Source organism: Methanovulcanius yangii (genome assembly GCF_018687785.1).
Classification (GTDB): Archaea; Halobacteriota; Methanomicrobia; order Methanomicrobiales; family Methanomicrobiaceae; genus Methanovulcanius; species Methanovulcanius yangii.
Genome location: NZ_LTBL01000001.1, coordinates 172,620 through 1,095,365, shown reverse-complemented (window position 1 = coordinate 1,095,365; position 922,746 = coordinate 172,620). Strand labels below are relative to the sequence as shown.

Sequence of the window (922,746 nt, the reverse complement as noted above, 5' to 3'; positions counted from 1 at the left end):
ACGATCTTGATGACATCGCCGTGTTTGAGCTCATGCGTCTCTTTTATCCGCATTTTTGTCTTTGCATCCACCGCATACAGGAACCCGTCTCCGATATCGCTGTGCACCTGATATGCCATATCGTGTGGCGTTGCCCCGCGCTTCATCAGGAAGGCATCGGGGAGCACTCTCCCTTTGCCGTCGCAGAATTTGTTCTCGTCCTCGACGGGATAGACCACGATCATGTCCAGCAGATCGAAGACCACCCCGTTGATTGCCTGCTGTACGCCGGTCCCGCCGATGATCTCCATGGCCTGGGCGATCGCCCCCAGTCCCCGTTTCTGGGCATCGGTGAGAGTGACGCCGTCCGCGACGGCAAATGTCGGGTCGCCGGGGAGATAGGTGATGAAGCCTCCCTCGACTGCTTTTCGCAAGGCCAGTTCGCCTGCGGCCGTGGCGAAGGAGATGTCCGTCTCTTTCAGACCCGCGAGAATCTCCCCGGTGGACTGGTCCACCTTGTTCGCGACGACGACCATCGGCTTGCTCATGCGGACAAGGATGTCGCAGAAGGCGATGAGTTCGTCGTCGGTGCAGGACTTCAGGTTGATGCCTGCTCCCCGTTCGGCATCCCGGACCTGTTCGTGGGTGATCTTGAGGCCGGCAAGGTTCTCGGCGACGGCATCGATGATGTTAAAGGTCTTCTGCTGCGTCGAGCGCTGCATCTTCGCCCAGTTCTTGGCAAGGATGCCATAGATCCACATCGCCATCTCCCGTTCAATAAAACCGATATCGCTTCGCGGGTCGTGGGAACCGGCGTCCACCGGGTTGCCTTCCGCATCGGTCGACCCGCTGCCGTCGATGATATGGATGATGGCGTCGGCCTCCCGCAGGTGGTCGAGGAACTGGTTGCCCAGTCCCTTTCCCATGTGGGCTTCCGGGACGAGCCCTGCGACATCGATCAGTTCGACGGGAATGAACCGTACTCCCCCCGTGCACATCGTGCATGGAACTCCAAGCTCCTGGCAGGGGCATGGCGTCCGGAGATATGCGACACCGTGGTTTGCATCGATGGTCGTGAACGGATAGTTGGCAATCTCCGCATGGGCGAGGGTCGCAGCGGTAAAAAATGTTGATTTTCCGCAGTTTGGCTTTCCTGCAATTGCAATCGTAATCATCTGGTATCCTCCAATATTCAGAATGGATCGGGGGTGCCGGACCATTCCGTCCGGCTGGTTCCTCGATCTGCAGGGGGGTTCCTGCATTTGCGTAAGACAGTATAAATGAGAGGATGCACAAAAACGTTATCATGAGCTTCACGGAAAAGACGACATATTATTTTGAGAATCCCGGAAAGGAGAACTCCCGTGACGCAGCACGGATTGCGGTGCAACGGGCGCGGGACTTGGGGATAGGAACCATCGTCGTGGCAAGCACAACAGGGTCCACCGCCCGCATTTTTATGGAGGAGATGGAAGGGACCGGGCTCTCGCTCGTCGTGGTCACGCATGTGGTGGGCTTTCGGGAACCGGGTGTGTGGGAATTCGACGCCGAAAACGAATCCTGGCTCCGGGAACGTGGCGCGGAGATCGTCACCGGAACCCATGTTCTCTCCGGTCTTGAGCGTGCCATCTCTGCAAATCCCAAGATAGGTGGCGGGTCACGTTCGGATGCCATCGCAGAGGCCCTGCGACGGACCGTTGCGATCGGCCTCAAAGTCGCCGTGGAGTGCACACTCATCGCGACTGACCAGGGAAAAATCCCCGTCACCGATGAGATCATTGCCGTCGGGGGGACCGCTCAGGGCGCCGATACGGTCTGCGTCATACTGCCGGCCCACACCGCATCGTATTTCAGCCTTCAGGTACGCGAAATCGTCGCGATGCCGCGCAACAGATAACGGCGAATATAATGGCATTTCAGTCTCTCAGGGGTGGGTTCCAGTCTATCCGGCGCTATCCGGTGATCCTGCTTGCCGGGCTGGCAGCGGGAATACCTCTGGTGCTCACGGAATACTTCATGTACAGCGGGTTGATCTGGTACGGAGAAGCTGCGGCATTCTTCGGGGCGCTTCTGCTCCCCTTCTTTGTCGCTGCCAGCCTCGGGGTCATCCGGGAAGGAGACGGCTCTCTCGGTGCGTACTTCAGGGAAGGGAGGAACCATTATTTCCGGGTGCTGCTGCCGGGGATATTCATCGCGGTTCTTGCACTGGTATCCGGATTTATCGTGATGACCGTCCTTGGCATGGTAACGGGAGGAGCGGATCCTGAATTTGGCGCCTTCGGATTTTTCTGGGTGGCTGTACCGCTCGCATTCTTCTTCTTCCTGTATGATACGGCGGCGGTCTTCGGGGATCTGAAGCTCTTTGCCTCACTCTCGCGGAGTGCGCAGGTCGTACTTGCGCGACCGTTCGAAGTGTTCAAATTCATCATGGTAAGCGTCCTCCTGGGGGTCGTCATCATCTTCGGACTTCTCATCATCGGTTCTGTGTTTCTTGCGGGCTCCATGAGCTTCGATGAGACGCTGACAACGAGTGAGGTCCTGAATATGACTCCCGAAGAGCAGGAGGCACTCATCGGGGAAGAGGCGCTCTTCTGGTTTACCATCATCTATGCCTTTGGTGTGGGTCTCTTTACTGCGGTATTCATACCTTTTAAGGCGGCGTTTTACCAACAATTTGCAGAAGGGCTGGTACTGCCCGGTCCGTCTCAGGAACAGGGCGTCTATGACGAAAAGGGACGCTGGTACAAATATTCCTGATTCTTTTTTTCAGACCAGCAGGATATAGACGCCCATTGCGAAGAGGCCTGCCAGAAGTGTTGCCAGGAAGTTGGTTCCTGCATTGCCGAAGATTCCCTTGTTTTCCCAGAGGGCGCCTATCAGGCTGTCGATGTTTGTCCCGACAAATCCTCCCAGCGTGGTGATGACAAGGAGAGTGACGTCGGCGACGCCCAGCAGGTAGGCGATAACGCCGAGGATGAAGGCTCCGGCCGTCCCTGCCACCTCTCCCTTGAGTGTCACCCCACCGTTGGTGCCGCAGGGGACCTGTCTGAGTGTCGTGATCAGGCGTGGGGTGCCGCCGGTGACGCCCACCTCGCTTGCAAGGGTGTCGGCCGTTGCACACCCGACGCTGCCGAGATAAAATGCAGTATAGGCAGGGTCACCGGTGATGCCGAAGAGGACTGCCGCAGCGACACCTGCAAGGCCGTTTGCAAATACATTGAAGTATCCCCGGACGCCGCCATGACCCTCTGCCACGCCCATCTTCGTCTTGGCGTCATACCGGTACCTGGTCATCGCAGACCCCATGATGAAGAAGGCAAGCATCACCAGAAACCATGTGACGTCGGCGAAGACGATGAGGAGGATGCCGAGAAGTATTGCGGCAAATATGCCGGGGAGATCCGCTGCCTTCATCCTGTACGAGAAGTACCCGAATGCAAAGGCAATGACGACCGCCGTTGCGAGCAGCGTGAAGTCGACGGTGAAGTCGATCTCGTAGAAGAGGAGCATCGTCATTGCAACCCCCAGCGTCTCGATGAATACCTTGTCATTTCTCTCCCCGAGTGCCGAATGGAGGATCAGTGCCACAACGACGCCGGTGATGGCAACGAGGGGCTCGTTGTAGCCGGAATACAGCATGACCAGAAAAGCGCTCGCGGTTGCAACCACCGTGAACGGGATGTATCCGGCATGATTCCGTCCGCCTATCCGGTATGCGGCCTCACCGAGTATGATGATCGCAAAGGTGGTGGAAAAGACCACAAGGGGAATGACGCCGATGCCGTAGAGGGCGGCGATGACCGCGATGGAAAAAGACGTGTATAAGGATTTTTTAACCAGAAAGAGAAGTGCGCATATGAGGATGACAAAGAGGGAAAGAAGCCATGCAGGAGTAATAAAGGGGGCAATGATGATGCAGACGAGGGCAAGAAGGGATGCCGCCACCATTCCCGGCTCTTTTTCCATTATTATAGAATTGTGTCCGCAGTTTATCTCGTTTATGGATGGGATTCGTTGAATCAGGGACGGATCAACTGTGAACACGGGGTCTTTCTCCATGCGATCACTATATCAGAGAAAAAATACAAATAATTGCGAAATGTCGCCATCTGAGGAGATACCGAAAACCTACGATGCAAATGCCGTTGAGGAACGGTGGCTCGGGATATGGAAGGACGAGTCAAATTATTTTGATCCCGCGTCCACGAAACCCCAGTTTATCATCGATACGCCGCCTCCCTACCCGACCGGCAATTTCCACATCGGAAACGGGTTTAACTGGTGCTATATTGATTTTCTTGCCCGCTATAAGCGGATGTCCGGATACAATGTCATGTTCCCGCAGGGATGGGACTGCCATGGTCTTCCCACCGAGGTCAAGGTGGAGGAGACGCACGGGATTACAAAAAATGACGTCCCGCGTGACCAGTTCAGGGAGATGTGCAGGGAGCTTACCATCGGCAATATCGAGAAGATGCGTGCGACCATGCGCCGCTGCGGGTTCTCCATCGACTGGTCGAATGAATATATCACGATGATGCCCGAGTACTACCGCAAGACGCAGATATCGTTTTTGCGGATGCTTAAGGCCGGTGACATCTACCAGAGCGAACATCCGGTCAACTTCTGTACCCGCTGCGAAACGGCAATCGCGTTTGCCGAGGTCAGCTATGAAGACCGGACGACCTTCCTGAATTATTTCAACTTTGATGGCGTTGAGATCGCAACGACCCGGCCCGAACTCCTTGCCGCCTGTGTTGCGGTGGCTGTTCATCCGGAGGACGAGCGGTATGCAGGAATGGAAGGAAAGACCCTCCGGGTCCCGCTCTTCGGCCATGATGTCCCGGTCATCAGGGATGCGGCCGTGGATCCCGAATTCGGTAGTGGTGCGGTGATGATCTGTACCTTCGGCGACAAGCAGGATGTGCACTGGTGGAAACAGCACAATCTCGAACTGAGAAAGGCCATCGACATGCAGGGGAAGATGACGGCCATCGCCCGCCCCTATGAAGGTCTGGATACGAAGGAGTGCCGCGCCCGCATCCTCGCGGACATGAAGGAGCAGGGGATTCTGCTGCGCCAGGAGGAACTGGACCAGCGTGTTGGTGCCTGCTGGCGGTGTAAGACACCCATCGAGATCCTCTCGGAGCGGCAGTGGTTTGTGAAGATTCACAACGATAAGATCATCGACGCGGCAAAACAGATCAGCTGGTCTCCCGAGCACATGTATATGCGACTGGAGAACTGGGCTTCCCAGATGGAATGGGACTGGTGCATCTCGCGTCAGCGTATCTTTGCAACGCCCATCCCCGTCTGGTTCTGTGAAAATTGTGGTGAGATGGCCGTCCCGGAGGAAGAGGAACTGCCCATCGACCCGACGACGGACCGGCCGAAGAAAACGTGCCCGAAGTGCGGGTCGGAGTCATTTGTCGGGGAAACGGATGTCCTCGACACCTGGATGGACTCCTCGATATCGGTCCTCAACGTCTGCGGCTGGGACGGCACGGATATTCCGGCGCACTTCCCGGCACAGATACGTCCGCAGGGGCATGACATCATCCGCACATGGGCCTTCTACACCATCCTCCGGTCGATCGCTCTCACCGGCGAGAAGCCGTGGAACGAGATTCTCGTCAACGGCATGGTGCTCGGCGAGGACGGGTTCAAGATGAGCAAGTCCCGCAACAACATCATCCCTCCCGAGGATATCCTGGCCGACTACGGAGCAGACGCCTTCCGCCAGTGGAGTGCGATTGGAGCCTCCACCGGCTCGGACATCATATTCTCGTGGAACGATGTGATTGCGGCATCCAGGTTCCAGACGAAACTCTGGAACATCGCGCGGTTCGTCCTCCTCCAGCTGGAACGGTACGACGGACCGGAACCGACCGGACCTTCCGCCCTTGCCGACCGGTGGCTCCTTGCCCGCCTTACGGGAACCGTCGAGGACGTCACCGCTGCGATGGAGAGTTACCAGTTCGATCGCGCCATCCGTGGCATCCGTGAATTTGCCCGCGAGGTCTTTGCCGACAACTATATCGAACTGGTCAAGGGCAGGCTCTATGAAGGCGGGGATGAACGCGCGGGTGCGATCTTCGCCCTGCGGACCGCCCTTGATGCCATATGCCGGATGCTCGCACCGATGACGCCGTTCTTTGCAGAAGAGGTCTACCACCATCTGGGGACACAGAGCGTTCATGCGCAGGCATGGCCGGTCGTCTCCTATGCAGACGCAGGGGCGGACGAGGCCGGCTCCCTCCTTGTAAATGTTGTATCGGAGATACGGCGCTACAAGCATGATGCAGGGATGGCGCTCAACGCACCGCTGGGAGACATCGTGGTCTACAGTCCAATCCCTGTTGATGATGCGGGTGATGCATCCCGGACCCTGAACGGGACGGTGGCATGGAGCACGGACGAGCCGGACCTCACCCGTGTCGTCCGCGATGTCGAGTTCAACATGGCCGTCATCGGCCCGACCCTGCGCGGCAAGGCAAAGGGCTTCATGGATGCCGTCCGGGCACTTCCGGAAGAATACCTCGTACTGGCACCGGCAACGGTAACCGTGAACGGAGAAGAAATCCCCGTCCCGACGGGTTCCTTTGCACCGGTCTATGGATATACCGTTGCAGGAGAAGAGGTCGAGGTGCTTACCCTCGACGGTGGCATCATTGTGACGATTGGAAAAGCTGCCTGATATCTCCGGCGATAAAAGAACATATTTTCTCTTTTTCCTGCAGTGCGTCGACAAGAACGAACCGCTGCGGGTCTTCCTCTGCCAGCAGGAGGTAGTTCTTCTGCACCTGCTCCAGTACCACACCCTGTTCGAAGTGTTCCCTTCCATCCTTTCCGTCGAGCCGCTCCAGCGCATCTTCAACCGGGATGATCAACAGGTAGGTACGGTCGGGTTGGCGTGTCCAGCTCCCGTGGACCGAGCGCAGCCATAGGAGGGGGTCGTGGAGGTACGGGGCCAGTGTCACCTGCTGGTAGGCATAGCGGGAGTCGGAATACCGGTCGGATATGACGAGGCGACTCTCTGCAAGGGCAGGGCGGATGACCTCGGCCAGATGGGCCGCATGATCGGCGACGAAGAGAAGGGCTTCTGCGATGGGGTCGATCTCTTCAGCGATGCCACGTCGTACCTGATCCCCAATCCAGGTCGAACCCGGTTCACGGGTAAAGAGGGGAGAGAGGTCGGCCAGCGCATCCCCGAGACCCTTTGTCAGGGTGGATTTGCCGCATCCGTCGATACCCTCTATCGTTATCAGCATATCTTCCCCTCCCGTACCCATTCGAGGGGTATCTCTCCCGAATGAACTGCCGTTGCAACGATGGCGCCGTCATATCCCGCATCTGCGAGGGCGAAAAGGTCGTCTCGCCTTGCGACGCCGCCACCGTAAATGAGCGTTCCGTCATATGCTGCGCGCATCCGTGCGGCTTCGTCTGCATCCACCCCCGCCCCGGTACCGACGGATGTGATATTGAGGATGATGCACCCGTCGATGGCGGTTGTATTGAGCTTTTTCAGAAAGGTTGTCGGGTCTTCGCCTGACGGGATGACGTGGCCGTCTTTGATATCGAGGCTTACAAACCCGGATGTAAAGTCTGCGAGGGTGGCGGCGGCCGTCTCGGTGCCGATGATATCGACGATACCGGCCGTGTTGAGCGCCTCTTCGGGGGAGGTCAGGCCCCGGTCGGCATAACAAAGCTCCACCGAGTGCGCGCATGCGAAAATCAGGTCGGTATTGTCCCCGGTCCCTTCGATGCGGTCGAGATCGGCGATATAAATATATTTCGGCCTGTACGCCTTCAGAAATCCACCAGGTTCAGCGGTATCTGAAAACGCCCAATCCAGAGGACGATACGTCTGTCGATGCCCTCCTTTTCCATGAACGACCTGCCCGTCCTTCAGGTCGATTGCAAGAATCAAATCCATGTGCTAACGTAATCACTATTAGGGGAAGTCACCAAAAATAAGTATGGAACTATTAGTCAGTCCCTCCAGTGTTGAGGAAGCACGATATGCACTGGCTGCGGATATCATTGACGTGAAAAAACCCTCCGAAGGTTCGTTGGGTGCCAATTTTCCATGGGTGATCCGGGCAATCAAGGATATGACCGATAAACCCGTGAGCGCTGCAATAGGGGATTACGCCTATCTCCCGGGCGGAGCATCACTGTCTGCATACGGTGCCGCCTGCGCCGGTGCGGATTACATCAAGGTTGGCCTGAATTTTAATGGGGCTGAGAAGGCCGGCGAGCTGATTGGCGCCGTCGTTCAGGCTGTCAAGTGGCAGTTCCCCGAAAAGAATGTGGTGATCGCCGCGTATGCGGACTATGAGAGGATGAACACGATCTCACCGATGGAGATGGCCCCCCTTGCTGCAGAGGCTGGTGCGGATGTGGCGATGATCGATACCGGTATCAAGGACGGAAAAGGCCTCTTTGATTTCATGGATATCTCTGCGCTGGGAGAGTTTACTGACACCAACGGCAGCATGAACATCAAGACCGCACTTGCCGGTTCGCTCAAGTTTGATGACATTGCCCCTCTCAAGGAGATCGGCCCTGAGATCATCGGGGTACGGGGCATGGTCTGTGGCGGCGATCGCAGCGACCGCGTCCGTGAAGATCTCGTTGAAAAAGCGATAGCAATGGTCAGGTGATATCAAATGTACAGTGAGAAGTGGGAGGTTCCGACGGCACTCACGTTCGACGATGTTCTTCTCGTCCCGGCGGAATCATATGTAGAACCATCGGAAGCCGATACTCGTGCCCGGTTTACCCGCAATATCTCCCTGAATATCCCGATCATTTCGGCCGCGATGGATACGGTCACCGAATCCAAAATGGCAATCGCCCTCGCCCGCGAGGGAAGTATTGGTATCCTCCACCGGAATATGCCTGCAATCCGCGAGGCTGAAGAGATTAAGATCGTAAAACAGGCTGAAGATATCATTGAGCGTGATGTGCTGACCGTCCAGACCGGCGCGACGGTTGCCGATGTGGATCGCATGATGCGGTTCCATGATATCGGTGGCGTCCCGGTAATGCAGGGAGAAAGGATCATCGGCATCGTCAGCAGGCGCGATCTCCGTGGGATTGTGGAGAGGCGTGCAACCGAGAATATTGAAAATGTGATGACGAAGGAGCTCATCACCGTTGGCGATGGCGTCTCTCTTGAAGAGGCCCTCGAGGTGATGTATGCAAACAAGGTCGAACGTCTCCCGGTCACCGGAGAAGACGGCATCCTTATGGGGATCATCACCATGCAGGATCTGCTCGAACGTCACCGGAACCCGAATGCCATCCGGGATGCGGATGGAAATCTGCGGGTCGCCGCAGCAGTCGGTCCATTCGACTTTGAACGTGCGATGCTCCTTGATGAGGCAGGGGCTGATGCCCTGGCAGTGGACTGTGCCCATGCACATAACATGAATGTGGTGAAGGCGGTCAAGGACATCAAGGGCAGCGTCAGTGCAGACGTGATTGCCGGAAACATCGCAACAGCAGCAGGTGCGGAGGAATATGCAGGAGAGATTGACGCAATTAAGGTAGGTATCGGACCCGGCAGTATCTGCACCACACGCATTGTGGCAGGTGTCGGAGTCCCACAGATAACAGCCATATCAAATGTCGCCGAGGTCGCTGCAGGATACGACGTCCCGGTCATTGCCGATGGAGGTATTCGGTACAGCGGTGACATTGCAAAGGCAATCGCGGCCGGGGCCGACTGTGTGATGGTGGGAAGTCTCCTTGCCGGCACTGATGAATCGCCCGGTCGGCTGATTGCCATGAAGGGGCGCAGGTACAAGCAGTACCGTGGGATGGGATCGCTGGGTGTCATGAGCAGTGGTGAGTCGAGCGACCGGTATTTCCAGAAGAAGGATATCGGGCGCACAAAGTTTGTTCCCGAAGGTGTCGAAGGAGCAATCCCGTATGTCGGGAATGTATCCGAAGTCCTCTATCAGCTTGTGGGCGGACTGAAATCCGCAATGGGGTACACGGGCTCTGCCACCGTCGCTGATCTCAAGGTGCAGGGGCAGTTCGTCCGCATCACCTCTGCCGGATATACCGAAAGTCACCCGCACAATATTCTGATCACTGATGAAGCACCCAACTACCGGGTGGTTGACTGATCAGTAACTATTTTATTTTTCATCTCCCTTACCTTGGGTAAATATGATCGAAGGGGATGAGGTATCCCGCCTTCTGGATGTGCTTGGAAACCGGAACCGGAGAAGGATCATCGGACTCCTGCGCGAAAAACCATGCTTTGTGACTGAGATATCGGAGAGGCTGGAGATCAGCCCAAAAGCCGTAGTGGAGCATCTCCAGTATATGGAACGCGAGAATGTCCTTCTCTGGAGGACGGATGAGAGGAGGAGGAAATACTACTACCTCTCGAGAAAAATCAATGTAAGAATCGATGTGGAGGACGAAACTCTTGGTGGAATGGTCAGGTCGGAGACCGAAACGGCCTTTTTCCGTTCGGTGCGACTCCTTGAAAACCTGTTTGCCTCCAGAAATTATTACCTGAGCAGTCTCGAGTATATCGAGCATGATATTGATGCAGCGATCGCTGATCTTGTGTCCACTAGCAAAGACATATTAGACGGCGAGACAGAGATTACTCTGGTAACTGCTCTTTGCAGTAGTGCCCTCTCAGTGGATGAAATTGTGGAAATTACAGGAATTTCCAGAGACGAACTGGTTAAATCCCTTGCACGCCTGACTGCGGCGGGGATCGTATCGTGGAACGGACAACTCTATAAGGTGCGTGAGAAAAATGGCACATGACCCCAACGACGACGTATCAAAAATACTCGCAAAAGCGATGGAAGAGTTAATCAGGAACCTGCCGGTTGATGATTCGGCACGGTTTGTTGGTTGCACCATCATTACCGGAACGGGCGAGGATACCCGGATTTTCCAGATGGACGATTATGATGAGGGTCTGCCCTATGAGCTGGTTGAAGATGATGAGTTCATCTACATCACCCTTGAAATACCGTCCGAGGAAATGTCTGCACCTTCGGTTGAATTCATGGATGACAAAGTTGTCATCGCTCTTGGAAACAGGATAACGGAGATTCAACTAAAGTCCCCCATCCATGCAGGGCAAAGCAGATTTGGAATAAAACATGGTATTATGGATATTCTCTGCAGGAAAATACTCCTGCCAAAAATTGAATAATTTTTTTAGCTATTTCCGTTTTGAGAAGATCCCTGTCCTTCTGTGGAATCTTTGAATAATTTCATTCCTGAAAGGACTTCATGGGGTGAGACCGGACGTGCTCCGGTGTCGGATTCCTGTTGCAGGGGGAGACCCTTCTCTCTTGCCGGACTCCCCCGGGTCATCAGTTCATGGAATTCGGGGAGCCAGAGGGTCCGCTGCGGGAACGGGATTTCAATGCCTTCTGCCTCGATTGCAACCTTGATGCGCCAGAGCATGGTGGTTCGCACATCCCACCAGACCTCGGAAGGTGCCCACATCCGCACCTTGATCATGACCCCGTCGGATGCGAGTTGATCGACGTAGACCGATGAACCCGGATTTTTCAGGCAGAATGGTTCCTTATCAATGAGATCTTCGATGATGGCAATTGCTTTCCCCGCATCATCGGCATAACGGATTTCCACGTCATACTCGAATCTACGGGCGATATTGGCAACATAGTTGACGATATTGGTAGTGAAGACCTTTTCATTCGGGATACGGACATAGATGCCGTCGAAGGTCTTGCCGATGGTTGAGAGTATGCGGATGTCCTCAACAATGATATGGACATCATCGATGAGGACGTTGTCACCGATCTTGATGGGATGCTCGAAGATGAGAAATATTCCTGAAATGAGGTTTGAAACGACGCTCTGGGCGGCAAATCCTATGACGATACCAAGCACGCCTCCGGCAACGAGGAGGCCGGAGAAGTCGATATCAAGGTTTGGAAGTGCGATGACGAGGCCGATTACGATGATGGCGTAGTAAAATATCTTCGAGACGAGGTTCAGGTGGTTTTTGCTGACCTTGTCCTTGAGCCCCCGTTCAAGATTAATGGTCACAAACTTGGCGATGATGATGGCGATTATGAGGACTGCAAAAAATGTGATGATCTGTCCGAATGTCACCGACCCATAGAACGTCGATTCCATAATGGCGCTGCTGTTGATTTCGAACATTAGTCAAACCCCCATTCCATGGTAAATACCCTGCTCAGTTTGGGAATATTGAGCGTGTGATACAGCTCGATCGATTTCTGGAGGACATCGCGGTGGGAGGTAACGCTCTGGAATTCGGTTTCTGCAATGGTGGAGGTCATCAGTTTCATCCGTGCGAACATTCTGACTGCTTCGCTGCTGAAATAGATCTTCATTGCATATCCATCCAGGACGACCCGGGAGACGTTCTGCCATTCGCTGGTCTTGTTCTGGATGCGCAGATTGAGGATCCCTTCACAGAGACGATCGGTGACGGGAAGATCCTGATAAAGGTCACTCCGGTGCCATTTGGTAATCAGCCCCCCTCCCGCCGGACCGTAGAGCGAATATTTCTGAGGGCAGTAGGAAAAGATGTCTATGGCCTTCATATCCTTGTTGCCAAAGACGATGACTCCTATCTCCAGGGGGAAGGTCAGATGGATGGTCCGCTGATCATTGGGGGCCATCACCAGCGGGGGGAATTCTATTTCCAGATAATTTGTTACCTTTTTTGGTAGATTAACCGGTTCTACAGGATTGACGACAATGCGGGCATCCGATGAGGTGATGATGGTCTTCTCAAATGAGTCCTTCATGCTGGTTACCCGCCTGTATTTGAGGAGACCTTTCTCCTCGGATGCCTCGAGGAGGACTGTTTCGTCTTCATACCGGAAGGGAATGTCCCTTTTGCCGTACATTGCATTAAGATTAAAAATGAAAGATATAAAGTGTTCGCCGGAAGCGGCGGCCATATCGTTTGGAATGTGTCCGCTAGGGTGCCAAGGGGTTATTACTGATGCTAAACAACACTATGTCGAATCCGGAATGCACCCTGCTCCAGACATTAAGGAACGGCGATATACTGAAGAACTTCAGCAATTGACCCGAATTTCGCCCGTTGACTGCATCATTGATGATGCGTTCGAACGAATAATCTATCTCATAGCTAAGGGTGAGATGGGTATTGCAATCGGAAAAAACGGTGAAAATATCAAGCGGCTGCAGAAATCTCTGGGGAAACGCATTGAAATGGTCGAGGAGGGCATATCTCCCATGGAACTGATCTCACATGCCATGTGGCCTGCTGAGATTGCAAGGGTTGAATGCGACGGAGAAAGCCGTATCGTTGAGATCGTTCTGAAAAAGAGAGGAGATATGGGAGTGGCCATAGGCAAAGGCGGGGCAAATATCGAAAAGGCCCGGCTCCTCTGCCAGCGATATTATGGTCTGGAAATCAGGGATGTGACTGTCGAAGAGGTGCGATATGAGAAGTGAAGTACTGGAAGAGTTGTGGGATGTCATCGGAGAGCGAATGGAAGAGATGCCCGAGGGGTCGTATGTGGTGAGTATACTGACCCACCGAAAGGGCATTGACAAGTCCCTTGAGAAGGTAGGTGAGGAGGCGACGGAGTTCATTCTTGCGATGAAGAACGATGATTATGGGCGTAAGGTGGAGGAGTCTGCGGATCTCATCTTCCATCTGCTTCTTTCCCTGCGCGCCGGGGATGTAAGGCTTGAGGACGTCCTGGATGAACTTGCGTCCCGGCGCAGGTAAGATATTTCCAATATTTTCTTTGTTTTCCATGCGCTTTGGGAATGACCCGCGCTGATTTTTTTGTGCCTGATCTGCGCGTAGGTGAGAAAAATGAGTAAATTGTGGTTATCTGCATGGTGGCTTCCGCCTTTTTTTCGTCTGAAGGGGGCATATCGGGGCTCTGGAAAGCAACCTTTATATCACTCCGGATACCATGTTGTTAGGTCGAATGGTTCGGGACGAAAACGGGCGCAACGCGCTCCGTTTGTGCGTATCCGCGCCAAGAACGAACATTGCAATCGTGGCGAACCGCAACCGCGAAACCGGATGTCTGTCCGGTTCTCCGGGTGCGGACGTCGGCCGAACAAAACGATTCGAAGGGTTTATATCCTCTGAAGACAACCTTGTTAGGTCGAATGGTTCGGGCACAAAACGGGTGCAAAATGCTCCGTTGAAAAAACGGTGCCCGAAATACGCCATTAGCACTACAAAGGAAATACCTCTGCAGGGTGGCAATCGCCGCTCTGCAGGAAGGCTTCCGGCGTCGGATGCAAGCGGTTTCGATGGGTTTATTACCTCTCGAAACTAATATTGTAATCCGATGTTTTGATGGGGAACCGAAACCGCTCCGGTGGGGAGTGTCGGTTCTGACGTTGGCACTGGCAATGCGGAAATCTGTTTAGTAACCGCTAATTCCTTTTACCATGGAATGCCATCATCACGATGATGAGCAGAAATGGTTCCAAATATAAAGCCGATAAGGCATGTGTGCCGAAGACCACTGAATGCAAGAATCTTGCATGAAGCTACTTCAAAAACAATTCTGGTTGATCCTGCCAGAGGCCACTGCTATCGGGGTTCGATTAAGCCATGCGAGTCGAGAGGGTTCAGACCCTCGGCGGACTGCTCAGTAACACGTGGATAACCTACCCTAAGGTGGAGCATAACCCCGGGAAACTGGGGATAATACTCCATAGGTTATGGATGCTGGAATGCATCATAACTCAAAGCTCCGGCGCCTTAGGATGGATCTGCGGTCGATTAGGTTGTTGTTGGGGTAACGGCCCAACAAGCCTGTAATCGATACGGGTTGTGGGAGCAAGAGCCCGGAGATGGAATCTGAGACACGATTCCAGGCCCTACGGGGCGCAGCAGGCGCGAAAACTTTACAATGCAGGAAACTGTGATAAGGGAACCCCGAGTGCCCGTATACGCGGGCTGTCCAGGTGTTTAAAACGCACCTGAAGAAAGGGCCGGGCAAGACCGGTGCCAGCCGCCGCGGTAATACCGGCGGCTCGAGTGGTGGCCACTTTTATTGGGCTTAAAGCGTCCGTAGCTGGACTCTTAAGTCTCTTGGGAAATCTCCTGGCTTAACCAGGAGGCGTCTAAGAGATACTGGGAGTCTAGGGACCGGGAGAGGTGAGAGGTACTCCGGGGGTAGGAGTGAAATCCTGTAATCCCCGGGGGACCACCTGTGGCGAAGGCGTCTCACCAGAACGGCTCCGACAGTGAGGGACGAAAGCTGGGGGAGCGAACCGGATTAGATACCCGGGTAGTCCCAGCCGTAAACGATGCGCGTTAGGTGTACTGGTGACCACGAGTCACCGGGGTGCCGAAGGGAAACCGTGAAACGTGCCGCCTGGGAAGTACGGTCGCAAGGCTGAAACTTAAAGGAATTGGCGGGGGAGCACCACAACGGGTGGAGCCTGCGGTTTAATTGGACTCAACGCCGGACAGCTCACCGGATAGGACAGCGGAATGATAACCGGGCTGAAGACTCTGTTTGACTAGCTGAGAGGAGGTGCATGGCCGTCGTCAGTTCGTACTGTGAAGCATCCTGTTAAGTCAGGCAACGAGCGAGACCCACGCCAACAGTTGCCAGCACGACCTCCGGGTCGGTGGGGACACTGTTGGGACCGCCTCTGCTAAAGAGGAGGAAGGAATGGGCAACGGTAGGTCAGCATGCCCCGAATTATCCGGGCTACACGCGGGCTACAATGGGCAGGACAATGGGCCCCGACACCGAAAGGTGAAGGTAATCTCTTAAACCTGTTCTAAGTTCGGATTGTGGGCTGCAACTCGCCCACATGAAGCTGGAATCCGTAGTAATCGCGTTTCAAAATAGCGCGGTGAATGCGTCCCTGCTCCTTGCACACACCGCCCGTCAAACCACCCGAGTGAGGTTTGGATGAGGCCATGGTCGTTGCCGTGGTCGAATCTAGGTTTCGCAAGGGGGGTTAAGTCGTAACAAGGTAGCCGTAGGGGAATCTGCGGCTGGATCACCTCCTAAAGAAATCAAGGGGATGCGGTTGCTAAACAGAACGTAAAATTGCCGGTGTCAACAACGGAAGCTGTGGGCTTATAGCTCAGCTGGAAGAGCGCGGCGTTTGCAACGCCGAGGCCAGGGGTTCAAATCCCCTTAAGTCCATCAAGCAGGTTCCACAATATTCTTGTGAAACCCGCTTCCAATGCACCCGGAGACGTGAGTCACCGGGGAAGGACCGAGAGTCCAAAAGACTCTGTGAGGTCGGGTAAAGGTGTGCACATAGGACGTTAAATGGGTTCTGGCGGACACATTTAAAATGACGTGCTGATACAAGCCAATCAGTGGATGGCTCGGTTCGAGTGCCGATGAAGGGCGTGCCAAGCTGCGATAAGCTCCGGGTAGACGCAAGGAGTCTATGATCCGGAGATTCCCTAATGGGACATCCTGCTTCGTAAGAAGCGATCCATTTTGGATCGGGAACCCCCCGAATTGAAACATCTCAGTAGGGGGAGGAAAAGAAATCAATCGAGATGTCGTGAGTAAAGGCGATCGAAAACGACACAGTTCAAACCGAATCCCTTCGGGGACATGTGGTGTTGATAAGCCTCCCGTAAAGACAGACCATCCTAAGTGGAAATTTCTCTGGAATGGGATACCGCAGAGGGTGACAGTCCCGTACGCATACGGTTGATCTGTCTGGGGAGTGTCTTGAGTAGCGTGGGTTGGAATTCTCGCGCGAATCCGGGGATCATCAATCTCCAAAACTAAATACTCCTCGAAACCGATAGCGCATTAGTAGCGTGAGCGAAAGCTGAAAAGTAACCCTGAAAAGGTGGTTAAAAGTGCCTGAAACTGATTGGTGATAGTGTGTTGCGGTGTGAAAGGATCTCCTGGGCGAAAGAACCCGTCGCGAGGCGGTAGTATGGGTTCAGGTGCCAGCATCGTAACTTACGTTTTGAAGAACGGGCCAGAGAGTTTATTCTGTTGGCGAGGTTAACCGGTAAGGGAAGCCAAAGCGAAAGCAACATGTCCGTAGGCTTCGGCCATGGGACGACGTATTAAAAGTGCGTGGAGTCAACAGGATAAGACCCGAAGCCCAGTGATCTATGCGTGGGCAGGCTGAAGGGTGACGAAAGTTGCGTGGAGGGCCGTAGCGGTATTGATATGCAAATCATTCGTGTGACCTGCGTATAGGGGTGAAAGGCCAATCGAACTGGGCATCAGCTGGTTCCTCTCGAAACATGCCGTAGCATGACCTGGCTGGAGATAGACGGTGAGGTAGAGCACTGATTGGGGAAGTTGGGGGAGAAATCCCTCACTCTCCTGTCAAACTCCGAATTCCCCGTCGTCGTAGAAGGCTGGTAGTCCGCACTACGGGGTAAGCTTGTAGTGCGTAAGGGAGACAACCCAGACTGTGGTTAATGTCCCCAAGTGTAGGTTAAGTGTCAATACTAAAAGATGTCCTGGGCCAAAGACAACTGGAAGGTGAGCTTAGAAGCAGCTATCCTTTAAAAAGTGCGTAACAGCTTACCAGTCGAGGTTCAGGGCGCTGAAAATGGACGGGGCTAAAACCTACCACAGATACCACAGACCACCGTAAGGTGATGGCGTAGAGAGGCGCTCTGCATGGGCGGAAGCAGGGCCGTGAGGTCCTGTGGACCGTGTAGATTTGAAAATTCTGGCATCAGTAGAAGCATAGTGTGGTGAGAATCCACACCGCCGAAGGGGCTAGGTTTCCTCGACAATGTTCGTCAGTCGAGGGTTAGTCGGTCCTAAGGCCTACCGTAACTCGAGTAGGTCGAAAGGGAAACAGGTTAATATTCCTGTACCATCTGATTGTAGTCAATTTATTGACCCTGACGTTTCTGGATATGCTTTGCAGGGCCGTCGCCCTGTCCAAGCGGCGAAACCCTTGGAGAACCGTAATGGTGAGAATTGGGTGAATACGTGATGGAGTAATAAAGCAAACTCCAGGAACCCGTGAAAAGGGAATCAGATGTCCGTACCGAGATCTGACACAGGTGCCCCTAGCTGAGTAGGCTAAGGCGTGTCGGTTTAATTGTGTTTAGGGAATTCGGCAAAATAGCCCCGTACCTTTGGTAGAAGGGGTGCCTGCCCAGCGATTGGGCAGGTCGCAGTGACCAGGGGGCTCCGACTGTCTAATAACAACATAGCAGACTGCAACTCCGTAAGGACTAGTATAGTCTGTGATTCCTGCCCAGTGCAGGTATCTGAAAACCGGGTACAACCGGACGAAGGACCTGTAAACGGCGGGGGTAACTATGACCCTCTTAAGGTAGCGTAGTACCTTGTCGCTTAATTGGCGACTTGCATGAATGGATTAACGAGAGCCCTACTGTCCCAAACACAAGTCCGTTGAACATTTTATCCTAGTGCAAAGGCTAGGGACTCCTTATGGGAAGTGAAGACCCCGTGGAGCTTTACTGCAGCCTGTCGTTGTGTTACGGTATTCATTGCGCAGAGTAGATGGGAGATGTCGATCCAACCCTCGTGGGGGTTGGGGAGTCGCAATCTGAGACACCATCCTTTGTTTACTGTAACACTCACTCAGTAGAGGACACCGATAGGTGGGCAGTTTGGGTGGGGCGCCACACCCTCGAAAAGATATCAAGGGTGCCCCAAGGTCAACTCATGTGAGTCAGAAACTCACAGAAGAGTGTCAAGAGCAAAAGTTGGCCTGACGCTGATACGCATAGCAAGTATCTGCGAGAGGAAACTCGGGTCTAACGAACCAATACGCCCTGTTGATGAGGGCTATTGACGACAGAAAAGCTACCCCGGGGATAATTGAGTCGTCACCGGCAAGAGCACATATCGACCCGGTGGCTTGCTACCTCGATGTCGGTTCTTTCCATCCTGGCTGTGCAGCAGCAGCCAAGGGTGAGGTTGTTCGCCTATTAAAGGGGATCGTGAGCTGGGTTTAGACCGTCGTGAGACAGGTCGGTTACTATCTATAAGGAGTGTTAGAAGTCTGAGGGTAAGACGGAAATAGTACGAGAGGAACTTTCCGTCGTCGCCACTGGTAGACCGGTTGTCCGACAGGGCAGTGCCGGGTGGCTACGCGATAATGGATAAAAGCTGAAAGCATCTAAGCTTGAAACCAGACCTAAAACGAGACTTCGCTGAGGGCATGGATAAAAGATCCGTTTGATAGGCTCGGGATGTACGCACGAAGGTAACGACGTGTTCAGTCCACGAGTACTAACGCCCAAATCAGCTCTAAAATTGAGTCCCCAGAACCCAGACGAAATCCTGTGTGCACACCAAATACCAACAACGTGTAATTGCGGCCATAGCAGAGGGGTACACCCGGACCCATCCCGAACCCGGAAGTTAAGCCCTCTCACGTAGTATGCTTTACTGAGATGCGCGAGCTCTCGGGAACCATACCTCGCTGCAATTGCTGACTAAAAAAAATGAAACTCTTCTGTAATGTTTGTATTCGGAGCGAATGCCATGGGCGTTTGCAGCTCCTATGAATGATTGTTGTATTCTTTGAATCTATTGAAAATTACTGGGTATGCAGAGATATCCATATCATCGGTAGTCAGAGCGAATCAGGGATCAGTTTCTATTGAGGATGTATGGAATTTCTCTAAAAGGTATGGAAATGATTTTTATCCGTTGATGCCCTTTATCCAATTGATGAGGAGCAGGTGTTCCGCGCAGGGAAAATATGCCGGTGTTCATAAGCCATGGAAATCCCGAACAATGAATATGGTGGAGTCCGTAATTACTCCCGGGACCATGCCGAATACGGTTGCCCGTGCCGTAGTATTTATGGCGGCACGACGCTATCGATGGAATCTCGTGGTGCTCGCATTCGTTTACACCCTACTTGTCAACAGTGAAAAATGGTCATATCCGGTTGGCCGGAGGGTGTGACTGAAGCATCGAAATATTGGGAATCGCTGATGGTGAAAGCCATTTGATTTTTTAGACCGGATGGTCAGTTCATAATTCACTGCTATCGAATCGTAGCAGGATATCTCCTGGAATTTCTATGGAATAGAATCAGGACAATTATTTATCGAATCTGGAAAAGAAACAAAAAAAAAGATTATTGGAAGATGTCGAAGATCTGATCGTCGCCGGTGTCGCTGAGACGCTTGCGCTCGGTCGGCTCCTCCACGAGGGCGAGGACCGGGAGATCCATGTTGACACCAGGGGTGAATCCGAACATCTTCTCCATCTCAACCTGGAGGGAGTGCATGAAGAGTGAGTTCGGAATGTCCATTGCACAGAGTTCTTCGCACTGCCCACAGTTGATACAGGAGTCCGATATGTGGGAGAACCTGATCAGGTGGAACATGAAGGGAGGCGGAACCTGACCCGGAGTGACGAGGTGTGGTTTCTTGGTGGAACACTCGACACAGTAGCAGATGGGGCAGTTCTCGATACAGGAGTAACATTTGATACAGCGGGAGGTCTCGTCCATGATGAACTTGAGGCGGTCCTCGCTCTCGCCGAGTGCGCCGAACTGTGCTGCACGGTGCTTGTCAGCGAGTTTGAGCATGGCGTTTTCGACCTTGCCACGAATTTCAATGCCCTTGGGGATGGGTGCCTCGGTAGCGAGTGCACCGGCCTTGACTGCTCCGTCGACGAGGGCTGCACCCTTGTCGCTGCAGACTTCGATGAAGGTTGCCTTGCCGGCCTTGTCGCCGATGACACCCCAGTTACCACATGCTACATCACACTGGCGGGGGACCTTCGTCTTACAGCGCTGGCAGTTTGCACGGCGTCCGTATCCTTCTTCCTCGAGGTCATCGATGGAGATGCCCTTGTGTTCGCCGTCTTTGGTGATGACGATGAACTGGCCTTTGTCGATCTCCTCTTTGACGACATCGTCGGGGTTGATGCCGAACTTCTCGGTGATCATCTTGCGTGCGCTGACAGGTGCAACCGAACCACCACAGTTGAGACCGATCATCACGACATTGTCGAGGTTGATCTGGTTCCTCTTGGCAAGTTCGTACATTGCCTTTGCGTCACAGCCCTTGAGCGTGATTGCAAGTTTTTCATTGCGTGCACCGTCAAGGTACTTCTTGATGAGTTTCGGAAGGAGCACGGTACCACAGTGAAGAGATCCTGCCGTCTGTGCAATCTCTTCGGGGTTGGTAATGATGACGGGTGTTGCATCGAAGACATCGTAGCCCTTCTTCACTGCGAGAACCGCGTCGACCATGCCACTCTCAAGAGCGTATTTGAGGAGGGCCGTAACCGCGCCACCGCATTCGCCTTTCTCGCATATTGCTGCATCGGCTGCGGATGCGTATACCATATCGCCTTTTGCTACCATTTTCAGGCCTCCTGGATCTTTTCAACTTTGATTGAACAGGCCTTGAACTCCGGAATCTTAGCGATTGGGTCCAGTGCGTTGTTGGTCAGCCTGTTTGCTGCACACTCGACGAAGTGGAACGGCATGAACATGACGCCCTTCATGATCTCGTCGGTGACCTTTGCAGGCACTTCGACTTCTCCACGACGGGTGATTGCCTTGACGACTTCCTTGTCCTTGATGCCGAGGGCTGCTGCATCCTCGGTGTTGATCTCGATCCATCCGGTCGGGACCTCGTGGTCGAGGGTCGCGGACCGGCGGGTCATGGAACCGGTGTGCCAGTGCCAGATACAGCGTCCGGTGGTGAGGATGTACGGGTACTCCTCGTCGGGGACTTCTGCGGGCGGCTTGTACTCACAGACGTGCATGACACCCATGCCGTCGGGGTGGGAGAACTTGCCGATGTGCAGGATCGGTGTGCCGGGGTGCTCCTCGGTGGGGCAGGGCCAGTGGAGTGCCTCGGGCTTGTTGAGCCGCTCGTAGGTCATGCCGTGGTAGGACGGGGTGAGCCCTGCCATCTCGTTGAAGACGTCCTCTGCGGACTCCCATGCGAACTGCTCGGGGTAGCCCATTGCGGCACCGACTTCTGCGATGATCTTCCAGTCGACCTTTGCCTGTCCGGGCGGGTCCTGTGCCTTTCTCCACATCTGAACGCGGCGTTCGGTGGAGGTCTGGGTGCCGTCCTTCTCTGCGTAGCAGGTGGCGGGCAGGACAACGTCTGCATACTGTGCGGTCTCGGTCAGGAAGATATCCTGGACGACGAGGAACTCGATTGCCTCGAATGCGTGCTCGACGTGGGTGAGGTCCGGATCGGAGATGAGCGGGTTCTCGCCCATGATGTACATTGCCTTGAGTTCACCGGGCTTGTCGGTGAGGACGTCCATCATGGTGGTGACTTCGTATCCGTTCGCGGCTTCACAGATACCGTCGGGGAATCCCCATCCGTCTGCGAACTTCTGGTGTGCGGCGGGGTCGATGACCTTCTGGTAGCCGGTAAAGACGACCGGGAGTGCTCCCATGTCGCAGGCTCCCTGCACATTGTTCTGTCCACGCAGTGCGTTGACACCGGCGCCGGCCTTGCCGAGGTTTCCGGTGAGCATCTGGATGTTTGCGACGGACTTCACATTGTCGACACCGACGGTGTGCTGGGTGATACCCATCGAGTAGAGGATACAGGCGGACTCAGCCTTTGCAAACCATTCGGTTGCCTGCTTCAGCTGTTCGGGGGGAATGCCGGAGATTTTGGCGACGTTCTCGAGAGAGTACTTCTCCTGCATGACCTCTGCCTTGAGTTCCTCGAAGCCCTTGACCCTGGACTCGATGAATTCCTTGTCTTCCCATCCGTTTTTGATGATCTCCTGCATCATTCCGTTGAGGATGGCAACATCCGATCCTGAGCGGAACTGCATGTAGAGGTCTGCCTGCTTTCCGGTACAGGTGTATCGGGGGTCAGCGTAGATGAGCTTTGCACCGTTCATCTTTGCCTGCATGACGCGGCGTCCGATGAGGGGGTGCTGCTCGAAGGTGTTGGACCCGAGAATAAAGACACACTTGGACTCGGCGATGTCGCCAATGGAGTTGGTCATTGCACCGGATCCGAACGATGCTGCAAGACCTGCGACCGTCGATGCGTGGCAGAGACGGGCACAGTGGTCGATGTGACGGGTCTTGAATGCACCGCGTGCGAGCTTCATCAGCGCGTAGTTCTCCTCATTGGAGGTACGTGCCGAGGAAAGGACTGCGATCTCGTCGGGTTTGTAGCCCTTGAATTTCTCTGCGATGAGCTTGTAGGCTTCATCCCAGGTGGCTTCCACAAACTTGCCGTCCTTCTTGATGAGCGGCACGGTAAGCCGGTCTTCTCTGTTCACAAACTCGTGGGCATAGGTTCCTTTCGGACACATCTTGCCTTCATTGACGGGGGAGCGGTGATACGGTGCTGTATCTACGACCTTGCCGTCTTTGACCACGAGGTTGAACGAACATCCTGTCCCACAGTAGGGGCAGGTTGTCTGAACGTATTTCATGTCCATAATCAATACCTCTAACAAAAAGAGTTCGATGTTGAATTATTTAAACGCTAGTGTTTAACAGCCGATTTACGAGGATTATCGGTGGAAGGATGGAAATTCAGTCGATTTAACTCATATTAGATTGAGAATGAATTTAGATTGAAATGGTTAACAAAAAAGAAAAGTTATTTGTTGTTATATGAACCCTCGCCGAGCTTCGGTTCAAATTCCACATCACTTTCTGCCCGTATGGCATGGGAGAAGAGTGCAAGTGGGATGTCCATCGGACAGAGCTCTTGGCACTGGCCGCAGTTGATGCAGGTGTCACTGATGTGTGCAAACCGGCGCATGTGGAACATGGGGTTTGGCGGGATCTCTCCGGAGGTGATCATCTTGGAATCTCCCTTGAGTTCATCCGCGAGTTTGAAACAGACCGGACAGTTTTCGATACAGGAGTAACATTTGATACAGCGGGAGGTCTCCTCGTTGATTGTTCCCCAGAGATCCTTGCTGAGCTTTTTGAAGTCATTTGTACGCCATTTCTCACCGAGTTTGAGCATGGCATTCTCGACCTTGCCGCGGATTTCAACACCCTTTGGAATGGCTGGTTCGACCTGGACAACACCGGCTGCAACAGCCCTGGTGAGCAGATCTGCACCTTTGTCGCTGCAGACTTCGATGAAGGTTGCCTTACCTGCCTTCTCGCCGATGACACCCCAGTTGCCGCATGCAAGATCAGCATTTCTCGGGATTTTGTACTTGCAGCGCCGGCAGTTGGACCGGCGGCCGTAGCCCTCCTCTTCGAGTTCATCGATGGAGATGCCCTTGTGCTCATCGCCGTACTCGATGATGAACTGGCCTTTGTCGATCTCTTCCTTGTGCACATCGTCCGGGTTGACTCCGAACTTGTCTGCGATCATCTTTCGGGCGGAGACAGGACTAACTGATCCACCACAGTTCAGGCCGATCGTTATTATGTTGTCGAGATTGACCGAGCCACGTCTTGCGAGTTCGAGCAATGCCATCATGTCACAGCCCTTGACGGTGACTCCGATCTTCATGTCCTTGCCGCCATCAAGATATTTCTTAATGGGGCTGGCGACGAGCAGTGTACCGCAGTGGAGGGATCCGGCAGTGTCTGCAAGCTCAGCCGGGTCTTTGATGAGGACAGGGGTTGCATCGTAGATGTCATATCCCTTCTTCACTGCCAGCACCGCGTTGACCGTGCCGGATTCGAGGGCGAATTTCTGGAGTGCGGTGACGGCGCCACCAAGCTCGCCCTTCTTAAGAATCTCGGCATCAGTGGACATTGCATATACCATATCGCCTTTTGCTACCATTTTCAGGCCTCCTGGATCTTTTCAACTTTGATTGAACAGGCCTTGAACTCCGGAATCTTAGCGATTGGGTCCAGTGCGTTGTTGGTCAGCCTGTTTGCTGCACACTCGACGAAGTGGAACGGCATGAACATGACGCCCTTCATGATCTCGTCGGTGACCTTTGCAGGTACTTCGACTTCTCCACGACGGGTGATTGCCTTGACGACTTCCTTGTCCTTGATGCCGAGGGCTGCTGCATCCTCGGTGTTGATCTCGATCCATCCGGTCGGGACCTCGTGGTCGAGGGTCGCGGACCGGCGGGTCATGGAACCGGTGTGCCAGTGCCAGATACAGCGTCCGGTGGTGAGGATGTACGGGTACTCCTCGTCGGGGACTTCTGCGGGCGGCTTATACTCACAGACGTGCATGACACCCATGCCGTCGGGGTGGGAGAACTTGCCGATGTGCAGGATCGGTGTGCCGGGGTGCTCCTCGGTGGGGCATGGCCAGTGGAGTGCCTCGGGCTTGTTGAGCCGCTCGTAGGTCATGCCGTGGTAGGACGGGGTGAGCCCTGCCATCTCGTTGAAGACGTCCTCTGCGGACTCCCATGCGAACTGCTCGGGGTAGCCCATTGCGGCACCGACTTCTGCGATGATCTTCCAGTCGACCTTTGCCTGTCCGGGCGGGTCCTGTGCCTTTCTCCACATCTGAACGCGGCGTTCGGTGGAGGTCTGGGTGCCGTCCTTCTCTGCGTAGCAGGTGGCGGGCAGGACAACGTCTGCATACTGTGCGGTCTCGGTCAGGAAGATATCCTGGACGACGAGGAACTCGATTGCCTCGAATGCATGCTCGACGTGAGTGAGGTCCGGGTCGGAGATGAGCGGGTTCTCGCCCATGATGTACATTGCCTTGAGTTCACCGGGCTTGTCGGTGAGGACGTCCATCATGGTGGTGACTTCGTATCCGTTCGCGGCTTCACAGATACCGTCGGGGAATCCCCATCCGTCTGCGAACTTCTGGTGTGCGGCGGGGTCGATGACCTTCTGGTAGCCGGTAAAGACGACCGGGAGTGCTCCCATGTCGCAGGCTCCCTGCACATTGTTCTGTCCACGCAGTGCGTTGACACCGGCGCCGGCCTTGCCGAGGTTTCCGGTGAGCATCTGGATGTTTGCGACGGACTTCACATTGTCGACACCGACGGTGTGCTGGGTGATACCCATCGAGTAGAGGATACAGGCGGACTCAGCCTTTGCAAACCATTCGGTTGCCTGCTTCAGCTGTTCGGGGGGAATGCCGGAGATTTTGGCGACGTTCTCGAGAGAGTACTTCTCCTGCATGACCTCTGCCTTGAGTTCCTCGAAGCCCTTGACCCTGGACTCGATGAATTCCTTGTCTTCCCATCCGTTTTTGATGATCTCCTGCATCATTCCGTTGAGGATGGCAACATCCGATCCTGAGCGGAACTGCATGTAGAGGTCTGCCTGCTTTCCGGTACAGGTGTATCGGGGGTCAGCGTAGATGAGCTTTGCACCGTTCATCTTTGCCTGCATGACGCGGCGTCCGATGAGGGGGTGCTGCTCGAAGGTGTTGGACCCGAGAATAAAGACACACTTGGACTCGGCGATGTCGCCAATGGAGTTGGTCATTGCACCGGATCCGAACGATGCTGCAAGACCTGCGACCGTCGATGCGTGGCAGAGACGGGCACAGTGGTCGATGTGACGGGTCTTGAATGCACCGCGTGCGAGCTTCATCAGTGCGTAGTTCTCCTCATTGGAGGTACGTGCCGAGGAAAGAACTGCGATCTCGTCGGGTTTGTAGCCCTTGAATTTCTCTGCGATGAGCTTGTAGGCTTCATCCCAGGTGGCTTCCACAAACTTGCCGTCCTTCTTGATGAGCGGCACGGTAAGCCGGTCTTCTCTGTTCACAAACTCGTGGGCATAGGTTCCTTTCGGACACATCTTGCCTTCATTGACGGGGGAGCGGTGATACGGTGCGGTATCAACGACCTTGCCGTCTTTGACCACGAGGTTGAATGAACATCCCGTCCCACAGTAGGGGCAGGTTGTCTGAACGTACTTCATATCCATGATCAATACCTCTAACAAAAGTAACTTCCATTAACCTTACATAAATGTATTGGTATAAATTGATCATTAATGGTGGAATGACGATTTTTCACTCTTTTTTTGGAAAAAGGAGTGATAAAATGGAGTATTTTTACTCATCAAAAAAAGTAATATATATGTATTTACCTTTTGGGTGAGGGCTTGGTAATTTTGCTGCAATATTGACAGTAAATTGTATCAGAAATCCTGTCGCGCATACGAAAAATTGGTTATTTTGTGAAATGGGGGGTGCTAAATCTCTTTTCCAGTCTCCATGCAACTACGGTGATTGTTCCGGCAAAGAGAATCTGTGTCACCGGTCCGGTTGCAACCTCACTCCATGGATTGAAAATGAGGATGGCAAAGACTGGTACAAGAACGGCCACGATGTCGCGTCTCGGTTTGAGAAACGCCAGTGCTCCAAGGATGAATGAAGCAATTACGCAACTGTATATGCCGCTATCAGAAACTATCGGAACATTGAAAAAGACAATTCCGAGAATTATCCCGATAAACGCGATGGCAGGTACAATGAGCCAGAAGCGTGGGCTGGATATTAATGAAGTGGCTGTTGTGGTTGGACTCATAACTATCACTCGTCGCTTACCACTATTTTGTTGCTACTGTACATTAATTGAACCGATTGGGATTTGTATCGACCGAAATCAGAAATATGGTCGGATAATGATCTCAAAAAAGAAGGTAAAATAGGACGCAAATGAATTTGCCTGCTGTCAGTTGTTCTTTTTATCCTTGCGGATTTTTTTGATGCTCACTGCATTGACGACCGGATCTCCGACAACGACATATCGTTTGATAACCTGGCCGAGAACCTCTACGACGTCATCCTTGCGGATGTCTTCGGATGCAGAGGTGAACATCTTGACGGAGATTTCCCCTGATTTATCAGCAACCATGAATTGGGGGCGATTCAGGGATTTGAAGAGTGCACGTTCCACGACACCTTCAATTTTGACGATCTTTCCAATGTCGGCAGGCTTGATCGAAGAGATTCGTGTCAGCTTTGCTTCCGCTTCATAGGAGGGGATCAGCTGATCATATTCCTGTCGGCTCATGTAGTTCAGCACTATAGGGATGACGAGGAGCATGATCAACACCGGAATGCCCCAGAACAGGGTCCCGTAATCCCCGGTCAGAACGACATACAGCGATAAAAAAAGGGTAAAGATCACGAACATCACAATGTGGATGATCGAAACCTGTACCCTGGTTCCTTTAATTTCCATTCTGATTCGTTACTCGAGTGCCTGGATATCCTTCTTGAATGAGATCCAGTAGAGTACTCCAACAAAGATCATACCGCCGACGATGTTGCCGATGGTGACGATGATGATGTTGTTGGTCCACATGGTGACCCAAGACAGGTTGGCGAGTTTTGCGCCGATGCCTGCTGCCTGGTCTGCCGTCAGGTAGGGCTGGGTGAGAAGGCCGGCGGGAATGAAGTACATGTTCGCGACACAGTGCTCGAATCCGGTGGAAACGAAAGCCATGATCGGGAACCAGATACCAACGATCTTACCGATTGCATCATCTGCGCAGATACCGAGCAGAATTGCGAGGTTGACGAGCCAGTTACAGCAGATAGCTTTGATGAATGCGGACCAGAGTGCTGCTGCACCGACGTAGCTGACCTTGCCTGCTGCAATGTTGACTGCGGTGACACCGTAGATGGTTGCAGTGCCGACACCTGCTGCGGACCAGGAGGTGAGGGGACCGACGGCCATGAAGTAGGCAAAGACGATAGAACCGATGAGGTTACCGATGTAAACCCAAATCCACAGGTTCATGACAGCTGCCCAGCTGACTTTGTGCTTGAATGCTGCCATGGGGGCAAACATTGCGTCACCGGTGAAGAGCTCAGCGCCCGTCAGCACGATGATAATAAGACCCACGGGGAACACTGCACCGAGGATGAACTTTCCGAAACCTGCGCCGAGCATTGCACCGACACCGGTCGAACAGACGGTTGCCAGGGCTGCACCCATTGCGATGTATGCGCCTGCCATGAATCCACGAAGGATCATGTTCCAGATCGGAAGGGCACACTTGCCCTTACCAGCGTCTCCGACCTTGGAGATAATTTGTACTGGGGGATGGAATACCATTTTTCATTTCACCTCATTTGGCTTTTAACCACCAAATAACACACAACTACCTATACGAGATAGGTGATTTAACGCCTTTCCAGAGCTTATTAAAAGTTTTCTAAAAACTCCGACAATTCCTGGGATTTTCGAAGAAGAATCAATTGAGTCCTTCGTCTGAAGTAAATCATTAAACGTTAAAAAATCAGCGATGTTAATTATATCGTCGTCGGGAGGGGGTGCCCTCACGCATAATCTTATGTGTCTAAAATCTCGTTTTGCGCTACATGCCCGTTTATTTTCCAAAGCATCCCGCAACGGTGCTAAAAGGTCTATAGAATGAATAATTTCGTACTTTCCTTCGTTGCCAGTGTACCTAATTATTTCCGGGGTTGGGAGAAGACTTTGGAGGGGTAATTCAAAGAAAAAAGGATGATTTGGGAATATTAGTCCTCGACAATTTCCAGTTTCCCGGTTCCGAGATCGTAATAAATTCCCGTTAATTTAATCTTTCCTGCTTCTTCGGCGGCCTTTACTGCCTGGTAAGTCCGGAGATTGGCCAGCTGAAGGTGGATGTTCTCATATTCAATCTCACGCTTTCGTGCCGCCGGGTCTTTGCACTCTCCCGGTCCTCCGAATTCCTTGTCGACCTTGATTTTGACGTCTTCGGCGTTTTTGAGCCATGAGGGGATGTACTCTTCATCACTTTCGTGATCAAGGGCTTTCATCGCGCCGCAGTCAGAATGTCCGCAGACCACAATATCCCTGACTTTCAGGTGGTTAACGGCGTATTCAAGAACAGTCCCAAGGTTCCCGTCACCCACAGGAACGATGTTTCCGATATTTCGATGAACAAATATGTCGCCCATTCGTGCATTTGTAATGCGCTCGGGGTCCACACGTGAATCCGAACATGCAATCCACAGGGATGTAGGACTCTGTCCGGTTGCCAGTTTCGCGTAGTGTTCGGGGTCTTTACTGAAGTCTTCCTCGATGAATTTTCTGTTACCTTCTAAAAATCTCTCAACCATAACACACCTCACTGTTGATTGATAAAATAAAGTTGACAAAGAAGAGTATTTTATGATTGTGTTACTGGTCTGATCCTTTAATCCTCGCATTCCTGGGGCGTTTTTTTGGCACCACTGGCATATCTGATGATATTTTTTATGAATGTCATGTGCAGGAGGAGGTGTATGAGAATGAAGATGACGAAGGCATACCCGGTCCAGGTATGAAGATCGATCCATGTATCCTTGCTCAGTCCGAGGATCTCTGCAATATATTCCGTGTTTCTGCCCCCTTCATATCCTCCTCCCCTGTTCATCAGGTCGATGATGATGCCGCTGATGGTCATGGGAATGAAGCTTATAAATGCTGCTATGTCTACAAGGGCATTTGCCTGAATTTTTTTCATTGAATCACTTCCGATACCATACAATAATTCCTTTCTACTCCCGCAGGCTCTCCTCCCCCGGGGTGGAGGTTCGTCTTCGTATGGCGGGGGGGACGTAGCGCTTCAGGAGAAGAGAGAGGCTGACCACCGTAACCGAACTCAGTGCCATCGCAAGTCCCGCAAATTCCGGCCTGAAGGTGATGCCGTAGAGCGGATAGAGGACTCCCGCGGCGACCGGGACCAGGGCGGTGTTGTAGGCAAATGCCCAGAAGAGGTTCATCCGGATCTTTCCCATCACCTTTCGCCCGAGCTGGAGAGCTGCTGCGACGTCCAGCGGGTCGCTCTTCACGAGAACGATATCGCCGCTTTCAATGGCGACATCCGTTCCGCTCCCTATGGCAATACCCACATCAGACTGCGCAAGCGCCGGGGCGTCGTTGATTCCGTCGCCGACAAAGACAATTTTTTCCTCTCCTTCCTGCAAACGAGCAATTTCAGCCGATTTTTGTTCCGGAAGTACTTCTGCGATCACCTGGTCGATTCCTATGGCTGCCGCAACGGCACCCGCCGTACGGGCATTATCCCCGGTGATCATCCCGACACGGATGTTCATCGCAGTAAGTTCGCTGACGGCCGTGCCGGATGTCTCCTTGATTGTGTCGGCAACGCCGATAACGCCGGCGACGGCTCCGTCAACAACAAGGATGATGGCCGTTGCTCCCGCCTTCTCATTTCTGTTCAGTTCTTCGTCGACGATGGCAAGGATTCCAATACCTCGTCCCTCGATAAACGGACGGTTTCCGAGAAGTATTTCCGTCTTTCCTGCATGGGCCTCTACCCCCCTGCCACCGGTTGCAGAGAACCCGGTTGTCTCAACTGGGTTGATGTGGCGTTCTTCCGCCTCTTCAAGGACTGCACGGGCCAGCGGGTGTTCGGAGTAGGTCTCTATTCCTGCAGCATAGGAGAGCACATCCTCCTCATTCATTCCGTAGGAGGCAACGGATGCAACCTTTGGTTCGCCTTTGGTCAGGGTTCCTGTCTTGTCAAAGATAACCCGCGTTACTTTCTCCGAGAGTTCGAGAATTTCAGAATTTTTTATCAATATACCAAAATCCGCCCCACGTCCCACCCCTACCGTGATTGCAGTCGGCGTCGCAAGCCCCAGTGCGCAGGGACAGGCGACGACGAGAATGGAAATCAGGACAGTAAGGGCAAAGAGGAGTGTTGCATCAAGGAGGAGATACCAGACCAGAAATGCGGAGATCGCAATGACGAGTATGGCAGGAATAAACCATGTCACGGCACGGTCCGCGTATTTCTGAATAGGGGGTTTTGTGCCCTGTGCGGATTCCACCATTCTTATGATCTGTGCGAGATAGGTGTCTTTTCCGATCTTTTTAGCCTCAAAGGTGAATGCCCCGCTTGTATTGATGGTGCTTCCGATCACCGTGTCTCCAGTGGTTTTGTGAACCGGGACGGGTTCCCCGGAGATCATCGATTCGTCGATGAAACTTTCTCCTGCGATGATGGTTCCATCCACAGGCACCTTCCCGCCGGGTTTTACCACGATCCGATCGCCGATATTCAGGTCTTCGATGGCGACTTCCGTCTCCGCACCATCCCTGATGACCGTTGCCGTTTTTGCCTGAAGTTCAATGAGGTGTTTGATGGCATCGGTCGTGCGCCCCTTAGCCCGTGCCTCCAGGAATCTTCCCAGGGTCAGGAATGCCGCAAGCATCACCGCTGTCTCATAAAAGAGAAAATCCTGTGTCAGTACAATTTCAAAGGTGCCAAGTACACTGGAGGCGTACGCCACCCCGATACCCATCGAATACATGACGTCCATGTTCAGGGTGCGGTTTCTCAGTGCTCCCCATCCCGCCCTGAAGATTGGGTAGGCCAGGTACAGAAAGAACGGGGTACTTACGAGAAACATGAAGTAAGGCATGGGGATGGGGAGGGGTATGCCGAGAAGCATGATTGCCATCAGGGGAAGGGAAACCGCAAACCCTATCAGGGTCCGGTTGCGCAGGTTGCGGATATCTGCCTCGCGCATCTCCTCCTCCTGTTTCTCCCCCGCGTCACCCTCGAACCCGAGATACTGATATCCCGCCTGTTCAATGACCGATTTCATCTTCGCAAGCGGCACCCGGTCGGGGTCATAAGCGACAATCGCCCTGTTTGTCGTCAGGTTGACCTGCGCCGAGGAAACACCGTCAAGTGACATCAGGGCCTTTTCGACGGTCTGGACGCAGGATGCGCAGTGGATGCCGCCGAGACGGATGCTTACGGTTTGCCGGATAACTCCGTATCCGGCTGAAATTACCGCCTCCTCCATTGTTTGCACAGTTACCAGATCCGGATCAAAGGTGGCGGTTGCCTTTTCAGTGTTGAGGTTTACGGCCGCTTCCCGTACACCATCAAGGGCGAGGAGAGCTTTTTCGACCGTCGCGACACAGGTTGCACAGTGCATACCCGTAACTTTCAGTGTCGCCTGCTTTGTTGAGGGATTGGATTGCACGACTGGGATCACACTCCGGTGTATGAACACTTGAAGGAACGGTAGTTCCGTTACTCACCAATCCCGTATCCTGCGGCCTCGACCGCCCGGCGGAAATCATCCTTCGATGCCTGTGATGGATCATAACGAACGAGTGCCTGGTTCTTGTCGAGACTGACTTCGGCGCTGGTGACGCCCGGGACCGATTCGAGGGCCGCTTTGACAGCGGCCACACATCCGTCACAGACCATGCCGGTGATAGGCAGGAGCATGGTAGATTCGTTTCCTTCCTGTGTCATTGTACATCCTCTGATGAGTGAAGAAGCGTCCGGAAATACATAAATCTATGGTGGTCCTCTTCCATGGCGGACCTTGTGGATATCCACTTGTAGCCGCAGTTGGCCTGAAAGAAAATTGTATTATCCGCCCGCGTCAAACATTTCGTTATTCATGAAACTCTCGTCGTGCGTGAAAGGGTACCAGATGGAGACTCATCGGACCGTCCCCCCCGAGGAGACGCTCACCCGCGTGGAACCGCTCGTCCCCAGATCCGGCATCACCAGGGTTGCAGATATCACGAAACTCGACCGGATTGGCATTCCGGTATATTCATGCATCCGGCCTGAAGCAGCGACAGGAGCAATATCCGTCTATAACGGAAAGGGGGCAACCCCGGTCGCCGCCAGGGTATCCGCCATCATGGAGGGAATTGAGCGGTACTCTGCCGAACCCCTCGACCGTGCGGTGGTGAAGGGAACCTATGCTGAGCTCTCAGAAGGAGGACGCGCCGTCTATCCCGATGACCTGATTCTTCCGTCCTATGCGGACCTCACGGTTCCCCTCGAGTGGGTCCGAGGATACGACATCATGCAGGACGAGGGGATGTATGTACCTACCCATGCGGTCTTTCACCCGGTCGCCCACGGGAGCGTTCGTCTGTTTCGGACGAGCACCAATGGCATCGCCTCCGGAAACACTCTCGAAGAGGCGGTGTTTCATGCCCTCTCCGAGGTGGTGGAGCGCGATGCGTGGTCGCTCGTCGAGGCATCGGGGCGTGCGGGGCCTGTGATAACGGAGATCGACGACCCGCGGTGCATGCAAATTCTGGCGGCATTCGAGGCGGCGGGAGTCGAGGTTCTGGTGCGGGACATCACCAGCGATATCGGCATTCCCACCATTGCGGCGATCGCCGACGACGTCACTCTCCGGGATCCGACACTTCTGGTCACCGGCATGGGGACCCACACCTGCCCGGAGATTGCTGCACTTCGGGCGCTGACCGAGGTCGCCCAGTCCCGTGCAACGCAGATTCACGGTGCACGCGAGGATACCACGGAAGGGGACATGCGAAGGATGCTCGGATACGATCGCATGAAGCGCCTCAATAAAAAATGGTTCGCGACGGATGAGACCGTCTCATTCGGTGATCTCCCAGCGTTCCGGTCGGGTGATTTCATGGATGATATCGCATACACGCTGGACCAGCTTGCGTCCGGAGGGCTTGATCGCTGTATTGTCGTAGATCTCACCCGTGAGGAGATTGGTGTCCCTGTGGTCCGGGTCATTGTGCCGGGACTTGAGGTCTATGCCATGGATAACGAACGGGTCGGAGAGAGGTGCAGGCATGCCCGCCGTGGTTATATTCCTGGGTCCAAGTCTTGATACGGGCAGGGCCCGGGAGATCCTGGGCACGGCGGAGTATCACCCCCCGGCAAAACGCGGGGATATTCTGCGCGCCGTTGAAGAAGGGGCGGATATCATCGGACTCATCGACGGCGTTTTTTTTCAGGACTGTTCGGTCGCCCACAAGGAAATTCTTGCGGCACTGAAGGCCGGAGTGACGGTCGTGGGAGCGTCAAGCATGGGGGCTCTCCGGGCATGTGAGATGGATACGCTCGGGATGATCGGCATTGGGAGGATTTACCGGATGTACAGGGACGGCATTCTCATCTCTGATGATGAGGTGGCCCTTGCCTGTGATCCGTTCACCGACGATGCGGTCTCCGAGGCGCTGGTTGATATTCGCATCACCTGCGAGGATGCCCTTGCCCGGGAGGTCATCTCTGAATCCTTGCATGACTGCATCATTATGGCAGCGGAGGGGATGTACTATCCTGAACGGACGTACCGAAGCATCATCCGCAGGTGCAGTGAAGCCTTTGGACCGGAAGAGGTGGGCCGGTTTTCGGCATGGGTCGAGACGTCATGCATCCGGCAGAAGGAGGCTGATGCGATCGAGGCGATCCGCTTTATCGCAGACCTGACTGCAGGAGAATAGGAGCGCATCTCTCCTGTACGAGAAGCTTCTCTTTTTTTATGACATTCTATTGTAATCCATTGTCCAAAATGTCCATTCACTGTTGATTGCATGATTTTAATCCGGCACGGGATTCATACGGATATTCCTGTGGGAAGGTGGGGTGGCTGCTCATGTTGTCTTCTGCTCTGCCACCGGCAGGCGCAATAATCATCGTCTTTTCGATATGGGGACAAAAAAATGAAAGGTGCGAGGTGTTCAGTCAATTCCCTTGCGCGGGAAATTGTCCGGTGAGCGCAGGTAGGCATAAGGGTTGCTCATGATTTCATGGGCGCGTTCAAGTTCACGCTGGGCTTCACCTATGGCATTGTCTACCCTGTTCCTCATCCCTATCCATTCATTCACATCCGCGTGCTCTACCATGTCGATCTCTACCTCTGCAAGGTTGATGAACATATCAATGTCCACAGCGCATGCGGCAAGGTCCTCTTTTATCAAATCAGGTGCCGTCTTCATGCGTTCTTTCACGTCTTTCTCCATCACCTTGACTTCATCAAGTCGTGACCACGCCTGTTCGACATAAATATCCTGGGTCTCTTTTTTCTGCAATGTTTCCATCTTAGCCATTCTGGCATTCCTCCCTCGGTGCGTGCCCCTTGCACGTCAAGCTATAAATTACCTTCTGCATGGGGGCTTTGTTGAAAGGGATGGGCGGGTTATCCGGGGGAATCAAATGGAAATGAAAGTGTCTGTCGGGGAGGAATGCAAAAAATAAATGGCACAAAAAAATCGATAGAGCCTCAGGAGGGATTTGAACCCCCGACCTGCTGATTACAAATCAGCCGCTATGCCGGACTAAGCCACTGAGGCGCTCTTATTTTATTCGTGCTCCAGAGTAAAAAGCTTGACGTTCAGGTGGCTGAACATGACGGCAGGTGGACCGTTGCGGCTGTATCAACGGGGAGATTGGTGAATTACAAACTGCTTTATCGGAGCCAATCGAAGACTCTAGTATACGTATGGCACATCTGACGGTTGATATCGGAGGCCGGCCCGGCCATGACTGTAGAGGGTTCTGCCGGTACTGTTACTTCAGGAAAGTGAAAGAAGATGATGACCCCGAACCTTTCGGGTGCCGGTATTGCCTCCCGTTTTCTGTCGGATGCGAGTACTGTACCGGTTTTGTCAGGGAGCGGTATGAAGGATTCAGGGATCTTCGCGACGTCGCCGATGATGTGCTCGCCAATCTTCAGCTGATTGATGGCGACCTCGAGAGGATTACGATCAGCGGCGGAGGCGATCCGTCCTGTTATCCGGAATTTGCCGATCTCATCGAACTTCTCGGTTCGATGGAGGTCCCGCTTCACATCGGATATACCAGCGGAAAGGGGTTTGATGATCCGGGGATTGCCGACCTTCTCATAGAAAACGGGCTGACAGAGATATCGTTCACCATCTTTGCGGCCAATCCTGAACTGCGCAGGGCGTGGATGGGAGATCCGACGCCTGAAGGGTCCCTTGCGGTCCTGGGAAAACTCTGCGGAAAGATTGATGCATATGCGGCTGCGGTGATCATCCCCGGTGTCAACGACGGGGAAGAGCTGGAAAGAACCTGTAAATGGCTCGAAGAACGTGGCGCAAAAGGGCTGATTCTGATGCGGTTTGCAAACAGGACGGACCAGGGGCTGATTCTTGGGAATGCGCCAATAGTAGAGGGGCAACGGCTGCATACAGTACGTGAATTCCAGGAGATGGTGGCCGATCTCAACAGCAGGTATTCACTGAAGATCAGCGGTACTCCGATGGGTGACCCCACCATCGGCTCTCCGTTTGCCATCATCAACGAACCTGACCTCCTCGACAAACTTCCCCGCGTCAGGAAGAAGGCAAGCCTCATATCAGGGGGCATAGCTGCACGCTATGTTCAGGACGTACTCGACGCATGTGGGAACAAATCGTGGGTTCAAAGTGTAAAAAAGGAGATCGCCTGCCTGATAACCCTCGATGATCTCAAGGAGCTCGACTGTTCGAAGCTGGAGAAGGTCGTCATTATTCCCGGCAGGGCATTTGTCCATGAACGGCGGGCAGAAGAACTCCTCTCTGCGGATGGGATACAAAGAACGGTTATCCGTGGACCAGAGACCCTCACCGCCGATGCCGAGACATCGATGGGAATGACGCGGAATCAGGTGCTGCAGATGGAGATGGACGGGTTTGCCGATCTGATCCGTCTCATCAACCAGTATGGCGAATAAATCCCTTACTTTCTTTTCTGATAATACAGGTCGGCACACCGTTCGATCTCATCATGGATGTCCCGGTCCACGAGGGTGGTGACCGCCTTTGCAAAGGGGTGGAGATCAATGGTGCCCGAAACCAGCGTACAGACGACATCGCCGTCTTTGCCGGGATGCACATCATATGCCCGTCCATTTTCGAAGGTTATCAGGAGCCCGTCATTGGTATATTCAATTCTGGATGATGCAGTCATGGTCTGTTACACTCCGATAGTGGTTCATCAGCAAGGCACTTGAATGTCACCGACCGGGCGTGTGCAGCATGTTTGATATTGCCCCATGACCATCTGGTGTTCATGTGCATGCGGTACGCCCTTTCAAGGCCGGATGAGGTTGCCGAACGGTTTGGTGTCGACGGTCCGATGCCGGCATTGCGGCCGCGTTACAATATTGCCCCCACACAGGAGGTTCCGGTGATCTTTGCGGAGAATGGGGAGATTCGGTGTTCCATGGCCCAGTGGGGGCTTGTCCCGTCGTGGAAGCAGACTGCCGAATCAGGAGAGTGGCTTTTCAATGCACGCGCTGAGACGCTGGAGGAGAAACCGGCGTTCAGGGGTCTTCTTTCCGGTTCCCGGTGCATATTTCCCGCAACGGGATTTTATGAGTGGAAGCGGGAACGCGGCCGTTCCTTTCCCTATTATGTTTACCTGAGGGATGCTCCCCTCTTCGCGTGTGCAGGCCTGTATGATCGTTGGCGGCCGCCGGGGTTGGGTGAAGAACGGATGACCTGTGTGATGATCACCTGCGACGCAAACCCTCTCGTCGGGAAAATTCACGGAAGGATGCCGGTCATCCTCGCACAGCCGCTTGAAGATGTGTGGCTGCGTGGAAAGGAGGACTATCTGCCGGTTCTAACTCCCTTTCCTGCCGGGGGGATGGGATGCCACCATGTCGATGAACGGGTGAATGCGCCCGTCGATGATGATCCCGGTCTAATAATTCCCGTTCACCCCGATCATCGATGGTGGTAGGCATGGGTTGGGGACTTGCCATTGTGGGGGGGTTGTCCGGGTGCCGCAAGTCTCATGTTCATGGGCGACTATTGCCACTCCATGGTTGCCACGGCATCATATGTCCCCCTGTATCACGAGGGTGAACTGCAGAAACGTGCCGACTCAGCGCGGAAAATTCTAACTGACTGCCGCCTCTGCCCGAGGGAATGCGGGGTAAACCGCCTTGATGGTGAACATGGATTCTGCCGGGCGGGGTCCTCTGCGGAGATTTCCGGGTACGGGCCGCATTTTGGTGAGGAGCCCCCCCTTGTCGGCAGAAACGGGTCGGGGACCGTTTTCTTTTCGCACTGCACAATGGGATGCATATTCTGTCAGAACTACCGGACAAGTCAGTTGGGGGAGGGCAGGCCCGTGAGTGCACAGGAGCTTGGCCGAATCTTTCTTCGTCTTCAGGAAGCCGGCTGTCATAATGTCAATCTGGTATCGCCGACCCATTACATCCCTCAAATTCTGGAGGCTCTTCTCTTCGCTGTTTCAGGCGGGCTTGATATTCCTCTCGTCTACAACACCGGCGGGTACGACAGTGTTGCAGCAATCCGTCTGCTGGAAGGGGTGGTGGATATCTACATGCCGGATGCGAAGTTCGGCGACGAACAGATTGCAAGAAGGCTGACGGGGGCTATTGACTATCCGGTTCATATGATGGCGGCTGTCCGTGAGATGCACCGGCAGGTGGGCGATCTTGCCTGTGACCGGGAGGGGATTGCCGTGAAGGGTCTTCTCGTTCGTCACCTCATCCTCCCGGAAGGACTTGCAACCTCAGAACCTGTGTTTCGTTTCCTGGCGGATGAGATTTCACCCGAGACCTATGTGAATATCATGGATCAGTACCGCCCGGAATGGAAGGCATGCACCGCGGATGAGTTCACCTGCCTTTGCAGGAGAATCACCGGTGAAGAATATGATGATGCCGTACAGGCCGCCCGTGCTGCGGGACTGCACCGTGGTGGCATGGAGCCCGAACAGTGATGAAATACGAACGGGTACCTCGTGGGACCGGTATGGAGGTCACCCGGTTTCGTATATCTCTGAGATACGATTGAGAATAGAGAGCATATAGCCGCGGCGGATAAGGTCGGCTATCTCGCCGGGCATCATCCGGTCGATACGAACATGTACGGTGAGGATGCGACGAAGGGACTGGGTGTCCGCGAGAGTGAGGAGTGACGGCTGTTCGAAATATGCTGTTGCCTCGTCTGCCCAGCCCTGCCAGCGGGTATTGATAAGCCAGTTATTGTTGTAGAGGTGACGGACGAAGGTGTTGATGGGTGGGCAGGTCCCTGTTTGAATGATTTCGTCCTCGTAACCACGGAGAAACGAGGTGCCGTCCAGGATGGTCCGGTAGGCAAGAACAGCCTCGAAATTTTCCCGTGTGGGAGTTTCATATTCCAGATTCATACATCAGACATCCTGTGTTTGTATTGTGGTTTGAAAAGTCTTTGGAGAGAGGCCAACACCGGATTGAAGGGGATTTCCATGGTATTTTGGTTCTGGCAGATATAGTGTCGCATTCTAAGGGCAAAGTTCATCATGTGGGGCCCTCTCTGCGGACTGCGCTCTTTCCACGCATCGCGTAAGTGTCCTGCCGTGGTGACCCGGAAAGAATTATTGCGGAAAACGAAAAGAGTATCCTGTGTGATGGGGGATGGATGGGGGTAGAGTACTCATTGCACTCGGTGCACCGGTTTTGGCAGGGATTCTGTATTTCTTTGGGTCAAGGATTATCTTTGGGGTGGAATTTGAGACAGTGATGTACGATCAGCTCTTTTCATGGGGATTTTTGTACATGGTAAGCGGGCTGCTCATTGTCGGAGTGATCTTTATTGTAATTTTTATCAGCAGGAGATGAGGGCAGGAAAAGAGCGATAATTGTACATTTTTGCATCGGGTGGTCTGGAGCCTGTTCTATTCGAGGATGCGGACAGGTGAACCTCTGACTCTGAAATCGGAAAACAGAACCACGGAAAAGTGCTGTCGGTGGGATCCGAACCCACGGCCTCCAGATATCCCAGACTAAAGCGCCCCGAAATGTGCTCAAACCCTATGAGTCTGGCGCCCTAACCAACTAGGCCACGACAGCATACAAGTGGTATGTATGGTCATCCTGCAGCGTACTGCAGGCCTCGTGTGCATCGCACACAAGTGCATAATAAGAACGCTGGATTCGGTATTAAAGCTTCTGATATTGAAAATCTGGGGTCCATCATGAGAAAAATGGGTGGGGGTCCACTGGAGAATGTTTTACCGGTGGAGGGGCCTGCCGGGAGGGATACGACAAAAAATCATGTCTGCCGGCTGTTGAGTTTTCAAAAAAGAAATGACCGGGGGTATTAATGGTTTGTATCCTGCTGCTGTTTCTGTGCTGCAATATATACATTGACTGCCGTTGCGATCGCCGCTGCTTCCTTGCCGTGACGCAGTGAATTTGCAAGCGTCTGCATACGGGTCTCCTCCTCATGGAGATAGCGTGCCAGATTTGCCTTTACATGCTCTTCCTGCAGGAAATGCGTGTGGGTGTTGCCATCAATGAAGTGTCGGTTGTTCATGATAGCATGATGGAGAGGAAGCGTGGTTCGTACACCGATGATCACATATTCGTATATCGCGCGCCGCATCCGCTCGATTGACTCCCTGCGGTCGATGCCCCACCCACAGAGCTTGGAGATCATCGAGTCATACATGGGGGGGATGGCATATCCCATGTGGATGCCGGAGTCCACCCGGATACCCGGTCCGCCTGGTGAACGATACCGGACAATCTTGCCGGGGTCGGCCTGGAAATTATTCAGCGGATCCTCAGCATTGATACGGCACTCGATTGCATGCCCGTTGAGACGAATGTCCTCCTGTGTGAACGGGATTTTTTTCCCTGCCGCTATGGCCAGCTGCTGTCGCACCAGGTCGATGCCCGTCACCATCTCGGTGACCGTATGCTCCACCTGGAGCCGGGTGTTCATCTCCATGAAATAATACTCGCCGTCGGCATAGAGGAACTCCACCGTACCCGCATTGTAATATCCGGAAGCCTCTGCAACCTTCAGTGCCGATGCCGCCATGCGCTCGCGGAGTTCTTCTGTCATGATGGGGCAGGGGGCTTCCTCGACCAGTTTCTGGTGCCTGCGCTGGATGGAGCATTCACGGTCATACAGGTGGATTTTGTTCCCCTGCTGGTCGGCGAGTATCTGGAATTCGATATGGCGCGGTTTGACCAGGTACTTCTCGATGAAGACCGTCGAATCGCCGAAGGCCGACGCCGCGATGCGCATTGCCTTCTCAATCGCTTCCTCGAGGTCTGCCTCGTTCTCGACGATCTGCATCCCTATGCCGCCGCCTCCGGCCGAGGCCTTCACGATGACCGGGTACCCGATCTCCGCGGAAATCGCCTTTGCCTCATCGAGGGAAGTGACACCATCGGGGGTGTACGGCAGGACCGGGACTCCCGCCTTTTCCATCATGTGCTTGGAGGCAAGCTTGGACCCCATTGCCTCGATGGTCTGCCATGAGGGGCCGATGAAGGTTATTCCCTCATCCTCGCAGAGCTTGGCGAACTTTGCGTTTTCTGCAAGAAACCCGTATCCCGGGTGGATGGCCTCGGCACCACACATGTGGGCGATGTCGATGATGCGGTGCATATTCAGGTAACTCTTGGACGGGTGAGCTTCTCCGACAAGAAATGCCTCGTCCGCGTATTTGGCATGCAGCGAATTTTTATCCGGTTCCGAAAAAATGGCAACTGTTCCGATATTCATCTCCCTGCATGCCCGCATCACACGAATGGCAATCTCACCGCGGTTTGCGATGAGTATCTTCTCGAAGTTGCTCATTCAATCACCAGAAGCACATCACCGTTCTGGACCGAATCTCCCACATCAACAAAGATATCGGTAATCTTTCCTGCGGACGGAGCCTTGATGGGATTTTCCATCTTCATCGCCTCCAGGACGACGAGGGTGTCGCCTGCCTGTACCTGGCTGCCGATACTGGTTTCGATCTTCAGCACCATCCCCTGGATATTACTCTTCACACCGCCCTCGATGGCCGTGCGTGGGATCTGCTTTGCACCCATCGCTCCCGTCTGCTCGATCGCTCCACCGTCCACTGAGAGGATTCTGACTGCAAATATCTCGCCGTCAACCTCAACCTCCATCATCGCAGGGATACCTCCGGCTGAAGGCACGGAAGTATCTACCTTCTTCGGGATCGGTTCGGACGAGCGTTCGCCCCGCAGGAAGGAGGGGGCAATTGCCGGATAGAGAATGTATGTCAGGATATCCTCTTCCTTCCTGACAAATCCCTCCTTCTCGGCCTCCTTCTTCATTTTTTCATAGGCTGGTTCAAGAAGATCGGCAGGCCTGCCCGTGAACTGTTCCTCGCCATCGATGATCTTCTGGCGTATCTCATCGGGGATGGGTGCAGGGGGTTTGCCGTACATCCCGTGGACATAGTCACGGACTTCCTTGGTGACATTGGAATACCTCTCGCCATCCATCAGTACGTTGAGAACCGCCTGGGTCCCTACGATCTGTGAGGTGGGGGTGACGAGCGGTGGGTATCCGAGATCCTCGCGAACGCGGGGTATTTCCTGATGGACCTCCTCAAGACGGTTCAATGCGTCCTGTTCCTTGAGCTGGGAGACCAAGTTGGAAATCATGCCGCCCGGCAGCTGGTAAATCAGGACGTCGCTGTCAACCCGCTCGGAGATCGGGTTAAGGAGAGTCTCATATTTGCTCCTGAGCCGCAGACAGATATTACGAACCTTCCTGAGTTTCATCAGATCAATGCCGGTATCGCGGGAAGTGCCTGCCAGACTTGCGACGATACTCTCAGTCGGGGGTTGTGACGTGCCCATCGCAAAGGGGGACATCGCAGTGTCAAGGATATCCACTCCTGCTTCGATTGCCGCCTGGTAACTCATGGGGGAGATTCCAGAGGTGGAATGGGAATGCAAGTCGACCGGAATGTCTATTTCCTCTTTTATTCCGGTGATAAGGTCCCTTGCCGCTTCCGGCATGATGAGGCCGGCCATATCCTTGATGCAGATGGAATCGCATTCCATCGCATAGAGTTCCCGTGCCATCTCAATGAATCCCGCAGTAGAGTGCACCGGGCTGGTGGTATAGCATATTGTGCCCTGGAGATGTGCACCGATGTCTTTTACGGTCTCCATCGATTTCTGCATATTTCGAAGATCATTGAGTGCATCGAAGACGCGGAATACGCCGACACCGTTTCTGCCGGCGGCCTCAACAAACTTTTCAACAACGTCATCCGGGTAATGGCGGTAGCCAACGAGGTTCTGACCCCTCAGAAGCATTTGTACAGGGGTATGGGGGAGTGCCTCGTGGAGGTCACGAAGGCGCTCCCAGGGGTCATCGTTGAGATACCGGATGGCACTGTCAAATGTTGCACCTCCCCATGCCTCAACGGAAAAAAACCCGATGGTATCAATCTCGCGGGCCAGCTCAAGCATATCTTCGGTCCTGAGCCGGGTTGCAATGAGAGACTGATGTGCATCCCTCAGGGTCGTATCTGTGATCTTTACAGGATTAAAACTCATATTCCACCTCACGGGGGCCGGGAAATAGACAGATCAAGCCTCTAATTACTTACCTCCTGAAGCTATAAATAACTCACGAAAGACCCTAAAAGAGCGATAATAATAAGGATTGAGGCGAAAAATCCCACAAAATCTTCTTTTCCCGTCGAGAAACGGGGAACATATGTTCCTCCGGAATCGTACCCTCTGACAGCGAGGGTCTTTGCCTGGCACCCCGCCCTTCGAATCTGTACCAGAACAACCGAAACACCCAGTGGCACAAGTGAGCGCACCGGCCCTGTCGTCCCCTTCATCGCGATGGCGTGACGTGTTAGGGTGATGTCATCTTCAATTCGACCGAGGGAACCGAGGGCCATGTCTGCCGCCAGACCAATGTCAAATCCCCATCTGTTGCCAAATGCCCAGACAGCAACATCGAAGAGCTCCTCTCCTGCCCCGCCCCCGAAGGCCCAGAAAGCGATGAGCATCACAACTGAAAGGCGAAGGAGATATCCTGTTCCGTCCCCACCGACGAGCGTGGTAAAGAGCGCGACGAGGCCGAGCGTTCCGAAGATGATGAATGCAGTCCGTCGACGGGGAAGATTTCGCCGGTCCCGCGCAAAAATCAGCCACCACCCGAAGACCAGTACGGCACCGCCTATTGAAGAAAACGCGGCACAGGAGAGAAGAAATGTGCTGAAAATCCTCAGTCGTGCATCCTGCATAGGGCCTCCTGCGTATCCTCAACTGTGATATTTTCCGGAACCACCCCGCGCCTGAGCGCCTCCTCGATGTACCGGGGAGCACCTCTCCACGATGGAATTGCCTCGGGAACCTTTCCCCGGTTGTGAAGATGTCCTTCATGAATTTCCCAAAGGTAATCAACACGCGGCAGCACCGCCTGTTCATGGGTGAAGATAAGGGTGATCGGTGGATGGTGTGAATACAATTTCCGACAGATCCGGCGTTTCCACTCGGGATCAAGGGTTGAAAACGGTTCGTCAAGGATCAGAAGGTCCCGTTTGCCTGCAAGGATGCAGCTCATATGAAGACGCTTGAGTTCCCCGCGGGAGAGGGCGAAGGAACGTTCATATTCCCGCCCCTGAAGCCCGGCCTCCATGCAGATTCTTTCCGGTTCCAGTCCCCATGACCTGATTTCGTCCCGGACGAGGTGTCCGGTGGTGTGATATTCGGGAAACTGCATTGAAAGGGTGTGCCTCTCGATATCCCTGAAGAGAATGCTTCCTGATGTCGGGGCCATCATACCGGCGATTGCCTGTGCAAGACTGCTCTTACCACTTCCCACTCTCCCACTGATCAGGTGAATACCCTCCTGAAAAGCGCCCTCTGCCGAAAGCTTCCAGTTTTTTCTGGCAAGGGTCACCCCATCAAGAATGAGTTGCATCCTGCAAACCTCCAGAGGGTGGGATAGAAGGGAGTATCTACGAGTTTGGGGAAGATCTCCTCCGGTGTTCCGAAATGCCGGACAGTGCCGTGCTCCATATATATCAGATAATCCGCCCCGGAGGCGGTATCCATGTCCTGGGTCGACTGGAGGATGTATGTACAGGCAAACGATGGCAGTATTCGCTGCACCTGCTCGGCCGTCTCCCGATCGAGATGCGAGTCGATTTCATCCAGCACAAGAACCCCCGGACGAACGGCAATGGCTGCCGCAAGAGCAACGAGTGCTTTTTCCCCGCCGGAGAGCTCCCTGCACTGTGCCGATATCAGGTCCTCCCGACCAATGTCGTGAAGAGCTCCTTCTATCCGCTGTTCAATCATTTCAGGGGGAAGGTGCCGAAAACGGAGTGCGGATGCAATTTCGTCATGCACGGTCCTGAAGATGAGGTTGTCTTCAGGAAATTCGCCGACCCATCCTACATCCATCCTGCGCGGAGCCTCATCATCGATGTTGATGGCCCCCTTTTCCGGCAACTCGATACCGGCAAATAATGAGAGGAGTGTTGATTTCCCGCTCCCGTTGGGCCCGATGACACAGGCATGCCCCGGAGGTATGGCAAGCCTGTCAATGGTGATTGTTCGGAATGCAAGGTCGGTACATATGATCATTCGATTCGTTCTCCGATGTAGTAGACGGCAACCCCCTTCAGGGCGTCTCCTATAAGAAACGGCACTACCCCCAGCAGAATCGCCTCTGCAAGGGCAATCCCCGTCGAGAAGGATAACCATGCTACCCCGAAGGCATATATCAGAACCGTTGCGACGAAGATGCCCATGATGCGGAGCGTGCGGTCCTTTTTCTCATAGGCGAGACCGACTATCAGGGCTGCCGGGATAAATCCTACGATAAATCCCCCGGTAGGGCCGAGGATGACTCCAATTCCAGCAAGCCCGTTGTGGAAGACCGGGATATTCAGGGCCCCAAGTACGAGGTACAGCGCGGCCGGAATCGCTGCATACCGCTTCATGATCACGCCTGCAAGGAGTACAAAGAAGGTCGTGAGGGTCAGCGGCACGGGAGGAAGAGGGACGGAGATCCACGCACCTACCGTGATTAAGGCAACGAATGTCGCTGTAAGGGCTATCAACTGGCTCTTTTGTTCATTCCCGTACATGTCAACCTCAATATTTTTGTTGGTTGACAAGAAAAAGGGGTCAGGCCGGTGTGCAGTCTCCTGAAAAAACCCGTTCCACTTTTCCGTTATCCTTCCTCACAATGAGTGCACCATACTCGTCGATGTCGATGGCCTCTCCTTCGAAGGATTTGCGTGGCGTTGTTATCTTCACTCTCTTATCGAGCGTGAGTGACAGGCTCTTCCATTCACGGGCAATGGTATGGTATTCACCCGATTCGATTTCCCTATATCTTGTCTCGAATTCCCTGAGGAGCTGTGCAAGGAACCGTGCCCTGTCTACCGGCGCGCCACAGGCCCTGAAGAGGGTGGTGATGGGCGTCTTGACTCCCGATGGGAGCTGTTCTTCCGATATGTTGGCATCGATCCCGATGCTCAGCAGGCAGTAATTGACCGTTTCCGCCTCTGCCGAAATTTCCTGAAGTACGCCGGCAATCTTTTCATTGCCGATATATATGTCGTTTGGCCATTTGATCAGCGCCCCGGCACCACAGAATTTGCGGATGGTGCGTGCAACGGCGATGGAAGCTGCCATCGTTACCATGAAGACATGGTCGACGGGGATGGCAGGACGAAGGATGATGGTGGTCCAGATCCCGCCCCGCGGGGAATACCATGCACGACCAAGACGGCCGACTCCTCCCGACTGCTCCTCCGCGATGACGACCATGCCGTGCAGCTCAGAAGGATTTTTGTTCCTGCAGAGTTCCTTTGCAACCCCGATTGTTGAGGGAACGCTGTCATGATAATCAAAATACCGCCCGATGTGCCAGGTTTTTAGGTGCTTTTCAATCTCATACGGAAGCAGACGGTCGGGGGATGCAATCAGATCGTATCCCTCTGCACGCGAGGACGCAATCTCATACCCGTAACTGCGGAGCTCTTGCACGTGTTTCCATACCGCTGACCTGCTGATGTCGAGTTGTTTGCTGATCTCCTCTCCCGAGATGGGAGTGTCCGATTCTTCAAGAACCTTGAGTACTCTGAATGCTGCCTCAATCATTGTCATCACTTCTTGGCATCGATGAGTTCGGTCGGCAAGGGGCAGGGGTCCTTGCCGCAGACCTGTTTCATAATCATAGACTGGTGTTCCATCAGGGTACCCAGATCGAATATGCCGGTAATGTCCACCAGGCCGATGGCACCAATCACTTCCCCGCCCGGACCGTGAAGGGGTGCAACGATGACCGGAACACCCTTATAGGCCCCGGACTCCGGGACATTTTTTAATGTCCTGTTCTCTCTCATTGCAGTTTCAAGCACAGGACCGGTGTAGTCCATCTCCACGACATGGCCACTCTCGATTCGGACCCCTTTCTTATTCAGCGACCTTGCGGTTATCGGCAGCCTGTTTACCAGTTCGTGAATGCACAGGGCAAGTGCAGTCAGGTCCTCAGGACCGGAATCAATGGACAGAACGTATGAACTCATCACGGATACCTCACATCTGCTTGGTAAATCTAAAAAGAATGCTGAATTAAAATAAGGTTTCTGTTTCACCGGAGGAAAAACCACTGATAAATCCGCGTGACGGGTATTCATGCAGTGAAGCAACGAGGAGTGTGCCTTTTCCTATCTCATTGGAAATCATGATGGCACGCCCATCATCGGTGGTCGCGAGAACCTCTCCGCAAAATTCACTGAAATAGCCATCGCACTCTATTGAGGAAAGATCGAAATCATCCATTATCCTGGCATGGGGGTTGTGAGGGTCCACTACAACCGGTGTGGAAAAATATTCATTGACGTAGGTGACCGGGACCGGCATCCAGTCATATGCATCCGGTTTCGGTGACATCGCGCCGAAAACCAGGAGGTTCCCGCCGTTTTTCAGGAATTTTTCGATTCTTTTTGAAGAAGCCCTGAGGGCAGGAAGAAGACTGGAGTAGGCAAGGTTCCCGAAACCAGTCGGGATGATCATGGAAACCATTTTTCCCCTGTAATAGGGTGCCGCCATCATCTGGGGGGTTATCAGTTCGCACTGTACGCCACAATCTTCAATATACCGCTTAAACGGGGTTGCACAGTCCCATGCAAGTCCGCCTTTCCGAATCATCCTTTGATCACTCCTTTCGGTTCGAGCCGCGCAACACGGAGGGACAGTCCTGCCTCATGGACCACCCTGACCACTTCACTGGATGGTTTGTATGCGTCGGGCGCCTCTTCTGCAATTACCTTGTTGCTGGTGGCCTTTACGCTGATGCCCTGGTGCCCCAGCCGGTCACGGATGTCTCCACCGTCGATGTGCTTCTTGGCCTGGGATCGAGAGAGGACCCGGCCTGCTCCGTGGCAGGTGCTGCCGAATGTCCTGTCCATTGCCGTCTGTGTCCCTTTGAGGATAAACGAGGACGTTCCCATACTCCCGGGGATAAGAACGGGCTGGCCGATCTCCTCACATCCCGGCGGCAGGTCATGATTGCCGGGACCGAATGCACGTGTTGCCCCTTTCCGGTGAACACAGAGTTTCTTTTTCTTCCCATCTACCATGTGTTCTTCAAATTTGGCCACATTGTGGGCGACATCATAAATGAGGGGCATCTCTTCATAATCGACAGAGAATTGACGTGCGATGATTTCCCTTGTGAAATGGGTAATCATCTGGCGGTTGGCCCACGCATAGTTGGCGGCGCATGCCATGGCGCCGAAGTATGCCTCGCCATCCGGACTGGTGATGGGGGCGCAGGCCAGTTGTGGGTCCGGCAGGGAAATGCCGTATTTTTTTGCTGCCTTTTCAAGGATTGCAATATGGTCTGTGCATATCTGGTGTCCCAGCCCGCGAGAACCGCAATGGATCATCACACATACCTGTCCCTGTGCAATACCGAATGCCTCTGCTGCCACCGGGTCAAAGATCTCCTCGACGGACTGGATCTCGAGAAAATGGTTCCCTGCTCCGAGGGTCCCGCACTGTGGACGACCCCGCGCGCGGGCTTTTCCACTCACATGGGTGCTGTCTGCCCCATCGATGGATCCCTGCTCCTCACATCGGGTGACATCTCCTTTCAATCCATACCCCTGGTTCACCGCCCATGATGCTCCTTCGGTCATCATGGCATCGAGATCCTGGTCGGAAACCCTGAGCGGACTTTTTGTTCCGATGCCTGTCGGAATCCTGGTGAAGAGGTGGCTGAGAAGAGGCTGAATCCGTCCCAGATCTTCTGTGGTAAGTGGGGTGGCGATAAGCCTGACCCCGCAGTTGATATCAAAACCCACTCCTCCGGGGGATATGATGCCGTCATCGATGCTGAATGCCCCGACGCCGCCGATGGGAAATCCGTATCCCCAGTGAATATCCGGCATTGCAAGCGCGTATTTCTCAATTCCCGGCAGAGTGGCCATGTTTGCGCACTGCTGCAGGGCCCCCTCTTCCAGTGTCGGCATGAGTTCCTCGGAGAGGAAAAAGCGCCCCGGAACTCTCATTCCGGGAGTAAATCCCACCGGGATCTCCCATTCAAATGGTCCTGCCTTTCGTATGCCCTCAATCATTCTTCCCTCACACATCAAAGAGAATATCTGTCTCGTATCCTCTCTGCGTCTTTTCAATCTTCATCCCTGAGCGCGATATCCCCTTCACCTCTGTTCCACCTGAGTGACGGTCCCTGTCATATGGTTCTCCATAAAGATCCGCCTTCAGAGTGGTACCATCGAGATGGACATCAGCCGAGGCATATCCTTCACATTCCACTTCGGCAAAGAAGAGTATCTCGGAGAGGAAGGTACTGAGGAGTGCCTCATCTGAATCTGCCTCACATACAATGGTCTGGTGGGCATCTCGTGGCATGGAGGAGGGGAACATGATCGAGAAGAGGGCTGCAGCCGCTTCTCTGAACAGTTCTTCCCTTGATGCTCCCCAGACATGCATAAGAATGTCTGCTGTATGATCCCGTTCAATAAATGGCACCGCTCTCTACCCTCTGTCCTGATCACAGGTAGTCACAGTACATCGGTACCATATCCATCTCTATCCTGTCCAGATACCGCGCCTGGTACATGGAGACATAGATGATGTTCTCCCCTATATAAATTTCATAATCCGAGGATTTTGGAGGTTTTACCGTTGTGGAAAGAAGAATCGGTCCGCCGCATGATGTACAGACACGGAAATCCGTATTCCGTTCCCTGACATATGATTCAACCTCTTCGGAGACAATAATCTGGTGCTCCGTGGTTGTGTTGTCATTATCGGTGAACATTCTGTAGAATTGTTGATGATATGAATAAAAATAGGTTATGTTAGTGGTTGTTCAGACTGTACCGACCATTTTGCGGACCAGGTCGGTGTATTGATCCTTCAGTTCATAGATGGCCGTCGCATTGTCTTTGTCCTTTATAATGCGGAGAATGCCGATTTTTGAGGCAATGGTGCCTACCATTGACGCCACGGACTGGATGCTCACGCTGAATTTGGCAGCCAAGAGCTCGTGTGTCCGTGCAATGCTCAGCGACTTTGTATGAACAAAGATCGTGAGCAGCTCGTGGCGGATACCATTTTTATCGCGCTTGAGATATGCTTTAAGACGGCGTTCTATCTCCTTTTTCAGATCGGCCGCTGATCTCATACACGCTCATTTATCTGAATTGTATTTAACCATTTCTAATTCTATCATGATTTATCATTTATTTTCATGTAAGGGAAAAATCCTTGAAACAAGGCGTAGAGGGGCGCTAATCGGGTATAAAATGCCATGAATGCGAATCGTTCTCATTCAGATCCCGTGTGTTCAGGCATCACCTTTTAATCGATGTCACAGCGAATATATGTGCACATGAAATTACTGAAGTATGACATCAACCGTTACCCGGTGAAGCAGATGGTTGCTTTACCTCTCGCGCTGTTGATCGTCGCTCTTCTCTTTCTGGGTGGAAATACCCTCATGACCGGGATGCCGGTCGACCCCGGAATTGACTTTGCGGGAGGCGTTGCCGTTACCATCCCGGCGACTGGAGATTCCGCTGAGGAGATTCAGGCGTATTTTGCGGATTATCCTCTCAAGAGCATAGGGGAGGGGGTGAGCGGAGGATTTTATCTGGTCTTTGAAAATATGCCTGATGAGCAGTTCCTCGGCCTCTCTACCCTCATCGATGAGCGGTATGCCGAGACAAAAATTGACCAGATCGGGGAGACCTTTGGGAAGACCCTTCAGAAACAGGCCCTGTGGGCGCTTCTGTTCTCCTTTGCCGGCATGGCAGTGGTGGTATTCATCGTCTTCAAGTCATTTGTCCCCTCTGTCGCGGTAGTGCTCTCTGCGCTCTCCGATATTGCCATAACGGCTGCCGTGATGGATGTTGCGGGGATCTCCCTTTCACTGGGGACGACTGCGGCCCTTTTGATGCTCATCGGGTATTCCGTCGACAGCGATATTCTGATGACATCCAAGGTTCTCAAACGCAAGGGGCGTTTCGACGAAAAGATGGAAGGTGCATTCAGGACCGGGATCACAATGACTTCAACGACCCTTGCCGCTGTATTCATGATGTTTGTCGTGTCCTGGATTGGCCAGATTGATGTCATACGTGACATCTCCATCGTTCTCCTGATTGGTCTCGTCATCGACCTTATGAACACCTGGCTTCTGAATGCCGGCATCCTGAAATGGTATGTAGGGGGTGAGAGGAAATGAAACGGAAATCAAAGGTTCAGGAGCGGCCGAAAGAAGAGGAGGCGACCATGGCCCGCACACTCAAAGACTGGCGTGTTCTCCTCATGGTCGGACTGGTGATCTTCTCACTTGTCAGCATATATGTTGTCCCTCCCGGCATCCAGAACGGGCCGACGGGGAATCTCCAGCTCGGGCTGGACCTGGAGGGGGGTTCGTGGATACAGCTCTCCTTCCAGTCGGAGGTCATACGGTTCGATACGGATGGAAATCCTGAAAATCTCGCTGCAAACCTTCGCAGTGCACTCGATGCCGAGGTATACCTCATCGAAGAGGACAGGCTGGAAATACGAGAACCGTTTACCCGTGAGGAACTGGTCCCGGTATTCGAGGAATTTGGGGCAACCATAATTACCTATGAACAGGGGGTCTCTGAGGAGACCGCGGATCAGGTCAAGCTGATCCTGGAGGAGAAGGTAAATGGCATCGGGACAAAGGATGCCCGTATCAATACCCTGACCGGGCTGAATGGTGTTACCCAGTACATTCGCCTCGAACTTGCGGGTGTCGACATCACGACCGCACAGGAGATCGTAGGTTCGCAGGGGAAATTCGAGATCAGAATACAGGCGTCGGGCAACGAGACCGAGCATGTGCTCTATGGCGACACCATCACAAGTGTTTCGCCGCCGTCCCGGTATCCGGTTGGAAGTGACCTCTGGGGGGTTGGATTTACTCTCAATGAGGAGGGTGCTGCGGCATTCCGTACGGCTGCCGTCACCTATGGGGCAACATCGAATCCCGATATGCATCCGATCATGATGCTGCTGGACGACGAAGTCGTCTACAGCGCAAGCCTTAACCCTGAACTTGCCGCTCAGCTCCAGGGAAGCCCTGTCCGGGAACTGCGTGCCACTACCGGTGCCGGTGACCAGGGATTGGAAGATGCAAAGACCCTTGAGATCCATCTTCGCGCCGGAGCGCTCCCGGTCGATGTGACTATCGCAGGGTCGGGTACCGTCCCTGCGACGCTTGGGGACTATTTCAAGTTTATGTGCGTGCTTGCCGGTCTCTTTGCACTGGTGGGAGTTGGGGGACTGGTCTATTACTGGTACCGTGAACCCGCGATTGTGCTGCCGATGATAGGAACGAACATTGCAGAGATCATCATCCTTCTCGGTATTGCGGTTTATCTCCAGCAGCTGGACCTTGCCAGTATTGCCGGTCTGATAGCAGTATTGGGGACGGGGATTGACCAGCTTGTGATCATCACCGACGAGGTCCTCCATGAGGGTCGGGTACCGTCCCAGACGCTCTACATGAAACGGTTCGACCGTGCGCTCGGCATCATCATGGTCTCTGCGCTGACCACGATCATTGCGATGCTCCCTCTTGCGCTTATGGACCTTGCCAACCTGAAGGGATTTGCCATCATCACCATCCTTGGTGTCCTCATCGGAGTGCTGGTGACACGACCTGCCTATGGAAAAATTATCATGGCAATTCTCTCACGCAACCCTGGAGAAAAATCCTGAGAACCTCGATGGATTTCTCTCTCCAAAATACTTATACCTCTTTTCGCCGAACAAGTGGTGAGGAAACCACATGGCAAAACCAGTGCTGATGGATTTTTACGCTGAATGGTGCGGTCCGTGCAAGATGCAGACGCCTGAACTTGAAAAGCTGAAGGAAATGATGGGTGATGCCGTCGAGATAAAAAAAATCGATGTCGATCAGAACATGGATCTTGCCCGCAAGTATGGAATACAGGTTGTTCCGACCCTCGTCATTGAAAAAGACGGGGAGGTCAAGGAGCGACTTGAAGGGGTAACGCCGGCAGAGACGCTGAAAAGGCTCCTTGAACCACTCCAATAATTTTCTTTTGGCCTTCTATGGCATCGTCATCAATACAAAGAGCCCGCAATGTTATCCTCGACCTGGAAAAGCGGTACGGGGATATTGCATGGTGGCCGGGGACTCCGGAAGAGGTAATGATTGGGGCCGTCCTGACCCAGCAGACGCGCTGGGAGAACGTGGAAAATGCCCTCGTCAATCTGAAGGAGAGGAATATATGTTCCCTTGAAGGGATTGCTGCATCGGCCGATGAGGATATTGAGGCGGCCATCAGATGTACCGGGTTTTTCAGGATCAAGACACGGCGCCTGAAGGCTCTGGCATCCCGGGTACAGGAGGGGGGCGGCCTCAGCGTCCTTGGGGAAATGAAGACCGGAAGGCTCCGTTCGTTTCTTCTGGATATCAATGGTGTCGGGCCCGAGACCGCAGACAGCATACTCTGTTACTGCTTTCTGAGAGCATCCTTTGTCATCGATGCCTACACCCATCGTATATGCGCATGTGCGGGTATCAGGGAGCGCGGAAACGAGCTGAAATCACTCTTCGAATCAGCACTCCCTCCCGACAATGATGCACACAGGTTATGTCATGCATGGTTTGTGGAATACGCCAAGGAGATGTGCGCACGAAGGAGGTGCGAGGAATGCAGGATCCGGAATTTGAACGAATAGGAAAGAGGCTTATCATGGAGGGCCTCCTGAGCGGGAATTTTGGGAACATGAGTGTCAGGTACGATGGAGGATTTTTCATTACGGCAAGCGGCTCTTTTCTCGATAACCCGGGTGAACTGGCTGAGGTTTCGTGGCTGAAGGGTCCGGGAGAAGGGGCCTCGAGCGAGTACCGTGTCCACCAGAAGATCTATGAGGCAACAGCAGCTACGGCAATTGTTCATGCTCATCCCCCGGTGACTGTTGCGGCCTCTTTCACAGGGGATGCAATCAATCCGATTGACAGTGAGGGAAAGATGTTTTTGCCGTCAATTCCTGTTGTTGACGGGGAACCCGGGACCGAAGTACTGGCAGAAAATGTCGGTGCCGCAGCCGTCCTCGCACCTGTCGTCATTGCACGCGGGCACGGAACCTTTGCTTGCGCAGAAACCCTTGAAAAGGCCTATCTTCTAACGGCCATCACCGAGCATGCGGCAAAGGTCCTCTATTACCGGCGTTCGTTTTGAGAGAGTTCGTTTTGCAGGTGCTGGATTTCGCTCCTTAGCTCCTGCTGATTGGCATAGATGATATCGCTCAGAATGCCGAACATGAAGATCTGGATGCCGCCCATGACGAGAAGCGCGGTCAGGATCGTCAGGGGAAGGTGCTCAATGCCCCTGAACCATTCCCATACCACATACAGGCCGGTGACAAGTCCGACACAGGAAATGAATCCCCCTATGAGGCCAAAATAAAAGAGCGGGTTGTTTCTCCGGGCGAGCCGGTAGAGGGCAGCGATGATCTTTCCGCCATCATGGAATGGCCGGAGTTTCGTGGGGGTTCCCGGGCGGCTGACATAGCTCACCGGAACAATCTTTACCTTCTGTTCATTGCGGAGAGATTCCACCGCCATCTCGGTCTCAATTACAAAACCGGGCTCGGTCAGCCTCATCTCCTTCATTCCTTTGAGGGTGAAGGCGCGATATCCGGACAGGATGTCCCCGAGATGCCTACCGTGCACTATCCTGAACATCTCGTTGATGATGCGGTTGCCAAAGAGGTTGAGACGTGACAGAGCCCCCTTGTCGGGTGCGACAAGGCGGTTGCCGATGACATGATCATACCCCTCAAAGAGGGGTGCTATCATCTTGTCGGCATCTTCGGGAAGGTAGGTGCCGTCCCCGTCAAGCATAAGAATATATGGGCGGGAAAAGAGGGGGACGCTCTCGATTATTGCCGCACCCTTTCCTTTTCCCTCCTGGATCGTGACCTCGGCGCCCGCTGCACGGGCTGTTTCGAGGGTATTGTCAGAACTGTTCCCGTCCATTACGAAAACATGGGAATACCCGATATCCATGAATTCCTTCACCAGGCTGCCGATAGTCGGCTCCTCGTTCAGGGTCGGGATGAAGATACAGACCTGATCACGATCAATAGCCATTATCCTATAGCTTCGATATTCACATTCATAAGCTCTTTTATATACAGGGAGTAAAAAGGGGAAAATCAGAAGAGTTAATGATTGAATCCCTGTTCTTTCAGCTCATCCGATTTTTTGATCGAGCATGCTTCACACCTGAATTCAGGTTCGGGATCATCAGTCCGGTCATAGTCCTTTGTGCGCACAAGCCGGTATCCGCGGGCGGTCTTTCCACAATCGACACAGGTAATGTTCTCCTTTACTTCCCATTGGGAATCGAGAGCATGTGAAGTAAAAATGAACTGGTCCACCCAGAAAAAGATCAGTCCTCCGATGAGGTTGGCAATGATGGCTGAAGCCAGCTGGCCCATCGAAACAAGAATAATACCAACTCCTGCGAGAATGGGAGTGGATAGTTGCCACCGCACCAGATAGAGACCGTACCGCTTAAAATTTATCTGCATGTCTGCCTCAGAATTGCATCCTGGAAAATAATGATAGTATGGATCGGTGCCATTTTCGGGAATCATCAGGCCGTTGCTGTGTCCCGTGAGACGAGCGAGTCATCTTCACTTGTCAGGATGTCAACCCTTACCGCATCGCCGGGGCGAATTGTCCCGTCGGAGAGATCAATCCGGAGCATTTCCCGGGGCTCCCATGTCGCATCCTGTCCCCCGGGACCCTTGAGAGTCTGCACCCCGTAATGATGTGTTGCTATGAAATCGGTGGTGCGAAGTGTTGTTATGACGCAGGGAACCCGTTTCCCGTCGATATATATTTCTGCACAGAGAGGGGCATTGGGAAATGCCGTATCCCCCACGTGGGTCAGATAGATTCTGCTCTCATAATCGGGCGGGTCACTGGTGATTTTTGTGATGGCAAAGACAACCGGTGGCTCTTCGGGCAGGGAAAATACGGGGAAATGAATGGGAATGAGCAGAACGAGAAGTGCGAGGATGACCGTAATGGCAACAAGTATGAGCGTCGCCTCAATATGCGATGCTGCCCGCTCCCGAAAGGAATTCACAGAAAATATGATTGGATGAAGAATGGATAAGGTTATTCTTCAAACTCTTTGAAGGAGAACATCCTGTTATTCTTCAAACTCTTCGATTGCCAGCTGATAAATCCAGTCGAGAAGGTACGGGCAGACCTGGACCTCGCATTCTTCCTCACAACAGATGCAGGGGAGAAGTTCGCCACCTGCAAGGAGGAGGGAGGGGTCGACCGCGGGACGTTTCGCCTTGATGACGTATGTTTTTATCCCGTCCTTTCGATACTCAATGCGTTCCACACGTTCGTCATCAACGAGTTTTTTTACGACCCGCGAACATTTGCGGCTGTCAATATCAAGGAGTTTCCAGAGTTCACTCTGGAGTACTCCTTCCGGGTACGACTGTATAACCTTGAGGGCTTCTTCTGCAAGTTCAGGCATATGACATTCAGAGTTCCGGTGCAATAGTCAGGATATTGCTGCCGCGGATAACAACGGTTCCAAGGGTGCGTCCACGCTGACCGTCAACATACTCCGTGGTCTGGTCCATCTGTACATTCAGGTGTTCGTCAACCGCAACCAGGCGTCCCTTGAGTGTACGCGCATCGTCCTTTATCTCAACAATAATCTGAGAATCAACCAGAGCGAAGACTTTTTTGATCGGGAGAACAATGCTGTTTACCATCTTCTGTTATGTGGTGTTAAAAGATAATTAAGGTTTTTTCTCTCGCACTTCCCGGGGCATGGAGCCTCAGAGGGATTTCATGCACGACTGCACAAGATCGATCATTCTCCTGCTGCCGACATATATTGGTGTTCTGTGGTCCGGCTTCTCCGGCTGTACTTCCAGAAGGTTACGCCTGCCATCCGTGATCGCCCCTCCCGCCTGGGCTGCAATAAAGCCAATGGGATTTGCTTCATAGACCAGCCTGAGCTTTCCCGTGGGTTTGCCGTTGAGAGCGGGGTAACAGTATATGCCGCCGTATTTGAGGATCTGGTGAAAATCTGCGACAAATGATCCAGAATATCGGATCTTCCCTCCCAGCTGTTCGCAAAGGGAGATGAAATCCATATGTTCCTGCGGCCATTCGTTTTTCAGTCCTCCGGTGCCGTAGAGCTTTCCTTCGGGCATGCGGATGTCCTTTTCCATGAGGACATATATTCCTTCCTTGTTCAGGGCAAACGTGCAGACCCCCTCGCCTACGGTAAGGGTCAGGACGGTCAGAGGGCCATAGAGCATATAGAGCGCGGCAGTAAGCTCCTCTCCCTTCTTCAGGGCATTGCCACCGGGATATATGCCGATGATGGTTCCTACGGCCAGATTGACCTGAATAAGCGATGAGCCGTCCAGTGGGTCCATCACAACGGAATAATCGCCCATTGCATCGGGAAAGAGAACAATATCTTCCTGCTCTTCGGATGCAATTGCCTTTACCATTCCTGATTCGCCAAGGACACCGATGAGGTGCTGGTCAGCCCAGGTATCCATCGCGGCCTGTTCTTCTCCATAAACATTCTCTGTACCGGCGTAGGACTGATTCTCGATGAACGCTTCACGAATAGGGATTGCCTGGTAGGCAATCAGTTCGATGAGGTCCCTGAGTGGTTCTTCACACGCCGTGCTGTCCAGATACTGCCGCAGGGTCGTCATGGTAATCCAGTAACCGCGACAGATTATCAAACTATCCTTTCATACGCTGCACGGGGAAAAAATCCAGAATTATCCGGGTTTTTCCGGCGTTCACTCAGGCTTTTCCGGAGATATTCCGTAGTGAAAACTCCGGAATGCCGTTCCTGAAGGTGTACCGGAGGCTGTCCGGTTCCATACCGTCGAGCGGGATGATATTCCGGAACATCATCTCCCGTCCGTCTGCGGCAATATGAAGCTCGGATCCATCGACGGCAAAGCGGATGTCTTCGTGATCAATGCCGGGGAGTTCGATGGTGATGTAGCGGTTCCCCGGTGTGTCGAATATCCCGGTCTCCGGTTCGGAGCACCGGTCGAGGGGCGCAGAGCCCTCTTCCGGCACCTTCCGGTGTCCCCGGGCGGGTAAAAGTGATGGAGAGGCCGGCAGGCGGGATGCCACCTTTCTGCATCACCTCTTCCAGGAATTTTCTGATTGCCTCGGTAAAATCCCTGTTATAGTCGTCGGGTGTGTCTGTTCTCATCCGGATTGTTCAGGTGAGCAACTCCTCCAGGTCTGCTGTTTTCTTCCGTATCTCTTCAAAGTTTTTCTGTGCGCCGAAGGTTGCTCCCCTAAGTTCTTTCTCGCCGGTCTGAACGGCTGCATCGTCTTCATGCCCGAATCCCGCACGGGTGAGGACGGAGGCTGCCTTTTCAAGAATACCTCGTTCTTCCTCGTTGAAAAGGAATGGCCACGCCCTGTGTTCGCTCCTCTCGACCGCCTCGCGGTCGAGAGAGGGCGTCACCTTCTTCAGGGCCTTATCAAAGTGTGCCCGGGTAACCCGGACGTTGGTGAGCGCCTCGTTCCACTCCTGTGGGTTCTTTCCAGTCATCATGGCGATGAATTCACGCATTGCACCAAGTTTTGCCTCGCGGACCAAAGCCTCGATATCTGCTCCGACATACCCATCGGTCTTTGCAACCAGATCTTCCACGTTGATATCCCCGGTGAGGATGCTTTCGGCATCGCTGAGGTAGACGCCGAAGATCTTCCGCCGTGCCTCGGCATCGGGGGGAGGTACGTAGATGACACGGTCAAAGCGTCCCGGCCTCATCATGGCCTCGTCAAGCATGTCCGGACGGTTGGTTGCGCCCAGGATGGTAACATTCGAGAGTTCCTCCAGTCCGTCGATCTCGGTCAGGATCTGGGAGACCACGCTCTCTGTCACGTGTGATGAGCCTTCATAGCTTCCTCTCTTCGGAAGGAGTGAGTCGATCTCGTCGAAGAAGATGATCGAGGGCGCTGCCTGACGTGCCTTCCTGAAGATGTCCCTGACACCTTTTTCTGATTCTCCCACCCATTTCGAGAGGAGTTCCGGGCCTTTCACCGAGATGAAGTTGCATTCGCTCTGGTTTGCGACAGCCTTTGCGAGGAGCGTCTTGCCGGTACCCGGGGGGCCGAAGAGAAGGATGCCGGACGGAGGTTTGGTGTGGAGACGGTCAAAGACCTCGGGATACTTCAGGGGCCATTCAACGGCCTCGGTAAGTTCCTCCTTGACATCTTCGAGTCCCCCGACGTCATCCCATGTGACATCCGGAACCTCGACGAGGACCTCACGCATTGCTGAAGGCTCTACGCTCGCAAGTGCCGCATCAAAGTTCGCCTTGGTCACTTTGAGGTCCTCGATGACATCAAGGGGGATCTCCTCATCAAGGTTCAGCCCCTGAATGCTCTCCCTGAGTGCATGCATTGCCGCCTCCTTTACCAGGAGTGCGATATCCGCCCCCACAAATCCGTGGGTGCTTGCAGCGTATGGTTCAAGGAACTTCTTCCGTTTCAGTTCCTTTTCTTCACCTCCTTCACCCTGTTCGCGGCCGGCGCGATCTTCATCGGTGAGCGGGATCTTCTCGAAGTCAAGAGGAACCCCACGGGTGTGGACCTGGAAGATCTCCAGCCTGCCTTTCTTATCAGGAATGCCGATCTCGATCTCGCGGTCAAACCTCCCTCCCCTGCGCAGCGCCGGGTCAATGCTGTCAGGAATGTTCGTGGCCGCGATGACGATGACCTCTCCGCGCCCCTTCAGGCCATCCATGAGGGAAAGGAGCTGGGCGACGATCCGCTGTTCCACTTCCCCTTTCGTCTCCGAGCGTTTTGGTGCGATGGAGTCGATTTCATCGATGAAAATGATGGTTGGTGCATTCTCCTGCGCCTCCTCGAAGACCTCCCTGAGCTTTCCTTCGGACTCTCCGTAGTATTTGCTCATGATCTCGGGCCCGGAGAGGGTGATGAAGTGGGCATCGACCTCGTTTGCCACCGCCTTTGCGATGAGGGTCTTCCCCGTCCCCGGAGGCCCATAGAGGAGTACGCCCTTTGGTGGCTCTATCCCCAGCCGATCGAATATCTCCGGGTGCCTGAGGGGGAGTTCGATCATCTCTCTTACCTGATCGAGTTCGCGGCCCAGACCTCCAATATCCTCGTAATGTACATCCGGAAGTTCCTTGCCCTTTTTCTTGGCTTCTTCCGGTTTGTACACCTCTTCCCTGAGTTCTATCTCTGTATTGCGGGTGACGACTGCGACACCTTTTGGGGAGAGTTTGGTGATGACAAAAGTCAGTGTCGTTCCCAGGAGTGCCACCCGGAACTGCTGTCCCTCCACCACCGGGCGCCCTTCTACAAGGCGGGCAAAACTCTGTTCGAACCCGCTCAGCCGTACGGGGTGGGTCGGCTGGATGATCAGTTTGGTTGCTTCCCTGACCTCAGCACGTGAGACCGTGACCTTCTCATCGATTCCTACGCGTGCATTGCTCCTGATGTTTCCGTCAATCCGAAGAATTCCGCGTCCCCGGTCTTCCCCGAATCCCGGCCACACTATCGCCGCCGCTTTCTCCCGGCCGTCAATCTCAATAACATCACCGCTTCTCAGGCCGAGGGCGGCCATGATGTCCGTTGAAAGACGGGCAATTCCCCTCCCGGCATCCTCATGTGCGGCTTCTTTTACAGTAACTTCAAGTGATGTGGGTGATGACATTTACAATAACCTCCAAGTGTTATATTCACCTATAGTAAATGTCTAACTGTATTTATGTCTTACTCTGGATGGGGATTATCAATGAATTCAATTCCTGCAGGGATGACGGCGGGTAAAAGATGAGGTTTGAAATGTGATATGGGCGTTTTTTGCGCTGAATATCTCATATTTCACGTATTTTGATGATTTCCTGTTCTGTTACAATGTAGTCGAGGCGGTGATCGAAGCGTTCGGCCGGTATGTGGGGACATTCCTGTACTGAAAATGCTACGCCGACGGAGGGGATATGTGGATGGGCGGAGAAGAACCGGTCATAATATCCTGCTCCATACCCGATCCTGTTTCCCTCCCTGTCGAACCCGATGAGCGGAACAATGATGATGTCAAGTGAGGCCGCCTCGGCGGGTTCCTCGCATTCGACAGGCTCGGGAACACCAAATGTGGATGGCGATAGAGCGTCCGGTGAACGGACATATGAAAGGCGAAGGGTCCGATCTTCTCTCTGAATGATGGGGAGAACAAGATGTTTTCCCTGCCTGATAAGGGAGCAGAGGAGGGGCATTGTTTCGACTTCGGGCTCTTTTGAGGCATAGGCCATGACCGTAGCATGGGGGCCGACCAGGGCGAGCACGCGTTTGGTGATTGCTTCGCTCATACGGGTTCGTTCGATCTCCGGGAGAGCATCCCTGCGGGCCCTGCAGGCAGAGCGCAGTTGTTCCTTTTCATCGTGTTTTGTCATCATCGGCCGTATCCTCGGTGGCAGTGTGGCAAAAAGAATCTCTGTGTGGCAGAAAACGGGGTGTGCTTCATCGGTTTTCCCGTATGTCCCGGTCTCTTCAGATAGTCCGGCCTGAAGGAGGGAGGGATGTCGGGGGACATCAGGAAAGATCCTCCAGGAGCCTCTTCATTGTATTGATATGATACTGTCCGGGTGCCGTGGGTGTGCCAAAATGGCAGTAGATAAGATCGGATCCGAAGAGCGCCACCATCGCCCTCGCATACCTGTATCCTTCACCCATTGCTCCGGTACATATCGGCTTTGGTGCATCCAGCGTGAACGCGAGAAGAGAGAGAACATCTTCATGCGAGCTCGGGGTGACAATTATCTTGGGTACATCCCCGAACTCCCTGAGGTCATGTTCAAGGGATGAGAGCTCCTGTGGGTCAGGAGTGCCCGTGAGATGGGCCGAAGCAATGATTTTTACGGGTCCGGTCACTCTCAGGTCGTCGGCGAACTGCCGGAAGCACCGTTCGACATCGATATATGCTGCCGTATCCGTCCATACCGATATTGCCGCCATCCATTCTTCGCCGCCTCCCTCGAAACGCCCCCCCTCATCCTTGCTTCGCAGAGTGACAATCAGCTCGGGGAGGGGATAGTCCACCGCAGCAATGTCTTCGGGAGTGATCCCGAATAGATCGATCCGCAGTTCAATCAGATCCGCACCGCTGAAGGCTGCATCCCGAAGATTCTCCATAGAGGTAAGTGCAACAACCGTTTTCACGTCAGCTTCCTTCTCATAGGGTTTTTCCTTCTCCTCCAATAAATGATGGTGACGGTGAAACCGGGATTCAGGTTCAATTGAAACTTTCAAGTTATTCCGCCTCCAAGTTATCAGAGTAGATCGGTGGTTTTTTGGAAGTGAATTTTGGCGGATTTGTTCCGGTAAGCACGGTAGACTGGCGTGGAAGATCGGTCTGTACAGTATTTCTGAGAGGGTGCCCTGTGCGGTGTCACTATTGCCATAACCTGCCCCTGCAATCCGGTCAGGATTTCCGTGATACGGAGGAAGTGCTCGATATGATTCGTTCGTCCCGGATGGTCATCTCAGGGGTCATCTTTTCAGGCGGAGAACCGACCATGCAGAAGAATGCCCTCATTGCCCTTGCCGATGGGTGCCGTACAATGGGTCTCAAAGTCGGTGTCCAGACCAACGGGGTATTTCCCGTGACCCTTCGTGCATTGATTGAACGTGGTCTCCTCGATCTTGTGCATCTTGATATCAAGACGAGATGGGAGCACTATCCGCACCTGTTTCGTGTAGGGGCGGAAGTGACTGCGCATGTGCGTGAGTCCCTGACCCTCTGCATGGAGGCAAACGATGACGGCAGGCTGGAGGAATTCCAGGTTGTTGTTACCCTGTTTCCGGGCAGGGAAGACGATGTGTATCATATTGCAAAGGAGATAGGAGATCACGATCTCGTGCTCAACCAGGGGGTTGAAGGGAACATTCCGCCACTGAAATTCGAAGAACTGAAGAAGATTGCCGATAAACTGCGCAGGCCTGTGAAGATTCGGACGCGTGAGGACGGTGAGGTCGGCTATGTCGACAACCGGATTATTATCGCCGATTCGATAGTACTGACTGATATTCTCCAGGCACGGAGAAATTATTAGGATATATGCACCCGGGTGCAGGGGAATGTAAGATATGAAAGTAATTGGTGTGGTTGGATTGCCTGCTACCGGCAAGGGCGAATTTTCCAGAGTTGCCGGGGATCTCGGGATACCTGTGGTGGTGATGGGGGATGTTGTCCGCAGGGAGGTCCGGCGACGCGGTCTTCCGCTGACCGATGAGACGATGGGGAGGATATCCGGAGAACTTCGGCAGGAATACGGAAGAGATGCTCTTGCAACACTGAGTATCCCGTTCATCGAGGAAACAGCGGCAGGGGTTGTGCTTGTGGATGGTATCCGGAGTGATGCGGAGGTCGTCCGGTTCCGGGAGCATTTTGGTGAATTTCATCTCGTCGCCGTCGAGTCCCCCTTTGACCTGAGAATAGAGCGCATCCGGTGCCGGGGGCGGGAGGATGACATCATCAGTGTTGATGAGCTGACGAACCGCGACGAGCGAGAACTCGGCTGGGGTCTCGGTGAGGCGATACTCATGGCGGATTACTCCGTCACCAATGACGGCGGGATGCATGAATATGAAATACGGGTCCGGTCCGTTCTCCGGGAAATTGTGGGAGATATATGACACTCCGAGTGTATTTTGCCTCCTCTTCGAAGGTATGGTCATCCATCGAATGGGTCTATGGCATTGAGGAATGCGGGTATGACGGCTGGGAAATCTCAGCCGACGGGAACTACCGCATTGATGAGCCTCTCGCATTCCGGCGGATCTGCGAGGTTATTGAGACGACGTCCCTGGAGGTTTCCGTGCATGCACCCTTCACCGATCTCAATATCGGATCCCTGAACTATCCCATCTATCAGGAATCCGTCCGGCAGTTGTGTGCATGCGTTGAAAAGGCCGGTGAGATTACCGACCGTGTCACCATTCATCCGGGGTATATCTCCCCCCACGGCCGGCTTGTCCCGGAGAACGTATGGGAACTCCACAAGGATGCACTCCGGGAAATCGGCCGATGCGGAATCGAAAACGGTGTGCTCGTCTGCCTTGAAAACATGCCCGATATCCCGGATTTCCTGTGCAGAATGCCCGAGGAGCTGTTTGGCATGATCGACGGAGTGGAAGGGGTCGGGGCAACCATTGATATCGGACATGCAAATACCGTTGGAAAGGTGGATGCATTTCTTGCCCATCTTAAAGATGCCGGGCATATGCATATTCATGACAACCACGGGTTCTCGGATGAACACCTGGCACTCGGCGCCGGGACGATTGACTGGGAAATGGTCGGAGACCGTGTCAGGAAGGAGTATGACGGCAGATGTGTGGTAGAAGGGCGAAATCTTACCGAAGCGGCAGAGAGCCTTGAGATGTTTCAGAGGTGGTTCAGATAGCCGGAGAAACGTTCCATGTCTATTTTCTCGGCACCGCAGGAGCACTTCCCACGACCAACAGGAATCCCTCCTGCATCATGGTTCGGCGCGGGTCGGACACGCTGCTCTTTGACTGTGGCGAGGGTGCACAGCAGCAGATGATGCGGGCCCGGACCGGATTCACCGTTGATGCCATCTTTATCACACACTGGCATGCCGATCATTACCTTGGCGTACCCGGTCTTCTCCAGACGATGTCGTTCATGGGGCGTACGGAACCGTTGAAGATATACGGGCCTCGTTGGGTGCATGAGTTCGTGGATTTTGTCGAGGGGATCTCTCGAACCCCCCTCGGCTTTGCCGTCCAGCCACGCGAGCTGTCCGACGGCATGACCGTCTCATTCGACGGATATCAGATCCGTGCATTTGCAACCCGCCATAATACGCTAGGTCTGGGGTATATCCTGACAGAGGATGAGCGGCCAGGGAGATTCGACAGGGAGAAGGCCATCAGTCTCGGTGTCCCCCCGGGTCCGCTGTTCGGGAACCTCCAGCGCGGGGAACCGGTCACCATCGAATCGGAAGGCATCACGAAGGAAGTGACGCCTGACCAGATTCTCGGTCCCCCGCGCCCCGGAAGAAAACTGGTCTATACGGGGGATACCCGTCCGCATGTCGGGGGGTGGGCAGAATATGCAAAGGGTGCGGATCTCCTCATTCATGACGCTACTTATGATGAATCCGGAGCAGAGCGTGCAAGGGACGTCTATCATTCAACCGCCGGCGAAGCGGCGACCGTCGCGCGTCAGATAGAAGCTCACCTTCTTGCGCTCGTTCACATCAGCTCACGGTACACCGGGACGAAAACCCATATAGAGGATGCAAAAGAACACTATGATGGGAAAGTGATCGCTCCGGATGATCTGGAGATGATTGAGATAACCTACAGGAGTTGAAAATATGCCCGGGGAAGGTGAGGAATGTGCAGGTCCGGATAGGGAGCGTTTCCCGGGCATTTCTCACAGGATTTGTCGCTCTGTTTCTCAGCGCATTCGCAGCGAGCGCTGCGGGCATTTATCTCGGCTCCGTTTCTGATTTGATTGTTTTACTCCCGGGGATTATGATTATGGTCCCCCCTTCCATCAATATGCGGGGAAGTATCTCGGGAGTTCTTGCTTCCCGCCTCTCCTCTACCATGCACCTGGGAGAATTCGATATGGATTTCTCCGGTGACGGGGTGCTGGGGGCAAATCTCCGCGCGTCCTTCATGGTCACCGTCATCATCGCGTTCATACTGGGCCTGATCGCATGGGCGGTCTCTCTCTTCTTTGGCATTGAGGGTCTTTCGGTCATTGATTTTGTCATAATATCCGTGATATCGGGTATCCTTTCGGGACTCATCGTAATGGGGATCACCCTTGTGGTGGCCTATATCAGTTACCGGTATGGGCTGGATCTCGATATGATTGCTTCACCGACGGTGACGACCAGCGGCGATATTGTTACGCTCCCCATGCTCGTTCTGACGACGCTTGTGGTGCTCCAGATGGGGCCTGCCGTCCGGAGCGGCCTCTTTTTGGGCATCATTATTCTCACCGCTCTCTCATTTGTGTATGTTGCAGTGGGAAATTCAAAGGTCCGGGAGATCGGAAGAGAAATAATTCCCCTTCTCGCATTCCTGTCCTTCATCGGCACCCTGGCGGGCCTCACGTATACGCTTGACCTGGATCAGCTCGTGGAATATGGGGTGTTCCTGATCATCATCACCCCATTTGCCGGTATGTGCGGTTCCATAGGGGGAATCGTTTGCTCCCGTCTTGCAACGGGCATGCATACCGGTGCGATCGAACCGACCCTTGTCCCTGAACGCGAGGTATTTCGTCATTTTGGCATGTCATATGCCTATATGATCATCATCATGCCGCTGATTACACTGATTGCCTATATTTCGGCACATTTTCTCGGCCTTGGTTCCCCGGAAATCGGTTCGCTCCTTGTTGCAGTGGTCGCGGCTGCGCTCGTAGTCATGACCCTTGTCAGTTGTATTGCCTACGCAACAGCAGGCCTTTCATTCAGGTACGGTCTTGATCCCGACAATTTCGGAATTCCGGTCATTACTGCAACCATCGATCTCATTGGGGCGGCGGTTCTGGTCAGTGTTATCCATATGCTGGTATAAGCAGAAACCTAAAGATACATACCGCCAATTCAATAATATCAGGATTAATCATCTATGACTGAACTAGAGTATCAGCCGGTCAGTTTTAAAGATGTCCTCATTGAGATGAAGGATATCTCGGAACTCATGGTTGACCTTTCCTATTCTGCCATATTGTTTGAGAGCAGGGAAATTGCACAGGAAGTAATTAACCTGGAAGAGAGTATGAACAAGCTCGTCTACCAGGCCAGAATTCAGAGTATCCTCGGAGCGCGGCGGGTGGAAGAAGCTGAGGCCATGAGCGGCCTTCTGCAGGTCTCCGAAGCAGCCGAAAAGATTGCAAATTCTGCGTCCGAGATTGCCACCATCATCCTGAAGAATATCAGGTTTCCTGCCAAACTACGGCAGGCCCTCCCCGAAGCCGAGGAAGTAACGGTTCGGGTCGTGGTGGCGGAGAATTCCCTCCTCGACGGAAGGACTCTTGGAGAACAGAAACTCCAGAGCACTGTCGGTATGCGGGTCATTGCGCTGCGACGCGGGGTGTCATGGATCTACAATCCTGACCGTGACACCCGTATCCTTGACGGGGATATTCTCATCGCAAAAGGTCTCGAAACGGGAGTACTCCCCCTTCATGAACTCTGCGGAGCAGAGCTTCCTGCTGCCGAGGAGCAGCCGGAAGGAGGAGTCGTCACCGACCTTGACCGTGCGGTAAAACTGATCGTGAAGATGAAGGATATATCCGAGTTCGCGGTCGGGCTTGCCTACACTTCCCTTCTCTTCAACAACAAGGAAGTCGCCGATGAGGTGGTCTCCCTGGGTGCAAAGATGGACGATATGCGGTACCAGCTCGATCTGTGGATCCTCGAAGCATCACGGAGGATCACCAATGTGGAATACCTTCGCGGGCTTCTCTACATGTCATCATTTGCAGACAATATCACGAATGCAGCAGGTCTTATTGTCGACGTCATTCTGCGTGACATCGAGATTCCGCCGGTATTCAAGAAGATCGTACGCGAATCTGATGAAATCATCACGAAAATTCAGGTGCACGAGAAGTCATCCCTTGCAGGGAAAAGCCTCAAGGAAGCCTCTCTCGGCACAGTAACCGGGATGGTGGTACTCGCAATCAAGCACAAATCGAAATGGAGATACCGGCCCAGAAAGGATGAACGACTGGAGGCCGGGGATATTATCATCGCCAAAGGAAGGCGCGACGGCGAATGCCGTCTGTACGAACTATCACGGTAATCGATCTGCCGGATGAACACAAACGAGCGTGAAGACATGACCGATAATGGTGAAATGACTGTGTACCGACTTGGTGCACCATGCGGACTCAGTGATATTGAGGAGGGGAATATTTATGAGGCGAAAGTCCAGGGATTTGCGAATTTCGGGACCTTTGTGTATCTGAATTCCCGTATCAAAGGACTGGTCCATAAATCGAATATTAAAACACGGCATACGGAAGGTGAGATGATCTTCGTCAAGGTCCTCTCCATTCGCAGCAATGGGAACATTGACCTTCAGGAAGTGGTGCCGACGAGGTATATCCTTGAAACGGTCACAAAAAAACCGTCCAATATCCGCCTTTCCGAACTCAGGGAGAGGGTGGGCCGGCAGGTGACCGTCGACGTGGAGGTTGCCCAGATTAAACAGACCTCGGGGCCGACAATCTTTACCGTTGTCGATGAGACTGGCACGGAGGATGCAGCCGCTTTCATCGAGGCCGGTGTACGGGCATACCCCGAGGTTCAGCTCGGCGATATGGTCTCTGTCTCCGGTGAAGTGATGATGAGAAACAACCGTCTTCAAATCGAGGTGGGCAACATCACCGTTCTGACCGGAGACGAGCGTGAGGCGGTGGAGAGGAGAATCGAACGGGCAATCGACGAACGGGCAATGCCCGAAGATCGCCCCTTTATGGTGGAAAGCGAGGTGCTGGAGCTCCTGAAGCCTGAGATGCAGAAGGTGGCCAAGATCATCCGAAAGGCAATCTTCACGGCACAGCCGATCATCCTCAGGCATCATGCCGACGCGGATGGTATTACAGCGGCGGTGGCCGTCGAGCGTGCTGTGACAATGCTGATTCGTGCATCCGGCGGAGACCCCGATACCGAAAGTCATCTCTTCAAGCGGGCCCCATCGAAGGCACCCTTTTACGAAATTGAGGATGTCACCCGAGATCTTGATTTTGCCCTGAAGGACTTCGTCCGTTATGGGCAGAAGCTCCCGCTGATTCTGATGATGGACAACGGGTCGACGGAAGAGGACGAGCCTTCGTATCGTATGGCCAGGATTTATGATATCCCCATCGTCGTTGTTGACCATCACCACCCGGACGAGAGTACGGACGCCTTCCTTGAGGCCCATGTCAACCCATACCATGTCGGCGGCGACTTCGGGGTGACGGCGGGAATGCTTGGGGCTGAACTTGCAAGGATGATCTATCCCGAGGTCGAGGATGCCATCCGGCATTTCCCCGCCGTTGCGGCCGTGGGCGACCGAAGCGAAGCCCCTGAACGTGCCCGGTACCTTGACCTTGTTGCTGATACGTACTCGGAGGAGGAATGCAAGGAGATTGCGCTTGCTCTTGATTATGAACAGTTCTGGCTGCGATTCAATGACGGCAGGGAAATTGTAAAGGATATCCTTGGCATTGGGCCTGATCACGAGCGTCACCGCAAACTTGTCAAATTGCTGGTTTCAGAGGCGAATGCCGCAATCGAGGACCAGCTGAGCGCTTCGATGCCCCATGTGACCGAGCAGGATCTCCCGAACGGCTCCAAGCTCTTCACCATTGATGTTGAGATATATGCCCACAGGTTCACCTTCCCGCCCCCCGGGAAGACCTCCGGAGAGGTACACGACATCCTCTGCAGGCGGCATGAAGGGTCTCCTGTCGTCACGCTTGGACTTGGTCCTGACTTTGTGGTCATCCGGTCACGTGGCGTAATGATGAACATCCCCCGGATGGTCCGCGAACTCAGGGAAGAGATTGTCGGCGGCGGAGTGAATGGTGGTGGCCACCTCGTCGTCGGAAGCATAAAATTTGTTGAAGGAATGCGGGAAACCGTAATAGGCGAGCTTATCACCAAGATCGGAGAATTTCCGGCAGAATAAATATAATCCTTTGGATTTTTTTTAATTCCTTTTCGTTTTGTGATATCATCACGATGGATATCCGGTACAGAATATGGGGGAAAAATCACTGTTGGATCTTCAATAGACCAGCATTTGACCTCTAATTGAGAAAAAAAACCAGCATTGTCTGGAAACATTTATATTATAGTAATTTCTAAATGGAAGATTGCTTCCGGAGTGTAGAAAATGTCCAATTCGTCCGTCGATAGTAATGATTACACCCCTACCCAGGGTAAAATCCTGTATTACCTGAAACAGGGTATTCAAATGGGTAAGCATTATTTCAAGTCAAAGTACATTGCAAAGGATCTCGGCTTGTCGCCCAAGGAGGTCGGTACGAACCTCGCAATCCTGTCCGAGATCTGTGAGGAACTCGATATCAGCCGGTGGAGTTATTCGAACAGCACCACATGGAGAGTGCTTCCCAGAGGCGTCCTCTGACCTCATCCCTGTATTTATACTCACATTATCCTTTTAATGCAAAACCGTCCCAAATTTCAGCTTACTGTTCTCCGATTCCAAAACCATTAATGCATGTGAGGTTTTACGCTCTCATATGAGTGAAAAGGTCTTGGAGTTCATCTCCGAAATAGAGTTTGTGGCAAATATTGATGAAAAGAAGGATTGCCTGATGAATCAGGGAACCCATTCGGATGCTGCAGCGGTTACGGCAGAAAATCCGTACGGCCTTTGGTTCAATATCGATATCCCCAAAGGGCATGGTCTGAAGAGCGGGGAACGTATACGGATCATCGTCGAAAAAGTTGATTGACCTTTTTCGTTCTGTCAGGAATGAAATTAAGGAGGAGAACCCTCTGCTCATATCACCCCGGAGGAGGCAGACCATGAAAGGGCGTCCCCACTCAACGCTACCATCGCTTGTGTGCACTATGGGGCGGGTTCGGGGGATAGTTCGCCTGAGGCGTCCCCACTCAACGCTACCATCGCTTGTGTGCACAGGTATGGTAGTGGGAATGCTTCTTTTCGCAATAATTGCTGCCGGATGCACCTCGGCCGGAGCGGAAGTGGATGAGGCCCGTTCCCTGATGGCAAAGGGGGACGCCCGGCTTGGGTCGGTGAACTGGGATTCGGATCCCCCCGGAATTATCGAGGCAAAACTCGTTGCGGCAAACATTGACTATGAAAATGCCTATGCTTCAGTTGCCGACATTCCCCCCGGCAACGAAGATGAACCTGATGAAGCATACGCTCTGCGTGAGTTAATCAAGAGCAGGATCACCCTGACCGCCGCCGCGCTTGAAATAGAGTCCGCCCTTGTCCATATCATGGATGCAGAAGACGATGCACGGCTCTACCAGTATACTCTCTGGTATGGTGATCTGGCAAATGCGCGCGAGGATATCAGGGCAGCACAAGGATATCTCGAAGACTCGGTCCGGTCCCTGGATGCGATCACGATGATACGCGTACCGGTTGCAATGCAGGGCGATATTGCAGAGGCAAAGGTAACATGCGCCAACCTTGATGAGAGGGCAGGCAGACTTGAATCCGCCATCGAGGGAGCGCTGCTCGTATAAGGCGGCCCCTACAGGGCATTCAGATAATCATTGAGATGGCGAATCTCCGGTTCGATGAATACAGCGCCGAATGCGGCACGGGTGGTCTCAAGGGTGAAATGGTAGGAATCGGCGTCCTGATTACTGACCACGAAGTAATATCTTCCCGAACCCTGAATATTTTTTGTCACCTGGCCACCGTACGCTATTGAATTGCCGGTGACAATCTCTCCCGAAACGGCATCGATGATGATCCAGTCAACCACCGCATTCTGAGGCTGCGTCCTTGTCACGATGTCCGCACGGACCCGCCATATGGAATAAGGAACCTCAAATATCTTTGAAAATCCGCTATTTCTTCCCGAATATTCTGCAAACTGTCGTTCTTCGCCCGCAGGCCATATCACCGGGCTTTGCGCATCGGATGCGCCGAAAATGTTCATCTCATCCGGAAAGTCGAGGACCGGGTAGCCTCCTGGTCCACTGGCATAGATTGAGGAGTGATTGGTATTCATTTGTATCTGCCAGACCGAGAATGGTTTTGGGGGCTGTTCTCCTGGGCTGGTGGGTACCGGGGGGATAAACTGCGGCGTTTCCTGACCGTCTGTCATATCAAAATATGCCCGGATATGCGGTGCCGCACCGGCGATTGCCAGGAGTATGAGCACCGCTGCCAGGAGAGTTAGAATGTCCGCCCGTTTCACAGAGGTACCTTTCATCGTGGAAAACTTATGCTTTATCAAGAACGATCACAAAAACACGGGTCGTGCGAGAAGGAATGATTAATGAAGATGAACCACAACGTTGAATCAACACATGGACATTCACCACTCACGAACATGGATTATATTTTATCTAATATCCTTCGTCCTTCTTCTCTTCGCTCTCTTCCTGACATCTGAAGGAGTTCTCCTCGGAATCGGGCTGGTGATGGTAATTCTTGTTGTGGGGGTAAATCTGGCCATCATCACCAATGAAATGAAGCAGGCGACAAAAAAAAGGGAGGTTATGGAAAGAATATCCAAAATCGATTCCGATGGGCAGGATGTCGTCGCTGACGGGAGTGTACAGTCGGGGTCCCGCTAGGGACTTCAGGACCGTTTCCGATAAATCTTCTGCATTTGATTGACCGGTTCATACAAATGCTCAAAATCCCTGCTCAGGAATTCGGTTTTTCCGATCACATAATACCCTCCGGTGGTGAGTGCCGGTGCAAACATACGCGCAAGTTCATCCTTCTGGTGTTCGGTGAAATAGATGGTCACGTTTCTGCAGAGGATCAGATCGAGGTGGCGGGTTACAGGCATTCCGTTCATGAGGTCATGTTGTGAGAATCGTATATATTTCCTCAAGTGAGGCTTCACCTCAAATTTGCCGTCTTCACGTTCGGTGAAATGCCTTCTCACCTGTGCCTCGCTCAGGTTCTCCAGGGCCTTTTTGTGATAGACTCCATCTCTGGCTTTCATGAGGGCCTCTTCATCAATGTCTGAAGCAAAGATGGTGAATTTGAGGTCCTTATTCATGATGGATGCCTCATGTGCAATGATTGCGAGCGTGTAGGGTTCTTCACCGGTTGCACACCCTGCACTCCAGATCCGGATGTTCGTTTTTCGCCGTCGAAGTTCAGGAATGATATCCCGTCTGATGGCATCAAAGACAGGGGGGTCCCGCCAGAACCTGGTAACATTGATGGTAAGACCTTTTTTCAGAGCTTCGTACTCCGGGGGATTGTTCCCGAGCAGCACCAGATAATCCTGGTAGGTGCCGACTCCATTAAGTCGCATGCGGGACTGAACGCGTCTTTTCAGATAATCCTCCTTGAAATTGGAAGAGTGAATGTTGAGTTCTGATTCAATCATTCTGAGTACCGGCCCGAAATCCTCTTCGTCCAGCATCCCCGTCACCTACCGTCACCGAGCCTGAACTGGCGAATCTGGTTCCTGAGGTCCTGCGACACGGCGTCAAGCTCCCGTGCACCATCGCCGACATCGTCTATTGCAGCACTGACGTCTTCCGAAAGCGTTGTCATATCCTGGATACGTATCATATTCTCAGTTGCCAGCCGTGCAGAACGCTCGATGTTTTCCATGAGCCGGTTCGTCGCTGTCGCCTGATCCTCGGTGGCACGCGTGATTTCCGTGATGCCGTGTGTAGCCATCTCAACAGAGCTGACAATACTGTTCATAGCGGAGATTACGTCATGAACACGTTCAACACCCTCATGGATTTCAATGTCCGCCTCCTTCATCGACGATGCGGTAACAGCACTTTCTTTCCTGATGGTTTCGAGCAGATCTGCTATAGTCGCAGCAGCCTCTTTTGATTCTGAGGCAAGGTTCCTGATCTCTCCTGCGACAACGGCAAATCCCCTGCCATGTTCTCCTGCACGGGCAGCCTCAATCGCTGCATTGATTGCAAGAAGATTGGTCTGATCTGCTATGCCCGTGATAATCCTGATGATTCGGTCTATCTTCTGTATCTGTTCATTGAGATGTGTGATCTCCTGCACGCTCTTTTTGGAAATGTCACCAACCGTCTCCATCCTGACCGAAGCATCCCGGCCGATCTTTGCACCTGTCCGTCCTTCACCAGCCGTGCGCTCGGACATGGCCATCACTTCCTGGGAAGTGCCAGCAATCTCCTCGATGGATGCCGAGATGTCCGAGATCTCATTACTGACCGCTTCAATCTCCTTTTCCAAAAGAATGGTTGTTTCACTCGATTCCAGTGTTCCACTGGCGATCTTCGTCATGACATCCCTGATGTGGGCCACATTTCCGGCAAGTCCTTTTGATGTCTCCTCGACACCTGCCGCACTCTCTCCGACCTGCCGCAGGAGTCCTGCCATCTCTCCGACCGAGGTGTTGAAGTACCTCTTCAGGGAACCCAGCGGATCGTCAGCTGTGATTGCGACCCTGACACCAAGGTTGCCGGAGGCAAGCTCTTTCAGGCCATCCGAGAGGTCCGCTGCGCTTGTCCGCAGGCCGTCTGTTTCCTCCTCCACCTTGGTGATCAGCCGGGTAACTTCCGCCTCTTTATCCCGAAGTTCGGTGATGTCGTTGTAGACGATGAGGATGCATTCCAGCTTTCCATTGGTATCCATAATCGGGATGCCCTGCTGTTCGAGGGTGCGAACCCCACTTGGAAGACGGACGGTAATCTCCCCGTGTGCCCGTGTTCTTGTGTGCCTGACATGCGAAAGTCCGTCGCCCTTGCGTGAGAGAATTCTGAAGTCACGTGCATTCATTTTCAGGAGCTTCTGCTGGCCATAACCGCTCATTGTGCAGTAGGCCGGGTTGGCCCGGATAATCCTGAAATCTGTGTCGGCATACAGGATGGGAACCGGAATTTCCGCTACGATCGTTTCGGCGCGGGCACGGAGGTTGTCATTCTCCCTGATCTTTCGTTCCATCTCCTTTGCCTCTGCACGTGTCCTGGTAATATCGTTGAATATTACGGCAATACGATCAACCTGCCTGCGACTATCCAACAGCGGAATTGCGTGCTGTTCGAGTGTGCGGGTTCCGGACGGGAGGGATACTGAGATCTCCCCCGAGCACCGTTTCTTCTCCTTGATTGCGGCGGAGGGTGCATCATATCCGGTCAGTGATAGAATCCTGAAGTCATTCAGGTTTTTACGAAGCACCTCCTCATGGCGAACACCGGTAAGAGTCTCAAAAGCCGGGTTGGCATTTCGAATGCGAACCCCTCGATCAATAATGATCATCGGGAATGGGGAACTCTTCATGAGGCCTTCCATCTCACGGAGTTCGGTTATTCCTGCTTCAAGGGCGGCGCGTTCTTTTTCAGCACAGTCGGCACGGGCCGAAAGACGTCCCGTTTCCAATGCATGCATCTGCCTGTTTTCAGCGATTATGGCATCCTTCTCTGCTATGAGTTTCGTGAAATCAGCCGTTGTCACTGATGCCGTCTTCTCCAGAGAGGTTCGCTGTTCTTCCGACCGGGCGAGTTTGGCCCTGAGCATGCCAACCGCTGCCTCGAGCGCTTCCATCGCTTCGTCGCCTTCTTCATCGTCCTGGCTGCCCCCGGCCTCCCTGAGCTGGATTTCTGATTGAAGCCGTGCGATCTCCCCGGTCAGCTCCCTGAGCTGCACCTGTGCCTCAGCTTCGATTACCCTTCCCCGTTCCTCGGACCGGGCGAGTTCGGCCCTGAGCATGCCAACCGCTGCCTCGAGAGCCTCCATCGCTTCGTCGCCTTCTTCATCGTCCTGGCTGCCCCCGGCCTCCCTGAGCTGAATTTCTGATTGAAGCCGTGCGATCTCCCCGGTCAGCTCCCTGAGCTGCACCTGTGCCTCAGCTTCGATTACCCTTCCCCGTTCCTCGGACCGGGCGAGTTCTGCCCTGAGCATGCCAACCGCTGCCTCGAGTGCTTCCATCACGTCTTTGTCAGGGGTCTCAGCATCTTCAGGCAGGTGGCCGCGAGGTTCTGCGGGCAGTGCTTTTTCATACCGAAGTTTCTCTGCATCAAGTGCAGCAGTGAGCAGTTCAATCTCACTTTGCAATGATCGAATCTCCTTTTCCAGGTCACTGGATCTCCGGAGAGCGACGGAGGACTCTTCTTCGCAATGGATGGAAATGCGTGACAGGGCCCGGTTTATGGCATCTTCCAGTTCCCTGAGTTTCACATCCTCAAGGTCTGCCGAGACGCTGTGTCCGGGCATTCCGGCATCCTCACCTTCAAGGGCCGCGATTAATCCTTCGATTTCTGTCTCCCGCCCATCAACGGCCGGTATATCACTCATCTGCCGGTGGTTTTCAACCCCGGTAAAGAGCGCCTTTCTGCCGGGGCGCACTCGTGCGTCTGTCATGCATGCTCCTGCATATGTCTGGTGTCCGTGGTCATTTCCATCCTCCGACTATCTCTGCGATCCGGGCATATTCTGATGCAGCCGGGCTTTCTCTCCCGCATTCTGAGATTGGGATTCCTCGTTTCTGCGCTTCCGGTACGAGCGGGTCGTAGGGTATTGCACATGCAAGGGGGAATTCGTGCTCCAGTGCGGCCATGATCTCCAGAAACCGCGTTCGTTCCTGATCATTCCTTCCTGAGATACCTATCAGGCGCCTGAGCCCGTCCATAACCGCTGCTCCCGGTGTCATCTCCTCACGAAGTACCTTTCCCCGGGTAATGATTGCCATGGCCGGAACTACGGTGACACCGGTGTTTTCGCTGATATCGGAAAATATGGTCCTCAGGCTCTCGATGCCCTGAAGGGCGAAGGGGCCGGTATCCATGGTGATCACCGTATGGTCGGCGGCGACAAGGCCGTTGATGAGAAACTGACCCATACTGGGGGGTGTATCGATCAGGACGACGTCGTATCTTCTGGTTATCGGGCCTACCGCATCATGGAGGATCGATACGTGGTCTTCACGTTCATAGAGATACGGTTCGGCACCGGCAAGATCGAGTGATGCGGGGCAGAGATCCGGTACATCAGCGCCGCGGATGATGGCGCTTTTCAGAGGAACCCTTTCGAATCCTTCCGTCCCGGACATGAAGACGTCGTAGATGTCATGGTCTGCCGTTCCGGGCTCGATCCCGAGACCGGAGGTCGCATTTGCCTGCGGGTCACAGTCAATAATGAGCACCTTCTTCCCGGTTTTCTTTAAAAATCCGCCAATATTCAGACAGGCAGTGGTTTTCCCTGTTCCTCCCTTGTGATGTGCGAACGTGATGACCGGCATATTCGTCCCTGCGTCTCCTGAAGTGGTTATATAGATTGTAGGCTTTCCTCTGAACTAAAATCCTTTGGAATGCTCATGATTGACGAAATATCAAACCAATATTGGAAATTTTATATCTTCAACCGACAAACCACCGTACAGATGGGGACGGACAAAATAAAAATCGTCATATTTGGGGCGTATAATGCGGGAAAATCCTCATTCATTCGTTCGATTGATCCTCAGGCACGCAATGTCGATACCAAGGCAGGCGATGTACCGACGACGGTCGCTCTCGACTTTGGAAGGGTGATCGTCGGGGGGAAAAAAATCTATCTCTTCGGAACCCCCGGACAGGAACGGTTTGAATTCGTCCGTGAGATTCTCTCCCGGGGTATGCATGGCGCAATCGTCATCGTGGATACCACCCGGGAACCGGATGATATGACCCGTTCGTTATGTACCGCATTGTCCGTCGGGACTATTCCCTATGCGGTATTTCTGAACAAATGTGATCATGCCTTGTCGTCACCCCAGCGGTACGTGGAGATTTCCTCCGGCGCCTTCACATCGACGATGTCAGCGCTGACGGGTGAAAACGCCTTAGAGTCACTTCAGGGATTTATCGAGGAGTGCTTCTGACCCGGCGGCTGCTGATGCAAATCAAATACTATAACATTATCCTCGTTTTACATACTCTTTCATGTCCCGTACTATCGCGGTATATGGAATCTTCATTGCAATTCTCGCCATTTCTCTGTGTGCGGGGTGCCTGACGTATTCGATTCACGATGCGACATATGGCGGGGATGGAATAACGGTTCGGGTCTCCTACAACGGGGAGACGACGGATAAGGCCATGCAGGTGACCATCTATGATCTCTCGGGATTCCGTCAGGTGCAGGTGGATAAAATCGTCCAACCGGTGACTCTTGAGCCCGGTGAAAATACCGTTGTATTCCCCGTTGAACTCGAACCCGGCAACTACCGTCTCCATATCTATATTACAAAGGATGGCGAGCGCATTTCAAGTGTCATCAGGGATATCGAGGTCTAAAGAATGCGGTCACTCCTCGAAACCGCCCTTGGAAATGAGGCGGGCGACATCTTTTTTACCGAGGCGACTCTTTTCAATCCTTTCTCATGTGAGTGGGAGGAGGATGTGTCATTTGTCGTAAAGAACGGATATGTCGTAGGCTTTGGCGAGTACACCGCAGCATCGACGGTCAGTCTCAGGGGTAAGAAAGTTCTTCCCGGGCTTATCGACGGACATGTCCATGTCGAAAGCTCGCTTCTCACCCCCGTCGAATATGCAAGAGCCGTCCTGCCGCGGGGTACGACGACCGTCGTCGCCGATCCGCATGAGATTGCCAATGTCGCGGGGACGGAGGGTTTCAGATATATGCTGGAGGAACGCCGGCACACCCCACTCGACATCCTGTATATGCTTCCGTCCTGTGTCCCCGCCACCCCCCTTGAAACGGCGGGAGCAGAGCTGAATGCCGACGAACTCGCCTCATTTGTCGGAGAGGAAGGCGTTCTTGGCCTTGCTGAGATGATGAACGTACCGGGCGTCCTTGCCGGTGACGAAGAGGTGTGGAAAAAACTGGACCTGTGCGCCCTCGTGGACGGGCACTGTCCACATCTCTCCGGTTCTGCCCTCTGTGCCTATCTCCTCGGTGGAATTCAGAGCGACCATGAATGCACCACCCTGGCAGAGGCCCGGGAAAAGCTTCGGCGAGGTATGTACGTGATGATCCGCGAAGGCTCAACCGAGAGAAACCTCTCCGCCCTCACCCCGCTGGTGCGTGCCTGCAGCGTCTCCCGGGTCATGTTTGCAACGGATGACCGGCATGTTGACATGCTGGTCTCGGAGGGCCATATAGACGACTGCATCCGCAAGGCAATCGATGGGGGGGCGGATGCAGAGCTCGTCTACCGTATGGCCACTCTCTCTCCCGCCGAGCGATTCCGTCTTGACGACCGCGGAGCTCTTGGCCCGGGGAGACTTGCGGACTTCTGTATAATCGATGATCACGACGGGTTTCAGGTCATCTCTACCTATAAACGCGGCTTTCTATGGGAAGACCCGGGATATTCCAGACGTCCCCCGCTTGCAAAGCCATTTTGCTGTTCCCTGCCGGACATGGGCGCCCTTTCCCTCAAAGGTTCCGGGCCTGCACGGGTCATTGACATCATCGAGGGGCAGATCCTTACCCGCTCAGCGATCGAGGAGGTGGAGGCAAAAAGCGTTCCCGACCCCTCGAGAGATTTATTGAAGGTCATCGTATGCGACCGGTACCGGGGTTCCGGGTGCGGTGTCGGTATCGTCCGCGGCCTTGGCCTGATGAGAGGAGCGATTGCATCGAGCGTCGCACATGATTCTCATAATATTGTTGCTGCGGGGGCGGATGACCATTCCCTCCTGAGTGCCGTTCGCGCGGTCGTGGCGGCAGACGGCGGGATGGCGGTCGCCGAGGGGGACGAGGTCGCCCTGCTTCCCCTGGAGAGCGGAGGGCTGATGTCCACCCTTCCATATGATGAGGTGGCGACCCGATTGTCGGAGATTGAAAGCCGTGCCCGTGGCCTGGGAGCCATTGCCCATCCCTTCATGTATCTATCTTTTCTGTCCCTGACGGTTATTCCGGAACTGCGAATCACAGACCGTGGTCTCTTTGATGGAAATGCCTTCTGTGATGTCCCGGTTTTTTTTGGGAATAGCGGACAGGGTAGGTAAGCCGCGTTGGATTCCGGGAGCTAGAACAGCAAACCGGGGTCCAGGAGGCCTGTTGCCATCATTAGACCAATAATCACGGGCTGGTGGACGAGATATATCAGCAGGGAGTGCCTGCCGGCGAGGGCCAGAAATCCGGAAATCGGGCCGGTGCGGATGTCGGCTGACCACCGCGGTTTTCCCTCCGGGTAGAGGTACGAACCTGCACCGAGTCCGACAAGGACGAGGCCAAACCACGGGATGAGCGGTTCATAGTCGATGGAATAAAAATGAGCCGGGTGAAATCCGAGCCAGGCAAGCCAGATCGGCCCGGTTATGCCCGCCAGCAGAATCGAAAAAATGAAAAGCGAGCATCCCAGGTAGATGTTGCCCTTTCCAAAGCGGAAGAAAAGGGGGGAAAGCATGATCGATGTCCCGATGAGATGGAGGATGCCGAAAAGGATGAAACCGTCTCCGATGGCAAGGTAAGTGATGGCAGTAATTCCCAAACCCATGAGGAGGAGACCGCCTCCGCGCATCAGGTATTTTTTCCACAGTTTCTGCCCGCTGATACCTTTCGCAATCGCCCGGTCCTTGGATATGGACAATGACAGGCCAACGAGAAAAACGAAGAGTGATGCGCAAATAATCGCGAAGATCCGCCAGAATCCTGAGGATACTTCAATGTCCATGACCCCGAAATAGTTCAGATCAAAGAGCAGATGGAAGGTGACCATCATCAGGATGGCGATGCCGCGTGCAGTATCAATCTCAGGGTATCGGCCCTGTGGACTATGGGAAAAATATTTCATGACAATTTCGGGACCATGCCCGTTTCTCTGTAGTAAAATATGGGAAATGACGATATTCAATATAACGATGATATACGACGGCAAGCAGATCGTTGGAGCTGTGGGAAAGAGGCGCATCACAATACGTGAAAGCGAATAGGTGCGAATCAATCCCGTAAAAATATGAACTTCAGGTCAGCTTGTGGTGATGCGGGTGCGATCCATCCTCCTGACAAGGATAGGCTCCTTTTCCAGTCCCGATCACTCCAGCCCGAAGATCGTTTTGATCTCGGTAAATGACTGAATGGAATAATTCGGGACAATCTGGGGATACGGAATGCCGATCCAGTCGCCGTACCTGGCATAGATGGTTTTCATTCCCAGGGCATTTCCAGGTTCGATCTCTCTCTTTGGGCTGTCCCCGACGACCCAGCTGACCCCGGGCGTCTCCCCGAGGTGGTCGAGTGCCGTCAGAAAGGTATCCGGATTCGGTTTTCTCTTTCCCGAGATATCCGGGGTGACCACCGTATCAAAGTACTGACGAAGGCCAATTGCCTGCATACGCGTCTCCGCCTGCGGACTTTCCGCATCGGTGACGATTGCAAGCTTCACCCCCCTTTCATGGAGGGCGTGGATGGTCTCTTTAACCCCGGGGTACAGATGGAGTGATGCAACCTTTTCTTCTTCATAAACCCGACACCCCTTAATGTACAGGCTCTCGGAAAATACTCCGTGGTCTGAGAGATAATCACGGATATTGTGGTGATGCTCAAACCCGTGAGTCCCGTTCAGAAAATATCTGAAGAGTTCTGCACCGGAACCTACTCCTGCAAGATCTGCGACCCTTGCACACGCCGCATTTTTTGCGTGGAAAAAGTCATACAGTGTGTTATCCATGTCAAAGAGAATGCACGGGGGGAGTGGTTCCGGGATGGCGTTCATGGTATTCATACTCGGGCCTTTCGCATATTCTTTGTGCGCAGGAACGCATAAGGGCATGCGTGACGACAATCGGCAGGAAAGACTATTATCAATGGTAGCATCAGTTCGTGCATGGGAACATTCGTGGACTCCTCCCGTTCTCTTCTCCTCCTTGCCGGATGCATCATTTGCACGAATGTAGCCGGTGTCCTCGGTTCATTTGTGACTGAAACCGGCCCCGGGTCATGGTATGCCGAAGAGCTCGTGAAACCATGGTTTCTTCCCCCGCCTCTTGCATTTCCTGTCGTCTGGACGACTCTTTATATTCTCATGGGGATCGCCTTGTACCTTGTTCTGAGAAAGGGGTTTGAGGATGGTCATGTCCGGGTGGCCGGGGGAATATTTGGCGTTCAGCTGGCTCTCAACATCGCATGGTCATACGCATTCTTCGGTATGCAGAGCCCCCTTGCGGGGTTGTTTGTCATTTGCGCCCTGTGGGGTGCAATCGTCGCGTCGATATGGTCGTTTTACCGGATAGACAGGGTCGCCGCCTATCTCCTCGTGCCATACATTGTATGGGTCTCCTTTGCCGCAATCATTAATGCGGCCATATATCTCCTCAATTAAAGTGCATGGGGAAAGTTAAACCCGTGGCGGGCGGTCGAAGGGATAGCTTCAAATGGTTCTGTTCACAATTCTTCACTATGGGCCTTCCCTGAGTCCATTGCAGGCGTTGAATCTGAAATGGCCGGATATAAGGAAAAAAAAGAAGAGCGTGAAGAAACGTTCTTTCCGATTCCTGCCGATGTTGCGGTAGGGGATGCCATCGCTTCATTGACAGGGACTCCTATTTTTATCATCGACAGGGAAGGTCTGATACAGTATGCCAACCGTGCCAGCCAGGATTCCTTCGGTTTCAGAGAGGACGAGGCTGGTTCATACGCGCATATCTCGGATATTCTGCACGAGGACGACCTGATTCAGGTCCTCCATTATCATACCCTGCGACGGGACAGGAATGCGGTCGTCCCTGACCGGTATATCGCGCGGATTCTTGATCGATATGGGAGATATCCTGAATATCTCCTTCAGGCTACCTACCTGCCAGACCATGAGGAAACGCTCATAGCTGCGATGAGGGTATCCGACGTCGCAGACGCAAAGTTGCCTCTCCAGAATGACGAAATGAAGGAATATGTCCGGTATCTCGACAGCCTCCCCGATGGCGTGGTTGTCACCAGGAATGATGAAATATCCTACATGAATGCTGCCGCCGCCCTGATGCTTGGTTCCAGGGGGAAATATCGGGAGAGTGGTGAGGGGGGGGTAATACTTTCGGATGGGCCTGATTTATCCGGTTTTTTGGATCGTCTCAGACGGGCTGGTTCAAATCGTTCAGCTGACATGCGGAGCGTTGAGGATGTACTCACCACGGCGGACGGAAAACAGATTGATGTCGAAATTATCTCGGTTCCGGTTGTTATTGACGGAAAAGAGGGCAACGAGCTGATAATTCATGATATCAGCAGGCAAAAGCGAACCCAGGCCGAAATATCCACACGCAACAAACAGCTGCAGATTATCAACGAACTGATACGGGCAGCAAATTCCGTGGATACGCTCGAGGGAATGCTCGAAGAGATGATTGAGCGTGTGGTAAGTCTTATGCAGTTTGATCTTGGCTGGGTCTACCTGCGCAATCCCGAAGCAAAGTATGCACGGCTCATCGCGCCGCTGGGGGTGCCGCAGCCTTTTATCGAGCGTCATGGACGGCAGAATACCCGCGATTTCCCTTATAATCTTGTATTCTTTGCAACACAGCCGCATTACGTGGAGAATCTTCCCGGACGGCCTCCGGGGCCGATAGATACCAAAATCCTTGAGGATCTCGATGCGCTGTGTTACGCGGGCATTCCGCTCATCTCCGATTCTGTTGTCGTCGGGGGCCTTTATGTCGGCCGCAGGGAGCAGTGGTCCTTTGCGCAGTTTGAAAAAGAGACGCTCGAGCTTCTTGGCCGCGAGATCGGTGGTTCGGTTCTCAGGGCAATGCTCCAGGAACGTCTCGAGGATGCCTACAGTGATGCGAGTCTCTATCTTGACATCATGCTTCATGATATCAAAAATGCCAATGCCGCTATCCTTGGCTACTCCCGTCATCTCAGGGAAATTTACCATCCGGAAGGTTCACAGTATGCGGACAAGGTACTCTGGCACACGCATCATATCACCGACATTCTCAATAATGTGACCACCATCAGGCGTATCACGGAAGTGCCGGGGGAGATGACCGCCATCAACCTCGATGCTCTTATCGCAGCCGAGATCTCGCAATATCCGGATGCAGATATCACTTTCAGGAAGACCGGCTGTTATGTCTGGGCTGACAGTCTCCTCTCCGATGTCTTCGCGAATCTCATACGAAACAGTATCAAACATGGCGGTCCGGGAGTCCGGATTTGGATTTATGGCGAGGAGTCCGATCATGAGATTTCAATATCCATTGAGGACGACGGTCCGGGGATCCCCGATGAAAAAAAATCACGCATTTTCTCTTATTTCCAGGAGAATCTGAACGAGTCCGGTGGACGCGGCCTCGGACTGCACATTACCCGTCTCCTTGTCCGCCGGTATGGCGGCAAAATTCGTCCCGAGGATCGTATCAACGGAAGGCCGGAAGAAGGCCTTTCTATCCGGTTTACGCTTCAGGTGTACGATGAGGACGAGAGGGCGGAACGAAAGGATCTGTCGCTGTTCTGAACCGTTTTCATTAAAAAAACGTCCTTGCGAATGAATAAGGCATCAATAACGGAGATGTGAAGAGCACTTCGTGTGCCCGAAAAAATTAATGAAAATGCGGGGGGAGCGATTCGAACGCTCGGACTCCTACGAGACTAGGCCCTCAACCTAGCGCCTTTGACCTGGCTCGGCAACCCCCGCACACAAAAATGCTGATTTTCATGCGTCGGCGAACAGGCAACCGGTCAAACCGTTTGTGCCGTCCTGTTACCCTATATACAATGTGCTTGGCAGAGAAATATGTTTTGATTTGGGTCGGAATCATTCCAGAACACTCATATATCTGACGCCCTCAGGGCAGCGGCGATTGCATCTGGTGTATTTTTATGGTCTGGAGCGTATACCTATGTTCGATGTGGGCGACAATTCTCGAGCAGTTCAGCGATTCTCCTTCACAGTCACAGGTGGTCCGGTTTCTCCTTGAAAACGGGTTGGGTATCAACGAACGGGGGAGAGTGACGATAAACGGCATCGAGATCCCTGCGACCCATCTCTCAAAGGCCATCGGAACGGATCGAAGAGTGGTTGACGCAACGGTCAAACGTATTCTTTCGATGGAGAAATTTGCGGAGATCTTTCTGAATATGCAGGCGACGCCTGACCTGTCACGGGTTGCCGAATCCCTGGGTCTGACGGTCATTACCGTCCTTCCGAAGGATGCCGGACAGAAAGGGATAGTCGGTGCCGCTGTTGCGGTGCTCACCGGCCACGACATCGGCATACGGCAAATATTTGTCACCGATCCCCATCTCTCCGAGGATCCGAAACTCGTGATCATCGTGGAAGATCCCCTGCCGCCCGAGGTCTTCAAGGAGCTTCGGGATCTCAGTCAGGTGAGAAAACTGATTCTCTGATTATTCCGAACGATAGCGCTCAATTTCCTCTGCGAGAGCTATGATTCTTTTTTTAATTTCTTCAGGAAGGTCTTTGGAGTACCTGAGGCGCTCTTCGAGGGTGATCTCTTCCGTCCCGCGAATGAGATTGTCAGCATGCGCCACAATCTTCTCCTCAATCGTTGACGGGACACAATTGATCTCTTTCAGACCATCCCTGCGGCATTGGTCTGCCGTCAACCCTGCACCGATATGACATTCGACGATTCGGGCAATCTCTTCCGGGATATTCATTGACCTGCACATATCCGCTCCCAATTGGCCGTGGTCGAGACCATGGCTGCGCGCCCGCCCGATGTCATGAAGCATCGCACCCCACTCAACCAGTTCTGTGTCGGCGCCTGACCGTTCGCAGAACCGGAGGGCGAGGTCGCGGACGGCCATACAATGGCGAATGACATTATCACTGCATCCTGCGATGCGAAGAAAAGAAAGGGGAGTGATAGAAGAATCGGACGTCGGTGTCACACTTTACCCAGCGAGGCCTTCATCTGTTCGACACGCCGTTTCAGTGCCTGCAGGATGAGTTCGTTGTCAAAGTGGTCCATCGGTGTGTCACACGAACAGGTGAACTCCCGAAGCAGTGCCTCATCGAAGGTGTAGACGATCCCGCAGTTTTTGCAGATGTAGAAATCGTTCTCGTCTTCATAGCGTTCGCGGGCCTGGAGTTTCTCCAGCACCTCTTCCATATCCTCGGTGATGGCATCATCGATGCGGTCCAGCCTGAGCTTCCACTTGTAGGTGAGCCAGCCGGTCTCCTGGTTTTTCTCCCTCCGGTATTCGGCAAGGCGTTTCCCATAGAGTGTATAGAGAGTGTTCCTGACGGTGTTGAGATTGATCCCCGTCTCTTCGGCGAGCTCTTCATCCGTTTTCTCTATCTCAAATCCAAAGTCTTCCACCAGTGCAAGCCCTGCTTCCCCTATCATACGCATAAGATATGCGCGAACCGCCTCGTTTTGTATTGCCTCTTCCGCCGTTACCATCTGCTCATATATTCACGTACTTGTGTAATAGTCTTATCCAACAGGCTGAGCGCCTCGTCCCGTGAGGAGCCTCTGCCGTAGACGCTGATCACTGCGCTTCCCTCCTCGATCTCCGTTCCTTTCCAGGGGATATCGGCAACTGCCGGTGCGAGGTGTTTCAGGTCATCCCCGACTCTCAGGTCATGGTCGGCAAAGAGAATGGTTCGTGCGACATACCCGGCTGGCAACGGACGCACGGGAGGGATCCTTCCCCTGCAGGCATCGAGGTGGAGATCAAAGACACTTCTGGCGAGCGACTCTTCAACGATATCGAGAGTCGCCTGGAACCGCGGGTTAATTTCGATGGCGTATATCCCGTCCTCCGAGACGATGAAGTCAACTCCTACTGATCCGACACAGCCGCTCGCCGTGACAATCCGTTCCGCAATATCTGCGAGAGCCTCCGTTTCCTCCGTGGCGAAGGGGGTACAGGCACCGGCAAACCCGAAGGCACGCTCACCGTCTCCCCCCCGCATGAACTGTTCGTTCACTGCGATCGCGCGTGCCTCCGTGCCGTTTGCGATGCAGGATACACTACAGGGGGTTCCGGAAATGGGGGTCTGCCGGATATACGGGTCGTCCGGCCAGAGTTCCCGCCAGGCCTCCTCCTCTGCCTCCGTGCGGACCAGACTGTTTCTCCAGCCCCCTGCTCCGTTCAGCGGTTTGATGAAGGCAGGGTAGACGCCTTCGGGCAGAACCGCGGGGGCTGGGATGCCCGTTTCGAGGAAAAATTCCTGTATCCGTGATTTGTCGAGGAAACGGCCGGCGATATCCGGTGGCGTACCGCAGAACCTGGGGTCGCCGGCAATGGTTTCTGCTCCGGATGTGGTGATAATCGCATCAATGGGATAGCGGTTGATATAATCCTCAATAAGGGAGGGGATCTGGTCGAGTTCTTCAAATATGGACCATTCCTTTGCGTACCAGGTGAGATCCTGATCGCAGAAATGGTCGATGGCACAGACCTCGTACCCTGCACGCCATGCGGACTGGACGACGTGGCGCGTGGCAAATCCTGCGATGAGGACTGTCCCCTTCACTCCTCAAACCTCTTGCCGCATGCCGTAGGGATGATCTTCATCTGCGCATCCGGATATTCGCGGTTGAGCTCTGCGCCTTCGAAGATATGGTCGAGGATAAGGGCGAGGCTCGAGATCTCCGAATGCGGCTGGGTGGTGACCGAGAGATTGTAATCGGCAAGCGAGTAGATGTCCGAGGGGACTTTTTCCGCGCCGACGACTATGAGAATCTTTCCGGATGCCCGGATGTCGGCCTCCACGTCCGTCATCCGCAGACCGTACATGGTCAGGTGAACAACGATGCCGCCGGCATCTTTCCAATCATGTATGCAGCGCCGCCATGAGACGTCATTTACGACAAAGAACTCTCCCCCCCATCTCTCCGCCACATCCTCAATGGATTTTTTGACTCCCGGATCATTGGCTGCGAGATACATCCCTTTGCACCCGAGGGCCCGGGCGGTCAGTCCCACGTGTGTCGTCACTCTCTGGTCCCGTTCGGGGCGGTGACCCAGACGAAGTACTGCGACCTCGTCAGGCATCGGAGTCATCACCATTCTTTTTTACTCTTATTACGCCGTTTTCCAGAACAAAAGGGGTATCTTTCATGGTATTTGCCAACCTGCAGGAGAATAGCATCTCCTGCAGCGATAAGAGGCGTATGCCTTCCGGTGTCTGCCGGATGAGATGACCGCGTTCCATCCGCTGCAGTGAGGCAGCAATAATCTCTTCCGGGAGGCCGGAATCTGTGACCAGCTGCTCGCAGGTGATACTCTGGGCCGCCTGAATTTTATGGTACAGCGCCCAGTCTGTTTCCTCTTCTCGCACGCTCATCATTTTGCCCCGAAAGGAGGATATAGTTTTTTACCCGCGCGGTAGTACAAAGGAAAGCATGGTACAGCGGATATGTTCTGCGAAGGGGAGGTACCCATATGATAGACTATTATGACCTGGCACAACTCGCCGACAAAATCCTGGAGATTGCCGATGATGATATGCCGGTGCTCGCAGAAATTATTGAAGATCTCGACCCGGAGACCCGAAGCGAACTGCTCTTTTCGGACTTTTTAAATGCGTACCAGGTGTTCTATTACTATTTCCGGGAGGTGCCCGACATCCTGGTGGACGAAAGGCTCAGTCTGGTTCCTGCAAGTGCGGTTCGAAAAGGGGTCCTAGCAGAGGAGCGCGACCTCTTGGAGCTCGTCTTCATTGTGCCTGATGAGACGCCGGAAATACTGGTGAGCGATGGAGAAGAGATTCTTCAGAGATTTATAGGGAAAAATGCCTATCGTGATGCAGTTGGGTGGGCCGATGAGCAGGCATGATGTCTGCCCCTCATCGCCCTGACGTAATGAGTGAGAGGTCGACATCGGCGGAGATGACCTCCGGGATCTCACCCCGACAGGAGATCCGGTCTCCAAGGACGATGAATACCCCATCAATCCCCTCCGGGGGAAGGCCTGCAAGGACATCATCCTCATTCCTTCCCGTCCGGTTGCAGATTGATGTAGCCCATGCATCCGCAAGAGATACATTGCGGGAAAAGACTGTCACCGCATCTGCCGTTCCGAAGGAAACCGAGGGTCCGACGGTTGCAGAGGAAGTACAGACGCCGAGTATTTCCTCCTGGGGCGGGAGAACAAATGCGCATGTTCCGGAGATGGGTGAGGTTCCCGCATAGAGGCCGATTTTTACCGTCCGGTCGGAGAGAACAGCGATATCTCCTCCGTTGTCTATAATGGCAAACTCTGCACCTGCCCTCTGCATGGCTTCGACGCCGGCCCAGGCGATGGTTCCGGCAACCGCTGCCATGGGGCCGACTCCTGCCCGTGCTCCAGCGTCTGCCATCCGCTCTGCAACACATGATCCTGCTGGTGCAGGATACGGTTCAAAAGTCATGCCGAAAAAAGGATCGATGGCGATGACCCTTTCCAGTTCCGTCCGTGCGGCGATCATCGCCTCCTTTGCCGCATCGATATGATCCTGTCGGTCGGCAATTATCGACGTAATTGTCGTCCGGTACTGGAAATGCTCGCGAATCATTGAAGGAGCGAGAGCGCATTGTGCGGGCACGCGATGACGCATTTTCCGCAGAGAATGCATTTATGCCCATCAATGTTCAGCTTCCATTCCTCGTCGAACGAGAGAACATCCTGAGGGCAGACACTGATACATGCTCCGCAGTCCACGCACTCGGACTCATCCCGGATGACAGAGTCCTCCATGATCTTCACCCGTGCCCCCGCCTCCTCCATGGTGGCGGAGACGAGTGCAGCGTCCTTATCCGGGACATCGATGAGGACCTCCCCCTCCATGGATTCGATATAGGCCCGTTCGATATTGATGAGAACCCCGGTCTTCATCACAGTATGGGCGATAAGCGGTTGTTTGCCGCCTCTGCGTGAAAACGTAACGAGCAGTTTCATACCTTCCACCTCTTCTCAAAGAGTTTCCCCAGATCTATTGCCGAGAGCATTCCTGCGAGTTTGCCCTGGTTGTCGACTACCGGAAGGGCACTGATATTGTGCTTTTCGAGTTTACGTGCGGCAATGTCCACCGCTTCATTCGGGGAGGTAAAGACCACCTTCTTCGTCATGATATCAAGAACCGTTTTCGCCTTGTCCGTCGTCGCCACTGCTTTTGATATATCAAATGTCGTAACTATCCCAACCAGTTTCCCCTCCTCATTGAGGACCGGGAGGTGGTTCGTCTCCCCGCGCAGGAGCCGTTTTGCTGCCGTTGCGATCTCCTCGTCCTCACCGATGGTGACGAGATTTGTGTCCATGATTTCACGGACCCGCGGAGTGTGGACGGTGTCCCTCATGGGCCGGGCGCAGGTTGCCGGATTGATGCGGCGGGTCGGCAGGGCAAGTTCCATCTGCCCCTTCTCGATACGCGCCTTGAGTTCCCCTGCCACTTCCTTTGCTTTCCGGTAGGAGGAGAGGGAGGAGGTCTTCACTTCCTCGCTGCCGATGTCTATCATTCCGCTCTTTAGTTCGGCATAGCTGACCTCCCTAATCACCGGACGATCACGCCCCTGAACACCGTAGTCGGCAATACCGGTTATGATATCTTCATCCCTGACCGCCGTCGCCCGCACGATCTCCTCATCCAGGACGGGGATGGGTACGCCCAGCCCGACATACAGGGTGGAACCATAGCCGGTAAATGTCGCCGCCCTCAGGAAATCCTTTGACATATCCTTGAGATTTCCCGTCGTCATCAGCGTTCCGAACCCGCTGCCCGGCGAAGCCTGTGTCCCTTCGCCGATGATCATTCCTTCTGCACCGCAGAGGAATATCGGAACTCCGCTTCCTATGGCCCGGAAGGTGGGATCGTTCGGGATGGGGGAGAGTGCGCCCGCTCCCGAATAGCTGATGTTCCCGCTGTTGGGGAGGAGCGTTCCCATGTAGGTGTAGAGGGGACGTTCGGTGGTGTTGATGGCCGCCATGTACCGCTGGTATGCATTGCGGGGATTGGTCATCACCGCCTGGTTCAGGTCTTCGAGCAGAAGATCGATCTCAATTGTTTTTCGTGGGTAACAGTCGGTCCCGCTGGACTGGGCTCTCAGGTGCACGGAATTGCCGGAGACGAGATCCTCTAAGACATGGGCTCCGCCATAATTGATGCCCTGGGTCTCGGATTTCTGGGTTGCACCGATATAGGCATCGACCGCTGCAATTCCTGCATATGCCTCGACATCATTGATCCAGACCTTCTCCATCCTTATGGGGGGATCGGAATGGCCGAAATTGAAAAACGCCCCCGAAGAACACATCGCGCCGAACGTCCCTGTCGTCACAACATCGACTTCCTCAAGCGCTCCTTTTATTCCAAGCTCCTCAACAATATCCGGCATCCGATCTGCCGTGACCACCCGGGCATTTCCCTCACGGATGCGGGTATTGATCAAGTCCAGGGATTTTTCCATATATCTCATAGGGGATATGCATATTTAACGCTGTTGTTTATTACTGTAAGTAATTCGATGTGGGGGATTATTTCTTTATCAGGAGCCGGAGTTTCCTGCCCATGAACCGGTGTGCATATGATGCGGAGGATGAACCATCGAGAGGTTTTTTCCTTTCGCCGTCCATCTCTTTGGTATGAGCCTGACTTGTGTCATAGACCTGCTCGAGGGGATCGCCCCTTCCGACCTTGCCGAGGAATTCGATGAAGGTAGAATAGGTCTGGTGGTGGAGGGAACGGCTGATATTAAGAAGATCGCCTGCGCCCTGGATGCAACCCTCCCGGTGGTTCAGAGAGCTGTATCCATGGGGGCGGATCTCCTTGTGGTCCATCACACGCCGCTCTGGCATCCCATGACCAGTGTCAGAGGCCGGTATGCCGACCTTCTCCGCCATGTCCTTGCGCATGATCTCAATATCTATGTGATGCATACAAATTTTGACCGGGCCCGGGGGGGAATCAATGACGCCCTCGCCGACCTTTTGAATCTCGAAGAGCGCCAGGATATGAGTCTCGGGGTTGTGGGAACCACACGGATGGACCTTGCGGCATTGGCCGAAACACTCGGAAGCGGCCTGCGGGTGTACGGCGATGTGCCGGAAAGTCCAAGAATGGCGGTCGTTGGCGGATCCGGTTTTGATGCCACACTCATATCGGAAGCGATGGATCTTGGTGCCGAGGTGTTCCTGTCAGCCGAACTGAAGCACTCCATTATCAGGGAATCGCCTCTTCCTCTGATTGAGTCGACGCATTATGCCCTTGAATCGCCGGGAATGAAAGCTCTTGCCAGCCGTATGGACTGGCAATATATCGAGGACGCCCCGGGGGAAGTCATTGTCTGGTGAACCTCCGAAGGCCGGGAACAATGCCGGAATAACAGAATCGCCGAAGACTGGCGGAGATGCAGATGATTACATAAGGAGGCACTATGGGGAGAGAGGGAAAAAAGCGATTCTTGCATGCCGTGAAGGAAAGGTTGAAAAATACCTGGATTTCTATGTGGTACACGGGATGACGGGGACGTATGTAGTGGAGGATGATTTCTGTACCTGCAGCGATTTCCTTTTCCGCGGGAAGGAATGCTGGCATATCCTCGCTGTCAGGTACGCCCGAAGTTGTGGTCTGTGCGCAAACCGGGACGAATGGTTCCAGGAAAAACTGGAAAAACTACCTGAAGCAAACACTATATGAGCAGAGAGTACGAATATTAATAGATTAGGTCGACGTGATTTTCCATGCTCGAGGATGAGTATACTCTTGATTATTTTACCAATAATGGTCTTACGCGGAAGATATGCAAATCATGCGGTTCAGCATTCTGGACGCGTGATCCCGAGCGTGAGTTCTGCGGTGATGCACCATGCGAACCGTACAGCTTCATCGGCAATCCGGTCTTCAATCCCCATTCGATCGATGAGATGCGGGAAGCATATCTGAGTTTTTTCGAGCAGCACAACCACACCCGTCTCGAGAGATATCCGGTAGCCGCACGGTGGCGCGATGACATATACCTTACCATCGCCTCCATTGCTGATTTTCAGCCATTTGTGACGAGCGGCGAAGTCCCGCCCCCCGCGAATCCCCTGACGATCTCACAGCCCTGCATCCGTCTTAACGATCTGGATTCGGTCGGACGATCGGGGCGTCACCTGACGACCTTCGAGATGATGGCTCATCATGCCTTCAATTCTCCAAAAGAGGAGATATACTGGAAGGATCAGACCGTCGGACTCTGCGATGAGTTCCTCAGCTCCATCGGCGCCGACCTCAATGCGGTCACCTACAAGGAACACCCCTGGATAGGGGGCGGCAATGCAGGCCCGAGTGTAGAAGTGATGATCGGTGGTCTCGAGGTTGCAACACTCGTCTTCATGAGCATGACCAAGAAGCCCAACGGCCGGGTACCGGTCGATCTCGAGGGCGTCGCATACTATCCGATGGATATGCGGATTGTCGACACCGGATACGGGCTTGAGCGGTTCGTGTGGGCATCACAGGGATCCCCGACAATCTATGATGCGGTCTTCCCCGAAATGGTCAGTCGTCTGATGTCCTCTGCCGATCTCGAGTGTCTCCTCGATGAGAAGGAATGCACCCGCATCCTCGCAATGAATGCCAAGTATGCCGGGCTCATGGATATTACCGGTTCGAATCTCTTTGAGATGCGCCGGAAGGTGGCGGAGAGTATCGGGGTTCCCTTCAGGAAACTGCAGGATATGATTGCGCCGATCGAGCGGGTTTATGCCATCGCTGATCATACCCGCTGTCTTGCCTACATGCTCGGCGACTGCATCGTCCCCTCGAATGCCCAGGAGGGCTACCTGGCCCGTCTGGTGCTGAGACGGACCCTCAGGATGATGAACGAGCTTGAGATGGAGGATTCGCTTGCAGATCTCATTCAGATGCAGATGGAGAAGATCGGGACCGGATCGTTTGGCCAGGCCATCCCCATCGTCAGGGAGATCATCGAGAACGAGGTCGTCAAGTACGACCAGACGATGCTTCGCGGACGCCGGATTGTCCAGAAACTTGCACGGGAATACAAGAGCAAGGGCGAACCGGTGCCGCTGAAGGAACTCATCACTCTCTATGACTCGCATGGCATACCTCCCGAGATGGTCAGGGACGCTGCAGCCGATGATGGTGCCACCGTCGATCTTCCTGACAATTTCTATTCCCTCATTGCCGATGTTCATTCGGAATCCGAGGGTGCGGCAGAGGTGAAAGACGAGCTCGCGGACCTTCGCACAAGGATTGAAGGGATGGCTCCCACCACCACCCTTTACTACGATCTTCCTGACTCCGCGGACTTTGATGCCATCGTCCTCGATCAGTTCGATGAGTACCTCATCCTTGATCGGACGCTCTTCTATCCGGAGGGTGGCGGTCAGCCGTCGGATATCGGCCGGATTGTGAGTGAAGAGGGAATCACTCATGTTGAGCATGTCATGAAAATCGGCGATGTCATTGTCCATAAGGTGAAGGGCGAAGCCCTGAAACGCGGCGATATCGTCAAAGGAGTCATCAATGAGGAGCGCCGCAAGACTCTCATGCGCCACCATACTGCAACGCATGTCCTCCTGCATGCGGCGCGTGTCGTCCTCGGTGCCCATATCCATCAGGCCGGAGCCCAGAAAGGGGAAGAGTCTTCCCGTATCGATATCCGGCACTATAAACACATCACCGCCGGTCAGCTCAGGGAGATCGAGAATGCGGCAAACCGGATGGTCCTTGCTGACCTGCCTGTCCATGTCGGCTGGGAAGATCGGACCACGGCTGAACAGAAATACGGGTTCGATCTGTATCAGGGGGGCGTCCCGCCCGGATCACGCATTCGCGTCGTCCAGGTGAGCGGGGATGTCCAGGCATGTGCAGGTACCCATTGTCCCTCCACCGGGCAGATTGGCTCCATCCGCATCATCCGCGTGGACCATGTCCAGGACGGCATTGAGCGTCTCGAATTTGCCGCGGGGATGGCCGCCGTGGCATACAACCAGAATATGGAGGGACTGGTTGATGGGTCGGCAGCAATCCTCTCAGTGCAGAGGGAGAATCTTCCCACTTCAGTCGAGAGGTTCTTCAATGAATGGAAGGATCAGCGAAAGGAGATCGAGCGGCTCCAGAAAAAGATAGCCGATCTGGAGACGAAGATGATCACATCGGAGTCTATCGGTGGCGTCGACGTCACCGTGCACGCCCTTGATGCATCGCCGAAGGAAATGGTCACGATTGCGACCGGGATTGCAAACGATGGCGGCGTGGCGCTCATTGCAGGCGGAACGGACCGCGTCCATGTCGTTGCCGCATCCGGTACCGGGGCAGTCAATGCCTCCGACATCGTACGGGAAGTCTGCCAGATTCTTGGTGGGAAAGGGGGCGGAAAACCGGGGCTTGCCCAGGGGAGCGGGGCGTCGCGCGATGCTCTCGATGATGCGCTTGCCCGTGGAAAGCAAATTATCACAGAACAACTGTCATGACCGACGAAGGGGTATTGGTACTTGAACCCGGAGACGACCGGGCAAAGAAGATCGGAAAGGCGCTCTCCAATGCCTCATCGTCAGATATCCTCCATCTCCTTGGGGAAGGAGAAAAAACCCTTTCCGAACTTTCGGAAGGGCTCGATCAGCCGATAACCACCGTCAAATACAACGTGGAGAACCTCCTCGACGCGGGGATGATCGATATTGTCCGGACCCGGTACAGCGAGAAAGGCCGGGTCATCAAGGTGTACGGTATCAGGGATCAGGTCGTCATCGTATCGCCCGGCAGGGCAGATGTAAAATCGCTCCTGATGAAATATGCCTCCCTCTTCGCCCTGATTCTGGTTGCATCACTTGTTCTTGCCGGAATTGCACCGCTCTTCTCAGGAATGGGTCTGGGTGATGCGCAGACGACACAGGAGTCGTTGATGAATGCACCGGACCCCGTTGCGGCGGATAAAGTTGCCGCGTTGGATTATAGCGGAGAAACACCCGCCGGAGCGGGTGCAGCGAGGGCTGCTGTGGCTGAGGAACGGAGTGGCGACCCCGGAGTGCAAAGTTTCGAGGATCTGATGAATCTTGCGGCACTGGCTTTCTTTTTGGGAGGATTTGTCGCAATTCTTACCATGCTGCTCTATGAAGTGCTGATGACCATCAGGGCAAAACATTCCTGAAATTCCCTGCATTTTTTTCTGTTCAGAAGGGTGAAGGACGGTCACTCCATCCGGGAATGAATTTTTTTTACGGACGGAATCCATCCCGGGTCTGGAAAAGATGATGGTGTTCGGGTAGGTCGAAGATGGTCTGTAACTGCCTCTGCGATTCCGGTCAGAGCATCCCGATAAAGTTGGTGAGGATTCTCAGGCCCACATCTCCGCTTTTCTCCGGGTGAAACTGGACGCCATAGGCATTGCCACTCACTACGGAGGAGGCAAACGGGCAGATGTATTCGGTCGATGTCAGTGTATGTTCCGGCACCGTCTTCGCATAAAACGAATGGACAAAATAGACATAGCTATTCTGCGGAATTCCTTCGAAGAGGGGTGATTCCTGGTCGATATGAATGGTATTCCAGCCCATATGGGGCACTTTCAAACCTGATGTCCGGGGAAACTCCCGGACCGACCCCGGAACCAGCCCGAGACCCGCATGGGTGCCGAATTCACAGCTGGTCTCGAGAAGCATCTGCATCCCGAGACAGATGCCAAGGACCGGACGCTCCTGCACATAGGTATAGAGGGCGGTTTTGAGTTCCCCGAGTTTCTCCATACCCTCCGAAAAAGCGCCGACTCCGGGGAGCACTACTCCGTCGGCATCCATCATCTCATCGATATCCTTGGTGATCGTCGTTGTCGCGCCGGCATGTTCCAGGCCACGCATGACACTGCGAAGATTTCCCAGCCCGTAATCAAGTATAGCTACCTGCGTCATCCTCGTCCGTATCTCCCCGTTTTCTCCAGAGTGCCTGTTCAACCCAGATATCTGGAAGACCATGTTTTTCTTTGTATCCATTCAGTGCATCGTCCCATGTCCGCCAGAGGTCGGGGTACTCCTCCATGATATACTCGAACGTGGCCCAGTCACTCGACGGGCACATGTAACACCCGATCCGGTCAATCCTCCGGCTGTAGAGAATGTTAAACGGGGCCTGTTCCCTGAAGATATAGAGCCATACATGCATCGCCGTCCAGTGCTGGATGGGGGCGGCAGAGACCTGGCATCCTACATACCCGTTTCTCCAGACCCGGGGACTCTTCATCCGTTTGAATGATTCGTATTTTCTCTGGCCGATGAAGGAGAGGCATTCTCCCCACTCTGTTTCAATGAGTCGTTTAATCGGGAGGAGTTTGCAGACCTTGCAGCACCAGCGTGCGTCCACCGCAGGCGGGCCTTCCCGGTCCATCGTGGTCCAGAATTCCTCTGCGGTATCTGTTCGGATGACCTCCAGCCCATAATGGGTTGCGACATCGTTCACATTGGCATAGGTCTCCTCGAATTCGAGACCCGTGTCCGCAAAAAGGAGCGGAAGGGGACCTGCCGCCCTGAGGGTGACGAGCAGGGTGGCAAGGCTGTCCTTTCCGCCGGAATACGAGACATTTGCCTGGATGGGGTGTTCATCCATCACCTTGCGGATGAAGGTGACTGCCTCCTCCTCGACACGGGCAAGGATGGTTGCATTTGCGCTGACTGCGTCATCCCAGGTGGCAGGCCCGGGAATGCAGGTGGCCTCCCTGACCTTGCGGGTCCTGACAATCGCACCGCGGTCCAACGTACGGGCGGTCCCGGCATCGGTCTTTGCCCTTCCGACAGCGATGCAGGTGCCGTCCCTGTCGACGATAAACACCTCATCACCTTCGCGAACAGAATCCTCAATGGCAACGAGGCCCGGAGCGAGAACGCTTGCGGATTTCTCCCTGATAGAGGGAATAGCTCCGTCATCGACGACCACGACCTTTTTTTCGGGATTCAGGTAGAGGGCGGCGGCCGGTCGTGGGAGGGGCTCCCACTTCTTTTCCTCCGGCAGATACCGGATTGCCCCCACGACCGTTCCTCCCATGACTATCTCTTCCATCCGATCTTTATCGGGCACCTTATTCAGAACCGCAAGGTGTCCCTCGGGGATCAGGGGCGCGCCGAAATAGTCCACATAAATCCGGTTAATATGATCGATATCCGCGGAAAAAGCGGGTCGGGCATCGCCCGGAGGGGTGATGGAAACTTCACGCGCGGATGCTCCGCAGGCACATTTTTTCCCGAGGACGGGTACATGGCACCGATCACACCAATGGAGGTGATTTTTACCCAGATACTGACGACGCATACTTCTTTAAACGTAGCACAGGACGCGATAAATAGTGGAGGGTTTGGGCACCCTGAAGATGCCTGAAATCTCCTATTTGCAAAGGATTAATTCGTTATGCGCTGATATTTTTTCTGTGGAAAAATCTCTGTCATTTCTACCCGGACGTTCCTGGTAAAGGACCCGGTACATACTTTCTTTACGGAGGTTGATTTGTGGTGTTGTATAAATCTGAATTACAGTACAGGCGCTGGATTGGTGGGACATGAAACCTGTCGCTGTAACGGCAATATTTGCTTTTCTGGTGTATCTCCTGCTGACGGCCGGTTCAGGCGATATTCTCTTCTGGTCATGGCCGGAGATCGGTGCCGGGGTTATCATCGGCATCGTTGTCGGGGGTCTGTCGGCGTCATGGTTCTGCAGGGGCGCAGAGATGCGGATGGCAAACCCTCTTCGTTGGGTTCTCCTTGCCATTTATTCGATTGGACCGTTGTTTATTGAGATTATCAGGGCAAATATCGATGTTGCCATCCGTGTCATCACGGGTAACATCCGACCCGGGATTGTCAAATTCAATCCGGGTCTCCGTACCGACCTCGGAAAACTTCTTCTGGCAAATTCGATTACACTGACGCCGGGCACCCTCACCGTTGAGGTGGATGATGCCACGGGAGTGTTCTATGTTCACATGCTCAATGTCGATGAACAGACAAGTGCCAGGGAGATGTGCGAAGCATCGGACATATTCGCGTTCTTCAATATGCCTGCATGGATCAGGAGGATTGCAGAATGATCGATATTTGGGAGGCGGCTCTTGCGGTCCTTTTTATCCTGATTCTTGTCGTTCTCATCCGGCTTCTGAAAGGTCCGACCGCGCCCGACCGGGTGGTGGCCCTTGACGCCATCAACACATTCACCGTCTGTGCCATCCTCATCTTCGGCGTTGCGTACCAGGAAACGGTCTATGTGGATGTCGCGATCGTGTATGCTCTTCTGTCGTTTGTTGGGACATTGTATCTTGCCAAGCTTGTCGGGGGGGACATCTGATGGATGGCGGACTGATCACCACGGTGTGTATTGGTATCGGCCTTCTGGCCTCGACTCTCGGGGTGGTGGGCATCCTGCGGTTCCCGGATGTCTACACCAGGCTTCATGCTGAGACGAAGCTGACCACCTTCGGGTCGATCTTCCTCTGTCTGGCCATCATTGTCCATGTCCTGTCGAAGTACCTCGCCGGCGGGGATGGACAGTATGTTGTCCTTGGTGTGCATACCCTCGTCGCCCTCGCCGCCCTCGCATTTACCAACGCCATTGGTGCCCACGCCATTTCACGTGCGGCGCACCGGGCGGGAATCAAACCGGAAGGGGTCATCGACCGGCTCTCCGAGGTGAAGCAGAAATGATGGATATGGCTATTCACGGACTGGTACTTATTGGCCTTCTCATCTCTGCAGGCATGATCTGGCATTTCAGAAATCTGCTGTCTGCCGCCATTTCATTTGGCGTCTTCAGCTTCCTGCTGTCCCTGGAGTTTCTGATTCTCCAGGCGCCCGATGTTGCCATCGCGGAGGCGGCCATCGGCGCAGGCCTTACAACAGCAATATTTGTGATCGCGATTCGTGCGACGGAGAACGAAACGGAGGCGGATGCCGAATGAAACAGATTGTCACATGGATTGTCATCGCGGTTGTGGCGGGCAGTCTTCTCCTCTGCGCTTCGGGTCTGGAGTTCGGCGCACCCGCCTACCAGGATATGGACGACTACATGATTGCCCACGGGCAGGAAGAGACGGGCGGGAACAACATCGTCACCGACGTTGTCTTTGACTACCGTGGATTTGATACGCTCGGGGAAGCCACCGTGCTCTTTACCGCGGTCCTTGGCATCGGGCTTGTCCTGCGGACCCTTGCAAAGGAGGATGAAGAATATGAATATGAGTAACCTGGTGCGCACCAGTGCGGGACTCTTGATGCCCTTCGTCCTGGTTTTCGGTTTTTATATCGTCATCCATGGGCACCTCACACCTGGTGGAGGGTTTCAGGGCGGTGCGGTGATTGCGACGGCATTTGTGCTCCTCTTCGTTGCCCACTCCCGCGAGACTATCCGGGAACGCATCTCCCTGGGGTTCATGAAAAATACCGAAACGCTAGGGCTGATGCTCTTTATCCTGACGGCGCTCATCGCACTCGGTGTGGGGCTGGCGTTTTTCGGGAACTGGCTCGTTGGGACCGGCGGCCTCTTCGGGACACCGGTTGCCTTCGGCATCAACCCCGGGGATCTGAACACCGGCGGAGTCATTCCGATCATGAATGTTGCCGTGGGTCTTGAGGTGCTCGGGGCCATGAGTGTAATCATCCTTGCGATGCTCTCCGGTATCGGGAGGGAAGCGTGATGTTTGCCGACCTGCCCTTTATCGCAGCGGCGATTCTGATCATCATCGGCATTGCCACGATCGTTACACAGCACCACCTCATCAAGATGGTGATGGGTCTTGCCGTGGTCGAAGCGGGGGTCAATCTCCTGCTGGTCGCGACCGGCTACCGGGAAGGCGGTGTCGCACCGATCTTCACCAATGCCCCGTCGACCGAGATGGTGATGCCGACCGTTCAGGCGATGACCCTCACTAACATTGTGATAGGTATTGCCACGACGGCGCTCCTTCTCTCTTTCGTGATGATCATCTATCGGAAGTATGGTTCGGCGGATGTGCGCGACATGCGGAGGCTGAAAGGATGATCTGGGAACTCTTGGGTGCCCATGCCCCCGCACTGCTCCTGGCGATTCCGATGCTCGGCGCATTTGCAACACCCCTCCTGGGCCGAATCGGGAGGACGCCACGGAACCTGTGGATTCTGGTCATCACGGCCCTGACTTTTGTGACCTCAGTGGTCCTTGCTGCGGAGGTCTACACGACGGGTCCTGTCATCTATACCTTCGGGGCTATGGATCCGGCCCTTGCCCTCGCAGGGGATTCGGGTGGGATTCCCGTGCGCATCATATTCAATGTCGATGCGATGAGTGCCTTCATGGCCGTCTTCGCCTCGTTTGTCGGCATGATTGCCGCGGTCTTCTCCTTACCGTCCGGAAAGATGGAGTCGGGGAGGGACGGCTACTTCGCCCTCCTGCTTCTCCTCCTCGTGGGCATTCTTGGCATGGTCTGCACCGGGGATCTCTTCAACTTCTTTGTCTTCCTGGAGATCAACTCACTTGCGGGCGCAGCGCTCGTCGCCTATCGCATCGACAAGGGAGTGGCCGTCGAGGCCGGCATGAAGTATGCCTTCCTCTCCACCCTCGCAGGGCTTCTCGTCCTATTTGCCGTGGGACTTCTGTACGGGCAGTATGACTCCCTGAACATTGCGGTCATTGCAGGACGGATGCAGTTCGGCTTCCTTGATAAGGTGGCGCTGGCCCTCCTCCTGACCGGCCTTGCCATGAAGGCGGGGGCGGTGCCGATGCATTTCTGGACCCCGGACACCTACTCTATGGCGCCCTCGGCGATCACTGCATTTCTTGTGGTGGCAAGCCAGGCAAGCCTGTACGGAGTGTTCAGAGTCGCATTCTCACTCTACGGGCTTACGCTCAACTATGTCACCGTCGGCTGGTTTATCATCATCCTCGGCGTGCTCTCAATGTTTGTGGGTGTATCGATGGCCATCCCGCAGAAGGATGTCAAACGGCTGATGGCCTACCATGCGGTTTCACAGACCGGCTACATGCTTCTTGGTGTCGGCGTCGGCCTCGCGGTCCTCGGCGACCCGGCGATGATGGAGTCTTTTGGCCTTACGGCAATGGAGGGCGGCATCTTCCACATCGTCAATCATGCCATGTACAAGGGTCTCCTCTTCCTGACGGCGGGGGCGATCTTCTACCAGACCGGCACCCGCAACCTCAATAAACTCGGTGGCTTGGGCCATTCGATGAAGTGGACCATGCTCTTCTTCGTCATAGGTGCCCTTGCAATTGCCGGGATACCGCCGTTTAACGGCTTTGCCTCGAAACTGATGATCTATGAGTCGGTGTTCGCGTTCAATCCTGCCCTTTCGATCATCGCCATGGTGGTTTCCATCCTCACCCTTGCCTCCTTTGTCAAGGTCTTCCATGCAATCTTTATGGGGCCGAAGCAGGAGCGCTATGCCGAAGTGAAGGAGGTGCCGGCGCCCATGCTCGCTGCGATGGCAATCCTTGCCCTCCTGACCGTGCTGATGGGTATCTTCCCGCAGCAGATCGTCGACATTGTGATAAGCCCGGCGGCGGGTGCGCTCGTCGACCAGGGTAGTTATATTGCGTCCGTGATGGGAGGTCTCTAGCGATGGCACTGATTGAGACATTATATACGGGATTTGGTGCCTGGAATCCGATCATCTGGCTTGTTTCCCTCGTGGTCGCCCTTGTGATCGCCTGGCTGATCCGCTCACGCGGAGAATCGGCCCGTCCAACGGGTGCTGAGGCAGGCAAGCCCTATCTCTCTGGCAATGATGCGCCGTCTCCCGAGGAGACGCATGTAGGGGCATCAAACCTCTACTGGGGATTCACCGATGCCCTGAAGGGATATTATGGCCGGGTGGTCCCCCTTCATACGGGGATTCTCACCGACTACGTCCTCTGGTTCATCGGGGTGCTGGCGCTCGTCATCGTCATGGCGGGGGTGCTGTAAATGAGACTATCAAAATCATTCAACCGGTCATTGTGGGTCTTCCATTTTAACTCGGGGTCCTGTAACGGCTGTGATATCGAGATCGTGTGTACGCTCACCCCCCGGTACGATCCGGAACGTTTTGGCATCAAACTGGTCGGGTCGCCCCGGCATGCCGATGTCCTTCTTGTGACGGGGCCGGTGGTTCACGACATGGCAGACCGCCTGCGAAGGGTCTACGACCAGATGCCCGACCCAAAGGTCGTCATCAGTGTGGGCACCTGTTCCCAGTCGGGAGGAGTCTTCTTCGACTCCTACAATCTGGACGGCCCTGTCAACGATATCATCCCGGTCGATGTCCATGTGCCGGGGTGCGCCCCGCGTCCGGAAGCCATCATCGATGCGGTGGTGAAGGGAATTGCAAAACTTGAACGCCTTGAGGAGGGGGGAAAGAAATGACGCGAAATTCAATGGATGCAGCAGAAATTGTCGCCGCGCTTCAGGCATCCTGCGGGGATGTGCTTCATGAGACCCGGATCTCGGAGTGGGGCGAAGGCTGCAAAAAGACACCTGGGGAATATCTCTGGATTCGTACGGGGCGGGGCGATCTCACCCGTGTTCTCTCGGCGATCATTGCGATCGACTTCCCCCACCTCTCGGTGGTATCCGGAGTTGACTGTGGGGAGACGGTTGAACTGCTGTACCACATGTCAGTATTCTTCGGGATCAAAACGAAGGAGGTGTGCATCACCGTCACGGTGGCACTCCCGAAGGATGACCTGACGGTCCCGACCATCTCCCATCTGATTCCCGGTGCTGTCTACACCGAACGGGAGAAGCAGGAGATGCTCGGGATTACCGTGGTCGATATACCGGATGCGCGCGGGCTCTTCCTGCCTGCGGACTTTCCGGAAGGGGTCTATCCCTGGAGGAAGGATGAAACCGGTATACGTGAGGATATGGTAAAGGACCTCTTCGCCGTCGGACGGCCTGAAGATCGACCGAATCCGCCGGTCAAACCGAAGGAGAAACCTGCTAAGAAACAGGAGACACCGAAGGAAAAACCTGTGAAGCCGGAGGAGAAGCCCGAGGTGAAAGGAGAGGAGAGTAACGAGAACCCGAAAGGGAATCCGGAACTGTCAAACGAGGTGACCCAGGATGAGTGATTCCAAACCCTCATACAACATTCCTCTCGGACCTATCCACCCGGCACTCAAGGAACCGATCCTCTTCACGTTCAAGATCAACGGAGAGGTTGTCGAGGATCTGGACTTTGCCCCCGGCAAGGTCCACCGGGGTATAGAATGGATGGGCATGCGCAGAAACCCCGTCCAGATTGCCCATCTCTGCGACCGCATATGCGGGATCTGCGGGGTGTCACATACCATGGCATTCTGTCGTGCAATCGAACAGATTGCAGAGATCGAGGTGCCGGAACGGGCCCATTATGTTCGGACGATCGTCGCCGAACTCGAGCGTATCCAGTCTCATCTCCTCTGGGCAGGTGTCGCTGCACACGAACTCGGGTTCGACACGCTCTTCCACCTCGCATGGCGGGTTCGCGAGGACGCGATGGACCTCCTTGAACTCATTACCGGCAACAGGGTGAACTATGGTATCATCCAGGTCGGGGGTGTCCGGCGTGACGTAACCGTTGATCAGTTTCCGAAGATCAACGAGACTCTTGCCGCATATGAGGACGTCGCGGGCAAACTCCTGAAGCTCTTTTTAGAGGATGCGTCGATCAGGGTCCGGTGCAGGGATACCGGGGTTATGACCCGCCAGCAGGCCCTCGAGCTTTGTACCGTTGGGCCGACGTCGCGTGCATCCGGTCTTGAGATGGACGTCCGTCTTGATGCGCCGTATGCGGCGTACGGTGATCTTGACTTTACAATGGTCCTGCCGGACCAGTATGCAGGAGAGATCCGCGGGGATGTCTATGACCGGATCATAGTCCGCCTCCTTGAGGTCGTCCAGTCGATTTCCATCATCCGGCAATGCATCGACAATATGCCTCCGGGTGAGGTGATGTGGGAGACGAAGTACGCAAAGATCCTGGCCACCTGCAAGAAGGCCGAGGGTGAGGCCTTCGGACGGGTGGAGGCCCCGCGGGGGGAGTGCTTCCACTATGTCCGGATGAACAAATCGGAAAAACCCGAGGCGTGGAAGGTGAAGGCATCGACGTATTCGAACCAGATGTCGTGGCTGACCATGCTGAAGAACGAGCAGATCGCGGATATCCCCATCATCGTCGCCTCCATCGACCCCTGCATGTCCTGCACGGACCGGGTAGCCGTCGTGAAGGACGGGACCTCGGCCATCCTCACGAAACAGGACCTGCACCGTCTGTCGGTCGAAAAGACACGGAGGATACAGGGATGCTGAGCGGAGTCATGGCAGCGGTCGTGGGATGCACTGCCGTCGCCGTCTATGGCATGGTCTTCGGGCTCTTCCTTCAGGGAATCGACCGGAAGTGCGCCGCCCATATGCAGGCGCGGGTCGGCCCTCCCATCCGTCAGCCGTTCATCGATATCGGAAAGCTCCTCTGCAAGGACAATGTCGTCCCGGATAATGCAGTCCGCTCGGTCTTCAATGCCGCTCCCCTGATTGCCCTTGCAGCGTCGGTCACCATCCTTCTCTACCTGCCGGTGGGAAGCTTCATGCCCATCCTCGGGCCGTGGGGGGATATCGTGCTGATCATGTACCTGCTGACGGTCCCCGCACTTGCGATGGTCGCCGGCGGGTTTGCCTCCGGGTCGCCCTACGCAACGGTCGGATCCCAGCGTGAGATGGTCACCATGATCGCCTACGAGTTTCCGCTTGCCATTGCCATCATCGCAATTGCATGGCGACTCTCGATTGCAGGTGTTGCAGATCCGTTCCTCATCTCGACCATCGCCCAGACCTCTGTCTGGAGTGTTACGGGACCATTCGGATGGCTGGGCCTCCTCCTCCTCCTGCTGGTTCTCGCGTGGGTGACGCCCGCCGAGCTCTCCCGGGTTCCGTGTGATACGCCTGAGGCGGAGACGGAGCTTGCCGACGGTCTGCTGATCGAGTATTCTGGCAGAAATCTTGCACTCTTCTCCCTCTCGGCCGCCGTGAAGACGGTTGCGATGGCGACCCTTGCCGTGGTGCTCTTCCTCCCGTGGAATCCCTCGTGGTTCATTGGTATGGCGCCCGCTGTGGCATTCATCGCCGATGCGCTCTTCTTCATCGTCAAGGTGGTCCTTGTGGTATTCTTCTCGGTGAGCGTGATCCGGGTGATGATGGCACGGTTTAGGATCAATCACCTCGTAACCTTCTACTGGAAGTATCTCGGGATCGCTGGCATTGCGGGACTGGTTCTCATCGTCCTTGATGCAATGTTCGGGATGGGGGTGGTTGCATGAGCCTTCTTCCATCCTTCCCCGAGGTTCTCAGGCAGTTCCTGAAGAAACCCGCAACGAACCTCTTCCCTGCGAAGTACCTGCCGCCATCGATCACCGGTTTTCTCCGGAAGGCTGCAGCTGGAGAAGTGCAGGTCAACCCGCCGGTGGAGACACCCGCCCGCTTCCGCGGGAAGATCACCTATGATCGGGATGCCTGCATCGGGTGCAAACTCTGTATCCGGGTCTGTCCTGCGAATGCAATCGAGTTCATCCCCGAGACGAAGACGGTGCGCATCTTTGTTACCCAGTGCATCTTCTGTTCCCAGTGCAACGATGCCTGCCCCGTCTCGTGCCTGCACATGACCGATGAGTTCATGATCGCAACAGAGAACCGCTATTCCGAAGAGATGATCGTGGAATAGCACTCATAATTTCTTTTTTATAACGCCAAAGATTAATTTATAAAGAGCATCATTCTCGTATCATATCCCTTTGGCGGGGTTTTCGGGGTTTTCATGGAAGATATCGTTCTCATGGTACTGATTCTGGCATTCACCGGGGTGATCGCAGGAATCGGTGCAGGGCTCCTTGGAGTCGGGGGCGGCTTTATCATGGTCCCGGCGCAGTTCTGGGTCCTCACGGATTTTGCACACCTCGACCCGACCCTTGCGACCCGGGTTGCATTTGCGACGAGCCTTGCCGTCATCCTGCCCACCGCGTTATCGAGTTCATACTGCCATCACCGGAGCGGCGCGGTCGACTGGGGGAAGATACGCCTGATGGCGGTGCCCGGTTTTCTGATGGCCTTTGCAGGGGCCTATGTGGCCACCAATGTACACGGGGACGGTCTGCGCCTCATCTTCGGCGTCCTCCTCCTCGGTGCGGCGGTGCGGATGTTCTTTCGGAGTTCGGTGGCAAATCTGGAGGACATCCCGCACTCAGCACTGTATTATGTCGGCGGGGGGGCGCTCTTCGGGTTTCTCTCCGGTCTCCTTGGTATCGGCGGTGGGTACCTGATCGTGATCTTTCTTACCGCCTGCTGCGGGTTTACGATTCACCGTGCGGTTGCGACCTCGACGGGATTTCTCATCTTTGCAGCCCTCGGGGGCATCATCGCCTATACGATATACGGGTGGGGGGTGACCGGCATCCCCGGGCCATCTTTGGGGTACATCGATCTGCCGCAATGGGGTGTCCTTACGCTCACGAGTATTCCCGCCTCCTATCTGGGGGTTCATCTCTACCGGCTGACGTCCCCGAGACGAATGGAGTATCTCTTCGTGCTCCTCCTCTTCGCAAGCGCACTGAAGATGTTTGGGATATTCTAAGGCTTAGAGCAGCAGGAAGAAGACGAGGGCGATAAAAAGGACGATGATGAGAAGTGCGGCCCAGAGGTACGGGCGCCTGCGCCTGCGCATCTCGCTTAGTTCATGGCGATAGGCTCTCTGGAGGTCTTTATCTTCATCCTGATTCCCTCCTTCGAATTCCACGACCAGCGGTCCCGCATATCCGCAGTCCTTGCATCGGTATGTCCAGCCTCCGTACCCCCCGGCAACGGGGTAGATGTGCCGGCTGTTACAGCGTGGGCATCGAATCATATGATTTTCCCATTTGTGCCTTCCAGTGCATCAATATTCGCGATTCGGCCGGATGCCAGAATAGAGATCAGGGCATCCGCACCCTCACGTACCGCCGGGGAGAGGACGTCGCAGGTATCGACATCGCCGGGCTGAATTCCAATCAGGACAATCTCTCCGGCATCCGTGGCCAGAAAGTCGATAAGATGCGAGAGGGGGAGCATATGGGTGCCCACTCCGACATCTTCGATACTCTCCGGGGCGATTCTCCGCACAGCGCCGGGTGCAAGACTCATGGCTGCCGCATCGACGATTACGAGCAGGTCGGGGTGATGCTTTCGAACGATCCCGGTGAAGTTCTCCGGGGCTGTTGCGCAGTTGACGACAATCCATCCATCAGCATGGAAATGGTCGGCGACATAGCACCCCGCACCGTCGTCACCGCGGAGGCTGTTTCCCACCCCGAAGAGGATGTTCATGCACAAATATCGTCGATGATGCGTGTTAAGGAATTGCCCCCCGGCAGGTGGCAATGACAGGATGTTTTTGGGGGAGTCCCGCCAACATTTGGTATTGAAAGGAGATGTACGAGTGAACAGAATCAATACATTTGCAGGCCTTCTCTGCATCGCTCTTCTCTGCACCGCTCCTGTGGTGGGAGCGGAGCCCGTGTTCTCGGCGATTGAAGAGTATAACAACGCAGTCGACCTTGCCGTGGCGGGAGAATATGACGCGGCACTCGTTGCCGTCGATGCCACCATCGCCGCCGACCCGGACTTCACCCTTGCCCTTGCAACGAAGTCGGGAATCCTCTCGGCAATGGGTCGGTACGAGGAAGCGCTCGCGGTTGCGGACGCGACCGTCGCCTCCAATCCCGACATGGTCTATGGGTATGTAGCCCGGGCGGAGGCACTTATCAATCTTGACCGCAGTGAGGAGGCAATCGCAGCGGCAGAGGACGCACTCGATCGTGATCCTGAAAATCTCGAAGCCATGATCTTACTCGGGACGGCGTATGGCAACCTCGGCATGTACGAGGAGGAGCTCGCGGTCAGTGAGGATGCTCTTGCCTTATATCCTGATGACTCCCGCGCCCAAGCGAACCGGTTCTATGCAGAGTTCATGCTCTCCGGCGAGACACCGGAACCAACACCCGCTACACTCTCTCTTCTACCGGCGATGGTTGGGTTTGTAATTCTCGGCTTATCTTGGACAAGGAAGTAGTAACTTACTTGCTTATGGAAAGAGGGGACAAAATCTGTTTTATTTATAATATGAAAAATTCTAACAATGTTTCCCTTTATTTTAAACTTAAAGAGAAATATTATGCAGTTAGGGCATTTATATAACTAAATAATTTTATAAAGGTGAGCGGAAGTATCACATTTTTGGGACAATGTTTATTCTCTCACTAAATTGCAAATAATCCAATTTTTCAAATTTAAATGCCACGCCTATGAAATTTGAAGGAATTGTATCTAACAATGTATTAAATTCTCTTGAAATAATATTGTATTTATAGCGATAATTCGCAATATCCTTCTCAACCGCCGTTATGTTATTCATTAATAGAAGGACTGTTTCTGATGCTTTTAATTCCGGATAATTTTCCATTAGTGCAAATACATTTCCTAATAGCAATGACGAATTTTGCTCAAATTGCTGAATATTTTTTGAATTAATTGCTTTATTGAAAGAATTTGATCTCAGTTTTGTAACCTTAATTTGTGTATTTATCTCAAAATTATAATACGATTTCACAGAATTTATTAATTGTTCGAGTGTGTCTAAACGAAATTTCATTGCTACAGAGATTTGGTTTAACATCTCCTCAGAAATATTTTTAAGTCGAATAAATTTATTATAAGCAATTATTGCCCAATAAATTATGTAAATTATTAGAAGAGAAAAGAGTGTTGCCGCAAAACACCAAAGGATAATTGTCCAGTATGTAAAAATAAATAAAATAAATGCTGTAATAGTTATAATAACAAAATATAAAATGAATTTATAATATATATTTTGTCCTACTAACATGAATTGTCGTCCTAAGGTTGAATAATTTAATAAAAAGGAAATTAGTTTTTATCAAAAATACACACCTGAATTTCTTTAATCCATTCATCTACACCATTCGTAGAAAATTTGACCCTCCCCGTAGCACCACCATTTTTTTCGAATTCAACAACCAATTTTTTGGCTATCATTCCTTCTCCATTAACATTTCTAATTTGTGAAACCGAAATATCTAATGGGGTGAATGTTCTTTTTGAAATTAGACCGTCTGAATACTCAAATATGAACCTTTTATCAGTTAGATAAATTGTTCCAGTTTTTGTACCTGGAATTTTTACGCCGCCTCCCCCCTCATAAGTTGCTTTCCTCTCGAGAATTGTTATTTCATCAGGAGATATAATCGGCATAATTCTCACTTAGCTAATTTTACCCCACAAGTAGGGCAATAGGGGTCTTTGATGAGCATTCCTCTTTGAGGGGCGCATTCAGCACAATAGATTTTTTTACACGAGGGGCACTGGTACCCCCCGGGTTGGAACAGACCACCTATTTCTTTGCCACAAGATGCACAGAAACCTTTTGCCATAAAAGTGGGTTTGATCTTCTGTATAAAAAAATATCGATTTTTAACGAAATTATTGGGGAACTTTATTATAGTAAGTGTGATTTTTGCAACGTGTTGTGAGTAAAATATATATACTAGTTCGAAGCGCGCGTGACATGAGAACAAATGATTGTGCAAAAATTTGAGCCCTCTTTTCTAAATAGAAGCAACATCGTCACCAAATTAGAGAGGTATTGGAAGGAAAATATGTGGCGAAACGAATCAGCACAAAAAATAATCAAAATTTAAGTGCGCCGACCGGGACTCGAACCCGGGTTTAGGCGTTGGCAACGCCTAGTGATAACCACTACACTATCGGCGCCTGTCTGAAACAGTGCTCTACAATATTCACACTTCTGCAATATAATGGTTTTGAATTGGAAATCCGGGCCGTATTTCCTCCCTTTTAAATCGTTCGATTTTTCCCTTTCCCGGGCGGAATTCCGACCCTGTTTTGGGGAGATGGCGCGGATGGTGCATCGGTAAGCAAAATGCGGGATAGCAATGTTAATTGTTAAAAAAACCAATCCTGTTTGTATGATCCCCCTCGTGCATGACCTGCGTGGCCGCCGTGTCGTAATTGCAGGCGGAGGAGCGGTCGGTGCACGCAAAGCGGCATATTTTGAAGGAGAATGCGATGTGGTGGTTCTCAGCAGATCGTTCCACCCCTCACTGTCGGGGATGGATGTTGAGCGTGTGAATATTGATCTTGCCGCAGCCCCGGATGATCTGCTCGGCTCATATGTACGGGGAAGCGCCCTTGTCATTGCCGCGACTTCCGATGAGGGAGTAAACAACCGTCTTGTCGCCCTCTGCCGCAAAGAAGGGATATCCTGCAACAATGCCCATGGGGTGCCGGGGGATGTCATCATTCCTGCAATGGTGCGCGGCAAGGAGTATTGTATTGCAATAACCACGATGGGGAAGAGTCCCGCGGTATCACGGTATGTCAGGGAACGAATCGAGGAGGAGTTCTTCGATCTTGATGACATGATTGCCCTCCAGCATGCCCTGCGCGCTGACCTGAAGGGACGGGTTGCCGATCAGGAAGAGCGGGCAAGGATACTTACCGCGGTTCTCGAAGACCGCGAAATTCAGAGCGCCCTGGGGCAGGGAGTCCCCGGGGCAGTGGAACTGGCACTGAGGAAGTACTGCCCATGACCGGGGAATTATTCACGCAGGTGGCCTGCGCGGGAATCAACCATCACAGCGCGAAGATTGCGGATATCGAAGCCTTCAGGTTCGACGACGAGGTGCGTCTCCTTGAAGAAGCACGGGAATGGTTCCGCGGGGCGCTTGTTCTGCAGACCTGCAACCGGATTGAGCTGATGGTCGACGGCGATGCAGCAACCCTTGCGGCATTTCTCGAGACCCGGGGGCGGACAGGGTTCTGGACCCTCGAAGGCCGCAGCGCACTCATGCACATGCTCGAGCTTGCGGCGGGCATGGACTCCATGGTCGTCGGGGAAGACCAGATTCTCGGCCAGATGAAAGGAGCCCTCTCCCTCTCCCAGCAGACGGGTGCATGCAGTCCCATCGTCGACCTCTGTGTCACCAAGGCGGTGCATGTGGGAGTCGAGGTCCGCAAAAGGACAAATATCAACAAGGGGGCCGTATCCATCGGGTCGGCCGCCGTCGAACTTGCCGAGGAGTGCCTTGGCACACTGAACGGGAGGCATATCCTCGTCGTCGGCGGCGGTGAGATGGGGACGCTGGTGACCCAGGCGCTTGCGGCCCGCGACCTCACCGCCATCTATGTCACCAACCGGACATTCGAACGGGCCGTCTCGCTCGCGCGCAAGGTTGGCGGCAAGGCGGTCCGCATGGATGACCTCTACCGGTATGCACCGCTTGCGGATGTCATCATATCCTGCACCGCCGCTCCCCACCCCATCATCAAGAAGGATGCCGTCTGCCGTGCGATGGAGGAGAGAGTCTGGCCGCTGGACAACTCCCCCAAACCTCTCATCATCGTTGACATCGCGCAACCCCGCGACGTGGAGGAGGAGGTGGGCGACATCGACGGGGTTCATCTCTTTACCATCGATGACCTGAAGATGGTGAGTGAAAATAATATGAACAACAGGAAGATGGAGGCTGCCGAGGCAACCGCCTATCTGGATGCGGAACTGGAGCAGTTCATCTCCCTCTTCAACCGTACTGCTGCAAATGCTGTTCTCGCAGAACTCCATACCTGGGCGGAGGCCATCCGCGTGCGGGAACGGGATCGTGCCGCCGCACGTCTGAAAGGGGGGACGGCCGACCCGTCGGAGGTCCTGGACGACCTCTCCCGCGTTCTTGCAAAAAAGCTCCTCCTCGACGCCACCTATTCGGTCCGTTCAAGTGCAGAATGCGGCGAAATCGAGTATGCCCAGACCCTTGTCCGTGCCATCACAAAAGGAGAAAAAGTATGTTTCCCGAAAGACGCCTACGACGCCTGAGAACACGAGCCCTTCAGCCCCTCTTCAGGGAGACTGTGCTCACCAGGAACGATTTGATAGCCCCGATATTCGTGGACGAGACCATCAGCGCACCCGTGCCGATTACGTCCATGCCCGGCCAGTTCCGCCATTCCCTGGAGGATGTGGCGAACCATGTCCGTTCATTGTACGACCTTGGTATCCGGGCGGTGATTCTTTTTGGCATTCCCGCTGCAAAGGACGCCGAGGCGACCGAAGCGTGGAATCCCGACGGGATCATCCAGCGGACCGTCCGGACGCTGAAAAACGACTTTCCTGCGATGGTCATCATCACCGATGTCTGTGCCTGCGAGTACACGGACCACGGACACTGTGGGATCGTTGGGGACACCCCATGCGGGCCGGACCTCCTGAACGACCCCTCGCTGGAACTGATGGCACGCATCGCCCTCTCCCATGCGCAGGCGGGTGCAGACATGGTCGCCCCTTCCTGCATGCTGGACGGTATGGTGATGGCCATCCGCGAGGAGCTCGACTGCGGAGGGTATGAGGACATTCCTATTATGTCGTACTCCACGAAGTTTGCAAGCGCCCTCTACGGGCCGTTTCGTGATGCGGCAGACTCCGGATTTTCGTTCGGGGACCGCACGACCTATCAGATGTCTCCCGCCAACGCCCGGGAGGCTTATCTCGAATCGGAGACCGATGCAAAGGAGAGTGCCGACATCCTGATGGTCAAACCCGCGGGAATGTATCTGGATGTCATCGCAAACGTAGCCACCATCGGCCTGCCGGTCGCGGCCTATCAGGTGAGCGGCGAATATGCCATGATCAAGGCGGCAGCGGCCAACGGATGGATCGATGAGAAGGCGGTCGCAATGGAGAGTCTGATCTGCATCAAACGTGCAGGGGCCAACCTTATCATTACCTATTTTGCAGAGGATGCAGCGCGGTGGATGAACGATGAAGAGTGAAGTTTTTTTCAATGAAGCAAAGGGACTCATGCCCGGCGGCGTATCAAGCCCCGTCCGTGCCATCAGGCCGTACCCCTTTTATACGCGGTCGGCCCGCGGGTCCCGGTTGGTAACGGAAGACGATGCCGAACTGATTGACTGTTGTCTCGGATATGGCCCGATGATCATGGGACACGCCCACCAGGCGGTCCGGGAGGCAATCGAAGGGCAACTGGCGTCGGGCTGGCTCTACGGGACCCCTTCGGAGCGGGAACTGAAGCTTGCCCGGCGCATCATCGCGGATCACCCATCTGTTGATATGGTCCGCTTCGTCTCGAGCGGCTCGGAGGCAACCATGGCGGCCATTCGCCTTGCCCGTGGGTACACCGGCAAAAAGGACATCATCAAAATCGAAGGCGGATTCCACGGCGCTCACGACGGGGTGCTCATCAAGGCGGGTTCCGGTGCGACGACGATGGGAGTGCCGGACTCGGCAGGCGTCATAGAGGACGTCGTCGCCCACACGGCCCAGGTTCCGTATAACGATACCGAAGCCCTCAGCGCCCTCCTCGAGAAGAACGACGATATCGCCGCTTTCATCCTCGAACCGGTGCTGGGGAACATCGGCACCATCCTTCCGGAGAAGGACTACCTGAAGGAGGTCCGGGCCATCACGGAGGAGCATGATGTCCTCCTCATCTTCGATGAAGTGATCACCGGCTACCGCCTTGGTATCGGGGGTGCTCAGGTGAAGTACGACATCCGGCCTGACCTCACCACGCTGGGAAAGATCATCGGTGGCGGCCTTCCCATCGGCTGTTTCGCCGGCAGGCGGGAGATCATGGAGATGGTCGCCCCCGCAGGTCCGGTCTACCAGGCGGGGACCTTCTCCGGAAATCCCCTCTCGCTCGCGGCAGGTGCGGCAACTTTGGACTATCTTACCGGGCATAGGGAGGTCTATGATGCGATGGACGACAAGACCCGCGCCCTCGGGGAATCGCTTCCGGCACCATACCGTGACTCCTTTGTCCGGCTCGGCTCGATGTTCAAGCTCTACTTCCGCGATACCCCGCCGACCAATTACGTCGAGGCAAAGGAGAGTGATACGGCCCGTTTCGGCGCTTTCTGGAAGAAGATGCTTGCCGCAGGCGTATTCCTCCCTCCGTCGCAGTATGAGACGAACTTCATCTCCATAGCCCACTCGGACAGTGACATGGAGACAATTGCCGGAGCCTACACCACATGCCTCTGAAGGTCGGCACCCGTGGGTCACGACTTGCGATGGCCCAGACCGACACCGTCTGTATGATGCTCGAGGAACGGGGCATCACAACGGAGGTTGTCACAATCGGCACTGTCGGGGATGACAGGACAGGGGTCCCGATGCACAAGGTCGGCGGGCAGGGGATCTTTGTCCGTGCTCTGGACGATGCGATTCTCGACGGCAGAGTTGACTTTGCCGTCCATAGCATGAAGGACATCCCGGCAAAACGCCCGGAAGGGCTTTCGACCTGTGCCATCCTGAAGCGCGACTCGCCGGCGGATTTCCTCGTCCACACCTGTCCCCTCGAGGAGGTGAAGGTGGTGGGGACATCGAGCACCCGACGAAAGGCACAGCTCCTTCGCAGCAGTCTCGATGTCGAGGTGAAGGAGCTTCGGGGGAACGTGGATACCCGTCTTCGCAAGCTCGACGAAAGGCAGTACGATGCCATAGTTCTTGCCGAGGCGGGCATGCAGCGGCTGGGTATGGATCTTCCGGGGACACGGCTTCTCCCGCAGTGGTTTGTCCCCTCCCCGAACCAGGGGACGATTGCGGTCGTGGCGCGGGATGATCCCGACATCATCGAACCGATGCGCATGTTGGACGATCCGGTGACACGGCGGGACGTCGAGGTGGAACGGGCGGTGATGGAGGAGATTGGTGGCGGGTGTTTTACACCACAGGGCGTTTACTGCAGTGAAGGGTTCCTGATAGCAGAAGTCCTCTCGCTTGACGGGACACGCTGGGAACGGATAGAGGACAATGGTGATTCGGTCTTCGAAGGGCGGCTGATCGGGCAGAAACTCCGTTCGATTGCCTATGATCTGATCGAAGACGCACGACTGACACTGGGTGTGTAAATGACAGGAAAAGTATACCTGGTAGGTTCCGGCCCCGGCGGCCTGGGACTGATGGCGATGCGGGCACAAGAGGTGCTCGAGGCGGCGGATGTCATATTATTCGACCAGCTTCCCGGCGAGGAGGTCCTCTCATCCCTCCCGACAACAGCTGAGAAGATTGACGTCGGCAAGTACGGCAGCAGGCACACGCTGGAGCAGAATGAAATTGAAGACCTTATGGTGAAATATGCGAAGGAAGGCAAGCGTGTTGTCCGTCTCAAGGGAGGCGACTCGTTCCTCTTCGGCCGGGGCGGCGAAGAGATGGAGACGATGCGCGAGCACGGCATCCCGGTCGAGGTGGTCCCCGGCATTACGAGCGCCATTGCGGTGCCCGAATGTGTCGGCATCCCGGTGACCCACCGGAAGTGGGCAAGTCAGGTAACCATGCTGACCGGTCATGAAGATCCGACGAAGGAGGAGTCGGCCCTCAACTGGCGGTGGCTTGCAAAGTCTCCCGGAACGCTCGTCATTCTCATGGGGGTCAAAAACCTCCCGCAGATCACGGCCGCCCTGATGGACGGCGGGATGGATGCGGCAAAGCCGGTTGCGATCATCGAACGAGGCATGCGGGTGGACCAGCGCGTCACCCTTGGGACGCTTACCGACATAGCGGAAAAGGCCACTGCCGTGGGCGTGCGCCCGCCTGCGATCATCGTCATCGGCGAGGTCGTCACCCTCTATCGTGACGGTTCAGAGGGTGCCATGCATATTACTGAATAATCCACTTTTTTTCAGGGCAAATGCCGCCGCACCGAAGAGGGGCGAGAATCCTTCCATGGTACTGACAGTCACCGTTGGGAGTGTAAGGTAGCGGTCGGTTGCATCCAGCATCGGCCCCAGAAGCAGGTCGGCGTGTTCGCGGATGAGTGGACCGTCAAGGACGATATGTTCGGGTTCGAAGGCTGCTATCACGTTTGATAGCCCTCTCCCGTTGACGACCGCAAGGGCGTCCAGAAATCCCTCCAGTTCCTGGCTATCCCGCACAGCTTCGAAGACCGCCGGGGCTGATGAGGGATAATCATCTACAAACCGTCCGGGAAGGTGAGTGTCACACCATCTCCTGAAAAACGGGGGAATACCCGTCCCAGAGGCGTATGCCTCCCAGTGGCCCCGCCCCCCGCACCCACAGGGGAGGTGGAAGGTCGTATCCACACACATGTGGCCGACTTCTGCCGCATTTCCGTTGTTGCCGGTCATGGGGTGTCCCCCGGCAATCACTCCCGCGCCGATGCCGGTCGACATTGTGATATACACAAGGTCGGCCGCCTCCCTGAAGGGGCCGAACGACGTCTCACCAAGGGCTCCGGCGGTGCAGTCGTTCAGGAGGTACACCGGCAGCCCGACTGCCTCCTGGAGCGGGTCGGTGAGATCTATGCGGGCATACGGCATGTTTGGGCTCCCGACAATCGCCCCGAAACCAGAATTTAAGGGGCCTGCTGCGGCAATGCCTATGGCTGTTGCCGGAGAGTCCCTCCCCATTCCAAGAAGTTCCCCGACTGCCGTCACCACCGACCGGGTGATCTCCTCTGCTGACCGGCAGGTTGTGCAAAGGTTCTGCCTTTTTAGGTCATGGAGGGTCCCGGATGCCGAAATCCTTGCAGTGCGCAGATGAGTTGCGCCGATATCGACTGCGATCACATCATAAGCACGCGTCTTCTCATTCATCGTTCTCTCTCGTATGGGGGATATTTATTGTTTGTAGATATTTGACCGTCCTTTTTTATCGTTTCCCGTTCATGATGGTATGAACATCCATGCGCAGCGATGAGGTAAAAAAGGGGTATACCCGGGCTCCGAACCGTTCACTCCTGAGGGCACTCGGAGTGACTGACCGGGAGATGGATCTGCCGTTCATTGGCATAGCAAATTCCTGGAATACTGTTGTTCCGGGGCACACACACCTCCGCCAGCTTGCCGAGCGTGTTCGCGAGGGGATTTCAGCCGGCGGAGGCGTTCCCTTCGAATTCAATACCATAGGTATCTGTGATGGCATTGCAATGGGTCATGAGGGTATGCGCTACTCGCTTCCCTCCCGCGAGACCATCGCCGACTCGGTTGAACTTATGGTGCAGGCCCACCGCTTCGACGGGCTTGTCTGCCTCTGCACCTGCGACAAGATCGTCCCGGGTATGCTGATGGCGGCAGCCCGGTGCAATATCCCTACAATCGTGGTCACCGGCGGCCCGATGCTCTCCGGGCACTGCGGCGGAAAGGACCTCTCCCTCATCGATGTCTTTGAAGGGGTCGGGAAGGTGTCCGCGGGCGTCATGAGCGATGAGGAACTTCGCGAGCTCGAAAAGTGCGCAATGCCGGGATGCGGGAGCTGCCAGGGTCTCTACACCGCAAATACCATGGCCTGCATGACCGAGGCACTCGGAATGTCGCTTCCCCGGTGTGCGGCAATTCCAGCCGTGCATGCGGAAAAACTTGCCATTGCCCGGGAGAGCGGAGAGCGGGTGGTCTCCCTGGTACGGGACGGTGTACGGCCACGTGATATCATCACCCGGGCGAGCATGCGCAATGCAGTGCGCGTGGACATGGCACTTGGCGGGTCCACCAATACCGTCCTTCACCTGATGGCCATCGCCGAAGAGGCGTCGGTACCTTTGACACTCGGGGACTTCAATGAGATCGGGGATGCCGTGCCCCATATCTGCCACATGCAGCCCGGCGGCCCGCACTCGATGGAGACGCTCTATTATGCGGGTGGCATCCCGGCAGTCTTCCACCGTCTCCTTCCCCACCTTGAGAATGCCCCGACCACCTCTGGAAAGGATGTCCGCGATATTGCCGGGTCGGTGTCCGTAATTGACGCCTCCGTCATCCGGCCGCTGGAGGATCCGGTGCATACGGCGGGCGGTCTAAAAATTCTGAAAGGGAGTCTGGCCCCTTCAGGGAGCGTCATAAAGGCGGGGGCCGTGAGTGACACCATGTGGACACATATCGGTCCTGCACGGGTCTTTGATTCTGAAAAGAGTGCCATGGATGCGATCCTCTCTGACCGCATCCGGGAAGGGGATGTCATCGTCATCCGGTATGAAGGACCTGCAGGTGCCCCGGGCATGCCGGAGATGCTCTCCCCCACCTCCGCCATCATGGGAAGGGGGATGACCCGCGTTGCGTTGATCACCGACGGGAGGTTCTCAGGCGGGACACGGGGCCCATGCATTGGGCATGTTGCGCCGGAGGCTGCCGTGGGCGGACCGATTGCACTCGTCGAGGAAGGGGATCAGATATCCATCGACCTGAACGCACAACGTCTGGACCTTCTCGTCGGCGGGGAAGAACTGGAACGGAGGCGGGCAGCGTGGCAGGCCCCCGGGAGATCGCTTGAAGGGGTCCTCCTCCGGTACTCGAGAATGGTGGACCAGGCGGACCGCGGCGCGGTCATGAAAAAATAAATTTTTTCAAGCTGTTCCCAGTCATGAAAAAATAAATTTCCAGCTGTTGCCAGTCATGAAAAAATAAATTTCCAGCTGGTACGAGTCATGAAAAAATAAATCATCAAGTGTTCAGGTCCAAAGAAATATTGTTTTTCTGACGGAATCCGGGTTATATGAATTACTTTTATTACGGCAGTCTCCTGTCGTAATGAAACCCACTGTTCCGACCGGCTCCCGCTGGGAAATAGTTCTTCTCTGCCTTCTATGTCCGTAAGCTCTCTATTCGTCAAAACCTGCTCTTATACAAAAAATGAAATTTTCCCGAAAATCCTCATGGGGCGGCCCTGATCTCCGCTCCCCTGTTCTGTGCCCGGGTAAGAATGACCCGTCCTCCGCCCGTCTTCGCCATGACGTCTTCGGCACATCTTCCTGCGTCCTGCATCCCGTTGTCACCGATTGCATACACCGTCGGACCAAAGGAGCTCAGTCCGACCCCTGCAGCTTCAGTAGTCCGGAGCGCTGCGATGAGGTCCTGAATGAGGGGCGGCTGGAGGCGGTGTTCGACCTGCTTGAACCCGTATTCCTGGATTGTGTTCACGGCGCATCCGAAGAGATCGAGATCCTTTTCAATGATAGCCGGGAGCATCTGCATGAGAACCGTATGACAAAGCGCCCGGACGTCGCCGATGGGAACCGGGCAGTGCGTCCGAAAGATGTCCGATTCGGTTTTTCCACTTGCGCCCTCGGGTATGTCCGGGATGGCCAGGAGAATCTGCCAGTCTTCGGGGAAAGGGTGCCTGAAGAGCACCGGTGCCGGTTTTATCCCTGATGAGGCAGATGATGGCCTGAACTCGGACTTATCCCCCAGAGGGCCGAAGCTATGCCCCCCGTCGATGATGAATCCCCCCGCCTCAAATGCCGCGGTTCCGATCCCCGATGTTCCTCCCCTCCCGGTGAGTGCCGCGATCTCCCGGACGGTGATCGTGCCGGGTCGAAACAGCCCATAGAGTGCACGGGCCGTGGCGAGATCGAGCTGGGTGCCGCTTCCCAGACCGATATGGCCGGAATAGCTGTGGTGGAGCATGATATCAGCACCTTCACTGACGCCCAGCCTGGCAAGAATTATCTCAGCCGTCCGTTTAACCCGTTCCGCATTCTTTGTGTTCTGTTCATCCGACCACACCCGTAGTTCACTGCCTCTTTTCGCCTCGATGACGATGGCCGGGTCTTCGATGGCGAGGCCGATCCCTCCGTCGACCCTTCCTGCGCTCCCGTTCATGTCGATGAGCCCCATGTGAATCCGTGACGGAGTCTCTACGATCACCCGGCTTTCATCGGTAAAGTTACTGTAGGGAAAGGTCTCCCGTATGGCAATGAGCGGTTTTCCTCCGGTGATGATATGGTATTTGCGTGAGAGGAGTGGTTCATGGCGGAATATTCCAAGGATGCCGCTGATGGCTGGATCAGCCCTGCACGCTCGTACCTCCTTCAGTTCACGGCGTGCCTCGAGATGATGCTTCTGCATGATCCTCCCAATGGGAATGTCGGCCTGCATGAGGTCATCGCGAAACGAAGGGTCCAGACGGGAAAGCGGGGTGTCGGACACGGCATACAGGAGTGCCTTCCCCGTCTCCCGATCATTGAGCGTGATAATTCGGTGGTTGATCTGCTCTCCTGTGCGGATACCAAGCGATGACGCAACACGTTCATCCGCAGGCACAACCTCCTGGAAGAGTGTGTTTACCGTCACCTCACATCCAAGGGCATTTTCAAGTAGAGTCGTCACCGACCCGTCCGTGCCGAGAAGGATCTTCTGCATGGGCGAGAGGGTTCCGACCTGTGATTCCAGTTCCCTGAGTTTACTCGTGATTTTGAATGATGCCATAAGTCCTCATTTCCGGCCTACCCGGAGATGGATGTAGCCGATGTATGGGATCTGATTCTTGTTATGATCCCGGGATTCCATGTTTTGTCCTCCCGAATATCCAAATCTTCCTCTTGCTCAACATGCCTTCATACTTTTGATCCTGCCGGGGACGGTATCTGCTGGAAAATCCTGCCGGGCCATCTGTCTCTTGGAGTCGACACCGCTGAATCCTGCATGTTCGAACAAGGTGTCAGAAGAACATGAACATGGCAATGAGCCAGCTATAGGTAAAAAATAGAAGATGCAGGCCTGCCGCAGAAACGATTCAGTCCAGTTCGGCATTGAGCGCTTCACGGATCAGGGGCAGTGAGATCCGGCCGATGGGAGCGAGTTTCCCGTTGATGAGAATGATGGGGAGCGGCGGCTGGTGTTCTTCAACGATATCCATAATATAATTGGGAACCTCATCATCGAGCCAGGTCAGTTTCATCTCGACCCGGTCACCATATTCCTTTGCAATCTCCGTCTGCAGGGCAGAGTATGCCTTCTCAAGGTTCTCACTCGGTGCGCACCGTTCCAGTTCACAGGTCCGGGTGTCATCGCATGGAAACGGACCGCAGGGGCTGTCGGTGAACCCGACAATCTCCATCAGGACATGATCTGTCATTGCATAATGGTTGACGCAGGGAATATTAGGAAATGTCGAAATGGACAATTCAGTCCGATCGGATGATCCTTCAACGTCCCCTGAAAAGAGGTCGGGTAAGAACATTCCAAGTTATTAATAAGGGCCCGGACACATTGAGTATGGTAATTCAATGAAGGCAGTCCTGGGTCTGGAAAATGGTGAATATATTATAGGAGAGGGATTCGGTGTGGAAGGTTCCTGCGCCGGAGAACTCGTATTCACGACCCAGATGGGCGGATATATGGAGGCCTTGAGTGACCCCAGCTACCGGGGTCAGATTCTCATGTTCACCTATCCGCTTATCGGTAATTACGGGGTCGATGAGAAAAATTTCCAGAGTCCGGGGATTCACGCAAAGGGGTGTGTGGTCCGCGAACTCTGTGCAGTACCCGAAGCCAGGCCGTCGGTCGGTGACTATTTTGAGGAGCATGGTCTCCTTGGCATCGCCGGTGTCGATACCCGGCGGCTGACGATCAAAACGCGCGTGGATGGTACGCTGAGGGCCGCCCTTGTTGTCGGTGACGACAACGGTGAATATGCCGTGGAGTGTGCCCGCAACCAGCGTCCGATATCCGACCTCGACCTGATACCCGAGGTATCATGTAGGGCGCCATACCGTATCCCCGGCACGGGGAAACGTATCGCCATCATCGATCTCGGGATAAAGAAGAATATCGCACGGAGTCTGCACCGCAGGGGTGCTGACCTCTATATATTCCCGCACGATGCAACGGCGGATGAAATCGAGGCTGTGAAGCCAGAGGCGCTTTTCGTCACAAACGGGCCGGGGGACCCCGTCCACGCCACGGGAGCAATCAGGTGTGTCCAGGATATGCTGGGAACCATCCCGGTCTTCGGCATATGCATGGGGAACCAGGTGGCGGCTCTTGCCGTGGGTGCAGAGACCTACAAGATGAAATTCGGTCACCGGGGTTCGAACCAGCCGGTAAAGGACGTGCACGGAAAGATCTACATCACCACCCAGAACCATGGGTTCGCCGTCGATGGGGACACGCTCCCCGAAAAATGTGAAATTTACTTCACCAATGTCAATGACGGGACGGTCGAGGGGTTCTACTCGAAGGATCTGAACCTCTACACCGTGCAGTTCCACCCCGAAGCCCACGCCGGGCCGCATGATACGGAACGGGTGATCTTCGATACATTCTACAGGAGGATACCCTGATGCCGCGACGAGAGGATCTAAAAAAAGTGCTTCTGATAGGTTCGGGCCCTATTCAGATTGGGCAGGCCGCAGAATTTGACTTTTCCGGGTCGCAGGCATGCCGGGCACTCCGTGAGGAGGGTGTCGAGGTCGTTCTGGTCAATTCCAATCCGGCGACGATCCAGACCGACCCCGAGATGGCCGACGTGATATATGTCGAGCCCATCAAGTCCGACATTATCGCAAAGATCATCCAGAAGGAGAAACCGCAGGGCATTCTCTCCGGCATGGGTGGTCAGACCGGGCTGAATATGACTGCAGAGCTTGCCGAGATGGGCGCACTTGATGGCGTGGAAATTCTGGGCACTCCCCTTGAGGCAATCTACCGTGGGGAAGATCGTGAAAAGTTCCGTGATCTGATGGAGGAGATCGGAGAGCCAGTCCCGCGGAGCATGATCCTCAATGACATGGAGCAGATCGACCGGGCACTTGAGGAGGTCGGACTTCCGGCGATCATCCGTCCTGCCTATACCCTCGGTGGGGCGGGAGGGGGTGTTGCCCATACTCCCGAAGAACTTCGGAGAATCGTCGAGATAGGTCTCCAGCGCTCCAGGATTCACCAGGTCCTCATCGAGGAGAGCGTCATCGGCTGGAAGGAGATCGAGTTCGAGGTGATGCGCGATGCGGCCGATACCTGCATCATCATATGTGGCATGGAAAATGTGGATGCAATGGGCATTCACACCGGCGAGAGTATCGTCGTTGCCCCGATTCTCACCCTGCGGGACGACGAGTTCCAGAAACTCCGCAGCGCCTCCCTGAAGATCATCCGTGCGCTTGACGTACAGGGCGGATGCAATGTCCAGCTCGCCTATAAGGACGGCGATTACCGGGTCATCGAGGTAAACCCCCGTGTTTCGCGGTCATCCGCTCTTGCATCGAAGGCGACGGGGTATCCGATCGCCCGCGTGGCGGCAAAGATCGCCATCGGCATGCGCCTCGACGAGATCATGAACACTGTTACCGGGTGCACGCCTGCGTCGTTTGAACCGGCTATCGACTATGTCGTCGTAAAGGTCCCGCGGTGGCCGTTTGACAAGTTCCCGAATGCCGACCGGACACTGACCACAGCAATGAAGTCGACGGGAGAGGTCATGGCCATCGGGCGGACACTGGAAGAGGCATTCATGAAGGCGATGCGGTCGCTCGATACGGACATCAACCGCCACACCTCAAAGTCCGAGATCCGGATGCTTCTGGCAAATCCGACCGATGAGCGGTTTGGTTGCATATTTGATGCATTCCGCGAGGGATTCACCGTCGGGGAAGTCTCAGAACTCACCTTCATCTCTCCCTTTTTCCTGGAGAAGATGAAGCATATCGTGGAGATGGAGACGGCGCTTGTCAACGGTCCGGTCAGCGATGACCTGATCATCGCGGCGAAACGGTTTGGTTTTTCAACGAAGGAGATCAGCACCCTCTCCGGGGTTTCCGAAGAACATATCTCCGGTCTTGCCCCGCTTCCGTCGTACAAGATGGTGGACACCTGCGCTGCGGAGTTCCCTGCAACAACACCCTACTTCTACTCGACATGGGAGGACGAGACCGAGGTTGTGCAGGACACGAAAGACAAGGTGCTCATCCTCGGTTCCGGCCCAATCCGGATAGGTCAGGGAATCGAGTTCGATTACTGTACGGTCCATGCCGTCAAGGCCCTCAGGGAGGAAGGGGTAGAGGTCCACATCGTCAACAACAACCCGGAGACGGTCTCCACCGATTATGATACGTCCGACCGGCTCTTCTTTGAACCAATGCAACTGGAAGACGTCGTCAATATTCTCCGATCGGATGCCTACAGCGGTGTCATGGTCCAGTTCGGCGGACAGAACTCCGTCAATCTGGCGATGCCCCTCGAGAGGGCCATGGGGGAGTACGGCCTGTCGACGAAGATTCTCGGCACAGCCCCGAATGCCATGGACCTTGCAGAAGACCGTGACCGGTTCAGCCAGCTGCTGATAAAACTGGACATCCCGTCTCCTGCGAACAGCTCTGCCTATTCCGAGGAAGAGGCAATGCGGATAGCCGAGCGGATCGGATTCCCGCTTCTGGTCCGTCCGTCCTATGTCCTCGGCGGGAGGGCAATGGAGCTCGTCCATGACGAGGTGGAGCTTCAGACCTACATCAAGGAGGCGGTCAGGGTCAGCCGCGAACATCCCGTCCTCATCGATTCGTTCCTCCAGAACGCCATTGAGATCGACGTCGATGCCGTCTGTGACGGTGACGACGTCCTCATCGGTGGCATCATGGAGCATATCGAGGAAGCGGGTGTCCACTCGGGTGATTCTGCCTGTGTAATACCTCCGCAGTCCCTCGCCCCCGCTATCATCGACACCGTCCGTGAGTACACGAAGAAACTCGCCCTCGGTATTGGTGTGGTGGGTCTCATCAACATCCAGTATGCGGTCAAGGACGGAGTCGTGTATGTGCTGGAGGCAAATCCCCGGGCAAGCCGGACCGTTCCGTTCGTCTCGAAGGCAACCGGCATGCCACTTGCAAAGATTGCAGCGAAGGCGATGCTTGGCATGAAGATACGCGATCTCGGCGTGAGTGAACCGCAGATCAGCCATGTCGCTGTCAAGGAAGTCCTTCTCCCGTTCAACAAACTCCCTGGTGTGGACATCGTTCTGGGACCCGAGATGAAGTCCACCGGAGAGGTCATGGGCATCGACTACGACTTTGGGCGTGCCTTCTACAAGGCAAGCATATCGGCAGACAACGAGATCCCGCTTGAAGGGGATGTCTTCATCTCTGTCGGTGATGCGCACAAGGATGACGTGATAGCCATTGCCCGTCAGCTTCGGGATCAGGGGCTGACGATATACGGAACCGAAGGCACGGTCGACCGCCTTGAAGAGGAAGGAATTACTGCAAACCTTGTCAGAAAGGTGCAGGAAGGATCACCGAATGTCATTGACCTGATGCGCCGCGGAGAGCTCAGCCTCATCATCAATGCTCCCACCGGCAAATACTCGCGGATGGATCATATGAAGATCATGCGGGCCGCCCTCGATTACAACATTCCGTATATCACGACGATGCAGGCGGCGTATGCAGCCACCCAGGCGATCGTAAGCCTCAAAAAGGATCAGATCACCATCGAACCGCTGTCGCATTACCACCGGTGAGCGGCAGGCATCAGACAGAAATTATGCCCTCCAAAAAACAGCAGGGTCCGGGCCAAGACCCGGAACCAGCTTTTTTTTCCCTGCTGAAGAAACGGGGGCCGGACGATCGTTCAATCGCCCTCTTCAAGACCATCATCTGGGATTATTATCACGCCTCTGCCCGGCCGATGCCATGGCGGGAGACTTCGGACCCCTATCATATCTATGTATCCGAGGTGATGCTCCAGCAGACACAGGTGGAACGGGTACGGACGAAGTACCCTGAATTTATCGCGGCCTTTCCCGATTTTCACTCTCTGGCCCGTGCCCCGCTGGAGGATATCCTCCGGGTCTGGCAGGGGATGGGATACAACCGGCGGGCAAAACTGATGAAGGAGGCTGCAGAACGAATAGTCTCAGAGTTCGACGGTGTCCTGCCGGCTGATGTTTCGACCCTGAATACGCTCCCCGGCCTCGGTCCCGCGACCGCCGCATCGGTTGCGGCATTTGCCTACAATGCTCCGGTTGTCTTCATCGAGACGAATATCCGGCGGGTCTTCATCCATTTCTTCTTCCAGGGCAGGGAAGGCGTCACCGATGCGGAGATCCTCCCGCTCGTGAGGCGTGCTCTCGACTGGATGAATCCGCGGGAATGGTATTATGCCCTCATGGACTACGGTGCGATGCTGAAGCGAAAGGTAATTAATCCCAATCTTCGCAGCACGGCGTACAAACGCCAGTCTGCCTTCGAGGGGTCTGCCCGGCAGATCCGGGGCATGATCCTCCGCATCCTGCTGGATAGGGGGCCAACGAAACATGACGCCCTCATCGTTGAGGTCGCTGATGAGGAGGGAAGGACGGGGGCGATCATCCGGGTACTGGTGGCCGAAGGGCTTATCGGAGTGAGCGGTGATGGCATGGTGTACATTGCCGACTGAATGAATCCGTATATACCAGTTTTTTAAATATCCATACAACAAAGGTCTCTTTATCTGTCCACAACGGCAGGGAGACCTATATGGGAGCGAACAATGTGGCGGCCGGATGGCCGCAGTCTGGAAGAACGGCACTCCTTTTATGCGCCATCCTCGGGGTGGCGTTCATATCCTGTGTGAGCGCCGCAGGGGCATCACAGGGTGCCGAGCTCGAATGGCAGTATACCGCAGGGACGAATTTTTATGACTGCGACATCTCGCAGGACGGGATGTATGTTGCGACGGGGACCTATAATTCCCAGGTGATGCTCTTCACCATCGAGGGTGAACGTCTCTGGGGGCGTGATGCAGGCTCCCCGGTCTGGGGGGTTGCGGTCTCATCAGGAGCGGAGTATGTGGCTGCGGGTACAGAGAAAGGGGATCTGTGTGTCTATGATGGGACAGGAATCCTCCTCTGGTCCGAATCATTCGGCGGGACGGTGAATGATGTGGCGATCACCGCTGATGGCTCGCGCATAGCCGTTGCATGCAGCGACGGGTACCTGTATCTCTTTGACGATGCCGGAAACGAGGTGTGGAAGTTCCGTACCTCCGGGTGGGTGCTGTCAACGAGCATCTCGGAAGATGGCAGCTACGTTGTTGCCGGAACCCGTGACTTCGTCATCAATGTCTTCGACAGTAACGGTGAACGGCTCTGGTATCAGAAGATCGACGGGCAGGTATTTGGTGTTGACATCTCCCCCGATGGGGAGAGCCTGATCGCCGGCGGCAACGATGCGTATGCCTATGTCTATGATTTCAACGGGAACCAGATCAAGAAGATTGCACCGTCATCAAAGGTGAACGATGTCTCGGCGGCCCGCATGGGCGCCTACTATGCCCTTGCGCAGAATGACAACATCGCCTCCGTCTATGACAACAACGTCATGGCGATTGCCAAGCGGGCGGCCTCGAGTGCCGTGAACGGGGTCTCCCTCTCCGGCGACGGCACACGCCTTGCGGCGGCATCCTCCGACGGAAACCTGTATGTCTATTCCCTTCCCGCGCCCGTGATGCCGACGCCATATGTGCCGACGGCGACACCCGAACCAGAGCCGACGTCCCTCCCCGCCGGGGTGGGAATTCTCTCCGTCGGGTCGGCACCAGCCGGTGCGACGGTCTATGTCGACAACCAGATGGAAGGGATAACGCCGGTGGACCTCACTATTGCGGCTGGCTCCCATACCCTTCTCGTGCGCCTTGACGGGTACGCCGACTGGCAGAGTTCGGTCACGGTCATCGAAGGGGAGACGGTTGCAATAGCACCGGACCTGAGTCCTCTGGCGACACCGACACCAGCACCTGTCTGCATGATGGGCATTATTCTTGCCCTTGGCATCGTCGGCTTTGCCATGTGCCACAGGAAAAAGAATTAAAAAAAATTAAATATTTTTCAGGAGGGAGCCGATTTTCGGTATGAAGTCATTCTTTCTTGACATGACCCCCTCCATTCTGACGGGCGGTTCCCCAAGTCCCAGCTGTTCGAGAAGGAGGTGATCCTTTGCCTGGGCATAGATCATACTGGCATTTTCGAAGACGCTCGTATACATCGCAAGGTAGAGGTCGGGGAGCGATGAATGCTGAATTTTATCCATCTCCCGGCGGATATCAGTGGTATTCTGGAGGCAGAAATCAAAGGTGGGCACCATCACCTGCGAGATGAGAACATGGCGGCCGAAGAGTTCGTATGCCTTCATATCCGCGAGGAGCTGATCGGCGATCGAGACTCCTGTCATGTCCATCCCTTTTTCGATGAGTTCTGTCCCGTAGGCAATGGGGTCCATGTCAACGATATCTGCGAGAAACGTCACCGCCTCGTGATCCGCCGGCATGGTGGTGGAGAGGCGCAGGACCATGGTGTCCGAGAGAATACCCGAGAGGAGGATGCCCGCCGTCGACCATTCCGGTGTCTTTCCGCTCTCCATGAATTTGTGGGCAATGATGGTGGAGGTGGACCCGACGGGATCGTTGAGGAATTTGATCGGTTTGAGAGTGGTCATCGCTCCTATCCTGTGGTGGTCGATGATCTCGATGATCTCGGCGGTCTCGATACCGTCCACCGCCTGGGTATACTCGTTGTGATCCACCAGGATGACCTGTTTCTGGACCTCTTCCAGAAAGGTATTGCGGGAGAGCATTCCGAGATAGGTATTGTTCTCCCCGACGATGCAGGCCGTCCTGTACCGGGAGTCGGTGACCGCATGCTTTGCATATTCGATGGAGGTATCCATTGTTACCGTCGGTACGTCGGTCGCCATTACATTGCGGGCAGGGAGCGAGAGATTGATCATCTTTCCAACGCCGAAGGCATCGAGGTCCGTAGCAAGGATTGCGACCTCGCGCTCCCGTGCACTCTGGATGACGCGGCCGCCGACCGGTGCGCCGTCGGCAATGATGAGGGCGGCAATGCCTGCGGAGATCAGTGCGAGCTGTGACGGTTCGTTGTCGCCCACGATGGCGATGTCGCGTTCGGTGAGGCGCGAGAGGGTGACATGGAGGGCATCGATGGCGATGTACACCTTCCCCTCCAGAAGGTCATCGGACGGGACGATGATTGTGGCTTCCAAAATACGTTCGAGGGTCTCAAGTTTGATGGGGGCAAAGGAGAGCGGTTCGATGGTATGCCGGGTGACATATGTCCTTGCAAGTCCATGCTCACTCATGATCCCGAGGAAACGGCCCTCATCGTCAGTGAGCGGCATATTGCGGAGATCATGCTGGATCATCTGGTCGGCTACATCGATGGTTGGCGTGTCGGCAAGGGCGCTGACCGTATACTTGAAGGGCATATCGGAGACACTGGGCGCCACACTCTCAACATATTCGGGAGGGCTTCGCCGGAAGGTCTTCAGGGCGAAGGACGTCTCCGGATTGATCTCGCCGCATCGTGCAGGAGCGTACATGCCCGGTGCGGTCATGGCCAGATAATCCGCATACCCCATTGCACTGCAGATACTGTCCGTATCCGGTTTTTTATGGCCGATAATGTAGACTGTACTCATTAGTTTTCTCCCGAATCCTCTCTTGTTCATCAATACGGCAGGGAACTACATATGCGTTTTGCGGGTGCCATATCCATCGGCCTGTTCGTAAATATCGCCGTGCAAATCCCAAAAATCCAGAGAAGCAATATTTATTACATTCTACTGGTAATGGGTTGATATCGGAGTAGGAATTATGGAGATTGTAAAGATTCCGCACATGGAAAAAGAAGAATATGATGCCCTGATTCGCGATGGATATATTTCCCGGATTGCATTTCAGGGGGAGAAATATCCCTATATCGCACCGTTCATGTACGTATTTGACGGGAATTTTCTCTATTTCCTCTCAACCAAATACGGGAGAAAAAACAACCTGTTCTCAAAAAGCCCGTACGTATCCGTTGAAGTGGAACGTTTCTCACAGGACATGTCCTGCTACAATTTCGTGACGATGCAGGGAAGACTGGTGCAGGAAGAGGATGCCATAACAAAAAAGAAGGTCCGTAACATGTTTATCGACATGATCCGCACCCACAAACTCTCGAACAATGTCCTTGCAGCCCTCGGGCACAGCCCGGCAGAGCCTGTCGAGTCCATCGCGGATGAAGAGCGATCCAATATCTGGAAGCTGACCGGCGTGACCGACATCGTCGCCCTGAAGAATTTATAGTCCCCGAAAGCGGCCGAGGGGCCGTTATCTTTTTTTTAATTAGATTTGCAATTGTACATCAATTGGTAATTGTTCAACAATTATGATTGACTAATACTCATAAGGGCAAAAAATACAGTTAATATGATATATTCATTGTACCATAATGTGCCTTGGATATTATGGTGAACAAAAAAATCGTGCTTGCAGCACTCCTGGTGATTGCAGCAGTCTTTATGTGCGGGTGTACTTCCGATGGTGGTACGGACACCCCGACGGCGACGACGGTCGCTCCCACGGAGACCACGCCTGTCGCCACCCCCGAGTTTCTGAAGATCGCGACGACGACGAGTCTCGACAACACCGGACTCCTTGAAGATCTCAAGGACCGGTTCGAGAAAGATCATGATGTTACTCTCCAGATCATCGCCGCGGGGACCGGCAAGGCCCTTGAATATGGTGAACGCGGAGACGTCGATGTGCTGATGGTTCATGACCGCGCACGTGAAGACCTCTTCATGGACAACGGTTACGGTATCAACCGCCGGGTCTTTGCCTACAACTACTTCATGATTGTAGGTCCCGAGTCCGATCCTGCGGGCATTGCGGGGATGACTCCTGAAGATGCCTTCGTAACAATCATGGAGCAGGCGCAGACCAATCCTGATGTAGTGATGGTTTCCCGTGGTGACAGCTCCGGAACGCATGCAAAGGAGAAGGCAATCTGGGCAAGTGCCGGCTATGACTATGACACCGAAGTCGTTGGTTCGGGCGAATGGTATGTCGAAGGAGGCCAGGGCATGGGCGCAACCCTGCAGATGGCAAATGAATTCCAGGCATATACTGTCTCCGACTCAGGTACGTACCTCGCGTATAAGGGAGATATCGACCTCGTGCCCGTTGTCGATGAAGGAGACGTTCTCCTGAACATCTACGGTGCGATGATGATCAATCCGGAAAAATACTCCTACGTCAACTCTGAGATGGCAAAGGAATGGATCAACTTCCTGATCACTCCTGAAACACAGCAGGTTATTGCAGAATTTGGTGTCGAGGAATATGGCCAGCCTCTCTTCTTCCCCTCGCTCGGGAACTATGAGATTCTGGGCGTCTCCCAGGAAGAAGCCGAATCGCCCATCCCCTGATTGGGAGGGCCCCATTACATTTTTTTCTTCTTCCGTCCTTATAGTCCCATACAGAGGTGACAGGTGTACGAGATTGTAGAGGGGTTTCTGACGGCAATTCACCTGATCGTCACATTCGACCCCGATGTGTATGAGGTGGCATTTCGAAGCATCTACATTACCCTGTCCGCGACCCTCATCGCATCGATCATATCAATTCCGATTGCGCTGTTTTTGGCATTCCGGACCTTTCCCGGGAAGCGAACGATCATTAACCTGGTACATACGCTCTATGCCCTCCCCACCGTGCTCATTGGTCTGGTGGTCTTTCTCATGTTATCACGGCAGGGGCCGTTCGGGTTCTTAGGCCTCCTCTTCTCACCGACTGCCATGATCATCGGACAGACGATTCTTGTTATCCCCATCATCATCGGCCTCACCTATTCTGCTCTGGTCGCGATGGACCCCGTGATCAAGGATACCATCATCTCACTCGGGGCGAACTATTTTCAGTTCATGGCCTCGATTCTCAAGGAGATCCGGTTCGTCGTCTATGCGACCGTCGCCATGGCATTCGGCAGGGCAATCTCGGAAGTCGGCGCTGCAATCATCATAGGTGGCAACATCAGGGGATATACGCGGGTTCTGACCACGTCCATCGCACTGGAGACGTCGATGGGAAATATTGAATTCTCTATGGCCCTCGGCATCATCCTGCTCTTTATCGCATTGGTAGTCAACTTCGTCATGACCTCGATCCGCAGGGAGGCTGACTGACATGCTCAGGATTGAGGGACTTCGCAAGTCCTTTGGTGAAAAAGAAGTCATACGTGGCCTTGATGCCGAGGTTCGCAAAGGTGAGATATTCGTGATCATCGGCCCGTCGGGTCAGGGGAAATCGACCATCCTCCGGCTCATCGATCTTCTCGACATCCCCACAGCAGGGAGGATACTGCTGGAGGGGACGGATATTACGACGCTTTCCGACAGGGAACAGCAGCAGGTGCGCCGCAGGATCGGCATGGTGTTCCAGGATCCGGCTATCTTCCGGGGATCGGTCTACGAAAATGTTGCCTATGGTCTTCGGTTCCGGGACCTCTCAAAAGAGGAGGTCCACCGCCGGGTGACGCAGGCCCTCCATGATATGCGGCTTGATGGCTATGGGGAGCAGGATGCCCGCACGCTCTCCGGGGGGGAAAAGCACAGGGTCGCCTTTGCCCGGACCATCGTGACGCAGCCGGACATCATCCTGATGGACGAGCCGACCTCCGATCTCGACCCGGTAACAACAGGAATCCTGGAAGAGCTGATCTTTTCCATCCGCGATACCTATAATGCGACCATCGTCCTCTCCACCCATGACATGTTCCAGGGGCAACGGCTCGGCGACCGTATTGCAGTGATGATGGGGGGGACCTTCATCCAGATCGGCACCCCGAAAGATGTCTTTACGTCGCCGAACAACCGGGATGTCGCCTACTTTATCGGCTTCGAGAACATCTTCGACGGCGAGATAACACGGAGTGAGGATGGAGTGGCAACGATCATCGCGGGAACGGCTGAGATCCTTGCCGTCACCGACCGCCCGATCGGGAGTAAAATTTCCTGGTGCCTACGAACCGAGGATATCCGCCTGCATATGTCGGAAGAACATATTGCCCGCTCTCCCCTTGCCAACCATCTTGATGGGGTGGTGAAGTCCATCGAAATGGTGGGGCCCCAGAACCATGTCACCATTGATTGCGGAATCGATATTGTCCTGGTGGTGTCCTGGCGGTTCGCCGCACGGGTCGACCTACAACCGGGGATGAATGTCCGGGTCGCCTTCAATGCCGGATCCGTGCATGTGATGGACGGATGAGCCGGCCCACCCACTCCCCCAATCCTTTTTTCCGGCTGTAGATGAGAAAGATACGTAGGAGTCCACCAATTCATGCAGTCAGAAGGCGATCTCCGCTCCATCCTGAGCCGTATTGACGGTAGAGGATATGGGGCCTACAAGGACATCAGGGGAGTATACCGGGGTGCGGAATATACACTGTGTATCGACCATGTGCAGGGGGACCCGTTTGCCGCTCCTTCACGCGTCCGGGTGATGATATCGCCGGAGACGGCGGGGTTCCCCGCGGCATTCTTCAGGGGCGCCAGCCGGACCATCGCCCTTGCCGATTATCTCACGCGGCGGTTCGCCGATGCCTGCGTCGGCCGGTCCGGACATGGAAAGGGGAGCGGGAAGAGCGGCATCATCGCGATTGATGCGCCGGGTCAGGAGGTGCTGGACCGGACCTCCGTCATCATCCGTGACGGAAGAGTCGAGGCACGATTCGTCGTGGGTCTTCCCGCATTCGGGAGACGGATCGCCGGGCGGGTGGCGGAGGATATTTTCTTCCGCGAGATTCCAGCCATCGTGAAACGTTCGCTATTCTTCAGTGCTCATGATCCCGAGGATATCTGCCTCCATTGCGATGTCTGCGAGGATGCAGACGCCCTCAGGTCGCAGCTCAGTGGCCGGGGGCTGGTCGCGTTCGTCGCCGACGGTGCCATCCTCCCCCGGAGAAGCGGCATCGACGACCGCCGGATGGATGATGGCAAGGTCGTTTCATTCTCCTCCCCGCCCTCAATGCGGGTCACCCTTGAGACTCCGAACCGGGGCAGGATATCCGGCATGGGCATTCGGAGGGGGGTTACCCTGATCGTAGGCGGAGGGTATCACGGCAAATCCACGCTCCTGAACGCCATGGAACGGGGAGTCTACAACCATGTCCCCGGAGACGGCCGTGAATACGTGGTGACCGACGCCGATGCAGTGAAGATCCGGTCGGAGGACGGCCGCCGTATCGAGGGGGTGGACATCTCCGCCTTCATCGGGATACTTCCGCTGGGCCGGACGACGACCGCCTTCAGGACGGAGGATGCCTCAGGGAGCACCTCGCAGGCTGCAAATATCATAGAAGCCATGGAAAGCGGCGCTCGCGTGCTTCTCATTGACGAGGATACCTCGGCGACGAACTTCATGATCCGTGATCACAGAATGCAGGAGATGGTGGTAAAGGAGAAGGAGCCGATCACGCCGTTCATTGATAAGGTGGGCCAGCTCTATCGCGAGTATGGGATATCGACGATCCTTGTCATAGGGGGTTCGGGAGACTACTTTGATGTTGCGGATACGGTCGTCTGCATGGATGAGTATGTTCCGGAGGAGAGGACGCAGGAGGCCCGGTCCATTGCGGACAGGCACCGGAATGGGCGTCGGCCGGAAGGCGGGCTATCGTTCGGGCGACCGGGTCGGAGGTATCCCGACGGCGGGAGTATCTCTCCCCGCAAGGGGAGGCGGGAGGTGAAGATCGCGGTTCGTGACCGTTCAGCTATTGAGTTCGGCGTCTATTCCATCGATCTAAGCTCTGCCGAACAGCTTGTCTCCTCCAGTCAGACCCGGGCCGTCGGCGCCGCCCTCTGGTATGCGGTGCGCTATATGGACGGCGAACATACGGTCTGCGAGGTTGTCCGTGCGGTGATGGATGACATCGCTGCAGGAGGCCTGGACTCCCTCTCCCCCGGTTCTCCCGGCAACATGGCGCTCTTCCGGCCGCACGAACTGGCGATGGCCATGAACCGCCTGCGCACCCTGAAGGTCCACACCGGCCACCCGTCCGGAAGGGGGGATTGGCGGTGAACGAACTCTCTGCAATACGGTACGAGGTGAAAAAATCACGTTTTTACGCGTATCTCTATGAGATCAAGGGGCCGGAGGATATGGCGGACATAACTGCAGATGTCAGGAGGAAGTACCGGAATGCAGACCATATCTGTTCTGCCGTGCGTTTCATTGACGGGCAGGGGGCGCTCCGGGAGGAGTGGAAGAACGACGGCGAGGTGGGGCGGCCGGGTATGGCCCTCCTTGAGATTCTGCGCTCAAAGGAATGTGACCGCCACATGCTGGTGATCGCACGTGTCTTCGGTGGAATAAAACTCGGGCCCGGAAACGTAACCCGTGCATTCCGGGCTGCCGGGAATGGGGTGTTTGAGGAGTTCCAGAACGGTTTTTAACAAAAAATGGAGAATATGGGGGGTGTTTTCCTCCTTTACAGAATTTTCCAATTTTCTATCACTCACGGGATGACTCATTGTCCCTGTCCATTTTTCTTTATTGCCGTTCCCACTGCGACGAATGCATCCCTGATCTCGCCGAAGTTGGGGATATGGGCCCCCCTGAGGATCCGGACCCCTGCAAGCATGCTCTCTCCTCCCAGCAGGCAGCCGACGACGGTCTTGTGGGTGTCCCGGGAGAAGCGCACGATCTCGTTTGCCAAATCGCCCGCATCGACCGAGGTGCTCGGCACCGAAATCACGAAGGCGATGTCCCATTCGTCCTGGTGGCGGATGAGCGCATCGAAGGTTCTGGCATACCGTCCGACGCCTGCATCGCCGATCATGTCGATCGGGTTTCTCCCGCTCCACCCCGGCGGCATGAAAGCGTCAAGGCGCGTGCGAAGTCCATCCGAAAGCGTGATGATCTCAATGCCCCACTCCTCCGCATAATCGGAGGAGAGAACGGCAAATCCTCCCGCACTCGAGACGATGACCGCGCGGTTGCCGGCTGGGTATCCTTCGGAGGCGAGGAGCCCTGCCACCCCGAAGGCCTCCCTGAGGGAACCCGCAGGGATGATCCCTGCCTGCCGGAAGGCAGCTTCATAGACTTCATAGCTTCCTGCAAGGGATCCGGTGTGCGACGATGCCGCCTGACTGCCGATCGCCGATTTTCCGGCTTTCAGGGCAATGATGGGCTTTGTTCCCGAAACTCTGCCGGCAAATTCCATGAACTGGGGGCCGTCCAGAATCTCCTCCACATAAAGGATGATCGCCTTTGTCTGGTCATCTGCAGCGGCGATCATCAGGTAATCCTCGAACGTGAGGTCCGCCTGGTTGCCGACGGAGATGACCATGGAGAGGCCGACTTCCTCCGCAAGGCTCCAGTCGACGGTGGTGGTGATGATGGCCCCGCTCTGCGAGAGGAATGCGATGTGGCCGTGACGAGGGAGCTTCGGGTCGAAGGTCGCGTTCAGGCTGAGCCGGGGAACCATCACCCCAAGGGCATTTGGCCCGGTGAATCGCATGCCGTGACGCTGTGCGATGGAACATACCTCCCGTTCCAGTGCAGCACCGTTGTCCCCCGTCTCCCGGAATCCTGCGGTGATGATGATCGCAAGGCGCACCCCGAGGGATCCTGCCTCTTCCATCACGGACGGGACATGGCGGGCCGGCACTGCGATGATAACCGCATCGGGCCGCTGGGGGAGTGCGGAGAGCGAGGGGTAGATGGGATGACCCAGCACCTCCTCCCCTTTCACGTTGACCGGATAGATGGTCCCCTCGAAGCTCAGGAGGTTGCGAAATATCGCGTAGCCGAGTTTTGTGGGGTCGGTGGAGGCTCCCACCAGGGCGATGGTGGAAAGAGAGAAAAAATCGACTTCCGGTGATATGTGCGCTTCCTTATGTGGCTGTGCTGCGTGAGTCCCCCGGATGAAGCGGGCGTCAACGGCGCACCCCCCCTCTTCGTACAGGATGAACGGATTGATGTCGAATTCATGGATCTCCGGCTCCTCCACGAAGAGGCGTGCCGCCGCGCCAATGACTTCTTCGAGAGCGGGGACATCCATGGCAGGCCGGCCCCGGTACCCCTCAAGGAGGGGATATCCGTGAATTTCCCGGATCATGGAGGATAGTTCCCCCTCACGTGCAGGAAGAATCCGCATCGAAACGTCCTGTAAGAGCTCCACCATAACTCCCCCAATCCCGAAGGTGAGGACCGGCCCGAAGGTGGGGTCGCGTTTTCCGCCGATCAGAAGTTCGATGCCGGTCCCGGGGAGTTCCTCCTCGACGATGATGCCGGTGATGCGGCACCCGGGACGGAATTTATCCGCCGCAGCGAGAATTCCGTCGAAGCTCTGCCGAACCATCTCTGCATCAGTGATCCCGGTCACCACTCCTCCTGCGTCGCTCTTGTGGATGATGTCGGGGGAGACGATCTTCAGGACGACAGGAAAGCCGATTGATTGAGCGGCCGCTGCCGCCTCTTCAGGGGTTGCCGCGAGTATGTGGCGGGGAATGGGAATCCCGTACCATTGCAGAAGTGCATACCCTTCCGTCTCGTTCAGAAGTGTCTCCTCATTCATATGCGTCAGATGAAAACAAGGAGTGATGGCGCAAAATGGTTTTCGTTCTCTTCAGCCATCGTCCCGGAGGAGGAGGTCGCCGGTAATGGTGCCCGCCTCGTATTGGCGTATAAGAGCTGCGATCTCTGAGAGGGGGACCGGGTGGTACCCCGTGACCTCCACACTCACGTTGATGGTCTTTCTCTCTCCCGAAAAGAACGGATACTCGGCGAGGCGGTTGTTGTGGGTATGGCCGTGAACGACCCATCCGTCCCACCCCTCGGGGACGTGCTTCGGGTTGTGGATGAGCAGGAACCGGGTGTCGTCGTAACTGATAATCGCCTGATCCTCCGAGCCCGGGAGACAGATGTCATGGTTGCCGCGTATCCACGTAATCCTCCCGTTCAATCTCTTTTGGTAGGCGAGGTTTGCCCCTGTATCCGCCTTATAGGTCAGATCGCCGAGGTGGTAGATATGCTGCGCAGGACCGATGGATGCGTTCCAGTTGCCAATCAGCACCTCATCCATCTCATTGGTTGCGCCGGACGGGAATGGCCGGGAGTAGTAGTCAATAACCCCCGTATGCCCAAGATGCAGGTCGGCAACAAGGGCGGCCCCATCTTCATCCGTCTCTTCCGGCGTCCCGAAGGGCTGCAGAGCCGTCTCGTATCGCCGTGCCTTCCGCAGATGTCTGCAAGAGTCTGCCAGATATTCTGCAGCCCCTTCCTCCTTTGGTTCCATCCATCTGCCCAGTGCCAGGTCGTAGAGTTTCCACGTCTGTCCGTTCCTGCACACCCGAATCATGGTGATCTCCACCGGTAAAAGGAGCGGGCGTGCATGCCCTGTGGTTTTTGCTGCGGGCCGGAGGAATGTTCTGAAAATCCTGTCGATCGTGGTAAGGGGGAGTCCCAGACTCTCTGCAAGGGTATAATATCCGCCTGACGGGCGAAGTTCACAGATGTCCGCCGACAGGTGCACGGGGGGTGGTACAGGGGAGGTCTCCTGGAGGGCGAGTATTCTTTCGATGCAATTGGCAAGTTCACCGCTCTGCAGCAGTTCGATGGCGACATGCCGTTTCAGGAGTGTCCTGCGCAGACCCCACCCCTTCAGGATGCCCCGGAGCGGCCCCGCAGATGCGAATATTTCTGCCAATGCATCCCTGAAACGGGCTTCATCCTCCCTATCATCCCTGATTGTGAACGGGAGAGGAATCTCCTCCAGACTCTCTCTGCATCCCAATCCGAAGGCCGATGCAAACTCCCTGCACCGGTCGGCAGTCTTCCATGCGGCGGTGGGAAACCGGAGATGTAGCGTATATATCGTGGGTGCCACCGTCTAGTATCTCCCGAAGGATTCGAGCTCTTCCCGGATGACTGTCCGGATATCCTCGATATCGATACTCCCCTTCTGCCGCCTGATGGTGCGCTCCATCACCCGGATGCCTTCGCTGATGTTCGGGCCATATTTGAGGGCAATATCCCGTGCATCTTCCTGTATGCGGATTACCTGAGACATGTTACCAAATGTTACGCAGAATCGGATATATAGTTACTTTTTGTAACGCAGGTAAATCCCCCGTTCTTCTCCCTGTGCCCGGATGTTCATCTCCCGGGTTATCGCTGGGATTTCATCGCACACCGCGGATACCTGACGTCGATTGGAACAAAAGTAAGAACTCGCGAAGAATGACGAAAAAGAAAACACGCCCCGGCCGGGACTTGAACCCGGGTCAAAAGCTCCGCAGGCTTCTAGGATATCCACTACCCTACCGGGACCGGACTGTGCCTGCATATATTTGCGGTTGGGGGTTAAAACCCTTCGCATATTGAATTGTCGGGCAGAAGGAAAATCGGGTGCAAAAAAAAGATAAGAGAGGGATCAGGCGGTGTCCAGGTTGGCCTGCGGGACACTGATGATAATGTCAACCTCAACGAATCCTCCGGTGAATTCGACATGGTAGTTGCCGGGGTAATAAAGGGTGATGTCATCCTCGAGTTCCCCATCGTCGTTCACCGGGAATGTAAGATACTCCTCGGATTCGATGACTTCCATCGTGTCCAGATCATAGATCTCCACCAGGAGTTCTGCATTCTGGTTCGCATAGCTCTTGGTCACCGTGATCTTGTCCTTATCCCCGTAGCTGCTGTAGACCTCCTGCTTGTATTCGATCATGTCCGGGCGGATGACATATTCGATCACCATAGGCGGTTTGACGAGATCGAACTCGAGAGGAACCGAGTCATACAACAGGTAGTGTGTCTCATGATACACTTCCGTGTAGGCTGGTGTTGGTTCTGCTGTCGGTGTTGCTGCGGTCGGATTGCCGGTCGGGACACTCGCCGGCTTTATCGGGGTTGCCTGCTCCACCCACTGGGGGGTAGCGGTCGGTGTCGTCCCCGCTCCTCCCTGGCCGGCACTCCCCTCGGTCCCCCCGGCCTCTATCTCGGTGCATCCTGCACATGTCAGTGCGGCGACGGTCAGGATGACGATGGCCAATGTTACGATATTCCGCGTCATTTGTACTGCGTTATTGACAGCGATATAAAAATGTTTTTCCCTTTCTCTGCGGGAAAGGGGCGCCGTTTTCCCTACAATCGTGCATAGGCACCGATGACTCCCTCAAAGATCCTTGATGCTGCGGTGAGCTGGGTTGTTGAAACCCTCTCATCACGGGCGTGCAGGGTGGTCACGTCCCCCGGCCCGTAATCGACAACGTGGAACCCTGCACTCCGGAGGAACCGTGCATCACTTGCCGCCCACTGGATGATTGGGCGTACAGGTGCGCCGTATTCCTTTTTGATCTCGCTGGAGAGTATCCTCACTATGGTCGAATCCGTATGCGTCAAATTTGCGGTGCAGGACGATACCACATCTATTTCGGCACCCTGTGCCTGTTGGCGGATCTCCTCCGTCACCGTCTCCGGACTGATGCCCCATGGCAGCCGCAGGTCAAGCTGGAGTGTGCACTCCTCTGCGACGACATTGACGCCGGTTCCGCCGTGGATGGTTCCGGGGTTATAGCTGATTCTGCGGAGGACCTTTCCCGCGTCGGGGAGGGAGAAGATGGCGGAGAGGGACGCGGTGGTGTTGTCAATGAGGACACGGAGTTCCTGATCGACGGGGTATTCCCGAGCATTCAGTTCCCTGAGCCAGGTCACAAACCGGGCGGCCTCTTCCACGGCACTCTTCCCTTCATACGGGTAGAGCGACCCGTGACCCGGAATCCCTTTGAATGACAGATCCAGCCGAAGCAGGCCCTTCTGCCCGATGGAGGGGCTCAGATGGGGGGTGGGCTCGGCAATCAGACAGTCACAGGGGGAGAGGAGCTTCTTTCGCAGGAGCAGCCGTATGCCATATCTGCCCCCTGTCTCCTCGTCGCATACAAAGGCAAAGTGGACCGGGCATTCCTTTCCGGCGTCGATATGCCTCGCGGCTGCGGCAATCATGGCAGCGCATCCGCCTTTCATGTCGGTGGCGCCGCGTCCCCAGATATGTTCCCCGTCATTGTACCCGGAAAATGGCGGATGAATCCAGTGGTTCTCCCGCGCAGGAACCACATCAAGATGTCCCGAAAAGAGAAGGGGTTGAGACCGGTCCCCTGCGAGCACATTCCAATGGCCATCGGGGCCCCTCACCATCTCCACCGGCAGGCCCAGTGAAGCAAGAAGCTCCCGGATATATTCTGCTGCATCGGTGGTGTCACCGGGGGGGTTTTCCGACCGGATCCTCACCAGGTCGGAACAGATTTGTGCCGTATCCATAATCAGCTGAGGGTGGCCCGGTAGCTCTCGATGAGTTTGCCGAGGGAGCCATCCTTGTACAGGCTCTTCAGGAAGTTTTTGTCATACATCTCATCGACGACCTTCAGGAAGAACTGCGGCGGCAGCGGCTGCCTCTCCACCTGCTTCAGGGCAATCCTGAATGAGCGGTAGCCTGCCTCGCTGTCGGTGTCGTAGATCTCCTTCCAGATGGTGGGGAGACGCTCGAAGTTTTCCGGGTGTTCCGCTTTCAGCCAGTTGATGAATCCGGGGAAGATATTCCGGTCATCGAGTTTCTCCTGGTCGATTCTCCACCGCATGTACTCCATGTTCATCATATTGCGTGGGGAGAGAATGTTGAACGAGAGGATGCAGATGGTATAATCGATGTGTGCAATTGCATCGAGAAAATAAAATTTCAGAATCGGATGAAAGTCGGACGGTGTTTCCAGCATGAGTGACTTGTTATAGAGTTTTTCCATTGCCGGAGCATATTCGTTTTTTTCCAACATATACTCTGTAAGTGTTCAATACAGTACAATAACTGTTTGGAAATTGCATAAAAACCGGGGTCGGAATGGGAAGGGATGAAGAAATCCTGATGGCAGATCAGGAGTAAAAGGGCTCTCGTCGAAGAACTGCCTCTTTGAATAGTTCCTTCATTTCCTCGTCGTTTTTCCCCCTGATATCCACATGATTGTCATTTCTCAGAAGACAGGGCTTGAGTTTTCCATCGGAGGTCACTCTCAGGCGGTTGCAATGGGCGCAGAATTCCGTGTTATGCTGGGGCCGCACGATTTCAATCTCCGCACCGTCGAGACAGTATTTCTTCCGGTGGTGCATCCGCCGGGTGATGATCGTCTTCGATGTCCGTGACAGTTCCTCTTCCATCGGACGAAGGTCTTTGTGATACGGGCAGTTCCTGAAATCCTCCATCAGTTCGATGAACTGAAGAATGAGGTGATCCCGATCTTTTGCAAAGGCGACGAAGTCGTCGATCTCATCGTCATTGACATCTCCGAGGATCACCACGTTGAGTTTGACAGGTGTCAGCCCGTATTCAAGAGCCGCATCGATTCCGGCCAGTACCTGGGGGAGGAGATCCCGCCCGGTAATCTCCTTGTACCGCTCCCGGGAAAGTGTGTCCAGGCTGATGTTTACCCTGGAGAGTCCCGCCTCCTTCAGCTCATCCGCCTTGCGGGCGAGAAGGGTCCCGTTCGTCGTCAGGGAAGACTCCATCTCTTCAGGGATGAGGGAGACGATCTCGCAGAGGTCCGTTCTCATCAGTGGCTCCCCGCCGGTCAGTTTTACCGACTTCATGCCGAAGTGGCGGGCTGTCTTCAGGATCTGTCCGATCTCCTCCAGGGACATCTCGTCGTCAGGGTTGCATTCCCCCTCAGAATGGCAGTAAAAGCACCGGAGGTTGCACCGTGGGGTGAGGCTGATTCTGAGATTGGTTATCTTGCGGCCGTAGGTGTCTTCAAGCAACATTGGTTATCCCCTTGAAATTCTTTGCAATGATGTACGCTTCCGAACTCCCCCTGCGTGCAGCGCGGGAGCGATATACTCTCACGGAGTAAAAATTCTCCCGGGCGAGTTCAAGAAGCTCATTGAACATCTCACCCTGGAATGACTTCACGACGAAATTTCCACCGGGTTTGAGCACTTTAATGGCGAAAAGGAGCGCTTCTTCGGAGAGGGCGACTGCCCGGGCCTGATCATAGCTCTTCTGCCCGGACAGTTTTGGCGAGGCATCACAGACGACCACATTCACTTCATGGACCATCGAAGTAATCTTCTGCTGGACGGCATCAGTGGTAAAGTCCCCGGTGATTGCCTGTGTGCCCTCGATGGATGCGATGGGGTTGAGATCAATGCCGATGATCTTGCCGGCCGTCAGTTCCCGAAGGACCTGCATCCAGCTTCCGGGTGCCGCGCCAAGGTCGATGATATTATCATCGCTCCTGATGATATTGAACCTGTTCTGAATATCGCGGAGTTTGTACGCTGCACGTGAACGATAGCCCTCGGATACCGCCTTTTTATAAAATCTGTCTGCTCCCCACTGTGAACCCATTCAAATAATCTCCTGCCCGGAATGATGGTCCGGGCAAAAACCACATATTATTAAAAAATATGCTTGTATAATTTATAAGAGAGTTTGTAAAGGGGTAATGATGTTAAAGGCAACAATTGATACCGACACATTTCGGGAGACCATTGATGTTATTGCGGCAATGGTGACCGAATGCAGACTGAATATCAGTGAACAGGGAATCCGCACCCGTGCGGTCGATACGGCAAACGTTGCGATGATCTCGCTCGAGCTCGACGAGGGCGCTTTCTCATCGTTCATTGCAACGGCCAGCGAACTGGGGATAGACATCACCAGAATGAAGAACATCGTCGGCATGATGGGAAAAGGGGATGTACTCTCACTTGACCTCCCTGATGACGGTCATAAGATGGAGATGGTATTCTCCGGTTACAAGTATTCGCTCACCCTTCTTGACGTCAACACCATTCGCAAAGAGCCGAATATGCCGTCAATAGAACTTCCGGCAAAGATCAAAATATCCGGTGCCGCGCTGAATGATGCAATTAAAGCTGCATCCGTGGTTTCTGATAAAATTGCACTCGGGGTGGATCCCACGGCCAACTCATTCTATATGGAAGCGGAGGGTGACACCGATCACATCCGGCTAGAGCTCGGTAAGGATGAACTCATCGACCTGATTCCTGCAGAAGCGCGATCCCTATTCTCCCTGGATTATCTCAAGGACATGGGCAAGGTCATGGGACGTGCTGATGAAGTTGAAGTCCAGATCGGCATCGACCATCCGGTCAAGTTCAGGTTTGGGATTGCTGATGACAATGGCCGTGTCGAATTCCTCCTTGCGCCCCGCATCGAGGCGGACTGATGCACGTATCCGAAAACAGATTAGATAAAAAGGATCTCGCAAAATACCCTTTTTTAAAAGAAACAAAGACATTTGTCACAAGGATGGAGATCCCGCTCGACTCGCTCATACGCTCGGAGTCCGGTGTGGGTGTCAGAATAAAGGAGAATGCCGCACAGAGAATCAAGGATTCCCTCGGGTATACAGATTTTACTCTTCAGCCTGAATTCGAGTCGATCGATGATGAAATCCTGAGCTATGCCGTCGCCCGGATGATCGTCTCCTGTCTCAACGACCGGATGATTATGGACCGGCTCGCCCGGTACGAGGCGGAACGAGCCTACCATTTCCTCCAGACGGAAGAGCCGGCGAAGAAACGTTATGTTGCACAATCGTTTGGTCTGGATTCCGATGCCGGTGAGATGCGGGTCATTGATTATGTGGGGCTCGTGGCGACGATGAAAGACGCCAAATGGCGGCTGGTCAACAGGGACGTACGTCACGGGATGGTGCGGATATTAGCCGGAGAATATGACGAACTGCTTCGGGAGCGTATCCGGGTTGTCATCCGCTCACAGCTTCCTCTTGACATCCCCGGATCAATTGCCATGCGCCTTCGTCCCTATGCAGACAGTGTATCCGTCGCCTACCAGGAGAAGATCCTGGAACAGTATGGAGAGGTTGACGAAGGGTCCTATCCCCCCTGCATGGAGGCGATAATCCGTGCAGTCTCTGAAGGGACGAATATTCCCCATACCGCCCGGTTTTCCCTCACGGCATTTCTCCATACCATCGGTCTGCAGGAACCGCAGATTGTGGAGGTCTTCGCCCGGGCACCGGACTTTGATATCAGCCGGACGATGTACCAGGTCGAACATATCTCGGGGCGGGGCGGAACCGAATACACTCCGCCCGGCTGCCAGACCTTGAAGACCTACGGTCTCTGCGTGAACCGCGATGCAACCTGCAAGGATGTTTCCCATCCGCTCAGTTATTACAAACGAAAAAAGAAGGGCCGAAAAAAAGAGACTACCGAATCTGCTGCCCAATGAAGTAGCCGCCTGCACCCATGCTGATGATGAATATCACTATTGCTGTGAGGTAGGCATACGCCGCCGGCATGACAGCCGGGAGTGCCAGAACCGCCACAATAAAAACGATGATGCTTGCTACGGCTGTTGCAATATCGTATGCTGCCACGTTCATGAGCATTATTATGCATTCCGGTGGCTAAATTACTATCCATTCCCTGTCCTGCTGTCCGCGCAGTTCTTATTATCTCAGAGGCAGAGGTAGGGGTATCATGAGCGCGGAAGAAAGGGCGGCAGTTCTCCATGATCTGGAGAATGCCGTCAGGACTATTTGTTCCTCGATGGACGTGTCACTGGTCCCCGAAGTGGGTCTGAATATTGTCTTTGCTCTTCCCAATGCCACCGATTCCGCTGATGTTGCAGGAGTCGAAGGGAGGATTGTGCGGCTGAGAGGACATCCACACGCTGTCGGGGAGGTCGCCTTCGGTGCAAGCAGTCATGTCGCACGCGTCGTCCTGACCGCTCTGCGGCACGACCCGGAGATCAGGTCTGCGGCAAATATCCGGTTTTCGGAGGGGGCAGTCGCTATTGCGGAGGACATGAAGTTTGATATCTGCTCCTTCGACCGGACGAGCGAACCGCCGGGCACCCGGACGATGGACTGGGGCGTGGAGCAGTGCTGTACGGATGAGGTCCCCGATGTGATTTATGACAGGGGTGCGGTGGGAAAAGAGCCGATGATCCGGATTCTGGGCGAAGATCCGGAAGTCGTTGTTCATAATATTCTTATGCTCTCACAGCGCATTATAGATACCAACGAATAAGGGAAGAGAACATGGGAATCAAACCAACGTATATCAAGGCACTCAGCCAGGAGCTTCTGGCCAAGCACGGAAACCGGTTTACGAACGACTTTGAAGAGAACAAGAGAGTTGTCTCAGAGGTAACGGTTATCGAGAGCAAGCGTGTTCGGAACCGTGTAGCCGGAAGTGTCACACGAAAGGTAAATAGGAGAAAGAATATATAAAATCCTCATGTTTGAGGGTATTTTTCCGGCACTAATTACTCCTTTTAATGAAACGCCAGATCGGGGATTAAACCTCGACGGTCTTCGTACAAATATTGAGTTTCTTATTGAAAACGGGGTGCACGGCGTTGTTCCCTGTGGGTCCACCGGTGAGTCTGCGACTCTGACATTCGAGGAGCATGAGATTGTCATCGGTGCAACGATTGATGCGGTGGGGGGCCGGGTCCCGGTGATTGCCGGGACGGGGTCCAATAACACGGCCGAGGCACTGCGCTTCACCCGCTCGGCATACGATCAGGGCGCGGACGGAGTTCTGGTCCTTTCTCCCTATTACAACAAGCCGAACCGTTCGGGGCTCATCAAGCATTACACCCAGCTCGCCGATATCGGCGTTCCGGTTATCGTATACAACGTGCCCTCCCGTACAGGGCAGAACCTGACTCCTGACATTATCTGCGAACTGGCGGAGCATCCGAATATCGTCGGGGTGAAGGAGGCAAGCGGTGACATCACCCAGATTTCCCGGATCATCGAAGGGACGCGGGATGAAGAATTTACCGTCCTTTCCGGCGATGACGCCATGACCCTGCCGGTGATGGCTCTCGGTGGGTCGGGAGCGATTGCGGTGACTGCAAACATTCAGCCCGCTAAGATGGTGGCGATGGTGGAGGCATTCTTGCGGGGCGACCTTGAGACCGCTCGCGACATCCACTATGCTCTCTCGCCTCTCTTCCGGGCGCTCTTCATCGACACGAACCCCATCCCCATCAAAAAGGCGGTCGGTCTATGCGGTATGGCGGCAGGTCCGGTTCGCCTGCCTCTGGATGATCTCGATGCAGAGAAGACGGCCCTCCTGAAGGAGGTGCTCTCCCGCTATGACTAAGGTGGTTATCTGCGGTGCCCTCGGTCGCATGGGAACGACCATCGCCGGTCTTCTGCAGGATGCGGATGGGTTGGAGTTTGTCGGCGGGGTCGACATCAAGGGCGGCGAAAGCTTCGGAAAACCGGTTGTCACGGCTGCGGAGATCGATGCCTTTCTGGAGCGGGTTCAGCCGGATGTAATGATCGATTTCACCATCGCCTCAGCTGCTGTGGAGAACATCCGTGCCGCAACCCGGCATGGTGTTGCTCTCGTCGTCGGGACCACCGGGTTTTCCCCGGCGCAGATGGAGGAGGTAACTGCCGCAATCGAAGGCTCGGTGCCGGCGGTCATCTCCAGTAACTTCAGTGTAGGGATGAACATCTTCTGGAAGCTCGTTCGTGAGGCCGCACGGCGGCTTGGCGATTACGATATTGAGGTCATCGAGGCGCACCACCGGTACAAGAAGGATGCCCCGTCGGGAACGGCAAAGACGATCCTCAATATCATTGAGGAAGAGGCAGGAGTCCGTGAGAAACTCTACGGCAGGGAAGGCATCACCGAACGTGCCGATGAAATTGGGGTACATGTGGTCCGTGGCGGGGATATCGTCGGGGATCACACTGTTCTCTTTGCAGCCAACCACGAGACAATAGAGCTCTCCCACCGCGCCTATGATCGCGCAGTCTTTGCCCATGGCGTCATTCGTGCCGCACAATATGTCGGGGGCAAAGCACCGGGCATCTATTCGATGGACGACGTTCTGTCTCTCTGATCCGGTAGAACCAATCGAAACCTATTTTTTTACACTCTTCTAATCAAATTAGAGAGGTTACAAATGGTAGCTGTTGTAGACAAAGACAAATGTACCGGGTGCGAAACGTGTGTCGACGTATGCCCCGCCGCTGCAATTGAGATGGATGATGGTATTGCTGTTGTCGATGCTGACCTGTGTGTTGACTGTGAGTCCTGTGTTGACGAATGTCCGGCTGAAGCAATCCGGATGGAATAAACCAAATCTTTTATAATCCCTTTTGAGGTAATAGAAAGCATCTATGATCAATGTAGGTGTGCTCGGAGCTACGGGTGCAGTTGGACAACGCTTTGTACAGCTTCTTGCTGGTCATCCGTGGTTCAATCTTACCACGCTGACCGCTTCGGAGCGGAGTGCGGGAAAGAAGTATAAGGATGTCGTCAACTGGCGTCTGGATGTGCCCTTCCCTGAGGAGACGGGAGAGCTCGTCGTCCGACCGACAACGGTTGAAAGCATCAAAGACCTGGACCTGGTATTCTCGGCCCTTCCGGCAAACATAGCGGGGGAGATCGAGAGCGCCGCGGCACAGGCCGGTGTCGGTGTCTGTTCAAATGCTTCATCTCATCGAATGGACCCGGATGTTCCTCTCGTCATTCCCGAAGTAAATCACGATCATCTCGGTCTGATTGATGTCCAGAGGGATGCAGGAAAAGACGGGTTCATCGTTGCAAATCCGAACTGTTCTACGATTGTCCTGTGCATGTCACTCGAACCCATACGCAGTATGGGGCTTCGTGATGTGAAGGTTGCAACCATGCAGGCAATCTCCGGGGCGGGCTTTGAAGGCATTGCGGCGATGTCGATTTACGAAAATGTTGTGCCGTTCATCGGATCCGAAGAGGAGAAGATGGAGAGTGAGCCACTGAAGATCATGGGTTCGTTTGATGGTGCCGAGATAGTTCCGGCATCCTTCACAGTCAGTGCAAGCTGTAACCGTGTGCCGGTCATCGACGGGCACACCATGGCAATCTGGGCGGATATCGACGCTACGGTCGACGAGGTCATTGCTGCCTTTTCTTCCTACTGCGCTCCCTTCTCCGGACTGCCGCATCAGCCTGCACACTCCGTCCTCTATCTGGACGCCGAGAACCGCCCGCAGCCCCGGCTTGACCGAAACCGTGGCGACGGCATGACCGTCTCGGTCGGGAGGGTCCGTGAGGGCCTTCGATACGTCGCGATGGGGCACAACACCATCCGCGGTGCGGCCGGAGCATCTGTGCTGAATGCTGAACTCATTGCATCGAAGAAGTATCTATGAGGAGAGGTGAACACAATGATTAAAGACAACACAGTTTTCGTCGGCAACAAGCCAGTCATGAACTACGTTCTTGCAGTTGTCACCCAGTTTAACAATGGTGCAGAGGAGGTTTCGATCAAAGCAAGGGGAAAAGCGATTTCTCGTGCAGTAGATACCGCTGAGATTGCTCTGAACAGGTTCCTCGAGGATGTTGCGAAGAAGGAGATCGTTACATCTACGGAGATCATTGATACTGAAAGCGGTCAGACCAATGTCTCCAGTATTGAAATTCTCCTGTCACACAACAACCTGTAACAATGGAATTGCCGCGGATGTGTGTGGGGACGCATCCGATGGCACGACCATAAAGGATTTATTTTTTTTCATTCAATGAGTAATACTATGAAATATGGAGCTATTCTTGCGGTAGTGCTCATTCTTGGTGCAATGGCGCTGCCCGCCGTGGCAGCTCCGCCGAACCAGTTCAGCTATATCACGGTGAATTCCGCCACCATCAATCTTGATGACGAACAGGCCACCATCGCCTTGGATTATGATATTGACGGTGGGATAGTCATTCTCGTGCATCTGCTCGGGACCTCTGATCTCAAGAAAAAACTCCTTGTCATCTCAGGCTTTGAGGGAGCAAAGTTCCAGAAGCTGGACATGGGTCATGCGACTCTTTCCATCCCCGCGGCTGCACAGAATTATGGGGGGGGACGTACTGGTTCCCCGAGCACACCTTTGGGATTGAGGTGCCGGAGATTACGGTGATCTCCCCGCAGATGACGCGCACCTACGCCAATACGGATACGTTGCCCGGCATGGGCTTTTTCGGTTCGATAACCTAATCAATTCTTTTTCTCAAAGCAGCCTGTGCATGAGGGGAGGTCATGTTCCGCAGGTATTGTCTTTCTCCTTACATCACAGCGGTATGCGGGCTGTCCTGCGGGGTGTTCCGGTGCAATGATACAACCGATCGCCGTGGTGCGGTCTCTTCGGTATGGTAATTCGATCCGCAGGGGGGCAGGGATTAATTGAAAAAAAGGGGGGAAAATGGCTGAGGATTATCCCTTTGTCCGGAGGCCTTTCTTTTTTTCGCTCTTCGGCTGGATGGCGTATTTCTCCATCTTACCGATGGCTTTCTGAACATACATCCCGAGAAACGCGATCACAAGCGCGATGCCGGTCGTAAGCATCAGAATGCGTACTCCGTCCAGCCCGGCGATAGGAAAGTCGTAGGTCCCCCCGAGGGAGATGACGTAGACTGACGCTCCGTAGGCAATCACCGCAAGCGCGGTCAGATAGAATGGGATTACTACTATCCTTGCCAGGATGTGGGGGTCATTTTGGGATACGTCGATGATCTTCCCCGTGAAGGCGACGATGACGGCAAAGGTGAGGTAGCCGATGGCGCCGAAGATGAAGGAGGAGATCTGGAAGAAAATGCCTGCATCGGGAGTGTACCACTCAAGAAAGCTTGCAAGTCCCATGATGATTCCCAGGATGCTGAGGAAAATGGCGCCGATGTAGCAGAAGAACGAGAACCGTCCTCCGACAAAGGACTCCTGGAGAGCGCGGAAGGTGTAATTGAGGTATTCGTCAAGGCCGAGGCCCTTGAAGAGCAGGTAAATCCCGAGGACACCAACCACGATGAATATTGCAAGCTGGGGATTGCCCAGAAGGCTGCCGATGGCGTAGAGAAGCATCGCAAGGCCGATGGGTATCAGGATTGATCGTGCATACTTCGGGTCTTCAAGGATCTTCTTGATGATGTAATAGGTGCCTTCGAGGTTCGGCATCTGCTTGACTATCACCCGCTGCACGCTTGCGACGGAGATCTTCGACTGGATGACAGGCAGGATGTACTCGTCCTCTGCACCGTCCGTAACCAGAATGCACTCGCCGGCTTCAAGATCCCAGACGACCTTTCGGAGTTCTTCGGCAATCTTTCGGTCGCCATTGATGAGATCATAATGGTTTCCTGCGAGGACGGCGATACACACATCCTCGCCACGGGCCTTGAGCGCGTCGTAGGTTTTGATCGCCTGAAAAATGGCATTCACATCAGAGTCTTCCGGATCGACGAGGCCGAGTCTGTTTGCGGTGTCCAGACAAGCCTCTCTGCCGACGACAGGGCTCTGGACTCCGGCCTTGAAACCGATATCATCGTCCCGGTCGACACACAGGATCAGAGTCCGCTCTGACGACATTATCATAGAAATCTATTCGATTCTATAAATATTTGCTGAAAATGGAAAAAAAATGAGTTTATATGAGTTTTGCACGCTGCAGGAGAAGGATATCGTCGGTGGTAAGTTTTTCTCCGGCCCTGAACTGCTGGAAAACTTCCTCGGCTTCCTTCCTGACCGCCTTCTGCTCTTTGTTGACCTTTGTCTTCTTCCCCTTCTTGCGCAGACCGCCGATCACCTTGTCGTAGTCGCGAAGCTCCTTCTGGCAGGCGATGAACTGGTTGTGTTCCGCATCTGCGGCTTCCTGCGCCTCGACGAATTTTCTGTGTCCCTCGTCAGCGGCCTCGCGTGACTTGTCTGCCTTGCGATAGCACTCGACCATGAGGTCGTGGTGCTTCTGGGCAAGTTCTGCCATCTCGGTGACCTTTGCATGAAGATCGGATGCTGCCCGGCGGAATTCACGTGCTTCCTGAAGCTTGGTGTGAATCTCCTTGTTCTGCTCCAGCTCCTCTTCCTGCTCTTTGATCTGGAGTTTGAGCTGTTTGATCTTCTCGATGAGTTCCCGCTCCTTCTCCGTGTTCATCACACGGGTCTGCTGGTCCATCTCGAGCTTTTCGATCTGTTTCTGGAGTTCCTTGATGCCGCGGGCGTTGTTGATTGCGCCGTGTTCCTTTTTGTACGCGTCAATTTCCTCGAAAAGCACGTTTGCCTTCTCGTTGAGGTCATTGCGTTCATCCTTCAGGCGCTGAACTTCTGCATTGGACTGGTCCCGGAGGTCTTTATTTTTCTGGGCCTCGTCAACAAATTCCCGGGTCTGCCCGTTGAGCTGGTTTCTCTCGCGTGCAAAGGTGCTTGCAAGAGCATTGAGCTCATTTCTTTTGTTTTTATGCTGTTCAGAATCCGTGAGGATCTTTTTTCGTTTGTCGATCAATTCGTTCAACATGCTTTACCAATCCTAAAATGGATAGGAATCCTATCATGCGGATATACAGGAATACTGGCATTGAAGGGAGTGCGTGAAATAACCAAAGCAGAAGAGATCTTGCCCGACCCGGCGAGTCTGGGAATGTTCATCATGCTGTTCATTCTGTTCAACCCCTGTACTGCAGGCACCTCCTGGGCGCCTTCCTGTAGATCGCAAAGATTCCACAGTAATTTCTATAATATTGCTATTTTTCTGGCAATAAGTGTTTCGAACAGAAGGGGGGTGTAGTTGGATTTGTATGGCCGGTGATTCCGGCCGCCCCTGAAAAATATTGGTGGGTTGTATCCGCGTACTGCGGGGACATTTGGGGGGATTTTGTGCTTCAGGGGATTTTGGCGAATGATGGTGTATTGACGATGGATGATGCGCCAGGTGAGTTACCTGATGAAATCGATGAGTCCGCCGCTGGTCTTTTCCTGGGCGTACTGGGGTCCGGAACTCCTCATCATATTGTGGCCGTAGCTGTGGCCTGAGGGCCGGGATGCGGGTGCGGCAGAGGATACCTCATATCTCTGACCGAGGATCTGTGCGCTCTTGACGCCGGTCATGATTGCCATGACACGGACCTTGCCCTCGAATTCCTTGTTGACCCGTGCGCCCCAGATGACATCGGCATGGGCGTCGAGTTCGTAGGTGAGGGAGCTTGCAATCTCTTCGGCCTCGAGGAGTGTAAGGTCGCTTCCTCCGGTGATGTGGATCAGGCTGCCGGTTGCGCCACGATAGTCGATGTCGAGGAGGGGATGGTTCAGACATTCGTGGACGACATTCTCTGCCTTGTTCTGCTGTTTACTCTCTCCGACGAGCATCACTGCAACGCCGCCCTTGCTCATGATGGCGCGGACATCTGCGTAGTCAATGTTGATGAGCGACGGTTCGGTGATCGTTTCGGAGATACCCTTGACGGTCTCGGCGATGAGCTGGTCCATGACGGAGAATGCCTGACCGAGGGGCAGGTTGGGGACGAAGTTCATCAGGCGGTTATTGTCGAGCACGATGACGGAATCCGCGGCATTTGCGAGAGCCTCGAGACCTTCCTCGGCCCTGAGGAGGCGGGCTTTCTCAACCTGGAACGGATAGCTGACCATTCCGACGACGATTGCGCCCTGTTCCTTGGCGATCTGTGCCACGACCGGCGCGACGCCGGTTCCCGTTCCGCCGCCCATTCCTGCGGTGACGAAGACAAGGTCTGCGTCAGCGAGGAGTCCCTCGAGGGTGGTCCGTGCCATCTCTGCTGCACGCTTGCCGACATCGGGGAATCCACCTGCCCCGAGTCCCTTCGTCAGGGATTTGCCCACGAGGACCCGCTTGTCTGCCTGGATCATCTCGAGGTGCTGCTTGTCGGTGTTGACGGCAATGGTCTCTGCGCCCTTTACCTTCATATGGTAGAGGCGGTTGATCGTGTTGTTGCCGGCGCCTCCGCACCCGACAATGACAATGCGTGGCTGTCCGACGAAATCATCGTCACCGATGACGTCCTTCTGCATCTGACGTTCCTGTTCGGAATGCCTTAAAGCTTCATTGATAATGGTCTGCATCCAAAACCTCCTAAGGGTGATAAATTTCTTCGTAATTTCGGGGTACGGAATAAGAGTGGCAATCGATTGACTGCAATAACTCGGAAACGTCTTGTAACCCTCTGATGATCACATCTTCCCAGTAGGGGCCACTGTAGTCTTCATACAATGACGAATTCATACTTTCACTCCTAAACCTCGAACGAGATTTGCTCGCTGTCTTTCTGTACACGCTCGCTGTGTTTCTCAATGAGTTCCCTGACTGCGTGCCTCACCGCTTCTGACACTGTGGGGTATTCCCCGGCTTCCACGAATTTCTCTAGCATCGCGACTTGCTGGGAGGGTAACCGGATTGTAATACGTTCCATCATGTGAATCACTGAGTCTGACATATGACAGCTAATTGTCGGTCAATTGTCTGACATAAAGCACCTTTATGACAGACTTCTTTTCAGACAAATAAATGATATCATAACACATTATATATACTTTGTGAATCGGGGCTGTAGCACTATGAAAATTGTTTTAACGACGTATACTCAATAAAAATTAGAAACAGGGACAAATCATGAGATTTTCAGATATCAGGAGAGCCGACCACGGAGGAATGGGGCATATCCGGTTGGGATGTGCGACGGACGGACTGCTGGACTTCAGCCAGAATTTAAATCCTTTTCCGCCTTCTTTTTCCTGGAATCCGGATAAATCTCTGGTTTCTTTCTATCCTGATGATCGGTATCCCCGGCTGAAGGAGGAGATTGCGCGCATCGAAGGATGCTCCCCTGATATGATCTGCCTCGGAAACGGGTCGGTCGAGATCATGAGGACGTTCTGCCACACGGTGATCTCACCCGGCGACAAAGTGGCCGTTTTCCCGCCCACATTCAGTGAATATGACCTGTCGGTCAGAATTGCGGGGGGCATTTCCGTCCCGGCGAGCGACGGGGCGGTGGCGGAATTTATCTGCAACCCCAACAATCCGACAGGGGCTCTCCTGGAGCGCGAAGCGGTTCTGGATCGAATTGCCTCAGCGGAGGAGGTGGGGCGCATCCTCTTTGTCGACGAAGCATTCATCGATCTCGCCGACCCCTCGCGGAGTGTGATTGACATGCGGTCGCCCTCCCTCTTTGTTTTGCGCTCGCTCACCAAGGCCTATGCAGTTCCGGGGATCAGGTTCGGATATGGAGTTGGTGATCCTGATCTTGTGGCGGCGATGGAGGCGGTACGTCCGCCGTGGACGGTCAACGCCTTCGCCGAGGCATATGCCCTCGAGGCCCTCGCGAACAGGGACCAGCTCATATCCTCCCGGGAGGCAATCCGGGTGGAACGGGAGTGGATGCAGGAGCGGTTTGAGCGACTCGGCATATCATTCGAACCGTCATCCGTGAATTTTATCCTCATTTCCACCGGCAGGATTCCTGCGGCGGACGTCAAGGAACGGTTGCTCGGTGAAGGGATCCTCGTCAGGGACTGCACATCATTTGGCCTTCCCTTTGCGGTACGGGTTGCGGTGCGGACGCGTGGGGAGAATGAGCGTCTTGTGGAGGTGCTTGCCCGGTGCATGCACTGATCGTCGCCGGGGGGGCCGGTTCACGCCTCGGTATGGGGGAAAAGCCCCTCGTCCGGCTCTGCGGTAAGCCGCTCCTCTCCCATGTGACGGATGCGTTCAGCGCTGCCGGTACGAAGGTCACGGTCATCACCTCCTCGCGGGTGCCCTTTACCGAGAACTGGTGTCGGGCAACCGGCATTCCCTATTTCAGGGGCGGCGGGAACGGGTACGTCGAAGATATCCTCGAATGTGCCGCATGCCTCGAACTCGGGAACCCCTTCTTTACCTGTGTTGCCGATCTCCCTGGGATCTCGGTGGAAATTCTCAGGAGGGTTGAAGCCTCCTACCGGGCGTCCGGCAAGGTCGCCTGCTCGGTGTGGGTGCCTCTGTCCGCATTTGACCGGGCAGGAACGCAGCCCGGGTACAGCATGGGGATCGCAGGCACTCCAGCCGTTCCTTCGGGCCTCAACATCCTCCACGGGGCCTATCTGGAAGAGGAACAGGAAGAGCTCCAGCTCATCATCGACGACGAACGGCTTGCCCTCAATATCAATACCGAAAGGGATCTCATGGCAGCAGGGCGTATCCTTTGTGGCCGACGGGACGATTGAAGCGGATGGTCCCCTGTGGTCCCGACTGACAAATTTTTCACTATTAAAATACATATTATTTGTACAATGGAATATGCGCGGGAGATAGAGCTCGAAGGCCATATCATCGATTCAGGCATCATGACCAGCGTCTTTGATGCCGTCATGGAGATGGGGGGAAACTTCGAGATTACGACCTTTGACGTCGGAAAGAAGAAACAGGATACAAGTTACGCCCGGCTGATCATCAGCGCTCCCGAAGAGGAGCTCCTTGAACAGATCCTCAGCGTGCTGCACCGCCTCGGGGCACGCCTGACGGAGATGGAGGATGTCCGGCTCGCCGAGGCGGAAGCTGACCGGGTCGTACCGAAGGGATTCTATTCGACGACCAACCACCCGACGATGATCAAATACGACGGTGACTGGCTTGAAGTGGAGAACATCGAGATGGACTGCCTGATCGTCGTCGATCGGGAGGAGACCCGGGCACTCTGCACCCCTATGTCGAAGCTGAAAAAAGGCAATTCGGTCGTCCTCGGGGAAAACGGTGTTCGCGTCATCCCTCCAGAGCGCCCCCGCAAGGTCAGCACCTTTGAGTTCATGCATGGGACGGTCTCCTCCGAGCGGCCGAGCGAAACGGTCATCGCAAAGATTGCCCTCGAGATGCATGAACTCAAGAAGCGTGGCGGAAAGATTGGCATTGTCGGCGGGCCTGCCATCATTCACACCCGTGCCGCGCCTGCCCTTGCAGAGATCATCCGGGAGGGATACGTTGACGCCCTCTTCGCGGGCAATGCCCTTGCGACCCATGACATCGAGTACAACCTCTTCGGGACATCGCTCGGGATGAACCTCGATACCGGAACACTCGCACGGGGAGGACACAAAAATCACATATATGCGATATCAGAGGTCATTCGTGCAGGTTCGATTAAGGATGCCGTAGAACAGGGAATCATCCAGAAGGGCATCATGTACGAGTGCGTCAGGAAGGGCGTCCCGTATGTTCTCGCCGGTTCCATCCGTGATGACGGCCCGCTCCCCGATGTGATCACCGATGCGGTCGAGGCGCAGGATATGATGCGGGAGCACCTCCGGGACCTCGACATGGTCATCATGATCGGCACCCTCCTGCATTCTGTCGCCGTCGGCAACTGTCTCCCGTCCTACGTGAAGACCATATGCGTGGACATCAATCCCGCCTCGGTGACCAAACTCATGGATCGCGGGACAATGCAGGCCATCGGCGTGGTGAGCGATGCCGGTGCATTCCTCCCGCTCCTTGCAAAACAGCTCTATAATCTCCGCGAATTTGAAGTGTGAGAGGGGGCGTCCTCTCTCCCCCTTCCGTTTTTTTAACGGGTCAGGGGCATGCACCAGGGCTCTTCATGGGCAAGCACATATTCCCACTCATTTTTACAGGTGCATGAAGTATCCATCAGGGCTTCCAGTATCTCCCGGTCACCGGAAAGGGAGTATTCCGTGATCCCCCGGACAAACTCCCTGTCGCAGGAGCCGCAGTTGTGCGGACCGCGAATCTTGCCTCCCCCCACCGGGTCCGACTGCACGAAATAGTCGGCCGAGAGGAGAATGTCGACCGCACTCCAGAGATAAGGGGGGCGGTATGCACCCTGCTTCCAGTACCGCTCCACCTCCGTTCTCCGTTGGATTGTGCAGAGGTTCATGGAGATCAAATCGGAGTAGGGTGCCGCCTCGACGATCGAGCGCTTCATGTCGTCAACCGCCTCTCGCTCGGTAAGGAAGAGCGGTTTGAGCATCAGGTAGGTCTTGACTCCTGCTCCGGCCTGACGTGCGATCCCCGCTGCACCAATGAAATCGGCGAAGGTATGTCCCTTGTCGATGCACTTCTCGCGGATGAAGTCATTCGTGGTCTCCAGTCCCATTGCCACAAAGAGTGCCGAGGTGCCGGATCCGTCGTCAATCCCCTCCCGGAACGCGGTGACGGGTTCCGGCCGGACATGCTCCGTCCTGCTCTCGGCGATGACGATTTTTCCCTTGAAAGCCTCTGCAATCGCCTCCCGTGCCTCGTGCGGCACCTCGTCTTCGTCGAAGAATGATCCTGACGTAAATATTTTGACCATCCTGAATGATTCGGGGGGGTGATGTGCTACAATCCAGTTAAGCTGTGCCTGGAGTGCATGGATCCTCTCCCTGCGATCCGTAATCCTGGTCCGCTCAAACTTATATCCGCACATCCGGCACCGGTTCCATGTGCACCCCGTCGTATGGAAGATGACGGTCAGACAGGGGATCACCTCGCCGTCATAGCGCTCGGTCCCCGGCCAGGATGCGAGAGGTTTTTGTGTAGAGTCAGAGATCATTAGTGTAGTATGATTGAACGTCGGAATATGAAAAGGATCGTGTGTGTGACGGTGCTGCTTCTGCTCTGCATCGGATCGGCCGCGGCCTATGAGATAAAATGTGACTGTCCCCAGGAGGTCTACCGCGGACAGGTCATCGAGCTGGACGGGACCAGTACGCTCCCTCCGGGATACAGTACCTGGCTCACCCTCTACGAGGTTCAACCGCTGGCACGCCAGCTCGGGCAGGTAACGATCGTCATCCAGCAGGGCGGCGTCTGGAATGCGGAGATCCCGACTGCAGGGCTCGAGGCGGGAACCTATAAGTTTGAGATATATGAGAATGTCGAGAACTATCCCTACAGTTCCTCCTCGGATACAACCGTCCTCTTCAAGGTGATCGACCGGTCTGGTGAAATTGTGATCTCTTCTCCAACCACCCAGGAATACCGCGGGTACATCGATGTCGCCGGCAGGGTGACGACCGAGGAGGCTCCTCCCGGCCTGCAGATCACTGCATATACTCCGAACGGCGATGCCGTGTACGGGCCCCTGTATATCCGGACCGATGAGAACGGGTACTTCGCTGAGACGGTTCCCGTCGAGAGCGCCGGGCGGTATTACGTCCAGTTTTCGGACTTCAAAAACAACGAGGAACGCTACATCACCCAGGTCACCTTTGTCCTTGAAGCTGTAGTGACCCCTACGCCGATTGCAACGACGGCGCAGCCGACGGCCCCTCCCTCCGCCGGAACGAAGGTCTCTGCAAGCGCCCAGGCATCGAGGGACGTCCCCGCCTATTTCGAGATTGACACGAAACCCGGCACGCTGACAGTCACGACCTCGACGGGCATCGACTGGCGTCTCTATTACCTGAAGGAGGACGGTGCGATTGTCAAGGTGGATGAGGCGGGCAGCGTCGCTGCCGAGACCTTCACCATTGCAACGGACGGGGGCATGGTTTACCTGAAGGCGCACCCCGTGGCCGAAGGGGATGATGGCGTCATTACCGTCACCGCGACGAATGCCGATGCGATCACTGCGTCAACCGGCGTGGCGGCGCAGTTCAACGACCCGGTTCCCGGTGGCGCGGCAGAGGAAACTCCGGTGCCGGTATGCGTTCCCCTTGCCGCCCTTATCATCCTCGGATATCTGCTCTATAGGAAATAACACCACTTTTTTAACCAGAAACAGCAAAGTACGTAACGAGCCGGGATAGTCTAGTCTGGGAAGGCGGTGGCCTTGAAAGCCACTGGTGCTCGGCACCTCAGGAGTTCAAATCTCCTTCCCGGCGTCAAATTCAATTTTCCCTGCACTTCATCACAAGCGGCAGGGAGGGACCACAGAACATGTGCATCGCAGTACCGGCAGAAGTGCTTGAAATCAAAGACGGCAATATCGGTGTGGTCGATTACGGGGATCTCCGACAGGAGGTCAGGCTCGATCTCGTCGATGTTGAGGTGGGAGAATTTGTTCTCGTCCACGTAGGGTTTGCCATCCAGAAACTCTCGCGTGAGGAGGCACTCGAAACCAGAAAGATCTTCGCTGAAGTCTACGCGGCGATGGAGGAATAATGCACGAGTATACTGTTGCATACGACATCTATGCGACGGCAAAGCGTGCTGCGGCCGACAACGGGGCAACACTCGTCAAGGTCGTTCATGTGGATGTGGGGGAGATCAGCATGATCAATCCCGAGCAGGTAGAATTTCTTTTTGAAGCCCTCTGCGAAGAGGACGGCCTCTTCAAGGGCGCAAAACTCAAAACGACGACGGTTCCCGTCCGGTCCGAGTGCCGGTGCGGATATTCCGGTTCTGAAAAGTATGTCTGCCCGCAGTGCGGGAACATGCCCGAGATCGTCGAGGGCCGCGAGATTCTTGTGACCAATATTGAGATCGAAGTCGAGGATGAATGAAAGTCAATATGATGCACGGTGCAGGGGGCGCCGTCTTTTCCGAACTTCTTGGGGCAACGCTGACGCGATATACGAACAATAATGCGGGGGGCATCGGCCTTGAATCCCTTGATGATGGTGCGGTTATCCCCATAGGGGACGAACAGATTGTCTTTACCACGGATTCCCATGTGGTAAAGCCCCTTTTCTTCCCCGGCGGAGATATCGGGCGCATTGCGGTCTGCGGAACCGTCAATGATCTTGCGATGATGGGAGCCCGCCCCGTCGCACTCTCCTGTGGGATGCTCATCGAAGAAGGATTCGACATCCCCGTCCTGGAGCGTATCGTCGCATCGATGGATGCGGCCCTCGGCGAGAGCGGTGCTGCCCTTGTCACCGGCGACACGAAGGTTCTCGAGCACGGGTCGCTCGATGGCATAGCCATCAATACCGCAGGCATCGGCGTCACCGAACGCCCGGTCCGCGACAGCGGGCTTCAGCCGGGCGATGCGATCATCGTAAGCGGCACGCTGGGTGACCATGGCCTTGCAATCATGACGTTCCGGGAAGGGTTCGATCTCGGCGACCAGATACTCTCCGATGTTGCCCCCGTCTGGCCTCTCGTGGAGGCGGCGATGGGCGCAGGCACCATCCATGCGATGAAGGACCCCACGAGGGGAGGGTTTTCCAACGCCATCAACGAGATGGCGGAGAAGTCCTCCGTTCAGGTCAGAATCGAGGAAGAAGCCCTCCCCATCCGGCGGAACGTGAGAAGCGCCTCCGAACTGCTTGGCATCAATCCCCTCGATGTGGCAAACGAGGGCAAGGTTGTGATGGGTGTCCCGAAGGAGGATGCGGAGGCGGTGCTTGCGGCCATCAAAACAACAAAATACGGCAAGGATGCGACGATCGTCGGCTATGTTGTGGAAGGCAGGTCCGTCATCATGGAGACGGCAATCGGGGGCGAACGGTTCATCGAAGCGCCGGTCGGTGACCCTGTCCCTCGGGTCTGCTGACACAGCAAACCTTTATTATCACAAAAATTTTTATTCACCTGTTCCCAATGTTATGGGTATTCCCGCTGGTGAAAAAATAATGACTCTTCTTCCGGAAATTTCCTACAGGCGTGTTTCGTCATGGGATACCGGGGAAATCCTCTCTCTTTACCGTGTGGCCGGATGGTGGGACGAAGGTGCTGATACCGCACTAATACCTTCCATTATTGCCGGAAGTTACGCCTTTGTCGTTGCTACAGACCGTGAAGGGTCTGCGATTGGCATGGGGAGGGTGCTCTCCGACGGGATATCGGATGCCTATATCCAGGATGTCGTCGTCGCCCCCGCCTGCCGCGGCCAAGGGATCGGCAAGGGAATCATACGCGTTCTCATCGATATATGCCTCGCAGCGGATATCGGGTGGATTGCTCTCATCGGGGAACCCGGGACCGAGGCCTTTTACCTCCCTCTTGGATTTTCGAGGATGGAGGAGTACATCCCGATGAAATACGATACGGAGAAAAACCATGCTCAGCCTCAGTGATTTTCAACCGGTCACCCTCGATGTCAGGGACCGGATTAAAGCCCATTTTCAGCAATTTCCCCAGTTACATAGTGAAAATAATATTACCACCCTTCTTGCATGGAAGAGTTATTCGGATTACTCCCATGCTTTTATCGAGGGCAACCTCGTCATCGCCGCAGAGATAGAGGGTGAGCGGCTCTTTCATGCGCCGGTCGGCCCCCGTAACCCGGATCTTCTCGCGGCCGTCCTCCGCCTGGCACGCGATACGGGGGGAGAGCGCCCATTCTATATCTTCGACCGTGCCAGCAGGGACTGGTTTGCACACCTCTATCCTGACATCACTCTTCGGGCTGATCGGGATTTCTTCGATTATGTCTACCTGACCGATGATCTTGCCGACCTGCCGGGGAAACGGTATGTCCGTATCCGGCGGCACATCAATAAATTCAATCGTAACTGTGACTACCACATCGAGATGATCGGCCCGGGGAATATTGACAAGGTCCGCGGGTTTCTGGAGAAGTGGTGCGAATGGAAGCACTGCGAGGAGAGTGAGGTCCTCGCCCATGAGAAGAATGCGATTTTCTTCTGCATCGATAACTTTGCCGAACTTGGGCTGGAAGGGATTCTCGTGATCGTCGATGACGGCATCTCCGCCCTCTCCATATTTGACCGGCTCAACGACGATGTGGCGCTCATTCATTTCGAGAAAGGACTTCCCGACTGTGAGGGTAACTATAAGGTCATCAATATGGAGACGGCACGGTATCTCCGTGACAAGTACAAAAACACCTTCATCAACCGGGAGTCGGACGTCGGGATCGCCGGTCTCCGGGAGGCAAAACTCCGCTATTATCCCCACCACTTCGCAGAGGTCTGGTCCGTCGCCCGAACAGACATTCCGCCCGCCCTCTGACCGGAGCTACCGGAATCTTTTCCATCTTTCAGCCGCAAGGTTGTGGTATGCCGGCATCTCCCGATCTGATCATTAGAAACGCCCTCATCCCCGGAGGTCGCATCGTCGACATTACGATTTGCGAGGGGCGCGTGGTGCATGTCGGGGCCGGAGGAACGGGCGCCGAACAGACGATCGATGCACGCGGAAACCTCTGCCTCCCCGGCGCCATCGACATGCATGTTCATATGCGGGGGGGTTCCCGGCAGGCTTATAAGGAGACATGGTCGACCGGGACGATAAGCGCTGTTGCGGGAGGCGTCACCATGGTGGTCGACCAGCCCAATACCCTCCCCCCCCTCGATACCCGGGAGACGTTTCGGAACCGTGTTGCCGAGGCGCGGGAGGGGTCGTTCTGCCGGTTTGGCATCAACGGTGCCGTCACTCCCCATGCCGATCTCGCGGGCCTCCGCGAAGAGGGGGCACTTGCCTTCGGGGAGACTTTCGCCGCCGCATCGAGCTACGGTGAGGCGATTGGAAGCGGAGATTTGAAACGCTGTTTCAAGGAACTCCATCGTCTGGACGCCCTCGTCACCATCCATTGCGAGGAGGTCAGAGAGGGACGGGACGTCACTCTTGCCACGCACAGCGACCTCCGTCCGGGAAGCGGTGAGGCCGCAGCGGTCTCGTCCATCTGCGATCTCTTTTCTCCCGGACAGCGGTCGCACTTCTGCCACCTCTCATCGGCGGCATCGTTCCGGGCGGCCTGCACCTCCTTTGAGGTGATGCCACACCATCTCTTTCTATCGCAGGAGATGTTTGCCGGGGAGGATGCCCACGGAAAGGTGAACCCCCCGATTCGCACGGAGAAGGAACGAAAGGAGCTCTGGGCTCTCTGGGACCGGATACCCGTCATCGCATCGGACCATGCCCCCCACTCCGTGGAGGAGAAGTCCGGCCCGTTCGAGGCAGCGCCCGCAGGGCTCCCGGGGGTGGAGACGATGGTTCCCCTTCTGCTCGCCGCGGTCTACGATGGAAGGGTGGCCCTCGCTTCCGTGCTGGAGAAGGTGGTGAGCCGCCCTGCGGAGATCCTCCGCATCCCTGCGCCGGGGCTTGTGTCGGGGGCAGCGGCCGATATTGCCATTTATCCGAAGGAATCCATCCCCATCACCGCCGAATGCCTGCACAGCCGGGCGGGGTGGACGCCGTACGAAGGGATGAGCGGGGTCTTTCCGGAGGTCGTCGTCTGTAACGGTCGTATGGTATATGACGGGGGCGAATTCACCTTCGGTGCGGGCGAGTGGGTCAGGGGACAAGGATATAAGTGTCCGCAGGACGAATAAATAATGCCGATATAGCGCTTTTATAGGTCCCCGGGTGATCGATTGGCAGAGCCTGGAAGTGATCCATGGGACAACCCAATTGCGCGACAGGCCGCCCGGCAATGGGTTAAGCAGGTGACGGACGGCACATGCCACGAATGATCTGTGCTGTTAATGCCGGGCAACATAACCTTCTCTTACTTATGGCCACTATTGACGATGCAATAACCGCCGATGGAGACGCGGTCATCCTGACCATTGATGTCTCGGCGGGAAGCAAGAAAGAGCGATTTCCTTCGGGATTTAATGAATGGCGAAATGCCGTTCAGATCCAGATAAAAGCGCCCGCCATCGAGGGACGGGCAAACAAGGCAATCATAGCACTCATTGCATCAGAGACAGGCTGTAAAAAAAGCGATATCGTAATTATGTCCGGTGCTACCTCGACGATAAAGCGCGTACGCATTAATGGCTGCACTTCCGAGGGGATGGCAGCGTTTCTGGCCGGGCGTCTCTGAAACCGGTCCGTGCGGTCGGATTTCGTCGACAGACATGGTCACCCGTGTTCCGTGAACCATGGTTCCGTTTTGTATCCGGTATTTCCATTCGTTTAAGTATTAAGAGTTCAAGTATTCCTTGCCTATGTACGGATTCGTACGAGTTTTCCATGCCATGGCACCAATGTTCCTATCTGGAGGATTATTACATGCACTTACAGGATACCACGAAGTATCTCATTCACATAAAAATCGATATAGAGGGGGTGGTGGAGAAGTCTGATGTGATCGGCGCCATATTCGGCCAGACGGAAGGTCTTCTGGGCGATGAACTGGACCTGCGGGATCTGCAGAGGTCCGGGAGGATAGGTCGGATTGATGTCCGCATCGAAGCGCGAAAGGGCCTTACCAAGGGCGACATTCACATCGCATCGTCCCTCGACAAGGCGGAAACAGCCATCCTTGCCGCATCTCTTGAGACGATCGAACGTGTCGGGCCGTGTACCGCCTTCTTCGTTGCCGAACGTATCGAGGATATCAGGGTCACCAAACGGCAGAACATCCTGGAGCGGGCCAAGGAACTCCTCATCGAGTCCTTCGATGAAGGAACGATCGACACAGCGGACATCCTCGATGCGGTGCGGGAATGCTCGCGCATCGAAAAAGTCGTGGAAATCGGCGAAGAGCGGCTCCCTGCAGGGCCGAATGTGATGGATTCGGATGCGATCCTCGTCGTCGAGGGCAGGGCGGATGTGATCAACCTCCTTCGGTACGGCATCAAAAACGCGATTGCGGTGGAAGGCACCCACATCCCACCGACGATCGTCGATCTCTGCAAGAGAAAGACGACGACTGCGTTCTTCGACGGGGACCGCGGGGGGGATCTCATTCTCCAGGAACTCGTGCAGATTACCGATGTCGACTATGTCGCCATCGCTCCCCGCGGGCTCTCCGTGGAGGATATGTCCCGAAAGGAGATCGTAAAACCGCTGCGCAACAAGGTGCCCATCGAGTTTATCCTTGATGCGAAGGGGGCCATCAATGAGGAGGTCTATCACCAGCGCCTGAGCGAGTCCGAACAGGCGGCACGGCAGACCGCCGTCGAACGGGCGGGTTCGGCCCCACGCGAGGAGAAACCCGGTTCGATTGGCTGGCATATGGCACAGGTCCGTGGACAGCGGATCGTGCGGTTCCTCGATGCCGAGTGCGTGCAGATCGATGAAACCGACGCAGCGCTGGCCGAGGATGCCATGAAGGCGACAGGCGGCGATATCCGCGGGATTGTCATCGACCGGCCCGTGGACCAGAAGTTCCTCGATCAGGCAGTCGCCGAAAACATCGCCTTCATCGCCGCCCCGGAGTTCACGAACATCGTCAAAAAACCGGTCTCCATCAGCCTGTTAAAATTCGGCTGACCGCTGGAACCAATATGCCTTCCCCCCCATACGGAGCGGCAGGCTCTCTCTTCCGTCGGTGGTGGCACCCCGCCTTCGGGAATCAGGGTGCTCCAGGGAGAAATGTTCATATCACCCTCTTCTTTTCCCGATACCCTCTCCAATAGCTTAACAATCACTCATGAACAATAGTACTGCAGCGAAATGGTGAAGTCGCGGAGTGGTTGGAGTGCATAAAGAAGAACTGATAAAGCTTCACAAGATCATGGCGGAGATCAAGGACAGTTTTGAGGCAGCAAATCCGGAGTACGATTTTTCCGATTACTATGCCCTGAAGATTGATCCCAGCCAGGTGCATAAGAGCAAGATGGAGCACAAACACGCCATCTTTGTGCTCGGCAGGGACATCGCAGAGATTATGGCTGAATCCGAGCCGTCTGCATCCAAGCGTATCTCCGCGAGGATGGATGAGCTTGCCCGGAAGACGCAGAAAGAAATTGATTATTTATCCTGATTATTATAGCATCATTTTTTATCGATTCATTTTCTCATTTTCCCGGATCAGGTAGTCTGCCAGAAGCTCCGGGATGGGTGCGGTCATGCAGTGCCAGTTGGGGGTTCCGTTGACCTCGAGTACGGTGTATGACCCGTTGTGGTCGAGAAGGTCGACACCGCAGTAGTCAATGTCCATGGCGCGTGCGGCCGCTGATGCGATCTTTGCCATCCCTTCCGGTATGGTCTCAAGGGCGATGCCGCAACCGCCCTGGTGGATATTATGGGCGAATGAGTCCGAAGTCCGCATAATCGCACCAACTGCGGTTCCGTCGATGACAAAAACCCGGTAATCGCGGTCGTTGTGAATATATTGCTGGAGATAGTACGGGGCTTCGCCGAGTTCGCTCACATCGGTGAACGGGAAGATCCCGTTCCCGTCATACCCGTAGAGAGGCTTATAGACCGCCGTCCCGTGCTTCCCCAGAAATGCCGCCGCATCGTCGAGGGAGGCGGTAAAAATGGTGTCGGGCGTGGGGACCTTCATCTGCATCATGCGGGCCGTTGTCTGGGCCTTGCTCGCGCATGCTGCGATGGCGGAGGGATTGTTGACGACCCGGTTTGTGAGAGCAAGGGCGCTTATCACCTCGAACTGGACGAGATCCTGCCGGATGCCGCAGACCCAGATGATATCCCCGGCGATCTCGTGGGAGAACGGGTCGACGGTATTCAGGTCGAGCTCACCAAAATCTGCATTTCTCTCTTCAAGTGCGGCGATAACCATCCCGGTCGAATCGTCTCCCGGTGTATCCGTTGGTTTTCTGACAATCCGTATCATTACTGCACACCTTGCATCGGAATCCCTGTCCTGCAGAAGGGATCATCCTCTCCAAAGTGTTGCACCGGGGTGAATATCTATCAACCGATACTACCCTGGAAAAAAGATGTGGATATTATTCTATGGTGTCGGGATCGACGATCGGGTCTTTCTGGACAATGGGTTGTGAGTAGTCCTTCCAGACCTTCTCCCGGTAGACAGGGCCTGAATTGTAGGTGCAGAACGGGATGAGTTTCCCGTCCGGGGTTGCGTAGTGGATGCAACAGCGCTGGACGCGTGCGGTGTCGTAGTTGAAGTTGTCCATGAAGTGCATGGTCCCGATGAAGAGTGCATTCCAGTGGAAGTCCCGAAGGGCGGTGAAGTCATGCTTCACCAGGGTCTGGGCGATGATCTTCCAGAAGAGTGTGGTGCTGCTCATCCTGTCGTTCTTCAGGGACGTGCGCATCTCATTTATCCCTTCCATGAGTGTCACGTATTTGTTGATCGAGCCGTTGTCCTGGTTCAGTTTGTCCTTCATCTGGTTGATGGCATGGAAGAATCCATCCACGTCAACCATCTCATTGATGGGGATGAGTCCCTCATCGGTCACGAATCCATAGGTTGCCGCACCGCAGTGTTGGTGAGTGGTGAATCGTACCTGCGGTTCGCCGGTGTAGGTCTCGACCAGGTCAGAGAACGGGATGACACATGGGACCGGATAGAAATATTCCTTCTTCAGGATGCCATCGGTCTGGTCTTCGATGCGTGCCATAAGATCAGGGATGGTGACCCGTTCACGTTCGAGATTTTCATCGTCCGCCGCACCGGTAAAGGCCACCGGCTGGAAATTCACCCCGCGGACCACATCGACATTCTCCACGGCAAACCGGATGATATCTCCCACTTCATGGTCATTGCGCCCGTTAATAACGGTAGGGACGAGGACAATGCCGAGCTTTACCTTGCGGCAGTTCTCCAGAGCCTTTCTGCTGATCTTAATGAGATGGTTCGTCTCCCGGGTGACCCCGTCAAAGTGGAGGTAGACGGTAGTGATTCCTGCAGCTTCCATCTCCCGTGCATACTCGGGATCCTGTGCCAGTTTGATACCGTTCGTTGCAATCTGGATCTGGGAAAATCCCATCGATCTGGCTTTGCGGATGATGTCGAAGAGATCCTCCCGCATTGTTGGTTCTCCGCCGGAAAACTGGACGGCCGGGGCCGGAACCGGTTTCTGGTCCCGGAGGAGCTGGAGCATGCCGACGATCTCATCAAAGGACGGCTCATAGACATATCCGCAGGCACGGGCGTTTGCGAAACAGAAATCGCATGCGAGATTGCAACGGTTGGTTAGATCGATATTTGCAAGGAGTGTTCCGGATTTGTGATTGCTGCACAGTCCGCAGTCGTGCGGACATCCGTCAGCTGCTTCGAACTGAGGGTTCTCGATCCCGTGCCCGATACTTTCGAAGAGATCGAATTTATTGTACATCTCCGCATCGGACCAGTAGAGATGGCTGAACGCCCCATGTTCAGGACATGTACGATTGATATAGATCTGCCCATTATCTTCTATTATATCGGCAGGAAGGACTCTGCCGCAGACCGGGCACAGGCCATTTGTTTGCTTTAGTATCATAGGTCACCACATACTGGAAAGGATAACGTAATTATCTCACCATTATCTCATCATTGTAATAAAATCTATTCTTGGAACAATTTCCTAATTATCTCCATAATTCGATACCTTAATCTTTTCCTCTACTCCTAATAGTCTGTACTTGGGGGTTTAGTCCATTCAGTTTACCGAGCTTCTCTCTTCCCTTGCTATTGCATTCTGGATAATGATTCCGGCATATCTTCCCAACTCATCGGCGGCGGTCTTCGGGGGCGGACGCCCGATCGACGGTGGGAGATTCTGGAGTGACGGCCGGCGGATCTTTGGGGATGGGAAGACATGGCGGGGCCTTATCGGTGGTACGGCCGCAGGCATTGTATGTGGATTTGTCCAGATAGGTCTTGAATCCGTTTTCGGGTGGCAGTACCTGACCCCTCTTGCGGTGATCCTCCTTGCGGCGGGTGCCCTTCTCGGTGACCTTGGAAAGAGTTTTTTCAAACGGCGCCTGAACAAGAAACGTGGTGAGAAGTGGCCCATCGCCGATCAGTATGATCTCGTCGCCGGAGCATTCGTTCTTCTCCTCATCTTCGATGCGGACTGGGTCTTTGCGACGATCACTCCACTCATCGCTCTGTGGATACTCATCCTTACGCCTTTACTTCATCGGGGCGTAAATATTATCGGATATCTGATCGGAGTCAAGGATGTACCATGGTAACCAGCATACAGGAGCTTCTCATTGAGTCAGGAGCCATCCGGTTCGGCGACTTTACGCTCGCCTCTGGTGCGAAAAGCACCTACTATGTGGATATTAAGACGGCAGCGACCGACCCGGGTCTCCTCGGGGCAATCGGTGCTGCCATCGCAGACGCGGCCGTATTTGAGGTGGTGGCAGGCGTCGCGGTCGGCGCGGTGCCGATCGCGGTTGCGACCGCCCTCTCCTCGGGGAAACCCTATGCGGTGATACGCAAGGCCGGGAAGGGGTACGGCCTTTCGGAGATGATCATCGGCGATGTCTCCGGGAAGAAGGTACTTCTGGTCGAGGACGTGACCACATCCGGTGGAAGCGTCCTCTATGGGATAGAGACGCTCCGGAAGGCGGGAGCTACCGTCGTCGGCGTGGTCACGGTGGTGGACCGCGAACAGGGTGCGAAGGCTGCCCTGAAGGATGTGGGCGTCCCCCTGATACCCCTTGTCAGAATATCAGAGATACTTGACTGATAACAATCTTTTAGCAGTCAGGGAAGTAAATATGGATATGAAGATTCTTGTTGTGGGTGGAGGGGGCAGAGAGCACGCTCTCACTGAGGCACTCTCCCGCAGCAGTGGTGTTACAATCTGTTCTGTGATGTCCCGGAAAAATCCGGGCATAGCTGCACTCTCTGAAGATATTTTTCTCTGCAGTGAGACCGATATCCCATCGGTCGTCGCTTTCGCAAGGGAATGTGGCGTTCGTTATGCGGTCGTCGGGCCCGAAGCCCCCCTTGAGGCGGGTCTTGCGGATGCCCTTGCATCCGAGGGTATCGCCTGTGTCGGTCCTGCCAGGGGGGCGGCCCGTATCGAGACCGACAAAGAGTTCTGCCGGAACCTGATGAAGAAGCATGATATCCCCGGATGTCCGGCATTTGCCGCGTTCCATGATGTCGATGCCGCCTGTGCCTATCTCGAAGAGTCCGGACGGGAGTTTGCCATCAAGCCGATCGGCCTGACCGGCGGCAAAGGTGTTAAGATCATGGGTGAGCACGTGGATGTCGAAGGCGCAAAGGAGTACATCCGTGAGATCGGCGGCGAGGTGGTCCTTGAGGAACGCCTCATCGGTGAGGAGTTTACACTGATGACCTTCGTCGACGGCGAACATGTGGTGCCCATGCCCCTCGTCCAGGATCACAAACGCGCGTATGAGGGCGATGAAGGGCCCAATACCGGCGGGATGGGATCATACTCCATGCCGGATCACATGCTGCCCTTTGTGACGGAGGATGATTACGCAGAGGCGGTTGCTATCATGGAAGGGGTGCTTGCTGCCATGCGGACGGAGGGGCTCGTCTATAAGGGCTTTTTATACGGTCAGTTCATGGTCACCGCGAACGGCCCCATGGTCATCGAATTCAATGCACGCTTCGGAGATCCCGAGGCCATGAATCTTCTCACCCTCCTCTCGTCGGACTTCGGTGTGATCGTCAGGAAGATTGCGGAGGGCACGCTTGCAGCGGAGGATGTCTCCTTCCTGCACAAGGCGTCTGTCTGCAAATATCTCGTTCCCGAAGGTTATCCCGGGAATCCGCAGAAAGGAGAGAGGATCGACGTCGGCAACTACGGGGATGCGGTCCTCTACTATGCAAATGTCACGGAGGAGAATGGTGCCCTCTATACGCAGACCTCGCGGACCCTTGCCTTCGTTGGTCTTGGCGACACCCTTGAAGAGGCCGAGGAGAAGGCCGAACGGGCAGCCGCATCTGTCACCGGTGCAGTCAGGCACCGCACCGACATCGGCACCCGGAAGGTGCTCGAGCGCCGCATGCAGCACATGAGGGAGATCCGATGAAGAAGGATGTCATCTCTATTTTGGATCTGACGGCGGACGAATTTGTGCAGGTGATCGACCTTGCCCTTCTCCTCAAGGACCAGAGGGCACGGGGCGAAGACCACTCCCTCGAAAAACGCTACACACTCGGCATGATCTTCGAGAAGGCGTCGACCCGAACAAGAATCTCTTTTGAGGTCGGCATGTTCGAACTGGGAGGGCATGCCCTCTTCTTAAACCCGAACGACATGCAGCTCGGGAGGGGGGAGATTGTAGAGGATACCGCAAAGGTCCTCTCACGGTATCTCTCCGCGGTCATGATTCGCTCGAAGAGCCATGCAACCGTTATGGAGCTTGCAGAGCATGCAACGATACCCGTCATCAACGGCCTCTCCGACCTCGAGCATCCCTGCCAGATTCTCGCGGACGTCATGACGATGCGGGAGAAGTTCGGGGTTCTTGAGGGGCTCGAGATCGCATGGGTCGGCGATGGCAACAATGTCTGCAACTCCCTGATCCTCGCATCGGCTCTCGCCGGCTACCACATCCGTGTCGCAACGCCCGGCGGGGTCTATGCTCCTGATGCGTCCGTCCTCGCGAAGGCAGATGCCATCGGAGCCACCTATACCATCTGCGCAACGCCTGCTGAGGCGGTGACGGGCGCCGATGTCGTCTATACCGATACGTGGATATCGATGGGTGACGAGGCGGAGAAGGAAGAGCGGCTCAGGGCGTTTGCGGGCTACTGTGTGGATGAGGAGCTTCTTGCTCTGGCGGCCGGCCGGGCGATTGTCATGCACTGCCTTCCGGCTCACCGGGGCGAGGAGATATCTCCCGCCGTCATCGACGGCGAAAAGAGCGTCGTCTTTGATCAGGCAGAGAACCGGCTGCACGCCCAGAAGGCACTCCTGTCACTGCTGCTCGAACGATAAGCGGGATATTCTCACAAAAGAATCCTTTTTTTCCTAATAATCCAGAATTTTATTGAAATCGAGGATGTCCGGGGCGTTTGCCCGCCGTGCCGTCTCGATTGCAGCGATGATCTCTTCGAGGATCTCGTTTTCTGTCGGGGGCTGTGTTCCCTGAAGGAGGCTTCCCAGTGGCTTGTAGTGGTATATCTTATGCTGGAGACGGACATCCCGGTGCCCGACGACCGCAACGAATGAATTGCACTTGTTGTCAAACGTCAGGGAAATTATGTTATCAACATTGACATAATTGTCCTCCGTTGACCGTATCCACACCATTGGTGAATACTTCTGCAAAAAGAGTTATCAATCTGTTGGATTGATGCGAAAAGGTTAAGATTCCTCTTCCGCCCCGGTATCGGCGATAAAATCCTCGAGACGGCTGAATAAATACTCTTCCACTTTTTGTACGGTTTCAAGGTCTCCCCGGAATGCGAGGAGTTCGCGTGCATCTCCTTCCATGTTGGCAAAATACATTCTCTGCGGCCGGTGGACGATCTCTACATCGAACTTCTCGTTTATCTCGTAGATGATTTTGCGTGGCACTCCCGGGGGGACCAGGAGGTCAAATTTTTCCTCTGTATTGTCTGTCATGGGTATCCTTCATTTGCCTATCTTGATTCTTCTTGCCATGATGCACGGTCCGCCCCGAACGCCGCCGATGGGTTCTTTCGGCTTTCCGAGGGAGAGCATGCATCTGCCCATCAGGGCAGCCCCGCGGGCGAGGCCGTCATCGACGAAGAGGATATGGTCGTCCGGATTGTCGAACAGACCCCTCTCACGTACGCCTTCCAGGATAATCTCGGGTTTTCGCCCGGAGATTGCCGCACGGCCGGTAAATCCAATTGATGCGTTGGCCGGGACCAGTCCCTCGCCGGCGGCAACATCGATAAGACGAAGGGCCATCCGGGCGCAGACGTGGTCGATCACCTGTGTAAGTACATCTTTTCCGTGATTCTTATAGATATCATGTCCGATTTCGTTCAGATCGCGCTCAGCATCGAAGTTGACCCCGGCGTCGCAGCCGATCATCGCGATGCCGGACTCCACTGCAATGTCGGCCATCACCGGCACCCTTCCGAAGTGCCGGCGGTCCGAGGGGACGATACGAATATCGACGATCTCATGGATCTGGTCTTCGAACTCCTTCACCCGGCCGGTCTTCTTCCTCGAGAGCCCTCCGACGATGCTCCGCTCGCCGAAGAGGTCGAGAGCGGTGCCTTTCCCTTCCTGGACGAGGCCCGTACCCCGGACAATTGCATCGGGGATGGCGCCTGCCAGTCCGCAGAAGTTACCGACGGTCCGTGCGAACGGATACTCCGCCTTCGGGTCGACGTCTGAGGTGATCCGCCCGTCGAGGGTTGTTCCGAAATCAATGGAGAGACAGGGGTTCCTGAAATCCACTGTGGTCCACTTCGCTCCTTCCTTTATGCCCGCCATCGCAAGTTCGCCTTCCATCTCGTTTGCAACCATCTCGACGCCGGAGGAGCCGATCGGCGGGGTGACGCCCGCCACCGTTCCGCAGAAGGTCACCTTGTCGGCGAAGCTGAATTTCTGGAGTTTTGGGGGAAGGTTTTCCTTGGACATGGGAGGCGTCATCTTTTTCGGGGGAACGCCCGCCATGAGACAGCCGTTAGCCAGTGCCTTGACAAAATCACCGATCTGGTCGGGAGAGTCCATTGCAGCCACCACACCCGTGGACCGCACGACGAAGTCCAGATCATCCTGGATGGAGAGGCCTGCGTCCTTGTGGCATTTGATGAGGGTGTCCCGTACAAGTTCGGAGACTGACTCCTTGGTGATGGGTGTCCCGACGAGGGTTGCCCCGAAGACCTCCTCGCCCTCTTTCGGAAGCCTCACGTCACGGCTCATGCTGACGGACTTGTTAATCACATACGACCGGCCGGTCTCGAGGTTCGTGCCGGTAAGGATGCATTTTGTTGTTGTATTTCCCATCTCGACGGAAGCAACAATGAAATAGGGGACTGACCGGTATTCGGGTTTCTGGAGTCCTGCACCCTGGCCGACCGTCGGTGGCGGAGGACTTTCCACGATATTTGGTGACGGTTTTTTGAACCTGTCAAAAAATGCACACATAATAGTCGATATTCATCAGTGCAAGTTATAGCTTTTCTTTTTGGACCCCTTCCCCTGTGACAGGAGAGATTCGGGCATTTTTCTTTTCATTCCGGCAGAAGCGGAAGCACGAGGAACAATACCGGAACCGCCCTTCAGACGGAAAAAAAAGGAATTATTTTTTGTGATACAGGCGGGCCTGGAATCCATAGTAGGCGGAGAACCCGACCGCATCGTTCTGGTCGATGGTCGTGCTCTCGAAGGAGACGAGGTCATCGGAGTAGAGCGCCTCATCCGAGCGCCTGCCGGCGACGGTGACACTGCCCTTGTAGAGAATCACATCCACGAACCCGGTGACCCGCTCCTGGGTTTTGTCGATGAATGCCGAGAGCGCCCAGAAGAGCGGTTCGTCGACGAGCCCCATATACCCCAGTTCGGACCACTTGTCGTCGACGATCTTCTTGAAATGGAGTTCCTGGCGTGTCAGGACCAGCCGTTCAAGGTCGGCATGCGCTGCAAGGAGGACCGTTGCTGCGGGGTGTTCATAGATCTCTCGTGCCTTGAGACCGAGGATGCGGTCTTCTATCATGTCGTTTCTGCCGACGCCGTTTCGTCCGGCGATCTCGTTGAGCGTGCGGATCAGTTCGTAGCCCGAAAGCTCTGCACCGTTCAGCGAGACCGGCACGCCCCCGGCAAACCCGATGGTGATCTCCTCGGGGGTGTCGGGTGCCTCTGCGGGAGAGACGGTCCAGGCATAAATGTCGCCCGGAGGGTGGAACGCGGGGTCTTCCAGGCGGCCGCCCTCGATGGAACGGCTCCAGCAGTTTTCATCGATGCTGTACGGCTTCTCCTTGACGACGGGCACGGGAATGCCATGCTCGGCTGCGTATTCCATCTCCCACTCACGGGTCAGGTTCATCTCGCGCATCGGGGCGACGATCTCGAGCCCGGCCTTGCGGAAGATGAAATCGAAGCGCAATTGGTCGTTGCCCTTTCCGGTGCACCCGTGGGCTACTGCATTTGCGCCTTCCTTTCGTGCGATTGCGACGATCTCTTCTGCAATCAGCGGGCGGGCAAGGGCCGTCCCCATCGGGTAGCCCTCGTAGGACCCATTTGCCTTGATAGAGGGGAAGAGCTGCTCCTCGACAAACCGTTCCCGGATATCGATGGTGTAGTGGGTATCCCCGATCAGTTCTCCCTTCCTGGTCGCTTCCTCGATATCGGTGGCAGGCTGACCTACGTCCACAGCCACCGTAACGACTTCATCAAAACCATAGTGTTCCTTCAGCAGGGGGACGCAGATGGATGTATCCAGTCCTCCGGAGAAGGCAAGTACGACTTTCCCTTTTCCCATGTTGCTCTCCTCAGATGTGATGAGTGTGATGCTATATATGGGGTGGGGAAATGCAATAAATAGATACGCCTGTTCATTTTGGTGATCGCCCGGTGTAACCGATTCCCGTCGGGCGGGAGCGTATTCACCCGGAAAAAAAGAGAAGGGATTATATCTGGTAGACGGTGGTCTGGAATTTTTTGCCGGCATTGAACGCCTGGCCAATCTCCTCCCCGACTCTGTGGTAGGTCCTTCCCCGCGGGTCGTAGAGTATCGGGTCCACCCGCTCTGGAAGCGGGTTGTCGTTCTCGTCGAGGACATCCTCCTCAGCAAGGATCTGTACGATCTCACCGATGACCTGGAGATGGGATCCGAGGGGGACGGTCTTGACCATTCTGCACTCGACGACGAGCGGGAACTCCGCAATCATCGGGGCATGCACGTCGGGTGCCGGTTCCACGGTCAGGCCACAAACCTTTGGTTTGTCCGTCTTGCGGCCCGAGGCGATGCCGAAATAGTCCACCTCGTCCACATACGCAGCGGAGGGGATGTTGATCGTAAACTCCTCCGTCTGGAGCAGGTTCTCGTAGGTATAGCGCGATTCCCGCACGGAGAAGGCCACGCTGGGTGGAGATGAAGAGCAGACCCCTCCCCAGGCGGCCGTCATCATATCGGCCCGTTCATCCTCATCATATGTGCCGATTACAAGGAGTGGCAGAGGGGAGAGAACGGGTGATGTACCTATGATTTTTTTCATGCTCTAGCATAGCGACAGAGACCTATTCTTTTTTTGGGTCACGGGGATGCGGTGCCGCACGGGGGAACCGGGCAGCGATACCACCGATTGATTCCTGGGAACGGCCATCGCAGGGAGACGGTAATGGGCGCCCTCATATTCGGCGGTAAAATCTCAAACCGGGGCGGCTACGGGTGGATGACCGGAAACCGCCTGATATCAGTGAATATCCCCTTTTTCATATTCCCCTTCTCATTGAGTACCTCATTTTATGGGATCATGGAATCGATGAGCATATTTCGGCCGGATAAACGAATCCATTAAATAGTGGTATTTCGTATTTGGGGTAGTGATGGGAATGCCTCATGGGAAGTTTGAAATCTATCGGGACAGGTCTGGGGAGTATCGATTCAGGTTAAAAGCGGCAAATGGACAGACGATCGCAATTGGGCAGGGGTATTCCTCCAAGGCATCGTGCATGAAGGGGATTGCAAGCATTCGGAAGAATGCGCCGGATGCCGAGGTTATCGAGATCGAAGTTTAAAGTTCCATTTGGGGATGGAACGGGATTTTGGCACTGCTCTATCGAATGATATCCGTCAGGAACCCGTCTATTTTGTATGACTTCAAAAATATTCGAAGTCAAAGATAATTAATTACGGTTTCAGATGCATCTATCTTCATTGATGGGTCGCCCATCGGATGGTGAACAATGCAGAACAACACTCTGGTGATAGCCGTTGCGGCATGCGGAATTCTCCTCGCCGCCGTCATCGGTTATTCCATTTATACGTCAGAACAACCCGGCGAACCGGGCGAGATTCCGGGGATGCTCGTTCTCTCGTCCGCGGGCGAGGTGCATGCGTATCTCGGCCAGTCCGAACCGGCATGGTATGAATATCCGGTGATGGTGGTGGAGGACGCGGTCAGCGGGCAGGTTGTCTATGAAGCGGCCGGCACGGCTGCACCGGCACCGCTTCCCGCCACGCGGGTGACGAAAGACTTTACCGGCATGACGAACGGTCTTGGCGACATGGACTACTCGACCACGAATGTTCAGGTGGCGGGCGTCGATGAGTCGGACTTCATCAAAAATGACGGGAAGTACCTCTACCTCATCGATGGTGGAGATCTTGTGATCGTCGATGCCTACCCCGCGGAGGATGCCGGGGTAATCTCGCGGACTGCGGTTGAGGGAACCCCCTCCGAGCTCTTCCTCAGCGGCAACCGCCTCGCCGTCTTCACCCGTGTCCACGACAACGTCTACTACACTCCCGAAGGGAGTGTGGCGCCGGTCCCCTGCGGGCGTGACCTCACCCGTGTCCTCGTCTACGACGTCCGTGACCGAACGAGTCCCGACCTTATGCGCACGCTCTCGGTGAGCGGGAACTATTATGACGGCAGGATGATAGGCACCATCGTGTACCTGATTACCAGCGAATCGGTCTCCTACCATGACGACCCGGTTCCGATGCCGCTTGTCATGGACGGTGAGGATGTTGTCTTCTCACCCGCGGTCAATGCACCGGAAGTGCCGCCCCGCTGGTCGTATGTCTACCACACCGCAACCTCATTTGATATCCGCGACGGCGAACCGCTGGATGCCGAGTCTTTCCTGCTGGGGTATGACACCAACCTGTACGCCTCGCAGGAGAATATGTTCCTCGCCTACACGAAGGGCATCGACTATGGTGCGGTCCGCTCCTCAGGCCCGATGGGAGGGGTTCCCACCGAAGAGACGATCATCCACCGTTTCAGCATCGACGGCGGGGAGATTGCCTACAAAGCGACGGGCGACGTTCCGGGGGCCCTCCTCAACCAGTTCTCCCTCGACGAGTATGACGGCAACCTCCGGGTGGCGACCACATTCGGTATCGCAGAGCCTCCCGGATGGACAACATACAACAATGTATATGTGCTGGACGGCGACCTCAAACTGAAGGGGAAGCTGGAACGTCTTGCCGCAGGCGAACGCATCTACTCCACCCGTTTCGTGGGGGATCGCCTCTACATGGTCACCTTCAAACAGATGGACCCCTTCTTCGTCGTCGACCTCACCGACCCGACGACCCCTGCCGTCCTCGGCGAACTGAAGATCCCCGGCTACTCCGACTACCTCCATCCGTACGATGCAACGCACATCATCGGGATCGGCAAGGAGACGGAGGTGAACGACTGGGGCGGTGTGACAACCCAGGGTCTCAAGATTGCGCTCTTTGATGTTTCTGACGTGAACAACCCGCGTCAGCTCGACAAGGTGGAGATCGGCATGGCGGGCACCGATTCGGAGGCACTGCGCGACCACCGGGCCTTCCTCTTCGACTACGCCCGCCACCTCCTCGTCATTCCGGTGAGCGAAGTCGTGAAGGTGCCGGTCTATGGCAGGGGATACGAGTCGTATACCACGGACTACTGGGAAGGCGCGTACGTCTTCACCGTGACACCGGAGAACGGATTTATCCTGGATGGCCGGGTGTGGCAGGGGGACGCAGACGATACCAAGGGAGGATCCTACTGGTACCGCGACAACGTCCGGCGCTCCCTCTTCATCAAGGACGCCCTGTATACCATATCCCCGTCCCGGATAGTGATCAGCGACCTTGCCGCACCGGACGAGCGAATCGGGACAGTTCCGCTTGTTCAGTCCACGTATCCTGATAACTACGGGGGCGGGTCGGGCCTCCTTCTCGACTAACCACGTTTTCTTTTTTCCCCCTATCCTGGCACGAGAAGGCAAAATCAACCTCTTTCCAAGCCTTTGCGAGCAGGCGGGCGTAGTAGGCACGGTCCGGGGAGTTCGCCCGCCATGCCGGATCGACGGCATGGGACTTCGCGTCCCGGACGACGTACTCGATCTCCATCCCCGGTGAGAGTGCAATGCCCGCGTCCCGGTAGGCTGCAACTGCCCCCGCGGAGAGGCACGCCTTCCCGTACCGGACCTTTGAGAGGCGCCGGCGTATGACAAACGCCTCCGCCGGTGCAAAAACCAGCCCCTCGCGGTACCGGCGGTACACCTCTGTCACCTCGTCCCGGCAGGCGACAAGGGCGGCTGGCCCTTCTGCACGCTCCATCACGGCAAAGCACGCCTCCTGCATCTCTTTTACATACGGCGGGGCGTCTTTGCGGCGTGCCATTACGCCCCGCATCTTCATCCGGCCGCCGGCAAGCCGTCCGTAATAGTTCGCGTACGCCCCGCTTCCGTCATTCTGGGGGAGAAAGACGATCCAGTCGTAGACCTCCGCCTCGGTCGGGATCTGCGTCGCCTCCTCGATGGTGGCCTTCAGGTCGGCGGCGCTCCTCCCTTTGACCCAGAGGCAGTCGACGATACCGTGAAGGACGGGGTACCCCATTGCCTCTGCCATGTCCATCACCGACATGAGAATCTCCGACGAGAGCGAGGTGATCCGCTCGTGCATCTCGATCCTCCCGAACTTTGCATTTTTGTACCCGGTGTACCCGAAGCAGGTGACGAGCATCCACTTGAGGATCGCGTCCATTCCGGCATACGCGGGTTCGGTCTTCTTCATCTGCTTGATGAGGTACCGGAAGTGGAGCAGCGGTTCGATGACGGAGGGCAGAAATCCGGCCCGCTCCGGGTGGGCGAGAGTCTCGGGTGAGATGTTGTACCGGACGATGATGGAGGGGTAGAAGGAGGTGAAGTCGATCTGCGTCACCGCCCCGTGGATGCCGGGTTCGGGCTGGAGGATGGTGCCGCCGCGGTAGTCGAGGCGCACGTCCTCGCAGCGGCGCGGCGCCTCGGCATCGGCCTTGCGAAAGGGGACGGCGATCCCCTGCGCGAGTGCCCGGGCGATCTCGTAGCGCGAGACGATGGTGCCGGGGGAGAACCGGCTGGTCAGATTCGGGGAGAGTCCGGTGAGGCGGGAGGCGAGAAAGACGCCCTCAAGCCCTCCCTCCCGGTAGATGAAGCTCGCATCGGTGTCGATGAGGATGCGGCCCTCAGGGATGATTGCCCCCGGCCGGTGCATCATCTGGCCGTAGCTGATGTAGGACTTCTCGCCGAGGGTGCGGTACCGGTCTGTCCTTCCCAGTCCCGGCGGGATGCCGGCCTTTTCGCAGGCCCGAAGGAGGGTGTCCGCCCACGTGTCCACTCCGTGGAAGAGGAGGAGGTCGGGGTCCTCGTCTGCGATGACGGCGAAGAGGTCTTCGACGACCCGGACCTCGTCCCTACTCTTGATCTCCTGCTCCCTTGCACCGGTGACGGTCACCGCATCGAGTCCCCCGCCCCGGTCCGGCCGCCCGGCCGGTTTCACCCACAGGGAGGTGAGCGGGTGGCCCCGTTCGGTGGAGAAGGGGGTGTCCCCGCCTGCACTGCACGGCATCCGTCCGTTTTCGGAAAAGTAGAGCTGTTCGGTCCGGACGTCGACGTTGTAGAGGCGGACGCCGTAGCCCACCTGCTCTTCGAGCGCTTCGGCGACGGAGATGCCTGCACGGATACGATAGCCCTCCTCCTCGCCGTAGACCGTCCTGAACCGATATGGTGCGGCGCCGTATCGGTCGGCGAGGTCATTGATGACGGTATCGTGTCGGGTCGGATCGTCGAAGGCGGCGATGAATGTGTGGGCGAATGGCTGCCGGAGCCTGATAGTCGTGTCACCCTCCTTTGCCCAGAGGGTGATGGTTCCTCCGGCGACGCCGCAGTCAAAGATCCAGGGGCGCATGGTTCTGTCTCCTCTGTGTTGCCACTCGGCGGGCAGCATGGCCGGTATCGCGTCCGGGTGCACCACCGCACTTCTCCTCCCTCTGCGGGAGGTGGACGATGGCCGCGGCCCGCACCATCATCTGGCGGAGATACTCGTCCGGACGGCGGGCGATGAGGATCACCGTCGCCGCCGATGCACGGTCGGCACAGGCGCGCCCGATGGCCGCGGCCGTCTCCGGGGCGTCGTCGAAGAGGCCGCGGTCGTGTTCGATGATGATCGTCTCCTCCGCCCATGCCTCATCGAGGATCGAGAGGAGCTGGTAGGCGGTCAGTGCCCGGCGGACGCGAAATGTCCGTCCCCCACGGTCGAGGGAGGTGAGGACCGGCGGATAGTTGCCGCTGACATAGAGGAGCCGGTCGCCGTGAATGCGGAGGCAGCCAGTGGCCGCGGCGACGAGGGCGGGCCGGGGCGCGATTACGACGGCAAAGCCTCCCTGCGTCTCCCCGTCGGGACTGAAGATATTCCTGAGGGCGGCATGGGTCATGGTGGGCATGCGTGCGGCGGATGCGATGATAACCCGGCGGTGTGCAGGGGGCGAAACTGGTGAACCGGAAGTGTGGAAAGACTCCTGCTGGTGGGGAGATGCATCGTCTCTGAAAAAGGGGTGTATTGAATGGGGGTATGCGCCGCAACTTCAGGAGAAGTCCGGCTTTGAGGCGAGCGCCCCGGTAAGGAGGCGGACGCCAGCCTCAATATCTGCGGTGTCGACGACCTCCACGGGCGAGTGGATGTAGCGCGACGGGATGGAGAGCGGGATGCTGGGGATGCCGCCTCTCACGAGATGAATGATCGTTGCATCGGTGTTGCCGCCGGTTCCGACCTCGAGCTGGTATGGAATCCTGCAGCGCTCGCCGGTGTCGCGGAGCCAGTCGGCCATGCGCCAGTCGGCAAGGAGGCCGCGCCCCTGGGCGCTCACGAGGACGAGGACCGGCCCCTTCCCCATCTCCGGGCTGGCTTCCTTTTTGGTGACGCCGGGGTGGTCGCCGGGGATGGTAACGTCGGTTGCGATGGCACAGTCGGGGTCGAGAGTGAAGGCGCTGACCTTCGCGCCCTTCAGGCCGACCTCTTCCTGGACGGTGAAGACGCCGTAGATGGTGTGTGGGGTCTTCACTTCTTTCAGGGTCTTGATGAGCATGGCGACGCCGACGCGGTTGTCGAGGGCCTTGCCGGTGACCCTGGTCCCGGCGAGCCGGGTGTATTCGCGGTCGATGGTGACCGGCGTGCCGATCTCGATACCGAGTTCTGCGACTCCCTCTGCCGATGATGCCCCGATGTCGATGAAGAAGTCCTCGAGCTTGAGTTCCTTCTTGCGCTCCTCGGGTGTCATCACGTGCGGCGGTTTTGCGCCGATGACACCGGTCACATCGCCCTTTTTCCCGTGGAGGACGACCCGCTGGGTGTAGAGCACCGGGGCGAACCAGCCGCCGATGGGGACGAACCGGATGAAGCCGTTCTCGTCGATGTACTGGACCATCAGGCCGATCTCGTCCATGTGGGCGGCGATCATCACCCTGAAGTCGCCGCCGCGTTTGATGGCGACGAGGTTGCCCATACTGTCCTCGGTGAACTCGTCGACGTGCCCTTTCAGCTCTTCTTTTATAATTGACCGGATGTTCCCCTCATAGCTGGACAGCCCGTGCGCATCCGAAAGTTTCTGTAATAGTTCCTGAACCATATTCTCACATTCCTGTTCCTTGTTCACACCCGTGTGACGGATGAAATCCTGTTCAGCGCCTCGTTGATATGCTCACGGGACGCCGCGTAGCTGAAGCGGCCGTAATTGTCGGCGTTGTTGCCAAAGGCGTCGCCGGGGATGATCACGACGCCCGCGTCGATGATCGCCCGAAACATTTCCCTGCTCATCGGGACGAACATGTAAAATGCCCCCTCGGGCTTCGGGAAGTCGAATCCAAGCCGTTTGAGGCCATCGTAGAGGATCTCCCTGCGCTTCGCATATTCGTCCTTCATGACCTGTACGCAGTTGTTTCCTCCAGTATAGGCCGCAAGGGCGGCATACTGGGAGATGGAGGTTGCACAGGTCTGGCAGTACTGGTGCACCTTGACCGCCTGACTGACGACCTCTGCCGGGCCTGCCATGTACCCAAGACGCCATCCGGTCATCGCGTAGGTCTTTGAGGTGGCATTGACGGTGACGACGTTCTCCCCGTACCGTGCGGCACTTGCATGTTCCTTTCCATAGATGAAGTGCTCGTAGACCTCGTCCGAGATGACCGTGACCCCGGCATCGTCGGCGTATTCCACGATAGCCCGGATGGTCTCCGCGTCCTCTACCGTGCCTGTCGGGTTGCCGGGGGAATTGAGGATGAAGACCTTCGCCCCGTCCATCTGTTCCTTGCAGGCCTCGACATCGAGGTGGAGGGTCTCGTCGAGGGCGACGCCCTCGGGCCGACCGCCGGCAAGGACGGCACATGCCTCGTAGCTCACGAAGCCGGGGTCCGGGAAGAGGACCCGGTCGCCTTCGTCGACGAGGGTCGTCATCGCAATGAAGAGTGCCTCGCCCGCTCCCGCCGTCACGATCACCTGTTCGGGGGTGTAGGCAATGGCGTTCTCGCGTTCGAACTTGGCGCAGATGGCCTCGCGGAGTTCATAGACGCCGGTGTTGAAGGTGTATCCGGTCAGGTTCCGGTGTATCGCATCGATGGCTGCGTCCTTGATATGGTCGGGGGTGGGGAAGTCCGGCTGCCCGATGCCGAGGTTGATGGCGTCCGGTCGTGCCTCCTGGAAGAACTTGCGGATGCCCGACATCTCGACATCCTGCACACGCTGGGATATCCGGGGTGATGTGTCCATGGTGTGTCTCTCCTACTCGATATTTGCGTGGCGGCCCTTCAGGTCCTTCTCTTCAACATGGATGATCTCCATGATGGCGGAGATGACGGCATCCGAAAAGACCATGGCGGTTGTCTCGAAGATCGTTCCCAGTGGGGCGAATGACCGGTGTTCGCCCATCATCTGGCGAACTTCATACTCAGCCGATTCGTCGTTCACCGCATCGCGATGGCTCTCGATAACGACGACGGAGTCGGCGATCCTCCCGATCCGGGAGTCCTTGTTGGAGGTGATCAGGCATATTTTTCCGCCGATTCGCTTTGCGGTCTCGCAGAGCTCTGCGATGGATTTCGTCTCGCCTGACCCGGAGTACGCGACGATCGTGTCTCCCTCCTTCATGGCGGGGGTGATCGTCTCGCCGACCACGTAGGATTTGAGACCGAGGTGCATCAGGCGCATCGCAAAGGCTTTCGCCACCAGTCCCGACCGTCCCGCTCCAAGTACATAGAGGCGTTCTGCGCCGAGCAGTTCCCTGATGAAGGCATTCACCTCGTCGTCGGAGATGACGTTTGCCGTGGCAGTGATGGTCGATGCCATCAGCTTCATCTTGTCCTGCACATTGTTCGATTTGCGATCATTCATAGCACCATACCTATTCGAAGGAAACTACATGATGCTTACGAATACCGGGGCCTGGAAGGTTTGGCCGTACGGTCGCGGCAATGAACAGGAAGTCCGATTTGTGAGGCCACTTAAAGAACCGGTACCGAAAATAGAAGGAAGATGCCTTTCAAAACGACTTCCGGCCGGTTTTTCATCTTCCCGTACCCTTATAACCTCATGACAGAGATATTCATGTGAATGCCCCTTTCCCCCTTTGAGCCATATTACGCATCAGACGGATGTACGCTCTACCATGCGGACTGCGTCGTCCTGATGGACAGCATGCCCGAAGGGTGCGTGGATATGATCTTTGCCGACCCGCCCTACAATCTCTCGAACGGCGGGTTCACCTGCAAATCCGGGAAGCGGGCGCCGGTGGACAAGGGAGCATGGGATGAGAGCCGGGGGCTTGCGACGGACTACGCCTTCCATGAGGAGTGGATCGCCGCCTGCAGGAGGGTCCTGAAGGACGAGGGGACGATCTGGATCAGCGGGACGTACCACTCAGTCTATGCCTGCGGGTTTGCCCTGCAGGAGGCTGGCTTCCATCTCCTCAACGATATCTGCTGGTTCAAGCCGAACGCTCCCCCCAATCTCTCGCGACGCTACTTCACCGCCAGCCACGAGACCCTTCTCTGGGCCCGCAAATCTCCCGATGCCCGCCACACCTTCAACTACGAGGAGATGAAGCACGGCTCGTGGCATGAGAACGACCCGATGAAGCGAGAGGGCCGACAGATGCGCTCGGTCTGGTCCATCCCCGCACCGAAGCGCTCGGAGAAGGTCTTTGGGAGCCACCCGACCCAAAAGCCGATTGCCCTTCTGACCCGGATTCTGAGTGCATGCACCAATCCCGGCGATGTGGTGCTCGATCCGTTTGCCGGCAGTTCGACGACCGGCCTTGCCGCCCTTGCGCTCGGGCGGGAGTATATCGGCGTCGATACCGATGCGGCCTACCTCGACCTGTCGGTGCGGCGGTTGAAAACTTCCTGAAAAAAGGAAATTTATAGTTATTTGATCTTTTCAATCTCTTCTTCGACTTCCTCGTACCCCTCGTCATAGAAGCCCTGCTCGTCGGGGGCGAGGTGGTGGAGGAGGCGCAGGAACTCGCCTGCGTGGACCTTCTCCTCGTCTGCGATGTCCCGGAGGACCTCCTGGGCCAGCTTGTTGTCGGTGGACTCCGCAAGTTGCACATACAACTGGATGGCCTCGTACTCCGCGGCGACCATGAAACGAATCGCACGGATGAGTTCGTCGTCGGTGAGTTTGCGGTCGGCTTTCATTCCGGAAAAGGGTGATCCAAATTCTGGCATTTTTATTATTCCTCCTATTACATCTCTGCGTTGTCGTTCAACTACATGAAATTACCTGTCGGAAGCAATATTATAACCACGTGTCATGATGGCAGGCTCAATGGGCAGGCATTAAAAGGTCTGCTCCCGTACCTGAAAATGAGAGGTTTCATGAAGAGAAGATCATTTGACGGAATCGCGGGGGAGTCCACAGAGGAGAAGTTCGGATCGCTTGGTATCGTTCCCGGGGAGAAAGAGGATATCCGGGAATTGCGGTCATTATCAAAGAGTTATGGTTTTGAGGCGGTTCTCTACTTCGAGAAGGATCTGGCGGAGACCTCCACCTACGAAGCGGACCTCACCACCTATGCTGACGATCCCGAAGACTGTCGTCCCTTCGTGCTCGTCACCTCCTTCATCAAATTCGCATCAGAGAGCGACCCGTCATTTCTCGGGCGTCTGGAGGAGTTCCCGCTGTATGTGACGGTTCTCTCTGTAGGGGAACGGGAAGTCGGGGGAAAGAAGCTTCCCTATGTGAAATGTCTGATGCCCTTCCTGGACGAGATCGATTTCGACAAGGAGCCGGAAGGCACCTACCTGTCCTGATCTATTTTTTTTATCCCGGGAACGCCCACCTCCGGATGCATGTAGTGTTTTCCTCGCCGTACGGGCACGGTGCCGGTAATTTTACCACGCTGAACAGCGATACGCATCAGGTATGCAGATGCGAGTGGGCGGCAGAGCGGTGGATGCGGCGGGCGGCGGGAGGATTTCGGTTCTCAACCCCGCGACCGGCGCAGCCGTGGATGATGTCCCGGCAGGCACCGCGGAGGATATCGACCATGCGTTCGATGCGGCGACGGGAGCAGGGGACGCATGGGGCAGGATGGACCCGCGGCAGCGGGGAAAGATACTGGGCGAAGCGGCCCGGCTGATACGTGGGCAGCTCGACGACCTTGCCCGGTCCCTCACGGAGGAACAGGGAAAACCCCTCCACGAGGCACGAAACGAGGTGCAGGGCTGTGCGAATGTGCTTGAGTATTACCACTCCATCTCAGGGTCTCTCCGTGGCGAGTCGATGCCGCTTGCCTCCTATGGCTATGCCCTCGTCCGGAAAGAGCCGGTCGGGGTATGCGGCGCCATCATCCCATGGAATATGCCGGTCCTGATTGCGGCGTGGAAGATGGGGCCCGCCCTCTGTGCGGGCAATACGATGATCCTCAAACCCGCCAGTTCGACGCCCGTAACGACGCTGCGGATTGCCGCCCTGATGGAGAGTGCAGGCCTCCCGCCGGGCGTCCTCAATGTGGTGACGGGGAGCGGGACTGCGGCGGGGGCCGCCCTCTCGTGCCATCCGGACCTTGGGCATCTCTCCTTCACCGGCGACACCGCAACGGGGATGGAGGTCGCGGCACGGGCCGGGCGGCACGCGACGCCCCTCACCCTCGAACTCGGCGGGAGCGATGCGATGATCGTCTGTGCGGATGCCGACCTCGGGGCCGCCGCCGCAGCCGCCGCAGCGAACCGGTTCTACAACTGCGGGCAGACCTGCACCGCGGTCAAACGGCTCATCGTCGACGATGCAGTCTATGTCCCGTTCATGGAGCTCCTGAAGGGACGGGTCGCCGCCATCGTCACGGGACCCGGCACGGAGAAGGGGGTTACCATGGGTCCCCTGAACAGCCCTGAAGGGAGAGAGCGGATCGCATCGGCGGTCCGTGAGACCGAGGCGTGCGGGGCGGGACGGATCGTTATGGGCGGCGATGCGCCCCGTGGTGCGGCATGTGCGGATGGCTGGTTCTTCGAACCGACGCTGATGGCGGACGTCGCCCCCGAGGCACCGGTCTGGTGCGAGGAAATCTTCGGCCCGGTCCTCCCCGTAATGCGGACGGACTCCTTCGATGATGCCGTTACAATCGCAAATGCGAGCGAGTACGGCCTCGGTGCCTCAGTCTGGACGAGGGATCTCGACACCGCGTTTCAGGCGGCGGAGTCCCTTGAAGCGGGTGTCGTCTGGGTCAACCAGCACCTCCGCCTCCCTCCTGATGTCCCGTTCGGCGGGGTGAAGAAGAGCGGGGTGGGCCGGGAAAACGGCGCTGATGCACTGGAGCAGTACACCCGAACGAAGAGCATTCTCATCCGGCGCTGACTGCCTCCTCCCCCCACGGGCAGGATGGGGCGATGAGAATATAGCTCATCATGATCATCAACAGGATGCCGGGGACGACCGGCAGGTAGAGGCCGTGCGCGATGAGGTACCCGGTCCAGAGGCATACGGTCCAGAATCCCCCCGCAAGGGCCATCACCGGGATGCACCCGTCCCGTGCAAGTTCTTTTTTTGCAACAAGGAAGAAGATCGCCGCATATATGGTGCCGGTCACCGCCCATCCAATGAAGTTTTGCAGGGGAACACCGTAATACGCTCCCGGCACGTCCCATGCCCAGAACCCTGCATGGACGGCCGCCGGGTCGAAGACGAGATCGATGACAAGCCCGATGGCTCCTGCGAGCAGGACCCGCGCAGGACCAGAGCGGACGGTCCGTGACGCGATGGTCGCCGCTGCAAAGAGGATGGGAGGATATGCCAGAAGAACCGTTCTTGGGACGACGCCAGCGATCAGTTTTCCGAGCGCAGCCGAGTAGCTGAAATGGCCGTACGGGATGCCGGTGAGGACCGCAAGCCCCTCGACCGCCGCCGGGAGTAGTGAGAGGAGGGCGACGAGGGCTAGCCCTTTTCGCCATGAAAGCCAGTGGACGATGGCCGCATATGGAGGAAGGGCGATTGCGAGGATGAAGACCGTCGAGACTGCCGGGTAGGCAGGCCCCTCCCCGAACCGGACGACGGCAAGCCCGGCAAGGAAGAGGGCGACGCCTGCGAAGAGCACGATGGTGGTGGTCTCCGGACGGTGTAGGGTTCTTATCGATTTTTTCATGGTCCTGTCCCTGCTTTCATTGCTTTCCCTTCTCGTCTCGTCTCCGTATTTTGTGTTCCCTCCCCCTTGCCTCTCATGGTTACCACATCTTCAGGTACACGAGGACCCCAAACGCGAGTCCCCCGAGAGCGGTGTTGATGAACGGCAGATACCAGTAGACATGGTCGATGGAGACGCTCTCACACTGGAGCAGGATAGCGGGGAGTGCCGGGTAGATGAGCACCGGAAGGGCGAGCGGGTGACCGCCCGCCAGCCAAAGGACGATGGCGGCAAAGAGTGTCCAGAAGACGAGGCAGAGGAGGAGCGCCGGACGATAGCCCGCCCATACCGCGGTCGTGGTGATGCCGGCCTTCCGGTCGCAGTCGATATCGGGGATGGCCGAGAAGATGTGCATCGCGGCGATATGGCAGAATCCCGCCGCGATGAGGAGCGATGAGGGGAGGGCGCCTGCCGCGAGGTAGAACCCGAAGATCCCCGGCAGGATGTAGAGCATGTTCGAGGAGAAGTCGAGGACGGGGACCTCCTTGAATCGGAGCGGGGGGGCGCTGTAGAAGTAGGCAAGGAAGAGGAAGGCGAGGAAGAGGGTCCGCCCGATCCAGTCCTGCACGAGGAGGAGGCCTGCCGATAACGCGGCGACGACGGCGAGGAGGACGACGAGGTCGCGGCGTTCCCCGTCGATGAGGAGGTGCTCCTTTTCCTGTTTTTTGGAGTTGATGCCGTCGGTCGCACCGTCCCAGAGGTCGTTTATGCCGTAAATGAAGATGTTTGCCGGGATGAAGAAGTAGAGGAGGTAGAGGTAGTAGGCGGGGGTGAAGAATATCCCCCAGTCGTTCATCCCGAGGGCCACTCCGACGACATAGGTCCCCCCGGTATAGATCCAGAACCGGAACCGCGAGACCGCGAGGGCGAGGTGCAGGGAGGCGTGCACCCGTTCCCGTGCGGTCGCTTCAGCGAAGGACATGGGAGTCGGTTCGCCCCCTGCCGGGCGGGCGTGCGATATTTCGTGCCACCCCGGAGACGACCCGCAGTGGCGTCGGCTTCACTTTTTCCCGGAAGACCGCCATAGGATCGCGGGCGATCACCCGTGCTGTCCATGAGTACATGTCCGAGGCGGTGCGGATGGGGATCAGGTACCGGAACGGGATATACCGGTACCCGTCTTCGCCCATGTCCCGCCACTCCTCGTACCGGTCGATCTGACCGTGGAGAAACATCCCGAATGCCTCCGGGTCGCGGCGGGCGTCTGCCTCCGTTATCCCGGCAAGGCCGCAGGCCTCATACTCCTCGGCAGGGAGATAGGTTCGCCCCATATGGCAGTCCTCCTCGATGTCACGGATGAAGTTGATGAGCTGCATTGCCTTGCCGAGCGCCCTGGCGGCTCCCCATGAGGCCTCGGGGAGGTCCAGGATCCGTGCCATCATGAGGCCGATCACCTCGGACGAGCCGTACAGGTAGGTTTCGAGGTCTTCGATGGTGCTGTATGGGGTATGGGTGAGGTCTGCCTCCATCGAGGCGAGGAATGCCTCCACCCACCCGGGGTCGAAGCGGCAGGTCGACATCAGCTCCACGAATGAGTCGATGACTACGTTGTCTGCGGGTGTTCCGGCACAGGCCTGCCGGTAAGCATCCCGAAAGGCATAAAATTCGTCAGCATGCTGGGGGATGGCGTCGACGTAGTCGTCTGCGACCCGGACGAAGCTGTAGAGGACGAAGACCTTCTCACGAATCCCCCGGGGGAAGAAGAGCGTACTGTAGAAGTATGTCGTGCTCCCCTGCCTGAAGATCGAAAAGAGCTTCCGGTGCACCATGAGGGCGGTTCACCCCTCCTCCGGCGGAAATGCGTCCCGGATCTCCTCTGCCACGATATGTGATGAGATGAGCACCATCGGGACCCCGATACCCGGGTGGGTGTAGTGCCCGGTGTAATAGAGGTTCTCCACTTTTTTGCTTTTGTGCGCCGGACGCCAGAGCGCTGTCTGGAAGAGCGTGTGCGAGAGGCCGAGGGCGGTACCCTTGTAGGCGTTGTACCGGTCCGCAAAGTCACCGAGGGCGAAGATCCGCTGCACCTCGATGGCGCCGCGTATGTCGTCGCCGGTCTTTGCCTCCAGATCGTTCAGGATCTCATCCAAAAACGCCTGCCGCCGTTCGGGGGTGTCCTCCAGCCCCGGTGCGAGCGGAATGAGGATGAAAAGGGTGTCCTTGCCCTCCGGGGCAGCCGTCGGGTCGGTCCGGGAGGGAACGTTTACGTAGTAGGACGGGTGCTCCGGCCAGGCGGCCTTCGAGGGGTCGAAGATCACGTCGAAGCCGTCCTCCCAGTCCTTGTCGAGAAAGAGCGTGTGGTGGGCGAGGCTTTCGAACTGCCTGTTCACCCCGAGGTAGGCGACCATCGCGGAGGGCGCCATGACGCGCTTCTCCCAGTAGTGTTCGTCGTAGGTCCGGTGCTCTCTTTCCAGCAGTTCGAGCTCGCAGAAGGCGTAGTCGGCGTTGACGAGGACGATGTCGCAGTCGTAGCGCCCCTGTTCGGTGACGACGGCCCTTGCTCTTCCGTCCTCGACCTCAATTGCCGTCACCGGTTCGTTCAGGCGGACCTTTGTCCCGTGGGATGCCGCGATCGCTTCGATCGACCGGGCGACGGTTCGCATCCCGCCCTCAGGATAGAAGACGCCCATGGTTAGATCGATGTGGGACATGATGTGGTAGAAGGATGGGGTATTGTCGGGTGCCCCGCCGAGAAACCCTATCGAGTACTCGACGATCTTTCTGGCCTCGCTGCTCGTGAAGTACTTTGCAACGAAGGTGTCGAGGTGTTCGAAGGGGTGCATTTTTCGCCCTTCCATGATGAGTCTGCCGTCGAAGAAGTCGAGGACCGAGCGGTAGTCCTTGTAGAGGATGTCGGTGGAGAGCTCGTATTTCTCCTTTGCCGAGGCGAGGTAGGCCTTCAGCTTCTCCGCCCCGCCGTCCTCGAATGAATCGAAGAGTTCGTAGTTCTTCCTGAGGTCGGCGGCGATGTCGACGACCTTTTCATCGCCGAAATAGATACGGTACGACGGGTCGAGCCGCGGAAGGTCGAAGTAGTCCTGCGGCCGCTTGCCGAAAGCCGCATAGAAGCGCTCGTAGACATCCGGCATGAGGTACCACGACGGCCCCATGTCAAAGGTGTAGCCTCCCTCGCTGTAGATGCTCGCCCGTCCGCCGATACACTCGTTCTTCTCAAATATGGTGACGTCGTATCCCGCCTGTGCAAGGAGCGCACCGGCTGAAAGTCCCCCAAATCCTGCCCCAATAATCCCAATTTTCATCTGACACCCCCAATGTGTCGTTGCGCTACCTATAGCAGACGCCCTCATATATCTTTCCCCGGCAGGCGCATTCTCGAGATACCTGGACGCCGCCCCCTCCGGTCGGGCAGATTTTAAGGAATGAGAGGCATAATGAAAAAATAGAGGGCTGATGTGCAGCCCTGAACGACTCGGACGGGTGCGGATACATGGCAAAGACATCGACGACGCGGATCATCTCCTGGAATGTGAACGGTATCAGGGCGGTCGCAAAGAAGGGCAATTTTACCGAGGTCTTCGACGAGGAGACCGACATCGTCTGCATACAGGAAACGAAGGCCCACCCTGACCAGCTCCCTGCCCTCATCCGCCATCCGCCGGGGTACTTCTCCTCATTTGCCTGGGCGGAGCGGAAGGGCTATAGCGGTGTCGTCACCTACAGCCGAAAGGAGCCGCTCTCGGAAGGGCCCGGGTTTGCAACCGGCCGCTTCGACGGTGAGGGACGGGTGATGGTGACCGGGCACCCGGGCTTTTACCTCTGCAATATCTACTTTCCCAACGGCAAGGCGTCAAAGGAGCGGCTCCAGTACAAGCTCGACTTCTACGAGGAGTGCCTCGACTATGTCACCGCCCTTGTCGAGGACGGCAACAACGTCGTCATCTGCGGTGACGTAAACACCGCCCACACCGACCTCGACCTCACCCGCCCGAAGGAGAACGAGAAGATATCGGGATTCCTCCCCGTCGAGCGGGAATGGATCGACCGCCTCATCGCCGCGGGCTTCATCGACACCTTCCGTATGTTCGAGGCAGAGGGCGGTCACTATTCGTGGTGGGATTTGAAGACGAGGGCGAGGGAGCGTAATGTCGGCTGGAGGATCGACTACTTCTTCGTAAACGAGGGACTCGCGGAGAAGGTAGCGGCATCGTACATGATGACGGATGTCTACGGGTCGGATCATTGTCCGATTGTGCTGGAACTCGAGGAATAGTCTTTCATACCTCCCCTCCAGCGTGGTCGGGGAAAGCATTTGATGATCCGTGAGATATATTGTAAGGGATTTGATCATGACCACAACGGCAGATTCCTGTGGGCTAAACGGCCCCGCAACGCTTGAAGAGCTCGGGTGGGATGAAGAGCTTGAAGCGGCGTTTTCCCGGTACAGCGGCCCGTATGCCGCCGGGAGGGTAGCATGCCGGCACAAGACCGTCTTCGATGTCCTTATCCCGCAGGGCTCGCTGCGGGTCGGTATTTCCGGGGCCCTGCGACGCCTCGGGAAGGTGCCTGCCGTGGGGGATTTTGTGGTGCTGCTGGACCAGCCCGATACGGGATCGCGGATGATCGTCGATGTTCTTCCCCGGCGGAGCATGCTCTCACGCGGGGCGCCGGGTGAGGGCGGTGCGGAACAGGCGATTGCGGCGAATGTCGACATTGTCTTCATCGTCACGGCAGCCGGTTCCGACTTCAATCTCCGTCGGCTCGAGCGCTATCTTGCGGTTGTCCATGCCGCCGGTGCACGGCCGGTGATCGTGATCAACAAATCTGATCTGACGGATGACCCCGCCGGCGTGGCCGCCGAGGCCGCGGAAGTGGCAGGGACGGTGCCGGTGGTGACGGTGAGCGCCCGCGAAGGGGCCGGCCTTTCGGCCCTGGACCCGTTCCTCGAATCCGGGACGACCGTCGTTCTCGTCGGGTCGTCAGGGGTGGGCAAGTCGACGCTCATCAACGCCCTTCTCGACGCTGACGTGCAGGAGACCGGAAGGGTGCGAAGCCGCGACGAGAAGGGGCGGCACACCACCACCGTCCGTCAGCTCTTTTCCCTCCCCGGCGGGGCGATGATCATCGACAATCCCGGCATCCGGGAGATCCAGCTGGGAAACGCCGCCGCGGGTATCGGAGAGACCTTCGCCGACATAATCGAACTTGCGGCGGGTTGCCGGTATCCCGACTGCCGCCATGAAAGCGAACCCGGTTGTGCGGTCAGGGAGGCGGTCGAGGCTGGCACTCTCTCCGAAAAACGGCTCGATAGTTTCCTTCGGCTGAGTAAGGAACTCGACTTCCAGGCAGAAAAGAACGAGATCGGCCTCAAACGCATCGAGAAGAAGAAGTATAAATGGATTGGAAAGGCCGCAAAGGAGTTTCGGAAGGACAAGAGGTATTGAATATGGGGGGGTCAAACAGACGAAGTGACTTTGAGAGACCCCTCTGGTGTAAATGCAACGGAAAACGTCGAAGCTCCCATTTTTCCGGACAAATTATGTAGTCCTTCCCCGGTGTCTTCCACCCGCAGAACGGGAAGGATACGTATTACAAATAATTGTGGCCCGTCCGGGCATGCCGGCAGGTGCTGAGCGCCTGCCGTATCCGCCGGACGGGCCCTTTTGATATTGTTCTTTTATTCCCCTTTGTAAATCGCGACGGCTTCTTCGACCGATGCATCGTCCACGGTGATAGCCGAGATGGCGTTGCACATGCGGACCGCTTCGTCGAGGGGCTTCTGGTGGATGTTTCTGCCGGTTGCATTTCCGGCGCAGCCGCCGATGTGGATCTGGTCGTAGAGCTGCTGGAGGAACGCCTCGGGCGTGGTGGAGGAGCCGCCCGCACAGACGACCTTCGTCCTGCCGGCAGCCTTCGTCGCTTCGATAAGCTGGTCGGCTGAGGATTTGCCGTCCTTTTTCGGGGCGTTGACCTTCACGAAGTCGCTCCCGAGCGATGCGGCGACACCTGCGGCGCCAGCGATGAGGTGCGGGTCCTTCTCGTCCTTCACGGCTGTTCCGCGGGGGTAGATCCAGAGCACCGTCACGAGGCCCGCCTGGTGGGCGTCGTAGATCAGCTGGGCCGCCTCGGTAAGCATCTGGGGCTCGTACTCGCTGCCGAGGTAGATGGTATACCCGATGCCTGCAATGTCGAGGGCGGTGCGTTCCCTGATGTCCATGATCTGGTCGACCGTGTAGAGCTGCTGGGAGAGCGGGTCCTTCTGGGCGGTCTTGACGAGATGCGTCTTCGAGTTCATCTTCACAAGGTAGGGGACGTCCGGGTAGTCCATCCCGTAGCGGTTGATGAGACCGATCTGTGTCGCGAAGACCCCTATTCTGCTCTCGTCTGCGATACGGAAGAGGTGTTCGGGGTCGGCGTCGTCTTCGGCGATGCCCTCGCCGTAGAAGTCGTCGTTCATATGCTCGAATTTCTGGTCGCCGGCAAAGAGCATCAGGTGACCGGAATCCTGCGTGATGGTGAGATAGTTCTCCAGATATGCCGCTTTTGCGGACTCGGGCACATCGAGGGGGATGATGATTTCAAGCTCCTCTGTCATACCCAATCCTTTCAGTAAGTGGATATTTATGTGTTACCAGACAGGGTGGTCAGGAGCCCGTCATCCTCCCCGGGAGCTTCGGGAAAAATGGAACTGTTCGGGAGGGGAAAGGGCAGGTGCTTATATTGCCCGAAGATCTTCAGAAGTGGGGAAAGGTCCTCTTCCGCACCCGTTCAAAATGTGCCCGCGCTCCTGGTGACCCCTGGAGGAGACGCCGGGCGGTGTTGTGCACCGAGGGAGCCGTCTCTGGGGGGACCTCTTTGAGGACATCGAGAAGGAGGTCGATGAGGGGCAGGTGATACTCCACCTCCATCCGGTCGATGTTGCCGAGGACCGAAAGGATGCCCACAGTGCTGTACTCGTTCACCGGCGCGAGTGTTGTTATGATCTCGAAGAGGAACCGCCGACCCTCTGCCGTCTGGAGCGAGACCTTCTTGTTCTGGGCGAACCGCCCCAGAAGGGCCCGCTGATCATTGGCCTGTTCGATAGAGAATGCACAGGAGGCCATCACCTCGCGCACGACGGTCGTCGCGTCCTCCGTTGCAAGGGATGCCACCGCCGCAAGGAACCCCTCCCACATGACGGGGTGCTCCCGGGCGGTGCGCATGTAGTCCCAGAGGATGTGCATCCGCTCACGGGAGGTGCTGTTGATGATCGCCGTAAATGCCGTCAGCCGATCGGAGGCGTTCGCCGCTTCCACAAAGGCTCTCTTCAGGAGTTCGTGGATCTCCGGCGTATCGAGCGTTGCCAGCATCCCGAGCGCCGTGTTCTTCGCCTGCCGGTGTTTGATATCCGCAATCTTTGCCTGGAGGGTCTTTCCGCCGGAGATCTTCGATTGCTGAGTGTGATAGACCGCCATAAGGGCGTCTGTGTGGGCTTCCGCGGTCGCCCTGAGGATCGTCCTGCGGGCATCGTAGAGCGCCCGGTACCGGTGGGCGTATGCCTCGTCGTCGACCGACTCGAAGATGGTCAGGAACTGCCCGCCGGCCCGTGCCATCAGGTCGGCATCGGCGAGGAGCGACGGGAGAAGCGTGGTGATATGATCGCTCACCGGAGCTGTAGGGTCGCCCATGAGGCGGGTCTTCTCCCGGTCGAGGAGGGTTGCGAAGGCGACGTACCTGGTGCTGATATCGTCATCCTCCCTGACCTGGCGGAGGAGCTCTTCGTCGGTTGCCGAATGCACGACCTTCCCATAGAAGCTGTACCCCCGGTTGAGGGAGAGAAACGCCGGGGCATCGATACCTTCATGCCGGACGACCGTCGCCTCGTCCTCCAGGAGGACCGTATCCTCCGCAAGGATTTTTCCGTCCTCGCCGACGGCTGCATAGGCAAACGGAAACGTCCATTTTTCACTTCCTTCGGTTTTGGCGAAGGTGATGGTAAGCACCCCCGAACCGGCGTCATAGGCGGAGGTGACCGCCACCACCGGAAACCCGGTCTTCTTCATCCATGGTTCGGCAAAGGCCGTAAGGGGAACACCCGATGCCTCCTCCATTGCCGCGAGCCAGTCTGCGGTCGTTGCGTTCCCGTGGCGGTAGCGCGTGTGGTAGAGGTCGAGACCCTTCACAAAGGTCTTAGGGCCTACGATCGTCTCGATCATCTTCACCACTTCAGGGGCCTTCACGTAGGTGACCCCTGTGATAAGGTCGTTCGGGTCGTTGAAGCCGTCCGGTTCGATGGGGATCGATGTCGCACCGCGGTCATAGTAGAACGTTCCGCCGTCCGGAGAGAGAAGTGTGAGGACGGTCTGGAGGCGTGAGTAGTCTTCCCCGAAGAGGAAGGCGTGATACTGCTGTTCGATGTGGACGGTGACCGCCTCGTTGAGCCAGAGCTCGAAGGGCGTCGCCCCGGTAACTTCCGAGCCATTCAGGTTGTGGTAGAACTCGTGCACCTTCACCCGGATGAGGTAATCGAACGCACCGTCCGGCGCCTGCGGGAAGGGAAGGATGCGGTTTGTCGTAATCGTCGTGTTGCCGACGTTTTCCATCCCGCCGAAGTCGGAGTTCTGCATGCCGATCTCGCGGTACACCGACCCGGTATACCTGTACCCGGGTTCGATGGACGCGACCATCTCGGCGAGGACTACCCGGAGTGCCCAGATTTCTTCCTCGGCAGCACCGCTCCTGATGAGTTCGTCCCGTTCCCGGCAGAGGCGGTAGAGGTCGTCACGAATGGCCCGCTTTTCGTAGGTCTCCGGGCCGGTATAGAGATAGACCCAGAGGATCGAGTCGGCAAGTATCCCGAGTGACTCTTCTGCAAGGGCGGGATCCGTCCCCGGCGGGACGAGGAGTTCGAGGGTGAAGGTCGTCCCGTCGGGATACTCCAACGGTCGGGTGAAGGTGTCGTAGGTCCCGACACCGAGGAAGAAGAGGTATGGGGCCATCGGCGTTGTGCAGTTGTGGTAGGTGATCGAATCCCTGCCCCTGCAGGCGGGGTGGCGCTCGACATCCACATCCCCGTTGCTGATGAGATTCGTATAGGCGGCATCTGCGATGATCGTCGTCGTATAAGTGCACTTCGCGGTCATGTCGTCGATGCAGGGGACGATGCGCTGGAACCCCCATTGCTGGCACTGTGTGATCTGCTGGGGCGGGGCGCCCTCAGGCGTCGCATCATAGTAAAGACCTTCCAGGATATTGGCTGTCGGCCGACAGAGGGTCGTCGTCTGAACCACGAACCGTGTCTCCGGCGGGACGGGGGTGGCGAAGGTCAGGTGCAGGAAGGCGTTGCCCTGGTCGTATTCGTAGGTCACAGGATAGGATGCACAGGAAACGGCGAGGATTTCGAGGGTATTGGCATTCAGGGTGAGAGAGGCAAGCGGGGCGTCCCCCGATTCCAGATGCAGCTTTGAGCGGACCGTCGTCGTCTCGTCCTCCACGTCGAACGTGAGGTCCATATGGAGCACCCGCACGGGGATCTCCCCGAAATCCGAGCGCAGGTACCGGAACAGCCGTTGAGAAGTCATTCATGGACGTATCCCGCTCCGTGGATAAAAAGAGATGGGATTTCCTATGATTCGAAAGTGTTTATGCGGATGAATGAATACCATCCCGATGGTGTGATTATGAGTGATTCTACCGTGAAAATTTTCGGATGGGGCGCTGCTTTGCTCCTTATCCTTGTTGCCATATGTGGGGTGTGCGGATGTACCGACGCCGGTACGGATGATATGTCCGTCTCCCCGGCAGCCACAACGCCCGTCGCATCCGGCGGGGATGTAGCCCCTCCGGTGGGCGGCGTAACCGGCGAGGTCGTGCACTATACTGAGCTTCAGGCATTCCTCCCGACCATGACCAACAACTGGGTACCGGTCGAGGACGATGCAGGGACACTGACCTTCGACGGACAGTCGTACAGTCAGGCCTACGCGGTGTATGAACTCAAGACCGACCCGTCCATAACCGTGACGGTCTTCATACAGGACGTAGGGGACGTCGAGGGTGCCGGGTACGCCCAGATGTGGGACACCATGGTAGCTTTCGAGACGCCGGATATGCAGTATTATACGACCACCGTCGCGGGCCACCCCGCCTGGATCATGAATGACAAGGCGGAGAACACCTACACCCAGCTCGTCAACATCGACGACCGGTTCTTCGTCTGGGTGAGTACCGAGAACGGAAAACCCGAATACATGACCGTATTCAATAACCAGATCGATTATGCGGGCATCGCTGCCCTTGCATAACCATTTTTTTATCTCTTATCGCCGGTCCACCAACCGCTTCGGCCGCCCCTTCAGGCGGTAGAGTTCGAGGTCACCTTCATTGGAGAAGTTGTAGACGAACTCCAGCTCACCTTCGCTGTGCAGCCGGGCGAGCGCCGGTTTCTCCCGAAAGAGTGCCTGCATGAAGTTCTCCTTGACAAGGTTCCTGTTGCATCGGTCGGGATCGTGCGACTCGAGGCTCACCCTGAGAATCGCCCTGCCCTCGTCCGGGTCGAAGTAGACGAATGCCTCGTACTCGCCGGAGAGATACTCCATATTCTCCCGCTGGAAGACGCCCTTTTCGATGTCGACACGGTTGACCGGGACATCGGCGATGTAGATTGTCTCCGCTTCCCGGTGTGGGTTGTCGATGCGCATGTGCGTCCGCCCGCACGGGCACTGCTCACGGGTGAGGACGGTCGTTACATCGTCGGTGTCGTAGTTGATGAGGAGATTGCCGGTCCGCTCTCCCACCGGCAGGAGCGTGGTCAGGACAATTCGCCCCTGTTCCCCGTCTTTCACGAAATCCTGAAGCTTCGGGTTATAGAGGTCCATATGCACGAGGTCTTCCGGGACGTGGAGTCCCGCCAGCTCGGTGCACTCCCCGCACATCGTCCCCTCCGTGCTCCCGTAGGTGTTGTAACACGGGACCCCCCAGACCTCATCAAGGTACCGGCGCGACTCCTCTGCAAAGCTCTCGCCGCCGACGATGAGTTTCGTAATCGAGCTCTCCTGCGGATCGAGTCCCTCCTCTTCCATCCGCCGGGCGAGCCGCAAGAGCTTGAAGACCGAGCCCACGATGGCGGTCGGCTGCAGGTGTTTCATCACCCGGACGGGGAAGGTACACTTCCCCTCCGGGATGATCGTAAACCCGATGCTTTGTGCGGCGAGCGTCATCGTGTTCGCTCCGACGTTCATCCCGTAACTGGCACAGACGGCCACCCGGTCGCCTTTTGCAAAGCCCTGCGCAACGAAGCTCCTCGCGTACTTCGCCGCGTACCGCTGCCAGTCGTTCCACATGAGAAAGAACGCCTTCGGGGTCCCTGACGTCCCGCTTGTTTCATGGATGGTGAATATATCCTCGCAAGGGGCGCTCTTGAAGAGGTAGCGGTCGGCGACGGGCGGCTGATTTTCCCGTATCGTTGCCCCGGATATCACCGGCAGGTCGAGGAGATTTTCGTGTTCCCTGACATCCGCCGGGTTGATGCGGTTGTCGTCGAACCATTTCCGGTAGAACGGGGAGTTTGCGGCTGCGTAGGCCACTGTGTAGCGGACCCGTTCGTCGATGAGGGCGTCGAGGTCTTCACGGGGCATCGTCTCGATATCGGGGTTGTAGTAACGCATCGTCTCCCTTTATTCCACCTTTACGGAGAGCCCCCAGTTATAGGTTTCGCCATACCGAAGAGAGGTGAAGGGGGATGAAACGGGGAATGGGCGGAGTGTCCGGGTGAGCGGTGGACGCAGGCGAAACGTATTCATTCCCACAGACCGAATCCCCGGTGACGAGGGACAGGGAGATGAGCGAGGCGGGCGACCGGCAGCGGTTCGAGTACTACATGGCAAACCTGCACCACCCGGAGGCATCCTACCGGTGGGGGGCGGCCCAAGGTCTCGGACGGCTGGGAGATCTTCGGGCACTTGACCCCCTGCTCGAGGCCGTCCATGACGATGACTGGCGGGTCCGGTTCAAGGCGGCATGGGCGCTTGGGGAGCTCGGCGACCGACGCGCCCTTCCCGCCCTCCGCCGTCTTGCCCGTGATCCTGTAGAAACCGTCCGCGACAGCGCGGAGAAGGCTGCCGAGCGCATCCTGATGCGGCTGTGAGATGCACTCCCGGCCGGGTGGATACGGGAGCAAATGCCGAAGGTCACGCCCACGGCGGCTTCTCAGACCCCGATTGCAGAACGTTTATTTCTCCAAGGACTGATGAATCATCAGGTGAATCAATGATAGAATGGATCATCGGAGGCCTTGTCCTCCTCGTCCTTGTCGTTCTGGTGCTCTGGTTCGTGGGCATCTACAACAAGTTCCAGTCTTTGAAGAACTCCTCGGAAGCCACCCTCGGCCAGATCCGGGTGGCGATGAAGAAGCGTCTTGATATGATCAACCAGCTTCTCGGTGCGGTGAAGAGCTACGCGACCTTCGAGAAGGAGACGCTCGAAGGGGTCACGAAGATGCGGGCAGGAGTTGCAGAGGCGGGCCCCGGAGACCTGAACGAGATCGAACGTGAATCCCGCTCGATTCTCGGCCGCCTCCTTGCCGTGGTGGAGAACTATCCCGACCTCAAGACATCGGGAAACGTCGCCGATCTGATGGCGTCCGTAAAGAGCATAGAGGACGAGATCGCCCGCCAGCGGTATACCTACAACAATATCAGCGAACAGTACAACACGATGTGCGACACCATCCCCTCCAACTTCGTCGCCTCGTTTTCCCACTTCACGAAACTCGAATACCTGAAGTTCGAAGAGAAGATCGAAGAAGTCCCCGAGATCAAATTTTGAGTTGAGTGGCCGTGGAAGAGAAGCAGCAGATCATCGTCGTGGTCCTCGCGGCACTGGTGATAGCCGTCATCGCCGTTGCGGGCGTCCTTTCGTTCTCCCTGTCGGGAAGCGGGGGCCCGCTCGTCGTTGATACCTATACCGCCGAATGGCATCACGACGGGGCCCTCGCCGAGGAGTATGTTTACGCGGTGGAGAACACCGGACAGTACCGGTTCCTCTTTCGGGCATGGGACGCCCCGCTGGTGACCGCACCTATCGGGTCGCCGTCGGTCGAGATCACGGGCATGACCCCGGAGGAGGGGGTCGTGGGGTATGCCGTCGACTACTTCGACCGGGTGACGACCTTCGGGGACACACCCGCAACGCCATCCGATATCGCGACGATTGGTTCTTTGGGACAAAATGAAGTCGGAATGTACACTCCTGCATACTTCGCCGCGGGGAGTCATGCCGTTTCGTATGACTTCATCGTCCATCCCCCCGTGGAGTATGACGACACCGTCGCCCACCTGAATCTCCAGCTCGCCAGGAACCACGTCCCGTACCGGCAGGTGACGATCACGTTGCCTGCCACCTACGTGCAGGACATCTGGGTCCGGCCGGCGTCGATGACGATCGAAGAGATCGGCGGGGAGTACCGCATCACCGGCAGTGCCGCCGAGGACGAACTAATCGAAGTGGAGATGCTTCTCGACCCGGCGTTTCTGGATGAGATCGACGGATTTCCGACAAAGATGAACGATGTCCGCGGCCAGACCGAGCGGGCGAATTTCCTCTACACCCTCCCGCTCCTCTTCGCAGGCGTGCTTCGCATCGTTGCGATGGTACTCGTCCTCGCCGTGCCGATTGTCTTCTACCGTATCTACCGGACGCACGGCACGGAGAAGGGCGCATCAGTGCCCGAACACCTGAGTTTCGTCCCGGACCCGGCTCTCAAGCCGTGGACGGTGAACCTGATCTTCAAGGGGGATGCGGTTGACTTCGACGAGAACGGCTTCTATGCAACGCTTCTCGACCTCCATCGACGACGGCTGATCGAGATCACGAATGCACAGGAAGGCGGCACCTACCGGATACGGGTGCTGGAGAAGTCGAGCGCCGATGCCTACGAACAGCGCGTGCTGAACTTCCTCTGGAACGCGGGCACGGACGGCGTTCTCGACACGGGGGCATTCTCCGCCCTTGCCGAGCAGGCGAAGTCCGGTAGCTTCTCCTCCGAGCAGCGGGTCCTCTCCCTCCAGACGTCCATTGCGGCACTGACGGGATCAGTCGACACTTCGGTCATCCCGAAATACATCGAGGAAGGCCGCACCCGGCTGGTGCCGGTCGCCCTCCTCGGCGGATTCGTGCTCCTGCTCGCGATCCTCGTTCTGGTCATCGCCCCACAGGCGATCTCCCCGAGTGTCCAGACGGCGGCTCTCGGCATCGCCGTACTCCTGCAGGCAGGTATTGCGGCGGTCTTCCCCACCACCCTCTTCGGCCGGTGGAAGGATGATTATTATGCAGAGAAGCTCCGCTGGGATGCCTTCGGCCGCATGCTCTCGGACTCGGCACAGATCAAAAAATACGCCCCGGAAGACATCTCGATGTGGGGAGAGTGGCTCGTCTACGGGACGGCGCTCGGCCTCGGCGACAAGGTTGAGGCCGCGATGCGGGCGCTCAATGTCGACATTCGTCAGGCGGGGATGCCTCTCTACTCCGGGGTCCATTTCATGTTCATTCCGGTTGCGGCCTATACGCCCCCTTCCAGCGGTGGCGGAGGCTTCGGTGGTGGAGGGGGCTTTGGCGGAGGCGGCGGATTTGGTGGCGGCGGTGCCGGTGGGCGCTGACCCGGTCTCCTCCTGTTTCCTCCACCATCTCCCCACCTTTCCTGCCGCGAAATTGTTTTAATCCTTGAACCCGATGAAGCGTGAGAGAGGAGACCAATGGAATTGATACATGTGGACGGCGAGAATGTGGGACCCATCACCCTCTATGCACTCAGCACTTGCGGGCATTGCAGGCGGACCCGGCAGTATCTCGGAGAACTGGGCGTTGCCTATGACTATATCGAGGTCGACCTGCTGCACGGGGAGGCATTCGACGAGGCCTATGATCTCGTCAAGAAATACAACCCCCGCGGGTCGTTTCCGACCATAGTCATTGGCGAGGAGGAGACGGTGATTATCGGGGAGCGGCTCGACGAGATCAGGGCCGCAATCGGGAAATAGGATACCATGATTTCGAGATTTGATGTGGAGCGGAGGTATCTTGCTCTCAAAAAGGAAGCGGAGGAGAACGGCTACTACCTGAACCCCGACGAGGACTTTGACAAGGAACTTGTCCACGGCCTCCTGTCCAACCGGGAGCGGTATGGGTTCGAGTCATGCCCCTGCCGCTTGTGCGTCGGACCACGGGAGGTGAACCTCGATATCATCTGCCCCTGCGACTACCGCGATTCCGACCTCGCAGAGTACGGAACCTGTTACTGTGCCCTGTATGTCTCGGGCGATGTCGCAAGCGGCAAGCGCCCGGTCGAGGTAATCCCCGACAGACGCGGCCCCGCCCCGACGGAGTGTGTCGTCCACGGAGAAGGGGTCGCACCGCGGGGAGCGGCAAAACCGGCTGCAGCTGGACCGGTCGTCGGCAGCCTTCCATATCCGGTCTTCCGGTGCCGGGTATGCGGCTACCTCTGCGCCCGTGAGGAACCGCCCGAGAAGTGCCCCATCTGCGGGGCCGAGAAGGACCGGTTTGAGAAATTTATCTGAAAAAATAATGTGAAAGAAAAATACCGCATGTGGTCATTATGGGATTTTTTGAAACGATAGCAATTGACGTCGTGCTGCTCCCGCCCCCGGAGGTGGCGGCGGCGGCGCTTGCGCTTAACCAGCGACTCATCGAACAAACGGGGGACCGGTCGATTGTCCTCGACCCGTCGGGGTGTCTTCCCCATGTATCTCTTGCGATGCGGAGCATTCCGCGGCGGACCCTGCCGTCCCTGACGGCAGCCCTCGACCGGCTCGCCCTTTCATCCCTTCCTTTGGATCTTCGCATTGCAGGCGCTGTCGCCGTTACCACGGAGAGCGGCGATGTCGTCTCGGGTATCAATCTGGAAAAGAGCGAACCACTCCTCATCCTCCACCGGAGTGTCATGGCGCAGGTGAACTGCGTTCCCGCCGAAGAGTGTGCTCCCGGCGACCTCTCAATGGACGCCGGGGAGGAGATTGCACCCTTCACCTGCAATTACGTGAACGGCTATGCGGACCAGTCGGCCTACGATCGCTACTCACCCCATATTACCCTTGGGCACGGTGATGTGACGTCCCTCGAAGACGCAGCTGTTGCGCAGACTGCCCGGTTCTCGTCCCTTGCTGTCTGTCACCTTGGCAACCACTGCACATGCCGGGAGATCCTCTGGCAGCGGAGTGTATAGGTCAGCATTCCTTCTTTTTTCTGAGCGCCGTCCTGACCTCCTCCGCCGAGGTAAGGGGCGTGTGGCATCCCCCCACAGTACAGAGATGGACCACGGTTCCCTCTGTCTCTCCGGTTGTCATGTCAGCAGTATGCGGGGCGATGTGGCGGATAATGGCGTCCCTGTCGAGGAGGATTGTTGTCATGGTGGGGGTATACCCCTCCGCCAGTGCCCGGATCATATCCTGGTCGGTCGCCGTTGCCCCCGGAATGATGACCGCATCGAGAGGGGGAGCCGCAGCAAAGATGAGGGCGGAAAGAAGGTGGGTATACCCGGTCGGTGACGTCTGAAGTTCCTTCGCATACCACTCCATTGCTGTGGTCGCCGCTGATTCGTAGGCCGGGTTTGCGGTCATCCGGGCAAGGCGAAGCAGGCAGAGGGCGAGCACCGAGGTGCCGGAGGGGAACGCCCCGTCATAGGCCTGCCGCTGACGGATGAAGGCATCGGTGTCGTCCGCCGTCCGGTACAGGCTCCCGTCCTCGCCCGCGAAGTGCACAAGTGTGGTGTCTGCAAGGGTGACAGCCTGATCAAGGTAGCGCGCCTCGAAGGTCGCATCATAGAGCTCAAGAAGCCCCCAAAGCAGGAAGGCGTAGTCCTCAAGCATGCCGGGAATGGCTACCTCCCCGTCGCAGTATCGGTGGAAGAGACGGCCGTCGGTGTCGGCAAGCGTGGTTGCAATGAAGTGATAGGCCGTCGCGGCATCGTCAACCCACCCCTTCCGGTCCATCACTGCACCCGCCCGCGCAAGAGCGGCGACGGCAAGCCCGTTCCAGTCGGTGAGTATCTTTGTGTCGACGAGCGGGTGTATCCGTTTCCTGCGGGCGCTTTCGAGGCGTGCGGCGAGATACTCGACGGTCTGCTCCGCGATCAGGGTCTTCGAGGCCTGGAGCAGGTCCGGATGGGTGCGGAAGAGGATGTTCTTTCCATTATACATCTTTGTCGTCTCATCGAGATAGTTGCCTTCAGGCCGGACGTTGAATATCTGTTTTGCATGGGCAGCGTCTGTCTTGAGAACATGGTTGAACTGCATGTCGGTCCAAAGGTAGTATGTGCCCTCCCCGCCCTCGCTGTCGGCGTCCTCGGCGGCGAAGAATGCCCCCTCCTCACTGCGCAGTTCCCGCAGCATGTACGCGACGATATCCACGGAGGCCTCCTCGTACAGGGGTCGCTTCGTCGCCTGCCACGCCTCGGTGTACGCGATGAGGAGGAGGGCCTGATCGTAGAGCATCTTTTCGAAGTGCGGCACCAGCCATTCCCGGTCGGTCGAGTACCGATGGAACCCTCCCCCGATATGGTCATGGATACCGCCGAAGAAGATCGAGTCAAGGGTCTTCTCCGCCATGAAGAGGGCGTCGTCCTCGCCATACCGATACCAGTAGCGGAGCAGGAAGAGCAGTGTGTGCGGCATGGGGAATTTTGGTGCGTGTCCGAATCCCCCGAAGGTGGGATCAAAACTCTCCTTCAGGGCATGATAGGCACCGTGCACCGCCTCCTCGTCGAGGCGGCCTTTTACCCCACCCGTCATCAGCGTTTCGATGGCGTCATGCAGCCGTTCGGAGGAGTCTATCACCGTCTCTTTTCTCTCCTTCCAGGAACGGTCGATCTCAGGGAGGATGTCCATGAGACCCTTCCTTCCGAATTTGCTGTATTTAGGGACATAGCTCGTTGCAAAGAACGGTTTTTTGTCGGGGGTCATGACGACGGTCAGCGGCCAGCCGGGATTGGCAGAGAGTGCCTGAGCGTAGATCATATAGAGGGCGTCGATGTCGGGGCGTTCCTCCCGGTCGACCTTGACCGCGATAAAGTGCCGGTTCAGGAGAGCGGCGACTTCAGCATCGCTGAAGGACTCCTTCTCCATCACATGGCACCAGTGGCAGGCGGCGTAACCGATGGAGAGGAAGATGGGGAGATCTTCTGCTGTTGCCCGGGCAAACGCCTCCTCTCCCCACGGGTACCAGTCGACGGGATTGTGTGCATGCATCCTGAGGTACGGGCTCTTTTCGTCAATGAGACGGTTGGTGAATTTTTCTTCCGACATACGCCATCGAAACGTGAATAGACCTGCCGGATGATAAGAATTGCTCCGGGTGAACTCGCTGGAACGTGCCGAAAGGGGGGTACGTCACAGGGGAAGCCATCATGCTATATATATCCCAAAATAATTGTCCTGTACAGGGTCCACCTGCAAAAAAGAACCTGAGAAGGGTGAAAGGAAGTGTCGCATCTAAGTGTTGTCGTGATCATCGCCTGCATCATCGTCATCGTGTTTGGTATCGTTGTGGCGCTGAGCTGTATCTCGTTTGACCGGGCCGTGGACCGCGAGGTTGCCGACCTTGCCGCACAAGCAGAGGAGGGGGAACCGGCAGCACTTCACGCCGGGGAGCCCACAAATCTCCCGGAGCCGGTCCGGCGATATCTGGAATACGCGATCTCCGGGGAGGCGGAGTCCGTCCGGTTCGTCCGGATGACGCAGGAGGGAGCGTTCAGGACCGACCCTGACGGTGAATGGATGCCGGTCAAGGCCGAACAGTATTTCTCGGCTGAACCGCCCGGCTTTATCTGGCATGCGAATACCCGGTTCCTCTTCCTCTTTTGGATCGATGTCAGGGACCGATATGCAGGAGGAGAGGGGAATATGCTGGTGAAGGCCCTCTCCACCATTCCCATTGCCGATGCGAAGGGCCCGGAGATGGACCTGTCGAGTCTTCAACGCTATATCGGCGAGATGCCGTGGTTTCCCACGGCCTTCCTGAATGATGAATATGTCACCTGGGAAGCCATCGACGAGTTGCATGCACGGGCGATCATAACAGACGGGGCTGGTTCGGCAAAGGTTGTCTTCTCCTTTGACGAAGCGGGCCGGATCAGCAGTGTCACGACGGACGAGCGCTACCGGACCGTCGGTGATACCTACAGTCGCGACCGGTGGACCGGATATTTTTATGATTACCGCGAGCAGGACGGGTTCACCGTCCCGATGGAAATTGTGGCCGAATGGAATCTTCCCGAGGGTGATTTCTCCTATATCCGGCTCCGGGTGACGGAAATGGAGTACGACGTCTTCTCGCGGTATTAAGAGGGACGGCTCAAAATGGGGGGGTCGAACCCCCGGCGTGAAAAAAAGGATCATATTTACCTCACCAGCGGACAACTCCCTTCCCATGGGAAATCGGTCGCGGGTGCTGGGGAAAATACTTGTATTGGCGTTGGCCCTGATGGCGATACTCGTCCTCTCCTTCGTGGTGGTGATGGGGTACCAGATGGCCCGGATGGAAGCAGAATCGTACAATTCGGTCTATGGCTACGAGATGATGATTTCGACCACGGAACCTATCGAAAATGTGGTGCTTCTTCTTCCCGTCCCTGCATATTACAACGAGACGACCGGGAGAAACGAAACGGTCCTCAACCTTTCCATGGTCAGTTGTACCAATATCGACCCTGAGCAAGTGACGCTTACCATCGACGATGTCGGCGGCGTTCCGATGCTGAACATCTCTGCGGACCGCATCGAACCGCTCTACAAGAACCGGATCGAACCGATTCCTATCATGCCGGGGCAGAACGAGTCCGAACTCCCCGAACCGACGCATATCTATTCGAACCGTTCTTCGGAGGAGACGCCGCTTCTCCTCGCGATGGAGATGCATATGTACCTGTCGGGGGTCGATCATGACATCGACACACGCAGCCCGCTCGGTACCGAGCCGCTCTTCATGCCGTATACCGTTCTCGGGACCATCACTGCAGATACCGGTATCCTCACGGAGGAGGGCTATTACCTCTCTGAAGGGAGTACCGGATATTTCGTTGAGGTGCCCTTCGTCCTCTCGTATGATGCCGCAGGTGCGAACGTGCTCTCCATCTCATGTCTGTTCGAGGGGAGAAACGAGTGGTGGGTCCTCGGCTGGCAGGGAAATTCCTACCGGGAAAGGCTCTCCCTCGAACATACCGGACCTGCGGAGGGGACGTATCCTGTCCGCGGGGTCATCATCACCGGCGATGGGGTGTACTGATCATCCCATCCCGGACAGTTCCCTGATTATTATCGTCCCTTAGTCCCTTGGGTGCCGATTGCATTCGAACATTTTCCAAAAACCCATGTGAGCCCTGTCCTTTGCTGTTTCTCCGTATTTGTATCGTGCACCCCCGGCGTGTTCCCCGGATGTCATCCGGCAAAAACGGGAACGGTAAACAAATTATCCTTCCTGTCAATACCTCCATACCAATGATTCCTGCCATCATCATCGCCGGTACCCACAGCGGATGCGGCAAGACCACGATTGCCGGAGCACTGATGTCTGCTCTGGTGAACCGAGGGCTCACCGTCCAGCCGTTCAAGGTGGGGCCCGACTTCATCGACCCCACCCACCATACGGCGATATGCGGGAGAGGGTCGCGCAACCTCGACCCGTACATGATGGGCGAGGACGGCGTCATTGCAACCTTTGCCCGGGCGTCTGCCGGTGCCGATATTGCCGTGATCGAGGGTGTCATGGGGCTTTTTGACGGCCTTGAGGGGGAAGATACCGGCAGCACCGCCCATGTAGCGAAGATTCTCGGGTGTCCGGTCATCCTCGTCGTCGATGCAAAGGGGGCGTCCCGCAGTGTCAATGCGATGGTGAAGGGGTTTGCCACCTTCGACCCTGAGGTGACCCTCGGCGGCGTCATCTTCAACCGTGTCGGCAGCCCGCGCCATGGAGAGATGATTTCGGCATCGCTTGTCAAACCTGCCTTCGGGTGTGTCCCCTGGGAGCGGGAACGAAGCATCGAGAGCAGGCACCTCGGCCTCCAGATGGCACATGAATCCAGTGCGATAGAAGAATTCAGGGATATTTTGGAAGATAACTGCGATATCGACGCCATACTGGCCATTGGAGCAAGCAGGGTGTCGGGACGGCGACCGGCCGCTGAAAGCGGGTCTGTCGGGGATTCCATCAGCATCGGGGTTGCCTACGATGCGGCATTCAACTTCTATTATGCCGACAACTTCGAGCGGTTGCGAAGGCAGGGTGCCGAACTCGTCTTCTTCAGCCCTCTCACCGATCGCCTGCCCGAGGTGGATGCCCTGTACTTCGGCGGTGGATATCCCGAACTTCATACGGCCGAACTGGAACAGGCGCCCTGCAGGGATGCGGTCACGCGGGCTGCGGATGCAGGGATGCCCATCTATGCGGAATGCGGCGGGCTTACCTACCTGACGGAGAGCATCGAGATGGACGGCACCCGGACGCGGATGTGCGGGGTCATCCCGGCGGAGACGGTGAAGATGGGACGGTTTCAGGCACTCGGATATGTGGACGCAAGGTGCACGGCGCATGACTGTCTCTTTCCCGCAGGAACGACGTACAGGGGGCATGAATTCCACTATACCAGACTCAATGTCGCCCCGGACGTGCGCTATGCCCTCGAACTAGAGCGCGGCAGTGGTATTGAAGATGGAAAGGACGGCATCCACCTGAACAATGTCCTTGCAGGGTATACCCACGCCTACTTCACCGACCGCCAGGCATCGGGACTCGTGGAGACGATACGCCGCGTCCACCGGGCATGAGAGGCGGATTTGTGGCCGGGTGTCATCCGGCAGGAGATCAGACCGTTCTCCACCGAAGCGACGGTCGCATACCTGAACAGGCCTCCCGGGAACCTGCTGCCGGACGCGGGAGAGATCCTCCCTTGGTACCGTGTTCTTTTTTATCCTGCCATGCTGTCGTACCCGGAATGGCGGACGTCCATGAATGAGATCCATTTCCCACCGGCTTATGGAAATCAGCGCATGGGTTCGTACCGTCGTCATTACCCGCAGGTGCGGGTCGTTCATCCCGATCGAATGAACATCATTTTATTTGATATAAATCAACTAATGTTTAGATTATGGGGCTCAAGGGCGGACCAACACAGGACGAGATCATGGCCGTGTCTCTTTTCAAACTCGGGATTCGGGATGGGGATGTCATGGCCGATATCGGATGCGGCACGGGAAAGATTGCCATTCAGGCATCCGGAAGGTGCAGTCGCATCTATGCCATCGACCGGCGAACGGAGGCGGTCGAGTATGCCCGCAGCGAGATAGACAAAGCCGGCAGGGAGAACATCGCTCTCATCCATGGAGATGCGGCAGAAGTGCTGGATGATATCGATGCACTGGACTGCGCCTTCGTCGGTGGCTCGGGGAACATAGAGGCTGTCCTTTCGCAACTGGCTGAAAAGGTGCGGGGAAGAATCGTGGTGAATGCTGTTCTTCTGGACACCGTTGGTCGGGCGGTCGGAACGATGAAGGAGCTCGGCATCTTTGCAGAAGCACTCCATGTGCAGGTGTCACGCTCCCATGAATTGGCGGGGGATATGATGTTTACCCCGATTCATCCGGTCTTCGTCATCGTAGGCGAGGTGAAACGGTAGATGCTCGTCGCGGTTGGCATCGGCCCCGGAGATCCCGAACTTTTGACCGTAAAGGCAGTAAATCTGATCAAGGCTGCGGACCGGGTATTCGTGCCGGGAAAAGTAGCCCGTGACATCATCGCACCGTACCGGACGGACCCGGTCGTTCTCTCCTTTCCTATGACGGCGGACGAGGACTACATTAAACGGTGCATCGAAGAGAATGCCCGCACCATCGCCCCTGTTGCCCGGGACGGCCTTGCGGTCTTCTGCATTCTCGGCGACCCGAATTTTTATGGCACATTTGGAAGGCTCTGTGCAGTTCTGGATGAGGTATATCCGGAGATCGAGTATCACTCCATACCCGGGGTCAGCTCGATTACCGCCTTTGCCTCCGCCACCGGGACCGCCCTTTCGGGGGGCATTGTGATCACCGACGGGTCAGAACTGACCGCACAGATCCGAATGAAGGTGAGACGGCCACAGGAGGTTGCGGATGAACTGAGGAAATCAGGGTATTCGACGTTCCTCCTCGCCGAGAGAATGTACATGGACGGCCAGAGGATCTACGGCACCGACGACCTCCCGGAAGAGAGCGCCTACTTCAGTATCCTCTACGCAGGGAAGTGAAGGAAATGCCAACAGTATACATCGTCGGGGCCGGATGCGGGGATCCGGGCCTCATCACGGTAAAAGGAAAGGAGCTCCTCGACAGGGCCGACGTCCTCGTCTACGCCGGGTCTCTCGTGAACCCGGAGCTGGTCGCGGCCTGCCCCGCGGCGGAAAAATACGATTCGTGGGGCATGCACCTCGCCGAGATGACGGAGATCATGATTGCGGCGGCACGGGACGGGAAGGCCGTCGTGCGCCTGCACTCGGGAGATCCGGCCCTGTACGGGGCGATTATCGAGCAGGGGGATATCCTGCGAAAAGCGGGAGTCAAGGTCGTCCGGGTGCCGGGTGTCTCGTCCTTTTTTGGGGCGGCCGCCTCCCTGGGCATCCAGTACACGCTGAAAGGGGTGTCGGAATCGGTCATCATCACCCGCCCGGCGGGAAGGACCCTGGACCGGGACCGGATTGCAGAATTTTCCGGGCTCGGGCAGACCATGGTGATCTTTCTCGGCACGGAACACATGGAAGAGATCTTTGAAAAGGTGCAGTGCCCCCCCGAGACCCCGGCGGCGGTCGTCTATCATGCGACGTGGCAGGACGAGATGGTGGTGCGAGGGACGGTGGCAGACATCGCGGGGAAGGCACGGGCCGCGGGCATCACGAAGACCGCACTCATCATCATCGGTGACGTGGTGAACCCTGAGGGGCCGGACTACACCCATTCACACCTCTACGAATGAAGGGTACCATCATCATCACCCTGGAACCGACGGCAGCACGGGCGAAGGAACTGGCAGATGAAATGGGCGCCGACGTTGTCCTCTACTCGAAGGAGGCGTTTGCCGGGGCGTACGAGAGCTACCGGACGATCATCGCGGTCATGTCGGCGGGCATCGCCGTTCGGTCGGCGGCGCCCCACCTGCGCGACAAGTGGACCGATCCCTGCCTCGTGGTCGTAAGTCCCGACTTCCGGTATGCCATCCCCCTCCTTGGGGGCCACCACGGGGGCAACGAGGCGGCACGACGCCTCGAAGAGCTGGGGATCCACCCGGTGATCACGACGGCAACCGAGACCCGGGGGCTGCCGTCGGTGGAAGGTGTCGCCGAAGAGCGCGGTCTTGCGGTGATCAACAAGGACTCGACGCGGGCGGTCAACGCGGCCATCCTCGAAGGCGAAGTCGCCGTCCACCTGATCGAGCCCCCGGCGATTGCCATCGCCCCGGCGGGGGTTGCCGTCCTCCTAAAGAAGGGCGACTATATCGTCGGCGTCGGGTGCCGGAGGGGGACGGAGAAGCAAGAAATCATTGATGCGTTCACGGCAGCCTTCGCCGCCACGGGGATCGCAGGAGAGGATGTTTGCGCATACGCGACGGCCAACGTCAAGAAGGATGAAGCGGGCCTCATCGCAGCGGTCGGCGAGCTTGGCGGCACCCTGATCTTCGTGGATGATGCATTCATCCGGGCAGAAACACCGCCTTCCCCATCCCGCGCCAGCGACAAACTGGGGCTGCCGGGGGTGGCGGAGCCTGCTGCGCTTGCCCTCTCGAAGAGAAAGGAGGTCATTATGAAGAAACAGACATACGGAGGAGTGACGGTTGCCGTCATCAGATAACAGAGGAAAACTCTTCATCGTGGGCATCGGCCCCGGGAGTAATGACCAGTGTACGGGCCGGGCGAAGGACGCCATCCGCCAATCGGAGATCATCATTGGGAATGACTTTTATCTCCGCCTGATCGGGGACCTGAAGGAGGATAAGGAGGTCATAACAAGTTCGATGGGCAAGGAGGTGGAACGGGCACGAAGGTGCGTTGCGCTTGCGAGGGAGAAGACCGTCTGCATGGTGAGCGGCGGCGATCCGGGGGTCTACGGGATGGCAGGCATCGTCCTCGAAGTGCTCGAGCATGACGGGGCCACCATCGACTGGGAGGTGGTGCCGGGGGTCACGGCCGCAACCGCTGCAGCCTCCATTGTCGGCTCGCCCCTCTCCGGGGACTATGTCACGCTCTCGCTCTCGGACCTCCTTACGCCGTGGGAGGTGATTGAACACCGGATGGACTGTGCATTCCGGATGGGAGTGCCGGTCGCGGTCTACAATCCGAAGAGCAGGGGGCGGCCGGACAACCTCGCCCAGGCCCTCGCGGTGGCGCTCCGCTACCGGGATGGTGAGGTGCCGGTGACAGTGATCAAAAACGCCTTCCGGGACGATCAGGAGGCCCGGTTCTTCACCCTGGAGTCGCTCTTTGCGGATGACAGCTACGTCGATATGCGCTCCATCGTGATCATCGGTGGAGAGGAGTCCCGGATAGGGACCGCCGGGGACCGCAAGATGATGATTACGCCGAGGGGTTATGACCGAAAATACGTATATTGATCCGGGCGCGGACACCAAGGAGGGCTACAGCATATCCATGACGAGCCGGACGCTTGCCCGACAGGTGGTCGGTGACGACACGCCCGAGGACCGGATCCGCCAGCGATGTGCCATTTCGGTCGGGGATTTTGTCATGGCCGACCTGATGGCATTCAAAAACGGGCCGATCGCGGCGGGGCTTGCCGCCCTTGCCGCAGGAGCGCCCGTCATCACGGATATCAGGATGGTCCAGACCGGGGTCCGGAAAACGGAGCACCATTCCGAAGTGCTCTGTGCACTCGATTACGGTGCGGAGATCTCACGCGAACATGGGATTACCCGGGCCTCGGCTGGGTTTGAGGCACTGCGGGAGACGGTAGAAGGCGCGATCATCGTCATCGGCAATGCGCCGTCGGCGCTTCTTGCGGTATGCAGGATGGTGGATGACGGCGTCCGCCCGGCTCTCGTCATCGGCACCCCCGTCGGGTTCGTCAATGCGAAGGAGTCAAAGGAGCTCCTGCGCACGAAGGACGTTTCGTCCATCTCCAATGTGGGGACACGCGGCGGGACGCCGCCCGCGGTCGCCGCCATGAACGAGATCATCACCATGTACATCGAGACCCAACAGTAGATCATGAGCATACGCGATCCCGTCACCGGGTACGAATATCCCGACGCGTGGGTGAGGGCATGCACGGATGCGGATGCCCGGCAGCAGGTCACAGCCGGTCTTGCCGTTCTCACCTCGGACGGCACCGTCCTTCGGAGGGGGTTTACCACCGGGACGACCGCAGCTGCCGCCTGCATGGCGGCGGTGCACTCCCTGCGGGGGCCGGTGTCGTCGGTGTTCCTCACGCTCCCCTGCGGTCTCCGGTGCGAGGTCGAGGCTGTGGGGGGGACGGGTGCGGGTCGGCACGCAAGTATGCCGGCGACTATACGGATGATATCACGGCGAATCTCCTCTTCTGTGCGGAGGCGACGGAGACGGCATCCGGCATCGAGGTGCATCCGGGCGAAGGCATCGGTCGGTTCGTGCGAAGGACGGCGCGGTATGATATCGGCGACGCCGCGATCAGCCCCCCGTCATGGGCGACGATCAGGGGGGCGGTGGAGGAGGCGGCACGCGACCTGCACCTGCCGGGGGTGACGGTCGCCCTCACCATCCCGGACGGCGCCGCCATCGGAGAACAGACGCTCAACCCGAAGGTAGGGGTCGAGGGAGGGATCTCCGTTCTCGGGTCGACCGGGCTCGTCGAGCCTTGGGACGACCACCTGTCGGAGGACGTTTTCGAGCGCATCCGAGGAGCGGACCTGCCGGTGCTGACCACCGGGCGGGTGGGCCTTCGCTATGCACGGATGCTCTTTCCTGCCCATGAGGTGGTGCTGGTGGGCAAATTCATGGAACGGGGCATCGAGGCGGCGGGAGGGGCTGCTATCCTCTGCGGCCTTCCTGCGCTTATTTTGAAGTATATCAATCCCGGAATCCTCGATGGCACCGGGTACGCAACGGTGGAGGAGTTAACCATGTCAGAGAAATGGCCCCATATTCTGGAACAGAGTCTTGCCGACTATACACGGCGAATGCCTGCCATGCGGGTGGTCATCATCGACCGCGAGGGACATGTGCAGGGGGACTCACGATGAAGGTCGTCGGTGTCGGCTGCGGGCCGGGCATGCTGACCGAGAGGGCGATCGCCGTCATCCGCGATGCGGCGCTGATCTATGGCTCGCAGAGCGCCATAGAACGGGCGGCACCGCACATCGGCAGCGGATGTGTCGTCCGCATCATCACGGACTATGCGGCACTCTGGGAACTGCCGGAGCATGCGGTCCTCCTCTCGACGGGCGATCCCATGCTCGCGGGGCTCGGGTATCTGGGGGGAGATGTCATCTCCGGCATCTCCTCCTACCAGTACGTCTGTGGGAAACTGCAGATCCCCATGACGAAGACGGTGATCGTCAACGCGCATGCGACCGACCATGAAAAGGCCCTCGCGGAGATCAAGGATGAACTCCGCCGGGGGAAGACTGCGTTTGTCATCGCAGACCCCGGCTTTGAGGTTCCCGCCCTTGCACAGCGACTACAGGAGGGTGATATCACATGCCGGATTGCCGTCGGTGAACGCCTGGGGTATCCGGACGAGAGAATTGCCATTGGTGATACGGATGCGCCGCCCGTTCCCGTTTCCGGCCTCTTCGTGCTCATGGTCGGAAATTTTTAGCACCTGTTTTTACATCATTCGAAGAATCGACCTCGATACAAGAGCAGGTCGGACCAATCCCGGAATGCAATTTGAAAAAAGAATGGTATGATGTTGGGTTGTGTGGTACTGTGAGTGGGAATGCGAACAATGCAAATGACGCATTATTGTCTGATGTGCAGATAATCATCGAAGTGGACGACTTCAACACAATCCCCACTTTCTGCATTGAATTCTTCAACACGGTCGACAACTCTGGTCATCATTCCTCCGTTTGTGAGAATGAGGCTGTTGTGTCCTGAAATTGCTTTCAGAAGGCATTTGTCAATGACCCCGTGGGTGTAGGTGAGGGATATCCCCCACCTGGCGGCCATGTTCTTTGCAACAGTGCCCATCCCCCCGACAATCGCTACCGTTTCATCATTTATGGTTTGTTTCACCCGTTCAGTATCAGGACCGCCGGCATCTGCTAGGACAATGAATCCTCTGGGAGTACTGCCGCGGGGTCGCCGATGGTCCGTGTCAAGCATTGCCACGACATCGAGGACCGAATGGGGCATGTTCGTCGACGGCACCATCTCCAGCTCGCAGAGCGCCTCATAGAGCTCGATGAGAAGGGGTTGTGACAATTGAGCCTCCGCCAGCAATCCCTTGTCGGAAAATGCTTCCTCCGGCCTGCTCGCGATCAGTATCCTCCCATCGTGCATGATGATGATCCGGTCGGCCCAGGTATAGGCGAGTTCGACATCATGGGTTGAAATGATGATGCTCTTGCCCGCTTGATGGAGCTCATCCAGCAGATCCATGATGCTGCGGGCGCTTTCCGGGTCAAGGGCACTCGTGGGTTCATCGAATACGAGCATATCGGGATCCATTGCAAGCACGCCTGCCATGGCCACTTTCTTCTTCTCCCCCCCGGAGAGCTGGTGGGGCGGACGTCTCCCGAATGCTGAAAGGCCTACATACGATAGGGCGGTATCGACGGCACGTTTCATTTCCTCCGGTGTATAGTCCAGATTTGCCGGCCCGAATGCCACGTCCTGAAATACGGTGGGAGCGATGATCTGGTGGTCCGGGTTCTGGAATACAAACCCGACTTTCCTTCTCAGGGTCTTCAGGTCTTTGCGCGTGTAGGAAACCGGTTCTCCCTGAAACCGGACGGTCCCGGAATCGGGTCTGAGCATTCCGTTGAGCATACGCAGGAGCGTCGACTTTCCCGCTCCGTTTGGTCCGACGAGAGCGATTTTTTCGCCCTGCATCAGTCGCAGGGAGACCTTGTCCAGCGCTGCCGGTCCGTTTGGATACCGGTAGGTAATATCTGTCAGTTCGAGGATACAGGTCATGTGATCAAACCACCAAGAAATTGCATATTGCCGGAGAGGATCAAAAGGGCGAGAAGGGATGCAAGATACAGTATCGACAGATACAGGGCAGGGCCAAAAAAGACGCCCTGTTCCCCGAGCATCGCGTATGTTCCATTATAGCACCTGCAATCCATTGCTTCAATGATTCGTTCCCCCGCTTCCCACGAATGAATGAACAGGGTACCGGCCATGCACCCGAATGTTGCAACGGAACCCTTCCGTTTCATGTACCCCAGGCGCATGGCCTGGGCAAGATAGATCATTTCGGCCTGCTCGATGAGGATAAAAATACAACGGTACACGTGCATGGCAAGTTCAATGAAGAACCCCGGCACATGGCATTTTTTCGCAAGGGAGAAGATCTCCGTCGCCGGTGTTGTAAGGGATATGAACAACAGGGAGCACATCCCTCCAAAAATTCGTGATAATACGAGCATCCCTTCATTTACACTTCCCGTGGTAACCGTCAGGGTCAGCCATCCGGCCGGGGACCAGCAATAGATCACCCCTCCGCTGTTTCTGATGAAGAAGATGACAAACACACTAAGAAGGGCAAATCCAAGAGGTATCATCAGCAGTCTCAGATAAAACCGGCAATCGATCCGCCCCGGGCCAATCGTGACGAGACCGATGGTAACGGCGATGATACACGGGGTGAGAAAACTTTCTGAGGAGACGGAGATGAGGATGCATCCCAGCCCCACAATCAGCTTTACAGCAGGGTGTACACCCTTAAGCCCGCTTGTCTGAGCGATATTTTCAAACAACTCGTAATTCATCGAATCTCAAAAAAAAGTTTAATTTGAAGTTTTCTCTATCCGTCTCTCTGTTGCCCAGGAGCCGAATATCCATCCGATCAACAGGCCGCCAATTACTGCCTGCAGGGCAAAGAGGCACGATTCGATCTCGCCCGAGGGAGGGGTGAAGGTATAATCCGAATTGTCAATCCATGGCTCATACCCGAGTTCTTCAACCATCTCGGAACCCACACCGTCTGTTCCTCCCCAGCCTTCTTCGCCGGAAGCCTGAACAATCGTATCCGTATAGAGAAATGCCCCGGTAAAGAGGATGATTGCAATCAGGGTGATGATTTCAAAAAGATACTTCATTCTTCCATGCCTCCTTTGCTGTTTTCCATTTTTCTTCGGTGAGCACATTCAATTTTACCAGAAGTTCGGGTTTCAGAATAACAATGTACTTGAAGATGACCACGAAGACCAGACCCTCGATGATCGCAAGGGGTACCTGTGTTAGGGCAAATACGCCAAGGAACGCTGCAAATGACGGGAGGAGCCCTCCGGAAGTTGCAGGGAATGCAAGGGCCAGTTCAAGTGCGGTCACGCAGTAGGTGACCAGATCGCAGAGGAATGCCGCGATGAAGACACAGATAAAGAAGTTCACATTCAGCTTGTCGAGGCCCTTGTAGACATAGTAGCCAACGAATGGCCCGACGATAGCCATGGAGAACATGTTAGCACCGAGGGTTGTCAGACCGCCATGGGCCAGGAACAATGACTGGAACAGAAGAACGATACATCCCAGGACGGCGGTGATCCACGGCCCGAAGGTGATTGCCGACAGTGCCGTTCCGGTCGGGTGCGAACAACTGCCGGTTACCGAGGGGAGTTTCAGTGCGGAGAGAACAAAGATAAATCCGCCCGCAACACCAAGGAGAGGGAGCACTTCACGGTTTTCATTCATGATTTTCTTCAATTTGAATAATCCATAGATCAGGCACGGAAGTGCCAGAATCCACCATATCTGCCACCAAGGACTGGGCAGAAAACCTTCCATAATATGCATATGCAATCAAAACCAACACAGTTGTTCTAACTCAAATATATTTGAGTAAAATGAATTGATATTAAAACTATTTAATTTTAGTTATTTGGTCGGTAGGCAAATGGGCTGAATATATTATCAAAATTGGAAACGCAGGATAATCTGCCCGATTAAAAAGTTGAACCCTCCGGGGAATGCACCTGCGCAAGGTGGCGTACCGATGCAAGAGATCTCCGAGGGGTTTCATCACCTGCGAGGGTGGTTCAGGAGTATCGATTCCCATTTTTTGCCATAGTGACCCTTTGAACATTGCCTTCTGCCTATACCACCCATATTTTTGCAATGGGTGGTTTCCTACGAAAACAGCGCGTCAAATGTCATCAAAGATTTATAAAATGCGCTAAATTCAGCGTTTATTGTTAATTTTCCTGCCTATATGTTACTGTTTTATAGAATGGTGGGTATAGAGCTTTCTTAAATATGGATGAGGATCAGGGGTCGTCCAACCGCATCCTGCGGACTCTCAGGCTCCGGCCGCGGGGGATGACCATCACCGAGATTGCGAAACATACGGGGCTGACCCGCAACTCCGTCTCGAAGCACCTCGAGGTGCTGCGGGTGGGAGGACAGGTCGATATGCGCACCGTCGGCAATGCAAAGGTCTATTCGCTCGCCCAGAGGGTTCCGATGTCTGCGTTTCTCTGTTTTACCAGCAACCTCATCGTCGTTCTCGACCGTTGTGGCAATATCCTCCAGATCAACGATCGTTTTCTCAGCATCGCCGGGCGGAAAAAGGAAGAGATTCTTGGCGAGAACGTCAGGGAGGTTGCCCTCCCTGTCGTATCGACGCCGGAGACGCTCGCCCTCATCGAGGGGGTGGAGCGGGAACAGTATATCACCGATGTGAGGTACCGCCCCGACGGGGAGGAGTTCTTCTACCAGATGCAGGTGGTCCCAACCGTCTTCGACCACGGGGAGCGGGGAAGGACGATTGTTCTGGAGGACATCACCGAGAAGAAACGATATGTGCGAAACATGGAGTTTCTCGCAAAATCTGCGATGGATTTCGTCGACCTCCCGGATGATACGGACGTGTACCAGCGTATTGGCGAACTCATCATCGAGTTCATACCGGAGGGGAAGGTGTTTGTCCAGTCTTATGATGAAGCGAAGAATACCTTCTTCGTCCGTTCTGTGATGGATGAGCTATTCCGTCAAGAGCTGATTTCTCTCCTGGGGCGAGACCCTGTGGGGATGCCCTTTCCACTCGACGAGGTGTTCCTCTCCCCCTTCCTTGAAAATCCTGGTGAGATTGAGTATGGCGTACGTGAGATTCCACTGGAGGCACGGCCGGCGAAAGGTGTATTTTCGTTTTATGACCTCGCCTTCGGACAGATTCCGGAGGACGTCTGCGAACAGGTTGTCACGACGTGCAATATCGGCAAGGCCTACATGACCTTCCTCGTCTGGAAGGGTCAGCTTCTCGGGGATGTCGGAGTATTCCTTGCGGCGGACGAGGAGATCGAGGATGTTCATGCGCTCGAATCCTTTATCCGGCAGGCATCGATTGCAATCTCCAAACGGATGACGGAGGAACGGCTGCGCCGAAGCAATCAGCGGTTCCGGCAGGTGGTGGAACTCTTCCCCTTCCCGGCTGCCATCATCAATGCGGAGGGGCGCTATACCTTCATAAACCGCAAATTCATCGAGGTGTTTGGGTATACCCTCGACGACATCCCGACCGGCAAAGAATGGTTTGCCCGTGCGTTTCCCGATGCAGCTGTCCGCAGGGACGTGATCGCCACCTGGAAGAAGGATGTCGATAAAGCGGGGGAAAATCAGGTTCGTCCCCGGATGTACGAGGTGACCTGCAAAAATGGGGAGAGGAAAACGGTGATCTTCCGGCCTATTCTCTTCTGTGACCAGAGTCACTACGTCACCTACGAAGATGTCACCGAACTGCGGCGGGCGCAATCAATACTCCTGGATGACATCGAAGATCTCAAGGCCGTCGGCGAAGAGCTGAGAATAATGGATATGGCGCTTGCCTCCCTCCCATGCGCCGTTGCGGTGGCCGATGCAAACAGGCATCTGCGATACGTAAACGCGGCGTTTCTTGCGATGTGGGGATATGAATCCCTTGACGATGTGGCAGGCATGGACGCATCGGAGCTCTGGACGGCAGATGGAGGGATGGATTGGGCACTGGATCCATGGTCGGGTGTCGTCACCGGGCTCCGGCGGGACCGTTCGTCATTTTCCGTGCAGGGGACGTTCGCACTTCTCAGGGATGATGACGGTGAACGGCTCGGGCTGGTTGGCTGGTTTGGCGACATACCGGGCATCTCATAGGCAGTACAGCGGCGGCGGTCCATGCGAACGTGGATAATAAAACTATGCTCAGCAGAGCCGACTCGCTCTTCTGCTTCGTAAACTGCTATTTAAGAAGACCACGTGAGTGATGCATATAAGGAGGGAGAAAAGATGCCGGAAGTTGTTCAAATGCAAAGACCCCGGACCGAGGTACCACAAAAACCCGGAACGGATGTTAGGCCTTACGTGCAGCGCGTGAAGGAAGGGGCCATCTACGGTGGATTTGCGGCGATGAATTCCCTGGGCGCAGTAGGGGAGTCCGCCGTGCCGCCGCTGATGGAACTTCTCACCGGTGCGGATCGCAATGTCCGCTGGCGCTCTGCCATGGCACTCGCCCGCGTGGGAGCACCATCAGTCGACCCGCTCATTGAGGTTGCGGCGGCTCGCGAGGAATCGATCAAAAATCCCGCTATCTGGGCGCTTGCCGAGATAGGCGACGAACGGGCGGTCGGGCCGCTGATCGTAATCATGCGGGAGGAGCCGTCGGACTGCTGCCGTGCCATGACGGCGGCGGCACTCATCAAACTCGGGGCTCCCGTCGGTGTTGCCGCGGCCTATGATGAGTGCGACCGCTCCGGGGAGGAATTCCGCGGCCTCGTGCGGGAAGCCTACTGGGGAACCTGATTGTCACACTACCTATTTTTTAGTAACACTTCATTTGAAATCGTCGCAGACTGTGGGTAGATCCCGTTTGTAATGGTATGAATAGATTTATATGTCAATTGGGCATCGTCTGATGCGTCTTCGTTTATCGGGGCAATAAGCATATCCTTAATAATCGCTTGATTCTAAATTAGGTATGGTTATATTGGGGGGATTGGAGAATGTCATGTGATATGCAAATAGATGTGGTAGGGGCCATTTCCCTCTTGTACGTCGATGATGAACCAACCCTTCTTGATATTACGAAAATATTTCTAGAACGCACCGGGAAATTTACCGTGGATACCGCAGTCTCTGCCGAAGATGGCATTCGGATGATTCTGGAGGGAGAATATGATGCGGTCGTGTCCGATTACCAGATGCCGGGGATGAACGGAATTGAATTTTTACAGGCCCTGCGTGCCGCCGGAAACACTATTCCCTTTTTCATCTTCACCGGAAGGGGTCGCGAGGAAGTTGTTATCGAGGCAATGAATGCCGGTGTGGACTATTATGTCCAGAAAGGAGGAAACCCTCATGTCCAGTATAGTGAACTCCGGAATGTCATCTGCCGGGCGGTTGAGAAGAGGCGAACGGAGATGCGCCTCCTTGAACATGAACGGTGGATGGCGGACGTCATCAATTTTCTTCCCGATGCCACCTTTGCCATCGATACCCGGGGGAGGGTGATCGCGTGGAACCGGGCGATGGAGGAGATGAGTGGGATTTCCGCATCTCAGATACTCGGAAGGGGAAACTACGAATATGCCCTTCCTTTTTACGGTCACCGGCGTCCGATTCTCATCGATTTGGTTCTCCACAAAGACCTCTGTAAAGAGGTTGTCTATCCTGTGCTGAACTGCGAAGATAAACGCAAGATATTTGGCGAGGTATTCCTGCCGCATCTTCGCGGCAAGGATGGTGCACACCTATGGTTCACCGCATCCCCCCTCTACGATGCAGAGGGTGGGATCACCGGAGCAATTGAATCCATACGGGATATACGCGAGTATAAGCGGGCCGAAGGGCTTTATAAGACGGTTTTCGAGAACACCGGGACCGCGATGATGGTACTGGAGGAAGATGTCTCGATATCGTATGTCAATGAAAAGATGAAGAAGCTCTTCAGCGATATCAGCGATGATGCGGACGTTCTTGAGAAATGGCTGAGCTTCTTCGTGGAAGAAGACCGTGAGAAGATGCTGGAATATCACCGCCTGCGGCGGGAGGATTCCGACTCGGCACCGGGCAGCTATGAGTGTCGGCTCATCCGCAAGGATGGTGAAATCCGGACGCTCTCCCTCACTCTTGCAATGATTCCGGGCACCCGGAAGAGCATTGTCTCGGTTATCGATATCACCCCGCAGAGGGAAGCCGAACGAAAGCTCCGGTTTACCAGGTTTTCAACAGACAATGCTCCCGATGCCATCGTATGGGCAGATCCGAAGGGAAGAATCTTTTCTGCGAACAGGAGTGCGTGCGAGACGTTCGGCTATCCGGAGGAAGAACTTCTGACGATGTCAATATCCGATTTTGCACCGGATATGCCTCCCGGACGGTTTACCGAGTTCTGGGATATTGCAAGGGAGAAGGGATCGTTTACCTTTGAGGCACGGGTGACAAAAAAGGACGGTCAGGATGTCTTGATCGAACTTTCCATCGTATTCCTGGATTTCGATGGTCAGGAGTATGAATGCGGTTTTGCAAGAGATATCTCCAGACGGAAAAAATTTGAGGAAACGCTTCTTGAAAGTGAAACCAAATACCGCGAGATCTTCAATGCCACCGATGAAATCATTTTTCTCTCCGGATTTATTCCGGAGAGGGGACCCGGCAGCATCATCGATGCGAACGATGCCTTCTGCGATTTGGTTGAATATACCCGGGAAGAACTGATCGGCATGTCAATAAGTGACATCGAGCCACCTCTCTCCGATGAGATGATGGCGAATATTTTCGACCAGTTCAGGACGAAAGGAAGAGCAACCTTCGAAACAGAAGCGGTACGCCGGGACGGCACGAGGGTTCCTGTTGAGAACAATATCACCACATTCATGCTCAACGACCAGCAGGTGATCCTGACGGTCGGACGAAACATCAGCGAACGCAGAGCATCCGAAAAGGCGCTTCGGGTGATGAACAAGAAACTCAATCTCCTTTCCTCCATCACGAGGCACGATATCAGAAACCGCCTCAGTGTCCTCATGGGCTATGAGGAGCTGCTTCGGGAAGAGATTGGAAGTGGAAAGGCCGTGGAATATCTCCGGCAGGTTATGGAAGCGACGGAGATGATCCAGGACCAGATCACCTTCACCGGAGAATATCAGGAGCTCGGCGTGAAAACCCCTGGATGGCAGCCGGTCGAATTGGTCGCGAAGACGGTCCTCTCGAGATTGCCGGACAACAACCTGCAGATAACGATCGATGCCGGTCGGCTGGAAATTTTTGCCGACCCCATGCTCTCAAAGGTATTTTACAATATTTTTGAGAACACAATCCGGTATGGCGGGCATGTGACCGGGATCACCCTCTCCTTCTCCGAACGGGACGACATGGGTGTTCTGGTCATCGAGGATGATGGCGTGGGCATATCCGATGACAAAAAAGAGAAGATCTTCGAACGCGGGTATGGTGCGAACACCGGGTTCGGGCTTTTCCTGACACGTGAAATACTTGACATCACCGGGATTTCCATCTCCGAGACAGGAACGGAGGGGAAGGGTGCCCGCTTCGAGATCCCGATTCCCAAGGGTGGGTACCGGTTCAGGTAATGATTCCTCCGGTTGGTGTGCGGGACCTGTGAAGGTTCGGCGGAAATGGATAACTTGGTAAATGTAGATGGCAGAGAGCGAGGATCCGGGAATATGCCGCTATCCGGCAGGTTTCTTCTTTGTTGAAAAGGAAAATCCCAGATGCCTGGTGAAAAAATAATACCAGAATACCACCATCCAGATGGTAAACAGTATCCAGCCCGTATGAATGTGGACCTGTTCGATCACCCCTCCCGGACCGTAGATATACCCACTCAGTGAAATGATGGCAATCCTTCCAATATTGGATGCATATGTCCCGATATAGCCTATGAGAATCAGAAGGCACCCCTTTTTTGATATGGCCTCCGGAAACGTTGACAGGACGATTATGGATGCAACGGTGAATGTCCCGAGTGACCAGATACCGGTACAGTCCGATACGACTGCCAGCCGTACCGGTTCGCCTGAAATGGACAGGAATGATATGATGTTGCCATGAACTTCGGCATCGATCCCCATGACACGGATGATGCCCGTTGTAAGCGTGATTGTCGGAGGGATGAGGGGGGCAATGAGGTAGTCCTCGTGGCGAATAAAGAGTTCGTAGAATTCGAATCCAAGAACCGCCAGTATGGGAAACAGCAACGGAACTATCAGTGTCCGGAATGCCAGAAGTCCAAATACGAAAACACTGATTCCTGATATCAGCAGAGAGAATTCGGCGATTGAGTAGGGGGGGTTGCCGAGGCCAAGGGGAATGTTGAGAAAACTGAATGCGACTATCCCGATTCCCGCAAAAATGACAAGTATCTGTCCCTTTTTCCCCAGAATCATCTGTTCCTTTTTTGAAAAATAGATCATGGAGATACAGGTCAGCACCCAGATACTGATGGCATCAATCTTGGAGTAGGTAAGGGACGTAAACAGAAAAAACAGGGCAAGCGCAGCTATCGTGAGAGTCACCCAGATCTTCGCAGCCTTTTGCGGAGTGATGGCACAGACCAGTTTATCCTCCATTGGTTTCCCCGGGAATTATTACGGTGTAATGGTGAACTAACACATCTGAGAGAATTTATATTTGTCGCACACAATTATCATCTCGTCCCGCCTCTTCCGTCTGGATATTCAATTGTCTCCCCCCTGAATGGGATGCCGGCCGCCGTACCCCCTTGTTCTTGTCTCTGATCAGTCTCCCGCATTCAATCCTGAAAGCCCCACTCACTTAAATCGTCGTCAGTCATGTATGCCGTCTGAGGAGAATGAACCGTTATTGCAGGAGTATTCCCTTTCCAACGCCGGCAAATCCGGATGAAGATTTCATTTCGTGACAATTGTCAATACGACGCACTACTCCCGGATGAGAAATTACCTGCGCCCGAATCTCCCCACCCCGGCGGACATTCACTCCTTTTTGGCTCTTGTGACAATGTCCCGGATGATGGATATATCCAGATAGCCCGTCACAAAAAGAATTCCGGCATAGAGGAGCGAAGATGCGAGAATGCCCGTGAACAGAGAGAATCTTCCGATGAAAAGCATGAGAAAGACGGCGACACATGAAACGATAAGGTGCGAAAATTTGTGGAAGAGTACGCGGAGGGGTTCGTTGTCCTGTGATACGTACATTGTGGCGATACAATAGATCATGAGAATGATGATAAATGCGAGGTATGCTCCCATAAATCCAAACGCTTCAATCATTCCGTGGCTGAAAATCGGGAACACCAGCAGACTGACGATGGTGATGAGAACGAAGGGTTTCGTCGATTTTTCGTAAAATGAAACGTTCACATAGGCAATAAACTGCTGAATATAGATGAAGACGTACCCGACTGCGATGAGGAGGATGTAATCACCTGCAGGAGCATAATCGGCAGAGAAGAGGAGAATGATCAATTCTTTTGCATAGAATATGAGAATCAGCACGCAGAACATGGACATGGCAAAAAGGAGCCTCCCAATATCCCCGAGGCCCCCCCGGCGGTTCAGCAGAAGGGATTTATCCGTAGTACCTGTTGATTCAGGAACCGAGATCAGGTACAGGGCCGATGAAAAGAACGTGATGACTGCTGCCAGCGTGAGGGAGACATCAAAGAATGCCTGATATTCAATTCCCAGGTCATGGCTGATGACGATTTTATTCAGATTTTGGCATAATGTGATCCATATCCCGATGATATATACGGAAAATCCAAACACCATAATTTTCCTTGAAGGGATCTGTATAGTCTGGATGGACCCGAAAATTGTCTTCGCCTTCCAGATGAATGCTGCAAGAAGTACAATCAGCGGCGGGATGGCGAAGATTACGAATAAGATATCAAAATCGTATATTCCAAAGACAGCAACGGCAAAAAATATCAGTATCAGCCGGAGAAGACCCGGCGCCGCGGAGATTGCAGCGGCAAATGAATGGTTTTTCTTCCCTCGCAAGAGTCCCATGATATCAACACTCAGGGTGATGGAAAGCAGCACGATGAGCAGGGTGGAAAAGAAAAACGGCCACATGTCCGCCGGTATGTTGAGAAAAGTGCAAATCTGAACCGGAAAGGCAAAGAGAACCAGTCCGACGGCTGCGGTGGCAAGCGTTCCGTACACAAGGGAAAACCCGAAGTATCGTCGTCCTTCACTCGCATGACCGAGAATATCAAACAAACAACAATTTGTCACCAGCTGGAAGATGGCCGGCAGGGAAATAACCAGGAGAATGATGACTCCATATTCGAAGGGCGTGAGTGCACGGGCGAGAATAATTTTTGTTATGATTCCGCAAAACCGCATGAGGACGAGTGACCCGACGTAAAATAGCGTGTAAAATGAAAGGTTTCGTTCCATTCTTCATCCACCTTTCTCCGGAGGGGGGGTACCGGCGATGAGCTCCTGCATTTCCTGACGTAATGTATCGGGGTCGCCCAGCTGTTCGAGCGCCTCTTCAACGGTTGTCAGAACCTTTGCCGGAACGCCTGCCACAATCACCCCCGGCGCAACATCCTTCGTGACAACGGCTCCTGCCGCGACAATTGCACCTTCGCCAATGGTGACACCGGGAAGGATGATGGCTTTCGCCCCGATATATCCGTTCTTCCTGATTTGCACCCGGCCAAAGAGTATCGGAATGTCAGGATTGATGCAGTGATAACTCGAATCATGTGCCACAATCACTGCCCGCGGACCGATATTCACTCCATCCCCGATCTCTATCAGGTTGGGGCGTGATTCCTCAATGAAGACCCCATGTCCGATCCCCACGTTGGTGCCGATTTTTGTCCCGCGCCATCGGTAGAGGGTATTGCGTATCCGGTCATTCGGGATATTCATGGCAAGGACATGAAGAAATCCTTTCACAAGAAGACTGTACCGAATCCGTTTGTATACGTTGGATATTGTTCTCAATACGTTCCCTCCCTTTTCGTGTGGCTTGTCTGCCTGACCCGGCATCATAGCCGTCAATGCTGGATCAAATCTTTACATGATATCCTGTCTTTCGGGAGAGTGTTCTTGCCATCCTGTACAGCGGATGGGAATACTTCTCTGCGGAATACCAGATCGACAGTTCGGGATTGAATTTCGATTTGAATTGCCGTAATCTCGGGTTGTCGCCTCCGTCCATAATCTCGTACCATCTCATCCCCCTTTCCTTCGCAATTTTTATACTTTCCCAACCGAGCAAATCGTTTGGCGAGATTCCTTTCACTTCCGTTTTGGCAAGTCCAATCCATTGGCATGTGACACCATTATAGTTCAGCCGAATGACGCCACTCACAGTTTCTCCTTGGTACTTCGCGACCAAAATATCCAGAAATTGATCATGATATGTCTGATAGATTTCATCCAAATATGCAGAGATATCCTCTCGTATTTTCCCCTGTTCACTGAATCTTCTCCGGGTTTCTGAATGTATGAGCCAAAGGTCATCTTCATCTCCCTGTTCAATGACGATGCCATTTTTCCGTTCAGATTTTATTTTTTTTCGCAATGTCTTATGCATCCCATACCATATCTTTTCAATATCTTCACTCAGGTCAATACGGTAGGTGTAATAAGGTTCAATATCATACCCTGCCCAGCGGAAAGGCCGCGAATCAATCAGACCCGGTGCCGTACGCAAATTAACAAAATTGCACCTGAGGTCGGAAAAGAGGAACTTGTCTATAGCGGACTGAATCCCTATGAGATTTTCTTCAATTTTTGATAGCTTATATGATTCGTATGCCGAAAGCACAGGGCCAAGATACAACACTTCAGTCGTATAAGGAGGTGAAAGTGCAACCTTCAAACAACCTTTCTTTTTAAAAAAAATCGGATAATTGGCGATATGTGTCGAACCCTTAAAAATCTGGAGGGGGTAGAGCGTACTATTGGTATGCTTTTCCATGATCTTCAACCAGTTCCAGGTATGGAAAATGGTACCCTGAGGGGACGACTCAATATAATCGTCCCACTCTTTTTGGGCATGACTATCCGCAATGCGTATGGAAAACCCCATCTTTTCAACCACCAGTAAGTCCAACTACTATATACCTATTTCTCTGAAACGTTCAGGCGGGCCCGATCTGCCATTTTTAAGAGGTAATATTCGAATATTGAGAGAAACGGGACAGGATCGTCCAGTGAAAAGATAAAATAGGCATCATCACGATGAAATTTGACAAATTCACTCATTGTTTTCATTTTGTACGCTACCGGAAACCTGCTTCTGAGGACCATCAGCAGATGACGGAGATCATTGCAGACTACATTTCTCCCGGTGATTCCTGTCTGATACTCAAATGAAGGCGACACTTCGTTGTCAGTGGCAATTTCATATAGTAAAAAGGGAAAATCAACTCCTGCGGAGACGGCACATTGAAGAGAACCCCAGAATCGCGGATTTATCTCCAGCAACTTCGGTCTCCCATCACGTTCGTCGATGATAAAATCGAGTTCGGTGACCCCCCAGATCTTCAGGGCCTTCATGATCTCAATGGTCAGTTCCCTGATTTCATCGTTCGTGACCGTTCTTACATAACATCCCGGCCCGCTCCTGAGCGGATAGGTCCGAATCTCCTGTATAATGCAGATTCTCTGGATCCTGAAATTTTTATCGGTCAAAACCGCAGCAGAATACCGCTCGGTAAACGGGATACATTCCTGCAGAATGGCCGGGCCATACTGACGCAGGATGGATGCATAGCTCTCTTCAATCATATCGGGATGGTCTACCCGTAGGACTCCCCGTCCGCCTCTCCCCCGGTTTGGCTTTACCACCAGAGGATAGGGAAGACTCCCTGAAATTTCCATGAGATGATCGGGTCCGTCGACAAAAAAAGTCTCTGGAACCGGAATGTGATGGTTCATGGCCCTTCGCATAAGGGATGATTTATCATAGAGTCCCACGAGTGTTGCATAGTCCGGAAATGCCGGTGTATAGTCATACAAGGGGGCATGCTTTGCAAAAAGAAGCATTTCATCCTCCCCATTCGGCATAATGACGTCTTCTTCTGTCAGCTCAGAGAAAAATTCGTCGTCATATTCGCAAATCCGCTTCTTCGTGCAGTATCTCGAATAACACGGCATCGATCTCTTTTCTCTGGAGACTATGGTTGTGGGTATGCTGCGTCTTCCGAGGGAGCGCACAACTGCAAGACCGACATGGTCCCCAGTACCCGAAGGTATAATGGCATTCATCATTCGACACCGGCTGTATGAATCGAAAGAGCAAATGATGCATGGCAGGAGGCAGTATAAATAGATTCCCGGGACCTCAGGACTTGTTCAGAAATGATCGTGCCGGTTTGCAGGCATGGACATATGCGTATTCAAGACCTTTAATAAATCGGGAGCATTTTTTTGCGGAAAACCGTACGTCCAGATGCGGATTGAACTTCGAGGAATAGTAGGTATGGAGCCGCTCATTGCCGGCCGCACCCATCGTAACATAGGAGGTGATTCCCTCTGCACAGCAATACTGGATCTCCTCCCACTGGAGAAGATCATTGGGAGAGGGAGAGATGGAGATCATGGGTTTGGGATTGCCTATCCAGCTCAACAGGGAATTTCTGTCATGGATGTCGATGAGACCGGTGACAATATCCCCTTCGAAATACGTGACGAATATCTTAAGGTTTTCAGGAAACGTCTGAAATATTTCGAATAAATACTCCCTCGGAACATGTACCAAACGGCCCTGTTCCCGGTATCGTTCGACCATCAGGTCATATATTGCATTCAGTTCTGCCTTCCCTCCCATTTCAACCGTGATTCCCCGCTTCCGGGCCCGCTGGATATCCTGCTTCTTCTTTTTCGGAAGGCTTTCGTAGAGCGATTCCGCACCGGGGCTCAAATCACTCACGTAATTATATTCAGGCCTCACCGTGTAGCCGGACCAGGTGAAGGGGCGGGGATCCGAAAATTTTGGCGGGAGAAACAACTGGGTGTACTGTGCTTTCAGTTCCATGCTGATATACCCGTTCACTTCGTCCAGAAACGAAGAATTTACCTTCTCTCTCCTGCTCTGGAGTGGTAATGCATCGGAGAGAAGAGTGGGTCCCAGGTACAGGAGGGCGGTGTGGGGTGGAGGAGAAAAGACGAAGTTCACGCCGAACTGTTTCCGTGCAAAAAGAGGGAACAGTCCCACCGGGTCATTCTTCACATAGCCGATGAGAGGGTGCAGGGCACATCCACTGTAGCTGGCTGCAATATTCAGCCAATGCCACGAATGAAAAATTGTTCCCTGAGGAGATTCATCGGCAATCCTGTTCCATTCGGCGGCATCACCGGCATCCGCCCTGTACAATTGAACCTTCATACCAGTTGCACCACCATGGTGTCCGGCAGATTCCTGCAGGCGAGAATATAATGCCCCTCCCCCGTTTTCGACAGCGTCCCATTGTGCGATACCAGTTCTGCAGACCGATTATCCGGCAGGTATATGTCGAAGGGAGGTGCTGCGCTGCCGCTGCAGGAGATCGAAACCTCATCATCCGCATACCGGCATTTGACGGCTGTCTCCTCTCGAGCCTTCCACCAGGATGCAATGTCGCGCCCGGTTGCCACCCATGCACCCTCCTCCATGCATGTTTCAATAATCTTCCAGTACAATTCTGCGGTTCCCGGGTATTCCAGGCTGTTAAACACCGCCGGGTGCCATAGTACGGTCAGGACACCGCCCACCGTCCTGACATGGTCTATCATCGTTTTGCAGATATCCCATCCCTCTTTTCCGTCAGGGAGGGTGATATCCATGAGTGAAAGTGGGATCTCCAGAATCGGAAGACACCCCCCGGGCCCTTGGGGATGGAAGGGAAAACAGGTCCCCCCCCGAAATCCCGTACCCTTCGCTGCCGTGAAGCCCAGCGAAGTGTCATAGGAAAAACCGGCTCCTGACTGGGAGACCCATGTGTCCGGTATTGTCAGGTTCAGGCGATGCTGGCGTATTCCCGCCACCGGTGCGCCGAGAAGTTCTTCCAATTCCGCCTTTTCGCTTTCGAGAAGTGACGGGTTGGTAGAGGAATATGTAGAACCATGCACCCCGACTTCATGGCCCCCTTCGGAGAGCGTTTGCATAAGTCCGATGATCGCCGGTGTGCGCAGGGAGTGGCACCGCCCGTATAAATGCCAGGTATGCGGTCGAAGCAGGCTCTTTTCACCGGATTCCTTCAGAAAAAAGTATGTCGAGCACACACCGAGGTCTTTCTCCTTTCGCATGATGGCCTCAAATGTCCAATAGGGTTCATCTCCGTCGATCTTGCGGGAAAGGGACTTCATCTGGTTGACTACCCCATGAATGTTCCCCCTTCTCATACATCTGAGGGGGCGGGTTATCCACTGGTAGGTCTTGGCGAGTTCATCGACATCATGCGTTAGGCAGACGGCGAACCTCTTCCCTGCAGGCCAGCAGGATTTCCGAACGAGGGGCTGGCTGATTTCGCCGCACCCCATCAGGATTGTCCTGAAGAGAATATCTTCATAGAGATCAGCGAGGGGCGGCAATACGAAGGGAGATGATCTGTCTTCGGACCCTGAAACCCCATACTCCGGTGTCTCCAGTGAACCCGTCAGGAGAGACCCGGTCAGCCGGAAAATATCAAATCCGATGAATATGCCCGATGGTGAACCGGAAATGCAGGGATAGGTCCGTTCCTGCGACCTGAAGACTGCCATACACCGGCTCCCGGCGTCATGGGTATCCGCCGGTGTCTGGAAGAGAGGCCATTCCCGTTCGTCCATGGTTATCATTCCGGCGTCCGGTTCAAAGGCTGCATTCCGGGCAATACGGATGGAGAACCGGCCCTTGCCTTCGGCCTGATAGCCGATGCAGACACCTTCGTCCGGTTCACCGGCCGGGAGGACCGGAATCCCGCTGGTACGAATGAAGTGATCAATGCCATAACGGGAGACGGGATCGTCGGTATCACAGGCGAGAGCGATCATTTTCGGACATCCCTCCATCTCAGGTACTCACGGTAACTTTCAGGATAATTTTCGATGAACCTCGTCATCCATGCCGACACATTGATTTTGTCGGCAAGAAGGCGTTCTCGTTTATCCCGCCATGTATTTTTGGAATCGTGATTATCAAGAATCCTGACTGCTTCTTCGAGGGCCGCATCCTGATCGGGGAAGAAGTACATGAGCCCGTACCTGTCCCGTATTTCCCGGAAGTTCCCGCTGGAGTTCCCCGTGGCCTCACCTCTGGCATTTGCCTCGATATGAATCGCCGGCGTCCCCAAAAGTGCGGCTTCGGTCGTTATCGTCCCCCCCTCCCCGATGTAGAGCGATGCATAGGCGAGGAGGGAATGGAATTTTTCTGGTGGAATATGAAGAATATACTTCTCGAATTCGGGTTTAAGGGGACGTTCCGAACTGATGAAGACCGTCCCGTATTTTTGGAGGGTGGTGATGACTTCCGCAGGGTTTTTCATCCCTTTCAGTCCGACATCGTGGGATGCCCCCCACGAGATGAACCGGACGATACTGAACCGGTCCTCCTCCGTCATCCCCAGTTCTTCCAGCACGGAAGGGTCCGGCGAAAACACGTCCGGATGGAGGTATGCGAGTTCCTTGTACCCGTCAAAGCGCACCTGCCGGTCCCCGAAATCCCTGAGGAAGCAGGACGGGGTGCAGATGGTGTCCGTGAACGGTGATGTGAGCCGGATAATCAGGTTTGCATCCTCGGTATCCCAGAAGGAGATATATGGCCGGCGTATCACCTTCGATACGTGGGCGAGATAGGGGGATCCAAGGGCCACGAGGATATCCGGCCTGAACTGTCGTGCAATCCGGTATATCCTGTAGTCAAACCGCAGGAGGGCGAATGCCTTGCCGGCCAGGCCCGGTTTGTGGTTGCCAATGGAGATATAATCAAACCCGGATGCCTTCAGGAGATCGAGGGTCATTTCCTTGTTTCTGGTGACAATCAGAATGGTATGGCCCTTATCCGAGAGGTCACGGATCGTTCTCCTGAAGAAGTGAACATGTGCCGGGTGACCAATGTCGATCAAAATCCTCATGAATCTTCCCTCTCATTGCATACCCTGTTTCATACTCCTGCTAAGACATATGCCGGCGCCGTCGGGCACGCATCCGTACACCGTCCGCCCTCCGGAATGTCTGCCCCGTGCTTCCGCCCGGCCCGTATGAGAGCTATCTACCGCAATACCCATCGTATCACCTCGAAGGCCTCTGCGTACCGTTCCTCAACCTGTGTCCCCCTCGTGAGTGCAAGGCCGCGGATAAAGCCCGCATCGAAGTATGGCCTCCCTTTCTGCGTCTCATAGCACCGCAATGCATCAATTTTTATCCGGAGGCACTCCTCGCTGAACGCGACGAAGGCAAGGGTATTGAAGGTGATATTGTTCCACGGCTGCTCATAGCCGAGGATGGTGCACTGTTTGAAGGCACGCAGCGTCTCTTCGAAGGTCACCTTGTGATCCTGGTGGGTATCAAAAGAAGACGGAGTGAATACCGTGACGGGCTGTATTTCATTTCGTATCCGGATCAGTGCATCAAGGATCTGTTGGCGATACTGGGGAAATTTCCGGACCTCGAATTCAAGAAGGATGGGATCATCCATTCCGAGAATCTTTGTGGCCGCCTTCACCTCGGTACGGAGAATATCCTTCGGGTACTCCTCCGGGACGGATTCTTCACAACAGGAGAGCGCCACATACCGTACCTCGTATCCTTCACGAATGAACCGGGCGATGGTCCCCCCGCACCCGAGTTCTCCGTCATCCGTGTGCGGGCTGATGACAAGCATTCGTTTTGTCATGTGCCGATCCCTCCGATTGCCGTCAGATTGCGATAGAGAATGGGGATATCCTCGCGGGAAAACCCCGCCTCCTCCTCCCCGTCGAAGACCACATCTCCGTCGATGACACAGGACCGGCCAGTACTTCGTTCCGGAACAGAAACCTGGAGTTCTATACTCCATCTCTGTGCGATCTCGGTTCCCGAACGATTCATGAACAGGTCGAACATGGAAGGGACGGTGGCAAAGACGCCTGCGGCCATGTCGGCGGTGACGGCAGAACCGATGAGCCTTCCCCGGAGTAGCCGCAGGGTTGCCATATCGGCACCCGCGTCCTCCGTCTCTTTCAGCGCCCGTCGCCTCTCCTCCTGCACTGCATCGATCCGCTCCTTCAGGTGTGCGTCCAGAAGGTCGTTATTTGAGAGGGAAAACGCCTTTTGCAGCTCCCGGAGGGATTTCGTATGCACGCTTCCGAGGTAGTAATCCTTTGATGACCAGGAGCAGGTCGATGGCTGATGAAATCCCAACGCATGAGCAATCTCATCTGAAATTTTGCCGTATCTGACTCCGCCACCCCTGCCCGGAATGAAGATGTGGGTTCCGAACGCCTCGGGAAAGATCAGGTTTCGGCTCACGGCAGAGAGACTCATCCTGTAGGCATAGGACTCAAACCTGCTAAAATCGGGAGCGAAGTCCAGTTCAAATTCACGGGTGCATATGGGGCATATGCCCCGGCACATCCCGGGTGCGTTGGTCATGAGAGGGATGTTGCCGCCGCAGTCACAATGATACCAGAAGGGAACCTCGCCGGAAAGGACGGGGCGGGACGGGAGCCGCAACTTTTTGATTGCGGCGTTGTATACCTCCGTATATGTGTCGAGGTTCCGGAGAATGCGGGTGCATTCGTCTGAAAACAGTTGTGCCCGCGAGATTGCGGAGTACCGGAAAAAGATGACATCACATTCAAGAATGTCTTGGGAAATCCGTGAGAAGATGTAGGCATTCAGATCTGAAAAGGAATCAGCACGTTCGTAGCCGTCCCACATAATCTCCATGATCTCCGGGTGATTCGTTTTCATCCGGGGATACAGGTTTTCAAGCCTCCGCATTTCCTCTTCCCAGACCTCCAAAGGAGGTTTTGGAATGTTCTCAAAACGCCTCCATTTATCCGGGCCTTTCACTGAAAAACCGATTTTCTGGCGTCCGTATTTGTTCAGCGCCGGAACCTGGTTTTTATAGAGAAACGGGGCGGTCGTCGTGTTCTGGTCCGCAAATCCAAAATATGCGACGACGGACATACCATCCGCATCCAGCATTTCGCGAAATGTCTCCAGCAGGTACACTTTTTTCCAGACGCCGGTATATGGGAAATAATTCGGCTGATGACCTGACTCGAGGACGACGGTATCGTCCTGAACAGAATTCGTAGTGCTCTCCTTAAGTCCCGCACTTCGTGCAAATGATCGTGAGATATCCAGGAGGGCGGAGAGATTTCGCTGCTGGTGGTCACGCAGTGTGTGGTCCGCGGGGACCAGCGCTCTCAGATCAGATATCTTCATTTTTTTATTCCTTTCCAGATTCTGGTTTCCCAGTCTTCCCTGTCACCGGAATCAGACGGGGACCGGTGGCGGGAACGAACGAACCGGGAATCTCCGGGTCTGTCTCCGTCTCCCGTCGTATGTTTTGAGATCATCTTTTTCAGGATCAATTCTGCCCTCCAGACGACCGCGGCGAAGAGGGAGAAGATGAGGATTGCACCGGCAATGTTCAGGGGGGTTGTGTTGACGGCAAGGACTTCATCGATAAACAGAACGATCAGGATCACCGCCCCCATGCTGAAAACGACTGAAAAGGCCATCCTTCGAAAGGTTGGCAGCTCATCCGGCCCGGGATAGAGAACCAGTGTGATGGCATATCCCGGAATAAACAGGATGAGAAAAAATCCCAGAATCGCCTGAATTACGGCCAAAGGTATTGAAATAGGTTCAATAATTCAACCCACCCCACAGCATAACATGAGAGAGGCTTTTTTCATTTATATTTTTCCCCCCCTATCCGGGAATGAGAAATCCGATGATGCAGAATATCCCTGTCAGTCCGTACATCACCGTCACCGCATTGCGCTCTGTCATAGGGATATAGTACGGCAACACCCACTTCAGCGTCAGGGGATTCGGCACTTCAATCGTCCCGTCATCCCGTATTTTTCCGAATTTTGCGATAGGATAGCGCCGGGGGCGAAGGCGCCAGTATACGTACATCAGGAAGTTTGCCACGTGCGGAATGAGCATCACAAATCCGCTGAAGATGTACCCGTTAATCACCATCGTGGCACCAATGGCTGCACCAACGGATAATGCTCCGATATTCCCCCAGAAGATACGAGCGGGATATTTCTCAAAGAACCAGTAGGCTGCAAGAGATCCGGTGAGGCATACAATAAAGAGTATATTCCAGATTTCTCCATCCGTCACTGCCTTTGCAATCAATGTGATGAGCACAATCAGGGAGAGGCCGGGCGCCAGACCGTTCAGTCCGGAATGCATGTTCACGAGATTGGCGACGACCGGGACATAGAGGGGAAGAATGAGCTGGAGATAAATTATGCCCAGATCCATGGTTCCGATGAACGGAATATACACCAGTGTCACCGTTACATACGATATCAGGGAATATGAACAATAATACAGAAGAATGAGTTTCGCCGGCCGTCCGATGTCGATGATGTCATCGAGAATTCCAAAAAGGGCAAAGAGCGTCACCACCATTATGATCACATAATTGACCGGGAGAATGTAGGTGGAGTAAAAAAGGGAGATGATCGAGAGGGACAGGAGGGATGCCAGCAGGATTATGAGCCCTCCGTTTGTTGCAATTTCAGGATGATCGCCCTTGTACATATCCTTTGCAACGATGGAATGTTCCTTGAGCCTCCGGATTAGGCCGGGCATCACCAGCAACGTTGCAACGAACGGTACTGAAAACAGCACAAAAAGCATCAGGTTGAGGGGACTCGCCAGTTCCGGAATTGCCATTTTATGCCCCTCTTACCATACGAGATGAATATACTATCGGTCACCTGCGGCACCTGAAATCCCTGAAAAAATTGCTATCTCAAAGAATCCTAATTTCTTCCAAGATAGTATAGATTTCCCCGATTTTACCACGCATGCCATTTTGAAAAAAAAATCAGGTAGATATGGGGTGAAGTAAGTTGAAAAGAAAATTAGCCGACTCATGATAATCCGGGTTCCAAATTTTCCACATCCCGGGGAAAAATCTACATCACAGGAAAAAACTTCATATCTTCCGTAAATCAATGATAGCTCGTTCTGATGATACGATTTGATATATGCTATTGTCAATCACAAGTATAAAGATTTAAATACTCATTGGGGAGAATGAGAGCCTGACCACAGGGAGTGCCAGTGCCCCCGGTGGCAAATGAAGCAACACCTGCGGGAGATTTTCCGCCGTGTTACTGAAGGGGGGAACAGAGTGGACAGCAGTTCACTCGGGAACAACTCAATGTTACACCCGAATCGATTTATGACTTTTCAAATGAGGCAGGAAAATGAGTGCCCGACATATTAACCCACGATTGAACCTAAAAATTCCATCGCTCAGGGTAATTATTGGACTACTGATAATTTCCCTGGCAATACCGGCAATTGCGTCAGCAGCAGCACATCCGAACCTCCTGTTTAACGACATCAACGAGGTTCCCGGCTACCAGTACAGTTCATCTGCACCATGGAGCACCTGGAAGGCGGTTATCATCAACTCCGCCGATGCATCGCTCTCTCGCGATTTCTCCGATCCCAATTGGGCAACCTATAACCGGATATCCTACCGGAGTGGATTTGCAAGCGATCTAGGCCTTGCATACCAGATAACAAAGGACAACAAATACCTCGAAAAAGCCCGGCAGGCCCTTCTCAACCTCGATGTTGGGGACGTGCCATATGAGATGGACCGGGCCGTCGCCCTGCGGGGATACGCCCTCGCCTATGACTGGGTCCAGCCCGGCCTGTCGGCGGCAGACGACAACATCATACGCGACAAGCTTGCCGTCCTTGCGGACCGTACCTATCGCGACCTGAACGGCGACGGCGCAAAGACGACCTATGTCTCGTTTGCCGATTACCACGGACAGGCATACCCGAGCGTTGCGATTGCAGGACTTGCGCTCGAGGACTATACCAACCCGAACAACCTTGCGCTGAAATCCGGTCCCGATGACTGGACTCGTGCAGGAACCGATTATCTCTTTGAAAACGACGAACTGCATACATACAACCGGCCCCTCATCTCCTTCGGATTTGATGAGGCATCCGGCAAGCACCTGCTCGGTGCCTACAAGAACTACGTGATCGACGATCTCCTCTGGTGGTTCCAGGTCTACAGCAACCACTACGACAAAAACATCCTCGACGACTACCCCGTTGCAAAGAAGATCGTAACATCCGAACTCTGGGAGACGATGCCAAACGGCTACATGAACAACTATGTGACCGGCGGAAACACGCTGGAGACCTACCAGCGTGGCATCATGAGTCTCCTGGACACGGGCGAGAAGGCGGAGATGATCAGGTATCTCGACATGACGCAGGGCAGCACCCTCCTGCCGTACTCGCGGGAGAACGACCTCGCACCGACGAAGCTGCTCTTCTGTGTCTATGGCAACTACAACAGCGTCAGCCCGGACACCCCCGACTCGACGAGCCGTCTCGACGAGGACGCCATCTACCAGGTGTTCCGGGAAAACTGGGACGAGGATGCGGACTGGCTCTCGCTCGTCACCTTCGATGTGCAGACCAACAGCAACCGTGACAGCGCCCACCACGACCAGCTGAGTATCGAGTACTACGGCGATGGCGATCTCCTCCTCGCAGATGCCGGGGAGACGAAGCATGTCCTCGATAACTACTACGGACAGTACGAGGTCCACCACAACGGGATTGCAATCGAAGACCCGCAGACTCCGTTTGCCACTTCCTCCTGGGCAGACAGCCAGGCACGGGGTGTCTATAAGGGGTATGCAGCCGGCATCACCACTCCCACGACCGTGGAGACCGTGATCGAGAGCTCCTGGATGGAGGGCCTTGTCGCCTCGGAGACGATCACCAAGGTGATCGGCAGTACCTGGTCCGCCTCCGAAAGTCTCTCATCACCGATCGACTACAGCCGGACGATTCTGTATCCGGAGGATGACTATTTCATCGTCTTCGACCGGTTTGACGGAAGCGAGGAATGGACGTACCGCAATGTGCTGCGCCCGACCAGCCTGAGCATCACGCCGACCGGGTCTGCAATCGGACATGTGAATGGTGATCTCAAGATCGGCGGGACAACATACAACTGGTTGTCACCGGCCTACAAGGATGAGATCGACACCGGCATCACGACGAATTCCCTGACATGGTCCACAACGAATCCGTACGGGGACAAGGTCAGCATGAATATCTATTCCGCCCCGGCCTCGGACGTTCTCGTCACGAAACATGCGGGGAGAGTTGCGGGATATGACACTGCATCCGAAGTCTATACACCGGTTGTATATCTGAAGGACGGACCGGAAGAAGACCTGTACCGCATCACGGTTCTCACCTCGAACTACGCGGGCGAAGAACAGAAGAATACGCAGGAAATTCCGGTGAGCGGAAACGGGAATGCCATCCGGGTGAGCACCGCAGCCTATACCGACACCATCTACTCGGGAGCCGGCGCAAGCTCATTCGGCGATTACTCGACGAATGCCGAGTCGGGATTCATCAGGACCACGGGATCCTCACAGGACTACAGTTACACGCTCATCAAAGGGACCTACCTGAACAAGAACGGAGCACCCCTCATCACGAGCACCGGAACGGAGAGTGTGTCCATGAACAAGGACGGAAATGCCGTTGCCCTGATGGTTGACGCAGCTTCGTCGGGCCAGGTCTCCCTCTATCAGCTGGGCAGTGACGTAACCAAGGTGCTGAAGGACGGCGTGACCTATACCGGCTGGAAACTCTCCGCAGACAAGTCGGCAATCATCATCACGACAGCAGCCGGAAGCCACGAATACACCTTCCTCACATCCGGAGAAGTGGTGCCGGCACCAGTTGCTCCGGAAGCAGGATTCAGTGCAAGTCCGACAACCGGCGGCGCACCCCTGTCGGTTCAGTTCACCGACAGCAGTGTTGGTGCCGTCTCCTCGTCATGGAACTTTGGCGACGGAACACAATCCACCGCAACGAATCCGACCCACACCTACACGACGGCGGGAACCTATACCGTGACTCTTGCCGTAACCGGTGTGAGCGGGACGGACACCGAAACAAAAACCGGCTACATCACCGTGACCTCCGGGACAACCCCTGTGTCATCGGCACCGGTTGCAGCCTTCACGGCTGATGTCACCACCGGCACGGCACCCCTTGCCGTGCAGTTCACGGATGCCAGTACGAACAGTCCCACATCATGGGCATGGACCTTCGGTGACGGGGCATCGTCAACGGCACAAAACCCGAGCCACAGCTACACGGACCCCGGCACCTATACCGTGACCCTGAAGGCAACGAATGCCGCAGGAACGGATACGGAGACAAAGACGGGCTACATCACCGTGACCGGCACATCGGTGCCGTCCGAAACCACGGTTCCGGTCGCGGCCTTCACCGCCGACACTGTCCGTGGAGGGGCTCCGTTGGAGGTAACATTCTCCGATCAGAGCCTGGGCAACCCCGCGTCCTGGACCTGGTACTTCGGCGACGGGAAGACCTCCTATGACCGCAACCCGACCCATACCTACACCGGAACCGGCACCTACACCGTTACCCTGCGGGCGATAAATGCCCTGGGCGTTGACTTCGAACAGAAGGCAGGGTACATCACGGTGACGGACGAGGACGTCCCGGTCGTGGTCACGAATCCGCCGGTGGCAGCGTTCAGTGCGGATGTCGTATCCGGCACTGCGCCGCTGGAAGTATCGTTCACCGACAAGAGCACGAATTCCCCCGTTTCATGGGTCTGGACCTTCGGTGACGGGGCATCGTCAACGGCACAAAATCCGACTCACAGCTACATGGCCGCCGGCACCTACACCGTGAGCCTGAAGGTGACGAATGCCGATGGTACGGATACGGAGACAAAGAGTGGCTACATCACCGTCACGACCACTCCGGTGCCGACCGAACCCACCGTCCCGGTCCCCTCCGACCCCACGGTCCCTGTCGCAGCCTTCACCGCCGACACTGTCCGTGGAGGGGCTCCGATGGAGGTGACATTCACCGATGAAAGTCTGGGCAACCCCACGTCCTGGACCTGGTACTTCGGCGACGGGAAGACCTCCTATGACCGCAACCCGGCCCATACCTACACCGGAACCGGCACCTACACCGTTACCCTGCGGGTGATCAATGCCCTGGGCGTTGACTTCGAACAGAAGGCAGGGTACATCACGGTGACGGACGAGGACGTCCCGGTCGTGGTCACGAACCCGCCGGTGGCAGCGTTCAGTGCGGATGTCGTATCCGGCACTGCGCCGCTGGAAGTGTCGTTCACTGACAAGAGCACGAACTCGCCCGTTTCATGGGCTTGGACCTTCGGTGACGGGACAACCGCATCCGAAGAAAACCCCGTCCATGTCTACAGCAAGGCCGGCACCTACACCGTGAGCCTGAAAGTGACGAATGCCGATGGTACGGATACGGAGACAAAGAGTGGCTACATCACCGTCACGACCACACCGGTGCCCTCCGATCCCACCGTCCCTGTCGCAGCCTTCACCGCTGACATCGTCAGCGGGACTGCGCCGATGGAGGTCACATTCTCCGATGAAAGCCTTGGCAGTCCCACGTCCTGGACGTGGTACTTCGGCGACGGGAAGACTTCCTACGACCGCAACCCGACCCACACCTACACCCAGAAAGGGAAGTATACGGTAACCCTGAGGGTGATTAATGGGCAGGGCCTTGACTTTGAAACCAAAAAAGGATATATCAGTGTTTTATAGATTCCATATCCTCAAATTTCATTCTTTTTTTTGCAGAATCCGCCCCCATCTCTCCGGTGGATACCCATCGCCCGCCGTGAAGGCACTCTCTTCAGCACTCATTTGACGATGATTGCGATAGTCATGGTCCGGATGACATGACTGTTTGATCGGAAATTGACGCGGTATAACGGGAGCGACCCCCACTTATACCTGCACTGGGGATACCGATTTGTCAGGAGTGGTTCCATGCGGGATGCCTTCCCAAATCATTAAGGAATATTGTACCATCATATCTGAATGACATGGATGGGGGGCCCGAGAGTTCAGAGTTCAGTACAATGATTGCCTTTGCAGCAGCCATTGCCATAATCCTTGCACTGGTGGTCACCGGGTACATGGTGATCTTCACCGAGAAGGAGCATTCCTCCCTGTATGTCGTCCCCGAATCCTATCAGACCACACCCCTGAATGACAGGGTCTCCTTTACCTACGGGATTGTCTGTTCCGAAGAGAAAGTCACGGATTACGAGGTCCGGATTTACCTGTACGGCAATCTCGTGGCAACGGAATACGTTCGTCTGGACCACAATGAGCGCTACGAAAAGAATGAAGAGCTGCCGGTGACAGGGCCGGTGTCGGGTCCCGGGAAGGTAGAGGTGATTCTGACCAACCTGAACACGATGGAGACGGAACAGGTCCATATCTGGGTGGGAGGAGACTCCGAAACCTCTGCCGTGCAGGGCAGAATAGGATAACATCTATTTTCCGGCGTGATCCGGTTCCGGTGTATGGTGGAGGCTGCAGGAGCAGTGTTTCAGAATCTTTTCAGCTGCCGGCAGGCGCATTTCCTGCTGCGTCATCTCCATTAAAAAAGGAGGTAAGCATCTCTTCGAGGAATGATACGTAGCTGCTGACGGTAATCGTTTTTGTCTGTTTCAGGTACCCTGCTTTTTCCACCGTTATTTCATGCGTTCCACGCCTCAGGTCGACTGATACATTGCCATACTCATTCGTATTGTAGGGCAGGTCATCGATCGTGATAAGCGCTCTGTTGACGGGCTGCCCCTCCTCATCCCGGACGATGATGGTTATTGCTCCTTCTTTCGGGGATGCAGGAATATCCACCGAAAGATGCTTCTTTTCAAGGGAGGGGCGGACGTAGATCGTCTTTGACTCGTGCGGACCGAGATCGACGGAGATGGAGAGAACCTGATCGGTGACAACCCGGACCATTCTTCGTATTTCGCCGTTGTCAACAGCGTAGGCGTCCCCATCCAATACCGGCATCCGTACAACAAAGGTCACCCCCCGGACCGGGGAATCATTGTCATTCCTGACAACGATGACTGCCTCATCCATCTCAAAGGAGGAATTGTAGGAAATCTGCTGCAGGTTGGTGAAATGTTCGGCAATGTCGGCGGGCGTTGCGGGGGTCAGTCCGTAAGATTTTGCATAGTCAAGAACGTTCAGGAAGTCATTGGCATAGACCGGGTTTTCCACATCCGCGGAACGCATCATGAAGAGCGCCATGTCACCGGTTTCCGATACGGTCCTGATCACGTTTTTCCAGTCGGTAAAGAATTCCTCACGCGTCTTTCTGCTGCCCAGCATCTCCGTTCGCGGTTCGGATTCCGGCAGGATTACCGTGCCGGTCGGCTCTCCATTGTACAGGGCCATCTGGGGATGACGGAGTCCTTCACAAAACAGAATGTCATCGTAGGGAGGGGACACACCGATGGATATTACATAGGGGATACCCCTCTCCCCGTCCTTTATTACCTCACTTACGTTGTTTCTCAGCCGTACAACACCTGCTACGTCCGTATATTCGACGTTTGTCCCCCCAATGGAAAATGTGTCCGTCTTCCCGTATCCGAGGGTGTACCCCGCGTTGTCATACCCGCAGAGGACTATGGGAATGATGCCATTCGGATACGGGGAGAGTGAGATGCGGTTTGCATTCTGGATGTGCTGTTTAGCCAGATTCTCATTCCCGACGGAGATATACTGGGTAATGTGAAGCGATGCACCCGGCTGGACCGCTTCAAAGTTCCCGACACTGAAGGAACTGTAATCGTACGCCGTCGAACCCTTGTATGATATATACTGGGGATACGGGGCGGTGGTGCCGTATGTAATATAAATTCCTGAATCGCCGCTGGGGAAATAGAATTCTTCATAGACATCATTGATGTCTATCGGGTCATCCGAGGGGTATACGTCCTTCTCGATCCTCTGATAGGATCGCTTCAGAACGAGGGATGATGCAGGCATAAAGAGATTCGTGGAGAAATAGGCTCGCATGGTGGGTGTATCGGTGGACGCAAGCTGATCGTTTGAGATAGAGAATTCCCGTCTGATCAATTCCGGCAGGAAGGTGTATACCACGTTCACCGATGACCAGTTGTCCACGCCGCGGTCACCCTTCAGAACGGTTCGGTATATCAGCTGATTATCAATTATCTCACGGGTAAACTCCTCGTCGTAAAAGGTATATGCCCCCAGATCTTCGCTGTTTCCCAGCCAGCTAATTCTCGCCATGTCATACATCGCACCTTCCTCAAGGCAGTTCTGTGAAATTGTGCCAAAGTACCTGATAGTCGGTGTATCCTGGTCCATTACCACTTTGTAGGTCCGTGATATGATCTCGATATTGGACCCGACGTTTTCAATGGAAACCCGTTCGCTCATGGAATAATCGCCGGAAGAGCCGAGGGACGGATCCCGGACCGCGTATATCCCGAAATCCCTGCTGGAGAATATTTTGTCGAGGTCCTGCTGGGAATCGATGATTACCTCCTTCTCTTCCTCGTCGGTGTTGATGTTGTCGACAAGTTTGTCGGAAATCAGTACGTATCTGGCACCGAACAGGGAATAGAAATCCATGACCTGGTCCCCGGTCTTGCCGAAATAGATACTCTTCAAAAGGCCAAGGAACGTACGGGTCTGTGTACCGTACGCAAGGCCGTAGGAGGCATCCAGCTTTCCGGTGTAGACGGGAACCGTGCGGTACCCGTATCCGACGACTTTATCATTCGCGGTCCCGGTTTCCGAGAGCCAGTGCATTCCCTCAATGATGTAATCTTCACCCGAGATGGAGGGCAGATAATAGCCATTTCCTATTACCGGCGTGATGATGATCACGGAAAAGAGCACGATGTAGAGGAGGGGAATCACACCCCGGTGCCTTTTAATTCTCGCATGTATGGCAGGGATGATATACCAGAGGCCAAGAACCGCTGCAATGGGAATTATCAGGTAGAGATAGGAGATTTCCCTCAGCGCCCCGGTAGCCCCGATGAATCCTTCGGAAGCCTGCATCATTGCCGGTACGACCGTCGTCAGGATCACCGTGACCGCAAAACATTTCCCCTTTGTATCAAATCGGAAAAAGCCGATGATGCCCAGAATCGCATGAATCGGCCCGACCCAGAATGGGGTTGACAAAAAGGAATGGGACATGTCCGATACGGGAATGACGGCATATTTTCCCTTATCAACAAGATGGGAATACTGACGGAACAGACGGTCTCCTATGGAAACGAGCACACTTCCCACTGCAAAGACAAATGCCGACCAGATGATGACATAGACAAACTGGTGGTTAATGAAGAGGTTTTCATAGAGCACGACACTCAGATCATCGGCAAAGAAGATGTGGAACCTGCCTGCAAGGAAATTTCCCGGCGTCAGAAAGAGGGTGGCTTTTGTGGCATATTGCTGATAGAGATGTGGAAACAGTTTTACCGCAATCCAGAAGAACAGGAACGTGCACGACGCCAATATGTAGAGGGGGCGGGAGAATTTTCGTCCAAAGAAGCAGTACAGCCAGAAAAAACAGGTGGCAAATATCATGAGATATATGAGTGTTCCCGTGTGGGTGAGTGCTATTGCAAATACGGTGAGTGCGATGATGAACAGATTTTGTATCGTTATTTCTTCAGAATACGCAACATAGATTGCAAATAACAGGAACGGAAGGACGAATGTCGAGGGACGATAATTGTTCACTGTCAGCACCACGTTCGGCATGGAAAATAAAAACAGAAGGGCAAAGACCTTCTGGGATTTCGTTTCGAGAAAGAGCCCGGCATAGATGTAATAGGACAATGCGGAAATCACCAGGAACAGTGTACTGAACAGGTATGCCGTCGTATCCGGTGCAAGGCTGGTGACCTTTGCCAGAACGGCAATAAATAGCCATGACCCGAAGGGGTAGTTGAAGAGATTGTCGTCGAGGTCGGGATTAAGCACCTTTTTCCCCAGTTCATCATAAAAATCGAAGAGGGAATCCGTCCCGTACATCTCCTGTGCATGAAAGATATGGGTATAGGTATCCGTCCCGAAGGGACGGCCGAAATAGAGTGCAGGAATGAGATATCCGATTACAAGGACGGCAATGAGGAAAAACAGCAGGATATAAAACGATTTGTCCCTGTCATACGCTGCACGAATTCGCCCGACATTCAGCGCCCCCTTCATCGTATCTGAATCCTTCTGTTCCATAAGCCCCGTTCTACACCGGTACCCCGCATCTCATGGATGCAGCACCATCTCCATCTCTCACAACAGGTTCAACCGTCCCCTTCCTGCCCCCCGTCTCCCCCTTGTTGCGGTAGATACCCCATGTAGTATTGTACCATATTAATGTGATCCACGGATTGCAGCCGACCCGTATCATTTAATACCATACGCGTCAGGAATGGAGGACGAGGAACATGAAGACGATCCCCCCTGCACCGTCGGTTATCATAGCAAAAAAGAGGTTGTTCATTGGAATTCTCGTATCCATCGTCATATGTTGTTCATTATCATCCGCAGCCCCACACCCGAACCTCGTGTTCGACGACATCCGCGAGGTTCCCGGCTACCAGTACGGTTCATCTGCACCATGGAGCACCTGGAAGGCGGTCATCATCAAATCAGCCGATGCATCGCTCTCCCGTGATTTCTCCGATCCCAACTGGAAGACGTACAACCGAATATCCTACCGGGGCGGATTTACCGGAGATCTCGCCCTCGCCTACCAGATGACGGGGGACCGGAAGTACCTGACGAAGGCCCGGCAGGCCCTTCTCAACCTCGATGTCGGGGACGTGCCATATGAGATGGACCGGGCCGTCGCCCTGCGGGGGTACGCCCTCGCCTATGACTGGGTCCAGCCCGGCCTGTCGGCGGCAGACGACAACATCATACGCGACAAGCTTGCCGTCCTTGCGGACCGTACCTATCGCGACCTGAACGGCGACGGCGCAAAGACGACCTATGTCTCCTTTGCCGATTACCACGGACAGGCATACCCGAGCGTTGCGATCGCAGGACTCGCGCTCGAGGACTATACCAACCCGAACAACCTTGCGCTGAAATCCGGTCCCGATGACTGGACTCGTGCAGGAACCGATTATCTCTTTGAAAACGACGAACTGCATACGTATAACCGGCCCCTCATCTCCTTCGGATTCGATGAGGCATCCGGCAAGCACCTGCTCGGTGCCTACAAGAACTATGTGATCGACGATCTCCTCTGGTGGTTCCAGGTCTACAGCAATCACTACGACAAAAACATCCTCGACGACTACCCCGTTGCACAGAAGATCGTCACCTCCGAACTCTGGGAGACGATGCCCAACGGCTACATGAACAACTACGTGACCGGCGGAAACACGCTGGAGACCTACCAGCGTGGCATCATGAGTCTCCTGGACACGGGGGAGAAGGCGGAGATGATCAGGTATCTCGACCAGACCAAAGGAAACACCCTCCTGCCGTACTCGCGGGAGAACGACCTCGCACCGACGAAGCTGCTCTTCTGCGTCTATGGCAACTACAACAGCATCAGCCCGGACACCCCCGACTCGACGAGCCGTCTCGACGAGGACGCCATCTACCAGGTGTTCAGGGAGAACTGGGACGAGGATGCGGACTGGCTCTCGCTCGTCACCTTCGATGTGCAGACCAACAGCAACCGTGACAGCGCCCACCACGACCAGCTGAGTATCGAGTACTACGGCAACGGCGATCTCCTCCTCGCAGACGCCGGGGAGACGAAGCATGTCCTCGACACCTACTACGGACAGTACGAGGTCCACCACAACGGGATTGCAATCGAAGACCCGCAGACTCCGTTTGCCATCTCCTCTTGGGCGGACAGCCGGGCACGGGGTGCCTATAAGGGAAATGCCGGTGGCATGAGTACTCCGGCCGCGGTGGAGACGGTCATAGAGACCCCGTGGATGGAGGCCATCGTCGCCTCGGAGACGATCACCTCCGTCATCGATGATGACTGGTCGACATCCGTCGCCCTGTCATCGGAAGTGGAGCATACCCGGACCATCCTGTATCCGGAGAAGGATTACTTTGTGGTATTTGACACACTGGCGGGGGAAAAGGACTGGATATACCGCAACATCCTGCGGCCTTCCAGCCTTGGAATTATCCCGACGACGGATAAAAACGGGGACGCAAAGTACACGCAAACCGAGATCGGGCATGTGAAGGGAGATCTCGCAATCGACGGGACCGCCTACAACTGGTTGTCACTGCCCTACAAGGGTGAAACGGATACCGGCGTTATCACGAACTCGTTGAGTTGGAGAACAACGAATCCTTATGGCAGGCAGGTTCTCCTGAACATCTTCTCGGTCCCGTCGTCAGAGATACTCATCACGAAGCATGTCGGCCGCATTGGAGGATATGATGCCGCATCGGAGGTCTTTACCCCCGTCATCGCCCTGAGAACCCCCCCGAAGAACGAACTCTTCCGGATAACGGTTCTCCTCTCCGGATACGTGAATGAAGAGCAGGAGACATGCGAAGAGATCGCGGTTGCCGGAACCGGAACTGCAGTCCGGGTCAGGTCAGGGATGCATACGGACACCATCTATGCCGGGAGAGGGGACGCTGCTTTTGATGGATTTGAAACCGATGCCACGATGCTGTGGTACCGGCAGACCCGGAATTCTGCGGATTATTCCTGTCTGGTGGCAGGAGGGAGCTATCTCAGGATGGACGGCGAGGACCTGATTACGATTGCGGATACGGGGGCGGGCAGGGCGGCAACGGTCGCCGTCCCCGTGGATGCGGTCCTGCAGATAACTCGCGACGGGGCGCCGTACTCCGGGTATGGGGTATCAGAAGGCGGCAATGTAGTCCTGCCGACCCCTGAGGGCGACAGTTCGGCATATGAGATCCGTGCACAGGGACGGACTGCACGGATCATACTTCTGGACGAACAGCAACCCTCCGATTCACCGACGGCGGTTGCGACTGCCGGTAAAATCCCGGAGCAGGTGCCGGCCGGGCAGCAGACCGGATGGTACGGTCCCAGCCTTGTATCGGGGATTCTTGCCCTCGCCGTCCTCGCGTGGTGCGGCAGGGTGAGGTGAGGCGGTTTTCGTCATCCCGCCTCCTGCGGCGATTCCGGACAACCTTTTAATCATAGCACACCTACTCCATCTGACGTATGAACGGTCTGGAAGCCATCATTGCCGGGGCAATCCAGGGAACCATTGAATGGCTCCCGATCAGCAGTGAAGCACAGGCCATGCTCTATATGCTCAATTATCTCGATATGGACCCGCAGACGGCTCTCTCCTATGCATTTTATCTTCATTTCGGCACGATGATCGCGGTGATCATCCGGTTCCGTGAGGAGTTCATGGGGATCGCACAGAATCTTCGCCTCGATTATCCCCTGACCCGGATCCTCCTGATCGCCTCTCTGGCAACCGGGGCGACTGCCCTGCCCCTCTATGCACTGCTTAAATCGGTATCAACGGAACAGGATGCCACCATCTTTACGGTATTTATCGGAGCGATGCTGATTCTCACCGGTGTAATAATGAAGGTCACGGGGACGCCGGGGGAGAAGGGAATGGACCAGATGAGCGACAGGGAGATGGTACTGACCGGGCTCGCACAGGGCTGTGCTGTAATTCCGGGAATATCCAGGTCGGGAATAACGGTGGCTACGCTCCTTGCCCAGAAGATGAACCAGGAGACGGCCCTCGTCATCTCCTTTCTGATGAGCGTCCCTGCGGCGCTCGGCATCTTTCTCATCGATTTCGAGGCCATCCGGCTCATACCCCTTCAGACAGCGATCATATTAACGGCATCATCCCTCTTTTTTGGGTACATATCCATGAACGTCCTCCTAATGGTGGCAAAACGGACGCCATTCTGGATATTCTGTGTCATTCTCGGTGTGATAACCGTCTCATTCGTTTTGATTCTGTAGATATGCAGCCGGGGCGGCTTCTCTCCTGCAACTTGAAGGAATGCGGCAGCACACACCATGCCCCCTTGCCCTCCATCGAAATCCTCGTTGTACCTCCCGTTTCCGATTACTGGTGCAGGAGGGGCCGGATGGGGTCCCTGCATTATATGTGTGGAGAAATAAAATCAGATCTCGTAGGAATGTGCGAACAACCCGGTTTTTGCCGGGCATACCAATATATAGTGATTTTGAACATTCAGGGCGTGTGCGCAGCAGGGATATGATGGGCGCTACTCTCCGGCTGATCCGGGTATGTTCCCGTCAATTGCTCTCGGTCGCTGTGACCATCTCGTAAAAGCACGTTCAGGCGGGGGGATCACCCGGAGGGGGGCACCGGAGAAATACCGGAATACTGTCCGAATCCCGTCTGAGTATTTGCGGTGTGATGCAAATGGATGTTGGAGTCATTGGAACAGGAGTTATGGGGAAGAATCATGTCCGCGTGTATTCTGAACTAAAAAACGTCGGTGATGTGATTGTCTACGATATAAACACCGATGCGGCTGCAGAGGTTGCACAACATACGGGGGCGAACGTCGCCGGCTCTGTCGAGGAGCTGTTCAGGCAGGTGGACGCAGTCAGTATCTGCGTTCCGACGCAGTATCACTATGAAACAGCGTTAAAAGCGGCCCATGCCGGCGTTGATATGCTGATTGAAAAGCCTGTCTGCCTGCGTTCGGCGGAGGCAATCGCACTTTGCAGGAAGCTGCCTGAGGATCTTGTGGTCGGGGTCGGCCATATCGAACGGTTTAACCCGATAGTAAAGGAGATCCGCCGGATTGTCAAGGATCCGGTGTATGTAGAGATTAAACGCCACAATCCCGCGTCGATGCGGATCTCCGGCAGTTCGGTGGTCGAAGATCTGATGATTCATGATATTGATATCCTGTTCAACAACTGCTGCTTCAGGAAACCATACAGCCTCTCATGTTCCGGGAACGATGATATCTGCGGTGCGTTGTTTGATTTTGAAGATTTCCCCGTGTATCTTTCCGCAAGCAGAAAGGCTTCGAAGAAGATCCGGATGGTGTACATCGAAGAGAATGACTTCACCATCGAGGGGGATTTCATGACCCAGGAAGTCTATATCCACCGGAAACCGGAGCAATACAGCCAAGAGAGTGACCGGTATGTACAGGAGAATGTGGTGGAGAAGGTCATGGTGGGCAAGGTCGAACCCCTGAAGATGGAACTGTCCACATTTATCCGGTGTGCAAAAGAGGGCCGGGCATTCCCCATCACCCCGGTGCAGGCAATCCGTAATGTGCAGATTTGCGAGGAGATCAAACAAAAATGCCTGAAACGATCGGAAGTGCATCAGGATGAACGTCAGTGCATCCAGACGGAAGGGTCCCTGTAGACGAGGTTCATCCTTCATTTCCAGTTTTTGCCGGTATCACGTCATTGACGTGTGATCTCCTCTCCATGAAAAAATAATCTTCTCTTTTTCGAATGTGCAACCGTCCTTCAGCAGGTGTCCTTTTGTTCGCATATCCCCTGTGAAATGGCGGAGGAATAGATGGCCGTTGCCGCCCATGCCGGGCGGGGACGGACACACCCGTCTCTCCCCGGCACCCCGCACTGTACCCCCCGGTATGCGGTCCGGGCTGTGGGTCTTTGCACAATAGACGGAAAAATTGCTGCTCGATAAGGCTGCATCGCCGAAAGCACAGCATTTGCGCCTGACACATCAATTTATAAGAGGGACGCGGAGTGGGGGGCGTAAAAAGGATGTGATGTAATCTCATGATGAAAAAAATGCTATTTGCATTAGTGCTGATAATCGCATCAGCGCTCATCGTTTTCCCGGGGGCTGCGAGTATTGTGGACCCCGACTACGTTGACGGCAACCCCAAATGCTGTGATCTCGACTCATGCTATGAGGCGTATAAAATCGAAGACGGTCCCTATGCAGGTACCCACTACATTGACGGAGGTTCGATTACGATCACGATGGTGAATGCGACTCACTTCAACTTCGAAACCGACGGGATCTGCGTCTATGCCGTCATAGTGAAGGGAAGGGATGCGAATGTCTACAATTATTATGACTATGATGGCCCGATAACATCGGACACGATACTCGGTCCTCCCCTGAACCCATCGAGTGGCAAGTACCCGGACATCAGTCACATTGACTTCTGCTATGCATGCTGTCCACCAACACCGACACCTCCACCGACCACGCCCACACCGGTCCCCGAGTTTCCCTTCTACATGCCTGCCATGATGGCGCTCTTTGCCCTCGTGATGGGTGCGGTAGTGGTATCATTGGGCAAGTACCGGTGAAATTTCCTTTTTTTTATTGACAACCGATTGAACATCCATTCTCATGTCTATGCCCTGTCCCGATATTTCGTGGCTGCATGGAATTGTGGCACTGAGAACCAACGCACGGGACTCCTCATCCATAGTCACCTCTTTTAGGACCTCACTGCATGGCCGAAGGATCTCTTTGATGAGAAAATGTTAGCCTGGCCCTCTCCTCCTCCTCTTTCGTCCACCTCCATGAGCATCAGGTCACGCAGGCATTGTAGCTTTGGGTCATCACGACACGTGTGTGCCCTTTCTGTTTCCCGGAGGGGGACGGCATCCGTTCGCAGATGGATGCCACGCCTCTCCTGGCGGTATATTTATTTGAAAACCGCCCCCGCTCAGGATATGAGGTCTATCCCTCGCCGGAGAACTGGTATGCCCGGGAGAATAGAGGATAGGGGATCAGGAATACCCAACGGTCATGGGGCAGATTCTTCGGATGATCACAACATCATTTTTTGCTGAAAACAAGGATTTTTCGTCCCTTGTCCTTCAGCAGGAAAATGATGTATACCATCCCGACCAGAAAGCCTGCAGGCACGGCAATGGTCGGAAATTCAGGGGTGGGAACAGTGGCGGGGGGGGGTGAATCGTCAAACCCCGGGCTTTCAGCGGCACTGCTATCGGGAACAGGATATCCCTGGCCTACACCGATGAACACAGCCATTATCCCCATGATAGCCAATAGGAGGAGGATAATCCACGGTTTCTTATTCATAACCACTCTTCACCCCTTTGTGTTCAGATTCAGGGCTCGTCGGATGCGCTCTTAAGGAGAGCTGGTCAGCATCCGGGATCATCGCGGGATCCGTCTGATTCACCCGCCTGACCCTGCCCTGACCCTACAGTATCATTTTAGATATATAAGGAAAAGCCGGGCATTTGTGTTCAGCGCGTTCATGGCAAATCCCGGCCTTTCGGCAGGTCCCTTATTCATCCATCTGAGACATAACTCGCCACGCGACCCTGGCGGATTATTACCGAACATTGACACAGGCCGGTTGGTATCTCCGCACCTCGTAGCATTCTCAATTGCCGGGCGGCAGCAGCGGTATGGCCGGACCTCCTATACGTGGCGACCGCCACAGACATCCCCGAATTGGTGGTACCCGTACAATCCCGGGGCATATGGTCGGAAGACGGACCGGCACAATTGCGGAACTCACGGGAAGCCTGGCTCGATTTTGGTGAACCGCTGTGAAGGGCCTGTGGCAGAGCGGGGTGATAATATGAGAGAGGATGTCCCCTCGCCGGGGGTTGTGGAAGGTACGGCACGCGGGCGTCTCCTGAGTGTGCCGACGGGCAGGGGCACCTCCATGCAAAACGCGATGTGCCGGACCGCATAATGGGCTGCTCTGGCGGACCGGAGATTACAGACGGTTCGTTCCTCCATATGCACCCGCGTCTGCAAAATCAAGCGTACGGGAGAGGCTGTGGGAACGATGCCTGATAAGATATCTCTGAACAACTGAGAAGGAAAAAAAAAGAAATGAGATTGGCGTTATCGCCCTTACTCCTTCCTCAGAACACTGGCCGCAACAAGTACTCCGCCGACGAAGAAGAGCGGAATCGTCATGACCGGGAATTCAGGAACCGGCGGGCAGGGAGGAATCTCCATTTCAATGATGATCCCCTGTCCATCGTCATCACACGGAAGGATCCAGATCGCGACAATATCGCCGCATCCCGGCTCAAACTCTGGATCTGCTGCGTTGGCTAATCTCTCTGCAAGCGCAGTGTCCCAGTCCGGGTACTTGGTGTTCGGCTGGTTCATAACCATCCAGATGGCTGCCTGAATTTCTCCATAGGATAGATCATGCTTGTTGTTGAGGATCCAGTTTACCTGGTTTAACTCAGGGCTCACCCCGATGGTGGAATACATCTCACCGCAGTAGCACACATCTTTGATGGAACTTGCCGAGGTGTCGACGCACCATCCGGCATAGGGGTCGCCTACCGGTTCCCAGTCACAGCAATCCACACATCTGGCACCACAAACTTTGTCACAGAAATACACGTCAAAGTAGGTGCCCATCACATCTCCTGGCGGATAGTTACTGTCGATGTACACCATCGCCTCGGCCGGGAGATCATCCCATTCCATTGCAATTGCCGGTGCCACCATACAGAGAGCGGCCACAAGCAATGCGGCAAATAGTTTGTTCATTTTTCATACCTCCATTCAATTTCATGCAAAACTGCCGGCATCCTTGGCGGAAGCTGCCGTTCAAAGTCTTACATATGCTCCCCCCTATACGAATCCGGATATATACTAATGCGCCAGATATTAATGCACAACCCTGCGGGTGCGCCCGGAAATGGGAATATATGGGTATTTCACTGATATATTGCTGTTTGCAACGACTTGCATGATATCCGTGAAGAGGGCCTTTTCCCCAACAGAAGCGATGTTCGCACCAGAACCGGATTGTCCCGGGACTGTTCTAATCAGACAATGGTGGGGCGGTATCTATTCTGAATTTTCAGATTCACCGTTCAGTGAACCGAATCCTCCATCATATGTCAGAATGAATACGAATCTGAATATGACGAATATTGTGCCTGCAATGCCCGTATAAATCCCTAAATCAGTTTTTTTATTCAACGGTCATAATGGATGCCCGACATAGTATTAAATATTTTATTGTGCATTCGTGACCTATGCCCGGCGAACAGGAATTGCTCGATAAAATATTGAACATCCTGAAGTTCAAGGCGAAAGGGATGACGATAACAGAGATATCCCATAGTACGAACATTCACCGCAATTCCATCGCAAAATATCTCCAGGTATTACTGGCGTCGGGCAAGGTTGACGAACACCTCATAGGAAATGCAAAGGTCTACACCATTTCACGGCGGTTGCCCATCAGCAAAATGCTGCAGTTTTCCCCTGATTTAATCCTTCTCCTCAATCAGGGAGGAAAAATCATTCAGGTGAATGACAAGTACCTGCAATACTTCAATCTGAAGGAACAGGACATCCTGAACAAATTTATCGACGAACTGACGATTCCCATCATCAGTGATACCGAACTTGTCCCCCTCATCGAGGCCTGTATTGAGAACGGGGAAAAAACCTGCAAGGAGATCACCTACACGTACGACGAAACCACGTACAATTTTTTTCTCATGTTTGTCCCGTCCGTCCTCGAAGGCGGTGACCATGGCCTGATTGTCATCATAAAGGACTTTACCGAAGAGAAGAGGATGAGGGACTGCCTCACCGAGAATGAGGAAAAATTTAAAAATCTCTTCAATAATGCCAACGACGCGATATTCCTGTATGAGATCACCGATACCCGGCGGATTGGTGCATTAATCGAAGTGAATGATACGGCCTGCAGGAAACTTCATTACTCCCGTGATGAACTCTTCGGGAAAAAATTCCCCGAAATATTTCGTGCTCCATCGAACGTATCCGACGACGCCATCGAACCGGACCTTGCAGAGAATTATCATTCGATTTATGAAGGGATACTGGTACGAAAAGACGGGATTTCCTTCCCGGTGGAAGCAAGCTCCCATGTATTTACGCTGAAGGACAGGCTTGTCGTCCTCTCCGTCCACCGGGATATCTCTGAGAGGAAAAAGGCGGAGAAGTGCATTACCATAAGTGAGAACCGGTACCGCAATATCGTCGAGGGGCAGCAGGAACTGATATGCCGGATGTCCCTGGACCATTCCCTCAATTATGTGAACGAAGCCTTCTCTTCTCATTTCAATGTCCCGAAAGAGATGCCAATCGCCAAAGAGCTGGATTCCCTGGATATTTATCCGGATGATACAGGGCTCATCCGGGCCTCAGTGAATCTGGCAGATGCAGAGAAGAGATCTCAGACGGTGGAATTTCGCACCCTGCAGACAGGGGGAAAACCGCGTTGGGTAGAGGGAAGCATCTCTCCCATCCTCGATACGAATGGTTCGATCTTCGAGTTTCAGTTTGTCGGAAGGGATGTCACCGATGCCAAACTGGTAAAGGAAGCCCTGAAACGCAATGAAAAGAACACGCGGTTTTTACTCAACTCGATAAATGACGGTTCACTTCTTATCGACCTGGAAGGCAGGCTCCTCTCACTGAACAAATCCTCCTGTGAGTATATCAGGAAGTATTGTGGTGACGATTCCCTCACCATCCAGTCAATTCTTGGCAGAAGCATCTACGAATTCATCCCGGAGGATATTGGCGAAAGCATCAGGGACATTTCCTCTGAGATTGTCTCTTCAAAACTCTCCGATTCGTTTGTGGACGAGATTGACGGCAGGATATTTGACTTCTCACTCTCCCCCATCATCAATTCCGGTGGTGAGGTCGAAAAGATTGCCGTTGTCAAAAGGGATGTGACCGAGAGAAAGGAATATGAATCCGGTCTGACCAGCACCATCTCCCGGTTGACGGATATTATCGATTTCCTGCCGGAAGCAACCTTTGTGATCAACAGCGATTCAGAAGTGATGGCGTGGAACCGGGCGATGGAGCAACTGACCGGCATACCGAAAGAAGAGATTCTCGGACGGGGAGATCAGTCCTATTCAGTCCCGTTTTACGGTACCAGACGGCCGATGCTGATCGATTATGTACTGTCCCATGACATTACGCACTTTAACCCGCCCCCCACGATCCGGAAAGAGAAGAACGCCCTCAGTATGGAGGTCTGGTCATCGCACCTGAATGACGGGAACGGGGCGTTCCTCTGGGCGAAGGCAACCGGACTCTATGACGAGGGGGGGGCCGTCATCGGAGCCATCGAATCGATTCAGGATATGACGCAGCGAAAGAGGATGGAAAACGAAATTCAGCAGAGCGAGGAAAAGTATCGTGATTTGGTTGAAAAAACATGCGCAATTGTCCTAAAAACGGATGCTGACGGTACAATTCTGTTCGTCAATGAATTCGGGGAAGATCTCCTCGGATTCCGGAAGGGGGAACTGATAGGTGCAAGTGCCGTTGATACCATTTTTTCAGGGACACCGGAGAATGCACGAATGTTCAGGAATATCATTGAAAAGATTCTCGACGACCCTGCCCTATACAGGATCACGGAACATGAATATGCCGGACGGGGCGGGGACAAAAAATGGATCTCATGGACGAATAGTCCCGTCATCGACGCGGAAGGACGCCTCACCGGCATCTCGGCCGTGGGCACTGACATCACCGACCGCAAGGAGAGCGAGATCAAAGAGAGGGAGTATGTAAAAAATCTGGAGTTCATCTCGCGGTCTGCCATGAGTTTTGCCAGTCTCCCAAGGAGTGAGACGATTTATGATTACATTGCATCCGAACTCACAACACTTCTCCCCGGCGGCGTTGCGGTCGTCACCGCTTTCGATGATAATCCCGGAACATTGCAGATCAAATCCATTAAGGGGGAGATTGAGGGGTACGAAAATATGCTGAGCAGCATGCTCAACCGGAGGGTTCTGGATACCCGGTTCAAAATACCGGAAGAGTATCGCACCTACCTGAACTCCAACAGGCTTATCCACCTCTCCGGGGGGCTGTATGATCTCTTCCTGAAGAACTTCTCCGAGGATGTCTGCTCGATAATCAATGACGTTCTGGACCTCTACGAGTGTTATATGATTGGGATCTCACGGGACAACAGATTATTCGGGAGCATCTCCTTTGCCGTCCCTCATCGTATTGATGATGCCACGATATCGATCATCGAAATTTTCGTGAATCAGGCATCCGTCACGCTCCAGAGGTGCCGGTATGAAGAAGAACTGGCCAAAAAGGCAGGGGTCGGAGAGATGGGGGAAGGGGATGGGTCAGAGGCCGAACAATCCCATCACAGACTCCGGCGGGTTCTTGAGGGTATCAAAAACGATCATATCCTCTATGTCAGCAGGCAGAATGGCGTCTTTTCATCCATCTGCGACAAATACCCCGGCCGGCCGGTCTTTTCCGTCGACAGGAAGGGCATCATCACCCGTGCAAATTCAACGCTCACCGATCTTTTGGGAGACGGCACCAGCATAATCGGAAAAGATATTGCGGCGTTTCTCCCCCGGTCCTCGCACCCGGAGGTTAAGGAAGTCCAGAAACAAATGGTGGAGACTGCTGATGCGGGATCCGTGGAGATCTCGGTACCGCTGCTGTCGGGCCCCGGTGATCCGGTGAACGTCAGGTGGCAGCTGGAACGGATGTACGATCCCACGGGAGATGTGTCCAATATCCTGTGGATAGGCAGCGGATATCAGCCATAGAGGAGGGAGTGCCATAATTTCCGGGTTTTTGATGCGAGGCATGGCCTTCCTCCCCCCGACCGCGATGGGGGACTGACGGAGGGGGCTGGCCGCATGCCGGATACGTTGACGAATCTGTTCCCAATCCCGCATCCGCCTGCATCCGACGGGAATCGGGGCAATTATGCATGGTGTATTGCCATTCGTTACAGTCATCCGGGTATGACAATCACGTCTGATAGCTAGTGGTATTAATCATTAAATACGAGGAACATCGTATATCCCCCTGACCATGAAAGAGAATCATGCGGGACTGACAAGGATTCTGGATCTTTTGAAGGAGAATCCACGGGGCATGTCGGTAACGCAGATTTCTGACACCGTCGGCATGAACCGTATCACCGTCGGTCACTATTTGGAGATCCTGCGGACCTCCGGTGAGGTTGACATGGAAACCTTTGGTCAGTCAAAGGTCTACTTCCTCTCCCACCGGGTGCCGATATCCGCCCTGATGAACCATTCCTCGGATTACGTCCTCGTGTTGGACAACTCCCTGAAGATAGTGTATGTCAACAGGAATGTGATTGCCCTCCTTCACCGGAAGAAAGAGGATATTCTCAATAAAAACATTCGTGATATTCTCCACCGCCTCGATACCGGGGCCGACCTGCGGCAGATCATCGATCAGGCCCTCGGGGGTGAAGAGGTAGTTGAGGAGATACGGATAGTGAAGGATTCGGAAGAGTATTTCTTCAGGATGAAGGTTGTTCCGACGGTCTTTCAGGACGGGTCACCAGGGATCACCATCATCCTTGAAGACACTACGGAGTACCATAAATCACTACAGGCCCTGCAGGAAAGCGAAGAAAAATTCCGCGATCTTCTGGAAAAGATCAATGAACTGATGGTCCGGGTGGAAGAGATCTCCGAACTGAACGACCAGATCAGAAACCCGCTCCAGGTCATCGTCGGCATTTCCGACCTCGAAGATGTCGGGGTGCTGGAGCAGATTCAGGAGCAGGCGCATGAAATTGACCGGATTATCCGTCAGATCAACATCGGCAATAAAGAGGCGGAGAATATCCGGACTTTCATTTATGATTATGCCGAAAGAACGGGGAAACCGTCGGGCATTGTCGGGATGCAGGGGAAGAAGCGGACACACGGGGAAAAAGCAATAGAATAATCGGGCAGATGCCTTTAACAGCTACCAGGCCGGTTCTCCCGGTGGATGGGAACTATCGGCGGCTGCAATTTTTCGGTATCATTCGTGTGCCGGATGTGAGATGCGGGAGCCTGTCTCCTTTTTGTGCGATAGCAGTATTCCTCGTCTGCACTCTGTGGCTGGGGGAGCATCGATGCATCCCTGGAAAAAAAGGGTCAGGTCTTTCGCCGGACAACCAGCACGGCGCCGGCGATGCCGAGTATCAGGAGGAGCGGTATACCTGCGGTGGGGAATTCAGGGACTGCCGCCGCCTCGGCGTATTCCGTTCCCAGGGGTGACATGTTGTGCACATTGTCGGGATTTAGGCCCCCATACGAGTATCCCGGGGGTATTTCGTCCCGCTGATAGAACCAGTCCGTTGCCAGAATGCCGGACATCTCGTCGTCGGTGACGGTCTGTCCGTCAGCTGCCGTCTCTGTCAGGCCTGTTTCGCTCTCCGATGGCCCATTGTCGGGGAAGGGATCATCGCCATCATCCGACCCTGCCCGGTGGGTGATTCCGGTAATGGCTGCCGGCTGGTCTCCTTCGGCAGTTTCCTCCTCGTCCGTGGTCACGTCCTCTTCACCGGTCTGTTCTCCCTGCGTGGATTCCTCTTCCTCATCCGATTCATCGTCCGATAGTGCGGGCTCATGGACTTTTTCTTTCTTCACCTTATCGTGGCCCTTTCCTTTTGGCACACCATCAGACTCATTTTCATCCTCTCCCTCTTCTTCTTCAGCCGCGTCCTCTCCGGTGACCGTTTCCTCGTCCTCTTCGGATTCTTCAGGCCCGGCCGCGTCGTCCTCCCCGACCGATTCATCGTCGTCGGCTTCCTCGTCCTCACCTGATTCATCGTCGCTGTCTGCAACCTCAGCTTCATCCACTACGGTATCTTCACCGGTTGCCGCATCATCACCCGCAGCATCATCGGCGCCTGCTCCGTCATCCTCTCCTGCTCCGTCGTCGGGGTCTGACGCTTCATTATCGGCTGCTTTGTCCTCTCCGTCTGCTGCATCGGCGGGGTCTGATGCTCCGTTATCAGCCGCTTCGTCCTCTCCGCCTGCTGCATCGGCGGGGTCTGATATGTCATCGTCCCCCGTTGTATCGTCTGAGGATGACTGTCCGCTTTCGTCACCGGAATCGGCGTCAGCAGATACGCTTTCCTGCGAATCATCTCCGGACGGGGCGCCATCATCCGCTCCGCCTGTCATGGATTCACCATCGTCTCCCAGAACCGGGATGACGCAGAGAATACTCATCAGGACCAGAAATACGACAAATCCGGCCTGTAATCTTCGAATATCTCTCGATGTCCTTCTCATTTCCTCACCTCCGAATCGTTCCCTTTGGATGTAGGTAGCACCTCCCGGAGTCACATAAAGATTTGTCGGGCATTCATGGTCAGCATATAATTCGATGCGAATTCGGTCGGAAATTGGAAAACGGAAGGCTGATTGTGGAATTTCTCATGATCTGGAGGGGACCTCTACTGCCAATGAATATGCACCGCCTTCATTGCACGAATACGGTAAAAACAAACGAAATTCGGGCACTATGGATACAGAACTGCATCCTCCCGCTCATCCGGCCTATGGCGCCGGGTGCAGAAGCAGGTACGAACCGTTATGAACGGAAGAGATGATGGTAGAAGAGGAACCAATCACCGTGAAAGAGGACCGGAATGTGAACGGAAAACCGAAATTTTCCCTTGCCCACAAGGACGAGGCAATGACCGGACTCGTCGCAACGACGGACAAACAAACACTGGCCGTCTGGGCTGCGGATTGTGCCGGACGTGTAATGCCATACTTTGAGGAGAAATTTCCGGACGACCCCCGTCCCCGGCATGCTCTTGAGGCCCTTCACCGATGGATTGAGACGGGCGTCTTCAGGATGGCAGACATCCGCAAGGCGGCTCTGGATTCCCACGCGGCCGCCCGCGAGGTGGGAGAGGACAATCCCGCCCGGTCCGCCGCCCGTGCCGCAGGGCAGGCAGTCTCAACGACGCACGTCAGGACGCATTCGATTGCGGCGTCACGCTATGCCCAGCAGGCGGTGTTCCGGGCCGCCGTTGCTGAAGGTCTGGAGGCGGGGGAGGTGGATGCCGCCGTCGCGAGGGAACGGGAGTGGCAGTATCGTCGTTTGGTGGAGTTGAGGGAGAAGGGAGGGGAAACGGAAGGTTGAACTGTTGTATGCTGATTGCTCCACCCGGAGGATGGAGGAGGCCGCTACATAACTTATTTATGGGTATCGGGCTATCGGGACGTGAACAGAGGAGATGCCGATGGCACGGAAAAAACCTGAGAAAGAAACAACCGAAATCCAGCCGGTCACTCCGGAGTCCTCGCTGACGGCCCGGAGGATGCCAAGCCTTCTGGAACGTGATTTCGACTCGATCTTCGACGAGTTCAGGAGATCATTCGACCTGATGATGCGCTCGCATTTCCCGATGGTGGAACGGGTGCATGAATTCGGGGTGCCGCCCGTCCGCTACGCACCGCTCGATTTCATCGACGAGGGAGACCGGTATATCATCCACGCCGAACTCCCCGGTTTCACCAAGGAGGATGTCGAGGTCGAGATCAAAGACGACCGGCTCAACATCCGGGCAAGGAAGGAGTCGGAAACCGAGACAGTAGAGGAAGAAAAGCACTACCTGTACCACGAACGGGCGTTCTCCGCCTTCGAGCGGTCCGTATCATTCCCCGAGGAGGTCGACCCCGCACAGGCGAAGGGAACGATGAAGAACGGCGTGCTTGAACTGAATGTGCCGAAGAAGGAACCGAGGCCGGAGGAGAAGGGGCGGAGGATTGAATTGACGTAGAGGGGTTTTCTTGATCTTTTCTTTTTTATTACGTTACTTTTCCAAACTAACCACCACAGAATTAGTTCTCAATATAATTGTAAGGGATAACAGCTACGTTTTGGATTTTCGCGGTGATACACCACAATAATTAGAGGTACGAAGATAATCGAATAATTTGGGAAGAATCGACGCGAAAAATGAAAATTTCAAAATAATATTAGATATAAAAAAGGTTATAACTTACAATTTTTATTCTTTAAATATGGATCGGATAAATGTTCTCGTGTCTGGGCTAGCACTTGGTGCAGAGGTTAATGATAATTGCGGGGCATGTAATGTCGAGTATGGATGGTTGATTAATCGTCCTTCAACATTTGTTTGGGCAGATAAAATAATCGTTACTCCTAAGGTTTATGAACAATTTAAAGAGGGTACAATTTCAACTGAAGGGAAATTTGGACCTGTATTTAATAAAATATTTGAAATTGCTGAAGATTTTAATGTAATTGATATAAAATCGCCGAATCAGGTAATTAATAACAATATTTCAAATAATATTTGCGATGAGATAAAATTTGATGTTGAGTTGTTAATGAAATTATTTCCCGATTCCATTAAACCTATTAAGGATAGTGATGCCGGTGACGATTCTGGTATTCATTTTATTTCAATAGAAGGTGAGGAATATTGTTTTCCGATGTTATTCAGTATGTATACAAGTTTGAGATTGGCAAAAGAATGGAATGCAGAACCTTTAATTTCAGACCATTTTTACACGTATTGTAAGTATAAATTTGGTCTCTCGTTAATTCATGATCGGAAGTCTCGAATATCCGCATTTGATAGCATATTTAGCTTTATTCTTCCTGAAAAGTCTTTAATTCCTTATTACGCTTTACCAGAAGGAGACAGCCATAAATGTAATGTCTGTAAGCATTACGAAAAATGTGGGAATACTTATTTAGAAATGGTTGAAACCAACGTTCACGAATATTTAGAATTACGTGAGCATGATGAAATCGAGCAAATGAAGAATTGTGTTGGTGAAATTATCCGTGAATTGAGAGATTTGGATTCCGACTATTCTAATGAAGAATTGATTAAAAAATTTCAATCTGAAAAAGTTAAAATTAATAGAGATTTAAAAAAGACTTTTCCGAAAATGAAGCGGTGGGCTAATGTAGTATTAGTAGCTTCGACGCCTGCTGCTTTAATTGGAACAATGACAGGATTGCCAGCGGTATCGGTACCTGCGGCTTCTATGGCTGGACTTTCTGTAATGGTTAAAGAGGCAATACAATATCAGGAAAGTAAGTATAAATGGATTGGATTTATGGATAAAATCAGAAAAGATAAAATTAAACCGGAAATTAAATAAGAACCTACCTCACGGCAAACACTAACTAGGAATTACAAATTAAAATCGTTAAAACATTGTTAAAATTGGGGTATGCCCCGGCCGGGACTTGAACCCGGGTCGAAAGCTCCGGAGGCTTCCAGGATATCCACTACCCTACCGGGGCGTTTGCTTTATTCTATTGGATACACAGGCATAAAAAGGCGTGCCCCACGGCCGCAGTGCAGGGGTGTCCGGATCGCCTGAAGGGGCTCTGACAATTCATCATCAACGGCTGGGTGGGTTGCAGCGAAAAAGGGTGAATCCGGTTCAAATCGGGTTGGATTCTATTTCTTCTGGTTATACAGCGCCCAGATCTTGCAGGCGCCCTCGTGGGAGACCATGCACGGGCCGACCGGCTTTCGCGGCGTGCAGGCCGTGCCGAAGAGCTTGCAGTCCGTGGGATCCGCGATGCCGCGCAGGACGCGGTCGCAGATGCAGGCGGTGTGCTTTTCCACATGGCGGATCTCGATATCGAACTTCTTCTGGGCGTCGTACTGCTCGAACTCTTTTCGCAGTTTCAGCCCCGAGCCGGGGATGACGGGGAACCCGCGCCACTCGACGTCGTGCGGCTCGAAGACCCGGTACATCATCTCCATCGCCTTCGGGTTGCCGTCGCGGCAGACCGCCCGCGGGTAGGCGTTCTCCACCTCGGCCCGACCCTCTTTCACCTGGCGGATGAGCATGAGAAGGCCAAGGAGGATGTCGTCCGGCTCGAAGCCTGCCACGACCTGCGGGACGGGGAAGCGCTCGTACTCCTTGTAGCCCGCGACGACGCAGACGTGGCCGGGGAGCATGAAACCGTCGAGCTTCGCCTCGCCCTGACTGAGAAGGTACTCCATCGCCGGGGGGACGAAGCGGTGGCAGGAGAGGATGGAGAAGTTCTCCGGCGGGTTGGTGAGAAGCGTCGCCGCGACGGTCGGCGCCGTCGTCTCGAACCCGACCGAGATGAAGACCACCTCGCGGTCGGTCTTTTCTGCAATCTCGACCGCCTTGTGGACACCCTGCACAACCTTGACGTCCTTGCCCACCGATTCGAGGGCGCCCTTCGTGCCCGGCACTCGTATCAGGTCGCCATAGGTCGCGATGATGCAGTCCTTCTCCGCAAGCTCGAGTGCCGCATCGATCTCCCCCTGCGGGGTGATGCAGACCGGGCACCCCGGCCCCATCACGATCTTCAGCTGCTCGGGGAGGACGCTGCGCAGGCCCGACTTTGCAATGGACGCCTCATGGGTCCCGCAGATGTGCATGAAGGTATAGTCCCGGTCGACCTCTTTTTTCAGGGCCGACGCGATCTCCTTTCCGCCAGTCATTCAAGGATAATTTTTAATCCCTATGCAAAAAAGACTATTCTTCATGTCGAATATCTGGATGGCCGCGGCGATCATCGCCATCGGCATCATCGCCGCATGGGGAGTGGCCCGGCTCTTCCGCTGGCTGGGAAACAAGGCGGACCTGACGGAGTCCGAATTTGACGATATCCTCGTCCTCTCGTTCGGAAAGCCGATCGTCGTCGGCATCCTCCTCTTCTCGTTCTTCCTCGCGCTGGGATACATCGATATCCCGGAAAACTATGCATGGATTCTCGAAAGCAAATACCTGCATGCGCTCTACATCTTCCTCGGCGCATGGGTCGTCTCCATCTTCGTCCAGAACTTCGTCGCCCTCTACGGGCGCTGGATGGCTGAGAAGACCGAGAGCGACTTCGACGACAAGATCGTCCACATCCTCGAGGTCACATCGCGCTACATCATCTGGTTCATCGCGATTCTCATCGTCCTCTCGTATTTGGAGATCGACATCACCCCGCTCCTTGCCGCTGGAGGTATCTTCGGCATCGCGATCGCCCTTGCCGCCCAGGACCTCATCTCAAACTTCTTCGGAGGTGCACTCATCGTCGTAGACAAGCCCTTCTCCGTCGGCGACCGCGTGATGATCGAGGGGAACCTCGGCGACGTCGTCTCGATCGGCCCCCGAAGCTCACGGATCATGACGCTCGACTATCAGCTCCTCACCATCCCGAACTCCACGATCGCAAATAGCATCGTCACCAACTACGCGATGCCGGACATCAAGCTGAAGATCAAGCTCCCGGTCTCCGTCGCCTACGGCTCGGACGTCGCGCAGGTCAAAAAGATCCTCTTCGAGATCTGCGATCACGCGGTGGCGCACTCGACCTACATCCTCGACGACCCCCGCCCGAACGTCTACTTCCTCGAGTTCGGGCCCTCGAGCCTTGACTTCATGATCGTACTTTGGGCGAAGAAGTTCAACATGTCATGGGAGATCAAGGACTGGATCAATACCGAGATCGACCGCCGCTTCGCCGAGGAGGGCATCGAGATTCCCTTCCCGCAGATGGACGTGCACCTGCGGGAGTAACTGCCCCAATATCTTTTTCTCAGATTTTTTTGGGGGGAACCCGTTCCCCGAACCACCGCCGGGGTTTGGTACCTCGAAAACCTTTTTGCATCCTTCACCGACATTCTGGTATATGCTGGGTATCTCGACGAACTGCCTTCATCAGGTCCCGCTGGAGGAGGCACTCGAAGCTCTGGTGCCGGTCACCGACGTGGTGGAGGTGATGGACGACGGGCTCCACTATCTGGAATCGGTCGACCTCCTCGAGCAGTATTCGTTCGACTACTCCCTGCACGCCCCCGCAAAGGGCGTCAATATCGCAAGCCAGCTCCCCCCTATTCGCCGGGCGAGCGTGGAGGTGATCGCGGCCTCCTTTGCCATCGCGGCCGAGGTCGATGCCCCGGTCGTCATTCACCCCGGCTACGCCTCGTGGGAGGGGGGCAAGGACGGTGCGGCGGCATGGATGCGGACCTCGCTTGCGGAACTCGGCGAGCTGGCGGAGGAGATGGGCGTGACCTTCACCGTGGAGAATATGCCCCGGTGGCCGTATTTCTTCCTGACGACGCCCGAGGATCTCCCGCTCATCGACGGGTACGGCCTCTGCCTCGACGTAGGCCACGCGCACATGAACGACTGCCTGGAGGAGTTTCTGGCGGTGCCGTTTGGGCACCTGCACCTCCACGACAACCACGGTCACCTTGACGAGCACCTCGCGGTCGGCGAGGGAGAGATTGATTTTACGCCGGTCTACGAGCGGCTCCGGAAGTCCCGTGCCCGCTGCATCATCGAGGTCCGTGACTTCGAAGGTGCGCTCGCAAGCCTCTCTGCCGTCCGGGGCCACATCGATTGACGCGTGCAATGATGGTATTTTGGCAAAAATGGCTATTATCCCGGCCCGGATGGGCGAAGGTCTGATACGAATTTCAATACGCTTTTATACGAGGCAATGCGACATTATAGTGCACTTTTGCAGTGCCTCAGTGGCTCAGCCGGCAGAGCGCGTCCTTGGTAAGGACGAGGTCGCGAGTTCAAATCTCGCCTGAGGCTTTCTTGTTTTTGTTCAATTTCCAATGTTCTGATAATAGTGCAGTCATACCGATTATTTCAGCGCGAATACACCCCCGGACCCGGTAGCGAAGACCATTTTGCTATAAATAGCAGGCGGGGAGATATTCACTCCTATCAATGGAACCGCACCGTTCCCTCCGATGGGGCGTCCTCCTCGTCGTCAGCCTCGCGGTAGTCGTCCTGGTCATCGACACCACCACCATGGAAGTATCCATGAGTGCTCTGGCAAACGACCTGAACACCGACCTCTCAACCATCCAGTCCATCATCACCATCTATACCTTGATGAAGGCCGCCTTCATGCTGATAGGAGCGAAGCTGCAGAATATCATCGGGAGGAAGCGTACGTTTCTCACGGGTGCTGCGATATATGGTGTCGGGACAACCATTGCTGCCGTCAGCCAGAATGCAGTCATGTTCCTCCTCGGCTGGTCAATACTTGAAGGGATGGGAACGGTGCTGATCCTCCCGGCAACGGTCACGTTCATTACCGGCACCTACGAAGGGAAAGACCGGGCATTTGCCTTTGGTGTCTGGGGCGGTATCGCTGCGATGGCGAGCATTTTCGGCCTTATGTTCGGCGGGTACCTGACCACATTTTATACATGGCGGTGGGTGTTTGCTCTCGAGCTTGTCATCATTTTCATCATCTTTGCCCTCCATCGGATGCTGTCGGAGACCCGCCCGACAGCATCATGGAAGAACTTCGATGTCGGGGGTTCGCTCCTCGCGGTTCTGGGCCTCTTCACCCTCGTGTTCGGGATTCTTCTGATCAAAAAACCGGCAGAGCTGGTGGTGGTTCCCGTTCTTATCGCCGTGGGAATCATCCTTCTCGTCGGGTTGTACTTTTGGGAACGGCAGCAGATCAAAAAGAACAAGGATATTCTGGTGGATGTGACCATCCTTCCCGAACGTTCCTTTCTTGCAGGGAATGTCGTCTCCATCGGCCAGAAATTTGTTACCGCCGGGTTCATCTTCATCTTCCCCCTGTTCTACGAGGTGGTCATGGGTGCAAGCGCGTATGAAACCGGCATCGCCCTTCTGCCCATGTCTCTTGCGATTGTCGTGTTCTCCATCCTCGGTGCCCGGTTCGCATCATGGTTCGAACCAAAATACGTCCTCCTCGGGGGAATCGCCCTCACCGGGGCGGGGCTTATAGCCCTCAGGGATGTCTTCTCCCTCACCACCGGCATTCATGACATCCTCGCCGGAAGTATCCTTTTTGGGACCGGGGTCGGCATCGTGCTCTCGCAGGTGACCAACCTCACCCTCTCCGCTGTCCGGAGCGAGCGACAGACCGATGCATCGGGTATCTATAACACCACCCGTCAGGTGGGAAGTTCCCTGGGAACGGCAATCATCGGGATCGTCCTCGCTCTTGGTTTCATCCATGGGCATTCTTCCGCTCCACCATCGCCTCTGCCTTCCGGCCATCCCCTGTTGTCACTCGGGATCAGTGAGGCAGCGGTCAGTCAGGGGATGGAATGGGCGTTTCTTGCGATGATTGTCGTGGTCGTCGGCATGTTCATTGCGGGTTTGTTCATCCGGAAGACGGGGAAGATCGTGTGAAGTATTCCGAGGCGGAAGTGATCCTGGGCCATCTTGAACTGGTGGTCTGAAAATGTTTCCGGACCTGTGGTCAGGAATTACCTTTTTTTATATTTCATCATCTGAATCTGCCGTTGAATTCTCCGGATATGGCCGGACAGGGAGTGAGAAGAATAACAAAGTAACTATATGATCCGTTCTCTCATCCTCCTCCATGGGAACAATCTACTCATTCCGGTGTCCCTGCGGGTATGCTGCCGAAAGTCTTCCGTTCGGGTATGGCTTTCTGTCCTACAGAACGGGTATGAGTTCCGTGCCTGCATATTGCCCGCGATGTAAAGAGGTGGTGCTGGCAAAATATCGTGATCCCCTCCATACGTCTCCAACCCAGAAGGATGCGGATGATATTCAAGCGGGCATCTGTCCTCATTGCCATCACCCGGTTCGGTTTTACAATGATCCGCACCTCTCAGAACCATCTCCCACGAAGGAAAAAAGATGGGATATATCCTGTGGTGGGTTTCAAATGCCGTCTATCGGGCTATTCTGCCCAAAATGCGAACAGATGACGATGGAGGCCTTCTGGGAGGGACTGTGGGATTAGATTTCGCGGTTCTCGTGGCTGGCCCTGAACGGGCTGAGGCACTCTTTGGAACTGTTATTGGCAATTAATTAATTGTAAAGCCATTTTGGGGATTTTTCTTTCAGGGTGTTGCCTGGACTCCCTTCTCCTTTCCTCGTGCACTCCGCCTCCCCAGTTCCCCGGCAATGACCATCAGGAGAATAAATCCTATGACGGCCACGTCCATAATCTCTATCAGGACTTCGGGATTGGTGGCAAAATTGCCGGAGGCGACGGCAAATCCGGCCGCCAAATTTCGTTGCCCCGTTCCGAGGGCAAGAACCGTTCTATTATTTTTGTCCGTCCCGCCCAGCAGGTATCCTATGACAACAGCGCCGACAACGAGGAGGACGGATGTCAAAATTCCGCCGGTTCCAAGAACTCCATAGGTGACATCGGAATACCCCACAAAATATCCGATGAAGAGCGCTGCCAGAGACAGGTTGGCAGCCATCCCCATCACCGGGATGAGGCCCTTGGCCACTTCTTCATACCTGGCCCGGATAAAGAGGGCAACAGCGAGCGGAATGAGCATCAACACGACAAGGCTCCTCGCAATCTCCCAGGGATTCACCTGCACTCCGGTCAATACAAATGGCAGAACGATGGGCAGGTAGGCGACGGTTACCACCATCAGAAGGACCATCAGCCCGGCGGTAAACGCCATATCGCCTTTGGCCAGCTGCACCAGCTTGGGCAAAAACGGCGCCCCGGCGGCAAAACCCACCAGAACGAGGCCGATCTGCAGTCCCTCGGAGAGCGGGATTGCCCACACGATCAATACCGCGAGGATGGGCACGAGGACGAAGTTTGCCACCAGAGACGCGATGATCAGCTTTCTGTTCTTCAACGGGGCCATGATTTGAGCAATCGTCAGGCCAAACCCCATGCCAAGCATGCTGGTAATGACGAATATCAACACGCCCAGCGTGCCGATGGCGATAAAGACCGGATCATACTGGGTCATACTCATTAACGCTCCTGCCCGGAACCACTCCCGGAATCAGGAGGAGAATGATGCCGACAGTGACGGGACTCTTCATATGCCGTCCTTATTCTTCTCCTCTAATTAATGCTTCCGGAGGATAGCGAATTCCACGCTGAATTTCTTGTTTAAAATAGATTAAGGGGATATTCCCCTATTTCAGGCCTATTTCAAATTATTTTGTGCTCATTCCCATCGTCTCGTCGAGCCAGCCGAACTTGGCGCCGAACGACTGCGCGAACACCCCGAGCTGGCAGTGCGCCCCGGCACCGTACTCGTCGGAAAATACCATAAGTTCCTTCTCGCAGGTGAGGTGGTCGTAGAGTGCCTGTGCCTGCGTCCCGTCCGGGTCGAAGTGATCGGCCGCACCGGCAGTGACCAGCGTGGGGCACCGAATATTTTCGGCAATGCCCACAAGGGAAAAATCCATCCAATTCGCCCAGAACTGTGCCGGCGAGCCGGCACCAAAGACGAACATCCCGTTCTCGTTCAGCCAGCGGGTGCCGGTGTCGTGGGCCATGGCCTCGTAGAGGGCATCGTTGCACTCCACCGGGTCCGTCTCCAGCCATTCCTGCAGGTCATCTTCTGTCAGGTCCGCAGGCGCTCCCCCGCCGGTTTGGAGGTTCTGCAGGAGCGTCTCTCCGACGTCGTAGGTGCCGGCGTCCGCGATCAGCGCCGCAATCCGGTGCTCATATGCGGCACCGCGGGGGGCGAGGTAGCCGCCGAGGGAAATTCCCCAGAGGGCAATCCGGTCGTCGTCGACGTCGGGCCGGCTCACCGCATAGTCCACGACCGGTGTGATCACGTTCTCCCAATCGGGCCGGAACGGGATATGCTGGACCCGGATCACTTCGCCCTGCCCCGGCCCCTCGAAGGTCAGGACGTTGTATCCGCGTTTGATTCCTTCCATCGCATAGGGGTGGAGTTCCTCCTGGCAGCCGTCAAAGCCCGTCTGGACGATGAGGAGCGGCCGCGGTGTGCCGGAGTCGTCGACCGTGTAGAAGTACCCCGGCAGCGTCGTGTTCTCGTACGGGATGTCGACAATCTCGTACGGGACGACGTCGAGCGCGATTGCATCGCGGAACGTTTCCCTGCTCAATCCCCACGTCTCCACTATGCAGGGGTCGTCGGGTTCGCCGTGCAGGAAGAACTCGGCCGTGCGGTAATAGGTCGCGGCCCGGTAGTATGCCTCCATTGCGCTCACCCCGTGTCCGGCTGCGAGGCTCTCGTCACCGGCCGTCCTGAAGGTGTCCGCGGTCTTCTTCCATTCGCTGTACCAGCTCTCGAAGTCTCCTTCTTTTATCCGGGACGCCGTGGCGAGACACTCTCCGATGTCTGCCTCTCCCGCATACGTGGCGCCGAGTGTCCGCTGGAGTTCGAAGGCAAATTCCTGATCGGCAAATATGAGCGAAGGGGGGTCGGCGGCAGGGGCGTCCGTGGCAGAGGAGTCGGCGGCCGCCCCGGTCGCAGTGACGGCAGGTGGAGCCGGCGACTCCTGAACAGGGCCGGTGCAGCCTGCCGAGATGGCAACAATAATGGCGATAAGAAGGGTGATGGTGATGATGGTGGCTCTGCGGGGTTTCATGGTGATTATGGAATGATATCATAACAATGAGGATAACAGTTCCGAAAACCCACTTCCCGGGAGTACAACGCCCTCTCATCCTCTCACCGCCACCGACACAAATAATACAAATCGTGATTAGTACTAATCATGATTAGTCCTTTCATCGACCGGGAGGAGGAGCGTTCCATCCTCGAGGACGAATGGGGAGCGGACGGCGGGCGGCTCATCGTCCTCTACGGGAGAAGGAGGATCGGAAAGACACGGCTGCTCTCAGAATTTGCAGAGGGGAAGGAAGGGATCTTGTATTTTGCCGAGGAGACCCCGGCCCATCTCCAGATCAAAGGACTTCAGGAGCTGTGCGCCCGGCACCTGCACGATGGCCTCCTCGGTGACCTGCCGATAGAGTCGTGGTCGCAGCTCTTCACCTATCTCGTGCAGCACCCGCCGCACCATCGGTCGTACCTGATCATCGACGAATTTACGTACCTGATAAAAAGCGACAAAAGTGTCCTTTCGGCCCTCCAGAAGGCATGGGACAACGGCCTGTCCGCCTCCCCGTGGTGCATCGTCCTCTCCGGCTCGGTCCTCGGTATGATGAGCGACCTTGCCCTCTCGTACACCTCTCCGATATATGGCAGACGGACCCGCGACATGTTCCTGACCCGTCTCCCCTTCCGGTACGCACAGGCGTTCCTCCGCCAGAATTTCGAGGATGCCCTGAGGACCTACTTCGCAATAGGGGGCGTTCCCGAATACCTCCAGAAGGCATCGGAGTACACCACCTTCGATGCATTCGCGAAAAAAGAGCTCTTCGGCAAGTACGGCTACTTTTACCGCGAACCGTATTTTCTGCTGTCACAGGAATTCAGGGAGTTGAAGGTCTATCAGGGGATACTCCGGGCGATTGCCCAGGGAAACACAAAACCCTCCGCCATCGCCGGGCACTGCGGCATTGAGACCCGTGGCCTGTACCCGTACCTCGAAGGAATGATCCGGCTCGGATTTATCGAAAAGGAATCGCCGTTTCCCGGCAGCAGCAGAAACTCGGTGTACAAAATCCGAGACAATCTCCTCGGGTTCTGGTACAGGTTTGTCTACCCGGAAAAGGGGAGGATCGAAACGGATACGTTCCGTTACGAAGAGTGCGACATGTCGCAGTATTTCGGAGAACGCTTCGAGGCGTTCATCAGGGAGGAAGTCGTGCCACTGATCTATCCGGGATACGAGAGCGGCAGATGGTGGCACAAGGGCGAAGAGATCGACCTCGTTGCCATCGACCGTCGGGGGACGGCCATCGTGTTCGGCGAATGCAAATACGGGGCAAAATCGGCTCGTGATGCCGAACGCATCCTGAAGGGACTCGAGGCAAAATCGGAACATGTCCCGGTTGAAGAGGGGTACACGAAAAAATATGCCCTGTTTGCCGGCAGGGTCGGCGGAAAGGAGGCATTGAGGAACAAGGGCTATGAGATCGTTGATATCGATGACATCCGGGAGATCATTGCATGAGCACTGGATAATACCAAATAGTATCGCAATCCAGTGATGCATGATCCCCATGACCCCCGAACAAAACAAAACCCTCGTCCACCGCTTCATCGACGCCTACAACGCCCGCGACCTCGACGTCTTCGACGACCTCGTGGCCCCCGACTATATCGACCACACGCATCATCAGCAGGGCCGGGAACCCTTCAGACAGCTCTTCACCCTCGCCTTTGATGCCTTCCCCGACTGGCATGAGGCGATCGAGGATATGATTGCCGAGGGGGACCGGGTCTGGGTGTGGGTGACGGCGACCGGAACCCATACCGGCGAGTGGAACCTCTTCGGTGTTCCCCTTCCCCCGACCGGCAGGAAGGTGATCATGTCGATGGTCTTCATCTGGCGCATCGCGGACGGACGGCTCGCCGAGGGGTGGGAGGTCGACAGCGAAGTGGATTTCCTGCGGGCCATCGGCGTTCTCGCGTACACGGAGAAAGGGATGGCCATTTTTCCTGAGGATGAAGGTGACTGAACACCTGACTGAAGAGATACTGCTTTCCATCTCGATGAAAGGAGACACCCGGAAATTTCTCCAACGTGTCAGGTATGGAGTGGTTTGTATGGTTCACAGCAAGAGCAGACCACTTGTTCATCCAGTGAATGCGTCGAGGTCGTGGAGATTATTAAAATTGCAGCAATCTATTTATGCAATGAATTAACATTTGTCGTCATGACCCCTCATGGTTTAACGAATGTTTCTCTGCTTGAGGAGGAAAAAAATATTGATGGATTAATACTGGCACTTACGGATCCTATGTTCCCTGTTAGGGGTGATGCCGCCAAAGCTTTGGGAAAAATCGGTGATCCACACGCTGTCGAACCACTGATTGGCATTCTGACCGATGACCCCAAGGATCTGGTGCGTGGATTAGCCGCTCAGGCACTGGGACAAATTGGCGATTCGCGGGCGATCGGACCACTCATTGCTTCCGTAAACACAGATTTGTCCCCCTTTGCAAGATTCTACTCTGCTTTGGCGCTCGGGGAATTCCCTGACGATGGTGTAGTAGTGCAGTTGCTCGAAGTGCTTGGGGGCGACCCTGACAATAATGTGCGAATAGCTGCCCTTGCATCCCTTAGGAAACAGACATCAGAGATGTAATTCCACAATTGATCAAATCCGTCCGGCTCATCTCAAACAGGGTGGGTCCCATTAAGGGTCCCGAGGGTGCGGGTCGTGCCCGCCCCGCCGGTCATTCCACCCAAAAAAAGGGGTTTCCTCCTATCTCACAATCCCCTGTTCCCCTCAGGGACCAAGGTCGGCCACCTTAAACTTCCACCACGGACCGTCATTCGTGTCATCACTATACCAGGCCGTCAGTTCGAACCCGTAGAAGAGGTAGAAGTCATCGTTATACATCGCACCGTTGGGCTGCCAGTGGAATGAAAATGTCCCCTGAGCGGTTCCGAGGTCCGGCAATTCGTAGAGCTGGTAACTTTCGCCCCAAACGCCGGTCGTTTTGTTCATCTTTTTGATGTAGGGAATGTACCAGTCAGGATTTAAGGCAGCATTCGGTGAGTGGTTCTCTCCGTACACCAGCGCGATGGTGCCGTCGCCGAGGTCCGTCAGGAACGGCCGTCCCATATTTTCCACATTCCCGGTATCCAGGATCTCCGATTCGTAGACGTACGCCGCTGAAACTTTCCCCAGCCAGATTCTCTGAGACTCGTCGCTCACCGCTACAAGGGCACGGACATTGCCGTCCGGGGCATAGAACACGGCGCCGGGCGGCGACTTCACGTTCGGCGAACCGACCACCTGTCCTAAATCATACCAGGTCTCTCCGAAATCATAGCTGTACACGCAATAGAGCGGTCCATCGTAGTCCTTGGCGTAGTAGAGGTAAATGTAGTGGTTGAGCGGGTTGTATACGGGGGCGACTTCCCAGTGGTTCATTTTCGTGGTAAAGTAGTTCCCGGTCGCATGGTCCTGGATCTTCAGCCAGTCCCCGTCTTCCCAGTCCGTGCCGTTCAGCCTCGTGAAGTAGAGATTTTTGTTCTGTCCCGTAACGAACACGAACATCTTCTCCGGTCCGCCGTTGGGATACTGAACGAGCAGCGGTGCGGGTTCGGCATAGGAGGTGCCCTCCCACAACTGGTAGGGGCTGTGGAGCACGCCGTCCTTGAACCTCCAAACCTGGATGCGATAGAATTCATCAGAGAAGATTTTCGTGGTCGAGTACCAGAGGGAGAAGACGTAGAGTTGATCGTTGTAATAGAATCCTCGTGCATTGGCGCAGGATTCGTATTCTCCCCACCCCTCGGGCCAGTCCATGCCCACCAGCGGCGGACTGCCGGCCAGATCCATAAGTGCATAGTCCTCTCCGATGATGTTTCCGACCTTGAGAATGAACCGTCCGGTCAGGTCATCAGGAATCCTGAAGCTGATAGCGTCCATGCTCCAGTCAACGATCTTCCCCTTCTCGATCTCGATCTCCATCCCTTCCCCGACATCGACATACGCAAGGCGCGTATCCCCCTTCTTGTCGCCGAAGAACGCTCCTTCGATGGTGACCACATCACCGTCCAGTGTCAGTGATCCTTCCGTGATCTGCGGCTTTTGCATGATGAAGGGGAACCAGGTCATCGGTTCGGGGTTTTTCTTGTCCCCCTGCATCAGCACCGTGATGGTGTATTCCCCGGCGGGCACGGGTCTGAATACCTCACAGGTGATCTCCGTGTCACTCCAGTCCAGCACTTTGCATTTCTCATCGCCGAGGAGGACCTCTCCCGTCTTCCCGCCGAATCCGGAGCCGGTGATCGTCACCTCCGTGCCCAGCGTCCCCTCCGCGGGACTCACGCCCGTTATACCGGCTGCCGCCACTCCCATGACCCCTGTCAGGGTGAACAGGGTGATGGCAAGAGCCAAAATCAACAATTTCCTTGTCATTGCTTCATCTCTCATCTCCTATGCCGCATTTCCTCGTTCAGAGCCGGGCCGGCGGCCATGGTCATCGCCCGGAATGCACGGATGCCGCGAGCAATATCGCTCCGGCTCAGCTGCATTTCCCCTGGATCTGCGATGAAATACGAAGGATCTCTGACGATGAACATTGGCATGAGTCGCAGGACAGAGGTAACCATCGATAGCCATAGTTGGAGATAAACATTTCTCCGGGTGTTGGGGTATCAGAGGTCGTTTGGGGGTATTTCTGAAATTAACCTATTTATTGGCGTTTTTAATGTTTGCCCGCAATGAAATTCGTGAAGATCAAATCAATCAGGGAAACAGGGTTATATTGGTTCAAATGAACTGGTGCAAAACCCCCTTGAGGAACAGGAAATGCGGGTGATACCCCGATTTTTGTGATATCCCCGAATTATAAGTGTTCGTGGAAATGAGTTCCGTTTTACATCGAAAAAATAAAATAGCAACATTTAACGGACGAATCGCCAAGTATGGATATTTATTCACGGACTGTGCGTAAGAGCGGGCAACCTTTCAGCCGGACCAGTGAATATACAGGTGCATAATGATGTCATTATTCAACAGTGGAACCGGAGCGGGCCGGATGGGCGCCGCCCCCTCTCCCTCTTCGTGCCGGCAGTTCCGTGGGGAGACGCCGGCAGACCCGAAACAGCATGATGGATATGACCGGAACAGTCGGGGAGGATGCAGCCGATGACGAAACGATACGGGCTCCGCGTTGCCGCCGCCATTCTTCTGCTGGCGGCAGTTCTCCTCGTCCTCCCGGCGGCAGCGGGAACGACCCCTCCGGCAGGCCCGCTCCTCCTCTCCTTCGATTCCCCGAACAGCTCCGGCACCTACGCACCCGGTGACGTCCTCGAAATAAATGCTACCTACGACGAAGCGCTTGCCCCCGGCAGCACAATCGACATCCTCCTCAACAACAGCGTACCCCTTACGCTGGACCGCCTCGCATCACAGGTCGGCCCCCGGCACAAGGGGAGCATCGTGAACGGGGAGGGGGGGGCGCTCCTCGACAATGCCCAGGGCGTCTTCGTCGCCGGGGACTACGCGTATGTGGCAAGTTACGTCAACGGTGCACTGGAGATCGTTGACATCTCCGATCCGGCACGCCCGGTTCACAAAGGAAACCTCTCGTTGGGCTTTGGTCCAAAATCCGTGTACGTTTCCGGGAATTATGCATACGTGGCAAATTACAACCAGTATTCATTACAGATCGTCGATATCACCAACCCGGCTGTACCCATGCTTGTAAGCTTCTTTGGCTTCCCCTCCAATCCCTGGGACGTCTTTGTTGCAGGAAACAATGCGTACGTGGGAATAAGTGTGGGGGGAATGGATGGAAAGTTGTGGATCGTGAATATCACCAACCCGATAAATCCCACGACTACGGGGATATTCGAAGACCCGGTCTGGCTCCCTTCGCCTGTGGACGTCTTTGTTGCCGGTGACTATGCCTACGTGGCAAGTAAGGATTATCATGCCCTGAAGATCATCGACGTCACCGACCCTGCGCACCCAATCCGGGCGGGGAGCATCACGAATGGCGAAGGAGGGGCGCTCCTGGAGAATCCTGAGGGTGTCTTCGTTTCCGGCACCTATGCGTACGTGGCAAGCACCGGCAGCGATTCGCTGGCAATCATCGACATATCAACCCCGGCGGCACCCGTCCATGTCGCGTCGATCACCTCCCCCGACATGGACGGCGCCCGGTCCGTCTTCGTTGACGGCAACTACGCCTACGTGGCAGGGTATCTCAGCGACGCCCTGACCATCATCGACGTCTCCACTCCTGCATCCCCCGTGCAGGTCGCCTCCATCAGCAACCAAGGAATGGACGGGGCGTTCTCGGTCTTTGTCGACGGAGGGTTTGCCTATGTCCCATGTTACATGTCCGATGCACTCGAGATCATCAGCACACGCTCATCCACCCTGTCGGGTACGTATACGGTCGGCCCCGGCGAGGAGACCCCGCTCCTTACCGTCGGTTCCATCACCGCCCACGATGCCGAAAGCCTCGACGGGACGAGGACGAACACCTCGACGGCGCTGCCCGCAACGAACCTCGCGGACACGGTGGCGCTTTCGATCGAGGGTCCGGTCACCGCGGCCTTCACCGCCGCCCCGATCACCGGCACCGCCCCCCTCACCGTCGCCTTCACCGACGCATCAGGCGGTACGCCGGACTGCTGGAACTGGTCGTTCGGCGACGGGGTGTGGTTCAACACGACCGATGCCGGAGCGGCAAACCCCACCCACACCTACACCGACCCCGGCACCTACACGGTGAACCTGACCGTCGTGGGAGGAATTAATAATAATGATACGCTCTCGCGTGCCGGGTATATCACGGTCTCGGCCCCGCCGACACCGACTCCTGTACGGAGCGGCACCGGGGGCGGGGCCAACACCGATGTCGGCATCGGCCTTGCAACGGACCTGAAGAGAAATGACACCGCCTCCTTTGCGATGGACAAGGGAGCGGTCTACCGGGTCGAATGTGCCGCGGGGACGACCATCGACAAGGTGATGGTGACGGTCAGGAAGGCGTCCTCCCTGCCGTCCTCTGTCAATGGAACCGGCACCGATGTCTACGAATTCGAGCAGGTCACGCTCTACTACGCGGGTGAAGCCGACCTCTCGGCACGGACGATCTTCTTCCGGGTCCCGCAGGCATGGCTCGCCTCGAACGGCTACGACAGCGGGGACATCGTCCTGATGCACTACAATGAAGAGACCGGCACGTGGGACGAACTTCCGACCGAATACACAGGTGAGGACGGCAATTATTACCTCTATCGTGCGGAAACGCCGTCCTTCTCGTGGTTTGCCATCGGGGTGACGCAGGGTGCGGCGGATGTGGCTGGTGATGTTGCCGATACCGATGCGGTCACCACTGTTGAAGAGGCGGCAGTTCCACCTTCGTCCCCCGCAAGTACTCCCACTGCAAATGCGATGACGACACCTGTTGCGACCGTGTCGCCGGATGCAGCGGAACCCGCCGGACCCACGGCGACCCAGTCGCCGTCGTCCATGCCGGTTCTGGCCGCTCTCGCAGTGGGACCCATCGGTGCAGGGGCAATCATCAGGATGAGAAAGGATAGATAACGACCATCGGATGGCGGGACCGCACCCGATTCAGACCTGAATATTCATTTTTTTCTTGTGCGTCCTGTCCATCCCTTCTCATCGACAGACCGGGGCTGAGGCCTCCCTTTCCATTTATTTTTTTACACAACGCCGCCGGGGGTGTCGTCGCTTCCCTTTCCCTGTTGCGCCTCCATCGCGGCAATCGTCAGAGCCGGGTGCCGGTAGCGCCCCCGGTCCTTCGTCCCGAAGAGCACGCCGAACTGTATCGCTTCAGTGGGGCAGAAGTGCAGGCAGGCGCAGCAGAACTCGCAGCGGTGGTGCCAGACCGGGCGGTCGTTTTCGAGGGTGATATTTTCCACGGGGCAGACCTTTGCGCAGGTGCCGCATGCGGTGCAGGCGTCCGAGACGGTAAACGCCGCATCCTGCCCGTGGACGTTGCGGACAAACGGCCCGTAGGTGAGCGCCTTCATCACCGCAGAGAGGGGGGAAAATCCGGGTCGGACGGTGTCGCCGCGGGCGATCGCTCCCGCTACCTCGCCGACCCGGATATCCGCCTTTTTCAAAATCTCATCGTTCTTCGCGTCCGGCGCAATCCGGTGGAGGGGCGTAAAGTTCCCCGGCATGGCGACCGCAAACGCTGCGTCGAGCCCTCTGCCCTGCCGGTCCCTGAATATGCCGTCGAGCTGGTGCAGTGCGGAGATGCCGGTGCCCCCCATCGTCACCACCGCAAAGAGGTATCGTGCCGCCGAGACGTCGAGGCGCCCGGCAAATTCTGCGACGATGACCGGCACCCCGCAGTCATAGACCGGGCAGACGATCCCGACCCGGTCGGCGCCGGGGATGATTGTTCCCGGCGTGTTCATCAGCGGCGCGATGGGTACGAGCTCGCAGTTCCCGAGGAGGGTTGCGATCTGCCGGGCCGCGGCAAGTGAGTTGCCGGTGCCGGTGAAGTAATAGATGATGGTCTTCGTGGGTCTCATCTCCGGTAGGGGGTTGGTAAATGCTATCTCACCCTCACGGGGGATAGCGTTTGCTGTGACGGGCGCGGGGATGGCGACTGGGATACCGTTATCAACAGCGTTCTCCTATACATCCCGATGGTTCCCGATCAAACGCATGGGAAACCCCGCACACCGCATGGCGTCCACCCGCCCTCCCGGTCGGGAGAGCTCGACAACCGACTCCGCCGGGTGGTCTACCGTCCCGACCGGCTCGCCGGGCGGTACATCAAACCGGGGGATCGCGTATTCGATTTCGGTTGCGGCCCGGGATTCTTTACCCGCGAGTTTGCAAAAGCGGTCGGCGACGGCGGAGAGGTGATAGCCGCCGACCTGCAGGAGGAGATGCTCGGGCTGCTGCGAAGCAAACTGGAGCCGGAGGGCCTCATGCCGCGTATCAGAACGCACCGCTGCCAGCCCGATACGATCGGACTTTCCCCGGACTTTGCCGGGACGATCGACGCGGCCTTTGCCCTCTTCGTTGTCCATGAAGTGCCTGACCCTGCACGATTGTTCCGGGAGATAGCAACGCTGCTGGTGGAGGATGGCATATTCTTCTACTCCGAACCGCCGGTCCTCGTCCCGGAGAGGGAGTTTTCCGATACCCTTGCGCTGGCGGAAGAGGCCGGGTTCCTCCTCGAGGAGCGGACGTGGTATTTCCTGAACCGTGCGGCGGTGCTGAGAAAGGTGTGAGGGTCGTATCACCCGTTCAGGGTGGCGATGGCACGGGCTTCAATTTCCCGCATACCGCCATTTACCGGGGGGCACGGATATCTCAAACCGTGCCGATTCCCCCGGAACCCCGGTCTCCCTGATACCGATGCCGGTGATGTCGAGGATTTCCTTTGTCAGGAAGAGCCCGAGCCCCGTGTTCTTCCCAACCCCTTTGGAAAAGATCCGCTCCTTCATATCCGACGGGACGCCCTCGCCGTCGTCCTGGTAGATGATGTTGAGCGTGCCGCCGTCTTTTTTGCTGGCAATCGATATTTCGGAGATGTCGCCGCCATGTCGCACCGAGTTGTCGAACAGACTGAAAAATGTCTTCCTGAACATCGGGTCGGCAAAAATTTCCACATCCTCCCCGAATGCGGAGGTATCGACTGTTAGGGACGTCAGGTCGATGTCCTTCTTCACGTTCCCCACGGTCTGTATGACGGACTGCCATACCGGCAGTTCAAGCCCCAGGTCCTGGTAATCCTTGGTGAAGGAGATGTGACTGTTGATGCCATTGACGCATTGTTCCATCTTCTCGAGATAGCCCTCCAGTGTGGCATTGTCCGTGCAGAGTTCCCGGGACAATTCGAGGTACATCAGGACGGGCGTCACCTGGTTGATGATGTCGTGGCGCGTGATGCTCGAGAGGAGGTTCATTTTTTTGTTGGCGACCTTGAGGGACTGCTCGTTCTCCTTTATCGGGGTGATGTCCTGGATGACGCCGATAAGATGGGGCGCCTTTCCGTCACCATCGCGGTCCGGTGCCTTCCCCAGTACGCTCAGCCATCGCCACTCCCCATTGGCCGCACGGATGCGGTATTCGGCTGAGTAGACGTCATCATCACCGTTGATGCTCCGGGTGATATGCGCCATCCTCTCATCACGGTCTTCGGGATGGATGAGGGATGTCCACCAGTCGAAATCGACGATGCCGGCGGACGAATACCCCAGGTTATGGAGCGGGCTGTTGGTCCATTTGATCGTCCCGTTCGCAGGCGTGTATTCCATGATATACAGGTCGGCGCTTTGAATCGCCATATCCAGCCGCTCCCTCGATTCCTTCAGCTGCTCTTCGGCATGCATCCGGGTAAGGGAGGTTGCCATCAGGTACCAGGTCGATTCCAGTATCGCCCGCGAGGATTCGGGGATTTCCGTATTCGTATGGGACAGCAGGTAACAGGCGCCGAGGATATGGTCATCTGCAACGATGGGAAGACATGCAAATGACGCCACCCCTTCATACTGTGAGATGTCGATCAAATTCGGGCTGATGTCGTCAACCATTCCATAGATGGGCTTTTTTGCTCCAAGGCGTTTCACGGAATATCTTTCGGGGCCGAGGTGACGGACCGACTTGGTAAATTCGTCCGTCACTCCCTCCGACCGGACGAGGGCAAGGCCGCCGCCCTCGGTGTCGGCATGATACAGCAGACCCGCATCGACCCCGCCGATGTCCAGCAGGGATTCGAAGATGATCTCCTCCGCCGCTGGTACGGATGAGATGGCGCTCAGGCGTTCCGCGAGCGTATGCTGGAGTGCATATTTCTCCCGCGATTCCCTCTCCGGGGTTACATCGCGGGTCAGTTCCATGAGAGAGGAGGACGTCCCCTCCGAATCCATTATGGGAACGAACGTCGTCTCCCGGCACCCCCCCTCCCCGGCACCGGTCTCGAGGGAATACGATGTTTTCAGAACATTGCCGGTTGCGAGTGCCTCTGCTGCGGTGCATGCACCGCCCGTATTCTCTCCATCGGCAGATGCCTTTCGGCTGGCGGTGGCGGGGATGGCCGCATCCATTGCTTTTGCGGCGGTATTTTCCCACAGAATGTTCAGATCGCGATCCCTGTGAACGATGGCATACGGCACGCTGTTGAGAATCGCCGAGAGGTCCGTTACCTTCCTGCGGAGATCCTGCTCTGCGGTTTTCTGGTCCGATATATCGATAAGAGTGCATATGGCGTGGTCGCTCCCGTCAACCGGTCCTGTTACCATAAGGATGTCGTGGGAGGTGCCGAGGCGGTCGGTGAATACAAATTCATGCGTTCCGTGAGCCGGGAAGGGGCCGGGGTCTTCACCCTCGGTCGTCTCCTGCACCGGGGAGAGGCAACTGGTGTCCAGGAAGTCCGCGAGCTTCAGGCGTCCGTCGACCTCGGTGCTGCGGACACCGGAGAGTGTTTCGAATCCCGGATTTGCGAGCAAAATGGTGCCTTCGCCGTCAATCTCCACCATTGGCACCCCGTTCGAGGCAAACAAGGCACGGAATTTCGAGACGGAATCCTCGAGACGCCGTTCGACGGCCCGTCTCCCGGAAATATCCCTGGATACGAGAACCGCTCCGTTCATTCCACCGTCGCCGTCAGAAAGGGAGGTACTCACGTCATCGATTGGCCGAGTGGTGCCGTCTTTTGCGGTCAGAATGATATTTGTGCCTGGAGTTGGAACCTCCCTCTCCTTCTGGAGGGAATCATCGGGGCGATGGATGAGCTCTCCTCCATCGTGCGCAATCCGATAGATGTCTGCTAACGGCTTGTTCCGTGCCTCCTCAAAGGTCCATCCCGTAAGCTCCTCTGCCGCGGGATTCATGAAGGTCACTTTGCCGTCCGTATCGGTTGTTATGACAGTGTCTCCGATGCTTCTGAGGACAGCGGCATTCCATTCATCCCTCTCTTTCTGCTTGCGCCGTGCGCCGGCAACATCGCTGATATCGCGGGTAATGTAGGAAATGCCGACGATCTCATCGGCGTCACCGGTGATCGGGGATACCGTAAGGGAGACATCGATGACCGTTCCGTCCTTTCGCATTCGTTTGGTCGTGAAATGCCTGACCTTCTCGCCGTTTTTGACTCGCTCGGTCAAAAGTTTCGGCCCCGGTCCATAATCCGGCGGACTGATGAGATCGATATCCTTTCCGAGGGCCTCATCCTCCGTGTATCCGAATGTAGCCTCGGCCGCATGATTCCAGATGGTAATCCTGCCCTCCGTATCGGTTGCGATAATTGCGTCCTCTGCCGATTCGACGATCGAGGCAAGTCTCGTCGTCTTTTCCCTCACGGGAAAATTCCCTTTCGTGAGTTTTTCGGTCATGTCCTCCGAGAAGACGGCATACGAAACCTCCTCACTTTCCGGATTGACGACCGGATTTATCGTATTTTTATAATGCCGTCCGTCGGCCGATTCATGGTAGAAGAAGAGGGTATTTGCGAGGTGATTTCCCTGAAGGATGATATTTTCGAGGTTTGCAAGCTCCGGAGGGTGTATTTCAAAAGCATTTCCATCGATGAGTGCATCGGGTGTCCTGCCGAATCGTTCAGCCATCCGGCTGTTCATTGCAAGGATGGCCCCGTCGGGGGATATGAGCATGCCTGCCTCGCTTGCTGCGTTAAATAGAGTATTTAATTGATTTTTTGTTTTCAAGGCCTATTTCAGCTCCTTTTCGGCTGATTGCCTGGGTGATGTTGCGCCCCAGTTCGGCAAACATGGTCTTGGGCTGACCACCTTTCTGGAGATAATAATCAACCCTGGTATTCGGTGCCCCGAGAGCGACATCCTCACGTCCCCGGCCGGAAAAAATGATGAAGGGGATGTCATTTCCCGAAGACCGGATTTTTGTTAAAAATTCGATGCCGTTCATCTCCGGCATTTCATAATCGGATATTATGGCATCGTAATTCTGCCGGGCAATTTTATTCAGCCCTTCACCCGCTGAGCGTGCCGTATCCACCGAATAGCAACCGGACTTCTCCAGGTATACCTTGGTGACGTCCAGGAGAATCTCTTCGTCATCAACATAGAGAATATTGTATTTTCCTTTCATAGCCACTCCATTTATACAAAACTCCACGTAATAGTGTAATCTGGAGTCGGAGCTTAAAATGTTTCTCGTTCAATTCACAAATATTAATAATGAGTTTAATGAACCTGGGATTTGGTAATTAAAGATTTATTCAAATTTGAATGCGCTCGATCTATGTTTGAGTGCATATTTTTGGGAATATTTTTTCCCCGGACGAAAGCCGCCGCATGCTTCGCTTCGGTTCGTGCATGAGTTCACCCGACGGGGACGAAGCTAATGTGGGGGAGGCACCATCATCGATGGAGTGAAGGGGGGTGGTTGGGCGGGTGGCAGTGGAGTTTCTGCCGTTTTTACCGTGGCAAGGAACCCATGCCCTGCCTGCCCCCCCGAGGGAATGGACATCGATGGAATGGATGGACGGGTCCGGCGCAAGGCAATCCGGGAAGACGGGAAGGGGCATGCCCGTCGGATTGGTGGCCCCCTCGCAGGCACCCGTGGGTTATTTCAGGATCACTTCATCCCTTTCCGTCCACTGCGGCTGGCAGATGGCGAGGAAGATGAGGTCCTCCTGCCCGATGTTCTCGATCCACTGCACCGCCCCCGGCGGGACGAGGGCGGTCTGGCCCGGCCGGAGCACGGCATTTCCTTCGCCGACATGCATCCGACCCTCCCCTGCAAGGATGTAATACACCTCGGTCTGCCCCTTGAGTCGGTGCGGGACGGTCCTCTCCCCCCGTGAGAGGACTGCGTGGCAGAGGCTCATGTCCATGGCGAGGTCGGGTTCGTTCTTCGGGTGCAGGAGCTCGCAGAGCGTGCAGCCGTCACGGGACGTGAAGTAGGAGGCGGTGTGGATATCGCGGATGAGCATGGGGGTATGGTGGGGGTGGGGAGAGATAGCGGTTGCGGTAAAGGGGGGAGGAGAAAGTGGGGCGGACCGGGATGGCCGGAATGGTGCGGGTAGTCACCGTTCTTCCGGGAGATGCCGCAAGGTCCGTATCCGGCTAATCCGGGGACGATCCTCTCTCACCCGCGGGCTTGCGTACCATCCCGGTATGCACGATATCGGACTCCGGCAGGGTGACCTGCCCCGCCACCCGAAACCCGAAGTGCTCGTAGAGGCCGATGTTTGCCTCGTTCTGGGTATTCAGGTAGCAGGCCGTCCCCGTCTCGTCCAGCCATTCGAGCATCGGGCGCATCAGCATCCCCCCATATCCCTGCCCCTGGAAGCGGGGGTCGACGCCGATGAAGAAGAGGTAGCAGTGAGGAGTGGGGAGGTGCTTTTCGTGGTAGAAATCGGCCTGTTCGGAGAATGCCTCCAGCCGGTCCATCGCTTCTTTCCCAAGCCCTTTCTGCAGCGCCATTCCCCCGCAGAGCATTGCACGCCAGAAGGTGATCGCCGCCTTTTCCGAGCGAATCCACGTTGCAACGCCTTCGAGGTTGGGCGAGGTGGCATAGACCCGGCCATACCTCAGTCCGTAGCGGAGTTCGAAGGCGAAGAGGTGGCGTCCCTTTTTCCGGCGCTCCTCCTCGTCCGGGAGGATGTGTGCAAGTTTCGGATCATTGAAGAACGACCGCACGAGCATCCCGCTCGCCGGTTCGATCTGGTCTTTTGTAAGACGGATGAGATACGATTCGTGTTTCCCCATACCCTTTCACTGCACGAAGATACCGGGCCGTGGTATATGCTTCTTTCGGCCGGGAACCAAAAAAAAAGAGATGATTACAGTCCCCGCAGTTCCTTTTCGGAGCCCTGCATGCAGTAGGAGGTGTTGATGAGCCCCATTTTCGATGTCGCCGGACACTCCGGGCAGAGGCATTGTTTCATCTCAACAAAACATTCACTCTTTCCGGTTGCGCAGAACATCAATTCACCTTTCTCCTTCATGCACGAGGTATAGGACGCACACCCTGCACATATGCACATCTCCCGGATCATCGCCATCATCTCCTCCTGCTCCTCCGGGGACATCTCCTCCATTCGTTTCGCTAGTTCCAGGTAATCTTCCATGCCTGTTCACTCCAGCCTTGTGGCATCCCGGAATAAACCGTATTCACATTTATGTATATGGGGGGTCGGGGGGCCTGGATGATAATGGCGGGGTTTTACCGGAGGTTCCCTCCGGCAGTCACCGCAGTCGTGCATCGTCCTTTGAATGGCAAAAAAAGAGGGATCAGAGTCCCCGCAGTTCCTTCTCGGAGCCCTGCATGCAGTATGAGGTGTTGATGAGCCCCATCATGGGTTTCACCGGGCACTCGTCGCAGATACACTCTTTCATCCGCACCAGGCACTCGCTCTGTCCGGTTGCGCAGTAGATCAGTTCATCCTTCTCCTTCATGCATTCGGTGTACGATGCACACTGTGGGCAGATACACATTCCCCGGAGCTTTGCTATCATCTCGCTCTTCTCTTCCGGGGACATCTCCTCCATTTTTTTTTGCATTTCCAGGAATTTTTCCATGGTTTTTCTCACTCCATGTTCGTTGGTGAGCGGGAATACAGCCTATTCATATATATGTCTATGGGGGTGAAGAGGGGGATCGCTTTCCCGGAACAAAATGGAATTGGAAAAATGGGTGGGTTATTTTGTATGGATCACAATCGATCCGCCGCCGATGGCGGTAGTCGGATCGGCATCCTCCTCTGCGCCAAGTTGGTTATCATAGATGATGGCGTCGCCATCGTCCTTGTCCCAGATCTTGATCCTGAAGAGGTCGACATCCTTACTGGGCGTCAGTGCCTCATCAATGGCCGAGATCATGAAGCCGTAATTCCCTTCGCCGTTGATGGTCCCGGTTCCCTTGCACATCGCCTTCTTTCCGGCGATGACGAGGAAGTCATAGCTGTCAGAGTGGAAGTTGAGATCGCCCGCCTTGAACTGGAACTGGGTCTGCCCTTCGGGGACGGTTGCCCCCTTCTTGTACTTGGAGACGAAGCCGAAGGTGGCTTTGCCGGTCAGGGCGGGATCGGGGTAATAGGCACCTTCGGGCGAGTCGATCCAGCCGCCGCCGGTGACGAAGCCGCCGTCGGGGTCGTAGATGACGATGTACTGGTATTCTTCTGTATCAGTTGCTCCCATTGAGTCTTCAACGGTGCATCTGATAGTATAAATTCCCGGTGATGTGAAGACATGGGTCCCGACAGCGGTACCGGAGTCAACGGTTTTTACTATAGCGCAAGTGCTGCTCGAATTATCTCCCCATTCTATGCTTACGGTATGACTATCCTCTAGATCAGTGAAGTTTATTGAAACCGATAATTCGGTATTCACTGGAATGGGATCAATCGGACCTTCAATCGTACGTATGATGGGCAAGTAATTGCTAACATCGTCCTGCTTGATGAGGATGGAATCCGGTTCTATCAAGTCGTCATTTGATCCGTCGCCATCTACGTCTACTATAAGGATGTTGCCGTTATCTTGCGGGCTAATTTTCACTGATGCGCTTGATTCCGGATTAATTGTGATCTCCTCGTATGAGATCTGTGTAACTTCTCTGAAAGTTGAGGCTGTGAGGACTAGATCGAAGGTACCTTCGCCATACGAATCGACTACACTCTCAAACGTATCTACGTCATATAGGGTGATTTCCTCCGGGATTCCAGCGCTTGTATTGCCAGTGAATACAGCGTTGGGAATCATCAATTCGATTTCGCCGGTTTCCGGATTGAATCCTATATGGTTTCCGGATGCATCATATACGTGAAGATGGGCAGGACATGCCAGTTTGATTTTCTCTCTCTTTTTCGCAACATTAATTTTTGTACTGTCCTCATCACTTAATTCCTCAGGATTCACTATCTTGATTGAGTATTTTCCTTTTGGTGTCGTTTCGTTGGTTGTGAATACCACAGATGCACTACCGTCAGCGCTTGTTGTCACAATCGCTGCCACAGTACCCAGGGATTGTATAACCGAAGATGGTGCCATATCAGGGCACGCAGCGTTAATGATTTCTATGGCCTCTGGGGTTATGTTAACGCCGGGCTGCCCCTCAATAATGCTCGGATATGTGTCCCCTTCTGACAACAATGCATCAACGAGATAGAGATAATATGTCGTATTCGAGTGTCCCGAGATTTCTGTTACAAAGGACTCACCCGATAGAACCGTTTCGGGGAATGCAGCGATTGAGACCGGGTGGAAGATATCAATCGAAACGTACGCGATACTGGAATTTGCCAACCCGTCAAATGCCGTGTATGTGAAGCTGTCATCCCCCTTCCAGCTCTCGTCAGGGGTATAGGTATAGTAACCGTCTTTATCTATTGCCAGTAAACCATTCGGCGGATTGGAAGCGATTACTGCTTCAAGTGGATCTTCGTCGACATCGACATCGTTTGCAAGTAAGTCAAGGGTTACTGCCGCATCTTCATCGGTACAAAAGGTGTCATTGTACGCCTCTGGTGCATCGTTTATTGGATTGACTGTTATCGAAACCACAGTGACATTGGATTCTAAATTCCCATCGTCTACCAGATAAGTGAATGTGTCATACCCGTTCCAGTTCTCCTCAGGCGTATAGGTGAAATTGCCATCAACGCCTTTGAACAGCAAGCCGTTCAATGGATACGTAACAACAACTGGTTCAAGTGAATCACCATCAATATCGCCGTCGTTAAAGCGCACGTCAAAGATCACAGAAGTATCTTCATCAGTAGCAACGCTGTCATTGTATGCCATTGGCACATCGTTAATGGGATCAACCGTGATCAGAACGGTTGCGGCATCAGAGTATCCCAATCCATCACTGATATTGTAGGTGAATTCATCACAACCATTCCAGTTTTCTTCAGGAATATAGGTGAAATTGCCGTCGGCACCTTTCGTCAGCAAACCGTTCGAGGGATTGGTGACAATAAATGCTTCAAGCGGATCTCCTTCAATATCGACATCATTTACGAGCACGTCAAATGTCACAGGAGTATCTTCATTTGTATGAATTGTGTCATCGTATGCCAGGGGGACATCGTTGATGGGATAGACCGTGATCAAGACGGTTGCGATATTGGAGTCTGCGACACCATCACTGACCGCATAGGTGAAAAGGTCATTGCCATTCCAGTTGTCAGTTGGTGTATAGAGGAAAGAATCGTTAACTGTCTGTGACAGTACACCATTCGATGGACTCTCAATCACAAATGGTGAGAGCGAATCATTGTCGATATCCTGATCGTTCACGAGAACATCGATAATCAAAGGAGTATCTTCAGTTGTATTGACACTATCATTGTATGCCACTGGTACATCGTTTAGCGAATTGATCGTGAGGAGAACCATTGCGACATTGGAGTCTTCTGATCCGTCATTCACCTGGTATTTGAAACTGTCATTTCCGTTCCAGTTTTCCAGCGGCGTATAGGTGAAGGATCCGTTAACCGTCTGGCTGATATTTCCATACTCCGGACTCTCAATCACGAAAGGCGTCAATGAATCCTCGTCGACATCCAGATCGTTTGCGAGCACATCGAATGTTATTGGAGTATCTTCATCAGTACTCAATGTATCATCGACTGCAACCGGCGCATCGTTTACTGGATTGACAGTTACCATAACATGAGCGACATTTGAATCTGCCGACCCGTCGTTTACGAGGTACGTGAAACCGTCATTTCCGTTCCAGTCCCCTTCCGGTGAATAAGTGAAGGTGCCATTGACGTTCAGCGTCACGTTTCCATGTGATGGAGATTCAATCACGAAAGGTGTCAGTACATCGTTATCAGGGTCTGTGTCGTTGACGAGCTCGTCCACAATTATCGGCGTATCTTCATCGGTTATTGCCGTATCATTGTATGCCGTTGGTGCGGTGTTCTCCGGGGTGGGTGTCTCTGAGACTTCGAGAATCCCAATATACATGTTATTGGATTTGTCTAATTCAGGAATGATGAAACTGCTGTCGACGATCATCGTTACATTATAAATCCCTGCTGTTGCGGTCCATGGAAGGGAAACATTATTCGCTATCGATGTACCGGGAGGGAGCGGATCTTCCCATAGAACTTCGTTGAATGCATTATCAACGAAAAGTGTGCATTCGAAGGGTGTTGCATTTTCACTGCCGATGTTTGCAATCACGTACGAGAAGACGACCTGATCACCTTCCTGCGGATTCACGGGTTCCCATGTGAGTTCGGAGATCACCAAATCAGGAAGATCCTGAGGCAGAACATTCTCTTCAATTGCAAGGGAATAGGTGGGAGATATCGTTGCCCTCGTTATTCCATAGTTGGTGTCCATATTGTTGACGTCGCAAAGTGCAGAGAACATATAAACACCGGATGAATATTGATTTGTGTCCCAAACCGGATTGGAGACGCTTCCAAGGCGATACGTTACATCTGAATCAATCTTGAAATCCTGTATCGAAGTAAGTTGACTGCTGGCATTGAAGAGAGCTGAATACTTTATTCCCTGCTCATCCGTCAGGCGAATTGTGATGGCATCATCGCTGGGCTGGTACACTCGTTCGGTAAATATCTTCCAAAGGTTTGAGTAGATACGGAACGTCAGCTGTTCCCCTTTCGTTACAGTTCCATCAGTGACATCAGTTCCGGTCTCTGTGGTGTAGACTTTCACGTCGATTGCAGGTCGGTCAACCCAGAAGGCAATCTTAAAAGGATCGCCGATTTGTGGATTATCAGGATGTTCCTGTGAAACATACCAGGGACCAAAGCAACTTTCGAATATTTCTGGATCAATGTAGTTAGGGGATTCCTTATGGATGGCATACGAGTTAATCCATGTATCAAATGAGGGGTCATTTTCACCGAAATATACGACCTGCATGGAGGTTGCCCCCGGGAAATTATTGGTTAGGACTGGATCAAAATTCAGTCCTTCTTCGCCGATGAATACGGTTTGCCCGAGATTTTCAATAGTACCTGGGCCTGATATTGGGGTGGCGTCTTTTATGAATTTGACTAGAATCTGTTCTTCTTCAATTGGTCCACCAACAATTATATCAGAGTAAGGCAATTGCACCGACCATGAATCATCAGGGGCGGACGCACTTATGTGATACTCACCAGGGATAAGAGAGTCAAAGAACAGACTTCCGCCGGTGAAATTCACGGTCTCGCAGTGACCGGCTGGATAGGATGGCCCTGTGATACAGATGTCAAAGAATGTATCAGAATCTATAGGATATCCGTTCCAGTCGACGATATTTATGATTTCAAGGGGCCACGTCCCAATTGGTAATACGCCCCATTCCTCAAAGTCCCCATTGTGGGGGTACATCGCACCGCTCTGAGTAACGAAATACACATACTTTTCTTCGTTAGCTCCAAACAATTCAATCGGGAGAAGTAGAGTTATATCATTATTGTCCGCTGCTTCGAGCATGTAATTGAGTTTGACCCATGAATCTTGATCTCCGTCGAGGTCCCAGACAAGGTCGGCTGGCCCGCCGCCGGATGCATCAAAATTATTTATAGCGGTATTATAATCATGCAGATCCCCCCGATTTGAAAGGAATATCCTTAGCTCATCAATCGAGAGGAGGGCTCGGTCTCCAATGGCCACTTGATTGATATTACCCATGAATTGGTAGTAATAATGCCCGCTGCCCTCGGGGTATTCTTCTACCGGAACATCCTTGAGTTGGAGGCTGTGCGTGTACCAAACATTACTGACGGTATCAAACTCCTCCTGAATCGGAAGGTATTCGGTGTTATAACTCATCTGAACTGGATTGTTACTATACGTCCTTACGAATGGAGCACAGGGGATTATTCCCTCCATTGATGGAAATTCGCCTTGGATTAATATCGCTCCGTTATGCGAAACAGTTGCGCCAGTGGTTGTTAGGTCAATTATTTTCGATGTTGGTGCCAAAGTTGCAGAGACCTGTTCAGTCTGTCCGCCAACCACATTCACCGTTTCTTGATAGTCCTCATAGCCCGATTTGGTAAGTTTGACCGTGTAGATACCTGGAGGAATGTCGGGGATTTCCAGAGGAGTAGATCCTTTCAATGTTCCATCCAGATATACTTCTGCACTTTCTGGTGTGGAGGTAATGATGATTGAACCATTGTCCTGTGGAATTTTAACGATATGAATGCTTCCATTAGCCACTTCCGCGAAATCCTTTGTTGTGAAAGTGGTGTCAATATAATTAGCTCCCTCAAATACAAGCACGCTCAGGCCCTCCGGTCCCAGTGAAGTAATTGTAAGATCAATTACAGACGTCCAGGAAGTGAGGCTTACTCCAGGATATTCATTGAATATCGCAGCTATTTTCATTGAATCAGGGTTGAATACCAGCATCACCGGGGCTGGAAAACTTTCATTACCCACCGCCGAGATTAACACAAGAGATGCGTCATAATCTAGGTCCAATTCCAATCCCGAGATGTCTACACCATTGATATCTATGGTTTTTGTTATTGTTTCTCCCGGTTGCAACACTATATCAGGCGCACGGATTTGGGACTTGAATGTAGGGACTAAAGTTGCAGAGACCTGTTCAGTCTGTCCGGCAATAACATCCACCGTTTCTAGATAATCCTCATATCCCGATTTGGTAAGTTTGACCGTGTAGATGCCTGGAGATATGTCGGAGATTTCTAGCGGAGTTGATCCTTTAACTATGTCGTCTACGTATACGGTTGCACCTTCTGGTATGGAAATTATGCTTATGGTTCCGGTGTCCTGAAGATAATTCCCAAAATTGTTAGTTGATTCAAAAGGTGTCGATAAATAATCGACTTCCCATCCCCACCCATAGTTAGAATTAATAAATATTGCACTATCAGGTCCGGGATAAGTCTGAACGCACTGGCTCCCCATGAAAAAGAGATTTTCCACAAGAAGATGTTTTGTTCCTGGGACGATTGGTAATGCAAACTCGTAATAGCCATCCATGTCGGTGCTGACCCGATAAACACAAGTTACAAGGTTCCAGTTGTCATCAGCAGTCCACAATTCTATTGGGACTCCTTCTATTCCCGGTTCTCCTGAATCCCAATCCCCGTTGGCATTGAGGTCATTCCAGACATACCCCTTTGTCCATGTCAAGGTCGGTGTAGGGGAGGGTGGAACATCATTTTTTGTCGTGAATTGATTTATTCCGCCATGGTCAGAACCTGTGGGATTTGTCGCAATCGCCTTGAATTCATAGTTGGTTCCAGGAATTAAGCCATAAATCGTCTTTGAGAATGCCCCTGTTGTTATCAACCCTAAATTGAAAGAAGATATTTGCCAAACCTGATCGCTGGATGGTTTATACATGAAGTAGACATCGCAACTTTCGTATCCTCCCAGAGAATCAAGATAACCATTCAGGGTAACGGAGGTTGAGCCGAGCAAACTTACCGAACCTGTGGTCACAGCAGGTGATGTAAGAATGCCTATGGGTCCGAAGATATCATTAACAATCACGTCCTCTCCAGCCACGGTCACTTCCAACGGCCCTTCTGGAATCAAACCGATAGGGACGTTTTCTGCAGTATAGACGGTTTGATCATCAGCCACCATTTTAAAAGTGAATGTGTCGCTGGGATTTGCATCTGCTTCGGGGATGATGGTGACTTGGTAGGTACCATCTTTTTTATTGGGGATTATGATGCGATCATCCGGATCACCATCACCGTTGAGGTCCGTTTCGATGTAGAGGGCTCCTGGGATCTCATTGATTTGTTTACTTATCGTCCAGCCGTCTGGATCAATGATTTGTAAATCAACCGGGCATTTTGTTGTGATAACTAGAGTACTGACCCCTTGCGAGTGAGGCAAGTATGCATAGTTACAAGCAATTACCCAATCACCAGCTCTATGATAAATTATCGCTGGACAATCCATAGGATCCATTGCAAGGGAAGGCCCGTATTTCTGGCATGAATCCACGGCTATGGTATTCCATCCGGAGGTAGTTCTATACGCATACTTTAAGATCAAATCCGGATTGACAAAAGCAATATTTGGAGTGCCTGAAGTGCTCAACCCGAGAGAGACAGTATATGGGAAAGAATCAGCAATTGTTTCAACATGCCATCCCAAAGCATCTTTCCAAGCGTACATTGCTTTCCACGAATCCTCTGCATCATACCCTTCAATATCATTATACACGATGCGGGGATATCCAGTGGTGGGATCGAGGGCGAGTGATGTGTATCTTGAACTGGCACCGGTATTATTTACCAATTCAACATGCCAGCCAGTTACGTCTTTCCAAGCATACCTTATCTCATCCCCCGTGACCCAGCTGACATGGGGATTGCCGTCAGAATCAAGCTTCAAAGAAGGATCACCCGAACCACCAGATGAAATGGATTCTGTATCCCAAGCAACCCCATTCCAGAACGAATGAAACACTCCACCAGAGGATATATAGGTAATGTGCGGGACATCATTATCATCAAAGGCACAGGATATACAAACGGCTGATACACCGGGTACTGGACTTATTTCCCACCCCGCCTCTGCTTTGGAAGCATGGTACAATTCGAATCCCGGATATGCCGAAAAAAAGATATGGGGGTTACCTGAAGAGTCCAATGCAATATCATGATGTGGTGGTATTTCTACATCTGCCTCATGGACCGGTTCATAATGCCATCCCGAGTCGTCCTTCCATCCATACATGATGTGGGACACATCAACATGATTTGCAACATCATTACCATCTGCATAGTATACGGCATGTGGCAACCCCGAAGGGTCAAAAACAAAGGTTGGGTACCCTCCTACCCCTCCTGCTGATACCCCTAAGCGACAATCAACCGGCTCTACGATAAATGGTTGATCCGGATTCGTTGAAACAGCAGGTGGTGTAAACGAACTGTCAGAGCTGAATGTTGTCCCTGCGCTGTTGCTTGCAACGGCACGATAGTGATACGTTACACCGGGTGAGAGACTACCAATAGGCTGACTGAAGGAACCGGACGAGGTCATCGTCTGTGGGCTCGTCGTGTACCCGTACGAAGCATCAGTACCGTACTGGAAATATACGGTGCATAAAGACGATTCTCCGGTTGAATCCAAGTTACCGTTGAGAACCGCACAGGCTTGGTCGAGGTGATCTGCAACGGTCGTGCTGACAGAGGGGGGTACCTCCGTCGGTTTCGGTGTTGTAAATGTCATCCCAGATCCATACACTGTTCCGGCACTGTTGCTCGCCACCGCACGGTAGTGGTACGTTACACCGGGTGAAAGGCTATTGATAGGCTGACTGAAGGAACCGGGCGATGTCATCGTCTGTGACACTGTTGTATGACCATATGAGAAGCTGATGCCATACTCAAAGTATACCGTGCAAGGGGATGTTTCTCCAGTTGAGAGGAGTTTGCCATTCAGAATCGCCGAATTTAGATCATCTGAGGATGTATAGGTGGTTTCCACAGTCGGGGTCCCGTCGATTATGGGCGTGACAACCACGTTTGGAATCCACCAATATTGGTCAGTAATTAGATTATCGAATATATCTCCCTGATATAAATCATATGAAAAATAATATGTACCTTCACCAGGCGGATTGAAATTGAAGGTGAAGGTTGATGATGTGTCGCCGGGAATAGTTACTCGGATGGATGGTTGATATACAAATGTATCAGTTCTATCGCGGTCAAATAACATCTTGAAGACTATTTGCTGAGGATTGGAGTCATCATTTTTAATAGTAACATCTATAGGGACGCTGCTTCCTTCTCCGACAGAAATTTGATTTGAGAATGCGTCTTGTCCGTCTATTGTTACGTCAGTTACATATTGTGTGTGGCGATAGAACGAAAACGATGTCATTCCATTTACATATACCGAACTCCTTCCCCAATACTCCGGCATCAGCCCACCAAGAAAAGGCTCACAATGAACATCGAGATAATAAATTCCATTGTTAAGCTTTGTGAATGTAACAGATTTTGAAAATTCCTCCCCAGAATATGGAATGCCATATATGCTATCAACCAGATTCATGTTGCTATCATATAGATCAACCCTTAGTGCTCCATCATGGTAAGGAACACCATATGTGGGAAGAGCTCTTCCATCAAAATTGTAGATTGTCACCTCAAGGGACGAAGGGAGGGATGGTGGGGGTTGTGTTGATGATAGTGTTGTAAAGGTCATATCTGGTCCAAATACAGTTCCAGCGCTGTTGGTTGCCACTGCTCTGTAATGGTATTCTGTATCGGGTGACAGACCACTAATCGATCCAGTGAAAGAACCTGATGACGTCATCGTCTGTTCGCTGGTCGTATGGCTGTACGAGGTGTCTAAATCGTACTGGAAATATACCGTGCAGGAAGACGCCCCTCCTGTCGAATCAAGGTGACCTTGCAGGATTGCATTGTTAGGGTCAGGTGGATCGATAGGAATTGTATTCACAGAGGGAACAAAGGTAATTCCTTGGTTGAACACTTGAATTCGTTGATTCGCCCAATCAGCAACATAGACATATCCGGCACTGTCGACTGCGAGATCTTTGGGATAATCAAATTGACCGCCTTCACTCCCCTGCGTTCCCCACGTTGTAACAAGCTTGCCATTTGGGGTGAATTTTTTGACACAATGTGCATCCGTGACATAGACATATCCGGCACTGTCGACTGCGACGCCATGACACCCTGTTGTCCAGTATGTTTGGAGTGAGCCTGTACTGGAAAACTTTTGAATGCGGTTATTCATAGTATCTGCGACATAGATGAATCCATCCTTGTCCACGGCAATACCAACGGGTAGATTGAAATAATATGGAAGATCTCCCCATTTCCCCCATTTTTTCACAAATGTTCCGCTCGATGTAAATTTCTGAATGCGATTATTACTCGTATCAGATACGTAGACGTATCCTTCGCTGTCGATAGCAATACCTGCGGGTGAATGAAATTGGCCGTCTCCACTGCCATAAGTGCCCCATTCGGTGATGAATGTCCCATCTGGTGCAAACTTTTGAATGCGGTTATTTTTTGTATCCGCCACGTACACATTTCCATTGTTGTCAACCGCAATGCCCTGTGGTCTGTTAAATTGCCCAATCCCGCTCCCACCAGAGCCCCATGTTGATATATAAGTACCACTCGAGGTGTATTTTTGAACACGATGAATACTTGTACTACTTGCAAAGAGATTTGTCTCAGTGAAGTAGACATTACCAGCAAGGTCTACTGCGATTCCAACAGGCCCGTAGAATTCATCATCCCCGTCAGACCTCCAAGCTCTCACGAATTCAAGAACCGTCACCGAGGAGGTACCCTGAATCGAACCTAATGTTGCTTTCACTGTAGTAGAACCAGTAGAAAGTGCTGTGAATAGACCACTGTTGGCACCAACAGTTCCTATTGTGGGGTCATCGACTGACCAGCTTGGACTTATGGTTATGGGGCTGTCAGACGAGTCGTGACCTATTGCAAGGAACTGCTGATGATCTCCGACCAAAATTCCGGGAGAAGGTGGTGAGATCTCAATAGAAACTAACTCATTTGAATCTACGACGGCAACGGAAACCGTTCCCTGGATCGAACCAGATATTGCTCTTACAGTGGTTGAACCGGGTAAAAGCGCAGTGAAAATGCCGTTAGAAGCATCGATGGTACCTACTGTGGTGTCATCGACTGACCAACTTGGAACAATGTTCATTTTGTTGCCATTTGTATCATAACCAATGGCGGTGAACTGTTCCTGAGATCCAGCGAGAACTCTTGTTGTTTGCGGTGTGACGGTAATGGAAACCAAAGCCGGTTTTGTTTTAAATGTCTTATCAGAACCGAAGAATGTCCCTGCATCATTAATTGCAACTGCACGGTAATGGTATAATGTTCCTGGCAAGAGGTCGCTTATCGGCTCTTCAAAAAAGTTTGATGAGCTAGTTACTTGTGTACCTGTTTCATATTCATACGAGGTACTTTTTCCGTACTGGAAGTATACCCTGCATGATGACGTGGCTCCGGCTGATTCGAGGTAACCCTTAAGCTTTGCAGAGGTGGTTCCAATATCAATTGCATCATGTGTTTGAACTGTGGCGGTATTTGATATAGTTGAAAAACTCCAAAGTCCTCCTGTTACCGGATTATGTCCATCTGTAGCTGTTATTTTCCAGTAATAGGTCGTTTGGTATTCTAAGATAGGATTATAGTAGCTCACTGTGGTCCCGGAACTAACAAGATTAAGAGAAGTCGGACTAGTGCCCAGATATACATCATACCTTAATTCGTCAAAATCGGGATCAGAACAGGACCAGGAGAGCGAAGGGTTTATTGAGACATCAATTTCGCCGTTTAGTGGATAATTCGGGGTTGGAATGGATGGTGGATTATTAATTGGTGGTTCTGAATCTTCCGCCTTCGTGGTGAAACTCCATGGCCCTCCTGTGACCGGACTAGTACCATCTGTTGCAATAATTTTCCAGTAGTAAGTCGTATCATAATCCAGTATTGGATCAAATTGGTTGACTGTAGTCCCGGAACTAACAAGATTGAGAGAAGTCGGACTTGTGCCCAGATAGACATCATACCTTAAATCGTCAAAGTCGGGATCAGAACATGACCAGGATAGCGAAGGGTTTATTGAAACATCAATTTCGCCGTTTAGTGGATAATTCGGGGTTGGAATGGATGGTGGATTATTTATTGGTGGTTCTGAATCTTCCGCTTTCGTTGTAAAACTCCAAGGACCGCCTGGTACGGCATAATCATCATCTTTTGCAATAATTTTCCAGTAATAGGTAGTGCCATAGTTGAGATCAGGATCATATTGATTATTGGTATTTCTCGATTTTACGAGAGGAATATTGGAAAGACTTGTGCCAAGATAAACATCGTACGTTAACGTATCCCCATCAGGATCAGAACATTCCCATAATAACCACCTAATTGTTGAAACGTCTGTTTCACCGTTTGTAGGTGATGACGGAGTTGGGACGGAAGGAGGATTATTTCCTGGAGGGGATGTACCAACATCGACGTTGATTAAATACGTATACCACCCTTGCTGATCCAATTCTCCTGACGCGGGGTTTCGAATATAGTCAAAATTATCAAGTTGTGGTTTAAACGCGAGGCGATATTTAATCCATTGTTCGCCATTATCTATCCCTTTTATTTTAACGCGTATTGTCTGTTCCTCACCCGCTCCTAACCAAGGCCTGTACCAATCGAGGAGGGTATAACTCGCTGGAATCTGGTACCCATCTTTGGTCCAAATTAAGTCTCCTTCATAAGAGGTGCTGAAAATGCCATTTGATTTATCTGATGAAGTATCGGTGATGCTTAATCCATCGGAAATACTTAAAGAGAAATACGAGTCACTTGCTGTTCCCCCATCATTACGAATCTTGAAAATTAGTTCAGATTCACCTCCATTTTCCAAATATTGGGAACTAGACGGCACAGAAATAATTGTAGGTTTTGGTGATTCAATTGATGATTCTATATATTCGTCAATTAACCTATTATCTGAGGCAATGGAATTGCCTACTGTTCCATATAAAAGACGAATAAAGGCCCTTGTTTCATCAGAAAGATCCTGATAATTATCTATACCCGATGAAACACTTTGAAAATTCGATTCGTATGAACTGAATTCCTTCTCTTCATTCAATACATTTTTGAGACCAACGAAATCGTTTCTGTTCCAGCAATCGATTTCTTGATCAATCAATGAAATATAATCGGTAAGTGCATCATCTGGCCCCCCTCCAAATAAACCAGAAATTCGTATATCCAATTGTATTCCATCTACCATTAATGAGGTTTGATATAATTTCGAATTAATGAAATCAAACACCTGATATCCTTCATATCCCTCAACTCCCTCGTATGTATCAAAACAGAGGTCAATATATTCATAATTCTCCGTTCCGATAAAGGGGCTCACATAGGCCCCAATACCCGCACTGATAATTTCTTGTTTAGTCATTTCATAACATACAGAAGTAAGCTGTAAGAGGGCTGCTTGCATTGCCTGATCGTTCTCCTCCATGACCTGGCTGGGCGAACCAAGAACTGTGTCATCAATTTGGTACAAATATTGTTGGAATAATGTCTTTCGCTGTTCTGCAAGAGCTTTAAAATATTCCACGCTATTTTGGTTTTTTTCTATGATAGGAATGGCCCACGCGCCAGAGGCTGTAACGATATTTGCATAATCGTCTAGATCATGGGCTCTTGCAATGCAATTTAATTCAACATTCCCGGACAAACCGGTTTTAATAACCACAACAATATTTCGAATTTCATTTTCTTGAATTTCTCCATCCAAATAAAAATAGTAATCTCGGGGAGAAGTGGTGGCGGAGAAACTGTCGCTCATGTAACCAAGAATTTCTGCATTATTCACACTCAAATCAATATCGGGGCTAATTGCAGGGTTGTCCCAGTCAGGATCGTTGACAATGTATTGTATTCCGATATAATATGTCGAATCGGGCATGAATTCATCCGGGGCAAGGATATTCACTCCAATATCTGGTTCTCCAAACGCAGATGCCGTCCCTACAGCACAAATTCCAACTATTAGTAAAATAATTGCTGAATATTTGCAAATGGAATTATTTCTCATATATGCTCCCTCCAGAAATGTTCGCCATTTTCAAAAAAGTACAAATTTTATGCGTTGTCTGACATCCTCTAGGATACTCCCAATTTCTCATAATTCTCCCCTCCTTCGCATCATTGACCATTCCCAACCTTCGGTTACCTCTTGGTATGCCTCTGCCCGAAAAACGACGAGATAATTGTAGGGCAAGCCCCCCCCGGAACCCTGCGCTTCGAAAAGCTCTCGTATTTGTGTGGATACTGTCGTTTGGTGGATTTTATCCGACTTTCTGTTGAACACCAATTGGAATGAACACAATCAATGCAATACAATTGATCCTGCAAACAATCATATTTATTTCATTCGCATTTTAATCCGATTCTCAGAAACTAATATATATATTGGGCTGATTTTTTTGTCGCCTACTAATGGGGCCATGCCCTGATACCCAGATCATAAATACTCCGACTTCCTCCTCTTGGATATAGAACAATCGGGAGCCAATTCACTCACGCACTCCTTTTGGCAGGATGGATGGTCAGAACCCCGATATAAAAGGAGTACACATACGAAATGCCCCCCACCTCCCTCACCAACGCCGACATCGCCGCCGTCCTCTATGAAATAGCCGAGCTCCTCGAGTTCCAAGGCGTCAAATTCAAGCCCCGTGCCTACCAGCGGGCGGCGCAGAGCATCGAGTCGCTGGGCGAGGACGTGGGTGACGTCTATGCCCGCGGCGACCTCGAGGAGATCCCCGGCGTCGGGGAGAACATCGCGGCGAAGATTGTAACGCTCATCGAGGAGGGCGAGCTCCCGTATCTCGCGGACCTGCGCAAGGAACTCCCGGCGGGGATGGTGGAGCTCCTCGAGATCGAGGGCATTGGGCCGAAGAAGGCCCTCCTCCTGCACAAGAAGCTCGGCGTGGACGACGTCGACGATCTCGAAGCGGCGGCGAAGGCGGGCAAAATCCGCGGACTTGCGGGCTTCGGCGAAACGTCTGAAGAGAATCTCCTTGCGGCCATACAGGTGTACCGGGAACGGGGCTCGCGTTTCCTCCTCGGCTATATCCTCCCCGATGCGGAGGCCATCGAGGCGGCGCTTGCCGGGCACCCGGCGGTCATCCGGGCCTGCCTTGCAGGCTCCATCCGCCGCCGGAAGGAGACGATAGGCGACGTGGACGTCCTCGTCGCAACTGACGACCCCGGGACGGTTTCCGCATTCTTCTGTTCACTCCCCCAGGCGACACGGGTCGTGATGACGGGCCCCACCAAGAGCACGATCGTCGTGGGCGACAATCTCCACGTGGACATGCGGGTGGTCACAGCGGAGCAGTTCGGGGCGGCGCTCCAGTACTTCACCGGCTCGAAGTCCCACAACATCGCCCTGCGTCAGATCGCGATCGGCCGGGGGTGGAAGCTGAGCGAATACGGCCTCTTCGCCCGCGAGGGCGAGACGGTCATCGCCCGGGAGCGGGAGGAGGATATCTACGGGGCGCTGGATATGGCGTATATCCCGCCGGAGCTCCGCGAGGACCGGGGCGAGATCGCGGCGGCCCGCGAAGGGACGCTTCCCGACCTCATCGGGTACGGGGACATCCGGGGGGGCCTGCACGTCCACACCACCTGGAGCGACGGGGCGAACACCATCCGCGAGATGGCGGAGGCGGCCCTCGCCTGCGGCTGGGAGTACATCGCCGTCTGCGACCACTCGGCGGGCCTCCCCGTCGCCCATGGGATTTCGCCCGGTGAAATACTCGAGCAGGCAAAAGAGATCGAACAGGTGAACCGCGACCTTGCCGGGAAGGGGATCACCGTCCTCCACGGCATCGAGGCGAACATCGACAAGGACGGACTCCCTGACGTCCCCAAGAAGATCCTCCGCGACCTCGACGTCGTCGTCGCAAGCGTCCACTCGGGGTTCCGGCAGACGGGGGCGGAGATGACCGAGCGCCTCCTTGCGGCCGTCTCCCACGACCACGTGGACATCATCGGCCACCCCACCGGCCGCCTTATCCAGCGACGGCCCGCCTACCGGTTCGACATGGACGCGGTCTTCTCAGCAGCGGCCGCGGCGCACGTGATGATGGAGATCAACGCCTTTCCCACCCGGCTCGACCTCTCCGACGTCCACTGCCGCCGGGCCCGTGATGCGGGGGTGACAATGGCCATCGGGACCGACGCCCACAATCGCGACCACCTCCGGTTCATGGCCTTGGGCGTCGCCGTCGCACGAAGGGGGTGGCTGGAAGCCGGGGATGTCGTCAATACCCGGCCGCTGAAGGAGCTTCGGGCATTTTTGGAGAAGTAGGAGGAGAACGTCACTGCCGCGGAAGAAATGGCGTTCCCTTCTTTCGCCGGATGAAAATATGGAGGTTCGTCAGTGCCGGAGAAGTGGGCAAAGACTCTTCTCCTTCCGAGGGAATCAGACTCCTATCCATGACCGAACTGAAACGCACCCTCGGGGTATGGCCCGCCGCGGCCGTCAGTATCGGCGCCATCATCGGTGCGGGGATATTCGTGCTGGTGGGAGTTGCTTCCGGCATCGCCGGGCCGTCGGTCATTCTCTCATTTGTAATCGCGGGGTTCGTTGCCCTCTTCACGGCGCTCAGCGCCGCGGAACTCTCCTCCTTCATCACCGAATCGGGCGGGTCCTTCATCTTCACGCACCGGGCGTTTGGGAAGTTCTGGGGGTTTGTGGTGGGCTGGATGCAGTCGGCGGACTATATCATAGGCGCGAGTGCCGTCTCCATCGGGTTTGCCGGGTACTTCCTGTACTTCTTCGGCCTTTCATCCACCCAGGTGGCGCTCATCGTCGTCGGATGCCTGCTCCCGGTCGTCCTTGCCCTCATGAACCTCTACGGCATGCGGGAGGCTGCAGGCGCAAACGGCATCCTCGTCCTCCTGAAGATCCTTGCGCTCGCCCTCTTCGTCGTCATCGGGGGGAGCTTCATCCTCACCAACGGCCCGACCGGAACGTACCAGCCCTTCTTCCCGTACGGGATGTCGGGGACCATCCACGGTGCGGCGGTGATATTCTTCGCCTTCGTCGGGTTCAACACGGTGACGGTCATCGCTGAAGAGGTGAAGGACCCGGAACGGAACGTCCCGCGGGCGCTCATGATCGCGTTTCTGGTGAGCACCGCCATCTACATCGCGGTCTCCATCGTTGCGGTCGGCCTTCTTGACTGGAATCTCCTTGCGACCTCCACCGCACCGCTCGAAACGGCGCTCATGCAGGCGACATCGAATCCCATTATCCTGAAGTACGTCTCTATAGCAGCCCTCTTCGCCACCGCCTCCGTTGTCATATCCAGCATCTTCGGGGGGTCTCGGGCATTGTTTGCGATGTCCCGGCAGGGGATTTTGCCCGGGAAGCTCTCGGTCATCTCGAAGAAGGGCGTGCCGCTCTATGCCGTCCTTCTGGTCGGCATCGTGGCGGCGCTGATCATCCTGGCGGCACGGGGGGACCTCGACACGCTTGCGCAGATATTCAATTTCGGCACCCTGACCACGTTCTTCTTCATCAACCTGAGTCTCATCAAGCTCCGGTGGGATGAACCGGGCATCGAACGAGGATTTTCTGTCCCCCTGTATCCGCTGACCCCGCTTCTTGGGATCGTCTCCTGCAGCCTGCTTCTCATCTTCCTCAGCAAATATGCGATGCTCTTCGGCATCGTCTGGCTTGCGATCGGCGTGTTCGCCTTCGAGCTGCATACACAGACGCTTCCCGAACATTCGCAATGATCAGGGCGCGAGAGGGGCATTTTTTCTTCTTTTCCTCTGAACATCCTCTTATCCATGGCGATGCCCATACCGACCCATGTATCGCCGTGCCACGGAGATGACCGGTCGTTTCCGGGAACTATCACCCGCCGGTGGCACTCCTCAGGGGCACTTCCTCCCATCCTGCCGCATAAGACTCTTATGGTATCGCAACCATTCCACGCATAACGGAGTTGGAGGAAACATGATCACACCACTGCCGCCGGAACAGTACCGGCACCGGTTCGACGCGACGCTTGTCGACTGCACGAGCACCCGCGACCTCAAACCGCTCGAGGAGATCGTCGGGCAGAAGCGTGCCCTTGCGGCGCTCACCCTCGGCCTGAACATCGGGGAGAAGGGGTTCAACATCTACGTCTCCGGCATCTACGGGACGGGGCGAAAGACCGCGGTCAAAAAGTTCCTCGCTGAGCTTGCGAAGACCCGGCCGCAGGCCAATGACTGGATCTACGTAAACAACTTTGAAAATCCCTACGAGCCAAATGCCATCCGTCTGCCGCCGGGGATGGGAAAGGAGTTCAGGGACGATATGGCGGCCTTCATCGAGGAGGCGAAACGCTTCATCCCGAAGGTCTTCGAGAGCGAGGACTACGTCGACCGCCGCAATGCCGCCATCCAGGGGGTCGAGGAGGAGAAGGGGAAGCTGATCGAGCACGTCAACGAGGTGGCGGCGCAGAAGGGCTTCGTCATACAGGCAGGGCCGCAGGGGCTTCTCTCGCTCCCATTAAAGGAGACCGGCGAGCCGTACCAGCCGGAGGAGTTCGCGGCGCTGCCGCCGGAGGTGCAGGCGGCCTTCCAGAAGGCAAAGGAGGAGCTGATGGGGGAGCTTCGCACCACCTTCCGCCAGCTGCGGGAGCTCGACCAGAAGGGCGGGGAGACCGTCGAGACGCTGAACCGGGACGTCGCCCTCACCGCGATCGGCCACCGGGTGGCGGCGCTGAAGGACAAGTACGAGGGCATCGACGAGATCCACCCGTACATCGACGCCGTCCAGAAGGATATCGTGGAAAACCTGATCCAGTTTATGCCCGAGGCGGCCCAGCAGCAGCTTCCGCCGCAGTTTGCAAACCCCTTCTTCAGGGAGCTTGCGCTGCGCAAGTACGAGGTGAACGTGATCGTGGACAACACGGAAAACGGCGGCGCACCGGTCGTCTTCGAGCAGAATCCCTCCTACCAGAACCTATTCGGCAAGATCGAAAAGGAGGTCCAGTACGGGGTCGTCGCGACCGACTTCACGATGATCCGGCCGGGGTCGATTCACAAGGCGAACGGCGGCTTTCTTGTGATGCTCGTCGAGGATCTCTTCCGTAACCAGTTCTCGTGGGACGGCCTGAAGACGGCCTTGAAAACGGACGAGGTCGTCGTCGAGGAGCCGGGCGAGCGGATGGGCTTCATCTCCACGAAGGGCATCAAGCCCGAGCCGATTCCGCTCGGGGTGAAGGTGGTCCTCATCGGCACTCCCGAGATTTACCAGATCCTCATGAACGGCGACCCGGACTTTTCGGAGTTCTTCAAGGTCCGGGCCGACTTCGACACCGTGATGGACAGGACGGAGGAGAATGTGCGCAACTACGCCTCCTTCATCTGCGGGCTCTGCGAGGAGAACGACCTGCGCCATCTCGACCCGTCGGGGGTGGCACGGGTGATTGAGTACGGCTCGCGCCTCGCGGACGACCAGAACAAGCTCACCACCCGGTTCTCACGGGTGGCCGATATCATCCGGGAGGCGAGCTACTACGCGGGCGTGGACGGGGAGGAGTATACGAGTGACCGCCACATCATGAAGGCCGTCGAGGAGAAGATCTACCGCTCGAACCTCATCCAGGAGAAGGTGCAGGAGTACATCACGAAGGGGATCTTCCTCATCGACACCGAGGGCGAGACGGTCGGACAGGTGAACGGGCTCTCCGTGATGGGGCTTGGCGATATCGCCTTCGGCCGCCCGTCACGGGTGACCGCCTCGATAGGGACCGGACGGGGCGGGATCATCGACATCGAACGCGAGGCCGCGATGGGCGGCCCGACGCACACGAAGGGCGTCCTCATTTTATCGGGCTACATGAACGCGGCATATGCGCAGGACAAGCCGCTCTCGCTCTCGGCCCGTCTCGTCTTCGAGCAGAGCTACGGCGGCGTCGACGGCGACAGCGCCTCGAGCACCGAACTCTACTCGATCCTTTCGGCCCTCTCCGGCCTGCCCATCAACCAGGCGATCGCGGTCACGGGCTCCGTGAACCAGAAGGGCGAGGTGCAGGCGATAGGCGGCGTCAACGAGAAGCTCGAGGGGTACTATGAGGTCTGCAAGGCGAAGGGGCTCACCGGCAGGCAGGGAGCGATGATTCCTGCGAGCAACGTCCAGAACCTGATGCTCAAAGACGAGATCATCGAGGCCGGAAAGGAAGGAAAGTTCACCATCTACCCGGTCGCGACGATCGACGAGGGCATCGAGGTCCTCACCGGTGTTCCGGCCGGGAAGCGGGGGCCCGACGGGACGTTCGAGGAGGGAACGGTGAACTTCCTCGTTGATAAAAGGCTCCGTGAGATGGCGGAGACGATGAAGGAGTTCAAGGGCGGGGCGTGAGAGGCCCCATTCTATTTTTTATTGTGAGGAATGGCACGAGAGAGCGGGATGCGGTGGCATCTCACTCCTCGCGGATGGTCATCGGGCCGTCAGAGATGGTAGCAGACGGCGCTTGTGCTGTCGACCCGGTTGACCGCGGTGCAGGCGGGGCAGCGAACTGCCGTGATATTCTGGTAGCGGATGCCGTCGGTCCAGACCCGTCCGCACCGTCCGCACCGGACGTCGCAGACAAAGTTGTCGGCGAGGCCGCGGGCCGCCATTTCCAGCCGGACGGGGTTCCATGAGACGATCGTTCCGTCGCAGTCGGGATTGGGGGTGCAGCAGACCTGCCACGGCTCGAGGTGTTCGAGGAAGAGGCCGTCCCTGTCGAGGCCCCAGGTGCCGTCCGGTGTCTCGACGATGAGGTAATAGTTGGGATGGGGGATGCTCTTCGTCTTCAGGAAGGCCCGTGCCTTCTCAGGATTCGGCGCCCGGAAGAGTTCGTATACACGTTCCTGTGCATCGGTGTACCGCCGCTGGAAGGTGGTGCGGGTCCCGGTGATCGCCGGGGAGAAGAAGGCCGTGGCGGAGACGGGTTCGTCGTCCCTGAGTTCCTCCAGAAGTGCGCTCATCAGGGGGTCGCCCTTGGGGACGCGGCTGATCGTCCCGAGGACATACCTGCTGTTGCTGCGTATTTCCGTCGTCTCGTTCTGGAGTGCCGCAAGGAGGGGGGCTGTCGCCCGGTCGTCACCGATCCGGATGAGCGCTTCAATGGTCCGCATGCGGACGTTTCCGTCCGGGTCATCGAGGAGGGTAGTGAGGGGGCCCACGGCACGGAGGTCCCCGATCTTTCCCAGGGCCTCGGCCGCGGCCTGGCGGACGTTCTCGTCGGGGTCGCCGAGGACATTTGTGAGGGGCAGGGCGGCAGCGGGGTCGCCGCAGCATCCGAGTATATCGGCGGCACGGCTGCGGATGCTGCTTCCCTCCTCTTCCATCGCGGCGATGAGTGGAGGGACGGCGGGTGCGCCGATCTGTTCGAGGACGTCTGCGGCACTGTCCCGGATGCCGGGGGCCGCGGTCTTCATGGCGTTCGTGAGGGGGAGGACGGCGGGCTCCCCGATCGCGACGAGCGCTTCGGCGGCGGCGTGCCGGACATCGGGGTTCATGTCGTCGAGGGCGTGGATCAGCGGCTCTACGGTTGCAGGGTCCGCGATATACCCGAGCGCTTCGGCGGCCCCGTGCCGCTGCCGAAGGTCGCCTGCGAGCAGGAATGTGGTCAGGTCCGGCAGGGCGGCGGGGCCGATCTCTTTCAGGACGCCCGCGATGCGGCGGCGGGTGCCCGGATCATTGTCCATGAGGGCGATGACCAGCCGCCGCACCGCCGGGGTGCCGATGTATGCCAGCACGGCGGCGGCGATGTCGCGGACGGAGCTCTCCCCGTTCTGCAGTTCGGTGATGAGGGGAGGAATCGCCGGTCCCCGGATCTCTGCGAGGGCGACGGCCGCCGCGGTTACGACGCGTTCGTTCTCGTCTGCGAGTGCCGCCACCAGGGGTTCGACAGCCCCCTCCCCGATCATTACCAGTTCCTTTGCAACGTTGTCGTGATGGGGGGAGTCGTCGTCCCGAAGCTCGGCCATGAGGGGTTCAACCGCCGGTCGGCCGACGATCCGGATCGCCTTGAAGGCGGCGAAGCGTACCTCCTCCTCGTCGTCGTTCAGGGCGCGAATCAACGGGTGGACGGCACGGGAATCGCCGGTCTCCCCCAGCGCCGCGGCGGCGGCGCTGCGTATGGCGGGGTCGTTCGGGTATTCCAGCGCCCGGATAAGGCCTTCGAGATCATGGCACCTCGCCATTTTTGCGATATTGGGGCGGCCGAGAAAGCCCAGAGGTGCCATACATAAAAAACCGGGTTCATTTGATATATACTTGCAGGGCTTTTGAGGCCGCCGGGCCGAGGCGTCGGTAAATGTATCCTGACTATGGGACTTCCGGCACGTCCCCGGTTTCATCATGGAACTGTGTGGTTGGTTCATTTCATCCGGGACATGATCTACATTCATTCCGTCCTGTGCGAACCGGATGAACAGGGATTCTGGCACAACAGGACCATGCCTGTCAACCGGTTCCCGGAGGCAGTCGTCGGCCGGGACTCCCTAATTATGGACCACCTTTTGCTGGAGATGAATTCTTAATGGAAAGGAACAAAGCATATATCATTGCCCTGGTTGCGGGTGCGATCGCCGTCATCATCGCAGTGGCATTGATGGTGCCGTATATCACCGGAACCGACACGGGAAGCGAACTGACGACGAGTGCCGGAACGACCTCCTCCGGTGAAACGCCGCCGGTGGATGAAGGAGTGCCACGGGGTGGCGGGAACTTCACGCCGGGGGAGATGCCCCCGACATGGAGGGAAACTTCACCCCGCCCGCGGGTGACGGAGGAATGATGCCCGGCGACCTCCCGGAGATGGACAGCGAGCAGGCGCGGGTAATGCTCGAGATGATCGCGGCGCACGGTGTCGATACCACCGATGCCGAGGCGGCACTCGGGGAGGGCGATATGGAGATGGTCATTGCCTTTATTATGGAGAATATGCCGGCGAGGCAGGGAGGCCCCGGCGGGTTTCCCGAGGGTGAGGCCCCGGAGGAGTGAGAACAGGAATGAAATTTCATCTTATGAACCTGCGTCGGTGTTTGACCATGGTGTGCGTGCTGTTGCTGCTGGTCTGCACCGTGCAGGCAACGACACTGGATATCACGGTTGAGGACGAGGACGGCGATGCGATAGAGAACGCCTACATTTACATCGATGGTGACTATGAGGGAGCAACGGACGAGTACGGTGAATACGAATTCGACCATTCGCTGGACGACACCTTTGAACTCAAGGTGGTAAAATCGGACTACGATACCTGGAAAGACGACATCGATGAGGATGAGGACTCGGTTACCGTCGTGCTCGAGTCGAGCATCGAGGAGTACGACCTGGTCATCTATGTCTACGATGCCGATACCCTGCTGCCGATACACGGCGCCGAGGTGGCAATCGAGAGTGAATATGGTGACACGGATGAGGATGACACCGACAGCAGCGGGGCTGTCACCTTCGTCGTGACCGAAGAGACGGACTATTCCATCGAGGTGCTGGACGACGACTACGCGGCCTCGTCCATGGACGTGGAGATAGCCGATGGTGATGAAACCGTCTTTATCTGGCTGGTGAACGAGGACCGGGTTGCATTCAAGGTCCGCGATGCCGATACGCATCTCGCCATCGATGGCGCAGAGGTGATCATTGATGGCGATTCAAAGGGCCTTACGGGGAGCGGCGGGCTCCTCTTCACCCGGATCAGCGGCAGCGGCACTCACCAGGTCAAGGTCGTCTGTTACGGATACGAGACGTACTCGACGAGCATGACGCTCGACGGGTCGGCAGTGTATCAGCTCATCGAACTTGCGGAGGCGACATCCTATCTCACGATCACGGTGACCGACGGCCATGGCAACCCCCTGTCCGGAGCAACGGTATACATCGACGGGGACAGGATCGGAACGACCGACGCGGACGGTGAATATCGCGACCCGGCAATGATCGAAGGGACATATACGTTCACGATCTCGAAGGATTACTACGAGGAGTGGGAGGAGGCCCGCACCATCGGCGACACCGCGACCATCTACGCCACCCTGCCGATCATCAAGACCGGGGTGACGGTCATCGTCGAGGAGAAGGATCACACCGTGGTGGAGGGGGCGACGGTCACGCTGGACGGTGAAGTGATCGGGACGACCGATGCGGCAGGCGAGGTGAATGTCGAATTGGAGCCGGGTTCGGGCTATACCTTCGACGCACGCAAGGAGGAATATAAAAATGCCTCTGCGGTCCTCGATGTCGAGCCCGGAGATGGTTCGAAGATCGTCACCATCACGCTCGAACCGGAATTCAACGTGGTCACTGCCGGGCTTGTCGTGCTCGGAATTGTCGTGCTCGCCGTCGTGATCGTCGGAGGGCTGCGGGTGCTCCGGGGCCGCGGCGGGTCTTCGGGGAGAGGGAGGGGAGGGCTGTGAGCTCTTCCATTTTATCAGAGGGCATGGATGCATGACGGCTCTTCGCATCCACATGGACATGGAATCGGTCGTTCTTTCATAAGAAAAGCTTAAATATCCTCTATTTTTGGTGAAAACGGCCGGAGATGCGATCGATACAGACGCGAAATACGGGCGGATCTCGGGTGGAGTGGGGCTCTGGCACCTCGGCGAATCGTTGGGCTGTAGCGGGCAGATATAGTCTTTGGAAAACCGTTGGATTTTGGTAATATTCGAGAATTTCGCGTATTTTTTTATGAGTTGGAAATCTCTGAAAATACGGCTGATTTGAGCTTCTTTTTGGAAAGAATGGGGGGTAAAAAATCCTCATTTGGTGGGGTTCAGGGGCTATCGGGTACTGGCCCCTCCACCACCTGCATTGGAAATGGTGATCCGGTAGTTGTGCCGCCCGGCCCTCCGGATCTCGATCGCCGAGATTGTCCCGCCGCGGGCGTGGATCTCGCGGGAGAGGACCTGTGGGATGAGGTAGAGCGGGTAGTCCCCGGCGTCCTCGCCCTCTGGTGTTGCCGGTGCCTGTTCACTCATAGTACCGCCTCCTCTCGAAGGGCGGCACCTGCCGGCGGTAGCACTCGCATTCGAGGCATTCGACCCGCTCCGCGAGGGCGTCGATGACGGCATCCCGTCGGGCGAGTTCCTCATAGAGGACGTACCACCAGACCCGGCCGGGGGCGGGCGGCTGGTCGGATGCGGTGGAGGTGGTGGCCGGAGGATGTTCGGAGGGCGGCGCCGATATCGGCGGCGGTGCCGCTTCACCGGACGGTCCCGGCGATGATCCGGGGAAGCGGGGAAAGAGGGAGGCCGGTGGTGCGGTCGGCACTGGGCCTGCATTCTCGTGATGGTAGACGATTGCTGTTTCTCTGATAAATCGAGGTGGTGATGATGAAATCGGTTCTCTTGGTTCTCTTTTTTGCATTGGTATTCCTCTGGATGTGTGATGGTGGGTTCGCAGGCGCTCCGCTTACGCCTGCGATGGTTGGTTATGTGCCGGTGATTGGGGTTCGTTCGGTGATACAATCGGTTGTATGTCGGTCGTTCCCGTTGTGGTACGCGATCGCGGAGGAGGGCCTTGAGTGCGGGGCACGGGAACGGACATTGGAGGGCACCGGCCTCTCATCTCCGGTGGCCCCATGGCTGATGTCGTCCGCTGTCGTTCGGCAGGTCCCGCCCGACGCGTCTCTCGAAAAGAATTCCTGATCGCTTTTTTCTCGTTCAGGATGGTGTCTGACTGTAACTGGCTCTCGCGTGCGGGACCTGCCGATTATGCCCCGGCCCTGCCGGGTCGCATGAGAGAAGGGTTGGGGTGGGTATGAATAGGGGTTTGGGATGTGGGGGGCGGAAGTGAAGGAAAGGTGAAATTTGAAATAGTTCTTCACGGCCGATACCGGAGGTTGTATGATGCGTAAACGATTGGGCCATAAACGGTTAATAAACCTACGTCAAAGTCATGCACGTAGTATCAAAAAGGTGTTGCACGGGGCTCACCGAACAGATTAGGAATGGTTGAACCCCCATGCGTGCCCGGAGGCAAAACTGTGTTGGCCTTACCATTACTTGGAAGTTTTGCTGTTTTACCACTGGGGATATGAAAAACGGAGGAAAATGTATGAAACAAAAAAATGAAATGCGGGCACTTTCTGTGCTCTTGGCGTTGCTGCTGGTGAGTGTGGTGATGGTGTCGGCGGTGAGTGCGGATGAGCCTACTTGGATCTCAGGAGATGTTGTCGATGAAGCTACGCAACTCGAGAGATCCCCGTCACTGATTCAGGAGTGTCGTTCAAATCAGGACACAGAAAAAGCAATTGCAGATGCAATTCACAATTCCCCCCGTGTGACCTATCTAGCAGGCTGGTCAGAAGATGATACGGAGAGAGTGAAAAGTATTTACAAGCGAGCTAAAGAATCGGAAGAGGAAGAAACAGAAGTTCGCAGCTGGGCTCAAAAAGATGGGCGCATGTGGATAGATGAGTATAATTACCGTGGTATCAACGGCATCGTGCACCCCGGAGATATGGAGGTCTCTTCATCAGGCACAAATCATCAATATCTGACAAGCCACTTGGGGCAACCTGTCGGAGGGGATCCTTGCTGGATAGAAGTCGGAGTAGCAAAGTTTTCTGAGATATTTGGCGGAGATCCGAATGAGTTTGTTGTATACACTGTTGATAGCACACTGCCGGAAGATGAACAATTCGAGCCACATGCCAATTTTACCAATGGAAATCAGGATTTCAACTTTGAAGTTTATGTCAGTAATGTTCTATATCCCGAAGGATATCCATATCTGCTTTCATGGAATGGTCAGGTAATTCGCACCGGTCACGTACCTTTTGCAAAAGGAAATCCTGATGAGAATCATGAGTATTTCGCGGCCGACAGTAGCAGCTACACACCTGTCTCTAATGCATATTTCTGGGACTCGTACCTGTTTGGCGATCAGACATCCGTATGGTGGAACAATAACCTGCCAGAGGTTACCCATAAAAGTGAGAATTCCTATCCGGTGATGGTTGATATGTACATCCCTTGGTGGTCGCAGGCATATCGGATCGATTCATGGATTTTGTAAAGGCTGTCATCAGGGTTTTGGACGGTCTCCTGACCATCCTCCTCATTTCTTTGGTTTTGTCGTGTGGATGCGTGCAGGAAACCGGTACCGGACATGATGATGGTAATTACTGGATGAATGATCTTGACTGCCGAGGAAACGAGTCAGAGATTGAACTGGTCCGGATCGCCCTCCGTGATGAAGAAGTCGCCAATGCAATTCGTAACCACTCGTTCGAGACTGAGATTTACGTTTCACATCTGCAATCGGGATTAAATGAGCCTGAAGAACTCATTAAAGTGCGATTTTGGTTATTTAAAGGCACTTCTCGTCCATATGGCACATATGACGGCATGTATTCCGTCTTCATCAATGATTCGAAACAAATTGTTCAGCGCTCATGGGAATACCCACCCCGATATCCGCCCAGTGTCCCAGTCGATATGAGGATGAATCTTACGAATCGCTCGATATGTACATATCATAATCTGTGAGTTGATCTAAAATCCTTTCATTTATTGACATGACCAGTTCATACATTGTCTGTTGGTGATTTCGGTAAATGTGAGCCGGTATCTGTAGATATCCTTCGATGTACAATCTCTGATGCTACAGTGCTTTCTTCTCTCTCTTCCGTAAAACGGACACAATTGTTTTCCCTTGTGCACATTCAGGCAGTCTGTTATTAATCATGTGCTTTGGTTTGATGACGTATTGGGGCATACGGATATTTCATGAAAAATCAAAAGACCGGGCCGCATTTGTGTCTCTTGCAACAATTATTGTTCTAATGATACTATTCCGCGGATGGTTATTCAGTCATGGATTGTTATTGTAGGTCATTGGAATCATTATTTCTATAGGCAGTCCGGAAGCGAGAGATTCAATAAAAATGGACGTAGTGAGTAAAAATGTCCTGAGTACGCGATCGCCGAGGGCCTGGAGTGCGGGGCACGGGCGCGGACAATAGTAAGTCTCTTCACAGGGATAACTGGTACACTTGTTGGCACTCTACTAGGTTTCCAAGCAGGATCAGCTGGAAAAGATACTTTAATTGAAAAAAGAGTGGAGGCCAGATCCATTGCGAAAGATGCTCTTGATCAGCTCGAGGATCAAAAACAAAAAGAGGTATTGAGAGGAAGGACGTTGTAGTGCGCTTATCATGATCCTGCAGGAATCTGTTGATTCGGTTTTGTCGTATCCGAGCGGATCTGATCCCTTATTATGCCAGATCGGTCACATGTGCAACAGGATTGTCAGGCAGGTAATCCCTAAGAATTTCTTTTACTTCTGGATTGAGCAGGTAACAGGTGTATTTCCCGGATTTCGTGGCGAAGACGGTGCCGTCAGCACAGAGCCGTTCCATTTGCCAAGTAACGGCAGATCCGGATATGCCAAGGTACCGGGCGAGCTCTTTGCGTGATATGGTGGGATGACGGATCAGGATTTCATAGATCTGGCGCACCGTATCGCTCCTGAGCTGCATCAGTATGGTCCGATGAATTTCTTCATATTTGTCATCATTCTCAAAAAATCCGGTTTGACCCTTTTTCTTAACTGAGACTATTTTATGTTCCCTCATTAACAATTTGAGGTGATATTGTTGCGTTCCCTTCCCGATGTTGCATTTACGGGCAAGGGCAGAAAATGTAATTCCCGGGTTATTGCAGATGCATTCAAACATTTCTGAACGAACAGTGTTATTGAGCACGTTGTATTTCGCAACCTTTCGATATCCCAGATAAATCCATAATTTCACTGCAAACAAAAGTTCAACCGGGAATATCAGTGCGGGAGAAATAGAGAGTGCAATACCAATTAGCATTGCACGGGGAGATAGATCCCAAAAGGATATGGGGGTAAATTCGTGTCTCTCTTCATTGGGGTCTGTGTCAGGGGCTGGCTGGACGACATACCCTCCGGGTTCTGCCGTTGCCGGACCAATGAGGTATACAACGAAGAGGATAAGGATGCATATGAGGGTGAGTGGCCGTCTTCCTGCCATCACTGTCATCTCATTTTCATGGAAGATTACGATTGTGTTTCACCTTAATTCCAGGTAAAGGTATGATCCTCAGTACTGAGAGGAACAAGTCCTCCGGGTCTATTTTGTATCACCTGCAGGGGTTATGATATATACATTATTTTGTTCAGTCCTGGTTGTCTCCCCTGCGCAGCGGCTGCGATATAACCAGTACCGCAAAGATTAGTGTCATGATTGCAATTCTGAAAGTCTTCATGCTATCGCAGGAGAATTTGGAATTGGGATATATCCTTTTTATGGTCCAATCATTTACACGTTGAATGATGCGTAAACGATTGGACCATAAACGGCTAATAAACCGAAGTCAAAAGTCATGCACGTAGCATCGAAAAGGTGTTGCACGGGGCTCACCGAACAGATTAGGAATGGTTGAACCCCACTGGTGCAAAGTATAACATTGGTCTTGTGGATTATGTTACCCGATAGTAATCGTACATAGGATTGGAGACACGATGGAATCAAAAAATATAACCAAAATCATTTTTGTGGTGATTGTGATTATCGCGGCATTTATGGTCCTGTTACCCCTGTTCGGAGCTTCCTGGATAAACTCAAACCCGGGATTTTATGAGTATAAAATCTCAACGGAGGGCCTATCCCAGTATCAGGGCGGATTAATAACAGATATTATTGTGCCAATGCCTATGAGAGATGGAAGTCTGGTATTTTCAGAAGAAGAACTTCAAAACCAACAGTTTGGCAACTGGAAATCGGTAATTGTGGTCACCCCTCATGGCAAAATGCTGGCATTCCAGTCAATTGGGGGGGATCTTACCGATATTGACGCAGATTTCTTTAAAAAATTTGATCCTGGGGAACTAACGGTGACCGATATCCGTGATGAATCTCTTTATCCGCTCATTCGTGAGAACTCAGATGAGTCAAAGGAGTGGAACTCCGGAACAGAGAACAGATCAGAATATGTATCGATAATCTTCCTCCCGGAAGATCTCGTACCACTGAATGCAAATGCAACGGATATTGTCGTTGACCTTAAATTAACGGTATCAGAGGGACTCAACCATTCCATTCTGGGGGATATATTTCGAGTAACCATTCTTGAGCGTATTCCGCCTGAAATCCGCGGAGAGATTCCGGTAAATGCTCACATCACACAATATCTGGATGGGAACTGGGTTCCATTGGATGGATGATGATATCATCAGTCCCCTGTTTTCTTCATCCCATCGATAACTGTCGGTATTGCATTAGGAATAATTGGTTGTGGGAGTTATTTCAAAAAGAAAGATCCAGATATATGATCTCGGTATTACCCCATTGACACGTTAAGAGCTAATATATGAATGAACAATTTAAAAAGACAGGATTAATCGTCCTGACAATCATCATTTTTGGCGTATTTTCATATGCTGTTATCTGCAGTATGACAGACTCCTCCGGTTTAGAAGGTGAAGACGGTGATGTCCGTGATCCGGCCGTTTTTCTCAAGAGTTATGGAAATTTTTCGCAGGAATACTATGATACCGGAGTTATGTTAGACGTCATTAACATGTCAAATCCTGAACTTTCAGAGTATATGGGCCTGCAAGGTGGCCCTCTTGTTGCCTATGGCTTATCGTATCAAGGTTATATTGAGATCTGCTGGGATGAAGATACGGAAATAAATGAATCTACCATGGACCGGATTTATTCTGTCTGGAACAAAAATGGGAAAATAGCCGGTATAGAAGACATACCTGTTGTTTTTTCACATTGTTCAAAATTTAAGGGAGACTGACTGATTTAATTGTTTGTTCAGTCGTTTTTTCTTTTTTAGTGATATTTTACGAACGATTATTTCAATTTGCAACTATTTGGCCATGCAGGTCTGAATTGAGAATACTACCATTCCACAGATCATCTTTTGCGGAAACAGTTGAATGATGCGTAAACGATCGGGCCATAAACGGTTAATAAACCGAAGTAAAAATCTGATGTGCCAATCGATGTGATACACCACATCCCTGAAACCATTCAAAATTTCTTCTGAGGTGGTAAAAAATGTCAAATATAGTTTTTGGATTGATTGCTGCACTCATATTCATACTGGCATATCCGTTTATTCTCGATAAACTGTTCGCATTGCTCAGAGAAAAGAGCCGCATTCCCGTTTACGTACTCCTCACATCTCTTGCAATACTTATGAGAATTGGGGTGACGAAGTTTTCCCATGCTCCGCCACCGGATCCGTTGTTGACATACACAATCCTTGCCTTACTTGTGACCATATCGGCCATGGCCGTAGTCATGCCCTACATCTGCTTCACCCGGCTATTCTTCACCCCGGCAATTTCCGGAAGAATGAAAACTCTTGCAATCTTAACCGGGTCGATCTTCCAGATCCCGTTTCTGGCTGGACTGCTCATAAATCCTGAATTATGGGAAGGTGCTCCGCCACCCCTTTTCGTGGAATATCTTCCCGGGCTGGGGCATATCTTCGATGAAGTTGCAACAGCACTCGGCATCGTAGGGCAGGCGGGGTATGATCTGATCTTCATTATCGGTGTGACTCTCGGCTTGTACATCGAGGTGGCGATAGCATCTACGGTATTCTGGGCGGTCTTTTCAATCTTCTCAAAATCAGAATGATTCCGCAATCAAATCATTCTGATTTTTGGATCTATTGGGCCTGAAAAAAATGCTGTGAAGTGAAAGACGATGTGCATGGAATTGCACGCCGTTCAGATGAATGAAGGAAATGGAATAAGGTATTGCCATTTTTTATCAGGTCATCTGTCTGGGCTGAAACGCACGTTGAATACCGGTCAGTGTCGCCCAGGGTAATCGTACAATATGTCCTGAGAGGTAGAAATCCTCCTTTCCATCCGTATCCCCTGCAGGGGTTACGATAGATCCATTATTCAGTTTGTCTCCTGTGCAGCGGCTGCCGATATAACCAGCGCCGCAGCAACAAGTGTCACGGCAGCAATTCTCATAGTCTTCATGGTATCAATGGAAAATTTGGAAGTTGAATATATCCTTAATGGTCCTATCATTTACACGTTGTATAATGCGTAAACGATTGGGCCATAAACGGTTAATAAACCGAAATCAAAAGTCATGCACGTAGCATCGAAAAGGTGTTGCACGGGGCTCACCGAACAGATTAGGAATGGTTGAACCCCACGCGTGCCCGGAGGCAAAACCGTGTTGGCGGAGTTGATGTTATATCTGATCCTTCGGAAGTGCGACTACGAACAGCAAATTGATTGTTCTGCTGTAAGGAAGGGATAATGGCTAAATATATTCTTTTTATTTTCGTAATTGTGATATCTTTCGGTGCATGCTGTATTAATATGCAGGATACTAATGCCCAAACGAACATTTCTGCACAAATTCCTTCCAACAAAAATGTATCATTGAACGATACTCATGTGTCGGAAGAAGGGTTGTATGTATCCAGTGACACAAAATCATATTTGGATGAGATTGGCACGGATGAACAGACCATTTATAATATCGCACTAAAGGATGGACGTGTAGCGAGTATTCTTAAAAATGGTGGAGAGATCATTGGGGTGTTTATCTCCTGCCCTCCGGGGCCGAAGGATGACCCTTATCCTGGATGTTTTCCGGCACTCAGGATTCGTTACGAGATGACGACGGTTGATTTTCTGGTTGATGTAAATACGGATAAAGTTGTGAAAACCGTATCTGAGGTTTCGTCGGGATTGAATACGTCTACATTATGAAGAAATGATTGTAGGGTGCACCAGTACCAAAAATACTGCGGAAAACAATGAAACACTGTCGGACTATGGCATTACGGATTTGTCAAATCCAATCACTCAGAACGATCTGGTAGATATGAGAGGGTGCGTGACAGACAAATTCCAAAAGACCAGAGCTCATATGCCATTTGCATTGACTGATCCTGAAGTGCCTGATGGTGCTGAAATAGTTGCCTATGGTTTTTCTATTGATGCTCGTGGAGTCCCTGTTCAGTCTGTTGGATTTGCAGGCCCGGACAACTTTAGATGTAAGGGGGAATCATGAAACAGAAAATGGTCAGCATCCTGGTGATATGCGTATCATTCCTTGTTGGTGCCGGGTCCATGTTTGTGCTCATGCATGACGATGATTCTGATGACCTCTTTCTCCCGCCAGACATCTATGGCCTTCCTTTATCGAAATTGTGGAGTATTGTCACAGACCAGACCGGTGTTGACAATTCTACTGCAATCCTCAGCCTATTGAGGATAAGAGCTGCGCAGGACGGATCGGTCGAATCACTGATTCTTGAGTTCCACGGAGACGATGGGGGCATATATCGATGGTATCATGTTGAAGTCAATCCGACAGGGGCAATTACCTGGTACTCATCAAAAATCAGCAGCATACAACCTGCGGGGACCCATCCGCTCAGTCTGCTTACGGAAATCGAGCAGATACCCTGCCGGGAACTGATTGGCGAGGAGGCAGGACTCGTCATTGAAGTTGATCCGCAGTGGGGAGACCTGAGCTACGATGCCGGTTATGGAAATCTTTTTGCTCTGGATACAGGTGTACTTACTCCGCTGAAAAGAGTGGTATTTCATACGGATGAGCCGTATTATGACATCGTTCTCTGTAATTATACGGAATATGAATCCGTAACGGTATCAGGGGCACATTCATCGGAAAAATCAGTACCGGTTGCTGTCCCACAGAATGATTCTCCCTGTAGCATTGTCTTCACCATCTCTGACCTTGAAAAGGTTGAAGTTGTGGAGTATCAGTGATGAATATTGCTTGCCTGAATGGATTGATCAGTGATTGAAATAGTCTCCTTTGGATGTGCCTAATGGATGTGTAAACGATTGGGCCATAAACGGTTAATCTACCGGAGTAATTATATGATCTCGGTATTACCCCATTGACACGTTAAGAGCTAAGATATGAATGAACAATATAAAACGACAGGATTTATCGTCCTGACAATCATCATTTTTGGCGTATTCTCATATGCTGTTATCTGCAGTATGATAGATACCCCCGGTTTAGAAGGTGAAGACAGTGATGTCCGTGATCCGGCCGTTTTTCTCAAGAGCTATGGAAATTTTTCGCAGGAAGACTATGATACCGGAGTTATGCTGGATGTCATTAACATGTCAAATCCTGAACTTTCAGAGTATATGAGCCTGAAAGGCGGCCCTCTTGTTGGTTATGGGCTATCTTATAAAGGACACATTGAGATATGGTGGAATAAAGATACTGAAGTGAATGAATCTACCATGGACAGGATTTATTCTGTCTGGAACAAAAATGGAAAACTGGCCGATATTGAAGACATACCTGTTGTTTTTTCACGTTGTTCAAAATTTAAGGGAGACTGACTGATTTCATTGGTTGTTCAGTCGTTTTTTTCTTTTTTAGTGAAATATTAAGAACGATTATTTCAATTTGTAACTATTTGGCCATGCAGGTCTGAATTGAGAATACTGCCATTCCACAGATCATCTTTTGCGGAAACAGTTGCATGATGCGTAAACGATTGGACCATAAACGGTTAATAAACCGGAGTTAAAAGTCATGCACGTAGCATCGAAAAGGTGTCGCACGGGATTCACCGAACAGATCAGGAATGGTTGAGCCTCAAGCGTTGTACTAATACCGGAGTGACCAACGGAAACTCGCAAACCTCAGATTGGGTGAGTGTAGGAGGAGTTGGGTGTGGAGCCTTTCCGTGATTATTTAGGATGGCAAAATGACGATTGGTGGACAGTTAAAAACTGGTTTTTCCCATCCCCTGAGGATTTTTCAGGAGCTTAATGAAAAACCACTGCGGGCGGCTCTCACATTCTTTTTTGCGATAGTGATCGCTGTATCAATCTGTTTTACGCTGATATCCTTTCTTCAGGGTGCGGATATGGGAAACGAATCAGGAATTAGTGGATTGTATCCTGTTGGGCTAATTGTGCTGGGCACATTCATCGGTCTGGTACAGGGTTTGATAAGCGGGGTAATTTCACTCCTGGGAATCAGTCTTATTGAGCATTTTTTTCTGCTTTTTGTCGACGTAGAACAGGGATTTGAAAAAACAATCAAATCTGCGGTCTATGCTTTGTCGCCCGTCGTCCTGTTTTTCTGGGTGATTGTAATTGTTCAGAACCTTTTCGCAAGTCTGTTACTACTCATCTGCTTTGGTTTGATGACGTATTGGGGTATACGGATATTTCATGAAAAATCAAAAGACCGGGCCGCATTTGTGTCTCTTGCAACAAGTATCGTTCTAATGATACTATTACGCGGATGGATCTTCAGTCAAGGATGGTCATTGGAATCGTTATTTCCATAGGCAGTCCGGAAGCGAGAGATTCAATAAGAATGGACGTAATGAGAAAAAACGTCCTGAGTACGCGATCGCGGAGGGCCTGGAGTGCGGGGCACCGGCACGGACACAGGGGGCACCGGCCTCTCATCTCCGGTGGCCCCCTGGCTGATTTGTCCGCTGTCGTTCGGCAGGTCCGCCCGACGTGTCTCTCGAAAAGAATTCCTGATCGTTTTTTTCTTGTTCAGGATGGTGTCTGACTGTAACTGAAGCTCGCGTGCGGGACCTGCCGGTTATGCCCCGGCCCTGTCGGGTCGCATGAGAGAAGGGTTGGGGTGGGTATGAATAGGGGTTTGGGATGTGGGGGGCGGAAGTGAATATTTAGAGCTGTTGTAAAAATTTAAGTCTAGGAAAAAGAATTCAAAAACATGTGTTCATTCCGTATGATTGAGGAACTATTGGAATGGCTTAGCGATTTTTTGAATTTTATCATAAATGAGAGAATCGGGAATATAGTTGGTTTAGTAATCCTTGGTCTATTGGGATCAATATTCATCTCCTTTTCCTCGATCATGAACCAAATTGTTGGTTTAGAAAATTCTGAAAATATTGCTCAAATATCTGACTTGGCAACAGCGTTAGTTAACCTCTTTCAAGGGCTTGCGGCAATTGAAACAATAATTGTATTTGTTGGGTTATTTGCTGGACTGTTTTACATCTTTCAAAAATATATTCCAAAATAGACGTTGAGGCATACTGATAATATTGCACACAAGTTTCTGAATAAAGTTCATATAAAATTAATATAATTTTTATCATAATGACTGATATCTTAGGAATTATTTCTTTCGCACCTGTAGCATTTGCATTTTTTGAAAAGATGAAAGAGCGAATTCAACAGGAACAGAATAAAGATGAATTATCAAGTAAATTGAGGCTTCCTTTTGAAAAATTTGAAAATTGTCATGACGAACTAATTTGCTCCTATTATATGATTTTTGGAGCTTATGTTGTTGGTAATTTTACTGAACCAAGTAAGAAACGTGAAATTGCAACGCAAATCGCTGACGACTTTGTAATAAAATTTGACAATTTCAAAGAAAGTATGGTTAATTTGATTCAGCACTTAAAAGGCCATCAGGATTCAATTAAAAATTTATATGCTGATGACTATGTCCAATTAGAATCTGTAATTGCAGCTTTTGAGACGCAAGATTTTGATTATCAATATTTCTTTGAAGAAAATGCAGGAATCATATTACAAGATTGGATTGAGAAAAAGGAATTTCCAACTATTCTCAGTGAAGAGTTGGAAGGATTTTGTGATAAGGAGGATTTGGGCTCATTAATGCAGGAATTATTGCAAGTAATTGAAGTAATCCAAGATCCCTCAATGATCGAGATGTTTTGTGAACAAATTCAAAGTAAAAAATGATTCATATACCAAACAATTTGATATTAATAGCATTTTTTTCGAAAGTTTTCTTCTCGTAATATGCATAAAAACCAATTCAAAACCTTAATCCCTCCAGATCCCGACGGTTTCTATTCATGCATACCATCGACTATGTCTTTCCCAATCTCCGTCGTCCTGGCAACCGGGGCGGGCTTGCCGAACGCTGGGACCTCGCTGTGAATCACGGGTGCCGGTACATCGAGATGCCGGCACCGTTCGTCTTTGTCGAACACGAGAAGAGAGCGACCGGACAGTCGTATGGTGAACTGCTGACGCCCGAGACCATTGCACTGCTCTATACCGAAGGGTCGGCCCTGCCGGGAGCGTTGGAATATATCCTCCACACCGATCCGGGATTCGACAACACTGGTTCCGGGTATTCCCCCGAGTATCTCCGGTGGTATGATCTGGAGTGGGTGGATGCCTACGCCCGGATGCTTGTCGAGATTGCCTGCCGCCTCGGCAAGGTCCCACACACGATTGAGATCCATCCGGGATCCCACAAGAACCAAGCCCCAGACTATGTCGCGGCGATGAAAACACTCCAGGATGTATTCGAGGAACAGGCCGGACGGCGGCCCGGCATCGTCCTCGAAAATCTCATGATATCGAGGGTTCATTCAGGAGTTCAGCTCGCGGAAATTTGGGAAACCCTCATTGCAACCGACCCCTCGATGGCAGAGTCCTGCGGGTTTGTTGTGGACATCTCCGGGATATGGACAGCGAACAAGACGAAGAAAAAGGCATATCCGGTGTCCTTCAATGCCATCCCCATCGAGGCAGTGAAGGGATTGCATGTCCACCTGAAGCATGGGCCGGTCGTCGAAGAAGACGATCCTGCGTTTTGGGCCTGTTTCCGGGAGTGGATGAAGACCATTGATCATTCGATCTTTGTCAACCCGGAGATTCATACGATGGAGGACTTTCTGGTGTTGTATCCGTATTGTCGTGGGCTTTTCCTAGGAAGAAGCCGATGAATTGAATTATGAATCCAAAGAAATCGTCATTGAAAGTGAATGGAAATGGGAAAAGCTTGTAAAATGGCCTCATTTTTAATAGCCGATTTTCTTAACCAATCAGGTTTCTGTTTTGTATCATGGGTGATATGTTATTTGGTTTGTGTAACATATTTGCCAAAATATGTGATACAAAAACACAAATATATCATATTGTGCCAAATATGATACAAAAGAGAAATAGGATAGCAATCTTTTTCGGTGAGAAATATGCCTGAACCCTATGAACCACAACAACTTCCCCTTGATACTATAGACTGGGCTGCGCACGTCTCGCTGATTGGAAAAGCGAACGCCTCACTTGCACGCTATGACGGAATTCTGCAGGCGATCGTTAATCCTGAAATCCTGATATCTCCTCTGATAACCCGTGAGGCCGTCCTTTCATCACGCATTGAAGGCACGCAGGCTTCACTTGAAGAAGTGCTTGAGTACGAGGCTGATCCCGATGGCGATGTTCCAATTGAGAAGAGAAATGATATAGCAGAGATCATCAATTACCGCAGGGCACTCAAACTGGCAGAACAGGAACTTAAAAGAAAGCCTCTCCATGTCAACCTGATACGGGAGCTTCATGCGGTTCTTCTCGATAATGCACGGGGGAAGGATAAAGAGCCCGGGCAGTTACGAACGATTCAGAACTATATCGCCAAGCCGGGACAACCAATAGAACAGGCCATATTTATTCCACCATATCCATTTTTAGTCCCTGATGCTCTCTCAAACTGGGAGATGTACCTCCATAGCGATGAGAAAGATCCACTTGTGCAGATTGCAGTTTTGAAGGCCCAATTCGAGTTGATACACCCATTTAGGGATGGAAACGGGAGAATCGGGAGAATGCTGGTTCCGTTAATTCTTTACAATAAGGGTCTGCTTTCCAGGCCAACATTCTACATCAGCTCCTATCTGGAAAGAAATCGCGATGAATACTACGAAGCTCTTGGCGAAATCTCGAGCGAAAATGACTGGAATCAGTGGATTTCATTCTTTTTACGCGCAATTAACGAACAGGCCAAAGAAAACTGCATGAAAGCTCGGAATATACTTGAGCTCTATGAAGAGATGAAAATCACCGTTCCTGAGATCACCCATTCACAATATGCAGTATCGGCAATTGACGCAATTTTTACCCGTCAGATATTCAAGGCTTCGGATTTCGTCAGTATTTCCGGGATTCCGAATATGACGGCTCAACGTATACTCAAAGAACTGAGTGAGAACAACGTTATTGAAGTAATCAGAAAAGGGAGAGGAAGGCGAGCAACGATCTATGCATGTCCCCGATTGATTCGAATTACAGAAGATGTGTGAAGAAAGTAAGGTTCCCACAGGATTTTCCAAATTTTTCACAACTGTTAACGTAAAAAAAGAATCAATTCGGAATACATTCACTATACGGTGTACTCAAAAATTGATGGCGTAACGCCCGTAACTAAGCCGTTGGAGGGATTTGAACCCCCGACCTGCTGATTACGAATCAGCCGCTATACCTCTAAGCCACAACGGCACGAATGCTGCACCGATAAACAGCCGCGAAAGGAACAAGTAATCCTCGTCGCACCTGGTGCTCCATAATGTAGTTCGTGAAAAATTATAAAGGTGGTGTTTTTCCCGTCCCGTCCGGGGTGAATTCCGGCCGCCGGTTTCCACCATCCCTGCGTAGTTTGTGCTCAGTTTTTTGCTCAGGAATATCCCTGAATCGTCACTTCGTTGGTCTCTTCCTCTTTGGCGACGTCGCCCTTCACTTCCCCGAACTTCGCCTCGAAGTCGGCAACGGACTTTGCGAGCACCTTGGAGAAGTTCTTGGCGTGCTTCGGGCTGATGGAGACTATAGCCTTCGCACGTGCCTGGTTGGTGCCGGGAATCTCATGGAGGAACATAAAGGTGAACTCGTCATCTTTATAGGCCACCTGGATGCGATTCGAATAGACCGGGTCGAGATCGCCCGGGACATTCACCGAAATTTCCCGCTTTTTCATACCATAGCATTAATCAGCCGCAACGATAATCCTTTGTCATCGACGTTCTCCTGCCGTGATCGCCCCATGCCGCCCATCAGCATATCCTCCGTCATCGCCTGCCACGCCTGCCCGCTCCGGTTCTACCTCGAACAGGAGACCGACCACATCGAACCGGCCCGCTACACGTTTGCGAAACAAATCTCCTACCACCTCGGCTCCCCACTCGACGCGGACGTTGTCTGGGAGGACGTCCGGCTCGTCGCCCCCGAAACCCCGGACGAGTGCGAGGCGACCGTCCGCGAGTGGGTGAACAACTGCCAAAAGACGAACTGGCGCGAGGCGGCCGAATACGACGTCCGCGTCGAATCCGCCAGATTAAACATCGCGGGCACCATCGACCGCCTCTTCGAGGACGAACCCTGTGCCGCCATTCTGCGGTCGACCGAGGCCCCCGACGCGGGCATCTACACCGCCGACCGCCTCCGGGCGGCCTGCCTTCTCTTTTGCATCAACGAGGCTATCGATCCCATAGCCACGTCGGTCGCCATCGAATACGTCCCCTCCGGCATCACCCGCACCTGCATCCCCCAGCCCCGCGACCGGAGAAACGCCCTGCGGGCCATTCGCCTGATAGAAAAGATCCGCACCGGCCACGTCCCGCGAAAACCGCACGACGCCCCCTGCGACGGCTGCTACCTCGCTGACCACTGCACCGGGACGAGCGCAAAGCGCCTCACGGACCTGCTCTGAAAAAATATAAAAAAAAGAAAAATCCGTTTTAGCTGTCCATCAGCGTTTCGGAGATGATGAACTCGCCCTTCGCCTCGCGGGTCGTCCCGACGATGAGCCACTTCTCCTCGCCATGCTGTTCCACGACACCTGCGGCCTCTATAGTCTCGCCCGCGAGCGCCTGCCCGCTGTAGGTGTGCGTGAACGAGAGCACCCGGGAGATCTCCTCGTGCTCCACGAGATACACCGCGGGCGAATCGAACGAGAGGGACGCGTCCGTCACCGTCGCCTCGATCACGTCCCGGCCCAGCACCTCGCCCTTCCCCCACGAGGCGCTTTCCAACCGCTCGTACGACCGCGTATAGAGGAGGTCGAAGTACGTTCCCTCGATCTCGCCCCGGTTCCATTTGCGCTTCTCGTGGCGCAGGAACGTCTCGTAGTCGATCTCGGGCACCCGCTTCGTATACACCTTCTCCCACATCTCCTCGGAGAGGGGCTGGATGTCGCCGGTTTCCATGGCCTTCTTCAGGTTCGCCTGGGCCGCAAACCAGTCCCGCCCGTAGACGACCATGTCGATGTCCGACCCGGAATTCTCGAGCCCGCAGAGGAGCGAGCCCGTGCACCCGATGTTGTCGATGGGGACGCCGAGCACCGGCAGGAGCCGCATCACGCGTTCGTCACGTGCCGCGATGTGGATGATCTCGCGATCGGGCTTGAGGACGCGGGCGATATCGGAGTGCGGCACCCGGTGGACCGTGTCGAGGTACTCCGGCTTGTGCTCCCGGATGTAGTCGAAGGCATCCTCGAAGTCCAGCTTATGGTACCGCCGACCGTCGGGGGCGGTCCGCTCCCCGTTCTCGTCGGGGACGTAACGGAGCACGCAGCCCACGCGTTCGGTGTTGTCGTAGTTCGAGACGGCGTAGAGGCGGCCGTCGGTATCTTCGATGAAGTCTCTGAGTCGGATGGGTCTGGTCATTGCAATCATTCCATGTCCCGTAAGAATTGTGCGATCCTCTCGATCTCCGCGCCGGGCCGGAGGATCTGCCTGCCTATAAGGTCGACGACGGTCGAAGGGGTTCCGGGCAGCCCCCCCACGTCGATCATGAAGTCGTAGACGACGGTCACTTCCTCGCGGGTGGTGGGGGAGGGCCTGCCCGAGAGGTTCGCGCTCGTCGCGGTGATGGGCGCATCGAAGGTCTCGATGAGCTCGAGCGCCACCGGGTGGTCGGGCATCCGGATGCCGATGTCCCCCGTTCCCCCGGAGAGGATGGGGGGAAGGCAGCTCTTCACCGGCACGACGACCGTCACCGGGCCGGGAAGAAACGTCTCAATGAACGCCCACGCCGCATCGTCCGGGGCGGCGACGGCCGCGAGCATCTCCTCATCGCAGACCGCGACCGAGATGGGCTTTCCAAGCGGGCGGCCCTTCACCTCGTAGACCCGGTGGACCGCATGGTCCGAGAGGGCGTCCGCCCCCAGCCCGTAGACGGTCTCGGTCGGGTAGACGACGAGTCCGTCGCGGTGGAGGACGGAGACCGCCTGTTCGATATCGCGGTTCACAGTCTCTTCCCCCTCACCCGGTCGATCGTAAAGACGCCCTTCGAGCTTGCGTGCATCACCGCAAAGACCCCGGCCTGTATCGGGTCGGTGACGACGAGGTCGGCGTGCTCGGGGACGGAACCCACCATGGAGAGCGAGATGACGGGAATGCCGGCCGCACGGACGCGGTCGACGGCCTTCGAGATCTCGCCGCCCATGATGCTCCCCGCAAGGACGAGAACCGCGACCCGGGGCAGGTGGCTCGCCGCATCGACGGCGGTCGCGAGGTCCTTTTCACCCACGAGGGGGATGGTGTCGACCGAGATCCGCTCCCCCCGGATGTTGTGCCGGTCGGCCTCGTTGACCGCACCGAGCGCCACCTGTGCGACCTGCGCCCCGCCGCCGAAGATCAGCACGCGTTTGCCGTACACCACCGAGAAGGGCGGATTGGACTGCACCGAACGGACCGCCGGAATGGTCTTCAGGTCGGTGAGGAGCGCCTCCACATCTCCGGTCGTCTCGTATTCGAAGAAGAGGGAGGAGAGCCCTTTCGAGGGGCCGCTCTGGATAATAGACTGCTGGGTGCTCACGATGTTTGCACCGTGGTTCGCCATTACCAGTGCCACATCCCTCAGAACGCCGTGCTGGTTCTCGGAGAGGATGCTGAGTGCATGAAGGGCATTTGGTTCGTCCATGATAACCTTCCCCGGTGATGCCGGATTGTTGTGAATGATTTTTATTCGTGGGTAATTAAGGGTTGGTTATCGGGACCCCTGCGGCCCGTCGGGATAGGCGAACTTTTTTCGTGCGTATGAGGAATGCCTGTTCCCCCTCGCACGGGGACGGACGGGTGTGGTGATGCGCCTGCCGGCACATGAATTGAGACTCCTGGTGGAAATCCCCGTTCGTGTCGGAAAAATCGATTTTGTGGTTGTATACCTGATCATTCTAATTATCGGTTCTGATGGTAACCATGTTCAATTGAAAAAGGTTATTTTTCCGCCCCCCTAAACCCCTGTTATGGACAACAAGTATCTGACGATTTTTGTGGTGTGTATCGCGGTGCTTGCAGTGGCAATTGCCGGCTGTACCGACTCCACCGCCTCCGCCGGTGAAGGCGCGGGCGTGGAAGAGACCCCGGTCTACACTGTTGGTATCGACGTTCCGTACCCCCCGTTCTCCTACGTGACTCCTGCAAACGAGTACACCGGGTTTGACGTGGACTCCATCAAATGGATTGCAGACAATCAGGGCTTTGAAGTGAAGTTCGAAGTCGTTGCATGGGACGGCATCATCCCCGCACTCCAGGCAGGACAGATCGACATGGTCTACTCCGGTATGACCATCACCGATGAGCGCAAGGAGAAGGTCGCATTCTCCGACCCCTACTGGACGGTCAACCAGATGGTCGTCGCTCAGCCCGGCTCGAGCGTGACGATTGAGGATATCCAGAACGGCAAGGCCGTCGTCGGTACCCAGAGCGGCTGTACGGCTGCCATCTGGATGGAGGAGAACCTCGTCGACACCGGCATCATGGACAAGGAGAACATCAAGGTCTACCCCGACACCCCGAAGGCAGTCGATGACCTTGCCACCGGCCGTATCGATGCAGCGATGTACGACGATCTCTCCATGAAAGACATCATCGAGGGACGCGACGTCGAGATTATCGGATACATCGAGACCAATGAGCAGTTTGGCATCGCCGTCCGCAAGGACGACACCGAGCTTCTTGCAAAGCTCAATGCCGGTCTTGCCAACCTCATGGAAGACCCCTACTGGGAAGAGCTGAAAGTTGCCTACGACATGAAACTCTGAAAACATCCGGAGTTCATGCCTGTGCCGGTTTCCCCCGGCACCTTATTTTTCTGCGCTGACATTCCCTGCAGCCGGCGCGTTCCCACCGTATTGTCGTGACATGGGTATGTCAAGAGCAGAGTTTTATCGGCTCAAAGGGCGACCTACATTCCTTCTCACCGTCATATGCAGAACCACTCTTTCAATCCGGTCATCTATGCAGTCCTTGCGGCGATGCTCTTCGGGTCCTGTGCGCCAGCGGCGAAGTACCTGCTGGCGGGCATCGGGCCCGTGATGCTGGCAGGGCTCCTGTATCTCGGGAGCGGTGCCGGCCTCGCCCTCTACCTCGGGGTCTGCCGCCTGCGCAGGCAGGACAGAAACGACATGGAGGCGCCGCTTGCGAAGGCCGACCTGCCGTGGCTTGCAGGGGTGATCCTCTTCGGCGGCATCCTCGCCCCGGTGGTCCTCCTCATCTCGCTTGAAGTGACGCCCGCCGCGACGGCGGCGCTCCTTCTCAACTTCGAGGCGGTCGCAACGACGATCCTCGCGGCGGCGTTCTTTAAGGAGTACGTGGGCCGGAATGTCTGGACGGCGCTTGCCCTCATCACCGCCTCCTGTGCGGTTCTCTCGTACAGCCCGACGGCGTTGTGGGGATTCTCGCTGGGGGCCGTCGGGATCCTTCTCGCCTGCACCTTCTGGTCGCTCGACAACAACATCTCAAGAAACATCGCCGCCAAGGACCCCATCCCCATCGTCGCCATCAAGGGACTCGTCGCGGGTGCCGTCATCATTGCATCAGCCCTCCTGATGGGGGGCGGCCTCCCTGCCCTGCCGACGGTCGCGGGCGTGATGGTCGTCGGGTTCTTCAGCTACGGCGGAATCACGAGCGTGCTCTTCATGATGGCGCTCCGGGGCATCGGGACGGCCCGGACGGGGTCGATTCTTGCCGTCTCGCCGTTCTTTGGTGTGGCGATCTCCTTTGCGATATTCGAGGAGCCGCTCGCATCCACCTTCTGGATTGCGCTGCCCATCATGGTCGTGGGGGCGTACCTCCTCATCACCGAGAACCACTCCCACCCGCATTATCATCCGCCGATGGAACATGAGCACCGGCACTGCCACGACGACGGCCACCACCTCCACGCCCACGTGGGGACGGAGCCGCCCCTCTCGGCGAATGGGGAGCACTCGCACCGGCACTTCCACGAGGAGATGACCCACGAGCACCCCCACCAGCCGGACCTGCACCACCGGCACGGGCATGGGAAAATCAAATAGAGGGTCAGGCCGCGGATACAGAACATCTGCCTGTTTTTCCGCGGATAGGAATCCGAAAAAAAGACCGGGACAGGGAGGTTGTCCCGGGGCTGCTGTTTTTGAACGCGTATCGCCGCCTGTTCGGGAATGCTCTGATAAGGAGGGCCTGCTTGAACGTCGGGCATGGGGCCGGAGGTGTTGACGGGTTAGTGTGCTCGTCTCTTTATGAACTATTCAACGAACGCCCTCCCGGACCGGACTGTCATTCAGAAGGCAAACGAGATCATCGCGTACCAGATGAGGGCGACCATCAGGAGTAGTATTAGGATATTGGATGAGAGATCGACGATTGGATGTCTTTGCATATATTGGGGTAAATTATTATACTTCAAATAGTTTCTCTTAAAAAGGATTCGGTGAAAATGGAGAAAGAGGGGATCCTTTAAATATTGGTGTGGCGTTGCGGGCTGGGCGGATGCCTTCCTGTCCCCCTGTGAGTGACCACTGTCCCCCCTGCCGGGAGCGGGGAAACTCGCTGTATTCATTTCCCCGCAGGGGCCAAAAGGAGGTTTGGCATCTCCCTGAGCCGGAGGTTTGCTGCGATGGTCCGGGCAAGGAGCGGGGTGACGGCCGCCGAAGGGAGGCCCAACGCGTCCGCGGTCCGGCGGGTCACTTCCATCGGGTCGGTGGTGCCGGTCCCGGCGCTTGCCCGGACGGCGTCGTGGATAGCCTGGAGGTAGGCGGCTCCCCGGTCCATCCGGCGATACATCTCATCGCCGGTCGTGGGTTCATCCCATGCCGAAAGAAGCACCCGGATGCCGGGATGGTCGCGGAGCCTTTGGAGGGACGCAACCGTTGCGAGGGCATCGTCATAGACCGGAATGTCTCCTTCGACGGGAATCGCATCGCCGGAGAAGAGGGCGCCGTTCCCGTGCATGAAGATGGAGATGGAGCCGGGCGAGTGGCCGGGGGTGTGGATCACTTCAAGCTCCCACTCGTGGAGCGGGTCCGGTTCGGTGGTGTCGCCGTCCCGGAGAGGGTGGTCCACCTCCACGGACCCGCCCACGAGCATGGCAAACCCCGGCACCGGCCGTTCACTGTACTGGAGTGCGACATCCTCGATCCATGCCTTCTCGGCGGCGTGGGCGGCTATGCTGCACCCGGTCACCTCCTGGATGGCCCGGGCCGCCCCGATGTGGTCGGGGTGCGAATGGGTGAGGACGATCTCCGTGATATCAGATGCCTCGCGATCGGTGGACCGGATGTAGTCGAAGATCCGCCTCTCGCACCCGGCGACGCCCGTGTCGATGAGGGTGATGGTCTCGCCGTAGACGAGGAACGAGTAGACGAACCGCTCGAGGGCAACACCGGGTGCCACCGGGATCGTAAACGGATGCCGGAGGGCGTGGATGAAGGGGACGATCTGCATATGACCTCCTCGGTATGGGTGGGATATTGGGAATGGTAGTATTTCCATTCTTTCCCGACAGTGGGTGTGCCCTCGCCTGCATGATGGGACTGAAGGGTGACGGGGGATTGCCGGAAGCGACATGAAGCGATCTTTTCGCCTCGCATACCATTATTTGCCGGAAAAATGATCGGTCGCCGGTGAACGTAATGTGGTCTATTAGAATGGCGGTCATCGTACTGGTATGTATGCTGGTGGTGGTGGGGGTCACTGCCGGCACGCCGGTTACAGGAACGGACGAGGTGGAGTATGTCGCCGTCTGGGGGTCATTTGCCCCTGCCGGCAGGGAATCCGTTCACCCGTACGGCATTGCGGTGGATGCGGACGGGACGGTCTATGTGAACGATCCCGGGAATGATCGTGTCCGCGTCATCCCCCTCGGGGTAGACTTTACTCCCCGCCGTGAGTATGTCGTCCGCGACGCGATGGCGGTGCGGGCGTTTGTCTGGACCGTCGGTCCTGCGGCGGATGACGATTTTTCGACCATACAGGATGCCGTCGACGCGGCATCGGCCGGTGATACGATCCTGGTTACGCCCGGAACGTACCGGGAGGACGTCGTGGTGGACAAAGCCCTTGTGATTGACGGAGGCAGGGATGCGGCGATCGACGGGTCGATTATCCTGACCGCCGACGGGAGCACCCTTATCGGCCTTTTGATGGGAAACGGGGTGCGGGTGGCGTCGGACAACAATACCGTCGAAGAGGTGCTCACCGGGTGGTTTGGCGGCGTCGGGGGGCCGAGGGAGAGCTTTTGGGTCACGGGTTCGAACAACACCTTCACGAACTGCCTGGTGGACGGCTGTTTCCTGGGTGGCGGCGGCATCGGGGTGACCATCGACCCATCCGTCGGGAACACGTTTGACGGCCTTGCGATCATCGACAGCTACAACGGCATCATCCTCCGGGGCGCTAGCGCGACGACCATCACGGATTGCGGGAGCCACACGAGGGATGACGGCATCATTATGGAGGGGTCGGCGTCCAATACCATCAGCGGCTGCTCCATTCAGGCGTGGGACTACATGTTCTCCGACGGGGTCGTCCTCACCGGCTCCAACGGGAACACTTTTGCGAACTGCAGTATCTTCGCCGCCGGATACGGCGTCTATCTCGGGGAATCATGGGAGAACGTGTTCAGCGGCTGCATCATAAGCAGTATGAGCTGTGCGGTCTACCAGGACCTCGGCTGCAGCTGCAATCAGTATCCGTGGTGCACGGTGGAGGGCCAGAGTGCTGACTGGTGTGGATATGTCTTCTTTGTCGATGCAAATCTCGAAGATGCGGTGAGAGAGGCGCTCGGCATTCCCTCGGGCGACATCTTCGCTGGGGATATGCAAACGCTCACGGCGCTTGAGGCCCCCGAGCGCGGGATCGCATCGCTCGCCGGGCTGGAGTACGCGGCAGGCCTGCAGGTTCTCGGGCTCGACACCAACAGCGTGACCGTTCTCTGCCCCCTTGCCGGGCTGACAGACCTCCGTGAGGTGGTGCTCTCGAACAACAGCATCGGCGACCTCGCACCGCTGATCGCAAACAGCGATGCCGGCGGGCTCGGGCCGGGGGATCTGGTCGACATCCGGTACAATGGCCTCGACCTCACCCCCGGTTCGGCGGGGATGACGGCAATACAGGCGTTGGAGGCCGCCGGGGTGACTGTCATTTATGAACCGCAGGAGCATGTTCCCCCCGCTCCGTCGGCGGCTTTTGCGGCCGATGTGACGGAGGGGGTGGCCCCGCTGACGGTCGCCTTCACCGATCTCTCGGAGGGCGAACCGGAGGAATGGTTCTGGGAGTTCGGCGACGGGACGACCTCCGCCGGGCAGAACCCGGTGCACACCTATGCCACCGCCGGGATGTGCACCGTCTGCCTGACCGTCACGAATGCGGGCGGGAGCGACACGCTCGTCATGGATGACTGCATCTGTGTCCGCTCACCGTCGCCCCCGACGATCGACGATCTCATCACGGCGGTCGAGGCGGCAGGCCTTGACAAGGGAACCTGCCGGAGCCTGACCGCAAAGCTCGAGGCCGCCGGCCGCTCGCTGGAGGACGGGAATGTGAACGGCGCCGTCGGGCCTTTGGAGGCATTCATCCATCATGTGGAGGCGCTCAAGGGCAAGAAGATCGAGGAGGGGTGTGCGGATGCATTGGTGGAGTGTGCGAAGGGGGTGATTGAGGGGATTTCATGATTTAATTATGGAGAAATATACTCGTGCTTGTATGTTGCCGTCATCATTCTAGTCTGGCGGCAGGATAGTGTCCTCCGCGGATGAGCGGAGAAGATCTCTTTTGTGCGAAATAAATCTACGAAAGTGTGGCTCATTAATTTCCATATTTCCGGTCAATGTCACATTCTCCACGAATGCGAATGCCTTATTTAAGAATATTAGAAAATTCCATGTGATCCAATGAATATCTCAATATTCTTGCAGTTGCTTTCCGGATTACGCCGGGAGAACCTGAATATTACTGGTCACTTCGGGATTCGGCACGAGGAACGGAAAGATGATGTGATGCCTGATATTGATGGCATGTACGAACTCCTGAGGAGTGGTGATCCCGTCTCAATAACAAATCAGGAAGAGGATAAATTTGTAATTCTCTTCAATTTAAACGAGAATTATGACCTCGTTATGGTCGTTGGTGTGGATGATACCAATCCTGAAATAATATTACGGTTAATTACGTGCTATAAGCAAGAGAGAAGCAGGAGGGTGAGGTAAATGGCTGGAAATCACTATCATACGGATGGAGATACAATTGATTATGATTTTGAAAACGATAGTCTGTATTTCTTTCTTAAAGGGGCCAATTATCTGCACTCGGTGAATCTGGACAATGTCATCATTGATTTCGGAGATGACAATTATGTCAAAGGAGTGGAGATACAGAATGCGTCGAAACGATTTGGTGTGTCAAAATCTGCACTAATGAGGACTTGCCAGATTGATTTCCATCTTGATGTGTCTGAAGAAAAAATTGAGCTGAATATTCAAATCACTCTTGAAATCAGAAATAAATTTACTCCGAAATCCATGATTGCAACGGATGCAAATGAATTCCATCTTCCCAGCGGCACCATTGGCATGTCCTGTGCAGTCTGCTGAAAATTACAATGCCTCAACTTTTTTGAAAACAGAATAGCCCGAAACACCGAATTGAAGAATTACTGTTGCAATCTCAAAATCAGAAATGCGATTGCCGGGATTCGAACCCGAGTTAGAGGCTTGGGAAGCCACTGTCCTACCGCTAGACTACAATCGCAGGGAACTTTGATTGATTCATTGATTGACTGAAATGAAATTGAAGTTGGTGGAAACGCATGATGATACAGACATGGTTGTGTGCACATGGTGCATATCGTGCAGGATTTCATATGCATTAAATCCACATAAATCTTCGTTATCAATCAGATATCCGTGACTGATTCATGCTCATTTCTCCGGCTGTCTGGTGTCCTCCGGGACAACCCTTAATACCCATCCCATCGACATTATTCCAGCACACACATCAGATGTGATGCTGGCTCGGTAAGTCCGACGTGTCCATACGACATGGCCGCACTCATGCGGCTCTGGGATTACAGAAGAAGTCAGTGATGACTATTTTCAGGACTTTACCAACCGAATCCGACGACGTTCATGCACGTTTCAGTCGATTCCACGATTCGCCCGACCCGCTAATGTGGCCGGGCCAGTCGGATCCGCGAATCAGCATATCAGTGAAGATCAGTCGATTCATCGAATTACACGGGATTCCGGGCTCATCCGGTCCCGGCGGTGTTCCCCGAACACACACGGACACACTCACATGAACTGCACGAACATCCAACAAACGAACGACGCGAACACACGAACCACACGGATTCAACCAAAATCCAACCGAGTATCTACCGGCCGTGCCGGGATGAAGGACGGAAAACACCCGCCCTCCCCGGCATCCCCGGACCATAAACATAGGTGGTGAATAATGGCACGAATGCACGCACGACGGCGGGGCCAGTCCGGCTCCGTCCGCCCGTTCCGCTCCGAAGCACCGGAGTGGTCCAATACCGACACAACGGAAATTGTAAAGACGATCATCGAACTCCGCAGACAGGGCATGTCCTCGGCCGAAATCGGCTCCGTCCTCAGGGACAAACACGGCGTCCCCTCGGTGAAGCTCGCGACCGGCAAACGCGTCGAGCAGATCCTCGCGGAGAACGGCATCGCTTCAGAGATTCCTGAAGACCTGAGAAACCTCATTGTAAAGGCACTCGGCATGCGCAAGCACCTGAGCGAGAACAAGAAGGATGTCCACAACAAGCGCCAGCTCCAGCTTACGGAGGCAAAGGTGCGCAGGCTCGGCCGTTACTATGTCAACAACGGCAAGATGCCCGAGGGATGGACCTACAAACCCGACACCGCTGAATTCCTGATTTCACGGTAGACCTGATTCATTAGGCAACATCCACCATGACGACCGACGCCGCTGCAAACAAGCTTGACACCGATGCTGGTGACCTTGCCGCCCACCTGGAGACCCAGGACTACGTGGAGGTCTATGGCCACCATGATGCGGACGGAATAGCTGCGGCCTCGATCATCACGCATGCCCTCCTGCGCACGGGGACGAATGTCCGCCTGCGCATCTCCCCCCGCGTCTCACCCGATGAGGTGCAGGGGACGGATGCCGTCGTCCTGTGCGACTTCGGCTCGGGCCTTGCGGATCTCTCCGACGACGTGATGGTCATCGACCACCACATTCCGCAGTTCGAAGGCCGCTACCACGTCAACCCGCGGCTCTGCGGCATCGACGGCGAACGGAACCTCTCCGCGGCGGGCGCCGCCTACATGGTCGCCCAGCACATGGGAGACAACCGTGACCTCGTCGGTCTCGCGATGCTCGGGATGATCGGCGACGGGCAGGCGATCGAAGGAAAGAACCTGGAGCTCGTCGACGAAGGGATCGCCCAGAACTACATCGTCCCCGGCCGGGGCATCCCGCTCTTCGGCCGGGACGTCCACGAGAAAGTCTACTGCGCAGCGGCTCCGTACATCCACGGCTTCTCCGGCAACGAGGACGCGGTCACGGCGCTCGTCGAAGAGACGACCGTCCGCGGGGAGACGGACTACGATCTCCTCCTCTCGCGCCTTGTCCTTGCGATGGGCCCCGTCCAGAACGATACGGCGATGACCGGTATCTGGGGTGACACCTGGGACCTCCAGCGCGGCATGATCCGCGACGCCCACAGTCTTGCCGCCGTCATCAACGCCTGCGGCAAGACCGGGCACGGGGGCCTCGGGGCCTCCCTCTGCCTCCGGTCGACCGCGTCGGTCGATGAGGCATGGGAGATTGCCCGGGAGTACCGCCTCCGCGTAATCGAAGCCGTCAAAACGGCGACAACCGCAACCGGGCCCGTCTACGTCGTCGATGATCCCGACGTCGTCAGCGGTGCAGCGGACGTCCTCGCAGGCGATCTCCTGAATGCCGCACCCCTTGCGGTGATGGCACCCCGCGGCGAGAACTGGTCCGTCTCCGCCCGCTCGGCCGGAAAGACCGGCTGCAACCTGGCGGAGCTCATGGCGACCCTTGCCGCCGAATGCGGCGGGGTCGGCGGTGGACACGCCACCCGCGGCGGGGCAAAGATCCCCGCGGAGACGATCGAAGCGTTCAAAAACGGGTTTATGGAGGTCTGCGCATGAAGGTGCACGGCATCATCCGCACCCGGCACGCCCGGCCCGACTGCGTCGCGGCCGCGCTGCACGCCGACAACCTCCTGGGCATGGATACCCATGCACTGGACGGCATCGTCGAGACGACGCTCACCAGTGAAAAACTGCGGTCGACGATCGCATCGGTGGACGATTACCTGATGAATCTTGCAATAGCGGAGGACACATGTTGTTACGTTTCTCATTAGAAGCCGACCTGCTCTTCAATGCAGCGATTCCCCCTGAGGCGGAACCGGTCATCGAAGAGAAAGTGACAGAGGCAAATACCGTGCTCTTCATGAAAGGCGTCCCCAAGGACGCCGCTGAAGGCGAGTACGGTCAGATTACGTCCTGGGATGTACAGGAGAACCGGCTCTGCCTCAGGATCGAGAGTGGTCCGTACACCCGCTCCCACGACGCACTGCTCAGGTTCAGGAAGCAGATCGCTCCTGCGATGGGCAAGCTGCGCCTGGGAGTTCGCGGCATCGACGTCCGTCATTTCTCCATCCGTCTCGGTGACGAGGTCCAGGACTCCTGCGTCCCGCGGCTCCCCTTCATCACGTCCGTCGAGACGGACGAAGAGGGATGCGAGCTCACGCTTGCGATGGAGCTTGCGGACCTCGAGAACAAGGCACCCGACCGCCTCGTCAAACTGATCGAGGAGAAGGCCGAGAGCGCCGCATACGGCGGCAAGGCCGAGCACTGGGAACTCATCTTCGAAAGCGAAAAGCGCACCGGCGTCTACACCGGCAACCCGACCGAGGACATGATGGACCGCGGGTGGATCCGCCACGGCGCATCCCGCGGCCAGTGGATCTTTGCCCCGCAGGCGGTCCAGCTCGTCCGGGCGCTCGAACAGATCGCAATCGAGGAGATCATCCGCCCCCTCGGGTGGAAGGAGATGATCTTCCCCAAGCTCGTCACCTGGGATGTCTGGAAGAACTCGGGCCACGCAAAGGGCGTCTACCCCGAGATCTACTACGTCTGCACCCCGAAGTCACGCGACCCCGCCTACTGGGAAGAGGTCACCGACTATTACAAGGTGACGGGCGAAGTCCCCATCGAGATGATCCGCGACCGGATCGACGGCCCCATCGGCGGCATGTGCTATGCACAGTGCCCCCCCTTCTGGCCGTTTGTCAAGGGCGAGACCCTCGCAAACGACTGCCTCCCCATCCGGGTCTTCGACCGGTCGGGGACATCCCACCGGTATGAGTCCGGCGGGATTCACGGCATCGAGCGCGTGGACGAGTTCCACCGCATCGAGGTGCTCTGGCTCGGCACGAAGGAGCAGACCATCGCGGTCGCAGACGAACTCCACGCGGCCTACAGCCGGGTCTTCGAGGACATCCTCGAGCTCGAGTGGCGCTCCGCACGGGTGACCCCCTGGTTCATGGCCCAGGAGGGCCTCGTGGGCGTCTCCGAGACCGAGCGTGTCGGGACGACCGACTATGAGGCATACCTGCCCTACAACGGCAGCTACCTCGAGTTCCAGAACGTGAGCATCAACGGGAACAAGTACCCGAAGGGCTTCAACGTGAAGGTGCAGAGCGGCGAGGAGTGCTGGTCAGGATGTTCGGGCATCGGTCTCGAACGCTGGGTGGCAGCCTTCCTCGGACAGAAAGGATTTGATATGGCAAACTGGCCGGAGAAAGTCGCCCGGCTGGTCGGTGAACCTGAAGAGGTCTTCAGGTTCCTCTGAAAAAAATAAAAAAAAAGGTAATACTATGGCAAAACGAAAAAAGCAAGTTGGACGCAGAGTTGAAGGCTGGAAGGCCAAGAACTGGTACAAGGTCTATGCACCGGAATACTTCGACCGTGCATACCTTGGTGAGACGATCGCAGCAGACCCCGAGAAGGTATACGGGCGCGTCATGCGCACCACCCTCGGCGAGATGACCTCCGACTACTCGAAGCAGAACACGAAGATGGCCTTCAAGGTCGTCAATGTCGCAGGCGACGCCGCATACACCGAGTTCGTCGGCCACGAGGTTACCAAGGACTACCTCCGCGCAATGGTCAAGCGCCGCACCTCCCGTATCGACTCGCTCGTCCTTCTTACCACGAAGGAAGGCCGGAAGATCCGCGTGACAGCGACGTGCTTCACCATCTCCCGTGCGGACATCAGCCAGGCAAAGGCAATCCGCCAGACGATCACCGAATACCTCATCGCAAAGTCACGGTCCGTCACCTACGACCAGTTCGTCCGCGAGATGGTTCTCGGGGACATCTCCCGCGAGGTCTTCAAGATCGTCAAGAAGATCTACCCGACCCGCCGTGTCGAAGTGATCAAGTCGAAGGGCGAAGTGACCGCAACCGGCACCCCCGCTCCGGCACCAAAGGCCGCCGAGCCTGTCGCCGCCGAGCCTGTCGCCGCCGAGCCTGTCGCCGCCGAGCCTGCCCCCGAAGAGGCACCCGTTGAAGAGCCCGCAGAAGAAGCCGAGGAGGCAGCCGACGAGGCCGCTTCCGAGGAAGAAGAGACCGCCTGAACACCCGTTCAGGCATCGCATCTTTCTTTTTTTCCCGTTCAAAACGCCCCGGCATGGCTCCGGCGCACGCAGGGCAAACCATTATCTTATACCTCGCCGATTAAGCGCCCATGGAGGGCACGGCGGACTTCGCTGCAGAGCGCCGCGAGACGGCAACCTTTGCGGCAGGGTGCTTCTGGGGCGTCGAGGCCCGGTTTGCTGAACTCGAGGGCGTCGTTTCGACCCGTGTCGGCTACACCGGCGGGACGATGGCGCATCCGACCTACGAGGACGTCTGCACCGGCCGGACGGGGCACGCCGAGGCTGTCGAGGTCGCCTTCGACCCCACCATAATCGGGTATGGCGAGCTCGTCGAGATCTTCTTTTCCATTCACGACCCAACCACCCACAACCGCCAGGGCCCGGATGTCGGAAGCCAGTACCGCTCGGTGATCTTCTATCATTCCGACGACCAACGCCGAATTGCAGAAAATATCCGCGATCGCCTCGCAGACGAGGATGCATTCGGCCGACCCATTGTGACCGCCATCGAGCCCGCAGGCCGGTTTTGGGAGGCCGAATCCTATCACCAGAAGTACTTCACAAAGCATGGGGGCCGGAGGGCCTGTCCCTTCTGACCTCCTGAAAAACAAAGTGGCAAGAATCATAAGGTTCCGGCAACGTATCTTTCTATAGGCGTCATCATGGAGGATACTTCCCGGGAACTATTCGAGAACTGCATACTCCCCGATAATACGGAATTGCAGGAGCATACGCTCATGACCGACCGCTGCATCGTCGTGGGGGACCGGTGCCGGATCGATTACGGGCTCGATGGCAAGGATGTGATCGTCTGCGAGTTCTCCTCGCTCAACGGTGACATCCACTGCGACGGCGACCTGCGCATCGATAACTTCTGCGAGGTGTCGGGCGACGTCTTCGTGACTGAAGATGCCTACCTGGGTGAAGGAGTGAAGATCCAGGGACGGCTCATCGTCAACGGCGACCTCGACATCGGCGACAACGTCCAGATTGAAAAGGGCTTCGAGGCGAAGGGGTGGATATCGATACGCAACCCGATGCCCGTCATCACCTACATCGTCCTCTATCTCGTCACCCTTCTGGGGATAGAAAAGGAGGAGGAAGTCCAGGAGATCCTCGATAAGCTCTTCGGCTACGATGAGGACGATATCACCGGCGTGCCCCTGATGATCCCCTCCCACTCCGTCCTCAACATGCAGACCTTTTCCGTCCCGAAGGCAATGTCCATCGGGGAGAACTGTCGTCTCCACGGAAATATCAAGGCGGGCTCGGTGACGGTCGCGAAGGGGGGCACGATCTTCGGGAGCCTGCGGGCCGACGAGTTCGCGGAGATAAAAGAGGCGAACGCCATCCACGGCGACGTCTACGCAGGCGGCAACGTGACCATCTGCGAGAAAGTGCACATTTTGGGCGATGTCCGGTGCGAGAAGCTCTCCCTGCATGAGGAGGCCTTCGTCGACGGGACGATCAAGGCGCTGGGCGGCGTGAAGATAGAGAGGAACCCATGCTGATAGAGAATATTTTTGGAACAGAGGATATCGGGTGCATCGAACCGACATTTGCGAACCTGACGGAAGACTATTACACGGCCGAACTCCTCGAGCTCGAGGCGGAGGAAGGCCGCCTTTTAATCAACGAGAACGACCACCCGATTGCCTTTGCGGTCCGGGCAAAGGGTGCGTGGACGGCGGCAAGCTTCGTCTGCCGCCCGTGCTCTCCCGCGGTATTCGACCGGATGGAGGAGCTCGGCGGCGACGTCTATCAGGAGCCCCAGCAGGAGTACATGCGGGCCCTGATGGAGTACTACAACGTCCGCCTCTGCGGCCATGTCCGGCCCGCTCCCGAGGACAACCGGCCGGGGCGCCAGGAGATGATCGTTTCCCTCCTCCGGGAGGTCTGGAACGATGACATGGACGGCCGGTCCTGCATCGACTGCTGCTGCGGGTCGGGCGTCGTCTCGGCGGCGCTCCGGGACTGCGGGGCGTACCCCGTCGCCTACGACAATGACCCCGAACTCATCGCCCTCGGGCTTGTCACCGGTCGCCTTCTTCCCGAGCAGACGATGCACATCGATGCGACCGTCGCGGGCGAGTACATCGGCCCTGCCGAACTGGGGGCGGGTCTCATGCTCGGCGACATCACGTCCTTCAACAGCGAGATGTGGCAGCAGATCGTCTGGGAGCTCCTGTACTTAAGCAAACGGACGCTGATGTCGACCGCGACCGAACCGGAGATCCGGCTCATCGGTGAGTGGTGCGAAGAGATGGGGCGTCCCTGCGAGATCTTCGCTCACGATGCCGATCCCATCTATGACGCCTGGGTCTGCGTGGCGGAATAAATATATAATTATTCCATTCGTTTTTCAAATCCAGCCGCGGCCGATCATCGCCTGGACAACGCGTTCTACCGCGACCGAGTAGGCGGCCTGCCGCATCCCCACGCCGTAGCCTTTACCGCTCTCGAAGACCTTGTGGTAGGCCTGCGTCATCTTCTCGTCGAGGCGGCGGTAGACCTCATCCTCGGACCAGTGGTCCATATTGAAGTTCTGCACCATCTCGAAGTATGAGACGATCACCCCGCCCCCGTTGCAGAGGAAGTCGGGGATGATGTGCACTCCTTTCGGTTCGAGGATCATGTCGGCGCCCTTCGTCGTCGGGCCGTTTGCAAACTCCGCGATGATCCGTGCCCGCACCCGCTCCGCATTCTTTTCGGTGATCACGTTCTCCAGGGCCGCCGGGATGAGGATGTCCACGTCCAGTTCGACGAGTTCTTCGTTCGTAATCTCCGTCGCCCCGGCAAAGCCCACGACCGACCCCGTCTCTTCCTTGTGCGCCATCACGGCATGCGGGTCGAGCCCTTCCGGATGGTGGATGCCGCCCTTCGAGTCGCTCACGGCAACGATGGAGCACCCGTAGAGGTCGGCACCGCAGATGGCCGCGTTGGAGCCGACGTTCCCGTAGCCCTGGATGGCGACCGTCGCGCCGGCAAGGTCCAGGCCGGTCTCCTTCGCGGCCTCGCGGATGGCTATCCACCCCCCGCGGGCCGTCGCGTCATGGCGCCCCTCGGACCCCCCGAGGACGACCGGTTTGCCGGTGACGACGCCGAACGTGGTCGTGCCGGTGATCGCCGAGTACTCGTCCATCATCCACGCCATGATCTGCTCGTTCGTGTAGACGTCCGGTGCCGGGATGTCCCGGTCCGGCCCGATGAAGTCGGCGACGGCCCGGACATAGGCGCGGGAGAGATTCTCGAGCTCCCGCTCGCTCATCGTCTTCGGGTTGCAGACGACCCCCCCCTTCGCCCCGCCGAGGGGGAGGTCGTGGAGGGCGCACTTCCAGGTCATGATGGCGGCAAGGCCGCGGATGGTGTTCGCGGTCTCCGCCGGGTGAAACCGGATGCCGCCCTTGGTGGGTCCGCGGGCGCTGTTGTACTGGATGCGGAACCCCTGAAACGTCTCGATTCTCCCGTCGTCCATCATCACCGGGATGGAGACGTGCAGCTCACGCCGGGGATGTTTGAGGAGCGCTTCGATGTTCTTGGAGAGCGAGAGGTCCAGGGCGCAGGCGCAGAGGTTCTGGTGCACCACTTCCAGAAGATCTTCGTCGTTCATCACCATTCACCGTTGAACAACCATCCTTTCTCACCCTATATATACCCCCATCGCCGGCGCCCCGATGTTTATGCGTCCGCGGCGCATACGATGATGCATACATGGGGGATGCAGCAAGAAAGAATATGCCGGAGCTTCTTGCACCGGCCGGGTCGCCGGAGGCGCTCGATGCCGCCATCGCCGCCGGAGCGGACGCGGTCTACCTCTCGGGGAGGCGGTTCGGCGCCCGGAAATACGCGACGAACTTTAGCCCGGAGGAGATCGCCGCCGTCATCGCCCGGTGCCACGAGCGGGACATGAGGGTGTATGTCACCATCAACACCCTCATCGCCGATGCCGAGATGGCAGACGCCCTCGGTGACGCTATCGCCCTCTACCGGGAGGGGGTTGACGGCATCATCGTCCAGGACGCAGGTCTCCTCGCCCTCCTCCACCGCCTCGTCCCCGGCCTCGAGCTGCATGCCTCCACCCAGATGACCGTCCACTCGGTGGAGGGTATTCGTGCGGTCCACGAACTCGGCGCCCGGCGGGTGGTGCTTGCCCGCGAGATGACGGCGTCGGAGATTGCAGACGCCCGCACCGCCGCGGACGTGCTTGGGATGGGCCTGGAGGTCTTCATCCACGGGGCCCTCTGCTACTCCTACTCCGGCCAGTGTCTCCTCTCCTCCCTCATCGGGGGGAGAAGCGGCAACCGGGGCGCCTGCGCCCAGCCCTGCCGCAAGCACTACGAGCTTCTCACGTGGGAGGCAGATGAATACGGCCGCCCCGAACGGGTGCGGACGATGGGGGAGGGGCCGTCGTATCTCCTCTCGCCGAAGGATCTCTGTACCTATCCACGGACGGCAGAAGTGCTTTCGGCCGGTATCGATGCCCTGAAGATCGAGGGGCGGATGAAGTCGCCGGAGTATGTGGCGGCCGTCGTCGCCGTCTACCGGCGGGCGCTCGATGCGACGGCAAAGGGGAGATTTTCGCCCTCGGATGCGGACATGCGTCTCCTTCTGGAGGCGTTCAACAGGGAGTTTACCGGCGGCTACCTCCTCGACGGTCGCACAGGTACGGTGATGGGAAAGGACTTTGCCGCCAACCGCGGCCTTCTCATCGGGGCGGTCATCAAAATGCAGCCGTCACGGCGCATCGCCCTCGTCCGGCTGAACGGGATGCATGACCCGGCAGCCGGCGACGGGATGGTGATCGCCCTCCGCCCGGACCGCTCGGACGCCGTCCCTGTCGTCCTGCGCCGGGACCCCGACCGGAGAGGTGATGTGGTGGAACTCCCGGTCCGGGAGCGGGTGGCCGTTGGGGCTGAGGTATTCCTCACCTCGGGAAAGGCGGTTGCCGCGGCCCATGCGAATATCATGCATGCACCGCTTCGTCGTCCGCTCCCGCTCCACCTCCGGTTGAGCTTCCGGGAGGCGACCCCTGTCCTTGCGGGGACGGTGCGGACCCGCCGGGGCGAGGTCACGTTCGAACTCGTCTCCCCTGTCCCGATGGAGCCGGCCCGTACACAGCCGGTTTCCGCCGGAAAACTCCGGGAGCTTATCGGCCGGACGGGCGACGTCCCGTATACCATAGAAGAGTTCACGATTGATTATCCGGGTGATCTCTTCCTTCCCATCGGGGCCATCAACGCATTCCGGCGCAGCTTCTTCGAGGGGCTCGTGGCCGCGGTCGCGGCGCAGTACCGACCCGAAGCGGAGGCGGTTGAAGCGGCAAAGCGAGCCGTCGCCGGGGAGGTCGCCCGGAGAAGCGCCGCTTATGACCTTCGCAAGGGAGAAGGAGCGCCCCCTGAGGTCGCGGTCTGGGTTTCAACCCTCGAGGGGGTCGCAGCCGCCGCCCACGCCGGGGCCACGCGGGTCTGTTTCGAACCCTCTGGATGCGGAGGAGCGCCCGGTGAACACGAGGGAGGCGCCGGGGTCCACACCGTGGAGGAGCAGCGGGAAGTATTGAAGGGAGCCATCGAAGCGGCGGCGACAATCTGCCGGGAACATGGTGCCGTCCTTGTATGGAAGTGGCCCCATATCACCCGGGAAGCGTGGCTGCGGATGGCCGTTTCCCTCCTCTCCGGCGTCAGGGGTTCCGTCGACGGCGTGATGGTCGAGGGCCTCGGGGCCGTAGAGGCGGTCCGGGAGGCTGATCCGGTGATGCCCGTTGCGGGAGCCGCGGGACTGAACGTCTTCAACGCGGCGGCGGTGGCGGCCCTTCGGCCGTGGTGCGGGGCGCTTACGCTCTCGCCCGAGATGACCCTTGATCAGATCCGTACCTGCGCCGCCATCGCCGCGGGGGACGCCCCGGAGGAACCCTGCCGTCTTGCATACCTCGTCCACGGACCGGCGGAACTTGCCGTCGCCGAGGACTGCATCTTTGCGACCGCAACAGGTTGCCCCGGCAGGAAACGGTGCCGCCGCCGCGGGATGGTCGCAGGCATACGCGACGCGAAAGGCCACATATTCCCGGTGACGACCGACGATGCGTGCCGGACCCATATCTGGAACTCCCGGGAGACCTGTCTTGTCGACTCACTCCCCCGACTCGCCGATGCAGGAATTGCAGAGATCATTCTCGACTGCCGCATCAAGCCTCCGGCATACACGCGGACGGTCACCGCCGCGTACGTCGAAGCGGCAGCGGCGATGGAACGGACGGCAGGCGACGGGAAGAAGGGTGCGGCGGAGCTCCTGTCGCTTCTGGAGCGGAAAAAAGAGGATCTGAAGAAAACCGCCGTTGGCGGTCTGACCGCAGGACACCTCTACCGTGGCGTTCTCGACTCCCCGGAGTAGCGGTTGGTGCCGCCCGGCGGGCAACAAAAAATGGGGGATTTTTAGGGTTTGACGCGTTTTGCCTTCGAGCGGATCATCGCCGCCTCTGCGCCGTCCGAAACGCGGAGGAGGAAGGTCCCGTGGCAGGGTTTGGTGAAGGGGAAGGTGACGACATCCCCGTCGAGGCCGATGAGGACCGGCGGAATGCCGATGATCGCCTTGTCGAATATCCTGAACCCCGGCCGCACCTCGTATGCCTCCGCACAGTGGGCGCGGATATACTTTGCCGCCTCGGGAAAGGAGGCGTGGCGGATGATCACTTCATAATCCAGTTTTTCTATGCATCCCATGTGTCAAGCACCTCCTGGACCCTGCGTTTCAGCGGCAGGGGATTGTGGCTTCCCTTTGCGGCAATCACCCGGCAGCCGACGCCTTCCAGGTCCGCCATCCGCGTCTCGGTCTCCTCGCCGAAGAGGAGGGCGTAGGTCGTCCCTCCTGCGATCTCCTGCATCGTCGCTGCGTAGGCGACCGCCGCTGTGTTGTGGACGAGGACGAAGGCCGCGTCGACAGTACGCGTTCCCCCGGCAAGCTCCTCGATGACAGTGTCGAGATCGGCGACCTCCGTCAGGTAATGATGGTCCGGGTCGGCGACCTCCAGAAGCGACCGCGCCGCGGGCGTCCCGCCGACGAGGCAGGGAATGTTCCGGCGGTTGAGGGCCGCACAGAGCCAGAGGGCGATGCTCGTCTGGACTGGCACCTGGGGGCATCCCAGGAGAATGAGTGCGTTTCGTGGTTTGTTCAAGTCAGTGTCTGTCATAGGTCGTGTCATCCCCATTCGATGGTCTTGTCGTGCCGGATGCCGGGGAGGATGCCCTCGATCCGCTCCGGGTGGGCGAAGATGGTGAACCGGTTCCCCCGGGAAAAGTTGATCAGGGTGACATTCGCCTCTTCTGCAAGGAGGATCCCCTTATCCGTGGGGGCCGCCCGCGAGATGAGGATCGGGATGCCGGCGTTCGCCACTTTCCCGACCATCCCGGACGGCTGGCGTCCGGTGCACCCGAGACAGCATTCTCCACGGTCGACGCCGGCGAGTTCGGCGGCGCCCACGACCTTGTCGACGGTGTTGTGCCGTCCGATGTCACAGCTCTTTGCGACAACCCCCCCCTCCCGGACGAGGACCGAACAGTGGACCCCCCCCGTCTGTTGCCAGGTGTCGGAATGGATCTCCGCTGTTGCAGCATAGACGGCGTCCGGGGCCATGGTAAGAGATGAGATCACCCTCGGTGGCACGTTCTGTTTGACGCCGTGGCCTCCGCCGGTCCGCATCTCCAGGTCGGCGAATCTGCGCACGTCCGCCTCGACCCAGATCTCCGTTCCGGTTGAGACCACCGACTCGACCGTCTCCGCCAGTCCCTCACAGATCACAAACCCGGCACCCAGTTCCCTGAGCATCTCGTTCGATGCGACCTGTTCTATCAGGAGGGAATTGTTCAGGTGGATTTTGAACCGGTCCTCCCGGATGACAGTATCAAAGATCTTCTCCGGATTTCCGTCCTCGACCCGAATTCCGGGATATCGTACGGTGAGCATTGCGTCTTCCTCCTGCGTGTATTCGTTCTTCGTCCCTATAAATTATTGAGATATACCGGGGGCCGTGCGTGGCACGTGGGTTGACATTATATCGGAAGTCCGCATTATATGAATGGATGATGTACGCACAACGCCTTGATAACCTCCCACCATATCTTTTTGCCAGAATAGACGCCATGAAGGCGGCAAAGAGAGCCCAGGGAGTCGATGTGATCGACCTCGGAGTCGGCGACCCGGACCTCCCGACGCCCGACCATATCGTCGAATCACTCGTGGCGGCAGCCCGCGACCCGGCAACGCATCATTACCCTGATTACACCGGTATGCTCTCGTACCGGGAGGCCGTTGCCGCATGGTACAGGGAGCGCTTCTCCGTCGAACTCGACCCGAAGACCGAGATCCTCGCCCTCATCGGGTCGAAGGAGGGGATCGCTCATGTGCCCGAGGCATTCGTCAACCCCGGTGACTATGTCCTCGTACCGGACCCCGGCTACCCGGTGTACAAGACCGCCACGCTCTTTGCGGAAGGAAAGGTTCACGAGATGCCGCTTGCCGCGGAGAACGGATTTTTGCCCGACCTCGAGGCGATCCCGGCAGAGGTCCTCGCCCGGTCGAAGCTGATGTTTCTGAACTACCCGAACAACCCGACCGGTGCGGTTGCGGGCCTCGGGTTCTTCAATGAAGTCGTCGAATTCGCCCGCGAGCATGACATCGTCGTCATTCACGACAACGCGTACTCGGAGATCTCCTTTGACGGCTACCGGGCGCCGTCCTTTTTGGAGGCCGACGGGGCAAAAGAGGTCGCCATCGAGATGCACTCCCTCTCGAAGACCTACAATATGACCGGATGGAGAATCGGCATGGCATGCGGCGGCGCGGATCTCATCGCAGGCCTCGGCCGGGTGAAGACGAACATCGACTCCGGTGCCTTCGATGCGATACAGCGGGCGGCGATCACCGCGCTGACCTCCCCGCAGGACTGCATCGCGCAATCGTGTGATGTGTACCGGGAACGCCGGGACGCCCTTGTTGCGGGACTCTCTGATCTCGGCTTCTCCGTGACCGCCCCCAAGGCGACCTTCTATGTCTGGATGAAGGTCGACGATTCGATGGCCTTTGCGGCGAAGATGCTCGATGAAGCGGGCATCGTCGTCACCCCGGGTGTCGGGTTCGGCACCTACGGCGACGGATATGTCCGCTTTGCGATCACCCGGTCGGTGGAGCGTATCGAAGAGGCGATTGAGCGGATGCGGGGCATGGACCTATGAACGGCGCCATGACCCTGCCGCCGCACCTGACGGTGAAGGAGGGGCACCTGCATATCGGGAGCCACGACACCGTGGCGCTTGCGAAGAAGTACGGAACGCCCCTCTACGTGACCGACGAACAGCGCATCCGGGCGAACTTCATGGCATACCGGGAGGCGCTCACCGGCTACTACGACCGGGTACAGATGCTCTATGCGGCAAAGGCAAACGGGAACCTTGCCGTCCTCAGGGTCTTTGCCGACATGGGGGCGGGCGCTGACGTCTTCTCGGCGGGAGAGCTGTATCTCGCCCTCGTTGCAGGCATGCGCCCCGAACACCTCCTCTTCAACGGGAGCTCGAAGACGGCGGAGGACCTGAAGCTTGCAGTCCAGAAGAACGTCCGGGTCTCGCTCGACTCCATCGACGAGATGAAGCAGCTCAACGAGATTGCACGGGCCATGGGCACCACCGTCGAGTGCTCCTTTAGGGTGAATCCCGCAATGGAGGTGCCGACGCACCCGAAGATCGCAACGGGCCTTGCGACGAGCAAGTTTGGCATCCCCGCGGGGCAGATCAAGGAGGCATACCGTGCCGCCGTCGAGGCCTCGAACATCGTGCCGGTCGGGCTGCACTGCCACATCGGCTCACAGATCCTCGATGTGGCGCCGTTTGCCAAGGAGGCCGAGGTGCTCGTGAAGGTGGCAAAGGAGGTCACCGATCTCGGCGTCACCCTCCGCTTCCTCGACATGGGCGGGGGGCTTGGCATCCCCTACAACCACACGACCGAGGCCGCCCCCACGCCACAGGAGTATGCGGATGCGGTCATGCCGGTCTTTTTGGACGGTATCGAGAAGGCGGGCATCAAGCCGGCGTTCTGGGTCGAGCCGGGGAGAAACCTGATGGGCGACTCCACCGTGCTTCTCACCTGCGTCAACTCGGTGAAGACGACGCACAAGACCTTCGTGAACGTCGACGCGGGATTCAATCTCCTCGCCCGCCCGGTGATGTACGACTCGTACCACGAGGTCATCGTCGCGAACAAGGCGGAGCTGGCACCGGCGGGACGCTGCACGGTCACGGGCCCCATCTGCGAGACCGGCGACATCCTTGCCCACGACCGCGACCTCCCCGAGGTCGCGCCGGGCGACGTCATCGCCCTCCTCGACACCGGGGCGTACGGGTTCTCCATGTCATCCCAGTACAACAGCCGGCCACGGTGCGCCGAGATCATGGTCAACGGCGGCATGGAAGCGCCCATGCGCCGGGCCGAGACCATCATCGACCTGAAGATGACCATGGAATCACTCCCATGGCAGAAATAACCCTCTTTTTCCGGTGAAGACAATGCGGGCGCATTTTTCACTGGTCGATGATCTCATCCCGTGGGAGGAGTACGAACGGGAGGTCTTCCGGGTCATCGAGGAGTCGGGCGGCATCTACGAGGAGCGGACGGCCGCCATGATCGTCGTTCGAAACGCCGGGCGGAGCCACCGGAAGATCGCCGATCTTGCGGCGGGACCGAGCTGTATTGCGTTCTTCGGGAAGGTGCTGGAGCTCCGTGAACCCCGGCAGTTCGAGCGCAGGGACGGGACGCCGGGACTGGTCGGCAGGGTCCTTCTTGGGGACATTTCCGGGGAAGTCTGGCTTGTCCTCTGGGACGAACAGGCGCTCTCCATCGCGGACATGCGGGTGGGTGAGGTCCTTGAGATCGTCGGCAAACTGCGGGAGGGCGGCGAGGTATTCGCGCTCGACATGCAGCGGACGGCATGCGACATTCCCACGCGGCGGGAGCCGGGCGGATTCTCCCCGTCGGGGCCCGACGAGGAGTCGGTCGCAGGCCGTATCATGGCCGTCGGACCGACACAGACCTTTACCCGGCGGGACGGGACGGACGGAACGAAGACGAACGTCGTCGTCGGCGGTGATGACGGGTGTGCGGTCGTCGTCGTCTGGGACCCCGCCATCGCTGCGGGACTTGCGCCCGGCAGGTCGTACCGGTTCACCGGCGTCCGGCGAAACGATCGGAGCCAGGGCGTCGAGTACTCGCTCGGGCGGGCGGGGTCCGTCGTGCCTGTCGACGAGGCGTTCATGCCCCGTTATGATGAGGCGGATGCGATCACCGAGGGGGACTGCGTCTCTCTTTCCGGTTCCGTCAGGTCGTCCGCCCCCGTCCGGGAGTTTACCACCCGCAAGGGTGACATCTCGTGGGTCCGCAACGCGGAACTGGAAACGGACACCGGAAGGGTGCACCTCGTCCTCTGGGGCGAGGACGCAAAGACGGAGCTTATCGAGGGCACCCCGCTTGCCATTTACAACGCGATTGTCAAACGCGGCCGCTATGGGGATCTCGAGGTGCACGGCAGCTGGGGGAGCGTTCTTGCGGTGGAGAGGGCCGGTGACGGACTGCCCGGCAGGGAAAATGGGGAAAGCGATGAGGATGATACCGGATGGGACCCCGCAGCCGATACGGCATCCGCACTCGGGGAACCGGTCGAAGTCCGCATCACCGGCACGGTCATCGACACGGCGGAAGGCCGGTGCATCGACGACGGGACGACCTGCTACCGCTGCGACGCCGCACTCCTCCCCGGTGCGGAGGTGGTGGTGGAGGGCATGCTCGACGGTGATATGATCCTTCCGTACGAGGTGAGCGAGGTGCCGCCGGACGTAGTCGGTCTCCAGGAGCGGCTCCGGCGTCTCGGCTCCCGCTGAATATTTTTCCCTTTTTTACTTTCACGACGCACGGCGCAGTGACCTATAGCCACTTTCGCAATGGTTATCCAGTTGAATTGATGAGAGGTACATACGCATGCCGGAACTAGATATTGAAGACCTTCCAGGTGTCGGCCCCACCACCGCCGACAAGCTGCGGGACGGCGGATACACGACCATCGAGGGGATCGCAACCGCATCCTACGCGGATCTCGCCGAAGCGGCGGAGATCGGCGAGTCGACGGCGAAGAAGATGATCAAGGAAGCCCGCAAGATGGCGGATATCGGCGGGTTCAAGACCGGGACCGTGGTCCTGGAGGAGCGGAAGGAGGTCCGCAAGCTTCAGTCGCTCGTCCCTGATTTCGACGACCTGATGGGCGGCGGTCTGGAGACGAAGTCCATCACCGAGTTCTACGGAGAGTTCGGGTCGGGAAAGAGTCAGATCTCGCACCAGATGGCGGTCAACGTGCAGCTCTCCGAGGAGGAGGGCGGTCTGAACGGCTCGTGCATCTACATCGACACGGAGAACACCTTCCGGCCCGAGCGTATCGAGCAGATGGTACATGGCCTCCCCCCGGAGATCGAGCACCCGCCGTTTGCGACCATCCTCGAACACATCCATGTCGCAAAGGGGTACACCTCGGACCACCAGATGCTCCTCGTCGACAGCGCCCGTGAGCTTGCCGGGGAACTGAAGACGAGTGACAAGCCTGTCCGGCTGTTCATCGTCGACTCGCTGACGGCACACTTCCGTGCGGAGTACTCGGGACGGGGCACGCTCTCCGTCCGGCAGCAGAAGCTCAACAAGCACATGTACGATCTCGCCAAACTGGCCGAGGAGCATAATGCCGTCGTCCTCGTGACCAATCAGGTCCAGTCAAACCCGGCCGTCTTCTTCGGCGACCCGACCAAACCCGTCGGCGGCAACATCGTCGGGCACGCATCCAAGTTCCGTGTCTACCTGCGAAAGAGCAAGGGAGGCAAACGGGTGGCAAAACTTGTTGACAGCCCGAGCCTCCCCGACGGCGAGGCGGCGTTCATGGTCGATCTGACCGGTCTCAAACCAATCTAAATATCAGATACCTGACACATGTACTGACGATGAATGTGGAACGGGAACCCAAAGCGGTCATCACGGACCTGGACGGCACACTCACCGACGAACGACGGCGCCTGAACACCCGTGCGGTCGACTGCATCCGGCATCTCGTTGATGCCGGGATTCCGGTCATCTTTGCAAGCGGCAATACCATCTGTTCGCTGACAATCCTCTGTAAGATGGTCGGCACCGACGGGACAGTCATCTGCGAGAACGGCGGGCTGTACAGGATCGGATTCCACGGTGAAGAGCGCGTGTTGGGGGACATCGCGCTCTGCCGGGCCGCGTTCCACCACCTTGAACACTATTTTGGCAGGCAAGGCGTAGAGCTCGAGCTCTACAGCCCGGAATATCGTTTCGCCGACGTCGCCTTCGCCCGGACGGTGGAACCGGAGGAGGTGAAACGCGCACTTGCAGGCTTCGACGTGCGTGTGCTCGACACCGGTTTTGCGATTCATCTCCAGGGACACGGCATCAGCAAAGGCACTGCGTTTGGCTGCGTCGCCCGCGACATGGGCCTTGATGTGGGGGATTTCCTTGCGGTCGGCGACTCGCACAATGACCGGGAGATGATCGAGCTTGCGGGCACCGGGGTTGCGGTCGCAAATGCGAGCGATGATGTGAAGGACGCGGCGGACCGGGTCACGAAAGAAAAGTACGGGGATGGGTTTATAGAAGCGGTCAGGTCGGTATTTCCTTCACTTGCGTGAAGAGAGATACCGGTCGACGACGATATAATCCCGGATATCCTTGACGGCCTCGAACGGGATGAAGAGCTTGTCCCCTTCGGTGGCATAACTGGACGTATCGAAGTTCTGCTCAGGCTTGACGACAAGGTCGGTGACTTCCCCGGTCTTGAAATCGACCATGATATTCCGTATTGTCCCAATCACCATTCCATCCGTACTCATCACTTTTTTCTTTGAGAGATTGCGGGAGAATGTATTCCTCATATTAAAAAAGGAGGGCCTGATACTATTTAAATTGTTTCAATCTCGGTAAAAAAGGCCGTTTGAAAAAAGGTATTTTTTCAATCAGAGTGCAGGGAAGACCCTGATGATGTCCGACTGGGTGAGGATGCCGATGGGCTTGTCGTCCTTCATGATAAGAAGTCGCCCGATGGACTGCTCCTTGAATCTGCCGATCACCTCGTAGAGGTTGATGTCCGGCGGGGCGGTGACGACCTTGACGGTCATCACGCGTGTGACCGGGGTCGCAAGATCCATCCCGTTCTCAATCCCGCGGGAGATGTCCGAGAGGGTGACGATGCCCACCACCTTCTCCCCGTCCATCACCGGCGCCCCGTGGATGCGGTTCTTCGTGAAAATGCCAAACGCCTCCCGGAAGGTGGCCGTCGAAGGTATGCTCTTGACCGGCGTCGACATGTAGTGTTTGATCTTCTTTTTGGGAAGCGAAATCATCTCGGTGATCGTGATGAGAAGCGACTGGGAGACTTCGTCCTTCCCGTATATCTCGCCTCGCACCAGCAGTTTGTTCACGGGCGACGGTCCGATGGTGATCCGATCACCGATCTGGAACATCTTGACGCTGCCGATGAGTTTGACGACCGCCTGACAGATATCGGGGTGACAGAGGGTGGTAAAATCTATCTCGGTCACGTTCACACTCGGGACGATGTCATCGCCTCTGCGTATCGGCACCCGGGCATCGGTTGCATAGTCGGCGATATTGAGTTCCTTGTAGGCAAGGGACGTCGGCGTATATCCGCCCTTCGGCCCCGGCACCCCGTCGACAAGCCCCAGCGCCTTGAGGGCCTGCATCTGATTTCGCACGGTCCCCGGGTTTCGTTTGAGCATATCCGCAATGCCTTCGCCTTTGATGGGGGATGAATGCTGGTGATAGAGGGCAATGAGGGTGATGAGAATATCTTTCTGGATGGGCGACAGATCCATAATGGTTAATCATAAGCGATTTGTAGTAATAATGGGTTGTGCTTTCTGTGGAATTTGAACATATACCGACAATACCGACTGCCGATGAACTCCTTGAGCGTGCGCTCAAGAGAGCGGCGGCCGCCAAAAAAGAAAAGCGCAACAAGGTCCGTGCAAACGAGGAGTTCGTGCGTTCGGTGTCGAAATCCCTTTACGACAAACTGGACGACACCGTCCGCCGGTTCCCGACATTCGAGAACCTGCCCATCTTCTATCAGGAGATGACGAACATCCTCTTTTCCATCGACAAACTGCGGCGGTCCCTCGGTGCCCTGACATGGGCCGCAGGGCGCATCCGCGAGGTCGGAAACGACTATGCATGGCGGATTCGAACGAATCCGGATGATGCATCCAACCTGCGAAAGGCCGCTACCGGGCGCATGGCCTCCATCATGCACCAGGTGGAGGACGACCTCGTCCTCCTGAACAGTGCCCGCGATGTGCTGCGAAAACTCCCCGATATCCGCGACGAGTTCACCGTGGTCGTCGCAGGATACCCGAACGTCGGCAAGTCCTCCTTCATCCGGCTGATATCGTCCGCCGAACCTGAGGTCGCAGGATACGCGTTTACCACGAAGCAGGTCGTCGTGGGACACCGGGACGTGGGACGCGAGCGCATGCAGATCGTGGATACCCCCGGGATCCTCGATCGTCCGGCAGAGGAGCGCAATTATATCGAGCACCAGGCGCTCTCGGCGATCACCAATGTCGCCGATGTCATTCTCTTCATCATCGACGCGAGCGAGGCCTGCGGGTACCCGGTGGAAAGACAGCTCGCCCTTCTCGAGGAGGTCCGCCGGGTGGTGGGTGACGTCCCCGTCGAAGTGGTGGTGGGCAAATCCGACCTCGCCGGGATGGAGGGCTACCTGAACATGTCAACGACAACAGAAGAGGGGATTGAGGAGGTCGTGGAAGTCCTTCTCAGATATATGGCAGCCAGCCCCAGGTCCCCGCCAGCATACAGCCAAGAAGAAACCCTGTAATCACTCCTCCGTTCAGGAGCGGAAGACCCGCCTGAACATTCCCTTTATTGACATAGTGCATAAGGACGACAAGACCGGCAAGGCTGCCCGCAATCGCGCCTATGGTGGGGAGGGAGAGCGTCCAGAAAACTGAGGGGGCCTCGAGGAAGGCATAGGAGGAGACGACGAGGATGGAGGGCATGATGAGGTCCCCCATGCCCATGATGAATGCCCCGCGTTCGTTCTTCTCCTTGTGGATGGCGATTCCCTCTTTTCTGTACGAGTACCCCACACTCTTCGGAACGACGACGAGAATGGGGCTCTTCGTTGCGATCACCCCTTCGGCGAGATCGATCATGTGCTTCGTCCGGTAGACCGAGATGGCGTCGTAGACGGCGAGCAGCACGAGGAGGAGGATGACCGGCAGGATACCGAGGGAGATGCCGAAGATCGATGCTGCCCCCGCCGAGACGATCACCCCCATTACGTCGATGACATACCACTCGGGATAGAGGTAGAGGACGGCCGTCGAAAGGACGGTCGCAACACCCGTCGCCAGATATCCTGCGATAGTGGGGCCGAGGAGGAAGAGGAAGACGGCGCTGTAAATATAGAGGAAGATGAAGACGATGGAGAAACCGATGATCGCCGTGATGACGTTCTTTTTGCCCTTGCGGATGAGCCAGAGCAGAACGGCGGTGAAGATCAGCAGGAGCACGATGAAAAATATCGGGTTTGCGGCCGAATCCGGGTCTTCGAAGGCCTCGTACCCGGCACCGATCATGAGGGGGGTGACGGCAAGCGCACATATCTGGACCACCAGCAGCAGGAGCAGCATGCCGGCCAGCGGGATATAGGAACGAATCCCCGATTCTTCACTCATTGGAGGTACTTCTTGACCGGGATATGGATAAACGTATATGGTGCCCGGTTATTCTCGACCCGTTTCTCCCCGTCTCTTCCCCGGTTGCAGGCATTGTCACGTCCGTCCGGTCCGATTCGGGCGGCAGCGGTTCTGTGCGGTGCCGGACGGGTGCGGATTCGATATAGTTAGATTAATTACTGGTTTGCCATCATGACATATCATGGATATTCAGGAATCTCTTGTCGACATTATCCTTGCAATCGTGCTGATCATTGCCACGCTTGTCCTCGTCCTGCGGGTATGGCAGGATCTCATCCTCGCGGTGGCGGCCACGCTCATGATGGCATCGCTGGGCGGGCTGTTTCTTTCGCTCGGAACGAAGATCCGTGCGCTCGACCAGAACGTGAGTGCCCGTGAACGCACCATGCGGATGAACCTGGACGAGCTCAACCAGATGGTGAATAAGAAGTGTGATACGATGATCTCCGAGGTTCACCAGATCGTTTCCGAACTTTCGCGTCGCGTGTACCGCTGAAAATACCATACACGCACAATTTTTTATGGGTGTAGGACTACGCGAGATTCTCGCAGATTACAAGACGACGGTTTCCTGGGATGCCCTTGCGGGCAGCGCCGCAATTGACGGGAACAATGCACTGTACCAGTTTCTGACCATCATCCGCCAACCGGACGGAACGCCCCTGATGGACCGCGAAGGGAGGGTGACCTCGCACCTGTCGGGCCTCTTCTTCCGGACGGCGACCCTCATGGAGAAGGGTATCCGGCCGGTGTATGTCTTCGACGGAAAACCGCCCGACCTCAAGATGCGGACGATCGAGGAGCGGCGTGCTGCCCGGAGCCGGGCGGCGGAGGCATGGTCGGAGGCACTGGCGGCAGGCGATGAGAAGGAGGCCTACAAACAGGCCCGTTCGGCGACCCGGCTGGATAAGGAGACGGTCGAGGGCGCACAGGAGCTTCTCCGCCTGATGGGCGTCCCGTATCTCACCGCGCCCTCCGAGGGCGAGGCTCAGGCGGCATACATGGCGCAGCGGGGGGACGTGAGCTATGCCGTCAGCCAGGACTACGACTCGCTCCTCTTCGGGGTACCGGTGCTCGTGCGCAATCTCACCGTGAGCGGAAAACGGAAGATCCGCGGCCGGACCATCTCGGTCGAACCCGAACGTATCGTCCTTGCCGAGGTGCTGGCCGGGCTTTCCATTACCCGCGATGATCTTATCCGGATGGGCATTCTCATCGGCACCGACTTCAATACGGGCATCAGGGGCATAGGACCGAAGACGGCGCTTAAGATCGTCCGGGCCGGCACCTTTGATGAGACGATGGCGGAGAAGGCCCCGGAGACGGATGTGGAGCCGATATTCGAATTCTTCAGGACACCGCCGGTGACGACGGATTATACCGTCGAATGGCGGACGCCGGACGAGGACGGCATCCACGATCTCCTCTGCAATACCTACGATTTCTCATCTGTGCGCGTAAAGGCCGTCCTGGAGAAGATGCGCTCGGGCAGCGGGCAGAAGACCCTGGATCACTGGTTCTAAAGCACCCGGACGGCATCTGTCCGAAGCTTGAATACCCCCGGTGCTGAAATGTATGATCATGCACCCCCGGGTGATCACCTATTCACGAAATGCGTTTCTTCCGCTCACGACCGTGTGCCGGAACACGTGCGGATACTGCTGTTTCCGCACCCCGGTGCAGGAGGGCTGCATCATGCCTCCGGCGGTGGTGGAGGAGACCATCCGGTACAGCGCATCGATGGGATGTACCGAGGCTCTCTTTACGTTTGGTGAACAGCCCGGCATGGTCGAGGGGTTCGACGCGGCACTGGCACCGACCGGCTATGCGACGATTCTCGACTACTGTTACGATATGTGCCGGGCGGCCATCGATGCGGGGATGCTTCCACACACGAACGCGGGAATTCTCACCCGCGAGGAGCTGGAGCGCTTCCGCACCGTCAACGCCAGCATGGGGCTCATGCTGGAGACGACGGCCGAGATCCCCGCCCACCGCAAGGCACCGGGCAAGGCTCCCGAGGTCCGCATCGCGATGATGGAGGACGCCGGGCGGCTGAAGATACCGTTTACGACCGGGCTTCTGATAGGCATCGGGGAGACTCCCCGTGACCGGGAGGAGTCGCTGGAGGTCATACGCGACCTGCACCGGCGCTACGGCCATATCCAGGAGGTTATCATCCAGAACTTCTGCCCGAAGGAAGGCACCCCGATGGAGGCCGCCACCTATCCGGGCACTGAGGAAATGTGCGGGATCATACGGCTTGCCCGCGAAATCCTGCCCGATGACGTGATGGTGCAGGTCCCGCCGAATCTGGCCGATGCCGCCTACCTCATCGAATGCGGCGTGGATGATCTCGGGGGCGTCTCCCCGGTGACGATCGACTACGTCAATCCCGAACATCCATGGCCGCAGATAGAAGAGCTGCAGGGTCTTGTCGGAACAAATATGCTCAGGGAACGCCTCTGCATCTACCAGCGGTTCATCGACCGCGGGTGGAACGACCCGTCTCTCGAAGGGCTTATTAAAACTCTTGCTGAAGTGATTGAAGAACGCAATATGCAAATGATGAAGAGAAACGGAGAGGAGCTATGAAGAAAGGGGAACTCCTGTATCAGGGGAAGGCAAAATCGGTGTACCGCTCGGACACCCCCGGTGTACTGATCGTCGTCTTCCGGGACGACATCACGGCGTTCAATGGCGAGAAGAAGGATGTGCTGGAAGGAAAGGGTGTCTACAATGCCCGCGTCTCCGCCTTCTTCTTCAATTACCTCGAGAAGAACGGTATACAGACGCACTATCTCGGGATGGAAGACGACCGGACCATGGCCGTACGGGAACTGAAGATGATCCCTCTTGAGGTCATCGCCCGCAATATCGCGGCAGGGTCCATCGTGAAGAAATTCCCGTTCACCGAGGGGCAGCCGCTCTCCCCGCCGGTCATCGTCACCGACTACAAGAACGATGCCGCAGGCGACCCCTCGATCAATGATGACCTGATCATAGCGCTCGGTTTTTTGACGCCGGATGAGCTCGCCTTCGTCCGCGAGCAGACGCTTCGCATCAATCTCCTGCTCTCCGAGTTCTTCGCCGAACTTGGCATCGATCTCGTTGACTTCAAGATCGAGTTCGGCCGGACGGATAACGGCATCTACCTTGGCGACGAGATCAGCATGGACTCGATGCGCCTCTGGGACCAGGAGACCGGCGAGTCGCTGGACAAGGACGTCTACCGCTTCGGCAAGGGCGATGTGATGTCGGCCTATGCACGGGTCGTGGAACGGATCACCGATGAAATGCGTGGAGGAAATGCATGAGTTTTACCGCAAACATTACCATATCACTCAAGGAAGGCATGCTCGACCCGGAGGCCCGGGCCATCCAGCATGCCCTCTCCAATCTTGGATTTGAGACTGAAACGCTTACGACCGCACGGGTGTTCTCCATCACGATGGACGTCCCGACGGAAGCGGACGCCCGCATTCGTGCCGGGGAGATGTGCGAGCGGCTGCTTGCAAACCCGGTCATTCACTCCTACGAGATTGAGGTCCTGAAATGAGATTTGCAGTACTCCAGTTTGGCGGAAGCAACTGTGACCATGACGCATACCATGTCGTGCACGATGTCTGCGGCGTGGACTGCGACCTGATATGGTACAAGGAAGGCATCGGCCGGGAGTACGATGCAGTCATCATCCCCGGTGGATTCTCGTACGGCGACTACCTGCGGGCCGGCGCGATTGCGACGCGGACGCCGATCATGCAGGACGTGCTCGCTCATGCAGGTGCCGGACGGCTGGTCCTGGGCATCTGCAACGGCGCTCAGATAGGTGCCGAGAGCGGGCTCGTCCCCGGGGTCTTTACGACCAACGAATACCCGAAATTCATCTGTGAGTGGGTCCACCTGAAGGTGGAGAACGCCACCTCTCCCTTCACCACGAAGTACCGTAAAGGAGAGGTCATCAGGATCCCGATTGCCCACAAGGAGGGGCGGTATGTCGTCCCGCCGGGCGTGGGCAGGCAGCTCCTCGACGAGGGACGCGTGGCCTTCCGCTTCTGCAACGAGGCAGGCGAATGCACCCCCGCGTCCAACCCGAACGGGTCCGAGCTCAACATCACAGGTGTTTTAGGAGAGGACGGCAATGTCCTTGTAATGATGCCGCATCCCGAGCGGGCGGCGGAAGGCATCCTCGGTTCGGACGACGGACGTCGCCTGTTTGAGTCGATGATTGCCCATATCGAGAATCAGTAAGCAGGTGAATGATGACCGGAAAAAGCAAAAAAGCCGATGAAGAAGCCATCCAGAAGTCCATCAGGGAATGGGCGGCGGAGTACGCTGCTTCGAAGGACTGGCACCTGAACCCAAACGACAAACAGCTCGACGCTGTCCTGAAGGGGCTGGCACGAAATACCGTGCGCCTGGGCGAGCGATACTGTCCGTGCAGGATGCGCACCGGTGACGAGGAAACGGACAGGGAAATCATCTGTCCCTGCATATTCCATGAAGATGAACTGGCAAACGACGGGAACTGTCACTGCCGGCTCTTCTTCAGGGATGAATAGGTCTCATTTTTTACACGTGAATTCCAGAAAAGCCCCATCACGGTGACTCTCCAATGCCTGTCGACGCCATCATACCATTTCGCCCGGTAAACCCGAAGACGCGGCTTTCCGACATCATGGATCAGCAGGAGCGTGAGGCCTTTGCCCGCGTCATGCTGGGCGATGTGATCCGTGCCCTCCGGGAGGCCGGGTGCAGCCCGTGCATCCTCTGCACGACGGACTTTCGTCATACCGGGGCCGCGACATACATCGATGAACAGGGTCTCAACGAGGCGCTCAATGACTATCTTGCCCGTTGCACCGGAGGGCCGGTCCTCATCTTCATGTCGGATATTCCACTCGCAACGCCAGCATCTATCCGCCGTGTCATCGAAACCGGGGCGGATGTGGCCATCGTCCCCGGGAGGGGCGGCGGGACCAATGTGATCTTCATCAGGGAACCCTCCCGGTACCGGGTCGATTTCTACGGCGCAAGTTTCTGCGATCACATGGCGATCGCCGAGGCGGCGGGGCTCTCCGTCGAGGTGATCGATTCGTTTTTCATGTCGACGGATATCGACGAGCGGGAGGATCTGGTGGAGATCCTTCTCCACGGAAAAGGAGAGAGCAGGGGATATCTACAGGGTATCGGTATCGGGCTTTCCCTTGAGACGGGACGGGTCAGCGTGCAGCGCAGCCCCCATGAATAGGCACTCTGCCGCGTCTATCGTCTCGACACCTCTTTCTTCGGTCATGGGGATATTCGTCCCCCGTATGAGCGCGGCCGGAACGCATTCGTCCGCTTCACCCATCACGAGTTCTGCAGCGGATGCAAGGTTGTCCCCGATGGCACGTTTCGTCACCTCGAGCGTCCGGCCGAAGAGATCGTTTCGCCCGACATCGTCCTCGACGGCGCCGAACCCTGCACATCCGATGGCGACCCCGCCGCACCCGAGGCGCATCGCATGGGTTCGTGAATCGGCGATGAGCACGCCGACGGTCCTCCCCGTCTCCCGACGGATGCGCTCGCGAATGGTGGCGGCGCTTTGGTCCGGGTCGTCGGGAAGGCAGACGAGCGCACCCGGGGGTGCGTTCGACCCGTCGGTGCCTGCGTTCGGGAGGAGCGTCCCCCCCCGAAGACACAGGAGAAAGCCCGGTATGCCGCCGATGATGGCGTCACTCTGGCCGATGACGACCTCGACGACCCGCGGGTCCATCCGGTATTCTTCGGCGAGGCGTTCTGCCTCGGCCGAAGGAGTGACATCGTCGAGGTAGACGATGGCGCCTTCGGCAGAGGCAAGGGCGCTCTCTGCGATGACGATGATGTCCCCGTCTTCGATGCCGCAGGCCGTTTCAGCCGAGGTGAGAATGGCCTGTGTGATATCGTCACCGGCGGTGATGATGCCGGTGGTGAGCCCATAAACACAGAAATTGTCCGTCATGTGATATTCTGCCTCGATTCCCTGAGGTGTTCAAAGATTCGTATTAGGTCTGCCGTTTCGCGTACATCGTGGGTGCGGACGACGGATGCTCCCTGCAGGAGGAGGTCGTAGGTGACGGCCATCGTTCCTGCAAGGCGCCCCTCCGGTGGCGTGTCAAGGAGATCGCCGATGAACGATTTGCGGGAGACCGCCGCAAGGAGGGGGCAGCCATGGGCCTGAAACGAGGAAAATGCCCGGCAGAGATCCCAGTCGTCTTCCATCGTGCGTTCGGGTATCCAGTGGCCGATGGCGGGGTCGAGGATAATGTCGGTGATGCCCGCCCGGTGCGCCCGGTCGATGACCGTCTCGCAGGCCGCATGGGTCGCGGTAACCCCGACGGCGTCGCCAGGCACGGCGGTGGACGCCATCAGAAAGACCGGCAGCCCTGCGTCTCCGGCGATACGGGCGTAGTCGGGGTTTGCAAGGCCGTGGATATCGTTGATGGCGTCGATGTCATACCGGAGGGCTGCATCGAGCACGTCGGGAAACATCGTGTCGACCGAGACGGGGAGCCCGATCCCCGCCAGTTCCTTTAATGATGCGCAGAGACGCTCCTTCTCCTCGGCGGCACTGAGGGGCGGGGCATCGGGTGCCGTCGAGCGTGCTCCGAGGTCGATGATCTCGGCGCCATCGTCCAGAAACCTGAATGCCGTGTCACGGAGCTTTTCACGGGGAACAAAAGAATGAGAAAAAAAAGATTCGGGGCTGGCATTCATCACGGCCATCAGGCGTACCGGGTCGCCGCCGCCAATACCCACCGTTCCGACGAAACACTTCAACATATCTGGCGTTTTGCGGCGGCGAAGGTGTTCTCCATCAGCGTCGCAATGGTCATCGGGCCGACCCCGCCCGGAACCGGCGTGATGGCGGAGGCGACATCTGCAACCGCGTCGAAGTCGACGTCGCCGCAGAGTTTGCCATCGTCGTCATAGTTGATGCCCACGTCGATGACGACGGCACCTGGTTTGACCATATCCTTCGTGACGAACCGGGCCTTGCCGATGGCGCTGACCAAAATGTCCGCCGCCTTCATCTCATCTTCGAGGTTCTTTGTCCGCGAGTGGCAGACGGTCACCGTCGCATCGGCGTTGATGAGGAGTGCTGCCATCGGGCGCCCGACATCGACACTGCGGCCGACGACGACCGCACGGGCGCCGGCGGTCGGAATGGCATACTCGGCAAGAAGCGTCATGATTCCGCCGGGAGTGCACGGCACGAACCGCGGACGTCCGGAGAAGAGGGCGCCGACATTTTCCGGGTGGAACCCGTCGACGTCCTTTGCCGGAGAGACGGCCTCGATGACGGCCTCGGTATCGATCTGTTTCGGCAGCGGGAGCTGCACGAGGATGCCGTGGACCGACGGGTCGTCGTTCAGGTGGGCGACTGCTGCCACGACCTCTTCGGTGGTGGCGTCTTCGGGAAGTTCGACGCCAACGGAGGTGACGCCGACATCATCGCAGGCCTTGTGCTTCATCCGCACGTACATCTGGGAGGCCGGGTCTGCCCCCACGATGACCGTTGCAAGGCAGGGGACACATCCTGAAGTGGCGATCTCCTCTTTGAGTGCCGCAAGGCGCTTTACTGAGATTCCTTTTCCATCAATTAACATACTTCATCCGGATAGAGGGTGAATCCGCTGGCAAGACCCTTAACTTCTTCCTTGACATCTGCAGTCATGGTCGTGTTCTCGGGGTCCTTGAGGACACGGGCGATGAAGAGGGCGATCTGTTTCATCTCGTCTTCCTTCATGCCGCGTGAGGTGACGGCGGGGGTGCCGATGCGAAGACCGGAGGTCACGAATGGACTGCGGGTCTCGCGGGGGATGGTATTCTTATTGACGGTGATGCCGGCATCACCGAGGAGGTTCTCTGCCTCAAGTCCGGTCAGTCCGATATTGGTCAGGTCGAGGAGGATGAGGTGGTTGTCCGTTCCGCCGGAGACGAGGTCGAAGCCTTCGTCGAGGAGGGTCTCCGCCATTGCCCGGGCGTTTTTTACGACCTGTTTTGCATATTCCGTAAAGGAGGGCTGGAGGGCTTCCTGGAAACAGACCGCCTTACCGGCGATGACGTGCATCAGGGGGCCGCCCTGCATGCCGGGGAAGACCGAGCGGTCGATGTCGGCGGCATACTCGTCGTTGCACATAATGATACCGCCGCGAGGTCCGCGGAGGGTCTTGTGGGTGGTCGAGGTGGTGAAGTTGACGACGCCCACCGGTGAGTTGTGCACGCCGGTGGCGCAGAGGCCCGCGATGTGGGCGATGTCGGCCATACAGTATGCACCGACGTCCTCGGCGATCTCCTGGAATGCCTTGAAATCGATCTCACGCGGGTAGGCGCTCGCACCGCAGACGATCATCTTCGGTTTTATTTTCCGTGCCTGCTCGGCGATGGACGCATAGTCCAGCATCTCCGTCTCGTGGTCGACGCCGTAGTGGGAGACCGAGTACCACTTGCCGGTGATGTTGACCGGTGAACCGTGGGACAGGTGGCCGCCCTGCGAGAGGTCCTGGCTCATCATGACGTCGTTGTGCTTCATGTAGGCAAAGTAAACCGCCTGGTTGGCCTGGCTTCCCGAGACCGCCTGGACGTTCGCATGTTCGGCGCCAAAAAGTTTGCAGAGCCGGTCGCGTGCAAGGTTTTCGACCATGTCATGGTACTGACATCCGCCGTAGTACCGTTTCCCGGGGTACCCCTCTGCATATTTGTTGGTCATGATGGAACCGACAGCTTCGAGTACTGCCTTGGAAACCACATTTTCAGAAGCGATGAGTTCAAGACCGTTCACCTGACGGGAACGTTCGAGTTCAATGATTTCATATACTTCTGGATCTGATTCGGCCAGACTAGACATATGCACACAAGTTGGATAGATAAGAGTATATACCTTGTCACAAAGGTGCGAAAAAAGATAAAATATCTGATGATTTCAGAAATATCCGCCCAGAAACGCTATCAATAATGAAAGAACATAAAAATTATTAGATACTCGGCGTAATGATTCAGTAGGTGAGGGGCCGATGTCACAAAATCAGAGGGAAATTAATCGACTTAAGCATATTATTGAGGAAAAAGACCGGGAGATCGAAATGTTAAAGGAAAATCCGGAAATCACTGAAGTGGTTCGAACCGAGCCTGTTGACGAGCGTCTGGCAAACCGTGTCAACGAGCTTGAAGGGATGGTAAAGGGACTGACTGAAGAGCTTCTTGACATGAAGGCAGAGGTGCGCAAGCTATCGAAACTCGTCGAAGGTGCGTCGGCGGCATCCCAGCCTGGTCCTGCGGCACCGCGGCGAACGCGTCCTGCCCCCGAGCCGGCCCCTACGGCCCGCAAACCCGCCCCTGAAGCAGCGTCCGGGAAGCGGCCCCATGACGCAGTCAAGATCATGCAGCCGGACGGCACGCTCGATTACGAAGAGCGGTCAAACGATGAAGACCTCATCGTCGCCGGGGCACGCCCCCGCGTGAAGAATACCCGCACGGGGAAGGGCTATCGCCAGGCTGAGGAATCCAAGCCCCTGATTTACGCCGAAGAGGATGACTCGGTGGAAATTAAGAAAAAATAACCGGGAGTCTGCTGGTTGTACATCACTGAGCTGGAAATAGACAATTTCAAATCTTTCGGGAAAAAAACAAAAATCCCCTTCTATGAGGGATTTACCGTCATATCGGGCCCGAATGGCTCGGGCAAGAGCAACATCATCGATAGTATCCTCTTTTGCCTTGCCCTCTCTAGCGCACGCGGTCTTCGGGCGGAAAAACTGACGGACCTCATCAACGTCAATACCGGCAGGAATACTGCGGAGGTCCAGATCACCTTCTCGGACGGGACCCGTGTCAGGCGGCGCATCAAGCGGACGCCGCACGGCTATTACAGCTATAACTACCTCAACGATCGTCTCTGCAAACAGGGCGACATCATCGAGTTTCTTGCAAAGGTCGGCATCAAGGCCGAGGGATATAATGTGGTGATGCAGGGGGACGTCACCCGGATCACCGAGATGACGGACTTCGAGCGGCGCAAGATCATCGATGAGATCGCAGGCGTCGCCGAGTTCGACAAGAAAAAGGAGCAGTCCCTCGGAGAGCTCGAGGTCGTCCGTGAGCGCATCGAGCGCGAGGAACTTCTCCTGAATGAACTCTCGGTGCGGCTCGTCGAGCTCGAGAAAGAGCGTGAGCAGGCGATAAAATACCGCGAATGGCAGGAGAAGCTCGATCACCTGCGAGAGTGCCGGACCGTGGCGCTCCTGACGGCACGGGAGCGTGAGCTGGGCTCCCTCCACGAGATCATCGCCGGCCACGAGGCGGATCTCGGGAAGAAGACGGCCGAAAAATCGGAGCTGGATGGGGAGATCGGCAGGATTCAGGCCAAAATAGCCGAAATATCCGAAGAGATTCACCGGAAGAGCGGGAGTGAATACCTGCAGCTCCTGCAGGATATCGAATCCGCTCGCGGCGAGATCAAGGCCTCGGAAGAGTCTATCGGCCGCAAGAACTATGAAAAGTCCTCGAACCTTGAGGAGGTTCATACCCTCTACACCAACGCGAAGCGTGCCGACGAGCGTATCGGAGAGTGTTCGAATGCGATTCGCGACCTCTCCATCGACCGGTCGAATCTCAATATGGAGCGTGCGGGCCTGAAGGCCGACCTCGATATTGTCGAGAAGACCCTCGGGACGGAGAGCGACGAGGTGGCGGGTGCCCGTGACCAGCTCTTTGCCCTCCAGAATACCATCTCCGAGCTGAAGAACCGTCGTTCCGAACTGATCGGTGAGCGTGATCTGATGATCGAACGCAGCCGCCTGCGCACCTCGGAGCACGAACGGATGAACCGGCGGCTCGTCCAGATCGAACGGGAGATCGAGGAGAAGGAACGGCAGTGCGCCGAGTATGAGGCCCTCATCGCGGGTCTCGAGAAGGAGAAGGATGCCCATAGCCAGCACGTTTCGCGGGCAGAAAGCACGCTTTTTGCGAACCGGTCCGAACTCGAGAAGGTGCGGGAGCAGATCCGTTCGAAGGAACGCGACCTGATGCGCCTCGAGGCGCAGCAGCAGGTGAGCGGTGCGGGCGGGAAGGCGCTCGAGGCGATCCTCGGGATGGACGGTGTCTACGGGACGGTCGCCCAGCTGGGAAAGGCGCCTCCCGAGTATGCGACGGCGCTGGACATCGCCGCAGGCGGCCGCCTGAACTATGTGGTGGTCGAAACGGACAGGATCGCAGCCGAGGCGATTGCGTACCTGAAAGAGAACCGCCTCGGGAGGATGACCTTCCTGCCGCTCAACAAGCTGAAGGCCCCTGCCATTCCGCCCCTGAAGAACTCCCGCGTCATTGATTATGCGGTCAATCTCCTGGAGTATGACCCGCTCTTCGACCCGGTCTTCCGGCAGGTCTTCGCAGCCACCGTCGTCATCGACCGGCTCGATGTGGCCCGCAGCATGATGGGCGAGTACCGCATGGTCACCCTTGAAGGCGATCTCGTGGAGAAGGGCGGTGCGATGACGGGCGGTTCCCGGCGGCAGAAGGCCGGCGGGTTCGGGGTCGCCGTCGGCGACGAGGTCGCCCGGCTGGCATCGGCCATAGCCGCACTGCAGGGAGAGCTCGCCGACCTGGGATCCGCGGTCGAACGCTACACCGCGGAGGCGGAGGAGGCACGTCGTCAGCGGACGGCGATCGAGGACGAGATGGCCCGCTATAGGATGCTTCTGGAGGAGTACCGCAAGAGGGTTGCGTCGCTTGGAGAGGAGCAGGCGGGCATCATCGCGGGGCAGGAGGAGATCGCAGGCGTCTCGGCGGGCGGCAGAACCCTCGCACAGCTCGAGGAGGAGATTGCCGCGGCGAACGACGAGATCGCGGGTGTGGAGAAGGAGATTGGCGGTCTGAAGTCCCGTCTCGGCGATACACAGATCCCCCGTCTCTCCGAAGAGCGCGAGCGTCTCATGAAGTCCCTTGAGGATCTCGACCGGCGCATCAGCAACAAGGAAGCGGACCTCAACGACACCCAGCGGGAACGGCAGCACTACAAGAACCGTCTCGAGGAATTTGTGCAGGCGAGGGAGAAACTCGAGGTGCGGAACCGGGAGATCGATGTGGAGATCCAGGCGGCCCGGGCGACGATCGAGTCGAAGACGACGGAGATTGCCGAGTTGGAGACGCGGCAGCAGTCCTTCTCCGCGGAGATCACCCGTCTTCAGGAGATCCACGACGGCCATCTGGCGGAGATCCGCGCAATCGATCATTCGATTCTGGAGATCGAGACGACGATGGGGCAGATTCGGCTCCAGGTCGGCTCCCTGAACGACCGGAAGATCGCGGTTCTGGAAGAGATCGAACGGCTCAGGGAGGAAGTGGGCGAGGCTACCACCGATCTCTCCCTCGACGAGATCGAGGCCGGGATGGAGAACGCGGAGCGGGCGATGAAGCGCATCGGTGCGGTGAACATGCTCGCAATCGAGGAGTATGAACGCGTCGAGAAGCGTGCGGCCGAGCGGACCGAGAAGAAGGACGTCCTGTCAAGGGAACGCACGATGCTCATCGAGCGTATCGAGCACTATGAAAAGATGAAGTTCGATTCGTTCATGGATTCGTACACGGCGATCGATGAGAATTTCCAGAAGATCTTTGCACGGCTGACGAGCGGGTCCGGGAGCCTTGTCCTCGATAACGACGACGACCCCTTTGCAGGCGGCATGACTTTTGCCGTTCAGCCGCGGGGAAAAAAGGTTCACCTTCTCTCCTCCCTCTCGGGTGGGGAGAAGTCCCTGACGACGCTTGCGTTCATCTTCTCGATTCAGCAGCACATGCCGGCCCCATTCTACGCGCTCGATGAGATCGATATGATGCTGGACGGGTCGAATGTGGAGCGCGTTTCAACGATGATCCAGGAACTCTCGGGGGATGCCCAGTCGATATGTGTCTCGCTGCGAAAGCCGACGATTGAGCGGGCTGACCGTATCATCGGGGTGACGACGCGTCCGGACAAGTCCACCTACGTGACCGGTGTTAAGAGCAATGCATGAGGAACCGGTTGAAATTCTTGTCGGCATGGCCGAGTCGGGGGAGATTGACCCGTGGAATATCGATATCGTCGAGGTGACGGACCGTTTCCTCGGTGAGCTCGAGCGGATGAAGGAGCTCGATCTGCGCATCTCAGGCAGGACTCTCTTTTTTGCATCGACGCTTTTGCGGATGAAATCCGAGTATCTCGAAGAGGTCGAGGTGGCAGATGAGGTTGAATTCGAGGAGGAATCCTTCTTTGATGACGACTTCGGATTTGGGTCGGATTCCACCTTCGAGGATCTTTCGGAACCGATCGAACGTCTCGAGCGGGAGATCCGGCGCCGCGTGGGGCGGAAAGGGAAACGGCGCCGGCCGGTAACCCTCTATGAGCTGATAAAAGAGCTCAAGACCGCAGAGAAGATGGAGCGGCGGAGGACGAGGCGCAAGAGTGCGGTACCGGACCTCCTGCTGGAGGCGGACGATATCGTCAGTGTGGCGCACGAGGAGGACTTTCAGGATGTCACCGAGACCGTGTATACGTCTTTTGAGCGCATCGAAGGTGCGGGGGAGGCAGTGACCACCCTGCATGCGCTCAGCGGCAGCATGGGGAAGGATGTGCGCGACGTCTATCTTCCGCTCCTCTTTCTCATGCTTGAGGGACGCCTGATGATCTGGCAGGAAGAATTTTTTGGGGATATTTACGTCTCACGGTGGCGCGCAGACGCATTTGAAGACTGATATGCGCATCAATTTTAAATTTAACGAGTATTGTGCGGTATCGAAGATATTTTTGATATTTTTTTATGCGTGAGGGCATGCGTGGCCGTCCCCTTTCGACGGTAGTTTTGGGCGATTTTTGAGGGGATTTTGATGGTGAAAACTGTCGGTGAATTTGAAAAATGGTGTTATTAGGCTTTTAATTATGAATTGAGTTATTATTGGCCGTATTTCTGCGAACGGGTCACGATAATTCTTGTTTCATAACCTTTATATCACTCCGGATACCATGTTGTTAGGTCGAATGGTTCGGGACGAAAACGGGCGCAACGCGCTCCGTTTGTGCGTATCCGCGCCAAGAACGAACATTGCAATCGTGGCGAACCGCAACCGCGAAACCGGATGTCTGTCCGGTTCTCCGGGTGCGGACGTCGGCCGAACAAAACGATTCGAAGGGTTTATATCCTCTGAAGACAACCTTGTTAGGTCGAATGGTTCGGGCACAAAACGGGTGCAAAATGCTCCGTTGAAAAAACGGTGCCCGAAATACGCCATTAGCACTACAAAGGAAATACCTCTGCAGGGTGGCAATCGCCGCTCTGCAGGAAGGCTTCCGGCGTCGGATGCAAGCGGTTTCGATGGGTTTATTACCTCTCGAAACTAATATTGTAATCCGATGTTTTGATGGGGAACCGAAACCGCTCCGGTGGGGAGTGTCGGTTCTGACGTTGGCACTGGCAATGCGGAAATCTGTTTAGTAACCGCTAATTCCTTTTACCATGGAATGCCATCATCACGATGATGAGCAGAAATGGTTCCAAATATAAAGCCGATAAGGCATGTGTGCCGAAGACCACTGAATGCAAGAATCTTGCATGAAGCTACTTCAAAAACAATTCTGGTTGATCCTGCCAGAGGCCACTGCTATCGGGGTTCGATTAAGCCATGCGAGTCGAGAGGGTTCAGACCCTCGGCGGACTGCTCAGTAACACGTGGATAACCTGCCCTAAGGTGGAGCATAACCCCGGGAAACTGGGGATAATACTCCATAGGTTATGGATGCTGGAATGCATCATAACTCAAAGCTCCGGCGCCTTAGGATGGATCTGCGGTCGATTAGGTTGTTGTTGGGGTAACGGCCCAACAAGCCTGTAATCGATACGGGTTGTGGGAGCAAGAGCCCGGAGATGGAATCTGAGACACGATTCCAGGCCCTACGGGGCGCAGCAGGCGCGAAAACTTTACAATGCAGGAAACTGTGATAAGGGAACCCCGAGTGCCCGTATACGCGGGCTGTCCAGGTGTTTAAAACGCACCTGAAGAAAGGGCCGGGCAAGACCGGTGCCAGCCGCCGCGGTAATACCGGCGGCTCGAGTGGTGGCCACTTTTATTGGGCTTAAAGCGTCCGTAGCTGGACTCTTAAGTCTCTTGGGAAATCTCCTGGCTTAACCAGGAGGCGTCTAAGAGATACTGGGAGTCTAGGGACCGGGAGAGGTGAGAGGTACTCCGGGGGTAGGAGTGAAATCCTGTAATCCCCGGGGGACCACCTGTGGCGAAGGCGTCTCACCAGAACGGCTCCGACAGTGAGGGACGAAAGCTGGGGGAGCGAACCGGATTAGATACCCGGGTAGTCCCAGCCGTAAACGATGCGCGTTAGGTGTACTGGTGACCACGAGTCACCGGGGTGCCGAAGGGAAACCGTGAAACGTGCCGCCTGGGAAGTACGGTCGCAAGGCTGAAACTTAAAGGAATTGGCGGGGGAGCACCACAACGGGTGGAGCCTGCGGTTTAATTGGACTCAACGCCGGACAGCTCACCGGATAGGACAGCGGAATGATAACCGGGCTGAAGACTCTGTTTGACTAGCTGAGAGGAGGTGCATGGCCGTCGTCAGTTCGTACTGTGAAGCATCCTGTTAAGTCAGGCAACGAGCGAGACCCACGCCAACAGTTGCCAGCACGACCTCCGGGTCGGTGGGGACACTGTTGGGACCGCCTCTGCTAAAGAGGAGGAAGGAATGGGCAACGGTAGGTCAGCATGCCCCGAATTATCCGGGCTACACGCGGGCTACAATGGGCAGGACAATGGGCCCCGACACCGAAAGGTGAAGGTAATCTCTTAAACCTGTTCTAAGTTCGGATTGTGGGCTGCAACTCGCCCACATGAAGCTGGAATCCGTAGTAATCGCGTTTCAAAATAGCGCGGTGAATGCGTCCCTGCTCCTTGCACACACCGCCCGTCAAACCACCCGAGTGAGGTTTGGATGAGGCCATGGTCGTTGCCGTGGTCGAATCTAGGTTTCGCAAGGGGGGTTAAGTCGTAACAAGGTAGCCGTAGGGGAATCTGCGGCTGGATCACCTCCTAAAGAAATCAAGGGGATGCGGTTGCTAAACAGAACGTAAAATTGCCGGTGTCAACAACGGAAGCTGTGGGCTTATAGCTCAGCTGGAAGAGCGCGGCGTTTGCAACGCCGAGGCCAGGGGTTCAAATCCCCTTAAGTCCATCAAGCAGGTTCCACAATACTCTTGTGAAACCCGCTTCCAATGCACCCGGAGACGTGAGTCCCCGGGGAAGGACCGAGAGTCCAAAAGACTCTGTGAGGTCGGGTAAAGGTGTGCACATAGGACGTTAAATGGGTTCTGGCGGACACATTTAAAATGACGTGCTGATACAAGCCAATCAGTGGATGGCTCGGTTCGAGTGCCGATGAAGGGCGTGCCAAGCTGCGATAAGCTCCGGGTAGACGCAAGGAGTCTATGATCCGGAGATTCCCTAATGGGACATCCTGCTTCGTAAGAAGCGATCCATTTTGGATCGGGAACCCCCCGAATTGAAACATCTCAGTAGGGGGAGGAAAAGAAATCAATCGAGATGTCGTGAGTAAAGGCGATCGAAAACGACACAGTTCAAACCGAATCCCTTCGGGGACATGTGGTGTTGATAAGCCTCCCGTAAAGACAGACCATCCTAAGTGGAAATTTCTCTGGAATGGGATACCGCAGAGGGTGACAGTCCCGTACGCATACGGTTGATCTGTCTGGGGAGTGTCTTGAGTAGCGTGGGTTGGAATTCTCGCGCGAATCCGGGGATCATCAATCTCCAAAACTAAATACTCCTCGAAACCGATAGCGCATTAGTAGCGTGAGCGAAAGCTGAAAAGTAACCCTGAAAAGGTGGTTAAAAGTGCCTGAAACTGATTGGTGATAGTGTGTTGCGGTGTGAAAGGATCTCCTGGGCGAAAGAACCCGTCGCGAGGCGGTAGTATGGGTTCAGGTGCCAGCATCGTAACTTACGTTTTGAAGAACGGGCCAGAGAGTTTATTCTGTTGGCGAGGTTAACCGGTAAGGGAAGCCAAAGCGAAAGCAACATGTCCGTAGGCTTCGGCCATGGGACGACGTATTAAAAGTGCGTGGAGTCAACAGGATAAGACCCGAAGCCCAGTGATCTATGCGTGGGCAGGCTGAAGGGTGACGAAAGTTGCGTGGAGGGCCGTAGCGGTATTGATATGCAAATCATTCGTGTGACCTGCGTATAGGGGTGAAAGGCCAATCGAACTGGGCATCAGCTGGTTCCTCTCGAAACATGCCGTAGCATGACCTGGCTGGAGATAGACGGTGAGGTAGAGCACTGATTGGGGAAGTTGGGGGAGAAATCCCTCACTCTCCTGTCAAACTCCGAATTCCCCGTCGTCGTAGAAGGCTGGTAGTCCGCACTACGGGGTAAGCTTGTAGTGCGTAAGGGAGACAACCCAGACTGTGGTTAATGTCCCCAAGTGTAGGTTAAGTGTCAATACTAAAAGATGTCCTGGGCCAAAGACAACTGGAAGGTGAGCTTAGAAGCAGCTATCCTTTAAAAAGTGCGTAACAGCTTACCAGTCGAGGTTCAGGGCGCTGAAAATGGACGGGGCTAAAACCTACCACAGATACCACAGACCACCGTAAGGTGATGGCGTAGAGAGGCGCTCTGCATGGGCGGAAGCAGGGCCGTGAGGTCCTGTGGACCGTGTAGATTTGAAAATTCTGGCATCAGTAGAAGCATAGTGTGGTGAGAATCCACACCGCCGAAGGGGCTAGGTTTCCTCGACAATGTTCGTCAGTCGAGGGTTAGTCGGTCCTAAGGCCTACCGTAACTCGAGTAGGTCGAAAGGGAAACAGGTTAATATTCCTGTACCATCTGATTGTAGTCAATTTATTGACCCTGACGTTTCTGGATATGCTTTGCAGGGCCGTCGCCCTGTCCAAGCGGCGAAACCCTTGGAGAACCGTAATGGTGAGAATTGGGTGAATACGTGATGGAGTAATAAAGCAAACTCCAGGAACCCGTGAAAAGGGAATCAGATGTCCGTACCGAGATCTGACACAGGTGCCCCTAGCTGAGTAGGCTAAGGCGTGTCGGTTTAATTGTGTTTAGGGAATTCGGCAAAATAGCCCCGTACCTTTGGTAGAAGGGGTGCCTGCCCAGCGATTGGGCAGGTCGCAGTGACCAGGGGGCTCCGACTGTCTAATAACAACATAGCAGACTGCAACTCCGTAAGGACTAGTATAGTCTGTGATTCCTGCCCAGTGCAGGTATCTGAAAACCGGGTACAACCGGACGAAGGACCTGTAAACGGCGGGGGTAACTATGACCCTCTTAAGGTAGCGTAGTACCTTGTCGCTTAATTGGCGACTTGCATGAATGGATTAACGAGAGCCCTACTGTCCCAAACACAAGTCCGTTGAACATTTTATCCTAGTGCAAAGGCTAGGGACTCCTTATGGGAAGTGAAGACCCCGTGGAGCTTTACTGCAGCCTGTCGTTGTGTTACGGTATTCATTGCGCAGAGTAGATGGGAGATGTCGATCCAACCCTCGTGGGGGTTGGGGAGTCGCAATCTGAGACACCATCCTTTGTTTACTGTAACACTCACTCAGTAGAGGACACCGATAGGTGGGCAGTTTGGGTGGGGCGCCACACCCTCGAAAAGATATCAAGGGTGCCCCAAGGTCAACTCATGTGAGTCAGAAACTCACAGAAGAGTGTCAAGAGCAAAAGTTGGCCTGACGCTGATACGCATAGCAAGTATCTGCGAGAGGAAACTCGGGTCTAACGAACCAATACGCCCTGTTGATGAGGGCTATTGACGACAGAAAAGCTACCCCGGGGATAATTGAGTCGTCACCGGCAAGAGCACATATCGACCCGGTGGCTTGCTACCTCGATGTCGGTTCTTTCCATCCTGGCTGTGCAGCAGCAGCCAAGGGTGAGGTTGTTCGCCTATTAAAGGGGATCGTGAGCTGGGTTTAGACCGTCGTGAGACAGGTCGGTTACTATCTATAAGGAGTGTTAGAAGTCTGAGGGTAAGACGGAAATAGTACGAGAGGAACTTTCCGTCGTCGCCACTGGTAGACCGGTTGTCCGACAGGGCAGTGCCGGGTGGCTACGCGATAATGGATAAAAGCTGAAAGCATCTAAGCTTGAAACCAGACCTAAAACGAGACTTCGCTGAGGGCATGGATAAAAGATCCGTTTGATAGGCTCGGGATGTACGCACGAAGGTAACGACGTGTTCAGTCCACGAGTACTAACGCCCAAATCAGCTCTAAAATTGAGTCCCCAGAACCCAGACGAAATCCTGTGTGCACACCAAATACCAACAACGTGTAATTGCGGCCATAGCAGAGGGGTACACCCGGACCCATCCCGAACCCGGAAGTTAAGCCCTCTCACGTAGTATGCTTTACTGAGATGCGCGAGCTCTCGGGAACCATACCTCGCTGCAATTGCTGACTAAAAAAAATGAAACTCTTCTGTAATGTTTGTATTCGGAGCGAATGCCATGGGCGTTTGCAGCTCTCTTTGTTGCACTGTCTCCTTGAGTATACTTTCACACTGCATACGGTTCTCTCTTATTATCTTTTCCGGTGACGTCATGCCGAGAGGAACAGATCATGGAAAAGGTTGGGAATCTTTCGGTAAACAGGTACCCCGCCATCGATACGATGGGTGTGGAATCCCGAATATTCACCTGTACGCTCTGTGGCACGCGCTTTGCCGTACGGGTCGGGGAGGTGCAGCAGGCATGCGGAGGGCTCGCTGCCGCACGCGTAGAGCCCCTTCGAAATAATGATGGGCAGCATCTCCTGGGAAATGCCGGGGTGATGGTTCTGTCACGGTCCGGAAAGGCATTGAATATCGAACTGGTGAACGGAGACCGTTTCACGGTCTCGCTCAGCGCCGTGCGTGAAATGCTTGCGCGGCGAAGATCGTACTGCTATATCGCCCGCATTCCCCGCAAGGAACGCCTTTTGCCACACCCGCTCTCTCCTGCACCAAGACTGTACATGAGGGACGCTCCCGCCTGCCAGGTGTAGATGTGCGTGTGAGGAGAATCAATATATACGCCCATTGCAAGTAGGGTGCATGGTAATTCGCACACATGAGCAGAAACGGGTCATTGACCGGGTCCATGACATCATGACGTCATATGACAATGCCGAACTGATCATGGGGGAACTTGCATCGCTGGGATTTCTTCGTGCCACCAATTCGCCGGACCCCTATGCAATGGAGAATGATGAACTGGAATTATATGTCCGCATACGGCTCAATTCCGACATGTCCATTGGCGGATATGAGCTGTTGACCTTCGACGAGATACGGCGCGAAATTGCGGCAGAATAGGATGAAGTACGGCGCAGTGAGAAAAAAACAGCCCAAATGGTCTTCTCCACTTAATGATTTTCATTTCGCGACAGAATCCAATCAAACATATTTTATGCTTGTATTTCCAATCTAGTAAGGCAAGACTACGATGCCAAGGTGGCGGAGCGGCCACGCGGCTGCCTGCAGAGCAGCTATACTCCGGTTCAAATCCGGACCTTGGCTTTAGGTTGTTCAGGTTTTCTGAACAACCGTCGGAGCAATCGTTCCGGCATAAAACTGCGGCCATAGCAGAGGGGAACACCCGGACCCATCCCGAACCCGGAAGTTAAGCCCTCTCACGTGGTATGCTCTACTGAGATGCGCGAGCTCTCGGGAACCATACTTCGCTGCAGTTTTTCTAAAAGAGAAGTTATTCTTCGTTTTTATTCCGGTAGCGCTGCGGTTATTACCCGTGGGGTTCAACGCATATCTGCATTATGTATGACGCAGGCATTGCGGGAATGTTTCTTCTTGCGTTTATTATCGGTCTTACCGGTGCGCTTGCCCCGGGGCCGATGCTCGTTGCCACCATTACTGCTTCCATACGGGATGGATGGAGGGTGGGACCCCGCATTGTCGTGGGCCACATGGCAATCGAGGCGATATTCGTTCTCTTCATACTGGTAGGGCTTGCAGATTACATCACCCCCCACAGCACGATAATTGCCTTTGCCGGTGGTATATCCCTTGTATTTTTTGGCGCCATCACTCTCCGGGCTGCACAGACGGCCTCGCTCATTGTATCCGGTGAAGAAGTGTATGTCAGCCCGTACCTTGCAGGATTTATCACCTCGGTTTCGAATCCCTATTTCTGGCTCTGGTGGCTCACAATCGGAGCAGGATTCCTTCTTGATGGTGTGCAGGGTGGTCTTCTCGTCGTCATTGCATTTCTGGCCGGCCACTGGCTCGCCGATCTCGGATGGTTCACCTTCATCTCGGTCGGCATCGGGAGAAGCAGAACGATAATCTCTGAACGGGTATATCGCGGAGTCATCGGGGCTTGTGGCGTGATGCTCGTGCTTTTCGGTCTCTATTACATAGTATCCTTTATTCCGGCACTGGGATAGCATCGGAGAATCGGGATGTGCACACCGCTCCACCCTCACTGATACCTGTTTGTTCTGCATGACGATGTCGGACAAGGGTTTTTTGATCGCCCGACGTTGAACCGCTGACGATTGTCCGGTGGGAACATCGGGGAAAACAGGAATATATTCAGGTCCGTTTCAGTCGCTTGATCTGTCGGAGGATCATCTCACGCCGCACGATAAAGACGCTTGCAAGGACGCCTGCGAAGATATTGAAGTAATACATGATGAGGCGCCAGATGAGGACGAAGACCCCCACGATGGACGATGGGACGAAGAGGCCGTACAGCGAAGTGGCACCGATCTCTGCAATGCCCGATCCGCCCGGTGTCAGGGGTATCATCATGATGATGGCAATCATCAGCTGGACGATGAAGGACTCCAGGAAATGGGGCGGTTCACCAAGGGCGATGAGGATGAAGGACGGTATGAGGAACTCTGCTATCCAGTAGAGTGCCGTAAAGAGAAAGCCCCAGAAGAGGCCGGACCGTGCCTTTCCGATGAATTTGGTGAGGGCGGAATTGAAATTGTCCACCTCTTCATCTATACGGTCGCGGAAGCGTTCGACTTTTTCCGACTTCCACCGTTTTGTAAACCATCCGGAGATTCTCTTGATCAACCGCTTTAAAAAATCCGGGTGACGTATGGAATAGACGAAAATGGCAAGAACCACCACAAGGAGCGCCCACATGACGAGAAGCGGTGTAGTAAGGTTCACATCGAGATCACTGACCTGAAATGCCAGCAGCAGGAAGGAGAAGATGCCGATGATCCCCAAAACGATGCCGTCGATGACCCGTTCCATGATGACGACTGCGGTTGCATCCCCGATGGGGACATCCGCCCGGTACAGCTCATGAATCCGCACGGGTTCTCCTCCGGCCTGGGAGGGGGTGATGGCGGCGACCAGGAGATTGGCAAAGACGGCATTGAGCGAATGCAGAAACGGCACGTGGTAGCCGAGGGAATGGGACATCATCTTCATACGCAGCGCCCAGAAGACGAAAGCTCCCATGTGCAGGACAAGGGCAAAGATCAGATACTGAAGCTTGGCATGCTGCAGGTAATCGATGGTGTTTTCATCGATGGTGAGCCACAGAACAATCAGGAGAACGACAGTTGAGAAAGCGACAGATATTGCGAGCCATTTCCACTGTTTTTTCTCCATTCATCACCTCTTTTGCGATTTTTCTGCACTGCGTATCTCTATTTTTTGGAACCCGATACTATATACCCTTTTTACTTTAAATGGTGAACAAATGGCGGTTTTTTCGGACCCTGAGAAGCCCGGCGCGGATGCCTGCATCCAGGAAGCCGTACCCATAGCTGAGTTCACCCAGTGCCTGAAGAAGATCCCCGGTTTTTATCGTCTTTTCTGCCTTGCGCAGATACCGTTCCGCCTTGAAAAGGACCATCTCCGCCGCTTCATGGACGGGGCTCTCCTCCTCCGGGTTGATGGCCACCGATTCAACCGCTGTTGTCAGCATGCGGTGGTACCGGCTGGTCTTTTCCCTCAGGTGTTCGTCCAGTTTCGGTGCCACCTTCTCTCCGATAGACGGGATTTCGTCGAGGGGTTCGATATCGCTGAAGATACCGAGGAGGCATCCGCAATCGAGCCAGCCGAATCCGTATGTGAAGGCGGCGTGGGCATTGACGGAATCTCCCTCATCATAGAACCGGAACCCGTCGCTTGCGTATGCCCCTGCCATCTCGATCATCTCATGGTAGAGTGCGTAGTAGAATCCCGACCGTGAAACGGCCGGCCTGACCTTCTCGGTCTTGTCCCAGAGTGCTTCTCCAAGTGCCTGTATGCTCATAATCCTGCGAATGTCTTAAGGTATTCTTCTTCGATCAGGTGCAGTTCTGCCGGGATGACCAGGACATGCAGCGGGTCGCCGAAATCATGGTCCCTGAGTGTCTGTGCGTCCCCGGCGCGGACATGCGGGTCTGCCGAACCTGCACGGGCAATCCCCACAAAGAGGCGCGGAGGCTCTTTCCCTTCCTTTACCGCCATCTCTTCGATCAGCCTGATTGCCTGCGGCACGGTCATATACCGTCCTTCCTGGATGTCAAGGTAGACGATGGTGTGGAGACTGCGCAGCTGGTTTGCGAGGATCGTATCCAGTGGAGCCGTCGGGAACCAGCCCTTTGCCGGAAACGGTATCGAACACGATTTCCCGAACCGGTAGTTCTGGAGGCCGGAGAGACCGCAGACCGCAGAGGATATGGACGACCCGTGTACGATCTCTGTCGGTATGCCCCGTTCGGACGCCCGGATTCTCAGGTCCGCATGGGTCGTCGAGACCATCGGGTCTCCCCCGGTCAGAAATGCAACATCGGAGTCCCGTGCATATTCAAGTATGGTATCAGGATGCAGTTCGACGTCTTCACGCCCGAGGACCGTGACGGTCTTGCCGTACAGATCCTCCATTTCACAGATTTTTATTCCCATCAGGCGTGAGGTATAGCCTTCCAGAAAGACATGATCCGCAGCCTGAATCCTTTTCAGCCCTTTCAGTGAGATATCGTCGCCGTCAAACAGCCCCAGACCAATGAACGAAAGCATCGCGTATTCCTCCCTTCATGCGTATTCCTCATAGTATGACTTATCAGTTTTGCGTATGATCTAGATCAACTCTGCGGTATGACGAGGGGGGTTTTCGCCCGGAGGGGCGAAAATGTTCGGGAATGCCCCCTGACGGACTGTCCCTGAAAGAATGCTTTATTTCAGGTCGTAACGATACATGATACTACTGTCGGGGGGGCTTTGCGGAACCCTCCACTACTTCGAAGTAGCCTTCATTATATCTCATCCATGGGATGACGGGTCCCGTATCCAATAATGCAGCTGATATCATGATCAGGAAATTGTATGAACGCAGGCTAACGGAATCCCTGGAGGATATTCCCTTAAATGTCTGCTGTATGGTCAGTGAGGAGGAGGTGAAAAGTGCCCCCGGAAAGATTGGCGACTGCGCCCGGTGGAGCAGGGACCTCGGGATCAAAACCCTCATCATCCATATCAGGACTTCCGGTTCGCCGGATATTCATACCCTTCTTCCCGAGCTGCGGGATCTCTTTTCCTTTGCCCGTGTGGAGGTGCACACGGAGAATGGATGTGATGCGTTCGGGGAGGGCAACCTTGAGATCCTCATCGCCGTCGGGCTGTCGGGACGAGAGGAGATTGCCGCGGCCATCCGGTCCATGGCTGAAGAGGGCGTCTCTCCCGATGAGGTGGACGAGGAGCTGTTTCGTTCGTACCTGGCCATCAGGACCGAACCGGATCTCGTCATCAGGACGGGCGGTGACCAGTTGACGGATTTTCTGATATGGCAGTCGGTATACGCAGAACTCTTTTTTACGGACGTGAACTGGGACACCTTCCGAAAAATTGACTTTCTCCGCGCCCTGCGGGATTATCAGATACGTACCCGCCGGTTCGGCAGGTGATGGTTCCTGACCCGGTCGTTGTAGACGCGGATGCCCCGGAGCAGATCGATCTTTCTGAAGAGCGGCCAGTAGGGTGCACAGAAATATACCGCCGATTCATAGCCGTTGGCAAGCCATGGCAGGAAGTTTGAGGTTCGCTGTTCGTTGCCCGTGCGGATGATCAGGTCGACGGGTGCAAGATGCGTGTCGGCGCATATCTTCTCCTCGACCATGGCAGCGGTAATCTCGTCCGGCCTGATGCGTCCCTCACGTTCATCCTCGAGTATTCCCTGTGCACTCCTGATAATCTCGTTTCGCCCCCCATAGGCAAGCGCAATATTGAGAAAAAACCGGTCATAGTCACGGGTGGCCGCCTCCGCATCCTCTATCGTTGCAAGGAGCGGTGCAGGTATCCGGCTCCGGTCCCCGACAACCCGGAGACATATCCCGTTTGCGTGGAAGCGTTCATCGCTGCGGACGGACCCGAATTTCCTGGTAAAAAGGGAGAAGAGTTCGGAGAGTTCCTCTTCCGACCTGCTGAAGTTCTCGGTGGAAAAGGTGTAGAGCGTGATGGAGCGAACCCCGATGTCCCGTGCCCATTCAAGCACCCGTTCGGTCGTCTCCGCCCCCATGGAGTGGCCGAATGCGGTGTTTTTCCCCAGAATGGAGGCATACCGGCGGTTGCCGTCCATGATGATGGCGATGTGACCGGGCACATGCCGGATGCTTTTTTTCAGGTGCCACTCGTAGATCTTTTCGGGGATTGCACGTATCTTCATACCGGGATGACCTCGACGACCATACCGTTGTTCGGGAACCGTTCCACGACGTATTTTTTACCGGGATGATCATTGAAGTCTTCGGTGAGCACCCACCATGCCATCTCCACCCGACCATCGATGACCTCCATCTCGTCGGGGTCGATCTCCGGCATCTCGTCCCCATACTCGAGGACACCGTATATCACCGTGCCGTCCTCGGTAATCTCCTCGAACGGCCGGGCGGTGTTGGCGGCAATACGCTTCAGGCGCTCCCTGAGCTGGATGGAGTCCTTGAATGTCGATGAGCACCAATGGACCTTTTCGTGCCGCCGTATCTCACGGGTCCACTCTTCGGCGCCCCCCACCGCGTTGTGGTAGCAGTCCTCGAGATCGAATCCCCGCTGCCGCATTTCGCCCGCATTGGTCTCGCTCCATTCAAGCTCGTTGATATTGAAGAAGTCCAGTTCATCGAGGAGGGGTTCGAAGTACTCGAGCCCTGGCAGCGACGGGACTTCTATGGTGACTTCCATGCCGAGGCGCTTTGCGGTGCGTATTGCGTCCGGAAACCTGCTCTCCATGATATGGGGCCATATCTCATGCGGCGGGTGAAACCGGATCTCATCGACGAGGCCGACGAGGGCTGTCAGTTCCCGCTCCCCCGGTGCGATACCGGTATACATGTGGATGTGATGGTCGTTTCCGAACGTCTCTTTCAGGAGCCGGGAGTAATGGACGATGCGGTCGAGGACAAGGAACGGTTCCCCCCCGGTGATGCCGGTCCCAAGGGCACTCATGATGCGTGCCTCGTCCAGGACGTCATCGTCGGAGCGAACCTCCCGGTCATTTGCCCAGACGGCACTATTTCCTTTTCGTTCACTCGATATCGGGCAGTACCAGCAGGTGCGGTTGCACTGTCCGGTGATGAAGAGGACCATCTTGGCCCCCTCGTGGCAGAGTTGACAGGCCCTACTCAACACCGGCGTTCACCGCTTCTGCAATCCGTCCGGTGACAAAGTCACTGCCGAGTGCCTCGAGGAACCATCCCAGGCGCGGGCCGCGTTTCTGGCCGAGGATGGCGATGTATACCGCCGTGAAGATGACCTTTGGATTGACGTTGGTATCTTCGGCGACCTTGTAGACGGCGTTGTGGATGTCTTCCGCACGCCACTCGTCAAAGCCGGTGTATGCCGCAAGGAGGGCGCCAAGCCCGTAGCGCTCATCGTCACCGAACGCAAACGTCTCTTCGGGAAGGGTCTCCCTGATGGTGAACCGGACGTCGGCGGGTGCGTACTGCTCAATCCACAGCTTCGCCCGTTTTGCCCGTGCGAGGACTGCATCGCGGTTCGCCACATTATAGCCGCTTCTTTCAAGAATATCGAATATTGCATCGTCATCCTGTGCAATCTGAACGACCGTCACGAGGTGGCGGAAGGGGATGTCGGTTGCAACCGAGGAGATGGCTGAAAGCTCGTACTCGCGGGTGTTTCCTTCTTCTGCGACGCGGGCATACTCGTCGATAAGGCTCAGGAGGCCCATGCCCGGGTCGAAGTTGATTGCCTTTTCCGGTTTTGTCCGGACGATCAAATACCTAAGGACATCCGGGGGGACGATGTCGAGCATGGAGTTGATGGTGATGGCAACCCCCGTTGAGGATGCCATGGCGCCCTTGCCCTTCAGGCTGATCCATTCATACTGGACGGGGTGGGGCTCCATTCCGCCGAAGATGGTGCGGACGATCTCCCTTCCCGTGTCATATGATCCACCGGCGGCCGCATGATCCTTGCCGAACGGTTCGACGGTGATGCCGAGGGCGGCCCACCGCATCGGCCAGTCGACACGCCAGACAAGTTTTCCTTCGCCCTTTGCATAGTCGGAGACGCCTTCGTATCCGCACCCGCAGCGGTATGACACGGTATGGCAATCGGCATCATGGGCGAGGATCTCGGCATTGGAGATGGTCCCGCACCCGGCACAGACCGGATAATACGGCACCCAGTCGTCGGGGAGGGTGCGCCGGGAGACTCTCTCGAGGATCTCCTTGATCTCCCGGCTCTTTTCGAGAACGGTCCGTATCTGTTCCGTATACCGGCCGCTCCGGTACTGTTCGCTCGATTTGATGACGGTGGGCCGGACATCCATCTCGGTCAGAGCGCTTAAAAACGGCTCGAGGAAATGCTCCGCATAGCTTGCATGCTCCCCGCAGGGACATGGGATGTCACAGAGAGGACGGCCGATATATTTGCTGTATTCTTCAGGCAGGAACGGGTAGACCTTTCTGAGAGGGTCGAAGTCATCCGCTATGTATATGAGTTCGGCATCGAGACCACGCTCGTTCATCGCTTTGTAGACGAGATCGCCCGTCAGCACCTCCCGCATATTTCCGATATGAATCGGACCGGAAGGAGTGATCCCTGTTGCAATCCGATGGGGAGTATCCTGGTCAACCTCGGCTGCACAGACGTCTGCCCAGTGTATCTTTCCGTTGGCATTGCCGGCTTGCTGCTGCATCGGGTTATACATTGGAACTCTTAGATTAACAATATGTAGGTAAGACTGCTGCCCCCGCGTAGGTCGGGGCATGTCGTCTGTTCGCTGCAGGAAAGGGTATGCGGGTTGCTATGCAAAAAAGCCGTGCCCTGCGCCCGTGGCGAAACGTGGCATTGCAGGACCGGCAGAAGATGAAGTGTGCACCGTGCACCCGGTGACGCACGTCTCCGTCTGCTGAGGGGGGACGCAGGAGAATGGGTTGAGCGGATAATTGGCCCGTTAACGGTACGGGAGAGGAAAAAAGAGGGGAAATTATTTCTTCGCTTTATCCTTCTTCTTCTTTGCCGGCTTGCCCATCGAGTGGATGTCCACAAGGTACCGGTCGTCGCTTCCCATGCGCACGACCACCTCATCCGACTCGGCAAGTTTCTCGATATTGAGTTCATAGGTGCCGGGATTGACAACGGTGATGCTCTCAATCCGGTCATATATCTCTATTTTCCGGGGACGCTTCGCCTCTTCGCCGGAACGTTTTTCGGATTTTTCTTCCTTCAGTTCCAGAAACTGCTGTTTTGTCTCTTCGGCTATCTGTCCGATGGTCTTCTCTTCAAGGACATCCTTGTGGATATCCGCTGCCTTGACGTAGAGGAATTTCTTCCCCCCGCAACTGGGGCAGCCCTTGAGAATGACGGTCGACCCGTCAGTAAATTCCCGTCCGCATTGTGTGCATTTGTGCGGCATTTACCCCCTCACCTTGACGAGACCCAGGCACTGATGAGGTCTTTGTCTTTCTTGATGGTCTTCATCTGGTTGGCAGGTCCGATAACGGTCATACGGGCGCCGGGAGCCTTCTTTCCAAGGAGCTTTCCCAGAAATCCGGGTGAGGACTGGCTATCCTTTGCACTGTAGGTCTCCATCTCGATGCCGGAAAACCCGTCCGGTGAGATCTCCATCATCGTCATCTCGATGAGTTTGCTCTGCTCATCGGGAGAGAGGCCTTTTTCCAAAATGACGATATTGCCTTCCATCACGTCATCGAGGATGAGGCGAATCTTCTCCATCGAGGTCATCCTGTCCAGCCTGTCCGCTGAAATCAAATTAATCTGAACTCCCTGAATCATGAGCTCACCCAAAGACCTCGAGCATTTTTTCGTAGAGTTCTTCAACGTTATCGCCTTCGAGACCGGAGATCGAGATGACCGGGTGCTGCGGGAAGGCCTTTTTTATGCGCTGCGGTGCAGCATCGGGGAGATCGATCTTGTTTGCGACGATGAGGACCGGAAGGTTTCTGCTCTCAATGATGCCGATGAGCATGATATTGACCTGGGTAAAGGGGTCGAGCGTTGCATCAAGCATGTAGATGACGCCGTCGATATCCTCCCTGAGCCAGTGCATGGCCTCCGCCACACCTTCGGTTGCCTCACGGGCCCGTTTGATCGCCTCATCCTTTTCGATACCGTACTCGACAAATTCCTGGTAGTCGATCTTTGTCGTCACACCCGGGGTATCGACGATGTCGATGGTCAGCGAACTGCCGTTCTGGTTTGAGATGGTGATGCCTTCTTTCCTGCGTGCACGACGTGTTTCATGCGGAATTTCACTGACGGGGCCGAGGGCGTCGCCCGTCCAGTCACGCACGATACGGTTGGAAAGCGTAGTCTTGCCCGCGTTCGGCGGCCCGTATATGCCTATTCGTGACTGGCGCTTCTTGAGAAAGGCGCTTAAAAATCTGGATAGTCGTTTTTTGGTCCGGATAAAGAGATTCATGAACTCCTCCTGAAAGAAAGACGTATTCAGATTAGGATATTTCATTCCTATCTAATATACCTTTATAATCCACTTTATTGGAGAATACGCGGGATTGGTGCACCTTCAGTATTCTTTTATAGATGCTGTGCATAATACCCCATTTGTATCCAAACGATCTCGATTTCCCGTGAAATTGTAGGATATCTGGTGATCTGTGTGAGCGACAACAATGTGAACGCGATGCGTTTTGAAACACGTGTCCCCATCAAGGAAGTTATGAAGTTCCGGCCCGCGACTATCCCGGTTGATACCACGGTTGCATCGGCGGCTCAGAAAATGTGCCAGGAGGAGGTGGGAAGTTGCATCGTCCTGGAAAACAGCCATCCGGCAGGCATCATCACTGAGCAGGACATCAACTGCAAGGTCGTCGCAAAGGACAGAAAACCGGGGGATGTTCTGGTAAAGGAAGTGATGAGTACCCCGCTCATTACCATCGAGGCCGACAAGACGGTCGGTGACGTCGTTGACATGATGGTCAGGCACAAGGTACGACGTGTGCCGGTGGTGGAGAACGGCTATGTCACCGGGATCGTCACCGTCCGCGACATTCTTGCCGTCTCGAATGAGATGAACGAGATTATGGCGAATCTCATCGAGATCAACCGATATGACGACCTCATAACCGGCATCTGTGACGAATGCGAGTGCATGTCCGACGATCTTCGGAGCGTTGACGGCCGGATGCTGTGCCCCGAATGCCGGGCGGAGGAAGAACCTCTATGAAGGTCGTCTCGGACCTGATGCGGACATTACCACCCCTGAAATCCGGCGATCCGATCACGAAGGCACGGCAGATGCTGCGCGACGGTGATTTCAGGGAACTCTATATACAGGATGATGCCGGCACCATAGCGGGCATCATCGACATCTCCGATGTCCTGATGGTAAGTGACACCCGGTCGAACCTGACGCTCGCCTCACTGATGAGGCCGGCGCCTGTTGTCGGGGAGGACGTGTCGGTCGAAGAGGCCCTCCTGGTCATCCGCGATGCACGGACGGACAGTGCCGGTGTGGTCCGGCCCGATGGGGAACTCCTCGGTGCGGTCCTCCTCTCCGACCTCTTCCCGATCGTCATGTCCCGGCAGAATCCTACCGGGATCATCGAGGATTATATGACCAAACGGGTCGTCACCTGCGGAGAGGATGAATTCCTCTATCGGGTGTATGCGATGATCACGGAGAGCGGGTATGATGGCCTCCCGGTTATCCGGGGGAAAGGTCGGGAGATCGTCGGCATCATATCCCGCCGGGATCTTCTTCAGGGACATATAAAAAATTCCATAACCTCACGGCACAGGACGCCGGTGCAGATGATCATGGTGACGCCTCCCATCATTGCATTTCGGGGCGACACGGTAAGAGATGCGGCGGAGGCGATGATAAAACATGATATCAGCCGACTTCCGGTAATAGAACCGGACGGAACCGTAATCGGCATAATTTCACGACAGGATATCCTGCGGGCACTCTCCCTACCAGGTGAATATGAATGAACCGGCATAATCAACACAATAAGGTGAATGACAAGAGGATTCTGAGCCCCGGCAAAAACCCGGGCGGCGCAGTGGAGTTGAATTCGCACAGGTCCGGCAGTCACAATGAACTGCTCTCACTGGGGACGAAGGATGTCTGCGCCGTGCCGCCGACGATGAGTATCATCGGTTCGGTCGAAGGAATGATCCGGAAGGGGTTTCGGCGGCTTCCGGTAACCGATCCCGGTACCCAGCAGCTCAAGGGGCTGGTGACGGCAGGAGACATCATCGACTTCATGGGCGGTGGTCAGAAGTACAACCTGGTCCGCGGCAGGCACCACGGCAATCTCATTGCCGCCGTCAATGAACCGGTCCGGCGGATCATGTCGACGAACATCATGACCCTTTCCCCGTCCGATGGGCTGGGGGATGCCGTCGAATGCATTCTTCAGTCGGGATACGGCGGCCTCCCCATCGTCGACAAGGAGATGGTCCTCTGCGGGATCTTTACCGAGCGCGACGCACTCAATGTCCTCTCGACATTCAGGAGCGGTCTTCCGGTTGAGGAGGTGATGACGGTATCGCCATTCGTCACCTCTCCCGACGCGACGATCTCCGAGGTGACCCGGGAGATGGTCAAACGCAAATTCCGGAGACTTCCGGTGGTCAGCGAAGACGTCCTCTTCGGCATCGTGACGGCGATGGACGTCATGCGGTACCTCGGAAACGGTGATGCATTTGCCGACATGGAGACCGGCAATGCCGATGACGTGATGAATCTTCCTATCCGGGAGATTATCAGCGGGGAGCTCTATACGACGACGCCTGATACGAATATCGGTGAGACGGCGAGGATGATGATCTCACGCGGAGTGGGGGCATTTCCCGTTATCGAAGATTCCCGTCTCGTCGGGATCATAACCGAATTCGACATGGTCCGGGCGCTCCGCCGGGAGATGTAGGGTCTTTGCCTGTGTGTGTCACAAGGATCAGGATTTAATTCCTAAAAGGAGATCAACACAGTAGAGGAATGCTCGCCTGCTGCGCATGCGGCGGCAGCACTCCGGCACTGTTCCGCTGTGGTACATGGACGGTGCCTGAAGCAACGCTGAAAGGATATCACCTGCCCGGCGGCGTTTCGCCGCCCGGTAAGGCTCAAAGTGTAGAATAATCAGGAAGTGGCAAAAATGAGTGACGAACTATTTGTAAAAGACGTTATGTCCAGGCCCATCACCATTGCGAAATCCGCACCGATCACGGAGGCACTCGATAAGATGCTTGCCGATGGTATCGACCCGCTCATTGTGACGAACAATGGCGGTGTCATGGGAACCATATCGAGGGCGGCCATCGCAGAGACGCTTGGAAGCAGGAAAACGTCGTCGCTGTCACCAACCAAGATACATGTGGCCAACAAAACGGATGAGAATTTCACCTCCGTCTATCCGGATGAAGAGGCAGAGATTCTCATTCCGCTCCTGCAGGAGTTCAAGGTTGTGGTGGTTCTGGATAGCGAACACCACCTCATTGGTAAAGTCGATGCGACGGACCTTTTGAAGGTGCTGAAGCCGGAGACGACCACCGAGAACCTGCTCCAGACAGCCCCGGTAATCGGACCGGAGGAACGAGTGATTCATCTCAGGAGGCGCATGATTGACGAAGAAGCCACAAAGTTCGTTGTCACGGAGGAAGGAGAGATCCTCGGCATCGTGACCGAGACCGATGTCGCACGAGCGATGCGCGACTTCAGGCTCCGGGTTGACGACCGTCACCAGGAAAACCAGGTCAAACATATCCGCGTCGGGGATATCATGACCTCGCCTGCTATCGTACGGGAGTATACGACTGCCGTCCCGGAGTTCATTGACCTGATCGTCGGCAAGAACATCAGTTCCGTTCCGGTTATCCGGGATGGGAAGTTCGCCGGAATCATCACCAAAGAGGCACTTCTGGTTGCCCTTTGAATACCCACTTTTTTTGGTCGGAACCGTGACACCGGCGGGAACGGTGCGGTACGAACCACAATCCTTAATATCACTCTCGGCCCTAATTATAAGGTAACATTCATGTAGCAGCACTGTATGGTGTTGCGAGTGTCGTAACGATGCGAGATTATCTCTGTTGAGATAGCCAAGCCAGGCATGGCGCGGGGTTGCTAACCCCGTGTCCCTTGCGGGACTCGAGGGTTCAAATCCCTCTCTCAACGCTTCAGAGTAGATCTCATTGTGAGGCTAACCGAATGGAAGAACAGGAGATAAATTACTTCGTACGTATCGAGAATACGGACCTTGACGGAACAAAAGCCGTCCAGATTGCACTTACCGGCCTTCCGGGCATCGGGATGCACACCTCAAGGGTCATTGCACAGCTTGCTGATGTAGACCCGCGCGCAACCCTTGGTCTTCTGGACGACGAGCCGGTCAACCGCATTCGCGATGTCGTAGCGAACTATAAAGACCACGTCCCGACGTGGATGCTGAACCGCCAGAAGGATGTCTATACCGGTGAAGCAAAGCAGCTTCTCGGCACTGATCTGCGTCTGGCAATCGAGGACGATATCAACCGGATGAGAAAAATCCGGAGCTATCGTGGAATTCGTCATGAGACCGGTCAGAAGGTCCGTGGGCAGCGCACGAAGTCTACCGGAAGAACCGGGTCGACCGTCGGTGTGCGGAGAAAGAAGAGCTAGGTGGGTTAGATGGGATATCCAGGACAGAACCACAAGACATACGAAACGCCGAAACGCCGCTTTGAAAAGTCCCGTATTGAGGATGAGACCCGTCTGGTCATCGACTATGGTCTGAGAAACAAGAGGGAACTCTGGAAAGCACAGTCCACGCTTCGTAAATACCGCCGTCTCGCCCGTGAACTTCTTGCTCTGAAGTCCTCGTCCACCAATGAGGCACTGATCGTACGCAAGGAGGATGAACTCCTCGGCCACCTCTTCCGGTATGGCCTTCTCGGAGAACACGCAGGCATCAGTGAGGTCCTTGCACTCAAGACCGAGAATGAACTTGAGCGCCGTCTCCAGACGCTTGTCTACCGTCGTGGCCTCGCCCGTTCACCGAAACAGGCACGCCAGTTCATAACTCACGGCCACATTGCGATCTCCGGCCGTAAACTGACGATCCCGGGCTACCGTGTAAAGCGGGGCGAAGAGGACATGATTGAGTATTATGGCCCGTCGCCGTTTACGAACGAAGTCCACCCCGAGAGGGAGAGAATCATAAAGGGAGGCCGTAGCTAATGGCTGAAAAGACCGAAAAATGGGGAGTGGCGCACATCTACGCTTCATTTAACAATACCGTCATCACGGTCACTGATCTTTCCGGTGCCGAGACTGTCACGAAGTCTTCCGGCGGAATGGTGGTGAAGCAGGCGAGAAATGAAAGCTCACCCTATGCAGCAATGCAGATGGCAACGAATGTGGCAAACCAGGCAATGGAGAAAGGCATTGTCGGGCTGCATGTCAAGGTTCGTGCCCCGGGTCGCGGGAAACAGAGAAGCCCCGGTCCTGGTGCGCAGGCAGCAATTCGTGCACTTGCCCGGGCCGGCATGCGTATCGGACGCATCGAAGACGTTACACCCGTCCCCCACGACAGCATTCGTGCCAAAGGTGGGAGAAGGGGCAGGAGAGTCTGATTAATGCAGATTTCATTCAGCAGGCTTGATGACACCGTCGCCCGTTTCGTTCTCAAGGGGGCAACACCGGCATTTGCCAACACCCTCCGCAGAACGATGATCGGAGAAGTTCCGACGCTTGCCATCGAGGATGTATTCATCTACGATAATAACAGCGCACTCTTTGACGAAATACTGGCTCACCGCCTGGGTCTGATTCCCCTCAGGACCGATCTTGACGAATATGTCATGAAGGAGGAATGCTCATGCGGTGGCGAAGGATGTTCCAGTTGCACAGCAATCTATACGCTGAGTGTGGAAGGGCCGAAGATGGTCTATTCCAGTGATCTCATTCCGCAGAATCCTCAGGCGGCTCCCGTTGTGGACAGTATCCCCCTTGTCAAGCTCGAGAAGGAGCAGAAGGTTGTCCTCGAGGCACGTGCCGTCCTTGGAAAGGGGACCACCCATGCGAAATGGCAGCCGACTCTTGTGTGCGGTTATAAGACATACCCCATCATCACCATCGACAAGAAGTGTGACGGGTGCGGGATGTGCATTGATGAATGTCCACGTGGAGTCCTTGAAGTGGCAGGAGACTCGGCACGGGTTGTCGATGGAAAACTCGAAGACTGTTCGCTCTGTCGCCTCTGCGAGAGGATCTGTAATTCAGAGGGGACCTGGGACGTCCCGGCGATTCGCATCACCTCGGACGACGCACGGTTCCTCTTCATCGTGGAAAGCGACGGTTCCCTCCCGGTAAAGGAGATAATCGAGCGGGCACTTCGGGAAATACAGTCCAAATCTGAAAGCCTGGTGGATGTTTTAAGCGACATTTCTGGAGGAAATGGAAATGATGAAATCTAGTTCAAAGACGAACCCGCGCTACTCTGCCCTCATCTCCACACTCAAGGAGGTCTCACGAAACACCGGGGCCGGAGTATGGCGCGAGATTGCAAAACGGCTGGAAGCGCCGAGCAATAACTATGCTGAAGTAAACATCAGCAAGATCAACCGCTATGCGCAGGAAGGGGACATTATCCTTGTTCCGGGTAAGGTCCTTGGCAGCGGCCTGATTGACCAGAGTGTCTCTGTAGCCGCACTCAACTTCAGTGCAGCGGCAGTAGACAAGATCACCGGTGCGAACGGGAAATGCATGACAATCGAAGAGCTTGTTGCAAATAATCCGCAGGGCTCGAAGGTTAGGATTCTGAGGTGAGAAGAATGGTGACAGTAATTGACGCAGAAGGTCTTCGCCTCGGCAGACTTGCAAGCATCGTTGCGAAACGCACGCTTGAAGGAGAGGAGATCGCGATTGTCAACGCTGAACTCTGTGTGGTCTCCGGTTCCCGGGCACGCATCATCGCTGACTATGATCACAAGCGCAAGCGTGGCTCCCGCGAGGGTGGGCCCTTCTACCCGCGCAGGCCGGATCACATCCTCAAGCGCACCATCAGGGGCATGGTTCCCTACAAGCGCAAGCGTGGTTCGGAAGCACTTGAGCTTGTGAAGGTCTACGTCGGCGTTCCTGATGAATTCCAGGGCGCTGAACGCGAAGTCCTTGAGCAGGCGCACATCGACGGTCTCTCCACGCCCAAGTTCATCACACTCGGCGAGGTCAGCACCCGGCTTGGAGCAAAGTTTTAATGGCGGTGAGATGATATGACGAAAGTAGTTAACACAAGCGGTAAAAGGAAGACTGCTATTGCGCGTGCAACGCTCAGTGAAGGCAAGGGCCGCGTCAGGATCAATTCAGTTCCGCTGGAAATCTTCGGAACCGAGCTGATCCGGATGAAAATCTCCGAACCGCTCCTCCTGGTCCCTGAGGCAATCGACGGTATTGACGTCAGCATCGATGTCAATGGCGGCGGTTTCATGGGGCAGGCGGAGGCAGTGCGGACTGCGCTTGCGCGTGGAATTGTACAGTGGCACAATGACCCGAAGATCAAGGATGCATACCTGGCATATGACCGTACGCTCCTTGTAAATGACTCGCGTCAGAAGGAAGCAAAGAAGCCGCATGGCCGTGGTGCACGTGCGAAATTCCAAAAGTCTTATCGTTAGATAGGAATAACATATAGAGAGTCGTTTACATGATTCCGGTCCGATGTTTCACTTGCGGGAAAGTAATCTCCTCCTCCTGGGAAGAGTTCAGGCAGAGGAGAGATGCAGGCGAGGATCCCAAACAGATCCTCGACGACCTCGGACTTTCGCGCTACTGCTGCAGGCGTATGCTGCTAGCACACAAAGAGATTATCGATGATCTCAATCCGTTCCAGTAAAGATGTATGTTTACAGGGGGTCGTGGGGTAGCCTGGCCATCCTATGGCGTTCGGGATGCTGTAACCTGAGTTCAAATCTCAGCGACCCCATTTTCAAATTTTGGAGAGATAATGGAATCATTTACCCGTTATGAAAGAGCAAGAATTGTCGGCGCACGTTCTTTGCAGATTTCGATGGGAGCTCCTCTTCTGGTCCAGACTGATGCGATTGATCCTCTTGAGATTGCCGATGAAGAATTCCGAAAAAATGTAATTCCCATCACGGTAAAAAGAGCGAAGTGATTGAATGGCACAGATTCAGCAGATCAATTTACGAACTATTCTCGACAGCCGCGGCAATCCAACGGTTGAAGCAGAGGTTGTGGCAGAAGGAGCTACCGGGCGTGCTGCGGCACCTTCCGGTGCAAGTACAGGGATGTATGAGGCAAAGGTTCGTCCGCCGAGAGACGCCATTGCCGATGCAGAATCAACGGTGATACCGGTCCTCCTCGGGGAGGATGTGACGGATCAACCGTGTATCGACGCAATTCTTCGGGAAATTGACGGGACGCAGGATTTCTCGGTCATCGGAGCCAATGTTGCAGTCGCGATATCGCTCGCCTCGGCAAAGGCTGCGGCATCGTCACTCGGACTGCCGCTCTTCCGGTACCTCGGGGGTGCATTTGCGATGGAGACCCCGTACCCGCTGGGCAATGTCATCGGCGGTGGGGCACATGCGGCAAATGCAACCGATATCCAGGAATTCCTCGTCGTTCCGACAGGTGCGATGAACTCCGAAGAAGGTGTCTTTGCAAACGCGGCCGTTCACCGGACGATAAAAGAGCTTCTGGCCGCTCGCGGCAATGCCTGCGGCAAGGGGGATGAGGGCGCCTGGGCACCCCGGATCCAGGACATTGAGGCATTCGATCTCGTGCAGGAAGCGGTCGGAATGGTCTCCGACGAACTGCTGATTGAGATTCGGATGGGCATCGACGTTGCGGCAAGCGAACTCTGGAAGGACGGCGCGTACGCTTACCGTGATGCACACCGCACCACAGAGGACCAGGTCGCATATATCGCAGAGCTCGTCGACCGCTACGAGCTTGCCTATGTCGAGGACCCCTTGCAGGAAGAGGACTTTGAAGGGTTTTCGGACCTGACCTCACTGGTGGGAGACCGCTGTCTTATCTGTGGTGACGACCTTTATGTTACGAATGTTGAGCGCATAGAAACGGGTATCGAGACCGATGCGTCGAATTGCGTTCTCATTAAACCAAATCAGATCGGAACCCTTACGGATACCTATGAGGCTATTAAGATGGCACATTCATATGGTATGGAAACCGTAATGAGCCATCGTTCCGGTGAAACCACCGATGAAACCATAGCGCATCTCGCAACGGCATTCGGATGTATTTATCTGAAGACCGGTGTCGTTGGCGGAGAACGCATCGCAAAACTGAATGAACTTATACGAATTGAGGAGTTGATATCGTGAACTCAAACGAAATGGAAATTGAGCTGACTGAATCACTTGTTCCGGTCGAGGAATATCTGGCTGCAGGCGTTCACATCGGAACGCAGCAGAAGAATGATGATATGATGAAATTCATCTACCGCGTGCGCGGCGATGGATTGTACATACTTGATATCAGGGAGACGGACGGCAGGATTAAGACTGCGGCACAGTTTATTGCAAAGTTCAACCCTGCTGAGGTCCTTGTTGTCACGTCCCGCCAGTACGGGCAGTACCCCGCAAAGCGGTTTGCCCAGGCAATCGGGGGCATGCACAAGGTAGGGCGCTTTATCCCCGGAACCCTGACCAACCCGAATATGGATGGGTTCATCGAGCCCCGTCTCGTCCTTGTGACAGACCCGACCGGTGACGCACAGGCTATCAAGGAAGCAGTCCAGACCGGCATCCCCGTCGTGGCGCTCTGCGATACCAATAACTCCACCAAATACATCGATCTCGTTATTCCAACGAATAACAAAGGCCGCAAGGCACTCTCAATGGTCTACTATCTCCTGACACGCGAAGTTCTGAAAGAGCGTGGCATTACGACCTCACTCGTTCAGGAAGACTTCGAAATAGAACTCTGAGTCGGATTTCCCGACCAGTCATCATACTATCAGGGAGCGAGGATGGTTGTACGTCGCCCGACATTTGCCGGGATGTTCTACCCGGATGACCCCGCTGAATTAATGACCCTGATGGATCTTTTTCTTTCCCGGGCGCACGGTGTCGACGACTGTTACGGCGTTGTCGCCCCCCATGCGGGATATCCATATTCAGGACAGGTCCAGGCGGCCTCATATTCATGCATTCCAAAGGGCTATTCCGGGACCTTTATTGTACTGGGTCCGAGTCATGCGGGCTATCCGACCAGCACGTCTGCTATGGACTGGGGAACGCCCATCGGGGTCGTCGAGACCGATGCAGACCTCTGCCGGGCACTGGGTATCGAAATACGCGATGATGCGATCAATGCGCGCGAAAATTCTCTTGAGGTGCAGATGCCGTTTATCAGGCACTGCTTCCCCGAAGCGAAGATAGTTCCCGTCCTGATGGGATACCAGGATTATGCGAGCGCGATGGACGTTGCTTCACGGATAACCGCGGCATTGGAGACGTATTCCGGCGATATCAGGATCATCGCATCGAGCGATTTTTCCCATTATATTCCGGATGCGGTGGCACGTGCCGACGATCAGTACGTGATCGAGGCACTTCATAATTTAAATACTGAAGAGTTTTATAAAAGATTAGTCGAGAAAAGACTGACGGCATGCGGGTACGGGCCGATAGCGGTCCTCACCGAGGTCTGTCGGCATCTCGGAGCCACACAGGGACGTCTGATAGAATATGCAACAAGCGGCGACGTCACCGGTGACTTCGATCAGGTTGTCGGATATGCATCAATAGCGGCGGTATAAATTTGGCAGTATGGAGCGCACCTGGCAAGGTATTTCTATTTGGTGAGCATGCGGTGGTGTACGGAAAGCCCGGCATAGCGATGGGGATTAAACCGCGGGTCTATGTAACCGTGCGAAAGACCCGGCATCCCCCGCGGGTGAAATCGCCCTATCTTGAGATGTGTTTTGAGAAGATGGGTGTCAATGGAAGCGTCTATATCCATTCCCAGCTTCCGAGTTCATCGGGCCTGGGGTCCTCGGCGGCAGTGACGGTCGCAACGCTTTCTGCGATCAACGACGAATTCTCGCTGGGACATTCGAGAGATGATATTGCGCATCTCGCATTCCAGGTGGAAAAGGAGGTCCAGATGGGACGTGCAAGCCCCACGGACACCTACGTCTCCACCTTCGGTGGCATCGTTTTGATCATGGGTGGAACCAAGCGCCGTCTCCCTCCGCAGGATTTTCACCTCGTCATCGGCAATACGATGGTCTCTCACTCCACGGCAAAGATGGTCGAGCAGGTTGCAACCTTCCGGGAAGAGGACCCGAACATCGTCAATCCCATTCTCGATGCCATCGAGGCGGTGACACTCAAATCCATGCATGTCTTCAATGATCACCGTTCTCTCGGCCGGTACATGGATATCAATCATGAACTGCTTGAGGCACTCGGCGTCGGGCATCCATCACTGACACGCCTGGTGATGGCCGCACGGTCGGCAGGTGCCTATGGGGCGAAGATCACGGGCGCGGGGGGCGGCGGTTCCATGGTGGCCCTTTGTCCCAAACGATCCAAATCAAAGGTCGCAGGAGCCATCGAGGGCTGTGACGGGAAGGCAATCACCACCACGATCGACACAGAAGGGGCACGAAAGGAGTCAGAAGATGACAGAAAGCATACTGGTAAAGCTGGGCGGTAGCGTCGTTACCGACAAATCGGGTGAATGCAAAGTAGACGAGGCACGACTGGCGGCAATTGCGGATGAACTCGCATCCCGTCCGGATGTCCGGTTTGTGGTTGTACATGGTGCCGGTTCCTGCGGGCACCCGGAAGCGAAACGCCATCACCTTGATAAAGGTTTAAATCAGAATAATAAAGCAGGTATATTTATCACCCACAATGCCGTTCGGAATCTGAACGATGCGGTGATAAAGGCGCTGCGTGCACGAGGGGTGGAGGCCGTCGGTATCCATCCGCTTGATGCATGCATCGCAAACAACGGACGTCTCATATCATTCGAAAGCGGACCTGTAGAACTCCTCATGCAGCATGGAATTGTTCCGGTCCTCCACGGGGACGTGGTCATGGACCGTAAACGGGGTGCATGCATTGTTTCCGGGGATCAGCTGATAGCAGCTCTTCCGTCAAGGATACGGATCGACCGTATTGGTCTTGCGACCGACGTTGCGGGCGTTCTCAGCGATGGGGACGTGGTGCCGGTCATCACTCCGGAGACCGCAGACATCCTGGACATTCGGCAATCAGACAATACCGATGTTACGGGCGGAATGAAAGGGAAGATTTCCGAACTCCTCGCTCTTGCAGAGGAAGGAACGGAATCGGCCATCTTTCATATTTCAAGGCTCGGGGATTTCCTGGATGGGCGTGATCACGGTGGAACTGTTGTGAAAGGTTCCCACAAGCAGAACTGACTGCTCCGTTGCATACCTGGTGTAGCAGCACAATATCGGCACCCTCGCATACGAGGCGGTGTACGGAAAAAAGGATGGACCCCACATGCCAGAAAGGGGGAAATATCATAATGAAAAATACGAGCACATCATCACGAAAGAAAGAGCATCTCATCATCTGTGCAAACGAGCCCGTTCTCGCGGGTGCGACGGGGTTCGACGACATCCGTCTGGTGCACGATGCTCTGCCTGAATGTTCCATGGATGCTGTCGACCTGCGTCAGCGGTTTCTTGGACATCAGCTGAACTCACCTCTCTTTATCGCTGCGATGACCGGGGGGCATCCCGACACGACGGCTGTCAATGCAACCCTCGCGAGAGCGGCAGAGGAATGTGGTATCGGCATGGGCGTCGGCTCCCAGCGTGCGGCCCTTGAAGACCCCGAACTGGAAGGAAGTTTCACCGTCGTCCGGGAAGAAGCGCCGACCGCATTTCTCTGTGCGAACCTGGGTATAATTCAGCTCAAGGACCATGGTGCAGAATGGGCCGATCGTGCAGTCGAGATGATCGATGCACAGGCACTCTGCATTCACCTGAACCCTCTTCAGGAAGCAATCCAGCCCGAAGGCGATCACGACACCTCCGGGTGCCTCGAAAGTCTGCGTGATCTCTGTTCATCCGCCAGGTACCCGGTCATCGTCAAGGAGACCGGGTCGGGGATATCGTATGAAGTCGCCCGTTCGCTGTATGCAGCGGGTGCGGCGGCCATCGACGTCGGCGGCATCGGCGGGACATCGTGGGCGGCGGTCGAACGGGTGCGGGCCCATGATCCGGCGCTCGCCTCCCTCGGCGATCATTTCGCCGACTGGGGAATCCCGACCGCCGTCAGCGTCGTCGAGACGCGGCGGGCCGGAGGGCCGGTCATTGCGACCGGCGGCCTGAGCCGGGGAACGGATATTGCAAAGGCCATTGCAATCGGCGCGGATCTTGGCGGCATGGCACATGCGCTCCTTGGGCCTGCGCTTGACGGCGATGATGCCCTGATGAGTGAGATCTCCCGGATACACCGGGAACTTGCGGTTGCGATGTATCTTACCGGTGCACGAACCGTGAACGAACTGAAATCAATACGAACGTACATCACCGGCATAACCGCCGAAATGCTACGAAACGAGGAATAAACAATGGAAGTTGAAGTAATAGCCGTGGGCGGGTATAACGAAGTCGGCAGAAATATGACCGCCGTCCGCTGCGGAAAAGAAATAGTTATTTTCGATATGGGTCTGCGTCTGGACCAGATCATGATCCATGAGGATGCGGAAGTAGAGAATATGCATTCCCTGGATCTCATCGGGATGAAGGCGATTCCCGATGATACGATCATGAATGCCGTGGAAGGGACGGTCAAGGCGATTGTCTGTACCCACGGGCACCTGGACCATATCGGTGCCATTCCCAAACTTGCGCACCGGTACGACGCCCCGATCATCGCAACGCCCTATACTGCGGCCCTCATCCGCCAGCAGATCGAGGGGGAGAAGCGCTTCGTGGTGAACAATCCGGTATTCGAGCTTCCGGCAGGGAAGAAATACCGCTACGAGATATCCAAGCACCTCTCCCTTGAGTTCATCGCGGTGCAGCACTCGATTCTCGATACCGCGATGGCGGTTCTCCACACGCCGGAAGGTGCGGTCATCTATGCGAATGATTTCAAGCTCGACCGCACCCCGGTCCTCGGCGAACCTCCCAACTTCGCGCGGATGCGCGAAGTGGGCAAGGAAGGCGTGCTCGCCCTCATCGTCGAGAGCCTGAACGTGAGAATCCCGGGTCGTTGCCCCAGTGAACGGATTGCCCAGCGACTGGTCAGAGACGTGATGACCTGCTATGAGGACGACAAGAATGCGATGATGGTCGGAACCTTTGCCTCGAACATTGCCCGTGTGAAGATGATCGCCGAGTGTGCCCACGAGATCGGACGAAAACCGGTGCTCCTTGGAAGATCGATGGAGCGCTACTCTTCCACCGCCGAGCAGATGAAGCTCGTCGGGTTCCCTCGCGGCATGACGATGCGCGGCAACCGGCGCACGGTGGACAAGATGTTCCGTACCATCATGAAGGAGGGCCGGGAGAACTATGTGCCCATCGTCACCGGAAGTCAGGGCGAGCCCGGCGCCATTCTCACCCGTCTTGCCTTCGGCCAGACGCCGTTCAAGATCGAGAAGGGCGACCGGATCCTCTACAGTGCAAAGGTCATCCCCAATCCCATGAATTACGGCCAGCGGCACACGCAGGAGGTGCTCCTCGGGATGAAGGGAGCCCGTATATTCACCGATCTTCACGTGAGTGGTCACGCCCAGCGTGAGGAGCACTACGAAATCCTGCACTACTTCAATCCACAACACATAATTCCGTCCCACGGCGATATTGACATGACAGGCGGATACCTGAAACTTGCGGAGGAGTGCGGGTACACCCTGAATAATGATGTGCATATCCTGAGAAACGGACAGCGGGTCAGAGTACGGTAATATTCCTGGTGATGAAAATGGATCTGTTCACATATCTGGAAACTGTTGCGGAAGAGATTGACACGGCACTGGAGAGGGAATTCGGCGGACTTCCCGGCGAACTTAACAAGGCGAGCGCCCACCTGCTGCTTGCGGGTGGAAAGAGGCTGCGACCTGCGGTGGTCATGCTCGCCGCCGATATGGTCAGAAAAGGCCGGTCGCAGGAGATATTTCCCGCCGCCCTTGCACTGGAAGTCACCCACACGTTCACACTGATCCATGACGACATCATGGACGGGGACGCAGTGCGCCGCGGTGTCCCGACCGTGCATACGGTCTGGAACGAACCGACCGGCATTCTTGCGGGAGATGTCCTCTATGCCCATGCGTTCAAACTGATATGTACCGCGATCGCCGCCGATGTGGATAAAGTACGATCGGTCACGACTCTTGCCAATGCCTGTGCCGAACTCTGCGAGGGGCAGCACATGGACATGTCGTTTGAGACCCGCGAGGATGTCGATGAATGGGAGTACATTGAGATGGTCTCGAAGAAGACCGGGATTCTCTATGCCGCAGCGGCCGCCATCGGTGCAACTCTTGCAGGCTGCAGCGCCCAGCAGGCCCAGTCGCTCTATGAGTGGGGGCTTTCCAGCGGCATCGCATTCCAGATACAGGACGATTACATCGACCTGATGGCAGATTCCTCAAAGAGTGGAAAGGACCGTGCCTCCGATCTTAGGCAGGGGAAGCAGACGCTTGTTGCGATCCTTGCCCGTGAGAAGGGCATCGACCTTTCGAAATACCGCAAACCCGACCTGACAGAGGGGGAGATTGATGAGGCGATCTCTCTTCTCGAAGATGGCGGTGTCCTGGAAGAAGTACGGGCCATCGCACAGTCCCGGGTTGAGAGGGCCAAGAGCATGCTCAACATCTTCCCCGACTGCGATGAAAAAGACTGCCTGATGCAGATTACCGATTACTTTGTCTCACGGGGATTCTGAATGGCAACAGACCCCAAAGACTTCTTTTATCTTCACGCCCTGCGAAACGCCGTCGAGCACAACAATGTCCCACGGGCGGGACCGGTTCTCGGCGCACTGATGGGTGCACACCCGGAATTCCGGTCGCAGGCAAAGGAACTCTCCGGCATCCTGCAGGGGGTCCTCTCGGACATCGAGGGCATGACGCCGGAGGAGCGGCGCGCAAAGCTCGCAGAGCTCGCACCGGAAATGCTCGAAAAGAAAGAGAAGAAGAAACGCGAGACCGGTCTTCGGCCCCTTGCAAATGTTGGTCCCGAGGGCGTGGTGATGCGCTTTGCCCCGAACCCTTCCGGCCCGCTTCATCTCGGGCATGCCCGCGCCTCATTTCTCAATGACTACTATGTCCGGGAATACGGTGGGAAGTATATCCTGCGCATCGAGGATACCGATCCCAAGCGGGTGAACGAGGAGAACTACCGGATGCTCCTCGATGATATCGAGTGGCTCGGCCTTGAAATCTCGGATATCGTCTACCAGAGCGACCGGCTCGACATCTACTACGAATACTGTGAAAAGCTCATCTCCATCGGCGGGGCGTATGTCTGCACCTGTGATGCAGAGGTCTTCCGCGAAAAGAAGAATGCAAAGGTTGCCTGCCCCTGCAGGGAGCAGAGCGTCGAAGATAACCTTCGCCTCTGGCAGGCGATGCTGGACGGGGAGTATGCCGAAGGGACGATCACCGTCCGCGTGAAGACCGACATCGAACACCCGGACCCCGCGATGCGGGATTACTCGATATTCAGGATCGTCGAATCGCCCCCGCATCCCCGCATCGATGCCCGCGTCTACCCGCTGATGAACTTCTCCGTCGCGGTGGACGATCATCTCCTTGGTCTGACTCATGTGATCCGCGGCAAGGATCACATCGCGAACACCCGTCGCCAGCAGTTCATCTACGAGTACTTCGGATGGCCGATGCCGGAGTATTTCCATTACGGGCGCATGTCCATCGAAGGCGTCGTCCTCTCCACATCGGCGATGAAGGAGGGCATTGCACAGGGCATCTATACCGGGTGGGACGATATTCACCTCGGGACCCTGAAGGCAATCGCACGCCGTGGATTTCAGGCGGAGGCGGTCCGGCATGCGATGGTGGATATCGGCATCGGGCAGACGGACATCTCCTTTTCATGGGAGAACCTTTATGCGGCGAACAAGGCCCTCGTCGACCCCGTCGCCCCGCGGTACTTCTTTGTCCCCGACCCGGTCGCCTGCACCATCGAAGGGGCGCCGGAGATGGTGGCAACTCCCTCCAGAAACCCGAATGACCCGGCGGAGGGCTCCCGAAACCTGCCGTTTGCCGGAACGCTCTATGCGCCGGAAGATGAGGTGGCCACCCCCGGGCTGGTGCGGTTCAAGGATCTCTTCAATGTGCGCATCGGGGAGAGCGGCGGCATCCCGACCTTTGTCTATGACGGGGATTCACTGGAGGAGGCACGTGCGGAGCGGGCGCCTATCGTGCAGTGGCTTCCGAAGGGCGAGACCGTCCCCTGCAGCCTCCATACGCCCGACGGCATTGTTCACGGGCTCTGTGAACGCGGTGTCATGGACGAATATGACAGGGTCGTTCAGTTCGAACGTGTCGGTTTTGTCCGCGTGGATGAGGTGACGGAGCATAATGTCTCCGCCTACTTTACCCACCGATAATTCTATTTTTGGAAATCAATTTCTTTATGGGCAGCGTATAGAGAGAGCATTATGCCAAACCTGACCATAGCTGTCCTGGGTGCCAATGGATATGCAAAAGATATCGGAAAGGCGGGGACAAGTTCGGATATCACCTTCTATAATCTGAAAAAAGGTGAGGATACGGTCACGATCATCGAACCGACCCGGTATCCCGAACGGCTTGCCCCCCTCTACTATGCGGTTGCGATGTCGTCGGCGGCCCTTCTCATCGTCGATGCGATCACCGCGGAATTCGGCGAGATGGTGGTCATGCTCGATGCACAGAAGGTGACGAAAGGGTACATCGTGCTGCGTAATTATCTCGATATCTCCCAGATTGCACCGCTTATCCGGGGAACGGCGGTCGAAGGGTATGCCGTCGTCGAGGACAATCCGATAGCAATGCGGGAACAACTCCTCGTGGATGCCCAGGCGCTTACCTATGAACAGGACGCCACCGGCATGACGGGGATTGTCTCCGTCGACCATGCCTTCAATGTGAAAGGGATAGGGACGGTCGTTCTTGGCGGTGTCGAATCCGGGACAATACGGCAGCATGACACCCTGACCGGCTACCCCGGCGAAATCACCGCTCAGCTGCGGTCCATCCAGAAACACGACGACGATGTGACCGAGGCCTATGAGAGCGACCGCGTGGGCCTCGCTCTCAAAAACATCTCCGCCGAGGAGCTGGAACGAGGGATGGTCCTCACCAACGGACCCGGCATCAAAGTCAGCAATCGCCTGGAGGGGCCGGCGCATATCGTAAAATACTGGCCCGAACCCCTCAAGGAGGGGATGGTTGTTCATATCGGGTTCTGGATGCAGTATATCAACGGCCGGGTTGTGTCGGTCGCATCGGAGGGCGACTGGCACACGCCGACGCTTGTCATAGAACTCGACAGGGAACTGGCATATCTCCCGGGACATTCCGCGGTCATCCACTATCTCGACGGCGGTCGCCTCAGGGTCGCGGGAACAATCGACCTCTGAATCTTTTTTTTTTAAAACGGGTAAAACACCGGGGCGAGCACCACCGCGAGGATGCCGGTGATGAGAGTGAGGGGGGTGCCGAATAGAATATAGTCCTTCACCGAATATCCACCGGGTTCGTAGACCATCATGTTTGTCTGGTACCCCGCAGGGTTGATGAACGCATAGGAACAGCCGAGCATAATCACAATCACGTAGGGCATGAAGCTGACATCAAGGGTTGCGGCGAGCGAGTAGCCGATCGGAAACATGAACGCCGCCGCTGCGGCGTTGGTGATGATGTTTGTCATGATGATGCAGCCCAGAAAGATTGCCACGAGGCTGGTCATCGGGGTTGTGCCCCCGAGGTGGGCGATCGCATCCGCGATGGTCTGGGAGAGTCCCGATGAGGTGATGGCAGATTCCAGCCCTATGGCGCAGGCAAGGATAATGATTGTCGGAAAGTCGATGCTTTTGCCCGCCTTGTACACGGTCATGCATCCGGTCAGGAGCATGGCGATGGTGGCCAGAAGTGCTGCATTGATGAGGGGGAGCACCTGGAGTGCGACGGAGGCGACCATAAGGGCGGTGATGGCGATCGCGGTGATTGCCTTGTCGGTACGCTTGATGTGAAAGCCGCTCAACGGTTTCTCCACGATGAACTGCGTCTCATCCCTTCGTTCGAAGAAGAACGATTCATCGACTTCGAGAATGATGCTGTCCCCCGCCTGGATGGCCGTCTCGGGAAACGGCGTCTCAAGAGGTTTTCCGTTGCGCGACATGCCGACGACTTCGGTGGTAAAAAAGGAGGATGTGAGCCATTGAAGGAAGGAAATCCTGTAGCCGACGGCCGGGTTTGTCGGGGCGACGACAACCTCCACAAGCTGATGCCGGTGCCGCTCACTTCCATCTTCCGTCGAGAGGTATGCGGGACGAAGACCAATCCTCGACCAGAGGTGGGACAGGGACTCGAGGTCTGTCAGGAAGAGGAGGATGTCGCCTGCCTGAAGGGCGAGGTCCGGAAGGGGCTTCATCTCCCGCCCGTCACGCACGAGGTTTTTCAGGGTCGATCCCTTCTGCTGGAGAAATCCCGCTTCGGTAAGGGTCTTGCCGATGAGCTTGGAACGCTCCTCGACGAGAAAGTCTGCGGTGTAGATTCTCTTGCGGCCCAAATCGGTACTCTCCCCTGCACCGGACCGGATCAAGAGACCTGAAAAGCCCATGATGAAGAGGATGCCGGCAACGGCACAGGGGATGCCGACCATCGAGGGGGTGAACATCCCTATCTCCGTCATGTGCGGTGCGTTCGGGTCGCCGATGGCGATGTATTCTGCGACGAGTCCTGCAATGATCAGGTTGGTGGAGGTTCCGATGAGGGTGACGGCACCGCCGAGGATGGAGGCATAACTGAGCGGCATGAAGAGACGTGATGACGAGAGTCCGGTCGTCCGGGTAATATCCCGTATGACGGGAATCATCATGGCGACGAGCGGGGTGTTGTTGAGAAACGCACTTCCCACGGCGATCGTCGGGAGAAGTTTTGCCTGTGCGTTTCTCAGGGTCCGGGGGATGCCGATGGCGGTGTCGACGATGAGGGAGATGGCCCCGGTGGAATACATTCCTTCTGCCACCATGAAGAGGACGGCGACGGCTATGACACTCGTATTGGAAAACCCTTTCAGAAGATCAGCGGGGGGAGCGAGTCCAAGGGTCATTGCCGCTGTGATGGCACCGGCGAAGAGTACCCACGGGGGGATTTTCGTTCTGACAAGAAGTGCAAAGAGGGCTATGAGGAGTAGTAATGTCAGCCATGCATCGGGCGTCATAGAGATCAGCATGTTATGATTCCCTCAATGAAATCGAATGTCCGTGCACAGACCACCGCAGGAGCTTTCAGGCATATGGCTCATATCCACAATTATCAGAGCCTCCTCATAAAGATATGCAAAACTGCGCCGGCCCGGTTGTTGGGGGTCACTTCGAAAAAATTCGTAGTCTAGCATACCTTGATTACAATAAAAATGCCATGAAGTGTATCATGTATGCAAAACCGATCATAGGGCTTGCAATCGCGGTCCTCATTGGAGCACTGCTCCTCGGCGGCACAGTAACCGCCGCAACGGACAGTGCAGACGAACGTGTCATCCACGTCTCCGGCACCGGAAAGGTCACCACCTCTCCGGACCGGGTCATCATCACGGTGGGTGTGGAGACGGAGAACCCGGATGCCGCGACGGCGCAGCAGCAGAATGCGGCAAAGATGGATGCGGTCGTATCCGCCCTCAAGAAGATGGGCATACCTGCAGAAAATATCCAGACCTCGGGATACTCCATGTATTCGAGGACTGCGGATGATGATTCGCCTTTCGGAGGAAAGGAGGTGAAGGTGTACGTGGTCAGCAACAATGTCGTCGTCACCCTTGAGGACGTGACGATGGCAGGAGAGGTGATCGACACCGCCGTTTCAAGCGGGGCCAACCAGGTCAACTCCGTCCGGTTCACCCTCAGTGACGAGAAGTCTCAGGAACTCCGGGCAGACGCCCTGCATGCAGCCGTTACGCAGGCCCGCGCGGATGCCGATGCCGTTGCTGACGCCCTCGGCGTCATGATCCTCGGTGTCAAGGAGGTCAGTGTGGGAGGCAGTTACACACCGGTCGTCTATGCCGAGGAAGCGGTCTACAGGAGCATGGATGCAGCAGGGTCGTATGCCTTCCCCACCCCCATCGAATCCGGCAGCATCGATGTAACGGCGACGGTCTCCGTCACCTATTTCATCTGAACTCTTTTTTTTCCATTATCCGTGCACCGCGGTGAAAGGATAAAGATGTGCCAGACCGATGTGTATGTATGAGCGATACATCCGGCGCAATGGATTCACAGACCCGTGCTAAGAGGAATGCCGGGTACTACGCCGCGGATATGATACCGGACAACTCCATCGTTGGTCTTGGGACCGGTTCGACGGTCTTTTTCATGATGGAGCGTCTTGCCGAACGGATGGGCGAAGGGCTCAGGGTAACCGGAATTGCCACTTCGTTTCAGACAGAACGCCGGGCATATGAATACGGCATCCCCATCACATCCCTGCATGAACACGATCATATAGATATCGCGATAGACGGTGCCGATCAGATTGATCCGCAGTTTCGCCTGATCAAGGGGCGGGGGGCTGCCCAGACCCGGGAGCGCTGCGTTGCGGCGGCGGCGGAAGTATTCGTTATCGTCGCGGATGAGGGCAAGCTGACCGACTGGTTCACCGCTCCGGTGCCCGTGGAAGTTCTCGCATTTGCCGTACCCATTGTCATGAACGGGCTCGTCGCACTTGGCGGGACACCGGTAATTCGGGAGGGCGTCAAAAAGGACGGTCCGGTCATCACCGATAACGGGAACTGGATCATTGACTGCACCTTCCCGCACATTGAGAATCCGGAAGAGCTTCAATGTACTATCAATGCCATGCCGGGTGTCCTGAGTTGCGGAATTTTTACTGAATTTACCGGAAAAACAAGTATTGTTGTCGGTACTTCCGACGGAGTGGAAGTCCGTTCACTCTAATATGGTCTTCTGGACCTGTGAAAGGTGTTCACGAACCTTGTGGATGAGCATGAGCTGATTCTCCACTTCTTTTCGCTTATTTTCCTCAATTATATCCATTATTTCGGCAATCGGTTTTGAAAGAGAATAGATTTTGACCGGGCGTCCTTTACTCTCTGCCTTCGATTCGCGACTCTGGATCCATCCGTTTTCCTTGAGCGTCCGCATCGCAATGCTGACTTCAGGCTGCCGGAGGTCTGTTCCCCGTTCAATGTCCCTGGATGTTGCTTCGGGGGAACTTGCCAGGTAGACCAGCACTTTGGCAACGTTTCGCTTGAGACCGATCTCCGTGAGAAGATTAGAGAATTCCTCATCCTCATCCGTGAAGATCATTACCTTTTCCATTCTCATATTTTACACCGTAAATACAATCTCAATTATTCAATGTACTATAAATACATTGGTGTATGTATTATGTCTGTATATATACATAAAAACCTTCGGATAGGGTTAAACCAGTTGGTTATAAAGAAAAGAAGAATATTTGAATTGTATTATTAAATTAATCCAAGATTCGAAAGATCTGAGAGAATCTTATTGACTGCCTTTTTCGCATCTTCCGGTACTTTTCCACCCGTGATGATCAACTTGCCCGACCCAAAGAGGAGAACGACCACTTTTGGTTCTTCAAGACGGTAGACCAGTCCCGGAAACTGTTCGGGTTCGTATTCGATGCGATCGAGATTGAATCCGACGGCAATTTTGTTCAGGTTGATCGGCGTGCCGAGATCGGCTGAGGTGACGATGTTCTGAACCTTATATTCAAGTTCATTGGGGATGTCGATTCCAAGCTCCCTGAGTTTTTCTCCGAGAATCTCAAGGCCCTGTGAGACACCGTCGATGCTCTTGGCACCGGTCAGAACCACCTTTCCCGACCCAAAAACAAGGGCGGCGATCTTCGGATTCTGCATACGGAGGACAACACCGGGGAACCGCTTCTTATTGTATTCGGCATCCTTAATCTTCGATGAGATCATCTGAAGATCCAGTTCATCGGCAACTTTGGCGGAAGCAACGATATTTTCAATTTTTAAAGAATCCTCTGGATTGTGCTTCATATAGTATATAAAAAGGATATAAAAAGTATATAAATAGTTGGGTAATTACTCATCGAGGGTGGTGATATCACCCGGATCGACGCCCATTTCTTTCGCTTTGAGCACCCTGCGCATGATTTTTCCGCTCCTCGTCTTCGGCAGGTTGTCGACATATTCGATTTCGGACGGCACGGCAATGGGCCCCAGTGTCTGACGCACATGGTACTTGAGATCATGCTCGAGCTTTGGTGTCCGGACTGTTCCTTCGACAAGGATCACGAATGCCTTGACGATGTTGCCTTTGACGGCGTCCGGTTTTCCTATCGCCGCCGCCTCGGCGACGGCCTGGTGCGAGACGAGAGCGCTTTCGACTTCGGCCGTACCGATATTGTGACCCGACACGATGATGAGATCATCGGAACGCCCGAGGATCATGATATATCCGTCATCGTCCTTGATTGCAAGATCATTGGTGCTGTAATAGCGGTGATTGGGCGACTCCCAGTACGAACGGTATTTTTCCTCGTCGTCATTGACATACCGCATCATGGACGGCCAGGGTTCCGTTATGGCCAGATAGCCGGTCTGGAAGGGACCGACCGGGTTTCCTTTGCTGTCAACGACATCGGCAACGACGCCGGGGATTGGTTTGCCGGCAAATCCCGGCTTCATCGGTTCGCCGACGAGGGTGGTTATCATGTGGCTGCCGGTTTCCGTCTGCCACCAGGTGTCGGTCAGCGGGCACTTCCCTTTGCCGATCACATGATAGAACCACTCGAAGGCCTCGGGATTGAGCGGTTCACCCACCGATGCGAGGATTCTCAGTGAGCTGAGATCGTATTTGTTCGGCCAGTCCTCCCCATACCGCATGAACATCCGTATTGCGGTCGGCGCCGTATAGAAGACGTTGATGCCGTATTCTTCGATGAGTTTCCACCAGATCCCGACATCCGGGTAATCCGGGGTACTCTCGGTCATGAAGATCGTGGCACCGAGGAGAAGCGGTCCGTATATCGCATAGGTGTGTCCGGTGATCCATCCGGGGTCGGCGGTGCACCAGTAGACGTCATTGTCCTTGACATTCAGCACATACTTCGTCGTGTAATAGGCCCCGACCATGTACCCCCCGCAGGTGTGGACGATTCCTTTTGGTGCACCGGTCGTCCCGGAGGTGTAGAGGATGAAGAGGCGGTCTTCCGAATCCATCTCCTCGGGCGGGCATTTCTTCTCCGCGGCCTGCATGATCTCGTAGAAATCGACCTCAAAGTCGTCGAGCAGGCATGTAGGGGGATCCTGGTTTCTCAGGACAACGACCCGCTCGACGCTCGGCGCATGGATGAGGGCCTCTTCGACGATGGGTTTGAGAGGGATGCTCTTTCCGCGACGCATCGAGGCATCGGCGGTGATCACGACCTTTGCATTCGACCCGACTATACGCTGGTTGAGGGCGCTTGCACCGTATCCGGCAAAGACGACGGTATGCACCGCACCAATACGTGCACAGGCCAGCATGGCGACCACCTGTTCGGGAACCGTCGGCATGTAGATGCAGACGACATCCCCTTTCCCGACACCCAGGTTTTTGAGGGCATTGCCGAACTGCATGACCGCCCGGTGGAGATGGTCATAGGTATAGATCTTCTTCGTTCCGTTTTCCCCGTGCCAGAAGAGTGCCACCTTGTTTCTGCGGTTGTTTTTGAGATGGCGTTCGAGACAATTGTAGGTGATATTCAGTTTTGCATTGATGAACCATTTTGCAAAGGGATATTCCCATTCCCTGACCTTGTCCCACTGCCTGAACCAGAGGAGATCCGACGCGATATCTCTCCAGAATCCGTCAGGATCTTTCAGATAGTTCTGATATGCGCTTTCATAGTCCCTGAAAGGAGCATATTCCCGGTATTCGGCAGGCGGGCAATAGACCACCTGTTCGGGACGAATACCGGCTTCAGAATTTGTCATGATTACTCATCACCAACAATGATTTTGTGTGCGATACATTATCGTTTGTGGTGATGAGGGAACCATTCTACATGATTAACAATTACAAAATTATATGTAGATCACAGTTCAATATTTTTGCATGCTAGGGTGACGAAGATTATTTCGTCATTTGTTGAAGGCTTTTTTAAAGCCATTTGGTAATCACTCGAATGAGAGGATGACACACATGAAAGAATGGATGCTAAGTGAAGCAGAAGGATACGAAATCCTTGCGAAATATGATATTCCTGTTCCAAAGTTCAAAATTGTGACCAGCGCTGAAGAAGCGGGCGATGTTGCAGAGGGAATCGGATTCCCGGTGGTAATGAAGATCGTCTCTCCCCAGATTGTCCACAAGAGCGATGCCGGCGGTGTCGTCACCAGTATCGGCACCAAGGAGATGGCACAGGCGGCATTCAACAGGATTGTCAGCAGTGCAAAGGAGTACAATCCGGATGCACAGATTGAAGGAGTGATTATTGAAGAGCAGGCCGAACCGGGCCTTGAACTGATCATCGGCGGGAAGACCGATCCGTCCTTCGGAAAGGTCATCACCTTCGGTATCGGCGGAACGCTCGTTGAACTTCTCAAGGACGTCACCCTCCGCATTCTGCCGGTGACCGAAGAAGACGCCCGTTTGATGGTCCGGGAGATCAACTCCTACCCGCTCATCGCAGGGTACCGTGGTTCGAAACCGAAGGACGAGGAAACACTGGTCCAGACGATCATCAATGTCTGCCGGTTCTTCGAAGAGAATGAACAGGTCAAGGAATTCGATATCAACCCTCTCCGTCTGTATGAGTCGGGTGCATGTGCCGTCGATTCCCGGGTGATCATGACCGAGAAGAAGAAGAAGGTCAAAACGGTCTCCCGGCCCGATGTTCCTCTCGAATACTTCAACCCCCGCTCGGTGGCGGTCATCGGTGCATCCGACGAACCGACCAAGATGGGATACGCCGTCATGCACAACCTCCTTCACTTCCCCGGTCAGCTCTACCCTGTCAACAACAAGCGCGACACTATCCAGGGGCTGAAGGCGTATGCCTCCATCAAGGACATCGAAGCCCCGGTCGATATGGCGGTCATCACCGTGCCTGCCATGCATGTCCCCAAGGTGGTCGAAGAGTGCGGTGAGAAGGGCGTCTCCATCGCGGTCGTCATCACCGCCGGGTTCAAGGAGATGGGCGAGGACGGCAAGGCGCTGGAAGAGCGTATCGTTGCGATCGCAAACAAATACGGAACCCGCATCGTCGGTCCCAACTGTCTCGGCCTCATCGTGCCTCCCCGTGGTCTTGACACAACCTATGTGCACCAGTCTCCGAAGCCGGGCAACATCGCCTTCCTCTCTCAGAGTGGTGCAATCGTCAACACCGTCGTCGACTGGAGTCTTGCCGAGGACATCGGGTTTTCCGCCGTCGTCTCCGTCGGAAACCAGTCCGACCTGAACTTCTTTGATTATCTCCGCTGGGTGGAGCGCGACCCGCATACGTCTGCGATCATCATGTATATCGAGGAGATCAACAACGGGCAGGCCTTCATGGATGTCGTCAGCGAAGTGACGAAGACAAAACCCGTCATCGCGATCAAGTCGGGTTCCTCCGAACGTGGTTCCCAGGCGGCCGCCTCCCACACGGGTTCGCTCTCCGGGTCGTATGACGTTTACATGGAGGCCTTCCGTAAGGCCGGTGTCGTCTCCGTTCACACCCTGACCGGGGCCTTCCTCGCCGCAGAAATGCTCTCGCACCACAAGAGGTTCCCGGTCGGCACCCGTGCGGTCGTCGTGACAAACGCCGGTGGATTTGCCGTTCTCTCCTCCGACTATGCCGAGCGGTATGGTATCGATCTCATCACCCTTCCACCGGATGTCGTGGAGGAGCTCGACAAGTTCCTGCCGGAATTCTGGAACAAAGGAAACCCGGTGGACCTTCTCGGCGACGCCTCAGAGCGCAGGTTCGAGCAGACCTTCGAGGTCCTTGCCAAACACGACGACCTCTGGGACATGTGCTTTGTCGTCGGGTTCCCGAACAACATCCTCAATTCCGAACAGATGGCAAACCAGATCCTCAAGCTCTCCGAGAGCACGAACAAGCGCGTCATCTGTTCACTCCTCGGCGGCGATTCCATGAACCGCGGCCGCAAGATCCTTCGCCAGCACTCCATTCCGAGCTTCGAAGAACTCGACTTCACGTTCCGCGTGATGGGCCGTGTTCTCTGGCAGCAGTTCAGGGTCAAGGCGCCCGGACTGTTCAACTAATTTTTTTATTATTTTATAATCGGAGACAGGGGACATCGACCAATGCCCGCTGCGTTCCGGAAAAAAAGGTATGTTCTATTAATCATATTCACGCCAGGTGTGGCGACACTTGACGCACCGGAAGAACCGGACTTCAGACTCATCGGCTGATCTCAGCTGTCTGAGCCACCACTCGGCAATGTCGTGTCCACACTCGGGGCACCGTACGGCAATGGTCGGAAGGGTTGCCATCTGTTCGGCGTCCTCGATGATAACGATCTCTTTCTCATCGCGTTTTTCCGTTCGTTTAAGGACCGATTTGTCTGCGGTGGCTTCTTCGATATATCCACATTTCCGACATTTAAGCTTTCCACCGACGGGAACAAGCATTCCCTTGCATTCTGGACAGAACATCATCGGTAACAGATTCGCGGTGACGTATGATTAAGATATGGAAGATGCGCTCCCCGGAGAATATCACCTTAAAAACTCTTTTTACCTGAGGCGCTCAATGCGTTATGATGCAGGAAATTTTTGTATTGATCTCGTTCATTGCATTCCTGGCCTTTCTCATCCCGACCGCATACCGGAAGTACTGTGCGGTGATCGGGTGGGTAAGTGTTGTCCTGATCCTCTTTGCGAAATTTCCGGAATATATCATAGCAAACAATTTTATGTACCCGATAGCCGCTTTCCTCGGGATTCCGTTTCTTATCATTCTCATCCCCAAACTCCTGGAGGAGAATGAACAGAGTTTCATCCTGAGCAGGATGGCGGCAATCGCATATCTGATATTTGCGCCATTTGCCTTTCTGCCTGCCGTCGGGGACTGGCTCATCGCGGTTAACGTCGCCCAGCTGGCATGGGTCTTCCAGACAATCGGATTTCCCTATGAACTCGTGACCTGGAATATGTTCCTCGCCGATATTTACCGGGTCGAGATCATCCTCGCGTGCACAGGTATTCAGGGAATTGCGATCATGCTTGGGGTGGCATGGGCGGTTCCATCAACACGCAGGCAGAAGATTCTGTCGTTTTTTGCGGTCGCACCGGTCATCTATATTCTCAACACGGTACGCAACAGCTTCGTCATCATGGCATATGGCGGACAGTGGTTCCCGTATTTCCCGGAGATTGCCTCCAACGGCCATATCGGGTACGAAAGTTTCTTCTGGGCGCATAACTTCTTTGCAGAGCTGGGCGCCCTCTTCGTCTTTATCGGCATCGCCTGGATGCTCTATCGCATCAATCCGAAACTGGGAGATGTGATGGTGGAGGTGGTTGAGATGTTCGTCCGTGAAATCAGGGGATGGTTCGGTAAAGATAAAGGATTCTCTGGATAGCCGAGAGATTTGTGCAGACGGCAACGATAATCACCGACACCCATATGAACCCGGACAGGCCGCCGAGAATGAGGATAATCAGCGTTTCCGGCCGGCCGAAAAAGCCGATCCCCTCAAGGGGGTCGGAAATTTTTCCATCTTTTCTTCCGTCATATCCGATCTCCGCATAGACGACGGGCTTGATGAAGGTATTCATCATCGAACCGATGATCGCAAGGCACACGATGGTAAAATCGGCGGGAAGGCCCCATTCGGCGGGAACAAGCGCAAACCGTGAAAGGATGGCAATGCCGGAGATGCCGATGCCGAGGAGGACGATGGTGTCGACATATTTGTCGGCAATCCAGTCGAAGACTGCACCGAAATTCGTCTCCTTCTTATTGATACGGGCAACACCCCCGTCGACGAGGTCGAGGACTGCTGAAAGTATGAGCGCACAACTCCCAAGGATAAAGAAACGGTTTGCATACAGGGCGGCACAGGTTATGCCGCATACGAGTGAGAGGACCGTCAGCTGATTTGGGGTAATACCGGTTTTTGCAAAAAACTGAGCCACTGGTTCCAGTTTTTTAATGAATTTGGGCCTGAGCGCGGTAATATTCATTCTCAGCTATAGTGTAGCCTGCCGACCCTATAACTGTTGTTTAAGCATCTTCCGGAGAGGGGGACGAAGGCCCGGCCCGTCATATGTCCCGGGGCAGGAGGGCCGTCTTTGCGGCAGAACCAAATAAGGTTTTAAGCATCGCAGGGCATAGTAAATCATTAGGATTTTTATGTCTGGTTCGTTATCCAGGCCCCATGTTCTGGTGATGTCGGAGATTACCGTCGACGGGAAACTGACACTCAAGCGGGGGGCATCAAGCAAAATACTCATGAAATATATGGATCCGAAGACGGAGATACTTCTTCACCAGACTCGGGCTGAATATGATGCGATAATGGTCGGAAGCACGACCATACGGATTGACAATTCCATGCTGACGGTCCGGCTCGTGGAAGGAGAGAGCCCCCTCCGGGTGATCCCGAACAGCCATGCCGATCTACCCCTTGACGCCAATGTGATGGGACCGGACGCCCCGACGATCATCGCGGTTGCCGAAACGGCACCCCCGGAGAATGTCGAACGGATGAAGGAGAAGGGGGTGGAGGTGGTCGTTGCCGGCAGGGATCATGTCGACTACCCGCTCCTGATGCATATTCTCACGACGGAGTACGGGGTGAAAAAGCTGATGGTCGAGGGAGGTCCGACGCTGAATTACTATATGCTCAATAATAATCTGGTGGACGAGGTCCGGCTCATTCATCTGCCGTTCATCGTCGGCGGGGCCGATACACCGTCGCTTGTCGGAGGAATGCATATCGATTCCGAGGATGAGATGTTCCGTCTGGTCCTGAAAAAGCATTATACCTGTGGAAGTAATCTGGTAACCGAGTACGATGTACTGAACCATGGGTCGGACCGATGAGTTGGCTTGAACGGGAATGCCGGAAAATTGAGCGGAAACGGGAGCGCAGGGCGTGCCGAAGATATTTTATCTACGGCATCATCGTAACCCTGTGTCTTTTTGCGGTCATCGTTGTCTGGTATGCCACCCTCGAAGAGACGACCACCTCGGTCATCCGTGTTGAGGGAACAATCGTTGCAGGCGACGGCGTGGGAAATGGCTACGTGGGCAGTGAATATATCGGGCGGCAGATACGGAATGCGGCCGATGATCCGCTGGTACAGGCTATCGTCCTGCGGGTGAACAGCCCCGGAGGCTCTCCATCGGCAGCCCAGGAGATCATCACGGACATCGAGTATGCGAAAGGGAAAAAACCGGTGTTCGTATCGATGGGGGATATCGCCACGTCTGCTGCCTACCATATCAGTTCACATGCCGATCGGATATTTGCGAACCCTGACACCATGACGGGAAGCATCGGGACCATCTGGCTGGTCTATGACTATTCCCGGGCGCTGGATGAGGACGGCGTCGGTGTGGAAGTGGTAAAATCCGGTGAGAAGAAGGATATCGCCTCGCCATACCGGGCGCTCACCGACGATGAACGTGACTACCTTCAGGTGATCGTGGATGAAAGCTCTGAACTCTTCATCGAGGATGTCGTCGCCCAGCGGGGCATCGATCGTTCCATCATCGATGACGCCCGGCCCATCCGTGGAGAGGAGGCGCTCCGCATCGGCCTCGTCGATGAGATGGGAAATCTCTTCGAGACCATCTCCGCGGCGGGCTCCTCTGCCTCCTGATCGAATCAGGAGTTCTTATTTTTCCGATCAGACCATCTGTTCCGGGTGTGCCTTCATGTATTCCCGGCAGACCGTTGTGGCATACTGGCCGGGGCCGAGGCCGAAGGTGAGGGATGCGGTGGTGTCATCCGGCGTCTCCCATCTGACTTCCGGGGTGAGAGAGATGACACGGGATGCCCCGGCGAACCGTGTTTCGACGAATTTTGCCGCCCTACCGAATGAGGCGGAAGTGATCCCGTCCTTGTCAAGGAGATCTGCCATGAATTCGTCGACCGGACCTGTCGTTTTGGTCTCCTCCGCTCCGGGCATATGAATGCCGATGGCCGCCCGGCCCCGTCTGATGTGCATGGCCGCTGTCTTCTCCGTTCGCCCGGTGACCACATCCTCTTTTCCGCCCGTAAAGATGATGCGATCACCGCTCATCGGTTCGAGGAGGGGGGTGCCGGAGGCGATCCTGAACGAGAGGGCCTTGTTAAAGAGCCATGACTGGTACGCCGAGATAAACATCGAGAGGAGTTTCGGCGGCATCTTCCTGAGTGCCCCCCGGTAGTCGCCCGGCTCCTCGATGAGATGATGAAGGAGGGTCCGTTCGAAACTGAGTGGAACCGGGAGTGCTTTGAGGGTTTCGGCAGGGTTCTTCGTCTCGGCATATATACGGCGTGCCGCTGCGGCTTCGGGCGATTCGCCGTCGTACTCCATGGCGATGTATGCCTCGACGGCTCCCTGGTAGTCGTCCTGAAGGATATGCCGGCCGACCACATGGGTCACCGGGCGCTGGACTCCGAACCGCTGCAGACCGAAATAGTTGGGAACGCCTCCTGCGAGTTCTTCCGTCGTCTGCATCAGGCATCCGCGGAGTTCGTCTCCTGCAAGGTCGGTGTTCCGGATGGTGATGGCAAATTCGTTTCCTTCCAGGTCGCCGAGTGCCAGCTGGCGGGAGGATTGTCCGACATACTCGAGCTGCATGTCCTTGAGCCGCACGGATGCAAGGTCATCCTTGCTGATATCGTATATGGCGATCAGCTGATCGGTGACGGCATTTCGATCCTTCGTGCCGGCCCATGAGATCCGGCGGTGGCTGATGCCGAGGGATTTTGCAATCTCCTTGACCGCACGCTGGTGCTCCCATCTCCGTTTGGTCAGCCGGCAGATCAGGTATTTGCCGTTCTCAGGAAACGAAGACGGGATCTCATGAACAATGAAGTCCTCGGCCACTGTCCGGAGTCTGCCTCCGATGCCGGGCGTGCCGGTGCCGTAATATTCTATTCCCAAATCCTGTTCAAGGGGGTATGAGGAGGCCTTCATAATAACTGGAGATCTCCCGTGATTCTGTCGAGGGCCTCTGAGGGTGCAGGACCAATGCCAAGGGCGGTTACGGTTCCCGGCGGGATTTCCGTCATACCGGCGTCCGTGATGAGGGAGGTGGACATTCCAGCCGCCTCTGCTATGGATTTGAGTTCATAGAGATCCCTGAGCGAGTTGACCTTGAGGGTCACTTTCTTCATTCCCTCGTCGAACCACTTCTTCCTGGTGATTTTATCGGTATTTTCATAGGCCCCGACGGCTGCGTGCGCAAGCTGCGCACACTTCTTGCCGCAGGTCATTTTGATATCGTTGCGGATGATGAGGCATTGTTTGTATTTAAACTCGGGTTCGGGACTCATTGTACCCAGATGATTTCGTGGACGGGGAAAAATAGTTGATGTTCAACCACCCTGAAGAACGAACGGGAGGGGGATTTATCCCGAACGTGAGATTATTTGTATCCTGCCTCCAATCTATGCAGAAGAGATGTATGATGTCGTTGTTGTCGGGGCGGGACCGGCCGGGTCCGCCGCCGCACGCCGGTGCGCCGGATACGGGCTGAAAACGCTCATCGTGGAGGAACATGCAACAATCGGATACCCCATCCAGTGCGCAGGCCTCCTGAGTGTGGCGGCACTGGAAGAATGTGGCGTCTCCGGGGATGCGGTCGTCCGGGAGGTGAGCGGCGCCTCTATCATTTCATCCATGGGGTCGGTCCTTACCTTTGATGCGGGTGTCCCGAAGGCGTATGTCGTTGATCGGGGCGTCCTTGATCGCGAGATGGCGCAGCGGGCGGTTGAAGCCGGGGCCGACATCCGGCTGAAGACCTATGCCTGCGGCATCAGTGACGGGGTGCTCCGTACCAAGGGTGTCCGCGGCACCGAAGAGATACGGTACCGTATGCTCATTGCGGCAGACGGCCCCCGAAGCCCCGTCTCCCGGATGCTGGGGCTGGCCCGTCCCCCGGTCCATCTCTCCGGGGTTCAGGCGGAGGTGCCGTATGAAATGGATGGCCGGCACGTGGAGATCTATCCCGACGCATCGCCGGATTTCTTCGGCTGGGCCATTCCCGTGGAGGACGGGCGGGCCCGGATTGGTCTGTGCGGTACCTGCGATGTCCCGTCACGGTTTGCGGCATTCTCGGCACAGTTCGGACCTTCGTGTATGCATCAGGTGACGGGCACCATCCCTCTCGGGCAGATGCCGCGAACCTATGGTCACCGCACCCTCTTCATCGGGGACGCTGCGGGCCTTGCCAAACCGACCTCGGGGGGAGGCGTCTATACCGGGGTTCGTTCCGGCTGTCATGCCGCCGACACCGCGATGGAATGCTGCGGGAACGACAGGTTCGATGATGCGGCGCTTGAGGGATATGAGAGCCGCTGGAAGAAGGATTTTGGCAGGGAACTTGATATCGGAATGCGTTTTTTCCGCATCAGACCAAGGGTTAGTCCCCAGCATCTGGATGAGGTATGCCGGACACTGAATACTCCCGGGATGAAGGATATCATCGTCAGATACGGCGATATGGATCGTCCGGGCACGGTCCTGAAGCATCTTCTGAAAAACCCGGCGATGTTCAGGGTCATCTATTCGATTGGCAGGTCTGAAATCGGGCGAATAGTCAACTAATTCTTTTGAACATATGAGAAATGCAAAACATATTTAATGATCCATTTGCAAGTATCATTGGCAATCCACGAAAGGGCTGACCACCCTTTTGCTGGGTTTGCTATGTATGCGCCCACGGGGTAATCCGGGAAATGAGACCTCTATCGTGTCTGCGCACACATCTTCATACACCGGCCAGTATGTACCCAATACCTGGTACATCGTGAAGCAGAAGACTGACCACCTTCTGTTTCCTTTCACAATTTTTTTCTCGTTTTACGGTACATTGGCACCTATGGAGAGCCAGTTCGGACGAGGATTCATCACCAATATCATGCTTGTCACCAAACATTTTGCCCTTGCACCCGAGAAGGCGTGGCCCGGGGTGTCCGATCATCTTCTTGAATTCGAGCTTCCGGAGATGTTTGCCGGAACGGAGGTGGAGGAGCTGGTGACAATGCTCAGAAAAAACATCATGTGGCACCAGAACGGGCAGATGGATGCCGAGGATGCCGAGGCGGTATGGCGCATTCTTAGGCGACTGGTCCTCGCGATCGATCGTCAGCTGGGCATTGCCGACCCTCAGGTCGGCAAGTTCGACTGATACCTGAATTTCTTTTATAGAAATCATAAAATGCGATTGTAACCAAATAATACTGTAGGAACCAAGGAGTTTTTTTCTTCTTTGTATTTGTGTGAAATAGAGGTACCCATGAACAAAAGCAAACTGTATTCTTATGATTCCTTGTTCTTCGGAAGTGGTTGATATGACGGGGGAAAACAATTATTCCGGGAAAAATATTAAAGTGCTGGAGGGGCTTGAAGCCGTCCGGCAGCGCCCTGCAATGTACATCGGGAGTACCGATATACGGGGCCTTCACCATCTGGTGTATGAGATAGTGGACAACTCGATCGATGAGGCATTGGCGGGGTATTGTTCAAATATCGTAATTACGATCAAATCAGACGGTTCGTGCCGGATTGATGATGATGGCCGCGGTATTCCCGTGGATGCCATGTCCGGCCAGAAGGGGAAGAGCGCCCTTGAGGTCGTCCTGACCGTCCTCCACGCCGGAGGAAAATTCGATAAAAATACGTACCAGGTATCCGGCGGTCTTCATGGGGTGGGCGTCTCCGTGGTGAATGCCCTTTCGACATTCCTCCATGCCGAGGTGTATCGTGAAGGGTATATTTACGAGATGGACTTTGAACGGGGCGCTGTCGTACAGCCCATGACCTCCCGGGTCAATGCGACGAAGAAGGAGCACGGGACCATCATCACCTTCAAACCGGATGGCAGGATCTTTGACTCCGTGGTCTTCGACTACGATATCCTCCTGCACCGGATGCGGGAACTGGCGTTTCTCAACAGCGGCATCTCAATCACGCTGATCGACGAACGCAGCGGTGATACGGATACGTTCTGTTACGAGGGAGGCATTGCGGAATTCGTCAGTTACCTGACAAAGGAGAAGAATCCGATTCACCCTGATGTCATCTATCTCAATACGGAGGATATCGAGAACAAGGTGGAAGTCGAGGTCGGCCTCCAGTACACGTCAGCATATACGGAAACGGTGCTGACCTTTGTCAACTCCGTCAACACACGGGAGGGAGGTACGCATCTCGAGGGATTCCGGTCCGCCCTTACCCGGACCATCAATACGACGGCACGCAAGAACAATATCATCAAGGACCCGAAGTTTGCCCTCCAGGGCAATGATGTGCGTGAGGGTCTCAATGCCGTCATCAGCATCAAGATTGCCGAACCGCAGTTCGAGGGCCAGACAAAGATGCGGCTCGGCAACAGCAACGTGAAGGGGATCGTCGATTCGCTCGTCTACCAGTCGCTCTCGGAGTACTTCGAGGAACATCCGAAAGTGATCCGGGCAATCGTCGAGAAGGCGGTCAGTGCCGCAAAGGCGCGTGAGGCAGCACGCAAGGCAAGGGAACTCGCCCGGCGAAAAGGAACGCTCGATTCCGGCGGGCTTCCGGGAAAGCTTGCGGACTGTTCGGAAAAGGACCCGTCCAAATCGGAGATCTATATCGTGGAGGGGGATTCTGCAGGAGGCTCTGCAAAACAGGGCAGATCCAGACTATTCCAGGCGATCCTGCCGCTGAAGGGAAAGATCCTCAACGTGGAGAAGGCACGGCTTGACAAGGTGCTGAAGAACGAGGAAATCCAGACGCTGATCACCGCCATAGGGTCGGGTATCGGCGAGGAGTTCGACATCGATCGGGCACGATACCACCGGATCATCATCATGACGGATGCGGATGTCGATGGTGCCCATATCTGTACGCTCCTCCTGACCTTCTTCTACCGGAATATGCCGGAGCTGATAGAAAACGGGTATATCTACATCGCCCAGCCGCCGCTCTTCCGGGTCGCCCGCGGGAGGACCGAGCGCTATGTCTACACGGAAGACGAGATGCGAAAAGTCGTCGATGAGTTCGGCGAGAAAGGCACCAGTGTCCAGCGCTACAAGGGTCTTGGTGAGATGAACGCAGAACAGCTCTGGACAACAACGATGGATCCCTCCCGGAGGGTCCTCAAGCAGGTGATGATAGAGGATGCGGCCTATGCAAACGAGATCTTCGAGAAGCTCATGGGAGACAACGTCGATGCACGCCGTGAATTTATCCGCCGCCATGCCACGGAGGTGACGAACCTTGACGTCTGAGATGGGTAAGAAAGATACCAACATCGGCAAACTGATTCAGGTCTCTATCGAGGAGGAGATGAAGACCTCCTATCTTGACTATGCGATGAGTGTCATCATCGGCCGTGCGATACCGGATGTCCGTGATGGTCTCAAACCAGTGCACCGCCGTACTCTCTTTGCGATGGGCGAGATGGGCAATACCCATGACAAGCCGTTCAAGAAGAGTGCGAGGGTGGTCGGAGATGTCATGGGTAAGTATCACCCGCATGGTGATGCCGCCATCTACGACACCGTCGTGAAGATGGCGCAGAACTTCTCCTACCGCCACACTCTGGTCGAGGGGCAGGGAAATTTCGGGTCCATCGACGGCGATTCCGCTGCTGCGATGCGTTACACCGAGGTCCGTCTCGACCCGCTCTCCGAGGATCTCCTGGCGGATATCAATAAGGATACCGTTGATTTCATACCAAACTTTGACGAAACGCTCAAAGAACCGGTGGTTCTTCCTGCAAAGGTCCCAAATCTTCTGCTCAACGGTTCGAACGGTATTGCCGTCGGTATGGCGACCGATATCCCCCCGCACAACCTTCGCGAGGTCTGTTCGGCAGTCTGTGCCACCATCGACAATCCGGATATCACCCTCAATGAGCTGATGACGCATATTCCCGGTCCGGATTACCCGACCGGAGGGATCATCCTCGGCCGTGAGGGCATTGCCCGCGGCTACCGGGAAGGGCGTGGCGGCCGGGTCCGGCTCCGCGGCGTTGCCACCATCGAGGATGATGGTAAAAAACCGCGTATCATCATCACCGAAATTCCGTACCAGGTGAACAAGGCGGCGATGATTGAGCAGATGGCAACCCTCGTCCGGGAGAAGAAGATCGACGGAATCTCGGATCTCAGGGATGAGTCGGACAAGGACGGCATCCGGGTCGTCGTCGAACTCAAACGCGGTGCGGTGCCCGATGTCGTCTTAAACCAGCTCTACAAGCATACGTACCTGGAGAAGACCCACAAGATCATCAACCTCGCAATCGTTGACGGGCAGCCGAAATTCCTTCATCTCAAGCAGTTCATTACCGAATTTCTCCGTCACCGTATCGAGGTCGTCACCCGGCGGACGAAGTATGACCTGAAGAAGGCTGAAGATCGCCTGCATATCCTGCAGGGACTCCTCATAGCTCTCGACAACATCGAGGCGGTCATTCAGACCATCCGGTCGTCACAGACGACCGATGAGGCGATGTCCCGGCTGGTGGAGAACTTTGCCCTCGATGCCATCCAGGCGGATGCCATCATGAAGATGCAGCTCAGGCGCCTTGCGGCCCTCGAGCACCAGAAGATCGTCGACGAGAAGGAGGGTCTCCTTGCGGAGATCACCCGCCTGAACCTGATCATCTCCGACGAGAGCCATATCCTCGCAGAGATCAAACGCGAAACCATAGAGATCGGAGAGAAATTCGGCGATGATCGTCGCACCCGGTTCATGGCCGACCCGGGAGAGATCGGGACCGAGGATCTCATTGAGAACAAACCCGTGATCGTTTCGCTGACATCCCAGAACTACATCAAGCGCATGCCCCTTGACACCTACAAGGGCCAGCACCGCGGTGGACGCGGTATCATCGGCATGTCCACAAAGGAGGATGACATCGTTGAATCGGTCTTCGTCGCCAACACCCATGATTACCTCCTCTGTTTCACAAACGCCGGCCGTGCCTACTGGCTGAAGGTCTGGAATATCCCGGAGAGCTCCCGGACCGGACGGGGCAAGGCGATCGTCAACCTGCTCAACCTCGATGACGAACGGGTGACGGCGATCATCCCGGTCTCGGAGTTCCGTGAAGACCGGTACTTCGTCTTTGCCACAAAGGAAGGGATGGTCATCAGGATATCACAGGACCTGTTCTCGCGACCGCGGACGACCGGCATCAACGCCATCAAGCTGCGGGATGATGATGAACTCATTGATGTGAAGGCGACTGATGGCGGAAATGATCTGATTCTCACGTCGCTCCATGGACAGAGTCTCCGGTTCAGCGAAGAGCTGATCCGCGCATCGGGGCGCAATGTCCTCGGGGTGAAGGGAATAAAACTGCGCTTCGGCGATGAGCTGAAAAACATCGCGCTCGTATCAAAGGACTATCTGCTCACCATCACGTCGAACGGTTATGGAAAGCGGACCGAGTTCGACGAATTCCGGGGGCACGGACGGAGCACCATGGGAGTCAGAAACATCCAGACCTCGATGGACGGCGGGGTGGTTTCATCGAAGGCCGTTTCCTCCGATGCAGAAGTGATCCTTATGAGTTCCTCCGGCATCGTGATGCGCACCGCCGTATCCGAGATCTCCGTCCAGAAGAGAGGCACCCGGGGTGTTCGCATCATGAAACTCGACGACGGGGACCGGATCGTCGGGTTTGCCATCCTTGAGGCGGGAATGGACGAACCGGCGGCCGATGATGCGGCGGAAGCAGCGGCTGAAGGCGCAGACGACGTTTCCGAAGAATAAGATGGGATGCCGGCTAATTCCCGGCATTGTTCATCCATTCAGCTTTTTTTATTGCGGTGCATGCAGATGAGCGACGCTGCTACGGTCCCGATGATGAGCGGTATCAGGGGGGCAGGTGTTCCGGTCGGCTCTTCATTCCCGTTTCCTCCCGGATACATGCTTGCGGAGATCGTCTCTTTCTCATCCGCATCGATCTCGATGTTTGCAACCCAGTCCTGATACCCGTCTTTTTTGAGGGTGATCTTGTACGTGCCGGGTGCGATGCCCGGGATGATGAGCGGGGTCATCCCTTTCATGTCGCCGTTGAAGTAGACCTCGGCACCGGACGGTGTCGACTGAATGTTCAGGGAACCTTCATAGGGAGTGGTCCGCTCCACCAGTGTTGCAGTGATGGTGATGGTCTTGTCCTTCAGAACCCGGATCTGTGAGACCCAGTCGTTATACCCGTCTTTTTTCAGGGTGATGTCGTGGACGCCCACGGTCTTCTCCGCGATGGTGGTGGGTGTCATGCCGTAGTAGTCTCCGTCAAAGTAGATGGAGGCCCCCTGAGGAACGGAATTGATTGTTGCCGATCCGGTAAAGGGGTCAAGGGTTACCGTCACCGAGGTGGTCTCGCCGCTGCGGACGGCGAGGGACCCGCTCCATGTGATGTACCCGTCCTTTTTTACCTCCAGCGCATAGGTTCCCGGTGCGTACATCCCGGTCAGGTCGAGAGGGGTGTCTCCCTTATACGATCCCGAAACGAAGACCTGTGCCCCCGAGGGAGAGGAGGTGATGGTGATGCCGCTCGGTGCACCGGACGCAATTCCCATCACCAGGCCCAGCAGGAGAATGAGACTGATCCCGGTTTTCATCGCGAGGATATTTCTGCTCATAATGGGTCTGCATACGATGCAGGGTATTAATATGTTTTCTGCGGGAGAGTATCTGTCGGGGAGAGCATTCCCGTAATCGTGGAAGGTGAGATGAGTTGTATCAGAGAGAACTGACCATTGAGACGCATGGAGAAGGGGAGATCGTCGACCTGAGCGCGGCAGTGCAGGATATTGTGACCGCAAGCAAAATCCGGACAGGTCTTGTCACGGTCTTTGTGAAAGGGTCGACCGTCGCTGTGACGACCATTGAATACGAAACGGGCGTTCTTTCGGATCTGCGTCGGGCTCTCGATGTCATGGCCCCGAAGGATGCGGCATACGAGCACGATGCGGCATGGGGCGACGGCAACGGGCGGTCACATGTGCGTGCAGCCCTGATAGGGCCCTCGATTACGATTCCTCTTCAGGAAGGAAAATTGCTCACCGGTACATGGCAACAGATTGTCATGGTTGAGCTTGATGTGCGGCCCCGAAGGACGCGTTCTGTTGTATGTACCGTAAATGGAATGAAGGAATGAAAAGGGATTTTTATGAATCGGTTCAGTCGAGGGGGACTGTTTCCAACTGTGACACCAGCTCCCAGATACGGGTCCTGGCGTGAACAGGCATATTCGGGTCATTGCTGATCTCGTCGATCATGGAGATGGCCGTTGCAGCACGCAGGCCCAGGCCCTGTGAATCATCCTGGAGAACTTTGCGTGTTTCATCGGCCACACGGCGGATATTGCGTGGAATCGTGCCGTCTTCGATCATTTGCTGGAGCATCATTGTACAGTTATTTATTGTTACTTCCGGGTCAGCCATGGTTTCCACCTTCGCAGTATACATTTTTGGTGAGAGCATATATAAGATACTTGACAAACCGGATGATGCGCATGAAGACTGAAGACACGATAATGGCCGAATATCTCCTTAAGGGAGGTAAAATGCTCTCGAAAACCTGTAAGGATTGTGGAGCGCCGCTGTTTGAGACAAAGGAGGGCGTCCTGTGTGTGGTCTGTAAGGAGATCGGACCGCCGGATGAGAAGGGTGCCGAAAAACCGGTGCGGCATTCACCCCCGGAGGCGGAACCGGTGATTGTGCCGCCGCAGAGGCTGCACGCCGGTGCGTGCCACGGGGAGGTGGGAGAGGAGATCGAACAGGCGATCCTTGCCCTTTGCCGACGGGTCCGGACCGAGTCACGGGCCGAGGACTGCTATCTTCTCATGAAAGGAATACGAAAGGGCGTCCAGGCACTGCAGGACCTCTGATTGTTATCCGTGATTGTTATCTGGTATACGGTCGCGCCATGAGGGAGGCGATCGTCTCCGCCGTCTTTTTTCCAACGCCTTCGACCTGCATCAGCGCCTCCTCATCGGCATTCAAAACGTCTCTGAGCGTTCCGAAATGACCGAGGAGGAGCCGTGCATGCCGTGCGCCGATACCGGGGAAGGATGCAAGGATATACTCCTGCTGTTCGCGATCGGAATGGTAGGGTTTTTTGGAATGAAGACTTGGGGGGGTGCTCCCCGTCTCAAGTCTGCGTGCTATGATGTAGAGCATCTCCGCCGTCTCTTCCGGGGTGGCCGTATAGAGGATCGTCACCCCCATGTCAATCCCGATTGCGGCAAGGACGCCCCGTATCGCATTGGGGGAGATGTTTCGCTGGCTGAAGAGATCCTCCCCTTCGATGATGAGGATCGGGCGGGACACCCGCATCGAGAGGCGGCGAATCTGCCCGAGCAGATCGCGTTCTATCAGGCTGTCGGCGAAGTCCTTTGTTGTCTTTCGCTCAACGAGGATCTGGTCTCCGATGGCATAATCCCCGTCTTCAAGGCGCTGCACCGCGATGGAAAGCCCCTTGCCGTGGAGGCATTCCACGACCCGGGATGAGGTTTCCCGGTCGTCTGCGACAACGGATGGCCGTGAGGTGTCGAGGAAGGCATCTATGCTCATCTGTTCCCTGCCGTGCGCTGGTGCCGGCTGCTCTTCTTCTCCGCTTTTCTGTGCGGGACTGAAGGTGCCGGGATGCTGCCGCAGCGATGAGATCTCCTTGTGCATCGACTTCTCCTTGGACTGGCTGACCCAGCGGTAGGCCTCGTCGCTCGTCCCTTTGGTGACGAGGACGATGATGCTGCCGGCACCATGGCGTCCGGTCCGCCCCTTGCGCTGGATGCTGCGAATCTCCGATGGAACAGCCTCGTAAAAGATGACAAGGTCGGTCGATGGGACGTCCAGCCCCTCCTCCCCGACAGAGGTTGCAACCAGAACCCTGAACTCGCCGCTCCGGAACCGGTCCATGGTTTTGAGCTGTTCCTTCTGCGAGAGGCCACGCTCGGTGTCCCGTGATGCCTGGCCGACGAAGCGTTCGGCGTCGATGTCGTGTTCCTGCAGATGGGAAACAAGGATCTGGACGGTATCACGGAAGGTCGCAAAGACAATGATCCGGCTGTCGGGGAAGAGTTCGAGCTGTCGCTGTACGAGTTCACGCACCATCGTCTGTTTGGGGTGAAGTTCGGTCTCCCACGCATCGGCCCGGGCCAGAAGGTCGAGAAGAACGGCATCCCCGGCAAGGCGTTTGCTGGCCTTCGACGCCGATGGCGTCTCCCCCTCCCGTGCCAGTTTGTGCAGGTACCCTTTGAGCGCCTCGCTTCCCTGCCCCTCGGCAAGGGCGGTGGCATGGCGCAGTTTCATGCATTCGGCCAGGATCGATGCCGCGATATACCCGGAGCTGTCCTTCTTTTTTATCCGGGACTGTGACTGGGCCTGGATCCCCTGAATTGCCTTCATCGTCAGTTTGTCAGCAGAGGGCACCCGAAAGCCGAGGCCGCCGAGGGTTTGAAGGCGGGAGGCGACCATCGATTCGAGGGCCCGGACTGCAAATCCGAGCTCCGGCGGAAGATCCACGGAGACATAGGTGAGCTCACGTTCGTGGATGTAGGGTTTGACATCCGGGTCCGTCTCCGTTCTGCTTTCAACCGATTCAATGCCCATATGTACGCATATTTCGGAGATCTTCTCCTCGTTGCTTCCGGGTGACGCGGTCATCGCAAGGACGAGGGGGTGGGATGCGGTCCGGTTGTACTCGCCTGCGATGAAGACGTACGCATAATTGCCGACCGCACGGTGGCATTCGTCGATGATCAGGAGGGAGACATCCGAAAACCCGTATCTGCCCGCGAGGACATCGTTTTTGATCACCTGGGGTGTCGCAAAGATGTAGCGGCTCTTCTTCCACGTCTCCATGCGTTTCGCGGTCGGGGTCTCGCCGGTGAACATCGCGGCGCCTTCGAAGTCATCCGTCGGGGACGGCGGTTCCAGCAGATGGCGTGAGAAGAAGCGGAAGTGCTGCTCCACAAGGGGTTTTGTGGGAGCCATCATGAGCAGTTTTCCCCCGTAATTTTTGATTCTTGATGCGGCGACGATGAGCCCTATCGCGGTCTTCCCAAGACCTGTCGGGAGGACCACCATCGTGTTTCCCAACAGCGCGGTCGCTGCAATGGACAGCTGATACTCGCGCTCTTCAATACTTTCAGGCAGAATAAGGGGGTGGGTGAGGTGGGTCATTCTTCATTCTTCAGATCAGCAAACTGCTTTTTGCCCCTGATGAGCTCCCCGAGGGTCCCGGATACGGTGTCTGCGGGAATGCGGACCTGTTCCATGCTGTCCCGGTCACGGAGAGTGACGGTCCGATCTTCCAGAGTATCGTAGTCGATCGTGATGGCATAGGGGGTTCCGATCTCGTCCTGGCGGCGGTACCGTCTGCCGATGGCGCCGTTGTCATCGTACTGGGTGAGAATGTTGTGCAATGTCAGGTCGGCAGTGATCTCGCGGGAGATCTCCTCCAGACCGTCACGGTTCACGAGGGGGAAGACAGCCACCTGAACGGGGGCGATGGGGGGCGGGAAGTGAAGAATTCTCCTGATCTCTCCCTCGACCTCCTCCTCGTCATAGGCATGCTCGAGCGCACAGTAGAGAATACGGTCGATACCATACGATGGCTCGATGACATGCGGCATAATCTCCTCGCCGCGAATCTCCACGGTCTCCTCCCGGACCTCGAAGAGATCTGCCGGGATGAAATATTCCTTCCCGTCCACCGTGACGGTTGCACCCTCATCGGTCGGTTCGGCGGCTGTGAGGGCATCGGCGATGGGTTTTGCCTTCCCGCGGTACTGGGGGCCGAGCGCTCCCATATCGGGAATGATGCGTCTCTGCGTCTCGGTGCGGGATTCGCTGTACGGGATGAAGACCGTGAATGCATCGCCGCTTTCTGCAGAATGGGCACGCAGGTCGTAGTCCGTCCGGTCCGCAATTCCGACGGTCTCGACCCATCCGAACCGTTCGGAATAGATCTCCGCATCCCAGCAGTCCAGTGCATAGTGGGCGCACTCCGTCGGGAGGTGCTGGCGGAACCTGAGTTTGTCGGGATTGATACCGACGGACATCAGGATCTCATGGGTGAGGGCGATGTAGTAGGCCACGTATTCGTTTGCCACCAGTCCCGAATCGACGGCACCCCGCATCGAGGTCGTCACGGGGGCGTCGCCTGCCATCTGCTGCGTCTGTCCCCAGAGAGGAATGACGTAGTCGGCATACCGGGAGAAGGCGGGATGGTTCTTGTGCTCCGGGTGGATGAAGATCTCGGCCTCCGCCTGTGTGAATTCACGCAGACGGATCATGCCCTGCCGGGGGGATATCTCGTTTCGGTATGACTTGCCTATCTGGACCGCTCCGAACGGGAGTTTTTCCCGGTAGAAGCGTGACAGCCGGTTGAAATCGGTAAAGATTCCCTGGGCGGTTTCGGGGCGCAGGTAGCCCGTGCGTTGTGAGCCGGGGCCGATGCCCGTCTGGAACATCAGGTTGAAGTGGAAAACCTCGACATCTCCCATCGATTCGCCGCAGGAGGGGCAGGGAAGACCCGCAATGCAGTCCTTTAATGCCTCAAGGCTCAGTGCATCGGCGCCCATGGTTCCGTGCTCCTCGGCGATGTGATCGGCACGGTGATATTCCCGGCAGTGGGGACACTGGCACATCTTGTCGGCAAATCCCTTGACATGACCGGAGGCGATGTAAATTGACTCGACGCCGATGGTCGGGGCTTCTATTTCATAATAGCCTTCCTGGATGATGTAAAAATTTCTCCAGAGGTTTTCTATCTTTCTCTTGAGCATTGCCCCCAGCGGACCGTAATCAATAAATCCTGCCACAGACCCATAGCATTCTGAGGAGGGCCAGACAAATCCTCTCCTTCGTGCAAGTTCAATAACGTTATCGTAAATATCGGCCATTGGAAATCCCTGAAGTTGATAATACTTCAACGCGTGATTATAAAACATATTTTAAAAGGCCAAAAGTCCCTCTGTGCACAGAAGAAAACAATTATATCAAATCGTGGACATTATAAAGCAGAATTACGGGGTGTGAGCCTATGCGCGAAAGCAAGAGCAAAAAGAAGGTACGGATGAACCAGAGGAAACAGGAACTTCTGGATCTCTTCACCAATATTACGAGCAAGACGACCATTGTTGAGCCGATGAGAAAGATTCACGGCACACTCAGGGACAAAGAGGCAATCGAACGCGAAGTTGCGCTCATCATGCGTGAGGTCCTGGACCAGGGGCATTTCAAGACAAAACTCGCGCCACGTCAGCTGGCACAGCTGGTCTGTGCATACTATGACAACAAGAACGATACCGAGATTGCCCGCACTCTTGGCGATGAGAAGCTCTCCAAGACGGTGGCACGGGCACGTGTGCGCCTGAAGCTCTTCCGCGAACTGGATTTCAAGATGCCGTTCGACCCTGCCCAGATGGAGGCGCTCCTCGATTCGGGCAAGACCATGAAGGAGATCAGCGAGGAACTTGGCATCAGCCCGTCGACACTCCGTGAATACCGGCATGTGATCGAATCACAGCGGGATCCGACGCTGGACCCGTTCCTCGAGCGGATCCGTGATGTCATGGAGGACCGCGACCTGACCGAGTCGATGACGGGTGGCGTTGTAAACGACGGCCTCTCGGAAGCCATCGACATCACCGAAGCGGAACTGGCGGACCTGTCCTGATTCCCCTCCATTTCCGTCCCTTCTTTTTCCGTCTGATTTTTTATTGAAGAGATCCATCTTTCCCTATGAAACTCACGTGGCTCGGACATGCATGCTTCCTCCTGGAGGGCACGAAGACGATCATTATCGATCCGTTTGCCCCGGAGGGCGGGATTCCTGATGACGTGGATATGGTGGCGCTCACCCACGGTCACGACGATCATGTCGGGGAGACGATACGACTCGGCAGGAAGACGGTCGCCATCAATGAAATCGGAAAATATCTTGCAACCCATGGACTGGAGACCGAGTGCATGAACCTCGGCGGCACCATCGAGGTGGATGGTGTCCGGTTCACCATGACGCCTGCCCTGCATTCAGGGTGGATGGAGATGGCGGGGCAGGGCTTCTACGGCGGTGGCGCTGCGGGGTTCGTGATCTCGATGGACGGCATCTCGGTGTACCATGCGGGGGATACCGCCCTCTTCTCCGATATGAAGCTCATCGGTGAACTTTATCATCCTGATGTCGCCTGCCTTCCCATCGGCGGACGGTTTACGATGGGGCCTGCTGAAGCGATGATGGCCGCGGAGTTCGTCGGAGCTCCGATCGTCATTCCGATGCATTACAACACATTCGAGGCCATCAGGCAGGACCCGCATGCCTACAAAAAAGCCGTGGAGCGGACGACCGATATATCGGTGCAGGTCCTCTCTCCCGGAGAATCGATGGAAATTAAATAATATTTTTTTGTTGTTATTCCCAGGGCACGAGTCCCTGGTCCTTCCGGTAGGTGTTGATGGCCTCACGGATGGCGCCTTCGGCAAGGACGGAACAGTGAATCTTCGGTTCCGGCAGGCCGCCCAGCGCCTCCACCACATCCATATTCGTGAGGGCCCATGCCTCCTCGAGGGTCTTTCCCTTGATCATCTCGGTGGCCTTGCTGCTGGATGCAATCGCAGCGGCACATCCGAGCGTCTTGAATGAAACATCCACGATAACATTGTCTTCGATCTTCAGGTAGAGTTTCGTGCGGTCGCCGCATTCCGGGCTCCCCACATCGGCGACCACGGTGGCGTCTTCCATATCCCCGACGTTGCGGGGGTGTTCAAAGTGGTCCATTACTGTTTCATTGTACATCTGCCGTCACTCCGTGTGGTCAGAAAATCGCCATGTCCCGCAGGCGTCCGACGACCTGGGGAAGAACGTCCAGTACATATTCGACGTCCTCCTTTGTATTATCATCCCCAAGGGTCAGCCGGAGGGACGACCGTCCATGTGCCGCCGGGACTCCCATCGCACGGAGAACATGGGACATGTCGTCACTTCCCGAGCTGCAGGCGCTGCCGATGGAGGCGCAGATGCCCCGTCGGTTGAGCATCAGAAGAAGGGCTTCGCCGTCCAGTCCCGGAAACGAGAAGTGGGCGTTGTTTACGAGCCGTTTGTTCGGATGGCCGTTGTAGTGGCTGTCGGGGATACGTTCGGTGATGCCGGATGCCAGCATGTCGCGAAGAGCACCTACCCGTTTCTGGTGCCCGGGTATATCTTTGGTGACCCGCTCGATTGCGGCACCGATGCCGACGATGCCGGGTACATTCTCCGTCCCTGCACGGCGCCCTTTCTCCTGGGCACCGCCGTGAATGAAGGTATCGATGTCTGTTCCATCGCGGATATAGAGTGCGCCGGTTCCTTTCGGCCCGTAGAACTTGTGGCCGGAGAGGGAGAGGAGGTCGATGTTCATGACATCGACATCGATGGGAATATGGCCGATGCCCTGGACGGCGTCGGTGTGGAGGCATATGCCGTGGTCGTGGGCGAGGGCGCCTATCTCTTCTATCTGCTGAATCGTCCCCACTTCGTTGTTTGCGAGCATCACCGAGATGAGTGCCGTCTCCGGGGTGATGGCGGCCTCGACATCCGAGGGGTCGACCATCCCGTACCGGTCGACCGGGAGATAGGTGACGGAAAATCCCTGTGTCTCGAGATATTCGCAGGAATGGAGGATGGCGTGGTGTTCGACCGAGGAAGTGATGATATGCCGTCCTTCGTTCCTGCGGGCCCATGCCACCCCCTTGAGTGCCCAGTTGTCTGATTCGGTGCCCCCGGCGGTGAAGAAGATCTCACCTGCGTTCGCCCCGAGTGCCGCGGCAACCTGTTCCCGCGCCGTTGAGACGGCCTCCCTGCTCGTATTCGAGAGGCGGTAGAGCGAGGAGGGGTTGCCGAAATGCTCCGTAAAATATGGGAGCATCGCGGCAACGACGTCCGGGTGGGTCGGTGTCGTTGCGGAGTGATCAAGATAGACGGTTGGAACGTCCGTTGTATGGGGTTGGTTCATAAAATCGCATTTGGATTCTCTTATTCGGGAACCTTATGCTTTTCGGGGCGGGTTCGGTTTGGAAAAAAAGGATATTAAAAATCAGTCATGATTCTGAACTGATCGATCTCTTCACTGTTGAGTTCTTCCAGGAATCCCTCGGCTGCATTGCAGATATTCTTGGATGCGGTGATGGCACGTCCGACGACGAGGATGTCGGCGCCCGCCTTGAGTGCGTCCTTCACCACGTGCTGGCGGATACCGCCTGCGGTTGCGACGAGGAGTTTGCCGCCGGCGGCCTTCTTGATTGCCGGGATGTCGCCCCAGTTGTATTCATCACCCTCGGCGTCGATGGCACGGTGCATCTCGACGACGTTCGGGACGGCGCCGCGCTTGGCAAGTTCGGCTACGAGTTCTGCGGGCTTTTCGACATTGAGCATGTCGATGACCGAGTAGACGCCGGTCTTCTTTGCCTCGATGATGAACTTCTCGATGGTGGCGATGGGTGCAAGCCCGGAGACGACGACCGCGTCTGCGGATGCGTTGGCTGCCATCCGTGCCTCGAGGTTGCCGGTGTCGAGCGTCTTGAGGTCGGCGATGATGAATGCCTCGGGACGGTATTTGCGGATCTCACCGATGACGCTGAGCCCGAACTGTTTGATGAGCGGGGTGCCGGCCTCGATGAGCACGTGATCGTTCTGGGGCACATTGCGAAGAACACGCTCGACCGACTTCATGTCGACGAGGTCCATGGCGACCTGGAGGTAGGGCGGGTCCCAGAGGCGGTGGACCTTGAAGCCCATGACGGCGTGGCCGGCACGGTCCTTCTCGTGGATGAGGGTCTTCTTGTCCGGGAATCCGGCGATGGCGCGCTGGATTGCCTGTTTGGTGGCGCCGTAGTTGTACCGGTAGATGCGGTTGTAGTCCTGTGCCGTGGGGTGCAGGAATGCGCTTGCGAGGATGACGGTCTCTTCGAGATCCATATCGTCGAAGATGCCTTCCTCGACAGAATCGGCGACCGCCTTTGCAACCGCTGCCTGAACAGCGCCGAATATTGCATTGACCTGCTCCTCCTTTTTGAGGGTCACCTTCGGGATGATGAGGGTTGCCGGTTTGGTCAGGAGGTTGGGGCGGATGACCGCCAGAAGCGGGGTGTGGCCTGCGGAAAGCTGTGATGCCGCATTTGCAAAGGCCATCCCGACGGGGCCGTTTTTGTCACCGATCATCAGATCGATGTGGGCGAGTTCTGCTCCCTCGCCTTCGAGAGATTCTCCTATAAGAAACATGGTTAAATTCCTGCGTTATTATGGGAGTTCTCTGTACATAAATCCACGTGTCGGGTTGAATGGGAACCGGGATGTGTCGAAGAGCTGTTCGTCAATTGGGGTGTTTTGCGGGCGGGCCGCACAGAAGAGTTTGGGGTAGGAAGACCGGGGTTTGTTCAGGTGCGAGGGGACGTCCACTGCAGGATGAGCGTCATTTGGCCCCGTTTATGGTATGTTTGCCGTTCTCCCCATCGGATTGGCGCAATTCAACCGACATGTCCGGGATCAGGAGGTATTCGTGCAGTGACGAAGAGGGGAGGGAATGGGGAAGGGGTGTCGTGTCGGCACCCTATCCGGGTGGTGCGTGAAAAGAAAACGAAGGCGCCTCCGGAGCATTGTGCAGAATCAGCGAATATCGTCAATATGAGAATATTTCCGGATGGCAACCCCCGATACCGGTGTTTTCCGGAATATGGCCATTTCAGGCGTCGACATATTTATACCGGTAGACGGCATCATGCGCGGTATGTAAGGTGAATGTCGATGGAGGATGACAGAATATCTTATCATGCATCCGTTCGTGCGATGTATGAAAAACTCCGTGCCGACGGGATGTCGAACGTATGGGACCGCTACGAGGCGCAGGGATTCGGCGGCGACCCGGACAAGCGATGCGGGTTCTGCATGGCAGGGGCACGCTGTGACTTCTGTTCCAATGGTCCGTGCCGGGTAAATGCCGAAGAGGATAAACGGGGTGTCTGCGGCATATCTGCTGACGGCATTGCGATGCGGATGATGCTCCTGCGCAACCTCATGGGAGCCTCTACATATCATTATCATGCTGATAAGACGGTCCGTACTCTCCGGCAGACGGCCCTTGGAAAGACGCCCTTTTCCATACGGGAACCGGAGAAGCTGATAACCTTCGCCGAACGGCTTGGGATCACTCCCGGCGATACCATCGAGGAGACGGCGCTGCGGGTATGTGATGTTGTCGAGAAGGACTTCATCTCCCCGGTCGAGCATGAAAGCACTGTTGTTGCGGCACTCGCTCCGTGGGAACGACAGGAAGTATGGAAGAATCTGGGAATCTTTCCCGGCGGTATTCATGCAGAGATCATGAACGCGACCGGTTCGTGCCTGACCAATGTCGACGGGTATTATGTGAGCCTTGCCCTGAAGGCGATGCGCCTGTCGATTGCGATGGCATACCAGAGCCAGCTCGTCCTCGAACATCTTCAGGACGTGCTCTACGGCATCCCGAGGCCGCATGAGGTCCGGGTGGATCTGGGCGTGCTCGACCCCGATTACGTCAATGTACTTCCGAACGGCCATGAACCCTTCCTTGGGTTTGCCCTCATCGATGTCGCACGGGAGGAGAAGTGGCAGGAGAAGGCACGGTCCGCCGGGGCAAAAGGTCTTCGGATCATCGGCAATATCGAGACCGGGCAGGAGATGATCCAGCGGTGGGAGAATGACGAGGTCTTCTACGGGTACACCGGCAACTGGATCATGCAGGAGGCGATTCTTGCGACGGGGGCGGTGGATGTCTTTGTCGCGGACATGAACTGCTCCCTCCCCCTCGACCCGGTCTATGCTGACAAATACAAATTTGTCCTCCTGCCGGTCAGCGATCTTGTTGCCTTTGAAGGAGCGGACACACGCCTGAACTATGCACCCCGGGAAGCAGAGCAGCAGGCCGAGGCCATCCTTGCCATGGCAATTGATAATTATCCCCGCAGACGGGCTGCCGTGACGCCCGTCACCGGCTTTCCCGTGGGAACGGCGATAGCGGGATTCTCCCCCGAGAGCATCACCGAGGCATTGGGCGGTTCCCTTACTCCTCTTCTCGATGCGGTAAAGGAGGGAACCATACGCGGGATCGTGGGACTGGTCTCCTGCACCACGCTCCGGGATTCGGGACAGGATGTGAAAACCGTCGCCCTTGCAAAAGAGCTCGTTCACCGGGACATCCTTGTCCTCTCGATGGGGTGCGGCAGCGCCGCCCTTCAGGTAGCGGGCCTCTGTTCGCCTGAGGCGAAGGAATTTGCCGGGAAAGGTCTCGGTGGTCTCTGTGAGGCCCTTGGTATCCCGCCGGTCCTGAGCTTTGGCACCTGCACCGATACCGGCCGGTGTGCGGATCTTCTGTATGCGGTCTCGGAAGCGCTCGGGGGAGTTCCCGTCGCCGACCTGCCGGTTGCCGCCGCTGCTCCCGAGTACATGGAACAGAAGGCGACGATCGATGCCATCTTCGCCCTTGCCTTCGGGCTCTACACCTATGTCAACCCGGTCCCGACCGTCACCGGGGGGCCGAATCTCGTACGGCTCCTCACATCAGAACTCCCCGACATCACCGGGGGCGTCCTGCATCTCGAAGAGGATACCCAAGCTGCCGCGAATGGAATTGCAGACCATATCGAGAGCAAAAGGACAAAGCTCGGGCTCTGAGCAGAATAACACAGAAAATACAACCTTTTTTAAAAGTGGGGTCGGTGAGATTTGAACTCACGATCGACGGGTCTCTCCGACATGCGAGAGAGCACATAACTTGCGTCAGTGCTCCAACGGGTCATCATCCGAAGTGTCAGGAGACCCATTGTTCATCATTCGCAAAGACCGCTGGAGCCCGTCGCCATGCCGGACTAGGCCACGACCCCTCCAAAGGTGCATCATAACTACGCAAGCGGGAAACTTAAGAATTGTGTTCTTGATCGCGAGAGCTAAGTATCCATAATTCGTATAGGAATGGGATGGTTCAGCCAAGTTACGCAAGCGGTATTTCAAACATTCCCCTGATGGGAATGACAATAGGTGAGATGCTGGACAATACGGTCAGTAAATATCCGGATACCGAAGCTGTGGTCGCAGTCGAACAGGATATCCGCTGGACATACCGTGAATTCAATGAGCGGGTCGAAAAGCTTGGCCGCAGCCTCATGGCACTCGGGGTGCGCAAAGGGGACCGTGTCGGCATCTGGGCGATGAACTATGCCGAATGGCTTCTAACACAGTTTGCCACGGCAAAGATCGGTGCGATCATGGTCAATATCAACCCGGCGTACCGTACCTTCGAGCTGGAATACGCGCTGAAACAGGCTGAAATCCATACGCTTTTTATCCAGGGGCGCTTCAAGACCTCGGATTATGTCGGCATGTTCTATGAAGCATGCCCCGAGGCGATCGAGTCGAGACCGGGAAAGATCTCCAGCGAAAAATTCCCCTTCCTGAAAAATGTGGTCTTCATCGGCGATATTCCGTACAACGGCATGTTCACATGGGACGAGATCCATGAAATGGGAGAGAATATCAGTCCCGAAGAGCTGCAGGAACGCGAGGAAACCCTCTCCTTTGACGACCCCATCAATATCCAGTACACCTCCGGGACCACCGGATACCCGAAGGGAGTGGTGCTGACCCATCATAACGTAATGAACAACGGCTTTACGATCGGCGAAGGAATGTCGTTTACCGAGAAGGACCGCCTCTGTATCCCGGTGCCATTCTACCACTGTTTCGGGATGGTGCTCTCCAACATGGCCTGTGTCACCCACGGCTCGACCATGGTTCTCCCGTCGCCCACCTTCGATGCGGAGAAGGTGCTCCAGACGGTGCAGAATGAACGGTGCACGGCACTGCACGGGGTTCCCACGATGTTCATCGCCGAACTGAAGCACCCGAACTTCAAGAAATACAAATACGACACCCTCCGGACCGGCATCATGGCAGGGTCTCCATGCCCCATTGAGTACATGCGGCAGGTGGCCGACAAGATGAACATGACGGAGATCGTGATCGTCTATGGCCAGACGGAGACATCCCCCGGGGTTACGATGACGACCACCTCCGATCCGCTCGAGCGGCGGGTGTCGACGGTGGGCAAGACATTTCCCAATGTCGAACTCAAGATCATCGACCCCCAGTCCCAGAAGATCGTTCCCCGCGGGATGCCCGGCGAGATCTGCGCCCGCGGATATGTCGTGATGAAGTGCTACTACAACAATCCGAGCGCAACCCGCAGTACCATCGATGCCGACCGGTGGAACCATACCGGGGATCTCGGCATCATGGACGAAGAGGGGTATGTCCGGATTGTCGGGAGAATCAAGGAGATGGTCATCCGGGGAGGAGAGAATATTTATCCCCGCGAGATCGAGGAATTCTTCCATACCAACCCGAAGATCGAGGATGCGTACATCATCGGTGTACCGGATGAAAAGTACGGCGAAGAGCTGATGGCATGGATAAAACTCCATGATGGATTTGAGATGACCGAAGAAGAGGTCAGGGAGTTCTGTAACGGGCGGATTGCGAGGTACAAGATCCCGAGGTATGTCAAGTTCGTCGACGGATTCCCCATTACGGTGTCGGGGAAGATAAGAAAAGTCGAGATGCGGGAGATCTCGATAAAGGAACTGGGCCTCGAGGATGAGGCCAGCATCGAGACCGCCTAAGGCGCCTTACGGAAATCAGCCCACAAATCCCGGCCCCGTTCCGTCTCCTCGGCCGGGTACTCCATGAGTGCATCCGGATAGGGGGCAAAGAATGTCTGTTCATTCAGGTATTCGTCCCCAAACCGTGCAATCCATGATTTCAGGATATTTTTCGGGCCGGCAAGCGTGCCGGTTCCCGCCCTGTAGCTTTCGAGGGCATCGAGAAATACCGCTTTTTCTTCAGATTTTAGCTGGTGTTTGAACCGTCCGACACTGTGGAGCATCACATTGATGTTCTCCGCATAGGTGGGAGCCCGTGCAATGGTGGGAACGAGGAGCAGGCGGTAGCGGGCGATGAGATCCGTTGATTCTTCCTGTTTCGTATGGGACCCGACCAGTCGGCCGAGTTCCTGATACCCGGTCTGGTTGTGGGCCATCAGGAGGAGTTTGTTGTGGGAGTGGAACCCGACGAGGGCATCGATGGTTCCGGCCTCTTCGACAAGACGGTAGTCGGCAAGGGTGTATATCCGGGTGAGGAAATGGTCGAGGATGCGATGGTTTCGCAGGCGGCCCTCATCTTCGATGGGATACCCGGGGTATCGCCTGAGCACCTCGCCCCCGAAGAAGCCGGGACCGTATGCGACAGGTGCGGACGGCTGTGCGGACGGATATATACGGACGCCATTGATCCCTGATGTCGGCGAGCGGTTCTTGAGGATGAATCCGTCGACAGGGGGAATTCCATCCAGAAACCGGGTACAGAAGGTCTGCATTTCCCTTGTCACATCCCGCCCGGTTGATGGCTGGATCAGATGGTCGTCGCCGTCTGTCCGGACGATGCGTATCGTCTCCCGCGGGATCCCAAGACCTATCTCCACCTCCGGGCAGACCGGTAAAAATTCAATGTACGGTTTCAAACGGGCGACTTCCCTGCTTGGTATGATGCCCCCGTCGTACCGGACGGGTTCGAATTCAATGCACCTGCTGATCACAACCCTTGGCTGTGTAAACCGGCGTTTTCTGCTCCCCTGCGCCATGATGCAGAATGCATGACCGGAGGTATAAACATATCGCCAAAAAAAAGATTTGTTCCTCTTCAGGGTAGGGAACGGGAAACCAGTTCATTCGCAGAGTCCTGCGCCCGGCTGAGAATCTCCTCTTCCCCGGGGATGAATCCTTCATGCATCAGTGCGTTCCCGTTGCAGAAGACAGTGGATACCGCGGCACCTGATGCCGCATAGACAATATTCGACTCCGCATTATGGAGCGGAACCATGGAGGGGGTCCGGGTGCCGAGGAGAATGATGTCGCCCGCAAAACCCGGTGCGATCGCTCCGCCACCGGTACGCAGGGCACGGGCGCCGACGGATGTCGCAAGCGACAGAGCTTCGTGGGCGGGGAGGAGGACGCTCGAGTTCCATGCAAATTTCTGGAGGAGTGCGGCAAACTTCATCTCCTCGATGAGGTCGAGGTTGTTGTTCGAGGAGCACCCGTCGGTCCCGAGGCTCACCCGTGCACCTGCAGCCGTCAGCCAGTGGTACGGCATCGCCCGGCCCACCGCCAGTTTCATGTTCGAGACGGGGTTGTGAGAGACCGTGACCCCGCGTCCGGCGAGGAGCCGGCACTCCTCTTCATCGAGCCAGCAACAGTGGGCGGCCACGGTCCTCTCCGTCAGGCATCCGCATGCATCGAGAAGGGCTGCAGGGCGCATGCCATGCTGTTCGATGCAGTCGTCTACCTCTTTTTTTGTCTCTGCAAGGTGGATGTGAAGGCCGATATCCTTCTCCCGGCTGAACTGCGCACACCACTCCAGCCCCTCGGTGGAGACGGTATAGGGTGCATGGGGGCCGACGGCGACACGGAGGGAGGGATTCTCCATCGCGGCAATGGCGGCATACAACTCCTTTGTGGCCCGTATCTCCGCCTCGCGTTTCTCTTCGTCCCCGAGGTCGATGAACCCGTGGGCAAACGTTCCTTTCATTCCGGCATCAGCGGTGGCACGGGCGGCCTCGTCCATGAAAAAGTACATGTCATTGTAGGCGACGGTTCCTGTCCGGATCATCTCGAGGCATGCGAGGCGGGTCCCCCAGTAGACACCCTCTCCCGTGAGGTGTGCTTCGAGCGGCCAGATCTTCTCGCTGAGCCACTCCTGAAGGTACATGTCGTCTGCATATCCGCGAAGAAGTGTCATCGCTGCGTGCGTATGGGTATTGACAAGGGCGGGTGTGGCGATCGTTCCCGAGGCATCGACGAGGAAATCCGCGTCACCGCGGTACTCGCCGATATCGGTGCCGACCGCAACGATGGTGCCGTCGGGGCCGATGTAGATGTCCTGCGGTGTTTTGCCGATGCATGCACCGCTGATGTATTTCGAGGTATTGGGGGTGAAAAAATCGTCTTCGGGTGTCATTCGTTTGCTCCGAGGGTGGTGATGATGGATGTGACAATCGTTTCCGTGCGTTTGGTGTTTGCCTTTGCCATCGCAAGGATGTGCTCGTAGGAGAGGATGTCCTCCGTGACCCCGTGGGCATAGTTGTCCACCATGCAGACGGCGGCAAACCGGATGCCAAGCTCGTTGCAGAGGGTCGCTTCGGAGGCGACCGTCATGCCGACCACATCGGCGACCTTTGCAAGGGCTGCTATCTCCGCCCGTGTCTCGATACGTGGCCCGGCGGTCTGCGCATAGACGCCGCCGTTGCGTGCGTCCGGGATGATCTCCGTAAGGCGGGTGCGCAGTCCTGCATCGATCTCGGGCATCACATGCTGCTGCATATGGTTGTGGATACTCGGGACCGGGGCCATGGAGAGGTAATCGTCCGGGATGAGTATCGTCCCCGGCGGATGAGCGGTCCTGAGGGACCCGACCGAACCCAATGCAACCACGCGGTCGACGCCTGCAAGGGCGAGCGCCGATGCCATCGCACGGAAGTTGATCCGGTGAGGCGGCCGGTTGAACTGATGCCGGAGAAGGAGGGCCACCTCGCCCAGATAGAGTTCGGCCGGTCCGTATGGGGTATGCGTCACCGTCCGGGACAGGTCGGGGAGGTCTGCGTGAAAGAGACTTGTCCCACCGATTATGGCGAGCATCGTCCTGTCACCTCCGCCTGACCGATGGATATGATACTGTGCATCCGCACGATGGATTCCATGCATATCATATTTTTGTTCTTCCACTTAAGATGTGGGAAATCCAAAGAATCCATATGTTTATCGGTTCAGAATCTGACCAATGACAATGGACAGGTTCGGTATTGTCGACGATGAGACGATCACTGAAGGAGCATGCACGGATATCTATTTTGACCGGACGGTTGCCGCTCTCACACGGGACGGGAGAAACCCGGTCGTGACTGCAGAGGTTACGGCATCGTCCCTTCCCGGCGAGTGGGGAGTGTTCTGCGGCCTCAACGATGTGGTGACCCTCCTTGCGGGCAGGAACCTGAGTGTCAGTGCCCTCCCTGAAGGGAGTGTCTTCTATCCCGGCGAACCCGTCATCAGGATTCAGGGTCCGTATCTGGAATTCTGCATTTTCGAGACCGCGCTCCTCGGGTTCATCTGCCATGCGTCGGGGATTGCGACCGCCGCGGCGCAGATCAAGGCCGCCGCGGGCGGACGGCAGATCCTGTCGTTCGGGTCCCGAAGGCAGCACCCGGCGATCGCACGGATGATCGAACGTGCGGCGTGGATTGGAGGCGCCGATGCCGTAAGCAATACCTGTGCGCCCAAGGGGATCCCGGTGGCGGGCACCATCCCGCATGCGCTCATCATGTGTTATGGCAATCCGGAGGAGGCATGGTCGGCATTTGACCGGACGGCCCCGCCGGACGTGCCCCGGGTGTATCTCTGCGACACCTACTGCGACGAGAAACGCGAGGTACTTGCGGCCGCACGTGCGGGGGCAACCGCCGTTCGCCTCGACACTCCGCGATCACGGCGGGGGGATATGCGGGCAATTCTCGAGGAGGTCCGGTGGGAGCTGGATGTGCACGGGTTTGAGGAGGTGGAGATCTTCCTCTCCGGCGGTCTGACCATCGATGACGTCCGGGCGTATCGCGACATCGTGGAGGCCTTCGGGGTAGGCGGCGCCATTGCAAATGCCCCGGTGATCGACTTCTCTCTCGACATCGTGGAGTGCGGTGGTGTTCCCGTATCCAAGCGGGGGAAGAAGAGCGGCGTCAAGGACGTCTATGCGGGCCCCGGCATCCGTGTCGTCCGCCCGGCCGTCCTGCCAGCGCCTGAGGGGGCCGTCTCCCTGCTCGAAGCATATATCGAGAGCGGCGTCTTGCTCACAGGGTGCGATATGAACGTGGCCCGGGCCCGTGTTCTCGCCGTTATCGCCTCTTTTTCGGCGTCAGAAAAATAAGAGTTTTATCGTAGGAGGTGCAACATTGGTTGCACAACGGGCCGATAGATCAGGGGAAGATCGCTACCTTGGCATGGTAGAGGCCGCGGGTTCAATTCCCGCTCGGTCCATTTTCACAATACAAAGCTTTTTTCTTAATTTCTGATGATTGAATATCAGGTGTTATGTATGGGGATGCGCGACTGGATTATACCTCAGGACGACCAGTTCTTTGACCTCCTGGAACAATCTGCACAGAATGTCCGGGCGGGAGCTGAACATCTGGTCTATACCGTGGAAAATTTTGAGAATGTAAAGAACAAGTGCCACAAGATGAAGGCGCTGGAGCACAAGGGCGACGAGATTACCCACCAGATATACCAGCTCCTCAATAAGACGTTTATCACTCCCATCGAGCCGGAGGAGATCTCGAAACTCGCCGCCTCCCTTGACGATGTTCTTGACTTCATCGACGGTGCAATACGGATGATGTACCTCTATGGCATCGAGGAGACGGACAACTATATGGTCGAATTGTCCAAGCTGATCCTCGTTTCAACGGAAGAACTCGAACAGGCGGTAAAAGGAATACGCGATCTGAAGCACGCGAACGCGGTCGAAGAGCAGTGCATTGAGATCAACCGCCTGGAAAACCTCGGGGACGATCTTCTCGGGGATGCAATACGGGAGATCTTCACCTGTTCGGATGCCATCAGGATTATCAAATACAAGGATATCTACGAAAAACTGGAGAGCGCAACGGACAGATGCGAAAATGCTGCGAACGTCCTCAGTGATATCGCAATCCGGCATTCCTGAAGGGTGTTATGGACGTTCTGGTAATCGGGGTTGGAATTTTTCTCGCCCTTGCATTTAACTTCGTCAACGGCCTGAATGATGCGGCAAATTCGATTGCCACCATCATCGCAACACGGGCGCTCACCCCCCTGAAGGCGGTCGGTCTTGCGGCCGTCTTCAACCTCATCGGACCGCTCGTCTTTACGACGGCAATTGCCGCCACCATCGGCAAAGGGATCGTCAACCCGGATTTTCTGACGACCCATATGCTCCTTGCCGGCATGTTCGGTGCGGTCCTCTGGGTCTTCATCACCTCAATGCTCGGGATTCCCGTGTCCAGTTCCCATGCCCTGATCGGCGGGCTTCTGGGTGCCGGTATCGCAGGGGCAGGATTCGGTGCCATCCTCTGGCCGGCGACAGATCTCGTGAGAAACGTTATAATCTATGTCATCGCCGGCGGAACGATTGCCACTCTTCTCTACGCCGGGGTCTCCCATTACCGCGGGGACGAATGGAAACCCCGGGCTCCCCTCGCGTTTATCATGGGAATCACCATCACCATTCCCGCTCTTATCATCCTGGGTCTGCTTCACATCTCCGGCATTCTTGCCGTGGTTCTCTTCATCGTGATCTCACCAATGCTCGGGATGCTTGCGGCGTTTCTGCTGGGAATGCTCACCATGCGGCTCGGGAGAGACCGGAATCCGACAAGACTCAATGCCGCATTTCGGCCTTTGCAGATTGCAGCAGGTTCGTTTCAGGCCATCGGGCACGGGGCAAATGACGCCCAGAATGCGATGGGTGTCATCACGGCCATCCTCGTCGCAGGAGGGGTTCTCTCGGAGTTTGTGGTGCCCCTGTGGGTCATTCTCGCATCGTGTTTTGCGATCTCGATGGGCACTCTTCTCGGCGGGTGGCGGGTCATCGACAAGATGGCAAACAAGATCACCAAGATCCGTCCGTACCAGGGATTCTCCGCATCCGCAGCCGGGGGGTCCGTCCTCTCCCTCATGACCTCGCTCGGGGTCCCGGTCTCCACCACTCATGCAATGAGCGGGGCGATAATGGGCGCCGGGGCAACGCGGGGATACACATCTGCAGTGAAATGGGGTATTGTCCGCGAGATCGTCGCGGCCTGGATTCTGACCATCCCGGCGACCGCCGTCGTTGCATGGCTGGTCTATATCTTCTACGAATTCCTCTTCCTCTGAGAATTCATATTTTTATTTTCCGTCCTGAACGCACAGCGGCAGCGTTCGGCGACGATGCATTCATCGCACTTCGGGTGGCGTGCCGTGCAGACCTTCCTGCCATGCGATATGAGAACAAAATTGAGATATTTCCACGCGGAGGGGGGGAACAGGGCAAGAAGATCGTCTTCGATATGTGCCGGGTCCGTATGGTCACTGAGTCCCAGACGAAAGGCAAGCCGTTTGACATGCGTGTCGACCGCGATACCTTCATGGATGCCGTAGGCATGATGGAGGACGATGTTTGCCGTCTTTCGGCCCACTCCTGGCAGGGTGAGGAGCTCTTCCATGGTCTCCGGCACCCTTCCTCCGAACCGTTCGACGACCGCCCGCGATGCGCCGATGATATTGCGTGCCTTGGTGTGGTAAAACCCCGTCGGACGGATGATCTCCTCGACCTTTTCGACCGATGCTCCTGCGAGGGACTCCGCATCGGGGTACCGCCGGAAGAGGCGGTCGCGGATACTGTTGACGGTGGCATCGGTCGTCTGGGCGGAGAGGATCGTCAGAACGAGTATTTCAAACGGATTGTCAAAATCAAGGAAGCATAAACGGGTGTCATCCGAGACATATTCCCGGTAGAGGGAGGAGAAGATATCGCACGCATCATGCCGGTGCATAGAATGGGGCAGGGCAGATTCGAACTGCCGTCAAAGCGTCCCAAACGCTCTAGGATGGACCAGGCTACCCTACTGCCCCGTGTAGCCAGTAATATTATTCACCACATCAAAAAAAGGTGTCGATAGGGAGCTATTCCAGGGGGAGGACGGATTCTCCGGTCCTGCTGATGAGGCTCCCGGTAAAGGTGCCGTCTACAAGGGCGGCCGTGATATTTTCAGGGTTTTTCCCGTCGATGACCATAAGGGGGATATTGTTTCTCTGCACGACCTTTGCCGCGACGAGGTCGATAACATTATTCGCACCGGCGTCCATCCGTCCGCCCTGCACGATGGCCAGCAGATCTTCCGGGGTGAGACGGGATATTTTCTCGGCATCCGGGACCGTTCTCGGGTCCGCGGAGTATATGCCGTCCACCGACGTTGCATTGATGAGGATGTCCGCACCCGCACGCTCGGCAAGGACGGCCGAGACGGCATCGGTCGTCTGCCCGGGTGTCACCCCGCCCATGACCACTATCCTGCCGGAGGCGGCGGCGACCAGGGCTTCGTAATGCGAGGTCGGGACTGCCGGATATGCCGCCGTTCCAAGAGCGGATATGAGCATGGTCGCATTCAGTCGTGTTACGAGGATGCCGATCTCATCCGCAGTCGCTTCGTCGATGGCAAGGGAGCGGGCAGCCGTGATATACCTGCGGGCCTCTCCCCCGCCGCCGACCACGACAAACACCCGGAAGCGGTCGGCAAGACGGGAGAGCACTCCTGCGTATGCCGCAATATTGTTGGATTCAAGGGAGGGGACAAGGACGGAGCCCCCCAGTGAAATTACTATTGTCTTCATCTCACCCATCTATTTGTCTGCACAGCATATAGTTTTTTGAGGTAGAGGGGCTCTTTACCCCATGAGGGAACCGGCAGGATGGTGGCAGCAATGGGACGAAATGAAGAACTGCATGAAGCGGAGTTGTATGCGAAAGGGGATGACGGGAGTGTAATCTGCGGACTGTGCAGCCACCGGTGCCATATCCGGGAGGGGAGACGGGGAATCTGCGGGGTCCGGGAGAACCGCGGCGGAACGCTCTATGCCCTCACCTATGGGAGGATCAGTGCCGAAGCAGTCGATCCCATCGAGAAGAAACCCCTCTTTCATTATCTTCCCGGTACGACGACCTACTCCCTCGGGGGAATCGGATGCAATTTCCGCTGCAAGCACTGCCAGAACTGGCACATTTCGCAGTCGGATGATTTTGACCATCTTGTCCGCCTGAGTGTCGGGGATGCGGTGGCACGGGCGGTGGGTTCCGGATGCCGGAGCATTGCATGGACCTATAACGAGCCGACGATCTGGCACGAATATACCCGCGAGATGGCGGCACTGGCACGAAAGGATCATCTTGGCACCGTCTATGTAACAAACGGGTATATCACGCCGGAAGCACTCTCCGATATCTCCCCGCATCTCGAGGCATACCGCGTGGACATCAAGGCGTTCAATGACGACTTCTACCGGAAGATATGCGGTGCGCATCTCGACCCGGTCCTCGCATCCACGAAGCAGGCGTATGACGCAAAGATGCACGTGGAGACGGTCACGCTTCTCATCCCCGGCCTGAACGACAGTCCGGAAGAGGTCCGTGCTCTCTGCCGGTGGGTGGTACGCGAACTGGGGCCGGAGGTGCCGATGCATTTCACCGCATTCCATCCGGACTATCACATGCGCGACATCCCGTCGACACCGGTCGGGGTGCTCGAACGGTCGCATGCGATTGCACAAGAGGAAGGGGTCTGGTACCCGTACATCGGCAATGTCTTCGAACACCCCGCACAGGACACCCACTGCCATACCTGCGGAGCCCTTCTCGTCGAACGGGACGCCTTCCGCTCCCGACAGGTCGGACTCGACGGGAGCAGGTGTGCTGCCTGCGGCGAGACGATTCCGGGGACGTTTGAAAACAGGGAGTGAGTTATTCGGGGATCCAGCCGCGGGACCGATGATAGGCATATTCGGAGGGCCACTCATCGCGGTGGGCGGTAACGAGGGCGGTCATGTGCTCCCTCATCCCCTCGTGAAATGCCTCCTGTTCGGGATAGACCTCTTCATGTGCTATGGCGGCGGCAAGACGTCTGCCGAGGGCGCGCGACTCGTCGACGGCCTCTGCGAACCGCTCCTCCCCTTCCGCCATGACGGCAGACGTCCCTCCAACCACACTGGCACCGAATACCTGCCACGCGCCTCCGAGGTACTCAAGGACACAGTCCGTGCCCCCGCCGCCGCCGGTTGTTACAAAGGCAGCGTATTTCCCGCGGAACTTCTGGCAGTGGACGATGTCCGCCATCCGGTCGATGAGGGTCTTGAGCTGGGCCGTGATGGCGTTGATGTAGACCGGTGATGCGACGAGAAATCCGTCGGCGTCCATCATCGCTTCGAGGATCTCTTCATAGTCGTCTTCGAGGATGCAGCTGCCGGTCTCGTAGCATTTGGCGCAGCCGATGCAGTAGTCGATATTCTGCCGGGCGATGTCATAATACTCCACCGTAGCTCCCGTTTCCCGTGCTCCTTCCATGGCGGCTTCGAGGAGACGAAGGGTGTTGCCGGCCGTGCCGCGGGGGCTCCCGCCGAGTGCGACAATCTTCATACCCTGATATCGGTGAGGAAAAATAGAATGGTTCCGGTCAGTCCGCGAAGGTCTCGACCTGAATGGTATAATTCCTGTCGCATTCACCGTACAGCCGTACGATAAACGAAAGGGTGTCATGGCTGCTTATCTTCTGGAATGTTTTGGATTTGATATCGGCCTTTGTTCCGGTATCGACATCGATCAGGGACGACCGGATGATCACGTCGCTTTTATCTTCTGCACCGGTATTCTCCACCTGGATGCGCCCCTCCCAATAGCAGGTTCCTTCTGCAGTCCAGTGTTGTTCGAATACCGGGACGGTTATCCGGAGACTACCTTCCTCATAGGTGCCGGCATAATCAGGATAGTCCTGCCCCGACGGGATCACGGATATATCGCCCTCCGATATGGGCGTATCATCCTGATTCAGGCATCCCGCCATGCAGGCAGTTCCCGCGCAGAGGAGAAGCAGGCATACCGTCAGCCGGAATGGTTGATTGTGCATAGTGGAAGTTCGCGCCGGAGCTATCTAATGGTTGCTCTCCATTCGCATAACGGGCACCCATTTCGGGATGGCAGCCATAATTCCGCGGGGATCTCCTCCCGGACAGCGGGATGGGATTTAAATAGGATATTATGCATGTATTCAATGGTGAGCACCGGTGATGCGACAGGCAGGATATTTTTCACTCTTCTTCGTGATTGCGGTGATCCTGAACAGGGGGTATGTCTACTATCCGTATCCCGAACTGCTGAAGCTCTCCTTTACCTTCCTCGCCGTTGCCCTGATTTATCTGGTATATGTCGTCCTCTCCATCATCGCAACGAGATATATCGCCGATAAAAAAACCCGGTATTCCCTGAACAAGGCGCTCTTCATCCTCTCCATTCTGGCTGTTGGCGCCATTGTCATCAGGATATGGGTGGAAGAGACCCAGTCTCTTCTCATATCATACGGCATTCTGGCGGCGGGAGTGGCAATCGCCCTGCAGGATATCCTGAGAAACTTCGTCGGCGGGGTGTATATCATGGTATCCGGCATGTACCGTGTCGGAGACCGGATCAGTATCGGTGATATGGCAGGGGATGTCATGGATGTTGGTATCATGAACAGCACGCTCATGGAGATCGGTCAATGGGTACAAGGGGATCAGCCGACAGGAAGGATTGTGATCATCCCGAATGCTGTTGTCATAACGGATGTGGTGTACAACTTTACGAAGGACCACAATTTTGTCTGGGATGAGATTACCATTCCCCTTACCTATGACAGTGACTGGAAAACGGCGATGCAGGTGTTTTTTGCGATCGTTCATGAGGAAACGGCAGAACTTACGCTTCAGGCCGAGGCAGAGATCGAGAGGATTGGGGAGAAATATTACCTGCCGAAAAAGGTGGTTGAACCCTCCATCTATCTCTCCCTGACGGACAACTGGATACGTCTCGATATCCGGTATGTCACTGATACCCGCCAGAGAAGAATTCTGCGTGACCGGATCATGCAGAGGCTGATGGAAGCGCTGGACGGACATGCCGACTTTTCCATCGCGAGTGAAACGATCGAGGTTCAGGGCACTCATACCGTTACCCTGAACAACGCCCCATCCGGTGGTACACAATGAAAGAGATGACAGGCAGTCAGGTCTCGATGAAGGCGGGACTCCCGCCGGGAACCCTGATTCATATCGGGGAGATGCGCACAGAGGACACGGATATTTCCATCATCCAGTATGATGAATCGGAGTTTCAGGAGTTTGCTTCCGTCGGCGCCGATGAGGTCGCGGGGTTTCCTGATGACAAAGCGGTGACGTGGATCAATATCACCGGCCTTGCACGGACGGATATCATCGAAAAGGTCGGAAATATCTTTGAGGTGCATCCCCTCATTCTGGAGGATATACTCAATACCCGGCAGCGGCCGAAGATCGAGGATTACGGGTCGTATATCTTCGTGGTCATGAATATGCTCTCGGTTGAATCCGAGGGGGGTATCGCCTCGGAACAGGTGAGTTTCATCCTGACCGAACATGCCATCGTCTCCTTCCAGGAACAGCCGGGAGACGTCTTCGACAGTGTCCGAAAGCGTATCCAGGCAAAGAAGGGGCGAATCAGGCAGTCCGGTTCCGATTATCTGTTGTACGCCCTTGTGGATTCGATCGTTGACAACTACTTCGTTGTCTTCGAATGGATAGGCGAGATTATCGAAGAGATCGAGGATGAGCTCATTCACAATCCGGCTCCGGATATCCTCGAGACGATCTATGCCCTCAAACGGGATCTCATCTATATCCGGAAGGTGATCTACCCGCTGCGTGAGGTGACGGCGCAGCTGGAGCGGGGGGATTCCGACCTGATCAACGACTCCACGCAGGTCTATTTCAAGGATGTCTATGACCATGTCATCCAGCTCGCAGACTATGTGGAGACCTACCGGGACATGAGCTCCGGCATGCTGGACATCTATCTGTCGAGCGTCTCGAACCGGATGAACGAGGTGATGAAGGTGCTGACGATCATCGCGACCATCTTTATTCCTCTGACATTCATCGCCGGCATTTACGGGATGAATTTTGCATATATGCCCGAACTTGGATGGAGAATGGGCTATCCCTCTGCATTGGGGGTAATGGCGGTAATTGTCATTATAATGCTCATTTATTTCCGCAGGAAACAATGGATCTGATATGAGACGGGCGGCCGGGGGAACCATCCTTCGTCCCTGCCCCTCCGTCGCCGATGGGTGAGGGTGTCCAGTGACAAAACAGGTGATCAAGGCCGACGGGACTCTGCAGGCCTATGACAGAAACAAGGTGATGCGGACCATCCGCAATTACGGTATAGCGGAAGATCAGGCCGAAACAGTGGTCAGTGAGATAGAAAAGCATCTCTATGACGGGATGCGTACCCGCGATATCCTCCGCCTCATCCGGACGGTCGGGCGGAAATATCAGCCCGCGGTTGCGGAACGGACGAATGTCCGGCGTGCCATCGGGATGTTTCGCCCGAAACCGGATTTTGAACTCTATGTACAGGCGCTCCTTGCCGGGAGCGGGTACGAGGTGGAGGAAGGCAGAATTCTGCAGGGACGGTGCGGGGAGCATGAAGTGGATGCGATTGCCAAAAAGGACGGGATCACCTACTTCGTCGAGGTGAAGCATCACCACAATCATCACAAGATGACAGGACTCGACGAGGGGCGTATCGCCCGTGCGATCGTCGAGGATGTACAGGAAGGATACAAAGAGGGGAGAAACCACTTCACGATAGACAAGGCGATGATCGTCAGCAACACAAAACTCTCCGCCCATGCAAAACGATACGCCACCTGCTGGGATATCAAGCATATCGGCTGGGACCATCCGGCCGACGAGAATATCGCCGCGATGGTTACCACCAAACCCCTCTGTCCGATCACTCTGATAAAGGGGGTCAACGCCCGGATGCGAAAGAACCTGGTGTATGAGGGCATTGTGACGGTGGGGCAGCTTCTGGCCTATTCTCCCGCAGAACTGGCGGAGATGACCGACCTGCCGGAACGGGACATGATCGTTATCGTTGACCGGGCGCAGAAGCTGGTGTGCCAGTAGCCCGTGCGTGCAGGCGTATTGATTTTAAAAAAATGCAATATGTGGATTATCGTATAGAATCATCAAAAAAAATACAGAGTGCTGCTATGGGGCATAAGGATGTAATGTCTCGAATCCCTACAACAACAATATAAAGGACGGGTGCCAATCAACTAGTATGCGGAATGAGAGGTTCCATAAAAAACCGGAGACCTACCGGGTCTATGAAAAGAGGAGTATACAAAATGCCCTGGACAACGGAACCCTCACACCGGCAGATGCAAATTATATCCGTGAATTTATTGCCGAGATTTCAGTCACGGCAAACCTCTCGGCCCAGCGACGTTTCAAACTGGTCTCAAACCTTGTTCAGTGCCATCGGTTCCTTCCGTCCGTAGAAGATCTTGTTCTCTCCGATATCTACGAAGGGATTGAATCGCTGCGTGTGGCAATAAAGGAGGATGGGACCAAATATTCCCAGAACACCATCGCCGATTTTATTCGTGTTACCAAGCGTTACTATCTCTGGCTCATTGAGAATAACAAAATTGATGTTCCTATTGCCAAGATCAAGAACATCAAATGCACCCGTTATAACTACACGACAAAAACAGAAGAGGACATCTTAACCGAGGAGGAAGTCCAGCAGCTCATTCACACGCCTCGTTCCATACAATATAAAGCCCTGCTGGGTGTGGCCTATGAGGGCGGTTTCAGGATTCACGAGATTGGCCAGTTGCAGTGGAAAGATGTCCGGTTTATGGAAGGCAGGGTACGCATCTATACTGATGGAAAGACCGGAAAACTACGCAAAGTTCCCATTATCGCCTACGCACAATATCTGGCAGAATGGAAATCGATTTACCCCGGTAACCCCGAGGGGGAGAATTTTGTCTTCCTGAACAAGCACAACCAACCGCTCTATTACCAGAGTTTTGCAAAAACGTTCCGTCAATTCGCAAAGGATGCTGGTATTGAGAGGAAAGTGAGTACTCACATTCTGCGGCACTCCAGAATTACGCACTGCCTGCGCCAGAACTATAATCCGGTGTATGTCGCATTGACATTTTGGGGAAATATCAACACCAGTATGCTGAAGACATACACGCATCTCAGTGATGATGATGTCGAACGTCAGTTCGCCCGGCTGGCGGGAGTGGATATCCCTGAGTTAGCCGACAAGAGTGACGCCTTAGCCCCGGTTCAGTGTTACCAATGTGGTCAGATCAATCCTCCTGGAACCGAATACTGTTCCCGATGTGGTCTTGCGTTGAGCGCAGAGGCACAGGCGACGCATGAGGCAGTAATACAAAAGATTGAAGAGATTCTTGCATCGCCCGGCGGCGCGGCCATCTTTAAGGAAGCTATTGCCAGAGTACAATCGCAATCGGAGTAGACCGACGAATGTACATTTTGGTATCATTGATTCCATTTTTTAATATATGGAAGCAGTCCTTCATTCAATTATGTGGTATCCGGGCGGGTATAACGTCTCATATGCATAATACGATGTCGTCTTTGATGCTACGATGTCATTAAAGCCTTGAAACTGGGGATATAGGGGAGGGAGGTACCCACACCCCTAAGTTTTTCTTAGCTTTCCCTATTGGGTCAATAATTGTTATATATTCATACATTAAGATCATGTTATGCAGGAAAAAGTCCATCTTCCAAAATGTCTTCCACTGGTCAAGCCATCAAATATCGAAGGGGAATTCACCTGCATTTATTGCGGGCGCAAATTCAAAAAGCAAAACGCACTCAGAATCCACCTGGGAACCTGCAAAAAACGTGCTTTACGCAGAGATTTTAAAATAGGCCACCGGACTTTCTACGTTTACCTGAATCCACGACGGGATATCCTTAATCCCTTAATTGAACATGCAAAGTGTTGCCAAGAAGAACCGATCCTTTTCATTGGGGCCTTGGAATTTTTAAAGGAATGGGGTTGGGTAACGAAATATCTGGTTCTTGATAATGAGAAATTTGAGGTTGTGGATTGAATAATTAATAGGAATATATAAATTATTCTCTGATAAAGTTCAGATCGAATAATTTGTTCATGAGAGGGTGGCCAATATGGACGATGCGGTAATACCGGTAGCATATGCGATGCAGGCATCGCCAAAACGTTATGCACTATTTCTTGGAGCAGGGATCTCTCTTTCTGCAGGTCTTCCTAGTGGAAAAGAAGTAGCTGCAGATATGATAAGGAAGATCGCAAAAGGGAGGGGAGTGGCTATTGAAGGAAATGACGATGTAGACGTATGCTTTCAATGGTTTTCACAAAATGTAGATGGACCAATTACCTTTGATAACCTCATGAAAAAGTTGGGAATCGTAGAGGAGACCCGACGTGATAGACTTATCCCATTAATTCTGCCAACAGACGATAATGGCGATCCATTACCATCAAACACAACTATAGCGCACAGAATGATTGCTAAGTTAGTAAAAGAGAAGATGGTAAGTCTTATAATTACCACAAATTTTGACCCTTTACTTGAAGATGCTATCAGAGAAACAGGTGTCCGCCCTGTAATTATTCATTCGCAATCCGACCCACAAATGATGTCAATTTTTCCTGATACCTGCCGTATTGTGAAAGTAAATGGAGATTTTGAAAATTTGGAGCTCAAGCTCACACCTGAAGACTTGGAATCCTATGAACCTGATATTTCGAATTATATCAAGAAAATTTGTGAAGAATACGGTTTAATTGTATGTGGATGGTCGGCAGATTATGATTCAGGGCTCCAAGAAATTCTTTCATCACAACAATACCGCAGATATCCAACTTTCTGGTGTCTGCGTCCAGATTCAGATATTCCTGAAAATCTAAATTCCGCAATAAAGCCAATACCAATCGAAATAGATTCCGCAGATCAATTTTTTACCAGCCTAGATACCATTGTAGAGCGTATTCGGTCAATTGAACAGAAGCAACCCCTTACCGTTTCTGCTGCAATCAGGAGGGTAACAGATGCATTACAGCAACCTCGCCCAGATATTGCCCTTTCACAGTTAATCCATTCTCAAACTGAATTTATACTTGAAGAACTTGCACAGAAAGTATATTTTCCTGATGGGACCATCAATGCTCTTGAGTACTTAAATTCTCGAATATATTCTCTAACAAAGAAAACATCTCCTCTTGCTACAATGCTGGCAACCCTTGCCTATTTTGACGACAAGTATGATTATCTAATCCATGATGTAGTTGAGAGGTTGGTCAATATTCCTCACAATGAGCCATTTACTGGAGAAAAAACAATAATTACAGATTTCTCATGCCCCCAGGATTTTGGTGAATGCCTATATCATCTTCGTCTGTTACCAGCCTTAATTACAATCTATACAACTGGAATTGCCGCCACTCGAACTGAACATTTTAACAGTTTAGAGGCAGTATTTTCTCCCAAAATTTTTAAACCATACCATATTCCAGAGAATAAAAAACCATATTTTGAATCAATCAATATTTCACGAATTTTTGGAAGGTATGATCTCTGGGAAACAGTAAATTCTGAATTCTTTAATGCCCCCGGAGATTTCTTTTGGTATATCTATCTCATATGCCACAAACTTGTAAAACACCTGATTCCTGGAGATATTGGATATTCCGAAACGTATGACATATTTGAATATCTATTTGGTCTTGCCTATCTATCGACTGGCGCAGATCCAACAAGAATTGAGGATGATCTTAACAATTTTAGATCTAGCCCATTGAGAACTCGTGTCTGGAGTGGGTCTATGCATCAATACTCAGGGTTGTATATTATTCAAGATTCGGTTAAGACATATCTTAATGGATTCGGTCAAAAAATTGAAGGAACAAAATTCTTTAGTGGAGATACCCAGAAATTTGAAATTTGTAACCGAAGATTTGCAGAGATTAGCCGAAGCGATTCTCCAAAGACTGGTATTGTTCTGAATGTTGACCCCTGAGGGAAATATTTTATCAAAGACGGGTTTACAAATAATTATTTCAAGAAATCAAATATTCTCTTCTTCTAATGTAATTTGGAGCCAGTGTCAACCCCATCTCAAATGATTAGGCTTCTCCGGAAGATGTCTGGGAGAGCAGGAAGTATCGGATGTCAGCTGAAAATTTGAGGTTAAGTAGCTCGTCCAATATTTGGTTATCTTCACCAACAATCAATATATTGACCGGAGATATTTCCCTAGGAAAAAAACTAATAATTGAGTTAATTTTCAAGGGCAATTCCGATTTCCATCAACTTATACTTCATCATCTCAGGATCATCAAGTGCCGTGGCTGAAATTTCAACCACTATATACCCATTTGATCTCAAAACAGTCCGAATAAACTGGTCTTTCCTCTGAATTTCCGGATCCCCATGAATAAATCTTGAAAGACCGTCAAGATAGATCGCTATACGAACACTGTTGTCCAGAGACTCATAATAAAAGTCTGGTGTAGTAGTGATGTTTACCTGTGGCAACTGGATTTCTTTCTGACGATCAAAGGGAGGTAAACCATATTCCTGCATTAATGCCGAAAGTCGCATTTCTGCAGTGTTTGTGGATTCACCTTCTGAGGCCTGCTCCTCTTCAACTGATGGGACGGATGAAGTCTTTTTAAGAGGTGATTTTATTGAATTAAGTAGTTGGGCTGCACGCATCCGGTTTAAAAGTTCATGATTCTGCATGTTCCCATAGGATTTCATACATTCATAGCAGGCCGTTTCACAGTTGTTCGTACAGCTGTTGAGAGAATATATCCCGCGTTCAATGATATGGTCCCATTGATCGATTATCTGATCAAGAATGCCAGAACCTCCCGGCATGGGATCATAAAGGAATACATCTGCCTGTTCTTCATCATGCATGAGTATAATGAACTCAAGATCATCAGGTTCCATCTCGAGAGAGACATTTGCAGCAATTTTCAATCCCTCAGCGAGGTTGATGGCATCAGATCTGGTTTCGCATCGCTCGAAAAGAAATCCATCTACTCTTGCGTCTGCACTGAAACAAAACAGTTCGGGTTTTTTACCACATTTAGTTTCATGGAACTCATAAAAATTTTCCAACTCAGTATTTGAGGCATAGGGAGAGCGGGAGGCTCCACAAACAAGACAGAGAGGGTACCCCAATTGCCCTTCACGCACTTTATCGGATGGTCCGAGGTTGATGAGTCGAACATCCTGCCCATGGCGATGTGAGAATTCGCGTTCACCAGCCGCATAATGATCAATACCCCGGTGATTCCGCTGAATGATTCCTCCCATAACAACCGGCATTTTAAACCGGTTCTGTTCTTCATCGGAGACCAGTGATACAAAACCAAGCTCAGTATCGCAAATGGCTACCCCAGGTACTGTGATCTCTTCATTATTTGCATAACCATCTGCGCCTGACTGGCCGAGGAAAACCCGCATAGTTGCGAGATCCACGACATATCGGTCCGGATCTATCCCCTTCTCACCAAATGGCAGATGATACCATATTGCCCTATATTTCCCGCCATTTGCATAGAGGAGATTTCCTGGAACAAATTCACGTATTGCAAGCGATTCCGGTCGTGATAGCTCAAACATGTATTTCTTCCATCCGTAGGAGAAGGATTCGGATGCAATACCCGTCACAGATCCAGGATGGAGGGCATAGCCGGGAAGAAAACCGCTGTTCGCAAGAACGTTCAGGGTATAGTTATCAAGCTTTTTTTCTCCAAGACCAAGGATGTAATCTCTGCAACGGTTCAGAAGGCGAGAGTCCATTTCATCGAGTTGTGAGACGTTTCGTTCTTTTTCGGTTAAGGAATCACGTGTCTTTTTCGCCCAGAGCAATCGTTTATGTATCAAAGCGATATGGGACCGAAGATCATTGACAAAGGAATTCACATAGTCGCTAAGAATTTCAGATTGAACCTCATCAATTGAATCTTCAGGCCAGTTCTCTGAAAATACCTGCTGGATTCTGGTGCAAATCTTCGGGTTGAGTTGAGTAATTAGACCTTCGAGGGAAGTAAGATCAGGGGGAGTTTGCCTTATCAGACGACTGGGTTCAAAGAGATATCCGGATATGTACGGAGGCAGGCACGTCTCTCGGATAGCCTTTATCTTCGCTGCCTTTCCTTGGTCTGCATGCATCTCGGTAAGGATGATCTCGGATATAATTGCTGAATGAACATGCTTTCTAATCATCACCGGATTTTTCAGGTTAATATGAGGAGGATATATTGTGCCCCCTAAAAGCCGCATGGGATCTTCAAAGAAATATTCATCATGGGGCTTTTTTAACGAATATGTGAATATTACGGCCATCCGGTGTCTGCGCCCGGCACGGCCCGCCCGTTGCCAGTAATTTGAGGGGAGGGGTGGTACGTTCCTCATCAGTACCATGTCCAGCTCGCCCACATCAATACCGAGTTCGAGAGTGGGAGTTGCAACCAGACAGTTAATTGTGCCATTTTTATCCTTGAATGACTGTTCGATCTCTTGGCGCTCATCCGATGGGACCTGTGCGGTGTGTTCGCGTGCAATGAGCATGGTGAAATCATGATTGAGAAGGCTCACATTGTAGTCATCTTCAGGAGGACCTTCTCTGACGAGGTGGCCCTTGCAGTGAATCTTCATACACCGCTCATTAGGTGTCATTTTGCTGTGGATTCTATTACAAACCACACATCGGTAGCGTTCGTTTTGGGGGAGAATGCCGATCTTCCGGGCATCGACCTGATATACTCCTGTTGCACCGGGCAGGGGTTTCCCTTTCTGTGATGTCAGGGTGACCGGGATAAGAATGCCGAGATCGCGGGTTAAAATGTTCCAGACATCCTCTATGCACTGATCGATATGCTCCTCATCAATGCCGATTTTTTTGATGAAATCATATACCGTGGTCCTGCCTCTCGATGATGTCAGACCTGCGACATACTGTTGCTTATCGACGGTTTCACGATGAATTTTTACACCTTTCGGTGGGAAGTCAAAATATGGGATAAACTTTCTCTGTATTTCAGGCATTCCCCTGTGCCACCAGTGGCTGTAAATGGGCTCCTTTTCATCCCAAAGTATGCGGGAACGCCGCAGATAATCACACAGGCTGCCAAGAAGATTGACTGCATCCTCTGTACTCATCTGATACCTGGCAGCGAATGATTCGATGGTGGGGTTACTCTCCTCAAGACCAAAGTAGGCAATACCAATCTTCCCCCATGTCTCAAGACTGTCTCTTTGAGAGAAGCTCGTCGTAAGTTCCCTGAGAATCGAAATTCTCAGGTATTTTTTCATGCTCTCTTCAGTTCTGCTGCTGTACGACTCCTCGATTCCCCGTTCATAGACTTCAGTTGCAACCGCTCTTCCCAGATCCGGATTCATTTTGAAGAGAGCGGTGAGCGTCTCAACGAGGTCCCCGATGGCTACGGGAATCTCGGCTTTGCTAATAATTTCAAAGAGCAGATGTCTGAACCTGTATCGGCGGGCGTGATCCGACATCCATGCCGCCTGGAAGGCGGCGTCCTGCCGATTATCTGCAAAGAGTATCAGTTTTCGATTTTCTGCATTCTCTGCATTGATCATACTTTGCGCGAGAATGTGGATATCTGCTACCTGCACGGCAGAGAGGGCCCTGAGTGCCGATTGTTTGGAAGAGGGTGCCCCAAAGAGACAGACTGGACACTTTGCAATAATTCCGTGTTTATTCAGAACGTATATCGGTACAACCGGTTGCTGAACGTGGCAGTACAGACATTGTTCCGAGGATTTCAAATGAATAGTCCCGCAGAAACGACAGATGTAGGCTTCCTGACGCTTTTTTGCCAGTTTATCCGCCACATCTTCGTCATCGGCCTCTGCTTCACTGACAAACCGGTTCGTAAAAGTGAGTTTTATGCCTTCATTTTCCTTGGCAGGAGGCCAGTAGACATTCTCCCCTTCACTAATCCCTCCATGCAGTTTCTCTTCTTCACCGATCTCATCGACAGCAATCTCAAAGTAATGCTGCCCACATTTTTTGCAGGAGACGACGGGGAAGATACCTGTGGTTTGCAGGCGCGGGTTGGGGTTGAGCTTCTCCGCTTTGGCATGTGAGAAGTAGATGTTTACCGGTGTTTCACTCTCAACTGGTTCGCCAAGGATACCGACGGTGCCGGCAAGACCACGAATAAAAAAGTGGACTTGAGGACGAAGAAGGGGATGGTTATCCTTCTCTGCGGTGGCCCCCAATGCAAGCCACGTAAGGAGTTCTGCCGCCTCTTCCTCCCGTGGGATTGGCCTTTTCAAGACATTCCAGATGTCATGCGTAGCGCCCCATAGATTCTTTGGTGATGACAGGGATGCCTCAATTTCGGGAATAATGTCACTATGCAAGAGGGTTTCGTAGAGTTCCTCCTTCCATGATTTTTCATTTGATAGCTCGGGAAGACCCAATTTTCTGAGAATCCCGGACACTGCGGCGGGGTCCCCCGGTCCATCGATGGCATCAAGAGTGTATTCAAAGAATGCAGGGGCAGCACTTCCGATGGGCTTAGTATGGAATGTATCGTGCGGATAGGAGGTACCAATGTATTTTTCTTCCACGAATGTAACCAACTTGGGATCGACACCAAATAGACGGTGGAAAAATTTTGCAGGGGCTGTAGTCTTCTTTTTTGTATCAACAATTGTGGCACTGGTCCCGATGCATAGTACTTCATCAGCGGTTGTATCTGCAAAAGCCCGAAGCCGTCGGATCAGCAGGGCAACTTCTGCCCCTCGTGAGCCGGTGTACGTATGTGCCTCATCAAGAACCAGGAATTTAAGGAGAGAATTCTCGATCATCTTGAGGTCGGAGGGACGGGTGAGCAGGTATTCAAGCTGATTGATATTGGTTAAAAGAATTCGCGGGGGTTCTTCATGCATCTCTTCAACGGAGATCTTTTCCTCATGCGGGATGACAATGAGATTTTTATGGTTTCCATATTTCCCGTAGTATCGCGAATAAGCCTCTCGACCCTCTCCTTTTTGCATCCTTTCAACATTTGCGACATCAGAATTCTTGCGTTTGGTTGACCCTACATACATTCCAAACGTGATGCCTGTTCCGGCGAGGAGACCCCGCAGCCGCTCCAACTGGTCGATAGCAAGGGCGTTCATCGGGTAAACGATCACAGCGACAATACCCGGTGGGACCTGTTCATCTTTGAGCCGGAAGCAGTGGTCTATAATGGGATAGAGAAACGACTCTGTCTTTCCCGAACCTGTTCCCGTCGAGACCAGGCAATGATTCCCTTCTGAAATTGCATCGAAGACATTCTCCTGGTGGGCAAACATCCGTGGATGTTCGGCGACATGGGCGACACCCGGATGAAGCCTTCCTTCCCTGACCAGATCTTCAAGAAGAGCCCCCTCGGCAAATGGTCGGGAAAGGGAGATATATGGGCCCTTGAGGAGCTCGGAACCAACGGACTGCTCCCCACTGAGCATCTTTTCTGCCTGCGCAGAAAGATCCGGGTCTGAGAGCGGAAAAGCCGTCACTTGATACCTAAAGTGCTGCTTTTTTATTTCAGATGCAAAAAGGATAGGATTGAGGGTCATTATAGATACATCTTAGTTTGTTTCGATAAAAGTTGTCTCTGGTAAAAATGTGTAAATAAGGAAATCCATGGACTGATACCAGATTTGGTAGTCCAATAAAAGAAAGTCCCTTCATCTAAAAGATAATGACGAGAATCTCGCCTCTTGATATTTTATTAAAAAATAGGCCTCTGTTTGTTCTAATTGCTCTAAAAAAGATTCTATTGATTTTCCTCTTTTTTTGTTAATCCATCCATATCCTTTTAATAATCGAATAAGGATTTTTGATTCCGTTTTTCAGTGATAAAAGTCTCGTTTTTCCCTTTTGCTCTCTTGAGAACTTTTTGCACATCCGATACTTCAACCTCATTGAAATCGCCGCGTTCCGATTCAGCTATCATTTTTTCAAACTCTTCATCACCGAGGATTTTTCTGGCATGCATCTCGCATTCTGCCCAGCTTTCTTTCGCTGAACTTTCAAGTTGCCAAGGCAGGAATCGTTCACCAAGCCGTTTCCTGACAGGAACGGTAATCCCATTCGGTGTATCGAAGGCAATGGTCCCATCAGCGAGCACTTCATAAGTAATCGTTTCTGGTATCATCCATCCTTCTCCGTCATTCTGAGCGTAGAAGGCCTCTAAGCCCATAGTCTTCAGATCCAAAAACGCCTTCAGTAAAAGAACTGTATGACGAAGCTCAGGATCTTTATCTTTGTCCACCCGCCAGAAGCCTTTGGGATCGAATTCTTTTGAGAGTGATCTAATATTATATGTCGAATGCCCGCAATCTCTTAGAATCCATCCCATATCCTCAGCAGAAAGTCCATAGAAATATGCAATAATTGAATCGAGAATACAGCGAAGTCTTAGACGCTCATGTGGAGTGATAGCCCAACATGATTTCCAACTACGATTAATTTTATTGGGATAATCATCCTTTATTTGCATCCAGATGGCAGCGAATAACTGATTTGGTAATAATAATTCTACTGAATATTGACACAATCTTTCTCCAGAGGTATGTAATTGAACTGGAGTTGGCATTTCTTCTAACACACTCCAAATCAAAGATGTTCCACCTAATCGTGTTCTAACTGCATAATCAAATGGTATTGAATTGAATACCGACAATAATTGAAATATATTGTTTATAGAATAATTCATAGGGGTTAGTGTTGGAACCTTATGATTGCAGGGCATATCAAAAATTCCTGTTGCAATTGCTGTTCTTGAATTGGTTGCAGAGGTTACATCCATCATACCTAATTTGAATTTTTTTGAAACCCTTGGATTATCCTTGAATTTACTTTTTGAAATTAAATATTGCGGCTCAATCACCTTCTCATCCCATGGAATATCCCGCCAAACAGCACTCCTTCCAGTTCCACTTACCCATCCTTTCTCAGAAAAGTCAAACTGGCCAATCATCCGTCCTTCATAGAGCGGGAGCGCCATATCACCAGGCTCACCAATCTTTTTCCCTCGATAAACAAGTTCCGGCGCTTCCCCTTCCGAAGGCACCCAGCGCCCATACTCATCGGGGGTATAGCCTCGCTCCTCCCACCATGCCCGGGGCGGGAAGAGGTTTGAATCATTGGTCATATGGAACTCTGCAGCATACTTAATACCCCACCCCTCTGGGCCCTGATCCCCTAGCAGAACTGAGCCGTCATAGATCTTTGTGATGATAGCCAAATCACGATCTGTCTGAGTCTCAAGAATGGAAAGACTCTTCGGGCTAAATGCATGAACCCGTTCCACCGGATAGGAAAGCGAACAATCTTCTGGTCGTTCCCAGTCCTCAAGGTCGTGGCGCATGAAGGCAACCTGGATAGCCTCTGTTCTGTTGCCTTTCTCAAGGAGAATTGGACAGAACTTTGCACGAGAATCTATATCAAATATTTTTTTCCTGTTCTCGAATCCGAATATCCACTCCCAATTACAGTGGTTCAGGAACAGTTCCCGCAATTGCTTCGTACCATTATCAGTATAGATGCCGGAGGGGACGATCATCCCGATCCGGCCGCCGGTACGGCATAGGGCATGCGCCGACTCAAGAAACATTTTGTAGGTATTGATGTCCGCGGAACCCTGATGGCGGAAGGGATGGGCACTGTCCGCATATCCGCTCTGCTGGACGCGTCGTCGCCTCCATTTGGCATGCAACCCGAGGTTCTCAGTTCTTGTACGTGAAAACGAGATCTTCGCGCCACCGACTGCCTCATCGTCCGGGTCCCCAAAGGGAAATGATGCATGCTTGTTCCAGTTTGACATCGCCTTAAACCCGGCATTGTAAAGGAGCCATGCACGCTCAATTGCGCTGTTTTGCCTGAAAAGATCTTTCTGCTGGGAGATGGCGTCCTGTTTACTTCGGGTCCGGTATACCGGGTCGTATAGGGAAAAGAACTCCTGTGACTTTGGCTTTGAAATCTCCCATGGAGGATTCCCCACAACCGCGTCGAACCCCCCGCGCCCTGCCATAAAGACATCCGGAAACTCCAGTTCCCAGTGGAAGAATCGTTGGTCTGCGGCTATCTGGCGGACCCGTTCAGTGAAGACTTCCGTCGGGTGATAGAACCGCGCCGGAGTTGGCCCGTCCTCGTCCAGCCAGTCACCAGGCCAGAACCAGACGGCACACCATCGATCAAAAGCATGGTGGAGGGCCTTGAGACCTTCATTTTCAACAAATCGCTGTCGATAGCACTGCTCCCGTTCATCGGACTGCTGAATGGGTATCGCATGAAGCCGTTCTGCAAGGGCGACCGCCTGGTTATGGAGGGTATGACCAACTTTCCCGTCCACAGCCCACTCCTCAAGCCCGGTCTGCCCTTCGGCATGCCGTCTGATATGTGCAGCAAGTTCAGGCTTTACCTGTTCCTTCAAATTCGTCTTGATTGCATCCGTCCATACGCCCTTTCTATAGTGAATGCCATTGGAATGGGTCTTGTCACCGCCCTCACGCATCCACGCCATCACCGGATATTCCTCAAACCGGTCAAACCAACATCCCACAAGGCTGTTCCCGCACCGGAGCTTATGATCAAGATAGGTAAAGGGGAGCTGACGGTCCATCGTCTCCACCCAGAGGGAGAGTTTTGCAAGCTCAACCGCAAGCGGATTGAGGTCCACCCCGTAGATACACCGTTCAGTAACATGCCGCTTTAATCGGGCCTTCAGTCGTGAATCAAAGAGTTCATCTTCCGTAGACTCTGGCATGAACTCCTCGTACGGTTTTCTGGTGAAAGGATCCTCAAAGGGAAGGGTAACAACCGTCCCGCCGGCCCGACGTTCATTGATCATCCCGTGGTGCCACAGGCTTTCAAACAGGGCTGTAGTCAGGTAACGTGATGCTCCCACCAGAAAGCTCCCCGACCCCATCGCCGGGTCACAGACTCTGAGGCCAAGTATCACATCTGGAGTCTTCGGCACCTTTACTTTCTTCTCATCAGTAGGTGTAACCTCATAAGCAAGGGGTTCAAGAGTACGGTGAACAGTCGGCACCGCGAGTTGTGGCTTGGTGTAAAATGTTCCTGAACCTTTCCGTGTACCAGTGCTCCTTATCAGGTACATCTGGCCGGGATAGACCACCTTTTGAAGGAGCCCTCTGGCCTTTATTTCAACCTCGGCCTGGAAGATAGTTTCATCCATCCTCTGTGTTCGCCGGACACGGCGGGACACCACGACAGCCCGGCATGCCCAGGCAAAGACCTGCTGCCAGAGCTCCCCTTCACCCGTCTCTGTCGAAGAAGCATCCTCTTCATCGGATTCTTCGTCAGTTTCATCAACCTCCGGTTCTGGAAGATCCGCATCATCACTGGCAGTTTCTTCCCCTTCACCGGTATCTGAGGAGTCCTCCTTTGACAACTCATTGATCAGGTTCCTGAGGGGTGTATCTTCCATATCCCTTAGCAAGGCAAATGGCAATGCAGGTTGTTTTCCGAGGTTAAGGAATACTACTGCCTCTTCTGCAGGCGTCACCATCTTCAGCCGGTAATCGAGCAGACCCTCGTACATCATCCCGATGTACTCAGTCCGCAGGTCGGAGAAGTCCACTACCCCGGGGATCCGTCGGGTGGTTCTTCCCATCTTCACTTTAACCTCCCCAAACTTCAGAAGCCAAAGGATTCGGTACACCACCGCATCGGAGATTATCACACGCCTATCTTCGTAGAGGGCCAGTGCACGGGATACCACGTCAGCGCTTGATGGTTCGCCCCTTCGAAACAGTGCACCGCCATACACCGGAACGATAAGATCTTCATATTCCGATCCCTCTGCAATTAATCTGAAGAGCGCCAGAAGGCGGTGCCATGCCTGTTGTTGTTCATGCAGGCAATCTTCGCCACCTGAACCCAGTGCTGAACGAAGTTGTGCATATAGTCCCTCCACACCGTATGACGAGTAGTAAATATCACTCTCGACCGGAAGTAACTCGCGGGATTCTGCAAAGAGAGTCACCACAATGCGCATTATCAACCGGATGGATGCCTGGTAAAGTGCATGGTGCGCTTCATTTTCTGAGATTCGGTTGCCATCAGGTTTCAGGAACAATATGTCGTCGAGTTCTCTGTGTGTTTGTCGGGACGCATCATAGGCGGAAAGCAGCAATTCTACAGCTTCACGCGTCCGCTCCCCAAGAACCTGAGACAAATCTCCCTGCTTTGACCTGCTCTCGGTTACAGCCTGCAGAAGTGGAAAGGAGATGTTTCCCGAAGGGAAGGTTCCCAACGGTCCACAGAGACTGAGAAATCCAGCGAGCTGGCGCCGTCCTGCTGCATCCTCAAACCATCGGTCAGCCTCCCATTCAACCCAGGCATCAAAGTCCAGGCCAGCGTATACCAGTCTGAACTGATGACCATTTGTGAGGAGACCAAGGGGAACGCCGGTTTCCCGGAGCAAGGCGATAAAGGCACTATACAATGCTCTTCCCCGTCCCATGCCAACCCGCTTTGCCTCATGCTCAATGAGTACCAGAAACCTTGGATCCTCGGAATCGCCTTTCATACAAAGGACCCGATCTGGCCGGAGCTTCCCACCGGAAAATCCGCTCTGGACAACAATAAACCGTTCATCGATCCTAGTGTGTTTCTGCCACCAAGACTGTTCATATCCGAAGAACCGCTCGAAGACCGTATTTAGCCAGAGATGCAATCCGGTGTGATCTTGACGATCAGACTCTGAACGTGAGAGATAAGCCAGATACCCATCACGAAGGCGCTCATAGGATTGATCATCCAGAGAAACCGGCCCATCTGGCAGCCATGAATCCAATATGGGAGACGATATTAAAAGGCCGTTTTGACGGAGTTCAGAAAACCAATCATTCACAGATTGATCGCTCATCAGGCATCACTCCTGTTTACAATAACATGAACGGCCACCGGATGGAACTCAATACCATCCTTATCTAAACTATATCGACCCGGCAATACACGGTTAATGATTCTGTCCTCTTCACGGGCAAGCCGTTCCTTTAGCCGCTCAAGGTGATCATGCTGACGCTCCCACTCCTTCTCACTCACTCTCTCTTTTAATAGCTCTAGCTCCTGCTTTCTGAGTAGATTCTCTTCAGGATCAAAGGTGAGTTGTGTTGCCTTCTCTTTGGCGCGGAGCAATTCCTTTTTCAGTTTTGCTATTGACCTATCATCCTTGCGCAATTCGAGAGAACGCCGCCGCTCCGCAAAGAGTCGAAGTTGCTCTTTTTCCTCAAGATGATAGTGCTTCTGCAACTCATCTCCTACGGTATCATTGAGGGAGGATATGATGCCACTTTTCAGTTCATCGGCATATCGTTGAACACCAAACCAATGGGAAGCAATGGAGGCACGGGCCCTCGCCACATCCGCATCCTCCATATCCGATGAAACCGACATCCGGATCTTCTCACTGTCATCTTCACCCAATATCCACATCTCTGTCCCAAATCCCACAGGTACCTCAAGAATACCAGTATGGAACCGCTCGCCAAGCTGATTCCTCAGGGCGATATCATACGAAAGATAGAACACTGCCTGGGTACTATCCGGCAGAACCCCTCTCTCCACCGTCCACCTTCTGAGACCGGACTCATTCGGTGAGAGCCATACCCTACGGCGGAATGTTGATAGTGCACGCTGCATCATTGGATGACCGAGCATTAACAGGCGTGAATCGCTGCCAGGGTGAAAGATCATCCGTCCATTTACCTTTTCTTGGACACGCTCAGGGGAAAAAACAATTTTCGGTTGAGCCCCCTGTGCGCCATTCCCGCTGATCAGAATGGTATTTTCAATCAGATTTTTCCAGTGAGGAGGCATCTTCCTGATTCGCCAAATACCTTCACCCTGGAATTCAAGGTCTCCGTTTTCCAGGTGCATCGCCTGATCCAGCAATCGGGCAAGAGACGTCTCTGTGATGCCAAGAGCCCCCATTGTCTGATCATAGGTTCCAACCGCAGACTCGTACTCCGTCTCAGAACCGCGTTTTGCATGTGAGGTATCATTCGATTCATCAGTATACTGATGGGTAAGTTCAATACGGGTATCCACATCGGTCTGGGTGACGGATCCTTTTGAAAAATATTCTAGTACCGCATCATCAAGGACCTTGCCCACACTCCCCAGATCCTCTCTGACGGTATCCACCTTTTTTACAATGAAGTCCAGAAACTTCAGTTCCTCCACCTGATCCGATACAAAGTGGAATATCGTTACATCTCGCGACTGGCCATGACGGTCAACCCTTCCATTTCTCTGTTCAAGGCGCATTGGGTTCCAGGGGATCTCCTGATGGATTACATACCTGCAGGACTGTTGCAGGTTCAAACCCTCTGATGCTACTTCTGTTGCTAAAAGAATCCGAAGTTGAGATGCCGGATCATTAAACGCGTTTTTGATTCCACGCCTGTGCTCTGTACTTGCACCACCATAGAGAGTCTGGAGATAAGGCTCGTCAATCCCTGCAGCTCTAAACCGCGCTACAAGATAATCGAGAGTATTTTTATATTCGGTAAATATGATGACCCTCTCATCGGATCGGAATAAGGAACCCTCCATCAGATTATCCCGGATCCATGTCAGAAGACTCTCGAATTTTATATCGCTGGGAAATGATGGCTGCTCATCGATGTTCTGAAGAATTGCACGACGTCCCCAACCCATACGCTCAAGCTGCCTCGTGATCTCAGCCTGATAGGGGGCTACGATATCACGGTATTTTGACAGCCACCCACCCCCATGCCTCACGGCATCGAGATCCCGCTGATCTTTTTCCATATCATCTTCAACCGGTGTTAGGGCCCGTTTCATTGAAGCATCAGCCTCTTCAAATCCAAATCCCTCGAGGCCTGTCCCTTCGACATGATCCCACCATGTCTTTGCAAAGGCATATGAGCTTGAAAGAAGGCGTTTTGTCAGGACGGAAAAAATAAATTCCGCGACTACCCGTTCACCTTTCCCGTAACGCGCCATCTGACGGGAAACTCCGTTTCTATATGCGCGGAGTGCATCGTATATGCGGGTTTCTTCCTCCGGGAACTCAAGTGCAATACCTTTGATATTCCTTCGTGGGAACCGAGGATTATCTTGGTCCGTATTGAGATCCTCTTTCATTCTCCGAACCATGATCTCCCCTATATTCGACATATCCTCTTCCTCGAGAACGCTCTTCTGTTGAAACCGTATAGGATCAAGCATCTCAAGAAGGCCAGTAAAAGATACAGTATAGCCATTATGCGGTGTCGCACTGAGGAATAGGTGATGATCACAATACATCGCCACTTCACGAAGCATAGAACAACGCTGGCTGTCGTCTGCAAACCTTGACGGAGAGAAATTATGCGCCTCGTCAACGATTAAAAGATCCCAAGGGAGCATTGCAGAATCCCTTGAACCCAGCTGCTGGGATGTTGCAATAAACTGGTTGAGAATATCCGGTTGTTTCAGATAATCCATGGATACGATGATCCTTGGATACATCTTCCATGGATTCGCATCAACCCCTACTTCACGCTGCATCCTAAAAACCTGGGCACTATCGAGAATCGTGAAATCGATATTGAATTTCTCTTTCATCTCATCCTGCCATTGAATCTGAAGAGAAGAGGGACAAATTATGATCATCCTGCGGATCCGTTTCTGGCGGATCAGCTCCTGGGCAATCAGGCCTGCTTCGATTGTTTTTCCAAGACCTACATCATCAGCTAGGAGGAGATTTGTACGAGGCATTGCCAGTGCCTTGAGAACAGGATACAGCTGATAATCCTCAACCTGAACCGCACTGAATGAAGGGGAGAGTAAATCCGAGGGCAGATATTCAACATTATCGCCATTGTAGCAATAAGATCCCTGGCCGGTCCATCTCAATGCGTCAATAAATGCATGAAACCGCTCAGGCGGATCCGGCTGGAGAGAAATATCTGCAATCTCCGGAAATGAGAAGGAAGAAAAAACCTCTGCGTTAATTTCCCGTTCCCAGATAACACTATCCTCACGGGGATATTCATGTTCATCAATATATTCAACCGAAATCAAGTGAAGAACTGTTCCATCTGAGCCAGAGCAACTTTCATATGAGTCACGAACGACTGCAGGGCGTTTACGTACGATAACACATTGGCCGGGAACAGGAATCTGCATGAATAAAGATGCACAAAGGCAAGCTTAAACGTGACTAACTAGAGAGCTAACGGAAAAGAGATAATATCCATGATTATGAGTTCTTATTTATTGCCTGTTTTCTTCGCATAAACGTTGAATATGGAACATCAATTTTGTCGGCAATTTCTTTGAAATTCATTCCTTCAGAATGGAGATAATACACATATTTCCAGTCGATTTTTTTGTAGGGCCTTCCAATGTGCTTGCCTTCAGCTCGTGCTCTTGACATTCCAACCTTTGTGCGTTCAACGAGGTTCTCCCGTTCGCGTTGAGCGCACCAGCCCAGGACTGAAACGATGAGTTGCTTAATACTAGGATCGCAATTTAGCCATGATTCATTTGGTGACAGGCTTTCGACACAAACACCAAGCCTGTCTAAATCTCTAAGAATATTGAGGGTATCCGTTAAATCACGGGAAAGCCTAGAGAGTTCATAGACATAAAGATAATCAATTTTAGAATTTTTCACGGTATCAAATAATCTTTGAAAGCCAGGCCGCGTAAATGGGGATACTGATCCAGAAACCCCCACATCCATAAAGATATTTTCTCTATGAACTCCTTTTTGCAGCAATATTGAAAGTTGATTTTCAATATTTTCCGACGCTAATGATGTACGTGCATATCCAATTATCATATGTATCCCTTATGATAATGATCTTCACTTCAATATATAAATAATTGTGTTATACCTAGTGATTATCAAAAGGGTTCCTTAATGAGATATGATTTAAGAATCTTTAGGCCATATTCGCAAGATCTCTACCGGATTCGGATCGATTCGGCATTAGAGAATTTTTCTCATCTCATCTTATTGGAAAAAAGAAAAGTGAGGGTAATTATATCCGTACCTGAATAATGTCTTCTCCGACGAATCGGATGCCATCACTCGTCGTTCCACTCAGCGTCATCGACACCTCGGCAAACTTCCCCTCAGTTTCAAAGTCCACGACAGAAAAATCCATAACCATTTGCTCGCGGCTAAACTTCACCATCATATCGGGGATGCCGTCGGCGTCGTAATCATCGACACCGCAGGGGGCGTCCGCCAGAACCTCGAAGTGTCCGTGGTCGCAGTCGAGGCAGCAGGAGAGGGCATCGGTTGTCGCCGGGTCATAGCAGTCCGGCAGCTCGATGTAGGTGGTGATGTACGGCCCGTTGCTCTTGAGGTTGAGCATGTCAGGGTCAATATCGATGGCGACCGGGACGATCACCTCGATGGTGAAGGTTTCGGTTTCCTTCAGCCCGCCATCGGAGACTTCGAATACGAATTCAGAGATCCCACCCTGGCACCGGGTCGGAGTCCATGAGAAGACTTCGCCGTCGAAGGTCGCGCCCTCTGGAAGCCCTGCTATCTCGTTTCCGTTCGGGAGGGTGGTGGTGAAGGCGGTGGTGAGGGGGTCCTCGTCTTCATCCTGATAGCTAATGGTGAGCGTGAGTTCATTTCCTGCAATGACTTCATAGTCGCTGATGGAATCGATTGTCGGAGCATGGTTTACGATAGCCTGATAGCTATCGATAAGGGTATCAGGTAGCATCATTTCCTGGCTTCCATCTCCCTCTGTATCAACGATTAATACCGTATTCGCCCCCAATTCTCCACCTACGATTGTTGCCACGGTATTTTCAGTAATTTTTACATTTTTAAAACCAATTTTTATGAAACCGGCGCCCGTGCTCCTAATTACAGAAAGGTTGAACGAATTGTCACCCATCTCAACAAATTCAGGATCTTCCTCATTGGCTAGTATTTTAAAAATATAGCCTTCTGTATCACCGAAAATGAATATCCGCTGAGGTTGCGAATCTGTCTTTGGATAGTAATAGGAACCGGGGATTTGGTAGTCCTTACTTGCAACAAGATTACCTGATGAGTCATAGGCATACAGCTCTACAGGACATTCAACGGCAAGCTCCGAGTAATACTCTGGATTAGGTAGATTATCTGGATTATATTCTAAGACGGATGCCCACCCATCACTATAGGGTTCGGATTGGGCATTTTGAAGCAGGTAAATGCTTGATTCCCATAGGGGGGGTAAGAAATAATCTTTAATCATTTTTTCAGTAAATTCGGGAAGTACTCCTTTATGGGGGACCGCATCATCATGATGAGCATTTCCAACTATGTTACCGTCAGGTAATAGGTACATTTCTAGATGATCCCGTCCAAGAGGATTAGAGACAAAATCCAAAAGACCATTTACCATATTATAATTTGGATCCCAATCACTCCAAACACCGTCATAAATTTTTAATCTATGTGCCATGGGAACATCAAAATACGGTACAGTTGCTACTTCTTTCCATTCTTCATCTCTTTCTTGCATCACTTTTTTTACAAGATCGAGGCTTGCATTTTGCCAGACCAAATTTACTGGGAGTGTTAATTTGTATTTGCTAATCTCCTCATCGTAAAACCATAGCCATAGAGGATATTCATAATTCAGATACCATTGTGGTGGATATTCATGAGGAGTGACCACATCACCCTCATCGTTCATGAAGAATAAACAATCCCAGTCATGTGCGAAGTTGCCAACATATCCTATAGTTCCCACATATATTTTCGGAACTGGTTTCGCGTAAATTGTATAAACTCCACCATCGTCTAGGACTTCCTTGCCCTCAGTAAGCCACACATAATCCCATGTTCCATCGGAGTCTACTTGGACCCTGGTGAATGTTGTTGGGTCAGAGTCAACCACAGATATCTGCGGATTGGTAAGTGAACCTCCATTCTCCGGCAGATTCGGACCAATGATGGATAAATAAACATAATCAGAGGCTGTATTCGTTCCTGAAAGGAAAATCAGGTCTCCTTTTTTGAAGATTCTACCGCTCGATCCCCCAGACTGAATGGCAATTTCAACCTTCCCATTCGGGTCATACGCATAATCTTCCGCGACTTCAATCGTCCTAGTCAAAATGTTATTCCCTTCATCACTTTCCGCAATCACGTCCTGCCAATCGGCTTCCCCCTTGACAGTGTGGGTCCCGGCCGTTGCCGTCCACGGGGAAGCGAATGAGCCATCCATAGAGGCCCCTGCAGCGAGTTGATCTATCGAGTCGACGTCGACTTCAACATCGTCCACGTAGAGTTTGCAGTCGAATGCTGCTGCGTCGGCGTTCCCGGTGTTTTGGATGGTGTAGGAAATTAAGACCTCATCCCCCTGTTGAACATTTTGATTGTCCCACGAAATGTCTGTGATTACCAAATCGGGGAAATCCGAGGGAGTTGATGGATAGACTGTAATTGTAATGTCGTCGATATATCCAGTAAACGACTGCCAATCAAAAACTGGATAATACGGAGGATTTTCATTGCCTTGGCCATGCGGTATAGTTATTATGTGTTCCCAATTTGGAGTGCCCCCCATTCCTCCATAATACAGCGTAATATTTGCTTCATCTGAGACTAATTTCACCCATCTCCAGTCATTCGTTCCACCAACATCATTGGTATGTCGTATTATGCTTCCCCATTTAAGGTAAAAATTCATGTCAGGTAATGTTATATGGCCATCGGGTCGGGGGGGATATGCTGGATTGAAGCCGTTTGAATATAATCTGACAAAAGGAGGGTAGGTCAGAGAAAATCCATCTCCATAAAATCCTACTCTCTCATTTACGTAATCAAAGGAAAAAGAGGTCTGATTCATAATAAATGCATGAACACCGGACCATAGATTACATTTGCATCGATAAACGACTTCGTAATTTTTAGACTCAATTTGCAGATTTTTGGGCATCATTTGGTAGTTACCTACAGAATTTGAATAATGCCTCAGCGCTTTATTTCCATTTTCTTCGATTATACTAAAACCAGAGCTAATAAATTCATATTTTTCCGTTGGGAGAGAAGTGTAGCTTTCGAAATTGTCTTGCCAGACGATATTACCGATTAATTCCCCACCTTCAATCTTTTCAATCTTCACATTATCCAAATAGATTGTGTTATATCCGCCATCAGATGCAAAATTTCCAGTGCTGAGTCCCCAATGTCCTAGAGGACGAGGGAGGGAATCTTCGGAATAAGCCTCAACTTTGCTTGCAACCTGTTGCCCATCAATGAAAATGTCAGCTAATTCTTGAGAAAAGTCTATCTCAACTCTCACGTGATACCATTTGCAGGGTTCCCATGTACCAAGTTTCACACTTTCCTTTCCATACCACCAGATCTCTTCATTACCATTGAATGTTACCTTATTTTCGGTATATAGGTAAGGAGACGAGGGGTATAGGAAACCTAGATCCGCCCTTCTGGTACTTGCGGCACTGGTCATGTAAACTGATCCTTCCAAAGCCACCCGCTCCGGAAGAGAAGAAACCACGTGATATTCACCCCTCGCCCAGTTTGAACCACCTACCAGTTGGAACGATTGGCCATCAACTGAAGCTGGATCAGCAGATACTTCAGATGAGATACCAAATGCACTCGCCCAATCAATAGGATTGGCGCCTATTGCATATTGCTCAAAATCATCTTCAAAGATAATCTCGGCATTCACGATCTGTACACATGAAATCACTACTAACAATGCCAGTAGGATCTTTGGAACATTCCATTTCATCGTTCTTCAACCTCATTTGACTTTGACACATCGGTGTCGGATGTTCTCGGAACGAGAGAAGAACAAATGATATCTGCCGCATGAAACGACCTATCGATAAATTCACCAGAATTACCTGATGGTCGAGTCCGTAAGTTTGGATGGCACCCATTGAGCAAAATATCGTTCGAATATTTCACTACACATCCATTCATCTCTAGCCGATAATGGAAAAAATCATGCATGTCACAGATGCCGTTGGCAAGTGAATGGATGTAACTGGTCCCCCCATATTCATCCAAATTGAATGAATGCGCGAATGAATCGATGAATTCTGACGTTATTTTAAGATTTATGATTTTATCCGGGTTTTTTCTGTACATCAATTGAAATGAAGCCAATTAATGCATTGTAAGTGATCCTGATTGACATTGCATATATTTATGTCGATTTTCTTCCTAATGCACGCAAGATTATTATGTGTGATTCCGTCTGGGCGAATCCATGACTCGCATCCAAAATACCGAGACAGGGGCCTGATGTGATACTCCTTGTCCGGGATCTCTGCCACTTCCGACCACCTCATCCTCTGGAATCGAGTTACGGCAGCTTGACCGAGGTGACCGCCTTCGCGTCACTGCTCCGCAGTTCCGCTCCGGCTTCTACGGGCTATCCACCGGCCCCACTCTCACCCCCCTCCCGCACCCTTTTTCTCTCCCGGCGATTGCGGCCTATGCCCTCTCCTCACTACCGGGGTCGTAGTCACTCTCATCTACCAGGTCCATACTGTCTTGGTGGCACGCGACCGTGACACGGAAATTCCTCGATTCTTTGCGGTAAACCGTTAGCATAACAATTCATCATTGGCTTTATTCCCAAAGCGAGTCGAAAAAGATGAGAAAGAGATCTCCAACATATAGAGGTAGAAAAAGTGTCTCGGATTCATGCTGAAAACCTTCAAAGCCCCTATACGTCGCATGTTGACATGAACAATCATTTATCAAATCTTGTGATAATAACAGGCGGTTGATGAGTATAAATATCTGAATTTCACGTGTTTTCAATGATTTTACAGGAAAATTTCAATATCAAACTGGGGTCTTATTCTAAAAATGGTGCTATAACACCCATGTGATTGTCAACAATTATTTTTAGCAGCAGTTGACATTATCAATATCCTCTCAATTTTTACCTTTTTGAAAATTATCCCATATAATGAAAGAATTTCGAGAAGGAATATCTAGATAATATTTGAGGTGAAGGGGAATTTCTAAAAGGCCCTTAATGCATAATTTTTATCCAGTAAATTTAATGATGTTCCGAATCTCGTGAATTATCAGTAGATTTTCTTTTAGCTATTCGCAAGTAATTTGCAACAACTTCGATATCTGCCATCAATTGGGTTATCGATTCAGAATCATTTTTGTATCGTTTCAAAAATTCATCAAAGATACATGCGGATAATTTATCATGCGTTTCCAACTCCACCATATCTTGATGTCCATGATCTTCCGGACTCCCATCGATATAGAAGTATCCATTCGAAATGCCCTGAAATTGCGGCAAATGAATTTTAGAGAATGGAAATGCGTAATGAATATCACTAATCATTTCCGCTCTATGAATTGAAGTATGTAAATCGATTTGTACATTGAATTCTTTTTGAAGACGAATGAATTCCATTACCGCTTTTTCCAAGGATATCCTAGTCAAATGAATTGACTCATCAATACTACTGGCGATAATATTTTGGCCAGATTGTGGATATGCAATAATTGTTCCTGGATGGATGTCAATTGTAATATCCAAATAGTTATCGACGTCATGTAAATGAAATAAATGTCTTTCAGGACCATTGGGTTGATAGGACTTTATGTAACCCGCCCTGGGATCCAATGAAGGTTTGCCAGACGATGAATAATTGATTTTTATTCGAACATTATGGACTCGACAATGAGACTTCTTTTGAATATTTGACAGTATTTGCGGGTGGACGTTGTAAATCACTCGATATTTGGAATTATTCGAATGTTTAGAGATATATCCCAATTTTTCCCATTTTATAATTCTTTTAGAAATAGCTTGTCTAGTTACTCCCAGACGACGTGCAATATGACTTTGATCAAATCCTTCATCTAAAAGTCGCAGAATTCTTCTCTCAAATGAAGTCAATTTTCGAATTACCAATGGCTTGGTAACTTTCCTTTTTCTATCAATTTGTTTAGAGTTTCCACTCTTCATTTCAGTTTTCATGTCTTTTAAGTCTCAAGAATTATTTTTTGAATTTCGATACCCAGGAAGAAGAATTAAGCCTCAAATTTGTTACGGTAGTTTCTCCTTCGATTTTTCATCATACTTTTTTAAATCAGTTGAATTCTCAATTCTCCACGATCCATCTTCAAGAAGGATATTTGCAACCTCACGATAAACAGGCGGTAATTTTTTCAGAATTCCTGAATTGATCTTATACGGTTCAGATTTTGAATACTCAATTTTGTTCATATATTCCCCTCTAAATACTGGTGATACGCTCCGCTAATTTAATAATGAGGCATTACTGGGCTTGGATTATTCATCCTTTCCTTCCCATTTTCCTCTAGGAAAAAGGTATACTCTCACTAAATATATTCTTGTTGATTGTCCGAATAATATTAGATAGATATTAAAAAATTACATGTGTAAGTCTGAAATACCAACTGTAGCTACTTATTATTAAATAGATAGGTAAGATATTGTCATTTCGATATAATACCTGAATGTCAAATCTTTTTGTGTGAACTTCAAGCAACTATATCCCGAACGAAAGAGACCAAACCCGATCATCGATATACGCGCGGCCTACATCGTGTCTTGGCCAGGGGACATCCGGGACGGGACGGCCCCCGACGTGGTCATCGCCGCCCAGGAGGCGTAGAAGGCAGCGGATTTGTTGACGGGGGTGGTTGAGATATGAGCACCGCCTTTCTTTCGGATACCTTTAACCTCCAGACCGTTGAGTGAAATTTCATGGTTCGCTATTGGCTGTCTGCACATACTGTCGATACGTGGCGGGGATTTCTTGAGAGTGGGACGCAGGATGCGGGGTGGAGCGAGAAGAAAGGAAAGAGAGTGAAGCAGATTCAGCCCGGCGATCGTTTGATCTTCTATATCGTCGGGGAGAAGGTGTTTGCAGGATATGCACAGGTGACCGAGGGGCATCACTATGATCCATCCCTTCGCTTTGCCGGAGACAGATATCCCCACAGAGTCACCTTTGATAATCTGAAAGTTCTGGACAAACAAGATTGGGTTTCGATGGATCCGTTCAAAAAGGAGCTGAATTTTTACAACTACCATAAAGGAATATATTCCTCGTTTATCTGGCGTTCTCCGTCAGAATTTGACCAACATGATGCAGGTATTCTCATCGGCAAGATCGACGAAGCGGCCGTGAAGTAAGGTGGACAGTGCTCGCCATCTTCTCCCTTATCTGAGTAAGGCTACGCTCCTTTCCTTACTTTCGCTCGTTCGGGACAGGGGCCTAGCGTGAAATCCTTGTCCTTAATTTCTGCCAATCCCGACCACCTCACCCTGCTGATTCGGCGTCCGGCAGCTCTAATGGGGGTGACCGCCTCCGCATCACTGCTCCCACAGTCACGGTCCGTGGAGGACCGACTTATGGAACACAAAAAAGAATGAATGATGATGCGGACACCTAACTTTGGGTGCTAAATTATTAATTTAATGAATAGATTGTAATTTTATGATGAGAATTGAATTATCGGAAGAAAAAGGTAGGTCTTTTACCACAGACGAGTTGAAAGATTACATTCAGAAATCTGGAAGGGACTATATAATTCAAGGGCAGGAAGCGTGCAGGAGATCAGAGCATTCATCTCCTCATAGTTTGGATTGTTGGTTAAGGGACAACTTCGCTAATTATCGTGATAGAAAACAGGCCACCAATGCTCTGATAAAGGATCTTGTCGAGACAGGAGAGTTTATAGAAGGGAAATTCCAGTGTCCAGATAGGAAGAAAAAAACAAAGAGAAAAGGTGTTCGAATAGTAAAATGACGATTTAAACCCTCAGGAAACACGGTTCTATCCCGACTTCCCTATCTCTTGCACCCTTGAAAATAACGGGCCAGTACAGGGCCAATATACGGCTTGTTGGTGCACAGGAGAAGAGAGATGGGGAAGAAGATGAAAAAAAGAGCGTGAGGTGGAAGGAGGAAGAATTGGCGATTGTGGCATTTTTTAATTAATATCTGCTGATCAATGACTAGAATTCGGTAAAACGACAAACAATCAGAGGTAAATTAAGATCTGCTTCCCCCAATAATCATATATATTTTTTCCCTACGCAATTTCTTACCGCACAAAACTATAAGGCCCCTCCCAATTTTTGGTATAAACATTGGCTGTTATCGAGGTTGGCCGATGCGATTGTTGGGGAATTGCTATGAAAAAAATTGGGAACAAAAATTTTGGGGAAAAATTCGTTCGTGATCGATTTTCGACAGTTACTGTAATTTTGGCATTATTGCTTGCTTGTGGTGTCCTTGTTGGTACGGTATCGGCAGAAGATCCACCGGAGATCGAGTGGCAGAGATGCCTCGGGGGATCATCTAATGAGATTGCATCATCTGTTCAGCAAACAGATGACGGCGGATATATTATTGCCGGGTTTACTGAATCGATTGACGGCGACGTGACTGGGAACCATGACTCTGGAGATATTGTTGGATATAATGACGTTTGGGTGGTGAAACTGAACAGTGCTGGCAGCATCGTGTGGCAAAGGTGCCTCGGCGGAGAGGGCCCGGATTCTGCCAAGGCTGTAAAGCAAACGTCTGACGGGGGTTATATCGTTGCCGGAGCCACTTCTTCGGTCAACGGAGACGCAACGGGGAACCACGGTGGAGGTGATGTCTGGTTGGTGAAACTGGACAGCGACGGCCTAATCCTATGGCAGAGGTGCCTTGGAGGATGGTGTAGCGATTTTGCACGTTCTGTTCAGCAGACGTCTGACGGCGGTTATATTATTACCGGGCAGACTTGGTCCAATGACGGCGATGTGACCGGAAATCACGGAGAATGGGATGCATGGGTGGTTAAATTAAACAGTAACGGTCAAATCCTATGGCAGAGGTGCCTAGGTGGATCTGATATAGACGAAGCATACTCTATTCAACAGACGTCGGACGGCTGCTATATCGTTGCCGGATTGACTTTTTCAACTGACGGCGATATGACCGGAAATCATGGAAATGTGGATGCATGGGTAGGAAAACTGGATCATGACGGCAAAATCTTATGGCTGCGGTGCCTCGGAGGTTGGACAGGTGATGGTGCTCACTCCATTCAACAGACAGCCGATGGGGGCTATATCGTTGCTGGTCGTGCCGGATTGGATGCGTGGGTTGTTAAACTAGACAATACCGGCAATATCGTATGGCAAAGGTGCCTCGGCGGAACAGATTCCGACGAAGCATACTCTGTCCAACAAACATCTGATGGTAGTTATATCGTTGCCGGAATGACTTATTCAATTGACGGTGACGTGACCGGAAATCACGGAGGTAAGGATGCGTGGGTTGTTAAACTGGACAATGCCGGCAATATCGTGTGGCAAAGGTGCCTCGGCGGATCAGATACTGAGGTTTATAATGGTGCTTGCCCTGTTCAGCAGACGTCTGACGGCGGCTATATTGTTGCCTCAGACAGTGCCTCCACAGACGGAGATGTGACCGGAAACCACGGAGGAAGAGATTTCTGGGTGGTGAAACTTAGTCCTACATCTGCTCTTATTTCAGTTCACAATATCGACACTGGTGAACATTTCTCAACCATCCAAGCCGCAATAGACGACCCCGACACCCTCAATGGCCATATGATCGTCGTGGATAGCGGAACCTATTATGAGAATATAGTCGTGAACAAGCAGCTTGTGATCTGGGGCGAAGATACTGGAGGCGGCTATCCGGTTATCGATGCAAAGGGAGCTGAAACTGCCGTTGAGTCCCAAGTGGAAGGAATTGTGTTGTCGCAGTTCATCGTGAAAAATGCAAGAATAGGAATAGTTGCTAGTCCCGATTCGGAGATCTCAGCCAATACGATTCTTGGTACTGACATAGGAATTTACTTTGAGGGGTGCTGGGACCTCGCCATCCTTGACAATGATATTCTTGGGTCCAGAGAAAATGGCATTTTATTTTATGCCGGAAGTGGGGTCGTGATATCCGGTAATCTTATTGCCGATACACAAGGTATTGGATCCAATCAGGATCAAACCGGCGGTATCTATGGCGAAGGGGCCCTCTCCATGAATATCTCAGGGAATACAATCCGCGACAATGGTTATAATGGTATTCGCCTCCTCTTATTCTCGAACCATAGCAATAACACCATTTCTCGAAACATCATCTCGGGAAGTGTGAACAATGGACTTGAACTCGATGGTTCGAATGGAAACCAGATATATCTCAACAACTTCATCGACAACGGCCAGAACGTAGCAGTCTCCACCTCTACGGAACAGAACCAGTGGAACACTGCTGAACTGTTCTCCTACTTATATGACGGCAGTACGTACACGAGCTATCTTGGGAATTATTGGAGTGACTATGCCGGTGCCGATGGAGATGGAAATGGTGTTGGGGATACACCCCAAGCAGTTCCAGTTGGAGAGATGGACGAGTATCCGCTGATGGAGCAGTGGGAGCAGTATGACCTGCAAGGAACGGTAGATCCGACCATTGCTGCGAATGTCACAAGCTTCACGATCGAAGGAGGGGGTGAGGCCAGGTATCCCGGAGATATGGTGACGGCATCGGCCGAGATCATCAACGATGGAGATGAAACCCACACGTTTGGCGTTGAATACACCATTTGGGATTCCTCGGCCACCGCCTTTGAAGTCTACGATCAACAGGTCGAAATTCCAGTCGGGACGTCGATCATACTTGATGATGAACTCAACTGGATAATTCCCGAGGGGATTGATCTAGGACCATGCAGAGGTTTGTTGATTATATACGATCCCTCTTGTCCACTCATGCACTACGATATTAAGCAAGTAAATGATGCATTTGAAATCCCAATTCTTATTGAATCATTCGATGTTGATGAGGGTATAAAATTCACTGGAGATGAGTCAGCCGATGATATTTCTGCAAGATATTCAATAAAATATCTATCAAATAATGTCATATTGAATGATGAATTAGCGATCCGAAATATCGATGGGGGGGACTGGATCTCTCTCAAAGATTTAGACTTTGGTTTCTCTAATATTTCATCGGGTCCTTTCAGTGGCAATATTAATACTAAATTACCATTGAATTTGCCTGAAGGGATCTATGAAGGAAGATTGACAATTAATGATCCAATTAACCCGACAGTAATTTACGCAGTAGCATATGACCCTGTTCCCTTTGAAGTAAAATCTGGGGGGGCTGATTTAACGCTTGAAATTGATAATCCTGATTCTGGGTTGTATAATGACGAATTATTAATAAATATAACTAATTCTGGATATTCGGTCGTAACTAATCCCTTTGATCTTCATTTATTCGTAGGAGACCCTGATTGTGATGATGATGGAATAATTGATTACGAGGAAGGTTATTCTGCCGAGTATCCTTGGCCCTATTATATGGAGCGAGTTAACGAAGATACCCAAACGCTACATGTTGGCGATTCTATCGCAATTAACATAGAAATTATTGATTATTTGTTACTTTGCGGCGGAAGTGAGAATCAAATTACCGTTGTTGTTGATCCTGTGTACCCTGCATCTGTTGATACTCAAGGTGAAATAGCTGAAGTTAATGAATACAACAATCATCAATGCATATTCCTGCCCGCTTTTTCCACAGAAGCGTATGAAACCGATTTCATTGATGGACCATCCAGTCCTTTTGAAGAGAATGGTCATGATTACCAATTTAAAAATTTCGGGGACCAGACGATTTCATGGGAGTTTTTCAAGAGCACCTACGGTACGTGGCAAGTAGAATTTTGCAATGAGGATGGAAATCCAATCCTCGACCAAGATGGAAATCCTCAAAAACGGCCGATTGCAGAGTGTTTCTATGATAAACATGTAAAAGATATGGCAAAAATTGGTTCGTGTTTTGGGATGTCAGCCAGTTCTTGCAAATTATTTATAAACGACATGTTTGGGTGGGATTTCGGAGATGAAATTTATGCTGATTTACCTTCATGGTCCATTTTTTCTGGCCTTGATTTTATTAGGACACCCCGCGATTGGGTTGAATATTACCATATTAGACAGTATGATGAACAGATATTAGAAGAACGGAAGCAGTTTAATGGAATCAACAATGTTTACGCTGAATTGAAGCAACAAATGGCTTCAGGTGAATGGAATAAAGATCCGATGATACTGATATTTAATAACCATATCGGCGTGCCATATCGAATTGAAGAATATACCATGGGTGTGCAACCTACACGTATTGGTCAGATAACCATCAGTGATAGCAATTTTCCAAAAACAAGCATTCCTCCGCAAATGAGAGTCGATCTATTGGATAATTCTGCGATTTATTACTATAATAATCTGGATGACAACTTGAATATAAAAGAAGACATCAGATATTTTGAAGGTGTGAGATTATCAACAATTGATGAACCACCGATAATACCTGGCGAATATGACTCTGAATTTTCAGAAGTTGGCAATTTATTGTACACGGATCAAGACGGTAATCACTTAGGCTATTTCGACGGCAATTTTGTAAGAGAAGTTCCCGACGCTTATAAAATGGATTCAATTAGTGGACTGGAAGATACTCTGGAATTTTATTTGATTGATGATGTCGCTGTTCAACGTGAATTAGTAGGCGTGAAGGATGGTATTTCATCCTTCACTTTATCCAGAGAAAATCTACTTATTTCAGGGGATATATCGGTAAAATCTGGATCAAATGATTATTTAGAGATTTTAAGCGATGAATCTGGAATACTATTCAAATCTGGAATGGGCACGGATACCATGAAAATGATGGTTTGTAGAGAATCCGCAGAGACGGCAAAAATGTGCGAGATAATTATCAATGATATAGAAGAGAGCCAATCTATTGAAATATCAAATGCCAATGATATCATAAAATTATCAAATATTGGCCCCGAAAAATCATTTACATTTAATCTCCAAAGAGTGGGTAATAATCCGGGTATATTCAATATAAATATCCCAATTACCATTGAAGAAGATTCTTCGGTTGTAATTCGACCAGATTGGGATGATCTGGACTTATGCACAACAGTTATTGAACATGATATCGGAAACGACGGCACCATCGACGAGATCGAGTTCACAACCGAACTCGTGGCGTCCGTCGATCTCAATCCCGATGTGATCAACCTCGGTAGCAAGGGCAATGTTGTCACCGCCTATATCGAACTGCCTCCCGAATACGGTGCGGACGACTTTTGCGAGACTTCCGTCCGACTCGTTACGATAAACGGGCAGTATGTCGATCTTCCCGCCATCGAGCCAAACACTGTGGGAGACGATGATGAGGACGATATCCCGGATCTGATGGTCAAGTTCGACCGGCAGGTCCTTAAAGGGTTCATGACAGAAGGGGAAAATGAAATCTCCATTCTTGGAACGCTTTGTGACGGGACATATTACAGTGGTGTAGATGTCATCCTTGCTAAATAATCATTCACTTTTTTTCAGGGTTGTTCTGTTTCACAGATTGCTCAAGGTGAAGATAAGCACTCACTCTTCCACCATCTTCGTCAGCATACCCGCTGCTGGTCGATGAACTCGTTTGATGCGATCTACTGAGTTAAGTGTTCGATGGCATTGGGCGAGCAGGCGGCATCGAAGAAGTTCATTGACCGGCACCGGTGGGACATCGCCGGCTCTAGGGTGGAGAGGCCCTTTCTGGTCCCGTCGGCCCGGACGAGGTCGGTGAGCCGGGCGTGGCGGATCGCCTGCGGGTGGATGGGCTTCGTGATCTTCAGCTTGCGGGAGAGGTACTTGAGCCGGTTCTCGACGGTCCGTGCACTGAGCCACGGGGGGGGATGTGGAAAAACATGTAATCCTCGCCAACATAGGTAAAATTAAACCCCACAGGCAAATTCACTAGATCAAAACCGATTAGAAAAATTAATATAAGTGCTTGTGTAGAATGGGCCTCATGGCATTCTTTGGATTGGGCGATCCCCCCGATGTATATAGGCTAAAGGAGAAACAAAACGTCAAGGGATTGATCAAGGCGCTTGGTTATCATGATAAAAAACATGAAGATTATCTCCAAAAGTACGGTCACTCTGAAAGAGATTTTCCTAGCCGTGATATAGAGATACGGAGCGATGCTGCCAAGGCACTTGGAAATATTCGCGACACCAGGGCCGTGGAACCGCTCATCCATGCGCTCAACGATGAAAATTATAAGGTTCGAAAAAGCGCTGCCGAAGCGCTGGGAAGAATTGGCGATGGCAGAGCCGTCGAACCGCTTTGCAAGGCACTCAACGATGAATATGATGTCCGAATAACCTCCGCCGAAGCGCTGAGAATGATCGGCCAAACATTTCCCGGAAAAATCGGTGATCCCCAAACCGTGGTTCCCCTCATCAATTTGCTTAATGCCATAGAACCTGAGATCCGGCAAATTGCCATCCATTCCCTCGGAGAGACGCATGACAGCAGAGCAGTGGAACCACTAATCGCTGCACTAAACGAAGAGGATCCTGAATTACGTAGTTCTGCCATCAATGCGTTGAGTTGGATTGGTGATATCAAAGCCTTGGATCCGATTATTGCTATGTTGGACGATAGAAATGATAAAGTCCGTGAAGATGCTGCCTCCGCTCTTGAATATTTTGGCGATTGCAAAGCCGCAGGGCCGCTTGTTGCTGCACTCAGCGATGAACATGAGGATGTACGTAGAAAAGCTGCCTGGTCGCTGAGAAAAATTGGGGATGACAGAGCTGTTGAACCACTGATCACTGTACTCGGTGATTGGGACGGGCGCGTGCGCGTGGCGGCCGTCTCTGCACTTGGAGAAATCGGTGACCCACGAGCCGTAGAGCCGCTTATCGCTGCGTTCAGTGATTGGCTCGATTATATGCCAGATAATGTCGCAAAAGCCTTGGAAAAGATCGGCCATGACCAGAACGGGACGCCAATTACCCGTGCGATGATTGATGAATGGAAGAGAGAGCATGAGTTGTCACCAGAACAGCAGAATCATATGAAGACAAGAGAAAAAGAGAGGCAAAAACAGATCAATCGAGAACGGGAGCCAAAGAAACAGATCGAAGCTGCAATGGAGAGAAAGAATAATCCCCGAAAGGCCTTGCTGGAATATGATCGCTCTTCAGATTTCATAGACAAAAATCAATTTAGATATAGGTCCCCCGTGAACAGTTTAAGAATAAAAAACGGATCCGACTATCAAGCTTCAGCCGTAATCACCGCTTTCAATACAAAAAACGTCATGTACAAGAAGCCAATATATGTTGGAGAGGACATTTATATCGGTGCAATTAATGATGGATCATATAGTCTTTATTACGCATTTTTTGATGAGAAAGAAGTCATTGCCCGAAAAATGTTTAAAGAACCACTGACCTTTATCACAAAACATTCAAGGAAACATTATTTCACGGGGACTGAGTATGAGACAGAAACTTGCAGTTATTCCATAACACTTCAGCTGGCGTCTGATTCGAAGATGGGAATAATAGATGTAAGCGATGAGGCATTTCCGGTGTAATATTCACATTCAAAATTGATTCTCTATCCACGGTAAGATATCGCTTTGGGCTGACAGAATTAATCATTCATTTCATAAGATTACCCTAAACTTTTTCTTTTATCAAGATTATTTGATGAAATGGAAAAGGACGGGTTCTTATGTCAAAAACAAAAATCCCGAAAGATGAAGATCGAAAGAAGTCCATCAATAATTACCTATTTGTGATATTCATCACGGGATTAGTTCTAATTTTTTTCATTTTGCCAATTATTGCTAACATCATATTCATCGATTACAGAACTCAGCTTGTCATAATGGGTTTTGTTTTAATTATTACAATATTATCTGGCGGCTTTGTTTTTTTAAATTATTTTTCAATTAAGTCCTCAAAATCCAAGGAACAATCCAGATCTGTCCATAATGCGGATTACCTTATCAACAATTTACCCGATGGGGTTGGTGAAATAAAAATATGGAATGAAACCGGCAGCCGAACGGTTGCGGTGCTTACAAAATATGGCTCGATAAAAGGAGTTGCCGCACTATATATTCCAAACAATTATGCCAAAAAAATCAGAGGAAAACTTGAGGGGAAATATGAACTCTACTTTACGATTGGAAAAGACTGGAATTACACAAAAAATGAGTTTGAGGAAGATCCCGTTTATTTTAAACTTAAAGACTTGGTTGATTATTCCGACAAGAACGAATCTCATACAATATTGCCCACAGATCCCTTGAACAAAAAATCCATTTTAACCATAAATAAGGATCAGTTTCCAACCATAATTCAGGATGAGATTAAGACGATCCCCTCCAAAATACCCCGGAATGAAACAAGCAATAATAAATACCGTAAAAAGACAGTCTCTCGCCCGAACCGATCCTACTCTTCACCGACTAGCAGGGAGAACTATTACAGCCCTCCCCTGAAATACAGCCTTAATCAAAATGTCAGATGCTCGATCTGTGGAAATAATTTGCAAAAAATTGAAGAATCAAGTATGCAGACAGCAATAAAATTGGGAAACGTTACCTCAATGCAACGCGGAAAGCTTGGAGCCGAGCATTTGTCTGATTATGATCTATGGTTGGGAACAGCATGCCCTGCATGTCATAGAATATTTTGTTCTAATTGTGTTTCGCTTAATCCTGAGACCTGTCTAACCTGTCCAAAATGTGGAAATAGATTAGTTCCTGCCCAAAGAGACTTCCTGACTTGGATTTGACAATCTAACTGAATTGCATATTTCAATTTTTTCCTGACAATGGAAATCAATCAGCGAGGCCGCAACTATCATCGATAGCAACTCTATGCTTATTCTAGGACTGGAGGGAAACATCCCATAATTCAATTTTAAGCGCTGATGCCCAGGAAATTCAGACAATAAATTTGATCAACCCCGCAACACCCAAAATGTGCACACTTTCATTAATTTTTCTCTTTTCAGAGCAAGAAAAATTAATACGGGCATTAAATTAAGTATAATCCCCAATAAGTCAATTATATTGAATATGCCTTGTAATTGTGGATAAATTCCGGAAATGAGGGCATAAAAACGTTAGAACGGTATGCTGCTATGGGGATTCGAACCCCAGTCGCCGGCGTGAAAGGCCGGCATGATTGGCCCCTACACTATAGCAGCAAACGCACAGTTTGTGCCTAATTTTATAGGGTCGAATTTGTTATATACGTTTTGGATTTGTCCGAAAAAAAAGAATGAAATGGGATCTGACCGGTCCTTAGAGAGGCGTCCCTTCGGTCTCGGTCCGGCGCTTGAACGCAACGCTCAGCTGCTTGAAGATGGGGCCGGGTTTCCCGGTGCCGATGCTCCTGCCGTCGATGAGGACGACGGGGGCGACCTCCGCCGCCGACCCGGAGACGAGAACTTCGTCGGCGGTGTAGAGATCATAGTAGCCGATGTTGTGCTCCACCGTGGTGATGCCCATCTCTTCGGCAATCTCGAGGAGCACCATGCGGGTGATGCCGCGAAGATTGTTCAGGGTGGGGGGAGTGATGATCGTTCCGTTCTTGACGATATAGATATTATCTCCCGAGCCTTCGGCGATGTAGCCGTTGGTGTCGAAGAAGATGGCCTCGTCGCCTCCCTTGTAGTTCGCCTCAATCTTTGCCATGATATTGTTGAGGTAGTTGAGGCTCTTCACATTGGGCGGCAGCGCCTCTGCCGGATTTCTCCTGACGGAGCAGGTGATGGCACGAAGTCCCTTCTCGTAGAGATCCCCGTACATCGCGCCCCAGCCGGTCGCAATGACGATGATGGTGGGTTTCGCGCATTTGTTGGGGTCAAGACCAAGGTCCCCGACGCCACGGGTAACCAGCGGGCGGATGTAGGCGTCCTTCAGGTCGTTTCTCCGGAGCGTCTCACAGATGATCTCTGCAAACTCTTCCTTCGAGATAGGGATCTTAAGGTCGATCGTCTTTGCAGAGTCGTACATCCGGTCGATGTGTTCCTCCAGCCGGAAGACCCGGCCGTTGTATGCACGGATGCCCTCGAACACACCGTCTCCATAGAGAAGACCGTGGTCAAAAACGGAAACTTTTGCCTCGCTCTCGGGCACGAATTCCCCGTTCAGGTAAATCAGCATACTACATGTATTCAGATTGCAATATCAAATTGCTTCCGATCAGATTTGCAGGATATTCAGTGCCGCGTCCGGCATTCCTGAACGAACCGTGCAAACATCGGGGCGCTTGCCGACGGATTGAGGTGGGTGTAGCTGGCCTGGGTCCGGTGGACGATGGCCCCGTCCAAATTGTCCCGGATGCCGATGCCGCGGGAGAGTCGGTAGGTGTATTTGGTATCATCCGCGAGGATGACGTCGGTGTGATGGAATTCGTGGCCGGCGAACGACCCTGCGCCGAGGGGACTTTCGGCAGACGAGGTGCCGCGGACATACCCTATGACCCGGCGTGCCGGCATGCGGGTGCACCCGTCAAAGACGCCTGCCATCTCGTAGGAGGTGTCGGTGACCGCATTGTTCCATTCCTTCTTCAGCACGATGGTGTTGGTGAGATAAATCAGGCCGCCGCATTCCGCGTAAATGGGAACGTCCGAGGCGCTGACCTCGCGGACGGCCTCGCGCATGGCATCGTTTCTCTCCAGTTCGGGGGCGAAGAGTTCGGGATACCCGCCGCCGAAGATGTACCCGTCCGCCTCCGGCAGCCGGTCATGGATGGGGCTGAACGGGACACACTCCGCACCCCACGCCGGGAGGAGGTCGAAGAGGTCGTTGTAATAGAAGTTGAAGGCCTCGTCGATGGCGACACCGATGCGGACATCGGCCGTTTCCGCCGGGCGAAACATCGCGGGCTGCTTGGTCGGGGCATCGGACGACCCTGCGATCTCGAGAAGGCGGTCCATGTCGACATGTTCGCCGATGACCTCCGTGACCGTCTCGATCTTCTGCAGGAACTCGTCCTTTCCCTTCCCTTCGAGATAGGGGACGAGCCCGAGGTGGCGCATCGTCAGCTGCATCGCCTCGGTCTGCGGGATGGCGCCGAGCACCGGAATGCCGCAGAAGTGTTCGATGGCCCGCCGTGCCTTCTCTTCGTGTTTTTTGCCCCGCACCTGGTTGAGGATGACGCCTTTGATGCGGACCTCCGGGTCGAAGGCCATGAATCCCTTCACGAGGGCGGCCGCCGAGCGGGTGATGGAACGGGCGTCGACGGCGAGGATGACATTGAGGTCGAGCTGTTTTGCGATGCTTGCGGTCGATCCCTCGTCGGTGATGGCGTCGGACCCCTCATAGAGGCCGCGGACGCCCTCGACGATGGCGATATCGGCACCCCGGCAGGCATTGTCATAGACCGTGCGGATGAGGCTCTCGTCCATCACGAAACTGTCGAGGTTGCGGCAGGGCCTGCCGGTGACTCCTGTCAGGTAGGAGGGGTCGATGTAGTCCATCGCAACCTTGAACGACTGCACCTTGTATTCCCGTGCGAGAAGGGCGGAGATGGCGAGGGTGATGCTTGTCTTTCCGCTTCCCGACCTATCACCCGTGATGAGAAGGCTCTTCATTGCATGCTCCGGAGCACCGCCCCGAACTCACTCTCGACAATCTCGCTGACACCGAGGGTCTTGGGGTGGAGGTCGACCTCGACTACCACGTGTTCGTGCCCGATGGCCTTGAGGGGCTCCACCTGCCGGGGCCCGTTCGTGACGGAGAAGACCTCGATGCCTTCCGTGTATTCGGGAGGAATCGCGTGCGGAACCCCCGCGATGACGGCGAATCCGGGTGCCTGCTCCTGCAGGATTGTCCCGAAGGTCTCTCCCATGGCGCCGTATTCGTCCAGTGCCCCGTGCAGTTCGGGGTCGATGCCGCCCTCGCGAAGGCCTTCCCGGATGCGTGCGGCGTCCCGGCGGACCTTGTCGAGCCCTGCATCCTCGAGATTTGCATAATAGGTGATGTCCGCGTCGGGGGAGGTTTCGTGGAGGGCGAGGAGGATGTCGGCGAACATATACGCGGTCTCCTTCTTTGCATTGAGGATGGCAACCCCCTTCTTCCCCTCCCGAACGCATTCCATGAGGCGTGCTGCAACGACGTGTTTGAGGTCGCCGCGGGAGGGCTGGATGTAGGACTTGCAGGCCGCACCGCGAAGGCGCTCCGTCTCATTGGCGGCGGCAAGCAGGCGACGCTGGCGGTCGAGTTCGTCCTCCGATATCCACCCTGCCTCCGCCGCCGGTTCGAGTGCCGCCATCACGCCCTCGATGTTTTCCCTGAACCCCGCATGGACTTCGATTGCGATGGTGGGGGTGGTGATGCCGGAATTGCGGATGGCGGCCTCCATGTCCTCGCCGATGATGAGGGAGACGCAGGTGCCGACGACCGCCATCCGGGTGGGATGGAACTGCTCTTCAGCCTCGATGAGCACCTTCTCGAGCACGTCCTGCCCGCCGAGGATGATCTCGGTCTCGCCGAGGGATGTGGTTAAGACCCGCAGACCGTCCTCTTCGAGGAGGCGGGCATGCTTGAAGGAACAGCCGGAGGGGCCGTGGAGGATGGCGAGGTCGACACCAAGGTCGCGTGCTGTATACAGTGCGGCGACAATAGAACTCGGGCGGGGTTGGATATACTGCATATTTCTTATCTCCATGTTTTAACGGCGAGTACAATCGCGTCGGTTTCGGTCGATCGTGCCAGTGCCGCCCCCTCGTCGAGGGTGGCGACGATGGCAAGCGGCATGACCGCAAGCGTGTCGGTCCGGCAGGAGCGGTACTGCTCTCCCACGATGATGACCGACGTCGGTGTTGTATTTTTTATCACTTCTGCTATATCAGCAAATGGAAATCCTTCACAGACCGTGGAGGACTCTGCACCGACGACGAGGGTGAGCCGGCAGCCGGGGCGATGGCGCCGGGCAAGGGCGACCGCATCGCAGGTGGTGGCAAGACAGGCGCCGCTGTTTGCGTTGTCGACGATGGTGGTATCCCCCTCCGCCGCCTGCACGTGCATCCGGGCGGGAAGTGCGGTGAAGGTGGCAAGAGCGGCAGGGTCCTCGCCGAGGAGGCAGAGGGCGGCCGCGGCGGTCATCAGGGGAACGCGGTACCCCTCGACTGCGAAGAGCGGGTTTTCAAACGAGCCGTCCCTGCCGTTGCAATTCCATGAGCACCGGATGCCTTCCAGCGAGACGATCTCTCCCGCGGGGGTTGCACCGGGGATCTCCTCTTCCATGCCGGGGGCGAGGAGCACCTGCCCGCACCCGGCGAGCATCCGTGTCTTCTCTGCAAGGGCTGATTTTTTTCCTCCGGCAATGGCATAATCGATATCCGAGGTGAGGATGCCGAGGTCTCCTGCGCCCGATACGCCGATCGATTCTTCGGCAATCAGCCACCCGCCGGTGGAGGCCGCCTCCTCTGCGGCGTTGATGAGCGAGGCGGGGGTGATGCTCTTTTTCCAGAGCGTCTCCTTTCCCGGATACCGGTACGTGCCGGTGGAGGTGTGCAGGATGCCGCTGCCGCCCATCCCGTGGGCAATTGCATGGGCGGTCGTCGTCTTTCCCCGCGTCCCGGTGATCTCGATGACCGTCCCGAGTCCGAGCGGCCGGAGAATTGTTGCGACGATCTCGTGATGCGTGGTGTAGGGCGTCCCTTCGATGGTCATGAGGGGGTGGTCCGGGTCCAGGTGGACGGGGGCGGCGATGAGGTCATACCGGCGGGAACGGGCCTCGGCCACGGGTATGCCGTCACGACCGCGGTAGACATCGACACAGTCCACCGTATGCCCAAGAGAAAAAAGGTGGCGGGCAATCTCCTTGCCGCCGTGTATGGTGTCGAGCACCAGAATATTCATGGGAACGTCAGGCGTTGTCTTCGATGACATTGTACGCATTTCTGATCATCAGGTCGGCAAGGAGGGGGTCCGCACCGATCGGCTGGGCGTAGAGGAGCGGAACGACGCTGCCGTCCGCCATGGTGAACTCTCCCGTGTAGCTGCCCTCCGCAAGACCGAGGATCCCCGGAATATCCACGAGAATGTGAATTCCCTTTGCGAGGAAGAGGGGGACGACGACCATCTTTTCAATATCTTCGGAGCGGAACTCGTCGAGGACATCCTGAACACTGGGTTCGTTAATGCTCATGAATGCGGATTTAACCAGAAATCCATCCTCTTTTTCGGCAACCATTGCTGCGGTCGACTCAATGAGTTCCTTGTTATACGGCTTTTTGCTGCCATGTCCAACGAGTAAGAATCCTGTCTTTGCCATATGTTACAATGTACTACGATACGGAATAAAATAATTACCGATTGGTTTTTGTGGTTCCATCTGAAATTGAGTAGGTAATGAGTGATTTTGAGCGGGAAATGGTCCATTGCCTCAACTCGTTCTTTGAGGATGGCGGGATTGCGGGCTTTGCCTACCGGCTCAAACAGGCCCGGTTCAATACCCAGTACGTGGATGTGATCGTCGATTCCCTCGACCCGCGGTACTATCTTGCCGTCGAGTGCAAATCACTGAAGGGGAACAAGATCTACTTCACGCAGCATTTCCACAAGGACAGGCACGGGATGCACCAGGTCGATTCGATCTCTGATTTTTTGTGCCGGACCGGCCGCCGGGGATATCTTGCGGTGGAGTTTCGGGGAGGGTCGGGCCGGGCGAACGAGGCCTACCTCCTCCCGTGGGATACGATAACAACGGAATATACGAACGGACCGGGGATTTCACGGGAGCGGTTTCGCGACGGCATCTGTCTGGAACGGTCGAAGAGCGGATACACCCTGTCGGGGTTGTGAGGAAAGCACTTTGGTGTTGAAGGAGAAATGTATAGAGAGCTTATGATGGACCCCTATGATCGTTATGAACTGATGGTGAATGGAACGACGATGAAGACCCCTCTCGTCCTCTCGTCCATGGCCGGCATCGTTGATGCGGAGTACGTGAAACCAAGATCGGATGCGGTCGGCATGGCCTGCATCGGGGGATATTCCATCGACGAGACGACCATGGCGGCGAGCCGGGCGCTTGCCGAGGCGGGACGCGAGGAGTTTTTGTATGACAACGCCATCGCCGCTCTCTCTGATGAAGTCGCAAAGATGGCGGAGACGGGGGTCATCTGTGCGCTGAACCTGCGGGGGTCGTCGCCGTCGTCATACCGTGCCGTCGCCGATGCCATCGGGCCGTCCGTGGTCTACGAGATCGATGCCCACTGCAGGCAGGAGCCGATGATCGCGGCGGGGTGCGGTGAATACCTGTTGAAGAACCCGGACCAGCTGTACCTCACGATTGCGGCGCTCAAGGACGCGGGCGTGACCGTCTCGGTGAAGATCCGGGCGGGGGTCGCGGAGGATGACAAGGCACTGGCACGGGGCATCTGGCAGGCGGGTGCGGACATCCTCCACGTCGACCTGATGGACTTCGGCCACACGAAACTCCGGCAGATTCGAAACAGCTGCCCGCTTTTGATCATCGCGAACAACTCCATCAATACGTTCGGGATTGCAAAGGACATGCTCGCCCACGGGGCGGACATGATCTCCCTTGCCCGGCAGGCAGGCCCGGAGAACCTCCGGTCGATTGCGGAGTCCCTTGCCCGGTACGCGGATGAGACCGGGTGGTACAATGCACCGAAACAGCTCTGCCGCGGCGGCGACATCCGGAGCCTGACCTTCTGCTGCATGCCGGTGAAGCAGTGCCCGCTCCTCCCCACGCTCGAACACCTCGACATCTCGAGAAACGAGTTCATGAGCCTGAAACTCGACCTCGTCAAGAAGACGCCGCTTGCGGCGGGTGAGAACACGTGCTTCGGGAGCCTTGCATGGTGCTGCAAGAGTTCGACGCCCTGCATGTTCCGCAACATGGCGCTCAAGCAGGAGGGGCTCTCGCTCCATGACTACATGCGCTATAAACACCGGCTCGCCGACAAACTGATGGAACGGGTGTTTGATGCCGATGGCTACTATGCGACCGAGTGAGCGGGCGCAGCTTGCGATGGCGCTGGAGGTCTGCGCCGGCCCGAAGCCGGGCAACGTCGACCGCTGCCACGACTACGAGGATACCCGGCTGGAGCACTTCCTCGCCTCCGCCATTTTTGTGAAACCCGCCCTCGAGCGTGCCGAACGGGGCGAGGGCGGTGTCGGGGAGCTGATCCGTGATGCGGTGAAACTCGCAAACGTCCATGCGGGCGGCAACACCCACTTCGGTGCGTACATTCTTCTCTTTCCCCTGATCCTCGGCGGCGACATCGCAGGAGCGGCAGACATCATCCGGAAAACGACCGTCGAGGATGCAGTGCTCTTCTACGAGGCATTCGGCCTGACACAGGTCCGTGCCCACCCGACGGACGACCTCGACGTCAACGACCCCGAGTCGGTTGCGACGATCCGCCGGGAGGGCATGACCCTAGCGGACATCATCGCCTACTCGGCGCCGCGGGACCTCGTCTGCCGCGAGTGGACGGAAGGGTATCCCCGGACGAGGCGGGCGGCGGACATGCTCCGTGCCGCCCCCGCCGCCAAGGGCGCCATCCCCGCGGCCTTCATCGAGCTCCTCGCCGCGGAGCCCGACACCTTCATCGCCAAAAAGCTCGGCGACGCGATGGCAGAGGAGACTACCAGAAAGGCACAGGAAGTCCGGGACGGCACCCTTGGCATCGAAGAGTTTGATGAGTGGTGCCACGAACAGGGCGCGAACCCCGGTTCGACCGCGGATATTATCATTGCCGCCATCTATGTTGCATTAGGCGAGGGATGGAATTGGGAATCCTGACGGAAGGCATCAACGAGGTCATCGCGACGACGGCGGGAGAGATCAGGGAGGATGAGATTACAAAAGTCAGGCCCAACGCCGCACCGATGGGCATCTTTTGCCGGAAGGGCAAAATCCGCATGCGGGTCTACCGCGGCACCCACACGGAAGAGAACATGCGGCGGTGCGGGTGGGTCATCGCGAATGTGACGCATGATCCGGTGGTGTTCGTGGAGACGGCCTTCGGGGATATCGGTGCTGAACATTTTTCTGAAGTTCACATCGATGGCCACACTATGAATCGCCTGAAAGACTGCGAGGCGTGGGTCGCATACAAGTGTGCCATCATTCATGCCGGAGAGGAGCTTTCCATCTTCGAGCTGCATCCGGTGGCAGAAGAGGTTCGTTCCTGTGCGGTGCACCCACACAATAGGGGGTTTGCGTCGGTGATCGATGCGACGATTCTGGGGACGCGGTATGTGATGTTTAACGATCCTTCACTTCTTGAAAAAATTCAGTACCATCAGGACATTGCGGTGAAGTGCGGGTCGGAACGGGTGAAAAGTGCGGTAAAAATGTTGGATGAAGTTGTTGGTATTTCTGTAAATTAGACGACTTCGTCATAGACAACCTGACTTGTTCCATCATCGAAAGTGGCGACCACGACAACTTGATCCAAATTATTTGTTCCGCCGTTTAATAATGGCAATATTTGACCTTTTTCTGGATCTACGAGCTCTTCAGAGTCATTGTACACTCCGCCATTGTATGTTGAAGCATTGATTTTTACAACCTTGTTTGATGATGAACTTCCCATATAGGTTACCTGAATCTGGTCGCCAACCTGTTTTGCAGAGACTGCTACGATCTTAGTATTATCAATATCCTGTGGTAAACCGAATACATAAACTCCAATAACGGCTGCAAGGATCATGGTAACGGCTACCATTAGGATAACACCGATGACCGGAGTTGTTGCTTCTTCATTGTTTAAAGATTTCATTTTTTCTACATCCTTATGATCAAATTTATCTATTGATCAAATTTAGTAAAAATGTATTTTGCAATTATTGTATATATGTGTATGCCATGCAGTACATCATATTAATATATAACAATTATATTCAGAAATAATGGATTGTTGCCAATATTGACATATATGAATTAATTTTTCTAATTATCCACAATTTTCAATAATTCATTGATTAGCATTACAGAATGCCAAAAAGACTTCAATGAACAGCAGATTGTGCAGCACGAAAATGATAACCGATTGAAATAAGAAAAAAAGATTGTTTTCAGGTGATCAGACGTTGTTGTCGTAGATAACCTGGGTGGTTCCGTCACTGAATGTGGCTACGACAAGGACACGGTCCATATCATCACCAGCTGAGGCAGCCCCAACCATCATTGTTGATCCAACCTCTAATGGGAGATCAAAAGCAATTGGTCCCGTAACATTAGAGGCATCGTCCTGATTATCTTTGTAAACCGTAACTTCAAGGTCGGTAACTTCACCTGCATCCGAGCCGCCCTGGAAGGTCACCTGGACATCCTCGCCAACCTGCTTCGCAGTAACCGTAACAACCTTCGTCGTCTGTACATCCCCAGCCATGCCGAAGACAAACACTGCAATGACTGCAGCGAGAATGACCGTGATGGCCACCATGAGGATAACACCGATGACCGGTGATACTGCCTCTTCATCGTTCATGAACTTCATGTTTCATTCACCTCTTCACACGCGTGCCTGCACCCACTGTTAGGCGCACGCAGTAATGCATGTCAATACATTTGACGATTAGAAATATTATTTCCACGTATATAAGGATATCTCTTGATATTTTGAATGCTTAAGAATACTTCGTTAACTGCTGTATTGTGGAGTTTTTATTTCTGATATTCGTGCATTCCGAAATATTATTTCCTTTCGGCCGACCGCACCCGTTCTGCTTTGAATGGCACTATCGCATAAAGATAGCGGTCGATAAGAAAAAAATATAAATAATTTCGGTTTTTCATGCACATTTCGTGCCGCATCGGAAACCATTCAGGAAAGGACCACGACCAGAAGGCCATCCTCGATAAAAACCGGAATACCGGGAACGATTGAGCCGATGAACCCCTTCAGGTAGGCGGCGGCGATGTCCTTGTTGCATTCCTGGTGCGTGAACATGCTCCCGCAGGAGGGGCTGACGAAGAGGTACTGGGTCTCCCCCTCCGTCCTCCGTTCGCACTCGATGTTGGTGATAAGAAAGATGCTCTCGAGAATATCCGGCCCCCGCATGAACTCCGGCATCCGCCCGAGATACCGTATCCCGTCCTCCGCCCCGAGGGTCTCCACCTGCGCAAGGATCGCCTCACGGATCTCCGCAGACCCGTGGGTCACGAGGCGCTCCATCACGGCGGAGCCGATGTCACGGGGTTCCCAGTTCCGTGCCATCTTGAGGAGGCTCCAGTCCCGGGAAAACTGTCCTTTCATTGCTGTCCTTCACCCACGCAGAACGGCATAGTTCATGACGCCGATGCCGATGATCGCAAGAATTCGTGAGAACACTTCTCCCCAATAGAGCATCTCCACGGAGACCTTTGCGATCACGGCGATGTCCGGGACGACGATACCGATGACGAGGATGAACATGCCGAGCGTAAAGAAGAGGAGGCTCGGCTGCCGGATGAGCTTGTAGGCATCATAGATGAATATGATGAGCGCCCCCCCGAGTATGAGGGTGACGAGGGCCAGAATCTGCTGGATGATGATAAACTGCGATTCAATCATAGAGACGAACACTCCCGTTCTGTTCCTTGATGCGTTTGACGGTGATGAAGGGCTTGATCTCCCTGACCCCCTCGAACGCGGAGAGCGGCACGAGAACCTCGTTCTTCATGTCCGTGATGGAGGGGACCACCACCTTTGCGATGAAGTCGGACGGCTCGAGGGTCTCATACACCTCCAGCACGCACTCGTGGTTCGCAAGAAACGCCGCCACCCGCTCCTTGTCGTGCGGGGCGACGGTGATGGTGAGAAACGAGATCAGGCTCTCGGCAAAGTAGTCGGGGTTGATCGCAATCGTAAACCCCTCGATCACGTTCGACCGCTTCAGTTTCTCGATGCGCTTGAACACCGTCGACGGCGCCACATCAAGTATCTTCCCCAATTCCGCCATCGATATTCTACCGTCCCGGGCAAGCTCCCGGAGAATGGCGCTGTCGATCTCATCCACCTTATCCACCTATGGCTGAGTATTTTTCGTATAACTATATAATCTTTAATGATATTTTCCAAAAAACAAGAGATAGTGAAGATTATTTCCCGCCCACCCGGATGTCGCGAAAGGAAGGGTTGACCGACCGCCGCCCGGACAGGGACGGGACGGCGTTTTGTATCGCAGAATCAATGAACGTCTTCGCCCCTGCACAGGCCTCCGGGACCGTTTCACCCATGGCAAGACGGGCGGTGATGGCAGCCGAGAGGCAGCACCCGGACCCGTGCACCTCATAGGGATAGCGCTTCCCTTTGAGGACCGAAAATTCCCCGTCCGCCAGGAGGACGTCCATGACCGTCTTTCCCTTCATGTGCCCGCCCTTCAGGAGCACCGCTCCTGCTCCGGTGGCAAGGAGTTCCTCAGCCGCCTCTTCCATCGTCCGCTTCGTCGTAATCGCGCTCCGGCCGGTAAGAAGGCACGCCTCGGCGATATTCGGGGTGACGAGGGCGGCACGCGGCAGGAGCAGCTCCACGAGCGCCTGTTCCCCGGCGGCATCGAGAAGCGGCGTCCCGGACGTTGCGACCATCACCGGGTCGACGACCAGCTGCACCTCAGGCGACGGAAAGGTATCGGCGACCGCCGCGACGCACTCCGCCGTCGCAAGCATCCCGGTCTTGCAGGCCGCAACCGGAAAGTCCGCAAAGACCGCCTCCATCTGGGAACGGATCATCCCGGTCGGCACGGGGAGGCTTGCCGTCACCTCCATCGTGTTCTGGGCGGTGATCGCGGTCAGAACACTGCACCCCCATACCCCGAGCGCGGCAAAGGTCTTCAGGTCCGCCTGAATACCAGCCCCGCCCCCGGAATCCGACCCTGCGATCGTGCATGCGCAGGTATAGTATGCATCCACCATATGGGGGAGTATACGCGCCGATGGATGATGGGATTTTCTGCCTCCTTTATAAAACTCCGGGGGCAACATATGCACATGGATATTGAGGAGATGACCCGCCACTGCCTTGCCGGCGGGACTTCCGACGATGAATGCGCCCGGCGGCTGCAGGCACAGATATGCTCCAAAAAACCCCGCGTCTCACCCGAATATGCGCTGGAGCTCGCAGAGGCCGTCATCACCGAGGTGAAAAATACCACCGGCCTTACCGGAGACCTCTTTGCCTTCGAACCTTCAGGGGTTTCGATGGGGGAGTTCGGGGTCGGCTCCCGCGGCGCGGGCGACTTCTTTGCCCACCGCCAGTTCCCGAAGATCATCAAATCCACCGGAACATCGGTCGGCGTCGACGAGATGGACGACGCAGGTGCCGTCGAGGCGGGCGGCAGGTACATCATCACCACCGTGGACGGGATGCACTCCCGCCTCTCCGACTTCCCCTTCCTCGCGGGATTCCACGTAACGAGGGCGACCCTGCGTGACGTCTACGTGATGGGGGCCCGGCCGGTCGCCCTCCTCTCCGACATCCACGTCGCCGACGACGGCGATGTGGCAAAGATCTTCGACTACACCGCAGGCATCGCCGCCGTCAGCGAGGCGATGGCAGTCCCGCTCGTCACCGGTTCGACGCTTCGCATAGGGGGCGACATGGTGCTCGGCAGCCGCATGACCGGCTGCGTCGGCGCCGTCGGCGTCGCCGACCACCTCACCGCCCGCAAATCGACCGCCCCCGGCGACGTCCTCCTGATGACCGAGGGCGCGGGCGGCGGCACGATCGCAACGGCGGGCCTCTACTCCGGCTTCCCCGAGGTCGTCGAGGAGACGATCAACCTCCACTTCCTCCGGGCAAGCGAGGCGCTCCTTGATGCCGAGGTCCTCACCGAGATCCACTCCATGACGGACGTGACGAACGGCGGGCTGCGCGGCGACGTGTACGAGATGGCAGAGACCGCAGGCTGCCGTATCGTCGTCGACGAGGCGCCGCTGCGCTCCCTCATCAACCCCGCCGTCCGGGACATGCTCGACGTCCTCAAGATCGACCACCTCGGCGTCTCCCTCGACGCCCTCCTCGTCGTCGCCCCGCCGGAGGCGGCAGCGGAGATCACCCGCGTCGTCGCCTCCGCAGGCGTCGTCATGAAGGAGATCGGCTACGTCACCGAAGGGCCGTCGGACTCAAAGCTCATCGTGGACGGTGAGATGCAGGACTTCCTCCCGAAGTTCCGCGAGTCCGCCTACACCCCGGTCAAAAAAGTGGTCGACACCCACGAACGTGACTTCGACGAGATGAAGGCATGCGTCGAACGTGCCGCCGACGCGGCCGTCGAAAAGAAGGAACGAATAATAAAAGAGTATCTCTCCCGCTAGACCAGCCGGGGATACTCTGCAATAATCCGGGCGAAGAGGGCGTTGAGCTGCACGAACTCGTTGCCCGCATCCCCCATTTTTTCATCGGCATCGGCGATGGCACGCGTGAGTGCCGGGTGATTGAACTCACGCTTGCGCACAATGCGCAGTTCACCCAGTACCTCGCGGCCGGAGAGCCCGTACTCCAGCATCAGGATCTCGCCGATCTTCTTTGCGCCGTCAAAATCCCCGTTTCTCAGTGCGGCAAAGAGCGTCTTGGTGATATTCTTCGTCTCCGACTCGGAGAATGTCTCAATCGTATCGGTAATGGCAGGGTCCATCGCCATCTGGAGGTACATCACGGCCGAGCGCATGTCGCCCCGCACCGATGCCGCGATGAGCTCGATCTCCCCCGCATCGACCGTCGTCGAAATCCCCGACTCGGCCCGGCCGATGGCGGTCAGGTGGCGGGTGATGATCTCCTCCGGCAGGGGGCCGAAGAAGAGGAGCAGCGTCCGTGAACTGATGGCGGGGATGATGGCGCTCTGGGTCCGTGCGAGGAAAATGAACCGGCAGGTATCGGAGAACTGCTCCATGATCCGGCGCAGTGCCTGCTGCGCCTCGAAGGTCAGGGCATCGGCTTCATCAAAGACGATGAGCTTGAACTCCGCATTCAGGGGCTTCATCGAGGCATACCACTTGACAATACGCTTGAAGTTGTTGATGACGCTCAAATCCTTCCGGTAGAGGTGCGCGAACTTTTCCTCCTCCTCCAGATAGGCCTTCCCGCTCCTGAAGAGGGCGCCGGTGGAGATGACGGAGAGATTCTCCCGCCAGAAGTCCCCGTAGAGGCTCCGTGCGAGGCACTCGACCGCACAGCTCTTTCCCGTCCCGTGCGGTCCGGTCATCAGGAGATGCGGGACCATTCCCCGCTCACCGAAGCCCTCGAGGTGAGAGACGACCTTCTCCTGTCCGAGAATATTTTCAAACGTTTTTGGCCGGTATTTCTCAATCCAGAGCATGCGAGAGTGTCTCCTGCATCGTTGCCATCGCCTCTGCAAGGAGGCGGGTATTGTCATGGTCGCGGACGAGCCTGTCCGCCTCCTCCATGGTCATCTCCCGGCGTGCCGCGGCGATATTCGGCAGTGCACGGGTCAGTTCGTCCACAATGGTCACGGTCGCGGTCCGGGCGGTCCGCGAGAGCGGATTGAGATCGATGGTGATGACGGTCTTTCCCATCGCGACCAGCGCCTCGCACCGGTCACCGTCCTCCAATGGGACGAGGATGACATCGGACGCATAGATCCCCTCCCGCAGGCAGAGCGCCCGGTCATGCGACAGCGGCAGAAGCCGTTCGGCCTCCCCTTGCAATACCTCAACGCCGTGCGCCGCCAGATGCCGGGTGATTGCCGCCATCCGCGTCTCCGTCCGGTGGAAGAGGTTCACCTCGACGAGCGCCCCGGTTGCCCGTGCCAGCTCGCCTATCGCTTCCGCGGCAAGGGCCGCGGTATTTCCGTTGACCGATATCACCGGATGTGCCGCCTTCATGAAAAAGGCCGCCGCCGTCCGTTCGGCCCCGGCGGCGGACGGTGTCGTCGTCTCGCCCAGCAGATAATCAAACGCCTCGCCGCGCCCGTGGGCACTGGCGCCTTCGATGACGACGATGCCCGCCTTCACGGCGTCCGCGATTCGTTCCCGTGCAACCAGCGAGGCATATCGCGGGTGATCCTCAGGTATCATTCATTCCACACTCCTTTCAGGCAAAATCCGTTGCCCGCTATTCCCATAGAATGTACCCTGCCGAATTCCGATAAAATCTCCTCCGCATAATCACCGGTGGCAAAGACCCCGTTGCCGAGCATCGTCATGCTCGCGGGAATGCCTGCCGCCTCGCATGCGGCAAGCACCGCGGCCACCTCGGTCGTCACGAGACCCGTCTCGCGGGCGAATGTGAGTGCCCTGATGAAGAATTCCTTCAGATCCGACGGGCATCCGGGCTGAAACGCCCGGCCGATGCGCCCCATGACATCCGGCGCCGACAGGACGTCCGCGGTCGTCAGGGGACCGAAGTGCACGGTGACGATGCGATCGCGAAGGCCTGTTATCCGTTCGATATCCCCGGCAAGCCCCGGTGTCCTCCGGCAGACGAGCCCCCCGCCCGCGCAGGCGACGACATCGCCGAGGCCGGAGGCATGGACGATCTCCGATTCATGGGCGAGGGCGACGATCCCTTCCCGTCCCATCCCGAGGGAGAAGAGGGCATCCGCCGCGGTAAGAGAGGAGAGAAGTGCCGCCGCAGAGAGGCCGAACCCCGACCCCGAAGGAAGGGAGGACGTGGTGATGACCTCGGCGGCAACACCCATCCGCGCAAGGGCGTACTCGATGGGCGGCGACCCGGTGCGGGTCTGCCGTCCCTCACCCCCGTCCCGGCGTGGTTCGTGAATGGTAACCGACGTCCGCTCCGCGGCCCGCACCTCTGCGGTGACACCGGCATCGATGACGATACCGGTGCCGATGCTCCCTGTTTCGGCATACGTCGGCCCTATCATCCGGTGGAACGTCCCCGAGATGTGGCCCGGAGAGAAGGCTACAGCAGTGCGTCCCATATTCCTGCTGCGACGGTTTCCTTCGTCCCTTCAATCTCCCGGCGCTCCTCCCTGCCGAGGAGGACATACCTGCCGGACGGTGCACCGAGGGTATCGGGCGTGTTGGCCGCCACCAGGTCCACCCCCTCGTCGAGGAGGGCACCGGCGGCGGTTTCGCTGTCCCATCCGAGCTTGAAGGCGATGACATGTTTCGGGCGGTACTCAGCCTCGAGCACCTCCCGGATGATCTTCGGCTGGGGAACGAGTTCGAGGATCACCGTCTCCCCGGAGAGGATCTTCCCCTCATGCCGGCGGGGGACGAAGTCCGAGATCGCCGCCGCACTGATATAGTAGTCGACCGGGGCCTCGCGGCAGATGCGGTGGACGGCCTCCCGCATGTCCCCGGCGGACTCGATGTGAACATTGCGGATGCAGGGAATGGTCCCGTTGTGGACGACCGTCACATCGGCACCAAGGCGATATGCCTGCAGTGCCAGTTCCTCCCCCATCCGGCCGCTCGACCGGGTCGTGAGAATCCGCACGTCATCGACCTCCTCCCTGCACGCACCGGAGGTGATGAGGACCCGCTTCCCCTCCAGCGGTTTTCCCGACACCGCCCGTTCCGCCTCGATGACGATGTCGCGGATGTCGGCGATCTTTGCCTTCCCTTCCTCGATTCTCGGTTCGACGACCCTTACCCCCCATTCCTCAAGAATGGAGAGACACGTGACGACGCCCGGATGACGGTACATGCTCTCGTGCATCGCGGGAACGATGACGACCGGCATGCCGCTCCCCAGCGCCGTCGTCGCAAAGGTGGTCACGGGGGTGTCATCGATGCCGTGGGCAATCTTGCAGAGGGTGTTCGCGGTCGCAGGCGCAATCAGGAGAAGGTCCGCCGACCCGCCGTCGCCGCAACAGGTCACGTGCTCCACCATACCGGAACACCGGGTGATCGTCTCCTCTCCCGTCGCGTACGTGATGGCATCGGGGTGGACAATCCCCCGTGCGGCATCGGTCATGACCGCCCGCACCCGTGCACCACGCCTGCGCAGGGCATGGGCGAGCCGGACATCATCGACCGCCGCCACGCTCCCGGTGATGCCCAGAATGATCTCCTTTCCGTCCAGAACCGACCCGGTCCCGCTCATTGAATCACCACATCCTGTACCATATGCCATCTTCCCGGTGCATATTTTTTCACATTTCTCACAGATATCTCTGCCTCCATGCCGCATTCCCGGCAGGCATCCGCAATGGCACCGGAGATATCGCCGATACTGTGCACATGAAGGACGCTCCCGGAACGGACATGCGCAAGGGCATCGGGGAGAAAATGCGCCGCGTCAAAATGGCCCATGAGCACCCGGTCATACACCCCGGCAAGGAGGTCGCGGCAATCGCCGCATTCGGCACGTACGCGGCCCGTGAGGGAGTTTTCCCGGATATTCTCCTTGAGATATGCATGGGACGCCGGGTTGATCTCCATCGCGTGCACCCGTGCACCGGCCCTCCCCGCAGGAAGGGTGAAATATCCAATCCCCGCGAACATATCGGCGCAGCGTTCCTCCCGGCCGGACGCACGGACTGCCGCCTCCAGCCGCATCTTCTCCTCACGGTTGCCCATCGAAAACATCACTTTCGCCGGGTCCAGCCGGTAAATGATACCCGCTTCATGGTGGACGACGTCATGGGATGCGCCACAGAGAACAGTCACCTCCGGTCGCCGCATGACCCCGTCATAGCCCCGAATATGCAAAATAGCTGAGGGACGGGCCCACGCACGGATCTCCTCCGTCTCCTCCGCGGTCGGCGCCCGTCCGTGGATGAGGGCGATATCCCCCACCATCTGGTACCCCCTCCCACGGTACTTCCTCCGTTCGTGGATCTCCTCGTCACAGGGGTAGCCGTCTGCCACCGGCACGAATGCCACGCCGTCACGGACAAACGGGCGGCGGCCCGTATCCACCCACGCCTCGCCCATGACCGGGGAGAGCCGTTCCAGCGGGACGACCCGGACTCTCATGGGGGTTACCCGACCGGAAAGATGCGTTCATTCTCGCGGTCTTCCATGACCCTAACGTCCATCCCCTCGCTCAGGTGCAGCCACGGGTAGGCGGGAATGGTGATGGGCATAAAGGTCTTCGGATCAAGGATGCCGGCCATATCTCCGTCGATGAAGGAGACGGCTGCATACTCGGCATCCCGCACATTGCCGATGATACGATAGGAATCATCCTCGCGGACGACGTTCATGATCCCCTCCTGCAGGTCGAAGACCTTGATCGTCCCCGACTCCACCGACCGCACCTCATAGTACTTGTTTTTGATCTCGATCACATCACCGCGCCGGTAGCGGGGCAACCGGACAAGATAGGTGATGCGGTAGAGTTTCTTGCCTTCCCGTTCGCCGATCAGTTTGGGATGGCGGGTCGTCTTTCCCCCGAGTTCGTTTGTGATCTGTTTCGTGATCAGATCGCCGATGTGGTGGCTCGAGATCACGACATCCACGCCGTCCTTGATGTCATCGATGCGGGAGATAAAGGAGAGGCGCTCTCCCGATTCCTGCAGGCCGTCCTCGACGCTGTAGGCGATCGATTCGACCCGGCTGCGTTCGTGGATATCCGGCGTGCGGTCGGTCGCCCGGACCTGGATGACGCCCTCGTAATACCCGCCGGAGAGGCGGCTGCACCGGTCGCACTGCTCTTTTTTCCATACGACGAGGACTTCGCGGGTTTCCTGTACGGGAATGCCGTAGAGCGTCCCTTCCGCATGGATGATGCATTTCGTCCGGTTCGGGCTCGGTTCGTAGGTCTCCACGGTAAAATGGAGGTTCTCGACATCCGGGTGCACCTTCAGCGCACCGAGGGCAAGCTCTTCGGCGAGGAGTTCCCGGTTCGGGGTGGCATCTGACCACGTATTCCCCTGTTTCATCGACCCGCAGGTCGGGCAGAAGGTGCAGACGACGCGCTGCTCGGCAACGATCCAGTCGATGCTCTCCGCAAGGCACTTGTCGCAGATCCCCTCGTTTGTCGTCGGTCCGCCACATTTCGGGCAGAAATTTTCCTGAATATTCATGGTTCGTATCAGGCCTGGTATATCTGGGCGTGCGGAATCCCGTCTATGAGTATATATGCCCCTTCGGGCAGGATGCCGCACTCTATCGCAACACTAACGGCCTTGTTCCCAATAAGGTTAATGTTTCCCGCGTTCTTCAGGGCGAGGGCGACCTCTGCCTCTCCCGCCTCTTCGGTCCCATAGAATTTTTCGCTCACATGGATGGTGATGTCACCGTGACATAATGTCCTGTTCAGAAGTTCCCTGTCACATACGGCAACGATCTCGCCCTTTCCCTGTATGCGGTGTATTTTCAGGTACATTGCATGTACTCATCGGCGAGGATGGGTAAAAAAGAACAGGTAGCGCCCTGTCCGTCAGGGCAGGGAGATATCAATGCCATAGACGCGCGACGGCGTCTCGCCGTGGATGCGCCACGCCGCATCTTCGCTCATCACGCCGCTCTCGTACATCCGGCGGGTAAACCGGGGAACCGACTTGGGCCCCACCACCGCACCCGGCCGCGAGTTGTCATCCATATAATCGCTCTCCATCATGAACCGCCGTCCCTCCGCGATGAGGGCAGGAATCGCCTCGTGTTTGGCGACGAGTGACGGGGTGAGCGGGGTGTCGGGGACGGCAAAGTGCTTGACGACCCGCTCCACCGGCAGGCCGGCCCGCTCCGCCATCGCGACAACATCGCTGCACGGCCCGCTCTCTGAGTGGATCTGGACGGCACAGCCCGTATCCGCCGCCACTTCGAGGGCGTGGCGGAGGACATCGTTGGAGACCTCCCACACCTCCTCCTCCACCGGATAGTGCGGCCGCCCGCTCTTGATGGCGACGGCCTTCCCTGCGGCGACATACTCGCCGGCGAGGGAGAGCCCGTCCTTCATGATCGCCGCCGCTGCCTCGAGAGGCATGCGCCGGGTGAGGATGCCGATCTCCGCAGGGTGCACCCCGAGAACGGGAAACGCAACAACCCCGTTCTCCCGGCACATCTCCGCGACGGCGAGCGTCATGTCGAATACCTCCCGGAAGTCCTCGCCTTTGACCGGATGGACCCCGAGCGACCACGACGGTTTGGTCACGAGCATCATGTGGGTGCCGCCCGCCCGCCGGAAGTCCTTCACCGCCTCCGCCCCGCGGCCGCCCGCCGGGTCGATATGGATATGGTTGTCGGTGACCGGAAATGAAAACGCCTGCATGTCAGTCGAGGATCTTCATGAGAGGATACTGCCCGTCGAACCGGAGTGCGGCGCGGCAGGTCTCCCCGCGCACGTCGGTCGTGATGATCACATCGAGCATCCTGCCCGCAAGTTCGCTGTAGCCGAAGGGATTGAGCTCCATCATCTCCGTTGCGATATGCACCGTAATCCCGGTCACGTACGGCTGGAGGCCGACCGCCTTTTCTATCGCCGTCTCGACCGAGGTGGCGGTGGCGGGGGAGATGGGCGTCCCCACCCACTGGTGGTACAGGGCGCCGAGTTTTATTCCGGCTTCAAATGCTGCCTGAATTTTATCAGGATTCATGATTGATATTTGCCGTAAAAAAAGATGAAGCCAGCGGTGAGTACGCCGGGCATCAGGAGAGCAGTTTCAGTATCCCGTGCCGGGGCTGCATCAACTGCCCGTCACGGTTCATCTCGTCGATGCGCTTGAGGATGTCATCGCGGTTGTGCCCGTTTTTGACGAGTTCGTTCACCACATCATTCATCTGCGCCCGTCCGTTCTGGTCGGCAAGCTCGCGGACGACCTCTTTTATCTCACGGATCAGGTCACGGCTGTGCTTGGAGTAGCTGGTGACCAGACGATCGATATCATAGGTCCCGCTCTCGGGGTCGTAGGCCACCTTCTTCAGGCAGTTGTCGATGATTGTAATCACCCGCTGGGCATCCGAAAGGTCGACCGAATCCGAGAGGCGTATCCGGGCGCTTGCCTCGGCAAGGCGGACGAGTGCCTCGAGCTGACGTGCGGTCACCGGGACCGGTTTGTTCTCGTCCGCCATATTACGGAGATTGAGATAGTAGTCGGTCAGGGTGTCCCGCGCATCATCGCTCATGATGGGGAAGCAGTTCCTCTTCGCATACGCGATGTACTTCCGGAAGAGCAGCGCATCGATATCCGGTGTCACCGGTTCGAGCTGGCGGCGGATGTACTCCTCGTCGACCCCCTCGATGGGAGACTTCCTGGTATGCTCGATCAGTTCTCCGACGCTGTGCGACTTGAGGATGTGGTTGCTGATCGCACGGTCGATCATCGCGTCCGGCTTGTCCTCCATGATGAAGATCAGGTCGAAACGGGAAAGGAGCGACGGCGGCATGTTGATCTGCTCGGCTATCGGCGCGTACTCGTCGAAGCGACCCATCTTCGGGTTCGCCGCCCCGAGAAGGGCGCAGCGCGACCGCAGGGTCGCCGTGATGCCCGCCTTTGCAATCGAGATGGACTGCTGTTCCATCGCCTCGTGCAGCGCACTGCGATCCTCCTTGGCCATCTTGTCCATCTCATCCACCGCAGCGATACCCATGTCCGCCAGGACCAGCGCACCGGCCTCAAGCGTCCATCTCCCGTCACCGAACTCGTCCTTCACGGCGGTTGCGGTCAGACCCGCGGAGGTGGACGATTTGCCGCTCGTGTAGATGCCGCGGGGTGCCAGCTGGATCACATACCTGAGCATCTGCGACTTGGCGATACCGGGGTCTCCGACGAGGAGCATGTGGATATCCCCGCGGAGGTGGCTTCCGTCGGGAAGCTCCTTTGCAATGCCGCCGAAGAGGATGAGCGAGATGGCCTCCTTGACCTGCGTCATACCGTAAATCGACGGTGCGATGGACCGGGACACCTTGGTATAGAGCTCGGGGTCCTGCGAGAGTTCCATGATCGCCGCCTCGTCCTCCTCGGAGATATTGACCTCCTCGAACTCCTTTTCCGAGACCTCTATCGAATTTGCCTCGAGGTACACATCGAAGAGGGTGCTCTTCTGCCCGTAGGAGACACGCTGCACCGAGCGGAGAATGCCGTTGATGATCACGCGGTCGCCCGGCGCCACCGTCCCGGTCAGGTCGTCGACCACATCGACATCGAGGGTCTGGGGCTGTTCCCCGCCCCGCAGCCCTTCCGGGGATTCCTGTATCCTGACCTTCTGTGCATCAACGAACTTGGAGAGCGCGGGAACAAGGTCCATCTTCGTCTGCCGTTCGCACTGGCTGCACGGGCGGTACGGCTCCTGAAATCGCGAATATTCCTGCTGGTACGGGGGGGTGAGCGTTCCGCACTGAAGGCAGCGGAAGACCGCGCTCGTCAGGCGGGGACGGACCTCGGTGGTCTTGCGCAGAATGCCCTCGACCGAGACGAAGGTGTTGATGTGATGAGAACGGATATCGCGGACGGGGAGTTTTTTTGGGAGATTGACGAACCGGATGTTGACGTCCGCGACCTTCTCCTCCTCGTCCTTCGTGAAGATCAGGTTGTTGTTCCTGATGGCGTCCCGGACATCGCCGATCACCTTTCCAGGTGATTTGAGCAGTTCGTCTGCGATCTCGAGACCGGTTCTCCCTGATTTCTGGAGCACGCGGTAATCGATCTCCAGTGACCGGAGGTGTGGATACTGGCTTGCAATCTCCCCCAGTTCCCTCCGGTAATGCTTCTTCAAAAATTTGTTCCAGTCGGACGCCCTGTCGGTGAAATCGACTCCGTCGAGATCCTCCCCCACCTACTTCTCACCCGCCTGATCCCGGTACCGCTCTGCCGTAAGGACGATGTTTGCAATCAGGGCCTCGATCTGGATCTCCGCCGACGCCCCCTCGCTCAGCCGGAAGTCCGCCTCGCCGAGGTACGAGATGATCTCCACCTTCAGCTGCCGGTCGAAGTTCTTCCGGATAACGGCACGATAGAGCTGGTTGATCAGTTCATTCGGGGCGATCCCGCGGGAATAGAGAAGATCATTGGTGATCGACTCCGCCCCTTCATAATCCCCCTCGAGGGCGGTTGCCAGGAGATCATCGATCTCGTCCGGACGTGCCGTCGAGGTGATCTCGTAGATCATGTCCTCCGTGATCTCCTCGCTGATGATGGCGGCGCCCTGAATGGCATTGATGGCCTTTCGCATATCGCCGAGCGAAACGTACACGATGGCGTCGATCGCCTCCTCGGTGATGGAGAGCCCCTCGCGACCCGCAATGCGTTGCAGTTCGGACGAGATGGCCGCACGGTCCAGCGGGCGGAACCGGTAAATGGCACACCGGCTCTGGATCGGATCGATGATCTTCGAGGAATAGTTGCAGGAGAGAATGAACCGGCAGTTCTGTGCAAAATTCTCCATCGTTCTCCTCAGGGCAGCCTGAGCGTCCGAGGTGAGTGCATCGGCCTCATCGAGAAAGAGGATCTTGAATTCGGCACCACCGAGCGGTGCGGTCCGGGCGAACTGTTTGATCTGGTTCCGGACGACATCGATTCCCCGCTCATCCGATGCATTGAGTTCCCGGAAATTCATCTGCCAGGTATCGCCGAAGAATTCGCGGGCGAGCGCGACGGCAGAGGTCGTCTTTCCAATCCCCGCTGTTCCCGTAAAGAGCAGATGCGGCAGGTTTCCGGACTTCACATACGATTTGAGTCTCTCGACTATCTCGTCCTGCCCAACGATATCATCCAGCACCATCGGCCGGTATTTCTCAATCCATATGGTATTTCCAGATTCCAATACGTTCACCCCGGAGAAACAGGACAGCTGCCTGACGGTATTGTATGTAAACTCTGTGCCGGAATCATATCAACCAATCGTTCCCGACTGATTCCATCCGCCGACGGATGGGATGGAACGATGCAAGTAGCTATTTCTCTCTCCGTCAGATATATTGGTATAAAAGGGAGATGCATGCAGTCCTATCAACTAATCTTCATCAGGGATTTGGCAGACGGAGCCCGCGACCGGACCGCTCCGGGAGTATGGCGGTCGGCATCCGGCACCCCCTGTACCCGCGTCTTCTTCTGTGCGGCCCTGATCGAACGGAGCAGAACAGCATCCGGAGGACTGCAGCTCAGGATTGCCGATCCGACCAGTGCGTGTTCCGGCTCTACGTCTCCCTCCGCGAAGGAACTCAATGCCCGGATAGAGGAGCTCTCCGTTCCGTGCTTCGTCTCCTGTGCCGCGACGGTGCAGCCGCGGACGGGTGCTGAAGAGGGCGGGCCTTCGCTTGCAATCGAATGGATGCAGGAAGTCCCCCGCCACGCACGGGACCGCTGGATCATCAGTGCCGCACGGCGTGCGGTTGCGGTCATGGAAGACGGACACGCCTGTGACCCGGATACCATCAGCATCCTCGCCGCCGCCATAGACCGGGCGCTCTGCGCCGTCGACATCACGGAGGCCCCTCCGGCACCTCCCCAGGATCACATCGATGCCGTGCTCGATGCCATTGGGTTCCTCAGTGCCGACCGGACAGGAGCGGACGAGGGCGAAGTGATCGGCATCCTCGCAACGAAAGGAATCTCCTCTGCCGATGCGAAGTCCTGCATCACCTACCTGAGAGAAGAAGGCGACTGTTACTGCCCACAGCCCGGACGACTCCGTGCCCTCTGATGCCCTCCCCGCATATGATCCCTGAATTTCTGCCCGAAGGACCCGCGCTCCTCCTCGAAACCCCCCGCCGCCTCCTCTTTATTGCGGATACGCATTTCGGAGCGGAAACCGAATTCGGGCGCCGGGGCGTCCATATCCCCAGCAATACCGACCAGCGCCTGAACCGCATTCTCTCCTGCATCAAAAAGGCAGACCCGGATCTGCTCATCATCCTCGGGGATTTCAAACATGCCATCCCGATGACGAGCAGACAGGAATACGCAGAACTCCCCCGTGTCATCGAGACGCTCCGGGACCATGTCACTCTCCGGCTCGCACCGGGGAACCATGATGTTGGCATCGACCGGTTCCTCGACGTTGAGGAGATACTTCCCCGCGACGGGGTCCTGATCGACGGGATCGGTGTCCTCCACGGACATACCTATCCGGCTCCCGACCTCCTGGGTCACCTCTGCATCATCGGCCATCACCACCCGGTGGTGCATCTCTACGACGAGGTCGGGTGTTCACTCCGGTCCCACCCCGCCTATATCATGGGAACGCTCAGGGGTGAGTGCCTCCCTTCCCCCGTCCCCTGCGACACCCCGACGCGGGTCCTCTTCATGCCCGCGTTCTTCGAGTATGCGGGCGGACTGGATGTCCGCTCCCTCCCGGAGAGCGGACTTTCCCCCATCGCCCGCTGTCTGGATACCACCGATGCCGAGGTCTTTCTCGATGACGGCACGTACATCAACACCATGGAGGCACTGATACGCGATGAGCGCGCTTGACCTCCTCTCCCCGGAGATCCGGGAACTTGTCAAAAAGCGGGAGTTCGACGCCTTGTCCGAGACGCAGGAGGCCGCCATCCCCGCCGTCCTCGACGGGGGCCACCTCCTCCTCATCGCCCCGACCGGCACAGGGAAGACCGAGAGTGCCATGCTCCCGGTATTCGACCGCCTCTCCCGGACCTCCGGCGGCGGGTTCCGTGCCATCTACATCACTCCGCTGCGGTCGCTGAACCGTGACATCCTCGGGCGCCTGACCTGGTGGTGCAGGGAACTCGGCCTCACCGTCGGCGTGCGCCACGGTGACACCCTGCAGTCGGAGCGGAGAAAACAGGCGCTGAACCCCCCCGACCTCCTCATCACCACCCCGGAGACCCTGCAGGCGCTCTTCCTTGGAAAACGGCTCCGGGAGCACCTGAAAACGATCGAGTACGTGGTAATCGACGAGATCCACGAACTCGCCGGAAGCAAACGCGGAGCGCAGCTCTCCGTCGCCCTCGAACGGCTCGTCCCGTACGCCGGTGAGTTCCAGCGGATCGGCCTCTCGGCAACGGTGGGCAACCCCTCGGATGTGGCGAAGTTTCTCTGCGGAAAGCGCCCCTCCCGGATCATCGACATCCCGTCCGCCCCGCACATGCAGCTTGCCGTCCGGTTCGCGGGCGAGGAGTTCGGGCAGCAGACCAAGGTGATCGACAGGGCCATCAGCGCCGACCACTCGACGCTCCTCTTCGTCAATACCCGATCGACCGCGGAGGCGCTCGGGCATCAGCTCTATGACCGGGGCGACGTCGAGGTGCATCACGGCTCACTCTCAAAGGAGGTCCGGGTTGATGCGGAAGACCGCTTCAGGGAAGGAAAGATCCGGACCCTCATCTGTACCTCCTCCATGGAGCTGGGGATAGACATCGGCCATATCGGCCATGTGCTCCAGTTCGGGAGCCCCCGCGAGGTCTCACGCCTCCTCCAGCGGGTGGGACGGGCCGGGCACCGGCTGGACACGGTATCGGAGGGCACCATCCTTGCCACCGGGTTCGATGACCTCCTCGAGTCGCTCGTCATCAGCAGGCGTGCCCGGCAGAACGCCTCCGAGGACATCCGGGTGATCAAAGGTGCGGGGGATGTCATGGCCAACCAGATCGCAGGCCTTGCGATGGAATACGGCGACATCCCGATTCGTGCAATGGAAGAGATCTTCTCCCGGAGTGCATGCTTTTGCGAACATACGTCCATGGTCCGTGAGATCTGCGAACAGATGGCCTCCCACCGTCTCATATGGATGGAGAAGGATGCCATCTCGCGTTCGGGGCGATGCCGCACCTATATGTACGCCAATCTCTCCATGATCCCGGATGAACGCAAGGTGCAGGTCTTCGACATCGTCTCCCGCAGGACGGTGGGGACCCTCGACGAATCGTTCGTGGTCGGGTGGATTCACACCGGCGCGGTCTTCATCACCAAGGGGCAGGCGTGGCAGGTGATCGCCCTTGAGGACGGGAAGATCAAGGTCGAACCGGCCCACCGCATTCGCGGAGAACTCCCGTCATGGGAGGGGGAACAGATACCCGTTCCCTATGAAGTCGCACAGGAGGCGGGGAGGCTCAGGCGGACGCGGGCATTCAGGGACTATGGAGCGGATTCTCCCTCCGTCCGGTACCTCTCCGGATTTCTGGACGATATGGAGACGAGGGGATATGCGATCGCCTCCGATCGCCTCGTGACCCTCGAACACTTCGATGAAGGGGTCGTCCTCAACATCTGCGGCGGCCACAAGGCAAACGAGGCACTCGCCCGCGTTCTCTCCGTCCTCCTGTCGGCACGCTTCGGCTCATCGGTGGGCATCGAAGTCGGGGCCTACCGCATCCTCTTCCGGCTCCCGTCGTCCATCCGGGCGTCGCATATCCAGGAACTCCTCGAGACCATCGACCCTGCCCACATAGAGGGACTCCTCAGCCTCGCGATGAAACGGACCGCCATTTTCAAGTGGAAGATCGTTCAGGTGGCTAAGAAATTCGGGGCAATCGATGCCGATGCCGATTACGAACGCATCAGCATCCACCGGCTCCTCGACCTGTTTGAAGGGACCGCCATCCAGAAGGAGACCTACCGTGAGCTCTTCACGACCATCATGGATGTTGCGGGAGCGCAGACACTGGTGGAGGACATCCGCTCCGGAACGGTCGAAATGCGCATCGCACCCCTCTCTCCCCTGGGAAGCGAAGGCCTCAGTTCGTCCCGCGACCTGATTCCCCCTCCGACGACGGACGATGCCGTCCTTGCCACCATCCGCAGGCGTCTTGAGGAGGAGGAGGTCGTGCTCTTCTGCATGCACTGCAAAAAGTGGAAGTCCAGAACCCGGGTCTCCCGTATCACGGAAGCCCCGGTATGCCCGGTCTGCGGCGCACGTCTCATCGCCGCCCTGAAACCATGGGACGAAGAACTGATCTCCTCCGTGAAGAAGACTGTGAAGACCGAGGAGGACAGTGCAGTCGAAAAGAGGCTCATGAAGAACGCAAACATCGTCCTCTCCAGCGGGAAGACGGCGATCATCGCCCTCAGCGCCCGCGGTGTCGGGCCCGACACCGCATCCCGCATCATCGCAACGATGACGGAAGGCGACGACTTTTACCGGGAAATTCTGAAGGCGGAGCGGAACTACATCAAGACCCACCGCTTCTGGTGACCGGTCCGTTGTGCACCACACAAACCCGCTTGATGCACCAATATTCCGGTTCGCCATGGGGCGATGATGCACCACCCGGGGGAATGCATATACCGCTTGATGATCAATAACTACTGATTCTATGCCTGATAGCGAACACAACCTGACCGATTATGATGAAGTATTCCGGACATTCTCCATCGATGTCCCCGAATACTTCAATTTCGGGTATGACGTCATCGATGCCTGGGCGAAAAAGGACCGCAACAAACTTGCGATGATCTGGGTGAACCAGGAAGGGGATGAGAAGAAATTCACCTTCCGCGATATGATGAACCTCTCGAACAAGGCAGCCAACATTCTCCTGAAATTCGGGATCAACAAGGGCGACCGGGTCATGCTCATGCTCCCCCGGATACCGGAGTGGTGGATCTTCGTGATTGCCATCATCAAACTCGGTGCGGTCGTCTGCCCCTGCCCGACGCTTCTTACCTCAAAGGACATCAAATATCGAATAAATGCCGGAAAATTCAAGATGGTCATCACGGATATGGAGAATTCCGGAAAATTCGAGGACGTCTGCGAGGCATGCCCCTCCCTCCGGAACCGGATGCTCGTCGACGGGGAACTCCAGGGATGGGCCAGCTACCCGGTGGAACTGCTCTATCCTGCGCCGGTAAACCACCGGAAGGTCAGCATGCCATACGAAAACCGGACACGGGCAACCGACCCGATGCTGATTTACTTTACCTCGGGTACCACCGGCGAGCCGAAGATGGTGCTTCACAACAATGCCCACCCCCTCGGGCACATCGTAACGGCGCGCTTCTGGCATGATGTCAGGGAAAATGACGTACATTTCACCTATTCCGACACGGGATGGGCAAAATGTGGATGGGGAAAGATATTCGGTCAGTGGATACAGGGCGCCTGCCTTCTCATCTACGACATCTGGGGGAAATTCAAGGCAACGGAAATCCTGCCGCTCATCGAGAAGTACGAGGTCACGACCTTCTGCTGCCCGCCGACCATCTACCGGATGCTCATCATCGCAGATCTCAAGAAGTACGATCTTGCCGAACTGCGCCACTGTACCAGCGCCGGCGAACCCCTCAATCCCGAGGTGATCAAGGTCTGGGAGGAAGGTACCGGCCACACCATCTACGAGGGCTACGGACAGACCGAGACCTGCTGTGCCATCGCCTCGTTCCCCTGCATCCCGCACAAACCCGGCTCCATGGGCAAACCGATGCCCGGATGGCACATCGACCTCCTCGATGACGACGGGAACCCGGTCAACAACTACGAGGAAGGGCGCATCGCCATCTCGCTCAACCCGCGCCCTGTCGGCCTCATCATCGAATACGTTGACAACAAGGAGGCAAATGCGGAATCGTTTGTCGGCGACTACTACTTCACCGGCGACAAGGCCTATCGCGACGACGACGGATACTACTGGTTCGTCGGGCGTGATGACGATGTCATCAAAAGCTCAGGATACCGCATCGGACCCTTCGAGGTGGAAAGCGCCCTTCTCGAACACCCTGCCGTGCAGGAATCCGCGGTGGTGGGATCGCCCGACCGTATCCGGGGCATGATCGTCAAGGCATTCGTCGTTCTCAATCCCGGTTTTGAGGAATCGGAACCGCTCGTCAGAGACCTCCAGAATTACGTCAAGCGCACCACCGCTCCCTACAAGTACCCGCGGATCATCGAATTCGTTGACGAACTCCCGAAAACCATCTCGGGAAAGATCAAGAGGAATGTGCTGAGAGATCAGGAAATCAAAAAGATGAACAACCAATAACTTTTTTCACCACGTTGTGCACCACACCTCCGAATTATTTATCTTATTTTGCACCAATATTACTCATCATGGTGCGCTATTCCATAACGATGGATGATATGCTTGTTCAAAAAATCGACGCTGAATGTAAAAATCAGGGATTATCACGCTCAGAATGGATTAGTGATGTCTGCACCACGAAGTTTTCATCACTCAACGGAAGCGGATCACTCCCCCTCCCCATCACCACAGAGGACAGTACCCTCGACCTGCACAATATGGCGGATTATGAGGAGACCTACCAATCCTTCTCCATCGATACGCCGGAGTATTTCAACTTCGGGTTCGACGTCGTCGATGCATGGGCGAAAAAGGATCGCAACAAACTCGCGATGATCTGGCTGGACCAGAAAGGCAACGAGAAGAAATTCACCTTCCGCGACCTCTCCCGGCTCTCGAATCAGGTCGCCAATATGTTCATAAAATACGGACCCGCCAAGGGAGAGAAGGTGCTCATCATGCTTCCCCGCGTGCCGGAATGGTGGATCTTCGTGCTGGGCCTCATCAAGATGGGCATCATCTACTGCCCGGCACCCACGATGCTCACGGAAAAGGACCTGAAGTACCGCATCGACGCCGCCGACATCAAAATGGTCATCACCGATTCGGAGAATGCCGACAAGGTGGACGCCATCTTCGATGACTGTCCCTCCCTCAAGTCGCGCTTCCTCATCGACGGCGAACGGGACGGCTGGATCAGCTACCCCGTGGAGCTTTCCTATCCCGCACCGGTATCCAGCAAACTGATTCCGCTCCAGGGAATGGCGCGCACCAAACTCGAGGACCCGATGCTGATGTTCTTCACCTCCGGCACCACCGGAGAACCGAAGATGGTGCTGCACGACCACGGGTATGCCCTCGGGCATATCGTGACCGGACGGTTCTGGCACGATGTAAGAAGCACCGATCTACACTTCACGGTCGCCGATACCGGGTGGGGCAAGAGTGCATGGGGCAAACTCTTCGGACAGTGGACCGAAGGCGCCGCCATCTTCGTCTATGACATCCGGGGCAAATTCAACGCCACCGAACTTCTGCCCCTGATGGAGAAGTACGGGGTCACCACGTTCTGCGTCCCGCCGACCATCTACCGCATGCTGATCCTCGCCGACCTCGAGAAGTACGACTTCTCCGAACTGCGCCACTGCTGCAGTGCCGGGGAACCGCTCAACCCCGAGGTGATCAAGGTCTGGGAGGATGCGACCGGTCTTACCATCTACGAGGGGTACGGGCAGACGGAGACGGTGCTCTGTATCGGCACCTTCCCCTGCATGAAGGTCAAGCCGGGCTCGATGGGCCTTCCCGCTCCGGGATGGCAGGTCGAGGTGCTGGATGAAAAAGGGAATCCGTCAAAGCCGAACGAAGAAGGCCATATCGCCATCAAAACCGACCCGCGCCCCGTCGGCCTCTTCATGGAGTACCTGGACAACGAGGAAGAGAACCGCCACGCCTTCAGCGACGGCTACTACTATACCGGGGACCGTGCCTACCGCGACGAGGACGGGTACTTCTGGTTCGTCGGCCGCGACGATGATGTGATCAAGGCATCCGGGTACCGTATCGGACCCTTCGAGGTGGAGAGCGCCCTCATCGAGCACCCGGCGGTACAGGAAGCGGCCGTCATCGGAACACCGGACATGATCCGCGGACAGGTGGTCAAGGCCTTCATCGTCCTTGCTCCCAGCTATGCGCCCTCCGAAAAACTGGTGAAGGAACTCCAGAACCATGTCAAGCATGTCACCGCACCATACAAGTACCCGCGTGCAGTGGAATTCGTTGATTCTCTCCCCAAAACGATCTCCGGAAAGATCCGGAGAAAGGAGTTGAGGGACCTCGAAATGGCAAAAATCAGGACCGGGAAGAAGGGCACCCCCGAAGCCTGATGAACACATTTATTTTCAGGAACCACGTATAGAGTAAGGCGCGAGGGTTGCCGAGCCAGGTCAAAGGCGCTAGGTTCAGGGCCTAGTCATGTAGATGTTCGAGGGTTCGAATCCCTTCCCTCGCATGTATTTTTTTCAAAAATTATCCAATTTTCCTGCAGTATTCTCAAATCCCCCGCTAAATCCAAGTACTTATGGTATAAATAGGAATTTGGAGATATTTTTTAAAGGTACCATAGTGTCATTTCTAAAAATTGTATATTGCAATACAATATCAGGCATATTCCGGATGAAATCGTATATGACGCTCGTTTCACCGGAAATATAAATTCGCGGAAGAGAATTTCAGCCTGTTTTGAATGCCGGCATTAGAAGGTACCTTGTTGTACGGAGGATTTTATGGTTGGAAACGGATTGGAAATATTGGCGGCATTTGTTGTCTATCTTGGCATTATGGTCACTATTGGTTTTTTGTATTACAAGAAGACGAACAGTGTCAGTGACTACATCCTTGGTGGGAGAGGACTAAACAGGTATGTAACGGCACTCAGTGCGGAAGCATCCGACATGAGCGGATGGCTCCTGATTGGACTTCCCGGTCTTGCTTATCTTTCGGGAATGTCTGCCATATGGGTGGCACTCGGTCTTATTATCGGGACATTCCTGAACTGGAAATTCATCGCAAAGAGACTCAGGGTCTATACGAAAAACGCAAACGATTCCCTCACCCTGCCCGATTTCTTCAAGAACAGGTTCGGTGACACGAAGGACATCATCGGTGCGATTTCATCTGTTTTTATCCTGATCTTTTTCCTGATATACACATCCGCACAGTTTGTTGCCGGGGGAAAACTGTTCAACACGGTCTTTGGAGTTGATTATACGACCGCCCTCCTTGTCGGATCCCTGATTGTTGTATTGTATACCTTTACCGGCGGATTCAAGGCTGTATGTCTCACCGATTTCATACAGGGCTGTCTGATGTTCTTCGCCCTCCTCATCGTTCCGATTGCGGCGCTCGCAATGATCGGCGGTCCGGCCAGTGCCATTGCCGGAATCGAGCAGATTAACCCCGATCTCTTGAATCCCTTCCTCGACACCGACGGAAATCCCCTCACCATAATCGCTGTCGTCTCGATGCTCGCATGGGGGCTTGGCTACTTCGGGCAGCCGCACATCCTCGTCAGGTTTATGGCAATCGAAAAGCCGGGCGAGATAAGGGAAGCACGAGCCGTTGCAATGGTATGGGTCATCATCTCGCTTCTGGCGGCTGTTGCCATAGGCATCATCGGACGGGTATTTCTTGATCAGCCGCTTGTCGGTGCAGACTCGGAGACGGTCTTCATGGTCATGACCGGAGAGGTGTTCTTCTCGTTTTTGGCTGGAATTATCTTCTGCGGAATTCTTGCAGCAATCATGAGTACGGCCTCATCGCAGCTTCTCGTGAGTGCATCCGCGGTTTCGCAGGATCTCTACAAGACATTTCTGAAATCCGATGCCTCCGACAGGCAGCTGATCTGGATAAGCAGGTTTTCTGTTCTTCTTGTCGCGATGTGTGCAATTGTCCTGGCAATCGACCCGAACAGTTTCGTATTCAATATCGTCTCATATGCCTGGGCAGGCTTTGGTGCGGCATTCGGACCGATCGTAATTATGGCGCTCTTCTGGAAGAGAACCAATCTCCAGGGTGCCCTTGCGGGAATCATCGTCGGCGGCCTGACGGTCCTTATATGGAAGCAGTTTGAATTCTTCGGACTCTACGAGATCGTCCCGGGATTTGTGCTTTCACTCGTGGCCATCTATCTGGTAAGTAAATACACCGCACCACCGGACGAGGCTCTGGTCAGGGTATTTGAAGAGACGGAAAAAGAAGTCCTCAACAATGCGGACTAAATCCGATATTACATTTTTTCTCCTCATCCCTGTAAAAAAAGATAGTGTAGTGAATTTTTTGCTACGGAGGGATATCTTCTCAAATACCTGTCTCTCCGGTCACTCGGTCATGGCTTTTCCTGACCGAACGGCTCCAGCTGTCTCATCACGACAGCCGCAATCGTCCTGAGAGGAAGGCCGGTCGTCTCCGCCACCTGTTTCATGTCCTCGAATTCCGGTTTGAGGGCAATGGGAATGCCGTCGACGGTCGAGCGTTTCACCCGTATATCATACACCCCGCCCGCAATCTCAACGGGGACGGTGTTGCGCTTTCGCTTTGCAACCAGCCGCGGGACTTCATAGATACGAACACCAAGAGTACCGGTCTCCTCCATGAGAATACCGGTCAGGTGACGATACAGGCGACGGTTGGTGATCACCGTCAGAACATGCGCAGGCCGGCTCTTCTTGCCGAGTACAGGAGTGAAGTAGACATCCACTGCCCCTTCGGCAAGCAGTCGCTGCTGGGCATATGCCATTACCTCGCCCGTGACATCGTCGATATTGGTCTCAAGAAGCACGATCCTCTCTTCCACCACATCGGATGACTCCCCCTCTATGATCCGGAGCACGCGACCCGTGCCGTCACCGCCATGCACAATCCGGCACGGTATCATCCCGGGGAAGGTGTCAATACATTCTGCCATATTGGCAAGAAGCGCCATGCCGGCACTGGTGGTGCGGGATTCATGCAGCAAGCCCGCCGGAAGGGGAACGCGGTGACGGGCGCATATGGCGATGACCGGTGAGGAGGGGAGCCCTGCCGCAGGGGGCAACGAACAGACAGGAGATGAAAGGATGCCTGCACGGTCCATGAGGGCAAGGGGTACAACACATTCGATGATGTCGCCAATCCCTGCAGCACTGTCAAAGCGGGAAAGATCGGCTATCGCTCCCTCCATCACCTCATGCGCCCTTGGCGATAGATCCAGCTCGGAAGAGATTATGCCCGCTGCTTCGCTGAGGTCATCCGTAGAATCGTCTCCGGCCGTCCCGTTCCCGATGATCACAAATCCTTCAGTAGAACCGGGAGTTGGCGGTTGATACCGGACCTCCCACCCGGCACCGCATGAGGATCGGGAAATTGCCTCTGCTATCGACTCGAGGTGAGCGGCCGACCCCACAAGGGCCATAGCCGCCGCTGCCAGAGCCCCACCGGAGATTCCGCTCTCCGATGGATCAATAACAAATGTTCTCATTTACTCTGCCGGAGGGAACGGTTCGTTGATCTTCGCGTGCACCCGCTGGGCGAGTTTGGCCACCTCATGCGCCTTGTCCCCTGCCCCCGGAATGGCACGTGTCAGGAATGCGCCATCCTCCGCACCATACGCGGCTTCCTTCGCCTCCATCCCGATCAGGGACGCAACGGCGGCGGGTACCGTGATATTGATGATGGTGTGACCGATGTACTGCAGTTCCTGCGTGAGGACCGCCCCGCAGAAGAGAGCGGTCGGCCAGTTGGGATCATCCTTGTTCTTGCCTTCGAACACAAAGGCGGGAATCTCCTTCCCGCTGAGGTTATCCACATGGTACTTCGTGCCGTCGATTGTGACGTCATATGCGACATTCGAGTCAAAACCCCAGTAGCGTTCGGTGAATTTGTCGGTCCGCCTCCCGTGCGGCTTGATGGAGGTGTATTTGAATTCAATCGTCTTCCCGGTAAAGCCCGAAAGAATCGCCGAACCACGCTGCTCGACATACGCCTGCCTCTCCTCGTCGAGCGTGCGGGTGGCCTCCTGTACGGTCTTTCCCGCCTTCATGAGATCATAGGTATGGGCGGCACGACGGTAGATGGCCCGGTCACGCACACCCTCCGATGCAAGTATGCAGGCCTTGGTGATCTTTCCGCGGGTCACCTGCTCCGCCTTTCGGGCAATGGTGTTGAGACCGCAGAGTGCCATCTCGGGGTCGATGAAGGAGTTCATCTTATAGTCCCGGACCGCCGACGCCACTTCGAAGACGTCCCCGTTGTGCAGGACCATCAGCCGAAGAGCAGGGACGCAGTCCCCTTCAAGGTGTCCAAGGGGAGGATTGACCGGCCCGCCCGAGAACCCCGCTCCGATCGATGCAGATTCTTCAAAACCGGCAAATATCTCTGAGAGGGCCATCGATCCAATCACCGACGGCCCCCCGATATCCTTGAGGATAAGCCCGAAATCGCCGAGGACCTTGGCGGTGTCATACTCCTCGTGGGTGCCGCGGATATGGATCGTCTCCGGCAGACCGGCGGCATCACGTGCGCCCTTTCCGGCAAGGTAGGCGGAATCCACCTTTCCGAACTTGCCGAACTCCTCCCCCAAGAGCGCATCGGGATGAATGAACTCCATGGTCACCGCCGCACCAATAAGTGCGGGCCAGAGGGCATAGGGCGTAATACCGGCACCCTCCATACTGCGCATCATGGCTTCGGTCCCGGTCTTGGCCGCATTGTACGCAAGTTCCGGAATGTTGTAATCCTCACCGAGGGCAGAGTGGCCATAGATGGCGCCACCGGCAATGAACGGCGGCAACACTGCACCATCGACCCGGGTGAGTTTCTTGTCCAGCATTTTCTCGTAGATCGCAAGGTAGGCGGGAAATGCCGGAATTTTATGCGTAAATTTCCCGGTGGTAAGAGCAATGGCACTCGTTCGCGGAGCCCCCGCATGCATCCGTGCAATGGCGCCGAGTTTCCGGTTCCCGAGCGGTACACCGGAACGGGCACAGGACCCCATGAAATATGCAAGGGAAGCTACGATCAACGCAGCATTCTCGGGAGATGCCCCCGCATTTTTCGCCTCACGGACCGCCTTTTCAATCACCATATCAAGCGGAAGGCCCGGGGCTGCCGCATCGACCAGCGTCATCCGTCCGAGAAGCGACATCTCAGGCCCGGTTACGGTACAGAATATGTCCTCGGCAAGCGAATTGGCCGCCGCAAACACAGGAATGACCAGGGCGCCATGCCCCTTGGTCGCGGCCTCCAGTTTGTCATTGGTCATGGAATCGGGCTCAAAGGTTGCCGCCATTGTGGCAGAAAAAATTACTTTGTCTTTGTCATGGTCATCTGGCATGTTTTCATCTCCTCTGACAAACCCCGGTTTAGTCTTCACCCTGATATAGATTCTGCTGGACATCATTGCACCAATAATACGTCATTCCTGAGTGGAATCGCCCGATACCGGACTCAATTTCTTTTTAATGCTCAAAAATTGCGTTATCGATCAATTCAACAGAAATTGCCGTCCATTCCAACCCCATTTCGTTGCCCGAAACGTATCTGCCGTGAGGAGTCGTCATTCCCCCTTTCGAATCAGGGGGCGTATACGACCCGGTCGCTCTTATGAAGATGGGGAGTCTACACTACTGTCCCCGTTTCATCGGGACAATCATCACTCCATTACATGCGCGGTAAATTTTCGTATCCGGTGTGCCGAAAATGATCCATTTCAGCGCAGGATTCACATGGAAGCGGGCGTCGCCCCAGCCTTCCATCTCAGCATGAACGATCTCCCGTGTCCCGGTATCTCCGACCAAATCGGAAGATCCCGGTCGCAATTATTGCGACAAACGCCTTATTAGGATTGATCAACCATACCTTCTATCGTGGAGGAACATCTGTGCACTCGCCGTTTGCCGTTCTAGCAGATCAGATATACAAACACCCGAAGATCGTCACCATAGCCGTCATCCTCTTCATGATCCTGATGTTCTACGGTGCATCGATGACCTACATGAAGACAGGAACCGAGACGTATGTCGACATCGACACCCCGGCAGGATCGCTTCTCCTCAATTACCAGAACCAGTTTTCCAGTTCGAGCATCATACTCATCATCGAATCCGATGACGTCACGAGTGTACAAAATATCGAATATATCGACGCACTCGAAGAGGATATCCGGAACGAACAGTACATCATATCGGTTTCCAGCATCGTCGATCTGTTGAAACAGGCAAATGGTGGCGTACTTCCGACAAACGATGCTGAGGTGTCGGCCATCATCGCCCGAACCCCCCCGGAGGTCCTGGAAAATATACTTGCATCCAAACAGCTGACCTTCGTCATCGTCCCCCTCGAGACCGGCACCTCCTCGGATACGGCGACCGTCGTCATCAACAACATCGAGTCGCTTGTCGAAAATTCCGCCATACCGCCGGGTCTTGCGGTCACCGTCGGCGGAAGCCCTGCCTTTGAAAAGGAGATGCAGGAAGAGATCAATGAGTCGATGGCCGTTCTCATCCTCGCCGCCATGATCCTGATGGTCATCGCGGTGGGCCTCCTCTTCTCCCACGTGAAATATCGTTTTCTTCCGGTGGCAACGGTCTTTCTGGGCCTGGTGACCACCTTCGGGATCATGGGCATAACAGGGATACCCCTTGGAATGACAGTCATCGGCGCCTTCCCGGTCCTCATCGGGGTCGGGATTGACTATGCCATCCAGTTCCATTCCCGCATCGAGGAGGAGACGGAACGCCGCCCCTTGCAGGAAGCCTTGTCCGTCACCATAACAAATGCCGGGCCGTCGGTTATGGCTGCCATGATTGCAACATCCATCGGATTTCTCGTCATGCTTATCTCGCCCCTCCCGATGGTGCGGGATTTCGGCATCACCTGCACCATCGGGGTCTTCGCGTGCTACATCGCCGCCCTGATCGTTGTTCCTACCTTTGCCCGGCTGGTCGGGTATGAATCCAAGAGCAGGGAACGATCCGAGACAACGGATGCACGACTTTTTATGAAGCGATACGACGCCTTCCTGGGGCGGGTTTCGGTCCTCATGGCAAACAAGGCCGTCATCATCGTCGTTTTTTTCACGATCTTTGCGATGGCCGGTTACCAGCTCGACAGCACGATCCCCATCGACACCGATGAGGAGACCTTCGTTCCTCAGGATATGCCGGCGCTCAATGACCTGAAGAAGATCACCCGGACTGCCGGGGCGACCGAGACCCTCCCCATCGATATCCGCGGGGATTATGTCTATGACCCGGTCACGCTTGCGTGGATACAGGGATTCCAGGAATATGAGGTCTCCACCCGCCCTGAGATCATCGATGCCGCAAGCATCGTCACACTCATCGAGACCTATAACAACGGTGTCCTCCCCACCTCCCAGACAGAGATCGATGAAGTGCTCGCACGAATTCCCGAAAGCGAGAAGGATCGCTACAATCACGGCAATATGGAGACGATCATCCAGTTTACCACGGCCGATATCGACAGCAGAACAGCGCTGACGCTCATAGGCAACATCCGCTCCGACATCACCTTCGTCAACCCTCCGGCAGGCATCACCGTCACCGCCACCGGCAGTACCACCATGTTCGCCGATCTCATCAACGACATCAATGACTCCAAGAACACGATGACTTTCCTCGGGTTCCTTGTCATCTCAGCCTACCTTCTGGCTATTTACCGGAAAATCCTCGCCATCTCCCCTATCATCCCCATCATCATGATCGTCGGATGGAACTCCCTCATTATGAAGGCGCTCGGCATCAACTATACCCCCATGACCGCCGTCCTCGGATCGATGACGATCGGCATCGCCTGTGAGTATACCATCCTGATCATGGAGCGGTACAATGAGGAACGGGAAGGTGGCGGTTCGGTCATGGATTCCATCCGGATGTCGGTTCAGAAGATAGGAACGGCCATCACCGTCTCGGGACTGACCACCGTTTTCGGGTTTTCCGCCCTCACCCTCTCGGCGTTCAATATGATATCGAATTTCGGGACCACCACCGTCATTACGGTCGGGTTCTCCCTCATCGGCGGAATTCTCATCATGCCCGCCATTCTCAGGCTGATGAGCAGGTTTGAGCGGACTCACCCCGTGTAATTACCCGCCCGCCTATACTTTATGCAGGTTCGTCGAGAATCGTGCATTCACACCGCCCGATGAAGAGCGCAACACATCCGCACAAGAGGGTCGCCAGCCCGAATGCCGCAGAATAACCCACTGCATCCACGACAAGTCCGGCGATAAACGGCATGAAGGCCATCCCGCCATACGCGGACGCATTGAAGATCCCCACCACGGTCCCCTGCCGGATCTTCGACTGTGCCAGATATTCCATCTGGGCGACAAAGACAAAGCCCACGACCCCGCCGACTGCGGCAAACACCAGAATGACCGCGATCCATCCAAATTCCGGGGCAAAAAATGCCATTGCCACGGCAAGGGCCATCACGATCCCGCCGACCCGTATAAGAGGAACCGGCTGAATGCGTATACGGGGTGCCACAAGCGAGGTGATCACCGTACCCATATTCATCGCGGCAAGCTGTAGCGAGAGAACAATCGGAAGTTCCCCGGTAAATTCAGGATAGAGGGACGATATGACACCGGTGGTGCCGACGATGATGAACGAGGAGAGGTAAATCCACCGGAACATATATGCGGCATCCTTAACCGGAGCAATCTCCCGCTCTTCACGCCCTTCTTCGGAGAGAGTAAAGCTCAGCAAAAACGGAACCATACTGAGCACGGTGAAGACCAGAAGCCCCAGAGTCGTGCCGAAATCGGCCAGCCACCCCGTGATGAGAAGGCCGCTGAGGAGGCCGACATTGAGTGCGGCAAAGTAGTACCCCGACAGCATGCGGCTGTCCTTCTGCACATTCACCCACGAGAGAGCGGATGCAACGAAAAAACCCGCCCCAATCCCTTCAATTCCCCGTGCCGCAATCACCAGCAGGGGGCTGTGGGGAACGAGAAAAATCGCGGCACCGGTCACCACCGTGAGAAACAGCCCGCTTTTGATGCACCGCTTCGTTCCGTACCGGTCACCGAGGATCCCTGCCGGAATGACCGACAAAAATGCGCCGAAAAAGTATGCGGAAAAGATGGCCCCCTGAACCGATGGTGCCTCCGATGCAAAAAAGGGAAGAATGGGAACGACGGCGTTGGAGAGGGCCATGACCGTGAAGACGCCGAGGATCAGGGAAATGCGCTGTTTCACGGCTTCATCTCCCCGTCCACCCCGTCATCATCATCACGGCACTCATACCATGCGGTAGGTTTCCAGGTTCATCGGCGATGCCGTCTGGATATGATATCGCTTGTAGATGGAAGATGCAAGATCGATCGTGTTCTTCTCATCCCCGTGGATGGTAAAGATCTTCTCCGGCCGCGGCTGGAGATGGTTGACATAGGCCATCAGCTGCTTCCTGTCCGAGTGGCCGGAGAATCCGTCGACCGTCTCGATCTCCAGGTTGACGACGATCGTCTCCCTGCGTCCGAGCGGGATCTCCTTCCACCCCTTCTGGATGCGCCGCCCGAGAGTCCCGTCCGCCTGATATCCGACGAATACCAGCATATTCTTTTCATCAGGAGCAAGGGCACGGAGATATTCCATCACCGGACCGCCGCTGAGCATACCGCTCGTCGTGATGATGATGCAGGGGTCGCCTTCGATGACCTGTTCTCTCAGGTCGGGAGAATCGACCTGTTCGAAACACTCAGCGAGGAACGGATTCATCCCCTCGCGGAATATCTGGGTCCTAAGGTCCGGGTTCAGGTATTCGGGGTAGGTGGTGTGGATGGCCGTCGCCTCCTTGATCATCCCGTCGAGATACACCTTCACCTTCGGGATCTTCTCGAGCCGGATGCCCTCCTCGAGTGCCAGCATCACTTCCTGCGACCGCCCGACGGCAAATGCCGGAATGATGACCTTCCCGCCCCGGTTGATCGTCGTGTTCACATAGTCATAGAGTTTCTGCTCCGCTTCCTTGCGCGAGGGCTGGTTGTCGTTCGACCCGCCGTAGGTGCTCTCCATGAATATCGCCTCAAGTCGGGGGAACTGGACCGTGGCAGGCCCAAAGAGACGGGTCTTCCCGTAGTTGAAGTCGCCGGTGAAGGCGATGTTGTACAGGCCGTCGCCCACGTGGAAGTGACAGATCGCCGAACCGAGGATGTGTCCGGCATTATGATAGGTGAGTTTTACGTCCGGTGCGATGTCCGTGACACTGCCGTAATTGAGGGTGATGGAGTGCTGGAGGTATTTCTGGACTTCCTTCGATGAGTACGGTACCGTCCCGGTTTCCTTGTTGACTACATCGAGATAATCGAGCTGGAGCATCGCTGAAAGGTCACGCGTCGCCGGCGTGCTATAGACCGGACCGTCGTATCCGTATTTGAAGAGGAGCGGGACCATGGCGCAGTGGTCCAGGTGGGCGTGGGTGAGAACGACTGCATCGAGCGTATTGAGGGGATATATCTCGGGAACGTAGAGGTAGGGATACCCTTCCGTTATCGAACCGGGCTTCTCCCCGCAGTCGATGAGAATCTTGCTTTCCGGAGTTGTCAGGAGGAAGGCCGCACGTCCGACCTCGCGACAGCACCCGAGTGTGGTGACGCGGACCCACTTGTCCTTACTGGTGACGTCCCGGTGGATGCGCCGGCCGATCCGCCGGAGAAACTCCTTTCGCTCGTCCTTGACGGACCGGAGGTACTGCCGGATATCCTTTACCGTCTTGCTCTCGATGGGAGGGGTGCGCACGACCTTTGCCGTCCAGCCAATCTCCCTCGTGATGTCCCTCAGCGTTGACCCGTTCTTCCCGATAACGACCCCGGGTTTTTCCGCCTCAACAATGACTTCGCCGGTATCGGGGTCGAAGAACAGATCGGTGATACCGGCATTGTCGGGAACCACGCTGCGGATTCTGCCGGCGGCAACCTCCGGGTCCTCCAGCACATTGGGGCGCACCACAATGCGTTTTCTCAAATCACGGGCAAGGATCTTGATCAGGTCCGCTTCCTGCGCAAACCTCTTCGGATCATCAGTGTAGATGACAAGTTCCGGCCCCTCAAATTCGACTTCAGACACGGAAATACCCGCAGGTACTTTCGCATTTATCTTTTTCTTGAATTCATCAAGTCGTTCATCAATTAACATTAAAACCGTCCTTAAAAAAAGATTTGAAAAAATTAGGGAAGTATAGCAGGTTTCAGATGTCCTCCTCACTATATTCCAGATATTGGTCTTTGGTGATCACAACAACACAGATGGATTCGCCCGAAGCCGAATCGCGGCGTATCGCAGATTTCAGTGCCCGTTTTGCAAGGTCAACCGCTTCATCCCGGGACATATCCTTGGTAAACCGGTCTTCAAGGACACCGTAGGCAAAGGGCGATCCCGACCCGGTCGCCACAATATCCTCTTCAAGTGAAGCGCCGCCGAGGGCATCGACCGAATAGACACTTGCCCCGGTCTTGTCAAACCCGCCGACGAGAAGCTGCACATAAAACGGGTACATGCGATTCTGGTTCAGCACATTCGAAAGAAGGGTCGCTGCGGCGCCGACCGTCATGGACCGTCCTCTGCGGATCTCATAGAGGGAGCATTCCACCTGCATCAGGCGTGCCAGCTGCTGTGCGTCACCCACGCCGCCGGCCGTCGTCATTCCGATACGGTCGGCTATCTGATAGACCTTTTTCGCCTTTTTGCTGGCAATCATGTTCCCCATCGTGGCCCGGCGTTCAGTAGCAAGAACAACTCCATCCTTGAACACGATTCCGACCGTAGTGGTTCCTTTACTTATTGTTTCAGAAAGTTCTGCCATTTGAAATCCTCCAGCCAAAAAGTACGCTATATAAATGATGAAAAGCGTTCAGATATACAATGTACCCCAATTTATTAAATGTATTGGCTGTATTCGCGTCAAACGAACGGAAAATGATATAGATTGCAGTCCAATTCAGACCGCATTCGCAGCATCGCCATTGACAAGGATCCGGATGAGATCCCGGTCATACAGCATTGAAATCATTTTTTTGTCGCCGTTGACGACCGGAAGCTGATCAACACGTGCGCGCTTCATCTTCAGGGCACATTCACTGATTTCTGCATTCAGGGGAACGGCTACAACATCGGTGACCATCGCCTCACGGACAGGTTTGTTCGGAAGCTGAACCTTGGATATCCCGTAGGATATGGTGTGCATATCCCGGATGGACTCCCACGTCCATTCGTCATCATCCGTTCCGTTCGAGAAATCACTGACCTCGACACTGTCTTCAATACATGAATGACGAATGAGATCAAGTTCGGAGATGATACCTGTCAGCTGCGCATTTTCGTTGAGGATCGGAACCGCATCATACCCGGACATCTCCATGATTCTTCCCACCAGAGGAAGCGGAGTGTTTTCCCACAGGGCAAAGGTATGTGTCATGAACCGGTTCTTGATCTCATGGGCAATCTTCATCTGGGCGATGGCACCGACGATATCCGACACACTGATAAGACCCACGAGACTCCCGTCTTCTATGACCGGAAGCCTGCGGAAATTGTTCCTTGTGAGGATTTCCGCCGCTTCTGCGATGGTTGCATCCGGGGTAATCGTGATGGGGTCGGGGGTCATCAGAAGACCGAGCTGCATCTCATCCGGCTTTCGGAGAAGATCCTTTCTGGTGATGATCCCGACCAGTACACCCTCTTTCAGGACGGGAACGCCACTGATGCCGGTTCGCTTGAGAATTCTGAGAACCTCATCCCGGTTTCCGGGGATCTCGACGGTGACGACATCGGTGGTCATCACATCGCGAACAATATTTTTACCTATACTCTCACCACCAGAGTACTGATTTTGCTGTGACGAACAACATGGGCAGATACACTCCCGAGGAGAATCTGTTCTATATCGCTCCTGCCATGCGATCCGACGACAATCAGGTCGGCACCGGTCTCCTCAGCGGCATGGATGATCTCAATTCCCGCATGGCCCTCTTTGAAGATGGTATCAACACTGACGCCAGCCTCCTTTCCGAGGTCCTCGGCATACTCAAAGACATTGTTTCCCTGCTGTTCGAACAGATTCCGGATATACTCCATCTTCTGATCGGCTGGGATGTCTTCGAACATACCGGTTTCAAGCACATAAACGACAGTAAGATCACTGCCCCATACCTTCGCCTCATCAACAGCGATTTTCAGGGTCTTACGACTGATATCGGAGCCGTCTACCGCAACCAGTATTTTCTTGTACACGGGTCACCTCTCCAGAAATGTCACTATAGAATATTGAATATCAATTTAAAATAGTTCCTTCAAACGAGAGTGAATTTAGTCGATTTACGACGGATCTCGCAATATTTTTAGAAAAAAGCGCATTGCCACGAGCACCATCGACAGTAATGAAATGTGCTTTATTCTGCTCGGCAATCAAGTAGGACGCTCCCGCAAGGGCTGCGCCCGCCGTAGCCATTCCAAGGATTGTCGCCGGTTCGAGACCATAGACATAGCTTACAAAGGACATCTCCGCTCCCATGTCCGGCTGGACGAACATGACATTGTCTGTCCCGAGAACGACGTTGCATCCGATATCCAGCATCCTGCGGATGGGGGGAAACTCAGGGGACGATGCAACTCCAAGCCGCCAGTTCGACCGGGGACAGACGGCAACGGGAATCCCCGCATCGGCGATCATTCTCAGCTGGCGATCGGTGGCATGGGTGCAGTGCACCAGAAGATCAGGTTCCAGGGCGATTGCCTCTTCCACATCACGGCTGTGTTTCTCGCCGGCATGCAATGCAACCATTTTTCCGGCACTGCGCGCCCGGGCGACCAGGTCCCCTGTCCCCGCGCCATGTTCGCGGACGGATGAGATGCCGAGCCCGTCGGCATCCGCTTCTCCGCCGTCCCTTCCGAAGATGACGGCGTCCATGCCCGACCCCCCGAGGGCGGTCCTCAGGGCGGCCACTCCGGCAGGACCCCCCTCCCGGAAATCCGCAAACCCGGATGTTCCCGTCATCCGCATCACGTCCACAGTCCCACGCATCGCATGGATCATAGCATCCGTTCCGGTCGTTCTCAGCAGCCGGTGTTTCAGCCCGTCCGGCGGAGCCACGAGTTCTGCAAGGCTACCGGGCGCGTCGATGTCCATGGCGACCGTATCGGCGATATGGGTATGGGCATTGAAAAAAGCCGGACAGACCCACCGCTCCGGGACCGTGTGCCTCTCCTCAATCTCGATGATGACACCGTCCCGGATATGAAGAGCGACCTTCTGTTCTTCAAATAATTCCCCGACAAGCGCCCGCCCCTCGAGAGTGTATTCCCCTCCCATTCTCCGTAACCTCTTATTTATATATCCAAAAAGCCAATATTAACTGTATGGCAAAGAAGAGTGGTGGAAGACTCGTATCCTCTGCAGGTCTTGTGACATATTATGACAGCGAAGACCGCAGAGCAATTCAAATCTCACCGCAATCAGTGATGATCGTTGCCGCTGTCATCGGAATCGCAACAATACTCCTGAATGCATTTTTCTAATTCATCTTTTTTAGCGCCCTGCGCGTGATATCCTCTTCGGGGGTAAAGTACAGTTCATCATGGCCTTCCCATTCGGGGAAATTCCTGCACACGACAGCCGGAACACCACGGTGACTCTCACCCATCACAAAGTTTGCAATACCTGCGATCTCATCCACAACCGCCTCTTCGGTTATCTCAAGAACCCGTCCGAAGAGATCCGTATCCCCGCGGTAGTCCTGGATTGCCGGCATGCCGCTCCACCCGATGGCAACACCGGTCTGTCCGCGCCGGAAGGATCGTCCGCAGGTATCGGTGACGATCACCCGCACATCCGCACCACAGACGTTCTTGATGCCCTGTCTCAGGTCTTCGGCTGCTCCCATGGGGTTGGGCGGGAGGAGAATGATGAGACCCCTGTCAACATTCGAATTGTCCACACCGGCACGCACCCCGACATGGCCATGCGGCAGCTGGCAGAGGAGGAACGGATACTCGAGGATGATGTCATCGGTTTCATCGAGAATTGCCTGGATAAACCGGGGGTCCTCGCCGCATTTCTCCCCGATACCTGCTGCCTTCTCCGTCGGCGTGATATCGGCAAGCCGCCGGCAGTGCCCTTTTGATTTCGAGTAGACGGACGATGCCACACAGAGAATATCCCCGTCTCTGACATCAACACAGGCGGCGATCAATGCAGGAAGATCGTCCCCTTTTTTAATCATCGGGAGTCCCTCCACCGGAATTATTTCTAGACTCATTAATGAGGATGAACATCGAATGTAGAAAAATCATTGTGTTTGCTCCACCCCGACAGCGCCGGGGAAGAGTTTTACGGTAACATTCATATAGCGCAGCAGAGAATGTATCGGTTATCTCATGTACCTAGTCATACGATGTCCGAACTGCGGTACGTTCACCTATGTCGACCAGTACCAGGAATGGAAATTGTGTGCCATATGCGGAGAAACAATCAATTCCCGACGTGCAGAGATCTATCTTGATCTTCACAACCACCGCGATGCTGAGGCGGTCGTGCATGAACTGGAGCGGTTCCTTCACACAACAGGAAAGCATGATCTCAGCGAAGAAGAAAAGGTGGGCCTGCAGACCGCATATGCCCGCTGGATACGGACAAACACCCTATAACCAGGGCTTGCCGCACCCCGGGCAGATCATGGTGACCTTTCTTCCGCAATATGGACAGTACAGTCCGTTTTTTTCATGATAGATCAGTTCACGTCCGCATTTCCGGCAGTGAACATCAGCCTCATATCCACAGGTGTGCCTGAGCATCAATCAATATATTTGAATTTGTTTATATAAAGTGTTCCCAGTCCCCGGGAGATATGGTCACCCGTGAATCTGGTCAGGACCTGATCGCCCCGCTGTTGTGTCCCTTCATTCCTGAAGGTCGGGAGCATATCATGAACGGTCCCCAGTACCGTACAGGTGCCTCCGGTCATATTCCCGCAGGGCCGGGAACAGTCGCCTTTGATGACGAGGGTGCCGTCTTTCATGTCGACACCGGGCATATCCCCGGCATCACCATGGATGATGATCTCCCCGCCGGCAAGGGTTTCTCCGGCAAAATCACCGGCATCCCCCATGATCTCGATGGTACCCCCTTTCATCCCGTGCTTTTCACCGCGATACCCGGACCCGGCATAATCACCGGCATTTCCATGGCAGATGATCGTTCCGCCGTTCATCTCCCGGCCCAACCATGAGTCGGCATTGCCCCTGATCTCAATGACACCGTCACTCATGAAATTGCCACAGTGCATCCCGATATCGCCCTCGATGGTGATCTTCCCTCCATCCATGTACTCCCCGATGCGTTTGATATGGGAGCTGTCGCCACGGATGATAATCTCCACCTTATCGACCGAATTGGCGTGACCGTCACGACGGATACGGAAGACATCCCGCAGTTCGAGCTTTTTGTTTCCCTTCCAGACGTAAAACGTCCGCTCCGGCCCCACAAAGTTCTTCGGGACGATACATTCCGCCTCGATGGGAAGGTTCGGCCGATGCCGTTCCCTGACTTCCATGATGACTCTCATAGCGACACCTCCGTCTCGATACAGACATTGCGTTTCGTATACTCATCCTGTACCGGATAATTCGCCATCCTCATGGAATAGTACTTGTTGAAACTGTCGATGAATTCGGGGTCGCGGCCCATATCATAATTCTCAGGAACCCGTGGGCGGACCCAGAAGGTACGATTCGAGTAATCGATGGTACAGGTGCCCTTGCGTGCCACCACATGACCCATCTTGATGGTATAATCGGTCATTGAAAAGCCATTGATGACAGATTCATAGTCCTGCGCGGGGTCCGTCGACGCAACATCGATCGGATAGATCGCAATATCGGCATCCGCTCCCTCCGCAAGATGCCCTTTTCCATGATCCACGAGACCGAGCGCCCGGGCCTGTGCAGACCGTGTTGCAATGACGATCTCCTCCCAGTCAAATTCCCTGTCGAGAGCAGGAAGTGACACGCGTGATTCCGTCCCCGGATCAACCGTTGCAAACTCAGCATCCCGGTATTTTTTGCTCATCAGAAGCGCCATCACCTCGGGGTACCGGACAAAGGGCGCACCGTTCGGATTGTCGGTTGCAAGGATACACTGCCACGGGCTCTCAACAAGCAGGCCCAGTTCAAGACCAATGGCCCACATGATTGAATTGACCAGATTTTTTCTGCTGTAGAGAACAGGTATGACCCCGGAACCTGTCTCGAGCTCGACATCATGGTTGCTCCATTTATTATGATACAACCGGTAGAGGTTGAACTCCATCGGGCCGTCGGCAGTCATCGTCGTGGTCTTCCCGAACATCACCTGACCGGTATCGATGACGATATGCGGCTTGTTGTTCACCGAGCGGGCGATATCCTCCGCCTTCGAGCAGAAGTCGTGCCATGACGTCCCCCCGTAGGAATGGAACTGCACATGCGTTGAATAGAGCGACTGCCTCTTGTCGTTCAGGTCCGGTATCGAGTTGTAGGTGTCAAGGGTACAGAGGTAGTTCCCCGGTTTGCCGAGATTGTTGCAGTGAAGGTGGACGGAATGGGGAAGACCCAGCATCTCGTTCGCTTCAATCATCGAGGTGATGATCTCACGCGGCGAGACATTGAAGTGCTCAATGCGCTTGTGAATACATGAGACATCGCGCCCGAATCCCCATGACTCGGTTCCGCCGGGATTGGTGAGTTTGACGGCAAATCCCTTCGAAGCGGTCAGATACCATGCGATAATTCCAGCCAGACGCTTGATATCCTTGTTTCCGATGGCCTCCAGCGCCTGCCAGTTGCCGTCAAAAAGGGTATTTGCCATACAGTCCTGCAGCGGTGTATACTGGAATTCCTCGTGGGTGTGGCGGGCCTCCATGGGTGCCATCGCCCCCTCGAGGAGGGTCGTATACCCCATCCGGGCATACCGGTAACTGTTCCCGTAGGTCGTCGGGACGGAAAATCCCGAGGTGGCATGCATATCACCCTTCCGGGTCGTCCTGCCAGCCCGCATGTCCTCGGGACTCATGTACCGGCCGAAGTTCACCTTGGTCCCGCAGATATGGGTGTGGGAATCGATACCTCCGGGAAGAGTGAGCATGCCATGGGCGTCGATGACATCGGCCGAACTTCCGACCGATTCAACGATCTTCCCGTCCCGTACGGCGATATCCATAATCTCGCCGGAAATGCCGCCCAGCGGGTCGATCACGTACCCGTTTTTAATGAGAAGTTCGCTCATCGACTCTTCACCTCCATCATCTTCCCATAAATTCTCGACAGGATCTCCTCGTCACTCGGATACCCCAAATCCAGCGCTTTTTTCACTTTCAGGGGAATACCGTCCATACGGTATGCCGTCCCCTCCGCATCGATGCCGGTGACCGCTACCGGAATCTGGAGGGTTGCCACCGTCGTCGTGAGCGTCTGGAAGGGATCGATGACGATCGTCGGTATGTCCTTCATATGTTCGACACAGGCCCGGGGGAAATGCGCCCCCGGATCGCTTGCCACCACGAGGCACGCATCGCACTCCTTTCGCGCAAGGATATCGATGGCAGAGGTCTCTCCGGGATTGTAGAACGCCACTCCCCGGCAGAAATCCACTGCATACGGATATCCCGTCATCCACGTAAAGACTTCATTCGACCCGTACACATTCCAGTGGCCACGCATGGGGGTGAGGGTAAACTTCGTATGGCGGTTCAGTTCATCGACAAGTTCGATGGCATTGCGGACGTTCTTGTATTTGCCCTTCACCATGGTAAGACCAAGGCCGAAGAAGAGCGCCCCGAACTTGCAGGTCTTGCAGAGCTCCGCCACTTTGAAAAGCTGTTCCCTGCTCACGCCTGCAACCGACTCGGGGATGATGTCCCCTTTTCCACGGACGATGGCACGGAGTGCCGAGATGACGGCATAATCGCCGCCGGGTTTGATGCGCACGAATTCGTCCGCAATTTTTGCCGTCTCCGTTTCACGGACATCGACGACGATTACCTTGCGATCCCTGAAGGAGTTGTCGAGGAAATACCCGTCCGCATACACCGTGTACCGGCTCATATGACGCGGATGCCCTTCCACCGGATTGCACCCCCAGTAGATGATCAGGTCGGCGCGGTTCTTCACCTGTCCGAGGGTGCAGCCCGGATGCCCTACCTCCTGAATCGCAAGGATGGATGGTCCGTGACAGACGGAGGTGGTGCTGTCGATGACTCCGCCGATGAGCTCGTTCATGTGAACGCCGATACACTGCGCCTCTCCGTGAGTCCCGGACCAGCCGAACATCAGAGGACGATCAGCATCAAGGAGCGTGTCGACCGCGTACTGAACGGCCTCCTCATACCCGGTCTCCTCCCATGCACCGTTCTTCCTGATGATGGGGGACTTCAGGCGGTTTTTCCCCATGAATTTTGCATTTCCGACGGTGCAGCAGTTGTCGGCGGCAATGATCATGTCATTTTCAACCGTCAGGGTCACATCATCACAGAGACAACCACAGAACGGACAGACCATATCCTCAATGGTTTTCATAGGAGATCCCCCCCATATCCCGCATCAGCTCAGCGGCACTCTTCCGTTTCTCATCGGTGGCGATGACCTCAATATCTGAGTGCTTGTAGTCAGGCATTCCCGTACTGTGCGTCGTCGACGGGAGAATGGCATTGCAGTGGCGGCCATACGGGATGAATATCATTCCTTCGGGCAGCCCTTCATCCGTTTTTACTGTCAGCACCACCTCACCTACACCCGTTGATGCCTTCACGTTTTCATTCTCCTCGACACCAAGAGCCAGCATGTCCATCGGGTGCATGAAACAGGTTCCCGTCTCGTCGCTGTAGGCGCTTCCAAGTTTGCTTTCGATGTGCTTGCCCTGACGGATGGTGCGTCCCGTATTCATGATGAACTTCATGAGCTCTCCTCCAGGACACCCTTGTCACCATGAATCCCCCGGACAACCCGCGCCACACGGATGGCATGATTGGGACAGGTCTCTTCACACGTCTTGCACCCGGTACATTTCTCCGGATGAATGACTCTCATCTCACCACGGATAATGCGCATGATCACCTCTTCGCTGGAAGCGGTGCCGGTTCCGGCGAGGTAGGGGTCGATCTCCTTGTTGACGGGGCAGGCAACAGAGCAGTTTCCGCACCGTTTGCACAGAGCAGGATCTATGATGACATGGAAGGTCGATGCATACATGGTCTGATCCCTTTTCTGGACATCAAGGATTCTTCCGGAGGTGAGCACATTTTCAGGACATGCCTCCACACAGAGACCGCACCGGATGCAGTGACCAAGATGGATATGGGGCATCCATACCTCTCCTTCCCGGAGAACATCGATCGCCCCCGGGGCGGGACAGATCATGCGGCAGGCAAGGCAGTGGGTGCAGAGGTTTTCGGTGGTCTGCGGAAATCCCCTGAAATGCGGGGGAGTCTCAAGTGGGGCAGTCTTCACGAAGAAGAATTTCCTCAGCCATTCTCCCCGGGCGAATTCCTTCAGATACCAGATGACGGATGAACTCATGGTTACCTCTCATTGCATGCGATACATGGGTCCGAGCTGATATAGGTCGCAGTAATATCAGCAGCAGAAAGCACTCCTTTGAGCATATAATGGGCACATGCTTCTATGTTCATAATCGACGGCGTCCGTATGCCGATGTCGGTCACCCTGCCGAATTCGTCGGTCGTGATCTGGTAGGTAAGCTCCCCGCGGGGTGCCTCCCCGGCCCACCGCGACGTTCCGGCGATGACCGCTCCACCGCCGCGGATATCTCCGGGCTCGAGGCGATTGAGGCATTCACGAATGAGGGCGGTGCTCTGGAAGACTTCATCGAACCTGACCATGATCCGGGCGTAGTTGTCTCCCTCGGTATACACCACAGGCGAGAAATCCAGCCGGCGATAGGTCGGATGCTCCAGACGATAGTCGTGTGCTATCCCGCTCGCCCTCGCCGTCGGTCCTACCGCATGCGCCTCGATGGCCTCTTCCCGGGTGAAAATTCCTATCTCTTTGCTCCTGAGAGCAATCAGGGAACCATTCCTGAACATGGAGACAAAACGGGCAAGTTCGCTGTCAATCGTATCCAGCGTCTCCCGTAACCACCGGGCATCCTCTTCCGAGATGTCAAACCTGACACCGCCGGGAATGATGTACGAACACGTAACGCGGGCACCGGTGAGTCGCTCAATCGCATCCATCGCCGTCTCCCGCAGGTTGAGCAGATACATCGCGAGTGTTTCATGCTCGATCGTATAGCAGTACGAGTAGTTTGCCAGAAGATGACTCTGGATGCGGTCCAGTTCATTGGATATGACCCGGAGATAGGCCGCCCGGTCCGGCAGGGGGATATCCGAGATCAGCTCCACCCCTTCGATAAAAACCATATTATGGATGACCGAGCAGATGCCACAGACCCGCTCGGCGAGGAACATGACCTCCTGCCATGGCCGCCCCCGCATGATACGCTCGATCCCTTTCTTCACGTATCCAAGCTCCACCTCGGCATTCAACACATATTCTCCCCGCGTTTCACATTTGATCCGACAGGGCTCCTTGAACACCGGATGGACAGGACCGATGGGAAGAGAGACATCAACCGTTCGCTTCATTTTCCATCACCCTCGTAATCCTTGAATACCACCGGTGCCAGCGAGAGAACCGCCTGCAGAATTTCCGTGGGCCGGGGGGGGCATCCCGGCACTTCGGCTGCTATCGGGATGTGCTTTCGCACCGGCGGGTCCACATAACTGCCTTCGCGGTTGAACACACACCCTGAAATCGGGCAGTTTCCGATGGCGATGGCCACCTTTGGCTCGGGAATCTTCTCCCATAGATCCATGAGTTTATCCTCCCACTGCGGGGAAAAAGCCCCGGTGATCAGGAGAACATCCGCCTCTCGCGGGTTATTATGGACATAGATGCCGTATTGTTCAATATCATACCGCGGGGCCAGACATGCAAGAATCTCAATGTCGCATCCGTTGCAGGACCCGACATTGACATAACAGACATGAATCGACCTCGACCGCACCGTATTTTTGAGGTCCTGTAATCTGCTCATCTTCGTATCATCTCCCTGATTGCATCCATCCCCTCATCATACACATCGGCTTCGGGATTGCCGTCCCGTATGCGCGACCGCACACGTTCCTCCACCGCCTTCATCTCTCCCTGAGGGAGCATGGGGATATAGACGGTGAGGAGACGCACTCCCAGTTGCCGTTCCACCGGGTCATGGATGCTGTCCGTTGTTTTCCATACCTCGTACCGCGCGGGAATATTTTCCAGAAATGACATGTCACACTCATCGATCATCTTTCGCCGGATGATCTGCCTGCCAAGTGCATAATGCGCAGCGATTTCGGTTACAACCGGCTCATGAAGCGGACTCGTGACGATGATATATTTCATCTGCCTTAGATCCCGTTCATACAGGTAGTCCGCCATCAGACGACCCCTCCTGCAGTCAGGGCTCCGTAGAGCACAAAGAGTCCGATACAGAGCCAGAGCATCACCATCTCCACCCTCTTCAGGACCGGTTCATTCTTTGCCCAGACCAGCCCGGCGAGCCCTGCCAGACCGACCAGAAGAAGTGCTGCGCCGGTGAATACCTCGGGCCTCGTTGCAACCTGCCAGGCGGCAATGAGGATATACCCGATAATTCCAAGTGTCATTGCCTTTCGAAGAAGCGTCATGCGATCACCACCAGAACACCAAGCCATATCACCAGGATACATATCGCCACCATCTGAACCGTCACTGAATCATAGGGACTGAGCATCGGAGAGACGGCACAGACAAAGGACAGGGACACCAGAAGCACCAGCATGGCAACCAGCATCAGCACCGGATTCATCTGCCCGATGAAGATGAGAATGAACGCATAGAGAAGCACGAATGTCTTTATTGCATCCCCTATCTGGAGACCTGCCCGCCAGACACCGAAGTGTTCGGTCTGGTAACCGCTTACAATCTCCTTGCTCTCGACGATGGAGAACGGCCCGTAATGCATCTTGGAGAGAATGACCATATACATTGCAATACCGGCAGGAAGTATCGAAATCAGGATTGGACCGTTAATTGCCTGGTAGGCGACGAGATCCGATATCATCAGCGAACCGGTGAAGAAGTAGATACCGCCGATGACCGCAAAGAGCGGGATCTCCGACGATGCGGAGATGACGGATCGAATTCCACCGAATTTCGCATACGGCGAACCGGGCGAGAGGCCGACACCATGCTCGACCATCTTGTGCAGCATGTAAATTCCAAAGAGGATGAGGATGCTCCCCCCTGCAAGCACGACATACAGAGCCGCCGTCCAGATGCCTATCGCGACGATGACGATGCCGACATAGAGGAGTCTGCTTGCGGTCTTGGGGACCCATGTTTCCTTGAAGGAGAACTTCAGGGTATGGAGGATCTCCTGCCAGACGGGAGGTCCCGGCCGTCCCTGCACCCGTGCGATGACCTTCCGGTGGATACCCAGAAAGAGCAGTCCCAGAATCACGGCAATTACGAGTTCTACCAGCATATCAGTACCCCATGAACGGAAGATCGTCCTCTCCCTTCCCCAGCGTCCACCAGAGCATCATGCCGACACAGAGAACCGGAAATGAAACAACCAGCAGGGCCGCTTCAATTCCCTGACTGATTATTCCCACAAGACCGGCAGCCCACGCACCGATAGCCACGATGAAAGCCGCAATCGTCATTGTCTGTACTTTCCACTTTTCCATTTTCATCACACCGTCAGCAGTATTTCGACCACCCTGAGGAACATCAGGAGGGAACTCACATGGATCATGATCACGTACGGGGCGCCGGGCGCCCTGAACAGCTCCGCCTTTGCCGCGTAAAACGGCGCAATACCCTCGCCCATCACACCGAGGAGAATCAGTATCTTTGCGATGAGGGGCATACCCGCCTGCATCCCGGAGAGGGCCCATATGGAGAGGGTTCCTGTCGTGGCAAGCGTGATTGCGGCGCCACCGAAGAGCGGGACGGTGGCAATGATCGATATGATCCCGTAATTGTATGCCGCATCGAGGACGTGCCGGCTCTTCACCGCCGCCACGATGCCGATGATGCAGATTCCCACCATACTGACGAAGAGCGTGAAGTTGAACACATCCCCGCTCAGCATGGCCCCCATCGTCGCACACCCGCAGGCGATTGCCATGAACCGTCGGAACCGGAGCTCTTTTCCCGTCACCCCCTTGGCGTAGTAGGCATCCGTCCCAAAGACCACATCGAGCTGCCGCTCCGGCCTGCTGAATATGCATATTGCCGTGAAAAGGAGGGCGAAACCAAAGAGAACCGCCGTATAGGGAGTGAAGTAATTGACGATATCCCCGAAAGGAAGCGTAAAGAACGGCTCACCCGCGATGCGTGCCGAAGCCAGGTCAGGCATTGCTCTCACCCCGCATCGCCCCTATCAGGGACATCTTCGCTACGACCTTTGCAAGAATCGCAGACCCTGCCAGCATGACCCCGAAGAACCAGTAGGACGGAGCCAGCATGAAGGTGAAGAAGGCCACAATCCAGAGCGCCCATGCATACCCGGATACGGTCTCGATGAGCGCAAACCGCTCCTGCTGCCCCTTGCAGAGGAAGTAGAAGATCACTCCTGTCGCCGCCACGGCACCGCCGGTAAACCCGGAGAGAACAATACCGAATATGACGAGGATCGCCCCCAGAAGGGCAGGGGCACTGTCCATCACTTCGATCCTGAAACGCTTTTTTGGCTGCTCGAACAACTTTTCCCGCGTCAGGTAGATCTCGGATACCGCCAGAAGTTCGGATATCCCGACGACGAGACCGGGGATGATGAGCGCCTCGGCCAGATCGGTTGCCGTAAGGGCAATGATCGCAAGACCGGAGATCTCCGCCAAATCGGCGAGGATCAGTTTATGGACATCATCCCGTTCCTTCAGGAATGCGCTGAAGGTGAGCGCAACCCCGGCAAAGATTACGATCAGGCCGATGACATACCAGCTGATCATTCCTCTTCCCTCCTGAACAGGAACGATGCGATGGCAAAGGCAACGAAGAGAATGCTGGTCTCTGCTATCGTATCGAGCCCACGCGTATTGTAGAGAATCTCATCGATGATGCCGCCGGGGTGCGAGACGATCGTCGTCCCGAGGTACATGTTGCTTGCAGCGAAGAACGCCGAAAGTGGTGTCAGGTACGCCGTGACATATCCGAGATAGGGTGAATTTTCCGGATACTGCGCCACGACGGCTGTCCGGTTGAATGGATCGCCGCCCCGGTCGTATGGATTGAGCGACGAGCCCGTGTCGATGGATTTCGGATAGAGCTGGTCGTCATGATAGTCAACCGGCGAGACAATGAGGAGAAGGATGCCGAACACGGCGACCGCGACAACCACGACGGCATACACCGTCGTCAGGTTGTCGATATTTGCGAGATACCGTGAAAGACGGCCGATCATATGCCACACCTCCGTTCAATCACCCGCACCAGCACTGCGGTGGCAAGCGTGGTTACCGCAACGAAGGTGAGAAGTGCTATCGTCTCATCGAAGGAGAGAAGGACCAGCATCAGGCCGGTCGCCGCAACTTCCACATTGATGAGCCGGTCGAGATAATTCCGCGTCCGTGGGAACACCGATGCACCGATACCGATAACCAGCAGGAGAAGTCCCAGAATAAATTCAGGGGTCATGTCGCATCACTCCCTGTTGCCTGGAGGAGAAAGATCGTCGTGACCGGGACGACGAGGGCGATGACAATCGCCACATCCAGATATCCCTTAATGACGACAAACGGAATGATCCCACCGGTCATGACCGCAATCCCGATCAGTTTATCGAACGGGCTCTTTCGCAGGTACGTCGAAACCGCTCCAATGAGGGCGATCATGGCGAAGATTATGATGAGGTAGTCCATCATGCTCGTTTCACTCCTCCTGCCAGCGTGCTTGCAATGGCATTTGATTCCAGCGTCGAACCGACAAAATATGCCGCAGCCGCAAAGAGCCCCATGATATCCGGCACCAGAAGGACGACTGAACCGGCGATCGCAAAATTAAGCACATTCAGGTAGAGCAGTTTGCGGGGCGTCTCCTGTTCAACAACCATCCTGACGGCGGCAAACAATCCGATGACGGCACATACCAGAACGGGGATTATGATCGCCACCCCCAGAACCTGCCGAGAAGTCTGCTGGCATGCAGGTGGGATATCCCCTGTATCGTTAGTATTGCAATAACCATTCCTGCGATGCACTCCGCCGCAGCAATTCCTGCCATGCCCAGTCCATAGACCATAAATGTCGCAAGGACCGCACCTGTCGTCCCGGCATACCCGGGGTCATGGCAGATGCGGTTTCCGATAAAAACAAGGACGGCAGCGGTAAGGCCTCCGCCGATACCTGCGACATAGACGCCGCAGGCTGCCAGAAGTGTCCCGGCGGATGCATCGGGCGAACATACAATATTGCCCATCATAGAACCGCCGTTGAGGTCACCCCCCGCTCTCTCGACAGAGGAGGCGATCGCATCAGCACCACTCACTCCTCCTTTTTCGGGAAGCCTGAACGTCACATCGACCACGATAAAGAGAAGCCAGCACAGTACTGCCGCGATGAATATGTTGACCAGTTCACCCAGCATCCACAATCTCCAGATGGATAGGAGTCTTCACCAATATGATTAAGTTTTTCTATTCTCACAATATTTTCCCGATAAATCCCTGAATGTGAATTTTTCGATGCAATCTCTCTTTGTTTCCAGGAAACGCGATTATATCGGACAAACAGGAGCAATTGGTTGCATGACGGAAAACGGCATGGAGTCCCGCGGATTACGGTGCCCGCAGCGGCATTTGAGCCAAAACCAGATAATTACACTCTTCAGCAATGGTTTTCACCTTTGCAGAAGTATGTAGGTACAATATATGGGAACACCACTGAGCAAGACGGAACATATCAGCATCGCCCTGATCGCCCTCATATTACTGACGACCTTCGTCATCTTCCTGCCCATCTTCGATGTCATCATCATCGGCATCTCCCTCGCGGTTGTGGTCATGCCGCTCAAAATATGGCTTTCCCGTTCGATGGGGGACAGCATGGCCGCCCTCCTGACGACGATTGTCGTCGGTGTCTTTATCTTTGCGTCACTCGGCTTCGGCATCTACATCATCTACCAAAATATCGACTATCTCTCGGAGATCATCCTTATCATCGTCGATGCGGTGAAGTCCATACAGTTCCCCGGATTTTCCATCGAGGAGCCCTCATCGTCCGTCGATGTCACGGGATTCGTCCAGGCGCAGCTGCAGTTCTTCGAAACGAACTTCTTCGGATTCGTTCAGTCCTTTGCCGGTCTGATCTTCAAGGTGATCATCCTCTTCCTGACGCTCTTCATGTTCACCTACCGGGGGGATTATATCTGGAGTGAACTCCTGTCCGGCATTCCGGATGCGCTCTCAAGTTTCATCCGGCGCCTGTCGGAGATCGGGGTCAACACCCTCTATTCCATCTATATCGTCCACATCGCAACGGCGGTCATCACGTTTCTTCTGGCCATCCCGTTCTTCTATTTCCTCGGATACGGCCACATCGCCTTCTGGGCCCTCGTGGTCGCCATCTTCCAGCTGATCCCGATCATCGGTCCGACGCTGATCATGATCTTCCTCGGGTTCTATGCCCTCTCCCTCGGCGATTACCGGGCGGCAGCTCTCATCGCGATCATCGGGTACCCCGTCGTCTGTGCGGTGCCGGATCTCTTCTTCCGGCCGTGGCTCATGGGCGAACGTGCGGGAATCCATCCCGCCATCATGTGGATTGGGTTTTTCGGCGGCATCTGGCTCCTCGGCCTCGTGGGCTTCATCGTGGGCCCGCTCGTACTCGCCCTCCTTGTGGCGGGTGGTGCGGAGTTCCTCGTCATCATGAAGGCCGCACGCAAAAGGGGATGGCTCGGCGATGAACGCCCCGACAAGCCGGACGGGCCGGCACCCCCCACTGCGTCCGGGCAGGAAAGGGCTCCTGAGAACTGAACACGCCCGCATTAAACCACTTCTTTGTAGATTTCCCCCTTCTCTTTTTGAATCAATTTCATTCATCCGGATATTGACATGACCCGCGATGACAGACATTTCTGCAACCTTTCCGGATGAAGGCATGAAATATCGACCCAATTTTTCGAACGAAATCCGACATCCACCACCAAAACCGTATCCGGCCTGACAATGCCTGAAAATAATTAAATATTTCCTATGGAGACTTAGACCAACTGCTCTGAAAATGCCAACTCCGGTTTCCTCCGTTGGATACACCAGAGAGTCTTCCCGTCAACAACATCATCAAAGGACATTCGACCGTCAGCAACCACTTTCAGGCACCAGGGATACACGCAAGTCCGGAGTATGAATGGCATCTGCTCTGGCCCCCTCACAGGGCCGTGAATCAGAATCATCAGAAAGGTGGTGAACCATGAACGCTATTCCTTACCTCTGGATAATCTGTATCGCCTGTATCGGACTGTGCATGACGGGAGCATCCGCCGCTGATGTATCGGCCGACGCCTTCCTCACCTTCGAGGAGTTCCCCGTTGACACATATATCGCTGAACAGTATGCTTCCGACCACATCCATTTCATGAGCGATTCGGCAGGTGGCGGCACCTATCGTGCCGCTCCGCGGATCGTACAGCATGGAACGGCAAAGAGCCCCACGAGTGTCCTCGTCAACGGATATTCTGATTGGGAACTCTCCAGCAGTGAAAATGCCTCGCTTGTGATCTGGTTCGACAAGCCCGTTTCCGGCGTCGGGATGTGGCTGGGAACGGTTCCGGATACGGGCGGCAGCGGCGGGGCATGCCCCGGCCCCATCAATGCGAAAGTCTCGGCCTATTCCTGCTCCGGAATACTGAGAAATGAAACGGAAGTTCTCGTCACCCCGGGTTTCGATACCCCCCTTGAAATCGATGATAATGACGGATTCTCAATGCTGGTCATCGATTACGGCAGTTCCCTCTGTCCCGAGGCGATCGATGATCTGGCGTTTAACTACGCGACCGGACCCGGATCCGTCTGCTCCGAACCGGCCGGGATCAGCATATGGATACGGTCCCCGGCTTCTTCCGGAGAAAGAATTACCGTGAATGAACAGAGCCAGACGATTCAGGGCATCGTCGGCACAAGTGGAATATTCAAATCCGTACAGATCGATGGCGAACCGGCACAGGCCTACCTGAACAGCTCCTTTTCTGATAATCTCTACCCCTTCTGGTTCGAGTTTACCGGGAAAGTTACGCTGGAGGAGGGGGGAAATACGATAACCGCCGTTGCAGAGAATCTCTATGGCTATTCTGCAGACGACCAGATCTATCTCGATCTGGGCACCCCTGATTCGGCAACGCTCGATGCATTTCATCTCACCCAGCGCGGCGTGATGCAGGACACCTCCTGTGATATCGACACCCCCCTTGTTGCCGGGAAATCCGCGATTATCAGAATCGATCTGGATGTGAAAACAAAGGCGGGGTACAATACCTATGTATCATGGGTGGAGATGAATGTCTCACGAAAGGGGATCACCGGTTCCGACATAACGGTGGGGACGCTGAATGGATGGGTGTACTCGCCGTTCGTCAGCGGATTCGGATCCCCGACGGATATGGCATCGATTCACTTCTGGGTGCCCGGTGAGATGCTCCATCCGGCGGGGGACTATAAGTTTACCTTCCAGCCATACGCAGGAATGACCCCGATAGGAAGTCCCCTCACCGCAACGTGCAACGGAGAGGACTACTATACCTTCGAAGAGACGAGGGACATCGAAGCGATCGTCCTCCCGGTGGAGGCCGGTTTGTATTCCCCCCGTTTCATGGGCACCAACCACACCGAGTACACCCTTCGCCAGATCTATGCCCTGACACGGACCTATCCAATACAGGACTCGGGAAGCGGCGGATTCTATTTTTATGAAGTGAATCCGTTTTCCCTGTGCGACGGAACGATGGATACGGTCAACAGCACGCCGGATTACTGCGGAGGAACCGGGTTTGAATGGACCTTCATCGATCATGATGCGAGCGGCATACTCACCCGCGCCGATGCCGCTGCCGTGACCAATGCAAGCATCGATGCCTGCGGCAACCCGGATGACCACCAGATCGGTGGCGCGGTCCAGAGCGGTGCGACCTTCACCTACGCCTTCGACACCGCCCTTGGGATATACCGCGCCGGAGCACACCCGAAATGGAAGAATGCAAAGTTTGCCATCCCTCTCGACAGCGACCATGACGGAACAATCGATACGGCTGATCTCTCCCATTATATTGCCGAGTTCTATGACGACCAGACAGATGCCTGGACGACGGACCTGAACCTCTACGACCAGGGTGAGACCTTCCGGTTCTTCATCGATGCCGACGGGGATTACTGCAACGACGAATCGGACGAAACGCAGGCCGATATCCGCCTTCTCTGGAATCATCAGCAGTCCATCCTCTGGGGACCGGTCGCGGATGCGAGGGCTGCATTCTGTAAGGACGGGAACTGTGGATCGAAATTCCCCCTCGCCACCTTCTGGTTCCCGGACGAACTCGTGGCACATGATTCGAGGTTCGGCGACATCGGTCCGGGTCAGGGAAAATGTGGAAACGGCGATGGCGGGCTCTATTCCTGGATCAAGATGAGAAACGCATCCGCCCTCCCCCATGAATTCGGCCATAATATCGGCGGCCTGTCCGAACTCTATACCTCTACCGCCGGCACGTGTAAACGTGCCGATCCCGATGCCGACGACATGGATACCAAGGAGGGGGCATGGGCCGTCTATATTGATACCGAGAGTGTTGCCCCTGGCGATGTCTACGCCGTGATGGGGCTCGATGCCCCCCCGGACCGAGTGGTGCACTATCAGCCCGATTACCAGGACCTCTTCGATACCCTCAGGATATCGTCATCCTCTGCCGTGAAGACGGCGGTCACCCGGACGGATGGCGAGCGGTTCGTCCTCACCGGCCTCATCAATAGCGTAACGAACGACCACGACTTCCACACCGACCTGATGACCGGGGTACCGCTCACCGAAGAGGACGCCGCAAGCCCCTACAGCCTGGTATTCGGGAACGGCACGGACATTCTCCAAAGGTCTCCGTTTCCTGTCGATGATGGACTTTCAATGGTCGAAGGGTACCCTAACTACACGTCCGCTCTGATTCCGGTGCAGGTCGTCGCCCCGTTCCCGGCCGATACCGGCTGGGTGGAGGTCAGGTATTTTGAGACGGTGCTTGAACGATTCGTCCGCTCCGCGGGACCACCGACCGTCACGCTCACCGCACCGTCCGCGGGAGACACTTTCGGCGGAACGGACGTGGCGATGATCCGATGGACGTCCTCCGATCCCGATGGTGATGCCCTCACCCACACCATCCATTACTCGCCCGATGGGGGGGACACATGGCGGGTCGTTGCCACCCGTGTCGGGGGTACGGAGTTCGCATGGGACCTCGCCACCGCGCCTGCGACGAAAGGGAAGGGAGTCGTCCGTATCGTCGCATCCGACGGGCTGAATGCTGCAGAGGACGGAAACGCCGTCGGGTTCAGCATCGCGAACAAACCCCCGATTGCCATCATCGTGGAGCCCCATGACGGCAGAACCGTTCTCGAATGCAGCAGGGTCATGCTCAGGGGATATGCCTACGACCCCGACGGGGACAGCCTGACATCTGCCTGGTATGTTGACGGCCTCCCGGCGGGCACCGGCACCCGGACGGACGTCACACCCCTCGCACCGGGGGTACACATCGTGCGGCTGGAAGTCTCCGATACGGAAGGATTTACTGCAATTCGTGAGGCGGCCTTCACTGTCCTCTCGGACTCCGACTGCGACGGGATGGCGGACGACTACGAGGATACCTACGGGCTGCATCCGGGCTACACCGCGGACGCAGCGGGTGACAACGACGGGGACGGCCTCATCAATTTCGACGAGGCCCGGTACGGGACGAATCCCCGCAATGCCGACACCGACGGGGACGGGGTGAGCGACGGTGATGAGGTTGCGGCGGGAACCGATCCCCTCGGTGACACCGGTGCGCCACCGGTGGCGGACGCAGGCGGCCCCTACGGGGCGAACGAAGGGACGCCGGTCATGCTGGATGCCTCCGGTTCGTCGGACCCCGACGGTGACGTGCTCTCCTATCGCTGGGACCTGAACGGCGACGGCGCATGGGATACGGCGTGGTCGGCAGATCCCACGTTTTCGTATCTCTGGTGCGACGACTACACCGGCACAGTATCCGTCCAGGTCGTTGATACAAAAGGCCTCACCAGTACCGCATCCGCCTCCGTTCAGGTCGTCAATGTGCCGCCGACGGCCGGTATCGGCCTCTATCAGCCAAACCGCCAGTTCATCCTCCCGCTGTTGCAGACCACCGGGAACGCCATCGTCACTGATCCAGGATGTGACAGCTGGACGTATGCCTGGGACCTCAACGGAAACGGGACGATTGATGCTTTCACCCGCAACGTTACGTATGTCTACCCTGCACCCGGGGTGTACACCGTCGAGCTAACGGTCACCGATGATGACGGCGGAACGGGCATCACGACGGTCCAGCTGACCGTCTCCACGGTCGCCGAGGCCATGATGGATCTTAGCGACTATATCATGGGGCTTCCCGATGGCGCATTCAAAGGAAATGCCGACCAGCGGAAAAATGCACTCCACAATATGTTCGAGGCGCTCGATGAGATGATCGCGGAAAAGGGGTGGAACGGATTCGTCCAGGCCCTCAACAACAATGTCCGGGAGAAGGCGGACGGAACGATTGACGGCAAGGCGGGTGACGACTGGATCATAGACCCGACCGCACAGGAGCACATCACGAAGAAGATCGACGACATCACCGCATATGTGAGGATGATTATGCCCGTCGGAACTGACGGAGCAGAGGGCGATGTGGCCGCCACCGTGGACGCGGGAGCCGGTGTGAACGGGAAACAGGAACAGTTGGCACCGGAGGGGGTGCCAACACAGGGAGAACAGGGATCACAGGATGAAGATGGAGAAGAACTGCCCGGTGACGAGGACACCGGATAATCACCTCCCCTTTTCTCCTTCGACGGCATATGCACCATCGGCCCTGCTGACTGATTTCCGCAATTAAAAAATCAGTCCGGAATTCTTTCAGGGAATCGTACATGAATACCCGGGGGATCAGGTACGAATCCGTCCCAATAAGAGCACTTAAATTTCCGAACGCAAAATACAATGATGCATTCTGCGAGGGTTGCCGAGTCGGTCAAAGGCGCCGGGTTTAGGGCCCGGTCTTGTAGAAGTTCGCGGGTTCGAATCCCTCCCCTCGCATATTCTGAAAGTAAATTGGTGCTCAATAAAAAGAATGCGCCTTGGGGCAATCCCCTCTCCAAGCATCATGCCTCACACTTTTTCGCCACATAAACACCGTAGCTGTAGTAATCGCGGTATTTTTCATAAAGGGCAATTTCTTGCTGTTCCGCTTCTACGATTGCCATCGCCTCGTCGCTCCCTCCATGACGCTCAAGGAATGCGTCAAAACGGCTCTGCATGGGCCGATAGTAATTCTCAAGCCAGCAGTGCCACGGCAGGACAAAGTAAGCCTCGGGGCTGTATCCATGCTGCTCAAGGATTCCCATCTTTGCCGAAGCGACGTCAATCTCCGGGTATTCAGTCTCCCAATAGGACTGGAGCTCCGGCGGCCTCGTGGCGCTGAGCCACGTGATTTCGGAAACGATGAGTTTTCCCCCGGGCTTTAAATATCTGCTCCAGGCCGATACCCCTGCCTCGAAACCCATGTTATAGACGGCCCCCTCTGACCAGATCACGTCGAACTCCCCCTCCGCAAACGGGAGGACATCCATGGAGCAATTCAGCGTAGTGATCCTGTCCGCCACCCCATGGTCTTCTGCCCTGGTTTGAAGCTCGTCAAGAAACTCCGGCAGAAAGTCCACTGCTGTGATGGTGGCATCCAGATTCTTTGCAAGGAGAATGGTCGAAGCGCCCGTTCCGCACCCGATATCCGCGATCTTTAAATGGCGCGAACGGTCGAGTCCAGCCAGATTCATAGCCTGTTCGGTCTCTGCTTCGCCTCCGGGACCTTGCCGTAAATTTGATTTATGCAGATCGATCAAAAGCGCCAATGGTAAATCATTCATATTTCCTCTCCATTTCATCAAATTACCATATGTTTGGAACTATCACCAAAATTATATTCTATTTTCAATTCGCCTACGAACAATCATAATTATCGTCCCCAATAGACTATGTGGATGATTTTCGAATCATTCCCCCTCAAACAAACCGAAGCTCGCTCAGATCCCTTCCCGTAATCTCCTTCTTCTCCAGATGCTCGAGTTCGTGGGCAAGGCCATATGCCGGAGACCCCTCGAAGCGGATCTCCCTTTTCCGGAGATCCTCGACCCTAATTTCGCCGGCACGGGGGTCGATCGTCATCTTCAGGATCCTCTCCGCCCTTGCACGGACCCGGTACGGCCGTTCGACGAGGAGACGGGAGGGCTGATCCCCGCATTTTTCGAGCCGCCGAACGGTCCCCTCACGCTCTTCTATCACCGGATTGGCCAGCAGATAGATCTCCTCAACGGAGGACCCGAGCTTCGTCTCCTCGTCGTACACCGACGTCTTCTTCATGACCGAGACAGTCCGGAGATTCTCGGACGCATAACTCCAGTCACCCCCGAACCTGAGCGAAAAGAAGAGAGGGAGGAGTGCCTCGGCGGGAAGACCGAATCGTACGGCGACGTCCTCCTCGGCCTTGAGGAAGGCAATATTCCTGAATATGTCGGCAGGCTCCATCGTTCCCTCCTCTCTTCCAAAAGGGGATAATGGTTGGGGCATGGATGGAATGGGCGATTCATCTGTGACCTCCTCAAGGAAGGAGCGAAGAGGAAGCCCCATTGTTTTCAGATGGCTCATTGAAATTATTCAATACATTTTGAACCAACACAAATATGGGAGAGCTGTATGACAGAACAAAAGGACGAACATATCATCGAAGCGGTTGGCCGGTGCCGTATAGTGATACAAAACGGCGAAGTGGTCGACGTGGGGGACGCAAAAATCAGTTCCTGCCCGCTGACCAGAAAGTTTGCACATCCGGTCTCGACGCCCGACAAGGAATCGGTGAAGGCGAATATCGAATACCGTATTAAGAAGTGGGGGATGTGCACCCCTCACCGGGAAGTCATCGAGACAAGGGAATTTGTCGGATTCGGTGCATCCGAAATCCTGAGTTTCGGGCTCTCCGCCGGGATGCTCGATGCCGTTGTCCTTGCATGCGACGGTGCCGGGACCCTCATCGCGACGACGCCCGCACTCGTCCAGGGCATCGGGGGAAGAATGTCCGGCCTCGTCAGGACGGTGCCGTACGAGGACGTGATCCGCCGTATTGAGGAGGCAGGCGGCGTCGTTATCGATACAGAGTCTGCCACGCTCGATCAGTCGGCCGGGATCGCACGGGCATACGAACTGGGATATTCCAAGGTCGCGGTAACGGTGGCGGTTCCAGAGGAGGCGAAGACGATACGGCACCAGTATCCCGATGCGTTCATTTTCGGCGTTCATGTCACCGGGCTCGACCATGATGAAGCCCGGATGCTCGTGGATGCGTCCGACTTTGTCACCTCCTGCGCTTCGGCCACGATACGCGAGGCCGCCGGAGAGATGGCGCTCGTCCAGGCAGGCGTCGGTGTTCCGACATTCGCCATTACCCCGACGGCGAAGGACATCCTCCTGGAAAAGATCCGGCGCAGCAATGCGCAGGTGCTCATCCGGACAACAAAACTTCCGGTAATCTCTGAAGAGCAGCCGGACCCTCTCGTGTGAATGTACCACCGGTCCCGGCAGGAGGAACACGTCCTGAATGTTTTCCGGGTTAAAATCCCCTTTTCTACCCAATCATAGATGGGGGAGTCCGGGCAAAAGAAGCCCGATTCAGCCATATTTTTACCCGTCTACCACCACTTCGAATAATAAGCGACATTTCCGCTTTTCACGAGGAATGAAGAGATATTCATCGACTATATCAGCCCTGTACAGGCAGGAAAAATCCGGAGGTGCAGATGGTCAGGGTAGAGTGCGATCTGGCTGTATTTTGCGTCTGTGTTGATGGCATATCTGAGACCATTCTTCCAAAAGGAGGCCTATTTAAGCGTTAATTATAGTAAAAAGGCAGACATCCGCGATGCAGGTCGATCCCATCGTAACATCTTTATAACCTTCATCACGTAGATTTGGTAATTAACAAACGTTCATTCCGGGTCGTTTCCTGTACCCTCTCATATCACCTTATGGAGATCTGTAATATGAAATCATCATCGTACCATCTTGTATTCCTTGCCACCGTCCTCCTCGGCGCAACCGTCCTCTTGTGCGGCTGCACGGAAGTCACTGAGGTCACCTCAGGCGAACCCGTCCACGTCACCGCCATCTGCGAAGCACTCGTCATCGACCAGAACGGCAACCCGGTACCCGACGTCCCGATTTATTTCCAAATGGTAAAGTACACCGGAACGGCGATGAAGGAGGGAAGTGAGTTCAGTACCAGAAGATACACGGACAGTTACGGAAAAGCCAGCTTTACCGCCGGATATAACCTGCACAAACAACAGATCGGCCTTCCCGTTTCTGACTACATCCTCATCTCCGTATCGCTTGCAGGCATTGTCGACGCCGCCACCTCCATCACCTATGATGAGGCAGCCAGCCAGGCAGGAGGGACGGGTGCAACCGTCATCACCAGGAGTGTTACCCTAACACAACCATAAGGGGGCCAAACCACCCCCTCTTCCTCCTCCCTTTCCCTGATCAGAAGTAGATCATCGGCCAGACGACATGCCACAGGTCATAGTCCGTAGCCTCCAGATCACCGGGGCCAGGAAGCCGTATTTCCTGAAAAGTGCAATGGGGATCAGGTTTCCGGCAAATATGAAGATAAAGAGACCCACCCCGATCGCCATGCCGGGAAGAAGTCCCATCCGGTACATGCCGGTGATCTGCATGACCGGTTCCCACAGGCTCACCAGAATGGCTAACGCCACGAACACCTCCCCCTGCCGTTTTCCTTTCAGCAGAACATTGGAGATGAGCCATACCAGAAACACGACCGAAATCAGGTGGTACAGTATTTAAAGAAAGATGTCCACGCTTCCATACACGGGAATAGTAAACGGGAACGGGACATGGATATTGGGCAGGCCCATTGCCAGGCCGACCATTATTTCAAAAAAGGCAAATGCAAGACCAAGGAGGACAGGATACAGGACCCGCTCTCTTTTGGAGATGCGTTCATCCCAGATATCAGGAAACCCTGTTTTCACAGCGAGCCGTATTGCGATATATCCGAAGAAGGTGGCAAGAAGTATCGCCGACCAGGTTCCGGTTCAGTTCTGCACAATAGGATTGTCGACTCCAGAATAGGTCCAGGCCGCTTTTCCGAGAATCATCAATGATATGAGAACCAGAAAAATCCTGTCCGATTTTGTCAGTTTGTACACGCTCCTGTTCCTGCCGGATACCATAAGTGGTTTCCGGTGGTCTCCTGCCACACCACCTGCCTTCTCCCCGGTAAATTCCGTGGATTGCAGGGTATCCCCTTGCTGAATCCACCTCTCACAAGGAAATAATACGGGCTTCGTATCCTGAATTCCCCTTTCTTCTCCATCGCGTCTCCTCTCCGGCCTCCAAACGCGTAATTATAAATACTTTACCGGCAGGCATGAATTATTGCCCAATTTGGAGGAAAGACGTTGAAATTTCAGAAAAACCCAGCAAGATCCGGGCGTACCTTCGCAGGGATTTCTCACCCTGCCCGTTCCGTTTTTGCCATCGTCCTTATTCTGTATCTCCTCGTTCCCATGGTAAGTGCGCTTGCAACCTGCACATCACCATGCGAATGCATGAGGGAGGAGGAAGCGATTGAACGGTTCGGCCGCGGTGAATACGTGCGATGCGACGAGGAGGCCTGCGGCTATCTCACGATTGACCGGACGACGAGGATTCCCCAGTACTGTTTCCAGCCACTGCAGTATCCCTTCACGCGGGCCACCTCCATTGTGACGCGGACACCTACTCCGACCCAGACAAAGGAGATCCCGACCACCACAGTCACGCCGACACCCACGATTCAGATTCTGGTGAAACCCACCCCGCTCACGAATGTTCTGACAACCGTCACCCCCACCCCGATGAGCGTAGCCTTAAAGGATTCCGACAAGGACGGGATTTTTGATTATCAGGACAACTGCCCGGCGGTCGCAAATTCCGACCAGCTCGACTCCGAAACCGAGGTGCAGTGCGGACCTGCGCCTTCCATCAACACACCCCCGGTCTGTGTCCCAGTCCGTGTCGGCGATGGTATTGGCGATGCATGCGACAACTGCCCGTATGTCATCAATCCCGACCAGAAAGACACCGATAAGGACGGGCAGGGAGATGCATGTGACAACTGTCCGACGATCGTCAATCCTGACCAGAAAGACACCGACAACGATAAAGTAGGCGATGCGTGCGATACCTGCCCGAATGTCTACAATCCCGACCAGAAGGACACCAACAAGGATGGCGAGGGAGATGCGTGTGACTGCAATGACGGCGTAAAAGGCGTCAATGAACAGGACATCGACTGCGGCGGCTCCTGCCCCCTGCCCTGCAATGTCTGCGGCGCCGCCGTACTTCCCGCACAGTTTGATTACCGCGAGTGGAAAGGGAAGAACTGGCTGACGATGGTAAAGGACCAGGCAGTCTGCGGGTCCTGCTATGCCCATTCGGCAATCGGTGCGATGGAGGCAAAATACAACCTTGAACAGAATTACCTCTGGTACCTCAACCTCGCCGAGCAGCAGTACGTCTCCCCCTGTTTTTCGAATGTGGGGTCCTGCATGGGGGGAGATACGAGTGCGGTCCTCGCCCACCTGAAGACGGACGGCGTAGTCACCGAGGAATGCTTCCCGTATATGTCCACGAACTGCGTCCACCACGAACCGGACCCGAAACCCGATGATCCGAACCACCAGAAGATGGTCTGCAACTTCGCCGGTCACTGCTCACAGCCGCAGACCTGCTCCCCCTGCGCAAACCCCTTTGAGACGTGGACGATCACTGATTACAAGTATTTCTCAGGGACCGTTGAGCAAATGAAACGCAAACTCGTCTGCAACGGCCCTCTTGACGTCTGTTCCGGCGAATGGTGGCACTGCGTCGTACTCGTCGGATGGGATGATACCCAGAATTCATGGATCGTCAAGAACAGCTGGGGGACCGGCTGGCAGGACAACGGCTACGGCCTCATCGGCTATGACAGTGATATCGGGCAGGATTTCCTGAACAATGCCTATTCGGTCAGTGGCGTGGGAGTGATCTGAGATGAAGCACGTTCGATGTATAATGGTACTCATTATCGGGGCTGCACTTCTCCTCCCGGGGGCAACAGCACTCCTAAATCCGGCGGCCGTCTACTGCGATGCAATGAATTACACCTACACGGTGGAAAGCGATGAAACCGGTGAGAGAGGATACTGCGTCGTCGACGCCGGGACACACATCGATGCCTGGGCATTTCTCAGGGGAGAAGAGGGCACCGAGTACGGCTACTGCGAACGGCAGGGATATGATACCAGAACCATTACCGATCCGGCATTGTGTGCCGATGTCTACTCCGACTCCTGTGCAGTCTGTGTGCTTCCCGACGGAAACATCATGGAGGTGACCGCACTGATGGGCCTCTCATACAAGGAGCCGGACCTTGTAATCGACGGGGCGGCGGGCCCGGTTCAGACGGCAGCACCCGCTGCCGCCCCGACTGCCACGGAGACGCCACTCTCCCTTCTCGTACCGCTCGCAGGAGTAGCGGCCACAATGATGGTCGTGACGGGCAGAATCCGAAAGCAGTGAGACAAAAATCTCATCAACCGTCCCCTTTTTTTCCTCCCGGGATTTTGGAGCCCGACCCTGCGATCATCCTTTCATCCCTGTGATACTACTTCGCATCATGCATCCCGAAATCTCCTGTGGTATCTCATACTGCCGGCGGACTAACCACACGGAGAAATTCTCACAGCCCGGTCCTGCCCTACTCCGCCCCCGCGTCCTCTTCCCAAAGCCCGAATGAATTCCCCTCGGTATCCTTGCAGACCGCCAGATAGCCAAATTTCGGAACGGCCATTTTCTTCATCAGTACCGTTCCCCCGAGACGAATTACATCCGCGAGGGAAGAGTCAATTGACGGCACCCCGAAATAATTGGTGATCGTCTGTTCCGGCATCCCGCGCCTTCCCATACCGCCCGCAACTCCGGGGGACCCGTCCTCTGCGGTGGTGGTGATGAAATAATAGTCGGTCCATCCCGGCGGATGTTCGAAGGTCCATCCAAACAGGGAGGAGTAAAAGGCCTTTGCCCGTTCGGGATCATCGGCAGGCACGTCAAAGTGCACAATCGTTGCCATGGTATTCACCGAATGAGGATAGCAACGCAGAGAGGCATTAAAGGTTCTGCCCGAGGGGTGAATGTCACCAACACCAAAATCACGGGAAGATCCCCGGACTGCATCCCAACAGGGAAAAGAGATGGGGCTTATCATGAGACAGGAGAAATATCAGATAATGACCTGCCGGATGCACCGAATATTCAACATTTCCGGGGAGTGGCACCATCGCCTGTGAATGCTCGCAGTGCGGCAACTGCTGCAGCCATATGCAGCTTGTTCACTGCATCACTGAAGACAGGGGCGACTACACCTTTGTCGTCTATAACTACTACTCCGGTGACGTAAAGGAGGTACGGGTCGACCCGGACAAGTATGCCCTCTATGAAGACCGGAGCAGTCTTGAAAATCTCCCGGAAGCATGCCCCTTTCTGAGATTTGACGATAGGGGAAAGGCATGGTGCACGGTCCACCTGACACGCCCCGACATATGCCGCGATTACTGTTGCTGGCGCCTGCTCATTCTCGACTCCGGTGGACGACGGGTCGGACGGGTATTATATCAGCGGACATTCATGGCGGACAATGACGCCCTCAGGAACCTGTGGGAAAGAATAAAACCGACGCTCACCGGCCTTGATGACCGGGAGTGGGATAAAACCCTCATCGATACGCTCATGGCATCGGGGTACCAGGTTCGCAGGTAATACCCGGCCGCAGGAAGCACCACTCCGTCCACCTCTACCCGGTTGTAGAGCCGCTCTCTCCCCGGTCTCTTCATATCCCCCCTCTTTTTCCTGAAGAAAAATTATCCCGACAGCCGTCCTTCGCCCCTTTTTCAGCCACCGGCGTTCCCCGTGACCCTGTGCAAAGATTAGGGCACTTCCGTCCCCCGCAAAAAACCACCCCACCCCGATCGGCCCCGGCACCATGCCATTCAGTCCATACGCCATCGCCCTTCCTTCGCAATCACCACCACATGCCTTCTCACCCCTTCCCCGAATCATCCCGGTTCACAGGTATGCAAAAACGATAAAACTATCCGGTTATTGTTATCGTTTACCACACGGATGTATTGGAGAATGAAGCCTGAGAATTCATACGCATCACTGAAGATAGAAAATATTGTGGCTTCCGGAAAGATCGCTGACAGCCTGGATCTCGATGATATCACCTCACGACTGGATACCTGCACCCTGGACAGAAAGAAGTTTCCGGGGGCCGTTTACCACATAGCGGACCCAAAGATCGTTGCACTTCTCTTCTCATCGGGAAAAATCGTCCTCACCGGTATTCACAACCCTCAGGAATTCACATATGGATGTGCAACCCTGAGCGAAAATCTGCGACGCATCGGGGCGACGCTGATAGATGCACCCAAGGTTGCCATTACCAATATGGTCTGCTCCTATGATACCGGCACGCCCATCAACCTCAATAAAATGATGCTCACCTTCAACCTGGAGAACATCGAGTATGAACCGGAACAATTTCCCGGACTTGTATATCGCCTCGAGGACCCGAACATCGTGCTTCTCGTCTTCTCCTCCGGTAAGATCATCCTGACGGGTGGAAAAAATATCGAAGATGTGAAGAGGGCAATCGATAGGATGATGCCAAAATTCATTGAGATCCAGTAGCCTCGCCTCTTTTTTTTGCCCGGAGCCGTGAGGCATTCACCAACCAATCACGGCACCGGAGTGGCCCACATTGTTATATATGAAGTATGAGAATCACCGCAATGTGATATACCATGGAGATGCTGACACCGCACACTCCCGCGCCAGACTTCTGCCTCCCTGATGCGAAGGGAACGGAGATCTGTCTCAGTACATTCAGGGGCAAATGGGTCGTCCTCTATTTCTACCCACGCGACAACACCCCCGGATGCACCCTTGAAGCAAAAGGATTTTCAGATGAGGTCGAGGCATTCAAAAATCTGGATGCCATGATCATCGGAGTGAGTAACGACTCCCCGGAAAGCCATGTGAAATTTATCGAAAAACATGATCTCAAGGTCCTCCTCCTCGCTGATCCCGCACACCGGGTCCTCGAAGCCTACCACGCATGGCAGCCGAAAAAACTCTATGGCAGGGAATTTCTGGGAACGGTCCGCTCGACCTACCTCATCGATCCCAAGGGAATCATCCGGGACGTATGGCCGAAAGTGAAGGTGACCGGTCATGTTGAATCTGTCCGGAAGCGGCTCGAAGAACTCCGGGTGGAATAACAACTCCCGCACCGCAGCGCCTACCCCCCGGAAACGGCATCTCATCAACCGGTTTCCGGGTAAAAATCCGTAACTATATTCCATCTCAGTCCCTTTTTTTAATGACAAAATATCACGAATACCGGACGGACCGATTTTCCCGGTCCGAATGGACGCCCATACGGTGGTATTCATGTCAAGAGGTAATCACATGGAAAACATCGATCTCGTATCAGGGGGCAAAAGGATGTTTCAAGGGGTTCAGATCCTTTTCGTGGCCTTCGGAGCACTCGTTCTGGTTCCACTCCTCACCGGACTCGACCCGAACGTGGCGCTGTTCACGGCAGGCCTCGGCACCCTGATATTTCAGGTAATCACCAGATGGAAGGTGCCAATATTCCTTGCATCCTCGTTCGCATTCATTCCAGCCATCACCTATGGAGTTGCAACATGGGGTATCCCCAGTACTCTCTGCGGTCTTGCCGCCGCCGGTCTCTTTTATGTTGTTCTCAGTTTTGTGATCCGATTCTTCGGGATCGATATCATCAACAGGATCTTCCCGCCGATCGTCGTCGGGCCCGTTATCGCCGTCATTGGCCTTTCTCTTGCACCCGTCGCGGTCAACATGGCAGTCGGCCTTTCCGGTGACGTGCAGGCCATTCCGGTGGAGACGGCACTGATCATTGCCGGAGCATCGCTTCTGACCACCCTTGCGGCATTTGTCTTCGGCAGGGGCTGGATCAAGCTCATTCCGATTCTCCTCGGCATTGTCGTCGGCTACACCCTCTCCATTGCCTTGGGCGTGGTGGACTATTCGTCCGTCGGAACCGCGGCATGGATTGCAATGCCCCACTTTGTCCTGCCCGAATGGAATCTGGCCGCCATCCTCTTCATCGTCCCGGTCGCCATCGCCCCGGCGATCGAACACTTCGGCGACATTCTGGCCATCGGGTCGGTCACCGGCAAAAACTACCTCAAGGACCCCGGCATTCACCGGACCATGCTCGGTGACGGAATCGCCACCTTCACCGCATCCTTCCTCGGTGGCCCGCCCAACACCACCTACTCTGAAGTGACCGGAGCCGTCGCACTGACCAAAGCCTATAACCCGATGATCATGACCGCAGCTGCAGTCTGTGCCATCATCTTCTCCTTCGTTGGAAAGATTGGTGCCTTCCTCCAGACGATTCCGGGGCCGGTGATGGGCGGCGTCCTCATCCTGCTCTTCGGCCTCATCGCGGGTCTCGGTATCAACCAGCTCGTGAGAAATCAGGTCGACCTGCACCAGGACAAGAATCTGGTGGTCATCTCGATCGTGCTCGTCAGCGGTATCGGCGGACTCTTCATCCCGCTCGGGGATTTCCAGCTTGCAGGTATCGGCCTCTCTGCAGTCCTCGGCGTCCTGCTCAACCTGATCATACCCGACCCGGTCCAGGCCGGAGGTGATACCGCGTGACCGTCACCAGGATCACGCACCCGGTCATCACCCACAAAATCAATTTATTGCGTGATATCACGACAAATTCAAAGGATTTCAGGGAGATCGTAACCGAGGTCACGTTTCTCCTCACCTACGAAGCGACCCGTGATCTCCGCCTGTCGAAGACAATGATTCCCGGGTGGCACGGCGGAGATCTCGAGGTCGATATGGTTGCGGACGAAGACCCGTCCATCGTGCCCATATTCCGGGCGGGAATTGGCATGCAGGAAGGATTCCTCTCGGTCTTCCCCACTGCAAAGGTAAGTTACGTCGGGTATTACCGGGACGAGGAGACCTTGGACCCGAAACTCTACTATGCCAAACTTGCAGAGCGGGCACAGGAAAGGACGAACTATGTCCTGGACCCGATGCTTGCCACCGGAGGTACCACATCCGCCGTCTGTAGCCTCCTGAAAAAAGCCGGCGTCAGGAAGATCAAGGTACTGTGCATTCTTGCGGCGCCGGAAGGCATCCGGAGAATAGAAACGGATCATCCCGATGTCGAGATCATTCCCGCAATGATCGACAGCCATCTCAATGAAAATGGGTATATCATGCCCGGCCTCGGCGATGCGGGAGACCGTCTCTTCGGGACGAAATAACTATTTTTCTTTTATACAGTCCATTATCCGGGCCCATTCCACAGCCTTCTCTTCGAGGCTCAGACGGGCATTTGCAGGGCTCGAGGATGGGAGAAAAAATATCCTGATATCCGCTCGTTCCATAACATCCGGCATGAGCCTTCGCATCCACCGTGTCGCACCCACCTTCCCGTTCAGGGCGATACATGCGATACTTGGATTGTTGTCAAGAACGTCTGCGATATTGTTCGCCCGGGGATTTCGTATCGACTGGTCGCAGCTTGCATGCCGCTCGCAGGTCGCAAGGACGTCCCAGAGGGCGATCCTCCGTTCCTTCAGGCCGGCGATCCGTTCGGTGTAGGACCCGTCTGCCGGCACCCCGGCAATCCGCTCCATTAACTGCCAGAAATGATTCCGCGGATTACCGTAATACTCCCCCTTTTGAAGGGATATCACACTCGGGCTGCTGCCCAGAATCAGTACAGCCGGACAGTCACCGATTACAGGGGGGAGACCACCGGTCCCTTCTGCACAGGATGCGGACTGTTTACTCCTCATCATACCTGACAAAATAGCATATTCCCCAGCTTTTCTGTTCACCGGGTTTCATTTCACGCAACTGTGATTCCGCATGACGGTAACAGACCACCTGTTTGCAGCATCCGAGGATCTGAACCCCGATTGCAGGTTCTCCACAAAATTCACAGACGGATATTTCTTTGGTCATATACTTACGCTGCTCCAACCTCTAACTCTATTAGGGTATCTCACGTAGTATTGGGACAACCGAACCATGAAAAACATTACGATCCGTGGAGCACGTGAGCACAACCTCCAGAATATCACAATAGAGCTCCCGCGCGACAAACTCATTGTAATCACCGGCGTCTCCGGCTCCGGGAAATCCACTCTTGCCTTCGACACCATCTATGCAGAGGGGCAGCGCAGGTACGTGGAGTCCCTCTCCTCCTACGCCCGCCAGTTCCTCGGCCTGATGAACAAACCGGACGTGGACTCGATCGACGGTCTCTCCCCCGCCATCTCCATCGAGCAGAAGACCACCTCCAAAAACCCGCGGAGTACGGTGGGGACCGTCACCGAGATCTATGACTACCTGCGCCTCCTGTATGCACGGATCGGCATCCCCTACTGCCCCGAGCACGGCACCAGGATCGAGTCCCGGTCGCCTGAAAAGATCGCGGACGCCATCTCTGCAGATTATGGCGATCAGGTGACGATTCTCGCCCCGGTCATCCGGCAAAAAAAAGGAACCTACCAGCAGCTCCTCCGTGACCTCGACAAGGAGGGGTATGTCCGTGCACGGGTGGATGGCCAAATCGTACGAACCGATGAGGAGATAACCCTCGAACGGTATGTGAAGCATGACATCGACGTGGTCATCGACCGCCTCAGTCCCGGCGACCGGTCCCGCCTCGTGGAGGCCGTCGAAGAAGCACTGAACAAATCCGGGGGCCTTGTCATCGTCATGGGGGGAGATGACGAAGATGAGCGGATGTATTCTTCCCATATGGCCTGTCCGGTCTGTGGAATGTCATTTGAGGAGCTCCAGCCCCGGATGTTTTCCTTCAACAGCCCCTTCGGGGCCTGCGAGGAATGCAACGGTCTGGGGTTCAGGATGGAATTTGATCCCGACCTCATCATTCCCGATCAGGAGAAGTCCATCTCGGATGGGGCCGTCGCCACCTATCGGAATTTCCTTGACGGCTACCGCATCCAGTATCTCGCGGCAGTCGCCGCCCACTTCGGGTTTGATATCTTCACCCCTATCCGCGATCTCACGGAGAAGCAGTATAATGCCCTGATGTATGGCTCCCCGGAGAACATCCGCTTCGACATGCGGATGAAGGACGGTGATGCGCACTGGTCCCATAAGGGGAAATGGGAAGGCCTCCTCCCCCAGGCTGAACGCCTCTACAAGCAGACAAAATCCGAATACCGGCAAAAGGAACTGGAAAAGTTCATGCGTATCTCCGACTGCCCCGCCTGCCACGGCCGTCGTCTCAAGGAGAAGGTACTCGCCGTCAAGGTGGGCGACAAGTCCATCGTGGATGTCACCACCCTCTCCATTACGGGATGTCTCGCATTCTTCCGCGACCTCGACCTTACGCCACGGGAACAGGAAATCGCCCGGCTGGTGATAAAGGAGATCAAATCACGCCTCACCTTCCTCGAACAGGTCGGTCTCGGATACCTGACCCTCGCGCGCAGTGCAGGCACCCTCTCCGGGGGTGAAGCCCAGCGGATACGCCTTGCCACCCAGATCGGTTCCAACCTGATGGGCGTCCTCTATGTCCTCGACGAACCCTCCATCGGGCTGCATCAGCGGGACAACCACCGCCTCATCGAAACGCTCCAGAAACTTCGTGACCTCGGCAACACTCTGGTCGTCGTGGAACATGACGAGGATACCATCCGCATGGCAGACTATGTCGTTGATATGGGGCCGGGAGCAGGAATCCATGGAGGGCGGGTCGTCGCAGAGGGTACCCCCGACGCAATAGAAAAGAACCCGGAATCCCTGACCGGCCGGTACCTCGCCCGGACGGAGATCATACCCGTTCCGCCTGTTCGGCGGACCACAGACCAGTATATCCACCTGACCGGCTGCCGCCAGAACAACCTGAAAGACGTCTCCGCAGAAATTCCCATCGGCCTTTTCACGGTCATCACCGGCATGTCGGGTTCCGGGAAGTCAACCCTCATATATGATACCCTGTACCGGGCGCTGATGAAGGAGATCCACCATTCCCGGATGCAGCCGGGCACCTACGACACGCTCACCTTCGACACGCCTGTCGACAAGGTGATCGTCATCGATCAAAGCCCCATCGGCAGGACACCCCGTTCGAACCCCGCAACGTATACGAAGCTGTTCGATGAGATCCGCAAGGTATTTGCAGAGACGAAGGAGGCAAAGATGCGGGGGTACAAACCGGGTCGGTTCTCCTTCAATGTGAAGGGCGGACGATGCGAAGGATGCTCCGGAGACGGCCTTATAAAAATTGAGATGAATTTCCTCCCCGACGTGTACGTGGAGTGCGAGGAGTGCAAGGGGACGCGGTACAACGCCGAAACCCTCGAGGTCAAATTCAAGGGAAAATCCATCGCCGAGGTTCTCGATATGACGGTCGACGAGGCATGCGAGCTCTTCTCCAGCATCCCGTCCATCATGAAGAAACTCGAAACCCTCCAGAAGGTGGGTCTCGGTTACATCAAGCTCGGCCAGAGTTCAACCACCCTCTCGGGAGGAGAGGCCCAGCGGATCAAGCTGACGAGGGAGCTCTCGAAACGTGCGACCGGGCAGACCTGCTACCTCCTCGATGAGCCGACGACCGGACTTCACTTTCATGATGTCAAGAAGCTGATATCGGTCCTGAATGAACTCGTGGAGATGGGCAATTCGGTCATCGTAATCGAACACAACCTCGATGTGATCAAATCGGCCGATCATATCATCGATCTCGGACCGGGAGGCGGCGACGGCGGAGGAGAGATCATCGCAACAGGTACCCCGGAAGATGTCGCCCGGACCCCCCGGAGTTACACAGGGCAGTTCCTGCGCCACATGCTCGAAGTACATGACTGACTACCGCTCCCTTCCCGATCTCCCCGGCTGCTACCTCTATAAAGACGACGACGGGACGGTCATCTATGTCGGCAAGGCAAAGAACCTGAAAAAGCGGGTAGCCAGTTACTTCACCAAATCGGATCACGACCCGAAGACCGCCGCCCTGATTCGTTCCATCCGTGACATCGACTATATCGTTACCGATACGGAAGTCGAGGCACTGATTCTTGAAAACTCTCTCATCAAACGGTATCGCCCGAAATACAACATCGACCTCAAGGATTCGAAGAGCTATGCATTCATCTCCCTGAGCGACGGCCCGTTCCCCCGCATCGGGATTGCCCGTGGGAAACAGGGGAGCGGAACCCGCTTTGGCCCCTTTGTCTCCGGAAAGGAGAGGGATCATGTTCTCCAGGTTGTGAAAAAGACGTTCAAACTTCGCTCATGCCGCAGAATGCCGAAACGCCCCTGCCTGCGCTACCATATCGGAACATGCAGTGCTCCATGCAAGGGAACGATCAGCGAAGAGACATATGCCATCCAGGTCGGACGGGCAGAGGAGGTACTGAAGGGAAATGCCGCCGGACTGATCCGTTCGCTGGAGGAGGAGATGATGGCACTCTCCCGGGATCAGGAGTTTGAACGGGCGCTGGACATTCGGGACCAGATACAGGCAATCCGTCATCTCTCCACCCGGCAACATATCGACCGGAAGAAGAGAACCGATGAGGATATCATCAGCTATACCGTCCGGCAGAATGTCGTCTACCTGATGCTCTTCTCCGTCTTCAAAGGAACACTCGGGGAAAAACAGGAATTTATCTTTGACTATAAGGACGGCGCAGTCGATGAATTCCTCGTCCAGTATTATTCGGAATACGAACCCCCATCCGAGCTCATCCTGCCGGAACCTCCGGAAGAGGCTCTCCAGGAGTTCCTCTCGGAACAGAAGGGCAGAAAGGTCCTTATCACCATCCCCCTGAAGGGAGAGAAGAAGAATCTCCTCGATCTGGTCGACAGAAACATCGAAACGGTCTTCTTCGGAGGAGAAAAGAAGGTGCTGTCCCTCCAGAAACGAATCGGCCTCCCGGACCCCCCCAATGTCATCGAGTGCTTCGACATCTCGCACCTCGCCGGTACCGCCATGGTGGGATCGATGGTGCAGTTCCGATACGGACGGCCGGACAAACGGAATTACCGGCGCTTTAAGATTCAGACCGTGGAGGGCATCGACGACTTTGCCGCCATCCATGAAGTGGTGAGCCGCAGGTACCGCCGTCTGGTCGATGAGGAAGAGGATCTTCCCGACCTCATCATCATCGACGGGGGAAAAGGACAACTCTCCTCGGCCGTTGAGGCACTCAACGAACTCGGGGTAAAGGTCCCCGTCATCTCCATCGCAAAACGGGAAGAGGAACTCTTCGTGCCCGGCTTTCCGCACCCTCTTCCGGTGAAAAAACATGACCCCGCCTCGCTCTTTGTCCAGGAGATCCGTGACGAGGCGCACCGGTTTGCAATAACCTATAACCGCCTCCTCCGTCAAAAGAAAGTGGGTGCATGACATCGTTTGAACTGGTCTCGGAGTTCTCGCCGAAGGGATCACAGCCGGATGCAATCAGGCAACTGACCGAAGGCATTCGAAACGGGGACCGGTACCAGACCCTTCTGGGAGTGACCGGGTCGGGAAAGACCTACACCATTGCCAATGTCATTCAGAACGTCCAGAAACCCACCCTCGTCCTCGCCCACAACAAGACCCTCGCGGCCCAGCTCTACAACGAATTTCAGGATTTCTTCCCGTCCAACAGGGTGGAGTACTTCGTCTCCTATTATGACTACTACCAGCCCGAGTCCTATATTCCACAAAAAGATCAGTATATCGAAAAGGATGCAAGCATCAACCCGAAGATCGAACAGATGCGCCTTGCCGCAACGGCATCCCTTCTCTCACGGGACGATGTCATCGTCGTAGCCTCTGTGTCGGCCATCTACGGTCTCGGCAACCCCGAGAACTTCGAGAAGCTCGGATTCGAACTGAGTGTCGGGGAACCTGTCGACCGAAGGGAGATTCTCTCACGCCTCATCGACATCCAGTATGAACGCAATGACATCGAACTCCTACCCGGGAGATTCCGGGTCAAAGGGGACACGATTGATTTCATCCCCGGCTACTTCAACAACATCATCCGCGTCGAACTCTTCGGCGATGAGATCGACCGGATCTCCGAGATCGACCGGACCACCCACGAACGGCTCGAGACCATGTCGTATTTCTTCGTCTATCCTGCCCGCCACTATGTCATTCCCGAGGAGGAGAAGGCGGGGGCCGTCGAGGAGATTCGAAAGGAACTGGAGGAGACCCTGCCGCTGCTGGGTCCGTTCGAAGCCCACCGACTCAAACAGCGGACCCTCTACGACATCGAGATGATCGAGGAGACCGGCTATTGCAAGGGCATCGAGAACTATTCACGGTTCTTCGATCACCGGCAGAAGGGGGAAAAACCGTTCTGCCTGCTGGACTATTTCCCGGATGATTTCCTGATGGTCATCGACGAGAGTCACCAGATGCTGCCCCAGGTACGCGGCATGTTCAACGGCGATTACTCACGGAAGAAAACCCTTGTCGATTACGGCTTCCGCCTCCCCTCCGCCTATGACAACCGCCCGTTGAAATTCCATGAGTTCGAAGAGTACATGCGCCAGGTGATCTTCGTTTCTGCCACCCCCGGCGAGTATGAGCTTCGCCACTCCGGACATCCCGTCGAACAGATCATCCGTCCGACCGGTCTCGTCGACCCGGAGGTGGAGGTTCGTCCGATTGAGGGGCAGACGCAGAATATTCTCGCGGAGATCCACTCCATCATCGAACGGGGAGATCGAATCCTCATCACCACGCTCACCAAGAAACTCGCCGAAGAACTTACCGAGTACCTTGCAGGGCAGGGCATCAAAACCAGGTATCTCCATTCGGATATCAAGACCATCGAACGGATGGAGATCATCCGTGAACTCCGGCTCGGCACCTTCGATGTCCTCGTCGGTATCAATCTCCTCAGGGAAGGACTGGACATTCCGGAAGTCGGCCTCATTGCCATTCTCGATGCGGACAAGGAAGGATTTCTCCGTGATGCACGATCCCTCATCCAGATAATTGGACGGGCAGCCCGCAACGAGAATTCAAAGGTGATTCTCTACGCCGATGAAGATACAGATTCGATGAAACGGGCTATCGCTGAGACCCGTCGGCGCAGGGAGATGCAGGTACAATTCAACCGGGAGCACGGCATCGTCCCCCGCACCATCCAGAAACCCATCCGGGAAAAGGAGGTCGAGATCACCGACACCCGGCACCTTCCAAAGGCGGAACTCCCCAACCTCATCATAGAACTGGAGGCGGAGATGCAGGCGGCGGCGGAACGACTTGATTTCGAGCGGGCTATTGTACTGCGGGAACAGATTCGGCGGCTGCAATCGGATATTACGGATTCCTGACGGTTCCAGCGAGGCTTCTGACCAATATCAGCCCCTCGCGGAATTCATCGATATACTCCTGCATGGAGAGGCTGCCCTCCGGAAACGGGCAGTCATCGTCATACATCCGCTCAATGGTCGGAACCGTCGGGTAGAGTGTTACGGGAATGCCGGTCTCCTCCACAGCCCGGATCATCGCTTCCCGGAAGATACCGATACAATAGGCAATACGGTGATCATAGATATCCCGCGTCTTTTCCAGATATCCCCTCAGCCGGTAGGTCTCGATCTTCAGGAAATCCATTTTGATCCGCGGATCCGGGCATTTCCCAAGCATATAGTGGTACTGGGCATAGGGGTACATCAACTCCAGCTCGGCAGGGACGGTCCCGCATGTCCCGAAGATGGTTACGTGATAGTCGGCATCTTCGAACACCTCACTGAATATCTTCCTGAACAGTCGGTGACTGGGAGAGGAACTGTACGGTTTTCGTACCGCGCAGGGGATAAATATCCCGATCCTGCGTGGTTCAACCTCATATTCTTCAATGATATACCGGTAGGCATCCTCGAACTCAGGCATATAAAACGGCGGGCCGTGCAGCAGCAATGAAGGCGTTCTCTGTGTATCCATGATATCCCGTTCTCTTCGTTTTGGAAAGGACCATACTATTATTGTATCAACGGTCGCAATTTGTTTGGTTTATGCATATCTCGAAGCATGAGGATTACCTCGAGGCTCTTCTGACTCACAATATTTCTTCCCTTGACGAGAAGAGCATTGGTATACTGGCCGAGACTCTTGAACGGTCCGAAGAACAGGTAGTCTCCGATCTCCGCCACATGGAGGAAGAGGGCGAACTTGTCATAGAAGACAACACCACCATCCGCCTTACTGACGAGGGGCGGCGCAGAGGGGAATGCGTACAGAGGAAACACCGGGTTCTCGAGTCATTTCTCACAGAAATGCTGGGCATCGATCCGGAAAAGGCATCCCGGGAGGCATGTGCTCTGGAGCACAACGCCTCAAATGAAACCATCCGCCGCCTCCAGCACCACCTGAAACGGCACACGATGCCGCCCTCCCATGGGCACTTTATGCATCGCCGGGGCGGATGCAGATTCGATATCGATCTCCCCACCCTGAAGGAATTTCATGAAGGCGACCATCTGCGGGTGCTCATGGTCGGCGGCCCGAAACGGGCAAGCAGGCTCAATGACATAGGTATCATCCCCGGTGAAGAAATTATCATCAGGAGACGGCTTTCCAACGGAGCTCTCGTTGTTGAAATAAAGGATAGCGATATAGCAATCAGTCCGGAAATTGCCTCTACAGTCTTTGTGGAGAAACTTTCATGAAGATCGGATTGATCGGCAATCCCAATGTCGGCAAATCCCTGATCTTCAACCAACTCACGGGAATAGGTGTTGAAATAAGCAATTTCCCCGGGACTACCGTCGATCTCTTCTCCGGCAACGTCTGCTACCAGAGGGAGATGATCGAGGTGACGGACTTCCCGGGCATCTATTCACTCGACGGCACCTCCGACGAAGAAATTCAGGTGAGAAATCATCTCCTCTCCAGCAACCTCGATGCCGTCGTTGTGGTGCTCAATGCCATGCAGCTCGAGCGCAATCTCTATCTTCTCCTCCAGTTTGCGGAGTATACCATCCCCGCGGTCATCGTCGTCAATATGATGGATGAGGCAGAAAAAGAGGGAATTGAGATCGACTTTGCGCATATGGCGGACATCTTCGGCTGCAACATCATCGCGACGGCGGCAAACGAAGGAAAAAATGTAGGGGACATCATCCCCTGTGCCCTCTCAGGGGCGTGCAGGATCAGCCACAAGGTCCCCTTTGACCGGCATATCGAGGCCGCCGTCAGAAGTCTCGGAAAACTTACCGGATGTTCGCGGCTGGAGGCACTCTATGCCCTGCAGGGCCTTGGAGAGAACAGCGAGCTCATAGAAGCAGCCCAGACCATCAGTGACGAGATCGAAGAACAGCACCGAATGTCCGTTCAGCAGATCATTGCCACCAACAGGCATAATGAAGCGGCAAAGATCGCCGAATCCATCGTTACCACCAGACATCCGCGGCAGCGCATTGATATCGACAGCATCCTGACGCGTGCCTTCCCCGGCATTCCGATCATGATTGCCATTCTCTTCTCCCTCCTCCTGACGGTCTTCTTTGTCGGTTCATGGATGGAAGAACTCATCGTTGAATTCTTCGACATCTACTTCATCACCCCTCTTTTGGCGGCAGGTCTTTCACCATTCTGGGAACAGGTGCTCTTCTCCCTTGTCATCGCCATACAGGCGGGTCTGGGAATCGCCTTTCCCTTTGTCTTTACCTTCTACATCCTCATCTCGATTCTCGAGGATACCGGGTATATGACCCGTGCGTCATTCCTCGCCGACCGTGCCATGCACAAGGTGGGCATGCATGGTCAGGCGCTCATCCCTCTGGTGCTCGGCCTTGGCTGCAATGTCCCGGCAATCATGAGTATCCGACAACTGTCAAAACGGGAACGTGTCATCGCCGCATTTCTGATTACAATGGTTCCCTGTTCCGCACGCACGGTTATCATCGCCGGTATTGTTGCGGTATTTGTGGGGATCGGCTGGGCATTTTCCATCTACCTGATCGTATTTCTCCTGATCATACTGACCGGGCTGGTTCTTACCCGGTTTACTCCCGGTGAACAGTTCGGCATGATTCTGGAAATGGCGCCTCTTCGAAAACCGGATCCCAGACAGTCCCTGAAGCGTGCATGGCTGCGGATGAAGGAGTTCCTCTTCATTGCGATGCCGATCCTGATTGTCAGCAGTATATTCCTCGGCATTCTCCAATATACCGGGACCATACAGGCGTTCCAGGACATATTTGCATCATTCATGGAAAATGCCCTCGGACTTCCGGATTATGCATCCACCGCACTCATCTTCGGGATTCTCAGAAAAGAGATGGCATTCGAGACGCTGGCAGTCCTCGCGGGGACGGCCGATCTCGGGGCGGTCATGACCGGAATACAGCTCTACACCTTTGCAATCGTCAGCGTCCTCTTCGTCCCGTGTATATCGACGATTGCAGTCCTGTACAGGGAAATGGGAATAAAGATTGCCTGTCTGGTATCTGCATATACCCTTCTCCTGGGTATGGGAATTGGCATCCTCATCAACATCCTCCTTCCCCTTCTTTGATTCGGGGAGAAGGATTTTTCATCTCGTATTCCATTCAGGAATGAGGAGATACGAATATGCCCGAAGATCCATCCCTGATGATTGTCATGTCCACCGCCCCTGAACATGTGGCATATGACATCGGACACGCCCTTGTCAATGAACATCTGGTAGCCTGTATCAATCTCATCCCGGTACGATCAATGTATATCTGGGAGGAGAATTTCTGTACAGAGCGCGAACTCCTGATGATGATGAAAACAACCCCTGAAAAATTTTCCGAGATTGAGAATCGGATACGGACCCTGCACCCGTACGATGTGCCGGAAATTCTGGGAGTTCCGGTGTCGCAGGGAACGGAGTCGTATCTGGCGTGGGTGCTTCAGAGCGTCTCGGAACCACCCGGGGGGCGGGACTGAACATCAACCAGTTCAAGGGTATAGATCAGGTCCTTTCCGGCATAGGGATGGTTGGCATCCACCACAATTTTCGTTGCCTTCACTTCCCTGACCACTGCGTGGGTCTTTTGGCCTGACGGCAGGGATATCACAACGATTTGGCCGGGTTCCGGTTCCTCCTTGAGAGAGAGGGTCTTTTTCTTCAGGGTAAATATCAGCTGTTTCCTGTATTTCCCGTATGCCTGATCGGCACTCAGCCGAACCGTGCGGACATCCCCGGAGGAACACCCGATTACGGCTTCCTCAAAGAGGGGATTGATGGTTCCCTCTCCAATAACGACAGTCTGCGGATTTCCCGGGCGGGAGGACTCGAGAACATTCCCTTCCATATCCGCCGTGGTAAAATGGACCCGTACCGTATCCCCGAACCTGGCCTTTACCCCGTCCATTCTGCCACCCATTCGTTCTTAGCTGCCATCTTCGGCATTCTTTTCCAGCCCGACAAGCTCCATATCAAAGTTCAGGTCCTGTCCGGCGAGGCGTGGATTAAAATCAACCATTACCGTTGTTTCATTCACCGACACAACTACGACACGATATGTTGAGCCACCGCTTGTAAGAGTGTATTCATCACCCGTCTGAGGGCTACTTCCATTTCCAAACGACTCACGCGGGAAAGGCAGAATCAGGTCGGGGTCAGGGTACCCGTATGCCTCTTCAGGTGTCAGATGAATCGTCTTTGTGTCGCCGACGGCCATCCCGACCACCGCAGCATCAAACCCTGCAATCATCTGCCCTGCGCCGACGACGAATTCAATGGGTTGGCCCTTTGCATACGAGTTATCAAACTCTTCCCCGGAATCCAGATATCCACGGTAATGCACCTGAACCAGATCACCATTTTCTGCAGTCTCTGCGGCCGGGGCATCCTGCGTCGTACATCCTGCACATACGATACCAAGGGCAATAACAATCCCGAGCAGGAGCCAGGGAGGTATTCGTGCAATTCGGGTATTCATGAAATCTCCTCATATTCTGCTGCAGCATCATCGCCGTTCGCTCAGCAGTCATGCATTATTGGGGCATGCACTTTCTTGAAGGTATGCCACCACCACGGGTAAGGCCGCCCGGTACCGGTCCACATTTCTACAGAGTGGAATCCGGCATCTCTGCCGGATTCAGGAGCACGGACATCTTCTCTCCCGAGAGTCCGACCGCCGCAAGAGCACCGATGATCCCGTTTCCCCCGGCAAGGAGAATGGAGCACTCTCCTGCGACATCGAGTGCTTCTTCCCGCGTTACAAGCTCCCTGCGTGCCAGAAGACCAAATCCCCGGAGTTGTCCGGGAATGGAAAACCCTTTTTTTACGGCAATGCCCCACTCCCGTGAGAGCGACTGGTTGCGAACAAAGCGGAGAGCCCGCTCAATCACCCGGTCGACATCTTCCGGTCTGACCGCCACCTCGATAAAACTGCAGGAGTTGCCGGTGGTGCAGATTTCAGGATTCGGAACAAGCATCGCAACCTTGTGCCCAATTGGATAGACCCTTCGCATCTTTCCGAGGTACTGAATCAGACCGAGGGCAAGGGCGAAGGTCGCCCCCCCGTCCTTCGAATCGGTATCATCCACCCCGATGATCAGATGTGTGAGGGCACGGGTCATCACCTCCCCTTCAACAATCCCCTCCGTACTCCCCACGCGCACATCGCAGACACCCTCAGCCATGGCCATCATATCGGTCAGGGAATAGGCCGGACCGCCCACGCTGCTGATACGCTGGATAATGAATCCGTTTTCCCGACGGACTCCAAGCACTCCCACCGCTGGAAGCGGATAGAGGCCGATCTCAGCATCGCTGTCCCCTATCCGTGCGTATTCGACAAGAAGCCGCCCTTCGAGGCCGATTGTCTCGATTGCCCCACCTGCACAGGTATGGTGATATGCGCAGAATGCGGCGCACCCCGTGCTCATGCACTGGTGAAAGATGGCAACCCTGTCCCCATCGACCGTCGTGAAGATTCTCCTGCACGCAGGCGCCAGTTTTGCACTCAGGATCTGGTATTTTGCAGGAAAACGCCCTTTTTTTTCTTCCTTTACCACAACGCACTGCTCGTTGATGAGCCGGGAAACCCAGTCCTGAACCGTGCTCCGGGGGATCTCAAGGGCTTCTGCGATATCGTTCACCGTAAAATAGCCGTGTTCGAGGGTAAGATCCCTCATGATGCTCAGAAGTTCTCTTCTCTTCTCAAGAACGCCCGCCATGGCAATCACGTATGAAAAGGAGATCGGAAATGACCGCACTTGCGGTCTCGAGAGACCCTGCGCCTTTTCCGATAAGGGTAATCTCACCCGCCATTTCCGTGTCGATAGCCACTGCGTTCAGGGTCTCCTCGACCACCAGCGGATGAGACTTCGACACAATGCGGGGAGAGACTCTCAGGATATTCTCGGCCGGAATAATCTCGCCGATGAGCCGGATCGTGAGATCCTGCTCCTCTGCAAGTGCAATGGCTGCGGTTGTCACCCCGTCGATTCCGGTGATGTCGACATCATCCAGGGTCTTTTCCATCCCCCAAACGGCATTTGCGAGGATCACGAGTTTGATGGCCGCATCGATTCCCTTGACATCGTAGGTTGGATCCGCCTCTGCATACCCAAGTTCCCGTGCCTCGAGAAGCGCCTGCTGATAGGTGAGCCCCTCTTCGGCCATCCTCGTCAGGATGTAATTGCAGGTGCCGTTAAAGACACCGTACAGTTTTGTGATGGTATTCCCTGCAAGCCCGGACTCGATGGTGTGCATGATCGGAATTGCACCACAGACGGTCGCTTCATATCGGAAATACGCCCCATTCTCTTTTGCCAGTCTGTGCAGCGACTGAAAATCAAGCGCAACCGGGCCCTTGTTCGAGGTAACCACACTCTTTCCCCGGGAGAGTGCTTCCCGTATATACCCAAGGGCCGGTTCCCCGGTTTCGGCATTTGTCGGCGACACCTCAATCAATATATCATAGACATCGGAGGCCAGAATCTCGGCGGCGGTCACCCCGGCCGTACCGCACATCCCGGTCCGTTCTTTCTGGTCAAGCATCGGGGCGATGTCTATTCCCGAGGGTTCAATCCGACCGCTTTTCGAGTCGGCGACGGCGGTGAGCGAGAACCCAAGGTCCTGCTCCATGACTGCACGTGCAATTCCCTTCCCCACCGAACCAAGACCGAGCATCGCAATTCTAATCATACGTCCTCCAGCGGTTCAATGATGAGAAATTCCTTCTCACGCGCCACTTTTCTGAGGATGTCGAGTGCACGATTGATATTTGCAAGGCTATCGGATTTTATTGTCATTTTTGTGGATGAAGGCTCGGTAATCGCAGGCATAATCATGGAGAGGGCATGAACTTCTGCAAACCCGGTAGAATCGATCTTGTCGATCGTATCGCTGATATCCGTATGGATGAGATGGCCGATAAGGATCACGGAACGCCGGACGAGCAATCGTTCCTCGCCTATCCTCAGCACATTGACACCGCGGTCACGGAAACTGGCAAGAAGTGATTCAAGCGATCCTTCAGGGATTTCACAGAGGATCTGCACATCCAGAACGTCACTTTTCACCGCGGGATCACGTTCATGGATTACCGAGAGGATATTTCCGCCGATCTCCGATATCGGCTGAATGACCGCGACCAGTTGCCCCGGAGAATCCTTCATCTCGAGTTTCATCGACACCTGCACTGAAATGCACTCCTGAAAGTACTTCAACTCTGAAAGAGATAAGTCTTTTACAACGTCGTACGGGGGCTGGCAGGAGGAGAGTGAAGATATCCGATCCTGACATGTATGCATATGAACGAAATGAAACGGACACTGGTCATCGGATGCGGGAACCCTCTTATGGGCAATGACGCTGTTGGACTTCGGGTTATTGAGGCACTTGAAGGGCAACGCCCCGATATCGCCACCAGCGAGGGCGGTGTCGGGGGGTTGGGCCTGATTCCAATGATGGAAAATCATGAAAGGATTATCATCGTCGACGCGATGTCCGGATACGCTGCAAATAAAGGGGAGATCAAAGTATTTAACACCCCGCCGGATAACGAGACGTTTCCTCTTTCCCTTTCAGATATAGGAGTCCTCGATACCGTTGGAATAGCAAAGGAAATGGGAATATCGACCGAAATAATAATAATTGGCATCGAGGGGGGCCACATAGACCATTTTTCCGACATTATGGACCCTGATGTTGAAAATGCGGTTCCGAAAGCGGTTAAAAAAATTGAGGACCTGATTGATAATCAGACATCCTGATTATTTTTTGGACCCTGCAGCACCGGTGACGATCGGGAGGGCGTCGGCCACATCCTTGATGAGTTCGCCGGGGATTCCCATGACCATCAGTTCATCGTCAATACCGGAGAATTTCCGCGAGCCGTCACACCCAAGGGAATAGTTCACTTTGCCGGTCATGTACGGATAGGCACATGCATCGGCACAGACCGACTGAATTCCGGCCATGTTGCTCTCCACACGGCCGCCGGTTTTATAGAGAATTGCCTGGGCAATCTTGAGCATGACAAATGGCTGTGCCAGAATGACAACGACATGAGGATCGAAGGGCGTCTTCTCAAGCGGTGCATAGACGGTCGCATAGGTACTCACTTCTTCGGTCGCCGGAGGGTGTACATGCGGAACAGAATCGATGGTGCGCATGCACGCGGCCCATGAATTGAACTTTCCAAGTTTGAAATAAAATTCTCCGGATTTCAGAGTTGTCGTCAGTTCTTTCAGACCGAGAGCCCATGCCCCTCCCATGCACTGGTGTTTATCGGCACGGGCATACATGATACGACCTTCATTCTTTGCGAGGGTTACCATCTGACAGTGGCGGGCCGCTTCATCGGTCTCCGGTACACCAACCGGGATCCCCTCTTCATTCTTGGCAAATTTTATTGCAACCGGTGAACCGGATATACCGATATCCTTGAACATTTCCGCAACAGCGGCATAATCAATATCTGTTTTCATCTCGTCAATCATGAGAAACCTCCATTCATTCACTCATGCAGAGCTTCGCCTGCAGGTAGTGGTTAGATTGAGACAAAAATATGATAAATATATCTTTCAACCCAATATGGCATCTAAAGGCGGCGCAGTTTCCGGTCCACCTTTATGAAGAAATTCTTTCCTCCGTCGACGAATATCGCCGGTTCGGGAGATTCCTCCACCCTGACCACCGCCCCGTTCTCCAGTTCTCCGGCCGGCTGCCCATCAAGGACCAGGCTTGCCGGTTTGTCGCTCTCAAATCCGATTTCGAGGGAGCGATCCGCCGAGATGAGATGAGGTCTGGATGAAAGCATATACGGGGCAAGGGGTACGAGGAGATACCCCCTGATTCTCGGATCCACGATCGGGCCTCCCGCACTCATCGCATAGGCGGTCGAGCCTGTCGGCGTTGCAAGAATGATTCCGTCTGAACGGAAGGTTTCTGCTGCGATACCGTCAACCAATACGGTAAACATCAGCATCTTCGCAGGACGTTCGGTGACAATGACCGCCTCATTCAGGGCATCGCCCATATAGTTGCCGTCAATTGAAAGACGGATGCGCATCCTTCTTTCAACGGAAAATCCCTCCCGTGCAATCCGGCGCAGGTAGGCAGGAGCCTCCTGGGCTTCGAGATCCGTCAGAAACCCCACCCTCCCGAAATTGACGCCGATGAGCGGAACCTGCGGGGAGAGATGACGTACGGCATGCAGAACCGACCCGTCCCCCCCTATGACGACGGCCATATCCGGGATACCGGCCCCCCCTTCCTCCGAGCCTCCCGGTATGCCCGCATCTCCTGCATAGTCAACCCCGACATCATGTCCGTCCCCCCGAAGCACACTGGCCAGATCAAAGGCATACCTGATGGCGTCCGGTTCGTCGGGACGGGGGATACAGTTAATTTTCATGGTATACCTCCAGTACATCCATAATGCCGGGGTGAAGATGTCCATTTGATGCGACAAGCCGGGCACCTTCCCTTACATCTCCCGAATACCTGATTTCTCCACTGTCCGGAGCGCTAACCATTCCTCCGCTCTCCTGACAGATCAGGATACCTGCTGCAGCATCAGTAATTCTCAGGCTTCCCCTGAGATCCACGAATGCATCAATCCTTCCCGCACCAACATACGCAAGTTCAAGAGCCGAGGCACCCATCAGTCTCCACCTCCGGATTTTTTTCCCCAATCCCATCAGTGACTCGGGATGATATCGTCTTCCATACAAGGAAACCGTCGCCTCTTCAAGGTTTCTGGTTTCCGATACCCGGATACTACTCCCGTCGAGCCAGGCCCCCTTCCCGTAAATGGCGGTGAAGGTCTCGTGGTGCGCGAGATCACGAATAAATGCTTCCTCAAGATGACCATCAACTTCCCGCGCTATCGAGAGAGCATAATACGGAATTCCGCGGATGGCATTGGACGTGCCATCAATGGGATCAACGATAACCGTTCCCTCACCCGACGGCATTTCACATCGTCCGGCCTCCTCACTGATGACGTTCGCACATATCTCATTCTCTCTGAGATATTCAAAAATAACATCCTCTGCGACCTTGTCAATATATTTGGTCGGTGTTCCGTCCGCACCCATTGCAACGAACGCCGATGCACGGGAATTCCCTGAAAGACCGCTGATCGCTTCCTCCACCATATCTGCCATCTCAGCGCAGGAGACCAAAAATTGCATTGAATCCACTCGAGGTAGTATGGACCTTACCAGTGTATTTATTTAACTTTATTGAGAAAAGTAATGGAGAGTTTGATTGTCATGAGTAAACAGCAGACGGAAATTGGGAAACTGAAAGAGGGCAAATATGTTGTTGTTGATGATGAGCCATGCAAAATTCTCTCCATCTCAACATCAAAACCCGGCAAACACGGAGCAGCAAAATCCAGAATTGATGTTGTCGGTATCTTCGACGGCGTCAAGCGCTCGATCGTTCAGCCGGTAAGCGCCAAGACGTATGTCCCCATTGTGGAGCGTAAAAATGCCCAGGTCATCTCGATTGCAGGGAACACCGTCCAGTTTATGGACATTAAGGACTACGAAATGTTTGAGCTTGAAGTGACGGACCAGCAGCTTTCCCAGCTTGAGGCAGGGAAGGAAATTCCGTACATCGAATCCCTCAACAAAAAGAAACTCGACCTCTGAAGAGATGCAATATCTATCACACAATTTTTTTGCGGATGCTGATGCACCGTACGAATCCGCAGAGTATGTAATTTTTGGTGTCCCTTACGACGGAACAACGACCTATCTCGCAGGCACACGTGAAGGGCCGGATGCAATCCGCCGGGTAACACGGACATTCGAAACCTATATTCCGGATTTTGATATCGATCTGACCGACATCCCATTTACCGATCTCGGAAATATCGAACCGGAGTCACACCCCGACATGGTTGTCGCACAGGTAGAGGACGTTGCCCGGGACCTGCTGGCAGACGGAAAAATTCCCATCCTCCTCGGCGGGGAGCACAGCGTCACGGTTGGTGTTATCCGTGCCCTGCGACCCGACTGCTATATCGTATGCGATGCTCATCTCGACCTCCGGGAAGAATACGGGGGATCGCCATATAATCATGCCTGCGTAACCCGAAGAGTCGCTGAACTTGGGGTACAGGACATATTCATCATCGGGGCAAGAAGCGGCACCCGGGAAGAATACGAGTATGCCCGCACCCTTCATCTGTATACCGCCGAGGATGTCCGGGAGAGGGGAATATATGACATCATTGAGGAGATACTCCCGGCAATTGCCGGAAAACGAACCTATCTCTCAATCGATGCAGATGCCATTGATTGCTGTCTTACTCCGGGACACGGGACCCCGGAACCGTTTGGTCTGACCCCTTTTGACATCAGGGACGTGATCCGAACCATAGGTCCTGAATCATGTGGCTTTGATTATGTGGAAGTCTGTCCCATCGATGCGGGTCAGACCGCTGCGGTGGCGGGCAAACTGGTCAGGGAATTTATTGCCTGTCACTGGAAAGAAAAGAACGTTCGTTAGAACGTATCCTCCGGGATGAGTATTCTGATGGTGTAGGATTTGACCAGTTCTTCATACAGGATAAAATAGAAATTCCCGGGTTCATAATTTTCCAGCACCCACACATTATCGTCATCAATGATGACCGGGGCCATTTCCCGTGTGCTAAAGACCCGGTAATCATTTCTGTCATCCGCATTTCTGACCTGAACAGCCATATACGACTCATAGGGACTGCCGGTCCATCCCTCGAATGTCAGGTGAAGTTCCCAGTATCCTGATGGGATCTGAAGGATTTCGGTGGTTCCCGAAGCGTCGCCGCTGATAATCGCATACGGCACCATCGTCCGGTCGCTCTGATAGGCCACCGGCTGTGGCCGCATGGAAATCGTTGTTTCCTGCTCGATATTGTACGTTGAAGGATCAACATACTTCACCGGTTTTGGCTCCCCGTCCCATGCAGGGGTCTGCACCGGAGTGGGAGTCGGAGGAGGGGAGGCCGTTGTCACGGATGATGTTCCCTCCTGAAGACCCGAGAGGTCTGCCGGAATGGCAAGTGGCTCATCGGCATCAGCGTCACCATCACCGCCAAAGATCGCTTCACCCTGGAGAACGGGTTTTACAAAAATTGCCATCGACAGTACAACCACAACAGCAATGATGAAAAAGACCGCATCCTCTTTTTTCATAGAAGAATGTTGGATTTCAGCAATATAAGAAGATGATGCATAAATCCACCATTCTGCCCACATCCAAACCAAAGTATAAATAATCAATACGCTGAATTGCCTTACACATCATCAAGCACTTACGATATGCACAAATTGCATCAAAATTTTTTTTACATATAAATGTTTTGTTGAATAATCGAGTTATGCGATTCGATTCATGGAAAAGTATTTATAATTCACATTCCAAGTATTCTTGTTAATCACTGAATCATAGTGGTTCATCTCATGGAGGAAATGTAGATGCAGAAAATTATGAACCGTGAAGAGGGTTTCACCGGTCTTGAGGCTGCAATCGTGCTCATTGCATTTGTGGTCGTCGCCGCTGTGTTCTCATACGTGGTCCTGGGCGCCGGTTTCTTCACAACCCAGAAGTCTCAGGAAGTTGTGTATACGAGTGTAGATATGGCATCGTCGTCGATGGAGATCCTCGGTGATGTGTACGGTCTTGGAACGAACAACACCGTCACCACCATCCGCTTTACCGTCGGTCTGAGTGCAGGCGGCACCGCTGTTGACTTTGACACCACCCAGATGGTATTTGCAACATCGAGTGTCGTGGAGATCCTCCCCGCTGATGACCCCCTGTATGACACAAATGGCACATCTGCCGGACACTGGTGTATCGTTGATGGTGCATCAGCAAACGATGTTCTCCTTGAGGGAGACGACAAGTTCACCATCGTTGCCATGCCCAGCACCGCACTCGGTGTCAACACGAAGTTCAACCTTGAGGTGCGCCCCTCCGTTGGTTCACCGCTCGGCCTGAAGAGGACCACCCCGCCGAAGATCGACGCGGTCAACCTCCTCTACTAAACAACACTTTTTCTCCGCATTATTATCTCAGTTCACGCTTCATTTCTTCGACGATTTCGGTCACACCATTTCCTGTTCGCGGCAGCTGTGACGTACCTTGAGCGCTTGCGGCCATTTGCCAATCAATACTGAAACGCATTGGCGAAACCCCGGGAAGAAAACTGACGAATAATGTTTTCATTTCCCAAAAACTATCACGCCGATTCTGAATTATTGATGAGATTTGGCAATTATTTAGAACTCTCCGTTTTCAACAATTCGGGAACAATATTTATAACTCCGGTAAAAATCAGGATAAAAGATTTTATACTATACTTTCAAATATATCACACATATGTCAATAAACCAGTCCCAGGTCGATCATATTCTCAGCAGCGCTTCCGCAGATGACCCGGAAGTCAAACTGCAAAACCTGCAGGACGAGGTAGACTTATTGAAAAAATCGGTGAAACGACTCCTCATCGATATCAGGGAGCGAATGAACGAACTGGAAAACCCGTTCATTCTGGCGTCTGCCGCGTCAACACCCTCCATCATTCAACCGGTTCCGGCTCCGGCCCCGGAACCATCTTTGGAGGAAGAGAAGGTTACTCAGGCCAAGGAACCTGTCGCAGATATTCCTGTATCATCTCAGGTCGATTCCCACGCCACCCCGGAGAAATCCGTATCCGGAAATCCTTCTGTAATACACAATCCCTATGATATCCCCTCCTATCAGCAGCTGATGTCGGATGAGGCGATGCTGAAGAACCTGCAGCAGAAACTTGCCGGACTCCAGCCAGAGACAGATAAACCGCGTGAGGAGAAACTCCATCTCCAGAAACTTCATCAGCTGTTCGAGTGGACCAACAGAATGGTGAAAAAATATGGTCATGACCGCCTGGAGATCATGATGCAGTCCTACCGGACGATGGGATATATCGAGGAGGACGCCTTCGATCAGGTCATCGAAATTGCACGTCTGATGCCGGAATCACTGGGGGAATGCCATGAGATCGGATCGAAGGAATTTGTATCGGAACTCTATATCCTCAACCGGATACTCTCTCCCAACGACGCCTCCCTTGATCGGGAGATGATCGAGGTGCTGATGGCGATGCACAATGCAACCGATCTCCAGAAGGAAGCCACGAGCGACAGAGAGGGGAAAACCACCGCATCCACCGAGGACTGGATCAAAATGCTTGACAGGATATGATAGATGTCAAGTGAAACATTTGCCACCGCCATTTTTCTTATTACTGCCGTTGTAGCGGCCGCCATTCTGGTCAATGCTTTTTTTCCTGTCATATATTCAGCAACATCGACATTCACCCAGTCATCCCAGAGTGCCGATGAACGGTTACGCACGGATATCAAGATCATCAACGCCTTCTCGCCGACGGACGGAGGTGCGACGAAGATCTGGATCAAAAACGTGGGATCGAACAGAATAGCAGATACGGACATCGACACCTCGGATATCTACTTCGGCCAGCCGGGAGATTTCGACATTCTTCTCTACACTTCAGGAGCGCCCTCGGCCGGAGAATGGACATACAGTATCAGGGAAGATACGTCGAACGGGTACTGGGATACGGGGGAGACATTGCAGCTGGAGATGAAACCTCTCGCCACCTCACCTCTTCCCCCGTCCGGCGGGGTTGTCTATTTCCAGTATGTTCTTCCGACAGGAATCGCGGTTTCGACAACTTATTCCGCAATATGAGAGGTACACATGGCAAGCGGAGGTCTCATTGCAACGGCGGTAGCACTCATCCTTCTCATCATAACCGCCTATGTGATTATCGGGGGGATCCTTGCCACGACAGAAATCGTCTCCGCAGCACAAACGGATAAATTCAATCACCAGGAAGCCAGAATGCGAACAGATATCGAGATCACCGGGTCGACCATAGTACAGCCCACCGGCGTCATGTACCTTCAGGTGGAAAATACCGGAAAGGAGATCATCTCCGGCTTTGAGTACTTCGACCTTCACCTGATATTCCGGAACGACAAGGAACCGGTGTATTATTCGTATTCTTCCTCCATGCCCGGAACCGGAGAATGGACCGTCGAAGGGATAACACCCGACAGTATTCATAAAAATCAGCTGGACCCGGGTGAAACACTAAATCTGACGGTTCAGTTTCCGCTCACGGAGATCCCGGAATGGGTACAGATAACAACACCGAACGGCGTATATGATTCAGGCTATGTGAACTGAGACGAGGAGAAGGAGTACAATGGGAGGAGATTTACTTGGGGACCTGTTGGGTGGCAGCGATAAGAATATCCTGTCGACCGGAAATCCCGAGATTGATAAAAAACTGGCAGACGGCCTCCCCCTCGAATCCCTGACTCTCATTGAAGGAGAGAATGATACCGGAAAGAGTGTCATCACCCAGCAGATCATCTGGGGCGCCATGAAAGGCGGACTCGATGTTGATCTCTATACCTCGGAAAACACCTCCAAAAGCTTTCTGTCACAGATGGAATCGATGAGCCTCGACATCTCGGATTATTTTGCCTGGGGATACCTTCGCATCTTTCCAATGCATACCATCGGATTTGAATGGGGTGAGGCGGAGATGCAGGGCATTCTTCAGAGAATTATCAATCATATAAAAAATTCAAAGGCGCAGGTCGTTATCATCGACTCCCTGACCCTCCTGACCGAGACGACAACACAATCCGATCTTTTGGCGTTTCTGACAAACTGCAAAAATATTGTGGATTCAGGAAAGACGATTCTTATCACCCTGCACACTTACGCCTTTGAGGAGGACACACTCGTTCGTATCCGTTCCATCTGTGATGCCCATCTGATGATGAAACGGGCGCTGGTCGGGCAAAAATATGTGATGATCATGGAGGTCGTCAAGGTGCGTGGCGCCCGAAAAACCACGGGTAATATCGTGTCGTTTGAGGTTCACCCGGGCTATGGCATGAAGATCATCCCCATTTCAATGGCACGGGTGTAGGAGGAACACATGGGAGCGCTGAGTGCATCGATAAACCTTCCCTTCGTCCCTGAGGACTATGATGAAAACGAGGATTACTTCTCGAACGAAGGTCTCGAAGCAAATGCACTCTACAGAATGCTCCCGGCAAATGCCAAGGAGTATGTCAAACATGCCCCTCACCTCCTTGAGTACCTCCAGATATTCCCCGTCAATACCTTTGGGATCCCCCTCTTCTTCTCGGAACTGAAACGGGATCTGAAAGGACTGGAAAGCCCCAATCTCATCTACCCCGTCAGCGACATGACCTTCATTCACATCTTTCCCGATGAGAATGATGTCCGCAATTTCTACATCCCTATCGAACCATCATTTCTCCATAGCGTAAACGAGATTCTTCCCCATGTCGAGAAAAAACTGGTCGATTTCATCGATAGTTTTGAAGATGACCCTGTCACCGACAAGGAACGCACGGAAGTCCTCAAACGGGTATTGCGGGAGATCACCTACATCAGGGGATTTGATGAGGACATTGAGTACCTGACTTCCACCGCCTCCGAGACAAAAGGACTGAAAGACCGACTCATCAACTTCCTGAATACCGATTTTTCAGAGAAAAAAGACCTGAAAAAATCAGGGCTTTCGGATATCCCCACCACTCCGGACGGAAAGATCATTGTCACCCAGCAGGAATACCAGTCCATCGAGTATCTTCTCATACGGGATAAAATCAATATGGGTATCCTCGAACCGTTTCTCAACGACGAATATATCGAAGATATCACCTGCGATGGCGTGGGCCCGATCTTCATCGAGCACAAGACGTTCAAGGGTTTGAAATCAGCCGTTGAATTTCGGACCTCTGATGAAATCGATGAATTTGTCATAAAAATGGCCGAACGGATCAAACGCCCGCTCACCTATCGCGACCCGATCGTCGATGCCACGCTGCCGGACGGCTCACGTATCAATATCGTCTACGGAACCGAGATCAGCAAACACGGCAGTAACTTCACCATCCGTAAATTCTCCGAGGAACCGGCAAGCATTCTCAACCTCATCGAATGGAAGACGACGGATTACATGGTCGCCGCTTATCTCTGGATCTGCCTTGAGTTCGGCATGTCACTCTTCGTGAGCGGAGAAACGGCATCGGGAAAAACAACCAGCCTGAACGCAATCACCGGTTTTCTCCCCCCGGAAAACAAGATTGTCACCATCGAGGACACACCCGAACTTACTGTCCCCCACAAGAACTGGACGCGGCAGGTATCCAAGGGGAAGGGAAGCGGAGAAGGTGACGGAGGAGCAGTCACCATGTTCGATCTGCTACGGGCGGCACTCCGTCAGCGCCCGAATCAGATACTCGTCGGTGAAATCCGTGGATCGGAGGGCGCGGTCGCCTTCGGTGCGATGCAGACCGGACACCCCGTCATGAGTACCTTCCACGCTGCATCCGTAGAAAAACTGATCCAGCGTCTCTGCAGTGATCCCATCAACATCCCCATGACCCACGTCGACAACCTGAATATCGTCATCATCCAGAGTGCGGTACGACGGCCAAACGGGGACATGGTCCGCCGAATGCTCTCGATAAATGAACTGGTCGGGTATGATCCCGATACCGGTGGATTCTCCTTCGTTGCGATGTTTGTGTGGAATCCAATCACGGATGAATTCGACTTTACCGGACGTGGCTCAAGTTTCCTCCTCGAAAACAAGATCGCAACGCTCCTCGGCATCCCGGAGAACAAACGCTCGGATATCTATCTCGAGGTGGATAAACGGGCAAGGATACTTGAACGGCTGCATAAGGCCGGATATACAAGATTCTGGGACCTCTACGACATGATGACGAAGATCAAAAAGCAGGGACTCCTGAAAATCGAGATCTGACATGTTAGAGTCGCTTTCTTCATCCCTACGGGAACGTTCCGGCGGAAAACTTCCATTCGAAGACCTGGCCGGCGACATTCGTGGTCGCCTGGACCAGATTTTTGAAAATAAAAGAATGGGAGCGGACCTTCTCTTCATGATCACCTATATGGCCTCTATCATCACCTCGGATGTATCAAGACCGGAGATCTTTGCATTCACTGCCGAGCGCAAGGAGTATGTCACCTCCAAATACATCGGGAAGGTCGAGCGGTTCGTTAAAAGATGGAATTATAATTACGCCAAGGCTCTCGAACTGGTTGCAGAACGGACGAAGAACGCAATGCTCAGCAGTATGCTGACCCGATACGGCAATTCCATCAGTTCCGGTGTCCCCGACGATGAATTCATTCGCCTCGAACTCTCGACCGTCCGCAGTGTCTACCGCAACCATTTCGAACAGGGAATCGAGATGCTGAAAAAATGGGGTGATGCGTACATCGCCCTGATGCTCTCCAGTACCATCGTCAGTATCATCATCATGGTATCGGTGGCGATCTATGCACCAACCGATCTCGATTCCACCCTGAATTCATCCTATCTCCTCATCATAGGCATTGGACTCTTCGGCATCATCACCATGTATCGATCAATCCCGGGAGATCAGAAATGCCACGATAACCCAACAAAAGGGAGTTACGAGCAGCAGACGATCAAAAAACTGGAACGGATTATTCTGCCCATCCTCGGTATCTCGATTATCATCATGTTCATCCTGGGATTCAACTTCGGCGTTATCTTTCTCGTTATAGCCATTTTGCTTGCTCCTCTGGGAATATTCGGCTTCATCGATGATAGCAACATCATCCACAGGGATGAGGATTTTACAACCTTCATCCGAAGTCTTGGAACGATCATGGGCGGCAAGGGTCTGACCGTCACAACGGCAATGGGCGAAATCGACAGAAAATCACTGCCTGTTTTGTCTGAATTTATCGATGCAGCATATTCCAAGCTCAATCTGGGACTTGATGATGATATGGTCTGGGTCCGCTTCATTAATGACAGCGGAAGCAACCTCATCTACAAATACCTGAATATTTTCAGGGATTCGGTGAAACTGGGAGGAAATCCTGCAGAAATTGCCAAAGTGGTGAGCTCATCGATGCTGGAACAGACACTTCTCCGGGAGAAAAGAGAGATGCTCGCAACAGGATTCATCGTACTCCTGATCCCGATGCATGTCGCCATGATTGCAATTTTCGTATTCCTGTTCCAGATTCTCATCTCCATGTCGCATGCCGTAACCTCGGTGATGGAGAGCTTCTCCGCCAGTTCGGGAGCACTGAGCGATTCATCGGCAAATGTCGGATCATCGATGTCCGGAATGATGAATATCTTCGTGAATTTTCCCGAGGAAAAGATGGGATTCTATATAACGATGGTGATTATAATAATTACCATAGCAAACATAATCGCAGGAAAAATCGTAAAGGGCGGAGATAATTACATGTATTACGCATTCGGGAGTCTTCTCTTTGCTCTTTCGGGCATTGTGTATATTGTCACTCCGTTTGTCGTCGACATGTTCTTTACCATTCCAACGATATGAGGAGCATTTTCATGAATGAAACAGTACGCCGCATATTAATGATGTTCGGGATCATCCTCGTCGGTTCAGTCTTTATTTTCCTGGACGCATCAATTCCCATCATTATCGGAGGTACGATAGCATTCGGAATTATTCTCATCATGGGCCTCGGCCTGATGACGCTCGAGGATATTCGAAACCTACCGGCGATCATCACCCGCCAAAAAGATAAGCAACCATCGGATCAGGCAGCGGTTACGCAGAAAAAGGGGCGTTCATCGGGCAGCAACGAAAACCCGGATCTGAAGAATTCCGATACTTCTTCCGGAATATTTACCCGAATACGCGGTAGCAGCGCAAAAAGAAATCCTCGTTCAGGCAAGGCCCCCGGCAGACATGATAAATCCAGGGACAAACACAGTCCGGTAACAGACCTTGTACTTGCAACACGCTCCATTAAATCCCGGTTTATTCGTTCAAGGGATTCATCTCATGGACAAAAAATCGATGAGCTCCTTGATTCCACCATACATGAGCCGGTCACAACCACGGTACAGGAGCCACTGCCGGTAGAAGAAGAATCCACCGATGACAGTTCAATTCCCGATCTGCTATCGGATGATTTTGATGACGAGGATTTCGGGCTTCTCGATGACCTCGAACTCGATGATGATGTTCAGGGCCCGGAGGGAAATCGAGCGTCAGGGGATGTAGCTGAACCGGTATCATCAGGGGGCTCCGTCGATATGGGCAATGGCGCAATGATGTCAATTGATGCAATCCTTGCCGAAAATGCATCATTCGATGATAATGCAGTGATTCCCGAGGCGGAACCAGAGAACGACATTTCCGGGGAGACTGCAATTGGAATCGGGTCGATGGAGGACCTTGATGCAATCGAAGTCGATGGTGGATTCATTACCCTTGACGATGACCTGGCTGAGGCCCCCTTCTCCGGGTCGGTCAAACCGGTGCAGTCTGATGAGGATGAACAAACCTTTCCCTTCGTCCTTCCGGAAGAGACAAATGCGACCGGATTTGCGGGTTCTGATGATATCGATGGAGATCCTTTTGGCTCCTTTAGCCTTGATGAGCTGGATCTGAATGAAAATGAATCGCTCGATGACCTCGAACTGGATATGGTCGAGGAGGAAGAGGATATCGATTCAATAGGCCTGCTTCCTGATGATGTTCTCTCAGAGAATATACCACAAAGTGGGAATACCCCGCCAGCATACAACCCGGCAAAAAAGGAGGTCATCAGTTTCGGAGGGTACGGAGATTCAACATCCGACGAGATCATGTCGTTTGGCGGAGGCGATGACGACGGTCTCCTGAGCATGCTGAAAACCGATATCAAACAGAAGAAAACGATTCAGGATGCAAGCCTTGTTCGTGACATGAAGGACACCGATGTCGATTCCCAGGATCTCATCGAGGGACTGGAAGATGTGTTAAAGAAGATGGGAGGCAAACCTTCCTTCCAGACAAATGATCAGAATACGGAGATGTAAATGAAAACGTTACCTGCCAAAATAGACAACAACGGGTCATGGGTAGCCGCGAATATTCAAATTGATGAGAAAGTGATTCATCTCCCTGAACCGCTCACGACCGATATTCCCCTCAAATCCATTGATGACCTCCAGCAGAGAAAAAACATTCTCGAGCTCTCGGTGAAAGGGAAGGAAGGCCCGTCATACAGGATCGCATCCGTTCCCAAGGCACTCACCATCCTGAAAAAAGTCATACTGATGGGATGTTCCGGATATCGTCTGATGGCCTACTTCATGTCCCCGGCGATAAAGGGCGGGGTGATGGTTAAGGACGCCACATGGGAAAAAGGCGCTATCGTCGTCCTTAAATCAAGGATCTGGTTTGTGGGACAGAATTCCCAGATTTGTCTGCCCATCATGGATGTCTCGGCCATTGAAAAAACGACGAGGGATGTCCAGGGAAAAAAGACGGAAGTCGTAAAGATCGATCATGTCGAAACCGGCGAAGTGACGACAAGTTTCGTTCTCTGTCCGCCGACAACCCTTGAGGTGCTGTTCAATTACCTGGCTGACGCAACGAAGGATATCTCGATGGATCAGGAGTTAGACCCGGTATCAGCCCAGGTTGCAATGCTGGTCTACAGCGGAATGGACACACATGCAATAGAAAATATGCTGGACAAATCCAATCCTGAAATTGAAGCAATATACGACAAAATGATGAAACTTGGCATGGTGGAAGTTGTACTCACAAGAAGAGAAGTGAAGCTTACGACAAAAGGAGTACGATTTGTTACCGAGGCGGTAAAACCACCAGAGATTTAATATTTGTTGTTGTAACCGAATATATTTTTTATATGAATACGCCCCCTTCATCCGCCATTTCTCCTTTTAGCGAATATTTATTACCTTTGTAGCAGAAGATTAATTGATAGGCAATGGGGAAAATATTAATCGTTGATGACACGCTTTTCATGAGGACACTCCTGAAAAATATTCTGTTTTCCGGATCTCACGATATTGTTGGAGAAGCGGAAAACGGTGAGGAAGCGGTCGAAAAATTCCGAACTCTGAAACCTGATCTGGTCACAATGGATGTTGTGATGCCAAAAATGAACGGTATTGAGGCATTGAAGGAAATTACTTCGCTCAATCCTTCAGCGAAAGTAATTATGTGCACAGCAGTCGGTCAGGAACAGATGGTAAAACTTGCGATAAAATCAGGAGCAAAAGGGTATATCGTAAAACCATTCCAGGCCCCGAAAGTACTCGAAGAAGTCAGGAATGTGCTGAACCAGTAATTTGCATGCTCAGAGTCCTGATAGTTGATGATTCGGTGTTTATTCGCACCATATTATCAGATATTCTATCCGAAGACCCCGGGATTGAGGTCGTCGGGAAGGCCTCAAACGGGAAGGAAGGACTGGATAAGATCAAGGAACTCCACCCCGATATTGTCACCCTTGACATCGAGATGCCGGAGATGGATGGCCTCCAGATGCTCAGGCACCTGAAGTATATCAAAGAACGCCCGCGGGTTGTCATTCTGAGCACTCTAACATCCGATGATGCGGAGTACACGAAGACCGCACTGCGCCTTGGCGCCGATGATTTCATGCTCAAACCCAGAAACATCGGGAAGATAAAGGATATCGGTACGGAATTTTCGACAAAACTCAAGCAACTGGTCTCCATCCCCATCAGACCGGAGAACGCACCGAAAAATGTCCGGACTGATCCGGCTTCAAACATCGTTCTCATCGGATCATCTGCGGGAGGACCCCCGATGCTCGATGCCGTGCTGTCACGACTCGATGCCGATCTCAACGCTGCCGTTGTAATAACACAGCATATGCCCGAGGGATTTACTGCTGCTCTCGCACAGCGACTGGATAAAATATCTCCCCTTCCGGTAAAGGAAACAGAAACCGGCGACATCCTCTATTCAGGACATGTCTACCTCTCCAGGGGGGGGTATCATACCCTGATTACCAGAAATGTCAGCTCTTCGGGAAAAGAGGAGGCACGAATTGTCCATTCGAAATCCGCACCGGTCCATGCGGTACGCCCCGCGGTAGATCTGACATTCACATCGGGTGCAAGAGTATTCGGACCACGAACTGTTTCCGTCCTTCTGAGTGGGATGGGAAGCGATGGGGGAGAGGGAGCACTCTCGATAAAAAATGCCGGAGGAAAAAATCTGGTTGTCCGGGAATCGGATTGTCTCGTCTACGGCATGGCCCGTTCCGCCCTGCAGCGCAACTGCGTGGACAGGGTCCTTCCCCTAAACCGGATTCCAACAGAAATCAAACGCTCACTAGAGGAGATGAACAGCAGACATGTCTGATGACGATACATACCGGAAACTCTTTGTTGCTGAATCGCAGGAAAACCACGAAAATATCGTAAATAATCTTCTGGTTCTCGAGGAAGGCTCAGATCCGACAGCAATCGATGAAATATTTCGTGCAGCCCACACCCTGAAGGGTATGGCGGCATCAATGGGATATACTGTCATGGAAAACCTCTGCCATTCGATGGAGGACGTCTTCGATGACATACGCAACGGGTCAAAGACCGTAACACCGGGTCTTGTGGATCTGCTCCTGACCTGCACGGATACCATCGATGAAATGCTGGATGATATCGAGAGGGGTGGAGACAGTTCGTCCGTCGATGCAAATGAACTGGTCGGAGCACTCCGTGCAGCAGTCGACGAATCAGGGGAAGTATCCGGTAACAATGAACAGGATGCCGATACATCCCCATCTCCCGCATCCCTGCAGGAAAATAATGCAGGCATCCTCATTTCGGCATCAGGATCGGAAGAATCGCCCACCTCCCTACTCCCCCGGTATCACCTGTGTCTCACTGTAGAAAAGGACTGCATGATGAAAGATGTCCGTGCACTGATTGCTCTGGAAAACCTGAAACAGATGGCCACCATCATCACGACGATACCGGAAGAGGCGGAACTCGACGAAGGCAAATTCGAAGGAACCCTTGATGTAATTCTTGTATCCGATGCCGGACGGGAGGCACTCCTTTCGGCAGCAAATGTTACCGATATCAGTTCCACTGAGATTACGGAAATATCGCCCGACATACCGGAGCGGGAGGTCGCTTTGAGTATAATGGATGAGATGAATCCCGGAGAGAATGAAAATGGCCAAAAAAGACATGAAAAATCTTCAAAAGGGGTCCAGAATATCAGGGTTGACTTAACAAAACTGGATCACATGATGACGATGGTCGAGGACCTCGTGATAAACGGCGGCCGCCTGAGACAACTGGCACGACAATACAACCTGAAAGAAGTTGATGAAGCCATGGGAATGGTCAGCCGTTCCATCTCCGAACTCCAGAACATGATGATCAACATCCGGATGATCCCCCTCAACCAGATCTTCAAGAGATTCCCCCGGGTTGTCCGTGATGTTGCCGTTCATGATGGAAAAGATGTTGAATTTCTCATGGAGGGTGGGGATACCGAGATGGACCGGGGCGTCATTGACGGACTGGGAGACCCGCTCCTCCATCTCATTCGTAATGCGGTTAACCACGGCATCGAACGCCCGGAAGAACGGATTCAACGCGGAAAAGATCCAAAGGGAACCATCAGGCTGCGGGCCTGGCGGGAACGTGGAAATGTCCTTATTGAACTGAGTGATGACGGTGGGGGGATAAACCCGGATGCGGTCCTGAAAAAAGCCCTCCAGAAGGGCCTTGTGGATACCGAAACCGCAGAAACACTCTCCAAAGAAGAGATCACGGCATTCCTCTTCCAGCCGGGATTCTCGACAGCCGAAACGATTACCGATATCAGTGGCCGAGGAGTCGGACTCGACGTTGTCAAGAGCACAATTGAATCGTTACAGGGATCGATCGCCGTTTCCTCCGAACCAGGAAACGGTACGACATTTACCCTCACCCTTCCACCGACGATGGCAATCCTCGAAGTGATGATGGTGAGAATTAACGGGAGAAAATGTGCCATACCCATCAATTCGGTTGTCGAAGTGGCAAGAATCAATCCAAAGGAGATTACCCGCATCGGGAAGAGCGAGGCCATCCCCTTCAGGGATGATGTCCTCCAGATTCACCGCCTGGAAGAGATGTTTGGAATGAATGTCTCGGGAGACATTATCGTCGTCGTCCAGTATCAGGGACATAAATGCTGCGTACCGGTCGACATTGTTGAAGGCCAGCAGGAAGTTGTGGTAAAACCACTGAGCAGGGTAATCGGCACCTGCCGTGGTGTAAGCGGCGTCACCATCCCCGGCGATGGCGACGTCATTCCGATTATTGATGTAAACACGATGGTATAAATGGTGAAAATATGGATCTGAATGAACAACAACTGGATGCATTGAAGGAAATGGGGAATATCGGCGCTTCACACGCAGCGACCTCGCTATCCCAGATGCTGATGAATGAGATTACGATGACCGTTCCTAAGGTGACGAAGATCGACATTGCAGACATTGCCGGATATTTTGGGGAAGAGATCTGTGCAATGGTTGTCTTTGAAATTCAGGGAACCATCGAACCTGCGGGATACATCGTCTATCATGTTCCGAAGAAATCCGCTATCAGGATGACAAATGCAATGATAGGTCTTCAGGATGAGGATCGCGAGTTCAATGAGATGGATGAGAGCGCCCTCATCGAAATAGGCAATATTATGGTTTCCCATTTCCTGGATGCAACTGCGGAGTTACTGGGAATCGTCATGCTGCCGTCACCGCCGGCCCTCGCCATCGATATGGCTCATGCATCCTTTGAAAACATCGTCGCCCAGGTGGCACTTGATATCAACGAGATACTCCTGTTCTCTACCGAACTGCAGGAGTCTGAAAACGATATCCAGAGCACAATTGTCCTTCTGCCCGAAGAAAAAACCCTGACATATATCCTGACACTCCTCGATAATCTTCTGCAACAGGTTCCCTGATGGCTGGAATATCATGAATGGGCATACTGCGGATACCGGAGATAAAATCAACGTCGGAATCGGTGAATTCTGCGTCGGTTCAATGACCATGACGTCGATCGGCCTTGGGTCCTGCATTGCTCTGGTGATTCATGACGACTACCTGAAGATCGGGGGAGTCGCCCACATCATGCTCCCGGACAGCAAGGGACGGAGCGAGAGGCCGGGGAAATTCGCGGATACTGCGGTTCCTCTTCTTAAAAACGAACTGATGGAGAGAGGATCCAGGCCCCGTTCACTCCAGGCAAAGATCATCGGCGGTGCCCGCATGTTTCAACAGTTCAGGGGCGATCTGGATATCGGCTCAAGAAATGCAGATGCCGTCCGGGAAAGCCTTCGTGCCCATTGCATCACCCTTGTTACCGAGGAAACCGGAGGAACATCAGGCAGGTCCGTCACCTATTCCCCGGCCAATGGGGGGAAGATCACCATAAAGCAGGCAAGTGGAGAATGGAGAGAACTATAGGACTGTTGGCGACACTCCTTTTGATCCTGTCTCTGGCAAATCCCGCCACAGGAGTGGTCGTCCAGACATTTTGGCCGGGGCAGGATTCCATCGTCAGTTGTGATGTCAGGGATATCGCCGAAAGCCACGATGGGATGGTGGCCTTTGCAACATCATCGGGCATATCCATGTTTGATGGCGGGTGGACCTCGACACATCGCACCCCATGGGATTATGAACGGGGAATGAGAGATGACTATCTCACATCACTTTCCTTCGACGTTCACAATTATCTCTGGATAGGGTACGGCGCCGGCGTCCAGACGTATAATGGAGAGTATTTTAATAATATCGACGAGGGTCAATTCTTTCAGCATATGCCGATCCATGATATCCTGAGAGCGGGGGAGGATATATGGATTGCAATAGGCAACTCCGGTCTTCAGAGATATTCAGAGGACTCATGGACGTGGTATCGCCCGTTTACCAGCGGAGGACTGGACGCCTATTGCATCGACAGTCTGGCGTGTGATCATCAATCCGGTTCCATATACGCCCTTTCCGCAAACAATGGCCTGTGGAGGACGTCAGGTGAACATGACAACCAGCACTTCGAGAAAGTCAGTACTATCCCCGACATCGATTCGATAGCCGGTATTACCGACTATCCCTTTGGAGGCGTGATCGTCTACACTGACAAACAGATACACGTATTCTCAACAACAGGGAATCTGACGACCCTCGTTATTGCTGACGACCTTGGGCCCGAAGATATCCGTTTCCGTGATGTAGAGGCAACAGAAGATGCCGCACTGCTCATCGGCACCAATAACGGCATGTATGTCGTGGCTGACGGGAAGATTCGACAACACATATCTCAAAGCACCGGTGAGCTGCAGAATAATAAGATCATAAAAGTCTTCCAGGATTCAATGCACCGGTACTGGTTTGTGACACCCTACGAGACAGGGTTTTTTACTGGCGACATTGACACTCGCATCCCCATCGAATACGCTGAAGAATACCCGAATACAAGTGCACCCGAAACCAACCATAACCTTTTGGAAATCCAAATCATCTACACCGAGAACAGATGAGACTGATTATTTTATCTGTATGATTTTGAGCGCATAAAGGTCTACGGATTCCATGAAGACTTTTTTTGCCTGCTGTGCCCGTGTATCATCACTGCTGAAAATGTCACGGGCCAGATATTCAAGAGGAGACAGATAGTATTTCAATGACCTGAACCTTCTGGAAGCTTCATTATAATGCGCAAATGCTTCGGTTTCCTGTCCTTTCATGACAAAAAATGCGAAATCCAGAAGCTGAATTAGATAATTCGGCATACCCTTCTCCTGGGCCATATTGCGATATTTCGTGTAGGAAGGGGTATCATTTGCCAGAAGGGCCAGTTTCATGCCAAAATAGACCGGTTCAATACTCTCGGGATACTGTTGCATCATCTGTTGGACAAGACCGTTTGCTCCCACCGCATCCTTTTTTTCAATCTTCAGATGATAGGCTTCACGCAGGAAATTCAGATCGCTATAGAAGCGGACAGTAGCAATATTCAGCATTTCCATGCGTTTTTCATCATTCCCGTCTTTTTTTGCCTTTTGGATGCCCGTGCTGATAAACCACTGTTCATTCGGGAACCACCAGAGTGCAATTTTTATCATGAACCAGAAGGCATTCTCCGTTTCGGGAGTCGTCATATAGTCGACCTGACGAACACGGTACATCGGGGGCTTGGTTTTCACCAGCTCAATCAGCTGCTCCCTGGCAGCCATTTCATAATCCTTCCCGGTCTGTGAGTCCTTACCACCGACCCGGTTCTTTTCTTCACTTGAAAGTTTGTAAAAGCAAAACGCCCGGTAAAATCCAATTCTGCTATCATAACGGCTATAATCACCGAGATATTCCAAAGATTCCTTATATGAACCTGAACGAAGGAGACTGATACCGGCCAGGATCCTTAAGGAAGCCTTACTCGAGGATTTACGCTTGCATCGTGCTGCATTTGAAATAATTTTCTCTATACCCTCGGGATCTCCTCCCGAAGACACCTTTTCCATGACCGCTGATGCAATACCGTCTATAAATTCATCATGAGTCGCATCGTCAATTGTGGAAAATCCGTTATCAAGAGCGGAAATGACATGAGCAAAAAAAACAGGGAGATTTGAATTTACTTTATCGCTATTCCTGTCAATGTAGGAAAGAAGATCATTCTTCAGCATGTCAATTTTTTCATACTGAATCGCATCGGTTAAATTCTCCCCTCGTGCCATTCTTCACCCCACAGTACATATACCCCGTATCAACCAATAAATGATTAGGATTTGGAGATGTCAGCATAATAAAATTCGCCGATAGAACGTTGCTCACGATCAAGATATGATCCGGGCTTGTTGATTCGGGGTCGTCCGGATTTGTCCCGCCTGAATGTCACACCGAGATTCTTCAGGAAATGATTCATCCCGTCTTTCATCTCATACGGTCCAAAAGCCGTACCGTGGACCCCCGGTTCCCCGTCAAAAACCAGCATTCGTTCGCTGATCATATCGATAATATAGATGTCGTGGTCGATGGCGATGATGCCTGCCTCCTGACTCTCGGCGTGTCTCCGCAGAATACGGGCCAGCTTTACCCTCTGCTCAACATCCAGATGTGCGCTGGGTTCATCAAGGATATAGAGATCTGCATCCTGCGAAAGGCACAATGCAATCGCCACCCGCTGGAGTTCACCACCACTGAGCTGATCCACCGGGGACTGAAGAAGCGGACCTATGGAGAGCGGTTCGATAATTTCGTGCTGATAGTAGGATGAATCGAACGATCTCGTTGCCTGCCGGAGAATGAATTCAACCGTGGAAGTCCCTTCGGGTTTGATGTACTGTGGTTTATAGGAGATCCGGACCTCACCGGTCATCTCCCCGACATCCGGGTGTTCAACACCGGCAAGAAGTTTTGCAAATGTACTCTTTCCGATACCGTTGGGACCAACGAGCCCGAGTACCTCCCCCTTTCGAATTTCCCCGCCATCGATATGAAGGGTAAATGCTTCGTATCGCTTTTCCATCATGGGGATTTCCACGAGAATCTCGCGGTCGACATCGCCGGTATGGGCGCGTTTTTCAAAGCTGACCGAATAGTCCCTGAATCGTACATTTTCCTCCGGGAGGAAACCCTCAAGATACTCGTTGATACCAATTCTGACACCCTTCGGACGTGTGATGATACCAAATACGCTGGGCTTGCCATAGGCAACATGCACCGTATCTGCAAGGAGATCGAGAATGGCAAGATCATGCTCCACAATGACGACAGGTTTTTCTTCGGCAAGCTCCCGGATTAGATCGGCTGCCTTCATCCTCTGGTAGATATCAAGGAATGGTGTTATTTCATCCAGGAAATAGAAATCCGCATCTCTGGAAAGGCACGCGGCAAGCGCAATTCTCTGGAGTTCCCCGCCACTGAGTTTGCCGATGGGACGATCCAGTATCGTGTCGAGATTAAGTTCACGAACATAATACTCAAGCATTCCCCGTTCATCGGTCGAACTGAGTAGTTCGGAAACCTTGCCCTTGAACACCTTGGGTATATAATCGATGTATTGCGGCTTGAGCGCCGTTTTCATCGAAGACCCTGCAATGGTCTGGAGATAATCGAAGAGCTCGGTGCCGGCAAATTTTTTCAGGATGACCTCCCATGATGCCTCTCCGGAAGGGTTGCCGAGATTGGGCGTCAGTTGTCCGCTGAGGATCTTTACCGCTGTACTTTTCCCTATACCATTGGCACCGAGGATACCCGTAACCTTCCCCTCGACCGGGATGGGAAGGCCGTAGAGAGCAAATCCATTCGCTCCATACCGGTGCGTCGCCTGCTCGAGCTCTTCCGGAAGAGTCACGATGTCGATAGCGTCAAAGGGACATTTTTTTACGCAGATCCCACACCCCACACAAAGTTCTTCGGATATCGAGGCTTTTCCGTCTTCCCCGATGACGACCGTTTCATCCCCGGTCCTGACACGAGGACAGTAGAGAATGCATTCTTTTCCGCATTTGGGAGGGTGACACCTGTCACGATGAACAACTGCAATGCGCATGATAAATCACTAAAAAAATTATATTGGTACGGTCAGGAGGATTGTCCAGCTTATGAACCAGAGGGATAAAGCCATGAACCCCTGATAAAACCAGTCTTTTCCACCCAGTTGGGTTACATCAATCTTCATAAGGAGAAAGATCTGTTTCTGGAAGACTATCGCCGCAAGAAGCAGAAGAATTCCGATAAGTCCTCTCGCGGAATTTTCCGGAAGAGACGGGTCACCGATGAGAGCAAAAGACAGGACTCCGGCAAGGATTCCCATGAAACACCCGATGGTCGTCCGGAGGATCCTCTCATTATGCTCTTTTATCCTAACTTCCTGCGTTTTTACAGGTTTCTGGCCAGATTTGTCCTCTGAAATATTCTCTTCACTCATCCTGCCACCAGTCATTATATTTTTGTTCTCCGACAATATGTAGTTTGGTACAGCGATGGCAAATAAAAAAGGCATGAGCGGACTGGATCTCCGTGCATTTATATCGGAATTCCGTGCTGTTCTTCCCCTGTGGATTGGTAAATCGTACCAATATGACTCCTCGTTCTTTGGAATACGGATAAACGGAGAAGATAAGAATAAATTTCACCTGTTTATCGAACTTGGCGTACGGATGCATCTTGCCGGTGAACTGCCCGAAGCCCCGAAAAATCCGTCAGGGTACTCGATGGTTATTCGAAAATACCTGAACGGGGGCAGGATTCTTTCCGTCACCCAGCCCGGCATTGAACGAATCATTGATCTTGAGGTGGGAAAAAGCGAGAAGCGGTTCCATCTGATATTTGAGATGTTTGACGAAGGAAACATCATCATCTGCGATGAAGACTACCGTATTATTCAGCCGTTCAGACGCCACCGGTTCAAGGACCGCGATGTCGTTGCAGGTGAACTCTATACCCTTGCCGGTCCTGCTGCACCGGACATACCGGATGCTGCAATGATGGAAGAGGCATTTCTGAATTCCGACACGGACGTTGTACGCACCCTTGCGACAAAAATGATGCTCGGGGGCCGGTATGCTGAGGAAGTCTGTCGTATTGCAGAGATCGACAAGGCAATACCGGCAATGGAGGTAAATCCGGCAGAAATCTATCCGGCCTACATTGCCCTCATCGGGCGTGCGGAAGCGGACACCGATCCCTGCATAACCCCTACAGGTTGCTGGCCGTTTCCCATTGGTGGCGAGGAGGCCATCACACGATTCCCTACCTTCAACGAAGCCCTGGATGCCTACTATCCAAAATATGAAGGAGAGCGGGAAAAACCGGCCAAAGGCAAAGAAAAACTGACAAAGGAGGAGATCATCAGACGGCGACAGGTTGAGGCGATACAGTCATTCGAAAAGAAGATAGCCGGATACCAGACAATTGTCGACACGATTTACGAGCACTACAGCGAGGTGGCGGCTATTATCGAGACGCTTGATGCCGCAAGTGCATCGACATCGTGGCAGGATATCGAAGATATCCTCAAATCAAGTGATTTACCTGCCGCTAAGGCCATCAAAAAAGTATATCCGTCTGAAGCAGCGGTGGATGTCCTTATCGGGGATGAGAAAGTCAAACTGTATGTTCACGAAACTCTCGAAGCCAATGCTGCCCGCTACTATGACCTGGTGAAAAAATTCAGGAAAAAGCGCACTGGCGCTCTGGCGGCAATGGAAAAATTCCGCGAACAACCAAAAAAGAAGAAGAAGGCAGAATTCCGCCCGATGAAGAAGGCATGGTACCATCGGTTCCGCTGGTGCTATACGAGCGACGGCGTCCTGATGATCGGGGGGAAGGATGCGGGATCCAACGAGGAGATTGTCAAGAAGTACCTTCAGGGAGGAGATCATTTCGTGCATGCCGATGTCCACGGCGGAAGTGTCGTCATCGTCAAGGGGGATACCGCCCACTGGGATGAGGTCGCCCAGTTTGCCGCATCCTATTCAAATGCCTGGAAAGCCGGCCATTTTACCGCGGATGTCTATGCAGCATATCAAAACCAGGTCAGTAAGACACCGGAATCGGGAGAGTATGTCGCACGGGGTTCATTCGTGGTGAGAGGAGAACGAAGGTATTTCAGGGACACGCCCCTGGGGATTGCCATAGGTCTGCAGACTGAACCGGAACTCGGGGTCATCGGCGGTCCCGTGAAAGCCGTCAGGGCACATGCGGAGTATTTTGTTGTTCTTACGCCGGGAACCTTTGAACCCAACGATATCGCAAAAAAAGTCCTCAAACGGTTACGCGAACGGTACCCCGATGACTGGAAGAGTATCAAGACCATTCTCAATGCCGAGGCGGTCATGGCATTTGTCCCCCCCGGCGGATCGGACATCAGGGAAGATCAATGAAGGCGGAATTTGAAGAATTCAGGAAACAGACCGGTGAGATACGTCTTTTTCCGGAATCCCTCGATGATCTCTGGCACCTGAAACACCTCCTCCGGGAAGGGGATCTCATCTATGCCCAGACATTTCGGAGCCTGGAATCCCAGACCGACAAGGTACGTCCGGAGAAATCGGAGAAAAAGCCGGTTCGCCTGGGGATACGGGTAACCAAAGTAGAGTTTCATCATAACGCCAACCGACTGCGCATCTCCGGCGTCATAGTACACGGTGTTGATGAAGGGTTTCATCATACGGTGAACCTGGAAGCCGGGCAGGAGATCTCGGTGATCAAACACTGGCACGGGATAGACCTCGAACGCATCGAACGGGCCGTCCGGGCATCGACTGCCGGCGTCGTCCATGTCATTTCCCTCGAGGAGGGATATGCGGAAGTCTACCGGATGCGCCAGTACGGACCGGAGCTCTTTACAACCATCAGCGGCGGCAGCGGCAAAAGGGAAGGAACGGATGCGAGAAGCATGTTCTTTGGGGATGCCATGGCAGCGGTTCAGGAGACGACCGGACCTCTTGTCATTGCGGGGCCGGGATTTGTGAAGGAAGATTTCCTAAAATTTATCCGTCTGCGAAATGAGGAACTGGCAGACCGTTGCCTGACGGTCGAGACACGAAGGGTAGGGAAAGGTGCGGTCCAGGAGGTCATAGGGCAAGGAGTCCTCGAGCGCATAACAGAGGACATCCAGCTTGCACGTGAGGTGAGCCTTCTGGACCAGTTCCTTGCCCGCATGGGAGGGGACGGGGCCATCGCCTATGGTATCGAAGAGGTCCGAAAGGCGATAGCCTTCGGAGCCGTTGAGGACCTGCTGGTCATTGACCACCTCATTCGTGACGAGGCGATAACATCCACCCTCGAAGAGGCCGAGGCGGTTCGTGCAAGGATAACGGTTTATTCTTCCGAATTCGAACCAGGCAAGCAGCTTGAAGCCTTGGGCGGAATTGCTGCCCTGCTCCGTTTTGCAATTGAGTAAAAAAAAGGTTATTCGTTCTGTTCTTCAGAAACAGGGGCATCCTCTACAACAGGTGCCTCAGGTTCTTCTGCCTCGACCACAGGTTCTTCGACAGGTGCCGGACGTTTGTACGACTCCTTCAGGATGATCTCCATAATCTCGGGAATGAATTCGAAGGTCTGGTGAATAAGCATGCCGCGTGCCATCATCCAGCGCTGGTCGTAGTTGATTCCCGGGGGAAGGATAATCGTCAGGATGCCCTCGTTGAGTTCGACATCCATATTTTTGCCTGTGTAGAGCTCAATCAGCCCTTTTACCTTCTCGATGGGTTCCTCGACGATTCCGTCGATGGTATACTCGTAGGTCAGCGTCCTGCCTGCGAGCGGGTGGTTGAAATCAATGACTGCACGCTTTCCAATGATATTGACAACCGTGCCGTCCTGCCCTTCTGAGGAGATCCTGGTTCCGACGACCGGTTTCTGGGCAAAATTTTTCAGAGGGGCGGATTTCAGGAGTGATTCGTCGTGGGCTCCGTATCCCTTTTCAGGAGGGACTTCAACCGTACCGGACTCACCGACTTCTTTTCCCTGAAGCGCTTCGTCAAGACCGGGAATGATATGATTCCCGCCGACGCGGACGATGATGGGTCCATAGGTCTTCTTCTCATTATAGAGGCCTTCTTCCCTGGCCTTCTCCTCTTCAGTGGTGTCAAAGACCACATCGTCATAGGATCCGGTGAACCGGAGTTTGATAAAATCTCCTTCATTAACAGCCATGATATTACCTGTCTATATTAATAGGACAGCACTACTTAAAATAATGAGTTCCCTGATTGAGGTGGAAGTGAAGGTCCGCATAGACCATCCCGAAGGTATTTCACAGAAACTGAAGGAAGCGGGAGGCGTTCTTCTCGGGTCATCACGACAGGATGACACCTATCTGAATGCCCCTCATCGTGATTATGCACGGACCGATGAAGCCCTCCGGATACGGTCAACTCCCAACGGCGCCGAGATCACCTACAAGGGACCGAAACTGGAGGGAATGGGGGCAAAGGCGCGTGAGGAGATGAATATTCCCATCGATGATCCCGCCCTGTTTATCCGGCTCTTTTCCGCACTTGGCTTCACCCCGACAGCACAGGTGGAGAAGGTACGTGAAGAATGGAGCTACAAGGGAACAAAAGTCTCCCTCGACAGAGTTGCCGGGCTTGGCACATATGCAGAGATCGAGGTCATCACCGGGAAGGGTGATTGTGACAACGCCTTAAAGAAAATTGATCTGGTAAAAAAAGATCTGAATATTACGGGAGAGCATATCCCGGAATCCTATCTCGAACTTCTTCTTGCTACAGCGAAATAAGATCAACCTGGATGTCCTTTGCTTCCTCCCCGAGGATGATGACGGCACACTTTCCTTCAGCCGCAGGACCCGGATTAACAATCACGGTCCCTTCCTCTTCCATCACCCCGCTATGATCATGTATGTGGCCGCAACACACCAGATCGAATTCCCGGAGATGCGAACGAATGCTCCTGCATCCGACATTTGCTCCCCCGACCTCATCGAGTGTCCCATAGGGCGGTGCGTGAACGACCAGAATATTATGCACATTCTGCCCCCCGCGTGCTATCGCCTGTTCCAGAAGTTCATTGATTTCTTCTTCAGAGAGCTCAAACGGCGTTCCAAACGGAGTGGGATTGGAACCACCAACGCCGGTTATGGTGATAGATCCAATCTCCAGCGATGTTCCGTGAAGATTTACCGCATCCGACTCTTCTATGATATTGATGATGCCTTTCTGGTCGCAGTTTCCTGGTACCACAAAACAGGGAACATCAATCATATCCAGCATCCCGCGAGCCTCCTCGGGGGCACCACAATCCGTCAGATCTCCTGCTATGAGCACCATGTCCGGTCCAAGTTCCATAAATGCCGGAATTATCTCAAACTGACCGTGGATATCAGTGAGGAGAAGAATTTTCGTCATGGGTATTGGTTCTCATTCCGGCTAAAAAACCTTATCTCCGCTTCAATCCATGACCCGGTAGCCTTACCGCGAAGAGCCAGATTTCCCAGAATATTCTGAACCTCCGGCAGAACATCACGGGGCGTCGTGCCTGCAAGCGGAGTGCCGGGAAGAGGGGTGAAATAATGCGCATGAATTTTTCCGTAGCGCGCCACCTCCCGTATCTGTTCTATTGAGGCATTCTGGTCTTCATCGGTTTCAAACGGGAATCCGAATATATAATCCACAACAGGAATTATGCCATGATCATGGCAGAGGTCGACTGCATGCATCACGTCCCCGGTGGTGTGCCCCCTCTTCAGGAGGCGGAGCACCCGGTCACTTCCGGACTGGGCACCGAAATGAAGCTTCCTATTCGATGCATACGAGGTGATCAGGTCCAGTGACTCGTCCGTTATCCACTCAGGCCGCACCTCACTCGGGAAGGTCCCGAAAAATATCCGGTGGCCTTTCAACGCCCGAAGCAACGCCTCAACCCGATCAAGACGCGGATGAGTCCCGTCCGAACCGTAGGCCAGTGCGTTTGGCGTGACAAAGCGGACATCGCGGTAGTGCTCCGCGGCTTCGACAATTCCTTCGATGGTCCGGTGACGCATCCGGTTGCCGAACAGACACGGCGTCTGGCAATAGGCACAGTGATACGGGCAGCCGCGGGAGATCTCAATCGTTCCCTTCACTCGCGTAAACGGTCGGTATGCGGGAAGGAAAACCTGACTCGTGGATGGCCGGCAGACATCTCCGGAACATACCCCCGGGGGTACGTGACCGCAACCATCCCCGATACTCCTGATGAGAGCGGGAAGCGTGAATTCCCCTTCACCCACAACAACATAGTCCGCATAGGTGGCCACTTCATGCGGACATGCCGAGGCATGAGGACCACCGACGATGGTGATGCAGCCAGCATCTGCGATCTCATCCCGATAATGTGGTTCGTCTATCGAATTCAGGCTGTAGCAGGTAATGTCATCTGCCGGTTTATTCGTCTCATGGAGGAGTATCCCCGACTGTTCACAGGCCGCATAGAGTGCAGCGTATGAATTCTTTGCCCACTTTATCGACCTCCAGTTCACTCTCATGCCGGATGATCCTCTTTCCTGCTCCACATTAAGGAATTATCTCGCATCCGTGATACTTCTGATGGGCAAACTGGTCCATTGAAATCCGTCCGGTGCAGATCAACTCCCCGACGTTCTCCCGGACCTCTGTCATGGTTTCATGCAGGGCACGAACCGTGCGGTATATCCAGGTTCGCCCTTCCGCAGGCCATGGATTGAAGATATTTGAGTACAGGCATCTCCCGCCACAGAAGGCGTACTCATCACAACCCCTGCACTCATTGTCAACGGCTATGCGTGGAAGATTCTTCGGATCTGCGTCACGGATATGACCGGCATAATAATCTTCAAGCCCACCCATGCAGGGACAGGGGGCGATATTTCCGTCCGGAAGAATGCTGTAATTGGCATGACCGGAACCGCATCTAAGCATTGCAGGAAGATCCCCCATAAGAAGATCCTGCATCGTATCAACAAAGGGGTACCACATGCGTACCTTCCCATCCAGCTCCATCTCCAGGACCCACTCTGCCGCCAGAGCCTGAAGACCGGGAATATATGAACTGCAGGCCCAGTCTCCAAAATTCCGTGCCCCATAGTCATCATAGAAATTCGCGTTCAGCTGCCAGTGAACGGCCTGGAAGGAGCACAGTTCATTCCGTGAGAGATGCAGAACATCACGGAAGATATCGGTATCCTCTGTGACCGTCATTCGTCCGATGAGTTCCCCTTCATACCCTGTTTCGAGAAGCCGCCGGCAGTTTTCCATAATCAGACGATAGGTCCCTTTCCCCCTGTGTTTGTCATGAACCTGTTCTCGCCCGTCGATCGAGATCAGAATGGATGACATGGCGTTGAGATATTCCGGATCAATCCTGTCCAGCAAAATGCCGTTCGTATGGAGCATGAACCGGACCTCCGGCATACTGTCCATTATCTCACGGACAGTATCCGAAGACATCAGGGGTTCTCCGCCATAGAAGGTTACTACAGGATCGGGGTCTTCTTTCAAAAAACGTTCCAGTTCAAATAGCGGGTATTGAATATCCGACTCACATGCAAAAGGCAGTTCTCTCCATGCATCACAGAGATCCGGTCGAAATATATTTCCCTTGCAGTATCTGCAGTGCAGGTTACACTGGTCATTAACCAACAGGTGATAATGCACGTTGTCACTCCGGGATATTGATTATAAAAATAATTTTTCTGGATAATCAGCAGATAATTTCACCGGATGTGCCGTCAACAGTAACCACAGTTCCGTCTTCCAGTTCCATTACACTACCCTCCGGCCTGTCAACCATTGGGATTTCTGCCATGATTGCTCCGACGGCAATGATAGGTTCGGCATCAAGATTGATGATTGCAACCGGTGCCTTCCCATTCCGCTGCAGGGCATACATCACATAAGAACCCACGGTTGAACCCTTCCCATAGGGAAATACCAGTACTCTGCCGGCAACAGGCACACCTTCGAGGGGATGACCGGTTTCAACGACCATTCCCGTTTCCGGGTCCACCCCCGAGAGAAATGATATGGGTTCATGGCTGACAAGAATCTCTCCGGTACCGACACCTTCAGAGATGCTCCGGGCTCTGATTGTAATGGACATACCAAATAAATGTAGGTAAAACAAAGATAAATACAGCATGGATGAGACCATCATCAATACCACAGCGAATGACAATGACCTTACCTATAAGGAAACGGAAGTGGAGTCCGAACTGGAGGATTTAAAGATCCGTGTCGCTCTACAGCAGAAGGAGATCATGAATCTCAAGGCCGAATGCGACCAGCTCAAAAAAGAGAACAACCAGTTAAAGCGCACCCCGCTCTTTGTTGCCGCCGTCGTAGATATTTTTGAGAATGGCGAGGTCTATCTCCGCCAGCAGGGCAATAATCAGGAATATGTGACAACCGTCTCGGATGAAATTCGTCCGATGCTCAGACCGGGAGTGAAGGTCGCCGTCAATAACGCGTTGTCCGTGGTCCGCACCATCGAAAGTTCGCATGACACACGTGTCAGGGTCATGGAACTGGAGGAATCACCGGATGTTACCTTTGAGCAGATCGGCGGCCTCAGGGATGTGATCGAAGAGGTACGCGAGGCAGTGGAGTACCCGCTTACCCGACCGGAGATCTTTAAAAAGATCGGGGTCGAACCTCCGAAAGGAATTCTCCTCCATGGCCCGCCGGGGACAGGAAAAACCCTCATCGCAAAGGCGGTCGCCCATGAAGCGCATGCAACCTTCATCCGGATGTCCGGGAGCGAACTGGTGCACAAATTCATTGGCGAAGGTGCGCAGCTCGTCCGCGACCTTTTCAGCATGGCACGTGAGCAGGCACCGTCAATCGTCTTCATCGATGAAATCGATGCCATAGGGAGCACGCGAATGCATGACGGCACCTCTGGAAGCGCGGAAGTTCAGCGCACGCTGATGCAGCTCCTTGCAGAGATGGACGGATTCGACAACCGGGGTGATGTCCGCATCATGGCAGCGACCAACAGGGTGGATATGCTCGACCCGGCACTTCTCAGACCAGGCAGGTTCGACCGGATCATGGAAGTCCCCCTTCCGGACGAAACGGCACGGTTTGAAATCATACGGATTCATTCGTCCCGGATGCACCTGGCACCGGACGTATCCATCGAAGATCTCACACGAATGACAGATGCCACCACAGGAGCGGAACTACAGGCAATCTGCAGAGAGGCCGGAATGAATGCGGTCCGCAGGGAGGCAGATGAAGTCCACATGCAGGATTTCATGGGCGCCATCACAAAAGTGAAGAATAAAACAACTGCCACGGACATAATGTTCCTGTGAAATCATGAGACTTCTGCTTGTACAGAAAGAGGGAACAGACCTCTATTCAACGCTGCGGGATTCCGAGACAAGCAGGGGTATTCTTCGCTTTTATCATCCGACAAAGACTCCTTGGGGGGTCTGTATTGATATTGCAACCCTGGGCAGCGCCCTCTCTCTCGTATCCGAGCTGAAGTGGTACCTGCAACGCTATGTTGCGGTCCCACTCCTGATCCTCTCGAATCATGTCATCTGCACCACAGGATATGCACAGATCATCTATGGCCGGGAGGAGTCAGTCCATCAGGACTGGGATCATGAGATCATCTTTGGTATTTCAAACGGTACTCTTGTGCAGCGCCTCGCGATATCACCTGACAGTGCAGTAAATATCATTGAAGAATTTTCAGAAGGCAAGGATACCACATTCAGGGCCCGTTGCAGTGAAGAAGAATGGTAATTATTGATTACGCGAACATCGCGCTGTCATAATTACTGAATTTCGGGTGGTGGGATATGTCGAAACTCACCTTGTCTATTGCTTTGATAAAATCACTCTGGAAGACGCTGCTCCGTTCTGCCCGAATGGCAAACATTCCCGCCTCCGTGCAGATGGCGCGAAGCTCGGATCCATTCTTCCCTTCGGTAAGTTCTGCCACTTCCAGCAGATCCACACTCTCATCGAGGTTCATGCATTTCGAATGAATCTCAAGGATGGATCGCCTCCCGATACTGCTGGGAAGCGGGATTTCAATGATGCGATCAAATCTCCCCGGCCGGAGTAATGCCTGATCCAGAATATCAATCCTGTTGGTTGCCCCGATCACCTTGACATCTCCCCTGCTGTCAAACCCGTCCATATCTGCGAGGAGCTGCATCAGGGTTCGCTGGACCTCACGATCACCTGATGTCGTCCCCTCCGTCCGCGTTGCTCCGATGGCATCGATCTCATCGATGAATATGATCGATGGAGAGTTCTTCTTGGCGAGCTCAAAGAGCTCCCTGACAAGACGGGCGCCTTCGCCGATGTATTTCTGGACCAGCTCTGACCCGACGACCCTGAGGAAATGTGCCTGCGTCTCATGAGCGACGGCACGGGCAAGGAGGGTCTTTCCGGTTCCCGGAGGTCCGTATAAAAGTACTCCCTTGGGAGGTGAGATCCCTACGGATTCAAAAAGTTCCGGTTTGGTCAATGGTAATTCCACTGCTTCCTTAATCTCGCGGATCTCCTCTTCAAGACCTCCGATATCATCATATGTTTCGAAGGGTGAATCCACGACTTCCATACCATATATCTGGGTGTCGAATGACTCGGGAAGAACTTCAACAATGGTCAGCGACTGCTGATTGAGAGTACACCTCAGGCCGGGCTTAATGTCCTCCGGCTTCACATAGTTGGAGACCCGGACCATAAACCGGGGTCCCGCACTGCTCTGGATAATCACTCTCCCTTCGTCAATAATATCGCTTACCGTCCCTATAACGAGTGGAGGACTTCTCAGTTTCTCTATCTCACTTTTCAGTTTTCTGATCTCCCTCTCATACCTGATTTTCTGGGATTCGATGTTTTTCTTTTCAATATCGAGCTGACGTGCATGCTCTTTCAGCTCCATATTCCGACTTTCGAGCCGGGCAATCCTGTCGAGGAGATACTGCTTGAGTTCCTCCTCGTTTCTGGAATCGTCTTCACCCCCTGCATTCCCGCTCATACTATTTCCCCATATGATGCATTATATTCGTAAGGCCAGTCTTGTTCATCTACGAGAGAACACACTTTCCTGCATCATGTCTGATATCTGTATTGGATAACGTTCTTTATATATAATTTGTTTCTGTCGGTAAGAAGTGTGCTAATATCTGATAATTGCCCGTATATTTTCAATCCATAACAGAAATTCTTATTATTCATGCTTCGGCGGGAACTTCCGGGAAATTATCCGTTTGCATCTGTCATCGATGCCGGAGATGATAATCGCTGATTTCTGCCATCCGGCATACCATGCCGACCCCCTTACCGATATCGAATACTTATTTAGCTGCCAGTGTAGAAATGTATTCAGCGATATCTATGTCAGAATGTGAAGTTTGCGGCTGTCAGGTCAGGGGAGAGCCCATTCTTGTCCAGATTGGGGGGGCAAAGATGTGGGTCTGCCCAAAATGTGCAAAACTCGGAACGGAAATCAAGAGGCCGCCTCGGGCGGCATCTCCCGGTGCCAGACCACCCGCCGGGAAACCGGTGTCTCAACAGAGGCGCAGACCGCGTGACGTTTTCGATATGATGCAGGGCGAAGTGGTGGACAATTTCGGCGAGCTTGTTCGTGAAGCAAGGATGAAGAAAGGCTGGTCGCAGAAGGATCTGGCTCTTGACATCAAAGAGAAGGAAAATCTCATCAAAAAGATTGAGACCGGTTTTCTGCCGGAGGACAATGTGTTGAAAAAGATTGAGAAATCCCTTGAAATTACACTGATTGAATCGGTTGATACCGATATTGAAAAGATGAAGGGATCCTCAATGAAAACCACACTCGGTGATGTCATAACCATCAAAAAGAGCAAAAAATAACTATATCATTACAACCTCTTTTTATCCATCAGGAACAGTTACCTGAGGAGGTATCGAATGTCATCCCCACTCATTCTCATCAATTTCAAATCCTATCGCGAAGGATTTGGTCATAAAGCCCACAAAATTGCACAAAGTGCTGAAATCGTCTCGCAGGAAAGCGGGATCCCCATCGCGCTTGCACCTTGCTATATGGATATCCACCCCATCTCTCATCATTACAGCCTTCCGGTGTATGCACAGCATATTGATGGAATAACACCGGGAGCGCATACCGGGGGGATTCTCGCGGAGGCGGTGAAGGAAGCGGGAGCAACAGGGACGCTGATCAATCACTCAGAACGGCGGCTCACCCTGGCAGATATCGACGCGGCGGTAACTGCAGCCCGGGATGCTCACCTTGCAAGTGTCGTCTGCACGAATAATGCTGCCACGAGTGCCGCCGCCGCTTCACTTTCACCATCATATATTGCAATCGAACCACCGGAACTGATTGGAAGCGGCGTTTCCGTATCCAAAACAGACCCGGGGATCATTGAACGAACGGTGGAGGCGGTAAAATCCGTCAATCCTGATGTCCGTGTTCTGACAGGCGCAGGGATCAGTACCGGAGAATGCGTAAAGATTGCCGTGGAGCTCGGAACCGACGGCGTTCTTCTCGCATCAGGGGTTGTAAAAGCCGAAAATCCACAAAAAGTGCTGGAAGACCTGGTTTCTCTTCTATGAGAGAAGGGTAATCAGATCGTGTTTGGTGATGACACCGGTTACCTGCCCTTTTTCCATAACAAGAACAGCATGATGGTAATGGAGGGTATGGACGACGGTTTCGATATCGACGGACGGGGAGACCGTGGGAAACCCGTCCTCCATGATATCCGAGACGGTATTTTTCATGGAACGGCTGATTTTTCCCTCCTCCATCGCAGCAATAATCGCAGATTCTGATATACAGCCAATCGGAACACCTTTCTGAAGTACGGGAAGCTGGGAAATTCCGTGTTCCTCCATCTTTGCAACGGTCTTTACGATCGTGTCCACTGGTGAAACAGAGATGACCGGAGCATGCATAAGATCCTTTGCAGTCACCAGAGAGCGCTGAGCACTGTTGAGGACATCAACGATTCGTTTCAGGGTACTTACTCTCGGGTCAACGGAGCCCGATTCTATACGCGCAACCATTGACTGGGACAATCCTGCCCGCTCAGCCACGTCGGATTGTGTCAGCCCGACCTTTTTTCGCAGCTCTTTTAATTCATCAGGAGAAGGGACATTCATATAAATTACCCACGAGTATATCTGCGCGATAAAATTTGAATAATTATTACGATCAATGGTAATTATTCGTTATCGTACAATTCCAGCCTTTGTACCAGATAATCCCTTAAATGCTCCTCAAGAGCCTGTGCATCAAGAGGAGAACCAGCCCTTGCTACACCATACAGGAGAATGAGTGCATTGTCTCTCATATACGCATCAGGAGCCGGAATCTCTTCATCGGAGAGAGGGACGATGAGAAGGTCGCGTTCCGGCGGCTCGAACGAACTCGTCACGGATTCGTATTCCCGGGCAACAAATTCATCCCTCGACGAATCCTGCCCATCCCAGTCAAAACTTGAACGTATGGTCTTTTGGGAAGAGACCTTCTGAATGGCCTCCTCACGTATAATCGCAATTGCTTTTGCCACCTGCACGGGAATGTCCGCCACTTTCCCCAGTGCCCTTTGAGATTTGTCAGCCATGCTGATCGTCCGGTCAAAAAGGTCCATTCTGAATGCAATCAACATAAGGGCGATCCAGTGTGCTGTATCCTCATTCAGGTGAATATCTTCGGATATGCGCGAAATGTAGATGTCAAATTGCTCCTCAACGTCCATGGAAACCTCTGGATAAAGACTTCCCTGCAAACCATATATTGTTTCTGAAGAAGAGGAGCCCATAGCTGCCGGAGCAGGTATTCGATAAAGAGGAGTGGGAGTAGTAAGCCCCATTCTGTTTCTATGCGGCATTCAGCTACGCGCCATACCCGGGCCGGCCCGGACACCGTTATGCCCTGTTCTGACTTGCACCCGTAGGGATTCACCGTTCCACCGTTCCCTGCCGGTCCACTCAGCGAGTTAACTCGGCCCGAAGACCTTCTCGCCCGAAGGCTCAGTCGCATCATTGCTATCGGCAGGACGTGTCGTTTCTGTGCCAGAGCCGTGACTCTCGCCACCCGCACTTGCATGCGGCTACGCGTCCGGATGGTGTGGGGACTTTCCTCAGCAGCACAAAGTGCCACCGTCAGCCGCACACTCCCTCTCCTATTAATATTGTATCCGGCCATATATATGGGCATGGACGGGATTGCCGGAAGTGAGGGGAAAACGGCTGTCAGGTATGCACGGGCGGTGCTTGAAGACCACATCGCAAAAAAATCTTCAGAATATCCCGCGCTCCCCCCTTCATTTGAAACGATGAAAGGGGTGTTTGTAACCCTCACCATCCGTGGAGAACTGCGTGGATGTATCGGATTTCCCACTCCGGTGCGGTCACTGCGCGAAGGAATTCGTGAAGCGGCACTCTCTGCCGCACTCAATGACCCCAGATTTCCCCCGGTCCGGCCCGAAGAACTGGACAGGATCCTGGTCGAAGTGACGATACTCACAGAACCGGAACCGGTCCTCTGCGCTCCTGAGGAACGACCACGCTGCATAAAGGCGGGACGGGACGGCCTGATTATATCCGGTGCGGGGAGGAGCGGTCTTCTCCTCCCACAGGTCGCTACAGAGTACGGATGGGACGAAGAGGAATTTCTTGACCATACCTGCCTGAAGGCAGGACTTCCCCCCGGTTCATGGAGACGCCATGATGTTGAACTATTCTCCTTTCAGGGAGAGGTTTTTTCAGAAAACGAGGAAATATCGTGATTTCATTCGAGGCATTACACAAAGATATCTGGGCGCGAACGGGACGCCTGAAAGTCGGAGAGAAAATCGCACGGACTCCCCTGCTGCTTCCGGTGATCAACCCTCACATACAGCTCATTACCCCTTCAGAAATGCAACAGATGGGAGTTGAGGCACTGATAACCAACGCATATATTTTCTCGAAAAGCGTTGAGTTCAGGAAATCAGCTCTGGAGAAGGGTCTGCATGAGGTCCTCGGATTTGACGGCATCATCATGACCGACTCAGGGGCATTCCAGCAGTCGGTATACGGCGATGTCGCATTTTCCAATACAGAGACGGTAGAATTTCAGAGAGCGATAGGAAGCGAGATCATAGTTCCGATGGACATCGCCACCCCTCCGGACCGAGACTATGAAGGAGCCAGAGAAGAGCTATCCACCACCATGGAGAGGATCACCGAGGCAATGACCATCATCGATGATGGTCATCTTGCGGCACCGGTGCAGGGCGGCATATTCCCGGATTTGCGTGCGGATGCAGCGGTGAGAGTGAATGAAACCGGTGCAACCTTTTGTCCCATCGGCGCTGTTGTACCGCTGATGGAGAATTACCGGTACAAAGAACTTGTTCAGGTTGTCCTGGCGGCAAAACAGCGCCTCAATCCTTCATCTTGCATTCATCTCTTCGGTGCCGGGCACCCGGCGATGTTTGCCCTCGCAGCAGCAATGGGATGCGACGTCTTCGACTCTGCGGCGTATGCACTCTATGCAAGAGAAGGCAGGTATATGACCACGTCAGGAAGCCTGAAACTCAACGAACTTCAGGAACTTCCCTGTGCATGTCAGGTGTGCCGGACCCATACCGTTGAGGAGTTGAAAAAATCACCGGACAAGGAGCGTCTTCTTGCCATGCACAACCTCTCCGTGAGTCTTGCCGAGATAGCCCGGATCCGTCAGGCAATCATCGACGGAACGCTGTGGGAGGTCGTTGACGAGCGGTGCCGCAGCCACCCGCGACTTCTTGAGGGGTATCGCGAACTCCTGAGCCGTTCCTCCGATCTGGTCGAACGGGACCGGGTATCCAAACGACGGTTCTTTTATCGCGGTGACGAGTCGTGCATGCGCACCGAAGTCATCCGGTATCACTCGGCATGTCTTAGATTCGTGCCCGGCGCAACATGCCACATCGCAATGAATGAGATGGTATCCGGTGATACAGACACGGTGGTACAGTTCAAACCTCCCTTTGGCATCTATCCATCGGAGATGGCTGAGACGTTTCCCATCGGACAGAGTGAAATTCCCGCCTGGGACGAACCAATGGTAAAGGCAGGTCTTCAGGGTGTCCGCAGATATATCGAATACAATACCGAAACGCAATTTTCCATCTCCTGTCCTCAAAGATGGATTTCCACGCTGCATGAATCCCTGAAGGGACTGGAGGACAGATATGTATGCATTTGAGGTTACCGCACGGGACGGATTCGCCCGCGAGGGTAAACTTACGTCTGACGCCGGATTGATGATCAGGACACCTGCAGTCGTCGATCCCACCGATCTGTTCCCGTCGCTTTCCTCCCATCCGTTATCCAACATTCCGGTAACGGCACCGGATTCGCTTGCACAACGGTATGCTGTCGATTTTGAGGATTTTGCCATCATCGGGCCTGGAATGAAAGAAATCCTGCCTTCTTCGGGTGTGGGAGTTGTGGCTGGCTGGCATATTCTGCGGGGAAATCCGCGGCAATATGTTGAACTTCTTCTTGAGTTCAGGAAACTGACACCGCCCGGTATTGCGTGGTATGCGCCCGCGGCAGGACTCCCGTCCAACGTTGCAACAATGGTGTATTCCGGATTTGATCTCTTCGACTACCGGGCTGTTGACCTGAAAAGCATTCAGAATATCTTCTGCACCACGGATGGAGAAATGCCCGCAGAAGAAGCATTCGCCTCCTCAATCTGTCAATGCGAAGGGTGCCGGACCGGAGATCTCCACCTGCACAACCGGTTGGCTCTCGATACGGAGATTGCCATGACAGGCTGGTTTTTCCGCAGGGGGCAACTGCGCGAGCTTATTGAAAAACGGTGCAGGACCGAGGCCTGGCAGGTATCGGTCCTCCGTCATCTTGATACCGCATATGATCAGGTTGAACCGTGGCTTCCGGCAGTTCGTTCATCCGCAATGATGGCAAACACGGGAGAGTCCATGAACCGTGCCGAGATTGCCAGATTTGCAGACCGCCTTACATCGCGATTCGTCCCCACGCGCACCGATGTCGCCGTTCTTCTCCCCTGTTCCGCCCGAAAGCCATATTCCCAGTCGCAGAGTCACCGGTCCTTCCAGAAGGCAATACAGGACCGTGCCCATGAGGTCATCATCACCTCCCCGCTGGGTGTCGTTCCAAGAGAGCTTGAGCTCATGTACCCGGCGGGACATTATGACGTTCCCGTAACCGGGTACTGGGACCGCGAAGAACAGGCATTTGTCACCAAAATCCTCGCCCGCTACCTCCGGCACCATGGGTACAGGAGGGTCATTGCCCACCTGGAAGGAGATACGTTGAGCATCGCACAGGCAGCGGCTGATACCGTGGGAATCGATCTTGAATGCACCTGCCATGGGCGCCCGACCGGCACTGAATCATTGAGAGACCTTGATGAATCTCTTACCGGAGAACGAAGGATGAGCCATAATATCATTCAGGGTACCCTCAGCTGGCAGTTTGGTCGTGATATCAATACAAAGGGGATGATGATCAAAGGCAGAATGGGTCGCCGCAAAGTACTCAAAGGAAAACAACAGCTCTTCAGCATCGACGAGACCACGGGACTCTTCCGTCCAACCCTGCAGGGATGGGAAGTGCTGGGGGATGCCTACACGGTAACCATCGATGATTTCATTCCCCAGGGAGATGTTCTTGCGCCGGGAGTCACAACAGCGGACCCCGCAATCAGGGCAGGTGACGAAGTACAGGTCAGGGGACCTCGTGCATGGGGGGCTGGAAAGGCGGTAATGGGCGCAGAAGAGATGATACAATCCGGCCGTGGCATTGCAGTAAAAACACGCAAGGTTCAAAAATCCTGAAAAACCTTCATCCAGGAAAAAAAACGGACCTCCATCTTTTCTTCCCCGCCCCCAATTCGACTGATGCGCATATACGTAATACTATAAGTTACGTGCCGTCCAAAATATATGCCATCATTGATCTTCAACCAGTGGGGATGATTCCTGGTGTATAAAATTCAGCAAGCAGAAAAAATCGCGGAAAATATTTACGAATTCTGGATCAACGCGCCTCATGTCTCTTTCAATGCGCAGGCGGGCCAGTTTGTCGTCATTCGAATCGATGAAAAGGGGGAACGCATTCCCCTGACCATATCGGCAGTTGACGGGGAAAACGTCCGCATTGTCTTTATGGCAGTGGGCAAGACCACAACTCAGCTTGCGGACCTTACAACGGGTGATTATATTCAGGATATCGCCGGCCCTCTCGGCGTTCCCTCTGAGGTAAAGGACTGGGGGCGGTGTGCGGTCATCGGCGGTGGTGTCGGGATCGCCTGTCTGCCAATCCTTGCACGCGCCCTGAAGGATGCCGGCAACACGGTCACCGGTATTATCGGCGCACGAAATGAATCGCTCCTGATCCTCGAGGACGAATTGAGGGATTCCTGTGACGAGCTCGTCGTCTGCACGGATGACGGAAGTTACGGATATCATGGGTTTCCTGCAGATATCCTCAAGAAGATGGTGGCCGAAGAGGCAGTCGACGCCGTCTGGATCATAGGCCCTGCAATTATGATGAAGATCACCTCGATGGCAACAAGGGAAGCGGGAATCCCCACATTTGTCAGTCTCAACCCGATTATGGTGGACGGTACCGGAATGTGCGGATCGTGTCGCGTTACCGTCGGAGGAGAGACCAGATTTGCCTGTGTCGATGGTCCGGAATTCGATGCCCATCTTGTCGACTGGGATGAACTGATGAACCGTCAGCGCATCTATCCCGGGCAGGAAAAGGAATCGCTGGAGCGATATCATGAACACAAGTGCAGATGCGGTGAACGGAAATGAACCGCCGGCCGGCTGAGGAAAGAATCCATGACTTCGGAGAAGTCGATACCGGTCTTCCCGAACAGACCGCAGTACTGGAAGCCCTTCGCTGTATGGAGTGCCCACGACCAATGTGCGTTCAGGGCTGCCCGGTCTGCATCGACATCCCCGCATTTATCAGTGCCATCGCACATGAGAATTTCCGCGAGGCGGCAAGGATTGTCAAAAAGGATAACATGCTCCCTGCAATCTGCGGCAGAGTCTGCCCCCAGGAGAACCAGTGCCAGGGTTCCTGCATCATGTCAAAAAAAGGGAAGCCTGTGCGCATTGGTGCCCTTGAGCGGTTCATTGCCGACTGGGAACGGGATAACGGTGCCGAATCGCCTGATGTGGCGTCTCCCACCGGAAAACGGGTGGCGGTTGTTGGTTCGGGACCTGCAGGCATCACCGCTGCATCCGAACTTGCCCGGGCCGGTCACAGCGTGACCATATTCGAATCCCTCCATAAAGCAGGAGGGGTACTCACCTACGGCATACCGGCATTTCGTCTGCCCAAGGACATCGTTGAGTTCGAGATCGATCAGGTCCTTGCAATGGGTGCTACCCTTGAACTGAACCATGTCGTCGGCCGGAGCGTTCCGGTCGACGACCTGCTTTCCTATGATGCCGTGTTCATCGGCACCGGTGCGGGTCTTCCATATTTCATGGGAATCGAGGGAGAAAACCTCAACGGTGTCTATTCAGCGAACGAATTCCTGACTCGCGTCAATCTGATGCACGCAGACCAGTTCCCGGACTACGATACTCCCGTTATGAGGGGGAGCCGCGTGGCTGTCGTCGGTGGAGGAAACGTGGCGATGGATTCTGCACGGGTCGCGCGTCGTCTCGGCGCAAAGGTGTATCTGATTTACCGCAGACGGGAAGAAGATCTCCCGGCCCGCGCCGACGAGGTACATAATGCTGTCGAGGAAGGAGTGGAAATGGTCTGCTGTGCCAACCCCGTGCGTATCCTCGGCGGACCGGAGGTCCGCGGTGTCGAATGCGTGAAGATGGATATGTGCGAACTCGACGCAGGCGGCAGACCCATCCCCCGTCCGTCTGAGGGTGACGGGAGCCACTTCACGCTGGATGTCGACATGGTTGTCGAAGCCATCGGTCAGGGACCGAACCCTCTCCTCTCCGGCCTTATCCCGGGCCTCGAACGCGGCCCGAAAGGAAATATTGTGGTTGATGACGACGGCAGGACATCCATCCCGCATGTCTTTGCTGCAGGCGACATTGCTACCGGTGCCGCAACCGTCATATGGGCAATGGGATCTGCGAAAAAGGCGGCTCAGTCAATAAATCGCATGCTTGCTGAATAGGAATAACCCGGTTGACAATCACACCATTTTTTTCGAATATGTTCCCACCACGCCCCATCCCAAAAACGGGGGTGCATTTTGCAGAGGGACCATAAAATAAAAATGAAACGGGTTAATATGGCGGCAATCATCTGATGATCTGTATGCCTTCGTTGTCGACCTGCGTCTCGATGGCGATATCAAGTCCGAACTGTTCAATCACGGCTTCGAGTTCCTCACGGGATTTTTCAGTGATAACGGATATAGACGGCCCGACGGAACTCATTCCAACAAACTCGAACCCCGCCTCGCGGAGTTTTGCCATGTACTGGTAGATTTCAAATGAATTGTGCTCCACCTCCGCCCTTTTCGAACCTCTGAATTCAATCTCCCAGATCACATCCCCGATTCGCCGGAGATCGTCTTTCACGAGTGCGGGAATCAGATCCATCATGATCAGGTATGCCTTCAGCTCCCGGTCACGGTAATCAAGACTCCGGGCACGGTTCATAAGGATATGGAACTCGCTTTCTCCGGCAACATCCGCCTCCATCGGCGGAATGATGATGAACACATTCTTGTCCCCCGCAAAAGAGTGCTGGCATACGAGAGTCAGTTCATCACCCATCACCGCCATGCCGCCGTAGGTAACGGCCGCAGGGCCGACACCGGTTTCAAATCCGCCGACGACATCCCCCGATGCAGTTTCCTCCACATAATTGTGGCCGACCAGCAGCCGGACCTGTTCCCTGGTCAGGGGAGTGCCGAGTGCGACATTGATGGCATGTGCAACGGCAATGAGTACCGTTCCCGTCGAGCCGAGGCCGACATGCTTTCGCTCATGATCCACGACGTCGATGATGAATCCACCGGAATACCCCGTGACTGCTTTCATGACCGCAACGAGATGCCTGAGCATCGGGATCCTTGAATAATTAATCTTTACATCGGAGGGCGTACACCGCACCGTTGCCTCGCCATATATCCTGATGGCAAACCCAATTCCTCCTCCGCCTGGATGATCGGGAGCAAACCGGTTCATGTCAAGAACCGACGAGTGAATACGTGCCGGGACCCGTACCGTAACCGGGCCCTTGCACGGGGACACCCGGTCCCTGCAGTCGTACCCAAGCGTATTGATGTGCTCTCCCGGTGGAAACGGAGAAAAATCGTACTCTACGAGATCCAGATCCCCACCACGTATCGTCATTCGTGCCATTAATCTCCAGCTCCTACCGATCAAAGAAAATATTCTTGCCCCCTGCCTTCAGGGGTATTCCATATGCAACGGAACATGTGTCCAGCCATCCCAGACGCAGGGCAGCGACTCCTGCAGAGTACATGATGCGGTTATCCACATTATGTATCGAAGCGGTTTTTACTGCCGATCCGACCGCGATTCCGAGGTCCGCCATCTTGATAACACAATTCGGTCCGGAAAATGGCGCCCCCGATATGGATGCCTGATATTCCTCCTTCATAGCGGCACAGGTCTGAAATCCACATCCCCCGCAGTTCAACCCCAGATTGGTGCCTCCTTCACAGCCGATCAGGACACAGGCATCACAGGCCTCGACATTCCCGGCGTCACGGATGAAGAATCCTATGCCCATTTCTTCTCCAATAGAGCGCATCTCAGCGGAAAGGACGGCAATATCTGATCCCTGCTTCACCCGGATTCTGATCGAATCTGCACCTTTCCCTTTGGGTGCTGTACGGGCGGAGAGTGCCATCATATCGGCCACCGCAGCGACTGCACGCTCTTCGGGATTCATGGAATACAGGTTACATACAATAAACTTAAAGGATCGTATTACATCGCCGGGTAAAACGATTTCTGCTGATATGAATGATTGGATATCGCAGCTCTCTCGTTGAAACCGCCGAAAAAAAATGAGGTTATTTCTTATTGTATTCCCGCTGTGTGTAACTGTATTTATCTGCATCTCCGCCTTTCCAGACGATATAGAGCCATTCATATATGGATTTGAGAGCGCCATACTGATCATATCGCCGCATGGAGAAGCCCACTTTCATTCGGGAGATGAACACGACCTTTCCCAGAAGTTTCATTCTTCGGGCAATCTCCAGATCATCCCCGGCATCCGAGACACGGTATCCTCCGGCCTCCAGAAACGCATCACGCCGAAAAGCCGTATTTGCCCCAAGGGTATAGTAGAGCATATGGGAATAGTACCCCAGCCGCGAAAACGTGTTTGCGAGCACCAGGGAAAGGTAATTTTTCAATCCTTTTTCTATGGGAAAGACCGGCCCATAGAGGGTCACGGCGTCAGGCCTGCGGGAAAACTCATCAAAGATTACGTCCAGCCATTCCCGGGGAAAGATGCAGTCACCATCGGTCGTCACCACGAACTCAGCGGATGCAAGGTCAAACCCGTCATTTCTGGCCCCACCCACCTTTTTTCGCTTCTGGATAATGACATGATCCGCAAGCGGCTTCGCAATGTCACGGGTGCGATCCTTCGAATTTCCATCGACCACGATGATTTCATACATATCCCGCGGCATCGTCTGGTCATTGAGGGATGTAAGACACCGGGCAATATTGGCCTCTTCATTGTAGGTCGGAACAACAACAGATACTTTCATAGAATTCTACCAGGAACTTGTGGACAGACGAATTGCCCTGCTATACTATTGAATTTTCAATTACTTGAAATTGTATCCTCCCCCTCCGATGATGTGCAATCATTCCGTTTCCTGTGTTTTATACAATCTCCACCATGTTTATCACGATGTGCTGCATAGAATGGTGCAGGGAGGGGGGCCAGTCTTCATGGCAGAAGAAATTTTCCGATATGAGAACGTCAGTATTGCCTTTGGAGCCATACCTCTTCTCACCGGATTTAATCTCACAGTCAAAAAGGGTGACAAGGTCCTCCTGAAGGGCCCCTCCGGCAAAGGGAAAAGTACTCTTCTCAGGATGATACCCGGATTTTCCCACCCAACAACGGGGACCGTCTATTACCGGGAGAAACACATTCTCTCATCTACCATACACACAACACGCCGTGAAGTGGCATATATCTCACAGGACACGGATATCGGGGAAGATCTTGTTTCGAAGATGATCGACGATATTTTTTCATTCGAAGCAAATGAGAAGATCTCGTATATTGAAAAATTACCGCAACTGTTGCATGAACTGGAACTCGATGAGAGCATCCTTTCAAAGAGGTTTACGGATCTTTCCGGTGGAGAGAAACAGAGGATCGCAATCATAATTGCCCTTCTTCTTGAGCGCACCATCTATATTCTTGACGAGGTGACCTCCGCTCTTGACCCGACGATGAAAAAGAGAGTTGCAAATCTGTTCCTTTCCCGCGATGAATGGACGATTTTGGTAGTATCACACGATACCTGCTGGATTCAGGACGGCGTTAGATCAGTGCCTCTGAAGGAGGCGGGGCATGCAGACGCCTGATATATCAATTCCGGGCCTCTTCTTTGCATTTCTCCTCCTGGTAGTGCCCGCTATCGTCATCTGGCGCATTCGGCTTCCCATGCTCAGGGAATCCATGGTCGCCATGGGACGGATGGTCATACAGCTTTCACTCGCAGGTGTCTATCTGACCGTGCTCTTTGAGATCGACAACGCGGTACTCAATGTGCTCTGGCTTCTCCTGATGATCGGGGTTGCGGCATTTGAAGCCGTAAGAAAGGAACGGCTATCATTGCGACTGATGTATGCGCCAACGATGATTGCATTTGCAGCCGGTACCATGAGCATACTGCTATACTTTCAGGTACTGGTTCTGGAAAATGAGACGATTCTGGCAGCACAACTTCTCATTCCCATCGCCGGGATGCTTCTGGGCAATTCTTTGGGCAACACCATCGTTGCTATCAACAATTTTTCCCGGAATCTCCACCGCAATCAAAACAGATACCTCTCGAGCCTCGGTTTTGGTGCAACAAAAATGGAGGGGCTCATGCCGTATTTCCGGGAAGCTCTTGCATCTGCTCTCAAGCCATCCCTTGGAAACATCGCAGTGATGGGTATCGTATTTCTCCCGGGTCTGATGACTGGTCAGCTCATCGCCGGTCTTTCGCCGGTAATTGCGATAAAATATCAGATCTCAATTCTCATCGCCATCTATAGCTCGACCGTCATCTGCGTTACCCTTGCAATTTATGCTACAACCATCATAGGATTTGATGAATTCGGGTTAATCAAAGAAGATATGTTCTCAGGTCCCGTAAAAAGAGAGAGAATTTAATCCGGATTTAGCTTCTCTATGAAGTCAAACACATGCCGGATGCATCCGTCCATATTCAGATACTCGAATTCCGCAAACCTTCCAACCTGTTGAATACCCATTGATTCCGCAAAATTCCGGACGACGACGACATTGTCCTGATATTCAAGATCATAGACCACGTAGGCAAATTTTTGCCTGAAGACCGAAGCGTAGGTAACATCGGATGGAGTGAGGAGCCCCATCTCTGTCAGGCCGTCGACGGTATGGCTGATGAGTTCGTCGTCAGGCATATTCGAGACGGCATCCCCGTCATTATAAGTGATTTCGGCGAGGATGGAACTGCAATTCTCCGGGGCCACCTCTGTCGAATAATTCGAGGGAAATGAGATCCGGTTAAACATACCCAGCTCTTTTTGAGGTATATAAAGCCAGGAATAGGGGGCGACATCCCCGCGCACTCCCAGACAGATACAGGCAAGGGAATTATATCGAAGTGCGGTACAGGCACTCATCACGTCCTCCGGAACGGCGGCAAGGCACGGAAGGAGATGCTGCAGTGGAATGGTCGAGATGCAGTTCTCTGCCCGGATATTCTCGCGCCCATCGCTTATCAGAAATGCACCATCGTCGTCACGGGTCACCGATGTTACTTTAAATCCAGTGCGGATGCGCTCTTGTACCGGGGCGGCTACGGCTCCTATCAGGGCCTCGATACCACCAGTGACAGGGTAGGAAAATACCGACTGATGGGTATATCCTTCCGTCTCAATCCCTATCGCCGACCGTATGATATCCTCAACCGGAGGCCGGGGGATACGGCCATCCACCCAATGATATGACATCTTCTCGGTCGGATAATTCCAGATCTTCTCGTTGTAGGGAACCATATAACATTCAGCGATTCCCTTTCCGAATGTCGTGTAGATCCAGTCCCGGAAATTCTGAGGAGCCGGCAGGGTTCCCTTCTCCGCCTCAATCAGTGTCCGGACAAATTCATTGATACAGAAGAAACGGTCCTCTTCGGGAAGTTGGGAGAGTCCGTTTTCAAACGGGTATTTTACATACGATCCTTTATAGAATATCTTGGTGTTACGCTCCCGCTCGTCCTGGTTCTCCCCGATAACCTCTCTCATCCATGCCAGAACCTCGACATCACGGGAAAATATGATGTGGGATCCCCCGATGTCAAATGTATACCCGTCCCCGGTATGGGAACGGCACAGACCCCCTATTGCCTCCTCCTGTTCAAGGACGATGACATCCTCCCCCTTTTCCTGCAGAAGCCGTGCCAGGGTTAGACCGGTCAGGCCGCCGCCAAGTATTGCTGTCGTCACACAGATTAGTTTTACTTCACACCACAAAATGACAACGGAAAAAATAGAACGGATGAATCAGCGGGGCTGAATATACCATCCGGTATGGGTCAGATCAAGGGTCTCCTCACTGACCGGTTTGGTCAGGAGACTGACAATGATCATCGCAAGGATTGAACAGACGAGGGCGTAGAGACTGAAATGAACCGGGAGCTTCGTAACAAACTGGTGGATGTAGGCAAAGAACCCGGCAGAGATCAGGCCGGCGGCCATGCTGGCAATTGCACCATAGGCGGTAGCCCGCCTCCAGTAGAGAGCCGCAAGCAGCGGAACGGCAAACGTCGCAAGCATCACACCGATTCCCATCCAGATCAGCCATGCAAGCATTTCCGGAGGATTGATGGCCAGCAGAAGTGAGACTGCAGCTGCCAGGAACACACAGACCTGACTGACCCGGAGCACCTGTTTGTCCGTTGCGTCTGGCTTTAACAGGTTTTTGAAGATGTCCCACGAGAACATCGTACCTATGGTAAGCATCAACCGGTCCGTCGTCGACATGACGGCGGCCAGAACGATGACCGCAAAGAATGCCCATACCAACACGTTCGGAGAGGCATATTCAACCCCGTACATGAATGCAAAATCCTGTGCGTTGACGGTCGACGGAAGGACCAGTTTTCCCTCTTCAACCAGAACACGTACGGCAAATCCCGCAAATTTGACCAGGAACATAACAACGGCATAGATGGCAAATGCGATCAATGGAGACCATTTGAAGAACCTCGCCTTTTCTGCTGCCAGGACGTTGTTGATAACGTGCGGTGCGCAGGCAAGGCCAACCATCAGAAGTATCCCGAACGAGAATAAGAATTCGGGAGTGCAGTATGCATAGGCTGCATAAGCGGGAGACGGGTAGTACGGCATCACCATATTCGGGTCAAGTGTTGCCAGAACTTCATTAATATGCGTCAGACCGCCTGCCGAGAGAATGACGAGGGGTGCCATGACAATGACCCCGACGATCAGGATGGCGCCCTGAATCAGGGTTGTCCACGAGACCGCATACAATCCGCCAATCACAGTATATACAGTTATCACAATGGCAGAAATGATAAGTGCAGTGATATGCGAGATCCCGAATAGCCAGACCAGTACGATGCTGATTGCCGTATACTGGCCAACGAGGTAGATCAGAGAAACCACGATTCCGGAGGCGGCGGCAAGCCCCCTCACCGCACGGGGGCTCTCAAACCTTTGTGCGAGATAATCCTCAACGGTCATATAGCCGGTCTTGCGGGATATTCCATGGAGTTTTGCACCAAAGACGATTATTGCAAAGGATGCGGCAAGCGGAACGAAGATCTGTTCCCAAATTCCCGGCCATCCCGAGGCAAACCCGAACCCACTCACACCGACAAGCGTCATTCCGGAACAGACGGAGGCAACCATAAGAATGGTAAAAACCCAAAATCCGAGTGACCTGCCAGCCAGAATATAGTCCTCGGTCGAATGAATTTTCTTGGATGCCCAGCTTCCTATCCCTATGAGAAGAAGCCCATAGAGCACGATAATGCCTATAGTAAGGACATCAGTCATCTGTCTCAACCCCCTTGAAATGCAATCCCCACCAGATCAGCACAAGGAGACTAATCCCAATACCGGCAGAGACCATTGCTATTGTAATCATTGGCAGTCCGAACATATTCACTATGCTAGTATGTAGCATGCTAACATATAACATAATCGCTCCGAGAGCCCGTTCTGGCCCTTTGAACCTGAAAAAAAATAGAGATTAACGGGATTTTGGAGCGCCGGCCCTTGAACCACGCGGCATTGCGATTTTTCCGGTTCTCACAAGCTCCTTTATTCCATATTGATCGAGAAGACTCTCAAGGGCATTGATTTTCGAGGTGTCGCCGGTTACTTCAAGTATCACCGTCTTCTTTCCGACATCCACGATGCGAGCACGGAAATGATCGGCAAGCTGCATCACCTCCGCTCGCGTACTTCCCGGTTCTGCCTGCACCTTGATGAGGGCAATTTCACGGGCAACGTGATCAACATAGGTGAGATCCGTTACCTTCACCACCTCAATGAGTTTATTTAGCTGTTTTTTAATCTGCTCGATCGCCTCGTCATCGCCAATGGACACGACGGTAATCCGGCTCATATCAGGTTCTTCAGAAGTCCCGACTGCAAGACTCTCGATGTTGTATCCACGTCTGGTGAAGAGACCGGCAACCCGTGAGAGAACACCGGGTTTGTTCTCAACGAGGATACTCAGCGTATGTGGTTTCATTTCCTCTCCCCCAGTATCATCTCATTGATGGCAGCTCCTGCTGGTACCATCGGCATCACATTCTCCTCTCTCTCGATACGGAAATCCAGCACAAACGGCCCGTCCGCAGCCAGAGCCGCTTCAAATGCCGGGCGAACGTCCTCCGGGCGATCCACCCGAAGTCCCGGGACGCCATAGGCCTCCGCCACTTTGACAAAGTCTACAGGAGTAAGTTCGGTATAGGAATAGCGCCTCTCATAGAAGAGCTCCTGCCACTGCCGGACCATACCCAGATACTGGTTATTCAGGACGGCGATCTTCACAGGAATATTATACTGGGCCACCGTTGCCAGTTCCTGGATATTCATCTGGAAACTGCCATCTCCTGCGATATCAAACACCGGCTCACCAGGACATGCAACCGCCGCACCAATTGCGGCGGGGAATCCATACCCCATCGTCCCAAGGCCGCCGGAGGATATCCACTGGCGTGGACGGCGGAAACAGAAATGCTGGGCAGCCCACATCTGATTCTGCCCGACTTCGGTCACAATAATGCCCCTGCCATCCAGGATATCCGAGAGTTCCTTTACAATGAACTGAGGCCGGAGTTTCCCATCATCCGGATAGGATGTCGGGAAATCACGCTTCCACTGCTCAATTCGTTCATTCCACTGGCGCGGCACACTCTCATGATTATCTTCATGAAGCATCTGCCTGAGGACAATCTTCACATCTCCGACGATGGGAATATCCACCCGTTTATTCTTGCCAATCTCGGCAGGATCGATGTCGATATGAATGATATCCGCATTCGGGGCAAAGGCTTCGACCTTCCCGGTGACACGGTCGTCAAACCGGACCCCGACGGCAATCAGGAGATCACATTCCGTCACAGCATAATTCGCATATTCCGTGCCATGCATTCCAAGCATACCCAGACTGAGCGGATGATCACAGGGGATGGCCCCCAGACCCATCAGCGTCGTGGTCACCGGAATATTCCATTTTTCAGCGAAACGGACGAGATCCTCAGATCCACCTGACGAGATAACCCCTCCGCCGGCATAAATCAGCGGACGGTCAGCCACGGCAATCCGTTGTATGGCTTTCTCTATCATTAGGCGATGTCCCTGCAGGGTCGGCTGGTATCCCCTTAATGATACCAGAGAGTCCGATTCCATATCATAGTCAGCGGTGCCGGTCGTTACATCCTTCGGCAGATCAACCAAAACCGGCCCCTGCCTCCCGGAACCGGCAATATAAAATGCCTCATGGATGATACGCCCCAGCTCTTCGGTGCGGGGAACCAGATAATTATGCTTTGTGATGGGGAGAGTGATCCCCGTTATATCCGACTCCTGAAAGGCATCCCTCCCCAGAAGGGAGGTTGGCACCTGCCCGGTGATAGCAATAACCGGTGTTGAATCCATATAGGCCGTCGCGATACCCGTAACCAGATTGCAGGCTCCGGGACCGGAAGTAGCGAGGCAGACTCCGACTTTCCCGCTTGCCCGCGCATATCCGTCTGCTGCATGGACTGCAGCCTGCTCGTGACGAACAAGGATATGGCGGATATCAGAGTCATAGAGCTCATCATAAATAGGAAGGACCGAACCACCAGGATATCCGAATATGGTGTCGACTCCTTCTTTTGCCAGGCTCTCAAAGAGAATCTTTGCCCCGCTTTTCATTGTCTTCCCTCAATAAACGATTCATCCCTGCAACGACCGCCTCGACACTTGCTGTGATTATATCGGTGCGCGCTCCGCGGGATGTTAATAATTTACCGTCCTTACTCAATTTAACAGTTACATCAACAAGGGCATCGGTCCCCCCTTCAATGGCACTGACATGATAATCCTCAAGGACGATATCACCAACCCCGCTGACCGACTCACGAAGGGCCCGGATGACCGCATCAACGGGACCGTTTCCGGTTGATGCACCGGTAATTTCCATGTTGTTGACAGACATGGTAACCGAAGCGGTCGGTATGGAACGGTTTCCTGAGACCACCGTAAACTGCCTGAGGTTAAGGACCGGAGCACATTCTATCTGAAGAACGGCATCGGCAATCGTCATGAGATCCGTATCGGTGATTCGTTTACCCTCATCCCCAAGAGCCTTGATGCGCCTGACTATCGCCGCAAGCTGTTCAGCGTTCACCTGATATCCAAGTTCCTGAAGCGATGCCTGAACTGAAGCACTTCCGGAATGTTTCCCGAGAACGATCCGCCGCTTACGTCCGACACGTTCGGGCGGGATTGGTTCGTAGGTCTTTGCATTCTTCAGTACCCCATGGGCATGAATGCCAGATTCATGGGTAAATGCCATCGAGCCCACGATCGCTTTGTTGGCGGGCAATGCGATGCCCGTCAACCTTGATACAAGCGTGGATAGCTGGTATATATGCTCTGTTTTGATCCCTGTCGAGACGCCATACAATACTTCCAGCGACATCACCACTTCTTCGAAAGGCGTGTTGCCGGCGCGTTCTCCCAGGCCGTTGACAGTAACATGTGCACACGATGCGCCAGCTTTCAGGGCTGCAATGGTATTCGCAAGAGCAAAGCCAAGGTCGTTATGACAATGGATACTTAGTGGCGCAAATAAAAGCGGAGGGATCACTTCTCCCGCCCTCTCGGGAGTCATAAGACCTACCGTATCGCAGAAACACAACCGGTCCGCTCCATGCTCAACACCTTCCCTAAAAAGGGAGCGCAAATATGTCTGGTCGGCACGTGATGCGTCTTCACCGGAGAGTTCAACGATAAGGCCACGATCCTTTGCATACTCGACGGCCTTCACTGCCATCGTACGGATCTGTTCACGGTCCTTTCGTAATTTTTCCCTGATATGAAGATCACTTACGGGCACAACAAGGTGGACAGAGTCTGCGCCTGCATCCGCTGCAAGGTCAATATCCTGCTCAAGCGCCCGTACATACGTACAGCACTCAATGCCAAGTCCTGCTTCCGTGATACGCCGGATTGCCGCCAGTTCACCTTCAGATGCGGCTGCAGAGCCAGCTTCTACAACATGGACTCCGATATCAGCCAGAGAAGAAGCGATCTCAAATTTTTGTTCAGGATTAAGGGTGACACCAGGTGTCTGTTCCCCATCTCTCAGGGTAGTGTCAAAAAAGCGTAGCTTATCGAATAATAAAGCACTCACTCATAGGATTTCTCACCCGTACCTATATTCTTCAAACCTCTTCTTAAAAGTTGGCTTCAATGAGGATACAGCCAAAATCGGTAAAAAAAATATAATTTAATGCCGGAAATGCCGGGTTCCGGTGAAGACCATCGCGACATTCAGGCGGTTTGCGGCTTTGATGACAATATCATCCCTGATAGAACCTCCTGGCTGAATGAGAGCGGTTGCACCGGCATTTACCGCTTCTTCAAGGGCGTCGGGGAACGGGAGAAATGCATCTGATGCAACCGACGATCCGTTCAGTGGGGCGTTTGCCTTGGACACGGCAATCTTTGCAGCATCAACCCGGCTCATCTGACCTGCTCCAATACCGAGGGTTGCCACAGAATCAGCAAAGATGATCGTGTTGCTCTTGGTGTGTTTACATACTTTCCATGCGAGTTTCATTGCCTCCATCTCCTGCGATGTGGGTTCCCGCTCGGTCACTACCTGCCACTCTTCTGCATACATCTCCGGAGTCCGTTGAACCAGCGCCCCCCCGTCAATGGAGCGGAGTGCATCGGCCGGCTCATTCTCAGGAACATAAAGGATACGCATGTTTTCCTTCTTCGACATTATTTTCAGGGCAGATTCGGTGTAGGACGGTGCGATTACCACTTCAACAAATGTTGAAGCAATTTCTTCTGCCACATCATCGCCGATTTCCCTGTTCATCGCGATAACCGAACCATATGCAGAGACCGGATCAACCTCGCGCGCTCTTACGTACGCTTCAATCAGACTGGCGCCGACGGCAACACCGCATGGATTGTTGTGCTTGACGATCACCGCTGCCGGAACATCGAACTCCCGGACCAGGCCGACCGCAGCATCCGCATCCAGATAATTGTTATAGGACATTTGCTTGCCCTGAATCGGAATCTGGACGGCAATACCTTTGTCACCATAGACTGCAGCCTTCTGATGGGGATTCTCTCCATACCTGAGTGTCCGGCCGTTACGGAGCTGTACTGTCAGAACTTCAGGGAATTCACTCTCGAGACCATAGAGATAGTTGGATATGGCCGCGTCATAGGATGCGGTGCGGGCAAATACCTTCTTTGCGAGAGAGAGACGTTCATCCGCACTAAATTCACCGCGTTTGACGGCATCCATTACTAGTGGGTAATCGGAGGGATCCATAACCACAGCAACATCGCGGAAATTCTTTGCCGAGGCACGGATCATTGCCGGCCCTCCTATGTCGATATATTCCACGAGTTCATCGAGCGGGAGGCCGGAGGCCGCCATCTCTTCAAACGGATAGAGATTAACCACGACGAGATCAATGGGCTCAATGCCGTTGCGTGACATCTCATCGTCATCCTTCCCCCGCCTGCCAAGCAGCCCGCCATGCACCTTCGGATGGAGCGTTTTAACCCGTCCATCCATCATTTCCGGCCATCCGGTATATTCCGACACTTCGGTAAATTCGATACCGGCTTCTGAAAGAGCCTTTCCTGTGCCCCCCGAGCTTATGATATTTATATTGTGTTCGGCAAGAATACGGGCCAGGTCGACAAGTCCCGTCTTATCCCATACTGATAGGAGTGCATTTTTCATGCCTCCTTATTGCGCACACAATAACAAAAGATTAATGACGATCTCCACCAGTCCGACAGTAAAAATTATGCGACCGACAGTGGGTTCTTCCGGGAGGATGCCCCCTCACCAGCGGGAGGAGGAATTCATTTCGGATGCAGCATCCACGGATTTATTTTACTCATGTGCCATAGATATACTGGTGAGAGAACCCATATTCCGGCAGAGCATTTACTGGTGTCCTGAATGCAATGTCCCTCTTATCGCCCGTACATGCGGATGCGGCACCAGAGGAGAAGAGCTGCCGCTTCTCAAACCATATGATGTCAGGCCTGCGCTGTCACATGATAGAAACCTGATACTGGATCTCCTGAAGAAACGCTTTGGCATAGAACGCCTTCCGGAGATCATTCTCTTCAATAAAACCGGCGGTCTCGACAGAAATGATCTGATTATTATGAATGGTCGAAGGTTCGGATGGCTGACCTTTGATCCTTTTACCCGTGAATATTCCATCGAGATTACATCCGAGGGTCTTGCCACGGTCCTGGATCAGATCCGGGACGGCGTTGTGGATATCACCGATGAAGTGAAGAAGGGGGGCAAACGACGTATTGGCGGGAAAAAAATTTCCATTCCCTGTGATATCGATGACGGTCCCGTCATTTTGAAATCCGGACTCCTCTATGGCACAGGAATATATAACAGCGGAACCCTCCGTGTCAAAAAGATTGGCCCTGTCGAACCGGAATCATGGAAGAATCCTTCATGGGAGGATGCAATCAGGTGCAATAAACCCCACCTGAAGAACCTGGAACGACACGCCATCAGATTCATCAAATACCACCGGAATGACAGACAGACATGTAATGTCTCCTTCTCCGGGGGTAAGGATTCGACCGTTGTTCATGAACTTGCCAGACGGGCAGGAGTTACAGAGAGCTATTTTGTTGACACCGGCATGGAATTTCCGGAGACTGTACAATTTGTCCGCGAAACTGACATACCGACCATACTCTCGGGGCCGGATTTTCAAAAGGGGCTGGAGATCCACGGTCTTCCTAAGAAAGACAGCAGATGGTGCTGTGAATATCTGAAGCTTGAGCCGGTGAGCAGATGGCTCCAGACGCGGGGCCCATGTGTAACAGTACAGGGAAACCGCTGGTATGAATCCTTTGCACGTTCTACCCTTCCCGGGGCGATTGAGAATCCGTTCAATCCGAATCAGCTTAACATATCACCTATCCGGGCTTGGAGAGCCCTTGAGGTATTTCTTTATATCTGGTGGAGGGAACTTCCGGTCAACCCACTTTATGAACAGGGTCTCGAACGGGTCGGATGCTGGATGTGTCCTGCGATGCTGGAGGCAGAAACAGGAATTGCACGGGAAAAACTTCCGGAAAAATACCAGAAATGGGATACAATGTTAAGGAAATATGGAGGGAGGGAAGGCATGACCGAAGATGCGCTTCGCTGTGGATTATGGCGGTGGGACACCCTCCCCCCAAAAATGGTTGAACTCGTAAAAGAGCATAAAATCAAAATTAAGCGATAATAATAGATTAAATTCTATTTATAGCTTTATTATGGCCCCATTCAAAGAATTAGAGCCAAATTTCTCAGGAATTGGTTTGTTCTTTGGACAATAATTATATAGAACCACTAACCATTAATTATGTATACCTTTTACACAACGCCACACGGCAGGTTGGAATATGACGAAAGAAGAGAACACTGCAGCCGGTCCAGGACAAAAGGACCCCGATACATCCAAAGAATCCCCGGTCAAACAGAATTCGGGCCAGGATCTCAATGAAGGAGTCCCTTCCGCGACTGAACTCGAAACGCTTCAAACCGAGAATGCAGTGCTACAGGATCGCTACCTTCGTCTTGCCGCCGACTTTGAAAACTATCGCAGGCGCATGACAAAGGAAGTATCCGAACGATCGTTTCGTGCCACTGAAGAATTTGCGGTTGAAATCCTTGATATCGTGGACAATATGGAACGTGCATTGGCAATCGAGGATACGCAAAATATCAGGGAAGGTCTCGAGCAGATTTACAAACTTCTGAGTAATGTTCTCAACCGGTATGAGATAACCCCTCTTGAATGCGTGAACAAACCCTTTGATCCCGAAACTCAGGAAGCAATTGCCTATATCCCTTCAGAAAAAGATGAAGGGACGGTTATTGACGAAGTGGTAAAGGGGTATCGCATGAAGGATCGGGTTATCAGATGTGCCCGTGTAGCCGTTTCGCAAGGAAAACCAAAGGAGGAATAACATGGCATCTGAAAAAATTCTCGGAATTGATCTTGGAACCACCAACTCATGTATGTCAATCATGGAAGGAGGAAAGGCTGTCGTAATCCCGAATGCGGAAGGTGGCAGAACGACCCCCTCCGTTGTAGCATTTTCCAAGGACGGCGAACGACTGGTCGGTTCAGTCGCGAAACGTCAGGCAATTACCAACCCCCAGAAGACCATCATCTCCATAAAACGGGATATGGGAACTGACCGGAAAGTAGCAATCGACGACAAGAGCTACACTCCCCAGGAGATCTCCGCAATGATTCTCCAGAAGCTCAAGGCTGATGCGGAGGCATATCTGGGGGAAAAGATCTCCAAGGCAGTCATCACTGTTCCTGCATATTTCAATGATGCCCAGCGTCAGGCAACCAAGGATGCAGGGAAGATTGCAGGCCTGGAGGTCATGCGTATCATCAACGAACCCACCGCAAGTGCCCTTGCCTATGGCATCGACAAGGAAGAGGATGTGACAGTACTGGTGTACGATCTCGGCGGCGGCACCTTTGATGTCTCGATCCTCACTCTTGGAGATGGCGTCTTCGAGGTACAGGCAACCGCGGGAGACAACCATCTCGGCGGAGATGATTTCGACCAGAGAGTTCTCGATCACCTCGTCGAGGAGTTCAAAAAGAAGGAAGGCATCGACCTGAAAAATGATGTCATGGCGATGCAGCGCCTTCGTGATGCTGCCGAAAACGCCAAAAAGGAGCTCTCGACGGTCCAGAAGACGAATATAAACCTCCCATACATCACCACCGATTCCTCCGGTCCAAAATTCCTCGACATAGACCTCACACGGGCCAAATTCGAACAGCTCATCGAGGATCTCGTCGACAGGACCATCGGCCCGGTCAAACAGGCACTTGACGATGCCGGCATCAAGGCATCCGGAATCGACCATGTCCTTCTCGTCGGTGGTTCGACTCGTGTCCCGATGGTCCAGGAGAAGATCAAGGCAGTCCTCCACAAGGATGCAGACAAGGGTATCAACCCGGACGAATGCGTTGCCATCGGTGCGGCAATCCAGGGAGGAGTCCTTTCCGGGGAGGCAAAGGACGTTGTTCTTCTGGATGTTACGCCGCTGACCCTTTCCATCGAGACCCTTGGCGGCATCGCGACCAAACTGATTGAAAGGAATACAACGATTCCTACCCGCAAGAGCCAGATCTTCACGACGGCAGCTGACAATCAGACATCTGTCGAAATCCATGTCATCCAGGGAGAACGCGCTCTCGCGAAAGACAACTTCACCCTCGGCAAGTTCCAGCTCACCGGCATTCCACCGGCACCACGCGGCATTCCCCAGATAGAAGTCGGCTTTGATATCGATGCAAATGGTATCATCAATGTCTCTGCAAAGGATCTCGGCAGCGGCAATGAACAGGCAATCACCATCTCCGGCAACAAGCGCCTCTCCGAGAAGGAGATTGAGGAGATGGTGAACAAAGCCAAGCAGTATGAGGAAGAAGACCAGAAGAACCGCGAAGAGATAGAAATTCGCAATACTGCCGACACTGCTGTCTTCTCTGCAGAAAAACTGGTCAGGGAATCGGCCGACAAGATCAGCGAAGAGGAAAAGAAGAAGATCGAGGAAGCTGCCGAAGAGGTCAAAACGGCCATTGAGGGCGACGACATCGAGGCAATCAAGACAGCAACCGAATCCCTGACAGAGGCCGTCTATGCCGTAACGGTCAAACTCTATCAGGAGGCTGCTGCCCAGGCTCAGTCGGAGGGCGGGGCCGAACAGGCATCTGCCTCAGCAAGTGAAGATGATGTCGTCGATGCGGAATACGAAGTAAAGGGCGACAACAAGAAGGAATAAACCGGTGCGAAGAATGGGTGGGAAAAACTACTATGACATCCTTAATGTCCCAAAGAATGCGGACCAGAGTGAGATAAAGAAGGCCTACCGGACCCTCACAAAAAAGTACCACCCTGATATCAGCAAGGAGGAGAACGCAGAAGAGAAATTCAAAGAGATCAACGAGGCCTACAGCGTCCTCTCCGACCAACAGAAGCGGGCCCAGTATGACCAGTTTGGCCACGAGGCGTACACGAATGCCTCCAAGGGCTCCTACCAGGGCGGAGGGGGATATGGAGGCGGCTTTAACGCCGACTTTGGTGGTTTCGGAGATATCTTTGACTCCTTCTTCGGTGGTGGACGATCCGCACGGCGCGGCCCGCAACCCGGTGCGGATCTCCTGATGAGGATACAGGTCACCCTAAAGGATGCAGTCTTCGGCGTCGACCGCGACATTGAGGTCATGCACAACGAACCCTGTTCGCATTGCGACGGAACAGGGAGTGAGAACAAAAAGACGAAAGTCTGTCCCCGATGTGGCGGCAGTGGACAGGAACGTCGGGCAAACAATACCCCCTTCGGACAGTTTGTCAGCATGACGACCTGCTCTATGTGCAATGGAAGTGGACGGCTCCCTGAAGAGCGGTGCACTGTCTGTAAGGGAACCGGCCATGAACGGGTAAAACGGACGATTACCGTCAATATCCCTGCAGGAATCGAATCCGGAATGCGGCTCAGAATGGAGGGATATGGAGAGGCCGGCGATCCGGGGGCACCCAATGGAGATCTCTTCATCGAAATTCAGGTCATCCCGGATAAAAAATTCACCCGTGTTGGTGACAATCTCGAGATGACCGTAGAGATCAGCCCGGCGCAGGCGGTGATTGGGACACGCATACTCATCAGGACCATCGATGACCGTGAGGTCGAGCTGAAAGTCCCTCCGGGAGTGCAGTACAACACCGCATTGAAAATTCCGGGAGAAGGAATACGCAGACGGGGCAGGCCCGGAGACCTTCTTGTCAGGACAAAGATTGTCATTCCAAAGCATCTCTCAGGTGAGGAGAAAGATCTGTATACCAAGATTCTGGATATCGAGGGACACTCAAAAAAAGAGGGATCCAAAGGGTTCTTCCAGGATCTGAAGGACAAGATGAAATAATCAGATATACCTCCTCTCTCTTTTCCGGTTTTTCCGGATATTGTACCCAATAAAGGTCCATCCGCCTGACCAGGAAAACAGGGCATACTGAGTATTTGAAGGCAATTGAAGAGAATTCGTTCGAAGGCATCCTCCTTCGTCCCTGAAAATATCCAGAATCAGACACCAATATCAAATCCAAAATATTTATTCATGATAATTCTCCCGGAAACCTGCAAATTTGACGCATATTAATGGGTGGCCCACCATCATCATCTGAATTGGGAGGTCTTCCGGATACGGACTCTTTTTATCAATTGGAATTCTACCCATAACCTGAATTTCATTCATGAACGAGGAGAACTCCACAGGTTCGCCGGGGAAAACGCAGTATTCTGTTCCCTTCCGTCCGGCGACCCGGGCAGCCTGCGGGGAAGAGGACGATAATGCGATATATATTTGAACTATCTGGTGAACACCCCGAAATTCCATTCGCAGAACTGGAGTGCATGGGGTATGTCACTTGGCGTGACACACAGACTGCAGTTGTTGAGACCGATAGTCCCGAAGCCGGGTCCAGACTTGCGTATACCCATATTGTTATGGAATGGCTTGGGGAGTGCGAACCGGAATATGCGGAGATCAAAGAGTTAGTACAATCCTGCCATATCTCCACGGAAAAGACCTATGCCGCAAGGGTGAAGAAAATGCAGGATGCCGACATCCCGGAATCCCAGCTTGAACTGGAACGAATGGTCGGGTCCTGTGTTCAGGGCACCGTTTCATTGCATGACCCCGAGGAGATCTATCGTCTCATAGTCACTGCCCGCCGGTGCTATTTTGGGAAAGTACTCTATTCGATTGATCGTGGTTCATTCGGGTATAGAAATCCGATGCGACGAGCCTTTTTCCATCCGGGAGTAATGATGCCGATTCTGGCCAGAGGGCTTGTCAATCTCGCCATGGTCCGGGACGGCGACCTCCTCTATGATCCGTTCTGTGGAACCGGGGGAGTCCTCCTCGAAGGAGAAATGATTGGTGCAAAAGTACTGGGAAGTGATATGGATAGGACGATGCTCAGGGGATGCAGGGAGAACCTTCCCTCCGCACAGCTATTTCAGGCGGATGCCACAGTATTGCCTATAGGCAACGATGCGATCGACGCTGTTGTCACCGACCTCCCATACGGACAGTCCGTCTGTATCATGGCTGAAAGTATGGAGCATCTCTACTCAAGGTCTCTCACGGAAATACGTCGCATCCTCAAACCTGGTGGACGTGCGATTGTGGTAACGCATGTGGATATAGACACCCTGGCAGCAGAGTATTTTACCATTATTGCATCCTATCGCCAGCGAGTGCACAAGAGCCTCACACGAAGGATCCTGGTTCTTTCCTGATTGGGAAATGATCCCAAAGCATAGTGATATAGTCCTTCAATAGAAAACATTGGGCATCCGCCGCTGATGAAGTGGCAGATGAACGGCAGGAACAGGGAAAAGACCGGATTCCTGCGTGAGTGTGCACAATATGAATACAATTTCATGGATAAAAAAACGATTTCAACGCCATACCCCTGACCGGGAAAGTGCAAAAAAGGCGATCCGACACCTGAAAAAAACCGAGAAAAAACAGCTTTTCAGTGATGAACTCTCTCAGATGCGGGCTGCAGAAGGACGGTGGTACGAATCGCTGATCTATGAGATCATGCTGGACATTGCCATGGAATCCGACAATATCTCGGGCATTGTCCGGAAAGGAGCTGATGCCCCATTCCCTCCGATTGAAGTGAAAATGGGTCAGAACGGCCTTTTTTACTCGAACAGAGGGGATATCAACATACGGGGAAATGGTCAGGATATCGCAGAAGTCGATCTCCTGTTCACAGCCGGTGACGGAAGAATCGGATTTGCCGAGATCGTCACCTCAGGTTCCGATCTCAGAGAACTCGAGGAAGAGGTGCACTATAAAAAGAGTTTGCTCGGGTACCTGTATGGGCAGCCATCAGTACCTTTCATTCTCTTCTCATCGGTTGACATATCACGATCCTCCGTCATCCGGCGACTGGTCAAAGAAACGGAGAGTGTTCTCATCATGACCAGTTCGTGTGAAGAACTGAAATTGCTCCTGAAAAGGGCATCGATAAAAGGGATACCTCGCCAGCCGATTCGACACCCCAAGCTTATTGACCTTTCCGTTCTCCAGCCGCGCAGGCCTTTCAATTACAAAAATATCCATGATCGCCGTCGCGATCGACTCATGAAGGAGATGATGAAACGAAAAAGTCCGGATGATTTTATCAAAAAGGACGACATGCCGCCCATTGTCAAAAAAATTCTTTTCGGAGCGGTAAATGAATCCGCCTCACAGGCTCTGTGGGAAGGAAGAAGTTTCAAAATCAAAGAGAAACGCTACACCTATGAAGAGATTTCAAAGGAATTTACAAAGATTGTCCTCGCCATTGATCTTCCGGCGTATGAACCTGTCATTTACCTGAGGTCAAAGAAGAAAAAGGAATACCTGAAAGTTGTCGTACGGAAGTCAGGCGGGTTCCGCGTGGAAAGTAAAAGAACGCCCAGAATGACAGGATTTTTTCTCTGGCTGGAAATACTCAAGCCATCACTGGGAGCGGATGTTGCAGAAAGGTATGCTGAAATATTCCTCCAGAATGCCTGAATCCTCTTCAGGTCTCACTGAAGCCTTACTGTCGTTGCGGGGAAAAAAAGGATTGGAAATTACTCGTGAGAACATTCGTGGTGCCCATCTTCGTGATGACACATGCTCTCGCCCTGCGTGATTGAACCGCTGATAAACAATGCTGGAATATCCTCAACAGGACCTTCGACACCAAGGAGAACTTCGATTCCCTGTTCACAGAAAAGGTCCACGGCACGCGGCCCCATGCCGCCTGCAATAACGTGGGTAACTCCATGCCCGGCGAGAAATGCGGGGAGGGCTCCGGGGGTATGGCCGGGACTTCTGACCATTTCATTACTCACAATCGTTCCGTTCTCTATCGTCACAAGAGTGTATTCTGAACAATGCCCAAAGTGTGCGGAGACATATCCACTCTCTGTCGCGATTCCAAGACGTACAGAATTATCCGCCATTGTTTCACCAGCGCCCCTGACGACGACCGCCAAATCCACCACACCGGCCTCTCCCGCATCCACGGGGGCGCCCGCCGCGACCGACACCGTATATCACCGGCGTTCCTTCCGGAGTATTTCCATTTTCCTTTACAATTCCTTCCGGACTGCAGGTACCCAGACCCCGTCCGGTCATTGGTCCAAGTCCACGTGGACCGGTTCTGTCAAACCCTGGCATAGATATCACTGATTCGCCAATAATTACACATATGCGTAAAAATTAATAAATATATTTATTGAGGCACTTATTTCGTATCGTCTGAAGAGGGGTGGATGTCATCATCCACACATTGCTGAAGACAACACGGTTCTTGTGAAGTGGCCAGTTCGCATCCCTGAATGACGATACGTTTCCCATTCACAAGCGCGTCGGCGATCTTTCTGCGGCCGTCATGAAGATCGCGCCAGAGCGTCTTTCTGGACACGCCCATAAACATCGCCGCACTCTCCTGATCATGCCCAAGAAGGTCCACCAGCCGAATCGCTTCCAGTTCCTCCGGATGTAATGGAATGGTGCCTCCTTCGTCGTCAGGATTGCAGCATGGCTGGTAACAGCGCCATAAACCTTCTCGCTGCATAAGGCGCCGTTTTCTCGGTCTTCCACGTCTCGGTCCTGCGGGGTCTCCCGGTTCATTACATCCTCTCATTTATCCCTTCTAGATCTGCGGTCTGCGTCCAGATAGTCTTAATGGCCTGTGCGGCAGGACAATCAAAGGCGGTCACAGGTTTTCCTTCACGAACCGCCTCCGTAACACAATCATCAAAGGGGATAGTACCAACCAGTGGGATCTTCTCCGATACAAACCAGTCCAAAATCATCCCTGTTGCTTTCTCCGACAGATCAAACTTATTTATCACCCCATATAACCGGGGACCAAACTGGCGACATACCCTGACAAGACGTTCAAGATCATGAAGGGACGACACGGACGGTTCGGCAACAAGAATACATACATCCACACCACTGACCGCTGATATCAGCGGACACCCAATCCCCGGTGGCCCATCGATAAGAAGTATGCCGGCACCATCAGCCTGTGAGATGGCCTGCTTTTTCACCTCATGGACCAGAAGCCCCGTTGTGCCGGACCCGGGATTGAGCCTGGCGTGTGAGAGAAGACCATACCGGGTCCGTGAAAGATAGAGATCTCCATTCTGAATTTTCTCCATACGGGGCGCATTAGTCGGGCATACCATGGTGCATACCGCGCATCCCTCACACCGGATGGGATCGACGGTCCAGACGCCGTTCTTCTCATGAATGGCATCGAACCGGCATGCATCCTCACAGAGGCCACACCCGGTGCAGAGTGTTGCATCAATCCTTGAGCTTTCCATTCCATAGAACGACCCGGTAGTGATCACTTCAGCGTCGAGAAGCAACGCAAGATTTGCCGCATCAACATCTGCATCGGCCGTTATCAGGGGTTCACTGATGAGCGTTGCCAGGGCAGCAGTCAGCATGGTCTTGCCGGTGCCGCCTTTCCCGCTCAGAACAGCAATCTGGATCATTCCGCGGCCCTCCTGCAGTTGCAGGCCTCCTCAAAGAGACGGGAAAACGTATCCTGCCACTCCAGACTGTGTCGGACAATTAGGTCGCCTTCACCCTGCACCCGTGCCCATTCACGGGAATACGGGATGCGGAGCAATAACGGTAATTTCCTCTGGTCACAGAATGCTACGATATCTTCATCTCTCCCATCACTTTTATTGATCACAACACATGCCGGCACTCCAAGTTGCTCCGCCACATCGGCAGCAATGGCAAGGTCATGCAGCCCAAACGGCGTCGGTTCCGTGACGAGAATGCAGACATCGGCGCCATGCAGGGTCTCGATAACCGGACAGGCGGTTCCCGGAGGGCCATCAATGATCACATTCTCATCCTTTCCTACAGAATTCTTGACTGCGGAAATAATCGCAGGTACCGCCACCTCACCCTCATTAAGGCGGCCTGTCACAATTTTCAGTGAGGAGGATGGCTTTCGTACCTCAATTGTACCAATCTTTCGGGGGGTTTCGGATATTGCATGTTCAGGACAGACAAGCATACATCCACCGCAGGAATGACACAGCGAGGGATTGAAAAACACCCTGTCCTGCATCACAACAAGGGCGCCATACCGGCAGAAATCAGCACATTGTCCACACAGGGTACATGCATCACGGTCCACCACCGGATTTGCTACACATACGGGGGATTCATCGTACTCAGACGGAAGAAAAAGGTGTACATTCGGTTCTTCCACATCACAGTCCGCCAGAGTTGTCTCCACCGTTTGTGAGAGACAATAGGCAATATTTGCAGCAAGCATGGTCTTCCCTGTTCCACCCTTGCCGCTGGCAATCACAAGTTGAACCACGGCCGACACTCACTGAATGGAAGGAAGGGTCCCTGCACGGTACTTCCCGAGCGCATCTTCAACCGGAACACCCTGCTCACAGGTGTAGATTGTTATGCCGGAATCCCTCAGGGCTGCAAGGGCATTGCCGCCGACCTGTCCGGTGATAACCGCCTTTACATCATTGTTCACGAGAAGCTGCACCACCTTGGGACCCACTCCTCCCGCACCATCTGCGAAGGGATTGTCGAGGATCTGCTCCTCTCCCGACTCTTCGTCACGAATGAGTATCTGGGGGGTGCGCCCAAAACGTTGTTCTACTGTCGCTCCAGATTCCGAGTCCCGGATACTTACTGCAATCTTCATAATGTTCAGGTTATAATTACGCAAATGCGTATAAATATATTAACTTTCTGTCAGTTTTCAACTCAACCAGATTTGTTGGATGAAGCAAGGCCACATATCGATAGGAAATTCTTCACCACCCATTCATTCCTCACCTCCGGATGAAACATCACCCCATAGAACGGCCGGGATTGATGTTTCACCGCCTGAATGCATCTGTCGGACTCTGCGAGTATGGTGAACCCATCCCCCGGTGATGGTGCATACTTGTGCAGCTCATAGGCCTCATATTCACAGGTATCGATGAAATCATTCCGGCCGGTGGATCGTATGGACACCATACCGATCTCAGTCTTCTCTTCAAGATGCCCCCCAAAGGCAAGTGACAAGGCCTGAAAACCGGCACAAATTCCCAAAACAGGAATGTCACACGAGAGAAGCCATTGAAAAGAACCGGAATTAAGCGAAAAGGAATTATCACAGAGAGGCGTCCCGCACATAATAACGCCCATAATATTCGGATCATCATCCATGGAAAAATCAGAATAATGGACCGAAATACAGGCAACTCCCTCCTTATGAATAATTTCCATAATCGGGGCAACAAACTCATACCACCCAAGCGAGTGTTTTTTCCCGGAAAGGTCGAGACAGATAATCATTTCTCTATCAGCTCCGCACCGGTGATCATGTATCTCCCATTATAATTTGCATATCTCGTCTCTGAAGAAGTAATCCCGATGCGTCTGGAAAAGAACGGCGCATCGGTCACAAGAGTTTCGAGTTCTCCACCTTCACCCGTCAGTGAGATTTGCCACTTCTCCGAGAGACGTTGTAACTCCGTAATCATTTCAGTATCGAGCCGCCGTCCCAGCCACGATGCATCAAAGGGAGCGGAGAATACACCTGAAATAATGACCTCAAATCCACCCTCTACGAGTTCCTTCAGATATCGTTCCTGGTTGACATGCCAGAGAGGATTGTAGCAGCAGAGATCGAGATCATTGCAGATATGCTGAATGCGTGTGGCCTGATACACCGATAATATCGCCCCGGTGACGATGCCATCGATGCCATAACAATCCCGGGCGGTGACGATTGCATCCTTCAAATCGGCAAGCTCCTTTTCCTCCTCACCGCTGGTGATGTGTTCGACGAGAGGAAGCCCCGCAGCCTGTGCCTGCATGGACGTCAGATGTATGTTCGGAGTGTGAAACATGTAGCTCTCATCGTTTCTCGACTTGAGAGTAATGAGGCACGATACTGATTCAATCTGCATTGCCCTCCAGCACGCGAAGACGGAATCCTTCCCTCCGGAAAACAAAACTCCCATATTCATATGCTCACCTCGTCACCAGAATTCCATCTATACTGTAGAGGCGATGCACGATAAAATTCCCCGCTCCGGGCCACCTGCCAAGATACGGCAGGCACCCCCAACATCATCCAATGATCTCTTTCAACGGCAGCAACCATGATCATCATACCGCCCGTCTAATCGTCGAACATCCTCTGCCTCCCCTGAAAACGCGCAGAATCTGCGTTCACACCCGCATATCAGTATTCTGAATATTCTGGCCAGATATCCATTCCAACATTTGAAACGGGATTATGCTATTGTATATTTACCACCAAGAGTTATTCTGGTTATCAATTGATAAATAAACCATAAATTGAAAATTTTTCTTCAATTCAGCACCATTTTTTGTATAAATGCGGAAAGAAATTTTTCCCAAGATATTTAGCTGAAAGCAACAGAATACTCAAAATAACCCACATTCCAGGGGCGACCGTTGGAAGTGGATGGTGAAAGAATTGGTACGAAGAACGAATGCATCACTACTTGCAGGTATGGGACTCAGCGTTATGATACTGCTCGCAATCAGCGGAGCCGGTATGGCGGCCCAGCCCTCGGGCGTGATTCAGGAGGCACCGCTCAACCCGGCATTTTCCGAGGCTGTCGGTAATGTCCCGGATTTTGTCCTGACAAACGTCCACCCGGGAGCAAACGGGAACGGACACGGGATACCTTCGGGGGTCATTCCCTCTCCGATCGACCGCTCCTATCTGAAGGGGAAGAACATCGAGTCAATCGCATCGGTGGAGCCAACCGCTGATGAATCAGGCCCGGCAACGCTGGAATCCGACACAGGAGATTATTATTACGACCTCCGCGATCATGGATTGGTAACTACTGTTAAGAACCAGGGGAACCTCGGGACCTGCTGGGCCTTTGCCACGTACGGGAGCCTGGAATCGGTCCTTCTCCCCAGGGAATCATGGGACTTTTCGGAAAGCAACCTGGCAAATACCCATGGATTCGATTGGGGTCCTGCCTCCGGAGGTAATATGGATATGTCCACCGCATACCTCGTCCGGTGGTCAGGACCTATAGCGGAAGCGGATGAACCGTATTATACCTCCACCTATAATGAGAACCTGCCACAGCAGAAGAATGTCCAGGAAGTCCTCTTCATCCCCGGACGGTCGGGACCGCTCGACAATGACAACCTGAAGTGGGCAATCGAAAACTATGGAGGAGTGTATTCTACTATTTACTGGGACCAGTATGATCCTGCCGACTACAGTCCTCAGACATACTCATTCTATAACCCGGACAATTCCGAGAGCAACCACGCCATCACTCTTGTCGGATGGGATGACAGTTACAGCAGAACGCTGTTTGAGAAGACTCCTGCAGGCGACGGTGCATTCATTGCAAAGAATTCGTGGGGCCCGTACTGGGGTGACGGAGGATATTTCTATATTTCCTATTATGACCCCCAGATTGGAACGTCGAATGCCGTCTTTACGGCAGAACCGCTGGACACCTACACCGGCATCTACCAGTACGATCCGTTAGGACAGGTAAGCTCGTTCGGTTATGGAACCACGACGGCCTGGTTTGCCAACGTCTTCACCGCGAAAGCAGGGGAAGACCTGAGCGCAGTCGGATTCTACACGAACGATGTGGACTGCCGGTATGAAGTCTACGTCTACACCGACCCCTCAAATGGTCCGATAAATTCTGCAGGGGCAGTGTCGACAACGAGCGGTACGATTGGTATTCCGGGATATCACACCGTTGACCTCACTACTCCCGCATCCCTTGCCGCAGGCCAGGACTTCTCGGTGGTGGTAAAGATGACAACAACGGATTACACGTTCCCCGTTGCCTTTGAGTTCCCGTGGTCAGGATATTCAGGCGGGGCAACCGCCAACGCCGGCGAAAGTTACTATGGACCGGATGGCAGCCATTGGTATGATTTGACAGGTTATCGGGCAAACGCAAACGTCTGCCTCAAGGCCTATACGGTTCAGGCGGGCGGCAACTACGTCCCGCAGGCATTTGACGACCAGTATGCCACGGATGAGAACACTGCACTCGTCATATCCGCTCCGGGAATCCTCGCCAACGATTACGACCCGAATGGCGATAGCCTCACGGCGATTCTTGTAACCGATGTCATCCATGGCGACCTTTCCATGCAGACAGACGGATCGTTCGGCTATCTGCCGTCAACCGGATTTACCGGGACCGATGTGTTCACCTACCGGGCATTTGATGGCGAACTCTGGAGCGCTGCCACGGAGGTTACGATTGCCGTCAATGAGGTGAACTCTGCACCCACCGCGAGTCCCGATGGCTACACGACGAAAGAGGATACCGTATTACATGTCGTGGTACCGGGTGTTCTCGGCAATGATGTGGACACCGATGATGATACCCTCAGCGCTGTGCTTTCCACCCTTCCAAACCACGGCACTCTCGTGTTGAATGCGGACGGATCGTTCACCTATACCCCCGGTGCTGATTATTATGGTGCGGACTCATTTACGTACCGTGCCTATGACGGGCGGGCCCTGAGTAGTGCCGTGACAGTCTCTCTCGGCATAGCAGCGGTGAACGATGCCCCCATTGCACAGGATGATGTGGCGACGACGACGCCAGGTGTGGGGATTAGTATCGATGTCCTCGCAAACGACGATGATGTGGATGGCGATGCCCTTACCATCAACAGCGTCGGTATTCCATCACACGGAACCACCGCTCTCAGCGGCACTGCCGTTATCTATACCCCCGTTGACGCAACCTATTCCGGCGAAGACAGTTTCACCTACACCGTCAGTGACAACAACGGCGGCTTAGATTCGGCAACGGTCATTATCACTATCAACAAACCTGCCATCGCCCCTGTCGCCAGCTTTGACTGCTCGGCAACAACCATCCTCGTGAGGGATACGGTACGGTTTACCGACACTTCGACAAATGAACCTGACTCATGGTACTGGACCTTCGGGGATGGTTTGACGTCAACGGAGCAAAATCCGGTGCATCAGTACAAAAAGCCGGGCACCTACAGCGTGAGCCTCACCGTAAGCAATGACGCCGGTTCCAGCAAAAAGACCATGGACATCACCGTGTTGAAATTTGCCCTGACACCAACACCCACTCCTGAACCGACCCCTGAAAATGATATTACGGCTGATTTCAGCGCCGACGTCACCAGCGGGAGCCTGCCTCTGACCATCGCATTTGCCGGCCAGTCCACCGGCAACCCTTTGAGCTATAAATGGGACTTTGGCGACGGAACCCCTACATCTGGCGAGAAGGATCCGGTTCACACTTATATCTCAAAGGGATTCTACACCGTAACGCTTACGGTGTGGGGTGAGGACGGTAGCAGTGACACAGTGGTGAAAAAACGTTTCATCAAGGCCCTTCCCTGAAGGGAAAATAATATCCATCTCTTTTCTCCCCGCCTGAATTCTCACGGAGGGTGAGGGCTGTCGCTATCGACGTCCCGATACACATATTCTGATTTGAGAAGGATCCAAAGGTACCGTCTTCGATGGGAAAGGAGCGCATACAGCCTGAGGATTCGCGCAATATCAGCTCATTCCCACGATGGTATTATGGAGAATATCCAGCGTGGAGCCAAGGGCACGGCCCGCATCGCGGAGATGATGATATATCTCCCTTCTTCTGAGAGCATCCATGGCATCCTCGGTATGCAGGAGATCCGCCATGCTGAGAATATAGATATTCTCGATCTCACGCGTATGATCCCGTGCCCTTCTGATACTATCCTCCACCTTTGACTTGTCGGATTTCATGACCCGGATACCATCTGCCAGATTCTGGGTCCCAAGATAGAGCGCCTTTGCCATCGACAAAATCGGCTCATCGGGACATACACCAAAAGCATGCATCTCCCGGGCCGTTTCGATGGAAAAGTTCAGGATATAGTCCATTCGGCGGGACAATCCATAGATATCCTGGCGATCAAACGGTGTTGAAAAAGAACTTATCAGAATCTCCTCCATTTCATGCCGCATGGTGTCGACCTCCTCCTCGATCGTTTGAAGATTTACCGGCTCGTCATGAGGGGTTTTCTTCAGCCAGTACACGAGCGTGCACACGCCTTCGAGTGTCCGGTTCGCCTGATCGACAAGCATCTGTTCGAAATCGTACTGCCGGGGAAACAGTGAACTGAAGATACCTTTTTTCTTCCCTGTTCCCTTCGCTTCATAGTCGCTTTTCACCATATCTCACACTCCCGGAAGATTGAATACGATGCCATACAGGAACCCGGACACTAATGCCGTCGCCGGAATTGTAACGAACATTGCGGCAACCACATCCTTTCCCACGAACCAATGGACTTTCCTTGGATTTTCAGCTGCACCTACCCCGAGAATCGACGATGAGATGATCTGGTTCGACGACACAGGGGCGCCCGCGAGGGTAGATATCCATATGGATGCACCGGAAAACACCTGCGAATCGAATGAATGAATGGGCTCGATCCTGAATATTCTGTTGCCGAGGGTATTCATGATACGCCACCCGCCCCCTATCGTACCAAGGGCCATAAGCACTGCACAGACCACCCTGGCCCAGTCCGGAATGGTGACAGATGCCGACTGACCGGCGGCAAACAGGGCAAGAGCAATGATGCCCAGCTGTTTTTGGGAATCGTTTGCACCATGGCCAAACCCGATTGCTCCTGCCGTCATCCAGTTCAATTCCATGATCCGGCTATTGATGGATCTTTTTGAATTCCTCAATAAAATACCGGCTGCCTTATGCAGACAATAGCTACCGGCAAATCCGATAATCACTGACAACACGAGAAAGACCAGAACCTTTACGATACCGGCCAGTTCATGCGGCGGGAAAATGATGTCTGTCACTCCCCAGTAGACCCCTCCAATGCCTGCCGCTGCAATTCCGGCACCAACGATGCCACCGATAAGCGCATGTGTCGATGAGGAGGGAAGGCCGTATTTCCAGGTCAGGATGTTCCACGCCGTTGCTACGATCATCGCAATGAGGAGGACTTGCACCGTCTCCCCTCCAGAAACCGTTGTCAGAAGACCAGAAAGCGTAAAAGCCACAGCCGTACCTCCCAATAGTGCCCCCAGACATACCATCGCAGCAACAAAAACGATTGCCTGCCGTGGCTGGGCCGAACGGGAGGTGATAAACGTCGCAGCAATCGGAGCGGCATCCTGAAATCCGTTGGTGAAGGTGAAGATGAAGGCGATTACTATGGTAAGAATTGCAATCTCAAGCACGCTCAGCCACCTTCAAATTCCCGTTTGATGCGATCACGCCGTCCTTATTCAGACGCTGTTCCCTCCGCCATATTCGTATTGACCATTAAAATACATATGCCCCTCACCAAATTGCATGCAATACCGCGGATTTCCTCATGGGTCACTGTATTAGCCCATTATATAGAAAGGAGGCCATGAGATCCCCGTCCCGGTACAAGGCCGGGAAACGAGTGTCGATAATATCGCTGATTTCCCTCAGGACCCTGCAGAGTACTCCACGAATTCCGGCATGCTGTAGGTGACATGCTTGGTGGGATACAGGAAAATCCCGCTCTCCCTAAGCGGGTCACAAAAGGTAATGCCGTCCGTACTTTTCTCGATCGTCGTTATGTACGAATAGTAGCGCAGCCTCCGGACTTCCGGGACATCCCAATATCTGCTCGCTTCCCGGGGAGTGATATTTGTATATTTTTCATATCTTTTTTCACCGGTAACTCCATCGAAGAGATGATACGCCTGTATGGTGTATGAAACGTCATCCTCCTTGATTATCGTCCAGTTGAGAGGGTTCATACCCGGCACCGTCTCTCCATCTGTCTGGAATGAGACGTAACATTTCATTCCGGCACTCAGAAGAATGACCACCAAAATAAGCACCATATAGGCGATTATATGTTGATTACCCACCTTTTTGATGAGAATCAATACAAGGAGGATAAGGCTTATAAGAAGGAGGAACGGATTTGGGCCGGCAAAGATTCCCGCCGTCATTTTTTCCGCTGAAAATGGGTACAGGAGAGGGATGCCCGGGTATGCAAGATAATCCAGTAATACATGCAGGATTGCTCCTCCCATGATGGCAAGGAGCACGAAAGTGGACGCATTTTCTGAAATGCCGCCCCCTATTCCCATAAAACGGCTCAGGACGAAGATTGCGGCAAAGGCAATCAGTGAGATCACGACTGCGCCGGCAAGACTATGGGTTATGCCCCCGTGGGAAAATATGTAGGACGATGGATTATCATCCGGCAACAGCTCAAAGACCACATCAATATCGGGGATAACCGCCCCAAGAACGGCAAACGGGACGAGATATGCCATACCGAGGGCAAATAGAGGAAGAGAGACGATAAAAGCATGCGTAAACGAATCCACAATTCCAGATAGATTCCAAAGGTACTAAATGGTATTGAAGTCTATCCTGCGTCAACGTGATGACTAAGAAAGCGGTGAAGGCCGCAGATATTTCATCTGATACTGCACCAATATTTGTGTGCTTATGGAATCGGAAAAGATGCTACATGTCCTGAAGGCAACCGTACTTCTTTGCATTATCGCCAATGCCGCCCTCATCTTCCCTGCGGGAGCCGTCAATGCGGGAGTCTCGGTTGCTCCGGCGGAGATCAACATAACTAATGCGACTGCCACGCTGCATATTGCATTTGAAGAGGGAAACTGGCCACGGGCTGCCGCCTATGCCGAACTCATCACAAATAATAACCCGACCAGCGGGGAAGAGATTTGGTACGAATGGGCGTATGCCCTGAGGATGATGGGAGCATATAATGAATCCCTGAAGGTGGCCGATGAAGGAATCGAACGGTACCCGAATAATCATCTCAACTACCTGAACAAGGGATATGCATACATTGCACTCGGCAACTGGCTCGAGGCGCGTAAGAATGCCGAATCGGCTCTCAGCATAAAACCGATGGAGGCAGCAGCATATAATATCATCGCACTAGGCCTTCTGGGGCAGGATGACGAAAAGAACGCCCTCATCGCCACAGAACAGGCCGTGAGCCTGGAACCGGACAATGCTGTATACCTGAATACCAAAGGAATGATCCTGATAAAAAGTGGTGATTACGGAAAAGCTGTCGATGTCCTCACCGCTGCCGTCGAGTCTTCAGAAGATAGATACGCCATCCCCTATCCGGGAGCACCGACACCTGAGCAAAACCTTAATGAAGCCCAGCGCCTCTATAACGAAACCTCAGTATCCCCCATGATGATATTCGCCGCCGCAGGATTGATACTCGTTGTGGCTGCCGGGGCGGGCCTTCTGCGGCGGCTTATCAGGAAGAGATGATGCACCTCGAAAAACCCGGTATCAGAATCCTGGGCATCGCCGAAAGTTATCGAAATAGAGAATCATCTCTTTTATGCGGCATCGTGATGCGAAGAGACCTGATCATCGATGGATGTGCCTTCTCTAAAGCAACCATCGGAGGAAAAGATGCAACAAATGCTGTTCTTGATATATGGAATACTCTTGGACGGGATGATATCAACGCCATTTTGCTGAGCGGATGTATCATCTCATGGTTTAATATCATCGATTCCGATCATATACGTGAGGTAACCGGCATACCGGTCATTGGGGTTTCCTATGAGGAATCGGATGGTCTTCATGATGACATCAGGCATCATTTTCCGGAAGATGAGGAGCGCCTCTCCTGCTATCTGAAACTGGGAGCAAGGATATCCTATCCCCTTTCCACCGGTAAAACCATCTACCTGAGGGCATGGGGAACGGATCATGGCGCAGCAGGGAGGCTCTGTAATATCTTCACCCGGCAGGGCCATGTCCCGGAGCCGGTCAGAGTCGCACGACTTGTAGCCCGCGGCGCTGACAGGTTCTATGATTACCGATAATCACTTCAATATTCAATTCCTCTTCTTCCCCGCACACCACGGCCATAGTAATGTTTAATCATAACCATCTCCGTTACCAGATCCGCATAGTCGACAATATTTGGATGAGCATACCTTCCTGTGCATATGACTTCTACATGCGGGGCCCTGTGGTCAAGCGCATCGATAACCTCTTCAATGGTCAGAAGATCATAGTGCACCGCGAGATTCACTTCATCGAGTACCACAAGATCATACGCACCTGAGACAAGAATCTCCCTGCAGATACCAAACCCTCTACGTGCTGCATGTATATCCTGCGGGTCGGGTTGTTGCCCTACAAATCGTCCACGACCGTACTGGACAATGGTAAAACCTTCCAGATATCCGGGTAGCAATAACTCGCTGGTATCTGCACCTTTAATGAATTGTGCAAAATACACTCGCTTTCCGCAAAGTACGGTACGCAGTGCCACCCCAAGCGCTGCCGTTGTCTTCCCTTTCCCGTTACCGGTGTTGACATGGACATATCCTTTCCCGGCGTGCCTACCATCTTCCGAAGTCAAAAGTGTTCCCCGCTCCCCTGTTTATGTCAGAATCTTGGGATAAACATCAGATAAGGGTATTCTTACGTTCCTGCGGAATTATGCGACATGTGTTCCGTCCGAAAAATGGAGGATATAACGCGCAGTATGATAATCCAGTCATAAACGAGCCTCTGCTGACAGGACAAATATTTCGGACTATGCAGGTCCTCAATAAAAATGGGGGGAATTTCGTTTTTCCTGTTATTATGACAGAATGATCATTTCGTCTCGATGATATGAATTACATGCCAACCGAACCGTGTCTGAATTGGGCCGACAATAGTCCCGGCTTTCCCATCGAAACAGGCCTTCTCAAAATCGGGAACCATGCATCCCCGCTCAAACCAACCGAGGTCGCCGCCATTCTGTCCGGAAGGGCAGACTGAACACTCACGTGCGATGATTGTAAAATCTTCTCCGGATTCAATTCTTTCGATGATCTTTTTGGCTTCCGTCTCGGACTTCACCAAAATGTGGGAAGCGTGCACCTGATTTGACATTACAATAATATCCGCTTCCCAGAAGGAAAAAAGCTGTTTATTGATGTAACCGGTTTGCTCCGGGAAGGAGTTCATCCGTTTATTCGATCCATCAACCAAAATGCGATGATGGTCACCACAACTGAGGCCATGAATGCCGCTGAAAAAATCCGGGAGAGATCCCCGTCACCATATTCCCGCATACAATCCCTGAACATGCGGCGATGCCAAGAGCCGGGGTAGAATTGGCCCCTGTCAATATCACTGCTTCTGATGATACCGAAGAAATTACAGACATTGAATGGTTTTAGAAATGAAATCCCCATCATTTCTTCCAACCCTCTCTCCCGGATACTCCGGATGAAGGGCATTTTGATTCCCAATCGTGCTGTCGATACATCACAAAAATCATTCCCATATATTCTCGAAAGGAATATTCCGCTATTCGCTCGATCAGGAAAATTCCCGCATCTTACTTTTTATCAATCCGATCATATCCCCATAGTATTCAACCGGCAATCGTGGACACGTGCTATGATGAAACATATCACGATAAGTTTAATAGTTCACAGCGTTAACATACAGATCATGTCGGTCGTTAACAGTGTGAACAACATACGGCTCCCCCCTTCTTCCAGAAGAGTTCTTCTCCTCCTTGAAGATGGTAAGGCCAGAACTTTCAAGGAAGTGACCGAAGAAGTGGACATTGCACCACGGACGATCAGATACGCGATTAAGAGACTGAAGGAATCCGGTTTGATTATTGAAAAATTCAATTTCAAGGATGCCCGTCAGGTTCTCTACCAGACAAAAAAGTCAATTCAATCCGAAGAAACGCAGACTGCTATGGTTGCATGAGGTGAATATGAAAAGCCCTTTCTGTGATATCGGGGTTTGCGATGAAGTTGTTCGTCAATATCTCCCGCAGGTACGTGCTGAACTTGTTTCACGTCTCGTCTGTAAAAAAGGAATTTCACAGAGAACCGTGGCAAAATATATGGGGCTTTCTCCTGCCGCCGTATCACAGTATGTCAGCAGAAAGAGGGGATGTCGCTTCATAGAAATGTCGCCGGATCTGGATGATGTGATTGAGCAATGGGCATTATCACTGATCTCGGGTGACGGTTCTGTAACCATCTGTGATATCTGTTGCTGTGTTCGCAACAATGAGATGAACAAATAATCGGACGGCACATCCGGTGCCCAAAGATATCATGGCAGACACCGCACCAGCACTAATCCACCAGCTTTTTTTCGTCAGCAATTTTGAGAACGTTGATGAGTGCCGGCTTTTAATCCGTTGAAATTGTCATGACAAAGAGACTATCCCACCATTGCGCGGGGAATTCTTCCATGACTCTCAGAGGGAGGGATAAATAACCCACCTTCATCTCATATTGGGGATGAACCGTACCTCATGCTTCCAGAGCCGTTCATTTTTACGGTAGACATCACAAGAAATTGAAACCGAGCCATTGTTTATCCCACAGGGGTCATTCTCGCTGGATCAGGATACCATAATCAATTCGATACCATTCATACATCTTTCAGAATCTGCATCAAAGACTCCGGCCCCATTGCCGGAATCCCCATGCCAACCTTTCCATCATGTCAGTGGAAAAATAACCTCAACTCCAAAAGGATAGCAATACATCAAATCTCCATGGATCTCACGACATTCAGCAATATATCATAACACAACCACAATAAGGACCCGATAAGGTGTATTGTCCGGTATGCAATACGCACCATCTGAGGACTTCTCATGAACAAGGTTTTTGCCCATCTCACCCTATGTCAAAGTACATGGACGAAGGGATTGACATTTATACCGATGGTGCCTCAAGAGGGAATCCGGGAAACGCAGCCTGGGCTTATATTGTTGTTCAAAGAGGGAATATCATTCATAAACAAGGAAAATTTATCGGAACCTGTACAAATAATCAGGCAGAATATACTGCCATCATTCACGCGCTTGAGAAGGCTCGGGAAGAAGGATGGTCTGCCATCAATATCTACTCCGACAGTCAGCTTGTGGTTCGTCAGATCAACGGAGAATACAAGGTCCGCGACAGGGGTCTTCAGGAGCGTTTCTCCCAGGTAAAAAAGCTGCTCAGTCGATTTGAATCAACTACATTTACTCACGTCCCAAGGACGAATCCATTCATCGCCATTGCCGATGCAAAATGCAATGAGATCCTTGATAATATAAATATCATCCCAATACAACGGAAGAAGTCCACCATTCCTTCATCTCCGGAAGCAAAAAACAGAATTGAATTAACTCCCATCGGGATTGTCCACTCCCCATATTCCACCCTGAGTGAAGCACCGCACCAGGGACGTCTCGAATCAGGCATATCCACCATCGAACTTTTCCCCGAGTTTGAAGAAGGTCTCGAGGGCCTTCAGGACGGAGATGAACTGATTGTCCAGTGTTGGTTTGATCGTGCTGAAAGGGAGGTGTTAACCGTCATCCCCCATGGACATACCAAACCGAGGGGGGTCTTCTCGACCAGATCACCAGCAAGACCCAACCCGTTAGCCCTGGAAGAAGTGAAACTCATCTCGCGTACCGGGCGCATCCTTCATGTCAGAGGCATAGATGCTGTTGACGGCACCCCGGTGATCGATATAAAACCAGTCATTAAGAAGGATAAAGAAAGGGATTTGCACCATTAATAGAACTTCAAGCCGCATGGATTGCAACTGGAATCCAACAGGATCCCCAATTGAAACCATGTATAAATTTATCACCGGTAAATTAGAACATTTTAGTACAATTCTGAAAAATAATTTCAGGAGAGACATAATGGCTGATAACTCTGCAAGACAGACCCCGGAATGCGATGGTAACTGTAAAAACTGCACAAGCGCGGCATCATGTGATGATCCGAAAAAGAACAATCCAATGACGGAAAAAGTGAAAATTAACGTCAAACACGTCATCTTGGTTCTTTCAGGGAAGGGGGGGGTTGGAAAAAGCACTGTTGCTGCAAACCTCGCCATGTCCCTTGCAAACAAGGGCTATAATACCGGCCTCGTAGATCTCGATATACACGGACCCAACATTCCCAAAATGCTTGGGGTCGAGGATCAGAGGCTCCAGTCATATGATGGGAAAAGGATTGAGCCCGTCCAGATAACCGGCAAACTAGGTGTCGTATCGATGGCCTTCCTCCTTCCGGAAACGTCTTCTCCTGTTGTATGGCGTGGTCCGATGAAGTTTACCGCAATCCGCCAGTTCCTCGAGGATGTAAACTGGGGGGATATGGAATACCTCATCGTCGATCTCCCCCCCGGAACCGGCGACGAGGCCCTCTCAGTTGCACAGCTTGCACCCAACATCGATGGGGCGGTTATCGTCACCACCCCGCAGGATGTTGCCGTTCTTGATTCCACCAAGGCAGTGACCTTTGTTCAACAGCTGGGTTACCCGGTGCTTGGCATTGTAGAGAATATGTCAGGAATGGTATGTCCCCACTGCGGTGAGGCGATCGACCTCTTTGGAGAAGGCGGAGGAAAGAAGGCGGCAGAAGATCTTGGTGTCCCATTCCTGGGCGCAATACCTCTGGATCCGGAGATGCGAAAGGCAGGTGACGAAGGCCGGCCATTTGTTCTCAGAAAGGCAGGGGATAAACAGCACCAGGCAACGTGGGAAAAGGTTGATGAGGTCATGGATAACATCCTCGCACAGATAAAAACGGAAAACTAATAAGACAATTCCCTAAACTCCCGGTAACGGGATTTATCCATTTTTCTGATGCCGCAGGTAATGAAAGACATAATTAATTCAGCGGCAGGAATTAGACTATGGATCTCTTGCTTATCCTTTCAGGCGGGAAGGACCCGCTTGCAATCTTCTCCGACATTGTCCCCTGTCTTGAAAACATCAACACCCTTCCCCTCGCTGTTGAACCGATCTACCATAAGGCAGTTACCCTGACGGCCGAGGATCTGGATCATCTGCATTTCGGTCTCGTCCGAATCCAGATATACGCGGATATCCACCGCTACGAAAACATCGATGAAATGCAAAAGATCAAATATGTCTCACAGATATTGGAAAAAGTGATATTCGGTATGCTCATGCTTGAATCCGAACCGATTCCATCCGATTGAACTGGAAATGTACCGTTCAATAATGCACAACTTATATCATCTCTTCATGACAGTCAGGAGTAGCGAGGGGCGCTTATGGCTGGATGGAAATGTACTGTATGTGGATATATTTACAATGAAGAAAAGGGGGAGGAGTCAATGGGGATCGCAGCGGATACCGCATTTACTGATCTCCCCTCCGACTGGACATGTCCGGTATGTGGTGCACCAAAAAGTGCATTTGAGAAAATCGACACCACCGACGTTCATGCGGACTCCGAAAAGACCGTTTCGGACGTAATTATCACTGAATTGGATAAATGGGGAGTGCGATATGTTTTCGGCCTTCCAGGTACATCTTCACTCGGTCTGGTGGATGCCCTGCGAAAAAATGATTCACTCAGATATATCGTTGTACGACATGAGGAGAATGCTGCAATGGCGGCATCCGCCTATAACAAGCTGACAGGAAAGATCGCGGCGTGCCTGACGATTGCCGGTCCGGGGGCAACAAATCTTGCAACCGGTCTATACGACGCGCAGGCGGATCATGCCTCAGTGCTCTCCCTCAACGGCCAGGTTCAAATCCAGTACTCAGGACCGGGTGGATTCCAGGAGATCGATCAGGATGCCTTCTTCCGTCCCATGACTGTCTACAACAATACCATCTATGACAAGGAAAAAACAGTCATTCTTCTGACAAGGGCAATGAAATATGCAACTCTGGAACATGGGGTTGCCCAGTTGTCCATCCCAAATAACATTCAGAAACTACCCCTCAAATTAGAATATTGCAGGCGAGAATCCATTATTGCCAACCCATTCATACTTCCGGAGTCATCCCTCATCGAAAAGGCCGCTGAAAGAATCAACGCATCCGAAAATCCGGTGATCATTGCCGGATGGGGAGCCTGTGGCGCTGCTGAAGAAGTTGTACGGTTCGCATCAACCATCGCAGCACCGATTGCGACCACCTTCCGGGCCAAAGGAATTCTCCCGGAGAATCATCCCTGGAGTGTGGGGATTCTGGGATCGGTTGGGGCACCCTCAACCCGTGATCTGGTCAGGGAAGCGGATCTCCTCATCACCCTTGGGGTCGGATTTTCCACCTATACAAACGTCCCCCTCGACACCGATATAATCCAGGTGGATATCAATCCGATAAAGCTTGGAATTTCACCAAGAGCATACCCCTTGTGGGGTGAATGCTCACTGGTAACTCCTGCATTGCAGCAATTCTGCATACCACGGGAACCAGGAGGTGTGCTAAAAATAATTGCGGATATGAAGCATGACTGGAATAACCAAAGAGACCATGAAGCAGACGCATCCGCAGTTCCTGTCCGCCCCCCCTTCATCATGAAGACCCTCTCTGAGATTATTCCGGATGATGCCGTAATAACTGTGGACGTCGGTGAGAACCAATGGTGGTTCGGGCGCAATTTCCGCATGCAACACCAGCGCTTTGCAATGTCGGGTTATCTTGCGGCGATGGGCTTTGGGCTTCCGGCAGCCATTGCAGGAAAGCTCGCATACCCGGACAAAGACGTCCTCTGCATTACAGGTGACGGGGGATTTTCCATGGCGATGGCCGAATTTGTCACCGCAGTTAAATATGATCTCCCGATAGTGGTGGTCATTCTCAACAACAAGCAACTGGGAATGATCCAGGTCGAACAGATGACGGAAAATTATCCCAATTATGCCACCGAACTTCTCAATCCGGATTTTGCGGAATATGCACGTGCATGCGGAGGATTCGGCATAAAGGTAGAGAAACCAGATAAACTCAAACAAGCAGTTTCCGATGCATTCGGTTCGAAATTGCCCGCAATTGTCGATATTGCAACAGATGCCAGGAGGTTTCCCCCCTCCTAAGCCTTCAGACAGTCTTCCAGCCAGTATTTTGGGGTTGGAGGGATGGTAAAAAATTTTCCAATATTCTCCGGGTCTGGCGCCAGGTGGTCACGAACCAAATTTCACTGCCTGAAGTACCGGGAATTTCAATTTTTTCTGGTTGCATGCAACATGACAACCCGGACACGACGGGCAAGACCTTAAATTTTGAGAGACATCCCCTGATGAAATCAAGTGACTCTGGAACACCCCGTAGCAGGTCGAATTCAACGCCTCCCGGAAGAGAAGGGGATACATGATTTCGCCGTTATATATGGTATAAATAGCCCATTTTCTTACTATAATACCCTTAGTCTTTCATCACAGTAATGGTCTTAACATTCAAATAGACTAATATTCGGCTAAGTTGTATGTACAATCAGAGAAGTTTTCGATACCGAATGCATCCCGGAGATTATGTATGAAAATTGGAATTGTCGGAGGAACCGGAGAAATCGGAGAGGGCCTGGCCAGACGCCTTTCTCATAAGCACGAGGTTATTCTCGGTTCAAGGGACAGGGATCGTGCCGAGGAAACAAGCAGTTGCACAATTGACCTCCTCACAGAGAGAGGATGCAGGAATTGTTCCTGTAGCGGAGGAACAAATCAGGATGCCGTCGATGGTGGGGATGTGGTAGTTCTCTCAATCCCTTTCAAACATCTAAAATCAACGGTGGACTCGCTCTCGGGATTTGAAGATAAAATTATTATTTCTCCTATCAATCCTATCGCCCGGAATGATCATTTTAGCTATCAGCCCCCCTCTGAGGGCTCCGCAGCACTGGCCCTGAAGGCAATGCTCCCTGAAACCGCCCGTATTGTTGTCGCATTCAATAATGTGGCTGCGAATAAATGGAAACAACTCGATGAGGAACTCGAATATTCCGTTGCCGTGTGTGGTGATGACGATGCGGCCAAACACCTTGTCATGGGAATTGTGGAGGATGTTTCCCATCTCAGGGCGTTTGATGCCGGCCCCCTGTCCATGTCACCGATAATTGAGGGGATAACACCGCTCGTGTTGAATATTGCACGGTTGAACGGCATGAAGGATGTTGGAATCCAATTTAAATAACCCATTCATCGCCCCAATTTTTCTTTTAACTTATATTAACCGCATTTTTTTAAAATTAAGCTAATTATTGGACTTTTTTCGAATATATACAGAAATATAGACTATATACTAAACAAAAAGGTTTATTTACATTATCAGGAAAATGTATTCCTGTTTGGTATAACCCTACCGGTGGAGATCTATGCCGCACCCGGTCTTTGACGGTTGGGGGCACAAGGGTCCAAACAATTTCCCATAAATATTATTGCGGCACCAATAACTGCAATCAAAGGAGTTGACAATGAACCTAAGACAGCCTAATGCAAACGAGGCGGTTCACACCTCGAACCGTTCACGCAATGTAGCACCCGTATCAGGTATCTGCACACGTTGTGTCGACGGATGTAAAGGTAACTGTGAAATCTGGCTTTCATCCTTCCGCGGGCGCGAAGTACTCTACCCCGGTCCCTTCGGAGAGATCACGGCAGGCGCAGACAAAAACTATCCGGTCGATTACTCGCACCTGAACATTCACGGATATGCAGTCGGTGCAAACGGCCTTCCCGAAGGCGTGGAAGCAAACCCTGACACCGCCGTCTTCGATGATGTCAATGTAGGAACCGAATACGGCTGGGATATCAAGGTCCCGATGAAAGTACCGATCTTCACCGGTGCACTCGGTTCCACGGAAATTGCCCGTGCCAACTGGGAGCACTTTGCTGTCGGTGCGGCCATCTCCGGTATCACCCTCGTCTGTGGTGAGAACGTCTGCGGTGTTGACCCGCAGCTCAAACTCGACTCGAACCACAAAGTCGTTGAATCACCCGAAATGGATCGTAGGATCAACACCTACAAGAAGTTCCACGAAGGGTACGGAGAGATCTTAGTCCAGATGAATGTCGAGGACACGCGGCTTGGAACCGCGGAATATGTCTCTGCGAAGCACGAGCTCGAAACCCTCGAACTGAAATGGGGCCAGGGTGCAAAGTGTATCGGTGGCGAAATCAAAGTCAGTGCTCTTGAGCGGGCCCTTGAACTGAAGAGACGCGGATATATCGTCCTTCCGGACCCCACCCGGGCTGATATTCAGGCAGCATACAGGGACGGTGCAATTAAGGAATTCGAGCGCCACTCCCGTCTTGGATTCGTAAGCAAGGAAGGATTCCTCGAGGAAGTCGACCGCCTGCGCGACATTGGATTCAAGCGTGTCACACTCAAGACCGGCGCCTACTCCATGAAAGAACTTGCAATGGCAATGCGCTATTGTGCAGAGGCAAAGATCGACCTGCTCACCATTGACGGTGCACCCGGCGGCACTGGTATGAGCCCGTGGCCGATGATGAATGAATGGGGTATCCCGACGTTCTACCTCCAGTCTCTCACCTACGAATTTGCTCAGGAACTTGAGAAGAAGGGTCTGCGCGTACCCGACCTTGCGATCGCAGGAGGATTCGGCGACGAAGCAAACGCATTCAAGGCACTCGCCATGGGCGCACCGTACTTCAAGGCGGTCTGCATGGGCCGTGGCCTGATGATCCCGGGCATGGTCGGTAAGAACATCGGCAAGTGGCTCGAGAAGGGCGAACTCCCCAAGACCGTTTCCAAATACGGAACAACGGTCGAAGAGATCTTTGTCACCTACGAAGAACTCAAGGAGAAATATGGCGAGAGAATCAATGAAATCCCGCTCGGTGCTATCGGCATCTACACCTACGCCCAGCGCTTCAAGACCGGCATGCAGCAGATTATGGCAGGAAGCCGCAACTTCAGCCTCAGTTCTGTCTCCCGCAAGGACGTCTTCTCCCTTACCGAAGAAGCAGCAAAGATCTCCGGAATCCCGTATGTCATGGACTCCTACCGTTCAGAGGCATACGAGATTCTCGACGGATAATCATACACTATCCCATTCTTTTTTTCCCTCCGACATCAATGAATATCAAAAGGGTATTTTTCCAAATACAGCTCCTCTGGCATGAAATCCGATGCATTCCTTCCAACCTCTGCAAAGGAGATGAAACGTCGCGGGTGGGATAATTGCGATATCGTCATCGTCACCCCCGATGCATATATCGATCATCCTTCATTCGGGATGGCTGTACTGGGCAGGTTCCTCGAATCGCATGGATTCAGGGTGGGCATCCTGTCGCAGCCGAGATGGAAGGATTCCGATTCATTTATGGAATTCGGAAGGCCAAACCTGGCATTTGCGGTTTCCGGCGGCGCAATGGATTCAATGGTGATCAACTACACTGCAGTGGGAATTCCCCGTAAGGACGACCCGTATTGCGATGGTGCTGACCCGTACTTTTCGAAAAAGGGGGATGCAAAAAGATACAGAATACGCCCGGACAGAACAGTCCAGGTATATTGCAGCCAGATTCGTGCAGCCTGCAAAGGGACCCCCATTATTATCGGAGGCATCGAAGCATCACTCCGGCGCATTGCTCACTATGACTGGTGGTCAGACACGGTACGACGGAGCATTCTTTTTGACAGCAAGGCCGACCTTCTGATTCACGGCATGGGGGAGTATCCTCTTCTGGAGGCGGTTTCGGCGCTCCGCAATGGGGCCATCCTTGCAGATCAACAGATTCCCGGCACTGCAGTCGCCCTGAGAGGGACCGATGATCTTTCATCCCCTGTTGAACTTCCGTCCTATGAGGAAGCTCGCACGAACAAAGAATCATTTGCCAGGGCATATTGTGATTTTGAAAAATTGAACAGGAGCAGAATCATCATACAGAAACAGGACACGCGCTATCTGGTGCAGTTCCCCGCATCCCCGTTGACAACAGAGGAGCTGGATGCGGTGTATGACCTGCCATATACCCGGATGCCACATCCAAAATATCATGATGTTCCTGCCTACCGGATGATTCGTGACTCTGTTACAGCGCATCGTGGCTGTTATGGAAATTGCGCATTCTGCGCCATCACCTCCCACCAGGGTCCGGATATCGTTTCCAGAAGTAAAAATTCGATTGAACGGGAAATTCGATCGATAACAAAGGTCCCTGGTTTCGGGGGAACCATCACCGACATAGGCGGCCCATCAGCGAATATGTATGGCTCTCAATGCATCATCGGAGGATGTATAACCCACGATTGCCTCAAGGATGGCAGCGGATGTAAAAACCTACTTCCCGGCATCAGGGACTACCAGACATTGCTCGACACCGCTGCAGAGTGCCCGGGTGTTCGACATGTTTTTATCGGGTCGGGATTGCGATTTGAATCCCCCGTGCTTCCGGAATATTTTCTGCGAAAGATTCTGAAGGAGAATATTTCCGGGAACATGAAAGTGGCTCCCGAGTCCGGAAGCGACAGGGTACTTCGCCACATGCATAAATCACCCACCAGTGTGTTTGGCGAGTTCCATCATCTGTATGAACGTATCTGCAGGGAAGAGAAGGTATCGCGCAGGCTTGTGCCGTATATTATTGTCGGTCATCCCGGTGAGAATGAGGAGGACATTTACCGAACGAGGGACTTCCTGAACCACTACTGTCTCTATGGCAACCAGTTCCAGATATTCACCCCGTCACCGCTCACCCGTTCAACTGCCATGTATTATCTCGGATATGACCCCTGTACGGAAGAACCCGTTGAAGTTGTCAGGGACAGAAGAGAACTGGAAAAAAGGAAAAATATCCTGACGCGGAGAAACAGGTGAAAAATATTATTCCAATATTGTATTGGTCATTCGCAATCGATCATTTACTCTTTCGATAAAAATTGGCGCTCATGCAATGATGTCATAAAGACAGAGCACCGAATCGATGATATAATCCGGGTCAATCCCGGATTCCCTAAATAATTCTTCCCTGAATTTGCCCGTGCGGACCAATGCAGCATCGATTCCCGCTGCCTGAGCCCCCCCGATATCTGTGATGATATCATCACCGACCATCAGCACCTCAGACGCGGAATACCCCAGAGAATGAAGAGCGGCTTCAAAAAATTCCCGATAGGGTTTGCCGACAAGAGAGGCATGCACTCCTGATGCATATTCAAGGCCTGCGACAAAAGGACCAGCAGAGAGAGAGAGCCCATCCTCATCCATCCAGTACCTGTCCCGTTCAAGAGCAATAAGTTCGGCGCCGGAGATGAGAGCACGAAATGCCTCATTCATCATGTTGTAGGTAAAACGGTCCCCGGCATCGCCGACAACCACGGCCCCGGCGTCCTTCCCCGTACTCTCGATGCCGGAGATCATCATATCCTCCATTACATCGTGTGCCGTAAGAAACAAGCACCGGTATATTCCGGCGGAAATCAGATATGATGCCGCCGCAACGGCCGGAGTGAAAATGTGTTCTGCAGAGATGGAGAAACCCATTTTTTCCAGGCGCTGTGCAATTGTCGCACGCGATGAGCGGGTCGTATTTGAAATACACCTGAACGGAATGTCATGGGCACGGAGATCATCCAGTATAGCTGGTGCCCCGTCAATCACTTTCCCGCCGGTATACAGGACGCCATCAATATCAAAAAGGACACCTCGGTATTTCATACAATTTCCTCTCTGGAGCCAACATAAGAATGTGACCTATTTAATCATGTCCATCAAAGGCGCCTTTTCCCTTTCCCTGTCAACAACCCGGTTGACCAATCAGGGTAGTGCCAAGGCACCCCTGTCATGCCTCCATGGATTCCCCATGCTGTGCAATATCAAGGCCGACATACTCCTCCTGGGAAGTTACCCGAAGACCAACCGTTGCATTGACGACTTTGGCCAGTACCCATGTCATCCCGAAGGCGTAGACGATACTTATCACCACACCTGCAACCTGAATGAACAGTTGTGCCGGAGAGCCTTCCAGAATTCCGGAGACACCACCAATTGCTGACAGGGCAAATATTCCAATTGCAATCGTCCCCCACGTTCCTCCGACACCATGGATGGCCCAGGCGTCCAGACTTTCGTCCCAGTTTCTTCGTATCCGAAATATCATGGCTCCATAACACAGGAGACCCGACACCGTCCCGATGACAACGGCACTCAAAGGACTGACAAATCCCGCCGCGGGAGTAATTGCGCCAAGACCTGCTATCGCACCACTGATCAGTCCTAATGTACTTGGCTTGTCCATATACCATGACACTGCCATCCATGAGAGAGCCCCACAACATGCTGCTATGTTGGTAACGACGATTGCATTGACGGCAACCATGTCCGCCGCAAGGGCACTCCCCCCGTTAAAGCCAAACCATCCAAACCACAGCAGTGCACCACCGAGAAGGGTCATCGCGATGTTGTGCGGCTCAAGCACGTACTCATTATACCCCCTTCTCTTTCCAACAACCAGCGCAAGTGCAAGTGCACCAAATCCTGCACTGATATGAACCACAATCCCGCCGGCAAAATCGTAGATCCCCATCATGGACATCCACCCCCCTCCCCATACCCAGTGGGCAAGCGGGTCATAAACGAGAGTTGTCCAAAGCAGGCCGAAGAGAATAAACGCGCTGAGTTTGACGCGTTCAGCAACCGCCGATGTGATGATTGCAAGGGCAATCGCTGCAAATGAGAGCTGAAATATCATGAAGAGAAGGTCGGGAATTGTTCCGCTCTCACCGTTTACCCCAACCAGCCCGATATAATCCGCCCCCCCGATTATCCCGCCGATATCAGGGCCAAACGCGAGGGTATATCCAAAGAGGGTCCATTGAACGGTAACGACCGCAAGCGAAATGAAGCAGAGCCCGATCATCGAAATCAGATTCTTTTTACGGACAAGACCGCCATAGAACAGACCGACACCGGGGGTCATCAGAATGACCATCGCCGTTGCAACCAGCAAAAAGGAAATATCACCGCTATCAGCTACCATTTCATAACCAGCTCCGGGTGGGGGAAAGAAGAGATCCTAAAATTGAATTTCATGCTGAATGGCATGGCACATAGGAAATCCATGAATGGAAAAATCACGATACCACCATTTAATTGAGAATTACGATCAGATTTCAGGGAAAAATTAGTACCTTGAGAGGTACTGCTCGACTTCCCAGGGATGAACAGCGGTCCGGAATGCATCCCATTCGCTCCGGGCGATGGCATCCAGACCCGCCACCACATGAGAGCCCAATGTTTCACAGATGATGTGATCCGAAAGCATGTACTGGTTTGCGGTATGGAGATCACCCGGCAGCATGTCAATGCCCTCTGCGGCAAGATCTTCCGGAGTCATGGCAAAGATATTCTTATCCGTACTGCCGGGTGCAGCAAGACCGTTTTTAATTCCGTCCAGACCTGCTGCCAGAATGACGGCAAAAGTCAGGTACGGATTGCATGAGGGATCCGGACAGCGTAGTTCGACACGTGTACTGGACCCGCGAGGGGCAGGTACCCGAATGAGAGCGGACCTGTTGCTCGCGCTCCACCCAATGTACACCGGAGCTTCATAGCCGGGTACAAGCCGTTTATAGGAGTTGACAATGGGATTGGAGACACGGACAATTCCACGGATATGTTTCAGGACTCCGGCAATAAACATCCGTGCTGTATCGGAGAGCTGCAGGGGGCCGTCCGGATCATAAAATGCATTTTTTCCGTCCTTAAAGAGCGATGCATTAATGTGCATTCCACTTCCGTTAATACCATAAACAGGTTTTGGCATGAATGTCGCATGCAGGCCATTCTGCAGCGCTATGGATTTTGTTGCGAATTTGAAGGTAACAACGTTGTCTGCAGTCGTCAGGGCATCACTGTACTTGAAATCAATTTCATGCTGACTCTGAGCGACCTCGTGGTGGGAGGCCTCGATGTCAAAACCCATGTCCGTAAGGGCAAGAATAATATCCCGGCGGACATCCTCTGCGAGGTCGGTCGGGGCGAGGTCAAAGTACCCGCCTTCGTCCTGATAGGCGGTGGTGGGTTTTCCATCTTCAGTCATCCTAAAAAGGAAAAATTCCAGTTCCGGGCCCGTATTAAAACTAAAACCAAGTTCGGCAGCTTTGGAAAGAGTCTTTTTCAGAATATATCTGGGATCACCCTCAAACGGCCGGCCGTCAGGAAGATGGACATCACATATGAAACGGGCAACCCGGGCTTCCTCCGGTCGCCAGGGAAGAATGGTATATGTTCGGGGGTCCGGCTTGAGGAGCATATCCGATGCTTCAATGCTTGCAAAACCGGTAATCGAGGACCCATCAAACCCGATACCATCAGTAAGTGCCTTTTCTGCCTGGTTTACCGGAATTGCGATATTTTTTGGTATTCCCTCGATATCTGAGAACTGGAGGCGAAGAAACTTGATTCCGTCGTTGTGTATGCGCTCGAGCATCTGTGCAACATCGTTTTCGATCATACGGAAAGAAACTTCTACCCATCGTTATTTATAGTTGTCGTATAAACGTTATTGCACAGATTGTTTTGGTCTGGAAAAATTAAAATGGAGGGAAACCCCCTTCACAATTTGTGGTAGCATGTGCGGAATAATCAGCGTTATCGACCGTTCGGGGGAACCCATGGACGGTTCAGCAATAAAAAATGCCCTTTCATTAATGAATGAGCGAGGAAATGGTGAAGGAGCAGGGTACGCAGTATATGGTGCATATCCGGATTACGCAGACCATTATGCCCTCCACCTGTTCTATGACAACCTTGTGGAGCCAAAAGCCATAGTAGAACAGGAACTGGAGAAATGGGGCACCATTGAAGTCAGTGAGATGATTCCCACCTCTGAGCAGCCACGACTCCGAAGGGAACATATCCCCTGGAGATACTTCTATAAGCCGTATCCAAAATCGATGGGAACGGCAGCTACCGAGGAAGACATCCTTATTCACATCATGAATAAAATCAATACAGAAATTCCGGGAGCCCTCCTCTTTTCAACGGGTAAAAATATCGGAATATTCAAAGCATCCGGGTGGCCGGAGGATGTAGCTGAGTTCTATCGCATCCAGGATTATGAAGGGTATCAGTGGCTCGCCCATAACCGGTACCCCACCAACACCTCGGGATGGTGGGGAGGGGCACATCCCTTTAATCTTCTGGACTGGACAGTTGTGCACAATGGAGAAATTACCTCCTATGGAACAAACCGGAGATATCTGGAGAGTTTCGGCTATAAGTGCACGATGTACACGGATACCGAAGTAGTAGCCTATCTCACGGATCTCCTTGCCCGTCAACATGCTCTCCCCCTTGAACTTGCCCTCAAGGCACTTGCACCTCCGTTCTGGGATGATATTGACGCCATGCAGGAAAAAGAACAGACCATGAATACCACCATCCGCATGGCATACGGTTCGGCGCTCATGAACGGCCCATTCGCAATTGTTGTTGCCAACTCTGACGGCATTGCAGGAATTACCGACAGGATAAAACTTCGACCGCTGGTTGCGGCGGAATCCGGCGACCGTCTCTACATCTCAAGTGAAGAGGCTGCAATACGGGTCATGGACCAAAACCTTGAACACATCTGGATGCCCCGGGCAGGCGAACCCGTCATAGGGAGGGTAAGATAATGCCCATCGGCAGCACTCCCCCAAAATTCAGGGTCAGAATCGATCAGGACCAATGCATGCTGTGCGAGCAGTGCATCGAAAACTGCCCTTATGGAACTTTCAGGAGAGAAGGTAACAGAATACTGGTGAATTCACGTGCCTGTACAGGATGTCACCGATGCATTGCCATGTGTCCACGGGATGCCATAGATCTTGAGGAGAAGCCGGTTGCATACCGGTCACACCCAATCTGGACCCGGGAGGCCCGGGAGGCAATATTCAACCAGGCGAAGACCGGAAAAATCGTCCTCGCCGGCATGGGAAATGTACTCGATGTACCGCCGATATTTGATCGGCTTCTCCTCGATGCCTGCCAGGTAACCAATCCTTCCATTGATCCGCTCAGGGAACCGATGGAACTTCGGACCTATATAGGGAAGAAACCCTCAAGGGTAGAGGTGACCACAAAACCGGATGGGGACATTGAGCTCCTCACCCGTCTTGCCCCGAATCTAAGATGCGAAACCCCTATCATGATCGGTCATATGAGTTATGGCGCCATCTCTCTCAATGCCCAGCTGTCCCTCGCACGGGGTGCAGCTGCGCAGGGAACATTCATGGGGACGGGAGAAGGAGGTCTCCATAAGCGCCTGTACCCCTACCAGGATCACATGATCGTCCAGGTGGCATCCGGAAGATTTGGTGTTGATATCGATTACCTCGAACGCGGCGCGGCCATTGAGATAAAAATAGGTCAGGGAGCAAAACCGGGAATCGGAGGGCACCTCCCCGGCGAAAAAGTGGACGAGAGTGTATCCGGAACAAGGATGATACCAGTCTCCAGTGATGCCATCAGTCCGGCCCCTCATCATGACATCTATTCCATAGAAGATCTGGCCCAACTTGTCCGGGGACTCAAAGAGGCAACAGAGTGGAAAAAACCCGTCTTCGTCAAGATAGCGGCAGTGCATAATGTGGCGGCAATTGCATCGGGCATTGCCCGTTCGTCAGCAGATGCAGTTGTCATCGATGGATTCCGTGGGGGAACGGGAGCAGCGCCGAGAGTCTTCAGGGACCATGTTGGAATCCCCATCGAGGCGGCGGTGGCAGCGGTTGATGAAAAACTCCGGAAACATGGCGTCCGGAATGAAGTTTCGGTCATCGCATCGGGAGGTATCCGCGACAGTGCAGATGTCACCAAGGCAATCGCGCTTGGTGCCGACGCGGTCTACATCGGTACGGCTGCACTGATATCCCTCGGATGCCGGGTCTGCGGCAACTGTTACCGTGGGCTGTGCCCGTGGGGCATTGCAACCCAGCGTCCGGATCTCACTGCACGTCTTGACCCGGATATCATGTGGGAAAACGTATCCAACCTGATCAACGGCTGGACCCTTGAGATTGCAGAACTCATGGGGGCAGCAGGTATCAATTCAATTGAAAGCCTGAGAGGAAACCGGGACCGGTTACGAGGATATATGCTTGACGAAAACCTCATGAACGTTCTGGACGTGAAGACCGTCGGAGCGGGAGCATAGCGATGACAGAAACGGTTACCATAGATGCTGCGGGACTTCATTACACCCCGCTCAACCAAATGATTCGGTCGGCAGTGGCTGCAGGTGCAAAAGAAATTGTACTCAACAATGTGAACGGGCACCGGTTTATCGGAAATGGCCTCAGGGGCACCGATGTCCGCCTCATCATCAATGGTGTTCCCGGGGGAGATCTCGGCATGTTTATGTCAGGGCCAACATGTATCGTCCATGCAAATGCCGAACATGCACCCGGCAATACCATGGACGCCGGCACTATCTATATCCATGGAAATGCCGGGGATGCCGTGGCGCATTCCATGCGGGGCGGAGAAGTCTACGTAAAAGGTGACATCGGGTACAGGGGCGGTATCCACATGAAGGAGTACAGGGAAAAAAAGCCCGTTCTCGTCGTTGGCGGCCATGCAAGAGCATTTCTGGGAGAATACATGGCAGGGGGCCTCCTCATCATTCTCGGAATTGGAAAGACCTGCCCTGTTGATGAGAGGGGAATAGGCACTGGAATCCACGGAGGGGAGATATACATCAGGGGCGACGTGCCCGACCGGCATCTTGGGATCGGAGCAACGAAGAAACCGTTTGGTGCTGACGAACGGGAACGTATCCGCCCATATATCGAAAAATACTGCATGGAGTTCGGCATTACCGATTCCTCTCTCTTTGAGGACGAATATGTAAGGATCGGACCGGCAAGTGCCCGCCCCTTTGCAGGAAAATATACATGGGAGTGAAGAGATGAAACGAAAAACCTTCAGGGAACTCAGGGATGAGGTATGGGATACCGGACTGTGTTCAGGATGCGGGGCATGCGTTGCGGTGTGTCCGGCAGATGCAATAATCTTCAGAAAGAATGGCGAGTTCAGCAGTCCGGCACATACGGGGTACTGCAAGGATGAAACAGACGGCGTCCCCTGCGGTGCATGTTATGCAGCCTGTCCGCGAACACGGGACCAGGACGCCCACCGGATGGCTTCGACCGGTCCGGGCAGCCATCTCCGAATGATATCGGCACGGTCAGGTTTCGAAGTGCAGAAACGGCAGAGCGGAGGAGCGGTGACGGCCATCCTGACAACAGCACTCAACGAGGGGACCATCGACTGTATTGTTACCATAGCCGCCGATCCATGGACGCAGAAACCAGCTGCAACAATCATCACCGATAAGGAGGTCCTCATCTCGAAAGCCGGGAGCCGGTATGCATGGTGGGTCCCGCTTCTCTCGGCCCTGAAAAATGCGGTCATAACACAAAAGAAGGAGAAAATTGCGATCATCGGAGTGCCGTGTGCCGCTTCGGCCGCACGAATCATCCAGTCATCCAACCATGTGTTCCTGAAACCGTATGGACGGGCGATCCGTCTGATCATTGGCCTTTTCTGCACGGAAACATTTGATTATGAAAAGCTCATCGAAGGAAAATTACAAAGAGAAATTGGAATCGAACCGTGGGATATTGAACGACTTGATGTCAGGGGTAAACTCATTGTCAACCGGCAGGATGGTACACAGTCCGAATTTCCCCTTTCAGAACTCGAAGACTATGTTCGCCCCGGTTGTCATGTCTGCGGCGACCTGACCGCTGTCGATGCAGATATCTCTGCCGGCTCAATAGGAAGTGGAGAGGGTTATACCACCCTCATTGTCCGGACACCCACAGGAGATGGTTATGTAAACCATGCCGTGGATAGGGGGGATCTGATCGTTGAAGGGGAGACAAATCCAAAGATCATCGAGCGTCTTGCCGGCGACAAAGCAAAACGGCTCCGCAGATAATTCCCGATACTTCTTACTCCCCTTTTCAGAAAGAATATCTTTTTCTTTTTCCGGGTTTGACGTAAGAATACCATTGAAAATTCGTTTCTTCCGGAGAATGTGACTATGACCCAGCTGAAATTTATCAACCACCTGATCGATGAATATGCACTGATGGTCTCATACGACCCTTTCCATGATGAAGGTGAAGTCATATTCAACCTGACCCTTATAAAGGAGGAGGACCTTGATGCTGCGCGTCTGATTATGAAAGAAGCATACGCAGCAGGCGTGTGCTTCAGCAACAGGGTAATGTTTGCCGTTGCTGGAGAATATATCGGTGAATATGCAATTCCTCACGGCCATATAGGGATCGTCACCATGTGCAGCATAACAGTTGACGCCATACTCCTCCGTCAGGGGATTCCCATCAACCCGATTGGAGGGGGTCTTGTTGAGATCAGGGATAATATCCCAAAACGATTTACGACGATGATCAAATACGACTCAACGACAATTGATCCGACACAGGTCATGATTGATCAGGGAACAACCCATATTACCGATGTCATCATGACCGGCACGGGCAGTATCCTTGCAAATATCAGGGAATGCCACATGGAAGCCGAAACACTTCTCTTTGATACCCTTGAGGACCTGACCAAGGCGGGAATCACCGGTGTCCTGGAAGTCGGCAGTCCGAATTCACCCCTTCTTGGAGTCCCCATAACAACAAATTATCTGGGTCTTTCAATGATCGGGGGAACAAATCCCATTGCTGCATTCATAGAATCAGGCAGATGGGCTAACACGAAGGCGATGAAGGGTCTGATTGATATTTCCAACTTTGACAGAATTGAGAATATCTGAAATAAAAAAAATATTATTCTTCCAGAAACCGGGAAAACGGCATAATTCCTGCTCCAATTTCTGTGTATATGGGGTACCCTTTTTCGACCGCATTTGCCACAAGATTCATACCACTGAAAAATACGATGGACAGGCGGTAGGGATCCGGCCGGAGATTGAAAAGGCCGTCCCCTATACCAACCGGACGGACAAACCCGGCCTTTACCATATGCTCGACGCATTCCTCAACCCGATCCTTTGCTTTATTGGTGACTTCCCTCACATTGGCAAGGGCGATTCCCGTCCCGGTTGTCGCCACCCCATGTACATTGGTAAGCCCCGCGTTGATGAAGAGAGGGAGAGGATCAACAGTCGTTCCTTTGTACCCGATAAGATCAACAAAACCTACTGGTCGGGAATCAACGATGGAGAATCTGCCTCCATATACTACATTTACTGCGATGCCATGGTTCTGGAGAACCCCATCCATCGTTATCGAACATGCACTCAGAAATCCTGCGTGCCCTTCAGGAAGCCGCGGGTCCTGATCGGTGATACAATATCCCTTATAGAAGGTATATCCACCTGCGATGACCTCGTCGAAGGCCTGCGCCACATCATCCACAAATTCATACGGGACCACGGTCAGATTGTACCCGACATCTCCTGTTGACGTTTCCGGATTGAAAGTAACATTGAAGGCCAGTTTTTCCAGTTTGGAGATGACAAAACCCATACGGTCATCTATCAAAGCAAGATTTGCCTCAGATATACCTTCATCAGTGAGAATTCTCCCTTTATTCCCGATCTTATGGGTAAATCCCTGCTCATCAAGATACTGAAGATAGTATTGGACAGCACGGTCAGTCAACAGAAAACCCCGTTCTGCCAGCAATTCACTGAGCCGTTTTGCCCCAATCGGCTCCTGGTGTTCTGACAGAATACGGAGTATTTCAACACATTTCCTCTCAGAACGAACAAAACTCATCCGTTAGCAAACCCCCATAAGGCGTTCCCGGGCATTATCCAAAGCTAACGCTCTCAGGAAAGTACTAATCAGGAACAGGATTTTCCCGTCTGCCCAAAGGAACAGAGAACTCATCCACGTATATTATCAGGATAATAGTAAATAATCAATGGTATTCCTTTGGCGCAGAAATAGAGGACTCACTAAAATTTCATAGTAGTATATATTAAAAGGAGTTGGCGAGTCCGGATTATGTCCGGACCTGATACGCCCCATCAACAGGGATGATAAAGATCTTTCCGTCTCCCGCCTCACCGGTAAATGCTGCCTTCTGGATGATTTTTACAATCTTTTCAGCCGATTCATCCTCGACAACCATCTCAAGCTTGACCTTAGGAATAAGATCAACATTCACCTTCTTTCCACGGAACTGGAGCGAGATGCCCCTCTGGGCACCCCTTCCTCGCACATCAGTTACTGTCATTGCATAGTATCCGGCCTCATCGAGTGCCGACTTGGCATCTTCCAGCTTTTCAGGACGAATGATTGCTTCAACCTTCTTCATCGTATCACTCCTTACGCATCCATACTCTCGCCATGCTGCGAGAGATCAAGACCAACGTATTCTTCTGTCTCTTCCACGCGAAGACCCATAACGAGGTCTACTATCTTTGCAATGACAAAGGTCACGACAAAGGCGTAGGCCATTGCAACGACGGCGTCAAGCAGCTGTATCAGGAACTGATCCACATTCCCGTAGATAAGACCATCAACACCGCCTATGACGGCGACTGCGAAGATTCCCGTTGCAAGTGCACCGAAGAATCCCCCGACACCGTGGATTGCCCATGCATCCAGAGACTCATCCAGACCCTTGCGCTGGCGCCACAGGAGAGCGCTGTAGCAGATCAGACCTGCAAGCGCACCGATAACGATCGATGCCGGCATGTCGACGAATCCGGCGGCAGGCGTAATCGCTACAAGACCTGCGATACCTCCCGAAACAAAGCCAAGTGTGGATGGCTTCCCGTTAATCCATGAGGCACCCATCCAGGCAAGCGCGCCTGCTGCAGCCGCGGTGTTGGTGACCAGGAAGGCATTTGCTGCAATCGCATCTGCCGCAAGTTCACTTCCGGCGTTGAACCCGAACCACCCGAACCAAAGGAGCGCTGCACCAAGCAGGGTGATTGGTATGTTAGAGGGCTCCATCGCATACTTTCCGAATCCCTTGCGTGCACCCAGCACAAGGGCAAGGGCAAGAGCGCCGAATCCAGAACTTATATGCACGACAGTGCCGCCGGCAAAGTCAAGTGCTCCAAGCTGGGAGGCCCATCCGCCACCCCATGCCCAATGGGCGAGGGGATCATAGACAAGGGTCGTCCAGAGCAGAGCGAAGACTATGAAGGCGCTCAGCTTGATACGCCCTGCACCACCAGAGGTGATGATAGCAACGGTGAGCGCTGCAAACACCAGCTGGAAGACGACGAAGAGCAAATCCGGAATTCCTTCTCCGCCAAGACCCACTCCGTTCAGGAGGGCGTAATCCAGACCACCGATGAATCCTCCGATATCCGGCCCGAATGCCAGACTGTATCCAAAGAGGACCCACTGAATACTCACGACGGCAAATGCGACAAATGCCAGCCCAATCATGGAGATAATGTTCTTCTTCGGGACCATTCCGCCATAGAAGAGTCCCACTCCGGGAGTCATGAGCATGACGAGGGCTGTACAGATAATGATAAACGCGGTGTCTCCGCTGTCAATAGGCATAAATCACACCATTCTTAAGGAATCATACCAATATTAGATTGGAATTCTCGTACCCATTTGTTTTTGTGAGAATATCCATGAGGAGGAGAGGGTGTGTCTCCTCCCCACAGATTTACATTCAGAACCTTGACAGGTACTGCTCCACTTCCCATGGGTGTACTGCTGTTCTAAAGGAATCCCATTCCATCTTGGCGATGTTATTGAGACCCTCTACGACATGACCTCCGAGTGTTTCACAGATGAGGCTATCTTCCAGAAGACACTTGTTTGCGGTGAACAGATCTCCGGGAAGAGTCTCAATGTGAGCCTGTTTGCGCTCTTCATCGGTCATTGCGAAGATGTTCTTGTCGGCACTTGCCGGGGGTTCCATCTGCTTGCGGATACCTTCCAGACCGGCGGCCAGAATTGCCGCAAACGTCAGGTACGGGTTACATGTCGGGTCCGGACTCCGTACTTCAACACGAGTGGAATTGCCCCTGGGTGCAGGCACCCGGATCAGCGCCGTACGGTTACTCCCACTCCAGCTTACATAGACAGGAGCTTCATATCCCGGAACAAGCCGTTTGTAGGAATTTACCGTCGGGTTGGCAAGTCGCGTGATTGCCTTGATATGCTCAAGAACCCCTGCAATGAAATGCATGGATGTCCGGGAGAGCTGCATTGGAGCCTCCGGATCATAGAACGAATTCTTTCCATCCTTGAAGAGAGATGCATTCGTATGCATTCCGTTTCCATTGATCCCGTAGCACGGTTTTGCCATGAAGGTTGCATGAAGACCATTCATCAGCGCAATCGATTTTGTTGCGAACTTAAACGTAAGGACATTGTCCGCCGTCGTCAGGGCATCGTTGTACTTGAAATCAATTTCATGCTGGCTTTCAGCCACCTCATGATGGGATGCCTCGATCTCAAAACCCATCGCGGTAAGTGCGCTGATAATCTGTGCCCTCACATCCTCTGCAAGATCGGTTGGAGCCAAATCAAAGTATCCTCCCAAATCCTGGAATTCTGTCGTCGGCATACCGAGTTCGTCCCTCTTGAAGAGGAAGAACTCCAGTTCTGGACCGGTATTGAATACATAGCCCATAGAAGCTGCCTCATTGAGAACCGTCTTCAGAATATGACGGGGATCCCCGGCAAAAGGCGAACCATCGGGAAGATGGACATCACAGATAAACCTGGCCACTCTTGAGTTTTCAGGCCTCCATGGTATAATCGAGTAGGTATTCAGATCCGGTTTCAGAACCATATCGGACTCTTCAATCCGTGCAAAACCCTCGATAGAAGACCCGTCAAAGCCAATTCCACCGGTGAGCGCCTTCTCTGCCTGAGTCACGGGAATTGACACATTCTTGGGCAACCCCTGGATATCAGAAAACTGAAGCCGAATAAATTTAACATTATCCGCCTCGATCTTCTCGAGCATTTTTGTGACATCAGATGTCTGTGCCATGAGTATTCATACACGCAGGCAGTATTTATATCTGGCCCACAAGCTATGGTTCATGCCCCATATTCTATATAGACGAATATAGTAGTTGTCGCCGGAAATATAAGATTCATCGACCACAATCGCACAAAAATTGTGGATTGATTTGAGGATTCCCCCAAATTATGGTTTTTCAATTACCAGATAATTAATTGTATTCTCCGAAATTACGCCGGCATATTCACCGACCCTTCGGAAATTTTCAATACAGTACCCAATATATATGACCCCCGGGGCCCCGAGATCAAACAGAGCACCCGAGATTTCCGCGCACTTTTTTACGAATTCATCGACGCCCTGAATCGTCGAATTTGCCTTCTGGATATCTTTTTCAAAAAATGAATCAATGCTCGACTGGAATATATTCAGAGATTCGCGATTCTCAACCTCTATGAGATCCACGATCTTCTTTTCGAGGGACACATACATCAGCCCGCGGATGCTTTCAGCGAGTTTGACCACATGATCCCCCACCCGCTCAATAACACGGGAAATCTGCAGATAATTCAGAGCAAGTTCGATATCGACACCCATCTCACGGGAGAGGGATACATTCCTAAGCAGGAGATTGAACTGCCGTGCGACAAGCCAGTACAATCGGTTGACATCACGATCACGAAGAATAACATCCTCCACAAGCTCCTCATCACGGGTCTTCAGGGCAAAAACCGCATCCCGCTGCATCCCTGCAACAATAACTGCCATTCTCCTCAGCGTGCTATCAAACGGCATCTCACCAGGATTGAGGAGGTCCTTGATAACAATCCTGCGATCCGTCTGATCAGATACTTCCTGACCGACAGTGCGCTGAGTAAACTTACGCACCGCCTTATGGGCCCAGGAAGGTATCCTCCCAGGCGACTGAATCACAATTGTATCATACCCGGTGACATATGCACCGATTAGAGAACGATACAGATACACAGGATCATCCAAAAGGGAAAGATCAAAAGTTTTTATCCTCTCCACAAGTTTTCCGGAGAGTTTCGGAGTTATCGTCAGAGATCCGTCCGGTTGGACAATAAGACCAAGGGGATCATTTTTTTTGATATCCGACGCTTTTACCCACTCTTTTGGGAGCGATATGATAAAGGAGGACCCTCCGGTCACCTGGACTTTCCGTATTTCCATAAGTTATAGCCCCACAATCCTGAAGTACATTGCCCAACCTGTATTTTAATAGATGCGGCTTAAAATATATATATTATATACTTCTCCGGAGTTCGACCCTCAATCGCCTTGGACTATAGTACCCAGTCGTTTCAACGGTGAGGAACAATTGATGAATTCATATAAAAATTCTGAAAATTCCTCATTCCAGCATTCTGCACCGGAACATATTTTGTACCCATGGTGCATGGACTGTTCCACATATTTCCCCATCCTTGCCTGAAAAATGTCGCCGGACGAAAGAAGATCCCGCGCATTTAGCCACTTGCGCCTGATTTCAACAGCATAAATACCTGATTCAGTAATATATGGGCCGGAAAACACCGGGGATTCCAGATATTTCGAAGCAAATTTTTTAGCATTGACCTGATTATGCGCCGGCGGGCCCATGTGGCAGCGCAGGGCCGGGAGGGTATCAACAATCAACTCAAACACAAGGATACATTCCTTGTCGCCCATATATCCGGCTGCCCGGTTGATTACAAAATCATTTCTTGAAAGGAGATCCGAAATCCCACCAATTGTCCTCCTGAGTTGAGGGACGACGATATCCGGGATCTGATGAGGTGTTTGAAACACCAGAGCGTAAAAACCCGTACCCCGATCATCGATTGCAGACTGCAGTTCCTGCTTCGTAATCCTCGCGGCACTCCGACCGGCAAAAAATGCGGACGAGGGATGATCGATATATGCCCGACAGAGATCAATGAATTCCTCAAAACGACGAAGCGAGAGAGAGGCAGCGACATTACGCCTTGGATCCACCGGGTCAATTACAATCAGGGAATCCGTAAAGTCCTTCTGCCGATGACCCTCGATGTCTATAATCATACCCGGCTTCCATCTGGTGACCGACTCCACCAGTGATCCAAAACCTCCGGCATAGAGGACCAGAACCTCACATAAATATCCTGCAAATCCCTCCGTCATCAGGTCTGAACCATAGACACCCCCGGTTTTTGCAAATTGTTTGAACAGAAGAACATCATCTTCCAGACCCCCGATATGTTCTTTTATATACCGGGTATGAAAGGGAGTCCGATCTACCGCACTCTGGATTGAAGAGGCATCATCAACTGCATAACACGGCACCAGATCAACATCAAGCCCGTCGATTATGGTATTGATATAGGGATGTTCGGCATACTTCTCAACCGGGATCCCCCCCATATCCTCAACAATCTCCCGCCCCAACCGTATCCCGTTCTCCTCAAGTTCCTCCCGTGAGACAGACGGAGAAAAGAGCATGAAAACATCCAGATCGCGGTCCCCGCTGATCCAGGTATCTCTGGCAACAGATCCAACCACCATTGCATCCGCAAGGCCGCTTCCCTGAATTTTTTTCACGATAACTGCTGCAATGGAATGGATATGATCCCTCTCAGACGGCCCGGGCCGAAGAGATGCCAAAGCATCCTCTTCAAATATGGGCCTGTTCACCCCCTCACCTCATCAATGGTCGTATACACCGGTCCATCAGGCGTAAGTTGACTCTCCTTGAGACGTATCCGATCAACGCAGAAGGTACCGAATGATATCTTTTCAATCTCGCTTACTGCACTCCTGAGCGAGGGATCATATTTTTTTATCCGTGCAAGAGTCACATGTGGACGAAAAGGCCTCGATTCTTTGCCAATTCCATAAACAGAGAACATTTCATCAATTTCATCCTGTATGCGCGCTCCGCATCCGGCATCTTCACCCTCTGCCCAGACAATCCTTGGGCGCTTTGGAGGATTCAGGGAAACACCAGATATCTCTACCGGAAACGGGTCAAAACGGAGCGCCGCAAATGACGCCCTTATATGCTCAAGCGTCCCCAAATCCACCTCACCGATGAATTTCAACGTCATATGCGTATTTGAAGGTTCAACAAACGTCATTTTTGCGGCACATGACCTGAGGCGATCCTGAACTTCATTCATCTTTGCCCTGATCTCTTCAGGCATGTCAATCGCGATGAAGACCCGCACCATGCATCTCTATATGTATCCATCAGTACTAAGGATAACCTTCTGAAGCAGACCAAACAACAAAAATATATTTTGCTGGATGGTACATTTGTTTAGGAAAGCAGGGGGATTTTTTTAGGTGACCGATAATGCACAAATCAACGTATATACCCTTGAAAACTGTCCAAACTGTGAACTTTTAAAGGATTTTCTGGATGGCGCGGGTGCGAAGTATACAGTTCGTGATATGATGAGTGCCGAGGCACTTACAGAACTGAGGATAAACGGGGTTTTCGTCCGGGAGGCACCAGTTCTCCAGGTCGGAAAGACGTTTCTTACATCAAAAGACCTTTTTGATGCAAAGGGTGTCATTGAGGATGTGGTAGGACCTCTCTGTAAAGGTGACTAGACTATGGCACGTGAACACCATCGTGTCGAATCCCAGCAGACACTGGACGGATTCTATGTCCCTGCACTTCCAAAAGTGCGCACGTCCAGAGGGCATATTATCGACTGGGACAGAGAAAAAATCGTACAGCAGGTTCTTCAGGAGACACAGCTCGTCAGTACATTTTACGGAGAGGAAGGGGCTGACGAGGAACTGGCGCGGCAGATTAGTCTTGAGGTCGAAAATAAAATTAAGAAACTCAAACTACGGTATCTTACCGGTCCGCTCATTCGTGAAATTCTGAATATCACCCTCCTGGAACGGGATCTTACGAGTTACCGCAATGTATGCACCCGTGTTGGTACACCGGTCTTTGATGCTCACCTGATTGACGTCGGCAGGGGATTTGAAGCCCACGACAATGCCAATCTGCAGGAGAATGCAGAGACGTCACATAAGAAAAAAGCCGACAAGATCAGCAAGGAACAGTATCTCCTCCAACTTCCTCCGGAGCTCGCCGATTACCATCTTTCAGGAGATCTGCATATCCATGACTTGGAATATTTTGGCACCCGACCATTCTGCCAGGACTGGGATCTCAGGTACTTCTTTTACTATGGCCTCATGCCCGACGGCAGCGGTACCAAGGCATCAGTAGCCGGTCCGGCAAAACGGGCAGAGGTCGCTGTCCTGCATGCGGTCAAGGCCCTCGGGAGCGCACAGACGAATTTTGCTGGCGGCCAAGGATACTATAATTTTCTCACCTTCCTTGCCCCCTATTTCGAAGGGTTTGGTTATGACGAGATAAAACAGCTCATGCAGATGTTCGTCTACGAGATGACCCAGATGATGGTGGCACGCGGTGGACAGGTCGTCTTCTCTTCCGTCCAGCTCTCCCCGGGAGTTCCCACATTATGGAAAGAAAAACCATGTGTATTCAAGGGAAAGATCTGGAATGGGGAACAGGCGCCAAACCGAACATATCAGGAATTTGAACGTGAAGTGAGGCTGCTGTTCAAGGCACTCATGGAAGTGATGCTGGAGGGTGATTTCTGGGGTAAACCCTTTAATTTCCCGAAACCGGAAATCAGCATTGAACCCGATTTCCTCGTGGAAGACGAAGAATATAACGTTGCACACCCGGAACTCCCCACGTATCATGATCTGTATCTGATGACCTTTGAACTGGCATCGAAGTATGGGACGCCCTATTATGACAACCAAATCCCCCCATACCGCGGAGCGGGAGAGGGGATCTCCTGTTACCAGTGCTGTGCCTACCAGTTCTCCTCTCTTGCGGAAGACGACGCTTCATTCGAAGATAAGATGTACTTCCGCGAGGGAGCACATTTCTCGATGGGATCATGGCAGGTTCTCTCTGTCAACTGCCCCCGTGCGGCATATAAGGCAGAGGGAGACGATGAAGCTCTTTTTTCGGAATTAAAGAAATTAATGGACGTTTCGGTGGAAATTTTCAGGATAAAGCGGCGCTGGATGAATCACATCCGTGCAACCGGACGTATGCCATTTGCCATGCAGAGACCAAAAGATCCAAACGACCCCGATTACGAAGAACGGGGACCCGTTGCCGTTGATCTGGAGGGATTGGTTTACACCATCGGCATCGTGGGTGTCAATGAAATGGTCCAGCACCACATCGGAAGCCAACTCCATGAAAGCGATGAGGCCTTTGCCTTTGCTATTCGGGCGATGACTGAAATGGAGCTCTACGCCCATGAGCTGTCTCAACGCCACAACATGGAAATCGCCCTTGCCCGGACTCCTGCAGAGACAACTGGCCAGAGATTTGCAATCGCCGACCTTATTGACAAACGTTTCCGCCCCCATGCAGAGAGCGTCGTCAAGGGAGATATCGGAAAAACATTGGAAGGACTGGGGAAAAGTTTTGACCTCCCCGTTTACTACACCAACGGTACACATGTCACCCCCGGTGCAGATGTTCCCCTGACAAAGAGAATGGAGATAGAGCATGTCTTCTTCCCGATTGTAGATGGGGGGAATATATTCCACATCTGGCTTGGCGAGGCCCGTCCCGATCCCCGTGGACTAATGGATATGGCAATGAACCTCTGCATGAACACCCAGATAGGGTACTTTGCCTTCACCCGCGACCTGACTGTATCACTGAGACAGTTTAAGGAATTCAGGACAGAGAAATTACCCGAATCGGGTCTTTCAGCAGTAGACTACCGGGTTGAAGTCTAGTTTCCAAACATGTCACTTCCCGAAAAACCGGTCCTTTTCATCGATGTCGGAAGGGGCACACAGGATATCCTCCTGTATGACCCTTCATGCCCTATAGAGAATTCGTACAAATTTGTTTTGCCATCACCAAATGAGATTATTGGAAGGAAGATAGAGAATGCCGCACAAAGGGGACTGCCGGTACACCTGACCGGACCGGTGATGGGAGGGGGCCGGAATACCCAGGCAGTGGCAAAATGGATTTCAATGGGAGCGAAGGTCAGTGCGACCCGCTCCGCGGCACTGACTATCAAGGATAATCTTGAGGTAGTGAAAAACAAGGGAGTGATCATCACCGAAGAACCCCCCGAAAATGCTGTTCATATTCACACGGGGGATTACATGGAAACCGAACTGCGGGAGATGTTCCATCGTTTCGAAATTCCGTACCCACGGCACCTTGGCATAGCTGTCCAGGACCACGGGTACAGCCCCGATATGAGTAACAGGCTTTTTCGTTTTGCTCACCTGCAAAAAACCCTTGAAGAGAGGGACTGGAATCTTTTCGGGCTCATCGACGATCCACCTCACCCGTCGATGACACGAATGAATGCTATCATACAGAAAAAACCCGATGCCCTGGTAATGGATACGGGACCTGCTGCAATACTGGGTGCACTCGAGGACCCACTGGTAAAGGACCATGCAGGGGATGGAGTGACGGTTGTCAATGTCGGCAATGGCCATACTCTCGCATTTACCATTATGGGTGATGAGGTCTGTGGCATATTTGAACATCATTCACGGGCTTTGAATCAGGAACGCCTAAGAAAATATCTGGAAAAACTGGAAAACGGAACTCTCACCAACGAGGAAGTCTATAATGACCACGGACATGGAGCTGCCGTACATGCCCCGATGGAATCAACACTTACCGCAGTGACCGGACCAAACAGAAAATCGCTTCTTCCCCAAGCATATCAGGCCGCCCCTTACGGAGATATGATGCTCACCGGATGTTTTGGCCTGCTCTGCGCCTGGTCAAGGATACGATAGCCAATCCCGGTTACAATTATCATATACAAGCGCAATTACCCGTCCATGAACCGGAAAAAATTCACACTTCTGATGATGGTACTTCTCTGTATTGCCGGTGCCGGATGCACTGCACCAGAGGAGAGCATCGAATCCCCACCAACACCCGTCCCCCTTGTGACCGGCGCCACCACTCCTCAACCAGCAGAGACGGAGACTTCATCCCCTCCGACAGAAACCACACCCCCCTCACCATCACCGCTTCCGAAAGAGTGGAGAGCGGATGGAATCATCTCCGAAGGGGAATACCTCAACTCATTGACCGTGGGCGACGGTATAATGGAGATCTTCTGGTCATCAGAATCCGATATACTCTATATGGCACTCCGCAGTCGTCACGAAGGGTGGGTGGCAATAGGATTCAGGCCGACTTCAGGTATGGACAACGCAGACATTATTCTCGGTGGATCGGAAGATGGTGAAACCTACATCTATGACATGTATTCAACCGGGCCATATGGTCCACATCCTGCCGATACGGACCTTGGGGGGACGTTTGATATCCTGGCCTTTGAAGCCATTGAATCGAACAGCAGAACTACAATCGAATTCTCACGTCTGATGAACACCGGAGACAAATTTGATTCAGAATTGACGGAGGGTGAGACGATTCCAATTATCTGGGCAGTGTCGGCTAATGACGAACCACTATTGAAACACAATATTGGCAAGGGAAGGGTGGATTTTACCACCTGACCCATGCGCTTAAAATCCCATGTAAATACTTGCAGCCAGCAGTCCATGAACGATGGCAAGGATAAACGAAACCTGGGCCATCCTTATGTGCCAGATTATTGGAATTTTTTCCTTCCTCTGACGATTGAGAATAGGAATTGATGCCGTTCCAACAAAACTCAGAAGCGTTACAGCCCCTATTACCACCACCACAGGCAAGGTATACACTGCATAATACGCAATATCCTGTATCATAACCTCTATCCGCCGATTAGTTCCTTCTGCTGGAATGGACGGAATATCAGATAAAGGTTGCCGGATCGGCACCAAAAAAAAAGGTTATTCGTAATCGTCCTGAACGAGCTGGACATCACTGATGTCATGCTGACGTTCTGCAAGACGCTTTGCTTTGAAGATATTCTTACCCGCTTTGCCGATAGCAATCCCACGGTCTTCTTCAGCAACGTCAATCAGGGCCACAAGTTCCCCTTCCTCATTTTCATCGATGGAAACGGAGATGACTCTTGCAGGGAGGAAACAGTTGCGCAGAAATTGTTCTGCGTCATCTGAAAACTCCACAACCTCAATTCTTTTTCCCATCTCATCTGAGGCTTTCTTTATGCTGGAACCCTGTTTGCCGATAGCTCGCCCCATCTCACCAGGATTTATGACAAAGATGAGACGCTCGTTACGTTCGTCGACAATACAGTCCCGGCTTCCTGCACCAGTGATTGCTTCAAACTGGGCCATGAGCTGGAGGCACTGCTCATTCAATACAATTTCACCCATTTCAGGCCCTCTTGAGATTCAGAATATCAGATTCACCGGCGTCAACCACTGCCAGCGCACTGACCATGTGCGGCCTTCCGCAGGCTTTGCCGAGCTGCATACTTGAACCCTTATAGATATACATGAAAACCTCAGGTTTGTCCGCAATATAACTGACAATCTCTTCAGGACAGTTTTTTGCTACAACAACCATCTGTGCAGTACCGTTTTCAATACAATCTTTTGTAGATTTCTGGCCATGTACAACATTGCCAGTTTTGATAGCGCGTCTCAGAGACGTTTCGAAATCCATTGAAATTCTCCTAGTTGATTGGTTTTGCGATGAGTTTTACATCACCGGTGCCGAGTTGGATCGGCTGACCGACGATGACGTTTTCGGTCACACCTTCGAGGACATCCTCTTCATTTGCGACTGCTGCGTCAAGCAGGTGATTGACTGTCACTTCGAATGCCGCACGGGAAAGAACACTCTCTTTCTCTCCGGCAATACCATGACGGCCGATCTGTTTGACCTCGCCATCCATACACATCATATCAGCGACAAGCATGATGTGGCGAACATCCACCTGGATACCCTGTTCACGCAGTGTGGATAGCGCCTCGTCGATAATTGCATTTCTGCCTGCTTCGATTCCCAGAACCTCTGATATCTCTGCGATATTATTGGTTCGCGTCCGGGACGTATCGACGCCTTCCACCTGAAATACATCCTTAAGGTTTGATCCTTCGGTATATAGAATGTATTCTCCGCTCTCCTTTCGGACGACCACACGCTCAATATCATCTATACCCTGAACGATGACATCGCGCACATGATTATGAAGCTGGAAAAGGTTCTGGTAGCTCTCAGCATTCTTGGGGAAGAAATGGATCACAGCCTTATCCGCATCCGCTTCATGCTCGAAGTCACGGTAATGATGGCGGCTTCGAATCTTCTCAGGTGCTTTCTCTATGATATCCTCAACACTGATCTTCCGTTTTTGACAGACTTCCTTATTGATCTGAACAAGAATCTCCATGTTCACAAGGTCGGTCGTCACATCACCAAATTCGCTGAGGCGTGTCGCTTCAATCTGCCAACTCACATCGCGGGCACGATCCCTGTTCGTATTGAAATCATCTTTCAGGTAGATCGTCATCGTCGGAGTTGATGGCGTCTTTCGTGCATCCATTATCTCAATGAGACGGGGAAGACCCAGAGTAACGTTGATTTCCGCCACACCCGCATAGTGGAACGTTCGCATCGTCATCTGGGTGCCCGGTTCCCCGATTGATTGCGCAGCGATAATTCCCACTGCCTCGCAGGGTTCAATCCTGGTTTTGCCATATTCATCAAAGACCTGATTCATGACCCTATCGAACTGTTCGGAACTGACAGGCCTTCCTTCCATGAAGGTAATCAGATCAATTTTGGTCTTTTCAGGCAGATCCGAGGATCTGATCTGCTCCCGCATGTATTCTTCCATCAGACCTCCTCCTGAAGAACATTCTCCACAATTCCCTTCACATCGACCGGGTCACCGAAACTACTTCTGGAGGGATCCGTGCCATCCTCACCATAGGTGAACTGAATGATCCTGCCTCCAGTTGTACGAACGGTCTGGTCATACGCTACCTTCAGGTCCTGGAGTGCATTGATCATACGACGCTGAAGGTACCCGCTCTGAGAGGTACGAACCGCAGTATCGACGAGACCTTCACGGCCACCAATGGCGTGGAAGAAAAATTCGGCAGGGGTAAGACCACTCTTATAACTGTTCTTAACAAATCCGTGCGCTTCTGCTCCGCGGTCACCTCGTTTGAAATGGGGAAGCGTACGGTCCTCATATCCACGAGTAATACGTTCACCACGCACTGCCTGTTGTCCAATACACCCCGCCATCTGCGTAAGGTTCAGCATTGAACCACGTGCACCACTCACAGCCATGACCACAGCACTGTTGGAGAGACCCAGGTGACGACCTGCAATCTCTCCGGTCTTGTCACGAGCCTTTCCGAGAACCTGCATGATCTGCATCTCGAGGGTCTCCTCAAGGGTTCGACCGGGCATTGGTTCGAGCTGGCCTTCCTGGTAGATCGTAATCCTGCGGGTTACATCCTGCATTGCTTCTTCGAGAACTTCATCGATGAGTTTGTACTCCGTTTTGGTGAGATCCTCGTCGTCAATACCAAATGAAAACCCATCATACATGATGCCGCGGATAGAGAGTTTGGTAGAATCATCGATGAACTGTCCGCCACGGTGCTGACCGTGCTGGCGGATAATACGCTGAAGAATTTTACCATCAAAGGCACCGATTGATTTCTTATCGATTGTACCTGTGAGCAGTTGTCCGTTGACAACCCTGACATATGAATCCTGCTCGCAGTCTTCCTTCTTACACTCCTTACAGTTCTTACATGAACTTGCACGGTAGACAAGGTTGAGATCATCGGGCAGGATCATGGAAAATACCTGCTTGTTCGACCAGTATTCAATACCGTTTTCAACCCTTCCGGGTTCTGGCAGGTGATCGGGTACACTCGAGCGAAGGAGATAGATGACGCCGGATTTGTCGAACCACCGAAGTGTATGGGTCAACAGGAATATCCCGGATATGTGATCGTGAATTCCCCCGATGATCGGTCCGCCAAATCTGGGCGAGAGGATGTTTTCACACACGGATGCAAGCATCAATGCTTCCGCCCTCGCCTCCTCGGTCTGGGGAACATGGAGATTCATTTCATCTCCATCAAAATCCGCATTGTATGGTGGACAGACCGCTGGATTGAGGCGGAAGGTCTTCCCATCCATGAGCACAACACGGTGCGCCATAATGGACATCCGGTGCAGTGAAGGCTGTCGGTTGAAGAGGACGATGTCTCCATTTCTCAGCTGGCGGTCAACTGTCCAGCCAGGCTCGAGCATTTCTGCAACCGTCTCGGTCGTCTGTTCATTCAGACGCACACGGCGGTTGTCAGGCCTGATGGCATAATTGGCACCACAGGGTTCGGTCAGGGTCTTGCGTTCAGGCCCCTTGAGGACCATTGCGCGGACTTCTTCGATGTTGAAGGGCGTCACCCGAATTGGAACGCTCATCTCATTTGCAACCGCCAGTGGAATACCTACTTCCCCTATGCTCATGTTCGGGTCAGGTGAGATCACGGTACGCGCAGAGAAGTTAACACGTTTACCGGAGAGAGAACCACGGAAACGACCGTCCTTCCCTTTCAGACGCTGAGATATCGTCTTGAGAGGACGCCCGGAACGGTGACGTGCCGGAGGACATCCCGCAACCTCATTGTCGAGATAGGTCGTCACGTGATACTGAAGCAGTTCCCAGAGATCCTCAATGATCAACTGAGGCGCCCCGGCATCCTGATTCTCTTTAAAGCGCTGGTTGATTCTGATGATATCAACGAGCTTGTGTGTCAGGTCATCTTCAGAACGCTGACCATTCTCAAGGATAATCGAAGGCCGCATCGTGACAGGCGGAACAGGAAGGACCGTCAGCAACGTCCACTCGGGGCGTGCGACCAGAGGATTGATACCGAGGAGGCGAAGGTCCTCATCCGGGATCTTTTCCAGTCGTCCCCGGATATCAGCCGGCGTTAACTTGTGATCCTGTTTTCTTCCCTGTTCGTCGGTCCAGACCTCGGAAAAGGTAGTTGGTTTCTCGAAGTTAATCTTATTTTGCTGAGCACCGCAATGCGGACAAATCCGTTCCTTCTTGATATCCTTCTCGGTAATGACATCGTCATTGCGCTCCTCTTCGGGACCAAGAATTTTATGAACTTCATCCGGACTCAGGAGAAGCCGGCTGCATTCACGGCAGGTAACACGCAGCAGTTTTCTGATAAGCCGGGTATACCCGACGTGAATGACCGGTTTTGCGAGTTCAATATGACCAAAGTGGCCAGGACAGTCACTCGCTTTGTTCCCACAGGTCTTGCATCGTAACCCAGGGTCAATAACCCCGAGGTGAAGATCCATCAGACCCTGGGGATAGGGGAAACCATCATCGTCGTAGGTATCTGCCCATATGATCTTCCGGACACTCATCTTCCGGATTTCCTTTGGAGAGAGCAATCCGAATTCGATTTTCCCTACTCTTTTTGGACTTGGCATTTTCTATTTCCCCCTTTAAACCTGGTCCTCCAGGTGCATTCTCGGGGCAATACCCATACTCTTCATCTCATCGAGGAGAAGTTTGAATGCATAGCTCATTTCTACCGGATAGATATCGGTTTCATTCCCGCACGCCAGACAACGTGTCACATTGCGGTTGCGATCGAGAAACGCGATCATTCCACACTGTGCACAGACATACTGTTCCACCTTATCGGATTCGTCGAGAAGACGCTCCTTCAGTGCCATTGCTGCGCCATGACCAATCATCACATCGCGCTCCATCTCACCAAACCTGAGACCTCCCTCACGGGCACGACCCTCGGTAGGTTGACGGGTCAGAACCTGCACAGGTCCACGCGAACGCGCATGCATTTTCGATGAAACCATGTGATAGAGTTTCTGGTAAAAGATGACGCCTACATAGATATCCGCGTGGAACTGTCGCCCGGTAATGCCGTCATACATGACCTCGCGGCCATTATGCGCAAAACCGAGTTTCTGCAGTGACGCCCTGAGGTCCGTCTCCTTCTCTCCAGAGAAAGCCGTGGCTCCAATTCTGCGCCCCTCAAGCGACCCGACCTTTCCGCCAAGCATCTCCAGCATATGGCCGATAGTCATACGTGAAGGGATGGCATGGGGATTGATAACCAGGTCCGGCGCTATGCCGGCTTCTGAAAACGGCATGTTCTCAGGCGGAACTATGAGTCCGACAACACCCTTCTGTCCGTGACGTGATGCAAACTTGTCACCGACCTCCGGGACTCTCAGATCGCGGGTTCGGACCTTCACCAGACGGGAGCTGTTCTCACCCTCGGTGATGATGACGGTATCAACAATTCCGTGCTCGTTACTCCGCATCGTAACGGATGTGTCACGGCGTTTTTCAACGGTAATCAGTTCCCCGGATGGTTCTTCAAGGAACCTCGGCGGCGATGTTTTTCCGATAAGGACATCCTTCTCCTTCACAACCGTCTCTGGGTTGATGACACCATCTGTATCGATGTTCTGGTAATACTCGGCGCCATGAGCCCCGGAGACCTCTTCATCAGGAACCTCTATCTTATCGACCTGGCCTCCGGGATACCGGCGTTCTTCCCCATCATAGGTACGGAAAAAGTGGGAGCGCCCGACTCCACGATCAATAGAGGCCCGGTTGAAAATGAGTGCATCCTCGATATTGAACCCTTCATACGAGAGAATGGCAACAACAAGATTCTGTCCCGCCGCCCGGTCATCAGATCCGATTACTTCCGTGGTCTGTGTGTGAACCATCGGTTTCTGGACATAGTGAAGCATATGGCCCCGCGTATCAGGCCGCAGTTTCATATTAGAAGCTGCAAATCCAAGGGCCTGCTTAATCATTCCGGCACCCATTGTCACACGCGGAGATGCATTATGCTCAGGGAAGGGAACATGTGCAGCTCCAATCCCCAGAATGAGGGAGGCGTCAATCTCCATATGAGTGTGCTCGGGAGTGATCTCCTCCTCACTCATCGCGATATAAAGGTCTTCTTCCTCCTCAGCATCGATGAATTCAACGATGCCACGGGAAACCAGATCCTCAAACTCGATCTCACCAGACTTTACCCATTCAATATCCTCATCGGTGACGAGAGGTTTTCCCTCATCAACAACAATAAGCGGCCGGCGGGCTCGGCCACGGTCCGTATGGATGATTACATCCTCATTGTACCGCTTGTATGAGATATTGATCTCTGTTGAAAGTTCCCCGCGGCGTCGCATCTTACGGATACGCTGAACCATCTCTTCCGGATTCTCAGTCAGCCCGACCAGCGCACCGTCAACGAAAACACGAGATTTCTTCAGTTTCATAGGACCTCCTTCTTGAGCTCTTCAACCCCGACATTGTAGAGAGTACGGATAACCGCCTGTTCATCCGGCACTCCCTTTGATATCTCTACCATCTGTGCAAAATTCTTGACAAGACCACAGTTCGGACCCTCAGGAGTTTCTGACGGGCAGATTCTTCCCCACTGGGTAGGATGCAGATCACGAGCCTCAAAATGGGGCTGCGAACGTGAAAGGGGAGAAATCACTCTCCTCAGGTGGGAGACAACGGCCATATGATCGGTCCTGTCCAGAAGCTGGGACACACCGGTTCTGCCCCCGACCCAGTTTCCGGTGGCGAGCGGATGCAGAAGACGTTCCGTCAGCACATCCGCACGAACAGCAGTACTGATAGACAGATCACGGTGACGCATGCTGGCTCGTTCCAGCTGATATTTGACATCGCGGGTGAGGCGATTCAGGGAGATCCTAAAGAGATCTTCCATCAGATCACCGGCGAGTTTCAGTCTCTTGTTGGAATAATGATCCTTATCATCTATTCTGCGGTTTTCGAGAACGAGATCAAAGCATGCCTCAGCCATACGTCCGAGGAAGTGCGCCTTTGCCAGACGCACACTCTCCACGGCATGCTGATACCCGGGATCCTCTTCCTTGAGCCCTTCCGGCATCAGATAATTCAGGTGCGGCAGAAGGTAATTGTCCAGGACAAATTCCGCACGCTTGCGCTGGTAATCACGCGTCTGGTTTGGTGCGAGTTTTTTGCCGACGTACATGATGCCGTCTTCGGTGGTGTCGCATTCGCTCTCCTCCAGATTCTGCATCATGAAGGTGAGGATATCTTCGTCATTTGAGACCGCATTGACGATATCGTGGTCACTGGTGAGGCCCAGCCCACGCATTAGGTCCACGTAACGAAGATGCCCTGCAACGGAAGGGAAAGACACCTCAAGCAGGTTTTTCCTGTTGCGCTCCACAATCACGAGTGCACGATACCCCCGATATTGTGAGAAAACCTTGGCCACGTAAATGCGTTCGTTATACCGCTCGGTATACTCAGTCATGATCTTGTTGGAGGCAAGATCCTCGAGCGTCATCAGGACACGTTCAGATCCGTTAATGACAAAGTATCCGCCAGGGTCATGAGAATCTTCTCCCTGGGCGATCCTTTCCAAATCGGACATTCCGCATAAATTGCAGCACTGTGATCCTATCATCACAGGAAGCTGACCAATCGTGGTAATTACCGGTTCCTGGCGCTCGTCTCCCTGGACGAGAACCATTTCCAGCTGTATCGGTGCCGCATACGTGAGATTGCGAAGACGCGCCTCACTGGGAAAGAGGTTCGACTGCGAACCATCAGCTTCGCGGACAACCGGTTTTTTCACTTCAATCTTTCCAAGTTCAACCCATACCGGTTCGTTGTCTTTACCACGCTGGCCAATATCGGTTTCAATAACCCTTTGTTCATCAACCACTTTCTGAAGGTTATAGTTCAGAAAATGGTTGTATGAATCCAGCTGATGGCGTGCTACGTGTTCCCGGGAAAAATAGGCTTTAGATAATACTTTCCTATCAAGCAGAGAGATCACCCCTGAAATCAGAGATTTATTACTTCTTTGGCCTCTTTACGACCATCCTGTATGATTCAGCCCTTCCTGCAGTCTGGCTGTTGCGGACAATCCGGACAATGTCATTAACGTTCCCGTCAATGGCTTTCACCGCGGGATCGTCATGATAAATTTTTGGTAGTTGATCATGGGTAATCTGGTAGGTGGATAGCAGGTCATCTACCTCCTCCTGCGTCATGATGTGATGTTCCGGAACCATCACGTGGTTTAATACAGAAAATTCTTTGGTGCTCATCTTATGCCCCTGCTCATAACGAGTTTTTTTTCAGATGCATCACCGCGAAAAAATCACAGAGTGCGCCACAGTCATCGCTTGGTGGCAACGGGCCCGGAGGGATTTGAACCCCCGACCACCTGGTTAAAAGCCAGGCGCTCTGCCTTACTGAGCTACGGGCCCCGCATGTCGATCGAATCAGCATTATTACAATGCAGTGTGGAACCATAAACCTTTCCATCATTTAAAAATGCCCGACCGGGAGAATCACCCAATCCAAGGAATATCCGCGCACCATAATTTCAGAAAATCTGCTCTGGCACCAGTAAAATATGATACAACTAATATATGGGATACCACGCCTATTATGGATTAGTGATGGCCATGAATGGAGAAAAAACCACATTCCAGTCAAAAATGATCGACACGGTATCATCCGGGACGATGATCATCTACCTGATCATTGCGATAATTCTACTCGCTTTGGCATTTTTCTCACTCTATGATACAGCCCTCGGTTTCTGGATAATAATTTCCGGGAACGAGGCCGAGGGAATGCTGCACTCGCTGCATGCCGTCCTTCTTACAATTATCATCGTGGAAGTTCTTGAAACGGTTCTTGTTTATCTCAGAACGAACATCATCCAGGTCCGTCCCATACTCATTGCCGGGATAACGGCGATGGTTCGCCGTCTGCTGTTCATCGACACCGAAATCCTGACCACGATGTTACTATGGGAACTCGCCCTTTCAATCCTGGCCATATTAGTACTGACCATCGCCATCTATACAGTCAGCCGGGATACAAAAGAAAAATAGTTTTTGGATATTTATTCCGGACGAATATGCTCTTTTTTTATCTGGTTGAGGCGCTCTTCCTGGAATTTTATGCTCATACCCATACTCTCAATAGCCTGCTGGATATTCTCGCCCACCTTGACATTCGAATCATTCAGATTATACGTGGATTCCAGTATCTTCAGGAGGCGTTTGGATACATCAGCACTCTTTGAAAGGCGCTCATATTCCTCAATGATCTGTGTGTCCGCCCCTTTGCTGCGTGCTTCCTCAATATCCGCATTAATCTTTTCCTGTCGCTTGAGCACATATTCAATCGCATCGTATAGCTGACGGTGGGTCGTCGGTTTCATGATGTAATCTTCAATATATGCCCCATACTCCTGGGCTTCATCAGGAGTAAGCTGTTTTGCGGTGAGCATCATTACGGGAACATTGGCAGTGGCAGGGTTCGATTTGATGTTTTCGAGGGTTTCCCACCCGTCCATCGGTTCCATCATGATATCGAGAAGGATGAGATCCGGACGTACATCCTCAAGAACTTCCAGGCATTCATTTCCACTATATGCAGCAATCGGCCTATATCCTCCTCTTTCGAGCATTGCCACGAAGACATCAACAATCATCGGGCTATCGTCAACAATTAAAATGGTATACATTACAACTCCTCCCCTATTCTTCCACAAATTCCTGCCAATGAATTCTTCACTGAATGTACATCAGATTGATTATTAATAATTACTGTAATTAGTGCATTTTTTCCTGCACTGCAGATAATGAGAATCGCATCCGCCATCTCTGCCACCACATAGGACGGTGGTGAAAGATGGAGAATGCTACTCGCTCCTTCCGAAGATGCCAGCATTGTTGCAGCCATTGCAGCAAAGGACGGCGCAGATACACCCTCATCCATCTGCCTCCCCATTATATGCCCCGACCTTGATACGATCGCACAGGAAGTTACCGCATCAAGCGACATCACCTCATCAACATATTTTTGGATTTTATCCCTTAATGGACGATTTTCACTCACTCTGCACTTCCCTGTAAATAATTTTTTTATTCTAAATGTGTTTTTTAGTTTTCACTCACCATATAGCTTACATTCCAAACCTTAAGAAGAAAATCAAACGAACGACGCCGATCACTTAACGTCCGGGCCAAAATACCTCAATACAGCGATACACTACCTTTATGTGATTGCAGAAACACCATTTAAACAGGATGCAGTTGCCCCGTGGTTCACTCCATTCGGTGAAAAAAAATATCACAATGGCAAGCTTACTGGAAGAAATTGCCGGTACGAGGTTTACAGGCCATTGCATACTCCATATTCAAAATAATAAGAAAAATCTTGTTTTTAAAGGGGGCCTGTGTATCCTTTCCCAGTCCGACAATCTTAAAGGAGATAAGGCGTTCAGCGAAATTAAGGGAATAAATGAAAAAATTAATGCTGAATTATACAACTTTACTCCCACACAGGTCAACCTCAGCCTTGAATTTAACAACGACTGTATTGTAAATGATTCACCGACAAAGGCACAGTCGGAAATAATTGATCAGTCCCGAAATACCACCCCAAACAAAAAATTGTCGTCGCCAGGACTCTCAAATGAAAAAAGAAGTCCAACAATCCAGAAATATGTTGAATTACATTCCAAAGAAGATGGAATTGTCGAAGGTGATCCACATCACCCGACAAATGCCAATGGGACGAAAATTGGTGGAAAAAGGCGGGAAATTAACAGCATTTTTGATTTCAGGCCCTCAGTCAATCCAAAGATCAGAGCCCCAAAAAACACTTTTCAGCTTCCAAGAGGTCGTCCGGTCGAGACAAGAAAGGATATCAAGTTAATGAATCTCGTTTCCCATATCGAAAGTTCGGAATTTACCGGATACTGTATTATCGATCTTGATGGGCGGCAGGCATCGCTCCTCCTTGAACGCGGCAGATGTGTAATGATTGACTACCCGCCACGGTATGGAGAGGAGGCAGTCAAGGAGATACAGTCCGCAATATCAAAGACAGTCTCTGGGGACCTTTATGAATTAAGTCCCCAGCAAATGGACCTGGCCATCGAATTTAACGACGGTTACTGGGCAAACAACTGGACGAAAGGAACAGGTATTTCTATCTCAGCGGTTTCACGGGAAATTTTTGACATGACCGCGACGACCCCCGATACGGGCGCGAAGATATCAGAAATAGCCCCCGATCTCACCGCACATAAGGTCACTCCCCATGAACCCGTACCATTGAGTCAGGAAGAACTGGATTCTCTTGTCGAGGAAGAACCCATCGACACGAATGATGATGAGGAACTGGATGATTTTGCACAGCAAGTCCGCAATCTTGAAAATATGAACATGGAAATAATGGAAAAAAGAATCAAGGAAAACTTCAAGGATGTTATCAAGGAACTTGATCTTGAATACCTTATAGTAGAGAAATCCGACTAATTGTCCATATGAATGATAAAAATGGATGACATATTTCTGATTTTTATTGGTATCGCCGCTTTGGTCGTGATACCTGCAATCGCCTACCAGGCATACCGAATGATCCGGAGAGGGGAAGAATCAAAAGCAAACGGCATCCCCAAGGTCGGAATTACTACAGATCCCATTTCGTCGGAAATTCAGATTAATACGGCCAAAGAAGACCAGAATAGAGCAAAACCCCCGCAAACGCAGGTGGCTGAAGAACCTGAAACCCCCGCAACAGAACGATCAACCGACAGGGTTCAGGCCTATGAAAAACCGGTCACGGATATTGATTTGACGAACGGGTCCTTATCGATAATGGAGAGTATGAGCAACCTGTGCCGGAAGTATGGCATAGAGACCTGCACCCTTGCCTCGGGAGACGGACTTGTTGTTGCATCCTCATATCCCGGCGGTACAAGAGATGCAGCATACTTCAGTAATCTGTATTTCCGGGAAAATATTACACGCAAAGGAGATATCACGATCTCTCCCATGAAATATAAGGATCAGGACCTGATAGTTATCATTCGTTCGCAGCGCAATTTGGATAGCGAAGATATCGAAGCTATTAAAAGCGATGAAAAACGTATTCTCCTATTCTGGCTATAAAATTTAACCTACCGTTTTAATTATCTCTCAAATTTTAGCCTTATTTTTTATAAGAACGATAAATTTTCGAAAGAATATTACAACGCATTTTGATAAGCAATACAACACACATATTAAATATTAATAAACTGAATGGTTATGTAGACAATCCAGGAATTGTGTGAGGTATTCATGGTTAAAGTCTATACAATTGCGTCAGGAAAAGGTGGTACGGGTAAAACCACCACCTCAGCAAACCTCGGAACATGCCTCGCTGAACTCGGAAAAGAGACCTACATCATGGATGCTGATATGGGGATGGCCAATTTGGGGATCATCCTTGGGATGGAAGATGTCCCGATCACACTCCACGAGGTGCTTGCGGGGAAGGCGAAAGTTACCGAAGCAGTCTATGAGGGGCCATGCGGAGTAAAAGTTGTTCCTAGTGGAATTTCTTTGAAAGGATTTCAAAATGCTGATCCGGATCGACTCAGGGATGTGATGCGTGAACTTATTGGTAAATGCGAATATCTCCTAATTGATGCCCCTGCAGGAATAAGCAGGGATGGGGTAATTCCGCTTGCAATAGCTGATGAAGTCATCCTTATCGTTAATCCCGAACTTTCATCAATGGTGGATGCCCTGAAAACAAAAATTCTGACCGAACTGGTTGGAGGAAAAGTGAAGGGAGCTATTCTGACACGGGCAACGATGGAAAATACCGAGGTGTCAAAGCAGAAGATGGAAGAGGTTCTTGGGGTGAAGGTCATTGGAATTGTGCCAGAAGATCCTAATGCACGACGTGCAGCCGCTTATAAGACCCCCATTGCCATCAAATATCCGGAATCCGATGCTGCAAAGGCATACAGGCGTATCGCTGCCAATATTGCCGGTACAACATACAAGGATGAAACGGAATTCATTCAGTCAAAGGAAACATTCATTGACCGGCTTGCACGATCGATATTCAAAGGGAAAAAATGATAGGGATAACTCCTGAAGCAATACTCCTTATCCTTTTTGGAGTTGTGATTGTCTTCCTCCTTCTTGTCGTAAAGATAATGCATACCAGAATATACCAGTTGCTGGATGAAGTCGATAAAATCAGCGGAAAAATGAACCTTACCTCTAATGAAATTGAGCAACTGACAAAAAATGTCGAAGAATTTAAAAACAAAAATCTCTGATTGAAATTCAAAAAGACAAGATAAATAAAGGATATCGACGTATCTAATATGGCGGGGCCATAGGGTAGCCTGGACCATCCTAGGAGACTGGGGGTCTTCTGACCTGCGTTCGAATCGCAGTGGCCCCATTTACTTTTTTTTGGAAGTGTCAGCACATGCAACTCTCTGAAACATGTTTTGAATGTCTTATGTCCCGAATCCTGTTTGAATGCCGCCTTTCGTGCAAAGATGAGCAAATCATCGACAAAGCAGTAAACCAATGCCGTTCACTCCTTGGAGAGATCTGCCACGAACCGGTACCTGCACCGCATCTGTCAAGCAGAGTTCACAGGTGCGCATATTCGATTATCAATGATTCTGATCCATACCGTTCTCTCAAGAAGAGAAATAATATGGAAGCCCTCGAGGCGGCAGACGAAATTAAAGATCAGCTTACAACGTTTCGGGACCTCTGCCTTGGTGCTATTATTGCCAATACTCTTGATTATGGATCTGCAGAGCATACAGTGACCGAGGATTTTCGAACATTTTTCAGCATGGAATTCGCGAAGGGCCTCAGTATTGATGACACGGCTGAAATGGAACAATATCTGGGAAAAGTTGTCTACTTTTGTGATAATTGTGGTGAAATTGTCTATGACAATCTCCTTATTTCCTACCTTCAACAAACCGGATCAGAGGTCGTGGTGGTTGTCCGGGGTGCACCCATCATCAATGATGCAACCATGGAAGATGCCCTGTTTGCGGGAATCAATCCCCAATGTACAAGAATTCTCACGAACACCACCGGAATTGCTGAACTGGGGTACTTCCCCCCATATACACCCGAAGAACTAAGGGAAGAACTCCAGACAGCAACACTCATAATTGCAAAGGGAATGGCCAATTACGAATCATTTTCCGAATTTTCCATCCCTTGCCCAATAGCATATCTCATGTCGGTAAAATGTCAACCGATCGCTGATACGATAGGAGTTCCCAAAGGTTCAAGGATTGCCCTTCTTCGTATCAATTGAACATCCGCACCGGGACGAGAAAAGAGAAAACCTAAATCAGATCTTCTTCCTCTGCAAAATATGGCTTATCGAATACCTCGTTCCATGTTGTTTCCAGGACGTAGTATTCCATCATTTCAATTACTCTCTGATTCTTGGGGGAAATCTCATATGCCCTCTCAAGCATTTTTCCAGCCTCTTCGGGATTACCCATTGTAATGTAGACGCGTGTCAGTTCAAGAAGAATATCGATATTATCCGGATCCATTCGGTGCCCCCGAAGGAGAAGTTTAAGGGCTTTTTCCGAATCTTTTTCAATCCGTGCGAGATGATACCAGAGAGCAGGCTGATTCGGTTTCAGTTTAATCGCGGTCTTTAACGCCTGAGAGGCCTCTTCTGTTGTACCGATGTGCAGTCGGCATATCCCTATTCCCAACCACACCTCACCATCATGGTTTCGAAGTGCCTTTGCCTGAAGAAAGCACCCCATTGCATCATTATAGTTTTCAAGGCGCATCAATGCTGTTCCCATCGAAAGCCACGCGCGGAAATTATCATGCTCATTATCGGCTGCGCGCTTGTAATAATAATAGGCTTCCTCATAATTGCCAAGGGACAGGTAGACATCACCTTTCCCAATAAGAAAATCCGGATTTTCCGGAAGCGCTTCCAGTGCAGTATTGATAAACTGCATCGCTTCCTCAAATTCATTAATCTTGAGATGAGCGATCCCCTCGTTATACCAACCTAGAGCATATAGCTTGTTTGCCGGAATTCGAGACATGAACCGTACCTTTCCCTATTTTCTCCCTGATACTCAGGGTTCTTGTGCAACCGGAGCGCCGGTGAGGCGGTGATAATATCCTTGGGAGATACTCTCACATATGATATTGTCAGTCACTTACATAAATCAAACTACAGATTGCTCATCCCAGAATGTGCGGTACTGCAAAGAGAAGGACAATGAGGACGATCATTGCAGTGCTGATTGCAGTTACAATATAATGTGCCAGATCACCTCTTCCCCTGCGTTCGAATATCCCGGTTACCCCCTCCTGCATGATGTATCCCCCATCGAGCGGAATGAACGGAAGGGCATTGAATGTTCCAACAGCCAAATTAAACCAGAAGGTCCAGAACACAATCTGAACGACACCCCAGTATCCCTTAAACGGTACATCCCATACCGCCGCATAACTCGTATCAAAGGCCAGGATTCCCATCTGCAGTGAATCCCCTTCAAGGACATAATTAATTGGCAGATACAGGAGAAACAGCGGGCCGACCGGACTGATGACATACTGTTCGAACACTTCTTTCGTGGCAGACGGTGTATAGTAAGATATCCCCATGAATCCTGAGCTTGCCCCGGGATTAAGATCCTCTGGCCATTCAGCAAGTGCCATGGGATACGTGAACGTTTCACCCTGGTATGCCACCTCCATCATGATTTTCTCTCCGGGGGCCGTTTTTTTGAGGATACTGCCAATTTCATTGACAGATTCAACAGATACTCCGTTTATCGCAGTTATCACCGAATCAGGGGGTACCCCCGAGATTTCTGCAGGATAGTCCTTGTAGACTCCGTAAATCATCGGAACCGAATTCGGGGTTGCCATTCCCAGAAGCAGAATTAAGATAACAAGACAGATTCCGGCGACAACCAGGTTGTTTACTATCCCTGCACCGTACATCCTGATTTTGGATCTCCGTGAAGCCTTTTCGACATCCTCTTCATCAGGTTCAACAAATGCCCCAAAGGGTACCACGACAAAGAGGATGCCAGTGCTTTTTACTCTGATATCCTCTACCCTGCACAGTATTGCGTGACCAAATTCATGGACAACCATTGTGAGGAAAAGGCCGATTAAAACAGCGATGGTAAGTGGGATAAATTCATTTACACCGGGAATTGCGAGAATATTCTGAATTTCGTAGATACCCTCTGGAGCAGGAGGGGACTGTATCGTCTGATAGAAGCCCAGGATCAGAATAAGAGACATTATCACTGATATGACAACAACGAGAATGGCCCCAAATGTCCCATATATCCGTAAAAATCCGGAATATGACCGAAATTTATCGAAAAATCCAACCCTGTCCGTCTTTAATGCAAGAATCGGCCCATAAAATGTGATATGTTCCTTCCACAGATTGTTGTATTTGATGTATCCGGCAATTAGAGCATACACAGCAATAGAAAATATTGCAACAACGAGCCAATCCATCCAGTAATAATCTTAGCCCGCAGTCCAGATAAACCATGAGGACGGGGGTATACATCCTAAAAATCGAACAGACTGGACTGGGACAGGCGCGCGGAAATATCAGATACGGTCCTCCAGGAATGCCTCGCTATGACAGGAGCCCTGCCATTCTCCACAATCCATGACTCCAGAAAATCAATGGTGATTTTGTCAGAGGGATAACCACTGCCGATCCCCCCGTATTCCTCCCGAAGAGAATCGATAATCCGATCGCGTGTTACTTTGGCCACGATAGATGCTGCACTGACAACAGGAAATCTGGTGTCCGCCTTGTGCTCAGAGATAATGGTAGCCGGCGTCCGGAGGAGACACCCAACCGTTTCTCCATATCGGCCGGCATTCACATCGCAAGCATCAACGAAGGCCGTCTGTGCACCAAGCTCATCGATTACAGAGGCATGTGCCGTCGCCACGATAGTATTCATCCCCATTTTCAATTCGATGCGCATATGATCAATTTCCTTTGCATCTATGACACGGACCGCCGTCACAAATGTTGCATTGATTGTGTCATAGAGTTCTTCCCTCCGCTTTTTTGAGAGGAGCTTCGAATCCATCAGCCCAAGACCCTCGCATTCATCGGAGTCCCCTACCATGACCCCTGCAATGACCATAGGGCCAAGAACAGACCCTTTCCCCGCTTCATCTATCCCGCAAATCACGTTTATCCTCACTACATTTCACAATCTATATCAATACATGGTGTCGAAAACCCAATGAATGTTTATCATCATCATTGGGCTGGGAGGAATCGGCCGGAACCTTGCAGCAATATCTGTTGAACATGGTGACTCAGTAGTCGTTATCGATCAGGACGAAGACAGATGCAATGAAGTTATCGAACATTATGATGTCATGGCGATAAACGGCAATGCCACAGATAAATCAATTCTCGAAGATGCGGGAATTGACAGGGCACATGCTCTTGTTGCGACGACAAGTGATGATGCGGTCAACCTAATGGCATGCTGGCTTGCAAAGAAATTCAACGTTCCGAATGTTGTATCGATTGTCAACCAGAAGGAACATTCCGACTTCTTCCAGGAAGTCGGTGTTCATATCAGCGAAAACCCGGATGAGCTTGTGGCAAACCGACTCTACTACTGGTCGGAAAACACCGATTTGCACCAGATAGCTTCAATCCCGGGTGGAACAATCTTCCAGCTTGATGTGGATCAAAATGCACCAATGATTAATCACGAAATTCAGGAGCTTGAGGTCAGGGATTTCGTTTTCATCGCAATTCAGCGGGAAAAGGGGGACCTCATCATACCAAGCGGAAGAGTCCGGATTCGTGAGGGGGACAAGATAATTGTCTTCACAAAAAAAGAGGCTGAGAAGGACTGTCTGGCAGTTCTCAACAGACAGTTGAAAAGTTCAGCCTAATATTTTTTTCAGACTGCTAATTTCCTTGAGTAGCCAGGGATTGTATTTAATCAGTTCCTTTACGATTTCCTTGGTACCGATTTTCTCAAGGTCGATCTTTTGAACCGATCCAAGAATGGAGTTCATTTTATCATCTGAGAGCCTGATGAAGATCTCCTTGATCTGATAGTTTCTCTCAAGGCCCTTGCCCATCGCTGATTCGCGCCAGAGAACATCATATTTTTTCAATGCGGCTGCGCTGACATCTCCTTCTTTGATACATTCTGCAGCCACTTCCCCGGCAAGCCTTCCGGTATACATGGCATTGATGATGCCTCCACCGGTGAGCGGATCGCTCACCCGCGCCGCATCACCCACGATCATAAGACCGGCAGAGACTGTTGATGTCAGCGGCCTGCATGCGGACACTCCGCCTACAATCAGCTCGATGATCTTACCGTCAGGGAATTTCTCCTGAATAAATCTGTCAAGGTAATCCTTCGGGCGGTTGCCGTCACGGCACTTCTTTCCTGAGATACCGATTCCAACATTTGCAGTACGTTCACCCTTGGCAAATATCCATACATATCCTTCGGGTGCTACCTCATTGCCCATATAAAATACATTCACTCCCGGCTGAATATCGATATCAGTCATCAGATACTGGACACAGGTTTCCAGTTCGGCCATCGGTACTACCGTATCGATCCCGCACCACCGTGCAAATTTTGATTCTACGCCGTCGGCAGCAATAACAATTTTCGCTGTAATATTCCGTATTTTCCCTGCATATTCAACCTTGGCGCCCTTCACCACACCATTTTCAACAATGGCGTCAACTGCACGTGTCTTGACATATACTTCACACCCTGCATTCGCCGCTCTCCATATGAGTTCGCGGTCAAACATCTTTCTGTCCAGGACATATCCGACTTCATTGCCAGCCATTTCTGAACTTAGTTGTATGACCTGACCATTGGGTGCGACGAGTTCTGCACCCTGTATTTTGGCGGAGACCCATTTTGGATCAAGGTCAATAAAATCATAAATTTCCTGACCAACTCCTTCCGCACAGCGTACAGGAGTACCTATGGCCGGTCGCTTTTCAATAATACAGCATGAGAGACCTGCTTCTGCGACTGCCTTTCCAGCCATCGCCCCGCCGGGTCCTCCACCGATTATCAGAACATCATAGTGATCGTTCATCCGCCACCTCCAGTGCACCAAGGGGACAGACCCTTGCACAGATTCCACAGTCGCGGCACCGATCCGCATCTACCGTGAGGTATGCGTCAACAAGTTCTAGAGCCCCTTCAGGGCAGACTGAGACGCAGGCACCACAGTATCCACAGATTTCCCTGCGAATTGAAAGCATCAAGTTAGGTATGTGCATAACGTCCAAAAATATTTCCTAACTCACGGAGTTTTTCCTGTTCTCCGGGGGCATTTTGTTCAAGAATTTTTATTTCCTGCGCACTCATTTTAAAAAATCATCATCATGGCCCCAGACAATTCCATAAAATCAAAAAAAAATGTGGATTTGGGCAACGCAAAATAATATCCTTATCTATTGGTATGTTGTTTGGAATAGAAAAGGAATCTGAGCCAAATCCCATAAATGGAATCCCTCTCATTCACAATGGAAAAAGAAGATGGAGGAAGAGACGGTTCGGTTGAGATCACGGTCGAATCCCCCGGCGTTTTACCTTTTATTTTTCAGAATCTTTGTAACTCTGCGAACATAGGTAAACAAAAAGAACAGGAGTGAATAATCAGGTCTTAACCGATTGCAGTGCAAATGTACCGTATTTCCCTCCACCACCGGGGTAAAGGATGATGCTTCCAGTCCGAAAATCTTCAATCGCTGCAGCCACACCGGAATGTACTCCGGCTATCTCCTCTGGTGCCGCATCGGTGAGAACAGCAATTTCACACCCAAAACAGGCAATAAGTTCGGCGTAGAGCGCCTGACATTTCATGGTATTGGGGGATGATGTTCCGAGAACATGCTGGATGATCTCACCCAGCGGAATTGTATGAAGATATGGAGGGCGGGGACTCACCGGTCCGGTGCTCATCTGCGCCGCCAGGTCACGCACTCCCATCTTAATCACTCCACCGTCATGCGGGCACCTCCAGCCGTTCATCTCCGCCCCAGAGACAGTATACTGTCGATAACAGGCGGGACAGGCAGTCCGGTTGTATTTACCTTCCTCCGGGAAGAAACCAGCATTGAGAAGAATCTCTCCACGGCATACCGCTTCGATCACTGCAGCAGCACTCCCTTTTTTGATGGCAAGCCGGGTAAATTCCCGTCCAACCTTCAGAGGAGAGGGACTGTGCGCATCTGAACTGGATAAAAAGGGAATATTGGCCAGTTCCGGTATTCCGGCTCCATATGATGAATCGGCCGAGAGGCCCAGCTCCAAAAAATCCGGATTTTCTCCCCGGTAACATTCCATAAGTGAGGGATATTTTCCATACAGGCCCGTCCATGGAGTAAATGCATGCGCCGGTCCTACCACCCCTCCCTCCTCGTGCACAATACGGGCAATGTCACCACCCGACAAAGCAACATGAGGTCGTCCCGCCGAATGAATAGTCCTGCTAAACGGAGAGAACCGATTCGAAATTGCCTCGGCAATCTCCATCGATTCGGCAAGAATAAGATGATGCACTCTTCCTTCCCCCTGAACCTCCATGGAGGGTACGACAATTATCCCCGCATTATTTTCCACGTGGTCCTTCCACGCCTCCCTCCATAGAGGGTGGGAGGCATCACCTGTTCCCAGAATCCCGATTCCCTTCATAGTGCAGGCTTCAAGAAGAGCAGAAGGGGACATCGATGGTGAGACGGCCATCGAAAAAGAAGAATGAATATGAAGATCCGCAGTAACAATCATGAACTCTCAGCCGATGTAACTGAGTTCTTCCTGCGACCGTTTCTCTTCCATATCGCGAATTTTGTCGAAAAGCGCCTCCATTTCAGACGCACGCTCCTCGAGTTTCGTTTCATCCACAACAAGACCTATCAGGCGGGAGAGCACCTGCAAAACGGCATGAGCACTCTTCGGATCGACAATGTACCCCGAAGTTTCGCCCATAAGGCATATGCCCTCAATACCATATGCGGCACCAAGTCCCAACAGAAGCCCGGAAGCCCCGATGATACCGCCTCCGGGTTCATCCCGTGTGAACAATACCCCCTGATTCTCCACCTCTTCACGGAGCCCGGGATGGTTGACTGCTCCAAGAACCCGAATATCATCTACGAGATGCCCCACCCCGTATCCACCGAGAGTGTACACCCGCTTCACACCTAGTTCCTGCGCAAGTTGAAGATAGGCATCGGAGAGCAGATAATGCCCTTCAGCGGAATTGCTCTGAAAATCACCGACCAAAAATAGGAAGGCACGCCCGTCTGCTTCGTACCGGTAAATCTCATTTCTGGCAAGTTCGGTAACCCCTTCCTCATTGATGAGAACCTGAGGGGGAAAATAAATCGAGGTTATTTCGGCGATCTTCTCCGCCCCCAGTTCATCTATCATGTGCTCGGCAACGAGTTTGCCCACCTGGCCTACTCCCGGGAGCCCTTCAATGAGAATTTCTCCGGTGATATTCTCCTCACGGGCAAGCTGGATAGCAATGTCATCCATGGTATATCCTCCGGCGATATGCTCCATATTTGTCTTCAGGGGAAAAACGTGCCGGGTGTGCGGTAGAGGTCGCCCTTCCACAGGACGGACAGGAAAAGGAGAGGGTGTAAGTCCCGTCATGCGGGCATTTTCGAATTTTTCCGGCCATTAATTCTTACCAGAGCGCTGTTTGCGAACAAATTCCCCGGTACCGCCGGCACGTTCAACAACACCGATAGCGGCTTTCGCAGCCTTGTCTATCGCTTTTTCAGCGGTCTTATAATCATGTGCCGTAACTTTCACCCGGTATTTGGGTGCGCCAACGTATACCAGTTCAATGTCAACATCTTCAACATTCGGCTGGGCACTTCTGAGAGCCCTGCGTATCACATTGACGCCATCAGGTTTCGTAGACGTCAGAATCAGATTACCGGTGATGGTGACCTTCTGTAATTTGACATTCTCACCTGCGACCTGGATCAGAGAGTCTGCAACCTTTTTGCTAAGATTCAGACGTTTTAATGTCCCTTTTTCATCGGTCAGAACGTCTTCGAATACCGGAAAGAGCGCCCCATATTCCTGGTAAAAAAGATTCTGTAATTCATCTTCATTGACACCAGTCGCTTCTGAAATGAATGAAATCCACTTTATGGCTTTCTGTTCATTTTTCCATTCGTGAATTTTCTCTTTCCGCTGGTGATCATTGACATCTTTCAGTGAGAGATCAATATGACCTTTTTTACGGTCCACGTGCAAAACCTTGCAGACGACTTTCTGTCCCTCCCGAACGAAATCCCTGATATGCTTGATCCATCCTCGTGCCACCTCGGCAATCGGAATCAGACCTTCGCGGTTGTTGTACTCATCGAGGGTTACAAAAGCAACAAAGTCTTTTACGTTTGTTACCGTGCAGACAACCAGTTCCCCTTCGTCAGGCCATTCTCTCTCTTCTAGCATAACTTCACTACTCACTCAAGTTCAGCGAGAATTTCTGCATTGATTATTGCATTCCCGCCACTTGGTTCAGCAAGAACCTTCCCACAGACAACACAATCAACCTTCGTGCTTGCCCGCTGGAAAATTACCTGTTCATTTTCGCAGTCAGGGCATTTGACCTGATAGAATTTACTGCGATTTTCCCTGCTAACTCGTACCATTATTATCACTCCTGGAGTTCGAACTTACCTGCTTTCACACCGCTGCGAAGATGCGCCTTGCCGCATGTAGTACAGCGGTACCGGACATTGATACGCTTTGTCGGTTTGTCGCCACCGGGAACCTTGGAGAATTTACCCATATTTCCTACTTTCCCGCGACGCGATTTCTGACGGTCAATCCAGTGAAGGTGCATGTCCTTACCTTTCTTGACTTTTTCGACTTCGTGTACCTCATGCTTTCTGCAGTAAGGGCAGTATGTCTTAAATTTTGTTGGCATTTTCATTGAAATAAGCCCCTTGAAATGGATTGCAAGTCCCAATATTATTTACCTGCCTTAATACTTAAGGCTATGTTGCGTTCATACAGGACTCGGGCATTCTTCCCAGGAAGAGTAACAATGTCTTCCTTTATAAGGCTATAAATTCTCCCGTCTGTACCCATAAATGGTTCGATATCTTCCATAATTCGGACGAGTTCATAGTCTTCTGTCACCGGAGAGCGCTGAGATCCACCGTCATTTGCCCCGGGAATCGGCTCCCCGCTATCCACAACAACAGCAGGCCGCTGTTCTTCGGCGGAATGAAGAGTCCCTTCTATCAGCTCTTCACGGCAACGGCTGATTGCCGCCGCAATATCTTCATACATCTCCCGCTCTTCTGGAAGCATTTTCCGCAGTTCCTGAGGGTCGACATATCGTGTCTCCATCTGATTGATGGCTACCTTGAGAATTTTTTTGAACCGTTCCTGCGCAATATCATTGAGAGTAACCTTGATACTCTCGGTTTCCTGAACAAGGTCCGTTCCACGCCCTGTGAGGAAATTCTCAATACACTTCGCTTCCTCGTAGAGTTCAGAGAGACGCCGCTTTGCCTTTTCGAATATATCAGGTGGGATCTCCGTGAGTGTACCGCTCTCCCGCTCGTCAAGAACAATAATCCTGATATCTTCTAATTCCATGAAAATCTCCTAACAGTCTCAATGTACCGGTGGAGGAGCAACCGCCGCAATTTCTGCAATCCCCCTGCAGCAGAGGAATACTGCCATCTCTTCTGGAACTTTTTGAAGCCCCTTCGTAAGAGTATACTTTTCTCCCATCATAGTCATTGCGAGCGGAAATGCACAATCGACATTTACCATGCCCTCTCCGAAGTCCACAACAGCATCACATAACGGATCGAATGCCTCGAGATCCTTCGGACCGGACAATTCAACGACCCTGAGTCCTGAACCTCCATGAAGAGAGGCGGGAGCACGGATGAGCCGTTTGACATCCGTCGTGACGGGCTCATCGGTAAGTGCCGCCCGACTGGCGATTCGTTCTTTCAACGGGGGGTATTCTTCCGAAGTGATGAGCTGAAGAACCCGTGACGGAATGACGGCGGTCGATGGATGCGAAAGGGCAGCAACAAGGTCTACAGCTGAGTTCATAAACTTCTCAGCTGACCCCTTCCCTATTCCCTTTTTACCGGCCAGACACCGCAATGCCTCCCCACGTTCCATCTCAAGGTATTGCTGCACTTCTTCCATGAGTGCCTCGCGATATCGCAACGGCCACCCACCTCCATCACCCTCTCTACCCTGCAGCATAATTGCGGGATCAAGACCTATCCCACAGACATAATCCACAAGCTCACGGCGTTGTGCACTTTCCCACTGCCGGATTTCCAGATCACGAATATGAATATGGTATCCACGACCACCGGAAAAAACCAGATGAAGGGATTTTTCTGAAAAACCCAACTCATCGGTCAGCATTGCAATGAGCTTGAATGTCTCTGCCTTTACCCGCTCAAGCATCACCTCGTACGGCACCTTCTGAACAATGTGGTCTGCATCGAGGTCAAAGATCAGATCTGCGCCACACCATTCTTTTTCATTCATTGTGGCGGCTGACGGAAGAGCATAATATGCCGTTGAAAAATACATATGTCGGGGGACCATTGTGCGGACATATGAGGTCACCTCATCCCGGGAATGAAATGCCATATGACGCCGCATATGGACTTTTGGGGATTGATCAAAGAATATGAACCCCCATTCCCGCTGTTCCAGTGACGGCGGTGTTGGAAGAAATGCCCGCGAATAATAAGAATGAAACTTCTGCTTCACATACTCAAGTGTTGCGGGATTCATGCGAGCCTCTTAGACATATAGGGTCCTGATCGTTCATATCCGTGCCTGCGATAGTATGGCCTCACGCCAATTCCGCTCATAACCGATACTTCTGAATAGCCGTTTTCTGAAGCGATTTCCTCAGCCTTCTCGAGCAGACGGTTCCCAAATTGCCGGTGCTGCCATTCATACCCCACATCGCCGTTGCGGGAAAGGGGGACCATTGACCCATAGACATGCAGCTCCCGAATAAGGGCCGAACCTTCAATCTCTGCCCTCCAAGGCTTATAAGGATAACGAAGCCGGATAAATCCGATCAAAACATCATCTGCCACAGCCGAAATAAAATATTCCGTCCCTCTGCAGCATTCATACTCAAGGACTTCAATCGAGGCCTCACCTTCTACAATGTTGCGTCCCGCCTCCCGACAACGAATACATCTGCACTTTCCACCCTTCCGAATAAGATATTCATGGGCCAGCTGACGGAAATTGCTGTGATGTGATCCGGATACGATAAGCTTTGCCGGAATATCACGCTGCACCCTCTGAAGCCGGACATATTCGGGAAGGCATGATTTTCCATAGGCGATGAGCTGTATCAGGTCTTCTTCCGGATAGGTTTCATACTCACCTCTCTCCCATAATGACTCAATCTCCGAACCGGGAGTGACGAGAGTTGGATAAATTTTGATGAAATCAGGCCGATAATCCGGGTTGGCGAAGAGTTCCCTGAACATGGCCCGATCATCTTCCATGCTGGCAGACGGCAGATTCGGCATAATGTGAAATCCAACCTTAATTCCCGCATCGCGCAGATGACGATTTGCGGCCATGGTCTCTTCCACACCATGCCCGCGCCGGTTATACTCCAGTATCCTGTCCTGGACATGCTGGACACCCAGTTCTACTTTGGTCACCCCCAGCGAAAGCATGCGATCGATATGCTCCGGGAGGCACCAGTCAGGACGAGTCTCGAACGTTGCCGCAATACAGCGGACATCTGCGGATTCATTCCGGCTGCACAGTTCTTCATACGAAACACTGTCCCCTGCCGGCTCATGCCCGTATTCATTCATCGCGCGAATGCATCCACTCATAAACCATTCCTGATAGGCCGGATCCCTGGCAGTAATTGTCCCGCCCATGACAATCAGTTCAGCCTTGTCGATGTGATGACCAAGCAGCTGAAACTGTGAAAGGCGAGCCCGCACCTGAACATATGGGTCAAACCCGAATTCACGACCCCGCAACGCTGCGGGTTCCTCCCCTGTATAACTCTGAGGCGAATGGAAGGGGTGTTCCGGCCCGCCGGGACAGGGGAGACAGATTCCGTGTGGACAGGGATGTGGCGAGGTCATGACCGCAATCGGCGCCACACCGGAAAGCGTTCGAGTTGGTTTCACCTGAAGAATCTGCCTCAGACGTTCATAATCATCTGAGGGGGCAGCTGCAAGAATGGCCGAATTTTTCGGAATATTGGAAAGACCATACTTTTTTGATACGCTGATCTTAATTTTCTGGACATCAGACGAGCTGATTCCCGGAGAAGAAAGACGGGAGATGATCTCCCGCAGAATAGTTACCTCATCCATACCGGATTACTGACCAACCGCAACCTCATCCGGAGTTGCAAACTCCGAATATTCCATGGAGGCAAGTCCCTTCGATCTCACATACTGAACAAGTTCGTCCCCCAGGGAAAGAATAGCCTCCTTGTGGCAGATCTTGTTCTTATGAATATGGACAGGTGAAATTGACAGAGAAGCATAGTTTTCTGCCAGAATTTCTTCATTGTTTGTAGATTCGTAATATTTTTTCACATGGACAAGAAGCATGTGAAGATGTAGTAGTTCCTCTTTCTGCACCAAATCACCAATCCTTAGGAATTACTACTTTTCCTAAGGAGATATAATTTATTGGTGATCTTTATATCGCACAACTCACGCGCCGCCGGGGCGCTTGCGGGACTTGCTGTCGGGGACGCCCTTGGTGCCCCCTACGAGGGATACCCGGCGCGGGGTCAAGGGATACCAGAAATCTCTTCTGGAGGGAGATTCGGAGTAAAATCGGGAGAATTCACAGACGATACCGAACAGGCACTTGGCATTGCCAGATCACTTCTCAAATGCAGGAGATTTGAGCCGAATGATGTTATGCGCAACCTTATTACGGCTTATACCAAAAATCCACGATTTTACGGACCAACATCTTCAGCAGTCTTTGCGCGGGTCCTGAACGGATGCGCACCCCGGGATGCCGCACAGGACATCTTTGAACAGGGTGGCGGCAGAAGCAACGGAAGTGTCATGCGGGGCCCCCCATTGGGCATTTTTTATCCACCTGAAGAAGTATGGCAGGTAAGTCTCGCTTGCTCACGACTTACCCATCCCCACCCCGTTGCCTGTGAATGTTCCGCCGTTGTCAATATGATGATCAGTTGCCTTTGCAGGGGAATCCCCAGGGATGAGGCATACGCATCCGCCCTCAATAGCATTACCATCACAGAAATCAGGGATATTCTCGGCGATCCCCACAATTACCCGCTGATCCCTTCGCTCGATGCCCTTGCGACCACTCATTGTGCAATCTCCCTCTTCTTAAATTACCGTTCGTATCCGGAGACGGTGTCTGCTGCAGTCATGCTCGGGGGCGATACCGACACAATCGCAGCTATTGCAGGGGCGATGTCAGGAGCAGATCTTGGCCTGAATGCAATCCCCGGCAAATGGATAACCCAGATACAGGGAATCACCGAAGTAATCGGCATTGCAGAATCTTTGAATGCTCTCAGAAAAGATGGCAGATGACAAAAATGATGGATAATATGAAAGAATAGGACTCTATTCCGAGACCGGACGTAGAAGGACGGCTTTCATCCTTTTCCCAAGGACACAAGGCTTTTCCACCTCACCAAATACTTCTTCGATATGATAGCCCTCGTCTTCAATCACTCCTTCGGGATTACACAGGGAGAAGTTCGGGCATTCGGTTTCCGTGCAGCTGGTCTCGAATGTAATTCTTGAATGCAGTATCGCCCGCTCTGTTGGTACAGCGGATTTTATGGGCGCTACAACTACCTCCACGGTGTATGCCCCCCCATTATGAACATTGCAGGAATGAAGGGTATTCGTTCGCACCCCGACAATTCTGTACCTCCGCCGGAGGCGAAGGTTATGGCAGACCTTATGAAGCTTGCACCCCTCACATGCCGGACTCTCCCCTTCATAAATGAATTCAAGACCCTCGACAGCAATATTCTTCCCGGCAAGAGTTATTTTGGATTTTTCTGAGATCATAAATTACTCCATATACAACATCCGTATTAGATTTCGGGCGACCTCATCCGTTATTCCCATGTCCAGAATGGTAAACCGCTCCGGACGAATTTCGCGGGCCATGACAAGTGCCTTTGCCGCGGTCTCATCATCGATCCCTATCTCCGCCGGGGTCGTCGGGGCTCCAATCGTCTGAAGGGAGGTGCGGATTTCCCTCCAATCGCCGCCATGAAGATACATCGTAACGATTGAGCCGATCCCGCATTGTTCTCCATGGAGACCAACCCCCGGTGCAAGCTGATCCAACGCATGACTGAATTTATGTTCTCCCCCGGAAGCAGGACGCGAAGACCCGGCGATACTCATGGCCACACCTGACGACACCAGGGCCTTGACGACCGTCCAGGCACTCTCTTCCGTATTGAGCCGTATTACCCCGGCATTCTTCACAGTAATTTCTGCGGTCATACGGGCCAGAGCCATTGCATATTCAGAGACCGGTTCTCCCCTCAGCCGGTGCGACAACTCCCAGTCCAGAATCGCAGTGTAATTCGATATTACATCGGCGCACCCGGAGGCCAGCAGACGGCGTGGTGCGGCGGCGATGATTTTCGTATCTGCGATCAGTGCCGTGGGGGGATGTGCCTGAAGGGAGACACTCCCGCCTTTACTCGGCACCGACGCACGTGATGAGGCAATGCCATCATGGGATGCCGCAGTAGGAACACTGAGAAATACCCGGTCCAGATTAAATGAGACGATCTTTGCAGTATCGATGACCTTGCCTCCCCCCACTCCAACAATAAAACCTGCGTTTGCTGCTGCTTTTTGGGCTTTTGCAATGGTTTCCGGATTGATCGCATCAACTAAAAAATAATCAGTATCAAACTGGCTTTCAAGAAGAGCAAGGACGCGATCACCAGCCACCTTCATCGTTGTCCCTCCCCCGCTGATAACAAATGCCTGCCCTGACAATCCAAGATCTTCGCAGACCTTCGGAATTTGTTCTATAACATCATGCCCGATTATGACGTCACGTGGAAGCTGCATCCACTTTGACTTATCCAAAACCGGAGTTTTGAGTAATTTTATACCGTCTGCACTCATTTATTATCACTAAATGATCTGGGATTTTATATACAAATATTACGTTGGTCCTACGCTCAATGGGGACCCGTATACAATAGTCGATACCCTGACGTATGCAATCATCCTTATCATTGCTGTTTATCTCGTCTACAGGTGGCTGAAAAAAACTGGTATTCAGATAGATCATGATTTTATTCTTTCAACAATACCGTTTGTCGTCCTTGGAGGAATTCTGCGTGTTGTGGAGGATACCGGCATCATTCCCAGACCATGGAATGTGCTTCTGGTAACGCCGCTGATATTTTTCGTGGTTTTTTTCTATACCGTTGCGGTCCTTGTACTCGCACGTAACTGCGAAAAGCACGGCCTTATCAAATCCTATACGAGAGGATATTTTTGGGGAGGGGTTGCCGCCTGTGTAACCGTGGCGCTTCTTCTAATTTCATACGGCCTCACCTACTCACAGGTTTCCCTGACAGTCCTTTTCACCATTCTGGGAATGTCAATTGTGAGTTTCGGCGCACTCTGGGGCCTCGTGCGATATGTCTTTGGCTGGGAATATGTCAATGACGCCCTCTACAAACTCCTTATCTATGGGCATATGCTGGATGCAAGTGCCACCAGCTACGGCATCGATCTACATGAAATGAAATATGTGGAAGTACATGTGGTAGGCTCCCATCTCATCGAATGGACCGGGACGGCTTTTTCCATGTATGCATTAAAATTTGCCGTCCTCATTCCGGCGATCTACATCCTGGAGGCTTATCGCAAGGAGGGCGGCAGTGATTCGCTCTGGCATCTCATCCTTCTTGCAATGATCGTAGTGGGAATGGCACCAGGTATACGCGACATGGTGCGGATGGTGTTATATGTATGACAGAAGAGAATTCAGGGCAATCCTCCTGTCCCTTGCAGTATTTCTCATTGCTGCCATAGCAGGATGGTTAGCGGTAGCAAATGATCCAGTCATCGGACAGGAACTGATGAACCTCATCAATGAAGAAATATTTTTGCAGTTGATGAGCGAGAACCCGGCCATAGTATCACTGAATATTTTTATCAACAACCTTCAGGCATCGGTCATCCTGTTTCTGGGCGGGGTATCATTTGGCCTGATTACCATTCTTATCCTCACCCTCAATGGATTCATCATTGGCATCGTTGCTGAGATGATCCGTCAGGAACAGGGGGCGTTATTCTTTCTTGCAGGAGTCCTCCCCCATGGCATTTTTGAGATCCCTGCATTCATTCTGGCTGGATCATATGGCATTCTCCTCGGCAGGGAGTTGTGGAGGGAACTGGGTGGCGACGGCGATGCAATTGCCACCGCCTCAATATACGGGAAAAAATTCCTTCGTCTTGTTCTCCCGCTTCTTGCAGTTGCAGCGTGCATAGAGGGGTTTATTACGCCCGAAATCCTAAATTTACTCATATAAGGAGTCTGGCAAATGCACGAAGAGAGCGGCGCACTTCCTCAAAAATGCGATTTCAGCGCATGGTATAACGACATACTCTGGCAGGCGGAGATCATGGATGTCCGGTACCCTGTCAAAGGCCTCTATGTATGGTACCCCCACGGATTCGCAATTCGAAAACGGACATATGGCATCCTGAGAGAACTGCTTGACAGGGACCATGAAGAGACGCTGTTCCCGCTCCTCATCCCCGAACACGAGTTCATGAAGGAGGCAGAGCACATCAAAGGGTTTGAAGAAGAGGTGTACTGGGTGACACACGGTGGCCTTACCGAACTCGATGTAAAACTGGCACTGCGACCGACCAGCGAGACCGCCATCTACCCAATGTACAGTCTCTGGGTGAGATCTCATGCAGATCTTCCCATCAAGCTGTACCAGATAGTCAACACCTTCAGGTACGAGACAAAACATACCCGGCCCCTCATCAGACTCCGTGAGATTACATCATTCAAAGAAGCACATACTGTCCACACCACCTGGAAAGAGGCAGAAAAACAGGTAGAAGAAGCAGTAGCCCTTTATAGTGAATTTTATGCCCGCCTCGGGGTTCCAATCATCATCTCCCGCCGTCCCGAATGGGACAAATTTCCCGGCGCGGACTATACCATCGCAACTGACGCCATCATGCCCGACGGAAAAACTCTCCAGGTCGGAACCGTACATCATCTCGGTGATAATTTTTCAAGAACGTTTGACATGAAATATGAGGATCCGGAAGGAGTCCAGCAGTTGGCTCATCAGACCTGTTACGGCATATCCGAACGATGCATAGCCGCTCTCATCAGCATCCACGGCGATGATCGGGGGCTCATTCTCCCCCCCGAGATTGCCCCCATGCAGATAGTGATCGTTCCAATCATCAAGAAGGGAAGAGAAAACGATGTTCAGAAAGCGGCCGATGACCTCGAAGCTACCCTTCGAGGGGCCGGATACAGGGTCACCATAGATACCAGAAATATTCGCCCTGGAGCAAAATACTACTATTGGGAGATGCGGGGAGTACCGCTGCGTCTGGAGATTGGACCGCGTGATATCGATAGCGGGGTCGTCATGGCGGCAACACGCTTCGGAGAAAAAATTCAGGTCTCCCGGGTAACAATCCTTGAAGAAATCGGTAATCTTCTGGAATCCTTTAGAGAGGAAATGAGACAACGTGCTGAAACCCGTGCCGGAGAACAAATCAAACAGGTCTCAACGATGGGGGAGGCAAAAGAGGCGGCAGAAAAAGGAGTGGCTGTCCTCCACTGGTGTGGAGATGAGGCCTGTGCTGATATGATAGAGAAGGAAACAGGCGTTGGAATTCTCGGGGACGACGTGAGAAGCTCTTATATCGGGGATAAAACGGGGCCCTGCATCGTATGCGGGAAAGAAGCACGTCCGGCAATAATAGCCAGGACCTATTAAATTTCTTTTCTTCCATTGTAACAAAAATATTCATTATTATTGACTGATGGACGGGGACAACCATAGGACCACATTCCCTTTCCGGGAGGGGCTCGTGCATATCCAAAGAACCTCACGTGTGTCCCTTTCAAAGATTTCCGATATACCTCAGGTCATCAATCAGATATCCCGAGTGAAGCACGACATCTGAATTTTCAACCGTACCGGCCCTTCAATGTTTGTGATTCGAGAAAATATATCAGAAAATAATTATCTGGGTAGGAACAATTCTCTCATTCTGTGGCACAGAATTCATAATCATGCGCAAATACCACATAATCCCGGAAAAATACCCGCGATACCGGCTCAGAGATAGAAGTTCATTTCTCTCGCCGATAAAATATTTATGAAATGTGATTCGGGGGACGAGACGGGAATGGCGACTCGCCCCCGTTCTTTGTACGAAACAGGACGAATAACACATACACCAAACTAGATAATATAGTTATCCCAATAAATGAAAAATTATAATTAATACTGCCTCCGCAGTACGACAATCATATAAATAATTAATCTAGTCAAATAGGGCGACCGAATACCATCCCATTTTGCAGTTTATTCAGTGAATCGTCGATACGACGAATCGAAAAAAAAGTCAGGTGCGGGAATCCCTTCTATTCCTGCACCACGGGAGGATGGTAAACCCTTGCTGCGAGATCCTTATCAAGCATGTAGAGAAGTCCCTTTCCTGTTTCCCCACTTACCAGCTTCAGTTGATCAACAATGGATTTCGCATTCTCTTCCTCTTCAACCTGCTCATTAATAAACCACTGGAGCATGCTTGCTGAGGCATGATCCTTCTCCTCGATTGCAATATTCATCAGATTTTCAATTCTGGCCGTGACGGTTTTTTCATGAGATAACTGAAATTCATACGCTGCAAGGGGTGATTCCCATTCAGAAGGTGGAGCATCTATTGACTGAAATATCACTCGCCCCCCGCGGGAAAGAACATAGGTATAAAATTTCATGGCATGATCGCGCTCTTCCATTGCCTGGATACGCTCCCAGTTTGCAAAGCCCTTCAGGCCAATGGACTCAAACCATGAAGACATCGATAGGTAAAGATAGGCCGAATATAATTCCCATTTTATCTGCTCATTAATCGCATCCATTACTCTGTCGTTCATATCACATCACCAACATCGGTTGAACAGCAGGTAGTTACAGGATATAATATAAAAACATTGAGGGGAATTCAGATGAGCAAAGAAGCTAACTCCGCTCCCGCATGATTTTATCAACACTTCTGGCCTTCTCGACATCACTTTTTTGTGGAACCCGGAATCTGGATTCATAGGTCGGGATGTTTTTCCGATAGATAGTCCCCAGCGCAATGGGACCGTCGCTATCATAGTCCCACTCCCGTGCAATCATGCAGGCAGCAGCAAAATCCTCTGGATTATGCCCATCGGGGACGTAAACCCGCTCGTTGTACATATCAGTCATGTCGAGGAAACTCGCACAAATCTGCAGGGTATCCACGACGGAAAAGCCCCTGTGAACGATGGCGTCATGGATTAATCCCGTCAGTTCTTCCTGTCTTCGCGTATATCCCCGTGCAATAAATCCGCATCCCGAACAGAGTAAGATCTCAACAGGATTGAATGGCGGATCATCGGATATCCCCCGGGGTGTCGATTTCCCGTGGTACTTCCCGGGCGATGTAGGCGTGTACTGCCCTTTGGTCAGGCCATAGACACGGTTATTGTGGACGATGACGGTGATGTCGATATTGCGCTTTGCCGCAAATATCAGATGTGCAAGCCCCTCGGCATAGGTGTCCCCATCACCGACAGAACAGATCACAGTCAGATCAGGATTTGCAAGCTTGATCCCGGTGGCAACTGCGATCGCTCTGCCATGGAGCGAATAAAATGTCGAGATATTGAGGTAATCCGCAATTTTACCATGACACCCGATTCCGGCAACCAATACTATCGATTCCCGAGGAGTTCCGTCTTTGATAAGACCAAAAATCACGTCCTTTATCGCGTGCTGAAGGGCGAAATTTCCACATCCAAGACACCACGTGTTCTGGGCATCGGTAATAAATGAAGGATTCATGCTACTACCCCCCAGAGAAGTTCTACTAGTCCGTCGATAGAATGCGGCCTCCCGTCATATTTCGGGATGTGCAGATCCACGCGGATCCCATGATGCCGCGCGAGATCAGCAAGCTGCCCGGCATAATTGTCCTCGACCGAGATCACCATCCAGGAATCACCAACCGCATCCGATACCTCCCCTGCCGGGAACGGCCACATAACAAGGGGCTGCACAGCTTTTATTCCAAGCCTTCCCGCCACCTCACGGCATAACGGGGCATTCGAGCCCCAACAGAGGAGGCAGATTTCAGCATCAGGATTTCCGTAGATGATCACCGGACGCAAATCCGAAACTTCCTGGCGCATGGCGGGAAGTTTACGCATCTGCTTATCGATGCACCCGGCTATGCCTTCCGGAGTGTCGGTCGAGATACCGTCGGGACGATGGGTCTTGCTGTTCACCTTTATTGTTACTGACCCATCTCCGGGGATGGCATAGGGGGATATGCCATCCTCAGAATCTGAATATCGGCGGTACTCCTCGACCGGCCCTATCCGGGTAATCGCCTGTGCGGGGATCAGCTCCGGCAGGGTTGATGGCTCAACTGTGTATGTGCCTTCCGCAAGCGTCTTGTCGGTCAGGATGAGAGAGGGCACCTGGTATTTCCATGAAAGCCTAAGGGCATGTCCCGCACACTCGTAAGCCTGACCCGCATCTCCCGGTGCGAATATGAACCGGGGAAATTCTCCGTTTCCAGCATAAATGGCATAGTTGAGATCCTCCTGTGCGGTATATGTAGGTGTTCCGGTCGATGGTCCGATACGCTGGGCAAGGACAACCGTGACAGGAAGTTCAGCCATCGCCGCCATAGAAAGGCCTTCGACCATGAGATTGAAACCTCCCCCGGCCGTACCGGTAGCAGCCCTGAAGCCACCATATACCATTCCTGCAACCATATTCATTGCCGCAATTTCTGATTCTGGATGAATGACCGTCACTCCAGCCTCTTCGGCAATTTCAGCCATATAATGAAGAATGCCCGTTGCCGGGCTCATCGGGTATGCCACATAACCATCAAGCCCCGCGGCCACCATACCAAGCGCGATAGCTTCGTTCCCGGTCAGGAGAATCTTATCCCCCCCCTTCTGCGCCAGATGAAGAAATTCGGGACGCATTTCAACCGGGACTGCGCCATATCCTCTCCTGGCAATTCGGAGATTCTTCTCGACCTCGTGCGGCAGTTCCAATCGGAGAACCTCTTCCACAAAATTCCACTCAAGTCCGATAGATTTACAAAATGCACCAATCAGACAGGTATTCGCCATTACGGGAGAGCCCTCTTCCTCCGTGATTATCGAGAGGAGGGGAATGGCTGTACCCTCAGCATCATGGACCAGGTCCGAATTGTACAGGATCACGGCATCATTGCGTACGAACGTTTTGTGACGCCTGAGTGTTGTTGAATCAAGGGCAAGGAGCACATCTATTCCCTCCCTGCACCCACCGACAGGATGATCAGCAACCCGGACAACCGCATAGTTGTGGCCCCCCCGTATCAGCGAGGGATAGTCATAATACATGTAGCTGAAAAAGCCAAGGCGGGTAAAGATCTTTGCAATCACCTGGCCTGCACGATTAACTCCATCCCCCGCCTTTCCACCAATAAGTATCGAATAATCTGCCATTATCCCAATCCATCGAGAATATCATTCCCATTTAATATAATGTATCTCCTGACATTTCAGCAGAAAAAAAAGATGATGAAGATTATGCCACAACCGGAGAGGCTTCTTCGTCAAATGGATTGGTCCTCAGCGCAAGTGAGAACATGTACGGATAGTTATCCTTGAGATATTGCATGTAGTAGATCCATTCACGAACCAGTTCTCTGTACACCCTGACAATGTCCCCTTCAAGGTGACGACAGTCGGACGCAGGGAGACAGGTAAAATCATCACGCCTCCATAGTTCTTCATTCAGGTGGAAAACCGCGCTGAGAAGTTCGGTAAAGGACTGATGCTCAAGAAGAACGGGATTTTCCAACAGCCTGAGCATGAAGTCACGTTTTTCCATAAGGTAGCCATGCAATTCCACAAGGTCGATATTCTCAGTATTGACCTCGTACTCCCTCTGCTCAATAATCCTGCAGATGGCAGAAAATTGTTCCCGGTCCCAGTCCTCGCGTATCAGAAGAGCTCTTCGAAGATCGTCCGCCTTTGGGTCATTATCCGAGAGAACAACAAGGAGATGATTCCCTATCTCAGAAAAAAATGTCCCGATGACCATATTGAGTTTCTGTAGTTTTTCCCGCCTTGACCGGATGGTCAACAGGCTGTTGAGAACGACTGTTACAAGAAGGACATTAATCGGCAGAAATCCCATCGAATTGAAGAGATAGTTGACCGTGTCCTGAGGATTGTGGAAAACCGCAAATTTTATGGAATAAATGCTGACAGATGCAAAAACCAGAAAAATCGCAAGTTTATATTCCCATCGGATATTCGTAGTATCACGCTCCGGGCCAGATATCGAACTGGTACCCCAAGTATAGTATCCGATACTGATAAATAGAAAATTTTCGTATGATAGAACATGAAACAGGGAAATTTTGCGATTATTCTCCTCCTCATTGCCGCAATTGTCCTGGTAGCTGGATGCACAGATAGTTCTGCCCCCGGAACTCCGTCGCCGACACCTCTACCGGTAACAAACCAACCTACAGCAACGTCGCCGACATCACCGAATCTTGTTCCCAATCCAACGGATGTTGTGCCAACAACCATTTCGGTCACCGTAGCGGCTGTAAAAGATCCGATAACGGGGGACATTGTCGTCACCTTTAACGGTGGAAAAGGGATGGATCAGGTAAATGTCCTTAAAACAACAGTTATCGCATCAAATGGAAAGGTGACCGAAAAGTCGCTTGAACCACGGATCAATTCAGAAGCAACCTTTACCGTAGCTGCCGGAGAAGCGACAACAGGGACTGATCGCGTCACAGCCAAGGTCTGGTATAACGATGGAAGCAGCTACACCATCTATGACAACGTTCTGTCACGGAACCGTACAACCTGACCCGCACATCCGATCAACCCACATTATTTTTTGACCTTCCACCTCAGAACAACGCCCTGATCCATTGGCGCCGATTCTATGAGTTCAAGGGCTGGAAATTCCGATTCCTTGAGGAACCCGGGACCGTCCACCGGAGTAGGTGCATCCGAACCGCCGATAATTACGTTTCCTATACAGGTGATTATTTCATCAACCAGTCCTTCTTCAAAAAGGCCCCAGATGAGCGTTCCGCCGCCTTCAACCATCAGTCTGCGGATTCCCCGTTCCCCAAGGCGGTTCAGCAAGGTCGTTAGATGAACCCTGTCATCATTCCCGCATACGATGACATCCGCATATTTTTGCAGTTCCGCCTGCCGTCCGGGATCCATTCTCCCTGAAACAGCAATGATTCTCTGTCCCGGCCCCTTGTGAAGAATTTCCGCATCAAGAGGAATCCTTCCCAAACTATCGATGACAATACGAACCGGATTCTCCTCCTTTCCTTCTTGACGACGGGCCGCCTTTCTTTCCTCGGACTTAACTGTCAGGGAGGGATTATCCGCAAATATTGTTCCGATGCCAACCATAATCGCATCGCTATCTGCCTTTATCTGATCAACCCGAAGAAAATCATCTTCACCAGAAATCCGGACCTGACGTCGTTCACGCGTTGAAAGCTTTCCATCAGCACTCATTGCTAGATTGACGAAAACGAATGGACGCATGCAGTACTGTATGCAGTAAAACTAATTAGTGATTTGTTGTGCACTTTCAACATCCAAATCGCCAATCAAAAACCATGGAACTCAGGAGAATTTTTAAAAAAAACTCTACAAATTTAAATAAATCCAATATTCTGAAGGATACACAATAGATTAGAGAATCTCGCTTATTAAAATTAATAAGCAAAATTAAAATACCAACCAAATTTCATAGTATTTTGTACATAGAGGGCCGCTTATGGAATATGGGGGAAACAGACAACGCAAATTCTTATTCACTGATGAAAATACATTTCTCAGAACATGGGTTACCGGGGCCTTTGTCGTCCTCGCACTGTTGATGACCATTGAAGGGTTTGTTCTCTCCCCCTCCGATATCCACCGATCCCTCATCTACGTCTTCCCCCAGCTCTTTATCATCCCCATTATTCTTATCGCACTGTGGTTTCCGGAAAGAAGTTTTCCTGCAACCCTCGCCCTCATCATCACTTATCTTTCCGTCACCGGCTGGTTCTTTGTTCATGGCTTCCCAATTGATCCGATCATCATCCTGTTGTCTTCTGCCCTTTTTCTGTGGGTAGTGATCGCGGCCACATCGCTCAAATCCGAAACCTCAACAGCCGCCACAATTGCAAATGCGATGGAAAACCTCAATATCGCCCATTTAACCTGGGATAAAACTTCACAGCGCATCATCGGTTTCAATGGAAAAATTGCATCAATCACCGGATTTTCACCAACCCAGCTAACATCTCTGACGGCAACCGACATCCTCGGCACCATGCAGGAAGGAAAAGACCTGATACAGGAAATTCAGGGGGATGACATAGCAATCCATACACGGATTCGTTTTCAGGACCATAATGGAAAGGTCCGCACTGTCCTTGTTTCATGCAACCCAACCGGCGGTACGATCGAATGTTCCATTATCGAAATCTCTGATGACATGGGGGGGCATGCAGCAAGGACTTTGGACCTGACATCGGAACTGAGGCAGATTCTTGATTCATCCCTGAATGCTCTGATCATTCTGTCCGCCGACAGCACCATAAACAGCTTTCACTGGTCACGTCTTATAAGCGCAGGAATATCTCCACAAACCTTCATTGGAAAAAAACTTCATGAAATATTCAGTTCAGAAGATGAATGCATCTCATGCATGAAGAGTATCCATGCCGATAAGCAGCCATCGTCCTTTGCTGCAGATGTGAAGCTTGATGATAGCGTTGTCCCCATTTACGCCACACTGACGCCAATGCTTGAAGAGGACGAGGTAACGGCAATCATCGGGATTATGCACGAACCATCTCTTGCTCAAACCAAACCGGAATTTCAGACCTCGACCGAAGACGAGACACGGCGCTGGAAGAATTTCATCAATGTTGCCGCACACGAACTCCGCACCCCTCTTCAACCCATTGTCGGTTATCTCAATATGATAATCGACGATGAGAAGGTTTCAACGACACTTGACAGCGACACCCTCCACATGCTGAAAATTTGTCTAGATAGTGCAGAACGAGAACGTACTCTCGTAGACAGGATGCTCGAGCATGGTGTTCTCGACAGGTATGCCCCTCAACTACGATACTCGGCATTTGAACTGAGAAATCTCGTTCAGGAGATTATCGCCTCCAACTCCTATCATAAATGTGCCAGCATTTCGCTGTTGATACCTGACGATATCCTCCTCTACGCAGACAGGGATCGGGTCTATCAGGTGGTCGAGGGGATCGCCGCAAATGCCATCCAGTATAGCACCGATCCCAGAATCATCACGATTTCACATTCGGAGAGCATATCATCCCACCAGATATGCATAGAGGACAACGGAAAAGGGATGACAGACACTGAAATCCCGCACATATTTGAGCCATTCTTCATCGGCGACACAAACGCATTAAACAGGGAATTTGGGAGAATGGGACTTGGGCTCTCAATCGCCCGCACATATATCGAAATGCATGGAGGAACCATTCTTGTGAAAAGTACATCCGGAAAAGGAAGTAAATTTACCATCGTCCTCCCCAAGATCTCAAAGATTGAGCAGGGCAAACCTAATTCTGCGCGGGAATAAACTTCAGCGAGGCTGAATTCATGCAGTACCTCAGATGTGTCGGAGCGGGCCCGTCATCAAACACATGACCAAGGTGGGCCCCACACCTTCGGCAGCGAACCTCGGTTCGTAACATTCCATACGAATAATCTGGAATCTCCTTAACGTTTTTCACAGAAACAGGGCGCGTAAAACTTGGCCATCCTGTCCCCGAATCAAATTTATCAGAGGAAACGAAGAGATCCGTACCACAACACACACAGGCATACACCCCTTCTTCATCACATTTATAATATTTCCCGGTAAAAGGCGCCTCGGTTCCACCCTTTCGTGCAACTTCGTATTCCTTGACGCCCAGAATATGAAACCATTCCTCATCCGTTTTTTCAATGAGAGGCACACAGTTGACCTTGTTCTGCCTGACATCAAATATTTCAATAAGATCCCCATCAACCGCCATGACAACATCCCGAATGAAGGGTGATAGGAATACCGGAAAATAAATGTTCCTGTCAGATTATTTTTAAAAAAAGATCTTATGCCTCAGGCCGGATTTGAACCGGCGACAACCAGATCTTCAGTCTGGCGCTCTCCCAGTCTGAGCTACTAAGGCTTGGGATACAAGATTGCACCCACAAGGTAATAAATTCTTTGATTTCCTACAGAAAGAATCCTAATTTTGTGCAATAGTCCTGAAACATGCCTTTTATGACGTTATCCGTGAAAAGAATAGAACAATGGGAACACGGGGATCAGGAAGCAGTGAAGGATTTTCTCATCTCATGAAATCGGTTGGGGAACGCAAGGGAAACGTCGTCCATTTAACGCACAATGATCTTGACGCGGCAGGATGCGATGCAATTCACCGAATGCACCATTCAAATGTATTTACCATCTGGTCATCCGTTGGAAAATTTCCCCGTCTTCTCTCTGCTCTGGCCGATGTTGATGGAAGAGGAGACATCCTGAGTATCAGTGATCTGGGATACTTCCCCGGAGCACAGGAAGTTCTCGAAAAGGCACGGTCAAACAACTGGCGAATAGAATGGCGAGATCATCACCGCTGGACACCCGATGAGATCGCATCCGTCGCCGAGCGCAGTGAATATTTGATTGTCGATACGGAAACCTGTGCAACCGGGATTTGTGCCAGGGATCTGATGCCCGGTAACAGCACCGCGGGTGAAATCGCACGTGTTGTCTGCGATTACGATCTCTGGAAACATCTGGACCCGAGATCAGCGCCACTTGGACAGGTCTGCACCATTCATGCCAACCTGAACCCTGTACGGGATCGGCTGGCACGAGGCATTCTCTCTGATGAATGGATACAAGAGAAGTATGCAGAGATAGAAAAAGAGCGGGAGAATGCAATAAAAAAAAGCAAGCGCAGGATGGTAATCCTTGGAAGCAGATTCAGGATAGCTTTTGCACCTCTCTATGGGTATCCGAGTGAGACTGCACATGCAATTCGTGATGAATTTTTTACTGATATCGAAGTGGTGTACGGTAAAAGCGGAAGATTTTCCATTCGATCCAAACCACCCATAAGTCACCTCATCGCACGCGCCTTCAACGGGGGTGGACATCCACCCGCTGCCGGTGGGACATTTTCATTCACATTCATTGACCGTGCATCACTTGCTCTGACGAGAAAAAATCACCATTTCGATGATCTGGTACGGATTGCAGAGGAGATCCCCCTGGGCGATGGGGCGCGCTAATATAATTGGCATGTATCAAAATTTTTTCAGGAACAGGATGACTGTCATATCGCCTCTTATCCGATGACCCCGTTACCGCGTTTTTGACAAATTGACCCATCAGTTGATGGTGGAAAAATATCAGAATATTTCAAAGAATACAAAATTCTTCGACGGATGTCCATGAAAGGCCTAAATTTTCTTTTTTCCCATACCGAGATTCATTTCATAAAACATAAAAGAAGGGCAGACTAAAAATTCATTCTATGAGCCGTAATTGGTTGGGAACATTACTGGTAGCTATGGTCATCATTGCTGTCGGGTTTGCTGGATGTACTTCCAGCACCGGTCAGCCCTCTGAGGGGGCACCCGCTCAGGTTGCGGAGAAGACCGTATATGTCGTTGGCATTGACGGGGAATATCCCCCATACAGTTATATCGACTCCGAAGGGAACCCTCAGGGCTTCGATGTTGACTCCATTAAGTGGATCGCAGAGGAACAGGGTTTTGAAGTGGAGATCCAGCCCATTGCATGGGATGGAATCATTGTCGCTCTTCAGAATGGTAAGATTGACATGGTCTATTCCGGCATGACAATCACAGAGGAGCGCAAGGAAAAGGTCAGTTTCTCCATACCCTACTGGAAGGTCAATCAGTCCGTCGCAGTGCATGAAGATTCCGGTTACACACTCGAGGACTTCAAGAGCGGTACCCTCGTAGTCGGTGGACAGCGTGGAACTACCGGACAATTCTGGGTTGAGGAACATCTTGTCGAAACCGGCCTTATGGAAAAGGAGAGCCTGAAAACCTACGACAACTTCCCGCTTGTAGCAGAGGATCTCAAGAACCAGCGCATCGATGCTGCTATCTACGACAAACCCCCTATGCTGGATGCCATTGAAGGAAAACCCCTGGTCATTGTCGGTGAAATCGACACCGGTGAAGAGTACGGAGTTGCAATCCGCAAAGATGACACCGAACTTCTCGAAACCATCAATGAAGGAATCACCAAACTGATGGCGGATCCGTATTGGGAAGAGTTGAAAGAACAATATGAGATGACAGAGTAGGTATTCGAACAGGGTTAAGAAGTGATTTTCACTTCAAAACTTCTATTTTGTACTAGGATTTAATACTGAGTGAACGCAATGCGAATTCACAAAGGAATACATCACCCATACGGCCAACCATTACCTGAGAGACGGTGATTGACTGATGGATCTCATCACTATCCTCATCGAATGGTTTCCCTACCTGATATCAGGAATATTTGCAACCCTTGGTCTTGTTGCATCTGCCCTCATCATCGGGGTATTGGTCGGACTTCCCATGGCCCTCGGACAGGTGTATGGTAAATTACCGGTCCGTGCAGTTGTTGGAATATATGTATGGTTCTTCCGTGGCCTCCCTGTGCTTGTTTTACTGTTTCTCTTCTATTTCGGTATATTCCCAGGACTGGGTCTTGATCTTCCGGCATTCTTTGTCGGTGCCACTGTACTTGGACTAAGAGGGGCCGCATATCAGTCACAGATTTTTCGCGGGGCAATTCAGTCGATCAGTGAAGGCCAGATGGTTGCAGCACGATCTCTCGGGATGACCCGATTCCAGGGAATCCGCAATATCATACTCCCACAGGCAGTACGGATCGCACTTCCCGGCTGGTCCAATGAATATCCGAACATTCTCACAGATTCGGCCATCTGCTATGCTATTGGTGTTGCAGAACTCCTGACAAGAACATCCCAGATTGTATCGCAGACGTATGTTACGATGCCGATATACCTGGTCTGTGCGGGGATTTTCATCCTGCTCAACTATGCAGGCCTGAAGGTGCTACATACAATAGAGAAGAAGGTGGAAGTCCCGGGATTCGGGACAGGAGCAATGTAATTATGGCAGACGAAGAATACATCCTCAAGGTGGAAAACATCCACAAATCGTTTGGAGAACTCGAAGTCCTCCGTGGCGTCACCTTTGATGTCAAAAAGGGGGAGACCATCTGTTTTATCGGACCTTCCGGAACCGGAAAAAGCACCCTGCTCAGGTGTATAAATCAGCTGAACAAACCCGATGCCGGCCACGTATGGCTGCATGGAGAAGAGGTGACCAACTCCGGCAAGCGAATCAATTATTTCCGGCAGCGGATTGGAATGGTCTTCCAGAACTTCTTCCTCTTCGATCATCTCACTGCCCTGAAAAACGTCGAGATCGCCCTCATCAAAGTCAGGGGAATGGATCCCAAAGAAGCTCGGGAAAAAGCTCTCTATGAACTCCGTCAGGTGGGCATGGAGAAATGGGCAGACCACTATCCGGCAGAACTTTCAGGCGGTCAGGCCCAGCGCGTCTCCATCGCTCGAGCTCTTGCAATGGACCCCGACGTCATCCTCTTTGATGAACCCACGTCGGCATTGGATCCCGAACTGACCCGTGAAGTCCTCGAGGTCATGAAACAGCTTGCAGAACAGGGAATGACGATGCTTGTTGTCACCCACGAGATGGGATTTGCCTGCTCAGTTGCGACACGAATCATGTTTATGGAGCATGGGATCATTCAGGAACAGGGAAGTCCGGACCAGATGATGAGCGACGAAACCTTTGAACGATGCAAGAATTTTATAGGAAAAGTAACCGGTTTCGGGACGGAATGATGGTTCATGGACACAACTGAATTCATATTTCAGATTCTGATGCCCACCCTCCTCGAGGGTCTGGTGATAACCATTGAACTGGTTCTTATCGCGGCCCCCATTGGATTTCTCTTGGGCATTCTCCTCGCAATAGGAAGGGTTTACGGTTCCAGGCCGGTTATCTTTCTCTGTAAAAGCGTGGTTGGATTTATCAAGGGAACCCCCCTGTTGCTTATGCTCTTCATTCTCTATTTTGGCCTTCCTTCCGTAGGGATCACCCTTTCAGCGTTTTCCGCCTCGATCGTTGGATTTGTGATGTGTAATGGTGCATATAGTTCCGAATACATCCGGGGAGCAATTGGATCAGTCAAGGAAGGACAGATGATAGCTGCGCAGGCCCTGGGCATGACGCGCATGCAGGCCGTGCGTTCCATCATCCTCCCCCAGGCTCTGCGACGGGCAATCCCGGGATTGTCCAATGAATTTATCTATCTCATCAAATACTCATCACTGGCATACATGCTCACGGTCATCGAACTTACCGGAGCGGGAAAGCTGGTTGCAACAAAATATTTTACCTACACTGAAACGTTCATGGTCGTCGGCATATTGTATCTGGTGCTCGTTACGATTACAACAGTAGCAGTGATGCTTCTCGAACGCAAACTAGCCGTTCCAGGCATGACCACATCGGGAAGAAGTGCTCTCGACATTCTCTAAAATTAAAAATAGTCAATTTCCACATATGCCTTTTTTTTCAGTTCATTCCAGTAATCCCTTCGGGCTCCCTTTGAATATCCACCGGCAATGAGCTGTTCAACATCGAAAGCATCGAGAGCATTCTCAAAATCCTCGGGACAGGCATCAATGAGTGCTGCCCGCCGTATTTCATACGTATTCACGAGCTCGAGGAGATGAGCCAGCCTCTGTACGGGAACTGCCACCATATCCTGCACCTCAAGAATGGATGACAGAACCCTGGAAGTACTCTCCGGGGAAAAAAAGAAGGACTTTCCCGATATCAGTTCTTCCAGTTCAATGGATGAGAACCGTTCTCCGATAATGATGCACTTCCTGATCCCGTTATCCCGTAATTCCCGCATCAGCTTTTGGTAAAGATGACACAATGCCCCTAAAAAATCATCATAATCCCCATAATATCCATCTTCGATCCCAAGGGATAATGGAGACGGGAGACAGAGACGAACATCCCTGTGCATTTTTCTGGCACTGATCACATCCTGTAGGAGCATTCCATAATCAAGGGCAGGTTCACCACGAAGAAACCCCTCCGACACATTTTGGAGCGCGGAGATAATGCGCACACGATAATACATGCCTCCATAACACGGCATATCCACTTCAGCCTGTTCCACCAAAGAACGTTCAACCTTGTAGGTTCCCAGGTCACAGGGATAATTGCGGCGGGCGGCCACCCATTCAGTAAGATCCGTAATTTCAGGTTCCGGGACTTCGGCACCAAATGACCAGAGCGGAAAAATCTGCCGTTTTTTCATGAATATTATGTATTTATACCATCAATAGCAAAAAACATAGGCATGAGCAATTCACCCCTGCTGGTCACCTGCGGGCTGCCATATACCAATGGGCCGTGCCATATAGGCCATCTTCGCACCTACGTTCCCGCAGATTTTTATGTTCGGTATCTGCGCCATACCGGAAACGAGGTTGTATTCATTTGTGGCTCAGATAATCACGGCACCCCTATCGTTATCAGTGCCGAACAAAATGGTACGACCCCCAGGGAGCTGTCGGAAAAATTCAGCGAACACTTTGACAGCACCTTCCGACGCATGAACGTTCTGTTTGACAGGTTTGGAATGACAGATGACCCTACTAATCACAACAGGACAAAAGAGATCGTACAGTCGTTGATTGATAACGGGTATGTCTATGAAAAGACAATCAGTCAGAGCTACTGTCCGAACTGTGAAATGTTCCTTCCCGACCGATACGTGGAGGGCGTCTGCCCCTATTGTGGGGAACAGGCACGGGGTGACGAATGCGACCAGGGATGTGGCAAACATCTCGAACCCGGGGAAATAAAAAATCCCGTCTGCAAGGTATGTGGGGGGAAGGCGGAACTCAGGGAACAGGAGCATTTTTTCTTCAAACTAGGTGAATTCAGCGATTTCCTGGAATCATTCCTCCCCAATCTTGGCGGAACAACAAATGCCAGAAATTATGCGCTGGGATGGGTTAAAGAGGGACTGCATGACTGGTGTATCACCCGGACTCTGGACTGGGGCGTGAAATTTCCCGGCCACGATGACCTAGTGGTTTATGTCTGGGTGGACGCCCCGATAGGCTACATGTCCTTTACCGAAGAATGGGCACGGATGACCGGAGGGGACTGGGAACAATTCTGGAAGGGAGACCAGCCGATTATCCATTTCATAGGCCAGGACATAATTTACCATCACTGTGTTTTCTGGCCTGCAATCCTGAAAGGAGCAGGATACAAGACTCCGGATGCTGTCGTCGCAAGCGGCATGGTCAAGATCGATGACAAGACATTTTCGAAGACCAGAGGGTACGTCATCTGGACGAACGATGATTATCTCGATCAGGGTCTTCCTGCGGATTATCTGAGATATTACCTGCTCTCCTATACCTCCCATACCAAAGAGCTGAACTTTTCATGGCAGATATTCCAGGATCGTATAAACAATGAACTGGTAGATACACTCGGAAATTTCCTGTACAGGACTCTGCATTTTGCTGCGAATAAACTTGGAGGCATTCCGGCAATGGAACCGGAAACGGAGATATTGTCCGAGATTTCCCGGGTTCTTGAATCAGTTGATTACGAGATGAACCGCTATGAATTTAAGAATGCTATCGATGCGATGATGGGGCTCGCGGGATTCGGAAATTCCTATATCCAGAACAATGCCCCATGGAAACTGATCAAGGAAGACCGTATCGCAGCTGAGCAGGTTATCCGCAACTGCCTCCAGATTGCAAAGGCGGCCACCCTCCTCTTTGATGCCCTTCTGCCCGAAGAGGCGCAAAAATCCTGGGAGATGCTCGGATATACAGACCATGTCAAGGAACATGCAATCGACGACGCGCTCGTTGGATTTGAACACAGCGACCTTCCAAAACCTTCAATAATTTTTGCAAAAATCGAAAATGAAACAAGAGAACAGCTTGAAATAATTATGAATAAAAGAATAGGAGCTGCAAAAATGAAAGAAGAAACACCAAAGAGCGAACAAATTACGATTGATGAATTTGCCCGTGTTGATCTTCGGGTCGGAAAAATCCTTTCTGCGGAAAAGGTTGAGGGATCACGCAATCTTTTAAAATTACAGGTTACCATTGGTGATGAAGAACGGCAGATTGTCAGTGGCATTTCGGACAGATACGAACCGGAAGAGCTCATTGGAACCAATATCATCGTTTGCGTAAACCTCAAACCGGCAAAGATCTTCGGAATTGAAAGCAGGGGCATGCTCCTTGCGGCCGGCGAGGAGGCGTCTCTGCTGGTCCCGAAGAGGGACGTGGAACCAGGTTCCCGAGTCTGCTGATCCCCCACAAGGATTTTTATTTTTTTATCCCTCTCCGTAGAGGGAAGAACAGATATTTTATGCGCTCATTGGCCAAACTCCAACGATTTTTAAAGGCTTTAATTCCTAATTTATCGCCTGAGAGTAATCTTAAACGACCGGAGAAATTGCCGGAGACTTCAAAAAAATCAAAAAATATTCGGATTAATACGGACCTGGAGGGATTCGAACCCCCGACGTCCGGGTTAGAAGCCCGGCGCTATATCCTGGCTAAGCCACAGGTCCACAGAATTTCCCAATAGTAATTGTATTATTGGGCCTTAAATTCTTGTAAAAATGGTTATGCCGGTTCGTCACCCGGCACGGTAACAGGAAGGGCGAATTATCTCCACAAAGGTCGGTTCACCCCATTTTGTGCCTTCTACGGATTTGGATACCGCTACATCAACATGCTGCACCTGAATCCTCGCAGACATACGCTCGCGCTCCTCGTAATAGACAGGTGAAACATATTCGACCATCCTCTTCATCTGAATGGTCAGTGAGATCACTTTCACTATGATCCCGCGGTCACCACGTGTGAAATCATCAAGATCAACGGATGTCAGAAAGATAACATCTCCCGGAGAGACACCAGTAAGCGAGATCAGATTGTGGGCACTCTGAAGTTCAAGAGTCCGTGGCTTTCCTTTCTTTAATTCGTCAAGGACCGGTTCGGTGATGCCTGTTAATGCTATGCACTTGATAACGCAATTCATCTCACTCACCCGTACATTGGAAGCTGTTCTTTTTTCAAGGGCGCCTGTTCAGCCTGTTCAACCTGTTCTGCCATCTGCTGAAGCGCTGCTTCGATTTCCGTCGCCTGTTCGATGAGGGGTTCGACATCGAGATTAAATCCATAAATCTGGTTAAGTATCTTGATCACCGATGCGGCCGCTCTGGGATCAGGGTTGTTTATCGTTTCACCCAGGAGGCCAAATGAAGGAGTTCCGTTGACTTTGCATTCAACAAGCATGCTACCGGCAATACCAGTAATGCTTCCCATTGGGAGGATTTCAGCATGGCCTTGAATTCGTTCAAGAGAGTTGTTGTCCGTGGCAACGCCAAAAACCCGTTTTTCCGGCTCGTTGGTGACAATTCCTGCGATGACCACCACTTCCTTTATCGAAAACGGTTCCAGCCAATCAAGGATCCCATTTGATATTTCATAACAGATCATAGGATGAACAGGAACATCAGAGATGAGTATGACATAGGAATCCTTCCGATAAATTCTGACGGGAGCATTGATTACTCCATTGACCATCATCGCCATGGCAGGGAAGTATTTGCTCGTAATGTTGCCAATATGGGTAAATTCCAGTACATCAACCATATGGGCCAGTGCTATGCTGCCCACGAGGCCACTGCCGGGAAATCCCATGAACACGGTAAGGTCTTCCCCATCAAGATCAAGTGAATGAATCTTTATATCCTCCACATTATCACAATCCTCTCAATTTCGATATCCTGACTCTTGCATAACAACTAATAAGGTTTTCTTCAGGATAATAACGCACTCCACATGCAGCAGACGAAGAAAGATAATATTGAAGGGACAATATGTGGGTATGACTGAATACCAGATCAAGCGCGGATTTAAAACCGGCCTGAGTGAACGGATGACAGATGGTCTGGAGAAGTACTTCGGAGTGACTGCGGATGAGACAGATGGCCGCTATTCGATATCGTATGGATCATTTTTACGGCTTGAGGTATATACCGGAGAAAAGGAGAAGACACTGATCTGCGAATCCGAATCCGACATGGGAATTTTTGACAGGATGCCGGAGGATGAGGCAAACGCCGTCGTTCTCGACACAAATAAAAGGTTCCGCCAATACCTGGAATATGTCACCGGGTTCAATACAAAAGAGCGCAAGAAGAATGCCGAAAAAGCTGCAAAAAAATAGGTATTTAATCTGATTTTCTTTTTTTTTATTATTCAATGACGATCGCCGGCTTGAACGGAAGTGCGGCGCGAGCCTTTGGATGAGTGCTTTCGCCGGCGTCCACAATGGAGACCTTCACCCTGAATTCACGTTCCAGGAAATCCTTCACATTTTCAAAGACGTCCACTTCATCAATCCCCGACGATGCAATGATCCGGACAAGTTCAGGGGGGAGCCGATGAATCAGATTCGTTACCTGTTTTGCTGCATCGGTTGCCTCTTTCCCACGGGCACGCATGGTTTCATCCTTCATGATCTCCCCGATAATCTTCTTACGGTCGGCAGCACAGGCCACCGTTCTGAATACATCATACTTCCATCCAGGTGCGACGAAAAGGATCAGGTGCTCCGGTTCAATCTGGATCAGCTTGATGATCGACTCGATATCCTCAACGGTCCTTGCAAGTAGTTCTTCCGAGAGTTCTAGATTCAGGTCAATCTTTGTTTCATCCGGAACGGGCCATTCTGAAAACGCAATAGGCTCTCCGTCACCAATCATTTCCCATAGTTTTTCTGTGGTATAGGGTATGAACGGTGCAAGTAGCCGCACCCAGGCCTGTGCAATATCATTGATTACCACAGAGGTCCTCACATCCTCAGGAAGACGCCGGCGATACCATTTAAGATCGGACTCGACATTGAAATATGCCTCCTGGAGAGCCTGCCGGGTCTGGAATGACTTCAGGGCATCTGTCGTCCGCTGAATATGTTCTTGCATCCGGGAGAGTACCCAGCGATCAATATCAAAGGAATCAGTGGCTGAAACACCATCCGTGATGGTATTCCAGAACCGTTCAATTTGTTTTCTGGTGGAAGATACCAGTTCATTTCTCCAGTCAAAATCCTGCCAGGGTTCCGCGCTGCCGACGAGAAACATTCTGACGGTATCGGCCCCAAATTCATCGATCGCATCCTCGAGAAGAATGACATTCCCTTTTGAGGATGACATCTTCGCCCCTTCGAGAAGGCCCATCCCGAAAATGACCATTCCCTTCGGACGTAGTGATTCGGGGAATATGGCGTCATGATGGAAGAGCTGGAAGGTCAGGTGATTGGATATGAGATCCTTAGCAGAAAATCTGAAATCATATGGGTACCAGTATAAGAATTCGCTGCGCAGATCATCGAGAATCTCCCTCTCGACAGTTGTCGGGGAGCCCTGCCCATAGAATATATAATCGAAGACGTCGGGAGTGAGAAGTGCGGGATCAATCGACCGGATCTTATGGGCAATGGTATAATAAGACATATAGATTGTCGAATCAGAGAGAGGTTCGACCAGCCAGTCCTTATCCCAGGGGAGATGTGTTCCAAGCCCTATGCGCCGGGTGCATGCCCAGTCATTCAACCAGTCTATGGTACGGTTGAATTCGGCGCGAACCTCGGGCGGTACAAGAGAGATACGATCAAGGTCAGTGTGCACCTCTTCTTTCCACTCGGGGTCACTATATTTCAGGAACCATTGGTCGTGAAGTATCCGGACATATACTCGTGAGCCGCAGCGACAGACGACATTTCTTGTGTCGAATTCGAACATCACCGCCGAACCATACCGCTCAAGCATCAGATCTGCGATATCCTCTCGTGCTTCCTTGACCGGTTTCCCGCCATATTCCGGAAGCATGCGACCCTTCGAATGTTCGGCATTGTAGACTTCCTGGGTCAGGACTTCCATGGCAGGATCATTTTGATCGATGATGCCAGCCTTCTCAACGGCATCCTGCGCCGGAAACTCGCCATATCCCTCAACCGTAATCAGGGCTACAGGACGGATATCAGTATATTTTCCTGCCTGCTGGAGATCCCTGAGGGCGATATAATCGAATGGTGCATGCGCCGGGACACTCATTACGATGCCCGTGGCCATATCCGGGTCGACAAAGTCGGCCGGAAGAATCTTTACTTCACCGCTCAGTGGATTGGAGACCGTTTCATCAATAAGATCTGTGCCCGGGATCTCTCCTTCAATGACGACGTCATGATCCTGGAGAGTGATTTTTTCAGTGGCTTCGGGGGAGAGAATCCATTTCTGCCCATCGACTTTCACCTTCCGATAGACAACTTCAGGGTTGACCCACAGATTGGTGACACCATACGTCGTTTCAGGCCTCAATGTTGCACATGGGATGAGATAATCGTCCCAGGCAAACATAACCAGAACAAATTTGATGATCTCCGCATGCTCCCCTTCCATCAGGTCATGATCACCAACCGGATTGTCGCATTGCATGCAGTATTTTACCGGGTGGGCGCCACGAACGACCCTGTTCTGTTCATGTAGATGAAGATACTGCCATTCAATAAATCTGCTGTAGGTTGGGTCGACAGTGGTAAACCTGCGCCGCCAGTCAATAGAGAGGCCACACCTGCTCATCACCCGTTCATATTCCTGGCTGAAATACTTGACAATCTCCATCGGTTCGACAAACTGCTCCAGGATATCCCCAGGAACACGGTAGAGATCGCGATACAGGCGGATGGTCTTCTCATCCCTGCCGGCAATTCTTTTCGATATGCCAATCACAGGCGTCCCCGTTACATGAAATGCCATCGGATAGAGAACTTGTTTGCCCTGCATTCTCCAAAACCGGGCAATGACATCGGGAACAATATACGTTCGACCATGACCGACATGCATCGCTCCGCTGGGATAAGGATAGGCAACGTTCAGGTAGAATTTCTCTTTTTCTCCGGGGTCTGAACGGAACTGCTCCTTCCATGCATCCGCATATTCCGATTCCAATTCTTTAATATCAAACTTCGTCACTTCTAAACTCCCCTCATTCTACAGCAATTGTTTCAATAATCTCCAGAATAATTGACATTCAAAAATAAAGTTAGTTTCCTACCGGTTTGAGGCGGATGACCTCCCCGTCTTCATACCGGCGAATCATGTCCTGGGCTATGGTGCTGCTCTTCGCAACGGTGATCTCACCTGCATCGTTTACCGTCGCGGTGAAGAGATACTCTTTCCCACCAAATACGTCGACGATCTTCCCTGCATTTTCCAGACTGATAATTGAGAGATTCTTCTTGTCGGTCCTTAGCTCAATTCCCTCACTTGTGGTAATACCTTCAGCCTTTGGAGCCCCTGAACGTTCCTCTTTTTCGGCATACTCCGAGAGTGGACGGATGTCGATTCCGATGGACAGTTTATTAACAATCCCCGCCACATTTTTCCCTCCTTTTCCAATGGCAGCAGGTACATCCCGGTCATCTATATACACAACAGCCTTATTGTCCGTCAGCATTCTGACTTTCACCGGGCCATCAGTGAAACGTCCGATTTCATGCTGTATTTCACGTTCGGCCACCTTCCATGCGAGATTTTCACCGGGGATTTCAGGTTCATGCGCCGGTTCTTCAACAGGAGCAGGGGGAGCGGTTTCTTCCTTTGCAACCTTCGAAGGCACAGCCGGGGACGGTTCGGGACGTGGAGCTTCTCCTTTGCGGAGGGGGAGAATGACTGTTTCCCCCTCATACCTGAACGCCTCACCAACTGGTGAACCGCTCTGCATGTCCGTCACGGTAATCACAGGACGGGGTGCAGAGGAGTCCGGCATATCCGACGGCTGCCGAATCGCATAGTTCATGCTGTATACTCCCAGAATGTTCCCATCCTTTATCAGGACAATGGTACTGACGGACATTGCCGCAACACCCAACTCAATCCTGAGGAGAATCCTCTGAAGAGCTTCCAGAACATCTGCTGCATCAAGAACACCAATCATTCCAACGCCCGAAAGGCGCATATCTGCAAATACCCTGAAATCGTCATCCTTCCTGATTTCATCAAATATGACAAAATCCGGACGGGACATCAGGAGGACTGCCGCGGTCTGGGCCATACTGCCGTCAAGAGCGGTAAACTGGGTAATTCCCTCTGGAGTCTGGAGATCTCGCGGAGACTCCATGGAAGATACCTGATATCCAGCCTGTACAAGAGAGAGGGCAATGCTGCGCACGAGGGTCGTTTTACCGCTCCCGGGGGTGCCTGCAATGATTACCCCCTGTTTTCCGGTGCCAAGGGATTTTTTTACAAGATCTGCCCGGGCATAATCATCAAGAACACATTTCCTTACCGGACGCACAGCAGTAATTTCCATCCCATCAGTGAACGGTCGGCGTGCGATGGATATACGCATGGCACCAATCTGAACAACGGTGACCCCACGGCGTTCTATCTCGATATACCCTTCCGGGTCACGCTTAGCCCGTTCGAGAATCTCCTGTGCGGTCTGCCTGAGGTCATATTCACTCAGGGCAACATCATGCACCGGGACAAGTTTCATGTTCCCCGGTTCACCTTTCTTTGCGATGGGTTTCACACGCTCTTTGAGGGTAACGGAAACCGTTGTATCATCAAAGAAACGTTCAATTGACAGAGGCGAAAAATCTCCGATCTGCGGTTTGAGATAGAGGACATCAATTCCCTTTGCGCGGGCAACTTCAGCCTGTACAATATCGCTGGTAATAAACCGTGCATCCTCGTATTCAAGAGCCACATTTCTAATAATTGCGTCTATCTCCCCGCCACTGGCGAGTTTTACCTGTTCCAGACTTGGCCGGTCCCCAACATAAAAGAGTTCTATCTCCCCTGCTTCTGCGATTTTGGAGAGTTCCTGAAGCTCGATAAGGCCGCTAAAACCAATTTCCCTTCCCTGGTTAGCCTGTGATTCAAGTTCTGCGATAACGGCTTCGGGTATTATTATTGTGGAACCCTTATATTCTCCCTCCCTGAGCATGGAGGTGATGCGTCCGTCTATGACGACGCTCGTATCGGGTACGAGTTTCATAAAAATATCACCACATTAATAGATGTCATTCATCCTTATTAGCATATACCTCATCGGGATCAAAGATGCGGGGCGCTACAATTTTTCCCTCAATCGTACGATAAAAACACGTTGCATGTCCGGTATGACACGCGGCCCCACCTGCCTGCTCTACCTGATAGATAAGCGTATCCTCATCACAATCAACGAGAATTGATATCACCTTCTGAACGTTGCCTGACTCTTCCCCTTTCTTCCAAATTTTTCTGCGACTTCTGGAGTAATAGTGAGCATACCCGGTTGCGCGGGTTTTGTCCACTGCCTCCTTATTTGCATATGCAAGCATCAAAACAGATCCGGTTCCAATTTCCTGCGCAATGACGGGAATAAGCCCGCCATCATCAAAATTAAGTTTCATTTCACCCCACCTATATCAGAGCTGTCATCACGATAAAGAGGAAATCACCAAATATCACCGCTGATATGAATCCTCCACAGATGGGAACAATAAAAGGCACCCCATATGATATCCATACCCTTCCCGCCTTTCGGTATATTTCCAGTTCTTTTCGATATTCCTCAGGATGACGTTTGAAATCCCTTGTATATAGCCTTCTCTCGCCTTTGAGCATTCTTGTAATTGCCTCACCGAATGAAAGGTAACGACGGGATATACTCCCATCTTCGTTTTCGGTAAAATCTTCCATAATAAATCCAAATTCATTTTCAATAGTTTCCCCGTCAACTGGATATCCAACCAGCATATATCGTAGAGGGGCACGATTTCCTCTCTTCAGATTCATTCCGAGAATGGCAGCAGGTGCCAACATATTCAGGATTACCGCATTGATGAGAACGCTCAAGGGGAAATAGGCAAGCAGTGGATAGCCAACCACAGGTTCCACCGGATACAGTGGCATACATGCAGTAATAAAAATCAACGCCCATGCATCGGCTCCCCCGAAGAGATGGAGATATGCTGAAGCAAAGTAGAAAAATCCGCATAACAACGCAGAAATTATGAAAATTCCGGCTAAAAATACGGGATTTATTCCTTCGAAAAAAAGAATTATGTATGTGACAATTGCCATTGGAATCGCGATTCCAAGCATTGGATACCACGTTTTAAAGGGAACTCTGCGCTCACGAATGTCCAGAATTGACGCATAACCCAGTGTAAGGCCGATGGCTACAGATGAGAGAGCAAGGGTTGGAATTATCATGAATGAAAATAGTAAGTCATCGGATCATTTATGTGTGGCGGTACTGCACCACAATGCACTAATGAACGTTTGTATTGAATATCAAAAATGATATGTAATAAAAACCTCTCATTTTGTCATTAATCCAGAATATTAGACAAATATACTCATTTATTAAAAAAATCAAATGAAGACACAATAAATAGATTTCCATCAAATATGATAGGAAAGTCTATACCATATTACAATCACCATTTAATTATTACCATACATCACTGGCGAGGGCCCTCTCACCTTCCCGTGGCAAGAAGGTTACCAGAATGATTGAAATCAGCGTTGACAAAAATGCATGCGTGGGATGCGGTTTATGCGTTAAGGATTGCCCAATGGATGTTTTGGAGCTCCAGAATGATACCTGCACACCTATCAGACCTGAAAACTGCATGGGATGCCTCTCATGCCATGAAATATGTCCTGCCCAGGCTCTTGAGCACAAAGGGGCAGTGCCTTCTCGCAGGATGTATATCAGCATGAAAGTGTGCACAATGCTCAGGAAAGTGATCTGATGACAGCCAGCTATATAGATGAAGCGAAGGAACAGTTCCGGACTGACCTTGTCTTTAAGTCCGAAGATGTCCCGCTCAGGTGTGATCCTCCCGCCGCAGAACTTGAGGTAACCCTGCACGGGCTCATGCAGATGAATGGATATATAATTAAGTCGCTCGAAGAGATTGCCGGACGGGGTGCAAATGCTGTCACTTACCGTGCCGGGAAAAAATTCGGACACGAGGTCGCAAAATACTTCGAAAAGAAAGAGGATGTTGAAGAAGCGCTAAGGGAACTTTCGTATATCCTCCACGGACAATATTCTTTCGAACCATGGAAACCGGGAGACAAGGAGGATTATATCGTCGAAGAAGACGGAAGCACGTTCATCTACCTTGTTTTCCACGACTGCATCGTCAGACAGACCCTCAGACGAATCGGGCAGGAACAGGGAGGGCCGTTCTGCCAGACGCTCTGCGGCTATGTCGTCGGTGCGGTGGAAGAGATCACCGGCAAACGCGGAAAACTTGAAATCATCCATACAGGTCCAAACGCCTGTCTCAAAAAACTGATCCTAAAATAGCGGTGATATCCATGAAAATTGCCATTGAAGAGCTTGCAGGATGTTCCGGGTGTACAATCGCAGTACTCGATCTCCATGAAGCGATCCTCGACATCATTGAAAAGGCGGACATAGTATATTCCCCCGTCATCATGGATGTTAAAACACCACCTGATGACATCGACATCGCTTTTGTTACCGGCGCAGTACGGAATGAAGAGAATCAGGAACGGCTCAGAACCATAAGAAAGAAGGCAAAAACCCTTGTCGCACTCGGCACATGCGCATGTTATGGAGGAGTTTCCGGACTCTCGATGACTCACAGCAGGGATGAAATATTCAGAGAGGTTTATCAGGGAGTAGAGACTGCGAATGAATCAAATACCATTCCTGTGGAGGTTCCTGAGTTTCTTTATCGTGTCTTTGCCGTCGGGGATATGGTAAAAATCGATTATTATATACCGGGTTGCCCGCCAAAGGAGGCGAGGCTCAAAGAGATCATCCTGCCCTTGATAACGGGGGATTCGATCAGTCTCTCAAGAAAATCTGTTTGCTCCGAATGTGACCGGAAGATGGGGGAGGTTACCGAGTGGGCGCTGAGAAGACGCCATGAAGGAGTCCCTCTTCCAGGAAAATGTCTTCTGGGTCAGGGATATCTCTGCCTCGGACCGGTAACCTTCTGCGGATGCGGAGCATCATGTCCAAAAAACAATGTTCCCTGCCATGGGTGCAACGGTCCTTCGCTCGATATTCTCCGCGAGCCATGCCGGGATATCTACAATCTGATGGTACGGCGTATTGCAGACCTGACCGACATCCCGGAAAAAGAGATTGCAAAGCAGTTCTACGATGTAAGCCACACCATGTACGCCTTTACCATGGGGAGTGAAGTGATGGAGGACAAGCAAATTTCCAAGATCCGTGAACTTATCTCCGAGGGAGGTAAGCGATGAAAAATATCTGTATCAATCCCGTTACCCGCATTGAGGGTCATGCACAGGTGCGAATCCAACTGGACGATGCGGGAGAAGTGGAGAGCGCACATTTCAATGTTGTCGAGCTGAGGGGTTTCGAAAAATTCATGATCGGAGCCGCAGTAGAAGAAGCGCCCAGGATTACCCCGAGAATATGTGGAATCTGCCCAACATCACATCATATTGCATCCGTCAAGGCATGCGATCAGATATTTGGGGCTACAGTCCCCCCGACCGCACAAAAACTCAGGGAACTTCTCATGCTTGGACAGTTCGTCCATTCCCACTCACTTCACTTTTTCATGCTGGCAGCTCCCGACTTTCTCATTGGTCACGAAGTGAACCCGGAAGAGAGAAACATACTCGGCCTGGTGAAAAAATCCCCTGAAATTGCCAAAAAGGCAATCGAGGTCAGAAAATTCGGTCAGAGACTGACAGAAGCGATTGGCGGAAAGCCAATTCATCCCTCTTCCGCAGTCCCCGGCGGGATATCCCATACCCTATCCGAACAGAGCCGTGCAGAGCTCCTGGCCATGGCTGAAAAATCCCTTGCCATTGCTATAGATTGCTGGGGAATGGCTAAGGATTTGCTCGAAAAGGCGGATCTCTCGTTTGGTGCTGTAGAATCATCATTCATGGGCCTCTCCAATAATGGAACCTTCTCAGTCTGCGAAGGTTCGCCACAGATACTTTCTCCCGAAGGAACGTTTGCCGGGACATATGATGGCGCGGGATACCTTGATTTCATTGAAGAGTACTCAGAGAGCTGGTCCTATCTGAAATTTGCGAGACTGGCAAGTGGCAACTACTATCGTGTAGGTCCTCTTGCGAGGTTAAATATCGTGAATTCGATGGGTACCCCCCGCGCTGACGAAGCCCTGGATGAATACCGGGACAAATTCGGCAGGGTGGTCCAGACAACCCTTGCCTATAATCCAGCCAGGTATATCGAGTTTCTGGCTGCAACGGAGCGGGCAGTTGATCTTCTTAAGGACCCCTCCATTACCGGTGATTTCATCAGAACCCCGATTAATGAGGTGGTAAACAAACGGGGGGTTGGCATCATCGAAGCTCCACGGGGAACTTTGATCCATGACTATACGGTAAACGATGAAGGGTTTATCGAAAAATGTAATCTCATCGTTGCAACATGCCAGAACAACTGGGCGATGGATCGTGGGGTGGAGGATGTAGCCCGCAAGGTTGTGCGAAATGGTGATATTTCAGAGAGCGCGAAAAATCAGATAGAGATGGTAATCAGGGCATATGATCCCTGCATATCCTGTGCAACCCATGCAATCAAACAAATGCCGGTAACATTTGAGCTGGTCCACGGGAAAAACGATAATAGAGATGGAAAGAGAATTCAGATTAAGAGGTGTTTGTGATGCTTAAATCAATTTTAGGGGAATTTCTCCGACTTGACGGCATAAAAGCCGCGGTTGTCGTCGGCAGAGATGGATTTGTAATTGAAAGTGCGGAAAAAGGGGAAATTGATACAGAAGCGCTCGGTGCAATGGCTTCAACCGGCATGGGCACCTCAGAGGCAATGGGGGCAGAACTCGGGCAGGGTGAGATGATCCAGATGCTCGTCGAACTTGAAAACGGCCCGATACTTCTCTCACCTCTCTCTGAGGATGAACTGATTGCAATTGTGGCGGAAAAGGAGGTCAATATCGGCCGTATCCGCTATGAACTGAAGAAGAACAGAGAACGAATTATCGCCGCATTATGATTCCCATGCTTCCAGATGGAAAACGGATAGCCAAACTCGAGTGTCCGTTCGCTGAGTTGTCCGAGTACAGCAGCCAAATCCTGGTTGGCGTGAAAGCATACTCTGAGAGGGGTACCGGTTATCTCATAATGGAAAATGGAATCCCGGCCATCGGATATTTCTCTTCCGATGAAGGAGATTACCGGGGAAACGACGCGATACTCATTTTCAGGGAGCCTCAAAAGTTCACTTTCGAGATTATGACATATTCTGAACCCGAACTTCGCGATGCAGTGACATACGCCATCAACCATAAGTGGCTGGTTGATCACCAGACGCTTCCTCCTGAAGAAAAGGCCGAACTCTCGGATGAACAGAAACTGGAAAAGATTTTGAAGCAGCCAGGCGTGCTTGCAGTGGCAGCCTTTTTTGAGGGATTTCCAGTACATTCAAAGGGGAAAGGGGATTTCGAGAAGGTTGCCGCTATTGCTGAGGATTTTCACCGTGCAGGGGTAAAAATTGCAGGAGACCTGGGAATTGGAATGATGGACCAGATCATCCTCGAAACTTCAGAGGCCAAATTCATCCTTGCTCCATTCGGGGATCTTTTCATCTGCATCCTTACAACGACCAATGCAAATCTGGGACTTATCAGACTTGCAATTCAGGGAGTCCAATGAAAAATGTATAGGCAATGGAGAATGACAGGAGACAAACGACGAACACCAGAGATGAAAAAATGCCCATTGAATGGCAAAAATATATTAAATGAAAAATTGAAGGATATAAATGGTATCGGTGGGGTGTGGTGATAGGATGGAAATTGAGGATCATATCAGGGTTGTCATTGAAAATTCCAAATATGCCGGTGAATACGGAACCGACGACCTGATTAGCAAGATGAAGGCTTCAGGACGCTCTGGACTTGCATTGTCATCGGATAAGGAAAAACAATTTCTTCTGATATTTGTTGACGGGCAACCGGAAGGGGCAGCGCTCATGTCGTCCGAAGGTAATCTTTTTGGAGATAAAGCAATCTATCTCTGCAAGGAAGACAGCAAATTCAAGGTCTATGTTTGCGACCATCGGTATGCAGAGTCAGTGGCAGCGGGGTGCAGAATTTATGATAAAGGCCATCTACATGGATCTCAGCTGGATGATATTCCAACAATTGGGGGTGCCAAACTTTCGAGGGGGACATTGAAACTGATCATTCTGGAGAATAATCAGCCGAAACAGGGCGTCAGGGTCTCGATCAGGAAGGGACGTCAGATGCTTCTGAGCGAATTGACCGGGGCGGAAGGGAATGTTACATTTAAACTGGTTAATGGCATTTACGACTGCGTCATTGTTGACCGTGATCAAAAGATTCACAAGTTTAGGATTGAGTTCAATGACTCAAGGGTGGAAACAATTATTGAAATCGGAGGTGGGATGAATGAATGACAAAAATTCACTTTTCAAAGGGATAAAGGGCTTCACAAAAAAATCTGAGGATGAAACACATGCATCGGATGTGGATAAAAATGCCGGGGATATCATAAGCGGAGTGACCAGGGGTCTGGAGGATTCTCCCGACGAAACGGTAAATATCGCACAGGAAGAGTCCACTGGGCAGATCTCAGAGGATGAGAAGATTTCTGATAGTAAACCGGAACAACCACAATCTTCGCCAACGGAACCTGCAGGATCGTCCGCACAGGACCTGGGAAGCCTGATAAAAGAACTAAAACGCCAATCAGAAGAAGAATCAGCAATCGAGGCGACACTGGATATTGAAAACCCGGAGGACAAGCCTCAATCCAGCAATACGGCGGAAACACCCGCCCCCCCCGGTTCACTATCGGATATGATTCAAAAAATCAGAGAAAGTGAAAATGTACAGGAGCGGGACGGAATCAATGACGGAAAGGTCAGCTCTGTCATCAGTGAGGTGCTCACCACCTACGAAGAGGCAGAAGCCCCATCCATCCATACGGCGTCAGGAGGACCTGTAACAAAAGTGACCCGTATCACCGATGAGGAATCGGATGAACAGGGAGGAGAAGTCATTGTTCATACCGACGCCATGGACGGCCCTTCCCCTGGAAAAACTCACTGGTCGACTACTGCTGATTCTGCAGGAAAAACTCCCGGGGTCGTGAGTATCGATGAACTCAGCGGGCTCTCAAGTCTAATTCTGGCAAAGGGTGCAGAGCTCGATTTGGAGGAATTCCATATTTCCGAAAAGGACCGTCAATTTGATCTTGTTGACAGGAAACAGATTCTCTCAGCACTTGACGGCCTTGTTCAGGGAGATGTCGATAATCTTGATCTTTCCAAGATGACACCGCCGGAGACTCCTGCAAGTCCTGTCAAAGAGGAGAAAAAGAGAAAATTCGGCGGCAAAATCTTCGGAAAGATCATAGGGGAGGTCGAAGAGTACGATCCGAGCATTCATGGGCCGGTCGTCGACCTGACGATGAATGAGAACGATGCCGTCGAAGAGATTGAGCTGTATCCCGTCAACGAACCCTTCGCCTATATCCGGATTATCTTTGATCACAATGCCCACGAGTACCAGTATCGGGTCATCGAACCGGTACTGACTGAAGCCGAACGGGTCCTGAGAGATGAAATCGTCCAGCGCCTTTTTGAGACACTCGATGTAAATACCCAGGATCTCACCAAGGATAAGGCAAATGAAGCTCTGAAGAGTGCAGTCGACGAGATCATCTTCGATTACGGTATCAAACTGGATCCACCATCCCGGGCAAAAGTCTATTATAATATTCAGAAGACGTTCCTCGGCGATGGTGTTATCGATGCCGTCATGCATGACAAATATATTGAAGATATCTCATGCGACGGGCTAAAGTCCCCGATATTCGTCTTCCATTCGAACTATGAATCAATCCAGACAAACCTGTCCTATGACAATACTGCCGAACTGGACTCTTTTGTTACAAAACTGGCTCAGCGTGCAGGAAAATACATCTCCATATCAGAGCCGATGCTTGATGCAACAATGGCGGACGGTTCCCGTATTCAGATGACCCTTGGACGTGAGGTGACGGCGCATGGTTCCACATTTACCATCCGTAAATTCAAGGAAGAACCGATCACCCCGACCGATCTGATCGAGTGGGGAACATATTCTCCCCTGTCGGTCGCATTCTTCTGGCTTGCTGTCGAAAACGGGAAATCCTGTATTTTTGCCGGAGGCACTGCATCAGGAAAGACAACCTCGCTCAATGCGATATCACTCTTCATCCCACCACTCGCGAAAATTGTTACCCTGGAGGATACGCGAGAACTAAAGCTTCCGCATAAGAACTGGATCCCCTCGATTACAAGGGAATCGTTCGATTCCAGCGGAAAAGGGTCCATCGACATGTACGAACTCCTTCGTGCGGCACTTCGTCAGCGGCCGGAATACATCCTCGTTGGTGAGGTTCGTGGTAAGGAGTCACAGACACTTTTCCAGGCAATGAGTACCGGTCACGTCACCTATGCAACCGTGCACGCAGATTCTGTGGCAAGTGTGGTGCACCGGTTCGAAAACCCCCCGATGAATGTGCCCCGGAACATGCTGAGCGCACTCGACCTTGTCAGTGTTCAGGTACAGGCACGCTTCGGTGGTCAGCGTATCCGGCGCAACAAGGCGCTGATCGAAATTCTGGATATCGATCCGCGAACAAAGGAACTCATTACAAACGAGGTATTCAAATGGAATGCCGCGACGGATGAAATTCGATATTCCGGCAAATCCTATGTCCTTGAAGACATCATGGAGACCAAAGGCTGGAGCGAAGCACGGATGCGTGAAGAACTGAAGAGAAGACAGGAAATTCTCGAATGGATGCGTATTAAAAAGATCCGCCACTATGAAGAAGTTGGAAAAGTGCTCCTCTCATATTACCGTGACCCCGAAACGGTCATGGATCTCGTGAGAGGTGACCTCTATGAATAGTTTTGAACGCTTCTGCTTCAATCTGCTCGGCGAGAGGATGAGAAGGAAGAGGGATGATTTCCTCTTTCTGAGAACAGATATGATGAGGGCCAGAATGACAACTCCATTTGAAGCGTATCTGTCTACGGCAGTGATATCAGCGGTTATTGTAGGTCTCCTCGCCGGGGCGGGCATCGGACTTCTCACATGGGCATTTCGGGTCCCCGAAATGATTGTTTATCACGGGAGTGTCCCATCCTTTATTATCGCACTCGAACCCTTCAAACTCCTCATCGGAACAATCATCGTCTTTGGCGTGAGCCTTCTCATATTCGGTGGCGTGACGTATGCAATCTTCCTCATCTATCCCGGCGTCATGGCCGGGGAAAGGCGCCGGAACATTGATGCTACTCTTCCGTATGCAATCAACTACGTCACTGCCATGTCAACGGCGGGTATTACCCCGGCAGAGGTCTTCAGGCTTCTTGGTCAGTCCAGAATCTATGGGGAGAGTGCTGTGGAGGCGAGATACATTGCCAGGGAAATAGATATTTTTGGTAAGGATCTCCTGGATGCTCTGCGAATTGGGGGGATTTATACTCCCAGCGCACGCATGCGCGACTTCCTTCAGGGGGCTACTGCCAGCATCTCATCGGGGAGTAACCTCACAGAATATTTCCGAACAAAATCCGAGCAGTATACGAGGGAGAACAGGCTCGAGCAGAAGACCTTCCTTGAGACGCTCGGACTGATATCCGAATCATATGTAACAGCCCTTGTGGCAGGAACACTCTTCCTGATCATCCTTCAGTCGATTATGTCAACCATCAGCGGAGAAACAGATCCCCTGTTCCTTTACGCTGTGATATACGGAATCATTCCACTGGGCAGTATCATGTTCATCATCATGATCAGTTCCATGACCCCGGAGGTGTAAAGAGATGAAACTGTTTGATAAGAAAGAAAAGGACCCGGCCGAACCATTATCCCCCGAGGTAAAAAGGGAAGATGAAATCCTCACAAAAGTTGAGGAACAGCACAAGGCACGGGAAGGAATCGGGAGATTCATGAAGCATCCGGTCCAGGTGCTGACAGAAAAACCCCTCAACATTCTTATTGTTTCCATTCCGGTAGCAATCCTGATCTTCTTCATCGGGTTGATCTATCTGATAAGTCAATATGGGCTGATCACAGCGTTTACCACGACCGTGATCGATGACATATTCCTCCTCTCCCTGATGATCGCCTGCATCCCTCTTGCATATCTCGACCTGAGGCACTCCATGAGGATGCGTAATCTGAATATTTCGCTCCCGAATTTCTTCCGTGATGTCGCAGGAATGAATGAGAGTGGAATGACACTTCCCAATGCGATCCATATTGTCGCCACAGGAGAATATGGCAACCTTACACAATATATTAAGAAACTCGATGCAGAGATGTCCTGGAACATTCCGTTCGTTGAGGCCATCTACCAATTTGGGGAGAGAATCGGTACAACACTCGCCCAGAGGAGTGTCGACCTGATTGCAAAGGCCAGCAGTGCAGGCGGAGATGTGAGCGAAGTCCTGCGGGCCGCCGCCTCGGACACGTATGAATTTGTCAATCTCGAAACCGAGCGTCGCAATAACATGCTCATTTATGTGATTATTGTGATTATTTCCTTCCTTGTCTTCCTCTTCGTGATTGCCGTGATGACCGGAACATTTCTGGATACCATGGCAGAGGCCGGAGCTGCGATGGCCGCATCAGGGAATACCGGGGGAATGTCCTTTGGTGGAAACATCGATATGGACTTCTACCGTCGGCTCTTCCTGCATGCTGCCGTGATACAGGCATTCTTCTCCGGACTTGTCGCGGGTCAGATGGGTGAGGGAAGAGCCGTTGCCGGATTGAAATACTCAGTTGTAATGGTAATCATCGCGTGGATGGCATTCAGATTCTTCATCTGAATTTTTTTTTTAAAGGAAAAAAAATCAATTGATATTATCCAGTTTATAACCCTTGTCCAGCAGGAGTTTCTTGACACGCTCACGATGATTTCCCTGCAATTCTATTGAATTGCCCTTCACCGTACCGCCGCATGCAAGTTTTCCTTTCAGATATTTCTGAAGTTCTTCAAGGTCAATATCATACGGATCAAGGCCGTCAATGACTGTAACCTCCTTTCCGTATCGCCTGCGGTTGATCTTCACACTTATCTGCTGCTGTTCTTTTGCTACTTCTTCGCATATACAGAGCTCTTTGGGCAGTCCACATTTAGGACATATACCTCCAGTCATTACCATGTACCTTCATGCTCTGCTTATATATTTGTTGGCATACCAGGCGGCTCCATTCCCGATGAAAAGGAGGTCTTCCTGTTTCGCTGGCTGAAAATACATATTAACACGATTTAGATCAATATAATTTTATTAAACAACGCTGCACTCGTACCTATCTATGTCCTTTATGATCCTCGGTACCGCATCACATGTAGGAAAGAGCATGACAGTCGCCGCACTTTGCAGGATTCTTTCCAACAGGGGAGTTTCAGTGGCGCCGTTCAAATCACAAAATATGAGCCTGAATTCCTATGTTACCCCTTCAGGAGATGAAATCGGGATTGCCCAGGCAATTCAGGCAATTGCAGCACGTGCCATACCCGGGGCTGAGATGAATCCTGTTCTCCTGAAGCCGAAAGGAGACAGTGAATCACAGGTTGTCCTCATGGGCAAACCCCTCATGGATGTAAAGGTGGGGGAATATTATCGCCAGACCGAACGACTTCTGGACATCGTCACTGAAGCCTATGAACATCTGGCGACTAACTATGAGACAGTGGTTATTGAGGGGGCCGGCGGGGCGGCAGAATGCAATCTTTTCACACGAGATATTGCAAATATACTCCTCGCACGCAGGCTTCAGCTTCCCATCATACTCGTAGCCGATATTGAAAGGGGAGGAGTCTTTGCGCAACTGTACGGAACCATCATGCTCCTTCCGGAGGATATCCGCACCCAGGTAAAGGGAATAATCATCAACAAATTCAGAGGGGACACATCACTCTTCGACGAGGGGGTCTGTATTATTGAGGAGAAATGCGAAGTCCCGGTGCTTGGGATTATTCCCTATACCGACATTGCTCTTCCAAGTGAAGATTCTCTCTCGATTGGCGATAAAATTCAACGGGAGGGAGATATCAGAATCGCGATCATCCGCCTTCCACGAATTTCAAATTTCACAGATTTTGAACTATTGGAACGATATGCACCGGTGGATTTCGTACCACCTGGTACCCCTCTTGACAAATATGATGCCATAATCATTCCGGGGACAAAAAACAGCGTCGGTGACATGGAGGTTGTCCGGTCAACGGGATGCGACAGGGAAATTGTGAAGGCGGCAAAACGCGGCATACCTGTTATAGGGATTTGCGGCGGCTATCAGATGCTGGGTGCCGTCATCCGCGACCACGGTGTTGAGGAAGGAAACATAACCATCAGGGGACTTGGACTTCTTGATATAATCACCGAGTTCTCCGGTTACACGAAGACAACAGTGCAGGTTCAGCGCACGGCTGCGCCGGTTGGTCCCATCCTATCCCGAATTGGTGAAGTGTCGGGGTATGAAATACATATGGGCACAACCGATACGCAGCTGTGTCCCCATGCCTTCGAAACGGAGGGGGCCGTATCAGAGAACGGGATGATATTCGGGACCTACCTTCACGGTCTGTTCCAGAACAGAAATGCCGTCAATGGCCTCCTCTCATATCTTTGTGAAAAGAAGGGGGTGGAGTATGCTCCGGTACCCGAACACTACTCCGAATTCACCGACGACGCGTATGAAAAACTTGCCGCACACTTCGAACGGCATCTCGATATGAACCAGATAATGAAGTGTATCTGAGGAAAGACCAGTTAGCTGATTACATTCATCATACTGCAAAATCCTTCCCTTCCGTTATCGTCACAGCACACCTTTTCAACAGTGTCGAGGGCAACCTCTTCGGTTGTCCGGCAGGACAAACAGAATGCACGCGCTGGAGAGGGGCGCCATGCCCCCTTTGAATAAAAACTGACAGAATGGACGCAAAAGCGGCACCGTTCAATCTGTTCACGCTTATTTTGCAGGCACTGGACTGATCCGCCGGCAACAGGAAGCACCCTCCGGGATGATTCAGTCATACCATACCACACTAAAGCCCTTGGAAGCAAGGATTCTGCCTGCCTCTTCCTCCCATTCCCTTCCCTCGCAGGGAAGGGAGGCAATCGAGATCTTCCACCATTCGGCAAAATCATCGTCATCGGTCAGGACGGATGACTTCCCCTTCACCCGCGCCACAGGCACCCCGTCACTGCTATAAACCCGCATCCGGCAACAGGTAAAGTTCCGGCAAAACCCGGGGCGGGTTTCGTGGATAATGCAGGGATATCTCCCATCACCCTCTTCACAAAGGAACGGACACCACCCTTCCGTAATCCCCATTGCATGGGCAAGATCAAAATCATCCCTGAATTTTTTTTCGATCGTTGCATAACAAGTTTCATTTGAGAGTTCATGGCGAATGGCTAACCGATTCGGACCCATCTGCCCGACGATACGGACATACTTACCCATTCCAAAACAGCATCGCCCGCATACCGTACACTCAAACCTCTCACGCCGCATAGGTGAGGTATTGTCTCCAGACTATGTGAAAATTGCGACCTGTGCATCATCACAGGTAAACGGGCAGAATTATTGGCGAGAAACGCAAACCATCATCCATGAAGGTCTGTATCATGTGCGGCGGAGAAGGAACGCGCCTTCGCCCCCTGACATTCGAGAGGCCAAAGCCGTGCATTCCGATTGTCAATGTTCCATCCATCATTCATCTGGTTGATCATCTGGCAAACCTCGGATTTACGGATATTATCATTACCCTCGGCTACAAGGGAGACACCATAGAAAAGACCCTCGGTGACGGGTCCCTCTTTGGGGCGGATATCACGTACGTCCACGAAGAAACAAAACTTGGAACCGCAGGAAGTGTCTTCAATGCGCGTGAGTATCTAATGGAATCACCGTTTCTCGTCGTCGGCGGGGACCATATCACCGATATCGATCTCTTACAGTTTTACCGGGAACACATTCGTGGCGATGCAACCGTCTCAATCGGCCTGATAAGCATCGATGAACCATCCGAGTATGGTATTGCAGAAATCGATGCGGAATACCATATTCTCCGATTTAAGGAAAAACCCGGCCCAGGAGAAATTTTTTCCAACCTGGCAAGTACCGGCATGTATGTCTGTAACCCTGAAATCTTTGAATATATCCCCCGGAATACAAAATTTGACTTTGCTAAGGACCTTTTCCCAATCCTCATGAATAGTCCTTCCACCCATCTTGCGGGATGGCTGGCACGGGGAAACTGGTCTGATGTCGGGAGTCCGCGATCCCTCCGGGAGGCCGAACACTGGAAACTGCAGGAGATGTCATATACTAATATTTCCGGCGACATCACGGTGAAAGGAGGAACCATACACGGTCCGGTGAGTCTGGGAGATGCGGTTGTTGTCGGCCAGAATTCCAAGATCATAGGACCCGTTTCCATCGGTGCCGGGACAGAGATCGAAAAGGATGTAATCATCGGCCCGTACACGAGCATCGGGAATAACTGCAGGATTGGCGAGAAAGCCAAAATATTTTCATCATCCCTTTATAATCATGTCAGGGTTGGAGACAGTTCAACTATCAGTGGGAGCATCATCGATAATCATGCCTCGATAGATAAAGGGTGCAACATTGAGAATGACACTGTTATCGGTCCACGTTCAGTCATCGGAGCCGGAAGTGTTGTCCATGCTGGAATCAGGATCTGGCCGGAGGCCTTGATTGAAAAAGGAACGGCGGTCAGGGAGATCGTACTCAACGACAAGTATGACATGTCCCATCACGGGTCCTGAGGCGATCAGTTGTGGCGCATCAGGCGGTGCGTCACTGCCACAAGGGGATGGCGGGCATAATCAAGAACCCGGACATCGTCCAGGGTTTTCAGTTTCATCTCTTTTGCCGTCCGTTCAAGCCCGAGTTCGATATCTTCATCAATTTCTATGATGTATGCATCGAGTTCTTTGATTCCAATACGTTTTGCAGCGATTGCCCGGTGATGACCATCAACGAGAATAAGCCTTCCGGGGCGGCGAACGACGATCAAAGGTTCTGCAAGCCCTTTTTTTATTTCATAGATTCGCCCCTCCAGCTCGTCCTGATATATCTTTGACTGGGTTGGCAGCAACTCTCCGATGGGCACGGACTCACGGACAAGGGCCGGTTCGACATCGTGCAGCTGTCGCAGGGTCTCAATAAATTTAAAGACTTTATCCGGGGACACATGCTCAATCTGTGAGCGAATAACATCGGCATTTGAAATAATCCCGATGAGGTTATTTGCATCATCGACAACCGGAAGCTTCTGAATACCCGAACGAAATATTACCCGTGCGGCATCGTTGATATCCATATCAGGGTCAGCTACGATCAGGTGGCGGGACATGATTCTCTCAACCGGCGTGTGAGGATAGACGAAGAGAAGATCGCGTGCCGCAACATACCCCACAACTTTTCTTCCGTCAACGACGGGAAATCCGTCGTGGTTGGTATCCCGTATTGCATTTATGACGTCCTTTGCGGTGCCGCTGGCATTTACCGTCACCACATCGTAGGTCATGTAGTCCCGGACCTTCTTTTTCCCCATGCGTATTCTCTATTGTCATCGGGAATTCATCAATGAATCGATGAAATGGTAAAAAAGTGTTATTCAATGGGAATGACAGTCCCGGTTTCCCGGGCAAGTTTTTTGAACCGAACCTCGAGGACTCCATTCCTGAATGTCGCTGTCGCACCCTCGTCCACAACCTCTGAAGGAAGGTATACCCTCCTCTGCATATTCCCGGCAATTCGTTCCCTGACATAGTAGTCCGGTTCTTCTTTTTCCTCATAATCCACCTTCTTCTCGATACGTATTTCAAGAATCTGCGGATCAACAAGGCGGATACTGACCTCGGGTTTCTCGACACCGGGGAGATCCGCGGCGATGATAACCTCTTCGTCCTCTTCCCAGACGTCGACGCGGCACTCTCCCCGCAGAGCCGGCCCCACTACAGCCGGAAGACTCGTTCCCGTGGCCATTGTGCTGTGAACACGGTCCTCCCATTCTGCAAGCATTTCATCCAGTTCATTCCATAGCATATTAAACGGATATCTTCTCCTTATAGCCATCATCTACCTCCGCATACCCTGAGAACACACTCAGATACTACCTTGAAGTGAGCATTAGATTAATAAAATTATCCCTGGATTCATACCTGAAATTCGGGTGCGAAAAAGTAGCAGGATAATACAGCTTTAAGGCATACAGTTGCAAACCTATTACTTAATGGCAAAAAAGGATACGAAGAAGAAAAACGATGACTGGGCGAAGACAGCGACCCGGGTATTCGTCGTATTCATCCTGATATCCTGTGTTCTTGGATTTACTCTTACCATGGGGTTCTTCAATATATTCAAGAAGGCAGAAGAGGGATCGATTGTGGCCGTGCAGTATACCATACGTGATGAGACAGGAACACCTATCATTACCTCCGACACCTCGGTAGTCGAGACGGAAGGCATTCTTGCAGGTGTAAGCCAGCCGATCCAGTTCATGGTTAACCAGACCTATGACGACTTCATCGTTCCTGTTGAAGTCTATGTATACCCGTCCGGTGTCATCAGCTACGCTCTCTTTGAAACAGAGATGCAGGCAATCAGTGACAGTGTTGTTGGTCTTGGAGAAGGCGACTCGACGACCGTTACTTTCCCATTCGGTTCATCAATGGAGCGGGAAATGTCAAAAGAACAGTACGAGAATATCGGTGGCAACTTCTCAGAGGCTGAAGTTGGTATGTGGATTCCGCTCGGATTCGCTCCTCAACCTGAGATCGCACTCGAAAATGAAACCCCGCAGACAATTGCAACCCGCTATGCAAGGATTACAGATATTGGCGATGAAAGTCTGACGGTCCTATACGGATACGCCGGTGCCGACGTCAGGGTTGAGACCATAGTATAACGCAAGGCGGGAGGTATTTATACCTCCTCCCCCATCTCTTTTTCATGCCACTCGAGGTGCTCTGTTTTTATCAGGAAAACTGTGTCGGCTGCGAGGAACAGGAACCCATCAACCGTGAAGTCGAGAAAAAGACGGGAATTCATATTGAGGAGATCAATGCGGTGAAATCTCCCGAGGTGATAAAAGAATACGATCTGCACCTCACTCCGACGATTGTTATTCTATTCGACAAAGAAATAAAAGAAAAATTCGTGGGCGTTATTCAGTCCGAAGAGCTGGAGGAGGCCGTCCGCCGATATATGTGATCAGACACGGGTTCCGTACACCCGTGTAATCTTCCGTGCATACGCCTTCCATCCCTCTTTTCGCATCATGGCTCCATCCCTCAGTTTGATGTGGGTTATACGGAAGGGTATTTTTTCTATCCGTTCGATCTCACCGATTACGAAGTCACGCTCACCTTCACAACGGATGTAATACGGGATAGTCCTTCGTTTATCGTGAACGGACACCTTGACGACCACTTCATCCACAAGGCGCGTCCAGAGCGTTGATATCTCATACGCTTTAGCACGGTTTCTGCGCTTGTCTCCGCATTCAATCCCCGTCACCTCTACAGTGAAGACCTCATCACCGATCTCAGCAACCAGGAGGTCTCCCTTCCCACAGATTTCATCCTCGAGTAGTTCGACATTCCCAACTTCGGAGATTTCGGCATCGCTCACAACGGTGCGGATGACAAGGACCTCCGGTTCTTTGGGTTTGCGGATATGGAAAATATTCCCGCAGTCCACGCACTGTACCAAAAGGTCCCCGGCCTCTTTGAGTATTGCATGGTCATTTTCCTCACCACAGGACGGGCATCTGCAATACGTTTTCATTCTCACCTTATTGAACCGAGAAGAAGATATACCCTCCCGACAGGGCAGTGACTGCAGGTACAACAATATTGAAATAATGACAGAATCACATCTTGTGCAGCAGCATGGAAGAGTGTATACGCGAATTTATCCGGTGTTCCGGACACCCGAATGTCAAAGCGGATCACAGGACCACCTTTGAGATAACGACGGATTCGTACCTGACAACATGTGGCACATGCATCGTCGGAATCGATTCAGATAAAGGAGCTGCTGCACTCTCGGATGCGTTTAAATCCGCCCTTGCAAGGGATGAGGCAGTACTCAGAACCACACTTGAAGGTGGCGGTCACTCCTGCATAATCCTCTCCAAAGGAAGCGAAAAAATGAACCTCTCACACCCGACAGATCTCGTATGGCGCATGAGCGAATATGTCTGCGACAGGACAGTAGGAATCTGCTCTGATATGCCCGCTTCGGGCATTCCCCGGCCTCTGATTGAATGGCTGAAGAAAGGAAACCCGATGACCGTAAAAATGGAGGTATTCAGCCGTCCTGAAGAAGAGACACCTTCATTTCAGCTTCTTCAAGGATTGTTTCACACTCCTTGACGAGTGAGACTCCACGCTCGTACAGTTCGATCATTTCATCAAGAGGGGCGGACCCGTCTTCAAGTTTTGCCACGATGGTTTTGAGTTCTTCCATCTTTTTTTCATAACTTATCGTCATAACGCATCTCCATTACCTTTGTCTTTGCCGAACCGTCATGCCAGAATACCATGATTTCATCCCCGGTGCTGACATCATGTGCCGATGAGATCAGTCGGTTGTTATCCCGCACCATCGTGTATCCTCGTTCAAGGGGAAGGAGGGGATGAGCGGCACGAAGTAACCCGGATAAATTTGCAAGTTCAACCTTCTGGCGTTCTATAATGCGCTGATATCCCCTGTTCAGCCTGTCTGTCATCTCTGCAAGACCCTGCTGCTCAAAATTGATTCTCTTTCTGAGGCGATCCGGCCGCAGACGAAGACAGAGGTAGACGAGGCCCTCATGCTCCCGTACAATCGTGCGATCGACCGACCGCCTGAGGCGCTCATGGATCTCCTCAAGCCCCCGCATCATCTCAATCCGGTCCGGAACAACCAGCTCTGCTGCAACAGATGGCGTTGCAGCCCTCACATCGGCGGCATAATCCACCAGTGTCGTGTCAACCTCATGACCAACTGCACTGACCACCGGCGTTTGGCATGCGGCAACTGCCCGGACAACATCAGGATGATTGAATTCAAAGAGATCTTCGAAACTACCTCCCCCTCTTCCGACGATAATGACGTCAACCCTGCCGTCGAGCGCGCGAACAGCAGCGGCAATCTCCGTATGTGCACCCTCACCCTGTACTCTGCAGGGGGCAAGAAGGACCGGCAATGGATACCGACGTGCAATCACACGTTCGATATCCCTTCGTGCCGCCCCTGTATCAGCGGTAACGACACCAACAGAAGCAGGAAATTGCGGCAGTGGCTTTTTCCGATCAAGATCGAAGACACCTTCCTTATCGAGCGCCGCTTTCCAGCGTTCGACCATGAGGTGCTTATCCCCTTCCCCCGCAGGTCGCATATCACGAACGATGAATTTGTATTCTCCATTCGGTTCGTAGAGATCCACAGAACCGTACGCAAGAACCTGCATTCCGTTTGCCGGAAGAAACTCAAGCTCACGGGCATAGGATTTCCATACCGCACAACGAATAAGGGATGGGCGCCGTGAGGTGTCGGCACTTCCTGAGAGGGAGAAATAGAGATGTCCCGACCGATGATTTGTGCAGTTCGTGACTTCCCCGGATATCCACACGTCACGCAATCTGCGATCATCCAGCAGATCCCGTATCACCGCTGAGATCTGGTCAACGGAATAGACAGGACAGGAGGTTTCGCGCGAATCAAACCAGTCCATCTGTCAGATATCGTCACTGGCCATGTTCAACCTATGGGTTGACCTCAACAGGAAATTTAATGGGATACCATGAAAAGGAGTGATCATGGTCCGGATCGGTTGTTCGAGCATGTTTTTCCACGAGTACCAGGTCAGGGAAATATTTTCTTTTCTGGAACAGGCAGGATGTTCTGCAATAGAATTCTGGGTTGAAACGCCGTATTTCTGGTTGTCGGGACTGCCGATTCAGGAATTACGAGAGTCTATTGATGCCCACCCATGTCTCTTACCAATCGCCATACATGCACCTGTTCTGGATCTCAACCCATGCTCCATCAATCCCGGGATTGTCGAAGTATCGATTGGGTATACCTGCAACGCCGGAGAGATTGCCGCCCTCACCAATGCTTCACTCCTGACCATCCATCCTGGAAGAAGAACTGCAAAGCGCCCCCCCTCGGAGATGGACTATCGCCGACTGGAATATTACCTTGATGCAGTCCATGCCTGCATGAAAGACACCACCGTGCCGGTTGCCATTGAAAATATGGAACCAAAGATCAATGCATTGCTCTGCTCCCCTGAACAGATGGCAGAAGTCCTGGAAAATCATCCCTGGCTTTCTTTTACCCTCGACACTGCGCATGCCGAAACAGGAAATGCCGACGACCTCGAAGATTACATCAACTGGTTTTTTGATCGTATTGCAAACGTTCATGTCAGTGCCGTCGGTGCCGGGGGGCCGCATATGCGGGTTCATGGTGATCAACTCACGGGACATGCAATCGCCCTGCTTGCCGATTACGGATACGAGGGGCCGCTGATTCTTGAACTCGAGGATCTCCATTTCAGCAGACACCTGTCCGGAGAGGAGAAAGTAACCATTCTCGAAGAAGAAGTCGCCTTCCTTGAAAGTTTCTTTGACTAAAAGGTTTTATGTGGATGTACCACCAAAGAAGATGCGTTACAGTATATGAATAGTTACCATTCTATAAGCCGTACGGACGGCCGGGTGCAATGATCGAATATAGTGTTGCACTGATATTTTTTGTGGTCTGCATCTTTCTCTCAGGATTCTTCTCCGGTTCAGAGGTTGCACTGATTTCTTTAAACGCTGCAAAGGTGCGGACACTTGTCGAGCAGAAGAAAAAGGGGTCATCCGCCCTTGAACGTCTGAAGGCAGACCCTGATCGCCTCCTTATCACCATCCTCATAGGGAACAATCTCGTCAATATCGCCGCGGCATCAATAGCCACGGCAGTTGCAATTGCCATTTGGGGGGAAATTGGAGTAGGAATTGCAACGTTCTTTACCACGCTCGTGATGCTTACCATGGGGGAGATACTTCCAAAGACATACGCTGCGCGGTCTGCAGAACGGGTTGCTCTTCTCGTGGCGCGCCCCATCCTCTACCTGTCATATGCCCTGTATCCGTTGTTCTGGGTAATTGACGTCGGGAAAAAGACTTTTTCCCGGGATCGGATCACCAGACCCACAGTCACGGAAGACGAGATTAAACAATGGATTGATGTGGGAGAAGAGGAAGGAACCATCGAAGAGCAGGAGCATGAGATGCTCTATCGGGTCTTTCGTTTTTCCGAAACCATCGCCCGTGAAGTCATGACACCACGCGCAGATGTTGTCATGATTGATGTTGAGGATCCCCTCGAAGACTCAATCAACATCTTCAATGAAACCGGATATACCCGCATCCCGGTCTACGACGACCAGATCGACAACATCATCGGTATTCTGAATGTCAAGGATGTGTTTGAGGCGATCTATTCGAAGCGGGAGAATGTGACGATTCCCGAACTCATCTACGAGGCATACTTCGTTCCAGAAACGAAGGATATTGATGACCTGCTTCGCGAGCTGCAAAAGAAAAAACTGCACATTGCCATTGTCATAAATGAATATGGCACCTTCGCAGGAATCATCACTGTTGAGGACATCCTGGAAGAGCTTGTCGGCGAGATCATGGATGAATTTGACGAAGAAGAACCGGAAATTCAGAAGATTAGCGATATGGTCTATATCATTGATTCACGAGCGTGGGTTGACCGGGTAAATGAGACCCTGAATATATCCCTGCCTCTCGATGATTCTTATGAGACGATGGGGGGCCTAATAACCAACCAACTCGGCCACATACCGAAAAAAGGAGAAGTCGTTGAAATGCCGGAGAGCGGAATCAGACTGATGGTGATGAGAATGGCGGACAAACGTATCGAGGACATCAAACTCATCTTCCCGATGGAAACCGGCAGCGGTGAGAATCGTTAAGATTCTCGCCACCAAATGAATCCTATGAAACGCATTGCCGTTCTCGCGTCAGGGAATGGATCAAACTTTCAGGCTATCATCGAACGTGTACGAGACGGTGCAATTCCGGGCCGCATCATCCGCCTGATAACCGACAACCCCGGGGCTTATGCAATTGAGCGGGCAGGCCGGGCAGGCATTGAGGTACGCGTCATCGATTTTCGTTCCTTTGATTCCCGATCAGATTATGACAGGGTACTCGAACAGGCAATGGATGAGACAAGAGCGGATCTCTTCGTCCTCGCCGGATATATGAGACTTCTCAATGACAAAACAGCTGCAAAATTTGCAGGGAAGATGATCAACATTCATCCATCGCTGCTTCCAAGCTTTGCCGGCCTTCATGCCCAGCGTCAGGCAATTGAATATGGGGTGAAGGTAGCCGGATGCACAGTCCATTTTGTCGATGAAGAGATGGACTCAGGCCCGATCATCATCCAGAGGGTTGTAGATGTTGCGGAGACCGATGATGAAGATTCATTAGCACAAAAGATCATGATACATGAGCATCAGGCACTCCCCTATGCCGTGCAGCTATTTTGTGAAGACCGCCTCAGGATCAACGGGCGTCAGGTTCAAATTCTCAAAGACGCCGAATAACGTTTATATCTGAAACGTACGGAAAGCAGAAACAGACAGGACCATGGGAATACGAAGAAAACGCCCGAAAAAGAATACGGTCGCACTCGAACGCATCGAAATATTATTTCGAGAGGCTCAGGAGGAGTTTGGCATTCATCCCGAACTGAGCAGAACTTACGTTGAACGGGCACGCAGAATTGCAATGAGGGATAGGATACGTATTCCCAGGGAACTCAGACGTAAATACTGCAGGAAGTGCTTCGCATATCTCGTTCCCGGCATCAATGCGCGGGTCCGGATTCACAGAGGAAAAATTATCATAACATGCCTTGAATGCGGCAACCAGTGGAGACATCCGGTGGTGAGGAACTATAGGAAATAATCGAGCTGAACAAAAGGAAGCGAGCCGGCTGAAGGCATCGGTATGGATTGGGAAAAACGGCGTATCTGAGCATACAATCGACGAAATATGCCGTCAGATACGTGACAACAGAATTGTCAAAATCAAATGGCTCAGAAGCACAGAAGTGGAACCGGAAGAAATTGCCCATCTCTGCGCTGCTCGCCTTATACAAGTGCGTGGAAGAACGATGGTCTTGGGACGCAGGTAACGGACAACCGGATTCGGGGAAAAATGAAGCGCACCACGAAATATATAAGAGGCGCTCTGACCAATATGTAAAGACTGCTACTTGGCATAAATGAGAGTGGTTAGTGAATGACAACCGTATACGACATACCCCCTGAGGTACTCATCCAGAAGGCTGCAGAAGAGCTCAAAGCTATGGACGCAGTCGAGTCTCCGGACTGGGCACAGTTCGCAAAGACAGGGGTACACAAAGAAGCACCACCGTATGATGAGAACTGGTGGTACATACGCGCCGCATCTGTACTGCGCCGCATTTACGTCGACGGACCCGTCGGCGTCGAACGACTCAGAACATTCTACGGAGGCAAGAAGAATCGGGGCTCAAACCCATCTCAGTTCCGGAAGGGAAGCGGCTCGGTGCTACGCAAAATCGTGCAGCAGCTTGAGCAGGAAGGCCTTGTTGGAAACACCCCTGAAGGGCGTGTTATCACTGCAAAGGGCCGTTCCTTCCTTGACGGAGTTGCCTTCTCCGCCAAGCCGGAGATCGTAGAACAGAACGCTGCACTTGCAAAATACTGATGGACGTGAGATAGATGGGAGACGACGAGCTTGCAGACCTCCGCCGCAGACGCATGGAAGAACTCCAGCGTCAGCAGATGAGTCAGGCTGCAGCAGAGGAGGAGATGGCCGCCCGGCAGAAGCAGCAGGAAGCCCAGATCCAGATGATCCTTATGCAGATCCTCGAACCCGAGGCGCGTGAGCGGTTGAATACCATCAAGCTGACCCGTCCGGATTTTGCACAGGCTGTTGAGCACCAGCTCGTTATGCTTGCCCAGAGTGGAAGACTCAGGGGAAAGATCAACGACGAGATGCTCAAAGGATTGCTCAAACAGCTGACACCGCAGAAGACCGACTACAAAATAACACGCAAGTAATGAAGGCCGGAGTACTCTTTTCCGGTGGAAAGGACAGTTCCCTTGCTGCCCTCATGCTTTCCCGCGACTATGATGTCGAACTCAACACCTTTGTGTTCAGGCGGGAAACACCCATCAGGGCCATTGAGAATGCAGCAGAGGCATTGGAATTTCCATTGAGAAAACGGGTATTTTCAGCTGGACTGCTTGAAACGGTTGTCGATATGATGGCATCGGACGGATATCCGAACAATGCCATCAACCTTGTGCATAGGAACGCCATCACCTCCCTCGCAAAGGAGTATGATGTTATAGGGGATGGAACACGGATGAATGACCGTGTTCCTATGCTCACCCTGCCGGAAGTACAGAGCCTTGAGGCACGGTATGAGTGCACCTACGTGCGGCCTCTGCTTGGATTCGGCAAATCCGCCGTTGAGGAACTTGTCGCCCGCCACTTTAAAGTGGAATACGGGGAAACAGGTCATATCGAAAACGGGGATTATGAATCGGAAATCCGGGCAGCATTCAAAGCACGGGGAATCGACCCGTATAGAATATTCCCCTCCCGCCACCAGCAGTCACTGGTGATTGGCAGACAGGAATAATGCCACCACATGGTGAAGGAAACATGAGCAAAATTACAAAGGGCCGTAAGGTCAGGCTCGCAAAGGCATGCGAACAGAATCGCCGCGTGCCTGCATGGGTAATGATCAAGACAAAAAGGAATGTGGTATCACACCCGCGCCGCCGCAACTGGAGGCGCAGCTCCCTGAAGGTGTAAGGCTATGGCAGATATCCTCAATGAACAGATCTACATCATCCCTCTCAGGGATGTCAAAAAGGCTCCCCGCTGGAAGAGGAGCAACCGTGCAATCAAGGAGATCCGTTCCTACCTCTCAAAACACATGAAGAGCGAAGAAATCAAGCTCGACAAGAGTATCAATGAGAAGGTCTGGGAACATGGATCCGAAAAACCGCCGCGAAAGATTCGCGTCCGGGCGATGAAGTTCGAGGACGGCCAGGTCCAGGCAGAACTTGCAGAAGAGTGAAATGACAGAAACGATCGACTTTGCAGGCAACGAACATATCGGCGTGTACACCCGAGTATTCGACGATGTTGCATTCGTTCCACCCGAAGCCCCCGAAGAGTACATCAGTACCGTAGCTAGAGAACTCCAGGTGGAAATTGCCGAAACGACAATACAGGGAAGTTCCATTATTGGGTCACTCCTTGTTGGTAATTCCCGTGGTTTCATCGTCTCCGGACTTGCAACAGCCCGGGAAATTGAGTTTTTGAAAGGCTACCGAGAGGTGATGCTCCTTGAGCGGGGAATGAATGCAGCAGGAAATGTCATTCTCGCAAATGACGACCTTGCTGTAGTCCACCCCGATATGCCGGAACGGATAGCAGAGGAGATCTCCACTTTTCTCGAAGTTCCCGTCCTGATAATGCCTATAGGAGGCATTGCTACGGTCGGAATGGTTGCAGTTGCGACAAATAAGGGATTCCTTCTGCCCCCACGAGCTTCCAGACAGGAGATCGAAGCAATCGAAGAGTATACCGATCTTCCGGTTGGAACGGGAACGATCAACATGGGATCCAATCTTATTGGAACCGGCCTGATTGCAAATTCGAAGGGATACCTTGCGGGAACGGCAACGAGCGGATTTGAGCTTGGAAGAATTGAAGAAGTTTTAGGTTTTGTGGAGTGATTACAATGACAGAACAAACATTTGAAGTGCAGGGCGAATACCGTGAACGTGATGCATGGAAGCCCTTTACAAAAATCGTTTCAGCCGCTAATGAAAAGGGTGCCGAAGAGCGCATTTTCAATATTATCGGAAGTAAACACCACCTTAAAAGGAATTATATCCGGATAAACGGCATTACTCTTGCAAGTGGTGAATAACGTGACTGATGTGGACCCTCGAGACATTCAGATGCTTGAACAGTACCTTACACAGTTTACTCAGCAGGTGGAGGCATATTCCAGGCAACTCGAAATGCTGCAGGGACGCAGGCTTGAAACAGCCACTGCGGCTGAAACCCTGAAATCCCTTGCTGATGAAGATGAACCTGTGGTACTTCTTCAGATCGGCGGCGGTGCCAGCCTCAGGGTAAAAATTCTCGATACTGACTCCGTTCTTCTGAATATTGGTTCGGACGTTGTTGTTGAGCGTACTAATGCGGAATGTACCAACTATCTCGAAAGCCGCATTACGGAGCTTGAAGCACTCGAAAAGAAAGTAGCCGAATCCATTGAACAGGTTCAGAAACAGGCAAAGGAAGTCGCATCAAGAATGGAGGCGGCTTACATGCAGGTCCAGTCACAGATGAACCGGGGCGCATAATGCGTGATCCAGCATGTTTGATTCTCTGAAGTCAAAACTCCTAAATGTCCGGGGAAAGCTATCGAAAAACATCGAGGAGTCCATTGAAGAGACCTACGCGGGTTCAGATGCGGTTCGTGTGACCGGATCACCTGAAAGGTCTCCTTCTGTTGAAACGCAACCGGCCAAGCCATCAGAAAAACAATCATCGAAGGTCACATCCAGATCTCAGCCCTCTTTTAGCGACAAGGTAAAAAGCCTCGTCAAAGATCGTGAAGTTGTGATCTCTGAGAAAAAGATTGAAGGTACACTTCAGGATCTTGAGATCATCCTACTGGAAAATGATGTTGCCCTTCCTGCGGTTGATGCCATCTCATCAAAGATGAAAGAAGACCTGACGGGGTCGAAGAAGAAGATCACCCAGTCTGTCGATGCGATGGTCGTACAGGCGCTCAAGGATGCGCTCCTTGAAGTCCTTGGGGAAGGTTTCTCGCTGACCGGTTACATCGATACTCACGAGCGTCCGGTAAAGATCCTCTTTACCGGGGTAAATGGAGCAGGCAAGACGACAACAGTTGCCAAAGTTGGACACTTTTTGAAAAAGAACGGCTACAGCGTGGTGATCGGATCCGGCGATACCTTCCGGGCAGGTGCAAATGAGCAGATGCAGACGCATGCCGATCGAATAGGCATCAAGGTCATCAGGCACCAGGAAGGTGCCGATCCGTCTGCAGTCCTCTTTGATACCGTCGAGTATGCCAAAGCACATGGTATCGATGTCGTCCTTGCAGATACGGCAGGGAGGTTCCATAACCGGGCAAACCTGATGAACCAGCTTGAAAAAATTCGTCGCGTGATGAAACCCGACATCGTCGCCTATGTCGATGAAGCTGTCGCCGGAAACGATGCCGTCATCCGGGCTGAAGAGTTCAACAATGCAGTTGGGACGGACACCGTTGTTCTTACGAAAGCGGACATGGACACAAAGGGGGGCGCTGCAATATCGATTGCACACACTATTGGCAAGCCCATCATGTTCCTTGGTATCGGCCAGGGGTATGACGATATTATACCGTTCGAACCAGCAACAATCGTTGAAGAAATTCTTGGAGGAGAAGAAACATGCTAGACAGATTCAGCACAGGGCTCAAAGATGCGATGAAGAAACTCGCCGGCAAGACCGTGGTTGATAAGGCCGCGGTCGAAGAGCTTGTGCGGGATCTGCAACGTGTTCTGATCCAGGCAGACGTAAACGTTAAGCTGGTGATGGACCTCACGAACTCCATCAAACAGCGCTCGCTGGAGGAAGCCCCCCCTGCAGGAATGAGCGTCCGTGAGCATGTGCTCCGGATTGTGTACGAAGAACTGGTATCCCTGATGGGTCCGGACGCCGATGTAAGACTGGAACCCCAAACCATCCTCATGGCAGGGTTGCAGGGAAGCGGAAAGACCACCACCACCGGGAAACTCGCCCGGTATTTCCAGAGAAAGGGACTTCGCGTCGGAGTAATCTGCGCCGATGTCTTCCGTCCCGGCGCCTACCAGCAGCTAAAAACCCTCTGTGATAAAATCAATGTGCCCTGTTACGGCGAGCCGGGTGAAACCGATGCCGAAGATATCGTTCGTCGGGGTACGGACAAATTACACACGGCCGAAGTGCTGATTGTCGATACCCAGGGCCGACATGCCCTCGAGGACGAACTTATCAATGAGATCATTGCCCTCAACAAGCTTACCGCCGCCACCCACCGATGGCTCGTCATCGATGCGGCGCTCGGACAGCAGGCACGTGAGCAGGCACGTCGCTTCCATGAAGCGATAGAGATAGACGGTGTCATCATCACCAAGATGGACGGCACCGCAAAAGGCGGAGGAGCACTCTCTGCTGTTGCAGAGACAGGGAGCGGAATCGTCTTTATCGGGTCGGGGGAGACCATCGAAGACCTCGAGCGGTTTGACCCCGACGGATTTATTTCGCGCCTACTGGGCATGGGAGATCTCCGCGCACTCGTTGAACGCGCCGAAGAGGCGATTGATACCGATGACATCGATGTCAATGCGATGCTGAAGGGGAAATTTACCCTCAGGGACATGTACAAACAACTGGAGGCGCTCAAAAAAATGGGGCCCCTCAAACAGGTGATGGGCATGCTCCCAATGGGCAATGTCGAGCTCCCTTCAGATGCCTTCGATGTCACCTCCGCCAAGATGGACCGGTTCAAAGTGATCATGGATTCGATGACAAGCGAGGAACTTGACAACCCCACCGTCATCGGGGGCTCCAGGGTTCAGCGCATTGCGATTGGCTCAGGCACTTCACCAGAGGAAGTGCGCGAACTGATCAAATATTACAAGACCATGCAACGCATGATGAAGGGAATGCGCGGTGGCGGCGGAAAATTCAATATGCAGCGTATGATGAAGAAATTTGGCGGGATGTAACGACAGATGAAACGATTTATTATCGTCGGCCACAAGGCCAGTACATCCGGGGATTTTTCTCTGAATGACATGCCGGGGGGTGCAGGGAGGATGGATGTCCTCTGCCGCTGCGTTAACTCCTCCCTCTTTCTCTCCCACGATTTGCGCCGCGATGTGGAGTGCTATCTTGTTCTTCAGGGGGAACCCGACCCACCGAAGACCATCCTCTTCAGTGGCGAACGTGTGCGGTACCTGAATCCCGATGAACGCAGTGCAGGGTCGCTGATCAAAAAGGCTCTGGCGGCAACATGCCGCGACGAGTTTTCCGAATCAACGAAGGGCGTGTATGTTCGAAGAGGAGGCCTTGACCGGTTGCTCTCGGAATTTCAGGTGGCACTACTTGATGAGAACGGAGAAGATATCCGGACAATGGCCGAACTGCCTGACGCCTATCTTCTCTCCGATCACATGAACTTTGCAGAGGAGGAGGAAGCGCTGATTCAGGACGTACAGAAGGTATCTGTCGGCCCAAAGATCCTTCACGCGGATCATACGATCACGATCATGCTCAATGAAATGGACAGGAGGGAAAACCCATCGGAGTTATAGAAGATTCCCGTAGAGTAACCGAATACGGTCCGATATGCAATCACTGCCTCGGCCGGTTTTTCGGGAAACGCTCTTTCGGGATTACAAATGAGAAACGAGGGGAGGGGCTTCGCACTGCGCTTGCACTTGAAGACGATACCCCATACTCTCCTGAAAAAGAGGAATGCTGGATTTGCGGAAATCTCTTCGATGACGTTGAAGCCTGGGCTGACAAAATTGTCGACGCCCTGGAGGGTATCGAATATCATACCCTTCTCGTAGGGTGCAGAGTACCGCCGATGATAGCAGAGAGCGAGGAGATGGTCTGGAGTGATCTTGGCCTGAAATCGCCTGAACCCCTGAAGGCACAGTTCAACCGGGAAGTGGGAAAGGTTGTTACAGCCCGCACCGGGGCGGAGGTTGATTTCAAACGCCCGGATATCGTAGCCGTCTGCAATATCGAGGACGACTGCGTCGAGATTGAGATCAATCCCATCTTCATCTATGGCAGATACTGCAAGTACCTTCGGGGCATTCCACAGACACGCTGGCACTGTCGTGAATGCCGTGGGAAGGGGTGTCCGAGATGCAACTTTACCGGAAAAATGTACGAGACGTCTGTCGAGGAACTGATCGGTGCGCGTGTCATCGAAGAATTCCATGCTGAGGATGCAATACTCCATGGTGCAGGCAGGGAAGATATCGATGCAAGGATGCTTGGAACCGGAAGGCCCTTTGTACTTGAGGTGATCCATCCCCTGAAACAGGACATTCCTCTCGAGTATCTCGAAGAAGAAGTTAATCGACATGCTGACGGGAAAGTCGCCGTGATCTTTGACCATCTCAGCAATCGGCGCGAGGTGGAAACCATTAAATCCGGAAAAGCTCATAAGAAATACAGCATTCTGGTAGAAGTCGACGGCGAATTCTCCGTTAATGATATCAAATCATCCCTGAATACCCTCAAGGGTGCTCAAATTTCACAGCGCACGCCGGAGAGGGTTTCTCATCGAAGGGCTGACAAGATACGGAAACGGCATGTCATAGATGTTGAGCTCATGGATGTGGTTGACGGCAAATATGTGATAGAAGTTGTCGGCGATGCCGGCCTCTATATCAAAGAGCTCATCTCTGGTGACAACAAGAGAACAACACCAAGTCTCACGGAATGCCTCGGGGCACCAGCCCGGGTCACCGCCCTTGACGTTATCAACGTTGAAGGGGTGGTTCCGGAGAAGAAAACCGAACAAATGGAGGATAAGGAAAATGGCACATCACAACGGCCCGAGAAAGAAGACCAGGTATAAGTTTAAAAAGGCGCTTAGACGCCGCGGTATCGCACCGGTAACGTCAGTCATTCAGCAATTCGATGAGGGACAGAAAGTCCACATTGTCATCGACTCCAGTGTCCAGAAAGGGATGCCTCACCGCAGGTTCCACGGAAAGACCGGAACGATTGTTGGACGTCAGGGACGTGCATGGGTGCTCAGCATTACCGATGGCGACAGCGTCAAGACCGTGGTTTCCCGACCGCAACATCTAAAACCCCAAAAACTATAATTTCCCTTGTGATTGGCATGAAAGTAAAGGGAATAATTGGTGAAGAAAGGATTTCGCTCCCGGAAGTACGTGAGATGCTCCTTGCCGTCGAATCAGCGCGGCTCGAATCAGGAAGTGAAATGTCCTATGAACTCCGCAGGAGTATTGAGCATGCCAATCATCTCTCAAAAACCGATGCGGATAACGCACGGGCTCTTCTTGATGAGCTCGCAACGCTGGAAAAGATGAAACCAGACATTGCTTACCGCATTGTCAATATTATGCCAAAAACCCGGGATGAACTGAGGGCAATCTATGCCAAGGAGCGGTTCACCCTGACAGGTGATGAACTCGATGAGATCATCGATCTCGTTTTAGCTCATTATTGAGGGTGATTATTTTGCGGTCTGATAAAAAAGAGCTTTATGCAGTCGTTATTGACTTTCTCCCCCGTGGTCGGATCGAAGCAATCCGCCAGCAGTACAAACCTGAACCGCTGGTACAGGGAGTGGGTAAAGATCAGTTCAAACTTCTGGAACTCGTCCCGAAAGTGAGTGATATTCAGCTTCACGATGTGGTGTATATCGGCGATCGGGAACGTGACAAGATAGAGCGGGTCAAACGTCGTATCGGCTATGAGGATCTTACCCAGACCGCAAAGATGGAGCTTCCTTTTGCAATCGAAGCGATTGTAAAAGAAGAAGAACAGCGATTTGTAGATTTCTACAACAGCGCCGTCCCTATCTCTATCAAGCTGCATATGCTCCACCTTCTTCCGGGTATTGGAAAGAAGCTTCTTCAGGAAATCCTCGATGAAAGAACGAAAAAACCGTTCGAAAGTTTCGAAGACATCTCAACCCGGATAAAAGCCATACCGCATCCGGAGCAGATGATTGTAAAGAGAATCCTGGAAGAGATCGAAGATCCGGAGATAAAATACCGGCTCTTCACATCGAAATGAAGGCTCCAAGGGACCAGCATTTTCTCATCGACCGAAAGGCAATCGAGAAGATTGCCGGCATGGTCGATGTTGCCGGAAAGCGTGTGCTTGAAATTGGACCGGGAGAAGGCCCTCTTACAAAAGCCCTTCTGAATCGCGGTGCAACCGTCATCGCGATAGAACTTGACAGCGGCCTTGTCGAGGATCTGAAAATCAGGTTCGCCCGCGAGATTAAAAATGGCACCCTCATTCTGATTCACGGAGATGCCGTCCGGTGCGAAATCCCCCCTTTTGAAAAAGTCGTGGCAAACCTTCCCTACTCAGCATCATCCAGGATCACCTTCCGTCTCCTGGATATCGGATTCGGCGAAGCAGTGCTGATGTACCAAAAGGAATTTGGACAGCGCATGATTGCTCCGCCGGGTACGCCGGGAGTGGGCAGACTTTCCATAATGGTACAGACATATGCAAAGGTCAAACCAATGATGCAGCTATCCCCAAAGGCATTTTCTCCCCCGCCGGAAGTTCATTCCTGGGTGATGAAGATCACTCCCCGGTCTCCTCCCCATCCCATTGCAGATACGGACTTGTATGCACTCATTGTTCGTGAGCTCTTTTCGCACCGCCGAAAAACCGTGCGGAAGGGATTGAAAACCTCACGCAGTCTCCTCGGTACAGAGACCGTGGATCGCATCATAGGCACACTCCCCGATGAACTTCTTGCTAGACGGCCGGAAGAACTCTCACTTAAAGAATTTGCCGACATTGCAAATGCCGGGGCTGCACAACCAGAGAAGGCGCACAGATCGGCAAAACAGTAGGTTAATTTTTTTGGATCATTACCCGCGTTCCGTGCAATCCGTCGATAAAAACAGATCGTACAGATGCACCGGATGCGATTGACACTTCATAGACCGGATAGTAGAATCGATCACAGCTTCGAATTTCCGAGGTCGGTTCGATGACTTTGAGGATGGTACGGATGTCATCGGTGCGGACGGGGCATTCCTCAACCGTCACTTCATCAAGCACGACCGGTGGCGAGGGGAGGGTGCGCACTGAAGTACCGAGTTTGGGAATGCCGTGACTGACCAGCGGAACATAAACCGGTACACCGCCCGCATATTCTGCCGCTGTGACTAGTTTTCGTGCAAGAAGCTCATCGATCGCCCTCTCGACGGCCGCGGGCCCAATACGGGCTGCCGCCTCAATCTCGGTCGGGGTTTCCCCGGTCATCGAAAATGCTGCAAGAACACGTATGGCTTCCTCCGAAAGCCCAATGTAATCGGAAAAACAGGGTCGGAGCCGGAGACCACCGTCAGGCTCTGCGCAGTGACCATGTATTCCGTCAATAAAAAATGCTGTTTCCTGCGTATTTTTCTTTATCCTCCCAGAAATATACCTGACATTCACATGATAAAGCGGCCAGTACAACAGTTCCACCGAGGCGAGGCGTTCATCCTCTCCAAATATCAGAACCTTCTTTTTCAGTTTGCCGCCTGCGATATTGAGTGCCTCATCCCGTGTAATATGAACAGGCATTCCTTTGAGTGCAAGAGGGGAAGGGTTTCGTCTCTTGCGGACCTTGGCACGGGGCGTCTTGGGAGCTTTGGCCGTTTTACTGCTCTCTTCCGGTTCTGCGATCAGGGATGCCGGTTCACGCGATGTACTCTTTCCAGCTGTCTCCGCAGCCACATCAGGAATATTTTCAGACTCCCCCATGGGCGGATGTGACATTTCTGCAGGCTCGGTGTCCTCCGGTTCCGGCGATAGCGGGCTTGGTTCCCTGGGGGAGAGGAGAGGGGTAAGCCCACGGTGTTTGGTTTCCCGTTTGGCAAACCGCATCTTGGTCTTCTCACGGGTGAGCCCCCCCATCACAAAGAAATCGCCGGGATTCAGCGTTGAGAGTTCTTCAACCTCCCTCTTTGAGCCAAAGAAGAGATCCACCGCCTTTAGATCATTTTCAATGGAGAGCTTCCCGATGATCTGATTGTTGCATTGTGAAAGCACATTTTTTGTGACGATGGCCGGCCTCTGCGTTGCAACAAGCATCCCAAGACCCCGCTTTCTTCCCCTTCGTGAGATCTCTTCAATTTTCTTGATGGAATCCTTACTCTGGGGGATGAACTTGTCCGCCTCCTCCACAATCAGGAGATATGGCTGGCGTTCATCCGTTGCAATATCATAGAGTATGTGGGCAAGGCGAGCGACCTTATCGGTCATTGCAACCTCAGACACATCATATATGACCGGAATACCGGAATGCATCGATTCGCGCAGAATTTCCTTTAGGTTTGCCTTCTCGATGTCATAGTCACATTCTTCATCCGCCCCTATCCATATAAGGTCGAACTTATCCTTCAGGGAGAAATATTCCCCTTCCGTATCGATAAGGCAGAACCCAATCCTGTACCGGCACAGCTGTTCACATAAAACCGCAATGCTCCAGCTTTTTCCGGCACCTGACTGGGCGATAATGCATGTCCTTCCCGTCACCAGTTCCTGTGCATCGATGGCAAAATCCCTGCCTGCTGCTTTTCCTATGACAATCTCCATAAGTCCGTATTTACAATGTAGCATGTACATGGCTTTAAAGGGTAATGCCATGGGCCGTAACTGAGAAGGAACACCAGATGGAGTCCAAATTGAATAACGCAACAGATAATCCCGGGGAGGGGCACCCCCAATGGCATCCCCAGGTCTACCAGCCGGAAGCGGACACCATGCTTCTCCTGGAGGCAGCCATGCATGAGGTGCATCCAGGAGAGACAGTACTCGAGATAGGCACCGGCAGCGGGTATATTGCCAGGCATATTGCGACAGTTACCCGTTGCTATGCGACCGATATCAATCCCCACGCCTGCAAATCTGCCCGAATCCAGAGAGTGGAGGTCATCAGGACGGATCTGGCATCGGGTCTCTGTCACCAATTTGATGTCGTACTCTTCAATCCACCCTATCTCCCTACAGCACCCGGCGAACGTATCGATGACTGGCTCGAACACGCCCTTGACGGCGGCGAAGACGGCAGGGACTCCATACGACGATTTGCAGATATCCTCTCCGATATTATTGCACCACATGGAAGGGCCCTGCTTCTCATCTCCGACCTCACCGGCATCGACGAAGTCCGGCAAATCTTCAGCAGACAGGGATTTCTCACCTTCATTGTTGCACAGACCGTCGTCGAAGGGGAACGGCTGATAGTTCTTCGCATCATCCATGACCTCTGCGGTATGAGCGCGGGGATGCGGGCATAAGAGATGGGTCTCCCCGAACTTCGCCGGATGAGCAAAATACAATCACGATCGGTGGAACAGGCGGTCAAGTTGGCTTATGGTGTATGAGAGGATAACCGGTCGTCCGTGCGGGCAGGTATAGGGTTCACTGGTCCGCGAGAGCTGATCCAGTAGCCGTTCCATCTGCTCATTGCTCATTGTTGTGCCGGCTTTAATCGCTCCCCGGCAGGCCACCATACAGGTAATCTGTTCCTTTCTCTCATCTGAAGAGAGGGACTTTTCTGCAATGAGATCCCCGGCAATATCCCGAATTATTTCTGCCCCGAGCCTCTTTCCTAATACCATGGGGACTGAACGCACGGCGATGCTGCCACCGCCAAAATCCTCAATGACAAAACCCTGATCCTCAAGAACAGATGAGGCATCGTTCAATGCGGCATGTTCAGCCGGTCTCAGGGATACAACCAGAGGGACGAGCAAATCCTGGCGCTGGAGACGACCATCTCTCCCGGCACTTAGCTGATCATAGAGGATTCGCTCATGTGCGGCATGCTGATCGATAATGAATAGTTCGTCATCAGCCACCGAACCGGCGAGAATGTACCGTTCACATACCTGCCCAATTACCCTCAGGGAGGGAAGGAGCCCGGGTGTATCTCCGAGGCACACCGTCTCTGTCAGTCGCAGCTGTTTGTCTGTCGTTGAGAATTTCAGGTGAACACGGCCACCGGCCTGCACACCGGAACCACCAGCGGAATAGCTCTTCGGCGTCTCTTCACGTACGCCCGATACACGGGGAGAAATCAGGTTCCTCTCACCAATCTCAGCTTCAGTCCTGTTAGTCCTTTTCCGCAGAATATCGGTCGAGTGTAGAGTTTCGGAGACCGCCCGGGTGATCTCCTCCAGAATCTCACGTTCCCGGGAGAGGCGTACCTCACGCTTGGTGGGATGGACGTTGACATCCACCAGTCCCGTGTCGATGGTCAGGTTCAGAAAGACGGACGGGTAGGACCCTTTTGCTACCAGAGTACCATACCCGGCCCGTATCGCCCGCGCGATGGTCTTTGATACCACCGGCCGACGATTGATCGAGATGAAGGTGTCGGCCCTGTTTGTTCGGCAGTCCGAGGGATGGCTGACATATCCGTCAATTCGCATGAACGGCGAACCCGTAGAGATGCCGATAAGCGAGGGTATCCGCTCATGCCCAAAGAGAAATCCGACCGTATCGATAAGCCTCTCGGTTGCCTGCGTCCGTATACGTTCCTGGCCATTATGCATCAGCAGAAATCCTACATGCGGATGCGCAAGCGCCTCCGCCTCGACGGCCAGATAGATCTGGAGCAGTTCGGTCTGTCGGGAACGCAGAAATTTACGACGTGCAGGCGTGTTGTAAAACAGATCTTCTATGGTGACGGACGTTCCACTGGGGGCGGCAACTTCTCCGAAGCCCGTCACCTCACCACCGCTTACGGCCATGGTTGTCGCGGTATCGGCGCCCCTGGTGCGGGTGACCATCAGGACCCTGGAGATGGCGGATATACTTGCGAGTGCCTCGCCCCTGAACCCCATGGATGTTACGACATGCAGGTCCTCAGCATACCTGACCTTAGAGGTTGCGTGCCTGAGGAACGCCTTTTCAACATCTTCCGGGGGGATGCCACAACCATCATCGATGATTTTGATTCGCGTTATCCCCTTCGTATCAGAAAGGAGTTCGATACTGATCGATGAGGCACCTGCATCGAGGGAGTTTTCAATCAGCTCCTTGACCACCGAGGCGGGTCGTTCAACGACCTCACCTGCAGCGATCTGGTTTATCGTATCATCATCAAGGAGCGTGATCCGTGGCACTGATTTCTTCATTCGCGAAAACCCCCTACTGTGCTTTTTTCTGAAGTTCGTATAGCTTTGCAAGTGCTTCCCGGGGCGTCATTGAGTCCGGATCCAGGTTCCGAAGCTCAATGAGCACGGGGTCGGTGGTCTCTTTCACCCCTCCCGGCGCATCGATGAGAAGCATCTGGGTATAGCGGGGCGTTTTCCCCCTTTCAGTTGACATGACCCGTGTCCGTTCGATAGATAGAATGTCCTCGGCCCGTGCAGAGACCGGTTTTGGGACGCCTGCAAGGCGCGCAACGTGGATACCATAACTGCGGTCTGTTGCGCCCGGGATAAGCTTGCGAAGAAAGATCACATCACTGCCGGTTTCCCTCACCGCAAAATGATAATTTTTCGCCCGTTTTAGATCACTCTCAACCTCAACAATCTCATGGAAATGTGTGGCAAAGAGAGTTCTCGGCCCGGATTTCCCCCTGCCATGAAGATACTCGAGAACGGCACGTGCGATGGAATACCCGTCCAGTGTCGAAGTGCCCCGCCCGATTTCGTCAAGGATAACGAGACTCCGGTCAGTCACATTATTGAGGATATTTGCGAGCTCGATCATCTCCACCATGAATGTGGACTGACCACTGGCAAGATCATCAAAGGCGCCCACCCGTGTGAAAATGCGATCCGTGATCCCGATCACTGCCTGATCAGCGGGAACGAAACACCCCATCTGGGCCATGATACAGATGAGAGCCACCTCACGCATATAGGTGGACTTCCCTGCCATATTGGCCCCGGTGATGATGAGAATCTGTGTTCCCCCGGTATCAAGTTCCGCATCATTTGGGACAAAACCCGACTCAAGACTCCGCTCGACTACCGGATGGCGCCCGTCGGAAATAAGAAGGCGCCCCGAGTCCTCGATAATCGGCCGCACATATCCATAGAGTGCGGCAACTTCTGCAAGTGAGGCAAAAACATCGATACGGCCGATATTTCGTGCCGTTTCCTGAAGTGCAGATACATGTTCATTCAGGGCGGTGATGATCTCACTGAAAATTTCTGCCTCCATTGCCGTGAGATGTTCTTCCGCATTTGAGATCTTCGCCTCCATCTCCTGCAGGACAGGAAGCGTATACCTCTCGCCATTGGACATCGTCTGTTTTCGGATGTAGTCCGGAGGAACTAGATGGAGATTTGCCTTCGTCACCTCGATATAATACCCAAATACCTTGTTATATGCAATTTTCAGGGATTTTATCCCGGTTCTCTCCCTTTCTTCCTGCTGGAACCCAGCAATCCAGTCTTTTCCGGAATGGGAAATACTCCGGAGTTCATCGAGGCGGGGGTCATATCCGTCACGGATCACCCCTCCTGTTTTCACCAGTACGGGGGGCTCATCCGTAAGAGCAGAGGCAATGAGCGATACAATCGTGTCATGGGTGCTCATGCCCTCGATGCAGGATGCCAGCGCATCCGGGAGGGGGGTGTCACCGCGTGGAATACAGGCGCCGCGAATTACAGGGATACGCACAAGTGAATCCCGCAGCGTCACCAGATCCCGCGGACCTGCATTCCCATATGATATCCGCCCGGCAATTCGCTCGATATCGGAAAAGCGATGGAGACTTTCTCTCAGGGATGTCCGCTGCATAGGTTCATTGAAGAGATATTCAAGCGCATCCAGCCTCTCCTCAATCCCGGCCTTGTCGATGAGAGGCGCAATGATATCCGAGCGTAACTGTCGGCCTCCCATCGCCGTCCGTGTACGGTCAAGAACAGCGAGAAGCGTTGAATCGCTTCCCTCACGTATTCCCCGGACAAGTTCCAGATTCCGAAGAGTTATGGAATCAAGCACCATTGTGCCGGACGGAACCATCGCCGAGATCGTACGGATATGCGACAGTTCGGATTTCTGTGTTTCCTTCGCATAGGCCAGACAGCCTCCGGCAGCACACACTCCCTCCTCCATCCCTGCGCATCCAAACCCCTCCAGGGACGCAACAGAAAACTGGCTGCAGAGGAGATTTATCGATGCATCGCGGGTGAAATGGTACGGATCATATGACGTGACGACAACCCCGCGCTCTTTGAGTATTCGTGGTATCCAGCCGGGTGAATCCTCGGGAACAACGCACTCAGAGGGCATATGCCTGTCAACAGCAGAAGTGAGATCTGCGGCATCCTCACTCCTGCAGGATGTGATGAAAAATTCACCCGTCGTAATATCAAGAAACGCAAGCCCCAAGCGCTTTCCTTTTTTAGACACAGACAGGCCCATCAGGTAGCTCTGTCCGGCGGTATGCAGCATTGCAGAATCGATAACAGTACCGGGGGTGATCACACGGACAACATCACGTTTTACTACCCCTTTCGCCTTTTTCGGATCCTCTACCTGATCACAGACTGCAACGCGGTATCCCTTCTTGACAAGGCGGGCAATATATGCCTCACCCGCATGAATGGGGACGCCTGCAAGTGGCATTCGCTCACCTTCCATCGTCCTTCCGCGTGAGGTCAGAGTGATATCCAGTTCACGCGCGACAAGTTCCGCATCTTCCCCGAATGTTTCATAAAAATCACCCATCTGGAAGAAGAGAACGCAGCCGGGGTATTGTGCCTTCATGTCGTAAAACTGCCGCATCGCAGGAGTTGGTCCCTTACTCATCTTGCGTCATTGATATGTTCGGTTTGTTGCGTATTGAGTGTTGTTGAATGCCCCCGCTACCCTGAATTTGAAACAGAATGGGTCCCCGCGCAATTGGTATCTTTCCTCATTGAACAATGAGGCAATAGTCGCATCCAATAGACTCACTTTTTACCTTTTACGGCAATTACTAATAACAAATAAGAGTGTGAGCTATTGACGAGGCGATGTCTGATGGCCTTCAGGTCACACAGTACCACAACAATCCAAAGCGTAAAAAACTCAAAAGGAGAGTGCCATGAGCAATGTGCTTATCATAGGTGCCGGAGGGGTGGGCAATGTCGTTGTACATAAATGCGCCCAGGATCCGGAAACATTTGAAGAAATTACGATTGCAAGCAGAACGAGAAAGAAATGCGATACCATCGCAGCTTCAGTGAAGTCACGAACAGGCGTTGATGTCGCAACGGCACAGGTTGACGCCAACGATGATTCAGAAGTAGCTTTTCTAATTCGCGAAACAGAGGCTGACATCGTCATCAATGTCGCCCTTCCGTATCAGGATCTTTCTATTATGGATGCCTGCCTTGCAACCGGTACAGCCTACCTTGACACTGCAAATTATGAGCCTCCGGAGGAGGCAAAATTTGAATATAGCTGGCAATGGGCCTACCGGGAGCAATTCGAACGGGAAGGAATCACGGCAATACTGGGGTGTGGTTTTGATCCGGGGGTTACCAATGCCTATTGCGCATATGCGCGCGACATGCTCTTTGATCGGATTCATACCATCGACATCGTTGACTGTAATGATGGTGATCACGGACTTCCATTTGCCACAAATTTCAATCCGGAGATCAATATCAGAGAAGTCACCAGTAAAGGAAAATACTGGGAAAAGGGGCAGTGGATTGAGACTGAGCCAATGGAAATTGCCCGTTCAATCGATTTTCCAGAAGTTGGCGTACGCACAGCGTATTTGCTTTATCACGAAGAAGAGGAATCCCTTGTCAATAATATCCCGGGACTTGAAAGGATCCGGTTCTGGATGACATTCAGCGACGAATATCTCACTCATCTGAGGGTCCTCCAGAATGTTGGGATGACCGGCATCGAACCGGTGAGCTTTGAAGGACATGAGATTGTCCCCCTCCGGTTCCTCAAAGCAATCCTTCCAGATCCCGGATCCCTCTCGGAAGGGTACAGCGGAAAAACATCAATTGGATGCATCTTCGAAGGAGAAGCGGATGGCGAGATCCGCCGCAGGATGATCTATAATGTCTGTGAACATGCCAAGGCGCATGCGGAAGTCGGCGCACAGGCGGTCTCCTATACCACCGGTGTTCCCGCAGCAACGGGTGCCGCCCTGTATCTCAACGGAATCTGGGAGCGCCCCGGAGTCTGGAATGTTGAGGAGTTTGACACACGCCCATTCCTGGAGGAGGTGGCAAAGCGCGGACTGCCGTGGAAGCTCAGTGATGTGGATGCAACATGCAGGGGGGTATGCCCGTGAGAGGGCGGGGTCATAACACCGAGCCTTCACGCCTCCCGGACTTCAGCCGGGTTGAAACCCCCTGCTATCTTCTCGATTGTGAAGCCCTGCGAAGAAACGCCGACATTATGGGTATGGTCGCCAGGGAAAGCGGGGGAAAGATCCTTCTTGCCCTGAAAGCCTTCGCCGCATGGAAGGTCTTTGACGAGATTGAAGAACAGTATGCAGGCACCTGCTGTGCATCCCTCAACGAGGCACGTCTCGGATATGAAACCTTCAAAGGAGAAGTGCATGCATTCTCCCCGGCTTTCAAGGAAAGCGAAATGGAGGAGTATCTGAAATACTGCAGCCATTTGTCATTCAATTCGCTTTCACAATGGGATCGCCACCGCGACATGATTCTTTCCTCCGGGAGTGAAGTATCATGCGGACTCAGGGTAAATCCGGAGCATAGCGAGGTAACTACAGAAATATATAATCCCTGTAAACCCGGATCACGATTCGGCATACTGTTGAAAGAACTGGAGGGGGCGGATATGACCGGCCTTGAAGGGCTGCATTTTCACAGTCTCTGCGAAAGCGGTGCGGATGCACTTGAAAGAACTCTCGACGCTTTCACCGCCCGTTTCGGCCCCTGGTTAGGTGATATGAAGTGGGTGAACTTTGGCGGCGGCCACCATATCACCCGCGAAGATTATGACACTGACCTTCTTATCCGCCTCGTCCGTGAATTTAGGGAGGAATGGGGAGTCGAGGTGTATCTCGAACCCGGCGAGGCATGTGCACTGAATGCCGGATGGATGGTATCTGAGGTCATCGATATCGTCGAGAACAATGGCATGATTGCGATCATCGATGCCTCGGCAGTCGCACATATGCCCGATATACTTGAGATGCCCTACAGGCCGGAGATTATCGGAGCCGGCTTGCCGGGAGAAAAAAAGTATACATACCGTCTGGGCGGACCCACATGCCTCTCGGGTGACGACATCGGCGAATACTCATTTGATTCCCCCCTGAAACCGGGAGATCACATCGTCTTTACCGATATGGCTCATTATACGATGGTGAAAAACACCATCTTCAACGGTGTCCCTCTCCCTTCCATCGCGACTTGGAACTGCTCCGAGGGAGAACTCATTACCCTGAGAAAATTCGGGTATGAGGATTTCGTGAACCGCCTGAACTGAAACGGATTCATTCCCTTCTTTTTCTCAATTTTTCAGGAGGAGGCTATGCCCAAATCCCTTTACCAGCCCGTCTTCATTTTCTCCCCCTACTGAGATCCACTGAATTCAATATACCATATGATGCTTTCAGAGCCATCCTCCTCGTCCACCTCCATGCACAGATATATCAATCAGCAAAGATGCCGCAAAACGTCCCGCATTTATAGCATCATACGGTTTATTGGTAAATACCACAGGCAATAAATCTACGAACAATCTGAGGAAAATCAGCTCATTTCAGTATCAATCAGAAAAAAAGAGAGTAATTTTGGCTATTTCCCGTTTCCAAGAGGGAAATGTTTGCGGTATACTTCACGACGTTCATCCACATCAGTATGGAGATAAATCTCAGTGGTCTGTATGGAGGAATGTCCGAGGTTCTCCTGGACGACACGGAGATTTTTCGATCGCTTGTATAATTCACTTGCATAGGAATGACGGATTTTATGAGGCGTAATTCCTTCAGGAGCCCATTTTTTAAAGATATGCTGCACAGTCCGCGGGGAAATCGCATGACCCAATTGTCCGACAAAAAGCGGACCGGCAATCCGGCCTGCCGAGAAATTGTCGATTTCCTCCAAAGTATCCTCATCAACAAAAACAACCCGAATTTTACCCCCTTTTCCCCGTACACGGATTGTATTATCTTCGAAATCAATATCTCCAATGTCCATGGAACACAATTCCGAGACACGGACACCAGTGGCATAAATAAGCCTGATTATCAACCTATCCCGCGAATTATCCTCAGGAATCGATTCAATAAGCCTCATCACCTGATTATGCTTGAGATATTTGATCTCCTTCTCTTTGATTCTCGGCCGGTCCACCGCAGCAAGGGGGTTTGCCTCGATCACTCCCTGAGCATAGAGATACCGGTAAAATGAAGAGAGTGACGAAATGATCCGATGCAGCGTTGTGGCCTTGTAATCCCTGATAGAAGTCATAAATCCCAGGAAATCATCAATCTGAATCGCTGTTGCGTCCACTTCCGTATCCATCCTTGCATGGGCAAGGTCCTTCCAGTATATGACGAGTTTCTCCGGACCCTTGTTCCGACGAATCCAAAGATAATAGCCGAATTTCCTGATAACCCGCTCATAACTCGCGATTGTACGGGGCGAATAATTTCTCATTTTCAGGTGATGAGAGAAGCGCGGAAGCCACTCTGAGAAATAATCGCCCTCCATGCTTATTTTTTTCATTGCTCACCGTATAAACCCTTTGCGCAGAATCTCTATTCTGCGCAAAAAAAATCACCACACCACCAGGGGCGATACACATTCAAAAATTCAAAAGTCACGGTACGATTTGTCCGCACCAATACGACCGGACTCCCGAAAAAATCCCACAAATGGCCTGAATGCTTATTCATCCGGACCATTGAATTCCCGGTAAACCGGGCAATTTCAGGATCCCCGGAACCGGTCGGATGCCCGCAGAACCACGAGTAAATAATGCAGGTATCACAGCGGAATTTTCCATTTCCACTTAAAATCTGCTTCTTATCCACCCTAAACCGAGAGAATGAAAGTATACTACCATATGCCATATGCGGCGTGAAACTGAACTACTTCCCGCCTGTCCTAGAGGAAACCTTCCCTTTCAACGATCGATATAGCGGCCTTTCCGCCGCATCTTTTTTGGATAAAGGGTCAGAAGTCCAGACATTCCATGAAAGCCGTTAAAATGAAACTATGGAGGTCTTTTATATAGTCCACGCCCCCCCGAATGCCAGCGGCCGAAGGAGTTCGACGAACCCGCCCCATTTCCCCTCAAAAACCCAAAATATTCCCAACCGTGAGGAAATATTCTACACCACATATAGCAGAAGAGAATTTCACTGCCCCCTTCGAGGCGTACAGCGATGTCCTTCTGACACCCATATGACTCAATTGAATATTTAATGACGAACCATTAGTTAAAATCAGTTCAAAATACCCCTATCTCGAATTGGTCAGCCAAATCGGCCTCCCGGATTCTATCATAGAATAATTGACATACAATACAGCGATTTTTCAATTTTTCAGCATTCCTGTGAAACCTGGCTGCACACATACCCATAGCCCGGCCATTAGCTGCACTTTTGGCCGGTATAACCCCACATTCCGCAATATCAGGGATTTCATTTGATACAGGCACCCCATCACGCGAAAACGGCAGAACAAGTTCCTTGTCCCACCCACCACATACCTGAGATTAATCAAAGGATATAGCCTTATTTCACTTCAATGATGAGCATCGTGGCCCATTTCACCATAAGTCCCCCTTTGGACAATATTCAAATAAACCATATGATGCTATACATAGCAGAGATGTCGGAACCTGGAGATCTGCAATTCTTAATTATTCAAAATAATCCTGAATTACGCCTTTTTTGTGAGTTATTAAGATATTCAAGCGAATAATGAAAAACGGCATCGCCATCGCAGAATTCAGATGTGAATTGCGCAATCATCAATGACTTTCCGGATATCAGAGCAATGAGAGGATCAAACCCTGAAATCCCAATCCCCAGAAGAATTTGTCATGATACCCCGAATCTTCCATGACTTATATCGTCATTGAATGCAGGTCGTTCGCAGGTAAGGGGGGTGAGGATGGATCAGCCACACAACCACCGCTTTGGTTTATCTGAAATTCGATGGCTCAATTCAGAATATGAAATATGACCCCCCAACCGTCTTCGATGGGTCTTCAGCCTCTCTTCTGCCGGGAATAAACTATATGAAGATTCATCCATAGGCAGAATTCAAAGGACAAATTCCAGTAAGGTTGATGAACGTATCCGACTCATATTAACCATAATGGAGGAAAACAGGACGGAAATTTCCAAATCAGATGACGAATTGTCCGGTAATCGCAGTCATGAAGGATATGATGGCTCCGATTCAATACTTCCCTCACCATCCCGGAATGACGCTGATGATTGCCAGGAGCACCCATTCACCATGACACCTGAACAGGAGTACGGGAGAGAAACCACCACACCGCCCCCCACCCCCCCCATGGATGAACCCTCTTCCATCCCTACCTCCGGATCTCCGGAATTTGATGATTCAGAGGGGGCAGATACGGCATTAGAACCTCATTTACCCCCTGATTCATTCCAAGGAGATAGCCCCGACGAAGATGAAGAACTACCCCATATACCGCAGGTGAATATACCTATCTCCTCCACACAGATGATCCTCGGCATCGATCCCACCCAGCCCGTATTGATGCCGGGACGCCCCTCCCTCTCTCCCGAGGATGAAGAAAGGATCAACAAATACCGCAAATTTCAGAAAGTCGACGGAGCGGCCTACCGCCGGGTCAACCAGTTCCTGCGAAAACACACCTACGTCACTGCACGGGAGTGGGCAATCGCCAGGCTTTGTGCAGATTTTAGTACACGAGGAGGTGCTGAAATGACCTTCATCGGGGAAAATCTGCCAGATCTTGTCCCTTTCATGACAGATACCTACTCCCCACAGGCTGTCAATCAGGCACGGTCATCCTTTAAGAAAAAAGTGCGCAAGTCAGGAGCCACCTTCTTTTACGGCGCCCTGTGCGGATTTTTTACTGCCGATGAACTGGACGACATCCTCTTTGAGGCGAGCGAGGTGGCCCGTTTCCTCCTGGAAGTCGAGGGTACTTCCATCGATATCGATGATGAGATCGATATCGAGGATCGCATCACCGAGGTGATGCGGGGGGTTGCCGAAGCAGCATCGAGAATCAGAAGCGAAGATCATGAACCGCCTGAAAACAAAGGCTCCGATACAGAAGAGGACGAAACATGAAAATCATCCATGTTGTCGGTGGTCACAACAGCGGAAAGACCACCTTTATCCACAAACTTCTCCCCGCCCTCAGTAATCTCGGTACCACCGCGGTGATAAAACACCTTCATTCCCACCTCTATTCGCTTGAAGAAGGGAAAGATACCACGACACATTATGAACACGGGGCCGACGTTGTCTCCGGCATCGACCCGGAAAAAGCAGTTGTTGCTATACGTAGCGGGGATCTCCCCGGACAACTTCGCCTGCTCAGCGATATGGGAGTGGAATATGTAATTATCGAGGGGCACAAGACCTATGCATACCCCAAGGTCGTCATTGGCAACCTTGAAATCGACAACGCCGTGCTCCGGAATCCATCCGTGGATGATGTCAGTGCATCAATGGAATTCTTTGCCGACTATTATTCGATGCAGGGGTGCATCCACGAACTGCGGCGCAGGTGTCCCATGTCCGAGGCGGGATGCATTGCCTCCTTCAATGGGATTGTACGGGAATTCACCGACGATACACGCACGGAATTTCTCGATTTTCCCGATGAGTATGCAATTCATAACCTCTGTGCCAATGTACAGGAACATATGGAATCCATTCCGGGAATACTTGGGGCCGCTGTCCGACATCAGACCGGCATCCTCTATCCCGGAGAGGACATAACCTATATTGCAGTCATTGCACGGCATAGGGAAGAAGCGTTTTCAGCCCTTTCCACCGGAATAAACCGAATGAAATCAGAATTGCATGACAAAGGCATGACTATTGACGGGTGATATTATGATTGAGCAAAAGACGAAACGATTATTCGGAACCAACGGTGTCCGTGGAGTCATCGGTGATTCAATGACCCCTCATCTTGCAATGAAGATTGGAATGGCCCTCGCCTCGGAACGGGGACCGGTCATTGCACTGGGCCGGGATACCCGGACCTCGGGACCGGCCCTCTCCAGTGCCGTAAGTGCCGGGGTTCTCGCCTGTGGTGCTGACGTCGTTGATCTCGGCGTGCTTCCCACCCCGGCACTCCAATACATTGTAAAGAATCATTTTGACGCAGGTGCAGTCGTCACCGCATCCCACAATCCGCCGGAATACAACGGTGTAAAAATCATCGAAGGGGACGGGACGGAGATGGATGATACAGGGGTCATCACACTCGAGGAACGCATCTTCAATGAGGACTTTGACATCCAGACCTGGGAGACCGTCGGCAATTACTGGGAGGCTCCTGAGATGCTGCGTGAGTACTGTGTCGCGGTTGCTGAAGCATTCCCCGGCCTTCATGCCGGGAACATAATTGTTGCCGTCGACCCGGGGTCCGGCCCTGCCTGTGCAACCACACCGGACATACTCTCACATCTTGGCTGCAGAGTTCATACCATCAATGGAACCATGGACGGGACTTTCCCGGGAAGGTTGCCCGAACCCTCTCCGGAGGGCCTCAAAGCGCTCTCTCAGTTGGTGGTAGATACCGGCGCTGCATTTGGTGTCGCACACGACGGTGATGCGGACAGGGCCGTCTTTATTGATGAGAAAGGGAATTTCATTGAGGAAAATGAAGAATTCGCTCTAATGCAGCGGTTTATCTGTAAGAACAATCCCGGCGGAACCATTGTCACTCCCGTAAGCACATCATTCCTTGCAGAAAAAATTGCAGCGGAGACAAACTCAAAGGTTGTGTATACCGAGGTGGGGAGTATTTATGTTGCCCGCAGGATGCTCAGTCTTGCCGCAGACGGAGTCAAAGTCACATTCGGTGGCGAAGGTAACGGCGGCATTATCTTCCCATTCCACCAGCATTGTCGTGATGGAGGTATGACGGCGGCGGCGATGGTGGCACTTCTTGCTGCAGAGAACAAACCCCTCTCAGAACTGGTCGCCTCGCTCCCCTCTCATTATATGGTAAAGGAAAAAATCCATACAAAAAATGCAGCAACGATCCTTGATCATGCACGGAAGATATTTTCGAAAGAAATGCTTGACGAAACCGATGGCATCCGTATCAACAGGGAGGACGCGTGGGCGCTGCTGCGTCCCTCGGGGACGGAACCGTTCATGCGTCTCTATGTCGAAGCCGCTGAAGAATCGGACGCACGAAAATTTGCCGACGAGATCCTCTCTGCAATCGATCCTGTCCTCCAGGCTCCCTGATTATGCAGCCTGTGGACCCATACTATTTTTGTGAATACCCTCTCTCCGGCGGAACAATTGTGCTGCGCAACCAAAACCAAATCGACTCCCAGTACAGCAATCCTCACCTGCAGCCGCGGACCGCTGCGATAAACATGCGCACTTTTTCATGATCCTTTTTTCCCGGAGCATATTCAACCCCGGTTGCCACATCCACCATGGAGGGCCGTACCCGGCAAATGGCTTCACAGACATTCTCTGGAGTAAGCCCCCCCGCAAGGATAACCGGGACCCCGGCCTTCCTTACCACCGAACAGGCATAGACAGGATCAAATGGAGTTCCATGGCCTCGACTGCTGTCGATTATGACGGCGTCGGCATCATCCGGGATACTGTCACCGGGTTCCACCACCCGAATGACCTGCACTCCCTCCGGTGAGATCAGGTCACGCGATGATATCTGAACTGCATCCGGGCCAGTCGTCAGGATGGCACGAAGATCGTCTTCAGATGAGGTGTGGCTGACGCAGACCTTTCGTGTCGACGGTTTCAGGACACGAAAAATCCCTGCGGCATCGTCAAGACCGATCTCCCGGAGGGAGTCACTGAAGAGGATCACTCCAATTGCATCCGCCCCTGCTGCTTCGGCTGCAAGCGCGTCTTCCTTGGTTGTTATCCCACATATTTTTATGAGCATTGTTCCTGTTTCCTCATGGACACTCCCCTCATCGACGGCATGGACATTTCCTCCTCCCCCACATTCACGGAACACTCATGTATACTGAACCGATAGAATGGATTTTTGTGCGATACCCCGGCTTTAAACTCGAAGACTGGCGCACCCGGCGAGGCGGAAAGGGGTTCATTTACGGAAGGGAAGAGGCCGCTTCCTCTCCTGACAAATCACCGCTTCAGTCTTTCCCTACCGCCTCGGCAACACATTCCTCCAGAGTCCCGATCCGCGATTTCGCCCCGCACATGTTCGGAACATACGCCAATGCCTTTCCGGAATTCACCATGATGGCATCGAACCGCTCCATCGCCGGAGATACCACCATGCAGGTGTCTGCCCACACACGAGCACCGCTCTTTTCAATGGTTGCCACGGCGTCGCGATTCGCCTCGATCACTCCCCTTGCCGCAAACACAAAGAGAGGTTTTGTAACCTTTTTCCCTTTCAGAAGGGCAGCAATAGCGTCAAGTTCATCCTCTGAACAATGCGGGCATCCGATGGCGACCGCATCCACCGGTGCCACGGTATAGAGTGTCTGAACATCCGATGCCGATATCGTAATCGTTTCAATTGCCGACAGGTCCGCCCCCCGTTCTTTGAGGACGCGGGACTCGGGCGTTATGCCCTCGACGTGGTAGAGCGCCACCGCCCCCGTCGCGGCCATGGCGGCACCAAGTGCCTTGAGCTGATCACGGTTCGGGCGGATACCACGGAAGAGCGGAATACGGTTGCCCACCTCCTTTCCTGCCAGATATCCAAGGGCCCCATACTGGTCGGGGTGGAGATCCTCTGCCCCCTCCACGTTGACAATAACCTGCGGCATCCGGTTTTCCCAGACATGAAGGCCATAATACGGCGTTTTTCCGATGATTGCGGCTGCAAGTGCGGACGGGCCGCCTTCCCTGTTTGTCCGCGCTCCGATGACGGAATTCGCGTAGCTGACCGCCGATGACTCCGACCATGCAAGATGATCCCCATACCGGGTGATATTCAGGTAGTAGGGTGTGCAGGTACATTCCAGTTTGATCCCCAGACGGCGGTATGCATCAATGACTTCGAGCTGTTTTGCGGCGAATTCTTCGTCAATTCCCATCTCGCGCCATCCGTCCCGTGACATCCCAATCGGATTCAGGACCGTCGGGACCGCGACCCTGGCGTCGAGACTGCGAATCCACTCCAGACCCCATTTGCCAATGGTCTTGTAGGAGGCCCCTGCCACCTGTGCACTGGTGATCGGGACCATCTTCTCGGCCCCGAACACCTTGCCGAGTGCGACAAGTATTTCCATCATTTTCCGGCGCGTCTCACCATATTCGCCGGCGAGAATCTTTTCGTCTTCTGCTTCAAGGTACATTTGCTTCAGTCCCAACCTGCACGAATAAATTTCTCTTCTTCGCCCATGACCATTGTGGCATCAATTCCCATCTTGACATTCATCCCGTCTCCTGTACGGCATGGGTCCAGCGAAGAACCGCGGACACCTTCGATGATCATCACATCGCGGTCCGCGCGGACGCGGGTCGCCACTGCATATTCCACGTCTTCCATATCGAAGGGGTCAATGTCCTCATCGATGACCACCACATGCTTGAGAGAGGTGTGGGCCGCAAATGCTGCCATAATTGCATTTTTTGCATCACCCTGGGTGCTCTTCCTGACCTGGATGACAGCATGAAGGTACCCGGCACCGCCCGTCGTAAGGACAACATTCCTCACTCTGGTGACTCCCGCGACTGCACGGAATATTTTTGGTTCATAGGGCATCCCCATCAGGATTTTATGCTCATTGCCACCCGGAAGGATGCCGTGATAGATGGGATCCTTTTTCGTATGCATGCCGGTGAGCGTGATAACCGGTCCCTGGCGAACGGGATCATAGGTGCCGGTTATGTCCACGAACGGCCCTTCATCCGTCGTTTCGCCGCCCATGTACCCCTCAAGCACAATCTCCGCATCCGGAACCCTGATACCGTTTGGACATTCAAAGAGCGGCATTTCACCACCAAGTAGTTCTGCGGCATACCCCATTTCCCTTCCTTCCGGAACACGGGTGCAGGAAGCAAACGTAACCGCAGGATGCGTCCCTATGGTGATCGCCACCGGAAGGGACTCGCCTTCGGAAATGGCCTGCTGGAGAAGATTGTGGGTGTGTCTTCCCTCCACAATCCGTGCCGCAAGATGATTGTCATCGATAACCAGCATCCGATGAATCGAGGCATTCTCCACCCCTCCGTACGCCGAATAGACCACTGCTGATGTCAGGTATCTGCCGGCGTCAAGAGGGTAATGTTTCATCACCGGCAAATCGGTGAGCGTGGGTGCCTGCATGGTGAGACTTCCCCCGTCAGTGGTCGTCCCGGTGTAGTCTTTCTCCGCAAGACGGTGGACGACTTCACGTTCAGGGATGCCAAGGGCAATTGCAAGAGAACTGCGTGACGCGGTTACATTCATGACACCCCTTCCCATGCCGTCGAGATCGTGGAAGAAAACCATGTCATCCGTAGAGCTAGCGATCTTCGGGGCGTCGTATACCGTTGAAACAGGTTCTTTGTAGTCAACGACCTTCCCGGCCTCCCGCATGGCCTCGATGAAATTACGCATTTTCCTCCCCCCATCGTGAGCTGAGATCATGCTCTACACCGAGGTGATCGAGAACCCGGGCAACGACCATATCAACAAGGTCGTCGATGGTCTTCGGTTTGGTATAAAATGCGGGTGAGATCACCATCACGGTGGCCCCGGCTTCGTCTGCTTCAAGCATATTTCTCAGATGAATACGGGAAAGCGGCATCTCGCGCGGCATCAGGAGGCAGGTCCGTCCTTCCTTGAGGCAGACATCCGCAGCCCGTGTGATCAGATTATCCGATACCCCTGCCGTAATGGCCGCAAGCGTCTTCATGCTGCATGGAACGACAACCATACCGTCATAGCGGAATGAACCGCTGGCAAGTGCGGCAAACATGTCCTCATTGTTTGCATAAACGGCATCAAATCCGCTCAGGTCAACACCCTCCAGCTGCGCAATCCTCTCCGCGACATCCGAGATGATAATATGTACCTCCGCTGCGGGGGTCAGTACCTCGAGAAGTCGCCGTGCATACAGTATTCCTGACGCACCGGTGACTGCTACTACGAATCTTTTTTTCATGGTCCCCTCATTCTCCTATGGTATTAGTCTGTACTGCTTAGTGGGTTTTTTGATGGAGAGCACCTCCGAGGCAGCATCCTCCACCGATTTTCTCTGCTCGGGAAGGGTATACACCCCCAGGCGCCACTGACGTTTCCTTGTCTCATTGAGTGTGCGCATGAGGGGAGAGATCTCATCAAGACTGGTCAGGTCGTGGAGATTTTCCACCTGCACACCCATCCTCATATCCGAGGGAAAGGCAGGTATGTCCACCAGAACACTTTCCTCTGCAACACCGGCCCTCTCCGCAATCTCCGCGGCAATGCGTCGTCCATCTGCTGAGGAAATATCCTGTGCATATGAGGCAGGGTTGACCCGATCCTTGCCGACATAGAGTGCTCGTTTATACAGGCGGCGGGACTTCAGCCTCCCGGCCATATCCTTCGCGATTGACGACGGAGATGTCAGGAGCGTGCAGATAAAGGCATCGTCATCCATTCCAAAGAGTAGTTCGGGATCTGTTCCGCTCTCTTCGATATGGCATTTCAGTGCAAAGATTGCCATCGCCTCAGCAATGCGTGATACGTGGTGAAAATATACCGCGGGTCGCATCAGAGTACGGGCAATCAACAGGGATTCTGCAGAATTTATCCCACTTTCCCTCAAATGGAGGCCGGAGTCAATGGTATACGCAGTGCTGTGGATAAGCCGGTCCGGATCAACGGTACCATAGGGGACTCCTGTGTAGTGCGCATCCCGCATGAGATAGTCCATGCGATCGACATCCAGGTCCCCATGAATTATCCCCGCAAGATGGTGCTCGCCATTGACAATTTCACAGATTTCGGCAGGGTCTATACCGACTGAGTCAAGGGCCTCGCTTACGTCGCTCTGTTTTACAATCCTGGAGACATCCTGGTGGCCACGCCCGCAGTACTCCTCCATCAGAAACTCGGTGGCGTGGGAAAACGGACCGTGTCCCACATCATGCAAAAGACCTGCCGCTTTCACCAGAAGCTGGTCGCCCTCATCAAGCTCAAGATGCGCCGCCATTGACCCTGCCAGGTGCATCGTCCCGAGAGAATGTTCATACCGGCTGTGGTTTGCTCCGGGATAGACCAGATGCGAAAATCCAAGCTGCCGGATATATCGTAAACGCTGGACCGGAGGTGCATCAAGAAGGGAGAGGAGCTCTTTTTGTACGCGCACATGCCCGTGCACGGGGTCCTTAATCGTCTTCATTCGCGCCCTTTGTTAAGAATCAACATATATTTGTTGATAAAACTATTGTGTGACATGATAACTTTCCTCTCGGGCGGAACGGGAACGCCCAAACTTATCCGGGGATTTCGCACGTCGTATGCCGACCATGAGATGGCAGTGATTGTCAACACTGCCGAGGACATGTGGTTCTCCGGCAGTCACCTCTCCCCCGATATTGACACCGTGATGTATCTCTTTGCAGACATGCTCGATATAAAGCGTTGGTGGGGAATCGAGGACGATACCACCTACACATCTGATTTTCTCAAGAAGATTGGCTTTCCGGAGAAGGTCACTTTGGGGGACAGGGATCGGGCGGTCAACATCGCACGCGCCGAGCTGCTGAGGGGTGGGCATACACTGACGCATGCCACACAGACACTGTGCGTCCGCCTCGGTGTTGATGCCACCGTTCTTCCGATGTGCGATACGGAAGTGACCACCTGCATCAGAAGCGGGGATGAAATACTCCATTTCCAGGAGTACTGGGTCGGACGTAAGGGAAATGTAGAGATCTCCGAAATCATGCGGACCTGTGAAGTACCTCCTGTTGCCACCGATGAGGTCCTCACTGCCATCCGGGATGCAGAGGCCGTGATCATCGGGCCTTCAAATCCGGTAACGAGCATTTCACCCATCCTGGAATGTGAAGGGGTCGTTGATGCACTCAGGAATCAGACCGTCGTTGTCGTCAGCCCATTCATCGGAGATGCCCCGGTAAGCGGCCCTGCGGCGGCTCTCATGGAAGCATGGGGGATGCCCCCCGCCACCGCATCCACCTTTGATCTGTACAGGGAATTTGCAGACATCTACATCCAGGACATTCGTGACCCTGATGCCCTCCCCTACGCCATTCAGCTGGACACCCTGATGACCGGCCTTGAGGCCGCAGAGGCTCTTGCAGAGGAGATACTGGGACTTCTCTGAGAAGGACTACCCCGGTGTGAACGTGGATGAGTACTGATTACTATGCCTTTCGTGCCATCGATCAGGCGGTGGTCCGGACGAAAAATATTCTCCTCCCCGTACAGCGGGGAGTGTGGCTACGTCTGGCGCTTATAGCCTTGTTTGTAGGTGGAAGCGCAGGTGGTTTCGAGATGGGATGGCAGAATGATGCCCCCACTTTCCCGCAGGGACTCGACACCATCGACCTGTCGGCTTTCGGGCAGGAACTACCGGCAGTTGCTTTGGCAATAATTGCTTTCGGCATTGCCTATGCACTCATTTCAGGGATATTCCAGTTCGTCTTCTTCGATGCGATACGTGAAGATAGAATTGTCATTAAAGATTATTTTCGCAAAGAAATCAGAAATGGAATGCGTTACTTTGGTTTTCTGTTTGCCATTTCAGCATTGTTATTCTTTCTCCTGTTCATTCCGGCAGCGCTCGTACTCTCCGGGATGGTCATCGTGGACGCAGGAACCGTCTTTCAAAGGGTAGTCCTCGTCATCGGCTACATTGCATACGCTGTGATCCTCGGGTTCCCATATCTGATGATAGTCATGTTTACCACCGATTTTGTTGTTCCGATAATGCGTATTGGCCGTTGCGGAATTCTGGCAGGATGGAGCCGGTGTGTCCGCCTGTTTGAAGGAATGTGGAATCAGGCAGCGGTCTATGCAGGAATGAAAATCCTGTTTGTACTGTTGATGAGCATCGTCGTCGGATTGATGGTGGCAATCACCGCAGGTTGTGTAGGGGTCCCGGTGTTTCTCATACTTGCCGGAGAAGGATGGCCATCTGTGGGTATCGGTTGGTATACAGTTCTTTTCGCAGCCTATATCTGCCTGGTGGCATTTTCCGGCCTTCTCTTTAGCGTTCCATTCATCACCTTCCTCCGGTGCTACTCCCTTTATGTACTGGAATACCTGAACCCCGGGTACGAAGTCTTTGGGGAGTTCAGGCAGCAACACCCGGACCGGTGAAACCAACATGGATGCGAGTGAACGATATAACGTAACAATTCCATGATAACCGTACTCGTAGGAGGGCAGGATACACTGAAGATTCTCTCGGGAATGCGATCCATTCTCGATGATCATCAGGTGACCGTCGTATGCTCCACGGCTGATGGGAGGTGGGGACCTTCGGGCCTAGCCCTTCCCACCATCGACAGCGTCATCTACCTCTATGCTGGTATCATAAATGAACGAAACTGGCAGGGGATTGACGGTGACACCTCGATAACGGGAAAGACGCTCGAACGCATCGGATATCCTGAGTATCCCTCCTATGGCGACAGGGAACGGGCTCTCCATATCATGCGTTCGGTACTCCTTGACGGAGGTGAGTCCCTGACTCGGGCGGTGATGAACGGAGCCGCGGGATACCATGTCGAGGCCTCGGTCCTGCCGGTGGCAGACAGCATCCCGGAAACGCTGGTCTCGACTTCTACGGGAGAGAGTTTGTCACTCCCCGATTACCGGGAGATGTACGGGGAAGAGAGGCCGGACCACGCCTGTTCGTTGATCATACGCCGCCCGCCCCCTGCAACCGATGCAGTTATACAGGCCGTTTCCGATGCAGACGTCGTCATCATCGGGCCGGGAAATCCGGTAAGTTCTCTCGTAACAATCCTGGCCTGCAAGGGTATGAAGGAGGCACTTCGCGAAACAAATGTCGTAGCCTATGCACCGTATACCCGCGAGCGGGCAGCCGGATGGAGGGAAAAACAATATGAAAAACCAGAACACATGACCTTCCCCTTCTTTGACGGGTATGCTGACGTCCTTATCGCTGACACAAGGGACCCCGCGATTATTGATGGTGCTCTGCGTATGGATACCAGGACCGATACCAAGCGGCAGAGAGAATCGCATGCGTGGGACCTCCTTGCAACAATACGAAGCCTGACAATCAAAGGCCGCCAATAATCAGCCGATTAGATCATTCACCACGTCTGCAAGCTGATATATCCATTCCACACCACCGGTGACTCCTCCCCAGAGTGTCCCCAGCAGCTCCGTAATCGCGGCAAAATCCGGCCCCTCAGAATCCGATGAATTCATCATTCCGGGATCTATGAACAGGGGCGTCCGGTCAGCCGTGTCGTTGGAGGTTGATGACGGGGTCGGGGTCATTTCCCCGGAAGAGTGCGTCCCCGCGGTAAGGGCCCCCAGATACTCCTGTGCATTCTCAGCTTTCGAGCGTCCTTCCTGTGCATATGAAAGTGCAGAACTGTCATCACCACTGTTTTTCTTTTCCTCTGCCAGTATGAGAAGGGTTCCGGCGTTCTCAAGCCCCGAACGGACGATCATTACACCATCCGGGTCGTATCCGGGGATCTGTTCATATTGCCCGAGGAGGGTTTCGGTCCGGGATATCGAACCTTCAGCCTCGGTTATCGTCTGAAGATACATTCTCTCCGACAATTCAGACGTTGCTTCGGCAATCATTTCACCGGCTGACGTAATGACTGAAAATGCCTGCACAGTAGGCATCGTCGATGATGCAGCGATGAGATCCTCAGCTTCGGCATAGGTTTCCTCCACGGCAGTTGTATCCGTTCCATCGTCATACGCAAGCGATATCAGGTCTCCCAAACCCCTGAGATCCGCTTCTGCAGACATCCTCAATCCCTCAACATCGTCCGCAGTCAGGAATACCGCCGTGACCTCGACCGTATCCATGACCGTGACCCCATCGGCAGCAATATGGTCGATACTCATCAGCGTCTGCTCACCAGAACCGTAGAAACCTTCCGTGACGGTCCCGTTCAGGTGCACAATAAGCCGGGTATATCCGCCATTAAATAGCTCAAAACCTGTTATTCCGGCGTATCGCCCAGATCGGGAAACATCCCCGACAACCCGCCCGTCGCTGAGTATCTCCACACGCCACCTGGCATCGGAGAGTCCGGTGGTAAGATCCATGTATTCGCTCATCGATGAGACAGAGTAGAGAACCTCAAGAGTAACAGATGCCTCATCGCCTGCAATGAGGATATCCCCCGGAAGAATATCCGGGTTGCCCGCCATCTGAAGTGCAACGACGGGAAAAACGCATGTGAACCCGAAGAGGAGAAAAACGATGAATATCAGAGGGAAGGAATGTGCAGACTTCATGTTGGTATGCTCGTACCCGGACATCAGGAGAATATTTTTTCGAATAACAATTTAATCCATCTGTTTTGCCGACCCGCACAGACTGAAGGAGCGCGCAGATAAAGCCTCATGTTGATATCTCCTGGATAATCCGACGGATTCGTCCGCTGGTTGTTACATCGGCATCCGATTCCATCTTTCTCAGTGAATGAAGAACGGATGGCCCCATGTCCCTCAGGGCAGTTTCCGCAGCATCCGCAAGGGTGCTGTCCGGCCCGGCCAGCAGGCGGGCCAGACCGTCAGAGCCAGCTTCCCCCCCAATTCTTTTGATTTCGTGAATCAGCCGTCTTTGGATATCCGGTTCAAGCTGGAACACAAGCTCAAGAACAACCGGCACCACCTCTTCTCCTCCTTCGTGCACCGCATCGATTTCCCCTTTGGCAATCCTGTACAGGAACGTTTCACGCGCATTTTGCGGGGACCAGCCAAGAGTATCGACAAGGTTTGCAGCAAAATACGCCTGGTTGCGATCACTGCCCATAAACGCATCCATGATATTATGCAGGAACGGACTTTCTTCATCATACATCTGAAGCAGAAGTTCCTGTGAGAGATCCTGATCGCCCTGCTCTATCCGGACGAGGGCATCTACGATAGAATCGGCATCTGTGGCCATATCCCGGTGGTCCACCGTATTTTCATTACTCTTTGTGGAAGAGCCATCCTCGTATATCTGCCCTGATGCTTCCTTATCCTTCCTCATTGAACCATCGGAACCAGCTCCTGTTTTTTGACCAGACACCTCTGATTGACCCCGTTTGGACGTCATCATCTCTTCAGGTATTCCCTGCTCTCCCAGTGAGATGAAGGGGGCAGCATATATCGGATCGATCTCATACAATGCGGATACCGCTGCATCCAGAGGATCGCCCACGGCCTGTTCGGCAAACGCCGTGAGAGGCCCAACCGCACGCCCATCATGGAGGGCAAGTGTATGCGATACCGCACTCCTTACATTGCCGTCCTGTTCATACAGGTGTGAGATGAGAACGGGAATGCCGTCGGAAAAACGAAGCTCCCCGAGTGCCTGAACGGCGCAGATCTTAACCTCGGGATCTTTGTCATTGAGGGTCCTGAGAAGGAGGGGATATACTGCTTCCCCGAAGAGAACCACCGTGGTGGAAGCGGCCTGCCTGACCTCGGGGTCGCCGTCCCCGAACATTCCCATAATGGCGCTGATCGCCCGAGCGTCCTGCAGCAACCCGAGGCTCTGTACGGCAGCAGTACGAACCTCAGCGCTTGAATCCTTTAGGAGCACCAGAAGGTATTTCAGCATAGCGACAGTGCCAAGAAATCCCATCGCTTCAGCGGCTGCCGTTCGAACGAGGGGGCTCTCATCACCCGAGGCCATGGCAATGTAGCCATGCGCCCTGGCCCCCATAATTGCAAGGACATCCACGGCGGAGGCCCGGATTGCTGGATTGTTCGATTCGAGGGCAAGAACAGCATATTCGAAGGGAACCATTTCGGGTTTTTCCTTCCCCTCACAGACGGCGGCAATTTTCTTCTCTGCGTTCTTTTTCGCCCGAAGACGGCGGAACCCCTCAAGGACCCGAATCTCGCTCTTTTGGATCTCCTCCTGCCCCGGAACGCCCTCCTTCGCTTTTCGTTCTTTTTCTTCCAGTTCCCGATTCCTCTGTTCCAGCTCCTCAATATGTTGCCTCTGCCGGATTTCCTCGCGCTCACGCCGCTTTTTTAGATCAGTTATCGTCTCCTGTGCCGTGTCCCTTGCAGAGATCTGTTCCGGTGTCGAGAGCGGGGCGGTCACTGCCTCCAGGGCAGTGATGCCGGGTGTACCCATCATCGTCAGGGCACGAACCGCTCCTTCCGCTTCGGGATCGCGGCCACGTATCAGCCGGCTGCACTCACGTATGGCTCCCTCGCCGAAATTCGCGACCTTTTCCCATTCCATCCTGGCAATAAGGTATTTCAGATGTTCCATCTCCGTCATGGGTTCCCATCCCCTGTGATGCAGGACCCATGCCGCATTGAGCCTGACCTGGGGATCCCGGTGATCAAGAGCATCGCGAAGCATGGAACCGGTGGAATCCAGAGGATATTTTCCCAAAGCCTCTACCGCTGCACTACGAACATTTCCGTCTGCATCGGAGAGGGCCCGATGAATGGTGGCAATCTCACCCGAATCCCCAATGACCCCCAGCGTTTGTATCGCCCTGCACCGGATGCCGGGATCATCCGATATGGCAAGATGTCGCAGAAGGGGGAGGGCATATGACCCCTGATCCGCGATATCATCCCATTCCTTACAGATGAAGAAGAAATAGGGGCGATCTGCGGGATTTTTAGGAGCCCACCCGTGGCTCTTCAAAAAACAGGCTGCGCCATGCTCCAAGTCGCCATTCAGATCGGGAAGCAGTGCGGCAACATACGGTATTGCATTTCGTCCCATTGCCATGAGGACGTGAAGGGCCCCACATGCTGCAGGATTCCTTTTCGAACGGACAGCATTGAGCACCTCTTCATAGGGGTTTTCCAGGCGTTTCTTATAGTATTTGACCAGAGAGGCCCGGAATGCATCGCTGCCATAACAGGCAAGACTGAGTATGGAGCCATGCAACGGCCCGGCAGTCTCTATCAGGGCCCCGGCAACTCCATGCAGGCTCCCCTCCCTTATAGTCAAAAGACCCCCGGTGGCGTGTCGAGGATCTTTCATCGCCAGCCTGAGAAAGGCGTCCGCCGCTTCCCTCTTCTCTTCATCCGAACCACTGACGAGGAAAAAACAGAGCCCTTCCGCATCTCCGTCCCGGATGCATTGGGAAATTTCCGGCGCTGATTTTCTGAAAATACCCATTCGCGGCGACCTATGTCCTTTGGCGTACTACCAGGGTCGATATCTTTGCATGGGTTACCACCGACGAAGAGACACTGCCCAGGAGGAGAGCTTCAAGACCTGTACGCCCTGTTGACCCGATTACAATAAGATCTGCCCCCATCTCTTCTGCGGTTGCGATGATCACCCTCCTCGGGTCCCCGTATTCAAGGTGAAGATGAGCCCTGATTCCGGCTGTTTCTGCGGCTGCCGATGCTGCCTCAAGCACCTGCTCCGCCTCGGTTGTGAGGGCATCGGTGATGATCTGATAATTGACATCCAGTACATCACTCTGCGGACCGGCCATTGTGGACTGCGGGATGGAGGAGTCAACGACACAGAGCACATGAAGGTCGGCACGGTGCACCCCGGCTTCATCTATTGCCACATCCAGTGCGGCCGATGATGTCGCCGAACCATCCGTCGCAACAAGAATTGTAGATATCACATTGCACCAATTTTGATTTTTTCACCAGATAAGCAGTTAATTGTTTGCATCCCTACCTTTGGCGGTGTACAAAATAAGATACCGTAGGAGAACAAAATGATACTCAGGAAATATCCATGAGAGTTCCGATATCAGCTGTAACACCCGAAACGACCGAGGCAGAGGTCATCGGATGGGTTCACGAAGTCCGCGATCTTGGAGGACTTGCCTTTTACATTCTCCGCGACCGGACCGGTTTTTTGCAGGCGACCATTGTGAAGAAGAAAGCATCCGAATCCGTCCTTCTGGCTGCTAAGGATGCATCGCGCGAATCCGTTGTGAGGATCACCGGTGTGGTAAAGGCAACGGAGAAAGCCCCCGGGGGACGGGAGATCATCCCGGAGACCTTTGAGGTCATAGCAAGAGCGGAGACCCCGCTCCCGCTGGATGTCGCAGAGAAGGTACCCGCCGAAATCGATACCCGGCTTGATAACCGGTTCCTTGATGCACGCAGGCCGAGAGTGGCCGGTATCTTTCAGATCAGGAGTGCGGTGCAGCACGCAATAACGGACCTCTTCTTCCAGGAAGGGTTCATCAATATCACGACCTCAAAAATTGTTGCGGCTGCTACCGAGGGGGGTACCGAACTCTTCCCTCTTGCATACTTTGAGAAGGAGGCTTTCCTGAACCAGAGTCCCCAGCTTTACAAGCAGATGATGATGGCTGCCGGGTTCGAAAAAGTCTTTGAAATTGCACCGATTTTCCGTGCAGAAGAGCACAATACCACCCGCCACCTCAATGAGGCCACCTCGATCGATGTCGAGGTCTCGTTTGCAGACCACGAGGATGTCATGGATCTTCTTGAACGGGTCGTCGTCAGTTGCTATACTAGGGTGGCTGAAGAGTGTCCGACGGCCATCGAAGCTCTGGGCATTGATTTTGCCGTCCCGAAGGCGCCCTTCCCACGCATAACCTATGCAGAAGCCATCGATATTGCCGCACTATCCATCGAAGAAGATATCGCATACGGGGATGATCTCTCAACCGCGGCCGAGAAGGCAATCGGCGACGAGATGGGAGAGCACTATTTCATCACCGACTGGCCCACATCCATCAAACCCTACTATGCGATGCCCTTCGAAGACGACCCTTCGATATGCAAGGCATTCGATTTGATGCACCCGCGGATGGAACTCTCCAGCGGTGCACAGCGTATTCATCAGCACGACCTGCTTGTTGAACAGATAGAGGCGAAGGGTCTCTCCCCGGATAGTTTTGAATTTTACCTCAAGCCATTCAAATATGGCATGCCACCGCACGCCGGATGGGGACTCGGAATGGAACGTCTGGTCATGACCATGCTTGACCTTCCGAATATCCGTGAAGCGGTTCTCTTCCCGCGTGACCGGCACCGTGTAACACCATGATCAGTACAAAACTGCTCCCCACGACCGTCGTGGGAAGTTATCCCGCAGTGAAGACAGGAGGCATCAGGGCCCTCTTCAACCCCCTTGCCGGGGCACAGGAGACTGCGGTGTCCGATCAGATTCATGCCGGTATTGATATCATATCGGACGGGCAGGTGGGAGGAGACATGATCTCACTCATCGCCGATTACCTTCCCGGAGTCAAGGGGCAGGAAATCATCGGAAAAATTCAGCCATCACAGAGGCCGATTACATTGCAGGGAGTCAAATATGCCCTTTCCCGTCATCCGAAAGTCAAGGGAATTATCACCGGTCCATCGACGATTGCCCATGGCCTGAAAATCCGTACCCCCATTTACCGTGACCGGACGGAAGCCGTTCTCGACATCGGCGAGGCACTTGCCACGGAAGCACGAAGCCTCGCATCCGCAGGAGTGACCATCCTTCAGATCGATGAACCGATCCTCTCGACCGGTGCAGCAGATCTCCATGCTGCCCGTCAGGCCATCGGCACGATCACCTCGGTGGTGAGAACTCCCACCTGCATGCATGTATGCGGCGATCTTACCGCTGTGATCGATGATCTCCTCACCTTCCCGGTCGACATCCTGGATTTTGAGTTTTCCAACAATCCACAAAATCACGATCTTTTCAGCGAAAAGGACCTGAAAGGGAAAAAAATCGGATACGGGGTTGTCGACTCGGCAAGCACCGGGGTGGAGAGTGTTGCCGTCATTCAGTCCAGAATAGAGAAAGGGATCGATATTTTCGGCCCGGAAGCGCTTTTCATCGACCCGGACTGCGGACTCCGGATGCATTCGCGTGAAACCGCATACAAAAAACTTGAAAATATGGTCCGGGCGGCAGCAAATTGCCGCACAGAACTCTGAATTATTTTTTTACACGACCCTTGCCGTCGTCGACAGGTCAATTCCTTCGGATGAGATATTGTAGGGATACATCCGGTTCGGCACTTCCGCATCCCTGAGCTTACGAATCATCAGTTTCCTTTCGACTTCACTGCCGTGGATCTCTTCCACACAGGTGACAAAAACATCCGCATGACGTGCTATCCGGATCTCCTCAATATCGGGATGGACGCCCGAATAGAGAACAAAAAGGGTATTCCCCCCATGCTCCACAATCGGGCGGGAAGTCTCTTTCATCAGACGAATTGCTTCGTCGACTCCTTCCTTCAGCACAACGCTCGACAGGGAATCGACGATCACACGTTTTGACGAAGAGCAGGCGTTGATGGCCTCCTCAACATCCGCCGTCGACACCTTGACCATCCCTTCCTCCACCAGTCCGTCTATCATGAGGTAGTAGTGCGTGCCATCGCCAGGTGTCTTCCAGAACTGTGCGGCCATCTCCTCAATCCCGGAAAGGGGAGATCCATGGAGAACGATGATCGAACCTGCCGGATACCCTCCCCCCAACTGAAAGTCCAGGCCGGCGATTCCGGTCGACACCTTGTTCGATGCCATTATCTCAATGTTCTCAACACCGGAACTCATTCTGCAATATGTATTAAAAGAAAAGGTAAATAGTTTCTCTCCTATCTCAGAAATTTCATTTACATACCTTCCGGGTCAGGAATTATCCTTCCCGCACAGGCTTCCGTCCATGTACCGTTCCCTGAGTTCCCGGCGAAGAAGTTTCCATCCCCCCACACGGGGAAGTTCGGCAACAAGCACCATTTTTCTCGGGACTTTATATCCCGCAAGCCGCTCACGGCTGTATGTCTGGAGATCCTCAAGGGTGATGAATTGTCCGACCTTTGGCACCACAGCAGCGAAAGGAATCTCCCCCCGGTGATCATCGGGTACCCCGAATATGGCAATATCATCTATAGCGGGATGCTCGATAAGGGTCTTCTCCACTTCAGTCGGATATATTTTCCACCCGGACATGACAATCATATCCTTCTTTCTGTCCGTAATGGAGAGCATTCCGTTTTCTTGGAGATGCCCGACATCTCCGGTCAGGAACCAGCCGTCTTCGATGAACACCTCAGCAGTCTCCTCCGGCATATTCCAGTACCCACGGGCGACACCCGGACCCCGGAGGGCAATCTCACCGGTATCTCCCACCGGCATTTCCCGGGACGGGTCCTCGATATCGACGATCTTTACCTCGCTGTAACCGACCGGCATACCCACACTCCTGAATTCCGTGGCATAGACATAATCCTCGGGCCGGATTGCCGTTCCGGTCCCCACGACGATGGTCTCCGAGAGGCCATATGCGTTTATGACAGGAATGCCAAACCGCCGATGGAACTCTTTCCAGATGCTGGGATGAAGCGGTCCCCCGCCGGAGATCATCTCACGGGCAGACGCCATCCTCTCTTCCGTTCCTTCTGGCGTCCGCGTAAGCGAGTGTATCACCGGTGGCATGCCGGCAATCACCGTTGCCCTATACTCCTCTATCAGCGAAATGTATCGATCGAGATCAAACCGCTCGAGAATGACCCAGGTAGCCCCCGCCTTCAGTGCAGAGATGCCCCATGAGACACCAACATGAGCCATCGGGTAAATGCCGAGATAAATGTCCTTTTCGCGAAGACCCAGCACATCGACCTCGGCATCCATAGCCGCCATCCAGTTGCCGTGGGTCAGAATTGCACCTTTCTGCTTTCCGGTCGTTCCAGATGTATACTGGAGCTGGCAGATTTGATCACAGGAACAATGAACGGGCCGAATGAACGGTGCCTCTCCCGCACATTCGGATTTCCATTCAGCCGAATCGTCGAGGATGATATCAATAGCTGAGCAGTGATTTTGTACAGACTCCGCTGTTTCCACATATCCGACAGCATCCGTGACAAGGATCATCGAACCCGAATCGTCGAGCATGCTTACCACCTCATCTGCTCTCAGCACATTATTGAGGGGGACTGCCACCGCACCAATTCTCCAGAGGGCAAAATACCAGAGAACATACCGTGCTCCCGGTGCAAGATACAGGCAGACCCTGTCGCCCGGTACAACTCCCCGTTGTTTCAGGCGCCCGCCAATTCTGCAGGCATCCTCAAGGAGCGCCCGAAAACTGAACACTTCGCCGGTTGAGGGAAAAATCAGGGCAGGTTTTTCACCCAGCCGTGCATTCACATCAAGAAAGGCCGTACAATTGGACATAAGGGCTTCTTCTCACTCCTGAATGTATGTTTGTGAGCATTAACGAATAATCATTTGGAAGATTCGAAAAAGGAATTATTGGTATTCAGGAAGGTTCACCTGCATCTGTGAAGGGAGACCTCCTTTGAAATACTGCTGGATGCGGCGATACTGCTCACGGACGCGCTCGTTCATCATAGGGCGCACCTTCCTGAGGGCCTCTTCAAAATCAGTCATCTGAACCGAATCCCTCCCCGAGCGCATCGAAATCATCGCTGCCTCCCTGCAGAGCAGGTCGAGATCGGATCCCACATAGGACGATGTTCGTGAGGCAATATCCGATAGAAAGGCATCACGCACCGGATCATGGAGGATAAATCCATGACTGTCCAGAAGGCCCCTTATCAGGCGACGACGCCTGCTCCTGCTGAGCAGGTCTCCGGTGATGGCGGGCATGTCCACTTTGCAGGCGAGGAATTCTTCGACGGTGATCCTTGATTGGCCGGTTTCATGCCGTCTGTCCTCCCTGCACCGATCGAAGAGTGCTTCAAGACCGGTTTCATCAAAGTCCTTCGTCTTCTCGACAAGGGTCTCTATTGCAGAACCTTCGAGAGGGATGTAGCGTGTATGAATGGAAAGAATCTCCCGGCGCGCTGCCTCCTCGGGTTCGGTGATGGCGACCAGTCTGTCAAAACGGCCGGCACGGAGAAGGGCCGGATCAATGATATCAGGACGGTTGGTTGCACCGACAATCACCACACCTTTCGTCTCATCTATCCCGTCGAATTCGGTCAGGATCTGGTTGACGACACTCTCGATGACATGGCTGTCCGAACCGCTTCCACGTGCGGGAGCAATGGCATCGAGTTCATCAAAGAATATAATGGACGGTGCCACCTGCCGCGCCTTGCGGAAGATTTCCCGGACTGCACGTTCGCTCTCTCCTACCCACTTTGAGAGGAGCTGGGGGCCGCGAACCGGGATGAAATTCGCACCGCTTTCGGTCGCAACTGCCTTTGCGATCAGGGTTTTCCCGGTGCCGGGAGGTCCGTAGAGGAGAACGCCGTTTGGCGGTTCGATACCAAGGTTCTCAAAACGTTCCGGTTGCGTAAGCGGATACTCGACTGCCTCCCGGATCTCCTCTTTTTCCTGCACCAGGCCACCAATATCATTCCAGGTAATATTTGGCACCTCGATGAAGACTTCACGCATCGCGCTCGGGCTCACATCGCGCAGGGCCTCGCGGAAATCACGCCCGGTCACTTCCAGCGATTCCATGATCTCCTCCGGAATTTCATCGTTGTCGAGATCGATTTCCGGAAGGTATCGTCTGAGGGATCGCATTGCAGCCTCACGTGCCAGAGCCTGAATATCCGCCCCGACGAATCCGTGCGTTTTGGAAGCCAGAAAAACCAACAGCCGATCCTGGTTTGCTTCGATTTCTTCTGCAACCGCACTCGTCTTCTGCGAGAGGATTTCACGTGCCTCCTCGTCGGCATCCTCCTCCTCCTTCCGGAGTTTTATCAGTCGGGCCTCCCCCTCAAGAGGCATCCCCCGGGTGTGAATTTTCAGGATTTCCAGCCGGTCATGTTCATCCGGCACCCCAATCTCAATCTCACGGTCGAAGCGCCCGGGCCGGCGGAGTGCCTGATCGATTGCATCGAGGCGATTCGTGGCTCCTATGACGAGCACCTGTCCGCGCTCCTCCAGTCCATCCATCATCGTCAGGAGCTGGGCAACGACCCGCCGTTCGACCTCCCCGGTCACATCCTCTCGTTTCGGGGTGATCGAATCCAGTTCGTCAATGAAGATGATGGCAGGGGCATTCTCCTCAGCCTCTTCAAAGATCTCACGAAGACGCTGTTCGGATTCACCATAATATTTTGAAATCACCTCCGGGCCGGCAATGGAGATGAAATGCGCTCCGCTCTCGTTTGCGACGGCTTTTGCGATCAGGGTCTTTCCTGTTCCCGGCGGCCCGTAGAGGAGGACCCCCTTGGGAGGTTCAATGCCGAGTTTGCGGAAGAGTTCGGGATGGCGCATCGGAAGTTCAATCGTTTCCCGCACATTCTGCAGTTCCCCTTTCAGTCCGCCGATGTCCTCATATGATATCTTTCTGACACCCTCGAATCCTTCGGCTGGTTTCTCCGAGAACTCAATCTCGGTGTCGGCAGTGATGATCACCGCTTCTGCGGGTTCGATATCGACTACCTTAAAGGCGACCAGCTGCTGCTGCATGAAGGGTAACCCTGCTACGATGGGAATGGTGTCATTCTTCATGGCAGGAAAGCCAATGAGTTTGAGGGACGCCTGATTATAATTTATCGGCATCTGGCGGGTCAGGTCCTCAGGAGGGGCGATGAGGATTCGCTGCGCCTCTATCTCGTCTTCAACCGGGCGTATCTGAATTCTGTCCCCTATGCTCACACCGGCATTGAGCCGGATGAAATTATCGATCTTTATCTTTTCCTGGCCCCAGTCCTGCGACTGCATCCTCCAGACCTTCGCCACAGTTTTGCGCTGGCCTTCGAGATAGACCAGATCTCCGGGGACCAGCCTCAGCTGCTGCATAGTCGTCAGATCGAGACGGCATCTTCCCATGCCTTGATCCTCCGGGTACGCACTATCTACTTTCAGATACATTGTCTCGCCCTCACCTTACCTTCTTATTAATGCTCTTGATAATAATTACTGGTATTGCATGAAGACTCTCCTTCTTGACCCGTTTTCCGGGGCCGCGGGCGATATGATAATAGGTGCACTCCTCGGATGCGGGGCTGACACCACGGCAGTAACGACAGCGATGGCATCGGTCGTTGGTCCCCCCGCAATCACAATGACAGACCGGTGCGGCATCAGGGCGGTGCAGGTAAAGACCGGTGCGGGGAAGAAAAGGGCCACCATTGAAGAGGTTCTGGAGAGACTTGGTGAAGCAAATGCACCGGACGAAGTCATCGCTATGGCCGAGCGGATCTTTCTGAGAATCCATGCGGGAGAATCAGTGATTCACGGAGAGCATGTCCATTTCCATGAAGTCGGGGCAGATGATGCGATCGCCGACGTTGTGGGTGCCTGTACAGCATTCTGCTCACTTGCTGTCGACCATGTGATTATCAGACCGGTCCACCTAGGAACAGGAACCCTCAGGGGATCGCATGGAAATTATCCAATCCCGTCACCCGCCACCATCGAGATACTTCGGGAAGGAAGGATTCCGGCGAGATTCACCGACGCGGACCGTGAACTCTGCACCCCGACCGGCGCCGCCATCCTGGCTGAATTTGCGTCCCGTGGTAAGGGAGATTCGGGGGAAGGCACCATTCTCGGAATCGGCTATGGTGCGGGGACGCGCAATCCGGCAGATTCACCAAATGTATTGCGCGCGGTCCTGTACGGTAATGAATCCCGTGAGGTCGGGACAATAGATATCCTGGAAACCAATGTTGACGATGCTACCGGCGAGGTGATTGCCTATACCCTTGAACGCCTTATGCGGGAAGGCGCACGGGATGCAACCGCCAGCCCCCTGATTATGAAAAAAGGGCGCCCGGGAACAATGATACGCGTCATCTGCGGCCACGGCGACAGCGACCGTTTCTGTGCCATCCTCTCTGAAGAACTTGGTACCCTTGGGATAAGGTGTATTCAGGGAGTGCATCGGTCCGTTATTGAACGCTCTTTCATTGCGACTGAAGTCGCCATTGGGGACCAGAGATGTCTGATACCCGTGAAGATCGGATGGAAGAACGGAATTGCACTCTCCGTGAAAGCAGAATATGAGGATACCCGCCGTTTTTCAGAGATGACAGGGACAAGATACCAGGCGGTTGCACGCATAGCCGAAGATAAGGTATGGGAGCAGGTAATGGGGGGAAAGTGTGACTGAACCCCATACGACGGGTATACCTCCTCTCGACCGCCTGATAGGAGGAGGGCTCACTCCCCGGACCATCACCCAATTTTACGGGGAACCGGCGAGCGGGAAGAGCACCGCAGCGATAGCCAGTGCAGTAGCTGCCCTCCGGGACGGTGGATGTGTCATCTACATCGACACGGAAGGGTTCTCCACCGAACGGTTTCGTCAGATTGCCGGGGAGAATACAGAGTCGTTGGCTGCTCATTTGTTCATCTATGAACCCGCCGATTTTGTCGAACAGGAAGCGGCGGTTGCTGACTGCGCAACCACACTGAAAAAGAACCGGGACATCAGGCTGATCGTCGTCGATTCATTCACGGGACTCTACCGTGCCGAAGGTGGTCCTGCCGGAGAACCCCAGAAACGACTGGCACGCCAGATGATCCTTCTCCTGGGATATGCAAAACGCTATGACATCCCGGTTATTGTGACGAATCAGGTCTTCATGGATGTTGATACAGGGACGCTTCGGGGACTCGGAGGCACGGTCCTTTCCCATCTCTCCAAGGTCATCGTCCGTTTTGAAAAAAAAGGAGTAGGAAGACGGGCAATCCTGGAAAAACACCGCTCACGCCCGGACGGGGAGTCATTCTCGTTTATTATCACCGAAGACGGGATGAGGGAGGTCTAAAAGACAATCTGTCCCTCAAATACCGTCTCTGCAGGCCCTTCCATGGTCGCATGATCATTCAGGTGAATGGTCAGGAGTCCGCCTTTTGTTGTGACAACGACTTCATTTCCGGTTTTGCCGAGATGATGGGCCACCGCAGCGCTTGCTGTTGCACCGGTTCCACATGACCATGTCTCTTCCTCAACGCCGCGCTCATAGGTCCTGATAGTGATGGCTCCATCACTCATGACCTGAACAAAATTGACATTTGCTCCTTCGGGAAAGGATGCATCAAAACGAATCTTCGGTGCAACGTCGGAAAGAGGAGCGGATTCTATGTCATCGACGAACGCGATGGCATGGGGTACGCCGGTGTTGACCGCATAGACCGTATACCCTTCAATCTCCTTCTGATATTCTCCTTCACCTGTTGCCGGTATATCGGCACAGTCGAAGAGAATTTCGCCCATGTCAATTGCGGCGGTGAAGTTCCCCTCGTCATCATAGCCCATCGTGACCTCCATAATGCCGGCAAGAGTCTGAATGGTGCATATTTCGCTGGCGTATTCCTGGTCGAAGGCATACTTTGCAATGCACCGTATGCCGTTCCCGCACATCTCCGCCTCACTCGCATCAGGCTGGAACAACCGCATCCCATAATCCGCCTCCTCGGCATTCACCAGAAAAAGGACGCCGTCACCTCCGATTCCAAACCTGCGGTCGCAGAAAAGGCGGGCAAATTCACCCTTCATTTCATCAGGAATGACCACTGAACCGGTCTCATCGATCAGAATGAAATCATTCCCGTTCCCGTGCAATTTTGTAAATGGTATTTCCATATTCAGGCTCCTGTCTGCCATCCTCCCACAATCACGGCCCCACTGTACCTGCGGCGGGAGAATTCCGCAGGTCGGACAAGAGGAGTAGTACATCCATACGAATTATGTCGTGGGGGATAAAAAGGGGTTCTTTCCCTTCCCGGAACGCTCATTCTGCGCCCCATAATGAAATCGCATGCCGCAATTCGACGTGATCCTCCGCATATTCTTCCGCAGACACTCCTTCGAGAAACGCATCAACCGCCTGACGCATTGCCCGCGCCCCTGCGGCAGTCCCATCCGGGTGCCCATGGATGCCGCCTCCTGCCTGGAGAACGATATCCGTTCCAAGTGCCGCAAGTTCTGCATGAACCTTTCCGGGGTGCAGACCACCGCTTGCAACGGGAAACACCTCCCTGAACCCATAGTACGGCTGCGTAAGGACCGCATTGTCTCCAATGAGTTCCTCGGGATTATGACCCATTTTCCCTGAAACGGTCCCGGTATGCAGCTGATCACCCCCCATCATCCTCACGAGCCGGGCGATGGGACGCATGGCAATCCCATGCTCAGGATTCCGGGTCATTGCCGCATGCATTGTCCGGTGGACATGGATGGGCACCGATATCGAAGGAGATTCAGAAAGCGCCTGCAGAGCGCCAAACCCACAGGTAATCACATCGACCATGATGGTGTTTGCTCCACGCTCAATCGCCCGTTCCGCCCGTTCCACTATCCGGTCCGCACGATCGGAGACATTCACCGCATACAGGACCATCCGCCCGGTTTCATCGCGCGCTTCATCCAGCCGGCCCATCACCGCCTCAACACGGTCCTCCATTGGGCAGAATGCCTGATCCGTCAGGGTCTCATCATCCTTGATAAAGTCGACACCGCCCACCGCTGCCTGATAGGCGACCATCGCCGTATCTTCCGGAGAAAGCCCCACCTTTGGCTTGATGATCGTTCCCACATGAGGACGGTCGCGGCTGCCAATGAGGTGACGCACCCCTTCAATGCCAAAATTCGGACCCCGGAAATCCGACAGTGTCTCGGGAAACTCCATGTCCAGAAGACGGACCGCCTCCAGCCGGCCAAGACCGAAGAGATTGCCTGCGACAACCGAGAGGTACTGCGATACATTACCGGGCTCGAAAATCTCGGAAGGGTATCGGATGGTCGTCACATATCCCGCACCTGAAGACTCAACATCCAGAACCTCTCCATCCAGAGCCCGGACGTAATCCTGCCTGGTCGTAAGCCGCGTCCAGGTTCCGGTCGTCTCTTCCTCAGCTATGGCCTGAGCCGCTTCCGATGCAGTGGTCCGCCGGTCAGGACGGAAGTAATAGGTCGCTTTGACATCTGGCATATTGTTCACTCTTTGTGATCAATCAAAAAATTCTTTTGCCATACATCAGGTTTCCACCCGAGATAATCACGGATAATGACATAAGCCATTCCGGGAGGTATGGCACCTGCCTCGGTGACGATCATGTCGACATACGCCGCGGGGGTTACGTCAAACGCAGGATTTCTCACCCGGACATTCGGCATCCCTGCGGTAATATCATCACCCATCACCTCACCGGGTGGGCGCTCCTCAATTGGGATACGATCTCCCAGAAGGGTACCGGGAGCAAATTTATAGGTCTCGGTGGTTACCAGAAAGGGAACGCGTGCCTCATGCGCCGCAAGAGCAATCTGTGAGGTGCCGATCTTATTGACGACGGCGCCAGCACCGGTCACTGCATCCGCACCGGTTATCACCACGTCAATATCACGCATAAAATACCGTGCTGCAGAATCGACGATGAAATTCGTTGGAATTCCTGCATCTCCGAGAGCTTTTGCTGTGATATATCCCTGGTTGCGGGGCCGGACCTCGGTTGCAAATGCCTCTCGCACACGGCCCTTCTCCCACGCCTTTACGGCAGTTGCAACGGCCACTTCGGAATTGCAATGCGTCATGATGACCGAATCCTCGGGTATTGCCCGGGAGCCATATTCTGCAATCATGTCGACAGCCTGATGCGACCGTGAAATGAATTCATCGGCACTTTCCATGAGAGTTGTCCGGGCCTCCTCCGCCGAGTCGGACGCATCCATCCTGCTGATGACGAACCGTACGGCATTTGGCAGGGAAACCGCTGTCGGACGGGTTTCGGTCAGGATGGTTGCTGCCCGGTGCATCTCCTGCCGAAATTCCTCCAGGTTCGTACACTGGAGTGCTGCGGCATGATCGCGCAGTGCTTCCGCTGCCGCACGGGCTATCCTTCCGGCGCCACGTATCTCCATTGTACGAATTCGCCTGGCAGTATCTTCAAGTACCATATTATTTCATTACAATAGACAACAAGGCTCTATATACGATCTGCCTTGGAGACGATATTTTGAGCATCGCCGTTGTTTTTGACAGTGCAGGCACACTCCTCAGGACATACAGGGTTACCAAGGACGTCGTCCACGATGTCGTCGAGGAGGGCGTCGAGACGATTACCCTCACCTTTTCATGCGAAGAACGTGCTCTTGTCGTCCTCTATCTGCATTCCATGGAAATAATCAGGGAAGATCCGGATAAACTGCTTTCGGATTTCCTGCGCGAGCGCATGACCGGATTTGGCATTGCATGTGCATGCAAGGCAGTGACGGCACAGGAAATCCAGGATCTTCTTCATAATGACCGTCGGGCAACGGTCGGGGATCTGCAGATTTGCATCAGAAAGGTCTGGGAATCATGCAAAAAAGAATCGATTGTGGCTCTGAACTCCGGTGTGGTCGTCAACAGGGATATCGGAGGAATCGAATTTGTGGTAACTTCGGGTGGCAGGCCGTTCACCGGCGCCCGCTCAACCATCAGCGACCTCCAGAAGATGGGAGTTGCGACGTATATCGCCTCCGGGGACCGGACTAACAAACTTTTGAAGATGGCGGATTATCTCGGCGTCCCACAGGACAATGTCTATGGTCTTGCGACTCCGGCCATCAAGGAGCAGGTGGTCGACGATCTGCGGCGCCAGTTTGACACCGTTGTCATGGTCGGTGACGGCATCAATGATCTCCGTGCCATGAAGCGCGCGGACTTTGCCATCCTTTCTCTTCAACAGACGCGGGATAAACCGGCACCCCTTTTCAAAACTGCCGATTATGTCATCGAATCTGTGCGCGAGGTGGTGGATATCATACGGTCATTCGCCTGATTGTTACTCATAAGCGCAATTTTATGATCGAATAATAAGCTTTAAACAAGCATAGAATGAAAAGCTAATCGGAATAAAGATGGCGCCTCTACTGACTGTTGAAAATCTTTCCATGGAATTTAGTGGAAATGTCGTTCTCAACAATATCAATTTTGAACTAGCAGAGGGTGAGATCCTGGGCATCATTGGCCGGAGTGGTGCCGGTAAAACGGTGCTGATGCATCTTCTCCGTGGGGTGGATCAACCCCCGACAGGCGGAAAGATCATCTACCATATCTCTGCATGTGAAGGGTGCGGCTATGTCGACCTCCCGAGCAAATCAGGAGAAGCATGTCCGAAATGTGGCAAGAAACTCGTTCCGGAGGACGTTGATTTCTGGGCAGAAGAAAATGCACATAAAAAACGTCAGATCATGGTCAGATCTGCAATCATGTTCCAGAGGACATTTGCATTATATGGCGATGACCGCGTTATCGAGAATGTTCTTCATGCCCTCGCGGATATCGGATATCCTGGTGAAAAGGCAATCAACAGGGCGGCGGATCTTCTCGATGAAGTCCGGTTGTCCCACCGGATGATGCATATCGCACGTGACCTCTCCGGCGGTGAAAAACAGCGCGTCGTTCTGGCCCGGCAGCTTGCAAAGGAGCCGTTCCTCCTCTGTGCGGATGAACCGACGGGCACGCTTGACCCCCGCACCGCTGCGATTGTCCATGAAATGCTCTACGAAGCCGCAAAGAACAATAATATGGCGATGGTCATCTCCTCGCACTTCCCGGAGGTCATCACAGATACATGCAATCGGGCCATCCTTCTTGTTGACGGGAATATTGAAGCAATCGGGGACCCCCGTGAAATCATCGACACATTCATGGCCACCGGCAAGGACGAAATGGCTTATGGGCAGAAGGAGGCAAAACTCGGGGCTCAGATCCTGCAGGCACGCGATGTTGCAAAACGGTACATTTCCGTAGACCGCGGGATGATCAAAGCGGTGGACAAAGTATCGTTTACAGTATCAGAGCGTGAGATTTTCGGCATTATCGGGACATCAGGTGCCGGGAAAACAACCCTTTCCAAGATGATTGCAGGGATCATCGAGCCGACGGACGGAGAACTGAACGTCCGCATCGGTGAAGACTGTGTCGACATGACAAAGCCGGGAATTAATCAGCGTGGTCGGGCGAAAAAATATATCGGCCTTCTGCACCAGGAGTACGATCTCTATCCACACCGGAATGTTCTCGATAACCTGACCGACTCAATCGGTCTGGAATTCCCGAAAGAACTGGCGATGCGAAAGGCGATCATCACGCTGAAGATGGCAGGATTCACCGAGGAAAAGGCAAAGAAAATCCTCAGCAGACGCCCTGATCAGCTTTCCGAAGGTGAAAAGCATCGTGTGGCCCTCGCCCAAGTGTTGATTAAGGAACCCAGAATCGTCCTTCTCGACGAACCGACAGGGACCATGGATCCAATCACGAAGATCGATGTGAAACACTCGATCATGACGGCCCGTGAAGAAATAGATGAAACATTTATTGTAGTTTCCCACGACATGGAATTTGTGCGCGACATCTGTGACCGCTGTATCCTCATGAGGGGGGGCAAAATCGTAAAGATGGGCCCCACAGCGGAAGTTCTCAAAGAACTCTCGGAGCAGGAGCGCCAGATTATGACGAATGTCTAGTGGGGTAATAAGAATATGTTTGAAATCCGCCTCGATGGCACGAGGCTGGAGATAGACGATAGTGCAACCCTTGGGGACATTCTCCCCGGGCACCCTTCTTCCTGCAGTGTTGCAGTCATCCCTCCGGCAGAAGCACAGGCTGCGCTGACACGAAATATCAGGCTTCAGACGAGTGCCGGAGAGGTTGTTATCGAGATCCCGGAAGAAGGGGCAGCGATCTTCTCAGAGGAATATTTTGCCGGATATCTGAACAGCGAAAGCGAACCCGCAGAACTTTCTGTAAAATGGACCGACCGCCAGTCTGTTGCCTTTGGACCATTTTCTTCAGAGATTATCCCCGATCGGCATCAGCATCGATATGCACGGGGGGATGTCATCCTTGGGTGCGGCGGATATGATCCCAGAACGTCATACCTCATCTTTTCACGCATCCCCCATATTGCCGATCATGGAGCACAGGCCGACGGCGGTGTCGTTGCCCACGTGGTCTCAGGTATGGCAGTGCTGGAAGAATGGACAAAGGGAGATCAAATCCTGAGAATGGAACGGATGATGAGCCGTGCCGACACGTCCACCGCATTTACCACAACGGATATGGCAACTCCTCTGACGGAGGGCATGCAGATATTCAGCCATGTCCTAGCTTCGGCAAACGGATACCGGAAAGAAGGAATCGATACAACCCGTGCGGCAAGTGTCGAACACCTCCTGCGGACGATGGGGAGTGAACGAATGACCGTCAGCCTCGCCTCCAGCACCCATATCAGGGATGATCGGATGAAAGACAGCGCGGTCGAATTCGAAGGAGACCCGCATTCCCGGTTTGAAGGAACAATAACCACCCGTGTTCAGGGACGAAACCGTGGGTCGGTCTATATCTACACGGAGGACATCCCCGGAAGTGTAAACCATACGGTTGTCGGCCAGGTAGAACAGGGAATCGAACTGCCCATCCTTGCGGGGGGCGGGGAGACGTTCATCGTGAAGGTGGAGCCGAAGCAGCTGGATTTGCGCGGGATGGAACTTGCCGATGCGTTGAAGCTTGCCAAAGAGCGCGGCATCATCGCCGAACCCGACACCGAAGAGATGCAGAGTGTCGTCTTCGAACAGAAACCGGCAACGACCCTTGAAATTCTCGCCGAAGGGAAGGTTGCCCTTACCACCGTACCCCTGAGTCAGGTCATCACCATCGAACTCTTCGAAGACGAGGCCCCAAAGACCTGCCATATCTTCAGGTCGGTTACCGGACTGCGGTGGTATGATATCGGAAAAATGCCGCTACTCATGAAGTTTGAAGATGTCTATCTCTTCCAGCCGGAGGTGTCGAAAAAGACGATTATCCACCGGGAGAATCTTCCGGAGGGTGAGGTGCCCGCAAACATCCTTGCAATGACGAACGATTCACGCAAGACCGCGGGCCTCGTGGGCGTTCGCACAGTCCCCTCCGCCGAATTCGGCCCTACTTCAGAGCCGATGGAGAGCACCAACATTATCGGGAAAATTCTCGACCCGGAAAAACTTAAAGGACTCAGGGAAGGAAAGCCGGTCTATCTCAGGGAGGCAGAGCGATGACAAAAAAGATGTATACTCCCTCATACGTGGGAACGGTGACGAAATACGTCTTCATCGACTCTCCCAATGTCACTCCCCAGACCCTCGCAATCCGGGCCTATGAAATCTCCGAAGGAGTAATGATCAAGGAGACGTGTTTTGGCCTTCAGGTCACGGGGAAGCCCGATGAGGTGCGAACTCTCATACGTGAACTCCGCACGGTGGACCCGGCACATATCTTTGTCAAAGATCGGGGATTTCCTCCCGGCGACCCCCGGCGGTGTCGTGCAAACCTCGGGGGAGCACGACCCGGCTATTACGGCCATGAATTTGAAAGCGGGATTCTGCGATATATATCGCATGGACTGGAAGAGATCGGTTCACAAACCGCTCCTGTCAGGAAATTTGAAAAGAAAAGAATGGATGAGGGGAAGCTGCCGGTCGAGAGGCTTCTGGAAATCATCGATAATGAAGAGGACTGATTCATAATGGCAAAAGTATTTATTTATCCTGCCACAAGCCTGGTGCTCTCCGATATGGTGGAGCGCTGGGGCCATGAGCCCCTGGGCGCTGCAATCGCCATCAGGGAACGGATTCAGACAGCAAGTCTTGATTCCCCGCCCCTGCAGATGACGCCCGAAGACCCGAAGAAAGGACTGAAATGGGCCGCAGTTGAGGTCCCGGCTGGAGTACGGGGCAGAATGGCCCTGTATGGACCGATGATAGATGAGGCGGATGCCGCCATCATCATCAATGATGCCGATCTCGCCTTCGGGTGCATGGGATGTTCGCGCACCAATGAACTGGTGATGTACCTCCTCAGAAAGCGGTCGGACATACCCCTTCTCGACATTAAATACCCCACCAGTGACGAGGAAGGCATCGAGTTCGTCGCCTCGATAAAGGAATTTCTGACAGCACTCGGGGGTGAGACGAATGAGTGAGCAGCCGGTGCGTGTGGCACAACTCTCCTGCGGCCCTGAACACAGCGGGGTACAGAAGGAAATCTACGATGCGGCGGCGATGGTCAATGCAGAGATGTTCTTCCCTGACGTGACCCTCGCCGACATTCGACGATCATATGATGAATTCGGACTGGAAGCCCGTTCCGGCGACCTGAAACTTGCCATTGCACGGGCCATGGCACTGGTGGAAGGATCCGTTGAGGCAGATGCGGTATTCATTGCCACCTGTTTCCGGTGTTCGGAAGCCGCAATCGTCCGCAATGAACTGCGCCGGTACATTCATGAGAATTCCGACCTTCCGGTCGTCAGTTACTCATTTACCGAACGCACCACTGCAGGGACGCTCCTGACAAGGATGGAAGCCCTTACGACCATTGCACGGAGGCGGGCACTCCTCGCTCGTGAAAAACAGGTCGGAATCACGCTCGGCGTTGATTCGGGATCATCCACCACGAAGGCCATCGTCATGCAGGATAATGAGATCATCGGAACCGGGTGGACAGCGACGACGGAAGTGCTGAAGAGCGCAGAAACGGTCATGGAAAGCGCTCTCTCGGAAGCTGGACTGAAATTAAGCGACATTGAAGCGATTGGCACGACAGGGTACGGCAGATATCTTATCGGCGAGAAGATAGGTGCAGATCTCATCCAGGAAGAGCTCACGGTCAACTCGAAGGGAGCAGTCTTTCTTGCCGACCGGCAGCACGGAGAAGCGACGGTCATCGACATCGGAGGCATGGACAACAAGGCAATATCAGTTCAGGACGGAATACCCGGAACGTTTACAATGGGAGGTATCTGTGCCGGTGCATCGGGACGATTCCTGGAGATGACCGCCAAGAGAATCGGCGTTGACATCACCGAACTCGGACCCATTGCGATGAAAGGCCTCTCCCGGGAAGTCCCCATGAATTCATACTGTATCGTCTTCGGGACACAGAGTCTTGTCAACGCCCTTGCGGAAGGACATTCAAAAGAGGATGTGGCGGCAGCTGCGTGCCGCAGTGTTGCAGAACAGGTCTTTGAGCAGCAGTTGCAGGAGGTTGATATCAAGGAGCCTGTGATCATGGTGGGAGGGACATCACTCATCGAAGGTCTCGTCAAGGAGATGGGCTCGCTTCTTCAGACTGAAATCGTGGTCCCCCATCACTCGCAGTATATCGGCTCTGTCGGGTCGGCGCTCCTGTCATCCGGATTCATCAGGGGAGAGTAGTACCATGGATGCACTTGAGTACTTCGAGGTTGAATGTGCTGAAGAGGTGGGACGGCAGACCTATCACGAGATAGCCGACAATATCCTGAAAGATCTCGACCTGAGCCACTCAATCGGAAGGCTCCATATTTATATTGATCCCGAGACACCGCTCTTTCTTGCCGTCGGCCTCATCAAACAGATCCCTGGCAGAGTCAGGATCGGCGATTTCTCGAGTGCCATCGCAAAGGAGGACGGCATCGTCCTCGATATCGGGGAAGAAACCTATCTCTCCCAGATGCTCACTGTACTCTGGGACATGTTTGGCAGGGACCAGATCGATCAGCCGGACAGGTTTACGGTCTTCATCCGTGTCCCGGGGCTGAATCCTCGTGAGATAGAGAAGATCGAGGTCATGGACCCGTCTGCAGGCTTGTTCCGGGATATCATATATGCCCTTCAGTGGATCGCTCCTGAGGGATTCAAGGTGAGGCGGGAGTCAATAGGCAAAGGCCGATTTTTCTACCTTGCATCGGAAAATACCCTTGATGAAGATCTTGTCGAGACTCTTGTTGCAGAGAAATTCAGGCTTATGGAGGAAGCGGAATGACAACACTTGTTCCCATCACCTATAAGGGCGGTGTATACCGCCATGATATCGTCATCGACCTGATCGACGACCTTGGCGGGTACATCGTACAAAAACACATGATTGCACAGGATGTCGTCCTTCAGTCGCTCGTTCCCAAAGATGATATTGAGCTGATACGAAAGATCAGCAGACCTCTCGGGGGGGAGGTCTTCGAATCCCCGCTGGTGGGGACGGAGATTGCCGTCGTCTCCCCGAGTCTTGAGATCCATCATCTCCCCCACTCCTCCTGTGATGTTGCAGAATATCTCCGCCAGGCAGGGGCAAAGACGAATATGGTCGGCCTCGCCCGCGGATACGGAAAGAGGATTGCCAATCTCAACATCGAGGAACGCGACATCATCAACGAACATGACTGTGCCGTCATTCTTCTCGGTAATTTCGAATCGTGCATCGAATACAAGATGCCGGCCCTGAGACGGGGGATAAAAGTGCCGATTATTCTGACCGGGCGTCCGGACACCGAGGCACTCAGGAGAATTATCGACCCGCCGGTTGATGGATATGTCGGGGGGATTGGAAGAATCGGCCATCGTATGCGCCAGCAGGAGGGAGAGATTGACCGGCTTGATGCCCTCGTGGATGAAATATCACAGGTCCTTAACATCCGTCGCGAAGAGGTGGCGAAGGACCCGCTCTCGGTAAGTCCTGCCCGTCTGATGACGGTCATCGATGATGCAATGGAGATCACCGCAGGTTCGACGCATCCGACGCCCATCACGGTACAGATTGCCGGGTTGCGGGTGAAAGTGCCCTACGAACCCTATGCGGCTCTGATGAAGGAGATTGAGATTGAAAACGGTGTGCGGATCGGGGATGTCGCCGAACTCCTTCCGTCCCGTATGCGCAACTATATCCTCATACGCATCCGTCCATTCTCTGAAACGAAGATTATGGTGTGAAGAATAAGCAGGTATTTTACGGAGTACATAAAACCTTTTTTTGCGACTGGATTGGTGCATATTGAAGTACGAAGAAACTTTACAGGAAATAATCGACCGGGGAACCGCCGGTGCATCTGCAGAGTGGCTTAATGTCATCAAGGAAGAATACGGCGCCGTCCCCCTGATTTATAAGAAGATGGCAAAAAAACCGGAGGTTCTTCTCTCACATCTCCTTTTCAAGGAGGCAATTGCAAAAACCTCCAGTATCGAACCGAAGATGGTCGAATTGATCTCTCTTGCTGTCGGTGCCGCCCTCAATTGCCGCCACTGCGTAGAATATCATATGAACGGTGCCATAAAAAAGGGGGCAACGAAGGAAGAGATCCTCGAGGTAGTACTCCTCGCAGGCTCCCTTGCGCAGGCGGCAGTACTTGCTGATGCCTATAGGGTAATCGATGCAGGAAACGGCAACAGTAACGGAAATGGAGATGGAAAAGAACAGGAAGAAAGCTGTGCAGGGTCGTGCGACCTGAATGGCGTCAGCCTGAAAAAATCAGAATAATCTATTTTCCCTTTAATGTGCGCAGGATACCGGTCACGGAGACTGCAAGGGCAATTCCGGCAATGGTCCAGCACGAGGGCGCAGGAGATGACGGTGGCACGGAGGGGGCTGTCCGGGATACTGGTATGGATTCCGTTCCAACAGGTGTCGCTGTCGGCGTCTTTTCCGGCGAGAGCGTTACATCCAAAACAGCCATAGTGCCCGTCCGGATGACGACCTCCGCTTCAAAGACTGCATATCCGGCTTTGGAAACAGTCACATCTATGTTGCCGCCAGGTAGATACTCGATCACAAGGGGGGTCGTTCCGTACGGCATTGTGTTTACTGTTACCATCGCACCGGAAGGATCACTGGTCACGTGGATCGATCCGGTGGGGTCCGTAGCGATAACTGCTGTAAGGTCCGGTTTGGTGAGAGTGACGCTTATAGTGGCAAAACTCGCTCCGGAGCTGATGAGATCATACCGGCCGAGCGGAACCGGTGCCGCCCAGACAAGATAGGTCCCCGCGTCCAGCATACCTCCTGCGTATCGGGTGTCCCAGGAGTATTCCCAGCGTCCTCCGTCCACGACCGTTCGGGTAAAGGTTGCAGGGTCACCTGATACCACTGACGATGGTATGCTGTCCATCCGTACCCCTCCGGGGGGGAGGTTCGGTCCTGTGAGAAAGAGGTACATCTCATCATATCCTCCTGCGCTACCGGAAAGAACGACCGTTTCACCAATCGTGGCAGAAACAATCGAAGATGCAGGCACTGTCATGCAGATGGCGGCGATGAACACAGCAAGGAGCCAATTGTTTCCGATTCCCATCATGGAATCATCCCAAGGTAATGCTGATTGGGTGTATTACGACAAGAGCGTTTGTGTAGCCATGATGTGGTGTGCTGTTCACCAAAAATCACGGGACACCCACACCAGGTCCGGGAGCACTGGTTTTTTTGGTATTCATGAAGATTGAGCCATGCCCCGGAATGATGAAATCTGCAGCAGAACAGAGAAGACGCTCGCTTTCAAGTGTCTGCTCGTGCGAATAAAAATCACTGTTGTAGTCCCATACCCGTCCAAGTGCATAGTACGTGGCATCGATGACTGCATCGCCGGCTATGGCAATTGTCGAGGGACCTATGCCTGAGATGCTGCCGCCCCTCTGTGTCCTTTCATGAAAACGAAGGGGCCCGGTTGTCACGAGCAGGGATGCGTGATCAATAGTATGGCCGGGCGTATATACAACCTGCACCCCGTCGGCAATCATCTCTCCATCCCTTACACCAGTATAGTCAGGGGCATGTCGCTCAACTGCCGTGCGGGAGAGGAGAAATTCACTTTCCGGGAAGAGGGAAAGATTCAGGAAATGATCGGCATGCCAGTGGGTAATAAAGACGGCATCGATATCCTCCGGGCGAAGACCCGCATTGTGGAGCGACTGAAGGAGACGCCGCTCGTTGGCCGAGCGATTCTCCACAGAACGGTTTGTCTCAAAATCAAAACCGGTATCAACCAGGATTCTTCTGTCGGACTGAAGATAGGTAACTGTCGAACCGCCGCCGACACCGCACAACTTCTTCAGGGCGATAGCGGGAGAGTATGCCTTCTCAAAGGCTTCGACAAGAATGCTCCCCTTTTGAACGATTTTCATCTCCGTGACCGGCATTTTGCCATTCCTCATGTGAAATTGATTCCGACGACAATTCAAATCTGTGCTTCTCCCCGATTCGGGGAGGGGGGCATGTTCGTGATTCCGCCGGGAGCTGGTTTCTTACAATCGGGCCCATGGAGGGATTGCGCCTCAGGCAGTTCACCGGATTGTCAGAAGCCGTTTCCATCACCAACCCCCCGACTCCTCGACATTACACAATATTTAACACATTTCAACAGGATACCGGGATGCATATGTGTGCCAAAAAGGTTCTTGTCACCTACGCCACCAAATACGGGACAACAGAGGAAATTGCCGGACAGATTGCTCAGATTCTCGTCGATTCCGGGCTGGATATCGATCTCATCCCGGTCATGGAAGTAGGTAAAGTGGATGACTACGATGCCATCATCATCGGAAGCCCGGTCTATATGGGAAAAATTCTGGTGGAAGCACGCGAATTTTGTAAACAGTACAAACCCTATCTCGAGGGCAAATGGATTGCCTTTTTTGTCGACGGGGTTTCCCTCTGCAAAAAAGACGAAAAGAGCCTGAAATCCATGTTTTCCGCAATCGATGACATGCTCCTCTATATTCTGATCGAAGAGAAGGCTGCCTTCGGTGGAAAACTTAATTTCGGGGTTCTCAGTGAATCGGACATGCAGATAGCTACCATGGCCGGCGCACCGGAGGGGGATTTTTCCACCCCGGAAGAGGTCCGTGCATGGGCAACGGATATCGCACAGAAAATTACAGAGTTATGACAGATTCAACAACAGGCTCAAAATAATACACATTTTCCAAATTTTTTTTAACTTAATAAAAGCATTCATTAGATTACACTGCAAAAATTCTCCTACCTGCATTTCCCTCCAGGGAGTATATCCTGCAGGGTGAGCATTCCATGGATTACGAGGACATATGATAGAGAAAATTCTGGTGGCGTATGCAACAAAATTCGGTGCGACGGGCGAAATAGCCGAAACCATTGCAGCAACATTACGGGAAAACGGGAAAGACGCAGAAGCAAAACCCATCCATGATATCTACGACATCACTCCCTATACGACAATCATTCTCGGCAGTCCCATTTATTATCATAAGGCCCTCCCCGAAATCACCGCGTTTGTACGGGATCACCAGAATATGCTCCGTGAGATCCCGGTTCTCGGGTTTCTAAGCGGGTATACCCTCATTGATATCTCTCCCGAACGCAAGAAAGCCGCATCAAATGCTTTCGATGATGTCCGGGTTTACACTGATATCCGGGAAACCGGGTATTTTGCGGGAAAAGTCTTGGATGACGGGTTCAGCCTTCGGGAAAAAGCAGCCATGAAAATGGAGGGAATAAAGCCCGGCGATTTCCGCAATATGGAAACCATCCGTTCATGGACACGGGGCCTGATTGATCTCCGTCTTCTTCATATGTAGACAATGTACTTTCAAAGGGGATGCGGGGTTTGGGAGAATTCCGCGCCTATAGATCTCAATAATTCATTGTTCCCAATATATATCAAATCGTAAATAGTATATCCTCCTTTTTCTGAATCAGAATACTGGACAGAAAGGAGGTGAAACCGCAAAGAACTGGACAGCATTTGAAATCCATGATACCACCCATAAGCCCGCAAACAACAGTGACGTCTGTATTGCAGGATGTTCTGTGCCATCAGAACGATCTCATTCTCACCATAGGATAACCCGGACACATTTTTTTCATTCAATTCATAGATTTTTCCCCGCCTTGATCAACGGAGAGCGCATTTATACGGCGTACCGGAGTCCTATACCTAAAATAATGGAAAATTGGAACATACAGCGCTATCGCCCGAAAATTCAATTGTGAATTAAAGGATGCATACCAACATGCTCAGAAAATACGCACTCGTTTTTCCTTCCCAAACAAATCGGTTCACCAAAAGAAGGGAATCATATGGGTTGCAGAATGGATACACCCTTCCGCCGCCCAACTGTTCATCCCACCTAAAAGAAGTCAGCCAGTGTCCTGTGCGACGGGTCCATTTCCGACCATTTCCACCCCACGGCTTCGATGATGCGGCTTATCGGCTGCTCCAACGCACGCTCCAGCATCCGGTCAATATCCACTTCGAATTCAGGAGGGACCTGGTCGGCATATTCGAAGCAGATGACATCCGTCTTCGGGTACTTCGCCTTCACATTCCGGATATACACCCGCTTAGGCTTGCTTCCTGACTTGAAATCCGTTCCAAGATTGTCATTCGAATAGATCGCTCCCCTCACCTGCGCATCCTTTGTCTTATAGCTCTCCAGGGACTTGCTGATTCCCCCGGGAATCCCAATATCATCGAGTGAATATCTCCCTGCCCGAAAGTCGGTGATGATGCCGCCGAGGTACTGTTTCACCTCGGTTTTGCCGGCGCCCATCAGGATCAGCTCCATCACATGTTTCTGGACTTCCTTGGTGATGTGGGGAGAGTCACTCCGCTTCATCTCAAACCCGACGATATCGATCTGATCCACATCCTTGCCTTCTTTCCATACCAGATGTCCGGCATACCGTTTCTTCTTGCCGGCCTGGAAAAAGCGGCGGTACACCTTCTCAAACTTGATTGAAAAGTAGTGATTCTCGGCACCCAGTGTCTCACGGGCAAAGACCGAATAGCTCTCATTGACCCGTGCCTCAATCGCCCGCGCCCCCGCAATCGTCTCATCAAGGGGCGATTCCGGCAGCTGCACCATGCAGGAGTCCGTGTCCCCGTAGATGACCGAGTAGCCCATCGCGGTGATGATGTCACGCGTGTGTGCAATGATGGCACGACCGACGGAAGTGACCGCAGAACCAATTTCCCGGTCATAGAGGCGGAAACGTGCATACCCCGAAACACCATAGTAGGTGTTCATGATGACCTTGAGGACATTCTGCTGGATATCATAGAGCTGGTATTCCGGCGACCCGTACGCATAGCGGTCGCGCAGGGCCTTCTTCTCATCACGCTCGTTCAGGAGATCAGCGATGATGCTCCGGGTAAGTCCGTCGGGTTTCTTCCTGAACCGGATACCATTCGGCGCACGGAGCTCCCCCGTAGGGTCCTTCGTCTCCATGGAGGCATTGATGGTCATCATGCACATGGGATAAAGGGACTTGAGATCCAGCACCACCACATTTTCTCTCACGCCGAGGGACGGTTCGAAGACAGTCGCTCCCTCGAACTCATCTCCCTCGGCAAACCCCTTCGAGGGGAGGACGTACCGCCCAAAGGCCTTCCTGAGCACGAATATGTCAATCACGTTGGACGAGTTGAGGGTCCGGTCAAGGGGGCACCCGACATATCTTGCGATCTCCCGGTAAAACCCGATGATATTGTTCTTGGTATCGATACCAACGCAGAGCTCGACATCCTTGACATTGTATTCCACCAGAAGGCCGGGATCAGTTCTCCACAGGTGGCTGAGGGTCCCCGTATACCTCACCTTCCCCTCCCCCAGTTCATCCTCGGCGATTGCATCGAGGCGATAGGATTCCTTTCTTGCCCCCTGCATCTTCTTATAGCCGGTAAGGAGATCAAAGAGTGCACGGCCGCGAAGGGCGTTTCTCGCACCCGCTCCGGGAATTCTTGAGAGGGCGTCAGGGGCAAGACCGAGGACCTCCATGCGCCGGATGGTATAGGGGATATCAAAGTCCACAAAATTCCACCCGGAGAGGATGTCGGGGTCGCGGTCGGCGATGTATTCCGAAAGGGCCTCAAGAAGTGAGGATTCTCCGGAACAGATCTTCACTTCATGGTTCTCACGGACCGGTCGGGGGTCCGGACCCTTCATTCCCTGCGGCGGGTGGGCATAGAAGGTCACATAGACATCATCAAAGGAGTCCCAGCAGGTAATGCAGATAATCCTGTCGCGGTCAGCGTCAGGAAATCCCCGTTCGTCCTCGCACTCGATATCCATCATGCAGACACGTGCCGGGGCATTTACCTCTGCAGGGATGATCCCGCTGAAGTCCGTATCACATCCGTGGGTTTCAATTCCGCCTGTTATGCCCATATCAATGAGATATCTCGTCGCAAACGGGATGTCCGCCTCAAAATGCGGAGCATAATAGTCCCGGACCTCGCGGACGTCACCCGGCGTGAAGGTGTAGATCCTGCGCAGGAGCTCCCCGCGAATGGACCTGAATGAGGCATCGCGGTCCACTTCGGTCTTCGGGTGCGGCGGAAGACCATCCGCCCGTTCCGCCGTTGCATAGAAGTAGGGACGAAAACCGGTCACCTGAACATGGGCTGCAGTCCCTGCGGCATCCCGACCGAAGATATGGATGACCGGGCCTTCGGGGCTGTTCGAATACTCCACCTGATTGATCGCAAGGCGGAGACGGTCGTCCTCAGCCGTCTGATCGCCGGCACAGAACACTTGAAGACTCTGCTGCGTCACGGAAACGGTCCTCCTCCCATTCATCGAGCGTCCATTCAAATATCTCATCCCAGCCATTGCGGCCGACACGTGCCGGCACCCCGAGCGAGCAGTCACTTACGCCATATTCACCATCAAGGATACAGGAGACCGGCAGTACCTCTCTCTCATCACGGGCGATGCATTTCAGGAGTGCGGAGATATGCCAGGCAGGTCCAAAGACCGTACCGCCCTTCCCTTTGATGATTGGCATGCTCGACCCCCGCATCCGGGCCAGTATTTCATTACGCTCTTCAGCAGGCACCTCACGGTCCAGCCGGGAAAACAGCGGGACCTGATGCTCCCCGTGTTCCCCAAGGACCCATGCAGGCCCGCCGATCCCGCGTTCCTTCAGGAACATCCCAAACCGCGCCGAGTCCAGCTGTCCGCCGAATCCTATGCACCGCTCCCGGGGAAGACCCGTCTTCTTCCAGAAGTAGTAATTATTTGCGTCCATGGGGTTTGTGATCGTCACAAGGACCCCCGAAAATCCCTCCAGCAGGCGGCAGCATTGATCGGCGACCGGAAGATTCACCCCAAGAAGGTCGGCCCGTGTCTTCACACCCGGATTTCGCGGCGAACCGGCGGCGAAGACGGCAATATCAGCCCCACTGATGGCCGCTGGATCGGTTGATAGATGGACATCCAGCCCTGTATGTGATAGCTCCAGAATCTGTGCCTCCAACAGAGGACGATTTATGTCATAAAGGGTGATCTCATCGGCAAGGCCGAGGACCGTCGCGAGATATGCAACCTCTCCGCCGATCCGGCCCGCCCCCATCACCGCAAGGCTGGTCATGGATCAAGTATGGGTATGCTAATAATAAATAACTACAATTTTTTACCAGATGGTCGTCTTATGTCCCGGACCGGTAGATGTTGCCGGCGTCCGGCTGAACAATCACCTTATCCTGGCCGCAGGGGTGTTGGGTACAACCGGGGCATCACTTGCCCGTATGCTCTCGCTCGGTGCAGGAGGAGTTGTTACCAAGTCGATTGGCCCTGAACCAAAAACCGGTCATGCGGGACCCTGTGTCGCCGTACTCGACGGAGGAGTCCTGAACGCCATGGGGCTACCCAACCCTTCAAAGGACTTTGTCGGTGAACTCGACCAGCTCATCGGCAAGCCCGTCATCGCCAGCATCTTCGGAGGAACACCGGAGGAATTTGCAGAAGTGGCAACATGGTTTGCCGGCAGGGTCCAGGCGCTCGAACTCAATCTCTCCTGCCCGCACGCAGAGGGGTATGGTGCTGCAATAGGGTCGGACCCTGAGATGGTCCGGGAATGCACCCGTGCTGCGAAGCGCACCGGCCTTCCGGTATGGGTCAAACTCACCCCGAATGTCTGCTCGATTGCGGATTTCGGAATTGCGGCAGAGGAAGGAGGTGCCGATGCCGTCGTCGCCATCAATACCGTCAAGGCTATGCGCATTTCCACCGGGATGCGCCGCCCGCTCCTCGGCAACGGAATGGGCGGCCTCTCGGGCCCGGCGATATTCCCCATCGCGGTTCGCTGTGTCTGGGAGCTGTATGAGGCATGTGATATCCCGATTATCGGGTGCGGCGGCGTTGCGACGGCAGATAATGTCGCAGAGCTGATGATGGCCGGAGCGTCCGCCGTTGAAATCGGCAGCGCTATTGTCGAATCTGAAAATGTCTTTACCGCCATAGCAGAGGAGCTGTATCGTGTCGACGGGGGCGAAGACCCCTGCGCCATTGTGGGGTGCGCCCATGATTGAAGAGATTCCATCCGAACCGGTCGTCATCACCCATATCATCCATGAGACGCCGTCCATAAGGACCTTTGAGTTCTCCCGCCGCTTCGATGCGGGGGCAGGGCAGTTCTGCATGGTCTGGATTCCCGGAGTCGATGAAGTACCGATGGCCCTCTCCGCACGAAACGCTATCACGGTCCAGAAGGTTGGCGAGGCGACGGAAGCCCTCTTCTCGCGCAGCGAGGGGGATCTCATTGGCATCAAGGGACCACTCGGCAACGGCTTTTCCCCGACCGGACGGGTCCTTGCCGTTGCAGGCGGTGTCGGAGCCGCACCGCTCCGGCCGCTGGTGACCGACGGCCTGGCAGACACCTTCATCCTCGGCGCCCGGACGGCAGAGGAACTCCTCTATGCGGGTGAACTGGATGGGGAGGTTGACCTGAGAATCGCAACCGACGATGGAACCCGTGGACACCACGGGTTTGTCACGGCACTCCTGGAAGAGGCGGACCCGGCATCCTATGATACCATCTGCGTCTGCGGACCCGAGATGATGATGAAGGCGGTGCTTGGCATCCTCGACGCTCACGGGATCGCCGGGCGGGGACAGTTCTCCCTGCACAGGTACATGAAATGCGGGGTTGGAATCTGCGGATCCTGCTGCTGTGACCCGTCCGGCCTCAGGGTATGCCGCGACGGCCCGGTCTTTACCGGTGATGCCCTCCTCCAGAGCACTGAGTTTGGCAGCTACAGCAGGGATGCCTCCGGAAGAAAGGTTCTGTTTTAAAAATTCTCTTCTTTTCGGACGCGCCCACCGTTATTTTTCCCGCCTCTTCCCGATCAATCCATGGCATCGGTTGTCAGAGAAACGAGAGCACGCCCCACACTCCCGACAATCAGGAAATGCCTTCGTTCCTATCGGAACGATGAAAAATGATGCCATCCATGTCGCCTGGCGGACACAGCGAAATGCGAATCGTATCGGATGAAAATAGTGCCCGCGCATCATCGTCGGACGATGGTACATGCACCCTTATTTGTGATACTGGGCGCCCTTTGCAATCATGCATGCGCGGTAGAGCTGTTCGGCAATGATGAGGCGGACCATCTGGTGGGGGTAGGTCATCGGGCCGAGGGATAGCCGAAGATCGGCACGCCGCCTCACATCATCCGAGACACCGAGACTCCCCCCGATGACATAGGCAAACCTGGAGGTCCCGGCAAGGGTGAGCTCCTCAATTTTCCCTGCGAATACCTCGGATGTCATGGCTGTCCCGGCAAGGTCCAGAAGAATGCAGTATTCCCCGGGGTGAATGGTTTTCATAATCCGGGACCCTTCCACATCGAGGACCTTCGCCTTCTCTGCCGCGGATGCTCCCGCAGGAGTAGGTTCATCCGCAAGTTCGACGATGGTGACCTTCGCCGTCCCGGTCAGCCGTTTTATGTACTCCTCTACACCCTGCCGGAAAAAGGGCTCCTTCGCCCGGCCGACGGCGATGATCCTCACCTGCATCATACGGTGGCATCATCCTCCAGGCAGGCCTGAATCTCCTCCAGATCCTCCAGCCGGTTGATATTGGTAAAGGTTCGAAGCTCCGGATCGACATCCCTGAAGGTGTCCACATCGACATATCGGACATTGAGATGATGAGTCAGACTGCGAAGGGAATGCGACGTTGACGCTTCATATGCCGAGAGGAGGGCCCGGGGCCGGTAGACCGCATGAAGAGGTTCAAGCATGGTTGTACCCCCCCAGCAGGGGATGACCGCATCGTACCCGTCTACCAGCCTGAAGAGACGGTCGACGACCTCAGCTTTGACGCAGGGCATATCGCATGCCACACCAAAAACCAGATCGCCCCGTGCCTCCAAGGCACCTGCCTGCAGTCCCCCTGCGGGTCCGACTCCCTGGTGACGGTCGGGAACGATGCGCACATGCGTCATCTCCGCTACACGGGCGCACTGTGCGGTATCACGGGCAACGATAAGGATCTCATCGACCACCTCATCCAGCGTGATGATGAGGCGCGATAGGAAGGTCTCCCCCTCATAGATGAACCTGAACTTCTCCCGGCCTCCAGCGCGCCGCCCCTGCCCTCCAACAAGAATTATCGCCGACCGCATCACGTATTCCCCCTTCATCACATCATTTCTTCATCGAAGATTCACGGAAATGGATCAGGTCGCAGATCAGATTGTTCACCGTTGTATCAATGCCGTATCGTTCACCAATCCTCACGATGGCGCCGTTGATAAAATCGATCTCGGTGATCCTGCCTGCAGTGATATCCTGGAGCATCGACGAGCGATGCTGTGCGGTTGCAGGAATCTGTATGTTTGCGAGGTACTCAAGGTATTCTTCCGGTGATGCCCATTCCAACATGACACCATCTGCGGATGCGGCGGCAAACCCTTCCGTCACAACCTGCTCGATGATATGCCATGCATGCGGCTCTTTCAGGGCACCATAGGGAACGTTCATGATGGCACCAAGGGGATTAAGGGCTGCATTGTAGAGAGTCTTGCCCCACAACGCAGTCCGGATCGACGGATGACTCTCTGCGCCGATGCCGACCTCCTCAAAGAGGGATACCAGACGACATACCGGTTCATCCTCCCCGTCCGGGAACCGCCCAAAATTTGCATTCCCTCCGATGACCGACACATGCACATCGGCATCACCCCTCCATTCAAACCCGGTGATGATCATCCCGCCGATGACATTCGGCGTATATTCATGGATGATCTCCTCGTTCCCTATGCCATTCTGGATAGAGACAACCTCCGCATCGCCGAACCGGCCCCCGAATTCCTCGCAGATGGAGCGGGTGGCCAGAGACTTGGAAGTGATTAGGATATAATCATAGTCATCTGCCGGAAGATCCGTCCCGCAGGGGAAGGTATACAGCTCATCGCCCCAGAGGCCGGTGAGACGCAGGGCCCCCCGCTCTATAGCCGCAATATGTCGCGGCCGGGCCACCGCATATACATCACAGGCGGTGGAAAGCCGTGCGGCTATCGAGAGACCAACTGCACCAGCGCCAAGAACTGCAATCCTCATACGAAACCTCAATGAAACATATACGCCTTCCTGCCTTAAATATGCGACAGAATATTCTTTTCAAGCTTCAAAAGGTCCATTTTGAGAGAGATGTCGGGGGTGAACCCACCGATGCCCCCTGCGGCAACCACCCTGTGACATGGAACGATGAGCGGGGTAGGGTTTCGCCGCATTGCCACCCCCACAACGCGGGGGCTGGTTCCGGCCCGGGTACCCACTTCGGCATAGGTACGGGTTTCCCCGCAGGGAATCTGGCGGACAGCCTGATACACCGCGGCATACGGGGCACCCTGTGCCGTGGCCACACTGGAGAGTTCTCCGAGGCGGCAGGCTCTGCCGTTCAGATACGAACGCAGTTGGGAGGGGACGGGGCCGTCGACTCCTTCGCGTGCAAACCTGACCGAGTAGACAGTCCCCTTCGACCAGGTGACATGCACCCACCAGAGCCCAAACCTGCAGGCACCCTCGATCACCGCCATTTCTGTACCTCGGAACGGAATTCAGCGAAGGTGCAGACCTCCATTTCATCCGTCATCCACTCCGGAAGACCGGGACGCACCCCCTTTTCGAGGAACCGCGACTCTCCGATGATGAGCACCCCCCTGTCTTCCGGGGTTCTGAGGACACGGCCAAGGGCCTGAAGCACCCGGTTGACCGCCGGCAGGGTATAACTGATAAACTCCCCTTCCGGACCGAACTTGTTTTTGAAGTACTGGATGACCATCTTCCGAACATCATTGAAGGGGGCAAGAGGGAGACCGAAGACGAATGCCCCTGAGAGCTGGTCCCCGCGGTAGTCGAGCCCTTCCGACCATTTCCCCCCGCAGACTCCGAAGAGGATCCCTTCCCTGCCCGTGGAGGGGAGGGCAACAAACCGCTTCAGCGCCGCATCGGCATCGCCTGCCGATGGCGGCTCGATAAAGACTTCCTTGCCGTTCAGGCGCGAGGGGAGGTTCTCGGTGAACCGGTGCATCAGATCATACGAGGGGAAATAGACCGCAAGATTGCCGGGAAGACGGGCATATGCACGGATATAGCCGTCCACCAGTTCAGTGTGGTCGCGGTCACGCCGCATGCTGTAGGCGGACGTGATATCCCCCGCACAGAAGAGCCGCCTGTTCTCGGGCGGAAACGAATTCGGGAGCGAGAGCGTAGTGACGGGGAGATCCTCGAAATAGAGGCGGCGATAACTCTCCAGCGGGGAGAGTGTGCCGCTGATGAACACCGCACACGCATGGAATGAAGCGATATCCTTCAGGGTGGACGAGGGATCGATGCTTCGCACCTGCAGGGACACCTCGCCGTCGCGCTTGCGGTACACCGTCAGGAACGCAGGGTCGTCCTTGGCACGCATGATCCGGTAAAAAAACTCCGTCAGCCGCTCGATGGCACTCTCCTTGAAGTCTCCCGCCTGGATCTGTGCCTCGCGGTGCACCTCGTCGACCCGCAGGAGGTCGTCGACAATCTCGTCCACCGTGGAATACAGCGTTCCGTTGAGAACAAAGCGCTCGAAGTTCTTGGGGTCGAACCAGTCCTCCTCCTTGAACGAACGGGAGAGGGAATCCATAAAATTCATCACCCTCGGGGAGAGGTTGATCAGCGCATCGACACCGGGCGTCCTTCCCCGCATGCGCCCGAGCTCGTTCATCGCCTGATCCATCGTCGCACGGGCGATGGTGACACTCTGGATGGCCTCGACGGTATCCCCGCAGTTATGGGCCTCATCAACGAGAAGAAAAGTCTGTTCCGGCTCGATACCCAGTGACTGATACAGCTGGTCGCGGATGTCCCCATTGAAGATATGATGAAAATTGAGCAGGAGCACATCGGCATCACGGGCTGCCTGCATCATCACCTCGTACGGGCAGAGCCCTCCGCAGAATTCATGCAATTTATCGGGAGGAATTCTCTGCTTGGACACCTGCTCCGCACGGGTCCGAAGCGAAGCCGACGGGACCATGCGCAGTCCTTCCCCTGAATCAACAAAGACCCTGCTTTTGATGAAATACGGGCATATGAGAGGGTGTTCGGGATCCTGCCTCCGAAGCTGCTCCTCGATAACCCGGTCCTTTGCAGGGATGAGGGATCCCGCTTTTGCCCGGTCACGAAGCAGAGCCGTTGAAAACGACTTGAGTCCCTCACAGACCCGATAGGTATCCCCCTCCCCCGTGGCAGGGCACATCTGGCGTTTGCCGATCAGATAGGCATAGCGCAGGCCGGGCTGTTTTTTACGGATGAGTTCGAGTTCCCTGATAAATGTGGTCAGCTGGGATTTGGTCCTGACCGCGACCACAATTTTTCTCCCGTTCGCCTCGGAGAGAAGCGAGGCGATGACGCTCGATTTACCGCTTCCCGTCGGGGCGTCTATCATGGCTATGCCGCCGTTACGTGCAACACCGGCTACGGTCGCAAGCATCTCCTGCTGGTGCGGCCGGAAGGCAGGGTAGGGGAAGAAATCATCAAGGGTGCCCATTGCTCTTCAGATATTTGGGTTCCTGTAACATGTACTATTGGTATTGGATAGCTGCCCCTGCCGCGCGGAAAGAACATATGTCCATGGTTCCACACTAATATTGGAGTGTTCATTCGATGAAAGAAGTGAAACTGTCACGGAAGAACCGAATGATTTCGGGTGTATGCGGTGGCATTGGTGAAGCCTATGATATCGACCCGAACCTTGTGCGTCTCGCATGGATTGCATTCACCCTTCTGACCTATGTCATTCTCGGCGTCGCCCTCTATATCATTGCTGCCGTCATCATCCCCGAACAGGATAAGGATGATGACGTCATCGAGGCGGAGTACCAGGTCAAAGACTAACTACCTTCGCCAAACCAATTTTACCTCCACAGCCCCAATACTGGGGTACTATGGCAATTCACCCCATTGACTTCCGGTACGGGACACCGGAGATGCGGGCTGTCTGGGACGAAGAGAACCGGTTCAGGTCCATTATCAGTGCGGAGGTCGCCTTGGCGGTCGCCGAGGGACGGACCGGGATTATTCCTGAATCAGACGCGGCAGCAATAGAAACCCGGGCCCATGATGCATCTCTCGAACGCGCGAAGGCAATCGAGGAGGAGATCAACCACGACATGATGGCAGTCGTCCGGGCAATGACCGAAGTCTGCGGCGATGCCGGGCGCTGGGTCCACTACGGTGCGACGTCAAACGATATTCTCGACACGGCAACCGGCCTCCAGCTCAAGGAGAGCCTCGCCATCTTCGAGAAGAAGATCAAAATCCTCCTCGGGGTACTCCTTGATCGCAGCGTCGAAACGAAATACGTGGTCTGCGCCGGACGAACCCATGGACAGATCGGGGTGCCGACAACCTACGGCCTCCGGTTTGCCATCTGGGCATCCGAGGTCGCCCGCCACCTCGAACGGCTGGAACAGATGCGTCCCCGCGTCGCCGTCGGACAGATGACCGGCGCCGTCGGGACGCAGGCCTCCCTCGGCGACAAGGGAGACGTGGTGATGGCTGAGATGATGCGGTATCTTGAGCTGACCCCCGTGGATGTCTCCAACCAGATCATCCAGCGCGACAGGTTTGCCGAGTATGTCATGTTCCTCGCGAATCTCGCGACCACGCTCGACAAGATCGGCGTTGAGATACGCATGATGCAGCGCTCGGAGATCGGCGAAATGGAGGAGGCGTTCGGCTCAAAACAGGTGGGCTCATCGACAATGCCCCACAAAAGAAACCCCATCAAGTCGGAACAGGTCTGCGGACTTGCCCGTATCGTCCGGGCGATGGTCGAACCGGCCCTCCAGAACAACACCCTATGGGACGAACGGGATCTGACCAACTCCTCATGCGAGCGGGTAACCTTCCCGGAGGCCTCCATCCTCTGCGACCACATCCTCACCGTGATGACGAAGGTGCTGACCGGCCTGAATATCCGCGAGGAGAATATCCGCCGGAACCTGAACCTCCTTCACGGCGTCAACATGGCAGAGTCGGTCATGATCGAGCTGACCAGACGAGGCATGGACCGTCAGGATGCCCATGAACGGGTCCGGGTCGCCTCCATGACCGCCCTCGAAGACAAGCGTCCGGTTGCTGAGGTATTCACCGAAGATGAGGCGGTAGCCGCTCTTCTCACGACCGATGAGATCACCGCCCTCCTCAACCCGGACAACTATATCGGGACGGCAGTGGTGCAGGTCGAACGGCTGGAGCTAAAACTTCGTCCCCTCACCGCCGAATAATTCCCGGGAAAGGTATACTCCACACTCTTTTTCTGTATCCGGCTGCAACCCATATAGGACAGGGATATCCCTGTACGGATTGCTGAATACCAATGACGGATGATTTTTCGCTGACCGGCTGGATCGAACGAAACGGCAGGGTCATGACACGGGCCGATATTGCAGACGCTCTGAGTGAAGGGTATGGCTGGCTCAGGGAATGCGGCGGAGAGTTCTATCTTTCATGGGACGACGGCTGCGCCCGCGACTGGATGGGCATCATCCAGGGCGGGTGCGGCCCGGGTGAGATCGTCGTCGACGGAACGGTGATCGGCACGGTACATCCCGACCCGCCGGCACTGCCCCTCGCGGATGCCATCGAAACGGCTGTCCGTCTGCGAAACACCGAAGGGGTGGTTGCCTTCTCCGGCGGGGTGGACTCCGCACTCATCGCCGCTATTGCAGACCTCCCCTGCGTGACGGTCGGTCTCGAAGGATCGCATGACCTTCTGCACGCCGCACGTGTCGCCGAGGAGATCGGCATTGATCACACCAGCGTCATCGTATCCCCGGACGAGGTCGAACCGGCACTGAAGGCGGTCGCGGAGATCATCCCGAGAATGTCGCCCGTCGATGCCTCCATCGCGGCCACCCTCTTCTTCGTGGCACGATGGGCAGGGGAGAACGGCCATCGCCGCATCCTCGCGGGGCAGGGTGCCGATGAACTCTTCGGAGGCTATGCACGATATCTCGAGACAGACGATATCGAGGCCCTCTTCCGGCAGGACTTTGAAGGGCTTCGTATTCAGGGGGCACGGGACCAGGCAGTCGCCGGTCTCTTCGGGTGCACCCTTTCCTGCCCCTATCTCGATGTTCGGGTTGTGCGCGCTGCCCATGCCATTCCTGCCGCAGAACGGGTCTTCGGCGGGGTGAGAAAACGCCCGCTGCGTCTGGTCGCACGGCACTATCTGCCCGCAGAGATTGCCTGTCACGAAAAAAAGGCAATGCAGTACGGCAGTGGCATATGGAAAGTCATCCGTCGATGTGCACGTAACAATGGTTATAAAAATTCCGTGCAAGGGTACATAAACCAATTAACCAGGGCCTGAGAACATGGTAAACGAGAGCGACGTTGAAGGAATTGCAAAACTTGCAGATATATCCATATCAAAGGAGGAACTGGGGGCATTTACCTCACAGTTCAATGATATTCTTGAATATTTTGATATCCTGGATCAGGTACCTCCCGGCGAGGAGGGGATACCGGACCTCGAGAATGTGCTCCGCGAGGACGTTGTGACGCCGTCGCTTTCACAGGAAGAGGCTACGGCCAATGCAGGGGAAACCGAGGACGGATTCATCAGGGCTCCGAAGGTGATGTGAGTGGAAGGTGGATATATTTTTGATGAAAAAGACCGGCACAACGCCTTCATCTCGACCCTTGATCTGGCCCTCTTCGAGACGACCGGCGGCCCGCTGGAAGGAAGAGCCGTGGCGGTCAAGGACAACATATCGACCGCCGGGATGCCGACGACGTGTGCATCCCGCATCCTGGAAGGGTATGTTCCCCCCTATGATGCTCATGTGATAACCCTCCTCCGGGAGGCCGGGGCGGCGATCGTCGGGAAGACAAACATGGACGAGTTCGGTATGGGAACGACGACGGAGAACAGTGCGTTCGGGCCGACCACCAACCCGGTCGACCCGACTCGCGTGCCCGGCGGATCGTCCGGCGGCAGTGCGGCAGCGGTCGCATCCGGCATGGTTGATATGGCGCTCGGGAGCGATACCGGCGGGTCCATCCGCTGTCCGGCGGCGTTCTGCGGCGTGGTCGGTCTCAAGCCGACCTTCGGGCGTGTTTCCCGGTACGGCCTCATCGCCTACTCCAACTCGCTGGAACAGATCGGCCCTCTCGGAAAGACGGTAATGGATGTAAACACGCTCATGTCGGTGATCGCCGGCCCCGATGCCCGCGACTCGACCACCTATGACCGGCCGTATTCTCACACCCCGGACCCCGACATGAAGGGTCTGCGCATTGCCGTACCGAAGGAGTACTTCGGCGAGGGCGTCGATCCGGCCGTTGCGGCACGGGTGCAGGACGCCATCGCCACCCTCGAAGGTCTCGGCGCAGAGACCGTCGACTGCTCCATTCCCTCCATGGAATATGCCCTTGCGGCGTACTATGTCACCTGTACGAGCGAGGCCTCCTCGAACCTCGCCCGCTTCGACGGTGTGCGGTACGGCCCGAAGGTGGAGACGATCCGCTCATGGCACGACGAATACCGGACCCATCGCGGCGACCTCTTCGGCAGGGAAGTGCAGCGGAGGATTCTCCTCGGGACCTTTGCACTCTCCGCCGGATATTATGGCAAATACTATGCCAAGGCACAGGTGGCGCGGGAGAATGTCCGCAAAGACTTCGTGCGGGTCCTCAGGGATGCGGATGTCATTGCAGGCCCCACCATGCCCTCCATTGCCTTCCGTCTCGGAGAAAAGTCCGATCCGCTCTCGATGTACCTCGCCGACATCCTGACGGTCCCAGCAAACCTCGCCGGTGTCCCGGCGATCTCCGTCCCCTGCGGAACCGTGGACAAATTGCCCGTCGGGCTCCAGATCATCGGCCCGCACTTCGGGGATGAACGGATCGTGGATGTTGCCTTCGCCTTTGAACAGGAGGTGGCCTGAGATGGAACCGGACCAGCAGGTCATCATAGGCCTTGAGATTCACTGCCAGCTCAATACAAAGACGAAGCTCTTCTGCGGGTGTTCGACGGACTTCCAGGGCGCGCCTCCCAACACGCACTGCTGCCCCATCTGTCTCGGGCTTCCCGGAGCGATGCCGCGGCTGAACAAACAGGCGGTCCTCTACGCCCTCAAAGTGGCAAAGGCGCTTAACCTCGAGGTACCGGAGTATTCCGAATTCTCCCGGAAGAACTACTTCTACCCCGACCTCCCCAAGGCATACCAGATCTCCCAGTACGACAAGCCCATCGCCGAGAATGGGCATCTGGAGATCGAGGACGACGAGGGACATACAAAGATCGTCCGGATCACCCGCATTCACCTCGAAGAGGATCCCGGACGGCTGGTGCACAAGACCGGACGCGACCGGGCGGGATACTCTCTCGTGGACTATAACCGAAGCTGCATCCCGCTCATCGAGATCGTGACCGAACCGGATCTAAGGTCTCCGAAAGAGGCCCGGCGGTTCCTGAACAAACTCCGCTCAACGCTCGAGTACCTCGAAGTCTTCGACGGGGAGCGGGAGGGCTCCATCCGGGTCGATGCCAACATCTCCATTAAGGGCCACAACCGGGTGGAGTGCAAGAACATCTCGTCCTACAAGGGCGTGGAAAAGGCGCTCACCTTCGAGATCACCCGACAGAGAAACCTGATCCGCCGTGGTCAGTACATCACCCGGGAGACCCGTCACTTCCAGGAAGGGCGGGGGATTACCACCTCCTCCCGAAGCAAGGAGGAAGAGAACGACTACCGCTACTTCCCCGAACCTGATCTTCGACCCCTGCGGGTGAGGAGTTGGCTTGATGAAGTCGAACTGCCCGAACTTCCCGACGCCCGGCGCGACCGGTTCATGCGGGACTACGGCATCTCGGTCAACCATGCACGCACCCTGACCGGGGACCTGAAGGTTGCAAACTTCTACGAAGAGATTGCAGTCGTCGACCCGAAACTTGCCGCCACATGGGTCGCCGACATACTCCTCGGCGAACTCAACTACCGGTCCATGAAGATAGATGATGTCCCCGCGATCAATATCGGGGACCTGATCGCCCTCGTCCGTGACGATGAGATCACCGACAAGTCGGGGGTCGAGGTCCTGCGGACAATGCTCGATCACTGCCTCAATGAAGAGGACTGCCCGATGCCCGCCGACATCGTCGATGAAAAGGGCCTTGCGAAGGTGAAGGACGGCGAGTTTGACGCGATCATCGCATCGGTGGTGGAGGCAAATCCCCAGGCAGTCAGCGATTATCTTGCCGGGAAGAAGGGTGCGCTCAACTTCCTGGTCGGGCAGGTAATGAAGGAAACACGGGGCAGGGCGGACCCGAAGGTCCTCAATACCCAGATGAGTGCGTACCTCGACGGTCTGGAGGGGTAACTGCGCATGCATCTGATCATTGCAGAGAAGAACATCGCAGCACAGAGAATCGCAACCATCCTTGCTGGAAAAGAGAAGGTCAAAACCGGAAAAGAGAACGGGGTTAATACCTACCGCTTTGACGATGCCGTCGCGCTGGGACTGAGGGGTCATGTCGTCGAGATCGACTTTGAACCGGGCTACAGCAACTGGCGAAGCGAGGTCAACACCCCACGCACCCTTATCGATGCCGGGACGGTGAAAAAACCGACCGAGAAGAAGATTGTCGGACTCATAAAAAAGCTCGCCCGTCATGCGGAAAAGGTCACCATAGCCACGGATTTTGACCGTGAAGGAGAGCTCATCGGAAAGGAGGCCTATGAACTTGTTGTCAGCGCAAATCCAAAGGTCCCGGTCCAGCGGGCCCGGTTCTCCGCCATTACGCCGCATGAAATCAACCAGGCATTCGAAAGCCCTGCAGAGATTGACTTCGATCTTGCGGCGGCAGGCGAGACCCGGCAGCTGATCGACCTGATATGGGGTGCATCCCTGACCCGCTTCATCTCCATCGCCGCCAAACGGGGCGGTGCGAACATCCTCTCGGTGGGCCGCGTCCAGAGCCCGGTCCTCGCCATGATCGTGGACCGCGAGAAGGAGATCGAAGCCTTCGTCCCGGAACCCTACTGGATGCTCTCGCTCGAGACCGGGAAGGCGACCTACGCCTTCGAGGCCAGGCACACCCACGACAAGTTCTGGGACCAGGATGAGGCACAAGCAGCAGAGGTACGGACAACAGAGCCCCTGACGGTTATGAGCGTCAAGGAGGGCACCCGGACGGATCGTGCCCCCGCACCATTTGATACTACCTCGTTTATCGTCGCGGCCTCGCGGATGCGCATCTCAGCGGCGAATGCGATGCGCATCGCAGAAGACCTCTATATGAACGGGTACATCTCGTATCCGAGGACAGACAATACGGTCTACCCTGCATCCCTGGATCTCGATGGAGTCCTCAAAGAACTGAAAAAGACCACATTTTCCCGCGATGTGGAGTGGACCCTGGCACACAGGCGACCGCAGCCGACGCGGGGGAAGAAGTCCTCCACCGACCACCCGCCGATTCACCCGACTGGTGCGGCAAGGGAGAGCGCCCTTACCCCCGACCAGTGGAAGGTCTATGAACTGATCGTCCGCCGGTTCCTTGCAACACTCTCGCCGGATGCACGATGGACAACGCTCAAGTATCTCTTCGATGCAGGCGGCGAGGAATACACTGCCACCGGATCAAGGCTCGCTGAGGAAGGATACCGGCATGTCTACACCTACAGCGAGGCGAAGGAAACAGTGCTCCCCCGCCTTGAAGAGGGTGAGCGCCTTCCCATCCTCGGAGTGCTGAACGAACAGAAGGAGACTACTCCACCTCCGCGCTATTCGCAGGCAAAGCTCATCCAGACGATGGAGGAGCTGGGCCTCGGGACGAAGTCAACCCGTCATGAGGTGATTGGCAAGCTCATCGGCCGCCGGTATATCGAAGGAGCCCCCCTCCGCCCAACCCTCGTCGGGCGCGGTGTCACCGACGCACTCGAACACTATGCCTCAATGATCACCAAACCAGAGATGACGAGCACCCTTGAAAACCACATGGAGGATATCAAGGGGGCAAAGCGGGCATCGGGCGATGTCATCACCGAATCGAAAGAGATGCTGCACCTGGTCTTCGACCGCCTCGAGGCCCATGAATGCGACATCGGCAGCGAGATCATGGAACGCACCGATGAGGAGAAGATCATCGGCCCCTGTCCGGTCTGCGGCAGGGATCTGATGATCCGGCAGACGAAGGGCATGTCCCAGTTCATCGGGTGCACCGGCTATCCCGACTGTACCTTCAACATCGGCCTTCCCTCGGCAAACTGGGGCACCGCCATCCGGGAGAATGATGTCTGCCCGGTTCACGGCCTGCGGCATATCCGGCTGATTCGCAAAGGGGCGCGGCCGTGGGAGATCGGCTGTCCGCTCTGTAACCATATCGATTCGAACCGTGAAGGGCTGAAGATGATGCCATCGGTCGATGATGGGATGATCGAACGCCTGCATGCGGCACATATCTACAGCGTGTACGATGTCGCAAACTGCCCCGCCGGAGAGGTCGCGGACGCACTCGGCACCGACGCCGCCATGACGTCGAAACTCCAGGCGGAGGCCGAGGATGTCCTTGAGGTGATGCGGCGCCGCACCGAGATGAAAAAATTCGTTCGCAAACACGTTGTTCCCCGCCGGGGCAGGAGTCCTGCCAAGGTCACATCCGCCCTTATCGATGCAGGAATCAATGACATCGGCACCCTCGCGGCGATGGATACGGCCTCCCTTACAAAGATGCACCTCTCGGAAGCCGAGGCGGAGAGCCTCCTCTCAGAGGTCCGTGGTGAGCACAATACGAGGCTTCTGAGGGAGTACGGCGTCCCTGCAGTCAGTCTCAAGAAGTACATGGCAGCAGGGATCACCACCCCGGCCGATTTCTGTGCCCTTCACCCGGCCTACCTCTCCGCAGCTTCAGGTATCAAGGTGGAGACGGCCAGAAAACATGCCGCCGCAGTCTGCGAGGGGATGGGGGTCGCCACACCGGAAAAAGTGACGCAGAAGATGGTCGATGCCGGAAGAAAGGAGCTTCTTGCCATTCCCGGCCTTGGGGAGGCGGCGCTCCTTCACCTCTCCATGGCGGGCATCTACGATGCAGAGGGTCTTGCGGCCGCCGACCCGGAGAAGACAGCACAGATGACCGGCATACCGGCAGAGAAGATACGTGCCTTTCAGGAGGCGCTCTGAGAGGAAAGATTGCTATGAAGATTGACTGGACGAAATGGAGACATATCACCAAACTCGACCCGGACAAGGTCGTAAGCTCTGCCGATGCGGAGGAGATCGCAACGAGCGGGACCGATGCCCTGATGCTCTCGGGGACGCTGAATGTCACAAAGGAAAACCTTGGAGAACTTATCGACCAGGTCCGCGAATACGGCCTTCCGATGGTGGTGGAACCGGCGGGCCCCGAAGCCGTCATCATGGACGGAATCGACGGCCTCTTTGTACCATCGGTCCTGAACACCCCGGAGATGGTCTGGATGGTCGGCAAACACCAGTACTGGGTCAGGCACAACACCGTCGACTGGAACATGGTTGTGCCCGAGGCATATATCGTGCTCAATCCGGCCTCCTCAGTCGGCAAAGTTACCCGGGCCATATGCGACCTCCCCGCCGAGGACGTGGCGGCATATGCGGAGGTCGCTGACCGTTACTTCCGCTTCCCTGTCACGTACATCGAGTACTCGGGCACCTACGGCAACCCGGCGATCGTGAGCGCCGTCTCGGACGTCGTCACAGAAGGCCGTCTCTTCTACGGCGGGGGCATCAATAGCGCCGAAAAGGCGGCGGAGATGGGCCAGTACGCCGACACCATCGTCGTCGGAAACGCAGTCTACGACGAAGGCGTCGATGCGCTGAAGGCGACCGTGAAGGCAGTCAAATAATCGAAAACCGGATCTCATTTTTTATGGCCGAGATTGAAATTGTCCTTGTCGAACCCCTCTATGAGGGGAATATCGGATTTGCCGCCCGGGTGATGAAAAATTTTGGGTTTACGCTTCTTACGATGATCAACCCTCCGGCATGGGGCGATGAAGCCATTGCCCGGTCCTCGCACGCCCGCGATGTCCTCGAAGGTGCCCGGATTGTATCATCCCTCGACGAGGTGATCGCAGAGTCGAACCTCCTCGTCGCAACCACCGGCGAACTCTCCAAGACGATATCACATGCCATGCGGATGCCATACTATACCCCGGCCGAACTCCGGGAGATGGTCCTGCCGGTGGATGGGCGCGTCTCCATCCTCTTCGGCAGGGAAAACTGGGGTCTCGGCAATGACGAGGTGCGCCGGTGTGACGTCGTCTGTACCATCCCCACCTCACCGGAATATCCCATCCTCAACATCTCCCACGCGGTAGGGGTGGTCTGCTACGAGCTTGCCCACCTCCCGCGCGGCGACTATCTGCTCGCCTCGCGCCAGGAGATGGATTCCCTCTACGACCACATCGACAGGTTCCTCGACCTCGTGGATCACTTCGAATACAAACGGGCGAACACGATGACGATGATGCGCCGCATCTTCGGCCGTACGATGCTGACGCCCCGCGAGGTGACGACGATGCACGGGCTCCTCAGACGCGCTGAATGGATGATCGAACCATGGAAACACGGGGAATCTGAGGGGCGGGAGGACAGCGGCGACGACTGCCCCTCCGGTGATGGAGAGGAATAGGGCGCTCCTGCTCCACCTTGCCGGGCATCATTTGCGTCAGCAAAGAGAATTCCTTTTTACCAGTGCGGACAACCTAAACCTGAATGATTCTCGTTGACTGGCAGATCCAGAACCGCATCGAACGGGGCCATATCAAAATCGACCCATACGATGGAAAATTCGTCCAGCCCAATTCTCTTGACATACGTCTGGGAGACCACTTTGTCTGGTATGAGGACTCGGATGACGTTATCGACCCCTATGACCAGGAGACAATTACGGCGGGCGTCCACGAGACGCATGCGGAATACATCGATGTCCCCCCGGGCATGTTTCTCCTCGCCGAGACCCTCGAGTGTATCGGGCTTCCCGACGATGTCGTGGCGACGATCGAGGGCAAGTCCTCGATCGCCCGTCTCGGCATCGCCCTCCACCAGACCGGTGGTTGGATCGATGCGGGATTCTGCGGGACGATCACCCTGGAGATCTCCAATGCGAACCAGCGGCCGGTGCGGCTCTATGCGGGCATGCCCATCGGGCAGCTGGTCTTCTACACGACCGAGCGTGCCGAAAAGCCCTACGGCTCAAAGGGAGACGCCAAATACCTCAACCAGCGGCAGGCGACCCTGTCCCGGTATCACCGCAACGTACGCCAGTAACCAGTCGGCCACGACGGGAATCCAAACCATACCCTAATTACGAACCACCACCAATTTTATAGGCGTTTATAAGGAGCACCACCATGCGACTTCTGCTCATTCATTCGGATCACATACAATACCAGGCTCAGAAAAAGACCCCGGTAGCCGAGGAGGATATCATCCCCGAGGACGCGCTCGACGAGGCGCTGACGGCATTCTGTGCCGTCGAGACGGCTGACGAAGACAATCTCGAAGCAGTTGCGGCACAGACCGCAGCGGAGATTCTCGAGACTGCGGGAAAACTGGGCACGACCAATATCATGATCTACCCCTATGCCCACCTGTCAAACGACCTCTCGTCGCCCAAGGCGGCGGTGCAGGCGCTCACCAGGATCGAGGAGATTTGCCGTGAGCAGGAAGGGTTCACCGTCAAACGTGCGCCCTTCGGCTGGTACAAATCATTCACCGTCTCCTGCAAGGGCCACCCGCTCTCAGAGCTTTCCCGGACGATCACCCCCGAGGAGGCGGCGGAGAAACCGGCCAAAAAGCAGGTCACCCACACCTTCTTCGTGATGACGCCGGACGGGGAGACGAAGGACACCGCTGAGTATGCGGATGATACACCCCTCGGAAAACTGGTGAAAAAGGAGACCGGCCTCGGAGTGGAACAGGGCGGCGAACCCCTCCACTGTGACCTGATGCGTTCAAAGGAACTCGTCGACTACGAACCGCTCTCCGATGTCGGTCACCACCGCTGGATGCCCCGCGGCAAGATCGTCCGCGACCTCCTCTCCGACTACGTGCTGGGCCTCGTCCTCGACTACGGCGGCATGCCGGTCGAGACCCCGGTGATGTACGACCTCGGCGACGCCGCCATCAATGAGCATGCGGGCAAGTTCGGCGAGCGCCAATACCGCTTCAAGTCCGGCAACCGCAACATGATGCTCCGTTTTGCCGCCTGCTTCGGGATGTTCTCCATCATGCGGGATATGCACATCTCCCCCAACACGCTCCCGATGAAGATGTACGAGCTCTCCACCTACTCGTTCCGCCACGAGCAGAAGGGCGAGTGCATCGGCTTAAAACGCCTCCGTGCCTTCACGATGCCGGATATGCACACCCTCTGCCGCGACATGGATCAGACGCTCACCTGCTTTGAGGAGCAGCTCATGATGGGATGGCAGACCGGCCGCGACCTCGAGACGGAATTTGCGGCGGTCTTCCGCTGCACGGAGGACTTCTACGCCGAGCACGAGGACTGGGTGAAGGGCATCGTAAAGAAGTCCGGTGTCCCGATGCTCATCGAAATCCTCTCCGACCGCGTTCACTACTGGGTCGCCAAGGTGGACCTTGCGGCAATCGACGGGCAGGGCAGGCCAATCGAGAACCCGACCGTGCAGATCGACGTCGAGTCGGCACTCCGCTTCGATATCAAATACTATGACGGCGAGGGCGGCGAAGTCTTCCCACCCATTCTCCACTGCTCCCCGACGGGGTCGGTCGAGCGGGTGATCTGCGCCCTCCTCGAGAAGACCGCGACGATGGATGTCCCGATGCTCCCCGTCTGGCTCGCCCCGACGCAGGTCCGTCTCCTGCCGGTGGCAGAGCGCCACCAGGAGTACGCCGAGCATGTCTGCGCCACGCTGAACGCCGCCGGTGTCCGCTGCGACTGGGACGACCGCGAGGAGTCCGTCGGCAAGAAGGTCCGCGAGGCGGGGATGGACTGGGTGCCGTACGTCGCAGTCATCGGCGACGCCGAGGTCGAGTCCGGCGAGCTGACCGTCACCGTCCGGGCACTCTCCGAACCAAAAAAGCCATTCAAGAAGAACCTGACCACCGTCAACCTCATCGAGACGGTGAGAGAAGAGATCGCAGGGATGCCCTACCGCAAGATATACACCCCCACACGGCTTTCCATGAAGCCGCGGTATATCTGAAGAAAAACTCTCTTTTTTTGTAAAAAAAGCATATCTTAAATTCTTACACACCCAAAATAATTTTATAATACTAATTGATAGAATATAGCATATAATGAAATATTACTCCCCAATTGCGATTTTAATAATTCTTTTTAGCTTGATTGCATCTGCGTCTTCAAATCCAAACTTAATTTACAATAAAAATGAAAAGCCAGTATTCCAGTATGATGATATACCAATAATTGTGTCCCAACAAGGATCCTACCAAATAGGCGAAAACACCTACGGAGGGGACATATTAAATCATACAGATGAAAATATTGAATTCGAATATTTATTGTATGGCATAACTGTCACAGACGAAAATACAACATTTTCAATAGGTACTCCTGAAAGAAATGATGGAAATTTTCCAGACTTAAGTGAAGAGAAAACAACCATTTCAAATTTTGATCAAGATAAGATTCAGAATACATCTTCTATAAACACATACAAGACCAGAACAGATGGGATTAATTCATTTTTAACTCAAAAAATTGGTAAACAAGCCAATTTTAAAGTCAAATATAAAATTAAAAATGAAAATATTAACCACGTTTCCCCATTCATATTTGAACTTGGAAAGTGGCCAATTTTCGTTGGAGAAAATAAAATCGAAGATACTCTTGATCTAATTATTTCTGAGAATTTTCTGTATATCTATGGAGAAGGTATTGCAGTAGTTTTCAATAAAAATACAGATGAATTTTATTATATTTTTAGAGAGATTAATGAATCCTATTATTTAATTATTCAAAGGAAAACTATTGGAAAAGAAGAAAAATCACTGGAAATCTACTTTAGACCTGTTTTTGTAAAAGCTGATATTAAAATCGATGACATTTATCCGGGAAAAATATCTGAAAATTTAAAGGTACTACCAGAAATCACAGTCAGTTTAAATGAAACACAAATATCTAAGATTCAATTCAAATATTATTCTGCCGATGAACAAATAAATTCAACAAAAGATATCAGTGCTAATAGTAAAATTGACTTCAAAGAATGGATCATCCCAAAATCAAATGGATTTTATTATCCATTTGAGAGCTATTCTACCGAGATAGAAGTTTATCCTCCTTTATTGATACCAGAAGAGAAAGCAATTGAAACACCATATAAAAGTGAGTTAGACGGGACTGCTAAAATAAGTAGTGATAAGATAGAGATTATCTTAAAGCGGACCAATAAGGAAATATTTTCATATTTTGGTTGGTTATTATTAATTTTCTTCTTACCTTTGTTTTTTGCATACTTTTGTAATGAGTATACTAAAATATTCTTTTTAATTTCAATTTTTTCTTTTGTATATTTCTTCTTTAAAGAAAATTTGTCCCACTTTCTCAGTATTGGATCGATGATATCATTGACACTGCTCATTACTTCTCTAATAATGTTCATGAAATATACTGGAATTCTTAAATAGAAATAATTAGATTAAATATTTCATATATGAATTTGGCTCCTGTTAGTATCCTTACTTCAAATTCTCATTCTCACTTAAGTTAATCCCGCCCATCCCAATCATCCGCTCGGTCACCTCGCCGCCCTCGACGACGATGGTGATCGTCACCTCGTCCCGGACGTTCACGGGATCTTTCAGGGACGGCATCTCATGGCGGAAATTGAAGACATAATATGCGTCCTCCGTCCCGGGATGCATCCCCGAACCCCCCACCATCGTAAGCGGAGACCCATCGTAGAAGTAGTCGACCGAATAATTCGCAAGGGCGGGGGAGGCGGCAATCTCCTCTTCGATGGTCTGTGTCAGGGCTTCCCTCGCATCCGCCTCCGCAATTTCATACGAGGCCTCGATGCCGGGGTCCGTCACCCCTTCATCGTCTCCGCCATCAAGGCATCCCGCACCGAATACGGCAATTCCCGGTACCACCAGACAGAGGAGCAGAAGACTGAAGCGTCGCTCAGATAATCTCATCTCTCCGTTCCTTTCAGATCCCGCTCAGCCGGTACAGGATGGTCGATGTGTCCGAGACCTCGCCGTAGACCTCCATGGCCGCAAGAAACGCCGCCTGCACCATATTCGCCGGCACATGCGTCCCCCGGAATTCGAGGTCGCAGGTAGCGCAGGCATCGGCGATCACGGTGCAGTCGTACCCGAGGTCGCGGGCGGCCCGGGTGGTCGCATCGACGCACATGTGCGTCATCGCACCGCAGATAACAAGGTTTTCGACTCCCGTCCAGGCGAGTTCCTCGCCGAGTTTGGTATTGTGGAAGCTGTTCGGGAAGTGCTTTTCGATGACGATCTCTTCCGGATAGGGCATTACAAGGGGATGGATCTCCGCCCCGATGGTGCCGGGAATAAAAAATCCGGCATTCGGATTGGTGGAGAGATGCTGAACGTGAATGACGGGGAGACCCTCCTCCCTGAATGCGCTCAGGAGCGAGGAGGCGCGTGCGGCCGCTTCTTTCATCCCCACCAGTTCCATCAACCCCCCGGAGAAATAATCATTCTGGATATCTATGAGAAGAAGTCCTGCACTCATGTTTTAGTGATAGGATGTAGGGGTATATTGAGATTGTGAAGGTTTGCCCCCTGTTTCGCCTGTTTCCACAGGCAGAGAGACACCGGTCAGGCCGACCGCCAGCCCCCTTCGGGGATGGTGAGCTCGAAACGGGCACCGCCCCCCGGCGACCCCGTCTCCCGGATGGTGATGCCCGTGATATCAAGGACCTCGCGGATGAGGAAGAGGCCGAATCCGGTGTTGCTTCCCACCCCTTTCTCAAAGACCCGTTCCTTGTCCACCACGGCAACACCGTCGCCGTCGTCTTCATAGATGATCCTGAGCGTCCCGTCTTCCTGTACCGGTTCCGCCCGCACGGTGATGGCGGAGAGGTAGTCACCCCCGTGCCGGAGCGAATTGTCGACGAGGTTGAGCGCGACACGGGCAAACATCGGGTCCACAAAGATCCCGACCTCTGCGCCGACGGCGTCGATCCGAACATCGGGCCGGTCCAGCGGCATGATCTTTGCCGCGGCATCGAAGGCAGCCCGGACGTTCATCCAGAGGGGGGTGTGGACCCCGATATCCTCGTAATCCTTCATGAATGCGACCTGCTGCCGGATGGTCTCGGCAGCCCTCCCTATCGCGGAGATGGCACCCGTGCAGACGGGGTCGTCCTTCCCGCATCCGCCATCCTGCATGATATCAACCGAAGCGAGAATGACCGCCAGCTGATTGTGCACGTCATGCCTCGTCAGCCCGGAAAGAAGGGCGAGTTTCCGGTTCGCCTCGACAAGCGATGTCTCGGCCATGGTGCGCGACGAGATGTCGATCACCGATATGACCGCCTCGTTGTCTGCGGGATATCTCGTGAACGTCACGAGGATGTCCATCTCATCGCCGTCCTTCGTCCGTCCTTTCGTTTCAAAGACCGATGAGTGCCCACCGCTCTCCTGCGCCAGGGCACGCGATATGAAGGCACGCCCCTCATTGGTGAAGAAGGCATCGACGCCCATCACCCCGACGACCTCTTCGGCCCCGTACCCGAAGAGCGCCTCAAAATCCTTGTTGACCACCCGCACGGAGCGGTCCCTGCCGATGATGATGAGTGCCGTTCCCGTCGAGTCGGAAATGCCCTGAACCCGCTGATGCTCGCGATGGATCATGACCGAGACGATGGTCATCAGACCGCAGATGGCAAGATAGGTAATGAACAGCAGGACGAACACCGTGGTCCCTAAGAAGAGATCATACATGCCGGAGAAGAATAACTCCATGGCCAGAATCGCAACACCAATTCCCGTGGCGGCAAGAAATCCCTTTTCCCGGTAGTACCATGTCAGAAGAAGGCCCGGCAGGTACACCAGGCTAACGAACATCAGCGGCAGTATTCCTGCGGCAAGGAGCCCGATCACAGCAAAGGAGAGCGCCGTTGTTGCAAGAATAAGGAGGTTGACGAGGTGCAGAATCCGTTCCTCCTGCACGGGGTGCGCACTGCTCATGGTATATCGTTGATCGGGATGGAGTATCCTCCTTTCGGATGGCATCGGGCCGGTCAGGAGAGAGACCCGCTGCAGATCGCATCGAGCGTCATCTGCCGGTCGCAGGTCATCCGTCCGTTCTTCCATTCACTGTCCTGTTCGATATACAGGTATTTCCCTGCAGCGGGCCACATCTCATCCAAAAACGCCTCTCCCGGGCGCCCCATCAGGACGATCCGGTTTGCCGCAGTCCACGCATGTTCCCTGAGCATCACGGCAACCCGCCGTGCCGCATCGTCGTCACCGTCATAGATGTCCGGATCATGAATGACGATGATAAGCGGTGGCGTAAACCCGGCCGCAAGGGAGATGATCTGGGACGGCGACGTCGCCCGGAGGACCTGCACCCCGGGATGACGGCGGGCAATCTCCGCAAAGACCTGATCGCGTGGCCTGCCCGAACCTGCCACCACCACCGCCTCCCCCCGGACCCGGAGAAGGAGCGCCTCAACCGTCTCCTCAAGGAGGGGACGGGGGGCCGTAATCATCGTGAAGAGTGCCCGCTCGACATACTCGGCTGGTCTGAATACAACATCCTGTGCCATGTACGATCGGTAGCAGGTGCAGGGATATGAGACATGGGGACGGGCGGCGAAAGTGCCCGAAGCCATCCCTTCCGTCCACAGCCCGGCACGAACCAGTAACAATTTGTTACGGGACATTCTGCCGAGTGTAACTATTAGTAACGCCCTTTTCCACGTGCATCACCCAAAAGAAGGTTTCATTGCTCTTCCATCCCACACACTTCATGGATGAACGGCAGGACGCTCACACGCATCATCGTTGCCGCTGCCGTGATCGGTATCGGCATGGGACTTCTCCTTCAGCTGGTCCTCTCCTTTCCTGCCTGCCAAGGGGTACTCATCCCGGCGGCGGTGATCCTTGCCGCACTCGCGGCGGCATCCCAGTGGGACTGGGTACGCGATGAGATCCGGTTATCTGACGATCGCACAACCGCTTCTGCCACCAGTGATGAGGAGGACAACTCCGGCAAACAGGACAGGAGATAACCACTCAGTGCCGCAAAACCTCACCGTGCACTCCCGGACCGACACAGCGGAATGATCAGGTGAAAAAAAATTCCCCCGGGGTGCGATTCCTCCGGGGATCAGTTTATTAAAAAATTATTCTTTGCAGCCGTCGCATCCGCTGCGGTATACTTCGTTCTGGACATCCTTGCCCAAAAGGCCGATGGCGTCCGCCCGGCAGCGGGCGCAGTGCCGCATCTGCCGGACATAGGGGGCGCAGGCGTCATGCAGTTCGCGTTTGCGGGCGGGGGTCGGCGGGATGATGTCTGCAAACTTGTACTGGGGAATGACCGGGATCAGGTTGTAGGTGTAGACACCCATCTCTCCCATCTTCTTTGCAATATCCACAATGTGGTGGTCGTTGATTCCGGGAACAACGACGGTGTTGATCTTCACGAGCATCTTGCGCTCGATGGCCATCTCGATGCCCCTGAGCTGCTGTTCAAGCAGTTTTTCTGCGGCTTCACGGCCCCGCAGTTTCTGACCTTCCCACGTGACGTGTTCATAGATCTTCTCTGTAATTGCAGGGTCGATCCCGTTGAGGGTGACGGTGAGGTTGCCGACATCGTATTTCTCGAGGAGATCGATCTTTTCCGGCAGCACGAGACCGTTCGTTGAGAGGCATTTGATCGGTACCGGGAACTCCTCTTTAAGAAGGCGAAGGGTTTCGAACGTCTCCTCGTTCGCGAGAGGTTCGCCCGGCCCTGCTATGCCTATGACCTTAATATATGAGTATTTGGCAAGGACCTGCCGCACGAGTTCGATGGCCTGCTGTGGAGAGAGCACTTCACTACAGACGCCCGGCCTGCTCTCGTTGACGCAGTCGAAGTCACGGATGCAGTAATTGCACTGGATATTGCATTTGGGTGCCACCGGGAGATGCATCCTGCCAAAGGTGTGGCATGCCTTCTCGCTGTAGCAGGGATGCTCCTGAATTTTTCGGAGCACATCGGGATCATACGGAATGTCCTTTCCGTTGACCTTTGCCGTTGGATATTCGCCTGAAGTCATAGATTATAGCTAATTTTGTGGAATCTGGATGATAAAGGTATTGAAGCCATCAAATGGGAGAAAGAGGGTATGAACCTATATAGTTGGACGTAAACCTCCTCACATGCACAATATGCGAATCGTACTCCTTCTCCTGGGAATTGTGGCAATGGTTATAGCCTCCTGTGGATGCCTTGCCGGCGATGATACCCCCTCCCCCGTACCGGTCCCTTCACCGGTCACGCCGACAACAACCGAAGAAACCTGGCTGATTACCGAACCCATCATTATCCGGGAAGACCCTGTCTTCGACCCGGTCCATGTGGAGGTAAGTGCAAGGGCAATCTCCAATGTGATGGGAGTGAGGGTTACCACGCTCGTCGATGCATCCGGCGGGCACGCCCAGAACATGGGAAGCGAGGGTGTCAACATGTTCCTGACAGCATTTGCCTACAACTATGAATCCGTCCCCTACGACTTCAACCCACAGTCATACCAGGATATCATCGATGCCAAAATCCCCTATACATCAATGACAAAACTGATCTTCCCCGGAAATGTTGACCCCCCCTATTCCCGGGATGTCATGCAAATAAAAGGTAGGACCTCGGAGATTGACCCCTCAAAACCGTGGAACTACGGCGTCGTTCTCAACAGCAGGACCTGATTATACAAAATTGAAGAGGAGAAATTACTCCTCTTTTTTCTCCCGGGCAATCAGAACATCCAGGTTCGGAACGATCATCCAGACCGGAAAGAGTCCCGCAAAGTCCTGATAATCGATCTTGAACATGTTTATCCTGATGAAGGCTCGTTCGAGGCTTTCCAGATCACGCTCTGAAGCCGGTTCCGGCTCCCGCGGGAGTTTCTGCACATTCCCAATGATTTTTTTCTGAAGAAATTCCTTCCAGTATTCCGCCATCCGGAGAAGGAGCGTCCGGGAGTACCGCCCCTGGAAGTACCGGAGGATCACGAGCTGGGAGATGAATATCAGAAAAAGGGGTACGAGGCTGGTGGCGATGACGACCTCTTCCATCTGCAGAAAATTCGAGAGGGTCCGGCCGGGAAACAGAAGGGCACCGATGAACAGCACACCCGTAAACGCCGCAGCGAATGCCACAATCAGGATCAGTTTGAACGCATCCTGCCAGTTGGTGCGGATTTTCTCGGACAGGTCGGTCTTCACCCCGATCATCGAGTTGAAAAAACCGGGTGAATAGGGGCGGACATACAGGATCCCCCCGTAGAAGGCGATGATGATGAGCGACTGAATGATGATGGCGATCCCCGAACTCTGCTCAAACCCGCCGGTCACGAAGGTTCCGGCAGCGGCAAAGATCATGTTGACCACGAAGAGGATGATGAATCCGGGTGCTATTGGCTGACAGTTCATGAAGAAGAGATCCCATACCGCCTGTGCATACGACGCCCTCTCGCGCTTGATTGTGCCCGCACTGACAGCGGCCTCATGGAAGAGTTTTCGAAAATCCGCCTTCTTCTGTGTTTCCGGGAAGACCAGATCCCCCTTCTCCGTCGGAAGCATCAAAATGAAGGGATTGACCATGAGGAGAATGAACGAGGACACCACCCAGAATACGGCATAGCCGGGCTGAACCGTCACATATACAAGGTTCAGGAGGATTACCCCGAAGAAGATCAGCCGTGTCAGGTGTTCCCGGCCAGACGGCCGCTGCATATCTATGGTGGAGGTTTCTATCTCCGTGGCCTGGCGCGTTGCTTCTTCCTCCAGTTTGTGCCGTTTCCGGCCATAGGTAATTGTGTCCATGTAGTTTGGTTCGATTCCTGTCGTTGTAGAAATATTCGCCCGTATGATTATACCTTTTGCAGTTTTCCCGGTGGGAGAGGTGGAACCTGAGCAGGGACAGTAGGGCGATGACCACCAACCCGCCTTCCTGCCCCAATACATAATGAGAGGTGCCTGCACCGGATATCTTCCCGTCTTTCGGATTCCTTTGCGTTTCGCGTCGGCAGACACCCCCCTCATCCCGGCATCGGAACCAGTTTCACCCTGCACAGACCTGAATATTCAAGGGGTGTCCATGACAGACACCGAAGTACTTCATGCGTCGACGTGCAGCACCCGAAGATCTTCAGCTCGTCCTGTATTCCTTTGCCGGGAACGGGACCCCGCTCTGCAACGGAGAGCCCGGCCTGAACGGCTACCGGAGGCTCTGTTACCACTGCCCCCGGTCCCGGCGTTCGGATGACGGCCTGGTCTGCACACTCTATGGAATCAGGATTACAGTACGGGAGAAGTATGCCCTGAAGGCATGGAAGGCACTCAGGGAGGAGATTCTCGCACGGGACGGCGGCCGCTGCACCATCTGCGGCGTCGAAACCGACCTGCACATCCACCACCTCGACTGCGACCGGACGAACGATGCTCCGGCAAATCTGACGACCCTTTGCGAACGCTGCCACTCCCGCATCCACCGGCAGGGGGTTTCCCTCTCTGTCCGCACCCACGATGGCGAATCCTCTCTTCTCAAAAAATAATTTCTATCCCGGTTCAATACCACGCATCATGCAAGACGGACATGGTAGACCGGGCGTTCTTCCACGGTCATTCCGCCCCCCGTGGCTGACACATGGACCTTGACATCAAGTTCGGAGATGCCCGCCGATCGTGCCGTATCGTAGACATCCGTCACCCATGCATACTCATCCGGAGGATTTTCGGGGTCGAGGAGAAGTGTCTGGGTGATCGGCGGGTAGGGGGGCATGTGGGTTCCCATATCATAGGATTCGGACCAGAGGGAAAATATACCGAATACCGGGTCGGGAACCGACAGGTCAAGGGTGACACGCACCGGGTCATCAAATCCTCCCACGGGAACGATAGTGAAGATCATCGCGAGGGTTTCGCCCTCTTCTGCGACATAGCCGTCCGGCGGCGTGTACTGGATTGAAAATGAACCTGCCTCCCCCTCATCATCGTCTCCGGCCTCTGTCGTGGAGACGGGGGCAACCGTCGTCGGTGTGGGCAATGCACTCGTCGATTCATTTCCAACACCCACCCCCGCGGGCGTGATATCGGCCCCCGTACCGTTCGTGTCGGCCGCGGCCATGGAGGGCGTCGGCGTTCCACCAGCGGGAGATAATGAACCCGAACCGTCGGTATCATTGAGTCCCGTGGAGAGGTCATCCACTTTGTCTCCCGTGCCCCATAAGCGGTCCCAGACCCCGTCGGTGCACCCGGCTGAAATGATCAACAGCATCGACACGACAACCACCACCAGTGCATTCCTGTTCTTCATCTTCCTTCACCTCAGGTGCCGGGTATCCGGTGATGAATCAGTATACTCCAATATATATGTTCCCGACAAGGGGTCCACCGTTGAGCAAAAAGGGACATTACCTCCGCTTCATACCTCACAATTCAGATATCTCCATCATTCAACTTCACCATGCCACTTCCAGTGAAAAACGACGCGATATTCAATAAAAATCATTGCAAATGCTTCGCCGCATCCAAAATGTTATAAATTTTTACACATACTTTCCATTGTTACCGATACCAATAAATGCCTGTTTGGGGGGAGCGCACGTGCTCTTTTCAGGATGAGGTGATTCCTGTGATAAAGTATGGAAAAGGAAAGAAAATCAGGTGGCTTGTTCTCGTAACGGTACTTCTTCTGGTCTGTGGGGGAATTCCGGGGGTTTGCGCAGAAGAGATTAATGTACCGGCACAGTATGGAACCATTCAGGGGGCGATTGATGGTGCCTCCGCCGGGGACACCATCATCGTCAGCGGGGGTACGTATAATGAAAACATCATCGTCGACAAGCAACTCACCCTGACCGGAAGCGGCTGGCCGGTGATCGACGGGACGGGGAAGAATAACGATGCCGTAAGGCTTGAAACAGACAACGTGGTGTTCGAGGGGTTCGAGGTGAGAAACGCCGATTACGCTGGCATTTACGTACGTCTGAACAACAACACGGTGGTCAGGAACAATCGGATCATGTCGTCTGGATATGTCGGCATATATATAAGGGGCTCGGACGGGGCCACCATCTTCAACAATACCTGCGAAGACAACTTTGGTGGCGGCATCTACCTTTTAGATACGACTGACAGCACAGTCAGTAACAATACCTGTACTGGCAACGCCAACGATGGTTGGCCCGGCATTTCCCTCGAGGATTCATCAGGTAACGAGGTCTATTACAATAATCTCGACAATTACTGTGAGATAGGCAGCGGATTTTACAACAATGCTGCTGAGAGCGGTGCCACCCCATCGACAAACCTCTGGTACAACGAGACTCTTGAAAGGGGCAATTGGTATAGCGACTACGACGGAATCGATGAGGATCCCAACGATGGAATCGGCGATACGCCCTACAATATTTCCGGCGGCGAAGGGCCAACGATAAACTCAGATCCCTACCCCTTGATGGTGCCCGGTGGACCCATTCCCGCACCTTCACCCGCCATTTCCGGCATCACGGCATCCGGGGTCACGCCGAACGGTGCAAATATAAGCTGGACGATCGGCAACAGCGTGGAGAGCGACAACCGCGTTCTCTACGGCACGGACGAAGGACTTGCCGGTGCCTCATGGTCCGTCTGGGACAATGCCACCACCACACCTTCCATTCCCCTTACCGGGCTTACCTCGAACACCACCTACTATTACCGCTGTTACGCGGAACGGACGGATGATGCTGACAGCACCACGACGAGCAGCACGGGCTCCTTCACCACCCTCGAACGGCTCCCCATGGTTATCACCGTGGACGATGACAACGGCGACATTCCGGTGCCGCCCGCCGACTACGAAAATATCACCGATGCCCTTGCAGTATCCATGGACGGCGATACGATCCTCGTCTATGCCGGGAACTACTCCGGCTACCACGATGTCACCACCCGGGTCAACCTGACCGGTGTCGGGTGGCCGGTGGTGAGCGGAAATGCGACCGACCCCTACCCCTTCAATGGCGATGTCTTTGTGTTCCACACGAGCGATTGCATCCTCGACGGGTTTGTCATCCGTGACGCCTGGTGTAGCCGTTCATCTTCACTGGAGTCTGCGGCAGTCAGGATCGGAAGTACCAACACTACCATCCGCAACACCGTGATCGATGATTCCTTGTACGGCATCATCGCCACATCCTCAAACAACATCATCCGCAACAACACCATCAACGGCACCTATTACGGGGTCTGGCTCAACTATGCCAGAAACACCCTCTTTGCGAACAATACGGTCACCAACAGCAAAACGTGGATTCTCCATAACACGTACCTGACGACAACAGTAAACAACTATGCCACCAACAACCGGATAGAGAACAATACCTTTGACCCTGCCGGGTGGACACCCTCCGGCTATGATGACAGCTATGGAAGAGAGGTGTTAATCGAGGACACCGGCGGCAACGTCCTTTCTCACAACACCCTCCTGAATCAGACATATATCCACATCCTCGGTGACGGTAACACCATCGAAGACAATCGGGTTCTGGGACCGTGCGAATACCACTTTGCGGGGATCGACATATCGGAAGACGGCAATATCGTCCGCAACAACACCGTCGAAAATTACAAGTTCGGCATCCTGCTCACTGAACAGGCCGACAACCTGCAGATGAGTGGGAATACCATCGCAGGGTGCACCTACGGGTTTGGGTTTGACGGCGATGTGGTCTATGCAGGCAGCAGGCCCTCGCGCAACGTCATCGATACCACGAACACGGTGGAAGGGGCCCCCATCTACTGGATCGTGGGTGCGACAGGAGAGGTGTACAACTACACGACCCTCTCTCCCGCACCGGGGTACCTTGCCCTCATCAGCTGCAGCGACATCCGGGTGGAGAACCTGTACCTGGAGAAGAATGCCCAGTCGTTCTTCATCTACCGTTCATCGAATGTCACCATCGATTCCGTCACTGCTCACGGCAATGCCTACCAGGGCATACTCATCGGGGACGGGTATGATATCACCATCAATGATTCCATAACCGACTCAAATGGGTATGATGTGGTTGATGGGAGTAGAATGGCAGGAATCTGGGCATACAACATGACCGCTGGCCGGATTACCAATACAACCGTGACTGCCAACAATCCGACGGGAATCACCTTCTCGTATGACTGTGTCGACAATCTCATCTCCGGGTGCACCGTCACCAACAACGGGCACTCCACCGAGACGGAAGAGTCATACGGCATCTGGGATTCCAGTGGTGACAACAACAACCAGACGGTGACGGGATGTACGATTGGCAACACCTTTGCAGGCAGACAGGGTATTGGTCTAAAAAGCTATGCCGATAACTCGCTCTTCTACAACAACCGCTTCCTCAGCAATACCGTTGCGCATGCACAGAACTGGGGGACCGGCACCCGCTGGAATATCACCCCCGTGGCGGGCACCAACATTCTCGGCGGCCCGTGGATTGCCGGAAATTACTGGGACGACTATGCAGGCCTTGACCTGAACAGCGACGGACTGGGCGACACCGAGCTGCCCTACACCACCGGCGGGGCGACTCCCGGTCAGGATCATCACCCCCTCCTCGACACCTTCGTCCCTGACGACATCCCGCCGGTTGTCCTCATCCACACCCCGGTGGAGAAAGAGAGCTATCCCGGCGCCGCCGTCCTGCTGGAAGTCTCCAGCCCCGACCCGGATGTCGCGACGTGGTGGTACAGTCTCGATGCCGCCGCCAATGTGACCTTCACTCCGAACATCACGCTTCCGGCCATGAGCGTGGGAGAGCACACCCTTCAGGTCTGGGCCAATGACACCTCCGGCAACGAGAACAGCTCGTCGGTGACCTTCACCGCAACGGTTGACACCACCCCGCCGGTCCTCTATGTCTCCTCGCCGGAGGAGAACACCACCTACCCTCTCCGTGACGTCGCTCTGAACGTCTGGTCGCCGGACGGCGATGCCTTCTCCTGGTGGTATGCACTCGATGGTGGCACAAACAGCACTCCCCTCAGTCCGGCCGCGGGCACCACCCTCACGGGCCTTGCAAACGGCACCCATGCCGTGGCGGTCTACATGGACGACATCATCGGCAATACCAATGCGACCATGGTGAACTTCAGCGTGGATGCGGCGACGCCGGAGCCGGAACCAACACCCCAACCGACGATTGCCGACACCGGCGATGACACCCCCGAACCGCTGGACTACCCTCTCCCCGTCGTTGAAGAACCGGCGTTTCTGATCACCATCATCACCCCCGACGCCGGACAGACCGTCGAGCGTCAGGCGGAGGTCACCTACTCGGCAAATTCCCCCCTCGCCCGTGCCTACTACCAGCTCGACGGCGGGGCATACGTGCGGGTTTCACCCGGCAGGGCAATTCCTCTGGACCGTCTCACCCTCGGCACCCATGAGATAACGGTGACGGGCGTCGATTACTTCGGCAGGTACGGGCAGGGTTCGGTCAGCTTCGAGGTGATCCCGCTTGCCATCGGTGAAGGCGAACCCCTCGGGACGACGGCCTATCCCGATGATGCCGCGGTGTCGTTCACCGGCAGGACAGTCAATTATACCCTCTCCTTCGAGGTTGAAACCACAGCCAACGAGGAGGTATCCGTCTACCTGAACCGGCAGCTCGCAGGTGTGCCGGGCGGCGAGACGTCCGTCATCCCTGCTGCAGGAACCGGCATTCTCCTCAAGAACGTCTCCTCCCCGTCCGCCGGCGTGTACACAATGGTGACGATATCGGTCCCGGCGGACCGGATCGTCCCGGATGACGAGAACATTATCTCATTCGTCCACACCCAAAACCCAGGCCGGATGGCGGATCTGTCCTCATGGCATGTGCGAACCGTCGCCCTCGTTCCCGACCTGCCGGCATCGGCTCCCTCCATCCGGGTCTATACCCCCGACCAGTCCCTCGGGTCCGGTGACGAGATGATGGTCTGGGTGGAGATCGCAGGCATCGCACCGGAGGATCGCTTCACCGCGAGGGTGTACCTCGTCGCACCGGACGGAGAGATCATCTCCTTCCCCGACGGGTCTTTTGATGCCGTACCGCTCGATGACGCCTATGTCCATGGCAACCACTACGGCCGTCTCCCCGGAAGCCTCAGCTTTTCGGCAACAGATCTCGCAGGGACCTACCAACTCGTGGCGACCCTCGAACCGGAGGGGAGTGACCGGTTGGTCTCCCTCTCCCCGGTCCCGGTCTTCTTCAGCGCGGAACCCGCGGTCCGGCTCTACATCAACCGCGACATTCTGGGCGACGACATGCCGCTTCAGGTGATGCATGCCGCAACCGGCGGCACCCGTGCAGAAGAGGAGACGCTCGTCATCCTGATGGAGCACCCCGACGGGTCGACGACCTATCTGCCGGCAGGTACCGAATCGTATGCATCCCGTCACTATGCACCCCTCGGTTCCCTCTTCGAGACCATACTCGATGAGACCGTCGATGCCGGGTGGGGCGAAGGGACCTACCTGATCCGATCGATGCTCTACAACAGCACGGATACCCTCGTCGCACAGGATATTGCTACGTTCACGGTGGCAAGGGAGGAGGGGACGCTTACCCTCTCCTTCCCGCTCTCCGTCACCGGCGGCATGCCCTCATCGAGCCGGATCTGGCTGATGGACGCAGTCTCGCTTGCAATCGTCGCGGAGCAGGAGACGGGCACCGATCACGACAAAGTGACCTTCAGCGTCCCTGCCGGCACCTACTGGTACGGCGGGCAGGTGACGACCGGGGCGGGTGAGATGATGACCATCCCGGTCGACCCGGCAAACCGCGCCCGTATCAGTCCGGGGGAGACGGTACACCAGCGGGTGGTCGTCCAGCCGGCGACCGCCCTCGTTCCGACGGAGGTGATCCCATGAAACGCTATCTTGTCCTGATGCTTGTCCTTGCGGTGGCCGGGGCTGCCATCATCCCGGCGGCGGCTGCGGACGGGTGCCCGGCACCGAAGGTCTATCTGATGCCAACGAAGGTGAATTCGGATCTCATCACGCAGGAACAGGGACAGGCGCTCAATGACGCATTCTCAATCGGGCTGCGCAATGCAAATCCTGCCGTCGAAATCCTGTCGGCACAGGACGTGGGAAACGTGCTCGGCTTCGCGCATGATAAGATTCTCCTCGGCACCGACAGCGGTGAGACGCAGGCACTGACAACCATCGCCCGCAGTACCAGTGCGGAGTATATTGCCACCCTGACCATCGGCACCGTGGGATCGCGGTACGTCGTCCAAACCACGATTATCGATGCCGACCTCTTCACCGTCATTGCACGCGGCAGCACGGAGACGGCATCCATGGAGGGACTTATCGGCGCCGTCAACACACAGGTGGAAGCGCTCGGCGACCTTTCGGCACTCATAGAAACACACGAGACAGCAAACCCCGTCCCACCGCGTGCCCCCTCGCTCTCGGTGACGGTCCGGCCGGAATCGGTCACGGCAGAGGACATCAGGGACACCACGACGATCACGGTTACGGTGAGAAACTGTAAGGGGGACGTGGTGCCGGGGACGAAGGTCTACTTTGAGTCAGAGACCGCCCGTGGACGGGTGACGACCGATGACGGTGCATCAAAAGACGCCGCCTACCAGGGCTGGCAGGTCGCCACCACCGGTGCCGACGGCACCGCCCGTGCCACGTACCATCTTGCCCGGTCGCATGGCGTCGGTGCCGGCAGCGACACGGTCGCGATCGCAACCGTCGGCAGGGGACACAAAGAGGTCCGGTCGAAGGCGACGATTGCGATCACCGGCGTCATCCTCGAGGCATATCCGAATGATGCCGAGATCGCCCCCCGCGGGGCAACCGATATCTACCTCTCGCTCTTCGAGCTCAATACGGATGGCACCAAGCGGCCGCTGGAGGGGCGCAGTCTCTACATCGAGACCCACCGCCTCTCTACGGGCGCCAAGGTCTCGGTGGTGGGGCCAGTCGACGGTGACGGTAACCCCGTCACTGCCGCCGACGGGACGGCGGTGCTGAAGTTTGTCGCCGGTGAAAAGGAGGGGCTCGAAAAACTGCGCATCCTCTTCCAGGACGTTGGCACCGGCTATCAGGACGCCATTGAGGCATGGGCGGAGATCGTGGTGAAGAAAGACGAGTATGTTGCAACGGTCGACTGGAAGGAGTCAGGAGACCTCATCTACGAGTATTCCTTCCAGGACCAGTACGACCTGCGTGATTACCAGTACACCCTGAGCATCGACACGACGACACAGAGAGAGAAGAACACCGGCCAGGAGCTGACCGATGGCTCGTTTGTCTATACGGACACCCTCACCCTCTACTCCGAGGGGAGAACATGGGAGGGTTCCTATACAGTGCCCTTCGAGGAGCGCTGGCTCATCCGGTCGAATGTGAACGGTAAGATCACTGACCACCAGAGCATCAATACCGTCGTGAAGGAGCGGTTGTCGACACTCGATATTCCGTTGACCCCGTTCCCGGTGGCCTTCGACGTCTCGGGGACCATCCAGTACGCGGGGTCAGTCCTCTTCAAGACAGGCGGCAGCGGCCAGACCGCCGAGAGCGGAGGGCAGATCCCGACCACGGGGGCCATACAGATTCCAGGCCGGACACCGGTGACAGGAATCGTGGCAGAGACACTCCCGCGGGTGTCCGATGACGACCTGAGGTACGGGATTATCCGGTTCCTCCGGATTCAGGCGGACTCGGTCGATGACCAGATGTCGGCGATGACGGATCAAAAGGTAACCGGCCTGCTCACAAAAACAGGAAATAATGTCTATACCCGACGCTGGTCGGTGCAGGAGAGCAACTCGTACCACGGGGAGCTCTTCACGTTCTACGAATACGAAGCGCGGATGGATATGGATTCATCATTTACACGGGACGTAACCCTCAGGGCGGTGAAACAGTAATGCATACACATTGGATACACTACAGCATTCTGGCGGTGCTCCTTCTCATGGCGGCAGTGTCAGGCGTGCAGGGGGCGACTCTCGTGGTCGCTCCGTCGGGAGCCGATTTTACCACCATCCAGCCGGCCGTCGATGCGGCATCTCCGGGCGACACGATCGCCGTCCAGGCCGGAACCTACCCCGGCGACATCGTGGTGCGGACGCCGGTGACGGTTCTCGGCACAGACGGCGTGTCCATCGGGACGGACGGTGAGCTTGCCGCCTTTATCATTGAGGCGGACGGGGTGACGATCAGTGATCTTGCCTGTGACGGTCCCGCCATCGGCATCATGCTCAATGCCTCCTCGGGTTCGCATGTCAGGGAGTGCAACGTCGTCGCCGGGGATACCGGCATTCTCTTCTCCGACTGTGTGAACTGTTCAGTTTCAGACACCAGCATTCTCGCCGACCAGTCGGGACTTGAGATCACCTCTTCGGAGAACATTGAAATAGAGGAGGTCCGGGTCAACGGCGGTGCCAGCGGAGTCACGCTGCACAATGTCGATGCGTTCGCCCTGCGGAAGAGCGCCGTACTCGGGTGCGACATCGGGATCATTGCAGAACACTGTGGCAACGGCACCATCGAGGAGACGACCTTCAGCGACGTGGATGCGGGGATGCTCGGGATAGGGGTCACCGATACCCGCATTACGGGCTCGACGCTTTCCAACGTGATCCAGTACCTCCAGATGTACAATGCAATCGGGTGTACGGTAGAGGCCGACACCATGGAAGGGCCGGATTACTTTTCGGCGGATGTCTTCTCCGACACCGTGTATGCCTGCGGCCCGTGGACCGTGAGCGGATGGAATTTCGGACTTCTCAGGCAGATATATGACACGCCCGAGGGGTACCTGCAATTCGGCGGGGCCCTGAACTTCACCGCCATCGAAGGGGCGGAATCCTTTACCGACCCCTTTATCCTCATGGAAGCGGAGGCGTCCGCAGCAGACCTCGAAGGCTATGATGCGGAGACGTTCGGGTTCTACCGGATCGACGGTGCCAAACCGGTCTTCGCCGGCGCTACCACGATTGAGGACAATGGCGGCGCGATCACCTCCGCGACCGCAACCGCTCCGGGTGATTATGCCCTCCTTGCAAAGACAGAGACGACCGGACCCGACCTCTTCTACGTCCTGATTGGCATTCTCGCCGTCATCGGCATCGTGCTCTTCTATCTCGTCTGGCGCAAGGACTGAGGAGTACCGGGAGAATCACTCTCCCCCTTCCTATCGTCACATGAAAGGTGCTGGTTCGTCCGGCGAGACTGCCGTTCTCCCCCCTTCTTTTTTGTGTAATAACTGCGAAAAAGTTCGAATTCATCGCTTTCTTTAAAAGGGACCGCGCCGATACTCTCCTGATTGACCATGAAACCAATATACGCAATTCTGCTCGCGTGCATTCTCGGTGCAGTCATCGGTGCCGCCGGATGTACGACGGCGGACAACGGCGACGGGGCGGAGATGCCGTCCCCCATCCCGGTCCCGGACCCGGACGAAGTCGTGCTCGTCGATGACACGAACGAAGGTCAGGTCATCCCGGTCAACGAAACCGCCTCGATCATCATCAAGCTCCCGGACAACCCCTCGACCGGCTACGTCTGGAAGGTGACGGGATCCGACGGCCTTGCGATCACACAGGATACCTACACCCCGCCCGAGACGGAAACCGTTGGCGCCGCGGGGGTGCACGGCTGGACAATGGAGCCGCGGACGACCGGCCTCGTCACCTTCGGTGCCGTCTATTACCGGCCGTGGGAAGGCGAGCCTTCCGATGACACGTATACCATCTCCTTCTACGTCGTCCCGGCCGGCTCCGATCTCATCACCGTCACGGCGGATGACAACGGCGGGGAGGTTGCGGTGCCCGCAGGCGATATCGTCCTCATCAAACTCGAGGAGAACCCGACCACAGGCTACCAGTGGAACGCTACCGTCGGCGGCGGTGCAGCCATCGCGGCTGACACCTACATCATGTCCCTGGAGGCCTCTCAGGGTATGGTGGGCGCCGGCGGCACCCACGAGTGGTTCGTCACCTTCCCGGACGGCGGCGACGGCACCTTCGATGCAGTCTACGCCCGCCCGTGGGAAGAGCCTGCAGAGGACGACGAGACATTCTCCGTCAGCTTCACAGCTGCATAACCACCCCCTTCCACCTCTTTTTCAATTCATATCCGGGCCGCCGCTGAGAAATCTATAAATGGTATTCCCCCGACACACGCGGGATGAGGACCATGTATCGAATCACGGAAAAGAAGAGCCCCCGCCACACCGTCATCTGCACCAGGCGACGTGGCCCGTACCGCCTGATTGCCGAGATGATCCCCGAGCTCTGCTGTTATGCTGAGGAGAAGGGACTGGACATTACCGGCCCGCCGATGTTCATCTGCCACGAGATGACGCCCGAGGAGGCAATGGAGGCGGACAAGAACGAATGCGCCGATGTCGAGGTCGTCCTTCCCATTTCAGGGCCGACCGAGGAGAACGAAGAGATCACCTGCTACGAGATCCCGACCGAGACCGTGGCATGCGTCGTCCACCGCGGCCCCTACGAGAGCGTCACTCCTGCGTACGAAGCTCTCTATGCCTGGATAGAGGAGCATGACAAGGTAATCACCGGACCCATCCGGGAGATCTATCTCAACGACCCGGCGGAAGTTCCGTTAGAGGAGATCCTGACACAGATATGTATTCCGGTGAGGTGAGAACCATTGAGGTCCACCTCCCAAGGTTCCCTGAAATTTCCTCTATTTCCCCAATAACTTAGGAGAAGACATCAAGAAATTGAGATATTTTCACTCTACACCAGAACAATTTGTAAAAAATGTCTAAATTAATGTAAATCATAATTTGCCCCTATTATTGGCATTACAAGTCGTATTGAATATTTTCTTTCCATCGCTTAAAGCAAATGATGGGGTCATCGCACTCTTTCTAGCGTATTAAGGGTAAATTATGACGATTTTAGGGGATCGGGTTTAAATAATCCTCTACTTTCAATTTTTCACCAAAACCTGACAAATGGAGGGCATATTCGCCTGATGAAGTTATTTTATATTTAACAGATGATTCATTTGGATCATTTCGGTCAGCATATTTTTTTGCAACAAGTTTCCTCATAATCGATCCGTTTAATTTCATCAGAAGTTTGCTCTGAAGTTTTCGGAGTCTGTCTTTTTCATCTTTTGGAAAATGTTTAGTATCTACATCTCGGAAAACTGGTAATTTCTCGTATTTGTCAGGATATTTATCGTGAAGAAGGTCGCACAATTCCTTGGTTGTCGCCCATTTATGCTTGTCACGACATTTTTCATATAACATTTCCAATATGCAAATCTCCGTCTCAGTTGGCAGTTCAAATCTATAATTTGAGAATTCTTCAATCCAGATTGAATCATAAGAACAGATACTAACACCATGTTCCAGAAGGTCTTCTTTAGTCTCAGAAAAACCATTTGAGTGCACGTAATAAACTGATACATCATATGCCATTCCTGCTATTGAGGCTGCAACAGAGGTAAAACGGCCTGATGCAGACATATTTATTCGAATAGTGCTCTTTTTCTCTTTTTCCATAATGATTAGCTTTGCAAGAGTATTGATCAGGATCTTAAGATCAAACATATCCGTCCGAATAATTTTCACCGGAATATTCATCTCTTTAAGATCATTGACAACTAAATCTGTATATATATCCTGTTTTCTCTGCATCTGATCGTCTTTTCCGCCCTTCTCTGGAATTTCGTCATTTATTACCAGATAAACAAGGTCTGCTTTTCGATCATGAAATGGGGCTATTGCACGGTCCCTTTCATGACCAAGAGGGACGATATAAACAATTTTCCCTAAATCATTTCTCATAATTTCCCTGTTGTTTTAAACATAGATGAATTTTGTTAAAAAATGAGTTATGCTAAATACTATTATTTGCTAATATTAATAAGTGAGCAAAATATTTACCATATTAACAATATCTATTCTGTGACAAAGAATTCCGGGAATTAATCTCACAATATACGGCATTCAATATAGAAAGCTAAGACAGAAATTTTCTTCACGGAGATTTTTATCAGAAACCTCGCGATAAAATGAGGGGGGCTGGTGATTACTTGTCGCAAAAAAGAGACACCGTGAATTATACACTTCGTGACAGGAACAAAATTGTCTACATGGGAATTACTAATGACTTAGACAGGCGTATTGCAGAGCATGAAAGAGACGGAAAGCGATTTACCAATTATTCCAGTTCTACAAAACGCACCCAGGACTCCGCATTAAAGCACGAAACTGAGGATCTTGCAAGATACAAGCGTAACCAAGGAAGGTTCCCGAAGTATAACGATAAACTCTAAAAAACAAATTGAAGAACAAAGGATTCAAACATGAATCCTTTTGAAATTAAAAAAGGAAATTGACATGTCAATGTTTCATAATTCGAATCATATCAACCCTTCATTCCTGACGGTTGTCTGGCTGTTTTTTTCACTATTAGCAGTAGGAACTGCCATAGCAAAATATGATACAGGCCCGGTTGGCATATTCTCATGGATAGTTTGTATTGGAGGTATTGCCTTAGGACTACTGAGTAAATATTAATAGAATTGCCCGGATTCTAACTAGGAACAATAAACACTTTACTCATAAATTTTCAAAATGTTGCAGCAAGAAACACGCATCCATTTACATTGGATGTTAATTTTTCAATAAAAAATATAATTTATAATTTTAAATCAGCCATGCTATCAAAGAGATCATTCAATAAGCCCACGATATTCAATCTTTTTTCTTGAAACTCATTTGGTTTCAAATAAACTGGCTTGGCATGACATATATCGTTACGATAAGGATGAAGAATACCTGCAATTTTCGTAATATTTTCTTTCAGTTCGTGGTCTAATCTATCAAGATAATTACTCATATGTAGAATTACCTGATTAGGAGCTTCTGAATCCAATGCCTCTAATAAATACTTCCAATTTCCAAGAGTTGGTGATTTCTCGGTAGACTTACCATATATATTACGTTCAAATGGAGGATACCAGGAGTTTCGCGAAATTTCCTTTGAATTCTTCAAATCATTGTATTCTGATTCAGATATTTTTTTGCTAAAAACATCATCCCGAACTTTTGTCCACAAAACAAGATAGAGATATTTGTCAAGCCCCCATGCATAATGACTCAAAGGATCTGAACAATCTACCTTTTTATCCTTTGATGAGTCTGAATCTTCTAAATTATAGAATTGAATGGATTCCAACTCTGCCTTTTCAAAATATCTAACTACTTCTTCCAACTTCGGGGATGAGAGTTTATCCAATATAAGATGTCTGTCGAGATAATTCTGAATACTCTCCATTTTTTTCTTTAAAGGTTCATTATTCGGCTCATATCCGGACTCAAGTATCTTCACATAGCACTTTTTCATGCCGGAATAATCCTTTTTGAGCAGAGCCAGATTTGCAAGATCGCGCTGAAGCGACATCATCTCTTGGCCGGGTCTAGACATGATCGGAGATTCCTCTGCTTTTCTAAGCATTTTCTCAGCACCCATGCTACCGCGTTTCAGATAGAAGCGTCCCTTAATCTGATACATTCTTCCTTTATCATCCAATGACAATTGTTTGATAATGCGATCATGCTTCTTTCCTTTGAACCAGATTTCCGCTTCCGGCAACCAGTAATGGCTAAGATATGTATCAGAAACAAGGTAAACACCTGGATACCCTGGGAACTGCTCAATTGTTGCATTTTCCAGATATTCAAATAAATTCTTCCGAACCTCAAGACCAGAACAATATGCATTCTCAATTATTATGCCAATAAAATGACCGAATCTCAGTGAAAGCTCCCATTCATGCTGCAAGGAGGATAAGCGTTTCAATTCATCAGAGAATATCTGCATACCTTCCTCCAGTTTACCCTCCATAATCAAACTACACCCTGCATAGGCAGAGATGCCCCATAGACCTAATGCCGCACAAAGATCTTGATATACTTTGACTTGTTTAAAGGGAGAATTTTCCCCCCGTACCAATTCTGCATGAAGATCGACAATTGAATTGTTTTTTTTGTCTTTTGGGTTTGAATGAAAGAGATGTTTAACATCCTTATTCAGTTCGTCATCAGTTACAGGCAAATTCGCATCCCAGTAATGAATCTCTTTACAGAATCTCAGGTATTCGCGGGTCAGATCGGAACATAGCTTGTAATTCCCGATTTTGTATAATGATTCAGCATATTCATAGATACACTGTAGATAGAATTCTTGCTCTGACCGATATATCGTTTCAACATTTAAATTCAGCTTCAATTGGCGATTGATTGTAATATCCTCTGGATAGAATTTTGGGAGATTGCACAATTTCTCACAATATTTTGAATTTAGAGAGATTTGGAATGCATTTTTGCAGATTTTAGTGAAATACTGGTACTGCTTTTTCCGCTCCTCACGATCCTCCCAAATCGGATCCATTTCATTGTATTCAAAAGTGGCATTGACCTGCCTCCACATTTCTTCAAATTCAATTTGTTCTTTTCGAAGAGATTCCGCTTTTTCTTTTGGCAGATTCAGTTCATTTATACTATCATTCAGAGAGTAGGCGTGCCATTCATCTGATAATTTTGATCCCTTTCTACCAAGACCGACACGGCGATAAATTTTAAAAATATTATTTGCCAATCTATCTTTTTCATTGAAAGCCATCAATGAAGTTTTCAGGATTTTTTTCGGATTGATTTTAAGTTCTTTCTTTTTCAAAAGATAGTTCATCTCACGAATATGGATTTCGGCAAGTCGCCCATAGGCTTCGGGTGACTGAAATTCCTTATCAAGACCATGCCAATTCATTGTTCCGAGGAAGGGAGCAACGATTTCCTTTGCTTGTAAATAATGAGAAGAAGCGTCATCATACTGCTTATGCAGCCGGTGACACTCTGCTATGTTCATATGTCCATGGTAATGCTCTTCCGGGGTTTTTGCACAGGTAAGATAATATTCAAATATCGCTAATGCCTCGTCTGCGCACCCGTAATCGAGATATGAGGTTCCATGATCGCCTATAACAGACAAGGGCAGATCAGCAAATGAGACCAGCATCTTCTCTGTTGAAAATTCCCATTCCTGATTCAATAAAGAAAGCATTTCCGGTTCTGTCTTTGATAAAAACCAGAATTCGGCAGCAATACTCATAAAGTCTGTTGTAAACTTCTGGTAAATTACAAAAGGCCGTGATTCTTGTATGAGATTTGCACGAAATTCTTCGAAGTAACATTCTTCCGAAGATCGATAATCTTCAAACTTTGGTGGGATAAATTCCCAATAGGGTTTATTATCAATATGGAATTCTTTAGCAATTCTTTTACGTAAATCCAAGCAGTAATTTGTCTTAGAAAAGAAAAGGCTTGCTTCCGGTTCTTTATTTCTAGCAGGAGAAAAGAAATATCGTTCTAATTTTTCAAATTCTTCATTGGAGGCTAAAACCTCATCATCATCCACAAAATTCGAGTACCTTGGATAGAGGTTTTTTTCAAAAGTTATTTCATTGTTAAAGTACTTCAGCCATTCCAGTTCCAATTTTTTCCATAATTTAAGATCTTTCTGTCCTTTTGTTACAAGATATGCGATAATCCCAACATCAGAATACGGACCGCAATTTCTTGTCAACTGAAGAAAGGACAGTTCCCAAAAGTCTCGATTTTCCTTTTTCAACAGGTTTCGGAGTTCCAGAATAAATGAATAATCCAATACAGAATGCAGGGGATATTTGTATAGATATTTTGCAAGAGAATTCTCGCATCCAGTGCACAGTTTATCACAAATCTCGTCCAGTCTTTCCTCAAATTCCGTGTTGCTTGCGGGAAGTTCCTGTAAATAGGATAAAGGATCCACTGTCCATGAATACCAGAGATATTTCAGATAACGAATGGTATTCTGAATTATTATTTCATCATTTTGAATTGCTTCAAATACATGCTGATAAAATCCAGGGTCAGTGAACATTCGATATTGAAAAAGTGAAAGAAGATTTGATTTTATATTTTCCTGCGATATTTTTTCGTCATCCCAGTTTTGAACATTTTCTGCAAGCACTTGATATTGCTGGTGTCGATGTAATTCGTATATAAAATAAGGGACATATTTTTCTCGAATGGATATGTTCATAGTACCACCTTTATATTATCCTCACATAAATTCTTCCAATTATATAGTCCCCCTCTATCCAGATATTTGTCTGAATCAACGAGTGTATCAATTCCCTCTCTTAGAACATCATCAAGAGAGTACAGTGTAATCTTTTTTCCGACATCCGATTTCACATGCCCATCAGGAGTGATCATGAAATATGATCCCTCCATATCATCCGCGGTTTCAAAAACCGGATATACACCCGGACTGAGGCAAATCGAGCGATGACGCTCTTTAAACTCACGGAATTGTCCATTTGTTATTCCAAGTCCAATTGAAGAGGTCTTGTTTTCACCTTCAATTACCAGCATCTGCATTACTTTCCAGCGGTCTGGTGCCATCATCCTGATCAGTGGCCTCATATTTTCCTGCCAGGTCAGCGAGGTTACGACAGTATTTACTTTCAAGCGAATGTCGGCCTCATGGATCAGAAAGGCAGCATTCAGCGCGTTAGTAACATGTTCACCCCTTCCACGGCCCATAGTTGCTTCTACAGTATCTAAGCAGGAATCAACTGAGAGAGCAATCCAATCCACATTCCCTGATAGGGATTCTATCATTTTACGGTCAAGACGTGAACCGTTTGTAGTAACTGAAACGGTCATACCAAGACTTTTTGCCGTTTTGCAATAGTCAGGTAGCCTTGGATGGAGAAGCGGTTCACCTCCCGCAAAATTAATTTTTTCAATTCCGGCATTACTAAGTTTTTTTAGAATTTTTTGCCCCTCTTCAAGTGATACCTCATGCTTTCCAAGATTCTGAGCAAAACAGAACCGGCATGAATAATTGCAGCGGTTTGTAATATGCCAGTTCACAGATTTGACGACAGATTTTGGTGACATGTATCATAGGTCATCAAACGAAGTGATGATTGTATTTTGTAACCATTACATAGTATGTGAAACTATTATTAGTCCAAACCAATAGTAAGTATATGCCAGATCATCACCAAGAGCATCTGCTAATCATAAGTGCAGGTGAAAATATCCACAATACCTATTCAATTTCTGTTCAGAAGTACGACCCATCGCATGTAATTGTTATGGTCGAAAATGAGATGCTTAATATTCAAAATGGTGATTCTGAATCTCTAAAAGAGAGAAAGACCAATATTAAAACAGCGATTGCAAAAGTAAAACATCGCGTGAATTCTGATAATCGAAGAGAGTTTAAGCTCATTCATCTTTCAGAACTAAATCAAGATGTTATTCGAGATGCCATCCTTAAAATTCGTAATCAACACAAGAATGCAGCTTTTTCATTTAATGTTACTGCCGGAACAGCCCTCTTTTCCACAAGTCTTTTTCTTATGGCTGTGTGGCTTGGGGGCAATGTCTGCATAACCAGAACTCCTGATTCTCTGATTGAATTAAAAATTCCAAAAATGTCAGTAAGTGAACTGGAAAATTATCCGGATCTTATAAGAGTTGTAATAATTCTTGGTAATAAAGTCCGTAACAAGAATATTGATATAAGAGACGGATGGATGAAAAACAAGGATATCTTAATCGAACTTGGTATGATTAACTCAAGTTCAGAGCGTCTGAGTGGTAATGACAAGGTGAACCAGTCAAGAGATATGAAAAAACTCAAATCATGGGATCTCGTTGAGGAAAAAAGATCTGGAAGAGATGTTCTATACCGTCTTACATCTGATGGGATATTTGCATACAATATCTTTAAAGAGCAGTGATGAAGGGCTCAAAATTTAGATTACTCGAATTCTCCTCTTTTTTTCTCCTGTTATTTCCTGAACAAATCAAAGATAGAATTAGCCATTATTTTGGGTAAAACATAAAAACGATGGGCCTGCCCGGATTCGAACCGGGGATCTTCGCCGTGTAAAGGCGATGTCATAACCAGCTAGACCACAAGCCCGCATGCGGTATGTGCTTTAAATTCATTTTTTTCTGAGCTATTAAGCCTTATGCAATGGTGGTCGAAATGGGGGCTGCTTTCTGTGTATTCCACGGCGATTGTGCAGGATATTTATCCTTCCCTCCCCTTGGTACATGAGAATGATGAGAAGGGAAACGACGATGCCTCATAGCGGTCCGGATGCCATGACAGCTCCTGCTCCCAAGCCGGAGAACGGTACCTTCAGGAGACGGCATCGATGACCCTGCCCGCCCCCGAACTGCTCATCGCCCTCTATCTCCTCTGCAACCTCGCCGCCTTTGTCCTCTACGGGCAGGACAAGAGAAAGGCGGAGCTCGGACGATGGCGCACGAGCGAACGGACGCTCCTTGCCGCCGCGGCCGTCGGGCCGTTCGGCGCGTGGGCGGGCATGCGCCGGTTTCGCCACAAGACGCAGAAGACAAAGTTTCTCCTCGTGCCCGCCTTTCTCATCCTCCACGCCGCCGCCATCGCCGGGCTTGCATATGCGATGGTGACGGCAGGATTCCTGTAGGTCGGTCACCCCCCACTCCTCCGGCGCCCGTCATCATCGCCTCTTCATCACGAGCCGTCACCCGCATAATCTCCTCCCATCACGATGGACGGAGCTCCCGCTCCCGGATACGAGCTGAAGGGGTCAAAAAAAGAAAAAAATCAGATGTAGCCGAAGGACTTGAGGGTCACTTCGGTGTTGACTGAGCCGCAGTGGTAGACCTTGCCTTCGGAGATCTCGTTGATCGTAACCTCTGCCGGTGCAAAGAGGCCCTGGTCGATCTTGAAGAAGTCGAAGTTTGCCTCCTTGAAGGTGTCGTAGAACGGCTTGCCGTACGAGGACGAGGTGTTGGACGGGATCTTGTCGATGTAGTCGGCGATGTCGGCGCCGTCGATGGTCAGGTTGATCTGGCCGTGGTAGATGGTCGCGTCGTTGGTGCAGCCCATTGCCTTGGTGGAGTCGGACTTCACGGGGGGCACCGGGGCGCAGCCTGCCGCACAGACGATCTTCTTCGGGTCGTAGTGGAGCTGTTCGAGGCGGTAGACCGCGGTCTCGACACAGCGTCCGGCGACCTGGATGGAGCCCACAACGGATGCGGTCGGGGCAACAACGGCACAGACGTTTGCCACATCGACGTTGCAGCCGTCGGCGATCTTCTGCATCACTGCCTCGGAGGGCAGCTGGTCGGACTCGAGACAGATGACCGCATAGTCACAGTCGTCCTGGTACTCGATGATGTCGTAGCACTCCTTCGGGTTGAGCGAGAGGGCACGTGCCGGGCCGCTGCCCATCGCGAAGTACTTCTCGTGGGTGATTCTCCATCCCGCTTCCTGTGCGCCGAGACAGGCGATGGCAGGGAAGTCGGTGCTCACTTCGATGAAGGGCATCGGGACGCGCTGGATCTGTCCCATCCTGAACGAGACGTCCGCAAGGCCGCCCATACAGATCTCGGTAAAGCGCTTTCCTGCCGCATAGCCACCCCTGGCCTTCACACCACAGTCGACGATACGTGCGCCATTGTCGAGCTGGTGGAATATCGCGTTGAAATCCTCCGGATATTCCGCAAGCTCCTCAAAAAGGTCCAATGCATATTCATTTACACTGATCATGAGGGAATCCTCCTAACGCATACATTGTTGAAGCAAAATAGATAAGAGTTGTCAAATGCGGTATGGAAGCGGCCCTTACCGGGCCAGTTCTGCAATGACCCGGGCGGGGTCGTACCGCAGGGTGATCACCCGTGTCCTGCCACGCCCCTCGCGATAATGGAGGTTGACGAGGCGCATCGCGTCGAACTTCTTCACCATCTCATAGTAGCGGGTGTAGCCGATCTTCATCGTCTCCTTTGCCGCCTCGTGCACCTCTCCTGCCGTCATCTCGCCCCCGGCCTGCGACCGCTCTGCAATAGTACGGAGAAGTACCTTCTCCTCATCCTTCAGGGTACGAACGCTTGCAGCGAGATGCAGATACTTGGAGACCTCATAGGCCCGGCAGATGTCATCCATCTCGACGCTCCGGCGGGCATCATTCTCGGCATTGAGGGCCGCCCGCTTGAGAAGATCGATTCCAACCCGGAGATCGGCGCTCTTCATCGTCTGTTCGGTCACGAGGTCCAGCATCGCATCGGAAAGGACGCCGGGATAGAGGCCCTGCCGGACCCGCTGCGAGAGGATCTCATGGATCTCCTCCTCGTCATAGGGAGGGAAGTAGATGTCCGTCGGCCGGAAGACCGAGGCCACGCGGGAGTCCACCTCGCTCATGAGATCCACCGTCATGTCCGAGATGACGGTGATCACCCCGATGCGCGTACCGGGATACGACTCGTGGGCACGCAGGAGGGTGTAGAGCACCTTGTTGATCTCGTTTTCATAAAGGAGGTAGTTTGCATCGTCGAGGCAGACGACGAGCACCCGCCCCTCCTTCTCCAGCAGGCGGCAGACCGCGTCGAATACCTGCTTGAAGGAGGTCCCCGATGCCGGCGGGAGATGACCGGATAGTTTGCGATATATCTGCGAGAAGATGGCGAATTTCGTATTGTCTATCTGGCAGTTGATGTAGATCGGCACCATCTTCTTCGTCGCCTCTTCGATGTCGCCGAAGAGTTTTCGGACCGCCGTCGTCTTTCCGGTGCCCGGAAGGCCCCGGCATATGGTATTGAGCGGGCGCCCCCCACGCATGCCCGGACGCAGCTGGAAGGCAAGCTCCTGCATCTGCGTGTCGCGGAAGCTGAACTGTTCGGGGATGTGGTCTATCTCGAAGACCTCCATATCCTGGAACAGGGTTTCCTCCCACATCAGCAGGTTCTTCTTCATACTCAAGCATCACACTCCGCCATATATAAGGGTAGATGATATTCACTTTCACCCCCCGCACGGTGTCAGCCCTGAAGGGTGTCGAGGCACTTCTTGCAGAGGAGGCGGTCGACGAAGAGGTGGCTCAGTTTCGCCTCCTGCCGGGAGAGGGGCGCCCCACACTCCTCACAGCGGCCGTGATCGCCTGCTGCCGGGGCAGGATGTTCCGGGATGCCAGACTCCTGTGCGGGACCTGACGCTGCGACACCCTCCGCACCGCCTGCTCTGCGGGAGAGAAAGCCGGGAGCTGCGACAGGGCCGGGGCCGACCGGAGTTTCCGATGGCGCCACTGGTGCCGCCTCCTGAGCCTCCCCACCGGGAGATGCCGTGACCGGCATCACCCGCTCCCGGTACCGGTCGATCTGGGATGCGGTCTCGGGATCGTTTCTGCCGAACCGGGCAAGCACATGGTCGAGATACAGGGCAAGGTCCTCTGCATCCTCCTCGGTCTCCACCTCGCCCTCGACCGTGAGGCGGAGGTTTTCGTACCGCTGGAGGTTGACGGAGACGCCGATGGTGAGTTTCTTTGGTGCGGGCATGACGGTCACTCAGGCTGTACTATGCTGCATGAGAATGTAAGGGTTACACCCGTGCGGTGAGAAAGAGGATAAGTGATCTGAAGGACATATATGTAAACGACAACGGTGCGGCACGGCGGGGCAGATGATGAAAGTTACCCCCACTGACACTCATGATGACGCAGGGAACTGATGCCTGATTACGATTGCCTGCCGCAGCCGTCCTTCAACGTTTTTTTCCCGCCGCTCCCCTTAGGAGAAGAGCAGCGGAAGGAAATCAAGTGCATTCATCAGACCATACGACCCGTCCTTCGCATCCTTTTCCGAGTAGGCCTGCACATCGTCCGTTCCTTTGCCGAGGATGGCAAACGGCACCGGCTCGCTCGTGTGGGTCTTGAGGGCAATCGGCGTCGGGTGGTCGGGCAGGACTGCAATCGTTGCATCCGCCTCGTCCAGAATGATGCCGATCACCGCATCGAGCCGTTCGATGGCCTTTACCTTCTCGTCCCAGCTGCCGAGATGGCCCGCCTCGTCAGGGGCCTCGACGTGCATGTACACGAAATCGACCTCCGCAAGGGCCGCCACCGCGGCACGTGCCTTTCCTTCGTAATCGGTGTCGAGATAGCCGGTCGCCCCGGGGACGGTGATCACCTGCATCCCGGCGCACCGGGCGATGCCGTTGAGAAGGTCCACCGCCGAGATGATCCCGCCGGTCCTGCCGTACTTCTCCTCGAAGAGCGGAAGTGCGGGTTTTGCCCCGCCCGACCACGGCCAGATGGAGGTGGCGGGCGTCTTTCCTTCCGCAACCCTTCGGGCGTTGACCGGGTGGTCCGCAAAGACCCGGCGGGAGACCTCCATGCACCGGAGGAGGAGCTCCGCATCCGCTCCTGTGGGCAGGAATTCCGCTGTTTCCCGACCCACGATGTCATGCGGGGGCGTCGTCTCCGCCCCCCCGCCGCCGGGGGCGACGAGGAGGTGCCGGTAGGAGACGCCGGGATAGAGTCCGACGTCTGCAAGCTCCTCCGCAAGCGAGGCGAGAAGGGCGGCACCCTCCCCGCTCGTGATGTGTCCTGCGGAGAAGTCCTCCATCACCCCGTCTTTGATGCAGACGAGGTTGCAGCGGTAGGCAATATCCCCCGCCCCAAGGTCGACGCCCATCGAGACCGCCTCGAGGGCGCCCCTTCCGGTATAGTATTTCACCGGGTCATACCCGAGGACGGAGAGATTGGCGATGTCACTGCCCGGTTCGAACCCCTCCGGTACCGTCGCAAGCATCCCGCACCGCCCCTCGCGGGCAATCCGGTCCATATTCGGAATATTCGCATATTCAAGCGGTGTCCTGCCGTCATGGGCAGGGTCGGGCCAGTCGGCCATTCCGTCTCCGAGAACCACCACGTATTTCATAACTGCCTCAATTGTATCTGTCGGTGTCCGTTTTGCGATCGCAACAAGCCGGATTGCTCATCTGTTTAGTCCAGCGCATCAAGAAGCGACCGTACCGCCCGCCGAACGGACTCACGCGAGTTCACCGGGGGCACCCACCCAAGCGCCTTGATCTTCTCCACGCCGAGCTGCATCTTCGGGACGTCCCCGACCCACCCGCGGTCGCCACCGGTGAAGTCGTATGCAACGTTCTCCAGCCCCATCTCCCCGACGATCACATCGGCGATCTCGGTGACGCTGATCCAGTCCTCCGACCCGACGTTGAAGACGTTGAACGTCTCGTTTGCATTCCCGATCGCATAGAGGATGCCCTCGATGCAGGCGGTGACCTCGAGGTACGACTTCACCTGTTTGCCGTCGCCGAGGATCTCCAGCCGGCCGGGCCGGTCGCGGAGCTTGTGGACGAAGTCCCAGATGACGCCATGGTTGCTCCGCTCGCCGATGATGTTTGCAAACCGGAAGACCCACGCGGTCATCCCGTAGGTCGCGGCATAGGCCGAGATCATCGCCTCGTCCGCGAGTTTCGTCGCCCCGTAGATGGAGATCGGCACCATGGGCGAGTAGTCCTCCGGCGTCGGGATCACCGTCGCCTCGCCGTAGACCGTGGAGGTCGAGGTGAAGGCGAACTCAGGGACGCCGTGCTCCCGCATCGCCTCGAGGACGCGGACGGCGGCGTCCACATTCTGGCGGTACATATGGTACGCCGCACCGGCGCTTGCCCGGACATCCGGGTCGGCCGCGACATGATAGACCCGCCGGCAGCCGGCGCACTCACCCTGCCAGCCGTCACCGAGCAGGTCGGCCTGCACGAACTTCACCGCACCCGAGGCAATATGCCCGTCGATGTTGGCTGTTGTCCCGGTCGCAAGACTGTCGATCACCACAACCTCGTCACCACGTGCGACGAGCGCATCGACAAGGTGTGACCCGATAAACCCGGCACCACCGGTTACGATCGCTTTCATACCTGTCGCAAGGTTTTGTCTGCTATACCATTAAGCACTCTCTTTTCACATACTTGTACCGTGAACGACGACCGGAATATCCTTGAATATCTGCTCATATTTCTCAAAGGCGGTGCTATGGGCATCTGCGATATCATCCCCGGCGTCTCCGGCGGAACGATTGCGCTTATCACCGGCATCTACGAACGGCTCGTCACCGCCATCGGCAATATCCGCCCCCGTGCCGTCGTCTCGCTCGCCCGCCGGGACTGGGACGGTGTCCGTGCAGCGGTCGCGGCCGTCGACCCGAAGTTTCTCATCACCCTCGGGGCGGGCATCGGTGCCGCGGCCCTCCTGATGGCAAACATCATCCTCCTTCTGCTGGAGTGGTATGCCGTCCCCACCTACGCATTCTTCTTCGGGCTCATCATCGCCTCGTCGGCGCTCATCCTCCTCGAGGTCGAGGAGCGGACGACGAAGGTCTGGCTCTTTCTCGTCGCGGGGTTTGCCGGGGGATTTCTCATCGCCGGGCTCTCCCCCTCCTCCCTCGGGCACTCGCTTCCCATCCTCTTTCTCACCGGCATGGTGGCGCTCTGTGCGATGATCCTGCCGGGGATCTCCGGGGCGTACCTGACCCTTCTCCTCAACCAGTACGAGTATCTCCTGAATGCAGTGAAGACGCTCTCCCTGCCCGACATCATCGCGTACATGGCAGGGGGAGTGGTGGGTCTCCTGCTCTTCTCCAAGGCGCTCAAATATCTCCTGCGCCACCACCACGGCATCATGCTCGGTTTCCTGACAGGGCTCATGCTCGGGTCGACCCGCCTCCTTGCAGACACCATCGGCGCCGCCGGCGGATTTGACATGCAGGCGTGGCTCTTCACGGCGGTCGGCATTGCGGTCATCGTCCTGATGGAGTGGGCCCGCCGCCGGTTTGCCGCCGGTCGCTGATCAAAGTCCGGACGAGGAGACGATCATGACGACACACCGCGTGGCCCCTCCCCGGCTCCTTCCACACCACCACACTCCTGTTTTCCCGGTCGCAGACGGCCCGGACGTCCAATCCCTTCATGTAAGGTGGAGGTAAACATAGTACAGATTTTATGTACCTCGGCATTGACCACGGCACGACCGCAATGCGGTTTGCAACATCATCCGGCGAGATGAAGATCCCGCGCAGGGATGCGACCGCCTTCACGATGGATGACCTTGCCCCGCTCTCCCGAAACGGCGCCTTCGACGGCATCGCCGTCTGCTACTCCATGGGCGACGCCATCAGTGCGATCACCGATATCAGAAAGGTACAGAACCGCGGCATCATCACCCGCGAAGGCGCAGGCGAGCACATCGGCGGCGGGACACGGGTCTATGATATGGTAAAGGAAAGCGGCATTCCCGCCGTCGTCATCCCCGGCATTCACCGGGGGTCCCCGACGGACCCGCGCTTCAAGGCCTACTCCCACCAGACGAGCCCGGAGAAGCTCGGCATCGCCTACGAGGCGCAGCAGTCGCTCGGGGACACATTCATCGTCGCAGACGTCAGTTCCAACACGGTCTCGCTCCTCGTTCAGGACGGGGCCGTCGTCGGCGCCTTCGATGCGTGTGTCTTCGCGCCGGGGACCACCCACGGCGCCCTCGACGTCGACGCCATCCGCCGCATCGACCGCGGCGAGGAGACCGCAAACGAGGCATTCCTCCACGCAGGGGTCCGCCACACCCTCCCCGCGGACCAGCAGGCACCGGCCCTTGCCCTCTGGACCGCGATGGAGATTGCGGCCCTCCGCATCCTCGCCCCGGGCGCCCCCATCGCCGTCGCCGGGTCACAGGGGCCGGCCATCGCAGACGACGTGCAGGCAATTCTGGGCGACTCAGTTTCGGTATTTGACGAATGGGCGGCAGCACGGGGGCTATCGCGGATTGCACGCGATGTATTCACCGGAACCGATACCATTCTCGGCCTCGCGGTTGATCTGTAGATTTATATCTATTAATCATGTAAAATTACATGGGGATTTTTTTGAGAGAACTACGAATCCACGGAAGAGGCGGACAGGGTTCTGTTACTGCAGCAGAACTTATTGCGACTGCCGCTTTCAAAAGCGGCGTCTATTCGCAGGCTTTTCCCGCATTTGGTGTTGAACGAAGGGGAGCACCGGTGCAGGCCTTTGTCCGTTTCAGTGATGAAAAGATCCGGCTCAGAAGTCAGATCTACGAGCCGGACTACATAGTGGTCCAGGACAGTTCGCTAATCGCCGATGTGAATGTCTTCGGCGGTATGAAGGAGGGCGGCATTGCCCTCGTCAATACAGAACAGGATACCGTCCCCGGCGTCCCGGCCGGAGTGAAACTGATAACTATCGATGCAACATCGGTCGCCCTGGAGGTCCTCGGGCTGCCGATTACGAATACCACCCTTATGGGCGCCTTTGCCGCCGCAACCGGCGAGATCGAACTTGATGCCCTTGAGGAGGCCCTCAAGGAGCGGTTCGCAGGCTCTCTTGCAGAGAAGAACATCGCCGCTGCACGAAAGGCATACGAGATGGTCAGGGGAGGTGCCTGAGATGGCGCTTCGAATCGGATGCTGTGCACCCCCCGGAAAGGCGTGCGACAATAAAACCGGATCATGGCGGGTCTTCCTGCCGGTCGTCGACCCCGAAACCTGTACCCTCTGCGGCAACTGCGTCCTCATCTGCCCGGAGACCGCAATGGAAGAGGTCGAAGGCAAGATCGTCGTGGACCTCGACTACTGCAAGGGCTGCGGCCTCTGTGCCGAGGAGTGCCCGACCGATGCAATCGCAATGGAACTGGAGGAGAAATAAATGCTGCAGATAATGGAAGGTTCCCACGCCGTTGCAGAGGCCGTGCGCCTCTGCCGCCCGGAGGTCGTCTCCGCATACCCGATCACCCCCCAGACACATATCGTCGAACGCCTCGCCGAGATGGTGGCTGACGGTGACCTCGATGCAGAATACATCTGCGTGGAATCGGAATTCTCCGCTCTCTCCGCATGCCTCGGGTCGTCCGCGGCAGGGTCCCGTGTCTATTCCGCCACATCGTCGCAGGGGCTGATGCTCATGGCAGAGGTAGTCTTCAACGTCGCGGGCATGCGCCAGCCGATCATCATGTCCATTGCCAACCGCGCCCTCGGCGCACCGCTCTCCATCTGGAACGACCAGCAGGACTCACTGTCCCTGCGTGACTCCGGATGGTTCCAGCTCTACGGCGAGGATGTACAGGAGATGACCGACCAGCACTTCATCGCCTACAAGGCGGCGGAGCGCCACGACGTTCTCCTGCCGGGATTCGTCTGCTTCGACGGGTTCATCCTTTCGCACACCTACGAGCCGGTCGACATCCCGACCCAGGAAGAGATCGATGCCTATCTCCCGAAGTATGTACCCTACAACATGCTCGACGCCAAAAACCCGATCTCCATGGGCATGTATGCCACCCCCGAGTACTACCACGAGTTCAGGTACGAGATCGACCGGGCGATGGACCGCTGCGCGACAGCACTTTCCGAGGCAGGAAAGGAGTTCGGCGAGATGTTCGGGCGCGACTACTCGGAACACATCGAGTCCTACCGCATGGACGACGCCGACATCGCCTTCGTCGCATTGGGATCGCTCTGCGGTACCGTCAAGGACGCCATCGACGAGATGCGTGCGGACGGCATCAAGGCGGGACTCGTCAAGATCCGGACATACCGCCCGTTCCCGAAGAATGATATCGCAAAGGCCCTTGCCGGTGTTGCCACGGTGGCCGTCCTCGAGAAGAACATCTCCATCGGCTCTGCCATGAAAGGCGCCGTCGGCCCCGAGGTTCTGCACGCGCTCAACGGAACCGGCATCAGCGTCTACAGCTATGTCACCGGTCTCGGCGGCAGGGATATCCGCAAGAAGGATATCCGCAATATCGCGGAGCTTGCGGTCAAAGGAGAAGGGGATATGTTCTACGGTCTTCGCGAGGAGGTGCTCTGAGATGGTCGACAAATCACTCGAGCTCTTCGACTGCGGCCACCGCGCCTGCGGTGGATGCGGACCTGCCCTGGCGGCAAAGCTCATCCTGAAAGGGACCGGAGAGGATACGATCGTCGTCGCCTCCACCGGATGCATGGAGGTATTCTCCACGCCATACCCGGAGACCGCATGGAAGGTCCCCTGGATTCACTCCCTCTTCGAGAACGCCGCAGCGGTCGCCTCCGGTATCGAGGCCTCGCTCAAACACAACAACCGCACCGAGAAGGTCGTCTGCGTCTGTGGTGACGGCGCCACCTTCGATATCGGGATGCTCTGCATCTCCGGTGCCTTCGAGCGCGGCCACGACATCACGTACATCTGCTACGACAACGAGGCCTACATGAACACCGGCATCCAGCGGTCCGGGGCCACCCCGTACGACGCCTCGACGACCACCTCTCCCGCCGGGAAGTACTCGATGGGCAACTCCCGCCCGAAAAAAGACCTCCCCCAGATCCTCGCGGCCCACGGCGCGACCTATGTCGCAACCGCAAGCGTCGCCTACCCGATGGATCTCATGAAGAAGGTGGAGAAGGCCGTCAACACGCCCGGCGCCTGCTACATCCAGATCCATGCCCCGTGCAGCACGGGATGGGGATTCGAGGGCGGCAAGACGATCGAGATCGGGAAGATGGCACTCGAGTGCGGCCTCTGGGTCAACTACGAGATGGAGAACGGCAGGCTCGTCAAGGCGAAGAAGGTAAAGCGCGTTCCGGTCGACGCCTACCTGAAGGCCCAGAAGCGCTTCCGCCACCTCTTCAAGCCCGCCCCGGTGACCGACGAGATCGCCAAGATCCAGGCCATCGCGGACGCCAATGCCGAGAAGTACGGCATCGATATCGAACTTTAAGGAATAAGCCACCATCCGGTGGACATTCGCCACTTTTTTTCCCGCACTTCTCTAAAAAAAGAATGAAAATTGGAGTCTTCCGTTACCCCTTCCTACGAAGGAGAGCGGCTCCCACCGCCACTGCACCGAGCGGCGCGAGCCATCCGGGAGGCGCCGGGGTGGGCGTCGGAGCGGCGGTGGTCGGCTCATCGGTCGGCATCTGCGTCGGCGATTCGGTCGGGACCGTCGGTCCTGTCGTCGGCGCCGCCGGATAGGTCATCAGATAAATGCCGGAGTTCGTGATGTCCGCCTTGAGGTACCCGTCGTCGGGATCTGTCGCTGCGTCCACCTCGTCCCAGCGGTCAAGGCGCTCGTTCAACCAATACAGATTGTGGACGGCCGCGTTGTCGCTGATGAGGATGCCCAGCTCCACCGCCGGGGAGAAGGTCGCCCGGCCGTCAGGACCGGTACCCGGGCCGAGATAGTAGGCGACGAGCTCATTCTGCCCCTCGGGAACGTCCGGCCAGACGCCCGTATGCAGGAAAGCCGCCACATAGAGGGAGAGCTCCCTGAGTGCCTGCGCCTTCTCGTTTAACGCCTGCGTCCCTTTCGGAAGGAAGACATATGCTTCCATCGCTCCTTCGCTGCTGCCGTCCCACAGGCGGGTGTCGACCTGCACATACCCGCCGGTGTCGACATTCAAATCGACGGTGCCGGTCGCCTCGATGTAATCGGGCGTGGGCGTCGCGGTCGGGGTGAGCGGTTCTGTCGCCGAGCCGAGGATGTCGGACGTCACCGTCTCCTGCACCGCGTTGCCGTCGCCGCCGCCATAGTTCTCCTTCATGTCATTGACGGAAATTTCCGCCCGGTACTCATACGTCCCCGACTTGTAGGCGGGATTGCCGGTGTCCCAGATGTACTGCTTCGATGACGGATTCGGGATGTACCAGACCGACGATGTCGGCTTCAGGTTGACGGTGGCAATCGATGTCGCCCCCGACACCGAGTCGAAGAGCGCCGTGTAGGTGGTCCCGTCCGGTTCGGTCACGTAGATGTCGATGCCGTCATCCGCGGCCGTCACGCCCGGCCGGGAGAAGATCGGGTAGGTGTTCGTCTCGATCCTGAAGTTGAGCTTGTCCCCGGTGATGAGCTTGTAGCCCTCCGCAGTCCGGGGAGCGGCATTCGACGGGTACACCCACAGGCGGACATTCAGGTAGGGCTCCTCCACGAAGACCGCTATCTCCGCCGTGCCGTTCACACCGTTCGGGTACGAGTACCATGCCCCCGTCCGGCCCAGAAAGTCGGACGGCGAGACATAGAACGTCGCCCCGGAACTGACCGAACGGAGAGCTTCAGGCGCTGAAGTCCCGACGTCCGCACCTGGGGCGTAGTAGGCAATCTGCGAGTCGCCGCCCACAAGGGTCCCGGAGAGGTCGAGCCCCTCTTCCCCGATAAAGACCGTCCCTCCCTTCGGGACCGTGGTGGTCACTGCCGCTGCCGGCAGCACCAGCAGGAGGACAAGCATACATGCCGCTACAAGGGCAATCATTCCGGATTTCATCATCTCTTCCTCACGTGTGAGGAGTCTTATATCCGGTACTCTATATGTGGGTTGCGACCGCGAGACCCGTGGAAAAGAGATTATTCCTGTTTCCTGCGGGTCAGGAAATAGGGCACCAGGAAGATGACGACCAGGGCAACCCAGAAGGTCCCGAAGATGACGAGCATCTGCTCCTGAAAGGCATCGTAGAACCGGACCTCAACCATCCGCTCCTCCTCCCACGTGATGATCGTCCCCTGAGGCGTCTGGTTCACCGATGCACCGTTGCTGGTATACCCCAGCAGCGGATTCGATATCGAAAAGGCATCCGGCAGAACGACGGTCACATCGGAGGCGGTGTCCAGTATCACGGTAAGGTGTCGGTCGTTGAGCGGGGCGTCATACCCGACGGTATAGTCACCTTCGGGGAAGGTGATCGTTCCGGCGTTCTTTTCTTCGAAGGGGACCGGACCGCTGGCATTCGTGACGGTGATGTTTGTTGCGGCAAGAGGCACCGGTTCCCCGAGAAACCCGGGTTCGGAAAACTTGTATTCAGAAATACCCTCGACCATCACGTCGCCGCGATACCAGGTTCCGTTCTCACCCACGACGAAGGTTGCATTCAGGGCTGCGGCGCCCTGAAAAAGGAGGATCAGTGCAAGACTGACCGCAACGATGCGATATCGGCATCGATCTCGATCGGTGGCTCGCATTGCCTGATCACCGTCTCCGGGTCTTTGAGGAGGTGCCCGGTCACCACACATACGATACGCTCGTCGCGGTCGATGAGGCCCGCCTCGACGAGCTTCTTCACACCGGCGACCGAGGCCGCGGAGGCCGGTTCGACCCCGATGCCCTCCTTTCTCGCAAGATCACGCTGCATGGCGAGGATCTCCTCGTCCGTCACCGCCTCGGCCGTCCCGCCGGTCTCCCGGATGGCCCGCAGCGCCTTCTCGGCATTGACCGGGGCACCGATCCGAATCGCGGTCGCGACGGTCTCGGGGTCCTTCTGGGGGATGAGGGGGTCGAGGCCCTGTTCGATCGCATCGACGACGGGCCGGGACCCCTGCGCCTGGATGCCGGTCATCATCGGCATCCGGTCGATGAACCCGAGCTCGATGAGTTCGCCGAGACCCTTGTGCACCGCCGAGATGTTGCCGGCATTGCCGACGGGAAGTACCATCCGGTCCGGGACGTCGCCCAGTTGGTCGACTGCTTCAAATCCGATGGTCTTCTGCCCCTCGAGCCGGTAGGGGTTGACAGAGTTGAGGAGGTATATCCCGTCGGTGACGCAGAGTTCATGCACCATCTCGAGGGCACGGTCGAAGTTGTCGCGGATGGCGATCACCTTTGCCCCGTGCATCAGGGCCTGCGCCACCTTTCCGAGGGCGACCTTGCCCGCGGGGAGGAGGACGACCGCCGGCATGCCGGCCTTTGCACCATACACCGCAAGGCTTGCCGAGGTGTTGCCGGTGCTGGCACAGGCCACCGTCTTCATCCCGAGCTCGCGGGCCATCGAGACGCCGACCGTCATTCCGCGGTCCTTGAACGAGCCGGACGGATTCATTCCCTCGTGCTTGGCGTAGAGTTCCTTCAGACCAAGCTCTTCGCCGAGCCGTTTCATGTGGTAGAGGGGGGTTCCTCCCTCCTGGAGGGTGACGGGCTCACCCTGTACGGGGAGAAGTTCCCTGTATCTCCACAGGCGCAGGGGACGCCGGTTCCACTCCTCACGGGAAATTTCCAGAGAGTCCAGATCATATTGAACCGCAAGCAGGTGATCGCATTTCCTGCAGCGGTAGATTATCTCATCACTGGCATACGTCGCACCGCAGCCGATGCAGACAAGACGAAACATAATACCAGTACTCTTCGCGCTTCGGGTAAGTATAGATGATGGAGGGAACAGGAAGAGGAGGGCTCCGCGGTCCCGCATCAGAGCCTGCGGTACAGGTCGTCGCGCCGGTCGGCCGTCACCGGAAACGATGCCCGCACACGTCCGACCTCGCCGGCATCGATATCGGCAAAGAGGAGCCGTTCTCCGTCGCCTGCCGCCGCCCGTTCCTCACCGTCCGGCCCCATGACGGCCGTGCCTCCGCAGTATTCCCCGACGGGCGTCGTCCCGATCGTGCCTGCGCCTGCCACATAGTACTGGTTCTCCAGTGCCCGGGTCGCAAGGAAGAGCCGCCAGTGATGCAGGCGCTCGCAGGGCCATGCGGCAGGCACGCAGACACAGTGCACTCCCGCCCGGGCATAGGCGGAAAAGAGGTCGCCGAACCGCAGGTCATAACAGACGGCCAGACCGAACTGCACGCCCCCGACGGCAAAACAGCCCAAAGAATTTCCCGGCGTATAGACCATCTCCTCGCCGGCGGGAGAGAAGAGATGCATCTTGGCATACGAGGTGAGGAGTTCGCCCTCCGGCCCATAGACGACGCAGGAGTTGGTGAGTCCGGCATCACCCATGATGCGGGCCGACCCCACGACCGTGATGCCGGACTCACCGGCGATCGCGGCATAGGCGGACTGGACGGGGCCCCCCGTCGGTTCGGCATGTGATGTCGCCCGCGGATCCCAGCCGGTCGCATACTGCTCGGGAAAGACGATGACGTCTGCTCCATGCTCCGCTGCCTCCCCCGCACAGCGGGCCGCCTGTCGCAGGTTCACCGCCGGTGCGTCCCAGCGGGACCCTACCTGTGCACAGCAGATCCTGACGACCCCTTTATGGGGAGACACCATCCTCACCGCCCGCATTCCGGTTCATCACCATGACACCGGTGACGACGACCACGGCACAGAGGATAAGGACATACCCTGCATACGGGACGGTGGCCCCAAGTATCCGTGCACCGATCAGTACCCCTGCCACAACAATACTCAGGGCGGTAACGAGGCCCCCTGCAATCACCTTCTTTTCAGCATCCATGTCACAAAACCGCCGCACCTGCACATCCCAGGATTCGTATCTACTTCTACCACCCACATACAGATAAATGGATTGAATCCAATGAAGCCCGCCCGAGGGCGCTTCCGCTCAGGAGCCGGGATCTTGTGAAGGTTAAAGAAAAAATGTATGATGCCTGTCTGCACCTTACTCGTAGAGGAATGCCTCGTCGATACGGGCGTACGGGGCAATCTCTTCGGGAGCAAAGTGGATGGCAATCTCGCGGGCCGCCGTCTCGTCGGAGTCGGAGCCGTGGATCACATTCATGCCGATCTCGAGGGCGTAGTCACCGCGGATGGTGCCGGGTGCCGCCTCTGCAGGGTTCGTTGCCCCGATCATCTGCCGGGTGATGGCAACGACGTCCTTTCCCTCCCAGACCATGAGGAAACAGGGTCCGCTCATGATATAGGACTTGAGACCGGGGAAGAACGGCTTTTCGACGTGTTCGGCATAGTGTTCGAGGACACGCTCTTCGGGGAGCTTCTCGAACTTGCCGGCGACCATCTTGAGGCCCTTCTTTTCAAACCGGGCGATGACGTCGCCGATGAGACCGCGCTGAACGCCGTCCGGCTTCACCATTAAAAAAGTGCGATCCATGAAGGATCACTCCTTGCCCAGTGCCTTGCGTCCGGCCTTCGTCCATGCGACACGGCGGGGAACGCGGCCAAGGCGATAGTTGTTCTGGCACTTGGAACAGCAGAAATAAAAGATGGTGCCGTCCTTGCGGACGTACATCTTCCCGGTACCCGGTTCCATCTGTTCGCCACAGAACGTGCAGGTATGAAAGTCTACCATTTATTTCACCTTCTCGAGAGTTTCTTTGCCTCGCGCTCGGTCTCGAGCAGCATGAGGACATCCCCCTCGCGGATTGGACCAACCGTATTGCGGGTGATGATCCGCCCCTTGTTGTTGCCCTCGAGGATACGGCATTTCACCTGCATGGCTTCGCCGTGCATACCGGTGGAACCGATCACCTCAATGACTTCTGCGGGCGTTGCGTCTGCCATAGGTCAGTTCACCCTCTCAGAGCGGTAATCTGCCCGACGACCTCATCGAGAAGTTCCTTGCCCTTCCCGGCCTTGACGATGGCTGCTGCAGCGGACCCGACGTCGAGGCCGCTTGCCGCACCGACATCGTTCTGCTTGTTGATGATCACGTACGGGATCTGTTTCTCGTCGCAGAGTGCGGGAAGGTGCATGACGATCTCTTCCGGCTCAACGTCGCCGCCGAGAAGGATAAGTTCGGCCTGTCCTCTCTCGACTGCCTTCGTTGCTTCGTTGGATCCTTTCTTGATCTTGCCGGTGTCGCGTGCGATCTCCAGTGCCTCGAGGGCTTTGTTCTGGATCTCGTCCGGAACTTCAAATTTTGCGTATACCTTTGACATAACTCACCTCATTCAGGAGCATAGAGGCAGGGACCGACCATGCGGTTCCCGCTATTCGAATGGGTACTCCTTCATCACTCATCAGTCAGTGATTGATGTAGCCATATTATATCGACAGTTTCACGGATAAATGTTATTGAATCCCCTTCTTTTAAGGGAAATTCGCTCGCGGCGAAGTGGCGTTCAGGTCTCCCGGACACGGTAGATGACGACCTCATCCCCGCTCCAGACGGGCAGGAGCGCATCTTCGGGGAGAAAGACCGCGTACTCTTCGCGTTCCGGCGTCCCCACATAGACATAATCGACACCGTAGACCTCATAGAGTGCAGGGGCACGCTCCGGGTCTTCATACATCGCCCGGACATCGGCCATCCGGGTGCCGACCATCCCTTCGTCCCCCCGCCACATCTGTTCATGAAACGGCATGCCGATGACGGTCGCAACCCCGGTGAAGGAGGATATCCGTGAGTAGTAGACGTAGTCTCCGCCTTCCGCCTCGAGGATCACTGTCCCCGCCGGGAGGGAGGAGACGAACGGAAGGGCCTCTGCATCGCCGGGGTGCTGCAGGCCGACCCATGCGAGCCCGTCCAGCGTCTTTCCCCCGTAGCCGTAGCTCAGGTCGGGGATCACAACCGGGGCGGCGAGGAGGACGAGGATGATGAGGAGCACTCCCGCGGTCTTCGCCCCCTGCGGTATGCGCCCCCCGGGTACGAACCGGGCACACCATCCGCCGACATATGCCATCGCCGCCGTTCCCATCATCATCCACGCGACGAGCCCGAACTTGAAGACGGTGTTCATCCGGTAGTAGACATCTCCCATCCCGTCCATCAGGTAAAAGAGTTCGGTAAATATGATGACCACAAGGCCGAAGACCGCCAGAAGGTCGGCCGCCCGCATGTTCTTTCGCAGGGCAAAGGCGGCTGCCGGCACCGCGGCGATCGCCGCCGCAGCATAGCCCGCGACCAGAAAAGGGGCGGCGGCAAGGACGAGCCACGGCCGCACCTTCAGGTCGGGGAGTGCGGCCATCCAGAAGACCGCCATGAAAAACCCGTACACCAGCAGGAACTCGCCCACGGCGGAAGGGAAGAGGACGATGCCCACCCCTGAGATCCCCTGTGAATCGAGCATCAGGTAATACGGGAGATACGCAATCACCGAGAGCGGCGGGACGCAGACGAGAAACCGCCACGGATACGGGTCGCCGGACCCCTCACGGACGGCCCGCCGCCAGATGAGGAGGCCCGCCACCAGTATCACCGGGGCGTAGATGAGGACGTCCCACGAGTTGATCCCCGGCATCGACCCGAGGGAGAGGGCCGCCGCCCCGACGATGATCCACCGGCCGATTTCCGAGCGGTGGTTCCACTCGTGGTAGGCATAGACGAGGATGAAGATGAGGAGTGCCTGGTTGAAGAGGGCGATCACATGGGCATGCGGGTCCCCCCAGAGAAAGGAGAAGAGGGGGAACTCGTTTATCGTGTCCGTAATCGTCCGCGTCGCCCCCCACAGGATATCATGTGCCCCGGCCCCGGAGGCGGCGAGGACGAGAAAGGAGGGGTTCACCAGAAAGAGCGCCAGAACCGGCAGCAGCCGGAACCGCTTCAGGAGGACATGGCCCGCCGCATAGAGCGCCGCGGCTGCGTTTGCAAAGACCGTCGGGAGGATGAGGTTGAATGCGACGGGGGAGGGCACCCCTGCCGAAAGCCCTACGGCCCCCATCATCCAGTGCCCGAGATAATAATAGACCGCAAGGTCGCCTCCCGCATACCACGGGTCGGGCGGGGCGACGACGGGGTCACGCATTATCGATGCGAGGAAGGCATGGTCCATGAACTTCTCCGCATACGATATCGAGGGGTTGAAGAACCGGATCTCGAGCATGAAGGTGAAGCAGAGGAGGAAGAGAACGTCCCACCGCACCTCCCCGCGAAGGGCGGCGAGGGAATACTTCCCCCGATACACACCCGCGCCCAGCAGGAGGAGAAACGGCAGAAGTGCCGCCTGCACGGGAACACCGATGATGCCGCAGTACCAGCTCACCAGGGTGAAGAGGACGAGGGAGAGCGGATAGGCCGCCCCGTAGGCGAGTTTTCCGAACCCCTCCTTCAGCCACGGCCAGAGGGCGAGCTGCAGGAGCTTCAGGATGCAAAGCCAGCCGATGACGGCCAGTGCCTGCTCCCCCGCCGGGATCACTTCCCGGCCTCCTCCACCTGCAGGGAACGGGAGAAGGCCCGGCGCATCAGGTCCACCGACCAGTCGCCGAAGAGATAGAGGGAGACGATGCCGCCACCGAGGGTGACCAGATTTTTCACGAGATGGTCGATGACCGCGATGAGCGTCGCCACGGCCGGCGTAACGCCTGCAAGCCCGAGGGTGAGAGCCACCGCGAGTTCATAGGTCCCGATCCCGCCGGGCGTGACCGGCACCGCCTTGACGAGATTGCCGATGACGATCGCAAGGGCAACGATGATGAAGGGGACCGGCGTTTCGAACATGAGCGCAATCACATAGCAGATGACGATGTCGGTGATCCAGATGGCAATCGAACTTGCCGAGAGGACGGTCACCGACGCCACCGAAAGCGACGCCTCCCGTACCTGCCCGATGAGCCGAAGCCCCATCGCGAGGTATTTGTTCTTTGACTCGAACCTGCCCGCAAAGAGGAGGAAGACGACGAATGCCCCGCAGAGCAGGATGGCGGCAACGATGATCGTAACGAACCAGTCCGGGACATTCAGGACGAAGGGGAGGGCGAGCGCCCCCAGAAGCGCCACCGTGATGATATCAAAGAACCGCTCGACGACGATGGACGAGAGGCTCACCGAGTACCCGGCATCCGCCTCGTGGTGCAGGACGAAGATACGGACGAGGTCGCCCAGCCGGGCGGGAACTATCAGGTTTGCCGTCTGGGAGAGGTAGATGCAGGCCGTCGAGAGCCAGAGCGTCACCGTGACCGCAAGCGACGAGAGGATGTAACGGTACCGCCATCCCCGCAGAAACCATGCCCCGATGCAGATGAGGACGGCAAGGAGGAGATAGGAATAGACGGCATGCTCAAGGGCTACGAGGAGATCGTCCCAGACGCGGGCGAGCATGAACCCGACGATCGCGACCGCAAGGACGGTGGGCAGCACGATGGCGCTAATCTTTCTGAGCATGCAGCTGCCACCTGAGACGGAAGATCGCCGAACCCATTTCAAAGACATCCTTGAACCGGACCGTCGTCTTGTCGCTGGTCCGCCACCGGACGGGGAACTCCTTTATCCGGTATCCTCTCTTCTGTCCCCGGACGAGCACTTCGGTATCCCAGAACCAGTGGTGCGACTCGACCTCAGGGATGAGCGGGAGGAGGCGGCTGCGCCGGAAGGCCTTGAACCCGCACTGATGGTCCTGCAGCGTGCTCCCGAGGACCGTTCGCACCAGCATATTGTACCCCCGGCTCGCCACCTCGCGTTCCTGTGTCCGGACGATGTCGCTCTCCCTCATCAGCCGGGACCCCGTGGCGATGTCATAGCCGTCCCGGATGGCACCGATGAGTTCCCCGAGGTGGGCGATGTCGGTCGCGAGATCCACATCATAATAACAGACGATGTCGGCATCGACCGACCGGAATGCCCGGTTGAGGGCTTCCCCGCGCCCGAGGCGTTCGTCCGAATGGAAGAGCCGTACACGGGGGTCTCTCTTCTCCCACTCACGGACGAGTTCGGGGCTTCCGTCCGTGCTGCCGTCCTCTGCGACGACGAGCAGGAAGGAACCGGTGATCTCCTCGAGGGCCCCGAGGGAGGCGGGAATCGCCGTCTCCAGCGCCTCCCGGTCGTTGAAGACCGGAAGGACGGCACAGACCTCGTACTCGCTCATGCCCGTCCCTCCATCACACGCTTCGCGACCTCGTAACCCGCCGCAACCGAGCCTTCCATGCTCCGTTCGGGATAGTTCGGGGCGGAGAACATCCCCGCCATATAGAGGCCGTCCGTTTCATAGGGGGCAATGAGTGACCGGTACCCGGTCGTGTACACCGGCCCCGCTGCAGTATCGACGGTCATGAAATGCCACTCGATCTCCTCGGGCCGCACGGCAAACCGGCGGCAGAAGTCGTTGATCATCGTCTGCTCGTGATCCGCGGGGAGACGTTCGGAGAAGTACGAGGCGAGGTAGACAATATGCGACCCGTACCGTTCCTCCGGGATGAAGTTCGTATGTCCGATGACCGCCCCATAGGGTGCCTCGTCCTTCATATTCACCCAGTAGATACCCTTCGTGACATCACGCGGGAGGCCCATCGTCAGGCAGGCAGCCCCCTGATAGGGAATATCAGGCAGGGCGGGCCCCCCGAGTCCTTCGAGGACCGACGGCCTGATGGTGGAGATGACGGCGTCATAGGGGGCCCCGTTCACCTCCCATGTCCCGTCCTCCATCTGCCGGACCGAGTGGGCGGCGATGCCTGTATGCACGGCCCCCCCCTTCTCCCGGATGGCCCGGACCAGTGCGTCCACAAGGGTGTGGTAGCCGAATTTCAGGTACCCGAGCCGCTCTCCCTCCGGCCCGCGGTCCGACCGGATGGCGATCCGTGACACCATCCACGCCGCCGAGACCTGATCCCGCATCGCACCGAACTTGCTCTTCAGGAGCGGTTCGAAGAACGCTTCGTACGTATGCCTCCCGCACTTTTCCAGAAGAAAATCCCGTGCGGTCACATCATCCAGTTCGTCTGCGTTGTACTTTTTTGCCGAAAGGGTGAGGCGGGCAAGACGGTATTTGTCCCCAAGCGTCAGAACGGGACATCTGAGGATCTCAAGGGGTGTCGTCAGGGGATGGATGGTACCGTCGACATAATATCCGGTGCTCCCCTTCCTCCACTCGAGACCTCCCTTTATGCCCAGTTCTCCCATGAGTCCGATGAGGAGACGGTCACCTGAAAAACAGTGATGATAATAATTCTCAATCCATGCATCACCGACACGGGTCGAGGAGAGGAGTCCGCCAGTTATAGAGGAGGCTTCCAGGACATCCACGGAGGCCTCGTCCGCAAGAGCGAACGCCGCCGTCAGACCCGTTAATCCTCCGCCAATGATGCAGATATTCATTCAAGTATACTATGCTATCAACCGTCATAAGAAAGTTTTTGAAGTTAAGAAATAAACACTTTAATAACCTGAAGAGGCGATTATCTTCAACCATTGGATGGTGTATATTCATGAGAGTTTTTTTCATCGGGTTTGGCCAGGCCGGCGGCAAAATTGTCGACATGTTCATTGAACAGGACAAAAAACATCCCACGAGATCCTTCCGAGCCATTGCAGTAAACACTGCCCGGACCGATCTCATGGGGCTCGACCAGATCGAGCTCAAGGACAGAATTCTCATCGGACAGACAGTTGTCAAGGGCCACGGCGTCGGCACCGACAACGTCACCGGTGCCAAGATCACCGCAGATGAAATTGACAGCATCATCAACACCATCGACAACCGCGGGACGCACGACATTGATGCATTTGTCATCGTCGCCGGCCTCGGCGGCGGTACCGGTTCCGGAGGATCTCCGGTGCTGGCACGCCACCTGAAAAGGATCTACAGGGAACCGGTCTATGCCCTGGGTATCCTCCCCGCTCCAGAAGAAGGTCGGCTCTATTCGTATAATGCAGCCCGAAGTCTGTCCACCCTGGTCAATGAGGCAGACAACACCTTCATCTTCGACAACAGTGCGTGGAAGAACGAGGGCGAGAGCGTCCGCGGAGCCTACCAGCGTCTCAATGACGAAATTGTCCGCAGGTTCGGCGTCATGTTCCGGGCAGGCGAGGTCGGCAAGAGCGGCGTTGGTGAGATGGTCGTCGACTCCAGTGAGATCATCAATACCCTACGGGGCGGCGGCATATCGTCTGTCGGCTATGCCATCTCCGAGACGGTGAGCAAGAGCACCAAGCAGCGGCAGGGACGGGCGGCAGGCCTCCTGAAAGGCTTCAAGAAGAAAGAGGCAGCCGAGGAGGTCCTGACCGGAGAAGACAAATCCGCGAAGATCATCGGTCTTGTCCGGCGGGCAATGCTCGGCCGGCTGACGCTCCCGTGTGATTATACGACGGCGGAGCGTGCCCTGGTCCTTATCGCAGGTCCACCCAATGAGATGGACCGCAAAGGGGTCGAGAAATCGAAGTCCTGGGTCGAGGAAAATATCGCCGGTGTCGAGGTGCGTGGCGGTGACTATCCGACAGAGAGTTCAAAGGTTGCGGCTGTGGTGGTGCTTGCAACCATCGGAGATGCACCCCGTATCAGGGAACTCCTTGCTATCGCAAAGGAGACCAAGGAAGATGTTATTAAATCGAAAGAGCGCCGGGCAACGATGTTTGACGACGAAGAAGTTGACCCGCTCTTTGAATGAACAGATGCAGAGGTGAGGCATGAAACGTGGAATTATCGCGATTCTCTGTATCCTGCTGGCATTATGTCTGGTTCCGCCGGCAATGGCAGCAGGATATTCGGTACAGTCTAGTGACGTTGATCCGAGCGGCCCCGCATCCCCCGGGGACCGCATCATCACGAACATTGCAATCCAGCTGACAGGGTCCGGAGATCAGACCTTCAACGCGGGGAATGAAATTGAGATCTACACCGATCTCGACGATCCGGAATACGAGTACACCGTTTCCATCAATGACATTGAACAGACCCGGACCGTCTCGACGAGATATGTCAGAATCTCCGGCTGGGAACTCTCGTATCCCGATACCAATGAGGTCGCCATCTATATCACCCTCGAAGGGAAGGCTCCTGCCGTCTCTTCAACAGGGGAGATTGAGGTCATTCGCATCCGGGAGCTTGACGGAAACGGCAATATCGTTTCCGCAGGTGAATACCTGATAGAAAAGACCGTCCTGAACCCCGAAGACATCGACAAGGTGCTTGACGTCCGTGAGGATGAACTCGCCGAGCTTCGGACCACCATCGACACCATCGCCACCGAGGGTGTCAATGTCGCAGATGCCGAGGCCAAGTACCAGGAAGCAAAGACGGCCATCACGAACGCGAAGACCTCCAGTTATACGCAGGCAAACGAGTATCTCGCGGAGGCCGGCACGCTGATTGAAGAGGCGGACGACCTCGCAAAGGCAGCCTATGCAAACAAGCTGATCAGTGATGCCCAGACGACCATCGATACGACGAACACCCACATCACCTACTTCGTGGAAAACCGTACGATGAGCGATGACTCACGCGTCACCTCCATCGAGAAGAAACTCTCCATCGCCGAGACCCAGCTCTCCCAGGCAAAGGACTTCCGGGACAACGGCGACTATTATCAGGCGCGCCTGAACGCCGAGGAAGCGGCATTGACTGCAGATGAGGCCCTTTCCTCCGCAGAGGACCTCCGCGAGGAGATCGGTGACGGAGGATTCCTCCCCGACCTGAGCGGCCTGGGCACCTACATCCTGATCATCGTCGCCGTGGTAATCATCGGAGCCATCGGATATACGGTGTATAAACGCCACACCAAGTGGGACGAGCTGGGCTAACACCCGGTATCTTCCACCCCCCCAAACTCATCATTTTTTCCCCCGGCATGGAATGCGTGGGGTTCAATTTCGAAATACAGTTCATCAATCGCCGTGTATCAGTACTCATGGCATCCTTTCGGGATATGCGGAGAATACAACAGTCACTGCCAAAAGAGGCAACAGAGGATATCTTCTGCCGTGGACAGTCCGGGGTCCTTGCCGTCAGCGGCGATGATGACTATCCCTATGCGGTCCCCCTGAACTACGCCTATGATTCAGGTAGCATCTATTTCCATTGCGCTACGAGCGGCCACAAACTGGACGCCATCAGCAGAAACAGCAAGGTATCCTTCTGCGTAATTGACAAAGACGAGATCATACCTGAGAACTTCACGACGTATTTCAGAAGTGCCATCGCCTTTGGACAAGCCCGCATCCTCACCGATGATGCAATGAAACGAGATGCACTCGAACTCCTTGTCCGCAAATACTCCGGCGATTATGAGGAAGAGGGCGCCGGGGAGATACGGAGAACATGGAACAGGGTCTGCGTGGTGCAAATAACGATTGAGCATATGACGGGAAAAGAAGCCATCGAACTCGTCAGGACATAATCGCCATCACACTTTTTTTTGTATCCCATTACGGCCGGAAAAAGCGATGCGATTACCCCCCGGACATTTCAATGGAAGCACGATGCCGGGGAATGAAGTCCGGAGAGGCTCTCAAAATTTCAGAATGAAGAAGCGGGGGGGCCGGATGCCCCCTCCGACAGGACGAAGACATTCAATTTGACGCTGCCGACTTCTCCGTCCCGTCTGAAATAATACTCGGCAAGGCGGTCCTCGTTGTCATAGATGGAGAACCAGTAGGAATGGTGAAGGAGCACATGCTCATACCCCGGCACCTCGTCAAACCCTGCCGGATAGTCGCTGATCACCACGCCGTACTCGCCATCTGCAAAATACTCCGGATTGGTGACCGAACCGAGATAGGAGATCTTCTCCGACCCCCCGCCACGATAGTACCATGGCATGGGCCAGTAATGCTCCCCGGTGATCGCCGCCTTCCTGTCCGATGCGTCGATCCATGCCATCACGGTCCGCAGGTCTTCGGAGTTCTGCACCTGGACGATCGGCTCGTTGATGTCGGCCGGCGTAAAGGCGACGTGGGCCATCATCACCACCAGGAAGAGCGAGGTGATCACCGCAATGACCGCCTTTTTCGAGGACATCATGTAGGCCGCAACGAAGATCATCGGGAGAAGCTGATGCAGGATCAGCCACGGGACCTTTTCCCCGATGTAGGCATAGGCGAGAAGCGAGATACCCATCCAGAAGATGGCAAATGCCATGAACTCGTACTGCCGACGCTCCGGGGTGCAGGAGAGACGGGACGACGGTCCCCCTTCTCCCGTAACCCCCCCGGAGGACATCTCCGCCGGAGGGGCCGCGGCCCCCGCCTCACCCCTGAGCTGGGCGAGTGCCCGGGCGCAGACGGCCCCGAAGTCCCGCGAGGAGCCCGTCTCTTCCATCCCCGTATCCGTACCCGCGGAATGTCCGCCCTTCTCTTTCGCCGCACCCCGTCCGGGGAGAGCAAACTGACCGATACCGATGGCGGCAAAGAGGACGATCGGCACCTCGTAGAGAAGGAAGAGCATCATGTAGAAGTACGGGGGTCCGCCAAGGCGCTGCTGACTGTGCATCGCCGTCCAGTGGTCGATGGCATCCAGCCATCCCGTCATCACCACCTCCGGCTGCGTCCCGAACGAGGAGTAGAGCACCGCCATGATACAGACGGTTCCTCCCACCCAGAGGAGGACGTCCTTCCACCACCCTGTATGCAGGGAGATCTTTTTCTTCCAGAAGACGAGCGCCATCAGCCAGAGGCCGAACGTGCCGATGATAATCGGCATATTCTCCTTGCAGCACATCCCCAGCCCCGCGGCGGCGGCCGCAAGGAGGACATACCGGCGCTGCCGGCACTCAAGGTAGTACAGCACCGCCACCAAAAGGAGCATGGTGAAGAAGACGACGAATATGTCATTTCTCAGGAACCGTGAGAAGTAGACCATGTTCGGCGATATCGCGAGGAACAGCGCCGCAATGAGGGTGCCGTTTCTGCTCAGGTACCCGAGGCGGTACACCGGATAGACGAGGGCGACGGTCGCGGTCCCGAGGACGGCCGGAAGCACCCGTCCGATAAGATCCGAATCGCCGAAGAGGGCGAACATCCCTGCGGTGGCATAATAGAGAAACGGTCCGTGATAGACGGGATCATAGGTATAGGTGCCCTCGGTCAGCAGGCGGTAGGAAAACCACGCATGAATCGCTTCGTCATGGTGGAAGAGCTTCAGGTCCAGAAAGAGAAACCGCACGAGAAGTGCAGCGATGATGATGATGAAAAAAATACGCTCAAAAGTAAAAATGCCCCGAAATTTAGGAGAGAAATCTGCGGCTTTCACGCCGCACCCTCAGTTCTCCAGGACAATTTCGATGCCGATATCTTTCGGCACCTGAATGCGCATGAGCTGTCTCAGTGCACGTTCATCGGCGTCAAGATCAATGAGCCTTTTGTGAACCCGCATCTGCCAGCGGTCCCATGTCGCAGTACCCTCACCGTCGGGGCTCTTGCGGACAGGTACGACCATCTTCTTTGTCGGAAGGGGAATCGGGCCTGCAAGATTTACTCCGGTACGCTCTGCAATCTCTTTGATCCGATCGCATACCATCTCTACTTTATTGAAATCAGTCCCTGAAAGGCGGATTCTGGCTTTTTGCATGATATGTCACCAAAAAATATTGAGAGGAGATTATCTCATCTGTTTGGCATCGATATCAATGCACATGCCTGCTGCAATGGTTGAACCCATATCACGGATGGCAAAACGACCGAGCTGCGGAATCTCTTTGATCTTCTCGATGACCATCGGCTGGACCGGGCGGAGCTTGACGATTGCAGCGTCGCCGGTCTTCAGGAAGGTGGGGTTCTCCTCCTTTACCTGGCCGGTGCGGGGGTCGAGCTTCTTCTGGAGTTCAACAAAGGTGCATGCCACCTGTGCGGTGTGGCAGTGGAAGACCGGCGTGTAGCCGACGGTCAGTGCACTGGGGTGGTGGAGAACCACGATCTGTGCAGTGAATTCCTCTGCGACTGTGGGGGGCTGATCTGCAGGACCACAGACGTCACCACGGCGGATATCGTTCTTGCCGATACCGCGGACGTTGAATCCGACGTTGTCACCGGGGCGTGCCTCGGGGATTTCCTCGTGGTGCATCTCGATGGACTTGACTTCACCCTCTTTGTTTGCCGGCATGAAGGAGACCTTCATTCCCTTCTTCATGACACCGGTCTCGATACGTCCGACGGGGACGGTGCCGATACCGGAGATGGAGTAGACATCCTGAATGGGGAGACGGAACGGAAGGGTCACCGGAAGCTCGGGTGCGACCAGCGTGTCGAGGGTCTCGAGGAGTGTCGGGCCCTTGTACCACGGGGTGTTTTCCGAGTGGGACGAGATGTTGTCACCTGCGAATGCGGACATCGGGATGAACGCAATGTCATCGGGCTTGTACCCGACCATCTTGATGAGGTCGGAGAGCTGCTTTTTGACTTCGTTGTAGCGCTCTTCGGAGTACTTTGCTGCATCCATCTTGTTGATGCCGATGATGAGCTGGTTGATACCGAGGGTCCTGGACAGGAAGACGTGCTCCTTGGTCTGTTCCATGGGGCCGTCGGGTGCTGCAACGACGAGCAGTGCCGCGTCGGCCTGGGATGCACCGGTGATCATGTTCTTGACGAAGTCGCGGTGGCCCGGACAGTCGACGATGGTGAAGTAGAACTTGTCGGTGTCGAAACGCTTGTGGGCGATGTCGATGGTGATACCGCGCTCACGCTCTTCCTTCAGGTTGTCCATAACCCATGCAAACTCAAAAGAGCCTTTTCCTTTCGACTCTGCCTCTTTGCGGTAGTTCTCGATGATGTGTGCAGGGACTGCACCAGTCTCAAAGAGAAGACGACCGACAGTAGTAGACTTTCCGTGGTCAATGTGCCCGACCACAGCAAGGTTCATGTGTGGCTTATCTGCTGCCATAATCCTATAACCTCCATTGTGATAATAGGCCCTTTGGAGAGAGCCCGGTCGTTTTGAAACGAGTATTATTAATAGGAAACCTAGCTATATAAAAGATTTCTTTGGCGCGGGATTCAAGCGAAATCCCCTGAAAATCAGGTATCGACACCATCATATCTGATTCGCGCATTACCTAGTTCTTTGTATGAAGACACTTCCGCTCAAAAGAACCGGTCCAAATGACATGGTAAAAGTCGATTGTGCAGACGGGGAGGTCTCTGTCTACAGCAGATGTGCATATTGTGCCAACTGCGAAGGCGTCATAGTCGGCAAGCGCCTGATACCCATGCCCCAGAAGCAGAAGGCCGAAAAGATGCGATATGGCATGGCTGCCGACGATGATCTCCTGAATGCCCAGATGATGTTCAACACCCTCATCCGGGACGGGTCCGCCATCGCCTGCAAGGACGATGCAAACAAGGGCTTCAGGGACCTCTATTCCATCTGATCCTTTCCCAACAACCCTAAATACATCTTTCAATTCTTGCTTTCCAGGGCTAGACCCCGCTAATAGCCAGTGCGATGACGACGAGGGCACGGGTCAGTTCATTCGCCGCCCCTGTTATGTCCCCGTTGATGCCGCCGAAGAGATGATTTGCGACCCCCATGACGAGAAGGAAGGTCCCGGCCGCCGCGAGGCCTGCCGCGCCGAACCCTGCCGGAGAGAGGGGAAGGAGGAGGAGCGGCAGGCAGAGGAGAAGGGCTGCCGCAGAGAACCACGGACGCGAAAACGCGTTGATATAGGAGAACATGCCGTCCCTGAACGGGCGGCCGTGTGCGATAAGTGCCGCCTGCACCCATTTGGCAAGCACCTCCCCGGTGATCACCGCGCATGCCACGGCGGTGACGGAGAGGAGTCCCGCAACGGCAAGGAGTGTTACGATGATCCCCGCACCGACGCCCCCTGCTCCGATCTGGCGGTCCGTCAGGGCGGTCACCCGTTTCTCCCGCCCCCCATGGGCCATCAGTCCGTCGCCGAAGTCGAGGAGTCCGTCAAAATGGTTGAGCCCGCTCATCACGAGGACGGCCGCAAGGGCGCCCGCCGCCGCAAGCACGGGAGTCGGCATGAGAAGGGCGACCAGCGCCCCTGCGGCGCCGGTGATGTATCCGGCAAGCGGAAGAATCCACGATGCCCGGGCAAAGGCATCATAATCTGCATGCCTCCCCAGCGGAAGGATGGTGGTGAACTGAAGAAGCGCCCGTACTGCAGAGAATGCCATAACAAATATCCTGTTCACGGATTTCTTCGTCTGGCGGTTAGTCTTTTCCTCTTCGCTTCGCCAACGAAGCACCACTTGCCATGAACACAAGCAAAGTTGAGTTAAGGCATAAATATTGTAATCTTTAATACGCCGCCCCTGCAACCTGTTGCCTGATGGACTACCTCTCTGAATATCCGGACATAACCTTTACCCGCCCGATGATCGGCGTTGTCATCGGCAATACCATCGTCTCCACCATCCCCGGCATCTCTGCCGCGGGCCCCACGCCGGAACTGACACTTGCCACCTCCGTTCTCGACGGCGAGATCATCGTCAACGGAAAGATCACCAGCGCCCCGGTCATCCCGGTCAGTCCGACCGGCTGCGCAACCCCGGCGACCCTGACACGGGCGATGGCGGAACTCTGCGGCCTTCAGCCCTTCGTCGTGAACGCCGGCCTCGCGATGCCCCCTTCGTATGCCTCCTTCGATGTCTACGGCACCCCCGGCCAGGACCCGCGGACAGGGGATGCCGTCCCGGACGCCCATGCGCTCTATGAACGGGGCCGACGCATCGGAACCTATCTGAGCCAGTACTCCGATCTCCTCGTTCTCGGGGAGAGCGTCCCCGGCGGCACGACGACCGCACTGTGCGTGCTCCGCTCGCTCGGCTATGACGCGTTTGTCAGTTCCAGCCACATCGACCACCCGGCGACCCTCAAGGAGGAGATCGTCGCAGCGGCCCTCGCGAGGACCCGGCAGGACGAGGCCCCCGGCGCCCTCGACGTGGTGCGGGTCTGCGGAGACCCCATGATGCCGGTCGTCGCAGGCATCGCCGCCACGTACGCGGGAACCATCGTCCTTGCCGGCGGGACGCAGATGCTTGCGGTCGCTGCGGTGATGAAGGGGCTGGACCTTCCCCTGCCCCCCGTCGTTACGACCACCTATGTCCAGAATGACGCGAATGCCACCTTCTCCCGGACGGCAGAGGAGATCGGGGTGACCACCTGGATCGTCGACCCCGACTTCGGCAACATCGGCCATGACGGGCTTGCCCGCTACTGTGCAGGGGAAGTCAAGGAAGGGGCGGGTGCCGGCGGCGCCCTCTGGCTCGGGGCGATGATGGGGCACTCCAAGGAAGCCATCTGGGAGAAGATCCTGGACTTCGTGAAAGACTACCGCTGATGCTCCCCGGCATCAGAACATTCTTCTTCCTTCCTTGCCACAAGGGAGGTACCTATGACACTCAGGCAGGCCCGCAGGGAGTTGGGCATCTCTCCTCCCGCCTTCGTTCTCATCCTTGCGCATACCGGCCTCTCGCTCATTCCCGGACTTTCGGGTGCGGGCAGCGACCCGCAGGACACATGGAAGACGCCGCTTCGGGATGCCGCCTACATCCTCGACGGAGGCCCGCTCCCGCGGTGCCCGACGCCGGCATCCATCACGAGAAGCTGCCTGCGGCTCTCTGAGGTGACGCCGCTCTTTGTCAATGCCGGGCTCGGCTCCATTCCCGATTTCCCCTGCGTCACCCTCGGCACCCTCCCGGGCCGCGACCCCCGTACGGACTCCGCCGTCCCGGAGGCAAGTGCCCTCTACCGCCGTGGGTGCACCCTCGGCAGGTTCCTCTCACGGTATACGAACACCCTCTATATCGGCGAGTGCGTCCCCGGCGGCACCACCACCGCCCTTTGCGTCCTCCGGACGCTCGGGTATCCCGCCCGGACCGGCTCGGCCTTCCCCACAAGCCCCGCCCTCCTCAAGGAGAAAATATGGATGGAGGTGCAGAGCCGTCTCGGCGCGGACACCCCTGCAGCACCGCTTGCCGTCATCCGTGAGACCGGCGATCCGATGATGGCAGCCGCGGTCGGGCTTGCCGCAGGGTTTTCCGGGCGGGTCGTCCTTGCGGGGGGGGTGCAGATGTGCGCCGTGGCGGCGCTGATGAAGTCGGGAGGGGCGGATGCGCTGCCGGCGATTGCGACGACCGGCTGGCTCAGGGACGATCCGGACACCTCCTTTCCCACCATCGCCGCGGCCCTTGGGACGACGGTATACTATGCCGAACCTCCCATCGATCCGGGGACGCGGCGGCAGTGCATCGGCTCGGTGAAGGAGGGGATGGGGGCGGGCGGCGCCATCGTCCTTGCCGGGGAAGAAGGATTTGCCGCCACCGCCATCGCCGGTGCCATTCGGGCGGGGACGGAGCCATAACCCGCACCTTCTAAAAGACTATACCTTTTAAATGACCATATGATCTGAAGATGCGTCCAATATATGTGGTCAATAATTTCGGCCAGTTCAATCACCTGATACTGCGCATGCTCAGGGACAACGACATCGATGCAAAGATGATCAAAAACGATACTCCTCCGGCAGACGTGCTGGAAGGGTGCCGTGGCATCATCCTCGGGGGAGGGCCGTCGCTCGAACGGGCAAACAGGGCCCCCGAATACGTGGATCTCGGCCTTCCCGTCCTTGGGATCTGTCTCGGCCTGCATATCATCGCCACCCGCCGGGGAGGTACGGTCAATCCGGGAACCTCGGGCGGGTTCGGTGGGGTTGATGTCACGATTCTCGAACATGACGCTATTCTCGACGGCTACCCCGACCGCATCAGTGTCTGGGCATCGCATGCCGATGAGGTAAAGACCATGCCCGAAGGGTTCACCCTTCTTGCACAATCGAAGATCTGCGGGGTGGAGGCGATGGCAAAACCTGATGAACAGATATTCGGGATCCAGTGGCACCCCGAAGTGAGCCACACGTTCGAAGGGTTCCGTCTGTACGACAACTTCAACAGCATCACGCTGGACAGGGACTAATACCGCATGGACACCACGACGCACCTCGGGGATGAAATTAAACGGACCGGATTTGTGTGCCGCCGCTGTGGGCGGTGCTGTGCCGGGGGCCCCGAGGACGGCAATGAGGTCATGGTCTCCCCGGATGAGATCCGTGCCATCATGGCGGCGACCGGCCTCGGGTGGGACGCGGTTGCAGAACCGTACCCCGAGTTCATCGACGACCCATCGGGGGCCAAATATTCACTCGCCTGGTGCCTGAAACGCACCGAACGAGGCTGCATATTTTTCGGGGAGGACCGCCGGTGCACCATCTATGCCCACCGCCCCTCCCTCTGCAGGACCTACCCGTTCATGCTCATGGACGGAAGGCTCTGCATCTCGGAGTGCCCCGGCCTCGGGGACGGGAAGACCAACGGGGAGGAGGCGGCAACCATCGCAGAAGACCTCGTGCAACGCTCCGCCATGGAGGAGAAGGAGTTTGAAAAGACGTCTGAAGTCTTCAACGATGTACACCTCGCCAGAGGGGACCGGTGCGTCATCGACAGCGAAGGGGTGACCTTCCTCAATGGGTGACATACGGATCGTCGGGACTGCCCATGTCTCGCAGAAGAGCGTCGATGAGGTGCGCCGGGCGATCGATGAGTTCGAACCGGACATCATTGCAATCGAACTCGACCGTGGCCGCCTTGCCGCCCTCAAGGGGAACGCCCCCCCGCCGTCGGTGGAGGACGTCCTCAAAAGCGGCAACTTCTCGCTCATCCTCGCCCAGTGGCTCCTCTCCTACATCCAGCGCAAAATAGGCGACGAGACAGGGGTTCCCCCCGGCTCGGAGATGATGGCGGCAGTCGAGGTCGCCGAGGAGCGAGGCATCCCCTACGCCCTTGCCGACCGCGACATCAACATCACCTTCTCCCGGTTCTGGACGCTGATGCCCCTCCTCGAGAAGATCAAGATCGGGTGGGCCATGATCTCCTCCCTTGCGGGTATCGGCACCGAGGACGAGATCGACATCGACCAGCTGACCGAACAGGACATGATCTCCGCGGCGATGGAGGAGTTCCACCGGTTCGCCCCGAAGGGCGCAGGCGCTCTCATCGATGAACGCGACGCCTACCTCGCCTACAATATCCTCGCCCTCGCCGGAACCCACGAGCGGGTGCTCTCGGTCGTCGGCGCCGGCCACGTGGAGGGCATCAACCGGTTCATCCGGGCCCCGGCCACCCTCCCGCCCCGCGAGAGCCTGACCGCACAGCCGAAGCGGTTTCCCTGGGGGAAGGCATTCGGCATATTCATCGCCGCCGTCTTCGTCTTCTTCCTGGTGCTCATCGCCTTCTCGGGGGCAGGCATCGATGTCCTGATATCGGCGATGCTCTACTGGGTGGTGATCAACGGCATCCTCGCGGCGGCAGGCACCCTCATCGCGGGCGGCCACCCCGTCTCCGCCGTCACCGCATTTGCCGTGGCATGGATGACCTCCCTCAACCCGTTCATGGCCGCCGGATGGTTCGCGGCTGCGACGGAGGCGAAGATCCGCCGGCCGAAGAGCAGCGACTTTGCTGCGGTCATGGCGGCCGAATCGATCACCGAGATGCGCAAAATCCCGCTCTTCAAGGTGGTGCTCGTGGCGGCACTTGCAAATATCGGGAGCATGATCGGGACGTTTGCCTATATCATCTTCATCATGCCCATCCTCGGCATCGACCCCCGGGTCATCCTTGCAGACGGGTTTGCAAACCTTATGGCGTTCTTTGCGGGCATCCTCCCCTTCTGACCCATTTTAGGGCATCTTTTGGAAGCTTATATCTAAGATGATTGCCACTACCCATTATGAATCTTGGAGTTACCATCATCAAGGGACGGCGCAGTGTACGCAAGTACAAGGATATGCCGCTCCCCGAGGAGGCAATTCACCACGCCTTTGACTGTGCAAAGTTTGCACCGACGGCACGAAACGGCCAGCCGTGGGTCTTCGGCGTCGTTCAGAACAAGGAGACACTCGCAAAGCTCGCCGACCTTGCGACGCACGGGAAATTCATCAAAGACGCCGCCGCCTGTTTTGCCGTCTTCGGCCTGAAAGACGAGAAGTTCTTCGTCGAAGACTGCTGTGCTGCGACCGAGAACCTGATTCTTGCCCTCTGGGCATACGGGATCGGCAGCTGCTGGGTCGCCGGCAATAATATGCCCTATGCCGAGGATGTCCGCGCACTTCTCAAGGTGCCGGAGGAGTACACCCTCGTCTCCCTGATTCCCGCCGGCTACCCGGAAGAGATGACCATTCCCGCAAAAAAAGAGCTGGAAGACATCACCTTCGCGGAAGAATTCAATAAATAATCCCCTTTTTTCCAGCGCGTTTCGCCACTTCCAGGGCCATTATCCCCGGCATTCTCCTGCATTCGGCCGTGTGCGGAACTGGCGTTCCCCAAGCCTTATACGGTCTGTCGGCAAGGAGAGTACATGAATGCGCCGGTGCTGCATGTGGCTCTTGACCTGCAGGAGCTTGACCGGGCCGTCCGGATAGCCCACGAGGCGGTCGAGGGAGGGGCCGAATGGATCGAGGCGGGAACACCACTCATCAAGAGCGTCGGGATGGAAGCGGTCCGCAGGCTGCACGATGAGTTCCCCGGCCACGAGATCGTCGCCGACATGAAGGTGGCAGATACCGGCACGATAGAGGTCGAGATGGCGGCCAAGTCCGGGGCAACGGTCGTCTGCATCCTCGCCGATGCGGATGACGCGGTCATTCGTGAGGCGGTGCGGGCGGCTCGCCTCTACGGGGTGCGGACGATGGCCGATCTCCTGAACGTGGCCGACCCGGTGGGGCGGTCAAAGGAACTCGAGGCAATGGGCGTCGATATCATCAACGCCCATGTCGGCATCGACCAGCAGATGATAGGCCTCGACTCGGTCTCCCTCCTTGCCGCGATCGCCGATGCCGTCACCATCCCCCTTGCGGTGGCGGGCGGACTTGATGCCGTGACCGCGGCACAGGCGGTCGCGGCCGGGGCGGACATCGTGATCGTCGGCGGCACCATCATCCGCTCCGATGACGTGACCGGGGCCGCCCGTGGAATCGTCGAGGCAATCGAACATCCCTCGGTGAGGCCAAAGGAAAAGCCCGACCCGACCGAGGAGATACGACACCTCTTCCTCTCGGTTTCGGCGCCGAACGTCACCGATGCGATGCACCGCACCGGGGCGATGACAGGCCTCGTCTCCCTCTGCGGCCGCGTGAAGATGGCAGGGCCCGCGGTGACCGTCCAGACCTTCGGCGGCGACTGGGCAAAACCGGTCGAGGCGATCGACGTTGCACAGCCCGGCGAGGTGATCGTCATCGACAACTCCTCGGCCGTCGACGTTGCCCCGTGGGGCGAGCTTGCCACCCTCTCCTGCATCAACCGCGGCCTTGCAGGCGTCGTCATCGACGGAGCGGCCCGCGATGTGGACGATATCAAAAAAACGGGGTTTCCGGTCTACGCGACCGCCACCTGTCCGAATGCGGGAGAGCCGAAGGGCTTCGGCGAGATCGGGGCACGGATACAGTGCTGCGGGCAGGAAGTCCATGCCGGCGACTGGATTGTAGGCGATGAGTCAGGCGTCGTCGTCGTCCCGAAGGCCCGCGCCTACGAGGTCGCCCGGCGTGCCGTCGAGGTGGCAAAGACCGAGAAACGTATCCGCGAGGAGATCCGCCGCGGGGATACGCTCGCCTCCCTCACCGAGCTCCTGAAGTGGGAGAAACGGTAACCTCTCTGTATCAACATTTTTTTCCGGCTGCTTCATCACGACAAGGGAGAAGAGGGGGCTTATCCCCCTCCGACCAGCACCATCGCGAGAAATGATCCGAATGCAGCCGCGCCGAGGAGAACCGGGATGAACCATGCGAGAACGACGGCAAGGGCCGCCCGTGCGGTGCTGATCCCATGGAGCTCATGGATGCCGATGACGGCAAGAATGAGTGTCCATATCCCCATCAGTACGCCTATGACCGGCACCCATCCGAGGAGGAGCGACGGCGTTGCGGCATAGACGACGGTCTTTGCCGTCTCGGTGATGCCCTGCCGGCCGCCGAGGAGATAGACCCATATATGTACCCAAATCGTCCAGATCACGATACCGATGAGAAGGACGAAGAACAGGACGGGTATGACGGCGATAAGAGAGAATCCCCCGGCAACAATCCCTGTGAGGGCCCCGGCATACATGCCGACGCCGAGCGTGAGGAGGATGGCGAACATGATGCTGAATATGACGACGAGGACCAGCAGATAGACGGCGACGTCCTTTGCCTCGTCATGCCGGATCACCTGGTCGAATGTCTCCGATGGGGCGAAGAGCACCCCTTTCAGTTTTCCTAGGAGTGAAGATTCCATACGTGGCCAAAAGGTGATTGATGTTCTTAATAGTATAGGGAACCTGAATCCGGCGAAAGTGACGAACACCGGGGTACCCCCGCCCATCCCCATGGGGGGAGTTCCGGGCCACACCCGCGATTTTTTCATCCAGTAATGCGAAAACTAGAGGAACCGGATCCCGCACTCTTCCCACGCTCCGGGGGGGCGGGACATCACAGGACAATGAACGCAGCAGAACTGATTCTTATCGCCGTCGCCCTTGCGATGGACGCATTTGCCGTCTCGATATCGGCCGGCACCACCATGCTCAGAGAGGAGCGGCTGAAAAAGGGTCTCGCCATTGCCGCGACCTTCGGAACGTTTCAGGCGGGAATGACGCTCATCGGCTGGGCCGCAGGGGAAGGCATACGCGAGCTGGTCATCTCCATCGCACCCCTCCTCGCCTTCGTCCTCCTCCTCGGCATCGGTGCCAAGATGATCTTCGAAGGAATCTTTGGCGACGACGACGGGGTGCTCATCAAGTCCGTGCCGGCCCTCATGCTGCTGGGCATTGCAACGAGCATCGACGCGCTCGCCGTGGGTCTGAGTTTTGCCGTGATCGGCATTCCCGCCCTCGGCCCTGCGGCGGTCATCGGGGTGGTAGCCCTCCTCTTCTCGATTGCAGGCATCTTTTTGGGCGAGAAGGTGGCCGAGGTCATTGGAAGAAGGGCCGAGGTGGTCGGGGGTGCAATCCTGATCCTCATCGGCCTCAGGATTCTCTTCTTCTCCTAAAAGAGGGAGGACGGGGGAGGGACCGCCCCCACCCGTCATTGTCGTCTGCTATCGGTGGCGTTGAATTCAATGTGAAATCCAGCCGGAACGCCGTTAGGCGCGAACGGGATGGCTGATGCTCTTCCTTCGCATTGATCCGCCCGTTCGTGGGGGGGTTAAAAATATATTCAGGGTTTTTCCTGGAAATCCTCGGATTTCAGGAGGTTGCCGCCGCGGAAGATGATGGCCTTCACCGCGCTTTCCACCTGGTCGACCCTCAGGATGAGGACGGCGGCGTCACGGCCGGAGTAGGCATAGGAGTATTCGATATTGATGCCGGCATCGGCAAGGAGCTTTGCCATCTCGAAGAGGCCCCCGGGAACGTCGCGCATCTTCACCGCAATCACGTCGGTGAAGGAGACCATGAACCCCATCGCATTGAGCTTTTTAAATGCCGCATCGGGTTTGTCGACGAGCGCCCGGACGACGCCGAAACCGTTTGCCTCGGCAATCGAGAATGCCAGGATGTTGATTGATTCCTCTTCGAGTGCACCGGCGATCGCCATCAGGCGGCCGGGTTTGTTCTCGGAAAAGACCGAGATCTGTTTGATGGTATATGCTCGCGGGTCCATTAGTACTCCCTCCTGTCAATAACACGTTTGGCTTTTCCTTCGAACCGCGGCAGGGAGCCGGGTTCTGCAATCTCTACATCCACACTTACGTTCAGCGCATTCTTTAATGTGTGTGCCACCATGCTGCGAATCGCCATCAGGTCGTTGATCTTGTCCGAGAACGCCTCGGGATTGAGCTCGACACGGACGAGCATCGTATCGAGGGCACCGACCCGGTCCACCTCGATCATGAAGTGCCCCGATACGGCGGGGATGCCGAGGAGGGCGTGTTCGATCTGCGATGGGAAGACATTGATACCGCGGATGATGAGCATGTCATCGACCCTGCCGGAGAGGCGGGCGATACGCGGGTGGGTACGGCCGCAGGCGCAGGTGGTGGTGTCGATGGAGGTGATATCGCCGGTGCGGTACCGGATGATGGGCAGGGCCTCCTTCTGGAGGATGGTGACGACCATCTCCCCCTGTTCGCCCGGTGCCACCGGTTCGTCCGTCTCGGGGTCGAGGATCTCGACGAGGCAGATGTCGCTCCACATGTGGATGCCGTTTTGTTCGGTGCATTCAGAGAACATCGGGCCGGAGAGCTCGGAGGTGCCGTAGATGTTGTAGGCCTTGATGCCCATCTCTTCTTCAATGCGCATGCGCATCTGCTCGGACCACGGCTCGGCGCCGAGGATGGCGGTACGGAGGTGCGTATCGTCCCTGATAGAGACGCCCATCTTCTTTGCCGCCTCCCCGATATGCATCAGGTACGAGGGTGTGCAGCAGATGCCCGTGACCCGGAGATCCTGCATCAGCTCGATCTGACGCTCGGTGTTGCCCACCGAGGTCGGGACGACGGAGGCACCGATGCGCTCGGCGCCGTAATGAAGGCCCAGCCCCCCCGTGAAGAGGCCGTAGCCGTAGCTCACCTGGATCACGTCGCCACGGCCGAGGCCGCAGGAGGTGAGCGCCCGGGCGAGCGACTCCGTCCACATGTCGAGGTCGTGCTTCGTGTATCCGACGACCGTCGGCTTGCCTGTCGTGCCCGAGGAGACGTGGTAGCGGACGAGCTCCTCCTGCTCGGCGGTGAAGATCTTGTCCGGGTAGCTGTCCCGAAGATCGGTCTTGTACATGAAGGGGAGTTTCCCCAGATCCCCAAGTGAGGCGATGTCGTCCGGGTGCACTCCGTGCGCATCCATGCGCTCATGATAAAAGTTCGAGAAGGAGTACAGCCGGTAGACGAGCGTCTTCAGGAGTTTGAACTGCAACTTCTTCAGCCCTTCTTCGGGCATCATCTCCATGTTCGGGTCCCATGCAATCATATGGTATCACCCCGTCGGTCGACCACCCGTTTTGCCTTTCCTTCGTAGCGGGGGAGCGACTCCGGTTCAACTAGTTTTACCCGTGTACGCAGATTAAGTGCTTCCCTGAGCGCTGCCACGACCTTGTTCTGGACACGGGCAAGGTCGCCGAGCTCGCCCGTGAAGAACTCGCGGTTCATCTCGACATCGATCGTCATCTCGTCGAGGTGGTTGACCCGGTCGACATAGACCAGAAACT

General features: G+C 53.8%; 891 protein-coding genes, 26 tRNA genes, 7 rRNA genes, 1 other RNA gene and 3 pseudogenes (2 of these 928 running past the window's edge). 494 read left to right on the top strand and 434 right to left on the bottom strand.

What is annotated here, in order from left to right:
• Positions 1 to 1,154, bottom strand: the 5' portion of a protein-coding gene (locus AZH53_RS05510) for a redox-regulated ATPase YchF (RefSeq protein ID WP_319642520.1). Its footprint begins 16 nt before the window's first position; 1,154 of the gene's 1,170 nt are visible here — the first part of the coding sequence; its start codon is at positions 1,152 to 1,154; the stop codon falls past the left edge of the window.
• A gap of 131 nt (positions 1,155 to 1,285) precedes the next feature.
• On the opposite strand from AZH53_RS05510, the gene AZH53_RS05505 reads away from it, so the two are divergent.
• Together AZH53_RS05505 and AZH53_RS05500 are read left to right on the top strand one after the other, a co-directional pair.
• Entirely contained in the window at positions 1,286 to 1,876 is a 591-nt protein-coding gene (locus tag AZH53_RS05505; protein ID WP_319643652.1) for a pyruvate kinase alpha/beta domain-containing protein, read from the top strand.
• An 11-nt stretch (positions 1,877 to 1,887) separates the two neighbouring features.
• Entirely contained in the window at positions 1,888 to 2,736 is an 849-nt protein-coding gene (locus AZH53_RS05500) for a DUF7847 domain-containing protein (RefSeq protein ID WP_319642519.1), read from the top strand.
• A 9-nt stretch (positions 2,737 to 2,745) separates the two neighbouring features.
• Here the strand turns inward: AZH53_RS05500 and AZH53_RS05495 are convergent, their stop codons facing one another.
• Positions 2,746 to 3,945 carry a TIGR00297 family protein gene (locus AZH53_RS05495; RefSeq protein WP_319642518.1) on the bottom strand — a complete coding sequence of 400 codons (1,200 nt, stop codon included), beginning with the start codon at positions 3,943 to 3,945 and terminating at the stop codon, positions 2,746 to 2,748.
• Positions 3,946 to 4,078: 133 nt separating this feature from the next.
• Between AZH53_RS05495 and AZH53_RS05490 the strand changes: the two genes are divergently transcribed.
• Positions 4,079 to 6,676 carry a valine--tRNA ligase gene (locus tag AZH53_RS05490; RefSeq protein WP_319642517.1) on the top strand — a complete coding sequence of 866 codons (2,598 nt, stop codon included), beginning with the start codon at positions 4,079 to 4,081 and terminating at the stop codon, positions 6,674 to 6,676.
• Here AZH53_RS05490 and tmk read toward each other — a convergent pair.
• Together tmk and AZH53_RS05480 are read right to left on the bottom strand one after the other, a co-directional pair.
• Positions 6,648 to 7,250, bottom strand: coding sequence for a dTMP kinase (gene tmk, locus AZH53_RS05485; protein ID WP_319642516.1), 603 nt, complete (start codon positions 7,248 to 7,250; stop codon positions 6,648 to 6,650). The two genes, AZH53_RS05490 and tmk, sit on opposite strands and share 29 nt — an antisense overlap.
• Positions 7,244 to 7,915, bottom strand: coding sequence for a HisA/HisF-related TIM barrel protein (locus AZH53_RS05480; RefSeq protein WP_319642515.1), 672 nt, complete (start codon positions 7,913 to 7,915; stop codon positions 7,244 to 7,246). Before AZH53_RS05480 ends, tmk begins: the two co-directional genes overlap by 7 nt.
• A gap of 43 nt (positions 7,916 to 7,958) precedes the next feature.
• On the opposite strand from AZH53_RS05480, the gene AZH53_RS05475 reads away from it, so the two are divergent.
• Genes AZH53_RS05475 through AZH53_RS05460 form a run of 4 tightly spaced genes read left to right on the top strand, consistent with a single transcriptional unit; the run spans position 7,959 to position 11,176 of the window.
• Entirely contained in the window at positions 7,959 to 8,645 is a 687-nt protein-coding gene (locus tag AZH53_RS05475) for a (5-formylfuran-3-yl)methyl phosphate synthase (RefSeq protein WP_319642514.1), read from the top strand.
• Between the two features lie 6 nt (positions 8,646 to 8,651).
• Complete coding sequence (guaB, locus tag AZH53_RS05470; protein ID WP_319642513.1) at positions 8,652 to 10,118, top strand: IMP dehydrogenase; 1,467 nt, start codon at positions 8,652 to 8,654, stop codon at positions 10,116 to 10,118.
• A 43-nt stretch (positions 10,119 to 10,161) separates the two neighbouring features.
• Positions 10,162 to 10,779, top strand: coding sequence for an ArsR/SmtB family transcription factor (locus AZH53_RS05465; protein WP_319642512.1), 618 nt, complete (start codon positions 10,162 to 10,164; stop codon positions 10,777 to 10,779).
• Complete coding sequence (locus AZH53_RS05460) at positions 10,769 to 11,176, top strand: heat-shock protein Hsp90 (protein ID WP_319642511.1); 408 nt, start codon at positions 10,769 to 10,771, stop codon at positions 11,174 to 11,176. Before AZH53_RS05465 ends, AZH53_RS05460 begins: the two co-directional genes overlap by 11 nt.
• A 5-nt stretch (positions 11,177 to 11,181) precedes the next feature.
• On the opposite strand, the gene AZH53_RS05455 is transcribed toward AZH53_RS05460, so the two are convergent.
• Together AZH53_RS05455 and AZH53_RS05450 are read right to left on the bottom strand one after the other, a co-directional pair.
• A complete protein-coding gene (locus AZH53_RS05455) occupies positions 11,182 to 12,162 on the bottom strand; it encodes a mechanosensitive ion channel family protein (protein ID WP_319642510.1) in 981 nt (326 codons plus the stop codon).
• On the bottom strand, positions 12,162 to 12,878 hold the full coding sequence (locus tag AZH53_RS05450; protein WP_319642509.1) for a DUF432 domain-containing protein: 717 nt from the start codon (positions 12,876 to 12,878) through the stop codon (positions 12,162 to 12,164). Before AZH53_RS05450 ends, AZH53_RS05455 begins: the two co-directional genes overlap by 1 nt.
• Positions 12,879 to 12,894: 16 nt before the next feature.
• On the opposite strand from AZH53_RS05450, the gene AZH53_RS05445 reads away from it, so the two are divergent.
• The 6 genes from AZH53_RS05445 (at position 12,895) to rrf (AZH53_RS05420) (ending at position 19,404) form a co-directional block, all read left to right on the top strand.
• A complete protein-coding gene (locus AZH53_RS05445) occupies positions 12,895 to 13,455 on the top strand; it encodes a NusA-like transcription termination signal-binding factor (RefSeq protein WP_319642508.1) in 561 nt (186 codons plus the stop codon).
• On the top strand, positions 13,445 to 13,735 hold the full coding sequence (gene hisE / locus AZH53_RS05440) for a phosphoribosyl-ATP diphosphatase (protein WP_319642507.1): 291 nt from the start codon (positions 13,445 to 13,447) through the stop codon (positions 13,733 to 13,735). Before AZH53_RS05445 ends, hisE begins: the two co-directional genes overlap by 11 nt.
• 799 nt (positions 13,736 to 14,534) lie before the next feature.
• A 16S ribosomal RNA gene (locus AZH53_RS05435) occupies positions 14,535 to 16,002 on the top strand.
• A 67-nt stretch (positions 16,003 to 16,069) separates the two neighbouring features.
• Positions 16,070 to 16,142 (top strand) — tRNA-Ala (locus tag AZH53_RS05430).
• Positions 16,143 to 16,297: 155 nt separating this feature from the next.
• A 23S ribosomal RNA gene (locus AZH53_RS05425) occupies positions 16,298 to 19,225 on the top strand.
• A gap of 58 nt (positions 19,226 to 19,283) precedes the next feature.
• A 5S ribosomal RNA gene (gene rrf, locus AZH53_RS05420) occupies positions 19,284 to 19,404 on the top strand.
• The 16S, 23S and 5S rRNA genes sit together here with 1 tRNA gene alongside, the layout of an rRNA operon.
• Positions 19,405 to 20,061: 657 nt before the next feature.
• Here rrf (AZH53_RS05420) and AZH53_RS05415 read toward each other — a convergent pair.
• The 11 genes from AZH53_RS05415 to AZH53_RS05365 all read right to left on the bottom strand — a co-directional run bounded on the left by AZH53_RS05415 (position 20,062) and on the right by AZH53_RS05365 (position 33,075).
• Positions 20,062 to 21,300 carry a Coenzyme F420 hydrogenase/dehydrogenase, beta subunit C-terminal domain gene (locus AZH53_RS05415; protein ID WP_319642506.1) on the bottom strand — a complete coding sequence of 413 codons (1,239 nt, stop codon included), beginning with the start codon at positions 21,298 to 21,300 and terminating at the stop codon, positions 20,062 to 20,064.
• A 2-nt stretch (positions 21,301 to 21,302) separates the two neighbouring features.
• Entirely contained in the window at positions 21,303 to 23,369 is a 2,067-nt protein-coding gene (gene fdhF / locus AZH53_RS05410) for a formate dehydrogenase subunit alpha (RefSeq protein ID WP_319642504.1), read from the bottom strand.
• A gap of 164 nt (positions 23,370 to 23,533) precedes the next feature.
• Complete coding sequence (locus AZH53_RS05405) at positions 23,534 to 24,688, bottom strand: Coenzyme F420 hydrogenase/dehydrogenase, beta subunit C-terminal domain (protein ID WP_319642505.1); 1,155 nt, start codon at positions 24,686 to 24,688, stop codon at positions 23,534 to 23,536.
• A 2-nt stretch (positions 24,689 to 24,690) separates the two neighbouring features.
• On the bottom strand, positions 24,691 to 26,757 hold the full coding sequence (gene fdhF / locus AZH53_RS05400; RefSeq protein WP_319642504.1) for a formate dehydrogenase subunit alpha: 2,067 nt from the start codon (positions 26,755 to 26,757) through the stop codon (positions 24,691 to 24,693).
• A gap of 248 nt (positions 26,758 to 27,005) precedes the next feature.
• Complete coding sequence (locus AZH53_RS05395) at positions 27,006 to 27,362, bottom strand: hypothetical protein (RefSeq protein WP_319642503.1); 357 nt, start codon at positions 27,360 to 27,362, stop codon at positions 27,006 to 27,008.
• Positions 27,363 to 27,509: 147 nt separating this feature from the next.
• On the bottom strand, positions 27,510 to 28,022 hold the full coding sequence (locus AZH53_RS05390; RefSeq protein WP_319642502.1) for a nucleotide-binding protein: 513 nt from the start codon (positions 28,020 to 28,022) through the stop codon (positions 27,510 to 27,512).
• A gap of 9 nt (positions 28,023 to 28,031) precedes the next feature.
• Positions 28,032 to 28,901, bottom strand: coding sequence for a formate/nitrite transporter family protein (locus AZH53_RS05385; RefSeq protein ID WP_319642501.1), 870 nt, complete (start codon positions 28,899 to 28,901; stop codon positions 28,032 to 28,034).
• A gap of 425 nt (positions 28,902 to 29,326) precedes the next feature.
• A complete protein-coding gene (locus tag AZH53_RS05380; RefSeq protein WP_319642500.1) occupies positions 29,327 to 29,911 on the bottom strand; it encodes a carbonic anhydrase in 585 nt (194 codons plus the stop codon).
• A gap of 77 nt (positions 29,912 to 29,988) precedes the next feature.
• Positions 29,989 to 30,297 (bottom strand): DUF4405 domain-containing protein, encoded by a 309-nt coding sequence (locus AZH53_RS05375; protein ID WP_319642499.1) that lies wholly within the window; start codon positions 30,295 to 30,297, stop codon positions 29,989 to 29,991.
• Between the two features lie 34 nt (positions 30,298 to 30,331).
• On the bottom strand, positions 30,332 to 32,797 hold the full coding sequence (locus AZH53_RS05370; RefSeq protein ID WP_319643651.1) for a heavy metal translocating P-type ATPase: 2,466 nt from the start codon (positions 32,795 to 32,797) through the stop codon (positions 30,332 to 30,334).
• Between the two features lie 50 nt (positions 32,798 to 32,847).
• On the bottom strand, positions 32,848 to 33,075 hold the full coding sequence (locus AZH53_RS05365; RefSeq protein ID WP_319642498.1) for a heavy-metal-associated domain-containing protein: 228 nt from the start codon (positions 33,073 to 33,075) through the stop codon (positions 32,848 to 32,850).
• Between the two features lie 151 nt (positions 33,076 to 33,226).
• Between AZH53_RS05365 and AZH53_RS05360 the strand changes: the two genes are divergently transcribed.
• Together AZH53_RS05360 and AZH53_RS05355 are read left to right on the top strand one after the other, a co-directional pair.
• A complete protein-coding gene (locus AZH53_RS05360) occupies positions 33,227 to 34,438 on the top strand; it encodes a YcaO-related McrA-glycine thioamidation protein (protein WP_319642497.1) in 1,212 nt (403 codons plus the stop codon).
• Positions 34,401 to 35,054, top strand: coding sequence for a TfuA-related McrA-glycine thioamidation protein (locus tag AZH53_RS05355; protein ID WP_319642496.1), 654 nt, complete (start codon positions 34,401 to 34,403; stop codon positions 35,052 to 35,054). The genes AZH53_RS05360 and AZH53_RS05355 overlap by 38 nt, the downstream gene beginning before the upstream one ends.
• A gap of 237 nt (positions 35,055 to 35,291) precedes the next feature.
• On the opposite strand, the gene AZH53_RS05350 is transcribed toward AZH53_RS05355, so the two are convergent.
• The gene (locus tag AZH53_RS05350; RefSeq protein WP_319642495.1) at positions 35,292 to 35,660 is read right to left on the bottom strand and encodes a hypothetical protein; all 369 of its coding nucleotides are present in this window, start codon (positions 35,658 to 35,660) and stop codon (positions 35,292 to 35,294) included.
• Between the two features lie 169 nt (positions 35,661 to 35,829).
• A tRNA-Thr gene (locus AZH53_RS05345) sits at positions 35,830 to 35,903 on the bottom strand.
• 149 nt (positions 35,904 to 36,052) lie between these two features.
• On the opposite strand from AZH53_RS05345, the gene mmp10 reads away from it, so the two are divergent.
• Positions 36,053 to 37,288 (top strand): methyl coenzyme M reductase-arginine methyltransferase Mmp10, encoded by a 1,236-nt coding sequence (mmp10, locus tag AZH53_RS05340; protein ID WP_319642494.1) that lies wholly within the window; start codon positions 36,053 to 36,055, stop codon positions 37,286 to 37,288.
• Positions 37,289 to 37,293: 5 nt separating this feature from the next.
• On the opposite strand, the gene AZH53_RS05335 is transcribed toward mmp10, so the two are convergent.
• Entirely contained in the window at positions 37,294 to 37,524 is a 231-nt protein-coding gene (locus AZH53_RS05335; RefSeq protein ID WP_319642493.1) for a hypothetical protein, read from the bottom strand.
• 108 nt (positions 37,525 to 37,632) lie between these two features.
• Between AZH53_RS05335 and AZH53_RS05330 the strand changes: the two genes are divergently transcribed.
• Together AZH53_RS05330 and AZH53_RS05325 are read left to right on the top strand one after the other, a co-directional pair.
• The gene (locus tag AZH53_RS05330; protein ID WP_319642492.1) at positions 37,633 to 38,301 is read left to right on the top strand and encodes an SOS response-associated peptidase; all 669 of its coding nucleotides are present in this window, start codon (positions 37,633 to 37,635) and stop codon (positions 38,299 to 38,301) included.
• Positions 38,302 to 38,361: 60 nt separating this feature from the next.
• The gene (locus AZH53_RS05325) at positions 38,362 to 39,312 is read left to right on the top strand and encodes a radical SAM protein (protein ID WP_319642491.1); all 951 of its coding nucleotides are present in this window, start codon (positions 38,362 to 38,364) and stop codon (positions 39,310 to 39,312) included.
• A gap of 39 nt (positions 39,313 to 39,351) precedes the next feature.
• On the opposite strand, the gene AZH53_RS05320 is transcribed toward AZH53_RS05325, so the two are convergent.
• The 15 genes from AZH53_RS05320 to AZH53_RS05250 all read right to left on the bottom strand — a co-directional run bounded on the left by AZH53_RS05320 (position 39,352) and on the right by AZH53_RS05250 (position 51,035).
• Positions 39,352 to 39,741, bottom strand: a complete 390-nt coding sequence (locus AZH53_RS05320) for a DUF6508 domain-containing protein (RefSeq protein WP_319642490.1) — start codon at positions 39,739 to 39,741, stop codon at positions 39,352 to 39,354.
• A 571-nt stretch (positions 39,742 to 40,312) separates the two neighbouring features.
• Positions 40,313 to 40,423, bottom strand: a tRNA-Met gene (locus AZH53_RS05315).
• 250 nt (positions 40,424 to 40,673) lie between these two features.
• Entirely contained in the window at positions 40,674 to 42,167 is a 1,494-nt protein-coding gene (locus AZH53_RS05310; RefSeq protein ID WP_319642489.1) for an acetyl-CoA carboxylase biotin carboxylase subunit, read from the bottom strand.
• Entirely contained in the window at positions 42,164 to 43,900 is a 1,737-nt protein-coding gene (locus tag AZH53_RS05305; protein WP_319642488.1) for a pyruvate/oxaloacetate carboxyltransferase, read from the bottom strand. The genes AZH53_RS05310 and AZH53_RS05305 overlap by 4 nt, the downstream gene beginning before the upstream one ends.
• Before the next feature lie 62 nt (positions 43,901 to 43,962).
• Positions 43,963 to 44,604: a hypothetical protein gene (locus tag AZH53_RS05300; protein WP_319642487.1), complete on the bottom strand. Its 642-nt coding sequence runs from the start codon at positions 44,602 to 44,604 to the stop codon at positions 43,963 to 43,965.
• Positions 44,586 to 45,284, bottom strand: coding sequence for an ATP-binding cassette domain-containing protein (locus AZH53_RS05295; protein WP_319642486.1), 699 nt, complete (start codon positions 45,282 to 45,284; stop codon positions 44,586 to 44,588). Before AZH53_RS05295 ends, AZH53_RS05300 begins: the two co-directional genes overlap by 19 nt.
• Positions 45,260 to 45,952, bottom strand: a complete 693-nt coding sequence (locus AZH53_RS05290) for an energy-coupling factor ABC transporter ATP-binding protein (protein WP_319642485.1) — start codon at positions 45,950 to 45,952, stop codon at positions 45,260 to 45,262. Before AZH53_RS05290 ends, AZH53_RS05295 begins: the two co-directional genes overlap by 25 nt.
• On the bottom strand, positions 45,949 to 46,458 hold the full coding sequence (locus AZH53_RS05285; RefSeq protein WP_319642484.1) for a biotin transporter BioY: 510 nt from the start codon (positions 46,456 to 46,458) through the stop codon (positions 45,949 to 45,951). The genes AZH53_RS05290 and AZH53_RS05285 overlap by 4 nt, the downstream gene beginning before the upstream one ends.
• Before the next feature lie 40 nt (positions 46,459 to 46,498).
• Positions 46,499 to 47,479, bottom strand: coding sequence for a biotin--[acetyl-CoA-carboxylase] ligase (locus tag AZH53_RS05280; protein ID WP_319642483.1), 981 nt, complete (start codon positions 47,477 to 47,479; stop codon positions 46,499 to 46,501).
• A 5-nt stretch (positions 47,480 to 47,484) separates the two neighbouring features.
• Entirely contained in the window at positions 47,485 to 47,907 is a 423-nt protein-coding gene (locus AZH53_RS05275) for a DUF2111 domain-containing protein (protein WP_319642482.1), read from the bottom strand.
• A gap of 46 nt (positions 47,908 to 47,953) precedes the next feature.
• Complete coding sequence (locus AZH53_RS05270; RefSeq protein WP_319642481.1) at positions 47,954 to 48,532, bottom strand: type 1 glutamine amidotransferase family protein; 579 nt, start codon at positions 48,530 to 48,532, stop codon at positions 47,954 to 47,956.
• A complete protein-coding gene (locus AZH53_RS05265) occupies positions 48,529 to 49,962 on the bottom strand; it encodes an RtcB family protein (protein WP_319642480.1) in 1,434 nt (477 codons plus the stop codon). The genes AZH53_RS05270 and AZH53_RS05265 overlap by 4 nt, the downstream gene beginning before the upstream one ends.
• 7 nt (positions 49,963 to 49,969) lie before the next feature.
• Positions 49,970 to 50,377 carry an archease gene (locus tag AZH53_RS05260; RefSeq protein ID WP_319642479.1) on the bottom strand — a complete coding sequence of 136 codons (408 nt, stop codon included), beginning with the start codon at positions 50,375 to 50,377 and terminating at the stop codon, positions 49,970 to 49,972.
• A 22-nt stretch (positions 50,378 to 50,399) separates the two neighbouring features.
• Positions 50,400 to 50,669: a hypothetical protein gene (locus AZH53_RS05255; protein ID WP_319642478.1), complete on the bottom strand. Its 270-nt coding sequence runs from the start codon at positions 50,667 to 50,669 to the stop codon at positions 50,400 to 50,402.
• A gap of 51 nt (positions 50,670 to 50,720) precedes the next feature.
• Positions 50,721 to 51,035, bottom strand: a complete 315-nt coding sequence (locus AZH53_RS05250) for a DUF2551 domain-containing protein (RefSeq protein ID WP_319642477.1) — start codon at positions 51,033 to 51,035, stop codon at positions 50,721 to 50,723.
• Positions 51,036 to 51,242: 207 nt separating this feature from the next.
• Here AZH53_RS05250 and AZH53_RS05245 point away from each other — a divergent pair, with 207 nt between their 5' ends.
• The 5 genes from AZH53_RS05245 (at position 51,243) to AZH53_RS05225 (ending at position 55,101) form a co-directional block, all read left to right on the top strand.
• Positions 51,243 to 52,097 carry a protein translocase subunit SecF gene (locus AZH53_RS05245; protein WP_319642476.1) on the top strand — a complete coding sequence of 285 codons (855 nt, stop codon included), beginning with the start codon at positions 51,243 to 51,245 and terminating at the stop codon, positions 52,095 to 52,097.
• Positions 52,094 to 53,608, top strand: coding sequence for a preprotein translocase subunit SecD (locus AZH53_RS05240; RefSeq protein WP_406600373.1), 1,515 nt, complete (start codon positions 52,094 to 52,096; stop codon positions 53,606 to 53,608). The genes AZH53_RS05245 and AZH53_RS05240 overlap by 4 nt, the downstream gene beginning before the upstream one ends.
• Before the next feature lie 70 nt (positions 53,609 to 53,678).
• Complete coding sequence (gene trxA, locus AZH53_RS05235) at positions 53,679 to 53,948, top strand: thioredoxin (protein ID WP_319642475.1); 270 nt, start codon at positions 53,679 to 53,681, stop codon at positions 53,946 to 53,948.
• 17 nt (positions 53,949 to 53,965) lie between these two features.
• A complete protein-coding gene (locus AZH53_RS05230; protein ID WP_319642474.1) occupies positions 53,966 to 54,598 on the top strand; it encodes an endonuclease III domain-containing protein in 633 nt (210 codons plus the stop codon).
• Complete coding sequence (locus AZH53_RS05225) at positions 54,571 to 55,101, top strand: class II aldolase/adducin family protein (RefSeq protein ID WP_319642473.1); 531 nt, start codon at positions 54,571 to 54,573, stop codon at positions 55,099 to 55,101. Before AZH53_RS05230 ends, AZH53_RS05225 begins: the two co-directional genes overlap by 28 nt.
• Here the strand turns inward: AZH53_RS05225 and aglJ are convergent.
• The 10 genes from aglJ to AZH53_RS05175 form a co-directional block, all read right to left on the bottom strand.
• The gene (gene aglJ, locus AZH53_RS05220) at positions 55,083 to 56,015 is read right to left on the bottom strand and encodes an S-layer glycoprotein N-glycosyltransferase AglJ (RefSeq protein ID WP_319642472.1); all 933 of its coding nucleotides are present in this window, start codon (positions 56,013 to 56,015) and stop codon (positions 55,083 to 55,085) included. The two genes, AZH53_RS05225 and aglJ, sit on opposite strands and share 19 nt — an antisense overlap.
• A 74-nt stretch (positions 56,016 to 56,089) precedes the next feature.
• A complete protein-coding gene (locus AZH53_RS05215; RefSeq protein WP_319642471.1) occupies positions 56,090 to 56,458 on the bottom strand; it encodes a hypothetical protein in 369 nt (122 codons plus the stop codon).
• 65 nt (positions 56,459 to 56,523) lie between these two features.
• Positions 56,524 to 57,021 carry an archaellin/type IV pilin N-terminal domain-containing protein gene (locus AZH53_RS05210; RefSeq protein ID WP_319642470.1) on the bottom strand — a complete coding sequence of 166 codons (498 nt, stop codon included), beginning with the start codon at positions 57,019 to 57,021 and terminating at the stop codon, positions 56,524 to 56,526.
• Between the two features lie 66 nt (positions 57,022 to 57,087).
• Complete coding sequence (locus AZH53_RS05205) at positions 57,088 to 57,429, bottom strand: helix-turn-helix transcriptional regulator (protein ID WP_319642469.1); 342 nt, start codon at positions 57,427 to 57,429, stop codon at positions 57,088 to 57,090.
• Positions 57,430 to 57,436: 7 nt separating this feature from the next.
• On the bottom strand, positions 57,437 to 57,673 hold the full coding sequence (locus AZH53_RS05200; protein ID WP_319642468.1) for an LSM domain-containing protein: 237 nt from the start codon (positions 57,671 to 57,673) through the stop codon (positions 57,437 to 57,439).
• 66 nt (positions 57,674 to 57,739) lie between these two features.
• Positions 57,740 to 58,639: a class 1 fructose-bisphosphatase gene (locus AZH53_RS05195; protein ID WP_319642467.1), complete on the bottom strand. Its 900-nt coding sequence runs from the start codon at positions 58,637 to 58,639 to the stop codon at positions 57,740 to 57,742.
• Positions 58,640 to 58,733: 94 nt separating this feature from the next.
• Positions 58,734 to 59,075: an Hsp20/alpha crystallin family protein gene (locus tag AZH53_RS05190; protein ID WP_319642466.1), complete on the bottom strand. Its 342-nt coding sequence runs from the start codon at positions 59,073 to 59,075 to the stop codon at positions 58,734 to 58,736.
• Between the two features lie 91 nt (positions 59,076 to 59,166).
• The gene (locus AZH53_RS05185; protein ID WP_319642465.1) at positions 59,167 to 61,641 is read right to left on the bottom strand and encodes a CDC48 family AAA ATPase; all 2,475 of its coding nucleotides are present in this window, start codon (positions 61,639 to 61,641) and stop codon (positions 59,167 to 59,169) included.
• 163 nt (positions 61,642 to 61,804) lie between these two features.
• Positions 61,805 to 62,383 carry a 5-formyltetrahydrofolate cyclo-ligase gene (locus AZH53_RS05180; RefSeq protein WP_319642464.1) on the bottom strand — a complete coding sequence of 193 codons (579 nt, stop codon included), beginning with the start codon at positions 62,381 to 62,383 and terminating at the stop codon, positions 61,805 to 61,807.
• 136 nt (positions 62,384 to 62,519) lie between these two features.
• Positions 62,520 to 63,185, bottom strand: a complete 666-nt coding sequence (locus AZH53_RS05175) for a type I 3-dehydroquinate dehydratase (protein ID WP_319642463.1) — start codon at positions 63,183 to 63,185, stop codon at positions 62,520 to 62,522.
• A 98-nt stretch (positions 63,186 to 63,283) separates the two neighbouring features.
• Between AZH53_RS05175 and AZH53_RS05170 the strand changes: the two genes are divergently transcribed.
• The 10 genes from AZH53_RS05170 to AZH53_RS05125 all read left to right on the top strand — a co-directional run bounded on the left by AZH53_RS05170 (position 63,284) and on the right by AZH53_RS05125 (position 72,217).
• Entirely contained in the window at positions 63,284 to 64,039 is a 756-nt protein-coding gene (locus AZH53_RS05170; protein ID WP_319643649.1) for an anaerobic ribonucleoside-triphosphate reductase activating protein, read from the top strand.
• Positions 64,040 to 64,073: 34 nt separating this feature from the next.
• Complete coding sequence (locus AZH53_RS05165; RefSeq protein ID WP_319642462.1) at positions 64,074 to 64,622, top strand: AAA family ATPase; 549 nt, start codon at positions 64,074 to 64,076, stop codon at positions 64,620 to 64,622.
• On the top strand, positions 64,619 to 65,392 hold the full coding sequence (locus AZH53_RS05160) for a sugar phosphate isomerase/epimerase family protein (protein WP_319642461.1): 774 nt from the start codon (positions 64,619 to 64,621) through the stop codon (positions 65,390 to 65,392). The genes AZH53_RS05165 and AZH53_RS05160 overlap by 4 nt, the downstream gene beginning before the upstream one ends.
• Positions 65,389 to 66,327, top strand: coding sequence for a ribonuclease Z (rnz, locus tag AZH53_RS05155; RefSeq protein ID WP_319643648.1), 939 nt, complete (start codon positions 65,389 to 65,391; stop codon positions 66,325 to 66,327). The genes AZH53_RS05160 and rnz overlap by 4 nt, the downstream gene beginning before the upstream one ends.
• 26 nt (positions 66,328 to 66,353) lie before the next feature.
• Positions 66,354 to 67,550, top strand: a complete 1,197-nt coding sequence (locus tag AZH53_RS05150) for a magnesium transporter (RefSeq protein ID WP_319642460.1) — start codon at positions 66,354 to 66,356, stop codon at positions 67,548 to 67,550.
• A 54-nt stretch (positions 67,551 to 67,604) separates the two neighbouring features.
• A complete protein-coding gene (locus tag AZH53_RS05145) occupies positions 67,605 to 68,783 on the top strand; it encodes a potassium channel family protein (RefSeq protein WP_319642459.1) in 1,179 nt (392 codons plus the stop codon).
• A gap of 36 nt (positions 68,784 to 68,819) precedes the next feature.
• A complete protein-coding gene (locus tag AZH53_RS05140; RefSeq protein ID WP_319643647.1) occupies positions 68,820 to 70,658 on the top strand; it encodes a DHH family phosphoesterase in 1,839 nt (612 codons plus the stop codon).
• Positions 70,659 to 70,865: 207 nt separating this feature from the next.
• Positions 70,866 to 71,120 carry a DUF7123 family protein gene (locus tag AZH53_RS05135; protein WP_319642458.1) on the top strand — a complete coding sequence of 85 codons (255 nt, stop codon included), beginning with the start codon at positions 70,866 to 70,868 and terminating at the stop codon, positions 71,118 to 71,120.
• 115 nt (positions 71,121 to 71,235) lie between these two features.
• Positions 71,236 to 71,451: a hypothetical protein gene (locus AZH53_RS05130; protein ID WP_319642457.1), complete on the top strand. Its 216-nt coding sequence runs from the start codon at positions 71,236 to 71,238 to the stop codon at positions 71,449 to 71,451.
• Positions 71,452 to 71,653: 202 nt separating this feature from the next.
• The gene (locus AZH53_RS05125) at positions 71,654 to 72,217 is read left to right on the top strand and encodes a hypothetical protein (RefSeq protein WP_319642456.1); all 564 of its coding nucleotides are present in this window, start codon (positions 71,654 to 71,656) and stop codon (positions 72,215 to 72,217) included.
• Between the two features lie 8 nt (positions 72,218 to 72,225).
• On the opposite strand, the gene AZH53_RS05120 is transcribed toward AZH53_RS05125, so the two are convergent.
• Complete coding sequence (locus AZH53_RS05120) at positions 72,226 to 72,900, bottom strand: hypothetical protein (protein WP_319642455.1); 675 nt, start codon at positions 72,898 to 72,900, stop codon at positions 72,226 to 72,228.
• 112 nt (positions 72,901 to 73,012) lie between these two features.
• On the opposite strand from AZH53_RS05120, the gene AZH53_RS05115 reads away from it, so the two are divergent.
• The gene (locus AZH53_RS05115; RefSeq protein ID WP_319642454.1) at positions 73,013 to 73,282 is read left to right on the top strand and encodes a hypothetical protein; all 270 of its coding nucleotides are present in this window, start codon (positions 73,013 to 73,015) and stop codon (positions 73,280 to 73,282) included.
• Between the two features lie 5 nt (positions 73,283 to 73,287).
• On the opposite strand, the gene AZH53_RS05110 is transcribed toward AZH53_RS05115, so the two are convergent.
• Genes AZH53_RS05110 through AZH53_RS05100 form a run of 3 tightly spaced genes read right to left on the bottom strand, consistent with a single transcriptional unit; the run spans position 73,288 to position 77,901 of the window.
• Positions 73,288 to 74,091: a CheR family methyltransferase gene (locus AZH53_RS05110; protein WP_319643646.1), complete on the bottom strand. Its 804-nt coding sequence runs from the start codon at positions 74,089 to 74,091 to the stop codon at positions 73,288 to 73,290.
• 5 nt (positions 74,092 to 74,096) lie between these two features.
• Entirely contained in the window at positions 74,097 to 77,024 is a 2,928-nt protein-coding gene (locus tag AZH53_RS05105) for a methyl-accepting chemotaxis protein (protein ID WP_319642453.1), read from the bottom strand.
• A gap of 31 nt (positions 77,025 to 77,055) precedes the next feature.
• The gene (locus tag AZH53_RS05100; RefSeq protein WP_319642452.1) at positions 77,056 to 77,901 is read right to left on the bottom strand and encodes a ParA family protein; all 846 of its coding nucleotides are present in this window, start codon (positions 77,899 to 77,901) and stop codon (positions 77,056 to 77,058) included.
• Positions 77,902 to 78,042: 141 nt separating this feature from the next.
• Between AZH53_RS05100 and AZH53_RS05095 the strand changes: the two genes are divergently transcribed.
• The 3 genes from AZH53_RS05095 (at position 78,043) to ade (ending at position 80,617) form a co-directional block, all read left to right on the top strand.
• The gene (locus AZH53_RS05095) at positions 78,043 to 78,522 is read left to right on the top strand and encodes a GTP-binding protein (RefSeq protein ID WP_319642451.1); all 480 of its coding nucleotides are present in this window, start codon (positions 78,043 to 78,045) and stop codon (positions 78,520 to 78,522) included.
• A gap of 61 nt (positions 78,523 to 78,583) precedes the next feature.
• Positions 78,584 to 78,937: a hypothetical protein gene (locus tag AZH53_RS05090; RefSeq protein WP_319642450.1), complete on the top strand. Its 354-nt coding sequence runs from the start codon at positions 78,584 to 78,586 to the stop codon at positions 78,935 to 78,937.
• Between the two features lie 3 nt (positions 78,938 to 78,940).
• Entirely contained in the window at positions 78,941 to 80,617 is a 1,677-nt protein-coding gene (gene ade / locus AZH53_RS05085) for an adenine deaminase (protein ID WP_319642449.1), read from the top strand.
• A 20-nt stretch (positions 80,618 to 80,637) separates the two neighbouring features.
• Here the strand turns inward: ade and AZH53_RS05080 are convergent, their stop codons facing one another.
• Together AZH53_RS05080 and AZH53_RS05075 are read right to left on the bottom strand one after the other, a co-directional pair.
• Positions 80,638 to 81,405, bottom strand: coding sequence for a heparan-alpha-glucosaminide N-acetyltransferase (locus AZH53_RS05080; protein WP_319642448.1), 768 nt, complete (start codon positions 81,403 to 81,405; stop codon positions 80,638 to 80,640).
• Positions 81,406 to 81,645: 240 nt separating this feature from the next.
• Positions 81,646 to 82,326, bottom strand: coding sequence for an HAD family hydrolase (locus tag AZH53_RS05075; RefSeq protein ID WP_319642447.1), 681 nt, complete (start codon positions 82,324 to 82,326; stop codon positions 81,646 to 81,648).
• Between the two features lie 111 nt (positions 82,327 to 82,437).
• Between AZH53_RS05075 and AZH53_RS05070 the strand changes: the two genes are divergently transcribed.
• Both AZH53_RS05070 and AZH53_RS05065 read left to right on the top strand, forming a co-directional pair.
• Complete coding sequence (locus AZH53_RS05070; protein ID WP_319642446.1) at positions 82,438 to 82,932, top strand: TspO/MBR family protein; 495 nt, start codon at positions 82,438 to 82,440, stop codon at positions 82,930 to 82,932.
• A gap of 117 nt (positions 82,933 to 83,049) precedes the next feature.
• On the top strand, positions 83,050 to 85,062 hold the full coding sequence (locus AZH53_RS05065; RefSeq protein WP_319642445.1) for an ATP-binding protein: 2,013 nt from the start codon (positions 83,050 to 83,052) through the stop codon (positions 85,060 to 85,062).
• Between the two features lie 95 nt (positions 85,063 to 85,157).
• On the opposite strand, the gene AZH53_RS05060 is transcribed toward AZH53_RS05065, so the two are convergent.
• A tRNA-Leu gene (locus AZH53_RS05060) sits at positions 85,158 to 85,242 on the bottom strand.
• Positions 85,243 to 85,454: 212 nt separating this feature from the next.
• On the opposite strand from AZH53_RS05060, the gene AZH53_RS05055 reads away from it, so the two are divergent.
• Positions 85,455 to 85,955 (top strand): regulator of amino acid metabolism, contains ACT domain protein, encoded by a 501-nt coding sequence (locus AZH53_RS05055; protein ID WP_319642444.1) that lies wholly within the window; start codon positions 85,455 to 85,457, stop codon positions 85,953 to 85,955.
• Here AZH53_RS05055 and AZH53_RS05050 read toward each other — a convergent pair whose 3' ends face one another.
• Genes AZH53_RS05050 through AZH53_RS05030 form a run of 5 tightly spaced genes read right to left on the bottom strand, consistent with a single transcriptional unit; the run spans position 85,956 to position 88,863 of the window.
• Positions 85,956 to 86,462: an HDIG domain-containing metalloprotein gene (locus AZH53_RS05050; protein WP_319642443.1), complete on the bottom strand. Its 507-nt coding sequence runs from the start codon at positions 86,460 to 86,462 to the stop codon at positions 85,956 to 85,958. It lies immediately after the preceding gene.
• Entirely contained in the window at positions 86,459 to 86,977 is a 519-nt protein-coding gene (locus AZH53_RS05045; RefSeq protein WP_319642442.1) for a transcription factor, read from the bottom strand. The genes AZH53_RS05050 and AZH53_RS05045 overlap by 4 nt, the downstream gene beginning before the upstream one ends.
• Positions 86,971 to 88,056: an ATP-grasp domain-containing protein gene (locus AZH53_RS05040; RefSeq protein WP_319642441.1), complete on the bottom strand. Its 1,086-nt coding sequence runs from the start codon at positions 88,054 to 88,056 to the stop codon at positions 86,971 to 86,973. The genes AZH53_RS05045 and AZH53_RS05040 overlap by 7 nt, the downstream gene beginning before the upstream one ends.
• Positions 88,053 to 88,577, bottom strand: coding sequence for a tRNA (cytidine(56)-2'-O)-methyltransferase (locus AZH53_RS05035; RefSeq protein ID WP_319642440.1), 525 nt, complete (start codon positions 88,575 to 88,577; stop codon positions 88,053 to 88,055). Before AZH53_RS05035 ends, AZH53_RS05040 begins: the two co-directional genes overlap by 4 nt.
• Positions 88,570 to 88,863 (bottom strand): MarR family transcriptional regulator, encoded by a 294-nt coding sequence (locus AZH53_RS05030; protein WP_319642439.1) that lies wholly within the window; start codon positions 88,861 to 88,863, stop codon positions 88,570 to 88,572. The genes AZH53_RS05035 and AZH53_RS05030 overlap by 8 nt, the downstream gene beginning before the upstream one ends.
• 104 nt (positions 88,864 to 88,967) lie before the next feature.
• On the opposite strand from AZH53_RS05030, the gene AZH53_RS05025 reads away from it, so the two are divergent.
• A complete protein-coding gene (locus AZH53_RS05025; protein WP_319642438.1) occupies positions 88,968 to 89,360 on the top strand; it encodes a hypothetical protein in 393 nt (130 codons plus the stop codon).
• A gap of 10 nt (positions 89,361 to 89,370) precedes the next feature.
• Here AZH53_RS05025 and AZH53_RS05020 read toward each other — a convergent pair whose 3' ends face one another.
• From AZH53_RS05020 to AZH53_RS05010, 3 genes are read right to left on the bottom strand one after another with little or no spacing between them, the layout of a single operon-like run.
• Positions 89,371 to 90,078: a UPF0280 family protein gene (locus tag AZH53_RS05020; protein ID WP_319643645.1), complete on the bottom strand. Its 708-nt coding sequence runs from the start codon at positions 90,076 to 90,078 to the stop codon at positions 89,371 to 89,373.
• The gene (locus AZH53_RS05015) at positions 90,075 to 90,461 is read right to left on the bottom strand and encodes a 4Fe-4S binding protein (RefSeq protein WP_319642437.1); all 387 of its coding nucleotides are present in this window, start codon (positions 90,459 to 90,461) and stop codon (positions 90,075 to 90,077) included. Before AZH53_RS05015 ends, AZH53_RS05020 begins: the two co-directional genes overlap by 4 nt.
• The gene (locus AZH53_RS05010) at positions 90,458 to 91,966 is read right to left on the bottom strand and encodes a homocysteine biosynthesis protein (protein WP_319642436.1); all 1,509 of its coding nucleotides are present in this window, start codon (positions 91,964 to 91,966) and stop codon (positions 90,458 to 90,460) included. The genes AZH53_RS05015 and AZH53_RS05010 overlap by 4 nt, the downstream gene beginning before the upstream one ends.
• 175 nt (positions 91,967 to 92,141) lie before the next feature.
• Between AZH53_RS05010 and AZH53_RS05005 the strand changes: the two genes are divergently transcribed.
• The 4 genes from AZH53_RS05005 to AZH53_RS04990 are packed head-to-tail and all read left to right on the top strand — an operon-like array spanning position 92,142 to position 96,658.
• Positions 92,142 to 92,849, top strand: a complete 708-nt coding sequence (locus AZH53_RS05005; protein ID WP_319642435.1) for a Nif3-like dinuclear metal center hexameric protein — start codon at positions 92,142 to 92,144, stop codon at positions 92,847 to 92,849.
• Positions 92,839 to 93,195, top strand: a complete 357-nt coding sequence (locus AZH53_RS05000; protein WP_319642434.1) for an SWIM zinc finger family protein — start codon at positions 92,839 to 92,841, stop codon at positions 93,193 to 93,195. The genes AZH53_RS05005 and AZH53_RS05000 overlap by 11 nt, the downstream gene beginning before the upstream one ends.
• A gap of 44 nt (positions 93,196 to 93,239) precedes the next feature.
• Positions 93,240 to 95,981 carry an alanine--tRNA ligase gene (alaS, locus tag AZH53_RS04995; RefSeq protein WP_319642433.1) on the top strand — a complete coding sequence of 914 codons (2,742 nt, stop codon included), beginning with the start codon at positions 93,240 to 93,242 and terminating at the stop codon, positions 95,979 to 95,981.
• Positions 95,978 to 96,658: an ArsR/SmtB family transcription factor gene (locus AZH53_RS04990; RefSeq protein ID WP_319642432.1), complete on the top strand. Its 681-nt coding sequence runs from the start codon at positions 95,978 to 95,980 to the stop codon at positions 96,656 to 96,658. Before alaS ends, AZH53_RS04990 begins: the two co-directional genes overlap by 4 nt.
• Positions 96,659 to 96,812: 154 nt before the next feature.
• Here the strand turns inward: AZH53_RS04990 and hisH are convergent, their stop codons facing one another.
• Together hisH and AZH53_RS04980 are read right to left on the bottom strand one after the other, a co-directional pair.
• On the bottom strand, positions 96,813 to 97,415 hold the full coding sequence (gene hisH / locus AZH53_RS04985) for an imidazole glycerol phosphate synthase subunit HisH (RefSeq protein ID WP_319642431.1): 603 nt from the start codon (positions 97,413 to 97,415) through the stop codon (positions 96,813 to 96,815).
• Positions 97,393 to 98,805, bottom strand: a complete 1,413-nt coding sequence (locus AZH53_RS04980) for a phosphoadenosine phosphosulfate reductase domain-containing protein (RefSeq protein WP_319642430.1) — start codon at positions 98,803 to 98,805, stop codon at positions 97,393 to 97,395. Before AZH53_RS04980 ends, hisH begins: the two co-directional genes overlap by 23 nt.
• A gap of 244 nt (positions 98,806 to 99,049) precedes the next feature.
• Here AZH53_RS04980 and AZH53_RS04975 point away from each other — a divergent pair, with 244 nt between their 5' ends.
• The 15 genes from AZH53_RS04975 to AZH53_RS04905 all read left to right on the top strand — a co-directional run bounded on the left by AZH53_RS04975 (position 99,050) and on the right by AZH53_RS04905 (position 108,113).
• Positions 99,050 to 99,577, top strand: a complete 528-nt coding sequence (locus AZH53_RS04975) for a Na+/H+ antiporter subunit E (RefSeq protein ID WP_319642429.1) — start codon at positions 99,050 to 99,052, stop codon at positions 99,575 to 99,577.
• Entirely contained in the window at positions 99,574 to 99,831 is a 258-nt protein-coding gene (locus AZH53_RS04970; protein ID WP_319642428.1) for a monovalent cation/H+ antiporter complex subunit F, read from the top strand. The genes AZH53_RS04975 and AZH53_RS04970 overlap by 4 nt, the downstream gene beginning before the upstream one ends.
• Positions 99,831 to 100,187, top strand: coding sequence for a monovalent cation/H(+) antiporter subunit G (mnhG, locus tag AZH53_RS04965; RefSeq protein ID WP_319642427.1), 357 nt, complete (start codon positions 99,831 to 99,833; stop codon positions 100,185 to 100,187). The genes AZH53_RS04970 and mnhG overlap by 1 nt, the downstream gene beginning before the upstream one ends.
• Positions 100,184 to 100,441 (top strand): hydrogenase subunit MbhD domain-containing protein, encoded by a 258-nt coding sequence (locus AZH53_RS04960; RefSeq protein ID WP_319642426.1) that lies wholly within the window; start codon positions 100,184 to 100,186, stop codon positions 100,439 to 100,441. Before mnhG ends, AZH53_RS04960 begins: the two co-directional genes overlap by 4 nt.
• Positions 100,438 to 100,725: a hydrogen gas-evolving membrane-bound hydrogenase subunit E gene (gene mbhE, locus AZH53_RS04955; RefSeq protein ID WP_319642425.1), complete on the top strand. Its 288-nt coding sequence runs from the start codon at positions 100,438 to 100,440 to the stop codon at positions 100,723 to 100,725. The genes AZH53_RS04960 and mbhE overlap by 4 nt, the downstream gene beginning before the upstream one ends.
• Positions 100,703 to 101,176 (top strand): MnhB domain-containing protein, encoded by a 474-nt coding sequence (locus AZH53_RS04950; protein WP_319642424.1) that lies wholly within the window; start codon positions 100,703 to 100,705, stop codon positions 101,174 to 101,176. The genes mbhE and AZH53_RS04950 overlap by 23 nt, the downstream gene beginning before the upstream one ends.
• The gene (locus AZH53_RS04945) at positions 101,176 to 101,520 is read left to right on the top strand and encodes a sodium:proton antiporter (protein ID WP_319643644.1); all 345 of its coding nucleotides are present in this window, start codon (positions 101,176 to 101,178) and stop codon (positions 101,518 to 101,520) included. The genes AZH53_RS04950 and AZH53_RS04945 overlap by 1 nt, the downstream gene beginning before the upstream one ends.
• Positions 101,517 to 103,091 (top strand): proton-conducting transporter transmembrane domain-containing protein, encoded by a 1,575-nt coding sequence (locus AZH53_RS04940; protein ID WP_319642423.1) that lies wholly within the window; start codon positions 101,517 to 101,519, stop codon positions 103,089 to 103,091. The genes AZH53_RS04945 and AZH53_RS04940 overlap by 4 nt, the downstream gene beginning before the upstream one ends.
• Positions 103,092 to 103,093: 2 nt before the next feature.
• Positions 103,094 to 103,438, top strand: coding sequence for a hydrogenase (locus AZH53_RS04935; protein ID WP_319642422.1), 345 nt, complete (start codon positions 103,094 to 103,096; stop codon positions 103,436 to 103,438).
• Positions 103,439 to 103,876, top strand: a complete 438-nt coding sequence (locus AZH53_RS04930; protein ID WP_319642421.1) for an NADH-quinone oxidoreductase subunit B family protein — start codon at positions 103,439 to 103,441, stop codon at positions 103,874 to 103,876. It begins immediately after the preceding gene.
• On the top strand, positions 103,873 to 104,583 hold the full coding sequence (locus AZH53_RS04925; RefSeq protein WP_319642420.1) for an NADH-quinone oxidoreductase subunit C: 711 nt from the start codon (positions 103,873 to 103,875) through the stop codon (positions 104,581 to 104,583). The genes AZH53_RS04930 and AZH53_RS04925 overlap by 4 nt, the downstream gene beginning before the upstream one ends.
• Positions 104,576 to 105,802, top strand: coding sequence for a hydrogenase large subunit (locus tag AZH53_RS04920; RefSeq protein ID WP_319642419.1), 1,227 nt, complete (start codon positions 104,576 to 104,578; stop codon positions 105,800 to 105,802). Before AZH53_RS04925 ends, AZH53_RS04920 begins: the two co-directional genes overlap by 8 nt.
• Positions 105,796 to 106,806: a respiratory chain complex I subunit 1 family protein gene (locus AZH53_RS04915; protein WP_319642418.1), complete on the top strand. Its 1,011-nt coding sequence runs from the start codon at positions 105,796 to 105,798 to the stop codon at positions 106,804 to 106,806. Before AZH53_RS04920 ends, AZH53_RS04915 begins: the two co-directional genes overlap by 7 nt.
• A complete protein-coding gene (locus tag AZH53_RS04910) occupies positions 106,803 to 107,207 on the top strand; it encodes a 4Fe-4S dicluster domain-containing protein (protein WP_319642417.1) in 405 nt (134 codons plus the stop codon). The genes AZH53_RS04915 and AZH53_RS04910 overlap by 4 nt, the downstream gene beginning before the upstream one ends.
• A gap of 93 nt (positions 107,208 to 107,300) precedes the next feature.
• A complete protein-coding gene (locus AZH53_RS04905; protein WP_319642416.1) occupies positions 107,301 to 108,113 on the top strand; it encodes a sulfite exporter TauE/SafE family protein in 813 nt (270 codons plus the stop codon).
• 3 nt (positions 108,114 to 108,116) lie between these two features.
• Here the strand turns inward: AZH53_RS04905 and AZH53_RS04900 are convergent, their stop codons facing one another.
• Both AZH53_RS04900 and hycI read right to left on the bottom strand, forming a co-directional pair.
• The gene (locus AZH53_RS04900; protein WP_319642415.1) at positions 108,117 to 108,383 is read right to left on the bottom strand and encodes a hypothetical protein; all 267 of its coding nucleotides are present in this window, start codon (positions 108,381 to 108,383) and stop codon (positions 108,117 to 108,119) included.
• The gene (gene hycI / locus AZH53_RS04895) at positions 108,380 to 108,841 is read right to left on the bottom strand and encodes a hydrogenase maturation peptidase HycI (protein WP_319642414.1); all 462 of its coding nucleotides are present in this window, start codon (positions 108,839 to 108,841) and stop codon (positions 108,380 to 108,382) included. Before hycI ends, AZH53_RS04900 begins: the two co-directional genes overlap by 4 nt.
• 112 nt (positions 108,842 to 108,953) lie before the next feature.
• Between hycI and AZH53_RS04890 the strand changes: the two genes are divergently transcribed.
• Complete coding sequence (locus AZH53_RS04890; RefSeq protein ID WP_319642413.1) at positions 108,954 to 109,586, top strand: tetratricopeptide repeat protein; 633 nt, start codon at positions 108,954 to 108,956, stop codon at positions 109,584 to 109,586.
• 156 nt (positions 109,587 to 109,742) lie between these two features.
• Here AZH53_RS04890 and AZH53_RS04885 read toward each other — a convergent pair whose 3' ends face one another.
• The 3 genes from AZH53_RS04885 to AZH53_RS04875 all read right to left on the bottom strand — a co-directional run bounded on the left by AZH53_RS04885 (position 109,743) and on the right by AZH53_RS04875 (position 111,304).
• Positions 109,743 to 110,399, bottom strand: coding sequence for a LemA family protein (locus AZH53_RS04885; protein WP_319642412.1), 657 nt, complete (start codon positions 110,397 to 110,399; stop codon positions 109,743 to 109,745).
• Positions 110,400 to 110,440: 41 nt separating this feature from the next.
• Positions 110,441 to 110,785, bottom strand: coding sequence for a hypothetical protein (locus AZH53_RS04880; protein WP_319642411.1), 345 nt, complete (start codon positions 110,783 to 110,785; stop codon positions 110,441 to 110,443).
• Between the two features lie 447 nt (positions 110,786 to 111,232).
• Positions 111,233 to 111,304, bottom strand: a tRNA-Gly gene (locus tag AZH53_RS04875).
• Positions 111,305 to 111,519: 215 nt separating this feature from the next.
• Between AZH53_RS04875 and AZH53_RS04870 the strand changes: the two genes are divergently transcribed.
• From AZH53_RS04870 to cobA, 6 genes are read left to right on the top strand one after another with little or no spacing between them, the layout of a single operon-like run.
• Positions 111,520 to 112,143 (top strand): precorrin-2 dehydrogenase/sirohydrochlorin ferrochelatase family protein, encoded by a 624-nt coding sequence (locus AZH53_RS04870; protein WP_319642410.1) that lies wholly within the window; start codon positions 111,520 to 111,522, stop codon positions 112,141 to 112,143.
• Complete coding sequence (hemA, locus tag AZH53_RS04865; protein ID WP_319642409.1) at positions 112,140 to 113,423, top strand: glutamyl-tRNA reductase; 1,284 nt, start codon at positions 112,140 to 112,142, stop codon at positions 113,421 to 113,423. The genes AZH53_RS04870 and hemA overlap by 4 nt, the downstream gene beginning before the upstream one ends.
• Complete coding sequence (gene hemB, locus AZH53_RS04860) at positions 113,393 to 114,376, top strand: porphobilinogen synthase (RefSeq protein WP_319642408.1); 984 nt, start codon at positions 113,393 to 113,395, stop codon at positions 114,374 to 114,376. The genes hemA and hemB overlap by 31 nt, the downstream gene beginning before the upstream one ends.
• On the top strand, positions 114,366 to 115,607 hold the full coding sequence (hemL, locus tag AZH53_RS04855; RefSeq protein WP_319642407.1) for a glutamate-1-semialdehyde 2,1-aminomutase: 1,242 nt from the start codon (positions 114,366 to 114,368) through the stop codon (positions 115,605 to 115,607). Before hemB ends, hemL begins: the two co-directional genes overlap by 11 nt.
• Positions 115,598 to 116,476, top strand: a complete 879-nt coding sequence (hemC, locus tag AZH53_RS04850; RefSeq protein WP_319642406.1) for a hydroxymethylbilane synthase — start codon at positions 115,598 to 115,600, stop codon at positions 116,474 to 116,476. Before hemL ends, hemC begins: the two co-directional genes overlap by 10 nt.
• Positions 116,477 to 117,235 (top strand): uroporphyrinogen-III C-methyltransferase, encoded by a 759-nt coding sequence (gene cobA, locus AZH53_RS04845; RefSeq protein ID WP_319642405.1) that lies wholly within the window; start codon positions 116,477 to 116,479, stop codon positions 117,233 to 117,235.
• Here cobA and AZH53_RS04840 read toward each other — a convergent pair.
• Entirely contained in the window at positions 117,206 to 118,180 is a 975-nt protein-coding gene (locus AZH53_RS04840) for an ROK family protein (protein WP_319642404.1), read from the bottom strand. The two genes, cobA and AZH53_RS04840, sit on opposite strands and share 30 nt — an antisense overlap.
• Positions 118,181 to 118,269: 89 nt before the next feature.
• On the opposite strand from AZH53_RS04840, the gene ilvD reads away from it, so the two are divergent.
• Entirely contained in the window at positions 118,270 to 119,916 is a 1,647-nt protein-coding gene (gene ilvD / locus AZH53_RS04835) for a dihydroxy-acid dehydratase (RefSeq protein WP_319642403.1), read from the top strand.
• Between the two features lie 313 nt (positions 119,917 to 120,229).
• On the opposite strand, the gene AZH53_RS04830 is transcribed toward ilvD, so the two are convergent.
• Together AZH53_RS04830 and AZH53_RS04825 are read right to left on the bottom strand one after the other, a co-directional pair.
• Positions 120,230 to 121,783: a beta-ribofuranosylaminobenzene 5'-phosphate synthase gene (locus tag AZH53_RS04830; RefSeq protein WP_319642402.1), complete on the bottom strand. Its 1,554-nt coding sequence runs from the start codon at positions 121,781 to 121,783 to the stop codon at positions 120,230 to 120,232.
• Between the two features lie 307 nt (positions 121,784 to 122,090).
• On the bottom strand, positions 122,091 to 122,432 hold the full coding sequence (locus tag AZH53_RS04825) for a hypothetical protein (RefSeq protein ID WP_319642401.1): 342 nt from the start codon (positions 122,430 to 122,432) through the stop codon (positions 122,091 to 122,093).
• Between the two features lie 151 nt (positions 122,433 to 122,583).
• Between AZH53_RS04825 and carA the strand changes: the two genes are divergently transcribed.
• From carA to AZH53_RS04805, 4 genes are all read left to right on the top strand, one after another.
• Entirely contained in the window at positions 122,584 to 123,639 is a 1,056-nt protein-coding gene (gene carA / locus AZH53_RS04820; protein WP_319642400.1) for a glutamine-hydrolyzing carbamoyl-phosphate synthase small subunit, read from the top strand.
• Positions 123,639 to 126,803 carry a carbamoyl-phosphate synthase large subunit gene (gene carB / locus AZH53_RS04815; protein ID WP_319642399.1) on the top strand — a complete coding sequence of 1,055 codons (3,165 nt, stop codon included), beginning with the start codon at positions 123,639 to 123,641 and terminating at the stop codon, positions 126,801 to 126,803. The genes carA and carB overlap by 1 nt, the downstream gene beginning before the upstream one ends.
• Positions 126,804 to 126,826: 23 nt before the next feature.
• Complete coding sequence (locus AZH53_RS04810; RefSeq protein ID WP_319642398.1) at positions 126,827 to 127,720, top strand: HhH-GPD family protein; 894 nt, start codon at positions 126,827 to 126,829, stop codon at positions 127,718 to 127,720.
• An 80-nt stretch (positions 127,721 to 127,800) separates the two neighbouring features.
• Positions 127,801 to 129,132 (top strand): PEGA domain-containing protein, encoded by a 1,332-nt coding sequence (locus tag AZH53_RS04805; RefSeq protein WP_319642397.1) that lies wholly within the window; start codon positions 127,801 to 127,803, stop codon positions 129,130 to 129,132.
• 6 nt (positions 129,133 to 129,138) lie between these two features.
• Here the strand turns inward: AZH53_RS04805 and AZH53_RS04800 are convergent, their stop codons facing one another.
• The gene (locus tag AZH53_RS04800) at positions 129,139 to 130,758 is read right to left on the bottom strand and encodes a putative manganese-dependent inorganic diphosphatase (RefSeq protein ID WP_319642396.1); all 1,620 of its coding nucleotides are present in this window, start codon (positions 130,756 to 130,758) and stop codon (positions 129,139 to 129,141) included.
• 175 nt (positions 130,759 to 130,933) lie between these two features.
• Between AZH53_RS04800 and AZH53_RS04795 the strand changes: the two genes are divergently transcribed.
• From AZH53_RS04795 to AZH53_RS04770, 6 genes are all read left to right on the top strand, one after another.
• The gene (locus tag AZH53_RS04795) at positions 130,934 to 131,410 is read left to right on the top strand and encodes a pyridoxamine 5'-phosphate oxidase family protein (RefSeq protein ID WP_319642395.1); all 477 of its coding nucleotides are present in this window, start codon (positions 130,934 to 130,936) and stop codon (positions 131,408 to 131,410) included.
• Positions 131,411 to 131,571: 161 nt separating this feature from the next.
• On the top strand, positions 131,572 to 132,534 hold the full coding sequence (locus tag AZH53_RS04790; RefSeq protein WP_319642394.1) for a substrate-binding domain-containing protein: 963 nt from the start codon (positions 131,572 to 131,574) through the stop codon (positions 132,532 to 132,534).
• A gap of 63 nt (positions 132,535 to 132,597) precedes the next feature.
• Entirely contained in the window at positions 132,598 to 133,290 is a 693-nt protein-coding gene (locus AZH53_RS04785) for an ABC transporter permease (protein WP_319642393.1), read from the top strand.
• 1 nt (position 133,291) lies between these two features.
• The gene (locus tag AZH53_RS04780; RefSeq protein ID WP_319642392.1) at positions 133,292 to 134,374 is read left to right on the top strand and encodes an ABC transporter ATP-binding protein; all 1,083 of its coding nucleotides are present in this window, start codon (positions 133,292 to 133,294) and stop codon (positions 134,372 to 134,374) included.
• Between the two features lie 72 nt (positions 134,375 to 134,446).
• Positions 134,447 to 136,186, top strand: coding sequence for an ABC-ATPase domain-containing protein (locus AZH53_RS04775; protein ID WP_319642391.1), 1,740 nt, complete (start codon positions 134,447 to 134,449; stop codon positions 136,184 to 136,186).
• A complete protein-coding gene (locus AZH53_RS04770; RefSeq protein ID WP_319642390.1) occupies positions 136,183 to 136,560 on the top strand; it encodes a YigZ family protein in 378 nt (125 codons plus the stop codon). Before AZH53_RS04775 ends, AZH53_RS04770 begins: the two co-directional genes overlap by 4 nt.
• A 74-nt stretch (positions 136,561 to 136,634) precedes the next feature.
• Here AZH53_RS04770 and AZH53_RS04765 read toward each other — a convergent pair whose 3' ends face one another.
• The 9 genes from AZH53_RS04765 to AZH53_RS04725 form a co-directional block, all read right to left on the bottom strand.
• Entirely contained in the window at positions 136,635 to 138,686 is a 2,052-nt protein-coding gene (locus tag AZH53_RS04765) for an acetate--CoA ligase family protein (protein ID WP_319642389.1), read from the bottom strand.
• A 51-nt stretch (positions 138,687 to 138,737) separates the two neighbouring features.
• The gene (locus AZH53_RS04760; protein ID WP_319642388.1) at positions 138,738 to 139,997 is read right to left on the bottom strand and encodes a metallophosphoesterase; all 1,260 of its coding nucleotides are present in this window, start codon (positions 139,995 to 139,997) and stop codon (positions 138,738 to 138,740) included.
• Positions 139,998 to 140,000: 3 nt separating this feature from the next.
• The gene (locus tag AZH53_RS04755; protein ID WP_319642387.1) at positions 140,001 to 140,180 is read right to left on the bottom strand and encodes a hypothetical protein; all 180 of its coding nucleotides are present in this window, start codon (positions 140,178 to 140,180) and stop codon (positions 140,001 to 140,003) included.
• A gap of 188 nt (positions 140,181 to 140,368) precedes the next feature.
• A tRNA-Arg gene (locus AZH53_RS04750) sits at positions 140,369 to 140,440 on the bottom strand.
• 103 nt (positions 140,441 to 140,543) lie between these two features.
• Positions 140,544 to 141,182 carry a hypothetical protein gene (locus tag AZH53_RS04745; RefSeq protein WP_319642386.1) on the bottom strand — a complete coding sequence of 213 codons (639 nt, stop codon included), beginning with the start codon at positions 141,180 to 141,182 and terminating at the stop codon, positions 140,544 to 140,546.
• Positions 141,183 to 141,253: 71 nt separating this feature from the next.
• Positions 141,254 to 142,426 (bottom strand): M20/M25/M40 family metallo-hydrolase, encoded by a 1,173-nt coding sequence (locus AZH53_RS04740; protein WP_319642385.1) that lies wholly within the window; start codon positions 142,424 to 142,426, stop codon positions 141,254 to 141,256.
• Positions 142,427 to 142,428: 2 nt separating this feature from the next.
• The gene (locus tag AZH53_RS04735; RefSeq protein ID WP_319642384.1) at positions 142,429 to 142,905 is read right to left on the bottom strand and encodes a hypothetical protein; all 477 of its coding nucleotides are present in this window, start codon (positions 142,903 to 142,905) and stop codon (positions 142,429 to 142,431) included.
• A 127-nt stretch (positions 142,906 to 143,032) separates the two neighbouring features.
• A complete protein-coding gene (gene moaA, locus AZH53_RS04730; RefSeq protein ID WP_319642383.1) occupies positions 143,033 to 143,914 on the bottom strand; it encodes a GTP 3',8-cyclase MoaA in 882 nt (293 codons plus the stop codon).
• Positions 143,904 to 144,500: an RlmE family RNA methyltransferase gene (locus AZH53_RS04725; protein WP_319642382.1), complete on the bottom strand. Its 597-nt coding sequence runs from the start codon at positions 144,498 to 144,500 to the stop codon at positions 143,904 to 143,906. The genes moaA and AZH53_RS04725 overlap by 11 nt, the downstream gene beginning before the upstream one ends.
• A 100-nt stretch (positions 144,501 to 144,600) precedes the next feature.
• Here AZH53_RS04725 and AZH53_RS04720 point away from each other — a divergent pair, with 100 nt between their 5' ends.
• Both AZH53_RS04720 and AZH53_RS04715 read left to right on the top strand, forming a co-directional pair.
• Positions 144,601 to 145,344: a DNA polymerase sliding clamp gene (locus tag AZH53_RS04720; RefSeq protein WP_319643643.1), complete on the top strand. Its 744-nt coding sequence runs from the start codon at positions 144,601 to 144,603 to the stop codon at positions 145,342 to 145,344.
• A gap of 83 nt (positions 145,345 to 145,427) precedes the next feature.
• On the top strand, positions 145,428 to 146,375 hold the full coding sequence (locus tag AZH53_RS04715; RefSeq protein ID WP_319642381.1) for a DNA primase large subunit PriL: 948 nt from the start codon (positions 145,428 to 145,430) through the stop codon (positions 146,373 to 146,375).
• Here AZH53_RS04715 and AZH53_RS04710 read toward each other — a convergent pair.
• Positions 146,353 to 146,529: a hypothetical protein gene (locus AZH53_RS04710; RefSeq protein WP_319642380.1), complete on the bottom strand. Its 177-nt coding sequence runs from the start codon at positions 146,527 to 146,529 to the stop codon at positions 146,353 to 146,355. The two genes, AZH53_RS04715 and AZH53_RS04710, sit on opposite strands and share 23 nt — an antisense overlap.
• 97 nt (positions 146,530 to 146,626) lie before the next feature.
• Between AZH53_RS04710 and AZH53_RS04705 the strand changes: the two genes are divergently transcribed.
• The 8 genes from AZH53_RS04705 (at position 146,627) to AZH53_RS04670 (ending at position 151,065) form a co-directional block, all read left to right on the top strand.
• Positions 146,627 to 147,178 (top strand): thiamine-phosphate synthase family protein, encoded by a 552-nt coding sequence (locus AZH53_RS04705; protein ID WP_319642379.1) that lies wholly within the window; start codon positions 146,627 to 146,629, stop codon positions 147,176 to 147,178.
• A gap of 11 nt (positions 147,179 to 147,189) precedes the next feature.
• Positions 147,190 to 147,381 (top strand): 30S ribosomal protein S17e, encoded by a 192-nt coding sequence (locus AZH53_RS04700; RefSeq protein WP_319642378.1) that lies wholly within the window; start codon positions 147,190 to 147,192, stop codon positions 147,379 to 147,381.
• 7 nt (positions 147,382 to 147,388) lie between these two features.
• Entirely contained in the window at positions 147,389 to 148,264 is an 876-nt protein-coding gene (gene dapA, locus AZH53_RS04695) for a 4-hydroxy-tetrahydrodipicolinate synthase (protein ID WP_319642377.1), read from the top strand.
• The gene (dapB, locus tag AZH53_RS04690; protein ID WP_319642376.1) at positions 148,257 to 149,015 is read left to right on the top strand and encodes a 4-hydroxy-tetrahydrodipicolinate reductase; all 759 of its coding nucleotides are present in this window, start codon (positions 148,257 to 148,259) and stop codon (positions 149,013 to 149,015) included. The genes dapA and dapB overlap by 8 nt, the downstream gene beginning before the upstream one ends.
• 63 nt (positions 149,016 to 149,078) lie before the next feature.
• Positions 149,079 to 149,252 carry an indolepyruvate ferredoxin oxidoreductase subunit alpha gene (locus tag AZH53_RS04685; RefSeq protein ID WP_319642375.1) on the top strand — a complete coding sequence of 58 codons (174 nt, stop codon included), beginning with the start codon at positions 149,079 to 149,081 and terminating at the stop codon, positions 149,250 to 149,252.
• A gap of 43 nt (positions 149,253 to 149,295) precedes the next feature.
• Positions 149,296 to 150,312 carry an aspartate-semialdehyde dehydrogenase gene (asd, locus tag AZH53_RS04680; protein WP_319642374.1) on the top strand — a complete coding sequence of 339 codons (1,017 nt, stop codon included), beginning with the start codon at positions 149,296 to 149,298 and terminating at the stop codon, positions 150,310 to 150,312.
• Positions 150,313 to 150,327: 15 nt separating this feature from the next.
• Positions 150,328 to 150,606 (top strand): DNA-binding protein Alba, encoded by a 279-nt coding sequence (albA, locus tag AZH53_RS04675; RefSeq protein ID WP_319642373.1) that lies wholly within the window; start codon positions 150,328 to 150,330, stop codon positions 150,604 to 150,606.
• An 87-nt stretch (positions 150,607 to 150,693) separates the two neighbouring features.
• Entirely contained in the window at positions 150,694 to 151,065 is a 372-nt protein-coding gene (locus AZH53_RS04670) for a hypothetical protein (protein WP_319642372.1), read from the top strand.
• Between the two features lie 293 nt (positions 151,066 to 151,358).
• Here the strand turns inward: AZH53_RS04670 and AZH53_RS04665 are convergent, their stop codons facing one another.
• The 4 genes from AZH53_RS04665 to AZH53_RS04650 form a co-directional block, all read right to left on the bottom strand.
• A complete protein-coding gene (locus AZH53_RS04665; protein WP_319642371.1) occupies positions 151,359 to 152,504 on the bottom strand; it encodes a DUF373 family protein in 1,146 nt (381 codons plus the stop codon).
• 58 nt (positions 152,505 to 152,562) lie between these two features.
• Complete coding sequence (locus AZH53_RS04660) at positions 152,563 to 153,426, bottom strand: coiled-coil protein (protein WP_319642370.1); 864 nt, start codon at positions 153,424 to 153,426, stop codon at positions 152,563 to 152,565.
• 419 nt (positions 153,427 to 153,845) lie between these two features.
• On the bottom strand, positions 153,846 to 155,003 hold the full coding sequence (ftsZ, locus tag AZH53_RS04655) for a cell division protein FtsZ (protein ID WP_319642369.1): 1,158 nt from the start codon (positions 155,001 to 155,003) through the stop codon (positions 153,846 to 153,848).
• A 170-nt stretch (positions 155,004 to 155,173) separates the two neighbouring features.
• The gene (locus AZH53_RS04650) at positions 155,174 to 155,353 is read right to left on the bottom strand and encodes a ribbon-helix-helix domain-containing protein (protein ID WP_319642368.1); all 180 of its coding nucleotides are present in this window, start codon (positions 155,351 to 155,353) and stop codon (positions 155,174 to 155,176) included.
• A gap of 236 nt (positions 155,354 to 155,589) precedes the next feature.
• Between AZH53_RS04650 and AZH53_RS04645 the strand changes: the two genes are divergently transcribed.
• From AZH53_RS04645 to AZH53_RS04635, 3 genes are all read left to right on the top strand, one after another.
• The gene (locus AZH53_RS04645) at positions 155,590 to 156,552 is read left to right on the top strand and encodes a pyridoxal phosphate-dependent aminotransferase (protein WP_319643642.1); all 963 of its coding nucleotides are present in this window, start codon (positions 155,590 to 155,592) and stop codon (positions 156,550 to 156,552) included.
• Positions 156,540 to 157,142 carry an NTP transferase domain-containing protein gene (locus AZH53_RS04640; RefSeq protein WP_319642367.1) on the top strand — a complete coding sequence of 201 codons (603 nt, stop codon included), beginning with the start codon at positions 156,540 to 156,542 and terminating at the stop codon, positions 157,140 to 157,142. Before AZH53_RS04645 ends, AZH53_RS04640 begins: the two co-directional genes overlap by 13 nt.
• A gap of 66 nt (positions 157,143 to 157,208) precedes the next feature.
• Entirely contained in the window at positions 157,209 to 158,444 is a 1,236-nt protein-coding gene (locus AZH53_RS04635; RefSeq protein WP_319642366.1) for an ornithine cyclodeaminase, read from the top strand.
• Between the two features lie 32 nt (positions 158,445 to 158,476).
• Here the strand turns inward: AZH53_RS04635 and AZH53_RS04630 are convergent, their stop codons facing one another.
• A complete protein-coding gene (locus AZH53_RS04630; RefSeq protein ID WP_319642365.1) occupies positions 158,477 to 159,463 on the bottom strand; it encodes an archaeosine biosynthesis radical SAM protein RaSEA in 987 nt (328 codons plus the stop codon).
• A 27-nt stretch (positions 159,464 to 159,490) separates the two neighbouring features.
• Here AZH53_RS04630 and AZH53_RS04625 point away from each other — a divergent pair, with 27 nt between their 5' ends.
• The 11 genes from AZH53_RS04625 to AZH53_RS04575 all read left to right on the top strand — a co-directional run bounded on the left by AZH53_RS04625 (position 159,491) and on the right by AZH53_RS04575 (position 167,479).
• Positions 159,491 to 160,612: a hypothetical protein gene (locus AZH53_RS04625; RefSeq protein ID WP_319642364.1), complete on the top strand. Its 1,122-nt coding sequence runs from the start codon at positions 159,491 to 159,493 to the stop codon at positions 160,610 to 160,612.
• Positions 160,613 to 160,651: 39 nt separating this feature from the next.
• Positions 160,652 to 160,736, top strand: a tRNA-Ser gene (locus tag AZH53_RS04620).
• Between the two features lie 55 nt (positions 160,737 to 160,791).
• A complete protein-coding gene (locus AZH53_RS04615) occupies positions 160,792 to 161,016 on the top strand; it encodes a HypC/HybG/HupF family hydrogenase formation chaperone (protein WP_319642363.1) in 225 nt (74 codons plus the stop codon).
• The gene (locus AZH53_RS04610; RefSeq protein WP_319642362.1) at positions 161,016 to 161,357 is read left to right on the top strand and encodes a hydrogenase maturation nickel metallochaperone HypA/HybF; all 342 of its coding nucleotides are present in this window, start codon (positions 161,016 to 161,018) and stop codon (positions 161,355 to 161,357) included. The genes AZH53_RS04615 and AZH53_RS04610 overlap by 1 nt, the downstream gene beginning before the upstream one ends.
• On the top strand, positions 161,354 to 162,352 hold the full coding sequence (gene hypE / locus AZH53_RS04605) for a hydrogenase expression/formation protein HypE (RefSeq protein WP_319642361.1): 999 nt from the start codon (positions 161,354 to 161,356) through the stop codon (positions 162,350 to 162,352). Before AZH53_RS04610 ends, hypE begins: the two co-directional genes overlap by 4 nt.
• A 79-nt stretch (positions 162,353 to 162,431) precedes the next feature.
• On the top strand, positions 162,432 to 162,875 hold the full coding sequence (locus AZH53_RS04600; RefSeq protein WP_319642360.1) for a GNAT family N-acetyltransferase: 444 nt from the start codon (positions 162,432 to 162,434) through the stop codon (positions 162,873 to 162,875).
• A complete protein-coding gene (locus AZH53_RS04595; RefSeq protein WP_319642359.1) occupies positions 162,859 to 163,773 on the top strand; it encodes a DUF2156 domain-containing protein in 915 nt (304 codons plus the stop codon). Before AZH53_RS04600 ends, AZH53_RS04595 begins: the two co-directional genes overlap by 17 nt.
• A 47-nt stretch (positions 163,774 to 163,820) precedes the next feature.
• On the top strand, positions 163,821 to 165,095 hold the full coding sequence (gene pyrC / locus AZH53_RS04590; protein WP_319642358.1) for a dihydroorotase: 1,275 nt from the start codon (positions 163,821 to 163,823) through the stop codon (positions 165,093 to 165,095).
• 128 nt (positions 165,096 to 165,223) lie between these two features.
• A complete protein-coding gene (locus tag AZH53_RS04585) occupies positions 165,224 to 165,592 on the top strand; it encodes a DUF167 domain-containing protein (RefSeq protein WP_319642357.1) in 369 nt (122 codons plus the stop codon).
• A 188-nt stretch (positions 165,593 to 165,780) separates the two neighbouring features.
• Positions 165,781 to 166,986: a DNA primase DnaG gene (gene dnaG, locus AZH53_RS04580; RefSeq protein WP_319642356.1), complete on the top strand. Its 1,206-nt coding sequence runs from the start codon at positions 165,781 to 165,783 to the stop codon at positions 166,984 to 166,986.
• 208 nt (positions 166,987 to 167,194) lie between these two features.
• The gene (locus AZH53_RS04575; protein ID WP_319642355.1) at positions 167,195 to 167,479 is read left to right on the top strand and encodes a UPF0058 family protein; all 285 of its coding nucleotides are present in this window, start codon (positions 167,195 to 167,197) and stop codon (positions 167,477 to 167,479) included.
• A gap of 18 nt (positions 167,480 to 167,497) precedes the next feature.
• Here AZH53_RS04575 and AZH53_RS04570 read toward each other — a convergent pair whose 3' ends face one another.
• Both AZH53_RS04570 and tes read right to left on the bottom strand, forming a co-directional pair.
• Entirely contained in the window at positions 167,498 to 168,295 is a 798-nt protein-coding gene (locus AZH53_RS04570; protein ID WP_319642354.1) for an ATP-grasp domain-containing protein, read from the bottom strand.
• Between the two features lie 115 nt (positions 168,296 to 168,410).
• Positions 168,411 to 169,910, bottom strand: coding sequence for a tetraether lipid synthase Tes (tes, locus tag AZH53_RS04565; protein WP_319642353.1), 1,500 nt, complete (start codon positions 169,908 to 169,910; stop codon positions 168,411 to 168,413).
• Positions 169,911 to 170,115: 205 nt separating this feature from the next.
• Between tes and AZH53_RS04560 the strand changes: the two genes are divergently transcribed.
• Genes AZH53_RS04560 through argF form a run of 4 tightly spaced genes read left to right on the top strand, consistent with a single transcriptional unit; the run spans position 170,116 to position 173,345 of the window.
• Entirely contained in the window at positions 170,116 to 170,607 is a 492-nt protein-coding gene (locus AZH53_RS04560) for a CDP-2,3-bis-(O-geranylgeranyl)-sn-glycerol synthase (RefSeq protein WP_319642352.1), read from the top strand.
• On the top strand, positions 170,601 to 171,110 hold the full coding sequence (pyrE, locus tag AZH53_RS04555; protein WP_319642351.1) for an orotate phosphoribosyltransferase: 510 nt from the start codon (positions 170,601 to 170,603) through the stop codon (positions 171,108 to 171,110). The genes AZH53_RS04560 and pyrE overlap by 7 nt, the downstream gene beginning before the upstream one ends.
• A 31-nt stretch (positions 171,111 to 171,141) precedes the next feature.
• Complete coding sequence (gene purD / locus AZH53_RS04550) at positions 171,142 to 172,434, top strand: phosphoribosylamine--glycine ligase (RefSeq protein ID WP_319642350.1); 1,293 nt, start codon at positions 171,142 to 171,144, stop codon at positions 172,432 to 172,434.
• Entirely contained in the window at positions 172,431 to 173,345 is a 915-nt protein-coding gene (gene argF / locus AZH53_RS04545) for an ornithine carbamoyltransferase (RefSeq protein ID WP_319642349.1), read from the top strand. The genes purD and argF overlap by 4 nt, the downstream gene beginning before the upstream one ends.
• 33 nt (positions 173,346 to 173,378) lie before the next feature.
• On the opposite strand, the gene AZH53_RS04540 is transcribed toward argF, so the two are convergent.
• From AZH53_RS04540 to AZH53_RS04520, 5 genes are all read right to left on the bottom strand, one after another.
• Positions 173,379 to 173,660 (bottom strand): hypothetical protein, encoded by a 282-nt coding sequence (locus tag AZH53_RS04540; protein ID WP_319642348.1) that lies wholly within the window; start codon positions 173,658 to 173,660, stop codon positions 173,379 to 173,381.
• A 54-nt stretch (positions 173,661 to 173,714) separates the two neighbouring features.
• On the bottom strand, positions 173,715 to 173,975 hold the full coding sequence (locus AZH53_RS04535; RefSeq protein ID WP_319642347.1) for a hypothetical protein: 261 nt from the start codon (positions 173,973 to 173,975) through the stop codon (positions 173,715 to 173,717).
• Between the two features lie 9 nt (positions 173,976 to 173,984).
• Positions 173,985 to 175,478, bottom strand: coding sequence for a methanogenesis marker 14 protein (locus AZH53_RS04530; protein WP_319642346.1), 1,494 nt, complete (start codon positions 175,476 to 175,478; stop codon positions 173,985 to 173,987).
• Positions 175,479 to 175,632: 154 nt separating this feature from the next.
• Complete coding sequence (locus tag AZH53_RS04525) at positions 175,633 to 176,811, bottom strand: argininosuccinate synthase (protein WP_319642345.1); 1,179 nt, start codon at positions 176,809 to 176,811, stop codon at positions 175,633 to 175,635.
• A 148-nt stretch (positions 176,812 to 176,959) separates the two neighbouring features.
• Positions 176,960 to 177,547, bottom strand: coding sequence for a flavin reductase family protein (locus tag AZH53_RS04520; protein ID WP_319642344.1), 588 nt, complete (start codon positions 177,545 to 177,547; stop codon positions 176,960 to 176,962).
• Between the two features lie 331 nt (positions 177,548 to 177,878).
• Between AZH53_RS04520 and AZH53_RS04515 the strand changes: the two genes are divergently transcribed.
• Together AZH53_RS04515 and AZH53_RS04510 are read left to right on the top strand one after the other, a co-directional pair.
• Complete coding sequence (locus AZH53_RS04515) at positions 177,879 to 178,070, top strand: YegP family protein (protein ID WP_319643641.1); 192 nt, start codon at positions 177,879 to 177,881, stop codon at positions 178,068 to 178,070.
• Between the two features lie 168 nt (positions 178,071 to 178,238).
• Complete coding sequence (locus AZH53_RS04510; RefSeq protein ID WP_319642343.1) at positions 178,239 to 180,221, top strand: beta-propeller domain-containing protein; 1,983 nt, start codon at positions 178,239 to 178,241, stop codon at positions 180,219 to 180,221.
• Here the strand turns inward: AZH53_RS04510 and AZH53_RS04505 are convergent.
• The 5 genes from AZH53_RS04505 to hxlB all read right to left on the bottom strand — a co-directional run bounded on the left by AZH53_RS04505 (position 180,118) and on the right by hxlB (position 185,679).
• The gene (locus AZH53_RS04505) at positions 180,118 to 182,205 is read right to left on the bottom strand and encodes a type B DNA-directed DNA polymerase (RefSeq protein ID WP_319642342.1); all 2,088 of its coding nucleotides are present in this window, start codon (positions 182,203 to 182,205) and stop codon (positions 180,118 to 180,120) included. The genes AZH53_RS04510 and AZH53_RS04505 overlap by 104 nt on opposite strands.
• Positions 182,186 to 182,740 carry a hypothetical protein gene (locus tag AZH53_RS04500; RefSeq protein WP_319642341.1) on the bottom strand — a complete coding sequence of 185 codons (555 nt, stop codon included), beginning with the start codon at positions 182,738 to 182,740 and terminating at the stop codon, positions 182,186 to 182,188. The genes AZH53_RS04505 and AZH53_RS04500 overlap by 20 nt, the downstream gene beginning before the upstream one ends.
• 141 nt (positions 182,741 to 182,881) lie before the next feature.
• Positions 182,882 to 183,922 (bottom strand): M42 family metallopeptidase, encoded by a 1,041-nt coding sequence (locus AZH53_RS04495; protein ID WP_319642340.1) that lies wholly within the window; start codon positions 183,920 to 183,922, stop codon positions 182,882 to 182,884.
• Positions 183,923 to 183,945: 23 nt separating this feature from the next.
• A complete protein-coding gene (locus AZH53_RS04490) occupies positions 183,946 to 185,058 on the bottom strand; it encodes a pyridoxal phosphate-dependent aminotransferase (RefSeq protein ID WP_319642339.1) in 1,113 nt (370 codons plus the stop codon).
• Between the two features lie 12 nt (positions 185,059 to 185,070).
• A complete protein-coding gene (hxlB, locus tag AZH53_RS04485; RefSeq protein WP_319642338.1) occupies positions 185,071 to 185,679 on the bottom strand; it encodes a 6-phospho-3-hexuloisomerase in 609 nt (202 codons plus the stop codon).
• 219 nt (positions 185,680 to 185,898) lie between these two features.
• Between hxlB and AZH53_RS04480 the strand changes: the two genes are divergently transcribed.
• A complete protein-coding gene (locus tag AZH53_RS04480; RefSeq protein WP_319642337.1) occupies positions 185,899 to 186,693 on the top strand; it encodes a DNA-methyltransferase in 795 nt (264 codons plus the stop codon).
• Positions 186,694 to 186,710: 17 nt separating this feature from the next.
• Here the strand turns inward: AZH53_RS04480 and AZH53_RS04475 are convergent, their stop codons facing one another.
• On the bottom strand, positions 186,711 to 186,983 hold the full coding sequence (locus tag AZH53_RS04475; protein WP_319642336.1) for a ferritin family protein: 273 nt from the start codon (positions 186,981 to 186,983) through the stop codon (positions 186,711 to 186,713).
• Between the two features lie 180 nt (positions 186,984 to 187,163).
• Between AZH53_RS04475 and AZH53_RS04470 the strand changes: the two genes are divergently transcribed.
• Positions 187,164 to 187,598, top strand: coding sequence for a hypothetical protein (locus AZH53_RS04470; protein ID WP_319642335.1), 435 nt, complete (start codon positions 187,164 to 187,166; stop codon positions 187,596 to 187,598).
• Between the two features lie 112 nt (positions 187,599 to 187,710).
• On the top strand, positions 187,711 to 189,141 hold the full coding sequence (locus AZH53_RS04465; RefSeq protein WP_319642334.1) for an aldehyde dehydrogenase family protein: 1,431 nt from the start codon (positions 187,711 to 187,713) through the stop codon (positions 189,139 to 189,141).
• Here the strand turns inward: AZH53_RS04465 and AZH53_RS04460 are convergent.
• The 4 genes from AZH53_RS04460 to AZH53_RS04445 form a co-directional block, all read right to left on the bottom strand.
• The gene (locus tag AZH53_RS04460; protein ID WP_319642333.1) at positions 189,128 to 189,925 is read right to left on the bottom strand and encodes a carotenoid biosynthesis protein; all 798 of its coding nucleotides are present in this window, start codon (positions 189,923 to 189,925) and stop codon (positions 189,128 to 189,130) included. The genes AZH53_RS04465 and AZH53_RS04460 overlap by 14 nt on opposite strands.
• A 79-nt stretch (positions 189,926 to 190,004) precedes the next feature.
• Positions 190,005 to 190,886 carry a prenyltransferase gene (locus AZH53_RS04455; RefSeq protein ID WP_319642332.1) on the bottom strand — a complete coding sequence of 294 codons (882 nt, stop codon included), beginning with the start codon at positions 190,884 to 190,886 and terminating at the stop codon, positions 190,005 to 190,007.
• Positions 190,873 to 191,733 (bottom strand): phytoene/squalene synthase family protein, encoded by an 861-nt coding sequence (locus tag AZH53_RS04450; protein ID WP_319642331.1) that lies wholly within the window; start codon positions 191,731 to 191,733, stop codon positions 190,873 to 190,875. The genes AZH53_RS04455 and AZH53_RS04450 overlap by 14 nt, the downstream gene beginning before the upstream one ends.
• 9 nt (positions 191,734 to 191,742) lie before the next feature.
• On the bottom strand, positions 191,743 to 193,224 hold the full coding sequence (locus tag AZH53_RS04445) for a phytoene desaturase family protein (protein ID WP_319642330.1): 1,482 nt from the start codon (positions 193,222 to 193,224) through the stop codon (positions 191,743 to 191,745).
• A 188-nt stretch (positions 193,225 to 193,412) separates the two neighbouring features.
• Here AZH53_RS04445 and xth point away from each other — a divergent pair, with 188 nt between their 5' ends.
• Entirely contained in the window at positions 193,413 to 194,195 is a 783-nt protein-coding gene (gene xth, locus AZH53_RS04440) for an exodeoxyribonuclease III (RefSeq protein WP_319642329.1), read from the top strand.
• Positions 194,196 to 194,271: 76 nt separating this feature from the next.
• On the top strand, positions 194,272 to 195,366 hold the full coding sequence (gene rsgA, locus AZH53_RS04435; RefSeq protein WP_319642328.1) for a ribosome small subunit-dependent GTPase A: 1,095 nt from the start codon (positions 194,272 to 194,274) through the stop codon (positions 195,364 to 195,366).
• A 233-nt stretch (positions 195,367 to 195,599) separates the two neighbouring features.
• Here the strand turns inward: rsgA and AZH53_RS04430 are convergent, their stop codons facing one another.
• The gene (locus AZH53_RS04430; RefSeq protein WP_319642327.1) at positions 195,600 to 196,517 is read right to left on the bottom strand and encodes a beta/alpha barrel domain-containing protein; all 918 of its coding nucleotides are present in this window, start codon (positions 196,515 to 196,517) and stop codon (positions 195,600 to 195,602) included.
• 139 nt (positions 196,518 to 196,656) lie between these two features.
• Positions 196,657 to 199,482 carry a M1 family metallopeptidase gene (locus AZH53_RS04425; RefSeq protein ID WP_319642326.1) on the bottom strand — a complete coding sequence of 942 codons (2,826 nt, stop codon included), beginning with the start codon at positions 199,480 to 199,482 and terminating at the stop codon, positions 196,657 to 196,659.
• 99 nt (positions 199,483 to 199,581) lie between these two features.
• Here AZH53_RS04425 and AZH53_RS04420 point away from each other — a divergent pair, with 99 nt between their 5' ends.
• Positions 199,582 to 200,205, top strand: a complete 624-nt coding sequence (locus tag AZH53_RS04420) for a hypothetical protein (protein WP_319642325.1) — start codon at positions 199,582 to 199,584, stop codon at positions 200,203 to 200,205.
• Between the two features lie 15 nt (positions 200,206 to 200,220).
• Here AZH53_RS04420 and ftsA read toward each other — a convergent pair whose 3' ends face one another.
• Positions 200,221 to 201,567 carry a coenzyme F390 synthetase gene (ftsA, locus tag AZH53_RS04415; RefSeq protein WP_319642324.1) on the bottom strand — a complete coding sequence of 449 codons (1,347 nt, stop codon included), beginning with the start codon at positions 201,565 to 201,567 and terminating at the stop codon, positions 200,221 to 200,223.
• Positions 201,568 to 201,677: 110 nt separating this feature from the next.
• On the opposite strand from ftsA, the gene AZH53_RS04410 reads away from it, so the two are divergent.
• The 6 genes from AZH53_RS04410 to AZH53_RS04385 all read left to right on the top strand — a co-directional run bounded on the left by AZH53_RS04410 (position 201,678) and on the right by AZH53_RS04385 (position 206,138).
• The gene (locus AZH53_RS04410; protein WP_319642323.1) at positions 201,678 to 202,046 is read left to right on the top strand and encodes a HEAT repeat domain-containing protein; all 369 of its coding nucleotides are present in this window, start codon (positions 201,678 to 201,680) and stop codon (positions 202,044 to 202,046) included.
• A gap of 122 nt (positions 202,047 to 202,168) precedes the next feature.
• Positions 202,169 to 202,726: a LemA family protein gene (locus AZH53_RS04405; RefSeq protein WP_319642322.1), complete on the top strand. Its 558-nt coding sequence runs from the start codon at positions 202,169 to 202,171 to the stop codon at positions 202,724 to 202,726.
• Positions 202,727 to 202,737: 11 nt separating this feature from the next.
• Positions 202,738 to 204,555 carry a DUF2207 family protein gene (locus tag AZH53_RS04400; RefSeq protein WP_319642321.1) on the top strand — a complete coding sequence of 606 codons (1,818 nt, stop codon included), beginning with the start codon at positions 202,738 to 202,740 and terminating at the stop codon, positions 204,553 to 204,555.
• 96 nt (positions 204,556 to 204,651) lie between these two features.
• Positions 204,652 to 204,936 (top strand): glutaredoxin family protein, encoded by a 285-nt coding sequence (locus tag AZH53_RS04395; protein ID WP_319642320.1) that lies wholly within the window; start codon positions 204,652 to 204,654, stop codon positions 204,934 to 204,936.
• Between the two features lie 6 nt (positions 204,937 to 204,942).
• On the top strand, positions 204,943 to 205,473 hold the full coding sequence (locus AZH53_RS04390; protein ID WP_319642319.1) for a ferredoxin-thioredoxin reductase catalytic domain-containing protein: 531 nt from the start codon (positions 204,943 to 204,945) through the stop codon (positions 205,471 to 205,473).
• Positions 205,474 to 205,511: 38 nt separating this feature from the next.
• Positions 205,512 to 206,138, top strand: coding sequence for a 2'-5' RNA ligase family protein (locus AZH53_RS04385; protein ID WP_319642318.1), 627 nt, complete (start codon positions 205,512 to 205,514; stop codon positions 206,136 to 206,138).
• Between the two features lies 1 nt (position 206,139).
• Here the strand turns inward: AZH53_RS04385 and AZH53_RS04380 are convergent, their stop codons facing one another.
• On the bottom strand, positions 206,140 to 208,215 hold the full coding sequence (locus AZH53_RS04380) for a thioredoxin domain-containing protein (protein WP_319642317.1): 2,076 nt from the start codon (positions 208,213 to 208,215) through the stop codon (positions 206,140 to 206,142).
• A 177-nt stretch (positions 208,216 to 208,392) separates the two neighbouring features.
• Between AZH53_RS04380 and AZH53_RS04375 the strand changes: the two genes are divergently transcribed.
• The 11 genes from AZH53_RS04375 to AZH53_RS04325 all read left to right on the top strand — a co-directional run bounded on the left by AZH53_RS04375 (position 208,393) and on the right by AZH53_RS04325 (position 217,743).
• Positions 208,393 to 209,253 (top strand): DUF6544 family protein, encoded by an 861-nt coding sequence (locus AZH53_RS04375; RefSeq protein WP_319642316.1) that lies wholly within the window; start codon positions 208,393 to 208,395, stop codon positions 209,251 to 209,253.
• A 139-nt stretch (positions 209,254 to 209,392) separates the two neighbouring features.
• A complete protein-coding gene (locus tag AZH53_RS04370) occupies positions 209,393 to 210,193 on the top strand; it encodes a hypothetical protein (protein WP_319642315.1) in 801 nt (266 codons plus the stop codon).
• A gap of 212 nt (positions 210,194 to 210,405) precedes the next feature.
• Complete coding sequence (locus AZH53_RS04365; RefSeq protein ID WP_319642314.1) at positions 210,406 to 211,731, top strand: cobyrinate a,c-diamide synthase; 1,326 nt, start codon at positions 210,406 to 210,408, stop codon at positions 211,729 to 211,731.
• Positions 211,732 to 212,051: 320 nt separating this feature from the next.
• Positions 212,052 to 212,579, top strand: a complete 528-nt coding sequence (gene cbiT, locus AZH53_RS04360) for a precorrin-6Y C5,15-methyltransferase (decarboxylating) subunit CbiT (protein ID WP_319642313.1) — start codon at positions 212,052 to 212,054, stop codon at positions 212,577 to 212,579.
• Positions 212,580 to 213,188 (top strand): cobalt-factor II C(20)-methyltransferase, encoded by a 609-nt coding sequence (locus tag AZH53_RS04355; protein ID WP_319642312.1) that lies wholly within the window; start codon positions 212,580 to 212,582, stop codon positions 213,186 to 213,188.
• A gap of 5 nt (positions 213,189 to 213,193) precedes the next feature.
• Positions 213,194 to 213,910: a cobalt-precorrin-4/precorrin-4 C(11)-methyltransferase gene (locus AZH53_RS04350; protein WP_319642311.1), complete on the top strand. Its 717-nt coding sequence runs from the start codon at positions 213,194 to 213,196 to the stop codon at positions 213,908 to 213,910.
• Entirely contained in the window at positions 213,907 to 214,782 is an 876-nt protein-coding gene (cbiG, locus tag AZH53_RS04345; RefSeq protein ID WP_319642310.1) for a cobalt-precorrin 5A hydrolase, read from the top strand. The genes AZH53_RS04350 and cbiG overlap by 4 nt, the downstream gene beginning before the upstream one ends.
• Positions 214,766 to 215,542 (top strand): precorrin-3B C(17)-methyltransferase, encoded by a 777-nt coding sequence (cobJ, locus tag AZH53_RS04340; protein ID WP_319642309.1) that lies wholly within the window; start codon positions 214,766 to 214,768, stop codon positions 215,540 to 215,542. Before cbiG ends, cobJ begins: the two co-directional genes overlap by 17 nt.
• Positions 215,520 to 216,152 carry a precorrin-8X methylmutase gene (locus AZH53_RS04335; RefSeq protein ID WP_319642308.1) on the top strand — a complete coding sequence of 211 codons (633 nt, stop codon included), beginning with the start codon at positions 215,520 to 215,522 and terminating at the stop codon, positions 216,150 to 216,152. The genes cobJ and AZH53_RS04335 overlap by 23 nt, the downstream gene beginning before the upstream one ends.
• 59 nt (positions 216,153 to 216,211) lie before the next feature.
• Positions 216,212 to 217,165 carry a cobalt-precorrin-5B (C(1))-methyltransferase gene (locus tag AZH53_RS04330; RefSeq protein ID WP_319642307.1) on the top strand — a complete coding sequence of 318 codons (954 nt, stop codon included), beginning with the start codon at positions 216,212 to 216,214 and terminating at the stop codon, positions 217,163 to 217,165.
• Positions 217,162 to 217,743 carry a cobalt-precorrin-7 (C(5))-methyltransferase gene (locus tag AZH53_RS04325; RefSeq protein WP_319642306.1) on the top strand — a complete coding sequence of 194 codons (582 nt, stop codon included), beginning with the start codon at positions 217,162 to 217,164 and terminating at the stop codon, positions 217,741 to 217,743. The genes AZH53_RS04330 and AZH53_RS04325 overlap by 4 nt, the downstream gene beginning before the upstream one ends.
• A 143-nt stretch (positions 217,744 to 217,886) precedes the next feature.
• Here the strand turns inward: AZH53_RS04325 and AZH53_RS04320 are convergent, their stop codons facing one another.
• The 4 genes from AZH53_RS04320 to AZH53_RS04305 are packed head-to-tail and all read right to left on the bottom strand — an operon-like array spanning position 217,887 to position 220,880.
• A complete protein-coding gene (locus AZH53_RS04320; RefSeq protein ID WP_319642305.1) occupies positions 217,887 to 219,065 on the bottom strand; it encodes an energy-coupling factor ABC transporter ATP-binding protein in 1,179 nt (392 codons plus the stop codon).
• Entirely contained in the window at positions 219,062 to 219,865 is an 804-nt protein-coding gene (gene cbiQ, locus AZH53_RS04315; protein WP_319642304.1) for a cobalt ECF transporter T component CbiQ, read from the bottom strand. The genes AZH53_RS04320 and cbiQ overlap by 4 nt, the downstream gene beginning before the upstream one ends.
• A gap of 18 nt (positions 219,866 to 219,883) precedes the next feature.
• On the bottom strand, positions 219,884 to 220,195 hold the full coding sequence (locus AZH53_RS04310) for an energy-coupling factor ABC transporter substrate-binding protein (protein WP_319642303.1): 312 nt from the start codon (positions 220,193 to 220,195) through the stop codon (positions 219,884 to 219,886).
• The gene (locus AZH53_RS04305; protein ID WP_406600371.1) at positions 220,179 to 220,880 is read right to left on the bottom strand and encodes an energy-coupling factor ABC transporter permease; all 702 of its coding nucleotides are present in this window, start codon (positions 220,878 to 220,880) and stop codon (positions 220,179 to 220,181) included. The genes AZH53_RS04310 and AZH53_RS04305 overlap by 17 nt, the downstream gene beginning before the upstream one ends.
• 468 nt (positions 220,881 to 221,348) lie before the next feature.
• Here AZH53_RS04305 and AZH53_RS04300 point away from each other — a divergent pair, with 468 nt between their 5' ends.
• The 3 genes from AZH53_RS04300 (at position 221,349) to AZH53_RS04290 (ending at position 226,654) form a co-directional block, all read left to right on the top strand.
• On the top strand, positions 221,349 to 223,220 hold the full coding sequence (locus tag AZH53_RS04300) for a PAS domain S-box protein (RefSeq protein WP_319642302.1): 1,872 nt from the start codon (positions 221,349 to 221,351) through the stop codon (positions 223,218 to 223,220).
• Positions 223,221 to 223,427: 207 nt separating this feature from the next.
• The gene (locus tag AZH53_RS04295) at positions 223,428 to 223,865 is read left to right on the top strand and encodes a HEAT repeat domain-containing protein (RefSeq protein ID WP_319642301.1); all 438 of its coding nucleotides are present in this window, start codon (positions 223,428 to 223,430) and stop codon (positions 223,863 to 223,865) included.
• 200 nt (positions 223,866 to 224,065) lie between these two features.
• On the top strand, positions 224,066 to 226,654 hold the full coding sequence (locus AZH53_RS04290; protein WP_319642300.1) for a PAS domain S-box protein: 2,589 nt from the start codon (positions 224,066 to 224,068) through the stop codon (positions 226,652 to 226,654).
• Between the two features lie 99 nt (positions 226,655 to 226,753).
• On the opposite strand, the gene AZH53_RS04285 is transcribed toward AZH53_RS04290, so the two are convergent.
• The 12 genes from AZH53_RS04285 to AZH53_RS04230 all read right to left on the bottom strand — a co-directional run bounded on the left by AZH53_RS04285 (position 226,754) and on the right by AZH53_RS04230 (position 239,902).
• Positions 226,754 to 227,653, bottom strand: coding sequence for an exosortase/archaeosortase family protein (locus AZH53_RS04285; protein WP_319642299.1), 900 nt, complete (start codon positions 227,651 to 227,653; stop codon positions 226,754 to 226,756).
• 384 nt (positions 227,654 to 228,037) lie between these two features.
• The gene (locus tag AZH53_RS04280; RefSeq protein WP_319642298.1) at positions 228,038 to 229,471 is read right to left on the bottom strand and encodes a lipopolysaccharide biosynthesis protein; all 1,434 of its coding nucleotides are present in this window, start codon (positions 229,469 to 229,471) and stop codon (positions 228,038 to 228,040) included.
• 3 nt (positions 229,472 to 229,474) lie between these two features.
• Entirely contained in the window at positions 229,475 to 230,029 is a 555-nt protein-coding gene (locus tag AZH53_RS11430) for an acyltransferase (protein WP_319642297.1), read from the bottom strand.
• Between the two features lie 64 nt (positions 230,030 to 230,093).
• The gene (locus AZH53_RS04270; RefSeq protein WP_319642296.1) at positions 230,094 to 231,134 is read right to left on the bottom strand and encodes a lipid II:glycine glycyltransferase FemX; all 1,041 of its coding nucleotides are present in this window, start codon (positions 231,132 to 231,134) and stop codon (positions 230,094 to 230,096) included.
• A 23-nt stretch (positions 231,135 to 231,157) separates the two neighbouring features.
• Positions 231,158 to 232,081, bottom strand: coding sequence for an ATP-grasp domain-containing protein (locus AZH53_RS04265; protein ID WP_319642295.1), 924 nt, complete (start codon positions 232,079 to 232,081; stop codon positions 231,158 to 231,160).
• 298 nt (positions 232,082 to 232,379) lie between these two features.
• Positions 232,380 to 233,423 (bottom strand): GNAT family N-acetyltransferase, encoded by a 1,044-nt coding sequence (locus AZH53_RS04260; protein WP_319642294.1) that lies wholly within the window; start codon positions 233,421 to 233,423, stop codon positions 232,380 to 232,382.
• Positions 233,420 to 235,066: a polysaccharide deacetylase family protein gene (locus tag AZH53_RS04255; RefSeq protein WP_319642293.1), complete on the bottom strand. Its 1,647-nt coding sequence runs from the start codon at positions 235,064 to 235,066 to the stop codon at positions 233,420 to 233,422. Before AZH53_RS04255 ends, AZH53_RS04260 begins: the two co-directional genes overlap by 4 nt.
• Positions 235,045 to 236,127, bottom strand: a complete 1,083-nt coding sequence (locus AZH53_RS04250; RefSeq protein ID WP_319642292.1) for a DUF354 domain-containing protein — start codon at positions 236,125 to 236,127, stop codon at positions 235,045 to 235,047. Before AZH53_RS04250 ends, AZH53_RS04255 begins: the two co-directional genes overlap by 22 nt.
• A 137-nt stretch (positions 236,128 to 236,264) precedes the next feature.
• Complete coding sequence (locus AZH53_RS04245) at positions 236,265 to 236,888, bottom strand: PIG-L deacetylase family protein (RefSeq protein ID WP_319642291.1); 624 nt, start codon at positions 236,886 to 236,888, stop codon at positions 236,265 to 236,267.
• On the bottom strand, positions 236,885 to 238,426 hold the full coding sequence (locus tag AZH53_RS04240) for a hypothetical protein (RefSeq protein WP_319642290.1): 1,542 nt from the start codon (positions 238,424 to 238,426) through the stop codon (positions 236,885 to 236,887). Before AZH53_RS04240 ends, AZH53_RS04245 begins: the two co-directional genes overlap by 4 nt.
• Positions 238,423 to 238,836, bottom strand: coding sequence for a DUF1616 domain-containing protein (locus AZH53_RS04235; RefSeq protein WP_319642289.1), 414 nt, complete (start codon positions 238,834 to 238,836; stop codon positions 238,423 to 238,425). Before AZH53_RS04235 ends, AZH53_RS04240 begins: the two co-directional genes overlap by 4 nt.
• 82 nt (positions 238,837 to 238,918) lie before the next feature.
• A complete protein-coding gene (locus AZH53_RS04230) occupies positions 238,919 to 239,902 on the bottom strand; it encodes an MraY family glycosyltransferase (protein WP_319642288.1) in 984 nt (327 codons plus the stop codon).
• A gap of 566 nt (positions 239,903 to 240,468) precedes the next feature.
• On the opposite strand from AZH53_RS04230, the gene AZH53_RS04225 reads away from it, so the two are divergent.
• On the top strand, positions 240,469 to 244,866 hold the full coding sequence (locus tag AZH53_RS04225) for a PKD domain-containing protein (RefSeq protein ID WP_319642287.1): 4,398 nt from the start codon (positions 240,469 to 240,471) through the stop codon (positions 244,864 to 244,866).
• A gap of 284 nt (positions 244,867 to 245,150) precedes the next feature.
• Positions 245,151 to 245,603, top strand: a complete 453-nt coding sequence (locus AZH53_RS04220; RefSeq protein WP_319642286.1) for a hypothetical protein — start codon at positions 245,151 to 245,153, stop codon at positions 245,601 to 245,603.
• A 70-nt stretch (positions 245,604 to 245,673) separates the two neighbouring features.
• On the opposite strand, the gene AZH53_RS04215 is transcribed toward AZH53_RS04220, so the two are convergent.
• A complete protein-coding gene (locus AZH53_RS04215; RefSeq protein ID WP_319642285.1) occupies positions 245,674 to 249,354 on the bottom strand; it encodes a hypothetical protein in 3,681 nt (1,226 codons plus the stop codon).
• Positions 249,355 to 249,566: 212 nt separating this feature from the next.
• Here AZH53_RS04215 and AZH53_RS04210 point away from each other — a divergent pair, with 212 nt between their 5' ends.
• The 3 genes from AZH53_RS04210 to AZH53_RS04200 all read left to right on the top strand — a co-directional run bounded on the left by AZH53_RS04210 (position 249,567) and on the right by AZH53_RS04200 (position 254,483).
• Positions 249,567 to 252,233 (top strand): heparinase II/III family protein, encoded by a 2,667-nt coding sequence (locus tag AZH53_RS04210; RefSeq protein WP_319642284.1) that lies wholly within the window; start codon positions 249,567 to 249,569, stop codon positions 252,231 to 252,233.
• Positions 252,234 to 252,310: 77 nt separating this feature from the next.
• The gene (locus AZH53_RS04205; protein WP_319642283.1) at positions 252,311 to 253,084 is read left to right on the top strand and encodes an undecaprenyl-diphosphate phosphatase; all 774 of its coding nucleotides are present in this window, start codon (positions 252,311 to 252,313) and stop codon (positions 253,082 to 253,084) included.
• A 406-nt stretch (positions 253,085 to 253,490) separates the two neighbouring features.
• Positions 253,491 to 254,483: a Gfo/Idh/MocA family oxidoreductase gene (locus tag AZH53_RS04200; RefSeq protein ID WP_319643639.1), complete on the top strand. Its 993-nt coding sequence runs from the start codon at positions 253,491 to 253,493 to the stop codon at positions 254,481 to 254,483.
• A 107-nt stretch (positions 254,484 to 254,590) separates the two neighbouring features.
• On the opposite strand, the gene AZH53_RS04195 is transcribed toward AZH53_RS04200, so the two are convergent.
• Positions 254,591 to 254,746, bottom strand: coding sequence for a hypothetical protein (locus tag AZH53_RS04195; RefSeq protein ID WP_319642282.1), 156 nt, complete (start codon positions 254,744 to 254,746; stop codon positions 254,591 to 254,593).
• 201 nt (positions 254,747 to 254,947) lie between these two features.
• Here AZH53_RS04195 and AZH53_RS04190 point away from each other — a divergent pair, with 201 nt between their 5' ends.
• Entirely contained in the window at positions 254,948 to 255,412 is a 465-nt protein-coding gene (locus AZH53_RS04190; RefSeq protein WP_319642281.1) for a hypothetical protein, read from the top strand.
• A gap of 478 nt (positions 255,413 to 255,890) precedes the next feature.
• On the opposite strand, the gene AZH53_RS04185 is transcribed toward AZH53_RS04190, so the two are convergent.
• Together AZH53_RS04185 and AZH53_RS04180 are read right to left on the bottom strand one after the other, a co-directional pair.
• Positions 255,891 to 256,157 (bottom strand): hypothetical protein, encoded by a 267-nt coding sequence (locus AZH53_RS04185; RefSeq protein ID WP_319642280.1) that lies wholly within the window; start codon positions 256,155 to 256,157, stop codon positions 255,891 to 255,893.
• A 792-nt stretch (positions 256,158 to 256,949) separates the two neighbouring features.
• The gene (locus AZH53_RS04180) at positions 256,950 to 257,606 is read right to left on the bottom strand and encodes a hypothetical protein (protein ID WP_319642279.1); all 657 of its coding nucleotides are present in this window, start codon (positions 257,604 to 257,606) and stop codon (positions 256,950 to 256,952) included.
• Between the two features lie 494 nt (positions 257,607 to 258,100).
• Between AZH53_RS04180 and AZH53_RS04175 the strand changes: the two genes are divergently transcribed.
• Together AZH53_RS04175 and AZH53_RS04170 are read left to right on the top strand one after the other, a co-directional pair.
• Positions 258,101 to 261,652, top strand: a complete 3,552-nt coding sequence (locus AZH53_RS04175; protein ID WP_319642278.1) for a PAS domain S-box protein — start codon at positions 258,101 to 258,103, stop codon at positions 261,650 to 261,652.
• A 271-nt stretch (positions 261,653 to 261,923) separates the two neighbouring features.
• Positions 261,924 to 262,817 (top strand): PAS domain S-box protein, encoded by an 894-nt coding sequence (locus AZH53_RS04170; RefSeq protein WP_319642277.1) that lies wholly within the window; start codon positions 261,924 to 261,926, stop codon positions 262,815 to 262,817.
• Between the two features lie 194 nt (positions 262,818 to 263,011).
• Here AZH53_RS04170 and AZH53_RS04165 read toward each other — a convergent pair whose 3' ends face one another.
• A complete protein-coding gene (locus AZH53_RS04165) occupies positions 263,012 to 264,157 on the bottom strand; it encodes a hypothetical protein (protein WP_319642276.1) in 1,146 nt (381 codons plus the stop codon).
• Positions 264,158 to 264,473: 316 nt separating this feature from the next.
• Here AZH53_RS04165 and AZH53_RS04160 point away from each other — a divergent pair, with 316 nt between their 5' ends.
• The 3 genes from AZH53_RS04160 (at position 264,474) to AZH53_RS04150 (ending at position 267,019) form a co-directional block, all read left to right on the top strand.
• Entirely contained in the window at positions 264,474 to 265,019 is a 546-nt protein-coding gene (locus AZH53_RS04160) for a putative immunity protein (protein WP_319642275.1), read from the top strand.
• A 100-nt stretch (positions 265,020 to 265,119) separates the two neighbouring features.
• Entirely contained in the window at positions 265,120 to 265,659 is a 540-nt protein-coding gene (locus AZH53_RS04155) for an Hsp20/alpha crystallin family protein (protein ID WP_319642274.1), read from the top strand.
• Between the two features lie 265 nt (positions 265,660 to 265,924).
• The gene (locus tag AZH53_RS04150; protein WP_319642273.1) at positions 265,925 to 267,019 is read left to right on the top strand and encodes a hypothetical protein; all 1,095 of its coding nucleotides are present in this window, start codon (positions 265,925 to 265,927) and stop codon (positions 267,017 to 267,019) included.
• 73 nt (positions 267,020 to 267,092) lie between these two features.
• Here the strand turns inward: AZH53_RS04150 and AZH53_RS04145 are convergent.
• Positions 267,093 to 267,164 (bottom strand) — tRNA-Arg (locus AZH53_RS04145).
• A gap of 160 nt (positions 267,165 to 267,324) precedes the next feature.
• On the bottom strand, positions 267,325 to 268,350 hold the full coding sequence (gene hypD / locus AZH53_RS04140) for a hydrogenase formation protein HypD (protein WP_319642272.1): 1,026 nt from the start codon (positions 268,348 to 268,350) through the stop codon (positions 267,325 to 267,327).
• Between the two features lie 43 nt (positions 268,351 to 268,393).
• Here hypD and AZH53_RS04135 point away from each other — a divergent pair, with 43 nt between their 5' ends.
• The 4 genes from AZH53_RS04135 to AZH53_RS04120 all read left to right on the top strand — a co-directional run bounded on the left by AZH53_RS04135 (position 268,394) and on the right by AZH53_RS04120 (position 272,035).
• On the top strand, positions 268,394 to 269,419 hold the full coding sequence (locus tag AZH53_RS04135) for a mechanosensitive ion channel family protein (protein ID WP_319642271.1): 1,026 nt from the start codon (positions 268,394 to 268,396) through the stop codon (positions 269,417 to 269,419).
• A 112-nt stretch (positions 269,420 to 269,531) separates the two neighbouring features.
• Positions 269,532 to 270,248, top strand: a complete 717-nt coding sequence (locus AZH53_RS04130) for a sugar phosphate isomerase/epimerase family protein (protein WP_319642270.1) — start codon at positions 269,532 to 269,534, stop codon at positions 270,246 to 270,248.
• Positions 270,249 to 270,372: 124 nt separating this feature from the next.
• Positions 270,373 to 270,445, top strand: a tRNA-Thr gene (locus tag AZH53_RS04125).
• Positions 270,446 to 270,583: 138 nt separating this feature from the next.
• On the top strand, positions 270,584 to 272,035 hold the full coding sequence (locus tag AZH53_RS04120; protein ID WP_319642269.1) for an MFS transporter: 1,452 nt from the start codon (positions 270,584 to 270,586) through the stop codon (positions 272,033 to 272,035).
• A gap of 683 nt (positions 272,036 to 272,718) precedes the next feature.
• Here AZH53_RS04120 and AZH53_RS04115 read toward each other — a convergent pair.
• Positions 272,719 to 273,609: a bile acid:sodium symporter family protein gene (locus tag AZH53_RS04115; protein WP_319642268.1), complete on the bottom strand. Its 891-nt coding sequence runs from the start codon at positions 273,607 to 273,609 to the stop codon at positions 272,719 to 272,721.
• Positions 273,610 to 273,796: 187 nt separating this feature from the next.
• On the bottom strand, positions 273,797 to 275,206 hold the full coding sequence (locus tag AZH53_RS04110; protein ID WP_319642267.1) for an alpha/beta hydrolase family protein: 1,410 nt from the start codon (positions 275,204 to 275,206) through the stop codon (positions 273,797 to 273,799).
• A 129-nt stretch (positions 275,207 to 275,335) separates the two neighbouring features.
• Between AZH53_RS04110 and AZH53_RS04105 the strand changes: the two genes are divergently transcribed.
• The 3 genes from AZH53_RS04105 (at position 275,336) to AZH53_RS04095 (ending at position 277,835) form a co-directional block, all read left to right on the top strand.
• Positions 275,336 to 276,697 carry an ATP-binding protein gene (locus tag AZH53_RS04105; RefSeq protein ID WP_319642266.1) on the top strand — a complete coding sequence of 454 codons (1,362 nt, stop codon included), beginning with the start codon at positions 275,336 to 275,338 and terminating at the stop codon, positions 276,695 to 276,697.
• Between the two features lie 49 nt (positions 276,698 to 276,746).
• Positions 276,747 to 277,205, top strand: a complete 459-nt coding sequence (locus tag AZH53_RS04100; protein WP_319642265.1) for an ester cyclase — start codon at positions 276,747 to 276,749, stop codon at positions 277,203 to 277,205.
• Positions 277,206 to 277,346: 141 nt separating this feature from the next.
• Positions 277,347 to 277,835 carry a HEAT repeat domain-containing protein gene (locus tag AZH53_RS04095; protein WP_319642264.1) on the top strand — a complete coding sequence of 163 codons (489 nt, stop codon included), beginning with the start codon at positions 277,347 to 277,349 and terminating at the stop codon, positions 277,833 to 277,835.
• Between the two features lie 144 nt (positions 277,836 to 277,979).
• On the opposite strand, the gene AZH53_RS04090 is transcribed toward AZH53_RS04095, so the two are convergent.
• Positions 277,980 to 279,623 carry an IPT/TIG domain-containing protein gene (locus AZH53_RS04090; protein WP_319642263.1) on the bottom strand — a complete coding sequence of 548 codons (1,644 nt, stop codon included), beginning with the start codon at positions 279,621 to 279,623 and terminating at the stop codon, positions 277,980 to 277,982.
• A gap of 732 nt (positions 279,624 to 280,355) precedes the next feature.
• Between AZH53_RS04090 and AZH53_RS04085 the strand changes: the two genes are divergently transcribed.
• A complete protein-coding gene (locus AZH53_RS04085) occupies positions 280,356 to 282,770 on the top strand; it encodes a PGF-pre-PGF domain-containing protein (protein ID WP_319642262.1) in 2,415 nt (804 codons plus the stop codon).
• A gap of 122 nt (positions 282,771 to 282,892) precedes the next feature.
• Here AZH53_RS04085 and AZH53_RS04080 read toward each other — a convergent pair whose 3' ends face one another.
• Positions 282,893 to 283,732 (bottom strand): EFR1 family ferrodoxin, encoded by an 840-nt coding sequence (locus AZH53_RS04080; RefSeq protein WP_319642261.1) that lies wholly within the window; start codon positions 283,730 to 283,732, stop codon positions 282,893 to 282,895.
• Positions 283,733 to 283,849: 117 nt separating this feature from the next.
• Between AZH53_RS04080 and AZH53_RS04075 the strand changes: the two genes are divergently transcribed.
• The gene (locus AZH53_RS04075; protein ID WP_319642260.1) at positions 283,850 to 284,443 is read left to right on the top strand and encodes a class I SAM-dependent methyltransferase; all 594 of its coding nucleotides are present in this window, start codon (positions 283,850 to 283,852) and stop codon (positions 284,441 to 284,443) included.
• A gap of 39 nt (positions 284,444 to 284,482) precedes the next feature.
• Here the strand turns inward: AZH53_RS04075 and AZH53_RS04070 are convergent, their stop codons facing one another.
• The 7 genes from AZH53_RS04070 to AZH53_RS04040 form a co-directional block, all read right to left on the bottom strand.
• Positions 284,483 to 287,824, bottom strand: coding sequence for a PAS domain S-box protein (locus AZH53_RS04070; RefSeq protein WP_319642259.1), 3,342 nt, complete (start codon positions 287,822 to 287,824; stop codon positions 284,483 to 284,485).
• Positions 287,825 to 287,843: 19 nt separating this feature from the next.
• The gene (locus AZH53_RS04065) at positions 287,844 to 288,278 is read right to left on the bottom strand and encodes a response regulator (protein WP_319642258.1); all 435 of its coding nucleotides are present in this window, start codon (positions 288,276 to 288,278) and stop codon (positions 287,844 to 287,846) included.
• A 478-nt stretch (positions 288,279 to 288,756) separates the two neighbouring features.
• Positions 288,757 to 289,125: a cupin domain-containing protein gene (locus AZH53_RS04060; RefSeq protein ID WP_319642257.1), complete on the bottom strand. Its 369-nt coding sequence runs from the start codon at positions 289,123 to 289,125 to the stop codon at positions 288,757 to 288,759.
• Between the two features lie 133 nt (positions 289,126 to 289,258).
• Positions 289,259 to 289,903 carry a GNAT family N-acetyltransferase gene (locus AZH53_RS04055; protein WP_319642256.1) on the bottom strand — a complete coding sequence of 215 codons (645 nt, stop codon included), beginning with the start codon at positions 289,901 to 289,903 and terminating at the stop codon, positions 289,259 to 289,261.
• A gap of 74 nt (positions 289,904 to 289,977) precedes the next feature.
• Positions 289,978 to 290,265 (bottom strand): DUF2769 domain-containing protein, encoded by a 288-nt coding sequence (locus AZH53_RS04050; protein WP_319642255.1) that lies wholly within the window; start codon positions 290,263 to 290,265, stop codon positions 289,978 to 289,980.
• A gap of 163 nt (positions 290,266 to 290,428) precedes the next feature.
• Entirely contained in the window at positions 290,429 to 290,716 is a 288-nt protein-coding gene (locus AZH53_RS04045) for a DUF2769 domain-containing protein (RefSeq protein WP_319642254.1), read from the bottom strand.
• Positions 290,717 to 290,836: 120 nt separating this feature from the next.
• Complete coding sequence (locus tag AZH53_RS04040; protein ID WP_319642253.1) at positions 290,837 to 304,750, bottom strand: tandem-95 repeat protein; 13,914 nt, start codon at positions 304,748 to 304,750, stop codon at positions 290,837 to 290,839.
• Between the two features lie 549 nt (positions 304,751 to 305,299).
• Here AZH53_RS04040 and polX point away from each other — a divergent pair.
• From polX to AZH53_RS04025, 3 genes are all read left to right on the top strand, one after another.
• Positions 305,300 to 307,033 carry a DNA polymerase/3'-5' exonuclease PolX gene (gene polX / locus AZH53_RS04035; RefSeq protein ID WP_319642252.1) on the top strand — a complete coding sequence of 578 codons (1,734 nt, stop codon included), beginning with the start codon at positions 305,300 to 305,302 and terminating at the stop codon, positions 307,031 to 307,033.
• 128 nt (positions 307,034 to 307,161) lie between these two features.
• Complete coding sequence (locus AZH53_RS04030; RefSeq protein WP_319642251.1) at positions 307,162 to 308,469, top strand: APC family permease; 1,308 nt, start codon at positions 307,162 to 307,164, stop codon at positions 308,467 to 308,469.
• 223 nt (positions 308,470 to 308,692) lie between these two features.
• The gene (locus tag AZH53_RS04025) at positions 308,693 to 311,089 is read left to right on the top strand and encodes a Lon protease family protein (protein WP_319642250.1); all 2,397 of its coding nucleotides are present in this window, start codon (positions 308,693 to 308,695) and stop codon (positions 311,087 to 311,089) included.
• Positions 311,090 to 311,178: 89 nt separating this feature from the next.
• Here AZH53_RS04025 and AZH53_RS04020 read toward each other — a convergent pair whose 3' ends face one another.
• Entirely contained in the window at positions 311,179 to 312,963 is a 1,785-nt protein-coding gene (locus AZH53_RS04020) for a HEAT repeat domain-containing protein (RefSeq protein ID WP_319642249.1), read from the bottom strand.
• Between the two features lie 150 nt (positions 312,964 to 313,113).
• Here AZH53_RS04020 and AZH53_RS04015 point away from each other — a divergent pair, with 150 nt between their 5' ends.
• The 4 genes from AZH53_RS04015 to AZH53_RS04000 are packed head-to-tail and all read left to right on the top strand — an operon-like array spanning position 313,114 to position 315,138.
• Positions 313,114 to 313,260, top strand: a complete 147-nt coding sequence (locus tag AZH53_RS04015; protein ID WP_319642248.1) for a hypothetical protein — start codon at positions 313,114 to 313,116, stop codon at positions 313,258 to 313,260.
• Positions 313,260 to 313,517: a hypothetical protein gene (locus tag AZH53_RS04010; protein ID WP_319642247.1), complete on the top strand. Its 258-nt coding sequence runs from the start codon at positions 313,260 to 313,262 to the stop codon at positions 313,515 to 313,517. The genes AZH53_RS04015 and AZH53_RS04010 overlap by 1 nt, the downstream gene beginning before the upstream one ends.
• The gene (locus AZH53_RS04005; RefSeq protein ID WP_319642246.1) at positions 313,514 to 313,723 is read left to right on the top strand and encodes a hypothetical protein; all 210 of its coding nucleotides are present in this window, start codon (positions 313,514 to 313,516) and stop codon (positions 313,721 to 313,723) included. Before AZH53_RS04010 ends, AZH53_RS04005 begins: the two co-directional genes overlap by 4 nt.
• Positions 313,724 to 313,770: 47 nt before the next feature.
• Positions 313,771 to 315,138: a carboxypeptidase-like regulatory domain-containing protein gene (locus AZH53_RS04000; protein ID WP_319642245.1), complete on the top strand. Its 1,368-nt coding sequence runs from the start codon at positions 313,771 to 313,773 to the stop codon at positions 315,136 to 315,138.
• A 366-nt stretch (positions 315,139 to 315,504) separates the two neighbouring features.
• On the opposite strand, the gene AZH53_RS03995 is transcribed toward AZH53_RS04000, so the two are convergent.
• The gene (locus AZH53_RS03995; RefSeq protein ID WP_319642244.1) at positions 315,505 to 315,702 is read right to left on the bottom strand and encodes a hypothetical protein; all 198 of its coding nucleotides are present in this window, start codon (positions 315,700 to 315,702) and stop codon (positions 315,505 to 315,507) included.
• On the bottom strand, positions 315,695 to 315,994 hold the full coding sequence (locus AZH53_RS03990) for a hypothetical protein (protein ID WP_319642243.1): 300 nt from the start codon (positions 315,992 to 315,994) through the stop codon (positions 315,695 to 315,697). The genes AZH53_RS03995 and AZH53_RS03990 overlap by 8 nt, the downstream gene beginning before the upstream one ends.
• Positions 315,995 to 316,053: 59 nt before the next feature.
• Between AZH53_RS03990 and AZH53_RS03985 the strand changes: the two genes are divergently transcribed.
• The 3 genes from AZH53_RS03985 (at position 316,054) to AZH53_RS03975 (ending at position 318,216) form a co-directional block, all read left to right on the top strand.
• Positions 316,054 to 316,371, top strand: coding sequence for a hypothetical protein (locus tag AZH53_RS03985; protein ID WP_319642242.1), 318 nt, complete (start codon positions 316,054 to 316,056; stop codon positions 316,369 to 316,371).
• A 409-nt stretch (positions 316,372 to 316,780) separates the two neighbouring features.
• Complete coding sequence (locus AZH53_RS03980; protein ID WP_319642241.1) at positions 316,781 to 317,743, top strand: hypothetical protein; 963 nt, start codon at positions 316,781 to 316,783, stop codon at positions 317,741 to 317,743.
• Positions 317,731 to 318,216, top strand: coding sequence for a hypothetical protein (locus AZH53_RS03975; RefSeq protein WP_319642240.1), 486 nt, complete (start codon positions 317,731 to 317,733; stop codon positions 318,214 to 318,216). Before AZH53_RS03980 ends, AZH53_RS03975 begins: the two co-directional genes overlap by 13 nt.
• Before the next feature lie 728 nt (positions 318,217 to 318,944).
• Here AZH53_RS03975 and AZH53_RS03970 read toward each other — a convergent pair.
• A complete protein-coding gene (locus tag AZH53_RS03970; RefSeq protein WP_319642239.1) occupies positions 318,945 to 319,727 on the bottom strand; it encodes a winged helix-turn-helix transcriptional regulator in 783 nt (260 codons plus the stop codon).
• A 491-nt stretch (positions 319,728 to 320,218) separates the two neighbouring features.
• Here AZH53_RS03970 and AZH53_RS03965 point away from each other — a divergent pair, with 491 nt between their 5' ends.
• The 12 genes from AZH53_RS03965 to AZH53_RS03910 all read left to right on the top strand — a co-directional run bounded on the left by AZH53_RS03965 (position 320,219) and on the right by AZH53_RS03910 (position 329,802).
• Positions 320,219 to 320,920 carry a hypothetical protein gene (locus AZH53_RS03965; RefSeq protein WP_319642238.1) on the top strand — a complete coding sequence of 234 codons (702 nt, stop codon included), beginning with the start codon at positions 320,219 to 320,221 and terminating at the stop codon, positions 320,918 to 320,920.
• 146 nt (positions 320,921 to 321,066) lie between these two features.
• Complete coding sequence (locus AZH53_RS03960; protein ID WP_319642237.1) at positions 321,067 to 321,504, top strand: hypothetical protein; 438 nt, start codon at positions 321,067 to 321,069, stop codon at positions 321,502 to 321,504.
• 263 nt (positions 321,505 to 321,767) lie between these two features.
• Complete coding sequence (locus AZH53_RS03955) at positions 321,768 to 322,355, top strand: hypothetical protein (RefSeq protein WP_319642236.1); 588 nt, start codon at positions 321,768 to 321,770, stop codon at positions 322,353 to 322,355.
• 644 nt (positions 322,356 to 322,999) lie between these two features.
• A complete protein-coding gene (locus AZH53_RS03950) occupies positions 323,000 to 323,458 on the top strand; it encodes a hypothetical protein (RefSeq protein WP_319642235.1) in 459 nt (152 codons plus the stop codon).
• A gap of 127 nt (positions 323,459 to 323,585) precedes the next feature.
• Positions 323,586 to 323,762, top strand: a complete 177-nt coding sequence (locus tag AZH53_RS03945) for a hypothetical protein (RefSeq protein WP_319642234.1) — start codon at positions 323,586 to 323,588, stop codon at positions 323,760 to 323,762.
• Positions 323,759 to 324,487: a hypothetical protein gene (locus AZH53_RS03940; protein WP_319642233.1), complete on the top strand. Its 729-nt coding sequence runs from the start codon at positions 323,759 to 323,761 to the stop codon at positions 324,485 to 324,487. Before AZH53_RS03945 ends, AZH53_RS03940 begins: the two co-directional genes overlap by 4 nt.
• A gap of 240 nt (positions 324,488 to 324,727) precedes the next feature.
• The gene (locus AZH53_RS03935) at positions 324,728 to 325,081 is read left to right on the top strand and encodes a hypothetical protein (protein WP_319642232.1); all 354 of its coding nucleotides are present in this window, start codon (positions 324,728 to 324,730) and stop codon (positions 325,079 to 325,081) included.
• 371 nt (positions 325,082 to 325,452) lie between these two features.
• Complete coding sequence (locus AZH53_RS03930; RefSeq protein ID WP_319642231.1) at positions 325,453 to 326,043, top strand: YIP1 family protein; 591 nt, start codon at positions 325,453 to 325,455, stop codon at positions 326,041 to 326,043.
• A 416-nt stretch (positions 326,044 to 326,459) separates the two neighbouring features.
• On the top strand, positions 326,460 to 326,759 hold the full coding sequence (locus tag AZH53_RS03925; RefSeq protein WP_319642230.1) for a hypothetical protein: 300 nt from the start codon (positions 326,460 to 326,462) through the stop codon (positions 326,757 to 326,759).
• 77 nt (positions 326,760 to 326,836) lie between these two features.
• Positions 326,837 to 327,451, top strand: a complete 615-nt coding sequence (locus AZH53_RS03920; protein WP_319642229.1) for a hypothetical protein — start codon at positions 326,837 to 326,839, stop codon at positions 327,449 to 327,451.
• A 116-nt stretch (positions 327,452 to 327,567) separates the two neighbouring features.
• Positions 327,568 to 328,449, top strand: a complete 882-nt coding sequence (locus AZH53_RS03915; RefSeq protein WP_319642228.1) for an apurinic/apyrimidinic endonuclease family protein — start codon at positions 327,568 to 327,570, stop codon at positions 328,447 to 328,449.
• Positions 328,450 to 328,698: 249 nt separating this feature from the next.
• Positions 328,699 to 329,802 carry a Fic family protein gene (locus tag AZH53_RS03910; protein ID WP_319642227.1) on the top strand — a complete coding sequence of 368 codons (1,104 nt, stop codon included), beginning with the start codon at positions 328,699 to 328,701 and terminating at the stop codon, positions 329,800 to 329,802.
• Positions 329,803 to 329,926: 124 nt separating this feature from the next.
• On the opposite strand, the gene AZH53_RS03905 is transcribed toward AZH53_RS03910, so the two are convergent.
• Together AZH53_RS03905 and AZH53_RS03900 are read right to left on the bottom strand one after the other, a co-directional pair.
• A tRNA-Thr gene (locus AZH53_RS03905) sits at positions 329,927 to 329,998 on the bottom strand.
• A gap of 175 nt (positions 329,999 to 330,173) precedes the next feature.
• The gene (locus AZH53_RS03900; RefSeq protein WP_319642226.1) at positions 330,174 to 330,470 is read right to left on the bottom strand and encodes a DUF3467 domain-containing protein; all 297 of its coding nucleotides are present in this window, start codon (positions 330,468 to 330,470) and stop codon (positions 330,174 to 330,176) included.
• A 66-nt stretch (positions 330,471 to 330,536) separates the two neighbouring features.
• On the opposite strand from AZH53_RS03900, the gene AZH53_RS03895 reads away from it, so the two are divergent.
• Positions 330,537 to 331,202 (top strand): CRISPR-associated protein Cas4, encoded by a 666-nt coding sequence (locus AZH53_RS03895; RefSeq protein ID WP_319642225.1) that lies wholly within the window; start codon positions 330,537 to 330,539, stop codon positions 331,200 to 331,202.
• 28 nt (positions 331,203 to 331,230) lie between these two features.
• On the opposite strand, the gene AZH53_RS03890 is transcribed toward AZH53_RS03895, so the two are convergent.
• Genes AZH53_RS03890 through AZH53_RS03880 form a run of 3 tightly spaced genes read right to left on the bottom strand, consistent with a single transcriptional unit; the run spans position 331,231 to position 333,415 of the window.
• Positions 331,231 to 332,166 (bottom strand): DNA polymerase subunit beta, encoded by a 936-nt coding sequence (locus AZH53_RS03890; RefSeq protein WP_319642224.1) that lies wholly within the window; start codon positions 332,164 to 332,166, stop codon positions 331,231 to 331,233.
• Complete coding sequence (locus AZH53_RS03885) at positions 332,163 to 332,741, bottom strand: L-threonylcarbamoyladenylate synthase (RefSeq protein WP_319642223.1); 579 nt, start codon at positions 332,739 to 332,741, stop codon at positions 332,163 to 332,165. The genes AZH53_RS03890 and AZH53_RS03885 overlap by 4 nt, the downstream gene beginning before the upstream one ends.
• On the bottom strand, positions 332,738 to 333,415 hold the full coding sequence (locus AZH53_RS03880; RefSeq protein WP_319642222.1) for a DUF5612 domain-containing protein: 678 nt from the start codon (positions 333,413 to 333,415) through the stop codon (positions 332,738 to 332,740). The genes AZH53_RS03885 and AZH53_RS03880 overlap by 4 nt, the downstream gene beginning before the upstream one ends.
• A 325-nt stretch (positions 333,416 to 333,740) precedes the next feature.
• Between AZH53_RS03880 and AZH53_RS03875 the strand changes: the two genes are divergently transcribed.
• On the top strand, positions 333,741 to 334,538 hold the full coding sequence (locus AZH53_RS03875; protein WP_319642221.1) for an ABC transporter substrate-binding protein: 798 nt from the start codon (positions 333,741 to 333,743) through the stop codon (positions 334,536 to 334,538).
• Between the two features lie 165 nt (positions 334,539 to 334,703).
• Positions 334,704 to 335,795 carry a DMT family transporter gene (locus AZH53_RS03870; protein ID WP_319642220.1) on the top strand — a complete coding sequence of 364 codons (1,092 nt, stop codon included), beginning with the start codon at positions 334,704 to 334,706 and terminating at the stop codon, positions 335,793 to 335,795.
• A 520-nt stretch (positions 335,796 to 336,315) separates the two neighbouring features.
• Here AZH53_RS03870 and AZH53_RS03865 read toward each other — a convergent pair.
• On the bottom strand, positions 336,316 to 337,203 hold the full coding sequence (locus AZH53_RS03865; protein WP_319642219.1) for an MBL fold metallo-hydrolase: 888 nt from the start codon (positions 337,201 to 337,203) through the stop codon (positions 336,316 to 336,318).
• 188 nt (positions 337,204 to 337,391) lie between these two features.
• On the opposite strand from AZH53_RS03865, the gene AZH53_RS03860 reads away from it, so the two are divergent.
• The 3 genes from AZH53_RS03860 (at position 337,392) to AZH53_RS03850 (ending at position 340,349) form a co-directional block, all read left to right on the top strand.
• Positions 337,392 to 339,431: a PKD domain-containing protein gene (locus AZH53_RS03860; RefSeq protein ID WP_319642218.1), complete on the top strand. Its 2,040-nt coding sequence runs from the start codon at positions 337,392 to 337,394 to the stop codon at positions 339,429 to 339,431.
• A gap of 324 nt (positions 339,432 to 339,755) precedes the next feature.
• Positions 339,756 to 339,965, top strand: a complete 210-nt coding sequence (locus tag AZH53_RS03855; RefSeq protein ID WP_319642217.1) for a hypothetical protein — start codon at positions 339,756 to 339,758, stop codon at positions 339,963 to 339,965.
• Positions 339,966 to 340,349, top strand: a complete 384-nt coding sequence (locus AZH53_RS03850; RefSeq protein WP_319642216.1) for a DUF2283 domain-containing protein — start codon at positions 339,966 to 339,968, stop codon at positions 340,347 to 340,349. It abuts the gene before it with no gap.
• An 86-nt stretch (positions 340,350 to 340,435) separates the two neighbouring features.
• Here the strand turns inward: AZH53_RS03850 and AZH53_RS03845 are convergent.
• A tRNA-Gly gene (locus AZH53_RS03845) sits at positions 340,436 to 340,506 on the bottom strand.
• Between the two features lie 705 nt (positions 340,507 to 341,211).
• On the opposite strand from AZH53_RS03845, the gene AZH53_RS03840 reads away from it, so the two are divergent.
• The 8 genes from AZH53_RS03840 to AZH53_RS03805 all read left to right on the top strand — a co-directional run bounded on the left by AZH53_RS03840 (position 341,212) and on the right by AZH53_RS03805 (position 347,783).
• Positions 341,212 to 341,670: a 30S ribosomal protein S15 gene (locus AZH53_RS03840; protein ID WP_319642215.1), complete on the top strand. Its 459-nt coding sequence runs from the start codon at positions 341,212 to 341,214 to the stop codon at positions 341,668 to 341,670.
• A 26-nt stretch (positions 341,671 to 341,696) separates the two neighbouring features.
• Positions 341,697 to 342,926, top strand: coding sequence for a DHH family phosphoesterase (locus AZH53_RS03835; protein WP_319642214.1), 1,230 nt, complete (start codon positions 341,697 to 341,699; stop codon positions 342,924 to 342,926).
• Positions 342,923 to 343,144: a KEOPS complex subunit Pcc1 gene (locus tag AZH53_RS03830; RefSeq protein WP_319642213.1), complete on the top strand. Its 222-nt coding sequence runs from the start codon at positions 342,923 to 342,925 to the stop codon at positions 343,142 to 343,144. Before AZH53_RS03835 ends, AZH53_RS03830 begins: the two co-directional genes overlap by 4 nt.
• Entirely contained in the window at positions 343,123 to 344,637 is a 1,515-nt protein-coding gene (locus tag AZH53_RS03825; protein WP_319642212.1) for a serine--tRNA ligase, read from the top strand. The genes AZH53_RS03830 and AZH53_RS03825 overlap by 22 nt, the downstream gene beginning before the upstream one ends.
• Before the next feature lie 25 nt (positions 344,638 to 344,662).
• On the top strand, positions 344,663 to 345,424 hold the full coding sequence (locus tag AZH53_RS03820) for a 30S ribosomal protein S3ae (protein ID WP_319642211.1): 762 nt from the start codon (positions 344,663 to 344,665) through the stop codon (positions 345,422 to 345,424).
• Between the two features lie 110 nt (positions 345,425 to 345,534).
• Complete coding sequence (msrA, locus tag AZH53_RS03815; protein ID WP_319642210.1) at positions 345,535 to 346,041, top strand: peptide-methionine (S)-S-oxide reductase MsrA; 507 nt, start codon at positions 345,535 to 345,537, stop codon at positions 346,039 to 346,041.
• Positions 346,042 to 346,107: 66 nt separating this feature from the next.
• Positions 346,108 to 346,956: a polymer-forming cytoskeletal protein gene (locus AZH53_RS03810; protein ID WP_319642209.1), complete on the top strand. Its 849-nt coding sequence runs from the start codon at positions 346,108 to 346,110 to the stop codon at positions 346,954 to 346,956.
• Positions 346,950 to 347,783 (top strand): hypothetical protein, encoded by an 834-nt coding sequence (locus AZH53_RS03805; RefSeq protein WP_319642208.1) that lies wholly within the window; start codon positions 346,950 to 346,952, stop codon positions 347,781 to 347,783. Before AZH53_RS03810 ends, AZH53_RS03805 begins: the two co-directional genes overlap by 7 nt.
• A 24-nt stretch (positions 347,784 to 347,807) precedes the next feature.
• On the opposite strand, the gene AZH53_RS03800 is transcribed toward AZH53_RS03805, so the two are convergent.
• Positions 347,808 to 349,055 (bottom strand): Glu/Leu/Phe/Val family dehydrogenase, encoded by a 1,248-nt coding sequence (locus tag AZH53_RS03800; RefSeq protein ID WP_319642207.1) that lies wholly within the window; start codon positions 349,053 to 349,055, stop codon positions 347,808 to 347,810.
• Between the two features lie 101 nt (positions 349,056 to 349,156).
• On the opposite strand from AZH53_RS03800, the gene AZH53_RS03795 reads away from it, so the two are divergent.
• On the top strand, positions 349,157 to 351,832 hold the full coding sequence (locus AZH53_RS03795; RefSeq protein WP_319642206.1) for a U32 family peptidase: 2,676 nt from the start codon (positions 349,157 to 349,159) through the stop codon (positions 351,830 to 351,832).
• A 41-nt stretch (positions 351,833 to 351,873) separates the two neighbouring features.
• Here the strand turns inward: AZH53_RS03795 and AZH53_RS03790 are convergent, their stop codons facing one another.
• From AZH53_RS03790 to fdhD, 3 genes are read right to left on the bottom strand one after another with little or no spacing between them, the layout of a single operon-like run.
• Positions 351,874 to 352,161 (bottom strand): DUF1894 domain-containing protein, encoded by a 288-nt coding sequence (locus tag AZH53_RS03790; protein WP_319642205.1) that lies wholly within the window; start codon positions 352,159 to 352,161, stop codon positions 351,874 to 351,876.
• On the bottom strand, positions 352,149 to 352,628 hold the full coding sequence (locus AZH53_RS03785) for a DUF1890 domain-containing protein (protein ID WP_319642204.1): 480 nt from the start codon (positions 352,626 to 352,628) through the stop codon (positions 352,149 to 352,151). Before AZH53_RS03785 ends, AZH53_RS03790 begins: the two co-directional genes overlap by 13 nt.
• Positions 352,629 to 352,636: 8 nt before the next feature.
• Entirely contained in the window at positions 352,637 to 353,401 is a 765-nt protein-coding gene (fdhD, locus tag AZH53_RS03780; RefSeq protein ID WP_319642203.1) for a formate dehydrogenase accessory sulfurtransferase FdhD, read from the bottom strand.
• 119 nt (positions 353,402 to 353,520) lie between these two features.
• On the opposite strand from fdhD, the gene AZH53_RS03775 reads away from it, so the two are divergent.
• From AZH53_RS03775 to AZH53_RS03755, 5 genes are all read left to right on the top strand, one after another.
• Entirely contained in the window at positions 353,521 to 354,669 is a 1,149-nt protein-coding gene (locus AZH53_RS03775; RefSeq protein WP_319643638.1) for an LL-diaminopimelate aminotransferase, read from the top strand.
• 8 nt (positions 354,670 to 354,677) lie between these two features.
• Complete coding sequence (gene lysA, locus AZH53_RS03770; protein ID WP_319643637.1) at positions 354,678 to 355,970, top strand: diaminopimelate decarboxylase; 1,293 nt, start codon at positions 354,678 to 354,680, stop codon at positions 355,968 to 355,970.
• Positions 355,971 to 355,992: 22 nt separating this feature from the next.
• The gene (locus AZH53_RS03765) at positions 355,993 to 357,360 is read left to right on the top strand and encodes a hypothetical protein (protein WP_319642202.1); all 1,368 of its coding nucleotides are present in this window, start codon (positions 355,993 to 355,995) and stop codon (positions 357,358 to 357,360) included.
• Positions 357,361 to 357,457: 97 nt separating this feature from the next.
• The gene (radA, locus tag AZH53_RS03760) at positions 357,458 to 358,432 is read left to right on the top strand and encodes a DNA repair and recombination protein RadA (RefSeq protein WP_319642201.1); all 975 of its coding nucleotides are present in this window, start codon (positions 357,458 to 357,460) and stop codon (positions 358,430 to 358,432) included.
• Positions 358,433 to 358,461: 29 nt separating this feature from the next.
• Positions 358,462 to 359,169 carry a phosphoglycolate phosphatase gene (locus AZH53_RS03755; RefSeq protein WP_319642200.1) on the top strand — a complete coding sequence of 236 codons (708 nt, stop codon included), beginning with the start codon at positions 358,462 to 358,464 and terminating at the stop codon, positions 359,167 to 359,169.
• Here the strand turns inward: AZH53_RS03755 and AZH53_RS03750 are convergent.
• On the bottom strand, positions 359,158 to 359,412 hold the full coding sequence (locus tag AZH53_RS03750; RefSeq protein ID WP_319642199.1) for a PRC-barrel domain-containing protein: 255 nt from the start codon (positions 359,410 to 359,412) through the stop codon (positions 359,158 to 359,160). The genes AZH53_RS03755 and AZH53_RS03750 overlap by 12 nt on opposite strands.
• An 81-nt stretch (positions 359,413 to 359,493) precedes the next feature.
• A complete protein-coding gene (locus AZH53_RS03745) occupies positions 359,494 to 360,372 on the bottom strand; it encodes a CBS domain-containing protein (protein ID WP_319642198.1) in 879 nt (292 codons plus the stop codon).
• A gap of 47 nt (positions 360,373 to 360,419) precedes the next feature.
• Between AZH53_RS03745 and AZH53_RS03740 the strand changes: the two genes are divergently transcribed.
• Positions 360,420 to 361,394: an NOG1 family protein gene (locus AZH53_RS03740; protein WP_319642197.1), complete on the top strand. Its 975-nt coding sequence runs from the start codon at positions 360,420 to 360,422 to the stop codon at positions 361,392 to 361,394.
• Here the strand turns inward: AZH53_RS03740 and AZH53_RS03735 are convergent.
• Positions 361,333 to 362,256 (bottom strand): presenilin family intramembrane aspartyl protease PSH, encoded by a 924-nt coding sequence (locus AZH53_RS03735; protein ID WP_319642196.1) that lies wholly within the window; start codon positions 362,254 to 362,256, stop codon positions 361,333 to 361,335. The two genes, AZH53_RS03740 and AZH53_RS03735, sit on opposite strands and share 62 nt — an antisense overlap.
• A 23-nt stretch (positions 362,257 to 362,279) precedes the next feature.
• On the opposite strand from AZH53_RS03735, the gene AZH53_RS03730 reads away from it, so the two are divergent.
• Genes AZH53_RS03730 through cofC form a run of 9 tightly spaced genes read left to right on the top strand, consistent with a single transcriptional unit; the run spans position 362,280 to position 367,528 of the window.
• Complete coding sequence (locus tag AZH53_RS03730) at positions 362,280 to 362,423, top strand: hypothetical protein (RefSeq protein ID WP_319642195.1); 144 nt, start codon at positions 362,280 to 362,282, stop codon at positions 362,421 to 362,423.
• A 35-nt stretch (positions 362,424 to 362,458) separates the two neighbouring features.
• A complete protein-coding gene (locus tag AZH53_RS03725; protein WP_319642194.1) occupies positions 362,459 to 362,773 on the top strand; it encodes a hypothetical protein in 315 nt (104 codons plus the stop codon).
• A 25-nt stretch (positions 362,774 to 362,798) separates the two neighbouring features.
• Positions 362,799 to 363,800, top strand: coding sequence for a flap endonuclease-1 (gene fen / locus AZH53_RS03720; protein WP_319642193.1), 1,002 nt, complete (start codon positions 362,799 to 362,801; stop codon positions 363,798 to 363,800).
• Positions 363,801 to 363,858: 58 nt separating this feature from the next.
• Entirely contained in the window at positions 363,859 to 364,872 is a 1,014-nt protein-coding gene (gene cofG, locus AZH53_RS03715) for a 7,8-didemethyl-8-hydroxy-5-deazariboflavin synthase subunit CofG (RefSeq protein WP_319643636.1), read from the top strand.
• Positions 364,869 to 365,594, top strand: coding sequence for a phosphoribosylaminoimidazolesuccinocarboxamide synthase (gene purC / locus AZH53_RS03710; protein WP_319642192.1), 726 nt, complete (start codon positions 364,869 to 364,871; stop codon positions 365,592 to 365,594). Before cofG ends, purC begins: the two co-directional genes overlap by 4 nt.
• Complete coding sequence (purS, locus tag AZH53_RS03705) at positions 365,591 to 365,836, top strand: phosphoribosylformylglycinamidine synthase subunit PurS (RefSeq protein ID WP_319642191.1); 246 nt, start codon at positions 365,591 to 365,593, stop codon at positions 365,834 to 365,836. The genes purC and purS overlap by 4 nt, the downstream gene beginning before the upstream one ends.
• Positions 365,833 to 366,528, top strand: coding sequence for a phosphoribosylformylglycinamidine synthase I (gene purQ, locus AZH53_RS03700; protein ID WP_319642190.1), 696 nt, complete (start codon positions 365,833 to 365,835; stop codon positions 366,526 to 366,528). The genes purS and purQ overlap by 4 nt, the downstream gene beginning before the upstream one ends.
• A gap of 8 nt (positions 366,529 to 366,536) precedes the next feature.
• Complete coding sequence (locus AZH53_RS03695; RefSeq protein ID WP_319642189.1) at positions 366,537 to 366,839, top strand: ferredoxin-thioredoxin reductase catalytic domain-containing protein; 303 nt, start codon at positions 366,537 to 366,539, stop codon at positions 366,837 to 366,839.
• A 53-nt stretch (positions 366,840 to 366,892) separates the two neighbouring features.
• Positions 366,893 to 367,528, top strand: a complete 636-nt coding sequence (gene cofC / locus AZH53_RS03690; protein ID WP_319642188.1) for a 2-phospho-L-lactate guanylyltransferase — start codon at positions 366,893 to 366,895, stop codon at positions 367,526 to 367,528.
• On the opposite strand, the gene cofE is transcribed toward cofC, so the two are convergent.
• The 4 genes from cofE to glyA are packed head-to-tail and all read right to left on the bottom strand — an operon-like array spanning position 367,457 to position 371,149.
• Entirely contained in the window at positions 367,457 to 368,260 is an 804-nt protein-coding gene (cofE, locus tag AZH53_RS03685; protein ID WP_319642187.1) for a coenzyme F420-0:L-glutamate ligase, read from the bottom strand. The two genes, cofC and cofE, sit on opposite strands and share 72 nt — an antisense overlap.
• Positions 368,257 to 369,081 (bottom strand): dihydropteroate synthase, encoded by an 825-nt coding sequence (folP, locus tag AZH53_RS03680; protein WP_319642186.1) that lies wholly within the window; start codon positions 369,079 to 369,081, stop codon positions 368,257 to 368,259. Before folP ends, cofE begins: the two co-directional genes overlap by 4 nt.
• Positions 369,075 to 369,908 carry a bifunctional methylenetetrahydrofolate dehydrogenase/methenyltetrahydrofolate cyclohydrolase FolD gene (folD, locus tag AZH53_RS03675; protein ID WP_319642185.1) on the bottom strand — a complete coding sequence of 278 codons (834 nt, stop codon included), beginning with the start codon at positions 369,906 to 369,908 and terminating at the stop codon, positions 369,075 to 369,077. The genes folP and folD overlap by 7 nt, the downstream gene beginning before the upstream one ends.
• Positions 369,902 to 371,149: a serine hydroxymethyltransferase gene (gene glyA, locus AZH53_RS03670; protein WP_319642184.1), complete on the bottom strand. Its 1,248-nt coding sequence runs from the start codon at positions 371,147 to 371,149 to the stop codon at positions 369,902 to 369,904. The genes folD and glyA overlap by 7 nt, the downstream gene beginning before the upstream one ends.
• A 235-nt stretch (positions 371,150 to 371,384) precedes the next feature.
• Between glyA and AZH53_RS03665 the strand changes: the two genes are divergently transcribed.
• The 12 genes from AZH53_RS03665 (at position 371,385) to AZH53_RS03610 (ending at position 383,759) form a co-directional block, all read left to right on the top strand.
• Positions 371,385 to 371,861 carry a DUF7518 family protein gene (locus AZH53_RS03665; RefSeq protein WP_319642183.1) on the top strand — a complete coding sequence of 159 codons (477 nt, stop codon included), beginning with the start codon at positions 371,385 to 371,387 and terminating at the stop codon, positions 371,859 to 371,861.
• A gap of 15 nt (positions 371,862 to 371,876) precedes the next feature.
• Complete coding sequence (smc, locus tag AZH53_RS03660) at positions 371,877 to 375,311, top strand: chromosome segregation protein SMC (RefSeq protein ID WP_319642182.1); 3,435 nt, start codon at positions 371,877 to 371,879, stop codon at positions 375,309 to 375,311.
• Complete coding sequence (locus tag AZH53_RS03655) at positions 375,304 to 376,029, top strand: ScpA family protein (protein ID WP_319642181.1); 726 nt, start codon at positions 375,304 to 375,306, stop codon at positions 376,027 to 376,029. The genes smc and AZH53_RS03655 overlap by 8 nt, the downstream gene beginning before the upstream one ends.
• An 874-nt stretch (positions 376,030 to 376,903) precedes the next feature.
• Positions 376,904 to 378,371 (top strand): 16S ribosomal RNA (locus tag AZH53_RS03650).
• Between the two features lie 67 nt (positions 378,372 to 378,438).
• A tRNA-Ala gene (locus AZH53_RS03645) sits at positions 378,439 to 378,511 on the top strand.
• A gap of 155 nt (positions 378,512 to 378,666) precedes the next feature.
• Positions 378,667 to 381,594 (top strand): 23S ribosomal RNA (locus AZH53_RS03640).
• A 58-nt stretch (positions 381,595 to 381,652) separates the two neighbouring features.
• Positions 381,653 to 381,773 (top strand): 5S ribosomal RNA (rrf, locus tag AZH53_RS03635).
• A 165-nt stretch (positions 381,774 to 381,938) separates the two neighbouring features.
• Positions 381,939 to 382,361 carry a hypothetical protein gene (locus tag AZH53_RS03630; RefSeq protein ID WP_319642180.1) on the top strand — a complete coding sequence of 141 codons (423 nt, stop codon included), beginning with the start codon at positions 381,939 to 381,941 and terminating at the stop codon, positions 382,359 to 382,361.
• A gap of 49 nt (positions 382,362 to 382,410) precedes the next feature.
• Entirely contained in the window at positions 382,411 to 382,671 is a 261-nt protein-coding gene (locus AZH53_RS03625) for a hypothetical protein (RefSeq protein WP_319642179.1), read from the top strand.
• A gap of 132 nt (positions 382,672 to 382,803) precedes the next feature.
• A tRNA-Cys gene (locus AZH53_RS03620) sits at positions 382,804 to 382,875 on the top strand.
• A gap of 52 nt (positions 382,876 to 382,927) precedes the next feature.
• A 5S ribosomal RNA gene (gene rrf / locus AZH53_RS03615) occupies positions 382,928 to 383,048 on the top strand.
• Between the two features lie 81 nt (positions 383,049 to 383,129).
• Positions 383,130 to 383,759 carry a LysE family transporter gene (locus tag AZH53_RS03610; protein ID WP_319642178.1) on the top strand — a complete coding sequence of 210 codons (630 nt, stop codon included), beginning with the start codon at positions 383,130 to 383,132 and terminating at the stop codon, positions 383,757 to 383,759.
• A gap of 148 nt (positions 383,760 to 383,907) precedes the next feature.
• Here AZH53_RS03610 and AZH53_RS03605 read toward each other — a convergent pair whose 3' ends face one another.
• From AZH53_RS03605 to dph5, 3 genes are all read right to left on the bottom strand, one after another.
• Positions 383,908 to 384,948, bottom strand: a complete 1,041-nt coding sequence (locus AZH53_RS03605) for a lysylphosphatidylglycerol synthase transmembrane domain-containing protein (RefSeq protein ID WP_319642177.1) — start codon at positions 384,946 to 384,948, stop codon at positions 383,908 to 383,910.
• 76 nt (positions 384,949 to 385,024) lie between these two features.
• On the bottom strand, positions 385,025 to 385,597 hold the full coding sequence (locus AZH53_RS03600; RefSeq protein ID WP_319642176.1) for a DUF357 domain-containing protein: 573 nt from the start codon (positions 385,595 to 385,597) through the stop codon (positions 385,025 to 385,027).
• Positions 385,594 to 386,346 (bottom strand): diphthine synthase, encoded by a 753-nt coding sequence (gene dph5 / locus AZH53_RS03595; protein ID WP_319642175.1) that lies wholly within the window; start codon positions 386,344 to 386,346, stop codon positions 385,594 to 385,596. The genes AZH53_RS03600 and dph5 overlap by 4 nt, the downstream gene beginning before the upstream one ends.
• A gap of 377 nt (positions 386,347 to 386,723) precedes the next feature.
• On the opposite strand from dph5, the gene AZH53_RS03590 reads away from it, so the two are divergent.
• Complete coding sequence (locus AZH53_RS03590) at positions 386,724 to 387,230, top strand: undecaprenyl diphosphate synthase family protein (protein ID WP_319642174.1); 507 nt, start codon at positions 386,724 to 386,726, stop codon at positions 387,228 to 387,230.
• Here the strand turns inward: AZH53_RS03590 and uppS are convergent.
• From uppS to AZH53_RS03560, 6 genes are all read right to left on the bottom strand, one after another.
• Positions 387,200 to 387,988 carry a polyprenyl diphosphate synthase gene (gene uppS, locus AZH53_RS03585; protein ID WP_319642173.1) on the bottom strand — a complete coding sequence of 263 codons (789 nt, stop codon included), beginning with the start codon at positions 387,986 to 387,988 and terminating at the stop codon, positions 387,200 to 387,202. The genes AZH53_RS03590 and uppS overlap by 31 nt on opposite strands.
• A complete protein-coding gene (locus AZH53_RS03580) occupies positions 387,985 to 388,947 on the bottom strand; it encodes a radical SAM protein (RefSeq protein ID WP_319642172.1) in 963 nt (320 codons plus the stop codon). Before AZH53_RS03580 ends, uppS begins: the two co-directional genes overlap by 4 nt.
• On the bottom strand, positions 388,937 to 390,478 hold the full coding sequence (gene lysS, locus AZH53_RS03575) for a lysine--tRNA ligase (protein WP_319642171.1): 1,542 nt from the start codon (positions 390,476 to 390,478) through the stop codon (positions 388,937 to 388,939). The genes AZH53_RS03580 and lysS overlap by 11 nt, the downstream gene beginning before the upstream one ends.
• A gap of 291 nt (positions 390,479 to 390,769) precedes the next feature.
• Entirely contained in the window at positions 390,770 to 391,198 is a 429-nt protein-coding gene (locus AZH53_RS03570; protein ID WP_319642170.1) for a Zn-ribbon domain-containing protein, read from the bottom strand.
• 8 nt (positions 391,199 to 391,206) lie between these two features.
• Positions 391,207 to 391,578, bottom strand: coding sequence for a DUF2073 domain-containing protein (locus tag AZH53_RS03565; protein WP_319642169.1), 372 nt, complete (start codon positions 391,576 to 391,578; stop codon positions 391,207 to 391,209).
• Positions 391,579 to 391,582: 4 nt separating this feature from the next.
• Positions 391,583 to 392,224 (bottom strand): Era-like GTP-binding protein, encoded by a 642-nt coding sequence (locus AZH53_RS03560; protein WP_319642168.1) that lies wholly within the window; start codon positions 392,222 to 392,224, stop codon positions 391,583 to 391,585.
• Positions 392,225 to 392,446: 222 nt separating this feature from the next.
• Here AZH53_RS03560 and AZH53_RS03555 point away from each other — a divergent pair, with 222 nt between their 5' ends.
• From AZH53_RS03555 to AZH53_RS03435, 25 genes are all read left to right on the top strand, one after another.
• Positions 392,447 to 392,989 (top strand): CBS domain-containing protein, encoded by a 543-nt coding sequence (locus tag AZH53_RS03555; RefSeq protein WP_319643635.1) that lies wholly within the window; start codon positions 392,447 to 392,449, stop codon positions 392,987 to 392,989.
• Positions 392,986 to 393,759: a CBS domain-containing protein gene (locus tag AZH53_RS03550; protein ID WP_319642167.1), complete on the top strand. Its 774-nt coding sequence runs from the start codon at positions 392,986 to 392,988 to the stop codon at positions 393,757 to 393,759. The genes AZH53_RS03555 and AZH53_RS03550 overlap by 4 nt, the downstream gene beginning before the upstream one ends.
• Before the next feature lie 23 nt (positions 393,760 to 393,782).
• The gene (locus tag AZH53_RS03545; protein ID WP_319642166.1) at positions 393,783 to 394,700 is read left to right on the top strand and encodes a CBS domain-containing protein; all 918 of its coding nucleotides are present in this window, start codon (positions 393,783 to 393,785) and stop codon (positions 394,698 to 394,700) included.
• 225 nt (positions 394,701 to 394,925) lie between these two features.
• On the top strand, positions 394,926 to 395,702 hold the full coding sequence (locus tag AZH53_RS03540) for a CBS domain-containing protein (RefSeq protein WP_319642165.1): 777 nt from the start codon (positions 394,926 to 394,928) through the stop codon (positions 395,700 to 395,702).
• Between the two features lie 156 nt (positions 395,703 to 395,858).
• Positions 395,859 to 395,944, top strand: a tRNA-Ser gene (locus AZH53_RS03535).
• A 33-nt stretch (positions 395,945 to 395,977) separates the two neighbouring features.
• Complete coding sequence (locus tag AZH53_RS03530) at positions 395,978 to 396,427, top strand: 30S ribosomal protein S13 (RefSeq protein ID WP_319642164.1); 450 nt, start codon at positions 395,978 to 395,980, stop codon at positions 396,425 to 396,427.
• Positions 396,428 to 396,436: 9 nt separating this feature from the next.
• Entirely contained in the window at positions 396,437 to 396,985 is a 549-nt protein-coding gene (locus AZH53_RS03525) for a 30S ribosomal protein S4 (protein WP_319642163.1), read from the top strand.
• Positions 396,985 to 397,380 (top strand): 30S ribosomal protein S11, encoded by a 396-nt coding sequence (locus tag AZH53_RS03520; protein WP_319642162.1) that lies wholly within the window; start codon positions 396,985 to 396,987, stop codon positions 397,378 to 397,380. Before AZH53_RS03525 ends, AZH53_RS03520 begins: the two co-directional genes overlap by 1 nt.
• A gap of 3 nt (positions 397,381 to 397,383) precedes the next feature.
• A complete protein-coding gene (locus AZH53_RS03515; protein ID WP_319642161.1) occupies positions 397,384 to 398,223 on the top strand; it encodes a DNA-directed RNA polymerase subunit D in 840 nt (279 codons plus the stop codon).
• Entirely contained in the window at positions 398,213 to 398,575 is a 363-nt protein-coding gene (locus AZH53_RS03510; protein ID WP_406600385.1) for a 50S ribosomal protein L18e, read from the top strand. The genes AZH53_RS03515 and AZH53_RS03510 overlap by 11 nt, the downstream gene beginning before the upstream one ends.
• A 5-nt stretch (positions 398,576 to 398,580) precedes the next feature.
• Complete coding sequence (locus tag AZH53_RS03505; RefSeq protein ID WP_319642159.1) at positions 398,581 to 399,003, top strand: 50S ribosomal protein L13; 423 nt, start codon at positions 398,581 to 398,583, stop codon at positions 399,001 to 399,003.
• Between the two features lie 15 nt (positions 399,004 to 399,018).
• Complete coding sequence (locus AZH53_RS03500) at positions 399,019 to 399,420, top strand: 30S ribosomal protein S9 (RefSeq protein ID WP_319642158.1); 402 nt, start codon at positions 399,019 to 399,021, stop codon at positions 399,418 to 399,420.
• Between the two features lie 29 nt (positions 399,421 to 399,449).
• Positions 399,450 to 399,638, top strand: coding sequence for a DNA-directed RNA polymerase subunit N (locus tag AZH53_RS03495; protein WP_319642157.1), 189 nt, complete (start codon positions 399,450 to 399,452; stop codon positions 399,636 to 399,638).
• Positions 399,639 to 399,654: 16 nt separating this feature from the next.
• Positions 399,655 to 399,728 (top strand) — tRNA-Pro (locus AZH53_RS03490).
• 21 nt (positions 399,729 to 399,749) lie between these two features.
• Positions 399,750 to 399,920: a DNA-directed RNA polymerase subunit K gene (locus AZH53_RS03485; RefSeq protein ID WP_319642156.1), complete on the top strand. Its 171-nt coding sequence runs from the start codon at positions 399,750 to 399,752 to the stop codon at positions 399,918 to 399,920.
• 4 nt (positions 399,921 to 399,924) lie between these two features.
• A complete protein-coding gene (eno, locus tag AZH53_RS03480) occupies positions 399,925 to 401,115 on the top strand; it encodes a phosphopyruvate hydratase (protein ID WP_319642155.1) in 1,191 nt (396 codons plus the stop codon).
• Positions 401,112 to 401,720, top strand: a complete 609-nt coding sequence (rpsB, locus tag AZH53_RS03475) for a 30S ribosomal protein S2 (RefSeq protein WP_319642154.1) — start codon at positions 401,112 to 401,114, stop codon at positions 401,718 to 401,720. Before eno ends, rpsB begins: the two co-directional genes overlap by 4 nt.
• 42 nt (positions 401,721 to 401,762) lie before the next feature.
• The gene (gene amrB / locus AZH53_RS03470) at positions 401,763 to 402,554 is read left to right on the top strand and encodes an AmmeMemoRadiSam system protein B (protein ID WP_319642153.1); all 792 of its coding nucleotides are present in this window, start codon (positions 401,763 to 401,765) and stop codon (positions 402,552 to 402,554) included.
• 2 nt (positions 402,555 to 402,556) lie between these two features.
• Positions 402,557 to 403,456, top strand: coding sequence for a mevalonate kinase (mvk, locus tag AZH53_RS03465; RefSeq protein ID WP_319642152.1), 900 nt, complete (start codon positions 402,557 to 402,559; stop codon positions 403,454 to 403,456).
• The gene (locus AZH53_RS03460) at positions 403,422 to 404,189 is read left to right on the top strand and encodes an isopentenyl phosphate kinase (protein ID WP_319642151.1); all 768 of its coding nucleotides are present in this window, start codon (positions 403,422 to 403,424) and stop codon (positions 404,187 to 404,189) included. Before mvk ends, AZH53_RS03460 begins: the two co-directional genes overlap by 35 nt.
• Positions 404,190 to 404,299: 110 nt before the next feature.
• Positions 404,300 to 405,349, top strand: coding sequence for a type 2 isopentenyl-diphosphate Delta-isomerase (gene fni / locus AZH53_RS03455; RefSeq protein WP_319642150.1), 1,050 nt, complete (start codon positions 404,300 to 404,302; stop codon positions 405,347 to 405,349).
• 3 nt (positions 405,350 to 405,352) lie between these two features.
• Positions 405,353 to 406,696 (top strand): RNase J family beta-CASP ribonuclease, encoded by a 1,344-nt coding sequence (locus AZH53_RS03450; RefSeq protein ID WP_319642149.1) that lies wholly within the window; start codon positions 405,353 to 405,355, stop codon positions 406,694 to 406,696.
• 17 nt (positions 406,697 to 406,713) lie between these two features.
• Positions 406,714 to 407,679, top strand: coding sequence for a polyprenyl synthetase family protein (locus AZH53_RS03445; protein WP_319642148.1), 966 nt, complete (start codon positions 406,714 to 406,716; stop codon positions 407,677 to 407,679).
• A complete protein-coding gene (locus tag AZH53_RS03440) occupies positions 407,680 to 409,365 on the top strand; it encodes a glutamate--tRNA ligase (protein ID WP_319642147.1) in 1,686 nt (561 codons plus the stop codon). It abuts the gene before it with no gap.
• A gap of 51 nt (positions 409,366 to 409,416) precedes the next feature.
• Complete coding sequence (locus tag AZH53_RS03435; protein WP_319642146.1) at positions 409,417 to 410,379, top strand: EF-Tu/IF-2/RF-3 family GTPase; 963 nt, start codon at positions 409,417 to 409,419, stop codon at positions 410,377 to 410,379.
• Between the two features lie 11 nt (positions 410,380 to 410,390).
• On the opposite strand, the gene AZH53_RS03430 is transcribed toward AZH53_RS03435, so the two are convergent.
• Positions 410,391 to 412,196 (bottom strand): SLC13 family permease, encoded by a 1,806-nt coding sequence (locus tag AZH53_RS03430; protein ID WP_319642145.1) that lies wholly within the window; start codon positions 412,194 to 412,196, stop codon positions 410,391 to 410,393.
• A 200-nt stretch (positions 412,197 to 412,396) separates the two neighbouring features.
• On the opposite strand from AZH53_RS03430, the gene AZH53_RS03425 reads away from it, so the two are divergent.
• The gene (locus AZH53_RS03425) at positions 412,397 to 413,137 is read left to right on the top strand and encodes an SIMPL domain-containing protein (RefSeq protein WP_319642144.1); all 741 of its coding nucleotides are present in this window, start codon (positions 412,397 to 412,399) and stop codon (positions 413,135 to 413,137) included.
• Between the two features lie 68 nt (positions 413,138 to 413,205).
• Entirely contained in the window at positions 413,206 to 413,913 is a 708-nt protein-coding gene (rpiA, locus tag AZH53_RS03420; RefSeq protein WP_319642143.1) for a ribose-5-phosphate isomerase RpiA, read from the top strand.
• On the opposite strand, the gene AZH53_RS03415 is transcribed toward rpiA, so the two are convergent.
• The 3 genes from AZH53_RS03415 to acs form a co-directional block, all read right to left on the bottom strand.
• Entirely contained in the window at positions 413,905 to 414,303 is a 399-nt protein-coding gene (locus tag AZH53_RS03415; RefSeq protein WP_319642142.1) for a MarR family transcriptional regulator, read from the bottom strand. The two genes, rpiA and AZH53_RS03415, sit on opposite strands and share 9 nt — an antisense overlap.
• A gap of 146 nt (positions 414,304 to 414,449) precedes the next feature.
• Positions 414,450 to 415,010, bottom strand: a complete 561-nt coding sequence (locus tag AZH53_RS03410; protein ID WP_319642141.1) for a TATA-box-binding protein — start codon at positions 415,008 to 415,010, stop codon at positions 414,450 to 414,452.
• Positions 415,011 to 415,055: 45 nt separating this feature from the next.
• A complete protein-coding gene (gene acs, locus AZH53_RS03405; protein ID WP_319642140.1) occupies positions 415,056 to 416,951 on the bottom strand; it encodes an acetate--CoA ligase in 1,896 nt (631 codons plus the stop codon).
• Between the two features lie 208 nt (positions 416,952 to 417,159).
• Between acs and AZH53_RS03400 the strand changes: the two genes are divergently transcribed.
• Positions 417,160 to 419,226 carry an acetate--CoA ligase family protein gene (locus tag AZH53_RS03400; RefSeq protein WP_319642139.1) on the top strand — a complete coding sequence of 689 codons (2,067 nt, stop codon included), beginning with the start codon at positions 417,160 to 417,162 and terminating at the stop codon, positions 419,224 to 419,226.
• 78 nt (positions 419,227 to 419,304) lie between these two features.
• Here AZH53_RS03400 and AZH53_RS03395 read toward each other — a convergent pair whose 3' ends face one another.
• Complete coding sequence (locus AZH53_RS03395; protein ID WP_319642138.1) at positions 419,305 to 419,622, bottom strand: transcription factor S; 318 nt, start codon at positions 419,620 to 419,622, stop codon at positions 419,305 to 419,307.
• Between the two features lie 101 nt (positions 419,623 to 419,723).
• On the opposite strand from AZH53_RS03395, the gene artA reads away from it, so the two are divergent.
• On the top strand, positions 419,724 to 420,548 hold the full coding sequence (artA, locus tag AZH53_RS03390) for an archaeosortase A (RefSeq protein ID WP_319642137.1): 825 nt from the start codon (positions 419,724 to 419,726) through the stop codon (positions 420,546 to 420,548).
• Here artA and AZH53_RS03385 read toward each other — a convergent pair.
• A complete protein-coding gene (locus AZH53_RS03385; RefSeq protein WP_319642136.1) occupies positions 420,508 to 421,152 on the bottom strand; it encodes a CDP-alcohol phosphatidyltransferase family protein in 645 nt (214 codons plus the stop codon). The two genes, artA and AZH53_RS03385, sit on opposite strands and share 41 nt — an antisense overlap.
• 169 nt (positions 421,153 to 421,321) lie before the next feature.
• Between AZH53_RS03385 and AZH53_RS03380 the strand changes: the two genes are divergently transcribed.
• Complete coding sequence (locus tag AZH53_RS03380) at positions 421,322 to 422,014, top strand: dihydrofolate reductase family protein (RefSeq protein ID WP_319642135.1); 693 nt, start codon at positions 421,322 to 421,324, stop codon at positions 422,012 to 422,014.
• Positions 422,011 to 422,796 carry a signal peptide peptidase SppA gene (gene sppA / locus AZH53_RS03375; protein ID WP_319642134.1) on the top strand — a complete coding sequence of 262 codons (786 nt, stop codon included), beginning with the start codon at positions 422,011 to 422,013 and terminating at the stop codon, positions 422,794 to 422,796. The genes AZH53_RS03380 and sppA overlap by 4 nt, the downstream gene beginning before the upstream one ends.
• Positions 422,797 to 422,823: 27 nt before the next feature.
• Here sppA and truD read toward each other — a convergent pair whose 3' ends face one another.
• Both truD and pth2 read right to left on the bottom strand, forming a co-directional pair.
• Positions 422,824 to 424,101, bottom strand: a complete 1,278-nt coding sequence (gene truD / locus AZH53_RS03370) for a tRNA pseudouridine(13) synthase TruD (protein WP_319642133.1) — start codon at positions 424,099 to 424,101, stop codon at positions 422,824 to 422,826.
• Positions 424,098 to 424,460, bottom strand: coding sequence for a peptidyl-tRNA hydrolase Pth2 (pth2, locus tag AZH53_RS03365; protein WP_319642132.1), 363 nt, complete (start codon positions 424,458 to 424,460; stop codon positions 424,098 to 424,100). Before pth2 ends, truD begins: the two co-directional genes overlap by 4 nt.
• Before the next feature lie 127 nt (positions 424,461 to 424,587).
• Between pth2 and AZH53_RS03360 the strand changes: the two genes are divergently transcribed.
• The 4 genes from AZH53_RS03360 (at position 424,588) to gyrA (ending at position 430,890) form a co-directional block, all read left to right on the top strand.
• Positions 424,588 to 425,733 carry an NAD(P)/FAD-dependent oxidoreductase gene (locus AZH53_RS03360; RefSeq protein ID WP_319642131.1) on the top strand — a complete coding sequence of 382 codons (1,146 nt, stop codon included), beginning with the start codon at positions 424,588 to 424,590 and terminating at the stop codon, positions 425,731 to 425,733.
• Positions 425,734 to 426,007: 274 nt separating this feature from the next.
• Complete coding sequence (locus AZH53_RS03355) at positions 426,008 to 426,316, top strand: hypothetical protein (protein WP_319642130.1); 309 nt, start codon at positions 426,008 to 426,010, stop codon at positions 426,314 to 426,316.
• Between the two features lie 163 nt (positions 426,317 to 426,479).
• Positions 426,480 to 428,396 carry a DNA topoisomerase (ATP-hydrolyzing) subunit B gene (gene gyrB, locus AZH53_RS03350; protein WP_319642129.1) on the top strand — a complete coding sequence of 639 codons (1,917 nt, stop codon included), beginning with the start codon at positions 426,480 to 426,482 and terminating at the stop codon, positions 428,394 to 428,396.
• The gene (gene gyrA / locus AZH53_RS03345; protein ID WP_406600370.1) at positions 428,386 to 430,890 is read left to right on the top strand and encodes a DNA gyrase subunit A; all 2,505 of its coding nucleotides are present in this window, start codon (positions 428,386 to 428,388) and stop codon (positions 430,888 to 430,890) included. The genes gyrB and gyrA overlap by 11 nt, the downstream gene beginning before the upstream one ends.
• A gap of 38 nt (positions 430,891 to 430,928) precedes the next feature.
• Here the strand turns inward: gyrA and AZH53_RS03340 are convergent, their stop codons facing one another.
• Positions 430,929 to 431,765 carry a PEGA domain-containing protein gene (locus AZH53_RS03340; protein WP_319642128.1) on the bottom strand — a complete coding sequence of 279 codons (837 nt, stop codon included), beginning with the start codon at positions 431,763 to 431,765 and terminating at the stop codon, positions 430,929 to 430,931.
• A gap of 95 nt (positions 431,766 to 431,860) precedes the next feature.
• On the opposite strand from AZH53_RS03340, the gene AZH53_RS03335 reads away from it, so the two are divergent.
• Positions 431,861 to 432,283: a secondary thiamine-phosphate synthase enzyme YjbQ gene (locus AZH53_RS03335; RefSeq protein WP_319642127.1), complete on the top strand. Its 423-nt coding sequence runs from the start codon at positions 431,861 to 431,863 to the stop codon at positions 432,281 to 432,283.
• A gap of 22 nt (positions 432,284 to 432,305) precedes the next feature.
• On the opposite strand, the gene AZH53_RS03330 is transcribed toward AZH53_RS03335, so the two are convergent.
• Positions 432,306 to 432,569, bottom strand: a complete 264-nt coding sequence (locus tag AZH53_RS03330; RefSeq protein WP_319642126.1) for a UPF0147 family protein — start codon at positions 432,567 to 432,569, stop codon at positions 432,306 to 432,308.
• Between the two features lie 71 nt (positions 432,570 to 432,640).
• Here AZH53_RS03330 and AZH53_RS03325 point away from each other — a divergent pair, with 71 nt between their 5' ends.
• Positions 432,641 to 433,015, top strand: coding sequence for an Sjogren's syndrome/scleroderma autoantigen 1 family protein (locus AZH53_RS03325; RefSeq protein WP_319642125.1), 375 nt, complete (start codon positions 432,641 to 432,643; stop codon positions 433,013 to 433,015).
• A 16-nt stretch (positions 433,016 to 433,031) separates the two neighbouring features.
• Here AZH53_RS03325 and AZH53_RS03320 read toward each other — a convergent pair whose 3' ends face one another.
• A complete protein-coding gene (locus AZH53_RS03320; protein WP_319642124.1) occupies positions 433,032 to 435,311 on the bottom strand; it encodes a DEAD/DEAH box helicase in 2,280 nt (759 codons plus the stop codon).
• On the bottom strand, positions 435,308 to 437,035 hold the full coding sequence (glyS, locus tag AZH53_RS03315; protein WP_319642123.1) for a glycine--tRNA ligase: 1,728 nt from the start codon (positions 437,033 to 437,035) through the stop codon (positions 435,308 to 435,310). The genes AZH53_RS03320 and glyS overlap by 4 nt, the downstream gene beginning before the upstream one ends.
• Before the next feature lie 140 nt (positions 437,036 to 437,175).
• On the opposite strand from glyS, the gene AZH53_RS03310 reads away from it, so the two are divergent.
• Positions 437,176 to 437,811: a response regulator receiver protein gene (locus AZH53_RS03310; RefSeq protein WP_319642122.1), complete on the top strand. Its 636-nt coding sequence runs from the start codon at positions 437,176 to 437,178 to the stop codon at positions 437,809 to 437,811.
• Between the two features lie 65 nt (positions 437,812 to 437,876).
• The gene (locus AZH53_RS03305) at positions 437,877 to 438,533 is read left to right on the top strand and encodes a metal-dependent hydrolase (protein WP_319642121.1); all 657 of its coding nucleotides are present in this window, start codon (positions 437,877 to 437,879) and stop codon (positions 438,531 to 438,533) included.
• Between the two features lie 13 nt (positions 438,534 to 438,546).
• Here AZH53_RS03305 and AZH53_RS03300 read toward each other — a convergent pair whose 3' ends face one another.
• The 3 genes from AZH53_RS03300 to AZH53_RS03290 form a co-directional block, all read right to left on the bottom strand.
• On the bottom strand, positions 438,547 to 438,930 hold the full coding sequence (locus AZH53_RS03300) for an iron-sulfur cluster assembly scaffold protein (protein ID WP_319642120.1): 384 nt from the start codon (positions 438,928 to 438,930) through the stop codon (positions 438,547 to 438,549).
• A 19-nt stretch (positions 438,931 to 438,949) separates the two neighbouring features.
• Complete coding sequence (gene nifS / locus AZH53_RS03295; RefSeq protein WP_319642119.1) at positions 438,950 to 440,125, bottom strand: cysteine desulfurase NifS; 1,176 nt, start codon at positions 440,123 to 440,125, stop codon at positions 438,950 to 438,952.
• A 74-nt stretch (positions 440,126 to 440,199) separates the two neighbouring features.
• Positions 440,200 to 441,390, bottom strand: coding sequence for a bifunctional 5,6,7,8-tetrahydromethanopterin hydro-lyase/3-hexulose-6-phosphate synthase (locus AZH53_RS03290; protein ID WP_319642118.1), 1,191 nt, complete (start codon positions 441,388 to 441,390; stop codon positions 440,200 to 440,202).
• A 522-nt stretch (positions 441,391 to 441,912) separates the two neighbouring features.
• Here AZH53_RS03290 and cooS point away from each other — a divergent pair.
• Entirely contained in the window at positions 441,913 to 443,817 is a 1,905-nt protein-coding gene (cooS, locus tag AZH53_RS03285; protein ID WP_319642117.1) for an anaerobic carbon-monoxide dehydrogenase catalytic subunit, read from the top strand.
• Between the two features lie 36 nt (positions 443,818 to 443,853).
• Here cooS and AZH53_RS03280 read toward each other — a convergent pair.
• Positions 443,854 to 444,026: transfer RNA gene (locus tag AZH53_RS03280), tRNA-Trp, on the bottom strand.
• Positions 444,027 to 444,119: 93 nt separating this feature from the next.
• Here AZH53_RS03280 and AZH53_RS03275 point away from each other — a divergent pair.
• Positions 444,120 to 445,820 (top strand): AMP-binding protein, encoded by a 1,701-nt coding sequence (locus AZH53_RS03275; RefSeq protein WP_319642116.1) that lies wholly within the window; start codon positions 444,120 to 444,122, stop codon positions 445,818 to 445,820.
• Here AZH53_RS03275 and AZH53_RS03270 read toward each other — a convergent pair.
• Genes AZH53_RS03270 through AZH53_RS03260 form a run of 3 tightly spaced genes read right to left on the bottom strand, consistent with a single transcriptional unit; the run spans position 445,817 to position 448,973 of the window.
• Complete coding sequence (locus AZH53_RS03270) at positions 445,817 to 446,836, bottom strand: YbgA family protein (protein ID WP_319642115.1); 1,020 nt, start codon at positions 446,834 to 446,836, stop codon at positions 445,817 to 445,819. The two genes, AZH53_RS03275 and AZH53_RS03270, sit on opposite strands and share 4 nt — an antisense overlap.
• A 59-nt stretch (positions 446,837 to 446,895) precedes the next feature.
• On the bottom strand, positions 446,896 to 448,209 hold the full coding sequence (locus AZH53_RS03265) for an amidohydrolase family protein (RefSeq protein ID WP_319642114.1): 1,314 nt from the start codon (positions 448,207 to 448,209) through the stop codon (positions 446,896 to 446,898).
• On the bottom strand, positions 448,206 to 448,973 hold the full coding sequence (locus AZH53_RS03260; protein ID WP_319642113.1) for an MTAP family purine nucleoside phosphorylase: 768 nt from the start codon (positions 448,971 to 448,973) through the stop codon (positions 448,206 to 448,208). Before AZH53_RS03260 ends, AZH53_RS03265 begins: the two co-directional genes overlap by 4 nt.
• Positions 448,974 to 449,034: 61 nt before the next feature.
• Here AZH53_RS03260 and AZH53_RS03255 point away from each other — a divergent pair, with 61 nt between their 5' ends.
• The 4 genes from AZH53_RS03255 (at position 449,035) to AZH53_RS03240 (ending at position 452,150) form a co-directional block, all read left to right on the top strand.
• The gene (locus AZH53_RS03255) at positions 449,035 to 450,162 is read left to right on the top strand and encodes a nicotinate phosphoribosyltransferase (protein WP_319642112.1); all 1,128 of its coding nucleotides are present in this window, start codon (positions 449,035 to 449,037) and stop codon (positions 450,160 to 450,162) included.
• A gap of 38 nt (positions 450,163 to 450,200) precedes the next feature.
• Positions 450,201 to 450,272 (top strand) — tRNA-Ala (locus tag AZH53_RS03250).
• A gap of 64 nt (positions 450,273 to 450,336) precedes the next feature.
• The gene (locus AZH53_RS03245; protein WP_319642111.1) at positions 450,337 to 450,960 is read left to right on the top strand and encodes a DUF47 domain-containing protein; all 624 of its coding nucleotides are present in this window, start codon (positions 450,337 to 450,339) and stop codon (positions 450,958 to 450,960) included.
• Positions 450,961 to 450,968: 8 nt separating this feature from the next.
• Positions 450,969 to 452,150, top strand: a complete 1,182-nt coding sequence (locus tag AZH53_RS03240) for an inorganic phosphate transporter (RefSeq protein ID WP_319642110.1) — start codon at positions 450,969 to 450,971, stop codon at positions 452,148 to 452,150.
• Here the strand turns inward: AZH53_RS03240 and nth are convergent.
• From nth to pyrH, 3 genes are all read right to left on the bottom strand, one after another.
• Positions 452,129 to 452,809, bottom strand: coding sequence for an endonuclease III (nth, locus tag AZH53_RS03235; protein WP_319642109.1), 681 nt, complete (start codon positions 452,807 to 452,809; stop codon positions 452,129 to 452,131). The two genes, AZH53_RS03240 and nth, sit on opposite strands and share 22 nt — an antisense overlap.
• Before the next feature lie 4 nt (positions 452,810 to 452,813).
• Positions 452,814 to 452,888, bottom strand: a tRNA-Pro gene (locus AZH53_RS03230).
• Between the two features lie 51 nt (positions 452,889 to 452,939).
• The gene (gene pyrH, locus AZH53_RS03225; protein ID WP_319642108.1) at positions 452,940 to 453,647 is read right to left on the bottom strand and encodes a UMP kinase; all 708 of its coding nucleotides are present in this window, start codon (positions 453,645 to 453,647) and stop codon (positions 452,940 to 452,942) included.
• A gap of 90 nt (positions 453,648 to 453,737) precedes the next feature.
• Between pyrH and amrS the strand changes: the two genes are divergently transcribed.
• A complete protein-coding gene (amrS, locus tag AZH53_RS03220) occupies positions 453,738 to 454,769 on the top strand; it encodes an AmmeMemoRadiSam system radical SAM enzyme (protein WP_319642107.1) in 1,032 nt (343 codons plus the stop codon).
• Position 454,770: 1 nt separating this feature from the next.
• Here amrS and AZH53_RS03215 read toward each other — a convergent pair whose 3' ends face one another.
• Together AZH53_RS03215 and AZH53_RS03210 are read right to left on the bottom strand one after the other, a co-directional pair.
• The gene (locus tag AZH53_RS03215; RefSeq protein WP_319642106.1) at positions 454,771 to 455,442 is read right to left on the bottom strand and encodes a flavodoxin family protein; all 672 of its coding nucleotides are present in this window, start codon (positions 455,440 to 455,442) and stop codon (positions 454,771 to 454,773) included.
• A gap of 37 nt (positions 455,443 to 455,479) precedes the next feature.
• Positions 455,480 to 455,929, bottom strand: coding sequence for a hypothetical protein (locus AZH53_RS03210; protein WP_319642105.1), 450 nt, complete (start codon positions 455,927 to 455,929; stop codon positions 455,480 to 455,482).
• A gap of 160 nt (positions 455,930 to 456,089) precedes the next feature.
• Between AZH53_RS03210 and AZH53_RS03205 the strand changes: the two genes are divergently transcribed.
• The 6 genes from AZH53_RS03205 (at position 456,090) to AZH53_RS03180 (ending at position 462,941) form a co-directional block, all read left to right on the top strand.
• A complete protein-coding gene (locus tag AZH53_RS03205; RefSeq protein WP_319643633.1) occupies positions 456,090 to 457,046 on the top strand; it encodes a mechanosensitive ion channel family protein in 957 nt (318 codons plus the stop codon).
• Positions 457,043 to 458,107 carry a magnesium/cobalt transporter CorA gene (gene corA, locus AZH53_RS03200; RefSeq protein ID WP_319642104.1) on the top strand — a complete coding sequence of 355 codons (1,065 nt, stop codon included), beginning with the start codon at positions 457,043 to 457,045 and terminating at the stop codon, positions 458,105 to 458,107. Before AZH53_RS03205 ends, corA begins: the two co-directional genes overlap by 4 nt.
• A gap of 70 nt (positions 458,108 to 458,177) precedes the next feature.
• Complete coding sequence (locus tag AZH53_RS03195; RefSeq protein WP_319642103.1) at positions 458,178 to 459,011, top strand: restriction endonuclease; 834 nt, start codon at positions 458,178 to 458,180, stop codon at positions 459,009 to 459,011.
• Positions 459,012 to 459,168: 157 nt separating this feature from the next.
• Complete coding sequence (locus AZH53_RS03190; RefSeq protein ID WP_319642102.1) at positions 459,169 to 460,386, top strand: tyrosine-type recombinase/integrase; 1,218 nt, start codon at positions 459,169 to 459,171, stop codon at positions 460,384 to 460,386.
• Between the two features lie 253 nt (positions 460,387 to 460,639).
• Positions 460,640 to 460,993, top strand: a complete 354-nt coding sequence (locus tag AZH53_RS03185) for a hypothetical protein (protein ID WP_319642101.1) — start codon at positions 460,640 to 460,642, stop codon at positions 460,991 to 460,993.
• A gap of 76 nt (positions 460,994 to 461,069) precedes the next feature.
• Positions 461,070 to 462,941: an SIR2 family protein gene (locus AZH53_RS03180; RefSeq protein ID WP_319642100.1), complete on the top strand. Its 1,872-nt coding sequence runs from the start codon at positions 461,070 to 461,072 to the stop codon at positions 462,939 to 462,941.
• A gap of 260 nt (positions 462,942 to 463,201) precedes the next feature.
• On the opposite strand, the gene AZH53_RS03175 is transcribed toward AZH53_RS03180, so the two are convergent.
• From AZH53_RS03175 to AZH53_RS03145, 7 genes are all read right to left on the bottom strand, one after another.
• A complete protein-coding gene (locus tag AZH53_RS03175; RefSeq protein ID WP_319642099.1) occupies positions 463,202 to 468,535 on the bottom strand; it encodes a DEAD/DEAH box helicase in 5,334 nt (1,777 codons plus the stop codon).
• 242 nt (positions 468,536 to 468,777) lie between these two features.
• Positions 468,778 to 473,856 carry an Eco57I restriction-modification methylase domain-containing protein gene (locus tag AZH53_RS03170; RefSeq protein ID WP_319642098.1) on the bottom strand — a complete coding sequence of 1,693 codons (5,079 nt, stop codon included), beginning with the start codon at positions 473,854 to 473,856 and terminating at the stop codon, positions 468,778 to 468,780.
• Positions 473,856 to 477,128 (bottom strand): DISARM system SNF2-like helicase DrmD, encoded by a 3,273-nt coding sequence (gene drmD, locus AZH53_RS03165; protein WP_319642097.1) that lies wholly within the window; start codon positions 477,126 to 477,128, stop codon positions 473,856 to 473,858. Before drmD ends, AZH53_RS03170 begins: the two co-directional genes overlap by 1 nt.
• A gap of 73 nt (positions 477,129 to 477,201) precedes the next feature.
• Complete coding sequence (locus tag AZH53_RS03160) at positions 477,202 to 477,786, bottom strand: recombinase family protein (RefSeq protein WP_319642096.1); 585 nt, start codon at positions 477,784 to 477,786, stop codon at positions 477,202 to 477,204.
• A gap of 202 nt (positions 477,787 to 477,988) precedes the next feature.
• Positions 477,989 to 481,723, bottom strand: a complete 3,735-nt coding sequence (locus tag AZH53_RS03155) for a CARDB domain-containing protein (protein WP_319642095.1) — start codon at positions 481,721 to 481,723, stop codon at positions 477,989 to 477,991.
• A 1,287-nt stretch (positions 481,724 to 483,010) separates the two neighbouring features.
• Complete coding sequence (locus AZH53_RS03150; RefSeq protein ID WP_319642094.1) at positions 483,011 to 483,943, bottom strand: helix-turn-helix transcriptional regulator; 933 nt, start codon at positions 483,941 to 483,943, stop codon at positions 483,011 to 483,013.
• Between the two features lie 81 nt (positions 483,944 to 484,024).
• Entirely contained in the window at positions 484,025 to 484,204 is a 180-nt protein-coding gene (locus AZH53_RS03145) for a hypothetical protein (RefSeq protein WP_319642093.1), read from the bottom strand.
• 504 nt (positions 484,205 to 484,708) lie between these two features.
• On the opposite strand from AZH53_RS03145, the gene AZH53_RS03140 reads away from it, so the two are divergent.
• The 6 genes from AZH53_RS03140 to AZH53_RS03115 all read left to right on the top strand — a co-directional run bounded on the left by AZH53_RS03140 (position 484,709) and on the right by AZH53_RS03115 (position 494,655).
• Positions 484,709 to 485,140 carry an EVE domain-containing protein gene (locus AZH53_RS03140; protein WP_319642092.1) on the top strand — a complete coding sequence of 144 codons (432 nt, stop codon included), beginning with the start codon at positions 484,709 to 484,711 and terminating at the stop codon, positions 485,138 to 485,140.
• Positions 485,141 to 485,444: 304 nt separating this feature from the next.
• Positions 485,445 to 485,756, top strand: a complete 312-nt coding sequence (locus tag AZH53_RS03135) for a hypothetical protein (protein ID WP_319642091.1) — start codon at positions 485,445 to 485,447, stop codon at positions 485,754 to 485,756.
• 56 nt (positions 485,757 to 485,812) lie between these two features.
• Positions 485,813 to 485,947, top strand: a complete 135-nt coding sequence (locus tag AZH53_RS03130) for a hypothetical protein (protein WP_319642090.1) — start codon at positions 485,813 to 485,815, stop codon at positions 485,945 to 485,947.
• Positions 485,948 to 486,144: 197 nt separating this feature from the next.
• The gene (locus AZH53_RS03125; RefSeq protein WP_319642089.1) at positions 486,145 to 491,379 is read left to right on the top strand and encodes a right-handed parallel beta-helix repeat-containing protein; all 5,235 of its coding nucleotides are present in this window, start codon (positions 486,145 to 486,147) and stop codon (positions 491,377 to 491,379) included.
• 484 nt (positions 491,380 to 491,863) lie between these two features.
• Positions 491,864 to 493,444, top strand: coding sequence for a HEAT repeat domain-containing protein (locus AZH53_RS03120; protein WP_319642088.1), 1,581 nt, complete (start codon positions 491,864 to 491,866; stop codon positions 493,442 to 493,444).
• Between the two features lie 140 nt (positions 493,445 to 493,584).
• A complete protein-coding gene (locus AZH53_RS03115; protein ID WP_319642087.1) occupies positions 493,585 to 494,655 on the top strand; it encodes a zinc ribbon domain-containing protein in 1,071 nt (356 codons plus the stop codon).
• A 344-nt stretch (positions 494,656 to 494,999) separates the two neighbouring features.
• On the opposite strand, the gene AZH53_RS03110 is transcribed toward AZH53_RS03115, so the two are convergent.
• The 6 genes from AZH53_RS03110 to cfbA all read right to left on the bottom strand — a co-directional run bounded on the left by AZH53_RS03110 (position 495,000) and on the right by cfbA (position 500,153).
• Positions 495,000 to 495,072, bottom strand: a tRNA-Glu gene (locus AZH53_RS03110).
• 97 nt (positions 495,073 to 495,169) lie between these two features.
• A complete protein-coding gene (ilvE, locus tag AZH53_RS03105; protein WP_319642086.1) occupies positions 495,170 to 496,033 on the bottom strand; it encodes a branched-chain-amino-acid transaminase in 864 nt (287 codons plus the stop codon).
• A 56-nt stretch (positions 496,034 to 496,089) separates the two neighbouring features.
• Positions 496,090 to 497,466, bottom strand: coding sequence for a Ni-sirohydrochlorin a,c-diamide synthase (gene cfbB, locus AZH53_RS03100; RefSeq protein WP_319642085.1), 1,377 nt, complete (start codon positions 497,464 to 497,466; stop codon positions 496,090 to 496,092).
• Positions 497,463 to 498,527, bottom strand: coding sequence for a Ni-sirohydrochlorin a,c-diamide reductive cyclase catalytic subunit (cfbD, locus tag AZH53_RS03095; RefSeq protein ID WP_319642084.1), 1,065 nt, complete (start codon positions 498,525 to 498,527; stop codon positions 497,463 to 497,465). Before cfbD ends, cfbB begins: the two co-directional genes overlap by 4 nt.
• 5 nt (positions 498,528 to 498,532) lie before the next feature.
• Positions 498,533 to 499,768, bottom strand: a complete 1,236-nt coding sequence (gene cfbE / locus AZH53_RS03090) for a coenzyme F430 synthase (RefSeq protein ID WP_319642083.1) — start codon at positions 499,766 to 499,768, stop codon at positions 498,533 to 498,535.
• A complete protein-coding gene (gene cfbA / locus AZH53_RS03085) occupies positions 499,746 to 500,153 on the bottom strand; it encodes a sirohydrochlorin nickelochelatase (protein WP_319642082.1) in 408 nt (135 codons plus the stop codon). The genes cfbE and cfbA overlap by 23 nt, the downstream gene beginning before the upstream one ends.
• A gap of 77 nt (positions 500,154 to 500,230) precedes the next feature.
• On the opposite strand from cfbA, the gene AZH53_RS03080 reads away from it, so the two are divergent.
• From AZH53_RS03080 to AZH53_RS03065, 4 genes are read left to right on the top strand one after another with little or no spacing between them, the layout of a single operon-like run.
• Positions 500,231 to 500,683 carry a PDDEXK family nuclease gene (locus AZH53_RS03080; protein ID WP_319642081.1) on the top strand — a complete coding sequence of 151 codons (453 nt, stop codon included), beginning with the start codon at positions 500,231 to 500,233 and terminating at the stop codon, positions 500,681 to 500,683.
• A gap of 27 nt (positions 500,684 to 500,710) precedes the next feature.
• The gene (locus AZH53_RS03075; RefSeq protein WP_319642080.1) at positions 500,711 to 501,862 is read left to right on the top strand and encodes a methanogenesis marker 9 domain-containing protein; all 1,152 of its coding nucleotides are present in this window, start codon (positions 500,711 to 500,713) and stop codon (positions 501,860 to 501,862) included.
• Positions 501,840 to 502,655, top strand: coding sequence for a triphosphoribosyl-dephospho-CoA synthase (locus tag AZH53_RS03070; RefSeq protein WP_319642079.1), 816 nt, complete (start codon positions 501,840 to 501,842; stop codon positions 502,653 to 502,655). The genes AZH53_RS03075 and AZH53_RS03070 overlap by 23 nt, the downstream gene beginning before the upstream one ends.
• On the top strand, positions 502,637 to 503,245 hold the full coding sequence (locus AZH53_RS03065; protein ID WP_319642078.1) for a DUF447 domain-containing protein: 609 nt from the start codon (positions 502,637 to 502,639) through the stop codon (positions 503,243 to 503,245). The genes AZH53_RS03070 and AZH53_RS03065 overlap by 19 nt, the downstream gene beginning before the upstream one ends.
• Here the strand turns inward: AZH53_RS03065 and AZH53_RS03060 are convergent.
• The 6 genes from AZH53_RS03060 to thiD form a co-directional block, all read right to left on the bottom strand.
• Positions 503,242 to 503,637: a type IV pilin N-terminal domain-containing protein gene (locus AZH53_RS03060; protein ID WP_319642077.1), complete on the bottom strand. Its 396-nt coding sequence runs from the start codon at positions 503,635 to 503,637 to the stop codon at positions 503,242 to 503,244. The genes AZH53_RS03065 and AZH53_RS03060 overlap by 4 nt on opposite strands.
• A 303-nt stretch (positions 503,638 to 503,940) precedes the next feature.
• Positions 503,941 to 504,357 (bottom strand): type IV pilin N-terminal domain-containing protein, encoded by a 417-nt coding sequence (locus AZH53_RS03055; protein ID WP_319642076.1) that lies wholly within the window; start codon positions 504,355 to 504,357, stop codon positions 503,941 to 503,943.
• 327 nt (positions 504,358 to 504,684) lie between these two features.
• Positions 504,685 to 505,116 (bottom strand): hypothetical protein, encoded by a 432-nt coding sequence (locus AZH53_RS03050; protein ID WP_319642075.1) that lies wholly within the window; start codon positions 505,114 to 505,116, stop codon positions 504,685 to 504,687.
• Positions 505,117 to 505,125: 9 nt separating this feature from the next.
• Positions 505,126 to 505,413, bottom strand: coding sequence for a hypothetical protein (locus AZH53_RS03045; RefSeq protein ID WP_319642074.1), 288 nt, complete (start codon positions 505,411 to 505,413; stop codon positions 505,126 to 505,128).
• Positions 505,406 to 505,858 (bottom strand): Lrp/AsnC family transcriptional regulator, encoded by a 453-nt coding sequence (locus tag AZH53_RS03040; RefSeq protein ID WP_319642073.1) that lies wholly within the window; start codon positions 505,856 to 505,858, stop codon positions 505,406 to 505,408. Before AZH53_RS03040 ends, AZH53_RS03045 begins: the two co-directional genes overlap by 8 nt.
• An 82-nt stretch (positions 505,859 to 505,940) precedes the next feature.
• The gene (gene thiD / locus AZH53_RS03035) at positions 505,941 to 506,753 is read right to left on the bottom strand and encodes a bifunctional hydroxymethylpyrimidine kinase/phosphomethylpyrimidine kinase (RefSeq protein WP_319642072.1); all 813 of its coding nucleotides are present in this window, start codon (positions 506,751 to 506,753) and stop codon (positions 505,941 to 505,943) included.
• Between the two features lie 75 nt (positions 506,754 to 506,828).
• Here thiD and AZH53_RS03030 point away from each other — a divergent pair, with 75 nt between their 5' ends.
• Positions 506,829 to 508,154 carry an AIR synthase-related protein gene (locus AZH53_RS03030; protein ID WP_319642071.1) on the top strand — a complete coding sequence of 442 codons (1,326 nt, stop codon included), beginning with the start codon at positions 506,829 to 506,831 and terminating at the stop codon, positions 508,152 to 508,154.
• On the opposite strand, the gene AZH53_RS03025 is transcribed toward AZH53_RS03030, so the two are convergent.
• The 11 genes from AZH53_RS03025 to AZH53_RS02975 are packed head-to-tail and all read right to left on the bottom strand — an operon-like array spanning position 508,151 to position 518,474.
• A complete protein-coding gene (locus tag AZH53_RS03025; protein WP_319642070.1) occupies positions 508,151 to 509,155 on the bottom strand; it encodes an AAA family ATPase in 1,005 nt (334 codons plus the stop codon). The genes AZH53_RS03030 and AZH53_RS03025 overlap by 4 nt on opposite strands.
• Positions 509,142 to 509,873 carry a 4-phosphopantoate--beta-alanine ligase gene (locus AZH53_RS03020; RefSeq protein WP_319642069.1) on the bottom strand — a complete coding sequence of 244 codons (732 nt, stop codon included), beginning with the start codon at positions 509,871 to 509,873 and terminating at the stop codon, positions 509,142 to 509,144. The genes AZH53_RS03025 and AZH53_RS03020 overlap by 14 nt, the downstream gene beginning before the upstream one ends.
• Entirely contained in the window at positions 509,870 to 510,739 is an 870-nt protein-coding gene (locus AZH53_RS03015) for a GHMP family kinase ATP-binding protein (protein ID WP_319642068.1), read from the bottom strand. The genes AZH53_RS03020 and AZH53_RS03015 overlap by 4 nt, the downstream gene beginning before the upstream one ends.
• The gene (coaBC, locus tag AZH53_RS03010) at positions 510,721 to 511,869 is read right to left on the bottom strand and encodes a bifunctional phosphopantothenoylcysteine decarboxylase/phosphopantothenate--cysteine ligase CoaBC (RefSeq protein WP_319642067.1); all 1,149 of its coding nucleotides are present in this window, start codon (positions 511,867 to 511,869) and stop codon (positions 510,721 to 510,723) included. The genes AZH53_RS03015 and coaBC overlap by 19 nt, the downstream gene beginning before the upstream one ends.
• Positions 511,866 to 512,744: a class I SAM-dependent methyltransferase gene (locus AZH53_RS03005; RefSeq protein ID WP_319642066.1), complete on the bottom strand. Its 879-nt coding sequence runs from the start codon at positions 512,742 to 512,744 to the stop codon at positions 511,866 to 511,868. The genes coaBC and AZH53_RS03005 overlap by 4 nt, the downstream gene beginning before the upstream one ends.
• Positions 512,745 to 512,749: 5 nt before the next feature.
• The gene (locus AZH53_RS03000; protein WP_319642065.1) at positions 512,750 to 513,796 is read right to left on the bottom strand and encodes a 60S ribosomal export protein NMD3; all 1,047 of its coding nucleotides are present in this window, start codon (positions 513,794 to 513,796) and stop codon (positions 512,750 to 512,752) included.
• 8 nt (positions 513,797 to 513,804) lie between these two features.
• Positions 513,805 to 514,098 carry a DUF424 domain-containing protein gene (locus AZH53_RS02995; protein ID WP_319642064.1) on the bottom strand — a complete coding sequence of 98 codons (294 nt, stop codon included), beginning with the start codon at positions 514,096 to 514,098 and terminating at the stop codon, positions 513,805 to 513,807.
• A gap of 54 nt (positions 514,099 to 514,152) precedes the next feature.
• Entirely contained in the window at positions 514,153 to 514,983 is an 831-nt protein-coding gene (locus tag AZH53_RS02990; RefSeq protein WP_319642063.1) for a TatD family hydrolase, read from the bottom strand.
• 1 nt (position 514,984) lies between these two features.
• Positions 514,985 to 515,308, bottom strand: a complete 324-nt coding sequence (locus AZH53_RS02985; protein ID WP_319642062.1) for a dihydroneopterin aldolase family protein — start codon at positions 515,306 to 515,308, stop codon at positions 514,985 to 514,987.
• Positions 515,309 to 515,360: 52 nt separating this feature from the next.
• A complete protein-coding gene (locus AZH53_RS02980) occupies positions 515,361 to 517,487 on the bottom strand; it encodes a minichromosome maintenance protein MCM (protein WP_319642061.1) in 2,127 nt (708 codons plus the stop codon).
• Positions 517,488 to 518,474 carry a replication factor C small subunit gene (locus AZH53_RS02975; protein ID WP_319642060.1) on the bottom strand — a complete coding sequence of 329 codons (987 nt, stop codon included), beginning with the start codon at positions 518,472 to 518,474 and terminating at the stop codon, positions 517,488 to 517,490.
• 174 nt (positions 518,475 to 518,648) lie between these two features.
• Between AZH53_RS02975 and AZH53_RS02970 the strand changes: the two genes are divergently transcribed.
• The 7 genes from AZH53_RS02970 to putP all read left to right on the top strand — a co-directional run bounded on the left by AZH53_RS02970 (position 518,649) and on the right by putP (position 528,401).
• Positions 518,649 to 519,353, top strand: coding sequence for a hypothetical protein (locus AZH53_RS02970; protein WP_319642059.1), 705 nt, complete (start codon positions 518,649 to 518,651; stop codon positions 519,351 to 519,353).
• Between the two features lie 14 nt (positions 519,354 to 519,367).
• Positions 519,368 to 520,123 carry a metallophosphoesterase gene (locus AZH53_RS02965; protein ID WP_319642058.1) on the top strand — a complete coding sequence of 252 codons (756 nt, stop codon included), beginning with the start codon at positions 519,368 to 519,370 and terminating at the stop codon, positions 520,121 to 520,123.
• On the top strand, positions 520,110 to 522,800 hold the full coding sequence (locus AZH53_RS02960) for a DEAD/DEAH box helicase (protein ID WP_319642057.1): 2,691 nt from the start codon (positions 520,110 to 520,112) through the stop codon (positions 522,798 to 522,800). The genes AZH53_RS02965 and AZH53_RS02960 overlap by 14 nt, the downstream gene beginning before the upstream one ends.
• A gap of 121 nt (positions 522,801 to 522,921) precedes the next feature.
• Positions 522,922 to 524,586 (top strand): AMP-binding protein, encoded by a 1,665-nt coding sequence (locus tag AZH53_RS02955; protein ID WP_319642056.1) that lies wholly within the window; start codon positions 522,922 to 522,924, stop codon positions 524,584 to 524,586.
• Between the two features lie 68 nt (positions 524,587 to 524,654).
• Entirely contained in the window at positions 524,655 to 526,508 is a 1,854-nt protein-coding gene (locus tag AZH53_RS02950) for an AMP-binding protein (RefSeq protein WP_319642055.1), read from the top strand.
• 40 nt (positions 526,509 to 526,548) lie between these two features.
• A tRNA-Leu gene (locus tag AZH53_RS02945) sits at positions 526,549 to 526,633 on the top strand.
• Between the two features lie 274 nt (positions 526,634 to 526,907).
• A complete protein-coding gene (gene putP, locus AZH53_RS02940) occupies positions 526,908 to 528,401 on the top strand; it encodes a sodium/proline symporter PutP (protein WP_319642054.1) in 1,494 nt (497 codons plus the stop codon).
• Between the two features lie 107 nt (positions 528,402 to 528,508).
• Here the strand turns inward: putP and larC (AZH53_RS02935) are convergent, their stop codons facing one another.
• Both larC (AZH53_RS02935) and AZH53_RS02930 read right to left on the bottom strand, forming a co-directional pair.
• On the bottom strand, positions 528,509 to 529,639 hold the full coding sequence (gene larC, locus AZH53_RS02935; protein WP_319642053.1) for a nickel insertion protein: 1,131 nt from the start codon (positions 529,637 to 529,639) through the stop codon (positions 528,509 to 528,511).
• Complete coding sequence (locus tag AZH53_RS02930) at positions 529,640 to 531,493, bottom strand: hypothetical protein (protein ID WP_319642052.1); 1,854 nt, start codon at positions 531,491 to 531,493, stop codon at positions 529,640 to 529,642.
• A 546-nt stretch (positions 531,494 to 532,039) separates the two neighbouring features.
• On the opposite strand from AZH53_RS02930, the gene AZH53_RS02925 reads away from it, so the two are divergent.
• Complete coding sequence (locus AZH53_RS02925; protein ID WP_319642051.1) at positions 532,040 to 534,265, top strand: efflux RND transporter permease subunit; 2,226 nt, start codon at positions 532,040 to 532,042, stop codon at positions 534,263 to 534,265.
• 19 nt (positions 534,266 to 534,284) lie between these two features.
• Here AZH53_RS02925 and AZH53_RS02920 read toward each other — a convergent pair whose 3' ends face one another.
• From AZH53_RS02920 to AZH53_RS02895, 6 genes are all read right to left on the bottom strand, one after another.
• The gene (locus AZH53_RS02920; protein ID WP_319642050.1) at positions 534,285 to 535,385 is read right to left on the bottom strand and encodes an MFS transporter; all 1,101 of its coding nucleotides are present in this window, start codon (positions 535,383 to 535,385) and stop codon (positions 534,285 to 534,287) included.
• A 42-nt stretch (positions 535,386 to 535,427) separates the two neighbouring features.
• Entirely contained in the window at positions 535,428 to 537,320 is a 1,893-nt protein-coding gene (locus AZH53_RS02915) for a beta-CASP ribonuclease aCPSF1 (RefSeq protein ID WP_319642049.1), read from the bottom strand.
• Between the two features lie 52 nt (positions 537,321 to 537,372).
• On the bottom strand, positions 537,373 to 537,987 hold the full coding sequence (psmB, locus tag AZH53_RS02910; RefSeq protein WP_319642048.1) for an archaeal proteasome endopeptidase complex subunit beta: 615 nt from the start codon (positions 537,985 to 537,987) through the stop codon (positions 537,373 to 537,375).
• 135 nt (positions 537,988 to 538,122) lie between these two features.
• Entirely contained in the window at positions 538,123 to 538,962 is an 840-nt protein-coding gene (locus AZH53_RS02905) for a CBS domain-containing protein (RefSeq protein WP_319643632.1), read from the bottom strand.
• Between the two features lie 23 nt (positions 538,963 to 538,985).
• On the bottom strand, positions 538,986 to 539,414 hold the full coding sequence (locus AZH53_RS02900; protein ID WP_319642047.1) for a universal stress protein: 429 nt from the start codon (positions 539,412 to 539,414) through the stop codon (positions 538,986 to 538,988).
• 40 nt (positions 539,415 to 539,454) lie between these two features.
• A complete protein-coding gene (locus AZH53_RS02895) occupies positions 539,455 to 540,492 on the bottom strand; it encodes an amidohydrolase family protein (RefSeq protein WP_319642046.1) in 1,038 nt (345 codons plus the stop codon).
• A 47-nt stretch (positions 540,493 to 540,539) separates the two neighbouring features.
• Between AZH53_RS02895 and AZH53_RS02890 the strand changes: the two genes are divergently transcribed.
• Positions 540,540 to 540,698: a preprotein translocase subunit Sec61beta gene (locus tag AZH53_RS02890; protein WP_319642045.1), complete on the top strand. Its 159-nt coding sequence runs from the start codon at positions 540,540 to 540,542 to the stop codon at positions 540,696 to 540,698.
• On the opposite strand, the gene AZH53_RS02885 is transcribed toward AZH53_RS02890, so the two are convergent.
• Entirely contained in the window at positions 540,695 to 541,438 is a 744-nt protein-coding gene (locus AZH53_RS02885) for a coenzyme F420-0:L-glutamate ligase (RefSeq protein WP_319642044.1), read from the bottom strand. The genes AZH53_RS02890 and AZH53_RS02885 overlap by 4 nt on opposite strands.
• A gap of 118 nt (positions 541,439 to 541,556) precedes the next feature.
• Here AZH53_RS02885 and AZH53_RS02880 point away from each other — a divergent pair, with 118 nt between their 5' ends.
• Positions 541,557 to 541,826 (top strand): DUF1922 domain-containing protein, encoded by a 270-nt coding sequence (locus AZH53_RS02880; RefSeq protein WP_319642043.1) that lies wholly within the window; start codon positions 541,557 to 541,559, stop codon positions 541,824 to 541,826.
• Here the strand turns inward: AZH53_RS02880 and AZH53_RS02875 are convergent.
• From AZH53_RS02875 to AZH53_RS02785, 19 genes are read right to left on the bottom strand one after another with little or no spacing between them, the layout of a single operon-like run.
• Positions 541,821 to 541,973, bottom strand: a complete 153-nt coding sequence (locus AZH53_RS02875; protein ID WP_319642042.1) for a DNA helicase PriA — start codon at positions 541,971 to 541,973, stop codon at positions 541,821 to 541,823. The two genes, AZH53_RS02880 and AZH53_RS02875, sit on opposite strands and share 6 nt — an antisense overlap.
• Positions 541,973 to 542,743: a formylmethanofuran dehydrogenase subunit C gene (locus AZH53_RS02870; protein ID WP_319642041.1), complete on the bottom strand. Its 771-nt coding sequence runs from the start codon at positions 542,741 to 542,743 to the stop codon at positions 541,973 to 541,975. The genes AZH53_RS02875 and AZH53_RS02870 overlap by 1 nt, the downstream gene beginning before the upstream one ends.
• The gene (locus tag AZH53_RS02865; protein ID WP_319642040.1) at positions 542,740 to 544,440 is read right to left on the bottom strand and encodes a formylmethanofuran dehydrogenase subunit A; all 1,701 of its coding nucleotides are present in this window, start codon (positions 544,438 to 544,440) and stop codon (positions 542,740 to 542,742) included. Before AZH53_RS02865 ends, AZH53_RS02870 begins: the two co-directional genes overlap by 4 nt.
• Positions 544,437 to 545,729 carry a formylmethanofuran dehydrogenase subunit B gene (locus tag AZH53_RS02860; protein ID WP_319642039.1) on the bottom strand — a complete coding sequence of 431 codons (1,293 nt, stop codon included), beginning with the start codon at positions 545,727 to 545,729 and terminating at the stop codon, positions 544,437 to 544,439. The genes AZH53_RS02865 and AZH53_RS02860 overlap by 4 nt, the downstream gene beginning before the upstream one ends.
• Positions 545,716 to 546,108 carry a molybdopterin dinucleotide binding domain-containing protein gene (locus AZH53_RS02855; RefSeq protein WP_319642038.1) on the bottom strand — a complete coding sequence of 131 codons (393 nt, stop codon included), beginning with the start codon at positions 546,106 to 546,108 and terminating at the stop codon, positions 545,716 to 545,718. Before AZH53_RS02855 ends, AZH53_RS02860 begins: the two co-directional genes overlap by 14 nt.
• Complete coding sequence (locus AZH53_RS02850) at positions 546,105 to 546,728, bottom strand: 4Fe-4S binding protein (RefSeq protein WP_319642037.1); 624 nt, start codon at positions 546,726 to 546,728, stop codon at positions 546,105 to 546,107. Before AZH53_RS02850 ends, AZH53_RS02855 begins: the two co-directional genes overlap by 4 nt.
• Positions 546,729 to 546,730: 2 nt before the next feature.
• The gene (locus AZH53_RS02845; RefSeq protein ID WP_319642036.1) at positions 546,731 to 547,816 is read right to left on the bottom strand and encodes a hydrogenase large subunit; all 1,086 of its coding nucleotides are present in this window, start codon (positions 547,814 to 547,816) and stop codon (positions 546,731 to 546,733) included.
• Positions 547,813 to 548,268, bottom strand: a complete 456-nt coding sequence (locus AZH53_RS02840) for an NADH-quinone oxidoreductase subunit B family protein (RefSeq protein WP_319642035.1) — start codon at positions 548,266 to 548,268, stop codon at positions 547,813 to 547,815. Before AZH53_RS02840 ends, AZH53_RS02845 begins: the two co-directional genes overlap by 4 nt.
• Positions 548,265 to 548,654, bottom strand: a complete 390-nt coding sequence (locus AZH53_RS02835) for a hypothetical protein (protein WP_319642034.1) — start codon at positions 548,652 to 548,654, stop codon at positions 548,265 to 548,267. The genes AZH53_RS02840 and AZH53_RS02835 overlap by 4 nt, the downstream gene beginning before the upstream one ends.
• Positions 548,654 to 548,902 (bottom strand): hypothetical protein, encoded by a 249-nt coding sequence (locus AZH53_RS02830; protein WP_319642033.1) that lies wholly within the window; start codon positions 548,900 to 548,902, stop codon positions 548,654 to 548,656. The genes AZH53_RS02835 and AZH53_RS02830 overlap by 1 nt, the downstream gene beginning before the upstream one ends.
• The gene (locus AZH53_RS02825; protein ID WP_319642032.1) at positions 548,899 to 549,741 is read right to left on the bottom strand and encodes a respiratory chain complex I subunit 1 family protein; all 843 of its coding nucleotides are present in this window, start codon (positions 549,739 to 549,741) and stop codon (positions 548,899 to 548,901) included. Before AZH53_RS02825 ends, AZH53_RS02830 begins: the two co-directional genes overlap by 4 nt.
• 1 nt (position 549,742) lies before the next feature.
• Positions 549,743 to 549,922 carry a hypothetical protein gene (locus AZH53_RS02820; protein WP_319642031.1) on the bottom strand — a complete coding sequence of 60 codons (180 nt, stop codon included), beginning with the start codon at positions 549,920 to 549,922 and terminating at the stop codon, positions 549,743 to 549,745.
• 29 nt (positions 549,923 to 549,951) lie between these two features.
• The gene (locus tag AZH53_RS02815) at positions 549,952 to 550,620 is read right to left on the bottom strand and encodes a hypothetical protein (protein WP_319642030.1); all 669 of its coding nucleotides are present in this window, start codon (positions 550,618 to 550,620) and stop codon (positions 549,952 to 549,954) included.
• Complete coding sequence (locus AZH53_RS02810; protein WP_319642029.1) at positions 550,613 to 551,212, bottom strand: EhaG family protein; 600 nt, start codon at positions 551,210 to 551,212, stop codon at positions 550,613 to 550,615. The genes AZH53_RS02815 and AZH53_RS02810 overlap by 8 nt, the downstream gene beginning before the upstream one ends.
• Positions 551,209 to 551,664 (bottom strand): DUF2106 family protein, encoded by a 456-nt coding sequence (locus AZH53_RS02805; protein ID WP_319642028.1) that lies wholly within the window; start codon positions 551,662 to 551,664, stop codon positions 551,209 to 551,211. The genes AZH53_RS02810 and AZH53_RS02805 overlap by 4 nt, the downstream gene beginning before the upstream one ends.
• Positions 551,661 to 551,897 carry a DUF2107 family protein gene (locus AZH53_RS02800; RefSeq protein WP_319642027.1) on the bottom strand — a complete coding sequence of 79 codons (237 nt, stop codon included), beginning with the start codon at positions 551,895 to 551,897 and terminating at the stop codon, positions 551,661 to 551,663. Before AZH53_RS02800 ends, AZH53_RS02805 begins: the two co-directional genes overlap by 4 nt.
• Positions 551,894 to 552,124 carry a DUF2108 domain-containing protein gene (locus AZH53_RS02795; RefSeq protein ID WP_319642026.1) on the bottom strand — a complete coding sequence of 77 codons (231 nt, stop codon included), beginning with the start codon at positions 552,122 to 552,124 and terminating at the stop codon, positions 551,894 to 551,896. Before AZH53_RS02795 ends, AZH53_RS02800 begins: the two co-directional genes overlap by 4 nt.
• Entirely contained in the window at positions 552,121 to 552,372 is a 252-nt protein-coding gene (locus AZH53_RS02790) for a DUF2109 domain-containing protein (protein WP_319642025.1), read from the bottom strand. Before AZH53_RS02790 ends, AZH53_RS02795 begins: the two co-directional genes overlap by 4 nt.
• Positions 552,360 to 552,845: a hypothetical protein gene (locus AZH53_RS02785; RefSeq protein WP_319642024.1), complete on the bottom strand. Its 486-nt coding sequence runs from the start codon at positions 552,843 to 552,845 to the stop codon at positions 552,360 to 552,362. The genes AZH53_RS02790 and AZH53_RS02785 overlap by 13 nt, the downstream gene beginning before the upstream one ends.
• A gap of 283 nt (positions 552,846 to 553,128) precedes the next feature.
• On the opposite strand from AZH53_RS02785, the gene AZH53_RS02780 reads away from it, so the two are divergent.
• The 3 genes from AZH53_RS02780 (at position 553,129) to AZH53_RS02770 (ending at position 559,555) form a co-directional block, all read left to right on the top strand.
• Positions 553,129 to 554,232 (top strand): AI-2E family transporter, encoded by a 1,104-nt coding sequence (locus AZH53_RS02780; RefSeq protein WP_319642023.1) that lies wholly within the window; start codon positions 553,129 to 553,131, stop codon positions 554,230 to 554,232.
• Positions 554,233 to 554,668: 436 nt separating this feature from the next.
• Positions 554,669 to 559,288: a PKD domain-containing protein gene (locus AZH53_RS02775; RefSeq protein WP_319642022.1), complete on the top strand. Its 4,620-nt coding sequence runs from the start codon at positions 554,669 to 554,671 to the stop codon at positions 559,286 to 559,288.
• Positions 559,289 to 559,471: 183 nt separating this feature from the next.
• Positions 559,472 to 559,555: transfer RNA gene (locus tag AZH53_RS02770), tRNA-Leu, on the top strand.
• A 65-nt stretch (positions 559,556 to 559,620) separates the two neighbouring features.
• On the opposite strand, the gene AZH53_RS02765 is transcribed toward AZH53_RS02770, so the two are convergent.
• Positions 559,621 to 560,292, bottom strand: a complete 672-nt coding sequence (locus AZH53_RS02765) for a class I SAM-dependent methyltransferase (protein WP_319642021.1) — start codon at positions 560,290 to 560,292, stop codon at positions 559,621 to 559,623.
• Between the two features lie 226 nt (positions 560,293 to 560,518).
• Positions 560,519 to 561,040 (bottom strand): RimK/LysX family protein, encoded by a 522-nt coding sequence (locus AZH53_RS02760; protein WP_319642020.1) that lies wholly within the window; start codon positions 561,038 to 561,040, stop codon positions 560,519 to 560,521.
• A gap of 168 nt (positions 561,041 to 561,208) precedes the next feature.
• On the opposite strand from AZH53_RS02760, the gene AZH53_RS02755 reads away from it, so the two are divergent.
• Both AZH53_RS02755 and AZH53_RS02750 read left to right on the top strand, forming a co-directional pair.
• A complete protein-coding gene (locus AZH53_RS02755) occupies positions 561,209 to 562,069 on the top strand; it encodes a methanogenesis marker 8 protein (protein ID WP_319642019.1) in 861 nt (286 codons plus the stop codon).
• A gap of 479 nt (positions 562,070 to 562,548) precedes the next feature.
• Positions 562,549 to 563,010 carry a hypothetical protein gene (locus AZH53_RS02750; protein ID WP_319642018.1) on the top strand — a complete coding sequence of 154 codons (462 nt, stop codon included), beginning with the start codon at positions 562,549 to 562,551 and terminating at the stop codon, positions 563,008 to 563,010.
• A gap of 51 nt (positions 563,011 to 563,061) precedes the next feature.
• Here AZH53_RS02750 and AZH53_RS02745 read toward each other — a convergent pair whose 3' ends face one another.
• Together AZH53_RS02745 and AZH53_RS02740 are read right to left on the bottom strand one after the other, a co-directional pair.
• Positions 563,062 to 563,346 carry a hypothetical protein gene (locus AZH53_RS02745; RefSeq protein ID WP_319642017.1) on the bottom strand — a complete coding sequence of 95 codons (285 nt, stop codon included), beginning with the start codon at positions 563,344 to 563,346 and terminating at the stop codon, positions 563,062 to 563,064.
• 24 nt (positions 563,347 to 563,370) lie between these two features.
• A complete protein-coding gene (locus tag AZH53_RS02740) occupies positions 563,371 to 563,562 on the bottom strand; it encodes a hypothetical protein (RefSeq protein WP_319642016.1) in 192 nt (63 codons plus the stop codon).
• Positions 563,563 to 564,099: 537 nt separating this feature from the next.
• Here AZH53_RS02740 and AZH53_RS11405 point away from each other — a divergent pair.
• Positions 564,100 to 565,605: a C1 family peptidase gene (locus AZH53_RS11405; protein ID WP_406600369.1), complete on the top strand. Its 1,506-nt coding sequence runs from the start codon at positions 564,100 to 564,102 to the stop codon at positions 565,603 to 565,605.
• A 1-nt stretch (position 565,606) separates the two neighbouring features.
• Positions 565,607 to 566,134 (top strand): DUF333 domain-containing protein, encoded by a 528-nt coding sequence (locus AZH53_RS02725; protein WP_319642015.1) that lies wholly within the window; start codon positions 565,607 to 565,609, stop codon positions 566,132 to 566,134.
• A 178-nt stretch (positions 566,135 to 566,312) separates the two neighbouring features.
• Here AZH53_RS02725 and AZH53_RS02720 read toward each other — a convergent pair whose 3' ends face one another.
• Complete coding sequence (locus tag AZH53_RS02720; protein WP_319642014.1) at positions 566,313 to 566,684, bottom strand: VOC family protein; 372 nt, start codon at positions 566,682 to 566,684, stop codon at positions 566,313 to 566,315.
• Positions 566,685 to 566,932: 248 nt separating this feature from the next.
• Between AZH53_RS02720 and AZH53_RS02715 the strand changes: the two genes are divergently transcribed.
• The 5 genes from AZH53_RS02715 (at position 566,933) to upp (ending at position 570,954) form a co-directional block, all read left to right on the top strand.
• Positions 566,933 to 567,370, top strand: a complete 438-nt coding sequence (locus tag AZH53_RS02715; RefSeq protein WP_406600368.1) for a YkgJ family cysteine cluster protein — start codon at positions 566,933 to 566,935, stop codon at positions 567,368 to 567,370.
• Positions 567,371 to 567,745: 375 nt separating this feature from the next.
• The gene (locus AZH53_RS02710; protein ID WP_319642013.1) at positions 567,746 to 568,303 is read left to right on the top strand and encodes a TATA-box-binding protein; all 558 of its coding nucleotides are present in this window, start codon (positions 567,746 to 567,748) and stop codon (positions 568,301 to 568,303) included.
• Positions 568,304 to 568,416: 113 nt separating this feature from the next.
• Positions 568,417 to 568,893 carry a peroxiredoxin gene (locus AZH53_RS02705; RefSeq protein WP_319642012.1) on the top strand — a complete coding sequence of 159 codons (477 nt, stop codon included), beginning with the start codon at positions 568,417 to 568,419 and terminating at the stop codon, positions 568,891 to 568,893.
• Positions 568,894 to 569,119: 226 nt separating this feature from the next.
• The gene (locus AZH53_RS02700; RefSeq protein ID WP_319642011.1) at positions 569,120 to 570,328 is read left to right on the top strand and encodes a uracil-xanthine permease family protein; all 1,209 of its coding nucleotides are present in this window, start codon (positions 569,120 to 569,122) and stop codon (positions 570,326 to 570,328) included.
• Positions 570,325 to 570,954: a uracil phosphoribosyltransferase gene (upp, locus tag AZH53_RS02695; protein WP_319642010.1), complete on the top strand. Its 630-nt coding sequence runs from the start codon at positions 570,325 to 570,327 to the stop codon at positions 570,952 to 570,954. Before AZH53_RS02700 ends, upp begins: the two co-directional genes overlap by 4 nt.
• Here the strand turns inward: upp and AZH53_RS02690 are convergent, their stop codons facing one another.
• Positions 570,955 to 571,491, bottom strand: a complete 537-nt coding sequence (locus tag AZH53_RS02690; protein ID WP_319643629.1) for a DNA-deoxyinosine glycosylase — start codon at positions 571,489 to 571,491, stop codon at positions 570,955 to 570,957. It lies immediately after the preceding gene.
• Between the two features lie 235 nt (positions 571,492 to 571,726).
• Between AZH53_RS02690 and uvrA the strand changes: the two genes are divergently transcribed.
• From uvrA to uvrB, 3 genes are read left to right on the top strand one after another with little or no spacing between them, the layout of a single operon-like run.
• Positions 571,727 to 574,540, top strand: a complete 2,814-nt coding sequence (gene uvrA / locus AZH53_RS02685; protein WP_319642009.1) for an excinuclease ABC subunit UvrA — start codon at positions 571,727 to 571,729, stop codon at positions 574,538 to 574,540.
• On the top strand, positions 574,533 to 576,083 hold the full coding sequence (gene uvrC, locus AZH53_RS02680; RefSeq protein ID WP_319642008.1) for an excinuclease ABC subunit UvrC: 1,551 nt from the start codon (positions 574,533 to 574,535) through the stop codon (positions 576,081 to 576,083). Before uvrA ends, uvrC begins: the two co-directional genes overlap by 8 nt.
• A complete protein-coding gene (gene uvrB, locus AZH53_RS02675; RefSeq protein WP_319642007.1) occupies positions 576,080 to 578,014 on the top strand; it encodes an excinuclease ABC subunit UvrB in 1,935 nt (644 codons plus the stop codon). Before uvrC ends, uvrB begins: the two co-directional genes overlap by 4 nt.
• On the opposite strand, the gene AZH53_RS02670 is transcribed toward uvrB, so the two are convergent.
• Positions 578,001 to 578,576, bottom strand: a complete 576-nt coding sequence (locus AZH53_RS02670) for a DUF5591 domain-containing protein (protein WP_319642006.1) — start codon at positions 578,574 to 578,576, stop codon at positions 578,001 to 578,003. The two genes, uvrB and AZH53_RS02670, sit on opposite strands and share 14 nt — an antisense overlap.
• Positions 578,577 to 578,698: 122 nt before the next feature.
• On the opposite strand from AZH53_RS02670, the gene AZH53_RS02665 reads away from it, so the two are divergent.
• The 3 genes from AZH53_RS02665 to cutA are packed head-to-tail and all read left to right on the top strand — an operon-like array spanning position 578,699 to position 581,600.
• Positions 578,699 to 579,352, top strand: coding sequence for a metal-dependent transcriptional regulator (locus AZH53_RS02665; protein ID WP_319642005.1), 654 nt, complete (start codon positions 578,699 to 578,701; stop codon positions 579,350 to 579,352).
• Positions 579,349 to 581,202, top strand: coding sequence for a ferrous iron transport protein B (gene feoB, locus AZH53_RS02660; protein ID WP_319642004.1), 1,854 nt, complete (start codon positions 579,349 to 579,351; stop codon positions 581,200 to 581,202). The genes AZH53_RS02665 and feoB overlap by 4 nt, the downstream gene beginning before the upstream one ends.
• 56 nt (positions 581,203 to 581,258) lie before the next feature.
• Positions 581,259 to 581,600: a divalent-cation tolerance protein CutA gene (gene cutA / locus AZH53_RS02655; protein WP_319642003.1), complete on the top strand. Its 342-nt coding sequence runs from the start codon at positions 581,259 to 581,261 to the stop codon at positions 581,598 to 581,600.
• On the opposite strand, the gene AZH53_RS02650 is transcribed toward cutA, so the two are convergent.
• The 5 genes from AZH53_RS02650 to AZH53_RS02630 form a co-directional block, all read right to left on the bottom strand.
• The gene (locus tag AZH53_RS02650; RefSeq protein WP_319642002.1) at positions 581,564 to 582,028 is read right to left on the bottom strand and encodes an FKBP-type peptidyl-prolyl cis-trans isomerase; all 465 of its coding nucleotides are present in this window, start codon (positions 582,026 to 582,028) and stop codon (positions 581,564 to 581,566) included. The two genes, cutA and AZH53_RS02650, sit on opposite strands and share 37 nt — an antisense overlap.
• 18 nt (positions 582,029 to 582,046) lie before the next feature.
• Positions 582,047 to 582,598 carry an FKBP-type peptidyl-prolyl cis-trans isomerase gene (locus tag AZH53_RS02645; RefSeq protein ID WP_319642001.1) on the bottom strand — a complete coding sequence of 184 codons (552 nt, stop codon included), beginning with the start codon at positions 582,596 to 582,598 and terminating at the stop codon, positions 582,047 to 582,049.
• Positions 582,599 to 582,725: 127 nt separating this feature from the next.
• Positions 582,726 to 583,841 (bottom strand): helix-turn-helix domain-containing protein, encoded by a 1,116-nt coding sequence (locus tag AZH53_RS02640; protein ID WP_319642000.1) that lies wholly within the window; start codon positions 583,839 to 583,841, stop codon positions 582,726 to 582,728.
• Positions 583,825 to 584,811 carry a homoserine dehydrogenase gene (locus AZH53_RS02635; protein WP_319643628.1) on the bottom strand — a complete coding sequence of 329 codons (987 nt, stop codon included), beginning with the start codon at positions 584,809 to 584,811 and terminating at the stop codon, positions 583,825 to 583,827. The genes AZH53_RS02640 and AZH53_RS02635 overlap by 17 nt, the downstream gene beginning before the upstream one ends.
• Entirely contained in the window at positions 584,811 to 585,299 is a 489-nt protein-coding gene (locus tag AZH53_RS02630; RefSeq protein WP_319641999.1) for an ACT domain-containing protein, read from the bottom strand. Before AZH53_RS02630 ends, AZH53_RS02635 begins: the two co-directional genes overlap by 1 nt.
• 123 nt (positions 585,300 to 585,422) lie before the next feature.
• Here AZH53_RS02630 and AZH53_RS02625 point away from each other — a divergent pair, with 123 nt between their 5' ends.
• Complete coding sequence (locus AZH53_RS02625; protein ID WP_319641998.1) at positions 585,423 to 585,884, top strand: hydrogenase maturation protease; 462 nt, start codon at positions 585,423 to 585,425, stop codon at positions 585,882 to 585,884.
• Here AZH53_RS02625 and AZH53_RS02620 read toward each other — a convergent pair whose 3' ends face one another.
• The 3 genes from AZH53_RS02620 to AZH53_RS02610 all read right to left on the bottom strand — a co-directional run bounded on the left by AZH53_RS02620 (position 585,885) and on the right by AZH53_RS02610 (position 588,311).
• Positions 585,885 to 586,613 carry a DUF169 domain-containing protein gene (locus AZH53_RS02620; RefSeq protein WP_319641997.1) on the bottom strand — a complete coding sequence of 243 codons (729 nt, stop codon included), beginning with the start codon at positions 586,611 to 586,613 and terminating at the stop codon, positions 585,885 to 585,887.
• A gap of 101 nt (positions 586,614 to 586,714) precedes the next feature.
• Complete coding sequence (locus AZH53_RS02615; protein WP_319641996.1) at positions 586,715 to 587,530, bottom strand: NAD(+)/NADH kinase; 816 nt, start codon at positions 587,528 to 587,530, stop codon at positions 586,715 to 586,717.
• Positions 587,520 to 588,311 (bottom strand): bifunctional fructose-bisphosphatase/inositol-phosphate phosphatase, encoded by a 792-nt coding sequence (locus tag AZH53_RS02610; protein WP_319643627.1) that lies wholly within the window; start codon positions 588,309 to 588,311, stop codon positions 587,520 to 587,522. The genes AZH53_RS02615 and AZH53_RS02610 overlap by 11 nt, the downstream gene beginning before the upstream one ends.
• A gap of 81 nt (positions 588,312 to 588,392) precedes the next feature.
• Between AZH53_RS02610 and AZH53_RS02605 the strand changes: the two genes are divergently transcribed.
• The gene (locus tag AZH53_RS02605; RefSeq protein WP_319641995.1) at positions 588,393 to 588,776 is read left to right on the top strand and encodes a translation initiation factor IF-5A; all 384 of its coding nucleotides are present in this window, start codon (positions 588,393 to 588,395) and stop codon (positions 588,774 to 588,776) included.
• A gap of 4 nt (positions 588,777 to 588,780) precedes the next feature.
• Positions 588,781 to 589,638, top strand: a complete 858-nt coding sequence (gene speB / locus AZH53_RS02600) for an agmatinase (protein ID WP_319641994.1) — start codon at positions 588,781 to 588,783, stop codon at positions 589,636 to 589,638.
• Here speB and AZH53_RS02595 read toward each other — a convergent pair.
• Positions 589,635 to 590,306: a hypothetical protein gene (locus tag AZH53_RS02595; protein ID WP_319641993.1), complete on the bottom strand. Its 672-nt coding sequence runs from the start codon at positions 590,304 to 590,306 to the stop codon at positions 589,635 to 589,637. The two genes, speB and AZH53_RS02595, sit on opposite strands and share 4 nt — an antisense overlap.
• A gap of 282 nt (positions 590,307 to 590,588) precedes the next feature.
• On the opposite strand from AZH53_RS02595, the gene AZH53_RS02590 reads away from it, so the two are divergent.
• From AZH53_RS02590 to AZH53_RS02520, 15 genes are all read left to right on the top strand, one after another.
• Positions 590,589 to 591,161, top strand: a complete 573-nt coding sequence (locus AZH53_RS02590) for a flagellin (protein ID WP_319641992.1) — start codon at positions 590,589 to 590,591, stop codon at positions 591,159 to 591,161.
• A 334-nt stretch (positions 591,162 to 591,495) separates the two neighbouring features.
• Positions 591,496 to 592,359, top strand: coding sequence for a hypothetical protein (locus AZH53_RS02585; protein WP_319641991.1), 864 nt, complete (start codon positions 591,496 to 591,498; stop codon positions 592,357 to 592,359).
• Between the two features lie 3 nt (positions 592,360 to 592,362).
• Complete coding sequence (locus AZH53_RS02580) at positions 592,363 to 592,869, top strand: flagellin (RefSeq protein WP_319641990.1); 507 nt, start codon at positions 592,363 to 592,365, stop codon at positions 592,867 to 592,869.
• Positions 592,870 to 592,878: 9 nt separating this feature from the next.
• A complete protein-coding gene (locus AZH53_RS02575) occupies positions 592,879 to 593,370 on the top strand; it encodes a hypothetical protein (RefSeq protein WP_319641989.1) in 492 nt (163 codons plus the stop codon).
• A gap of 19 nt (positions 593,371 to 593,389) precedes the next feature.
• Positions 593,390 to 594,127, top strand: coding sequence for an ATPase domain-containing protein (locus tag AZH53_RS02570; RefSeq protein ID WP_319641988.1), 738 nt, complete (start codon positions 593,390 to 593,392; stop codon positions 594,125 to 594,127).
• A 9-nt stretch (positions 594,128 to 594,136) separates the two neighbouring features.
• Complete coding sequence (locus AZH53_RS02565) at positions 594,137 to 596,002, top strand: type II/IV secretion system ATPase subunit (protein ID WP_319641987.1); 1,866 nt, start codon at positions 594,137 to 594,139, stop codon at positions 596,000 to 596,002.
• A 1-nt stretch (position 596,003) separates the two neighbouring features.
• Positions 596,004 to 597,593: an archaellar assembly protein FlaJ gene (gene flaJ / locus AZH53_RS02560; RefSeq protein WP_319641986.1), complete on the top strand. Its 1,590-nt coding sequence runs from the start codon at positions 596,004 to 596,006 to the stop codon at positions 597,591 to 597,593.
• 11 nt (positions 597,594 to 597,604) lie between these two features.
• A complete protein-coding gene (locus tag AZH53_RS02555; protein WP_319641985.1) occupies positions 597,605 to 599,086 on the top strand; it encodes a hypothetical protein in 1,482 nt (493 codons plus the stop codon).
• Positions 599,087 to 599,893 (top strand): CheF family chemotaxis protein, encoded by an 807-nt coding sequence (locus tag AZH53_RS02550; RefSeq protein ID WP_319641984.1) that lies wholly within the window; start codon positions 599,087 to 599,089, stop codon positions 599,891 to 599,893.
• Between the two features lie 113 nt (positions 599,894 to 600,006).
• The gene (locus AZH53_RS02545; protein ID WP_319641983.1) at positions 600,007 to 600,369 is read left to right on the top strand and encodes a response regulator; all 363 of its coding nucleotides are present in this window, start codon (positions 600,007 to 600,009) and stop codon (positions 600,367 to 600,369) included.
• Between the two features lie 5 nt (positions 600,370 to 600,374).
• A complete protein-coding gene (gene cheB / locus AZH53_RS02540) occupies positions 600,375 to 601,415 on the top strand; it encodes a chemotaxis-specific protein-glutamate methyltransferase CheB (protein WP_319641982.1) in 1,041 nt (346 codons plus the stop codon).
• Positions 601,408 to 603,396, top strand: a complete 1,989-nt coding sequence (locus AZH53_RS02535) for a chemotaxis protein CheA (protein WP_319641981.1) — start codon at positions 601,408 to 601,410, stop codon at positions 603,394 to 603,396. Before cheB ends, AZH53_RS02535 begins: the two co-directional genes overlap by 8 nt.
• 11 nt (positions 603,397 to 603,407) lie before the next feature.
• On the top strand, positions 603,408 to 604,022 hold the full coding sequence (locus tag AZH53_RS02530) for a chemotaxis protein CheC (protein ID WP_319641980.1): 615 nt from the start codon (positions 603,408 to 603,410) through the stop codon (positions 604,020 to 604,022).
• 13 nt (positions 604,023 to 604,035) lie between these two features.
• Positions 604,036 to 604,527, top strand: coding sequence for a chemotaxis protein CheD (locus AZH53_RS02525; protein WP_319641979.1), 492 nt, complete (start codon positions 604,036 to 604,038; stop codon positions 604,525 to 604,527).
• On the top strand, positions 604,512 to 605,603 hold the full coding sequence (locus AZH53_RS02520; protein ID WP_319641978.1) for a ligand-binding sensor domain-containing protein: 1,092 nt from the start codon (positions 604,512 to 604,514) through the stop codon (positions 605,601 to 605,603). Before AZH53_RS02525 ends, AZH53_RS02520 begins: the two co-directional genes overlap by 16 nt.
• Positions 605,604 to 605,609: 6 nt before the next feature.
• On the opposite strand, the gene AZH53_RS02515 is transcribed toward AZH53_RS02520, so the two are convergent.
• The 3 genes from AZH53_RS02515 to AZH53_RS02505 are packed head-to-tail and all read right to left on the bottom strand — an operon-like array spanning position 605,610 to position 608,995.
• The gene (locus tag AZH53_RS02515) at positions 605,610 to 606,800 is read right to left on the bottom strand and encodes a hypothetical protein (protein WP_319641977.1); all 1,191 of its coding nucleotides are present in this window, start codon (positions 606,798 to 606,800) and stop codon (positions 605,610 to 605,612) included.
• Between the two features lie 44 nt (positions 606,801 to 606,844).
• Positions 606,845 to 608,617, bottom strand: coding sequence for a ribosome biogenesis/translation initiation ATPase RLI (locus AZH53_RS02510; protein ID WP_319641976.1), 1,773 nt, complete (start codon positions 608,615 to 608,617; stop codon positions 606,845 to 606,847).
• An 18-nt stretch (positions 608,618 to 608,635) separates the two neighbouring features.
• Complete coding sequence (locus AZH53_RS02505; protein ID WP_319641975.1) at positions 608,636 to 608,995, bottom strand: EMC6-like membrane protein; 360 nt, start codon at positions 608,993 to 608,995, stop codon at positions 608,636 to 608,638.
• A gap of 55 nt (positions 608,996 to 609,050) precedes the next feature.
• On the opposite strand from AZH53_RS02505, the gene rqcH reads away from it, so the two are divergent.
• Both rqcH and AZH53_RS02495 read left to right on the top strand, forming a co-directional pair.
• Complete coding sequence (rqcH, locus tag AZH53_RS02500; RefSeq protein ID WP_319641974.1) at positions 609,051 to 610,952, top strand: ribosome rescue protein RqcH; 1,902 nt, start codon at positions 609,051 to 609,053, stop codon at positions 610,950 to 610,952.
• A complete protein-coding gene (locus tag AZH53_RS02495; RefSeq protein WP_319641973.1) occupies positions 610,949 to 611,974 on the top strand; it encodes an mRNA surveillance protein pelota in 1,026 nt (341 codons plus the stop codon). The genes rqcH and AZH53_RS02495 overlap by 4 nt, the downstream gene beginning before the upstream one ends.
• 8 nt (positions 611,975 to 611,982) lie before the next feature.
• Here the strand turns inward: AZH53_RS02495 and AZH53_RS02490 are convergent, their stop codons facing one another.
• A complete protein-coding gene (locus AZH53_RS02490) occupies positions 611,983 to 612,729 on the bottom strand; it encodes an FKBP-type peptidyl-prolyl cis-trans isomerase (protein ID WP_319641972.1) in 747 nt (248 codons plus the stop codon).
• Positions 612,730 to 612,772: 43 nt separating this feature from the next.
• Between AZH53_RS02490 and cyaB the strand changes: the two genes are divergently transcribed.
• Positions 612,773 to 613,315, top strand: coding sequence for a class IV adenylate cyclase (gene cyaB, locus AZH53_RS02485; RefSeq protein WP_319641971.1), 543 nt, complete (start codon positions 612,773 to 612,775; stop codon positions 613,313 to 613,315).
• Here the strand turns inward: cyaB and AZH53_RS02480 are convergent.
• The 4 genes from AZH53_RS02480 to AZH53_RS02465 are packed head-to-tail and all read right to left on the bottom strand — an operon-like array spanning position 613,302 to position 616,653.
• Positions 613,302 to 613,943, bottom strand: a complete 642-nt coding sequence (locus AZH53_RS02480) for a metallophosphoesterase family protein (RefSeq protein ID WP_319641970.1) — start codon at positions 613,941 to 613,943, stop codon at positions 613,302 to 613,304. The two genes, cyaB and AZH53_RS02480, sit on opposite strands and share 14 nt — an antisense overlap.
• Positions 613,940 to 615,061, bottom strand: a complete 1,122-nt coding sequence (locus AZH53_RS02475) for a TIGR04013 family B12-binding domain/radical SAM domain-containing protein (RefSeq protein WP_319641969.1) — start codon at positions 615,059 to 615,061, stop codon at positions 613,940 to 613,942. The genes AZH53_RS02480 and AZH53_RS02475 overlap by 4 nt, the downstream gene beginning before the upstream one ends.
• Before the next feature lie 28 nt (positions 615,062 to 615,089).
• Positions 615,090 to 616,208 (bottom strand): TIGR04084 family radical SAM/SPASM domain-containing protein, encoded by a 1,119-nt coding sequence (locus tag AZH53_RS02470; RefSeq protein WP_319641968.1) that lies wholly within the window; start codon positions 616,206 to 616,208, stop codon positions 615,090 to 615,092.
• Positions 616,209 to 616,254: 46 nt separating this feature from the next.
• A complete protein-coding gene (locus AZH53_RS02465; RefSeq protein ID WP_319641967.1) occupies positions 616,255 to 616,653 on the bottom strand; it encodes a DUF126 domain-containing protein in 399 nt (132 codons plus the stop codon).
• Positions 616,654 to 616,690: 37 nt separating this feature from the next.
• Here AZH53_RS02465 and AZH53_RS02460 point away from each other — a divergent pair, with 37 nt between their 5' ends.
• Together AZH53_RS02460 and AZH53_RS02455 are read left to right on the top strand one after the other, a co-directional pair.
• On the top strand, positions 616,691 to 617,869 hold the full coding sequence (locus tag AZH53_RS02460) for a proteasome-activating nucleotidase (RefSeq protein WP_319641966.1): 1,179 nt from the start codon (positions 616,691 to 616,693) through the stop codon (positions 617,867 to 617,869).
• A 4-nt stretch (positions 617,870 to 617,873) separates the two neighbouring features.
• On the top strand, positions 617,874 to 618,308 hold the full coding sequence (locus AZH53_RS02455; protein ID WP_319641965.1) for a DUF5804 family protein: 435 nt from the start codon (positions 617,874 to 617,876) through the stop codon (positions 618,306 to 618,308).
• 7 nt (positions 618,309 to 618,315) lie between these two features.
• Here the strand turns inward: AZH53_RS02455 and AZH53_RS02450 are convergent, their stop codons facing one another.
• Positions 618,316 to 619,557: a proteasome-activating nucleotidase gene (locus AZH53_RS02450; protein ID WP_319641964.1), complete on the bottom strand. Its 1,242-nt coding sequence runs from the start codon at positions 619,555 to 619,557 to the stop codon at positions 618,316 to 618,318.
• Positions 619,558 to 619,898: 341 nt separating this feature from the next.
• Here AZH53_RS02450 and AZH53_RS02445 point away from each other — a divergent pair, with 341 nt between their 5' ends.
• Both AZH53_RS02445 and tpiA read left to right on the top strand, forming a co-directional pair.
• The gene (locus tag AZH53_RS02445) at positions 619,899 to 620,411 is read left to right on the top strand and encodes a multiprotein bridging factor aMBF1 (RefSeq protein ID WP_319641963.1); all 513 of its coding nucleotides are present in this window, start codon (positions 619,899 to 619,901) and stop codon (positions 620,409 to 620,411) included.
• A gap of 57 nt (positions 620,412 to 620,468) precedes the next feature.
• On the top strand, positions 620,469 to 621,137 hold the full coding sequence (gene tpiA, locus AZH53_RS02440; protein ID WP_319641962.1) for a triose-phosphate isomerase: 669 nt from the start codon (positions 620,469 to 620,471) through the stop codon (positions 621,135 to 621,137).
• Here tpiA and AZH53_RS02435 read toward each other — a convergent pair.
• From AZH53_RS02435 to rnpB, 3 genes are all read right to left on the bottom strand, one after another.
• Complete coding sequence (locus AZH53_RS02435) at positions 621,132 to 621,686, bottom strand: CBS domain-containing protein (protein WP_319641961.1); 555 nt, start codon at positions 621,684 to 621,686, stop codon at positions 621,132 to 621,134. The genes tpiA and AZH53_RS02435 overlap by 6 nt on opposite strands.
• Positions 621,687 to 621,748: 62 nt before the next feature.
• A complete protein-coding gene (locus AZH53_RS02430; RefSeq protein WP_319641960.1) occupies positions 621,749 to 622,285 on the bottom strand; it encodes a hypothetical protein in 537 nt (178 codons plus the stop codon).
• A gap of 92 nt (positions 622,286 to 622,377) precedes the next feature.
• An RNA gene (gene rnpB, locus AZH53_RS02425) (RNase P RNA component) lies at positions 622,378 to 622,711 on the bottom strand.
• Between the two features lie 33 nt (positions 622,712 to 622,744).
• Here rnpB and AZH53_RS02420 point away from each other — a divergent pair.
• The 5 genes from AZH53_RS02420 to gltA all read left to right on the top strand — a co-directional run bounded on the left by AZH53_RS02420 (position 622,745) and on the right by gltA (position 628,713).
• Positions 622,745 to 623,317, top strand: a complete 573-nt coding sequence (locus AZH53_RS02420) for a TIGR00296 family protein (protein WP_319641959.1) — start codon at positions 622,745 to 622,747, stop codon at positions 623,315 to 623,317.
• A complete protein-coding gene (gene tgtA / locus AZH53_RS02415) occupies positions 623,311 to 624,762 on the top strand; it encodes a tRNA guanosine(15) transglycosylase TgtA (protein WP_319643626.1) in 1,452 nt (483 codons plus the stop codon). The genes AZH53_RS02420 and tgtA overlap by 7 nt, the downstream gene beginning before the upstream one ends.
• A complete protein-coding gene (arcS, locus tag AZH53_RS02410) occupies positions 624,749 to 626,383 on the top strand; it encodes an archaeosine synthase subunit alpha (RefSeq protein WP_319641958.1) in 1,635 nt (544 codons plus the stop codon). The genes tgtA and arcS overlap by 14 nt, the downstream gene beginning before the upstream one ends.
• A gap of 144 nt (positions 626,384 to 626,527) precedes the next feature.
• Entirely contained in the window at positions 626,528 to 627,370 is an 843-nt protein-coding gene (locus AZH53_RS02405; protein ID WP_319643625.1) for a sulfide/dihydroorotate dehydrogenase-like FAD/NAD-binding protein, read from the top strand.
• Positions 627,367 to 628,713: an NADPH-dependent glutamate synthase gene (gltA, locus tag AZH53_RS02400; RefSeq protein ID WP_319641957.1), complete on the top strand. Its 1,347-nt coding sequence runs from the start codon at positions 627,367 to 627,369 to the stop codon at positions 628,711 to 628,713. Before AZH53_RS02405 ends, gltA begins: the two co-directional genes overlap by 4 nt.
• Before the next feature lie 127 nt (positions 628,714 to 628,840).
• On the opposite strand, the gene AZH53_RS02395 is transcribed toward gltA, so the two are convergent.
• The 3 genes from AZH53_RS02395 to AZH53_RS02385 all read right to left on the bottom strand — a co-directional run bounded on the left by AZH53_RS02395 (position 628,841) and on the right by AZH53_RS02385 (position 631,302).
• Positions 628,841 to 629,911 carry a GHMP kinase gene (locus tag AZH53_RS02395; protein ID WP_319641956.1) on the bottom strand — a complete coding sequence of 357 codons (1,071 nt, stop codon included), beginning with the start codon at positions 629,909 to 629,911 and terminating at the stop codon, positions 628,841 to 628,843.
• Between the two features lie 13 nt (positions 629,912 to 629,924).
• On the bottom strand, positions 629,925 to 630,467 hold the full coding sequence (locus tag AZH53_RS02390; RefSeq protein WP_319641955.1) for a ferredoxin domain-containing protein: 543 nt from the start codon (positions 630,465 to 630,467) through the stop codon (positions 629,925 to 629,927).
• A 124-nt stretch (positions 630,468 to 630,591) separates the two neighbouring features.
• A complete protein-coding gene (locus tag AZH53_RS02385) occupies positions 630,592 to 631,302 on the bottom strand; it encodes a glycosyltransferase (protein WP_319641954.1) in 711 nt (236 codons plus the stop codon).
• A gap of 187 nt (positions 631,303 to 631,489) precedes the next feature.
• On the opposite strand from AZH53_RS02385, the gene AZH53_RS02380 reads away from it, so the two are divergent.
• Complete coding sequence (locus AZH53_RS02380; RefSeq protein ID WP_319641953.1) at positions 631,490 to 632,137, top strand: ABC transporter ATP-binding protein; 648 nt, start codon at positions 631,490 to 631,492, stop codon at positions 632,135 to 632,137.
• The gene (locus tag AZH53_RS02375; protein WP_319641952.1) at positions 632,124 to 632,933 is read left to right on the top strand and encodes an ABC transporter permease; all 810 of its coding nucleotides are present in this window, start codon (positions 632,124 to 632,126) and stop codon (positions 632,931 to 632,933) included. Before AZH53_RS02380 ends, AZH53_RS02375 begins: the two co-directional genes overlap by 14 nt.
• Here the strand turns inward: AZH53_RS02375 and AZH53_RS02370 are convergent.
• From AZH53_RS02370 to purH, 6 genes are all read right to left on the bottom strand, one after another.
• Positions 632,930 to 634,249 carry a protoporphyrinogen/coproporphyrinogen oxidase gene (locus AZH53_RS02370; protein WP_319641951.1) on the bottom strand — a complete coding sequence of 440 codons (1,320 nt, stop codon included), beginning with the start codon at positions 634,247 to 634,249 and terminating at the stop codon, positions 632,930 to 632,932. The two genes, AZH53_RS02375 and AZH53_RS02370, sit on opposite strands and share 4 nt — an antisense overlap.
• Before the next feature lie 57 nt (positions 634,250 to 634,306).
• Positions 634,307 to 635,824, bottom strand: coding sequence for a sodium:solute symporter family protein (locus AZH53_RS02365; protein ID WP_319641950.1), 1,518 nt, complete (start codon positions 635,822 to 635,824; stop codon positions 634,307 to 634,309).
• A gap of 196 nt (positions 635,825 to 636,020) precedes the next feature.
• On the bottom strand, positions 636,021 to 636,527 hold the full coding sequence (gene ilvN, locus AZH53_RS02360) for an acetolactate synthase small subunit (RefSeq protein WP_319641949.1): 507 nt from the start codon (positions 636,525 to 636,527) through the stop codon (positions 636,021 to 636,023).
• Positions 636,524 to 638,200 (bottom strand): biosynthetic-type acetolactate synthase large subunit, encoded by a 1,677-nt coding sequence (gene ilvB, locus AZH53_RS02355; protein ID WP_319641948.1) that lies wholly within the window; start codon positions 638,198 to 638,200, stop codon positions 636,524 to 636,526. The genes ilvN and ilvB overlap by 4 nt, the downstream gene beginning before the upstream one ends.
• Positions 638,172 to 639,683 (bottom strand): 2-isopropylmalate synthase, encoded by a 1,512-nt coding sequence (locus AZH53_RS02350; RefSeq protein ID WP_319641947.1) that lies wholly within the window; start codon positions 639,681 to 639,683, stop codon positions 638,172 to 638,174. The genes ilvB and AZH53_RS02350 overlap by 29 nt, the downstream gene beginning before the upstream one ends.
• A 96-nt stretch (positions 639,684 to 639,779) precedes the next feature.
• The gene (gene purH / locus AZH53_RS02345) at positions 639,780 to 641,267 is read right to left on the bottom strand and encodes a bifunctional phosphoribosylaminoimidazolecarboxamide formyltransferase/IMP cyclohydrolase (protein ID WP_319641946.1); all 1,488 of its coding nucleotides are present in this window, start codon (positions 641,265 to 641,267) and stop codon (positions 639,780 to 639,782) included.
• Between the two features lie 34 nt (positions 641,268 to 641,301).
• Between purH and AZH53_RS02340 the strand changes: the two genes are divergently transcribed.
• The 4 genes from AZH53_RS02340 to dnaJ all read left to right on the top strand — a co-directional run bounded on the left by AZH53_RS02340 (position 641,302) and on the right by dnaJ (position 646,518).
• Positions 641,302 to 642,801, top strand: a complete 1,500-nt coding sequence (locus AZH53_RS02340; RefSeq protein ID WP_319641945.1) for a phosphoadenosine phosphosulfate reductase domain-containing protein — start codon at positions 641,302 to 641,304, stop codon at positions 642,799 to 642,801.
• Between the two features lie 160 nt (positions 642,802 to 642,961).
• Positions 642,962 to 643,528 (top strand): nucleotide exchange factor GrpE, encoded by a 567-nt coding sequence (locus AZH53_RS02335; protein WP_319641944.1) that lies wholly within the window; start codon positions 642,962 to 642,964, stop codon positions 643,526 to 643,528.
• Between the two features lies 1 nt (position 643,529).
• Positions 643,530 to 645,377 (top strand): molecular chaperone DnaK, encoded by a 1,848-nt coding sequence (gene dnaK, locus AZH53_RS02330; RefSeq protein ID WP_319641943.1) that lies wholly within the window; start codon positions 643,530 to 643,532, stop codon positions 645,375 to 645,377.
• Positions 645,378 to 645,390: 13 nt separating this feature from the next.
• A complete protein-coding gene (gene dnaJ / locus AZH53_RS02325) occupies positions 645,391 to 646,518 on the top strand; it encodes a molecular chaperone DnaJ (RefSeq protein ID WP_319641942.1) in 1,128 nt (375 codons plus the stop codon).
• Between the two features lie 186 nt (positions 646,519 to 646,704).
• On the opposite strand, the gene AZH53_RS02320 is transcribed toward dnaJ, so the two are convergent.
• Positions 646,705 to 646,989 carry a hypothetical protein gene (locus AZH53_RS02320; protein WP_319641941.1) on the bottom strand — a complete coding sequence of 95 codons (285 nt, stop codon included), beginning with the start codon at positions 646,987 to 646,989 and terminating at the stop codon, positions 646,705 to 646,707.
• Between the two features lie 17 nt (positions 646,990 to 647,006).
• Between AZH53_RS02320 and AZH53_RS02315 the strand changes: the two genes are divergently transcribed.
• Together AZH53_RS02315 and AZH53_RS02310 are read left to right on the top strand one after the other, a co-directional pair.
• Positions 647,007 to 647,897 (top strand): methyltransferase domain-containing protein, encoded by an 891-nt coding sequence (locus AZH53_RS02315; protein WP_319641940.1) that lies wholly within the window; start codon positions 647,007 to 647,009, stop codon positions 647,895 to 647,897.
• Between the two features lie 259 nt (positions 647,898 to 648,156).
• Complete coding sequence (locus tag AZH53_RS02310; protein WP_319641939.1) at positions 648,157 to 649,173, top strand: hypothetical protein; 1,017 nt, start codon at positions 648,157 to 648,159, stop codon at positions 649,171 to 649,173.
• A 59-nt stretch (positions 649,174 to 649,232) separates the two neighbouring features.
• Here AZH53_RS02310 and AZH53_RS02305 read toward each other — a convergent pair whose 3' ends face one another.
• The 8 genes from AZH53_RS02305 to AZH53_RS02270 form a co-directional block, all read right to left on the bottom strand.
• Entirely contained in the window at positions 649,233 to 649,694 is a 462-nt protein-coding gene (locus tag AZH53_RS02305) for a NifB/NifX family molybdenum-iron cluster-binding protein (protein ID WP_319641938.1), read from the bottom strand.
• Positions 649,612 to 649,782 (bottom strand): hypothetical protein, encoded by a 171-nt coding sequence (locus AZH53_RS02300; RefSeq protein WP_319643624.1) that lies wholly within the window; start codon positions 649,780 to 649,782, stop codon positions 649,612 to 649,614. Before AZH53_RS02300 ends, AZH53_RS02305 begins: the two co-directional genes overlap by 83 nt.
• A gap of 109 nt (positions 649,783 to 649,891) precedes the next feature.
• Positions 649,892 to 650,293, bottom strand: coding sequence for a DUF134 domain-containing protein (locus tag AZH53_RS02295; protein WP_319641937.1), 402 nt, complete (start codon positions 650,291 to 650,293; stop codon positions 649,892 to 649,894).
• Entirely contained in the window at positions 650,280 to 651,158 is an 879-nt protein-coding gene (locus AZH53_RS02290) for an ATP-binding protein (protein ID WP_319641936.1), read from the bottom strand. The genes AZH53_RS02295 and AZH53_RS02290 overlap by 14 nt, the downstream gene beginning before the upstream one ends.
• Positions 651,155 to 652,009 (bottom strand): ATP-binding protein, encoded by an 855-nt coding sequence (locus tag AZH53_RS02285; RefSeq protein ID WP_319641935.1) that lies wholly within the window; start codon positions 652,007 to 652,009, stop codon positions 651,155 to 651,157. The genes AZH53_RS02290 and AZH53_RS02285 overlap by 4 nt, the downstream gene beginning before the upstream one ends.
• Before the next feature lie 9 nt (positions 652,010 to 652,018).
• A complete protein-coding gene (locus AZH53_RS02280) occupies positions 652,019 to 652,354 on the bottom strand; it encodes a NifB/NifX family molybdenum-iron cluster-binding protein (protein ID WP_319641934.1) in 336 nt (111 codons plus the stop codon).
• A 62-nt stretch (positions 652,355 to 652,416) separates the two neighbouring features.
• A complete protein-coding gene (locus AZH53_RS02275; RefSeq protein ID WP_319641933.1) occupies positions 652,417 to 652,926 on the bottom strand; it encodes a glutamine amidotransferase-related protein in 510 nt (169 codons plus the stop codon).
• 65 nt (positions 652,927 to 652,991) lie between these two features.
• A complete protein-coding gene (locus tag AZH53_RS02270; protein WP_319643623.1) occupies positions 652,992 to 653,666 on the bottom strand; it encodes a diphthine--ammonia ligase in 675 nt (224 codons plus the stop codon).
• A 470-nt stretch (positions 653,667 to 654,136) separates the two neighbouring features.
• Between AZH53_RS02270 and AZH53_RS02265 the strand changes: the two genes are divergently transcribed.
• Positions 654,137 to 657,064: an Ig-like domain-containing protein gene (locus AZH53_RS02265; RefSeq protein ID WP_319641932.1), complete on the top strand. Its 2,928-nt coding sequence runs from the start codon at positions 654,137 to 654,139 to the stop codon at positions 657,062 to 657,064.
• A gap of 162 nt (positions 657,065 to 657,226) precedes the next feature.
• Here the strand turns inward: AZH53_RS02265 and AZH53_RS02260 are convergent, their stop codons facing one another.
• The 3 genes from AZH53_RS02260 to AZH53_RS02250 form a co-directional block, all read right to left on the bottom strand.
• Positions 657,227 to 657,883 (bottom strand): DUF47 domain-containing protein, encoded by a 657-nt coding sequence (locus AZH53_RS02260; protein ID WP_319641931.1) that lies wholly within the window; start codon positions 657,881 to 657,883, stop codon positions 657,227 to 657,229.
• Positions 657,884 to 657,886: 3 nt separating this feature from the next.
• Positions 657,887 to 658,915, bottom strand: coding sequence for an inorganic phosphate transporter (locus AZH53_RS02255; protein WP_319641930.1), 1,029 nt, complete (start codon positions 658,913 to 658,915; stop codon positions 657,887 to 657,889).
• A 237-nt stretch (positions 658,916 to 659,152) separates the two neighbouring features.
• Positions 659,153 to 659,998 carry a metal-dependent hydrolase gene (locus AZH53_RS02250; protein WP_319641929.1) on the bottom strand — a complete coding sequence of 282 codons (846 nt, stop codon included), beginning with the start codon at positions 659,996 to 659,998 and terminating at the stop codon, positions 659,153 to 659,155.
• A 178-nt stretch (positions 659,999 to 660,176) separates the two neighbouring features.
• Here AZH53_RS02250 and AZH53_RS02245 point away from each other — a divergent pair, with 178 nt between their 5' ends.
• Positions 660,177 to 660,989 carry a tetratricopeptide repeat protein gene (locus tag AZH53_RS02245; RefSeq protein WP_319641928.1) on the top strand — a complete coding sequence of 271 codons (813 nt, stop codon included), beginning with the start codon at positions 660,177 to 660,179 and terminating at the stop codon, positions 660,987 to 660,989.
• Positions 660,986 to 661,555, top strand: coding sequence for an endonuclease dU (locus AZH53_RS02240; protein WP_319641927.1), 570 nt, complete (start codon positions 660,986 to 660,988; stop codon positions 661,553 to 661,555). The genes AZH53_RS02245 and AZH53_RS02240 overlap by 4 nt, the downstream gene beginning before the upstream one ends.
• Before the next feature lie 5 nt (positions 661,556 to 661,560).
• Here AZH53_RS02240 and AZH53_RS02235 read toward each other — a convergent pair whose 3' ends face one another.
• The 3 genes from AZH53_RS02235 to AZH53_RS02225 form a co-directional block, all read right to left on the bottom strand.
• Entirely contained in the window at positions 661,561 to 662,100 is a 540-nt protein-coding gene (locus AZH53_RS02235) for a cob(I)yrinic acid a,c-diamide adenosyltransferase (RefSeq protein ID WP_319641926.1), read from the bottom strand.
• 239 nt (positions 662,101 to 662,339) lie between these two features.
• The gene (locus AZH53_RS02230; RefSeq protein ID WP_319641925.1) at positions 662,340 to 662,696 is read right to left on the bottom strand and encodes a peptidylprolyl isomerase; all 357 of its coding nucleotides are present in this window, start codon (positions 662,694 to 662,696) and stop codon (positions 662,340 to 662,342) included.
• The gene (locus tag AZH53_RS02225; RefSeq protein ID WP_319641924.1) at positions 662,693 to 662,938 is read right to left on the bottom strand and encodes a hypothetical protein; all 246 of its coding nucleotides are present in this window, start codon (positions 662,936 to 662,938) and stop codon (positions 662,693 to 662,695) included. Before AZH53_RS02225 ends, AZH53_RS02230 begins: the two co-directional genes overlap by 4 nt.
• Positions 662,939 to 663,188: 250 nt before the next feature.
• Here AZH53_RS02225 and AZH53_RS02220 point away from each other — a divergent pair, with 250 nt between their 5' ends.
• From AZH53_RS02220 to AZH53_RS02180, 9 genes are all read left to right on the top strand, one after another.
• Positions 663,189 to 663,458 carry a helix-turn-helix domain-containing protein gene (locus AZH53_RS02220; protein ID WP_319641923.1) on the top strand — a complete coding sequence of 90 codons (270 nt, stop codon included), beginning with the start codon at positions 663,189 to 663,191 and terminating at the stop codon, positions 663,456 to 663,458.
• Between the two features lie 7 nt (positions 663,459 to 663,465).
• Positions 663,466 to 663,783 (top strand): transcriptional regulator, encoded by a 318-nt coding sequence (locus AZH53_RS02215; RefSeq protein WP_319641922.1) that lies wholly within the window; start codon positions 663,466 to 663,468, stop codon positions 663,781 to 663,783.
• A 623-nt stretch (positions 663,784 to 664,406) separates the two neighbouring features.
• The gene (gene tsaA / locus AZH53_RS02210; RefSeq protein WP_319641921.1) at positions 664,407 to 665,282 is read left to right on the top strand and encodes a tRNA (N6-threonylcarbamoyladenosine(37)-N6)-methyltransferase TrmO; all 876 of its coding nucleotides are present in this window, start codon (positions 664,407 to 664,409) and stop codon (positions 665,280 to 665,282) included.
• A gap of 130 nt (positions 665,283 to 665,412) precedes the next feature.
• Entirely contained in the window at positions 665,413 to 666,315 is a 903-nt protein-coding gene (locus AZH53_RS02205; RefSeq protein ID WP_319643622.1) for an Mrp/NBP35 family ATP-binding protein, read from the top strand.
• A gap of 98 nt (positions 666,316 to 666,413) precedes the next feature.
• Positions 666,414 to 666,722: a hypothetical protein gene (locus tag AZH53_RS02200; protein WP_319641920.1), complete on the top strand. Its 309-nt coding sequence runs from the start codon at positions 666,414 to 666,416 to the stop codon at positions 666,720 to 666,722.
• 75 nt (positions 666,723 to 666,797) lie between these two features.
• Complete coding sequence (locus AZH53_RS02195) at positions 666,798 to 668,579, top strand: thiamine pyrophosphate-dependent enzyme (RefSeq protein ID WP_319641919.1); 1,782 nt, start codon at positions 666,798 to 666,800, stop codon at positions 668,577 to 668,579.
• 439 nt (positions 668,580 to 669,018) lie between these two features.
• Positions 669,019 to 669,672 carry an NADPH-dependent F420 reductase gene (gene npdG, locus AZH53_RS02190; protein WP_319641918.1) on the top strand — a complete coding sequence of 218 codons (654 nt, stop codon included), beginning with the start codon at positions 669,019 to 669,021 and terminating at the stop codon, positions 669,670 to 669,672.
• 280 nt (positions 669,673 to 669,952) lie between these two features.
• A complete protein-coding gene (locus AZH53_RS02185) occupies positions 669,953 to 671,542 on the top strand; it encodes an FMN-binding glutamate synthase family protein (RefSeq protein WP_319641917.1) in 1,590 nt (529 codons plus the stop codon).
• Positions 671,543 to 671,623: 81 nt separating this feature from the next.
• The gene (locus AZH53_RS02180; protein ID WP_319641916.1) at positions 671,624 to 673,324 is read left to right on the top strand and encodes a YgiQ family radical SAM protein; all 1,701 of its coding nucleotides are present in this window, start codon (positions 671,624 to 671,626) and stop codon (positions 673,322 to 673,324) included.
• Positions 673,325 to 673,393: 69 nt separating this feature from the next.
• On the opposite strand, the gene AZH53_RS02175 is transcribed toward AZH53_RS02180, so the two are convergent.
• The 3 genes from AZH53_RS02175 to glnA (AZH53_RS02165) all read right to left on the bottom strand — a co-directional run bounded on the left by AZH53_RS02175 (position 673,394) and on the right by glnA (AZH53_RS02165) (position 676,961).
• Complete coding sequence (locus tag AZH53_RS02175; RefSeq protein ID WP_319641915.1) at positions 673,394 to 674,164, bottom strand: TIGR01458 family HAD-type hydrolase; 771 nt, start codon at positions 674,162 to 674,164, stop codon at positions 673,394 to 673,396.
• Between the two features lie 124 nt (positions 674,165 to 674,288).
• Positions 674,289 to 675,485 carry an ammonium transporter gene (locus AZH53_RS02170; RefSeq protein WP_319641914.1) on the bottom strand — a complete coding sequence of 399 codons (1,197 nt, stop codon included), beginning with the start codon at positions 675,483 to 675,485 and terminating at the stop codon, positions 674,289 to 674,291.
• A gap of 144 nt (positions 675,486 to 675,629) precedes the next feature.
• Positions 675,630 to 676,961, bottom strand: coding sequence for a type I glutamate--ammonia ligase (gene glnA / locus AZH53_RS02165; RefSeq protein WP_319641913.1), 1,332 nt, complete (start codon positions 676,959 to 676,961; stop codon positions 675,630 to 675,632).
• Positions 676,962 to 677,079: 118 nt separating this feature from the next.
• Here glnA (AZH53_RS02165) and AZH53_RS02160 point away from each other — a divergent pair, with 118 nt between their 5' ends.
• From AZH53_RS02160 to AZH53_RS02140, 5 genes are all read left to right on the top strand, one after another.
• Positions 677,080 to 678,126, top strand: coding sequence for a class II glutamine amidotransferase (locus AZH53_RS02160; protein WP_319641912.1), 1,047 nt, complete (start codon positions 677,080 to 677,082; stop codon positions 678,124 to 678,126).
• Positions 678,126 to 679,643, top strand: a complete 1,518-nt coding sequence (locus tag AZH53_RS02155; protein WP_319641911.1) for a glutamate synthase-related protein — start codon at positions 678,126 to 678,128, stop codon at positions 679,641 to 679,643. The genes AZH53_RS02160 and AZH53_RS02155 overlap by 1 nt, the downstream gene beginning before the upstream one ends.
• Before the next feature lie 2 nt (positions 679,644 to 679,645).
• Positions 679,646 to 680,392, top strand: coding sequence for a GltB/FmdC/FwdC-like GXGXG domain-containing protein (locus AZH53_RS02150; RefSeq protein ID WP_319641910.1), 747 nt, complete (start codon positions 679,646 to 679,648; stop codon positions 680,390 to 680,392).
• Positions 680,393 to 680,396: 4 nt separating this feature from the next.
• On the top strand, positions 680,397 to 681,431 hold the full coding sequence (locus tag AZH53_RS02145) for a Coenzyme F420 hydrogenase/dehydrogenase, beta subunit C-terminal domain (RefSeq protein WP_319641909.1): 1,035 nt from the start codon (positions 680,397 to 680,399) through the stop codon (positions 681,429 to 681,431).
• A 105-nt stretch (positions 681,432 to 681,536) separates the two neighbouring features.
• The gene (locus tag AZH53_RS02140) at positions 681,537 to 682,280 is read left to right on the top strand and encodes a DUF128 domain-containing protein (RefSeq protein WP_319641908.1); all 744 of its coding nucleotides are present in this window, start codon (positions 681,537 to 681,539) and stop codon (positions 682,278 to 682,280) included.
• A gap of 13 nt (positions 682,281 to 682,293) precedes the next feature.
• On the opposite strand, the gene AZH53_RS02135 is transcribed toward AZH53_RS02140, so the two are convergent.
• The 8 genes and pseudogenes from AZH53_RS02135 to thpR form a co-directional block, all read right to left on the bottom strand.
• The gene (locus AZH53_RS02135) at positions 682,294 to 683,010 is read right to left on the bottom strand and encodes a DUF128 domain-containing protein (protein WP_319643621.1); all 717 of its coding nucleotides are present in this window, start codon (positions 683,008 to 683,010) and stop codon (positions 682,294 to 682,296) included.
• 24 nt (positions 683,011 to 683,034) lie between these two features.
• Positions 683,035 to 683,247 (bottom strand): annotated as a pseudogene (locus AZH53_RS02130) (winged-helix domain-containing protein); the annotation flags it as partial.
• 229 nt (positions 683,248 to 683,476) lie between these two features.
• Complete coding sequence (locus tag AZH53_RS02125) at positions 683,477 to 683,791, bottom strand: P-II family nitrogen regulator (RefSeq protein WP_319641907.1); 315 nt, start codon at positions 683,789 to 683,791, stop codon at positions 683,477 to 683,479.
• Between the two features lie 11 nt (positions 683,792 to 683,802).
• On the bottom strand, positions 683,803 to 684,999 hold the full coding sequence (locus AZH53_RS02120) for an ammonium transporter (RefSeq protein WP_319641906.1): 1,197 nt from the start codon (positions 684,997 to 684,999) through the stop codon (positions 683,803 to 683,805).
• A gap of 118 nt (positions 685,000 to 685,117) precedes the next feature.
• Positions 685,118 to 686,452, bottom strand: a complete 1,335-nt coding sequence (gene glnA / locus AZH53_RS02115; protein WP_319641905.1) for a type I glutamate--ammonia ligase — start codon at positions 686,450 to 686,452, stop codon at positions 685,118 to 685,120.
• 159 nt (positions 686,453 to 686,611) lie between these two features.
• Entirely contained in the window at positions 686,612 to 687,619 is a 1,008-nt protein-coding gene (locus tag AZH53_RS02110) for a phosphate uptake regulator PhoU (RefSeq protein ID WP_319641904.1), read from the bottom strand.
• Positions 687,620 to 687,718: 99 nt separating this feature from the next.
• Complete coding sequence (gene cca / locus AZH53_RS02105) at positions 687,719 to 689,098, bottom strand: CCA tRNA nucleotidyltransferase (RefSeq protein ID WP_319641903.1); 1,380 nt, start codon at positions 689,096 to 689,098, stop codon at positions 687,719 to 687,721.
• Positions 689,095 to 689,634 carry an RNA 2',3'-cyclic phosphodiesterase gene (thpR, locus tag AZH53_RS02100; protein WP_319641902.1) on the bottom strand — a complete coding sequence of 180 codons (540 nt, stop codon included), beginning with the start codon at positions 689,632 to 689,634 and terminating at the stop codon, positions 689,095 to 689,097. Before thpR ends, cca begins: the two co-directional genes overlap by 4 nt.
• A gap of 115 nt (positions 689,635 to 689,749) precedes the next feature.
• On the opposite strand from thpR, the gene AZH53_RS02095 reads away from it, so the two are divergent.
• The 4 genes from AZH53_RS02095 to AZH53_RS02080 all read left to right on the top strand — a co-directional run bounded on the left by AZH53_RS02095 (position 689,750) and on the right by AZH53_RS02080 (position 693,994).
• Complete coding sequence (locus AZH53_RS02095; protein ID WP_319641901.1) at positions 689,750 to 690,019, top strand: glutaredoxin family protein; 270 nt, start codon at positions 689,750 to 689,752, stop codon at positions 690,017 to 690,019.
• Between the two features lie 3 nt (positions 690,020 to 690,022).
• Positions 690,023 to 692,224: an anaerobic ribonucleoside-triphosphate reductase gene (nrdD, locus tag AZH53_RS02090; protein ID WP_319641900.1), complete on the top strand. Its 2,202-nt coding sequence runs from the start codon at positions 690,023 to 690,025 to the stop codon at positions 692,222 to 692,224.
• Between the two features lie 117 nt (positions 692,225 to 692,341).
• A complete protein-coding gene (locus AZH53_RS02085) occupies positions 692,342 to 693,259 on the top strand; it encodes a DUF1786 domain-containing protein (RefSeq protein ID WP_319641899.1) in 918 nt (305 codons plus the stop codon).
• A 45-nt stretch (positions 693,260 to 693,304) separates the two neighbouring features.
• Complete coding sequence (locus AZH53_RS02080) at positions 693,305 to 693,994, top strand: DOMON domain-containing protein (RefSeq protein ID WP_319641898.1); 690 nt, start codon at positions 693,305 to 693,307, stop codon at positions 693,992 to 693,994.
• Between the two features lie 9 nt (positions 693,995 to 694,003).
• Here the strand turns inward: AZH53_RS02080 and AZH53_RS02075 are convergent, their stop codons facing one another.
• The 9 genes from AZH53_RS02075 to AZH53_RS02035 form a co-directional block, all read right to left on the bottom strand.
• The gene (locus tag AZH53_RS02075) at positions 694,004 to 694,228 is read right to left on the bottom strand and encodes a hypothetical protein (protein WP_319641897.1); all 225 of its coding nucleotides are present in this window, start codon (positions 694,226 to 694,228) and stop codon (positions 694,004 to 694,006) included.
• 84 nt (positions 694,229 to 694,312) lie between these two features.
• Complete coding sequence (locus AZH53_RS02070) at positions 694,313 to 694,762, bottom strand: NusA-like transcription termination signal-binding factor (protein ID WP_319641896.1); 450 nt, start codon at positions 694,760 to 694,762, stop codon at positions 694,313 to 694,315.
• Between the two features lies 1 nt (position 694,763).
• The gene (locus AZH53_RS02065) at positions 694,764 to 695,054 is read right to left on the bottom strand and encodes a 50S ribosomal protein L30e (RefSeq protein ID WP_319641895.1); all 291 of its coding nucleotides are present in this window, start codon (positions 695,052 to 695,054) and stop codon (positions 694,764 to 694,766) included.
• 10 nt (positions 695,055 to 695,064) lie between these two features.
• On the bottom strand, positions 695,065 to 696,216 hold the full coding sequence (rpoA2, locus tag AZH53_RS02060; protein ID WP_406600384.1) for a DNA-directed RNA polymerase subunit A'': 1,152 nt from the start codon (positions 696,214 to 696,216) through the stop codon (positions 695,065 to 695,067).
• Between the two features lie 11 nt (positions 696,217 to 696,227).
• On the bottom strand, positions 696,228 to 698,870 hold the full coding sequence (locus AZH53_RS02055) for a DNA-directed RNA polymerase subunit A' (RefSeq protein WP_319641893.1): 2,643 nt from the start codon (positions 698,868 to 698,870) through the stop codon (positions 696,228 to 696,230).
• Positions 698,871 to 698,885: 15 nt separating this feature from the next.
• On the bottom strand, positions 698,886 to 700,700 hold the full coding sequence (rpoB, locus tag AZH53_RS02050) for a DNA-directed RNA polymerase subunit B (protein ID WP_319643620.1): 1,815 nt from the start codon (positions 700,698 to 700,700) through the stop codon (positions 698,886 to 698,888).
• A gap of 2 nt (positions 700,701 to 700,702) precedes the next feature.
• Positions 700,703 to 702,271: a DNA-directed RNA polymerase subunit B'' gene (locus AZH53_RS02045; protein ID WP_406600367.1), complete on the bottom strand. Its 1,569-nt coding sequence runs from the start codon at positions 702,269 to 702,271 to the stop codon at positions 700,703 to 700,705.
• A 19-nt stretch (positions 702,272 to 702,290) separates the two neighbouring features.
• The gene (locus tag AZH53_RS02040) at positions 702,291 to 702,545 is read right to left on the bottom strand and encodes a DNA-directed RNA polymerase subunit H (protein ID WP_319641892.1); all 255 of its coding nucleotides are present in this window, start codon (positions 702,543 to 702,545) and stop codon (positions 702,291 to 702,293) included.
• A gap of 88 nt (positions 702,546 to 702,633) precedes the next feature.
• Positions 702,634 to 702,707, bottom strand: a tRNA-Lys gene (locus tag AZH53_RS02035).
• A 195-nt stretch (positions 702,708 to 702,902) separates the two neighbouring features.
• Here AZH53_RS02035 and AZH53_RS02030 point away from each other — a divergent pair.
• Positions 702,903 to 703,343, top strand: coding sequence for a phosphate-starvation-inducible PsiE family protein (locus AZH53_RS02030; protein WP_319641891.1), 441 nt, complete (start codon positions 702,903 to 702,905; stop codon positions 703,341 to 703,343).
• Between the two features lie 11 nt (positions 703,344 to 703,354).
• On the opposite strand, the gene AZH53_RS02025 is transcribed toward AZH53_RS02030, so the two are convergent.
• The gene (locus tag AZH53_RS02025) at positions 703,355 to 703,981 is read right to left on the bottom strand and encodes a response regulator (RefSeq protein ID WP_319641890.1); all 627 of its coding nucleotides are present in this window, start codon (positions 703,979 to 703,981) and stop codon (positions 703,355 to 703,357) included.
• Positions 703,981 to 704,355: a roadblock/LC7 domain-containing protein gene (locus tag AZH53_RS02020; RefSeq protein ID WP_319641889.1), complete on the bottom strand. Its 375-nt coding sequence runs from the start codon at positions 704,353 to 704,355 to the stop codon at positions 703,981 to 703,983. The genes AZH53_RS02025 and AZH53_RS02020 overlap by 1 nt, the downstream gene beginning before the upstream one ends.
• 239 nt (positions 704,356 to 704,594) lie before the next feature.
• Here AZH53_RS02020 and AZH53_RS02015 point away from each other — a divergent pair, with 239 nt between their 5' ends.
• The 6 genes from AZH53_RS02015 (at position 704,595) to AZH53_RS01990 (ending at position 708,600) form a co-directional block, all read left to right on the top strand.
• Positions 704,595 to 705,782: a hypothetical protein gene (locus AZH53_RS02015; RefSeq protein WP_319641888.1), complete on the top strand. Its 1,188-nt coding sequence runs from the start codon at positions 704,595 to 704,597 to the stop codon at positions 705,780 to 705,782.
• Positions 705,783 to 705,794: 12 nt separating this feature from the next.
• Positions 705,795 to 706,418 (top strand): hypothetical protein, encoded by a 624-nt coding sequence (locus tag AZH53_RS02010; RefSeq protein WP_319641887.1) that lies wholly within the window; start codon positions 705,795 to 705,797, stop codon positions 706,416 to 706,418.
• 171 nt (positions 706,419 to 706,589) lie between these two features.
• Positions 706,590 to 707,381, top strand: a complete 792-nt coding sequence (gene minD / locus AZH53_RS02005) for a cell division ATPase MinD (protein WP_319641886.1) — start codon at positions 706,590 to 706,592, stop codon at positions 707,379 to 707,381.
• Positions 707,378 to 707,584: a hypothetical protein gene (locus tag AZH53_RS02000; protein ID WP_319641885.1), complete on the top strand. Its 207-nt coding sequence runs from the start codon at positions 707,378 to 707,380 to the stop codon at positions 707,582 to 707,584. The genes minD and AZH53_RS02000 overlap by 4 nt, the downstream gene beginning before the upstream one ends.
• A gap of 53 nt (positions 707,585 to 707,637) precedes the next feature.
• Positions 707,638 to 707,712: transfer RNA gene (locus AZH53_RS01995), tRNA-Pro, on the top strand.
• Positions 707,713 to 707,739: 27 nt separating this feature from the next.
• Positions 707,740 to 708,600 (top strand): damage-control phosphatase ARMT1 family protein, encoded by an 861-nt coding sequence (locus AZH53_RS01990; protein WP_319641884.1) that lies wholly within the window; start codon positions 707,740 to 707,742, stop codon positions 708,598 to 708,600.
• 31 nt (positions 708,601 to 708,631) lie between these two features.
• Here AZH53_RS01990 and AZH53_RS01985 read toward each other — a convergent pair whose 3' ends face one another.
• From AZH53_RS01985 to rnhB, 3 genes are all read right to left on the bottom strand, one after another.
• Positions 708,632 to 709,363: a tetratricopeptide repeat protein gene (locus tag AZH53_RS01985; RefSeq protein WP_319641883.1), complete on the bottom strand. Its 732-nt coding sequence runs from the start codon at positions 709,361 to 709,363 to the stop codon at positions 708,632 to 708,634.
• 142 nt (positions 709,364 to 709,505) lie between these two features.
• Positions 709,506 to 710,807 carry a site-2 protease family protein gene (locus tag AZH53_RS01980; protein ID WP_319641882.1) on the bottom strand — a complete coding sequence of 434 codons (1,302 nt, stop codon included), beginning with the start codon at positions 710,805 to 710,807 and terminating at the stop codon, positions 709,506 to 709,508.
• Between the two features lie 56 nt (positions 710,808 to 710,863).
• Entirely contained in the window at positions 710,864 to 711,520 is a 657-nt protein-coding gene (gene rnhB, locus AZH53_RS01975) for a ribonuclease HII (protein WP_319641881.1), read from the bottom strand.
• Positions 711,521 to 711,566: 46 nt separating this feature from the next.
• Here rnhB and AZH53_RS01970 point away from each other — a divergent pair, with 46 nt between their 5' ends.
• Complete coding sequence (locus tag AZH53_RS01970) at positions 711,567 to 712,232, top strand: potassium channel family protein (RefSeq protein WP_319641880.1); 666 nt, start codon at positions 711,567 to 711,569, stop codon at positions 712,230 to 712,232.
• Here the strand turns inward: AZH53_RS01970 and AZH53_RS01965 are convergent.
• From AZH53_RS01965 to AZH53_RS01910, 12 genes are all read right to left on the bottom strand, one after another.
• A complete protein-coding gene (locus AZH53_RS01965; protein ID WP_319641879.1) occupies positions 712,224 to 713,417 on the bottom strand; it encodes an NAD(P)/FAD-dependent oxidoreductase in 1,194 nt (397 codons plus the stop codon). The two genes, AZH53_RS01970 and AZH53_RS01965, sit on opposite strands and share 9 nt — an antisense overlap.
• Complete coding sequence (locus AZH53_RS01960) at positions 713,401 to 713,586, bottom strand: 4Fe-4S binding protein (protein ID WP_319641878.1); 186 nt, start codon at positions 713,584 to 713,586, stop codon at positions 713,401 to 713,403. The genes AZH53_RS01965 and AZH53_RS01960 overlap by 17 nt, the downstream gene beginning before the upstream one ends.
• Positions 713,587 to 713,983: 397 nt before the next feature.
• Positions 713,984 to 715,114: an endonuclease Q family protein gene (locus AZH53_RS01955; protein ID WP_319641877.1), complete on the bottom strand. Its 1,131-nt coding sequence runs from the start codon at positions 715,112 to 715,114 to the stop codon at positions 713,984 to 713,986.
• A 6-nt stretch (positions 715,115 to 715,120) separates the two neighbouring features.
• The gene (locus AZH53_RS01950; protein ID WP_319641876.1) at positions 715,121 to 715,867 is read right to left on the bottom strand and encodes a proteasome assembly chaperone family protein; all 747 of its coding nucleotides are present in this window, start codon (positions 715,865 to 715,867) and stop codon (positions 715,121 to 715,123) included.
• Positions 715,860 to 716,015 (bottom strand): RNA-protein complex protein Nop10, encoded by a 156-nt coding sequence (locus AZH53_RS01945; protein ID WP_319641875.1) that lies wholly within the window; start codon positions 716,013 to 716,015, stop codon positions 715,860 to 715,862. Before AZH53_RS01945 ends, AZH53_RS01950 begins: the two co-directional genes overlap by 8 nt.
• Positions 716,015 to 716,803 (bottom strand): translation initiation factor IF-2 subunit alpha, encoded by a 789-nt coding sequence (locus AZH53_RS01940; RefSeq protein WP_319643618.1) that lies wholly within the window; start codon positions 716,801 to 716,803, stop codon positions 716,015 to 716,017. Before AZH53_RS01940 ends, AZH53_RS01945 begins: the two co-directional genes overlap by 1 nt.
• Before the next feature lie 11 nt (positions 716,804 to 716,814).
• A complete protein-coding gene (locus tag AZH53_RS01935) occupies positions 716,815 to 717,003 on the bottom strand; it encodes a 30S ribosomal protein S27e (protein WP_319641874.1) in 189 nt (62 codons plus the stop codon).
• A gap of 5 nt (positions 717,004 to 717,008) precedes the next feature.
• Positions 717,009 to 717,287: a 50S ribosomal protein L44e gene (locus AZH53_RS01930; protein WP_319643617.1), complete on the bottom strand. Its 279-nt coding sequence runs from the start codon at positions 717,285 to 717,287 to the stop codon at positions 717,009 to 717,011.
• Between the two features lie 38 nt (positions 717,288 to 717,325).
• Complete coding sequence (locus AZH53_RS01925; protein ID WP_319641873.1) at positions 717,326 to 717,961, bottom strand: hypothetical protein; 636 nt, start codon at positions 717,959 to 717,961, stop codon at positions 717,326 to 717,328.
• A gap of 18 nt (positions 717,962 to 717,979) precedes the next feature.
• Positions 717,980 to 719,137, bottom strand: a complete 1,158-nt coding sequence (gene priS, locus AZH53_RS01920; protein ID WP_319641872.1) for a DNA primase catalytic subunit PriS — start codon at positions 719,135 to 719,137, stop codon at positions 717,980 to 717,982.
• Positions 719,134 to 720,711 (bottom strand): tRNA uridine(34) 5-carboxymethylaminomethyl modification radical SAM/GNAT enzyme Elp3, encoded by a 1,578-nt coding sequence (locus AZH53_RS01915; protein WP_319641871.1) that lies wholly within the window; start codon positions 720,709 to 720,711, stop codon positions 719,134 to 719,136. The genes priS and AZH53_RS01915 overlap by 4 nt, the downstream gene beginning before the upstream one ends.
• Before the next feature lie 6 nt (positions 720,712 to 720,717).
• Positions 720,718 to 720,984 carry a UPF0058 family protein gene (locus AZH53_RS01910; RefSeq protein ID WP_319641870.1) on the bottom strand — a complete coding sequence of 89 codons (267 nt, stop codon included), beginning with the start codon at positions 720,982 to 720,984 and terminating at the stop codon, positions 720,718 to 720,720.
• Between the two features lie 54 nt (positions 720,985 to 721,038).
• Here AZH53_RS01910 and AZH53_RS01905 point away from each other — a divergent pair, with 54 nt between their 5' ends.
• Entirely contained in the window at positions 721,039 to 721,926 is an 888-nt protein-coding gene (locus AZH53_RS01905; protein ID WP_319643616.1) for an ADP-ribosylglycohydrolase family protein, read from the top strand.
• Between the two features lie 33 nt (positions 721,927 to 721,959).
• On the opposite strand, the gene AZH53_RS01900 is transcribed toward AZH53_RS01905, so the two are convergent.
• Positions 721,960 to 722,415, bottom strand: a complete 456-nt coding sequence (locus AZH53_RS01900) for a UPF0179 family protein (RefSeq protein WP_319641869.1) — start codon at positions 722,413 to 722,415, stop codon at positions 721,960 to 721,962.
• A 3-nt stretch (positions 722,416 to 722,418) separates the two neighbouring features.
• On the bottom strand, positions 722,419 to 723,501 hold the full coding sequence (locus AZH53_RS01895; RefSeq protein WP_319641868.1) for an NAD(P)-dependent glycerol-1-phosphate dehydrogenase: 1,083 nt from the start codon (positions 723,499 to 723,501) through the stop codon (positions 722,419 to 722,421).
• A 13-nt stretch (positions 723,502 to 723,514) separates the two neighbouring features.
• Between AZH53_RS01895 and AZH53_RS01890 the strand changes: the two genes are divergently transcribed.
• From AZH53_RS01890 to proS, 3 genes are read left to right on the top strand one after another with little or no spacing between them, the layout of a single operon-like run.
• Entirely contained in the window at positions 723,515 to 724,363 is an 849-nt protein-coding gene (locus tag AZH53_RS01890; protein ID WP_319641867.1) for a DUF63 family protein, read from the top strand.
• A complete protein-coding gene (locus tag AZH53_RS01885; RefSeq protein WP_319641866.1) occupies positions 724,356 to 724,922 on the top strand; it encodes a stage II sporulation protein M in 567 nt (188 codons plus the stop codon). The genes AZH53_RS01890 and AZH53_RS01885 overlap by 8 nt, the downstream gene beginning before the upstream one ends.
• 12 nt (positions 724,923 to 724,934) lie before the next feature.
• A complete protein-coding gene (proS, locus tag AZH53_RS01880; protein ID WP_319641865.1) occupies positions 724,935 to 726,368 on the top strand; it encodes a proline--tRNA ligase in 1,434 nt (477 codons plus the stop codon).
• Positions 726,369 to 727,021: 653 nt separating this feature from the next.
• Here the strand turns inward: proS and AZH53_RS01875 are convergent.
• From AZH53_RS01875 to AZH53_RS01860, 4 genes are all read right to left on the bottom strand, one after another.
• Positions 727,022 to 727,537, bottom strand: coding sequence for a ferritin (locus AZH53_RS01875; RefSeq protein WP_319641864.1), 516 nt, complete (start codon positions 727,535 to 727,537; stop codon positions 727,022 to 727,024).
• Between the two features lie 85 nt (positions 727,538 to 727,622).
• A complete protein-coding gene (locus tag AZH53_RS01870; protein ID WP_319641863.1) occupies positions 727,623 to 728,474 on the bottom strand; it encodes a thiamine pyrophosphate-dependent enzyme in 852 nt (283 codons plus the stop codon).
• Entirely contained in the window at positions 728,471 to 730,141 is a 1,671-nt protein-coding gene (locus AZH53_RS01865) for a 2-oxoacid:acceptor oxidoreductase subunit alpha (RefSeq protein ID WP_319641862.1), read from the bottom strand. The genes AZH53_RS01870 and AZH53_RS01865 overlap by 4 nt, the downstream gene beginning before the upstream one ends.
• Positions 730,142 to 730,223: 82 nt before the next feature.
• Positions 730,224 to 730,838 (bottom strand): hypothetical protein, encoded by a 615-nt coding sequence (locus AZH53_RS01860; protein ID WP_319641861.1) that lies wholly within the window; start codon positions 730,836 to 730,838, stop codon positions 730,224 to 730,226.
• A 210-nt stretch (positions 730,839 to 731,048) separates the two neighbouring features.
• Between AZH53_RS01860 and AZH53_RS01855 the strand changes: the two genes are divergently transcribed.
• Entirely contained in the window at positions 731,049 to 731,531 is a 483-nt protein-coding gene (locus AZH53_RS01855; protein ID WP_319641860.1) for a hypothetical protein, read from the top strand.
• 23 nt (positions 731,532 to 731,554) lie between these two features.
• Here the strand turns inward: AZH53_RS01855 and AZH53_RS01850 are convergent, their stop codons facing one another.
• From AZH53_RS01850 to AZH53_RS01840, 3 genes are all read right to left on the bottom strand, one after another.
• Positions 731,555 to 732,235 (bottom strand): 2,5-diamino-6-(ribosylamino)-4(3H)-pyrimidinone 5'-phosphate reductase, encoded by a 681-nt coding sequence (locus AZH53_RS01850; protein WP_319641859.1) that lies wholly within the window; start codon positions 732,233 to 732,235, stop codon positions 731,555 to 731,557.
• Between the two features lie 268 nt (positions 732,236 to 732,503).
• On the bottom strand, positions 732,504 to 732,755 hold the full coding sequence (locus AZH53_RS01845; protein ID WP_319641858.1) for a hypothetical protein: 252 nt from the start codon (positions 732,753 to 732,755) through the stop codon (positions 732,504 to 732,506).
• On the bottom strand, positions 732,752 to 733,003 hold the full coding sequence (locus AZH53_RS01840; RefSeq protein WP_319641857.1) for a hypothetical protein: 252 nt from the start codon (positions 733,001 to 733,003) through the stop codon (positions 732,752 to 732,754). Before AZH53_RS01840 ends, AZH53_RS01845 begins: the two co-directional genes overlap by 4 nt.
• On the opposite strand from AZH53_RS01840, the pseudogene AZH53_RS11400 reads away from it, so the two are divergent.
• Positions 732,924 to 733,109, top strand: a pseudogene (locus AZH53_RS11400) (hypothetical protein); the annotation flags it as partial. The gene AZH53_RS01840 and the pseudogene AZH53_RS11400 sit on opposite strands and share 80 nt — an antisense overlap.
• Before the next feature lie 69 nt (positions 733,110 to 733,178).
• On the top strand, positions 733,179 to 734,309 hold the full coding sequence (locus tag AZH53_RS01835) for a sensor histidine kinase (RefSeq protein WP_319641856.1): 1,131 nt from the start codon (positions 733,179 to 733,181) through the stop codon (positions 734,307 to 734,309).
• On the opposite strand, the gene msrB is transcribed toward AZH53_RS01835, so the two are convergent.
• Positions 734,290 to 734,748: a peptide-methionine (R)-S-oxide reductase MsrB gene (msrB, locus tag AZH53_RS01830; RefSeq protein WP_319641855.1), complete on the bottom strand. Its 459-nt coding sequence runs from the start codon at positions 734,746 to 734,748 to the stop codon at positions 734,290 to 734,292. The genes AZH53_RS01835 and msrB overlap by 20 nt on opposite strands.
• Positions 734,749 to 734,827: 79 nt before the next feature.
• Positions 734,828 to 734,901, bottom strand: a tRNA-Phe gene (locus AZH53_RS01825).
• A gap of 169 nt (positions 734,902 to 735,070) precedes the next feature.
• On the opposite strand from AZH53_RS01825, the gene AZH53_RS01820 reads away from it, so the two are divergent.
• From AZH53_RS01820 to AZH53_RS01800, 5 genes are all read left to right on the top strand, one after another.
• Positions 735,071 to 736,012 carry a phosphoesterase gene (locus tag AZH53_RS01820; RefSeq protein WP_319641854.1) on the top strand — a complete coding sequence of 314 codons (942 nt, stop codon included), beginning with the start codon at positions 735,071 to 735,073 and terminating at the stop codon, positions 736,010 to 736,012.
• Between the two features lie 245 nt (positions 736,013 to 736,257).
• Entirely contained in the window at positions 736,258 to 737,061 is an 804-nt protein-coding gene (locus AZH53_RS01815; RefSeq protein WP_319641853.1) for a basic amino acid ABC transporter substrate-binding protein, read from the top strand.
• Positions 737,062 to 737,206: 145 nt separating this feature from the next.
• Complete coding sequence (locus AZH53_RS01810; RefSeq protein ID WP_319641852.1) at positions 737,207 to 737,881, top strand: amino acid ABC transporter permease; 675 nt, start codon at positions 737,207 to 737,209, stop codon at positions 737,879 to 737,881.
• A gap of 2 nt (positions 737,882 to 737,883) precedes the next feature.
• Positions 737,884 to 738,639: an amino acid ABC transporter ATP-binding protein gene (locus AZH53_RS01805; protein WP_319641851.1), complete on the top strand. Its 756-nt coding sequence runs from the start codon at positions 737,884 to 737,886 to the stop codon at positions 738,637 to 738,639.
• Between the two features lie 6 nt (positions 738,640 to 738,645).
• The gene (locus tag AZH53_RS01800) at positions 738,646 to 739,338 is read left to right on the top strand and encodes an amino acid ABC transporter permease (protein ID WP_319641850.1); all 693 of its coding nucleotides are present in this window, start codon (positions 738,646 to 738,648) and stop codon (positions 739,336 to 739,338) included.
• Positions 739,339 to 739,340: 2 nt separating this feature from the next.
• On the opposite strand, the gene AZH53_RS01795 is transcribed toward AZH53_RS01800, so the two are convergent.
• Complete coding sequence (locus tag AZH53_RS01795; protein ID WP_319641849.1) at positions 739,341 to 740,135, bottom strand: hypothetical protein; 795 nt, start codon at positions 740,133 to 740,135, stop codon at positions 739,341 to 739,343.
• Between the two features lie 42 nt (positions 740,136 to 740,177).
• On the opposite strand from AZH53_RS01795, the gene metG reads away from it, so the two are divergent.
• Positions 740,178 to 742,172 carry a methionine--tRNA ligase gene (metG, locus tag AZH53_RS01790; RefSeq protein ID WP_319641848.1) on the top strand — a complete coding sequence of 665 codons (1,995 nt, stop codon included), beginning with the start codon at positions 740,178 to 740,180 and terminating at the stop codon, positions 742,170 to 742,172.
• A gap of 189 nt (positions 742,173 to 742,361) precedes the next feature.
• Here metG and AZH53_RS01785 read toward each other — a convergent pair.
• The 3 genes from AZH53_RS01785 to AZH53_RS01775 all read right to left on the bottom strand — a co-directional run bounded on the left by AZH53_RS01785 (position 742,362) and on the right by AZH53_RS01775 (position 743,631).
• Positions 742,362 to 742,436, bottom strand: a tRNA-Arg gene (locus AZH53_RS01785).
• A 68-nt stretch (positions 742,437 to 742,504) separates the two neighbouring features.
• Positions 742,505 to 742,909, bottom strand: a complete 405-nt coding sequence (locus AZH53_RS01780) for a DUF473 domain-containing protein (RefSeq protein ID WP_319641847.1) — start codon at positions 742,907 to 742,909, stop codon at positions 742,505 to 742,507.
• A gap of 5 nt (positions 742,910 to 742,914) precedes the next feature.
• On the bottom strand, positions 742,915 to 743,631 hold the full coding sequence (locus tag AZH53_RS01775; protein WP_319641846.1) for a proteasome assembly chaperone family protein: 717 nt from the start codon (positions 743,629 to 743,631) through the stop codon (positions 742,915 to 742,917).
• A 130-nt stretch (positions 743,632 to 743,761) separates the two neighbouring features.
• On the opposite strand from AZH53_RS01775, the gene AZH53_RS01770 reads away from it, so the two are divergent.
• Positions 743,762 to 744,103, top strand: a complete 342-nt coding sequence (locus AZH53_RS01770; protein WP_319641845.1) for a DUF5611 family protein — start codon at positions 743,762 to 743,764, stop codon at positions 744,101 to 744,103.
• A 28-nt stretch (positions 744,104 to 744,131) separates the two neighbouring features.
• Here the strand turns inward: AZH53_RS01770 and leuS are convergent, their stop codons facing one another.
• From leuS to AZH53_RS01750, 4 genes are all read right to left on the bottom strand, one after another.
• On the bottom strand, positions 744,132 to 746,909 hold the full coding sequence (leuS, locus tag AZH53_RS01765) for a leucine--tRNA ligase (protein WP_319641844.1): 2,778 nt from the start codon (positions 746,907 to 746,909) through the stop codon (positions 744,132 to 744,134).
• A 70-nt stretch (positions 746,910 to 746,979) separates the two neighbouring features.
• The gene (locus AZH53_RS01760) at positions 746,980 to 748,938 is read right to left on the bottom strand and encodes a PINc/VapC family ATPase (RefSeq protein WP_319641843.1); all 1,959 of its coding nucleotides are present in this window, start codon (positions 748,936 to 748,938) and stop codon (positions 746,980 to 746,982) included.
• Between the two features lie 25 nt (positions 748,939 to 748,963).
• Positions 748,964 to 749,335: a phosphoribosyl-AMP cyclohydrolase gene (gene hisI / locus AZH53_RS01755; protein WP_319641842.1), complete on the bottom strand. Its 372-nt coding sequence runs from the start codon at positions 749,333 to 749,335 to the stop codon at positions 748,964 to 748,966.
• Positions 749,336 to 749,345: 10 nt separating this feature from the next.
• Complete coding sequence (locus AZH53_RS01750; RefSeq protein WP_319641841.1) at positions 749,346 to 750,140, bottom strand: A24 family peptidase C-terminal domain-containing protein; 795 nt, start codon at positions 750,138 to 750,140, stop codon at positions 749,346 to 749,348.
• 299 nt (positions 750,141 to 750,439) lie between these two features.
• Between AZH53_RS01750 and AZH53_RS01745 the strand changes: the two genes are divergently transcribed.
• The 10 genes from AZH53_RS01745 (at position 750,440) to AZH53_RS01700 (ending at position 759,798) form a co-directional block, all read left to right on the top strand.
• Complete coding sequence (locus AZH53_RS01745; RefSeq protein WP_406600366.1) at positions 750,440 to 750,685, top strand: 4Fe-4S dicluster domain-containing protein; 246 nt, start codon at positions 750,440 to 750,442, stop codon at positions 750,683 to 750,685.
• On the top strand, positions 750,685 to 751,248 hold the full coding sequence (locus tag AZH53_RS01740; protein ID WP_319641840.1) for a hydrocarbon binding protein (contains V4R domain): 564 nt from the start codon (positions 750,685 to 750,687) through the stop codon (positions 751,246 to 751,248). Before AZH53_RS01745 ends, AZH53_RS01740 begins: the two co-directional genes overlap by 1 nt.
• An 11-nt stretch (positions 751,249 to 751,259) precedes the next feature.
• Positions 751,260 to 752,180, top strand: coding sequence for an NADH-quinone oxidoreductase subunit B family protein (locus AZH53_RS01735; RefSeq protein WP_319641839.1), 921 nt, complete (start codon positions 751,260 to 751,262; stop codon positions 752,178 to 752,180).
• Positions 752,177 to 753,589: a Ni/Fe hydrogenase subunit alpha gene (locus AZH53_RS01730; protein WP_319641838.1), complete on the top strand. Its 1,413-nt coding sequence runs from the start codon at positions 752,177 to 752,179 to the stop codon at positions 753,587 to 753,589. Before AZH53_RS01735 ends, AZH53_RS01730 begins: the two co-directional genes overlap by 4 nt.
• Positions 753,589 to 753,936, top strand: a complete 348-nt coding sequence (locus AZH53_RS01725) for a roadblock/LC7 domain-containing protein (RefSeq protein ID WP_319641837.1) — start codon at positions 753,589 to 753,591, stop codon at positions 753,934 to 753,936. The genes AZH53_RS01730 and AZH53_RS01725 overlap by 1 nt, the downstream gene beginning before the upstream one ends.
• Positions 753,933 to 754,595 (top strand): roadblock/LC7 domain-containing protein, encoded by a 663-nt coding sequence (locus AZH53_RS01720; RefSeq protein WP_319641836.1) that lies wholly within the window; start codon positions 753,933 to 753,935, stop codon positions 754,593 to 754,595. Before AZH53_RS01725 ends, AZH53_RS01720 begins: the two co-directional genes overlap by 4 nt.
• Positions 754,596 to 754,731: 136 nt before the next feature.
• Positions 754,732 to 755,361, top strand: coding sequence for a hypothetical protein (locus tag AZH53_RS01715; protein ID WP_319641835.1), 630 nt, complete (start codon positions 754,732 to 754,734; stop codon positions 755,359 to 755,361).
• On the top strand, positions 755,354 to 757,867 hold the full coding sequence (locus tag AZH53_RS01710) for a type II/IV secretion system ATPase subunit (RefSeq protein ID WP_319641834.1): 2,514 nt from the start codon (positions 755,354 to 755,356) through the stop codon (positions 757,865 to 757,867). The genes AZH53_RS01715 and AZH53_RS01710 overlap by 8 nt, the downstream gene beginning before the upstream one ends.
• The gene (locus AZH53_RS01705; RefSeq protein ID WP_319641833.1) at positions 757,860 to 758,783 is read left to right on the top strand and encodes a type II secretion system F family protein; all 924 of its coding nucleotides are present in this window, start codon (positions 757,860 to 757,862) and stop codon (positions 758,781 to 758,783) included. Before AZH53_RS01710 ends, AZH53_RS01705 begins: the two co-directional genes overlap by 8 nt.
• Positions 758,784 to 758,787: 4 nt before the next feature.
• Positions 758,788 to 759,798 carry a type II secretion system F family protein gene (locus AZH53_RS01700; protein WP_319641832.1) on the top strand — a complete coding sequence of 337 codons (1,011 nt, stop codon included), beginning with the start codon at positions 758,788 to 758,790 and terminating at the stop codon, positions 759,796 to 759,798.
• A gap of 24 nt (positions 759,799 to 759,822) precedes the next feature.
• Here AZH53_RS01700 and yciH read toward each other — a convergent pair whose 3' ends face one another.
• Positions 759,823 to 760,128: a stress response translation initiation inhibitor YciH gene (yciH, locus tag AZH53_RS01695; RefSeq protein WP_319641831.1), complete on the bottom strand. Its 306-nt coding sequence runs from the start codon at positions 760,126 to 760,128 to the stop codon at positions 759,823 to 759,825.
• A gap of 160 nt (positions 760,129 to 760,288) precedes the next feature.
• On the opposite strand from yciH, the gene AZH53_RS01690 reads away from it, so the two are divergent.
• Positions 760,289 to 761,737, top strand: coding sequence for a cobyric acid synthase (locus AZH53_RS01690; protein WP_406600365.1), 1,449 nt, complete (start codon positions 760,289 to 760,291; stop codon positions 761,735 to 761,737).
• A gap of 270 nt (positions 761,738 to 762,007) precedes the next feature.
• Here AZH53_RS01690 and AZH53_RS01685 read toward each other — a convergent pair whose 3' ends face one another.
• Entirely contained in the window at positions 762,008 to 762,163 is a 156-nt protein-coding gene (locus tag AZH53_RS01685) for a hypothetical protein (RefSeq protein WP_319641829.1), read from the bottom strand.
• A 60-nt stretch (positions 762,164 to 762,223) separates the two neighbouring features.
• Positions 762,224 to 762,499 (bottom strand): annotated as a pseudogene (locus tag AZH53_RS11395) (YkgJ family cysteine cluster protein); the annotation flags it as partial.
• 98 nt (positions 762,500 to 762,597) lie between these two features.
• On the opposite strand from AZH53_RS11395, the gene AZH53_RS01680 reads away from it, so the two are divergent.
• The gene (locus tag AZH53_RS01680) at positions 762,598 to 763,779 is read left to right on the top strand and encodes an NDP-sugar synthase (RefSeq protein WP_319641828.1); all 1,182 of its coding nucleotides are present in this window, start codon (positions 762,598 to 762,600) and stop codon (positions 763,777 to 763,779) included.
• A 5-nt stretch (positions 763,780 to 763,784) separates the two neighbouring features.
• On the opposite strand, the gene AZH53_RS01675 is transcribed toward AZH53_RS01680, so the two are convergent.
• Both AZH53_RS01675 and AZH53_RS01670 read right to left on the bottom strand, forming a co-directional pair.
• Entirely contained in the window at positions 763,785 to 764,570 is a 786-nt protein-coding gene (locus tag AZH53_RS01675; protein ID WP_319641827.1) for a CBS domain-containing ParB/RepB/Spo0J family partition protein, read from the bottom strand.
• A 59-nt stretch (positions 764,571 to 764,629) separates the two neighbouring features.
• The gene (locus tag AZH53_RS01670) at positions 764,630 to 765,064 is read right to left on the bottom strand and encodes an Hsp20/alpha crystallin family protein (protein WP_319641826.1); all 435 of its coding nucleotides are present in this window, start codon (positions 765,062 to 765,064) and stop codon (positions 764,630 to 764,632) included.
• Positions 765,065 to 765,251: 187 nt separating this feature from the next.
• Here AZH53_RS01670 and AZH53_RS01665 point away from each other — a divergent pair, with 187 nt between their 5' ends.
• Both AZH53_RS01665 and AZH53_RS01660 read left to right on the top strand, forming a co-directional pair.
• The gene (locus AZH53_RS01665; protein ID WP_319641825.1) at positions 765,252 to 765,926 is read left to right on the top strand and encodes a peptidylprolyl isomerase; all 675 of its coding nucleotides are present in this window, start codon (positions 765,252 to 765,254) and stop codon (positions 765,924 to 765,926) included.
• Positions 765,927 to 765,970: 44 nt separating this feature from the next.
• The gene (locus AZH53_RS01660; RefSeq protein ID WP_319641824.1) at positions 765,971 to 766,231 is read left to right on the top strand and encodes a thioredoxin family protein; all 261 of its coding nucleotides are present in this window, start codon (positions 765,971 to 765,973) and stop codon (positions 766,229 to 766,231) included.
• Here AZH53_RS01660 and AZH53_RS01655 read toward each other — a convergent pair whose 3' ends face one another.
• On the bottom strand, positions 766,232 to 766,807 hold the full coding sequence (locus tag AZH53_RS01655; RefSeq protein WP_319641823.1) for an HVO_0476 family zinc finger protein: 576 nt from the start codon (positions 766,805 to 766,807) through the stop codon (positions 766,232 to 766,234).
• 104 nt (positions 766,808 to 766,911) lie between these two features.
• Here AZH53_RS01655 and AZH53_RS01650 point away from each other — a divergent pair, with 104 nt between their 5' ends.
• A complete protein-coding gene (locus AZH53_RS01650; protein WP_319641822.1) occupies positions 766,912 to 767,397 on the top strand; it encodes a DUF371 domain-containing protein in 486 nt (161 codons plus the stop codon).
• Here AZH53_RS01650 and xseB read toward each other — a convergent pair.
• Positions 767,333 to 767,515 (bottom strand): exodeoxyribonuclease VII small subunit, encoded by a 183-nt coding sequence (gene xseB, locus AZH53_RS01645; protein ID WP_319641821.1) that lies wholly within the window; start codon positions 767,513 to 767,515, stop codon positions 767,333 to 767,335. The two genes, AZH53_RS01650 and xseB, sit on opposite strands and share 65 nt — an antisense overlap.
• Positions 767,499 to 768,740: an exodeoxyribonuclease VII large subunit gene (gene xseA, locus AZH53_RS01640; RefSeq protein WP_319641820.1), complete on the bottom strand. Its 1,242-nt coding sequence runs from the start codon at positions 768,738 to 768,740 to the stop codon at positions 767,499 to 767,501. The genes xseB and xseA overlap by 17 nt, the downstream gene beginning before the upstream one ends.
• An 85-nt stretch (positions 768,741 to 768,825) precedes the next feature.
• Between xseA and AZH53_RS01635 the strand changes: the two genes are divergently transcribed.
• The 21 genes from AZH53_RS01635 (at position 768,826) to rsmA (ending at position 781,772) form a co-directional block, all read left to right on the top strand.
• On the top strand, positions 768,826 to 769,647 hold the full coding sequence (locus tag AZH53_RS01635; protein WP_319641819.1) for a sugar phosphate isomerase/epimerase family protein: 822 nt from the start codon (positions 768,826 to 768,828) through the stop codon (positions 769,645 to 769,647).
• 89 nt (positions 769,648 to 769,736) lie between these two features.
• Complete coding sequence (locus tag AZH53_RS01630) at positions 769,737 to 771,005, top strand: hemolysin family protein (protein WP_319641818.1); 1,269 nt, start codon at positions 769,737 to 769,739, stop codon at positions 771,003 to 771,005.
• A 24-nt stretch (positions 771,006 to 771,029) separates the two neighbouring features.
• Complete coding sequence (gene purN, locus AZH53_RS01625; RefSeq protein ID WP_319641817.1) at positions 771,030 to 771,644, top strand: phosphoribosylglycinamide formyltransferase; 615 nt, start codon at positions 771,030 to 771,032, stop codon at positions 771,642 to 771,644.
• A 43-nt stretch (positions 771,645 to 771,687) separates the two neighbouring features.
• Positions 771,688 to 772,008 carry a ribonuclease P protein component 4 gene (locus AZH53_RS01620; RefSeq protein WP_319641816.1) on the top strand — a complete coding sequence of 107 codons (321 nt, stop codon included), beginning with the start codon at positions 771,688 to 771,690 and terminating at the stop codon, positions 772,006 to 772,008.
• Positions 771,998 to 772,237: a YhbY family RNA-binding protein gene (locus AZH53_RS01615; protein ID WP_319643614.1), complete on the top strand. Its 240-nt coding sequence runs from the start codon at positions 771,998 to 772,000 to the stop codon at positions 772,235 to 772,237. The genes AZH53_RS01620 and AZH53_RS01615 overlap by 11 nt, the downstream gene beginning before the upstream one ends.
• A 107-nt stretch (positions 772,238 to 772,344) precedes the next feature.
• Complete coding sequence (locus tag AZH53_RS01610) at positions 772,345 to 772,794, top strand: 30S ribosomal protein S19e (RefSeq protein WP_319641815.1); 450 nt, start codon at positions 772,345 to 772,347, stop codon at positions 772,792 to 772,794.
• Between the two features lie 14 nt (positions 772,795 to 772,808).
• Positions 772,809 to 773,150 carry a DNA-binding protein gene (locus tag AZH53_RS01605; protein ID WP_319641814.1) on the top strand — a complete coding sequence of 114 codons (342 nt, stop codon included), beginning with the start codon at positions 772,809 to 772,811 and terminating at the stop codon, positions 773,148 to 773,150.
• Positions 773,150 to 773,737: a DUF7411 family protein gene (locus tag AZH53_RS01600; RefSeq protein ID WP_319641813.1), complete on the top strand. Its 588-nt coding sequence runs from the start codon at positions 773,150 to 773,152 to the stop codon at positions 773,735 to 773,737. The genes AZH53_RS01605 and AZH53_RS01600 overlap by 1 nt, the downstream gene beginning before the upstream one ends.
• 23 nt (positions 773,738 to 773,760) lie before the next feature.
• Positions 773,761 to 773,913: a 50S ribosomal protein L39e gene (locus AZH53_RS01595; RefSeq protein ID WP_319641812.1), complete on the top strand. Its 153-nt coding sequence runs from the start codon at positions 773,761 to 773,763 to the stop codon at positions 773,911 to 773,913.
• 4 nt (positions 773,914 to 773,917) lie between these two features.
• Positions 773,918 to 774,181 (top strand): 50S ribosomal protein L31e, encoded by a 264-nt coding sequence (locus AZH53_RS01590; protein WP_319641811.1) that lies wholly within the window; start codon positions 773,918 to 773,920, stop codon positions 774,179 to 774,181.
• A gap of 1 nt (position 774,182) precedes the next feature.
• Positions 774,183 to 774,845, top strand: a complete 663-nt coding sequence (locus AZH53_RS01585) for a translation initiation factor IF-6 (protein ID WP_319641810.1) — start codon at positions 774,183 to 774,185, stop codon at positions 774,843 to 774,845.
• 5 nt (positions 774,846 to 774,850) lie between these two features.
• Positions 774,851 to 775,042, top strand: a complete 192-nt coding sequence (gene rpl18a, locus AZH53_RS01580; RefSeq protein WP_319641809.1) for a 50S ribosomal protein L18Ae — start codon at positions 774,851 to 774,853, stop codon at positions 775,040 to 775,042.
• Positions 775,043 to 775,073: 31 nt separating this feature from the next.
• Positions 775,074 to 775,484 carry a prefoldin subunit alpha gene (pfdA, locus tag AZH53_RS01575; RefSeq protein ID WP_319641808.1) on the top strand — a complete coding sequence of 137 codons (411 nt, stop codon included), beginning with the start codon at positions 775,074 to 775,076 and terminating at the stop codon, positions 775,482 to 775,484.
• Positions 775,485 to 775,497: 13 nt separating this feature from the next.
• The gene (gene ftsY, locus AZH53_RS01570) at positions 775,498 to 776,592 is read left to right on the top strand and encodes a signal recognition particle-docking protein FtsY (protein ID WP_319641807.1); all 1,095 of its coding nucleotides are present in this window, start codon (positions 775,498 to 775,500) and stop codon (positions 776,590 to 776,592) included.
• On the top strand, positions 776,586 to 777,905 hold the full coding sequence (locus AZH53_RS01565; protein WP_319641806.1) for a signal recognition particle protein Srp54: 1,320 nt from the start codon (positions 776,586 to 776,588) through the stop codon (positions 777,903 to 777,905). Before ftsY ends, AZH53_RS01565 begins: the two co-directional genes overlap by 7 nt.
• 6 nt (positions 777,906 to 777,911) lie before the next feature.
• On the top strand, positions 777,912 to 778,493 hold the full coding sequence (gene trmY / locus AZH53_RS01560; RefSeq protein ID WP_319641805.1) for a tRNA (pseudouridine(54)-N(1))-methyltransferase TrmY: 582 nt from the start codon (positions 777,912 to 777,914) through the stop codon (positions 778,491 to 778,493).
• On the top strand, positions 778,481 to 779,779 hold the full coding sequence (locus AZH53_RS01555; protein ID WP_319643613.1) for a tRNA pseudouridine(54/55) synthase Pus10: 1,299 nt from the start codon (positions 778,481 to 778,483) through the stop codon (positions 779,777 to 779,779). The genes trmY and AZH53_RS01555 overlap by 13 nt, the downstream gene beginning before the upstream one ends.
• A complete protein-coding gene (locus AZH53_RS01550) occupies positions 779,739 to 780,032 on the top strand; it encodes a 50S ribosomal protein L21e (protein WP_319641804.1) in 294 nt (97 codons plus the stop codon). The genes AZH53_RS01555 and AZH53_RS01550 overlap by 41 nt, the downstream gene beginning before the upstream one ends.
• Before the next feature lie 17 nt (positions 780,033 to 780,049).
• Positions 780,050 to 780,400: an RNA polymerase Rpb4 family protein gene (locus AZH53_RS01545; protein ID WP_319641803.1), complete on the top strand. Its 351-nt coding sequence runs from the start codon at positions 780,050 to 780,052 to the stop codon at positions 780,398 to 780,400.
• An 11-nt stretch (positions 780,401 to 780,411) separates the two neighbouring features.
• Entirely contained in the window at positions 780,412 to 780,972 is a 561-nt protein-coding gene (locus tag AZH53_RS01540) for a DUF655 domain-containing protein (protein WP_319641802.1), read from the top strand.
• A complete protein-coding gene (gene rsmA, locus AZH53_RS01535) occupies positions 780,969 to 781,772 on the top strand; it encodes a 16S rRNA (adenine(1518)-N(6)/adenine(1519)-N(6))-dimethyltransferase RsmA (protein WP_319641801.1) in 804 nt (267 codons plus the stop codon). Before AZH53_RS01540 ends, rsmA begins: the two co-directional genes overlap by 4 nt.
• A 1-nt stretch (position 781,773) precedes the next feature.
• Here the strand turns inward: rsmA and AZH53_RS01530 are convergent, their stop codons facing one another.
• Positions 781,774 to 783,507, bottom strand: a complete 1,734-nt coding sequence (locus AZH53_RS01530; RefSeq protein ID WP_319641800.1) for an ATP-binding protein — start codon at positions 783,505 to 783,507, stop codon at positions 781,774 to 781,776.
• A 77-nt stretch (positions 783,508 to 783,584) separates the two neighbouring features.
• Between AZH53_RS01530 and AZH53_RS01525 the strand changes: the two genes are divergently transcribed.
• Positions 783,585 to 784,211: a HemK2/MTQ2 family protein methyltransferase gene (locus AZH53_RS01525; protein WP_319641799.1), complete on the top strand. Its 627-nt coding sequence runs from the start codon at positions 783,585 to 783,587 to the stop codon at positions 784,209 to 784,211.
• 42 nt (positions 784,212 to 784,253) lie between these two features.
• Here AZH53_RS01525 and mutL read toward each other — a convergent pair whose 3' ends face one another.
• Together mutL and mutS are read right to left on the bottom strand one after the other, a co-directional pair.
• Positions 784,254 to 786,056, bottom strand: coding sequence for a DNA mismatch repair endonuclease MutL (gene mutL, locus AZH53_RS01520; protein WP_319641798.1), 1,803 nt, complete (start codon positions 786,054 to 786,056; stop codon positions 784,254 to 784,256).
• Positions 786,057 to 786,069: 13 nt separating this feature from the next.
• Positions 786,070 to 788,688 (bottom strand): DNA mismatch repair protein MutS, encoded by a 2,619-nt coding sequence (mutS, locus tag AZH53_RS01515; protein WP_319641797.1) that lies wholly within the window; start codon positions 788,686 to 788,688, stop codon positions 786,070 to 786,072.
• Positions 788,689 to 788,965: 277 nt separating this feature from the next.
• Between mutS and AZH53_RS01510 the strand changes: the two genes are divergently transcribed.
• Positions 788,966 to 790,180, top strand: coding sequence for a saccharopine dehydrogenase family protein (locus AZH53_RS01510; protein WP_319641796.1), 1,215 nt, complete (start codon positions 788,966 to 788,968; stop codon positions 790,178 to 790,180).
• Complete coding sequence (gene nspC, locus AZH53_RS01505) at positions 790,171 to 791,349, top strand: carboxynorspermidine decarboxylase (protein ID WP_319641795.1); 1,179 nt, start codon at positions 790,171 to 790,173, stop codon at positions 791,347 to 791,349. Before AZH53_RS01510 ends, nspC begins: the two co-directional genes overlap by 10 nt.
• Positions 791,350 to 791,660: 311 nt before the next feature.
• Here the strand turns inward: nspC and xerA are convergent, their stop codons facing one another.
• A complete protein-coding gene (gene xerA, locus AZH53_RS01500) occupies positions 791,661 to 792,578 on the bottom strand; it encodes a site-specific tyrosine recombinase/integron integrase (RefSeq protein ID WP_319641794.1) in 918 nt (305 codons plus the stop codon).
• 2,031 nt (positions 792,579 to 794,609) lie between these two features.
• On the opposite strand from xerA, the gene AZH53_RS01495 reads away from it, so the two are divergent.
• Genes AZH53_RS01495 through glmM form a run of 3 tightly spaced genes read left to right on the top strand, consistent with a single transcriptional unit; the run spans position 794,610 to position 797,318 of the window.
• Positions 794,610 to 795,173 (top strand): DUF5806 family protein, encoded by a 564-nt coding sequence (locus AZH53_RS01495; protein ID WP_319643612.1) that lies wholly within the window; start codon positions 794,610 to 794,612, stop codon positions 795,171 to 795,173.
• Entirely contained in the window at positions 795,170 to 795,943 is a 774-nt protein-coding gene (gene mobB / locus AZH53_RS01490; RefSeq protein ID WP_319641793.1) for a molybdopterin-guanine dinucleotide biosynthesis protein B, read from the top strand. The genes AZH53_RS01495 and mobB overlap by 4 nt, the downstream gene beginning before the upstream one ends.
• Positions 795,944 to 795,947: 4 nt before the next feature.
• Positions 795,948 to 797,318: a phosphoglucosamine mutase gene (gene glmM, locus AZH53_RS01485; protein WP_319641792.1), complete on the top strand. Its 1,371-nt coding sequence runs from the start codon at positions 795,948 to 795,950 to the stop codon at positions 797,316 to 797,318.
• Between the two features lie 103 nt (positions 797,319 to 797,421).
• Here glmM and AZH53_RS01480 read toward each other — a convergent pair whose 3' ends face one another.
• The 5 genes from AZH53_RS01480 to AZH53_RS01460 all read right to left on the bottom strand — a co-directional run bounded on the left by AZH53_RS01480 (position 797,422) and on the right by AZH53_RS01460 (position 802,399).
• The gene (locus AZH53_RS01480) at positions 797,422 to 798,069 is read right to left on the bottom strand and encodes a phosphoribosylanthranilate isomerase (protein ID WP_319641791.1); all 648 of its coding nucleotides are present in this window, start codon (positions 798,067 to 798,069) and stop codon (positions 797,422 to 797,424) included.
• 139 nt (positions 798,070 to 798,208) lie between these two features.
• The gene (locus AZH53_RS01475) at positions 798,209 to 799,384 is read right to left on the bottom strand and encodes an aconitase X catalytic domain-containing protein (RefSeq protein ID WP_319641790.1); all 1,176 of its coding nucleotides are present in this window, start codon (positions 799,382 to 799,384) and stop codon (positions 798,209 to 798,211) included.
• 5 nt (positions 799,385 to 799,389) lie between these two features.
• On the bottom strand, positions 799,390 to 800,631 hold the full coding sequence (locus AZH53_RS01470) for a UbiD family decarboxylase (protein ID WP_319641789.1): 1,242 nt from the start codon (positions 800,629 to 800,631) through the stop codon (positions 799,390 to 799,392).
• The gene (locus AZH53_RS01465; protein WP_319641788.1) at positions 800,624 to 801,178 is read right to left on the bottom strand and encodes a UbiX family flavin prenyltransferase; all 555 of its coding nucleotides are present in this window, start codon (positions 801,176 to 801,178) and stop codon (positions 800,624 to 800,626) included. The genes AZH53_RS01470 and AZH53_RS01465 overlap by 8 nt, the downstream gene beginning before the upstream one ends.
• Positions 801,179 to 801,193: 15 nt before the next feature.
• The gene (locus tag AZH53_RS01460) at positions 801,194 to 802,399 is read right to left on the bottom strand and encodes an HD domain-containing protein (RefSeq protein WP_319641787.1); all 1,206 of its coding nucleotides are present in this window, start codon (positions 802,397 to 802,399) and stop codon (positions 801,194 to 801,196) included.
• A 54-nt stretch (positions 802,400 to 802,453) separates the two neighbouring features.
• On the opposite strand from AZH53_RS01460, the gene cofD reads away from it, so the two are divergent.
• From cofD to AZH53_RS01445, 3 genes are read left to right on the top strand one after another with little or no spacing between them, the layout of a single operon-like run.
• Entirely contained in the window at positions 802,454 to 803,347 is an 894-nt protein-coding gene (gene cofD / locus AZH53_RS01455) for a 2-phospho-L-lactate transferase (protein ID WP_319641786.1), read from the top strand.
• Positions 803,348 to 803,373: 26 nt separating this feature from the next.
• Positions 803,374 to 804,345 carry a DUF7544 domain-containing protein gene (locus AZH53_RS01450; RefSeq protein WP_319641785.1) on the top strand — a complete coding sequence of 324 codons (972 nt, stop codon included), beginning with the start codon at positions 803,374 to 803,376 and terminating at the stop codon, positions 804,343 to 804,345.
• 42 nt (positions 804,346 to 804,387) lie between these two features.
• Entirely contained in the window at positions 804,388 to 805,293 is a 906-nt protein-coding gene (locus AZH53_RS01445) for a 2-phospho-L-lactate transferase CofD family protein (protein ID WP_319641784.1), read from the top strand.
• Here the strand turns inward: AZH53_RS01445 and AZH53_RS01440 are convergent, their stop codons facing one another.
• The 3 genes from AZH53_RS01440 to AZH53_RS01430 all read right to left on the bottom strand — a co-directional run bounded on the left by AZH53_RS01440 (position 805,294) and on the right by AZH53_RS01430 (position 809,801).
• Positions 805,294 to 806,484 (bottom strand): hypothetical protein, encoded by a 1,191-nt coding sequence (locus AZH53_RS01440; RefSeq protein ID WP_319641783.1) that lies wholly within the window; start codon positions 806,482 to 806,484, stop codon positions 805,294 to 805,296. It lies immediately after the preceding gene.
• Positions 806,485 to 806,590: 106 nt separating this feature from the next.
• Positions 806,591 to 809,335 (bottom strand): HEAT repeat domain-containing protein, encoded by a 2,745-nt coding sequence (locus AZH53_RS01435; protein WP_319641782.1) that lies wholly within the window; start codon positions 809,333 to 809,335, stop codon positions 806,591 to 806,593.
• Positions 809,336 to 809,345: 10 nt separating this feature from the next.
• Positions 809,346 to 809,801 (bottom strand): universal stress protein, encoded by a 456-nt coding sequence (locus AZH53_RS01430; protein WP_319641781.1) that lies wholly within the window; start codon positions 809,799 to 809,801, stop codon positions 809,346 to 809,348.
• Between the two features lie 116 nt (positions 809,802 to 809,917).
• Between AZH53_RS01430 and aspS the strand changes: the two genes are divergently transcribed.
• A complete protein-coding gene (gene aspS / locus AZH53_RS01425; RefSeq protein ID WP_319641780.1) occupies positions 809,918 to 811,207 on the top strand; it encodes an aspartate--tRNA(Asn) ligase in 1,290 nt (429 codons plus the stop codon).
• Complete coding sequence (locus AZH53_RS01420) at positions 811,204 to 812,097, top strand: methionine synthase (RefSeq protein ID WP_319641779.1); 894 nt, start codon at positions 811,204 to 811,206, stop codon at positions 812,095 to 812,097. Before aspS ends, AZH53_RS01420 begins: the two co-directional genes overlap by 4 nt.
• Before the next feature lie 9 nt (positions 812,098 to 812,106).
• Here AZH53_RS01420 and AZH53_RS01415 read toward each other — a convergent pair whose 3' ends face one another.
• From AZH53_RS01415 to AZH53_RS01405, 3 genes are all read right to left on the bottom strand, one after another.
• Positions 812,107 to 812,724 carry an RAD55 family ATPase gene (locus tag AZH53_RS01415; RefSeq protein ID WP_319641778.1) on the bottom strand — a complete coding sequence of 206 codons (618 nt, stop codon included), beginning with the start codon at positions 812,722 to 812,724 and terminating at the stop codon, positions 812,107 to 812,109.
• A gap of 75 nt (positions 812,725 to 812,799) precedes the next feature.
• Positions 812,800 to 814,320, bottom strand: a complete 1,521-nt coding sequence (locus AZH53_RS01410) for a class I adenylate-forming enzyme family protein (RefSeq protein ID WP_319641777.1) — start codon at positions 814,318 to 814,320, stop codon at positions 812,800 to 812,802.
• A 102-nt stretch (positions 814,321 to 814,422) separates the two neighbouring features.
• Entirely contained in the window at positions 814,423 to 816,969 is a 2,547-nt protein-coding gene (locus AZH53_RS01405) for a CDC48 family AAA ATPase (protein WP_319641776.1), read from the bottom strand.
• 58 nt (positions 816,970 to 817,027) lie between these two features.
• On the opposite strand from AZH53_RS01405, the gene larC (AZH53_RS01400) reads away from it, so the two are divergent.
• Together larC (AZH53_RS01400) and radB are read left to right on the top strand one after the other, a co-directional pair.
• On the top strand, positions 817,028 to 818,212 hold the full coding sequence (gene larC, locus AZH53_RS01400; protein WP_319641775.1) for a nickel pincer cofactor biosynthesis protein LarC: 1,185 nt from the start codon (positions 817,028 to 817,030) through the stop codon (positions 818,210 to 818,212).
• Complete coding sequence (radB, locus tag AZH53_RS01395; protein WP_319641774.1) at positions 818,205 to 818,873, top strand: DNA repair and recombination protein RadB; 669 nt, start codon at positions 818,205 to 818,207, stop codon at positions 818,871 to 818,873. The genes larC (AZH53_RS01400) and radB overlap by 8 nt, the downstream gene beginning before the upstream one ends.
• Here radB and dapF read toward each other — a convergent pair.
• From dapF to AZH53_RS01380, 3 genes are all read right to left on the bottom strand, one after another.
• On the bottom strand, positions 818,870 to 819,691 hold the full coding sequence (gene dapF, locus AZH53_RS01390; RefSeq protein WP_319641773.1) for a diaminopimelate epimerase: 822 nt from the start codon (positions 819,689 to 819,691) through the stop codon (positions 818,870 to 818,872). The two genes, radB and dapF, sit on opposite strands and share 4 nt — an antisense overlap.
• Before the next feature lie 148 nt (positions 819,692 to 819,839).
• Complete coding sequence (locus tag AZH53_RS01385) at positions 819,840 to 821,039, bottom strand: RuBisCO large subunit C-terminal-like domain-containing protein (protein ID WP_319641772.1); 1,200 nt, start codon at positions 821,037 to 821,039, stop codon at positions 819,840 to 819,842.
• A gap of 5 nt (positions 821,040 to 821,044) precedes the next feature.
• Complete coding sequence (locus AZH53_RS01380; RefSeq protein ID WP_319641771.1) at positions 821,045 to 822,001, bottom strand: ribose 1,5-bisphosphate isomerase; 957 nt, start codon at positions 821,999 to 822,001, stop codon at positions 821,045 to 821,047.
• A gap of 59 nt (positions 822,002 to 822,060) precedes the next feature.
• Between AZH53_RS01380 and AZH53_RS01375 the strand changes: the two genes are divergently transcribed.
• From AZH53_RS01375 to AZH53_RS01335, 9 genes are all read left to right on the top strand, one after another.
• The gene (locus tag AZH53_RS01375; protein WP_319641770.1) at positions 822,061 to 822,867 is read left to right on the top strand and encodes an HAD family hydrolase; all 807 of its coding nucleotides are present in this window, start codon (positions 822,061 to 822,063) and stop codon (positions 822,865 to 822,867) included.
• A gap of 79 nt (positions 822,868 to 822,946) precedes the next feature.
• Positions 822,947 to 824,557 (top strand): methyl coenzyme M reductase system, component A2, encoded by a 1,611-nt coding sequence (atwA, locus tag AZH53_RS01370; RefSeq protein ID WP_319641769.1) that lies wholly within the window; start codon positions 822,947 to 822,949, stop codon positions 824,555 to 824,557.
• A 15-nt stretch (positions 824,558 to 824,572) separates the two neighbouring features.
• Positions 824,573 to 826,129 (top strand): methyl-coenzyme M reductase-associated protein Mmp3, encoded by a 1,557-nt coding sequence (gene mmp3, locus AZH53_RS01365; RefSeq protein WP_319641768.1) that lies wholly within the window; start codon positions 824,573 to 824,575, stop codon positions 826,127 to 826,129.
• Positions 826,126 to 826,590 carry a methanogenesis marker 6 protein gene (locus AZH53_RS01360; protein ID WP_319641767.1) on the top strand — a complete coding sequence of 155 codons (465 nt, stop codon included), beginning with the start codon at positions 826,126 to 826,128 and terminating at the stop codon, positions 826,588 to 826,590. Before mmp3 ends, AZH53_RS01360 begins: the two co-directional genes overlap by 4 nt.
• 6 nt (positions 826,591 to 826,596) lie before the next feature.
• Complete coding sequence (locus tag AZH53_RS01355; RefSeq protein WP_319641766.1) at positions 826,597 to 827,052, top strand: methanogenesis marker 5 protein; 456 nt, start codon at positions 826,597 to 826,599, stop codon at positions 827,050 to 827,052.
• Positions 827,045 to 828,286: a methanogenesis marker 15 protein gene (locus AZH53_RS01350; RefSeq protein ID WP_319641765.1), complete on the top strand. Its 1,242-nt coding sequence runs from the start codon at positions 827,045 to 827,047 to the stop codon at positions 828,284 to 828,286. Before AZH53_RS01355 ends, AZH53_RS01350 begins: the two co-directional genes overlap by 8 nt.
• A gap of 4 nt (positions 828,287 to 828,290) precedes the next feature.
• Positions 828,291 to 828,875, top strand: a complete 585-nt coding sequence (locus AZH53_RS01345; protein ID WP_319641764.1) for a methanogenesis marker 17 protein — start codon at positions 828,291 to 828,293, stop codon at positions 828,873 to 828,875.
• Entirely contained in the window at positions 828,872 to 829,816 is a 945-nt protein-coding gene (locus tag AZH53_RS01340; protein WP_319641763.1) for a methanogenesis marker 7 protein, read from the top strand. Before AZH53_RS01345 ends, AZH53_RS01340 begins: the two co-directional genes overlap by 4 nt.
• 61 nt (positions 829,817 to 829,877) lie before the next feature.
• Positions 829,878 to 830,360 carry a carboxymuconolactone decarboxylase family protein gene (locus AZH53_RS01335; protein WP_319641762.1) on the top strand — a complete coding sequence of 161 codons (483 nt, stop codon included), beginning with the start codon at positions 829,878 to 829,880 and terminating at the stop codon, positions 830,358 to 830,360.
• A gap of 1 nt (position 830,361) precedes the next feature.
• Here AZH53_RS01335 and AZH53_RS01330 read toward each other — a convergent pair whose 3' ends face one another.
• Positions 830,362 to 831,174: a PEGA domain-containing protein gene (locus tag AZH53_RS01330; RefSeq protein WP_319641761.1), complete on the bottom strand. Its 813-nt coding sequence runs from the start codon at positions 831,172 to 831,174 to the stop codon at positions 830,362 to 830,364.
• An 85-nt stretch (positions 831,175 to 831,259) separates the two neighbouring features.
• Complete coding sequence (locus tag AZH53_RS01325) at positions 831,260 to 831,997, bottom strand: MBL fold metallo-hydrolase (protein WP_319641760.1); 738 nt, start codon at positions 831,995 to 831,997, stop codon at positions 831,260 to 831,262.
• 254 nt (positions 831,998 to 832,251) lie between these two features.
• Between AZH53_RS01325 and AZH53_RS01320 the strand changes: the two genes are divergently transcribed.
• Complete coding sequence (locus AZH53_RS01320; RefSeq protein WP_319641759.1) at positions 832,252 to 832,761, top strand: flavodoxin domain-containing protein; 510 nt, start codon at positions 832,252 to 832,254, stop codon at positions 832,759 to 832,761.
• A 157-nt stretch (positions 832,762 to 832,918) separates the two neighbouring features.
• Positions 832,919 to 833,428 (top strand): flavodoxin domain-containing protein, encoded by a 510-nt coding sequence (locus AZH53_RS01315; protein ID WP_319641758.1) that lies wholly within the window; start codon positions 832,919 to 832,921, stop codon positions 833,426 to 833,428.
• A gap of 552 nt (positions 833,429 to 833,980) precedes the next feature.
• On the opposite strand, the gene AZH53_RS01310 is transcribed toward AZH53_RS01315, so the two are convergent.
• Positions 833,981 to 836,407 carry a DNA-directed DNA polymerase gene (locus AZH53_RS01310; RefSeq protein ID WP_319641757.1) on the bottom strand — a complete coding sequence of 809 codons (2,427 nt, stop codon included), beginning with the start codon at positions 836,405 to 836,407 and terminating at the stop codon, positions 833,981 to 833,983.
• On the bottom strand, positions 836,358 to 837,224 hold the full coding sequence (locus AZH53_RS01305; RefSeq protein ID WP_319641756.1) for a malate dehydrogenase: 867 nt from the start codon (positions 837,222 to 837,224) through the stop codon (positions 836,358 to 836,360). The genes AZH53_RS01310 and AZH53_RS01305 overlap by 50 nt, the downstream gene beginning before the upstream one ends.
• 49 nt (positions 837,225 to 837,273) lie before the next feature.
• Between AZH53_RS01305 and AZH53_RS01300 the strand changes: the two genes are divergently transcribed.
• Positions 837,274 to 838,164 (top strand): dihydroorotate dehydrogenase, encoded by an 891-nt coding sequence (locus AZH53_RS01300; protein WP_319641755.1) that lies wholly within the window; start codon positions 837,274 to 837,276, stop codon positions 838,162 to 838,164.
• Complete coding sequence (locus AZH53_RS01295; protein WP_319641754.1) at positions 838,157 to 838,927, top strand: dihydroorotate dehydrogenase electron transfer subunit; 771 nt, start codon at positions 838,157 to 838,159, stop codon at positions 838,925 to 838,927. Before AZH53_RS01300 ends, AZH53_RS01295 begins: the two co-directional genes overlap by 8 nt.
• A 246-nt stretch (positions 838,928 to 839,173) precedes the next feature.
• On the opposite strand, the gene rlmH is transcribed toward AZH53_RS01295, so the two are convergent.
• Genes rlmH through AZH53_RS01270 form a run of 5 tightly spaced genes read right to left on the bottom strand, consistent with a single transcriptional unit; the run spans position 839,174 to position 843,674 of the window.
• Complete coding sequence (gene rlmH, locus AZH53_RS01290; RefSeq protein ID WP_319641753.1) at positions 839,174 to 839,656, bottom strand: 23S rRNA (pseudouridine(1915)-N(3))-methyltransferase RlmH; 483 nt, start codon at positions 839,654 to 839,656, stop codon at positions 839,174 to 839,176.
• Positions 839,653 to 840,282, bottom strand: coding sequence for a molybdenum cofactor guanylyltransferase (mobA, locus tag AZH53_RS01285; RefSeq protein ID WP_319641752.1), 630 nt, complete (start codon positions 840,280 to 840,282; stop codon positions 839,653 to 839,655). The genes rlmH and mobA overlap by 4 nt, the downstream gene beginning before the upstream one ends.
• 4 nt (positions 840,283 to 840,286) lie before the next feature.
• The gene (locus AZH53_RS01280) at positions 840,287 to 841,201 is read right to left on the bottom strand and encodes a ketopantoate reductase family protein (protein WP_319641751.1); all 915 of its coding nucleotides are present in this window, start codon (positions 841,199 to 841,201) and stop codon (positions 840,287 to 840,289) included.
• 35 nt (positions 841,202 to 841,236) lie between these two features.
• Positions 841,237 to 841,680, bottom strand: a complete 444-nt coding sequence (locus tag AZH53_RS01275; RefSeq protein ID WP_319641750.1) for a methylated-DNA--[protein]-cysteine S-methyltransferase — start codon at positions 841,678 to 841,680, stop codon at positions 841,237 to 841,239.
• Positions 841,671 to 843,674 (bottom strand): ATP-dependent DNA helicase, encoded by a 2,004-nt coding sequence (locus AZH53_RS01270; RefSeq protein WP_319641749.1) that lies wholly within the window; start codon positions 843,672 to 843,674, stop codon positions 841,671 to 841,673. Before AZH53_RS01270 ends, AZH53_RS01275 begins: the two co-directional genes overlap by 10 nt.
• A gap of 116 nt (positions 843,675 to 843,790) precedes the next feature.
• On the opposite strand from AZH53_RS01270, the gene AZH53_RS01265 reads away from it, so the two are divergent.
• The 12 genes from AZH53_RS01265 to AZH53_RS01210 all read left to right on the top strand — a co-directional run bounded on the left by AZH53_RS01265 (position 843,791) and on the right by AZH53_RS01210 (position 857,812).
• Entirely contained in the window at positions 843,791 to 844,021 is a 231-nt protein-coding gene (locus AZH53_RS01265) for a PspC domain-containing protein (protein WP_319641748.1), read from the top strand.
• 50 nt (positions 844,022 to 844,071) lie between these two features.
• Complete coding sequence (gene purB, locus AZH53_RS01260; protein ID WP_319641747.1) at positions 844,072 to 845,415, top strand: adenylosuccinate lyase; 1,344 nt, start codon at positions 844,072 to 844,074, stop codon at positions 845,413 to 845,415.
• A 92-nt stretch (positions 845,416 to 845,507) separates the two neighbouring features.
• On the top strand, positions 845,508 to 846,503 hold the full coding sequence (locus AZH53_RS01255) for an asparagine synthase C-terminal domain-containing protein (protein WP_319641746.1): 996 nt from the start codon (positions 845,508 to 845,510) through the stop codon (positions 846,501 to 846,503).
• Positions 846,504 to 846,507: 4 nt separating this feature from the next.
• Positions 846,508 to 846,777: an Asp-tRNA(Asn)/Glu-tRNA(Gln) amidotransferase subunit GatC gene (gene gatC, locus AZH53_RS01250; protein ID WP_319641745.1), complete on the top strand. Its 270-nt coding sequence runs from the start codon at positions 846,508 to 846,510 to the stop codon at positions 846,775 to 846,777.
• Positions 846,778 to 848,082 carry an Asp-tRNA(Asn)/Glu-tRNA(Gln) amidotransferase subunit GatA gene (gene gatA / locus AZH53_RS01245; RefSeq protein WP_319641744.1) on the top strand — a complete coding sequence of 435 codons (1,305 nt, stop codon included), beginning with the start codon at positions 846,778 to 846,780 and terminating at the stop codon, positions 848,080 to 848,082.
• Position 848,083: 1 nt separating this feature from the next.
• Positions 848,084 to 849,517, top strand: a complete 1,434-nt coding sequence (gatB, locus tag AZH53_RS01240; protein ID WP_319641743.1) for an Asp-tRNA(Asn)/Glu-tRNA(Gln) amidotransferase subunit GatB — start codon at positions 848,084 to 848,086, stop codon at positions 849,515 to 849,517.
• 6 nt (positions 849,518 to 849,523) lie between these two features.
• Positions 849,524 to 852,319 (top strand): DNA topoisomerase I, encoded by a 2,796-nt coding sequence (locus tag AZH53_RS01235; protein ID WP_319641742.1) that lies wholly within the window; start codon positions 849,524 to 849,526, stop codon positions 852,317 to 852,319.
• A 14-nt stretch (positions 852,320 to 852,333) separates the two neighbouring features.
• Entirely contained in the window at positions 852,334 to 853,020 is a 687-nt protein-coding gene (locus tag AZH53_RS01230; RefSeq protein ID WP_319641741.1) for a phosphoglycerol geranylgeranyltransferase, read from the top strand.
• 23 nt (positions 853,021 to 853,043) lie between these two features.
• Positions 853,044 to 853,808, top strand: coding sequence for an RNA methyltransferase (locus AZH53_RS01225; RefSeq protein ID WP_319641740.1), 765 nt, complete (start codon positions 853,044 to 853,046; stop codon positions 853,806 to 853,808).
• Between the two features lie 83 nt (positions 853,809 to 853,891).
• The gene (gene dcd / locus AZH53_RS01220; protein WP_319641739.1) at positions 853,892 to 854,446 is read left to right on the top strand and encodes a dCTP deaminase; all 555 of its coding nucleotides are present in this window, start codon (positions 853,892 to 853,894) and stop codon (positions 854,444 to 854,446) included.
• Positions 854,447 to 854,529: 83 nt separating this feature from the next.
• The gene (locus AZH53_RS01215; RefSeq protein ID WP_319641738.1) at positions 854,530 to 856,365 is read left to right on the top strand and encodes a threonine--tRNA ligase; all 1,836 of its coding nucleotides are present in this window, start codon (positions 854,530 to 854,532) and stop codon (positions 856,363 to 856,365) included.
• Between the two features lie 94 nt (positions 856,366 to 856,459).
• On the top strand, positions 856,460 to 857,812 hold the full coding sequence (locus tag AZH53_RS01210; RefSeq protein ID WP_319641737.1) for a hypothetical protein: 1,353 nt from the start codon (positions 856,460 to 856,462) through the stop codon (positions 857,810 to 857,812).
• 51 nt (positions 857,813 to 857,863) lie between these two features.
• On the opposite strand, the gene AZH53_RS01205 is transcribed toward AZH53_RS01210, so the two are convergent.
• The 4 genes from AZH53_RS01205 to AZH53_RS01190 all read right to left on the bottom strand — a co-directional run bounded on the left by AZH53_RS01205 (position 857,864) and on the right by AZH53_RS01190 (position 860,934).
• A complete protein-coding gene (locus tag AZH53_RS01205; RefSeq protein WP_319641736.1) occupies positions 857,864 to 858,322 on the bottom strand; it encodes a hypothetical protein in 459 nt (152 codons plus the stop codon).
• A gap of 13 nt (positions 858,323 to 858,335) precedes the next feature.
• Positions 858,336 to 858,890: a cysteine hydrolase family protein gene (locus AZH53_RS01200; protein WP_319641735.1), complete on the bottom strand. Its 555-nt coding sequence runs from the start codon at positions 858,888 to 858,890 to the stop codon at positions 858,336 to 858,338.
• An 86-nt stretch (positions 858,891 to 858,976) separates the two neighbouring features.
• Positions 858,977 to 860,350, bottom strand: a complete 1,374-nt coding sequence (locus AZH53_RS01195; protein WP_319641734.1) for a PAS domain-containing sensor histidine kinase — start codon at positions 860,348 to 860,350, stop codon at positions 858,977 to 858,979.
• Between the two features lie 53 nt (positions 860,351 to 860,403).
• The gene (locus AZH53_RS01190) at positions 860,404 to 860,934 is read right to left on the bottom strand and encodes a hypothetical protein (protein ID WP_319641733.1); all 531 of its coding nucleotides are present in this window, start codon (positions 860,932 to 860,934) and stop codon (positions 860,404 to 860,406) included.
• 207 nt (positions 860,935 to 861,141) lie between these two features.
• Here AZH53_RS01190 and AZH53_RS01185 point away from each other — a divergent pair, with 207 nt between their 5' ends.
• Positions 861,142 to 861,399 (top strand): hypothetical protein, encoded by a 258-nt coding sequence (locus tag AZH53_RS01185; RefSeq protein WP_319641732.1) that lies wholly within the window; start codon positions 861,142 to 861,144, stop codon positions 861,397 to 861,399.
• Positions 861,400 to 861,513: 114 nt separating this feature from the next.
• On the opposite strand, the gene nifB is transcribed toward AZH53_RS01185, so the two are convergent.
• A complete protein-coding gene (gene nifB / locus AZH53_RS01180; RefSeq protein ID WP_319641731.1) occupies positions 861,514 to 862,428 on the bottom strand; it encodes a nitrogenase cofactor biosynthesis protein NifB in 915 nt (304 codons plus the stop codon).
• Positions 862,429 to 862,531: 103 nt separating this feature from the next.
• Here nifB and AZH53_RS01175 point away from each other — a divergent pair, with 103 nt between their 5' ends.
• Positions 862,532 to 863,074 carry a hypothetical protein gene (locus tag AZH53_RS01175; RefSeq protein WP_319641730.1) on the top strand — a complete coding sequence of 181 codons (543 nt, stop codon included), beginning with the start codon at positions 862,532 to 862,534 and terminating at the stop codon, positions 863,072 to 863,074.
• Between the two features lie 24 nt (positions 863,075 to 863,098).
• On the opposite strand, the gene AZH53_RS01170 is transcribed toward AZH53_RS01175, so the two are convergent.
• Entirely contained in the window at positions 863,099 to 864,193 is a 1,095-nt protein-coding gene (locus AZH53_RS01170; protein WP_319641729.1) for a hypothetical protein, read from the bottom strand.
• Between the two features lie 296 nt (positions 864,194 to 864,489).
• On the opposite strand from AZH53_RS01170, the gene AZH53_RS01165 reads away from it, so the two are divergent.
• Entirely contained in the window at positions 864,490 to 864,924 is a 435-nt protein-coding gene (locus tag AZH53_RS01165) for an HNH endonuclease (protein WP_319641728.1), read from the top strand.
• 26 nt (positions 864,925 to 864,950) lie between these two features.
• Here the strand turns inward: AZH53_RS01165 and AZH53_RS01160 are convergent, their stop codons facing one another.
• Positions 864,951 to 865,685: a hypothetical protein gene (locus AZH53_RS01160; protein ID WP_319641727.1), complete on the bottom strand. Its 735-nt coding sequence runs from the start codon at positions 865,683 to 865,685 to the stop codon at positions 864,951 to 864,953.
• Positions 865,686 to 866,003: 318 nt separating this feature from the next.
• Between AZH53_RS01160 and AZH53_RS01155 the strand changes: the two genes are divergently transcribed.
• The 5 genes from AZH53_RS01155 (at position 866,004) to AZH53_RS01135 (ending at position 876,017) form a co-directional block, all read left to right on the top strand.
• Positions 866,004 to 871,253: a NosD domain-containing protein gene (locus AZH53_RS01155; RefSeq protein ID WP_319641726.1), complete on the top strand. Its 5,250-nt coding sequence runs from the start codon at positions 866,004 to 866,006 to the stop codon at positions 871,251 to 871,253.
• Positions 871,250 to 873,274 (top strand): hypothetical protein, encoded by a 2,025-nt coding sequence (locus AZH53_RS01150; RefSeq protein ID WP_319641725.1) that lies wholly within the window; start codon positions 871,250 to 871,252, stop codon positions 873,272 to 873,274. Before AZH53_RS01155 ends, AZH53_RS01150 begins: the two co-directional genes overlap by 4 nt.
• Complete coding sequence (locus tag AZH53_RS01145; protein ID WP_319641724.1) at positions 873,274 to 874,512, top strand: right-handed parallel beta-helix repeat-containing protein; 1,239 nt, start codon at positions 873,274 to 873,276, stop codon at positions 874,510 to 874,512. Before AZH53_RS01150 ends, AZH53_RS01145 begins: the two co-directional genes overlap by 1 nt.
• A gap of 168 nt (positions 874,513 to 874,680) precedes the next feature.
• The gene (locus AZH53_RS01140) at positions 874,681 to 875,454 is read left to right on the top strand and encodes a protease inhibitor I42 family protein (RefSeq protein ID WP_319641723.1); all 774 of its coding nucleotides are present in this window, start codon (positions 874,681 to 874,683) and stop codon (positions 875,452 to 875,454) included.
• Between the two features lie 92 nt (positions 875,455 to 875,546).
• On the top strand, positions 875,547 to 876,017 hold the full coding sequence (locus tag AZH53_RS01135; RefSeq protein WP_319641722.1) for a GyrI-like domain-containing protein: 471 nt from the start codon (positions 875,547 to 875,549) through the stop codon (positions 876,015 to 876,017).
• Between the two features lie 259 nt (positions 876,018 to 876,276).
• Here AZH53_RS01135 and AZH53_RS01130 read toward each other — a convergent pair whose 3' ends face one another.
• Positions 876,277 to 877,173, bottom strand: a complete 897-nt coding sequence (locus AZH53_RS01130; RefSeq protein ID WP_319641721.1) for an HFX_2341 family transcriptional regulator domain-containing protein — start codon at positions 877,171 to 877,173, stop codon at positions 876,277 to 876,279.
• A gap of 227 nt (positions 877,174 to 877,400) precedes the next feature.
• Here AZH53_RS01130 and AZH53_RS11390 point away from each other — a divergent pair, with 227 nt between their 5' ends.
• Positions 877,401 to 877,664 (top strand): GIY-YIG nuclease family protein, encoded by a 264-nt coding sequence (locus AZH53_RS11390; protein WP_406600364.1) that lies wholly within the window; start codon positions 877,401 to 877,403, stop codon positions 877,662 to 877,664.
• A gap of 365 nt (positions 877,665 to 878,029) precedes the next feature.
• On the opposite strand, the gene AZH53_RS01125 is transcribed toward AZH53_RS11390, so the two are convergent.
• Together AZH53_RS01125 and AZH53_RS01120 are read right to left on the bottom strand one after the other, a co-directional pair.
• Positions 878,030 to 881,473, bottom strand: a complete 3,444-nt coding sequence (locus AZH53_RS01125) for an alpha/beta hydrolase family protein (RefSeq protein WP_319641720.1) — start codon at positions 881,471 to 881,473, stop codon at positions 878,030 to 878,032.
• Positions 881,470 to 882,339, bottom strand: a complete 870-nt coding sequence (locus AZH53_RS01120) for a viperin family antiviral radical SAM protein (RefSeq protein WP_319641719.1) — start codon at positions 882,337 to 882,339, stop codon at positions 881,470 to 881,472. Before AZH53_RS01120 ends, AZH53_RS01125 begins: the two co-directional genes overlap by 4 nt.
• A 92-nt stretch (positions 882,340 to 882,431) precedes the next feature.
• On the opposite strand from AZH53_RS01120, the gene AZH53_RS01115 reads away from it, so the two are divergent.
• Positions 882,432 to 883,190 (top strand): hypothetical protein, encoded by a 759-nt coding sequence (locus AZH53_RS01115; protein ID WP_319641718.1) that lies wholly within the window; start codon positions 882,432 to 882,434, stop codon positions 883,188 to 883,190.
• A 111-nt stretch (positions 883,191 to 883,301) separates the two neighbouring features.
• Here AZH53_RS01115 and AZH53_RS01110 read toward each other — a convergent pair.
• Positions 883,302 to 883,375: transfer RNA gene (locus tag AZH53_RS01110), tRNA-Val, on the bottom strand.
• A gap of 238 nt (positions 883,376 to 883,613) precedes the next feature.
• Between AZH53_RS01110 and AZH53_RS01105 the strand changes: the two genes are divergently transcribed.
• The gene (locus AZH53_RS01105) at positions 883,614 to 883,907 is read left to right on the top strand and encodes a DUF1294 domain-containing protein (RefSeq protein ID WP_319641717.1); all 294 of its coding nucleotides are present in this window, start codon (positions 883,614 to 883,616) and stop codon (positions 883,905 to 883,907) included.
• A 140-nt stretch (positions 883,908 to 884,047) separates the two neighbouring features.
• On the opposite strand, the gene mch is transcribed toward AZH53_RS01105, so the two are convergent.
• The 5 genes from mch to AZH53_RS01080 form a co-directional block, all read right to left on the bottom strand.
• Positions 884,048 to 884,995 carry a methenyltetrahydromethanopterin cyclohydrolase gene (gene mch / locus AZH53_RS01100; RefSeq protein ID WP_319641716.1) on the bottom strand — a complete coding sequence of 316 codons (948 nt, stop codon included), beginning with the start codon at positions 884,993 to 884,995 and terminating at the stop codon, positions 884,048 to 884,050.
• Between the two features lie 75 nt (positions 884,996 to 885,070).
• A complete protein-coding gene (locus AZH53_RS01095) occupies positions 885,071 to 886,198 on the bottom strand; it encodes an ORC1-type DNA replication protein (protein WP_319641715.1) in 1,128 nt (375 codons plus the stop codon).
• A gap of 65 nt (positions 886,199 to 886,263) precedes the next feature.
• Positions 886,264 to 886,785, bottom strand: coding sequence for a hypothetical protein (locus tag AZH53_RS01090; protein ID WP_319641714.1), 522 nt, complete (start codon positions 886,783 to 886,785; stop codon positions 886,264 to 886,266).
• A 222-nt stretch (positions 886,786 to 887,007) separates the two neighbouring features.
• A complete protein-coding gene (locus tag AZH53_RS01085; protein WP_319641713.1) occupies positions 887,008 to 888,159 on the bottom strand; it encodes a cofactor-independent phosphoglycerate mutase in 1,152 nt (383 codons plus the stop codon).
• Positions 888,160 to 888,224: 65 nt separating this feature from the next.
• On the bottom strand, positions 888,225 to 889,163 hold the full coding sequence (locus AZH53_RS01080) for an NAD-dependent epimerase/dehydratase family protein (protein WP_319641712.1): 939 nt from the start codon (positions 889,161 to 889,163) through the stop codon (positions 888,225 to 888,227).
• A gap of 60 nt (positions 889,164 to 889,223) precedes the next feature.
• Between AZH53_RS01080 and AZH53_RS01075 the strand changes: the two genes are divergently transcribed.
• The 6 genes from AZH53_RS01075 (at position 889,224) to AZH53_RS01050 (ending at position 894,011) form a co-directional block, all read left to right on the top strand.
• Positions 889,224 to 890,093, top strand: a complete 870-nt coding sequence (locus AZH53_RS01075) for a DUF368 domain-containing protein (protein ID WP_319641711.1) — start codon at positions 889,224 to 889,226, stop codon at positions 890,091 to 890,093.
• A gap of 152 nt (positions 890,094 to 890,245) precedes the next feature.
• Positions 890,246 to 891,118 (top strand): methanogenesis marker 12 protein, encoded by an 873-nt coding sequence (locus AZH53_RS01070; RefSeq protein ID WP_319641710.1) that lies wholly within the window; start codon positions 890,246 to 890,248, stop codon positions 891,116 to 891,118.
• Positions 891,119 to 891,159: 41 nt separating this feature from the next.
• Positions 891,160 to 891,702: a pyruvate ferredoxin oxidoreductase subunit gamma gene (locus AZH53_RS01065; protein ID WP_319641709.1), complete on the top strand. Its 543-nt coding sequence runs from the start codon at positions 891,160 to 891,162 to the stop codon at positions 891,700 to 891,702.
• Position 891,703: 1 nt separating this feature from the next.
• Positions 891,704 to 891,961: a 4Fe-4S binding protein gene (locus AZH53_RS01060; RefSeq protein WP_319641708.1), complete on the top strand. Its 258-nt coding sequence runs from the start codon at positions 891,704 to 891,706 to the stop codon at positions 891,959 to 891,961.
• Positions 891,962 to 893,122: a transketolase C-terminal domain-containing protein gene (locus AZH53_RS01055; protein WP_319641707.1), complete on the top strand. Its 1,161-nt coding sequence runs from the start codon at positions 891,962 to 891,964 to the stop codon at positions 893,120 to 893,122.
• Position 893,123: 1 nt separating this feature from the next.
• The gene (locus AZH53_RS01050) at positions 893,124 to 894,011 is read left to right on the top strand and encodes a thiamine pyrophosphate-dependent enzyme (RefSeq protein WP_319641706.1); all 888 of its coding nucleotides are present in this window, start codon (positions 893,124 to 893,126) and stop codon (positions 894,009 to 894,011) included.
• A gap of 82 nt (positions 894,012 to 894,093) precedes the next feature.
• Here the strand turns inward: AZH53_RS01050 and AZH53_RS01045 are convergent, their stop codons facing one another.
• From AZH53_RS01045 to AZH53_RS00985, 13 genes are all read right to left on the bottom strand, one after another.
• On the bottom strand, positions 894,094 to 895,554 hold the full coding sequence (locus AZH53_RS01045; RefSeq protein ID WP_319641705.1) for a DUF3821 domain-containing protein: 1,461 nt from the start codon (positions 895,552 to 895,554) through the stop codon (positions 894,094 to 894,096).
• Between the two features lie 77 nt (positions 895,555 to 895,631).
• Positions 895,632 to 896,243, bottom strand: a complete 612-nt coding sequence (locus tag AZH53_RS01040; protein WP_319641704.1) for a DUF5803 family protein — start codon at positions 896,241 to 896,243, stop codon at positions 895,632 to 895,634.
• Positions 896,183 to 897,385: a threonine synthase gene (gene thrC / locus AZH53_RS01035; RefSeq protein ID WP_319641703.1), complete on the bottom strand. Its 1,203-nt coding sequence runs from the start codon at positions 897,383 to 897,385 to the stop codon at positions 896,183 to 896,185. The genes AZH53_RS01040 and thrC overlap by 61 nt, the downstream gene beginning before the upstream one ends.
• 77 nt (positions 897,386 to 897,462) lie before the next feature.
• Complete coding sequence (locus AZH53_RS01030) at positions 897,463 to 898,266, bottom strand: nitrilase-related carbon-nitrogen hydrolase (RefSeq protein WP_319641702.1); 804 nt, start codon at positions 898,264 to 898,266, stop codon at positions 897,463 to 897,465.
• Positions 898,250 to 898,453 (bottom strand): hypothetical protein, encoded by a 204-nt coding sequence (locus AZH53_RS01025; RefSeq protein ID WP_319641701.1) that lies wholly within the window; start codon positions 898,451 to 898,453, stop codon positions 898,250 to 898,252. The genes AZH53_RS01030 and AZH53_RS01025 overlap by 17 nt, the downstream gene beginning before the upstream one ends.
• A gap of 165 nt (positions 898,454 to 898,618) precedes the next feature.
• Positions 898,619 to 899,068, bottom strand: a complete 450-nt coding sequence (gene ndk / locus AZH53_RS01020) for a nucleoside-diphosphate kinase (RefSeq protein ID WP_319641700.1) — start codon at positions 899,066 to 899,068, stop codon at positions 898,619 to 898,621.
• Between the two features lie 6 nt (positions 899,069 to 899,074).
• The gene (locus tag AZH53_RS01015; RefSeq protein WP_319641699.1) at positions 899,075 to 899,266 is read right to left on the bottom strand and encodes a 50S ribosomal protein L24e; all 192 of its coding nucleotides are present in this window, start codon (positions 899,264 to 899,266) and stop codon (positions 899,075 to 899,077) included.
• A 5-nt stretch (positions 899,267 to 899,271) separates the two neighbouring features.
• A complete protein-coding gene (locus AZH53_RS01010) occupies positions 899,272 to 899,478 on the bottom strand; it encodes a 30S ribosomal protein S28e (RefSeq protein WP_319641698.1) in 207 nt (68 codons plus the stop codon).
• Positions 899,479 to 899,486: 8 nt separating this feature from the next.
• A complete protein-coding gene (gene rpl7ae, locus AZH53_RS01005; protein ID WP_319641697.1) occupies positions 899,487 to 899,855 on the bottom strand; it encodes a 50S ribosomal protein L7Ae in 369 nt (122 codons plus the stop codon).
• A gap of 183 nt (positions 899,856 to 900,038) precedes the next feature.
• Positions 900,039 to 902,051: a DUF2298 domain-containing protein gene (locus tag AZH53_RS01000; RefSeq protein ID WP_319641696.1), complete on the bottom strand. Its 2,013-nt coding sequence runs from the start codon at positions 902,049 to 902,051 to the stop codon at positions 900,039 to 900,041.
• Positions 902,048 to 903,016, bottom strand: coding sequence for a lysylphosphatidylglycerol synthase transmembrane domain-containing protein (locus tag AZH53_RS00995; protein ID WP_319641695.1), 969 nt, complete (start codon positions 903,014 to 903,016; stop codon positions 902,048 to 902,050). The genes AZH53_RS01000 and AZH53_RS00995 overlap by 4 nt, the downstream gene beginning before the upstream one ends.
• Positions 903,000 to 903,716, bottom strand: a complete 717-nt coding sequence (locus tag AZH53_RS00990) for a glycosyltransferase (RefSeq protein WP_319641694.1) — start codon at positions 903,714 to 903,716, stop codon at positions 903,000 to 903,002. Before AZH53_RS00990 ends, AZH53_RS00995 begins: the two co-directional genes overlap by 17 nt.
• On the bottom strand, positions 903,713 to 904,942 hold the full coding sequence (locus tag AZH53_RS00985) for an NAD(P)/FAD-dependent oxidoreductase (RefSeq protein ID WP_319641693.1): 1,230 nt from the start codon (positions 904,940 to 904,942) through the stop codon (positions 903,713 to 903,715). The genes AZH53_RS00990 and AZH53_RS00985 overlap by 4 nt, the downstream gene beginning before the upstream one ends.
• A gap of 110 nt (positions 904,943 to 905,052) precedes the next feature.
• Between AZH53_RS00985 and AZH53_RS00980 the strand changes: the two genes are divergently transcribed.
• The 3 genes from AZH53_RS00980 to AZH53_RS00970 all read left to right on the top strand — a co-directional run bounded on the left by AZH53_RS00980 (position 905,053) and on the right by AZH53_RS00970 (position 907,959).
• Positions 905,053 to 906,231, top strand: a complete 1,179-nt coding sequence (locus AZH53_RS00980) for a tubulin/FtsZ family protein (RefSeq protein WP_319641692.1) — start codon at positions 905,053 to 905,055, stop codon at positions 906,229 to 906,231.
• A 19-nt stretch (positions 906,232 to 906,250) separates the two neighbouring features.
• Positions 906,251 to 907,363, top strand: a complete 1,113-nt coding sequence (locus AZH53_RS00975; RefSeq protein ID WP_319641691.1) for a hypothetical protein — start codon at positions 906,251 to 906,253, stop codon at positions 907,361 to 907,363.
• 107 nt (positions 907,364 to 907,470) lie between these two features.
• Positions 907,471 to 907,959 (top strand): pyridoxamine 5'-phosphate oxidase family protein, encoded by a 489-nt coding sequence (locus AZH53_RS00970; protein ID WP_319641690.1) that lies wholly within the window; start codon positions 907,471 to 907,473, stop codon positions 907,957 to 907,959.
• Between the two features lie 119 nt (positions 907,960 to 908,078).
• On the opposite strand, the gene AZH53_RS00965 is transcribed toward AZH53_RS00970, so the two are convergent.
• Genes AZH53_RS00965 through tuf form a run of 3 tightly spaced genes read right to left on the bottom strand, consistent with a single transcriptional unit; the run spans position 908,079 to position 911,435 of the window.
• Entirely contained in the window at positions 908,079 to 909,809 is a 1,731-nt protein-coding gene (locus AZH53_RS00965) for a flippase activity-associated protein Agl23 (protein WP_319641689.1), read from the bottom strand.
• Between the two features lie 9 nt (positions 909,810 to 909,818).
• Complete coding sequence (gene rpsJ, locus AZH53_RS00960) at positions 909,819 to 910,127, bottom strand: 30S ribosomal protein S10 (protein WP_319641688.1); 309 nt, start codon at positions 910,125 to 910,127, stop codon at positions 909,819 to 909,821.
• Positions 910,128 to 910,157: 30 nt separating this feature from the next.
• The gene (tuf, locus tag AZH53_RS00955; RefSeq protein ID WP_319641687.1) at positions 910,158 to 911,435 is read right to left on the bottom strand and encodes a translation elongation factor EF-1 subunit alpha; all 1,278 of its coding nucleotides are present in this window, start codon (positions 911,433 to 911,435) and stop codon (positions 910,158 to 910,160) included.
• A 184-nt stretch (positions 911,436 to 911,619) separates the two neighbouring features.
• On the opposite strand from tuf, the gene AZH53_RS00950 reads away from it, so the two are divergent.
• On the top strand, positions 911,620 to 911,922 hold the full coding sequence (locus tag AZH53_RS00950; RefSeq protein WP_319641686.1) for a hypothetical protein: 303 nt from the start codon (positions 911,620 to 911,622) through the stop codon (positions 911,920 to 911,922).
• A 49-nt stretch (positions 911,923 to 911,971) separates the two neighbouring features.
• On the opposite strand, the gene cobS is transcribed toward AZH53_RS00950, so the two are convergent.
• Positions 911,972 to 912,694 (bottom strand): adenosylcobinamide-GDP ribazoletransferase, encoded by a 723-nt coding sequence (cobS, locus tag AZH53_RS00945; protein ID WP_319641685.1) that lies wholly within the window; start codon positions 912,692 to 912,694, stop codon positions 911,972 to 911,974.
• A 155-nt stretch (positions 912,695 to 912,849) separates the two neighbouring features.
• On the opposite strand from cobS, the gene cobT reads away from it, so the two are divergent.
• The 7 genes from cobT (at position 912,850) to AZH53_RS00910 (ending at position 919,217) form a co-directional block, all read left to right on the top strand.
• On the top strand, positions 912,850 to 913,860 hold the full coding sequence (gene cobT, locus AZH53_RS00940; protein ID WP_319641684.1) for a nicotinate mononucleotide-dependent phosphoribosyltransferase CobT: 1,011 nt from the start codon (positions 912,850 to 912,852) through the stop codon (positions 913,858 to 913,860).
• Between the two features lie 54 nt (positions 913,861 to 913,914).
• Positions 913,915 to 914,883 carry a nicotinate-nucleotide--dimethylbenzimidazole phosphoribosyltransferase gene (locus AZH53_RS00935; protein ID WP_319641683.1) on the top strand — a complete coding sequence of 323 codons (969 nt, stop codon included), beginning with the start codon at positions 913,915 to 913,917 and terminating at the stop codon, positions 914,881 to 914,883.
• Positions 914,884 to 914,933: 50 nt separating this feature from the next.
• Positions 914,934 to 915,494, top strand: coding sequence for a GMP synthase subunit A (locus AZH53_RS00930; RefSeq protein ID WP_319641682.1), 561 nt, complete (start codon positions 914,934 to 914,936; stop codon positions 915,492 to 915,494).
• A gap of 6 nt (positions 915,495 to 915,500) precedes the next feature.
• Positions 915,501 to 916,049 (top strand): YkgJ family cysteine cluster protein, encoded by a 549-nt coding sequence (locus AZH53_RS00925; RefSeq protein ID WP_319641681.1) that lies wholly within the window; start codon positions 915,501 to 915,503, stop codon positions 916,047 to 916,049.
• Positions 916,042 to 917,247 carry a TraB/GumN family protein gene (locus AZH53_RS00920; RefSeq protein ID WP_319641680.1) on the top strand — a complete coding sequence of 402 codons (1,206 nt, stop codon included), beginning with the start codon at positions 916,042 to 916,044 and terminating at the stop codon, positions 917,245 to 917,247. The genes AZH53_RS00925 and AZH53_RS00920 overlap by 8 nt, the downstream gene beginning before the upstream one ends.
• Positions 917,248 to 917,303: 56 nt before the next feature.
• The gene (locus AZH53_RS00915; RefSeq protein ID WP_319641679.1) at positions 917,304 to 917,807 is read left to right on the top strand and encodes a nitroreductase family protein; all 504 of its coding nucleotides are present in this window, start codon (positions 917,304 to 917,306) and stop codon (positions 917,805 to 917,807) included.
• Between the two features lie 123 nt (positions 917,808 to 917,930).
• The gene (locus tag AZH53_RS00910; RefSeq protein WP_319641678.1) at positions 917,931 to 919,217 is read left to right on the top strand and encodes an orotidine 5'-phosphate decarboxylase / HUMPS family protein; all 1,287 of its coding nucleotides are present in this window, start codon (positions 917,931 to 917,933) and stop codon (positions 919,215 to 919,217) included.
• Positions 919,218 to 919,276: 59 nt separating this feature from the next.
• Here the strand turns inward: AZH53_RS00910 and AZH53_RS00905 are convergent, their stop codons facing one another.
• Complete coding sequence (locus AZH53_RS00905; protein ID WP_319641677.1) at positions 919,277 to 919,843, bottom strand: Yip1 family protein; 567 nt, start codon at positions 919,841 to 919,843, stop codon at positions 919,277 to 919,279.
• Positions 919,844 to 919,978: 135 nt separating this feature from the next.
• Here AZH53_RS00905 and AZH53_RS00900 point away from each other — a divergent pair, with 135 nt between their 5' ends.
• Positions 919,979 to 920,596, top strand: a complete 618-nt coding sequence (locus AZH53_RS00900; RefSeq protein ID WP_319641676.1) for a manganese efflux pump MntP — start codon at positions 919,979 to 919,981, stop codon at positions 920,594 to 920,596.
• 167 nt (positions 920,597 to 920,763) lie between these two features.
• On the opposite strand, the gene AZH53_RS00895 is transcribed toward AZH53_RS00900, so the two are convergent.
• The 3 genes in view from AZH53_RS00895 to AZH53_RS00885 are tightly spaced (each overlapping or abutting the next) and all read right to left on the bottom strand, a layout consistent with a single transcriptional unit that may run on beyond the window.
• A complete protein-coding gene (locus AZH53_RS00895) occupies positions 920,764 to 921,207 on the bottom strand; it encodes an ACT domain-containing protein (protein ID WP_319641675.1) in 444 nt (147 codons plus the stop codon).
• The gene (locus AZH53_RS00890; protein ID WP_319641674.1) at positions 921,207 to 922,508 is read right to left on the bottom strand and encodes a phenylacetate--CoA ligase family protein; all 1,302 of its coding nucleotides are present in this window, start codon (positions 922,506 to 922,508) and stop codon (positions 921,207 to 921,209) included. Before AZH53_RS00890 ends, AZH53_RS00895 begins: the two co-directional genes overlap by 1 nt.
• Positions 922,505 to 922,746 carry the final stretch of a phenylacetate--CoA ligase family protein gene (locus tag AZH53_RS00885; protein WP_319641673.1) on the bottom strand. It continues 1,060 nt past the right edge of the window, so only the last 242 of its 1,302 coding nucleotides appear in the window; its start codon lies beyond the right edge, outside the window — the gene reads right to left on this strand; its stop codon occupies positions 922,505 to 922,507. The genes AZH53_RS00890 and AZH53_RS00885 overlap by 4 nt, the downstream gene beginning before the upstream one ends.

Coding starts and splice junctions, on each gene's coding strand:
- AZH53_RS05505 (WP_319643652.1), top strand. CDS start 1,286: ATGAGCTTCACGGAAAAGACGACATATTATTTTGAGAATCCCGGAAAG.
- AZH53_RS05500 (WP_319642519.1), top strand. CDS start 1,888: ATGGCATTTCAGTCTCTCAGGGGTGGGTTCCAGTCTATCCGGCGCTAT.
- AZH53_RS05495 (WP_319642518.1), bottom strand. CDS start 3,945: ATGGAAAAAGAGCCGGGAATGGTGGCGGCATCCCTTCTTGCCCTCGTC.
- AZH53_RS05490 (WP_319642517.1), top strand. CDS start 4,079: ATGTCGCCATCTGAGGAGATACCGAAAACCTACGATGCAAATGCCGTT.
- tmk (WP_319642516.1), bottom strand. CDS start 7,250: ATGCTGATAACGATAGAGGGTATCGACGGATGCGGCAAATCCACCCTG.
- AZH53_RS05480 (WP_319642515.1), bottom strand. CDS start 7,915: ATGGATTTGATTCTTGCAATCGACCTGAAGGACGGGCAGGTCGTTCAT.
- AZH53_RS05475 (WP_319642514.1), top strand. CDS start 7,959: ATGGAACTATTAGTCAGTCCCTCCAGTGTTGAGGAAGCACGATATGCA.
- guaB (WP_319642513.1), top strand. CDS start 8,652: ATGTACAGTGAGAAGTGGGAGGTTCCGACGGCACTCACGTTCGACGAT.
- AZH53_RS05465 (WP_319642512.1), top strand. CDS start 10,162: ATGATCGAAGGGGATGAGGTATCCCGCCTTCTGGATGTGCTTGGAAAC.
- AZH53_RS05460 (WP_319642511.1), top strand. CDS start 10,769: ATGGCACATGACCCCAACGACGACGTATCAAAAATACTCGCAAAAGCG.
- AZH53_RS05455 (WP_319642510.1), bottom strand. CDS start 12,162: ATGTTCGAAATCAACAGCAGCGCCATTATGGAATCGACGTTCTATGGG.
- AZH53_RS05450 (WP_319642509.1), bottom strand. CDS start 12,878: ATGTACGGCAAAAGGGACATTCCCTTCCGGTATGAAGACGAAACAGTC.
- AZH53_RS05445 (WP_319642508.1), top strand. CDS start 12,895: ATGAAAGATATAAAGTGTTCGCCGGAAGCGGCGGCCATATCGTTTGGA.
- hisE (WP_319642507.1), top strand. CDS start 13,445: ATGAGAAGTGAAGTACTGGAAGAGTTGTGGGATGTCATCGGAGAGCGA.
- AZH53_RS05415 (WP_319642506.1), bottom strand. CDS start 21,300: ATGGTAGCAAAAGGCGATATGGTATACGCATCCGCAGCCGATGCAGCA.
- fdhF (WP_319642504.1), bottom strand. CDS start 23,369: ATGGACATGAAATACGTTCAGACAACCTGCCCCTACTGTGGGACAGGA.
- AZH53_RS05405 (WP_319642505.1), bottom strand. CDS start 24,688: ATGGTAGCAAAAGGCGATATGGTATATGCAATGTCCACTGATGCCGAG.
- fdhF (WP_319642504.1), bottom strand. CDS start 26,757: ATGGATATGAAGTACGTTCAGACAACCTGCCCCTACTGTGGGACGGGA.
- AZH53_RS05395 (WP_319642503.1), bottom strand. CDS start 27,362: ATGAGTCCAACCACAACAGCCACTTCATTAATATCCAGCCCACGCTTC.
- AZH53_RS05390 (WP_319642502.1), bottom strand. CDS start 28,022: ATGGAAATTAAAGGAACCAGGGTACAGGTTTCGATCATCCACATTGTG.
- AZH53_RS05385 (WP_319642501.1), bottom strand. CDS start 28,901: ATGGTATTCCATCCCCCAGTACAAATTATCTCCAAGGTCGGAGACGCT.
- AZH53_RS05380 (WP_319642500.1), bottom strand. CDS start 29,911: ATGGTTGAGAGATTTTTAGAAGGTAACAGAAAATTCATCGAGGAAGAC.
- AZH53_RS05375 (WP_319642499.1), bottom strand. CDS start 30,297: ATGAAAAAAATTCAGGCAAATGCCCTTGTAGACATAGCAGCATTTATA.
- AZH53_RS05365 (WP_319642498.1), bottom strand. CDS start 33,075: ATGACACAGGAAGGAAACGAATCTACCATGCTCCTGCCTATCACCGGC.
- AZH53_RS05360 (WP_319642497.1), top strand. CDS start 33,227: ATGAAACTCTCGTCGTGCGTGAAAGGGTACCAGATGGAGACTCATCGG.
- AZH53_RS05355 (WP_319642496.1), top strand. CDS start 34,401: ATGCCCGCCGTGGTTATATTCCTGGGTCCAAGTCTTGATACGGGCAGG.
- AZH53_RS05350 (WP_319642495.1), bottom strand. CDS start 35,660: ATGGCTAAGATGGAAACATTGCAGAAAAAAGAGACCCAGGATATTTAT.
- mmp10 (WP_319642494.1), top strand. CDS start 36,053: ATGGCACATCTGACGGTTGATATCGGAGGCCGGCCCGGCCATGACTGT.
- AZH53_RS05335 (WP_319642493.1), bottom strand. CDS start 37,524: ATGACTGCATCATCCAGAATTGAATATACCAATGACGGGCTCCTGATA.
- AZH53_RS05330 (WP_319642492.1), top strand. CDS start 37,633: ATGCGGTACGCCCTTTCAAGGCCGGATGAGGTTGCCGAACGGTTTGGT.
- AZH53_RS05325 (WP_319642491.1), top strand. CDS start 38,362: ATGGGCGACTATTGCCACTCCATGGTTGCCACGGCATCATATGTCCCC.
- AZH53_RS05320 (WP_319642490.1), bottom strand. CDS start 39,741: ATGAATCTGGAATATGAAACTCCCACACGGGAAAATTTCGAGGCTGTT.
- AZH53_RS05310 (WP_319642489.1), bottom strand. CDS start 42,167: ATGAGCAACTTCGAGAAGATACTCATCGCAAACCGCGGTGAGATTGCC.
- AZH53_RS05305 (WP_319642488.1), bottom strand. CDS start 43,900: ATGAGTTTTAATCCTGTAAAGATCACAGATACGACCCTGAGGGATGCA.
- AZH53_RS05300 (WP_319642487.1), bottom strand. CDS start 44,604: ATGCAGGATGCACGACTGAGGATTTTCAGCACATTTCTTCTCTCCTGT.
- AZH53_RS05295 (WP_319642486.1), bottom strand. CDS start 45,284: ATGCAACTCATTCTTGATGGGGTGACCCTTGCCAGAAAAAACTGGAAG.
- AZH53_RS05290 (WP_319642485.1), bottom strand. CDS start 45,952: ATGATCATATGTACCGACCTTGCATTCCGAACAATCACCATTGACAGG.
- AZH53_RS05285 (WP_319642484.1), bottom strand. CDS start 46,458: ATGTACGGGAATGAACAAAAGAGCCAGTTGATAGCCCTTACAGCGACA.
- AZH53_RS05280 (WP_319642483.1), bottom strand. CDS start 47,479: ATGATTGAGGCAGCATTCAGAGTACTCAAGGTTCTTGAAGAATCGGAC.
- AZH53_RS05275 (WP_319642482.1), bottom strand. CDS start 47,907: ATGAGTTCATACGTTCTGTCCATTGATTCCGGTCCTGAGGACCTGACT.
- AZH53_RS05270 (WP_319642481.1), bottom strand. CDS start 48,532: ATGATTCGGAAAGGCGGACTTGCATGGGACTGTGCAACCCCGTTTAAG.
- AZH53_RS05265 (WP_319642480.1), bottom strand. CDS start 49,962: ATGATTGAGGGCATACGAAAGGCAGGACCATTTGAATGGGAGATCCCG.
- AZH53_RS05255 (WP_319642478.1), bottom strand. CDS start 50,669: ATGTTCACCGATAATGACAACACAACCACGGAGCACCAGATTATTGTC.
- AZH53_RS05250 (WP_319642477.1), bottom strand. CDS start 51,035: ATGAGATCAGCGGCCGATCTGAAAAAGGAGATAGAACGCCGTCTTAAA.
- AZH53_RS05245 (WP_319642476.1), top strand. CDS start 51,243: ATGAAATTACTGAAGTATGACATCAACCGTTACCCGGTGAAGCAGATG.
- AZH53_RS05240 (WP_406600373.1), top strand. CDS start 52,094: ATGAAACGGAAATCAAAGGTTCAGGAGCGGCCGAAAGAAGAGGAGGCG.
- trxA (WP_319642475.1), top strand. CDS start 53,679: ATGGCAAAACCAGTGCTGATGGATTTTTACGCTGAATGGTGCGGTCCG.
- AZH53_RS05230 (WP_319642474.1), top strand. CDS start 53,966: ATGGCATCGTCATCAATACAAAGAGCCCGCAATGTTATCCTCGACCTG.
- AZH53_RS05225 (WP_319642473.1), top strand. CDS start 54,571: ATGCAGGATCCGGAATTTGAACGAATAGGAAAGAGGCTTATCATGGAG.
- aglJ (WP_319642472.1), bottom strand. CDS start 56,015: ATGGCTATTGATCGTGATCAGGTCTGTATCTTCATCCCGACCCTGAAC.
- AZH53_RS05215 (WP_319642471.1), bottom strand. CDS start 56,458: ATGCAGATAAATTTTAAGCGGTACGGTCTCTATCTGGTGCGGTGGCAA.
- AZH53_RS05205 (WP_319642469.1), bottom strand. CDS start 57,429: ATGCCTGAACTTGCAGAAGAAGCCCTCAAGGTTATACAGTCGTACCCG.
- AZH53_RS05200 (WP_319642468.1), bottom strand. CDS start 57,673: ATGGTAAACAGCATTGTTCTCCCGATCAAAAAAGTCTTCGCTCTGGTT.
- AZH53_RS05195 (WP_319642467.1), bottom strand. CDS start 58,639: ATGACGACCCTGCGGCAGTATCTGGACAGCACGGCGTGTGAAGAACCA.
- AZH53_RS05185 (WP_319642465.1), bottom strand. CDS start 61,641: ATGTCATCACCCACATCACTTGAAGTTACTGTAAAAGAAGCCGCACAT.
- AZH53_RS05180 (WP_319642464.1), bottom strand. CDS start 62,383: ATGATGACAAAACACGATGAAAAGGAACAACTGCGCTCTGCCTGCAGG.
- AZH53_RS05165 (WP_319642462.1), top strand. CDS start 64,074: ATGAAAGTAATTGGTGTGGTTGGATTGCCTGCTACCGGCAAGGGCGAA.
- AZH53_RS05160 (WP_319642461.1), top strand. CDS start 64,619: ATGACACTCCGAGTGTATTTTGCCTCCTCTTCGAAGGTATGGTCATCC.
- AZH53_RS05145 (WP_319642459.1), top strand. CDS start 67,605: ATGACTGAACTAGAGTATCAGCCGGTCAGTTTTAAAGATGTCCTCATT.
- AZH53_RS05140 (WP_319643647.1), top strand. CDS start 68,820: ATGACCGATAATGGTGAAATGACTGTGTACCGACTTGGTGCACCATGC.
- AZH53_RS05135 (WP_319642458.1), top strand. CDS start 70,866: ATGTCCAATTCGTCCGTCGATAGTAATGATTACACCCCTACCCAGGGT.
- AZH53_RS05130 (WP_319642457.1), top strand. CDS start 71,236: ATGAGTGAAAAGGTCTTGGAGTTCATCTCCGAAATAGAGTTTGTGGCA.
- AZH53_RS05125 (WP_319642456.1), top strand. CDS start 71,654: ATGCTTCTTTTCGCAATAATTGCTGCCGGATGCACCTCGGCCGGAGCG.
- AZH53_RS05115 (WP_319642454.1), top strand. CDS start 73,013: ATGGACATTCACCACTCACGAACATGGATTATATTTTATCTAATATCC.
- AZH53_RS05110 (WP_319643646.1), bottom strand. CDS start 74,091: ATGCTGGACGAAGAGGATTTCGGGCCGGTACTCAGAATGATTGAATCA.
- AZH53_RS05105 (WP_319642453.1), bottom strand. CDS start 77,024: ATGACAGACGCACGAGTGCGCCCCGGCAGAAAGGCGCTCTTTACCGGG.
- AZH53_RS05100 (WP_319642452.1), bottom strand. CDS start 77,901: ATGCCGGTCATCACGTTCGCACATCACAAGGGAGGAACAGGGAAAACC.
- AZH53_RS05095 (WP_319642451.1), top strand. CDS start 78,043: ATGGGGACGGACAAAATAAAAATCGTCATATTTGGGGCGTATAATGCG.
- AZH53_RS05090 (WP_319642450.1), top strand. CDS start 78,584: ATGTCCCGTACTATCGCGGTATATGGAATCTTCATTGCAATTCTCGCC.
- ade (WP_319642449.1), top strand. CDS start 78,941: ATGCGGTCACTCCTCGAAACCGCCCTTGGAAATGAGGCGGGCGACATC.
- AZH53_RS05080 (WP_319642448.1), bottom strand. CDS start 81,405: ATGAAATATTTTTCCCATAGTCCACAGGGCCGATACCCTGAGATTGAT.
- AZH53_RS05075 (WP_319642447.1), bottom strand. CDS start 82,326: ATGAACGCCATCCCGGAACCACTCCCCCCGTGCATTCTCTTTGACATG.
- AZH53_RS05070 (WP_319642446.1), top strand. CDS start 82,438: ATGGGAACATTCGTGGACTCCTCCCGTTCTCTTCTCCTCCTTGCCGGA.
- AZH53_RS05065 (WP_319642445.1), top strand. CDS start 83,050: ATGGCCGGATATAAGGAAAAAAAAGAAGAGCGTGAAGAAACGTTCTTT.
- AZH53_RS05055 (WP_319642444.1), top strand. CDS start 85,455: ATGTGGGCGACAATTCTCGAGCAGTTCAGCGATTCTCCTTCACAGTCA.
- AZH53_RS05045 (WP_319642442.1), bottom strand. CDS start 86,977: ATGGTAACGGCGGAAGAGGCAATACAAAACGAGGCGGTTCGCGCATAT.
- AZH53_RS05035 (WP_319642440.1), bottom strand. CDS start 88,577: ATGCCTGACGAGGTCGCAGTACTTCGTCTGGGTCACCGCCCCGAACGG.
- AZH53_RS05025 (WP_319642438.1), top strand. CDS start 88,968: ATGATAGACTATTATGACCTGGCACAACTCGCCGACAAAATCCTGGAG.
- AZH53_RS05020 (WP_319643645.1), bottom strand. CDS start 90,078: ATGATTCGCGAGCATTTCCAGTACCGGACGACAATTACGTCGATAATT.
- AZH53_RS05015 (WP_319642437.1), bottom strand. CDS start 90,461: ATGAAACTGCTCGTTACGTTTTCACGCAGAGGCGGCAAACAACCGCTT.
- AZH53_RS05010 (WP_319642436.1), bottom strand. CDS start 91,966: ATGGAAAAATCCCTGGACTTGATCAATACCCGCATCCGTGAGGGAAAT.
- AZH53_RS05005 (WP_319642435.1), top strand. CDS start 92,142: ATGAGCCTGACTTGTGTCATAGACCTGCTCGAGGGGATCGCCCCTTCC.
- alaS (WP_319642433.1), top strand. CDS start 93,240: ATGCTCGAGGATGAGTATACTCTTGATTATTTTACCAATAATGGTCTT.
- AZH53_RS04990 (WP_319642432.1), top strand. CDS start 95,978: ATGACCGACGAAGGGGTATTGGTACTTGAACCCGGAGACGACCGGGCA.
- hisH (WP_319642431.1), bottom strand. CDS start 97,415: ATGACGCAGGTAGCTATACTTGATTACGGGCTGGGAAATCTTCGCAGT.
- AZH53_RS04980 (WP_319642430.1), bottom strand. CDS start 98,805: ATGCGTCGTCAGTATCTGGGTAAAAATCACCTCCATTGGTGTGATCGG.
- AZH53_RS04975 (WP_319642429.1), top strand. CDS start 99,050: ATGAAACCTGTCGCTGTAACGGCAATATTTGCTTTTCTGGTGTATCTC.
- AZH53_RS04970 (WP_319642428.1), top strand. CDS start 99,574: ATGATCGATATTTGGGAGGCGGCTCTTGCGGTCCTTTTTATCCTGATT.
- mnhG (WP_319642427.1), top strand. CDS start 99,831: ATGGATGGCGGACTGATCACCACGGTGTGTATTGGTATCGGCCTTCTG.
- AZH53_RS04960 (WP_319642426.1), top strand. CDS start 100,184: ATGATGGATATGGCTATTCACGGACTGGTACTTATTGGCCTTCTCATC.
- mbhE (WP_319642425.1), top strand. CDS start 100,438: ATGAAACAGATTGTCACATGGATTGTCATCGCGGTTGTGGCGGGCAGT.
- AZH53_RS04950 (WP_319642424.1), top strand. CDS start 100,703: ATGAAGAATATGAATATGAGTAACCTGGTGCGCACCAGTGCGGGACTC.
- AZH53_RS04945 (WP_319643644.1), top strand. CDS start 101,176: ATGTTTGCCGACCTGCCCTTTATCGCAGCGGCGATTCTGATCATCATC.
- AZH53_RS04940 (WP_319642423.1), top strand. CDS start 101,517: ATGATCTGGGAACTCTTGGGTGCCCATGCCCCCGCACTGCTCCTGGCG.
- AZH53_RS04935 (WP_319642422.1), top strand. CDS start 103,094: ATGGCACTGATTGAGACATTATATACGGGATTTGGTGCCTGGAATCCG.
- AZH53_RS04930 (WP_319642421.1), top strand. CDS start 103,439: ATGAGACTATCAAAATCATTCAACCGGTCATTGTGGGTCTTCCATTTT.
- AZH53_RS04925 (WP_319642420.1), top strand. CDS start 103,873: ATGACGCGAAATTCAATGGATGCAGCAGAAATTGTCGCCGCGCTTCAG.
- AZH53_RS04920 (WP_319642419.1), top strand. CDS start 104,576: ATGAGTGATTCCAAACCCTCATACAACATTCCTCTCGGACCTATCCAC.
- AZH53_RS04915 (WP_319642418.1), top strand. CDS start 105,796: ATGCTGAGCGGAGTCATGGCAGCGGTCGTGGGATGCACTGCCGTCGCC.
- AZH53_RS04910 (WP_319642417.1), top strand. CDS start 106,803: ATGAGCCTTCTTCCATCCTTCCCCGAGGTTCTCAGGCAGTTCCTGAAG.
- AZH53_RS04905 (WP_319642416.1), top strand. CDS start 107,301: ATGGAAGATATCGTTCTCATGGTACTGATTCTGGCATTCACCGGGGTG.
- AZH53_RS04900 (WP_319642415.1), bottom strand. CDS start 108,383: ATGATTCGATGCCCACGCTGTAACAGCCGGCACATCTACCCCGTTGCC.
- hycI (WP_319642414.1), bottom strand. CDS start 108,841: ATGAACATCCTCTTCGGGGTGGGAAACAGCCTCCGCGGTGACGACGGT.
- AZH53_RS04885 (WP_319642412.1), bottom strand. CDS start 110,399: ATGTTAGTAGGACAAAATATATATTATAAATTCATTTTATATTTTGTT.
- AZH53_RS04880 (WP_319642411.1), bottom strand. CDS start 110,785: ATGCCGATTATATCTCCTGATGAAATAACAATTCTCGAGAGGAAAGCA.
- AZH53_RS04870 (WP_319642410.1), top strand. CDS start 111,520: ATGATCCCCCTCGTGCATGACCTGCGTGGCCGCCGTGTCGTAATTGCA.
- hemA (WP_319642409.1), top strand. CDS start 112,140: ATGACCGGGGAATTATTCACGCAGGTGGCCTGCGCGGGAATCAACCAT.
- hemB (WP_319642408.1), top strand. CDS start 113,393: ATGTTTCCCGAAAGACGCCTACGACGCCTGAGAACACGAGCCCTTCAG.
- hemL (WP_319642407.1), top strand. CDS start 114,366: ATGAAGAGTGAAGTTTTTTTCAATGAAGCAAAGGGACTCATGCCCGGC.
- hemC (WP_319642406.1), top strand. CDS start 115,598: ATGCCTCTGAAGGTCGGCACCCGTGGGTCACGACTTGCGATGGCCCAG.
- cobA (WP_319642405.1), top strand. CDS start 116,477: ATGACAGGAAAAGTATACCTGGTAGGTTCCGGCCCCGGCGGCCTGGGA.
- AZH53_RS04840 (WP_319642404.1), bottom strand. CDS start 118,180: ATGAATGAGAAGACGCGTGCTTATGATGTGATCGCAGTCGATATCGGC.
- ilvD (WP_319642403.1), top strand. CDS start 118,270: ATGCGCAGCGATGAGGTAAAAAAGGGGTATACCCGGGCTCCGAACCGT.
- AZH53_RS04830 (WP_319642402.1), bottom strand. CDS start 121,783: ATGGCATCATTCAAAATCACGAGTAAACTCAGGGAACTGGAATCACAG.
- AZH53_RS04825 (WP_319642401.1), bottom strand. CDS start 122,432: ATGACAGATCATGTCCTGATGGAGATTGTCGGGTTCACCGACAGCCCC.
- carA (WP_319642400.1), top strand. CDS start 122,584: ATGAAGGCAGTCCTGGGTCTGGAAAATGGTGAATATATTATAGGAGAG.
- carB (WP_319642399.1), top strand. CDS start 123,639: ATGCCGCGACGAGAGGATCTAAAAAAAGTGCTTCTGATAGGTTCGGGC.
- AZH53_RS04810 (WP_319642398.1), top strand. CDS start 126,827: ATGCCCTCCAAAAAACAGCAGGGTCCGGGCCAAGACCCGGAACCAGCT.
- AZH53_RS04805 (WP_319642397.1), top strand. CDS start 127,801: ATGGGAGCGAACAATGTGGCGGCCGGATGGCCGCAGTCTGGAAGAACG.
- AZH53_RS04800 (WP_319642396.1), bottom strand. CDS start 130,758: ATGAGTACAGTCTACATTATCGGCCATAAAAAACCGGATACGGACAGT.
- AZH53_RS04795 (WP_319642395.1), top strand. CDS start 130,934: ATGGAGATTGTAAAGATTCCGCACATGGAAAAAGAAGAATATGATGCC.
- AZH53_RS04790 (WP_319642394.1), top strand. CDS start 131,572: ATGGTGAACAAAAAAATCGTGCTTGCAGCACTCCTGGTGATTGCAGCA.
- AZH53_RS04780 (WP_319642392.1), top strand. CDS start 133,292: ATGCTCAGGATTGAGGGACTTCGCAAGTCCTTTGGTGAAAAAGAAGTC.
- AZH53_RS04775 (WP_319642391.1), top strand. CDS start 134,447: ATGCAGTCAGAAGGCGATCTCCGCTCCATCCTGAGCCGTATTGACGGT.
- AZH53_RS04765 (WP_319642389.1), bottom strand. CDS start 138,686: ATGAATGAGGAGACACTTCTGAACGAGACGGAAGGGTATGCACTTCTG.
- AZH53_RS04755 (WP_319642387.1), bottom strand. CDS start 140,180: ATGTCTCAGGTAATCCGCATACAGGAAGATGCACGGGATATTGCCCTC.
- AZH53_RS04745 (WP_319642386.1), bottom strand. CDS start 141,182: ATGACGCGGAATATCGTAACATTGGCCATCGTCATCCTGACCGTCGCC.
- AZH53_RS04740 (WP_319642385.1), bottom strand. CDS start 142,426: ATGGATACGGCACAAATCTGTTCCGACCTGGTGAGGATCCGGTCGGAA.
- AZH53_RS04735 (WP_319642384.1), bottom strand. CDS start 142,905: ATGGAAAAACTCTATAACAAGTCACTCATGCTGGAAACACCGTCCGAC.
- moaA (WP_319642383.1), bottom strand. CDS start 143,914: ATGTTGCTTGAAGACACCTACGGCCGCAAGATAACCAATCTCAGAATC.
- AZH53_RS04725 (WP_319642382.1), bottom strand. CDS start 144,500: ATGGGTTCACAGTGGGGAGCAGACAGATTTTATAAAAAGGCGGTATCC.
- AZH53_RS04720 (WP_319643643.1), top strand. CDS start 144,601: ATGTTAAAGGCAACAATTGATACCGACACATTTCGGGAGACCATTGAT.
- AZH53_RS04715 (WP_319642381.1), top strand. CDS start 145,428: ATGGAGATCCCGCTCGACTCGCTCATACGCTCGGAGTCCGGTGTGGGT.
- AZH53_RS04710 (WP_319642380.1), bottom strand. CDS start 146,529: ATGAACGTGGCAGCATACGATATTGCAACAGCCGTAGCAAGCATCATC.
- AZH53_RS04705 (WP_319642379.1), top strand. CDS start 146,627: ATGAGCGCGGAAGAAAGGGCGGCAGTTCTCCATGATCTGGAGAATGCC.
- AZH53_RS04700 (WP_319642378.1), top strand. CDS start 147,190: ATGGGAATCAAACCAACGTATATCAAGGCACTCAGCCAGGAGCTTCTG.
- dapA (WP_319642377.1), top strand. CDS start 147,389: ATGTTTGAGGGTATTTTTCCGGCACTAATTACTCCTTTTAATGAAACG.
- dapB (WP_319642376.1), top strand. CDS start 148,257: ATGACTAAGGTGGTTATCTGCGGTGCCCTCGGTCGCATGGGAACGACC.
- AZH53_RS04685 (WP_319642375.1), top strand. CDS start 149,079: ATGGTAGCTGTTGTAGACAAAGACAAATGTACCGGGTGCGAAACGTGT.
- asd (WP_319642374.1), top strand. CDS start 149,296: ATGATCAATGTAGGTGTGCTCGGAGCTACGGGTGCAGTTGGACAACGC.
- albA (WP_319642373.1), top strand. CDS start 150,328: ATGATTAAAGACAACACAGTTTTCGTCGGCAACAAGCCAGTCATGAAC.
- AZH53_RS04670 (WP_319642372.1), top strand. CDS start 150,694: ATGAAATATGGAGCTATTCTTGCGGTAGTGCTCATTCTTGGTGCAATG.
- AZH53_RS04665 (WP_319642371.1), bottom strand. CDS start 152,504: ATGTCGTCAGAGCGGACTCTGATCCTGTGTGTCGACCGGGACGATGAT.
- AZH53_RS04660 (WP_319642370.1), bottom strand. CDS start 153,426: ATGTTGAACGAATTGATCGACAAACGAAAAAAGATCCTCACGGATTCT.
- ftsZ (WP_319642369.1), bottom strand. CDS start 155,003: ATGCAGACCATTATCAATGAAGCTTTAAGGCATTCCGAACAGGAACGT.
- AZH53_RS04650 (WP_319642368.1), bottom strand. CDS start 155,353: ATGATGGAACGTATTACAATCCGGTTACCCTCCCAGCAAGTCGCGATG.
- AZH53_RS04645 (WP_319643642.1), top strand. CDS start 155,590: ATGGGGCATATCCGGTTGGGATGTGCGACGGACGGACTGCTGGACTTC.
- AZH53_RS04635 (WP_319642366.1), top strand. CDS start 157,209: ATGGAATATGCGCGGGAGATAGAGCTCGAAGGCCATATCATCGATTCA.
- AZH53_RS04630 (WP_319642365.1), bottom strand. CDS start 159,463: ATGATCTCTGACTCTACACAAAAACCTCTCGCATCCTGGCCGGGGACC.
- AZH53_RS04625 (WP_319642364.1), top strand. CDS start 159,491: ATGAAAAGGATCGTGTGTGTGACGGTGCTGCTTCTGCTCTGCATCGGA.
- AZH53_RS04615 (WP_319642363.1), top strand. CDS start 160,792: ATGTGCATCGCAGTACCGGCAGAAGTGCTTGAAATCAAAGACGGCAAT.
- AZH53_RS04610 (WP_319642362.1), top strand. CDS start 161,016: ATGCACGAGTATACTGTTGCATACGACATCTATGCGACGGCAAAGCGT.
- hypE (WP_319642361.1), top strand. CDS start 161,354: ATGAAAGTCAATATGATGCACGGTGCAGGGGGCGCCGTCTTTTCCGAA.
- AZH53_RS04600 (WP_319642360.1), top strand. CDS start 162,432: ATGACTCTTCTTCCGGAAATTTCCTACAGGCGTGTTTCGTCATGGGAT.
- AZH53_RS04595 (WP_319642359.1), top strand. CDS start 162,859: ATGCTCAGCCTCAGTGATTTTCAACCGGTCACCCTCGATGTCAGGGAC.
- pyrC (WP_319642358.1), top strand. CDS start 163,821: ATGCCGGCATCTCCCGATCTGATCATTAGAAACGCCCTCATCCCCGGA.
- AZH53_RS04585 (WP_319642357.1), top strand. CDS start 165,224: ATGCCACGAATGATCTGTGCTGTTAATGCCGGGCAACATAACCTTCTC.
- dnaG (WP_319642356.1), top strand. CDS start 165,781: ATGCACTTACAGGATACCACGAAGTATCTCATTCACATAAAAATCGAT.
- AZH53_RS04570 (WP_319642354.1), bottom strand. CDS start 168,295: ATGATACGGATTGTCAGAAAACCAACGGATACACCGGGAGACGATTCG.
- tes (WP_319642353.1), bottom strand. CDS start 169,910: ATGATACTAAAGCAAACAAATGGCCTGTGCCCGGTCTGCGGCAGAGTC.
- AZH53_RS04560 (WP_319642352.1), top strand. CDS start 170,116: ATGATTCCGGCATATCTTCCCAACTCATCGGCGGCGGTCTTCGGGGGC.
- pyrE (WP_319642351.1), top strand. CDS start 170,601: ATGGTAACCAGCATACAGGAGCTTCTCATTGAGTCAGGAGCCATCCGG.
- purD (WP_319642350.1), top strand. CDS start 171,142: ATGGATATGAAGATTCTTGTTGTGGGTGGAGGGGGCAGAGAGCACGCT.
- argF (WP_319642349.1), top strand. CDS start 172,431: ATGAAGAAGGATGTCATCTCTATTTTGGATCTGACGGCGGACGAATTT.
- AZH53_RS04540 (WP_319642348.1), bottom strand. CDS start 173,660: ATGGTGTGGATACGGTCAACGGAGGACAATTATGTCAATGTTGATAAC.
- AZH53_RS04535 (WP_319642347.1), bottom strand. CDS start 173,975: ATGACAGACAATACAGAGGAAAAATTTGACCTCCTGGTCCCCCCGGGA.
- AZH53_RS04530 (WP_319642346.1), bottom strand. CDS start 175,478: ATGTGTGCATTTTTTGACAGGTTCAAAAAACCGTCACCAAATATCGTG.
- AZH53_RS04525 (WP_319642345.1), bottom strand. CDS start 176,811: ATGGGAAAAGGGAAAGTCGTACTTGCCTTCTCCGGAGGACTGGATACA.
- AZH53_RS04520 (WP_319642344.1), bottom strand. CDS start 177,547: ATGAAAAAAATCATAGGTACATCACCCGTTCTCTCCCCTCTGCCACTC.
- AZH53_RS04515 (WP_319643641.1), top strand. CDS start 177,879: ATGGGAATGCCTCATGGGAAGTTTGAAATCTATCGGGACAGGTCTGGG.
- AZH53_RS04510 (WP_319642343.1), top strand. CDS start 178,239: ATGCAGAACAACACTCTGGTGATAGCCGTTGCGGCATGCGGAATTCTC.
- AZH53_RS04505 (WP_319642342.1), bottom strand. CDS start 182,205: ATGCGCCCCTGGATCTTTGACTGCGGCGTCGCCGGAGGAACCATCACC.
- AZH53_RS04500 (WP_319642341.1), bottom strand. CDS start 182,740: ATGCCCACCATGACCCATGCCGCCCTCAGGAATATCTTCAGTCCCGAC.
- AZH53_RS04495 (WP_319642340.1), bottom strand. CDS start 183,922: ATGGTTCAGGAACTATTACAGAAACTTTCGGATGCGCACGGGCTGTCC.
- AZH53_RS04490 (WP_319642339.1), bottom strand. CDS start 185,058: ATGGACACATCACCCCGGATATCCCAGCGTGTGCAGGATGTCGAGATG.
- hxlB (WP_319642338.1), bottom strand. CDS start 185,679: ATGAATGATCGCAAATCGAACAATGTGCAGGACAAGATGAAGCTGATG.
- AZH53_RS04480 (WP_319642337.1), top strand. CDS start 185,899: ATGCCCCTTTCCCCCTTTGAGCCATATTACGCATCAGACGGATGTACG.
- AZH53_RS04475 (WP_319642336.1), bottom strand. CDS start 186,983: ATGAAAGCCGACCGCAAACTCACCGACGACGAACTCATCCGTGCGATT.
- AZH53_RS04470 (WP_319642335.1), top strand. CDS start 187,164: ATGAAGAGAAGATCATTTGACGGAATCGCGGGGGAGTCCACAGAGGAG.
- AZH53_RS04465 (WP_319642334.1), top strand. CDS start 187,711: ATGCAGATGCGAGTGGGCGGCAGAGCGGTGGATGCGGCGGGCGGCGGG.
- AZH53_RS04460 (WP_319642333.1), bottom strand. CDS start 189,925: ATGAAAAAATCGATAAGAACCCTACACCGTCCGGAGACCACCACCATC.
- AZH53_RS04455 (WP_319642332.1), bottom strand. CDS start 190,886: ATGTCCTTCGCTGAAGCGACCGCACGGGAACGGGTGCACGCCTCCCTG.
- AZH53_RS04450 (WP_319642331.1), bottom strand. CDS start 191,733: ATGGTGCACCGGAAGCTCTTTTCGATCTTCAGGCAGGGGAGCACGACA.
- AZH53_RS04445 (WP_319642330.1), bottom strand. CDS start 193,224: ATGAAAATTGGGATTATTGGGGCAGGATTTGGGGGACTTTCAGCCGGT.
- xth (WP_319642329.1), top strand. CDS start 193,413: ATGGCAAAGACATCGACGACGCGGATCATCTCCTGGAATGTGAACGGT.
- rsgA (WP_319642328.1), top strand. CDS start 194,272: ATGACCACAACGGCAGATTCCTGTGGGCTAAACGGCCCCGCAACGCTT.
- AZH53_RS04430 (WP_319642327.1), bottom strand. CDS start 196,517: ATGACAGAGGAGCTTGAAATCATCATCCCCCTCGATGTGCCCGAGTCC.
- AZH53_RS04425 (WP_319642326.1), bottom strand. CDS start 199,482: ATGACTTCTCAACGGCTGTTCCGGTACCTGCGCTCGGATTTCGGGGAG.
- AZH53_RS04420 (WP_319642325.1), top strand. CDS start 199,582: ATGAGTGATTCTACCGTGAAAATTTTCGGATGGGGCGCTGCTTTGCTC.
- ftsA (WP_319642324.1), bottom strand. CDS start 201,567: ATGCGTTACTACAACCCCGATATCGAGACGATGCCCCGTGAAGACCTC.
- AZH53_RS04405 (WP_319642322.1), top strand. CDS start 202,169: ATGATAGAATGGATCATCGGAGGCCTTGTCCTCCTCGTCCTTGTCGTT.
- AZH53_RS04395 (WP_319642320.1), top strand. CDS start 204,652: ATGGAATTGATACATGTGGACGGCGAGAATGTGGGACCCATCACCCTC.
- AZH53_RS04390 (WP_319642319.1), top strand. CDS start 204,943: ATGATTTCGAGATTTGATGTGGAGCGGAGGTATCTTGCTCTCAAAAAG.
- AZH53_RS04385 (WP_319642318.1), top strand. CDS start 205,512: ATGGGATTTTTTGAAACGATAGCAATTGACGTCGTGCTGCTCCCGCCC.
- AZH53_RS04380 (WP_319642317.1), bottom strand. CDS start 208,215: ATGTCGGAAGAAAAATTCACCAACCGTCTCATTGACGAAAAGAGCCCG.
- AZH53_RS04370 (WP_319642315.1), top strand. CDS start 209,393: ATGGCGATACTCGTCCTCTCCTTCGTGGTGGTGATGGGGTACCAGATG.
- AZH53_RS04365 (WP_319642314.1), top strand. CDS start 210,406: ATGATTCCTGCCATCATCATCGCCGGTACCCACAGCGGATGCGGCAAG.
- cbiT (WP_319642313.1), top strand. CDS start 212,052: ATGGGGCTCAAGGGCGGACCAACACAGGACGAGATCATGGCCGTGTCT.
- AZH53_RS04355 (WP_319642312.1), top strand. CDS start 212,580: ATGCTCGTCGCGGTTGGCATCGGCCCCGGAGATCCCGAACTTTTGACC.
- AZH53_RS04350 (WP_319642311.1), top strand. CDS start 213,194: ATGCCAACAGTATACATCGTCGGGGCCGGATGCGGGGATCCGGGCCTC.
- cbiG (WP_319642310.1), top strand. CDS start 213,907: ATGAAGGGTACCATCATCATCACCCTGGAACCGACGGCAGCACGGGCG.
- AZH53_RS04335 (WP_319642308.1), top strand. CDS start 215,520: ATGACCGAAAATACGTATATTGATCCGGGCGCGGACACCAAGGAGGGC.
- AZH53_RS04330 (WP_319642307.1), top strand. CDS start 216,212: ATGCACGGATGCGGATGCCCGGCAGCAGGTCACAGCCGGTCTTGCCGT.
- AZH53_RS04325 (WP_319642306.1), top strand. CDS start 217,162: ATGAAGGTCGTCGGTGTCGGCTGCGGGCCGGGCATGCTGACCGAGAGG.
- AZH53_RS04320 (WP_319642305.1), bottom strand. CDS start 219,065: ATGACCTGTATCCTCGAACTGACAGATATTACCTACCGGTATCCAAAC.
- cbiQ (WP_319642304.1), bottom strand. CDS start 219,865: ATGAATTACGAGTTGTTTGAAAATATCGCTCAGACAAGCGGGCTTAAG.
- AZH53_RS04310 (WP_319642303.1), bottom strand. CDS start 220,195: ATGAAGTATCTTTTTGAAATCATCACCCTGATTGCAATCATCCTCTTT.
- AZH53_RS04305 (WP_406600371.1), bottom strand. CDS start 220,880: ATGGAAGGTTTTCTGCCCAGTCCTTGGTGGCAGATATGGTGGATTCTG.
- AZH53_RS04300 (WP_319642302.1), top strand. CDS start 221,349: ATGGATGAGGATCAGGGGTCGTCCAACCGCATCCTGCGGACTCTCAGG.
- AZH53_RS04290 (WP_319642300.1), top strand. CDS start 224,066: ATGTCATGTGATATGCAAATAGATGTGGTAGGGGCCATTTCCCTCTTG.
- AZH53_RS04285 (WP_319642299.1), bottom strand. CDS start 227,653: ATGGAGGATAAACTGGTCTGTGCCATCACTCCGCAAAAGGCTGCGAAG.
- AZH53_RS04280 (WP_319642298.1), bottom strand. CDS start 229,471: ATGGAACGAAACCTTTCATTTTACACGCTATTTTACGTCGGGTCACTC.
- AZH53_RS04265 (WP_319642295.1), bottom strand. CDS start 232,081: ATGCTTCTTTTTGCAAAGCATGCCCCCTTGTATGACTATACACCGGCA.
- AZH53_RS04260 (WP_319642294.1), bottom strand. CDS start 233,423: ATGAAGGTTCAATTGTACAGGGCGGATGCCGGTGATGCCGCCGAATGG.
- AZH53_RS04255 (WP_319642293.1), bottom strand. CDS start 235,066: ATGGAGGGATGTCCGAAAATGATCGCTCTCGCCTGTGATACCGACGAT.
- AZH53_RS04250 (WP_319642292.1), bottom strand. CDS start 236,127: ATGAGGATTTTGATCGACATTGGTCACCCGGCACATGTTCACTTCTTC.
- AZH53_RS04245 (WP_319642291.1), bottom strand. CDS start 236,888: ATGACAAAACGAATGCTTGTCATCAGCCCGCACACGGATGACGGAGAA.
- AZH53_RS04240 (WP_319642290.1), bottom strand. CDS start 238,426: ATGAAGATATCTGATCTGAGAGCGCTGGTCCCCGCGGACCACACACTG.
- AZH53_RS04230 (WP_319642288.1), bottom strand. CDS start 239,902: ATGGCAATTCCGGAACTGGCGAGTCCCCTCAACCTGATGCTTTTTGTG.
- AZH53_RS04220 (WP_319642286.1), top strand. CDS start 245,151: ATGGATGGGGGGCCCGAGAGTTCAGAGTTCAGTACAATGATTGCCTTT.
- AZH53_RS04215 (WP_319642285.1), bottom strand. CDS start 249,354: ATGGAACAGAAGGATTCAGATACGATGAAGGGGGCGCTGAATGTCGGG.
- AZH53_RS04210 (WP_319642284.1), top strand. CDS start 249,567: ATGAAGACGATCCCCCCTGCACCGTCGGTTATCATAGCAAAAAAGAGG.
- AZH53_RS04205 (WP_319642283.1), top strand. CDS start 252,311: ATGAACGGTCTGGAAGCCATCATTGCCGGGGCAATCCAGGGAACCATT.
- AZH53_RS04185 (WP_319642280.1), bottom strand. CDS start 256,157: ATGAATAAGAAACCGTGGATTATCCTCCTCCTATTGGCTATCATGGGG.
- AZH53_RS04180 (WP_319642279.1), bottom strand. CDS start 257,606: ATGAACAAACTATTTGCCGCATTGCTTGTGGCCGCTCTCTGTATGGTG.
- AZH53_RS04175 (WP_319642278.1), top strand. CDS start 258,101: ATGCCCGGCGAACAGGAATTGCTCGATAAAATATTGAACATCCTGAAG.
- AZH53_RS04170 (WP_319642277.1), top strand. CDS start 261,924: ATGAAAGAGAATCATGCGGGACTGACAAGGATTCTGGATCTTTTGAAG.
- AZH53_RS04165 (WP_319642276.1), bottom strand. CDS start 264,157: ATGAGAAGGACATCGAGAGATATTCGAAGATTACAGGCCGGATTTGTC.
- AZH53_RS04160 (WP_319642275.1), top strand. CDS start 264,474: ATGATGGTAGAAGAGGAACCAATCACCGTGAAAGAGGACCGGAATGTG.
- AZH53_RS04155 (WP_319642274.1), top strand. CDS start 265,120: ATGGCACGGAAAAAACCTGAGAAAGAAACAACCGAAATCCAGCCGGTC.
- hypD (WP_319642272.1), bottom strand. CDS start 268,350: ATGACTGGCGGAAAGGAGATCGCGTCGGCCCTGAAAAAAGAGGTCGAC.
- AZH53_RS04135 (WP_319642271.1), top strand. CDS start 268,394: ATGTCGAATATCTGGATGGCCGCGGCGATCATCGCCATCGGCATCATC.
- AZH53_RS04130 (WP_319642270.1), top strand. CDS start 269,532: ATGCTGGGTATCTCGACGAACTGCCTTCATCAGGTCCCGCTGGAGGAG.
- AZH53_RS04120 (WP_319642269.1), top strand. CDS start 270,584: ATGGAACCGCACCGTTCCCTCCGATGGGGCGTCCTCCTCGTCGTCAGC.
- AZH53_RS04115 (WP_319642268.1), bottom strand. CDS start 273,609: ATGAGTATGACCCAGTATGATCCGGTCTTTATCGCCATCGGCACGCTG.
- AZH53_RS04110 (WP_319642267.1), bottom strand. CDS start 275,206: ATGAAACCCCGCAGAGCCACCATCATCACCATCACCCTTCTTATCGCC.
- AZH53_RS04105 (WP_319642266.1), top strand. CDS start 275,336: ATGATTAGTCCTTTCATCGACCGGGAGGAGGAGCGTTCCATCCTCGAG.
- AZH53_RS04100 (WP_319642265.1), top strand. CDS start 276,747: ATGACCCCCGAACAAAACAAAACCCTCGTCCACCGCTTCATCGACGCC.
- AZH53_RS04090 (WP_319642263.1), bottom strand. CDS start 279,623: ATGACAAGGAAATTGTTGATTTTGGCTCTTGCCATCACCCTGTTCACC.
- AZH53_RS04085 (WP_319642262.1), top strand. CDS start 280,356: ATGACGAAACGATACGGGCTCCGCGTTGCCGCCGCCATTCTTCTGCTG.
- AZH53_RS04080 (WP_319642261.1), bottom strand. CDS start 283,732: ATGAGACCCACGAAGACCATCATCTATTACTTCACCGGCACCGGCAAC.
- AZH53_RS04075 (WP_319642260.1), top strand. CDS start 283,850: ATGGTTCCCGATCAAACGCATGGGAAACCCCGCACACCGCATGGCGTC.
- AZH53_RS04070 (WP_319642259.1), bottom strand. CDS start 287,824: ATGCTCATATCCCCCGACGGGGCCATCCTTGCAATGAACAGCCGGATG.
- AZH53_RS04065 (WP_319642258.1), bottom strand. CDS start 288,278: ATGAAAGGAAAATACAATATTCTCTATGTTGATGACGAAGAGATTCTC.
- AZH53_RS04060 (WP_319642257.1), bottom strand. CDS start 289,125: ATGCTCATCCGCGATATCCACACCGCCTCCTACTTCACGTCCCGTGAC.
- AZH53_RS04055 (WP_319642256.1), bottom strand. CDS start 289,903: ATGGGGAAACACGAATCGTATCTCATCCGTCTTACAAAAGACCAGATC.
- AZH53_RS04050 (WP_319642255.1), bottom strand. CDS start 290,265: ATGGAAGATTACCTGGAACTAGCGAAACGAATGGAGGAGATGTCCCCG.
- AZH53_RS04045 (WP_319642254.1), bottom strand. CDS start 290,716: ATGGAAAAATTCCTGGAAATGCAAAAAAAAATGGAGGAGATGTCCCCG.
- AZH53_RS04040 (WP_319642253.1), bottom strand. CDS start 304,750: ATGAGAAATAATTCCATTTGCAAATATTCAGCAATTATTTTACTAATA.
- polX (WP_319642252.1), top strand. CDS start 305,300: ATGCCCCCCACCTCCCTCACCAACGCCGACATCGCCGCCGTCCTCTAT.
- AZH53_RS04030 (WP_319642251.1), top strand. CDS start 307,162: ATGACCGAACTGAAACGCACCCTCGGGGTATGGCCCGCCGCGGCCGTC.
- AZH53_RS04025 (WP_319642250.1), top strand. CDS start 308,693: ATGATCACACCACTGCCGCCGGAACAGTACCGGCACCGGTTCGACGCG.
- AZH53_RS04020 (WP_319642249.1), bottom strand. CDS start 312,963: ATGGCACCTCTGGGCTTTCTCGGCCGCCCCAATATCGCAAAAATGGCG.
- AZH53_RS04015 (WP_319642248.1), top strand. CDS start 313,114: ATGATCTACATTCATTCCGTCCTGTGCGAACCGGATGAACAGGGATTC.
- AZH53_RS04010 (WP_319642247.1), top strand. CDS start 313,260: ATGGAAAGGAACAAAGCATATATCATTGCCCTGGTTGCGGGTGCGATC.
- AZH53_RS04005 (WP_319642246.1), top strand. CDS start 313,514: ATGATGCCCGGCGACCTCCCGGAGATGGACAGCGAGCAGGCGCGGGTA.
- AZH53_RS04000 (WP_319642245.1), top strand. CDS start 313,771: ATGGTGTGCGTGCTGTTGCTGCTGGTCTGCACCGTGCAGGCAACGACA.
- AZH53_RS03995 (WP_319642244.1), bottom strand. CDS start 315,702: ATGAGTGAACAGGCACCGGCAACACCAGAGGGCGAGGACGCCGGGGAC.
- AZH53_RS03985 (WP_319642242.1), top strand. CDS start 316,054: ATGATGAAATCGGTTCTCTTGGTTCTCTTTTTTGCATTGGTATTCCTC.
- AZH53_RS03980 (WP_319642241.1), top strand. CDS start 316,781: ATGAAACAAAAAAATGAAATGCGGGCACTTTCTGTGCTCTTGGCGTTG.
- AZH53_RS03975 (WP_319642240.1), top strand. CDS start 317,731: ATGGATTTTGTAAAGGCTGTCATCAGGGTTTTGGACGGTCTCCTGACC.
- AZH53_RS03970 (WP_319642239.1), bottom strand. CDS start 319,727: ATGGCAGGAAGACGGCCACTCACCCTCATATGCATCCTTATCCTCTTC.
- AZH53_RS03965 (WP_319642238.1), top strand. CDS start 320,219: ATGGAATCAAAAAATATAACCAAAATCATTTTTGTGGTGATTGTGATT.
- AZH53_RS03960 (WP_319642237.1), top strand. CDS start 321,067: ATGAATGAACAATTTAAAAAGACAGGATTAATCGTCCTGACAATCATC.
- AZH53_RS03955 (WP_319642236.1), top strand. CDS start 321,768: ATGTCAAATATAGTTTTTGGATTGATTGCTGCACTCATATTCATACTG.
- AZH53_RS03950 (WP_319642235.1), top strand. CDS start 323,000: ATGGCTAAATATATTCTTTTTATTTTCGTAATTGTGATATCTTTCGGT.
- AZH53_RS03940 (WP_319642233.1), top strand. CDS start 323,759: ATGAAACAGAAAATGGTCAGCATCCTGGTGATATGCGTATCATTCCTT.
- AZH53_RS03935 (WP_319642232.1), top strand. CDS start 324,728: ATGATAGATACCCCCGGTTTAGAAGGTGAAGACAGTGATGTCCGTGAT.
- AZH53_RS03930 (WP_319642231.1), top strand. CDS start 325,453: ATGACGATTGGTGGACAGTTAAAAACTGGTTTTTCCCATCCCCTGAGG.
- AZH53_RS03925 (WP_319642230.1), top strand. CDS start 326,460: ATGATTGAGGAACTATTGGAATGGCTTAGCGATTTTTTGAATTTTATC.
- AZH53_RS03920 (WP_319642229.1), top strand. CDS start 326,837: ATGACTGATATCTTAGGAATTATTTCTTTCGCACCTGTAGCATTTGCA.
- AZH53_RS03915 (WP_319642228.1), top strand. CDS start 327,568: ATGCATACCATCGACTATGTCTTTCCCAATCTCCGTCGTCCTGGCAAC.
- AZH53_RS03910 (WP_319642227.1), top strand. CDS start 328,699: ATGCCTGAACCCTATGAACCACAACAACTTCCCCTTGATACTATAGAC.
- AZH53_RS03900 (WP_319642226.1), bottom strand. CDS start 330,470: ATGAAAAAGCGGGAAATTTCGGTGAATGTCCCGGGCGATCTCGACCCG.
- AZH53_RS03895 (WP_319642225.1), top strand. CDS start 330,537: ATGCCGCCCATCAGCATATCCTCCGTCATCGCCTGCCACGCCTGCCCG.
- AZH53_RS03890 (WP_319642224.1), bottom strand. CDS start 332,166: ATGATTGCAATGACCAGACCCATCCGACTCAGAGACTTCATCGAAGAT.
- AZH53_RS03880 (WP_319642222.1), bottom strand. CDS start 333,415: ATGGACGAACCAAATGCCCTTCATGCACTCAGCATCCTCTCCGAGAAC.
- AZH53_RS03875 (WP_319642221.1), top strand. CDS start 333,741: ATGGACAACAAGTATCTGACGATTTTTGTGGTGTGTATCGCGGTGCTT.
- AZH53_RS03870 (WP_319642220.1), top strand. CDS start 334,704: ATGCAGAACCACTCTTTCAATCCGGTCATCTATGCAGTCCTTGCGGCG.
- AZH53_RS03865 (WP_319642219.1), bottom strand. CDS start 337,203: ATGCAGATCGTCCCCTTCATCCACGCCCTCCGGCATCCGTTTACGATC.
- AZH53_RS03860 (WP_319642218.1), top strand. CDS start 337,392: ATGTGGTCTATTAGAATGGCGGTCATCGTACTGGTATGTATGCTGGTG.
- AZH53_RS03855 (WP_319642217.1), top strand. CDS start 339,756: ATGCCTGATATTGATGGCATGTACGAACTCCTGAGGAGTGGTGATCCC.
- AZH53_RS03850 (WP_319642216.1), top strand. CDS start 339,966: ATGGCTGGAAATCACTATCATACGGATGGAGATACAATTGATTATGAT.
- AZH53_RS03840 (WP_319642215.1), top strand. CDS start 341,212: ATGGCACGAATGCACGCACGACGGCGGGGCCAGTCCGGCTCCGTCCGC.
- AZH53_RS03835 (WP_319642214.1), top strand. CDS start 341,697: ATGACGACCGACGCCGCTGCAAACAAGCTTGACACCGATGCTGGTGAC.
- AZH53_RS03830 (WP_319642213.1), top strand. CDS start 342,923: ATGAAGGTGCACGGCATCATCCGCACCCGGCACGCCCGGCCCGACTGC.
- AZH53_RS03825 (WP_319642212.1), top strand. CDS start 343,123: ATGTTGTTACGTTTCTCATTAGAAGCCGACCTGCTCTTCAATGCAGCG.
- AZH53_RS03820 (WP_319642211.1), top strand. CDS start 344,663: ATGGCAAAACGAAAAAAGCAAGTTGGACGCAGAGTTGAAGGCTGGAAG.
- msrA (WP_319642210.1), top strand. CDS start 345,535: ATGGAGGGCACGGCGGACTTCGCTGCAGAGCGCCGCGAGACGGCAACC.
- AZH53_RS03810 (WP_319642209.1), top strand. CDS start 346,108: ATGGAGGATACTTCCCGGGAACTATTCGAGAACTGCATACTCCCCGAT.
- AZH53_RS03805 (WP_319642208.1), top strand. CDS start 346,950: ATGCTGATAGAGAATATTTTTGGAACAGAGGATATCGGGTGCATCGAA.
- AZH53_RS03800 (WP_319642207.1), bottom strand. CDS start 349,055: ATGAACGACGAAGATCTTCTGGAAGTGGTGCACCAGAACCTCTGCGCC.
- AZH53_RS03795 (WP_319642206.1), top strand. CDS start 349,157: ATGGGGGATGCAGCAAGAAAGAATATGCCGGAGCTTCTTGCACCGGCC.
- AZH53_RS03790 (WP_319642205.1), bottom strand. CDS start 352,161: ATGGGATGCATAGAAAAACTGGATTATGAAGTGATCATCCGCCACGCC.
- AZH53_RS03785 (WP_319642204.1), bottom strand. CDS start 352,628: ATGACAGACACTGACTTGAACAAACCACGAAACGCACTCATTCTCCTG.
- fdhD (WP_319642203.1), bottom strand. CDS start 353,401: ATGCTCACCGTACGATATCCCGGAATTCGGGTCGAGGACGGAAATCCG.
- AZH53_RS03775 (WP_319643638.1), top strand. CDS start 353,521: ATGTACGCACAACGCCTTGATAACCTCCCACCATATCTTTTTGCCAGA.
- lysA (WP_319643637.1), top strand. CDS start 354,678: ATGACCCTGCCGCCGCACCTGACGGTGAAGGAGGGGCACCTGCATATC.
- AZH53_RS03765 (WP_319642202.1), top strand. CDS start 355,993: ATGCGGGCGCATTTTTCACTGGTCGATGATCTCATCCCGTGGGAGGAG.
- radA (WP_319642201.1), top strand. CDS start 357,458: ATGCCGGAACTAGATATTGAAGACCTTCCAGGTGTCGGCCCCACCACC.
- AZH53_RS03755 (WP_319642200.1), top strand. CDS start 358,462: ATGAATGTGGAACGGGAACCCAAAGCGGTCATCACGGACCTGGACGGC.
- AZH53_RS03750 (WP_319642199.1), bottom strand. CDS start 359,412: ATGAGGAATACATTCTCCCGCAATCTCTCAAAGAAAAAAGTGATGAGT.
- AZH53_RS03745 (WP_319642198.1), bottom strand. CDS start 360,372: ATGGATCTGTCGCCCATCCAGAAAGATATTCTCATCACCCTCATTGCC.
- AZH53_RS03735 (WP_319642196.1), bottom strand. CDS start 362,256: ATGAGTGAAGAATCGGGGATTCGTTCCTATATCCCGCTGGCCGGCATG.
- AZH53_RS03730 (WP_319642195.1), top strand. CDS start 362,280: ATGGATAAACGTATATGGTGCCCGGTTATTCTCGACCCGTTTCTCCCC.
- AZH53_RS03725 (WP_319642194.1), top strand. CDS start 362,459: ATGGATATTCAGGAATCTCTTGTCGACATTATCCTTGCAATCGTGCTG.
- fen (WP_319642193.1), top strand. CDS start 362,799: ATGGGTGTAGGACTACGCGAGATTCTCGCAGATTACAAGACGACGGTT.
- cofG (WP_319643636.1), top strand. CDS start 363,859: ATGCACCCCCGGGTGATCACCTATTCACGAAATGCGTTTCTTCCGCTC.
- purC (WP_319642192.1), top strand. CDS start 364,869: ATGAAGAAAGGGGAACTCCTGTATCAGGGGAAGGCAAAATCGGTGTAC.
- purS (WP_319642191.1), top strand. CDS start 365,591: ATGAGTTTTACCGCAAACATTACCATATCACTCAAGGAAGGCATGCTC.
- purQ (WP_319642190.1), top strand. CDS start 365,833: ATGAGATTTGCAGTACTCCAGTTTGGCGGAAGCAACTGTGACCATGAC.
- AZH53_RS03695 (WP_319642189.1), top strand. CDS start 366,537: ATGATGACCGGAAAAAGCAAAAAAGCCGATGAAGAAGCCATCCAGAAG.
- cofC (WP_319642188.1), top strand. CDS start 366,893: ATGCCTGTCGACGCCATCATACCATTTCGCCCGGTAAACCCGAAGACG.
- cofE (WP_319642187.1), bottom strand. CDS start 368,260: ATGACGGACAATTTCTGTGTTTATGGGCTCACCACCGGCATCATCACC.
- folP (WP_319642186.1), bottom strand. CDS start 369,081: ATGTTGAAGTGTTTCGTCGGAACGGTGGGTATTGGCGGCGGCGACCCG.
- folD (WP_319642185.1), bottom strand. CDS start 369,908: ATGTTAATTGATGGAAAAGGAATCTCAGTAAAGCGCCTTGCGGCACTC.
- glyA (WP_319642184.1), bottom strand. CDS start 371,149: ATGTCTAGTCTGGCCGAATCAGATCCAGAAGTATATGAAATCATTGAA.
- AZH53_RS03665 (WP_319642183.1), top strand. CDS start 371,385: ATGTTAAAGGAAAATCCGGAAATCACTGAAGTGGTTCGAACCGAGCCT.
- AZH53_RS03655 (WP_319642181.1), top strand. CDS start 375,304: ATGCATGAGGAACCGGTTGAAATTCTTGTCGGCATGGCCGAGTCGGGG.
- AZH53_RS03630 (WP_319642180.1), top strand. CDS start 381,939: ATGGAAAAGGTTGGGAATCTTTCGGTAAACAGGTACCCCGCCATCGAT.
- AZH53_RS03625 (WP_319642179.1), top strand. CDS start 382,411: ATGGTAATTCGCACACATGAGCAGAAACGGGTCATTGACCGGGTCCAT.
- AZH53_RS03610 (WP_319642178.1), top strand. CDS start 383,130: ATGTATGACGCAGGCATTGCGGGAATGTTTCTTCTTGCGTTTATTATC.
- AZH53_RS03605 (WP_319642177.1), bottom strand. CDS start 384,948: ATGGAGAAAAAACAGTGGAAATGGCTCGCAATATCTGTCGCTTTCTCA.
- AZH53_RS03600 (WP_319642176.1), bottom strand. CDS start 385,597: ATGAGCATACAGGCACTTGGAGAAGCACTCTGGGACAAGACCGAGAAG.
- dph5 (WP_319642175.1), bottom strand. CDS start 386,346: ATGCTTTCGTTCATTGGTCTGGGGCTGTTTGACGGCGACGATATCTCA.
- uppS (WP_319642173.1), bottom strand. CDS start 387,988: ATGAAGATACGTGCAATCCCCGAAAAGATCTACGAGTGGCACCTGAAA.
- lysS (WP_319642171.1), bottom strand. CDS start 390,478: ATGCAGCAGCAAGCCGGCAATGCCAACGGAAAGATACACTGGGCAGAC.
- AZH53_RS03570 (WP_319642170.1), bottom strand. CDS start 391,198: ATGCCGCACAAATGCACACAATGCGGACGGGAATTTACTGACGGGTCG.
- AZH53_RS03565 (WP_319642169.1), bottom strand. CDS start 391,578: ATGATTCAGGGAGTTCAGATTAATTTGATTTCAGCGGACAGGCTGGAC.
- AZH53_RS03560 (WP_319642168.1), bottom strand. CDS start 392,224: ATGAATCTCTTTATCCGGACCAAAAAACGACTATCCAGATTTTTAAGC.
- AZH53_RS03555 (WP_319643635.1), top strand. CDS start 392,447: ATGCGTTTTGAAACACGTGTCCCCATCAAGGAAGTTATGAAGTTCCGG.
- AZH53_RS03550 (WP_319642167.1), top strand. CDS start 392,986: ATGAAGGTCGTCTCGGACCTGATGCGGACATTACCACCCCTGAAATCC.
- AZH53_RS03540 (WP_319642165.1), top strand. CDS start 394,926: ATGAGTGACGAACTATTTGTAAAAGACGTTATGTCCAGGCCCATCACC.
- AZH53_RS03530 (WP_319642164.1), top strand. CDS start 395,978: ATGGAAGAACAGGAGATAAATTACTTCGTACGTATCGAGAATACGGAC.
- AZH53_RS03525 (WP_319642163.1), top strand. CDS start 396,437: ATGGGATATCCAGGACAGAACCACAAGACATACGAAACGCCGAAACGC.
- AZH53_RS03520 (WP_319642162.1), top strand. CDS start 396,985: ATGGCTGAAAAGACCGAAAAATGGGGAGTGGCGCACATCTACGCTTCA.
- AZH53_RS03515 (WP_319642161.1), top strand. CDS start 397,384: ATGCAGATTTCATTCAGCAGGCTTGATGACACCGTCGCCCGTTTCGTT.
- AZH53_RS03510 (WP_406600385.1), top strand. CDS start 398,213: ATGAAATCTAGTTCAAAGACGAACCCGCGCTACTCTGCCCTCATCTCC.
- AZH53_RS03505 (WP_319642159.1), top strand. CDS start 398,581: ATGGTGACAGTAATTGACGCAGAAGGTCTTCGCCTCGGCAGACTTGCA.
- AZH53_RS03500 (WP_319642158.1), top strand. CDS start 399,019: ATGACGAAAGTAGTTAACACAAGCGGTAAAAGGAAGACTGCTATTGCG.
- AZH53_RS03495 (WP_319642157.1), top strand. CDS start 399,450: ATGATTCCGGTCCGATGTTTCACTTGCGGGAAAGTAATCTCCTCCTCC.
- AZH53_RS03485 (WP_319642156.1), top strand. CDS start 399,750: ATGGAATCATTTACCCGTTATGAAAGAGCAAGAATTGTCGGCGCACGT.
- eno (WP_319642155.1), top strand. CDS start 399,925: ATGGCACAGATTCAGCAGATCAATTTACGAACTATTCTCGACAGCCGC.
- amrB (WP_319642153.1), top strand. CDS start 401,763: ATGGTTGTACGTCGCCCGACATTTGCCGGGATGTTCTACCCGGATGAC.
- AZH53_RS03460 (WP_319642151.1), top strand. CDS start 403,422: ATGACAGAAAGCATACTGGTAAAGCTGGGCGGTAGCGTCGTTACCGAC.
- fni (WP_319642150.1), top strand. CDS start 404,300: ATGAAAAATACGAGCACATCATCACGAAAGAAAGAGCATCTCATCATC.
- AZH53_RS03450 (WP_319642149.1), top strand. CDS start 405,353: ATGGAAGTTGAAGTAATAGCCGTGGGCGGGTATAACGAAGTCGGCAGA.
- AZH53_RS03445 (WP_319642148.1), top strand. CDS start 406,714: ATGGATCTGTTCACATATCTGGAAACTGTTGCGGAAGAGATTGACACG.
- AZH53_RS03440 (WP_319642147.1), top strand. CDS start 407,680: ATGGCAACAGACCCCAAAGACTTCTTTTATCTTCACGCCCTGCGAAAC.
- AZH53_RS03435 (WP_319642146.1), top strand. CDS start 409,417: ATGCCAAACCTGACCATAGCTGTCCTGGGTGCCAATGGATATGCAAAA.
- AZH53_RS03430 (WP_319642145.1), bottom strand. CDS start 412,196: ATGCTGATCTCTATGACGCCCGATGCATGGCTGACATTACTACTCCTC.
- AZH53_RS03425 (WP_319642144.1), top strand. CDS start 412,397: ATGTATGCAAAACCGATCATAGGGCTTGCAATCGCGGTCCTCATTGGA.
- rpiA (WP_319642143.1), top strand. CDS start 413,206: ATGAGCGATACATCCGGCGCAATGGATTCACAGACCCGTGCTAAGAGG.
- AZH53_RS03415 (WP_319642142.1), bottom strand. CDS start 414,303: ATGAGAATGGAAAAGGTAATGATCTTCACGGATGAGGATGAGGAATTC.
- AZH53_RS03410 (WP_319642141.1), bottom strand. CDS start 415,010: ATGAAGCACAATCCAGAGGATTCTTTAAAAATTGAAAATATCGTTGCT.
- acs (WP_319642140.1), bottom strand. CDS start 416,951: ATGACAAATTCTGAAGCCGGTATTCGTCCCGAACAGGTGGTCTATTGC.
- AZH53_RS03400 (WP_319642139.1), top strand. CDS start 417,160: ATGAAAGAATGGATGCTAAGTGAAGCAGAAGGATACGAAATCCTTGCG.
- AZH53_RS03395 (WP_319642138.1), bottom strand. CDS start 419,622: ATGATGTTCTGTCCAGAATGCAAGGGAATGCTTGTTCCCGTCGGTGGA.
- artA (WP_319642137.1), top strand. CDS start 419,724: ATGATGCAGGAAATTTTTGTATTGATCTCGTTCATTGCATTCCTGGCC.
- AZH53_RS03385 (WP_319642136.1), bottom strand. CDS start 421,152: ATGAATATTACCGCGCTCAGGCCCAAATTCATTAAAAAACTGGAACCA.
- AZH53_RS03380 (WP_319642135.1), top strand. CDS start 421,322: ATGTCTGGTTCGTTATCCAGGCCCCATGTTCTGGTGATGTCGGAGATT.
- sppA (WP_319642134.1), top strand. CDS start 422,011: ATGAGTTGGCTTGAACGGGAATGCCGGAAAATTGAGCGGAAACGGGAG.
- truD (WP_319642133.1), bottom strand. CDS start 424,101: ATGAAGGCCTCCTCATACCCCCTTGAACAGGATTTGGGAATAGAATAT.
- pth2 (WP_319642132.1), bottom strand. CDS start 424,460: ATGAGTCCCGAACCCGAGTTTAAATACAAACAATGCCTCATCATCCGC.
- AZH53_RS03360 (WP_319642131.1), top strand. CDS start 424,588: ATGTATGATGTCGTTGTTGTCGGGGCGGGACCGGCCGGGTCCGCCGCC.
- AZH53_RS03355 (WP_319642130.1), top strand. CDS start 426,008: ATGGAGAGCCAGTTCGGACGAGGATTCATCACCAATATCATGCTTGTC.
- gyrB (WP_319642129.1), top strand. CDS start 426,480: ATGACGGGGGAAAACAATTATTCCGGGAAAAATATTAAAGTGCTGGAG.
- AZH53_RS03340 (WP_319642128.1), bottom strand. CDS start 431,765: ATGAGCAGAAATATCCTCGCGATGAAAACCGGGATCAGTCTCATTCTC.
- AZH53_RS03330 (WP_319642126.1), bottom strand. CDS start 432,569: ATGGCTGACCCGGAAGTAACAATAAATAACTGTACAATGATGCTCCAG.
- AZH53_RS03325 (WP_319642125.1), top strand. CDS start 432,641: ATGAAGACTGAAGACACGATAATGGCCGAATATCTCCTTAAGGGAGGT.
- AZH53_RS03320 (WP_319642124.1), bottom strand. CDS start 435,311: ATGACCCACCTCACCCACCCCCTTATTCTGCCTGAAAGTATTGAAGAG.
- glyS (WP_319642123.1), bottom strand. CDS start 437,035: ATGGCCGATATTTACGATAACGTTATTGAACTTGCACGAAGGAGAGGA.
- AZH53_RS03310 (WP_319642122.1), top strand. CDS start 437,176: ATGCGCGAAAGCAAGAGCAAAAAGAAGGTACGGATGAACCAGAGGAAA.
- AZH53_RS03305 (WP_319642121.1), top strand. CDS start 437,877: ATGAAACTCACGTGGCTCGGACATGCATGCTTCCTCCTGGAGGGCACG.
- AZH53_RS03300 (WP_319642120.1), bottom strand. CDS start 438,930: ATGTACAATGAAACAGTAATGGACCACTTTGAACACCCCCGCAACGTC.
- nifS (WP_319642119.1), bottom strand. CDS start 440,125: ATGAACCAACCCCATACAACGGACGTTCCAACCGTCTATCTTGATCAC.
- AZH53_RS03290 (WP_319642118.1), bottom strand. CDS start 441,390: ATGTTTCTTATAGGAGAATCTCTCGAAGGCGAGGGAGCAGAACTCGCC.
- cooS (WP_319642117.1), top strand. CDS start 441,913: ATGGAGGATGACAGAATATCTTATCATGCATCCGTTCGTGCGATGTAT.
- AZH53_RS03275 (WP_319642116.1), top strand. CDS start 444,120: ATGGTTCAGCCAAGTTACGCAAGCGGTATTTCAAACATTCCCCTGATG.
- AZH53_RS03270 (WP_319642115.1), bottom strand. CDS start 446,836: ATGGCGCAGGGGAGCAGAAAACGCCGGTTTACACAGCCAAGGGTTGTG.
- AZH53_RS03265 (WP_319642114.1), bottom strand. CDS start 448,209: ATGACACCCGAAGACGATTTTTTCACCCCCAATACCTCGAAATACATC.
- AZH53_RS03255 (WP_319642112.1), top strand. CDS start 449,035: ATGGACAGGTTCGGTATTGTCGACGATGAGACGATCACTGAAGGAGCA.
- AZH53_RS03245 (WP_319642111.1), top strand. CDS start 450,337: ATGCGCGACTGGATTATACCTCAGGACGACCAGTTCTTTGACCTCCTG.
- AZH53_RS03240 (WP_319642110.1), top strand. CDS start 450,969: ATGGACGTTCTGGTAATCGGGGTTGGAATTTTTCTCGCCCTTGCATTT.
- nth (WP_319642109.1), bottom strand. CDS start 452,809: ATGCACCGGCATGATGCGTGCGATATCTTCTCCTCCCTCTACCGGGAA.
- pyrH (WP_319642108.1), bottom strand. CDS start 453,647: ATGAAGACAATAGTAATTTCACTGGGGGGCTCCGTCCTTGTCCCCTCC.
- amrS (WP_319642107.1), top strand. CDS start 453,738: ATGGGACGAAATGAAGAACTGCATGAAGCGGAGTTGTATGCGAAAGGG.
- AZH53_RS03215 (WP_319642106.1), bottom strand. CDS start 455,442: ATGAAGATTGTCGCACTCGGCGGGAGCCCCCGCGGCACGGCCGGCAAC.
- AZH53_RS03210 (WP_319642105.1), bottom strand. CDS start 455,929: ATGCACAATCAACCATTCCGGCTGACGGTATGCCTGCTTCTCCTCTGC.
- AZH53_RS03205 (WP_319643633.1), top strand. CDS start 456,090: ATGCGACAGGCAGGATATTTTTCACTCTTCTTCGTGATTGCGGTGATC.
- corA (WP_319642104.1), top strand. CDS start 457,043: ATGAAAGAGATGACAGGCAGTCAGGTCTCGATGAAGGCGGGACTCCCG.
- AZH53_RS03190 (WP_319642102.1), top strand. CDS start 459,169: ATGCGGAATGAGAGGTTCCATAAAAAACCGGAGACCTACCGGGTCTAT.
- AZH53_RS03185 (WP_319642101.1), top strand. CDS start 460,640: ATGCAGGAAAAAGTCCATCTTCCAAAATGTCTTCCACTGGTCAAGCCA.
- AZH53_RS03180 (WP_319642100.1), top strand. CDS start 461,070: ATGGACGATGCGGTAATACCGGTAGCATATGCGATGCAGGCATCGCCA.
- AZH53_RS03175 (WP_319642099.1), bottom strand. CDS start 468,535: ATGACCCTCAATCCTATCCTTTTTGCATCTGAAATAAAAAAGCAGCAC.
- AZH53_RS03170 (WP_319642098.1), bottom strand. CDS start 473,856: ATGAGCGATCAATCTGTGAATGATTGGTTTTCTGAACTCCGTCAAAAC.
- drmD (WP_319642097.1), bottom strand. CDS start 477,128: ATGCAGATTCCTGTTCCCGGCCAATGTGTTATCGTACGTAAACGCCCT.
- AZH53_RS03160 (WP_319642096.1), bottom strand. CDS start 477,786: ATGATAATTGGATATGCACGTACATCATTAGCGTCGGAAAATATTGAA.
- AZH53_RS03155 (WP_319642095.1), bottom strand. CDS start 481,723: ATGAAATGGAATGTTCCAAAGATCCTACTGGCATTGTTAGTAGTGATT.
- AZH53_RS03150 (WP_319642094.1), bottom strand. CDS start 483,943: ATGAAGAGTGGAAACTCTAAACAAATTGATAGAAAAAGGAAAGTTACC.
- AZH53_RS03145 (WP_319642093.1), bottom strand. CDS start 484,204: ATGAACAAAATTGAGTATTCAAAATCTGAACCGTATAAGATCAATTCA.
- AZH53_RS03140 (WP_319642092.1), top strand. CDS start 484,709: ATGGTTCGCTATTGGCTGTCTGCACATACTGTCGATACGTGGCGGGGA.
- AZH53_RS03135 (WP_319642091.1), top strand. CDS start 485,445: ATGATGAGAATTGAATTATCGGAAGAAAAAGGTAGGTCTTTTACCACA.
- AZH53_RS03125 (WP_319642089.1), top strand. CDS start 486,145: ATGAAAAAAATTGGGAACAAAAATTTTGGGGAAAAATTCGTTCGTGAT.
- AZH53_RS03120 (WP_319642088.1), top strand. CDS start 491,864: ATGGCATTCTTTGGATTGGGCGATCCCCCCGATGTATATAGGCTAAAG.
- AZH53_RS03115 (WP_319642087.1), top strand. CDS start 493,585: ATGTCAAAAACAAAAATCCCGAAAGATGAAGATCGAAAGAAGTCCATC.
- ilvE (WP_319642086.1), bottom strand. CDS start 496,033: ATGCTGATTTACCTGAACGGGGAATTCGTGCCCGAGAGCGAGGCAAAA.
- cfbB (WP_319642085.1), bottom strand. CDS start 497,466: ATGAAGAGCCTTCTCATCACGGGTGATAGGTCGGGAAGCGGAAAGACA.
- cfbD (WP_319642084.1), bottom strand. CDS start 498,527: ATGCAGTATATCCAACCCCGCCCGAGTTCTATTGTCGCCGCACTGTAT.
- cfbE (WP_319642083.1), bottom strand. CDS start 499,768: ATGTCATCGAAGACAACGCCTGACGTTCCCATGAATATTCTGGTGCTC.
- cfbA (WP_319642082.1), bottom strand. CDS start 500,153: ATGGCAAAGACAGGATTCTTACTCGTTGGACATGGCAGCAAAAAGCCG.
- AZH53_RS03080 (WP_319642081.1), top strand. CDS start 500,231: ATGAGTGATTTTGAGCGGGAAATGGTCCATTGCCTCAACTCGTTCTTT.
- AZH53_RS03075 (WP_319642080.1), top strand. CDS start 500,711: ATGTATAGAGAGCTTATGATGGACCCCTATGATCGTTATGAACTGATG.
- AZH53_RS03070 (WP_319642079.1), top strand. CDS start 501,840: ATGGCTACTATGCGACCGAGTGAGCGGGCGCAGCTTGCGATGGCGCTG.
- AZH53_RS03065 (WP_319642078.1), top strand. CDS start 502,637: ATGGAATTGGGAATCCTGACGGAAGGCATCAACGAGGTCATCGCGACG.
- AZH53_RS03060 (WP_319642077.1), bottom strand. CDS start 503,637: ATGAAATCTTTAAACAATGAAGAAGCAACAACTCCGGTCATCGGTGTT.
- AZH53_RS03055 (WP_319642076.1), bottom strand. CDS start 504,357: ATGAAGTTCATGAACGATGAAGAGGCAGTATCACCGGTCATCGGTGTT.
- AZH53_RS03050 (WP_319642075.1), bottom strand. CDS start 505,116: ATGAAAGGACAGTTTTCCCGGGACTGGAGCCTCCTCAAGATGGCACGG.
- AZH53_RS03045 (WP_319642074.1), bottom strand. CDS start 505,413: ATGATTGAATCGCAGTTTATCATCATCCAGCAGATTCTGGCCCTCGTC.
- thiD (WP_319642072.1), bottom strand. CDS start 506,753: ATGGTGGATGCATACTATACCTGCGCATGCACGATCGCAGGGTCGGAT.
- AZH53_RS03030 (WP_319642071.1), top strand. CDS start 506,829: ATGGATATTGAGGAGATGACCCGCCACTGCCTTGCCGGCGGGACTTCC.
- AZH53_RS03025 (WP_319642070.1), bottom strand. CDS start 509,155: ATGCTCTGGATTGAGAAATACCGGCCAAAAACGTTTGAAAATATTCTC.
- AZH53_RS03020 (WP_319642069.1), bottom strand. CDS start 509,873: ATGATACCTGAGGATCACCCGCGATATGCCTCGCTGGTTGCACGGGAA.
- AZH53_RS03015 (WP_319642068.1), bottom strand. CDS start 510,739: ATGGGACGCACTGCTGTAGCCTTCTCTCCGGGCCACATCTCGGGGACG.
- coaBC (WP_319642067.1), bottom strand. CDS start 511,869: ATGAGCGGGACCGGGTCGGTTCTGGACGGAAAGGAGATCATTCTGGGC.
- AZH53_RS03005 (WP_319642066.1), bottom strand. CDS start 512,744: ATGAGAGTCCGGGTCGTCCCGCTGGAACGGCTCTCCCCGGTCATGGGC.
- AZH53_RS03000 (WP_319642065.1), bottom strand. CDS start 513,796: ATGAATATTCAGGAAAATTTCTGCCCGAAATGTGGCGGACCGACGACA.
- AZH53_RS02995 (WP_319642064.1), bottom strand. CDS start 514,098: ATGTACCTGAAAATACACCGCATACAGGGAAAGGGCGAGATCGTTGCC.
- AZH53_RS02990 (WP_319642063.1), bottom strand. CDS start 514,983: ATGCAGGCGTTTTCATTTCCGGTCACCGACAACCATATCCATATCGAC.
- AZH53_RS02985 (WP_319642062.1), bottom strand. CDS start 515,308: ATGAATCCTGATAAAATTCAGGCAGCATTTGAAGCCGGAATAAAACTC.
- AZH53_RS02970 (WP_319642059.1), top strand. CDS start 518,649: ATGCAGTCCTATCAACTAATCTTCATCAGGGATTTGGCAGACGGAGCC.
- AZH53_RS02965 (WP_319642058.1), top strand. CDS start 519,368: ATGATCCCTGAATTTCTGCCCGAAGGACCCGCGCTCCTCCTCGAAACC.
- AZH53_RS02960 (WP_319642057.1), top strand. CDS start 520,110: ATGAGCGCGCTTGACCTCCTCTCCCCGGAGATCCGGGAACTTGTCAAA.
- AZH53_RS02955 (WP_319642056.1), top strand. CDS start 522,922: ATGCCTGATAGCGAACACAACCTGACCGATTATGATGAAGTATTCCGG.
- AZH53_RS02950 (WP_319642055.1), top strand. CDS start 524,655: ATGGTGCGCTATTCCATAACGATGGATGATATGCTTGTTCAAAAAATC.
- putP (WP_319642054.1), top strand. CDS start 526,908: ATGGTTGGAAACGGATTGGAAATATTGGCGGCATTTGTTGTCTATCTT.
- larC (WP_319642053.1), bottom strand. CDS start 529,639: ATGAGAACATTTGTTATTGATCCATCGGAGAGCGGAATCTCCGGTGGG.
- AZH53_RS02930 (WP_319642052.1), bottom strand. CDS start 531,493: ATGCCAGATGACCATGACAAAGACAAAGTAATTTTTTCTGCCACAATG.
- AZH53_RS02915 (WP_319642049.1), bottom strand. CDS start 537,320: ATGTTAATTGATGAACGACTTGATGAATTCAAGAAAAAGATAAATGCG.
- psmB (WP_319642048.1), bottom strand. CDS start 537,987: ATGGCAGAACTTTCTGAAACAATAAGTAAAGGAACCACTACGGTCGGA.
- AZH53_RS02905 (WP_319643632.1), bottom strand. CDS start 538,962: ATGACCACCGATGTCGTCACCGTCGAGATCCCCGGAAACCGGGATGAG.
- AZH53_RS02895 (WP_319642046.1), bottom strand. CDS start 540,492: ATGGGAGGGGAATACACTCTCGAGGGGCGGGCGCTTGTCGGGGAATTA.
- AZH53_RS02890 (WP_319642045.1), top strand. CDS start 540,540: ATGGCAAAGAAGAGTGGTGGAAGACTCGTATCCTCTGCAGGTCTTGTG.
- AZH53_RS02885 (WP_319642044.1), bottom strand. CDS start 541,438: ATGAGTCTAGAAATAATTCCGGTGGAGGGACTCCCGATGATTAAAAAA.
- AZH53_RS02880 (WP_319642043.1), top strand. CDS start 541,557: ATGTACCTAGTCATACGATGTCCGAACTGCGGTACGTTCACCTATGTC.
- AZH53_RS02875 (WP_319642042.1), bottom strand. CDS start 541,973: ATGCTCAGGCACACCTGTGGATATGAGGCTGATGTTCACTGCCGGAAA.
- AZH53_RS02870 (WP_319642041.1), bottom strand. CDS start 542,743: ATGAGAGTCATCATGGAAGTCAGGGAACGGCATCGGCCGAACCTTCCC.
- AZH53_RS02865 (WP_319642040.1), bottom strand. CDS start 544,440: ATGAGCGAACTTCTCATTAAAAACGGGTACGTGATCGACCCGCTGGGC.
- AZH53_RS02860 (WP_319642039.1), bottom strand. CDS start 545,729: ATGAAAACCATTGAGGATATGGTCTGTCCGTTCTGTGGTTGTCTCTGT.
- AZH53_RS02855 (WP_319642038.1), bottom strand. CDS start 546,108: ATGAAGTTCATCATGAATACGGGACGCACCATCCGTCAGGGCAAGCAC.
- AZH53_RS02850 (WP_319642037.1), bottom strand. CDS start 546,728: ATGAGTTCATCCGTCATCTGGTATCTGAAGGAATTCGCCCGGGGAGAA.
- AZH53_RS02845 (WP_319642036.1), bottom strand. CDS start 547,816: ATGAAGCGAACGGTTGATGTCTCTCTTCCCATCGGTCCTGTCCATCCG.
- AZH53_RS02840 (WP_319642035.1), bottom strand. CDS start 548,268: ATGAGCAGATTACAGGACCTCAAAAATACGGTGCGGTCGAGGTCGATT.
- AZH53_RS02835 (WP_319642034.1), bottom strand. CDS start 548,654: ATGGCGGACTACCTGTATGAACGGGATCTAAGGCAGATGAAATATATC.
- AZH53_RS02830 (WP_319642033.1), bottom strand. CDS start 548,902: ATGACGCTTCTTCGAAAGGCAATGACACTTGGAATTATCGGGTATATC.
- AZH53_RS02825 (WP_319642032.1), bottom strand. CDS start 549,741: ATGCTGGTAGAACTCGTAATTGCCGTGATTCTGGGACTGCTCTTTCTG.
- AZH53_RS02820 (WP_319642031.1), bottom strand. CDS start 549,922: ATGACGATTGCGGCTTTCATCGTGGCTATCGGTGCGTGGGCTGCCGGT.
- AZH53_RS02815 (WP_319642030.1), bottom strand. CDS start 550,620: ATGCCTGACCTGGCTTCGGCACGCATCGCGGGTGAGCCGTTCTTTACG.
- AZH53_RS02810 (WP_319642029.1), bottom strand. CDS start 551,212: ATGATCAGCTGGTATGTCATCGGCCTGATCGTAATCTTTGCCGGGGTT.
- AZH53_RS02805 (WP_319642028.1), bottom strand. CDS start 551,664: ATGATCGGCCGTCTTTCACGGTATCTCGCAAATATCGACAACCTGACG.
- AZH53_RS02800 (WP_319642027.1), bottom strand. CDS start 551,897: ATGACCCCTGAATTTATTCTGGGACTTCTCCTGCTGGTTATCGGTATC.
- AZH53_RS02795 (WP_319642026.1), bottom strand. CDS start 552,124: ATGATGGACTACCTCATCATAATCTTCGCCATGATCGCCCTCATTGGA.
- AZH53_RS02785 (WP_319642024.1), bottom strand. CDS start 552,845: ATGCTGGGTGAACTGGTCAACATATTCATCGCGGCAGTACTGTGCTGG.
- AZH53_RS02780 (WP_319642023.1), top strand. CDS start 553,129: ATGGGAACACCACTGAGCAAGACGGAACATATCAGCATCGCCCTGATC.
- AZH53_RS02775 (WP_319642022.1), top strand. CDS start 554,669: ATGAACGCTATTCCTTACCTCTGGATAATCTGTATCGCCTGTATCGGA.
- AZH53_RS02765 (WP_319642021.1), bottom strand. CDS start 560,292: ATGAATCTGGCTGGACTCGACCGTTCGCGCCATTTAAAGATCGCGGAT.
- AZH53_RS02760 (WP_319642020.1), bottom strand. CDS start 561,040: ATGGAGCCTGCCGACATATTCAGGAATATTGCCTTCCTCAAGGCCGAG.
- AZH53_RS02755 (WP_319642019.1), top strand. CDS start 561,209: ATGACAGAACAAAAGGACGAACATATCATCGAAGCGGTTGGCCGGTGC.
- AZH53_RS02750 (WP_319642018.1), top strand. CDS start 562,549: ATGAAATCATCATCGTACCATCTTGTATTCCTTGCCACCGTCCTCCTC.
- AZH53_RS11405 (WP_406600369.1), top strand. CDS start 564,100: ATGGTAAGTGCGCTTGCAACCTGCACATCACCATGCGAATGCATGAGG.
- AZH53_RS02725 (WP_319642015.1), top strand. CDS start 565,607: ATGAAGCACGTTCGATGTATAATGGTACTCATTATCGGGGCTGCACTT.
- AZH53_RS02720 (WP_319642014.1), bottom strand. CDS start 566,684: ATGGCAACGATTGTGCACTTTGACGTGCCTGCCGATGATCCCGAACGG.
- AZH53_RS02715 (WP_406600368.1), top strand. CDS start 566,933: ATGCAGCTTGTTCACTGCATCACTGAAGACAGGGGCGACTACACCTTT.
- AZH53_RS02710 (WP_319642013.1), top strand. CDS start 567,746: ATGAAGCCTGAGAATTCATACGCATCACTGAAGATAGAAAATATTGTG.
- AZH53_RS02705 (WP_319642012.1), top strand. CDS start 568,417: ATGGAGATGCTGACACCGCACACTCCCGCGCCAGACTTCTGCCTCCCT.
- AZH53_RS02700 (WP_319642011.1), top strand. CDS start 569,120: ATGTTTCAAGGGGTTCAGATCCTTTTCGTGGCCTTCGGAGCACTCGTT.
- AZH53_RS02690 (WP_319643629.1), bottom strand. CDS start 571,491: ATGAGGAGTAAACAGTCCGCATCCTGTGCAGAAGGGACCGGTGGTCTC.
- uvrA (WP_319642009.1), top strand. CDS start 571,727: ATGAAAAACATTACGATCCGTGGAGCACGTGAGCACAACCTCCAGAAT.
- uvrC (WP_319642008.1), top strand. CDS start 574,533: ATGACTGACTACCGCTCCCTTCCCGATCTCCCCGGCTGCTACCTCTAT.
- uvrB (WP_319642007.1), top strand. CDS start 576,080: ATGACATCGTTTGAACTGGTCTCGGAGTTCTCGCCGAAGGGATCACAG.
- AZH53_RS02670 (WP_319642006.1), bottom strand. CDS start 578,576: ATGCCTGAGTTCGAGGATGCCTACCGGTATATCATTGAAGAATATGAG.
- AZH53_RS02665 (WP_319642005.1), top strand. CDS start 578,699: ATGCATATCTCGAAGCATGAGGATTACCTCGAGGCTCTTCTGACTCAC.
- feoB (WP_319642004.1), top strand. CDS start 579,349: ATGAAGATCGGATTGATCGGCAATCCCAATGTCGGCAAATCCCTGATC.
- cutA (WP_319642003.1), top strand. CDS start 581,259: ATGCCCGAAGATCCATCCCTGATGATTGTCATGTCCACCGCCCCTGAA.
- AZH53_RS02650 (WP_319642002.1), bottom strand. CDS start 582,028: ATGGACGGGGTAAAGGCCAGGTTCGGGGATACGGTACGGGTCCATTTT.
- AZH53_RS02645 (WP_319642001.1), bottom strand. CDS start 582,598: ATGAATACCCGAATTGCACGAATACCTCCCTGGCTCCTGCTCGGGATT.
- AZH53_RS02640 (WP_319642000.1), bottom strand. CDS start 583,841: ATGGCGGGCGTTCTTGAGAAGAGAAGAGAACTTCTGAGCATCATGAGG.
- AZH53_RS02630 (WP_319641999.1), bottom strand. CDS start 585,299: ATGAAACTCGAGATGAAGGATTCTCCGGGGCAACTGGTCGCGGTCATT.
- AZH53_RS02625 (WP_319641998.1), top strand. CDS start 585,423: ATGAACGAAATGAAACGGACACTGGTCATCGGATGCGGGAACCCTCTT.
- AZH53_RS02620 (WP_319641997.1), bottom strand. CDS start 586,613: ATGATTGACGAGATGAAAACAGATATTGATTATGCCGCTGTTGCGGAA.
- AZH53_RS02615 (WP_319641996.1), bottom strand. CDS start 587,530: ATGAAAATTAACTGTATCCCCCGTCCCGACGAACCGGACGCCATCAGG.
- AZH53_RS02610 (WP_319643627.1), bottom strand. CDS start 588,311: ATGCAATTTTTGGTCTCCTGCGCTGAGATGGCAGATATGGTGGAGGAA.
- AZH53_RS02605 (WP_319641995.1), top strand. CDS start 588,393: ATGAGTAAACAGCAGACGGAAATTGGGAAACTGAAAGAGGGCAAATAT.
- speB (WP_319641994.1), top strand. CDS start 588,781: ATGCAATATCTATCACACAATTTTTTTGCGGATGCTGATGCACCGTAC.
- AZH53_RS02595 (WP_319641993.1), bottom strand. CDS start 590,306: ATGAAAAAAGAGGATGCGGTCTTTTTCATCATTGCTGTTGTGGTTGTA.
- AZH53_RS02590 (WP_319641992.1), top strand. CDS start 590,589: ATGCAGAAAATTATGAACCGTGAAGAGGGTTTCACCGGTCTTGAGGCT.
- AZH53_RS02585 (WP_319641991.1), top strand. CDS start 591,496: ATGTCAATAAACCAGTCCCAGGTCGATCATATTCTCAGCAGCGCTTCC.
- AZH53_RS02580 (WP_319641990.1), top strand. CDS start 592,363: ATGTCAAGTGAAACATTTGCCACCGCCATTTTTCTTATTACTGCCGTT.
- AZH53_RS02575 (WP_319641989.1), top strand. CDS start 592,879: ATGGCAAGCGGAGGTCTCATTGCAACGGCGGTAGCACTCATCCTTCTC.
- AZH53_RS02570 (WP_319641988.1), top strand. CDS start 593,390: ATGGGAGGAGATTTACTTGGGGACCTGTTGGGTGGCAGCGATAAGAAT.
- AZH53_RS02565 (WP_319641987.1), top strand. CDS start 594,137: ATGGGAGCGCTGAGTGCATCGATAAACCTTCCCTTCGTCCCTGAGGAC.
- flaJ (WP_319641986.1), top strand. CDS start 596,004: ATGTTAGAGTCGCTTTCTTCATCCCTACGGGAACGTTCCGGCGGAAAA.
- AZH53_RS02555 (WP_319641985.1), top strand. CDS start 597,605: ATGAATGAAACAGTACGCCGCATATTAATGATGTTCGGGATCATCCTC.
- AZH53_RS02550 (WP_319641984.1), top strand. CDS start 599,087: ATGAAAACGTTACCTGCCAAAATAGACAACAACGGGTCATGGGTAGCC.
- AZH53_RS02545 (WP_319641983.1), top strand. CDS start 600,007: ATGGGGAAAATATTAATCGTTGATGACACGCTTTTCATGAGGACACTC.
- cheB (WP_319641982.1), top strand. CDS start 600,375: ATGCTCAGAGTCCTGATAGTTGATGATTCGGTGTTTATTCGCACCATA.
- AZH53_RS02535 (WP_319641981.1), top strand. CDS start 601,408: ATGTCTGATGACGATACATACCGGAAACTCTTTGTTGCTGAATCGCAG.
- AZH53_RS02530 (WP_319641980.1), top strand. CDS start 603,408: ATGGATCTGAATGAACAACAACTGGATGCATTGAAGGAAATGGGGAAT.
- AZH53_RS02525 (WP_319641979.1), top strand. CDS start 604,036: ATGAATGGGCATACTGCGGATACCGGAGATAAAATCAACGTCGGAATC.
- AZH53_RS02520 (WP_319641978.1), top strand. CDS start 604,512: ATGGAGAGAACTATAGGACTGTTGGCGACACTCCTTTTGATCCTGTCT.
- AZH53_RS02515 (WP_319641977.1), bottom strand. CDS start 606,800: ATGGCACGAGGGGAGAATTTAACCGATGCGATTCAGTATGAAAAAATT.
- AZH53_RS02510 (WP_319641976.1), bottom strand. CDS start 608,617: ATGCGCATTGCAGTTGTTCATCGTGACAGGTGTCACCCTCCCAAATGC.
- AZH53_RS02505 (WP_319641975.1), bottom strand. CDS start 608,995: ATGAGTGAAGAGAATATTTCAGAGGACAAATCTGGCCAGAAACCTGTA.
- rqcH (WP_319641974.1), top strand. CDS start 609,051: ATGGCAAATAAAAAAGGCATGAGCGGACTGGATCTCCGTGCATTTATA.
- AZH53_RS02495 (WP_319641973.1), top strand. CDS start 610,949: ATGAAGGCGGAATTTGAAGAATTCAGGAAACAGACCGGTGAGATACGT.
- AZH53_RS02490 (WP_319641972.1), bottom strand. CDS start 612,729: ATGGCTGTTAATGAAGGAGATTTTATCAAACTCCGGTTCACCGGATCC.
- cyaB (WP_319641971.1), top strand. CDS start 612,773: ATGAGTTCCCTGATTGAGGTGGAAGTGAAGGTCCGCATAGACCATCCC.
- AZH53_RS02480 (WP_319641970.1), bottom strand. CDS start 613,943: ATGACGAAAATTCTTCTCCTCACTGATATCCACGGTCAGTTTGAGATA.
- AZH53_RS02475 (WP_319641969.1), bottom strand. CDS start 615,061: ATGAGAGTGAACTGGAGGTCGATAAAGTGGGCAAAGAATTCATACGCT.
- AZH53_RS02465 (WP_319641967.1), bottom strand. CDS start 616,653: ATGTCCATTACAATCAGAGCCCGGAGCATCTCTGAAGGTGTCGGTACC.
- AZH53_RS02460 (WP_319641966.1), top strand. CDS start 616,691: ATGGATGAGACCATCATCAATACCACAGCGAATGACAATGACCTTACC.
- AZH53_RS02455 (WP_319641965.1), top strand. CDS start 617,874: ATGAGACTTCTGCTTGTACAGAAAGAGGGAACAGACCTCTATTCAACG.
- AZH53_RS02450 (WP_319641964.1), bottom strand. CDS start 619,557: ATGAGCGGGAATGCAGGGGGTGAAGACGATTCCAGAAACGAGGAGGAA.
- AZH53_RS02445 (WP_319641963.1), top strand. CDS start 619,899: ATGTATTCAGCGATATCTATGTCAGAATGTGAAGTTTGCGGCTGTCAG.
- tpiA (WP_319641962.1), top strand. CDS start 620,469: ATGTCATCCCCACTCATTCTCATCAATTTCAAATCCTATCGCGAAGGA.
- AZH53_RS02435 (WP_319641961.1), bottom strand. CDS start 621,686: ATGAATGTCCCTTCTCCTGATGAATTAAAAGAGCTGCGAAAAAAGGTC.
- AZH53_RS02430 (WP_319641960.1), bottom strand. CDS start 622,285: ATGGACGTTGAGGAGCAATTTGACATCTACATTTCGCGCATATCCGAA.
- AZH53_RS02420 (WP_319641959.1), top strand. CDS start 622,745: ATGGACGGGATTGCCGGAAGTGAGGGGAAAACGGCTGTCAGGTATGCA.
- arcS (WP_319641958.1), top strand. CDS start 624,749: ATGTATGCATTTGAGGTTACCGCACGGGACGGATTCGCCCGCGAGGGT.
- gltA (WP_319641957.1), top strand. CDS start 627,367: ATGAACCGCCGGCCGGCTGAGGAAAGAATCCATGACTTCGGAGAAGTC.
- AZH53_RS02395 (WP_319641956.1), bottom strand. CDS start 629,911: ATGGCACGAATGACGATACGTGGTGGGGATCTGGATCTCGTAGAGTAC.
- AZH53_RS02390 (WP_319641955.1), bottom strand. CDS start 630,467: ATGAATCCCGAAGAGCGTGCAGTCGCTGCGGTGGCCGATATGATGGCA.
- AZH53_RS02385 (WP_319641954.1), bottom strand. CDS start 631,302: ATGAAAGTATCTGTTGTTGTTCCGACCTACAATGAAGAGGCCAATATT.
- AZH53_RS02380 (WP_319641953.1), top strand. CDS start 631,490: ATGGCAGAAGAAATTTTCCGATATGAGAACGTCAGTATTGCCTTTGGA.
- AZH53_RS02375 (WP_319641952.1), top strand. CDS start 632,124: ATGCAGACGCCTGATATATCAATTCCGGGCCTCTTCTTTGCATTTCTC.
- AZH53_RS02365 (WP_319641950.1), bottom strand. CDS start 635,824: ATGACTGATGTCCTTACTATAGGCATTATCGTGCTCTATGGGCTTCTT.
- ilvN (WP_319641949.1), bottom strand. CDS start 636,527: ATGAAACCACATACGCTGAGTATCCTCGTTGAGAACAAACCCGGTGTT.
- ilvB (WP_319641948.1), bottom strand. CDS start 638,200: ATGAAAAGCGGGGCAAAGATTCTCTTTGAGAGCCTGGCAAAAGAAGGA.
- purH (WP_319641946.1), bottom strand. CDS start 641,267: ATGAAAAATGCACTCCTATCAGTATGGGATAAGACGGGACTTGTCGAC.
- AZH53_RS02340 (WP_319641945.1), top strand. CDS start 641,302: ATGACGATCTCCACCAGTCCGACAGTAAAAATTATGCGACCGACAGTG.
- AZH53_RS02335 (WP_319641944.1), top strand. CDS start 642,962: ATGACGAAAGAAGAGAACACTGCAGCCGGTCCAGGACAAAAGGACCCC.
- dnaK (WP_319641943.1), top strand. CDS start 643,530: ATGGCATCTGAAAAAATTCTCGGAATTGATCTTGGAACCACCAACTCA.
- dnaJ (WP_319641942.1), top strand. CDS start 645,391: ATGGGTGGGAAAAACTACTATGACATCCTTAATGTCCCAAAGAATGCG.
- AZH53_RS02320 (WP_319641941.1), bottom strand. CDS start 646,989: ATGGAATTTCGGGGTGTTCACCAGATAGTTCAAATATATATCGCATTA.
- AZH53_RS02315 (WP_319641940.1), top strand. CDS start 647,007: ATGGGGTATGTCACTTGGCGTGACACACAGACTGCAGTTGTTGAGACC.
- AZH53_RS02310 (WP_319641939.1), top strand. CDS start 648,157: ATGCGGGCTGCAGAAGGACGGTGGTACGAATCGCTGATCTATGAGATC.
- AZH53_RS02300 (WP_319643624.1), bottom strand. CDS start 649,782: ATGACCGGACGGGGTCTGGGTACCTGCAGTCCGGAAGGAATTGTAAAG.
- AZH53_RS02295 (WP_319641937.1), bottom strand. CDS start 650,293: ATGAGAGGATGTAATGAACCGGGAGACCCCGCAGGACCGAGACGTGGA.
- AZH53_RS02290 (WP_319641936.1), bottom strand. CDS start 651,158: ATGATCCAGATTGCTGTTCTGAGCGGGAAAGGCGGCACCGGCAAGACC.
- AZH53_RS02280 (WP_319641934.1), bottom strand. CDS start 652,354: ATGAAGATTGCAGTAAGTATCCGGGACTCGGAATCTGGAGCGACAGTA.
- AZH53_RS02275 (WP_319641933.1), bottom strand. CDS start 652,926: ATGGAAATTATTCATAAGGAGGGAGTTGCCTGTATTTCGGTCCATTAT.
- AZH53_RS02270 (WP_319643623.1), bottom strand. CDS start 653,666: ATGGGAGTTTTGTTTTCCGGAGGGAAGGATTCCGTCTTCGCGTGCTGG.
- AZH53_RS02265 (WP_319641932.1), top strand. CDS start 654,137: ATGGTGAAAGAATTGGTACGAAGAACGAATGCATCACTACTTGCAGGT.
- AZH53_RS02260 (WP_319641931.1), bottom strand. CDS start 657,883: ATGGTGAAAAGCGACTATGAAGCGAAGGGAACAGGGAAGAAAAAAGGT.
- AZH53_RS02250 (WP_319641929.1), bottom strand. CDS start 659,998: ATGGCATATCTCGTCCCGTTTGCCGTTCTTGGGGCGGTTATCCCCGAT.
- AZH53_RS02245 (WP_319641928.1), top strand. CDS start 660,177: ATGGAATCGGAAAAGATGCTACATGTCCTGAAGGCAACCGTACTTCTT.
- AZH53_RS02240 (WP_319641927.1), top strand. CDS start 660,986: ATGATGCACCTCGAAAAACCCGGTATCAGAATCCTGGGCATCGCCGAA.
- AZH53_RS02230 (WP_319641925.1), bottom strand. CDS start 662,696: ATGAACTCCTTCCCGGAGCAAACCGGTTACATCAATAAACAGCTTTTT.
- AZH53_RS02220 (WP_319641923.1), top strand. CDS start 663,189: ATGTCGGTCGTTAACAGTGTGAACAACATACGGCTCCCCCCTTCTTCC.
- AZH53_RS02215 (WP_319641922.1), top strand. CDS start 663,466: ATGAAAAGCCCTTTCTGTGATATCGGGGTTTGCGATGAAGTTGTTCGT.
- tsaA (WP_319641921.1), top strand. CDS start 664,407: ATGGACGAAGGGATTGACATTTATACCGATGGTGCCTCAAGAGGGAAT.
- AZH53_RS02205 (WP_319643622.1), top strand. CDS start 665,413: ATGGCTGATAACTCTGCAAGACAGACCCCGGAATGCGATGGTAACTGT.
- AZH53_RS02200 (WP_319641920.1), top strand. CDS start 666,414: ATGGATCTCTTGCTTATCCTTTCAGGCGGGAAGGACCCGCTTGCAATC.
- AZH53_RS02195 (WP_319641919.1), top strand. CDS start 666,798: ATGGCTGGATGGAAATGTACTGTATGTGGATATATTTACAATGAAGAA.
- npdG (WP_319641918.1), top strand. CDS start 669,019: ATGAAAATTGGAATTGTCGGAGGAACCGGAGAAATCGGAGAGGGCCTG.
- AZH53_RS02185 (WP_319641917.1), top strand. CDS start 669,953: ATGAACCTAAGACAGCCTAATGCAAACGAGGCGGTTCACACCTCGAAC.
- AZH53_RS02180 (WP_319641916.1), top strand. CDS start 671,624: ATGAAATCCGATGCATTCCTTCCAACCTCTGCAAAGGAGATGAAACGT.
- AZH53_RS02175 (WP_319641915.1), bottom strand. CDS start 674,164: ATGAAATACCGAGGTGTCCTTTTTGATATTGATGGCGTCCTGTATACC.
- AZH53_RS02170 (WP_319641914.1), bottom strand. CDS start 675,485: ATGGTAGCTGATAGCGGTGATATTTCCTTTTTGCTGGTTGCAACGGCG.
- glnA (WP_319641913.1), bottom strand. CDS start 676,961: ATGATCGAAAACGATGTTGCACAGATGCTCGAGCGCATACACAACGAC.
- AZH53_RS02160 (WP_319641912.1), top strand. CDS start 677,080: ATGTGCGGAATAATCAGCGTTATCGACCGTTCGGGGGAACCCATGGAC.
- AZH53_RS02155 (WP_319641911.1), top strand. CDS start 678,126: ATGCCCATCGGCAGCACTCCCCCAAAATTCAGGGTCAGAATCGATCAG.
- AZH53_RS02150 (WP_319641910.1), top strand. CDS start 679,646: ATGACAGAAACGGTTACCATAGATGCTGCGGGACTTCATTACACCCCG.
- AZH53_RS02145 (WP_319641909.1), top strand. CDS start 680,397: ATGAAACGAAAAACCTTCAGGGAACTCAGGGATGAGGTATGGGATACC.
- AZH53_RS02140 (WP_319641908.1), top strand. CDS start 681,537: ATGACCCAGCTGAAATTTATCAACCACCTGATCGATGAATATGCACTG.
- AZH53_RS02125 (WP_319641907.1), bottom strand. CDS start 683,791: ATGAAGAAGGTTGAAGCAATCATTCGTCCTGAAAAGCTGGAAGATGCC.
- AZH53_RS02120 (WP_319641906.1), bottom strand. CDS start 684,999: ATGCCTATTGACAGCGGAGACACCGCGTTTATCATTATCTGTACAGCC.
- glnA (WP_319641905.1), bottom strand. CDS start 686,452: ATGGCACAGACATCTGATGTCACAAAAATGCTCGAGAAGATCGAGGCG.
- AZH53_RS02110 (WP_319641904.1), bottom strand. CDS start 687,619: ATGGAAATACGGAAAGTCCAGGTGACCGGAGGGTCCTCCTTTATCATA.
- thpR (WP_319641902.1), bottom strand. CDS start 689,634: ATGGTGCGGGTCTTCATCGCGATTGACATGCCTGAAGAGATCAGGGCA.
- nrdD (WP_319641900.1), top strand. CDS start 690,023: ATGGCACGTGAACACCATCGTGTCGAATCCCAGCAGACACTGGACGGA.
- AZH53_RS02080 (WP_319641898.1), top strand. CDS start 693,305: ATGAACCGGAAAAAATTCACACTTCTGATGATGGTACTTCTCTGTATT.
- AZH53_RS02075 (WP_319641897.1), bottom strand. CDS start 694,228: ATGATACAGGATATTGCGTATTATGCAGTGTATACCTTGCCTGTGGTG.
- AZH53_RS02070 (WP_319641896.1), bottom strand. CDS start 694,762: ATGGGTGAAATTGTATTGAATGAGCAGTGCCTCCAGCTCATGGCCCAG.
- AZH53_RS02065 (WP_319641895.1), bottom strand. CDS start 695,054: ATGGATTTCGAAACGTCTCTGAGACGCGCTATCAAAACTGGCAATGTT.
- rpoA2 (WP_406600384.1), bottom strand. CDS start 696,216: ATGCGGGAGCAGATCAGATCCTCGGATCTGCCTGAAAAGACCAAAATT.
- AZH53_RS02055 (WP_319641893.1), bottom strand. CDS start 698,870: ATGCCAAGTCCAAAAAGAGTAGGGAAAATCGAATTCGGATTGCTCTCT.
- AZH53_RS02040 (WP_319641892.1), bottom strand. CDS start 702,545: ATGAGCACCAAAGAATTTTCTGTATTAAACCACGTGATGGTTCCGGAA.
- AZH53_RS02030 (WP_319641891.1), top strand. CDS start 702,903: ATGGCCATGAATGGAGAAAAAACCACATTCCAGTCAAAAATGATCGAC.
- AZH53_RS02025 (WP_319641890.1), bottom strand. CDS start 703,981: ATGTATACCATTTTAATTGTTGACGATAGCCCGATGATTGTTGATGTC.
- AZH53_RS02015 (WP_319641888.1), top strand. CDS start 704,595: ATGGCAAGCTTACTGGAAGAAATTGCCGGTACGAGGTTTACAGGCCAT.
- AZH53_RS02010 (WP_319641887.1), top strand. CDS start 705,795: ATGATAAAAATGGATGACATATTTCTGATTTTTATTGGTATCGCCGCT.
- minD (WP_319641886.1), top strand. CDS start 706,590: ATGGTTAAAGTCTATACAATTGCGTCAGGAAAAGGTGGTACGGGTAAA.
- AZH53_RS02000 (WP_319641885.1), top strand. CDS start 707,378: ATGATAGGGATAACTCCTGAAGCAATACTCCTTATCCTTTTTGGAGTT.
- AZH53_RS01990 (WP_319641884.1), top strand. CDS start 707,740: ATGCAACTCTCTGAAACATGTTTTGAATGTCTTATGTCCCGAATCCTG.
- AZH53_RS01985 (WP_319641883.1), bottom strand. CDS start 709,363: ATGTCTCGAATTCCGGCAAACAAGCTATATGCTCTAGGTTGGTATAAC.
- AZH53_RS01980 (WP_319641882.1), bottom strand. CDS start 710,807: ATGGATTGGCTCGTTGTTGCAATATTTTCTATTGCTGTGTATGCTCTA.
- AZH53_RS01970 (WP_319641880.1), top strand. CDS start 711,567: ATGTTTATCATCATCATTGGGCTGGGAGGAATCGGCCGGAACCTTGCA.
- AZH53_RS01965 (WP_319641879.1), bottom strand. CDS start 713,417: ATGAACGATCACTATGATGTTCTGATAATCGGTGGAGGACCCGGCGGG.
- AZH53_RS01960 (WP_319641878.1), bottom strand. CDS start 713,586: ATGCTTTCAATTCGCAGGGAAATCTGTGGATACTGTGGTGCCTGCGTC.
- AZH53_RS01955 (WP_319641877.1), bottom strand. CDS start 715,114: ATGATTGTTACTGCGGATCTTCATATTCATTCTTCTTTTTCGATGGCC.
- AZH53_RS01950 (WP_319641876.1), bottom strand. CDS start 715,867: ATGGATGACATTGCTATCCAGCTTGCCCGTGAGGAGAATATCACCGGA.
- AZH53_RS01945 (WP_319641875.1), bottom strand. CDS start 716,015: ATGGCCGGAAAAATTCGAAAATGCCCGCATGACGGGACTTACACCCTC.
- AZH53_RS01940 (WP_319643618.1), bottom strand. CDS start 716,803: ATGCTAGAAGAGAGAGAATGGCCTGACGAAGGGGAACTGGTTGTCTGC.
- AZH53_RS01935 (WP_319641874.1), bottom strand. CDS start 717,003: ATGGTACGAGTTAGCAGGGAAAATCGCAGTAAATTCTATCAGGTCAAA.
- AZH53_RS01930 (WP_319643617.1), bottom strand. CDS start 717,287: ATGAAAATGCCAACAAAATTTAAGACATACTGCCCTTACTGCAGAAAG.
- AZH53_RS01925 (WP_319641873.1), bottom strand. CDS start 717,961: ATGGAATTAGAAGATATCAGGATTATTGTTCTTGACGAGCGGGAGAGC.
- priS (WP_319641872.1), bottom strand. CDS start 719,137: ATGAATCCCGCAACACTTGAGTATGTGAAGCAGAAGTTTCATTCTTAT.
- AZH53_RS01915 (WP_319641871.1), bottom strand. CDS start 720,711: ATGGATGAGGTAACTATTCTGCGGGAGATCATCTCCCGTCTTTCTTCT.
- AZH53_RS01900 (WP_319641869.1), bottom strand. CDS start 722,415: ATGATCTCAGAAAAATCCAAAATAACTCTTGCCGGGAAGAATATTGCT.
- AZH53_RS01895 (WP_319641868.1), bottom strand. CDS start 723,501: ATGAGTGCAGACGGTATAAAATTACTCAAAACTCCGGTTTTGGATAAG.
- AZH53_RS01890 (WP_319641867.1), top strand. CDS start 723,515: ATGATCTGGGATTTTATATACAAATATTACGTTGGTCCTACGCTCAAT.
- AZH53_RS01885 (WP_319641866.1), top strand. CDS start 724,356: ATGTATGACAGAAGAGAATTCAGGGCAATCCTCCTGTCCCTTGCAGTA.
- proS (WP_319641865.1), top strand. CDS start 724,935: ATGCACGAAGAGAGCGGCGCACTTCCTCAAAAATGCGATTTCAGCGCA.
- AZH53_RS01875 (WP_319641864.1), bottom strand. CDS start 727,537: ATGAACGACAGAGTAATGGATGCGATTAATGAGCAGATAAAATGGGAA.
- AZH53_RS01870 (WP_319641863.1), bottom strand. CDS start 728,474: ATGAATCCTTCATTTATTACCGATGCCCAGAACACGTGGTGTCTTGGA.
- AZH53_RS01865 (WP_319641862.1), bottom strand. CDS start 730,141: ATGGCAGATTATTCGATACTTATTGGTGGAAAGGCGGGGGATGGAGTT.
- AZH53_RS01860 (WP_319641861.1), bottom strand. CDS start 730,838: ATGGGATTTCTGCCGATTAATGTCCTTCTTGTAACAGTCGTTCTCAAC.
- AZH53_RS01855 (WP_319641860.1), top strand. CDS start 731,049: ATGAAACAGGGAAATTTTGCGATTATTCTCCTCCTCATTGCCGCAATT.
- AZH53_RS01850 (WP_319641859.1), bottom strand. CDS start 732,235: ATGCGTCCATTCGTTTTCGTCAATCTAGCAATGAGTGCTGATGGAAAG.
- AZH53_RS01845 (WP_319641858.1), bottom strand. CDS start 732,755: ATGAACAAAGAACCAGCCGGTGACGGAAAGATAAGTGATGATGAGGGC.
- AZH53_RS01840 (WP_319641857.1), bottom strand. CDS start 733,003: ATGTCGGTTGCCGTCAGAGATGTTAGCTGGGTTGGTGAAAATCCGGTG.
- AZH53_RS01835 (WP_319641856.1), top strand. CDS start 733,179: ATGGGGGGGCATGCAGCAAGGACTTTGGACCTGACATCGGAACTGAGG.
- msrB (WP_319641855.1), bottom strand. CDS start 734,748: ATGGCGGTTGATGGGGATCTTATTGAAATATTTGATGTCAGGCAGAAC.
- AZH53_RS01820 (WP_319641854.1), top strand. CDS start 735,071: ATGAAATCGGTTGGGGAACGCAAGGGAAACGTCGTCCATTTAACGCAC.
- AZH53_RS01815 (WP_319641853.1), top strand. CDS start 736,258: ATGAGCCGTAATTGGTTGGGAACATTACTGGTAGCTATGGTCATCATT.
- AZH53_RS01810 (WP_319641852.1), top strand. CDS start 737,207: ATGGATCTCATCACTATCCTCATCGAATGGTTTCCCTACCTGATATCA.
- AZH53_RS01805 (WP_319641851.1), top strand. CDS start 737,884: ATGGCAGACGAAGAATACATCCTCAAGGTGGAAAACATCCACAAATCG.
- AZH53_RS01800 (WP_319641850.1), top strand. CDS start 738,646: ATGGACACAACTGAATTCATATTTCAGATTCTGATGCCCACCCTCCTC.
- AZH53_RS01795 (WP_319641849.1), bottom strand. CDS start 740,135: ATGAAAAAACGGCAGATTTTTCCGCTCTGGTCATTTGGTGCCGAAGTC.
- metG (WP_319641848.1), top strand. CDS start 740,178: ATGAGCAATTCACCCCTGCTGGTCACCTGCGGGCTGCCATATACCAAT.
- AZH53_RS01780 (WP_319641847.1), bottom strand. CDS start 742,909: ATGAATTGCGTTATCAAGTGCATAGCATTAACAGGCATCACCGAACCG.
- AZH53_RS01770 (WP_319641845.1), top strand. CDS start 743,762: ATGACTGAATACCAGATCAAGCGCGGATTTAAAACCGGCCTGAGTGAA.
- AZH53_RS01760 (WP_319641843.1), bottom strand. CDS start 748,938: ATGAAACTCGTACCCGATACGAGCGTCGTCATAGACGGACGCATCACC.
- hisI (WP_319641842.1), bottom strand. CDS start 749,335: ATGAAACTTAATTTTGATGATGGCGGGCTTATTCCCGTCATTGCGCAG.
- AZH53_RS01750 (WP_319641841.1), bottom strand. CDS start 750,140: ATGATAATTCCAACCCTTGCTCTCTCATCTGTAGCCATCGGCCTTACA.
- AZH53_RS01745 (WP_406600366.1), top strand. CDS start 750,440: ATGATTGAAATCAGCGTTGACAAAAATGCATGCGTGGGATGCGGTTTA.
- AZH53_RS01740 (WP_319641840.1), top strand. CDS start 750,685: ATGACAGCCAGCTATATAGATGAAGCGAAGGAACAGTTCCGGACTGAC.
- AZH53_RS01735 (WP_319641839.1), top strand. CDS start 751,260: ATGAAAATTGCCATTGAAGAGCTTGCAGGATGTTCCGGGTGTACAATC.
- AZH53_RS01730 (WP_319641838.1), top strand. CDS start 752,177: ATGAAAAATATCTGTATCAATCCCGTTACCCGCATTGAGGGTCATGCA.
- AZH53_RS01725 (WP_319641837.1), top strand. CDS start 753,589: ATGCTTAAATCAATTTTAGGGGAATTTCTCCGACTTGACGGCATAAAA.
- AZH53_RS01720 (WP_319641836.1), top strand. CDS start 753,933: ATGATTCCCATGCTTCCAGATGGAAAACGGATAGCCAAACTCGAGTGT.
- AZH53_RS01715 (WP_319641835.1), top strand. CDS start 754,732: ATGGAAATTGAGGATCATATCAGGGTTGTCATTGAAAATTCCAAATAT.
- AZH53_RS01710 (WP_319641834.1), top strand. CDS start 755,354: ATGAATGACAAAAATTCACTTTTCAAAGGGATAAAGGGCTTCACAAAA.
- AZH53_RS01705 (WP_319641833.1), top strand. CDS start 757,860: ATGAATAGTTTTGAACGCTTCTGCTTCAATCTGCTCGGCGAGAGGATG.
- AZH53_RS01700 (WP_319641832.1), top strand. CDS start 758,788: ATGAAACTGTTTGATAAGAAAGAAAAGGACCCGGCCGAACCATTATCC.
- yciH (WP_319641831.1), bottom strand. CDS start 760,128: ATGACTGGAGGTATATGTCCTAAATGTGGACTGCCCAAAGAGCTCTGT.
- AZH53_RS01690 (WP_406600365.1), top strand. CDS start 760,289: ATGTCCTTTATGATCCTCGGTACCGCATCACATGTAGGAAAGAGCATG.
- AZH53_RS01680 (WP_319641828.1), top strand. CDS start 762,598: ATGAAGGTCTGTATCATGTGCGGCGGAGAAGGAACGCGCCTTCGCCCC.
- AZH53_RS01675 (WP_319641827.1), bottom strand. CDS start 764,570: ATGGGGAAAAAGAAGGTCCGGGACTACATGACCTACGATGTGGTGACG.
- AZH53_RS01670 (WP_319641826.1), bottom strand. CDS start 765,064: ATGCTATGGAATGAACTGGATGAAATGCTTGCAGAATGGGAGGACCGT.
- AZH53_RS01665 (WP_319641825.1), top strand. CDS start 765,252: ATGGCAAAAAAGGATACGAAGAAGAAAAACGATGACTGGGCGAAGACA.
- AZH53_RS01660 (WP_319641824.1), top strand. CDS start 765,971: ATGCCACTCGAGGTGCTCTGTTTTTATCAGGAAAACTGTGTCGGCTGC.
- AZH53_RS01655 (WP_319641823.1), bottom strand. CDS start 766,807: ATGAAAACGTATTGCAGATGCCCGTCCTGTGGTGAGGAAAATGACCAT.
- AZH53_RS01650 (WP_319641822.1), top strand. CDS start 766,912: ATGGAAGAGTGTATACGCGAATTTATCCGGTGTTCCGGACACCCGAAT.
- xseB (WP_319641821.1), bottom strand. CDS start 767,515: ATGACGATAAGTTATGAAAAAAAGATGGAAGAACTCAAAACCATCGTG.
- xseA (WP_319641820.1), bottom strand. CDS start 768,740: ATGGACTGGTTTGATTCGCGCGAAACCTCCTGTCCTGTCTATTCCGTT.
- AZH53_RS01635 (WP_319641819.1), top strand. CDS start 768,826: ATGGTCCGGATCGGTTGTTCGAGCATGTTTTTCCACGAGTACCAGGTC.
- AZH53_RS01630 (WP_319641818.1), top strand. CDS start 769,737: ATGATCGAATATAGTGTTGCACTGATATTTTTTGTGGTCTGCATCTTT.
- purN (WP_319641817.1), top strand. CDS start 771,030: ATGAAACGCATTGCCGTTCTCGCGTCAGGGAATGGATCAAACTTTCAG.
- AZH53_RS01620 (WP_319641816.1), top strand. CDS start 771,688: ATGGGAATACGAAGAAAACGCCCGAAAAAGAATACGGTCGCACTCGAA.
- AZH53_RS01610 (WP_319641815.1), top strand. CDS start 772,345: ATGACAACCGTATACGACATACCCCCTGAGGTACTCATCCAGAAGGCT.
- AZH53_RS01605 (WP_319641814.1), top strand. CDS start 772,809: ATGGGAGACGACGAGCTTGCAGACCTCCGCCGCAGACGCATGGAAGAA.
- AZH53_RS01600 (WP_319641813.1), top strand. CDS start 773,150: ATGAAGGCCGGAGTACTCTTTTCCGGTGGAAAGGACAGTTCCCTTGCT.
- AZH53_RS01595 (WP_319641812.1), top strand. CDS start 773,761: ATGAGCAAAATTACAAAGGGCCGTAAGGTCAGGCTCGCAAAGGCATGC.
- AZH53_RS01590 (WP_319641811.1), top strand. CDS start 773,918: ATGGCAGATATCCTCAATGAACAGATCTACATCATCCCTCTCAGGGAT.
- AZH53_RS01585 (WP_319641810.1), top strand. CDS start 774,183: ATGACAGAAACGATCGACTTTGCAGGCAACGAACATATCGGCGTGTAC.
- rpl18a (WP_319641809.1), top strand. CDS start 774,851: ATGACAGAACAAACATTTGAAGTGCAGGGCGAATACCGTGAACGTGAT.
- pfdA (WP_319641808.1), top strand. CDS start 775,074: ATGCTTGAACAGTACCTTACACAGTTTACTCAGCAGGTGGAGGCATAT.
- ftsY (WP_319641807.1), top strand. CDS start 775,498: ATGTTTGATTCTCTGAAGTCAAAACTCCTAAATGTCCGGGGAAAGCTA.
- AZH53_RS01565 (WP_319641806.1), top strand. CDS start 776,586: ATGCTAGACAGATTCAGCACAGGGCTCAAAGATGCGATGAAGAAACTC.
- trmY (WP_319641805.1), top strand. CDS start 777,912: ATGAAACGATTTATTATCGTCGGCCACAAGGCCAGTACATCCGGGGAT.
- AZH53_RS01550 (WP_319641804.1), top strand. CDS start 779,739: ATGGCACATCACAACGGCCCGAGAAAGAAGACCAGGTATAAGTTTAAA.
- AZH53_RS01545 (WP_319641803.1), top strand. CDS start 780,050: ATGAAAGTAAAGGGAATAATTGGTGAAGAAAGGATTTCGCTCCCGGAA.
- rsmA (WP_319641801.1), top strand. CDS start 780,969: ATGAAGGCTCCAAGGGACCAGCATTTTCTCATCGACCGAAAGGCAATC.
- AZH53_RS01530 (WP_319641800.1), bottom strand. CDS start 783,507: ATGGAGATTGTCATAGGAAAAGCAGCAGGCAGGGATTTTGCCATCGAT.
- AZH53_RS01525 (WP_319641799.1), top strand. CDS start 783,585: ATGGAGTCCAAATTGAATAACGCAACAGATAATCCCGGGGAGGGGCAC.
- mutL (WP_319641798.1), bottom strand. CDS start 786,056: ATGAAGAAATCAGTGCCACGGATCACGCTCCTTGATGATGATACGATA.
- mutS (WP_319641797.1), bottom strand. CDS start 788,688: ATGAGTAAGGGACCAACTCCTGCGATGCGGCAGTTTTACGACATGAAG.
- AZH53_RS01510 (WP_319641796.1), top strand. CDS start 788,966: ATGAGCAATGTGCTTATCATAGGTGCCGGAGGGGTGGGCAATGTCGTT.
- nspC (WP_319641795.1), top strand. CDS start 790,171: ATGCCCGTGAGAGGGCGGGGTCATAACACCGAGCCTTCACGCCTCCCG.
- xerA (WP_319641794.1), bottom strand. CDS start 792,578: ATGGAGGGCGATTATTTCTCAGAGTGGCTTCCGCGCTTCTCTCATCAC.
- AZH53_RS01495 (WP_319643612.1), top strand. CDS start 794,610: ATGCCGGGACGCCCCTCCCTCTCTCCCGAGGATGAAGAAAGGATCAAC.
- mobB (WP_319641793.1), top strand. CDS start 795,170: ATGAAAATCATCCATGTTGTCGGTGGTCACAACAGCGGAAAGACCACC.
- glmM (WP_319641792.1), top strand. CDS start 795,948: ATGATTGAGCAAAAGACGAAACGATTATTCGGAACCAACGGTGTCCGT.
- AZH53_RS01475 (WP_319641790.1), bottom strand. CDS start 799,384: ATGTACCTTGAAGCAGAAGACGAAAAGATTCTCGCCGGCGAATATGGT.
- AZH53_RS01470 (WP_319641789.1), bottom strand. CDS start 800,631: ATGCGTAATTTCATCGAGGCCATGCGGGAGGCCGGGAAGGTCGTTGAC.
- AZH53_RS01465 (WP_319641788.1), bottom strand. CDS start 801,178: ATGAAAAAAAGATTCGTAGTAGCAGTCACCGGTGCGTCAGGAATACTG.
- AZH53_RS01460 (WP_319641787.1), bottom strand. CDS start 802,399: ATGAAGACGATTAAGGACCCCGTGCACGGGCATGTGCGCGTACAAAAA.
- cofD (WP_319641786.1), top strand. CDS start 802,454: ATGATAACTTTCCTCTCGGGCGGAACGGGAACGCCCAAACTTATCCGG.
- AZH53_RS01450 (WP_319641785.1), top strand. CDS start 803,374: ATGAGTACTGATTACTATGCCTTTCGTGCCATCGATCAGGCGGTGGTC.
- AZH53_RS01445 (WP_319641784.1), top strand. CDS start 804,388: ATGATAACCGTACTCGTAGGAGGGCAGGATACACTGAAGATTCTCTCG.
- AZH53_RS01440 (WP_319641783.1), bottom strand. CDS start 806,484: ATGAAGTCTGCACATTCCTTCCCTCTGATATTCATCGTTTTTCTCCTC.
- AZH53_RS01435 (WP_319641782.1), bottom strand. CDS start 809,335: ATGGGTATTTTCAGAAAATCAGCGCCGGAAATTTCCCAATGCATCCGG.
- aspS (WP_319641780.1), top strand. CDS start 809,918: ATGAGAGTTCCGATATCAGCTGTAACACCCGAAACGACCGAGGCAGAG.
- AZH53_RS01420 (WP_319641779.1), top strand. CDS start 811,204: ATGATCAGTACAAAACTGCTCCCCACGACCGTCGTGGGAAGTTATCCC.
- AZH53_RS01415 (WP_319641778.1), bottom strand. CDS start 812,724: ATGAGTTCCGGTGTTGAGAACATTGAGATAATGGCATCGAACAAGGTG.
- AZH53_RS01405 (WP_319641776.1), bottom strand. CDS start 816,969: ATGTATCTGAAAGTAGATAGTGCGTACCCGGAGGATCAAGGCATGGGA.
- larC (WP_319641775.1), top strand. CDS start 817,028: ATGAAGACTCTCCTTCTTGACCCGTTTTCCGGGGCCGCGGGCGATATG.
- dapF (WP_319641773.1), bottom strand. CDS start 819,691: ATGGAAATACCATTTACAAAATTGCACGGGAACGGGAATGATTTCATT.
- AZH53_RS01385 (WP_319641772.1), bottom strand. CDS start 821,039: ATGCCAGATGTCAAAGCGACCTATTACTTCCGTCCTGACCGGCGGACC.
- AZH53_RS01380 (WP_319641771.1), bottom strand. CDS start 822,001: ATGGTACTTGAAGATACTGCCAGGCGAATTCGTACAATGGAGATACGT.
- atwA (WP_319641769.1), top strand. CDS start 822,947: ATGGCGCCTCTACTGACTGTTGAAAATCTTTCCATGGAATTTAGTGGA.
- mmp3 (WP_319641768.1), top strand. CDS start 824,573: ATGTTTGAAATCCGCCTCGATGGCACGAGGCTGGAGATAGACGATAGT.
- AZH53_RS01360 (WP_319641767.1), top strand. CDS start 826,126: ATGACAAAAAAGATGTATACTCCCTCATACGTGGGAACGGTGACGAAA.
- AZH53_RS01355 (WP_319641766.1), top strand. CDS start 826,597: ATGGCAAAAGTATTTATTTATCCTGCCACAAGCCTGGTGCTCTCCGAT.
- AZH53_RS01350 (WP_319641765.1), top strand. CDS start 827,045: ATGAGTGAGCAGCCGGTGCGTGTGGCACAACTCTCCTGCGGCCCTGAA.
- AZH53_RS01345 (WP_319641764.1), top strand. CDS start 828,291: ATGGATGCACTTGAGTACTTCGAGGTTGAATGTGCTGAAGAGGTGGGA.
- AZH53_RS01340 (WP_319641763.1), top strand. CDS start 828,872: ATGACAACACTTGTTCCCATCACCTATAAGGGCGGTGTATACCGCCAT.
- AZH53_RS01330 (WP_319641761.1), bottom strand. CDS start 831,174: ATGATGGGAATCGGAAACAATTGGCTCCTTGCTGTGTTCATCGCCGCC.
- AZH53_RS01325 (WP_319641760.1), bottom strand. CDS start 831,997: ATGAAAATCGTTCAAAAGGGGAGCATTCTTGTCGAAGCCTTTGAGAAG.
- AZH53_RS01320 (WP_319641759.1), top strand. CDS start 832,252: ATGTGTGCCAAAAAGGTTCTTGTCACCTACGCCACCAAATACGGGACA.
- AZH53_RS01315 (WP_319641758.1), top strand. CDS start 832,919: ATGATAGAGAAAATTCTGGTGGCGTATGCAACAAAATTCGGTGCGACG.
- AZH53_RS01305 (WP_319641756.1), bottom strand. CDS start 837,224: ATGACCAGCCTTGCGGTGATGGGGGCGGGCCGGATCGGCGGAGAGGTT.
- AZH53_RS01300 (WP_319641755.1), top strand. CDS start 837,274: ATGGTCGTCTTATGTCCCGGACCGGTAGATGTTGCCGGCGTCCGGCTG.
- AZH53_RS01295 (WP_319641754.1), top strand. CDS start 838,157: ATGATTGAAGAGATTCCATCCGAACCGGTCGTCATCACCCATATCATC.
- rlmH (WP_319641753.1), bottom strand. CDS start 839,656: ATGATGCAGGTGAGGATCATCGCCGTCGGCCGGGCGAAGGAGCCCTTT.
- mobA (WP_319641752.1), bottom strand. CDS start 840,282: ATGAAGGGGGAATACGTGATGCGGTCGGCGATAATTCTTGTTGGAGGG.
- AZH53_RS01280 (WP_319641751.1), bottom strand. CDS start 841,201: ATGAGGATTGCAGTTCTTGGCGCTGGTGCAGTTGGTCTCTCGATAGCC.
- AZH53_RS01275 (WP_319641750.1), bottom strand. CDS start 841,680: ATGGCGGTGATCGAGGGTGCCTGCAGGTTTGGGCTCTGGTGGGTGCAT.
- AZH53_RS01270 (WP_319641749.1), bottom strand. CDS start 843,674: ATGGGCACCCTTGATGATTTCTTCCCCTACCCTGCCTTCCGGCCGCAC.
- AZH53_RS01265 (WP_319641748.1), top strand. CDS start 843,791: ATGAAAGAAGTGAAACTGTCACGGAAGAACCGAATGATTTCGGGTGTA.
- purB (WP_319641747.1), top strand. CDS start 844,072: ATGGCAATTCACCCCATTGACTTCCGGTACGGGACACCGGAGATGCGG.
- AZH53_RS01255 (WP_319641746.1), top strand. CDS start 845,508: ATGACGGATGATTTTTCGCTGACCGGCTGGATCGAACGAAACGGCAGG.
- gatC (WP_319641745.1), top strand. CDS start 846,508: ATGGTAAACGAGAGCGACGTTGAAGGAATTGCAAAACTTGCAGATATA.
- gatB (WP_319641743.1), top strand. CDS start 848,084: ATGGAACCGGACCAGCAGGTCATCATAGGCCTTGAGATTCACTGCCAG.
- AZH53_RS01235 (WP_319641742.1), top strand. CDS start 849,524: ATGCATCTGATCATTGCAGAGAAGAACATCGCAGCACAGAGAATCGCA.
- AZH53_RS01230 (WP_319641741.1), top strand. CDS start 852,334: ATGAAGATTGACTGGACGAAATGGAGACATATCACCAAACTCGACCCG.
- AZH53_RS01225 (WP_319641740.1), top strand. CDS start 853,044: ATGGCCGAGATTGAAATTGTCCTTGTCGAACCCCTCTATGAGGGGAAT.
- dcd (WP_319641739.1), top strand. CDS start 853,892: ATGATTCTCGTTGACTGGCAGATCCAGAACCGCATCGAACGGGGCCAT.
- AZH53_RS01215 (WP_319641738.1), top strand. CDS start 854,530: ATGCGACTTCTGCTCATTCATTCGGATCACATACAATACCAGGCTCAG.
- AZH53_RS01210 (WP_319641737.1), top strand. CDS start 856,460: ATGAAATATTACTCCCCAATTGCGATTTTAATAATTCTTTTTAGCTTG.
- AZH53_RS01205 (WP_319641736.1), bottom strand. CDS start 858,322: ATGAGATTATCTGAGCGACGCTTCAGTCTTCTGCTCCTCTGTCTGGTG.
- AZH53_RS01200 (WP_319641735.1), bottom strand. CDS start 858,890: ATGAGTGCAGGACTTCTTCTCATAGATATCCAGAATGATTATTTCTCC.
- AZH53_RS01195 (WP_319641734.1), bottom strand. CDS start 860,350: ATGAGCAGTGCGCACCCCGTGCAGGAGGAACGGATTCTGCACCTCGTC.
- AZH53_RS01190 (WP_319641733.1), bottom strand. CDS start 860,934: ATGGCACAGGATGTTGTATTCAGACCAGCCGAGTATGTCGAGCGGGCA.
- AZH53_RS01185 (WP_319641732.1), top strand. CDS start 861,142: ATGAACGGCAGGACGCTCACACGCATCATCGTTGCCGCTGCCGTGATC.
- nifB (WP_319641731.1), bottom strand. CDS start 862,428: ATGACTTCAGGCGAATATCCAACGGCAAAGGTCAACGGAAAGGACATT.
- AZH53_RS01175 (WP_319641730.1), top strand. CDS start 862,532: ATGCACAATATGCGAATCGTACTCCTTCTCCTGGGAATTGTGGCAATG.
- AZH53_RS01170 (WP_319641729.1), bottom strand. CDS start 864,193: ATGGACACAATTACCTATGGCCGGAAACGGCACAAACTGGAGGAAGAA.
- AZH53_RS01165 (WP_319641728.1), top strand. CDS start 864,490: ATGCGTCGACGTGCAGCACCCGAAGATCTTCAGCTCGTCCTGTATTCC.
- AZH53_RS01160 (WP_319641727.1), bottom strand. CDS start 865,685: ATGAAGAACAGGAATGCACTGGTGGTGGTTGTCGTGTCGATGCTGTTG.
- AZH53_RS01150 (WP_319641725.1), top strand. CDS start 871,250: ATGAAACGCTATCTTGTCCTGATGCTTGTCCTTGCGGTGGCCGGGGCT.
- AZH53_RS01145 (WP_319641724.1), top strand. CDS start 873,274: ATGCATACACATTGGATACACTACAGCATTCTGGCGGTGCTCCTTCTC.
- AZH53_RS01140 (WP_319641723.1), top strand. CDS start 874,681: ATGAAACCAATATACGCAATTCTGCTCGCGTGCATTCTCGGTGCAGTC.
- AZH53_RS01135 (WP_319641722.1), top strand. CDS start 875,547: ATGTATCGAATCACGGAAAAGAAGAGCCCCCGCCACACCGTCATCTGC.
- AZH53_RS01130 (WP_319641721.1), bottom strand. CDS start 877,173: ATGAGAAATGATTTAGGGAAAATTGTTTATATCGTCCCTCTTGGTCAT.
- AZH53_RS11390 (WP_406600364.1), top strand. CDS start 877,401: ATGAGGGGGGCTGGTGATTACTTGTCGCAAAAAAGAGACACCGTGAAT.
- AZH53_RS01125 (WP_319641720.1), bottom strand. CDS start 881,473: ATGAACATATCCATTCGAGAAAAATATGTCCCTTATTTTATATACGAA.
- AZH53_RS01120 (WP_319641719.1), bottom strand. CDS start 882,339: ATGTCACCAAAATCTGTCGTCAAATCTGTGAACTGGCATATTACAAAC.
- AZH53_RS01115 (WP_319641718.1), top strand. CDS start 882,432: ATGCCAGATCATCACCAAGAGCATCTGCTAATCATAAGTGCAGGTGAA.
- AZH53_RS01105 (WP_319641717.1), top strand. CDS start 883,614: ATGACCCTGCCCGCCCCCGAACTGCTCATCGCCCTCTATCTCCTCTGC.
- mch (WP_319641716.1), bottom strand. CDS start 884,995: ATGATCAGTGTAAATGAATATGCATTGGACCTTTTTGAGGAGCTTGCG.
- AZH53_RS01095 (WP_319641715.1), bottom strand. CDS start 886,198: ATGAAGAAGAACCTGCTGATGTGGGAGGAAACCCTGTTCCAGGATATG.
- AZH53_RS01085 (WP_319641713.1), bottom strand. CDS start 888,159: ATGAAATACGTGGTGGTTCTCGGAGACGGAATGGCCGACTGGCCCGAC.
- AZH53_RS01080 (WP_319641712.1), bottom strand. CDS start 889,163: ATGAAAGCGATCGTAACCGGTGGTGCCGGGTTTATCGGGTCACACCTT.
- AZH53_RS01070 (WP_319641710.1), top strand. CDS start 890,246: ATGTACCTCGGCATTGACCACGGCACGACCGCAATGCGGTTTGCAACA.
- AZH53_RS01060 (WP_319641708.1), top strand. CDS start 891,704: ATGGCGCTTCGAATCGGATGCTGTGCACCCCCCGGAAAGGCGTGCGAC.
- AZH53_RS01055 (WP_319641707.1), top strand. CDS start 891,962: ATGCTGCAGATAATGGAAGGTTCCCACGCCGTTGCAGAGGCCGTGCGC.
- AZH53_RS01050 (WP_319641706.1), top strand. CDS start 893,124: ATGGTCGACAAATCACTCGAGCTCTTCGACTGCGGCCACCGCGCCTGC.
- AZH53_RS01045 (WP_319641705.1), bottom strand. CDS start 895,554: ATGATGAAATCCGGAATGATTGCCCTTGTAGCGGCATGTATGCTTGTC.
- AZH53_RS01040 (WP_319641704.1), bottom strand. CDS start 896,243: ATGCGAGCCACCGATCGAGATCGATGCCGATATCGCATCGTTGCGGTC.
- thrC (WP_319641703.1), bottom strand. CDS start 897,385: ATGTTTCGTCTTGTCTGCATCGGCTGCGGTGCGACGTATGCCAGTGAT.
- AZH53_RS01030 (WP_319641702.1), bottom strand. CDS start 898,266: ATGGTGTCTCCCCATAAAGGGGTCGTCAGGATCTGCTGTGCACAGGTA.
- AZH53_RS01025 (WP_319641701.1), bottom strand. CDS start 898,453: ATGGATGCTGAAAAGAAGGTGATTGCAGGGGGCCTCGTTACCGCCCTG.
- ndk (WP_319641700.1), bottom strand. CDS start 899,068: ATGGATCGCACTTTTTTAATGGTGAAGCCGGACGGCGTTCAGCGCGGT.
- AZH53_RS01015 (WP_319641699.1), bottom strand. CDS start 899,266: ATGGTAGACTTTCATACCTGCACGTTCTGTGGCGAACAGATGGAACCG.
- AZH53_RS01010 (WP_319641698.1), bottom strand. CDS start 899,478: ATGGCAGACGCAACGCCCGCAGAAGTCATTGAGGTGATCGGTTCCACC.
- rpl7ae (WP_319641697.1), bottom strand. CDS start 899,855: ATGTCAAAGGTATACGCAAAATTTGAAGTTCCGGACGAGATCCAGAAC.
- AZH53_RS00995 (WP_319641695.1), bottom strand. CDS start 903,016: ATGCTCAGAAAGATTAGCGCCATCGTGCTGCCCACCGTCCTTGCGGTC.
- AZH53_RS00990 (WP_319641694.1), bottom strand. CDS start 903,716: ATGAGCGAGTACGAGGTCTGTGCCGTCCTTCCGGTCTTCAACGACCGG.
- AZH53_RS00985 (WP_319641693.1), bottom strand. CDS start 904,942: ATGAATATCTGCATCATTGGCGGAGGATTAACGGGTCTGACGGCGGCG.
- AZH53_RS00980 (WP_319641692.1), top strand. CDS start 905,053: ATGAGAGTTTTTTTCATCGGGTTTGGCCAGGCCGGCGGCAAAATTGTC.
- AZH53_RS00975 (WP_319641691.1), top strand. CDS start 906,251: ATGAAACGTGGAATTATCGCGATTCTCTGTATCCTGCTGGCATTATGT.
- AZH53_RS00970 (WP_319641690.1), top strand. CDS start 907,471: ATGGCATCCTTTCGGGATATGCGGAGAATACAACAGTCACTGCCAAAA.
- rpsJ (WP_319641688.1), bottom strand. CDS start 910,127: ATGCAAAAAGCCAGAATCCGCCTTTCAGGGACTGATTTCAATAAAGTA.
- tuf (WP_319641687.1), bottom strand. CDS start 911,435: ATGGCAGCAGATAAGCCACACATGAACCTTGCTGTGGTCGGGCACATT.
- AZH53_RS00950 (WP_319641686.1), top strand. CDS start 911,620: ATGAAGACACTTCCGCTCAAAAGAACCGGTCCAAATGACATGGTAAAA.
- cobS (WP_319641685.1), bottom strand. CDS start 912,694: ATGGCATTCTCTGCAGTACGGGCGCTTCTTCAGTTCACCACCATCCTT.
- cobT (WP_319641684.1), top strand. CDS start 912,850: ATGGACTACCTCTCTGAATATCCGGACATAACCTTTACCCGCCCGATG.
- AZH53_RS00935 (WP_319641683.1), top strand. CDS start 913,915: ATGACACTCAGGCAGGCCCGCAGGGAGTTGGGCATCTCTCCTCCCGCC.
- AZH53_RS00930 (WP_319641682.1), top strand. CDS start 914,934: ATGCGTCCAATATATGTGGTCAATAATTTCGGCCAGTTCAATCACCTG.
- AZH53_RS00925 (WP_319641681.1), top strand. CDS start 915,501: ATGGACACCACGACGCACCTCGGGGATGAAATTAAACGGACCGGATTT.
- AZH53_RS00920 (WP_319641680.1), top strand. CDS start 916,042: ATGGGTGACATACGGATCGTCGGGACTGCCCATGTCTCGCAGAAGAGC.
- AZH53_RS00915 (WP_319641679.1), top strand. CDS start 917,304: ATGAATCTTGGAGTTACCATCATCAAGGGACGGCGCAGTGTACGCAAG.
- AZH53_RS00910 (WP_319641678.1), top strand. CDS start 917,931: ATGAATGCGCCGGTGCTGCATGTGGCTCTTGACCTGCAGGAGCTTGAC.
- AZH53_RS00905 (WP_319641677.1), bottom strand. CDS start 919,843: ATGGAATCTTCACTCCTAGGAAAACTGAAAGGGGTGCTCTTCGCCCCA.
- AZH53_RS00900 (WP_319641676.1), top strand. CDS start 919,979: ATGCGAAAACTAGAGGAACCGGATCCCGCACTCTTCCCACGCTCCGGG.
- AZH53_RS00895 (WP_319641675.1), bottom strand. CDS start 921,207: ATGGACCCGCGAGCATATACCATCAAACAGATCTCGGTCTTTTCCGAG.
- AZH53_RS00890 (WP_319641674.1), bottom strand. CDS start 922,508: ATGATTGCATGGGACCCGAACATGGAGATGATGCCCGAAGAAGGGCTG.